Here is a 922,746-nt window from a genome sequence, read left to right on the forward strand (position 1 = left end):
AACTGCGGCTGAAAACGCTGGGTCAGTCGTAAAGACCATGCTGCTGAACCGGCGCATGGCTAAGGTTGTCGCGGATGCGGCGCACCGATTCGCGCACCACCAGCCGGCCATTCAGCAGCAGGGTGCCGGCCGGGGTGGCAGGATTGAGTCGCATCTCCTGCAGCACTTTCACGGCGGCGGCCCCCAGCTCATCACGCGGCACCTGCACTGAGGTCAGGGGAATATCGTGGATGGCGGCCAGGTTAAAGCCATCCATGCTCATGACCGAAATATCCTGCGGCACCCGCAGGCCCGCCTGCTCCAGCGCGCTGACCGCACCTGCGGCAATGTAATCACCGCTGGCCAGAATGGCGGTCGGACGCAGCACGTCCGGGCAGTGGCGCAGATATTCACCGAGCCGTTCCGCCGCTTCATTGCTGCTGAAGCTGTTCAGCGTCAGCAGATGCTGACGGCTGTCGAAGCGCAGATTCATCGCATGCCAGGCGTCACGCACGCCCTGCAGCCGCTGCTCCATGGTGTAGCGGCGCAGGCAGTGCAGCGACAGGATCTGCCGGTGCCCCTGCTCAAACAGGTAGCGGGCTGAAAACTCCCCAATCAGCTGATGATCCGGCGAAACCGAAGGCAGCCGCATACGGCGATCGCGGGCGTTAATCAGCACGCAGGGTTTGTTCATCTCCGCCGCCAACTGATGAATGTGCTCATCATCAATGCCGATCAGGATTGCCGCTTCGGTCTGCTGCATCTTGTCGATAAACAGCGCCGCGTCACTCTCCACCTCTTCCAGCGGAGAGAAGCGCAGCCGCACCTCGTGCGGCTCCACCGCCTGGCTGATCCCCTGAATCACTTTGTAGTAGAAGATGTCACTGCGCACGTCGAAGGCACGCGGCGGCGCGAAGACCATCAGATTATTCAGCAGCAGACGACCGCTGTGCAGGTTATCCAGCACACCCTGCTGCTGCGCCACGGCCAGCACCTTGTCGCGGGTGGCGGGGCGGGTATTGGCTTTGCCCGCCAGTATCCGTGACACCGTGCTGATCGAAACGCCGCTCAGCGCCGCAATTTCGCTTACTTTCAGCCTTTGTTTCATTCTGTGATCGCCTTCAAATCTGCCAGTGAAAAATTTTTCATAACCTGCTGAATCGCGTCAGATGGGCGTTTCAGTGTCATTTCCTGCCGGTAATCAGCCTGCCATGAAAAGATTTGCAAAAAAGAGGCTGTACCCACGTTTCGCACTTTTCTAAGTTCGCTAAAAGGACACGCGGTACGCCAGCAGGCGGTGTGATTTATCAATGGAAATCAGGAGTGGCACTATGAGCCTCGAATCGACAACCAAACCCGTCAGTGCTTCACGCACGGTGCGCGTGATTAAAAATTTACGCTGGTGGATGCTGGGGATGTTCCTGCTGGGTGTGACCGTTAACTACATCACCCGCAACTCGCTCGGCATTCTGGCACCGGAACTCAAAACCAGCCTCAACATGAGTACCGAACAATACTCCTGGGTGGTGGCGGCGTTCCAGCTGGCCTACACCCTGTTTCAGCCGGTCTGCGGCTGGCTGATCGATGTGATCGGCCTGAAGATGGGCTTCCTGATCTGTGCGCTGGTCTGGTCGGTCACCTGTCTGCTGCACGCGGGGGCCGGAAGCTGGCTGCATCTGGCGCTGCTGCGCTTTGTCATGGGGGCGTCTGAAGCGGCCGCCACGCCAGCCAACGCCAAAGCGATTGGTGACTGGTTCCCGAAAAAAGAGCGGCCGGTGGCAGCAGGCTGGGCGGGCGTCGGCTTCTCCATCGGGGCGATGCTGGCACCGCCCATCATCTACGTTTCCCACATCAACTTTGGCTGGCAGGGTGCCTTCCTGCTGACAGGCAGCCTGGGGCTGCTGTGGGTGCTCTTCTGGTGGTGGGGCTATCACGCTCCGCAGAGCCATCCGCGCCTTTCTGCAGAGGAGCGCGATTTTATCAATCAGGACAACGAAGCCATCGGCGAGAAGCTGCCGTTTTTCAAAGCGCTGAAAGTGATTGGTAAAGAGAAGAAGTTTTACGGTATTGCGATTCCGGCCTTTCTGGCTGAACCCGCCTGGGCGGTGCTGAGCTTCTGGGTGCCGCTCTACCTCGCCAATGAGCGCGGCATGGATCTGAAGCAGATCGTGATGTTTGCCTGGCTGCCGTTCCTCGCAGCTGACCTTGGCAGCGTCGCCAGCGGTTATCTCACCCGCATTTATGTGCGCTGGTTCGGTTTTACCCGCGTCAACTCGATTGTCGCCAGTTCGGTGACGGGCGCGCTGTTAATGGTTTCGCTGGCGCTGATGACGCTGGTGAAAGATCCCCTGCTGGCTATCGCGCTCATCTCCATCGGTGGCTTCGGGCATCAGGTCATCTCCTGCATGCTCAGTGCGCTGGTGGTAGAGCGTTTTGATCGCCGTCAGATGGCGACGGTCAACGGTATGCGCGGCTCCTGCGCCTGGATTGCCAGCTTTATCTTCTCGCTGATTATCGGCGTCACCGCCGACACCATCGGCTTTAATCCGCTGTTTGTGGCGATGGGCTTTTTTGACCTGATTGGTGCCGTTTTCCTGGTGATGCTGATCGCCGAACGACGCCAGCGCCCGGCTAACCCATAAGGATATCGTGATGAAAACCCTGAAGAACTGGACGCTGCATCAGCAGGCCGACCACTTTGTTGAACTCAAGGTCGAAGAGCGGCATCACCTGCGGCTTTACGTGCTGGAGGAGAAGCTGATACGCGTTCTGCTGAAGCGCGATGGCGAGCTGGCACTGGACCGCACCTGGAGCATTGCGCCGGTTACGGATGTGCCCTGGCAGGGACGGGACCGTGAGGCGCTGGACGGCTTTACGCTGCCGCCCTTTCAGGTTGAGCACGATGCCCAGCAGCTGCGCCTCAGCACGTCACGGCTGCGGGTTACGGTGCATCAGCCGCTCTGCCTGAGCTGGGAGCAGTTTGATGGTGAGAGCTGGCAGCCGCTGACCGCCGACCGTCACACCGGCGCCTATCTGCTCAATGCGCACGGGGATGGGGTGGAGCACTATCAGCGTCGTCAGCCCCAGGATCGGGTTTACGGTCTGGGCGAGAAGAGCGGCGACCTGAACCGCGTCAACCGTCGCTTTGAGATGCGCAACCTCGACGCGATGGGCTACAACGCTGCCAGCACCGACCCGCTCTATAAACATATTCCCTTTACCCTGACGCAACGCGATGGCGTCAGCTTCGGTTTGTTTTATGACAACCTCAGCAGCAGCTGGCTGGATCTCGGTAACGAACTGGATAACTACCATCTGCCTTACCGCCGCTACCGCGCTGAGGCGGGCGACCTTGATTACTATATGATGCTGGGCCCGACGCTGCTCGACGTCACCAAAGCCTTTGTCCGCCTGACCGGACGGACACTGTTTCAGCCGAAGTGGAGCCTGGGCTACAGCGGCTCGACCATGCACTACACCGACGCGCCGGATGCGCAGCAGCAGCTGCAATCCTTTATCCGCCTGTGTCACGAGCATGAGATCCCCTGCGACTCGTTCCAGCTCTCTTCCGGCTATACCTCGATCAATAACAAGCGCTACGTGTTCCACTGGAACTATGACAAAGTCCCGAATCCCGACGGCCTGAGCGCGGCGTTTCACGATGCCGGGATGAAGCTGGCGGCTAACATCAAGCCCTGTCTGTTGCAGGATCATCCGCGCTATCAGGAGGTGGCGGCCCGGGGGCTGTTTATTCGTGACTCTGAGCAGGATCGCCCTGAGCGTTCGGTGTTCTGGGATGATGAGGGCTCGCACCTCGATTTTACCCATCCGGAGGCGGTGCGCTGGTGGCAGGAGAACGTCACCCGGCAGCTGCTGGAAAAGGGCATCGACGCCACCTGGAACGACAACAACGAATATGAGGTGTGGGATGGCGAGGCACGCTGTCACGGCTTTGGTCAGCCGATCGCCATCAAGCATATCCGGCCGGTAATGCCGCTGCTGATGATGCGCGCCTCCATGGAAGCGCAGCAGCAGTTCGCCCCGAACAAGCGTCCCTATCTCATCTCGCGTTCCGGCTGCGCCGGGATGCAGCGTTACGTACAGACCTGGAGCGGGGATAACCGCACCAGCTGGCAAACCCTGCGCTACAACATCCGCATGGGGCTGGGCATGAGCCTGTCAGGGCTGTTTAACGTCGGACACGATGTCGGCGGATTCTCGGGCGATAAACCCGATGCCGAGCTGTTTGTGCGCTGGGTTCAGAATGGCGTGATGCATCCGCGCTTTACCATTCACTCATGGAATGACGACCACACGGTGAACGAACCCTGGATGTACCCGGAGGTGACGCCGATGATCCGCGAGGCGATCCGGCTGCGCTATCGTCTGATGCCTTATCTCTACACGCTGGCCTGGCTGGCCAGTTCAGAAGATGAGCCGATGCTGCGTCCGACCTTCCTCGACCACGAGCAGGACCCGCGAACCTATGAGGAGTGTGATGATTTTATGCTGGGTCGTGATCTGCTGGTCGCCAGCGTGGTGGAGCAGGGCGCGCGCAGCCGTCAGGTCTATCTGCCCCATCATGCCGGTGGCTGGTATGACTGGCACAGCGGCAGGGCGTTTGCGGGCGGCGAGACGATCACACTGGATGCGCCGCTCGATCGGCTGCCTTTGCTGGTGCGGGCCGGTGCGGTTATTCCGCTGGGTGAGTGTGAAAGCACGACCAATGCGCGGCGCGATACGGTGCGGCAGTGGCAAATATGGCCTGCACCTGAAGGGGTAACAACGCAGGGGCAAACCTTTGACGATGATGGTGAGAGTCACGGCTGGCAGCAGGGGAACGCCCTGTGGCTCAGCTGGACGTTGTGCAGCAGCGCCACGCGCATCGATCTGACGGTGGAAAAACGCGGTGATTATCAGCCTGCCTGGCGGGAGATCGCGCTGTTACTGCCTGCGGGTGAAGATCGCGAGCTATGGGTGAATGGCGAGAAAGCGGCGAGTTACCGGCTGCAGTAGCTGTGTTGAGGTGGCAAAGCCGAATCAATCAGGTTCCGGACAGCAACGCTTAAGTTCAGCTGGCAGGGAACAGGGTCAGAGGAGGAAAGCGTCCCGCGCCAGGGATGGCGCGGAACGAGCGTGCCAGGGATGGCGGCTTTTGCGTCTTTCCGATCTGACCCTGTTCCCTGTGAAAGCACGATCTCACAGCGACCCGGTCTTCTGACTCAGTGGTCCCGACAGAGATTACTCCGCGTGGTTCTCGGTGCTCATGCGGCCCAGATCTTTGTCGACCAGGAAGAGACCGTTGCCGCTGTTGCTGACCAGCGCCAGTTTATCCAGCACGGTTTTGAACAGCTTCTCTTCTTCGTGCTGCTCGGCAACATACCACTGCAGGAAGTTGAAGGTGGAGTAATCCTGTGAGGTCATGGCGGCATGTGCCAGCTCATTGATTTTACGGGTGATAAGCTGCTCGTGCTCCAGCGCCTGCTCCAGGATCTCATTCAATGAATTGAAGGAAACCGGCGGTGCCGCGATGGTTCCCAGTACCGGCATTGCGCCGGTGTCGCTCAGGTAATCAAACAGACGCTGCATGTGCTGCATCTCTTCACGTGAGTGCATTTTAAGGAAGGACGCGGCACCCTCAAAGCCTTTGTCACAGCACCAGGCGCTCATTTGCAGATAAAGATTGGCAGAGAAAAATTCCAGGTTCAGCTGGTCGTTTAAACGTCCAGTCATTTCAGCAGTCAGCATGGCCGAGTCCTTTTTACGAAGATGTTAATTAAACAGGCAGATGCGGCGAATTATGCATCAGATATGTTAGTAATGTGAAGTCTTTTTCGCAAAACAGGGCAATTTATCTGTTTGATTTAAATAGAATTATTCAGCAATTTGAATGCGACCAATTCTCATTTTGTATTACAGGTTATCGGCCTGAAAACAGAGGGGGCGGCACCACGCTAGTGCACCTGTACAGCATCCTGCTGGTGCAATCGCCCTGATGGCGGCATACGAGCGCGGCTACCGGATACGGCCAGCAGGCACGCATCCGCAGCGGACACAAAATAAATTTCCGTGCAGTCGCGCATATCGCGGGGATGAGAGAGCCGGAGAGGCGAAACAGGGCAGGAATAAAGGCTGACTGCGGCAGCACTGGCATAAATCCTGCTTAGAACTTAGTTCCATATATTGAAACTTGCCCCGACAGGGAACAGGGGCTGGTCTGGTGATCAGGAGAAAATCATGTCAGATGAAACCCGCGTTACACCGATGAAAATGACGGCGACCCGAGGCAGTTATGTCGCGTTAATTTTTGCCATTCTGTTTTTTTCCGGGCTCTTTTATAACGTCGACGGTCTGAAATGGCTTGGCGCGTTTGATTTCACCACGCTGGGCGGCAGTTTTGGCACCATGAAAGATCCCGCCAGTAACACCTTTCTCGGCGCAGGCGGGCTGAGTGCCAAAGCCGGCTTCCTGTTCGCCCTGTCGCTGACGCCTACCGTCATGCTGGCGCTGGGCGTGCTGGAGATCTTTACCCACTACGGCGCGATTCGGGCGGCGCACCGGCTGCTGACGCCCTTACTCAGACCTCTGATGGGGCTGCCGGGGCATTGCGGGCTGGCACTCATCACCGACCTGCAAAGCACCGACGCGGGTGCAGCGTTAACGAAAGAGATGGCCGATCAGAAGCAGATCGGTAAGAAAGAGGTGGTGGTCATGAGCGCCTGGCAATATTCCGGGGCCGGGTTAATCAATAACTACTTCGCCATCGGTTCCGCACTCTTTGCCTCAATGACGCTGCCGATCATCATTCCGCTGTTAGTCATGTTCGCGCTGAAATTTGTCGGTGCGGCCATCACGCGCGCTGTGCTAAACAGTGTTTATAAGAAGGATTTTATCGATGGAAAATAAAAGCGTTACTGCCAGCAGCAATCCGTTTGACGTATTTGTGACCGGCGCACGGAAAGGTTTTCATATCGCCATCCACAACCTGATGCCGAATGTGGTGATGGCCTATGTGCTGGCGGAGGTGCTGAATCTGCTGGGCATCATGCAGTTCCTTGGCCATGTTTTTGCGCCGGTCATGGGGCTGTTCGGCTTGCCGGGTGAAGCGATCACGGTGCTGCTGACGGCCTGGCTCTCGTCGTCGGCAGGAACCGGCGTGGCGGTCAGCCTGCTGACCAAAGGGCTGCTGACCGGGGCAGATATCACCATCCTGGCGCCGGCGATTTTTCTGATGGGATCGCAACTGCAATATATGGGACGGCTGCTGGGTGTGGCCGATGTACCCAAAAAATACTGGCCGCTGCTGATGCTGGTCAGCATCATCAACGCGCTGATCGCCATGTCTGTTATGCGTCTGTTTATTCAGGAGTAACGTTTTGACTAAGGTACTGGAGCATTATCACACGCTGCATGAAATCCCGGAGCTCGGTTTTCAGGAGTTCAAAACCTCGGCTTATATCGCTGATCAGCTGGAGAAAGCGGGCCTGAAGGTGACGCGCAACATTAACAACACCACCGGTATCGTGGCGGAGATTGACAGCGGTGTCCCGGGGCCGGTGCTGGCGCTGCGGGCGGATATGGATGCACTGGGACACGTGATCGACGGTGTCCCCTGCGCGCGGCACACCTGCGGTCACGATGGTCACTCGTCGGTGGTGCTGACGGCGGCCGCGGCGCTGCTGCAGGAGGGCACAGTGAAACGTGGCCGGCTGAAGATCCTGTTTCAGCCCGCCGAGGAGCTGGGCGCCGGTGCGCTGTCGATGATCGAGGGGGGCGCGCTGGATGATGTAGAGATGATTCTGGGCTTCCATCTGCGTCCGCTGGAGGAGTGTGTCGTGGGGCAGGCGGTGCCTGCGGTGCTTTACTCCGCCTGCAGCACGCTGGAAGCGACGATTAAAGGCCAGCCTGCCCACGCGGCGCGTCCGCATCTGGGCGTGAATGCGCTCGATGCCGCCGTTCAGGCGGTGCAGGCGGTCAACGCCCTGCATCTCTCTCCCGGCCTGACCTGGAGCGTTAAAGCGACCCGTTTCCTGTGTGATGCCGGGGTAACAAACTCGGTGCCGGATGAAGCCCGTGTGGTGTGGGATCTGCGCTCTCAGGAGAATGGACCGATGACCCAGCTGAAAGAGCAGGTCACGCGCGCCATTACCCACAGCGTGGCGGCGCTGGGGGCCAGCGCCGAGGTCCGGGTGCTGAAAGAGATGCCTGCGGCCGAGATCGATGATGAAGCCACGGCGGTGATCCGCGCCGCTATCGTTGAGGTACTGGGCGAAGCGGGTGCACTGCCGGCCCGCACGACGCCAGGCAGCGAGGACTTTTTCTACTATCCGGTGAAGCGTCCGGGGGTGAAAGCGGGGTTCTGGGGGCTGGGTACTAACCTGACGCCAGGGCTGCACCATCCCGATATGCGATTTGACCTCAGCTCGCTGGAGATCGGCGTGCAGATCTTCAAAGCCTGCGTCAGAAAGGTGCTGGGATAACGAAAACAGGGCGGGCGCGGGACAGCCCCGCCCTGAGCTACTCTTCACCGCGCTATCTCCGCTAAATCCCGCCCCTTCCCCTGTAGGCCGCGCGCGCAAAATATTGTATGCTATGCCGCCTTAAAGCTGACCAGGTAACCGGAATTCACGCCAATGTAACTTCGCGCTGACCCGCCAACGATAAAAGTTCGTTCTGGCACCGTTTACCCGCCGGTAAGGTTCTGCCGGCCACCGTGATTTATCAGCAGCGCCTGTGACCCGCGCTGCTCCATTGAGAAGAATTCATGTCTAATCCCTTTTTAGAAGAGGTGGCACGCCGCCGCACCTTCGCGATTATTTCGCATCCGGATGCCGGTAAAACCACGATTACCGAAAAAGTGCTGCTGTTCGGACAGGCTATCCAGACCGCCGGTACGGTAAAAGGCCGTGGCTCTAACCAGCACGCCAAGTCGGACTGGATGGAGATGGAGAAACAGCGTGGTATCTCCATTACCACCTCGGTGATGCAGTTCCCTTACCGTGACAGCCTGGTGAACCTGCTGGATACCCCAGGTCACGAAGATTTCTCGGAAGACACCTACCGCACCCTGACCGCCGTGGACTGCTGTCTGATGGTGATCGATGCCGCGAAAGGCGTCGAGGATCGTACCCGTAAGCTGATGGAAGTCACCCGTCTGCGCGATACGCCGATCCTGACCTTTATGAACAAACTTGACCGTGACATCCGCGATCCGATGGAGCTGCTGGATGAGGTGGAAAGCGAGCTGAAAATCGCCTGCGCACCGATCACCTGGCCGATTGGCTGCGGCAAGCTGTTCAAAGGGGTTTATCACCTCTACAAAGATGAGACCTACCTCTACCAGTCCGGTAAAGGGCACACCATTCAGGACGTGCGCATCGTGAAGGGGCTGAATAACCCGGAACTCGACAGCGCCGTCGGTGAAGATCTGGCGACGCAGCTGCGTGAAGAGCTGGAGCTGGTGCAGGGTGCCTCGCACGAGTTTGAGCAGGAAGCGTTCCTGAGCGGCGAACTCTCGCCGGTCTTCTTCGGCACCGCGCTGGGTAACTTTGGCGTGGACCATATGCTGGATGGCCTGGTCTCATGGGCGCCGCGTCCGATGCCACGTCAGACCGACACCCGCACTGTAGAAGCGCAGGAAGAGAAGTTCACCGGCTTTGTCTTTAAGATCCAGGCAAACATGGACCCGAAACACCGTGACCGCGTCGCCTTTATGCGTGTGGTTTCCGGGAAGTATGAAAAGGGGATGAAGCTGCGTCAGGTGCGCACCGGCAAAGATGTGATGATCTCCGATGCGCTGACCTTCATGGCGGGCGACCGTTCCCATGTGGAAGAAGCCTATCCTGGCGACATCATCGGCCTGCATAACCACGGCACCATTCAGATCGGCGACACCTTTACTCAGGGTGAAAATATGAAGTTCACCGGGATTCCGAACTTCGCGCCAGAACTGTTCCGCCGTATCCGCCTGCGCGATCCGCTGAAGCAGAAACAGCTGCTGAAAGGGCTGGTTCAGCTGTCGGAAGAGGGCGCCGTGCAGGTGTTCCGCCCGGTGCACAACAACGATCTGATCGTGGGTGCGGTCGGGGTGCTGCAGTTCGACGTGGTCGTCGCACGCCTGAAGAGCGAATATAACGTCGAAGCGATCTACGAAGCGATCAACGTCTCTACGGCGCGCTGGGTTGAGTGCGACGACGTGAAAAAGTTTGATGACTTCCAGCGTAAAAACGAAGTTAACCTGGCGCTCGATGGCGGCGATAATCTGACCTATATCGCGCCTACCATGGTCAACCTCAATATTACCCAGGAACGTTATCCGGACGTTCGTTTCCGCAAAACGCGCGAGCACTGATCGCGCTGTTTCCGGGCCATTCCAGCAGGGAATGGCCCTGTTTTCCCCGCTACAGACTCCTCCTAAAAACCCTGTTTTTCTGCTGTTTTAACGTGCGATCAACCAGTTAGCCAGGCAAATCACAAAATGCCGACTATGATTATTCTATCGGACGGCGAAAGAGACTTCTCTTGTCCTTACGTCCTGTAACGCAGCGGCACCTGTGCTGCTGTTTCGCCCACAGTTTTGGGTGAGTTAACTGATAGAAGGAAGATATCGATGAACAAGACTAAGATTGCTAAAACCCTGATGGCCGCCATGATTGGCTCAGCACTGATCAGCGGCAGCGCCCTGGCTGACGAATCACTTTCTCAGAAAGCGTCTCAGACTGCCGACAGCGCGGGTTCGAAAATCGATAGTTCTATGAAAAAAGTCGATGGTTATATGGATGACAGCGGCATCACCGCCAAAGCCAAAGCGGCACTGGTGGATGACGACGCCATTAAAAGCACGGATATCTCGGTAAAAACGCATCAGGGCGTCGTGACCTTAAGCGGTTTCGTCACCTCACAGGATCAGGCTGAAAAGGCTGTGGCTGTGGTGCAGAAAATCGAAGGTGTTAAATCCGTCAGCGACAAACTACACGTCAGAGACAGCAAAACCACTTCTGTGAAAGGTTATGCGGGCGATGCCGCAACGACCAGCGAAATTAAAGCTAAGCTATTAGCGGATGACATTGTTCCGTCGCGCAACGTTAAAGTTGAAACCACCGACGGCGTTGTTCAGCTTTCAGGGCACGTGGCGAGTAAGGCACAGTCAGACCGTGCTGAAAGCATCGCTAAAGCCATTGAAGGCGTGAAAAGCGTTAAGAATGACCTGACGGTTAAATCTTAATGGCTGCAGTGCGGTCTCGGTTGTGGCCGCACGAATAAAAGAGACCCATCCGGGGATGAAATAAGCAGTTCGAATTTAAATAGGGTAAGGAGAGGCTTATGTTTCGTTGGGGCATTATTTTTCTGGTGATCGCACTGATTGCTGCAGCGTTAGGTTTTGGCGGTTTAGCGGGTACAGCAGCATGGGCAGCTAAAGTTGTCTTCGTTGTTGGTATTATCCTGTTCCTCATCAGCCTGTTTACCGGCCGTAAAAAGCTTTAGCCGATGAGTCCTGCAGTGTAATGCAACGCAAAGCATAGAGCGGAGACCAGTCATCGTCAGCGACAGACGTGAAGAGAGGGACACCTTCATATCGCGACGGTGGTAAGCCTGCCTGACAGGTTTACCGGTTAAAGGAATAGAGGACTGGTTCTCCGGAATGCTGCCGCTGCAAGCGGATTGCTCCCCCAGCCTGCCCGGAGCCCTTCTGAGGTTCGTACAGTGGGTATACGCATTCCTGTCACGCTTGGTGCCATTGAACCTCTGGCACTGATCCCCTTTAAATCGCAGAAGATTGCCCTGGTGTGTGAAGGCGGCGGTCAGCGCGGTATTTTCACCGCCGGTGTCCTGGATGAATTTCAGCGCGCCCGATTTAACCCGTTTCAGCTGATGCTTGGCACCTCTGCCGGTGCACAAAATCTCTCTGCCTATGTCTGTGGTCAGCCCGGCTATGCCCGGCGCGTCATTACCCGATATACCACCAGCAAACTCTTTTTCGATCCGCTGCGCTTTGTGCGCGGGGGAAATCTGATCGATCTCGACTGGCTGATTGAGATTACCCGCAGTGAATTTCCGCTGGCGATGAGCAGTGCAGAGCAGATGTTCTCCAGCGGCCGCGAATTTTATATGTGCGCCTGCCGCAGTGACGATTACACCCCTGGCTACTTCACGCCCACTGCCGACAACTGGCTGGATCTGATCAAAGCCTCCAGCGCCATCCCCGGCTTTTACCGGCTGGGGGTCAATCTGGAGGGGATCAGCTATCTCGACGGCGGCATCAGCGATGCCATTCCGGTGCGGGAGGCGGCCCGTCGCGGGGCTGACACCATCGTGGTGATCCGCACCGTGCCGTCGCAGATGTTCTACACCCCGAAATGGTTCAGGCGGATGGAGCGCTGGCTCAGTACCGGCGCGTTGCAGCCAATGGTGAATGTGGTCAACCGGCATGAACAGAGCTATCGGGAAATTCAGCAGTTCATTGAGAATCCCCCCGATGATTTGCGTATCATCGAAATCTTTCCGCCGCATGCGCTGGCCAGCAGTGCGCTTGGCAGCCGCATCAGCTCACTGAATCAGGATTATCATCTGGGACGGCGCTGCGGCCGCTATTTCCTCGCGACGCTGGGGCAGTGGCTGAGCGATGCGGAACCGCTGACCTCGCCGCGCATCGTCACGCCCGCTGCCCCGGTGGCGAACGCGCCCGATACCCGCCAGATTATCACGCCGCCGCTGGCGGATAACGATGAGCATTACGACAAAGGATCGCTGGCATGAAGTTTATCGACACGCACTGCCACTTCGACTTTCCGCCGTTTGAGGGGGACATTTCCGCCAGCCTGGCGCGCGCCGCTGAGGCGGGCGTGGAGAAGATCATCGTTCCGGCGATTGATGCCACCCGCTTTGAGCGGGTCTCTGCGCTGGCCGCGGCGCATCCGGCCTTATATGCCGCGCTGGGGCTGCATCCGATCGTGATTGAAGCGCATCAGGCCTCCCATCTCGACCAGCTTGAAACGCTGCTGCAACAGCGACCGCGTAAGCTGGTGGCGATCGGCGAGATCGGGCTGGATCTCTATCGCGACGATCCGCAGTTTGATAAGCAGCAGCGCTTTCTTGAGGCGCAGCTTAAGCTGGCGAAAACCTATCAGTTGCCGGTGATCCTGCATTCACGGCGCACGCATGACAAACTCGCGCAGATCCTGCGTCGTCACGATCTGCCGCGCCGTGGCGTGGTGCATGGCTTTGCTGGCAGCCTGCAGCAGGCGCAGGCTTTTATCCGGCTGGGCTATGCGATTGGCGTTGGCGGCACCATTACCTATGAGCGCGCCAGCAAAACCCGTCAGACCGTGGCGCAGCTGCCACTCTCTTCGCTGCTGCTGGAAACCGATGCCCCTGATATGCCGCTGCAGGGCTTTCAGGGCCAGCCCAATCGTCCTGAACGGGCGCGTCGGGTGTGGGAGGTGCTCTGCAGCCTGCGTGACGAGTCACCTGAAGAAATTGCCGATGCCTTGTGGCACAACAGCCAGCAGCTGTTCCGGCTCGATCCCGCCTTTCCGGCGCTGCGCCCTTAAATGTGATAATAGTAACATCGCATCGCGTGACGTATAATGGCCATTAATCCGCGTTATCTGCGATTTTTGTCACAGCCTGCGTGGTAATTTTGCACCAATTTCTTATTTCTATGTGACTGCTGGCACATATCAGGCCGCTTCAGAGTGTTATTATTATAACATTCCGCCGGCGAGCCGGTGGGTTGCACCCCGATTCTTTGGAGAGCCTCATGACCGATATCAAACACCTCGCCCTGCGCGCCCTGAAACTGATGGATTTGACTACCCTGAATGAGGACGACACCGATGCAAAAGTGATCGCCCTGTGCCATCAGGCCAAATCCCCGGCAGGCAACACCGCCGCAATCTGCATCTATCCGCGTTTTATTCCGATTGCGCGTAAAACGCTGCGCGAGCAGGGCACGCCGGAGATTCGTATCGCCACGGTGACGAACTTCCCGCACGGCAATGATGACATCGACATTGCGCTGGCCGAGACCCGTGCCGCAATCGCCTACGGTGCCGATGAAGTGGATGTGGTGTTCCCCTATCGCGCGCTGATCGCCGGGAACAGTCAGGTCGGCTTCGATCTGGTCAAAGCCTGTAAAACGGCCTGTGCGGAAGCGAATGTGCTGCTGAAAGTGATCATCGAAACCGGTGAGCTGAAGCAGGAAGCGCTGATTCGTCAGGCGTCAGAAATCGCCATCGACGCCGGTGCCGACTTTATCAAAACCTCTACCGGCAAAGTGCCGGTCAACGCGACGCCCGAAGTGGCGCAGATCATGATGAATGTGATCCGGGATAAAGGCGTCAGTGAGCAGGTTGGCTTCAAACCTGCGGGCGGCGTGCGCACCGCGGAAGATGCCGCACTCTATCTGCAAATGGCGGAAGAGACGCTGGGCGCCGACTGGGCCGATGCGCGCCATTTCCGCTTTGGTGCCTCCAGCCTGCTGGCGAGCCTGCTGAATACCCTGGGTCACGACAGCGACACCAGCAAAGCTGGTTACTGATCCTTCTGGCGGTCGCGGACCGCCTTTTCCCCACCGCATCTTTTCTGAACCAGGGGGCTTTCGTGTTCCTGCCACAAGAAATTATTCGTAAAAAACGTGACGGCCATGCGCTGACTGAAGAGGAGATTCGCTTCTTCATCAACGGCGTGCGCGATAACAGCGTTTCGGAAGGCCAGATTGCTGCGCTGGCGATGACCATCTATTTTCATGATATGACCCTGCCTGAGCGGGTGGCGCTGACGATGGCGATGCGCGACTCCGGTACGGTGCTCAACTGGCAATCACTCCATCTCAACGGCCCGGTGGTGGACAAGCACTCTACCGGCGGCGTTGGCGATGTGACGTCACTGATGTTAGGACCGATGGTGGCGGCGTGCGGCGGCTATGTGCCGATGATCTCCGGGCGCGGATTGGGCCACACCGGGGGCACGCTGGATAAGCTGGAGGCGATTCCGGGCTTCGACATCTTCCCCAGCGATGACCGTTTTCGCGAGATCATTAAGCAGGTGGGTGTGGCGATTATCGGCCAGACCAGCTCGCTGGCCCCGGCGGACAAGCGTTTCTACGCCACGCGTGACATCACCGCCACCGTTGATTCCATTCCACTGATTACCGCCTCGATTCTGGCGAAGAAGCTGGCCGAGGGACTGGATGCACTGGTGATGGATGTGAAAGTCGGCTCTGGCGCGTTTATGCCAACCTATGACGCCTCTGAGCAGCTGGCGCAGTCGATCGTGGGCGTCGCCAATGGCGCAGGCTGTCAGACCACAGCCCTGCTGACCGACATGAATCAGGTGCTTGCCTCCTCCGCAGGTAATGCGCTGGAAGTGCGTGAAGCGGTGCGTTTCCTTACCGGAGAGCAGCGCAATCCGCGCCTGCTGGAGGTGACGCTGGCGCTCTGCAGTGAAATGCTGATCTCCGGTAAACTGGCTGCCAGCGACGCCGAAGCGCGTCAGAAGCTGATGGCGGTGCTGGACAACGGCAGCGCGGCCGACTGCTTCGGGCGTATGGTTGCGGCTCAGCAGGGGCCGGCCGATTTTGTCGAACGCTACGACACCTATCTGCCACAGGCGATGCTGAGCAGACCGGTATATGCCGACCAGCCAGGCATCGTCAGCCGTATGGATACCCGTGCGCTGGGGCTGGCTGTGGTCGCGCTGGGCGGCGGACGTCAGCGTGCCAGCGACAGCATTGATTACAGCGTCGGCCTGAGCGACATGATCACCCTGGGCGAACGGGCCGACGCACAGCGTCCTCTGGCGATGATTCACGCCAGCAGCGAAGAGCAGTGGCTGCAGGCCGCCGCCGCGGTGAAAGCCGCGCTGGTGCTGGGTGACAGCGCCCCGGCTGAGACGCCGGTTGTCTATCGCCGTGTGAGCGATATCCGCTAACTGGCCCGTAACCCGTGCCAGCCGCGATGCATTCAGGTATACTGATCTGATCGCTTTTTTTTGACTTGTCACGCGCCAATGCGCAGGAGACTTGCATGAAACGTGCTTTTATTATGGTTCTCGATTCCTTTGGAATTGGCTCCAGTAAAGATGCCGATAAGTTCGGTGACGCAGGTTCAGATACCCTGGGTCACATCGCTGAAGCCTGTTTTAAAGGTGAAGCAGACAAGGGACGTAAAGGCCCTCTGCATCTGCCTAATCTTACCGCGCTGGGTCTGGGTAAAGCCGCGGAGCTGTCGACCGGTCGCTTCCCGGCCGGTCTGGACCCTGAGGCGACGATCACCGGCGCCTACGCCTACGCCAGTGAGCTGTCTTCGGGCAAAGATACGCCGTCAGGCCACTGGGAAATCGCCGGTGTGCCGGTACTGTTTGACTGGGGCTACTTCAGCGACAAAGAGAACAGCTTCCCGCAGGATTTGCTGGACAAGCTGGTGGAGCGCGCTGACCTGCCGGGCTACCTCGGAAACTGCCACTCATCAGGCACCGTGATCCTCGATCAGCTGGGCGAAGAGCATATGAAAACCGGCAAGCCGATTTTCTATACCTCGGCAGACTCGGTGTTCCAGATCGCCTGTCATGAAGAGACCTTTGGCCTCGACCGCCTCTATGCGCTGTGCGAAATCGCCCGTGAAGAGCTGACGGAAGGGGGCTATAACATCGGCCGCGTGATTGCCCGTCCGTTTGTGGGTGACAAAGCGGGGCAGTTTGAGCGCACCGGTAACCGTCACGACCTGGCGGTTGAGCCACCTTCAGCCACCATGCTGAAAAAGCTGGTGGATGAGAAAGGCGGGCATGTGATTTCAGTGGGCAAAATCGCCGATATCTATGCGGAGCAGGGCATTACCAAAAAGGTCAAAGCGACTGGTCTGGATGCGCTGTTTGACGCGACGATCCAGGAGATGAAAACGGCGCCGGATCAGGCGATTGTTTTCACCAACTTCGTGGATTTTGACTCCACCTGGGGGCATCGCCGCGATGTCGCCGGTTATGCTGGCGGCCTGGAGCTGTTTGACCGTCGCCTGCCTGAGCTGATGGAACTGGTCGGCGAAGATGACATTCTTATCCTCACCGCGGACCACGGCTGTGACCCGACCTGGCAAGGCACCGAGCATACGCGTGAGCACATTCCGATTCTGATCTACGGACCGAAGGTGGAGCCAGGCTCACTGGGCTACCGCGAGACGTTCGCCGATATTGGTCAGACAATTGCACACTACTTTGGCCTGTCCGACATGGACTATGGCAAGAACATGCTGTAAATCAGCACTTTAATAAGGATTTAAACCATGGCTACTCCTCACATCAATGCTGAAATGGGCGATTTTGCCGATGTTGTTCTGATGCCCGGCGATCCGCTGCGTGCAAAGCACATCGCAGAAACCTTCCTGGAAAACCCGGTTGAAGTGAACAATGTGCGTGGCATGCTGGGCTACACCGGCACTTACAAAGGCCGCAAAGTCTCTGTCATGGGTCACGGAATGGGTATCCCTTCCTGCTCCATCTACACCAAAGAGCTGATCACTGACTTCGGCGTGAAGAAGATCATCCGTGTTGGCTCCTGTGGAGCCGTGCGTCCTGACGTCAAACTGCGTGACATCGTGATTGGTATGGGTGCCTGCACCGATTCCAAAGTGAACCGTATGCGTTTCAAAGATCACGACTTCGCGGCGATTGCTGACTTCGACATGGTGCGCAACGCGGTGGATGCGGCGAAAAACCTGGGTGTTGAAGCACGCGTCGGTAATATCTTCTCTGCCGACCTTTTCTACACCCCGGATCCGCAGATGTTCGACGTGATGGAAAAATATGGCATCCTCGGCGTTGAGATGGAAGCGGCAGGCATCTACGGTGTGGCCGCTGAGTTTGGCGCCAAAGCCCTGACCATCTGCACGGTATCAGACCACATCCGCACGCATGAGCAGACCACAGCGGCTGAACGTCAGACGACGTTCAACGACATGATTAAGATCGCACTGGAATCTGTCCTGCTGGGTGATTAATCCCTCTGGCGGGCGCTGTCGTCCGCCATCTGTTCAGATCCTCTTTACCCGGAGGATCTGCCTCACTCCCCCGCGCTCTCCCGTAACATTCACATCAAATGACACACTTTTGCCGAGGCTTGTGCATCTTCGTGCTGGCACCGCCGCGAACGCGCTTTATTATGGTGCGCAACAACAGATAATAATTAATCGCCTGATAATGCCCCCTGATGAATTTTCGTAACTTCGAAGCTGAAGAGAAGCTCTTTGCCCGCCGTGCTGCAGTTGCCTTTGCTCTGGTCTGTCTCTGTTTCACTATTCTTGGCGTGAACCTTTTCCGTCTGCAGGTGCGCGATCACGGCTATTACCAGACGCGCTCCAATCAGAACGACATCAAGATGATCCCCATCGCGCCGACGCGCGGATTGATCTATGACCGCAACGGCATTCCGCTGGTGCGTAACGTCAGCTGGTACGCCATCACGCTGACGCCGTATAAAATCAGCGACATGGAAGCGACGCTGCGCGAGCTGACGCCGCTCGTGGATCTGACGCCCGATGAGATCGACACCTTCCGCCATGCGCTGAAGCAGACCAGCCGCTACAAGCCGGTGGTGCTGAAAGAGGAGCTGACCGAAGAGGAGGTCGCCCGCTTTGCGGTGAATCAGTTTCGCTTCACCGGTGCCAGTCTTGAGACCTATCAGGATCGGGAATATCCCTACGGGGCCGATCTGGCACATGTGGTCGGTTATGTTTCGAAAATCAACGACAGCGACTACAAGCGCCTGAATGAAGAGGGGATCGCCGAAAACTATGCGGCGGACCATAACATCGGCAAGCAGGGCATTGAGGGCTATTACGAAGCGCTGCTGCACGGCAAGCCGGGCTATCAGGAAGTGGAAGTGGATAACCACGGCCGCATTGTCCGGGTGCTGAAAGAGGTGCCGCCGGTGGCAGGGAAGAACCTGACGCTGACGCTGGATCTCCATCTGCAGCAGTATGTGGAAAGCCGCCTGGCGGGGCAGCGTGCGGCGCTGCTGATTGAAGATCCGCACGACGGTTCGGTGCTGGCGATGGTCTCCAGCCCCAGCTATGACCCCAATCCGTTTGTCAAAGGCATCAGCTATCAGGCCTACAAAAAGCTGCTGCAGGATAAAAACCTGCCGCTGATTAACCGCGTCACGCAGGGACTCTATCCGCCCGCCTCGACGGTAAAACCTTACATGGCGATGTCGGCTCTGCTGACCCATGTGATTACGCCGCAGACGCAGTTCTTTGGCGCGCCGACCTGGACGCTGCCGGGCACCGACCGGCGCTATCGCGACTGGAAAAAGACGGGCCACGGTATGCTGGATGTGACCCGCGCCATTGAAGAGTCTGCCGACACCTTTTTCTATCAGGTGGCGTTTATGATGGGCATCGATCGCATTCACACCATGCTCAGCCAGTTCGGCTATGGCAAATCGACCGGTATCGATCTGAATGAGGAGTATAACGGCCTGCTGCCGAGCCGCGAGTGGAAACAGAAGGTGCATAAAAAGCCGTGGTATCAGGGCGATACGGTCTCCGTCGGCATTGGCCAGGGCTACTGGATTGCGACGCCGATTCAGATGGTGAAAGCGATGGTGGCGCTGATCAACAACGGCCGGGTGATTGCGCCGCATCTGCTGGAGAAAACCCAGCGCGGCACCCTGGTAGAGAACTACCATCCACCGCTGCGCGAAACGCAGATTGGCGATCCCCATTCTCCCTACTGGGCGCTGGTGCGCCGTGCGATGTTTGGCATGGCGAACTCACCTAACGGCACCGGCTATAAATATTTCCACACGGCGCCTTATGGCATCGCCGCGAAAAGTGGCACCTCGCAGGTTTTCAGCCTGCGCCAGAACCAGACCTATAACGCGAAGATGATCCCGGTCCGGCTGCGTGACCATATCTTCTACACCGCCTTTGCCCCCTTTAACGACCCTAAGGTCGCGGTGGCCCTGATTCTGGAGAATGGCGGCGGGGAAGGGGTGACGGCTGCGCCGGTGATGCGGGACATTCTGGACCATATCTTTATCCCGCCCGCGTCAGAGGCGACGGCGTCCGCCACCCAGACCGCGCAGACCGCGCAATAAAAGGGGGCAACAGCCCCCGCAGCCACTCAGGCCTTAAGCGTTCTGGCGACCTGGCCGATGGCACGCACCACATCGGTTGCGCCTTCGCGGATTTCGGCGATGACGCCGCCCGCTTCCTGGGCCAGCTGCACGCCCTGATCCGCGCGCTTCAGGTTCGATTCGATCCCCTTCAGCGCGCGGCTCGCCAGCACGTGGTTTTGCTGTATCCGGTTTTCGATGTCGGTAGTCGCGCGGTTGATGTTCGCCGCCAGCGTGCGCACTTCGTTTGCCACGACCGCAAAGCTGCGGCCATGGCTGCCCGCTCTTGCGGCCTCAATGGCGGCATTCAGTGCCAGCAGGTTGGTCTGATCGGCAATGCGCCGGATCCCTTCGACAATCGCGCCGATACGATCTGATGACTCGCTCAGGCCGGTAATATCGCCGGAGATGCCCTGCAGTTCCCCCGCCAGCGCATTCATGGTCTGAACGCTGCTGGCAATCACATCGGCACCCAGCCGTGTACTCTCATCCGTCTGCAGCGCGGTGTGATAAGCCTGCTGCGCCGCGTCATGCTCCTGCTGATTCTTTTCTACCTGAGCGGTGACATCTGTCGCGAATTTGACGATTTTGTAGAGCCGGCCCTGTTCGTCAAACACCGGGTTGTAGGTTGCGCGCAGCCAGATAGTCTCACCGGCTTTGTTGACGCGGGGAAACTGACCGGAGACAAATTCACCCCGGTTGAGCTGCTGCCAGAATTCGCTGTATTCCCGGCTGTCGCGCAGCGCCTGCGAGCAGAAGTGGCTGTGATGGATACCTTCGATCTCCTCGCGGCGGTAGCCCATAGTTTTCAGAAAGTTATCATTGGCTTTGAGCACCTCGCCCTTGAGGTTAAAGGCGATTACTGCCATAGAGCGCTCAATGGCGGTCGTGATGGCGCGCTGCTCCTGGGCGTCGTTGATATGGCCGGTAATGTCGGTGGCCAGCTTAACGATTTTGATCACCCGGCCATGTCGGTTCTGCACCGGGACATAGTTGGCTTCGAGCCACACAGGGCGGCTGTTTTTGGCTACGCGCAGAAACTTGTCGCTGAAGCTCTCTCCCCGGTTCAGTCGCCGCCAGAAATCCTGATAATCTTTCGACTGTAACTGCTCTGCGGTGCAGAACAGGCTGTGGTGCTGGCCTTCTATCTCTGCCAGCGTGTAGCCCATCCGCGCCAGAAACAGCGAGTTGGCGCTGAGAATGGTGCCGTCAGGCGAAAATTCGATCATGGCGATAGATCCGTTAAGCGAGCTCAGCGTGGCTGCTGAGTGTGCGCGTTTCTGCCAGCTGTGACGTGCAGCGATTCCTGATGTAATGGTGGAAAACATAGCGATCCTTATTATTAGTGTGGGATTCGCCTTATTTATCGGCATCCGCGCGGCACAATGGAGTTTTTACCGGTCCGCTGACTACAATTTATTCTGACGACAGTCACGTTTTTGGTCTCAGGAGAGCCACAGCGGGCGGGTTGATGGAAAAGCGGGCAGTCGATCTGATTTTAGCGAAAAGCGTTTGACGCTGCCGGGCCGCTTTGGTTTAATGCGCCCCGTTGCCCGAATAGCTCAGTCGGTAGAGCAGGGGATTGAAAATCCCCGTGTCCCTGGTTCGATTCCGGGTTCGGGCACCAAAATTTGAAACCCTCGCTTCGGCGGGGGTTTTTGCTTTTCAGAGCGAACCCGTTATCGAACGTTCGATACACGCGCCATATCCCACTTCATAACCCTCCACTGATTTGCCCGCGTTCGCTCACTCATCCGGTCACCCGCCAGAAAGATTTCACGGCGAAATCAATTTACCGTCTCGCCTCTGTGCTGTGTTGCCAGGCTGCCACCGCCTGATATGCTGCTCAGCCTGCAATTGGCCGCGACTAATCGTGTTTTATACGCCTCTCTTTACAGAATCACTCTGACAGGCACAATACCCCTTTCTCAATCCTGTCTTACGGTCATGTCAGAAGAAGCGCTGCGTCTGCAGATACAGAACCTGAAAAAGCATAATGCGCGGCTGAAGCGTATAGCGCATGACGCCCGGACAAAACTCAATGCGGCGCTGGATGGCACCGGGCTGTTTCTGTGGCAACTGGACATTCCCAGCGGCAAGCTGGTGATCTTCAACCGGCGCTGGGGTGCCATGCTGGGCTTCCAGCCGAAAGAGACTGACGCCACGTTTGAATCCTGGAAAGAGAGCCTGCATCCCGATGATGCCGCCGAGGTTTTACGCGCGTTTTACGACCACATTACCGGGAAAGCGCCCTACTACGAGGCCCTGCATCGCATGATCGCCAAAAATGGCAGTATCGCCTGGGTACTGGATCGTGGCCGGGTCAGCGAGTGGAATGAAGCGGGGCAGCCGGTCAAAGTAATCGGCACGCATATCGACATGACCAAAGAGAAGCAATATGAAGAGCAGCTCGCGCTGCTGGCGCTGCACGATCCCCTGACATTACTCAACAATCGTCATGCACTGCAAAGTGCCTTCTGCGAACTCAAAGCGCAGGGGCCGCTCTGTGTCGTCTTTATTGACCTGGATAACTTCAAGCACGTCAATGACACGCTGGGTCACCGCAGCGGTGACGAAGTACTCATTGAGCTGAGTCAGCGGCTGACGCAAAGCGTTCCGGAAGCGGTCATCACCGGCCGGCTCGGTGGGGATGAGTTTGTCCTGTTGCTGCCCTTTGCCATCATTCATCCGCAGGTCAGAGCGCTGGCCCATGCCTGCCTGGATGCCGTTCTGACGCCGTTTGAGATGGCAAACGGACACGCCATGATCGGGGCTTCTGTGGGCGTATCTCAGGTGCAGGCCAGCGATGATTTCGACACCGCGCTGGCGCGCGCGGATGAAGCGATGTACCGCATCAAGAAAAACGGCAAACGCGGTGTGGCTTTTGATCCTGACATTACCCGATTACTGTGACCTGATATACCCGGCTGTGCGCGCTCTCCATCAGGCGTAACGGCACACCCCACCAGATCTTCTCTTTTCACACTTCATCACACTCCTGCCTGTGTCGCAGAGCGGCAGGGTTGATGCCAGCCTCCGCAGAAAACACTTTTTAGTACTATTCCGAAAGCCTCACCTTCACTCTCCACATGCTTAAATTATACCGCTTCGCTTAGTCATTAATTTCAGGGCCGGAAATGGCCTATGATTTTAATTAAAATTCTCGTTAAACCATGATAATTGATCATTTATTGATCAAATTCACCATTTTAAACCTGATGCTCATAATGCCGTGCGCTTCGCTTAATTCTGATCCTGAAAAGACGCGGCCTGGATTTATTTCGCGCTTCGCTTAGGGAAATTGATCGTTTGTTGATCATCTTCACCACCTGATATTGAAGAAGTTATGTTGCAGCCGCTTCGCTTACGATTTTTTCAATTGGACATTTTTCGAAAAAGATCGATTAATAGGGCGCGGCGAATTTGGTTATAAAGTTTTGACACGCCGTTGCGCTTTTTTGAATAGGAAAAGGCGATAGTTGAAATGCGTTATCAATCCGGATGAGGGCAGAGCCACCAATAAACCAGAGCGATGACGGATTTTTATTTGGCTCGCTTGATCGGTCCGATTTTCTGTCTACATTTAGATTGCTGAATCGGCCTGATGAAGCATTAACTGTGCAAATTCTGATTTTTAATTCAAAGAGGAACACAGAATGACTCAATATCGTGGTGGGGCCGGAAACTTTGCGGCTGACAAAGAGCGTGCGGCTGAAGCCGGGCGCAAAGGCGGCCAGAAAAGCGGCGGGAACTTTAAGAATGACCCCGAGCGGGCTATTGAGGCAGGGCGCAAAGGAGGTAAGGTCAGTCGCCGCAGCTAAACCCTTAAGCGCTGTCATCACAGCAGGTTAACAGGTTAAGCGGGCCACAGAGATTCTCTTTAATTTTCCTTAAAGATAATTACCCCCTGAATTATGTCGCTGCTTAATGACTGGCAGCAACAGATATCCTTAATTAAACCGGATGGGTTTACCTGTCCGGTTTTTTTATTTCCGTTTCGTTAAAGCTATACGGTTTAATAAAAGTTTGTACAGATGAAGTTTTGCTTGGTGCATTTTTTATGCGCCGGATTCCGGAAATGTATACAGTGATTTATAACCTTGTACAAATTCCGATGTCGCGAGCGAAGCCGTAACGTGGAAAATGCTTTTCAGCTAACATGCTTCTGCAAAAAGGAAAATGCATTTTACATGCCACTTTTGTCTCAAATTCATACTACCGAAGCGTGCGATATTAAGAATCTCCACTAGACTTTCCATGTGTCAACGATATGACTGGCGTTGCGTTATTACCGACGCAGCTTTTTAATCAATGAGGCTATCTTATGACAGTGAAAACGTTAAACGATCTGTTCATCCATGACTTATCCGATGTATACAGCGCTGAGAAACAGATAACCCGTGCATTGCCTAAAATGGCGCGTGCTGCCAGTGACGAAACGCTTGTTGCTGCGTTTAATCAACACCTGGAAGAGACCCGGGTGCAGATTGAACGCCTCGACGAACTGGTAGAGGTAACACCTGAAGTTAAAATTAAACGTATGAAATGCCATGCGCTTGAAGGTCTGGTTGAGGAAGCGCAGGAGATCATCGACTCGGTCGAGAAGGGAGAAGTCCGCGATCAGGGGCTGATCGGGGCAGCGCAGAAAGTTGAGCACTATGAGATTGCGACTTACGGCACCCTGCATGCGCTGGCGTTAAAGCTGGGCTACACCAAAGCCGCCGAGCTGCTGGAAGCGACACTGAATGAAGAAAAACAAACGGATGAAAAGCTGACCTCGGTCGCTGAGTCGATTACCGTCTCTTAAGGAGTGACACATGACTGCAATTGAGCATTATCATGACTGGCTGCGCGATGCGCATGCCATGGAAAAACAAGCGGAAAGCATGCTGAGCAAAATGTCGGGCCGTCTTGAACATTATCCGGCGCTGGAACAGCGCCTGGCCCAGCATCTGGATGAGACAAAACATCAGCTGACATTGCTGGAACAGCTGCTCGACAGCCACGGTATCGATCATTCCGTGATGAAAGATGCGATGGGCAAAATGGCGGCCACCGGCCAGGCCGTGGGCGGCATGTTTAACTCTGATGAAGTGGTGAAAGGCGCTATCAGCGGCTATGTGTTTGAGAATGCCGAGATCGCCAGCTACACCAGCCTGATTGCGGCGGCAGAACAGGTAGGGGATACCCAGGGTGTACGGATCCTCAGCGAAATCCGTGACCAGGAAGTGGCAATGGCAGAGTGGCTGTTGCAGCATCTGCCTGAAGTGACGCAGCAGTTCCTGCAGCGGGCGTCACAGCCAGGCACGGAAGCGAAGAAATAGCGCAGAAACAGTCTGCATAAAAAAGCCGGGATGCCCCGGCTTTTTTGCGTCAATGCTGTTCTGTGTGTCAGTCTGCCATCAGATGACCATACATCGTCATCAACTTACGGGTTACCCCGTTGGTCCAGCCAAAGCCATCCTGTAGCGGATATTCACCGCCGCCACCCGGACGGGCGCGATCGCCGCTGATGTCATATTTCTCGACCAGCTTATGGTGCAGCTGATAAAAGTTATTGACCGTGTTGAGCCAGTTAACCGCCACTTCACTCGCCAGCGTCTCTTCGCCATAGTTATTCAGGCCAACCACGGCCATCCACTGCATCGGCGCCCAGCCGTTTGGACGGTCCCACTGCTCGCCGCTTTCAACCATAGAGGTCAGCAGACCGCCGTTGCTCAGCAGCAGATGGCGCAGCGAGATCGCCTGCAGATGTGCCTGATGCGGTGTAGCCAGCCCGACAAACAGCGGCACGACTGACGCTACCGTAAAGGCCCCAAAGCGCTCACGCCGCCAGTCATAGTCGCGGAAAACGCCTGCGGTGCTGTCCCACAGATAGCGGGTGATGGCGCGTTTACGCGCTTCCGCTTTTTTCTGCCACGCCAGCGCCGTCAGCTCTTCGCCTTTGGCATGCGAAAGCGTGGCGATCATCAGTTCCAGCTTGTAGAGAAACGCGTTGAGATCGATCGGGATGAACTGCGTCGTCCGGATGCTCGACAGCCGTTTCGGGTTACGCAGCCAGCGCGAGGAGTAATCCCAGCCCGATTCCGCCCCGGCGCGCAGGTCGCGATAGACCTCGCTGGCCGGACGTTTAGATTCACGCGCGGTTTCCACATCTTCGCTCCAGGATTCATCACGCGGCGTATCGCGGTCATCCCAGTAGCGGTTGAGCAGTGAGCCGTTTGGCATGCGCACCACATGACGATAGGCCTGGTTCGGCATCAGTGAACCGGCGCCGTCCATCCAGAACTGATATTCCTTCATCAGCTGTTCCTGATAGCGTTTGGCACCGCGCACGCCATCTTCTTCAAACAGCTCGACCATCAGGGCAAATACCGGCGGCTGAGAGCGGCTCAGGTAATAGGTGCGGTTGCCGTTAGGCACATGACCGTAGTTATCGATCAGCCACGCAAAGTTGTCCGCCATATGACGCAGCAGATCGTCGCGGCCCGATTCTGCCAGGCCGAGCATCGTAAAGTAGGAGTCCCAGTAGTAGGTTTCACCAAAGCGTCCGCCGGGAACCACATAGGGTTTAGGCAGTGGCAGCAGCGATGAGTGCGGCATATGCTGCTGCGGCATTTTGGTCAGAACCGGCCACAGGTCATCAATATGCTCGTTGAGCGTTTTATCCGGGTTGGAGACATAGAAGCTTTCATTTACGCCAGGCAGATAAAAGTGATCGGCGACAAAACGCGACAGGTCGAAGTCACTGCTGCGTTTCTGCCGACGATATCGCATCAGCACATCCAGCGGATCGTACTTTGGCGAACAGTCGGGGAAGGTTTTGCTGTCCTCGAAAATTCGCGACATCTGGACATGTTCAAACAGTTCCAGATAACGATCGGCAGGCGTCAGCGCATCCGGCGCCGGCAGGCCTTCGATCAGCTCCGGTTCCGGTTCAGAATCCTGCATGCGATCCAGTTTCAGTTCATGGGGATCGTATTGATACTCAACTTCCGCCCCGGCACGAACCTCTTCAAGTGCATTTTGTTGCTGGCGATAAGTATTAATAGCGGCCTCCTGAGCGGTCATGGTTGCACAAAGGACAAATTATAGACCTCTCAATCTGCGGAACAACAATGCAGATTGCCTATGAACGTAATAAAAATTGTCTATTAATTGAGGTTTTTGAATAAATTCCAGACAATTCAACCAAATATGCTGCTGTTCACAAAAAACGCATTTCAGATGAATCTCTTAGGTAACTAAAGAAAAAAATTTAAGCTGAAGAAAACAGGCGTCTGTTTACATTTTGTAAAGAAACCAGAGGCCCTGGCAGGGTGCAAAAAGTGGCATACCCAACGGAAGAAGGAGGGAAACGGGCAGGGAGCGAACCAGGCTGTCCGCTCCCTGCCATCAACATTACTGTTTCGCCAGCGTCGCGGCAATCACCGCCTGCCAGGTGGTCGTCGGGCGACCGATTAGCTGACTCAGCTGGCGGGAATCATCAAACAGGCCGCCTTTCTCTGCGCCGGCGTCGGAATCCGCCAGCATCTCCGCCAGGCCGTCTGGCAGACCGGCGTTTTTCAGCGCTGCGGCGAAGTCACTCTGTGAGAGATTGACGTAATCGACCTTCTCGCCGCTCTGGGCGGCAATCTCCGCAGCGAACTGCGCCAGGGTGTAGCTCTCATCACCGGCCAGTTCGTAAACCTTACCGGCCTGATCGTCACGGCTCATGACTTCTGCCGCCGCTTCCGCATAGTCCTGACGGGCTGCCGAGGCGATACGGCCTTCGCCTGCCGCACCGATAAAAGCGTGGTGCGCCAGTGACGGAGGAATGCTGGCTGCATAGTTCTCGCTGTACCAGCCGTTGCGCAGCAGCGCAAAGGGGATGCCAGAGGCCTGCAGCAGCGCCTCGGTCGCGCGGTGCTCAACCGCTAATCCCAGCGGTGAGCTGTCGGCATGTAACAGACTGGTGTAAGCGATAAAACCCACACCCGCCGCCTGCGCCGCCTCAATAACGGCTTTGTGCTGCGCTTCACGCTGGCCCACTTCACTGCCGGAGATCAGCAGCAGCTTATCCACGCCCGAAAACGCGGCCCTGAGGGTCTCTGGCTTACTGTAGTCAGCCTCACGGACAGTGACACCCTGCGCCGCAAGATCCGCCGCTCTGGCGGGCGAACGCACCGCAGCGATGATCTCTCCCGCCGGGACTTTTTTCAGTAAGGCATCGATCACGAACCGGCCCAGCTGGCCGGTAGCTCCTGTTACGGCAATCATGTTATCTCTCCTGTGACGGTTGGTGAAAATCAGACTACGGGATAGACTAATTTTTAGTAAGTACTTACAGAATTGTTAGTTTGAACGGAGCGAAGTAAATGTCTGAAAAACTGAGTGAAAGATTTAGCCGGGGTGAGCTGCTTAACGTTAACTGCCCGTCCCGTGACGTGCTGAAGCGCGTGACCAGCCGCTGGAGTGTGCTGATCCTGTTAGCGCTGCAGGGTCAGACGCTGCGCTTCAGCGCGCTGCGCCGGACGGTGGGGGGCGTCAGTGAGCGGATGCTGGCGCAGAACCTGCGCTATCTGGAAGAGGATGGCTTCGTGCAGCGTATCGCCTATGACGTGGTGCCGCCGCATGTGGAATATTGCCTGACTCCGCTGGGTCGCGAAGTCGGTGAGCAGGTTGTCGGGCTGGCTGACTGGCTGGAGCTGAACGTGAGCCGGATTCTGGCGCAGCGCGAAAAATCCGCCGCAGAGTAGTTCCCCTCTGTTTTCCGGTCTCCGTCTCCACGCGACGACTCACTCTTCAGGCGCTCGCGCAGTTCTCCGGCTGCATCCGCTGTGACAGATTCTCTTCGATGCCAAAACGGCAGAGCGCAACGGCGGCACAAATAACCCCAGCGGCCCGTTGCCGCTTATTAAACCGTTTTTTCTCGCGCGGGTCCGGAATAATCGTCGGCCTGCGTGTGACGTTTAATTCAGCTCTGCTTTTTGACTCATTTTATTAACATTTACAGCTGCGCTTAAATCGCTTTCCTCACGGTTTTTCTATGCGGTTTTAATGGCGGTATTAGCAGGGTTATGCGAAAAAGCAAACAAAGCGGCAGAGATAAAAGCTTGCGGTTTTAACCTGTTAAAAAACCAAGCGATTTAATTTTCCCTCTCTCATTTTTGACCTTTCCCTGAGTGGGGTTTATAACAAAATAGTGTCTGAAAACAGGCTGTTGAAGACCTTTTTCATGCAGGCCTGACTCAGGCCAGTCTCTCTTTTTGAGGGGGGTGTTACTGTAACATTAGCGACACATAAGTGCGCTTAAATTAACCTTTAAGCCTTATTTTTAAATAAGTAATTCCTGCTAAAAACAATGATCAGAATCAACAAATACTGTTATAGTTTTCATTCATCCCACTGTTTCTGTTTCCGCGTCGCAAATAGTTTTAAATTTGCGGCGGGAATTTCAATAAGCGCAGAGAAACCCGCGCATCAGGCTTAAGTTGTTAATTATAAGTAAATACATGGTGTTCTATGTGGCAAAGAGGTAAGCAATGTTCGGATTAGATGCCTTTCATCTGGCCAGGATTCAGTTCGCATTTACTGTGTCCTTCCATATTATCTTTCCCGCCATCACCATCGGTCTCGCCAGTTTCCTGGCCGTACTCGAAGGTATGTGGCTCAAAACCCGCGATCAGTCCTATCGCGATCTCTACCATTTCTGGTCCAAAATCTTTGCCGTTAACTTCGGTATGGGGGTGGTCTCAGGGCTGGTTATGGCGTATCAGTTCGGGACTAACTGGAGTGGCTTCTCGGCTTTTGCCGGGAGTATCACCGGCCCGCTGCTGACCTATGAGGTGCTGACGGCGTTCTTCCTGGAAGCGGGTTTCCTGGGCGTGATGCTGTTTGGCTGGAATCGCGTGGGGCCGGGTCTGCACTTCTTTGCCACCTGTATGGTTGCCCTCGGAACACTGATTTCAACCTTCTGGATCCTCGCCTCTAACAGCTGGATGCATACGCCACAGGGCTACATCATTCAGAATGGCATCGTGGTTCCGCAGGACTGGTTCAAAATCGTCTTTAACCCCTCTTTCCCTTACCGGCTGTTTCATATGTCGGTGGCGGCATTCCTCGCGAGCGCGTTTTTCGTGGGATCGTCGGCGGCCTGGCATCTGCTGAAGGGCAACAACAATCCGGCTATCCGCCGTATGTTCTCGATGGCGCTGTGGATGGCACTGATTGTCGCGCCCATTCAGGCGATGATCGGTGATGCGCACGGCCTGAACACGCTGGAACATCAGCCTGCCAAAATTGCAGCGATTGAAGGGCACTGGGAAAACCCGCCGGGTGAAGCCACACCGCTGATCCTGTTCGGTATTCCCGATATGGAGCAGGAGCGGACGAAGTATGCGCTGGAGGTGCCGTACCTCGGCAGTCTGATCCTGACGCACAGCCTGGACAAGCAGGTTCCGGCGCTGAAGTCGTTCCCGAAAGAGGACCGTCCCAACTCAACCGTCATTTTCTGGTCCTTCCGCGTAATGGTGGCGCTGGGCCTGCTGATGATTACGCTGGGCGTGGTCAGCCTCTGGCTGCGTTTCAAAGGACGTCTCTATGAGTCGCGTCCTTTCCTGTGGTTTGCGCTGCTGATGGGGCCATCGGGTCTGATTGCGATCCTGGCTGGCTGGTTCACCACCGAAATTGGTCGTCAGCCGTGGGTGGTTTATGGCGTGCAGCGCACCATCGATGCGGTGTCGGCGCATGGTGACATTCACATGAGCATCAGTCTGCTGGCCTTTATTCTGGTCTACAGCTCGGTGTTCGGGGTGGGCTACCACTACATGATGCGTCTGATTAAGCAGGGACCGGTTACTGGCGAAGGTCATATCACCGAAGAGGGTGGACCTGGTCAGAAGAAAACGCCGGCGCGTCCGCTTTCGGCTGCCACCTTTAAGGATGGAGACCACTAAGATGATCGATTTTTCTATTATCTGGTTTGTGATTATCGTCTTCGCAACCCTGATGTATATCGTGATGGATGGCTTTGACCTGGGTATCGGTCTGCTCTTCCCGTTCAATAAAGATGCCGGTGAGCGTGACATGATGGTGAATACCGTCGCGCCGGTCTGGGATGGTAATGAAACCTGGCTGGTGCTGGGCGGGGCAGGCCTCTACGGCGCGTTCCCGCTGGCCTACGCGGTGATTGCCGATGCGCTGACCATCCCGCTGACCGCCATGCTGATTGGTCTGATATTCCGCGGCGTCGCCTTTGAATTTCGCTTCAAGGCGGTCGAAGGTCATCGCGCCTTCTGGGACAAGTCATTTATTGCCGGTTCGATCATCGCTACCTTCAGTCAGGGTGTGGCCGTGGGCGCGTTACTGGATGGCATTCCGGTTGAGGGACGCCGTTTCGCCGGTTCCGCCATGGACTGGCTGGCACCGTTCCCGCTGTTCTGCGGCGTCGGTCTGGTGGTGGCCTACGCGCTGCTGGGCTGCACCTGGCTCATCATGAAGACCGAAAATGAGCTGCACCGCAAAATGTCCGCGCTGGCGACACCGCTGGTCATCGCCCTGTTAGTGGTTATCGGGATTGTCAGCCTGTGGACGCCGTTTGCCCATGGCGACATCGCGCATCGCTGGTTCAGTAAGCCAAACCTCTTCCTGTTCCTGCCGGTTCCGGTGCTGGTGCTGCTCTGCTCGTGGGGCATTGTGCGCGCCATCAAACGTGAAGCGCACTATTCTCCGTTCCTGCTGACGCTGGCGCTGATCTTCCTGGGCTTCTCCGGACTGGGCATCAGCATCTGGCCAAATATTATTCCACCGTCAGTGACCATCTGGGCCGCCGCGGCACCGCCACAGAGTCAGGCCTTTATGCTGGTGGGTAGCCTGCTGATCATCCCGATGATTCTGGGCTACACCTTCTGGAGCTACTACGTGTTCCGTGGAAAAATCAAAGCAGACGCAGGATATCATTGATATGAAAAGTCTCAGCAGCATGAAAAACCACAACGAAACGAAAGCTGACAATGGCGCAAAAGCACCCTGGTGGAAGCGCGTCATGTGGCTGGTGTTTATCTATGCCGCCAGCGTACTGGCGCTGGGTGTTGTTGCCTCTCTGTTCCGGATGATGATGACGGCGGCGGGGATGCGCAGCCATTAATTGTCCCGGTAACGGCGGTGGGTGCTGCTAACGCGCAGGCTCAGTGCGGCGCAGATTTTTTTAATCATCAGGAGGCTGGCGCGAGCCAGCCTTTTTTAGTTAGTAACCTAAGCAATTAATGCGAAATCGCCCTGCACGGGCGTGTTCGCCTTACCCTTTCCTTACACCGATTCGCGATTTTTGTTATTCTTTTGTAACGAAATTCTCAGTCTTAACTCGCGTCGTAAATCGCCATCATGCTCAGCCAGGCCATCAAAAAACAGCACATTCACGACTTAGTCGAATGGATAGAAGCCAATCTTACCGACGACCTCAATATCGATCAGATCACCCTGAAATCGGGCTACTCCAAATGGCACATGCAGCGCATGTTCAAGGAGATGACCGGACAGACGCTGGCTGCCTATACCCGCAAACGGCGTCTGACAATGGCCGCCATGGCACTCCGGCTGACGCGCATGACGCTCATTGATATCGCCGTTCGCTTTGGCTTTGATAACCAGCAAAACTTCACCCGCGTATTCAAAGGGCACTTCTCGCTGACGCCCGGCGCGTTTCGCCGTTTTCCTCATCTGCCGGTTAAAAACTTTCACGGCCGTATACTGGCGCGTTCGCTGGATGAGCGCGCGACGCTGGTGGAGCGCGAGGAAGAACTGCCTCTCTGCGGCGAGACGCTGGAGTGGGAGTGTCAGTTCGGTAATTACATCGCCGACCGCGAACACCGGGTAGCCGACCAGGCACGGCAGCTGGTGGCGCTGGCGGGCAGTCATGTGAAGCAGGGGTGGATAGGCTTTCAGTACGGACCTGGCCACAGCTCGGCTGACCAGCAGAATATCAGCCTGTTTCAGGCGCTGGAGCCGCAGCATGCGGCGCTACTGGGCGAGCATACCGTCAGCTGGCGCGAAGAGCGGGGCCTCTATGCGCGTATCCGCTGGAGCGGCAGGCCGGAGCAGCTGACGCGTTTTATTGAAGATATCTACTATCAGCATCTGCCCGGACTGGGCGTGTCACGCCGTCAGGGCAAAGATCTGCTGAGTCTCGATTTTACGCAATGTCAGCCCGACTGGCTGAGCGGCGTTTTTTCCATTCCGGTCACCCGGGCGTAGTCAGTGGAGCAGGGCACACTGCCAGCGGCGTGCCGGATGCATCTTTCGTGCGGTGAACCGTGATAAACCGCACGATTTTATAAAATAACTCCCCGTTCTGGCGTAAAATTCTCCTCCGAAACCCTGCTGTACCTTAATCATCGTGCATCTGTATCAGGGCTGGAATAATCATCTGCATTTCAGGCCGTTCACGGCCAGAACACAAACGAAGACACCTATGCGACGCTTAATAATCTCACTGATTCTGGCATTGCCCGTTATGGCAATGGCACAACAGGCTGAACCCTTTTCACCGCCAGCCGGACTGCATCCGCACTCTCAGAGCGCCGGTCATGAAATTGTGGGTGATGGTGAGCTGCCGGAACAGAACAGCAGTAATCACTGCTTCTCCGGATTCGGCGATACCCTGTAACTGTGAATGCGCGGCCAGCCCCGGCGGCGCAGACGTTGCCCGGCTCATCAGGAGCCGGACAGCCTGACCCCTCTCTGTTCACATCCGCTCTTCTCTGATTTGCCGCTGCCGCGTCTGACGCTTCGTTTCCGGGCCGTCTCTGCTGCGCGTCCGGCGAGGCCTGCTCTGCGGCTGACCTTTGTTCTTAACGCCTTCCCGCTCTCTGTTTAATCCAGGGCCTGCACTCATCGCGTCGGTATAAAATATATCTTAAACCGTCGGATCGCATTTTTCGTCATTGTGCTCAAGATATATCATCGCTTATCTTCTGGCTTCAGATGAGAATGATTGTTATTAACTAATCATCGCCAACCCTTTGAATAACGGGTATCTGTCCCGTTCCAGGAGAGACATTTTGCCAGCATCAACGAATCCGCGCGTGCCGCAGCGCGTCCGAAACGAACTGCGTTTCCGTCACATCCAGGTCGAAAGTAAAACTCAGATTGCCGGGCACTTCTGGCGCATCCGCTTCAGTGGCAGCGATCTGGCGGGCTTTACCTCACCTGGCTTCGATGACCATATCAAGGTTTTCTTCCCGACGGCAGAAGGGGCCGAACTGGCGCTGCCGCAGATCACCGATGGAGCGATTGTCTGGCCCGAGGGCGAGCGTCCACCGGCCCGCGACTACACGCCGCTGGAATTTGATGGCGAATCGTCACTGACGCTCGACTTCTATATTCATCAGCAGGGTGTCGCCAGTGACTGGGCAACCCAGGCGAAGCCGGGCGACCGGTTAGTGATCGGCGGGCCACGCGGTTCGCTGGTGGTGCCGACCGATTACGCCTTCCAGCTCTATGTCTGCGACGAAACCGGGCTGCCCGCCTTTTCACGTCGTCAGCGCGACGCCCGGGCGCAGGCCCTGCATCTCTACGCCTTTACCGATGAGGCAATGGGCCGTGACTACCTGCCGGACACCACCGGCGTGACGCTGAACTGGCTCGGCAGCGGTCAGATGCAGACCTCGCAGCTCAGCCAGCTGATTGCCCGGCTGGATCAGGTGACATTCCCGGCGGAGGATTACTTTATCTGGCTGACCGGTGAAGGTGAGTTTGTGAAGGCGCTCTGCGACTACTTCACGATGCAGCGCGGCATCAACAGTGACTTCGTGCGGGCGGTGGCCTACTGGCACCAGAAGTAACCGGCGCTGACAATTGAGTTTTGCCTGGCGGCAGACTACCATCAGGCTCCTTTTTTCGCAGGCCAGACTATGAAACAGCACCCCACGCCCTTTTCCGCTGACGACCCGAGTGCCCGCACAGGCGGTTGTGGCGGGCGGCGTAAACGCCGCGAAAAAATGCTGGAAGCGAGTGAGATTCGTCTGCTGATGCTGCATTTTCTGTCGCAGCATGCGGCGCACGGTTATGAGCTGATTAAGTCGGTTGAGGAGCTGTCAAAAGGGGAGTACACCCCCAGCCCGGGGATCATCTATCCCAACCTGACGCTGCTGGAGGAGATGGAGGCGATTGAGGTACTGGATGCTCAGGCCGCGCGCAAAGCGTATCGCCTGACGGCGGCCGGTAAGGCGCTGCTGGCAGATAACCGCGAAACGGTCTCCCGCCTGATCACGCGTCTCTCCACGCTGGCGATTCTGGTCAACAATCGCAGCATTCCCGCCGTCGAGCAGGCGATTTACGGACTGAAAGTCGCCCTGAACCAGCGGCTGGCGCAGGAAGATATCTCTGATGCCGCGTTGCAGACGCTGATTGCGGCCCTGCACGACGCGGCAGAGAAAATTACTCACAGCTGAGCCGGATAGCTTAGCCGATCTCCGTTTTGTTTTTATCGATGTGACCCAGCGTGCGATCCGGGAAACAGATGTCGCGCACCCGCTGTTTCAGCGTGGTCGCATCAGGAAAGCCGCCATCCCGCTTACGTTCCCACAGCAGATGCTCATCCAGCATGATCTCAAACACACCGCCGGTGCCGGGTTTCAGCGTCACCTCCGCCAGATCCTCAGCAAAGGTATGCAGAAGTTCCTGTGCCATCCACGCTGACCGCATCAGCCAGTTGCATTGCATACAGTAGTGAATAACTACCACAGGTTTTTGCGCCATAACTCTCTTCCTTACGTATTGATAAATGCCAGTGCATTCAGGTTAAAAAAGTGTGCGCTGTGGTTGTTTATGAACTCATAAAGCTATTTAAAACAGTATTTTAATTCAATTTTCTCGGGTCAGCGTCTCGCTCAATGTGCTGTTCTGCTTTTTTGCGGCTTTTATGCAGCGCCGTCTTTGGCATGTCAGCAAGCAAGTGAATACTAACAAGTAATCAAAGGATTCGCTGCTCTGTTACCTCATTTTTGGCGAGGGAGGTAACGACGCTGGCGTAGCAGGTGCTCATCCGCGCCGCTATTTATCGCGGCTCTGAGAGACATCACGACAGGAATAAACACCGATTTACGAAGGCTGGCGGACTACTCTCATCCTGTTTCGCAGCAGGACGCTTTGATCAACTGAAGGCCTGGTTTTCTGCCGGGCAATCTGACCGTTTCGCTTTAAAAACATTGCCTTGCGTCTATTTGTTCACGGATTTTGCGCTATACCTGGAGTTCCGGACTGACGATTAAGGAAACCATAATGGCAAAATCATTAGCGCAAACGGCTGAACAACTGGGCACACTTTTACTCTCTTCCGGACTGCATCTGGCGACCGCCGAATCCTGTACCGCCGGGCTCATCAGCATGACGCTGGCGGCGGTGGAAAGCAGCGGTGACTTCTACACCAGTGGATTCGTGACCTACAGCGATAACGCCAAAATCCGTCTGCTGGGCGTGCATCCCGCCACGCTGAAACAGCACACGGCGGTGAGCGAACAGACGGCGCGGGAGATGGTTCAGGGGGCCTGCGCACGCTCGGGTGAGCCGGTGGGATTGTCGATTACCGGCTATGCCGGGCCGGATGGCGGTGAAGATGGCACCCCGGCAGGCACCATCTGGTTTGGCTGGGTCCTGCCCGACGGCCGGGATGAGGCGGAGTGCCACCGGTTCAGTGGCGATCCGAAATCGGTGATGGAGCAGGGCACGCAGTTCGCGCTGGAGGGGCTTATCAGACGGTTGCAGCAAAGCACGCTCTGAAGGCGCGAAGCGCGCCTTCAGAAGCCGTCAGCGGCAGTCGACAATCAGCCGGCCCTGCACTTTTCCGTCCAGCAGATCCTGCGCGCCCTGTTTCGCCTCACTCAGCGGGATGACCCGGCTCAGCCGGCTGAGCCGTTCGCCATCCAGCAGCTCACCCAGCCGCTGCCACGCCTGCTGGCGAAGCGGTGTCGGGCAGAGCACGCTGTCCACACCGGCAAGCGTGACGCCGCGCAGAATAAAGGGGGCGACGCTGGCAGGCAGGTCGAGACCCTGCGCCATACCGCAGGCGGCTACCGCGCCGTCCCGCCGGGTGGCGGCCAGCACGTTCGCCAGGGTGTGGCTGCCCACGCTGTCTATCGCGGCAGCCCAGCGCTCTTTTGCCAGCGGCTTGCCTGGCTGCGACAGCTCATCACGATCGATGACTGAGGCCGCCCCCAGGGTGTCGATCAGGTAGGCATGGTCGCTGGCGCGTCCGCTGGAGGCGATAACCTCATATCCCAGACGCGCCAGCAGGCTGACGCTGTAGCTGCCGACGCCGCCGCTGGCACCCGTCACCAGCACCGGCCCGTGGTCAGGCGTGATGCCCTGTTTCTCCAGCGCCATCACACAGAGCATCGCGGTCAGTCCCGCGGTGCCCATTGCCATCGTCTGTAGCGGAGTGAGAGAGGCGGGAACGCGCACCAGCCAGTCGCCGCTGACGCTGGCTTTCTGTGCCAGGCCGCCCCACTGTTTTTCGCCCACCCCCCAGCCTGTCAGCAGGGCCATATCTCCCTCTTTCCAGTCGGGATGGCGGCTGGCGGTGACCCGGCCCACAAAGTCGATACCCGGCACCATCGGGAACTGGCGCACAATCGGGCCTTTGTTGCAGATAGCCAGGGCATCTTTGTAGTTCAGGGATGAGTAGCTGACGTCGAGCGTGACATCGTGGTCGGGCAGTTGCGATTCGGGGAGATCTTTGAGCAGGGCGCGGTAACCCTGCTCGTCATTTTCAATGATCAGTGCCTTGAACATGCATCCTCCAGGAGTGTGACAGTGAGGATGAGTGTACGCCCGGCAGAGGCAATGCGGTAGGGCAAGGGGCAGGCCAGGGGGCAGTGAATCCCGCTCACGCGCATCGTCAGCCGCCGATCGCACTCTGCATAAATCTGCATATATTTCATATAATTAATCGTGCTGTTAATTTTAATCTGTAAATTATCCATTAAAAACAGGGTGTTATATTTTTTGTCGCCTGCCGGATAATTGCCTGGCTCGGGTTGTCCACGTAAAAAAAAGATGACATCATGACCGCCACTTTTTGGCCCTGTTTATACATCACAGAGGACGTCGCCATGTCCGGTTCACCGCGCACCCGCCCGGATTACCGTTCGCTCTTTCCGGCGCGCACCGGTTTTTCCTCTTTCCTGAACACGCTGCGGTTCTCCATGCGGTGAGGCCAGCCTGGCAGCGGCCGGTTATCTGCTCTTCAACGGCTGCACAATGCCTTCTGACGGTTTTCACTGACATTCTTCGCCGGGGCGCTGTCCCCATGATTGTGCCACGGGCACGTCCTCCCTGCCGTTAGGGACGCTTTATGACTCCACTGAAAATTGCTGCCAGCGCCGCTGTGGCGCCCAGTCTGACTCTGAACACCGCGCGCGACGTGGTGACGCTGGATAACACCGACTTTACCGATGTCGCGGCGGTTGTCGTCTCGCTGGCGGATACCCGCAGCGGCATACTGACACTGCTGCGTCATACCGGATTCGACCTGCCGGTATTTGTCGCCAACGCCTTTGAAGAGGAGGTGATGCACCTGCCCGGCGTCAGCGGGGAGCTGAATGGCGATCCGCAGGAGTGGATTGCGCTGGAGGCGGCCGCGCAGGCCTATGAAGCGGCGCTGCTGCCGCCCTTTTTTGAGACGCTCTCCCGCTATGTTGATATGCAGAACAGTACCTTTGCCTGCCCCGGTCATCAGGGCGGCGCGTTCTTCAGGAAACATCCGGCGGGTAAACAGTTCTATGACTTCTATGGCGAAAATGTTTTCCGCTCGGATATGTGCAATGCCGACGTTAAACTGGGCGATCTGCTGATCCACGAAGGATCGGCTAAAGATGCACAAAAGTATGCGGCAAAGGTATTTAACGCCGACAAAACCTACTTTGTGCTCAACGGCACCTCAAGCGCCAATAAAGTGGTGACCAATGCGCTGCTGACCCGGGGCGATCTGGTGCTGTTTGATCGCAACAACCATAAGTCGAACCACCATGGCGCGCTGATCCAGGCGGGGGCCACGCCGGTTTATCTGGAGGCGGCACGCAATCCTTTCGGCTTTATTGGCGGCATTGATGCGCACTGCTTTGATGAGGCCTATCTGCGCGAGCAGATCGCGGCGGTTGCGCCCCAGCGCGCAGAAGAGGCGCGGCCTTTCCGTCTGGCGATCATCCAGCTGGGCACCTACGACGGCACGGTCTACAACGCGCGTCAGGTGGTGGATCGCATCGGTCATCTGTGTGATTACATCCTGTTTGATTCCGCATGGCTCGGCTATGAGCAGTTTATCCCGCTGATGGAAGGCTGCTCGCCGCTGACGTTAGAACTGAACGAGAACGATCCCGGCATTTTTGTCACGCAGTCGGTACATAAGCAGCTGGCGGGTTTTTCACAGACCTCGCAGATCCACAAAAAAGATAATCACATTCGCGGACAGCGCCGCTTCTGCCCGCACAAACGGCTGAATAACGCCTTTATGCTGCACGCCTCAACCAGTCCGTTTTATCCGCTGTTTGCCGCGCTGGATATTAACGCCCGGATGCATCAGGGCGAGGCGGGGCGTCGCCTGTGGGATGAGTGCGTCACGCTGGGGATCGATGCGCGTAAAGCGATCCTGGAGCGTTGCGAAATGATCCTGCCATTTGTGCCGGAGCGCGTGGCCGGGCAGCGCTGGCAGGATGCGCCCACGGAGACGATCGCCCGCGATCTGCGCTACTTCAGCTTCGAACCACAGGAAAAGTGGCACGGTTTTGCCGGTTATGCGCGCGATCAGTATCGGGTCGATCCCTGCAAGCTGCTGCTGACTACGCCGGGGATCGATGCCGCCAGCGGGGAGTACAGTGATTTTGGGATCCCGGCCACGATTCTGGCGAACTATCTGCGCGAAAACGGCATTGTGCCGGAGAAGTGCGACCTCAACTCGATCCTGTTCCTGCTGACGCCAGCAGAGAGCCCGGAGAAGATGGCGAATCTGGTGGCGATGCTGGCGCAGTTCGAGCAGCACGTCAGGGATGATGCGCCGCTGGCCGAAGTGCTGCCGACGATCTACCGTAAAAATGCGCAACGCTATGCCGGTTACACTCTGCGTCGCCTCTGTCAGGAGATGCACGATCTTTACGTCAGTCACAACGTGAAGGATCTGCAGCGTCTGATGTTCCGCGCCGCGGAGTTCCCGCCGGTCAGGGTGAATCCGCAGGATGCCCATCAGGCGTATATTCGCGGTGAGGTCGAGCTGGTGCCGATAGCCGAGGCCGCAGGACGGATTGCCGCCGAGGGCGCACTCCCTTATCCGCCGGGTGTGCTCTGCGTGGTGCCGGGAGAGATCTGGGGCGGCGCGGTGCAGCGCTATTTCCTGGCCCTGGAAGAGGGGCTGAACCTGCTGCCAGGCTTCTCGCCAGAGCTGCAGGGCGTTTACACCGAAGAGGATGAGCAGGGACGTAAGTATCTGGTGGCCAATATGATGGTGAGGGGGTAGTTTCGCTGCGCGAAGGGGCGATGAGATTCTTTCGCCTGCCAGGCGGTGGGCTGGCTCTGAGAAGGTTTCGCCCGCCAGGCGTGAGGGAGTTATTACCTGGCGGTGGGCTGGCTCTGAGAAGGTTTCGCCCGCCAGGCGTGAGGGAGTTTCAGCCTGCCCGTGCAGGCGGACGCGTCAAGGGGCGGACGCCCGCCCCTTAACAATCCCGGCGTCCGGCAGCCTTTGCGCCCCGCGTTGCGGGGTACCTTCGTCCCGCCCTGCGGCCGACGGACCGTCCGGACTCGCCATCCCTGGCTCGTGCCGTCCTTTCGCCGACGTCCTGTCGGCTCATCCTGGCCTCCGGTTGCTCCTCAGCGCGCCGGATGCCTCTCCCACACCCCCGCCTTTGATATCTTCTATTTTCTGATGTGAAGCATCGTCTGCTGGCCTGAAGGCTAAAGCAGTCCCCTAAACGCACCGCGATATGAGAGCCAGATAGATAGAAAAGTTAACAGCGGGGGAGGGAGGCCGTCTGAGCCGCTGAGCGGATGAGGGATTTCAGGACGAGCGACAGGGATGTCGCGAAGAGGCAGGGTCGCGCCAGGGATGGCGCGTCCTGCCGGTCCGTGAGAAATCCGGAAGAAGCGAAGGGACCGCGAAGCGGCGGTGAGGCAGGCCGGAGCCCGGGGTCAAGGGGGCGCGGCGACTGGCGCCCCCTTGTCGGTCGCCTGCAGAGGCGAAACTGAAACTGCCCAACCCGTTGGGCGAACGAAACCTTCTCATAGCCCGCTCGCGCAGCGAACACCCCCGGATCCAATCAGAACCCCCGATAACTCCGCTGTGCGGTACTCACCTTATACAGATAACGGCGCGACTCCGCCGACGGATGCTGGCTGGTCAGGATCTGATAGACCCTGTTCGGCGGCAGGTCGTTAATCATCGCGAATGCCCGATCTTTATCGCTGGAGAAGACGCGCAGAACGCTGCCTGCACCACCGTTGTAGGCGGTGATCACCGCATAGCGGCGGGACAGCGGATCCTGAATGCCGCCCAGATAGCTGCGCTGCAACAGCGACAGATAGGCGGTGCCCGCATCGATATTGTTCTCCGGGTCCAGCAGATAGCTGCGGCTTGGCTTGCCCCATTTCCCCTTCATGCGGAACACGTCAACACCGGCGGTGTGCTGCACCACCTGCATCAGGCCCAGTGCATCGGAGTGGCTCACGGCGTAGGGGTTAAAGCTCGATTCGGTCTGCATAATCGCCAGAATCAGTGACGCATCCACACCATACTGTTCGGCGGCTTTGCGCACCATCGGCAGGTATTTGTGTGCACGCTTATCCAGGTGGTTCGGCACCATCGGAATTGTAATGGTGTAAATCACATGCAGACCCGACGTGCGGCGCTGCAGTTTGTGCTGGATCAGATAGTCAGCAAAGGCTTCAGCGCGGCCCTGCCAGCGGATCGGCTGCCCGGTGTTATCCAGCACCTGACCATAGAGCAGTGGCTCTTTACTGATCACGATATCGTTGGCATCGGAGTAGAGATCGACATTCCCCGGATCGTCGCCAATCAGCAGGGTGGTCACGATCGCCTGACGCAGGCTGGCCATGGGATCGGTGCCCGAAATCGTCTCGATAGTCAGCTTACCGCTTTCAAAGTTGATGTGGCTGCGGGTGTAATAGTTGTCGCTGTATTTGACGTAATCTTTGGGTCCGGCGATCAGGACCTCATTGATACCCCAGATATTCTCAATATTGTGAGCAAACTGCCCCATCAGAATATCAAAGCCGTTAGTGTCTTTTACCCACTCTTCGTGGAACTGCTGTTTTTTCGACCCGGAACAGGAAACCAAAAGTGGTGCTATCACCAGCAGGGCGATTAATTTTTTATTCATTGGGAATGCAAGCCTGACCTGGATAACCGGCCCCAGCGATGAGGCCCGAAAATTTACGCTTCTGGCGGTGTATAGCCTTCGATGTGAACGTCTTTGCCTTCGAACAGAAAGTTGACCATCTCCTTCTCCAGGACTTTACGATCCTCAGGATTCATCATGTTGAGCTTCTTCTCGTTGATCAACATGGTCTGCTTCGCCATCCACTTCTGCCAGGCTTCTTTCGAAATCTCGTTGTAAATGCGCTTACCCAAATCGCCCGGATAGAGCTGAAAATCCTGTCCTTCCGCGTCGCGCTGTAAAAACGTACAAAAGATGGTGCGGCTCATTCTTCTTCCTCATTAATCTCACAACTGTCCAAAGCCAGTTGTCGGGGATGGCGCAGCTCGTGCAGCAGGCGCTCAACGGGTGCAGCTAATCCCACAGATGGTGGCAGCGCTAAGTTATACCAGAGACCGTCTGCTTCATCCATCGCCGCCCCGACAGAAGGCCATGCCAGCCACATTGGCACAATATCGAGATGGAAATGGCTGAAGGTGTGACGAAAGGCCGTCATCTGCTGCGGTCTGGCGTGGATGCCGCGCGCCGCCAGCCAGTCGTTCAGCGCCGCTTCGGTGGTGAATTGCGGGAAGCAGAACAGCCCTCCCCATAAACCCACGGGGGGACGCTGCTCCAGCCAGACATCATCGCCATCCTGAATCATCAGGAACCAGCCGCTGCGCTCCGGCAGCACCTGTTTAGGCTTCTTACCGGGATAGCTGGCCCAGCTGCTGCTGGCATAGGCTTCACAGCCGCTGTTCAGCGGGCAGATTTCACACTTCGGTTTCGAGCGGGTGCAGACCAGCGCGCCCAGATCCATCATCGCCTGGTTAAACTGGCTGACGCCCTCAGCGGGGGTGACCTCTTCACTGATCTGCCAGAGCCGCTTCTCGACCTCTTTTTTGCCCGGCCAGCCGCTGACGGCATAACAGCGGGCCAGCACGCGCTTGACGTTGCCATCCAGAATCGGGAAGTGCTGTCCCAGTGACAGCGACAGGATCGCCCCCGCCGTCGAGCGGCCTACGCCGGGCAGGGCAGAGACATCATCGAAATTCGCAGGGAACTCGCCCTGATGAACATCGACAATCTGTTTTGCCGCCTTGTGCAGGTTACGCGCACGGGCGTAGTAGCCGAGGCCGGTCCAGAGATGCAGAACCTCATCCAGCGGTGCCGCCGCCAGATCGCTGACCGTGGGGAAGCGCGCCATAAAGCGTTCGAAGTAGGGAATAACCGTGGCAACCTGGGTCTGCTGTAACATCACTTCAGACAGCCACACCTTGTAAGGCGTTTTCTCCAGCTGCCAGGGCAGGGTTTTGCGGCCAAAGCGCTGATACCAGTCCAGCACCTGTTGCGCGAACTGCGGCGCTTGCATCATAAGAAGGAAAATTTCCGTGTTTACTCTACACTCAGGCAGGAATTCCAGCACATGCGCACCTGGGTGTAAACCGGAAGATTGCAAAGGCTTGCTTCTGCTTATGAACTTTGCATAATGCCCGTTTCCCGGAACAGGCTAACCAGCAGGCTTTTACATGATTAATGACGTCATCACCCCAGAATTTGATGAGAACGGGCGGCCATTGCGCCGGATCCGCAGCTTTGTGCGCCGCCAGGGTCGCTTAACCAAAGGCCAGCAGCAGGCGCTGGACACCCTGTGGCCGGTCATGGGGGTGGAATATCAGCCGGAGCCGATCGATTTAGTCGCGCTGTTTGGCCGCGAGGCACCGGTGACGCTGGAGATTGGCTTTGGTATGGGCGCGTCGCTGGTCACCATGGCGCAGAACACGCCGCATCAGAACTTCCTGGGTATTGAAGTGCATGCGCCAGGCGTGGGAGCCTGTCTGGCCGCCGCGAAAGAGGCGGATGTACAGAACCTGCGGGTGATGTGTCATGACGCGGTGGAAGTGCTGGAGAAGATGATCCCGGATAACTCGCTGCGCATGGTTCAGCTCTTTTTCCCCGATCCGTGGCACAAAGCGCGTCATAACAAACGCCGTATCGTCCAGGTGCCTTTCGCCGAACTGGTAATGCGTAAACTGAAGCTGGGCGGCGTTTTCCACATGGCGACCGACTGGGAAGCCTACGCGGAGCATATGCTGGAAGTGATGAACAGCATTGATGGTTACCGCAACCAGTCAGAACAACAGAATTATGTGCCGCGTCCTGAGACGCGTCCACTGACCAAGTTTGAGCAGCGCGGGCAGCGTTTAGGCCACGGCGTATGGGATTTAATGTTTGAGAGGGTGAAATAATGGCCACACAACGCAGCCGCCGTTTACGCAAAAAACTGCACATTGATGAGTTTCAGGAACTGGGGTTCTCGGTTGCCTGGCGCTTCCCGGAAGGCACCAGCGAAAGTGAAATTGATGAGACGCTCAACCAGTTCATCAACGAAGCGATCGATCCTAACGGTCTGGCTTTTGATGGCAGCGGTTACCTGGTGTGGGAAGGTCTGGTCTGCCTGCAGAAAACCGGCAAATGCACCGAGGAGCATCGCGCTCTGGTCCGCAAATGGCTGGAAGATCACAAGCTGCAGGATGTGCAGATGACGGAACTCTTCGACGTCTGGTGGGACTAAAGGTCAGGTCGGTCAGGCTGCTGGTCTGCCATCCCGGATGGGGCAGAACGCCAGGCCGCCGGCCCGGTTTTAAGAAACACGGTGTCGGGCTGAGGCCCGATCGCTGAACGGTTCCGCACCAGATGTTAGGGAGTAGATATGATGCGTAAAGCGCTTCTTGCTGTGCTGCTGGCAGCAGCGACCCAGGCTCAGGCAGCCTATGAATGCAGCGTTAAGCCGCAGGATGATGTGGTGATTAAGCCGCAGAGCGTGCAGGTGGTCGGTGCCAACGGCAATCTTGAGATCTCGCCGCAGGGCGACGTGCAGTTCAACGGGCAGAAGGTGTCGCTGAGCACAGCGGAACGCCAGAAAGCGATCGATTACCAGAACGCGCTGCGTCGCGATCTGCCGTGGATTGACAGCGGGGCGACCTCACGTCTGGAGAAAGGACGTGCGGCACTGGATCGGGTGATCGTGGAGAAACTGGGCACCGACAGCAACGTCCGCAATCGCCTGAGCACGCTGAATGGCCAGCTGAAACAGCAGATGAACCGCATCATCGAGCACCGTGACGACGGGCTGACGTTCCACCATCAGGCGATCGATAAGGTGCGCGCGGAAGGGGAGCGGCTGGTTCAGTCGACGCTGGGCGGCGTCATGCAGGATAGCCTGAATGAGATGGGCAGTAAGCAGGGCAGTGGCGGCAGCAATCCGCTGCAGGCGATTATGGGAAATCTTGGCGGTCTGCAGCAGTCGATTCAGGCTGAGTGGAGCAAGCAGGAGCAGGATTTCCAGAACTTCGGTCACGAGGTCTGTAATCGCGTCATTTCGCTGGAAGATCAGCGTAAGCAGCTTACGGGCGCCCTGAAAAAATAGTATCACGCCTCAGCCTGCCGGGCTGAGGCGCCTTTGTTACTCTTCCGCCAGAAACAGCTCCAGCAGCGAATTCAGAAACAGTTTTCCTTTCTCTGTAATCTGCCACTGATCCGCCGTTTCCGTCACATAACCTGCGGCGATCGCGGCATCCATCTGCGGACGGATCGCCTGCTCTGACAGACCGGTGTAGCGGCTGAACTCGTCGCGCGGTGCTGCTTCCAACAGGCGAAAGCGGTTCATGAAATATTCAAACGGCTTGTCGCTGTCGGCCACCTCATACTGCTTCTCGCGGTAATTTCCCTGCATGAATCCACGCGGATGACGGGTTTTCACCGTGCGTACAATGCGCCCATCCGGTTGCGTCAGCTTGCCGTGTGCGCCACAGCCGATCCCCAGATAGTCGCCGAAACGCCAGTAGTTAAGGTTGTGCTCACAGCGATAACCCGGCTTCGCGTAGGCGGAGGTTTCATACTGCTGATAACCGGCCTCCCGCAGCAGCTGATCGCCCTGTTCGAAAATATCCCACAGCGCATCATCATCCGGCAGCACCGGCGGACGGGAACCAAACAGGGTGTTGGGTTCGATGGTCAGCTGATACCAGGAGAGGTGCGGCGGATTGAGCGCAATCGCCTGACGTAAATCGTCGAGCGCCTCTTCCAGCGACTGGTCCGGCAGGCCGTGCATCAGGTCGAGGTTGAAGCTGCGCAGTGACAGCGACTGTGCCAGCCGGGCGGCACGGGTCGCCTCGTCAGGCCCGTGAATACGGCCAAGGCGCTGCAGCTTCTGCGGACTGAAACTCTGAACCCCAATCGAAATACGGTTAATGCCGGCGCGCTGATAGGCGCTGAAGCGATCGGCTTCCACGGTGCCCGGGTTGGCCTCCATGGTCACCTCCGCATCGGGAGCCAGCGTCAGACGCGCCCGCACCCCATCCATCAGCATCTGCATCGCGCTGCTGCTCAGCAGGCTGGGTGTGCCGCCACCAATGAAGATGGTGCGCACTTCGCGGCCATGAATCAGCGGTAAATCGATCTCCAGATCGCGCAGCAGGTGCTGCACGTATTCAACGTGCGGCACCTCATCCTTCAGCGCATGGGAGTTAAAATCGCAGTAGGGACACTTCTGAACGCACCACGGAATATGGATATAGAGACTTAACGGCGGCAGATTAGGCATTACGCATCGCTTCCAGCAGCAGCGTCAATGCTTTACCCCGGTGAGAAACGGCACCTTTTTCCGCTTTGCTCAGTTCAGCGGCCGTTTTACCCAGCGCCGGAACAGAGAAAATCGGGTCATATCCAAAGCCACCGGCACCCGCAGCGGAACGGGTAATTTCCCCCTCCCAGCTGCCGTGGAACACCAGCGGCGTAGGATCGTCCGCATGACGCAGATAGACCAGCACGCAGTGAAACTGCGCCTGACGCTGGCCGTCCGGCACGTTTTCCAGCGCCTGCAGCAGCTTCTCCAGATTCTGCTGATCGCTGGCATCTTCTCCGGCGTAACGCGCCGAATAGATACCAGGCGCGCCACCCAGCGCATCCACGGCTAGGCCGGAGTCGTCGGCAATCGCCGGCAGTCCGGTGATCTGCGCCGCGTGACGCGCTTTGAGAATGGCATTCTCGATAAAGGTCAGGCCGGTCTCTTCCGCCGACTCAACCCCCAGGTCACTCTGAGCGACGATATCCAGACCAAAGGCGGAGAGCAGCTCCGCCAGTTCACGCACTTTGCCGGGATTACCGGTGGCGAGCACAACTTTTTGCATAACAGTTCCAGTTTGATTCATTTACAGCAGGTACCAGAGACCCGGGAACAGGTCCATGCCGAGAAAGTTCAGGGCATACAGCACCAGAATGACGATCATCGCGGAGAAATCGATACCGCCCATGGCAGGCAGAATACGGCGAATCGGTGCCATCATCGGTTCGGTCAGCTGCACCAGCAGGTAGTCGACCGGGCCGCGACCCTGGCTGATCCAGCTCATCAGTGAGCGAATGATGATCACCCAGAAGACCAGATAACCGGCCGATTTAATCAGCGACAGCAGGCCGACCAGCAGGTTGGTCGGATCAACCGAGAACACGCCCACCTGAATCAGCAGTAAAATCGGGTATTTCAGCGTGGTCAGGACAAAGGCCAGCAGCAGCGAGGCGGTATCAATCGGCCCCAGTGCCGGAATGATGCGGCGCAGCGGCTTAACAATCGGCTGCGTGACTTTGACGACGAACTGCGCCACGGGATTATAAAAATCGCAGCGTGACCACTGCATCCAGATGCGCAGCAGCAGCACCATGACGTAGAGATCGATCAGCGTTTTTACTAAAAACGTCAGTGTTAACATGAAGTTCCTCTGTTATTGTTGTGAGTTGTGCGCATAATCGCGTGCGCCAAAAATGGCGGTGCCGATGCGCACCATCGTACTGCCTGCGGCGATGGCCGCCTCCATGTCATCGCTCATTCCCAGCGAAAGCGTATCAATATGCGGATAGTGCTGCTGCAGCTGACGGAATGCTTCCGCCATCTGCTGACACACCGCCAGCTGCTTCGTGTAGTCACTCTCCGCCGCCGGAATCGCCATTAATCCCCGCAGTCGCAGCTGCGGCAGGGCCGCTATCGCCTCTGCCAGCCCGGAAACGGCCTCCAGCATGATGCCAGATTTACTCGTCTCGTCACTGATATTTACCTGAATTAACACATTCAGCGGTGGCAGTGAGGCGGGACGCTGATCGTTGAGCCGCTGGGCAATGCGCAGACGGTCAAGGGTGTGGCACCAGGCAAAATTTTCCGCCACCAGTCGGCTTTTATTGGACTGCAACGGACCGATGAAGTGCCACTCCAGTTCCGGATGTGCGGCCAGCGCCTGAACCTTTTCAACCCCTTCCTGCACGTAATTTTCGCCAAAGGCAATCTGACCCGCGGTAAAGGCTTCTTCGACCGCGCTCGCAGGTTTGGTTTTACTGACGGCAAGCAGGGTAATTTCTTCTGGTGCGCGGCCGCAACGCGCGGCAGCGGCCGCAATGCGCTGCCGGACTTGCTGTAGGTTGTGCTGGATTGAGGTCATAGTCAGGAGACATTATGAATCTGGATGAAATGGTGGCGCTTAGTGTAAAGCATAATGCGGCCGATCTGCACCTTTGCAGCGGACATTTGCCCTACTGGCGGCGGCAGGGGAGGCTGGAGGCGATTCCGCAGCAGAGCCCGCTCTCGGCCGCCTGGATGACGGAGTTTATGGCCCGCTGGCTCAGTGAAGCCCAGCGCCAGCAGCTGGCGCGTGACGGGCAGATCGATTTCGCCCTGAGCCTCGCCGACGGTCAGCGTCTGCGCGCCAGTCTGTTTATGCAGCGCAACGGCCTGTCGCTGGCGCTGCGCCTTATCTTTGCGGTCTGTCCCACGCTGGAGAGCCTGCAGCTTCCCGCCGTGGTGCCGACGCTGCTGGAGCAGCAGGATGGATTGATTCTGGTCACCGGGGCGACCGGAAGCGGCAAATCCACCACGCTGGCGGCGCTGGTGGATGCGCTGAATCGCCAGCAGGCGCGCCATATCATCACGCTGGAAGATCCCATTGAATTTATCCACCACAGCCAGCAGTCGCTGATACAGCAGCGTGAAATCGGCCTGCACTGCCCCTCTTTCTCACTGGGCATCAGAGCGGCGCTGCGGGAAGATCCCGACGTGATTCTGCTGGGCGAGCTGCGCGACAGCGACACCATCCGTCAGGCGCTGACGGCGGCGGAAACGGGGCATCTGGTGCTGGCAACCCTTCACACCCGCGGCGCAGCGCAGGCGGTGGACAGGCTGGTGGATGTCTTTCCGGCGGAGGAGAAAGCGCTGGTGCGAACGCAGCTGGCGGGCAGCCTGAAAGCGGTCATTGCGCAGCGGCTGGTGTCTTCCGTTGGCGGATCGCGCATCGGGCTGTTCGAGATCCTGGTTGCGACACCGGGCATCACTCATCTGATTCGTGAGGGCAAGATGCACCAGATCCCTGCTCTGTTGCAGACTGGCGCACAGGCCGGTATGCAAACCTTTGAGCAGAGCAGGCTGGCACGTGAAGCTGCCGGACTGATCGCGTCAGGTCAGTAGTGGTTCTCGAACCAGTCCTGCAAAATGATGGCGGCCGACTGTGAATCCACCGACCCTTTACTGAGCGCACGGTAACCGCCACGTTCGAAGAGACCCGCACGCGCTTCGACGGTGCTGAGGCGCTCATCCTGCAGCTCGACCCGGATGCCAAACCGACCGTGCAGGCGATTGGCAAATTTTCGTGCCCGGGCCGTTAAGGGCTGTTCAGTGCCATCCATATTGAGGGGTAAACCCACCACCACGAAATCGGGCTGCCACTCTTTCAGCAGCTTTTCAATGAGCAGCCAGTCTGGCGTACCATCCTGGGCTTTCAGCGCCGCCAGGGGACGGGCGCTGCCGGTGAGTTGCTGACCGACGGCGACACCAATGCTTTTGGTGCCGAAGTCGAAACCTAACAGTGTTTGCGTTGACATCAGGCGTGTCCGGCGTCGCTGGCCATGTTGTGAATATCGACGCCGATGCTGCGCGCCGCTTCGCGCCAGCGCTCTGCGATAGGCGTCTGGAACAGGATATTGCTGTTGGCAGGGGTCGTGAGCCAGGCATTTTCCATCAGCTCATTTTCCAGCTGATCTTTTTCCCAGGCGCAGTACCCCAGCGCCACCAGCACATTTGTGGGCTGAGAGGCGGTGCCAATCGACTCCAGCACGTCACGGGATGTGGTGATGACGGTGTTGTCGGAGACACGAATGCTGGAAGTAAAAGTCCGTTGCGCTGAGTGCAGAATAAAGCCGCGATCTTCCGCCAGCGGGCCACCGGTGAAAACCGGCTTATCCAGCCTGATGGCCGGGTCGCGATCGTCAGCAGAGATTTTCAGCTTCTTCAGAATGCCTTCAACCGTCAGGTTTTCCATGGGTTTATTGATGATCAGTCCCATTGCACCTTCTTCGTTATGTTCGCAGAGATAGACCACGGAACGCTTGAAGAAAGGGTCCTGCAATGAAGGCATGGCAATCAAAAAGTGATGTTGTAAATTCATTCTCACACGATGTACCAAAAAAATAACCGGCACGCGACGGCCGCACCGGTATTGGGTTGATCACGGAGCCTCGCCCCGGCGTCTTGCTCAGCCCAGGCGTTTCTCAATGGCATCCATCAACATGCCGGTGATGGAGATCGGGAACGCAGCCTCAATTTCACGAATGCAGGTCGGGCTGGTCACGTTAACTTCAGTCAGTTTATCACCGATGATGTCGAGACCGACAAAAATCAGTCCTTTTGCTTTCAGCGTCGGGCCAACACGGCGCGCAATTTCCCAGTCGCTTTCGCTCAGTGGACGGGCTTCACCGCGCCCACCGGCGGCGAGATTGCCGCGCGTTTCACCGCCCTGCGGGATACGCGCCAGGCAGTAAGGAACCGGCTCGCCATCCACGACCAGCACACGCTTGTCACCCTCTTTGATAGCCGGGATATAGTTCTGCGCCATGCAGAAGCGGCTTTCGTGCTCGGTCAGGGTTTCCGTGATGACGCCAAAGTTAGGATCGTCCTGCTTCACGCGGAAGATAGAGGCGCCGCCCATGCCATCCAGCGGTTTCATGATGATGTCGCCGTGCTCCTGCCAGAACGCGCGCAGCTGCTCTTTGCGGCGGGTCACCAGGGTCTCAGGCGTGAACTCCGCAAACCAGGCGGTGTAGAGCTTTTCGTTACAGTCACGCAGGCTCTGCGGTTTGTTCACGATCAGCGTTCCCAGCTCTTCTGCGCGCTCCAGAATGTAGGTCGCATAGATGAACTCGGTGTCGAAAGGGGGATCTTTACGCATCAGGATCACATTCAGGTCAGCCAGCGGGATCTCCTGCTCGCTGCCGAACTGATACCACTTATCCGCATTCTGCTCAACGCTCAGCAGGCGGGTGCGGGCAGAGGCGACGCCACCGCGCATCGAGAGATCGTGCATCTCCATGTAGTGAATTTCGTAACCACGGCGCTGTGCTTCCAGCAACATGGCGAAGCTGGAGTCTTTTTTAATATTGATGGACGAAATAGGGTCCATCACGATGCCAAGCTTAATCATTATTATCTCCTCGGTAAGGCGTTGATCGCCTCGTTCGGTTCGGTCTGCAGTGGGCCGAACAGTCAGGACACTATGCCTGCTCTCTCACCGCCGAAAGTATCGCTTAACCCAGGTCGCCAAACCTCACCTGAAGTGCCGTAATGGCGGTCAGCGCGGTGGTTTCGGTTCGCAGAACCCGTGGGCCAAGCAGGATATCCGTAAAATCGTGCTGCGCCGTCATCGCAATCTCGTCCGCTGACAGGCCGCCTTCCGGGCCAATCAGCAGCCGGATCCGCTCCACAGGCTGTGGCAGCGTGTTAATACTCTGGCTGGCACGCGGATGCAGGTTGAGCTTCAGACCGCTGTCCGCTTCCGCACACCAGGCTTCCAGCGTCATCGCTTCACGAATTTCCGGCACGCGATTGCGGCCACACTGCTCGCAGGCGGCAATCGCAATTTTCTGCCACTGCTGGATCTTCTTCGCCAGACGTTCAGCATCAAGCTTTACGCCACAGCGCTCGGAAAACAAGGGTGTAATGACGTTCACGCCCAGTTCAATTGATTTCTGGATAGTGAATTCCATTTTTTCACCGCGCGACATCACCTGACCTAAATGCAGATGCAGAGGTGACTCGCGATCGTCCGGCTGGCTCTCTGTGACCGATACTTTTACACGCTTTTTATCAACATGCGTGATCTCTGCTGCAAAAGTCAGATTAGTGCCATCAAAGAGTTCCAGACGCTGGCCTGCCGTCATCCGGAGGACCCGGCCCACATGGTTGGATGCATCTTCATCCAGAGTAATCTCACTGCCGATGTTCAGAGGCGCGGCGTGATAGATGCGAGGTATGCGCATAAGGTTCCTGAGACCGGACGCCGCGCTGCAGCGGCGTCATGGGAAAAGAGCTAGTGTAGGGCAGGGATTTTAGCGCTGGCAAGCCTGCTGCACATAAGGATTGTGATTGCCCTGCACCCTGGCAATCCGCTGGTCGCGTTCGCACTCCCACGGCGTGACAGGATAGAGCTTATCCCAGGCGGTAAACAGCTGCGTCTGCTGGCGTGAAATGCGCAGATGGTATTGGTCGCGCATATAGAAATAAGTGCGGGCAATCGCGCCCCGCGCCCGCGCAGGCGGCTCCGCCTGCTTCAGTTTAAAGTCGATCTTCATCTCACACTGACCATACTGCTTCTCGCTGCCGTTCCACTGACTGTAGGCGAAGTTGCCGCGGTCGCCATTCACTTCACCCACCGCAGGCTGCAGGTTGTGCAGATCGGTTTCGATGCGGCGATAGTCGGGGTCTTTGTTGCAGTTTTTGCGGCCACCGTCCTGCCAGCACTGGCGCTGATGTCCAAACTCCCACGCAGGCATCACATGTTCCCACTCAATGCGTGCGGCGCGATTCGCATTTTTGCGCACCTGATAGCCACAGCTGTTGAGATCGGGAATGCCCTTTTTTCCCTGCCACGTAATTTTACAGCCACAGTAAAAGGAGCCCGGTGCATCGGCATTAATCGCCGCAGCAAAGGTTTTGGCCTGCTGAAAGTTATTCTGATGATAGTTATTCAGGTTGATAGCGTCAGCGGCAGGGGCAAACAGCAACGCCACCGCCAGACTTAAAATGCGAGACATATTCCAGCTTCTGTTCAGTACAAAAAAGGGCGGCAGGTTAACAGAATGTCCAATAGGGCGGAATGGGGAATAGTCTCAGGCTGGCACAAACTCGCCCGCGGTCAGCAGGCTTCCGCAGTGCACGCAGCGATACTCACTCTCTTTGCGCACCACCCGATTGTGGCGCCGCACCGTAAGCTGGTGCTGCTGGCACTGACAGCGATAGGCAAAGGTCTTACTGCGCACGGAAGCGATCTCAAACTGATGGGTGCGCCGCGCCGGCACGCCCAGCACCTGCTCCATCATCCACTTCCACTCTTTGCCGTGCGGCGCAACGCGACCAAACTGTTTCCAGACCAGCAGATGCGCCAGCTCATGCGGCACCACTTCATCAATAAACGCCTGCTGATTTTCCAGCAGCAGTACCGGATTAATGCGGATTTCCCAGGCGGCCAGCCAGGCCGTGCCCGCCGCCGTGCCACGCTGCTGGTAGAGCAGGGCAGGTTCCGGGTAGTCCGTTTTCAGGGCCTGATTGGCACGCGCAAGCGACTGGCGCAGCGAGCGCATCACCGCCTGCTGCAGGGCAATAGGAAGACGAGGTGTTTTCATGGCGTTCAGGATAATCATCGCTGTCCGGGAACTCAACATAACCCGCGAAAATGGCAGCAGCGTGGCTGTAATCTGCCGCCCCGTTTCCGGCACGGCAGGCGGCGGCCACAGGGTGGTCAGACGAGGCGCGGCAGCGGCGGAAATTTCCGGATTCAATATGGTTATCGGCGTTTTTAGAATATCCTATTGATAAGGTTCACTGCAGCGTGAACCGATGAGATGCGACAGGCACAGTGTACGGACAACGCAATGAAAAATAATAACATCAGGAAGCAGCGCATTGTGCTGGTGACCGATTTGATGGCAGGTCGCGGCGGTATGGAGAATGTGACCGGTCAGCTGATTACCGCGCTGAATGCAGAGGCCGGAACGGAAGCGGGGCTGTTTATTATCAACAGCGGCGAAGAGAGCCACTCCCGTGCCTGGACCGCCAACGCTGTTTTAGCCGAGAGCGTCTGCACGCTGCGCAACAAAAAGATAAAAAATCTGATTCATACGCTGCGAATGGCCGCCTTTTTTCGCCGCTATCAGCCCGATCATGTCCTGACCCTGAATACGATTCCCTGCCTGATGACGCGCCGCGCCATCAGCCTCTCCGGCCGTAAAATCATGCTGTCGAGCTGGATGCATCTGCCCCCGCGTGAACGTTACCGTCCCCATTATCTGCTGCGGGCCGATCACCATTTCGCCATCAGCCAGCAGATTAAACAGCAGCTGGTGGATCTGGGTGCCCGCGATACAGACGTTGATGTGATCTATAACCCGGTAAAGCGCACTGAGGTGGTCATTGGCCGCCCGCAGGGGCTGAAGTTTCTCTATATCGGGCGCATCCACTTCCAGCGACAGAAACAGCTGAAAGATCTGTTTGATGCCCTGCAGCAGGTCAGCGTCCCCTGGACGCTGGAGATGGTGGGAGATGGCGAGGATCTGGCGCAGTGCCAGCACTACGCGGCGCAGCTTGGGATTGCGGATCGCATCACCTGGCATGGCTGGCAGGAGAACGCCTGGGAGTATGTCCTCCACCACATCAGACAGGTCAGCTGTCTGCTCATGACCTCCAACTTTGAGGGTTTCCCGCTGATCCTGCTGGAGGCGATGTCGCGCGGCGTCTACTGCGTCTCATCCGACTGCATCAGCGGTCCGGCGGAAATTATTCAGAACGGTCACAATGGTCAGCTCTACCCTGTCAATGACAGCATGGCGCTGGCCGCTATTCTCAACGCCATGAGCGGGGATTTCCGTTTCCCTGACCATCAGGTTATTAAAGCGAGCATCACCGGTTTTTATGAGGAAAATTATATGAAGCACCTGATGACCGTGCTTAATCGCCTTACTGAGGTTAAGCATGACGAATAAAACCGAACGCAATGGATTAACGTTACTGGTTAATTTCTCCGTGATTGCGCTCTGCCTGTCACTCTCACTGAATATGTTTGTTACCGGTCTGCCGCAAAAAATATTCTACTTCGTCTCCTATCTCTCCGTTGCCTCCATACTCTATGGTCTGGTGCGCAGACGGATCGACTTCAGGGGAGCGGGTTTTTATCTCGCGCTGTTCGCTGTTCTGATTATCTTTGCCCTGATCCGTCTGTTCTGGGCCCTCCACGTTAAGGGGATTGAGACAGCCCCCTCAACCGATGCGATAACCAATATCGGCAACTACCTGCTGGGCGCGAAGCGGCTGTTGCTGGGCGCGTTTATTCTCCTCAGCCTGGCTATTTATGGCGATCGGGTTTCCCTGACCACGCTGCGTATCGGGAAAGTGCTCATTCTGATCGGACTGCTGATTACGCTGGGCTTCGGTATTCATGAGCATCTCTACACCGCGAACATCCGCATCAAACTCACGACTGAAGCGGCGTCGATGTCCTCCTACATGATTCTGTTTATCTACTGCGCCTGGCTGTGGCTGAGTCGTTTTGAGACGCATCGCTACTGGAAAGTTGCCGATGTGGTGGTGCTGGCTGTCACCTTCGCGCTGCTCTACCTGTGTGCGACCCGCGTGACCCTGATTGCGCTGATCGCCACAGGCCTGCTGTTTGTGGTGCAGAGTTACCGGCTGTCGCTGCTCACTAACTGGCGCGTCGGCACGCTGGCGGTAGGCGTCGTGGCGCTGCTGATCCTGATGACCAGTAACCGCTGGGTGGAAGGGGTGCAGGATATTGAGAACTTTGGCTCCAACAGCTCGACCTCGCTGGGTGCACGCGTGGCGATCTGGAGTGGAGCGATGAACTTTATTGAGCATCACGGCGGCTTCGCGACGCCGGATGCGCGCACCACGGAGGCGCGTCAGTTCATCATCAAACACTATCCGCTCAATGTGGAAGGCTACACCAACGTCAAATACAACATGCACAACGAGTTTCTCGAAGTGACGACGTTACAGGGATGGCTGGGGACGCTGTCGCTGGCGCTGCTCTATCTGACGATGCTGGCGGGCTGGCTGAAGAAGTGTGATCTGCGCGGGGCGGCGCTGCCGATGCTGGCGCTGTTTATCACCGGGCTGACCGATTCGGTGCTGCCCTATAACCAGACTGCCACCATCTTCATCATGGCGCTGGCGCTCTGCTGCCTGCCGCGGCCTCGGCCGGACGTGCGGGTCACCCCGGTATGATAAGGGGCTGAACCAATAAAAAGGGCGGGGTTTCCTGAGAAACCCCGCCCTTTTTTTAGTGCTTAACGGTTAGTCGCGTGCACCGATGTCGCGCAGTTTTTTACCGGCCATCAGGTTACGTTCGATGTGTTCCAGCGAGACGTTTTTGGTCTCCGGAATCAGCATCAGCGTCAGCAGAATGAAGAACAGGTTAAGCAGCGCGTAGACCCAGAAGGTGTTGGCGTTGCCCAGGGTATTCAGCATCGTCAGGAAGGTCGCACCCACGATCATGTTGGCGATCCAGTTGGTGGTGGTCGAGACGGTGATACCGAAATCGCGGCCTTTCAGCGGCTGAATTTCAGAACAGAGTACCCAGATCAGCGGACCGGCTGACATCGCGAAGCCAACGATGAACATCAGCAGCATGCCTACCGCGAAGTACTGTGCGCCCGGCGTGGTAATGCCAAAGTGCAGCATCGTTCCCAGCACGCCCATACCGGCAGCCATCACCATAAAGCCCAGAATCAGGGTCGGTTTACGGCCCCAGCGATCCACCAGGCCAATGGCAATAAAGGTCGCCAGCACGTTGACCAGACCGACGATGACCGTACCCCACATCTGCTGAGTGGTGTTGGCGAAGCCGGCAATTTCAAAGATTTTAGGTGCGTAGTACATGATGACGTTCATACCGGTAAACTGCTGCATAACCTGCAACAGAATGCCGAGGTAGACGGCACGACGGAAGTGGCTGCTGCTGGTAAACAGACCCCAGCCAGACTGCTTGATCTTCAGGCTTTCACGAATCTCATCCAGCTCACGTTTTGCCTGCTCACTGGTGTCGCGCAGACGGTCCAGTACGCGTTGCGCATCGCGGAAGTTGCCACGCGCCGCCAGCCAGCGTGGGCTGTTTGGCAGGAAGAAGACACCGATCAGCAGCAGCAGGGCAGGGATCGTGATGACGCCCAGCATCCAGCGCCAGTTGCCGGTAAAGCTGAAGGCGGTATCAGACAGGTAAGCACCCAGAATCCCGATGGTGATCATCAGCTGATAGAGCGAAATCATACTGCCGCGAATTTTTTCTGGAGCGATTTCAGAAAGATAAAGCGGGGCGGTATAAGAGGCGACACCGACTGCCAGACCCAACAATACGCGGGCGCTGATCAGCATTTCCGGGTTTGGCGCCATCGCCGACCAGAGAGAACCGATAACGAACAGAATCGCACCGGCCATCAGGCTCTTTTTACGGCCCAGGCGGGAGGACATCCAGCCGCTGCCGATAGCCCCCACCGCAGCACCAAACATCATGGAACTGACGATCCACTCCTGCTGATGAGCGGTAACGTTGAAGTCCTTTGCGATAAACGGCAGGGCACCGGCAATCACGCCGATATCCAGACCGAACAGCAGACCCGCAAGGGCTGCCAGAAAGCAGACAAATAAGGTCATCGCCTTATTTGAAGTTCTGCTTTTGTGTGTATTGCCAGGCATTTTAGCCTCCAGGTTTATCCATCATTGTTTTTATCAATGTTAAAAAACCTTTTACGGGAAAAAAGTGAGTCTGATCACATCAGTGTAATCGCTTACACACGCTGAAACCCTGAAATTCAGCATATTTTACCCGTAAAGATTAATTAACCAGTGAGGTATAGCACTCATTAAGTTTCTGACAATGCTCTATTTATTGGCTATCAGACGACGCTGAAAATAACGCATTTTGAACAGAATAACCACGTGCGTTAAATCTTAAATGTCAGATAAACAAAGCATTTCAATTTGTAATCGTTAACATTTTGTTGTCAGAAAAAGCGCAATGAAGTGTAGCTGAGATTAGGAAACCTGCTGAGGGGCGGTGGGAAGGTCGGGCAGAAGCGTTTTATCCGGTCAGAATGGGGCAGGCCGGTAATGCAAAACAGATAACAATCTGCCCGTGCTGCACGAAGGCAAAGCCACTGAAAAGGCAATAAAAAACCCTGCCGGCGTGGCAGGGTTTCATGATCAGCCGGAAAACTTACAGGCCAGCCGCTTCACGCAGCAGGGCGGCTTTATCGGTTTTTTCCCATGGGAAATGTTCGCGACCAAAGTGACCGTAAGCGGCGGTCTCTTTGTAGATAGGGTGCAGCAGATCCAGCATCTGAATCAGACCATATGGACGCAGGTCGAAGAATTCACGCACCAGCAGCGTCAGCTGTTCGGTCGCAATTTTCTCGGTGCCAAAGGTTTCCACCATGATGGAAGTCGGTTCAGCAACGCCAATCGCATAAGAGACCTGAATTTCACAACGGTCAGCCAGACCGGCTGCGACGATGTTTTTCGCCACATAACGCGCTGCATAGGCCGCAGAGCGGTCAACTTTTGACGGATCTTTACCGGAAAACGCACCGCCACCGTGACGCGCCATGCCGCCGTAGGTGTCGACGATGATTTTACGACCGGTCAGACCGCAATCGCCCATCGGGCCGCCGATCACAAAGCGGCCGGTCGGGTTGATGTGATATTTGGTTGAGGCATTCAGCCACTCGGCAGGCAGAACCGGCTTGATGATCTCTTCCATCACCGCTTCCTGCAGATCTTTCTGGCTGATGGACTCCGCGTGCTGCGTTGACAGCACAACCGCATCGATGCCGACAATTTTGCCATCGTCATACTGGAAAGTGACCTGGCTCTTGGCATCCGGACGCAGCCACGGCAGGGCGCCGTTTTTACGCACTTCTGCCTGACGCTGAACCAGACGGTGTGCATAGGTCACCGGTGCAGGCATCAGAACGTCGGTTTCGTTGGTCGCATAACCGAACATCAGGCCCTGGTCGCCCGCGCCCTGTTCCAGCGGATCGGTGCGGTCAACACCCTGATTGATATCCTGAGACTGTTTGCCAATCGCGCTCAATACGGCGCAGGAGTTGGCATCAAAGCCCATATCGGAATGAACATAGCCGATTTCGCGAACGGTGTTACGGGTGATCTCTTCGATATCGACCCAGGCGCTGGTGGTGATTTCACCACCAACCAGTACCATACCGGTTTTAACGTAGGTTTCGCAGGCCACACGCGCTTTTGGATCCTGTTCCAGGATCGCATCCAGCACGGCATCGGAAATCTGGTCGGCGATTTTATCGGGATGTCCTTCTGATACGGACTCGGACGTAAAAAGGTGTTTAGCCATTCTGTTCTTTACCTTAAATATGGTTTGAATTCGACTGCATAGCGCCAGTGAGGTTATCTGACCTGACGCCCCTTCAGGCAAAGCCGCGAGCAGTGAGGTTGTGTCAGCACAGCAGGCCAACACCGCCTGGATATTAACCTGTTTAGATGGAAAACCATCTGGACGGCTATTTTAGGATAGAGGATAAACTAATTACCAGCCCTTTTTCTGTTTCGGCATTTTACCTGTCAGCTTTATCGGCATAATTTGCTGACACTCCACGGAATTACCCGATAATCTTTTTGCTTTTTAGCGCCGTAAACGGTATAAAACGCCGCTGCTTCGTTAGCCGCAGCAAGGATGACGCCACTGTGTGCGTCGCGCCCGTCAGACACCGCTCTGGCTTTCACCCTGGTTGTTCTCCATGTGCCCCTGGCATATGCGGAGGTGATACAAGTAATGAACCACGCTTTTTCTTCTCCCGGTTCTCTGCGCTCTGGCGCAACACTGGCGCGCTCCTGCCTCCCCTCTGTTTCTCTTTCCAGCCGACAATATCTGCGATGCGGTAATTTTACCGACACGAGCGCTGGCTAATCTTTACCTCTGTTCTCAGGGCTTTGTCTCCTCTCTGCGTCCCCGCAGTGGAACGAGACCGGTTATCTATGGTCAATAAAGATCGGGTAAATGTTCTCTGTTTAAACGGATCTGGCCAGGGTGTTTTACACTTAACTCATATGCGTGAAGCGCGCTGACGGCAACGTCAGGTGAACAGGACATGACGTTTAATGGGGTATCTGCGTTTCAGATTAGCGGCCATAAAGCCGGTTAACAGTTTCATCTTTCAACGGAAAATTGAGGTTCGCGATGTCTGACGACATGAAGAATATCAAAGGTTCGTCAGCTGGCGAACAGGGTGCACTCCGCTCCATGCAGGAGGTTGCAATGAACGATCAGGACGCGAGCAAAATGTTGCGGACGTACAACATCGCCTGGTGGGGCAACAACTATTACGACGTCAACGAACTGGGCCACATCAGTGTCTGCCCGGATCCGGATCGCCCGGATGTACGCGTCGATTTAGCCCGGCTGGTGAAAGAGCGCGAAGCACAGGGCCAGCGTCTGCCCGCGCTGTTCTGTTTCCCGCAGATTCTGCAACATCGTCTGCGCTCTATTAACGGCGCGTTCAAACGTGCGCGTGAATCCTACGGCTATACCGGTGACTACTTCCTGGTTTACCCGATTAAAGTCAACCAGCATAAACGCGTCATTGAATCCCTGACCCAGTGCGGTGAACCGCTGGGCCTGGAGGCTGGCTCGAAAGCGGAGCTGATGGCTGTGCTGGCACATGCGGGTCAGACCCGCACGGTGATCGTCTGTAACGGTTATAAAGACCGGGAATATATTCGTCTGGCGCTGATTGGCGAGAAGATGGGCCACAAGGTCTATCTGGTGCTGGAAAAAATGACCGAAGTGCGGCTGGTGCTGGAAGAGGCGGAGCGTCTGAACGTGGTGCCGCGTCTCGGTATCCGTGCTCGCCTGGCGTCACAGGGCTCCGGCAAGTGGCAGTCGAGCGGCGGCGAAAAGTCGAAGTTTGGCCTGTCAGCGACGCAGGTGCTGAAGCTGGTTGAGATTATGCGCGAAGCGGGCCGCATCGACAGCCTGCAGCTGCTGCATTTCCATCTCGGTTCACAGATGTCCAATATCCGCGATATCGCCACCGGTGTGCGTGAGTCGGCGCGTTTCTATGTCGAACTGGCGAAGCTGGGCGTAAACATCAAATGTTTCGACGTCGGCGGCGGTCTGGGTGTCGATTATGAAGGCACGCGCTCGCAGTCTGACTGTTCGGTCAACTATGGCCTCAATGAGTACGCTAACAACGTGATCTGGGGCATCGGGGCCGCCTGTGATGAACACGGCCTGGAGCACCCGACGGTGATCACCGAGTCCGGTCGCGCCGTGACCGCACACCATACGGTGCTGGTTTCTAACATCATCGGCGTGGAGCGCAACGAGTTCAGCGAACCTGAAACGCCGGATGCCGATGCGCCGCGCCCGATTCTCAGCATGTGGGAAACCTGGCAGGAGATGCACGAGCCGGATACCCGCCGTTCGCTGCGTGAGTGGCTGCACGACAGCCAGATGGACCTGTTCGATATCCACACCGGCTACTCCTCCGGCACTTACGATCTTAAGCAGCGTTCATGGGCTGAGCAGCTCTATCTGAGCATCTGTCACTATATTCAGCAGCATCTCGATCCGAGCAACCGTGCGCATCGTCCGATCATCGACGAACTGCAGGAGCGAATGGCGGATAAGATCTACGTTAACTTTTCGCTGTTCCAGTCGATGCCGGATGCATGGGGTATCGATCAGCTCTTCCCGGTTCTGCCGCTGGAGGGGCTGAATAAGAAGCCGGAACGCCGCGCTGTGCTGCTCGACATCACCTGTGACTCTGACGGTACCATCGATCACTATGTGGATGGTGACGGTATCGCCACCACCATGCCGATGCCGGAATATGACCTGGATAACCCGCCGATGCTGGGCTTCTTCATGGTCGGGGCCTATCAGGAAATTCTGGGCAATATGCACAACCTGTTCGGTGACACCGAGGCGGTGGATGTCTACGCGCGCGAAAATGGCGAAGTGGAAGTGCAGCTGTCGGATGAGGGTGACACGGTGGCAGACATGCTGCGCTATGTGCAGCTTGATCCTAACCAGCTGATGTCGCTGTTCCGCAATCAGGTGCAGGCGTCCGATCTCGACGAAGAGCTTCGTGCCCAGTTCCTGGAAGAGTTTGAGAGCGGCCTCTACGGATATACCTATTTAGAAGATGAGTAATCGCATCGTTCAGCCCGCAATCGTATATTGCAGTTGCCGCTGACTATGCCGATAATCTGACTCACTCAATCCCTTCCTCGTCGGGCCTAACGACGCGGAGGGGATTTTTTTTATCTCAACCTTAATGGCTTGCGGGCCTGGCCCGACTTACGCATAGAGAGAGCAATTATGTATAACACGCTTGGCAATCAGTACGACAACTCCCTGGTCTCTAACGCCTTCGGCTTCATGCGTTTTCCGCTGAACTTCCAGCCTTATGACAGCGACGCAGAGTGGGTGATTACCGGTGTACCGTTTGATGCTGCCACCTCTGGTCGTCCGGGCAGCCGCCTGGGGCCGGGCGCCATCCGCCAGATCTCCACCAACCTGGCCTGGGAAGGCTGCCGCTGGCCGTGGGATTTCGATCTGCGTCAGCGTCTGAACGTTGTCGACTGCGGCGATCTGGTTTACGCCTTCGGTGACTCACAGGATCTCTCCGATAAATTACAGGCTCACGCCGAAAAACTGCTGGCCAGTGGCAAGCGCATGATGACTTTTGGCGGCGACCACTACGTGACGCTGCCGCTGCTGCGCGCGCATGCGAAACATTTCGGCAAGATGGCGCTGGTGCACTTTGATGCCCACACCGACACCTACTCCAACGGCCCGACCTTTGACCACGGCACCATGTTCTTTACCGCGCCGAAAGAGGGGCTGATCGATCCTCAGCACTCGGTGCAGATCGGTATCCGAACTGAATTTGACCGGAGCCTGGGCTTTAACGTGCTGGATGCGGCGCAGGTCAATGACCGCAGCGTTGACGATATCCTCGCTGAAGTAAAACGCACCGTCGGCGATCTGCCGGTCTATCTCACCTTCGATATCGACTGTCTGGACCCGGCTCATGCACCTGGCACCGGCACGCCGGTCATTGGCGGCCTGACCACCGATAAAGCGACCAAACTGATCCGTGGCCTGCAGGGCATGAACATCGTGGGTATGGATCTGGTGGAAGTGGCACCGGGCTATGACCATGCGGATTTAACCGCGCTGGCTGCGGCGACGCTGGCGCTGGATATGCTGCATGTTCAGGCGGCCAACAAGGGCTGATTTGCCGCACCCCTCTGATAAGTCTGCCGGGATAATCCGGCAGGCTTTGCTGCCGTCTCCGGCCATTCCCCCTTTGCGTTTTCCCCACGAATACCCTGTCTGACCGGCTGCTGGCTTCGGCCATGCGGTTCAGGCGCAACTGCACATCAGCAACTAAACTTAGTGACATCAATTTTCGACGTGGAGGCAATCATGGGCTTTCTTGATGAACTGGCGGGCTCACTGCAGGGCAGTCAGAGTGACGGGCATCTGCCCGGCCAGCTGCAGGCGGTGTGGCACTGGGTACAGGAGCAGGGCGGCATTGAAGTGCTGCTGCAAAAATTTCAGCAGGGCGGGCTGGGTGAAGTCTTTAGCTCGTGGATTGGCACCGGCAGCAATCAGCCGGTCGCGCACAGCGATATCCACTCGGCGTTTGGTCAGGCGGAACTGCAGTCACTGGCGGATAAGCTGGGAACCGACGTTAAGGGCGCAGCAGGCACGCTGGCGGTGATTCTGCCGCAGCTGATCGACAGGATGTCACCGCAGGGGCGCATGGATGAGGCGTCACTGCATGAGAATAAACTTGATTTAGGCTCAATGGTGGATCAGATATTTAAGCGCTGAATCAGCCAGAATCGAAAGGTATCAGGCGCTTCGCCCTGAAGGATGATGCGCCTGATTGTCTTTTATTTCGCGTCGGCAGCAATGCGATCGCGGATATGCTGAGCGCGCGCTTCTGAAGCCGGATGGGAGTCAAACATTGAACTCTGACGGCCCTGTTCCAGCTTCGCCAGTTTCTCAAAGCTGGTGACCAGCCCCATCGGGTTAATGTTGCGCTTCTTCATCAGGTCATAGGAGTAGTCATCCGCCTGTGACTCCTGCGACTGGGAGAACTGCGCGTTGACCAGTTTCTCACCCAGTTCGCCCAGCTGCGACTGCGACAGCGAACCAATCACCCCGCCAACCGACGCGGCAGCCGTGCGGGCCGCAGTGGTGGCATACGCCAGCTGCATCGCTTTACGGGTGTGGCCCAGCGCAACGTGCCCCATCTCATGGCCCAGTACCCCTTCGACTTCATTGTCGGTCATCATATCCATCAGTCCGCTGTAGACACGGATACAGCCGTTTGCCATCGCCCAGGCGTTGACATCTTTCGTCTGGTAAACCTTATAGTTAGCCGGGACGCCATTGATGTTGTCACCCAGCGCGGCGGCAATCTTGTTCAGACGCTGCTGATATTGGCTGTCAGCCGGCGCGATCTGATTCTCTTTGTCCATCTGCTCACAGGACTTATCGCTCAGCTGCTTGACCTGATCGTCGCTCAGCGTGTAAGCCTGATAGGCCTGTGCGCCTGACTGCATCAGCGCGTTATTGTCCAGCCCCTGACAGCCGCTCAGCAGCGTCGCCAGTCCAAGCGCTAATACCGTTTTCTGGATTTTCATGCTCTATCCCATTCATAACAAGGTAAGAAAAACAAACACCTGAAATCGTGCCAGGTGAATAAACGTTTTGGTTATAGCCTGCCAGTCTGCACTTTGCTAGCAGAGTTGGCCGGAAAAGCCATACGAAGCGGTGACATTTAGCGTTTTACAGCATGTACTTTTGCCCCGATTTTCATGTACATTGATGGGCAACTTTTTCCTTGTTTTGCCCGGTAACTCATTAATAACAATAAGTTAAGGCGCGAAGCATTAATCCGACCTGGAGTAGAAAATGCCCTCTCGTAAAGAGCTTGCCAACGCCATTCGTGCGTTAAGTATGGATGCAGTACAGAAAGCGAAATCGGGACATCCGGGTGCCCCAATGGGTATGGCGGACATCGCTGAAGTACTCTGGCGCGGTTACCTGAACCACAACCCGACCAACCCGCAGTGGGCTGACCGCGACCGTTTCGTGCTTTCCAACGGTCACGGCTCCATGCTGATCTATAGCCTGCTGCACCTCACCGGCTACGATCTGCCGATGAGCGAACTGGAAAACTTCCGCCAGCTGCACTCAAAAACTCCAGGTCACCCGGAATATGGCTACACCGCCGGCGTTGAAACCACCACCGGTCCGCTGGGGCAGGGCATCGCTAATGCGGTCGGTTTCGCTATCGCTGAGCGCACCCTGGCCGCGCAGTTCAACCGTCCGGGTCATGACATCGTAGACCACAATACCTATGTCTTCATGGGTGATGGCTGCATGATGGAAGGCATCTCGCACGAAGTCTGCTCACTGGCGGGTACGCTGAAGCTGGGCAAACTGGTGGCCTTCTATGATGACAACGGTATCTCTATCGACGGTCACATTGATGGCTGGTTCACCGATGACACCGCTAAGCGCTTTGAAGCTTACGGCTGGCACGTTGTGCGCGGCGTTGATGGTCACGATGCGGACGCGATTGCTAAAGCGATCGACGAAGCGAAAAGCGTCAGCGACAAGCCATCACTGCTGATGTGCAAAACCGTCATCGGCTTCGGTTCGCCGAACAAAGCGGGCACCCATGATTCACACGGCGCACCGCTGGGTGATGACGAAGTGGCGCTGACCCGTAAACAGCTGGGCTGGAACCACGCACCGTTCGTTATCCCGTCAGAGATCTACGCTGAGTGGGACGCGAAAGAAGCGGGTCAGGCGAAAGAGTCCGCCTGGGATGAGAAATTCGCGGCTTACGCGCAGGCTCACCCGGAACTGGCCGCTGAGTTTAAGCGTCGCATCAGCAATGAGCTGCCTGCTAACTGGCAGGAAGAGTCTCAGAAATTTGTTGAGCAGCTGCAGGCGAACCCGGCGAAGATCGCCAGCCGTAAAGCCTCACAGAATGCGATTGAAGCCTTCGGTAAAATTCTGCCGGAATACCTGGGCGGTTCAGCTGACCTGGCGCCGAGCAACCTGACTGTCTGGTCGGGCTCTAAGCCAATCAATGAAGATGCGGCAGGTAACTACATCCATTACGGCGTGCGTGAATTCGGTATGACCGCTATTGCTAATGGCCTGGCGCTGCACGGCGGCTTCCTGCCTTACACGGCCACCTTCCTGATGTTCGTTGAGTATGCGCGTAACGCTGCGCGTATGGCGGCACTGATGAAGATCCGTCAGATCATGGTCTACACCCACGACTCCATCGGTCTGGGCGAAGATGGCCCGACGCACCAGCCGGTTGAACAGATGGCCAGCCTGCGCACCACGCCAAACATGAGCCTGTGGCGTCCGTGTGACCAGGTTGAATCTGCCGTGGCGTGGAAATACGCGATTGAACGTCAGGATGGCCCGACGGCACTGATCTTCTCCCGTCAGAACCTCGCGCAGCAAGCGCGTGACGCTGAGCAGCTGGCTAACGTGGCGCGCGGCGGCTATGTGCTGAAAGATTGCGACGGCACGCCTGAGCTGATCCTGATCGCCACCGGTTCAGAAGTTGAACTGGCTGTCGGTGCGTGGGACAAACTCACCAGCGAAGGTCGTAAGGTGCGTGTCGTCTCTATGCCTTCAACGGATGCCTTCGACAAGCAGAGCGATGCGTATCGCGAAGCCGTTCTGCCAAAAGCGGTCAGCGCACGCGTGGCTATCGAAGCGGGCATCGCAGATTACTGGTTCAAATACACCGGTCTGAATGGGGCCATCGTCGGCATGACCAGCTTCGGCGAATCAGCGCCTGCGGATCAGCTGTTTGAACTGTTTGGCTTTACCGTCGACAACGTTGTGGCGAAAGCCAAAGCGCTACTGGCGTAAAAACCGCTCAGGCGGGCCTGAATCCGCCTGGCGCTAAACGCAGAGGGACGACTTTTTCGTCCCTCTCGCTCTTTTATTCCTGCAGTAATAACCTGTTTTCGCCTCAATTTGTGACGCAGATCTAAATATAAGCAGTCAGATTGATCACAGTCATTCCCGTTATTCCTTCCTTCTATTATTGTAGCTGAACCGTTTCAGTCGCCAGGCAACTTGCCCTGGTTTCGGACAATGCCGGGTAAGAATCTCCTGTACAAAATGCAGTGAAACGCTCAGGCTAACGGCACGTTTTTTTCAGTCTGACGTGGCAGGAGAGAAATGACGGTACGGGTAGCAATAAATGGTTTTGGCCGGATTGGACGCAACGTTCTGCGCGCGTTATATGAAACGGGCCGGCGGGCGGAGATTACGGTGGTGGCGATCAACGAGCTGGCGGAAGCCACCGGGATGGCGCACCTGCTGAAATATGACACCAGCCATGGCCGTTTTGCTTTTGATGTGCGGCAGGAGCGCGATGTGATGTGGGTGGGGGGCGATACCCTGCGCATTCTGCACCGTGCAGAGATTGCCGATCTGCCGTGGCGTGAACTCGACGTTGATGTGGTACTGGACTGCACCGGCGTTTACGGTTCGCGCGCGGATGGCGAAGCGCATCTTCAGGCGGGTGCCAAAAAAGTGCTGTTCTCTCATCCCGGCGGAAACGATCTCGACGCGACCGTGGTGTATGGCGTTAATCAGCAGGATCTGAGCGCCAGCGACCGCATCGTCTCCAATGCCTCCTGTACCACAAACTGCATTATTCCGGTGATTAAACTGCTGGATGATGCGTTTGGCATCGAATCCGGCACCGTCACCACGATTCACTCGGCGATGCACGATCAGCAGGTGATCGACGCTTATCACAGCGATCTGCGCCGCACCCGAGCAGCCAGCCAGTCGATCATTCCGGTCGACACCCGGCTGGCGGCGGGCATCACCCGCATTTTTCCGAAATTCAACGATCGCTTTGAGGCGATAGCGGTTCGCGTCCCGACGATCAACGTGACGGCTATTGATCTCAGCGTTTCTGTTCGTCAGGCAGTGAAGGCGTGCGAGGTTAACACCCTGTTGCAAAGCGCGGCAGAGGGGGCATTTCGTGGTATAGTTGACTATACGGAATTACCGTTAGTCTCAGTAGATTTTAACCATGATCCGCACAGCGCCATTGTGGACGGAACGCAAACGCGGGTCAGCGGTCAACACCTTATCAAGACCCTGGTCTGGTGTGACAACGAATGGGGCTTTGCTAACCGAATGCTCGACACGACGTTAGCCATGGCCGCAAGCGGTTTCAGGTAAGACGCGGTTTGCGTCTGGCAAAACTTATGAGAATCAACGAGAGGGTTCACCATGTCTGTAATTAAGATGACCGATCTGGATCTGGCTGGCAAACGCGTGCTGATCCGTGCCGATCTCAACGTACCGGTTAAAGAAGGTAAAGTGACGTCTGATGCACGTATCCGTGCTTCTCTGCCCACCATTGAAGCGGCGTTGAAACAGGGCGCGAAAGTAATGGTTACCTCTCACCTGGGGCGTCCGACCGAAGGTGAATACAACGAAGAGTTCTCGCTGCTGCCGGTCGTGAACTACCTGAAAGAGAAGCTGAGCGGCACCAATGTGACCCTGGCAAAAGATTACCTCGACGGCGTGGAAGTGGGCGCTGGCGAACTGGTGGTGCTGGAAAACGTTCGCTTTAACAAAGGCGAAAAGAAAGACGACGAAGCGCTGTCTAAAAAATATGCCGCCCTGTGCGACGTCTTCGTGATGGACGCGTTTGGTACTGCACACCGCGCGCAGGCCTCTACTCACGGCGTCGGCAAATTTGCGCCTGTTGCCTGTGCCGGTCCGCTGCTCTCCGCTGAACTGGAAGCGCTGGGCAAGGTGATGACCAACCCTGAGCGTCCGCTGGTCGCTGTCGTGGGCGGTTCTAAAGTTTCAACCAAATTTGATGTGCTGCAGTCGCTGGTGAAAATCGCGGACACCGTGATTGTCGGCGGCGGCATCGCGAACACCTTCGTGGCTATCGACAATAAAGTCGGTAAATCCCTATATGAGCCAGACTTCGTTGAAGCCGCGAAAGGCCTGCGCGATCAGCACGGTATTCCGGTTCCGACTGACTCACGTGTCGGCACGGAATTCTCCGAAACTGCACCAGCAACCGTGAAAAAGGTTTCGGAAGTGGCGGATAACGAAGAGATTATGGACTTCGGTGACGAAACCGCACAGGCGATGGCTGCCATCCTGAAGGATGCGAAAACCATCCTGTGGAACGGCCCGGTGGGCGTATTCGAGTTCCCTAACTTCCGTAAAGGCACCGAAATCGTGGCGAACGCCATTGCGGACAGTGAGGCGTTCTCTGTGGCTGGCGGCGGCGACACCTTAGCGGCGATCGACCTGTTCGGTATCGAAGACAAAATTTCCTACATCTCTACCGGTGGCGGCGCGTTCCTTGAGTTCGTGGAAGGCAAGAAACTGCCTGCCGTCGCCATGCTGGAAGAGCGTGCGAAGCAGTAAACCTTTGGGGGTGATGCCCTGCGGCATCGCCTGAAGTCTTGCCCGTCTGGGCGTTTAAATCGACGTTCCTTAAGGGGAACAACGGTCACGAAACAGGACACAATCATGTCTAAAATTTTTGATTTCGTAAAACCCGGCGTTGTCACTGGTGATGACGTACAGAAGATCTTCAAAGTCGCGAAAGAGAACAAATTCGCACTGCCAGCCGTAAACTGCGTCGGCACCGACTCTATCAATGCCGCACTGGAAGCTGCTGCGAAAGTTAAAGCGCCAATCATCATTCAGTTCTCTAACGGTGGTGCGGCTTTCATCGCGGGTAAAGGTTTCAAGACTGATAAACCACAGGGCGCCGCTATTTTCGGTGCAATCTCGGGTGCACACCATGTTCACCTGATGGCTGAGCAGTATGGCGTGCCGGTAATTCTGCACACTGACCACTGTGCCAAGAAACTGCTGCCGTGGATCGACGGTCTGCTGGACGCGGGTGAAGAGTACTACCAGAAAAACGGTAAACCGCTGTTCTCTTCTCACATGATCGACCTGTCAGAAGAGTCTCTGGAAGAGAACATCGAAATCAGCAGCAAATACCTGGCGCGCATGGCGAAACTCGACATGACCCTGGAGATTGAACTGGGCTGCACCGGCGGTGAAGAAGATGGCGTTGATAACAGCCACATGGACGCATCTGCACTCTACACCCAGCCAGAAGATGTGAACTACGCGTACGAAAAACTGCATGCGATCAGCCCGCGCTTCACCATTGCGGCGTCATTCGGTAACGTCCACGGCGTGTACAAGCCAGGCAACGTGAAACTGACCCCGACCATTCTGCGTGATTCGCAGAAGTTTGTGTGTGAAAAACATGGCCTGCCGCACAACGCGCTGGACTTCGTTTTCCACGGCGGTTCAGGTTCTTCAGCAGCAGAGATCGAAGAGTCTATCAGCTACGGCGTGATCAAGATGAACATCGATACCGATACCCAGTGGGCAACCTGGGACGGCATTCTGCAGTACTACAAAAAGAACGAAGGCTATCTGCAGTCGCAGCTGGGTAACCCGGAAGGCGACGACAAGCCAAACAAAAAATACTATGACCCACGCGTCTGGCTGCGTTCTGCCCAGGCGTCTATGGTGGTCCGTCTGGAGCAGGCTTTCAAAGAGCTTAACGCTGTCGACGTACTGTAACACCCTGGCGGTTACCGTATAAAAAAGGCCCGAAAGGGCCTTTTTTTTGCCTTTTTTTCAGCAGATTTATGTCAAAGGTCATGCAGGTTTGGCACACCGGCATTTATTGTTTACCCTTTTGTCAGGGATTGTCAGAGCGGTTCTGACAATGTGGTCTCATTCCCTTTGGGATTTAATTACAGGATGGTTACATGCAGGATACGGGCATGATCGATGAAATCAACAACGCGGGAAACTGGATTATACGAAATCAGGAACTCCTGATTAGCTATGCGGTAAACATCGTCGCCGCGATTGCGATTATCGTGGTAGGGCTGATGATTGCGCGCATCATCGCCAATGCGGTCAATCGTCTGCTGCGCGCGCGTCACATTGATACCACGGTCGCTGACTTCCTGTCTGCGCTGGTACGCTATGGCATTATCGCGTTCACGCTTATCGCCGCACTGGGGCGTATCGGCGTCCAGACCACCTCGGTCATTGCTATTCTGGGTGCAGCCGGTCTGGCTGTGGGCCTGGCATTAAAAGATTCCCTGTCAAACCTGGCGGCGGGTGTGCTGCTGGTGATTTTCCGCCACTTCCGGGCTGGTGAGTTTGTCGATCTGGGCGGCATCATGGGGACGGTCATGAACGTACAGATCTTCTCCACGACCCTCAAATCGGCTGACGGCAAGCTGGTGGTGGTGCCTAACGGTAAAATCATCACCGGTAACATCGTTAACTTCTCGCGCGAGCCGGTACGCCGCAATGAATTTATCATTGGTGTCTCTTACGATGCGGATGTTGATCAGGTGCTGACGCTGCTGCGCGAAGTGGTGGATGCTGATAGCCGTGTTCTGCAGGAGAAAGGCGTGCAGGTGGGTCTGAATGAGCTGGCGGCCTCCTCAATGAACTTTGTGGTGCGCTGCTGGAGCAACAGCGGAGACCTGCAGGATGTTTACTGGGATCTGCTGAAGAACTTTAAGCGTGCGCTGGATGGAAAAGGGATTGGCATTCCTTATCCACAGATGGATGTGCATCTGCACCGTGTTAAAAAGCCGGAGACCGCCGCGCCAGAGACAATCGCGCCACAGGCCCAGCCGGAGTAATCGTTTTATGGGCGACCCCGGTCGCCCATTCATTTTGCTAATCGCAGATTAATTCTTTCAATTTCCGCTAATCATCGCCCCCTCTTATACTGCTTCACATCTGACGATGTGAGGACATAATTCTGTGATATCTCTCTACTTTCAGGGGTTTGCCCTGGGTGCCGCACTGATTCTGCCGCTGGGTCCGCAGAACGCCTTTGTCATGAATCAGGGGGTAAAGCGGCAGTACCACCTGATGACAGCGGCGCTCTGCTCGCTGAGCGATATTCTGCTGATTTGCGGCGGTATTTTCGGCGGAAGTGCACTCCTGAGTCACTCTCCGCTGCTGCTGGGGGCAATCACCTGGGCGGGCGTGGCATTTCTGCTCTGGTACGGCTGGGGCGCGCTGCGTCACGCCTTTCGCGGCGATGTCGATCTGGCAGAGGGGTCGGCCCGCAGGCAGAGCAGGGGACGCATCGTGGCGACGCTGCTGGCGGTGACCTGGCTCAACCCGCACGTCTATCTTGATACCTTTGTGGTGCTGGGCAGCCTTGGCGGTCAGTTGCCGACCACCGCGGCGCGTCAGTGGTTCGCGCTGGGAACCATCAGCGCCTCTGTCCTGTGGTTTTTCGGCCTGGCCGTGCTGGCCGCGTGGCTCTCACCGCGTCTGCGCACTGCGACGGCACAGCGCATCATTAACCTGCTGGTCGGCGCAGTGATGTGGTTTATTGCCCTGCAACTGGCGCGCCAGGGTATCGCCGCTTTCTGAACAGAACGCGAACAGCCTGCGGTTATTGCCGCACCGCTGGCGAACTTTTGCCATAATGACCACTCAAAGCATGGCGCATACCGATGCGCTGCTGGGCTTCGCCGGTTAGAAGCCGTCATAGTGACCTTTTCAAGGAGGACTTTCATGAAACTGAAAGCATTGGCTCTGGCCGCAATCATGAGCGCCGGAGCACTGCCTGGCGTACACGCTGATGAGTTACCAAATGGGCCGCACGTGGTGACCTCAGGCAAGGCAACAGTCGATGCCCGTCCCGATATCGCCACGCTCTCTATCGTGGTGAATGTCTCATCCAAAGATGCCGCCGATGCGAAAAAGCAGGCGGACAGCCGGGTTGCACAATATTTCGATTTTCTGCAGAAAAACGGCATTGAGAAGAAAGATATCGATGCGGCTAACCTGAGTACCCAGCCAGAGTACGATTACACCAAAGAGGGTAAATCTGTCCTGAAAGGCTATCGCGCGGTGCGTCAGGTTCAGGTCACTCTGCGTCAGCTGGACAAGCTGAACGATCTGCTGGATGGCGCACTGAAATCGGGTCTGAACGAGGTGCGCAGCGTCGAGTTAGGCGTAGCAAACCCGGAGAGCTACAAAGAGCAGGCACGTAAAGCGGCAATTAAGAATGCGACTCAGCAGGCCTCACAGCTGGCTGAAGGCTTTAACGCGAAGCTGGGCCCGATCTACAGCATCCGCTATCAGGTCGCTAACTATCAGCCGATGCCGATGAACCGCATGTATAAAGCGGCGGCAGCAGCCGATACCTCAGCTCAGGAAACCTACGATCAGCAGAGCATTAACTTTGACGATCAGGTCGATGTGGTGTTTGAACTCAAGCCCAACGCGCCATAATGCAAAACGGGGCTGATGTCCCGTTTGAAATTGTTGACAAAACCTGGCCCGGTTCGCTGTGAGACGGTGCCTGCACAGGAAACAGGGTCAGATCGGAAAGTCGCTAAGGCCAATCCCTGGCCGCTCGGCCCGCACCATCCCTGGCGCGGGACGCTTTCCTCTTCTGACCCTGCTCCCTGCGCGTTTAACTTTTCTGTTGTTGTAAGAGTCTTCTTTATCCCGATTTGTCAGCAACAAAAACGGGGCTTTCGCCCCGTTTTTGTTTTCAGGCTGCCACGTCATCCTGACGCAGCACCCGATGTCCATGCGCTATCAGCGCATCGGTGACCCGACGCATCAGACGGCTCTCCGGCGCAAAACGATGCCAGTAGAGCATCCGGCGCTGATACAGGCCAGGCGTCAAATCGATTAACTCCCCGCTTGCCAGCTCGCGCTCAATCTGCAGATGCGGAATCATACAGCAGGTCGACCCCTGTCGCGCCATCTGCACAAAGGCTTCCGATGAGTTGACGATGTGGCAGGGCACGCTCCCGGGTGAGAGGTCGAAATTCTGCTGCAGAAAGGCCTGATGCATATCATCAAGGTGGTCGAACGCGACCGCAGGCGCCTTCAGCAGGGCAGAGCGGGTCACCCCGTTGGGGAAGAAGCGATCGGCAAAGTCGCGCGACGCCACAAACAGATAGTCGAGCGCGCCGAGCTGGTCCACCAGGCAGCTGGGCAGCGGCTGCGGCTGAATACTGACCGCGCCCACCACCTCACCGCGGCGCAGACGCTCCTGGGTGCGGGTTTCATCTTCCACCTGCAGATTCAGGCGCACGGGCGAGTCGGCCAGCACATCTTTCAGGGCGGGCAGCAGCCAGGTCGCCAGACTGTCGGCGTTGACCGCCAGCGACAGCAGCAGCGGCGTGGTTCCACTGTTCTCATCACCCAGCCACTCCTCTTCCAGCAGCTCGACCTGATGCAGTAACGCCAGTAGTTTCTGGCCCTGTTCGGTCGGACGCGGCGGCACGGTGCGCACCAGCAGCGGCTGACCAAACAGGTTCTCCAGCTGCTTGATACGCTGAGACACCGCCGACTGGGTGATGCAGAGTTTCTGTGCGGCTCGCTCAAATCCGCGTTCGCGGATCACTGAATCCAGCGCCTGAAGCGTTCGATAATCCGGGCGTTTCATTATTCTTCTCTCTCCTTCAGGGTGGACGTCACTATGCCACAAAAGTGCCGCCTGTGATGGCTCACCTGTTTTTTGTGGGCTGGCTTCCAAAGCGTTAAATCCACGTCGGTCAGCCGAGCATTTTCAGCCAGCCTTGTTTTATACTACGCGCACTTCGTTGTCGCACAGGTTTTAAACATACCATGACCCAGGATGAACTGAAAAAAGCCGTTGGCTGGGCTGCACTTGAATACGTGCAGCCGGGGACGGTTGTTGGCGTAGGCACCGGATCCACCGCTGCCCACTTTATCGATGCGCTTGCCACAGTCAGGCATCAGATCGAAGGTGCCGTCTCCAGCTCGGATGCCTCGACTCTGAAACTGAAAAACCTGGGCATTCCGGTGTTTGACCTGAACGAGATCGATCTGCTGTCGGTTTACGTCGATGGTGCGGATGAGATCAACCCGCAGATGCAGATGATCAAAGGCGGTGGCGCGGCGCTGACGCGTGAAAAGATCGTGGCCGCGGTGGCGCAGACCTTTATCTGTATCGCCGACGCCTCTAAAGAGGTCGATGTGCTGGGCCGCTTCCCGCTGCCGATCGAGGTGATCCCGATGGCGCGCAGTTACGTTGCGCGTGAGCTGGTTAAAATGGGCGGCCTGCCGGAGTATCGGCAGAATGTCATCACCGATAACGGCAACATCATTCTCGACGTGCATAATCTGACTATTCTCGATCCGATTGCGCTGGAAAAGAGCATCAACGCTTTGCCTGGCGTGGTCACTGTGGGCCTGTTTGCCGCACGCGGCGCCGATATTGCGCTGATAGGCGGTCCGGATGGCGTGAAAACCATCAAAAAATGATCTGTCCGGCGTCGATACGGCGCCGCTTATTTCTGCCTGCAAATCATCTTTTCTCGCCCGGGTGAAATTTGGTGACTTATGTCACATAACCGTTATCCGCAACGGTTTCATTCTCTCTTCAACCCTGACCCCGTGATTTTGTCTGGCATTGTGGTGCTGCCAGCCGTTGCCGTGCTGGCTCCCGGGCAATCGTTTGTATTGCCCGACGCGATTTTTTTGATATTTTGACAGAAGGCTGGCTTATGGTACTCCTCATTGAATGCTGAATAGGATCGGGAAATGGCAAAGGTATCACTGGATAAAGATAAGATTAAGTTCCTGCTGGTGGAGGGTGTGCATCAGAGCGCGCTGGACAACCTGCGGGCTGCAGGCTACACCAACATCGAATTTCACAAGGGCGCGCTGGACGCTGACGCATTAAAAGCCTCCATCCGTGATGCGCACTTCATTGGTATCCGTTCCCGCTCCCAGCTCACTGAAGAGATTTTTGCGGCGGCTGAAAAGCTGGTCGCTGTCGGCTGTTTCTGTATCGGAACCAACCAGGTTGACCTGCAGGCCGCCGCCAGCCGCGGGATTCCGGTCTTCAATGCGCCATTCTCCAATACCCGCTCGGTCGCTGAACTGGTGATTGGTGAGATGCTGCTGATGCTGCGTGGTATCCCGGAAGCGAACGCCAAAGCGCACCGTGGTATCTGGAACAAGAATGCCAAAGGCTCATTCGAAGCGCGTGGGAAAAAACTCGGCATCATCGGTTACGGCCATATCGGGATGCAGCTGGGCGTGCTGGCAGAGAGCCTGGGCATGCACGTTTTCTTCTACGACATTGAAAACAAGCTGCCGCTGGGTAATGCCACTCAGGTTCGCCATCTGGCGGAACTGCTCAACATGAGCGACGTTGTGAGCCTGCACGTACCGGAAACCGTGTCGACACAGGATATGATCGGGGCGGAGCAGCTGGCGCAGATGAAGCCTGGCGCGCTGCTGATTAACGCCTCTCGCGGCACGGTTGTGGATATCCCGGCGCTGTGCGAGGCACTGGCCAGCAAGCATGTGGGAGGCGCGGCCATCGACGTCTTCCCGGTCGAGCCGGCCACCAACAGCGATCCCTTTATCTCTCCGCTGAGTGAGTTTGACAACGTGATCCTGACGCCGCACATTGGCGGTTCGACAGAAGAAGCGCAGGAGAACATCGGTATTGAAGTTGCGGGCAAGCTGGCGAAATACTCCGACAACGGCTCCACTCTGTCGGCGGTCAACTTCCCGGAAGTCTCACTGCCGATCCACGGCATCAGCGCCAGTCGTCTGCTGCACATCCACGAGAACCGTCCGGGCGTGCTGACGGCGATCAACCAGATTTTCGCCGAGCAGGGCATTAACATCGCCGCCCAGTATCTGCAGACGTCGCCATTTATGGGCTATGTGGTCATCGATATCGATGCTGAGCCGGAAGTGGCTGAGAAAGCTCTGCAGCTGATGAAGGCTATTCCGGGGACTATCCGCGCGCGTTTACTTTACTAAGCGCTACCCGCCTGGAGAGGCGCTGAGTTGCGTCTCTTCAGGTTTCATTGCGGACAGATGCGCCCGGACAGGGGATTAAGCCATCTGAAAATTCCGTAACACTACTTTCTCTACTCCCTCTACTCCCACTGCCACAGCTTTGACGGCGTCATTACGGCCGGCAAAGGCACATCCCATTCTGCCACCGGCAGGCTGTCAACCTGCTGACAATCGTGGGCCAGACCCACGGGCAAAAAGCCGTGCTGCCGCCAGTTCTGCAGCGTGCGATCGTAGAAGCCTCCGCCCATCCCCAGACGCTGACCGGCGTGATCAAACGCCACCAGCGGCACCATCATCAGATCCAGCTGATCCAGGGTGATCAACTGCCGGATATCCAGCGGCGGTTCGGGAATACGCAGCTTATTGGTCTGCAAAGGGGTGTCGGGCGAATAGCGCAGAAACAGTAAATTACCGGGAGAGAAGGGGTGCAAAACCGGCAGACAGACCGTTTTTTTCAGATGCCACAACCGGGCAATCAGCGGACGGGTGTTGAGCTCCCCATCCACCGACAGAAACAGGGCAATGTTTTGTGCGGCAGTAAGCGGGGCGTAGTTCAGGGCCAGCTCCGCAAGCTGTTCGGCCGCCTGGGCCTGCTGCTCGTCCGTCAGCGCCCGGCGCAGATGACGCACCTGCTGGCGAATTTCCTGACGCTGTGACATGGAAGGTGCAGAGATGGAAGGTTCAGACATGATTTCCCCGCCGGATAAGTCGCTGTTCAGCGACTATAACATGTCGGTCGGGGGAAAAAAGCAGGAGTGCTGAAAGGGAGATCTCCGAGATGCCGCCGTAGGCTGTAACCCTTGAACCCTTGGTTCAAGGTGAACATGCCGTCGTAACCATCAGGCTTCTCGGACGGACCGAGCATGCACACAGGTTACAGAGCGTCACATTCTGTTTTTTCGAAATATCGGCTCAGGGGACTGGCCCACTTGCAAACATCTCAGAGAAAATTTACCTCACCGTTACTGTAGCACAGCAACCATGAAGTTTTATTCGAACTTCGCATCCTGGCGGTCGGTTATGCGACCCTGCTCAACTAACGCCTGCTCAATCGTCTGCTGCAGCATACGGATACGCTGTTCCATATTAGCAGCATAATCGCGCGTTTTCACTTTCTCTTGCGCCAGTTCATGGCAGACGTTTAACGCGGCGATGAACACCAGTTGCTCTGTATTTGTGACTCTAGTGCGAACTTTTAAATCTTGCAACCGCTGATTGAGATCGTCAGCCGCACTATTGAGCGCATCTTGCTGCTCTGGCGGACAATTCACTCTTAACGAACGACCAAAAATTTGTAAATCTACCGGTTGTGCAGACATGCCACCTTCCTGACTGATTACTTCGCTCGCAACTCCCTTAGCAGTCAATGGCTTGGGAGGCGGGCAACTATATAGACCCACGAAATAAGATACAACCCCTTTTCTGGAAACCTTGAGGCAGCTAGTGGTAGCATAACACGAACTTATTCTGCCAACGACGATGAAAACTTATGTCCTTACAGAACGCAACCCCCGATTACAACGCGCTTGCGGCGGTGCTCTCACAGCAGGGTGTTGGAATGACGCCCGCAGAAATGCACGGCCTGCTGAGTGGGATCCTCTGCGGCGGTAACCAGGACACCAGCTGGAAGACGCTGGTCCACGATCTGGCTAACGAAGGCATGGCGTTTTCTCACTCTCTCGCAGTGCCACTGACAGAACTGCACGCGCACACGGCGACCACGCTGGAAGATGAAGGCTTTCTGTTTCAGCTGCTGCTGCCCGCTGATGATGACATCACCGTCTTTGACCGTGCCGATGCGCTGGCGGGCTGGGTGAACCATTTTCTGCTCGGCCTGGGCGTAACACAGCCTAAACTGGATAAGGTCACCGGGGAAACCGGCGAAGCCATTGATGACCTGCGCACCATCGCTCAGCTCGGTTATGAAGAGGATGAAGACCAGGAGGAGCTGGAGCAGTCGCTGGAAGAGGTGATTGAGTATGTGCGCGTGGCAGCCCTGCTGTGTCATGACACCTTTACCCGCCCACAGCCCACTGCGCCAGAAGTGCAAAAGCCGACGCTGCATTAAGTCAGGCGTTTCAGGTCAACGAGTTTAACCGGTCAGTTTACAGGGAGTGCAGAGATGATTTCACTGGAACGATTCCTGCAGCGCCGTCAGGCGCTGTTAGCGAAGATGGCGCCAGGCAGCGCCGCGTTAATTTTTGCTGCGCCTGAAGTGACGCGCAGTAATGACACCGAGTATCCGTTTCGTCAGAGCAGCGATTTCAGCTATTTCACCGGTTTTAACGAGCCACAGGCGCTGCTGGTCCTGATCAAAAGCGATGAGAATCACAACCACAGCGTGCTGTTTAACCGCGTGCGTGACCTCACGGCAGAGATCTGGTCTGGCCGTCGGCTGGGTCAGGAGGCGGCTCCTGCGAAACTGGGCGTGGATCGCGCCTTGCCCTGGGACGACATTGGCGAACAGCTGCACCTGCTGCTCAACGGCCTGGATGTGATCTACCACGCACAGGGTGACTACAGCCATGCCGATGCCCTGGTGTTCAGCGCTCTGGAAAAACTGCGTCGTGGGTTCCGTCAGAACCTCAGCGCGCCTGCCACCCTGACCGACTGGCGTCCCTGGGTGCATGAGATGCGCCTGTTCAAGGATGCGGATGAAATCGAGCTGATGCGCCGCGCCGGGAAGATCAGTGCCCTGGCCCATACCCGTGCCATGCTGGCCTGCCAGCCAGGTATGTTTGAGTATCAGCTGGAGGGAGAGATTCATCACGAATTTGCCCGTCATGGCGCGCGCTTCCCGGCCTACAACACCATTGTCGGTGCCGGAGAAAACGGCTGCATTCTGCACTACACCGAAAATGAAAGTGAAATGCGCGACGGCGATCTGGTGCTGATCGATGCCGGCTGCGAGTTCCACGGCTATGCCGGGGATATCACCCGTACCTTCCCGGTTAACGGCAAATTCAGCCCGGCGCAGCGCGCGATTTATGACATCGTTCTGGCTTCACTGAACCGGGCGCTGGAGATGTTCCGGCCTGGCATCAGCATTCGCGAAGTCAACGATGAAGTCGTACGCATTATGATCACCGGCCTGGTTGAGCTGGGCATTCTCGACGGTGACGTCGATACGCTGATTGCCGAAGAGGCGCATCGTCAGTTCTACATGCATGGTCTGGGCCACTGGCTGGGGCTGGATGTTCACGATGTTGGCCACTACGGCACGCCGAGCCGCGACCGGATACTGGAACCGGGCATGGTGTTAACGGTTGAACCGGGCCTCTACATCGCGCCGGATGCGGATGTTCCTGTGGCGTATCGCGGCATCGGTATCCGTATCGAAGATGACATCGTGATCACCGAAGAGGGCATTGAAAATCTCACCGACAGCGTCGTGAAAGAGGCCGATGAGATTGAGGCGCTGATGGCGGCGGCTAAACAGGCATGACGATTCTGATTGCCGGTGGCGGCATGACCGGGGCGACGCTGGCGCTGGCGATCTCCCATCTCACTAAGGGCAAACTGCCGGTGACGCTGATCGAGCGCAGCGAGCCTGCCAGCCGGGCGCACCCCGGTTTTGATGGCCGGGCGATTGCGCTCTCAGCCGGCACCTGCCAGCAGCTGGCGGCGATTAACCTCTGGCAGCGCATCGCCAGTTGTGCCACGCCGATTACTGATATCCATGTCTCCGACCGCGGCCACGCAGGCTTTGTCTCGATGGCGGCGGCTGACTATGAGATTCCGGCGCTGGGGCAGGTTGTCGAGCTGTTTGACGTCGGTCAGCGGCTGTTTGCTGAACTGAAAAAAGCGCCGGGCGTGACGTTGCGCTGTCCGGCTCGTGTGACCCAGGCAATCCGCAGTGATGAGCAGGTTGAGGTGACGCTGGACAACGGCGAGCAACTCAGCGGAAAAGTGCTGGTGGCGGCGGATGGCACACGCTCTGCACTGGCGGCATCCTGTGGCATCCAGTGGCAGACTGAGGCGTATCAGCAGCTGGCGGTTATCGCCAACGTCTCCACCGCACTGCCTCATCAGGGCCGGGCGTTTGAACGTTTCACCGAGCATGGCCCGCTGGCGCTGTTGCCGATGTCCGGGAACCGTCTGTCGCTGGTCTGGTGCCATCCGGCGTCGCAGCGCGAAAAAATAGTGCAGTGGAGTGATGCTGAATTCCTCAGCGAGTTACAGCGCGCCTTTGGCTGGCGGCTTGGGAAATTCACCCACACCGGTCAGCGCGAATGCTACCCGCTGGCGCTGCACCAGGCGGTGCAGACGGTAACGCATCGCGTGGCGGTGGTAGGCAATGCGGCACAGACGCTGCATCCGATTGCCGGGCAGGGCTTTAACCTGGGCCTGCGTGACGTGATGTCGCTGGCGGAAACGCTGGCCACTGCCCATCGGCAACAGCAGGACCCCGGCAGCTATGCGGTCCTGAATCACTATCAGCAACGCCGGCAGTCGGACCGTGCCGCCACCATTGGCATCACAGACGGGCTGGTTCGCGTCTTTGCCAATCGTTACGCCCCGCTGGTGGCAGGACGTAACCTGGGCCTGCTGGCGATGGACCATCTGCCGTGGCTACGAAATCAACTGGCTGAGCGCACGCTTGGCTGGGTTAAGCGTTAACAAAGAGGCTCAGATGCAAACTTTTGATGTGGTGATTGCCGGTGGCGGAATGGTGGGGCTTGCTGTCGCCTGCGGCTTGCAGGGCAGTGGACTGCGCATCGCCGTACTGGAAAAATCGCCGGAGCCGCTCCTGGCGCTGAGTGCGTCACCCTCCGTCCGTGTTTCGGCAATTAATGCCGCCAGTGAACGTCTGCTGCAGAAGCTGGATGTCTGGTCGACAATCCTTTCCCTGCGCGCCAGCCCCTATCACGGTATGGAAGTGTGGGAGAAGGACAGTTTTGGAGCCATCGCGTTTGATGATGAGCAGCAGGGCCTGTCGCATCTTGGCCACATTATCGAAAATCCGGTGATCCAGAGCGCGCTCTGGCAGCGCGCCAGCACCTGCAGTGACGTCACGCTGATGGCGCCTTCGCAGTTGCAGCAGGTGGCATTTGGTGACAACGAAGCCTTTATCACGCTGCAGGATGGCAGCATGCTAAGCGCGCGCTTAATGATTGCTGCTGATGGCGCAAACTCCTGGCTGCGCAACAAAGCGGATATTCCACTGACCTTCTGGGATTACGACCACCACGCGTTAGTGGCTAACGTTCGCACCGAACAACCTCACGACGCGGTGGCGCGTCAGGTGTTCCACGGCGACGGCATACTGGCGTTCCTGCCGATGCAGGACCCACACCTCAGCTCTATCGTCTGGTCGCTGTCGCCTCAGGAAGCCAGCCGCCTGGAAACCATGCCGGACGCGCTGTTCAACCAGCAGCTCTCCGTGGCGTTTGATATGCGCCTCGGCCTCTGCCAGCTGGAAAGCGAGCGCAAAACGTTTCCGCTGGTGGCGCGCTACGCCCGCAACTTCGCGGCGCACCGTCTGGCGCTGGTCGGGGATGCGGCTCACACCATCCATCCGCTGGCAGGACAGGGGGTTAACCTGGGCTTCATGGACGCCGCAGAGCTGATCGGTGAGATCCGGCGTCTCCATCAGCAGGGCAAAGATATCGGTCAGCACCTCTATCTGCGCCGCTATGAGCGCAGCCGTAAACACAGCGCCGCCATGATGCTGGCGGGCATGCAGGGCTTCCGCGAAATGTTTGCAGGCAACAACCCGGCGAAAAAACTGCTGCGTGATGTCGGTCTGAAGCTGGCGGACCGTTTACCGGGCGTCAAACCGATGATGCTGAAACAGGCGATGGGCCTGACCGATTTGCCCGCCTGGCTTCGCTGAACCTGCCCCTCTGCTAAGCCAGCTTCTGCTGGCTTTTTTATCTCTCAACCCCCCTCTGCACCACAAAAAGGCAACGCTGCACCAGCAGGGTTCCTCGTTTGATTTATTCTAATTTTGCGTGAGATTTCGCATTACTTTTTTTTATCCGGAAGCGCGCTGAAGGCGGGATCTTTTTAACAACCTGGACGCCGTGCCGCATAAATTTGCTGCGTATATTTAAATAGCCTGCATTTATTGCGCGATTAATCACAAAAATGCAGTTTATTATCCTGTCGCCTCCGATTCCTGGTTAGTCTGTGCCTCTGCTTTCGACCCCGATTTGCTTATGGTTAATCACCAGATTCGGTGGTAACGTCAGCCTCAGGAGAACGTTTGCGTCGGCACAGTATGACGGCGCGCTTTTGTACTCATTCGCTTCTGCACAGGATGGTTATGACTCAGCAAACACCTCTGTTTGAACAGCATCAGGCCTGCGGTGCCCGCATGGTGGACTTTCATGGCTGGATGATGCCTTTGCACTACGGCTCCCAGATGGATGAACATCATGTCGTGCGCAGTGACGCCGGCATGTTTGATGTCTCCCACATGACCATTGTCGATCTGACCGGTCCGCGTACCCGCGAGTTTCTGCGCTACCTGCTGGCGAACGATGTCGCAAAACTGACCCAGCCCGGCAAGGCGCTCTACACCGGGATGCTCAATGCCTCGGGTGGCGTCATTGACGATTTAATTGTTTACTTTATGAGCGAGACGTTCTTCCGGCTGGTCGTGAACTCCGCGACCCGTGAGAAAGATCTCGCCTGGATAGCGCAGCACGCGCAGCACTACGGCATTACGCTGACCGAACGCGATGATCTGGCCCTGATTGCCGTGCAGGGTCCGCAGGCACAGCAGAAAGCGCAGACGCTGTTCAGCGAAGAGCAGCGTCAGGCCGTCGCAGGCATGAAGCCCTTTTTCGGCGTACAGGCGGGCGATCTGTTTATCGCTACAACGGGTTACACCGGCGAAGCGGGATATGAGATTGCACTGCCCGCAGGCGAGGCGGCGGGGTTCTGGCAGCGTCTGCTGGCTGCAGGGGTGAAACCGGCCGGACTGGGCGCGCGCGACACCCTGCGTCTGGAAGCGGGGATGAACCTCTATGGTCAGGAGATGGATGAAGGTGTCTCACCGCTGGCCGCCAACATGGGCTGGACCGTCTGCTGGGAGCCTGCAGACCGCGATTTCATCGGCCGGGAAGCCCTGGAGCTACAGCGTGAACGCGGAACGGAAAAGCTGGTGGGACTGATCATGACGGAAAAAGGGGTGCTGCGTCACGGGCAGCCGGTGCGTTTCACGGATGAGCAGGGACAGCAGCAGGAAGGGATCATTACCAGCGGTTCTTTCTCACCGACCCTGGGTTACAGCATCGCCCTGGCGCGCGTCCCCGCTTCCGTCGGCAGCGCCGCCATCGTTGAGATCCGTAACCGCCAGATGCCGGTACAGGTCACCCGTCCCATTTTTGTCCGCGCCGGTAAGCCGGTCGCTCAGTAAATTTTATTCAGGAGAAATGGCCAATGAGCAATGTGCCGAATACGTTGAAATACCGCGACAGCCACGAATGGGTGCGCAAAGAAGAGGATGGCAGCTACACCGTGGGCATTACCGAACATGCGCAGGAGCTACTGGGCGACATGGTGTTTGTCGATCTGCCGGAAGTGGGCGCGACGTTCGCAGCCGGTGAAGAGTGTGCGGTAGCGGAATCCGTTAAAGCGGCTTCAGATATTTATGCGCCCCTCAGCGGTGAAATTGTGGCGGTCAACGACGCGCTGACCGACTCACCGGAGCAGGTTAACAGCGAGCCTTATGCCGGCGGCTGGTTATTCAAAATGAAAGCCAGCGACGCGTCCGAACTTGACTCGCTGCTGGATGCGGATGCCTATAAAGCCTCCATCGACGAGTAATCGTCAGGCGGCCTCCTGCAGAGGCCGCTGACTTCTGTTTGATCTCCGGTTCCCCAGCCCGATTCAGGATTTACTGCTAATGACTCAGACTCTCAGCCAGCTTGAACACAACGGTGCCTTTATTGAGCGCCATATCGGTCCTTCACCTGAGCAGCAGGCGCAGATGCTTGACGCGATTGGTGCCCGTTCGCTGGACGCGTTAATCGGCACCATTGTGCCTGCCGACATTCAACTGCCAGGCCCGCCTGCGGTAGGCGAAGCCGCCACTGAACAGCAGGCGCTGGCGGAACTGAAAGCCATCGCCAGCCAGAATCTGCGTTACAAATCCTGGATCGGCATGGGATACAGTGCGGTGATCACCCCGCCGGTGATCCTGCGTAACATGCTGGAGAATCCCGGCTGGTACACCGCTTACACCCCTTATCAGCCTGAGGTGTCGCAGGGCCGTCTGGAAGCACTGCTGAACTTCCAGCAGCTGACGCTGGATCTCACCGGCATGGATATCGCCTCCGCCTCACTGCTGGATGAAGCGACCGCCGCCGCCGAAGCGATGGCGATGGCAAAACGCGTCAGCAAGCTCAAAAACGCGAATAAATTTTTCATTGCCGATGATATCCATCCGCAGACGCTGGATGTGGTGCGAACCCGTGCAGAAACGTTCGGCTTTGAACTGATTATCGACCGTGCAGAGAAAGCGCCTGAGCATGACGATCTGTTTGGCGTGCTGCTGCAACAGGTGGGCACCACCGGTGAAGCGCACGACTACCGCGCTCTGATTGCCGCACTTAAAGCGCGCAAAGTGGTCGTCAGCGTGGCCGCCGACTTTATGTCGTTAGTCCTGCTGGAAGCGCCTGGTAAGCAGGGCGCGGACATCGTGTTTGGTTCGGCTCAGCGCTTCGGCGTGCCCATGGGTTACGGCGGGCCTCACGCGGCGTTCTTCGCCAGCCGTGACGAGCATAAACGCTCTATGCCGGGCCGCATCATTGGTGTCTCGCGCGATGCCGCAGGCAATACGGCGCTGCGCATGGCGATGCAGACCCGCGAGCAGCATATCCGCCGCGAAAAGGCCAACTCCAACATCTGTACTTCACAGGTGCTGCTGGCCAACATTGCCGGTCTCTATGCGGTGTTCCACGGCCCGGCCGGACTTAAACGTATCGCCTCACGCATTCACCGCTTCACCACGATTCTGGCAGCCGGCCTGCAGCAGGGCGGTCTGACGCTGCGCCATCAGCACTGGTTCGATACGCTGACGGTCGAGGTGGCGGATAAAGCCGCCGTGCTGAACCGCGCCCTGAGCTTTGGCGTTAACCTGCGCAGCGATATTCACAACGCGGTCGGCATCACGCTGGATGAAACCACCTGCCGCGAAGATATTCTGACGCTGTTCGCTATTCTGCTGGGTGACGATCAGCGTCCGGACCTGGAAAAACTCGACAGCGAAGTCGCCAGCGAAGGCCACGCTATTCCCGCCGGCCTGCTGCGCCAGAGCGACATTCTGACTCATCCGGTCTTCAACCGTCATCACAGCGAAACTGAGATGATGCGCTATATGCACAGCCTGGAGAAAAAAGATCTGGCGCTGAACCAGGCGATGATCCCGCTCGGCTCCTGCACGATGAAGCTCAATGCCGCGGCGGAGATGATCCCGATCACCTGGCCGGAGTTTGCTGAGCTGCATCCTTTCTGCCCGGCTGAACAGGCCGCTGGTTATCTGCAGATGATCAGTCAGCTTTCACAGTGGCTGGTGCAACTCACCGGCTATGATGCGCTCTGTATGCAGCCTAACTCCGGGGCGCAGGGGGAGTACGCCGGACTGCTGGCGATCCGCCGCTATCATGAAAGTCGCGGCGAGGGGGATCGCCATCTCTGCCTGATCCCCAGCTCAGCCCACGGCACTAACCCGGCCTCTGCTCAGATGGCGGGTATGGATGTGGTGGTGGTGGCCTGTGATAAACAGGGCAACATCGATCTGGGTGACCTGCGCGAAAAAGCCGCTCAGGCAGGTGATAAACTCTCCTGCATCATGGTGACTTATCCCTCTACCCATGGCGTCTATGAAGAGACCATCCGCGAAGTGTGCCAGATTGTTCATCAGTATGGCGGTCAGGTCTACCTGGATGGCGCAAACATGAATGCGCAGGTCGGCATCACCACGCCGGGATATATCGGCGCGGATGTGTCGCATCTCAATCTGCACAAAACCTTCTGCATCCCGCACGGCGGTGGCGGTCCGGGTATGGGACCGATTGGCGTCAAGGCGCATCTGGCTCCGTTTGTGCCGGGTCACAGCGTGGTGCAGATCGACGGTGTGCTGACGCAGCAGGGCGCGGTCTCCGCTGCACCGTTTGGCAGCGCCTCCATCCTGCCTATCAGCTGGATGTACATTCGTATGATGGGAGCCGAGGGGCTGAAACAGGCCAGCTCGGTCGCTATCCTCAATGCTAACTACATCGCCAGCCGCCTGCAGTCCGCCTATCCGGTGCTCTATACCGGCCGCGACGGCCGCGTGGCGCACGAATGTATTCTCGACATTCGTCCGCTGAAAGAGCAGACCGGCATCAGCGAGCTGGATATTGCCAAGCGCCTGATCGATTACGGCTTCCACGCGCCGACCATGTCCTTCCCGGTCGCGGGCACCCTGATGGTGGAGCCAACCGAGTCGGAGAGCAAAATCGAACTGGATCGCTTTATTGATGCGATGCTGGCGATCCGCATCGAGGTTGACCGGGTGGCGGCCGGTGAATGGCCGCTGGACGACAACCCGCTGGTGAATGCACCGCACACCCAGCTGGAAATTGTCGGTGAGTGGTCTCACCCTTACAGCCGTGAACTGGCGGTCTTCCCGGCGGGCAGCCACAACAAGTACTGGCCGACGGTGAAGCGTCTTGACGATGTCTTTGGCGATCGCAATCTGTTCTGCTCCTGCGTACCGATCAGCGACTATCAGTAAATCGCGGCAGCAGAATCTCATCCCCAGGGGCCGGTTTCCGGCCCTTTTTTATGGAGAAACAGTATGAAACTGGCACTGGTTACGGGAGGCAGCCGCGGCATCGGACGGGCAACGTCGCGGCTGCTGGCCGCTCGCGGTTATCGGGTCGCGGTGAACTATCGCCAGCGCGAGGCAGAAGCGCAGGAGGTGGTCAGCCAAATCCGGCAGCAGGGCGGGGAAGCCTTTGCGATTCAGGCTGATATTGCGGATGAAGAGGCGGTGAAGGCGATGTTTGCGCAGCTCGATCAGCAGGCGGAACCGCTGGCGCTGCTGGTGAACAACGCCGGTATTCTGTTTCAGCAGTGCCGCACCGAACAGCTGGATGCGGCGCGTCTGCAAAAGGTGTTTGCCACCAATGTTATCGGCACCTTTCTCTGCTGTCGGGAGGCGGTTAAGCGGATGGGTACCCATCATGGCGGCCAGGGCGGGGCGATCGTGAACGTTTCATCGGCGGCGTCCCGCACCGGTGCACCGGGCGAATATGTCGATTACGCCGCCTCAAAAGGGGCGATGGATACCCTGACCAGAGGATTGTCGCTGGAAGTGGCGCAGCAGGGCATCCGGGTAAACGGTGTCCGGCCAGGATTCATCTATACAGAGATGCATGCTGACGGCGGCGAGCCAGGCAGAGTAGACCGGCTTGCCAGTGCGATTCCGATGGGACGAGGCGGAGAAGCGGAGGAAATTGCGGAAGCGATCGTCTGGCTGGCCAGTGAAGCGGCCTCATACGTGACCGGCAGCATCATTGACGCTGCCGGTGGGCGCTGAGGCGTTTCGCCTCCGCGGCGGCGGGGCGCGTCAGAGGTTATCACCATTGCTGGCGATAACCTGCTGATACCAGCCGAAGCTCTTCTTCTTCGCACGGGAAAAGTCACCGCTGCCATCATCGTTTTTATTCACATGAATAAAGCCGTAACGCTTGTCGTACTGTCCGGTGGTGAACGAGACGCAGTCCAGGCAGCCCCACGGGGTGTAGCCCATTAACTCCACGCCATCATAGCTGACGGCTTTCTTCATCTCTTCAATGTGTGCGCGCAGATAGTCGATGCGGTAATCATCGTCAATCATCCCGTCGGCACCCGGCTTATCGATCGCGCCAAAGCCATTTTCCACAATAAACAGCGGCTTCTGATAACGTTCATAAAGGTCGTTCAGGGCATAGCGCAGGCCAACCGGGTCGATCTGCCAGCCCCAGTCGGAGGCTTTCACATGCGGGTTTTTCACTACGCCTTCAAAGCCGGTAATCGGATCGTCAACGCCGCTGGCATCGGTCTTCACGGCGTTGCTCATGTAGTAGCTGAAGCCAACGTAGTCTGCGCAGCCCTGACGCAGCGTTTCGGCATCGTCAGCGTCCATCTGAATGTCATACCCTTTGCGCGCCCACTCTTTCAGGGTATAGGCCGGATAGTATCCGCGCATCTGCACATCACTGAACACATAGCGCTGATGCATCGCTTCCTGCGCCAGGGCTACATCATCCGGATGGCAGGAGAACGGGTAGACCGGCACCATGGCGATCATGCAGCCAATCTGAAAGTCCGGATTGATGTCGTGTCCGAGTTTCACCACTTTTGCGCTGGCAACAAACTGATGGTGCATCACCTGATACATCGCCTCTTCAGGCTTCTCATGTTCAGTGAAGATCACCCCTGAGCAGCAGTATCCGAACAGCGGATAGCGCCAGTTGCGCTGGTTGTTGATCTCGTTAAAGGTCATCCAGTATTTCACTTTGTTTTTATAGCGCTTCAGCACCACTTCACTGAAGCGCACAAAGAAGTCGACCACTTTGCGGTTATGCCAGCCGCCATACTCTTTAACCAGGTGATAAGGCATTTCGAAGTGAGAGAGGGTGATGACGGGTTCAATGCCATACTTCAGCAGTTCATCAAACAGATCGTCATAAAATTGCAGGCCCGCTTCGTTGGGCTGCTGCTCATCCCCGTTCGGGAAGATGCGGGTCCAGGCGATGGAGGTGCGGAAACATCTGAAGCCCATCTCGGCAAACAGCGCGACATCCTCTTTATAGTGAGAGTAGAACTCCACGCCCTGATGGTTCGGATAGAAATGGCCGGGCTGCACGCCATCGGTGATGACCCGATCAACACCATGTGAACCGCCGGTCAGGACGTCTGCAATGCTGACTCCTTTGCCGCCCTGATCCCAGCCGCCTTCAACCTGATGCGCTGCCACCGCGCCACCCCAGAGAAAGTTTTTGGGTAACTGCAATTCTGCACTCATGTTTCACTCCGTTCCGGATAAAGAAATTGCGATGAGTGTAGCAAGGCAATAATCAAAGTCACGATATAACACCGCGCGAGAAATGGCGTTTGTTACCTGTGAAAAACAGGCTGTTTTATTTTCGCAGCTGGCGGCCGATCGCCTCAATAATATAGGTTACCGGAACCTGTGTCGTAATATCCGTGTTGTCAGCCAGACGAATAATCGGCACATGGTAGCAGAGGGTAAAATCGCCGATTTTCGCCAGCGAGCTGCTCTCCGTATTCGTTATCGCAATGATTCTGCACTTGTTCAGGCTGAACTGGCTGGCAATACGCAGGATCTCTTCGGTTTCACCGGAGACGGATAAAATAATCGCAATCGCGTTCTGATAGAGGTCGGGACTGATCGGGTAATAGGGATCATCAATTGCGTGACTGAATTTACCGAGGTTAGAGAAAAAGCGGGCACCATATTTCGCCAGGCTGCCTGATGTGCCGACGCCAATAAAAAAAACCTGCTCAGCCTGAGCAATTTTCTGTGCGGCCTGAGCGATGAGCTGTTCAAACGCCGGATTGTTAATGCTGTTAAAGAAACTCAGCATCTCGCTCACCCCGGCGGTATTCAGCTGAGGCGTATGCTGCTGTTCGGCTAAGCGCAGACGAATGCGAAATTCTGACCAGCCTTCACAGTGCATCTTACGGCAGAAGCGCAGCACGGTGGTCGTGGAGACCCCCGCCTGCTCAGCCAGTTCGCGGATGGTCATATAACTGACGCCTTCACGATGTTTAATGATGAACTGATAGACCTGCATTTCCAGATCGTTAAGACGGGCGAGATCGCGGTGCGAAAACATGGATGACTCGTTGAACGGTTGACCTGGGCTCAGTTTATCAGATTCAGCAGCCGGTTTAACGGTTACAGAATTTCATAAGATAATTTTAGCGTACAGGTGTACACTGAAATCGTTATCAACCCGGCTGGAGAATATTATCACTGCGATTACGCTGTTCAGGACACACATATGACCCCCACACTTTCTCACAAACCACGACCCGCAGCGGACGACTGGTTCGGCGAAGAAATTGCCAACAGTATCAGTCATGGTCTGGGCTGTCTGTCAGGCATCGCTGGCCTGGTGCTGATGCTTCATCAGGCCATCGAACGCCAGGCGGATACCCTGACCTTTGTCAGCTACAGCCTTTATGGCGGCAGTATGATCCTGCTGTTTCTGGCTTCGACGCTTTATCATGCCATTCCCGATGGCCCGGTCCGGCCCTGGCTGAAAACGTTTGACCACTGCGCGATCTATCTGCTGATCGCCGGAACCTACACGCCGTTTCTGCTGGTGGGACTCAGGACGCCGCTGGCGTATGGATTAATGGCGGTAATCTGGGGTCTGGCGCTGGCCGGTATTCTGTTTAAGCTTACCATTGCCCATCGCTTTAAAGTGCTGTCGCTGGTGACCTATCTCTGTATGGGGTGGCTGTCGCTGATCGTGGTTTATCAGCTGGCCATGATTATGCCGCCAGCCTGTATCTGGCTGCTGGCAGCAGGCGGGATAATCTACTCGCTGGGGGTGATTTTCTATGTGGCACGCCGCATTCCCTACAATCATGCCATCTGGCATGGATTCGTACTGGGCGGCTCACTCTGTCATTTCTGCGCCATCTACTTCTATGTACGCTGACGCTTCGCGAATGTGGCCCTGACGTGACGTCAGGGCCAGAAGGTGACTCAGCTCTCATCCAGCGAATAGGGCAGGGGCTGCACCGTCAGATGACCACCTTCATCGCCTTCAACCCGAAGCACGCTGTCCGGCTCCAGATCGTTGTTCAGCACCACCTGAATCCAGCTGGTGCCATTATCCAGCTGCACAGCCGCCAGCACGCTGCCGGTACGACGCCAGCGCTCACCCATCTGCAGCTCCAGCGGCGCGTTAGCTTCAGGCAGATGGCTTGCCTTACCCGCCAGCCAGTAAAGGGCGCGTTTGTTAGCACCGCGATATTTCGCCCGGGCCACCATCTCCTGTCCGGCATAGCACCCTTTTTTAAAGCTGATGGCATCCAGCGCCTGCAGGTTGGTGGCCTGCGGAATAAACTGCACGCTGGTGGCGGGAACGATAACCGGAATACCGGCTTCGATATCCAGCGCCAGCCACTGCTGGCTGTCGTTGAACTGTGCATCCTCGCTGAGTTTCTGCTTCAGCACGTCGGCCTGGGCCGGTGATGTCACAATCAGAAAACGTTCGGCCGGATGCGCAAACCACAGCAGGGTAGTTTCACCCTGATGCACCACTGGCTTCTCGCTGTCAGGCAACGCCTCAAACAGGTTAGCCAGGGCAGCACGCGCCTGGAAACCAGCCACACCCAGCAGAAGTGCTTCATCGTCGGGCGTCATCGTGACTTTTGAAAACACCGCATATTTCTTCAGCTCGGCCAGCTGGGTGTCGCGCAGTTCGCGCTGGATCAGGTAGGCATACCCTTCACCGCGATGAAACAGACGCAGATTGCTCCACATTTTGCCTTTGGCGTCGCAGTGCGCGGCGGGGGAGTGATGATTGGCATCCAGCGCCGCGACATCCAGCGTTAACTGACCCTGCAGGTAGGCAGTGCTGTCCGCACCGGTAATCGAAACCAGTGCCCAGCTGTCCAGTGACATCAGGGTTAACGGCAGACGGGACGACGCGGCAGGCTGGCGCGGCGGTAAAGTAAAAGTGGGCATGGAGATATCCTGTGTAAGAAGGTTCATCCGGAACAATGTCTTCAATGTTAAAAGAGCCGCCTGGCAATGCAACCTGTTTACGGAAAACGGCGCACAAAAGGCGTGATAACCCTGCAAAGAGGCCGCCTGAAATGTGGCAGGTTGCACAGCATGCGACGCAGCGCCTGCGAGCCGTAGTAAACCAGGTTACACTAAGCGCCACGTTGTGAACTGTGGAAACTGATGCATGGATATTAATGATAAATCACGTATTCAGTGGGCCTGCCGTCGCGGCATGCTGGAACTGGATGTGGCGATTATGCCGTTCTTCAAATTTGAGTATGACACGCTGAGCGACACCGATAAGCAGGTCTTTGTCGCGCTGCTGAAGAGTGACGATCCCGATCTGTTCAACTGGCTGATGAATCACGGCGAGCCAAAGGATCCTGAGCTTAAGCGGATGGTCAACCTGATCCAGCAGCGCAACCATGAGCGCGGCCCGGTGGCAATGTAAGCTGCGGCCCTCCCGGCTGGCGTGCGGGGTGCTGTGCGTCTGGCTGGTGGCTGCCGTTTCGGGCGTGCTGCTGATGGCGCTGCCCGTGGGTGGGGAGCTGCTGCGAAGCGGAATGATCCTGCTGTTACTGGCGGAGGGCGCGCGTGTCTGCCGGCGGCTGAGGCTGCGGCGCGGGACGCTGGAGCGGGAAAGTGTCCATTGCTGGATCTGGCAGGGAAAACGCTGGCGTCCCACTCAGCCACTGCGCTGGTTACCAGCGGGCGTGCTGCTGGTGGCGAAGAGCGAAGAGGGTGACAGGCTGCGCTGGTGGCTGATGCAGGACGCTATGCAGCCTGACGAATGGCGGGCGTTGCGCGCCTGCTGCTTCAGCAGGGCGCGACATTAACGGCGAAGAGGCATAAGCGCGCATGTCGACTGACCCGCGGCCGGTCAGGTTCTGCCGGGCATTCCGCGCCGTCTCCGTATGTGGCTGGCGGCCGCAACGGCTGAAGAGGGTTACAGCAGTCCGGCAGTCTCGGTTAACACCTGCTCGCACCACTGCTCAACGCGCTCATCCGTCACCTCAAACTGATTCACGTCATCCAGCGCCAGTCCGACAAACTGTGTGCCATCGGCAGTGAGCGGTCGGGGACTGGTGAACTCATAGCCCTCCAGCGGCCAGTAGCCTACGAAACGTACCCCCATCGGCTGCAGCAGATCGTGCAGCATGCCGAGCGCATCCAGAAACCATTCACCGTAGCCAATCTGATCGCCCATGCCATACAGCGCCACAATCTTATTCTGCAGATTCAGCGCGGGCAGCTGCGTCCAGATCGCCTCCCAGTCCTCCTGCAACTCACCAAAATCCCAGGTGGGGATTCCCATGATCAGCAAATCGTACTGCTCCATCAGGCGCGGGTCATCATCCTTAACGTTATGCAGCGTGACCAGCTCGTCGCCGATGAAATCGCGAATTTTCTCCGCCACGATTTCGGTGTAACAGGTACTGGAACCGTAAAACAGACCGATTTTCATGCAGATAACACTCTGTAAATACTGACTTTGGCGCAATTGTACCAGAAGCGCTGCTGAATCAGGCATAATGAGCATGATTTTACACCAGACGGCGGAGATAACGTGCAGGACAGCGAACTGACAGAACAGTTTCTTGATGCGCTCTGGATTGAGCGCAATCTGGCGCAGAACACGCTCTCCTCCTATCGCCAGGATCTCCAGACGCTGACCGGCTGGCTGGCGCATCACCAGCTGACGCTGCTCAGCGTGACGCCAGCCGATCTGCAGCAGTTTCTGGCTGAACGGCTGGAAGGAGGCTACAAGGCGACCAGCTCAGCGCGGCTGCTCAGCGCCATGCGTCGCCTGTTCCAGTATCTGTACCGTGAAAAAGTGCGCCCCGACGATCCCAGTGCGCTGCTCTCGGCACCCAAACTGCCACAGCGACTGCCGAAAGATCTCACTGAGGCGCAGGTCGAGCGGCTGTTGCAGGCACCCAATACCGATATCCCACTGGAGCTGCGCGATAAGGCGATGCTGGAGCTGCTCTATGCCACCGGCCTGCGCGTCTCCGAACTGACGGGGCTGACCCTCAGCGACATCAGCCTGCGTCAGGGCGTCGTCCGGGTAATCGGTAAAGGTGATAAAGAGCGGCTGGTGCCATTAGGTGAAGAAGCGGTTTACTGGCTGGAGCAATATATGGAACATGGTCGCCCGTGGCTGCTTAATGGTCAGACGCTGGACGTGATGTTTCCCAGTAATCGGGCGCAGCAGATGACGCGGCAGACCTTCTGGCATCGTATTAAGCATTACGCCACGCTGGCGGGCATCGACGCCGAAAAGTTATCACCCCATGTGATGCGCCATGCCTTTGCCACGCATCTGCTGAACCACGGCGCCGATTTGCGTGTCGTACAGATGTTGCTGGGGCACAGCGATCTCTCCACCACGCAAATTTATACGCATGTCGCCACCGAGCGCCTGCGTCAGTTGCATCAACAACACCATCCGCGAGCCTGAACCGCGGCCATAAGGACAACGATGAACAAGCATTTTGCCATGCTGGCCCTGTTAGCCAGCGCCTTTTCCGGTCTTGCTCAGGCCGATGACAGCGCCATTCAGCAATCCCTGAAAAAGCTCGGGCTGAATCAGACAGAGATCAGCCCGTCCCCGCTGCCAGGGTTCAAAACCGTGCTGTCAGAGAGCGGCGTGCTCTACGTGACCGACGACGGTAAACATATGATTCAGGGTCCGCTGTATGACGTCAGCGGCACTCAGCCGGTTAACGTCACCAATAAGCTGCTCGACAAAAAGGTCGAGGCGCTGGTGCCGGAGATGATCGTCTACAAAGCGCCTAAAGAGCAGCATGTCGTGACCGTCTTTACCGACATTACCTGCGGCTACTGTCACAAGCTGCACGAGCAGATGGCGGACTACAACGCACTGGGTATCACCGTGCGCTACCTGGCGTTTCCACGGGAAGGGCTGAATGGTCAGATCGCACCGGCGATGAAAGCGATCTGGTGCAGCGCCGACCGCAACAAAGCCTTTGACGAGGCAATGAAAGGCAATGCGCCGAAGATGGCTGCGCCCGACAGCTGCAAAATTGATATTGCTCAGCACTACAAGCTGGGCGTGCTGTTCGGCATTCAGGGCACCCCGGCCATGCTCACCGACAGCGGCATGATGATCCCCGGTTATCAGACGCCGCAGGAGCTGAAGCAGGTGCTGGACAATCAGAAGCGTGGTGGTTAATCGGTGGTAAAACAGGATGTGGAACTCCGTCGCCGTGAGGTGACGGTAGACGATGCGCTGCCGGCGACCCTGCCGCCGCTGCTGAAGCGACTCTATCTGCACCGCGGTGTGCGCGATGCCGCAGAGCTGGAGCGCGGTGCAAAAAATCTGCTGCCGTTTCAGTCCTTAAGCGGGATTGAGAGCGCCGTTGCGCTGCTGCATCAGGCGCTGCTGGATGGCCGTCGCATCATGGTGGTCGGCGACTTTGATGCCGATGGCGCGACCAGTACCGCGCTGACGGTGATGGCGCTGCGCAGTATGGGCGGCAGTAACGTGCAGTATCTGGTGCCGAATCGCTTTGAAGATGGGTATGGCCTCAGCCCGGAAGTGGTAGAGCAGGCGCGTGCACGGGGCGCCGCCATGATCCTGACGGTCGATAACGGCATCTCCTCCCACGCCGGGGTGGAGTACGCGCATCAGCACGGCATTCCGGTGCTGATCACCGACCATCACCTGCCGGGCGAGACCTTACCGGCCGCTGAGGCGATCGTGAATCCTAACCTGCCCGACTGCGACTTTCCTTCACGGGCGCTGGCGGGCGTTGGCGTTGCGTTCTATCTGATGCTGGCGCTGCGCGCCCATCTGCGCACCCAGGGCTGGTTCGGCGTTACCCGCGCCGAGCCAAATCTGGCCGGGATGCTGGACCTGGTGGCGCTCGGCACGGTCGCCGATGTGGTGCCGCTCGACGTTAACAACCGTATTCTGGTATGGCAGGGGCTGAGCCGTATCCGGGCCGGAAAATGCCGGCCAGGCATCCGGGCGCTGCTGGAGATTGCGAATCGCGATGCGCGTCAGCTGGCGGCCAGCGATCTCGGTTTTGCGCTGGGGCCACGGCTTAATGCCGCGGGGCGGCTCGACGACATGTCGGTGGGCGTGGCGCTGCTGATGACTGATGACCTGAGTCAGGCGCGGATGTTAGCCAGTGAGCTGGACGCACTCAACCAGACGCGAAAAGAGATCGAGCAGGGCATGCAGAGCGAGGCGCTGGCGCTGTGTCAGGCGCTGGAGCGTGAGCAGCGCGATCTGCCGCTGGGACTGGCCTTCTATCATCCCGAGTGGCATCAGGGCGTCGTGGGCATTCTGGCCTCACGACTGAAAGAGCGTTTTCATCGTCCGGTCATTGCCTTCGCGCCCGCGGGCGATGGCACGCTGAAAGGCTCGGGACGTTCGATTGCCGGCCTGCATCTGCGTGATGCGCTGGAGCGGCTGGATACCCTGAACCCCGGTCTGATGCTGAAGTTTGGTGGTCACGCGATGGCGGCAGGCTTATCGCTGGAAACGGACCGCTACGAGGAGTTCCGTCAGCGCTTTGCCGACCTGGTCGGTGAGTGGCTGGACGGCGAATCGCTGCAGGGCATCATCTGGTCTGACGGTGCGCTGCAACCGCAGGATTTTTCGCTGCAGACGGCTGAGATGCTGCGTGAGGCGGGCCCCTGGGGCCAGGCGTTCCCGGAACCGGCCTTCGACGGCCGGTTTAAGCTGCTGCAACAGCGGCTGGTGGGCGAGCGGCATCTGAAGGTGATGGTCGAACCGCTCGACGGCGGTCCGCTGATCGACGGTATCGCCTTTAATGTCGATACCACACTGTGGCCCGACAGCAGCGTGCGTCAGGTCGAACTGGCTTATAAGCTGGATATCAACGAGTATCGCGGTAACCGCTCGGTACAGCTGATCATCGACCATCTCTGGCCGCTGAACTAGGTTCTGTCAGGTTTGCGCCTCTGCGATGATGGCAGGCGCGCATGCCTGACTGCCTCCCGTCGTCTCCTCTGACGGGGCTGCAGCGCCATCAGCCGGGAAGAAAATGCGGCGCGTCACGCCGTTCCCGCATCCCCCTGTCTCAACGCTACAAACTGCCGCCAGTTTCGGGTAAACTTGTGCGTTAAATTTCCTGTCCCATCGAACATAAGAAAGACGCTAAAGCCATGTTTGAAATCAACCCGGTCAAAAACCGTATTCAGGACCTCAGTGAGCGCAGCGACGTTCTTCGGGGGTATCTTTGACTACGATGCCAAGAAAGAACGCCTCGAAGAAGTAAACGCCGAGCTGGAACAGCCCGATGTCTGGAACGAACCTGAGCGTGCTCAGGCGCTGGGCAAAGAGCGCGCCTCGCTGGAAGCGATCGTGCAGACGCTGGATCAGATGGCGCAGGGCCTGGAAGATGTGCAGGGTCTGCTGGAGCTGGCCGTCGAAGCGGAAGACGAAGAGACTTTCAACGAAGCGGTTGCCGAGCTGGACGTGCTTGAGGGCAAGCTGGGCGAACTGGAGTTCCGCCGCATGTTCTCCGGCGAGTATGACAGCGCTGACTGCTACATCGACCTGCAGGCCGGTTCCGGCGGCACCGAAGCGCAGGACTGGGCCAGCATGCTGATGCGTATGTATCTGCGTTGGGCCGAAGCAAAAGGCTTCAAAACCGAAATTATCGAAGAGTCTGAAGGTGAAGTCGCGGGCATCAAATCCGTGACCATTCGCGTGTCAGGCGACTACGCCTTTGGCTGGCTGCGCACGGAAACCGGCGTCCATCGCCTGGTGCGTAAGAGTCCGTTCGACTCCGGCGGCCGTCGTCACACCTCATTCAGCTCCGCCTTTATTTACCCGGAAGTGGATGACGATATTGATATCGACATCAACCCGGCGGATCTGCGTATTGACGTCTATCGCGCATCGGGCGCGGGCGGTCAGCACGTTAACCGGACGGAATCTGCGGTGCGTATTACCCACATTCCAACCGGAACGGTGACTCAGTGTCAGAACGACCGTTCTCAGCACAAGAACAAAGATCAGGCGATGAAGCAGATGAAGGCGAAGCTGTACGAGCTTGAGATGCAAAAGAAAAATGCTGAGAAACAGGCGCTGGAAGACAACAAGTCTGACATCGGCTGGGGAAGTCAGATCCGTTCTTACGTGCTTGATGATGCCCGCATCAAAGATCTGCGCACCGGCGTAGAGACGCGTAACACCCAGGCGGTACTGGACGGCGATCTGGATCGATTCATTGAAGCTAGTTTAAAAGCAGGGTTATAAGGAACCGACATGTCTGAACAACAACCGCAGAGCGCTGACGCCGCCGTTGAGTTAAATAACGAACTGAAAACGCGTCGCGAAAAGCTGAGCGTGCTGCGTGCAAATGGCGTGGCGTTTCCTAACGATTTCCGTCGTGACAGCCTCTCTGACCAGCTGCACGCCAGCTATGGCGAGAAGAGCAACGAAGAGCTTGAAGATCTCGGCATCGAAGTGAGTGTGGCGGGTCGTATGATGACCCGTCGCATCATGGGTAAAGCCTCTTTCGTGACCCTGCAGGATGTGGGTGGCCGCATTCAGCTGTACGTTTCGCGTGATGACCTGGCGGAAGGGATCTACAACGAGCAGTTCAAAAAGTGGGATCTCGGCGATATCCTCGGCGCGCGCGGCAAGCTGTTTAAAACCAAAACCGGCGAACTGTCGATTCACTGTTCTGAACTGCGCCTGCTGACCAAAGCCCTGCGTCCGTTACCGGACAAGTTCCACGGCCTGGCCGATCAGGAAACCCGTTACCGTCAGCGCTATCTCGACCTCATCGCCAACGATGAGTCGCGCAATACCTTCCGCATTCGTTCGCAGATCATGGCCGGCATTCGTCAGTTCATGGTGAGCCGCGACTTTATGGAAGTGGAAACGCCGATGATGCAGGTGATCCCGGGCGGCGCGTCTGCGCGTCCTTTCATCACCCATCACAATGCGCTGGATATCGATATGTATCTGCGTATTGCCCCGGAGCTTTACCTGAAGCGTCTGGTGGTGGGCGGGTTTGATCGCGTGTTCGAGATCAACCGTAACTTCCGTAACGAAGGGATTTCGCCACGTCATAACCCAGAGTTCACCATGATGGAACTCTATATGGCCTACGCGGATTACAAAGATCTGATCGAGCTGACCGAGAGCCTGTTCCGCACGCTGGCGCAGGATGTGCTGGGCAGCACGGTGGTGCCTTACGGTGAGCAGGAGTTTGATTTCGGTAAGCCGTTTGAAAAACTGACCATGCGCGAAGCGATCAAAAAGTATCGTCCGGAAACCGATCTGGCCGATCTGGAAGACTTTGATAAAGCGGTGGCGATTGCGCAATCACTGCACATCAAAGTTGAGAAGAGCTGGGGTCTGGGCCGCGTCGTAACGGAGATTTTCGAAGAGACGGCAGAGGCGAATCTGATTCAGCCAACCTTCATCACCGAATATCCGGCAGAAGTGTCGCCGCTGGCCCGTCGTAACGACGAGAACCCGGAAATCACGGATCGCTTTGAGTTCTTCATTGGTGGTCGTGAAATCGGTAACGGCTTCTCGGAGCTGAACGATGCGGAAGATCAGGCTGAGCGTTTCCTGCAGCAGGTAAATGCCAAAGATGCCGGTGACGACGAAGCGATGTTCTATGACGAAGACTACGTTACCGCACTGGAACATGGTCTGCCGCCAACCGCCGGTCTGGGTATCGGTATCGACCGTATGGTGATGCTGTTTACCAACAGCCACACCATCCGTGACGTCATTCTGTTCCCGGCACTGCGTCCAGGCAGCAAGTAAGTCTGACTGTTAACAGAAAAGGCCGGGATATCCCGGCCTTTTTTATGCTGCCAACGCCGAATCAGCATGTGTCTGACAGCAATAGATAAACTCAGCGCGCAGGGAGCAGGGTCAGAAGAGGAAAGCGTCTCGCGCCAGGGAGGGCGCGGGCCGAGCGGTCAGGGATGACGGCTTTTGCGTCTTTCCGATCTGACCCTGCTCCCTGAGCCGGCACCGTCTTATAGCGAAACGGGCCAGCTGTTGTCAGTAATTTCAGCAGATATCAGGATTTAATCGCCTGATCCAGCCAGGTCTGAAAGCGGGAATAGGGCACATAGAGCGCAACGTTCTTGTAGAGCGTCTTACCGGTGACATTGTCATCGATGTTATTGCTGTAGCCCACAATCACCCCCGCCAGCGTATCGTCAGAGGCGTTATAAACCGCACCGCCTGACATGCCTTTTACTACTCCCGCATTCGCCGCTACCACGACGCAGTCTGGTTTGTTCCAGCTGTTCGCCAGCGTGGTATTGATCAGGTTCTGCCCGCTGGAACTGACCGGCATCGCCGAAATAAAGCTGTAGCCGTAAAGGTTCACCCTGTCGCCGATATGGCTGTTGCGGAAGCTGGGAGGCAGGTTTACTTCGCTGTTTTTGTGGTAGACCACCGCCAGGTCACATTGCGGATGCCAGGCTTTGACCCGATAAAGCGAAAACTTCGCCACATGGGCGGCGGTCAGGCTGTACTCCGGCGTCAGCGGGATGGTGGTGCCGAGCGTGCCGATACCCAGTATGGTCGGAATGCCGGTCACGGTCATATCAACCCGCTTTTCAGCTTCTTTACTGTACTCATAATGACCAACCGAGCAGCCGGTCAGAGCAAAGACCATCAAGGCTATGAGTCGTTGCATTCTCTCTCCCTGCGTCAGAAGTTGATAACTACACCTGGCAATTGATTAGGGATATATCGGCAACGTTGCGGAATAATTAATGAATCACATATAAAAAAGGTAACCGGTTAACGGGAAATGGCAACCTGACGCGATGCAGACAGAGCAGCCGCTGCCCCTCAGATAGCGAGAGAGAGCATCAGGAGGCGAGGATTATTGCGGCAACGGCAATAATCCTTTGCGCTTCGCAGGCTATGTCGCTTATCCGGGCTGTGCTGTAATACCCACTGTGACGCAGATCAAATTTTAATAAGCGTCGAGGGGCTGCGTGTCCGCGCGGTTCACCTGCAAATAAGACTGGGAGAGTGTTATGCCTGTTGCATTACTGGCGCTGGCGTTGAGTGCGTTCGCCATCGGAACCACCGAATTTGTCATCATGGGATTGCTGCCTGACGTGGCGCGCGACCTTCAGGTTTCCATTCCGTCGGCGGGCTGGCTGATCAGCGGCTATGCGCTGGGCGTGGCGATCGGTGCGCCGATTATGGCGCTGCTCACCGCCAGACTGCCGCGTAAAAAAACGCTGATTCTGCTGATGGTGATCTTTATTGTCGGCAACCTGCTCTGCGCGCTTGCGTACAACTACAACCTGCTGATGCTGGCACGTATCGTCACCGCGCTCTGTCACGGGGCCTTCTTCGGTATCGGTGCGGTCGTCGCCGCCAGTCTGGTGCCAGCCGGACGTCAGGCCTCCGCTGTCGCCCTGATGTTTACCGGACTGACCCTGGCTAACGTGCTGGGCGTGCCGCTGGGCACCAGCTTCGGTCAGATGTTTGGCTGGCGGGCCACGTTCTGGGGTGTGGCGGTGATCGGTGTGCTGGCCTTTATCGCCCTGATTGTCAGCCTGCCGACAAACAAACAGGAGAAGCCGGTTCATCTGGCGAGTGAAATTGGCGCGCTGGCTAACGGAAAACTGTGGCTCTCTCTGCTGATGACGGTCTGCTTCGCGGCGGCGATGTTTGCGCTGTTCAGCTACATCGCGCCTCTGCTGTTAGAGATCACCGGGATCAGCGACCGCGGCGTCAGCTGGACGCTGTTCCTGATTGGTGCGGGCCTGACGGTGGGGAATATCCTTGGCGGCAAACTGGCCGACTGGAAAGTCTCATTCAGCCTGATCCTCAGTTTTTCGCTGATCGCCATCTTCTCTCTGCTCTTCAGCTGGACCAGCCACGCGCTGTGGCTGGCGGAGATCACCCTGTTCCTCTGGGCGATGGCCACCTTCGCCACGGTACCGGGCCTGCAGATCAACGTGGTCCGTCACGGTAAAGAGGCTCCTAATCTGGTCTCCACCCTGAACATTGCGGCCTTTAACGTGGGCAATGCGCTGGGTGCCTGGGTCGGCGGTGCGGTCATCGGTCGCGGTTATGGCCTGACGGCGGTGCCGGTCGCGGCGGCTGCGCTGGCGCTCATCGGCCTGCTGGTCTGCCTGATGACCTTCCGCAAACCAGGCCACCCGGCTGCCAGCGTCCGCGCCTAAGCCAGGCGAGCGGCGATACGTGCCGGAAAGGCGGTCACCTGCTCCTGCAGATGGCTGACAAAGGCATCGACCAGCGCTGAGGCGGGTCGGTGCCGCGGCCTGACCAGGCTGACGGTAAACGGCACTGCTACGCTGAACTTACGCATCACCAATCCGCTGTCGGCGTAATCCAGCGCCGTCAGCGGATTAACAATCGAAATGCCTGTACCCGCCCTGACCATGGCGCACACCGAGGCTGCGCTGTGCGTCTCTATCACCAGCCGCCGTTCAACCCCCTGCTCCTGAAACAGCGCATCCAGCAGCTGACGATAGCTGTCGCTGCGCGAGAGGCTGACATACCGCTCCCCAGCGAAATCATGCGGCGTCAGCACGGCACGCTGACTCAGGGGATGGTGCTGTGGCAGAACGCACACTTCATCACAGGTCAGCAGGGCGAGACGATCGGTACCGGCCGGGGCGTGCTGGGTTTCGGTTAAACCGATATCGTAGCGCTGTGCTGAGAGCCACTCCTCCAGCAGCGGCGACTCCTGCGGGATCACATTGAGGCTCACGTCGGGGTAACGTGCTAAAAAGGGCTGGCACAGTGGCGGCAGCAGCGACTGAGAAAAAACCGGCAGGCAGGCAATCGACAGCTCGCCCTGACGAAACTGGCGAAGTCCCTCTGCGGCTTCCCGGATGCGATCCAGACCGTACCAGGAGCGCTGCACCTCTTCAAACAGGCGCAATCCCTGCACCGTCGGCTGCAGCCGGCCGCGTACCCGTTCAAACAGTTGTAGTCCCAGCTGCTGCTCCAGCCGCGCCAGCTCCCGGCTCACCGTCGGCTGAGAGGTGTGCAGCAGCGTGGCGGCCTGAGTCAGATTGCCACTGGTCATCACCGCATGAAAAATTTCAATATGCCGCCAGTTGATGTTCGCCATGTCGCCATCCTATATCCATTCTGCATAGATGCTATTAAAACAGATATTTTTCGCTATGGCATGATTCTGGCTTAATGGAACTATCGCCACAGGAGAATTGTCATGCCACGTTCCTTACAGAGTACCGAAACCGCCCTCAACGCCGCTCATCTGCTGCCGCTGGCCCGCCGTTACGCCGGACCTTTCTGGGCCTATGACGCGCAGATTATTCAGGCGCGCATTGCGCAGCTGCAGGCGTTTGACGTCATACGTTTTGCGCAGAAAGCCTGCTCAAATATTCATATCCTGCGCCTGATGCGGGCGGCGGGGGTCAAAGTGGATTCGGTTTCGCTGGGTGAAATCGAACGTGCGCTGGCGGCGGGCTACCAGCCGGGTGGCGATGAGATTGTTTTTACCGCCGATCTGTTTGACCAGCCGACGCTGGAGCGGGTTGCGGCGCTGAAGGTTCCGGTGAACGCCGGTTCAATCGATATGCTGCATCAGCTTGGCGCAGTGTCACCCGGTCACGCAGTGTGGTTGCGGGTCAATCCTGGCTTTGGTCATGGTCACAGCCAGAAAACCAATACCGGCGGCGAAAACAGCAAGCACGGTATCTGGCACGGTGATTTAGCCGCGGCGCTGGCCGCCATTGAGCAGCACGGCCTGCAGCTGGTGGGCATCCATATGCATATCGGTTCGGGCGTCGATTATGCGCACCTGCAGCAGGTCTGCGATGCGATGGTCGGACTGGTTATGGCGTCCGGTCAGGATTTGACGGCAATCTCTGCGGGCGGCGGCCTCTCTATCCCTTATCGCTTTGGCGAAGAGGCGATCGACACCGATCACTATTTCGGCCTGTGGGATGCGGCCCGGCAGCGGATTGCTCAGCATCTGGGGCACGCGGTCAAGCTGGAGATTGAACCGGGCCGTTTCCTGGTGGCTGAGTCAGGTGTGCTGGTCTCTCAGGTGAGAGCGGTTAAGTCGATGGGCAGCCGTCACTTTGTGCTGGTCGATGCCGGTTTCAGTGACCTGATGCGTCCTTCCATGTATGGCAGCTATCACCACATCTCGCTGATGGCGGGTGATGATCGCGCGATTGATGATCGGCAGACGATCGACACCGTCGTCGCGGGGCCGCTGTGTGAGTCGGGCGATGTCTTTACCCAGCTGGAAGGCGGTATGGTAGAACCGCGTGCGATCCCGGCGGCCAGCGTCGGCGACTACCTCGTGTTTCACGACACGGGCGCTTATGGTGCCTCGATGTCCTCAAACTACAACAGCCGTCCGTTAATCCCGGAAGTGCTGTTTGAACAGGGCAAGCCGCGCGAAATCCGCCGTGCGCAGACCATTCAGTCGTTGCTGGCACTGGAGATTGGCGAATAAGCGATACAGTACGACCGGACGGCCTGTACGCAGGCTTACCGCGTCAGCGTTTTTCAGAGGAGAGCGGGAGATGGAGATTGTCTTGCTCAGCGACGCGCCCCACTTTGCCGATCAGATTACGGACTGGCAGTGGCGGGCATTCGGTGAGGCCAGCAGCCGGGCGTTCTTCGCCAGCGTGGTTAACAGCAGCCTGACGGGGGCAGAGTTTCCCGTCACCTTTGTGGCCGTGGAAGCGGGCAGGGCGATCGGTACAGTGGGATTCTGGCGCTGCGATCTGATCAGTCGTCAGGATCTCTTCCCCTGGCTGGCGGCGCTCTATGTGGATGAATCGGCGCGCGGCAGAGGAGTCAGCGAGGCGCTGCAGCAGCACGTTATCGGCTATGCAAAGGCGCGGGGCTTTCCACGCTTGTGGCTCTGGTCGGCGTTCAGAGGGTATTACGAACGGTTTGGCTGGCAGGCGGCGGGAGAGGCGCTGGAGTATCCCGACAAGCCTGTCTCGCTCTACTGCCGCACGCTGTGAGAGAAGCCAGCCGCCTCTGCGGCAGCTGGCAGTCGCACTCAGGGAGCCGGGTAGGTAAAACGACGGTGAATCGCCTCAATCCCTTCCAGAATCTCGGCATTCAGGGTCAGATTGAAGCTGTCGATATTTGTCTGCAGCTGCTCAAGGGTGGTGGCACCCAGCAGCGTGCTGGCGACAAACGGCTGCTGACGCACATAGGCGAGGGCCATCTGCGACGGGTCAATCTGATGCTGTCGGGCCAGCGCCACATACTCAGCAATCGCCTGCTGTGACTGCTCACCGCTGTAGCGGGTGAAGCGGCTGAACAAGGTGTTGCGTGCGCCCGCAGGCTGCGCGCCATTCAGATATTTACCGCTCAGCGTACCAAACGCCAGGCTCGAATAGGCGAGCAGTTCAACGCCCTCATGCTGGCTGATTTCGGCCAGACCCACTTCAAAACTGCGGTTCAGCAGACTGTAGGGGTTCTGAATGCTGACGATGCGCGGCAGCTCATGCTTCTCCGCCAGTTGCAGATAGCGCATCACCCCCCACGCCGTTTCGTTCGAGACCCCGATATAGCGAATCTTTCCTGCCCGCACCTGTTCGGTCAGTGCCTCCAGCGTCTCCAGCAGGGTTACCTGCGCGGTGGTTTCGCTGTACTGATAGCCGAGCTTGCCAAAAAAGTTAGTCTGGCGCTGCGGCCAGTGCAGCTGGTAGAGATCCAGATAGTCGGTGTTCAGCCGTTTCAGGCTGGCGTCGAGGGCGGCACGGATGTTTTTACGATCCAGCGCCATGTCCGGACGGATTGAGGCGTCGTTGCCACGGGAAGGGCCGGCGACTTTACTGGCCAGAATGATTTTGTCGCGGCTGCCGCGCTGTTTCAGCCAGCTGCCAATGTATTGTTCGGTCAGACCCTGGGTTTCCGGGCGCGGTGGCACCGGATACATCTCGGCAGTATCAATAAAGTTGATGCCGGAACGGATAGCCAAATCCAGTTGAGCATGCGCGTCAGCTTCGCTGTTCTGTTCGCCGAACGTCATGGTGCCCAACCCCAGCTGACTCACTTCCAGCGTGCTGTGGGGAATACGATGATAGTGCATTGCCAGCTTCCTTTTCTTTATCGGGAATAGAGCGAATGGAATGTTGTGTCCTGAGGGACTATAGCGCGAGCCATGGCGGGGAAGGAAGGGGGAAAAATCGGGGAAATCATCTGCCAGCGCAGAATGGGTGGCAGATGATTAAATCAGGCACTTAACGTTCAATGATCGTTGAAACCTCATCGCTGTTAATCTGCACTGCGTGACCTGACTGATCGGTGTATTCCACCAGGCCGGTCTCTTTATCAATGCTCGGCTTGCCTTCGGTCATAATCATGCGGCCATCTTTGGTCGCCATCACATAATCTGAACTGCATCCGCTTAATAACGCTGCGGTTATCACTACCGCTGCTAATCCTGCCAGCCCTTTCATCACGCCTTCCCCTCACAAATCGTCAAGTGCAAAAAGTGTAGTAATAAATGGTTTTGCCGGCAGGATTAATCGCAGAATTCTGAAAATATCCGGGCGAGCAGGCTCGCCCTTGACTTTATCAGGCGGGCTTTTTCTTACTGCGCATCAGGTTAAGGCACTCAACCGCCATTGAGAAGAACATGGCGAAATAGATGTAACCTTTTGGTACGTGGACCGCAAAACTCTCCAGAATCAGGGTAAAACCGACCAGAATTAGGAAAGAGAGGGCCAGCATTTTCACTGACGGATGGCGATCGACAAACTCACCGATAACCCGCGCCGCGAACATCATCAGCAGCACCGCGATCACGACTGCCGCCATCATAATGAAGAGATGATCGGAGAGGCCGATGGCGGTGATAACGGAGTCCAGGCTGAAAATAATGTCGAGCATCATGATCTGCACAATCGCGCCGAGGAAGGAGTGAACGCGGGTATTGTGTTCCCCTTCGCTGCCTTCAATCGTTTCATGGATCTCCATGCTCGATTTCCACAGCAGGAAAAGGCCACCGAACAGCAGGATCAGATCGCGCGCCGAGAAGGGGTGATCCAGCAGCGTAAACAGCGGATTAGTCAGACGGGCAACCCACGCGATTGAGGCCAGTAAGGCCAGACGCATCAGCATCGCGCCCATCAGGCCAATGCGACGGGCGCTGGCCTGCTGGTGTTTAGGCAGTTTCGCGACCACCAGTGACAGGAAAATGATGTTATCAATACCCAGCACCACCTCAAGGATGGTCAGGGTACCCAGCGCCAGCCAGGCGTTGGGATCGGAAATCCACTCAAACATACCGACATTCAATCCTAAACGAAAAGTAAACGGCGATTATACGCAATGGCTGCGCCGATCACCCACAAAATTGCGACATTTCCGCCAGGGCGGTGGAGTTCAGAGGAGAAAATGACGCGCCAGCAGGGGGCCGGTGAAACTTTTCTTCAGATAGAAACCGCGCGGCAGGGTCATGATCGGCTGGCCCTGATCGCCAATGCCCTCCGTCAGCGCTTTACTGTTGGCGGCCTTGGGTCGAATCTGCAGCCAGGCGCCATGCCGGGCGGTGATCTGCTCAACGCGACCCAGCACGATCATATCCATCAGCTCCTCCCAGTCCTGACGCAGCATCTCCTCCTCCTCTGCATCGGGGCTCCACAACAGCGGCGCGCCGACACGGCGATGCCGCAGTGGAATCTCACGCTCGCCCTCTACCGGGATCCATAACACCCGCGCCAGCTTGTGCCGCACGTGGCTGTTCGACCAGGTCACGCCGCTGTTACCGGTCAGGGGGGCGACGCAGACAAAGGTGGTTTCCAGCGGTTTGCCCTGTGCATCAATCGGAATAGTTTTCAGTTCGATACCCAGATGGGCAAAGTCCTGCTCCGCTTTGCTGCCTGCGCTGGCACCCAGATGCCACTCCAGCAGCATCCCGACCCAGCCTTTATCGCGTTTAAGATCGGCAGGCATGGGCAGCCCGGCGCGAGCGGCCAGCGTTTCCAGTGTTAATCCGGCTAACTCCTGCGCCCGGGCCAGCAGGCTGGCTTCATTTTCAGGCGGGCCTGGTGGGTGACTCATGTTGATAACTCTTGCTGGTTAAAATTTGAACAATAAAAAGAGGGTAACCTGTGCGGCTGAAATAAACCCTATCGGGCTTCGATAATAACATGATAGATCGTGCTTTTTTTAGTGGATCCGCATGATGTCACCCTCAGGCTGCCAGGGTTATCCCGGCTTACCCGCAACAATGAACAGGATCTCCAGCCCGGTTATCCACAGAAAAATGGGATAACCCCCTTCCCGATGCGGTACTGGTTCCATTTACAGCCTTGACTTTTCACGATCTGACCATAATTTCGTCGCTCTGGCCTAACCCTGAGCGATTCTCTGTGGATAAAAAGGGGTGTGGTGATATTTTAACCGATTGTCAGCGGGCGTGAATTTATCCGCCTGCCAGGAAACGCATTAACGTGGCGAACTTAAAGTTATTATTTTTTAAATCAAAGACATAAAATGCGGCCTCTTTTCAGCGGTTCAGAGTGCGCTGAAAAGGTTATTCAGTTAACTCCCGTGTTCTGCACAAAGCTATCCACAGAAAAGGTGAATAAGATCGATCATTTTTCTGATTACTGTTCATAACTTTACCATTTTCTGTGAGTTATCCCGACAGAGACGGCGCAACCCCCCATGAATCCAGTGGTTTACCGCCTGTAAGGAGTGTGAAACAATCAGCTTATTCAAATTTTGCTTTGAGGTAGTCCGGTGATCGATGATGATGGCTACCGCCCGAATGTTGGTATCGTAATCTGTAACCGGCAGGGACAAGTGTTATGGGCCAGGCGCTTTGGACAGCACTCCTGGCAATTTCCTCAGGGAGGCATCAATCCCGGTGAAACCGCAGAACAGGCGATGTATCGCGAACTGTTTGAAGAGGTCGGATTGCACCGGAAAGATGTCCGAATACTTGCCTCTACCCGTAACTGGCTGCGTTACAAGTTGCCAAAACGTTTGGTGCGTTGGGACACAAAGCCGGTATGTATCGGCCAGAAACAAAAGTGGTTTCTTCTGCAGTTAATGTGTAATGACGCGGATATCAATGTGCAGCACAGCAGCACGCCGGAGTTCGATGGCTGGCGCTGGGTCAGTTTCTGGTATCCGGTGCGTCAGGTTGTCTCCTTTAAACGCGACGTCTACCGCCGGGTGATGAAGGAATTCGCTGGCGTGGTGATGTCTATGCAGGAGAGTGCGGGGCAGCGAAACAATCCTGCCCATCGACGTAAGAGAGGATAGGCCACGCCCTTTATGCTCACTCAGTTGCGCGAAATTGTAGAAAAAGTGGCGAGTGCGCCGCGTCTCAATGAAGCACTCGACATTCTGGTCAATGAGATCTGTCTGGCGATGGAAACGGAAGTCTGTTCCGTTTACCTCGCCGACCACGATCGTCGCTGCTATTACCTGATGGCGACGCGCGGACTCAAAAAACCGCGTGGCCGCACTGTGACGCTGGCGTTTGACGAGGGGATCGTCGGTTTAGTGGGCCGTCTGGCCGAGCCGATTAACCTTGCGGACGCCCAGAGCCACCCCAGCTTCAAATATATCCCCGCAGTGAAAGAGGAGCGCTATCGCTCCTTCCTCGGCGTGCCCATTATCAGCCGCCGTCAGCTTCTTGGCGTGCTGGTGGTGCAGCAGCGCGAACACCGTCAGTTTGATGAAAGCGAAGAGTCGTTTCTGGTCACCCTGGCGACCCAGATGGCGGCGTTGCTGTCGCAGTCTCAGATGGGTCAGCTGTTTGGTCAGTTCCGGCAGACGCGGGTGCGCGCGATTGCGGCCGCGCCTGGCGTGGCGGTGGCACCAGGCTGGGTCGATGAGACGCAGCCGCTGCTCGATCAGGTTTCCGCCGCCTCCACGCTGGATGTGCAGCGTGAGCGTGAGCGACTGTCGATCGCCATGACCGAGGCCGCGAGTGAGTTTCGCCGCTTCAGTAAACGGTTCAGCGCCAGCGCACAGAAAGAGAGCGCGGCCATTTTCGACCTCTACTCCCACCTGCTGACCGATGCCCGACTAAAGAAAGATCTGTTCGATGAGATCGAACGCGGATCGGTCGCCGAGTGGGCGGTCAGACAGGTGATCGAGAAGTTTGCTAAGCAGTTCGCCAGCCTGACGGATAACTATCTGCGTGAACGCGCAGGCGATCTGCGGGTGCTGGGCCAGCGTCTGCTGTTTCACCTTGATGACTCGCTGGTCGGCACCAATGCCTGGCCGGAACGCTTCGTACTGGTGGCCGATGAGCTGACCGCAACGACCCTGGCTGAGCTGCCGCAGGAGCGGCTGGCAGGCGTGGTGGTGCGGGATGGTGCAGCCAACTCCCATGCGGCGATCCTGACCCGGGCGATGGGGATCCCGACCGTGATGGGCGCGGATATCCAGCCGCATCAGCTCAACAAACGTCTGCTGATTGTCGATGGCTATCGCGGTGAGCTGCTGATCGATCCGGAGCCGGTGCTGGTGCAGGAGTATCAGCGCCTGATCAGCGAAGAGAATGCGCTGAGCAGGATGGCGGAAGGGGTTGTCGATCAGCCGGGCGAACTGAAAAGTGGCGAGCGGGTGCAGGTGATGCTCAATGCCGGATTAAGCCCGGAGCATGAGCAGGCGCTCGGCAGCTGGGTGGATGGCATCGGGCTCTATCGCACCGAAATTCCGTTTATGCTGCAGAACGGTTTCCCGTCGGAAGAGGAGCAGGTGGCGCAGTATCAGGGCATGCTGCAGCTGTTTCACAACAAGCCGGTCACGCTGCGAACGCTGGACGTCGGGGCGGATAAGCAGCTGCCCTATATGCCGATCAGTGAAGAGAACCCCTGCCTGGGCTGGCGCGGCATCCGCCTGACGCTCGATCAGCCAGAAATTTTTCTGGTGCAGGTGCGCGCCATGCTGCGTGCCAATGCGGCATCCGGCAATCTCAGCATTCTGCTGCCGATGATCAGTCACATCGATGAGATCGACGACGCGAAACGGCTGATCGATCGCGCCGGTCGCGAAGTGGAGGAGATGCTGGGCTACCCGATCCCCGCGCCGCGCATTGGGGTGATGATCGAAGTGCCTTCCATGCTGTTTATGATTCCGCATCTGGCGTCGCGGATCGATTTTATCTCGGTCGGCACCAACGACCTGACGCAGTATCTGCTGGCGGTAGACCGCAACAATACCCGCGTCGCGAACCTGTACGACTCGCTGCATCCGGCGATGCTGCGCGCGCTGAATGCCATCGCGCAGGAAGCCCGTCTCGCGAATCTTGAACTGTGTTTGTGTGGTGAAATGGCAGGCGATCCGATGTGCGTGGCGCTGCTGGTCGGGCTGGGGTATCGCCATCTCAGCATGAACGGTAAAAACGTCCCGCGGGTGAAATATCTGCTGCGTCATCTGGATCACGAAGAAACGCAGAAGCTCAGCGAGCAGGGAATGAATGCGCATACCGCCACCGAAGTGCGCCACCTGGTATCGGCCTTTATGGAGCGGCGCGGCTTAGGTGGCCTGATTCGCGGCGGGCGCTAAGCGCCATCCTGACAGGCTGAATTTTCGTCCTGTTCCGGACGGGTGCTCACGCTCTTCACGTTCTGCCTCTGCGCGTTATTCGTGTTTACATTTGCACGACAATTCAAAAAACCGGCTGTGCTATGATGCGCAGCCTTAATTTATGTGCCTGACAACGCCCCTTTTCAGGGTAGAAAAATAGACGGTGAAAGATGAATAACGGCTATATTGCATTTCCGCAGTTCGATCCGGTGATCTTCTCGATTGGACCGGTTTCGCTTCACTGGTACGGTCTGATGTATCTGGTGGGCTTTGTTTTCGCCATGTGGCTGGCGGTACGCCGTGCTAACAAACCTGGCAGCGGCTGGAAAAAAGAGGAAGTTGAGAACCTGCTTTACGCGGGTTTCCTGGGCGTCTTCCTGGGTGGACGCATTGGATATGTGCTGTTCTACAACCTGCCGCTTTTCCTGGAAAATCCCCTCTATCTGTTCAAAGTCTGGGATGGCGGCATGTCATTCCACGGCGGCCTGATCGGGGTGATCGTGGTGATGCTGATTTTTGCCCGCCGGACTAAACGTAATTTCTTCCAGGTCTCCGACTTTATTGCACCGCTGATCCCGTTTGGTCTGGGTGCCGGGCGTCTCGGTAACTTCATCAACGGCGAACTCTGGGGTCGTGTCGATCCAAACTTCCGCTATGCGATGCTGTTCCCCGGCTCCCGCAGCGAAGATGTGGCACTGGCCGCCACCAATCCGCAATATCAGGCGCTGCTCAACACCTACGGCGTGCTGCCACGTCATGCCTCGCAGCTGTATGAGCTGGCGCTGGAAGGGGTGGTGCTGTTCATCATCCTGAACCTGTTTATCCGTAAACCCCGTCCGATGGGCAGCGTGTCTGGCCTGTTCCTGATCGGCTATGGCGCATTCCGCATTATCGTTGAGTTCTTCCGCCAGCCGGATGCTCAGCTGGGCCTGTTTGAAGGCGGTATCAGTATGGGACAGATCCTCTCTGTGCCGATGATTATTGCCGGTATAATCATGATGATCTGGGCGTATCGTCGTCGCCCGCAGCCACAATTTCGCGAGGAAAAATGAAACAGTATCTGGATTTAATGCAGCATGTGCTGAACGAAGGCACGCCAAAAGCTGACCGTACCGGCACCGGTACGCTTTCAATTTTTGGTCACCAGATGCGTTTCAATCTGCAGGATGGTTTTCCGCTGGTCACCACCAAGAAATGCCACATCCGCTCGATCATTCATGAGCTGCTGTGGTTCCTGAAAGGGGACACCAACATCGGTTATCTGAAAGATAACAAGGTCTCCATCTGGGATGAGTGGGCCGATGAGCAGGGCGATCTCGGCCCGGTGTATGGCAAACAGTGGCGCAGCTGGGGGACGGCCAGCGGTCAGGAAATTGACCAGTTAAGCCAGGTGATGGAGCAGCTGAAGCGCGATCCCGACTCCCGCCGGATCATCGTTTCAGCCTGGAACGTCGGCGAACTGAGCCAGATGGCGCTGGCACCCTGCCATGCTTTCTTCCAGTTCTATGTGGCGAACGGCAAGCTCTCCTGCCAGCTCTATCAGCGTTCGTGCGACATTTTCCTGGGCCTGCCGTTTAATATCGCCAGCTATGCGCTGCTGGTGCATATGGTGGCGCAGCAGTGCGAACTGGAGGTGGGCGACTTCGTCTGGACCGGCGGTGACACGCACCTCTACAGCAATCATCTGGAGCAGGCGCGTCTGCAGCTGACCCGTGAACCGCGCCCGCTGCCGAAGCTTGTTATCAAACGCAAACCGGCGTCACTGTTTGACTATCAGTTCGACGATTTTGAGATTGAAGGCTACGATCCGCATCCTGCGATCAAAGCCCCCGTCGCCATCTGACCCGCGATAAACATCAAGCCCTGGCGCACTCCGCCGGGGCTTTTTTTTGCCTGTTGTCCGGAACATCTGCGGCATCGCGCGCACGCTTCCTGAGATTGTCTGTCTGTCACGCCGGTTCTCTGCGACAGCCTCTCCAGCCCGTGACGCTGCGGCTTGTCTCACCCGCTCATTCCCGCCAGTCTGATGCCATGAAAAGTGCAAACGTTCGGGGTTTTACCCTGCCGGAGCTGCTGCTGGTGATGGTGATTGCCGGCATGCTGAGCCTTGCCGCACTGCATGGCTGGCAGCGCTGGCAGCAGCGGCAGCAACTGCGCGACAGCGCACAGCAACTGCAGGGCTTCCTGTTGCGGCTGCGTGCGCAGGCCAACCGGCAAAACCGTGACCTAATCCTGTGGTCGCAGCCGGGCAGCCCATGGTGTATCGGGGCAGGCCGCCTGCCTGCGGCCGGTTGTGAAGGGGGAAAACGGCTCCATTTCATCGCTCCCCATGCCGGAGTTACGCTGCATGGGCTGCGCGGTGAACCGGGCTTCTATGGTCGTCGTAATGTCGCCAGGGCGGGCAGCATTGAGCTGGGCAATGCTGCCGGGCGCATCTGGCTGATTATCTCCGCCAGAGCCCGTATTCGTCTTTGCCTGAACGATGAGGAGAACTGCCGTTGAAAGTCGCCGGATTCAGCCTGCCGGAGATGCTGGTCGCCCTGGCCATCAGCGCGGTCGTGATGCTGAGTGCCGGGCGGCTTCTGCCGCGGCTGCTGACAGAGAACGCCGGGATGCTGCAGCGGGCACAACTGCGTCAGGAGTTACAGCAGATGATGGCTACCCTGGAAAAGGCGGTGCGGCGTGCCGGTTACTGTCACGGCGAGTGCGGCAGTGGCGCACTCACTCTGCAGGAGAACTGCCTGCTGCTGCGCTGGGATGAAAACAGCAATGGAAGGTGGGAAGGGGTCGGCCATGCCGAAAGTGACTATTACGGCTATCGCCTGCGACAGCAGCAGCTGGAGATGCAGCGGGGTGTGGACCAGTGTCAGTCTGCGGGCTGGGAGCGGCTCTCCGACCCCGCGTTTATGCGCGTGGAGCAGTTCAGCGTCAGCCGGCAGGGCGGACAGATCAGGATCATGCTGCAGGGGCGGGCCGGACGCTGGCACGAAATGACAGAGCGCTGGGTAGAAGGAGAGAACCTGTGAAGCAGCGAGGCAGCAGCGCGCTGGGCATGGTTCTGATGATCATGGTGATGGGCAGCGTGGCGCTGCACGCCAGCCGCAGGCTGTCAGAGCAGGGTATGCGCGTGCTGGCGGATGAACAGCAGTTTATCCAGGATTTCTGGCGGGCGCAGTCTGCGCTGCAATGGGGCTTAACGCTGAGCTGGTCAGCGCATGCGGATTCAGGCTGTCAGCAGGAGGCGCATCAGGGCTGGATCAGCTGCCTGCAACGGAGTGAAAAAGATGAAGGTCTGCTTAAAGGGGAAGCCAGCGGCAGTGGCATGGCGGTCTGGCAGTGGGTCCGGTTACGGGACAATCAGATCCGCGCGTTGCCGCACGGCTGGATTGACTACTGCCCGCTCACACCTCCCGCCGCCTGTCTGTAAAGGCGCAGCCTTCTCCCTGCCAGAGGTGTTATTTGCTCTGTTGTTAATGGCATTAAGCAGCAGCACGCTGTTGCACTATCATCGCGCTCTGGCGCGGGGATTCAGTCAGCAGTGGGCGCAGCAGGAGGCCTGGTACGTCGCTGAACAGCGCCTGGCGGGGCATGAGGTTGCGGGCTGGCAATCCACACTGCAACAGCAGCCGGGGCCCGCGGGCTGCATACTGGAACGGGCCGACGTCACCGGTCCCTTCGGGCGTCATGCCTCCCTGAGTAGACTGCGATGTTAACGCCTGCGGGACGCCCTTTTGATGGGTTTCAACAGCGATACGCGGTAAAGTGACAGGGCCGCAATACCGCAGTCATGTTCTGAGTTACCACAGGAGTTGTCATGTTTCACGTCTATCACTCAAATCAGCTCGATGTGCTGAAGATTCTCGCGGCTGCGGTGATTAAACATGATCCTCTTGATGACCCTTTCGCGTCAGAAATGATACTGGTGCAGAGTCCGGGTATGGCGCAGTGGCTGCAGATGGAGCTGGCGCAGACCTTTGGCATTGCAGCCAACATCGAATTTCCGCTGCCCGCCAGTTTTATCTGGGAGATGTTCGTGCGCGTGCTGCCCGACATCCCGGTAGAGAGTGCCTTCAGTAAGGCCAGTATGAGCTGGAAGCTGATGCACCGGCTGCCGGTGATGCTGGAGCAGGAGGAGTTTACCTCCTTACGTCACTATCTCCATGACGACGGCGACAAGCGCAAACTGTTTCAGCTCAGCTCCCGTGTCGCGGATCTGTTTGACCAGTATCTGGTCTATCGCGCTGACTGGCTTAACAGCTGGGAGCGCGGCGAAAGTATCGACGGGCTGGGCGAAGCGCAGCGCTGGCAGGCCGCCCTGTGGCGCGATCTGGTGAGCTACACCCGCACGCTGCGACAGCCGGAATGGCACCGCGCGAATCTCTATGCGCGATTTATCCGCACGCTGGAGCAGGCGAAGAGCACGCCGGAAAACCTGCCCAGGCGGGTCTTTATCTGTGGTATCTCCGCACTGCCACCGATCTATCTGCAGGCGCTGCAGGCGCTGGGACGTCACATCGACATCCACCTGCTGTTTACCAATCCCTGCCGCGACTACTGGGGCGACATTCAGGACTATGCCTTCCTGGCGAAGCTGCAAAGCCGTCAGCGCCGCCGCCATGACGCTGAGGCGGCGCGTGGGCTGTTCCGGGACGCAGAGCAGGCGCCGCAGCTGTTTAACGAAGCCGGTGAACAGCAACTGACGAATCCGCTGCTGGCCTCCTGGGGCAAGCTGGGGCGTGACAACCTCTTTCTGCTCAGCCAGATGGATGCCAGCGACGACATCGATGCCTTTGTGGATGTAGAGCCGGACAACCTGCTGCACTGCATGCAGTACGATCTTCTCAATCTGCAGGACAGTGCCATCATCGGGCTGAACGCGGCGGAACTGGCGCACAGCGATCGCAAGCGCCTCCTCGATCCGGCGGATCGTTCGATCGTGGTGCAGGTCTGCCACAGTGCGCAGCGCGAAGTTGAGGTGCTGCAGGATCATCTGCTGGCGATGATGGAGGCTGATCCGACGCTGAAAGCACGCGACATTATTGTGATGGTGGCCGACATCGACGCTTATGCACCGTTCATTCAGGCTGTGTTCGCCAATGCGCCCGCCGATCGCTATCTGCCTTTTGCGATTTCAGACCGGCGGGCCAGTCAGGCGCATCCGGCCATCGTGGCGTTTCTGCATCTGCTGGCGCTGCCGGACAGCCGTTTTGTCTCAGAAGATGTGCTGGCGCTGCTGGATGTGCCGGCGCTGGCGTCCCACTTCGCCATCGATGAAAGCGGCCTGCGTTTGCTGCGGCGCTGGGTCAGCGAGTCAGGCGTGCGCTGGGGGCTGGATGATGCCAGCGTTGAAGCCCTCTCACTGCCGATTACCGGCCAGCACACCTGGCGCTTTGGCCTGCAGCGTATGCTGCTGGGTTATGCGATGGAGAGCCACAATGGCGACTGGGAGGGGATTCTGCCTTATGACGAGTCGAGTGGCCTCGTGGGGGAGCTGGCGGGCCATCTGGCTGAGCTGCTCGCGCGGCTGAATCACTGGCGTGAGCGGCTGGCGGAACCCCGCCCGCTGGCGGAGTGGCTGCCGATGTGCCGGGAACTGCTGAACGCCTTCTTCACGCCTGACGCGGAAACCGAGGCCGCTTTACTGCTGGTGGAAGAGCAGTGGCAGCAACTGATTCAGTACGGGATGGATGCGCGGTTTGAGGAGGCGATCCCGGTGGCGCTGCTGCGCGATGACCTGCGCAGCCGGCTCGATCAGCAGCGCATCAGCCAGCGCTTTCTGGCCGGGCAGATCAACTTTTGTACCCTGATGCCGATGCGTTCAATACCGTTCCAGCTGGTCTGTCTGCTGGGGATGAACGACGGCGTCTATCCGCGCACGCTTGCGCCGTTAGGCTTTGATCTGATGCAGCAGCAGTCCCGTAAAGGCGACCGCAGCCGCCGTGATGATGACCGTTACCTGTTTCTTGAGGCGATGCTCTCCGCTCAGCAGCAGCTCTATATCAGCTATATCGGCCGGGCGATTCAGGATAATACGGAACGCTATCCCTCGGTGCTGGTCACAGAACTGCTGGATTACATCGGACAGAGTTTTTACCTGGAGGGGGATGGTCATCTGGAGCTGGATGAGAGTGCCGGACGGGTGCGGGCGCATCTGCAGCACCTCAACAGCAGGATGCCGTTTGCCGCTGAGAATTTCCAGCCTGCCGCCAGACTGCAGAGCTTCGCCCGCGAGTGGCTGCCTGCCGCCCAGGGGGCGGGGCAGCCGCAACCCGAATTTGTCCAGCCGCTGACGGCCCCGGACATTGATGCACTCACCTTAGAGGCCTTTCTGCGCTTCTGGCGGCACCCGGTTCGCGCCTGGTTCCACCAGCGTCTCGGCGTGAGCTTCTGGCTGGAGGAGGATGAGCTGCCCGACAGCGAACCTTTTGCGCTCGACAACCTGGAGCGTTACCAGATCAATGCCCAGTTGCTGAATGCCCTGGTCGAAGGCGAGGATACCCAGCGGCTCTATGCGCACCATCGCGCCGCCGGTAATCTGCCCTACGGCGCATTTGGCGAACTCTTCTGGCAGGCGCAGCGTGATGAGATGCAGGAAGTGGCGGCGGAAGTGGTGAACCAGCGCAGCGACGGCGAGAGCTGGGAAGTGAATCTGCAACTGGAGCAGGTCAGCTTAACCGGCTGGCTGACGCAGGTGCAGAGCGACGGGCTCCTGCGCTGGCGGCCTGGCGTCCTCAACATGAACGATGGCCTGCTGCTCTGGCTGGAGCATCTGATTTACTGCGCGCTGGGCGGCACCGGCAGCAGCCGTATGTATGGCCGCCAGCAGAGCCGCTGGTGTTTTCCTGCCGTGCCGCAGTCAGAGGCGATGGCCGCCCTGAATGACTATATCGCCGGTTACCTCGACGGGTTGCGTCAGCCGCTGATGCTGCTCAGCAAAAGTGGCGGTGCGTGGCTGACCGCCAGCTACGACAAAAAGAGCCAGCAGTTACTCACGGATGAAGCCACGCAGCTGAAGGCGCGCAATCGCCTGCTGACGGCCTGGTCAGGCAGCTACCAGGTGGAGGGAGAGGGCAGCGACCCCTATCTGCAGCGGCTCTGCCGCGTGCTGGATGAGGCGCAACTGCAGCAGATCACTGAGGCGGCGCAGCGCTGGTATTTGCCGGTGCTGGCCGCACATCAGGATGATGAATAGCAGGTCAGATCGCATTTTGCAGACTGACTACACACACAGAAATTTTTGCCTGGCTTTGAGCCGCCGCGTCAGTAATTGGCGGCTTATCGGGAAACAAGAGGGGTTTACATGCGGCTACACGCACGCTGGATAGCGGCACTACTGTTGAGCCTGGTGGCTTGCACAGCCCAGGCGCAGACATCTGCAGGCTGGCAGCCACTTAACGACACCATTCGCAAAAGTGACCAGGACCCCCGAAACTATCAGGCCATCCGTCTCGATAACGGACTGACGGTATTGCTGGTGTCCGATCCGGTGGCACCGAAATCGCTGGCGGCGCTGACGCTGCCGATTGGATCGCTGGACGATCCCGATCAGCAGGCGGGACTGGCTCACTACCTCGAACATATGGTGCTGATGGGCTCAAAGCGCTACCCGCAGCCGGACAACCTGGCCGAGTTCCTGAAAAAGCACGGCGGCAGTCACAATGCCAGCACCGCCTCTTATCGCACCGCCTTTTATCTGGAAGTGGAAAATGCGGCGCTGGAACCGGCGGTCGACCGCCTGGCGGATGCCGTGGCGGCACCGCTGCTGGATCCGGTCAACGCTGACCGCGAGCGTCACGCCGTCAATGCCGAGCTGACCATGGCGCGCGCGCGTGACGGCCTGCGCATGGCTCAGGTCGGCGCTGAAACCCTGAACCCGGCACACCCGGCGTCGCGTTTTTCTGGCGGTAATTTAGAGACTCTGAAAGATAAGCCGGGCAGTAAACTGCACCAGGCGCTGCTGGACTTCTACCACTCGCATTACTCCGCCAACCTGATGAAGGCGGTCATCTACAGCAACAAACCGCTGCCGGAGATGGCGTCGATTGCGGCCAGAACCTTTGGCCGCATCAAAAATCACCATGCCAGCGTGCCGGAGATTAACGTGCCGGTGGTCACCGATGCGCAGCAGGGCATCATCATTCACTATGTGCCCGCCCAGCCGCGCAAGCAGCTCAAAATTGAATTCCGCATCGGAAACAACAGCGATCGTTTTCGCAGTAAAACGGACACGCTGATCAGCTACTTAATCAGTAATCGCAGCAAAAATACGCTGACCGACTGGCTGCAGAAGCAGGGGCTGGCGGACGGTGTCAATGCCGGCGCCGACCCGATGACCGAACGTAACAGCGGCGTATTTGCCATTACGGTCTCCCTGACGGATAAAGGCCTGGCGCAGCGTGATGAAGTGGTGGCGGCGGTATTCAGCTACATCAATCTGCTGCGTCAGCAGGGCGACGATAAGCGCTATTTCGATGAGGTCTCTCACGTACTGGCGCTCGACTTCCGCTATCCCTCCATTACCCGCGATATGGATTACATTGAGTGGCTGGCCGACACCATGCTGCGGGTGCCGGTGGAACACACGCTGGATGCGCCTTACCTGGCCGATCAGTACGATGCCGCCGCGATCGCTGCCCGCCTGCAGGAGATGACGCCGCAACGTGCGCGTATCTGGTACATCAGCCCGCAGGAGCCGCACAACAAAAAAGCCTACTTTGTGGACGCGCCTTATCAGGCAGAGAAAATCACGCCGCAGACCTTTGCTGACTGGCAGCAGCGCGCCAGTCAGATCGCGCTGGCAATGCCTGCGCTGAACCCCTATATTCCGGACGACTTCACGCTGCTGCCCGCTGACGGTAAAACCTGGCAGCATCCGGTCAGACTGGCTAATGATGACGGCATGCGCATTTACTGGATGCCCAGCCGCTATTATGCCCGCGAGCCAAAGGCGGCGATCACCCTGGCCTTACGCAACAGGCACGCTATCAGCGATGCGCGTCAGCAGGTGCTGTTCGGCCTGAATGACTACCTCTCCAGCCTGGCGCTGGACGAGCTAAATTCGCAGGCTTCGGTGGGCGGCATCAGCTTTTCAATCGGTGAAGATGAAGGTCTGGTGTTCAATGCCAGCGGCTTCACGCAGCGCCTGCCGGTGCTGCTGAAGAAACTGGTCGAAGGGTATGCCCACTTCCAGCCGACAGAGCAGCAACTGGCGCAGGCAAAATCCTGGTATCTGGAGCGGCTGGAGGCGGCGGAAAAGGGCAAGGCGTTCGAACAGGCGATTCAGCCGATGCAGATGCTCTCTCAGCTGCCTTATACCCAGCGCGAGACGCGCCGCAGACTGGTCAGCACGATCACGCTTGATGAGGTGACGGCTTACCGCGACGCGCTGTTCCGCGATGCGACGCCAGAGATGCTGGTGGTCGGCAACCTCAGTGCAGACAGCGTGACGCAGCTGGGACATGAACTGAAACAGCAGATGCAGAGTCACGCGACCCGCGACTGGCAGAGTCAGTATGTCTCGTTCGATAAACCGCTGAAGGCCAATCTGCAGCAGCCGGGCAGCAGTACCGACTCGGCGCTTGCCGCGCTCTATATTCCGCTGGGCTACAGCGAATATCAGAGCATGGCCAACAGCTCCATGCTGAGCCAGATCGTGCAGCCGTGGTTCTACAATCAGCTGCGCACAAAAGAGCAGCTCGGCTATGCGGTGTTTGCCTTCCAGATGCCGGTCGGCCGACAGTGGGGCGTTGGCTTCCTGCTGCAGAGTAACAGCCGGCAACCTGACTGGCTGCTGCAGCGTTACCAGGCGTTCTATCCCGAGGCGGAAAAACGTCTGCGCAACATGAGCCAGGCCGATTTTGCGCAGTATCAGCAGGCGATGATCAATGACCTGCAGCAGCGTCCCCAGACGCTGGATGAAGAAGCCGATCGTTACAGCCGTGACTTCGATCGTCAGAATGAGACGTTTGATACCCGGCAGAAAGTGATAGAGCAGGTGCAGCTGCTCACCCCGGCCAGCGTGGCAGACTTTTTCCGTAAAGCGGTTATCGAACATAATGGCATGGTCATGACCTCGCAGATTGCGGGCAGTAACAATGGCAAAATTGACTATGCCCGGCAGCCTGGCTGGAAAACCTGGGATGAAGTGGCGCAGTTGCAGCAGTCGCTGCCGGTAAAGAGTGAGACCCAATGACGCAGTTACCCCCCGTATCGCTGAATCCTTTAACGCTGCCGCTCAGGGGTGAGCGGCTGATTGAGGCGTCTGCGGGCACCGGAAAAACCTTTACCATTGGCCTGCTCTATCTGCGCCTGCTGCTGGGGCTGGGCGAAGAAAACGCCTACAGCCGGCCGCTCTCGGTTGAAGAGATTCTGGTGGTGACCTTTACCGAGGCCGCCACCGCCGAGCTGCGCGGCCGTATCCGCGAGAACATCCACCAGCTGCGTCTGGCCTGTATCCGCGGCAAAAGCAGCAATCCGATGCATCAGCAATTACTGGAGCAGATGCCGGATCTGAGTCAGGCCGCGGCGCAGCTACTGGCCGCCGAAAGGCAGATGGATGAAGCCGCCATCTTTACCATCCACGGCTTCTGTCAGCGGATGCTCAATCTGAATGCGTTTGAGTCGGGCATGCTGTTTGAGCAGGAGCTGATCGAAGATGAGCAGGCGCTGCTGAAGCAGTCCGCCGCCGACTTCTGGCGTCGCCAGTGCTATCCGCTGTCGCTGGATGTAGCGCGGATTATCGCCGCAGAGTGGAGCGGGCCGGACAGCCTGCTGAACACGCTGCGTCCCTGGCTCCAGGGCGAAACGCCAGGACTGAAACGACCGCCCGCGGCCGATGAGACGCTGGCCTCCCGCCATGCCCGCAATCTGGCGCGCATCAACGCCATCAAACAGCAGTGGCAGGCGCTGAGTCGCGACGTTGAAGGCATCATCAGCGCCTCAGGCGTGGATAAGCGCAGCTACAGCAGTAAACATCTGCCCAACTGGGTCGCCAGAGTCACCCAGTGGGCCAGCAGTGAGACGCTGGATTATCAGCTGCCGAAGGAGCTGGAGCGGTTTGGCCAGCAGGTGCTGGAGGAGAAAACCAAAAAGGGTGAAGCACCACGCCACGCCCTGTTTGAGGCCATCGACCAGTTTCTGGCAGAGCCGCTGTCGCTGCGGGATGTGATCATTGCTCAGGCGCTGATCGATGTGCGCGCCACGGTTCAGCGCGAGAAGCGGTTGCGGGCGCTGTTAGGTTTTGACGACCTGCTCAGTAAGCTGGATGAGGCGCTGCGACAGCCTGGCGGGGTTCTGCTCGCTGAAACCATCCGGGCGCGTTTCCCGGTCGCCCTGATTGACGAATTCCAGGATACCGACCCGCAGCAATATCGTATTTTCCGCACGCTCTATGTGAATCAGCCGGAGCAGGCGCTGTTTCTGATCGGTGACCCGAAACAGGCGATCTACGCCTTTCGCGGCGCGGATATCTTTACCTATCTGCGGGCCAGAAACGAAGTCAGTGCTCACTACACGCTGGATACGAACTGGCGCTCTTCGCCGGAAATGGTCGAAAGCGTTAACCGCCTCTTCTCGCAGCTGGAGTCACCGTTCCTGTTCTCGGCAATCCCTTTTCAGCCGGTGCAGCCTGCGGCACCCAATCAGTCACTGAAACTGATTTATGATGGGCAGCCGCAACCGGCGTTACGCTTCTGGCTGCAACCCGGTGAGGGCGTCGGCAGCAGTGATTATCAGCAGTTTATGGCGCAGCAGTGTGCCGCCGACATCAGCCGCTGGCTGGTGGCCGGACAGCAGGGGCGCGCCTTTGCAGGTAGAGGGGAGGCGCTGCAGCCGGTGCGGGCTTCCGATATCACGGTGCTGGTGCGCAGCCGCAATGAAGCCACCTTAATCCGCGATGCGCTGAATGCGCTGGCGATCCCCTCGGTCTACCTCTCCAGCCGCGACAGCGTCTATACCACGCCGGAAGCGCGTGAATTACTCTGGCTGCTGCAGGCGATTCAGGCCCCGGAGCAGGAGCGCTTACTGCGCAGCGCGCTGGCGACTTCTATCTTTGGCATTGATGCGGCGACGCTGGAAACGCTGAGCCAGAATGAACGCGACTGGGATGCGCTGGTCGAGCAGTTTGCCGTCTGGCAGCAGCTGTGGCACCAGCGCGGCGTGTTACCGATGCTGCGCGACGTGATGATCAAACGACAGCTGGCGGAGAATATGCTGGCGTCGGAGAACGGAGAGCGGCGCCTGACCGATCTGATGCATCTTGGGGAATTGCTGCAGGAAGCCTCAGTGCAGCTGGAGAGCCCGCACGCGCTGGTGCGTTTTCTGGCGCAGCAGATTGCCCGCCCGAACAGCCAGGCCGCCAGCCAGCAGCTGCGTCTGGAGAGCGACCGCCACCTGGTGCAGATCATCACCATCCACAAATCGAAAGGGCTGCAATACCCGCTGGTCTGGCTGCCGTTTGCTGCCGGATTCCGCGAAGCGGCCAGTGCGCTTTATCACGACCGCGAAAGTTTTGCGGCTCTGCTGGACGTTCAGGGCGATGCACAAAGCCTGGCGCTGGCGGAAGAGGAGCGTCTGGCAGAGGATCTGCGCCTGCTCTATGTGGCGCTGACCCGCTCGGTGTATCACTGCAGCGTCGGGATTGCGCCGCTGATCAAAGGCACGCGCAAAAAAGAGGGCGAAAGCGACCTGCACAAGAGCGCGCTCGGCTATCTGATTCAGAAAGGCGAGGCGGCCGATGCGCAGCAGCTCAGCCGTTCTCTGCAGGCGTTAACCGGGACGGGCATTGCGCTGGTCGAGGCAGATCTGCTGCCCGGCGAACGATGGCAGGATGCGCAGCCGGGCGACGACGTCCTGAGCAGCCGCGTCGTGACTCAGGCGCGAACGGATGTCTGGCGGGTCACCAGTTATTCCGGCCTGCAGCAGCACCACAGTTCGCCGCTGCTGGACGCATTGCCCAGCTTCGATATTGACGCGGCGGGCGAAGAGGAGAGCGGTGAAGAGACGGCACTGACGCCGCACCATTTTCCGCGCGGTGCGGCAGCCGGTACGTTTCTGCACGGCCTGTTTGAGTCTATCGACTTTACTGAACCGCCGGACCGCATCTGGCTGGAAGATCAGCTGCAGCACAATGGCTACCCGCTGAGCTGGTTGCCGGTGCTGGAAGCGTGGATCGCGCGGGTGTTAGAGACCCCGCTCAACGCGGAGGGGCTGACGCTGTCGGCGATCAAAAGCAGCGAACGGCTGATCGAGATGGCGTTTTATCTGCCGATCGATAATCTGCTGACGGCAGCCGGGCTGGATGCGCTGCTGCGGCGGCACGACAGCCTCTCTCAGCAGGCTGCCTCGCTGGATTTTCGTCAGGTGCGGGGCATGCTGAAGGGCTTTATCGATCTGGTCTTCCGCTGGCAGGGAAAATATTATCTGCTCGACTACAAGTCGAACTGGCTGGGGGAAAGCCACAGCGCTTACACCCAGGAGGCGATGGCGCAGGCGATGATCGGGCACCGCTACGATCTGCAGTATCAGCTCTATACGCTGGCGCTGCATCGCTATCTGACCCATCGCCTGCCGGATTACCGCTACGATCGAGATTTTGGCGGCGTCTTTTATCTGTTTTTGCGCGGGATGGATGGCAGCTCGCCCGACAACGGCATTTTTGCTACCCGCCCCTCCGCAGAGTGTGTGGAGGAGATGGATGCACTGTTTGGTAAGAACGGAGAGAGAGGATGAGTGACATGCTGAGTCTGCTGCTGCAGGCAGTCGACAAACGTCTCCTGCGTCCGCTGGATATTCAGTTTGCCCGCCTTGTGGCTGCTGAATCACAGCCTGCGCTGCTGCTCGCGGCGGCCTGCGTCAGCGCCGAGGCGGGCGAAGGGCACGTCTGTTTACCGCTGAGCAACCTCTGTGAAGCCCGGCTGTTTGCCGGCCGGCAGCCTGCACTGGCTCAGGCGATCTGGCAGGCTGCTGGTGCGCCCGATAACTGGTCAGCTCGTCTTGCTGACTGGTCGGCGGTCAGCGACGGCAGTCGGGTGACGCCCCTGGTGCTGAGCAATCAGCGTCTCTACCTGCATCGTCTGTGGCACAGCGAAGGCCGGGTCGCCGACTTTTTTGCCGCTCAGGAGATGACCTCCGCGCTGGATATGCGTGCCGCCGGTGAGGTGCTCAACAGCCTGTTTGGTGACCAGCCGGAAAACTGGCAGAAGATTGCGGCGGCGGTGGCGCTGACCCGCAAGACGGCGGTGATCTCCGGCGGCCCCGGCACCGGGAAAACCACCACCGTGGCGAAACTGCTTGCGGCGCTGATTCGTCTGCATCCCGGCGCGCTGCGGATCCAGCTGGCGGCCCCGACCGGCAAAGCTGCCGCGCGGCTGACCGAATCCCTGGGCAGGGCACTGCAGGATCTGGCCGTGAGTGACGAAGAGCGTCAGCGTTTTCCTGCTGAAGCCACGACCCTGCATCGCCTGCTGGGCGCGCAACCTGATACCCAGCGCCTGCGCTATCATGCCGGTAACCGGCTGCATCTTGATGTGCTGGTGGTGGATGAAGCCTCGATGGTCGATTTGCCGATGATGGCCAAACTGATTGCCGCGCTGCCGCCGCATGCCCGCGTGGTGTTTCTGGGCGATCGCGACCAGCTGGCCTCGGTTGAGGCGGGGGCGGTATTGGGCGACATCTGCCGCTGTACCGAAAGTGGCTACAGCCAGGCGCGGGCAGAACAGCTTGCCCAGCTGACCGGTTGCACCCTGCAGGGCAGTGACGATCTTCAGGCGCCGACGGTGCGCGACAGCATCTGCCTGCTGCAGAAAAGTTACCGTTTTGACGCCTCATCCGGCATCGGTCTGCTGGCAAAAGCCATTAATCGTGGTGACGCGGAGGAGGTCAGGGCGGTGTTTGCTGAGGCCTATGAGGATGTCAGCTATCAGCCGCTGGACAGTGCGGAAGCCTATCAGGCGATGCTGGATGAAGTCGCCGCCGGTTATCAGCCCTTCCTGCAGCTGATCAGGGAGCAGGCCTCACCCGCAGAGGTGATTGCGGCGTTTGGCCGTTATCAGCTGCTCTGTGCACTGCGAGACGGCCCCTTTGGCGTGCAGGGGCTGAATCAGCGCATCGAACAGCGGCTGATGCAGCTGCAGCGCCTCCGTCGTCCTGGCATCGGCAGCCGCTGGTATGCCGGGCGGCCGGTGATGATCACCCGTAATGACAGCGCGCTCGGCCTGTTTAACGGCGACATTGGCATAGCGCTGCGTGATGATGAGGGCAACCTCCGGGTCTTTTTCCCGCTGCCGGATGGCACGATCAAAGCGATTCAGCCGAGCCGTTTACCCTCACATGAAACCGCCTGGGTCATGACGGTGCATAAATCACAGGGGTCGGAGTTTGACCACACTGCGCTGGTCATGCCAACTCAGTCTCTGCCGGTACTGACCCGCGAACTGGTTTACACCGCCATTACGCGCGCGCGGCGTCAGCTGACCATCTACAGCGAACCGGGTGTGTTTCAGCGCGCCGTGCAGCTGCAGACGCAGCGACGCAGTGGTCTGGTCGATCGCCTGAGCGCAGCAGGATAGAAGAGAGGGGGAGAGTTCACATCCATGATCGCTCTCCCCCGGAGGGGTAAAATCAGGTGAGGTCGGCCATCAGCACTTTTGAGCGCCGCTGATAGTTGTACATCTCTTTTTTACTTTCCGGCAGTGACTCGATATCTACCGGCGTAAAGCCGCGCTCCTGGAACCAGTGGATGCTGCGGGTGGTTAACACGAACAGTTTTTCCAGCCCCATCTGGCGCGCCTGAAGCGCCACACGCTGCAACAGCATCTCACCGCGTGAAGAGCTGCGGTAGTCCGGATGCACCGCCACACAGGCCATTTCGCCAATCTTCTCATCCATAAAGGGATAGAGTGCCGCACAGGCGATGGTCAGGTTATCGCGCTGAATGATGGTGAATTTATCAATCTCCATCTCCAGCTGCTCGCGTGAGCGGCGAACCAGAATGCCCTGCTGCTCAAGCGGCCGGATCAGTTCGAGGATGCCGCCAATGTCGTTGATGTTGGCACGGCGGATCTGTTCTGCCGACTCCATCACGATCTGCGTACCGATACCGTCGCGAGAAAAGAGCTCCTGCAACAGCGCGCCATCTTCCTGATAGCTGATCAGGTGGCTGCGGCGGACTCCGCTGCGGCAGGCTTTCACCGCCCCCCTCAGGAAGCGCACCGTGCCGGAAAGATAGTCACCTTCCTTTTCAATCTCGTCGATGCGGGCCTGCGCATCGTTCGGGAAGAGTTCGGAAATGATCTCGCCGTCGCTGTTCAGCACGCCCTGCTCAGAGCAGAAGCCGATCATTTTTTCCGCTTTAAGTTTGATCGCCAGCTGGGTGGCGACCTCTTCGGAGGTCAGGTTAAAGCTCTCGCCGGTCACGGAAACTGCCACCGGGCCAAGCAGCACAATGGCGTCGTTATCCAGCTGACGATGAATCGCCGCCTCATCAATACGACGGATGCGGCCGCTGTGGCAGTAATCCACGCCATCATCCACGCCCAGCGGCTGTGAAATGATGAAGTTGCCGCTCACCACATTGATATGCGCACCCTGCAGCGGCGTGTTGTTCAGACTCATCGAGAGGCGGGCCGTAATATCTAACTGCAGCCGGCCGGCCGCCTGTTTTACCAGCTCCAGAGATTGCGCGTCGGTCACCCGGGTAAACTTATGATAAACCGGCTCCAGTTGCTGCTGCGCCAGACTGGCATCAATCTGCGGGCGGGCGCCATAGACCACCACCAGGCGGATACCCAGGCTGTGAAGCAGGCCGATATCATTGACGATGCCGGAGAAGTTCTCATGCTCAATCGCCTCGCCACCCAGCATGATGACAAAGGTTTTACCCCGGTGGGCATTGATATAGGGAACGGTATGGCGAAACCCCTGAACCAGCTCGGTACTACGTTCCTTCACGGCCAACCCTCAATGAATGTTTATTCGTATTTTTTGTATTTTTATGCTTTTGCGTGCCATTTTGCAAGCCTTAATCCTGACGAAAATTTACGTTTTTATGAGTGTCAAAGCCGCTAACAGCCTGCATTATTTAGGTTTTCCGGGGTGACATCATTCCGGGGATTAGATAAAGTTTTCGCCGCCATTTTATTAACTGGCGCTTTTTTAGACATTACTCAGCAGCTGGAGCGGCATGTCAGACGTTAATTCCCATTTTTCACGCAGACGATTTTTACAGGGGACAGGCGCCTTACTGCTGTTAAGCGTCAGCCGCACCGGGCTGGCGGCAAAAAATCACATTGTGGCCGTGCGCATCTGGCCCTCATCGACCTATTCACGGATGACGCTGGAATCCAGCGTTGAGCTGAAATATAAGCAGTTTGCGCTGAGCAATCCTGAACGCCTGGTCATAGATATTCAGGGCCTGCACCTTAATCCGGTCCTGAAAGGGGTCAATAAACTGGTGCGGGTCGATGATCCCTTTATCAAACATGCCCGGGTCGGCCAGTTCGACAGCGACACGGTTCGCGTCGTTCTCGAACTAAAGCGCAACGTTTCGCCGAAGATCTTTAATCTGGCCCCGGTCGCCGGAATCAATCACCGGCTGGTGGTGGACCTCTATCCGACCCAGAACCAGGCGGAAGACGATCCGCTGCTGGCGCTGCTGAAAGATTATAATCAGGGCGCGCTGGAGAAAGACGCCGGGGTTCAGGCCCCTCTGCCGGGCAGGGCGGGACGCGATCGACCGATTGTCATCATGATCGATCCGGGGCACGGCGGGGAAGATCCGGGCGCGCACGGCAAATATAAGACCCGTGAAAAGGATATCGTGCTGAAGATCGGACGGCGGCTTAAAGCGCTGATCGACAAAGAGTCCAACATGAAGGCGTACATGACGCGCAATGAGGATGTCTTTATTCCGCTGCGCGTCAGGGTTGCTAAAGCCCGTAAACAGCGCGCCGATCTCTTTGTTTCCATCCATGCAGATGCCTTCACCAGCCGGGCGGCACGCGGTTCGTCAGTCTTTGCCTTATCCACCAGCGGGGCAACCTCCGCCGCGGCCCGTTTTCTGGCTCAGACGCAGAATGAATCCGATCTGATTGGCGGCGTCAGCAAAAGCGGTGACCGCTATCTCGATCACACCATGTTCGACATGGTGCAGCGTCAGACGATCCATGACAGCCTGAAGTTCGGTAAAGAGGTGCTGCATCGCATGGGCCGCATCAACCATCTGCACAAGCGCACTGTCGATCAGGCGGGATTTGCCGTGCTGAAAGCCCCGGATATCCCCTCTATTCTGGTGGAAACGGCGTTTATCAGTAACGTGGAGGAGGAGCGGAAGCTACGCACCACCCGCTATCAGCATCAGGTTGCGGAGGCGATTCTGAACGGCATCAAAGCCTATGTGGAGAGCGGGGCCGCGCTAGCGCATCGCTAATTAACGTGCGGGTAGCCCCGGTTATCCGCAGACTTTTCGCCGTGGAAAGAGAGAAAACAGAAGAGAAGGGGAAGGGCAGAAACAAAAAAACACCCTTTCAGGTGTTTAAATAGTGGTTGCGGGGGCCGGATTTGAACCGACGACCTTCGGGTTATGAGCCCGACGAGCTACCAGGCTGCTCCACCCCGCGTCCGTCATGCGCTTTGCGACTTTTTATTTTCTGACATCTGTGAAACCGCTGCAAAAGTGTGGTTGCGGGGGCCGGATTTGAACCGACGACCTTCGGGTTATGAGCCCGACGAGCTACCAGGCTGCTCCACCCCGCGTCCGTCTTGCGCTTTGCGACTTTTCACATTGTCACTTCTGCCAGAGTGCTACAGAAGTATTGGTTGCGGGGGCCGGATTTGAACCGACGACCTTCGGGTTATGAGCCCGACGAGCTACCAGGCTGCTCCACCCCGCGTCCGTGGAAGCGCACTATACTCTCCGCGCTGATTGATGCAACCCCTTTTTGCAGATAAAAGCCAAATTAACAGCCAGTTGCTGAAGGATTCCCCCATCTGGCTAATTATTGAACTGTTCCGCGCGAGGTCAAAGCGGATGCATTTCATTCTGCCGGGGGCTTTGCTATCGTCGCGGGGCGAACAGTTATAAAAAGAGAAGAGAATGAAATTACATTGGGTGAAGTATGCACTCACTGGCGCGTTGATTACGCTGCTGGCGGCCTGTAGCTCTAAACCGACCGATCGCGGTCAGCAATATAAAGATGGCAAACTGGAACAGCCGCTGGCGCTGGTGAATCAGCCCAATGCCAAAGGCGCGCCGGTCAATGGCCGGGACTTTGGCGAGCAGGTTCGCCAGATCCAGTCCGCCTCGTCTGCGCTCTATGGTCGCCAGAACGGCACCTACAGCGCGATTGAGAGCTGGCTGATGGCGGGCGCCGACACCCGGCAGCTTCGTCAGTACGGGCTGAACGCCTGGCAGATGGAGGGCACGGATAACTACGGTAACGTACAGTTTACCGGTTACTATACGCCGGTGGTGCAGGCGCGCTACACCCGCCAGGGTGAATTCCAGTATCCGATTTACCGCATGCCGCCGCGCAAACGTGGTGCAAAACTCCCGAGCCGCGCCTCTATCTATAGTGGTGCACTCGATGACCGCTACATCATCGCCTACAGCAACTCGCTGATTGATAACTTCATGATGGATGTGCAGGGCAGTGGCTACGTCGACTTTGGCGATGGTCGCCCGATGAGCTTCTTTGGTTACGCCGGTAAAAATGGCTGGGGTTATCACAGCATCGGTAAGGAGCTGATCGATCGCGGTGAAGTGAAGCGCGAAGATATGTCGATGCAGGCGATTCGTCAGTGGGCGCAGGAGCACTCGCCGCAGGAAGTGCGTGCGCTGCTGGAGACAAACCCCTCTTTCGTCTTCTTTAAGGCGGAGCCTTTCACGCCGGTGCGCGGTGCCAGTGCGGTGCCGCTGGTGGCGAAAGCCTCTGTGGCTTCTGACCGCTCCATCATTCCGGCAGGCACGGTGCTGCTGGCTGAAGTGCCACAGCTGAATGAGAAGGGCAAATTCAACGGTAAGTATGAGATGCGCCTGATGGTGGCCCTCGACGTGGGCGGTGCGATTAAAGGGCAGCACTTTGATATCTATCAGGGTATCGGCCCGGACGCAGCGCATCTGGCGGGCTTCTATAATCACTACGGACGCGTCTGGGTGCTCAAAGCCGCGCCGGGGGCCGGTCAGCCGCTGTTCTCCAGCCCGCAAAACGGCAACAGTGGTTCACTGCTTCTGGGCGCTAACTGATTTCTTCTCTGCGGGCCAGCGGGCCCGCACGACGTAACAGGTTCAACTATGAAAGTGTTAAACGACGCCTGGCATCAGCGCTTTGGCGGCACGGCGCGTCTCTATGGTCAGGATGCGCTGCAACGGTTTGCTGACGCTCACTTCTGCGTGATCGGTATCGGTGGCGTCGGCTCCTGGGCCGCAGAGGCGCTGGTGCGCACCGGCATTGGCAAAATTACCCTGATTGATATGGATGATGTCTGCATCACCAATACCAACCGACAGCTTCATGCGCTGCAGGGCAACGTCGGTAAGGCGAAAACAGAGGTGATGGCTGAGCGTCTGCGCGCCATCAATCCTGACTGTGACGTGATCTGCATTGATGACTTTATTACGCCTGATAACACCGCGGAACTGATGGCAGCCGGTTTCGACTACGTGATTGACGCGATCGACAGCGTGCGGCCTAAAGCGGCGCTGATCGCCTGGTGTCGCCGCAATAAGATCCCGCTGATCACCACCGGTGGCGCAGGCGGGCAGATTGATCCTACCCAGATCCAGGTCGCCGATCTGGCGAAGACCATCCAGGATCCGCTGGCGGCAAAGCTGCGTGAGCGACTGAAAGGTCTGGGCGTGGTGAAAAACAGCAAAGGAAAACTGGGCATCGACTGCGTTTTTTCCACCGAGGCGCTGGTCTATCCGCAGGCGGATGGCAGCGTCTGTGCGTCACGCGCCACGGCAGAAGGGCCAAAGAGAATGGACTGTTCGTCTGGCTTTGGTGCGGCCACCATGGTGACCGCCAGCTTTGGCTTTGTCGCCGTTTCGCACGCGCTGAAGAAATTTCTGGCGCGCGCAGCCCGTCAGGATGCCGTCAGCGCCTGACGCGCGGCCTGCCGGACCGCGTCGGCCAGCGCCTGCAGGCCGCTGCTGCGTGAAGCACTAAGCTGAGCGCGCAGTCCCAGCGTATCAAACAGCGTCAGGGGATCGTCTGCCAGCAGCTGGTCAGGCATCCGGCCCTCAACAGCGGTCAGCAGTACCGCCAGCAGGCCACGTACGATGCGTCCTTCGCTGTCACCGTAGAAATGCAGCGCGCCATCCTCACGCAGCTGGCTGCCCAGCCAGACCCGGTTTTCACAGCCGCTCAGCTCAATGTCCGCGGTTTTCAGCGCTTCCGGCAGAGCCGGCAGCTGACGACTCAGCTGAATCAGCTGACGATAGCGATCTTCCCACTGATGAAAGTGGCTGAAACGCTCTGTCAGGCTGGCAACGGTAATCTGCTCGCCAAACGGGTGTGGCGCTAACAGCGATGAACACATAATCAAAACTCCGATAACAGCGCGACGGCGCTCTTCATGGCGCGCACCAGCGCATCAACATCCTGCAGGTTATTATAGGGGGCAAAAGAAGCCCGCAGCGTGCCGCTGACGCCCAGCGCCGCCAGTAGCGGCTGCGCACAGTGCTGACCGGCCCGCAGCGCGATACCCTGTTCGGCCAGCAGCGTCACCAGATCGCTGTGATGCTGATCGGCAAAATCAAAGGCCAGCAGGCTGGCAGTGCCACAGCGGAAGCTGCGGAAACCCGGCAGCTCCGCCAGCTGCTCCTCGGCCAGCGTTGCCAGCTGCTGGCTCCAGCGCTCCATCTGCGTCAGGTCGTACTGCGACAGCCAGCTCAGCGCGGCACTTAAGCCCACCACGCCCGCCACATTCGGTGTTCCTGCCTCGAAGCGCCAAGGCACCGGCTGCGGCGTAAAGCCCGTGAAATCGACATCGGTAATCATCTTGCCGCCGCCCTGCCAGGGTTCCATCGCCTCCAGCAGTTCAGCTTTGCCATAGAGCGCACCGATGCCCATCGGCGCGTAAATTTTATGGCCGGAAAAGGCGTAAAAGTCGATATCCAGCGCCTGCAGATCGGGCGGGCAGTGCACCACCCCCTGCGCGCCATCGACCATCACCCTGGCACCCACATCGTGCGCCAGCTGAATCGCCCGGGCGAGATCGGGACAACCGCCAGTGACGTTCGACATCTGGCCGAGCGCCAGCAGGCGGGTGCGGCGGTTCAGCAGGGCGGGCAACAGGTGGATATCGGGCAGCCGGTCCGGCCCTAAGGGCCATTTCACCACGCGCGCACCGCAGGCCTGGGCGGCCATCAGCCAGGGCACCAGGTTTGCGTGATGCTCTGCTTCGCTGACCACAATCTCGTCGCCGGGCTGTAAGCGCGGACGCAGCCAGCTGTTTGCCACCAGATTGATCGCTTCGGTGGTGCCGCGTGTCCAGACGATCTCACGATCGTCCGCGGCGTTAAGCCAGCGGGCAACCTGCGATCGCGCCTGCTCATAGCGCTGGGTCAGGGCCTGCGCGGCGGCAAACTGACTGCGGTGCACCGTGCCCGCACTCAGGCTATAAAACTGCTGCGTACTCTCAATAACAGCCTGGGGTTTCAGCGTGGTCGCTGCGCTGTCGAGATAGACACCGGCGTCGGCGAGTGCGGGAAACTGCTGGCGAAATGCGGTGGGATTAAATGCGGTCATGCCTGGCCCATAGTGTGAATAATCAGGACCACACTGAAAGCGTGGTCGGCGTCTGGCAAAGCTGGAAAAGCGCGTTATGCTGAATATTGCAAGGTTTGAACCAAACCCGCATAACGATCGGACGTTCACTGGTCGATCTCACTTATCGGCTGCCTCTGGTTAGCGTAACGCGGGTGGTTTGATGCAATCAATCTACAAGGAGATAGCAGATGAATAAACTTACCGCAGTGCTGGCCGTGTGTACTCTGGCTTTTACCCTGGCGGGCTGTTCAAGCAATTACGTGATGCATACCAATGATGGACGCACCATTGTTGCTGATGGCAAGCCTAAGGTTGATGATGATACCGGTATGATCAGCTATAAAGATGCGAATGGCAACGAGCAGCAGATTAACCGTACTGACGTCAAAGAGATGGTTGAGATGGGCCAGTAAGCAGCAAAAAAAAGCACCGCAATTTGCGGTGCTATTTAAAATCACTATGGACAGACAGGGTAAATCTACAGGAATTAAGAGTTCGATCCGCAATCGTCGGATCAAAAAATTGCAAACACAACATCACGACCACAAGCCAAAAGCTTTCAGAAAATCTGCGAACTCACTCACAAATCTAAAAACTTTTCGTTCCGGCTCAGGAAGTGCGGCAACTATAGGTATTTGCTGGTGGTTCCTCAACGGACAAATTATAATGCCTCGGATTAAAAATTCTAATACGTAAACGCTTTGTATAAGCCCGCGTATTTTTCGCCGATCCGGATACGGAAAACCATGTCGAAACGCCTTCCTCCTCTCAACGCACTGCGTGTTTTTGACGCGGCTGCGCGTCATCTCAGCTTTACCAAAGCCGCTGAAGAGCTGTTTGTCACCCAGGCAGCTGTAAGCCATCAGATAAAGTCTCTGGAAGATTTTCTCGGGTTAAAGCTGTTCAGACGGAGGAATCGTTCGTTATTACTGACGGAAGAAGGACAAAGCTACTACCTCGATATCAAAGAGATCTTCTCGGCGATAAACGAAGCGACCCGCAAGCTGCAGGCGCGCAGCGCCAAGGGGGCGCTGACCGTCAGTTTACTGCCGAGCTTTGCCATTCAGTGGCTGGTTCCCCGTCTCTCCAGCTTTAATATGGCTTATCCGGGGATCGATGTGCGCATCCAGGCCGTAGACCGCGACGAAGAGAAACTGGCCGACGATGTTGACGTGGCGATCTTTTACGGACGCGGTAACTGGCCGGGGCTGCGGGTAGAAAAACTCTATGCCGAATATCTGCTGCCGGTCTGTTCGCCGTCGCTGATGACCGGCGATAATCCGCTGAAAACGCCGATGGACCTGTCGCGCTTTACGCTGCTGCATGACGCCTCCCGCCGTGACTGGCAATCCTATATCCGGCAGCTCGGCCTGCAGCATATTAATGTGCAGCAGGGGCCGATCTTCAGCCACAGCGCCATGGTGCTGCAGGCGGCGATTCATGGTCAGGGCGTGGCGCTGGCAAATAATGTCATGGCGCAGAGCGAAATCGAAGCGGGGCGGTTAATCTGTCCGTTTAATGACGTCTTAGTCAGTAAAAATGCTTTTTATCTGGTTTGTCATGACAGTCAGGCAGAACTGGGTAAAATAGCGGCCTTCCGACAGTGGATCCTGGCAAAAGCCGCAACCGAACAAGAAAAATTCCGCTTTCGTTACCAACAATAACATCTTGATTTGTTTGCATTTCGATGCAAAAGCACCCTGAGGATCGGTTAATGTCCAGTCGTGCCATGTTTGTTTTTGCGGCTATCAGCGGTTTTCTGCTGGTGGCTTTTGGCGCATTTGGTGCCCACGTTTTACGTCAGTCGCTGGGCGCGGCTGAAATGGCCTGGATTCATACCGGGCTGGAATATCAGGCTTATCATACGCTCGCGGTGATGGGCCTGGGGGCGGCGATGTTGCGCCGTGCCAATATCTGGTTTTACTGGAGCAGTGCGCTGATGGCGCTCGGCACCGTGCTGTTCAGCGGCAGCCTCTATTGTCTGGCGCTGTCGCATCTGAAGTTTTGGGTTTTTATCACCCCCGTGGGCGGAATCTGTTTCCTCGCCGGTTGGGTATTGATGTTGATTGGCGCGCTGCGTCTTAAACGAAAGGCAGAACGCCATGAATAAAGTTTTACTCTATTGTCGTCCCGGTTTTGAAAAAGAGTGCGCGGCGGAAATCAGCGCCAAAGCGGCAGAACGTGAAGTCTACGGTTTTCCGCGGGTTAAAGAGGATGCCGGCTATGTGCTCTTTGAGTGCTATCAGTTTGAAGATGCTGAGCGTCTGGTGCGGGAACTGCCGTTTCAGGAGCTGATCTTTGCCCGGCAGATGCTGGTCGTGGGCGAACTGCTGCGTGACCTGCCGCAGGAGGATCGCATTACGCCGATTGTCGGTATGCTGACCGGCGTTGTTGAGAAGGGCGGCGAACTGCGTGTTGAAGTGCCGGACACCAACGAAGCCAAAGAGCTGACCAAATTCTGCCGTAAGTTTACCGTGCCGCTGCGCGCGGCCCTGCGTGAGAGTAAGATCCTGCTCAACTACGAAAGCCCGAAACGGCCGGTGGTGCATGTCTTCTTCATCGCGCCAGGTACCTGTTATGTCGGCTACTCCCTGCCGGAAAACAGCTCGCCGTTTTACATGGGGATTCCGCGCCTTAAGTTTCCATCGGATGCGCCAAGCCGCTCTACCCTGAAGCTGGAAGAGGCGTTTCACGTCTTTATTCCGGCCGATGAGTGGGATGAGCGCTTAGCCAGCGGCATGTACGCGGTCGATCTGGGTGCCTGTCCGGGCGGCTGGACCTATCAGCTGGTCAGACGCAGCATGATGGTTTACGCGGTCGACAACGGTCCGATGGCCCCGAGCCTGATGGAAACCGGTCAGGTGATGCACGAAAAAGCGGACGGTTTTAAGTTCCGTCCGCCACGCACCAATATCAGCTGGCTGGTGTGTGACATGGTGGAGAAACCGGTTCGCGTGGCAAATCTGATGGCCGACTGGCTGGTCAACGGCTGGTGCCGTGAAGCGATCTTCAACCTCAAGTTGCCGATGAAAAAGCGTTATGAAGAGGTAACGCAGAATCTGGCGATGCTTCAGGAAAGGCTGAATGAGAACGGCATCAACGCTCAGATCCAGGCGCGTCAGCTCTATCACGATCGCGAAGAGGTGACGGTGCATGTCCGTCGCATCTGGGCCGCCACAGGGGGGCGTCGCGACGAACGTTAATCGCCGGGCTGAGTGTTGCGGCACTCAGCCACGATAACGCAGCGTGTTCAGATTCCCTGCCAGCAGCAGATCCCGTTTCAGCGTCGCGACCTGACGGCTGATTTCCGCCATCTGCTGTCCTTCCGCGAGCTTTTCCCGCCATTTAGCCGGCACCTTATCGAGTTGCTGATAGATCCCCTCCAGCGTGTGAAACTCTGCGAGCAGCTGTTTCGCGCTTTTCGGGCCGATACCGCTGACACCCGGGATCTTACTGCTGCTGATCCCGCATAATCCCCAGAAGTCGGGCAACCGCTGCGGGGGAACGCCAAATTCGGCGTCGATAAAGGGCTGGTCGAGCCAGCGCTTCTGGAAGTAATCGCGGATGCGGATTTCCGGAGCCAGCAACTGGCAGTAGCCTTTATCCGTGGAGACAATAGTGGCCTGATGGCCAGCCTGGGCCATTTTGACCGCCAGCGTCGCCGCCAGATCATCTGCCTCATCCTCGCCCGCCATCCAGCAGCTTACCCCGGCGGCACGAAAGGCTTCCTGCAGCGCCGGCATCTGCGCCTGCAAATCCTCAGGCATCGGCGGACGCCCGCTTTTGTAATCGGCTAACAGCTGATGACGCCAGCCCTGATGACGCGCGTCGCCATCAAATACGGCCACGGCGTGCGTCGGGCGGGTGTGGCCTAAGACCTGACGCAGCGCGGCGACGCAGCCTTCGACACAGGGGGAGCCCTGAACCGCATGGAGACGGCGTATCAGGTTCAGCGCATCAACAATAACAAGATGAAGAGCCATGAGAGTCCGGGCAGCCCGATGGGCTGCCTCCTGGTTTATTTAATGATTTCGTAGCAGGGGATGTAGGCGGTGCCGGGCAGTTTCATACGCTGCTGAGCAACGAAGCCCTGCAGCAGCTCATCCATGCGGTGCATGATGTCGGCATCGCCATGCAGCCGGTAACGTCCCTTCTCACGGATTTCGCGGATCCCGATCTCTTTCACGTTACCGGCTACGATGCCTGAGAAGGCCCGGCGCAGGTCAGCAGCCAGCTTTTCAGGAGGCTGGTTGGTGTAGAGATTGAGGTTCGCCATGTTTTCATGGGTCGGCAGGAAAGGGATCTGCAGATCGGACTCGATGCGGATGGACCAGTTGAAACTGTACGCATCGCCGGTTTCGCGACGATTCTCTTTGACCTGCGGCATCGCTTTCTTCATCAGACGCGCCACTTCGGCTGCATCGTTGATGATGATCTGATAATGCTTACGCGCCTGCTCGCCCAGCGTGTTAACAATGAAATCATCCAGCACGCGGAAGTAGTCGGCACTCTCTTCCGGTCCGGTCAGGATCAGCGGCAGCACCTGGTCCTTGTTCTGCGGGTTCATCAGAATGCCCAGCAGGTAGAGCAGCTCTTCGGCGGTGCCGACCCCGCCCGGGAAAATGATAATGCCGTGGGCGATGCGCACAAAGGCTTCCAGACGTTTCTCAATGTCCGGCATGATGATCAGCTCATTGACCAGCGGGTTAGGCGGTTCAGCCGCAATAATTGAGGGTTCTGTGAGACCAATAAAGCGGCTGTCACGGTAGCGCTGCTGCGCATGGCCGACGGCGGCCCCTTTCATCGGTGCTTCCATGACGCCGGGTCCGCAGCCGGTACAGATATTCAGCTCACGCAGGCCCAGCTGTGTGCCGACATTGCGGCAATACTGATATTCAACCGCGTTAATGGAGTGACCGCCCCAGCAGACCACGGTGTTAGGGTACTCACCGATGTGCAGTGCCCGTGCATTACGCAGAATGGAGAAAACGGTGTTGGTGATCGTGGCGGAGTCATTCTCTTCACCCGCGGTTAAGCGCCCCGGCATGGCGAGCTGGCCGCTGACAAACAGGATGTCGCGCAGTACCGCAAACAGGTTCGCCTGCAGGGACCGGATGATGCGGCCATCCACAAAGGCCTCTTCCGGTGGGTTGATCAGCTCCAGTTTGACGCCACGCTCACGGCGCAGCACGTTGATGTCGAAGTTTTCAAAGCGGGAGAGCAGTTCGTGGCTGCTGTCAGTCTGGCTGCCAGAGTTAAGCACGGCCAGAGAGCAATTGCGGAACAGCTGATAGAGGTCGCTGCTGGCGGTGCGCTTGAGCATATCGACTTCCAGCTGCGAGAGCAGATCCATTGAGCCAAGGGGGCTGATATGGGTAATCAAATGAACTCCTTTACACCCGCCTGGGTGCGTGTTGGCACTGCAACGGCAGTGACGAAAATCCCTGGTCGGCAACCCGCAGATTGCCGCCATCACCAGAGTAGCCTTGTCGGCCCGCCCAGCTCAAGCGGAACTGCGCTTCCTTCATGCAGCCTGCGAGAGCTCTCGCAAACTACTGACGCACCAGACGCGAAAAACCGGGCGAGAAGGGCACATTCGTGCGCCATGGGTTGATATCCAGCCCGCCGCGCCGCGTGTAACGCGCATAGACCGTCAGCGCTTCCGGGTGGCAGAACCGCATCACATCGTTAAAGATGCGTTCGACACACTGTTCATGAAATTCGTTGTGCTGGCGGAAGGAGACCAGATAACGCAGCAGCGCTTCGCGGTGAATGCGCGGACCTTTGTAGCGGATCATCACCGAGCCCCAGTCGGGCTGATGGGTAATCAGGCAGTTTGATTTGAGCAGATGGCTGACCAGCGTCTCTTCCACGATTTCGCTGCCTGCGGCATCGGCCAGATAGTCAGCGTTGAAGCGATAATCCTCGATAGCGATATCCTGCTCATCAATGCAGCTCCCCTCAAAATGGCCGATCGGCTGTCCTTCGATTTCATTCAGACGGAACAGCGCCACCCGCACGTCACCTTCAGCACAGGCGCGGAGATCACGCTCCAGCGTCTGACGCACCTCACCCCAGTCGGCAAAGCGGGTCTGGTTGAAACTGTTGAGATAGAGCTTGAAGCTTTTCGACTCGATGAGGTTGCGGCTATGCGCATCCAGCACCACTTCGCCCACGGCAACCTGCGGCAGCCCCTTGCTGTTCAGCCAGGAGAGCTCATACAGCGTCCAGATATCGCCGCCGGTAAACGGCAGACTTTCAGGAAACAGGCCAAGAGGTTCGCGGTTCAGGCTGCGCGGCACCGCCTGCAATAAGCCATTGTCATAGCGATCGTGATAGGCTGTGGGCTTGCCCAGCGTCAGGTTGCTGAGTGCCTGATCCTGTTCGTGTGTAGTCATTGCGGTTACCACCAGAATTCATCAAAGTGGCTAAGTGTAACCCATCAGAAGTGAGAATATGAATGATGCAGCAAACTGCCGCCGCGTTGCGCGACTTTACCACCCGTTACTGCCAGCACTGGCTGGCGCAGACGGGGCATGCTCCGGCCAGCCGCGATCTCGCTGGCGTCGCGTCGCCCTGCGCGCTGGAGGAGCGCGAGGAGCAGGTCATCTGGCAGCCGCAGCCTTTTAGTCTGCCGCCGACACTGGATGGAGTAGAGCGGGCCGTGGATCTGCAGCTGCAGCCGTCAGTCACCGCCTTCTATACCACGCAGTTTGCCGGCGACATGCCGGCGCGTCATGGTGAGAATCAGCTGACGCTGTTGCAGGTGTGGAGTGAAGAGGATTTCCTGCGGCTTCAGGAGAACCTGATTGGGCATCTGGTTATGCAGCGCCGCCTCCGACAGTCACCGACGCTGTTTATCGCCACAACGGCGTCAGACGAGGAGATCGTCTCCCTCTCTAACCTGACTGGCGAGGTGATTCTGGAACAGCCTGGCCGTAAACAGCGCCAGATTATTGCAGAAAATCTTGAGATGTTTCTTAAGTCATTACAACCGGTTATCATCTGAATTGCAGTGATTTGCCGCCTCGCTTGTGAGATATCTCTTACATGTGGTGTGAGAGATCGCTATATAAAATCTGAGCCATCCGGAAGGCTGCAATGTAAAAATATTGTGAATCATCAACTTAATGGCGATTATCTGAATTTGTGCCGCACATTTTGTAAAGTTCAGCTGTAAGTCACTTGTGCGCGTAACGAGTTCTGTCAAAATATTTCCCACTGCAGGATGCTCAGGAAAAAGATATCGTCAGGATGATGATAAGCCATGAGGCAGGAACGTAACGGAGCTTACGGCACACGGAAGGTTTCAGGATGAAACAGGATCGCTCAGGATTGAGTCAGGGACACCTCCAGGATGGAGAACGGGAGCCCCTCGGACGAGGTGGCGGGCCAGGATGCTTAGGAATCATCAGGACGATGCGCGACAGGAGTTCGCACTGGACAAGTTGTCACGGAAGAGCAGGGAGCATTAACGTAGCAGGATGGCTGCAAACGAACCGGGAGCACTGTTTATACAGTGCTCCCTTTTTTTGTGCCTGTGCCAACAAGTGATATGCTTGCCGCCCATTTTTTGACGGCTAGCCGGAGGTGGCGCATGACGCCTGAACAATTGATTACGCAGCGGCTGGAGCAGCTGGAAGCGGTGATGCGTGAGTACCAGCTCTGGCAGAGCACGCCGCCTGCCGTGGAGGCACTGGAGAGTCGTGAACCCTTCTGCCTCGATACGCTTGAGCCGCTGCAATGGCTTCAGTGGGTGCTGATTCCGCGGATGCACGCCCTGATGGCGGCCGGTCATCCGCTGCCGCAAAACTTTGCCGTCGCGCCCTATTATGAGGTTGCGCTGGTGCCTGACCAGCCCGGCATTGCGCCGCTGCTGCTCACGCTGCGTCAGCTGGATGCGTTGCTCAGGGATGCGGCCCACTGATGCTGGAGATACTCTATCAGGATGCGTGGCTGGTTGCGGTCAACAAGCCCAGCGGTTGGCTGGTGCATCGCAGCTGGCTGGATCGGCATGAAACCGTGTTTGTGATGCAGACCGTGCGTGATCAGATCGGCCAGCATGTCTTTACCGCGCATCGTCTGGACAAGCCGACCTCCGGGGTGCTGCTGATGGGCCTTTCGAGTGAGGTTGGCCGCCAGCTTTCTCAGCAGTTTGAACAGCATCAGATGCAGAAAACTTATCACGCCGTGGTGCGTGGCTGGCTGGAGAGCAGCGGGACGCTGGACTATCCGCTGGTTGAAGAGCGGGACAAAATCGCGGACAAGCACGCCACTGAAGCACGCGCCGCGCAGCCCGCGGTCACCGACTATCAGTCGCTGGCCACGGTCGAGATGCCGGTCGCCATCAGCCGTTACCCCACCTCGCGCTACAGTCTGGTTGAGCTCTCACCTAAAACCGGTCGCAAACATCAGCTGCGCCGTCATATGTCCCACCTGCGTCATCCGATTATTGGCGATTCGGCGCATGGCGACCTGCGTCAGAACCGGGGCGCCGCGCAACATTTTGGCGCGGACCGGCTGATGCTGCACGCCAGCAGTCTGGCCCTGACCCACCCGGTGACCGGCGAGCCACTGGTGCTGCGCGCCGGGCTGGATAGCGTCTGGCAGAGGCTGATGACGCAGTTTGGCTGGCAGGATTGCATTCCTGAGGTGCCGCGGGTTGAGTTTGACGCCGCGCCAGGACAGGATAACGTTTCAGAATAAGGGAGAGATCAGATGGCAAAGATTGGCATTTTTGTGGGGACGGTCTATGGCAATGCGCTGCTGGTGGCGGAAGAGGCCGAGCCGGTTCTGCAGCAGCAGGGGCACAGCGTGACCCTGTTTGATGACCCGACGCTGGCGGACTGGCAGGCCTTTGCTGGTGATGTGGCGTTAATCATCACCTCAACCACCGGTCAGGGCGATTTTCCTGACACCATTTCCGGTCTGTTCCACGCGATAAAGGATCAGCTGGGGCACCAGCCCGCGCTGCGCTATGGCGTCATTGCGCTGGGCGACAGCAGTTACGACCACTTCTGTGGCGCGGGCAAAGCCTTTGATGCGCTGCTGCAGGAGCAGGGCGCACAGCGGGTCGGTGAGGTGCTGCTGGTGGATGCCACCGAAAATCCAGAACCGGAAGCGGTGACCTCGCCCTGGGTCGATGCCTGGGGTGCGCTGCTCTGATCGCCTCGCCCGGGCTCTCTCTGCCAGCTGACGGCAGGGAGACGCCGGGCACGGCTCACGTCACCGGTGCCGGATTAAAGACCGCCAGCTGATTACGGATGCCCCAGCGATCGGACCAGGTCTGCTTCCTGCCACTGGCGATATCAAGGATCAACGCAAACAGCCGCCAGCCGACCTGCTCAATACTCTCTTCTCCGGTGGCAATCGTGCCGGCATTGATATCCATCAGATCGTGCCAGCGTTCGGCCAGCGCATTACGGGTTGCCATCTTGATGACCGGAATGGCCGCCAGCCCGTACGGGGTGCCGCGACCGGTGGTGAAGACCTGCAGCGTAATGCCGGAGGCGAGCTGCTGGGTGCCGCAGACAAAATCGCTGGCGGGCGTTGCTGCATAGATCAGTCCGCGGCGGGTGGGGCGCTGACCGGGGGACAACACTTCCACAATGGCGCTGCGTCCCGATTTGGCGATGGAGCCGAGCGCTTTCTCCACCACGTTCGCCAGTCCCCCTTTTTTATTGCCCGGTGACGGATTGGCGCTGCGGTCGGTGTTGCCCTGGTTGAGGTAATTGTCATACCAGGCCATCTCTTCAAGTAAACGTCTTCCGACCTCCTCATTAATGACCCGCGGCGTCAGCAGATGAATGGCATCCCGCACCTCCGTGACCTCAGAAAACATCACGGTAGCCCCGCAGCGCACCAGCAGATCCGAGGCGAACCCCACCGCCGGATTCGCCGTCACGCCGGAAAACGCATCGCTGCCGCCGCACTGCATGCCGACAATCAGTTCCGAGGCGGGACAGGTTTCGCGCTGACGCTGATTCAGACGCTGAAGATGACGCTCTGCCACCTGCAGAATCGCCTTTACCATCGCACCAAACCCCACCAGCTTTTCATCCTGCAAACGCACGATGTCATCATCATCCAGCGAAATCGCCTGCACGTCGGGGGTGCCGGTCAGCAGACGCTCCGGCTGTAACTTTTCGCAGCCGAGGCTGATGACCATCACTTCACCGCCGAAATTCGCATTCAGCGCCAAATTGTGAATCGTGCGAATCGGCACCACCGCTGCAGGGGCGTTGATTGCCACGCCGCAGCCGTAGAGGTGATTCAGCGCGACCACGCCATCCACATTCGGATAGCGCGGCAGTAACTCCCGTTCGATGATCTGCACCACATGATCCACCACACCCGCCACACAGTGGACGCTGGTGGTGATGCCGAGCAGGTTACGGGTACCCACGCTGCCATCCGCATTGCGGTAGCCCTCAAAGGTGTAGCCCTCCAGCGGCGGCAGGTCGGGCGGGACCTGGGTGGCTAACGGCAGGCTCGCCAGCGGCGGCGCCTCCGGCAGCGCCACCAGTGACTCATCGATCCAGCTGCCGCAGGCTATATCCCGCACGGCATAACCGATCACTTCGCCATAACGCACGATCGCCCCTCCCTGGTGAATCGCCTGCAGCGCGACTTTATGCCCCTGCGGCACATGTTCCGTCAGCGTCAGGCCATCCGCAAACTGCGTGCCAGCGGGCAGACCCAGCGTGTTGACCACAATCGCCACGTTATCATGCTCATGGACTCTGATGCAGAGCGGCTGTTCATCTGTTGTGGGGTTCATCGCCTATCTCCTGTCGGGCGCACCGGCTTGTCCGGCTCGCATAATCTGATCTGTTACCTGCGGTGTATTAGCCAGCTTCAGTATAAAGAGGGGAAGCAGGCCACACATTGTGCAACTGACCACTATTACGCCGATCTGCCGCGCTGTTTTGGGTCGATTCTCCAGAAGCAAGTGAAACGCCTCACAAAGCGGAGGGGAAAGGGCGACCTGGCACCGTTTCGGCCGCGCTATTTGCCGCTTTCGTGAGCCATGCCGCAGGGTTTCGTGCATCCGCCAGACAATCACTTCATAACGGCCATTATTCCAGGGCGATACGCCAATGTGCTCGCCACAGGCTGTTTTTATACTGAGCGCCGTTAGCCAAAGTCAGGTTATCTGTCACGACGTATTAGCCCGTCCTGAACCAAAGAGATCGCCGTGTTTAACCCAACTTCTCTCTGATACCCAACGCGATGTGTATGCAGTCAGAGCGAATGTAGCTCACGCTATATTTCAGGAGTGCATCATGAATAGTTTCAGCCAGACTGCGGAAGCGGTGCAGAAGCGCACCAACGCCCGTTACTGGATTGTGGTGATGTTATTCATCGTCACCTCATTCAACTACGGCGACCGCGCCACCATTTCGATAGCCGGTTCGGCGATGTCGAAAGATATCGGCCTCGATTCGGTCGGACTGGGCTACATCTTCTCTGCTTTCTCATGGGCGTACGTGATTGGTCAGATCCCAGGCGGCTGGCTGCTCGATCGTTTTGGCTCAAAGCGCGTCTACTTCTGGAGTATTTTTACCTGGTCGCTGTTTACCCTGCTGCAGGGCTTTGTCGATATCTTCAGCGGCTTCGGCATCATCGTGTCACTCTTTCTGCTGCGCTTCCTGGTGGGGCTGGCTGAAGCCCCCTCTTTCCCTGGCAACAGCCGCATCGTGGCCGCCTGGTTTCCGGCGCAGGAGCGTGGCACCGCGGTGGCGATCTTCAATTCAGCGCAATATTTCGCCACGGTGATCTTTGCGCCCATCATGGGCTGGCTGGTGTCGGAAGTGGGCTGGGCACACGTCTTCTGGTTCATGGGCGGGCTGGGGATCATCCTGAGCTTCATCTGGCTGAAAGTGATCCACGATCCCACCGACCACCCCGGCGTAAACAAAGCCGAACTGGCCTATATGGAACAGGGCGGGGCGCTGATCAATATGGATGTCAAAAAGGAGAGCCGCAGGGTGAGCTGGAGCGAAAAGTGGTTCCAGATTAAACAGCTGCTGACCTCCCGCATGATGCTGGGCATCTACCTCGGCCAGTATTGTGTTAACGCCTTAACCTACTTTTTTATCACCTGGTTTCCGGTCTATCTGGTGCAGGCGCGCGGCATGTCGATTCTCAAAGCGGGCTTTATCGCTTCGGTGCCGGCGGTGTGTGGCTTCCTCGGCGGGGTGCTGGGTGGGGTGATCTCCGACTGGCTGATGCGCAAAACCGGCTCGCTGAATATTGCACGTAAAACGCCGATTGTGCTCGGCATGCTGCTCTCTATCTCAATGGTGATGTGTAACTACACCGAAACCGAGTGGCTGGTGGTCTTCTTCATGGCGCTGGCGTTCTTCGGTAAAGGGATCGGCGCGCTGGGATGGGCGGTGATGGCGGATACCGCCCCCAAAGAGATCAGTGGCCTGAGCGGCGGCCTGTTCAACATGTTCGGCAACTTCTCCGGCATCGTGACGCCCATCGCCATCGGCTACATCATCGCCACCAGCGGCTCCTTTGAGGGTGCGCTGATCTATGTCGGTATCCATGCCTTCGTCGCCGCCTTCAGCTTCCTGGTGATCGCCGGTGATATCAAACGTGTTGAACTGAAAACCCGGCCGGTTAAGGACGCCTCATGACGACGCAAAGTTCACCCGTGATTACGGCGATGCAGGTTATCCCGGTCGCCGGTTACGACAGTATGCTGCTCAACATTGGCGGCGCGCACAACGCCTGCTTTACCCGCAATATCGTGGTGCTCACCGACAGCGCCGGACACACCGGCGTGGGTGAAGCGCCCGGCGGCGACACCATCTATCAGACCCTGGTGGCGGCCATTCCGCAGGTCGAAGGCCAGCAGATTGCCCGCATGAATCGTCTGGTGCAGCAGGTGCACAAAGGGAATGCGTCGGCTGACTTCACCACCTTTGGCAACGGTGCCTGGACCTTTGAGCTGCGGGTCAACGCCGTGGCCGCGCTGGAAGCGGCGCTGCTCGACCTGCTGGGACAGTGTCTGGGCGTGCCGGTGGCGGAACTGCTGGGGCCGGGCAAACAGCGGGATGAAGTCACGGTGCTGGGCTATCTCTTCTATCTCGGTGACCGGCGCAAAACCGATCTGCCCTATCAGAGTGGCGAGCAGGCCAGCCACGACTGGTATCACCTGCGTCATCAGGAGGCGCTCACCAGCGAAGCGGTCGTGCGGCTGGCGGAGGCGGCGGCAGATCGCTATGGCTTTAAAGATTTCAAACTTAAAGGGGGCGTGCTGCCGGGCGAGCAGGAGATCGCCACGGCGGTGGCGCTGAAGCAGCGTTTTCCCGGCGCGCGCATCACGGTGGACCCCAACGGGGCATGGCGACTGGATGAGGCTATCACCCTCTGTAAGGGGATGCAGGATGTGCTGAGCTACGCCGAAGACCCCTGCGGGGCAGAGCAGGGCTATTCAGGACGTGAAGTGATGGCCGAGTTCCGGCGCGCGACCGGCCTGCCGGTCGCCACCAATATGATCGCCACAAACTGGCGGGAGATGAACCACGCGGTGATGGTTAACGCGGTCGACATCCCGCTGGCGGACCCCCACTTCTGGACGCTGAGCGGGGCCGTGCGGGTCGCCCAGCTGTGCGATGAGTGGGGCCTGACGTGGGGCTGCCATTCCAATAACCATTTCGATATTTCGCTGGCGATGTTTACCCATGTCGGTGCAGCCGCGCCAGGTAACCCGACCGCGATTGACACCCACTGGATCTGGCAGGAGGGCGATCAGCGCCTGACGAAAAAACCGCTGCAAATCCGCAACGGAAAGATTGCCGTGCCGGATGCGCCGGGCCTGGGGATCGAGCTCGACTGGGACCAGGTGCACAAAGCCAGTCAGCTCTATCAGTCACTGCCCGCCGGTGCACGCAACGACGCCACGGCGATGCAGTATCTGATCCCCGGCTGGACATTTGATCGCAAGCGCCCGGCATTCGGCCGCGCAACAGCATAAGGAGCAGGAGATGAGTTCAACACCCAAAGTGACCGCCATGCAGGTGATCCCGGTTGCCGGCTACGACAGTATGCTGCTGAATCTCAGCGGCGCGCACTCGCCATTCTTCACCCGCAACATTGTCATTATCAAAGATAACGCCGGACATACCGGCGTCGGTGAAATCCCCGGCGGGGAGAAAATTCGTCAGACGCTGGAAGATGCCGCCTCGCTGGTGGTCGGCAAAACGCTGGGCGAATATAAAAATACCCTCAGCCTGGTGCGCACGACCTTTGCCGATCGGGATGCGGCCGGTCGCGGCAACCAGACCTTTGATCTGCGCACCACAATCCATGTGGTCACCGGCATTGAGGCAGCACTGCTGGATCTGCTGGGTCAGCACCTGGGCGTTAACGTCGCCTCGCTGCTGGGTGACGGGCAACAGCGCGACCGCGTGGAGATGCTCGGCTACCTCTTCTATATCGGCGACCGCAGAAAAACCGCCCTGCCATATCAGAGCCAGCCGGACGATCCGTGCGACTGGTATCGCCTGCGTCATGAAGAGGCGCTGACCCCCGAGGCCGTGGTGCGCCTGGCGGAGGCCGCCTATGAAAAATATGGCTTCAACGACTTCAAACTCAAAGGCGGTGTGCTGCGCGGCGGCGAAGAGGCCGAAGCGGTGACGGCGCTGGCAAAACGCTTTCCCACGGCGCGTATTACCCTCGATCCCAATGGAGCCTGGTCGCTCAATGAGGCGATCCTGCTCGGCAAACAGCTCAAGGGCGTGCTGGCCTACGCAGAAGATCCCTGTGGCGCGGAGCAGGGCTACTCCGGGCGGGAAGTGATGGCGGAGTTCCGCCGCGCGACCGGCATGCCTACCGCCACCAATATGATCGCCACCGACTGGCGGCAGATGGGTCACACCCTGTCGCTGCAGTCGGTCGACATTCCGCTGGCCGACCCCCATTTCTGGACGATGCAGGGTTCGGTGCGGGTCGCACAGATGTGCCACGATTTCGGCCTGACCTGGGGCTCCCACTCCAATAATCACTTCGACATTTCGCTGGCGATGTTTACCCACGTTGCCGCGGCCGCGCCGGGCGCGATCACCGCCATCGATACCCACTGGATCTGGCAGGAGGGGAATCAGCGTCTCACCAGAGAGCCGTTCCTGATCAAAGGCGGCATGGTGCAGGTGCCGCAGAAGCCCGGTCTCGGTATCGAGCTGGATATGGATCAGGTGATGCAGGCCCACGCGCTCTATCAGAAGCAGGGGCTGGGCGCGCGTGACGATGCCGAAGCGATGCAGTTCCTGGTGCCAGGCTGGACTTTCGATAACAAACGTCCGTGCCTGGTTCGTTAATCTTTCTGGCTCACGCGGAGCCGTCGTCACAGGAGTTCAACCATGAGTAATGCAGCCTGGCCCAACGGATTTCGTCGTCGCCTGTTAGCGGGTGAAACCCTGATTGGCAGCTGGTGCGCGCTGGCCAGTCCGATCTCTACCGAAATCCTGGGGCTGGCCGGTTTTGACTGGCTGGTGCTGGATGGGGAGCATGCGCCCAACGATATCACCACGTTTGTGCCACAGCTGATGGCGCTGAAAGGGAGCCACAGTGCGCCGGTCGTACGGCCGCCCTGCAACGAGCCGGTGATCATCAAGCGCCTGCTGGATATCGGGTTTAACAACTTCCTCGTGCCCTTTGTTGAGACAGAAGAGGAGGCGCGGCGCGCGGTCGCTTCAACCCGCTATCCGCCCACCGGTATTCGCGGCGTGTCGGTCTCCCATCGCAGCAACATGTACGGCACCCTGCCGGATTACAACCAGAGCATCAATGACAACATCACCGTGCTGGTGCAGATCGAAACCCGGCAGGCGGTTGACCACATCGACGCCATAGCCGCAGTCGATGGCGTGGACGGCATCTTCGTCGGGCCGGGCGATCTCTCTGCGGCGCTGGGCTACCTCGGCCAGCCCGCCCACCCGGAGGTGCTGGACGTGATTAAACACATTTTTGACCGTGCCAGAGCGGCCGGGAAGCCGGCGGGCATTCTGGCCCCGGTGGAGGCGGACGCCCGTCGTTATCTGGAGTGGGGAGCCACCTTTGTGGCGGTCGGCAGCGATCTCGGGGTATTCCGCAGCGCCACCCAGGCGTTGTGCGACAAATTCAAGCGCTAAGCAGCAAGGAGACACGCAATGAAGATTGGATTTATTGGCCTGGGCATCATGGGTAAACCCATGAGCAAAAATCTGCTGAAAGCGGGCTATTCACTGGTGGTGCGCGATCACCACGCCAGCAATGAAGCTGAACTGGCTGAACTGGGCGCGACCGTGGCAACCTCGCCGAAAGAGGTGGCTGAGCAGTGCGAGGTGGTCATTACCATGGTGCCCAACTCGCCGCAGGTGAAAGCGGTCTGTCTGGGAGAGGGCGGCATTATCGAAGGCGCGAAGCCGGGCCTGGTGGTGATCGACATGAGCTCGATTGCGCCGCTGGCGAGCCGGGAAGTGCACGATGCGCTGGCAGAAAAAGGGATCAGCATGCTGGACGCCCCGGTCAGCGGCGGGGAACCGAAGGCGATTGAAGGCACGCTTTCCGTCATGGCCGGCGGAGAGAAAGCGGTGTTTGATCGCTGTTACGACATCATGAAGGCGATGGCGGGATCGGTAGTGCACACCGGTGACATCGGCGCAGGCAACGTCACCAAGCTGGCCAATCAGGTGATTGTGGCGCTGAACATCGCGGCGATGTCCGAAGCCCTGTCGCTGGCGACCAAAGCGGGGGTCAGTCCGGAGCTGGTGTTTCAGGCGATTCGTGGCGGCCTGGCGGGCAGCACGGTGCTGGAGGCGAAAGCGCCGATGGTGATGGATCGCAACTTCAGACCGGGCTTCCGCATCGACCTGCATATCAAGGATCTGGCGAACGCTCTGGATACCTCGCACACGCTGGGCGCGCATCTGCCGCTGACGGCGGCGGTGATGGAGATGATGCAGGCGCTGCGTAATGATGGCCAGGGAACGTCCGACCACAGTGCGCTGGCCTGCTATTATGAGAAGTTAGCGAAGGTTGAAATCGCCCGCTAAATCCCGGTGCCGGTCTCCGCGGAAACCGGCCGGGTTCAGCGCCGTTTCAATGACTCAACTGTGCTCGGATTGCCTATGAAAATCGTAATCGCACCGGATTCATATAAAGAGAGTTTATCCGCCCTGGAGGTGGCATCGGCGATTGAAGCGGGATTCCGTGACATCTTTCCCGATGCCCACTACGTGAAAATACCGGTCGCCGACGGCGGCGAAGGAACGGTAGAAGCGATGGTCGCGGCGACGAAAGGAAACATCGTCAGGCTGAAGGTGACCGGGCCACTGGGCACACAGGTCGAGGCTTTCTATGGCCTCTCCGGCGATGCGTCCACCGCCTATATCGAAATGGCGGCAGCCAGCGGACTGGAGCGGGTGCCCGCCGCCCAGCGCGATCCGCTGATCACCACCTCGTTCGGCACCGGCGAGCTGATCCGGCATGCGCTGGATAAAGGCGTCGGCCACATCATTATTGGCATTGGCGGTAGTGCGACCAACGATGGCGGTGCCGGGATGATGCAGGCGCTGGGCGCCCGGCTGCTGGACGATCGCGGCCAGCAGATTGGTTACGGCGGCGGGGCGCTGCCTGATCTCGCCACCATTGAGATTGACGCACTGGATGCCCGTCTTCGGCAGTGTCGCATTGAGGTGGCATGCGACGTCACCAATCCGCTGACCGGAAAGGAGGGCGCTTCGGCTGTTTTCGGTCCGCAGAAAGGGGCGACACCGGCACTGGTGCAGCAGCTCGATCAGGCGCTGACCCACTACGCCGCGATTATTCAGCGCGACCTTGATATCGACGTGCTGCATATCCCCGGCGGCGGTGCGGCGGGCGGCATGGGGGCGGCGCTGCACGCCTTTTGCCAGGCAGAACTGCGGCGCGGCATCGAAATTGTCACGGAGGCGCTGGGGCTGGCGGAGCAGGTAAAAGATGCCGACCTCGTGATTACCGGGGAAGGTCGCATCGACAGCCAGAGTATCAATGGCAAGGTGCCGGTGGGAGTCGCCAGCGTGGCAAAGCGCTTCAACAAGCCGGTGATAGGCATCGCCGGCAGCCTGACGGCGGATGTGGGGGTAGTGCATCAGCATGGCATCGATGCGGTGTTCAGCGTGCTCTACAGCATCTGTACGCTGGATGAGGCGCTCGCCACGGCCGGCAAAAATGTAACGATGACGGCGCGTAACGTCGCCGCCACGCTAAAGCTGGCCGGCTTTCACTGATCCTGCGGCCAGCCCCGGATTACCCGATGCCCAGCAGCTGCCGGGCTTCACGCGCCACGTTCTCCATCTCATCCTGCAGCTCCAGCAGTTCCGGCTCCAGGGCGGCAATATCGCTGGCCTGCAGCAGCTCTCTCTCCAGCTGGTGGCAGAGCTGCTTCATGCGCGGCACGCCGCTGTAGCTGGCACTGCCGTGCAGCTTGTGAATGATCTCCCGCAGGGCCGTGACCTCATTGGCGGCCATAAACTGCGCCATCTTCGCGTGAACTTCCGGTAAAAACTCCAGCAGCATCCGCAGCAGATCCCGTGCCAGGTCGGGTTTATTCGCCGCCTGCCGCAGTGCCAGCTGCCAGTCCAGCGTCGGCAGTATCGGCGACAGTTCCGGCACGGCGACCACCGGCGCGGGTGTATAGCGTGCCAGAAGCTGCCTCAACTTGCTCTCATCAATCGGTTTGGCAAGATAGTCATTCATGCCCGCTTTGATGAGCTGCTCGCGTTCGCCATCAATGGCGTGAGCGGTTACCGCCACGATGGGAGTCGTGGCGTGCAGCGGCAGACCACGGATGATTTCGCTGGCGCGAATACCATCAATGTCAGGCATCTGAATATCCATCAGAATCACATCCAGCGACTGCTGGCGCGCCTCGCGGATAGCGTGTTCGGCGCTGCTGCACAGCAGGATATTCTGCACCTGCTCCTCCAGCAGCGCACCGATCAGCTTGAGGTTGGCAGGGTTATCATCCACAGCCATCACCGTCAGCGGCAGGCGCGGGGAGAAGGGCAGCTCGCTGATCTGGCGGGTGTGCAGATCCAGCAGCATCGGCAGGAGTCGCGTCAGGGAGATTGGCTTCGCAATGCAGCCGTCAATGCCGCGCACCTTCAGTTCATCAGCCAGCAGCATCATCGGGCTGGGCAGGGCCATCAGCACATTATCTGCCCGATCCAGCAGCGCATTGATCCTCCCCTCGTTCAGCAGTTCGGGCTGGCTGATGCTGACCGGCATCGCCATCAGCAGCAGCGGATAGTGGGACGCCGGCAGGCCCTCCAGCGTTTCGCTGTAGTCGATCTGCAACGGCGTGGCGCTCAGCATCTCCAGCGCCGCGCGGGCGACGGTGGCATCCGCCTCGACATAGGCGATGCGGGACTGTGACAGCGCTTCCAGCACGCGCGGCATACCGGGCGCGTTGGGGTTAAGATCCAGCTGCACACGAATCACAAAAGTAGAGCCCTGATCCGGCTGGCTGCTGAAGGTGATATCCCCGCCCATCTCCCGCACCAGTTTCTGGGTGATGACCAGCCCCAGCCCGGTGCCGCCATGACGGCGCGAAATACTGGCGTCGGCCTGGCGGAACGCCTGAAACAGCTGCGTCTGCTGCTGCTCAGAGATACCGATGCCGCTATCCTCTACCTGAATCTCCAGCTCGACGCGCGTCTGGGTCATAACGCGCTGCGTGACGCGCAGGCCGATGTGGCCCTGTTCAGTAAACTTGATGGCGTTGCCAATCAGGTTGATCAGAATCTGCTGCAGGCGCAGCGCATCGCCGATGACGTTGTCCGGCACGCTGCTGTCGCACACCACCGTCAGCTCCAGCCCCTTGTCATGCGCCGACGGGGCCAGCAGCACCAGGGTCTCATCCAGGGTGGCACGCAGGGGGAAGGGGATCGCCTCCAGCATCAGCTTGCCCGCTTCCAGCTTCGAAAAATCGAGCACGTCATTAATGATGCTGAGCAGGTTGTTGGCCGAGCGCTCGATGGTCTGCATGTAGTCGCGCTGGGTCGTGCGCAGCTGAGTTTTCAGCATCTGGCGGGTAAAGCCCAGCACGCCATTAAGCGGCGTTCGCAGCTCGTGCGACATGTTTGCCAGGAACTCCGATTTGATGCGCGCCGCTTCCTGAGCGCGCTTCTTCGCCAGATCCAGTTCGACGTTCTGAATCTCCAGCTGCTCCAGCGTTTCCCGCAGATCGTACGTCGCCTGATCGATGTTGTGCTGCATCTCTTCGTGATAGGCGGTCAGCGACATCGCCATGGCATTGATGCCGTTTTTCAGCGTGCTGAGTTCGCCCAGCATGTACCCCTCAACGCGGCTGTCGAGCTGACCGCGACGGATGCGGTCAACGGTGGTCACCATGTTGCGGATCGGGCCGGTGACATCACGCATCAGACGATAGGCAAACAGCATCGCAAGGCAGAGGCAGAAGAGCAGCATCAGGGTCGCGACAAACACCTCTTTATACTGCTGCAGGCGCACCGACTGCAGATCGAGTTCAATCGCCACATAGCCCAGGGGGTTGCCCGAGGGTTTGACCTTTTCATCGGGCAATTCATCCAGATCGTAGCGCTCGGCCGTGATCGGCGTTCGCAGAATCAACAGATTACCGTGACGCTCCATGGAGACATCATCGGGCAGGGCGTGGATATCCTCCTGCTGCAGCAGGCTGAGGTTCTGCCGGTTATTGGAGGTGACGTAGAGCTGGTTATGATTATCGAACACCGAGATCGCCCGGACGATGCCGGAGTGGCGGCGGTGCAGTAAACTCACCAGCTCCCGCATCGCATCGCGATCGTCCCAGGTCATGCTGTATTCGCTGGAGATCGCCAGCGGTTCGATGATATTCGCCCCGGCATCGATTACCTGGCGCTGCAGTTCATTGTAGCGATGGACTACAAAAAATGAGCTGAGCAGCAGGCCAACCATCAGCGTGGGTGCCAGAATTAAAATCATCATTCGCGCCCGCAGGCTGTATTTGGTCATAATAGTCGCCTGGCTACTCCGGCATTAACCTCCCTGCACATCCTGTCGACAGCACCGTGCAGGTCGTTTCGATAAAGAGAACTGATAACACTATGGCGCAATTTTACGTTGCAAAACAGCGCGTGGCGACACAACAGCGGATCACCGTCACCATCGATGAGCTCGATCCGTTCGGGCAGGGCGTGGCGCGTCACAAAGGCAAAACGATTTTTGTCGCCGGTGCCTTGCCGGGTGAGCAGGCGGAGATCACGCTGACAGAGGATAAACGCCAGTTTGCCCGGGGGAAAGTGAAACGGCTGCTCAGCCGCAGTCCGGCACGTGTCGCACCGCGCTGTCCCCACTTTGATCGCTGCGGTGGCTGCCAGCAGCAGCATGCAGAGGTGGAGCTGCAGCAGCAGAGCAAAGCTCAGGCGCTGAGCCGGATGCTGAGCCAGGCCGCCGCGCAGACGATCGCGGTGGAGGAGGTGATCGCCGGTGAACCCTGGGGCTACCGGCGTCGCGCCCGTCTGGGTCTGCAGTGGCAGAATAAAGCGCAGCGGCTGCAGATGGGGTTCCGCCAGGAGGCGAGCAACGATCTGGTCGATATCCAGCACTGCCCCGTTTTAGTGCCCGAACTTGAGGCATTGCTGGTGCCGCTGCACCACTGCCTGAGTGCACTGCGCGCCGTCAGGCGTCTCGGTCATGTGGAACTGGTGCTGGCGGATAACGGCCCGCTGATGATCCTGCGCCATCTTGATGCGCTGCATCCGGACGACCGTGAAAAACTGGAACAGTTTTCGCATAAGCATCAGCTGATGCTCTTCCTGGATGCGGGTGATGAAGGGTTAACGTCGTTAACCACCCGGACACCTTTTTATCACTCTCACCAGCTTAAGCTAACCTTCAGTCCACAGGACTTTATTCAGGTTAACGATGCGGTGAATCAGCAGATGGTGGCAAAGGCGATAGCCTGGCTCGATCTGCAACCGGAAGACCGGGTTCTGGATCTCTTTTGCGGCATGGGAAACTTCACACTTCCTATAGGAATCTTCGTACAAAATGTGGTTGGTGTGGAGGGGGTTGCAGCATTAGTGCGGCAGGCAGCGTATAATGCTGATTCGAATAATCTTAAAAACGTCAGTTTTTTTCAGCATAATCTGGAAGAGACGGTGTCGCGCCAGCCGTGGGCGGCACAGGGATTTAACAAGGTATTACTCGATCCGGCACGCGCCGGGGCTGCGGGCGTAATGGCACATGTGGTTAAACTTGCGCCAGAACGCGTGGTCTATGTGTCGTGTAATCCAACAACACTCGCCCGCGACAGTCAGGTCTTGCTGTCGGCAGGCTACCAATTGGAAAGGGTCGCGATGCTGGATATGTTCCCTCATACCCGTCATCTCGAATCCATGGTGCTGTTCAGAAAAACATAAGCGATGTATGTCGTTGTGCAGGAGAGGTTATGGTTGCGGTCAGAAGTGCGCATTTAAATACTGAGGGGGAATTTGCCCTCGACCAGTGGATCGCCAGTCTCGGTATCGCCAACCCGCAATCATGTCAACGCGTTGCCGATACCTGGCGCTACTGTGAAGCGCAGACGCAGGACCATCCCGATCAGTCGCTGCTGCTGTGGCGCGGGATCGAGATGGTGGAAATCCTCTCCATGCTCAGCATGGATATCGAAAGCCTCTGTGCGGCGCTGATCTTCCCGCTGGCTAACGATGAAGTGGTGAGTGAGGAGGAGCTGGAAACCGCCGTCGGCAAAGGCATCGTCTCGCTGGTGCACGGCGTGCGCGACATGGACGCCATCCGCCAGCTTAAAGCGATTCACAACGACTCCATGGCCTCTGAACAGGTCGATAACGTCCGCCGTATGCTGCTGGCGATGGTCGAAGATTTCCGCTGCGTGGTGCTGAAGCTGGCCGAACGCATCATGAACCTGCGCGAAATGAAAGATGCGCCGGAAGATGAGCGGGTGCTGGCGGCCAAAGAGAGCACCAACATCTATGCCCCGCTGGCCAACCGTCTCGGCATCGGTCAGCTCAAATGGGAGCTGGAAGATTACTGCTTCCGCTATCTGCATCCCGACGAATACAAGCATATCGCCCGGTTACTGCATGAGCGGCGTATCGACCGCGAGCAGTATATCGACAACTTCGTCAGCAACCTGCGCAAAGAGATGGCCAAAGAGGGCGTGCGCGCCGAGGTCTACGGTCGTCCGAAACATATCTACAGCATCTGGCGTAAGATGCAGAAAAAGTCGCTGGCCTTTGATGAGCTGTTTGATGTGCGGGCGGTGCGCATCGTGGCCGATCGCCTGCAGGATTGCTACGGCGCGCTGGGCACGGTGCATACGCTCTATCGCCATCTGCCCAGCGAGTTTGATGACTACGTCGCCAACCCGAAACCCAACGGCTATCAGTCGATTCATACCGTGGTGTTAGGCCCGCAGGGCAAAACGGTGGAGATCCAGATCCGTACCCGCCAGATGCATGAAGATGCGGAGCTGGGGGTGGCGGCGCACTGGAAATACAAAGAGGGGCCAACCTCGAGCAGCGCGCGTGGCGCTGCCGGCCACGAAGAGCGCATCGCCTGGCTGCGTAAGCTGATCAGCTGGCAGGAGGAGATGGCGGACTCGGGCGAGCTACTTGAAGAGGTGCGCAGCCAGGTGTTTGATGACCGGGTCTACGTCTTTACCCCGAAAGGGGACGTGGTGGATCTGCCTGCCGGATCGACACCGCTCGACTTTGCCTACCATATTCACAGCGACATCGGTCACCGCTGCATCGGCGCAAAAATCGGCGGCCGCATTGTGCCGTTTACCTATCAGTTGCAGATGGGCGACCAGGTTGAGGTGATTACCCAGAAGCAGCCGAACCCGAGTCGCGACTGGCTCAACCCGAACCTGGGCTACATCACCACCAGCCGCGGACGCTCGAAGATCCACAACTGGTTCCGCAAGCAGGATCGCGACAAGAACATTGCCGCCGGACGGCAGATTCTGGATAACGAGCTGAACCAGTTCGATATCAGCCTGCGCGAGGCGGAAAAACTGCTGCTGCCGCGCTATAACGTGACCTCGCTTGAAGAGCTGCTGGCGGCGATTGGCGGCGGCGATATTCGTCTTAATCAGATGGTGAACTTCCTGCAGGCGAAGCTGAACAAGCCGAGCGCCGAAGAGGAAGATCGCGAGGCGCTGCGCCAGCTGACGCAGAAAGCCTACACTCCGCCAGCGCGCAAAGAGAGCGGGCGCGTGGTCGTGGAAGGGGTGGGCAATCTGATGCACCATATCGCCCGCTGCTGCCAGCCGATCCCGGGCGACGATATTGTCGGTTTCATCACCCAGGGACGCGGCATCTCTATCCACCGCGCCGACTGCGACCAGCTGGCCGAACTGATTTCCCACGCCCCGGAACGCATCGTCGATGCGGTGTGGGGCGAAAGCTACTCCAGCGGCTATTCGCTGGTGGTGCGGGTGACGGCCAACGATCGCAGCGGGCTGCTGCGCGACATCACCACCATTCTTGCCAATGAGAAAGTGAATGTGCTGGGCGTGTCGAGCCGCAGCGACACCAAAAAACAGCTCGCCACCATCGACATGGACATCGAGATCTACAACCATCAGGTACTGGGACGTGTCCTGGCGCGTCTGAACCAGGTCTCTGATATCATTGACGCCCGTCGCCTGCACTGATTGTCAGTCAGGCCCTGCGGCAACCGGCAGCGTGCGGTTGCGCGGGCGCAATCTGCACCCCGGGGCGCTGCCGGACGCGCGTTACTGCATCCGTCAGCGCCTGTCATGCGCCTCTCTGTTTCCTGTCATCTGACCATCAATCAAGGATCTACCCGAATGAACGCTATTGAGCGCCTGCTTGGCATTATGAAAACCCTGCGCGATCCCGAGCATGGCTGTCCGTGGGATCGTGAACAGACCTTTGCCACCATCGCGCCCTATACGCTGGAAGAGACCTATGAGGTGCTGGACGCCATCCAGCGCGAAGATTTCAGCGACCTGCGCGGCGAGCTGGGCGACCTGCTGTTTCAGGTGGTCTTTTATGCCCAGATGGCGAGCGAAGCGGATCGCTTCAACTTTGAGGATGTCTGCCACGCCATCAGCGACAAGCTGGAGCGCCGTCATCCGCACATCTTTGGCGAGGCCACGGCGGAAACCAGCACGGAGGTGCTGAAAAACTGGGAAGCGATTAAGAGTGCAGAACGGGCAGAGAAAGCGCAGCATTCGGCGCTGGACGATATCCCCAAAGCACTGCCTGCGCTGATGCGCGCCCATAAAATCCAGAAGCGTTGCCATAATGTCGGCTTCGACTGGACCACCCTGGGGCCGGTGGTGGCGAAAGTGCATGAAGAGATTGATGAGGTCATGCACGAGGCGCAGCAGAGCGTGGTGGACAGCGAAAAGCTGGAAGAGGAGATTGGCGATCTGCTGTTCGCCACCGTCAACCTGTCGCGCCATCTGGGCAGCAAAGCAGAAACCGCGCTGCAGAAGGCTAACGACAAGTTTGAGCGCCGCTTCCGCGCGGTGGAAGCGATCATTGCCGCGCAGGGACTGAGTATGCCGGGTGCGACGCTGGAACAGATGGAGGCCGCCTGGCAGCAGGTCAAAGCCGGGGAGAAGTGATGATTATTCCAGCGCTGTGCATAAAGTCGCCGTTTGCGCTTACACGATTCAGCGCGCCATCAACTTTGTGACGCACGTCAACATTTCTTTGGCGGCTATCCGCTATGTTAGCCGCAGCAATGCGTTGGAGGATGGCTGTGATTCATCAATTGTGGCTGATAGCGGTTTCCAGTATACTGTTTTCCCGTCCTGGTTATTCCACCGTCTTTAAACCTAAACTCTCAGGTTCAGCATGACAACGAATTATATTTTTGTGACCGGCGGGGTCGTTTCCTCTCTGGGTAAAGGCATTGCCGCAGCCTCCCTCGCAGCCATTCTCGAAGCCCGTGGTCTGAACGTGACCATCATGAAGCTGGACCCGTATATCAACGTGGATCCAGGCACCATGAGCCCGACGCAGCACGGCGAAGTTTTCGTCACTGACGACGGCGCCGAAACTGACCTGGATCTGGGTCATTACGAGCGCTTCATCCGCACCAAAATGACGCGTCGCAACAACTTCACCACGGGTCGTATCTACTCAGATGTCCTGCGCAAAGAGCGCCGGGGCGACTATCTGGGCGCAACCATTCAGGTTATCCCGCACATCACCAACGCCATCAAAGAGCGCATCATTGAAGGCGGCGAAGGTCATGATGTCGTGCTGGTCGAAATCGGCGGCACGGTAGGCGATATCGAATCGCTGCCGTTCCTGGAAGCGATTCGTCAGATGGCCGTCGATGTGGGCCGCGAGCACACCATGTACATGCACCTGACGCTGGTGCCTTATATGGCGGCGGCGGGTGAGGTGAAAACCAAACCGACTCAGCACTCTGTGAAAGAGCTGCTGTCGATCGGTATCCAGCCAGACGTGCTGATTTGCCGTTCTGACCGTGCCGTACCGGCTAACGAACGCGCCAAAATCGCCCTGTTCTGTAACGTCCCTGAAAAAGCGGTGATCTCGCTGAAGGACGTCGATTCCATCTACAAGATTCCTGGCATGCTGAAATCGCAGGGCCTGGATGACTATATCTGCAAGCGCTTCAACCTGAACGCACCGGAAGCCAACCTGGCCGAGTGGGAGCAGGTGATTTACGAAGAAGCCAATCCGGGTGGCGAAGTCACCATCGGTATGGTGGGCAAGTATGTTGAGCTGCCGGATGCTTACAAGTCCGTGATCGAAGCGCTGAAACATGGCGGCCTGAAAAATCGCGTGACCGTGAACATCAAACTGATCGATTCGCAGGATGTGGAATCACGCGGTGTCGAATTGCTGAAAGATCTGGATGCGATTCTGATTCCGGGTGGCTTCGGTTACCGTGGTGTGGAAGGCAAGCTGATGACCGCGCAGTATGCGCGTGAAAACAATGTGCCGTACCTGGGTATCTGCCTGGGCATGCAGGTCGCGCTGATGGAGTTTGCGCGCAATGTCGCCGGGATGCCGGGCGCCAACTCCACCGAATTTGTGCCAGACTGTAAATACCCGGTGGTGGCGTTAATCACCGAATGGCGTGACGAAGAGGGCAACGTCGAAGTCCGCAGCGAGCAGAGCGATCTGGGCGGCACCATGCGTCTGGGCAGCCAGCAGTGTCAGTTAACGCCGGGCAGCCAGGTTCGCCAGCTCTACGGCTCTGACACCATCGTTGAGCGCCATCGCCACCGCTATGAAGTCAACAATATGCTGTTAAAGCAGATTGAAGCAGCCGGTCTGCGCGTGGCGGGTCGCTCTGGTGATGATCAGCTGGTTGAGATCATCGAGATCCCGAACCACCCGTGGTTTGTGGCTTGCCAGTTCCACCCGGAGTTCACCTCGACCCCACGCGACGGCCATCCGTTGTTTGCCGGCTTTGTGAAAGCCGCGCATGAGCATCAGAAGCGTTTAGCGAAGTAAATTTCACAAACAGCGCGCGAACTTTTCGCGCGTTGTTTGTCTTAGGATTGACTAACTTGTACTGAGGAAAATCGTAATGTCCAAAATCGTAAAAGTCATCGGTCGCGAAATTATCGACTCACGTGGTAACCCGACTGTTGAAGCTGAAGTGCATCTGGAAGGCGGTTTCGTAGGCCTGGCCGCTGCGCCATCAGGTGCTTCTACCGGTTCACGCGAAGCGCTGGAACTGCGTGACGGTGACAAATCACGTTTCCTGGGCAAAGGCGTAACCAAAGCCGTTGCTGCAGTAAACGGTCCGATTGCTGAAGCGGTAAAAGGCAAAGACGCGAAAGATCAGGCGAACATCGACAAGATCATGATCGACCTGGACGGTACTGAGAACAAATCTAACTTCGGTGCAAACGCCATTCTGGCCGTTTCCCTGGCGGCGGCAAAAGCGGCGGCGGCGTCTAAAGGTCAGCCACTGTATGAGCACATCGCTGAACTGAACGGCACCCCGGGCAAATACTCTATGCCTCTGCCAATGATGAACATCATCAACGGTGGCGAACATGCCGACAACAACGTCGACATCCAGGAGTTCATGATTCAGCCGGTTGGCGCAGCTAACGTGAAAGAAGCCATCCGTATGGGTTCTGAAGTGTTCCACAACCTGGCAAAAGTGCTGAAAAGCAAAGGCATGAGCACCGCTGTCGGTGACGAAGGCGGCTACGCACCAAACCTGGGTTCCAACGCTGAAGCACTGGCTGTTATCGCAGAAGCGGTAAAAGCAGCAGGCTACGAGCTGGGCAAAGACATCACACTGGCGATGGACTGTGCGGCATCTGAGTTCTACAAAGATGGCAAATATGTTCTGGCCGGTGAAGGCGGTAAAGCGTTCACCTCTGAAGAGTTCACCCACTTCCTGGAAGATCTGACTAAACAGTATCCGATCGTCTCTATCGAAGATGGCCTGGACGAATCTGACTGGAACGGCTTCGCTTACCAGACCAAAGTTCTGGGCGACAAAATCCAGCTGGTGGGTGATGACCTGTTCGTAACCAACACCAAAATCCTGAAAGAAGGTATCGAAAAAGGTATCGCTAACTCCATCCTGATCAAATTCAACCAGATCGGTTCTCTGACCGAAACTCTGGCTGCGATCAAAATGGCGAAAGACGCGGGCTACACTGCGGTGATCTCTCACCGTTCAGGTGAAACCGAAGATGCGACCATCGCTGACCTGGCGGTTGGTACTGCAGCAGGCCAGATCAAAACCGGTTCAATGAGCCGCTCTGACCGTGTTGCTAAGTACAACCAGCTGATCCGTATCGAAGAAGCGCTGGGTTCTAAAGCGCCATTCAACGGTCTGAAAGAAGTTAAAGGTCAGTAATGACCCGGTGCTGATGCCACGTTGCGTGGCATCGCATAAACAGAAAGCCCCGCCCTGTGCGGGGCTTTTTGTTTATGCAGTGTACAGTCACGGATGGCAGGGCCCGATCAAGCGGCAATCCTGCCGGCCCGTGCAGTTCCCTGCGCGCGGAGAAAAGGCACAACGCGTGGTTGAGCTGCGCGACAAATCTGCCATAATCAGCGCCCCGATTTATCCAGGCGAGTAAAAAATGTTCTACCCGATTAACGAAATGTTCCAGACACTGCAGGGCGAAGGTTACTACACCGGCGTGCCTGCTCTCTTTATCCGCCTGCAGGGATGCCCGGTGGGCTGTAGCTGGTGCGATACCAAACATACCTGGGACAAACGGGCAGATCGGGAGACCTCGCTGGGCGACATTTTGATTAAAACGGTGGAGAGTGACGCCTGGGGCGATGCCGACGCGGCGACCCTGCTTCGCGCCATCGAACAGCAGGGCTGGACGGCGCGGCACGTGGTGATTACCGGCGGTGAACCGGCGATATACGATCTGCGTCCGTTAACCGCTGCGCTGGAGCAGCAGGGTTTTCAGTGCCAGATTGAGACCAGTGGCACTCACGAAATCCACTGCTCTGAACGGACCTGGGTGACGGTGTCGCCGAAGGTGAACATGCGCGGCGGCTACGACGTGCTGCCGCAGGCCCTGAGCCGGGCTGATGAAATCAAACATCCGGTGGCGCGCCAGCGTGATGTCGAGGCACTGGATGAACTACTGGCGGGCATTGAGGACAGCAAACCGCGCATCATCGCGCTTCAGCCCATCAGCCGCAAAGAGGAGGCGACCCGCCTCTGCATTGAGACCTGCATCGCCCGTAACTGGCGTCTGTCGATGCAGACTCACAAATATCTCAATATCGCCTGATTTTCATCGCGGCGGTTTCTGCGCGCGGAGGGGAGTGCAGGAAAGGGGGTGGCAGAGGCGAAAAAGGGGAGCCGCGTCGGATCGAAGGATTCGATCCGACAGGGTCAGCCGCGGTAAACGCAGCCCGCAGTGCAGGTTTCTTTGATCATGACCGCGCTTAACAGCGGCAGTTGCGGCTTCATCTGATCCCAAATCCATTTCGCCAGCACTTCGCTGGTGGGATTTTCCAGGCCGGGAATATCGTTCAGGTAGTAGTGATCCAGCCGATCGTAGACCGGCTTAAAAGCCGCTTTCAGTTCAGCAAAATCCATAACCCAGCCGGTATGCGCATCCACTTCGCCGGTAATCTCCAGACGAACCAGGAACGAATGACCGTGCAGACGGCCACATTTGTGTCCGGCCGGCACATTCGGAAGATGGTGCGCGGCCTCGAACTGGAATTCTTTAAACAGGGTGGTAGACATAGTGGTTCTCAGACATTAAAAAACCGCTGGATTCTACCTGATTACCGCTTTTTTCGCACCCGCTGCGCACGAAGCGTTCTCTTTCTTTACCCGTCTTCCTCTGACGTCCAGCTAATTAACTGATATATCGCCGCTTTGCTTACCACTTTTGCTGATTAATCCTACCTGAAAAACCATTTAGTCATTTTGGTTATTTGATATGTCGAAGGCGTATTTAATCGTTAATATACAGCCCGGTAACCTACGCACTCTTCCGCCATTTTACGGTCCGGACTTCTGATACTGGAATTTTTAACGCGATGACGACTCAGGCACCTGGTTCAATGCTTCCGCTCTCTCCGGAACAACTCGCCCGCTTACAGGCGGCGACGACAGATTATTCCCCGACTCAACTGGCGTGGCTGTCAGGCTATTTCTGGGGCAGGGTAGAACAGGCACCGGGTAGCGCCGTCGCCAGCAGCACACCGCCTGCGGCGGCCGCTGAAGCACCGGTTATCACACTGCTTTCCGCCTCACAGACCGGCAATGCCCGTCGTCTGGCCGAGCAGCTGCGTGATGACCTGCTGGCCGCCAAGCTGAATGTCAACCTGGTGAACGCCGGTGATTACAAGTTCAAACAGATTGGCCAGGAAAAGATGCTGGTCGTCGTCACCTCGACCCAGGGCGAGGGCGAACCGCCTGAAGAGGCGGTGGCGCTGCATAAGTTCCTGATGTCGAAAAAGGCACCGAAAATGGAGGGGGCCGCCTTTGCCGTGTTTGGCCTGGGCGATACCTCCTATGAATTCTTCAGTCAGGCGGGCAAAGATTTTGACAGCCGTCTGGCCGAGCTGGGCGGCGAGCGCCTGCTTGATCGCGTGGATGCGGATGTCGAGTATGCGGAGCAGGCCACGGCCTGGCGCAGTGCGCTGACAGCGATCCTCAAAGCGCGGGTGCCGACTGAATCGCCGGCGCAGGCGGCCGCGACAGTAGCAGGCAGCGTCAACGAAGTGACCACCAGCCCCTACAGCAAAGAGGCGCCGCTCAGCGCCAGCCTGGCGGTGAATCAGAAAATCACCGGACGGGATTCCGACAAAGATGTGCGCCATATCGAAATCGATCTGGGCGACTCCGGTCTGCGCTACCAGCCCGGCGATGCGCTGGGCGTCTGGTATGAAAACGACGCGGCGCTGGTCAGCGAACTGCTGGAGCTGGTCTGGCTGAAAGGCGATGAACCGGTTGAGGTTCAGGGCAGCACGCTGCCGCTGGCCGAGGCGCTGCAGAAGCATTTTGAGCTGACGGTGAACACGGCGCAGATTGTTGCGCAGTACGCTCAGCTGTCGCGTAACGCCGAACTGCTGGCACTGGTGGATGATAAAGCCAGACTGCAGCACTATGCGCAGCAGTACCCCATCGTCGACATGGTGCGCCTGGCTCCGTCTGAGCTCAGCGCAGAACAGCTGACCGGACTGCTGCGTCCGCTGACGCCGCGACTCTACTCTATCGCCTCCTCTCAGGCAGAAACCGATACCGAAGTGCATATCACCGTGGGTGCCGTTCGCTTTGATATCGAAGGTCGCCAGCGTGGCGGCGGCGCATCCACCTGGCTGGCCGATCGCATCGAAGAAGAGGGCGAGGTCCGGGTGTTCATCGAACATAACGACAACTTCCGCCTGCCGGCCGATCCGGATGCTCCGGTCATCATGATCGGGCCGGGCACCGGCATCGCTCCCTTCCGCGCCTTTATGCAGCAGCGCGATAACGACGGTGCGGGCGGCAAAAACTGGCTATTCTTTGGCAATCCCCACTTCACCGAGGATTTCCTCTATCAGGTCGAGTGGCAGAAATATGTGAAGGATGGTCTGCTGACCCATATCGACCTCGCCTGGTCACGGGATCAGGCTGAAAAGATTTACGTTCAGGATAAGATCCGCGCGAAAGGTGCCGAAGTGTGGCGCTGGATTCAGGAGGGCGCGCATCTTTATGTCTGTGGCGACGCCAATCGCATGGCAAAAGACGTCGAGCAGGCATTGCTGGATGTGGTGGTCGAACACGGCGGAATGGATCGTGAAACGGCCGACGAATTTTTAAGTGAGCTGCGCATTGAGCGCCGTTATCAGCGAGACGTTTACTAATGAGCGATAAACACCCTGGACCGCTGGTTGTAGAAGGCAAATTAACCGACGCTGAGCGTCTGAAGAAGCAGAGCAACTATCTGCGCGGCACCATTAAAGAAGATCTGGAAGAGGGTCTGACCGGTGGATTTACCGGCGACAACTTCCTGCTGATCCGTTTCCACGGCATGTACCAGCAGGACGATCGCGACATCCGTGCCGAGCGTGCTGAGCAGAAGCTGGAGCCGCGCCACGCCATGATGCTGCGCTGCCGTCTGCCGGGCGGGATCATTACGCCGACCCAGTGGCTGGCTATCGACAGATTTGCCACCGACAAAACCCTTTATGGCAGCATCCGTCTGACCAACCGTCAGACCTTCCAGTTTCACGGCATTCTGAAAAAGAACGTGAAGCCGACGCATCAGATGCTGCACGAAGTGGGGCTGGACGCGCTGGCGACCGCCAACGACGTCAACCGTAACGTGCTCTGCACCTCGAACCCGGTTGAGTCGGAGCTGCATCAGGAAGCGTATGAGTGGGCGAAGAAGCTCTCTGAGCATCTGCTGCCGCGCACCCGTGCCTATGCCGAGATCTGGTGGGATAAGGAAAAGATCGCGACCACCGATGAAGAGCCAATCCTCGGTGAAACCTATCTGCCGCGTAAGTTCAAAACGACGGTGGTGATCCCGCCGCACAACGACGTGGATCTGCACGCCAACGATCTGAACTTCGTAGCGATCGCTGAAAACGGCAAGCTGGTGGGCTTCAACCTGCTGGTGGGCGGCGGCCTGTCGATCGAGCACGGCAACAAAGCGACCTACGCACGCACCGCCAGCGAGTTTGGCTACTTCCCGGTGGATAAGATCCTCGACGTGGCTGAAGCGGTTGTCACCACCCAGCGCGACTGGGGTAACCGTACCGACCGTAAAAACGCCAAAACCAAGTACACCCTGGAGCGCGTGGGCGTCGAGACCTTTAAGGCGGAAGTGGAAAAACGGGCCGGCGTGACCTTTGAGCCGATCCGCCCGTATGAATTCACCACCCGTGGCGATCGCATTGGCTGGATTAAAGGCATCGACAATAAATGGCACCTGACGCTGTTTATCGAGAATGGTCGCCTGCTCGACTATCCGGGCCGTCCGCTGAAGAGCGGCATTGCTGAAATTGCGAAAGTCCATCAGGGCGATTTCCGCCTGACCGCCAACCAGAACCTGATTGTGGCGGGCGTGCCGGAGAGCGAGAAAGCGAAGATTGAAGCGATCGCCCGTGAACATGGTCTGATGGATCACGTCACGCCGCAGCGCGAAAACTCGATGGCCTGCGTGGCCTTCCCGACCTGTCCGCTGGCGATGGCGGAAGCAGAACGCTTCCTGCCCGCCTTCGTGACCAAAGTCGAGGGCATCATGCATGCGCACGGCGTCGGTGATGAGCACATAGTGTTACGCGTTACCGGTTGTCCGAACGGTTGTGGTCGTGCCATGCTGGCAGAGCTGGGTCTGGTGGGTAAAGCGCCAGGCCGCTATAACCTGCATCTGGGCGGAAACCGCACCGGAACGCGTATTCCCCGCATGTACCGTGAGAACATTAACGAAAGCGAAATTCTCGCCACCATTGATGAGCTGGTGGGACGCTGGGCCACCGAGCGCCAGGCCGCAGAAGGCTTTGGTGACTTCACCATCCGCGCGGGCATTGTCGCGCCGGTGCTGGACCCGGCACGCGACTTTTGGGAGGAGGCAAAATGAGTCATCCTGACCTCGCAGCACTGAATGAGATGTCCAAAGTCCAGCGCGCAATGGCGCTGGCGGCGACCAATGCGCAGCTGGAGAAGGCGTCAGCAGAAGAGCGGGTCAGCTGGGCGCTGGAGCATCTGCCGGGCGCCTATGTGCTCTCCTCCAGCTTCGGTATTCAGGCCGCGGTGTCGCTGCACCTGGTGACGCGTCAGCAGCCCGATATTCCGGTGATCCTGACCGACACCGGCTATCTCTTCCCGGAGACTTACCGTTTCATTGATGAGCTGGCAGACCAGCTCAATCTCAACCTCAAAGTGTTCCGCGCCGAAACCTCTCCGGCCTGGCAGGAAGCACGCTACGGCAAACTGTGGGAGCAGGGCGTCGAGGGGATTGAGAAATACAACGAGATCAACAAAGTCGAACCGATGAACCGCGCGCTGGAAACCCTGGGCGCGCAGACCTGGTTTGCTGGTTTGCGCCGCGATCAGTCAGGCAGCCGGGCGAATCTGCCGGTGCTGGGCGTGCAGCGCGGCGTCTTTAAAGTGCTGCCGATTATTGACTGGGATAACCGGAAGATTCATCAGTATCTGGAACAGCACAAGCTGAAATACCACCCGCTGTGGGATGAGGGCTATCTCTCGGTGGGCGATACCCACACCACCCGCAAGTGGGAACCGGGCATGGCAGAAGAAGAGACCCGCTTCTTCGGTCTCAAGCGTGAGTGCGGCCTGCACGAAGGCTGAATCCCGTGCCTCTTCTCTCCCTCTGGCTGGCGGGAGAGAAGGGCGTCACTGCCCGGTCTCACACGCCGGTTAAGCCACTGAAGGCTTCCGCTGCCCGCGTGACATTCACCTTTGTCACCTCATACTGCGCCACGGCGACAAAAGGATCTTCCGCTAAGATCGCCTCCAGCCGTTCACGCTCAATATCCCTCACCAGCAGCATGCCGCCGGTGCGCGGATCTTTCCGTCCCGCCGCAATAAAAATGTCCGCGTCAAAATAGCGATTAAGCCAGTCGATATGGCCAGCCAGCAGGGTTTCAACTTCCTCTACCGGACGAATGTAATTCAGAAAGACGACGTACATGTCAGATCCTCACACGTTGGGATTGGTCAGTTCTCTGAGCAGCGGCAGCAGCACGCTGACACTGTCATGGGTTCGCCGGGCTATCTGACCCGGCAGCCAGCGGTCAAGGTAGTTCAGATTATCCAGGTCAGTCTGATGGCGGGTGATGCCATCGGGAAAGTGGCGGCTGCGGTGACGCTGCAGCGCGCCATCTTTATTCCCCAGCGTCCAGTTACTGGCGGTCACATCCAGCAGCGGAAAGCCAGCCCTGTCAAAGGCATTCAGCCCGCTGACATCTTTGCGGGTCAGCTGATGACTGGCGGCGGGAATGCCCAGCTGGCGGGCCAGCAGCAGCGCCCGATCGCTGGTCTGCTTGCGTACCGCCCGGGGCGTATTCATGCCGCTGTTAAAATAGAGGTGATCGCCGGTGATCAGGCTGTTGAGATCGATGACCAGCAGGGTGTTCTTCTTCTCACGCGCGCTCATCCGCTCCACGTAGTCATCCATGCCGTGCAGATCGGCTTCTCCGGCGCTCAGCGCCACAAAGCGGACGCCATAGTGCAGCGGTTTCTGACTCAGCTGCTGCGCCAGTTCCAGCATCACGCCCAGCCCTGAGGCGTTATCATCCACCCCCTGCAGACGCAGGCCGCCCAGATTGCGGTGAACCTGAGCGCTGTTCAGCGGCGTCCAGGTATCCAGATGGGCCACGATCAGGATCTCCTGCGGCACGCTGCCGGCGCGTGCGGCAATGACCGAGGTGGCGGTCAGCTTGTGCCAGCGCCGCGAGCCATCCTCTTCCTGCCAGTTGTAACCGGTGTTGAACTGGCGGGTATTGGTCTGATAACCCAGCGCGGTAAATTGCTGCTGCAGATAGTCAGCCGCCATCAGCTCTGCCGGGCTGCCACTCATGCGGCCCGGGAAAAAGGTGGCGATGTGCCGGACCTGCTGCTCGGCAAACTGGCCGGGCGGCGTGGCCAGTGCCAGCGGGGAGAGGAGTGCGCCAGACAAAAGAGTGGCAACCCTCAGACGGAGGGAACAAAACATAGTGTATCCTTTTTTTTATTTGTCCGGAGCGGGCCTGTACAGGGGCCAGGGCCGCTCATGCCGGGCGTATTATACGCTTTTTGTCCCGCAATCCTGTTAGTGGAATTGGGCGCTGTCGCCTCCGGCACAGAGAGGCAGACCTTTGCGCTGGCACTTATCTGCTTTTGCAGCGCAGCAGGTGCGGAGGAATCTGTGAGCCTGTTCACGAAAAAGCCATTACATTTCATCTGTTAAGATCAAATTGTTCTGTGCTTTGCGCCACCGTTATTCCATTCGGTAACTACTCATTCCAATTCGTAATTTCATCTGGATAAACTCAGCGACGTATAGTCCCGTTAATACAAAGTTAAAACATCAGGGTTAACGTGGACTATTTGCCTCTTTTTGCCGATCTCTCTGGCCGCCCGGTTCTGGTTGTCGGCGGTGGAGATATTGCGGCGCGAAAAATTGAACTGCTGCGTCGCGCGCGCGCGCGTGTTCAGATCGCCTCTCGTGAACTCTGCCCGGAACTGCAGGAACTGCTGGATAAGCAGGAGCTGGAGTGGGTGGCGACCGAATTTGATCCGTCCCAGCTGGATGGCGTTTTCCTGGTGATTGCTGCCACCGACGATAACCATCTCAACACCCAGGTTTTTGAAGCCGCTAACGCGCGGCATAAGCTGGTTAACGTGGTCGACGACCAGCCAAAATGCACCTTCATCTTCCCGTCGATTGTTGACCGCTCACCGCTGGTAGTAGCGATCTCCTCCAGCGGCACCGCGCCGGTACTGGCACGCATGCTGCGCGAAAAAATCGAAACGCTGCTGCCCGCCAGTCTGGGTCAGATGGCGGAGGTAGCCGGACTCTGGCGCGATAAGGTCAAACAGCGCTTCAGCCGCATGTCCGATCGTCGGCGTTTCTGGGAGCGGGCCTTCGACGGTCTGTTCGCCAGTCAGATGTCCGCCGGTAACGTCGAAGAGGCGAAACGCACCCTGGATCGTGAACTGCTGGAAGAGCCAACCCGTCAGGGCGAGATCTTTCTGGTCGGTGCCGGGCCGGGCGACAGCGGCCTGCTGACGCTGCGTGGCCTGCAGGTAATGCAGTTAGCCGATGTGGTGCTCTATGACCATCTGGTCAGCGAAGAGGTGCTGGACCTGGTGCGTCGTGACGCCGACCGCATCTGCGTCGGTAAACGCGCCAGCGCGCATACGTTGCCGCAGGAAGAGATTAATCAGTTGATGGTTTCACTGGCGCTGAAAGGTAAGCGCGTTGTCCGCCTCAAGGGCGGCGATCCCTTTATCTTTGGCCGCGGCGGCGAAGAGCTGCAGGCGGCACAGCAGGCGGGCGTGCCGTTCCAGGTGGTGCCGGGCGTCACCGCGGCTGCCGGTGCGACGGCCTATGCCGGGATTCCGCTGACCCACCGCGACTATGCCCAGAGCGTGATGTTTATTACCGGTCACTGCCGTCCCGATGGGGATGATATTGACTGGCCATCGCTGGCGCGTGCGCGTCAGACGCTGGCGATCTACATGGGAACGGTTAAAGCGGCCCTGATCAGCGAGGCGCTGATTCAGCATGGTCGTGCGGCCTCCACGCCGGTGGCGGTGATCAGTCGCGGCACCCGTCAGGATCAGCAGGTGCTGACCGGCACCTTAGAACACCTTGAGGCGCTGGCCGCCTCGGCACCTACTCCGGCGCTGCTGGTGATCGGAGAGGTGGTTAATCTGCACGGGCAACTCGCCTGGTTTAAACATTCAGCACAGCAGGGGGCTCGCGAGTCCGCCGTTGTCAATCTGGCTTGAGGGAAAATCATGGACCAAAAACGACTCACTCATCTGCGTCAGCTGGAGGCGGAGAGCATCCATATCATTCGCGAAGTGGCTGCAGAGTTCAGCAACCCGGTGATGATGTACTCCATCGGCAAAGACTCTTCGGTCATGCTGCACCTGGCACGCAAAGCGTTCTATCCGGGCACGCTGCCGTTTCCGTTGCTGCATGTGGACACCGGCTGGAAATTCCGCGAGATGTATGAATTCCGTGACCGCACCGTGAAAGCGATGGGTGCCGAGCTGATCGTTCACCGCAACCCGGAAGGGGTGGCGATGGGCATTAACCCGTTTGTCCACGGCAGCGCCAAACACACCGATATCATGAAAACGGAAGGGCTGAAGCAGGCGCTGGACAAATATGGTTTTGACGCGGCCTTCGGCGGCGCACGTCGCGATGAAGAGAAGTCGCGTGCCAAAGAGCGTATCTACTCGTTCCGTGACCGCTTCCATCGCTGGGACCCGAAAAACCAGCGCCCTGAGCTGTGGCACAACTACAACGGTCAGATCAACAAGGGCGAAAGCATCCGCGTTTTCCCGCTGTCGAACTGGACCGAACTGGATATCTGGCAGTACATCTTCCTGGAAAACATCGAGATCGTGCCGCTCTATCTCGCCGCCCCGCGTCCGGTGCTGGAGCGTGACGGCATGCTGATGATGATTGATGACGATCGTATCAATCTGCAGCCGGGTGAAGAGATCACTCAACGGATGGTCCGTTTCCGTACCCTCGGCTGCTGGCCGCTGACTGGCGCAGTAGAGTCCGAAGCGCAGACGCTGCCGGAGATCATCGAAGAGATGCTGGTGTCCACCACCAGTGAGCGTCAGGGCCGCATGATCGACCGCGACCAGTCCGGTTCGATGGAACTGAAAAAACGCCAGGGTTATTTCTAAGGAGACGCCAGATGAATACCGTAATTGCACAACAGATTGCCGACCAGGGCGGCGTTGAAGCCTGGCTGACCGCTCAGCAACACAAGAGCCTGCTGCGTTTTCTGACCTGCGGCAGCGTGGACGATGGAAAAAGTACGCTGATTGGGCGTCTGCTGCACGACACCCGTCAGATCTATGAAGACCAGCTCTCTTCACTGCACAACGACAGCAAACGTCACGGCACCCAGGGCGAGAAGCTCGATCTGGCGCTGCTGGTAGACGGTCTGCAGGCGGAGCGTGAGCAGGGCATTACCATCGACGTGGCCTACCGCTACTTCTCGACCGAAAAGCGTAAATTCATTATTGCCGACACGCCGGGCCATGAGCAGTACACCCGCAACATGGCGACCGGGGCCTCCACCTGCGACCTGGCGATCCTGCTGATCGACGCGCGAAAAGGCGTGCTGGATCAGACCCGTCGTCACAGCTTTATCTCGACGCTGCTGGGCATTAAGAACCTGGTGGTGGCGATCAATAAGATGGATCTGGTGGACTACAGTCAGGATCGCTTCGAGGCGATCAAACAGGATTATCTCGATTTCGCCGCCCAGCTGCCGGACGATCTCGACATCCGCTTTGTGCCGATGTCGGCGCTGGAAGGGGACAACGTTGCGACGGCCAGCCAGACCATGCCGTGGTACACCGGCCCGACGCTACTGGACGTGCTGGAGACCGTGGAGCTGAAGCGCGTTGTCGACCATCAGCCGATGCGTTTCCCGGTGCAGTATGTGAACCGTCCTAACCTCGATTTCCGTGGCTATGCCGGTACCCTGGCGTCAGGCAGCGTACAGGTGGGGCAGCGCGTTAAAGTGCTGCCGTCTGGCGTGGAGTCGACGATTGCCCGCATTGTGACCTTTGATGGCGATCTGCAGGACGCGGGAGCAGGGGAGGCGATTACCCTGGTGCTGCAGGATGAGATTGATATCAGCCGTGGCGATCTGCTGGTGGACGCCAGCGAAACGCTGACGGCAGTGCAGTCGGCCAGCGTAGACGTGGTGTGGATGGCCGAGCAGCCGCTGCAGGCGGGTCAGAGCTACGATCTGAAAATCGCCGGTAAGAAAACCCGTGGCCGGGTCGAAAAGGTGCTGCACCAGGTCGACATCAACTCGCTGGCGACCCATCAGGTCGATGCGCTGCCGCTGAACGGAATCGGCCGCATTGAGATCGTCTTCAATGAACCGATGGTGCTCGACAGCTATCAGCAGAACCCGGTGACCGGCGGCATGATCTTTATCGATCGCCTGAGCAACGTCACGGTCGGGGCGGGCATGATCCATCAGCCCAACCAGGATGTGCCGGCCAGTACGGGTGAGTTCAGCGCCTTTGAGCTGGAACTGAATGCGCTGGTGCGCCGTCACTTCCCACACTGGAACGCGCGCGATCTGCTGGGCGGTCAATAATGGCGCAGCACGACGATAACGTGGTGTGGCATGACCATCCGGTCACCCGCGCGGCACGCGAACAGCAGCACGGCCATCAGGGCGTGGTGCTGTGGTTCACCGGGCTGTCGGGCTCGGGGAAATCCACGGTCGCCGGTGCGCTGGAGCAGGCGCTGCACCGCATCGGTGTCAGCACCTATCTGCTGGATGGGGATAATGTGCGTCACGGCCTGTGCCGTGACCTCGGTTTCAGCGATGACGACCGTAAAGAGAATATCCGTCGGGTCGGTGAAGTGGCGAAACTGATGGTGGATGCCGGATTAGTGGTGCTCACCGCCTTTATTTCACCGCATCGCGCCGAGCGGCAGATGGTGCGCGATCTGCTGGAACCGGGACAGTTTATCGAGGTGTTTGTCGATACGCCGTTAGCGGTGTGTGAGGCGCGCGATCCTAAAGGGTTATATCGCAAAGCCCGGGCCGGAGAACTGCGAAACTTCACCGGCATCGACAGCGTTTACGAAGCCCCCGATAGCCCGGAAATTCAGCTGGATGGCGAACAATTGGTTACAAAACTGGCCGCCCAATTGTTAGACCTGCTGCGTGACCGCGATATCATCAGATCCTGAAGAGACAGCGGCAAATCGTCTCTGATTTGCCGCCCTCGCACCAACAGGATGCCTATGCAGAACATAACCCCACTGCTCGCTCGTAAAGATGACACCAACCCGGATGAGCCGCGCTCACTGCTGCCGGGCTGCGTGATCGGCTTTCTCGCTTACTGGTGTGCGCTGGCGATCCCGTTCCTGCTGTTCGGCTCTAACACGCTGTTTTTCTTTCTTTATACCTGGCCATTCTTTCTGGCGCTGCTGCCGGTTGCGGTGGTCGCCGGTATTGCCCTGAATACCCTGCTCAGCGGACAGTGGCTCTGGACCGCACTCGCCACCGTGATTCTGGTGGTCTCCCTCTTCTGGTTAATGTTCTCTTTTCTCTCCGGCTGGTAAGCGCTGATGCTCCTGCGCTGATGTGCAAACGCATCGGCCGGTTACAAATCTTTTCCCCCCGGAATCGCTGCTGATTCATATTTTGTGCAGACGCGCGGCAAAGCGCGCCATTTTCTCCGCTGGTGTGGAGTCCTGTGCAAAGTTATGGGATGATTGGGCCGTTTTTAGGGGGCGGGATGGGAAAACTGACGTTACTGTTACTGGTGCTGCTCGGCTGGCTGCAATATTCATTGTGGCTGGGGAAAAATGGCATCCACGACTATACGCGCGTCAATGATGATGTCGCGGTGCAACAGGCTAACAATGCCAAACTGAAATCGCGCAACGATCAGCTGTTTGCCGAAATTGATGACCTCAATGGCGGCTCGGAAGCGATCGAGGAGCGTGCACGCAATGAGCTGGGCATGATTAAGCCCGGTGAGACCTTCTATCGTCTGGTGCCTGACCAGAACAAACGCAACGCGCAACAATCAGCGCAAAACCAACAACGATAAAACATGAATACTCTGGCCTCCCTTGCGGATGTGATTGCCGTGGTGCCCGCGGCCGGGATCGGCAGCCGCATGCAGGCAACCTGTCCTAAGCAGTATCTGACGATTGGTCAGCACACCCTTCTGGAACACAGCATTGCACGTCTGTTTTCCCATCCTGCCATTAAACAGGTTATTGTCGCCCTCAGTCCCGACGATCAGCACTTCGCCTCACTGCCGCTGGCGCGCGATCCGCGCGTGCTCAGGGTCACTGGCGGAGAGACCCGCGCCGAATCGGTGCTGGCTGGCCTGCAGGCCGCGCAGGGTTCCGCGTGGGTTCTGGTTCACGATGCTGCCCGTCCCTGTCTGCATCCCGACGACCTGCAGCAGCTGCTTAACGTGCGCGAACAGAGCCACGTCGGCGGGATTCTGGCCGCACCGGTGCGCGACACCATGAAGCGGGGCGAGCCGGGCAAAGCCGCGGTGGCCCACACGGTAGAGCGTGACGATCTCTGGCACGCCTTAACCCCCCAGTTTTTCCCGCATGCGCTGCTGACAGCCTGCCTGACGCGGGCACTGACCGAGGGCGTAACCATTACGGATGAGGCCTCGGCGCTGGAGTATTGCGGCTACCATCCGCTGCTGGTCAGCGGACGCAGTGATAACATCAAAGTCACCCGGCCAGAAGATCTGGCGCTGGCGGCTTTTTATCTGAGTCAGATTCAATTAAAGGAGAGCGCATGATGCGTATCGGTCACGGTTTTGACGTTCACGCCTTTGGCGGAGAGGGTCCGTTAGTGATTGGCGGTGTGCGGATCCCGTTTGAGCAGGGGTTTATCGCCCATTCCGATGGTGATGTGGCGCTGCATGCGCTGACGGACGCGCTGCTGGGCGCGGTCGCCATGGGCGATATTGGCAAACTGTTTCCGGACACGGATCCCGCGTTTAAAGGCGCGGACAGCCGCGGCCTGCTGCGCGAGGCCTGGCGTCGTATCGAAGCCAAAGGCTATCGCATCGGTAACGTGGATGTCACCCTGATTGCCCAGGCGCCGAAAATGCTGCCGCATGTGCCGCAGATGCGCATCAACATCGCGGAAGATCTGGGATGTCACATGGATGCGGTCAATGTCAAAGCCACCACGACCGAAAAGCTGGGCTTTACCGGGCGCGGTGAAGGGATCGCCTGCGAAGCGGTGGCCCTGCTGCTGAAAGCCGACACTCAATGACGCTTCACTATCTGCACGGCACGCCCGCTGCCACCGGCGTCATCAAAGCCAGCCCGGAAGATTTTGTGGTGGTTGAAGATCTCGGTTATGGCCCGGATGGGGAAGGTGAGCATCTGCTGGTGCGCATCCGTAAAGTGGGCGCGAATACCCGCTTCGTGGCGGAGGCGCTGGCGAAATATCTCGGTGTGCATCAGCGTGACATGAGCTATGCCGGGATGAAGGATCGCCATGCCGTGACGGAGCAGACGCTCTGTTTCCGTCTGCCGGGGAATGCGATGCCCGATCTGCGCGGTTTTGCGCTGGAGGGGGTTGAGATCCTGCAGGCGGTACGCCACAAGCGCAAGCTGCGCACCGGCGCGCTGGCCGGAAATGCGTTCCGGCTGGTCATCCGCCAGATCAGTGACCGTGAGGCGGTTGAGACGCGCCTGACGCAGATTTGTGACGCGGGTGTGCCGAACTATTTCGGTGAGCAGCGTTTCGGGCGCGGCGGCAATAACCTGGTGATCGCAGAGAAGTGGGCGCGCAACGAGATTACCCTGCGCGATCGCAACAAGCGCAGCCTGATGCTCTCTGCCGCGCGCAGTGCGCTGTTTAATCAGGTGACCAGTGCGCGTCTGGCGCAGCAGGGCGGCCTGAGTCAGGTCCTTAACGGCGATGCCCTGCAGCTGACCGGGCGAGGCAGCTGGTTTGTTGCGCAGCCGGATGAGCTGGAAGCGTGCCAGCGCCGGGTTGAACAGCATGAACTGCGCATCACCGCGCCGCTGCCGGGGCGGGGCGAGCCGGGTCCGCAGGCGGATGCGCTGGCCTTTGAAGAGCAGGTGCTGGCTGGCGAAACGCTGCTCACCGGCCTGGTTGAGCGCGAGCGGGTGGATGCCGCACGCCGTGCCATGCTGGTCGTGCCGCGCGATCTGCGCTGGAGCTGGTGGGATGAGGTGACGCTGGAGCTGACGTTCTGGCTGCCCGCAGGCAGCTTCGCCACCAGCGTCGTCAGAGAACTGCTGGTTCAGGCCGACGCGTCCGATCAGATTGATGAGTAATCTTCGCCGCAACCTGAACCGCTGTGTGGGGAATGTTGCGGCAACCCCCCTCTGCTGTGTGATTTACGCCTACCACTTCCTTGCGTGCCTCGCTAGAATGCAAAAATCGCCGCCCATTCCTCACCTGTTGCCATGCCGTTCAGACAGGTTCAGTCGCGGCGATCAGTCGAATAAAAAAAGGTCAGAACGAAATGCGGATATTGCTCAGCAACGATGACGGCATTCATGCGCCAGGTATTCAGACTCTGGCGAAAGCCCTGCGGCAGATTGCTGACGTGCAGGTGGTTGCCCCCGATCGTAACCGAAGCGGTGCGTCAAACTCGCTCACCCTGGAAACGCCCCTGCGAACGTTCACCCATGAAAACGGCGATATCGCGGTGCAGATGGGTACCCCGACCGACTGTGTCTATCTGGGGGTGAATGCCCTGATGCAGCCGCGGCCCGATATTGTGGTGTCAGGCATTAATGCCGGTCCCAACCTGGGGGATGATGTGATTTACTCCGGCACGGTCGCGGCGGCGATGGAGGGGAGGCACCTGGGCTTACCGGCGGTGGCCGTTTCGCTCAATGGTCATCAGCACTATGAGACAGCCGCGGCGGTGACCTGTGCGCTTCTCCGGGCGCTGACGCATGAGCCGCTGCGCACCGGTCGCATTCTCAATATCAACGTGCCTGATCTGCCGCTCTCCGAACTCCGGGGCATTCGCGTGACGCGCTGTGGCAGCCGCCATCCGGCCGATCAGGTGATTGCGCAGCAGGACCCGCGCGGCAATACCCTCTACTGGATTGGCCCGCCGGGTGAAAAACTGGATGCCGGGCCGGATACGGACTTCGCCGCCGTAGATCAGGGCTATGTCTCTGTCACCGCGCTGCACGTCGATTTAACGGCGCACAGTGCCCAGGAGGTGCTCAGCGACTGGCTGGCGAAAGCTGAGGTGAATCTGGCATGGTGAATCGGCGTATTGAGACGTTGCTGTCACAACTGCGTCAGCAGGGCATCCATGACGAAAACCTGCTGAAAGCCATCAGCGAGGTGCCACGCGAACGCTTTATCGATGAGGCGTTCGAGCACAAGGCCTGGGACAATGTCGCCCTGCCTATTGGCTCCGGTCAGACCATCTCACAGCCTTACATGGTGGCGCGGATGACCGCGCTGCTCGGGCTGAATCCCCATTCGCGGGTGCTGGAGATCGGCACCGGTTCGGGTTATCAGACCGCCATTCTGGCCCACCTGGTTGATCACGTCTATTCCGTGGAGCGGATTAAAGGGCTGCAGTGGCAGGCCAAGCGCCGGCTGAAACAGCTCGATCTGCACAATGTCTCCACCCGCCATGGCGACGGCTGGCAGGGCTGGCCATCCCGTGGCCCGTTCGATGCGATTATCGTCACGGCGGCCCCGCCGGAAATTCCGATTGCGCTGATAGCGCAGCTGGCAGAAGGCGGCATTATGGTGCTGCCGGTGGGGGAAGATCAGCAGGTACTGAAACGGCTGCGTCGTCAGGGAAAAGAGGTGACGGAAGAGACCATCGAGCCGGTGCGTTTTGTTCCGCTGGTGCAGGGCGACCTGGCCTGACCCTCTACGTATTTCTTCACAACTGTTTCATGGCACCACGTACCTGATGTTGTTACTATCCGGTTTACCTAACGAAAACACAGCTTTTATCGCGTCACGCAGAGCATTCTGCTGGCAGATACAGTGAAACAGATAGATCAGAGTTGCCATCACGGGGGATTAATGAGCACGGGAAGCACACTTTTTCAGTTACGCCGTCTGGCGGCGCTTTCACTGGTAGGTTTCTGGCTGGCAGGCTGCAGCTCCAGCGACAACTCGCAGGCGCCCATCAGTCGCGTGGGCGACAATGGCGGCATGAACAGCAGCCCGTCTGACACAGGCATGGTTTCGGGCGGCGTACCTGCCACACCTGCCCAGGGACAAATGTTAAGCACAAATTCAGGATCTGCTCCCCGTAGCGGTGGAATGATTAGTACCAGCGATAATGTTGAGACACAGAATGGCCGGATTGTGTACAACCGCAGTTATCAGAATATTCCAAAGGGTAGTTACTCCGGTGAAACATATACCGTTAAGCGCGGTGACACATTGTTTTACATTGCCTGGATTACCGGCAACGACTTCCGCGATTTAGCCCAGCGCAACAACGTTCCGGCGCCCTATAGCCTGAATGTGGGGCAAACGCTGCAGATTGGAAATGGGTCAGGTCAGCCGATTACGGGCGGAAATCCCATTACCGTTGCTGATGCAACGCAGGGCGGTGTCCCGGCGTCGCCACAAATTAAAGCGCCTGTTGTTGCACAGCAACCTGTTATTACGTATTCTGATGATTCGGGTAATTCGGGTGGCAGCAAATTGTTGCCTTCGAAAGGAGCAAATGTTGCAACGACAACAGCTCCAGTCGTTACCGCCCCCCCAACGGTGAGCAGTACCACCAACAGTTCAACGCCGGTCGGAAGCTGGCGCTGGCCGACCGATGGGAAGATTATCGATAACTTCTCTGCCGCCGAAGGTGGCAATAAAGGGATCGATATCGCCGGAACGCGCGGACAATCTGTCGTTTCCACCGCATCAGGACGCGTGGTTTACGCAGGTAACGCACTCCGGGGGTACGGTAATTTAATCATCATTAAACACAACGATGATTACCTGAGTGCCTACGCCCACAACGATACAATGCTGGTTCGGGAACAACAGGAAGTTAAGGCGGGGCAGAAGATCGCTACCATGGGTAGCACCGGAACCAGTTCAGTCAGATTACATTTTGAAATTCGTTACAAGGGGAAATCCGTAAACCCGTTGCGTTATTTACCGCAGCGATAATCCGGCAGAACAGACCCTTTTTATGTTCTGCCCTGGAATCACGGGTAGGAGCCGCTTATGAGCCAGAATACGCTGAAAGTAAACGAGTTACATGAGAACGCGGAATTCGATGAGAACGGAGCTGAAATTTTTGACGAGAAAGCACTCGTTGAAAACGAAGCCAGTGATAGCGACGTAGCGGAAGAAGAGTTGCTATCACAGGGTGCGACGCAGCGTGTTTTAGATGCGACGCAGCTCTATCTTGGGGAGATTGGCTATTCTCCGTTGTTAACGGCAGAGGAAGAAGTTTTCTTCGCTCGCCGTGCATTGCGGGGTGATATTCCTTCCCGTCGCCGTATGATCGAAAGTAACTTACGCCTGGTGGTGAAAATCGCCCGTCGTTACAGCAATCGTGGTTTAGCCCTGCTGGACCTGATTGAAGAAGGTAACCTCGGCCTGATTCGCGCCGTTGAGAAATTTGACCCGGAGCGCGGGTTCCGTTTCTCAACGTACGCCACCTGGTGGATTCGTCAGACCATTGAACGGGCGATCATGAATCAAACCCGTACTATCCGTCTGCCGATTCACATTGTTAAAGAACTGAATGTTTATCTGCGTACTGCGCGTGAACTGTCCCACAAGCTCGACCATGAGCCGAGTGCGGAAGAGATCGCGGAGCAGCTTGATAAACCGGTTGATGACGTAAGCCGTATGTTGCGTCTCAACGAACGCATTACCTCGGTTGACACGCCATTAGGCGGTGATTCTGAAAAAGCGCTGCTGGATATTCTGGCCGATGAGAAAGACAACGGCCCGGAAGACACCACGCAGGACGATGACATGAAACAAAGCATCGTCAAATGGCTGTTCGAACTGAACGCCAAGCAGCGCGAAGTGCTGGCACGTCGTTTCGGCCTGTTGGGCTATGAAGCGGCAACGCTTGAGGATGTCGGCCGTGAAATCGGCTTAACCCGTGAGCGTGTCCGTCAGATTCAGGTTGAAGGTTTGCGCCGTCTGCGCGAAATCCTGCAGGCGCAGGGCCTCAACATTGAAGCACTGTTTCGTGAATAATTGATCTGAGCATGAATGCGAAAAGCGGTGGTGAAAACCACCGCTTTTTTTATGCCTGCAGAAAAGGTCAGGCAGAAACGTAGCGGGCCTGTCCGCGCTTTCACGCGGCACGGCGAACCTTCAGACCAGCGACTTAAGGCGATAGATCCAGTCGAGCGCCTGACGCGGCGTCAGCGTATCCGGGTCCAGCGCCTCCAGGGCTTCTACCGCCGGTGAGGTCTCTTCAACCAGCAGCGGCAGCTGAGAACCGTCGACCGTCGATGAGGCGGAGTGACTGGAGACGGTCTCCAGCTCTTTCAGCTTGCTGCGCGCGCGCCTGATGACCTCTTTGGGCACCCCCGCCAGCGCTGCCACGGCCAGACCATAGCTCTTGCTGGCGGCCCCCTCCTGCACGCTGTGCATAAAGGCGATGGTGTCACCGTGCTCCACCGCGTCCAGGTGAACATTGACCACGCCCTCCATTTTCTCCGGCAGGGTGGTCAGCTCGAAGTAATGGGTCGCGAACAGCGTCATCGCCTTGATGCGGTTGGCCAGGTTTTCGGCACAGGCCCAGGCCAGCGATAAGCCGTCGTAGGTGGAGGTACCGCGTCCAATCTCATCCATCAGCACCAGACTGTTTTCGGTGGCGTTGTGCAGGATATTGGCGGTTTCGGTCATCTCCACCATAAAGGTCGAGCGTCCGGAAGCGAGATCGTCAGCGGCACCGACGCGGGTGAAGATGCGATCCAGCGGGCCAATCAGCGTCTCATCGGCGGGAACAAAACTGCCAATCCACGCCATCAGCGCAATCAGCGCCGCCTGACGCATGTAGGTACTTTTACCGCCCATGTTCGGACCGGTGATGATCAGCATTCTGCGCTGGGGGGCCAGGGAGAGCGGGTTCGCAATAAACGGCTCTTTCAGCACCTGTTCGACCACCGGATGGCGACCGCCGCTGATTTTGATTCCGGCTTTATCCTGCAACACCGGCCGGCAGTAGTTCAGCGTCCAGGCACGCTCGGCCAGATTGCTCAGCACATCCAGCTCTGCCAGCGCCGCGGCACTCAGCTGCAACGCTTCAAGATGCGGCAGCAGCTGATCGAACAGCGCCTCATAGAGGCTTTTTTCCAGCGACAGCGCTTTCCCCTTCGAGGTGAGCACCTTGTCTTCGTACTCCTTCAGCTCCGGGATGATGTAGCGTTCCGCATTTTTCAGGGTCTGACGACGGACATAGTGCATCGGCACCTGATGGCTCTGCGCGCGGCTTACCTGAATGAAGTAGCCGTGTACGCCGTTAAAGCCAACCTTAAGGGTATCCAGTCCCAGCTTCTCGCGTTCGCGAATCTCCAGCCTGTCGAGATAGTCCGTTGCACCATCGGCCAGCGCACGCCACTCATCCAGCTCGGCGTTGTAACCGGGAGCAATCACGCCGCCGTCGCGGATCAGCACCGGCGGGGAGTCGATGATCGCCTGTTCCAGCAGCTCACGCAGCGCGGCGAACTCGCCCATCTGGGTGCGCAGCTTCTGCAGCTGTGGCGCTTCAACATCGGCCAGCAGCTGGTTAAGCTCCGGCAGCTGCTGAAAAGCGTGCCGCATGCGGGCCAGATCGCGCGGGCGGGCGGTGCGCAGCGCCAGGCGGGCCAGGATTCGTTCCAGATCGCCGACCTGACGCAACACCGGCTGAAGCACCTCACTGAGAGGCTGCAGTTCTGCAATCGACTCCTGACGCTGGGTGATCGTGCGCACGTCGCGCAGCGGCATATGCAGCCAGCGTTTGAGCATGCGGCTTCCCATCGGGGTGACCGTTTTGTCCAGCACGGCCGCCAGGGTGTTGTCGGTGCCGCCTGCCAGGTTCTGGGTGATCTCCAGATTACGGCGGGTGGCCGCATCCATAATGATGCTGTCCTGCTGCCGCTCCATGCTCAGCGAGCGGATGTGTGGCAGGGTAGTGCGCTGGGTATCTTTGGCATACTGCAGCAGACAGCCCGCCGCACTCAGTCCGAGCTGCGCATTCTCCACGCCAAACCCGTTAAGGTCACGGGTGCCGAACTGCAGATTGAGCTGCTGCCGGGCGGTGTCGATCTCAAACTCCCACAGCGGACGGCGGCGCAGGCCACGACGCTGATCGATCAGTGACATCGCCTGGAAATCTTCAGGGTAGAGCAGCTCGGCCGGGTTGGTGCGCTGCAGCTCTGCCGCCATAGTTTCGGCATCGGCAGGTTCGCTGAGGCGAAAACGGCCCGAGCTGATATCGAGCGTGGCGTAGCCAAATCCCCGCGGACTTTGCACAATCGCTGCCAGCAGGTTGTCGTGCCGCTCCTGTAACAGCGCCTCATCGCTGATGGTTCCCGGCGTAACGATACGCACCACTTTGCGCTCAACCGGACCTTTGCTCAGCGCCGGGTCACCGATCTGCTCACAGATCGCCACGGATTCGCCCAGCTGCACCAGCTTAGCCAGATACCCCTCAACCGCATGATAGGGCACACCGGCCATCGGGATCGGTTCGCCTGCCGACGCGCCGCGTTTGGTCAGCGAAATCTCCAGCAGCTGTGAGGCACGTTTCGCGTCGTCATAAAACAGCTCGTAGAAGTCACCCATACGGTAAAACAGCAGAATGTCAGGGTGCTCTGCCTTGAGGCGCAGGTACTGCTGCATCATGGGCGTGTGAGAAGGAAAGTCCTTTTCGGTTGGCTCTTGCATAAGGTTTTAACTCATTTTTGATGCGGTAAATTTCTGGCGGTCAACGCCCATGAAACCGAAAGGGATTCCAGGCGCGCAGGATAATCAGATGATAACGAATAGGGCAGGGCATATGCCAGCCTGATGCACAGACCGTGAACCTGACCGGCCAGGAGGCATCCTGGCAAATGGCAGGGCGGCTGGCGACAGAAAAATGTCACTTTTGCACTCTCTGATGTGCTGTTGCGAGGCGGCTCGCGATTTCTGACAGGATAGCGCACCGGGGAATTGCCGATCAGGCGGCTGCGCGCGGAGCGTGCGGTTCACCGGCAGGGTCGCGCGGATTAAAGGAAATCAGTCCGCCGTGCCCGCCTGAAAAAGAGACACCGGTCAAAGAAGCGGCACGCACATCTGCACCCGGCGGACAAAAGTGGTTGAATCAACGGGTTACATTTTCAGCGCGCAAAATTTACCCGGCGCAGTCAGGTCAGCATCACGCCGTCATAGCGGCGACCGGGAGAGTTTGCCGGGATGATGACGTCGCGCTCAGGATGGAACGGAAAGTCTGAATAACGGCTTTAATGAGCTTAATTATCAGGAGGATAAATGTCACTAACCCGTCGGCATTTCTTACACTCAGGCGCGGCGCTGGCTTTCGCGGCGACGTTTCCCGTCTTTGCAAACGTGCCTTACAGTTCGGGCGAGAAAAAACCTCAGCTGATTCCGCCGCCAGGCAGCGTCGATTGCCATATGCATCTGTACGACAGCCGCTGTCCTGCCGTGCCTGGCACAAAACTGATGAATCCGGCGAACGCCTCACTGGAAGACTATCGGAAGCTTCAGCAGAGACTGGGCATCAACCGGATGGTGATTGTCACGCCCTCCCGCTATGGAACCGATAACAGCGTCCTGCTGAATGGCCTGGCGGCGAGCGGGGGAAATGCGCGCGGCGTGGTGGTGCTGGATTCGTCGGTCAGCGATGATGAACTGCAGAAGCTGCATCAGGCGGGCGTCAGGGGGATCCGGTTTAATCTGCGTTACAGCGCGGTTAACCTTAATGATATGGAGAAGTTAGCAGCACGCGTGAATCCCCTGAACTGGCATATTCAGGTGGTGACCTCTGGTAAACACTTAACCGAACTGGAAAGCCGGCTGCAAAAACTCCCGACCCCGGTGGTGATCGATCATATGGGGCACGTGCCGCAGCCGGAGGGCATTACGTCGCCGGTGTTTGCCACGCTGCAGCGGATGCTGGATGGCGGGAGAAGCTGGATAAAACTCTCCGGAATTTATATCGACTCCTTAACCGGCGCGCCGGGCTATAACGATGTGACGCCGGTGGCACAGAAACTGGTGCAGATTAACCCGGAACGGCTGCTGTGGGGCAGCGACTGGCCGCACCCGACCGAACCGGACAACCATAAGCCGGACGATGCGGTGTTACTCGATCTGATGCGGGTCTGGGCGCCGGAGAGCCGGGATCGGCAGAGAATACTGCGTGATAACCCCGTTAAGCTCTATGACTTCTGACGCACCATTTACAGGCAGCCAGGTCAGTTCAGCCCGTGTTGCAGCGCCCAGACCGCGGCTTCCAGCCGGGATTTAAGCTTCATCTTCTTCAGCAGATATTTGACGTGGACCTTAACGGTGCTTTCGCTGATGGCCAGCTTACGGGCGATCGCTTTGTTGGTCATCCCGTCGCTGATCAGCTGCAGGATTTCGCGTTCGCGTCGGGTCAGCTGCGTGATGTCACGCGGCCGGGCAGGCCGGGCGTCGCGCAGCCGGGTGACCAGCATTGGCGTTAACGCCTCGCTCAGTACGATCTGACCGGCCGCCGCCTGATGCAGGGCTTTCAGCAACGCTTCCGGCTCCATATCCTTCAGCAGATAGCCATCGGCGCCGCGCTGCAGTGCGTTGACGACATCCTCTTCCTCATCCGACACGCTGAACACCACCACCCGCCCGGAGAGGGGGGCTTCGCGCAGTCGGGTCAGGGTATCCAGCCCATTCAGTCCCGGCATATTCAGATCCAGCAGGATCAGGTCAGGATCGTGCTGCTGCGCCAGCGCCACGCCCTGCGCACCGTTTCCCGCCTCGGCAACCACCTGCAGTCTCTCATCCAGCGCGATTAGCTGCTTCAGCCCGTTGCGCAGCATGGGGTGGTCGTCGATCAATAAAAGCGTAAATGTCTCTGCCGTCACCATGACTCCTGTTCCTGTCGCCGCTGCCCGTCCGGATCGGGCGTGGGCCTATCTTACCGGTGAGGCGGGGACGCTATATACCCCCAAAGGACTACTCCTTTATTTCCATTTTCCCTCTCCCCGGCTCACCATTTTCAGTGCAGCCGATTAACCTTATGATTTGCAATGACTCTCTGCTGCCTCTCCGCTACTTATCCCGGCTGAGGCAGGATGACCACGCCCGGATAACCTGCATTGCCGTTGATTTGTATCAAGCAAGCGGGCAGGGCGGATACGCAGGATATGCCCCATTATTCTTCTGCTGATGAGAGAGTCATGACCCAATCTGCCCCTTTGCAAACCCCGACGCGCGGCGCACCGATCCAGGAGTGGCAACCGGAAAATGCGGCCTTCTGGCAGGCGCGGGGTAAACGCATCGCCAGCCGCAACCTCTGGATCTCTGTCTTCTGTCTGCTGTTGAGCTTCTGCGTCTGGATGCTGTTCAGCACCGTCGCGGTTAACCTGAATAAGGTCGGCTTCCGCTTCAGCACCGAACAGCTCTTTCTGCTGACCGCGCTGCCGTCGGTCTCCGGCGCGCTGCTGCGTGTGCCCTACTCATTTGTGATTCCCGTCTTTGGCGGACGCCGCTGGACCGCCTTCAGCACCGGCATCCTGATCGTCCCCTGCCTGTGGCTCGGTTTTGCGGTGAGGGACAGCCAGACCTCCTTCGCCACCTTTATGGCGATCGCTCTGCTGTGCGGTTTCGGGGGGGCGAACTTCGCCTCCAGCATGGGCAACATCAGCTTCTTCTTTCCCAAAGCCCGTCAGGGCGGCGCGCTGGGCATCAATGGCGGCCTGGGAAACCTCGGCGTCAGCGTCATGCAGTTTGTTGCCCCGCTGGCGATCTCCTGCGCCATTTTTGGTTTTGCCGATGGAGGGCAAGTCACCGCGAGCGGCGATAGCCTCTGGCTGGAAAATGCGGCCTGGATCTGGGTGCCGTTTCTGGCCATCGGCACGCTGGCCGCCTGGCTGGGGATGAACGATCTGGCGGCAGCGAAATCCTCGCTGCGCGAACAGTTGCCGGTGCTGAAACGTCCGCACCTCTGGATCATGGCGCTGCTCTATCTGGCGACCTTCGGCTCCTTTATCGGCTTTTCAGCCGGCTTCGCCATGCTGACAAAGACGCAGTTTCCCGGGGTGGTGATTATGCACTACGCCTTTTTTGGCCCGCTGATTGGCGCACTGGCGCGCTCAGCAGGCGGCATGATCTCGGATCGCTTCGGCGGAACCCGCGTCACCCTGATCAACTACGTGCTGATGGCGCTGTTTGCTGCGCTGCTGTTCCTCACGCTGCCGGGAGCCGGACATCAGGGATCGTTCGTCGCCTTCTTCGCCCTGTTTATGGGCCTGTTCCTCACTTCCGGCCTCGGCAGCGGTTCCACCTACCAGATGATTGCCGTGATCTTCCGCCGTCTGACGCTGGAACGCATCAAGGCCGAAGGCGGTGACGAGGCGCTGGCACAGCGGGAAGCCGCCACAGAAACCTCCGCGGCGCTTGGCTTTATCTCCGCTATCGGCGCGCTGGGCGGCTTCTTTATTCCGCAGACCTTTGGCCTCTCGCTTGCCATGACCGGCTCTCCGGCCGGGGCGATGAAAATCTTTCTGGTCTTCTACCTCTGCTGTATCGCCGTGACCTGGCGGGTCTACGGACGAAAAGCGCGCGCCGGATAACGACAACGCCGGTGTGGCGCACCGGCACTCCCTTTATTTTCTGCATCAGCACGCATGCAGAGTAAGCAATGTGACACCAGGCCTTCAGGAGCCTTCCGGATGAGCAAATTTCTCGATCGATTCCGCTATTTCAAACAGCTGGCTGAGCCCTTTTCCGGCCAGCATGGTCAGACGCTGAACAGCAACCGTGACTGGGAAGATGGCTACCGCAGTCGCTGGCAGCACGATAAAGTCGTGCGCTCCACCCACGGCGTTAACTGCACCGGCTCGTGCAGCTGGAAAATCTACGTCAAAAACGGCCTGGTTACCTGGGAGACCCAGCAGACTGACTACCCCCGCACCCGTCCCGACCTGCCGAACCATGAACCGCGCGGCTGTCCACGCGGTGCCAGCTACTCCTGGTATCTCTACAGCGCCAACCGTCTGAAATATCCGCTGATGCGTAAGACGCTGATCCAGCTCTGGCGCGAGGCGAAGGCGCAGCATAGCGATCCGGTAGAGGCCTGGGCCTCCATCATCCGCGATCCGGAAAAAGCGCGCAGCTATAAACAGGCGCGCGGACGCGGCGGGTTTGTGCGATCCAGCTGGCAGGAGGTGAATGAGCTGATTGCCGCCGCGAATATCTGCACGGCCAAAACCTACGGCCCTGATCGCGTGGTCGGCTTCTCGCCGATTCCGGCCATGTCGATGGTCTCCTATGCCGCCGGGGCGCGTTACCTGTCGTTAATTGGCGGCACCTGCCTGAGCTTCTATGACTGGTATTGTGACCTGCCACCGGCCTCACCGATGACCTGGGGCGAGCAGACAGACGTGCCGGAATCCGCCGACTGGTATAACGCTTCCTACATCATTGCCTGGGGCTCAAACGTGCCACAGACCCGCACCCCGGATGCGCACTTCTTTACCGAAGTCCGCTACAAGGGGACGAAAACCGTGGCGATCACCCCGGACTATGCCGAAGTCGCGAAGCTGTGCGACCAGTGGCTGAGTCCGAAGCAGGGCACCGACAGCGCGATGGCGCTGGCGATGGGCCACGTGATGCTGAAAGAGTTTCACCTCAACCGTGATGTCCCCTATTTCCGCGACTATGTGCGCCGCTACACCGACATGCCGATGCTGGTACTGCTGGAGCCGCGCGAAGGCGGATTTTATGCCGCGGGTCGCCAGCTGCGCGCCAGCGATCTGGTCGATGGGCTGGGTCAGAAAAACAACCCGGAATGGAAAACGGTGGCGCTGGATCAGACCACCGGCGATCTGGTGGCCCCTCAGGGCGCGATCGGCTTCCGCTGGGGTGAAAAAGGGAAATGGAATCTGGAGCAGCGCGATGGCCTGTCGCAAAAAGAGGTGGAGCTGCAGCTGAGTCTGCTCGGCAGCCACGATGAGGTGGTCGAGGTCGGTTTCCCTTACTTCGGCGGCATCACCAGCGACCATTTTAACAGCGTGGCGCTGGATGAGATCCTGCTGCATAAGCTGCCGGTCAGACGCCTGACGCTGGCAGATGGCAGCGAAGCCCGGGTCGCCAGCGTCTACGATCTGACCCTGGCGAACTACGGTCTGGATCGCGGTCTGGGTGATGCTCACTGCGCGCAAAACTATGATGAGATCAAAGCCTACAGTCCCGCCTGGGCGGAGCAGATCACCGGCGTCTCCCGGCAGAACATCATCCGCCTCGCGCGCGAGTTTGCCGGGAACGCGGAGAAAACCCACGGACGTTCAATGATCATTGTCGGTGCCGGTATGAACCACTGGTATCACATGGACATGAACTACCGGGGACTGATGAACCTGCTGATTTTCTGCGGCTGCGTCGGTCAGAGTGGCGGAGGCTGGGCGCATTACGTCGGTCAGGAGAAACTCCGTCCGCAGACCGGCTGGGCTCCGCTGGCCTTTGGCCTCGACTGGCAGCGTCCGCCACGCCAGATGAACAGCACCTCTTTCTTTTACAACCACTCCAGCCAGTGGCGCTATGAAACCCTGGCGACCGAAGAACTGCTCTCGCCGCTGGCCGATAAAAGCCGCTTCAGCGGCAGCCTGATCGACCTTAACGTCCGATCCGAACGCATGGGCTGGCTGCCTTCCGCGCCGCAGCTTAACGTCAACCCGCTGCACATCGCCGCCCGGGCCAGCGCCGCCGGGCAGTCGGTAATTGACTATACCGTGGCGAGCCTGAAGCAGGGCACCCTGCGCTTTGCCGCTGAACAGCCGGACGATCCGCAGAACTTTCCGCGAAACCTGTTTGTCTGGCGCTCTAACCTGCTTGGCTCGTCAGGGAAAGGGCATGAGTACATGCTGAAGTATCTGCTCGGCACCGAAAACGGCATTCAGGGAAAAGATTTAGGCCAGCAGGGGCGCGTGAAGCCGGAGGAAGTCGAATGGCTGGCGCAGGGCGCCGAAGGAAAACTGGATCTGGTGGTGACCCTCGATTTCCGTATGTCGAGCACCTGCCTCTACTCCGATGTGGTGCTGCCGACCGCCACCTGGTATGAAAAAGACGACATGAATACGTCGGATATGCATCCGTTTATTCATCCGCTTTCGGCGGCGGTCGACCCCGCCTGGGAGTCAAAAAGTGACTGGGAGATCTACAAAGGCATCGCCAAAGCCTTTTCCGAACTCTGCCCCGGTCATCTAGGCGTTGAAACGGATGTGGTGACGCTGCCGGTGCTGCACGACTCGCCCGCCGAACTGGCGCAGCCGTTTGAAGCCAGAGAGTGGAAAAAAGGGGAGTGCGATCTGATCCCCGGTAAAACGGCACCGCACATCATGGTGGTGGAGCGTGACTATCCGGCGACCTGGGCGCGCTTTACCACGCTGGGGCCACTGCTGGAGGCACAGGGCAACGGCGGCAAAGGGATTAGCTGGAACACCTGCAAAGAGGTCGATCTCCTGAAGCAGCTGAACTATGTCAAAGCGGATGGCCCGACTGCGGGACGGCCCAATATCGACACGGCCATTGATGCGGCCGAGGTGATTCTGGCGCTGGCGCCGGAAACCAACGGTCAGGTGGCGGTAAAAGCCTGGCAGGCGCTGGGCGCGATAACCGGTCGCGATCACACTCACCTGGCGCTGAACAAAGAAGATGAGAAGATCCGCTTCCGCGATATCCAGGCGCAGCCGCGCAAAATTATCTCCAGCCCGACCTGGTCAGGTCTGGAAGATGAGCATGTCTCCTATAACGCCTGCTACACCAACGTTCATGAACTGATCCCGTGGCGTACCCTGAGTGGCCGTCAGCAGCTCTATCAGGACCATGAATGGATGCGCGCCTTCGGCGAAAGCCTGATGGTCTACCGTCCGCCGATTGACACCCGGGCAGCGAAGCCGTTGCTCAACAGTAAACCCAACGGCAACCCGGAGAAGGCGCTGAATTTCCTGACGCCACATCAGAAGTGGGGCATTCACTCCACCTACAGCGACAACCTGCTGATGCTGACCCTGTCGCGCGGCGGCCCGATTGTCTGGATGAGTGAAGAGGATGCCCGCGAACTGGGCATTGCGGATAACGACTGGATCGAGGCGTTCAACGCCAACGGTGCCCTGACCGCCCGCGCGGTGGTGAGCCAGCGCATCCCGGCCGGTATGACCATGATGTATCACGCTCAGGAACGCATCGTGAATATCCCCGGTTCGGAGATCACCCGCCAGCGCGGCGGGATCCACAACTCTGTGACCCGGGCCTGCCCGAAACCGACCCATATGATTGGCGGCTACGCCCAGCTCTCCTGGGGCTTTAACTACTACGGCACCGTCGGGTCGAACCGCGATGAGTTCGTGGTAGTGAGAAAAATGAATAACGTTGACTGGTTAGACGGGGAAGGGCACGACGCCTGCCAGGGCGGCCAGCAGGAGGTGAAACCATGAAAATTCGCTCACAGGTCGGCATGGTGCTGAACCTCGACAAATGTATCGGCTGCCACACCTGCTCGGTGACCTGCAAAAACGTCTGGACCAGCCGCGAGGGGATGGAATACGCCTGGTTTAACAACGTCGAGAGCAAGCCCGGCGTCGGCTATCCGCACGCCTGGGAAGATCAGCAGAAGTGGAAGGGGGGCTGGATCCGGAAGATCAACGGCAGGCTGGAGCCGCGCATGGGCAGCCGTGTCGGGCTGCTGTCGAAGATCTTTGCTAATCCGGACGTGCCCGCGCTGGATGATTACTACGAGCCGTTCGATTTCGACTACCAGCATCTGCACAATGCACCCGCCGGAAAACAGCAGCCGATCGCCCGCCCGCGCTCGCTGATCACCGGTCAGCGGATGAAAAAGATCGAGAATGGCCCGAACTGGGAGGAGATCCTTGGCGGCGAGTTTGCGAAGCGCTCGCAGGATAAGAACTTCGATAACATCCAGAAGGCGATCTATGGCCAGTTTGAGCACACCTTCATGATGTACCTGCCGCGCCTCTGTGAGCACTGCCTTAATCCGGCCTGCGTGGCAACCTGTCCCAGCGGCGCCATCTACAAGCGCGGCGAAGATGGCATCGTGCTGATCGATCAGGATAAATGCCGCGGCTGGCGCATGTGCCTGACCGGCTGTCCCTACAAGAAGATCTACTTCAACTGGAAAAGCGGCAAATCTGAGAAGTGCATCTTCTGTTATCCGCGCATTGAATCGGGCCAGCCGACCGTCTGTTCGGAAACCTGTGTCGGCCGGATCCGCTATCTCGGCGTGCTGCTCTATGACGCTGACCGGATTGAACAGGCGGCGTCAGCGGAAAACGAAAAAGATCTCTACCAGCGTCAGATGGATATCTTCCTTGACCCGCACGATCCGGCAGTGATCGCCCAGGCGCTGAAAGATGGCGTGGCGCAGAGCGTGATCGACGCGGCGCAGCGTTCGCCGGTCTACAAAATGGCGATGGAGTGGAAGCTGGCGCTGCCGCTGCATCCGGAATACCGCACGCTGCCGATGGTCTGGTATGTGCCGCCACTGTCACCAATTCAGTCGGCGGTGGATGGCGGCGCACTGGCTCACACTGGCGTGCTGCCGGATGTGGAGAGCCTGCGCATCCCGGTTGAGTATCTGGCCAACCTGCTGACCGCAGGCGACACCGCGCCGGTGCTGCGGGCCCTGAAACGGATGCTGGCGATGCGCCACTACAAACGCGCTGAGAGCGTGGAGGGGCAGCGCGATAGCCGGGCGCTGGAACAGGTCGGCCTGACCGAAGCACAGGCGCAGGAGATGTACCGCTATCTGGCGATCGCCAACTACGAAGATCGTTTTGTGGTGCCTTCCAGCCATCGCGAGCTGGCGCGTGAAGCCTTCCCGGAAAGTAAAGGCTGCGGCTTTAGCTTTGGCGATGGCTGCCACGGCAGCGACAGCCGGTTCAATCTGTTTAACAGCCGTCGCATTGATGCCATCGACATCGCCAGTCAGACCCGCCGCCAGGAGGATGCCTCATGATGACGTTACGGATGCTGTCACGGCTGCTGGATTACCCGGACGAGGCGCTGTTTGCTCATCACTCTGAGCTGATCGCGGCGCTGGACGCGGCAGAGGAACTTGATCTGCCGCAGCGGGCAGGGCTGCAGCAGTTTATTCAGCAGCTCTGTGCGCGGCCACTGCTGGATGCGCAGGCGGACTACTGCGCCCTGTTTGATCGCGGCCGCGCCACTTCGCTGCTGCTGTTTGAGCATGTGCATGGCGAATCCCGCGATCGCGGTCAGGCGATGGTCGATCTGCTGGCGCACTACCGGGCCGCCGGTCTGGAGCTGGACAGTAAGGAGCTGCCCGACTTTCTGCCGCTCTATCTGGAGTATCTCGCCTGTCAAAGTGACGAGGCGGCGCGTCAGGGACTGGAGGATATCGTGCCGATTCTGGCTCTGCTGGCGGCGCGTCTGGAAGCGCGCCAGAGTCCCTATGCCGACCTTTTCACGCTGTTACTGACGCTGGCGGGCAGCGCGGCTGACCCGGCCGCCCTCCGGCCGCAGGTGGCGAAGGAAGCGCGTGACGACACCCCGGCGGCGCTGGATGCGGTCTGGGAAGAGGAGCAGATTAAATTTCTCGGCGAGCAGGGCTGTGTCTCAGCGCAGCAGGCGATGCATCAGCGTCGTTTCGCCGATGCGGTCGCGCCGCACTATCTGGATATTGCCGCGGCGACGGCACGCCCTACAGGAGAGTCAGCATGAATGTTCTGAACACTTTCTTCTTCGATATTTACCCCTATCTTGCCGGAACGGTTTTTCTGGTGGGGAGCTGGCTGCGCTATGACTACGGGCAGTACAGCTGGCGGGCGGGTTCCAGTCAGATGCTGGATAAAAAGGGGATGCAGCTCGCCTCTAACCTGTTCCACATCGGCATTATCGGCATCTTCTTCGGGCATTTCGTCGGGATGCTGACGCCGCACTGGATGTATGAGTCGTTTCTGCCGATCGACGTGAAGCAGAAGCTGGCGATGGTGGCGGGTGGCCTGTTCGGGGCGATGACGCTGGCCGGGGGAGCGCTGCTGCTGAAGCGTCGTCTGACCCATCCGCGAGTGCGGGCGACCAGCAGCGTCGGCGATATTCTGATCCTGACCCTGCTGGTGGTGCAGGCCACGCTGGGCCTGCTGACCATTCCCTTCTCTGCTCAGCATATGGATGGCAGTGAAATGATGAAGCTGGTGGGCTGGGCACAGGCGGTGGTGACTTTCCACGGCGGTGCTTCACAGCATCTGGCCGGGGTGGCAGTGATCTACCGCGTCCATATGGTGCTGGGGATGACCCTGTTCCTGCTGTTCCCCTTCTGCCGGCTGGTGCATATCTGGAGCGCACCGGTTGAGTACCTGACCCGGCGCTATCAGCTGGTCAGAAACCGTCGCTGAATGCTGAGCCGCCGCGGGGGCAGGGCAGCCCTGCGGCGGTTTTCACCGGTGTCAGCCTTGACGTTTTTTTAAGAATTTGCCCTGTATGTCGCTGCGCTGAACGTCTACTATTACCGCATCTGATTTTACCCCCTCGTTTATGGATAACCGATGCGTCTCAAGCTAGCCCTCCTTGCCCTTATTCCGCTTCTGGCCTCCTGCAGTAGCAAACCTGACGTTCCCTCCCGGCAGAAGATGCTGGCTGCGCCGCAGGGCGGTTTTTTACTGCAGCCGTCGCATAACGGATCGGGCATGTCTGGCGATTTTGCCGGCAATCCGGCCGCCGAGAAATTTATCGATAAGATGGTGAAAGAGCATGACTTTGATCGTCAGCAACTGCACGACATTATCGGTCAGGCAAAACGGCTGGATTATGTGCTGCGGCTGATGGATCGTCAGGCCCCGAGCTATACGCCTGCGCCAGGTCCTAACGGGGCCTGGATCCGCTATCGCAACAAATTCATTACGCCGGATAACGTGCAAAACGGGGTAGCGTTCTGGAACCAGTATCAGGATGCGCTGCAGCGCGCGCAGCAGGTTTACGGCGTGCCGCCGGAAATTATTGTCGGCATCATCGGCGTGGAAACCCGCTGGGGGCGCGTCATGGGGAAAACGCGCATTCTGGATGCGCTGGCGACCCTGTCGTTCAACTATCCACGCCGTGCTGAGTACTTCAGCAGCGAGCTGGAAACCTTCCTGCTGATGTCGCGTAAAGAGCAGGATGACCCGCTGGCGCTGAAAGGCTCTTTCGCCGGCGCGATGGGCTATGGTCAGTTTATGCCCTCTTCTTATCAGGAGTATGCGGTTGATTTCAACGGCGACGGTCATGCTAATCTCTGGGATCCGGTGGATGCGATCGGCAGCGTGGCGCACTACTTCCAGAAACATGGCTGGCGCAGCGGTGAAAATGTTGCCGTTCCGGCCAGCGGTCAGGCACCGATGCTGGATGATGGCTTCAAAACCCGCTACAGCGTGAGCATGCTGGCGGCCTCAGGATTATCTCCTCAGGGCTCGCTGGACGGCAACGATGAGGTGAGTCTGCTGCGGCTCGATCTCGGCACCAGTTATCAGTACTGGTATGGCTTGCCCAATTTTTATGTCATCACCCGCTATAACCACAGCACCCACTATGCGATGGCGGTGTGGCAGCTGGGTGAGGCGGTCGGCAAAGCGCGACAGGGTGGTCTGTTATAAAGGCTACCCTTGTTAACTGTAAGGTTATATGATGTCGGCCTTTTCAGGCCACACAGCCACAGTTATCTCTGGAGTCGTTATGTCTTTACCTGCCTGCCCAGCCTGTCACGCCGATTACACCTGGCAAGATGGTGACAACCTCAACTGCCCCTCCTGCGGTCATATCTGGACCGAAGGAGAGGGCGACAGCAGCAACGCACAACTGGAAGTGCGTGATGCCAACGGCAATCTGCTGGCGGATGGCGACAGCGTCACGGTGATCAAAGATCTCAAGGTGAAGGGCAGCTCCTCTTCACTGAAGATCGGCACCAAAGTAAAAAGCATTCGTCTGGTTGAAGGGGACCACAACATCGATTGCAAAATCGACGGCTTTGGCCCGATGAAATTAAAATCTGAGTTTGTGAAAAAGAACTGAGTTCAGGGGCGCAAGGACGCGCCCGCGCTCACTCTGCCTTATCCGGTTCCGCCTTCCTCTCCCCCCTTTTTCCGCCGCCGCTAACTGTACAGTCAGTAAAACGCCGTCACGGGTCGCACTTTTTTGCCTTTCATCCGTCTCAGTAAACGAAGGGCTGATTGCTGAATGAGAGGTCAGGATGAAAGAGTGGGATCCCGTGCTGTATCGTAAATTTGAAGCGGAACGCACACGTCCGGCGCATGAGCTGCTGGCGCGTATCCGTCCGGAGCAGGTTGAGCAGGTCACCGATCTGGGATGCGGGCCGGGCAACAGCACGGAGCTGCTCGCTGATGCCTGGCCGCTGGCGCAGATTACCGGACTGGACAGTTCCGCAGCGATGTTAACGCAGGCCCGTGAACGCCTGCCACACTGCCGCTTTGTGCAGGCGGACATCCGCAGCTGGCAGGCAGAGGTCCCGCAGCAGGTCATCTACGCCAACGCTTCCCTGCAGTGGCTGGATGATCACACTGCGCTGTTCCCCCATCTGGTCAGGCAGCTGGCCCCCGGTGGTGTACTGGCGGTTCAGATGCCGGATAACCTCAATGAACCCTCGCACCAGCTGATGCGTGAGGTCGCCGCATCCGCGCGCTGGCGTTCACAGATCCGCACCGCTGATCGTGTCGCGCTGCTCTCTGCCGGCGCCTATTACGATTTGCTCACCCAGGCGGACTGTGAGGTGGATATCTGGCGCACCACCTATTATCACGTCATGGCTGATGCGCAGGCGATTATCAGCTGGCTGCAGGCAACAGGCTTGCGCCCGTTCCTGGCGTCACTGGATGAGGCATCCCAGGCGGCGTTTCTCGCCGATTATCATCAGCAGCTGCTCAGTGCCTATCCGGCCCGGGCCGACGGTCAGGTGTTGCTCGCTTTCCCGCGTCTTTTTATGGTGGCGGTGAAAAAAGGGGCGTGAGCTGGAAACTCAGCCGCAAAAACAGGGCAATAGTGCAGAGAGCCCTTGAAAAAGTGCGCTTTCTGCACCACCTTCAATCCACACCCCACGGGAGAGTCGCAATGGATGATCAGCAACTGCAGGCGCTTAGCGCGCAGATAGGTGAGAAGCTGAAGCAGCGCAACGCCACCGTCACCTGTGCGGAATCCTGCACCGGCGGATGGATTGCGAAGGTCTTTACCGATATCAGTGGCAGTTCCGCCTGGTTTGAACGCGGTTTTGTGACCTACAGTAATGAGGCAAAACAGCAGCTGGTGAACGTACAGGCCGCCTCGCTGGAACAGTATGGTGCGGTCAGCGAGGCGGTGGTGCGGGAGATGGCGCAGGGTGCCCGTCAGGCCGCTCAGGCAGACTATGCCATTTCAGTCAGCGGCATCGCCGGACCGGATGGCGGCAGTGAAGAAAAACCGGTCGGCACGGTGTGGTTTGGCCTGGCCGGCCCTGAAGATAAAGTGCTGACTTTTCAGCAGCATTTCAGCGGCGATCGTGATGCCGTACGCCGCCAGTCGGTGGCATGGGCCCTGCAGACACTGTATGGCGAATTTCTGACAAATTAAACTTGATACTGTATGACTATACAGTATAATTGTCGGCAACAGAAAGAGTGCAGGCACCCTGAGTGCGTGTTTACCCGGCTTGATTAGGAGTTGAAATGGCGATTGATGAAAACAAACAGAAGGCTTTAGCTGCCGCGCTGGGCCAGATTGAGAAACAATTTGGTAAAGGCTCCATCATGCGCTTGGGTGAAGACCGCTCAATGGATGTGGAAACCATCTCTACCGGTTCGCTGTCGCTGGATATCGCGTTAGGCGCAGGCGGTCTGCCAATGGGTCGTATCGTTGAGATCTACGGACCTGAGTCTTCCGGTAAAACGACGCTGACCCTGCAGGTCATCGCCGCAGCTCAGCGTAAAGGCAAAACCTGTGCCTTTATCGATGCCGAGCATGCGCTTGACCCGGTCTATGCCAAGAAGCTGGGCGTTGATATCGACAACCTGCTCTGCTCACAGCCGGACACCGGTGAGCAGGCGCTGGAGATCTGTGATGCACTGGCCCGCTCTGGCGCGGTCGATGTCATCATCGTCGACTCCGTTGCGGCGCTGACGCCGAAAGCGGAAATCGAAGGTGAGATCGGTGACTCTCACATGGGCCTCGCGGCACGTATGATGAGCCAGGCGATGCGTAAGCTGGCCGGTAACCTGAAGCAGTCAAACACCCTGCTGATCTTCATCAACCAGATCCGTATGAAGATTGGTGTGATGTTTGGTAACCCGGAAACCACCACCGGCGGTAACGCGCTGAAGTTCTACGCCTCTGTCCGTCTTGATATCCGCCGTATCGGTGCGATTAAAGAGGGCGATAACGTAGTCGGCAGTGAGACCCGCGTTAAAGTGGTGAAAAACAAAATCGCCGCGCCGTTTAAACAGGCTGAATTCCAGATCATGTACGGTGAAGGGATCAATACCTTCGGTGAGCTGGTTGACCTGGGCGTGAAGCACAAGCTGATTGAAAAAGCGGGTGCATGGTACAGCTACAATGGCGACAAGATTGGTCAGGGTAAATCGAATGCCAGCAACTTCCTGAAAGAGAATGCGGCTGTGGCAAACGAAATCGATCTGAAGTTACGTGAGTTACTGCTCAACGGCGCGGATGAATCACTCGAAGCAGACAAATCTGCTGAGAATGAGAACGCAGCCAGCGAAGCGAACGAAGACTTCTGATGACTAAGACGGGAGAGGCGCATGCCTCTCCCGTTGTTTTTACTTCCCTCTGTACCTCTCCTGCCTTCCCTCTGTCCTGTTCTGTCGCCATAATCTTTCCCCTGTTTGTACAAGGTGCGCAGTATGACTGAATCTACTCAGCCCCAACCCCAATCCAATGTTGTCTCCTATTCCCGCCTGCTGGACCGCGCGATGCGTATTCTGGGCCAGCGCGATCACAGCCGTGCAGAGCTGGCGCGTAAGCTGCAGCAATCGGCGCAGCGTGCGGCATGGGCGCAGAAAAAAGAGCCTGAGATCATCACCGACGCGCTGCTGGAGCAGGTGCTGAACTGGTGTCAGGAGAACGGCTGGCTGAACGACGCGCGTTTCACTGAACGGTTTATTCAGAGCCGCAGCCGGAAAGGCTTTGGCTCCCAGCGTGTCCGTCTTGAACTGGCCCAGAAAGGCATTGACCGTGAAGCCATTGATATTGCGATGGAAGAAACGGAGGTGGACTGGGCTGCCTGTGCGGCGGAACTGGCCGAACGAAAATTCGGGCATCCGCTGCCTGTCGAGTGGAAAGAGAAAGCGAAAGTACTACGCTACCTGCAGTCAAAAGGGTTTATGAGCGAAGATATCCAGTCTGTTTTCAGAAATTTTGATGACTAAGGGCCGATGTAATTTTACTTCCCACTGAAGAAAATTTATCTTATTCCCACTTTTTGTTCCGCTGATCCGGCACCAGGAAAATGGGGTCGCACCGATCGGTGGGAACGTTCGTTAGCGTGATTCCAGGACATATATGAGCAAGAGCACTGCTGAGATCCGTCAGGCGTTTCTCGACTTTTTTCATAGCAAGGGACATGAGGTTGTAACCAGCAGCTCCCTCGTACCGAATAACGATCCAACGTTGTTGTTTACTAACGCCGGGATGAACCAGTTTAAAGATGTGTTCCTCGGTCAGGACAAACGTGATTACACACGGGCGACCACGTCGCAGCGCTGCGTGCGCGCGGGCGGAAAACACAACGATCTTGAAAACGTCGGCTACACCGCGCGTCACCACACCTTCTTTGAAATGCTGGGTAACTTCAGCTTTGGTGACTACTTCAAGAAAGAGGCGATTGGTTTTGCCTGGGAACTGCTGACGAGCGAACAGTGGTTCGGCCTGCCAAAAGAGCGTCTGTGGGTAACGGTTTATGAAACCGATGATGAAGCCTACGCGATCTGGGAAAAAGAGATCGGTGTGCCACGCGAGCGCATTATTCGCATCGGCGACAACAAGGGCGGCGCCTACGCGTCAGATAACTTCTGGCAGATGGGTGACACCGGTCCGTGTGGTCCGTGCAGCGAGATTTTCTACGATCATGGCGATCACATCTGGGGTGGCCCGCCAGGCAGCCCGGAAGAGGATGGTGACCGTTACATCGAGATCTGGAACATCGTCTTTATGCAGTTCAACCGCCAGGCGGATGGCACCATGCTGCCGCTGCCCAAACCTTCGGTTGATACCGGGATGGGTCTGGAGCGCATTTCTGCCGTTCTGCAACACGTCAACTCTAACTACGAAATCGACCTGTTCCAGAAACTGATTCAGGCTGTGGCGCAGGTTACCGGTGCGACTGACCTCAGCAACAAATCGCTGCGCGTGATTGCCGACCACATCCGCTCCTGCGCCTTCCTGATTGCCGATGGTGTGATCCCGTCCAATGAGAGCCGGGGCTACGTGCTGCGTCGTATCATTCGTCGTGCCGTGCGTCATGGCAACATGCTGGGTGCCAAAGAGGCCTTTTTCTATAAGCTGGTTGCGCCGCTGGTTGAGGTCATGGGTGCTGCAGGCGAAGAGTTGCAGCGCCAGCAGGCTCAGGTTGAGCAGGTGCTGAAAAGCGAAGAAGAGCAGTTTGCCCGCACGCTGGAACGCGGACTGGCGCTGCTGGACGAGGAGCTGGCAAAACTGCAGGGCGACACCCTGGATGGTGAAATCGTCTTCCGTCTCTACGACACCTTTGGTTTCCCGGCGGATTTAACCGCTGACGTCTGCCGCGAACGCAATCTGAAAATCGACGAAGCGGGCTTCGAGCAGGCGATGGAGCAGCAGCGTCAGCGTGCCCGTGAAGCGAGCGGCTTCGGCGCTGACTACAGCAACGTAATCCGCATCGATGCGGCCTCCTCCTTCAAAGGCTATGACCAGCTCGATTTAGCCGCCACCGTAAAAGCACTCTATGTTGCAGGTGAGGCGGTGGATGAAGTGTCCGCAGGTCAGGATGCCGTCGTTGTGCTGGATGAAACGCCATTCTATGGCGAATCGGGTGGTCAGGTTGGCGATACCGGTCTGCTGAAAGGGAAGAATGCTGAATTTAGCGTCCAGGATACACAAAAATATGGTCAGGCAATCGGTCATGTCGGTAAGCTGACCGCCGGGCAGTTGCGTATCGGCGACCGCCTTGAGGCGCAGGTTGATGCGGCACGTCGTGCACGCATCCGTCTTAACCACTCTGCCACGCACTTATTGCACGCCGCATTACGCCAGGTTTTAGGTGAGCACGTGGGGCAGAAAGGCTCTCTGGTTAATGATAAATATCTGCGTTTCGACTTCTCGCATTTTGAAGCGATGAAACCTCAGGAGATTCGTCAGGTCGAAGATATCGTCAATGCACAGATTCGTCGCAACCTGCCGGTGGAAACCGAGGTGATGGATCTTGATGCGGCGAAGTCTAAAGGGGCGATGGCCCTGTTCGGCGAAAAGTATGATCAGCGTGTTCGCGTGCTGACCATGGGTGACTTCTCTGTCGAACTGTGTGGGGGAACCCACGCGGCACGCACTGGCGATATCGGTCTGTTCCGCATTCAGGCTGAGTCAGGCACCGCTGCCGGCATCCGTCGTATCGAGGCGATTACCGGTGAAAGTGCGCTGGCTCAGGTCAACGCGCAGAGCAGCCAGCTGCAGGATATTGCGCAGCTGGTAAAAGCGAACAGCAGCAACCTGAACGAGAAGGTACGCGGTCTGGTTGACCACGTCCGGGCTCTGGAGAAAGAGTTGCAGCAACTGCGCGATCAGCAGGCTGCGCAGGAGAGCGCGTCACTGAGCAGCAATGCCATTGATGTCAAAGGGGCGAAGCTGCTGGTGAGCGAGCTCAGCAATGTTGACCCGAAAATGCTGCGTACCATGGTTGACGATCTCAAGAATCAGCTGGGATCGGCGATTATCGTGTTAGCGACGGTGGCGGAAGGCAAGGTATCGCTCATCGCGGGTGTGACCAAAGATCTGACCGACCGTGTTAAAGCAGGCGAGTTGATTGCCGGTCTGGCGCAGCAGGTAGGCGGGAAGGGCGGTGGTCGTCCGGATATGGCTCAGGCGGGTGGTAACGATGCTGAGGCGCTGAAAGGCGCGCTGGCAGGGGTTGAGAGCTGGGTTAGCAGCCGCCTGTAATGAAATAAAACAAAGCATGGTCAGAAGCGTCAGAACCCCGGTTCCGGCGCTTTTTAATACGATGCTAAAGCAGCAAATGACAAAGTCAGGTTGATGTAGTGTATTTCGGCTAAACTAACTATCAGCAGAATGTATTGGCGCATCGATGTGCATTGGTGTATTCCTCATAGTCAATGCGCAGCGTTAAATGATGGATAATGCCGGGAGCCTGTACAAGCCCGACTCTTTTAATCTTTCAAGGAGCAAAGAATGCTTATTCTAACTCGTCGAGTTGGTGAAACCCTCATGATCGGTGATGAGGTAACGGTAACGGTGCTGGGTGTTAAGGGTAACCAGGTTCGTATAGGGGTTAACGCGCCGAAAGAAGTGTCTGTGCATCGCGAAGAGATCTATCAACGCATCCAGGCTGAAAAAACGCAACAGACCAGCGTTTAACGGATTCAGCGTCTCGCACCTGTGCGAGGCGCTACCGCTTTCTGCAAAAAATCCCACCCTTTGTTCTCTCCCGCTGTTCTCCGTTTTGTTAACGTCCTCCTCTTTCATTGTTGATAATTCACTCTTTTTGCCGCCATTTTGTTCCAATTGTGTGTGATTTGCTCAATCAAACAAAGTTTCGGAAAAATTGTTTGACTTAAAAGTCCGGGAAAGTAATATGTGCGCCACGCAGTGCCGATGAGCAGAAACAAGTTCAGAAGCACGGTTCGAAAGAAAGCGTAAGGTGAGGTGGCCGAGAGGCTGAAGGCGCTCCCCTGCTAAGGGAGTATACGGTCAAAAGCTGTATCGAGGGTTCGAATCCCTCCCTCACCGCCATTTTCGATGCATCCATAGCTCAGCTGGATAGAGTACTCGGCTACGAACCGAGCGGTCGGAGGTTCGAATCCTCCTGGATGCACCATCGAAATAAAGCGAATTAGCAATTCCTTTCATGGTGAGTAGTCAGCACCCTGCGTTGTACAAGAATCAGATTTATGCATCCATAGCTCAGCTGGATAGAGTACTCGGCTACGAACCGAGCGGTCGGAGGTTCGAATCCTCCTGGATGCACCATTCTTTGTAACATCCTCAGGTTGGTTTCTGAACGTCCATAAAAAAACGCAACACCCCAATGCATCCATAGCTCAGCTGGATAGAGTACTCGGCTACGAACCGAGCGGTCGGAGGTTCGAATCCTCCTGGATGCACCATATTCTTCAATATGGTCAGTGCCTCAGTGTGTCATGACGTAGTTAGCGTTCAGGCCGCACTAAGGAGGATAAGGTTGCATCAGCAACGGCCCGCAGTGCGAAGCGCAAGCTGAGTAATCCTCCTGAATGCACCATTCTTTGTAACATCCTCAGGTTGGTTTCTGAACGTCCATAAAAAACGCAATACCCTCAATGCATCCATAGCTCAGCTGGATAGAGTACTCGGCTACGAACCGAGCGGTCGGAGGTTCGAATCCTCCTGGATGCACCATATTCTTCAATATGGTCAGTGCCTCAGTGTGTCATGACGTAGTTAGAGTCCAGCCCGCATTCTCGCTCTTCTCTTTTTCTCTGGCTCCATCCACGCGGCTTTTCAGCCTCATCTGCGTAACAGATTCATCATTTCATCTTAAGCAACGCCCAGCCACACCTGTCCTGCATAACCCGCTGCAGTTTGCCTCTCATGCAGGTGCGCCGCCGCCCTGGCACCAGACGATTGTTAAAAAATCGCTGTAAATTCGTACTGTTATCGCTGGTCGCGCACGATCACCTTTATCTGAAAAGAAAAATTGTTAATGCTTTCAAAGCATTTGCTGTTCATCCCCCCTGGCGACAACCTGTCCACATTAGGCTAAAGTAATGTCTCATTTGATGAATGTCCGGAGTGACAATGTACGATCACTATGACGCCCTGATTTTCGATATGGACGGCACGATCCTGGATACAGAGCCGACACATCGAAAAGCGTGGCGTCAGGTACTGGCGCACTACGGATTAACGCTGGATGAAGCACGTATTATCGACTTCAATGGCGCACCCGCCTGGCGGCTTGCGCAGTTCATCATTGACACCAATCAGTCGTCTCTCGATCCCCATCTTCTTGCCGCAGAGAAAACCGCTGCCGTGAAAGCGATGCTGCTGGACAACGTCAGGCCGCTGCCTTTACTGGAAGTGGCTAAAGCGTACCACGGGCGTCGTCCGATGGCGGTGGGCACCGGAAGCGAGCACAGCATGGCGGAGGCGTTACTGACGCAACTGGGCGTGCGTGAGCTGTTTTCGGCTGTGGTGGGTGCTGATGATGTGAAGCGACACAAACCCGAGCCAGAAACCTTTCTGCGCTGCGCAGCGCTGATGGGGGTGGCGCCTGAACGGTGTGTGGTCTTTGAGGATGCCGATTTTGGCATTCAGGCCGCGAAAGCGGCAGGGATGGATGTGGTGGATGTGCGCTTACTGTGAGTGACATCCTCACCTATGCCTCCATGTTCGGCAGCAGTTTTTTGAGTGCGACGCTTCTGCCTGGAAGTTCTGAAGCACTGCTGATAGCACTATTGATAGCAAAAAAGACATCAGTTTACGGATTGCTTTTAGCCGCATCACTGGGAAACACACTGGGCGGCTTAACGAACATTCTTATTGGTCGCCTGCTGCCGTTAAAAGGTCAGGGGCGATGGCATGACACAGCAATGACGTGGTTGCACCGGCTGGGACCTGCAGCGCTGCTCTTCAGCTGGCTACCGGTGATAGGTGACCTGCTCTGCGTTCTCGCGGGCTGGTTACGGTTCGCCTGGCTGCCAGTGATGCTGTTTCTCGCTGTCGGTAAAACACTGCGTTATATCGTTATCGCGATAGCCACATTACAGGGTATGGAATGGTGGCATTGATTCGCACAGATTCGAGGCTACGGTTAAGATTATGCTGAACAAAAATAAATTATTATCACAGCGGGGGGGGAATGTGATCCCGGACGTCTCTAAAGCGCTCTCCTGGCTGGAAGCGCATTCCAATGCTCTCAAGGGCATTGGCCGTGGCATCGAGCGTGAAACACTGCGCGTACAGGCAAATGGCGACCTGGCAAAAAGCGGACACCCGGCCTCGCTGGGGTCGGCGCTGAAGCATGACTGGATCACCACCGATTTTGCCGAAACGTTGCTGGAGTTTATTACCCCAGTGGATCACAGCATCGATCACATGCTGGCTTTCCTGCGCGATATCCATCGTCACGTTGCCCGTGAGCTGGGTGACGAGCGTATGTGGCCTTTCAGTATGCCGTGCGTGATTGACGATGCGGACAATATTGAGCTGGCACAGTATGGTCAATCCAACATTGGTCAGATGAAGACCCTCTATCGTCAGGGCCTGAAAAACCGCTACGGCGCGTTGATGCAGACCATCTCCGGCATTCACTACAACTTCTCGCTGCCGCTCTCCTTCTGGCAGGAGTGGGCGGATGTGAAAGATCTGGAGAGCGGAAAAGAGACCATCTCGGCGGGCTACCTGCGGTTGATCCGCAACTACTATCGCTTCGGCTGGGTGATCCCTTATCTGTTTGGCGCATCGCCAGCGATCAGCTCCAGCTTCCTGCAGGGCCGTGAGAGCCCGCTGCCGTTTGAAACCAACGATAAAGATACAATGTGGCTGCCTTATGCAACCTCATTACGTCTGAGCGATCTCGGCTACACCAATAAATCGCAGAGCTCGCTGGGCATTACGTTTAACTCGCTGGAAGGCTATGTCACGGCGCTGAAGAAAGCGATCAAAACGCCGTCAGAAGAGTTTGCGGGCATGGGCACGAAAGATGCTGACGGCAACTGGCTGCAGCTCAATACCAACGTGCTGCAGATTGAGAATGAACTCTATGCGCCAATCCGGCCAAAACGGGTGACCCGTTCCGGTGAAGCGCCATCTGACGCGCTGCTGCGGGGTGGCATTGAGTACATTGAAGTCCGTTCACTGGATATCAACCCCTTCTCGGCTATTGGGGTGGATGAGAACCAGGTGCGCTTCCTCGACCTGTTCCTGATCTGGTGTACGCTGGCCGATGCACCGGAGATGAGTGCAGAAGAGCTGCAGTGTACCCGTAAAAACTGGAACCGCGTGGTGCTGGAAGGCCGTAAACCGGATCAGAAAATTGCCGTAGGTTGTGGTGAAGCGGAACATTCGCTGGTTGAAGTGGGCAAAACCCTGTTTGCCGATCTGCGTCGGGTTGCTGAAGTGTTAGACAGCAACAATCAGGCGAGCACGGAATATCAGCAGGTTTGCGATCAACTGGTAGCATCGTTCGACGATCCTGAGCTAACCTACTCGGCGCGCATTCTTCAGGCCATGAAAGATAATGGTGTGACCGGAACCGGCGTAGCGCTGGCTGAACAGTATCGTCATCTGCTCTGCGAAGAGCCGCTGGAGGTGCTGACCGAAGAGGATTTCTCGCGTCAGGCGCAGGAATCTGTCGCGGCGCAGCAGCAGCTGGAAGCGAACGATAAGCTGGATTTTGAAGCGTATCTGGCGAGCCGGGAAGGGTAGAAAAGAAAAAGGCCACATCAATGTGGCCAAATTAACATCTCTGTTGTCAGGGATGATGATAACAAATGCGCGTCTTTCATATATTCAGACGTTGGGCGAACAGAAAAGTTTCATCGTTTTTAAAAAAATTCTCAGAACAGGAGGTGACGTATGCCACTACTGGATAGTTTTACCGTTGATCACACCATCATGGGCGCACCGGCGGTTCGCGTTGCGAAAACCATGAAGACTCCGCATGGCGATACGATTACCGTTTTTGACCTGCGTTTCTGCCGCCCGAACATTGATATCCTCACTGAGCGTGGCATTCATACGCTGGAGCATCTCTTTGCCGGGTTTATGCGTGATCACCTCAACGGTGACGGTGTGGAAATCGTCGATATTTCACCAATGGGCTGCCGTACCGGCTTCTACATGAGCCTGATCGGTACGCCAGATGAGCAGCGCGTGGCGAAAGCGTGGAAAGGGGCAATGGAAGACGTTCTGAAAGTGAAAGATCAGAACCAGATCCCTGAGCTGAACGAATACCAGTGTGGCAGCTACAAAATGCACTCACTGGATGAAGCGCAGCAGATTGCCCGCAACGTGCTGGCGCATGAGATCGGCGTTAACCGTAACGAAGATCTGAAACTGCCTGCTGAAAAGCTGAAAGAACTGCACATCTAGTCAGAGCTGCCCGGCTAAAAAAAACGCCGCATCGTGTCGATTGCGGCGTTTTTTTATGGTTTCAGGAACCGACCGATTTTTTCAGCGGGGTCTTCGGCGTGATGCGCACCTGCTTAATCATGTTGTCCTGCACGTCCAGGATATCGATATTGTAGTGACCGATCTGAACGCGGGTGTTGATAGCGGGGATCTCCTCCAGCGCTTCCAGCAGCATACCGTTGATGGTGCGGGCTTCCTGCTCTGGCAGATGCCAGTTAAACGCCTTGTTGATTTCACGCACGCTGGCACTGCCTTCGATCAGCACGGAACCATCATTCTGGGGCATTACCTCTTCGGCCAGCGACGGCGACATTGAGGTGGTAAAATCCCCCACGATCTCCTCCAGAATGTCTTCTATGGTCACCAGTCCTTTGATATCGCCATATTCATCCACCACCAGGCCCGTTTTCTTTTTGTTGCGCTGGAATTTTACCAGCTGGGTGTTGAGCGGTGTTCCTTCCGGGATGTAGTAAATCTCATCCGCAGCGCGCAGCAGCATCTCTTTGGTGAACTCTTTTTTCTCGGTCATCATGCGCCAGGCTTCACGCACCCGCAGCATGCCGACACAGTCATCCAGTGAGTCACGGAACAGGACAATGCGGCCATGCGGTGAGTGGCTCAGCTGGCGGACCACTGATTTCCAGTCATCGCTGATGTTGATACCGACAATCTCGTTACGCGGCACCATGATGTCATCAACGCTGACCTTCTCCAGATCGAGTACCGAAAGCAGCATATCCTGATTACGGCGCGACATCAGGCTACGTGACTCATAGACGATGGTGCGAAGCTCCTCTTTGCTCAGCGCAGAACTGATTGCGCCTTCAGCCCGGATTCCCACCATCCGCATCAGCAGACGGGTAATGGTATTCAGTAGCCAGACCAGCGGCAGCATGATGTATTGCAGCGGGACCAGCAGCAGGCTGCTGGGAAAGGCGACCCGCTCCGGATAGAGCGCGGCTACCGTTTTCGGCAGCACTTCAGCAAAGACCAGTACGACGAAGGTCAGGATACCGGTCGCGACGGCGACCCCTTCGTCACCGTGCAGGCGCATGCCGACGATGGTGGCGAGGGCGGAGGCCAGAATATTTACCAGGTTATTGCCGATTAATACCAGGCTCAGCAGCCGATCGGGACGCCGCAGTAACTTTTCCACCCGGCGCGCAGCGCGACTGCCGTTTTTAACCTGATGGCGCAGCTTATAGCGATTAAGCGTCATCATGCCGGTTTCCGACCCGGCAAACCAGGCGGAGACCAGAACCATGACGCACAGAATAATAATCAGCGTGGTGGTTGAAACATGTTCCAACGCAGAACTTCCTTTTTAATGAGAGACAGGGACAAGCAGATGCTGCAGGATGCGACTGCCGAAGTAAGCCATGGTCAACAGCACCGCACCGCTGCAGTTAAACCAGACGACGCGGCGACCACGCCAGCCTTCATGATAGTGTCCCCAGAGCAAAACGATATAAACAAACCACGCGATAATCGAAAGCACGGCTTTATCGACGTTTTCGGCGCTGAAAAGATCCTGCATGTAAAACAGACCGGTGCAGAGCACCAGCGTTAACAGAACTACCCCGACCTGCGTGATATGAAACATCTTGCGTTCGATGGTCAGCAGCGGCGGCATATCCTGCGTAAACGCCAGGCGCTTGTTTTTTAACTGGTAATCGATCCATGCCAGCTGCAGCGCATAGAGGGCAGCGATAATCAGCGTTGCATAGGCGAAGAGCGACAGGCCGATATGGATCATCATCCCTGGCGTCGTTTCTAGGTGGGTGATGAAGGCATTAGGGACAAAGGTCGCAAAGGCCAGATTGATCAGCGCGAAGCTGTAGACAATCGGCAGCAGCAACCAGCCGCGGTTGCGTGACGCCACAATGGTCATAATGGCGCAGATCAACAGGCTGACCAGTGAACCGATGTTGAGCAGGCTTAAATTCTGGCCGCTATCAACCGCAAATATGCGCTGCTGCAGGGCTACCGCGTGTGTCACCAGCGCCACACAGGCAGAGAGCATCGCCATTCGCCGCCAGCCGCCATTACGCTTCAGCAGGCTCGGAATGATCAGGGCAAGACTTAAGGAGTAGGCTAACAGCGCCACTATCGGGAAAACGAACATAGATCCTTTCAGGTTCAGTCAGATAAGGAAAAAGGCAGTATAGCGCCAGCCGCAGCAGGCTCCAAACGATCTGAGGGGCAATTGCAGAGATCGCGGCGGCTTCGTGTTATAATCCGCCGCATTCTGCCGATCAGGCGCCTCGCGATCTTTTTAAGTGAGAGACCATGTTTGATAATTTAACCGATCGTTTGTCGCAAACCCTGCGAAACATCAGCGGCCGCGGAAGGCTGACTGAAGAGAACATTAAAGAGACCCTGCGTGAAGTGCGCATGGCACTGCTTGAAGCTGACGTTGCGCTGCCGGTGGTGCGTGACTTCATTAACCGCGTGAAAGAGAGCGCGGTCGGCCATGATGTAAACAAAAGCCTGACGCCGGGTCAGGAGTTCATCAAAATCGTTCGTAACGAATTGGTTGCGGCGATGGGGGCAGAGAACAATGCTCTCGACCTGGCCGCTCAGCCGCCAGCCGTGGTGCTGATGGCGGGTCTGCAGGGTGCCGGTAAAACCACCAGCGTGGGTAAGCTGGGTAAATTCCTGCGCGAGAAGCACAAAAAGAAAGTGCTGGTTGTCTCTGCCGACGTTTATCGTCCGGCGGCAATCAAACAGCTGGAAACGCTGGCGCAGCAGGTTGGCGTGGATTTCTGCCCCTCTGACCTCAGCCAGAAGCCAGTAGAGATCGTCAACAATGCGCTGCGTGAAGCGCGCCTGAAATTCTACGATGTGCTGCTGGTGGATACCGCGGGTCGTCTGCACGTTGATGAAGCGATGATGGACGAAATCAAACAGGTTCATGCCGCGATTAATCCGGTAGAAACGCTGTTTGTGGTCGATGCCATGACCGGTCAGGATGCGGCCAACACGGCCAAAGCCTTCAACGAAGCGCTGCCGCTCACCGGCGTGATCCTGACCAAAGTTGACGGTGATGCACGTGGGGGTGCGGCGCTGTCGATTCGTCATATCACCGGCAAGCCAATTAAATTTATGGGGGTCGGCGAGAAAACCGAAGCCCTGGAACCGTTCTATCCGGACCGTATTGCATCACGCATCCTCGGCATGGGTGACGTGCTGTCACTGATCGAAGATATCGAAAGCAAGGTTGACCGCGATAAAGCAGAGAAGCTGGCGAAGAAGCTGAAAACCGGTGACGGTTTCGATCTCAACGACTTCCTTGAGCAGCTGAAGCAGATGCGTAACATGGGCGGCATGGCCAGCCTGATGGGTAAACTGCCCGGCATGGGACAGCTGCCTGACAATGTGAAGTCGCAGATGGATGACAAGGTTCTGGTGCGCATGGAAGCCATCATCAACTCGATGACACGCAAAGAGCGTGAGAAGCCAGAGATCATCAAAGGCTCGCGTAAACGCCGCATCGCCACCGGCTCCGGCATGCAGGTGCAGGACGTTAACCGCTTATTAAAGCAGTTCGACGACATGCAGCGTATGATGAAGAAGATGAAGAAGGGCGGTATGGCGAAAATGATGCGCGGCATGAAAGGTATGATGCCGCCAGGATTCCCTGGCCGCTAAGGGTTCCACAAAAAAGCCCGAAAGGACGCGGTTTAGGTTGCTTTTTGCGCCAAAATGAGTAAAATTTTCGGGCTTTTTATACAGCACCCGGACCCCGTTCCTCGATGGGGGCCGGGTGTTTTATTAACTGAAGAGGATGTTATGGTAACAATTCGTTTGGCACGTCACGGCGCTAAAAAGCGTCCGTTCTATCAGGTCGTCGTTACTGACAGCCGCAATGCACGCAACGGTCGTTTCATCGAGCGCGTTGGATTCTTCAACCCGATCGCTTCTGGTCAGGCTGAAGGTCTGCGTCTGGATATGGATCGTATCGAGCACTGGGTTGGCCAGGGCGCAACGCTTTCTGATCGCGTTAACGCGCTGGTCAAAGAAGCTAAGAAAGCAGCTTAATCTGTCACGGTGGTGAGCATGAGCAGACAAATTGCCGCACAGCCTCCTGTCAACCCGATTGTATTGGGCAAGATGGGAGCCGCCTACGGTATTCGCGGCTGGCTCAAAGTGTTTTCCTCCACTGAAGACGCTGAAAGCATCTTCAGCTACCAACCCTGGTTCATCCAGCGCGCCGGTAAATGGCAGCATGTCGAACTGGAAAGTTGGAAGCACCACAATCAGGACCTGATCATCAAAGTCAAAGGCATTGAAGATCGGGATGCGGCGGCTCAGTTAACCAATTGCGAAATTCAGGTTGACTCGACGCAGTTGCCATCGCTGGAAGAGGGTGACTACTACTGGAAAGACCTTATGGGCTGCCAGGTGGTTAACCTTGAAGGCTACGAGATGGGCAAAGTCATCGATATGATGGAAACCGGCTCGAACGACGTTCTCGTCGTTAAGGCAAACCTGAAGGATGCATTCGGTGTTCAGGAGCGGTTAATTCCGTTTCTTGATGAACAGGTTATCAGGAAAGTCGATCTCTCTACTCGCGTCATTGAGGTAGATTGGGATCCTGGTTTTTGAGCTCCGAATCGAGCGGTAACGTAACGGCGAATACAATGTGGATTGGTGTTATTAGCCTGTTTCCAGAAATGTTTCGCGCTATTACCGACTACGGGGTAACTGGCCGGGCTGTAAAAAACGGTCTGCTCAGCATTCAAAGCTGGAGTCCGCGTGACTTCACGCACGACCGGCACCGTACCGTGGATGATCGTCCTTACGGCGGCGGACCGGGAATGCTGATGATGGTACAACCCTTACGGGATGCCATCTCCGCAGCGAAAGCAGCGGCAGGTGATGGCGCCAGGGTGATATATCTTTCACCTCAGGGGCGCAAACTGGACCAACAGGGCGTTTGCGAACTGGCGGCACGAGACAAGTTAATTCTGGTCTGTGGCCGTTATGAAGGGATAGATGAGCGCGTAATTCACGCCGAAATTGATGAAGAATGGTCAATCGGTGATTACGTTCTCAGTGGCGGGGAACTGCCAGCCATGACGATGATTGACGCAGTCGCCCGGTTTATTCCCGGCGTACTCGGCAAGCAGGCGTCAGCCGATGAGGATTCGTTCTCTGACGGCTTGCTGGATTGTCCGCACTATACCCGACCTGAAGTGTTAGAGGGCGTGGAAGTCCCGGCAGTTTTACTGTCAGGTAACCATGCCGATATTCGCCGCTGGCGTCTGAAGCAGTCGCTAGGCCGTACCTGGCTAAGAAGACCTGAACTTCTGGAAAACCTGGCTCTGACTGAAGAGCAAGCAAGGTTGCTGAATGAGTTCCAGCGGGAACATCAGCAGCAACAAAACGATGATGTGGAAGAGTAATCTTCCCCGACTATCAGTTTACCCAGGATATGAGATTTAATTATGAGCAACATTATCAAGCAAATTGAACAAGAGCAGATGAAACAGGACGTACCTTCCTTCCGCCCGGGTGATTCCGTGGAAGTGAAAGTATGGGTCGTTGAAGGTTCTAAAAAACGTCTGCAGGCATTCGAGGGCGTGGTTATCGCTATTCGTAACCGCGGTCTGCACTCTGCATTCACTGTTCGCAAAATTTCTAACGGCGAAGGCGTTGAGCGTGTATTCCAGACTCACTCGCCGGTCATTGACAGCATCGCTGTTAAACGTCGTGGCGCTGTGCGTAAAGCCAAACTGTACTACCTGCGTGAGCGTACTGGTAAGTCTGCTCGTATTAAAGAGCGTCTTAACTAAGGTATCGCTAACGCGACATCTGAAAGTTAATAGCAAACAAGGGGTTGGCATCTGCCAGCCCCTTTTTTTTTGTCCTGTTGCCTGCCGTTAAGCAGTCTCTGGCCGCTGAAAATGATAAATCGCGGTATTGACCGGCCCGTCATTGAGCACGATCAGGCCGTAACGACAGCCAATAAAATCGCCGCCCGACTTCTCCGCGACGGCTCGGCTGGCGAGATTATCCTCGGCCACCAGAATCTCAATCACCCGTGTTTCAGGACGTGAAAACCCCAGCGGCAATAAAGCGGCGACGGCACGGGTCGCAATCCCCTGACGCTGAACATCACTGCGCACCCAGTAGCCAATCGCACTGGCAGCGCCGGGATGGCGGGCAAAGCGCACGCCTGCGCCTCCCAGCAGCTGATCGTGCTGATCGACAATCGCAAACTCTTCAGCTTCTTCCCGCATCCGTTGCCAGTGGGTAAAGCGGATCCAGCTCTCCGCCTCATGCGGCTGATAGTCGTGATGTGCCCAGGCCATCCAGGGGATCAGGCTGTCCAGCGAGGCGTTCACCGCAGCGGTAAACGCAGGAACATCGCTTAACAGGAAAGGTCGCAGATGCGTCGTGCGTGGTGTTGAAGGCATATCATTCCCGGATGCAAACCCTTAATCGTTTCATTTTGCCTGCGCCGGCAAGAAAAACAATAAAAGCGGGTGTAAAGATATAATTACATTTTAGTCTTGGTGCTCTATTCTGTATTATTATTTATGCATTTGATTTTATTGATTAAATTATAGGTTGCTGCGACGGTTATTGATCTGTGGTAATTAATGTGTACATACTATCTTGCACTGTGTACCGGCTGTGATACAGTGACGTCAATCCTCAGCGAGGAGTCCAGAACCGCCAATACGAGATAAAGGATCGCCATCATGCAAAAAGACGCGCTGAACAATGTGCACATCGCCGGTGAACAGGTTTTAATTACACCTGAAGAGCTGAAAGCGAAGTTTCCACTGACGCCGGAACAGCAGGAGCAGGTTGCGGCTTCACGCCAGACCATCTCTGACATCATTGCCGGGCGCGATCCGCGTCTGCTGGTGGTATGCGGACCCTGTTCAATTCACGATACCGAAGTCGCACTGGACTATGCGCGTCGTCTGCAAACCCTTTCTGAACAGCTGAGCGATCAGCTCTATATCGTTATGCGCGTCTACTTTGAAAAACCCCGTACCACCGTCGGCTGGAAAGGGCTGATCAACGATCCTTACATGGATAACTCGTTCGATATGGAAGCGGGTCTGCACATCGCTCGTAAGCTGCTGGTGGACCTGGTTGAAATGGGCCTGCCGCTGGCGACAGAAGCGCTCGATCCAAACAGCCCGCAATATCTGGGTGATCTGTTCAGCTGGTCCGCCATTGGCGCACGCACGACCGAATCCCAGACGCACCGCGAAATGGCTTCGGGTCTCTCCATGCCGGTAGGCTTTAAAAATGGCACCGATGGCAGCCTGGGCACGGCGATCAATGCGATGCGCGCCGCGGCAATGCCGCATCGCTTCGTCGGCATCAATCAGGCGGGTCAGGTCTGCCTGCTGCAGACGCAGGGCAACCCGGATGGGCATGTAATCCTGCGTGGTGGTAAAGCGCCGAACTACGGTCCTGACGATGTCGCACAGTGTGAAAAAGAGATGCAGAAGGCGGGACTGCGTCCTGCCTTAATGATAGATTGCAGCCATGGTAATTCGAACAAAGACTACAGCCGTCAGCCTGGCGTAGCGGAATCCGCTATCGCCCAGATCAAAGACGGGAACCGTTCAATCATTGGTCTGATGCTGGAAAGCCATATCAATGAGGGTAACCAGTCTTCTGAACTGCCACGCAGCGAAATGAAATATGGCGTTTCCGTCACCGATGCGTGCATCAGCTGGGACGTGACCGAAACGTTGCTGCGTGAGATGCATCAGGATCTGAAGGGAGTGCTGTCGGCGCGTCTGTCACAAGAGGTATAAGAGGAATGGTGGCTGAACTGACCGCGTTACGCGATCAAATTGATAGTGTTGATAAAGCGCTCCTTGATCTGCTGGCCAGACGTCTGGAGCTGGTCGCTGAGGTAGGGGAAGTTAAAAGCCGTTACGGCCTGCCTATCTATGTGCCTGAACGGGAAGCGTCAATGCTGGCTTCCCGTCGCAAAGAGGCTGAAGCGCTCGGTGTGCCGCCGGATCTGATTGAGGATGTGCTGCGTCGCGTGATGCGCGAATCCTATACCAGCGAGAATGATAAAGGCTTTAAAACCCTGTGCCCGGCACTGCGTCCGGTGGTGATCGTTGGCGGCAAGGGCCAGATGGGCCGACTCTTTGAAAAGATGCTCGGCCTGTCAGGCTATACGGTGAAAACGCTGGATAAAGAGGACTGGCCGCAGGCGGAGACCTTGCTCCGTGATGCCGGTATGGTCATCATCAGCGTGCCGATTCACCTGACTGAACAGGTGATTGCACAATTACCCCCTCTGCCAGACGACTGCATTCTGGTCGACCTGGCGTCGGTCAAAAATCGCCCTCTGCAGGCGATGCTGGCCGCCCATAACGGTCCGGTGCTGGGTCTTCATCCGATGTTCGGTCCGGACAGTGGCAGCCTGGCGAAACAGGTGGTGGTCTGGTGTGATGGCCGGCAGCCGGAGGCGTATCAATGGTTCCTGGAGCAGATTCAGGTCTGGGGTGCGCGCCTGCATCGCATCAGTGCGGTTGAGCACGATCAGAACATGGCGTTTATCCAGGCGCTGCGTCACTTTGCCACCTTTGCTTATGGCCTGCATTTAGCCGAAGAGAACGTCAATCTTGACCAGCTGCTGGCGCTTTCATCACCGATTTACCGGCTGGAACTGGCGATGGTCGGGCGGTTATTCGCTCAGGACCCGCAGCTTTACGCCGATATCATTATGTCTTCAGAGAGTAATCTGGCGCTGATTAAACGTTACTACCAGCGGTTTGGTGAAGCGATTGCGCTGCTGGAGCAGGGTGACAAACAGGCGTTCATCGCCAGCTTTAATCGCGTAGAGCAGTGGTTTGGCGATCATGCCCGACGCTTCCTCATTGAGAGTCGCAGCCTGCTGCGATCGGCGAACGACAGCCGCCCATAAAGAAAAAGGCATCCTTCCGGATGCCTTTTTTCTATTCGGCAGGTTCAACGGGCACGACATTCTCGCTGGGATAACAGCCCAGCACCTTCAGCGAGCGGGTCATTGTCTGTAATTCCTGCAGCGCCTGCTGCATCCGCTCTGATTGCAGATTGTCCTGCACATCAATGTAGAACATCTCTTCCCACGGATTACCGTGAATCGGGCGTGACTCCAGTTTGCTCATAATCAGGTTGTGCTGACGCAGTACCAGCAGCGCATCGACCAGCGCGCCCGCCTGCTGACCGGTTGCCATGATCAGCGTGGTTTTGGCTGGCACCTGATCTGACACATCGATCGCCTTACGCGCCAGCACGATGAAGCGGGTGTGGTTTTGCTGCTGATTGGCCAGATTCCGCTCCAGCACCTGCAACTGATAGAGTTCACCACCGGCTTCACTGCCCAGGGCCGCAACGGCAGGGGAGTTGAGCGCTGCGACCTTTTCCATTGCCGCGGCCGTACTCTCGGTATATTCGATTTTCCAGTGCGGGAAACGGTTAATAAACTGGCTGCACTGCTGGAACGGCTGAGGATGGCTGTAAACCGTCTCTATCTGCTGCAGGTCACTGCTACCCTTCACCAGGACGCAGTGGTCGATAGGCAGCGTCAGTTCACCCACAATGGAGAGGCTGGTCTGCTGCAGCAGGTCATAAACATCATTGATGGAGCCTGAACTGGTGTTCTCAATCGGCATGACGGCGTAATCGGCTGCGCCATTTTCGACCTGTTTGATGATGTCGTGAAACTTCAGGCAGCCACACTCCACCATATTATCGAAATGGCGCGATGCATAGTTGCGTGCCGCCAGATGGGAGTAAGAGCCTTTGGGTCCAAGGAAGGCGATACGCGCCGCATGGGCATGAGGGTGGTTGAGGTTCTTTTGCAGCAGCGCCTGCTGGGTCAGAACGGAATCTTCAATGACCAGCTGAAACAGACGGGTGATATAATGCGCATCCAGGTGATGGGCCTTACCCAGCACAATCAGATTTTCCAGCAGCGCGCGTTCGCGCTCGACATCCCGAATCGGGCGATGTGTAGCCAGCTTGGCCTGCGCAACTTCCACTGCCAGCAGACGACGCTCAGCCAGCAGCGTCAGAAGTTTTTTATCCACTGCGCTGATCTTATCGCGTAGCGCCAGCAATGGATTGTCGGGATTCATAGGGCTCACCTGTATGCTATCCAAAAAAAAAGCCTCCCGGTTGGGAGGCTTGGTTGTTCGTCTTCGCTTTCATTTTCTCACGACGAATGGCCTCCCGTTCAGGGGAAGGTAAAAAAGAAAGCGAAGAAAAACAGATCATGTTTCATGGAAATGTCCGCAAAAGGAGTAGGGGGAGAGTAACCGTACAGCTTAAAAGCTGTCAATAAAAAACGCGCCCGGAGGCGCGTTAAGAAAATCAGGACGCTTCGTCAGCAGGAATGATGTCTTTCACGCTGGCACTGGCGCGGCGTGCTTCAGACTTGTGCTGTACTTTGTTGAGCTGGCGCTCCAGCTTCGCAATCAGGTCGTTGATCGCGGTGTACATATCGTCATGTTTGGCACTGGCCACCAGAGTCCCGTTTGGGGTGTTAATGGTGGCATCGGCCACGAATTCTTTGGGCTCTTTCGACAGAACAATATGCGGATTAATCAGGTCGGTTTGCCATTTTTCGAGCTTGGCGAGACGGTCTTCAACATGGCTTCGGATGGCCGGGGTGATTTCCATTTGCTTACTGGTAATGTTCAGAATCATCGTTCTTACCTCTCTGTCATTTCCGTCTTGGTCTTCTCAGCATAGCGCGAAAAAGCGCTGAATGTGAGATTTCTATCACGGAAAAATGTCACTTTTTGTCAGTTTTGACAATCTGTGAGAAAGGCTCAGAAACGGGCGGAAATACCTTGAAGCGAACCGATAAACCCGGCATTCTTGATGGGTTAGCTCGCTGATTTCAGATCCAGTTATGACTGTTTTGTGAGCAAAAAAAAGCAGCCTTTCCGGCTGCTTTTTTTATGGCTGAAACGCAGCCTGCTGTCAGCTATTGTTAGCCGCGATGATTTTCGCCACTTTATCCGCTTCAGCGTTCAGCTGCAGGTTGCGGTAGGCATTCTCCATCAGCGGCAGTGCGTCGTGTGTCGCCTGCGTATCCGGATAATCGCGCATCATCCCTTCAACCCGGTTAACAACCGCGACATAAGCCTCACGCTTAGTATAGAATTGCGCCACTGAAAGCTCATATTTGGCCAGGCGATCTTTCAGGTAGACCAGACGTTTCTGCGCGTCAGCGGCATACTGACTGTTCGGGTAACTGCGCAGCAGCTGTGAGAAGTCACGGAAAGCATCACGTGCGTGCGTCGGGTCGCGGTCAGAACGATCGATACCGAAGAAGCCCTGCAGTGCTGAATCATCCAGCGCCATGTCCGTCAGACCTTTCATATAGATGACATAGTCGATGTTCGGATGGGTCGGGTTGAGGCGCATAAAGCGCGCAATGGCAGCCTGTGCCAGAGGCAGATCGGCATTTTTATAGTACGCGTAGATTAAATCCAGCTGCACCTGCTGCGAGTAAGGACCGAACGGATAACGATTATCCAGCGCTTCCAGTTGCTTAATCGCAGCTTTAAAGTTACCGTCCTGCAGCTTTTGCTGCGCTGTGGCATAGATTTCAGAAGGCGGGCTGTCCGGTACCGCGTCATTTGAGCCGGAACAACCAACAAGTGCCAGGCTCAGTGTGGCAGCAGCCACCAGATGTTTCATACGCGTCATGACGAAGTGATTATCCTCAAATGTTATGGCGGAAGCTGTCCGTATAGCTCCCGGTAATGACCAGGTACGATAGCACATTATATTAAACGGCATCGCCGTGAAAACCCAACGTTAACGAAGAAGCTGTATATGGCACAACAAGTTCAACTCACCGCAACGGTATCCGAATCACAACTCGGACAACGCTTAGATCAGACTTTGGCGGAATTGTTCCCTGATTATTCACGTTCACGCATAAAAGAGTGGATCCTCGATCGTCGCGTGACGGTAAACGGCGTCATGGTCGATACCCCAAAAGAAAAAGTGTTGGGCGGCGAGCTGGTCGCGATTAACGCTGAGATTGAGGAGGCACAGCGCTGGGAACCGCAAAATCTGCCACTCGACATCGTTTACGAAGATGAAGACATCATTGTCATCAATAAACCCCGCGATTTTGTGGTGCATCCCGGTGCCGGTAATCCGGATGGCACGGTGCTGAATGCATTGCTTCATCACTATCCTGCGATCATGGATGTGCCTCGTGCGGGCATTGTACACCGCCTGGATAAAGACACGACCGGCCTGATGGTCGTGGCGAAAACCGTACCGGCGCAGACGCATCTGGTGGAATCACTGCAGCGGCGTGAAATTACCCGCGAATATGAAGCCGTTGCGATTGGTAATATGACAGCGGGCGGCACGGTCGAAGAGCCGATCAGTCGTCACTCCACCAAACGTACGCACATGGCCGTACACCCGATGGGGAAACCGGCGGTCACGCACTACCGCATCATGGAGCATTTCCGTGCGCACACGCGTCTGCGTCTGCGTCTGGAAACCGGGCGTACTCACCAGATCCGCGTTCATATGTCGCACATCAGCCATCCGCTGGTGGGCGATCCGCTCTACGGTGGGCGCCCGCGTCCGCCAAAAGGCGCGTCAGAGGCGTTTATCGCTACGCTACGGGGCTTTGACCGTCAGGCGCTGCACGCTACGATGCTGCGTCTTTACCATCCTATCAGCGGTATTGAAATGGAGTTTCATGCGGTTATCCCGCAGGACATGGTCGATCTGATTGCGGCGTTAAAAGCAGACACCGCAGAATTTAAAGATCAGATGGACTGGTGATGGATCTGATTATTCCTCAATGGCCCGCACCGGCGCGTGTCCGGGCCTGCTCAACCCGCCGCCAGGGCGGAGTCAGTCATTCCCCGTGGGATGCGCTTAACCTGGGCGGGCACGTGGGGGATAATCCCGACGCGGTTGCGCGTAACCGTCAGTTGCTGGTTGATGAGGCGGGGTTGCCTGCGATGCCACAGTGGCTGGATCAGGTGCACGGCACCGGCGTCGTGCGTCTGGCTGAGGGCGGAGAGACGCCATTACGCGCTGACGCCTGCATTACCTCCGAGCCTGGCGTGGTCTGCGCCATTATGACGGCTGACTGTCTGCCGGTGCTGTTCTGTTCGCAGGACGGTGCTGAAGTGGCGGCCGCGCATGCCGGCTGGCGTGGCCTCTGTGCGGGCGTTCTGGAAAATACCCTGGCGCAGTTCCGATCGCCGCCCGATCAGATTCATGCCTGGCTGGGGCCGGCAATCGGCCCTGATGCGTTTGAGGTCGGTGCCGAAGTGCGCGACGCCTTTGTGGCTCAGGACCCCCACGCCGGACAGGCTTTTCATCCGTCGGGAGAGCGATTCTACGCCAATATCTGGCTGCTGGCGCGCAGGCGACTGCAGGCTGCAGGCGTCCGTTCCATCAGCGCCGACAGTCGCTGTACCTTTACACAGCGTGACGATTTCTTCTCTTTCCGCCGCGATGGGATCACCGGGCGTATGGCAACTTTGATCTGGCTGTTATAACCTTACGCGATAAGACGGTCCAGTTAGCGTATTTTTTACTCAAATCTCAGGTCATTAACCTTGAAAATTTGAGGGATGACCTCATTTAATCTCCAGTAGCATTTTGACCTGTAATGGGAGGAATTATGCGTCTGGATCGTCTTACCAACAAATTTCAGCTGGCTCTCGCCGACGCGCAGTCCCTGGCTCTGGGACACGACAACCAATTTATTGAACCTCTGCACCTGATGAGCGCATTGCTCAAACAGGAAGGCGGATCGGTTTCGCCTTTACTGACGTCGGCCGGTGTCGACGTGACACCTTTTCGCGCGCAGGTTGAGCAGGCCATTGACCGCCTGCCGCAGGTTGAAGGCAGCGAAGGGGATGTTCAACCCTCATCTGACCTCGTCCGGGTATTAAACCTGTGCGACAAACTGGCGCAGAAGCGCAACGACAACTTTATTTCATCTGAATTATTTGTTCTGGCTGCCCTGGAATCACGCGGCTCTCTGGCCGATCTGCTCAAAGCGGCAGGTGCCACTCGCGAAAAAATCACCAGTGCGATTGAACAAATGCGGGGAGGAGACAACGTGAACGATCAGGGGGCTGAAGATCAGCGCCAGGCACTGAAGAAATATACCATCGATCTGACCGAGCGCGCCGAGAAGGGCAAACTCGATCCGGTTATCGGCCGTGATGAAGAGATCCGTCGCACCATCCAGGTGTTGCAGCGCCGTACCAAAAATAACCCGGTGCTGATTGGTGAACCCGGCGTGGGTAAAACAGCGATTGTTGAAGGGCTGGCGCAGCGCATTATCAATGGCGAAGTGCCTGAAGGTCTGAAAGGCCGGCGGGTTCTGGCGCTGGATATGGGTGCGCTGGTGGCCGGTGCTAAATATCGCGGTGAATTCGAAGAGCGCCTGAAAGGGGTGCTTAGTGATCTGTCGAAGCAGGAAGGTAACGTCATTCTGTTCATCGACGAGCTGCATACGATGGTCGGTGCCGGTAAAGCTGACGGCGCGATGGATGCCGGCAATATGCTTAAACCCGCGCTGGCGCGTGGCGAGCTGCACTGTGTCGGTGCCACTACGCTGGATGAGTACCGGCAGTATATTGAAAAAGATGCTGCGCTGGAGCGCCGTTTCCAGAAAGTCTTTGTGGCGGAACCGAGTGTCGAAGATACCATCGCCATTCTGCGCGGCCTGAAAGAGCGTTATGAACTGCATCATCATGTGCAGATCACTGACCCGGCGATCGTCGCGGCTGCAACGCTTTCTCATCGTTACATTGCGGACCGGCAGCTGCCTGACAAGGCGATTGACCTGATCGACGAGGCGGCATCCAGCATTCGTATGCAGATGGACTCTAAGCCGGAGTCACTGGATCGCCTGGAGCGTCGCATCATTCAGCTGAAGCTGGAGCAGCAGGCACTGAAGAAAGAGGCTGATGATGCCAGCATCAAACGCCTTGAGATGCTGGAGAGCGAGCTGAATCAGAAAGAGCGGGAGTATGCCGAGCTTGAAGATGAGTGGAAAACCGAGAAAGCCTCATTATCTGGCACGCAGAACATCAAAGCTGAACTGGAGCAGGCGCGTCTCAATTTAGAGCAGGCCCGTCGTCAGGGCGATCTCGCTCAGATGTCAGAGCTGCAATACGGTAAAATTCCGGCCCTGGAAAAACAGTTAGCTGCAGCGACCCAGGCGGAAGGCAAAACCATGAAGTTACTGCGTAACCGGGTAACAGATGTGGAGATTGCCGATGTGCTGGCCCGCTGGACCGGTATCCCGGTAGCACGAATGATGGAAGGTGAGCGCGATAAGCTGTTGCGGATGGAGCAGGAGCTGCATGGCCGGGTTATCGGACAGGATGAAGCCGTTGAGGCGGTATCCAATGCGATTCGTCGCAGCCGTGCCGGTCTGTCGGATCCTAACCGTCCTATCGGTTCGTTCCTGTTCCTGGGGCCGACCGGTGTAGGTAAGACCGAGCTGTGTAAATCGCTGGCTAACTTCCTGTTCGACAGTGACGATGCCATGGTGCGTATCGACATGTCCGAATTTATGGAAAAACATTCGGTGTCACGGCTGGTGGGTGCCCCTCCGGGTTATGTCGGTTATGAAGAGGGCGGTTATCTGACTGAAGCGGTACGTCGTCGTCCTTACTCCGTCATCCTGCTGGATGAGGTCGAAAAGGCGCATCCTGATGTCTTTAACATTCTGCTGCAGGTGCTGGATGATGGACGCCTGACGGATGGACAGGGCAGAACGGTCGATTTCCGTAACAGCGTGGTGATCATGACCTCTAACCTTGGGTCAGATTTAATTCAGGAGCGGTTCGGTGATCTCGGCTATCCGGAAATGAAAGAGATTGTGATGGGTGTGGTTGGCCAGCACTTCCGTCCTGAATTCATCAACCGTATTGATGAGGTCGTGGTGTTCCATCCGCTGGCTGAGAAGCATATTGCCTCTATTGCTCAGATTCAGCTGCAGCGGCTGTATCACCGTCTGGAGGAGCGGGGCTATCAGTTGCATATCTCCGAGGAGGCTCTGCGGTTGCTGGCGGAGAATGGCTACGATCCGGTCTATGGTGCTCGTCCGCTGAAACGGGCGATACAGCAGCAGATCGAAAACCCGCTGGCACAGCAGATCCTTTCTGGTTCACTGGTGCCGGGCAAAACGATCCAGATGGATGTGGAAAACGATGTGATCACAGCTCATCAGTAATCCTGCGAGATAAAAACGGGCCTCTGGCCCGTTTTTTTATGCCCTGTTACCTGGCTTTTGTTTAATAAGGCAGCGAATTGAGTGCAAAGTGAACGGTCGGTAAAAAAGTTGTCATTTGCACTTGCGCTATCTGAACGGCTCCCTATAATGCGCCTCCATCGACACGGCACACCGGCAACGGGAAACGGGTTGAAGGTTCAGGAGACTGAGCTGCCGGAGAAAAACTTCTGAAAAAAGAGGTTGACTCTGAAGGAGGAAAGCGTAATATACGCCACCTCGCGACAGGACGCTAACGCACTGTTCGCACTGCTCTTTAACAATTTATCAGACAATCTGTGTGGGCACTCGCAGGATTGATATCAGCGTCTTTGGACGCACAAAAATATCAAAGCCTCACGAGTGAACACATAATGAAATTCATTATGACGTTTTACAGATGAGCACCGCTGAACTCGTTTCAGCAAATCAAACTTTAAATTGAAGAGTTTGATCATGGCTCAGATTGAACGCTGGCGGCAGGCCTAACACATGCAAGTCGGACGGTAGCACAGAGAGCTTGCTCTTGGGTGACGAGTGGCGGACGGGTGAGTAATGTCTGGGGATCTGCCCGATAGAGGGGGATAACCACTGGAAACGGTGGCTAATACCGCATAACGTCGCAAGACCAAAGAGGGGGACCTTCGGGCCTCTCACTATCGGATGAACCCAGATGGGATTAGCTAGTAGGCGGGGTAATGGCCCACCTAGGCGACGATCCCTAGCTGGTCTGAGAGGATGACCAGCCACACTGGAACTGAGACACGGTCCAGACTCCTACGGGAGGCAGCAGTGGGGAATATTGCACAATGGGCGCAAGCCTGATGCAGCCATGCCGCGTGTATGAAGAAGGCCTTCGGGTTGTAAAGTACTTTCAGCGGGGAGGAAGGCGGTGAGGTTAATAACCTCGCCGATTGACGTTACCCGCAGAAGAAGCACCGGCTAACTCCGTGCCAGCAGCCGCGGTAATACGGAGGGTGCAAGCGTTAATCGGAATTACTGGGCGTAAAGCGCACGCAGGCGGTCTGTTAAGTCAGATGTGAAATCCCCGGGCTTAACCCGGGAACTGCATTTGAAACTGGCAGGCTTGAGTCTCGTAGAGGGGGGTAGAATTCCAGGTGTAGCGGTGAAATGCGTAGAGATCTGGAGGAATACCGGTGGCGAAGGCGGCCCCCTGGACGAAGACTGACGCTCAGGTGCGAAAGCGTGGGGAGCAAACAGGATTAGATACCCTGGTAGTCCACGCCGTAAACGATGTCGACTTGGAGGTTGTTCCCTTGAGGAGTGGCTTCCGGAGCTAACGCGTTAAGTCGACCGCCTGGGGAGTACGGCCGCAAGGTTAAAACTCAAATGAATTGACGGGGGCCCGCACAAGCGGTGGAGCATGTGGTTTAATTCGATGCAACGCGAAGAACCTTACCTACTCTTGACATCCAGAGAACTTAGCAGAGATGCTTTGGTGCCTTCGGGAACTCTGAGACAGGTGCTGCATGGCTGTCGTCAGCTCGTGTTGTGAAATGTTGGGTTAAGTCCCGCAACGAGCGCAACCCTTATCCTTTGTTGCCAGCGATTCGGTCGGGAACTCAAAGGAGACTGCCGGTGATAAACCGGAGGAAGGTGGGGATGACGTCAAGTCATCATGGCCCTTACGAGTAGGGCTACACACGTGCTACAATGGCGCATACAAAGAGAAGCGACCTCGCGAGAGCAAGCGGACCTCACAAAGTGCGTCGTAGTCCGGATCGGAGTCTGCAACTCGACTCCGTGAAGTCGGAATCGCTAGTAATCGTGGATCAGAATGCCACGGTGAATACGTTCCCGGGCCTTGTACACACCGCCCGTCACACCATGGGAGTGGGTTGCAAAAGAAGTAGGTAGCTTAACCTTCGGGAGGGCGCTTACCACTTTGTGATTCATGACTGGGGTGAAGTCGTAACAAGGTAACCGTAGGGGAACCTGCGGTTGGATCACCTCCTTACCTGAAGATACCTTCCCGCGCAGTGCTCACACAGATTGTCTGATAAAAAGTAATGAGCAGGACGGCTGCGAAGTCGTGACACTATCGTGTCCCCTTCGTCTAGCGGTTAGGACTCCGCCCTTTCACGGCGGCAACAGGGGTTCGAATCCCCTAGGGGACGCCACCTGCTTGGTGACAGGTGAAAGGTGTCTCCATACAGTATCTCAAAACCGTTTCCGCTGCGCGAGCAGGGAGACGCGTCTGAGATATTTGCTCTTTAACAATCCGGAACAAGCTGAAAATTGAAACGACATGACGCGTTCATTCTCCGTAATAAGAATGAAATGGCGACATGTTCGAGTCTCTCAAATGCTTACAGTCTGCAGCGTGAAAACGCCTGTGGGTTGTGAGGTTAAGCGACTAAGCGTACACGGTGGATGCCCTGGCAGTCAGAGGCGATGAAGGACGTGCTAATCTGCGTAAAGCGACGGTAAGGTGATATGAACCGCTACAGCCGTCGATGTCCGAATGGGGAAACCCGGTGCACTCAGTGCATCATTGCAGCATGAATACATAGTGCTGCAAGGCGAACCGGGGGAACTGAAACATCTAAGTACCCCGAGGAAAAGAAATCAACCGAGATTCCCCCAGTAGCGGCGAGCGAACGGGGAGCAGCCCAGAGCCTGAATCAGCATGTGTGTTAGTGGAAGCGTCTGGAAAGTCGCAGGGTACAGGGTGATACTCCCGTACACAAAAGCACACGCGCTGTGAGCTCGATGAGTAAGGCGGGACACGTGGTATCCTGTCTGAATATGGGGGGACCATCCTCCAAGGCTAAATACTCCTGACTGACCGATAGTGAACCAGTACCGTGAGGGAAAGGCGAAAAGAACCCCGGCGAGGGGAGTGAAACAGAACCTGAAACCGTGTACGTACAAGCAGTGGGAGCACCCTTGTGGTGTGACTGCGTACCTTTGTATAATGGGTCAGCGACTTATATTCTGTAGCAAGGTTAACCGTATAGGGGAGCCGCAGGGAAACCGAGTCTTAACTGGGCGTTAAGTTGCAGGGTATAGACCCGAAACCCGGTGATCTAGCCATGGGCAGGTTGAAGGTTGGGTAACACTAACTGGAGGACCGAACCGACTAATGTTGAAAAATTAGCGGATGACCTGTGGCTGGGGGTGAAAGGCCAATCAAACCGGGAGATAGCTGGTTCTCCCCGAAAGCTATTTAGGTAGCGCCTCGTGAACTCATCTCCGGGGGTAGAGCACTGTTTCGGCTAGGGGGCCATCCCGGCTTACCAACCCGATGCAAACTGCGAATACCGGAGAATGTTATCACGGGAGACACACGGCGGGTGCTAACGTCCGTCGTGAAGAGGGAAACAACCCAGACCGCCAGCTAAGGTCCCAAAGTCATGGTTAAGTGGGAAACGATGTGGGAAGGCACAGACAGCCAGGATGTTGGCTTAGAAGCAGCCATCATTTAAAGAAAGCGTAATAGCTCACTGGTCGAGTCGGCCTGCGCGGAAGATGTAACGGGGCTAAACCATGCACCGAAGCTGCGGCAGCGACACTATGTGTTGTTGGGTAGGGGAGCGTTCTGTAAGCCGTCGAAGGTGTGCTGTGAGGCATGCTGGAGGTATCAGAAGTGCGAATGCTGACATAAGTAACGATAAAGCGGGTGAAAAGCCCGCTCGCCGGAAGACCAAGGGTTCCTGTTCAACGTTAATCGGAGCAGGGTGAGTCGACCCCTAAGGCGAGGCCGAAAGGCGTAGTCGATGGGAAACAGGTTAATATTCCTGTACTCGGTGTTACTGCGAAGGGGGGACGGAGAAGGCTATATCAGCCGGGCGACGGTTGTCCCGGTTTAAGCGTGTAGGCGGAGGGTCCAGGTAAATCCGGACTCTTTTAACGCTGAGGCGTGACGACGAGGCACTACGGTGCTGAAGTGATAAATGCCCTGCTTCCAGGAAAAGCCTCTAAGCATCAGGTAACACAGAATCGTACCCCAAACCGACACAGGTGGTCAGGTAGAGAATACCAAGGCGCTTGAGAGAACTCGGGTGAAGGAACTAGGCAAAATGGTGCCGTAACTTCGGGAGAAGGCACGCTGGCGCGTAGGTGAAGGGACTTGCTCCCGGAGCTGAAGCCAGTCGAAGATACCAGCTGGCTGCAACTGTTTATTAAAAACACAGCACTGTGCAAACACGAAAGTGGACGTATACGGTGTGACGCCTGCCCGGTGCCGGAAGGTTAATTGATGGGGTTATCCGTAAGGAGAAGCTCTTGATCGAAGCCCCGGTAAACGGCGGCCGTAACTATAACGGTCCTAAGGTAGCGAAATTCCTTGTCGGGTAAGTTCCGACCTGCACGAATGGCGTAATGATGGCCAGGCTGTCTCCACCCGAGACTCAGTGAAATTGAACTCGCTGTGAAGATGCAGTGTACCCGCGGCAAGACGGAAAGACCCCGTGAACCTTTACTACAGCTTGACACTGAACATTGAGCCTTGATGTGTAGGATAGGTGGGAGGCTTTGAAGCGCGGACGCCAGTCTGCGTGGAGCCATCCTTGAAATACCACCCTTTAATGTTTGATGTTCTAACGTGGCCCCGTGATCCGGGGTGCGGACAGTGTCTGGTGGGTAGTTTGACTGGGGCGGTCTCCTCCCAAAGAGTAACGGAGGAGCACGAAGGTCAGCTAATCACGGTCGGACATCGTGAGGTTAGTGCAATGGCATAAGCTGGCTTGACTGCGAGAGTGACGGCTCGAGCAGGTGCGAAAGCAGGTCATAGTGATCCGGTGGTTCTGAATGGAAGGGCCATCGCTCAACGGATAAAAGGTACTCCGGGGATAACAGGCTGATACCGCCCAAGAGTTCATATCGACGGCGGTGTTTGGCACCTCGATGTCGGCTCATCACATCCTGGGGCTGAAGTAGGTCCCAAGGGTACGGCTGTTCGCCGTTTAAAGTGGTACGCGAGCTGGGTTTAGAACGTCGTGAGACAGTTCGGTCCCTATCTGCCGTGGGCGCTGGAGAATTGAGGGGGGTTGCTCCTAGTACGAGAGGACCGGAGTGAACGCACCACTGGTGTTCGGGTTGTCATGCCAATGGCACTGCCCGGTAGCTAAGTGCGGAAAAGATAAGTGCTGAAAGCATCTAAGCACGAAACTTGCCCCGAGATGAGTTCTCCCTGACCCCTTGAGGGTCCTGAAGGGACGTTGAAGACGACGACGTTGATAGGCCGGGTGTGTAAGCGCAGCGATGCGTTGAGCTAACCGGTACTAATGACCCGTGAGGCTTAACCTTACAACGCCAGAGGCGTTTTTTGAGAGACACGATTTTCAGTTTGTGACGGATAAAGAATAAGCAGAAGCGAAGATTTTTTCGTTTCGTGCACCAAGATTTGCCTGGCGGCTTTAGCGCGGTGGTCCCACCTGACCCCATGCCGAACTCAGAAGTGAAACGCCGTAGCGCCGATGGTAGTGTGGGGCCTCCCCATGCGAGAGTAGGGAACTGCCAGGCATTATACAAGTGAAGAAGCCCCGCACCGACGTGCGGGGCTTTTTTACGTCTGAATTTTTCTGTTTTAAACTGAAATGCGGTACTGATCCTCTGCATTCCTTCACTTTCTGACCCACCATTTTCCCTGCCTTTATCGCCAGCAAACCGCTGATTTTTCGATAATTAGCGATGCGGCTCACAATAATAATCTCAGATTAGGCCGCCTTTACCTTCCGTGGACTTAAATGCTTTACTCATACTTTAAACGCTGTTGATCAGCAAGGAACAGAGGTAAGGCATGACACCCACAACAAATAAAATGCAGACGGATGATACAAAAAAGCGTATCTGGGCCATCGTCGGTGCGTCATCGGGTAACCTGGTAGAGTGGTTCGACTTTTATGTCTATTCATTCTTCTCACTCTATTTTGCGCACATTTTCTTCCCGCAGGGCGATACCACGACCCAGCTACTCCAGACAGCGGGCGTATTTGCGGCCGGCTTCTTAATGCGTCCGATAGGGGGCTGGCTGTTCGGCTATATCGGCGACAGACATGGCCGAAAAAATTCGATGCTGGTTTCAGTCTGCATGATGTGTTTTGGCTCACTGGTGATCGCCTGCTTACCCGGTTATGCCACCATTGGTGTGGCGGCTCCGGTCATTCTGCTGCTGGCGCGTATGTTTCAGGGCCTGTCGGTAGGGGGCGAGTATGGAACCAGCGCAACCTACATGAGCGAAGTTGCGCTGGAAGGGCGCAAAGGTTTTTACGCCTCATTCCAGTATGTCACGCTGATCGGAGGCCAGTTAGCCGCAGTGCTCACCGTCGTGGTGTTGCAGTTTCTGCTCACCGATGCAGAACTGCGGAGCTGGGGCTGGCGTATTCCGTTCTTCCTTGGTGCGCTGCTCGCCGTTGTTGCGCTCTGGCTGCGCCGATCGCTGGAAGAGACCTCAGATAAAACCAGCCGTGAACATCGCGATGCAGGAAGCGTAATCGGGTTGCTGCGCAATCATACCCGTCCCTTCCTGATGGTGCTGGGTTTCACCGCTGGCGGCTCTCTGAGTTTCTACACGTTCACGACCTATATGCAGAAGTATCTGGTTAACACCTCGGGAATGGATCCTAAGACCGCCAGCGGCCTGATGACCGGCGCACTGCTGGTCTTTATGCTGATTCAGCCCATTATTGGTGCTCTGTCAGATAAAATTGGCCGTCGTACCTCAATGATGATTTTTGGCGCGGGCGCGGCCATCTGTACCGTTCCGATCCTGACGCTGCTGCAAAATGTGCAGAGCCCCGGCGTGGCTTTCGTGTTGATCATGCTGGCGCTGCTAATCACCAGCTTCTACACCGCCATCAGCGGCATCCTTAAAGCCGAAATGTTTCCGCCTCAGGTGCGTGCACTGGGGGTAGGACTCTCCTATGCGGTCGCCAATGCGATTTTCGGTGGGTCGGCCGAGTATGTGGCCTTACTGATGAAGAAGCAGGGCATTGAGACAACCTTCTTCTGGTATGTCTCCGCAATGGGGGCGGTGGCCTTTTTGGTGTCGCTGTTACTGCATAAGCGCGGGAAGGGAATCAGGCTCTGACGCGATTACTGGCTCAGATTCCACGGGGCAATGCCGCTGGCTGTACCGGCGGCATGCCGGGCGGAATCTGAGCCATCCGATCGGCTCTCATATCCCTCTTTGCCTGCTCCGGGGCCGCAGGATTCACATAGTGCGGCCTCTGAGCGGCAACCTTTTAAAGAATACGGCTGATTAGGCGATCGATACGGATCCGGCGCAGACGGCGGATCAGTTTCCGCACCTTGGCTGGATAATCCGCAATACTTTCGAGTTCACGGAAATGGTTCACGACCGTGGTGTGCTGCCGGATTAACGTCAGCTCCTTCTCACGCTGGACTGCTAACTCCTGATGCGGATCGTGGATCAGCACCGCATTTTCCAGATCGAGTCGCCATGCGCGCGGATTGAGATTATTACCGGTGATCAGCTGCCACTCATCATCCACCCACATCCCTTTGAGGTGATAGCTGTTCTCGCCATCCTTCCACAACCGCACGACCAGCTGTTCGTTGCTGACGTAGTATTGCAGGCGGCTCAGGAAGCGACGCAGGTTAATCTCATAGAGATAAGGCAGCGCACCTATGATCTTGAAGGGCTGATCGGGGGCGATGTAGAAGTCATTGGCGGTTTTATCCCCCACAATGATCTCAACCTGCTTACCCTGACGCAGCAGATGAATGATATTGCGAACCAGCAGCGCAGGCAGGTTGAAGTAGGGGGTGCAGATAATGAGTTTCTGCTCAGCACAGGGCATCAGGTGGAAAATCGTTTTGTTCAGCAGGCTATGCTTACCCAGTCCCACCAGCGGGGTGACCGCCAGCTCTTCGTTACCCGCATTTCCGTCGAACTGATAGTTAAAGCCACGCAGATCCTGACGAAACTGACGCGTTTCATTTTTGATTTCAGGACTGGAAGGGCGTTCTGCCACGTCGAGCCGGTTGACCGCTTCTGCTGGTTTGAGATTGAGATCGATCCAGGCATACATCGTATCGGTCAGCTGAGCATTGCGGATGATCTGGTAGCGGTCATAGCGATATTTATCATGCTGATGCAGATAGACATCATTAATGCTGGCTCCGCTGTAGATCAGCGTGTCATCAATAATGAAGCCTTTCAGATGGAGCACACCCAGCGCTTCGCGGGTATTAACCGGGATGCCATACACCGGAATCGCAATGTCGGCATGGCGGGTCGCCATTTCGCAATACCAGTCAGCGTTAGTGACGCCTCGCGCGGAACCAATGCGTCCACGCTGTGCACGATGCCAGTCAACCAGAATTGAAATATCCAGTTCCGGACGCGCCTGCTTCGCACGGTAGAGCGCATCCATGATGGCGCGCCCGGCATCATCATTTTCCAGATAGAGCGCAACGATACAGATGCGGGTCTGCGCTGCGGCAATTTTTTCCAGCAGCGTCTCACGAAATTCGGCAGGCGAGTAAAGTGTCGACACATCCGCAACGGATTGTGACAGTTTCGGCAACTGTGCGAGGTGTTGTTGGTGTTTATTACGTTTGAATTTAGACAACATCACAGTGCACTTCTTCTCTGTTCATTGCATGGCCTTTTGCCATCAAATCAGGGTTATAACCATAAATAATAACATTAACTCCGTCGACCCGAACCTTTTTTACTTTTCTCTACAAGGTTAGTTGATCCCCTCCTGTAAAGGCAATTTCAGGCTGACAATACCGTCATCCAGTTGAATATCAACATGAAAGTTAAGTTTTCGTGCCAGCGTAATCATGCCGCGGTTGTGGGGCATGGTGATACCGTTTAATTGTTGCAAGCCGTGATGGCGCGTATAGCGGATCATCTTTTCCAGCAGACGGCGCCCCATACTCAGCCCTTTGAGGTCTGAACGCACCAGCACCGAGAACTCGGCGTCGATGTTATCGGCATCTGAGATAGCACGTGTGACGCCGATGATCTCAGGCTGTCCCTGATGCTGACGCACGGCCACTATCGCCATCTCACGGTCATAATCGATTTGCGTCATGTTGGCGAGGTCTTCATGGGTAAACTCATTGATTTCGCTGAAGTAGCGGTAGTAGAGATCCTCTTTCGTGACCTGGCTGATAAAGTCGCGCAGCAGGGGTTCATCTTCAGGCAGGATGGGACGGAACAGGCAGAATTGCCCATCTTTTAATTCGACCTGCTCTTCCAGATGCTGCGGATAAGGGCGGATAGCCAGCCGTGCTTCATTGTCACCGTGGAAGGGGGCCAGCGTCAGGGTGACGTCCAGCAGGGTAAAATCACTACCCGCCGCCAGCAGCGGATGGATATCGAGCCGATCGATTTCCGGGCAGTCGACCACAAGGTTTGAGACCTGCACCAGCAGCTGACTTAATCCGGCGATATCCAGCGGATTCAGGGCGCTGCGGCTGCGGATTTTTCCGCTCTTGATCGCCTGAATCACCAGATAGCGCGCCAGCGTCATGTTGAGCGGCGGCAGCGCAACGGCGGCCTGTTTGTCAGCCTGCCACTCGACGCCGCCTTCGCCCAGCATGATGATCGGGCCAAACAGTGCATCCTGTTCGACCACAACCCGCAGCTCCTGTGCGCCCGCACGGCTTGCCATGCCCTGAACCAGTAGCCCTTCAATACGCGCCTGCGGCAGCGTCTGCCTGACCCGATCGAAAATGGCTTCGGCGGCGCGCTCCACTTCACTGGCATTACGCAGGTAGAGCATCACCCCTTGCACCTCCGACTTATGCGCGATATCGGGTGAACGCAGCTTGAGCGCGACCGGATAGCCAATCTGGTCGGCAATCGTTACGGCCGACGCGCTGTCGCTGGCAATCCAGGTCGGTAGCGTGGTCAGCCCGTATGCCTGAAGAACCGGCTGCACTTCGTGCGTATCCAGCGCTGTGATCCCGCGCGCCAGGGCCTGGGAAAGTAACTGGTGAACATGCGCGCTATCCTGCGTCAGCGTCGCGGGGAGGGCAGGGGTTTCACGCAGCTGCTTCTGGTTACGCCGGTATTCAACCTGATGCATAAACGCGGTGACGGTGCCCTCTGGCGTGCGCCAGGTGGGGATTCCCGCCTGGGTAAAGGCGCGTCGTGCCGCCTGCGAAGAGAACTCTCCGCTCCAGTTAGTCAGCAGGGTTACCCGCTTACCGCGCGGGTGACGGGCAAGGGTTTCGATAAGGTGGCTGGCCGTTTCGGTAGGGGGCGCAACCGCGCTTGGCGCATGAATAATCATCAGCGCATCAAAGTCATGACTGTCGAGCAGGATCTCCACACAGGCAGCATAGCGCGCGGGAGTTGCATCATCCTTTAAGTCGAGCGGATTTCCCCGGCCCGCGCCTGCGGGCAGCAGCGCCTCCAGCTGCTGACGGGTCTGTTCGCTGAGCTGTGCTAGTTTGCCGTTGCGGGCATAGAGCTCATCCAGCGCCAGCGCAGCAGGGGCTGCACCATTACTGACGATCATCAGCCGGTCACCCCGCAGTGGCCGCATATGACTCAGCGATTCCACCGCAGAGAAGAGCTCATGGGTATCCTGCACCCGTAACAACCCGGCACGCTGAATGGCGGCATCCCAGGCCGCATCCAGGCCGCTGTGGGTGCCGAGCAGCGCCTGCGCTTCACGGCTGCGACCGCTCTTGATCACCAGAATCGGCTTGTTGCGGGAGGCACTGCGCGAGGCAGAAACGAAACGGCGTGCGTCACTGAGGTGTTCAAGGTAGAGCAGAATGGCGCTGGTTTTACCGTCGCGCGCCAGGAAGTCGAGCAGGTCGTCGACATCGGTGTCCAGGCTGTCACCCAGAGCGATAAACCAGGAGAACCCGAGGTTACGCTGCTGCGCCCAGTCGAGAATGGTATTCGAGACGGCGGCGGACTGGGAGATAAAGGCGAGTCGGCCTTTGGCTATCGGCACCGGTGAGAAGCTGGCATTTAATCCCTGCCAGGGGGCCAGCAGGCCAAGACTGTTTGGTCCCAGCAGGCGTATCTGCCACTGACTGGCGCACGCTTTAAGTTCAGCAGACTGGCTGGCGGGGGCCGAAAGGATGATGCAGGCCTTGCAGCCTTTTTCGCCGAGCTGTTGCAGCAGCGCAAGGTTGCGCTTTGAATGGGTGCAGATGACCGCCAGATCCGGCGCGAAAGGCAGGCTGTCGATGGTGGGCCAGGCCAGGACACCGCTGACCGCCTTATATTTCGGTGTCACCGGCAGCACCGGTCCGCTGAATCCGCCCGCCAGCAGGTTTCGCATCATAAAGTAGCCGGCGCGCCCCGGCGTCACCGAGGCACCAATAACCGCAATGGATTTAGGTCGTAACAGCGCTTCCAGCCCACGTTGACTCATCGCGTCCTCCAGAGTTCGGGATTTGCGTGATTGTAAACGCTTTTTGCGGGCCGTGCTTTCGGGCAGATCGCAGCCTGAGCATCCGGCCGCGCAGGCCTCAGGCAACCGGTGAGAAGCGGGGCCGGTTAATCCTGCCCGGCATGATGCGGTTTGCCTGCCAGGTAGGCGGCACGAAAGCGATCAAAATGGTGAGATAACGCGTCTGCCGCGAGCCGATCGCCCGCCTGCTCCAGCAGTGCCGCGGCGACTTCGGCGGTACAGTGCTGACCTGCGCCATGGGCTTCGCGTAGCGTGTAACGCGAAGGAGTAGTGACATTCAGCGACATGACCGGCAGGGCATCGAGCCAGGGGCTTTTGCGGAACATTTTGCGCGCTTCGGTCCAGGTGCCATCCAGCATAATAAACAGCGGCGGTTTTCCCTGCGCGGGCGGCGAGGTCAGCACCTCCCGGCCCGAATCGGCATAGCTGGCCGGAAAGACCACCAGCGGCTGGTAATCGGGGTTGCGCACAGCCGCCAGCAGCAGCGGATCGGGCTCGGTGCGTGACCAGCCGAAGGCCTGGGTGTCGGGCAGAATATCGGCAATCAGACGGCCGGTGTTGCTCGGCTTCATCGGCTCGGTATCAAACATCACCAGACAAAAGCGGCTGCGGGCGGCTTGCGGGACGATCTGGCTGCAGAGACAGCTGGCCTCGGGCAGCAGGCAGCCCTGGCAGCGAATGACCCGGTTTCCGCGCGCGAGGAAAGGACGGGTCGCGCGGGCGAGACGTTGGGTGCGCAAGCGCAAAACAGCATTATCAGACATGAGTATTCAGGGCAGGAAAAACGTCAGTGTAATCGAAGCGCAGGCGAAAAGGAAAAGGCCAGCCGGGCTGGCCTGGGAAGATTAAAGGGATTCATCCAGCCATTCGTTAAACGGCGCTTTGGGCATGGCCCCGTTCAGCATGTCGACCCGCTCGCCGTTTTTAAACAGCATGATGGTCGGGATACTGCGAATGTTGAAGCGGGCGCTCAGCGCCGGTTCCGCTTCGGTGTTCACTTTAATGAAGCGCACTTTACCGCTGCGCTCACTGGCGACATCTTTAAAGACCGGCGCAAAGTTGACGCACGGACCACACCACGGCGCCCAGAAATCAATCACGACGGGCAGGTCGTCCTGAAGATATTTGTCGAAGGTCGCGGCGGTGGCGTTGACCACTTCACCGTCGAACAGTTCGCTTCCACAGCGTCCGCATTTCGCCGCATCGGCAAGGCGCTCTTCGGGAACGCGATTAGTTGCCTGGCAGGAAGCGCATACCGTATTCATAGGAACCTCTGAAGTTGGAAAGTGTCAGTCTGGTAATTATTGTCCATTATGAAAGGGGAGCGATTTACCCTCAATCTGGATCGCTCTATAGGTTCAATAGTTGATAGCTAAGCGCCGGCACATCAGGTAATCTGCGCGCTCTCAATGCAGGAGGAAGACATGAACGACGAATTTAAAGGCAAAAGCGGTAAGGTTAAGGTGATGTACGTGCGTGGCGAGGATGAAAAGAGCACATCTAATCCTCGTACAGGCAAAGGGGGTTACGCTGCCGCCCGCCAGGATGATAATCGTCGTTCATCGGGTTCCCGCACAGAACGTAGCCAGGAAGGCGGCCGCTCTGCGGGTCGTCGCAGCGACGACAGCGGCCGCAGCGGTTCAGCGCGCCGCGACGAAGGCGGCCGGGGTGCACCACGCCGCTCGGGTGAGGGTTCAGGCCGTCGCAATGAGCGCTCCGACGATCGTAGCTACGGCAGCAGCGACTCCCCATGGCGGACTGTGTCACGCGCGCCTTCTGCCGATCGCGCCGCGACATCAGAAAGCGACAAGCCGGATCACGGCGGCATCAGCGGCAAGAGCTTCGTCGATCCGGAGCAGATTCGCCGTCAGCGTAACGAAGAGACGCGCGTCTATGGTGAGAACGCCTGTCAGGCCCTGTTCCAGAGCCGCCCGGAAGCGATTGTCCGCGCCTGGTTTGTGCAGGAAGTGACACCGCGTTTCCGCGAAACCCTGCGCTGGCTGGCGGCCAACCGCAAAGCCTATCATGTGGTTGAAGATGCAGAGATCACCAAAGCCTCCGGCACTGAGCATCATGGCGGCGTCTGCTTCCTGATCAAAAAGCGCATGGGTATGGCGGTTTCTGAGTGGCTGGGTCAGGCGAATGCCAAAGATTGTGTACTGGCACTGGAAGATGTCAGCAACCCGCATAACCTCGGCGCAATCATGCGCAGCTGCGCGCACTTTGGCGTGAAAGGTCTGCTGGTCAACGACGCCTCTCTGCTGGAGTCCGGTGCGGCGGTGCGAACCGCAGAGGGCGGAGCCGAGCATGTGCAGGCGATCAGCGGTGCCACCTTCAGTGAAGGTCTGGAAGCGTTTCGCAAAGCGGGTTACACCATCGTCACCACCTCCAGCCATCAGGGTACGCCACTGGCTCAGGCTGAGCTGCCGGAAAAAATGGTGCTGGTGTTAGGTCAGGAGCGCGAAGGTCTCTCTGACACTGCGTTTCAGCAGGGGGATATGAGCGTGTCGATTGGCGGCACCGGCAACGTCGAGAGCCTTAACGTCTCGGTTGCCACCGGCGTGCTGCTCGCCGAATGGTGGCGTCAGAACGCATAAAAAAACGGGCCGAAAGGCCCGTTTTGCTGTGTCTCATCAGTGCGCGCCACCGCCACCGCCGCCCGCGCCAAACGGCGGACGGGCAAACCAGATCAGCACCAGCAGGATCAGAAACACCCCCGCCGACGCCCAGAAAATTTCATTCGCTGAAATAATCAGTCCCTGGTTAGTGATCTGCTGCGCGATCCAGGCCGACGCCTGTTGCTGCGTCATCCCCATGCCCTCCAGCTGGCTGTACATCTGCTGCGAATTGACGTTGTACGGGGTAATCGACTCCGTCAGATAGCTGTGATGCATTGACTCGCGATTGGTCCACATGGTGGTGGTAATCGACGTACCGACTGATCCGGCAAAGGTTCGCAGGAAGTTCGACAGGCTGGAAGCGGCCGCCAGACGCTCCGGGGGGAGGCCCGACAGCGTGATGGTGGTCAGTGGCATAAAGAAGCAGGCCACGGCAAAGCCCTGAATAAACTGCGGCCAGGCGGAAGCGCCGAAGTCCATACCCGGTTCAAACGTCCAGGCGCGCCAGTAGAAGCAGACCGCATACATAATGAAACTGAAGGTGACCAGCCGTCGCATGTCGAGCTTGTGGGCGAAGCGACCGATAATCGGCGACAGGATCACGGGGATGATCCCCACCGGCGCAGAGGCCAGACCGGCCCAGGTTGCGGTATAGCCGTAGACCTCCTGCAGCAGCTGCGGCAGCAGCACAATCGAGCCAAAGTAGAGCATGTAAGCCAGACTGATCGACAGGCAGCCGATAGTGAAATTGCGCGACTTAAACAGCGACAGGTCGATGATCGGATGATCGTCCGTCAGCTCCCACACCAGCAGCACGGAGAGCGCAATCACGGCCACTACCCCCAGCACGATGATCTCCGTCGAGCTGAACCAGTCGAGCTCTTTCCCGCGATCGAGCATCACCTGCAGACAGCCGATCCCGACGACCAGCAGCACCAGACCGACCGTATCGATGGGGCGGATTTCGGTTTTGGTTTCCCGGCCTCGCAGCGTCTGCAGCGTCAGCATCACCACCACCGCACCAATCGGTACGTTGATGAAGAAGATCCAGCCCCAGTGATAGTTGTCGCTGATCCAGCCGCCCAGAATCGGGCCGCAGATCGGCGCTACGATCACCGTCATCGCCCACAGCGACAGCGCGATACTGCGTTTAGCGGGCGGATAGTTACTGAGCAACAGACTTTGCGACAGCGGGATCAGCGGACCCGCCACGATCCCCTGCAGGATACGGAAGAAGATCAGCATCTCGAGGCTCTCTGACATGCCGCACGCCCAGGAGGCGACAGCAAACAGAATGGTCGCCCAGGTAAAGAGCTTCACTTCACCGATGCGTTTGGCCAGCCAGCCGGTCAGGGGGATCGAAATCGCATTGGCTACGCCAAACGAGGTGATCACCCAGGTTCCCTGCGAGTTAGACGCGCCCAGGTTTCCGGCAATGGTGGGGATAGCCACGTTGGCGATGGTCGAGTCCAGCACCTGCATGAACGTGGCCAGCGACAGCGCCACGGTCATCAGGACCAGCGGCATCCCTTCAAGCGGTTTTTGTGCCATTACAGCCTCCGCGCCATCATCCGGCGTTGGCGCGGACGATATCGGTGATCAGTTTATTGACCGGCGCAAGGTCAATCGCCAGGGCGTTGCTGCTGTAAGCGGCCTGCTGCCGGACACTGTTCGCCAGCGTAATGCCCTCTTTGCTGGTGGTATCGATCTTCACCAGCGTTGAGAGGCCAATACGCAGCGGATGTCTGGCGATATCGTCCTGATTCAGTTCGATTCGCACCGGCAGGCGCTGAACCACCTTAATCCAGTTACCGGTGGCATTCTGGGCGGGCAGCAGCGAGAAGGCGCTGCCGGTGCCCATATCCAGACCGGCAACTTTGCCGTGATAGACCACATCATCACCATAGATATCCGCCACCACGGTAGCGGGCTGACCAATACGCACGCCAGCCAGCTGTGTCTCTTTAAAGTTGGCGTCGACCCACAGATTGGTTGCCGGGACAACGGCCAGCAGCGGGGTGCTGGTGGAGATTTGTGAACCTACCTGAACGCTGCGGCGGGAGACATAACCGTCCATCGGGCTGCGGATGTCGGTTCGCTGCAGGGCCAGCCAGGCGTCACGCAGTTCAGCGGCGCTCTGCTGCACCGCAGGCTGATTTTCCAGCGTGGTATTGAGGATCATCGCCTGATTGGCATTGTATTGCTGAACGGCGACGTCCAGCTGCGCTTTGGCGGTCGCCACGGCGTCGCGGGCGTGCTGCAGCTCTTCACGGCCAATCAGATTAGCGGCACCCAGAGGCTCCCGGCGTTTCAGGTCAGCCTGCGCCTGGGCCAGAGCGGTCTGCTGCAGGGTGATGCTGGCTTCATACTGCTTACCGTTGATCATCAGCTGATGCGTCTGACGCACGCTGGTGGCGAGGGCCGTCTGCGCTTTTTCAAACGCCTGCTCGGCATCGGTCTTATCCAGGGAAACCAGCACATCGCCTTTTTTGACGTAGTCAGTGTCTTCAAACCAGACTTTATTGACGCTGCCGGAGACCTGGGCCATCACCTGCACCTGGTTACCGGCAACGTAGGCATCATCCGTTTCCTGAAAATGGCGCAGTACCAGGAACCAGTAAACACCCCAGGCAATCCCAATTAGCACAAAGATCAGCGCCAGCACAATGAGCACACTTTTGCGCTTCTTCTTTTTGTTGCTGACTGACGGTTGCGGGCTCTGTGCTTCTGCCGTTGCACTCATGTCTTTCTCCACGTATTCCATTGAGTCGGGTAGGGGCAGGGATCCCTGTCCGCCGGCGCCCGAGTCGAAAAAGCCAGCGACTGAGCGCTGGCCAGATAAAAAAGGAACTTAAAATAACGATTCCGACAGGTGATTGTGTCGCACTTATTGCTATCAGCGGGACAGTGAGGCGATCAGCTGATCTTCATCCATTTTGTCGAGGCGATTAAGCAGCTTGCGGGTAATCCCTTCCAGCTGCGACTTCTCATCAACCGACAGAGAAGACCAGAGATATTGCAGGCTCTGATGCTGCGGGGGCAGCAGCTGACGCAGGAACTCCATGCCTTTGTCGGTCAGATGCAGGTGCAGGCAGCGGCGGTCGTGATCGCTTTCGCGACGCTCAATCCAGCCGCGTTTTTCCAGCTCATCAGCAATGCGCGTAGCATTGGTGCGTGACGAGCCGAGGGCCGAGCTGAGTTCCGAAGGCTGAATGCTGTGATTTTCCTGAGCATCCAGCGTGATCAGCGCCATAAACAGGGTTTCGTTGATCCCCTGTGCTTTCAACATCTTATTACGATTGTCCAGCAGTTTACCCTGCATATGCATACAGAGACGCGTCAGGATAATTTCCTGTAACGGAAAATCCTTATGGCGATTGGCACGGATGTTTAGCATCTGCTCAATGGGAGTAAACGAACTTTCCATTAAAAAAAACCTCACTAATTGCAACTTGTATAATAACTATGGTGACAGGCTAAGCGTAGTCACTTTTCGGCAGGTGATCGCTGACCGACGCACGCTGCACCATTAAAGGTGTTCCAGGCCATTCCCTGGCCCTGGGTCAAAAACCCGTCCGCCCGGCGGCAGCCGCAGTGCCAGAGCGTTATCAAAAAGGGGGCAAATTTAATAATATCGCGAGGAAAAATAACTGAAGTGAATAGGTTTGCTGCTAACCATAACAAACCTAACCATTTGTGACCAGATGCAATCCGCTTTCCGGACAGAGTTCAGTGAATTTTTCGGGTTCAGCATGCGATCTGCCGGCTCCCACCCGACCCGGCAGGCCGATTTCACCCTCTGAGACGTGACAGGGTGCTCCGGCGAGGCTGACAGAGAGGAAAGAGTGCTGAGCAATCGTATGAGCAGGGGCTGAACGTCGTCGTTGCTGCCCACGCAGAGGCCGGTGGCTACCGACTGCGGGAGCACTGAAACGGGCGTCAGACCCTGACGGGGCGCAGGCATAAACCGTGTCGTTCGCTAATAATCATATGAGGTTAATAATAACTCAAAAAACTATTTCACACGCATGTTTATTAGCAGGCCAGACCAGTCATAACAAGAGGTGTAAACCTCGGTAGAGGATTTACGGGTGACGTTATGCGAATAGGCTCAGGAAGCATACGCCTTTCGCAAAGACGCAAAAGATGCCATCCATGGCAGGCTCAGCGCGGGCCATCCCTGGCCCGCTATGCTTTGCTACAGGCGTATGCTCCCATCGCTTTGAGTTTTGGCGCCGTCTGAATAAAGAAACGCTTTCAGATCACGACGATCTGCCCGACTATCAGAAGTTCCAGTCCTCATCTTCCGTCTCGACCGCCTTACCCATCACATAGGATGAGCCCGAACCGGAGAAGAAGTCGTGGTTTTCATCTGCGTTGGGTGACAGCGCTGACAGAATGGCCGGATTCACCGCCGTCAGCTCCGCCGGGAACAGCGCCTCGTAGCCGAGATTCATCAGGGCCTTGTTGGCGTTGTAGTGCAGAAAGGTCTTCACCTCCTCCACCCAGCCGACATCACCATACAGCGCTTCGGTATAAGCCACTTCATTCTCATACAATGCCAGCAGCAGATCGTATGCGAACTGCTGCAGCGCTTCGCGGCGCTGATCGTCCACCGTCGCCAGCGCCTGCTGGAACTTGTAGCCAATGTAATAACCGTGCACCGCCTCATCACGAATAATCAGGCGGATCAGATCCGCGGTGTTGGTCAGCTTGCCGCGACTCGACCAGTACATCGGCAGCCAGAAGCCGGAATAGAACAAAAACGACTCCAGGAAAACGCTGGCGATTTTCTTCTTCAGCGGATCGTCGGCCTGATAGTGTTCCAGAATGATGCGCGCCTTGTTCTGCAGCGGCGCATTCTCTTCGCTCCACTGATAGGCGGCATCCACATCCTGTGTGTTACACAGGGTTGAGAAGATGGAGCTGTAGGAGCGGGCATGCACCGCCTCCATAAAGCTGATATTCGACAGCACCGCCTCTTCATGCGGGGTTATCGCATCGCCCATCAGTCCCGGCGCACCGATCACGTTCTGAATGGTATCCAGCAGCGTCAGACCGGTAAAAACCCGGATGGTCAGCTGCTGCTGCTGTTTATCCAGCGTCTGCCAGGCAGGCAGGTCGTTGGAGAGCGGCACTTTCTCCGGCAGCCAGAAGTTGCTGGTGAGGCGGTTCCAGACCTCAAGATCTTTCTCATCCTGAAGACGGTTCCAGTTAATGGCCTGAATCTGTTTTAGTTGCATAGTGTTTATCACAGGGAGCAGGAGACGCAGCCCTGAACCTCCGTGCCCTGAAGCGCCATCTGGCGCAGTCGAATGTAATAGAGCGTTTTGATGCCTTTCTTCCAGGCGTAAATCTGTGCTTTGTTGATGTCACGGGTGGTGACGTCGTCGCGGAAAAAGAGCGTCAGCGACAGCCCCTGATCAACGTGCTGAGTCGCCTCTGCATAGGTATCAATAATCGCTTCCGGCCCAATCTGATACGCATCCTGATAGAGATGCAGATTCTCATTGGTCATGAACGGCGCGGGATAGTAGACGCGTCCGGTTTTGCCCTCTTTGCGGATCTCGATCGGCGAAACAATCGGATGGATACTGGAGGTGGCGTGGTTGATGTAGGAGATCGAACCGGTCGGCGGGATCGCCTGCAGGTTCTGATTAAACAGCCCGTGCTGCATTACCGCAGCGCGCAGCGCCTGCCAGTCTGCCCGGGTCGGCAACGTCACGCCGGCGTCGGCAAACAGTTTTGCCACCCGTTCGGTGCGCGGCAGCCATTCGCGCTGCAGATATTTGTCGAAATAAACGCCGCTGGCGTACTGCGAATCAGCAAAACCGTCGAAGGTCTGCTGACGCTCCTGTGCCAGCTGATTAGAGGTGCGCAGCGCGTAATAGGTGATGCAGTAAAAGTAGAGGTTGGTGAAATCGAGCGCTTCCGGCGAACCGTAAACGATGCCTTCCCGCGCCAGATAGCCGTGCAGGTTCATCTGACCCAGGCCAATGGCGTGCGACCGCCGGTTTCCTTCGGCGACCGACGGCACCGACGCGATCTCACTCATCATCGACACCGAAGTCAGGGCGCGAACCGCCACCTCCACGGTGCGCGCCAGATCGCGGGAATCCATGGCGTGGGCAATATTGAGTGAGCCAAGATTGCAGGAGATATCTTTGCCGACCCGGCGATAGCTGAGATCGTCAAAGTACTCGCTGGCGCTGTTCACCTGCAGGATCTCTGAACAGAGGTTGCTCATATTGATGCGACCGGCAATCGGATTGCTGCGGTTCACGCTGTCCTCATACATGATGTAGGGGTAGCCTGACTCAAACTGAATCTCGGCCAGCGTCTGGAAGAAGTCACGCGGCTGAATCCAGGTTTTGCGGATGCGATCGTCGACCAGCATCTCGTCATACTTCTCGCTGATGCTGATATCGCCAAAGGCCTGGCCGTAAATGCGCTCAACATCGTAGGGCGAGAACAGCGCCATCGGCTGGTTCTCTTTCGCCAGCCGGAAGGTGACATCAGGGATCACCACGCCCAGCGACAGGGTCTTGATGCGGATCTTCTCATCGGCGTTTTCGCGCTTGGTGTCGAGAAAGCGGAAAATATCGGGATGGTGCGCGTTCAGCCATACCGCGCCCGCGCCCTGACGTGCGCCCAGCTGATTGGCGTAGGAGAAGGCATCCTCCAGCATCTTCATGACCGGGATGACGCCCGACGACTGGTTTTCGATACGCTTGATGGGCGCACCGGACTCACGCAGGTTGGAGAGTAAAAAGGCAACGCCGCCGCCGCGCTTTGAGAGCTGCAGCGCGGAGTTCACGGCACGGCCAATGGACTCCATGTTGTCTTCAATGCGCAGCAGGAAGCAGGAGACCAGCTCGCCGCGCTGCTGCTTGCCGCAGTTGAGAAAGGTGGGGGTGGCAGGCTGGAAGCGGCCGCTGAGGATCTCCTCCAGCAGCGCCCGCGCCAGGGTTTCATCGCCCTGAGCCAGCGTCAGCGCCACCATGCAGGCGCGCTGTTCAAAGGTTTCCAGATAGCGTTTGCCGTCGAAAGTCTTCAGCGTGTAGCTGGTGTAGTACTTCCAGGCACCCAGGAAGGTTTTGAACTCAAATCCCCACGTCTCCGCCACCTCATGCAGCGCAAGCAGGAAGTCGAAATCGTACTGGTTCAGCACCTCAGCTTCGTAATAGCTCTCCGCCACCAGATAGCGTAAACGCTCGGCGCGGCTGGCAAACTTCACCGTGTTCGGCTCCACATGCTGCAGATGAAACTGACGGGTCGCTTCGCGATCCTTGTCGAACTGGATGCGCCCCTCCGCGTCATAGAGGTTGAGCATGGCGTTGAGCGCGTGATAGTCGAGCGTCACGCCGTTGAGGGTGTCTGTTGTTGCCAAAATTGGGTTACTCCCGCTTTAACGTTCGCGATGTCGTCCGGGGTTCCCATCAGCTCGAAACGATAGAGCAGGGGAACCTGACATTTTTTTGCAATGATGCTGCCCGCCAGGCAGTAACCGGCGCCGAAGTTCCGGTTGCCCGCGGCGATGACGCCACGAATTTCCCGCCGGTTGGCCTCATCATTAAGAAACTGAATCACCTGACCGGGTACGGCACCGCGACTGCTGCCACCGCCATAGCTGGGCACGACCAGAATATAGGGCTGGTCGATATGCAGCGTCTGACGGGCGTCAAGCGGGATGCGCCGGGCTGGCAGGCCAAGGCGCGTCACAAACCGGTGGGTGTTTTCCGACTGGCTGGAAAAATAGACCAGCGGGAACATGCGTTTATCCCCCGACAGCGGACAGGGTGCGCAGGGAGGCGATTTTGTCCGGGCGGAAGCCGCTCCAGTGATCGTTATCCGCCATCACCACCGGCACCTGGCGATAACCCAGGGATTTCAGGTTGTCGATCGCCTCGGGCTGGCTGTCGAGATTGATGAGCTGATAGGTCAGACCCTGACGGTCCATCGCACTCTTCGTGGCATTGCACTGGACACAGTTATCTTTAGTGTAAATAATAATGCGCATGATTCGTATTTCCCTCTGTATGCGGTTCGGGTGCCCGGCAATAACGCCACCCGCCTGATTTGCGGGCTTCACTCTGGCGGACATCGGGTGTCAGACTGATGGGTTAAATACTAGATGTAGGGGTTTTGGTGGTCAAGCCCACCAGATATAGGGTTTTATGATTTGCATTTGCGCAACACGACCAAAGCCAGCAGGCGTGCGCCCTGCGACGCGGAAAAAATCTTTTGTAAATTTTACGGGCCGGATGACGGGCAAAAAAAAGCCCCGCACGCGGCAGGGCTCAGAAGATTTTTCGCGCTTAGCGGCGTGAGGCCAGCAGGACACCCACCACGATACCGAAAGCGGCACCGATACCGACACCGTGCCACGGCTTATCATGTACATAGGTATCAACCTGTGCACCGGCATCACGGGCAACCTGGGTCACACGGTTGCTGCCACCATTCAGTTTAGAACGGGTCTGCTTCAGCAGTTTTTCTGCCTGACTGCGGGCAGAGTCCACTTCGTCTTTGGCATCACTGCCGTAAGATTTCAACAGCGCTTCCAGTGAATCGGCCAGTTCGTTAACGTCCTGATTGATATCAATGTCATCGTTTTTTACAGTGCGATTAAACATTTTTTGGCTCCCTTTGATTTAAAAACGTAATACTAGTGTAGACGACCTTGAGATAAACGAGACGCGGGAGGGGGCTTTAGGGAAAATTCCGAATGCCCGCTCTGTCATGCTGATGTAAGGTTGCGAAGCTTTTGAAAGAGGAGAGGATCGAGCATGTATTTACGACCAGATGAGGTAGCGCGCGTACTGGAAAAAGCGGGTTTCGAAATGGATCAGATTACCCCACGGGCCTATGGCTATCGCCGGGGGGAGAACTATGTCTATGTGAATCGCGAAGCGCGTATGGGGCGCATGGCATTAGTGATTCATCCGACCCTGAAAGAGAAGAGCCAGCCGTTCGCTGAGCCGGCGTCTGAAATGAAAACCTGCGATCACTACACCCAATTCCCTCTCTACCTGGCGGGTGATTCACAGGAACATTACGGCATCCCGCACGGATTCAGTTCCCGCATGGCGCTGGAACGCTACATTCAGAGCGTTTTCGGCTGAGGCATCAGGCCCCGCCGCGACGGGGCACTGACGCGCATGACCCCGCTCCCTGTTCTCCTGCCGTTGCAATTCCCGGCTGTGACGCGTATAAATTTGTCCCTTATAGATGTTTAGACGTCCATACGGATAAAATTGATGAGCGAACAGCCAACTTCCCCGCAGCAACAATTTAAACGCACCATGAAAGTCCGCCATCTGGTGATGTTATCGCTGGGCGGTGTCATCGGCACCGGCCTCTTTTTCAACACCGGCTATATCATCTCCACCACCGGGGCCGCAGGCACGCTGCTCGCCTACCTGATTGGGGCGCTGGTGGTGTGGCTGGTAATGGTCTGTCTGGGTGAACTGTCGGTGGCGATGCCGGAAACGGGCGCGTTCCACGTCTATGCGGCGCGCTATCTCAGTCCGGCGACCGGCTACACCGTGGCCTGGCTCTACTGGCTGACCTGGACGGTGGCGCTGGGCTCCAGCCTGACGGCGGCGGGCTTCTGTATGCAGTACTGGTTCCCGCAGGTGCCGGTGTGGGTCTGGTGCCTGGTATTCTGCTGCGCCATCTATCTGCTGAACGTGGTTTCTGCCCGCTTCTTCGCCGAAGGGGAGTTCTGGTTCTCGCTGATCAAGGTGGTCACCATCATCGCCTTTATCCTGCTCGGCGCGGCGGCGATGTTTGGCTTTATCCCGATGAAAGATGGCACGCCTGCACCCGGTCTGAGTAACCTCACGGCGCACGGCTGGCTGCCCAACGGCGTGCTGCCTATCCTGATGACCATGGTGGCGGTGAACTTTGCCTTCTCCGGCACCGAGCTGATCGGGATTGCCGCCGGTGAAACCCAGCAGCCGCAGAAGGTGCTGCCGCTGGCGATTCGCACCACGGTGGCCCGGTTGATCCTCTTTTTTATCGGTACGGTGCTGGTGCTGGCGGCGCTGATCCCGATGGATCAGGCCGGTATTGTGAAAAGCCCGTTTGTGCTGGTGTTTGAAAAGATCGGTGTGCCCTGGGCTGCGGACATCATCAACTTTGTGATCCTGACGGCCATTCTGTCAGCGGCCAACTCCGGCCTCTATGCGTCGGGACGTATGCTCTGGTCGCTGGCTAATGAGAACACGCTGCCACGCGCCTTTGCGAAGGTGAACCGGCGCGGCGTGCCGCTGCTGGCGCTGACCGTCAGCATGATCGGCGGCCTGCTGGCGCTGATCTCCAGTGTGGTCGCGCCTGACACGGTATTTGTGGCGCTGTCGGCCATCTCCGGCTTTGCAGTGGTGGCGGTCTGGCTCAGCATCTGTGCCTCACACTTTGTGTTCCGTCGCCGTCACCTTCAGCAGGGCAAATCGCTGGCCGATCTCGCCTACCGCGCGCCGCTCTATCCGCTGACGCCTGTCCTCGGCTTTCTGCTCTGCCTGCTGGCGTGCGTCGGCCTGGCGTTTGATCCGACACAGCGCATCGCCCTGTGGTGTGGCATCCCGTTTGTACTGTTCTGCTACGCCGCGTACCATCTGACCCACAAATCATCCCCGAAGCCTGAGGAGGCCAATGATGTCGTATAACCCTGTCGCGCAGGCTTTAACAGAGTCACCGCTGCTGATTCTGGATGGCGCGCTGGCCACCGAGCTGGAAGCGCGCGGCTGTCAGCTTGCCGATGCCTTGTGGTCGGCCAAAGTGCTGATGGAGGATCCTGAGCTGATCTATCAGGTGCACTACGACTACTTTGTGGCGGGTGCCCGCTGCGCCATCACCGCCAGCTACCAGGCGACCCCGCAGGGCTTTGCCACGCGTGGCCTGAGTGAGGATGAGTCCCTGGCGCTGATCGCCCGCAGTGTTGAACTGGCACAGCGCGCCCGTCACGACTATCTGGCGGTGCGGCCCGATGCGAAAACGCTGCTGGTGGCAGGCTCGGTGGGGCCTTATGGCGCTTTCCTGGCGGACGGGTCGGAGTATCGCGGGGATTATGCGCTGCCGGAAGCGGTGATGATGGCGTTCCACCGCCCGCGCGTGCAGGCGCTGCTGGCGGCAGGAGCCGATCTGCTGGCCTGTGAAACCCTGCCTTCCTTTGCCGAGGCGCAGGCGCTGGTGAAACTGCTGGCTGAGTTCCCTGACGCCCGCGCCTGGTTCTCGTTTACGCTGCGTGACGCCGGACACATCAGCGACGGCACGCCGCTGGCAGAGGTGGTGAGCTGGCTGAATCAGCAGCCACAGGTAGTAGCGCTGGGGGTGAACTGCGTGGCGCTGGAGAGCGTAACGCCCGCCCTGCAGCAGTTGCAGACCCTGACCGACAAACCGCTGGTGGTCTATCCCAACTCCGGCGAGCAGTATGATGCCGGCAGCAAAACCTGGCATTCTGCGCCGTCGGGCTGCACCCTGCATGACAAGCTGGCCGAGTGGCAACAGGCGGGTGCCCGGCTGATTGGCGGCTGCTGCCGCACCTCACCTGGCGACATCGCGGCCATCGCCCGCACTTGTCAACCGCAATAAGCTGCCGGAATCGGGCGATGATAGCCCGATTGAGGCGGAGAGGGGAGACTACACTCTGATCACTGATCACTCTGTGGACCCCCTCTATGAAACAGCGAATTCTGGCTCTGGCCGCCGCGCTGCTGCTCAGCGGCTGCGCCACCATTGTCGGCAATGAAACCCAACTGGTGCGCATTGACTCTCTGCCGCAGGGCGCGCGTTTTACCGTGCAGGATGAGCGCGGCTATGCGGTGGCGCAGGGTTTCACGCCCCAGACCGTTGAACTGGCCAAATCGACCGGCCGCTACTTCGGCAAAAAGCACTACCTGCTGATGCTGGAAAGTCCGGGCTACGTGCCGGTCACGGTGCCTATCGAAGCACGCGCTAACCTCTGGTATCTGCTGGGCAACATTCCGCTGGGCGGTTTCCCCGGCTGGCTGCTGGTCGACCCCTTCTACGGCGGCATGTATGACCTCAAGCCGGAACATCCGCGTCCCTTTATGAACCCGGTTGGCGCGCGCGGCTGATTACTGCGCGGTCGGCTTCACCATTCCGCCTGGCGTTTTGTGGCGTTCCAGATACTGATGCTGGAAAATGCACATGCGGATGGTGTTGCGATACTCACCGTTGATAAAGAACTCATGCTTCAGCACGCCTTCGATTTCGAAGCCGAGTTTGGTGTAGATGTGAATCGCCTTTTCATTCTCCTGATCCACAATCAGGTAGAGCTTGTAGAGATTCAGCACCGAGAAGCCGTAATCCATCGCCAGTTTCGCCGCCTGTGTGGCCAGCCCTTTGCCCTGATGGGCCGGATCGATGATGATCTGAAACTCGGCGCGGCGGTGCACATGGTTAATCTCAACCAGCTCCACCAGTCCCGCTTTCTGGCCGTCATGCTCCACCACAAAGCGACGTTCGGTCTGATCGTGAATGTGCTTGTTGTAGAGATCGGACAGCTCCACAAACGCCTCATAGGGCTCCTCGAACCAGTAGCGCATCACGCTGGCGTTGTTATCCAGCTGATGGACAAAATGCAGATCTTCCCGCTCCAGCGGACGCAGTTTTACCGTCATCGTCAGACTCCTTGTTAAAAACGTCGTCGCGAGTATACCGCAACGGCCGTGCGTGAGCAGGCGGGAAGCGCGAGCCGTGATGGCCGGGGAGACGATAAGGCGGGCAGAGGCGGAGCAGGAGAGGCCGGACAGCGGAGCGGTGCCGTCCGGCCGGCGATCAGGCGGTGATCTCTTCGATAATACGACCCTGCGCCATGCGCACGGCGCGATCGCACATGTGATCGATCACATCGGGATCGTGGCTGACCAGCACCATGGTCAGGCCATCCTGCCGTTTCAGATCGTGAAGCAGGTTGAGGATCTCCGCCTGCACGGACATATCCAGCGCCGACGTCGGCTCATCCAGCAGCAGGATCTTCGGCTGCAGCAGCAGGGCGCGCACGATGGCGACGCGCTGACGCTGACCACCCGAAAGCTGATGCGGATAGCGATCGGCCAGCGCCGGGTCCAGCCCGACGTGACGGAAACCCTGATCGATACGGTCGTTGATATTATCGCGTTTCAGCAGCTTCAGCGGCTCCGCCAGCGTGCGGCGCAGACGATGCCGCGGATGCAGCGAGGCATAAGGATCCTGAAACACCATTTGCACTTCCTGTCGCAGCGCGCCGGTGAAGGCTTTGCCGGGCTGGACCTGATGACCGGCAAGCTGCATCTGACCCTGCCAGTGCGGGTTCAGCCCCGCCAGCACCCACAGCAGCGACGACTTGCCGCAGCCGGACGGGCCGACCAGGCCAAAGCACTCACCCGCTCTGACCGTGAGGTTAACCTCATGCACCACGGTGCGCAGCTCGTAGCCCTGCTTGTGGGCGACGCTTAAATTCGCAAGCTCAATCATGATTCGCCTCCAGTGCAGCGCGGTCCAGCACCGGTAACGCCTGGCCGTGGGTCGCCTTGCCCGGCCGGCAGGCCCACAGCGTGCGGGTGTAGGGGTGGGTCGCGCGGGGCAGGTCAGCGGCAGGCAGCGTATCGAGCAGCCGGCCCTTGTACATCACCATCACCCGTTCGCAGTGTTCCGACACCTGCTGCAGGTCGTGGCTGATCAGCAGCAGACCCATGTTGCGTGCCTCCACCAGACCGCGGATCAGCGCCAGCACCTGATCGCGCATCGCATGATCCAGCGCGGAGGTGGGTTCATCGGCAATCAGGAAGTCGGGATCGGTGATCAGGGCGATAGCCAGCATCACGCGCTGGCCCATGCCGCCCGAGAGCTGATGCGGGTAGTGCTGCATCAGGCGACGCGGGTCGGGCAGGCCGACCGCATCCAGCATCTCACACACCTTCTCTTTGCGCTCGGCACGGCTCAGGCGGCGATGCAGGATCAGCGGCTCCTCCACCTGCCAGCCGATGGTGCGCGTCGGGTTCAGGGCATATTTCGGGTCCTGCATCACCATCGCCACGCGGTTACCGCGCAGCTTGCTCCAGTGGCGCTCACTCAGCGTCAGCGCATTTTCGCCTGCGACCTGCAGCTGGCTGGCCTGCAGATGCAGCGCCGGAGAGAGTAAGCCCATCAGGCTGCGGGCAGTCAGGGACTTACCGGAACCGGACTCACCGACCAGCGCCACGCGTTCGCGGCCCACGGAAAAGGTGATGTTATCGACCAGCAGCGCATCATCGCTGCGAATGGTCAGCCCCTCAGCAGAGAGCAGATTATTTTGCATGACGGGTATCCAGTCGGTCGCGCAGGCCATCGCCTGTCAGGTTAAAGGCCAGGCTGGCAAACAGAATCGCCGCGCCCGGTGCGGCAGCTACCCACCACTGATCGAAGATCACTTTACTGCCTTCTGCCACCATCGACCCCCATTCTGCCGTCGGCGGCTGAACGCCCATGCCCAGGAAACCGAGTCCGGCAGCGGCCAGAATAATTCCGCCGAGGCTCAGCGCGGCGCGCACCACGGCGGTCGGCAGGCAGAGCGGCAGAATGTGACCAAACATCAGGCGAAAGCCGGTAATGCCCTGCATCCGCGCGGCGGCCAGGTAGTCGCTGCGGCGCAGCGCCAGGGTTTCCGCGCGCGCCTGGCGGGCAAACGGCGGCCAGCTGGTCAGCGCCAGCGCCAGCGCGCCGTTCATCAGGCCGGGGCCGAGAATCGCCACCAGTGCCAGCGCGATGACCAGGTTCGGCAGCGACAGGAAGATATCGGTAATGCGCATCAGCACGCGCTCCGTCCAGCCGCCCACATACCCGGCGGTGATGCCGATCAGCAGCCCGGCCGGAATGGTCAGCACCAGAATCAGCGACACCAGCAGCAGGGTAGGGCGCGCGCCATAAATCACGCGCGACAACAGATCGCGGCCAAAGCCGTCGGTGCCGAACCAGTGCTGCGCCGAAGGCGGCAGCAGGCGGCTCGACATGGTCTGCAGGTTGGGATCGAACGGCGCAATCAGCGGGGCTAACAGCGCCATCAGGATCAGGATCGCCACCAGCGTCAGCCCAACGGTTAACGAGGTAACGCGTTGACGGCGACGGCGTGGTCGCAGCGTTTCGAGTTCAGAGAGTTGTTGCGTCATCGGGTTCTCGGATCGGTTAACCAGGTTAAAACATCCGCCAGGGTGTTAATCAGAATAAAGCAGCCGCCGATTAACAGGGTTGAGCCCAGAATCGCCGGCACGTCGCCGGAGAAGAGCGCGTTGGTCATATAGCGGCCCACACCCGGCCAGGCGAAGACGGTTTCGGTCAGCACCGAGCCTTCCAGCAGCGTGGCGTAGGAGAGGGCGATAACCGTCACCAGCGTCCCCAGCACGTTGGGGAAGATGTGACGCAGCAGGATGCGCACCCGACCCGCGCCTTTGGCTCGCGCCAGCACCACATACTCTTTGCTGCTCTCTTCCAGCAGCGCGGCACGCAGCAGGCGGGTAATGCCCGCCATCGCCAGCAGGCCCAGAATCACCACCGGCAGCCAGAGGTGCGCAATCGCGTTGCGGAACATCTCCGGTTCACCCGACAGCCAGCTGTCGATCAGCACAAAGCCGGTTTTCGGCTCCAGGGTATAGACCCAGATGTCATCCAGCCGTCCCGGTCCGGCAGACCAGTGCAGCACCGCATAAAAGAGCAGCAGACCCAGCAGGCCGAGCCAGAACACCGGCACCGAGTAGCCGAGCAGGGAGATAAAGCGGGCGAGGTTGTCGATCCAGCTGCCCGGTTTCCAGGCCGCCAGCAGCGCCAGCGTAACACCGAAGATAACCGCGAAGATCATCGCACAGGTGGCCAGTTCGATGGTGGCCGGGAAGGTGGACATCAGGTCGCTGCTCACCGACTGATTCGTCAGGCGGGAGACACCGAGGTCGCCCTGCGCCAGATGTTCAATGTAGCGCCAGAACTGTGTCAGCACCGGCTGGTCAAGACCGAGATCGTGACGCACCTGCGCATAGGTCGCTTCACTGGCGTGATCGCCCGCAATCTGCTGCACCGGATCGATCGGTGAGAGATGCGACAGCATAAAGGTAAAGGCGAGCAGGCCGAGCAGCGTCACCAGCAGCGACAGCACGCTGCCGAGCAGACGCCCGCCCCGCTGCCAAAAAAGCCGGGCGAACCCGGCTGAAGGAACAGACTGAGCCATTACTTGGTGACCTGCGAGTAATACACCATGTCAGGGTTGATGCCCTGGACATAGCCTTTCAGGTTGTCGCGCAGGGCGATCAGGTTCTTCGCCTGCATCCCAATCACGTAAGGTGAGTTCTTCATCACTTCACGCTGCATCGCTTCATACAGTGCCACCCGTTTTTTCGGATCGCTTTCGGCGGTCGCCGCAATCACCTGCTTGTTCAGCTCAGGAATGTGCCAGTCTGAACGGTAAGCAATGGTTTTGCTGCCATCTTCCGGATTGTAGGCAAAGGAGGCGGCATTGGTGTTGGGATCAAAATAGTCGGAGCCCCAGGCGTTCAGCGTCGCTTCATACTTATGCGCTTTCACGTTGGTGGAGACTTCGGAGCTCAGGCCCGGCACCACTTCGACTTTCACGCCGCCTTTGGCGAAGCTGCCCTGCAGCGCCTGCGCGATATCCAGATAAGGCGGCTGGTTGCTGGTGGAGAGCTTAAAGGTCACATTGGTCAGGCCCGCTTTCTTCAGAATCGCTTTGGCTTTTTCCGGATCGTAGCTGTAAGGCGTGTCGTTGATCGCGCCCAGGAAGCCTTTGGGCAGGAAGGACTGGTGCACGTCGAACTGGCCTTTCAGCAGCTCATTGGCGATGCCTTTGTAATCCCACAGGTAGCGCGCCGCTTCCCAGAAGGCCGGGTTCTTCAGCGTGTCGTTCGCGCCGATGTTGAACTGGATATAGTAGAGCGACGCCATCGGGATCGCTTCGGTCTTCACGCCCGCTTTGCCGTTCAGCGCGGCGATCTGGTCAGCCCCCAGGTTACGGGCGATATCCGCATCACCCTGTTCCAGCAGCAGACGACGCGCGGCCGGTTCCGGCACGTTTTTGATCAGGATGTTTTTCATTTTGGGTGCGCCCGCCGGTGAGGTCGGGTTAGCACTCAGCAGCACCACCTGATGCATGACCACTTTACGGATCTGATACGGGCCGCTGCCCGCAGAGTGGGTGGCCAGCCAGGCGTTACCGAAGTCGCCATTTTTCTGGTTCGCCATCGCGGTTTTCTCATCGACGATTGAGGAGACCGGCGCGGAGAGCAGGCTCAGAACGTAGGTCGGGCTGACGTTGGCGGTCCAGCTAATCTGCACATGGTTGTCATCGACCTTTTTCAGGAAGCCATCGACGTTATCTTTGGTCCAGCCGAGCTGCGTCAGAATGAAAGAGGGGTCCAGGTTCAGTTTGACCACGCGGCCCAGCGAGAAGATCACATCTTCCGGGCGTACAGGGTTGCCGGTAGAGAACTTCGCATCTTTGCGCAGTTCAAAGGTCAGACTGCGGTTGTCGCTGCCAGGCTGCCAGGCGGTCGCCAGCGTCGGCTTCAGATCCACCGGGTTCTGCGGGTCAGACTGGACCAGGCGCTGATAGATGTTGGTGAAGGCCTGAACGCTGGTCAGTTCAAAGCCTTTTGCCGGGTCAAAGCTGTCTGCATCGTCTGTGGACTGCGCGATGACCAGCGTATCTTTGGGGGTGGCGGCCTGGGCTGTGAAGGAGGCAGCCAGCGTCAGCGCCAGCAGTGATGGAATTATAGTTTTCATGAAATTTCCTTGCCTTAGAAAGTTACGCGAGTTTACGAAAGGGCCGATGTGAAGAATAGTCGAATATGGGCTAATCATATGCCTTAAAGTTATAAGCGATGGGTTGTGGTTATAACAGCGTAACGGCGCTGTTAGCGAAGCGGCAGGCTGAGCAGAAACAGAACCTCAACGAAGCGGTTATTTCCCGCGAAACGGCTTTACCACAATCCTGCTCTTCTTATAATAGCGGCATCTCACTACTGGAGTATTCCGTTGGACAGTCACCCTGAATTAACGATTATTCTGGCAAGCTGAATTTTCTCTGCTGCTTGCCAACCGGCGAGCAGCGATCCCCCGTTTTAATTCCCGATCGCGCTCCTTAATAATTTCCCGTTGCCTGTGGGAGTGCGCGTTATGCTGCTGTTTATCTTAGCCCTTTTTCCTCCGCCTCGTCTGGCGTAGCTCAGGCTGCGCCCGACCGCTGATATCAGACCCGGATTACGCTGTGTTTAAACAGCGTCACGCTTCGCTGCGCGCGACATTGTTTTCTGCGCCGTCAGAAACGCGTGTTCATTTCTCAGGGTCGCCTCATTAAATAACCCGGCTACGCCAGGTTTTATCCATGCACGTTATTTTGCGTGCAGGACAACCATTGCTTTAAAACAGGGAGATGTCGAAATGAGCGACATGAAACTGGAACAGGCTGCCATCCTCGCCTCCGGCAACCGCAACGATAAAAAAAGTAAAAAAACATTTGCCGTGACCCGGCAGGCAGGGCAGCACGTTGAGATGACTCTGGCGAACCTGCGCACGCATCGCCAGGGGCTGACCCAGGCTGAAGCGGCGAAACGCCTGGCCACCTATGGCCGCAATGAAGTGGCCCATGAGAAAGCGCCACCGGCGCTGGTGCAGCTGCTGATGGCGTTTAACAACCCGTTTATCTATGTTCTGCTGGTCCTGGCGCTGGTCAGCCTGTTTACCGACTACATACTGCCGCTGCGCGCCGGTCAGGAGACCGATCTCTCCGGAGTGATCATCATCTGCACGATGGTGACGCTGAGTGGCCTGCTGCGTTTCTGGCAGGAGTTCCGCACCAACCGCGCGGCGCAGGCACTGCAGTCTCTGGTGCGCAGCCAGGTTACCGTGCTGCGGCGCGAGGTGGGCAGTGAAACCGCACAGCGTCAGGATGTGGATATGAGCGAACTGGTGCCGGGCGATATTATTCTGCTCAGCACCGGCGATCAGGTGCCCGCGGATGTCCGGCTGCTGAGTTCACGCAATCTGTTCATCAGCGAAGCGGTGCTGACCGGAGAGTCTCTGCCGGTGGAGAAACAGAGCCTGGATGCCGGTATCGACGCCCATGACCGAACCGATCAGGAGCTGCTGGCGTCAGCCAACATCTGCCTGATGGGCACCAGCGTGGCCAGCGGCACCGCCAGTGCCGTGGTGGTGGCGACCGGTGGCGACACCTGGTTTGGCTCACTGGCCTCCTCGCTGACCGGCAGCCGTCCGCAGACCGCTTTTGATCGCGGCGTTAACAGCGTCAGTAAATTGCTGATCCGCTTTATGCTGGTGATGGTGCCGGTGGTGCTGCTGATCAACGGCTTTACCAAAGGCGACTGGATGGATGCGACGCTGTTTGCGCTGGCGGTGGCGGTCGGGCTGACCCCGGAAATGCTGCCGATGATTGTCAGCGCCAACCTGGCAAAAGGCGCCATTGCGATGTCACGCCGCAAAGTGATCGTTAAAAAGCTTAACGCCATTCAGAACCTCGGTGCGATGGATGTGCTCTGCACCGACAAAACCGGCACGCTGACCCAGGACACCATTCTGCTGGCGCATCATCTGGATACCCGGGGCGCGGAGGATGCGGAGGTGCTGCTGCTGGCCTGGCTCAACAGCGGCAGCCAGAGTGGCGCAAAAAACCTGATGGATCGCGCCGTGCTCTGCGCCGGAGACAAGGTTATTTCACAGACCCGGCGCAGCCAGTATCAGCTGATCGATGAGGTGCCATTCGATTTTACCCGCCGTCGCGTTTCGGTGCTGGTGGAAGATCTGGCGCAGCATCGCTCACAGCTGATCTGCAAAGGGGCGGTGGAAGAGATGCTGGCGGTGAGCATCGCCGTCCGGCAGGGCGATGAAGTCGTCGCACTGGATGCGGCACAGCGCGAGGCGCTGCTGGCGCAGACCGAACGCTACCATCAGCAGGGCTATCGGGTGCTGCTGGTGGCGACCCGTGATGATGAGCTGCATGCGCCGCTCAGCGAAAGTGATGAGCGCGAACTGGTTATCCAGGGAATGCTGACCTTCCGCGATCCACCGAAAGCCAGCGCCGGCAAGGCGATTAAAGCCCTGCGCGACAGCGGCGTGGCGGTGAAAGTGCTGACCGGGGATAACCCTCTGGTGACGCAGCGGGTCTGTGCCGATGTCGGGCTGACCGATCCGGCGATGCTGACCGGCGAACAGATTGAGGCGATGGACGACACGCAGCTGGCGCAGGAGGCGGAACGCTGCACCCTGTTTGCCAAGCTGACGCCGCTGCAGAAATCACGTCTGGTGCGCCTGCTGCAGCAGAACGGCCATACCGTCGGGTTTCTGGGCGATGGCATCAACGACGCGCCTGCGCTGCGGACGGCCGACACCGGGATTTCCGTAGACAGCGCGGCGGATGTGGCGAAAGCCTCGTCAGACATCATCCTGCTGGAGAAAGATCTGCAGGTGCTGAACGAGGGGGTATTAAAGGGACGTGAGACCTTTGGCAACATCATCAAGTATCTCAACATGACCGCCAGCTCGAACTTCGGCAACGTTTTCTCGCTGCTGGTCGCCAGTGCCTTTATTCCGTTTCTGCCGATGCTGTCGATTCATCTGCTGATTCAGAATCTGATGTATGACGTCTCCCAGCTGGCGCTGCCGTGGGACAAGGTTGACCGTGAGTTCCTGAACAAGCCGCGCAAATGGGATGCCGGCAACATCAAACGCTTTATGTTGTGGATGGGGCCAACCTCGTCGATTTTTGATATCACCACCTTTGCGCTGATGTGGTTTGTCTTCAGCGCGAACCATGCGGGCGTGCAGTCACTGTTCCAGTCCGGCTGGTTTATTGAGGGACTACTGTCGCAGACGCTGGTGGTGCATATGCTGCGTACCCGGAAGATTCCGTTTATCCAGAGTCGCGCCACCTTGCCGGTGATGCTGACGACGCTGGCGATTATGGCGCTGGGCATCCTGATTCCGTTCTCACCGCTGGGCGCGATGGTCGGACTGGTGCCACTGCCCTGGCAATATTTCCCCTGGCTGGTGCTGACGCTGTTCAGCTACTGCCTGGTGGCGCAGGGCATGAAACGTCTCTACATCCGTCGTTTCGGTCAGTGGTTCTGAGGAGGGGAAGATGAAAAAAAGCAGGCTGGATCGCGTTTTTGTCAGCGTCATGATTATCGGCGTCACCCTGATTGCGCTGACGGTCCTGGTACGGTGACAAAAGGAAGAGCGTGCGGCAGCGAGGTGACTCGCTGCCGTTTTTACTGGCGGGGCACCTATTCCTGGTCGCGCTCCCGGCTGGCACGCTGACGCTCGTAATACTCATCTTCAGCGGTGATGATCTCATCCAGCAGGGAATCCATATCCACGTCACGCTCCTCTTCCACAAACTGGCCGGTGAGCGTCGTTTCCGGGGTTAACTTACCCTCTTCATAGAGCTGCCAGATCTCGCCGGCATAGCGCGTCTTTAACAGCTGCGGGGCGAACTGCCCGTAGTAGGCGGTGATGTTATTCACGTCACGCGCGAACATCGACTCCGCATGGTTGTTGGCCGCCGCATCCACCGCCTGAGGCAGGTCGATGATCACCGGTCCCTGATCATCCAGCAGGACGTTGAACTCCGACAGGTCACCATGAACGATACCGGCACAGAGCATGCGAACGATGTTGCGGATCATGGTGTTAAAATCGGTGATCGCCTCCTCTTCGGAGAGCGTTACGTCGCTGAGGCGCGGCGCGACCGAACCATTGGCGTCGGTGACCAGCTCCATCAGCAATACCCCGTCGATGCAGAGATAGGGCTGAGGCACGCGCACACCGGCGTTAGCCAGGCGAAACAGGGCGTCGACTTCGGCGGTCTGCCAGGACTCTTCCTGCTGCTTACGGCCAAACTTTGAGCCTTTCTGCATGGCGCGGGCGTTACGGCTGTTACGGGTTTTCCGGCCTTCCTGATACTGAACCGCCTGCTTAAAGCTGCGCTGGGTAGCCTCTTTATAGACTTTGGCGCACTGCACTTTGTCACCGCAAAGCACGGTGTAGACGTCTGCTTCCTTGCCGCTTTTCAGGCGCTGCAGCACATCGTCAATCAGGCCGTCATCGACCAGGGGCTGAATTCTGTTTGGGATTTTCATGCGGCTTTATACCTTATTTCACCCGCTTTTCGTATCAATTTGCGCTGATGGAAAACCTGAGCCATGCGTGAACAAAGTCTGTAATTCTACCCTGGAAAACGCTTCAGGGGGATGATCCTTGCCTGACCCGCGTTTCTGACCGGTTTTTTTCCGCAGGCCGTCAGAGGGTGGCGTGATGAAGCAGAAGGGGACACGTGCGGCCCCGTGGCGCAACAGAGAAACCTATGGAGCATGGCGTCAGATGCGCAGCGACGGGACGGGTTCAGGGAGAGAGGGGCAGCGGGCCGGTATCCTGGTGCGGCGGCGCACAGGCATCCGGCCCTGCGGCGGGGTTACTTCAGGGACTTGAGCACTTTGACCGTGCTTTCAATGTCGATCTCATCTTCGGAGAAGATCAGCGTCGAGCCCTGGAAAGTGGTGACCGCCAGCTTTTTCAGCGAGCGCATCTCACCCGGTTTCGCGTCCGATTTAGGCCGGATGTTATTCAGCAGCAGACCTACTGAGAGCACCGCGTTCTCTTTGTCGATACCGGTATCCGCTGGCACTTCTTCGCTGTAGACCAGGTAAGACTTGATCGAGGTGATTTTCAGCCGCTCGCCCGCGATGAAGATATATTTACTCTCCGGGGCCACCTTCACCGCATAGGCGGATAAGCCTTTGTTGTTGGTGGTTGGCTCAAACGTTACCGCCGCATCTTTCTTAATCAGATCAGGATTGGCGACCTTAATCACATGAAAATAGCGGTTATCGCCGTTTTCATCTTTGATAAAGCCGAATCCTTTATCTTTGAACCAGGTTGTGATTGTTCCGTTCATCGCCATTTTTCTTGCCTGCTTACTCTGCTCAGTTTTTACAGCGCGCAGTGTAAAACACAATGCCTGCGCAGACTATATCAGTCTGGACGATAATTTTCCGGCATGCCAGGGACGGCGGCGGGGTTAAAAGCGGGGCGGAAAAGGGGAAGGCGGGGATATCAGGCTGTCCGGCGCCGTGCTCGGCAGCGGAGCTATCGGGGAGGCGGACCAGACGGGCTGGCGGAAAGCGCAGGCCCGCCTGAGGGTCAATCGCCGTTACTCATTGCCCCAGCGGTTCAGGAATTCAGCGATATCATCAATACGCTGCTCGTCGATGCCCGCTTCACGCGCCATCTCCTGCTGCGACGCTTCACTGATCTCCTCGTTGTTCATTAAACGGGTGATCAGCAGCTGGAAGTAGTGCGCCAGCGGGGTGCGTTCCGCTTCGTCCACCGGCTTCGCGGACTCGGTCGCATACTCATCGGCGACATCGTAATACTTAAGAGGGATTTCGTTGGTCATAATGGGGTCCGCTGGATTAACGTCGGTTCAGAGGCTGCCAGGGGGCCTGGCGTGTGGCGCTATTATTTCGTGTCTGGACGGGGGCTGTAAAGGGGGAGAGGCGGCAGATGACACTGCCGCGTAATCGGGCTGCCTGCATCAGGCGGTGATACTCTCAATTGGCTCGACAAGACACTCCGGGTGCGCCTGCAGGCGTGCCAGCGCCTCGGCATAGGAGGGCATGGAGTCGGCCGCGCCAGCACGCTCGACACAGAGGGAGGCAAATGCCGCAGCAAAGCGCGCCGCCTGCGGCAGGTCATCGCCCGAAGCGAGCCGGGCGGCCAGCGCGCCATTGAATGCGTCTCCCGCACCGGTGGTATCGCGCGGCTGCGCCGGGAAGAGCGGAATGCGCTGTTGCTCCGCAGGCGTTGACAGCAGCGCTCCGGCGATGCCCAGCGTGATGATCACCTGACGCGCCCCTTTGCGATGCAGCACCGCGGCGGCGCGGCGGGCGCTGTCGAAATCGGTGACGGTCACGCCGCTGAGCTGGGTCGCCTCGGTGCTGTTGGGCGTCAGCAGATCGATCTTTGCCAGCAGCGCATCGCTGACTTTCTGCCAGGGGGCCGGATTGAGGATCACAAAGGTGCCGCTGGCTCGGGCGTTATCGATCATGCGCTGGATGGCGCTGAGGTTATTTTCGAGCTGCACCAGCAGGATATCTGCGGCGGCTACCGTCGGCTGACAGCGCGTCACCTCTGCGGCCGTCACGGTGGTATTGGCGCCGGGATAAACCGAAATCATATTTTCCGCATCATCGCCTGCAACATAGATCAGGGCGTTACCGGTGGGCTTCTCCTTACAGGTAAACAGCGTAATGGCGTCAAAGCCGGTTTTCTCCAGATGACGACGTGCAAAGAGGCCGAAATCGTCGTTACCCACTTTCCCGATGTAGTGCACCCGCGCACCTGCGCGCAGCGCCGCCGTGGCCTGATTTGCTCCTTTTCCGCCCGCACCCATCATGCTGTGGTGCGCCGTCAGCGACTCACCCGGTAGCGGAAAGCGACGCATCACGGCGACCACATCGAGATTAAAAGAGCCGAACACACACACTTTTCCTTTCATCCTGCGCTCCTGAACAGGCGTTCGGCGGCGAGACAGGCACCGCGACAGCCCGTGTAGTCGGTTGAGTGGCTGAAAACAATCTTCAGGTTTTCGCGTGTGACCGGTGGCCGCAGATGCTGCTGGATCTGGCTGCGCAGCAGGGCCAGCGGAAAATCAGCCATCGCCAGCACGCCGCCGCCAAGGATCAGATATTCCGGGTCGAGTATATTCATCTCGGTGGCAATCAGCTGCGCCAGACGTCGCACAAACGCCTGAAGTTCCGGTTGCTCCCCGTGGCGGGTAAACAGCGCGGCGATAGGCGTGTCGGCGGCGTTCAGAGCGGCCCAGTGACTCAGCCAGTGGCCCGAGGTCAGGGTTTCCGCACAGCCGCGATTGCCGCACGGGCAGGGGAGGTCGTTTCCGGCGACGGGCACGTGGCCCAGTTCCCCTGCACCACCATGCTCGCCGTGATAAAAGTGGCCATTCAGCCACAGGCTGTTGCCCATCCCGGTGCCGGGATAGAGGCCCACGGCGTTAGCCGGCAGCTGCTCCAGCTGCAGCAGATCCCACAGCATCAGATGGTTCACATCTTTGTCCATCGCGACCGGCACGCCGAGTTGCGCCGCCAGACGCGCCGCCACCGGCTGATGATCCAGCGCCTGAATAAAAGGCAGCGAGATCACCTGTTTCCTGTCGCGGCTGAGGATGCCGGGCAGCCCCAGCATGATGCCACTGACCGGCTGCTGCTCCAGCGTTTCATCAATGAGCTGTGCCAGGGCCTGCAGCGCATCGGGCTGCTGCGCCCAGCTGGTGGTGGGCACCTTGCGAAAGCTGCTCCAGATGCCCCCCTCTTCCATCAGCTGCAGCCGGGTACCGGTGCCGCCGATATCGATACCGAGCCAGCGTGATCTCATGCGGACACCTTCGCCAGCCCCTGGGCCTCATCAATGCTGTCGCGCATCATCTCCCACGCGGTGGCTAAATCGTCGTGGATATTGAACAGGCCGGAGGTGCCGACAATCAGCACTTCCGCGCCTGCGCCGATCAGCTGGTGATAGGTGCGGGTGTTGCAGGAGCCGTCGATCTCGATCAGATAGTGGAAGCCATGCTGCTCCTTCAGCGCTTTCAGCTCACGCACCTTTTCCACCATTTCCGGAATAAAGGGCTGTCCGGCGTAGCCGGGGTCGACCGTCATCACGGTGATCTTATCAAGCAGATGGATATAGTGCTGAAGGTATGACACCGGCGTCGCCGGATTCAGCACCACGCCCACCTTTTTGTCGAAGCTGCGGATCAGGTTAATGACGCGAAACGCATCGCGATTGATGGTCTCCGCGTGCGGACAGATATAGTCAGCGCCCGCTCTGGCGACCGCCTCGATAAAGTCGGTTGGCTCTTCCACCATCAGATGCACGTCGATCGCCACGCGGGTAAAAGGACGGATCTGCTCAATAAAGAAGGGAGAGAGCGTGATGTTCTTAACGTAGTGACCATCCATGATATCCACATGAAGAAAGTCAGCGCGCGAGTCGAGGATCTGCAGCTGGTGCTTGATCTCCATCAGGTTCATACACATCAGTGACGGGGAGATTTGAGTACGCATCATACTTCCTTCTTTTCAGTCAGAGGATTAAGCACCGCGGCCAGCCTGCTGAGCTTTACGGCACGGTGTTCGTTGAATCGGGTTTTGAATTGTTTGAAGGCGAGAACCACAATCAGCACCGCGCCCCACATGGCCAGGCTGACGTGCTGGCTGATATTCATCAGATTGAAACCGGTGGAGAGCACCTGCAGCGCAATCAGCGCCAGCACCACGCCGGTCACACGGCCGAAGCCCCCGTTGGGATCGGTGCCGCCGAGAATAATGGCCAGCACCGTCAGCAGCAGATAGGCGTCGCCGTAGCCCATACGGGCGGAGTTGAAGCGCGCCATCATGATCAGCCCCGCCAGCACGCAGAGCAGGCTGGAGATCACATAGACCAGCATCACCATGCGATGGGTGTTGATCCCGCTGAACCAGGTGGCGTTGATGTTGCTGCCGCCCATATAGATGCATTTACCGGCGCGGGTTTTACCGAGGAACAGCGCCAGCAGCGCGGCGGCGACCAGGAACACCCAGAGCGGCAGCGGCATACCCAGCAGCGTGTCAGCTCCCAGCGCCTGCACCACCGGCGGCATGCCGCTGACGGCCGCGCCGTGGGTCAGCCAGATCCCGATGCCGTTCAGCGTCATCATCGTCGCCAGCGTCACCAGAATCGGATGTGCGCCGATCCGCGTCACCATCAGCCCCGTCACTACGCCGATCGCGGCCGCGATCAGCATGGCGCCAAGGATGGCGATAAAGAGCCATAGCAGCTGCAGCGCCATTCCGGCACCGGCGGGCAGGGCGCTCATCAGCGTCCAGGCGATAAACAGCGCCGTGAGGTTGGCGGTCGCGATAATGGCGAGGTTCAGGCCGCCGCTGAGGATGGCGATAAACATCGCCAGCGTCAGTAAACCGAGTTCCGGCAGCTGAAACGCCATACTCATAAAGGTGGAGTCGGTCAGGAAGCGCCCCGGCAGCATCACCGTGAAGGTGGCCAGCGCCAGCGCAATCAGCAGCATCAGGCCGATGTTGGTCCCGTCGGGTCGCAATGCAGTCAGTGATTTCATTATCAGTGCCCTCGGTCACACAAAACTGACGTCAGTTTCTTTGCGTTTTTTGTAGTGGGTCACGGCGATCGCAATCATGATGACGCCGCCTACCACGATATTCATGAAGTAGTTCGAGACGCCGACCAGGTTGAGGCCGTTCTTGAGAATGGCGATCAGGAAGACCCCCATCAGCGTGCCGCTCACCGTCCCTTTGCCTCCCATCAGGCTGGCACCGCCCAGCACCGTGGCGGCCAGCACGTCCAGCTCGCCGCCAACCAGCGCGTTGGGCACCACCTCGCCCATGCGATAGACCTGCACCAGCCCGCCGATGGCCGCCATCGCGCCCAGCCAGCCGTAAGCGAATACGTGAATCAGGCCGACGCGGATACCGATACGGCGGGCCGACTCTGCATCGCCGCCAACGGCGTAGAGCTGGCGTCCAAGGTTGGTTTTGTTCAGCAGTAGCGCGGTGACAGCGGCGATCAGCAGCATGGTGACCAGCGGCAGCCCGACCTGGAAGCTCTCACCCTGCCAGCTGAACGGCAGCACGTTGCGCAGCGTGATCCACCACTCCGGCAGCGAGTAGAGGCTGCGGCCGCCGGTAACCCACATCAGCAACCCGAACAGCAGCGACTGCATGCTGATGGTGATGATGATGGAGACCACCCGCAGCGTGGTGATCAGCAGGGCATTGACCACCCCGAACAGCGTGCCGCACATCACCGCCAGCAGAATGCTGAGCAGCGCATTGTCGAACTGGAACTGTACAAACAGCGACGCCAGCAGGTACTGCACCACCGAGGCGACGGCCGCAAACGAGATATCGATCCCGCCGGTGACCAGCACCACAAACAGGCCCAGCGCAAAGATGCCGGTAACGGCGTAGCTCTCCGCCAGATCCAGCAGATTCTGCATGGTGAGAAACTGGTCGCTGGCGAGCGAGAAAAACAGAATGAACGCCAGCAGCACCCAGGCGAGCCAGCCCTGACTGGAGTGCGGACGGAAACGGGAAAAGTCAGGCATTGATCACCTCCGCCAGCTGCTGCTGTTCGACGCTATCGGGTTGATATTCGGCATGGATCGTGCCATCGCGGAAGTGCAGGATCCGATCGCAGTTGTACCAGACCTCCGGCACCTCATCGGAGATGAGGATGATCGACAGACCCTCTTTCGCCAGCTCATGGATCAGCTGATAGATGCTGGCCTTGGCACCCACATCGACGCCGACGGTGGGGGAGTCGAGGATCAGAATGCGCGGCTGGGTCAGCACCCATTTCGCCAGCACAATTTTCTGCTGGTTACCGCCGGAGAGGGTGGAGATAGCGAGATTCGGATCGGCGACGCGCACGCCAAGCTGCTGGATCCACTGCAGAATCAGCTTGTTTTTACGGTACTCATCGATCAGGTGAAAGCGGTTCTGCAGCTTGTCGAGGATCGGCAGCACCATGTTGTCCGCCACCGACTGCTGCTGCACCAAGCCCAGCGTCAGCCGATCCTCCGAGACGTAGCCGATGCCCGCTTTGATCGCATCTTCATGGCCGCGAAAGCGCACCGGCTTGCTGTCGAGCCAGATCTTGCCGCTGTCGGGACGGGTCATGCCGAACAGCGACAGCGCCAGCTCGGTACGGCCGGAACCGAGCAGCCCGCACAGTCCGAGCACCTCACCTTCATAGAGTTTAAAATTGACGTCGTGATACTGACCGGCGCGGGTTAACGACTCGATCTCCAGAATGGCGCGATCGCTGTTGCGCGTCGGGGCTTTCAGCTGATAGTCGAGTTTCAGGCCGGTCATCAGCTCTGTCAGATGGTGCGGCGTCATCTCCCGCGCAGGCCAGCAGCCCATTTTGCGTCCGTCGCGGATCACCGTTACGCGGTCGGAGATCTCCAGCACCTCATCCAGCCTGTGGCTGACAAACACCACGCAGATGTTCTTATCTTTCAGGTAGCGCACGGTACGCAGCAGCTGATTGACCTCAGTGCGGGTCAGCGAGGCAGTCGGCTCATCCATGATCACCAGCCGCGCATCGGCGACCAGCGCACGGCAGATCGCCACCTGCTGACGCTGCGCGATAGAGAGCGCCGCGACTTTCTCATCCAGATCGAGATCGAACTTCAGTTCGGTAATGATAGTGCGCGCGCTCTCCCGCAGACGTGCGCGGTGGTGCCAGCGCAGCAGGCCGTTGAGGTTATGCTCGAAGGCGATGTTCTCTGCCACGCTGAGGTTGGGGAACAGCGAGAGATCCTGATAAATCACCTGGATACCGAAGTCGCGCGCCTGCCGGGTAGTGAGGCGCGGCAGCGTCGGACCGTCGCCCAGCGTGATGCGGCTGCCGCTGTCCGGGGCGTGCACCCCGGAGATAACTTTGATCAGAGTGCTCTTGCCACAGCCGTTGGTACCCGCAAGGCAGTGCACTTCGCCTGCCCGCAGAGTCAGGGAGATATCGCTGAGTGCGCGGTTACCACCAAATGTTTTCGACAGATTCCCGAGCGCAATCAGTGTCTGTGGAGTGACCTCTTGCATATCAGAGCCCCATTTTTACCAGTTTTGGCAGGTTGGCTTTATCCAGACTTTCGGTGCTGTTACCCAGAATGGTGTGGGTGGCTTCATCCACTTTGACTTTGCCCAGCCCTTCAATCGTCATGCCATCGGTGATCGGCTCCTTCTTCTGCATCATGTCGGCGATGCGGACAAAGACTTCGCCCGCGGTCTCCGGATTCCAGATGAAGCCCCCTTTGATGGCGTTACGCTGCACCAGCGAGGCACCCTGGCCCGGACTGAAAGAGCCAATGACGCAGACCTGGTCGATTTTTTTACGGTTCATCACCGCACGCCCGGCGCCGATAGGCCCCTGTGAACCAAACGCCAGGATCCCTTTCAGATCGGGATATTTGGACATCAGCTCATTGGTGGTACGGATAGAGTCATCCAGCGATTCGCCGACGCCAAACTTGTCGGTGACCAGCTGCATTCTGGGATAGTGTTCTTTCTGATAAGTGAGCGCGGCGTCGGTCCACTGCTGATGCAGAGGCACCGTCAGGCTGCCGACGTACATGGCATATTTGCCTTCGTCGTGCATGCAGCTCGCCAGCGCTTTCATGTGGTTGATGCCGTGAGTGGTCGCATCGACCAGTTCGAAGTCCCAGTTGGCCCCCTGCTGGCCGGGTGACTCATGGGTAATCACTTCGATACCGGCGTCACGGGCCCGTTTCAGCACCGGCTCCAGCACTTTCGGGTCGTTGGGCACCACGCCGATGATATCGACTTTCTGCGCAATCAAATCTTCAATGGCGCGCACCTGAAGCGCCGGGTCCGCGGCGGTCGGCCCCACCATCCACGCATCGATACCGCGTTTAGCCGCTTCACTTTTAATGCCCGTCTCCATGGCATTGAACCAGGGAATACCGCCTATTTTGACCACAATACCCATACGTAATTTATCTGCGGCCTGCGCACCTGAGGCGGCAAACAGGGCAAGCAGAGAGCAGGCGATAAGATGTTTTTTCATACAGACTCCGGATTAATTTTTAATTAGCTGCATGGATTGATAACGCTGAGAACAGACGATGACGTTGACACCATTCCATGCCAGTTCCTGTTCAAGCTCTTTATCTTTTAACTGGTCGGTAATAAGAAAATCGACATCACGGTAGTGACAGATTCGGGCAAAAGAGGGGCGCAGAAATTTACTGCCATCCATTAAAAGATGTTTTCTTTCTGCGGCCAGCAGCATCTGTTGTTTCAGGTGCGCATTATTCTCATTGCCTTCGCGTAAATATCCGTCGTTGCCCAGACTGCTACAGGAAAAAAAGATTTTATTAATCTGAAATTCACGCAGTGGCTGCTCGGCCACCACGCCGTGAAAATCTTCATCGCGATCGGAATATTCCCCACCCAGGCAGATCGTGCGGATACTGCCGCGCGCCGCCAGCGTCTGCACGATACGCAGCGAATTGGTTAATACCGTTAACTCAATGTCCGGCAGCTGCCGCGCCAGATACCAGCAGGTGGTGCTGCTATCCAGCAGGATGCAGTCGCCGGGGCTGATAAAGTCGAGCGCACGCTTGGCAATGATCATTTTTTCATCGGCGTGCTCATTAATTCGCTGCCGGAAGGATAATTCGTTCTCTTTAGCGATTCTGTTATTTCCCGGCGAGCCGGTGCTTTGTTTTTTTATCAGCACAGCGCCGCCGTGGCTGCGCTGTAATAAGCCGCGCTTTTCCAGCTGACTTAAATCCCGGCGAATGGTTTCCTGTGAAACCTGACACAGCGTGACCAGTTCTGAGACAATTACCCGGCCATTAATATTAATCTCATTAATAATTCTTTGCTGTCTTTCAATCGGCAACATACTTTTCCTCCGATGGAGATAAATTACTGGAAGCGAACATGGGAAAATGTGGACTGGGCAGGAGTCCACGTGGGCAAATAGTGACGCCCTTTATTAAGTGATGAAGTCGAAATAAAACATGCAAAGCCATGCAATTAATTGCAGTTGAAAGTGATTCCTCTCACATATTTTCGCGCTGAGGGCCGGTAAAAACAAAATACCGGCTGAACAGACTATACCGCTATTACGGGGAAGGCATGACTGTTTGTGACCGTTTATGTGGGTTTGACCGTTTAAGCTTACGCTTTAACGTTTTCATGAAGGGAACAGGTCCATCTGACAGCGGGCGGAGGGTGAGAGTCGTACGGCGATTCCGGGCATGGTGAGGGATGGCGCTGCTTTTCTGGCCGGGACTTCGGGTCCCGGCTGTACACTTTATATTCTGCGTCGCCAGCGGCAGACTTACCGGCGCATAAAGCGTGCCCGCCACGGCTTGAGAACCCATAACGCCAGCCCGGCCGTGATGAAGTCGAAGGTAATCGCGCAGCCAAAGACCAGGTGCCAGTTATGGGTGTGCTGATACATCAGCGCCGCCAGCGGGCCGCCAAAGATCGAGCCTATGCCCTGAGAGATATAGAGCCAGCCATAGTTGGCTGAGGCATTTTCACTGCCGAAGGTGTCGGTGAGTGTGGAGGGAAAAAGCGAGAAGATTTCACCCCAGCCAAAGAAGACGACGCCTGAGAGCAGAACGAACAGCAACGGATCTTCACGGCACGCCAGCCACAGCGTCATCGCCACGCCCTCCAGTGCGAAGGCAATAAACATGGTGTTTTCACGCCCATAGCGGTCGGAGATAAAACCAAACAGCGGTCGCGTTAATCCGTTGGTGAAACGATCGATGGTCAGCGCCAGAGGCAGCGCGGCCATACCGAAAATGACCGCCTTGCTGATGCCAAAGTCTTCGGCAAAAATCGCCATCTGCGACGTCACCATCAGACCCGAGGTCGACATCATCGTCATCATCATAAACATCAGCCAGAACAGCGGCTGACGCAGCATTTCCCCGGATTTAAACTGGCGCTGACTCACTACGGGTGCGGATGGTGTGCTGACCGGCGTCATCATGCTGGTGCCGGGCAGCCTTAAGTTCTGACTGGCGAGAAGACCCACCGCGGCGAAGAGCAGGCCAAAAACCGTCATTGTCTGTTCAAGACCGTAGCTGTTGAGAGAGATGGAGATGGGGAAGGTGGTAAAAATTGCGCCCATGCCGTAGCCCGCCGCCACGGTTCCGGCGGCAAAACCGCGCTGCTGTGGAAACCATTTCATCACCAGCCCCACGACGCCGATATAAACAATCCCCGTGCCCAGTCCGCCGAGGCAGCCATAAACCAGATAAAGTGCGGCCAGGCTATCGACCCGGGCGGCGATGACCCAGCTGAAGCCGGCCATCACCGTACCAATCGAGATCAGCAGACGCGGGCCAAAACGCTCCACCAGCCGACCCTGAAAGGGTGAGAAAAAGGTCTGCAGAATAATCAGCACTGAGAACGTAACCTGCAGTTCCGCCAGCCCGACGCCGAGTCTGGCCATCATCGGTTTGGTCAGCAGCGTCCAGACGTACTGCGGGCTGGAAATGGCTGCCATGCAGATTAAGCCAAGCAGAAGCTGTACCCACTTGCTGTGTTTCGCTATTACCACTGGTTCGCTAATTGAGGTCATGGCTCTCTCCGGAAGTACGTTCTGTTATACAGCCAGATTCCACCCGCTCTGTATGCCACTCTTATGGCGTCGCAGATATCCGGACGGTTAACGGCTGATACCAAATCTTTAAGATCATCATCCCTGGGGAACGACGTGACTGGAGAAGTTTGCAGGAAGTGTGCCAATCCAAAAACTCTTCAAAATCAGGGGTTAAAAGGGATGGCAAAGTGATAAGTGTGATGCAGTGCAAAATATGAGTGCGCTGAGTTGGTGCGCAGGAAAGGGATAAGCGCGGGGTAGGGGAGCTGTAGATCAGGGACTGGTTACCGGCTGCCGTCAGCCCTGGCTGGCGCAGGGGTGGCGGTGATAGCAATGTATTTTCTTAATCCCACTGGACGGCTTACACCAGGAGGATCGGTAAAGGGTAATCTCAGAGAGGGAGTTGGCAGCACGTGCACAGTCCATGTCGTATTTCCAATAAAGCTAAAGCTCACAGAATTTTCATTCACATTCAAATTCGCGAAGGTGCCAGTAACATAATGACCACCGAGAGAAAGGCGTTCAATAATTCCAGATTCAATATCTATATAAAATATATTAAGGCTTTCTTCGTAAACGATATCGTCGGTGGTAAAGAGTAAAAACCGTTTATCGGACACTCTGACAGCAGCTTCGAGTTCTTTTCCGAAAACAATAATGCCCGTGTTTTTATCTTCAAGACATATTTCGCACTGGGTTTCGCTGAGCCTTTGGGCTTCCTTTACGACAGAGAGCGAAATCTTGTCAATTAGCTTCATGTTCATTTCTAAACCTTCCCATTTCTCATGTTGTCACTTTCTACCTGGAGAGAAAGCCTCCTGAGTGTTTCAGGGATGGCTGATACAGGCGTGGAAGATGGATAGGGTTACTACTCCCCCTGTGCAAATATGTCAAACTCAATCGGCTCTGTCTTTTACTATCTTACCGTTATTTTTCACGCGATATACATTATTGTTGGTTGTAAAAGAGAGTCCCATATTTCTACCGTAACGAACAGTAAGAATTTTGTCTTTTTCTATACAGTTCACTGGTGGTTTCATGTCTTCGAAACATAGCCTGTCATACTTACCTTCTTCTTTATAGCCATCGCCAAAATCCCACAAGACGACAGTAAAATAACCATCATTATCAGGCGCCGGGACGCCATGACTGTTTTTAAGCATAGGTTTGTTTTCCTGCCACCAGTCTATTCTCTCTTTATCTGTAAAAGGGAAGTTTTTTACCAGAACGTAACTGTGATTACCATTTTTATGGACAGCAACGATTTCTGCAGGACGCAGCAACAGCCAGAAAACATAGGCCAGCAGAAGGCAGGAAAGCAACGATAGTATGAAGATAGCTGGTTTGTTTTTAAATTTTACTTTCTCATTTCCCATGTTGTTACTTTCACTCCTGTAGAAAAAGCTTCATGAAAATTTTGCCAGTTTTCAGGATGGCTGATACAGGCGTGGAAGGTATTACTATCCCCACGCGCGAGAGAGAGAGTCTATTCGTCTTCAGGTTTTAATATTTTTCCATCTGGTATAAGACGATGTTCGCTATCGCTTCCTGTCAATATGGTGCCTCTGTTCTTGCTAAAACTGATTGAAAACACTCTCTCCTTATCAATACAGTTTACGGGTGGTTTCATATCATCAAAGCAAAGTCTGTCATATTTCCCTAACTCTTTATAACCATCCCCGAATAACCAAATAGTCAGGTAAAAATGACCGTTTCTATCAGGTTTTGGAATACCATATTTATCATTTAACATCTCCTTGTTTTTTAACCACCAGTTGATTTTTCCCTTATCAGTTGGCGGGAAACTATTGACCAGAACATCACTGAAACCACTACTTCTGTGATGAGCGGCTATGACATCCACGGGGCGCTGAGACAACCATAGCCAGTAGCTAAGTAGCACACAACCAGCCAGAAAAAGCAGAGCGATAATTAACTTTTCTTTTAGTCTCATTTGCGAATTCCAGTAATTTTCAGAGTTTTTTCCACATTGGTCATGAATAGTTTGAAGCTAAACTGATTGTATCGCTGTAACACGAAACAGATACAAAAGAAATGAAACTGACTGACTTTTGTATTCAGAATATCATCACTATCCAGACCGAAGTGATCCTGAACTTTGTAACGTACCACTGCCCGAAGACGATTATTATTAATATTCAGTGGTTTTATGGTGATATGCGTTGCTCAGGTATCATGAACGGTGATACCCAAGTCGTCAAAATTATCCTGGGATCTGTCGAGTTTTGGCAGTTTACCACCCGATATGGCTTCATGCAGCTTTGGCTTTTCAAAAGATGAATAGATATTATTTTGCCAGTCAATATTGTCTTCAAGCGCTTTCTGCAACAATAGACGTGTACTATTTCACAGCGAGTTATCATTGATTATATGTTCTTTTGATGCCTGGTTCAGCGACATATCGTGGAAGGGCGTACCATAGCCATTCTGCATGATCATCTTTTTGATCAGATGACTATAGGGCCCGTAAAGGGAAAATTTATGGGATAACGAGCGATCCGTCAAACAACATTGCGGCACTGCTGGCGGGTAATTTTCTCCCCGGATTCGCGCATTACAGCAAAACATGGACTGTGGACGATCCATTGATGAACGTCGGGTAAGCGTCCAGGGATTCAACTTTTTTGGCATGGCAAAACGCGCACAAGTACGCCCGGGAGTGAGTAGCGTCTATACGTGAATCTAATGTGGGGGAAAATACCTCACCGAAAGAAATTGAAGCAGCGGTAAGACGTTGCTGCTTCGGTTAGCCTCTTAGGCATTTTGCTATGCCTGCGTGACTGGCGCAAACCATATAGGGTGGATGATGTTATTGCTGTCTCCAGGAAAGAGATGCGAGTTTGTTAATATTTTCTTTTTTCAATCTCACCGTTTTCCTTTATATAATATTTACCGCTATCCAGTCGAAAATACAAACCCGTTTTTTTACTGTATACCACCATCATTAGTGAGTTTTTATCAATGCAATTTATTGGTGGCTTCATCTTTTCAAAACATAGTCGGTCGTATCCATCAGTTTCTTTATATCCATCTCCAAGATCCCAAAATATTACGGTAAAAAAACCATCTTTTGCCGGTTTGGGGGTGTTATATGTATCGTTGAGATTTTTTTTGTTTTTCAACCACCAATTGATTTTCCCTTGTTCTGTTAATGGAAAGTTTCTCACCAATACATCACTATAGTTACGTCTTTGGTGAACGGCTATGACTTCCACGGGACGTAACGAAAACCAGATAAAGTAACCCAGCAGGGCGCAGCCAGTTAGTAATGATGCACAAAGCAATTTTTTATTTTTAGATTTCACACTGGCTCCCGGAAATATCTATGAAGGCTTCAATGTTGGTAATGAACGGCTTAAAGCGAAACTGATTGTATCGTTGGAGAACAAACCAGATACGGAAGAAATGAAACTGGCTGAATTTTATTTTCAGTATGTCGTCGCTGTCGAGACCAAAATGATCCTGTACCTTGTAATGCACCACTGCCCGGTAACGATTATTATTAATCTGTAGTGACTTTATAGTTATATGCGTTGCCCAGACATCATGAACAGTGATACCCATGCCGTTATAATTATCCTGAAACCTGTTAAATTTGGGGAGTCTTCCGCTAAGTACAGCGTCCCTCAGTTTTCCTGATTCTTCTCGTGGGTAATATTTATTTTCCCAGTCGATATTTATACTTAAGGCTTCTTTCAATAATAAGTATGTACTATTTTTTGTTTTATCATTCAGAATATGCTCTTTCAAGGCCCGGTCCAGCGAGATATCACGAAAGGGCGTACCATTGCCGTTCTGCAGGTGAGTGATCATCTTTTCGATCAGGTGGCTATAGGGTCCGTATAGAGAAAATTTGCGGGATAACGAGCGGAATTCGTCAAACAGCATTGCGGCGCACTGCTGGCGGGTAATCTTTTCACCCTGGCCACGCAGATTACAGCAGAACATAGACTGCGGACGATCCATTGAGGAGCGTCGGGTAAGCGTCCAGGGATCAACCCGGTCAGAAATGTAATCCAGCCGGTACTGAGACTTTAGCTGTGCTTCGGTCAGATCGCCGCAGCGCATGTCTTTAGCGCTGTAATCGTCCATCAACTTTTGCGTTTTGAATATGGTGCAGGGAAAATGTAATGCAGCCATGATTTTACATTCCTTGTGTAATCATCCGTGGTGCTCTTGGCAGGGAATAATACGCTGTTAAAGGTCAGAGTGTAAACACCATATAGCCTCTTCCCTTCATTTTTACAGATGCACTTTTGAGAATATGAGCTGATTGATTCTGTATAACACGATAATTAGTAAAATCAGTAAATGATGAGCTTTTAATAAGATGAAGGCTGAAAATGTACGACATATGGTTAGAGATGTAATGATGGCGAAATGAGCGTCGCAGGAAGAAAACCACGTTAACTGGCCGCTGGTCTGCGCCACCTTCCACGGTATTCTGCCGGGTCAGGCTGCTTTGCACTCGTGCTTTAGCAATGCTGACAGAAAGGTAATTTACGACTGCATGACTAGACTGAATATCGCTGATGCTGAACTTGAGGGCCTCTATACCTGATATGACTTGCTCACCATTGATTAATACTCCACGATGTTAATAATGCCTTTATAATCCATATGAGGATATTCACATGAAGAAGCGATTCTCTGATGAATAAATCATTAGTTTTCTCCATGATGCAGAGGCGGGATTTCAGCTCAGGAACGCCAACTTATCAATACCAGGCCCCTTACTTTTAGCCTTGTCAAAATGATAAAGCTTTATGAGATGTTTAAAAGGTTAGGGTTTGATTCGTTCTTTTCGGTTTTCGCGGGGTAAGTTTAAGGAAAAAAAACGCAGGGCTTGTTCTGTGAGGGCTTCCCGGACGCTGGCGGATGGCTCTGTGCTGGCGGAGTCTGAATATGCTCTTCAACTATCAGATTATATTATTTATTTGTGTTTTTTTATGATTGGTATACCTGAGCGTATACCAATCTCATTTATCAACCTATCTTTCAAGATCTGTTAAGACTTAACTTGTATCGTTAGATATGCTTTAACTACTGCACTTCTAACACCTGAGTGCTTAGTGTCAAGGATTCCAGAACGAAGGAGGGCATTCATCGGCGAAAAATTCAGCCCTCATAAACACATCTTACATTAACTAATTCTATACTGAGTCATGAAATCCAAGCATGAAATATGATATATGGCTGATGGTTGATTTTTTAGTCAAACCCTTCGAGTAAGTCATTTACCCCGTTAGATGTGTCTGAAGTAATATCATGTAGAATCTTGCTAGCTGCTTGTCTTTGTATTACAGGAGTCGTCAAAGTATGCCTAAACTGAAGTATAATACCTATAATATCTGGGATGATCTCATTGTTAAAAGCAACAACCTCTCCATTTTTAGTCCTGATTATCATGTTTTCCGGCACTTTAAGTGCGTCAAAGTATAATCTATCGTAATAATCTTTTTCTCTGAAGAAATATTCCGGGTTCCTTAACCTAATTATTTCGAAAACAGTGCTCTTGAGAGAGGATGGATATGTGATGTGAGTGACGTAATCACGAAATCCTATAAAGCTGTTTTCAAAATTGCTATTAGGAGTTTTTTCATTTTCAAATATATCGAAATCTCCTAAACTTGCGTGACTATAGGGAGTTAGAAGTAGGCTTAAATCAGAGAAAAAACTAATGCTCGTCCAAATTTCTTTATCACTTTCATTAAGGGCTTCAAAAGATGATATTTTTTCTGAATGTTCGAAATATTCGTGAAGGCTTTGTTTGAGTATGGACTTTCTGAAAGAATCATAATCAATATCAGAGCAAAGTTCAATTATGTTTTTAAATTTGACTGGGCTATTGCTTTCATACATTTTCAGTAGCAATTCATCTCTCTTATCTTTAACCTCAATACAAATAAACTCAGCACAAAAATATTCCATTAGTGACTTGTGAGACCAACGATAAAGCGAACCTTCCTTAATGAATAAGGGGACTGAATATGTAAGATCACTTATAAACTTTATAGGTTTTACATTGATTCCCTTGATTTTTTCGATGATGCCAGTCAGTACACTTTCAAGCTCTCCTCTACTGAACTCTAATCTACCATTGTTTTTTAAACACCAGAAAGCTAATCTGCGCAAAATTATGCTGAAGTCAGTTATGTCTAATCCAGACTCTTTTCTTCTAACGTAACCTGTTTCTTTACTGAGATCATGAGTCTCAAAAAGCGCTTCAAAAACTTGGCTGTAAAAAAGGTCCTTGCGTCTCGGGATTACAGGTTTATATTTATATGAACAGAAAAGAAGAGAAACATATAAGGGTGTTGTTAAGAATTCAATGATGGCGCTATTATCTGCTTCCTTCATCGCTTTTATTTCGGTAATAAGTTTATTGGAAAGGACTAAGCTATTGCCAATCTTCGATGAGTTTATATCATACAGCTTTATTAGATCATATGATTGATTTAAATTTAGTGGTCGAATTTTAAATCTACTAAAAGAATGCAATTCGAGTAGAGACTGGTCTGGTCTTGAGGTTATAATTATTTTAGATTCAGACATTTCATCGCTAAAGGTTTTTATTCTTTTTATTAGATCATTCTTAATGTCGAAAGGTATTTCATCAACACCGTCAAAGAAGTAGGTGAAAGGTATTCTTTTTAATGTACTATCATCCTTGAAGCTATCTAGCCCTATAAGGTTTTTAATTTGATCTATAATTGGGCTGTTGTTAAGGGTTCTTAATTCTATATATATGGGGATTTCACCCGAGTTGTCTATGACGTCGACAACGATTTTCTTCATCAGCGTCGACTTACCCATTCCGGCATTGTCTATTATTAAAATGTTCTTAAATTGCTCTAAAAGTATATCGCCCCTACGAACTATATGATCACTTGTTTCTCTAGAGTCTAACTTTGATAGAGTTAGTGGGACATATATATCATTAACCTTTTTTAGAATGTTTGGGAAAGCCAGCGAGTTAATTAATGAGCATTGCGCTTTTGTTTTTGCTAAATAGTCAGACATCTGATTTTTTAGCTTAAAAATATTCTTTTCTTTCTTATAAAAGTCAGCGCCTCTATTAAATAGAAAAGGGAGTATTTTTTCTTCGAATAGCTTCATTGCCCAAGGTCTAGCTAAATCAACTGCATGCTCAATAGTGATCATTTATGCCGCCCGCATCATACGCATTAAAATTTGATAATAATATATCACGCTTAATCTATGGAGGAAAAGCCATCTGCTGATGGCAGCATACTGGTTAGAAATGAATAAATCATTGCAGTAGAACTCAATAACACTCCATAAAAAATTAAAAGAGTCAGCATCAGGAATGGCAAATCGTCGCGACTATCGAGGAGGGCACCAGCAGGCCACAGACACAAAAAAGCCCGCAAGGCTTTCACCGTGCGGGCTTTCAGGACTTAAACGGACGATTCTGGTATCGCCGCGAAAGAATTTTGGTGGAGCTGGCGGGAGTTGAACCCGCGTCCGAAATTACTACACCGTCGGCACTACATGCTTAGTCAGTTTTTACATTCGCCGGTCAGCTGCGAACAGACACGCCACTGACAGACTAGCCTGATTGGATTTAACGCTTCAACCCCAGGCAGGGCCTCCACGCGATCTCTTTTGGGTTTGACCTCTCTTGATCCCCGTCTTAAGAGCGGAAGCTAGGGAGAGAGGGCTCAGAGCAGGTTATTAAGCTGCTAAAGCGTAGTTTTCGTCGTTTGCGACTATTTTTTTGCGGCTTTTTACGAGGCAAACCGCCCCTCGGCATGCTCCTAAGGCTTCACAATCCCGTCGAATCCAGAATCAGCCCCAGAACTTCAAATATTAGCAATTAAACAGCATAAAATCCAGTGTTTAGCGCGCTGAATTCTTCATGATACGGGCTTTGTCTAATTTCCATTCACGGTCTTTGATGTCGTCGCGCTTGTCGTGCTCTTTCTTACCGCGTGCCACACCAATCTTCAGTTTGCACCAGGCGTTCTTCCAGTAAAGCGACAGCGCCACGAGGGTGTAACCTTCGCGGTTAACGCGCCCATAGAGGGAGTCGAGTTCGCGTTGCTTCAGCAGGAGCTTACGGTTACGGGTCGGGTCACAGACCACATGGCTGGACGCAACCGCTAAGGGTTGAAAGGTTGAACCGAACAGGAACGCTTCGCCATCGCGCAGCAGAATATAGCTGTCGCTGATGTTGGCTTTACCGGCACGAAGTGATTTAACTTCCCATCCCTGTAACGATAATCCCGCTTCATACTCCTCTTCGATGAAGTATTCGTGGCGGGCGCGTTTGTTCATGGCAACAGTGGCCGAACCGGGTTTGTGTGCTTTTTTCTTTGTCATAATGAGGCGTATTTTACATCACTTAGTCGGTTATCGCATCCCCAGTCCAGCGGGGCAGCAGGAAACGGGATATTCTAGCACACCCTTTACCAGGGACATTTTTGTTTGATCGCTGAAAATGCTATTATTCAGCGGTTTCTTGATGAACAGGAACCATTATGGCTCAGATTAGTCGTTCGGCACTGGTCCCGTTTAGTGCCGGGCAGATGTACAAACTTGTAAATGATGTGGATGCCTATCCGCAATTCCTGCCGGGTTGCACCGGAAGCCGCGTGCTGGATGCGTCAGAGAATCAGATGACGGCATCTGTGGATGTCTCGAAAGCGGGTATCAGCAAAACCTTTACCACCCGTAACACCCTTACGGATAACCAGAGCATCCATATGCAGCTGGTTGACGGCCCGTTCCGTAAGCTGACCGGCGGATGGAAGTTCGTCTCGCTGGGCGATGACGCCTGCAAAGTCGAATTAAGCCTGGAGTTTGAATTTACCAATATGCTGGTAGAGATGGCCTTTGGACGCATCTTCAAAGAGCTTGCCAACAGCATGGTCCAGGCTTTCACCCAGCGCGCCAAAGAGGTCTACAGTGCCTGACATCACCGTTGAGGTGGTCTATGCGTTGCCTGAAAAGCAGTATCAGCTCTATGTCAAAGTGGAGCAGGGCAGCACGGTAGAACAGGCCATCGTAAAATCAGGATTACTGGAGCTGCGTCGGGAAATTGACCTCGCCAGCAACAAGGTCGGCGTCTACAGTCGGCCGGTGAAGCTGGATGATGAGGTAAATGAGGGCGATCGTATCGAGGTTTATCGTCCGCTGATTGCCGATCCTAAAGAGCTTCGTCGTCAGCGTGCAGAGCGGGCTGCGGTGAGCAAAAAATAAGTTCTTTCTGGCTTTACAGATAACGGACATAAAAAAGGCGCTCGGTGCGCCTTTTTGCTGCCTGTTTTTCAGACTCTCTGGGGTGTGATTAATCGCTGTTCTGAGACAGATTCGGCTTATTGTCGATGTTGGTCAGCACACCGTTGCCATCAAAGGTCAGCGTCAGCGTCTGCTGTTTGACGCGCTCATGACCGGGTTCCTGACGGAAGATGTAATACCAGACGTTGCTGCCAAACGGGTCTTTCATCATCGGCGTGCCGAGGGTGTAAGCCACCTGCTGCTGTGTCATACCGGTATGGATCTTGGCCACATCGTTGGCAACCAGATAGTTGCCCTGGTTGATATCAGGACGGTAGACCACGCGCTCTAAAGTGGAACATCCGGCGGTCATCATCAACATTACCACTGCCGCGGCAGTCAGCGTTTTACAGCGCATCTATACATTCCTTTTCCGGGGCCAAACGCCTCAACAGGCGATTTTATTGCCATCAAAATCTGAACTCTGCCTGCGGCAGGCTTTATTACTCTGGCGACATAAGTGCCGATGATAATAAACCTTTTCGCTGTTGGAAACCTCTGCAGAGCAAGCATATGACCCCGTCAGGTTAAAAAAGTGCGCTGCTATGCGGCTAAAAGTTCTTTTGCATTCGCCAGGGTGTTGCGGGTGACCTCGCTGCCGCCCAGCAGTCGTGCCAGTTCCTGCAGGCGCGCCCGCTTGTCCAGCGGCTGCATGTGGGTTTCAGTCATTGCGCCGTCGGTCTCTTTGCTCACAAAGAAGTGCTGATGACCGCAACCGGCGACCTGCGGCAGGTGCGTGACACACATAACCTGCGTCGATTCACCCAGCTGACGCAGCAGTTTACCTACGACAGCGGCGGTCGGGCCGCTGATACCGACATCAACCTCATCGAAAATCATTGCCGGCGTTTCCATTTTCTTCGCGGTGATCACCTGAATCGCCAGCGCGATACGTGACAGCTCACCGCCTGACGCCACTTTACCCAGCGGCTGCAACGGCTGACCAGGGTTAGTGGTGACCTGGAAGTCGACGCGGCTTGCGCCATCAGCCGTCAGCTGATCCGGGTTAAAGGTCAGGGCGATTTTAAACTGGCCGTGCGGCATCGAGAGCAGATGCATACTCTGAGTAATCAGATGCTGCAGCTCATCTGCAAAGTGGCTGCGCTGCTGATGAAGCTCTTCGGCGCTCTTAAGAGCCGCCTGATAGTGTTCACCGACCAGCGATTGCAGGCTCTCCTGATCGCTTTCGTGCTGTGACAGCAGCTCCGCTTCATCCAGCAGCTGCCGATGCAGTTCAGGCAGCGCTTCTGGCGTGACGTGATGCTTACGCGCCAGGGCTATCTGGCGTGAAATCCGTTTTTCCAGTTCGTACAGGCGATTAGGGTCCAGATCGAGGCTGTCACAGTAGTGACGCAGCTCATCGCTCGCTTCGCTCAGCTGGATAGCCGCCTCTTCCAGCAGGTTATGCACGCCGTTCAGCTTCTCATCCAGCGAGGTCAGCTCAGAAATCAGCTCACGGGCGCTGTAGAGCAGGCTGTTGAGATTGGTGTCATCACTGTCGGAGAGCATCTGCAGCGCCTGCTGGCTGGTTGACAGCAACTGGCCGCTGTTCGCCAGACGCTTGTACTCTTCGTCGATCTGCTCATATTCACCCGGCTGCGGGGCAAAGTCGTTCAGCTCTTTAAGCTGATACTGCAACAGTTCACGGCGCGCTTCGCGCTCCTGCGCCTGCTGCTGATGCAGCGCCAGGGTGCGGCAGCTCTGATGCCAGGTCTGATAGCTGGCACGCATGCGCTGCAGCAGATCATCATGGCCGGCATAGGCATCCAGCAGATGTTTCTGGTGATCGGGTTTAAGCAGAAGCTGATGGGCATGCTGACCGTGGATCTGAATCAGCAGCTGACCAAGATCGCGCAGCTGAGAGAGCGGGACCGCGGTGCCGTTGATAAAGCCGCGCGAACGGCCATCGGCGCTGATCACCCGGCGCAGCAGACACTCGTTGCCATCATCCAGCTGATTATCCAGCAGCCAGCGCTGGGCTGAAGGGGAGGCCTTAAGCTGGAAGCGGGCACACAGGTCAGCCCGGCTGGCTCCCTGACGCACCATGTCGGCGTCAGCACGACCGCCAAGACATAATCCCAGCGCATCAATCGCGATGGACTTACCGGCACCGGTTTCACCCGTGATGGCTGTCATGCCGCGGTGGAAATCAATGTCGAGCTCACGAACGATAGCGAAATTACTGATGGTCAGTTGGGCCAGCATAGGTTCACCTGTACGAATAAACACATATGGTTTTTCATACAGTATAAACTGGTTTTTTATCCAGTAAAGAGGCTGCACCCCTTTTCAGAACAATTTTTTTGACCAGCCCAGTTTAGAGCTCAGCGTGTTGAAATAGCTGTAGTTTTTAGGGTGAATCAGGTTGAGGTGATGATTGCTGCGCCGGATCAGAACATCCTCGCCCTCCTGTATCGGCAGGGCAATCTGACTGTCGCAGCTGATTTCCAGGTCGCTGCGGCGGGACGAAAAGCGCAGGCGGATGGTGCTGCTGCTGTTGATGACCAGCGGCCGCGCCGAGAGCGTATGCGGGAACATCGGCACCAGCACGATCGCTTCCAGCGACGGTGTCAGAATCGGGCCCCCTGCAGAGAGCGAGTAGGCGGTCGAGCCGGTAGGGGTGGAGATAATCAGTCCGTCAGAGCGCTGCGAAAAGGCGAACACCTCATCGATGTAAACCTCAAATTCGATCATGTGCGCAACTTTACCGGGATGGAGTACCACCTCGTTGATGGCGGTGCCGATGCGCGGCGAACAGGCCGATTTGCACACCTGCGCTTCCAGCAGAAAGCGGCTCTCGACAAAATAGTTGCCCTGCAGCACCTCATCCAGCTGCTGCTGCGCATTGTCAGGGTCGAGGTCGGTAAGAAAGCCGAGGTTACCGCGGTTAATGCCAATCACCTTGATGTCGTAACGGGCCAGCACCCGTGCAGCCCCCAGCATATTGCCATCACCGCCTACCACCACCGCTAAATCGGCCTGCTGACCAATCTCCGCCAGCGTGCCGGTCTGCACATCGTGAAGCGATAGCTCCTGCGCAATCTGTTGCTCGACGATCACTTGATAACCTTTGGCTGTCAGCCAGCGCCAGAGCATCTCATGCGTGGTTAGCGCGGTGGGATGGCGTGGATGACCCACAATACCAATGCAGTTAAAGTGTTTGTTCATCTGGTCGGTGTTCCTTATAAGCCAAAACGGCAAGGCAATGTGACAGGTTCCCTTGAAACCGCTATTTCAATCCCCATAATAAGCCAACCAGCGAAATGAATGTGCAAAACGCGGAGAAATTCATGAGTAGTAAAGAACAGAACACCCCAAACGAGCAAGTCTCAGACGAAATTCAGCAGGATCAGCAGCAACCTCAGGAAGCGGAGACAGCGGCAGAGGTGGATCCGCGTGATGAGCGTATCGCTCAGCTCGAAGCTGAATTAGCGCAGTCGCAGACCGGCGTGCGTGATGCTCAGCTGCGTGCGCAGGCTGAAGTCGAAAACATTCGTCGTCGTGCGGAAATGGACGTTGAGAAGGCGCACAAATTTGCGCTGGAGAAATTTGCCAACGAACTGCTGCCGGTTATCGACAGCCTTGAGCGCGCGCTGGAAGTGGCGAACAAAGAAGATTCACAGCTGGCGCCTATGATCGAAGGGGTTGAACTGACTCTGAAAGGTCTGCTGGGTGCCGTGCGTAAATTCGGTGTTGAAGTGGTCGGCGAAACCGGCGTGCCGTTTAACCCGGAAGTGCATCAGGCGATGTCGATGATGGAGTCGGAAGAGTTCGAGCCTAACCATGTCATGCTGGTGATGCAGCGCGGTTATACGCTGAATGGTCGCCTGCTGCGTCCGGCGATGGTTGCCGTTGCCAAAGCCAAAGGCTGATTCAGCACCGGAATCCCGCTACACGGCCGCGCACTGACGCGGCCGTGTGCATTCTGGCGTCAGTCCGGTAAAACCGGCGTCCAGTCCACCGGTTTTTTTCCGGCCGCGCTGAGCAGTTCGTTGGTTTTTGAGAAATGGTGGCTGCCGAAAAAGCCGCGATGCGCAGAGAGCGGCGAAGGGTGCGGCGCCTGCAATACATGATGGCGCTGGCGATCGATGATGCTGCCTTTCTTCTGGGCATGCGATCCCCACAGCAGAAAAATGACCCCTTCACGATGCTGATTGATCGCTGCAATCACATTATCGGTAAATGTCTCCCAGCCGAATCGCGCATGGGAGTGCGCTTTGCCCGCCTCGACCGTTAAAACGGTGTTCAGCAGCATCACACCCTGTTTCGCCCAGCTCTCCAGGAAGCCGTGACTGGGTTTCTCAAAGCCCGGAATATCCTGCTGCAACTCTTTATAGATATTTTGCAGGGATGGCGGCACCTGAACGCCTGGCAGCACAGAGAAGGCCAGGCCATGTGCCTGGTGAGGGCCATGATAGGGGTCCTGGCCGAGGATGACGACATTGACGTTGCCCAGTTCCGTCAGGCGAAAGGCATTAAAGACATCTTTCTGCGGCGGATAGACGGTGACCCCCGCAGCGCGTTCATCGGCGACCAGCTTCAGCGTCTCGACAAAATAGGGTTTCTGTTTCTCTTCAGCCAGCACGTCGTGCCAGGTCAGCTTTTCAGCCATGTTTAACTCCCTTTCCGTTAGTGCCGTAAGCTTAGCCGTTCCTGCCGCCCAGCTGAAGGTAAAATAAATTTGAAAAATACAAATAAAGTTAAGTGGTAATGCATTTTCAGATCAACGGGTTAGCCTGAATGGCCACAGAGCGCCGGGTGAAGATTGATGCAGGTCAAGGCTGGTCGAAAGGATGGGTGGTATACCGGAGCCTTAAATTTGATTTATTCACCTATTATTCGGGAGATGCAAAGATGATCACAGGAATCCAGATCACTCAATCCAACCATGCCAACCTGCTGAACTCCTTCTGGCTGCTGGACGAAGAGAAAGCCCAGGCGCGTTGCCTGTGTGCCGCCGGGGGTTATGAAGAAGACCAGGTTGTGGCTATCAGCGAGCTGGGCGAATTTGCTTATCGTGAAGTTCCGGTAGAAATCAAACCGCAGGTGCGTGTTGAAGGCGGTCAGCATCTGAACGTCAACGTGCTGCGTCGTGAAACGCTGGAAGATGCGGTGAAGCACCCGGAAAACTACCCGCAGCTGACCATCCGCGTGTCGGGCTATGCCGTGCGCTTCAACTCACTCACACCTGAACAGCAGCGTGACGTGATTGCCCGTACTTTTACCGAAAGTCTTTAAGTGGCCTGAGTGATCGGACGCTGAAAATAAACGCAAAGCGCATACAGCATATTTTATCATCCTTATCAGCAAGATAGAGAGTCATGTACAGCGAGCCGGTCAGTGAGTATCGCCAGCAATGCGATCAGGCAGGTAAAATGGTGTGAAAAGGCTGTTAACAGCTGTCAGCTAAAAAAAATCGCCTCATCAGAGGCGATTTTTTTGTTTAAGCGCTGTTTTATTCCGCATTCTCGTTAGCGGCCGCGCTGCCGCTTGCCTTACGGCGTTTGCCGATATTTTTGGCGTCACGATGACGTTTTTTTACGCGGGGTTTTTCAGTTTCGCTCGCTTTCTTCTCTGCGCGCTTAGCCAGCACCTTTTTCGACGGTTTGCCGGTGGTTTTCGCACTTGGAGCGCGGGTCACCGGACGCAGCTCGTCAATGACGCGCGCTTTAATCGGCTCATTAACGTAGCGGGTGATTTTACCCAGCAGGACGTAATCGTGCGCTTCCACCAGCGAGATGGCGATGCCTTTACGACCGGCGCGACCGGTACGGCCAATACGGTGCAGATAGGTATCGGCGGTGCGCGTCATGTCATAGTTGAAGACGTGGCTGACATCTTCAACGTCGATGCCGCGCGCCGCAACGTCGGTGGCAACCAGCACGTTCACCCGTCCTTCACTCAGACGTTTAATTGCTTCGTTACGCTTCGCCTGCACCATTTCGCCTTCCAGATAGCTGGTGCGGATCCCCGCTTCGTGCAGCCAGCTCACCAGCTCATGCAGACGCTCACGCTTGCGCACGAACACGATGCTGCGTGTCACTTCCGGCTGCTTCAGCAGATGGATCAGTAGTTTGGTTTTGTGCTCAAGATCGTCAGCGCGGTAGTACCACTGCTGGATCTTTTTGCGCTCGCGACGGCTCGGATCCGCTTCCAGCTCAACCGGATCGTTCAGCAGACGTTCGGCGAAATCGCGGATATTGTCGCCTTCCAGCGTGGCGGAGAAGAGCAGGGTCTGTTTGCGCCAGCGCGTTTCAGCCGCGATGGTTTCGATATCCTGGGCGAAGCCCATATCCAGCATACGGTCCGCTTCATCCAGCACCAGCGTTTCCACAGCGCGGCAGTCGAAGTTCTCTTCTTTAATATACTGCAGCAGGCGGCCGGTGGTCGCGACCACGATATCCTGGTTTTCGCTGAACACTTCGGCGTGGTTCATGTAGGCCACGCCGCCCGTGATGGTAGCGATATCCAGATGGGTATGTTTCGCCAGTTCACGCGCATGTTCGGCGACCTGCATCGCCAGTTCGCGGGTCGGGGTCACAATCAGGATGCGTGGCGGGCCAGATTTCTTGCGCGGAAAATCAAGCAGGTGCTGCAGCGCCGGTAACAGATAGGCGGCGGTTTTCCCGGTCCCGGTAGGTGCCGAACCCAGAACGTCGCGGCCCTCCAGCGCGGGCGGAATTGCAGCAGCCTGAATCACTGTTGGACGCGTGAAGCCTTTTTCCTGCAACGCTTGTAGCAGGCTTTCGTCGAGTTCGAGTTCGGAAAATGTGGTTACTGTCATGGTCTACCTCAGTTTGGGGCGCTGATTATAGACAGATCAGACTGAATCTTCATCTGTTAATCCGTTTCCGCTGCGCCTGGGGGTGTCTGCCGCGTGAATTCCCTCTGTTGCCACGTTACACTCATGCGCTGCCGGACGGCAGGAAAAAACGATGGTAGTGAAGAATGATGCAGGATAAGCCGCGTGAACGGCCACAGTTAAACAAGAACGGTTTTACCTTTAAACAATTTTTTGTCGCGCACGATCGCTGTGCGATGAAAGTAGGAACCGATGCCATTCTGCTCGGGGCCTGGGCACCGGTGGCCGGGGTCAGGCGCATTCTGGATATCGGCAGTGGCAGCGGGCTGATTGCCCTGATGCTGGCGCAGCGTACACCGTCGCAGGTGCTGGTCGATGCGGTTGAATTAGAGCCAGAGGCCGCGCAGCAGGCGCAGGAGAATGTGCAGCAGTCGCCGTGGCCTGAACGAATCCGGGTGCATCAGCACGACATCGCCCGCTGGGCAGAGGAGTCCACCGCGCGTTACTCCCTCATCGTCAGCAATCCCCCTTACTTTGCGCCTGGCGTGGCCTGTTCTACGCCAGCGCGGGACAGCGCCCGCGCCACAGCCTCGCTCGACCATCAGACGTTACTGCGCAGCGCGGCGTTACTGATTGAGGAGGAGGGGATGTTCTGCGTGGTGCTGCCTGCCGCCATCGGCCAGGATTTTATCGCGCTGGCAGAGGCGGATGGCTGGCATCTGCGTTCGCGCCTTGATGTGGCGGAGTATGCCCATCGTCCGCCGCACCGGGTTGTGCTGGGCTTCTCGCCGCAGCCTGGCGAAACCCTGCTGGAGCGGCTCGCTATCCGCGCAGCAGACACCCACTATTCGGATGAGTGGTGCAGCCTGACGCGGGCGTTCTATCTCTTTATGTAGCCGGGCGGCGTCAGAATTGTCGGTCGCGCCTCAGGCAGCAGGTTCGGGTAGTCGCGAATGTAGTGCAGGCCGCGACTCTCTTTTCGCTCCAGCGCACAGCGCACCATCAGATCCGCCACCTGAACCAGATTCCGCAGCTCCAGGAGATGATTGGAGAGGCGGAAGTGACGGTAATACTCATCGATCTCCTGCTGAAGCAGGGTGATGCGGCGCAAAGCCCGCTCCAGTCGCCGCGTCGTACGCACAATGCCGACATAATCCCACATGAAGAGCCGCAGCTCATGCCAGTTGTGCTGGATGACGACGCGCTCATCGGCATCATCGACCTGGCTCTCATCCCAGGCGGGCAGGGTGGTCACAGCCTCTATGCCAGGCAGGCTCTGAATCAGCGCTTCGGCGGCTGACCAGCCATAGACCAGGCACTCCAGCAGCGAGTTGGAGGCCATGCGGTTCGCACCATGCAGGCCGGTGTAGCTCACCTCTCCGATGGCATACAGGCCGCTGACGTCACTCTGCCCATGCTGATCCACCATCACGCCGCCACAGGTATAGTGGGCAGCAGGCACGATCGGGATCGGTTCCCGGGTCAGGTCGAAGCCAAAGGTCAGCAGCTTTTCATAAATCATCGGGAAGTGGGCGCGCACAAACTCTTCCGGCTGGTGGCTGATATCCAGATACATGCAGTCCACGCCCAGCCGCTTCATCTCATGATCGATGGCGCGTGCGACGATATCGCGCGGAGCCAGCTCGGCGCGCTCATCAAAATCGGGCATGAAACGGCTGCCATCGGGACGCACCAGCCAGGCGCCTTCTCCGCGCAGGGCTTCAGTCAGCAGGAAGTTCTGCGCCTGGGGATGAAACAGGCAGGTAGGATGAAACTGATTAAATTCGAGGTTGGCGACCCGGCAGCCCGCACGCCAGGCCATCGCGATCCCGTCACCGGAGGCGACGTCAGGATTCGTGGTGTACTGATACACTTTGGCGGCGCCGCCGGTCGCCAGCACCACCGCCCGCGCCTGACAGGTTTCCACCTGCTCGCGGTTACGGTTCCAGATCCAGGCACCCACCACCCGGCGCGGGCCAGGCAGGCCGATTTTATCGGAAAGAATCAGATCGACCGCGTTGGTGCGTTCCAGAATGCGGATATTGGGGTGGCTGAGCGCCTGGCTTACCAGCGTGGTTTCAACCGCATGACCGGTGGCATCGGCACTGTGCAGAATACGGCGATGGCTGTGTCCGCCTTCGCGCGTCAGGTGATAGCGCATCTCGCCTGAGGCCTGCGGATCGAGATCAAAGGCAACGCCGTTGTCGATCAGCCACTGCACGCAGTGCCGCGCATTGCTGGCGATAAACGAGACCGCCTCCCGGTCGCACAGCCCTGCGCCGGCAATCAGCGTATCTTCTATATGCGCTTCAATACTGTCGGTCTCATCGAACACCGCCGCAATGCCGCCCTGAGCATAAAGCGTAGAGCCTTCATTGACCTGCGCTTTGCTGAGCACCGTGACCTGATACTGTTTCGCCAGGCGAAGCGCTAAAGAGAGGCCCGCCGCACCGCTGCCCACAATCAATACATCACACTGATAATCCGGATTCGCATTTGTCATGGTGTTTAATTTACTAAACAAAGATTGCCCTGAGCATAAGCCCTGAGCCGGTCGCTGTGAAGTATTTTAAACAAAAGTTCGCAGATTCACGGTGTGAATTCAGAAAAATCACCGATAATCATTAAGTTATAAACAGTACAATTTGAGCTCTGTTTTCTATACCAAACTTATTATCGGCGGAGGATTTAATGATGAAAAAGCTGTTGTCATAGGTTACTCTGCCTGCGATTTGCGCTCCTTACACTGAACGAAAACGAACAACCTGTGTAATCAATTCCGGAGCGGCAAATATCAGGTCGGGAAGTGAACTTCGCACCACATCACAACTCTAAGCGCATGCTTGCTCAGAACCAATGAGATGTGCTGGCAGTTACTTTATGCGTAAGAAAAGTTTGGGGAGACATTACCTCGGATGAGCGAGCAGTTAACGGATCAGGTTCTTGTCGAGCGGGTTCAGAAGGGAGATCAAAAAGCTTTCAACTTACTGGTGATTCGTTACCAGCACAAAGTGGCGAGCCTGGTTTCACGCTATGTACCTTCAGGCGATGTGCCTGATGTCGTACAGGAATCATTTATCAAAGCGTATCGCGCACTGGATTCATTCCGTGGCGATAGCGCCTTTTATACCTGGCTGTACCGCATTGCGGTCAATACAGCGAAAAATTACCTGGTTGCTCAGGGGCGTCGTCCGCCATCCAGCGATGTGGATGCGATTGACGCAGAAAATTTCGAAAGTGCGGGCGCATTAAAAGAAATTTCGAACCCTGAGAACTTAATGTTGTCTGACGAATTGAAACAAATTGTCTTTCGTACCATCGAGGCGCTACCCGAGGACTTGCGTATGGCAATCACCCTCAGGGAACTGGACGGCCTGAGCTATGAAGAGATCGCCGTCATTATGGATTGCCCGGTAGGCACTGTTCGATCACGTATCTTTCGTGCGCGAGAGGCTATTGATAACAAAGTTCAACCGCTTATCCAACGTCAGTGATAACGGCTACTGGAAGGGTACATAGGCATGCAGAAAGAAAAACTTTCCGCTTTAATGGATGGTGAGACCTTAGATAACGAGCTGTTTTCCGCCTTATCGAAGGACGCAGAACTGCAGAAAAGCTGGGCAAGCTATCACCTCATCCGCGATACCATGCGCGGTGACGTGAGTGAGCACCTGCATTTCGATATCTCTGCGCGCGTCGCTGCTGCTATCGAAAAAGAACCGCTGCGTTCTGTCACAACGCTGATTCCTGAAGCTCAGCCAGAACCTTCCCGCTGGGAAAAAATGCCGTTCTGGAAAAAAGCGCGTCCGTGGGCAGCTCAGCTGACGCAGGTGGGTGTGGCAGCCTGTGTGTCACTGGCCGTCATCGTGGGTGTTCAGCACTACAATCAGCCTGAGGGCAGCGCGACTCAGACCTCTGACTCGCCGGTGTTCAATACGCTGCCGATGATGGGTAAAGCGTCGCCGGTCAGCCTGGGCGTGCCGTCTGATGCGTTTGACACCAACAGTTCTAATCAGCAGGTTCAGGATCAACGTCGTCGCGTCAATGCGATGCTGCAGGATTATGAACTGCAGCGTCGTCTGCACGCTGATCAGCTGCAATTCGAAACCGATGCCCCTAAACAGGCACAGGTGGATGTTCCCGGAAACCAATCTTTAGGACAGCAGCAGCAGTAATGAAGCCGCATTGGTATGCTGTTAGCCTGCTGGCAGGCAGCCTGTTGTGGTCATCTGTCTCCCCGGCGCAAACTTCGGCGTCCGGGGCGCTATTGCAGCAGATGGAACAGGCAAGCCAGAACCTCAACTACGAATTCGCCTATATCAACGTCTCCCGCATCGGCATCGAATCGCTGCGCTATCGTCATGCTGTGATTGATAACCGGATATTCGCTCAGCTGCTGCAGATGGACGGGCCGCGTCGGGAAGTGATCCAGCGCGGCAACGATATCAGTTACTTCGAACCTGGCCTCGATCCCTTTTCGCTTCCCGGCAATCACATCATTGACGCACTGCCGTCTGTGATTTTTGCTGACTTCAGCAAGCTGGCCAGCGCCTACGATTTTATTACCGTGGGACGCTCGCGCATTGCCGATCAGATGTGTGATGTACTGCGTATCGTTTCACGGGATGGGACCCGCTACAGCTATGTGGTCTGGCTGGATGTCGACACCAAACTGCCGCTGCGCATTGACCTGCTTGACCGTGATGGTGAAACGCTGGAGCAGTTCCGCGTGATCAGTTTTGCGGTGGATGAGGGGGTGCGTAACCTGATGCAGGGGCTGGAGAAAGCCAATCTGCCGCCGTCGCTGTCGGTGCCGAAAGGGGATGCGGTCACGCTCACCTGGCAGCCAGGCTGGATCCCTGCCGGGATGTCACTGGTGTCGCAGAATCGCCGTTCGCTGCCGGCGCTGAACAAAAATATGGAATCGAAGCTCTACAGCGACGGCCTGTTCAGTTTTGCGATCAACGTGACGCCGGCGGATAAAACCAGCCTTACCCAGACATTGCGCACTGGGCGTCGTACGGTTCAGACTGTTGTGCGCAATAATTACGAGATTGCGGTGATTGGCGAGATACCGCCTTCAACCGCTAAACGTATTGCGGACAGCATCGACCTGGGATCACAGAAATGATGAGAGAATGGGCCACCGTGGTGGCATGGCAGGATGGCATCGCCACGCTGCACACTGAAGCAAAAACCTCCTGCAACAGCTGCCAGGCGCGCAAAGGCTGTGGCAGTCATATGCTGAATAAACTCGGCCCGAAAAATGCTCACGTGATGCAGATCGCCAGCAGCGAGCCACTGCAGCCGGGGCAGCGGATCGAACTGGGCATCAGAGAGAGCAGCCTGCTCGGTTCGGCGCTGCTGGTCTACATGACGCCGCTGCTGGGCCTCTTTCTGGTGTCGGGTCTGTTTCAGTCGCTGTTCAGCAGCGATCTGGCGGCGGCCTGCGGTGCGCTGCTGGGCGGCGTTGGCGGCTTTATTATCGCCAAAGGCGTTTCACTGAAATTTGGCGATCGCGAAGCCTTTCAGCCGGTGATCCTCAACATCGCTTTACCTCCCGATGCGCTGCGTGTCGAAAGCGAAGCGTAATGCACGTCCAGGCCGCGCACTCCGCGGCCTTTGTCCGTTCTGCCCTGCGCAGATATCTGTTTCGCTTCCACCTCGTTCCATTCTTTTATGCGCGGCGTTAACAGTGTAATATGCGTCGTCATTAATGAGGCTGACAGGATTGTGGGTAAAGAGCGATCTTCCTGAATGTGTCTGTGCTCAGGTTTTCAACTGAATTTTAAGCGAAGATATCCCTATAAATGAAGCACATAAGAAATTTCTCCATCATCGCTCATATCGACCATGGTAAATCCACGCTCTCTGACCGCCTTATTCAGATCTGCGGTGGCCTCACAGACCGCGAAATGGCTGCGCAGGTTCTTGACTCTATGGATCTGGAGCGTGAGCGTGGCATCACCATCAAAGCACAGAGCGTCACACTCGACTACCATGCGAAAGACGGCGAAACTTACCAGCTCAATTTCATCGATACCCCGGGCCACGTAGACTTCTCCTATGAAGTGTCCCGCTCACTGGCTGCCTGTGAAGGGGCACTGCTGGTGGTGGATGCCGGTCAGGGTGTTGAAGCGCAGACACTGGCGAACTGCTACACCGCGATTGAGATGGATCTGGAAGTAGTGCCGGTTCTGAACAAAATCGACCTGCCGGCTGCCGACCCTGAGCGCGCGGCGCAGGAGATTGAAGATATCGTCGGCATTGATGCCGCCGATGCGGTGCGCTGTTCTGCCAAAACCGGCGTTGGCGTGCCTGACGTGCTGGAACGTTTAGTGCGCGATATTCCGCCGCCGGAAGGCGATCCGGAAGCGCCACTGCAGGCACTGATTATTGACTCCTGGTTTGATAACTACCTGGGCGTGGTCTCACTGGTGCGTGTGAAAAACGGCACCATGCGCAAAGGCGACAAGATTAAAGTCCTGAGCACCGGCCAGACCTACAATGCGGATCGTCTGGGCATCTTTACCCCGAAACAGGTCGACCGTACCGAACTGAACTGCGGTGAAGTGGGCTGGCTGGTCTGCGCCATCAAAGATATCCTCGGCGCGCCGGTGGGCGATACCCTGACCACCGCCCGCAACCCGGCTGACAAAGCGCTGCCTGGCTTCAAAAAAGTGAAGCCGCAGGTTTACGCCGGTCTGTTCCCGATCAGCTCCGATGACTATGAAGCCTTCCGTGACGCGCTCGGCAAGCTCAGCCTGAACGACGCCTCGCTGTTCTATGAGCCAGAAAGCTCAACGGCGCTGGGCTTTGGTTTCCGCTGTGGCTTCCTGGGTCTGCTGCACATGGAGATCATTCAGGAGCGTCTGGAGCGTGAATACGATCTCGACCTGATCACCACCGCGCCGACGGTTGTGTATGAAGTCGTGACCACAAGCGGTGATACGGTCTATGTCGACAGCCCCTCTAAGCTGCCGCCACTGAACAACATTGAAGAGCTGCGTGAACCGATTGCGGAATGTCACATGCTGCTGCCGCAGGAGTATCTGGGCAACGTCATTACGCTCTGTATTGAGAAGCGTGGCGTGCAGACCAACATGGTTTACCACGGCAACCAGGTCGCGCTGACCTACGAAATTCCGATGGCAGAAGTGGTGCTCGACTTCTTCGACCGTCTGAAGTCGACCTCACGCGGTTATGCCTCGCTGGATTACAACTTCAAGCGTTTCCAGGCCTCTGACATGGTGCGCGTTGACGTTCTGATCAACTCAGAGCGCGTGGATGCGCTGGCGCTGATCACGCACCGCGACAACGCCCCTTATCGCGGCCGTGAACTGGTTGAGAAGATGAAAGATCTCATCCCGCGTCAGCAGTTTGATATTGCTATTCAGGCCGCCATTGGTAACCACATCATCGCACGTTCAACGGTTAAACAGCTGCGTAAAAACGTGCTCGCCAAATGTTATGGCGGTGACGTCAGCCGTAAGAAGAAACTGTTGCAGAAGCAGAAAGATGGTAAGAAGCGAATGAAGCAGGTTGGCAACGTTGAGCTGCCACAGGAAGCGTTCCTCGCCATTCTGCATGTCGGTAAGGACAGCAAATAAGGATTTCCAATGGCTAATATGTTCGCCCTGGTTCTGGCGATAGCGACGCTGATTACTGGCATCGTCTGGGTAATTGATCGTTTCAAATGGGCGCCGGAGCGCCGTGCAAAGCAGGCCGCGGCGCAGGCGCAGACCGGCAATGCACTCGACAGCAAAACGCTGGCGAAGGTCTCTTCACAGCCTGGCTGGGTGGAGACCACCGCCTCTGTTTTCCCGGTGCTGGCCGTGGTGTTCATCGTGCGTTCGTTTATCTACGAACCGTTCCAGATCCCGTCTGGCTCGATGATGCCAACCCTGCTGATCGGTGACTTTATCCTGGTGGAGAAGTTTGCCTACGGGATTAAAGACCCGATCACCCAGACCACGCTGATCCCAACCGGTCAGCCGAAGCGCGGCGATATCGCGGTCTTTAAATACCCGAAAGATCCGAGCCTGGACTACATTAAGCGCGTGATTGGCCTGCCGGGCGATAAAGTCATCTATGATCCTTACAGTAAGACGCTGACGGTGAAACCGGCCTGCGATGAGGGCAAAGCCTGTGACTCTGCGCTGCCGGTGACCTACACCAGCGTTGAGCCAAGCAAGTTTATCCAGACCTTCAGCGGCTTTGATGGCAACGAAACCGGTAACGGTTTTTATCAGGTGCCGCAGGGCGATACCCTGCGCGGCGGACTGCGCCTGGGCACCCGTAAAGAGACCATCGGAAGCGTAACGCATGACATTCTGCTGGTAAACGAAGCGCAGAGTCAGGCAGGCATGTATTATCAGCAGCCGGGCCAGCCGCAGGCGACCTGGGTGGTGCCGAAAGGGCAATACTTCATGATGGGCGACAACCGTGATAACAGCGCCGACAGCCGCTACTGGGGCTTTGTCCCGGAGCGTAACCTGGTCGGTAAAGCGGTCGCTATCTGGATGAGCTTTGAGAAACAGGAAGGCCAGTGGCCAACCGGCGTACGATTCAGTCGTATCGGCGGTATTCACTGATAAAATTGTCTGATTAACAGGCAAAACGGGTGGCCTCCTTTGGGAGGCCACTGCACACCAAACGGAACGTGCTGGAAAGCCAGCCCCGTTTGGTATGCAGAGTCACAGACGCAACAAAGAACTGGAATCGCATGAACCCCATCCTGATTAATAAGCTTCAGCGCAAACTGGGCTACACTTTTACTCATTCGGAACTGTTACAGCAGGCCCTGACACACCGCAGCGCCAGCAGTAAGCACAACGAACGCCTGGAATTTCTTGGCGATTCTATTCTTAGCTATGTGATTGCGAATGCCCTTTATCATCGCTTCCCGCGGGTTGATGAAGGTGACATGAGCCGCATGCGCGCCACGCTGGTGCGCGGCAATACGCTGGCTGAAATGGCGCGCGAATTTGACCTCGGTGAATGCCTGCGCTTAGGGCCGGGCGAGCTGAAAAGCGGCGGCTTCCGCCGCGAATCGATTCTGGCCGATACGGTCGAAGCGCTGATTGGCGGCATCTTCCTCGACAGCAGTATCGAACGGGTAGAGCAGCTGATCCTCGACTGGTACCGGACACGCCTTGATGAGATCAGTCCGGGCGATAAACAGAAAGATCCCAAAACCCGCCTGCAGGAGTATCTGCAGGGACGACACCTGCCGCTGCCCAGCTATCTGGTGGTGCAGGTGCGTGGCGAAGCCCACGACCAGGAATTCACCATTCACTGTCAGGTGAGTGGCATGGCCGAGCCGGTTGTCGGCGTCGGCTCCAGCCGTCGTAAAGCTGAGCAGGCTGCCGCTGAGCAGGCGCTGATCAAGCTGGGCCTCGAATAGCACTCCGGCATACCGGCGTCTGCGGACGCCGGATGCGCTAAGACACATTGCACTCTTTCGGCGCCACAACAGGCGCTGAATAACTCAGGATTCGAATGAGCGAAAACGTTACCTATTGCGGCTTTGTCGCGATTGTTGGCCGACCTAACGTCGGTAAATCCACCTTACTGAACCAGCTGCTGGGGCAGAAGGTGTCGATCACCTCGCGTAAGCCGCAAACCACGCGCCACCGCATCATGGGCATTCACACCGAGGGCGAATATCAGGCGATCTACGTCGATACCCCAGGTCTGCACATGGAAGAGAAGCGCGCGATTAACCGCCTGATGAACCGCGCCGCCAGCAGCTCTATTGGCGACGTGGAGCTGGTGATCTTCGTGGTGGAAGGCACCCGCTGGACGCCTGACGATGAGATGGTGTTAGGCAAGCTGCGTGACGGCAAAGTGCCGGTCGTCCTGGCGATCAACAAGGTTGACAATATCCAGGACAAGAGCGTGCTGCTGCCGCATCTGCAGTTCCTGAGCCAGCAGATGAACTTCCTCGACATCGTGCCAATCTCTGCCGAAAGCGGCAAAAACGTCGATACCATTGCGGCGATCACCCGCAAGCATCTGCCGCAGGCCGATCACCACTTCCCGGAAGATTACATCACTGACCGCTCACAGCGCTTTATGGCATCTGAAATCATCCGTGAAAAACTGATGCGCTTCCTGGGCGCTGAACTGCCTTATTCCGTCACGGTGGAGATTGAACGCTTCGTGAGCAACGAGCGGGGCGGTTACGACATTAACGGTCTGATTCTGGTCGAGCGCGAAGGGCAGAAGAAGATGGTGATTGGCAACAAAGGGGCCAAAATCAAAACCATCGGCACCGAAGCGCGCAGGGACATGGAAGAGATGTTCGAAGCGAAAGTGCATCTCGAACTGTGGGTGAAAGTGAAATCCGGCTGGGCAGATGACGAACGTGCTCTGCGCAGCCTGGGTTATACAGACGATCTCTGATCTGATGGAAGGCTGGCAACGCGCTTTTGTGCTGCATAGTCGCCCCTTCAGCGAAACCAGCCTGCTGCTCGACCTGTTCAGTGAAAATGAAGGGCGGGTGCGGGTTCTGGCCAAGGGCGCACGTTCCCGGCGCTCACAGCTGAAGGGCGCGTTACAGCCTTTTACCCCCCTGCTGGTTCGCTGGAGCGGGCGGGGTGAAGTCAAAACCCTGCGCAACGCCGAAGCGGTGTCGCTGGCACTGCCGCTCAGCGGCATCACCCTCTACTGCGGTCTCTATGTGAATGAGCTGGTCTCTCGCGTGCTGCAGCAGGAATCGCCTTTCCAGGAACTCTTCTTCGACTACCTTCACTGTCTGCAGGCGCTAGCCTCAACGCACGGCCAGCCCGAACCGGCCCTGCGCCGTTTTGAGCTGGCGCTGCTCGGTCACCTGGGCTATGGCGTCGATTTCCTGCATTGCGCGGGCAGCGGCGAGCCGATCACGGATAACATGACCTACAGCTACCGCGAAGAGCGCGGCTTTATCGCCAGCCTGGTGCTCAATCAGCGCAGCTTTACCGGCCGCGAACTGCGTGCCCTCTATGAACGCGACTTTCCCGATGCGGAGAGCCTGCGCGCCGCGAAGCGTTTTACCCGCATCGCCCTGAAGCCCTATCTGGGCGGCAAGCCGCTGAAGAGTCAGGAGCTGTTTCGCCAGTTTATCCCGAAGAAGAAGCCCGAACAGACAGATGAATAGCGCTGGTCGTACCGCCTGCTGACATGGGCGCGGTACACTCAACACCCCGATGGAAAAGAAGTGAGGATAGTCATGGCTGAGTTGCTGTTAGGCGTCAATATCGATCACATTGCCACGGTGCGAAACGCCCGTGGGACAAATTATCCCGATCCGGTGCAGGCGGCGTTTATTGCTGAGCAGGCGGGCGCAGATGGCATCACGGTGCATCTGCGGGAAGATCGCCGCCACATCACTGACCGCGACGTGCGTATTCTGCGCGACACCATCCAGACCCGTATGAATCTGGAGATGGCGGTGACCGATGAGATGATCGGTATCGCCTGCGATATTCAGCCCCATTTCTGCTGCCTGGTGCCGGAAAAGCGTCAGGAGGTCACCACTGAAGGCGGCCTGGATGTGGCAGGGCAGCAGGAGAAGATCACTGCAGCGGTGCGACTGCTGAGTGATGCGGGCATTCTGGTGTCGCTGTTTATTGATGCCGACCACCGTCAGATCGAAGCCGCCGTTGCCAGCGGTGCGCCCTATATCGAAATTCACACCGGTGCCTACGCCGAAGCACCGGAAGGGCTGGCGCGCGAGGCGGAACTGGCCCGCATCCGCCACGCCGCGACCTTTGCCGCCAGCCTGGGGCTGAAGGTGAATGCCGGTCACGGCCTGACCTACCACAACGTCCTGCCCATTGCGGCACTGCCGGAGATGCATGAGCTGAATATCGGCCATGCCATTATCGGTCGTGCGGTGATGAGTGGCCTGCCGGAAGCGGTCAGAGAGATGAAGCAGCTGCTGCGTGAAGCCCGTCGCTGATGGCTATTCTGGGACTGGGCACGGACATCGTTGAGATTGAACGCATTGCCGGGGTGATTGAGCGCTCCGGCGATCGTCTGGCGCGTCGGGTGCTGAGCGAAGCCGAATGGCAGCAGTATCAGGCCCATCAGCAGCCGGTGCGTTTTCTCGCCAAGCGATTTGCGGTGAAAGAGGCGGCGGCCAAGGCCTTTGGTACCGGCATTCGCGGTGGCCTGGCGTTTAATCAGTTTGAAGTTTACAACGATGCGCTGGGAAAACCGGGATTACGCTTCTTCCAGCACGCGGCGGAAGTGGCACAGCAGCTGGGCGTCAGCCGGGTACACGTGACGCTGGCAGATGAACGGCACTACGCCTGCGCCACGGTGATTATCGAAAACTAGCCGTGCAGCAGCACAAACTTTTCCCACAGCGCATCGCGTGATTCGGTGTGCTGTGGGTTAACGATGATGGTGTTATCGATAGGGCAGACCTGCTGACAGGTTGGCGCCTCATAATGGCCGACACATTCGGTGCAGCGGCTGACATCTATCTCATAGATCGCCTCGCCCAGTGAGATCGCCTGATTCGGGCACTCCGGTTCGCACATATCGCAGTTAATGCATCTGGACGTAATCAATAACGCCATGTTTCCCACCTGATAACAACAGAAAAAGCGCGGGTATTATACGCGCTCCCGCTGATCAGACCAGCTTTTTCACCAGCGCCTCGCTGTGGCGAATGTGGCTGGAGGCGCGCTCCGGATCGTTTTGCACCAGCGCCATAAACAGCAGATCGGTCAGGGCCAGCTGAGCCGTCGTCGAGGAGATCGCCGCGCTGCGGGTACTCTGCTCTTCCGCCACCGTATAGAGGCAGTAACTGGCGCTCTGCTGCAGCGTATTCGGGGTAAAGCCGGTAAAGGCGACCACATCCGCACCCACCTCAGCGGCCTCCTGCGCGGCCAGATTGATCTCGCGCCGTTCACCGGTATAGGAGATGGCGAGCAGCACATCGCCCGGCCCCATCGCCTGGACGCTGGCCAGCAGGGCGTGCATATCCTGCTCCGCCACGGCATTGATCCCGATCTTCATCAGCTTCCAGGAGAAGTCTTTTGCCACCAGACCTGACGCCCCAATCCCCACCAGCAGAATACGCCGGGCATTCTTCAGCAGCTGCAGCACATCGTTGAGCTTCTCTTCGCTGTTGATATCCAGCGTAGCGCGGATCGCCGACAGCTTTTCGGTCAGCAGTTTTTCACCCACCATTTTGAGCGGGTCGTCGCTGAGAATATGGTTATGCACCGTGATGGCATCCTTGTCCGCCAGCGACTCACTCAGCGCCAGCTTCAGCGCCGGAAATCCTTTGTATCCCAGCTTCTGCGCAAACTTCACCACGCTCGACTGGCTGACGCCGGACTCCTCTGCCAGCTTCTGCGAGCTGAGATGACGTGCCCTGTCAGGTTGCGACAGTAAAAAATCGGCCAGCCGGCGCTCGTTCAGTGCCAGACGTGGATAAAGCTGGCGAATGCGCAGCAGTGAACTCATGCCCAATCCTCATCATTCAGGGGATAATCGGAGAAGAATAAACTATTCATCAGGCATTGTAGTCATCGGAATTAAAAATGACACTCATCGCCGTTACGCCTGATGATGGCTACACTACTCTTTATTATTCCGGAACCAGACCCGAAGGAGAGTTGTTTGACCAGGGGAACACAACGTCGCATCGTATTTTTCGACCTGGATGGCACTTTGCACCAGCAGGACATGTTCGGCACCTTTATGCGCTATCTGCTGCGCCGGCGACCGCTTAATCTGGTGCTGGTGGTGCCCCTCCTGCCGGTGGTGGGGATCGGCCTGCTGTTTAAAGGCCGGGCGGCCCGCTGGCCCATGAGCCTGCTGCTCTGGTCGATTACCTTTGGCCGTTCAGAGCAGACATTGCTGCGTCTTGAGGCGGAGTTTGCCCGGTGGTTTCGCCAGCGGGTTACCGCCTTTCCGGTGGTGCAGCAGCGCCTGACCGACTACCTCGGCAGTGATGACGCCGATGTCTGGCTGATCACCGGATCGCCTCAGTCGCTGGTGGAGCAGGTCTACTATGACTCCGCCTTTCTGCCGCGCGTGAAGCTGATTGCCAGTCAGATGCGGCGCGGATGGGGGGGACGGGTGCTGGCCATGCGCTGCCTCGGCCATGAAAAAGTCGCCCAGCTCGAAGAGAAAATCGGCACGCCGTTACAGCTCTACAGCGGCTACAGCGACAGCAAACAGGATAACCCGCTGCTGTTTTTCTGCCAGCATCGCTGGCGCGTGACACCGGCAGGTGAGCTGCAACAGCTGGAATAAGTTTTGGCACCCGTTATAATGCGCCGCTTTTCTGTCGCCCGGAGTGGTCTGCATGAAACAACAAGATGAATACTGGATGCGCCATGCGCTCAGCCTGGCACGCCGGGCCTGGGAGCAGGGCGAAGTGCCGGTGGGGGCGGTGCTGGTGCAGAATGACCGGGTGATCGGCGAAGGCTGGAACCGGCCCATCGGCCAGCACGATCCCACCGCTCATGCGGAGATCATGGCTCTGCGTCAGGGCGGCAAGGTGCTGGAAAATTACCGTCTGCTGGAAACCACCCTCTATGTGACGCTGGAACCCTGCGTCATGTGCGCCGGGGCGATGGTGCACAGCCGGATCACCCGTCTGGTCTATGGCGCGCACGATCTGAAAAGCGGGGCGGCGGGTTCGCTGCTGGATGTGCTGGGGCACCCCGGCATGAACCATCAGGTTGAGTTAGCGAGCGGCGTGCTGGCGGAGGAGTGTGCTGCGATGCTGAGCGACTTCTTTCGTATGCGTCGCGAAGAGAAAAAAGCGTTGCGTCAGGCGCAACGCCAGAGTTAGTTCATGGCGATCTTCGGCTCCACCGCCGGATAGCCTTTGGCCAGTTCGGCCTCGGCTGCTGCCTCCGCCGCCTGGCGTGCCAGGCGCTTCTCCTGCTCCTGCAGATAGCCCACCAGACTGATCTGATACTTGCGGATGTTCTCCACATAGTTATAGGCCTCATGCCCGCGCGCATAGCCGTAAGTCGTCTGGGTGTAGTAGCGTTTCTGGCTCAGCATCGGTAACCTCAGCTTCACATCCGCCCAGCTGTCCGGATTGCCACCCTGGCGGGCCGTGAGTTTCCGCACATCCAGCATATGAGCGTAGCCCATGTTGTAGGCGGCCAGCGCAAACCAGATGCGCTCATCTTCCGGGATGGTCTGTGGCACTTTCGACATCATATCCTGCAGATACTGACTGCCACCGCGAATGCTCTGTTCAGGGTCGGTGCGGTCGCCCACATCCAGGCTCTCTGCGGTATTGCGCGTCAGCATCATCATGCCGCGCACGCCGGTAGGGGAGGTGGCCTGAGGATTCCAGTGTGACTCCTGATAGGAGATCGCCGCCAGCAGCCGCCAGTCAATGCTGGTGGCGTACTTCTCAAACAGCGGCTTAATGTCGGGCAGCGTGTTGTCGATCGCGCGCAGGAAGGTGCGGGTATCGACATAATCGAAGGTGCCGACGTGGCCGAGATACTTCTCCTCCAGTCGCGCCATCGCGCCTTCTTCACCCATGCCATTAAAGAAGTCGAGCATCGCGGCATTTAGGCTGTCATCGTCGCTGTGCCGCACATACCAGGTGACCGGCTCCTCATCAGTCACGTCGAACGCCACCGCCAGCTGCGGGTAGATACGCTGCAGCAGGGCGATGGTGACGGAGTCACCAATGGTGTAGTCGAGCTTGCCGTCTGCCACCGCTTCCAGCAGGGCTTTCGGGCTCTGGTCGGTGGAGATGGCCCAGTCCAGATCGGGGAACTGATTGGAACGGGCACTCTTCAGCGTGGAGAGGTAAGCCGATCCGGACGCGACCGTTAACCGCCCCTTTAAGTCACCGAGGTTTTTGGGGCGAGGCTTATCCACGCGGTAGACCAGCTGCTGCGATACGTTGTAGTAACCCGGCCCGGTCTGATAACGGGTCAGGCGTTCGCTGTTGTAATTCAGGCCAGCGGCCAGCAAATCGGCTTTGCCATCATCCAGGTCATCAAACAGATCGCTCAGGTTAGGGCGCACCGTGACCTTGAGCTTTACGCCCAGATAATCAGCAAAACGTTTTGCCAGCTCATAATCCATACCGGCCGGAGATTGATTGACGGTGTAGTAAGTCAGGGGGGAATTGATGGTGCTGACGCGCAGCACTCCCCGTGATTTAATCTGTGAAATCGCATCCTGCCCACCCCCATACCAGGGAATGGATGGCCACAGCGCTAACGCTAACAGCACGGCAACCAGACCGATAAACAGATAATTAAATTTTAGGCGTTTCAAATAGTTATCTCTCGCTGGCTCTAAGGCCTCTGTCTTTTAAAGGCAGTATTTGTCTTCTTTGAACTCCCAGAGCGAGGGGCATTTTGCGCAACAAAATGACGCTGAGCAACTTTTATAGCAGCTTTTGCGCAAATTTCAGGCAAATCCGTGTCGCCAAAAATTGTGCGCAAACGGTTTCGTCGCGAAGGCGCTTTCTCTATAATACGCCCCGTTTTCCCTAGTTGCGCCCAATCAAGCGTCGCCCGGCGCCCTGACGAGAGACTTATGTAATGGAAATTCTGCGTGGTTCGCCCGCCCTGTCGGCATTTCGTGTAAACAAACTGCTGACCCGCTTTCAGGACGCTCATCTGCCGGTGAGTGATATTTACGCCGAGTACATCCATTTTGCTGATGTCAGCACGCCGTTAAGCGCAGACGAACAGAGCCGTCTGCAGCGCCTGCTGAAATATGGTCCCTCTCTTGCTGAACATGCCCCGCAGGGCCGTCTGCTGCTGGTGACCCCGCGTCCCGGTACGATTTCGCCCTGGTCATCCAAAGCCACCGACATCGCCCACAACTGCGGCCTGCCGCAGGTTCGCCGCCTCGAACGCGGCCTGGCCTTTTATGTGCAGGCCCCGCAGCTGACCGAAACGCAGTGGCAGGCGCTGAGCACACTGCTGCATGACCGGATGATGGAAACGGTCTTCAGCGATCTGGCGCAGGCTGAGCAATTATTCGCGCACCATACGCCGCAGCCGGTGAAGAGTGTCGATCTGCTGGGTGAGGGCCGTCAGGCGCTGGTTCAGGCGAACACCACGCTGGGTCTGGCGCTGGCGGATGATGAAATCGACTACCTGGTGACGGCCTTTACCGCGCTGGGGCGCAACCCCAACGATATCGAACTCTATATGTTTGCTCAGGCGAACTCTGAGCACTGCCGTCACAAGATCTTCAACGCCGACTGGATTATCGACGGCGAAAAACAGCCAAAGTCGCTGTTTAAGATGATCAAAAACACGATGGAGCAGACGCCGGACTACGTGCTCTCCGCGTATAAAGATAACGCCGCCGTGATGGAAGGTTCCGAAGTGGGCCGCTTCTTCGCTGACGCCGGAGAGAGCGAATATCGCTGGCATCAGGAAGCGGCGCACATCCTGATGAAGGTGGAAACACATAACCACCCGACGGCCATCTCACCGTGGCCAGGCGCAGCGACCGGTTCCGGTGGCGAAATCCGTGATGAAGGCGCAACCGGACGCGGCTCCAAGCCGAAGGCGGGCCTGGTCGGCTTCTCCGTTTCTAACCTGCGCATCCCGGGCTTTGAGCAGCCGTGGGAAGAGGACTTCGGTAAACCGGCTCGCATCGTCAGCGCGCTGGAGATCATGACCGACGGCCCTCTGGGCGGGGCGGCCTTTAACAACGAATTTGGTCGTCCGGCTCTGAATGGCTACTTCCGTACCTACGAAGAGCAGGTCACCAGCCACAACGGCACCGAACTGCGCGGCTATCACAAGCCGATTATGCTGGCAGGCGGCATCGGTAATATCCGTGCTGACCATGTGCAGAAAGGCGAAATCAGCGTCGGTGCCAAACTGGTGGTGCTGGGCGGTCCGGCCATGAACATCGGTCTGGGCGGCGGTGCCGCGTCATCAATGGCCTCGGGCCAGTCTGATGCTGACCTCGACTTCGCCTCCGTTCAGCGCGATAACCCGGAGATGGAGCGCCGCTGCCAGGAAGTGATCGACCGCTGCTGGCAGCTGGGCGATGAGAACCCGATTCTGTTTATCCACGACGTGGGCGCGGGTGGCCTCTCCAATGCGATGCCAGAGCTGGTCAGCGACGGCGGCCGCGGCGGCCGCTTTAATCTGCGTGACATCCTGAGCGATGAGCCGGGCATGAGCCCGCTGGAAGTGTGGTGCAACGAATCACAGGAACGTTATGTGATGGCCGTGGCTCCGGATCAGCTGGCGCAGTTTGAAGCGATCTGCCAGCGTGAACGCGCTCCATTCGCGGTGATTGGTGAAGCGACCGAAGAGCAGCACCTGAGCCTGGAAGATTCGCATTTCAATAATAAGCCGATCGACATGCCGCTTGACGTTCTGCTCGGTAAAACGCCGAAGATGACGCGGGATGTGGTAACGCAGCAGGCGCAGGGCAACGCGCTGCAGCGTGACGGCATTACCCTGGTTGATGCGGTCAATCGTGTCCTGCATCTGCCAGCCGTGGCGGAAAAAACCTTCCTGATCACCATCGGTGACCGCAGCGTGACCGGCATGGTGGCGCGCGATCAAATGGTCGGACCGTGGCAGATCCCGGTCGCCAACTGTGCCGTGACCACCGCCAGCCTCGACAGCTATCACGGTGAAGCCTTTGCCCTCGGCGAACGTTCGCCGGTTGCACTGCTCGACTTCGCCGCCTCGGGCCGCCTGGCCGTGGGTGAAGCGCTGACCAACCTGGCGGCAACCCAGATTGGCTCGCTTAAGCGCGTGAAGCTTTCGGCAAACTGGATGTCTGCAGCCGGTCATCCGGGTGAAGATGCCGGTTTATATGCGGCAGTGAAAGCGGTCGGCGAAGAGCTCTGTCCGGCGCTGGGGATCACTATCCCGGTCGGTAAAGATTCGATGTCGATGAAAACCCGCTGGCAGGAAGGCACCGAACAGCGTGAGATGACCTCTCCGCTGTCGCTGGTGATTACCGCGTTTGCCCGGGTCGAAGATGTGCGCCGCACCGTTACGCCGCAGTTGCAGGCCGACCGGGATAACCTGCTGCTGCTGATCGATCTTGGCAATGGGGCAAACACCCTCGGCGCAACCGCGCTGTCTCAGGTCTATCGTCAGCTTGGCGACAAGCCTGCGGACGTGCGCGATGCCACACAGCTGGCGGGCTTCTTTAACGCCATTCAGGCGCTGGTGGCTGAGCAGAAACTGCTGGCCTACCACGACCGCTCAGACGGGGGCCTGCTGGTGACCCTGGCCGAGATGGCTTTTGCCGGTCACTGCGGCATCGACGTTGACATCGCTGCGCTGGGTAACGATGCGCTGGCCGCGCTGTTTACTGAAGAGCTGGGCGCCGTGATCCAGATTAACGCCGCCGATCGTGCTGCGGTGGAGCAGATCCTTGCCGATCACGGCCTTGCCGCCTCAACGCATCTGCTGGGCAGCGCGCAACCGGGCGATCGCTTCGTGATCCGTGCCGGCGAGAGCGCCGTCTACAGCGAAAGCCGGACCACGCTGCGCACCTGGTGGGCAGAGACCACCTGGCAGATGCAGCGCCTGCGTGACAACCCGGCGTGCGCCGATCAGGAGCATGAGGCGAAGAAAAACGACAGCGACCCAGGCCTGAACGTCAATCTGACCTTCGATCCGCAGGAAGATGTGGCGGCACCGATGATCGCCACGGGTGCGCGTCCACGGGTCGCCGTGCTGCGTGAGCAGGGGGTCAACTCCCATGTTGAAATGGCTGCGGCTTTCGACCGGGCCGGATTCACCGCCATTGATGTGCACATGAGCGACCTGCTGGCCGGTCGTCGCGGTCTGGAAGAGTTCCAGGCGCTGGTTGCCTGTGGTGGCTTCTCCTACGGTGACGTGCTGGGCGCTGGCGAGGGCTGGGCAAAATCGATTCTGTTCAACCCGCGCGTGCGTGATGAGTTCGAAACCTTCTTCCACCGTCCGCAGACCCTGGCGCTGGGCGTCTGTAACGGATGCCAGATGATGTCGAATCTGCGTGAGCTGATCCCGGGCAGTGATCTCTGGCCGCGCTTTGTGCGTAACCAGTCTGAGCGCTTCGAAGCCCGCTTCAGCCTGGTCGAAGTGGCCGCCAGTCCGTCACTGCTGCTGGACGGCATGGCTGGCTCGCACATGCCTATCGCGGTTTCCCACGGTGAAGGCTTCGTTGAGGTGCGTGATGCGGCGCATCTGGCCGCGCTGGAATCGAAAGGTCTGGTGGCGCTGCGCTTCGTGGATAACTTCGGCAAGGTGACCGAAACCTATCCGGCTAACCCGAACGGCTCGCCAAACGGTATCACGGCCGTGACGAACGAAAGTGGTCGCGTCACCATCATGATGCCGCATCCGGAGCGCGTATTCCGTACCGTCAGCAACTCCTGGCATCCGGCAGAGTGGGGCGAAGACAGCCCGTGGATGCGTATTTTCCGCAACGCGCGCAGACAGCTGGGTTAATCTTATCCGCTGCAATAAAGAGGAGGCCTCCGGGCCTCCTCTTTTTTTGCCCTCTGTTGGCAAAAGGCGACAGAGCGGTAAGGACAATGTCGCTTTCTGGCGACATCTATCCTGCTGATTTTATTGGGTTGCTGAACAGATGTGATTTTGTGTCGCTTTCGGACGACACTCCGCCCCTGTCATCATCAGACTTTTCGCACGGGGAGGCGGGCTAAGGCAGGCAATATGCTGAAAAATATAATCATTTATTTTCTGGCACGGAACTTGCTATAATCCTGCAGCTGCTCATTCACCTGTTTATGATTGCCCCGCCTGGCGGAAAAGAGCTCATAAAGCCCGAATGACGCACCAAACGGAGCCTGCCGTCCAACTGACCGATAATCGCTTGCGTTATCAAACACCGGACGTAACGTTGAGTAAGGCTCCACCCATTCTTACACGAGGCATTGCGCGTCGTGTCCACGGCAGGCCACTGAGCCTGCCGTTTTCTTTTCTTCCCCTTTCTTCCGTCAGCAGAGTCCGCTAGCATCCTGTCAGCACTCTTTTAAGGAAGCGGCCGCGTGAAAAAATGGCGTTTATTTCCCCGTTCTCTGCGTCAGCTGGTGCTGATGGCTTTCGTGCTGGTGTTGCTGCCTTTACTGGTGCTGGCCTGGCAGGCGTGGGAAAGTCTCTCTGCGCTAAGCGAGCAGGCCGCTGACACCAACCGTAATACGTTTACCGATGTTCGCCGCAGTGAGGCGATGGCGCGCACGGCGGTGGAGCTGGAGCGAAGTTATCGTCAGTATTGCGTGCTGGACGATGCCTCACTGGCCCGCCTCTATCAGACCCAGCACACCCGCTACAGTCAGATGTTGAGTTCGCACAGCGCCAGCCTGCCGGAACTGCCCGTCTTTCAGACGCTGCAGGCCACCCTGCCGCTGCTGACGCCACTGAAATGTGACAACGGCAATCCGGTGCCGGTTGCCGCGGAGGCGCTGGATCGCTTTTCTGCCACTAACGCGCAGATGGTGCAGGACACGCGTGAAGTGGTGTTTGCGCGCGGCTTACAGCTGCAGCGCGAAATTGCCGATCGCGGCCAGTTTTTCGGCTGGCAGGCGCTGATTCTGTTTATCATCAGCCTCGCGCTGATGACGCTGTTCACCGGCATGATTATCGGGCCGGTCAAGCGTATCGAGCGGATGATCAACCGGCTGGGGGAAGGGCGGGAGCTGGGGAACAGCGTGAAGTTTCGTGGCCCGCGCGAGCTGCGGTCGCTGGGACAGCGCATCGTCTGGCTGAGCGAACGGCTGGCCTGGCTGGAAACGCAGCGCCATGAATTTCTGCGCCATATCTCTCATGAACTGAAAACGCCGCTGGCCAGCCTGCGCGAAGGCACGGAACTGCTGGCGGATGAGGTGGCTGGCTCGCTGAATGCCGATCAGAAAGAGGTGGTCGCTATCCTCGACGGCAGCAGTCGCCACCTGCAGCGCCTGATTGAACAGCTGCTTGATTACAACCGCAAACTGGCCGATGGCCCGATTCGGCTGGAGCCGGTCAGCGTAGTGGATGCGGTCGGGTCGGTGGTGAACGCGCATGCACTCTCGGCCCATGCCAGAATGATGCAGACGGTGGTCGACCTTAAAGTCAGCCACTGTCTTGCTGAACCCACGCTTCTGGTGCGGGTCATCGATAACCTCTACTCGAACGCCGTGAACTACGGCAGCGAATCCGGTACCATCTGGCTGCGCAGTCAGCAGCAGGGGGATCGGATCTGGATTGATGTCGCCAACAGCGGCACGCCGATCCCGCCGGAAGAGCAGGTCATGATTTTTGAGCCGTTCTATCAGGGCAGCCAGCAGCGTAAAGGGCCGGTCAAGGGCAGCGGGCTGGGTCTGAGCATTGCCAAAGATTGCCTGCGCCGGATGCAGGGCGACCTGACGCTGGTTGCCTGCGAACAGGCGGATGTCTGTTTTCGAATTGAACTGAACACCACAGCCGGGAACGTCTGACTGATGAAATATTTACCCGCTTTGCTGCTGAGCACGCTGGCGACGCTGCTGCTCAGCGGATGCACCACCGCACCGGCCACCTCCTCTCTGCCGTCTGGTCATCAGGTGGCGGAGCCGGAGGTGACGGTCGCTGACTACCTGGCGACCCGCTGTAACGATCTGTGGCCGATAGAGAAGAGCGCGGCGCTGAGCAATCCCCTCTACTGGATGCGGGCGATTGACTGCGCGGAACGCCTCTCTCCCGCCGAAGCGAGAGCCGAAGCCCACCGCTGGCCGGCAGAGAGCTGGTCGCGCGCGTTCAAGCAGGGCGTGCTGATGGCCAATGGCAACGTGACCCCGGTTGAACGCCGTGACTATGTGGCAACCCTGGATCGCTACAACAGTGATTTTCCGCCGTCCGTGCGCCCGCTGATTCAGCTGTGGCGCAGTAACCAGACCGCGCAGCTTGACCTGAGCGAAGCGCGCACCCGCTATGCGCATCTGCAACAGAGCAGCGACCTTCAGCAGGAGATGCTCCGCCAGCAGATGGTTAAACAGCAGCAGCAGCTCAGCGATACCCAGCATAAGCTGGAGCGGCTGACGGACATTGAGCGTCAGCTCTCCTCGCGCAAAGCCCCGGATGTCTCTGAAAATGGCCACGGCACCGCGCTGCCGCAGGATGAGGAGCAATAATGGTCAGACAAGCGGCAAAACTGCTGCTGGTGGATGACGATCCCAGCCTGCTGAAGCTGCTGGGCATGCGTCTGAGCAGCGAAGGCTATCAGGTCACCACCGCAGCCAGTGGACCAGAGGCGCTGCGCCTGCTGCAGAAAGAGAAGATTGAGCTGGTGATCAGCGATCTGCGCATGGATGAGATGGATGGCCTGGCGCTGTTTGGCGAGATTCAGAAACGCCATACCGGTCTGCCGGTGATTATCCTGACCGCACATGGATCGATCCCGGATGCGGTTTCTGCTACGCAGCAGGGGGTGTTCAGCTTCCTGACCAAACCGGTCGATCGCGATGCGCTCTATAAAGCGATTGATGAGGCGCTGGCCCAGCAGGCGCCGGTCAGTGATGACCGCTGGCGGGAGGCGATCGTGACCCGCAGCCCGCTGATGTTAAGGCTGCTGGAGCAGGCCCATATGGTGGCGCAGTCGGACGTCAGCGTGCTGATCAACGGACAGAGCGGCACCGGTAAAGAGATGCTGGCGCAGGCGATCCACGCCGCCAGCCCGCGCAACGGCAAGCCGTTTGTCGCCATTAACTGCGGCGCGCTGCCGGAGCAGCTGCTGGAGTCGGAGCTGTTCGGTCACGCCAAAGGTGCCTTTACCGGCGCGGTCAGCGCCCGCGAAGGGCTGTTCAAAACCGCGGGCGGCGGCACGCTTTTCCTGGATGAGATTGGAGACATGCCGCAACCCTTGCAGGTCAAGCTGCTGCGGGTGTTGCAGGAGCGCAAGGTCAGGCCGCTGGGCAGCGATCACGACAGCGAGATCGACGTGCGCATTATCTCCGCCACCCACCGCGATCTGCCGAAGGCGATGGAGAAAAAGGAGTTTCGTGAGGATCTCTTCTATCGTCTCAATGTGGTGAACCTGAAAATTCCGGCGCTGCATGAGCGCACCGAAGATATTCCGCTGCTGGCTAATCATCTGCTGCGTCAGGCTGCGGAACGCCATAAACCGCAGGTGCGCAGTTTTTCAGTCGATGCGATGAAGCGTCTGATGGCCGCCAGCTGGCCTGGCAACGTGCGTCAGCTGGTTAACGTGATTGAGCAGTGCGTGGCGCTGAGCTCATCGCCGGTCATCAGCGATGCGCTGGTGGAGCAGGCGTTAAGCGGTGAAAACAGTGCGCTGCCCACCTTTGCCGAGGCGCGTAATCAGTTTGAGCTGAACTATCTGCGTAAGCTGCTGCAGATGACGAAGGGCAACGTGACCAACGCCGCGCGACTGGCTGGACGCAACCGCACGGAGTTCTATAAGCTGCTTTCCCGTCATGAGCTGGATGCCAGTGATTTCAAAGAGTAGGGCAGGCTGAGACGGGCGAGCGGCAGGTTGCCTGCTGAGGCCCGGATCGTGGCCGGGCACGCTCCCGGCGCTGACAGCGCTTGCGGCAACCTGAAGAATCCCGGATATTAGCGCCCGACAGCGCCAGCAACATTTATACTTGATAAACCCTCTGACCATGGAGGGAGTGAAAAAGGGTCTGACATGAAAAAGATTGATGCGATTATCAAACCATTCAAGCTCGATGATGTTCGTGAAGCCTTAGCGGAAGTGGGCATCACCGGGATGACCGTGAGTGAGGTTAAAGGCTTTGGTCGCCAGAAAGGGCACACCGAGCTGTATCGCGGCGCAGAGTATATGGTCGACTTTTTGCCGAAAGTGAAGATCGAGATGGTGGTGGGCGACGATATCGTTGATACCTGCGTCGAGACCATTATGCGCACGGCGCAGACCGGCAAAATCGGTGACGGTAAAATCTTTGTCTTTGACGTTGCGCGCGTGGTGCGAATCCGTACCGGCGAAGAGGATGAAGAGGCAATCTGATGTCCTCCTGCGCCTTGCGTCTATCCGCTGCTGCCAGCATTACCCTGCATCGTTCAACAGATTAAGCCCGCGCTGCGGGCTTTTTCACGCTCATTACATGCCTTTATGCGGGCCAAACATTTCGTAATGAATGCGTGTGTCTGCCACGCCGGCATCCCGCAGCTGCGCCACCACGTGCTCCATAAAAGCCAGCTGACCGCAGAGATAGAAGTGGGTAGCGGGTGAGGCCAGCCGTGCAGAGAGGGCGGTGAGATCCATCACGCCCTGAGCATCATAGTGCCTGGCATCCTCAGCTGCGGGCTCACGATACCAGACCCGGTGGGTGAAATCGGCCAGCTGTGCGCCTGTCGCGGCCACTTCATTGCGGAACGCATGCTGTCTGCCGTTCTCTGCCGCGTGCAGCCAGCTGACCGGCGCGCGATGATGACCGGCGGCCAGCGCATGCAGCATCGCCAGCATCGGCGTCTGACCCACGCCCGCGGAGATCAGCGCCACCGGCGTAGCAGGGGTGACTTCAAGGAAGAAATCCCCGTGCGGCGCAGTCAGCTGCAGCACATCACCTTCGCAGGCATGGTGATGCAGCCAGCCGGAGACGCTGCCCGCGGCTTCACGTTTCACCGCGATACGGTAATCTCTGCCGTTGCTGAGGTGAGTAAGCGAATACTGACGGATCTGACGATGGTCGAAAGAGGCGGGCTGCAGATGAACGGTCAGATACTGACCCGGTTTAAAGGCCGCTACCGGCCCCCCGCCAACCGGCGTCAGGGTAAAGCTTTTGATCACCTCACTCTGCTGTTCAATCACGCTGATGCGAAACGCACGGGTGCCGCGCCAGCCACCGCGCTGGTTCTCTGTCGCCTGATAAATCTCCTCCTCACGCTGGATGAACAGATCCGCCAGCACGCCATAGGCTCGTCCCCACGCGGCCAGCGCCTCTTCACCCGGATTCAGCAGCTCGCGCAGCGTTGCCAGCAGATTCTCCCCGACGATAGCGTACTGCGCAGGCTGAATATTCAGGCTGGTATGCTTCTGCGCAATCTTCTCTACGGCGGGCAGCAGTACGGCCAGATTCTCCAGATTCGCGCCATAGGCGCAGAGGGCGTTAAACAGGGCTTCGCGCTGAGCACCGTTGCGCTGATTGTTCATGTTGAAAACGTTTTTCAGCTCCGGGTGGCGGGTCAGCATGCGTTCGTAAAAGTGCGCGGTCAGCTTCGGACCGCAGGCGGCGACGGCAGGGAGGGTCGATTTAACAGCGGCGATTGTCTGTGCATCAAGCATATCAGTGACCTCATTTTAAAGATGCATTTTAAATGCATCTTAATACCGTCTCGCTTCTGCTGTAAACCCGCCGGTCAGTTTTCACCGGCTGCCGGTGGCAACTTTTCCGTGCATCCGGAAAAAAGCGCCTGTTATCAGACGCGGATTCGGCGGGCCGGAGAGGGGAGAAAAGGTGTAAAAAAGCAGTGCCACCCGCCAGCCAATCGTTTGCGTAAAAAGAGGCGGTTCACCCTACCTTCACCTGTTAAAACGGTTTACACTGTTGGCCTTCGCTCCCAGAGGGGGCAAATACCGTCAGAAAGTTAGCTGAGTCAGGAGATCCGGATGTTAAAGCGTGATATGAACATTGCCGATTATGATGCCGAGTTGTGGCAGGCGATGGAGCAGGAGAAAGTGCGTCAGGAAGAGCACATTGAACTGATTGCTTCTGAAAACTACACCAGCCCGCGTGTTATGCAGGCGCAGGGTTCTCAGCTCACCAACAAATACGCTGAAGGCTATCCGGGTAAACGCTACTACGGCGGTTGTGAATACGTTGATATCGTTGAGCAGCTGGCGATCGATCGCGCAAAAGCGCTGTTTGGTGCCGACTACGCTAACGTGCAGCCTCACTCCGGTTCACAGGCAAACTTCGCCGTCTACACCGCGCTGCTGCAGCCGGGCGACACCATCCTTGGGATGAACCTGGCGCACGGTGGACACCTGACTCACGGCTCACCGGTTAACCTCTCCGGCAAACTCTATAACGTGGTTGCTTACGGTATCGATGAAACCGGTAAAATCGACTATGACGAGCTGGCTGAACTGGCGCAGACCCACAAGCCAAAAATGATCGTGGGTGGCTTCTCTGCCTACTCCGGCGTCTGCGACTGGGCAAAAATGCGTGAAATCGCCGACAGCGTTGGTGCCTGGCTGTTCGTCGACATGGCGCACGTTGCCGGTCTGGTCGCGGCTGAGGTCTATCCGAGCCCGGTTCCGCATGCGCACATCGTCACCTCCACCACCCACAAAACCCTGGCGGGTCCGCGTGGCGGCATCATTCTGGCGAAGAACGGCGACGAAGATTTCTACAAAAAGCTGAACTCTGCGGTCTTCCCGGGCGGTCAGGGTGGTCCTCTGATGCACGTTATCGCCGGTAAAGCGGTAGCCTTCAAAGAGGCGATGGAGCCGGAGTTCAAAACCTACCAGCAGCAGGTGGCAAAAAACGCCAAAGCGATGGTAGAGGTGCTGATTGAGCGCGGTTACGACATCGTCTCTGGCGGAACCCATAACCATCTGTTCCTGATCGATCTGGTGAGCAAAAACATGACCGGTAAAGAAGCGGATGCCGCACTGGGCCGTGCCAACATCACCGTCAACAAAAACAGCGTGCCAAACGATCCGAAGAGCCCGTTTGTCACCTCGGGTATCCGTATCGGTACCCCGGCCGTCACGCGTCGTGGCTTTAAAGAAGCAGACGTGCGTGAACTGGCTGGCTGGATCGCGGACGTGCTGGACAACGTCAATGACGAAGCGACCATTGAGCGCACTAAGCAGAAAGTGCTGGAAATCTGCGGTCGTCTGCCGGTCTACGCTTAATCGCTAACCTGTTGTAAGACACCACAAAAAGGATGGCATCTGCCATCCTTTTTTATTGCCTGTCCGGTGGCGCTCTGCCAGAGTAGCGCCCACCTGTGCTGCAAGGCAGCAAACCTGCTGGAGGGAATATGGCAATCGGCTCCGCCAGATGGCTCGGACTGGGCTACTTCACTTACTTCTTCTGTTACGGCATCTACCTGCCATTCTGGGGCGTGTGGCTGAAAGGCACCGGCCTGGATGCAGAAAAAATCGGCCTGCTGCTGGGCTGTGGCATGGTGGCGCGCTTTGTCGGCAGCCTGCTTATCGCGTCTCAGGTCAGAAATCCTGCCCGGCTGATTACGGCGCTGCGGCTGCTGGCCCTGATGACCTGCCTGTTCATCATCGGATTCTGGGTGGGTGAGCAGTGGATGTGGCTGATGGCGGTGATGATTGGCTTCAACCTCTTTTTCTCCCCGCTGGTGCCGCTCAGCGATGCGCTGGCCGCCACCTGGACACGGCAGATTGGTCTGGCTTATGGACCGGTGCGACTGTGGGGATCGCTGGCCTTTGTGCTCAGCTCGGCGTTAACCGGTGTGCTGGTCAGCGCCTGGACCTCCCAGGCGATTCTGCTGCTGCTGTCGCTGGGCGCGGTCAGTATGCTGGCCGGTATGATGCTGACCCCCGTCACGCAGCCACAGGGCGATGAGCGTCAGGGTGCCGCAGGTGGGGGCTGGCAGGCGTGGCGGGCGCTGCTGCGTGAGAATGCCGTCTGGCGGTTCATGCTCTGCGTGACGCTGCTGCAGGGGGCGCACGCCGCCTATTACGGTTTCAGTGCTATCTGGTGGCAGGAGAGCGGCTACTCCGCCTCGACGGTGGGCTATCTCTGGTCGCTGGGCGTGGTGGCGGAAGTCGTGGTCTTTGCCCTGAGCAACCGCCTGTTCCGTCGCTGGAGCGCCCGGGATCTGCTGCTGCTTTCAGGCATCTGCGCGCTAATCCGCTGGAGCCTGATGGGAGCCACTACCGCACTGCCGCTGCTGATAGTGGCGCAGATCCTCCACTGTGGCAGCTTCACCGTCTGTCATCTGGCGGCGATGCGCTTTATTGCGGCGCGGCAGGGAGCCGAAGTGATCCGCCTGCAGTCGCTCTACTCCGCCCTGGCAATGGGCGGCGGGATTGCGGTAATGACCATGATCTGTGGCGTGCTATTTACCCATCTGCAGGGCCACCTTTTCTGGGTCATGGCGCTGGTGGCGCTGCCCGCCCTGTTCCTTCGTCCCGGCTACGACTCCAGTAAATAACGAATACGCTGCTGATGGTGTAACGTCAGCGGCAGTTCAGCGTGCACCAGCGGCGGCGAGAAGAGAGGCAGCGAAGTAGGGTAGGGCGAGATGATGATATCGACATCTCGCGGTGCACCCTCCTGCTGAAACTGTCTGATATCCTGATAGGTAATGTTGATCGGCAGCAGCGTGATCTCGCGGATCTGCTGCTCCACATCCTGCTCCAGCTGCGTATCATCGCCCGTCAGAATCAGCACCTGCTTCTCCTGCAACGCACTCTCCTGCATCAGCCAGGCACCGAAGATAATGGTCATTAAACTCACCTCTTCCGGCGTAAAAGCGACGCTGTAGTGCTGTTCAAAAGGCTGTAATGCCTGCTGGGTGGTGCGCAGCAGACGGGGATAGAGGCGGCTGACATCCAGCGCGACGCTGTTGTCGATACCGATATGGAAGTGGGTGCGCTCCAGCGCCTGGGCCAGATGCGGGTAGAGCTGGTTCAGCAACCCGTCGCGGTCAGCAAAGGTAACACCGGCGCACTGTTCGAAATCATTGATCAACTGCTGCGTCGCCGTCATTAACTGCTGCTCGGCAGGATGATGAATGGCATGGGTCAGCGGCGTATGGATCTGGCTGAAGAGCAGCGTCCAGAAATCCGCTTCGCTGATCGGCGGGGCCAGGTGGCAGCGTTTGCGCCAGTGGTGGATCACATCCTCGGCGGCCTGTCGCTCTGCCTTATGCAGCAGCCAGTGACGCTGCGCTTCACTGAACAGCACCGGCTGGCGCTCGCATAAGCCATATTTCATAAAAATCTGCAGAAAAAGGCGATCGCGCTCGCTGAAATCCCGCTTCAGGCGCAGGCCGCAGTGCTGGATCAGTGCCTGCAGATTGGTCTCATCCCACAGCGCTTTCTCAATCTTCATCACCTTCAGGCGCTGGCGCAGCGGGGCGGCAAAATGCGCGCAGACAAACTCCTGCGACAGACGCAGACTGCGCCGCAGGTTGTGCAGCAGACAGAGTCGCCGATTCAGCTCTGTGCCATGAAGACGAAAACTGCCGTCCACCATCTGGTGCAATTCCAGCTGGTGATATCGCTGTATCTCATGACCGACATCCGCGATATCCTGTCGGGCAACGGCAGGATCGACGCCATTAAGCTGGCAGACTTTCTCAAGTGTGAGCGCGGATGATGGCAGAAACAGCAGCAATAAAAGGTGGCACTGACGCTGTGAACGGGTGAAGAGTGGTGCCAAAGGGGTAGCAGAACTCATCAATCAGATTTCCAGCAGGCTATTTTGAGCTAAGAATAGTCAACCGCGTCAGCGCCTGTGCGCTTTGCGCGGTTTATTTGCCGGAGGTTTAAGGCGGGTCACAAAATTTTGTTACTTATAGATTCTTTTCATCGGGAACGTTACTTTATAACATTATGAAACGCGCACTTTTAACCTTACTGATGGCACTAAGTCCGGCTGTCGTGGCTCACCCTCACAGTTTCATCGACATGAAAACCGCGCTGGTGGCACAGGGTGACACCTTTACCGGTTTAAAGATGACCTGGACCATGGATGAAATCACCTCCGCCGATCTGCTTTATGATGCAGGCGACGCCAGGCCGGGCAGCGTGGTGTGGAAAAAGCTGGCGGCGGGCGTGATGGCGAACGTTCTTGGCCAGCACTACTTTTCTGAAGTCTGGCATAACAAACAGCGGGTAAAGTTTTTGAATCTGCCAACGGAATATAATCTGTCACGCAATGGCCACAAGGCGGTGCTCGAATTTATTCTGCCGCTGGCGGAGCCGCCGACGCTGACCGGACAGCACTTTGAGATCCTGACCTTCGATCCCACCTACTTCGTCGATATGTTCTATGACAATCCCGGTGCCTTAACGCTGCCGCCTGCACTGCAGGGGCGCTGCCGCTTTACCCTGACAACACCGAAACCCAATGATTCGCTGAAGCAGTATGCGCTGTCGCTGGATAAAGCCGATGCCCCCGCAGAGGAGATGGATCTGGGCCGCCAGTTTGCTCAGACGGTGGGGCTGACATGTCAGTAATGTCCACACCGGGGCGGGGATCGCGGCTCTGGCCACTCTGGCTGATGGCGGCGCTGCTGCTGAGCGGCGGACTGCTGGTCTGGATCTACTGGTCACAGATTCTGCTGCAGAGCGTCTTGTGGCAGAAAGATCTGCACCGGCAGATGACGCAACTGTTGCAGCAGGTGGCTGAGCAACCCCATCAGGCGGGTCTGTCGCTGGTGATTTTCAGCCTGCTGTATGGCGTGCTGCATGCGCTGGGGCCGGGCCACGGAAAAGTGGTGATCGCCACCTTTCTGGCGACCCATCCTGCCAGAGTGAAAACCAGTATCAGGCTGACGCTGCTCGCCTCACTGTTGCAGGGCTCGGTAGCTATCGGGCTGGTGACGGTGATGCTGGTCATACTGCAAACCTCGTCGCGGCAGCTGCACCTCAGCAGTTTCTGGCTGGAGAAGGGCAGCTATCTGCTGGTGATCGGTCTGGGTGTGCTGATGGGCTATCGGGCGCTGCGTGCCCTGTGGCGGGCTTTGCGTCCTCGGCCTGCGCCACTGTTTCGCGCCTTCCAGCCCCATCATCAGCATGATGCGCAGTGTGGATGCGGACATGCGCACCTGCCGACACCGCAGCAGATGCAGGGAAGTGTCAGCCTGAAAACTCAGCTGCTGGTCGTGGTGTCGATGGGATTACGCCCCTGTTCCGGCGCGATCATGATGCTGCTGTTTGCCAAAGTGATCGGCGTTTATGGCTGGGGCGTGCTCTCGGCTGCGGTGATGGCGCTCGGCACGGCCCTCACCATTTCGGCCATAGGCGTGCTGGTTCAGCAGGCGCGCTCGGTGGCGCAACGGCTGGCGCAGCCCCGCGAAACGGCGGGCAGGGCGCGGCTGCTTATCCCGCTGCTGACCCTGACCGGCAGTCTGATTTTAATCGTCGCGGGTCTCGCCCTGTGGCAATCAGCCCAGCTGACGCTGGGCGGTGGTATCCGGCCTTTCTGAATTAAAAACGCAGCGGGAATAAAATAGCCGCTGCGTTCTTCTCTTCGCTAATCCGCTTTAAATTCACATCTTTATTATTTTCTCACGCCGCTTTAGTGGAGAAGTGACTATTTCCTGTCTACGCTGTTAATACCAAATCGGCACGTCGCCGTCGGGATGATAAAAGATCAAAGCAGCTTTCTTTTTTGCGAGGAGTATATTTCATGGCTGATACCCGTATTAATAATGGTTATACCGAAACGCTGGCGACCGGGCCCGCAGGATTACCGTTAAAGCGTATTTCCTGGAGCGCCGTATTTGCCGGTGTTATCTGCGCGCTTATCGTTCACATCATTCTGACGCTGCTGGGAACGGCGATCGGTGCTACCACCATTGATCCGATGAAAGAACAGAATCCTCTGGATGGCCTTGGTACGGGCGCACTGGTCTGGACGGCGATTGAGATGCTGGTTGCCATTGCGGCGGGTAGCTATGTGGCAGGACGTCTGGCGCAGCGCGAAGGCGCCATGCACGGCTTACTGATGTTTGGCCTTAGCACGATTTTCACTATTTACCTGGCGGTTACGCTGGCTTCCAGTGTATTAGGCGGCGCGATGAATATTGTAGGCTCCGGCTTCCAGGCGCTGGGTAACGGTATTTCCGCAGCGGCACCTTCGGTAACGCAAATGGCAAAAGAGAAGCTGCAGGAAAATAATATTAATCTGGATAACCTGCAGAGCGAACTGGAAACCACGCTGCGTCAGACCGGTAAGCCGGAATTACAGCCAGAGAATTTAAAACAGGATGCGAATAACGAAGCGCAGAATGCAGAGAATCAGGCGAACAATACCGCAAACCATCCGCAGACGGCCGATACCGATCTGGCTAACTGGTTAAAAGGTGTGATGGATCGTCATTCCGATACGCTGCAGGCCGCTGACCGTGATGCGCTGAAAAATATTATCAAGGCGCGCACCGGTAAAAGCGATGAGGAAGTGGATCAGATCGTAGCCAAAACCGAGCAGAGCTATCAGCAGGCCGTTCAGAAGTATCAGGAACTGAAACAGCAGGCTGAGCAGAAAGCGCGTGAAGCCGGCGAAAAAGCGGCCGCCGCCACTGCAAAAGCGAGCTGGTATGCCCTGATTCTGCTGATCATCGAAGCCGTGCTGGCGGGTGTGATGGGTATGGTGGGTCGTCGCACTCAGCCTCGTCAGGTGCTGGCGCACGAACGTCGCTAATCCCCTGTAACAGGCAATAAAAAAGGCGGCTGAGAAGCCGCCTTTTTTCTGTCTGAGACTTAGCGCTTTAACGCTTCGCTCAGCTCATCACGCATGGAGGAGAGCATCGCTTTCACTACACGCGGGTTACCGGCAACGATATTACCGGAGTGCATATAGCCATGGTTACCGGTGAAGTCAGTTACCAGACCGCCCGCTTCACGAACCAGCAGTTCACCCGCCGCAAAGTCCCACGGCTTCAGGCCGATTTCAAAGTAACCGTCCACGCGACCGGCGGCCACGTAGGCCAGATCCAGCGCAGCTGAACCAGTGCGGCGGAAATCGGCGCACTGCGTAAAGAGTTTGGTCAGGATGTTCATGTAAGCCGGTGCATGCTGCTTCATCTTGAACGGGAAGCCGGTTGCCAGCACGGTGCCATCCAGATCGCGGGCAATGCTGCCGCGCAGACGATAGCCGTTCAGCTGGGCGCCCTGACCGCGTGAAGAGGTGAAGAGCTCATTGCGCATCGGATCGTAAACGACCGCGACTTCAGTGCGGCCTTTAATGCGCACAGCGATAGAGACAGCGAAATGGGGCAGACGTTTGATGAAGTTTGAGGTGCCATCCAGCGGATCGATAACCCATTGAACGTCCTGATCTTCGCCCGCCAGCTCACCGCTTTCTTCGGTGATGATGGTGTGTTTCGGGTAAGATTTACGAATGATTTCGATAATCAGGCGTTCTGCTTCACGGTCAACATTGGTTACGAAGTCGTTGCTGCCTTTCTGGCTGGCTTCGACGGCGTCCGGGGTTTCATAATATTTGGCAATTAAATTTCCGGCCTTGCGCGCTGCGCGCACGGCAATGTTGAGCATTGGATGCATCGGTATCTCTCGCTGGATGTTAAAGAACGGGGAAAACGGCGCGGAGTATAGCAGTGTGTTCGGTAAATGTCCTGCTTTATGTTAGGATTCTCCCCACTGATTTTACTGACCCGTTTCTGAGTATCCCTAATCATGCTGCAAAATATTCGTATCGTTCTGGTTGAGACCTCTCACACCGGTAACATGGGCTCCGTTGCGCGCGCCATGAAAACCATGGGCTTAACCAACCTCTATCTGGTGAATCCGCTGGTCAAGCCCGACTCACAGGCCATCTCACTCGCGGCGGGTGCCAGCGACGTTATCGGCGACGCGAAAATCGTCGACTCGCTGGATGAGGCGATCGCCGGCTGCAGCCTGGTCGTGGGCACCAGCGCCCGTTCCCGCTCACTGCCATGGCCGATGCTGGATGCGCGTGAGTGCGGCGTGAAAAGTGTGGAAGAGGGCCAGCAGGCACCGGTCGCGCTGGTCTTTGGGCGTGAGCGCGTCGGCCTGACCAACGAAGAGTTGCAGAAGTGTCACTATCACGTCGCGATTCAGGCGAATCCGGAGTACAGCTCACTGAATCTGGCGATGGCGGTGCAGATTATCGCCTATGAAGTGCGGATGGCATGGTTACAGTCGCAGGAGCAGGCCAGCCCGCCACCGAAGTATGAAGAATCGCCTTATCCGCTGGTCGACGACCTGGAGCGCTTCTATCAGCATATGGAACAGATGATGCTGAACAGCGGCTTTATCCGTGAAGCCAACCCTGGTCAGGTGATGAGCAAACTGCGCCGTCTTTATACCCGCGCGCGTCCGGAACGCGATGAACTCAACATTCTGCGCGGCATGCTTTCCTCCTTTGAAAAGCCAAAAAGCGATAAAAAATAAGCGGTTAATAGTTGACTGAATTACCAGGTTAAATAGTTGAGTGTTTTACCAGGTTAAATAGTTGACCAATTTACTCGGGAATGTCAGACTTCAGAGCATCTGTTGCTAATCCTCCGATAACCGGACGCTATTGAGGTCGTATGCTATGAGACTGACATCCAAAGGACGTTATGCCGTTACCGCAATGCTGGACGTGGCCCTTCACTCCCATGAAGGCCCGGTCCCGCTGGCTGATATTTCAGAGCGTCAGGGCATTTCGCTCTCCTATCTGGAGCAGTTATTCTCGCGGCTGCGCAAAAACGATCTGGTCTCCAGCGTCCGGGGACCGGGCGGCGGTTATCTGCTGGGCAAAGCGTCCAATACCATCTCTGTCGGTGAAGTGATCACCGCCGTGGATGAGTCTGTAGATGCGACGAAGTGCCAGGGGAAAGAGGGCTGCCAGGGCGGCGAACGTTGCCTGACCCACGTACTGTGGCGCGACCTGAGCGTGCGCATCAGTGACTTCCTGAATAACATCACGCTGGCTGAGCTGGTGAACAATCAGGAGATCCTGGATGTCGCCGACCGGCAGAATGCGATTGATAATCGCCGCTTCCAGAGCCCGCGTACTCAGGAAATCAACATCAATCAGCGCGCCTCGTAATCCCCCCTGTTCCGGCCCTTACTGCTAACGCGGTCAGGGCCGAATCTGCTATAAAGACGTATGATTTTTTATACGGAGCTGTAGCGCAATGAAATTACCGATTTACCTGGATTACGCCGCCACCACGCCGGCCGATCCGCGTGTGGCCAGCAAAATGATGCAGTTTCTGACGCTGGATGGCACGTTCGGTAACCCGGCCTCGCGATCGCACCGTTTTGGCTGGCAGTCTGAAGAAGCGGTCGATGTTGCGCGTAATCAGATCGCCGAACTGGTCAATGCCGATCCGCGTGAAATCGTCTTTACCTCAGGCGCCACCGAATCTGACAACCTCGCAATCAAAGGTGCGGCCCACGCCCATCAGGCGCGCGGCAAACATATCATCACCAGTAGGACCGAACACAAAGCGGTACTCGACAGCTGTCAGCAGCTGGAGCGTGAAGGCTTTGAGGTTACCTGGCTTACGCCTGGCACTGACGGCATTATCTCCCCTGACCAGCTGCGGGCGGCGCTGCGCGACGACACCATTCTGGTCACCCTGATGCACGTCAATAATGAAACCGGCGTGGTTCAGGATATCGCCGCCTTTGGTGAACTCTGCCGCGAACGTGAGATTCTGTTTCATGTGGATGCGACCCAGAGCGTCGGCAAGCTGCCTGTCGATCTCGGCGTGCTGCCGGTGGATCTGATGTCCTTTTCTGCTCACAAACTCTATGGCCCGAAAGGCATCGGCGCGCTCTATGTGCGGCGGAAACCGCGCGTGCAGATCGCCGCCCAGATCCACGGTGGCGGGCACGAGCGCGGTATGCGATCCGGCACCCTGCCGGTTCATCAGATTGTCGGGATGGGGGAAGCCTTTCGCATCGCAGCTGAAGAGCGCGAAACCGAGATGGCGCGTCTGCAGGCGCTGCGTGAGCGTCTGTGGCAGGGCATCAGCGCACTGCCGGGCGTGACCCTTAACGGCCATCCTCAGCAGAGCGCGCCGAATATTCTCAACGTCAGTTTCGCTGACGTTGAGGGTGAATCATTGATCATGGCGCTGAAAGATCTGGCGCTCTCTTCCGGCTCGGCCTGTACCTCCGCCAGCCTGGAGCCTTCCTATGTTCTGCGGGCGCTGGGGCTGAGTGAAGAGCTGGCGCACAGTTCGCTGCGCTTTTCGCTGGGACGCTTCACCACCGAGGAAGAGATCGACTATGCCATCGCGCTGGTGCAGAAATCCGTGACGCGTCTGCGGGCATTAATGAAATCCTGACACCCGGTCAGAATCCGGAAACGGCACCTGTCATTGCACTTCGCTGGCATCACCCGACGGAATCTGTTATCAGGTCTGTCTGCGGATTGCATTTAACATCTTATTAAAGCCGTTATAACAATCAGGCTGGATGAAACAGATAACGATTATGGAGCTTTTCGATGACCACACAACCGATGAACATCACGCTTAGCAGCCAGCCCGCCGATGCGCGCTGGGGCGAAAAAGCGATTCTCAGCAGCAACGACAGCGGCATGATGCTGCATCTGACCGGCGCGGATGCGCTGAATACCATTCAGCGTGCGGCGCACAAAATCGACAGCCAGGGGATCCGCCACGTGGCGCTCACCGGCGAAGGCTGGCACCTTGAGCAGTGCTGGGCATTCTGGCAGGGCTTCCGTGGCCCGAAAGGGCAGCGTCAGGTGGAGTGGCCGGCGCTGGGTGAACATGAGCAGGCGGAGTTTGACCGTCGTCTGAAAGCGATCGACTGGGTCCGCAACGTCATCAACCTGCCTGCAGAAGATCTGGGGCCGGAACAGCTGGCACACATGGCGATCGATCTGATCAGTGAAGTGGGCGGCAGCGCCGTCAGCTATCGCATCACCAAAGGTGACGATCTGCGCGAGCAGGGCTACATGGGCCTGCACACCGTAGGACGCGGCTCGAATCGCCCGCCGGTTTTCCTGGCGCTGGATTACAACCCGACCGGTGATGAGAGTGCGCCGGTCTACGCCTGTCTGATCGGTAAAGGCATCACCTTTGATACCGGCGGCTACAGCCTGAAGCAGAGCAGCTTCATGGATTCGATGAAGTCAGATATGGGCGGAGCGGCGACCGTCACCGGCGCGCTGGCGCTGGCGATTTCCCGTGGCCTCAACAAGCGAGTCAAACTCTACCTCTGCTGTGCCGACAACATGGTCAGCAGCAACGCCTTTAAACTGGGCGATATCATTCGCTATCGCAACGGTAAATCGGTGGAAGTGATGAACACCGATGCGGAAGGACGTCTGGTTCTGGCCGACGGCCTGATCGATGCCAGCGAACAGAATCCGACGCTGCTGATCGACGCTGCCACCCTGACCGGCGCAGCCAAAACGGCGCTGGGTAACGATTACCATGCGCTGTTTACCTTTGACGACGTGATGGCGCAGTCGCTGATGGGCAGCGCGGTGAGCGAGAATGAACCTTTCTGGCGTCTGCCGCTGGCAGAATTCCATCGCAGTCACCTGCCGTCTAACTTCGCTGACCTTAACAACATCGCCAGTCCTTCCCATGCGGCGGGGGCCAGCAGTGCGGCAGCGTTCCTGTCCCACTTCGTCAGCCACTATCAGCAGGGCTGGCTGCACATCGACTGCTCTGCGACCTATCGCAAAGGCGCGGTCGATCAGTGGGCCGCAGGCGCAACCGGCCTGGGCGTGCGCACTATCGCCAACCTGTTACTGAAATAAGCTGACCCCAGCGGTGGCCGATGCCACCGCGATGCAGAGAGCAACTATGAACCGTCTTGAAGAGGTGCTGAAGCTGGCCGCAACTGAGCCAGCCCATCGGCCCGAATTTTTTCAACTGCTGCTGGAGTCCGATGTCTGGATACCGGGTGAAAGCACCCAGCCACAGCTCGATGCCAGTACGCCGGTTGATCTGCAGCACTGGGAAAAAGAGGATGGCAGCAGCATCATTCCTTTTTTCACGTCAGAACAGGCGATGAGCGAAGCCGTCACGGGTGAACAGGCCTGGCTGCGTCTGCCGGTGCGGACGCTGTTTGAGATTACGCGCGGCGAAACGCTGTTTCTCAATCCAAAGCTCCCTTCCGGCAAAGAGTTTACCCCGGCAGAGATTACGCATCTGCTGGCGGAGCAGGGCAGTGCGCTGAGTCAGCAGACCGTGCTGGAAGGCGGGCACGCCCTGCTGCTCTCTGAGGTGGCCGAGCCGCCTGCGCAGATGATCGACTCGCTGACGCAGCTGTTCAGCAAGCACAAAGAGGTGCGGCGCGCCTTTGTTGCCAGCATTCGTGAGCAGGCCGACGAAGCGCCTAATCTGCTGATTGGTATCGAAGCGGACAGCAACATTGAGGCGATTATTCAGGCGGCGGGCAGCGTGGCAACGGATACGCTGCCGGACGATGCGCCGATTGATATCTGCGAAGTTACCCTGCAGGACCGCGGTATCAGCCACTTCTTTACCGCACACATCACGCCCTTTTATGAACGTCGCTGGGGCAGTTTCCTGCGTGACTTCAAGGGCAGCGAGCGGATTATCTGACGCAGTTAAAAACAGGCGGCTCATGGGCCGCCTGTTTTTTATTTTGCAATCGGTAAGTCGTCGCGACTGCCCCATTCACCCCAGGAGCCGTCATACAGCGTGACATCCCGCGCCCCCAGCGCCGTCAGCGCCAGAATCACCACCACCGCCGTGACGCCAGAGCCGCAGCTGGCCACTACCGGTTTGCTGATATCGACACCGGCGTCAGCAAACAGCTGGCGCAGCGCCGCCTCCGGCTTCAGTTCTCCCTGCTCTACCAGACTGTTCCACGGCACGTTCAGACTGTTGGGAATATGCCCGCGATGTAATCCGGGACGCGGCTCGTCCACTTCCGCGTTGAAGCGATTGGCCGCACGTGCATCCACGATCTGTGCGCCGCCTTCATGGCTGATCAGCAGCACATCCGTCAGACGTTTCACCCGGCTTTCATCCGCCTGAGCCTCAAACTCGCCTTCCGGCAGGCTGACCTCGCCGGTTTCCAGCGCAAAGCCCGCTGCTTTCCAGCCCTGCAGTCCGCCCGCCAGGATCGACACCTGCGCGACACCAAAGGTCTTCAGCATCCACCAGGCGCGTGGCGCGGAGAAGAGATTGCCTTCGTCATAGACCACCAGGTGTTTATCGCTGCTGACGCCCAGCTCGCGCATCGCCACGGCAAAGCGTTCGGCGCGCGGCAGCATATGGGGATAGGGGCTGGTGTGGTCGGACAGCGCTTCGATATCGAAGTAAGGGGCGTCGGGTAAGTGTCCCGCCAGATATTCAGCCTGAATATCACGCACGGCCTCCATGCCGGGTGGCAACATGCGCGCATCCAGTACCTGAAGCCGCTCATCGTCATAGTGCTCTTGTAACCAGTCGGCGGACACAAACAGTGGCGTCGTCATAACAACCTCATCTCTGCAATCTGTGATAGCAGTGTCGGGGAATGTGGAGACCATCTCAAGCGATGCGTTAATAAAATGGGGCAGGGGAGGAGAAAAAGCCTGGCGTGCTGCTCAGGAATCGTCCGTCAGGGCCGCAGCACCGGCGCTTTTTCAGGCAAAATCATAACGAAGACGCCTCTGCGTCGACTCAGATCAAGAATTTTCAACAAATTAGGGATCTCTGATAGGCAATGCCGCACTCAGCCCCTATAATCGGCGCCGTTTATTGGCCGGGGGCTGCGCCGCCGGTTTCTTCAGGACGTCAAGACAGAGGTCATCATGGCAATCGAACGTACTTTTTCTATCATCAAGCCAAACGCCGTCGCTAAAAATGTGATTGGTGCTATCTACAACCGTTTTGAAAGCGCTGGCTTCAAAATCGTTGGTGCAAAAATGCTGCAGCTGAGCAAAGAGCAGGCTGAAGGTTTTTACGCTGAGCACCAGGGCAAGCCATTCTTTGATGGTCTGGTTGAATTCATGACCTCTGGCCCGGTTGTCGTTTCTGTACTGGAAGGTGAAAATGCCGTTCAGCGTCACCGTGACCTGATGGGTGCGACTAACCCGGCAAACGCACTGGCTGGCACCCTGCGTGCTGACTACGCAGACAGCTTCACCGAAAACGCCACGCACGGTTCAGATTCTGCTGAATCCGCTGCCCGCGAAATCGCCTATTTCTTCGGCGAAAACGAAATCTGCCCACGTACCCGTTAATCGCCTGGCGATAAACAGCAGGTCGGCTTTACAAAAATCTGCCTGAGGGAGCCACTCCCGCCTGTTATCAGGCCGCAGATGTTGTACAATATTGCGCCTTCATTGACTTCGCTTAATGAAGGCGCAATTTTTTTCACCTATCCCTGAACAGCGCCATAACGTGTAACAACGAGGCCAGAGAATATTATGTCCGAACAGATTGTGACGTCCGCGTCCGCATCCCCCATTGTCGTTTCCCCTAAAAGCCAGAAAATCAACCTGCTGGATCTCAACCGTCAGCAGATGCGCGAGTTTTTCCAGTCGCTGGGCGAAAAGCCGTTCCGTGCCGATCAGGTCATGAAGTGGATTTACCACTACTGCTGCGACGATTTCGAGCAGATGACCGACATCAACAAAAAGCTGCGTAACCGGCTGATGGAGCTGACGGAGATCCGCGCACCGGAAGTGGCTGAAGAGATGCGCTCCACTGACGGCACCATTAAATGGGCCATCCGCGTGGGCGATCAGCTGGTGGAAACGGTCTATATCCCGGAAGGCGACCGCGCCACGCTGTGTGTTTCTTCGCAGGTGGGGTGTGCGCTGGAGTGTAAATTCTGTTCGACCGCACAGCAGGGCTTTAACCGTAACCTGCGGGTGTCAGAAATTATTGGTCAGGTGTGGCGTGCGGCGAAAATCGTCGGCGCAGCAAAAATCACCGGCCAGCGTCCTATCACCAACGTGGTGATGATGGGCATGGGTGAGCCGCTGCTCAACCTCAATAATGTGGTTCCGGCAATGGAGATCATGCTGGATGACTTCGGCTTCGGTCTCTCCAAGCGTCGTGTGACCCTCTCTACTTCAGGTGTGGTGCCTGCACTGGACAAACTGGGCGATATGATTGATGTGGCGCTGGCCATTTCACTGCACGCGCCTAACGACAAGCTGCGTGATGATATTGTTCCGATCAACAAAAAGTACAATATCGAAACCTTCCTGGCAGCGGTGAAACGCTACATTGGCAAATCTAACGCCAACCAGGGACGCGTGACCATTGAGTACGTCCTGCTGGATCATGTCAATGACAGCACCGACGATGCGCATGAGCTTGCCGCATTACTGAAAGAAACACCGTGTAAAATCAACCTGATTCCGTGGAACCCCTTCCCGGGTGCACCTTATGGCCGCAGCTCAAACAGCCGCATTGACCGCTTCTCCAAGGTGCTGATGGACTACGGTTTTACCACCATTGTGCGTAAAACCCGTGGCGACGATATTGATGCCGCCTGTGGTCAGTTAGCGGGTGAGGTGATCGACCGCACCAAGCGTACGCTGCGTAAAAAAATGGCGGGTGAAGCCATCTCTGTGAAGGCGCTCTAGAAGCGTGACAGAGAACGTTTCCTGACGTGAAGACGCGTGGCAGGCTGCAGCCTGTCAATGTCAGGCAGAGGGAAACGATCGTGCGTAACGGATTACCCGCCAGTGTACTGGCGCTGTTTGTTGTAAGCGGGTGTGTCAGCCAGCCGCACTCATCCGGTGCTGAAGAGGTGCGTCTGCAGTTAGGGATGCACTATCTGGCGGCGGGTGATTATGCCGCCGCTGAGCGAAACTTTCTGCGCGCGCAGGCCGCCGCGCCAGAAGATTACCGGGTCTCGCTTGCGCTGGCACGACTGGCGCAACAGCAGGGCAATCAGACAGCAGCCCAGGCAGGGTTTATACTGGCACAGCAGCAGGCCCCGGATAATGGTTTTGTTGCTAACAATTACGGTGCGTTTCTCTGCGCTTTAGGGCAGTATGACGAAGCGCATCAACAGTTTAGTCGGGCAGAAACCGCTCTGTCGTCTGATGCACGCAACGACGCGCTTGAACTGGCAGGTTTTTGTTACCTGCAGGCGGGGGATGTTGTTGCCGCCCGCAGGACGCTCCGCCGGGCCATTGAAGCCGACAGGCGAAAAGCTGATTCGCTGCTGGCGGAGGCTGAAAAGCAGATGGCTGATAACCATCTGGCGAGGGTGCAGATTTTGCTCGACGTTTACCAGCTACAGTTGCCCGAAACGGCACGCAGTCTGGCGTTACACTTACGTTTCGCCGCGCTACAGGGAAATGCCGCAGACGTTTCACGTTATGGCGACCAGTTAGCGCGACGTTTTCCGCAATCGATACAGTACCAGCGTTATTTAGCTAATGAATACTGAAGCCACTCAAGAAAACTCTGCATTACATTCAACAGGTGATCGCCTGCGTCTGGCCCGTGAGCAGATGGGGCTGTCACAGCAGAACGTCGCTGAACGTCTGTGTCTGAAACTCTCTACCGTGCGTGACATCGAAGAGGACAAATCGCCTGCCGATTTAGCCTCGACGTTCCTGCGCGGTTACATCCGCTCTTATGCGCGTCTGGTGCACATTCCTGAAGAGGAACTGCTACCGATGATGGCGAAACAGACGCCGGTCCGGGCGGCAAAAATCGAGCCGATGCAAAGTTTCTCCCTGGGCAAGCGCCGCAAGAAACGCGACGGCTGGTTAATGATTTTTACCTGGCTGGTGGTGTTCGTGGTGATTGGCCTGACCGGCGCCTGGTGGTGGCAGAATCACAAAGCGTCGCAGGACGATCTGGTGCCGATGACCGACCAGAACGGCAGCAGCGGCGATAGCGGCCAGTCGATTCCGCTGGGTGAGACCAGCGGTGACAGCGCGGCGCCAGCCGCGCCTGACGAAAGTAATACGGCCGCCAGCGACAACAGCGCGACCAGCACGCCAGCCACCTCTGCGCCGGCTGCCAGCACGACCACTACCCCAGCCACAACGCAGACCGACAGCAGCAATGCTGTCGTGTCACCGAGCCAGGCGCCACAGGACACCACATCGGCAGCACCGGCCACGACTAACCCTGCCACCAGCACGACGCCACAGATGCCGGTCGGCGCTGCCGCAGTCAGTGAACCGGCGGCCGACCCGAATGCGGTGGTCATGAACTTCACCGCCGACTGCTGGCTGGAAGTGAGCGATGCCACCGGCAAAAAACTGTTCAGCGGCATTCAGCGTAGTGGTGGTAAACTGAGCCTCGCGGGCACACCTCCGTATCGTCTGAAAATTGGCGCGCCGTCCGCGGTTCAGGTGCAATATCAGAATCAGCCCGTTGATTTAAGTCGTTTTATCCGTAATAACCAGGTTGCTCGCCTGACGTTGGGTGCGCAATAACAGCGTATCGCGTACCGGGCAATTGTGGAGAAGAAATATGCATAACGAAGCACCCATTATCCGTCGTAAATCCAGACGCATTTACGTCGGCAAGGTGCCGGTCGGTGACGGCGCACCTATTGCCGTCCAGTCGATGACCAACACCCGCACCACTGACGTGGAAGCGACGGTAAATCAGATCAAAGCCCTTGAGCGCGTCGGTGTCGACATCGTTCGTGTCTCGGTGCCGACCATGGATGCCGCAGAAGCGTTCAGGCTGATCAAACAGCAGGTGAACGTGCCGCTGGTTGCAGACATCCATTTTGACTACCGCATCGCCCTGAAAGTCGCCGAATATGGCGTTGACTGCCTGCGCATCAATCCTGGTAATATCGGGAATAATGAGCGTATTCGTATGGTGGTTGACTGCGCGCGCGACAACAATATTCCGATCCGGATTGGCGTTAACGCCGGTTCGCTGGAAAAAGATCTGCAGGAAAAGTATGGCGAGCCGACGCCGCAGGCGTTGCTGGAATCAGCCATGCGTCACGTCGATCACCTCGACCGTCTCAACTTCGACCAGTTTAAAGTCAGTGTAAAAGCCTCTGACGTCTTCCTGGCGGTGGAATCTTATCGCCTGCTGGCAAAACAGATCGATCAGCCTCTGCATCTCGGGATCACCGAAGCGGGCGGGGCGCGCGCTGGCGCAGTCAAATCGGCGATTGGGCTGGGTCTGCTGCTGTCAGAAGGGATCGGCGACACGCTGCGTATCTCGCTGGCGGCCGATCCGGTTGAAGAGGTCAAAGTCGGCTTCGATATTCTGAAATCACTGCGCATCCGTTCGCGTGGGATTAACTTCATCGCCTGCCCGACCTGTTCACGTCAGGAGTTTGACGTGATCGGCACCGTCAACGCGCTGGAGCAGCGTCTGGAAGATCTCATCACGCCGATGGATGTCTCCATTATCGGCTGTGTGGTCAACGGACCGGGCGAAGCGACGCTCTCGACCCTGGGCGTAACCGGTGGCAGCAAGAAGAGTGGTTTCTACGAGGATGGCGTGCGTCAGCGCGATCGTCTCGATAACCATGACATGATCGATCAGCTGGAAGCGCGCATTCGTGCCAAAGCGTCGATGCTGGATGCCAGCCGCCGTATTGACGTGCAGCAGCTGGAAAAATAATGGCGTGCGCAGCCTGCGTGCGTGACTTTTTTGACTGAACCTGTGCGGTTTCATCCTCATAAGGTATGATGCCGGACAGGTTTTTTTGCATTAAGAGATTTTAACGTGGCGAAGAATATTCAGGCGATTCGCGGGATGAACGACTACCTGCCTGCGGATACCGCTCTCTGGCAACGGATTGAAGGCGTACTCAAGCAGACGCTGGCGAGCTACGGCTACAGCGAAATTCGCTTGCCGCTGGTGGAGCAGACCCCACTGTTTAAACGCGCCATCGGTGAAGTCACCGATGTGGTTGAAAAAGAGATGTACACCTTTGAAGACCGCAATGGCGAAAGCCTGACGCTGCGTCCGGAAGGAACCGCAGGCTGTGTGCGAGCCGGTATCGAGCACGGTTTACTCTACAATCAGGAGCAGCGCCTGTGGTACATGGGGCCGATGTTCCGCTATGAGCGTCCGCAGAAGGGCCGTTATCGCCAGTTCTACCAGATCGGCGTCGAAGTGTTTGGTCTGCAGGGGCCGGACATCGATGCGGAGCTGATTATGCTCAACGCCCGCTGGTGGAAAGCGTTAGGCATTGCCGACCACGTTCGCCTGGAACTCAACTCCATCGGCTCACTGGAAGCGCGTGCGCACTACCGCGACGCACTGGTCGCCTTCCTCGAACAGCACAAAGAGGTGCTGGATGAGGATTGCAAACGCCGCATGTACAGCAACCCGATGCGCGTTCTCGACAGTAAAAATCCCGATATTCAGCACCTGCTGAATGATGCGCCGCAGCTCGGCGACTATCTTGATGACGAATCACGCGACCATTTCAGCGGCCTGTGTGCCCTGCTGGATGACGCGGGCATCCGCTACACCGTCAATCAGCGTCTGGTGCGCGGCCTGGATTACTACAATCGCACCGTGATTGAGTGGGTCACCGACAGCCTGGGTTCACAGGGTACCGTGTGCGGCGGCGGTCGCTATGACGGTCTGGTAGAGCAGCTTGGTGGACGTGCCACCCCTGCGGTGGGCTTCGCGATGGGCATGGAGCGTCTGGTGCTGCTGGTTCAGGCGGTCAATCCGGAATTTGAACCGACGAGCAATGTGGATGTCTATGTTATCGCTTCCGGTCAGGGCGTGCAGTCCGCTGCGATGCAGCTGGCTGAGAAATTGCGCGATGAAGCGCCAGAGCTGAGGCTGATGACTAACTTTGGCGGCGGCAACTTCAGGAAGCAGTTTGCCCGCGCTGACAAGTGGGGCGCTCGCGTCGCGCTGGTGCTGGGCGAGGATGAAGTCAAAGCCGGTCAGGTCGTGGTGAAAGATCTGCGCCGTGGCGAGCAGCAAACGCTGGATCAGGCAGAGGCTGCTGCTGTATTGCGCACGCTGTTACAGGCGTAACACAGCACCAACCATAGAAAGGAGAAGGATTGCGTGGAAGTGTATAGCAATGAGAACGAGCAGACCGAAGCGCTGCGCAACTTTTTTACCAGCAATGGTAAGGCGTTAGCCATTGGCGTAGTCATCGGCATTGCTGCGCTGGGTGGCTGGCGTTACTGGAGCAGTCATCAGGACGATACTGCGAAAACGGTATCGGCCCAATATCAGCAGCTGACCACCGCCATGCAGGCGGGCAAACCTGAGACGCTGGAAGCGGTCAACCGGTTTGCCAGCGAAAACAGCAACACTTATGGTGCGCTGGCGGCGATGGATCTGGCGAAGCAGTATGTGGATGCCGGTCAGCTTGATAAAGCCGCAGCACTGCTACAAAACGGACTGAAAGATACCAAAGATGCCAATCTGCAGGCGGTCATTAACCTGCGTCTGGCTCGCATTCAACTGCAACAGAATCAAGCGGATGCGGCGCTTAAAACCCTTGACGGTGTGAAGGGTGATGGCTGGACAGCCATTGTGGCCGATATTCGCGGCGAAGCGCTGCTGGCCAAAGGCGACAAGCAGGGCGCGCGCGATGCCTGGAGTAAAGGGGTGGAATCTGACGCCTCTCCGGCATTGAAGCAAATGATGCAGATGAAGATGAATAACTTAAGCTAAGCCAGTCAAGAGAGAGCGCATGGAATTACGTAAATACCTGCTGCCGGGACTGATTTCAGTCACTTTGCTCAGCGGTTGTTCGCTGTTTAGCGGCGAAGAAGATGTAGTGAAAATGGCCCCGCTGCCGAAGGTGGAAAATCAGTTTACGCCAGAGAAAGTGTGGAGCACCTCAGTCGGCGATGGCGTGGGTGATTTCTACTCTAATCTGCATCCTGCCTGGCAGGACAGTACGGTCTTCGCAGCCGACCGCTTTGGTATCGTGAAAGCGCTGGATGCCGCAGACGGTAAAGAAAAATGGAAAGTCGATCTCTCTGAGAAAACCGGCTTCTTCTCGAAAAATCGCTCAGCCCTGTTGTCGGGCGGCCTGACGGCGGATGGCGATCGGATCTATGTCGGCAGCGAGCGCGGTCAGGTTTATGCCCTGAACAGCAGCGATGGCAGCCTGGCCTGGCAGACGAAAGTCGCCGGTGAAGCGCTGTCACGTCCGGTGGTCAGCGATGGCCTGGTGCTGATCCATACCAGCAACGGCATGTTGCAGGGTCTGGATCAGAGCAGCGGGGCAGTGAAGTGGAGCGTTAACCTGGATATGCCTGCGCTATCACTGCGCGGTGAATCGGCTCCGGCTGTTGCGTTTGGCGGGGCCATTGTCGGTGGTGACAACGGCCGCGTCAGTGCCGTTGTGCTGAACCAGGGACAACTGATCTGGCAGCAGCGTATTTCTCAGGTCAGCGGCGCAACCGAAATCGATCGTCTGAACGATGTCGATACGACCCCGGTTATCGTCAACGGCGTGGTTTACGCGCTGGCGTACAACGGTGACCTGACGGCGCTGGATCTGCGTTCCGGCCAGATTCTGTGGAAACGCGAAATCGGCGGTGTGAAAGATCTGATTGTTGATGCCGGCCGCATCTATCTGGTCGATCAGGATGACCGTGTGATTGCCCTGAACGCGGATGGTGGCGTCGCTATCTGGCGTCAGAGCGATCTGCTGCATCGCAACCTGACTTCACCGGTGCTCTACAACGGCTATCTGGTGGTCGGCGACAGCGAAGGGTATATGCACTGGCTGAACACCACCGACGGTCGTTTTGTCGCGCAGCAGAAGCTGGACAGTTCCGGTTTCCAGACCGAGCCTGTGGTCGCCAGCGACAAGCTGCTGATCCAGTCGAAAGATGGTGAGGTTTATGCGATTACCCGTTAACGGGTAAACGTCCGGCAGGTGAAATCCTCCGTTCCGACGGCTCCTGATTTAATCAGGGGCCGTTTCGTTTTTAGTCAGGCATGGTATTCTTTGCGCCTTAAGCCTGAACTTAACGGCCAGAGCCGTTATAATCACGCCATTCGGGCGATTCATTTTTTATTGAGGCATTTTGTTATGGTACCTGTGGTCGCGCTGGTTGGGCGTCCCAATGTGGGAAAATCTACGCTATTTAACCGCTTAACCCGCACTCGTGATGCGCTGGTAGCGGATTTTCCCGGACTGACTCGCGATCGCAAATATGGTCGCGCCGAAGTGGAAGGGCGCGAATTTATTGTTATTGATACCGGTGGTATCGACGGCACCGAAGAGGGTGTTGAAACGCGGATGGCCGAGCAGTCACTGCTGGCGATTGAAGAAGCGGATGTCGTACTATTTATGGTCGACGCACGTGCGGGCATGATGGCCGCCGATCAGCAAATCGCTAAACACCTGCGTTCCCGCCAGAAAGCCACTTTCCTGGTGGCGAACAAAACTGACGGGCTCGATCCGGATCAGGCGGTTATCGACTTCTATTCACTCGGCCTGGGCGAGATCCACGCCATTGCGGCGTCGCACGGTCGTGGTGTCACCAGCCTGATTGAAACGGCGCTGCTGCCGTGGATGGAGACGGTTGAGCCGGTCGAACTGACCGAAGAAGAAGAGAACCAGGCTTACTGGGCGGCGCTGGACGCCGAGGAGATCGCTGAGCAGGAAGCCGCCGAGGAAGAAGAAAACTTCGACCCGACAGGTTTACCTATCAAGCTGGCCATCGTGGGGCGTCCTAACGTAGGTAAGTCAACGCTTACTAACCGTATCCTCGGTGAAGACCGCGTAGTGGTCTACGATATGCCCGGCACCACTCGCGACAGTATCTATATTCCGATGGAGCGTGACGGACGTGATTACGTACTGATCGACACCGCCGGGGTGCGTAAGCGCGCCAAGATTTCTGACACCGTAGAGAAATTCTCGGTGATCAAGACGCTGCAGGCGATTGAAGATGCCAATGTGGTGATGCTGGTCATCGACGCCCACGCCGGTATCTCGGATCAGGATCTCTCCCTGCTGGGCTTTATTCTCAACAGTGGCCGCTCGCTGGTAATCGTGGTTAACAAATGGGATGGCCTGTCGCAGGAAGTGCGTGACGAAGTGAAAGAGACGCTGGACTTCCGTCTGGGCTTTATCGATTTCGCCCGCATCCACTTTATCTCTGCGCTGCACGGCAGCGGCGTGGGTAACCTGTTTGAATCGATCACTGAAGCCTATGACTGTTCGACCCGGCGCGTAAACACCTCGCTGCTGACGCGCATCATGAACATGGCGGCAGACGATCACCAGCCACCTCTGGTGCGCGGCCGTCGCGTTAAGCTTAAGTATGCCCATGCCGGTGGTTACAACCCGCCCATCGTGGTTATCCACGGGAATCAGGTGAAAGATCTGCCAGATTCTTACAAGCGCTACCTGATGAACTATTTCCGCAAATCCCTGAATGTGATGGGAACGCCAATCCGTATTCAGTTCAAAGAGGGTGAGAACCCTTATGAAGGCAAGCGTAACCTGCTGACGCCGACGCAGCAGCGTAAACGTAAGCGTCTGATGGCGCATATGAAAAAGAATAAGCGTTAACGAGAAGAGGGCCATGAGGCCCTCTTTTTTTTTGTGCTGAACACGCCACTCAGGAGGAGAAAGGTGACTATTCACTGCGAAAAATGTCAGCAGCCACTGCGGCTCAGCGACGGCGAATTTATCTGTGACCGCTGCAGTGCGCACTATCCGGCGCAGCCCGTCTGTCCGGAGTGTTACCAGCCACTGACGGTACTGAAAGCCTGCGGTGCGGTCGACTATTTTTGTCAACATGGCCACGGATTGATCTCGCGCAGGCGGGTGCAGTTTCAGCCGTCCACACCGTAAGATTTGGCTATGATTAAACGCACCGGCGAACCCGACCCGCCCGCCGTTTTGTAGCAAAAATGCTATTACGTCGTAACAAATGAGTTGTATATGTTCACTCGGTTATGTACCAGGTGGTACAATCCTGCCGCGTCGTGGGAGGGGCCAGCCACATCTGTAGGCTTCCGGCCCTCAGATTCTTACGGACGCGGGTCTGTTTATAATTGATTTGAAACAGAACGGGGCTCTGCGCAGAACGTTTAAGGCGCGGAGTCCGGACGGCACCTGTCCGGACGTTCTGTTTATTCAGGAGAGATAGTTTATGGCTGAAACATCCTCCCGCTCCGCCAGGGGGTTGGGAATCGCATCCGTGCTGCTCGGACTGGTGCTGCTTGCAACCGGTCTGTTCTTTGCAATCGGTGGCGGCAAACTGGTTGCGCTTGGCGGCAGCTGGTACTTTTTGATTGCGGGGATCGTCATCGTACTTTCCGCAATTCAGTTCTTCCGCCGCAAATCGTCGGCAGCGGTTCTTTTCCTGCTGGTCTTTATCGGCACGCTGATCTGGTCGCTGTTTGATGCCGGCCTGGATTTCTGGCCGCTGGTCTCACGCCTGATGGTGCCAGCCGGACTGACACTGCTGGCCTTCCTGATCTGGCCTTCACTGCGTAAGCATGAAGGTAAGCCCTCACTGGCAAAACCTTCCTATATCTTCTCCGCACTGCTGGCCGCAGGCATGGTGGTCACGCTGGTGCAGATGTTCCAGCCGCATCCTACCGTGGCCGGTAATGGTGAAGAGCTGCCGCTGATCCCGGTCGATAAAACCAAACAGCAGAAAGACTGGGATAACTACGGCAATACGCCGCAGGGCAGCCGCTTTGTGGCGCTGGACCAGATTACCCGCGACAACGTGAAGGATCTGAAAGTTGCCTGGACCTTCCGCACCGGTGACACCCCGGTCAGCCCGACCGGTAACGGCGCAGAAGATCAGCAGACGCCGTTGCAGATTGGCAACACGATTTATCTCTGCACCCCACACAATAATGTGATTGCGGTGGAAGCGAACAGCGGTAAGCAGATCTGGAAACGCGAAATCAATGCGCAGGCTGAAGTCTGGCCGCGCTGCCGTGGTCTGGCTTACTTTGACGCGACGAAACCGCTGCAACAGCCGGACAAGCCGGGGTCAGTTCCGGTAACGGCCGTTACCCTGCCTGCCGGTGACACCTGTCAGCGTCGTATTCTGATGAACACCATCGACGCGCGTCTGATTGCCATCAACGCCGACAACGGTGAGTTCTGTGAAGACTTTGGCGATCACGGCATTGTCGATCTGAAAGCCGGCATCGGTAAGGCGCCAGACCCGCAGTATCAGCTGACCTCAGCCCCTACGCTGGCAGGCACCACTGTCGTGGTTGGCGGACGCGTGGCGGATAACGTACAGACCGATATGCCGGGCGGCGTGCTGCGTGGATTCGACGTTATCACCGGCAAGATGCGCTGGGCGTTTGACCCGGGCAACGTTGACCCGAATGCGATCCTGATGCCGGGCAAGGAGTACACCCGCAGTACGCCGAACTCCTGGGCACCGATGTCATACGATCCGACCATGAACACCGTGTTCATTCCGATGGGCAGCTCCTCTGTTGACCTCTGGGGCGCGAACCGTACCCCACTGGATCACAAATATGGCGCATCCGTGCTGGCGCTGGATGCCACCACCGGTAAAGAGAAGTGGGTCTATCAGACCGTGCACAACGATCTGTGGGACTTTGACCTGCCGATGCAGCCAAGCCTGATCGACTTCCCGCAGAAAGATGGCAGCACCACGCCAGCGGTGGTGATCGGCGGTAAAACCGGCATGATCTTTGTGCTCGACCGGATGACCGGTAAGCCTTTGACCAAAGTCGAAGAGCTGCCGATGCCGCAGGGCCATATCCCGAACGAGCAGTACACCAAAACCCAGCCACACTCGACCGGCATGCCGCAGATTGGCAACCAGACGCTGAAAGAGTCTGACATGTGGGGAGCGACGCCGTTTGATCAGCTGGCCTGCCGTGTTGCTTTTAAATCGATGCGTTATAACGGCCTGTTCACCGTGCCGGACACCGACAAGTCGCTGAGCTTCCCGGGCTCGCTGGGTGGAATGAACTGGGGCAGCATGTCGACTGACCCTAACAACCATCTGCTGTTCGTTAACGATATGCGTCTCGGCCTGTGGGTGCAGATGATCCCGGCTGACACCAACAGCATTTCACGTGGCAGCAATGGTGGCGAAGCGATCAACACCGGTATGGGTGCGGTACCGCTGAAAGGCACGCCGTACGCCGTAAACAAAAACCGCTTTATGTCTCCGCTGGGCATCCCTTGTCAGAAGCCGCCATTTGGTACGCTGTCGGCGATCGACATGAAAACCCAGAAAATCGTCTGGCAGGTACCGGTTGGTACCGTGCAGGACACCGGACCGTTTGGTATCAAAATGGGCGTGAAAATGCCGATTGGTATGCCGACGCTGGGCGGAACGCTGGCAACGCAGGGTGGCCTGGTCTTCATCGCCGGTACCCAGGATTACTATCTGCGCGCCTTTGATTCTTCAACCGGTAAAGAGGTGTGGAAAGCGCGCCTGCCGGTCGGCAGTCAGGGTGGCCCGATGAGCTACGTCTCACCGAAAGATGGTAAGCAGTACATCCTCATCTCGGCAGGTGGTGCACGTCAGTCACCGGACCGCGGTGATTACGTGATTGCTTACGCGCTGCCAGACAGCAAGTAATATCGCAAAAGGAAAAGGGCCGACATTGTCGGCCCTTTTTTTGCTTATTTGCCGTCGCGCCACAGCGCCTGCAATTCGGGAGGGGCGACCTGTTCCGGGATCAGCAGCACAATGGTGCCGACCTCACGGCGGGTCGCATACTGGATCTGGATGCGAAAATAGCGCTGATCGCCACTGCCCACCTGCGCGGCTTTCTCCTCGGGTTCGCCCAGCGGCATCGCCTGTTCCAGCGCATGGCAGACGCGCTGTTTTTCAGGCGGTGGCAGATCGCCCAGCATAAAGCGACGCTCGGCGCGCAGCCCCGGAATAAAGGCCATGCCGCCTTCACGCGCGACGATGACAGTGGCGTCATCGGTGAGTTCGGGCAGTTCACTCATAGCACGCCAACCTCCTTCCACGCCTGTTCAATGGCACGGCCGACCGACGAATTAAAGCGCTTTTCACCGTGCTGAACGGTGAAGCGGGCAAAGGTCTTAAAGTCCGCATCCTGAGGCAGCTCGTCGTCACACAGGGTGTCATACCAGGCGTAGCCTGCCTGCTCCCAGGCAAAGCCGCCCAGCGCGGTGGCCGCCAGATAAAATGCCCGGTTAGGAATACCGGAGTTGATGTGAACTCCGCCATTATCTTCACGGGTTTTCACATAGTCATCCATGTGCGCCGGTTGCGGATCTTTACCCAGCATCGGGTCATCGTAGGCGGTGCCGGGTTCAGACATTGAACGTAACCCGCGCCCATTGATGCCGCTTGCCAGCAGACCTTCACCGATAATCCAGTCCGCCTCTTCGGCGCGCTGTTTCTTGCTGTACTGTTTGACCAGGGAGCCGAAAACGTCAGACAGGGACTCATTCAGTGCGCCCGCCTGCTCAAAGTAGATCAATCCGGCTTCATTTTCCGTGACACCATGCGCGAGTTCATGCGCCACCACATCAATCGCAATGGTAAAGCGATTAAAAATTTCGCCGTCACCGTCACCAAATACCATCTGCTGACCGTTCCAGAAGGCGTTCTGATATTTTTCCCCGTAATGGACGGTACCAAGCAGCTTCAGTCCCTGATTATCCAGCGAGTTACGCTGATAAGCCTGCCAGAAAAAGTCATAGGTCACGCCGAGGTAGTCCCAGGCTTCTTCAGCCGCCACATCATCGCTGGCGGGCTGGCCCTCCTGTCGAATCAGCTTACCGGGCAGGGTTTCTCTGCCCTGGGCATCATAAATTTCCCGGTCCACATGGCCGCCCGCAGCCGTTTTAGCCACGGCGGGCTTTTGCCAGTGTTCTGCCATCAGGTGCTGAACGTGGGTCAGGGTGCGACGCGCCTGCGCCTGCTGGTGACCGGAACCGTGAGCAATGATCTTACGAAGGATATAGGGAGGAATAACGCAGTAAGCCATCTGAAACTCCTTGGCAGCTGAGAAAGAGGTACCGGAGAGTATAGACCCGTCAGGCAGACAACTTTGACAGGCCATCTGAAACTCCCTGGCAGCAGAGATGTACCGGAGAGTACAGACCCGTCAGGCAGACCACGCTGACAGGCCATCTGAAACGCTCTGGCAGCAGAGATGTACCAGAAGTATAGACCGGTCACGGCGAATGCACGCGGTAAATGAGACCAGCCATAACTGGAAAGGAAGGGTGATGAGGGCGGAACGGGTCAGGAGGCGGTTTTGCGGCGACGCTTTTTCTCAGGCAGTAACTGTGTGACCTGGCTTTCGACCCAGCCATCATCCAGACGGGTGCGCAGCAGGTCGCCGCTCTGCAGCTGCGCCGTTTTTTTCACCACCTGTCCGGTGGTGTCGGTCGTGACGCTGAATCCGCGTGCCAGCGTGGCCAGGGGACTGACGCCCTCCAGCTGCGCTACCAGCTGACCAAACTGCTGTTTTCCGCTGCTCAGCTGAGTGGTCATACTCTGCTGCAGGCGGTAGTGCCAGCTTTGCAGCTGCTTCTGCGCTTCGAACAGGCGCTGCTGCGGCTGTTGGGCACTGAGCCGGTGCTGCAGGCGATCCTGCTGACGGGTAGCGTGACGCAGGCGGGTTTCCATCGCATCACCCAGACGCTGCTGCAGGCGAAAGAGGGCAGTCTGCTGGCGGGCCAGACGCAGCTGCGGATGCTGCTGCTGCAGGCGATGCTCCAGGCGGCTGTAAAGCCGCTGCTGGCGCGCCAGATAGTAATCCATCGCCATCTCCAGCCGCTGCTGCTGCGACTGCAGTTGACGCAGCAATTCAAGCTGATTGCGGCTGACAATTTCTGCTGCGGCCGACGGTGTGGGCGCGCGTAAATCTGCGACGAAGTCGGCAATGGTGACGTCGGTTTCGTGTCCGACTGCGCTGACGATGGGAATGCGGCTGGCAAAAATCGCGCGCGCTACCCGTTCGTCGTTAAAGCTCCACAAATCTTCCAGCGAACCGCCGCCGCGCCCGACAATTAACACGTCGCATTCATTGCGCAGGTTAGCGACTTCAATCGCCCGGACGATAGCCGCAGGCGCATCGACACCCTGCACGACAGTAGGATAGATGACCACAGGCAGGGAGGGATCGCGGCGATGCAGCACGCGTAACACATCGTGCAGGGCGGCGCCGGTCGCCGAGGTGATCACCCCGACCTGACGCGCCGGTTCCGGCAGCGGCTGCTTATACTGCGGGTCGAACAATCCTTCGGTCGACAGCTTTGCCTTCAGCAGTTCAAACTGCTGCTGCAACAGCCCTTCGCCCGCCGGATGCATACTTTCGGCAATCAGCTGATAGTCGCCGCGTGGCTCGTAGAGGGTGATGCTGGCGCGTACCAGCACCTGCTGGCCGTGCTGCGGACGAAAAGTGACGCGACGATTGCTGTTGCGGAACATGGCGCAGCGAACCTGAGCACCATCATCTTTCAGCGTGAAGTACCAGTGACCGGAAGCCGGCTGAGTAAAATTGGAGATCTCGGCGCTGATCCAGACCAGGCCCATCTCTTTCTCCAGCAGCTGACGCACTGTCGTATTGAGACGGCTGACGGTAAAAATATTGGCGTTGGATGGCAGCGACATGTGACGAAGATCAAATTCCAAATCAGCAGGTTAATTCACCGATACTACAGGGCTGTCAGTGCGGATCAAGAGTTTTTCGTAAATAATAGTGGAGGCAATCGATTACGGCCTGTATAATGCCGCGGCAATATTTTATCTAATCTCAATCACCCGAGGTGGAGTATTGCCATGTTAAGAATCGCTAAAGAAGCACTCACTTTTGACGACGTTCTGCTCGTTCCTGCTCACTCCACCGTCCTGCCTAATACGGCCGATCTCAGCACACAGCTGACCAAAAACATCCGTTTAAACATTCCTATGCTTTCCGCTGCCATGGACACCGTGACCGAAGCGGGTCTGGCAATTGCGCTGGCACAGGAAGGCGGCCTTGGCTTCATCCATAAAAATATGTCGATTGAACGCCAGGCGGACGAAGTGCGCAAGGTGAAGAAACATGAGAGCGGCGTCGTGACTGAACCGCAGACCGTACTGCCGACCACCCCACTGGCTGACGTCAAAGCGCTGACCGAGCGCAACGGCTTTGCAGGCTATCCGGTGGTTAACCGCGACAATGAACTGGTCGGTATCATCACCGGTCGTGACGTGCGCTTTGTGACCGATCTCTCTCAGCCTGTTTCTGCGGTTATGACCCCGAAAGATCGTCTGGTGACGGTGAAAGAGGGTGAAGCGCGTGATGTCGTGCTGCACAAAATGCATGAAAAACGTGTAGAGAAAGCGCTGGTCGTGGATGACAGCTTCCATCTGCTGGGCATGATCACCGTTAAAGACTTCCAGAAAGCCGAACGTAAGCCTAACGCCTGTAAAGATGCGCAGGGCCGTCTGCGTGTGGGTGCCGCTGTCGGTGCCGGTGCAGGCAATGAAGAGCGCATCGATGCGCTGGTTGCTGCGGGCGTTGACGTGCTGCTGATTGACTCTTCTCACGGTCACTCTGAAGGCGTGCTCTCCCGTATCCGTGAAACCCGTGCTAAATATCCGGACCTCGAAATTGTCGGCGGTAACGTTGCTACCGGTGCCGGCGCACTGGCACTGGTTGAGGCCGGCGTCAGCGCGGTCAAAGTCGGTATCGGCCCTGGCTCTATCTGTACTACCCGTATCGTCACCGGTGTCGGTGTTCCGCAGATCACCGCCGTCTCTGACGCCGTGACTGCACTGGAAGGCACCGGTATTCCGGTCATCGCCGATGGCGGTATCCGCTTCTCCGGTGATATCGCAAAAGCGATCGCGGCGGGAGCCTCCTGTGTCATGGTGGGTTCAATGCTGGCGGGCACCGAAGAGTCTCCGGGCGAGATCGAGCTCTACCAGGGTCGTGCATTCAAATCCTACCGCGGCATGGGTTCACTGGGCGCGATGTCCAAAGGCTCTTCAGACCGTTACTTCCAGACTGATAACGCCGCAGACAAACTGGTGCCGGAAGGCATCGAAGGCCGCGTGGCTTATAAAGGCCGTCTGAAAGAGATCGTCCATCAGCAGATGGGTGGACTGCGTTCATGCATGGGCCTGACCGGTTGCCCGACCATTGATGACCTGCGCACCAAAGCGGAGTTTGTCCGCATCAGCGGCGCTGGCATTAATGAGAGTCACGTACATGATGTGACCATCACCAAAGAGTCACCGAACTACCGTATGGGCTCGTAATTCCGATTTCCCGCCCGGCTTAAGCCGGGCGCTTTTATTTATTAAGTCACCGTTCTGGAACCCCCTCAATGACGACGGAAAATATCCATAAGCATCGCATTCTGATTCTCGATTTCGGCTCGCAATATACTCAGCTGGTGGCACGCCGCGTGCGCGAGCTTGGCGTTTACTGTGAACTCTGGGCATGGGATGTGAGCGAAGAGCAGATTCGCCAGTTCAACCCAAGCGGCATCATCCTTTCCGGTGGCCCGGAGAGCACCACCGAACTGAACAGCCCGCGTGCGCCGGAATATGTCTTTAATGCTGGCGTGCCGGTCCTCGGCGTCTGCTACGGTATGCAGACCATGGCGATGCAGCTGGGCGGCGCCGTTGCCGGTTCAAACGAACGTGAGTTCGGTTATGCGCAGGTTGAAGTGACCACGCCAAGCGCTCTGGTTCGCGATATCGAAGATGCGATCAGCGCGGCCGGTAAACCGCTGCTGGATGTCTGGATGAGCCACGGCGATAAAGTCACCGCTATCCCGGCTGACTTCGTAACCGTTGCCAGCACCGAAACCTGTCCGTTTGCCATCATGGCGAACGAAGAGAAGCGTTTCTACGGCGTGCAGTTCCACCCGGAAGTGACCCATACCCGTCAGGGCCTGCGGATGCTTGAGCGCTTCATCATCGACATTTGTGAATGTGAAGCCCTATGGACGCCAGCTAAAATCATCGAAGATGCGGTAGAACGTCTGCGTGAGCAGGTAGGAAATGACAAAGTTATCCTCGGTCTGTCTGGCGGTGTGGATTCATCGGTAACGGCGATGCTGCTGCACCGTGCCATTGGCGACCGTCTGACCTGCGTGTTTGTGGATAACGGTCTGCTGCGCCTGAACGAAGCGCAGCAGGTGATGGATATGTTTGGCGATCACTTTGGTCTCAACATCGTCCATGTCCCGGCTGAGCAGCGTTTCCTGGACGCACTGGCGGGTATTGATGAACCTGAAGCCAAGCGTAAAACCATTGGTCGCGTCTTTGTGGAAGTGTTTGACGAAGAAGCGCTGAAGCTGGAAGACGTTAAGTGGCTGGCGCAGGGCACCATCTATCCGGACGTGATTGAATCGGCGGCGTCAGCCACCGGTAAAGCGCACGTCATCAAGTCGCACCACAACGTTGGCGGCCTGCCGAAAGAGATGAAGATGGGCCTGGTTGAGCCGCTGAAAGAGCTGTTCAAAGACGAAGTGCGTAAGATTGGTCTGGAGCTGGGCCTGCCGTACGACATGCTGTTCCGCCATCCGTTCCCGGGCCCGGGTCTGGGCGTGCGCGTGCTGGGCGAAGTGAAGAAAGAGTATTGCGATCTGCTGCGTCGTGCCGATGCTATCTTCATCGAAGAGCTGCACAAAGCGGATCTCTACAACAAAGTCAGCCAGGCGTTCACCGTCTTCCTGCCGGTTCGCTCGGTCGGTGTGATGGGCGATGGCCGTAAATATGACTGGGTGGTTTCACTGCGCGCGGTGGAAACCATCGACTTTATGACCGCTCACTGGGCGCATCTGCCGTATGATTTCCTGGGCCGCGTCTCTAACCGTATCATCAATGAAATCAACGGGATTTCCCGCGTGGTGTATGACATCAGCGGTAAGCCACCGGCGACAATTGAGTGGGAGTGATCGGCCTGTAGCCGGTTTACCCTGACGATGTTCAAGCCCGCTTCTCAGCGGGCTTTTTTCTGCCCTGGCTGGCTGCCGAACCGCCGTTTTAACCTTTCAGCACATCCGCACCCGACCCTGGCGATTTTCTGTTCACTTTGCCGCAAATTGCGCTATTCTGCTGGTCAGCAAAAGTACGTCGGGTTTCCTGTCTGACACCCGCTTTTGACTCGCCGCTTTTACCGATTATCCATATCTCAAAGCCGCCGCTTACGGAAACCGCCCGCACCGCAGGCGTTTCCTGATTCTGACGCCACCAGGAATGTTGTCATGCTCTCACTCAAAGTGTTCAGCCTGTTTTTTGTTGTCGTATTGCTCCTCTCTCTGGGAGCCAGTATCGCCCAGGCAACCCGTCACAGCGAAACCGCAGAGCGGGGCGGCTGGTGGTCGGCGCGACGCGATTCAGCCGGTATTGCGCCCGACCCGCGCGCTTTCGCTAATCTGGCTATCGTGCAGGTCTATGCCGCGGCCACCTATGGCTGGAAAGGGCGGGTCGCGGTGCATCCCTGGATCATCTTCAAACGTGCCGGTGAAACGCACTACAATCGCTATGAAGTAATCAGCTGGGGCAGTGGCGATAAAGTGCGTCACAATACCAATCTTCCCGATGGCTACTGGTATGGTGCAAAACCGCGGCTGCTGGTGAACCATCGCGGACCCGAGGCAGAAGCGATGATCCCGCAGATTGAAGCGGCTATTCAATCCTATCCCTGGCCGACGACCTATCACGCGTGGCCGGGGCCCAACAGCAATACTTTCCTGGCGCACATTGGTCGCGAAGTCCCGGCCTTAAAACTCGATTTACCTGCGAATGCCCTGGGCAAAGATTACCGGCCACTGTGGCGTCCGGTCGGGCTGCCGCCATCCGGGCGAGGGCTGCAGGTATCGGTCCTGGGTGTGGCGGGCGTCACGCTGGGAGCGGAAGAGGGGTTCGAAGTGAATCTGCTGGGTCTGAACATGGGCCTCGACTTTACCCCGTTCCGCCTGCGGTTGCCGTTTATTGGCGGGCTGGGTAACGACAATCTGCAGCAGGATAAGCCCTGATCGTCTGGCCCCGCTAACGGGGCCGGTTTGTTTCAGCACACGCCAAAATCGCCCTCTTCGTGATAGAGGTTGACGCTCTCTGCCTTCACTTCAATCTCTTTTTTGGTCGCATCATCCACCCGTGCGCAATACAGGGTGTCACCTTCAACGCGCAATACCTGCATTTTAGGGCCACCGGTTTTCGACTGAACAAAATCCTCTGCTTTAAACATAGTTTCTCCGTCGTGAGTCGTGATTGCTGCCAGCATCGCACTGGCATTTTTTTGCGTAACGTTTTCCAGTTTAGATCCTGACCGTTTTACTGTGTGAAAAAGTCTGCGCATGCTCAGCCTTACAACAATATTTTTTCTGATTGTCAGATGACAACTTATTAATCCGGCGGGAGGATAGGGAGGACGTGCGTAAGGAGAGGCATATGGAATATTGTTTTACATTACGGTTCAGCCTGCCGGAAGGGCATGCGCCGGCAGATGAGATGATGGAAGTGCTGGCCGCAGCCGGCTGTGACGATGCGCTGATCGGTCTGGGGATGCCGGGGCGAATCGCACTGGAGTTTACCCGGGAGTCAGGCTCCGCGACGGAGGCACTGGCAGAGGCAGAAGCGGCGGTCCTGCGCGCGATACCGGGTGCTACGCTGGTGGAAGCGGCGCCTGACTTTGTGGGACTGACTGATGTAGCCGAGCTGATCGGCATGTCGCGGCAGAACATGCGCAAGCTGATGCTCAGCCACCGCCCGCCATTTCCGCTGCCGGTGCATGACGGTAAAACCGCCATCTGGCACCTGGCAGATGTACTGGAGTGGCTGAACCAGCGCGGTAACTATGCGCTGCCGGTAGCGACCCGGGAACTGGCGCAGGTGACGCGCCAGCGTAATCTCAGCGGGTCACTGCAACGCTACGGTCTGCACGCCTGAGGGTCAGTGCGAGGTCAGAAACAGCGTCGCCAGTCCCAGGAAGATAAAGAAGCCGCCGGTGTCGGTGATGGCGGTAATCAGAACGCTGGAGCCGACGGCCGGATCGCGCTTCAGTCTGGTCATCACCAGTGGCACCAGCACGCCCATCAGCGCCGCCAGCAGCAGATTAAGCGCCATGGCCAGCATCATGACGCCGCCCAGCGCCATATTGTCATACATCAGCCAGGTGATGCCGCCCATGATGCCGCCCCAGAAGAGGCCGTTGATCAGTGCCACGCCCAGTTCACGGACGATCAGAAACGAGAAGTTACCCGGCTCTACCTGATGCAGCGCCAGCGCGCGCACAATCATGGTGATCGTCTGGTTACCGGTGTTGCCCCCGATCCCGGCCACAATCGGCATCAGTGTCGCGAGGGCGACGATTTGCGAAATGGTCCCTTCAAACAGCCCGATAACGCGTGAGGCAACAAAGGCGGTGCAGAGGTTGATCGCCAGCCAGGCCCAGCGTTTACGGACTGACTTATGCACCGGGGCAAAGACATCCTCTTCCTGACTGATACCGCCCATCTTACGGATATTGCTTTCGTTTTCGGCGTTGACCAGGTCGATGATATCTTCAATGCTTACACGGCCAATCAGTTTGCCTTTTGCATCGGTAACGGCGGCAGAGATGAGGTTATAACGCTCAAAGGCGCTGGCGGCGTCTTCTGCCTTGTCATTAAGCTGGAAGGTGGTGGGGCGTGCGTTCATCACTTCACTCACCAGCGTTTTGGGCTTATTCAGCAGGATATCGGTCAGCAGCAGTTCACCCAGCAGCTGATTATCTTTATTCGTGATGAAGAGCTTATCGGTGCCGCCCGGCATACTTTTGCGCTTGCGCAGGAAACGCTGCACCGTCGCCAGCGTGACATCTTCACGCACCGTCAGGATGTTGAAATCCATCACCCTGGCGACGCGGTCGCGGTCAAACTGCACCATGCTGAGCATCCGGGCGCGCAGGCCAGGTTCCACGGTGGCCAGCAGGCGTCCGGTCAGGTCACGCGGCAGATAGCGCGCCAGCCAGACCTGATCGTCGATATCCAGCGGCTGGATGGCGCGCAGGATATCACGGTCGCTCATCTCCTCCGTGAGGCTGGCCCAGACCGTTTCTGACGCTTCAACCAGCACGTGACCGCGCCGCTCGTTTGGCACCAGCCGCCACAGCGCCTGGCGCTCCTCTTCCGGCAGGGCTTCGAGAATATCGGCAAGGTCAGCGGCATGCAGCTGAAGAATATCCTGTTCCAGCGCTTCACGCTGGGCCGCATTTTCACGTTGCTGTTCAGGCGGGCGATCGCCGGATTTCTCCAGCAGGGCATCAACCAGATCGTGTTCATTGAGCAGCAGCGTCAGAATGCGATGACGGGTTTCACTTAAACGTTGAGAGTGAGAGGCAGACACATTGGATCCCTTTAGTCTGAAAGCACCAGCACGAAGTGTAGCGTTTCGCCTGAAAAAGGGATGCAAAAAAGCGTCCGATCGGTCGGATAACGTTTTAAATTCAGTTCAGAAGGGGACTATGCGTTAGCGGGTATCGCCTGATGTCACTGTAACCGGTCCAGGCGTCGCTTTCTGTTGCTGATGATGTTCGAAGGCAGCAGGCAGGATGAAAATCAGGCGACTAAAGAGAATGATAAAACTGATCAGCAACACGATGCGGGTCATGGTGCCGGTTTTCTGACGTCTTCGGGGAGAAATAGCGCTGTTCACGCGGGGTGGTTCCTGTAGTGACCCTCATCGGGGCGATTGCAATATTTAGTCACAGTCGCCCGATGAAATCAATCGCTGTTGAAAAAAACAGCAGATAATGATCAGTAACTCGCTTTCTGCGCCAGCAGCGTGGCAAAGCGGCAGGTGATGCGCTGGCCGTTTTCATCTTTACGGTGCAGCTGGCCGGGATGCTCGTTGTACTTCACGATGTGCCAGTTGCGGTAGTAGTGACTGAGTTCCCCCGATTTAAACGCAAAAGAGAAATCAGCCGGGCAGGGCATATCGTCCGTGTTCATCGCCGCGACAATCAGGTTAAAGCCATATTTCACCGTGCAGGCCTGCATGTCCGCAATCAGCTGTGGAATGGTCTGCGGCTGCAGAAACATCATCACCACGGTCGACAGCACAAAGTCATAGCCGCCATTAAAGCGCGTCGTGTTCAGGTCATGCTGCGCGGTGTGGATACCGCTGAGGTTTTCCTGCGTCACAATCTCCTGCAGGCGCGCCAGACTTTGTGGATTGTGATCCCACGCCGTCACGTCAAATCCCTGCTGATTCAGAAACAGCGTGTTACGGCCCACGCCACAGCCAAGATCCAGCGCCTTGCCGACGGTGAGCTGGGGCAGAGCCGCAACCACTTCAGAGTGAGGCGGAGTCAGGCCATAGGTTTCGGCGAAGTAGTTTGCGCCTGAAAGCAGTGTGGTTGGTTGTGTCATAGTCATCAGTTCAGTTAAAAGGGCGCCAGGCGCCCGTAAGGTCAGGCTTCTTCTTTAAGGATCAGTTTCCATCCCGTCACGTCATTCCAGTAAACCTGCTCACGTTCGAGATCGAGCTGAACCAGGTTGTTCTGACTGAAATAGCCTGCCGGGAAGGTCAGCGTCCAGTGGCCGTCATCACACTTCAGGCTTAACGCATCCGGGCGCGTCGTGGCCTGGCGCTGATTATTGAGCAGCGTACCCAGGCGCAGCAGGAAAATCAGCGGAATAAACTGCTTTTTCTTGAACAGCGTGACGCGCGGCAACTCATCGAGTTTAATCGCTTTGCGATGGAATCTGACCAGCGCAGCCAGCAGCATCTGCTGATCCTGATTGAAACCGGGCAGGTTGGTGTTTTGCAGGATGTAGGCGGAATGGCGCTGCAGCGCGCTATGGTTAATGGTCAGGCCGACTTCATGCAGCATGGCCGCCCACTTCAGCAGCGCAGCCAGTTGCGGATTGGCCAGCTTTGGATTCTGCTCGCTCCACTGCACATAAAGCTGCTCGGTGGTGTCAAGCACGCGTCGCGCCTGATCGCTGTCGATGGCGTAGTGATTCGCCAGACTCTGTGCGGTCCGGCTGCGAATATCCTGATGGCGGAAGCGGCCTTCCATCTCATAGAGTACGCCTTCACGCAGCGCACCGTCAGAGAGGCGCAGCTCGCGGATCGCCAGCGCATCAAATACGCCACAGAGAATCGCCAGTCCCGGCACGAAGACGTTTTTGCGCTCTTCAGAGAGGCCCGGCAGGCTCAGTGCCGCAAAGGATTTATGCTTCATCACCTCGTCATAGAGCTTGTCGAGACGCTCAGGGGTGATCAGCTTCTCTTTCTCATCCATCGCCTGCAGCACTTCACAGGCGGCTTTAATAGTTCCGGACGCCCCCAGCGCATATTTCCAGCCATGCAGACGATACTGCCACGCCAGCGTTTCCAGCTTCTGCGCGGCCGCTAAACGGGCACGACGGAAGTTTTCACGGCTGATTTCCCCCTTAGGGAAATAGAGCTGGGCGAAACTGACGCAGCCCATGCGGCGGCTTTCAACCAGCTGCGGTTCAAAATCCTCGCCAATCACCAGCTCGGTTGAGCCGCCGCCGATGTCGATCACCAGCTTGCGGCCTTTTTCCGGCTGCGTATGCTCCACGCCCATAAAGATCAGACGCGCTTCTTCATGACCTGAAATCACCTCGATCGGGTAGGGGATCACCTCAGCCGCCCGCTGCAGGAAGGTTTCGGCGTTTACCGCCTCACGCAGCGTATGGGTGCCGACAATGGTCACGTTGCTCGGGCTGAACCCCTGCAGGCGCTCGGCGAACAGCGCCAGACAGGCTAAGCCGCGCTCCATCGCCTCTTCGCTGAGTTTGTGCTGAGCATCCAGCCCGTCAGCCAGATGGACGCGCTGCTTCAGGCGACCCAGCACCTGCATCGCACCGTCGACGACCCGCGCAATCACCATATGGAAACTGTTCGAGCCCAGGTCAATCGCCGCAAACTCCTGGGGTTTAGGCGTACTTTTATGAGAAATTGGCATAGGATTTAGTCAGGTTGTTCCAGTTTCTTGATGTAATCATAGATGGCCAGCTGCGAGCGCACTTTACGGCGATTGCCTCGCTGGACGTAATGGTTACTCAGCTCTTTGTCGACGATGCGGGCTTTCACCGTATCACTCAACTGAATGGCAATAATGTCGAGTATGCGCTGCCGGATGCGCGGATCGAGAATCGCCACCGCCACCTCAATACGGTAATCAATATTACGCGTCATCCAGTCAGCGGAGGAGAGGAACACCTTCTTATCGCCGCCATTCTCAAAAATATAGACGCGATCGTGTTCCAGATAGCGGTCAACAATACTGATGACGCGAATGTTCTCGCTGATCCCCGGCAGATCCGGGATCAGTGAGCACATGCCACGCACCAGCAGATTGACTTTTACCCCTACGCTGGAGGCTGTATAAAGCCGATCAACCAGCCCTTTGTCCACCAGATTGTTTATTTTCAGAGTAATGCCGGAGGGCTTCTGCTGCTGGGCATTGGCGATTTCGGTGTCGATCAGTTCATACAGCATCCGGCGTGAGTTCTGCGGAGACACCATCAGGTGATCAAACGTCACGGGCCGGTAGGGGTTCTCAATAAAGTTGAACACCCGACGCACTTCGTTGGTGATACGCGCATCGGCGGTCAGCAGGGAGTAGTCCGTGTAGAGCCGGGCGGTCTTCTCGTTAAAGTTGCCGGTGCCGATGTGGGCATAGCGCACAATCTCTTCCCCTTCACGGCGTGAAATCAGGAACAGCTTGGCGTGGATTTTCAGGCCAGGGGCGGAGAAAATCACATGCACACCGGCTTCGGTCAGGCGTTTAGCCCAGTAGATGTTGGCTTCTTCATCGAAGCGCGCCTGCAGCTCAACCACCACCGTGACCTTCTTACCGTTATACGCGGCGTGGATCATCGCATCCATGATGCGCGAGTGTTTGGCGACGCGGTAAATATTGATTTTGATCGCCAGCACGCTCGGGTCAAACGACGCCTGACGCAGCAGCTCCAGCACATGCTCAAAGGTGTGATAAGGATAATAGAGCAGCACGTCGCGGTCGCGGATCGCATCAAAGCCGTTGCGGTAGCCGTCGAAGCCGATGTGGCGGATCTGCGGCAGCGGACGATTTATCAGGTTGTTTTTGCCGACGTTCGGGAAGCCGATGAAATCTTTAAAGTTGTGATAGCGACCGCCGGGCAGAATCGAATCGAAGTTAGAGATAGAGAGCTTGTGGCACAGCAGTTCAACCATCGCCTCCGGCATATCACGCTGATAGACGAAACGCACCGGCTCTGCCGTCAGTCGCTGCTTCAGGCTGGAGGACATCAGCTCCAGCAGGCTCGACTCCATCTCCGTCACCAGATCGTACTCGGCGTCACGCGTCATTTTCATGGAATAGGCGTTGAGCGCGTCGTAGTCGTAAAAGCCTTTGAAAATATCATCCAGGCAGTAACGTAAAATGTTGTCGAGCAGGATCATCGGCTTACGGCGACGTGGTGGCTCCGCCGGAAGATTGATAAAGCGCGGCACCTTGTCGGACGGGATCTCCAGCAGCGCATAGCGGATGTCGTCACCCCGGATAATCTCGACCGCCAGGTAGGTGTAGTCATCTTTAAGAAATTCGGTCAGGTCGGTTTCATGGGTGATCAGAATCGGCGAGATGTGCTGACGCAGCTCATGCTTAAAGTAGTGACGCAGCCACGCCTGCTGATTGGGCGACAGCTGACGTTCGTTGATCAGGAAGATCTGGTTGCGCGCCATCTCCAGCAGCAGTTCGTTATAGAGGGCATCGAACTCCTGATCGGACTTCATCACCCGCTGCTGAATTTTTTTAAACAGATGACGTGGCGTACTGGCGGAACCCTGCTCTTCACCAATCAGAATACGGCGTTTCAGGTCGGCAAAACGCACTTTATAGAATTCATCGAGGTTGTTGGAGTAGATACCCAGAAAGCGCATCCGCTCAATCAGTGGATTGCTTTTATCTGCCGCTTCCTGCAAAACCCGTTCATTAAAGGATAACCAGCTCAATTCTTTTTCAATATAAAGCTTTACCTGACCCATTCTCACTCCATTTAGCGGTTGCAGGACTGAAGATCCAGTGTCCCTGAACATTATGGCGAGAGTATGGCAGCGTTGTCCAACGCCAGGAGTTGTCTTATCAACCCGCTACGGGCAACATAGCGGCTTATTTCAGCCTGCTGCCGGAACCGCATGAGCGTAAACCACATTCCTGTCCAATTCAGCGATCGTAAGCGTCGTGCCATTGACCGCCTGACGCGGCGGCTGGTTACCTGCTGCGGCGTGGCGATCCTGCTGCTGATGCTGCTGCTGTTCTGCTGGCTGATTGGAGTGGTACTGCCGCTGTTTACGGCGCCGGGTCTGCAAATCGCCTCCAGCCAGCAACTCTGGGATCGTGCGCCTGCATTAGCGATGGGCAATCAGGGCAAGGTCGGCTGGCGTATCAGCGATCGCGGCGCGGCGCGCTTTATTCCGCTGGATGGGCAGCCCGCAGAACCGGCACTGGCGCTGACGCCACCACCGGGTGCGATTGAGCAGAGTGCCGACGGGCAGACGCTGCTGCTCAATATTGAGGGAGCGCTGACGCTGCTGCAGCCCACAGCCGACCAGCAGTGGCGCTTTCCGCTGGGCGACAAACCCTTTCATCTACCCGCTGGCGCGGTGACGAAGATGGCGCTGGCAACCCGCCATGCCGATCAATGGCGTATCGCGGCGCTCACCCAGGCCGGACTTCAGGTGCTGACGATCGGCACCGATCGTCAGGCTGCTATTCTCTCGCTGCCTCAGCATCAGCTTGATCTGCTGGCGCTTTCACCGACAGGCGATCTGCTCTACACCACGGAAGGCAATCTGCTGCGCGTCTGGCAGCTGGGTGATGCACAGGCGTCATTACGCGAAACGCACACCCTGCCGCAGCCGCCGCAAAGCCTGCACCTGCTGGTGGGCGGTGCAAGCCTGCTGATTCAGGATCGCAGCGGCGTGACACAGTGGTTTGCTGTGGCCGGCGAGCAGGGGCCGCGCCTCCAGCGCATAAAGACCTTCGCGCAGAGCGACGGTGAGACGCTTCTGGTGACGGAGCCGCACCGTCGTGTGTTCGCCACACTCAGCAGGCAGGGGCTGCTGCGGCTGTTCGCCAGCAAGCAGAGCGGCCCGATACTGGAGCGTCAGCTGGCGCCCGGCATCGTACAGGCGCAGTTTTCACCCCGCGGCGACAGCCTGCTGATTGAGCGGCCCGGACACTGGCAGATGCTGCGGCTCGATAACCCGTGGCCCGACGTCACGTGGCGTAATTTCTGGCAGAAAATCTGGTATGAGAACTATCCCGCGCCGGACTGGGTCTGGCAGTCGACCGCCGCGGGCGACGGCTATCAGGCAAAGTTCAGTCTGGTGCCGATGGTGACGGGCACGCTGAAAGCGGCCGGGTTAGCGCTGCTGTTTGCCACGCCGCTGGCGCTGGCCGCCGCCATGTACACCGCGTGGTTTATGGCCCCCGGCCTGCGACGCTGGGTGAAACCGGCGATTGAGATGATGGGGGCGCTGCCGAGTGTGGTGGTCGGGCTGATTGCCGGACTCTGGCTGGCACCGCACATCGGGCAGGCCCTGCTGGGGGTGCTGCTGCTGCCGCTCACCCTGGCGGGCGCGCTGCTGCTGTGCGGGGTATTCAGCGCCCGCTTACCGCCGCGCTGGCGTCAACCCGGTCGCGAAGTGCTGATTCTGCTGCCGCTGCTGCTGTCAGTGACGCTGCTGACGCTGTGGCTGCCCGCTCGATTTATGCCGGATGCCGGCGACTGGCTGCCGCATTATGAACAGCGAAATCTGCTGGTGGCCGCGCTGGCGATGGGCTTTGCGCTGGTGCCGCTGATCTTTACCCTCTCGGAAGATGCGCTCTTCAGCGTCCCCGCGGCGCTGGGACAGGGCTCGCTGGCGCTGGGCGCGACGCCGTGGCAGACGCTGACCCGCGTGGTGCTGCCCGGTGCCTCTGCCGGTATTTTTGCCGCGCTAATGGTCGGTCTGGGGCGCGCCGTGGGAGAAACCATGATTCTGCTGATGGCGACCGGTAACACGCCGCAAAGTGAAGGGGGCCTGTTCAGCGGCCTGCGCGCGCTGTCCGCCAATATCGCTATCGAGATGCCGGAAGCGGCGGCGGGCAGTGCCCACTACCGGGTGCTGTTTCTCAGCGCTCTGCTGCTGCTGCTGTTTACGCTGGTTATCAACACCATTGCAGAGCTGATCCGTCAGCGGCTGCGTCAGCGATACAGTCAGCAGGAGGAGCAGGCATGAAGGTGATGCGCCAGAACGATCGCTGGCGGTGGTTAACCGCCGGCGCGGTAGCCGTCTGCCTGCTCGCCTTTACGCTGCTGATTGGTTTGCTGGCCTGGCAGGGGGTGCGTGCCTTCTGGCCGCAGCGCGTTGACCTTTACAGCTTCAGCCAGCTGGACGGCGGCGAGACGCGCCTGCTGGGTGAAACGTTGGAGCATCAGCGGCACTTTCCCGCCCCGGCCGATGAGCAGGGCAACCAGGGGGAGAAGGTTCATCGCTATCTGATTAAGACCGGTAACCGGGAGTGGGATGCGCCCGATTTCCGCGTGGTTTACAGCCGTCAGGCGGCGCAGGTCACTCAGCCCGCCGATGTCATGGTGCTGCAGCGGCGCGGCCACGGTCAGGCCTATGGCTGGTTTGTCGGGCTGCGTGAAGACAATGAAGAGTTAACCGCCAGAGACCCGGATGCGCTGCTGCATCAACGGCTCGCGCAGGTGCAGACCCTGGTGCGCCAGGCCAGCCAGATCCGTCGGGTCGATATGGCGCGTCTCAACAGCCAGCGGGAGCAGTTAGACGAGCAGGCGGAGGCACGACGGGCCGCCGGACGCTTTGATCTGCAGACCGAGTCGGAATTTCAGGCCAATCAGGCCGCCCTGCAGCGCCGTTTCAATCAGCTGAGTGAGACGCTGGCCTCTCTGCAGCAGCAAAGTCAGCGCGATCTGCTGATCCTGCGGGATGTACACGGCACCGAACATGCGATTCCGCTGACCGACATTGTGGACAGCTGGAAGCCCAATGCGATGACGGCAGGCGGCAAAATGCTGCATTTCCTGCATCAGCTGTGGCGCTTCGTCAGCGACTCCCCTGCGGAGGGCGAGAGTGAATCGGGCGCGTTTCCGGCCATTTTCGGCACCGTGCTGATGGTGCTGCTGATGTCGGTGGTGGTGATGCCGCTGGGCGTGATCGCGGCAATCTGGCTGCATGAATATGCCGGACGTCATGCGCTGACCCGGCTGGTGCGGATCGCGGTGGTCAATCTGGCGGGCGTCCCCTCGATTGTCTATGGCGTCTTTGGCCTGGGCTTTTTCGTCTGGCTGGTGGGCGGCACGATCGACCAGCTCTTCTTCGCCAGCGCGCTGCCCAATCCGACGTTTGGCACGCCAGGGCTGCTGTGGGCCTCACTGACGCTGGCGTTACTGACGCTGCCGGTGGTCATTGTCGCGACCGAAGAGGGGCTGTCCCGTATTCCCAACAGTCTGCGACAGGGGTCGCTGGCGCTGGGCGCAACGCAGGCGGAAACCCTGTGGAATGTGGTGCTGCCTATGGCAGTACCCGCGATGCTGACCGGTCTGATCCTGGCGGTGGCGCGGGCGGCCGGGGAAACCGCACCGCTGATGCTGGTGGGGGTAGTAAAAATGGTGCCGGAGCTGCCGGTAGACGCGGTGTTTCCTTATCTGCATCTGGATCGCAAGTTTATGCATCTGGGCTTCCAGATTTACGATCTGGCGTTTCAGAGCCCGAATATTGAAGCTGACCGGCCGCTGGTGTTTGCCACCGCGCTGCTGCTGGTGCTGATTATTCTGTCGCTTAATCTGCTGGCGATGGCCCTGCGTCACCGTCTGCGTGAACGCTATCGCCTTATGACTCAATAACAGGCTATGACTATGACGTCCGACACGGATATGGCGCTTACCGTTAACCATCTGTCGCTGTGGTATGGCGAGCGCCAGGCGCTGCAGGATATTTCGCTGCAGGTGCCGAAAAACAGGATCACCGCGCTGATTGGTCCTTCAGGCTGTGGTAAATCGACGCTGCTGCGCTGCTTTAACCGCATGAATGATGTGATCGATCACTGCCGGGTTGAGGGAGAGGTGCTACTGGGCTCGCTGCCGATACTGCGACCGGAGCAGGATCTCTCCGCGCTGCGGCGTCGGATCGGGATGGTGTTTCAGCGGCCGAATCCGTTTCCCAAGTCGATCTATGAGAATGTCGTTTACGGGCTGCGCCTGCAGGGGGTACGCGACCGGCGGGTGCTGAACGAAGCCTGTGAGCGTGCGCTGCGTGCGGCGGCGCTCTGGGGTGAGGTGAAAGACCAGCTGTCTCAGAATGCGCTGACGCTCTCGACCGGACAGCAGCAGCGGCTGGTGATTGCCCGCGCTATTGCGATTGAACCGGAGGTTCTGCTGCTGGATGAGCCGACTTCTGCGCTGGACCCCATTTCGACGCTGGTGATTGAAGAGCTGATGACCACGCTGAAGCAGCATTTTACGCTGGTGCTGGTGACGCACAACATGCAGCAGGCCTCTCGCGTGTCAGATTACACCGCGTTTATGCATCAGGGCGTGCTGGTGGAGTTTGATGAGACCGACCGTATCTTCACCGCGCCGAAACAGCGCCGGACCGAAGATTATATTACGGGGCGTTACGGCTGAGTCCGCAACGGGAAAGGGGCGCTCTGTCACCGGCTCAGGGGGCCTGTGTCCTGCGTAAAGACGCAAAAGACGCCCTCCATGGCGGGCTCAGCGCGGGCCCTCCATGGCCCGCTATGCTTTACTCCGGACACAGGCCCCCATCGCTTCAGGTTTAACAGCTGTCTGTGTGACTTCCCGTCTATCAGTCGTTAGCATAGCCCTGCGGCGGCAGCGGTTCGCCATCCAGCCAGGCCTTACCGTCACGCATCGCCAGCCGTCCCTCAACAAACCAGTCGATGACCAGCGGATAGATGGCGTGCTCCTGATGCTGCACCCGCTCCGTGATCTCCGCCTCCGTGTCGTCGGCAAAAATCGGCACTTTTGCCTGCAGGATCACCGGCCCGCCATCCAGCTCGTCAGTGACAAAATGCACTGACGTGCCATGCTCGCTGTCACCGTTCTCCAGCGCCTGACGGTGCGTATGCAGGCCCGGATATTTCGGCAGCAGGGAAGGGTGAATATTCAGCAGGCGATCGTGAAAATGGGCCACGAATGCGCTGCTGAGAATACGCATATACCCCGCCAGGACGACAAGGTCGGGCGAGTACGCTTCAATCTCAGCGATCAGCTGGCGATCAAAGGCGTCCCGGTCGGTGAAATCGCTGGCGGCCAGCGCGTGAGCCGGGATGCCCGCCTCACGCGCCCGCGTTAAGCCAAAGGCAGCGGCGCGGTTGCTGAACACGGCAGCCACGCTGCCGTGAATGCGCCCGCTGGCGCAGGCGTCAAGGATGGACTGAAGATTGCTTCCGTTGCCGGAGATCAGTACAACCAGCTTTTTCATCCGTTGATGACCACACGCTCTTCCGCCTCTGACGCTTTGATCACGCCGAGCTTCCAGGCTTTCTCTCCGGCCGCTTCCATCAGCGCAATCGCTTTATACGCGTCGGCCGGGCTCAGGGCGATGACCATCCCGACGCCGCAGTTAAAGGTACGGTACATCTCGAAACGGCTGACGTTACCGGCCTGCTGCAGCCAGCTGAAGACGGCCGGCCACTGCCAGCTCTTCTCATCAATCACCGCCTGGGTGTTGTCGGGCAGCACGCGAGGAATATTTTCCCAGAAGCCGCCGCCGGTCAGGTGTGCGATAGCATGCACATCGACCTGTTCAATCAGGCTCAGGATATTTTTCACGTAGATGCGGGTCGGTTCCAGCAGATGATCAGCCAGCGGTTTGCCTTCCAGCTGTTCGGTCAGCGGATCGGTGTTGCTGACTTCCAGAATCTTGCGCACCAGCGAATAGCCGTTGGAGTGCGGGCCACTGGAGCCGAGGGCGATCAGCACGTCGCCATCCTGCACCTTGCTGCCATCAATGATTTCTGATTTTTCCACCACGCCCACGCAGAAACCGGCCACGTCGTAATCTTCGCCGTGATACATGCCTGGCATCTCGGCCGTTTCACCGCCGACCAGCGCACACCCTGACTGCAGACACCCTTCGGCGATGCCGGTGATCACCGCAGAGGCAGTGTCCACGTCCAGTTTGCCGGTCGCGTAGTAATCCAGGAAGAAGAGCGGCTCAGCACCCTGCACCACCAGGTCGTTAACGCACATCGCCACCAGGTCAACACCAATGGCGTCGTGACGTTTGAGATCCATCGCCAGACGCAGCTTGGTACCAACGCCATCGGTGCCGGAGACCAGCACGGGTTCACGGTATTTCTGCGGCAGCGCGCAAAGCGCACCAAAACCGCCCAGTCCACCCATCACTTCCGGGCGACGCGTCTTTTTCACTACGCCTTTAATACGGTCAACCAGGGCATTACCAGCATCAATATCAACACCGGCGTCTTTGTAACTGAGAGAGGTTTTGTCGGTCACTGCGAGGTCCCCACGCGAGTTGCGGTTGGTGGTTAAAATAAAGCGCGGCAATTCTAACAGTGCAGGCAAACGTTTGCGAGTCCGGGATTGCGCATCGGACAATTTTCATTAATCCTTGTTTTATCCCGGCCAGACTCGCGGCTTTGCGCAAGGACAGGTGGCGCAGAGCGGAAAAGGCGGTATAATCCCGCGATTTTTTTTAGCTCAACTCATTCCGGGAGAACACCAATGAAGATCGTGGAAGTCAGACACCCGCTGGTCAAACATAAACTGGGCCTGATGCGTGAGCATGATATCAGTACAAAGCGCTTTCGTGAGCTGGCGTCTGAAGTGGGCAGCCTGCTGACCTACGAAGCGACCGCCGATCTGGAAACGGAACGCGTCACCATTGAGGGCTGGAACGGCCCGGTTGAAATCGATCAGATCAAAGGCAAAAAGATCACGGTGGTGCCGATTCTGCGTGCCGGTCTTGGCATGATGGAAGGGGTTCTGGAGCACGTTCCCAGCGCCCGTATCAGCGTGGTTGGGGTTTACCGTGATGAAGAGACGCTGGAGCCGGTTCCCTATTTCCAGAAGCTGGTTTCTAACATCGAAGAGCGCCTGGCGCTGGTGGTAGACCCGATGCTGGCGACCGGGGGCTCAATGATCGCTACCATCGACCTGCTGAAAAAAGCGGGCTGCACCAGCATTAAAGTGCTGGTACTGGTTGCCGCCCCGGAAGGGATCGCTGCACTGGAGAAGGCACACCCTGACGTTGAGCTCTACACGGCGTCTGTGGATCAGGGACTGAATGAGAAGGGTTACATCATTCCCGGACTCGGCGATGCCGGGGACAAGATTTTCGGAACCAAATAAATCGCATAGCCGACCAGAGAGTCGGCTTTTTTTTGCAAAAAAAAGCTCTCCGACCGGGGCGGATTTGCCGCAGGGCTGACCCGCGTGCCTGAGGCTGTGCCTGAAGCGCGCACCCGTGGGGAAAATAACATAAGGGGATAAATGATGACTCGTCGCGCCATTGGCGTCACTGAACGACCGCCGTTACTGCAAACCATTCCACTCAGCCTGCAACACCTGTTCGCCATGTTTGGTGCCACGGTACTGGTGCCGATTCTGTTTCACATCAACCCGGCGACGGTTCTGCTGTTTAACGGCGTCGGCACGCTGATCTACCTCTTTATCTGTAAGGGCAAAATCCCCGCCTATCTCGGTTCCAGTTTCGCCTTTATCTCGCCGGTACTGCTGTTGCTGCCGCTGGGCTATGAGGTGGCGCTGGGAGGATTTATCCTCTGCGGGGTGCTCTTTTGCCTCGTGGCGCTGATTGTTAAACGCGCGGGAACCGGCTGGCTGGACGTGATGTTTCCGCCAGCGGCGATGGGTGCGATTGTCGCCGTAATCGGTCTGGAGCTGGCGGGCGTAGCGGCCAATATGGCGGGCCTGCTGCCGGCAGAAGGCAGCGCACCCGACAGTAAAACGGTGCTGATTTCGCTGGTGACCCTGGCCGTCACGGTATTTGGTTCGGTGCTGTTCCGCGGCTTCCTGGCGATCATCCCTATCCTGGTCGGCGTGGTGGCGGGTTATCTGCTCTCCGCGTTTATGGGCATTGTGGACTGGCGCGGCGTGGTCAGTGCCCCCTGGTTTGCCCTGCCGACTTTCTACACGCCGCGCTTTGAGTGGGTGGCGATGCTGACGATTCTCCCCGCCGCGCTGGTGGTGATTGCCGAACATATCGGGCATCTGGTGGTCACGGCTAACATCGTGAAGAAAGATCTCATCCGCGACCCCGGCCTGCATCGCTCAATGTTCGCCAACGGCTTATCGACGGTGATCTCCGGCTTCTTTGGCTCCACCCCGAACACTACCTATGGCGAAAACATCGGCGTCATGGCGATTACCCGTGTCTACAGTACCTGGGTAATTGGCGGTGCGGCGATTCTGGCGATCCTGCTCTCCTGCGTCGGCAAACTGGCGGCGGTGATCCAGGCGATCCCGGTGCCGGTTATGGGCGGCGTGTCGCTGCTGCTGTATGGCGTGATCGGCGCATCGGGTATCCGCGTTCTGATCGAATCGAAAGTCGATTACAACAAAGCGCAAAACCTGATCCTGACCTCGGTGATCCTGATCATTGGCGTCAGCGGCGCGAAGGTGCACATCGGCGCGGCAGAGCTGAAGGGCATGGCGTTAGCGACGATCGTGGGCGTCGGACTCTCATTGATCTTCCGGGTGATCTCGCTGCTGCGTCCGGAAGAAGTGGTGCTGGACGCCGAAGAATCCCGCGAGCCCTGATCGCATCGTGACGGACAGGATCGGGGCAGGGACGCCCCATTCATCTCTTTCTGAAAACTGTGGTAGACTTCCCCCGATTTTTTGCTTGTTCTCTTGCTGAGGTGCTTCTGAACACGCCGGCACAATTGTCATTGCCACTCTATTTACCTGACGATGAAACCTTCGCCAGCTTCTGGCCGGGGGAGAACCCGTCGCTGATTGCCGCGCTGAAAGGCGCTCTCAGCCAACAACATGGCAGCTATCTCTACTTCTGGTCACGCGAAGGCGGCGGGCGGAGTCATCTGCTGCACGCCGCGTGCGCCGAAATGTCCGCTCGCAGTGAAGCGGTGGGGTATGTGCCGCTGGACAAACGCACCTGGTTTGTACCGGAAGTGCTGGAGGGGATGGAGCAGCTGTCACTGGTCTGCATCGATAATATTGAGTGCATTGCCGGCGAGCCGGAGTGGGAGATGGCGATCTTCGATCTCTATAACCGCATTCTGGAAACCGGCAACACGCGGCTGTTCATCACCGGCGATCGTCCACCGCGCCAGCTGAATCTGCAGCTGCCGGATCTCGCCTCGCGCCTGGACTGGGGGCAAATCTATCGCCTGCAGCCGCTCTCCGATGAAGATAAACTGCAGGCGCTGCAACTGCGCGCCGGCTTACGCGGCTTTGAGCTGCCGGAGGATGTGGGACGTTTCCTGCTGAAGCGACTGGATCGTGAAATGCGCACCCTGTTTGAGACGCTGGATCGGCTGGATCGTGCCTCGATCAGCGCCCAGCGCAAACTTACCATTCCCTTTGTTAAAGAGACGCTCGGCCTTTAAAGAATGTCGAGCACCGCTTCGGGCGGACGTCCGATTCGCGCCCGATCGCCCTTGATCACAATCGGCCTTTCAAGCAGTTGCGGATGGGCGGCGAGCGCGTCCAGCAGCGCACTTTCCTCTTTATCACTCAACGCCAGTTCGCTGTAGAGCGCTTCTTTCGTCCGCATCAGCTGGCGTGCGCTCTGCATCCCCAGCTTCTGCAGCAGACTCTGCAGCGTCTCGCGGTCAGGCGGCGTCTGCAGATAGAGCACCACTTCCGGTACAAGGCCGCGGGCGTTCAGCAGGGCCAGAGTTTCGCGGCTCTTGCTGCAGCGCGGGTTGTGGTAAATCGTCACCATGTCAGGCTCTCCTTTTCCGGCTGTTATGCTCAGCCTTTCTGATATTGTTTGAAACGCTGCTGCAACTGACGCAGCTGATCGATACGGGCATCGTAGCGCGCCTGTTTCAGACTGCCGAGCGGCACCTGGGCGCTGGCGCTGCTCAGTGCGCTAATCGCCTGATCGAGCTGACCATTCAGTGCCAGACTCTCGGCCCGCGCCGAGAGCTCCTCATCATTCAGCCCCTGCTGAGCAGAAGCCTGCGCCAGTAAATCCCAGCCGTTGGGGTCATCCTTGTTTGCCCAGGTGTAGCGATTCAGAATGCGGCTGGCGCTGGCATACTGTTTCGCTTCTACATAGGCATTCGCCAGGTTGAGCTGCACCACCGGGCTGTTTTTCGCCCCGGTAGCCGCGGTGAGCAGGGCAATCGCCTGCTGCGGCTGGTTCAGACCGATATCGATATCGGACATGATGTCGAGGAACCAGACATTACCGGGCTGCTTCGCCAGCAGCGGGGTCATAATCCGCTTCGCGTCGGCAAAACTCTTCGCCTGCAAAAACTGTATCGCTTTGCCATATTGTGAGGCCTGCTGCTCACGCGAATTGCCGCTGGCATACTGGCTCAGCAGTTCGTCAGTGAGCTGATTGCGCCCGGTGGAGTACATGCCCAGCGCCCGGACCTTCGCCAGATAAAAATCCTCCGTCGACTGCACGACCACTGGCCGCATCTGGTTGGCGCGGTTTCGGGCATCCGCCAGACGGCTGTCGGGCAGGGGGTGCGTCAGCAGAATTTCCGGTGGCTTTGACGAGAAGCGGCTCTGATCGGCCAGCTTCTGCAAAAAGTTCGGCATCGCCTGCGGATCGAATCCGGCGCGCTGCAGCACCTGAATCCCGATGCGATCTGCCTCCTGCTCATTGCCCTGGGTAAAGCTGATGATCCCCTGCTGGGTGCCCGCCAGCGTACCGGTCAGTGCGGCCATGCCCGCCTGCGGACTCGCCATCGCCAGCAGAATAGAGCCCAGCGCACCGACCCAGGTCAACGGCGCATTGCGCTTCTGATCTTCCATCGCGCGCGCCAGATGGCGCTGGGTAACGTGAGAAATCTCATGCGCCATTACCGACGCCAGCTGGCTTTCATTCTCGGTAAAGCGGAACAGCGCGGAGTGCAGCACCACATTGCCGCCAAAAAAGGCAAAGGCGTTCAGCTCATCGTTCTGTATCAAAAAGAAGTGGAACGGCGTTTTCACCGAGTCAGCGTGCGCAACCAGGCGCTGGCCGAGCTGATTGATGTACTGATTAAGAAGCGGATCGTTGATCAGCGGTGCGCTGGCGCGAAGCTGGCGGACATAGAAGTCGCCCATCTGCAGCTCCTGATTAATCGACAGCGTCGAACCGGCCGTGGTGCCAATATCGGGAAGAGAATCACTGACATCAGCGTAAGCCGGTGACAGCGTGGACAGAATGAGCGTCGGCAGAAGCGCGGCGATCAGCGTTTTTTTTAACCGGTTCAACATGCCTTAATCCTGTAGAGAGGCTCTGAAAAGAGACAGGTGCGCAGCGGGTAGGTTCCCTTTTCCGCAGATAACGACGGTTTGCGCCTATCTTAACCAGTGCCCGAAAAGAAAGAAATGCTGTTTTCGGGACCAGCCGGCGGCGCGGTTTGTGCAAGATCAGCGAATATAACGAAAAAATTTGAACATTCCTGAAACCTAAACCGCAGTTAAACGGATAAGCCGGGGCAGGGGATTGCCCGCGCCGCCGCGCAATTATACAACGGCTTATTTACCCTGCTGATTGAGTCCGGCATGAATAAAGCAGAATCTTCTGTCGGTCTTCTGACGTTAATCCGCATTACTTTTTAAAGTTATGTAAATTCACTCAAAAAAACTGAATATGGCATGATTTTTTCCAGGCCAAATCTGAAAAAAACAGCGAAACGCATGGGTTTAATCCTTTTTTTACATTGATAAATTCAATCGTTATTCCGGCCATATCTGTTTTTTTCTATTTAACGCTGGCTGTTATTTTTTAAATCTTTCCCCTGTCGCCATAAATAAGGCGGCCCTTATCGCGGGCCAGTAATAAGAAGACGGTTTTTGGTCGCTAATGAAATTTTTCGATTAATTCAGGCGGTGAATCATTTCTGCTGTCATCAGCAGCGTGCCTGCCCGCCTTTCCTTCAGGAGAGAATCACGTCCGCGCTGTGATATAGATAGCCGACCTGATTCAGTCCTGAATCGGCCAGAGATTATTTGCCGGAGAGAAGTGTTATGCGTTCAGCTATTTCGTACGCGTTAATCGCCATTATCGGTGGCGTAGTGGGTGCGGCTGTTACACAGAGTGGCACTATTTATGACAAAGTCACACGCCATTTTGCCTCAGAGCCTCAGGAACCTGCCGGATTCTGGAGTACACCGGCGATTGAAGGCTACGGGAAAATTCATTATGAGCCTGATGCCGCTTTTAAACCGGTGCCGGGTCTGAGCAATAAAATCGTTTTCCAGATCACCCGCAGCGATGGCGCGATGACCGCACCCAATCTGGGACTGGAGCGCGTCGCGCGGGTAGTGAATCTTTATATCGCCTCTGGCGTTTCGGCCGATCAGCTGAAGTTTGTGGTTTCGGTTACCGGTGACGCGACCCCCGCCATGCTGGATAACGCCCATTTCAAACAGTTTTATGGCATCGACAATCCCAACCTGAAGCTGATTAACGAGCTGAATCAGGCGGGCGTCAAAGTCTCCGTGTGCGATCAGTCGGTGGCCTTCCACCACTATCCTAACAACTGGATTGATAAATCCGTTGTGCATGCGCTTTCCAGTCCAACCACGGTCTCAACGCTGCAAAACCAGGGGTATGCGTGGCTGGCAATGTAATTAACGTTTTATTTAATCGGGAGAATATCTGATGCGTCCAGCAGCTTTAGTGGTGGTGGCAGCCGTCGCGGGATTTATTGGCGGCAATGTTTTACAGCTGCCCGCTTTATTTGGTAAGGCCAGCGATAAACTGGCGGAGAATAAAACCGAGCCTGCCGACTTCTGGAGTACACCGGCAATTGAGGGGTATGGCAAAATACATTATGTCGATACGCCAGCCTTTAAACCCGGCACAACGACAGGCCTGAGTAATAAAATCGTCTTTCAGATCAACCGCAGTGAAGGGGATATTCGTAAGCCGAATCTCGGTCTGGAGCGCGTCGCGCGTGTAACCAACCTCTATTATGCGGCGGGTGTTCCGCTCGACCAGCTGAAATTTGTGGTATCCATTAATGGCGATGCGGTTTCATCTGCCCTGAATAATGCGCAGTTCAGCAAAGCCTACGGTGTCGATAACCCGAACCTGAAATTAATCAGCGAACTGAAAAAAGCGGGTGTGCAGGTCACTATCTGTGACCAGTCAGTGGCGTTTCATCAGCTGGAGCGTGACTGGATCGACCCGATGGTCACCCACACGATCTCCAGCGGCACAACAGTTGCCACCCTGGAAAACAGCGGTTACGCCTTCCTGATGCTCTGATCCTCCTGACAGCGGCGTTATTGCCGCTGTCATCTGCTGTGCTTTGCTTTTCCTGTAAGGCGGACCGGCCTTACTCCTTTCTTCTCACCGGATGCGACCTGTCGCTTCAGGCTGGCCTTAATTGCCGCGCCTCCCACGGTAAAACGTCATGTTTACCGGGATTCGGGACCCCTATCTATCGTGCTTTTTCTCTGTCAGCAGAGAAGCCCTCATCATTAAATCAGTGCCAGGATAATTTGTATTTAGTCGGCTGAAATTTGTCTTAATGCTGCTCAAAAAGGCCAGCAGGGTGTAGACTTAAGCCCGGATTATCAGCTGGCTTTCATTAAAAAAATAATCAGGCATTCATGACATGACTTCCTTCTTCGGGGCGGCAACGCCATGCTAAAGCTGTTTCGGCCTAAAGCCGATTTGCGCAATCTGATCGCCCTGCTGGTCATTGTCAGTATTGTCATTACGCTCGCCAACACACTTTACGCCACCTGGCGGGTGCAGCGTCAGGTGCTGATCGATTCCACGCTTGAAGCTAACCGCGCCTATGCCGCCAAGCTCGCCTCTACCAGTGAAATCTTCTTCCAGCTGGCGCAGTCACAGCTGCACTTCAGCGCCAATCAGCTCAGCCGTGACTTCAATAATGATGCGTTGCTGAGCAGTGAGGTCAACCGCCTGCGTGAGCAGACTACCAGTTTTAACTCGGTGGTGGTGGTGGACGGGCAGGGCGTGGTCAAAGCGATCTCGCCTGAGTCCCTGACCCTGAAAGGCATGCATCTCACCAGTGACGCCTCGCGCGAAGCGCTGACGCTGCGGCAGCCGGCAATCAGCAAACCGACGCTGTCACCGGCCAACAATCTGCTGGTGTTTGTCTCGTGGCCGATCTGGAGCGAACAGGGCGACTATCTGGGCTACGTCGGCGGCACCATCTATCTGAAAAAGAAAAGTATTCTGAATGCGCTGCTGGGTGAACAGTTCTATCGTGATGGCACCACGGTCTATGTGCTCGACAGTAATAATGAGGTGCTGTATCACCAGAATCGTCAGCTGGTGGGCAAAACCCTGCCTGCCATCGTCAGTCCCAACGGTGAGGAGACCAACGGCTCGCTGATGATGACCGGTGCGGGAGAATCCACGCAGCTGGCAGGCTATGCCGTCGTTCCGACCACCGGCTGGACGGTGGTGGCCCTGAAGCCCATCAATGCCACGCTCGACCCGCTTTCCGGGCTGTTAATGAAAGTGCTGAAAAACTCGGTGCCGTTTGCGCTGCTGACCCTGCTGGTGGCTGTGGTGCTGGCGCGACTGATCGCCCGCCCGCTGTTTCAGCTGGCGCGCAAAGCCAGCCGGATGGATGCGCAGGGCGTCTCTAAGGAGATTGGCGGTATCAGCGCCTGGTATTTTGAGGCCGCACAGGTGAAGCGCGCGCTGCTCACCGGTATCGGCCTGGTGCAGGATAAAATCGGCCGTCTCAGCTCAGAAGCGCAGACCGATCCGCTCACCCAGCTGCTGAATCGCCGCGGGCTGAACGCGGTCCTGGAGTATTACCGCACGCTGCGCCAGCCTTTCGCGGTGCTGGCGCTGGATATCGACCATTTCAAAAACGTTAACGACAGCTGGGGCCATGACGTCGGTGATCGGGTGATTCAGCAGGTGGCCAGCACGCTGCGTGCCAGCGCCCGTCATTCGGATGTGGTGTGCCGCAACGGCGGAGAGGAGTTTCTGATGCTGCTGCCAGGAACGTCGCTGGATGAAGCGCAGGTCATCGCAGAGCGGGTGCGGCAGGGCATTGCAGAAGCCTGGCTCAGGGATGTGGGGCGGATTACCCTCTCTATCGGCGTCGCGGCCTGGAAAGGAACGCAGGATGCCGGGCTGGAAGTGAGCCTGAAACAGGCGGATGCCGCGCTTTATGAAGCAAAGAATGCCGGGCGCAACTGCGTTATCGTCGTCCGATCTTAACGGTTCGGGAAGCGGGGAGGGCGGGAAAAGAGAATGAAGAAGGGCGCGGCACCCAGGCTACCGCGCCCTTAAGATCAGGCGGACTTAACGTAATCCAGCACCATGTCGTGGTGATTCGAGGTCTTGAAGTTATCAAACACTTTCTCAACCTTGCCCTCTGCATCTACCAGGAAGCTGATGCGATGAATGCCGTCATAGGTTTTACCCATAAACGTTTTTTCACCCCAGACGCCAAACGCCTGGCAGACTTCATGGTTTTCATCTGAGAGCAGGGTAAAGTTCAGCAGCTCTTTTTCCGCAAAACGTGACAGTTTTTCCGGTTTGTCGGTGCTGATACCCAGCACTTCCACACCCGCTTTTTTCAACTCATCCATGTTGTCACGCAGACCGCACGCCTGCACGGTGCAGCCTGGCGTCATCGCTTTCGGGTAGAAGTAGACCAGAACGCGCTGTCCCTGGAAGTCGGTCAGATTCACTTGTTCGCCGTCCTGATCGGGCAGGCTAAATGCGGGTGCGGTGTCACCGGCTTTCAGTGGATTCATCACATCTCTCCATTTTTTTATTCAGGCTGTGGGTAATACACCATCCAGCGAAAAACAACCAGAGGGAACGTTACCATCAGGGGGTATTTCACCACATAGCCGGTCACGTTTCAGTGGCAGTAATGTGGAGAAATAACTCCGGTTTATTTTCAAAGCTTAGCGCACCGCGCTGACAGATTCGCTGCTGTCGGCGTCTGACACACTGTAGAGGCGCAGCGTGCCCTGGGCATTCAGCTCCTGACACAGCGCATTGAACGCCTGCTCAAAGGTGGTGCCGCTGGTGCGTGTCGGACTGTGTGCCGTCATCTGAATATAGAGTGTCGGCGGCAAACTCTGTTGCGCGGGGGTGATGCGCGACACCAGTTCGGCCACGTTCATCTGATGCTTATCAATGAGATCGGTAAAGCGCTCGATGATGTGCGGTGAATCGGCGACCTCAACCTGGATAAAGGCGGTATCCGGCATCGGCGGGCGTAACCGCGCGTTGGTACGCTTCATGACGATCAGCAGCTCCAGCTCTGCCCCTTTCAGCGGCAGCGTCGATTCAATCAGCGTGATCGCATTCCAGCTGCCGGACAGCAGCATGATAAACGTGAACTCATCCCCGAGCATGGCAAGACGGCTGTCTTCAATATTGCAACCACAGCTGCTGACGTGTCGGGTAATGGTGTTGACGATACCCGGGCGGTCAACACCGAGGGCGGTGATCACCAGATGATGGGGCTGAGATTGCGACAAAATGGCTTTTCCTCTGCTTTCGCTAATAACCATAAGGTAAACATAAAAAAAACTGCTGACAAGCGCGGGAATGGCGTGGCTTGCTTGCTTTTCCCTAAGCGTAAAACGTACCATGAAGCACTTGTTTGTCGAGGGGATCGCCAATGTTTACGGGAAGTATTGTTGCACTCGTTACGCCAATGGATGACAGCGGTAATGTCTGCCGGTCGAGTCTGAAAAAACTGATTGATTATCACGTCGCCAGCGGCACCGCGGCGATCGTTTCCGTCGGCACCACAGGCGAGTCTGCCACCCTGAGTCATGAAGAGCATGGCGATGTGGTGATGCTGACCCTGGAACTGGCCGATGGCCGTATTCCGGTGATTGCCGGAACCGGGGCTAATGCCACCGCTGAAGGCATCTCCCTGACGAAGCGTTTTGAACATTCCGGCGTGGTGGGTTGCCTGACCGTCACCCCTTACTATAACCGCCCGACGCAGGAAGGGCTGTTCCAGCACTTTAAAGCGATTGCTGACAGCACCAGCCTGCCACAGATGCTCTATAACGTTCCCTCACGTACCGGTTGTGACATGCTGCCGGAAACCGTTGCCCGCCTGGCCGAAATCAAAAATATTATCGGAATCAAAGAGGCAACCGGGAACTTATCGCGGGTTAGTCAGATCCAAGAGCTGGTTAATGAAGATTTCATTCTGGTGAGTGGCGATGACGCGACGGCACTGGACTTTATGCAACTGGGCGGCAAAGGCGTCATCTCGGTGACCGCGAACGTGGCTGCGCGCGAAATGGCGGAAGTCTGCCAGCTCGCACAGCAGGGCAATTTCGTCGAGGCACGCCGCCTGAATCAGCGTCTGATGCACCTGCACCAGACGCTTTTCTGTGAACCCAATCCTATCCCGGTGAAATGGGCAGCGAAGCAGCTGGGATTAATCGCTAACGACACGCTGCGTCTGCCAATGACGCCACTGACAGCAGCCAGCCAGCCGAAAGTGGAACAGGCGCTGGTGAAAGCGGGTTTGCGATAATTTAGGGAGTTTGAATGAATTACTCAGTAAAGCGGTCAACAATTGCCACAGTGGTGGGGCTTTCTACCCTGATGCTGTTGTCGGCCTGTTCAACCGATCAGCGTTATAAGCGCCAGGTCAGCGGCGATGAATCCTATCTTCAGGCCAGTGAACTGCATGAGCTGAAAGCGCCTGCCGGGATGATCCTGCCGGTGCAGCGTGGCGACTATGATGTGCCCCGCACCGCCAGTCAGGGCCCTACCGGCAAGCAGCTGGACATCCGTCCGCCAGCACAGCCGCTGGCACTGATGAACGGCACCCGCGCGCAGTTCAGTAATAACACCGGCGCGCTGATCATTGATAACAGCCGTGGCTCGGTCTGGTCGCAGGTCGTCAATGTGGTGCAGTCCTACAAATTCCCGATCGCCTCCCGCAATGATGCCGGTCAGCAGCTGACGACCGACTGGGTTCAGTGGAACCGTGCGGATGAAGATCAGCAGTACCGCGGTCGCTACCAGATCAGCGTACAGTCGCAGAGCTATCAGCAGCTGCTGACCGTGCGTCTGCTGGAGCTGCAGCAGGATGGGAAAACCATCACTTCACCTGCCCAGATTCAGCGTTACACCGCGCAGATGCTGAATGACATCAGCACCGGCATGGACAAGATCGATACCGCCAGTGAAAACGCGGCATCCGGCCGGGTGAACGGCGCGATCGATGTGCAGAGCGGTGCCGATGATACCGGTCTGCCTATGCTGATCCTGCGAACGCCTTACAACGTGGCCTGGCAGCGTCTGCCAGACGCAATGAAACGCGTTGGCATGGAGGTGACTGACACCACCCGCTCAACCGGCAGCATGAAGGTGACCTACAAGTCACTGAGCAGCAGCGACTGGGATTCCTTGGGCGCGAAAGATCCGGAATTGCCGAACGGCGATTACAAAGTGCAGGTCGGCGATCTCGACAACCGCACCAGTCTGCAATTCATCGACCCGAAAGGGCATGTGCTGACCCAGTCGCAGAACGATGCGCTGGTGGCCGTGTTCCAGGCGGCGCTGAACAAATAAAGTTGCCTCAGGCCGGAGATTCTCCGGCCTTTTTATTTTGTTTTTGGCATAATAGCGCGCGGCGAAGTAAACGATTGCGTCAAGGCAATCGCCGCAGCGGCGCTGGCCGCTGAACACCCGTTATTTCAAGTCTGGAGTGAACAAGATGCAAAAGCGAGCTGAGTTGTATCGCGGTAAAGCGAAAACCGTATACAGCACCGATAACCCGGATCTGCTGATACTCGAATTCCGCAACGATACGTCAGCAGGTGATGGCGCCCGAATCGAGCAGTTTGATCGTAAGGGAATGGTTAACAATAAGTTTAACCACTTCATCATGACCAAATTGCAGGAAGCGGGTATCCCGACCCAGATGGAAGCGCTGCTGTCCGATAACGAGGCGCTGGTCAAGAAGCTGGAGATGGTACCGGTAGAGTGTGTGGTGCGTAACCGCGCCGCAGGATCGCTGGTAAAACGTCTGGGCGTGGAAGAGGGCATGGTGCTTAATCCGCCGCTGTTTGATCTTTTCCTGAAAGATGATGCAAAGCATGACCCGATGGTCAACGAATCCTACTGCGAAACCTTTGGCTGGGTCAGTAAACAGAACCTGGCGCGGATGCAGGAGCTGACCTTTAAAGCTAATGAGGTGCTGAGCAAGCTGTTCGACGAGGCGGGTCTGATTCTGGTCGACTTCAAACTGGAGTTTGGTCTGTTCAACGGTGAAGTGACGCTGGGTGATGAGTTTTCCCCGGACGGTGCGCGCCTGTGGGACAAAGAGACGCTGGATAAAATGGACAAAGACCGTTTCCGCCAGAGCCTGGGGGGTGTAGTGGAAGCCTATGAGGCGGTGGCACAGCGACTGGGCGTTAAACTCGACTGAGTCTGACGACCGTGCAGAACATAAAAAGGAGAGCCCCGGCTCTCCTTTTTTCATTTTGGCGTAAAGCTGGTGATTGCTTCGTCGCACAACTAAAATCATGCCATCTGAAGATTATCAAAGGGAGTAGAGCATGCGCTGGCAAGGGCGTCGCGAGAGCGACAATGTAGAGGACCGTCGCGATCAGTCATCCGGTTTTGGCGGCGGCGGACGCCAGATTCGTCTGCCACGTGGCAAAGGTGGCATCGTGCTGCTGATTGTGGTGGCGGTAGCAGGCTATTACGGTTACGACCTCACCGGACTGCTGACCGGCGGCGACGTGGCACCGACCAGCCAGCAGCAGCGCAGCGTCAGCGCCAATGATGATGAGGCGGCGAAATTCACGAAGGTGATTCTGGCTACCACCGAGGATACCTGGGGCAAACTGTTCCAGCAGATGAACAAGCAGTATGTGGCCCCGAAGCTGGTGATGTATCGCGGCGCAACCCGGACCGGCTGTGGCACCGGCCAGTCAGTGATGGGACCGTTTTACTGTCCTGCTGACCAGACCGTCTACATTGACCTCTCCTTCTACGACGAGATGAAGACGAAACTGGGCGCGGGCGGAGACTTTGCTCAGGGGTATGTGGTCGCTCATGAAGTGGGTCACCACGTGCAGAAGCTGCTGGGCATTGAGCCAAAAGTGCGTGAAATGCAGCAGGGCGCCAGCCAGACACAGGTCAATCAGCTCTCCGTCAAAATGGAACTGCAGGCGGACTGTTTTGCCGGTGTCTGGGGACACTACATGCAGAAGGAAAACATCCTGGAAGCGGGCGATCTACAGGAGGCGCTGAATGCTGCCGAGGCGATTGGTGATGATCGCCTGCAGCAGAAAGGTCAAGGGCGCGTGGTGCCGGACAGCTTTACCCACGGTACCTCTGAGCAGCGCTACACCTGGTTCAAGCGCGGATTTGATGGTGGCGATCCGGGACAGTGCAACACCTTCGCCAGCAACTGATGTCTCTGCCACAGCAGACGCAGCTAATGCAGCAGGCCGGTGTCCGTCGTCTGGCGGTGATCAGCGGCGACCTGGCCTGGTGTGTGATGCGGGCCGCAGAGTGGCGTGAAATGCTCCCGGGCGACTGGCTCCAGGTGGGCCCTGAACCGCTGTTTACAGGTCCCTCTGACGCTCCCGAACCGCATAAACCGCCGGGAGCGCTGCGAACGCTGCTTGGCCGTGAGTTTCATCACGCCATTTTTGACGCCCGACAGGGCTTTCATGCCGAGGCTTTCGCTGCGCTGGCGGGGACGCTCAGCGCCGGTAGCTGGCTGTTACTGCTGGTGCCGCCCTGGGGGCAGTGGTCGCAGCAGCCTGACGCCGATAGCCTGCGCTGGGCAGATGTTGCGGAACCGATCGCGACGCCCGGTTTTGTTCGCCATCTGCAACAGCTGATCATCGGCGATAAGCAGGTGCTGCTGGCGCGTCAGCATCAGCCTGACCGTTTTCCGCCCCCACCGGACTGGCCGCTCTGGTACTGTCAGGCGCCACAACAGCAGCAGGCGATACTCGATCAACTGGCGACGATGCCTTCCGGCGTCGCGGTCCTGACGGCCGCCCGCGGACGGGGCAAATCGGCGCTGGCGGGCATGCTGGCCCGGCAGAACGGGCAGTGTCTGGTGACCGCCCCGGCCAGAGCCTCCACGGAAGTGCTGGCGGCCTTTGCTGCTGAGGCTTTCCATTTTATGGCCCCGGATGCTCTGCTGGCGTCTGATCCCCTACCAGCGGCGTCGTGGCTGATCGTGGATGAAGCGGCGGCCATCCCGGCTCCGCTGCTGCAGGCGCTGGTCAGCCGCTATCCCCGCGTCCTGCTGACTACCACCGTGCAGGGCTACGAGGGGAGCGGGCGCGGGTTTATCCTTAAATTCTGTGCCGGGCTGCCGCAGGCACGCTACTTCACGCTGGATGAGCCGCTGCGCTGGTCGCGTCACGATCCGCTGGAGCAGTGGCTGAATGCGGCGCTGCTGTTTGAGGATGCTGCTGCCATCACGCCTTCTTCTGCCGTGACGCCACACCCGGTCCCGCGTCACGATTTCCCTATGCTGGAGGCCGCCTATCGTCTGCTGACCAGCGCGCATTACCGCACCTCGCCGCTCGATCTGCGCCGCCTGCTGGATGCTCCGGGTATGCAGCTGTGGCGGGCAGGGGAGCCGCCGGGTCTGCAGGGGGCGCTCTGGCTGGTGGAGGAGGGCGGGCTGGAGCCCGCCCTGGCGCAGGCGGTCTGGGCAGGTACCCGGCGACCGCGCGGCAATCTGGTGGCGCAGTCACTGGCCGCACACGCGGGTCTGGCTGAGGCGGCGACCCTGCGCTCGCTGCGCATCAGCCGGATTGCCGTGGCGGCGGAGAGCCGCCGTCGGGGAATGGGGCAGCAGCTCGTGGCCGCCGCCGCCCGCGCCGCCGCCGATCGCGACTACCTCTCGGTCAGCTTCGGCTACACTGAATCTCTCTGGTCATTCTGGCGCGCCTGTGGTTTTACGCTGGTACGGATTGGCAGTCAGCGTGAGGCCAGCAGCGGCTGTTATGCGGCGATGGCCATCCTGCCCTGTTCTCCAGCCGGCGAGGCATTGCAGCGTCGCGCGGCAGACCAGCTGGCGCGTGACTGGCCGCTGTTGCGCCAGCACATCGCGCTGGATCTGCAGTTTGAGGCGAGGTGTGATGATGGATGGCGTGTGCAGGACATCCCGCTGGCCGCGGGTTTTGCCTGGGCGCAGCGCCCACTGGAAGCGAGCCTGCCGGTGTTGCAGCGTCTGGTGGCGGCCAGTGCGGCCCCAGACTCACTGCTGGCTGCAGCGGTAAGCACACCGGATGCGTTAAGCGGGCTGGCACACCAGGCGGGCATAAGCGGACGCAAGGCGCTGATTTCGGTACTGCGTCAGCAGGCGGCAGCCGCCCTGGAAAGTCTGGGCATTCGGCAGGATGCGCTGCACCCGTCGTTGAAATAATTCGACCAGCGGGTTCAAATAATCCTCATATCATTCTTTGCCAGCTGGCGTAGAGTGAATAACGGAGGTCACTATGACACTGAAATATGTAATCGTTCAACAGCCTGCCACCACGGCTCAGCTGTTTCTGCTCTACCATGGCGTAGGCGATAACCCGGATTCTATGGGTGAGATTGGCAGCTGGTTTGCCCGGACATTTCCTGAGGCGCTGGTGGTTTCTGTTGGCTCGCCGGCTGCGGGCCGTCAGTGGTTCAGCGAGGCTGAACTGCACGATATGACGCTACAGCAGCGGGTTAACGCGGCGATGCCACAGTTTGTGGAATCTGTGCGTCACTGGCAGAAAAAAAGCGGTGTGCGCCCGGAAGCAACGGCGTTAATCGGTTTTTCCCAAGGCGGCAGTATGGTGCTGGAAGGGGTGAAAGCCCATTCCGATCTGGCCGGCCGCGCGGTGGTGTTCAACGGCCGGTTTATTACCCTGCCAGAGAAAGCCAGCACCCGTACCACGGTTCACCTGATCCACGGTGATTATGATGAGCAGATTCCGGTGTTTCATGCGCAGCAGGCGGAGCAGCGACTCACCGCCAGCGGGGGCGACGTCACGCTCGATATCGTCGACGATCTGGCGCACGCTATTGATGACCGCAGCATGACGCTGGCGCTGAATCATCTGCGCTACACGGTGCCAAAACGCTACTTCGATGAAGCGTTAAGCGGGGCAAAGCCCGGTGACGATGATGTCATTGCGATGATGTAAAAATGCCCCTGCAGAGCAGGGGCATTTTCGTTACTTCTTCTTCGGCCAGTCGTCTTCGTCATCCCACTTATCGTTAAAGTCACGGTGGGGCGGCAGGTCAGGTTTGTTATCCATGAATTTTTTATGGTCGATCCGTTTCAGATCTTTATAGACATTCATCAGCACGCCAACCATCAGCAGGATCACCAGGATCCACCAGTAATCTTTGATAAATTCCATTTGCTGCTCCTTAACATCGCCATCAGGCGATCAGTTGTTCCATGATGCGTTGGTACATCCGGCTTAGCATCTGCAGGTCGGAAGCTTTCACACACTCATTGATTTTATGAATGGTGGCATTCACCGGCCCCAGTTCCACCACCTGCGCTCCCATCCGGGCGATAAACCGGCCATCGGAGGTGCCGCCCGTCGTCAGCAGCTGCGGCTTAATTTCATTATAGTGCGCTACCGCTTTCACGACGGCATCAACCAGCTTTCCGCGTGAGGTCAGGAAGGGCTGACCTGAAAGTTTCCACTCAATGGTGTAACGCAGCTGGTGACGATCCAGCAGTTCTGCGACCCGCTGGCGGATCATCTCATCGGTGAGTTCGGTGCTGAAGCGGAAGTTGAACTGCACAAACAGCTCGCCGGGGATCACATTGTTGCTGCCGGTGCCCGCCTGGACGTTGGCAATCTGCATACTGGTGGCCGGGAAGAACTCATTACCCTGATCCCACTCCGTCGCCACCAGCTCATTCAGGGCAGGCATCGCGCGGTGAACCGGGTTGTCAGCCAGATGCGGATAGGCAACGTGACCCTGCACGCCATGTACCATCAGGTTGGCGGTGATCGAGCCGCGTCGGCCATTTTTTACCACGTCACCCACCACTTCGGTGCTGGAAGGCTCACCGACCAGGCAGTAGTCGAGGCGTTCCCGGCGCGCCATCAGCCGTTCCACCACTTTCACCGTGCCGTTGGCACCGCTGGCCTCTTCGTCAGAGGTGATCAGAAAGGCGAGTCGCCCTCTGTGATGGGGACGGGCTGCCACAAAACGCTCGGCCGCGACGACCATGGCCGCCAGCGATCCTTTCATGTCGGCCGCACCGCGACCAAACAGCATGCCGTCGCGGATGGTGGGTTCAAACGGCGGGTTAATCCAGCGGCTGGCATCGCCCGGCGGTACCACATCGGTGTGACCGGCAAACGCCAGCGTTTCCCCTTCGCCACGGGTGGCCCAGAAGTTCAGGGTATCGTCGATGTTCATCGTCTCAATCTGAAAGCCAATGGCTTCAAGACGGGCGATCAGCAAAGCCTGACATCCGGCATCATCGGGGCTGAGAGAGGGACAACGAATAAGCTGCTGCGTCAGCTCAATGACCGGGCAAAACATATTATGGCTTCTCCTGAATAGCATTCTGATAGGTGGCTTCGCTGAAACCGGCGAGCAGGCTGCCATCCGGGGCGCGCAACAGCGGACGCTTAATCATGGCGGGATGCGCCAGCATCAGCGCTTTGGCGCTGCGGGCATCGGTCACCGCGTCGCGGTCAGCCTCGGGCAGTTTACGCCAGGTAGTGCCGCGGGTATTGAGCAGGGCTTCGTAGCCCAGCGCATCGATAAATTCCTGCAGCAGTGCATCGCTCAGGCCATCGGCCCGGTAATCGTGAAAGTGATAATCAACGCCTGCATCTGTTAAAAAGCGCCGGGCTTTTTTTATGGTGTCGCAATTTTTTATCCCGAACATCACCCACTGCGTGCACATCGCCTGATCCTTATTGTTATGAAGCGCGTTAAGCTGAAAAAGCAGCCAAAGCGCGAGTTTAGCATAGTGTGATCCGTTGCGGCATCTGCCCTGACGGCTGATCGTGCGTAAAGCGAGTCTCAGGCAGAGGATCATTTCCCCCCGGGTAAACGCTATCAATTCAGCGGGCAATCATTACCCTGCTCATCATTTCGCGATTAAGAATTTCGCCATGTTGAAAAAATCGTCTACCGCTGGGTTAATCGCGAAATATTTCCTGCGTAGTTAGGAGGTTGCTGAAATGTGCGTCAGCTTACAAAATCCGCAATATTCATGTTTTCATCGCTGCTGCCGATAGTGATAACAGGTGTAAACGTATTCACCTGGCGAAAAAAAACGCGTAATATTGCCAGCACAATAAGAGAGGGCATTATGATTGACACTGAAATGGGAACCTGGAAAGAATTCATCGAAGCGATGTTACGCAACAAGTAACACGTGGAGATTAAAGCAGGACATTCCCGCTTGCTGACATTCTTACCACACACAGAAATAAGGCGGCCGCTGATCTCAGGGGGCCGCTTTTTATTGGCTCCGCATTCAGTCATGCGGCTTCTCTTTCAGCGGGAAGCGACGGCGTACCAGCACAAAGAACAGCGGCACGAAATAGATCGCCAGCAGCGTCGCGGAGATCATGCCGCCCATCACGCCGGTTCCCACGGCATGCTGGCTGCCGGAGCCTGCTCCGCTGCTGATCGCCATAGGCAGCACGCCAAAGATAAAGGCCAGTGACGTCATGATGATGGGCCGCAGGCGCTGACGCGACGCCTCGAGCGTAGACTCCACCAGCTCACGCCCTTTACTGTTCATCTCACTGGCAAACTCGACAATCAGGATGGCGTTTTTCGCCGACAGGCCGATCACTGTCAGCAGGCCCACCTGAAAATAGACATCATTTTCCAGCCCGCGCAGCCAGGTGGCAATCAGCGCCCCGACGACGCCGAGCGGCACCACCAGCATCACCGAGAAAGGAATCGACCAGCTCTCATAGAGCGCGGCCAGGCAGAGAAAGACCACCAGCAGCGAAATGGCATAGAGCGCCGGGGCCTGTGAGCCGGAGAGGCGCTCCTGATAAGAGGCGCCACTCCACTGGAAGCCGACACCCAGCGGCAGGGCGTTAACCAGCTTCTCCATCTCATCCATGGCAGCGCCGCTGCTCACGCCACTGGCGGCTTCGCCCACGATCTCCAGCGATGAGTAGCCGTTATAACGCTCAAGGCGTGGCGAACCGGTCTCCCAGCGGCTGGTGGCAAAGGCGGAGAAGGGCACCATTTTGCCGCTGCTGTTGCGGACATACCATTTGTCAATGTCGTCCGGCAGCATGCGGAACGGAGCGGCGGCCTGCACATAGACCTTTTTCACCCGGCCGCGATCCAGAAAATCGTTGACATAGCTGGAGCCCCACGCGGTGGTCAGGGTGTCGTTGATGGTATCCAGTGACACGCCCAGCGCCTGCGCTTTGCGCGCATCCACATCGATCTGCAACTGCGGGCTGTCATCCAGGCCATTGTGCCGCACCCGCGACAGCGCCTTATCGTTGCCCGCCATCTCCAGCAGCCTGTCGCGCATCGCCATCAGCTGGGTATGACCGATGCCACCGTGATCCTGCAGCTGCAGGTCAAAGCCGGAACTGCTGCCCATACCGGTAATCGCGGGGGGACTGCTGGCTATCACCCGGCCCTCTTTGATCTGCTGAAAAGCTTTGGTCGCGCGCTCGATAATCGCAAAGGAGGTGCGATCGTCACCGGGCCGCTCCTCCCAGTTTTTCAGTCGCACAAACAGACGCGCGACGTTCTGTCCGTTGCCGCCCGGGCCTGCGCCAATGGTGGAGAAGACCGACAGTACGTTCGCTTTCTCCTGAGTCAGATAGTAGTGCTCCACCCTGGCGACCACGCGAGCGGTCTGCTCCAGCGTCGAGCCCGCCGGCAGCTGCACCTGCGTCAGGAATACACCGCGATCTTCCAGCGGCAGAAACGAGGTGGGCAGGCGCAGAAACAGAAAGGCCATCAGGCCGATAAGGCCGAGATAGAGCAGCAGCCAGCGACCGCCGCGGCGCAGAATCGCCGCGACCCCGCGCTCATAGCGGTCAGCATTGCGGTTGAAGTGACGATTGAACCAGCCAAAAAAGCCGCGCGCCGCATGCTGTTCGCCCTGTGCCACCGGCCTGAGCAGCGTGGCGCAGAGTGCCGGCGTCAGGATCATCGCCACCAGCACCGACAGCACCATCGCCGACACGATGGTGATGGAGAACTGACGGTAAATCGCGCCGACGGTTCCGCCAAAAAATGCCATCGGCACAAACACGGCTGACAGCACCAGCGCGATACCGACCAGCGCGCCCTGAATCTGGCCCATCGATTTCCGGGTGGCGGCCCGCGGCGAGAGTCCCTCTTCGCGCATGATACGTTCCACGTTTTCCACCACCACGATGGCATCATCCACCAGTAACCCGATCGCCAGCACCATGGCAAACATGGTCAGGGTGTTGATGCTGAATCCGCAGGCGTAGAGCACGCTGAAGGTGCCAAACAGCACCACCGGCACCGCAATAGTCGGAATGAGGGTGGCGCGAAAATTCTGCATGAACAGGTACATCACGCCAAACACCAGCACGATCGCCTCCAGCAGCGTCTTCACCACATCGGTAATTGACGCTTTGACGAACGGCGAGGTTTCATAGGCCACTTTTGCTTCCAGCCCGTGCGGGAAGTAGTGCGACAGCTCCTCAATGCGCGCCCGCACCAGCTTATCGGTGTTCATCTCGTTGGCGCCGGAGGCGAGCTTTACCCCCAGCCCCGAGGCGGGCTGACCATTGTAGCGGCTCAGATAATCATATTTCTCCGCCCCCAGCGCCACGCTGGCGACATCGCCCAGCGTCACCACGGAACCGTCAGGATTGTTCTTCAGGGTGATAGCCCGGAACTGCTCCGGGGTCTGCAGCATCGACTGCGCATTGACCGTAGCGTTCAGCGCCTGCTTCTCCACCGAGGGCAGGCCTCCGACCTGACCCACAGCAACCTGTGTGTTCTGCGACTGAATAGCGCTGACCACATCCCCGGTGGTCAGGGCATAGGCGATCAGCTTGTTGGGATCGAGCCAGATGCGCATGGCATATTGCGAGCCGTAGGCGTCCACCTGGCCGACGCCATCAATGCGGCTCAGGGGGTCCTGAATGTTGCTGGCGACATAGTCTGCAATATCCTGCTTATCCATGCTGCCGTCGGTGGAGACGAAAGCCACCATCAGAATGTTACTGTCACCGGTTTTGTTCACCGTGACGCCCTGTGACTGCACCGCCTGTGGCAATTTGCGCAGCGCAGACTGCAACTGGTTCTGCACCTGCTGACGCGCTTCATCAGGATCGGTTCCGGCGGTAAAGGTGAGGGTGATTTGCGCCTGGCCGGTGTTGCTGCTGTTGGAGGACATGTACATCAGGTTATCGATGCCGGTCATGTTCTGCTCGATCACCTGGGTGACCGTATTTTCCAGCGTCTGGGCCGATGCGCCCGGATAGTTAGCGGTAATGCGGACATTGGGCGGGGCCAGGTCGGGGTACTGCTCAATGGGCAGTGACCTGATCGACAGCGTGCCGCACAGGCACAGCAGAATCGCCAGCACCCAGGCAAAGATGGGGCGGTCGATAAAGAAATTCGACATTAAACCGACACTCCTCACGACAGTTAAAATCGACCAGGCCTGCCCGCTACGGGCGCACTGACAGACAAATCGGATGTGCTTTGCCACGATTCGCCGCCGCCATTCACTCTACGTGCGGCAGCGGGGGAAATCGTGGAGAAATTGAGGAGAAAGTGTAAATTCGTTGGCTATTTGCGGCTTTCCAGCCACATCACCGTGGCGGCGACGCGCGAACGCACATCCAGCTTGCGCAGCAGATTGCGGATATGCACTTTTACCGTCTCTTCCGAGATGTGCAGAATAGCGGCAATCTCCTTATTCGACAGGCCGCGCGCAACCTCCTGCAGCACATCCCGCTCGCGATCGGTGAGCTGACGCAGCGGATCGGCGCTGTGCTGACGATTGGTCAGATAGCTGGCGACGCCTTCGCTGAAAACCTTTTCGCCACGCGATGCCTGCAGAATATGCGCCAGCAGGATCTCCGGTTCGCTGTCCTTGAGCAGATAGCCATCGGCACCGGCATCCACCATCGCAAAAATGTCACTGCGGGCATCAGAAACGGTCAGCACCAGAATGCGGGCGCTGATCCCTTCATGGCGCAGCGCCTTCAGCGTGTCCAGCCCGGACATGCCTTTCATATTCAGGTCGAGCAGAATGATGTCGGGCTCCTGACGGCGCGCCTCGGCCAGCGCCTCTGTGCCGTTATTCGCTTCGGCGACCACCGTCAGTTGCGGCTCCAGCGCCAGCAGCTGACGAATACCGCGACGCATCAGCGGGTGGTCATCCACAATCATCAGGGTTAATGCGGGTTGTTGCATAGTCTCTCCGTTTATCGGTTCAGTGAAACCGACAGTCTGTTCTGGCGAGTAAACCAGGCGGCGGCCCGTTACTCCAGCGGACGGGCAGGCTGCGGCGGAAAGCGCAGTTCGACCCGGGTGCCCCGCGGTTGCGCGTGGATGGTCAGGTTGCCGCCCAGGCGCTGAGCGCGTTCCGCCATAATGGTCAGGCCATAGTGGCCGGGGGGTTCGTCGGTGCTGTTCATGCCCACACCGTCGTCCGTAATCGTTAGTAAGTGCTCACCTTTTTCACTGTGCTGATACTCCACCCGGATGACCTCTGCGCTGGCGTGACGTATCGCGTTCAGCAGCGCCTCTCGGGCGATCTGCAATACATGCACCTGCTGCTGCGCTTCCAGACTCAGCAGCCCGGTCTGATAGTGAAACTGTATCTCTGCGCCACTCTTCTCCTGCAGCGAGGCGATCATCGCCTGCATCGCCGCGACCAGATCTGCCTGCTCAATGGTCAGGCGGAAGGTGGTCAGCAGTTCACGCAGCTGCCGGTAGGCATCAGCCAGCGCCCGATCGAAGTCGGCAATGATAGTGTGCGCTGCGCTATCCTCTTTATCGACGGTGCGGCGCAGCAGGGTCAGCTGAATGCGTAAAAAGGAGAGCGATTGCGCCAGCGAATCATGCAGTTCACGGGCGATGGTGGTGCGCTCTTCGATCAGCAGCATCTGCTGATACTGCTGCTGCGCCTGCCAGATCCAGATAGCGCGTCCGAGCATCGCCGCGAGGCTGCGCATCAGCTCATCCGGGGGAGAGGCACTGGCTGTCTGCCAGCGCAGCTCGCCCATTGGCTGGTCGGCCTGCCGGACCGGCAGCCGCTGCCACTGACCCCCGGCCTCTTCATCACCGGCGCAGAACTGAAACTGATCGCTGTCGAGCCGGATAGCCGTCAGTTTTTCACGCGTCAGCACGCGGCTTAAGACGGCTTCAAATAGGGCCGGATGCAGCGGGCTGGCCGTCAGCATCTGTGAGCTGTCATAGAGCAGAGACAGGGTGCGGTTCGCCTGGGTTAAATCTTCGGTCTTTTCACGCACCGTACTTTCCAGCAGCTTATAGTGCGAGTGCAGGCGTGCCGCCATGCCGCTAAAGGCGTGTGACAGTACCCGCAGCTCATTCTGCTGTTCGACCTGCAGCGGCGGAAAAGCAAAATTGCCGCTCTCAACGTAGCGACTGGCGGTGACCAGCGCATTGAGGGGCCGTACCACCTGCAGACGGGTAAAGCGAATCGTCATCAGCGCCAGTGCCACAATCGCAATCACCCCGACCAGGCTGCTGCCCGCCACCAGATGCATTTTCAGTTCGGTGTAACGCTGTAAGCCCAGCACAAAGCGGTCGATCTCGGCGACGTAAACCGGGATCTGATGCTGCCAGGTGACGGTATCGCCCTGCAGCAGCTGCTGTTGCAGGTCGGGCCAGGCGGCGCGCAGACGTTGATAGCGAGTACTGACTTCACGCGGAACCCAGGGGCGATCCAGCTTCTGCAATACCGGAGAGTCCAGCGTCTGCTGATAGAGCGCCAGATGCTGCGGCAGATTCTGCGGCTGACGGCTGGCATCCCAGGCCATGCGGTAACTCTGCATACGCAGTGAACCGGCCAGATTGATCGCCTCTGCGTCGCGCTGACTGCTGAGCAGCGTGACCAGGGCCAGACCTGTTGTGAGCAGCGACAGCAGGACAATTGCACTGAGCGCCTGCGCGATGCTTTGAGTTACGGAACGTTTAACAATCACATGAATGGCCCTGTGGTGAGTGCGGGATTATAAAAGAGCAATCCCCTGACGCAAATGATCCTGCTGCGGTTTATCGCACCCGTCGTGTCGGACCGAACAAAAAATGACCGCAACTGACAGTTCCCAGGATCGACGACGGTTCTGTGGTCAAAAAACAAACAGCTTTACACCGCCCCGATGTTGCTTTTCATTGCAGCGCTAATAATTCTTCCAGTCACTGACTTACCCCCGATTACAGATTAAGGAGCATCCCATGAAAAAACTGAATGCTGTTCTGGCGGGCGCCTTACTGACTACCGCCTCATTTGCCACTTTCGCTGCTGCACCGGTCGATCAGGCCCAGGCGCAGAACCTCCAGAGCATCGGCAGCGTCTCGGTCTCCGGCGTGCGAGGCTCGCTGGATGATGCCAGCCGCCATCTGTCGCAAAAAGCGGAAGAGATGGGTGCCAGCCACTACCGTGTTATCGGCGTCGATAACCCAGGCGACTCCAGCCTGTGGAGCGGCACCGCAGAGATTTATCGCTAGCTATACCCTCCTGTTTCCATCCCTGTAGCTCTTACCGGCCTGAAAATGGCCGGTTTTTTTATTTTTGTGCATCATGACGGATTCTTACAAATCAGCCTGTGCATCCGCCCGGTATATTTTGCTTCGTTCCTGCATAACGGGTAGGATTCATCGCCGTAAATTCCCGCCTTGCCTGGCACTCACTCACAGGCAAGCGCACAGAGGAAAATACCCCATAACTCAGGGCATGACACCTGCATGGGGGAAGCGACGACTGATGGTCAGGACAAACAGGAAAGCTATGAAATCTAAAAAGAAAACCCCAGGCGAGTTGCGCGCTGCGAAACGACGCTGGCTCAATTCTCATGACGCGGGCTACCAGAAGGCTATGGGTAACCGGCACGTACAGATGATCGCAATCGGTGGTGCCATCGGCACCGGTTTGTTCCTGGGCGCAGGTGGCCGTTTGCAGGCTGCGGGCCCCGCCTTAGCCATCATCTATCTGGTGTGTGGCATTTTCTCCTTCTTTATTCTGCGTGCGCTGGGTGAGCTGGTGTTACACCGTCCCAGCAGCGGCAGCTTTGTCTCTTATGCCCGTGAGTTCCTCGGCGAGAAAGCCTCCTACGTGGCGGGCTGGATGTATTTCGTCAACTGGGCCATGACCGGTATCGTGGATATCACCGCCGTCGCGCTCTACATGCACTACTGGGGCGCGTTTGGTGATGTGCCGCAGTGGGTCTTCGCCCTGGGTGCGCTGGCGATTGTTGGTACCATGAACATGATCGGCGTGAAGTGGTTTGCCGAAATGGAGTTCTGGTTCGCGCTGGTGAAAGTGCTGGCCATCGTGGTCTTCCTCGTGGTGGGCGTGGTGTTCCTTGGCACCGGCAAACCGCTGGATGGCAACAGCACCGGCTTCCATCTGATTACCGACAACGGCGGCATCTTCCCGCACGGCTTACTGCCTGCGCTGGTGCTGATTCAGGGGGTAGTGTTCGCCTTTGCCTCGATCGAACTCGTCGGAACAGCGGCGGGCGAATGTAAAGATCCGCAGACCATGCTGCCGAAAGCTATTAACAGCGTGATCTGGCGTATCGGTCTGTTCTACGTCGGTTCGGTGGTCCTGCTGGTGCTGCTGCTGCCGTGGAACGCCTATCAGGCCGGTCAGAGTCCGTTCGTGACCTTCTTCTCAAAGCTGGGCGTACCTTACATCGGCAGCATCATGAACATCGTGGTGCTGAGCGCGGCGCTCTCCAGCCTGAACTCCGGCCTCTATTCGACCGGACGTATTCTGCGTTCCATGTCGATGGGCGGTTCTGCACCGAAGTTCATGTCTAAGATGAACGGTCAGCAGGTGCCTTATGCCGGGATTCTGGTCACCATCGGCGTTTATGTCATTGGCGTAGTGCTTAACTACTACGTGCCGTCGCAGGTGTTTGAGATCGTCCTGAACGTCGCCTCACTGGGTATTATCTCCTCCTGGGCCTTTATCGTGGTCTGCCAGCTGCGTCTGCGTAAGGCGATCAAAGAGGGCAAGGCGGATGATGTGAGCTTCAAGCTGCCGGGCGCGCCGTTTACGTCCTGGCTGACCCTGCTGTTCCTGTTCAGCGTGCTGGTGCTGATGGCGTTCGACTACCCGAACGGCACCTATACCATCGCCTCTATTCCGCTGATTGCCGTGGTGCTGGTGCTGGGATGGTTTGGCGTGCGTAAGCGCGTTAACGCTATCGCCGAAACCGAGCATGATCATCATGAAGAGGAGGCAAAGCCGACCCAGCTGGCGGATGAATCCTCCCGCTGATCGCCATTGCCGTCATCAGGCCAGCCTCCGGGCTGGCTTTTTTTTGGGCGCAAACCGGCGCCGCGAATTAGGATAGTTTTCCCGCCTCCTTGCCCCTATGATGAAAGGCTCCCTTTATGCGGTAGCGGAGTCTGCATGTCGTTTAAGATCAACATCATCAAAGATAAACTCCTGTCTGAAAACTGGTTTGTGCTGCGTAACTACACCTATGAGATAACCGACCGTCAGGGTGAGGTGATCCGCCACAAGCGTGAAGTCTATGACCGCGGCAACGGGGCGACCATCCTGCTCTATAACCGTGAAAAAAACAGTGTGGTGCTGACGCGCCAGTTCCGCATCGCCACCTACGTCAACGGTAACGACAGCGGCATGCTGATCGAAGCCTGCGCGGGTTTGCTGGATGATGACACGCCGGAAGATTGCATCCGCAAAGAGGCCATCGAAGAGACCGGCTACGCCGTGGGTGAGGTGGAAAAACTCTATAGCTGCTACATGTCACCGGGCGGCGTGACCGAGCTGATCCACTTTTTCGCGGCGGAATATCACGACGCGCTGCGTGACAATGCGGGCGGGGGCGTTGATGATGAGTCGATTGATGTACTGGAGCTGCGCTTCCCGGATGCGCTGGCGATGGTCGCCGATGGCCGCATTCGCGACGGTAAAACCATTATGCTGTTGCAGCATGCCCGCATCGCAGGCTGGCTGACGCCATAATCGTGCCCTGAACGGCCCGCCACGCGACAGCCCGGGCTGCAATGCGGACACTGTCTCCAGGTTATGCACGCTTTTTAAGCAGTTAACTGCGCTTTTTGCACGGGTTCACAGAATGCGAACCCTGTCTGGCCCATTGATGCGCTATCCTCTCCACTCTGGGTTTTTGGGGATCGATTTTCTTAATGTCGTACTGGATGAAATCGCTGTGGCTGTCGACGTCTCTGTGGGTGACCTGTGTTCAGGCGGAACCGTTGCAAAAGTCATTCAACGACTGGCAAATCACCTGCAACAACGAAGCCTTCTGCGTGGCCCGCAATATCCCCGGCGATAAAGGGCTGGTGATGACGATTTCGCGCCATGCGGGCGTTAACGATCGCCCCTTACTCCGCATCGACTACGGCAGTGCCTATACCGGCGCGCTGCCTGGCGGCCCGCTGCAGGATAATCTGCTGCTCGACCAGCGGCGTCTTAAACCGGACCTCAAACACTGGACGGCAGAACCGCACCATCTCGCCACCAGCAATGCTATCGCCATTGATGAATTTCTTGATCTGGTGATGGAAGCCAAAACCCTGCAACTCACCTACGATGCCAGTGCCGCGATCTCCCTGCGCGGTATGAAAGCTGCACTGCTGCTGATGGATGACAGGCAGGGGCGGGTGAACAGCATGAGCGCGTGGATTAAACGTGGCGACCGCGCCAGCTGGGAGGTTCCGCCGCCGCCAGCATTGCCACAGCTGCCTCCCGCCGTGAGGCCGCCTGCGCCCCTGACGCGCGAAGAGACCAGCGGATTAATCGATTACGGCACCTGGCGCATCAATACCGACTCCTGCTCACTCGACCCGCTGCGGCGTGAGGTCAGCGTTGCGCCTCTCACCGATCAGCATGCGCTGTTGCTGGTCAGTTGTGAAATGGGGGCATACAACGTCATCGATCTGGCGTTTGAAGTGACGCGCAGCACGCCCTACGTGGCACGGGGCATCACGCTGACGCTGCCCTTTACTCCGCCGAGAGCGAGTGACCGCCAGCTTGAGCTGATTAACGCTGAGTATGATGCGGCCAGCGGCCAGCTTTATACGTTTGGCAAGGGGCGGGGGCTCGGTGACTGCGGCAGTGCCACACGCTGGCAGTTTGATGGCACCCGCTTTGTGCTGGCGGAATATGCGGAGGAGTCGACCTGCGATGCCTGGCATAGCAGTGATGACTGGCCAACCCTGTGGGTCAGCCAGTCAGACGGTGGCGTCCAGCAGCGTTAGCGGATGACCTGCACCATCATCGGAGAGCCGGTCTGGTTGCCGACCAGCTCAGCCAGCATGTTGTTTACGCCGTCGCTCATTGGCGTAAAGCGGGTCAGCGGCGAGCGCGTCACCACGACAAACACGCCCACGTTATGCTGCGGCACCATCGCCATATAGGTAATGAAACCCCCGCCACCGCCGGTTTTCTGAATAATCCCGGGACGACCATTCTTTGGTCCCATGTAGACCCAGCCCATCCCCAGCGCATCCGCTTTCCCTGGCACATCCATGCCTTCCACGCGGGTCAGCTGATCGCGGCGATAGATCAGCGTTTGCAGCCGATCGATCTGCGGGGTGCGATGGTTAACCGACGAGTTAAGGAACTGCTGCATCCAGCGGCCCATATCATCCGGCGTGGAGTAAACGCCGCCGCTGCCAATCGCCGCCAGGGTGTTGTTGCAGGGGCTGGCCCCTTTCTCAGCCACCATCAGGCGACCACACTGCTCAGGCGAAGGCGTAAAGGTGGTGTCTTTCATACCCAGCGGACGGGTGATCAACTGCTGAAACAGGGCCGGGTAGGGCGTGCCCGCCGCGCGCGACAGCGCATCGCCCAGCAGATCGTAACCCAGGTTGGAGTAGGCGGCACTGCTGCCCGGTGCGGCTTTGAGGTTCGCCCGTGACAGCCACGTCCAGCGTTCACTGCGCGTCGGCCAGACAAACACCGGCCGCTGCGCCTTGCCGCCAGGCTGTTCACGCGGCAGTCCGCTGGTATGGGTGGAGAGGTTGATCAGACGAATGGGCTGTCCGTTATAAGCAGGCACGCGGGTGCCCGGCGGCGCATATTTACTCAGCGGATCGTCGAGGCGAATCTGTCCGCGCTCCGCCAGCTTGACCATCACTTCACTGGTCATCAGCTTACTCAGCGAAGCGATACGAATCAGCGAATCTTTTTGCGGGCGCACATTGTTGCCTGGCCGGGTTTCACCAAAGCTGGCGAAGACCCGCTGATTGCCATCAATCGCGACCAGTGCCATACCGGTTGCACCGCTGCCATAAAAGATATGCTCCGCATAGCGGTCAACAATCTGAGAGGCGAGCAGCGGATCGGGCGCGACCTGCGCCATGCTTTTTAATGGAAGCAGTGAAACCATCAGGGCCAGAAAATAGGGTGTGCGCATGTTCAACGGAAATGGCTTCGCTATAGAGATCGGAGGAGATCTGCCTTCACGCATCGGACAGACGCGGGCAGCACATCGCGTTATTCCGGCAGAAGAGCAGCAGGAACAGGCGGGCAGCCAGGGCGCAGGCAGCATTAACTATGACGGCTCTATAGTAATCAGTTTGTGCGGGGCGTGAAGAGGGGAGACGAGATTTTTTTCTGTTTCGGGCTATGTGATGAAATGGCCCTTCCCGGTGTGCCGGGAAGGGCAAAAGCATTACACCGGCTTGAGTAATGCTTCAGCGTGACTGACGATATTCTCCACCGTGAAGCCAAACTCCGGGAACAGCTTGCCGGCTGGCGCTGATTCACCAAAGGTGGTCATACCGACAATCGCGCCTTCCAGACCCACATACTTGAACCAGTAGTCGGCGATTCCGGCTTCCACCGCCACGCGCGCCTTCACGCCGACAGGCAGAACGGATTCGCGGTAGGCAGCATCCTGCGCATCAAACAGGTCGGTTGAAGGCAGTGAAACCACCCGCACCTTGTGACCGCCTGAAGTGAGCTTATCGGCTGCACCCAGGGTGATCTCAATTTCTGAACCGGTGGCAATCAGGATCACTTCGGGGGTGCCGTCGCAATCTTTCAGCACATAGCCGCCGCGTTTGATGTTCTCGATCTGCTCCGGGGTACGTTCCGGCTGCAGCAGATTCTGACGGGAGAGGATCAGCGCAGTCGGGCCATGATGGCGTTCGATAGCCGCTTTCCACGCCACAGCCGTTTCCACCTGATCGCACGGACGCCATACGCTCATGTTGGGCGTCAGACGCAGGCTGGCGATCTGCTCAACGGGCTGGTGGGTCGGGCCATCTTCGCCCAGACCGATGGAGTCATGGGTGTAGACCAGAATCTGTCGCGCCTTCATCAGCGCCGCCATGCGTGCTGCGTTACGCGCATATTCGACAAACATCAGGAAGGTGGCCGTGTAGGGGACGAAACCGCCATGGTGTGCGATACCGTTACCAATCGCCGTCATCCCGAACTCACGCACACCGTAGTGAATGTAGTTGCCGGCCGGATCTTCTTTGATCGACTTGGAGCCAGACCAGATCGTCAGGTTACTGGGCGCCAGGTCTGCAGAACCGCCGAGGAACTCCGGCAGTAATTTGCCGTAGGCTTCCAGCGAGTTTTGTGAGGCTTTACGGCTGGCAATTTTCTGCGGGTTAGCCTGCAGCTCCTGAATGAAACGGGTGGCTTCGCTTTCCCACGTTGACGGCATCTCGCCATTCATACGGCGTTCGTACTCTTTCGCCAGCTCAGGATGTGCCTCTTTATAGGCCGCAAATTTTGCATCCCAGGCTTTTTCCCGTTCCGCACCGGCGGCTTTGGCATCCCACTGCTGATAGATTTCAGCCGGGATCTCAAACGCCGGATAGTTCCAGCCGAGTTGCTTGCGGGTCAGGGCGACTTCTTCCTCACCCAGCGCTGCGCCGTGCGACTCCTCTTTACCGGCTTTGTTCGGGGAACCGAAACCGATTATGGTGCGGCAGATAATCAGCGAAGGCTTATCGGTAACGCTCTGCGCCTCTTTGATCGCCTCGCGAATGGCGTCCGCGTCATGGCCGTCGATGTCGCCGATGACGTGCCAGTTGTAAGACTCGAAGCGCTTATGGGTGTCGTCGGTAAACCAGCCTTCGGTTTCACCATCGATCGAGATACCGTTATGGTCATAGAAGCCGATCAGTTTGCCGAGACCCAGGGTGCCCGCCAGGGAGCAGACTTCGTGCGAAATCCCTTCCATCAGACAGCCATCGCCCATAAAGACATAGGTATGGTGGTCGACAATCTCATGATCCGGACGGTTAAACTGCGCGGCCAGCGTGCGCTCTGCAATCGCCAGACCAACGGCGTTCGCCAGACCCTGACCCAGCGGGCCGGTCGTCGTTTCCACGCCTGGCGTGTAGCCGATTTCCGGGTGGCCCGGCGTTTTGGAGTGCAGCTGACGGAAGTTTTTCAGCTCTTCAATCGGCAGGGCGTAGCCACTCAGGTGCAGCAGGCTGTAGAGCAGCATTGAGCCGTGGCCGTTGGAGAGGATAAAGCGGTCGCGATCAAGCCAGGCGGGATTGGTCGGATTGTGCTGAAGGAAGTCGCGCCACAACACTTCGGCGATATCGGCCATTCCCATTGGCGCACCGGGGTGGCCGGAATTTGCCTTCTGAACCGCATCCATGCTCAGTGCACGAATCGCGTTTGCCAACTCTCTGCGTGAGGACATAAAGTTCTCCCTTGTTATGCATCAGGGCGGGAAAGTCCCGCCCGACTAAAATGAGGACTACAGACGTGCGGCCAGTACATCTTCCAGCTTCTGCTGGTCAACAGCGAACTGGCGGATACCATCAGACAGTTTCTCAACCGCCATCGGATCCTGATTATGCTCCCAGCGGAACTCCGCCTCAGAGAGCGGTGATGGCTGATGGAAGCCTTCGGTAGACGGCTCCAGCTTGCGCTCCAGCGGCGCGTCGCTGTTCTGCAGCTCTTCCAGCAGGTTAGGGGAGAGCGTCAGGCGATCGCAGCCCGCCAGCGCCACAATCTGCTCCACTTTACGGAAGCTGGCACCCATAATGATGGTGCTGTAGCGGTGCTTTTTGTAGTAGTCGTAGATGCGACGCACGGATTTCACGCCCGGATCTTCATCTGCCACGTAGGGTTCCATCGGCTTGCGTGAGTTATACCAGTCGTAGATGCGACCCACGAACGGCGAGATCAGGAACACGCCCGCTTCCGCGCAGGCACGCGCCTGCGCGAAGGAGAAGAGCAGAGTCAGGTTGCAGTGGATACCATTCTTCTCCAGCTCTTCCGCAGCGCGGATACCTTCCCAGGTTGAAGCCAGCTTGATCAGTACGCGCGAGCGGTCGATACCCTGCTCTTCGTACATCCGAATCAGTTTTTCTGCTTTGGTCACACACATGCCACGATCGAAGGAGAGGCGCGCATCCACTTCGGTCGAAACACGGCCCGGTATGCTTTTAAGGATTTCCATACCGAGATTGATTGCCACTTTGTCGCTGGCGTTGATGATCTGAGTCTCTTTGCTGCCGCCCTGTTTTTTAGCGTACTCGATCGCGTCATCCATCAGGTGCTTGTACCCTTCGAGACCGGATGCTTTCAGAATGAGTGAAGGGTTGGTGGTGGCGTCTTCCGGGTGGTAATGACGAATCGATTCGATATCGCCACTGTCCGCCACCACGGTGGTGAACTGTTTTAGGGCTTCTAGCTGGTTCATCTCTAAACTCCTTGAAAAGAAAAATGAAAGCGAACAGGGATCACCTCAGGCCTCGCAGCCGGTCTGTGGCATGTGCTGCTAGCGGGAACGCGAACCCATAACATTGCAACAGACACTTTCTGATGAAAATGCGGTTTCTCTGATTGTTGCGCTGCGAGGCGGTGCGAAGGAGCCTTCATGCGGTGTAACCCGAGGGGTGCGCCATATTCCATCCTTAAGCATAGCAGTCGGGGAAAATGACGCAGGCAACACTGTAGCAATCCGTGCCCTCTCCGCATCAAAGCGGCGTGACGACACTCACTCTCGTCATACGCCGGGAGCAGAAAACGGTGCGGTGAATCGGCAAGTAAAAACGCGGGGACGGGAAAAGCGCTGCCACAGTGAAACGTGGCGGGGCAGGCTGAATGCTAAACAGGAGGGATGTCTGAGCCTCCCAGGGAGAGGCGTTTTAAAACAGGCCGCGATGAGAGTACAGGCGGCCCGAATCACGCGCTGCGCTATTGCCGCTCAAAAAATTGCGCCAGCGTTATTTTGGGGTGCGGGTAGTAAAATTTATTATGCGCCAGCGGGATATACATCCCTTCGGGTTCACCCGGCATAAAATAGTTGCCCTGCCAGCGGTTCGGTTCACAAACCGGCCCGTCGTTATAGACGGTACCCAGCGGCGCATAAGTGACATCCCGACCGAAAATAGAATAGACGGCGGCATCGACAAAATTGAAAGATTCAGGAACGCCACGCAGATGGGTATCCTGAATCAGTAAGCTGTGCAGTTTATCTTTGATATAAAAGAGGCTGCCGAGGTCACGGATCACCTGTTCGAAATCGTGCGCGCCATCATGATGAATGATGACGTTTCCGCCTTCTTCTTTCATCAGCACATCCCTGACATACTCCGGAAGGGTGCCATGGTACATCCTGACCCGGCTTTCGACGGTTTCCGGATAGGCTCTTCTTGCGCGCTCTCTGGCGAACTGTAAATGGTCCGGACTGATGTCGATCAAATCGAGTTCAATACCCAGATAGTGTGCACAGCCAGCCAGAACAGAGGTGCTGCCTCCCATAAAGACGCCCACTTCAACGATTCTGCTGACTTCACCCAGTGCCGACTTAATGGTATTAAAAATATCAAAGTAATATTTCCCGGAGCATTGATCTTCGTAGTGTCCTTCAGTCGCCGCTCTCTTTGCGATGATGTCGTCGAAGATAATATTTCTGCCCAGCCAGGGAGAAAGGTCGGGTTTGAAACCACTGTATATTTCGATGTTAAGCCGTTCCGCTATCTCCGCAAAACTCAGTGTTTCAAGGTTTTTATCGGGGTCTGTGAATGAAGCCATCATTGGTGTCCTTATCCTGAATATGGCCTAGTGTATCAATGAAATTCAGGGCACTAATGAATGAGAAACAAACGGAACTGAACCCTTTTTATCGGTTATCAGGTCGGGTGGGAGCGGCAGGAAGATGAACGGTTTCAGGCGGTTGAGACAGCGTAATGAACCGCAACGCAGGCAGAGAGCCACGTTGCGGTCCGGGGGATTATGACGGCAGATTGAGCCAGTTCTTCACCGGCAGGAAGTCGCGATAGAGGGCCGCTTCAGGCGAGTCTGGTTCAGGCTGATAATCATATTCCCAGCGCACCAGCGGCGGCATCGACATCAGGATCGATTCCGTGCGGCCGCCGGTCTGCAGGCCAAACAGGGTGCCACGGTCCCACACCAGATTGAACTCCACATAACGCCCGCGGCGGTAGAGCTGGAACTGGCGCTCGCGATCGCCCCACGGATGATCTTTGCGGCGTGCCACAATCGGCCGGTAGGCATCAATAAAGCCGCATCCCACCGCCTGCATAAAGCTGAAGCTCTGCTCAAAATCGGGCGTGTTGAGATCGTCAAAAAACAGGCCGCCAATGCCGCGCTGCTCATCGCGGTGTTTCAGATAGAAATAGTCGTCGCACCACTTTTTATATCGCGGATAAACGTCGTCGCCAAAAGGCTGACAGAGGTCGGCGGCAGTCTGATGCCAGTGCAGTGCATCTTCTTCGAAGCCGTAGAACGGCGTGAGATCAAACCCGCCGCCAAACCACCACACCGGATCGGCACCGGGTTTCTCCGCGATAAAAAAGCGCACGTTGGCGTGGCTGGTGGGCACATAGGGATTGTTCGGGTGGATGACCAGCGACACGCCCATCGCTTCAAAGCTGCGGCCCGCCAGTTCCGGACGGTGCGCCGTAGCCGAAGCCGGCATCTTATCGCCATGCACGTGCGAAAAGTTTACGCCCGCCTGTTCAAACACCGCACCGTTTCGCAGTACGCGGCTCTGACCGCCGCCGCCGCCCGGACGCTGCCAGCTATCTTCTGCGAACGCTGCGCCGCCATCTTCAGCCGCCAGCTGGTTACAAATCTCATCCTGCAGAGCGAGCAGGAATGCTTTTACGCGGGAAATATCAGCCATCTTTTCGCTTATCGTCGGTTTTAATTTAGGGCGATTATACGCAAAATCGGGCTGCTTGCATGAGTGCGGCTATCCAGGCAGGCATACAATGGGAAATTTTCATGTCTGAAGAACCCTGCAGAATTTTATAAAAATGGGTGAAGCGCTGTGCAAAAATCCATCGGCCGCGGAGGAGTTTATTAATGCTATCGAAAACTATCAGGCTGATCCGTAAGCTGATAGCCGAGGTGTCAGGCGGACTTGTGCTTATGGCGATAGTGATTGGCATATTTCTGACCGCAACGCTGAATGAAGGGGCGATGCGTATTGTCGGGCCGCTGCTGGTGCTTGTTGCTGGTCTGGTGATTTATGGGCTGACTTATCTTATCGCGGATAAGTCTGACCGCCGATAACCCTCTGCCACGATTAACTTCCGGCAGAGAGGCAGACAGAAGGCCGTCAATACGGCCTTACTTAAAACATAATTCAGGATGGTCTCCGCCGCTCGCTTCGCCTGAACGTTACGTCGGATGGAGCATTTCTCAGGTTCACATGCGTTTATTCAAGCTTCTGCACTGAGTCATTGTTACTTTCCGCATCAGGCATTACGGCGATCAAACTCATCAAAGTAGTTGACGATGCCGCTGGCAATGGCGGCGGCAATTTTCTGACGAAACGCCGTGGTGCCGAGCAACTGCTCTTCGTGCGGATTGGTAATAAAGGAGGTTTCAACCAGCACCGAAGGGATGGAGGGCGACTTCAGGACCGCGAAAGCCGCCTGTTCCGTGTGCTGGCTATGCAGATGATGAACCGGGCGAATCTGATCCAGCACATGTTTGCCCAGCGTCAGGCTGTTTTTGATGGTGTCAGTCTGAACCAGATCGAACAGGATCTGCTGCAGATAGTGATCCTGCTGCTGCGCCTTCACGCCGCCCAGTTTGTCCGCATCGTTCTCACGCTGAGAGAGATAACGCGCCATTGAACTACTGGCACCGCGATTGGAGAGCGCAAATACCGAGGCGCCGCTGGCATCGGGGCTGGTAAAGCCGTCGGCATGGATCGACATGAACAGATGCGCGCCATGCTGATGAGCAATCTCCACCCGCTGGTAGAGCGGAATAAAATGGTCGCTGTCGCGGGTCAGACGCACTTCGATGCGCGGATGGCTCTGCAGCTGCCGTTTCACGTTACCGGCAATCTCCAGCACGATGTGCTTCTCTTCTGAACCCTCCTCGCCGACCGCGCCGGAGTCGATGCCCCCGTGGCCGGGATCAATCATCACAATGCGCTTTCCGTTACTGGCTGGCGGAGCAGGGCGTGCATGGCGGCCTGTTCCTGTAAGCGCTGAAGGCTCTCTGGCCTGAACCGCGCGCGGCGATAAAACGGCCAGAGCCAGACCGGAAAGGAGTAACTGACGGCGATGAATCAAACGTTTAAGCAGGTGCATGTGCGGGTCCGGTAACAGAAATCCTGCCGGTGTTATAGCCTAAGGCTCTGTTGTCTGCGATCACATAACCATTTCAGGGCATTACTTTGTATTGCAGGCCGCGAACAGAAAATTTGCGCTTTTTTATTTGCCGCCGTTCAGCTGAGGGTTGCGTGCGGCAGAGAATGCGTGATAATCAGCAAATTGTGCTTAATTGCAGGTGAAGAAGATGGAAATCCGCGCCTTCCGCCAGGAAGATTTTGAAGAAGTGATCACCTTATGGGAACGTTGCGATTTGTTACGGCCATGGAACGATCCGGAGCTGGATATCGAACGCAAAATGCATCACGACCCCGATCTCTTTCTGGTTGCTGAAGTCGGCGGCGTGGTCGTCGGCACCCTGATGGGAGGCTACGATGGTCATCGCGGTGCGGCCTATTATCTGGCGGTGCATCCTGACTATCAGGGACGCGGTTTTGCGAATGCGCTGATGAATCGTCTGGAGAAGAAGCTCATCGCTCGCGGCTGTCCGAAGCTGCATCTGATGATCCGCGAAGAGAACGATCAGGTGGTGGCCTTTTACGAGAAGCTCGATTATGAGCCGGTCGATGTGCTGCTGTTTGGCAAACGTCTGATCGAAGATCGTGAATACTAAGCCGTCCCCTGACTATCAGCCGGACCACTATGACGCCAGAGGGCAGCTGCGGCTGCCGTTTCTTTTTTGGCTGATCCTGTTACTGCAGGCGCGCACCTGGCTACTGCTGGTGATGGCCGGGGCGTCACGGCAGCAGGGTAACGATCTGCTGGCGCTCTTCTATCCGGATCGCCAGGCGTTCTGGATCGGTCTTGCCCTGGGATTACCGGCGCTGGCAGGTCTGCTGCTGACCGGTTACCGGCTGCGGCTGCCGCGACTCTGGCAGCACTGGCGCAGCGTGCTGTCGCTGTCGTTTTTAGTGAATCTTATCTGGCAGGGGCTGCAGTTTGTGCAGGGTGATCTGCTCAGTTCGCCACTGCCCCTGTTGCTGACGCTGTTTGACCTGCTGGCTCTCATCTGGCTGCAGACTGACCGTCGCTGCCGCGACTGCTTTCTGCCTGAACATCATCTTAAATAAACTTTTTGGCGCTTTGCGACTCCAATCAGTTCCGCCTTCCGGCATCGTATTTACAGGAGTTCTCATGAAAGCTGTTCGTTCCACGCTACTGATCGCCGCCGTTGCACTGAGCGGCTGTGCCAGTTCGGGTTCCGGCACTGACAGCAGCCAGCAGGCCAGCTGGTGGAATCCGCTGACGTATCACTGGTCCTCGGCGCTGCCGTGGAACTGGTTCGGTTCATCGCTCACCGCGACGGAGCAGGGCGTAGGCGGACTGACCGCCTCGACGGCCATGAAAGAGGAGGCGATTAAAGCCGGCCTGAACGGGGATTACACCCTGCGTCAGGGCATGCGTGGCGAAAACGGTCAGGTGGTTGCGTTCTGGCAGGCGCTGGATGACGACAAGGTGAAGCTGGTGATTTACGGGCAGTCGCAGGTTGAACGCATTGAGGTGATGGACAGCCAGATTGCCAGCAGCGACGGCAGTAAAGTAGGCGATGCTTTCAGCAATAAGTTCACCAAAGCCTTCAGCAACTGCACCCTGGCCAGCGGAACGGATGCGCGAGACGTAGCATGCCGGGCCCCCGGCAGTCAGCATCTCACCTATCTCTACCATGGCGACTGGCATGGACCGGAAGGGCTGATGCCTTCCGATGACACGCTGAAAACCTGGAAACTCAGCAAAATCGTCTGGCAGCGTTAACACTGCCTGCTAAACGCCATGCGCTGACGCGCCTGGTTACCCCCGCAGGCTGGTGCTCAGCGGGGGTTATCCTCTCTGCGGCTTTTGCTGATTTCTGCATAAACTCTGCCGCTGTCTTATGCTTTTTTCGACTTTGAAATCATCAAACGATATATAAAACCGTTACTGGTTTTCCCTGAGTTATAAATAAACTGATGTTTCAGCGGGTGAGATCCGCATCAAATTTTTTCAGGGTGCCAAATGACATTACAAGCGATGAAAAAAGTCGTGAGCGGTATCGCGTTGTCGCTGAGCCTTGCTGGCGCAGCCAATGCCACTGAACTTCTTAACAGCTCTTACGATGTGTCCCGGGAGCTGTTTGTTGCCCTGAATGCCCCTTTTGTTAAACAGTGGGATGCCAGCCATCCTGCCGACCCGCTGACCATCAAAATGTCCCATGCCGGTTCATCTAAACAGGCGCTGGCTATCCTGCAGGGACTGCGCGCCGATGTTGTCACTTACAACCAGGTGACAGATGTGCAGGTCCTGCATGATAAAGGCAACCTGATTGCCGCAGACTGGAAAAGCCGTCTGCCGAATAACAGTTCACCGTTCTATTCCACCATGGCGTTTCTGGTGCGCAAAGGAAACCCAAAGCAGATTCATGACTGGTCAGATTTGACCCGTAACGATGTGAAGCTGATTTTCCCTAACCCGAAAACGTCCGGCAATGGTCGCTATACCTATCTGGCCGCCTGGGGGGCTGCTGATAAAGCGGACGGTAACGATCAGGCTAAAACCCGTGCCTTTATGACGCAGTTTCTGAAAAACGTTGAAGTTTTCGATACCGGGGGCCGTGGTGCGACCACGACCTTCGCTGAGCGCGGTCTGGGCGACGTACTGATTAGCTTTGAGTCGGAAGTAAACAATATCCGCAACCAGTACGGCAAAGATGAGTATGAGGTGATCGTGCCGAAAACCAACATTCTGGCGGAGTTCCCGGTGGCGTGGGTAGATAAAAACGTTGCCGGTAACCACACCGCGGATGCGGCCAGCGCCTATCTCCACTACCTCTACACACCGGAAGCGCAGACGATTATTACGCACTACTACTATCGCGTGAACAATCCGCAGCTGATGGCAGAGCAGAAAGATCGCTTCCCGCAGACCAGCCTGTTCCGGGTTGAAGAGGCCTTTGGCGGCTGGGACAACGTGATGAAAACGCATTTCGCCAGCGGCGGTGAGCTGGATAAATTGTTAGCGGCGGGGCGTGGATAATGTTTGCAGCAAGTGATAAACGCGTGTTGCCCGGCTTTGGACTGAGCCTGGGCACCAGCCTGCTTTTTACCTGTCTGATTCTGCTGCTGCCCATCAGCGCCGTGATCATGCAGCTGTCACAGATGACCCTTCAGCAGTACTGGGATGTGGTGACCAACCCGCAGCTGGTTGCGGCCTACAAGGTTACGCTGCTCTCCGCCGGTGTCGCCTCGCTGTTTAATGCGGTGTTCGGCATGCTGATGGCGTGGATCCTGACCCGCTACCGCTTCCCTGGCCGCACGCTGCTGGATGGCCTGATGGATCTGCCGTTTGCACTGCCGACCGCCGTCGCGGGCCTGACACTGGCCGGACTCTTTTCGGTCAACGGCTGGTATGGACAGTGGTTTGCTCATTTCGATATCAAAATCTCCTACACCTGGATCGGCATCGCCATCGCCATGGCCTTCACCAGCATCCCGTTTGTGGTGCGCACGGTACAGCCGGTGCTGGAGGAGTTAGGCCCGGAGTATGAAGAAGCCGCTGAAACGCTGGGTGCCACACCGTGGCAGAGCTTCCGTCGGGTTGTGTTACCGGAAGTCGCCCCGGCGCTGCTGGCGGGCACGGCGCTCTCCTTTACCCGCAGCCTGGGTGAGTTTGGTGCGGTGATCTTTATTGCCGGTAACATCGCCTGGAAAACGGAAGTGACCTCGCTGATGATTTTTGTCCGGTTGCAGGAGTTTGACTATCCGGCCGCCAGCGCCATCGCCTCGGTGATCCTGGCCGCCTCGCTTATCCTGTTATTTGCGATTAACACCTTACAGAGCCGCTTTGGCCGTCGACTGGGAGGTCACTAATGGCTGAGGTCTCACAACTGAATCATGCGGATCGTCAGCCGGTGAACTGGGGCAAATGGCTGCTGATTGGTATCGGCGCGCTGCTCTCGATTCTGCTGCTGCTGGTGCCGATGGTCTCCATCTTCTGGGAGGCGCTGAATCAGGGGCTGCTGGTCTCCCTGAGCAACCTGGCTGACCCCGATATGCTGCACGCCATCTGGCTGACGGTGATGGTGGCGCTGATCACCGTTCCGGTTAACCTGGTGTTCGGCACGCTGCTCGCCTGGCTGGTGACCCGCTTTACCTTTCCGGGGCGTCAGCTGCTGCTGACCCTGTTTGATATTCCGTTTGCCGTGTCGCCGGTGGTGGCCGGTCTGATGTATCTGCTGTTCTGGGGCGTCAACGGTCCGGCGGGCGGCTGGCTGGATGCGCATAACATCCAGGTTATGTTCGCCTGGCCGGGCATGGTGCTGGCGACCGTGTTTGTGACCTGTCCGTTTGTGGTGCGCGAACTGGTGCCGGTGATGCTGAGCCAGGGCAGTCACGAAGATGAAGCGGCGGTGCTGCTGGGCGCTTCAGGCTGGCAGATGTTCCGTCGTGTGACATTGCCGAACATTCGCTGGGCGCTGCTGTATGGCATCGTGCTGACCAACGCCCGTGCGATTGGTGAATTTGGTGCGGTCTCGGTGGTATCGGGATCGATTCGCGGTGAGACCTATACGCTGCCGCTTCAGGTTGAATTATTGCATCAGGATTACAATACGGTCGGCGCCTTCACCGCTGCCGCGCTGCTGACCCTGATGGCCATTGTAACGTTGTTTCTGAAAAGTATTGTGCAGTGGCGTCTGGAGCAACAGCACAAGCACCTGCAACAGGAGGGAAATCATGAGCATTGAGATTAACAAGATCAACAAATCCTTTGGTCGCACCTCGGTGCTGAACGATATCTCTCTGGATATTGCCTCGGGTGAAATGGTGGCGCTGCTTGGCCCATCCGGCTCCGGTAAAACCACGCTGCTGCGCATTATTGCCGGGCTGGAGCATCAGAACAGCGGCCAGATCCGTTTTCATGGCAACGATGTGAGCCGTCTGCATGCGCGCGATCGTCAGGTTGGATTTGTTTTTCAGCACTATGCGCTGTTCCGCCATATGACGGTGTTCGACAACATCGCCTTTGGCCTGACGGTACTGCCGCGTCGGGAACGTCCTTCTGCGGCCGAGATCAAACAGCGTGTTACCCGTCTGCTGGAGATGGTGCAGCTGGCCCATCTGGCGAACCGCTTCCCGGCTCAGCTGTCGGGCGGGCAGAAACAGCGTGTGGCGCTGGCGCGTGCGTTAGCGGTAGAACCGCAAATCCTGCTGCTGGATGAACCTTTTGGCGCGCTCGATGCGCAGGTGCGTAAAGAGCTGCGTCGCTGGCTGCGTCAGCTGCATGAAGAGCTGAAATTTACCAGCGTGTTTGTGACCCACGACCAGGAAGAGGCGATGGAAGTGGCAGACCGCGTGGTGGTGATGAGCCAGGGTAATATCGAGCAGGTCGGCACGCCAGATGACGTGTGGCGCGATCCGGCAACCCGCTTTGTGCTGGAGTTCCTGGGTGAAGTGAATCGCTTTGATGGTGAGATCCACGGGTCGCAGTTCCATGTCGGCGCGCATCACTGGCCGCTGGGGTATACCTCGGCACATCAGGGCCCGGTTGAGCTGTTCCTGCGTCCGTGGGAAATCGATGTGTCCCGCCACAGCAGCCTGGAAACCCCGCTGCCGGTGCAGGTGCTGGAAGTGAGTCCGCGTGGACACTTCTGGCAGCTGGTGGTGCAGCCCGCTGGCTGGCAGAGCGAGCCGTTTTCGCTGGTATTTGAAGGTGAACAGACCGCCCCGATTCGTGGCGAACGCCTGTTTGTTGGCCTGCAGCAGGCGCGTCTCTATAAGGGGGATACCCCGCTGCGCGCTGTTGCCTTTGCCCAGAGCGCCTGATATTTTCTGATCAACACCGGGCGGGAGTGTGACTCCCGCCTTTTTTTTGCCTTCTGTTTGCATTAAGCCAGGAACCTTACCGTGACGACTCTCGAAAATACCATCGGCAATACCCCGCTGGTCAGGTTACAGCGCCTGACGCCCGCTAACGGCAGTGAGGTCTGGCTTAAGCTGGAAGGCAACAATCCGGCGGGTTCGGTCAAGGATCGTGCGGCCTGGTCGATGATCAATCAGGCGGAGCTGCGCGGAGATATCACGCCCGGCGATCAGCTGATCGAAGCCACCAGTGGCAACACCGGCATTGCGCTGGCGATGATCGCCGCGATGAAAGGCTATCGTATGCGCCTGCTGATGCCGGACAACATGAGTCAGGAGCGGCAGGATGCGATGCGTGCCTATGGCGCAGAGCTGATACTGGTGCCGCGCGAGCAGGGAATGGAAGGGGCGCGCGATCTGGCGCAGGCGATGGCGGCACGCGGCGAGGGCCGGGTGCTGGATCAGTTCAACAATCCCGATAACCCGCTGGGCCACTATCAGACCACCGGCCCGGAGCTGTGGCAGCAGTCGAATCAGCGTATGACCCATTTTGTCTCCAGTATGGGCACCACCGGCACGATCACCGGCGTGGGACGCTACCTGAAAGAGCACAACACCGGCGTGCAGGTCATTGGCTTACAGCCCAGCGAGGGCAGCAGCATTCCGGGCATCCGTCGCTGGCCACTGGCCTATCTGCCGGGGATCTACCGTCCCAATCTGGTGGATGACGTCATCGATATGACGCAGAAGGAAGCGGAGGAGACCATGCGGGCACTGGCACGCCGTGAGGGCATCTTCTGTGGCGTCAGTTCAGGCGGCGCGGTGGCGGGTGCACTGCGCATCGCCGAGGCAAATCCGGGAAGCGTGGTGGTGGCGATCGCCTGCGATCGCGGCGATCGTTATCTCTCGACCGGTCTCTATCACGCGTAACCGCTGTGGATGCGAAACCTGGCCTGTGAAGCGTCTGCTGCCCACAGGCCTTTTTTTTGCCCGGTTTACTGTGCCAGCGAGTGTGAATCTGTAAGGATCACGTAAATCAGGCTGCGCCGATCGGCCGCACAGGTGAAAATAGCGCCCGTTCTCCGGAGAAATGACCATGAAAATTCTGCTTGTTGATGATGATGTAGAGCTCGGCACGATGTTAAGCCAGTACCTGATTGCGGAAGGCTTCGATGCTCAGCTGGTGCTGACCGGCAGCGCCGGGATTCAGGGCGCGCTCTCCGGCCAGTTCACCGCGATGATCCTGGACATCATGCTGCCCGACATGAGTGGCATTGACGTTCTGCGCCAGGTGCGTCAGAACAGCCGCATACCAGTGATTATGCTGACCGCCAAAGGCGATAACATTGACCGCGTAATCGGTCTGGAGATGGGGGCCGATGACTATATGCCCAAGCCCTGCTATCCGCGCGAGCTGGTGGCGCGTCTGCGGGCGGTGCTGCGGCGTTTCGAAGAGCAGGCCCCGCAGCCGGATAGCCAGGAGCCGCTGCGCTGGGGGGTGCTGACCCTCAATCCCGCCACCCGTATCAGTGAATGGCAGGAGAAAGCCTTCGATCTCACCGCCTCGGAATTTAATCTGCTGGAACTGCTGATGCGCGCCCCGGACAGGGTGGTCTCAAAAGATGAGCTGTCGGAGAAGGGACTTGGTCGCCCGCGCGAGGCGTATGATCGCAGCGTCGATGTGCATATCAGCAACATCCGTCAGAAGCTCAGTGCCTTAACCGCTGACAGCATCACGATCGAAACCGTTCGCAGTATCGGTTATCGCATTCGATGAGGCACTACCGTGGACGCCTGTTCTGGAAGATCTTTATCGGCTTCTGGATCGTCTTTGTCATCATCAGTCAGCTTATCTGGCTCGGCTTTTCGCTCTCCGGTAGACGACACGAGCCGCCTGAACTGGTGGCGGTCCGCCGCGTGGCCGATCTGCAACTCACCTCGGCGGCGACGGTGCTGGCGCAGAACGGGCCTGAGGCGCTGAACGCGATGCTGTCGGGCTGGGACAAACGTGACCGGCAGTTTTTCCACATCCTGCCACAGGCGCAACCGTCGCCCGCACAGGCTAACCCGGATGGGGAGGCGCATCGGCCCGCCGAAAGTGAACGCTGGGTGCGCGGCGCCGATGGAAAAGGGTATCAGCTGCGCTATGACATCGATGGCATGCGAAAAGAGAGCATGATGAACAGCATGCCGCGCAAATTCCTCAATATCCCTGAACCGATGTTTGTCTTCGCCGGTTCGGTGGGATTGCTCTTCAGCCTGCTGCTTGCCTGGAATCTGACGCGACCCATGCGTCAGCTGCGCGAAGGGTTCTCCCGGGTCGCAGAGGGCGATTTAAGCGTACGGCTTTTTCCGGTGATGCGTAAACGGCATGATGAGATTTCTGATGTCGCCCGGGCCTTCGATACCATGGCTGAGCGGCTGGAGACCCTGGTCCGTGCGCGCGAAGAGCTGCTGCACGATATCTCACACGAGCTGCGTTCACCGCTGGCGCGCCTGCAGCTGGCGACCGGGCTGGCCCGACAGACGCCTGAAAATGTGCACAGTTCGCTCGATCGTATCGACGAAGAGGCGCGCCGGCTGGATAAGATGATCGGTGAACTGCTGACGCTGTCGCGGGCTGAGCATGAAAGTATTCCGGATGAGCAGTACTTTGACCTCACCGGCCTGCTGGAGGCGGTGATCACCGATGTCCGCTATGAAGCGCAGCTCCCCGGCGTGCAGGTGGCGTTTCAGGTGGACGATCGGGCCGACTACACCGTGCGTGGCAATGCCGAACTGATACGGCGCGCCACCGAGAATGTGTTACGCAACGCGCTGCGCTTTTCCCTGCCAGGCCAGCGGATCGAGGTTGAACTGCGCACCGCGCAGCAGTGGCTGGAAATTCAGGTGCGCGATCAGGGGCCGGGTGTCGATGAAGAGAAACTCTCCAGCATCTTTGACCCGTTTGTGCGGGTCAACTCACCGCTGATGGGAAAGGGCTATGGCCTTGGGCTGGCGATCGTCCGCAAAGTGGTGCTGGCGCATCAGGGTGAAGTCGAGGCACGGAACCGGCCGGAAGGAGGGCTGGAACTGACGCTGCGACTGCCGCACTGGCCATCCTGAAAAGCGCGGAGAGCAGAAACGAAAACGGCACCCGAAGGTGCCGTCAGAGCAGGAACAAAGCCTTATTTTCTGATGCGAATCACCGGCGTTTCGCCGACGGTGACCTGGCCAGAGAGCTTAATCAGTTCCTTGATTTCATCCATGTTGGAGATAACAACCGGAGTCAGGGTTGATTTTGCTTTCTCTTCCAGCAATGGCAGATCGAACTCGATAACGACGTCGCCTTTTTTGACCTTCTGGCCTTCTTCAGCGATGCGTTTGAAACCTTCACCTTTCAGTTCAACCGTATCGATACCGAAATGCACGAACAGCTCGATGCCGTTGTCCGATTCGATTGAAAAAGCATGGTTGGTTTCAAAAATCTTACCGATAGTGCCATCCACCGGCGCAACCATTTTGTTGCCAGTCGGTTTGATCGCGATACCGTCGCCCACGATTTTTTCTGCAAACACCACATCTGGTACGTCTTCAATATTCACAATTTCGCCTGACAGAGGCGCTACGATATCGATTGTCCCAGCGCTATCCGTTTTTTCGCCAAAAAGTTTAGAAAACAAACCCATGATCTTCTCCTAAGCAGTAATTTGGGGCCAGCATCATGCAGATTAGCAGAGCGTTTTTTCTTTAATGAACTTGTTCACCAGGTTCATTAAATCTTCCGCTGTCGGTTGAGCCAGTGCCTGCTCTGCCAATGCCTTCGCATCTTCAAAATTAGTATTACGAATGATTTTCTTGATGCCAGGGATAGAAATGGCACTCATGCTGAACTCGTCCAGCCCCATTCCCAGTAACAGTAGTGTAGCACGTTCATCACCTGCCAGCTCACCACACATGCCGGTCCATTTACCTTCAGCGTGAGATGCATCAATGACTTGCTTAATTAAGTTAAGCACAGACGGCGTCATTGGATTGTACAGGTGCGAAATCAAATCGTTACCACGATCGACCGCCAGAGTATACTGCGTCAGGTCGTTTGTCCCAATACTGAAGAAGTCGACTTCTTTCGCCAGATGACGTGCAATCACCGCTGACGCCGGGGTTTCCACCATAATACCGACTTCGATGGACTCGTCGAACGCTTTGCCTTCTTCACGCAGCTGCGCTTTCAGCAGTTCCAGTTCCGCTTTCAGCGAACGCACTTCTTCAACGGAAATGATCATCGGGAACATAATGCGCAGTTTGCCGAAGGAGGAGGCGCGCAGGATAGCACGCAGCTGCGCATGCAGAATCTCTTTGCGGTCCATGGCGATACGGATAGCGCGCCAGCCGAGGAAAGGGTTTTCCTCTTTCGGCAGGTTCATGTAAGGCAGATCTTTGTCACCGCCGATATCCATGGTACGGACGATAACGGCCTGTGAACCCATGGCTTCAGCGACGGCTTTATACGCCTGGAACTGCTCTTCTTCGGTCGGCAGCGCATCGCGGTCCATGAACAGGAATTCGGTGCGGTAAAGACCCACGCCTTCTGCGCCGTTGCGCTCTGCGCCGGCGACGTCGCGCACGGTGCCGATGTTGGCGCAGACTTCAACCTGATGACCATCCAGCGTGACCGCAGGCAGGTCTTTCAGCTTGGCTAATTCGTGTTTTTCCGACAGATACTGGTTCTGTACGGCTTTCAGCTCTTCCTGAACGGCGTCAGAAGGATTGACGTGAATCGCGTTGTTCACACCATCCAGAATCAGGAAGTCGCCGTTTTTAACCGTGACGGTGACATTGCCGGTGCCGACAATGGCTGGGATCTCCAGCGAGCGCGCCATGATTGAGGTATGTGAGGTACGGCCACCCAGATCGGTAATAAAGCCCAGCACCTTTTTCAGGTTCAGCTGTGCGGTTTCTGACGGCGTTAAATCTTTGGCTACCAGAATGGATTCATCCGGAATGGCGCTCAGGTCAACGATATGCAGACCGAGGATGTTTTGCAGCAGACGCTTACCGATGTCGCGCACGTCAGCCGCACGCTCTTTCAGATACTCATCATCTAACTCTTCCAGCGCTTTCGCCTGACCATCGATAACCGAGTCGACAGCAGCATCGGCAGAGGCGTGATCTTTTTTGATCAGGTCGATGATTTCCTGCTCCAGCTCTTCATCTTCCAGCAACATAATGTGGCCTTCGAAGATCGCAGCTTTCTCTTCACCGAGGGTTTCACCCGCTTTGACGCGAATCGCTTCCAGTTGCTGTGCCGCTTTACCGCGACCATCGAGGAAGCGCTGAACTTCCTGCTCAACCTGGTCATCAGAAATTTTTTTACGGTTGATGACGATCTCGTCTTCTTTCAGCAGCAGTGCTTTGCCGAAAGCGATACCTGGTGATGCTAAAATGCCTGAAATCATAACGCTACCTTTTAATCACGATGGCTGATGGGACTCTTTGCGGTGCCATTGTCGCGGGACACGTACTCTACGAAAGCAATAACGCGGACAGATTGTCCGCGATCAAGATGTTTGCACTCAATGGCGCAGAGGAGTCGATTGGCTGGAGAGCTGAGCGGAGATTACTCCAGTTCAGCCATCAGTTTGACCAGATGCTCAACTGCTTTCTGTTCGTCTTCGCCTTCTGCTGACAGGGTCACAACGGTTCCCTGCGTTAAACCCAGTGTCTGCAGCTTGAACAGGCTCTTGGCGCTGGCAGATTTACCGTTAGAGGTCACAGTGATTTCTGACTGGAAAGCTTTGGCTTCTTTAACGAATTGCGCTGCTGGGCGAGTATGCAGACCGTTTGGTGCAGTAATGGTAACTTCTTGCTGGAACATTCTATTTCCCCAACGTTATCAGAATGAGTGTTATGGATCTAAAGTCTAGCCTGGAGCCTTCACTTTAGCCTGTGTCGGTGCGCGGGTATAGCTTCATGCTGACCCAGGACGCGCATGCGTCAAATCGACATTCCGTTGCGTCGTAAAACCGATTCTACACGTCACCGGTTAATTATGCCGTGATTCGCCGTTTCACTGAATCCGTAAATCGATTCAGCTTGATCCACTTCAAACGCGGATTAATTTCAGGCATCGAAATAATTGGCAGTCTAAATACCAGAGCGGCGTCACTGAAATCAATCTGCCGGGTGGTGAAAGTGAGATCTGCGCCACAAAAAAGCACCCGGGCGGGTGCTTTTTGCGGCATTTTCAGACTTTCTGCCCCGACTACTGCAGCTCTTTTTCTGTAAAGAGATCGGCGAACAAAGCGGTACTCAGATAGCGTTCACCTGAGGAGGGGAGAATCACCACGATATTCTTGTTGGCGAAGGTTTCCTCTTCCTGCAACTTCAGTGCGGCGGCGACCGCAGCACCGGAGGAGATACCTGCCAGAATGCCTTCCTGCTCCATCAGCAGACGCGCAGTGCTGATCGCTTCCTCATTCGTGATAGCCACAACCCGATCAACCAGATTCAGCTCTAGGTTGCCCGGAATAAAGCCTGCGCCGATCCCCTGAATTTTGTGAGGGCCAGGCTTGATCTCCGCTCCTGCCAGGGCCTGAGCAATGACCGGCGAATCGGTTGGTTCCACCGCGACGGTGATCAGATCTTTTTTGCCTTTGGTGTTCTTGATGTAGCGGCTCACGCCGGTCAGCGTACCGCCGGTGCCGACACCAGCAATAAAGACATCCACTTCGCCGTCGGTATCTTCCCAGATTTCCGGGCCGGTGGTCTTTTCATGGATCTCCGGGTTAGCCGGGTTGCTGAACTGCTGCAGCAGGACATATTTATCCGGGTCGCTTGCAACAATCTCTTCAGCTTTGCCGATAGCCCCTTTCATGCCTTTGGCACCTTCAGTCAGAACCAGATTCGCGCCCAGCGCTTTCAGCAGTTTACGACGCTCAACGGACATCGTCTCAGGCATGGTCAGGGTCAGTTTATAACCGCGCGCGGCGGCCACATAGGCGAGGGCAATCCCGGTATTGCCGCTGGTCGGTTCAACCAGTTCAATACCCGGTTTCAGAATACCGCGTTTCTCTGCGTCCCAAATCATATTGGCACCGATACGGCATTTTACGCTGAAGCTCGGGTTACGGGATTCAACTTTCGCAAGGATGCGGCCGTTACCGATGCGGTTCAGTCGAACCAATGGCGTATGACCAATTGTCAAAGAGTTGTCTTCGTAGATCTTACTCATAGCCTGTCCTTAACTGTATGAATTATTGGGAACCCTATGAGCATACCTGTTCTGCCTGGGGGCGGAAGGAAAGAAATCGCATATCTATATGTCACCCGGCAATAAGCCTTGTTAAAAAGAGCATAAGGCGCGCTGATATATTCAGCGCACTTCCTGCCGCGCCAGTTGCTGCCGGTAGCGATCGACCCACATCGCTGTGGCCCCGCAGACGGCCACTGGCATGATGACCAGGTTCAGCACCGGGATCATGGTAAACAGACTGGTAAGCGCACCAAACTGCATATTGGCGGTTTTATGCCGACGCAGGGCGTTACGCATCTGCTGAAAAGGCACTTTGTGATTATCGAAGGGGTAGTCGCAATACTGGATCGCGAGCATCCAGGCGCTGAACAGGAACCACAGTACGGGCGCGACCGTCTGGCCGAAACCCGGGATAAAGTAGAGCAGCAGCAGTCCCACCGCACGTGGCAGGTAGTAGCCCAGCTTTTGCAGCTCGCGCTTCATGATGCGCGGCACATCTTTGATCAGACCCGCCCAGCCGCTGTCAGGCAGCGGTTTACCGGTCAGGCGTCCCTCAAGCTGCTCGGCCAGCAGGCCGCAAAACGGTGCGGCGATAAGGTTAGCGAGGGTGGAAAAGAAGTAGCTGAAGACCAGCACAATCGCAATCACCGACAGTGGCCATAACAGATAGCTGAGCCACTGCAGCCAGTCCGGAATCGTGGCCATCAGCCGCGGGATCCAGTCACCCAGACGATAGAAAAGCCAGATGAATGCGCCACCCAGCATCAGAATGTTGATCAGCAGCGGCATGACCACAAAGCGACGAATGCCAGGCAGACGCATCAGTTTCCAGCCCTGGCTGAAGTAGTGTATGCCGTTAAAATCTGAGACGGACTTCTCAAGGGCCATATAGGCAATTCTCCTGAAGGTATTAGGGCGGGCCCACTATAACCTGGCTTTTTCCCCAGGCCAGGTGCCGTTTGGGTAAAAAAACAGCGAAAAAGCGTGGGTTGCCTATCTTATTTGTTAGAAAATAGTGCACAGACTTGCACTTGTGTAGCAGGGCAAATACAGTTAGAGGATAAAGTTTGCCGCGGTGGCAAGGTATTGGAACAACAGAGAATACAATGATGCAGGATTTGCGTCTGATATTAATCGTTGTTGGCGCGATCGCCATAATAGCGCTCCTTCTTCACGGACTGTGGACCAGCCGTAAAGAGCGTTCGTCAGTGTTCCGCGATCGCCCGCACAAACGTCTGAAACAACGTGATGAACATGATGAACCGGACCTGATCGACGACGAAGATGATGGCGTCGGCGAGGTTCGTGTTCGCGCTGAGCGCAGCAACCATCAGGAACCGCGTTTCGATGATATTCGCGAATCCCAGCCGGTTGCGCCGCGTAAGCCCGCGCCTGCTGAGCCTGTTCGTCAGCCTGCGCCACGACCTGCTCCGCAAGCCGAACCGGAAAGCGATCCGCTTTTCAGCCCCGCACCGCAGCCTGCTCCTCAGCCGCGTCCGGAACCGGCTCGTCAGCAGCAACAGCCTGCGCCTGCTTTTGTCGCACCGCCTGTGCAGGCCGATCCGCTGCTGGATCTGGACCCGCTGGAATCGGTGCAGCCCGCACCGCAGTACCAGGCTGAACCCGAGCCGCAGCCTGAAATCACTCAGGCGCCGGAACCGACTCCCGTTCCGCCGTCTGCACCTGCCGCACCGGCAGAGAAGCCGAAAGAAGCCGTGCTGGTTCTGCACGTTGCCGCACACTCGGGTGGCGAACTCAATGGTGAGGCTCTCCTTCAGGGGATTCTTCAGGCGGGCTTCCAGTTTGGTGAGATGAACATCTTCCATCGCCATCTCAGTCCGGCAGGCAGTGGTCCGGTCCTGTTCAGTCTGGCCAATATGGTCAAGCCTGGCTCGTTTAACCCTGACCTGATGACAGATTTCAGCACGCCGGGTATCTCTATCTTTATGATGGTGCCTTCCTATGGCGATGCGAATCAGAACTTCAAGCTGATGCTGCAGTCGGCACAGCGCATCGCTGATGATGTTGGCGGCGTAGTGCTGGATGATGAACGTCGCATGATGACGCCGCAGAAGCTGGAAACTTACAAGGCGCGTATTCGCGATGTGGTCGGTGTCTGACCACGGCGCAAACCGCTATCTGAACTGTTAAAACAAACCCCCGCATGTCGGGGGTTTTTTATCTGATGGGGCTTTATGAAATCCGTCCAGGATCACATCACCGAACTGCGCACTACGTTGCGTCATCACGAATACCTCTATCACGTCATGGATGCACCGGAAGTGCCGGATGCCGAATATGATCGCCTGATGCGTGAACTGCGCCAGCTGGAAGCGGATCATCCCGATCTCATTACGCCGGACTCACCAACCCAGCGCGTCGGCGCTGCGCCGCTGACGGTGTTTGAACAGGTTCGCCATGAAGTCCCGATGCTGTCGCTGGATAACGCCTTCGATGAAGCGACCTTTATGGCCTTCAACAAGCGGGTGCGCGATCGGCTGAAAAGCAGTGAAGAGATTACCTACTGCTGTGAACTTAAACTCGATGGCTTAGCGGTCAGCCTGATGTATGAAAACGGGCTACTGGTTCAGGCCGCCACGCGGGGAGATGGCACCACCGGCGAGAATATTACCGCCAACGTGCGCACCATTCGCGCTATTCCGCTGCGTCTTAAAGGTGACAACATCCCGGCGCGGCTGGAAGTGCGTGGCGAAGTCTTTATGACGCAGCGCGGCTTCGAAAAGCTGAATGAGGAAGCGCGCCGCACGGACGGCAAAGTCTTTGCTAACCCGCGCAACGCAGCGGCAGGTTCGCTGCGTCAGCTTGATCCGCGCATCACCGCAAAACGTCCGCTGACCTTCTTCTGCTACGGTTTCGGCCTGCTGGAAGGCGGCGAGATGCCGCACAGTCACATGGCACGCCTGCAGCAGTTCAAAGCCTGGGGGCTGCCGGTCAGCGACCGCATTAAGCTGGTGCATAATGCGGAAGAGGCACTGGCTTTTTATCACGACGTTGAGCAACAGCGCCCCAGTCTCGGATTTGATATCGATGGCGTGGTCATCAAAGTCGATTCACAGGCGCAGCAGGAACAGCTGGGCTTTGTGGCGCGTGCGCCGCGCTGGGCGATAGCCTTTAAATTCCCGGCGCAGGAGCAGCTGACCTGGGTGCGGGATGTCGAGTTTCAGGTTGGCCGGACCGGGGCTATCACTCCTGTCGCCCGCCTGGAGCCGGTGCAGGTAGCGGGTGTGATTGTCAGCAACGCCACGCTGCACAACGCCGATGAAATCGCGCGGCTGGGACTGCGCATCGGGGACCGGGTCGTGATTCGCCGTGCAGGCGATGTGATCCCGCAGGTCGTGAATGTGGTCACCGCTGAACGTCCTGAAGAGACGCGTGAAGTGGTGTTTCCTGCTCACTGCCCGGTCTGTGGTTCTGAGGTGGAACGGGTCGAAGGTGAATCGGTCACGCGCTGCACCGGCGGTCTGATTTGCGGCGCGCAGCGAAAAGAGGCGCTGAAGCATTTTGTCTCGCGCCGGGCGCTCGATGTCGACGGCATGGGCGATAAGATTATCGACCAGCTGGTGGAGAAAGAGTATGTCTCGACCCCCGCCGATCTCTTCCGTCTCACGGCGGGTAAGCTGACCGGGCTGGATCGCATGGGGCCAAAATCGGCGCAGAACGTGGTGGATGCGCTGGAAAAAGCGAAGTCGACGACGCTGGCGCGTTTCCTCTATGCGCTGGGGATCCGTGAAGTGGGCGAAGCCACCGCCGCCAATCTGGCAAACCACTTTGGTGAGCTGCAGAAGGTGATGGATGCCGATCTGGAGGCACTGATTGCCGTGCCGGATGTGGGTAAGGTCGTCGCCGCGCACGTTCGCAACTTTATGGAAGAGGAGAGCAACCGCGAGGTCATCCGCCAGCTGACGGACGATATTGGTGTTCACTGGCCAGCTGTTGTGGTGGTGAAAGCCGAAGAGATTGACAGTCCGTTTGCCGGGAAAACCGTGGTGCTGACCGGTTCGCTGTCGCAGATGAACCGCGACGATGCCAAAGCGCAGCTGATCGCGCTGGGAGCTAAAGTCAGCGGCAGCGTGTCGAAGAAAACGGATCTGCTGATTGCCGGTGAAGCGGCGGGTTCCAAGCTGGCTAAAGCGCAGGAGCTGGGCATCGAGGTGATCGATGAAGCTGAAATGATCCGTCTGCTGGGTGCCTGAGATGGATAAGCATCAGCTGGTGGCGATAGCGAACACGGCGATGCCGTTTGGGAAATATAAAGGGCGGATGCTGATCGATCTGCCTGAACCCTACCTGCTGTGGTTTGCCCGCAGTGGCGACTTCCCCTCCGGCCTGCTGGGTGACCTGATGCAGCTCACGCTGACGATAAAAATCGAAGGTCTGGAGGGGCTGGTGAAGCCGCTTCAGACCCGGAAATAACGTGGCCCGCACAGGCGGGCCATGCAGACTATTTCTGCGACTCCATCACGGAGGTTTTCACCTCTGAAGCCTGCTTTTTCTCACCGCTCTTCTTGTAGCGTCCGGCGATGAACGAACAGACCATCAGCTGAACCTGATGGAAGATCATCAGAGGCAGCACGATAATCCCCACGGTACTGGCCGGGAACAGAATATTTGCCATGGGTACTCCATTCGCCAGACTCTTCTTCGATCCACAAAACAGCACCACAATCTCATCGGCGCGTTTGAAGCGGAACAGGCGCGAAGCCAGCAGGTTGATAATCAGCACGGTGGCCAGCAGCAGAATGGAGCCCGCCACAATCCAGAGCAGGGTAATCACGCCCACGCGATGCCAGATGCCGTTCACTACCGCCTCACTGAAGGCACTGTAGACTACCAGCAGAATCGAGGTCTGGTCAGTTTTGCCAATCAGGCTGCGGTGCTTTTCAACCCAGCCGCCGATCCAGCGGCGTGAAAGATGGCCCAGTATGAACGGCACCATCAGTTGCAGCATAATCTTACCGATCTGCTCCAGACCGTCAGTCGGCGCGCTGCTGTGGATATCCATCACCACATTCACCAGCAACGGGGAGATGAAGACCCCCAGCAGGCTGGATGCCGAGGCGCTGCACACGGCGGCGGCGACGTTACCGCCGGCCATCGAGGTAAATGCGATGGCGGACTGCACGGTGGCAGGCAGGATACAGAGATAGATAAAGCCGGTATAAATTTCCGGACCGACATCAACCGGATGCCACCAGACCAGCAGCATGCCCAGCGCCGGAAAGAGCACAAAGGTGCTGAACATGATCCAGAGATGCAGCTGCCAGTGGCTGCTTCCCGCAATGATCTTCTCCCGCGACAGCTTGGCACCGTGCATAAAGAACAGCAGTGCGATAGCCGCGGTGGCGAGGTAGCTGAAGATATCGACGTAGATCCCTCTGGCAGGCAGGAAGGTGGCCAGCAGTACGGTGATGATGAGCTTAACCATCATCGGATCAAGTTTTAAAAATCCCATTGTTAAAATCCGGTAAATTTTTCAATAGGCCGATTGTGCGGGAATCATTTTTAGAAATAAAATTGATTTATTGCATTAATCTATGAGCGTAATCGATGAATTACACCCTGCGTCAATTGCGGACTTTCATTGCGGTGGCACATTACGGTGGTTTCAGCCAGGCGGGGCAGGCGATAGGCCTGAGCCAGTCGGCGGTGAGTCACAGCATCAAAGAGCTGGAGGCGGAAACCGGCGTGCGGCTGCTGGATCGCACCACGCGCGAGGTGATGCTGACCGAGGCAGGAAAACAGCTGGCATCCCGCATGGAACGTCTGCTGGAGGAGATTAATACCACGCTACTGGATATCCGCAGTTTTGGCGAACAGCGCAGCGGCACCGTGCGGGTGGCGGCCAGCCAGACGATTTCCGCGCATCTGATGCCTCAGTGTCTGGCGGCCAGCCAGCAGCACTTCCCCGACATTAAAGTGATACTGCACGACCGTGCACAGCAGTGGGTGCTGCAAAGTGTGCGAAACGCCGAAGTCGATTTTGGCATCGTAATCGGGCCGCTGCGCGACAGCGATTTTGACACGATTGCCATTCTGGATGAGCCTTTCTTACTGTTGTGCCGGGATGATGATCCGCTGGCGCGGGTGGACAGGGCGGAATGGTCGATGCTGGATGGGCGCACGCTGGTGTTGCAGGATTATGCATCCGGCAGCCGGGTACTGATTGATGCAGCCATGCAGCAGCAGAATATTCAGGCAGAGGTGGTGCAGGAGATTGGTCATCCTGCCACGCTGTTTCCGATGGTGCAGGTAGGGATTGGTATCAGTATTCTGCCCGCACTGGCATTACCTCTGCCGGCGGATCGCGCGCTCACCGTGCGGCGGCTTTATCCCGAGATCAATCGAAGTCTGACCCTCATTAAACGCAAAAACCGCTCGCTGACGCCCGCCGCCGAAGCCATCTGGCAGGAGGTGCGCCAGCAGGCGGCGCTGCTGGCGCAACAGCGGGCCATTACGCCCGCGTTTTAGATATAGACATCGACATTATTTTTGTCAGTCGGGCGGTTAATCCCGTTCGCCTTGCTTTCACTGACCGGGTTAACACTGTCGCTTTTCTGCTGCGCCTTTTCGGCCTGCTCAGCCTGCTTCTTTTGCAGCTGAGCAATCTGCGCTTCCAGCATGGTGATCTGCGACTGGTACATCTGCGCTATTTTAGATTTCTGGTCTTCGTCAAGATCGTGGTTGTCGGCCAGCTCTTTGACTTTTTTCATCACGCTCTGAATCTGTTTATTCAGTGCGGCGATCTGCGAGGCGATACTGCCGCCGCCGCTGTCACCGCCACCTGACATAACTTTTAAAACTCCGGCTATCGAGGACATCATTTTCTCCCTGTAGTTCGTCTATAAGGTTATCGGCGCAGGCAGGAATAACTGAAGTGTCAAAAAGAGCAGGGGAGTAAAAAAGCAGATTCTTCTTCTGAAAGCCCCTTTCTGAGGGGAGTCGTCATTCAGGCTGAGCCTGGCGCAGTAAAATAAACGTGGCACTCAGGCAGCCAGAATAAGTGAAGGGGGGCAGAAACGAAAAAAGCGCCTGAAAGGCGCTTTTCTCTGAATTGGTGGGTCGTGCAGGATTCGAACCTGCGACCAATTGATTAAAAGTCAACTGCTCTACCAACTGAGCTAACGACCCGAAGTGGTGGGTGATGACGGGTTCGAACCGCCGACCCCCTCCTTGTAAGGGAGATGCTCTACCAACTGAGCTAATCACCCACTTCGTACTTCAGTAGTGCTAACAGGCAAGATATGGTGGGTGATGACGGGTTCGAACCGCCGACCCCCTCCTTGTAAGGGAGATGCTCTACCAACTGAGCTAATCACCCATATCTTCATACCTGTTCACTGCGGGCACCCTGTTAAGAGTGGTGGGTGATGACGGGTTCGAACCGCCGACCCCCTCCTTGTAAGGGAGATGCTCTACCAACTGAGCTAATCACCCCCGCTGTGTGGAGTCGCATTATAGGGATAGTTGATTTTGAGTCAACGCTTTTTAAAACATAAATGTTCGTTCGGTTTATTTTTAAACATCCTGTCGCGCTTTTAGCCAATATGCTGGTTTTACTGGCAGAAAAGCGCCTTTTCACGGCCGGCAACCGGCCGGCATCCATTGAGGATTCATGGGCAGATGCTAGAATGTGCCCACTGTTTTTCGCGTCTAACCTGTTTTTTGTCATCCAGACAACGAACCCGCGCATCTAAGGCAATACTCAATGAAAATCAAAACACGCTTCGCGCCCAGCCCGACCGGCTACTTACATGTCGGTGGCGCTCGTACCGCACTTTACTCCTGGCTTTTTGCCCGTCACAACCAGGGCGAGTTTGTGCTGCGCATCGAAGACACCGATCTGGAGCGCTCCACGCCGGAAGCCATTGAAGCCATCATGGATGGGATGAACTGGCTGAGCCTCGACTGGAATGAAGGCCCTTACTACCAGACTAAACGTTTTGATCGCTACAACGCGGTCATTGATGAAATGCTGGAAGCGGGCACCGCCTATAAATGCTACTGCTCTAAAGAGCGTCTGGAAGCGCTGCGTGAAGCGCAGATGGCCAATAATGAAAAGCCGCGTTATGACGGCCGCTGCCGTGACAGCCATGAACATCATGCCGATGATGAGCCCTGCGTCGTGCGCTTCCGCAATCCGCAGGAAGGCTCGGTCATCTTTGACGACCAGATCCGTGGCCCGATTGAGTTCAGCAACCAGGAGCTGGATGACCTGATCATCCGTCGTACCGACGGTTCGCCAACCTACAACTTCTGCGTCGTCGTAGATGACTGGGATATGGGTATCACCCACGTTATTCGCGGTGAAGACCACATCAACAACACGCCACGCCAGATCAATATCCTTAAAGCGATTGGTGCACAGGTTCCGGTCTATGCGCACGTTTCGATGATCCTGGGCGATGACGGTAAAAAACTCTCTAAACGTCACGGTGCGGTAGGGGTTATGCAGTATCGTGATGATGGCTACCTGCCGGAAGCGCTGCTGAACTACCTGGTGCGTCTTGGCTGGTCACACGGCGATCAGGAAATTTTCAGCGTAGCTGAAATGACCGAGCTGTTTACCCTGGATGCGGTCAGCAAGTCTGCCAGTGCGTTCAACACTGAGAAACTGCAGTGGCTGAACCATCACTACATTAACGCGCTGCCGCCTGAATATGTGGCGACCCATCTGCAGTGGCATATTGAACAGCAGAACATTGATACCCGCACCGGCCCGGAACTGGCGAAGCTGGTGGGTCTGCTGGGCGAACGCTGCAAAACGCTGAAAGAGATGGCGGAATCGTGCCGCTACTTCTATGAAGACTTTGCCGAATTTGATGCGGATGCCGCGAAGAAACATCTTCGTCCGGTGGCGCGTCAGCCGCTGGAAGTGGTGCGCGATAAGCTGGCCGCAATCGCTGAGTGGAACGCTGAAAACGTGCATCAGGCTATTCAGAGTACGGCAGATGAGCTGGAAGTCGGGATGGGCAAAGTCGGCATGCCGCTGCGTGTTGCGGTGACCGGTGCTGGTCAGTCTCCGGGTCTGGATGTCACCGTGGAGGCGATTGGCCGCAGCCGCAGCGTGGCGCGCATTGAGCAGGCTCTGGCCTTTATCAGTGAGCGGGAAGCGCAGGCTTAATTCACACAGCCGGAAGCTTCACGCTTCCGGTTTCTTTACTCCTGGCTGATGCCCAGTCGCTGCAGCACGCCTTTTATCCCTTCACGTAAGATTAACGCAGTGAACTGATCCTGCTCTTCCTGACTCATTTGCTGGACGGAACTTATTAATAACGCAGGTAACGAATTGGCTGCGGCACCGTAGGTTGCCACCGGTTCGTGGAGATTGCGGGTAGACTGAATAAAACTTTTCACACGCTCATCAATATGGATGAGACGCGCTTTGCCGCCTTGCACACCGGGCTTCGGTGTCGTCGTCCAGTTCTCACGCTTAATCCATTTATTCACCGTTTGCCGACTGTAACCCGTTTCTGCAGCCAGCTCTTCGGGAGTAAGCCATTCCTTTTTCACGATGCTATCCCTGTTAAATACATTAGCGGTACATATTACAGCAAAACCTAACGCGTGAAAGTAACTGAAGCAGAAATTGCCTTTTGTCGCTCGACAAAAGGCAAAAGAGGATTATTGCGGGTTGCTGGCAGGTTCAGCGGCAGGACGGAAGGCAAGGAAGTAGGCCAGGCCGACGAAGACGGCGCCCCCAACGGCATTACCTGCGAAGACGGCAACGAAGTTGGGGAAGTATTCCGCCCAGCTCAGCTGACCTGCAAAAATGGCGGCCGGAATAATGAACATGTTCGCGACGACGTGCTGGAAGCCGATGGCCACAAACGCCATGATCGGGAACCACATGCCAAAGATTTTGCCCACCACATCTTTACTGGCAAACGCCAGCCAGACCGCCAGGCAGACCAGCCAGTTGCAGCCGATGCCGGAAATAAAAGCGTGCAGGAAATCGGCGTGAACTTTTGCCGAGGCGATGGCTACGGTCTTCTTCAGATAATCGCCTTCGGTCATGCCCAGGATGTGGCCAAAGAACCAGGCGACAGCCACGCTGCCGAGGAAGTTAGCCAGGGTTACCCAGAACCAGTTGCGCGCCACGCTCATAAAGCTGATGCGACGGGCGAACCAGGCGACAGGCAGGGTCATCATATTACCGGTCAGCAGCTCACCACCGGCCAGTACCGTCAGAATCAACCCGACCGGGAAAACGGCTGCGCCGAGCAGGCCGCCAAAGGAGCCCCAGTCTGCAGGCAGGGAGTTAATGACATGAAGATCCAGCAGGAAGCCGGTCGCGATAAACGCGCCCGCCAAAAAGCCGAGAATCAGAAGGATGCTGACAGGCACACGGCTTTTAGCCACGCCTGCCTGGATCGCCAGTTGTGCGATTTCTTTAGGTGTATGCAGCGACATAGTATCTCAGTAGTTTTTTTATGAATAATGGGACGATAAACGCCTGGTGGACGCGCGGCGCGCGGGAGAGGGTCCCGGCATCCGCTAAATTAGCGGGCTAAGTTTTGCATGCGTAAAAGATGAAGACAAGAAAATTCCTATAACATATTTAACCATGAATTAACCTGACCTCAGGGTAAATAACAGCCGTTGTCCCCGTATGAGGTCAGCATCACGGTTTTCCGCTGCGCCATGCTGCTGAAACTTCGCAGGTTGCCGCCTTTTTCAGCGATCAAACCGAGAATGTGATTTTGCCGTTGACACCCCGGGGACGGTTTCATATTATGCCGTCCGTCGCTTAACACGACAGTTTTTCGGTTCGGGGCTATAGCTCAGCTGGGAGAGCGCCTGCATGGCATGCAGGAGGTCAGCGGTTCGATCCCGCTTAGCTCCACCAAACTTCTTCCCAAAAGTTTGGTACTGAAAAATGATTCCAGATGTGGGGGTATAGCTCAGCTGGGAGAGCGCTTGCATGGCATGCAAGAGGTCAGCGGTTCGATCCCGCTTATCTCCACCATTTTCTGACACATCGCTGTCAACATCCTTTCTGTAGTACGCATTCTTCGCCTTTTCTGCGAGTCTCACTTTCTGTTGCTGTTTCTCCCGCTTTGCCCTCGTTAACGCTTTTCGCCATCAGGGTTGTTCTGCGCCATGCTGCTGTCCCGGACATGCTGCGCGGCCTCTGCACGGCTGTTAAACGAAGAGAACAGGCCTGAGCAGGCGGGCGGAAGGGGAGCGAAGGGGATAAGTTAAAGCGATGCAGGGAAGAGAAGGGCAAGGCAGAAGAGAAGGGCGAGACCGGCTCGCCCTCTGAAACTTAAAACGCCAGCACCAGCCCGGCGATAGCGGCGGAGAGCACGCTGACCAGCGTAGAGCCGTACAGCAGCTTCAGGCCAAAGCGGGAGACCACGTTGCCCTGTTCTTCGTTCAGACCTTTAATCGCACCGGCCACGATGCCGATGGATGAGAAGTTAGCAAACGACACCAGGAACACCGACAGGATACCTTCTGAGTTTGGCGACAGCTGACCCGCAATTTTCTGCAGATCCATCATGGCAACAAACTCATTGGAGACCAGCTTGGTCGCCATGATACTGCCAACCTGCAACGCTTCACCGGACGGCACGCCCATCATCCACGCAAACGGATAGAAGACAAAGCCAAGCACGCCCTGGAAGGTGACGCCGAAGATGAGGTCAAACAGCGCATTCAGGCCTGAAATCAGCGCGATAAAACCAATCAGCATGGCCGCAACGATAATCGCGACGCGGAACCCCGCCAGAATATATTCACCCAGCATCTCAAAGAAGCTCTGACCCTTGTGCAGATCCTGCAACTGGAGGTCTTCTTCGTTCTCAACGCGATAAGGGTTAATCAGCGACAGCACAATGAAGGTGCTGAACATGTTGAGCACCAGCGCCGCGACCACATACTTTGGCTGCAGCATGGTCATGTAGGCACCGACGATAGACATCGAGACGGTCGACATCGCGGTTGCTGCCATGGTGTACATGCGGCGGTTAGACATTTTGCCGAGGATATCTTTATAGGCAATGAAGTTTTCTGACTGTCCCAGAATCAGAGAACTCACGGCGTTGAAAGATTCCAGTTTTCCCATGCCGTTCACTTTCGACAGCACGGTGCCGATACCGCGAATCACCCACGGCAGGATACGGAAATGCTGCAGAATGCCGATCAGCGCAGAGATAAAGACGATAGGGCAGAGGACGTTCAGGAAGAAGAAGGCCAGACCTTTGTCGTTCATGTTGCCAAAGACAAAGTTGGTTCCCTGGGCAGCATACTTCAGCAGATGGTCAAAGAAGCCTGCGAAACCTTTAACGAAGCCCAGTCCCGCTTCTGAGTTCAGGAAGAACCAGGCGAGGACTATTTCAATCACAAGTAGCTGTATGATGTAGCGGATGCGAATGCTTTTACGATCGTGACTGACCAGCAGGGAGAGTATCCCGACCACCACCAGTGCTAAAATAAACTGCAAAATATGGGACATAGTTGCTCCAAATTTGAGGAGGATTGTATTTTGCTGCGTATTCTATGTAACGCGTTACTTAAAAACGAGATCTGAACCACAATATAAGTATTCGCTATCGCTATATTTTCCAGAAAAGTTTCCGTGATCACGTCCTGTTTACAAATCATTTACCTCTTATAACCACATAATTATTGTCTATATTTTACACAGAGCGTAAAGTGACATGCTTGCTCACATTTTTAGCAGTCACTTCCTTTGCTGTAATGTATAGCAATGGCTATACTTTATAGCAGTATCTATTACACCGATAACAATAAACGAATTTCACTTGCTCATGCCAACCCCTAAGCTGCCGGGGCAGGCACATGTTCAGACAGGGTACCGGATATGTTTGAAAGTCGTACCGCCGAGCGCGCCGCTCGCGGAGTCAGAAAAGTCAAACTCGCACTGCTGGGGCCCGCCTTTATCGCCGCTATCGGCTATATCGATCCGGGCAACTTTGCGACCAATATTCAGGCGGGCGCCGCTTACGGCTATAAGCTGCTGTGGGTCGTGGTGTGGGCAAACGTCATGGCCATGCTGATCCAGCTGATGTCCGCCAAGCTGGGTATCGCCACGGGTAAAAACCTCGCTGAACATATCCGCGATCGTTTTCCCCGGCCCGCCGTCTGGTTCTACTGGGTGCAGGCAGAAATTATTGCGATGGCGACCGACCTGGCGGAGTTTATCGGGGCCGCGCTGGGGTTCAAACTGCTGCTCGGTATCTCGCTGATGCAGGGCGCAGTGCTGACCGGTGTCGCCACATTCCTGATCCTGATGCTGCAGAGCCGGGGGCAAAAGCCGCTGGAGCTGGTGATCGGAGGACTGCTGCTGTTTGTGGCGGCGGCCTATATCGTCGAACTCTTCTTCTCTCAGCCTGACGTCAAAGAGCTGGTGACCGGGATGGCACTGCCCGCGCTGCCGACATCCGATGCCGTCTTCCTGGCGGCCGGTGTGCTGGGCGCCACCATCATGCCGCACGTCATCTATCTGCACTCTGCCCTGACGCAGGGTAAAAGTGAGGAAAGTAAAAGTCAGCGTTACTCCTCGACCAAGCTGGACGTGGCCATTGCGATGACGATTGCCGGATTCGTCAATCTGGCGATGATGGCGACTGCGGCAGCCGCCTTTCACTTCAGCGGTCACAGTAAAATTGCGGAACTCGATCAGGCCTACCTGACGCTGCAACCGCTGCTGGGTCAGGCAGCGGCGACGGTCTTCGGTCTGAGTCTGGTCGCCGCGGGATTATCCTCGACCGTGGTGGGCACCCTGGCGGGACAGGTGGTGATGCAGGGCTTTATCCGCTTCCATATTCCGCTCTGGTTACGCCGCACCATCACCATGCTGCCCTCGTTTATTGTCATCGCGGCAGGCTGGGACCCAACCCGGGTTCTGGTGATGAGTCAGGTGCTGCTGAGTTTCGGAATTGCACTGGCGCTGATCCCGCTGCTGGCTTTTACCGGCAATCGCGAGCTGATGGGGGAGGATATGGTTAACTCCCGCCTGATGCAGAACACCGGCCGCCTGATTGTGCTGCTGGTGATTACGCTGAACCTCTATTTGCTGGTGGGAGAGGCGCTGGGGCTGTAACGCGCCTGACTGACAAAAAACGCCCGGTTATGCCGGGCGTTTTGTTTAGTGACGATCGTGGCCGTGCGGGCCCGGTCCGTGAGGCCCGAACCCATGCGGCCCCGGACCACGACGGTCATGATGATCCCAGTCACGATCGCGGCGATGCTGATGTTCCCAGCGACGCTCACGGTCGCGCTCATGCCAGCGACGTTCACGCTCCCACTGCTGATGACGCCGCCACTCTTCGTGGCGCCACCAGCGGCGTTCATTATAAGAATAACGATCGTTCCACCAGCGCGGTTCACGCCAGCGACCGCCATCCCAGTAGTAGCCACGGCGATCGCGGTCACCCAGGTTCAGGGTTACGCCGGGGGACAGTGTAATAGAGGCTCCAGAGGCCTGGGCGGTCTGGTGTGCCAGTGGCGACAACAGGGCCAGCAGGGCAGCAAATATCAGGGCTCTTTTCATTTTTTTCTCCTCATCAACAGTCTGATGCTGTTGCGGCGCAGTCTGTGCCTGCGGATTGCTGTTGTTACCGTATCATTGTGTCGGAAGATTGTGAGGAAATTGGGGAGAGAAAGGGGATTGAGACAATTCTGGCCCTGAAACTGCCCGGTGAGCACCGGGCAGGGCAGGGATCACATCAGGGCCGCGTCAATGGCTGCCAGCTCGTCGTCGCTGAATTCACGGCGGGCCAGCATCGCCACGGCATCATCAATCTGCGCCGTTTTACTGGCACCAATCAGTACCGAGGTGACGCGCTCATCGCGCAGCACCCACGCCAGCGCCATCTGCGCCAGCTTCTGCCCGCGCTGCTGCGCCAGGGTATTCAGTCTGCGCACCCGCGCCATTTTCTCCTCCGTCAGCTGGTTCTCATCCAGGAAGCGGCTGCCGCTGGCCACACGCGAATCGGCCGGGATGCCCTGCAGATAGCGATCGGTGAGGACGCCACCCGCCAGCGGGGAAAAGGCGATACAGCCGACGCCCGCCTCGCCGAGCGTCTGAATGAGTCCCTGCTCCGGTGTGCGTTCAAACATCGAATAGCGCGGCTGGTGGATCAGACAGGGCGTGCCGAGATCGCGCAGGATCGCTATCGCGTCAGCCGCGAGCCCGGCCGGATAGTTCGAGAGGGCGGCGTAGAGCGCTTTGCCCTGACGCACCACATGATCCAGCGCGCGCATCGTCTCCTCCAGCGGGGTGTCCGGATCGGGGCGGTGATGATAGAAAATATCCACATACTCCAGCCCCATACGTTTCAGGCTCTGGTCCAGACTGGCGACCAGATACTTACGCGATCCCCAGTCGCCATAAGGCCCCTGCCACATGGTGTAACCCGCTTTAGTGGAGATAATCAGCTCATCGCGATGCGCCCGAAAATCTTCCCGCAGAAGCCGGCCGAAGTTTTCCTCTGCCGAGCCGGGCGGCGGACCATAGTTATTCGCTAAGTCGAAGTGCGTAATGCCACGGTCAAAGGCATGGCGCAGCAGTTCACGGCTGTTATCGACGCGGGTGCTGTCACCAAAGTTATGCCACAGCCCCAGCGAAATGGCGGGCAGCTTAATGCCGCTGCGGCCGCTGCGCCGGTATTCCATCTGCTGATAACGGTCGGGATGGGGGAAAGAGGACATTCAGCGCTCCTGAGTAAAAACGGGAAGATGTGCCAAAAGTCTATCAGTGTATACGGTTACACTTGGTCGCAATGCGCACCAGTTCGCAATTTTACAGAATATTCCGCCAGCGTAACGCCCGCTTTCCGCACATTGCGGCGGCTGAAAGCTACCCCTTTTCTCGCTAATTTCAACGGCTGTCAGATACTTAAGCCGACTCTTCCCTGAAAGGAATGCGCGATGTCTACATTTACCGTTGGCGATTACCTGCTAAGCCGTCTGCAGGAGATTGGTATAGAGCATCTGTTTGGTGTGCCGGGCGACTATAACCTCCAGTTTCTTGATCGGGTCATTGCCCATCCCACCCTCAGCTGGGTGGGGTGCGCCAATGAACTTAACGCAGCCTATGCGGCGGATGGTTATGCGCGCTGCAACGGCGCAGGGGCACTACTGACCACCTTTGGTGTCGGCGAGCTGAGCGCAATCAACGGCGTCGCAGGCAGCTATGCTGAATATCTGCCGGTCATTCACATCGTGGGTGCGCCTGCGACAGGCGCACAGTCGCAGGGTGACTGCGTTCACCATTCGCTGGGCGATGGCGATTTTCAGCATTTTATTCGTATGGCCGGGGAGGTCAGCGCCGCAACCGCCCGGCTTACCGCGGACAACGCCACGGCTGAGATTGACCGGGTGATAACCCATGCGCTGCAGGCTCGTCGTCCGGGTTATCTTTCGCTGGCGGTTGACGTCGCGGCGACGGAAGTCCCGCCACCCGCCCGGCCGCTGATTATCCGGCAAACCTCTTCGCCCGACGTCCGCCGTGCTTTCCGCGCTGCGGCGGAGCGGATGCTGGCTTCGGCGCAGCGCGTGTCACTGCTGGCGGATTTCCTTGCGCTGCGCTGGCAGCAGCAGGCGGCACTGGCCGCGCTGCGTGAACAGCGTGCGATACCCTGCGCCACGCTGCTGATGGGTAAAGGCGTACTGGATGAACAGCAGCCGGGTTACGTCGGCACCTATGCCGGTGAGGCGAGCGCCGGACAGGTGCGTGAACAGATTGAGCAGGTGGACGTGGCGATCTGCGTCGGCGTCCGTTTTACCGATACGATCACCGCGGGCTTCACGCAGCAGTTCGCCCCGGAGAAATGTATTGACCTGCAGCCGCACAGCGCCCGCGCAGGCTCGGAACAGTTTGCGCCGCTGTCGATGGCCGATGCGTTAAGCGAGCTCCAGTCGCTGTTCGCGCAATATGGGCAGCAGTGGCAGAGTGGTGACACGCCCACCGTCGCGCAGCCCGAAGCGCCAGCGGCGATCATCAGTCAGCAGGCGTTCTGGCAGGCCATGCAGTCATTCCTGCAACCCGGCGACCTGATTCTGGCCGAACAGGGTACGGCAGCCTTTGGTGCAGCAGCCCTGCGACTGCCTTCACAGGCACAGCTGGTGGTGCAGCCATTGTGGGGCTCGATCGGCTATACTCTCCCGGCAGCCTTTGGCGCGCAGACGGCCGCGCCGGATCGCCGGGTTATCCTGATCATCGGTGACGGCTCGGCGCAGCTGACCATTCAGGAACTGGGCTCAATGCTGCGTGACCGGCAGTCGCTGATTATCTTTCTGCTGAATAATGAAGGTTATACCGTCGAAAGAGCGATTCACGGTGCAACTCAACGTTATAATGATATTGCACAGTGGAACTGGACCGCCTTACCGCACGCTTTCAGCCTGCAGGGCCAGGCGCAGAGCTGGCGCATCAGTGAAACGGTGCAGTTAAACGAGGTGATGGCGCGGCTCTCACGGCCTCAATGGCTGTCGCTGGTTGAGGTGGTGATGCCGAAAGACGATCTGCCGCCGCTGTTACGAAAAGTCACGGCCTGCCTGAATCAACGCAACGGCGGCTAAGATTCAGATAGTTGCCGCTGTGCAGGGTTGACTATCGCGGTTAGGCTGTAGCACACCTGAGTAAGACGCTCACCAATCGCACCGGTGAGCGTTGTTGTTTTATGGGCAGAATTTTATAGTGTCCTCCAACTCTTAAGACCCCAAGCGGAGCAACAGAAGAATGACAACCTATGCCTTGGTCGGCGATGTCGGCGGGACTAACGCGCGCCTCGCCCTGTGTGAGGTGGAAAGCGGCAGCATCTCCCAGGCCAAAACATTCTCAACATCAGACTACGACAGCCTCGAAGCTGTCATCCGCCACTATCTTGATGAACAACAGCAGGATGTTAAAGATGGCTGTATTGCCATTGCCTGCCCGATTACCGATGACTGGGTTGAAATGACCAACCATGACTGGGCGTTTTCGACGCGCAAGCTCAAAGAGAACATCGGTTTTGAACACCTGGAAATCATTAACGACTTCACGGCCGTCTCAATGGCGATCCCGATGCTGACCGCTGACAATGTGATTCAGTTCGGCGGAACTGAACCGGTAAAAGATAAACCTATCGCGATTTATGGTGCCGGAACCGGATTAGGCGTCAGCCATCTGGTGCATGTGGACAAGCGCTGGGTAAGCCTGCCGGGCGAGGGCGGCCATGTCGATCTGGCGGCCAACAGCGAAGAAGAAGATCAGATTCTGGAAGTGCTGCGCGAAGAGCTTGGCCATGTTTCCGCCGAGCGCGTGCTGTCGGGTGCCGGTCTGGTTAACCTCTATCGCGCGATTGTTAAAGTGGACAAGCGCGTGCCGGAGAACCTGAAGCCGAAAGATGTCAGCCAGCGTGCGCTGGATGACAGCTGCACCGACTGCCGTCGTGCGCTGTCGATGTTCTGCGTCATCATGGGCCGTTTTGGCGGCAATCTGGCGCTGAATCTCGGCACCTTCGGGGGCGTCTACATCGCAGGGGGCATCGTGCCTCGCTTCCTGGAGTTCTTTAAGGCGTCCGGGTTCCGCGCTGCCTTCGAAGACAAAGGGCGTTTCCGCGACTATGTGGCCAGCATTCCGGTCTATATGATTACGCACGATCAGCCTGGCCTGCTGGGCGCGGGCGCGCATCTGCGTCAGACCCTGGGTCGCGAAATCTGATCCGGCTTCCGCTCGTGCACGGCATCTGACTGTGCGCGAGCGGGTTCCCGGCTTGATCAGGGCGGCCCGGGCACGCCTTATCCGCTTTACGACTCCCTTCCCGGACACGCTTTTCCCCGGCGTCAGAGCCGCATTAACTGTCGAAACAGCTTGACCTTGCTGCGACTGACCGGCACCTGAAATTCCAGATCGCGCAGTTTCAGCAGATAGGTATTGTTAAACCAGGGTTCGATTTCGCGAATTTTGTTCAGGCTGACGCAGTAAGAGCGATGGCAGCGGAAAAACTGCTGCTCCGGCAGGCGGGAACAGAACTCGGTAATGTTCATCGACATCACATAGGATTCACGCCGGGTGTAGACGAACGTCAGCTTCTCATGTGCCTCAACGTAGTAAATATCATTCACGTCCGTGACGATGATGCGCTCATCTTTGACCAGATTGACCGTCTGCGGGGCGGGTGTGGCACTGAGGTGGCTGACCGCCTGCTGCGCCTGTGCCGTGGCTTCAAGCTTGTTCAGCATGGTGACAATCCGTGATTCCTGATAGGGCTTGAGAATGTAGTCAAACGCCTCCAGCTCAAACGCCTCCACCGCATGCTCTTTCCAGGCGGTAATGAAGACAATCAGCGGCTTGTGGGCAAACTGATGGATGTTCTGCGCCAGCAGCATGCCATCCAGTGAAGGAATGTTGATGTCGAGAAAGATCACATCCACCCGATGCTGTTGCAGATACTTCAGCACGTCGAGGCCATCATCAAAGCAGGCTTCAATTTCGATTTTGCTGTGATGCTGGATCATCCAGCTCAGCTCCTGCTGCGCCAGGAATTCATCTTCCACAATAATGGCTTTCATAACAGATTCTCCGCCAGCCGCTGGCCGTTTTTACTGAGCGTAAAAGAGATTTCCGTGCCCGGCTCATGTCGCACAATGCACAATCCCTGACCCGACAGCAGTTTCACCCGGTGATGCACGTTGAGCAGGCCGATTTTATTGCCGGGCATGTCGTTGCGCGCCACCCGGGCCATCACCTCCTGGCTGATCCCCTTGCCGGTATCCCGCACTGAAATCCGCACCTGGTCGCCCTGATCCCGCACGCTCAGCGTCACCACGCCTTTGCCTTTACAGGGCTGGATACCGTGCACAATGGCATTCTCCACCAGCGGCTGAATCAGCAGGCTGGGCAGCAGAAAGTGCAGATCTTCATCGACGTCATAAATCATCGTCAGCTTGTCGCCAAACCGCGCCTGCTCTATGGCGATGTAATCTTTGACCTGCCACAGCTCTTTGCGGATGTCGATCAGCTCATCGTCGTTCAGCTCCAGGTTGTAGCGCAGATAGCGCGACAGGTTAATCACCAGCTGGCGGGCGGTATCGGGATTGAGCCGGATGGAGGAGGAGATCGCGTTCAGGGCATTAAACAGAAAATGGGGATTTATTTTGCTTTGCAGCGCTCGCAGTTCCGCTTTATTGGCCATTTCGCGCAGCTGCTCGGCGCGCGACACCTCCAGCTGCGTAGAGATAATCTGTGACAGACCGATCGCCATCTCTTTCAGCGAGCCGGTAATACGATGCGCACGACGGTAGTAAATTTTCAGCGTACCGGTGACCTTGCCCTTTTCCCACAGCGGAATCACAATCATGGAGTGAATGTCTTTGGTGCGATGGGCTTCATCATTGTTTTTGATGATAATTTTACCGCTGGCGATCGACTGCGCGGTGGTAGGACTGATACCGTCATCCCCGTGCTGATAGTTATGTTCGCCATAGCCAACATAGGCCAGAATCTGCTTTTTATCGGTCATCGCCACCGCATCGGCTTTGATTTCCCGCCGGATAATGTCACAGATGTTGCGCAGTGAGTCGCTGTTAACCTGACGAAACAGCGGCAGCGTTTTATTGGCGATCTCCAGCGCCAGCTTGGCCTGACGCGCGGCAATCGCCTCTTTTTCCCCTTCAACGCTCTGCACCAGCAACACAATCAGGCCGATGCTGGAGGCGCCGAGGATCATCGGCAGGGCGATTTCGGACACTATCGCCAGGCCGAGCGATGTGGGGCGCGCCCACAAGACAATCAGCACCATCGTCAGGGCTTCACACAGCATCCCGCCGACGATACCGGCACGCCAGCGATGCTCTTTCAGGACCCGCCGGTTAATGCCCCCCGCCACAACACCGGCAATGATGCTGGTAATCAGACAGGGAACGGAAGTCACGCCGTGGATATCGATCAGAAAGCGGTGCAGGCCGGCGATGATGCCGGTGGCGATACCGACCCAGGGACCAAACAGGATGCCGCCCGCCATCACGGCGATCACCCGCACGTTCAGCAGCGACCCATCCACATTGACCCCCGACCAGGTGCTGAACAGGGCAAACAGGGAGAAGATCGCGGTGACCGCTATCTTCTCTGCGCGGGTATGTTCATCTTTCTGCAGCAGCTGACGAAACGGACGGGTGCGCGTCAGGAAAAACAGGCAGATCAGCATCAGGGCGGCGCGGTCAAAAACGGCCAGCAACATCGTGAAGTGGGAGGGCACAGGCGGCTCGTCGGCAAGGGAAAGTGACCCTATGATAAAAAATGTGATCGCGAACCGCCAGCCTCCTGGTGAATCGTGCCGGGCATTCCTGCTGCAGGTCAATTTTTAAGGGAATGCAGCTAAAAGAGGAAAGCCTGAGCGCAATAAAGGGGAACAGATTTCCCGCCGGTTAACGCTGGTCGCTGGAAGGCCGTTTTGCTATGTTGCGCGCTAACGCGTGCCAGCGATCGCCGGTAAACCGCATCACCCGGGAGCAGCAGATGCAACTTGTCACCACCCGTTTAACCCTCACCCGACTACAGCCAGAAGACTGGCAACTGTTTCGCGCCGTCCATGAAGATCGCGACACCATGGCCTGGGTGAGTGAAATCCCTGATGAGGCGGATATCCGCCAGCGTTTCACGTCGCGTCTGGCCCCCTGGCAGCCCGGGAGCTTTCATATGCTCTGTCTGGTTGCGCGGCGGCGGGATAACGGGGAGCCGATTGGCCTGTTTGGCTGCAGCCCGGAGTGGGAGCCGCATCGGCAGGCAGAAGTGGGCTACATGCTGCTGCATCGCTACTGCGGTCAGGGATATGGCAGCGAGGCGCTGGCGGCCCTGTGCCAGTTTTTACTGGAGGCTGATTTCCATAAACTTAAGGCGCTGGTGGTGGAAGGTAACTGGGCCTCGCGCCGTATTCTGGAGAAGAACGGTTTTCAGCTGGAGGGGACGCTGCGGGATAATTATCTGCTGAACGGCTGTTGGGTGAACGACTGGCTGCTGGGACGACTGAATCCGCAGCAATAAAAATATTTTCTGCCATGCTCGACAAAATGATCCTCACCACGTTATGTTCATAACGGGTCACTGCAGTGACCCGCGTCGCTCGGACGGTCCGGGCGCTTACGTAATCCAGAGGACACTATGGCTGATAACAGCACACCCCGTCGTTTCTCGCGTATTGAACGTTTACCCCCTTACGTTTTTAATATCACCGCTGAACTGAAGATGGCTGCGCGCCGGCGCGGCGAAGATATCATCGACTTTTCAATGGGCAATCCCGATGGTCCGACCCCACCGCATATCGTCGAAAAGCTCTGCCAGGTGGCACAGCGTGATGACACCCACGGTTACTCGACTTCCCGCGGCATTCCGCGTCTGCGCCGGGCCATTTCCCGCTGGTACGCCGATCGCTATCAGGTCGAAATCGATCCGGAATCGGAGGCGATTGTCACTATCGGCTCTAAAGAGGGGCTGGCGCATCTGATGCTGGCAACGCTGGACCACGGCGACACCGTGCTGGTGCCGAACCCCAGCTATCCGATTCATATCTACGGCGCGGTGATTGCGGGTGCGCAGGTGCGGTCAGTGCCGCTGGTGGCGGGCGTTGACTTCTTCAACGAGCTGGAACGCGCCATCCGCGAGAGTTATCCCAAGCCAAAAATGATGATCCTCGGCTTCCCGTCCAACCCCACCGCCCAGTGTGTGGAACTCGACTTTTTCGAACGGGTCATTGCGCTGGCGAAACAGTACAACGTGCTGGTGATCCACGATCTGGCCTACGCCGACATCGTCTACGACGGCTGGAAAGCGCCGTCAATCATGCAGGTGCCGGGGGCGCGTGATGTCGCCGTGGAATTCTTTACCCTGTCGAAAAGCTACAACATGGCGGGCTGGCGCATTGGTTTCATGGTGGGCAACAAAGAGCTGGTTGCCGCACTGGCGCGTATCAAAAGCTACCACGACTACGGCACGTTCACACCGCTCCAGGTGGCGGCGATTGCTGCGCTCGAGGGCGATCAGCAGTGCGTGCGCGACATCGCCGAGCAGTACAAACGCCGTCGCGATGTGCTGGTGAAAGGTCTGCATGAAGCGGGCTGGATGGTGGAGAATCCGAAAGCGTCCATGTACGTCTGGGCAAAAATTCCGGACCACTATGCGCATCTGGGATCGCTGGAATTTGCCAAACATCTGCTGCAGGAGGCAAAAGTCTGTGTCTCGCCCGGTATCGGATTTGGCGACTACGGTGATACGCACGTGCGTTTTGCGCTGATTGAAAACAGCGATCGCATACGTCAGGCGGTGCGGGGGATAAAAGCGATGTTTCGTGCCGACGGCGTGTTGCCGGGCAGCATGAAACTGCAGGAAGAAGAACGCTGACAGCCAGCAAGGGCGACGTTAACGTCGCCCTCTGGCGGCACTGTCACGCCGTTACTTCAGCAGCAGAACGAAGGTTCCGAACCAAAGTAATGCGAAAAAAGAAATTCCCATCAAGGCATATTTCACAAAGCAACTCCTCTGAGCGGTTACGATGATGGCGATCCCAAACCAGTGCAACGCGAACAGATGTGGAAAAGAGAGCGCCATAAGCGGCAGGGTCTTCTCTTGTCCGGGTCGATCTGAATAACTCAGAACAGGATCGAGCGCTAATTTACGCGTAATCCCGCCCAAATGAAATAGGTCCGTTCTGAGATATTGCTCACAATATTACGGTACGTCGATGTCCGGGATCGCAGACATGCCGACACGCAACTGGGCCAGATTGGGTTGGTCACTATCCAGCACAATTTTGACCGGCAAACGCTGAACCACTTTAGTGTAGTTGCCGGTAGCGTTATCGGGAGAGATAGCGGAAAAAGTTGCGCCGGTTGCCGGTGCAATGCTGTCCACGTGGCCGGTGAACGTCCTGCCAGGCAGGGCATCTACCCGGATCTGCACCCGCTGACCGGGACGCACATCGCTGAGCTGCGTCTCAAGATAGTTCGCGGTCACGTAGGTTTGCTGCAGCGGGACCACCGCCAGCAGACGTGTTCCGGCGGAGACATAGGCGCCTGTCCGCACCGCACGCTGACCGACCATGCCGTCCACCGGGGCGACAATACGCGTGTAGGAGAGATTCAGCCGGGCCTGATCGACGCTGGCCTTCGCGGCAGCCACATCCGCTTCCGCCGACCGCACCGCTGCCTGGAGTACCCCCACCTGTTTAACGGCTGACGCCAGCGCGGCCTGACTCTGGTGAACCGCCGCCAGGGCTGAGCGCTGAGTTGAGCTCGCTTTTTGCTGATCGTCGGCTGCAACGGTGCCGCTCTTATAGAGGCGGTTGTAGCGTTCCGCGCTCTGACCGGCATACTGTGCTGACGCCTGACTGGCCGCTACGCTGGCTTTTTGCTGATCGATCACGGACTGCTGCTGTTCAAGCTGCGCCTGACTGCTGAGCAGCTTCGCCTGGCTCACCTGCAGGTCAGCGGTGGCGCTCTCCAGCGCCACGCGATAGTCACGATCGTCCAGCGTGGCCAGCAGCTGGCCTGCTTTAACCTGCTGATTATCCTGAACCTGCACGCTGCTGATATAGCCCGGGACTTTCGGTGCCACCAGCGTGTAATCGGCATTGATGTAAGCATCGTTGGTGCGGTGATCGTTGCCGTTCATCAGTGACCAGACGACAAAGGCCATGACCAGCAAAATCACCAGCAGCAGAGTCAGCAGCAGGGTTCTTTTCATTTCAAAAGCACGCATATTCAGTTATTCCGGGAAGGGGGTTGAATCAGAGTCTGCGGCGGCCAGACCCGTTTTGGCAGGATGGCGGTCAGCACCAGCAGGCAGGCGGCAAAGCCTGTCAGCATCAGCCAGCTGTCGCTCAGGCCCAGCACCGTTGCCTGATGCCGCACCAGGGTGGCGAATCCACTCAGATTCGCGCTGGTACTGATGCTGCCGTCAGGCAACAGCGGCAGGCTGCTGCTGGCCTGAGCGGCGGTCGGTGCGGTCATCAGCCAGCTGCGGCTGGCCGCCTGGTCGATCAGCACGCTGGAGTGAAACTGCTCGCGGTGAGTCAGGAATACTTCAACCAGTGTGGAGGCTGCGATGCTGGAAAAGCCGCGCACCGTATTAAACATCGCCGAGGCAAAGGGGCCTTCGGGTGGCGCCACGACGCTGGTGGCGCTCATCAGAATCGGCAGAATGATCATGGGTTGTCCGAACGCCTGCAGGATCTGCAGCAGCCAGAAATTCTGTCGCGCCCAGTCGCTGGTGATCTGTGTGCCCAGCAGACAGGCAACCACCAGCAGGCCGACGCCCGCCGTCAGCATCCAGCGGCAGTCGACCCGGCGAATATTCAGCAGGGCGGCAATCAGCGGCGCGATCAGCAGCTGCGGCAGGCCGACCGTCAGCGCCAGCGGGGCAAACTCCAGGGTGCGAAATCCGCTGACCTGAGCAAAATAGGCGGAAGGCAGGGCAGAACCTGACAGTCCCAGGATCAGCACGCAGGCCAGGCCCAGCAAGCCATGCGCCAGATTGGGCCGCCGGAGCATCTGCAGCTTAAACAGCGGCAGCGGGTGAAACCACTCGTTAATCAGAAAGACCAGCAGCAGCGGCAGAGCCGTCAGCAGCATCCCGGTAATCAGCGGCGAATTGAGCCAGTCGAGTCGCTCCCCCTGGGTCAGCACCAGCACCAGCAGCGCCACCCCACTGCAGCCGGTCACCATGCCGAACAGATCGATCTGCTGAAAGCGTTCGGGACGCAGCGGGTCCTGCGGGATCCCGCGGCTGATCAGCAGCATGGCAATCAGCATGCCGGGCACCACCTGCCAGAAGACCATCATCCAGCTGACGTGATCGGTCCACAACGCGGCGAGCGAGGCCGCCATGTTGGGACCGAACGTCGCGGTCAGGGCATAACCTGCCAGGCCAAAGAGTTTAAACGGGGGCGGCAGAAAGCGCAGGGCAACCGTCATCAGCATCGGCGGTAATGCGCCGCCAAAAAGTCCCTGCAGAACGCGCAGGCTGATAAACAGCGTAGGGTCAGGCACCAGCGGCAGCAGAATACCGGTCAGCATAAATCCCGCTGACACGCCGAGCGTGAAGCGTCGCAGCGACAGCGTGACGGCAAACCAGGGCGCAATCATCATGGCAGCGACTTCGGCCGCCTGATAACCGGAAATAATCCAGCTACCCTGATCGACACTGATACCGATTGCGGCACGAATATCGGCCAGCGCAATATCACTGACGCGATCGTTCAGTCCGGAGGTCAGGGCGGCGATCAGGACACCGACTAAACCCAGCGCCAGACGCAGCGTAAAGGGGTGGGGGGCCGGCACAGCGGCGGACCTGGCGTTCATAGCAGGCGATCTCGTTATTATGATGCAGTGTATTGCGATGTGATACAGCCGGTAATATTACATCCCGGTATGCTGTATTGCAATGTGGTACAGGCTGTAAAAAGTGCGGCAATCGGGTTACAGTAAGGCAGCTCAAACAGGACGACGCTATGGCACATCACCCCTCCAGCCGCGAGGATGAAAAAACGGGCGGTATACAGGTCATCGCCCGTGCGGCAAAAATTCTTAATGCGCTGGGCCAGCAGCCGGGCGGCATGAGCCTCGGCGAGATCGCGCAGGCGGTCGAACTGCCGCGTTCAACGGTGCAGCGCATTGTCGCCGCGCTCGACAGCGCAGAGCTGGTGCGCAGCAGCGGGGCGGGCGGACTGCGGCTGGGGCCGGCACTGCTGAAACTCATCTCCAGCGTCCATACCGATGTCGTAGACCTGGTCAGCCCGCTGCTGGAAAAACTCTCCTCCGATACCAACGAAACCGTCTCACTGGCACGCGCCAGCGGCAGCCAGCTGGCGATTGTTCATCACGTGGTGGCATCGCGTGAGCTTCGTGTCGTTCCGCATATGGGACTTAATCTGCCGCTTTACAGCACATCCGGGGGGCGGGCACTGCTGGCGCTCGAGTGTGACAAAGATGTGCGAACCATTGTCGGCGATGACTGGCAGGAGTTAACGGATATGACCGTGAAAACCCTGCCGCAGTTGCTGCAGCTGCTCGGGGAGGTTCGCGAAACCGGCATTGCCGTGGATCGGGGCGAAACGCTGGAAGGGGTCTCTACCATGGCGTTTGCGCTGGATACGCTGTTTGGTCGTTTTTCTGTCTCTTTGCTGGTGCCCTCTGCACGTTTTCTGCGACACGAAGCCCGCTTTCGTGACGAGATGCTGAAGTGTAAAGAGGCACTGGTACGTGAAATCGGCAAAGTTGCCGCGATAGAAGGATAAGCATCTGATGAAAACCCTGCTGATGGCCATTGATCACTCTCCGGTAGCGGAGAAAGTGGTCGCCTTAACCATTGAAGAAGCGCTGGCACATCGTGCGGAAGTGGTGGTGCTGTGCTGTATAGATCCTGCCTACTCCGCCTGCAATCAGCCGATGGAAATCGACGCGGGTGAAGATCCGGCCGATTTTGTGGCCGCGCAGGATGAGCAGAACACTGCGGAGCTGGTGGTGCGCCATGCGCTGGCACCGCTGCTGCGCGCCGGCATTACGGCCCGAGGCATGATTCTGGCCGGTGACGCGGCAGAGTCTATCGTTGCCCAGTCGCAGCAGCTCAAGGCCAGCATGATCATTATGGGGCGTCGCCATCTCTCCTCTTTTAACCGGTTATTGAAAGGCTCCGTCAGCGCGTCGGTCATTGAACGTGCGCACTGTCCGGTGCTGATCGATGTGCGTAAGGATTAATCCCGCCGCATGAATGGGCTGCTTTTTATTACGCTGGCGGCGTTTGCGCTGCTGGCGCTGATCATTATTGTTCTGATCAAAACGACCCGGCTGCGTTTGTGGCAGGGGCTGGTTCTCTTTCTGCTGCCGCTGATACTGGCGAATCTGGTCTGGTTCAGCTGGGTCGTCCCGCATCGGTTGCAGGCCAGCCAGCATGAGCAGGCGGTGAAGCAGCTGGCAACAATGCCGGGCTACCGGGTGCTGCAGACGCAGGAACCGGCGCTGTGGCTGCTGCTGACCCAGGAGCTGACCCGCCGCATCCGGGCCGGAGAACCGGCTGAGCAGGCGACGGGCGAACTGCGCGGCTGGCTGATCGAGGTGATTAATCAGCGGCTGATGCGCGGAACGGATCAGGCGGTTGTTAACTATATCCGCGTTTCAGTCGAAGAGATGAAGGCGCTTAACAGACTCGATCCGGGCCTCTGCTTCCGTTATCTCTATCCGCAGGTGAGCGGAGGCATCAATTTGCTGACCACGCTGCCACCTTCCCTGAACCGCAAGGAGGCGGATGCGATGGAACAGCTGCTGCTGAACAGTCCTCCGCCCGATCAGCCACTGGATAAGCCGCTGGCACAGGCGGATCTGCAGAACATCGTCGGTCGCCTCTATCAGCAGTGGGGCGAAAAGCTGCAGCAGCTGAATATGCCTGCCGACACGGCGGTAGACCGTTCCTCGCTGTGTGCCATGTCTATCGATCTCTACAGTGCCATTCTGGCATTACCTGACAAGCGCGCCGCTAATCTGTTACGTAGAATGATTGCCCTGACCGGTCAGTAACGGATGGCCGGAAGCGGGCAAAAAAAGCCCGCTAAGCGCGGGCAGGGAAGAAAGGAACAGATTCTTATTTTTGGCATTTCCTGGTGTGGTGCAGTCTTTCGTTGGGTCTGACTGCATCCTGTCATGTCTGGTACGATAGCGATAGCCGTTTAATCGTATCGCATTAATTGTCAAAATCTTCTAAGGTTTCGATTTTTCGCGCATTAATCCTATGGATGCGTGACAGGCCGCGTCATACACTGCGCGGCAAAGTGAGGACAACGAAATGAAAAAATTAATTACCGGCGCACTGGCGCTTATTCTGCTGAGTGGATGTACCTCCAGCAAACCCGGGGCATTTGAACGTGTTGACGAAGATCCCAGCTCAAATACCGTTCAGTATCGGTTTGACCCGCTGAAGGTCAATCGTGATGCGATGGATATTGACCTGGCGAATTACTGCAGCAACAAAGGATTTGATAAAGTGGAGGCGCTGCCGGCACAGGAAAGTCATATTCCGGGGCTGAAGAAAGCGTGGTTCCAGTGTAATTACGCCATAAAAAGCTAAATAAAAAAGGGCGGGATAATTATCCCGCCCTGACGATTTTATATTTTTATTTTATGCTGTGTGACATCTTTGCCCGTTAATGGCGATGGTGACCGCCATGATACCCTCCGTGATGACCTCCGTAATAGCCTCCGTGATACCCGCCACCTCCATGGTGCCAGCCGTTGTCGTGCCTCGGGCTGATGATACAACCGCTTAATAAGGTCATCAGCGTTACCACCGAAGCGACTTTAATTAATCTCTTCATCGGAAGCGTCTCCTCTTTTCCAATGACTATGACATTACGACGGAAAAGTGGAGTGAGAATGCAGGCTTTGTAGAGTTATTTAAACAGATATGACGGAATATTTCAGCGCGGTCTTTTCTGCGGCGGCTGAAAATAAAGAAATCAGAATGGGCTGAATAATAAACACTATCAGAGAGAATCTTCTTAAAATCAAGCGAAAATAATTCTCATATGACCGTTTTTATCACTACATTATTAGCAGGTCAGTTTAACGGGAGAAAAACATGGCACATGAAGTAAGACATATTCTGGCATTACAGGCTGAGCTGGGCGAATGTCCGCTCTGGTCAGTGGAAGAACAGGTGTTGTGGAGTGTCGATATTCTGGCACCGGCGATTCACCGTTTCGACCCGGCCAGCGGTGAACTGCAGACTTTTCCGCAGGCGGAAGAGGTAGGCTGCATTGGTCTGCGCGAGCAGGGTGGACTGATCGCCGCCTTGCGTAACGGTGTCTGGCTGCTGGACGCACAGGGCCGGCCTGAGAAAAAGATTGCCGAAAATCCGGGTGACGCGCCGTTAAGCCGGTTCAATGATGGACGCGTCGATCCCTGGGGCAATTTCTGGTGTGGCAGCCTGTGGGAGCCGCAGGATAAAAATGGCGGCCTGCTTTGCCGCGTCACGCCCGACCTGACGCTGGAGGTGAAAGCGCGCGACATCAAAATCTCTAACGGGCTGGCTTTCTCCCCCGATCGGCGCTGGATGTATCACAGTGACACGCCGAACGAGACCCTCTATCGCTATCCTTTAGATGAGCAGGGGGAACCGGGCGAGCGTACGGTATTCCGGCGCTTCGATGCGAAAGGGGGACTACCGGATGGTGCTGCGGTGGATAGCGAAGGATTTTACTGGTCAGCCCAGTTCGATGGCGGACGTGTGGTGCGTATCGACCCGCAGAGCAGTGAAATCGTCGATGAGATCCTGCTGCCGGTGAAGTGGCCAACCATGGTGGCCTTTGGCGGCGCCGACCTTAAAACGCTGTTTATCACCAGCTCACGGGAAGATCGAACGGAGGAGGAGCTGGCGCGCTATCCCCTGTCGGGCGATCTCTTTGCTGTGGACGTGGCCGTGGCGGGTGTGGCAGAGCCGCGTTTCCGCGGCTGAGGATGATTGGGCCGTGGCAACACGGCCCGACAGGATCAGTGGCGCTGCAATACCGGTGCTGGCGCAACCGTACGCTGTGGCAGACGGATAGTGAGTGACAGGAACAGGGAGATGACCAGCAGCGTCATAATCAGGCTGAATGTCACCGTGAAACCGCCAAACAGTGAGGCAACCAGTGAGCCCAGTACGCTGCCGATGCCAAAGCCGAGATAGAGCAGGCCATAGTTTTTGGTCAGGTTATTAAGGCCGAAGAAGTCACTGACCAGCGAAGGAAATACCGTGATGGTTCCGCCAAAGCTGAAGGCCACACAGGCGAGTGACAGGAAGAAAGTGCTCTCATTCATCCGGGTGAAAAGCAGCACGCTCATCCCGATCAGCGACACGATCTGCGCCAGCGAAATCACCCGGATGCGCATCATCCGGTCGGACAGCACGCCCAGCACCAGACGACCGCTCAGGTTAGCGATGGCGATCACGGTGACGGCACTGGCGGCAGTCTGGGTGGTCAGATGCACCAGGCCTTCACCGATGTCTTTAGCCACCCCGATAACATAGAGACCACTCATGCAGGCGGTCAGGAACATCAGCGCCAGCATCCAGTACTGCGGCATACGCACCGATTGTGCCAGCGTATAATCACGCGCCTGTTGCTGACCTCGCTGGCTGCTGCTGTTTTCCTGCAGAGGCGCATCGCGCATCAGCAAAGCCCCCAGGATAATCATCGACATGGCCAGCACGCCCCAGATCATAAAGGTCTGCTCCAGACCTACCGAAGCCAGCAGAGCGCCGCAGATGAACTTGAATCCCAGACTGCCCAGGCCATATGCGCCAATGGCACAGGCAGAGATCATCCCTTTGCGCTCCGGGAACCACTTCACGCAGTTTGACAGGGTCATCAGGTAACCGGCCCCATCGGCCAGACCCACCAGCAACCCGGCGCTGAAATAGAGCATCATCAGGTTATCAGCCTGCGCGGTCAGCCAGAAGCCGACCGCCATTAGCACACCGGCTCCGATTGTGACGCGGCGCACGCCAAAACGTTCCTGTAATTTACCGGCCAGTGACGAGGCAATTGCCAGCCCCAGACTCAGCAGGCCAAACGAAAAAGCCACCTGACTGATCGGTGCATTCAGCTTGTGGGAGAGCTGGCCGTTGAAAAGACTCCATGTGTAGACTGACCCCAGCGCGAACTGAGTGATTACGGTGCCGAACAATGTAAGCCAGCGGGAACGCTGGTATGAAGCCTGCTGTGTCTGGTTCATCATTTATCTCTCCCGTCCGGGAATCTGGAAACTGCGGTCAGAATAAAGCAGTAACGCGCGCGCAGGCGTAGCAAACGCATGAACGGAACGGATCAGGGAATGAAATGCCATCCAGCGGGTATGAATGGCATTGTGCACTCTCTGTGAGGTCGCGCTGAAGGTAACCAAAGCGGCAACCTGATGAGTAAGCGTAATGAGCGGTAAGATAATGTTTCACACTGCTGTTTCTGTAAGCAGGTTTCCGGATCTTTTGCCAGGATAGGGGTTCACTCAACAGGAGGAAATATGAAAGACCGGACATATGAATCCACTACCAGTGAAGATGAAGTCTGCTGCATCATCGGTCAGGCCGTGGTTGAACTCAGTACAGAACAGCAGCCTGTGACGAAATCGACGCTGGCACTCAAGCTGCTGTCGATGGCTGACCGTGACGGTGACGATGAGCGTGTTCTGCTCTACTGGATTGCGCGCAAAGCGATCAATCAGCCGCAGCAACTCCTCCCGCAGTCGTGGGCATAAAAGCCAGCCCATGCGGACGCTACGCCCGCATCTCTGTCAGACGGTCGCCCGGCTTACGCTGAGCGGCCAGCGGGCAAACATCACGATATTGCCCAGCAAAATCATGACAAGGCCAGGGATGGCACTGGCGTGCCACTCATATCCCTCATAGCGGGTTGACAGTGCCAGCGCGACCAGCGGAAACAGCACCGTCGTATAGGCCGCCCGGCTGGCACCGATGCGACCCACCAGCGTAAAGTAGGCACCAAACCCCATCACCGATCCCACAATCGCCAGATAGCTTACCGCGCCTGTCCACTGCGCGTTCCACGTCGGCTGCAGTGAAACCCCCTGAAGCAGTGAAACCAGCGCCATCATTAACGCGCCGTACAACATGCCATAGCTGTTGGTGGTCAGCACGTCACGATGCAGACGCTGATGCCGCTGACTGATCATATTGCCGAATGAGAATCCCAGCGTGCCCAGCGCACTTAATCCAATGCCCCATAGCAGGCCCGCAGAGGTCTCTGTGTTGCGCAGATCGTGCCAGAACAGCGCCACAATGCCTGCCATCCCCAGTATCATGGCTGGAAGCAGTCGCGCGGAAGGGCGCTGACGGAAAAATATCCAGCTGTTAATGGCGTTATAGATCACCGCCATGGAGAAGATGACCGACTCCAGACCACTGCTGATATATCCCGAAGCGTAATAGAAACAGACAAAATTGAAGCCAAACACACAGCAGCCCTGCAGCAGACAGAAGAGATGATCGCGCAGGGTCAGCTTATCCAGCCGCTTCATCAGCTTAAGCAGAAGCAGCATCACCACCGAGGCCAGTAAAAAACGCCAGAAAACCGCGACGGTCACCGCGCTGGCGCCCGCAGACTGTTGCGCATAAATCGCAATCCAGGTTGTGCCCCAGATCACCACCACAGAAAGATATAAAAACAGGTTCATGGCCTGAATCTCCACGTTAAAACACGGAGTCTGCACCGGTACGGCAACCAGGTCTTACAGCGGATTGCGCGGAGTTTGCAAAATCTTGCGCATTTTTCTGTGTCGTCCCGATGTGACCTGTTTTCTGTCCCGCGTTGTCCGTAAACTGGCACTCTGTTCAACCTGAAACGCGACCCCGATGCCTGTTTATCAGACTTTTGAAATGCTGCAGCGCCAGAAAGCACAACTGCGTGATCAGGTGCAGCTTCACAGCGGCATTCAGCTGGCCGCCTGGTTTAACAGTGGCGATCGTGTCACCAACTTCAGCGATCACCACACGCTGAGCCTCTATGTCGCGGGGGGATATGACACCTGGCACAAAACTGCGCATGGCTGGCGCAACGGTGGGGCACCGGATCGCTTCTGTCTGATGCCTGCCGGCACCGAGTCGACCTGGGACCTGCGGGCCGATCTCGCCTTTGTCCATCTCTACTGCAGTGAGACGCAGCTGCGACAACTGGCTGAGCGGGTATGGGATCGCAGCCCGGCACAGTTAACCCTGCATGAGAAAATCTTTTCTGCTGACGACCGTATCACGCAGCTTTACCGACACTTTCTGCTGAGCTGCGACTGGCAGCAGCCTGCCAGTCAGGTGATGCTGAGCAGCGCCTCCACCTTACTGCTGACCCACCTGTTGCAGCGCTACAGCGACGTGCAGTGGCAGCTGCCTCAGGTGCGGGGCGGCCTGGCACCGGCGGTGTTACGGCGGGTGCTGGACTTTATTGAAACCCATCTCGACCAGCCTTTAACCCTGGCGGTGCTGGCACAGGAAGCGGCGCTCAGCGAGTTTCACTTTGCCCGCATGTTCCGGCACACCACCGGCGCAGCGCCACACCAGTTTGTGATGCAGCGTCGGATGGCACGCGCACACGCTTTGCTGGCACGTCCCGATCTGACACTGACTGAAATTGCCTTTCAGTGTGGTTTTCACTCTTCCGCGCATTTCAGCCATCGGTTCCGCCAGGTTTATGGCATGACGCCCTCCGCCTGCCGTCGGGCGCAGAGCTGAAGGCGGTTTTAAAAACGTTTTAAATGATCTCCGGCCACATATTAAAGAGTGCGTGAATCGGTATCTTCTGGTGGCGAAAACCACCGCGCTGGCTGGGTGTGAGGGAGGGTTTAAATCTATTCTCACCAGCGGTTCCTGCAATTATTGCATTAAATCAGGCACGCTTTGTCTTAATAAAAATTCGATGTCATTCTGGACATCTTTCTTAGGAATATTCCACAGTTTCTCCTGTCAGCCCGCGTTATAAAGTCCGACGTTTCTTTCCGCTTTTATATCTTCTGTTCCAGAATGCTCCTTCAGTCAGTCAATGACTCTTTTTGGTGTAGCTGTATTGATGCAAATCAATGCCATAACCATTTACGAGCAATTTTTCGTTCGTTTTCACTGCAGCGACATAAATGTTTATTTAATTGCTCACTTCTGGCTCAAATCGCTGGTATGGCGACAATCACCGCTATTAAAATTCAGCAGAAAATTCTTAATATGTTTGGTAAATAGCGTAATGATCTTAAGATTTGATCTTATATCGATCATTATTCTATTATCGTGCGTCTATAGCTTTAGTCTGAAAAATCCATGTAGCGATAATCTGAGGGATGATGAGATGTCGGATAGTTTCCAGAGTGAAGTGCCGAAGGCACGTATTAATTTGAAACTCGATTTGCATACGGGGGGCGCAAGCAAGAAAACGGAACTCCCCCTTAAATTACTGGTGGCGGGTGACTTCAGTCATGGTCAGGAATCTGCACCCCTGTCTGAGCGTAAGAAAGTTAATCTCAACAAAAATAACTTTGACGCAGTGCTTTCCGAATATTCCCCAAACGTCAATCTGACCGTTAAAAACACACTTGCCGGTGATGGCAGTGAGGAAAATATCACGCTGACATTCCAGAGCATGAAGGATTTCACCCCGGAACAGGTTTCACGGCAAATACCCCAGCTGAAAGCCATGCTTTCCATGCGCAATTTACTTCGCGATTTAAAAGCCAACCTGCTGGACAACCAGGCATTCCGAAAAGAGCTGGAAAAGATTCTGCTCGATCCGGCATTGAGCGCAGAACTCAGAGCCGAACTCTCCGCCCTGGCCCCGAAACAGCCATAACGATCACGATGCTTTAACGGATTAATAAGGAAGATGCTGATGTCTGTAAAAAATGAGAATGCCGCGGGTGGCGAGAGTGTCGTGCTGGAACGTCCTGCTGCCGGTGGGGTATATGCCTCCCTGTTTGAAAAAATCAACCTGAACCCGGTGTCTGAATTGAGTGCGCTGGACATCTGGCAGGACGCGCAGGCGATGTCAGATGCGACCGCGGATGAGCGTCTGACTGCCGGGATGCAGGTGTTTCTGGAATGCCTGACAAAGTCGGGCTCAAAAGTCGAAAAGCTCGACAAAAACCTGATTGACCACCATATCGCGGAACTGGACTATCAGATCAGCCGCCAGCTTGATGCCGTGATGCATAGCGAAGAATTCCAGGCAGTGGAAAGCCTGTGGCGCGGCGTGAAATCCCTGGTTGATAAAACCGATTTCCGTCAGAACGTGAAGGTTGAACTGCTGGATATGTCAAAAGAAGAGCTGCGTCAGGACTTCGAAGACAGCCCGGAAATCATCCAGAGCGGATTGTATAAGCAAACCTATATTGAAGAGTATGATACACCGGGTGGCGAACCGATTGCCGCGCTGATTTCCGCTTACGAGTTTGATGCGTCTGCGCAGGATGTCGCGCTGCTGCGCAACATCTCCAAAGTCTCTGCCGCAGCACATATGCCGTTTATCGGCTCGGCTGGCCCGAAATTCTTCCTGAAAGATTCGATGGAAGAAGTGGCTGCTATCAAGGATATCGGTAACTACTTTGATCGCGCGGAGTACATCAAGTGGAAATCCTTTCGCGAGACGGATGACTCCCGCTACATCGGTCTGGTCATGCCGCGTGTGCTGGGCCGTCTGCCCTATGGCCCGGACACCGTGCCTGTTCGCAGCTTCAATTATGTTGAGGAAGTGAAAGGCCCGGATCACGACAAATATCTCTGGACCAACGCCTCTTTTGCTTTTGCCGCAAACATGGTGCGCAGTTTTATCAATAACGGCTGGTGTGTACAGATTCGGGGCCCGCAGGCCGGTGGTGCGGTTCAGGATCTGCCTATTCATCTGTATGACCTTGGCACCGGCAATCAGGTGAAAATTCCGTCCGAGGTCATGATCCCGGAAACCCGCGAATTTGAATTTGCCAACCTGGGTTTCATTCCGCTGTCATATTACAAAAACCGCGACTATGCGTGCTTTTTCTCGGCGAACTCCACTCAAAAACCTGCACTCTATGATACCGCGGATGCGACGGCCAACAGCCGTATCAATGCCCGTCTGCCCTACATCTTCCTGCTTTCGCGTATTGCCCACTATCTGAAGCTGATTCAGCGTGAAAACATCGGTACCACCAAAGACCGTCGTCTGCTGGAGCTGGAGCTGAATACCTGGGTGCGCAGTCTGGTCACGGAAATGACCGACCCGGGCGACGAGCTGCAGGCCTCTCACCCGCTGCGGGACGCCAGAGTGGTGGTGGAAGACATTGAGGATAACCCCGGCTTCTTCCGCGTGAAGCTCTATGCCGTGCCGCACTTCCAGGTGGAAGGGATGGACGTCAACCTCTCACTGGTTTCTCAGATGCCTAAGGCCAAATCGTAAGCTAAGGCAGGAAGCCAATGAAAACGGAACAGCCGTTATGGGGCCGGGGGCAGATGATCTCACCCCAGCACTTCCAGCAGCAGGCCGCGTATGCGGCCTGGTCAGCGGAATGCATCGCCCGACTGGGGCTCTCCCATCCCTGGGGGGTGATTGAGGCAACTTTTGAACCTGACGCATTAAAACTGGGCCGCCTGCAGGCCAGTCATCTGCACCTCCGCTTTCCCGACGGCACGCTTGTCGACACGGATAGGGGGGATGACCTGCCACCGGTGCTGGCGCTTGAAGGGGAATCCCGGGATGTCGGGGTGGTTCTGGCGCTTCCGCTGATGCGGGCAAACGGGGGCAACTGTCTTAAGCCTGATGAGGTAGCCGATCGCCCGGTTCGTTATCGTCAGTGCTGGCGGGATGTTCGCAACCTCTTTGGGGAAGATACCCGTCAGATTGCGGTGATGCAGCCCGCGCTGACGCTGCGTTTTGCTCATCAGAACAACAGTGATTACCTGACCTGCCTGGTCGCCCGCCTGCAGCAGGATTCGCAGGGCCGCTGGACACGCGATGATGCATGGCTGCCCCCGTTGCTCGCTCTGCAGGGCAGCCGCTGGCTGGTGAATCAGCTGGAGCAGTTGATGACACAGCTCCGCGCTCGTCTGAGTCGCCTGATGGCGATGCGCCGGGAAAGTAACGAGCGTATGGCGGATTTTGCCGTAGCCGACGTGTCACTCTTCTGGCTGCTCAATGCCCTGAACAGCGCCGAGCCGGTATTGGGTCAGTTTCAGCGCCACCCGCAAAGCCCGCCGGAGCGTCTGTACCCGGAACTGGCGCGGCTGGCGGGCAGCCTGCTGACCTTCTCGCTGGAGCATCAGGTGAGCGCGATTCCGATCTGGCAGCATGAGCAACTGAATCACGTATTCCCGCCGCTATTTGATTTGCTGAGTGATCTGCTGGAAGCCAGCCTGCCGTCACGGGTGGTGGCAATTGAGCTTGAACAGGATCCCCGGCTTCACGTCTGGCAGGCTCGTCTGCATGACCCACGTCTGCGTGAAGGGGCGGATTACTACCTCTCCGTGCGTTCACCGATACCGGTGGCACAACTGCAGGAGCAGTTCCCGCGCCAGTGTAAGGTCGGCACGCCTGATCACGTCAGAAGTATCGTCAATTCTTCGCGGGTAGGTATTCCTCTGACGCCATTGCGTCATGTGCCGGCCGCCATTCCGCTGCGCCTGGAAAACCAGTATTTCAGCCTTGATGTTTCTCATCCTCTGGCCACTGAAATGCTTCAGAGCGGTACCTGTATGTTTTACGTGCCGGGCATGCTCGGCGAGCCTGAACTTGAACTCTTTGCGGTACTGAGAACATGAGTAAGCCTGAACGCGGTGTTTCCACATCTATCGATATTGATGCTCTGCTGCAGAATACCTGGCTACAGGTGATTAGCCTGCGTTACGGCCCGATATTTCAGGAGGGAGAAGGGCGCATGTTATGGGAGCGTTGCATTGCTGATGTCGAACGGGTCCAGCGCGAACTTAAAGCGAGCGACCTTGATGAAGCCAGCTGTCAGCATATTCTCACGGCACAGTGTGCGCTGCTTGATGAGGCGGTCAAAGGTCGCGGTGTGGAGGATGATGCCTGTGTGCAGTGGTATGGCATTCCCCTGCAGGGGTACTTCCTTGGCACCATGGACGCGGGTGACACGTTGTGCGATCGGATGCGCGCAGTGCTGCGTGACCCATCGCCCGATCGGGCCGTCCTGACCTGCTTCCAGCGGGTCATGATGCTGGGATTCCTGGGCAGCTTTCGTGCTCTGAACGATCCGGAGCGTCAGAAACTTGTCAGCGCACTGAGTGAACAGGTCTCACCGTTCAGCTATCCCAATACGCTTCCGGTTCTGGCAGAAAGTGGTGCCGGACGGGGGATGGGGCGCTGGCTGGACTCATGGCCCGTGCGTATCGGCCTGAGCGTCGTGGTGGTGGCCGCACTCTGGTGGGGGCTGGATCACTGGCTGGATCAGATGCTGCAGAGCCTGTTACCGGGAGCCGTGAAATGAGTCAAGCACAACAGCGCGCGCTTGTACTGTGGGCCGCCCTGCTGAGTGCCGTGGTCTGCCTGAATTTCCTGCCGGTATCCCGACTGGTTTCTGTGCTCCTTCTGCTTATCGTTCTGGGGGGTACCCTGGCGTTCCGGACGATCGCCAGTCGTCGTGCGGAGCATGACGTTACCCTGCGTCTGGATGACCTCCCGGAAGCTTCCTGGCGTCAGCCTGTGGTGCTGTTCTGTGGCGATCTGCCGCTGACATCCCGACAGCCGTCACCGGTGTTCACTGGCACGCAGGGATGCTGGATCCGTGTGACGGATCATCAGGATCTGGTTCAGGTCGCTCAACAGGTTCTGTCGCTGCGGCCTGACTGGGGTCGCCAGCTATCGGTGATGGTCAGCGTCTGTCCGCAGAAACACGCCGACAGCGAAGCGCTGACCCGTCGTCTGCTGGCCCTGCGCTGGCAAATCAGCCAGTTGCGTAAAAAAACGGGTCATTGTGTGCCACTGGTTCTGAAGGGGCAGATTGGCAGCGCGATGACGGATGATCTGCTCTGGCAGGCGGCTATTCCGGGTGAAGGCGTGAGGGTCTGGCGGGCGTCTTCAGCGCCGGGTTCAATCGCTGAATGGATCACCACCGGTGGGTCGCCAGCGATGCAGCAGCAGGTGCTGATAAACAGCCTGATGGCGTGGTTTCAGCAGCATGTCACTGCGCGCTTCATGGATGAAAATCCCGATGTTCCGGTCATCGCACCTGTTGCGGTGTTGTGGGGAATGGGACCGATCCTTGCCGGCAGTCTGGCCACATCTGCCTGGACTGCATGGCTAGCCCGTCACACTGCGATCCAGCAGGTTGCGGGCTGGCAGCCGGTGGGAACGGACAGCACGGTGGTTTCCCCCTTCCCGGATTTTATTCTGCCGCTGCTCCCTGAAGGACGCGGCCTGACGCCACGTGGGCGAGCCTGGCGTTATGCGCTCGGGATTTTCACGCTGGCTGCCATTGCTGCCCTGCTCAGCAGTAGCTGGAACAATCGCCAGCTGCTGCGGCGTGTGAGCTTCGATATTGCCCGCTATGACCGTATCCCGATGCAGGATTTCGGCCCCAAAGCCGATGCCGTGGCTGTCCTGCGTAACAATGCGGCAGAACTGGATGACCAGGCGCGCAATGGTGTACCGGCTCGGATGAGCCTGGGTCTCTATCAGGGAGAGCGTTTGCGAATGCCGGTGCTGGAGGCGATCCGTTCGTATGTGCCGCCACCGCCGCCGCCTGAACCGCAGCCGGAACCTGAGCCGGTACCCAAAATTATCCGTCTCGACAGCATGTCGCTGTTTGATTCCGGCAAATCTGCGCTGAAAGCGGGCTCCACCAGAATGCTGGTGAACTCACTGGTCGGCATCAAAGCGAAGCCGGGCTGGCTGATTGTCGTGTCCGGCCATACAGACAACACCGGTAACCCAAAACTGAATCAGACGCTGTCACTCGAGCGTGCCGCAGCGGTACGCGACTGGATGCGTGACACCGGTGACGTACCGGAAAGCTGTTTTGCGGTGCAGGGCTATGGCGCAAGCCGTCCGATCGCAACCAATGACACCCCGGAGGGGCGTGCGCTCAACCGCCGTGTCGAAATCAGTCTGGTACCGCAGGCCAGTGCCTGTCAGATACCGGGCCACACCCAGGCGTCATCGCAGGATGATGACGCATCACTACACAATGGAGAGTAATTTCATGGCAATTCCTGTTTATCTCTGGCTGAAAGACGACGGCGGCGCGGACATCAAAGGGTCCGTGGACGTTCAGGATCGAGACGGCAGCATCGAAGTGGTGGCACAGCAGCATAACCTCTACATCCCGACCGACAACAACACCGGCAAGCTGACCGGCACCCGTATTCATACCCCGTTCCTGTTTACCAAGGAGATCGACTCCTCCAGCCCCTACCTGTACAAGGCAGTGACCACCGGGCAGACCCTCAAGTCTGCTGAATTCAAATGGTACAGGATCAACGACGCGGGCCAGGAAGTGGAGTACTTCAACACCAGACTGGAAAACGTGAAGGTGGTGAAAGTGAACCCGGTGATGCACGACATCAAAAATCCGGCTTTCGAGAAGCATAATCATCTTGAGCAGATTGAACTGCGCTACGAAAAAATCACCTGGACCTACAAAGACGGCAACATCATTCATTCCGACTCCTGGAACGAACGCGCCACCGCATAAGTCACGAGCGGGCAGAGCTTCTCTGTCCGCTCTTTTTGCTGAGCGTCTGCCTGTGCGGGCGCTCAGCAAAAACATCACATCCCGGAAACAGACCTTATGGGCCTCGGTAACGGCCAGGGGCGGTAGCGTGCCTGAACGGTCCTCAACAGTGAGCAAGCAAATATGGAAAACCCGGCAATCCTTCTTCGACGTCTCAACCCTTACTGCGCCCGTGCGATGGAAGGGGCAGCTTCCCTGTGTCAGATTCGCGCCCATGCTGAAATCCTGCCGGAGCACTGGCTGCTGAAACTGCTGGAGCAGGGTGAAGGCGATCTCACCGTGCTGGCCCGCCGCTATGAGTGGGATATGGACGCCATCTGGCAGGATTTGCTTGCCTGGCTGGATAAGCAGCCGCGTTCAGTACGCCAGCGTCCTCAACTGTCTGACGCCATTCAGACATTGCTGCAGCAAGCCTGGCTGATTGCTTCTCTGAACGGTGAGGAACAAATCCGCAGCGTCCATCTGCTGATGGCGCTGGCAGATAAACAGAAACTGGTGCGCTGTGACGGGCTGTGGCCACTCCTGACGCTGGGCCAGAGTCAGCTGGAACGTCTGCGTCCGCTGCTCGATGCACAGTCGGACGAACGCCCGGAACTGCAGCAGGAAGCGGAACTTGCGCAGAGCCACAGCGGCGGGATGGAATTTGTCGGCCGTCCGGTGGGTGCCGAGCTGAAAGAAGGCGAGCTGAGCCCGGCGCTGCAGAACGCGCTGGATAAATTTACGCTCGACGTCACCGCCAAAGCGAAAGAGGGCAAAATCGACCCGGTGTTTGGCCGTGATACGGAAATCCGCCAGATGGTGGACATTCTCTCGCGCCGTCGCAAGAACAACCCGATTCTGGTGGGCGAACCGGGTGTGGGGAAAACCGCGCTGGTGGAAGGCCTGGCGCTGCGTATAGCCGAAGGCAACGTGCCGGAATCTCTCAGGCCGGTTGTTCTGCGCACCCTGGATTTGGGGCTGCTGCAGGCGGGCGCGGGCGTAAAAGGCGAGTTCGAACAGCGCCTGAAAAACGTCATCGACGCGGTGCAGCAGTCTCCGCTACCGATTCTGCTGTTTATTGATGAAGCCCACACCATTATCGGTGCGGGCAATCAGGCGGGTGGCGCGGATGCCGCCAACCTGCTGAAACCGGCGCTGGCGCGCGGCGAACTGCGCACTATCGCCGCGACCACGTGGAGCGAGTACAAACAATATTTCGAACGCGATGCCGCGCTGGAGCGTCGCTTTCAGATGGTGAAGGTCGACGAGCCGGACGATGAGACCGCCTGCCTGATGCTGCGCGGTCTCAAATCCCGCTATGCCGAGCACCATAACGTGCATATCACCGATGATGCGGTGCGCGCTGCGGTCACGCTCTCCCGCCGTTATCTGACCGGTCGCCAGCTGCCGGACAAAGCGGTCGATTTGCTCGACACCGCCGCCGCCCGCGTGCGCATGAGCCTTGATACCGTTCCGGAGCAGCTGACCCGCATTCGCGCGCAGATAACCTCGCTTGAAATGGAGAAGCAGGCACTGCTGGAAGATATTGCTTTTGGCAGTCAGAGCCACAGCGAGCGTCTGACGCTTATCGGGCAGGAAGAAGTACAACTGATCCTCAAACTTGATGAGCTGGAAACCCGGCACGGTCAGGAGCTGAAAGTCGCAGAGCAGTTGCTGCAAAGCCGCCAGGACCTCTCCCGTCAGGGCGAAACTCAAGCGCTGCAACAGCAACTGAACGGAATGCAGCACAGCAATCCACTGCTCTCGATCGATGTGGACGTGCGCACCGTTGCCACCGTCATTGCCGACTGGACCGGCGTGCCGCTCTCTTCGCTGATGAAAGACGAACAGACCGAACTCCTGAGCCTGGAGAAGGAAATCGGCAAACGCGTGGTTGGCCAGGATGTGGCGCTGACTGCCATCGCCCGGCGTCTGCGAGCGGCGAAAACCGGCCTTACGTCCGGGGACGGTCCGCAGGGCGTATTTCTGCTGGTTGGCCCGAGTGGCGTCGGTAAGACTGAAACCGCGCTGGCGCTGGCGGATGTGCTGTTCGGCGGCGAGAAGTCACTCATCACCATTAACCTGTCCGAGTACCAGGAGCCGCACACGGTGTCGCAGCTGAAAGGCTCACCGCCGGGCTACGTCGGCTACGGCCAGGGTGGCATCCTCACCGAAGCGGTACGCAAGCGTCCCTACAGCGTGGTGCTGCTCGACGAAGTGGAAAAGGCACACCGCGACGTCATGAATCTGTTCTATCAGGTCTTCGACCGCGGCTTTATGCGCGACGGTGAAGGCCGCGAAATCGACTTCCGTAATACCGTTGTCCTGATGACCTCAAACCTCGGCAGCGACCTTTTGATGCAGCTGCTGGATGAGCAGCCGGAGGCCACCGAAAGCGACCTGCACGAACTGCTGCGCCCGATCCTGCGCGATCACTTCCAGCCGGCGCTGCTTGCCCGCTTCCAGACCGTGATCTATCGACCGCTGGCTGAAGCGGCCATGCGTATCATCGTGGAGATGAAGCTCGACCAAGTCAGCAAGCGTCTGAGCCGCCACTACGGCCTGACCACCCATATTGATGTGAGCCTGTACGACGCACTCACCGCCGCCTGCCTGCTGCCGGATACCGGCGCACGCAACGTCGACAGCCTGCTTAATCAGCAGATTCTGCCGGTGCTGAGCCAGCAACTGCTGACCCACATGGCCGCGAAGCAGAAACCACACACTCTGAAGCTTGGCTGGAGCGACGAAGAAGGTATCTCGCTGGACTTTAACCGGACTGAGGGAGAGAACGTATGAGCAGTCATCCCCCGATCAGATTCAGCCACAACCACCACCTGCTGGCGGTCAAAGGCTGTACGGCGGAACCTGACGTGCTGGCCTTTGAGGGCGATGAGGCCTTAAGTAAACCGTTCAGCTACCGCATTGAATTCACAAGCTCTGACCATGCCATCAGCAAAGAGATGATGCTGATGAAAACCGGCTCGCTGACGCTGCAGGCCCCGGTGGACCAGGGTTACGGCATTAAAGTGCAGCAGGCCGTGCGCACCCTTCAGGGGGTAGTGACCGGCTTTGAACGCCTCAGCACATCAAAAGATGAAACCCATTATGCCCTGACGCTCCGGCCACGCCTGGCGCTGCTTGACCGTTCGCACCAGAACGCCATCTACCAGGACATGTCGGTCCCGCAGATTGTGGAAAAAATCCTGCGCGAGCGTCACAACATGCGCGGCCAGGATTTTCTGTTCTCGCTGTCAAAAGAGTACCCGCGCCGTGAGCAGGTGATGCAGTACGGTGAGGATGACCTGCACTTTATCACCCGCCTGCTGGGTGAGGTGGGCATCTGGTTTCGCTTCACCACTGACACGCGTCTGAACATCGACGTGGTGGAGTTTTACGACAGCCAGCAGGGGTATGAGAAAGGCCTGACCCTGCCGTCAGTCCCGCCGTCGGGCCAGCACTCAAAGGGCGTGGACTCGGTCTGGGGCATGGCGTGCCACCACAACGTGGTGCAGAAGCAGGTCAGCACCCGTGACTACAACTACCGTCAGGCCACGGAAGACATGAACAGCCAGGTGGACGCGACTCAGGGCGACAGCACCACCTGTGGCGATGCCTACCACTGGGGGGACAACTACCTTACCCGGGGTGATGCATACGACCGCAATCCGGCCCCGGAGTCCGGGGCGTTTTATGCCCGCATTCGTCATGAGCGCTACCTGAATGGCCAGACGCGGACGCAGGGCATCACCAGCTGTCCGACGCTCTTTCCGGGCCAGGTGCTGAAAGTCACCGGCGGGTACGAAGTGGCAGAGGTGTTCAGCGCGGGTGTGGTCATCACGGCGATGCGTACGCATGCCTGTCGTGATAAGGACTTTGCCGTTGATTTTGACGGCATTCCTGATAACACCGATTTTGGTTTCCGCCCTGAGCCTGGCTCACGTCCGGTGATGGCCGGGACGCTGCCGGCCCGCGTCACCAGTACCACTGAAAATGACACCTACGGCCACATCGACAAAGACGGTCGTTACCGCGTCAATATGCTGTTTGACCGTGACAGCTGGGAGACCGGATTTGAGAGCCTTTGGGTGCGCCAGTCCCGCCCGTACGCAGGGGATACGTACGGCCTTCACCTGCCGCTGCTGGCAGGAACCGAAGTGGCGATTGGCTTTGAGGACGGTAACCCGGACCGGCCGTACATTGCCGGCGTGCTGCACGACTCGGCGCACGGCGACCACGTCACCATCCGCAACTACAGACGTAACGTCCTGCGGACGCCTGCGAACAATAAAATCCGCCTCGATGACGAGCGCGGAAAAGAGCATATCAAGGTGTCGACGGAGTATGGCGGCAAGAGTCAGCTGAATCTCGGGCACCTGGTCGACAGTGAGAAACAGCAGCGCGGCGAGGGGTTTGAGCTCAGGACGGACAGCTGGGGGGCGATACGGGCGCAGAAGGGGATTTTTATCTCGGCGGACGGGCAGGCGAAGGCGCAGGGCGACGTTCTGGCGATGGAGCAAGCGATCAGCCTGTTAAACGGTGCGGTAAATCAGGTTGCAGAATGGGGAGGGCTTGCAAGAACCCACCAAAACTGTGCACCGGATACACAACCTCTTCAGGCGCTTGTTTCAGGAGCCTGTGAACTTAAAGAACCGACTTTGTTGATGTCTGCGCCGAAAGGGATTGCTGCCGTCACGCCGGAAGCGGCAGTGCTGCACACTGGCAAGGGCCTGTATCTGCAAAGCCTGGGGGAGGTTGATCTTAGCGCGGCGCAGCGTTACTCCGTCAATGCCAGCCAGGCTATCTCTATTCTGGCTCATCAGGAAGGTATGCGTCTGGTCTCTGCCAAAGGCCCGCTGGCGGTGGAATCCCATGCGGATACGCTGTCGCTCACATCGATGAAGGATGTCACGGTGCAGTCCACCCAGGGGCACCTGCAACTGACGGCAAAGAATGGGATCACGCTTGCCTGCGGGGGCGCTTACATCAAGCTCACGCCACAGGGCGAAATCAGCGTGCATGGTCCAGGCCTGTTAAGCCTCAAAGGGCAACATAAATTACAGGGCCCGGCGAGTGAAGATTATCCGCTGCCAGAATTGCCTTCGTCCGTGTGCAAAGAGTGTCTGAAAAAGGCGCAGCGGCTGGCTCAGGGCTTTGTGCCAAGGGAGGCATAAGTGAATACGACCCCTGTTACCGACTGGGTGAATCTGCTTCAGCAAACCTGCGCTGATATAAAAATGACCCACCTTGATTTTATTCTCGACCAGTGCGGTATTGATTTTTCCATTATCCCTGTACTACGGGATTTTTCACCGCCTCTGGTATGGCAGTCTCTCTACCAGGGCTTGCCGGAAGATGCCCTGACTGAAGAGTCGCCGCTGTTGATCAGGATCTCTTTAAACGATCCTCATCAGAAGCAGTGGTTCAATGAGCTGGCTCTGAAAGTACAAAAGACGGCCCCGCTGATGGTGCTCTGTTCTCCCTGGCCTTTCACTGCTCTGGCTGAATGGTTAACTGCCTGCACCGATGCGACACATGAGGGACGTGCAGGGCTGTTCAGATACTTTGATGCCCGTATTTTCCCTTATCTGTTCTCTCATATTCTGGAACCTGATCAGCAGGCTCAGTTGCAGCGCCCGGCGTTGTTCTGGAGTTGGCTGGATCTTGACGAAAAGCCGGGATTGCTGATGGGGCAGGGAGCACAGCCCGCCATCAACGAGAAGTGCCAGAACATCGCTTTGAGCGATAGCCAGTTTGAAGCTCTGATGTGCATCTGCGATGCCAGGCTGATGCTTCGCTATCGTGACGTTCCCGATACGGGATTTGCTTCGCAGGTTGAACGGTTTACGGCCTGTTTCATCGGCATGCTTTCAGCCACCGCCAAAGGGATGATACTGGATAAAGAGCGCGAGGATTGGGTGATTAAGAACCTGATCGTACGGTCCTCAGCAGAAGTCTGAAAGTGGGTTCATGAGGCAGTTCGCCTTCCGGAGAGGCTGCCATACAAGGAATGTAAAATGAAAATAAGACATTACCTCGTGGTACCGGGTGCCCTGCTGCTGGCGGGCTGCAGCCAGCCGGCGGCGAATGCGGAAACCCGGAGTGGCGGTGGTGGAACCATTGTTGCCATCAACCACACCAGATGGGCGATCAACCATTTCAGTGTCGACGGTCAGTCGGGAATAGACATCATCGGGCCGTATCAGGGCGGCGGGGGCGGCTGCTGCTATGGTGTGCCGGCGAAGTGGCGGCCGGGTATGACAGTGAGGGTGAACTGGGAAACTGGCGAAGCATCAACAAAAGGGTTTCCAGGATTCGCTGATTCAAAAAAATACAGAGAATGGCGAGATAAAATTAAGGCCCAGAATAAGCAGCACAGCGCAGTAGTACCGGTTCCGGACTATACGGAACAGGAAACCTGCGGGATCACGTTACATTTTCTGCCCTGTGATGAGGTGAAAGTGACGACCAGCTGTGCCAACTATGGTCACCCGGAACACCCGATCAAAGAGCCCCTTAAGATGCCGGAGCCCAAAGTATGTCCGAAATAATCACCAGCCTGACCTTTATTCCCCTTCAGTAATGCTCAGCCATGTCATCCCTGAAAGTCATGGCAAAGCAGGGCGCAGTACCATGTTAATTCATCTAAGGAATGCAAAATGAAAATACGATTTTACCTCGTGATACCGGGTGCCCTGCTGCTGGCGGGCTGCAGTCAGCCTGTGGCGAAGGCTGAAATCCGGAGTGGCGGTGGTGGAACCATCGTTGCCATCAACCACACCAGATGGGCAATCAACCATTTCAGCGTCGACGGTCAGTCGGGGATAGACATCATTGGGCCGTATCAGGGCGGCGGGGGCGGCTGCTGCTATGGTGTGCCGGCGAAGTGGCGGCCGGGAATGAAGGTGAAAGTCGACTGGGAAAGTGGCGAAGCGTCCACAGATGATTTCCCTGGGTACCAGGATAGGGCTAAGTATCTGGCCTGGGAAAAGAAAATTGACGAAAGTAATCGAAATCATAGCAAAATTGTGCCAGTTCCGGACTATACGGGACAGGAAACCTGCGGGATCACGGTGCACTTTATGCCCTGCGATGAGGTGAAAGTGACAACCAGCTGCGTGAGCCCCGGCCGGCCGGGCTACCCAATCAACGAGCCGCTGCAGATGCCGGAGCCAAAAGTCTGTCCGCAATAATCACCAGCCTGACCTTTTTTCTACTTCATAAATGCTCAGCCATGTCATCCCTGAAAGTCATGGCAAAGCAGGGCGCAGTAACGCGTTAATTCATCAAAGGAATACAAAATGAAAATACGACTTTACCTCGTGGTACCGGGTGCCCTGCTGCTGGCGGGCTGCAGCCAGCCGGTGGCGAAGGCTGAAGTCCGGAGTGGCGGTGGTGGAACCATTGTTGCCATCAATCACACCAGATGGGCAATCAACCATTTCAGCGTCGACGGTCAGTCGGGTATAGATGCTATTGGTCCGTACCAGGGCGGCGGGGGCGGCTGCTGCTATGGCGTGCCGGCGAAGTGGCGGCCGGGTATGACGGTGAGGGTCGACTGGGAAAGTGGCGAAGCATCAACAAAAGGGTTTCCAGGGTTTGCAGATACGGAAAAGTATCTGGCCTGGGAAAAAAAAATGAGTGCTAATAATCGGCAGCATAGCAAGGTTGTCCCTGTACCGGACTATACGGGGCAAAAAACCTGCGGGATCACGGTGCACTTTATGCCCTGTGATGAGGTGAAAGTGACCACCAGCTGTGTGAGCCCCGGCCGGCCGGGCTACCCAATCAACGAGCCGCTTAAGATGCCGGAGCCAAAAGTCTGTCCGCAATAATCACCAGCCTGACCTTTATTCCCCTTCAGTAATGCTCAGCCATGCCATTCCGAAAAGTCATGGCTGAGCAGGACGCATGTCATCTGTTTCTTCATCAAAGGAATGCAAATGAAAATACGACATTACCTCGTGGTATCGGGTGCCCTGCTGCTGGCGGGCTGCAGTCAGCCGGCGGCGAATGCTGAAACCCGGAGTGGCGGTGGTGGAACCATCGAGGCCATCAACCACACCAGATGGGCAATCAACCATTTCAGCGTCGACGGTCAGTCGGGAATAGACATCATCGGGCCGTATCAGGGCGGCGGGGGCGGCTGCTGTTATGGCGTGCCGGCAAAGTGGCGGCCGGGTATGACAGTCAAAATAGACTGGGAAACGGGAGTGGGTGATATGGATGGGTTTCCAGGGTTTGACAGATGGGATGAGTATCTGGCCTGGGAAAAAAAAATGAAGGCCCAGAATAAGCAGCACAGCGCGGTGGTACCGCTTCCGGACTATACGGGACAGGAAATCTGCGGGATCACGGTGCATTTTCTGCCCTGTGATGCGGTGAAAGTGACGACCAGCTGTGCCAACTATGGTCACCCGGAACACCCGATCAAAGAGCCCCTTAAGATGCCGGAGCCAAAAGTCTGTCCGCAATAATCACCAGCCTGACCTTTATTCCCCTTCAGTAATGCTCAGCCATGCCATTCCGAAAAGTCATGGCTGAGCAGGACGCATGTCATCTGTTTCTTCATCAAAGGAATGCAAATGAAAATACGACTTTACCTTGTGGTACCGGGTGCCCTGCTGCTGGCGGGCTGCAGCCAGCCGGCGGCGAATGCTGAAACCCGGAGTGGCGGTGGTGGAACCATTGTTGCCATCAATCATACCAGATGGGCAATCAACCATTTCAGTGTCGACGGTCAGTCGGGAATAGACATCATCGGGCCGTATCAGGGCGGCGGGGGCGGCTGCTGCTATGGCGTGCCGGCGAAGTGGCGGCCGGGAATGACGGTCAAAATCGACTGGGAAACTGGAGTGGGCGATATGGACGGATTTCCGGGGTTTGCAAATAGGGAAAAATACAATGCGTGGCGAAACAAAATGAAGGTCCAGAATAAGCAGCACAGCGCGGTGGTACCGCTTCCGGACTATACGGGACAGGAAACCTGCGGGATAACGTTACATTTTCTGCCCTGTGATGAGGTGAAAGTGACGACCAGCTGTGCCAACTATGGTCACCCGGAACACCCGATCAAAGAGCCCCTTAAGATGCCGGAGCCAAAAGTCTGTCCGCAATAATCACCAGCCTGACCTTTATCTCCCTTCAGTAATGCTCAGCCATGTCATCCCTGAAAGTCATGGCAAAGCAGGGCGCAGTAACGTGTTAATTCATCTAAGGAATGCAAAATGAAAATACGACTTTACCTCGTGGTTCTGGGTGCCCTGCTGCTGGCGGGCTGCAGCCAGCCGGCGGCGAAGGCTGAAGTCCGGAGTGGCGGTGGTGGAACCATTGTTGCCATCAATCACACCAGATGGGCAATCAACCATTTCAGCGTCGACGGTCAGTCGGGTATAGATGCTATTGGTCCGTACCAGGGCGGCGGGGGCGGCTGCTGCTATGGCGTGCCGGCGAAGTGGCGGCCGGGTATGACGGTGAAAGTCGACTGGGAAACGGGGGTGGGTGGCTCAAAGGGGTTTCCGGGCTTTGCTGACTGGGAAAAATATAAGGCCTGGGAAAAAAAAATGAAGGCCCAGAATAAGCAGCACAGCGCGGTAGTACCGGTTCCGGACTATACGGGGCAAAAAACCTGCGGGATCACGGTGCACTTTATGCCCTGTGATGAGGTGAAAGTGACGACCAGCTGCGTGAGCCCCGGCCGGCCGGGATACCCAATCAACGAACCGCTGCAGATGCCGGAGCCAAAAGTCTGTCCGCAATAATCACCAGCCTGACCTTTATTCCCCTTCAGTAATGCTCAGCCATGCCATTCCGAAAAGTCATGGCTGAGCAGGACGCATGTCATCTGTTTCTTCATCAAAGGAATGCAAAATGAAAATACGACATTACCTCGTGGTATCGGGTGCCCTGCTGCTGGCGGGCTGCAGTCAGCCGGCGGCGAATGCTGAAACCCGGAGTGGCGGTGGTGGAACCATTGTTGCCATCAATCATATCAGATGGGCAATCAACCATTTCAGTGTCGACGGTCAGTCGGGAATAGACATCATCGGGCCGTATCAGGGCGGCGGGGGCGGCTGCTGTTATGGCGTGCCGGCAAAGTGGCGGCCGGGTATGACAGTCAAAATAGACTGGGAAACGGGAGTGGGTGATATGGATGGGTTTCCAGGGTTTGACAGATGGGATGAGTATCTGGCCTGGGAAAAAAAAATGAAGGCTCAGAATAAGCAGCACAGCGCGGTGGTGCCGGTGCCGGACTATACGGGGCAAAAGACCTGCGGGATCACGGTGCACTTTATGCCCTGTGATGAGGTGAAAGTGACCACCAGCTGTGTGAGCCCCGGCCGGCCGGGCTACCCAATCAACGAACCGCTGCAGATGCCGGAGCCGAAAGTATGTCCGAAATAATCACCGATCTGGCGTGGTTCCCACCGGCGTTTCCGGCACAGGGGCGTTTACCCGCTCAGGCTGCGCTGGTTGGCACAAACTGCGCGCAGCAGGATAACCACGAGCTGGCTTACCGGCAGGAGCTGTGCCTGGCCGCCGGGCGGCGCGTGGAGCCCCCCTGCTGCAAGACCCTGCATATCAGCCTGTTTTTTGACGGCACCGGTAATAACCTTAATCACGACTTATATATTGCTGACCCGAAGCACCCCACCAATATTGCCCGTCTGTTTCGCGCCACCATCGGGCAGGGGACTGCCGGGGGAGTAGAAAAAGGGGAGGAGCTGCTGGATGCTGATGGCAGCGGCGATGACAAATACTACAAATATTATATTCCCGGCGTCGGGACACCTTTTCCCGAGGTGAACGATCTGGATTTCAGCATGATGGGGCTGGCGGCAGCGACCCACGGTGAGGACAGAATCAACTGGGGCCTGCTGCGGATTATCGATGCGCTGAAACGGACGACAACCAGGAAGAGTCTGTCGAACAGGGCGAGCTGGAAGGCGGTGAATAAAATGGCGACCTCTGTGGCGTCCTTTGGACTGACCGGCAGCGCTAACCGCTATGAGACCTTCCAGAGCCTGCTGAAAGATATGTCATCAGAACTGCAAAAGGCCCTGGTACCGGCCGAACCCGGTAAGCCGAAGCTGCTGGGCATCAAACTGTACGTCTACGGCTTCTCGCGCGGGGCAGCAGCAGCGCGGACCTTTGTCAACTGGCTCAGTGAGCTGCTGCCTAAGCCTGAAAAGGGGAAGGATAAGCCCGAGCAGTGCCTGGCGGTAGGGGGGCTGAAAATTCCGCTCAGCGTGGAGTTTCTTGGCCTGCTGGATACGGTGGCCTCGGTGGGCGTGGCACATATCGCCCCGGTCGCGGAAGGGCATATGGGCTGGGCGGACGAGACCCAGGAGCTTCCGGCAGAGAAGGTCTACGGGGGCTTGATTAAAAACTGCGTCCACCTGGTCTCTTCCCACGAGCAGCGGCTGTGCTTCCCGCTGGATTCGATCCGCCGCCCGGATGGTCATTATCCGGCGAACAGCCTGGAGGTGGTTTATCCGGGAATGCACTCGGATTTAGGGGGTGGCTATCCACCGGGGGACCAGGGAAAGGCTAATGCAGGCAACGACGGTTATTTGTTGTCACAAATAGCGCTGCATGAAATGTATGCCTCTGCCTTCGGAGCTGGTGCCCCTTTAAAAGTACCAAAAGGAGCATTGCCCTCTGATTTAGCAGAGGATCTTTGGAGAACAATGTCCTTTGAGCTGGGGACAGAATTCGCGACTGCACCTGAATTAATCAACCGTTTCAACGCCTGGCGCGAGCTAACCCTAGGCCTGAGTTCGCCCGCGGCCCCGATTCCTCCTGAACAGGCCGCAAAATACGATCCGCCGCGCGCGCCGGTCAGCCTGGAGAAAGCGCTTGAAGATCAGATGGGCTGGATCACCGCGTGGCGTATCAACCGCTATGCCGGGGGAGCCTACAAGACCCAGCGCTTCTATATTGATTCGGCGGCGAACGGACTGGATAAAGACAGCGATCCGCTGGTCAGAAAACAGTCTGAGGCGGAGAGAGATGACTTACAGAAGGAGATTGAGAAAGAGCGCAAGAAAAAAATAGCCGGACATAAACCTGAAGAGGGTTTCCTGATGCTCCCGCCGGGGCTGAAAGATTTCGACGCCGCGCTGGGACAAACCCAGCTGCGCCAGGCCGCCGGGGAGTTCAGAGAGGATTACCACGGTCTTTCCCGTTCCTGTACCGGCAACTGGATGTTTACCGCCGTTGATTCAGTGAGTAACGCCATCTTCCTGCTGAATAACGACAATGAGTATGGCGAATGGCTCCGCATGAAAACCGCCGGGGACGATCGTGTAAAAGTGCTTTTCCCGGCGAGCGGCGAAGCGGGTAACGCCACTGAACCTGGCGGGCTGGTGCGGGCGCTGTTTGACGATCAGGTCCATGATTCCCGCGCATGGTTTATGCACAACGCCTTAGGCTCCCGCGAACCCTGGGGCAGCTATTTCCTCTACCGGATGATCTACTTCGGCAGCCGCTGCAGTAAGCCGATGACGCCGCTGATGATTGCCGGGGCGGTGGTGGGGGTGGCGACCCTTGCCGCAGGCGCGGCCGTTATCATCAGACAGAAAAGCGCGAAGGGCAAACTCACGGGACTTGCCGGTACCGTGGGGGCCGTTTACCTCGAAACACAGGCCATCGATCTGCTTTCCGGCAAACCGCTGCCGATGCTGCCTGATGCCGCACAGCTGCAGGCACCAACGATGGAGCCAGGCACGGTGGTTGCACAGCAGACTCAGGTCGTCAGCGAGCAGCGGCTGGCGCTGGCAAAATCGATGATTGAGTCCGGCTGGGCGGAAAATCTTAAGGCGACCGTAACGGCCTGATTCAGGGAGGAACAAAGGATGAAAGCAGTGATACGCGAGGGCGATACCCTGCGGGAGTACGGCGGGAAAGTGCTGGGCGGGCATTATCTTTGCTTCGGGAAAGGGATGGCCTGTAAAGGCGATGCGGTGAAGTGCAATAAACATGGCATGACGGTCATCAGCGAAGGCAGTTCGTTATCGGAAGCAGACGGACAGCCGGTGGCGCTGCACGGTCACCGTTGTGCCTGCGGCTGCACGCTAGTGAGCTCCTTTCCCGATTGCGGCATTGAACTGTGAGGCCGTTACCGGAGTATCCGCCCTACCGGGGCGCGCGCCCTCCTGATGGCAAGCGATGGCTGTCCGCGGGCGCGCTGATGGTGTTGCTGTTCGGAGGGGGCGGCGCGCTGCTTCATTCTGCCGGGAGCGGTGCAGGGCTGGTTATAAAAGGAATGGCTGGTGCGGTGGTTCTGATGGGCGTGCTCTGGTTAATACGCCAGCTGTATTACCGGACTTCGGTTCATAACGCCCGGTATTATGAACAACTGATTGAGCAGCAGCGACAGGCCTGGTGGGAGCAGCATCAATACCGTTTTGCGCTCAGTGAAATGGTGCTGCTGGGCCCGGCCGGAACCGATATGCAACACTGGCTGAGGCTGCTAAAGCGGGAGCATCGTGTTCCTGAGATCAAAAATGAGTCGAGCGGGAAAGCGCTGCGTATTGGTCGAACGCTGGTTGATACGGTGGCTGAACGTGAGGCTTTGCTGGCAAAACTGCTGGTGTTGCAATGGCAGACGCAAAGCGCAGATTCCTCCCTCCCACGCTTATGGCGCTGCTACTGGCAGGGTTCTCTGGATGCCTGGCGTGCTTTCTGTACTCAAATGCAGGTTTCATTTCCGGACGTGGCGCTTCCTGACAAACCGGAGACATGGCAAGGCGAGGAGACGCTGTCTGAACTTGCCGCAACGGCTCAAACGCTCCCTGAATCAGAGGCTATTCTGGTCGCCGGGTGCCATTCGATAGCTTCTTCGTTTAATTCTGCACAGCCTGCCGGTGAGTCCGCTGCACTGTGTCTGGTCGCGCAGAAAGGGCTGGTCAGCGTTACCCGGGGGGAGGTTTACGATATCGCTGGAAAAGAGGTTTTAACCGCAATCTGCGAGCGCGCGGAGCAGCAAAGCGACCTCAAAAAACCGCCTGACGTCTGCATGCTGTTCTCACAGCCGACGCTGCCCACCCTGGCGCAAAGCGGCTGGAATGTGACCCATCACGTTCAGGACCTCAACTGGGGGAACCCCGGTGATATGGAAATGCTTGTCGTGCTGATTCTGGCGGCCCTTTACGCAAAAAATTATCAAGAACCCTGCGGCTGGATAGCCAAAGACCCTCTACATACTCTCGCTCTTGGAATTATTAAACCTTATGGTGAAGGAAAATAAACCCGCTGAATTTTCGGTGCTTGCCACGGCGGTGTTGTTTGTTGCTACTGTCACGCTGCTTGTACTGGCAGGTGGATTGTTGTGGTGGTATTGGGGGGAAGATCTCTCCACGGAATGGGACGTGATACGTCGAATTATGACGGCCTGTTTTGTTGTCTGGGGAGTGTCGCTCTGCGTACTGGTGCTGGGGTTTATCGCTTTTCATTTAATGATTCGGGATAAAGTGATGGGAGAGTCTTCTTCCAGACCGGTCAAAAAGAAAAGAACGCCCCTGCTGCCGCTCAAGGCAGACATCGGTAGCCATCTCCGCCGCCGCTATAGCTTCTTCTGGCGAAGTAAAGTTCGTCTGCTATTAGTCACAGGCGATGAAAACGCCATCGCACAGCTCGTGCCCAACCTGCAAACCCGTCAGTGGCTGGAAGGTAACCGCACGGTCTTGATTTACGGCGGCAGCCTGACCGCTGAACCCGACGAAAAAAAATACACCGCCCTGCGCAAGCTGCGACGTGGTCGTCCTGTGGACGGCATCGTACGCGTAAATGGCGAAGGACAGAATATTACGCCGCAGATGAGCGAAAGTGATCTACGCGGACTGGAAAAAATCAGCGAACTGTTGCGTTATTCTGCCCCGGTTTATTTATGGCAGTTGTGCGACAGCACCTGGTCGCAGGCAAAACGTAATGAACAGACGGTTGGGGCTACTTTCCCGCTGCGTGCCCAGCCTGACGACATTACCCGCCAGCTTGAACGGATGCTGCCAACACTGCGAAACCAGGGAATGAGTCAGGTCGCTGAGAACAACAGCCACGACTTTCTGCTGCGACTGGGCCAGCACCTCAAAAACGGCGGTATCGCCCGCTGGGCTCAGCAGCTGGTGCCATGGCTGGCAGCCTCCCAGCAGCGCATTCCGCTGCGTGGCCTGATGTTCAGCCTGCCGGAGTATAAGCCTGCTGAAACGTTTGAGGGTGAAGCTGTTGCATCTGCCGACCCTGATAAATATGTTCCCGAATCACAACGCCACGCTCTGAGCCTGCCAGCAACCTGGCAGGGCATCGTGGATGACTGCGTCCGTGTTCGTGGCCGCCGTGTCGGTATGGCATGGGAACAGACGCTTGCCTGGACGCTGATGGCCCTTATCGGTATCTGGGGCGCGGGAACGCTGCTGTCTTTCGCGGTCAACCGTCAGCAGATCGTTTCTGTTGCCGGGCAGGCGCATGCCCTGGCAGAACATCCCTCTGTTTCGGATGACCAGCTCACGGCGCTGCATACGCTGCGTAATGACGCCGGCCGCCTGAAGCACCGTATTGAAGACGGCGCACCCTGGTATCAGCGCTTTGGTCTGGACCATAACCCGCAGCTGCTTGACGCGATGCTGCCCTGGTACGGCGTGGCAAACAACCGCCTGATACGCGACCCGGCAAATCAGGCGCTGATGCAGAAACTCAGTGCGCTGGTGAATTCAGCTCCCAACAGTGACCAGCGCGCTGCGCTTGCTAAACCGGGTTATGACCAGCTTAAAGCCTGGCTGATGATGGCTCGTCCGGATAAAGCCGATGGTGCCTTTTATGCGCAGGCTATGAAAACCGTGCAGCCGGCGCGGATAGGTATTTCAGCCGGCCTGTGGCAGAGCCTGTCGCCGGATTTGTGGGCGTTCTATATGTCCGAACTGCCAGAGCAGCCACAGTGGAAAATCACGCCGGATGCGCAGCTGGTTAGCCAGAGCCGCCAGGTCCTGTTGCAGCAGATTGGACGGCGTAATGCTGAAAGCACGCTGTACCAGAACATGCTCAAATCCGTGCGGCGTAACTTCGCCGATCTCTCTCTGGAGGACATGACCGGCGGTACCGATGCCCGTCGTCTGTTCACGACTGAAGATGTGGTGCCGGGCATGTTCACGCGCCAGGCCTGGGAGGGGGGCATTCAGCCCGCTATCGAAAAAGCGGCAAATTCCCGCCGGGATGAAATCGACTGGGTGCTGAGCGATTCCCATAAAGCAGTCTCAGCCGATCTGTCGCCGGAAGCCCTGAAAGCCCGTCTGACGCAAAGGTACTTCACTGACTTTGCTGGTCGCTGGCTGAGTTTTCTTAACAGTCTGCACTGGAACCCGGCAGACAATATCGCCGACGTCACCGACCAGCTGACGCTGATGAGTGATGTCCGTCAGTCGCCACTGATTGCCCTGATGAATACGCTCGCCTGGCAGGGACAGACCGGTCAGCAACGCGAAGGTCTGTCGGACTCGATCATCCAGTCGGCTAAAGAGCTGGTGGGCGGCAAAGATAAACCGGCGATTGACCAGTCGGCGGCAGGCCCGCAGGGTCCGCTGGATGAAACCTTTGGCCCGCTGCTTCAGCTGCTGGGTAAAAACAAAAGCAGCAACGTCATGTCCGCTGACAATTCGCTGAGCCTGCAGACCTGGCTGACCCGTATCACACGTGTGCGTCTGCGTCTGCAACAGGTGGCCAGCGCCTCTGATCCGCTGGAGATGATGCAGACCCTGGCGCAGACGGTATTTCAGGGTAAAAGCGTGGATCTTACAGATACCCAACAGTATGGCAGCCTGATTTCTGCCAGCCTGGGTGAAGAGTGGAGTGGGTTTGGCAACACGATGTTTGTGCAGCCGCTGACCCAGGCCTGGGAGACCGTGCTTCAGCCCTCCGCAGCCAGCCTGAACGATAAGTGGAGTCGTTCCGTTGTCGCAAACTGGCGCACCGCCTTTGACGGGCGCTTTCCGTTTACTGCCAGTAAAAGTGATGCCTCCCTGCCGATGCTGGCTGAATTCGTGCGTAAGGATAGCGGACGTATTGAGCGCTTCCTGGCGACGGAGCTCAGCGGTGTGCTGCACAAAGAGGGCAGCCAGTGGGTGCCGGATAAGATTAACAGCCAGGGGCTGAGCTTTAACCCGGCCTTCCTGCGTGCGGTTAACCAGCTGAGCCAGCTGTCGGACATTCTGTTTACCGATGGCAGCCAGGGCATCAGCTTTGAGCTGCAGGCGCGACCTGTACCTCAGGTGGTGGAGACGCAGTTGACCATTGATGGGCAAAAGCTGCATTACTTCAACCAGATGGCCGACTGGCAGAGTTTCCGCTGGCCGGGAGAGACTTACAGGCCGGGGACGATGCTGACCTGGACCACCGTCAACGCCGGAGCGCGCCTGTTCGGGGATTACAGCGGGACCTGGGGCTTTATTCGCTGGCTGGAGCAGGGCAAACGCCAGCAGCTTGACCGCAGCCAGTGGATGATGAGCTTCACCGCCCCGGACAGTCGCACTTTGCAGTGGGTGCTGCGCTCACAACTCGGCAAAGGTCCGCTGGCACTGCTGGACCTTCGCGGTTTCACGCTGCCCGATCAGATATTCAGTGTCGACAGTGCGGCCACCGCGCAGGCGCTGATGGCCAGTACCGGAAACAGTGACAGTGATGGAGTCGAATAATGAGTACACTGCAGAATCTGGTTGCCGCCTGTCAGGCAGACGAAACTCAGCTGCGACAACAGGCGCAGACGCGCATGGAAAACTGGCAGGGCTGGCTTACGCCAATAAGTGGCAGCAGTCTGACCGGTGAAGACCCGGGATATGATGATGATTTTCAGCGTATCCGCGAAGAGGTCAATAAGCTCACCGGGATCGATACCGGGCTGATATGCACGCTTGCCGAGAAGTTACTGATCGCCGGGGCGAAAGATATTCGGGTGGCGACGTATTACTGCTGGGCGCGCCTGCACCAGGATGGCGAGGCTGGCTTTGCCGAAGGGCTTGAACTGCTGGCGGGATTACTGCAGCGCTTCGGCATGCAGCTTCACCCGCAGCGGGATCGCAGCCGCAGGGCCGCGCTCGAATGGCTCGGCGGTACCCGTGTTCTGGACAGTCTGTCATTGTATCCGGAGGTTGTCCGCGAGGATGCACAGCGTACTGCCGGGGCGCTGTTGCTCATTACGGACAGCCTGGAGAGAGAGCCGGAGGCGTCACGGCCGGCGCTGAATGCTCTGTACAGCGCGCTGGAATCCCGCCTGATGAAGGCCGGGGGTGTGGATGCCGTGGTACCTCAGAATGTCAGTAACAAGAGTCAGTCACAGACCTTACACGCGACAGAGCCTGACGCGCCGATACTGAGCCGCATTACCTCTGGTCAGGATTTACTGGCTCAGGCTCGCATCCTGACAGGGTATCTGCGTGAACAGCCCGGTGGCTGGCTTGCGGCGCATCGGCTGATGAAGAGTCTGCGTCATGACACGCTGAACATTATTCCGGCCCCGGATGCTGAGGGGAAAACGCGCATCGAACCGCCAAGGGCTGACCAGCGAGCCATGCTCAAACGGCTATATCTCCAGCAGAGCTGGCTGGAGATTCTGGAACAGGCGGACAATACCTTCTCGCGCGGTGCCAACCACCTCTGGCTGGATTTACAGTGGTATATCCACCAGGCCCTGATGAAATCAGGGCAGGATGTACTGGCCGAGATCATCACCGCAGACCTGAAAGGGTTGCTGCGCCGCCTTACCGGGCTTGAAACCCTGGCCTTTAATGACGGAACGCCGTTTGCTGATGAAGTGACGCTGAACTGGATAAACCAGAGCGTGCTGGACGATATGTCCGGCTGGCGGAATGAGCCGGTCAGCGCCGGTGAGACAGATAACGATATTCTGTCTCTTGAGCCGGAAGCGCTGGATAAAGCGGATAGTGACGGTCTGGATGCCACACTTCACTGGCTGCAGACCCGCCCGGGCACTGACACCACAAAAGACAAATGGTTGCTGCGTCTGTTGATGGCCCGCGTAGCAGAGCAGAAGGGCAAAAATGAACTGGCCCTGCATCTGCTGGGTGAGCTCGATAGTGCCGCAGAGTCCATTACTCTCACGCAGTGGACGCCGGCACTGCTGTTTGAAGTGAAATCACGCCGCCTCAGACTTCTGCGCATGAAAGCCACACGCAGTGAAACCGATAAATCACGGTTACAGCCAGAGATGGACCAGCTTCTTGCAGGGCTGATTGCGCTCGATCCAGCCAGCAGTGCAGTGCTTTGCGGGTAAAAATCCCTCGCATACCTTTAATTCACACTTATTCAGGTTTTTATGGATGATTTAACCCTGCGTTATTATGACGCTGAAATGCGCTACCTGCTGGAAGCCGGTGAAGAGTTTGCCCGTGCGCATCCCGAGCAGGCAGCAATGCTCAATCTCGACAAGGCAGCTGCACGTGATCCGTTTGTGGAGCGCCTGTTCGAAGGCTTTGCTTTCCTGATGGGCCGCCTGCGGGAGAAGCTCGATGACGATCTGCCTGAACTGACCGAAGGCCTGGTCAGCCTGCTTTGGCCGCATTACCTGCGCACCATTCCGTCGATGTCGGTGGTGGAATTCACCCCTGACTGGCGCGAAATGAAAGAACCGATGCGAATCGTCAAAGGCTTTGAGGTGAACTCAAGGCCGATCGGTGAGAAGGGCACGCGTTGCCGCTATACCACCACCAAAGCGATTACCCTTCGGCCACTGTCGCTTGAGCACGCCCGCCTGTCGACTGACTCTGACGGACGTTCGGTTATCAGCCTGCGCTTTAACTGCAGCCACCTTGCCGACTGGCGTCGTGTCGATCTCACTCAAATCCCGTTCTATTTTAATGCCGACGCGCCGCTGGCCTGCGCCATGCATGAAGCTTTTACTATGAACATGGCGCATCTGTGGTTGCGCATGCCAGGCGATGTGGACAGAAAACCGCTGGACGGCTATTTCGCTGCACTGGGCTTTGGCGATGATGACGACCTGTGGCCGAAGGGGAGCAGCAGTTTCAGCGGCTATCAGCTGCTGCTGGAGTATTTCACCTTCCGCGAGAAGTTCATGTTTGCGGGCCTGCGTGGGCTGGAAACTGTCGTCTTTCCGGCTGAGCTCCCCTGGTTTGAAATCGACGTGGTGCTGGCGGAGCGCTGGGAGCATGACTTCAGCTTTACCGAAAAGCATCTGCGCCTGAACTGTGTGCCGGTGATCAACCTGTTTCCGCTGGAATCTGACCCACTGACGGTCAACTCCCTGCAGACCGAATATATGCTGCGCCCGATGCGCGTTCAGGATGGCCATACCGAGATATACGCGGTGGATTCTGTGGTGTCATCAAGCCAGCATACCTACGTGCCGTTCTCAAGCTTCCGTCATAAAGGCGGCATGATGCGTCATGAGGCGCCGGAATATTATTACCACACCCGCGTGCGACGTGGCCCGTCCGGGCTGCATAACACCTGGCTTGTCCTCGGTGGCGAAGCCTTTGATAACCATACCGTTCCGGAGAATGAAAGCCTGTCTCTGACGCTGACCGGTACCAACGGCCAGTTACCACGCCGCGCGCTACAAAGCACCGTCCTGGATACGGTGATGAAAACCACCTCAGCCAGTATTGCCGTCCGCAACCTGTGTGCACCGACATTACCCTGTTACCCACCGGATCAGGATCGCTTCCACTGGCGCGTGCTTAGCCACCTTGGCAGCGGCTTCCTGTCGATGATGGATAATGCCGACGTGCTGCGCGGCACCCTGGCGCTGTATGAGTGGACGGACAGTGAGATGAACCGCCGTCGTCTGGAGGCGATTATCGACGTGAAGCATAGCGAAACGGAGCGCTTCGAACAGGGCTACCTGGTGCGCGGCGTGCAGATTGACGTGACGCTCGACAGCCACGGCTTTGCCGGGCGCGGTGACATCTGCCTGTTTGGTGAGATGCTGAGTCGCTTCTTCGCGCTGTATACCGATATCTATCTGTTCAACCGCCTGATTATCATCCTGCAACCGACCGGAGAGCGTCTGAAATGGGAAGAGAAGCACAACCGCCGTATTCCCGGCTGACCCCACGACTGGAGGCTGACCTTAACCGGATAAACTTTTACCGTTTCTGCCAGCTACTGGAGAAGCAGAATCCGGGCAGGCCGCTGATAGGCTCAACCAGCCATCCTTCTGACGATCCGGTGCGTTTTGCGCCGCATCCCGGAATGGGCTTTCCGGCTGGCGAACTCAAAGCCGTCGGGTATGACGAAGAGAATGGCAGCAAACCACCGCTCATTCGCACCACGTTTATGGGCATGTATGGCGTGGATTCGCCGCTGCCGACCGCCTATCTTGATGACATCGCCCAGTGCCGGGAAGGGCATGAGGCGCTGCAGGGCTTTCTGGATATCTTCAGCCACCGCATCCTGACGCAATTTTATCGCATCTGGCGTAAGTACTCGTATCCGGCCACCTTTGAGCCAGGCGGTACTGATGCGATTTCACAGTCGCTGCTTGGCCTGGTGGGGCTGGGTATTCCCGGGACGGCAAAGCATATTGCCACGCCGGTGTCGCGCTTTCTGGCGCTGCTTGGTGTACTTCGCCAGCCGGGAAAAACGCAGGAGGGATTACAGGCGCTGGTGACGCTGCTTGCCCCGGATACCACCGTCAGGGTCAGCCCATATTGCCTGCGTCCGGTGGAAATCAGTCAGCCATTAGGTTTTTACGGAGACGACGATTTTCTGCTGGATGGCAACACGCCGCTGGGTGACGAGGCGATGGATGCCAGCAGCCAGCTGCTGATTGCCCTGTCCACCGAAAACGAACAGGAGTCGCAGGGCTGGAAACCGGACGGGCTGCTGTATCAGGACTTTCTGGTGATGCTGCGTGTCTACCTTGGCTGGCGTTTTAAGGCAAAAATCACCCTGACCACCCGAACCCGACTGCTGGCCGCGCCGCCGCTCGGCGAAGGGCCTTTCTGGCTGGGGATGAATGGCGTGCTGGGCGCGGAAGACGAAGCCCTCCCGGACGATATCCCGCAGACTTTTACGACAGAACTGGGCTATTACACCGGCATGAAGCCCGCCACACCACAACAAGGAAACCGACGTGTTACGTACAAGTTTAACTAAGACCGCGCGCTGGCTGTTACCCCTGCTGACATTCAGTCTGGCGGGCTGCGGGGTGACGCAGGGTATTAGCGATGGCACCAAATCAGCATTTAACGCGGTGTTCTACAAAAAGATTAAGGTGCTGCACCTGGATTTCACTGCCCGTGAGGCACTTAACACCGACTCCAGCGAGAGTAATTCGCTGTCTGAGCCGGTGATTATTCGTGTCTGGCAGCTGAGAGATCGCAAAACTTTCGACAAAACGGTCTACCAGCAGTTGCTGAAAGAGGGGGAAACCATTCTGAAAGCTGACCTGCTGGCGAGCCGTGATGTGGTTTTGAAGCCGGGCGGTGATGCGGACCTGAATATGCCGATGGAGGCCGATGCACAGTTTGTCGCGGTGGCTGGGCTCTTCCGCCACCCGGACAGGGTTAACAACAACTGGAAGCTGGTGATTGAGCGCGAAGATCTTGACCCGGATAAGCCGCGCATTCTTGAAGCCGGTAACAACCATCTGACGCTGAAACCGCTCAGGGATGACTGATGCCACAGGGAAACAATACGCCTTCACTGTATGAAATGCTGACGGGCAACTTCACCGGCGGCCTCGATCTCCATCAGGTCAGCGAGGAGAACCAGCTGATTCTGTCCGTACTGGACAATATGCAGCGTATCCTCAACTGCCGTGCCGGTACGCTGGCGCATCTGCCCGACTACGGCCTGCCGGATATGACCCGAATCCTGCAGGGCATGCCAGGTACTGCTCATGAACTGATGGGCACGCTTTCGACGCTGCTGCTCAGATATGAGCCCCGCCTGAAAAAGATAGACGTTGTTCTGCTTGAGCAGCACGTGCCCGGCGAACTGCGCTATGCCATTGATGCAGAGCTGAAAGGCGTCGGACTTGTCCGCTACGGCACTGAGTTTATGCCCGAGGGGCGGGTGCTGTTGAGGCACCTGAAGCAACAGCACTATCTCGACACCACAACCCGGATCTGAGGCCAGAAAGCACCATGTCTCTAAAAACACAGTTCCTCAAAAAACTGCAGGACAGGCAACGTGACCCGGTCTCATTTACCTGTAAAACGCAGGCTGATATAGCGGCATTCCGCCTGCGAATGACACAGCTTCAGGAGCAGATGGATATATGGCTGACAGATACCGGCCTGCATGTTGAAACGCAGTCCGTGTCCGTCACGGACCTGCTGGTCGACAGCGGAGCGTTTGAGATTGCCAGCATCGCCCTCCATATCGACAACCGGTCTGTAAACTTTGTGCCGGTATTCCTGTACGGTCAGGGCGTAACAGGATGCGTGGAGGTGACCTTCCGGGATGGCGTGCAGGTGACGCCATTGGGACGACTATTCATGCGGTCAGTTTCGGTGAACGACTGGACCTTTGCTCCGTCTGGTGATCTCTCCCGTTCCGGGCAGGGGTTTAACGAGAGCACATTTTTTAGCCTGATTATTGCGCTCCTGCAGTAGCGTCTGAGGCTGTAAAAGAGTGCGTGATTTTTAAACCTGTTAATTGCCTGAAATCCTCCCTGCCATTTAAACGAACATCTTTCATCCCTTCAGATCTACCCAATGGACAACTGGTCATGAATGACACTTCCCCGCGAAAAATCAAAACCGGCGGTGACCCGCGCACGCTGCCGGATTACAGCGCCCTGCGCGATGAACTCGGTAAGCTGACACATCCGGCGCGCCCGGATGTGAACTGGCAGTATGTTGAAAAGCTCTGCCTTTCACTGTTTGAGCAGAACGGCGTGGAATTGCAAACGGCAGCCTGGTATACGCTGGCGCGTGCGCAACTGGCTGGCTTATTCGGGCTCAATGAAGGGCTGACGATAATCGAGGCCCTGGTCAGACATCAGTGGGGGGCGCTGTGGCCTCAGCCAGTCCATGCCCGTATGGAAATCCTCAGCAGTCTGAGTCACCGTTTGCAGCAACGAATGCGCTCGCTCCCGTTAAATTACAGCGACCTCAGCCAGCTCTATCGGGCGGAGCAACTGCTTACCGGACTGGGAGAGGTACTGCAGCGTCTGGAGCTTAAGCATCTGAGCCAGCTCGATACGTTGCGTACTCAGATTCACATGAGTGCTGTCCGGCTGGAAAATAGTGATGGCACGGCCTGCACTGCGCCGGACACTCAGCCAGATACCGTATTGCCTGCCACCGTGATGAAGGAGGCGACAGCCGCCTCAAAGGAGCCTGCCGGTTGCCGGTCTGATGATGCTCAGGGCAGGGCAGTGAAGTGGATATATGTCGCGCAATCGGAACCGCAGCCGAACGTGGACGTGCTGGCCGCTGCGCCCGTCCCGGTTAACAGATGGACATTCTTTGCTGCCGGGATGTGCGCCATGCTGATGATATGCATGGTGGCAGGGTGGGCATGGCATTCTCTGAACCGGTCCGAACCCCTGAAGGTCCGGTTTGCCGCATCGCTGGCACCGCTACCTTCACCGCTTGCGCCGGAAGATCTGGATCGGTTACGTCGGCAACCGCCGCTACCCCAGTCTCTCATTACACAAACGGAGCAGCAGATTGCCCGACTGGACAGATTGCCTCCTGACTGGAGTATCGCCTACAGCCGGACACTCACAGAGCAGGCTCAGGCGCTGTGGCCGGAGCAGGGCAATTCCCTGGCAGATCAGTGGCAGCAAAACCTTAATGCGGCCGTGTTGTCGTCAGAGCAGCGCAATGGCTGGGATCAGGGAATGACAACGCTAAAAAATCTGAGCAACAGGCTGAACGGGCTGGATCAGCAGAAAGGCAAATACATCACGGTGAGTGAGCTGAAATCCATTGTTTTTAATGCGATGCACTCATTTCACAAATCGATACCCGCTGAAGAACAACTGCGCGTACTGTCTCAACAACCGGCTGGTGCGCCTTTGCCTGCCGCAGCCCGCGCACAGCTGGAGATGCATCTGAAACAGTTAACAGCCAGCTATGCTGAAATAAAACAGAATGCCGCAGAGTAGTCGCAGACGCGAAAGTGCGGTGTGATTAAGTCCGCTATAAGCATGGCGACCGCGATGCAGTCAGCGCGGATGAATGTTCTGCAGACTTTGCTCAATGCCTGCCCGAAAGACATTCCGGAAATCGTATTACCGGGTCAGACTCGTTGCGTGACGAAACGTCATGGACAGCACTCTGATCAGGTTAACCAGTGAGGATTTATCGCGCCGGTAAAAAGCAGGTGTTGTAATGCGGGCAGGTGTAAAAGGGAGGGCAGATATTGTCCCCTGCAGGAATCGAACCTGCAACTAGCCCTTAGGAGGGGCTCGTTATATCCATTTAACTAAGGGGACAGCGGCACGCAGTATAGCGAAACAGGCGATGAGATTCATCAGGTCGCCGCGCGTTTGCTCATTACGTCAGCAATGTCGCTGTTCAGCCTCTCTTTTGAGACCACTTTTTTCATGCAGGGGCCAGATAACACGTGCAGCGCAAATCCTTCTGCGCTGCACTTTTTTACCTGACGACAGTTATTCAGCACCTTCCTCTTTTTCTCCCCGCTCTTCACGCTCACGACGCTTCTCCTGCCTGCGCTTTTCCGCCTTCGCTTTGGCGACCGCCGCTTCACTCATGTCATTACGGATCTGTGCGTGACTGATCAGCGCAAAAATCAGGGTGCCGCCGGTGATGTTGCCGAGCAGAGTAGGCAGGGCAAACGGCCAGAGGAACTCATGCCAGCTGATGCTGCCATTGAAGACCAGATAGAGCACCTCCACCGATCCCACCACGATATGCGCCAGATCGCCCAGCGCAACCAGCCAGGTCATCATGACAATGACCACCAGTTTGGCCCCGCCCGCAGAGGGGAACATCCAGACCATGGTGGCGATAATCCAGCCGGAAATGACGGCGTTGGCAAACATTGAGCCGGGCGAGTTCTCCATCACTTTCATGCTGATGTCGGTAAAGGCCTGGCGGGTCGCCTCGTCAAAAATGGGCATCTCGTTGAAGGCCAGCGCACCCAGTGCCGTACCGATCAGGTTACCCAGCAGGACAATACCCCATAACCGTAACAGCAGACCGCCATTACCCCAGGTCGGTTTGTGCATGACCGGCAGCACTGCCGTGACGGTGTTTTCGGTAAATAACTGCTGGCGCGCCATAATGACGATGACAAAGCCAAAGGTGTAGCCGAGATTTTCCAGCAGAAATGCACCCGGCACGCCATCAAGGTGGACCTTGAATATCCCCTTCGCCATCAGTGAGGCACTCATGGAGAGGCCTGCGGCAATGGCTGACCAGAGCAGGGCCATCCCGTCACGCTCCAGCTCTTTCTCCCCATCCTGACGGATCTCTTCATGGATCGCTGCGGCGCGGGAGGGTAATGCCTCCTCATCGACTTCGATGTCAGTGCCCTTGTCCTTCTCTTCGCTATCGACGTCGTTAGGACCCTGTTCATTACCTGATGAAGGCTTCATATTTTCTCCTGGTGATAGTGCTGTGGCGTAATAAGCGTAGCTGTTTTTTATTTGCCAATTATGTAACGAGCGATGCGAATAAGCGTAACAAGCTTTTTCATACCTGCATTTTTATTCAGACTCAGCGCCAGACCGCACGAATAAACCCCTGACAGCGCGCCTGAGCAGCGGCTCAGACTTCGGCCCTTAGCAACATTGTGGTAATATCCCGGCCACTTTTAGCTGGTGCGATTCCCCCCTCGATGTTGGAAATCATTACGCTCACTTGTGCATACGATGAACGCGCGCTGTTTCAGCAGCTCTCATTTCGCGTCTCTGCCGGTGACATTGTGCAGATTGAAGGCCCCAACGGTGCCGGTAAAACCTCGCTACTGCGACTGCTGGCAGGGCTGAGCCGTCCTGAGCAGGGTGAGATACGCTGGCAGCAGCAGCCGATCCTGCGGCAGCGCGACGCCTGGCATCAGGCAATGCTTTATCTGGGCCATCATCCCGGCGTCAAAGGCGTCCTCACGCCGCTGGAAAATCTGCGGTTCTACCATCCTGACAGCAGTGACGCGCAGATCTTTGCTGCGCTTGACAGTGTCGACCTCACGGGTGACGAAGAGGTGCCGGTAAGCCGGTTGTCGGCGGGTCAGCAGCGTCGCGTCGCGCTGGCGCGCCTCTGGCTCAGCCAGGCCCGCGTCTGGATCCTGGATGAGCCGCTGACCGCCATCGACAAAGCGGGGGTTGAAAAATTAATGGCCAGATTTGCCGCCCATGCCGATAACGGGGGCGCCGTGATCCTGACAACCCACCAGGATCTACCCGCTACGGCCGCGCGGGTGCGTAAAATTCGCCTCGGCGATGCGGAGGCAAGCTGATGCTGTTTCGCCTGATTCAGCGTGAATTGCGTATCGCCTTTCGCGGCGGTGCTGATGTGGTCAATCCGCTGTGGTTTTTCCTGATTGTGATTACCCTGTTTCCGCTGGGCATCGGACCTGATCCGCAGCAGCTGGCGCGCATTGCGCCGGGTGTCGCCTGGGTGGCCGCGCTGCTGGCGTCACTGCTGGCGCTGGAGCGCCTGTTTCGCGACGATTTCAGCGACGGTTCGCTGGAGCAGCTTCTGCTGTTGCCTTCGCCGCTGCCGGTGACGGTCATCGGCAAAGTCGTGGCGCACTGGCTGATCACCGGTCTGCCGCTGATTATCCTGTCGCCGCTGGCGGCGCTGCTGCTGTCGCTGGATTTCAATAGCTGGCGGGCGATGGCCCTGACGCTGCTGCTCGGCACGCCCACCCTGAGTTTTCTCGGTGCCATCGGCGTCGGGCTGACGGTGGGATTACGCCGGGGTGGGGTATTGCTCAGCCTGCTGGTGTTGCCGCTGGCGATTCCGGTGTTGATCTTTGCCAGTGCCGCGATGGAAGCCGCCAGTCAGGGCCTGCCGATGGGTGGCTATCTGGCGATTCTTGGCGCGATGCTGGCAGGCAGCGCCACGCTCTCGCCGTTTGCCACGGCGGCGGCGTTACGGATTACGTTGCAGTAACCGCGCATAAAAAGACGCGGCCTTTTTTATCGTTAATGTGAGCATTTGATATGTGGAAAGCGTTACATCAGCTGGCCCGGCCCGAACGGCTCTATCAGCTTTCGGGGCGCCTGGTGCCCTGGTTTGCGATAGCCGGCGTGGCGACATTACTGCTGGGCTGGATCTGGGGATTTGGATTTGCTCCCGCTGACTATCAGCAGGGCGACAGTTTTCGCATCATGTATATCCATGTGCCCGCTGCCATGTGGTCGATGGGCATCTATGCCGCCATGGCCGTCGCGGCGTTTACCGGTCTGGTGTGGCAGATGAAAATGGCCGATCTGGTTTCCGCCGCCATGGCACCCGTAGGCGCGGTCTTTACCTTTATTGCGCTGGTCACCGGTTCCGCGTGGGGCAAACCGATGTGGGGAACCTGGTGGATCTGGGATGCACGCCTCACCTCGGAGCTGGTGTTACTTTTCCTCTATATGGGCGTGATTGCACTCTGGCACGCGTTCGATGACCGCCGCACCGCAGGCCGGGCCGCCGGCGTCCTGATTCTGGTCGGCGTGGTCAACCTGCCCATCATCCACTTCTCGGTGCAGTGGTGGAATACCCTGCATCAGGGCTCGTCCGGCATCCTTCAGCAGGCGATTGCGCCGGTGATGCGAACGCCGCTGCGCTGGGCCATCCTCGGTTATCTGCTGCTGTTTATCACGCTGACGCTGATGCGGCTGCGCAACCTGATTCTGTTAACGGAACGCCATCGCCCCTGGGCTCTTGACGTCGCAAAACGGGGAGAGCAGAAATGACGCCGGCCTTTTCCTCCTGGCACGCCTTTTTTGCCATGGGCGGCTACGCCTTTTACGTCTGGCTGGCGGTGGCCTGCACGCTGCTTCCGCTGGCGGGACTGACGCTGCATACCCTGTTACTGCGCCGCCGCCTGCTGGCGGAGATCCGCCAGCGTGATGCGCGTGAACGTCGCATCCAGGCAGCTAAATCCAGAAAAGCCGCGGCTGAAGCGGCAGGAGAGAGTGTGTGAATAGCCGTCGACGCAATCGCCTCTGTGCGGCCGTTGCGATTCTGCTTGGCCTGGGCCTGGCCACCGCGCTGGTGATGTATGCGCTGCGCTCAAACATCGATCTGTTTTATACCCCGGGTGAAATCCTCTATGGCAAAGGCGAGGCGCATGAGAAGCCGGAGGCGGGCCAGCGGCTGCGCGTCGGTGGCATGGTGATGCCCGGCAGCGTGCATCGGGACCCGAACAGCCTGGCGGTAACGTTCAAACTTTATGATGCGCGCGGCGTCGTCAGCGTCAGTTTTGAAGGCATCCTGCCGGATCTGTTCCGAGAAGGGCAGGGCGTTGTGGCGCAGGGCGTGCTGGCGGACGGTAACCAGATCGTTGCCAGAGAAGTGCTGGCCAAACACGATGAGAAATATACGCCGCCGGAGATAGAAGACGCGATGAAGAGCAATCACAACGGCCCGCAGTCACAGTATCAGGCGGGAAATAAATCATCATGATGCCGGAAACCGGGACTTTTCTGCTTTGTCTGGCGCTGGGGCTGGCGCTGCTGCTCAGCAGCTATCCGCTCTGGGGCGCAATTCGTCAGGATGCGCGGCTGATGGCGATGGCGCGCCCGCTGGCCTGTGGGCTGTTTGTCTGCATCGCTGCAGCCTTTATGCTGCTGGTCTGGGCTTTTATCTGCAACGATTTTACCGTGGCCTATGTTGTCACCAACTCCAACAGCCTGCTGCCGGTCTACTACCGCATTGCCGCCACCTGGGGCGCGCATGAGGGATCGCTGCTGCTGTGGGTGTTGCTGCTCAGCACCTGGACCTTGGCCGTGGCGATCTTCAGTCGCGGTATGCCACAGGACGCGCTGGCGCGCGTACTGGCGGTCATGGGGATGATCAATCTTGGCTTCCTGCTGTTTATCCTGCTGACGTCGAATCCGTTTGCCCGCACGCTGCCCGACTTCCCTGTAGACGGGCACGACCTGAACCCGATGCTGCAGGATATCGGCCTGATCTTCCATCCGCCGCTGCTCTACATGGGTTATGTCGGATTCTCGGTGGCCTTTGCGTTTGCCATCGCTTCGCTGATGGCCGGACGGCTCGATACCGCGTGGGCGCGCTGGTCGCGTCCCTGGACCACCGCGGCCTGGGTCTTCCTGACTATCGGCATTGTGCTGGGCTCGGCCTGGGCCTATTACGAACTGGGCTGGGGCGGCTGGTGGTTCTGGGATCCGGTAGAGAACGCCTCGTTCATGCCGTGGCTGGCGGGCACGGCGCTGATCCACTCGCTGGCTGTCACCGAAAAGCGTGGCACCTTTAAGGCCTGGACCGTGCTGCTGGCGATCACCGCCTTTTCGCTCAGCCTGCTCGGCACGTTCCTGGTGCGCTCCGGCGTGCTGGTGTCGGTCCACTCGTTCGCTTCCGATCCGGCGCGCGGCATGTTTATCCTCGCGTTTCTGGTGATTGTCATCGGCAGTTCGCTGCTGCTCTATGCGATCAAAGGGGGGCAGGTGCGGAGCCGGGTACAGAACGAAACCTGGTCACGGGAATCCTTTCTGCTGGGCAACAATGTGCTGCTGATTGCGGCCATGCTGGTGGTACTGCTCGGCACGCTGTTGCCGCTGGTGCACAAGCAGCTGGGACTGGGCAGCATTTCGGTGGGTGAGCCGTTCTTCAATACGATGTTCAGCTGGCTGATGGCACCGTTTGCGCTGCTGATGGGGATCGGGCCGCTGGTACGCTGGCGGCGCGATGAACCGCAGAAACTGGCCAAACGGCTGGCGCTGGCGCTGCTCGTTACCCTGGCCTGTTCGATGATGATTCCCTGGTGGCTGCAGGATCGCATTGCGGCGATGACCGTGGTGGGCTTACTGATGTCCCTCTGGATCATTGTGCTGACGCTGCTGGAACTGCACGAACGCGCCACGCATCGCCATCCGTTTCTGACCGGGCTGCGTCACCTCTCCCGCAGCCACTGGGGCATGGTGCTGGGCCACCTTGGCGTCGGGGTCACGGTGATCGGTATCGCCTTCAGCACGCAGTACAGCGTGGAGCGCGACGTGCGGATGCGGGCGGGGGATAGCGTGGACATCCATCACTATCACTTTGTCTTCCGCGGCGTGCAGAACCTGCAGGGGCCTAACTACAGCGGCGGCATAGGGATTATCGATGTCACGCGCAACGGAAAACCGGAAGCGACGCTGCAGGCGGAAAAGCGCTTCTATACCGCGGCCCGAACCATGATGACCGAAGCGGCGATTGATGGGGGTTTCAGCCGCGATCTCTATGCAGCGCTGGGCGAGGAGCTGGAGGATGGCGGCTGGGCGGTGCGTATCTACTACAAACCCTTTGTCCGCTGGATCTGGGCTGGCGGCGTACTGATGGCGCTGGGGGGCCTGTTCTGCCTGTGGGATCCCCGCTATCGCTCGCGCAAAAAAGCCGCACGTGAGGAGCGCGCATGAACAAGAAAATCCTGTTTATCCCGCTGGTGCTGTTTCTGCTGCTGGCAGCGGCGCTGCTGTGGCAGCTGACCCGCAATGCGGATGGCGACGATCCGACCCGTCTTGAATCGGCGCTGATCGGTAAACCGGTGCCGCTGTTCCGGCTGGAAGCGCTCGACCAGCCCGGCAAAACCTACGACCAGCGCGTGCTGACCGATGGCAGGCCGATACTGCTGAACGTCTGGGCAACCTGGTGTCCGACCTGCCGCGCCGAACATCACTATCTGAATACGCTGGCGGAGCAGGGCGTTCGGGTGGTCGGCCTGAACTATAAAGACGATCGCCATAAGGCGGTTAACTGGCTGAACACGCTGGGTAACCCCTACGCCCTGAGTCTTTACGATGGCAGCGGCATGCTGGGACTCGACCTCGGCGTTTATGGCGCACCGGAAACCTTTCTGATCGACGGTAAAGGGATTATCCGCTATCGCCACGCCGGCGATCTCAACGCGCGCGTCTGGGAGCAGGAAGTGAAACCGTTGTGGATGAAATACAGTGCGGAGGCGGGATCATGAGATCGCTGTTACTGATCTGTGGCCTGCTGTTCAGCATCAATCTGTGGGCGACCATCGACACACTGCAATTTGACTCTCCGGCTCAGGAGGCGCAATACCGTGACCTCACCGCATCACTGCGCTGTCCGAAATGTCAGAACAACAGCATCGCCGACTCGAATGCCATGATTGCCGCCGACATGCGGCTGAAAGTTTATGAGCTGATGAAGCAGGGGCAGAGCCGCCAGCAGATCATTGATTACATGGTGGCGCGCTACGGCAACTTCGTCTCTTATTCGCCACCACTGACCCCGTCAACGCTGATCCTGTGGGCTGGCCCGGCGCTGTTTGTGCTGCTGGGTGGCGCGGTGATTATTCTGCGCAGCCGTCGGCGTCACACCCACAGTGCGCTGGATGACGCTGAGCAACAGCGTCTCGATGCCTTACTGAAGTCAGACAGGAAGCCGTCATGAGTGCATTCTGGATTACCCTTTTTCTGTTACTGCTGGCGGCCTGCACGCTGTTCCTGGCCGCGGGCTGGCGGCAGCGTCAGGCCAGCCCGGGCGACCGCGATCGCCTTAATCAGCGCTTTTACCATCAGCGGATCGATGAGCTGGCGCAGGATGAAGAGCAGGGCGTTGTTGCTGAGCGCTCAGTAATGGAGCGCGAGTTACAGCAGACGCTGCTGGCCGATATTCCGCCGGCGCAGAGCCTCCCTTCCCACAGCAGCAGCCGCTGGATTTTGCTGCCGGGCCTGCTCGTGCTGATTGGGGTGTCGCTGGGAACCTATCTGAAAACCGGCGGCCTGACACAGTACACCGGCTGGATGCAGGTGCAGCAGGCGTACCCTGCGCTGCGTGCGCGGCTGATGGACCCCGGCGCCAGACCGCTCAGCATGGAGGAGCTGGCACGTTTAGAGCTCGGATTACGTACCGCCCTGCAAACGGAACCGGATAATCTGGCCGACTGGACCATGCTGGGGCGGCTTGGCATGGTGCTGAATCAGGCTGATATCGCCAGTCAGGCGTTTGAGCATGCGTTACAGCTCTCACCCAACGATATGACGCTGAAGCAGGATTATGCAGAGGTGCTGACGCGCTCTCCCGATCCGCAGGATAACCGTCAGGCGTCACTGCTGCTGCGCGCCCTGCTGAAAGCGGAGCCGCAAAACCCGCGTACGCTTGGTCTGCTGGCATTTAACGCCTACGGCCAGCAGCAGTACGATCAGGCGATTGAGGCCTGGCAGGCCCTGCTGAACGTGCTGCCTGCCGGTGACACACGACGCGCGATGATCGCCCGCAGCATTGAGCAGGCGAGAAGTGATGCCGGAGAGCAGAGCCGTCAGCTGGCGCTGACCGTGCGGCTGACCCCGCAGGCAGAAAAAATGTTACCGCAGGACGGAGTGTTGTATATTTCGGTTTCTGACGGGACGTCACCGGTGCCGGTGGCGGTGAAGCGCATGCCGCTGAGCCACTTCCCGCTGTCGCTGACGCTGGATGACAGCAATGCCATGATGCCGGATCGCCTGCTGTCGGCGCAGCATCAGGTCGCGGTTCGGGTGCGTATCTCCCGCGACGGCAGCGCCACCCCGCAGCCGGGTGACTGGCTGGGTGAGAGCGCCGTGACGCCCTGGGATGGTCATCAGCCGATCGCGGTAGAGATTAATCAGCAGCTTCCCTGAACGTCATCAACGATCCTGTTCAGGTCGCTGCGTGCCATTGCCTGCTGCCTCTGGCATAAAGTCAGCTATGCTCATCGGGTAAGCCGATTCGACGCCGGGCTGTGCCTGAACGATGGGTAGCCCTTTTTCATCCGCACAGGGAGATTGGAATGAATTATCGCCTGACCAGCCTGGCTGTGGCCAGCGTCCTTCTGGTAGGTTGTGCCAGTTCAAAGCCGGCAAATAGCGATCCTGCGCAGCGCAGCGATCCGTTCGAAGGCTTTAACCGCACGATGTTTAACTTTAACTACAATGTGCTAGATCCCTACGTGCTGCGTCCGGTCGCTGTCGCCTGGCGCGACTACGTGCCGGTGCCTGCACGAACCGGCCTGAGCAATTTCCTCGGCAACCTGGAAGAGCCCGCCAGCATGGTTAACGCCATTCTGGTCGGTGACGGACGCGATGCGGGTATCCACTTCACCCGTTTCTTCCTGAACAGTGTGCTGGGTCTGGGTGGTTTCATTGACGTCGCCGGTAAAGCCAATCCGGAACTGGCGCGTGAACAGCCGCACCGTTTCGGCACCACGCTGGGCCACTATGGTGTCGGCTATGGTCCTTACGTTGAGCTGCCGGCTTACGGCAGCTTCACTATACGGCAGGATGGTGGTGACTACGTTGATACCCTCTATCCGATCCTCGGCTGGCTGACCTGGCCGATGTCGATTGGTAAGTGGACGCTGGAGGGGATTGAGACCCGCGCGCAACTGCTGGATTCCGATGCGATCCTGAAGCAGCAGAGCGATCCGTACGCCTTTATCCGTAATGCCTACTTCCAGCGTCACGACTTCCTGGCGCGTGGCGGCAAACTCAAGCCGGAAGAGAATCCAAACGCCGCTGCGATTCAGGATGACCTGAAGGATATCGACGCGCAGTAAACGCAGGACGCAGGCTCCCTGAGCCAGCATGCGATTCAGGGCGACAAAAAAGGGCGACTCAGTTGAGTCGCCCTTTTTAATTGTGCTATCCGGTCAGAACTTGTAGTTAAAGTTCGCGCCGTAAAGCCAGGCCTTGCCTTCTGAGTTAAAGGTATAAGGACCTTCTTTCACCGTCACTTTCTGTCCGTGCATATAGGAGATACCCAGATCGACCGAGGCGTTATCGTTGAAGGCGTACGACGTACCCGCACTCAGCCATAAACGATCCTGATCCGGGATGGAGATAGAGCGTTTATCGGCTGGGACCGGGCTGTCATCAAACGCGATACCGGTGCGGAACGTCCAGTTGCTGTCGTAGAAATAGGTGGTGCCCAGCGCGATACGGTAGGCATCGTGGAAGCTTTCATCTTTATAGAACAGCGTCTGGCCCTGAGAACCGGTGGCTTTCAGCTCCTGGAACTGACTCCAGCTGGTGTACGCCATGCTGTAGTGAACCGCCCACTGCGGAGCCACTTTATGCCAGCCCGACACTTCCCACATCTCCGGCAGATTCAGGGTTAACGCGCCCGGAACGGTCGTGCCGTTGGTACCAAAAGGCACGCCTGACACTTCCGGGTTGTTGACCGCATTCAGACGGGAGGGCAGATTACTTTTGTAATCGCCATCAAAGTCGATCTTCACCTCTGAACGATAGCTGAAGCCGAAGCGGTTATTTTCATCCACTTCATACAGGATACCGGCATTCCAGCCGTAGCCCCACTCGTCGCCTTTAAGATGGGCAACCTGCGTATCAGCCGGCACGCCCAGTCTCGCGCCTGATTCACCGGCATAGCGTTCAATTTTCGCTTTGGCATAAACCGCATCAAAACCGACGCCCACGCTGAAGTGCTCATTGAACCGGTAAGCGGTGCTGAGGTTTAAGTTGCCGGTCATCAGGTCCGTTTTACCGCCGTAGCCGCCAGCGGTGTAACCATTATTAAACTCTGTTGCTAAGCCATAGTTAGAGGTTGCCGATGCGCCAATCCACCACTGATCGTTGATGGGCTGAACGTAATGAATATTAGGTATCCACTGGTTCGGGGCGATGTTGCTGGCATCCAGGCTGCGACCCGTCGGACTACGGCCCGTGATATCCACATCCGGGTCAATATAAACCGCCCCGATGGAAAACTCCGGGCGATCCATTAACGCCATCGTTGCCGGGTTACGGCTGGCGGATGCCGCCGTATCGCCCATTGCCCCTTCGCCTGAGTAGGCGCGACCTAAACCAATCGTAGAGAACTCATTTAACTGAAACCCAGCTGCGTAAACGTGTGAAGAGACAAGCGCCACTGCAGCCGCCACGGCTGACTTTGCGAACAGGTTCTTATGGTTCATGACCACAACCTCATGTGAATTATTATTTAACGCTATAACGTCGCGTAACAAAGGACGGCGGATTGTAGGGACTGACGGTAAACGCACATATCAGACCAGTGCGGAGAGTATAGGTCCGACCTGTGTGCAAGTTGCAATATTGTTTTTAAAATATTTCAGAGTTGATCGCTTAAAATTCGATCTGCATAACAAAAAGCACCCTGATGAAGACAGCATACCGATTCCAGTTTGTTCTGGATCAATTTTTATTGTGATATTCGTCACTTAGCCACAGTCGCGTGGCGCATCTTATCGCAAGCGGGTAAAATTCCGGCCATAAAATCGCTTAACTCACCCGAAGCCGGGGCAGGAGATAAAGATGACTGATGCCATTAAAAAATGCAGTGCGACCGAAACCGCTGCCTGCTGCTGCGTTGATGTCGGCACCGTAATGGATAATACCGACTGCACCGCCAGCTGGTCAGAGTGGTTCCCGCAGCGACAGGATGCGGAAGCCAAAGCCGCCCGGCTGACTGAGCGTGCCCGTCAGGTGGAATCGGAACCCTGTGTGATTGACGTCCGGTTCAGCGATGTCGATCAGGGCGTGCAGCTGGATATCGATTTCACCTTCAGCTGCCAGGCTGAAACCCTGATTTTCCAGCTCGGCCTGCGATAACGCCTTTTACGCCGCCTCAGCGCGGCGTTTTTCAATTTCGTGTTTCCCTTCGCACTTTTTCCTTTCTGCTATTGGCGGCTCACCCGCTTGTGGTTAACACTGATCAGGTCAGACCTCTTCAGGCAATGATGCCACAGTCCCGGCTACAGGTGAGAACAATGAGCAAAGCGCAGCCGCTGCTGACGCGTGATGGCGAACGCATCGCAATTACCCACGGGTTACGAACCCCTTTCTTACGCCAGGCGACCGGCTTTCATGGCATTCCCGCCATCGAGCTGGGACGGATGGTGGTCAGCGAATTAATGGTGCGCAGTGAGTTACCGGCAGACGTGATTGAGCTGCTGGTATTTGGTCAGGTGGTACAGATGCCGGAAGCGCCAAACATTGCGCGTGAAATTGTCTTAAGCAGCGGGCTGAATGTGAATACCGACGCCTACAGCGTCAGCCGTGCCTGCGCCACCAGTTTTCAGGCGGTGGCGAATGTGGCAGAGAGCCTGATGGCGGGTACGGTTTCTGCCGCTATTGCCGGCGGGGCAGACTCCTCGTCAGTGTTGCCGATTGGGGTCACTAAAACGCTGGCCCGCGCGCTGGTGGATCTCAACAAGGCCCGCAGCCTGGGGCAGAAACTGCATATCCTTAAACGGCTGCGTCCGCGCGACCTGCTGCCGGTGCCGCCTGCGGTGGCGGAGTACTCGACCGGCCTGCGGATGGGGGACACGGCCGAGCAGATGGCGAAAAGCTACGGTATCGCCCGTGAGGCTCAGGATGCGCTGGCGCTCCGCTCCCATCAGCATGCCGCCAGAGCCTGGCAATCCGGGGTACTGAATCAGGAAGTCATGGCAGCCTTTGTACCGCCGTGGAAAACCGCAATCGATCAGGACAATAACGTGCGGATGAACGCTAAAGCAGAGGATTACGCCCGACTGCGTCCCGCCTTTGACCGCCAGCACGGCAGCGTTACCGCCGCCAACAGCACGCCGCTGACGGATGGCGCGGCAGCCCTCATTCTGATGCGGGAAGGGCGCGCCAGGGAACTGGGCGTCACGCCGCTGGGCTACCTGCGCAGCTACGCGTTTACCGCCATTGATGTCCAGCAGGACATGCTGCTGGGGCCAGCCTATGCTTCGCCGCTGGCGCTGGATCGTGCCGGGGTAAGCCTGGCCGATCTGACGCTGATAGATATGCATGAGGCGTTCGCGGCCCAGACGCTGAGCAATCTGCAGCTGTTTCGTGACGAGCGTTTCGCCCGTGAGGTGCTGAACCGGCCGCATGCGCTGGGCGAGGTCAACGAAGAGCGTTTTAACGTGCTGGGCGGTTCCATCGCCTATGGCCATCCTTTTGCCGCCACGGGCGCGCGTATGATTACCCAGACGCTTAATGAACTGCGCCGCCGTGGTGGCGGGCTGGGACTGGTCACCGCCTGCGCGGCGGGTGGTCTGGGTGCGGCAATGGTTCTGGAGGCCGAATAATGGAGCAGAATGCCTTTCAGCTGACGATGCGACAGGATCACGTCGGCATTATCACGATTGATGTCCCTGGCGAGAAGATGAACACCCTGAAAGCGGAATTTGCTGGCCAGATTGCCGCCATCATTGCGGAAGCGCGACGCGATCCGCAGCTGGCGGGACTGGTCCTGATCTCCGGCAAAACGGACAATTTTATCGCGGGCGCGGACATCAGCATGATTGACCGCTGCCAGAGTGCGCAGGAAGCTGAAGCGCTGGCGAAGCAGGGCCAGGAAGTGATGGCGATGATCGACGCGTTGCCTTTTCCGGTGGTGGCGGCCATTCACGGGGCCTGCCTGGGCGGTGGACTGGAACTGGCGCTGGCCTGTGATGCGCGCATCTGCTCGCTGGATGATAAAACCCGCCTCGGCTTGCCGGAGATACAGCTCGGCCTGCTGCCTGGCTCTGGCGGGACGCAGCGGCTGCCGCGTTTAATCGGCGTTCAGCAGGCGCTGCCGCTGATGCTGACCGGCAAAAGTCTGCGCGCGAAGCAGGCGCGAAAGCTCGGTGTCGTCGATGATGCGGTTCCCCGCCCGATCCTGCTGGAGACCGCAATTGCGCGGGTGAAAAAGGGCAAAGTCAGCGGACGCGTCCTGCCGCTGCGCGATCGGCTGCTGCATGGTCCGGTCGCCCGCCAGGCGCTGTTTGCGCTGGCGAAACGCCAGACCGCGGCGAAAACGCAGGATAACTATCCGGCCGCCAGACGGCTGATTGAGGTGGTGCGCATCGGGCTGGAGCAGGGCAGCCGCGCCGGCCATGATGCGGAGGCGCGCGCCTTTGGCGAACTGGCGATGACGCCGGAGTCCGTTGCGCTGCGCGGACTCTTCTTTGCCACCACGGCGATGAAAAAGGAGCGGGGCGGTGAAGCTGAACCCGCGACCGTGAAGCGTGTTGCGGTGCTGGGCGGCGGGCTGATGGGCGGCGGCATTGCCAGCGTCACCGCGATCAACGCCGGGTTGCCGGTGCGCATCAAAGATATCAGCCTGGAAGGCGTCAGCCATGCACTGAAAACCAGCTGGGATCTGCTCAGCAAAAAGGTCCGTCGTCGTCAGCTGACCCCGGCAGCGCGCCAGCAGCAGATGGCGCACATCACAGGTGGCATCGATTATCAGGGATTCTCGCAGCGCGACGTGGTGATCGAAGCGGTGTTCGAAGATCTTGCCCTGAAGCAGCAGATGGTGCACGACGTCGAGGCACACTGTCAGCCGCATACCCTGTTTGCTTCCAACACCTCATCACTGCCGATTGCGGATATCGCCGCCGGGGCGCAGCGTCCTGAGAATGTCATCGGGCTGCACTATTTCAGTCCGGTGGAAAAAATGCCGCTGGTGGAGGTGATCCCGCATCTGAATACTTCGGCCACGACGCTGGTTACGGTTGTGGCACTGGCGCGCAGTCAGGGCAAGACGCCGATCGTCGTTGCAGACAAGCCGGGTTTCTATGTCAACCGCATCCTGACCCCCTATATAAATGAAGCGATGCGCTGTCTGCTGGAGGAGGAGCCGATTGAGCACATCGACCGGGCGCTGGTGAAGTTTGGTTTTCCGGTTGGTCCGCTTCAGCTGCTCGATGAGGTGGGCATTGATGTCGGCAGTAAAATCAGCCCCATCCTGCATCAGGCCTATGGTGAACGCTTTGCCGCACCCGCCGCGTTTGATGCGGTGATCAGGGATGGCCGTAAGGGCCGTAAAAATGGCCAGGGTTTCTATCGTTATGACCTGCCGCGCTGGCAGCGTAAAAAACCGGACGCCTCGCTTTACAGCCTGCTGAAGGTCACGCCGCAGGCCAGGCAGAGTGGGGCACAGATTGCAGAACGCTGTGTGATGATGATGCTGAATGAAGCCGCCCGTTGTCTCGATGAGCAGGTGATTCGCAGCGCCCGGGACGGCGATGTGGGGGCGGTGTTTGGCATCGGCTTTCCGCCTTTCCTGGGCGGGCCGTTCCACTACATGGATAAACTGGGTGCGGCGGAAATGGTCAGCCGGCTGAACCGTCTCGCGCAGCAGCACGGTGAGCGATTTGCCCCCTGTGAGGCGCTGATTCAGGCGGCTGCGGAACAGACGAAATTTTACATTTCTCTGTGAAATGGAATAACGGCTCCGATTCAGCGGGTTAGAAAAGCGCCGCCCGCGTGTGCGGCGCAGCATGAATCTGAGAAGTGCTTATTTAATAAACAACCGGTTGACTATACTGAAGCCATTAGGGTAAAACACAGCGTTCATTCGCAGAGTGAAGAGTCTGACGCGTCGCGTCGGGCGATATCGACAAACAACAGCGGTGCTTTATGCAAGTTTTTATCATGCGTCACGGCGATGCGGCTCTGGAAGCAGCAAGTGATTCAGTCAGGCCTTTAACCTTATGTGGCTGTGATGAATCGCGTCAGATGGCCCACTGGCTTAACAGCCAGACGCCGGACATCGAGCGTGTCCTGGTCAGTCCCTATCTACGCGCGCAGCAGACGCTCGCTACCGTGCGTGAAGCCTATCCCCTGCCGGAAGGCCAGGACGTGTTACCGGAGTTAACGCCGGGTGGCGATCCGGGCCTGGTCGGCTGCTATCTGCAGGCGCTGGCAAACGAAGGGGTGAAATCGGCGCTGGTCATCTCCCATCTGCCCCTGGTGGGCTATCTGGTTTCCGAACTCTGCCCGCAGGAAACCCCACCGATGTTTGCCACTTCCGCCATTGCCTGCGTCGAGTTCGATCCGGCAGAGAGTGCCGGTAAACTGCTGTGGCAGGTCAGTCCGAAGAAGCTGGCGAAAGCCATCTGACGACGAGGGGCCGATGACACCGGCCCTGTCAGGGCAACTCAGGCGGTTGCCACTCCTCAATCTCAATCAGCACCAGCAGCGCAGCATCACCGCCGAACATTTTCGGCGCCTGATGAAACGCCATGACCCACGGATGCTGGGCCAGCCACAGCGGCGTCTGCTGCTTCAGAATATGTTTTCCATGTCCGGTCATGACGCTGGCGCAGAACAGATGTTCACGGCGGCAGGCGGCGATCAGTGCGCCCAGCTCCTGCTTGGCCTGCATCTGCGTTAAGCCGTGCAGGTCGAGAAAAATCTCCGGGGTATAGTCACCCCGGCGCAGTTTTTTCAGCTCAAAATGGCTGACATCGGCGCGCACGTAACGGGTAGCCCCTTCGGTCGAGAGCAGGGGCTGAAACTCATCCGAAAAGTAATGGCTGTTGTCCGCCTGCTCGGAAAGCAGACGTTTTACCGGAATCTCGCGGGTTTTTACCGGCGCTTTATGGACATAAGTGTCCTGTTTTAACTGACGTGTCCCCGTCATTAACTGGCGAAACAGCGCCTCATCATCCGGGCTTAGCGGTGTTTTTTTACTCATGGCAGGTCAGTCTTATCAGAAAAGGCTGTCACACAGCAGAGCCGATACCTTACCGTTAAGTGTCATTAATTGTCAGCTTTTTCACCTCGCTGCGCTGAATTCTCCCCGGCTTCATGGCACACTATCGGCCGATTTAGCAAAAGGCCTGCGGAGGGCTACGTGGACAAAATTTTCGTCGATGAGGCAGTGAACGAACTGCACACCATTCAGGACATGCTGCGCTGGGCGGTAAGCCGCTTTTCCGCTGCCGGAATCTGGTACGGACATGGCACAGACAATCCCTGGGACGAAGCCGTTCAACTGGTCCTGCCGTCTCTCTGGCTGCCGCTGGATATTCCGGAAGATATGCGCAACGCGCGTCTGACCGCCAGCGAGCGTCTTCTGATTGTCGAGCGCGTCATTCGTCGCGTTAACGAGCGTATTCCGGTCGCCTACCTGACCAACAAAGCCTGGTTCTGCGGTCACGAATTCTTTGTTGATGAGCGCGTGCTGGTGCCGCGTTCACCGATTGGCGAACTGATCGAGAACCGCTTTGCCGGTCTCATCAGCACGCCACCCGCGCATATTCTGGATATGTGCACCGGCAGCGGCTGCATCGCGATTGCCTGCGCTTACGCCTTCCCGGAAGCGGAGGTCGACGCCGTCGATATCTCGACCGGTGCGCTGGCGGTGGCCGAGCAGAATATTGAAGAACATGGCCTGATCAATCAGGTCACGCCGATTCGTGCCGACCTGTTCCGCGAACTGCCGCCGCTGAAATATGACCTGATCGTCACTAACCCGCCTTATGTGGATGCGGAAGATATGAACGATCTGCCCAATGAGTATCGCCACGAACCGGAGCTGGGTCTGGCGGCGGGCAGCGATGGCCTGAAGCTGGTTCGCCGCATTCTGGCCTGCGCGCCTGACTATCTCAGCGAGCAGGGCGTTCTGGTCTGCGAAGTCGGTAACAGCATGGTGCATATGATCGAGCAGTATCCCGATGTGCCCTTTACCTGGCTGGAATTTGACAACGGCGGTGACGGTGTCTTTACGCTGACGCGCCAGCAGATCGTCGACGCACAACACCATTTCTCCTTTTACAAAGACTAAAAGTGGGGCGAAGCCTCGCCCGCCGAACCCTGACAAGGAAACAGCATGGCCGGAAACAGCATCGGACAATTTTTTCGAGTAACTACCTTTGGCGAGTCCCACGGTCTTGCGCTGGGCTGCATCGTTGATGGGGTGCCACCGGGCATCCCCCTGACCGAAGCGGATATCCAGCATGACCTCGACCGTCGTCGTCCTGGCACCTCGCGCTATACCACGCAGCGTCGCGAGCCGGATCAGGTGAAAATTTTGTCCGGTGTGTTTGAGGGTGTGACCACCGGCACCTCTATTGGCCTGCTGATTGAGAACACCGATCAGCGGTCGCAGGATTATGGCGCGATCAAAGATCTCTTCCGTCCCGGCCATGCCGATTACACCTACGAGCAGAAGTATGGTCAGCGCGACTACCGTGGCGGTGGCCGCTCTTCGGCGCGAGAAACCGCGATGCGCGTGGCCGCCGGTGCGATAGCGAAGAAGTATCTGCAGATGAAACATGGTGTGGTGGTGCGCGGCTATCTGGCGCAGATCGGGGATATCGCCTGTGAGCTGAAAGACTGGAGCATCGTGGAAGAGAATCCCTTCTTCTGCCCGGATGCGGAGAAGCTGGAGGCGCTGGATGAACTGATGCGCGGCCTGAAAAAAGAGGGCGACTCCATCGGGGCTAAAGTCACGGTCATGGCTGACAACGTGCCGCCTGGCCTGGGCGAGCCGGTCTTTGACCGTCTGGATGCCGACCTGGCGCACGCGCTGATGAGCATCAACGCGGTAAAAGGGGTGGAGATCGGTGACGGCTTCGCGGTGGTCAGCCAGCGCGGCAGCCAGCATCGGGATGAAATCCGTCACGATGGTTTCCAGAGTAACCACGCCGGCGGCATTCTGGGCGGCATCAGCAGCGGCCAGACCATCAGCGCCAACCTCGCAATGAAACCGACCTCCAGCATCACCGTGCCGGGTAAAACCATTACCCGCGACGGCGAAGAGGTGGAGATGATCACCAAAGGCCGCCACGATCCCTGCGTCGGGATCCGCGCCGTGCCGATCGCCGAGGCGATGATGGCGATCGTCCTGATGGATCATCTGCTGCGCCAGCGGGCGCAGAACGGTGACGTTAACAGCACCGTGCCGCGCTGGTGATGGCATGAAGGCACTTCTGCTTACTCTGAGCGCGCTGTTGTTCAGCGCCTCCAGCCTGGCGGCGACGCCGTGGCAGCGTATTCAGCAGCCGATCAGCGGCACACCGCAGTCCATCGGCGGCTTTGCGAATGGCTGTATTATTGGCGCCCGGGCACTGCCGCTCAATTCACCCGACTATCAGGTGATGCGTCAGGACCAGCGTCGTTATTTCGGTCATCCCGATCTGATTGCGTTTATTCAGCGGCTGACGACCCGCGTGCACAACCTGCAGCTGGGTAATGTACTGATTGGGGATATGGGCATGGCGGCTGGCGGACGTTTCAGCAGCGGTCACGCCAGCCATCAGACCGGCCTGGATGTCGATATCTGGCTGCAACTGCCGAAAACCCGCTGGACCGCGCAGCAGCTGCTGAAGCCGCAGCCGCTGGATCTGGTCGGGCCGGGCGATAAAAACGTGATTGCGCGCCACTGGCAGCCGGAAATCGACAGCCTGATTAAACTGGCGGCGAAAGATGATGATGTCACGCGCATCTTCGTTAACCCGGCGATTAAAAAGCAGCTTTGTGCGGATGCCGGTGCCGATCGTGACTGGCTACGCAAAGTGCGCCCCTGGTTCGCGCATCGGGCGCATATGCATGTGCGGCTGCGCTGCCCGACCGGCAGTATCGGTTGTGAAGATCAGCCGCCACCGCCTCCGGGCGATGGCTGTGGCGCAGAGCTGCAGAGCTGGTTCCTGCCGAAGCAGCCCGGATCGGGCGCGCCGGTGAAACGTGAACCGCCGCCGTTACCGCCTGCCTGTCAGGCTCTGCTGGATAAACATCTACTGTAAGGGATTCCATGGAGTGGTTCGTGGTCAGTCCGCTGCTGGTCGGGCTGCTGTTTCTGATTGCCATGCTCGCCGGTTTTATCGACTCGATTGCGGGTGGCGGGGGGTTACTGACGGTGCCGTCGCTGCTGGCGGCGGGTCTCTCACCGGCTCAGGCGCTGGCGACCAATAAACTGCAATCGGTCGGCGGGTCGTTCTCCGCCAGCCTCTACTTTGTGCGACGCGGCGCAGTTAATCTGAGTGAGCAGTGGCTGAATATCGCCATGACGCTGCTGGGGTCCGTGCTGGGCGCGGTGCTGATTCAGCGCCTGCAGGCGGACTTTCTGCGTCAGATGCTGCCGCTGTTTTTGATCGCGATTGGCTTGTGGTTTCTGCTGATGCCGCGTCTCGGTGAAGAAGACCGGGCGCGTCGCCTGCACGGCCTCGCCTATGCGCTGGTCGGGGGCGGTGCCGTGGGCTTCTATGACGGATTTTTCGGGCCGGGCGCGGGCTCTTTCTATGCGCTGGCCTTCGTCACGCTCTGCGGTTACAACCTGGCGAAGGCGACAGCCCATGCCAAAGTTCTCAACTTCACCTCTAACGTGGGCAGTCTGCTGTTCTTTATGTTCGGCGGCAAAGTGGTGTGGGGAACCGGCCTGATTATGATGCTCGGCGCGTTCTGCGGCGCGCGTCTGGGCGCCCGGCTGGTGCTGAGCCGCGGGCAGAAACTGATCCGCCCGATGGTGGTGATTGTCTCTGCCGTAATGAGCATAAAACTCCTGTGGGACAGCCATGGCAGCGCCGTGATGGCGTGGCTCTCCACACTGCAATCGTAACTTTTTACGTGATAACGTCATGAACCCGACCCATCATTATGAACAGCTGATTACGCTGTTCGATCGCTGCTTCAGCGATGAATTTCAGACACGCCTGATTAAAGGCGACGATGAACCGATCTATCTTCCTGCTGATGCAGAGTCGCCGTGGAACCGGGTGGTTTTTGCCCACGGCTTTTACGCCAGCGCCCTGCATGAGATCTCTCACTGGTGCATCGCCGGAGAGGCACGCCGTAAACTGGTCGATTTTGGCTACTGGTACTGCCCGGATGGCCGCGATGCGCTGACCCAGAGCCAGTTTGAAGCCGTTGAAGTGAAGCCACAGGCGCTGGAGTGGATGTTTTGTATGGCGGCGGGCTTTCCCTTCAACGTCAGTTGTGACAATCTCGACGGAGATTGTGAGCCGGATCGCATTGCGTTTCAGCGTAAGGTACATGCTCAGGTCATGAGCTATCTGACGTCGGGTATTCCCGCGCGTCCCGCGCGTTTTATTACCGCCCTGGCGGAATTTTATGGCAGGCCTTCATTAACAGCGGCGCAGTTTCCCTGGCCGGACGATCTGTGATGCAGGATGACATTATCAAAAGAGGAATTGAGATGATCGCAGAATTTGAAGCGCGTATCCTGGCCCTGATTGACGACATGGTCGAGCATGCCAGTGACGATGAACTGTTCGCCAGCGGTTATCTGCGCGGGCATCTGACCCTGGCGGTCGCTGAAGTGGAGCAGCTGGATGAGCATACGCCAGAAGCGCTGCAGGTTCAGGTGACCCGCAGCCTGCAGAACGCCATTGCCGCAGGCGAACTCTCGCCGCGCGACCAGGCGCTGGTGGTCGGCATGTGGGACAACCTGTTTGTTCAGGCGCGCCAGCTCTCCGCATGATGTGACAGGGCGGTAAGCGCCGCCCTGCAGACCCGCTTTACACCGCTTTTCCCTTCAGCAGTTTCCTGACCCAGTAGCGATTCGGATTGAGTGCCGCCAGCGTGGTCGCATCCAGCGGCTGTGGCTCACCCGCCAGCTGGGCGGCCAGCACCTCGGCTGCCAGCGGTGCGCTGCACAAGCCGCGCGAACCCAGCGCACCAAACAGATAAAGTCCCGGCAGATCGGGCGCGTCAGCAATCTGACTGCCTGCCGCAAGCCGGGCCGGTAAATCGGCATACTGTGCCAGCGTCGCGGCATAATCGGGCACGCCGCCCACCATCGGCAGGTGATCGCGCGTGGCGCAGCGCACGCCCATTCTGGCTTCTCCCTCACTGACATCCACCGTTTCCGCCCAGCGGCTGCCAGGCAGACAGTGCAGCAGGCGAAGGCGATTCTCCTGCTGATCCGCCTCGCGATAATGCGTTGCGGTTTCACCACGATGGTAGCTGGCACCAATACAGTGGGTACCAAACTGGGTGCTGACCGGCGTCAGATAGCCGTCGTAACAGAGCACGGTCTGCAGCGCGCTGAGGGCAGGCGTGGCGGGAACATGGCTCACCTGACCCGCTACCGGGTAGGCTGGCAGCGGGGCGCTTTGCGCAAAGTCGGCGATCGCGTGACCGTTTGCCAGGACCACCGCGGAATGGTGAACCGCCGGGCGGTCGCTGAAGGTCAGCGTCCAGCCATCCTCCTTTTGAGAAAGCCCGCTTACCCGGTGCAGCCAGTGAATGCGTAAGCCCTGTGTTTCGCCATGGGCGAGCAGCGCGGTGGTCAGCTCAGCCGGTGAGAGCCAGCCGCCCTCCGGATAGAAAATGCCGCCGCAGCCCAGCGCTACCTTCGCCCGGTTTTCCGCCTCTGCGACATCGACGCCGCAGGCGAGGGTTTCAGGCAGATCCATCGCCAGCATCTGTTCGATCTTTTTGCGGCTCTTTTCATCCCAGCCCAGTTGCAGCACGCCACTCCACTCATGCTCAAAGGTGGCCCCGCTCTGGTCGTAGAGTCGCCGGGCAAAGCTGAATGCCGCCGGGAAGAAGGTGGCGAGGGCCGGGTCGTGCTGATTGAGCAGCGGATAGAGTGCGCCCTGCCGGTTACCGGAGGCACCCAGCGCGGGCGCCTCATCGGCGCAGTAGAGCGTCACCCGCCAGCCTCGGCGCAGCAGCGCCAGCGCCAGGGTCGCGCTGGCCACGCCGCCGCCAATCAGGGCAACTTCCTGCTGCGCCGCCGGACAGCGATGATACCAGGGCTGCGTGCCGGGGAGCAGAGGCGCATCCTGCAGGCTGCCGCACAGCATTTCGCGCTTCGGGCCAAATCCTTTGCGGCGGGTGACGTCAAATCCCGCCTCCTGCAGACCGCGCCGCACAAACCCTGCAGCAGTAAAAGTCGCGAAAGTCCCCTGTGGACGCGCCAGCTTCGCCATCATGTTGAACAGCGCGGGCGTCCACATATCGGGATTCTTTGCGGGCGCGAAGCCATCGAGGAACCAGGCATCGACCTGACGATGCAGGCTCTCATCCACCTTTTCCATCAGCAGGTTGATATCACCCAGCCACAGATCCAGCGTGATGCGCCCGCCGTCAAACAGCAGTCGCTGGCAGCCGGGCAGGGCAGCGGGCCACTGGGCCTGCAGCGCTTCTGCCCAGAGGGCAAGTTCGGGCCAGTGCTGATGCGCCGCGATCAGATCCGCGCGGGTTAACGGAAATTTCTCAAAGCTAATGAAATGCAGACGTTTTACTGTCGCACCAGGCTGTTCACGCTGAAAGGCGTCAAAGGCCTGCCACAGAGTAAGAAAATTCAGGCCGGTACCAAACCCGCTTTCCGCCACGATCAGGAGATCGCGCGGATGCGCCGCAAAACGCTGCGGGAAACCGTTGCCGCCAAGGAACACATAGCGTGTCTCTTCCAGACCGTTGTCGTTAGAGAAATAGACGTCGCCAAACGCTCGGGAAACAGGTGTACCCTGTTCATTCCAGTTTAGCTGCGCATGTTTAACCGGGGTTAATTTCACGGGAAAGGCTCGTTTTTCAGGCAGTGGCGCGATTTTAACGACCCAGGTCACATGACGCAAATTTACAAAAGGAAATAGCTGATCGGACTTGTTCGGCGTACAAGTGTACGCTAGAGTGCATGCCAATTACGAAGAAGTGGATGAGGAAGATTGAATGAAACGTGCTGTGATTACTGGCTTAGGGATCGTTTCCAGTATTGGTAATAACCAGCAGGAAGTGCTGTCATCTCTGCGTGAAGGACGCTCTGGCATCACCTTTTCTGAAGAGATGAAAGATTCCGGCATGCGTAGTCACGTCTGGGGTAACGTCAAATTAGATACCACCGGCCTCATCGATCGCAAAGTTGTGCGCTTTATGAGTGATGCGTCCATCTATGCTTATCTCTCCATGGAAGAAGCGATTAAAGATTCCGGCCTGACTGATGAAATGTATCAGAGCAACCCGCGTGTAGGTCTGATTGCAGGTTCAGGCGGTGGTTCCCCGCGCTTCCAGGTTTTTGGTGCTGATGCAATGCGCAGCCCACGCGGCCTGAAAGCGGTTGGCCCTTACGTGGTCACCAAGGCGATGGCTTCTGGCGTCTCTGCCTGTCTCGCCACGCCATTCAAAATTCATGGCGTAAACTACTCGATCAGTTCCGCCTGTGCCACCTCTGCGCACTGTATCGGTAACGCCGTTGAGCAGATTCAGCTGGGCAAACAGGATATCGTTTTTGCCGGCGGCGGCGAAGAGCTCTGCTGGGAAATGGCCTGTGAGTTCGACGCCATGGGCGCGCTCTCTACCCGTTACAACGACACACCAGAAAAAGCGTCACGCACCTATGACAACGAGCGCGACGGTTTTGTTATCGCCGGTGGCGGTGGCATGGTGGTGGTTGAAGAGCTGGAGCATGCGCTGGCTCGCGGTGCACACATCTATGCCGAAATCGTCGGCTATGGTGCGACCTCTGACGGTGCAGACATGGTTGCGCCTTCAGGTGAAGGTGCGGTGCGCTGCATGAAGATGGCAATGAACGGCGTCGACACGCCAATCGACTATCTGAACAGCCACGGTACCTCTACGCCAGTGGGCGACGTGAAAGAGCTGGGTGCGATTCGTGAAGTGTTTGGCGAGAAAACCCCTTACATTTCAGCAACCAAAGCAATGACCGGTCACTCACTGGGTGCGGCTGGCGTGCAGGAAGCGATTTACTCGCTGCTGATGCTGGAGCATGGCTTTATCGCGCCAAGCATCAACATCAACTCACTGGATGCAGCTGCCACCGGCATGAACATCGTGACTGAGCCGATGGAAAAAGAGCTGACGACCGTGATGTCCAATAGCTTTGGTTTCGGTGGCACCAACGCCACGCTGACCATGCGTAAATATCAGGCGTAATCTTTTACGTCAGCACGCTGAAGGGCCGGCTTTGCCGGCCCTTTTGTTTTCTGGCTTGCTGTAAACCAAAGCCGGCCAGATTTATCCCTCCCGCTGCAGCAGCCTCAGCAGTTTATCGCACCCTGCCACAATCTCATCAGGCGTCAGCGCGGCGAAGCCGAGTATCCAGCCCTGCTGAGACGCGGAGCCGGCATAGAGCGGGCTGAGACGAGGCAACAGCAACCCCTGTTGTGCCGCGAGCGCGGTTAAGCGCGCTTCATCCTGTTCCACTGTCACCGTCAGCTGGAGTCCGCCGCCACTGGCGATGGGCGTGATCCACGGTGAGAGTCGCTGCGCAATCTGCTCCAGCAACCGATCGCGACGGCTGTGATAGAGCTGACGCATCAGCCGCAGATGAGTGGCAAAATGTCCCTGCTGCAGAAAGGCCGCGGTAATCGCCTGGGGCAGCAGGGCGCTGTGTCCATCCAGCACGCTGCGAGCCTGGCCCAGAGGGGCAATCAGCGCGGGAGGCACCACCATCCACGCCAGACGCAGTGAAGGGAACAGCGATTTCGAAAAGGTGCCGAGCGTAATGACCCGCTGATGACGGTCCAGTCCCTGCAGCGCAGGAATCGGGCGCTCGTCATAATGAAACTCGCTGTCGTAGTCATCTTCAATCAGCCAGCTTTGGTTGCGCTGCGCCCAGGCGAGCCAGGCGAGACGGCGGGGCAGGCTCAGCGTTACCCCGGTCGGATAGTGGTGTGAAGGGGTCAGATACATCAGCTTTGCACTGCCGTGACCCGGCACTGCGCCTTCGGCATCGACGGTTATCCCGTGCACCTTTGCGCCTGCGGCGAGCAGCGCGTTTCGTGCGCCGGGATAGCCTGGCTCCTCTATCCACACATCATCTCCGGGATCGACGAACATCATCGCCAGTAACTGTAGCGCCTGTTGCGAACTGGTCAGGATAATCACCTGCTCCGGCTGGCACTGCATACCCCGCGAGAGCGCCAGATAATCAGCAATCGCACTGCGCAGCGGCAGGTAGCCGCAGGGATCGCCATATCCCATGGCGGCGCTGCCCAGCGAACGCTGCACGCTGCTGCTCAGGCGTCGCCAGCTGTCATGGGGAAAAGCGCGTAACTCCGGGGAACCGGCGGCAAAGGCGTGAGGAAACGGGGGATCCTGACAGCCTCCGGTTGCCAGCACCTGCTGACCCCGCGCTGAGAAACGGGCGGGCTGAACGCGTGCCGCTGAAGCGGTGCCTGCGGGAATCGTGATGGCCACAAACGTTCCGCGACCGATCTCGCGTCGCAGATAGCCTTCGCTCTCAAGCTGACCATAGGCGGCCTCCACCGTGACGCGTGAAATCCGGAGATCCTGCGCCAGCTGGCGACTGGAGGGCAGCTGCTGACCGGCGTGCAGATGATGCCGGTTAATGGCCAGCCGCAGGGTGGTGCAGAGGCGCTCACGCACGCCGCCGCTGGCCTGATGCTGGAAAAGCTGCAACAGTGGAGAACTCATATGGGTCTTATTCCTGGCGCAAAATGGGTATCAGCAGGCAGTCCACTCTGCCGTAAACTGCACGCTCACTTCAACAGGAGAATCGCGATGTCATCTGTATTACATTTTCCCGCCGCCACGCCGCAGCAAAGCCTCGACTATCTGCAGGCAAAACTCGCTTATTATACAGACGCCTGGGATCTGGCGGAGGATCTGGCCCGGAATCTGCCTGGCATTCAGGTGATCGATGCGCGCGCACCAGCGGCTTATCGCGCCGGCCATATCAGCGGCGCGATTAATTTTCCCCACCGTGAGATCAATGCTTCCAGCTGCGAGCCGCTCGACCGCGACCGCGTTTATGTCACCTATTGCGACGGCATCGGCTGTAACGGCTCGACGAAAGCGGCTCTGAAGCTGGCGGAACTGGGATTTCAGGTGAAGGAGCTGACTGGCGGGCTGGATTTCTGGAAACGGGAAGGTCATCCGCTGACCTGGGGGGCGGCACCGGGCGAATGGCCCGTTACCGCACCCGATGCATCCTGTGGCTGCTGACCTAGAGCACCAGCCAGAGCAGAAGGGTGATCACCACCAGCGCAACAAACAGACCCAGCAGGGGACGCTGCGCCAGGGGCTGCAGCGGTGACGGCAGCGAGGCGACAAAGGGCGACCAGATTGGCTGCGGTTTGATCTCACTGGCGGCCAGCGGCTGTTCGTGAACTTTCTCGGCACGATCGGCGCGACGGCTGAACAGGAAGTTCAGCAGATCCTGCGTCTGCGTCACGGTTAGCACCGTCTGCGGTGTGGCCTGAAAACGCTGCTGGCTGTACTCCTCCAGGCTATGCCGCTCGTGCTGATCCAGCGGCTGTTTCAGCGAGGCTTCCAGCAGCTGTAAGGTCGGTGCGCTGTGCTGACTCAGCGTCTGACGTACCTGCAGATACTGGGTGAGCAGCGGGAAATGGCGCGAGGGGATGGGATCGCCGCTGGTCAGTCCGACCAGTTTCAGCGCCGCCGTCCAGAGTTTGCCAGTCGGTTCTCCGGTGGCGGCGGCCAGTCGGACCACCTGCTGATTGAGCGTCTGATGCTCCGCCGGGAGCAGGGTCCGATCGCTGACGCGGCTCTGCTGCGGCTGCGGGATCGCCATCTGCCCGTTCTGCAGCATCGTCAGAACCTGACGCAGCTGGTCCTGGCTCAGCGAGCTCAGAACGGTCTGACCAAACTGCTGGCGGATAAAGTCACTCACCGCCTGACGGTTATTGCCCTTCGGCAGCAGTTCTGTGAGCTGAGTCATCAACTGACGCGTGGCATGGCCATTCTGCGCCTGAGTCAGACGACCATTGAGATACTGCTCCGCAGCCGGAAAGTGACGCGACTGCAGCTCCGCCTCACTCTTCACGCCCACCTCATGCCGGACGCCCGCCCAGAGTTCAGGTGCCTTCAGATTGCTGAGCGATAAGATACGCACGATCAGGCGTTCTAATGTCGTGCGCTGAGCCGGGGAGAGGGGCTGTTCACCCGCCACAGAACCGTGACGTGTTACGCCGGTTTGCGGATTAAGAGATGAATGATCGCCGACCGGCACACCGGGGCCGCTGAGAGGTTGCATGGCGGATTCCTTGGGAAAACAGAACAGCGTCGGGTGCGCCGGAAAAAGAATAGGCCATGATAGCAAAAGCCCCCGCGAAATCCCACGGGGGACGCACAGTTCAGCGTGAGATTTACTCTTCAGCCAGTCTGAGGCGATAGCGACGCCAGCGTTTCCAGATCGGTGGCAGAACCAGCACCGAAATCGCCAGCACCAGCAGCACTTTGCAGATAGGACTTTCCCACAGAATAACCAGGTTACCGTTACTGATTGAGAGGGCACGACGCAGGTTCTGCTCCAGCATCTCACCCAGCACAAAGCCCAGAATCAGCGGCGACATCGGAAAGTCCATCTTGCGCAGAATATAACCAAAGATTCCCAGGCCGACCATCAGGAGCAAATCGAAAGTGGTGCTGTGCACGGCATAGACGCCCACCGCGGAGATGGCGGCAATTGCCGGCACCAGGAACCAGAGCGGAATGCTCAGCATCCGGGCGAAAACATTGATCATCGGAATGTTCATCACCAGCAGCATAACGTTGCCAATCAGCAGTGCCGCGATCAGACCCCAGACGATATCTGGCTGCTCAACAAACATCGCCGGACCTGGCGTGATGTTATAGAGCGTTAAAGCGCCGACCATCACCGCTGTGGTGCCGGAGCCGGGGATACCCAGCGTCAGCATCGGGATAAAGGAACCACAGGCTGAGGCATTATTTGCCGCTTCCGGTGCGGCCACACCGCGAATATCCCCTTTCCCGAACTGTTCACTGCCGCTGATTTTTTTCTCCGTCATGTAGGCGATAGCGCTGGCAATGGTCGCTCCGGCGCCAGGCAGAACGCCGACAAAGAACCCCAGAAAAGAGGAGCGTAGCGTCGCGCCTGTGGCCATCGCCGCCTCCTTCATGTTGAACATCATGCGGCCGCTTGCCCGCACCGCTTTCTGGCCGCTACTGGTCGACTCGAGCATCAGCAAAATTTCACTGACCGAGAACAGACCAATGACAACGACCACAAACTGAATGCCGTCAGAGAGATGAACGCTGTCAAACGTGAAGCGATAGACGCCGGTATTGGCATCCACCCCGACCGTGGCCATGCCCAGGCCAATGAGCGCCGAAAGAAAAGATTTCAGCGGATTGTGGCTCATCATGCTGCCCAGGCAGGCGATGGCAAACACCATCAGGGCAAAGTACTCTGCCGGTCCAAACGCCAGTGACCAGCTGGCCAGCAGCGGGGCGAAGAGAATAATGCCGACGATAGCAATCGTGGAGCCAACAAACGAGCTGACCGCCGAAATGGAGAGCGCGACGCCCGCTTTGCCCTGCTGCGCCATCGGATACCCATCCAGCGCGGTCATGATTGCGCCGGCATCGCCCGGGACGTTGAGCAGAATGGAGGAGATGCGCCCGCCATACTCACAGCCGATATAAACCGTGGCCAGCAGAATCAGCGCCGACTCGGCCGGCAGGTGCAGCGCAAAAGCCAGCGGCATCAGAATGGCTACGCCATTGATTGGCCCCAGGCCAGGCAGCAGGCCAACAATGGTGCCGATAAAGCAGCCGATCAGGGCGATCAGCAGATTCTCTGGCGTCATGGCGACGGCAAAGCCCTGCATTAAAAAGGACCAGGTATCCATGATGCTCTCCTTAACTCAGCCAGCTGCCGACCGGAAGGGTGACTTCCAGCAGACGGTCAAAGGCGTAAAACAGCGAGGTGCCCATCACCAGCCCGGCCAGCGCGGCGGCCCACCAGCGCGCCCCAAACAGCAGGCCGATGCCAAAGGTCAGCAGCGTCGTACAGATGGCAAAGCCCAGCGTCTCAAACAGCCAGCCATAGAGCATCATCATCAGCGCCAGCGCTACCAGTCGTTTCAGCGTGCCAGCTGCGGGCCACTGAATGGTGTCCGGTTTCCGAAAGAGCATCAGCAGGGCGCAGATGGCCATCAGGCCAAGGATCCCCATCGGGAAAGGACGTGGCCCCACGGGTTCGTAGCTGTATTCACTCTGAATCTGCCAGGCCATCACCATGCCGCCAAGGCAGAGGGCCAGCCACAGGCTGGCAAAAATGCGATCGCTCATCATCTGCTCCCGTTATTTGGCCAGACCAAAGGATTTGGCCTGCTCACGGTAATCCGCCACCTGCTTCTTCACGTAGCTGTCGAGTGCCTGGCCTGTCAGGTTAAATTCGAACAGTCCGCGCAGATCACGCTGCTTTTTGAACTCCGGCGTCTCAGCCATTTTTTTAAAGGCCTGTTCCCACCACTGATAATCCGCATCACTGACTTTTGGACCGAGGTAATAGCCACGAATAATCGGCCAGACGATATTGAAACCCTGCTCTTTTGCCGTGGGTACCCCGGCCAGCTGACCCGGCAGACGCTGATCGGACATCACGGCCAGCACCCGCATTTTGCCGCCCTGCAGATGCGGCACCATCTCACTCATATCACCTGAGACCACCTGAATATGGTTTCCGAGCAGGGCGGTTACCGGCTCACCGCCGCCTTCAAAGGCGACATAACGCATTTTGCGTGGGTCGATTCCCGCTTCGCGCGCCAGCAACGCCGTTTTCATCCAGTCCTGACTGCCTATTGATGCACCGGCACCGACCACCACTTTGGTCGGATCGGCTTTCATCGCCGTCATCAGCTCACCTAACGTTTTCCACGGTGCATCCTCACGAACGGCCACCATGCCGTAATCGGTTCCCACCGCCGCCAGCCACTTAACGTCGTCCACGGTATAACGACCAAACTTACCCTGTGAAAGGTTCAGCAGTGAGCCGCCAGAGAAGGCGACAACGGTGCCCGCTTCAGCCGGCCGCTGGGCAATAATCGCGTTGTAGGCCACCGCGCCGACACCGCCGGGCATGTAGGTGACGCGCATCGGCGTCTTAATTTGTCCGGTTTCCTGAAGAGAGACCTGCAATAGCTTGCAGGTGAGATCGAACCCGCCACCCGGTTTAGCTGGCGCGATACATTCGGTGCGACCGGGCTCCCCGGCGGCAACGATGGGTGTTGCCATCAGCGACAGCAGGGTAGTGGCAAGGGCGGTATGGATGATTTTTTTCATCTTATGCTCCATTCATTCTTCCAGAGTGTGATTGCCGCTGAAACATCAGCGTTATCGAATTGTTAAAACAGTTACCTTTCATTTACCTTTCAGTGCGCGGATTTAATAGCAGGATGTGATATGCGTCTCTTACTTGTTGAAGATACGGAAGACCTGGCACGCTGGCTGGAAAAAGCCCTCACCCAAAAAGGGTTCGCCGTCGATCGGGTCGCGGATGGAATGGCGGCCGACCATGCTTTGCAATGTGAAGCCTATGCACTGGTCGTGCTCGATATTTCACTGCCACGCATGGATGGACTGGAGGTACTGGCACGGTTGCGGCGACGCGGACAAAGTGTGCCGGTATTGCTACTGACTGCACGCAGTGCGCTGGACGATCGTGTTCGGGGTCTGAACCTGGGGGCAGATGACTACCTGACGAAACCCTTTGAAATGGATGAACTCGAAGCGCGGTTACGGGCGCTGCTGCGACGCAGTCAGAGTCAGACATCACAAAACCAGTCACTGGGTCAGCTGGTGCTGGATGGCGAAGGCTATTTTCTGCTGGCAGACAGACCCCTGGCGCTGACGCCGCGGGAAGCAAGCATCCTGACGACACTCATGCAGCGGCAGGGCAGGCCGGTTTCGCGTCAGTCACTGTACGAGCAGACCTTTACCCTGTCAGATGAAGCCAGCCCGGAGAGTATCGAGCTCTATGTACATCGGGTGCGTAAAAAGCTGGCAGGCAGCAACGTGGCGATCGTGACCCTGCGCGGGCTGGGTTACAGCCTGGAAACGCTCTCATGCGGCTGATTCATTCGTTGCGGGGTGAGCTGCTGGCATGGTTTGGCCTGCCACTTTTACTGCTCTGGGCGCTCTCAGTCTATACCCACTATCAGAGCGGGCTGGCGGCCGCTAATCAGGCTTATGACCGCTCGCTGCTGGCGTCAGCGCGAACGGTGGCAGAGCGGCTGGTGGTGCGGGAACAGCATCTGGAGGTTGATGTGCCGTGGGTTGTGCTCGACAGCTTCGAACGCAACATGAACGATCAGCTCTTTTATCAGGTGATTTCACCGCAGGGAAAAACGTTATCGGGCTATAACGATCTGCCGCTCATACCCATTACCAGCAAAATGTCGAACGCTTATCCCGCACTGGTGCATTTTTATGATGGACGCTATCACCAGCATCGGATTCGCGTTGCGGCATTATGGCAGCCAGTGAGCGAAGCGGGAGTGGATGGCATGGCGCTGGTGCTGGTGGCGGAAACCATCAACTCACGTCAGGAGTTTGCCCGCCAGTTAATGCAAACTGCGCTGATCAGCCAGAGCGGACTGGTTCTGATGACACTGCTGCTGGCCAGCCTGATGCTGCGTCGGGTTTTGCGCCCGCTACGGCGGCTGTCGCGCATCGTGTTGCAGCGCGACGGTGGCGAATTAACGCCTCTTCCCTCCTTGCCGTGGTCAGAACTGCAACCGCTTATCATCGCCTTTAACCGCTATCTTGCCCGACTGCGGGGACTGCTGGCGCGCCAGGATCGTTTCAGTGCTGACGCGGCACATCAGCTGCGCACACCGCTGACCATCCTCAAAACGCAGGTCAGCGTCGCGCTCAGCAGTGAGCGTCCTGAAGCCTGGCAGGAGAGTCTGCTCGGGATGCGTCATACACTGGATGAGACCATTATTCTGACCGATCGGCTGTTACAGTTAGCCCGTATCAAAGCACGTCATGGCGAGGATAAACCGATGGCGCGGGTTGATTTAGCGGCTATCGTGCGCGATGCCTGTTTCAGCCGCTATATGGCGGCTCGTACCCGGCAGATCGATCTGGGCTTCGAAGGGGAAGAGAGCTGTCTGGTCAGGGGCGATGGCGTGCTGATTGGCGAACTGTGCGCCAACCTGCTGGACAATGCGATTAAATATACCCCTTGTCGCGGCATTGTCACCGCGCGGGTGATTGTGGGGGGCCTTGAAATTGAGGACAGCGGGCCGGGCATTGAGGGTGCAGAGCAGCTGAAGGCGTTACAGCCTTTTCAGCGGCTGGACAATGTCGGTATCCAGCCGGGAGCCGGTATCGGTCTCGCACTGGTGCAGGATATCTGTGCCTGGCATGGGGCAACCATGCACCTGGATCGCAGTCCGCTCCTGGGCGGGCTGCGGGTGACCATATTATTTAAAACTCACGCAGGTTAGCCGATTTGTACCGGGTTAAGGGCGTGCGCAGTCGCTGCGTTAGGATCACCCCGCCCAGCGTCAGCCCCCCGCCGATCCAGTGATAGCTGTGCAGCTGCTCATGAAGAAACAGCACGGCGATAAGCGCTGTAAACAGCGGCGTCAGATTCATAAAGATGCTGGTGGTGCTCGCGCCGAGGCGCTGTACCCCGTGGATCCACAAAAATGGCGCGATAAGGGAGGCGAACAGGCCAGCAAACATCACCAGCGGCAGGTTATGCCGGTCAAGCGAGACATCAGGTGCCAGCAGAAAGCCGGGCAGCAACATCAGGACACCAGCCAGAATCTGCACATAGAGGCTGTGCCAGATGGGCAGCGGCAGCGCCCAGCGCTTAGTCAGCACGCCGTAAAGGGCATAGGCGGTGGAAGCCGCCAGCATCATCAGCTCCCCTTTACCCAGTCCGTGATGCAGCAGCTGCATCACGTTGCCCTCACTGACCAGCCACACCAGACCGCCAAAGGAGAGGATGCTGCCGAACAGGATGCCGGATGTCGGCGCAATACGCAGGATCACCACGCTCAGCAGGACGGTAAGCAGCGGGATCAGCGCGCCGATGATCCCCATAAAGAGAGCGCTGACACTGTGCGCCGCGAAATAGGCGAGGCTCTGGTAGAGCACCATGCCAAGCAGACCGAGTATCGCCAGCCGCCAGAGATGGGGCTTAATCGCCTGACGGGCGCGCCACACACCGGGCAGCACAAACGGCGTCAGCACCAGCAGCGCCAGCAGCCAGCGATAAAATGAGATGGCTGCCGGATCGATCGCGCTGGCCGACAGTTTGCTGACGATCGCGTTGATCGACCAGATCATCACCGCACCGAGCGGATAGAGAAAAAACATACGCACTCTCCTGAATCATAATGCGACGCAGTGTACGCTTGTCCGGTTTTATCTAGATAGTTAATATCGGACAAAAATTTTAACAGAGCGGACAGAATGACTCTGAAAGTGACCTACCAGCCGCCCGCCGACGTCTCGCAGTTGCGCTACTTTATGCGCTATGAACAGGCCAATGCCCGCACGGAATATCTGCCGCATGCCCATGCCTGGGGCCAGCTGATTCTGGTAAAGAGTTATGTGCTGGAGATGCAGGTAGAGGGTGAACGCCTGCTGACCCCGGCTGACATGCCGGTCTGGATCCCGCCGGGACAGCAGCACAGCAGTTATAACCATCGTCAGGCGCAGTTCCGCACCTTTAATCTGGCGGCCCCGCTTTGCGCTGGTCTGCCGCAGCAGGCCTGCCTGATGCGAATCGACGCCATTGCACACGCCATTCTGGATACCTTTGCCGATCAACAGCTTGAACAGCCAGAAACCGAAGCGCAGTGGCGGCTGTGTGAGGTGCTGCGCGATCGCCTGCTGCTGGCGGAGGTGCAGGAGAGTTATCTGCCCACCTCTCAGGATAAATTTCTTGCACCGGTGCTCCATGCCCTTGAAGCCTGCCCGGGGGATAACACTACCCTGGCAGGCTGGGCGGCGCGGGTCTTTACCACCGAACGGACGCTGGCGCGGCGCTGCCAGCAGCAGCTTCACATGACGTTTGGCGAATGGCGGCAGCGGCTGCGCTTTCTGCGCGCCATCGTGCTGCTGGAGCAGGGCGAAAGCGTGCAGAGTATCGCCCATGAGCTGGGATACAGTTCCGCCTCGGCGCTGATTGTGATGTTTCAGCAGCAGGCGGGCACCACGCCGGAGCGCTACCGCGCCCGGTTAGGCTAACGCGGTGCTTTGTGCCAGAATAATTGCCTCTCATGCAACAGACAGGAAAGCCGTGGTGAAAATTCTGGTCGATGAAAATATGCCTTATGCCCGTGAGTTGTTCAGCCGGACCGGCGACGTGGTCGCGGTGCCGGGACGTCCGCTGCCGGTGGATGAACTGGCCGATGCCAGCGGGCTGATGGTGCGCTCAGTGACGCAGGTGAATGAGGCGCTGCTGGCGGGCAAGCCGGTGAAATTTGTCGGCACCGCCACGGCGGGCACCGATCATATCGACGAGGCCTGGCTGCAGCAGGCCGGCATTGCGTTCTCTGCGGCGCCCGGCTGCAACGCCATTGCGGTAGTGGAGTACGTTTTCTCCGCGCTGCTGCTGCTGGCGGAACGTGATGGTTTCCAGCTGCGCGATCGCACGGTCGGCATCGTGGGTGTCGGCAACGTCGGTGGACGGCTGCAGAAGCGCCTGGAAGCCTGGGGCATCAAAACCCTGCTGTGCGATCCGCCGCGTGCCGATCGCGGTGACGAAGGGGATTTCCTGTCGCTGGAGGCGGTGACCGCGCAGGCCGATATCCTGACTTTCCACACGCCGCTGTTCAAAGAGGGGCCTTATAAGAGCTGGCACCTGGCCGATGCCGCGCTGCTGATGGCGCTGAAGCCCAACACCATTCTGATTAACGCCTGTCGCGGCCCGGTGGTCGACAACGTCGCGCTGCTGGAGGTGCTGAAAATGCGGCACGACCTTAGCGTGGTGCTGGATGTCTGGGAGCCGGAGCCGGACCTCTCTCTGGCGCTGCTGGACAGGGTCGACATCGCCACGCCACACATTGCAGGCTACACGCTGGAAGGCAAGGCTCGCGGCACGACCCAGGTGTTCGAAGCCTGGTGTGACTTTATCGGTCAGCCGCAGCAGGTGCCGCTCAGCACCCTGCTGCCGGAGCCGGAATTCAGTGAAATCACCCTGAATGGTCCGCTGGATCAGCCAACGCTGAAACGCCTGGCGCATCTGGTGTATGATGTGCGCCGCGATGATGCCCCCCTGCGAAAAGTGGCGGCGCAGCCCGGCGAATTTGATCGCCTGCGTAAGCAATATCTGGAGCGCCGTGAGTGGTCATCGCTGCGGGTGAAGTGTAATGACGCCACCGCGGCTGAGATGCTGAATCAGCTGGGCTTTAACGCAATCCACTCTCCGGCGTAACCGGCGCGCGATGCCGCAGTGAACGCAGGCGGCGCTGCCGCGTGCCGGGTTAAGGAGGGGGATAAATCTGAATCCCTGGGCGGTGAATATCACCGCCTTCTGTTTTTATGTCATTGTCTGGAGTAAACCAACATGTCTGACGGCTGGAATATTGCGCTACTGGGCGCGACAGGCGCAGTAGGGAACGCTGTACTGGAACTGCTGGCGGAACGCCAGTTCCCGGTTGGTGAATTGTATCTGCTGGCCAGCGAAAATAGCGCGGGCGAAAACAAACGTTTCGAGGGCCGCACGTTGCGGGTCGAAAATGCAGAGACGTTCGACTGGTCGCAGGCGCAGCTGGCCTTTTTCGTCGCGGGCCGTGACGCCTCAGCCCGTTTTGCGGAGGAAGCGGCCAACGCCGGGTGTCTGGTCATCGACAGCAGCGAGCTGTTTGCGCTGGAGCCGGATGTGCCGCTGGTGGTACCGGATGTGAACCCGCACGTGCTGGCGGATTACCGTAATCGCAATATCATCAGCGTGGCGGATAATCTGGTCAGCCAGCTGCTGACCGCGATTAAACCGCTGCTCGATGCGGCCGGACTGAGCCGCCTGCAGGTGACCAATCTGATCTCGGTCTCCAGCTACGGCAAAGTAGCGGTCGATGCGCTGGCCGGTGAAAGTGCCCGCCTGCTGAATGGCATCCCGGCCGACGATCACCATTTTGGTCGTCAGCTGGCGTTTAACCTGATGCCGCAACAGGCGGATGCGGAAGGCAGCGTTGAGAGTGAGCGCCGGGTGGTTGAGCAGGTGCGTAAAGTGCTGCAGGACGAAGGCCTGCCGATTGCGGTCAGCAGCGTTCAGACGCCGGTCTTCTACGGAAATGCGCAGATCGTGCACATTGAAAACCTGCGTCCGCTCTCGGCTGAGGAAGCGCGTGCCGAACTGGCGCTGGCGTCTGACATTCGTCTCAGTGAAGAAGATGAGGTGCCGACGCCGGTTACGGATGCATCAGGCAACGGCGAGCTCAGCATCGGCGCTGTGCGCAACGACTACGGCATCCCGGAGCTGCTGCAGTTCTGGTCCGTGGCGGATAACATCCGTTTCGGCGGCGCGCTGATGGCGGTGAAAACCGCAGAGAAACTGGTTCAGGAGTACCTGTAACCATGTCCGAAGGTCAGACGCAAAAACTGGCGCTCGGCATTGAGTATGACGGCAGCCGTTACTACGGCTGGCAGCGCCAGAATGAAGTCCGCAGCGTGCAGGAGAAGGTTGAGCGTGCGCTGTCGAAAGTCGCCGATCATCCGGTCAGCATCTTTTGTGCCGGCCGGACAGATGCCGGCGTGCACGGCACCGGGCAGGTGGTCCATTTCGACACCACGGCGCAGCGGCCTGACGGCGCCTGGACGCTGGGCGTCAACGCCAATCTGCCGCCGGACATAGCCGTTCGCTGGGTGAAAGCGGTGCCGGAAGATTTCCATGCCCGCTTCAGCGCCACCGCCCGCCGCTATCGCTACCTGATCTACAATCAGCGTCTGCGTCCGGCGGTGCTGGCGCAGGGCGTGACGCACTTTTACCATCCTCTGGATGCGGAAAAGATGCAGCGCGCCGGGCAATGCCTGCTGGGCGAGAATGATTTCACCTCATTCCGCGCGGTGCAATGCCAGTCGCGTACGCCGTGGCGCAACGTGATTCACCTCAACGTGACGCGTCAGGGCCCTTACGTGATTGTGGATATCAAAGCCAACGCCTTTGTGCATCACATGGTGCGCAATATCGTGGGCAGCCTGATGGAGATAGGCTGCGGCAACAAGCCGGAGTCATGGATGGCAACGCTGCTGGCGGCGAAAGATCGGACGTTAGCGGCCGCTACAGCCCGGGCAGAAGGGTTGTATCTGGTGGCGGTGGATTATCCATCCCACTTTGCGTTACCACAGCCGCCGATGGGACCCCTGTTCCTCGCGGATTAATTCATTTTCAGGACATTAAAGGGCACGCTATGGAGTTCCTCCATTTTCTGGTTGATTTTGTTCTGCACATTGATGTGCACCTTGCCGAGCTGGTTGCTCAGTACGGCGTCTGGATTTACGCGATTTTGTTCCTGATTTTGTTCTGCGAAACCGGACTGGTGGTGACGCCCTTCCTGCCGGGCGACTCCCTGCTGTTTGTCGCAGGCGCGCTGGCAGCCCTGCCGGGGAACGATCTGAATGTGCATCTGATGGTGGCGCTGTTAGTGACCGCCGCGATTCTGGGCGATGCGGTGAACTACACCATTGGCCGGCTGTTTGGCGAACGGTTGTTCAGTAACCCGGACTCGAAGATTTTCCGCCGCAGCTATCTGGATAAAACCCATGCGTTTTATGCCCGTCACGGCGGAAAAACCATCATCCTGGCGCGCTTTGTGCCAATCGTCCGCACGTTTGCGCCGTTTGTCGCCGGTATGGGCCATATGTCCTATCGCCACTTCGCGCTGTTCAACGTCACCGGTGCGCTGTTATGGGTCCTGCTCTTCTCCTATGCGGGCTACCTGTTTGGCGATCTGCCGGTGGTGCAGGAAAACCTGAAGCTGTTGATTGTGGGCATTATCCTGGTCTCCGTCCTGCCGGGCGTCATCGAAGTCTGGCGTCATCGCCGTCAGGCTAAACAGCAGAAGCTGCCCTGAGACTTTGCTCAGGGGTAAGACCAGATTTTTATCCACAGTCTGAACAGGTTGTGGTTTAATGAGCGACATTTACCGTCTGCTGAAGCGGTTTTCAGCAGTATCAAGACGACTGGACCAGGTCAGTTTTAAACAGAAAGGTCATCAATGAGCTGGATTGAACGAATTCTTAATAAAAGCACCACGACGCCTGCGCGCAAAGCCAGTATCCCGGAAGGGGTCTGGACCAAGTGTGACAGCTGTGGCCAGGTTCTCTACCGCGCCGAGCTGGAGCGTAATCTCGAGGTCTGCCCGAAGTGTGACCATCACATGCGTATGCACGCCCGTGAGCGTCTCGGTAGTTTCCTCGACCAGGGCACCCTGGTTGAGCTTGGCAGTGAACTCGAGCCGAAAGATCTGCTCAAGTTCCGCGACTCCAAGAAGTATAAAGATCGTCTGGTCGCCGCCCAGAAAGACACCGGCGAAAAAGATGCATTGATTGTGATGAAAGGTCAGCTGCACGGCATGCCGGTTGTTACGGCCGCCTTTGAATTTGCCTTTATGGGCGGTTCAATGGGCTCTGTGGTCGGCGCGCGTTTTGTCCGTGCGGTTGAGCAGGCGTTAGAAGATAACTGTCCGCTGATCTGCTTCTCCGCCAGTGGCGGCGCGCGTATGCAGGAAGCGCTGATGTCGCTGATGCAGATGGCGAAGACCAGTGCGGCGCTGGCGAAAATGCAGGAGCGCGGTCTGCCTTACATTTCCGTGCTGACTGACCCGACCATGGGCGGTGTTTCCGCCAGTTTTGCCATGCTGGGTGACCTCAACGTGGCGGAACCGAAAGCGCTGATCGGCTTTGCCGGCCCACGCGTTATCGAACAGACCGTGCGTGAAAAACTGCCGCCAGGCTTCCAGCGCAGTGAGTTTCTGATTGAAAAGGGCGCGATCGACATGATCATCCGCCGTCCGGAAATGCGCTACAAACTGGCAAGCCTGCTGGCAAAAATGATGAACCTGCCGGCACCGCTGCATGACGGTGAACAGTCCGCCCCTGCGCCGACTGAATCGGAAAGCAACGAGGCCTGACAGGAGATAGAGAGGCGCGTCCACCGCGCCTCTTACCAATGCACCGTATACCGCAGCAGCAGTCTGCCGGGTATCAATAAGCAAAACGGGACATATGGACAATCTTCACCTTCCTCAAGCCACGTCGCCTTTGGCCACGTGGCTTTATTATCTTGAGCACCTGCATACCCAGGCGATCGAACTGGGTCTGGATCGCATTCGCCAGGTGGCACAACGTCTCGACCTGCTGAAACCCGCCCCCTTTGTTTTTACCGTCGCCGGTACCAACGGCAAAGGCACCACCTGCCGCACGCTGGAAACCCTGCTGATGGCCGCAGGCTATCGGGTTGGCGTCTACAGCTCACCCCATCTGGTGCGCTACACCGAGCGCGTCCGGGTTCAGGGAGAGGAGCTGAGCGAAGCGCAGCACTGCGCCAGCTTTGCGGAGATTGAAGCGGGACGGGCAGACATTTCACTGACCTATTTTGAATTTGGCACGCTCTCCGCGCTCAATCTGTTTCGCCAGGCGAAGCTGGATGTGGTGATCCTCGAGGTGGGCCTCGGCGGACGACTGGATGCCACCAATATCGTTGATGCTGATGTCGCCGTCGTCACCAGCATTGCTCTGGATCATACCGACTGGCTTGGCCCGGATCGCGAAAGCATCGGCCGGGAAAAAGCGGGTGTGTTCCGGGCAGGCAAACCGGCGGTGGTCGGTGAGCCGGAAATGCCGCAGAGTATCGCCATGGTGGCGCAGGAAAAGGGCGCTAAGCTGATGCAGCGCGACCGTGAATGGTCCTTTCATGCGCAGGCGGAAAGCTGGTCGCTGCGGGATGCGGCCGGTGAACTGAACGATTTGCCCCTGCCGCAGGTGCCGATGCCCAACGCGGCGACGGCACTGGTGGCCCTGCGCATGTCCGGGCTGGCGGTCAGCGAGGCGCAGATTCGCGCCAGCCTGCCGCTGGCGATGCTGCCAGGACGTTTTCAGACCATCAGTGAATCCCCCCGTGTGATTCTGGACGTGGCGCACAACCCGCATGCGGCGGGCTATCTGGCTTCTCGACTGGCCGCCCTGCCGGCACGCGGCAAAGTGCACGCGGTTGTGGGTATGCTGCATGATAAAGATATCGCCGGAACGCTGGCGGCGCTGGCTCCGGTGGTGGATGCCTGGTACTGCGCGCCACTTGATGGCCCGCGCGGTGCCACGGCGGAGCAGCTGCTGAGCAGCCTGCCGCAGGGCGAGGCGTTCAGCTCGGTTGAACTCGCCTGGCAGCAGGCGCGTCAGCAGGCCGCGCCGCAGGACGTTGTGCTGGTTTGTGGGTCATTCCACACCGTGGCGCAGGTCATGGAATCGATTGAAACGGAGAAAGGACGTGGCAAGTAAGTTTCAGAACCGTTTAGTCGGCACGATTATTCTGGTCGCCGTTGGCGTGATTGTCCTGCCAGGGCTGCTGGATGGTCAGAAAAAGCATTATAAAGAGGAGTTCGCCGCGATTCCGCTGGTGCCAAAACCGGACGACCAGCAGGACAGCGAAATGGTGCCGCCGGTCACGCAGTCGCTGCCGTCGCAGCCGCCGGAAGGGGCGGGCAATGCGGTGAGCAGCAGTAACGGCAGCGGTAAAACCAACGTGACGGCGGAACAGGGCCGCACCCAGCCGGAAGAGGAGAGCGATCCGGCTGTGGTCTCGCCGCCGCCGGTTCATCAGTCTGCGCCTGCGCAGACGGTCACGAAGCCGAAGGTCACCGAGCAGCAGAAAGCCAGAGTAACCGAGCAGCCTAAGCCGAAGCCCGTGGAACAGCCGAAGCCGAAAGTGGCAGAGCAGCCGAAGCCGAAGCCGGCTGAACAGCCTAAAGCGGTTGAGCAGCCGAAGGAAGAGACAGCGCCGAAAGCGGCAGAGACTACCGCGCCGGCAGGACAGGCGTATGTGGTGCAGCTTGGGGCGCTGAAAAATGCCAGCAAAGTGAACGAGATCGTGGCACAGCTTCGGCTCTCGGGCTATCGCGCCTTTACCGTGCCGTCAACGCCGGTGCAGGGGCAGATTACCCGTATTTATGTCGGGCCGGACGCCTCTAAAGCCAAAATGCAGAGCGCAGTGGGCGAGCTGAAAAACATCTCCGGACTGGGCGGTGTGGTGAAACCCTACAGTGCCCGTTAATCAGACGATTGGCGCTGCCGATAGCAGTAACAGGCAGCGTCTTTTACCGGCTGACGCGTTCATTTATAGCGCAGCGTGACGGAAAAAGTGACGATTTTCAACGGCATGAACGACTGAGAATCACCCGGGCGATAGCGAATTTTTTTATCGCCTTTTTTATGGATGCAGAAAAGGAAAACCGCTACGCAAACGTTTTCTTTTTCTGTTAGAATGCGCCCCGAACTGGATGCAGGGGTGCAATTGCACTGGCGCTGGAAGAGTTCATGATCTGGATTGATTACGTCATTATTGCGGTAGTTGGTTTTTCGGCTCTGGTCAGCCTGATTCGTGGGTTTGTCCGGGAAGCCTTATCTCTTGTTACCTGGGGATGCGCGTTTTTTGTCGCCAGTCATTACTACGCCTACCTTGCAGTCTGGTTTACAGGTTTTGACGACGAACTGGTTCGTAACGGTATCGCCATCGGTGTGCTGTTTGTGGCAACCCTGATAGTCGGGGCCATAGTGAACTACGTTATCGGCACGCTGGTGGAAAAAACCGGCCTGTCGGGAACCGACCGGGTGTTGGGAGTCTGTTTCGGGGCGTTGCGTGGTGTGCTGATTGTGGCCGCTTTGCTGTTCTTCCTTGATACATTCACTGGCTTTTCCAAAAGTCCGGACTGGCAACAGTCTCAACTCATTCCCGAGTTCAGTTATATCATCAGGTGGTTTTTTGATTACCTGAAAAGCACGTCGAGTTTTTTACCCCGGTGATGTGACCGGGAGTGCGGCTTAATGAGGAAATGACAACATGTGCGGTATTGTCGGTATCACCGGTTTCATGCCGGTCAACCAGTCGATCTATGACGCGTTAACGGTGCTCCAGCACCGCGGGCAGGATGCCGCAGGCATTTGTACTATCGATGCGCTGAAATGTTTTCGCCTGCGAAAGGCAAACGGCCTGGTCAGCGACGTTTTCGAAGCACGTCACATGCAGCGTCTGCAGGGCAACATGGGCATTGGTCACGCGCGTTATCCTACGGCGGGAAGCTCCAGTGCCTCTGAAGCGCAGCCTTTCTACGTCAACTCGCCCTATGGCATCACTCTGGCGCACAACGGTAATCTGACTAACGCCCATGAACTGCGTAAGCACCTGTTCGAAAAGGGTCGCCGTCACGTTAACACCACGTCAGATTCTGAAATCCTGCTGAACATCTTTGCGCAGGAACTGGATCGCTTCCAGAACGATCCGCTGGAAGCTGACAACATTTTTTCTGCGGTTGCAGCCCTGCATCAGCAGGTGCGCGGCGCTTACGCCGTCGTGGCGATGATTATCGGACACGGCATGGTCGCCTTCCGCGATCCTAACGGCATTCGTCCGCTGGTCCTCGGCAAGCGCGTCATCGCTGACGGCCGTACCGAATATATGGTTGCCTCAGAGAGCGTGGCGCTTGATACGCTGGGCTTTGAGTTCATCCGTGACGTGGCGCCGGGTGAAGCGGTTTATGTTACTGAAGAGGGCCAGCTGTCGACCCGTCAGTGTGCTGAAAACCCGAAAAGCAATCCGTGCCTGTTCGAGTATGTCTATTTTGCACGTCCCGACTCGTTCCTCGACAAGATTTCGGTCTACAGCGCCCGTGTCCGTATGGGCACCAAGCTGGGCGAAAAAATTGCCCGCGAGTGGGAAGATCTCGATATCGACGTGGTGATTCCAATCCCGGAAACCTCAACCGATATCGCGCTGGAGATTGCGCGTATTCTCGATAAACCCTATCGCCAGGGCTTCGTGAAGAACCGCTACGTCGGCCGCACCTTTATCATGCCGGGCCAGCAGTTACGTCGCAGCGCAGTGCGTCGTAAGCTCAACGCGAACCGCGCGGAATTCCGTGATAAAAACGTGCTGCTGGTGGATGACTCCATCGTGCGTGGCACCACTTCCGAGCAGATCATTGAGATGGCGCGTGAAGCGGGCGCAAAACGGGTTTACCTGGCGTCAGCGGCCCCGGAAATACGCTTCCCGAACGTCTACGGCATCGATATGCCGAGCGCCACGGAGTTGATTGCCCATGGCCGCGAAGTGGAAGAGATCCGCCAGCTTATCAAAGCGGATGCGCTGATTTTCCAGGATCTCAACGATCTGATCGAAGCGGTGCGTGAAGAGAATCCGGATATTACCCAGTTTGAATGTTCGGTTTTCAACGGCGTCTACGTGACCAAAGATGTCGATCAGCAGTATCTGGAGTATCTTGAGTCGCTGCGTAATGATGACGCGAAAGCGCTTCAGCGCCAGAACGAAGTCGAGAACCTCGAGCTGCACAACGAAGGCTGATATCCCCTGAAGGCGGACAGCACAGAACAGGGCGGGAGCAATCCCGCCCTGTTTGTTTTCAGAAATCGTCCGGCCGCGTTATGATGGTGCATTAGCGGAGACAAGGTTGGACTATGAAACGACTCATCATTGGCATCTCTGGCGCAAGCGGGGTGATCTACGGCGTGCGCATGCTGCAGGTGTTGCAGCAGGTGGAAGAGGTGGAAACGCATCTGGTCATGAGTCAGGCGGCGCGACAGACGCTGGGACTGGAGAGCGACTACTCGGTTCGCGACGTACAGGCGCTGGCCGATGTGGTGCACGACGTGCGCGATATTGCCGCGAATATCTCCTCCGGGTCGTTTAAAACGCTGGGCATGGCGATCTTACCCTGCTCGATGAAAACCCTGTCGGGCATCGTTCACAGCTACAGTGACTCCCTGCTGACCCGTGCAGCGGACGTGGTGTTAAAAGAGCAGCGTAAACTGGTGTTGTGCGTGCGCGAGACCCCGCTGCATGTCGGTCATCTGCGCATGATGACCACGGCGGCCGAACTGGGGGCTATCATCATGCCGCCCGTCCCGGCGTTCTATCACCGTCCTGATACCATCGGGCAGATCATCGACCAGACCGTTAATCGCGTTATCGATCAGTTTGATATCGACCTGCCGGAAGATCTGTTTATGCGCTGGCAGGGTGCATAAAGTTCCGCGGGCGCACTTAATTAGTGCATAAGCGCGCCCCGGATCACTCTTCGTGCATCTGACGCACCAAAAGTTAACATCATCGCTTTTTCTCTTTTACTTCACTGCTATATTCCCCCCTATAAACAGGCGGTTTTCACCGCACTGGCGTCACGCTAACTGCGTGGATAACTTGCAGATCTGGCATGAAACATGCAGATTAATTAGCGCATTCACATCACGAACCACATAACAAAAAGCACTTCACTTGAGGGTAATCTATGAAAAAGCGTGTTCTGGCTCTTTCCCTGATGCTGGGCTTATCCAGTGCTGCCAGCGTCTTTGCAGCGGTTCCGGGGTCGATCCGCATCGGTACAGATCCAACTTACCCACCGTTTGAGTCAAAAAACGCGCAAGGCAAGTTAGTGGGCTTCGATATCGACCTCGCTAACGAAATCTGCAAACGTATCCATACCCAATGTACCTATGTCGAAAGTGATTTCGATGCGCTGATCCCTTCACTGAAAGCGAAGAAAATTGATGCCATCATCTCCTCACTCTCCATCACAGCAAAACGTCAGGAAGAGATCGCCTTCTCAGAAAAACTCTACGCCGCCAACGCACGTTTAGTGGCACCGAAGGGATCAAAAATCGAGCCGACGATTGAATCGCTGAAAGGCAAAAACATCGGTCTGCTGCAGGGCACCACACAGGAAACCTATGCCAATGAGAACTGGCGGCCAAAAGGGGTGACGATTACGCCTTATGCGAACCAGGATCTGGTCTATCAGGATCTGAATGCGGGCCGTATTGATGCCGCTTTCCAGGATGAAGTCCAGGCCAGCGAAGGCTTCCTGAAGCAGCCGGTGGGCAAGAACTACGCGTTTGCCGGTCCGGCGGTAAAAGATGACAAGATCTTTGGTGTCGGAACAGGCATGGGGCTGCGTAAAGATGACAGCGAGCTGAAGGCCGCTATCGACAAAGCCTTTACTGATATGCGTAAAGATGGCACCTACGACAAGATTGCGAAGAAATACTTCGATTTCAATGTGTACGGCGACTAACCATCCTGTCGCTTTATCCTCTGGTTGCTGAAGCCCGCCGGAACGGACGGCTTAACGCCGCTGTGCCCCGGGGTGCGGATGGCAGAGACGCCAGAGTGATAAAGCTAAACTGCCCGTCGATGTCTGGCGGGCAGCGTTTTGTTTTCACCCCACGACAGGACCCTTTCGATGCTGTATGGCTATTCTGATGTAATTCTCAGGGGCACACTGGTGACGCTGGAACTGGCGCTCACTTCCGTCGTGCTGGCAGTGCTGCTGGGGCTGATTGGCGCAGGCGCGAAACTGTCGCGCAGCCGGCCTCTGGCGATGATTTTTGAAGGCTACACCACGCTGATCCGTGGCGTGCCCGACCTCGTATTAATGCTGCTGATCTTCTACGGGCTGCAGATTGTCCTCAACCAGATCACCGATGCGCTGGGCATGGCGCAGTTTGATATCGACCCGATGGTCGCCGGTATCATCACGCTCGGCTTTATCTATGGTGCCTACTTTACTGAAACGTTTCGGGGTGCCTTTATGGCGGTGCCGAAAGGGCAGATTGAAGCGGCCACCGCGTTTGGTTTTACCGGCGCGCAGGTGTTTCGCCGCATTCTGTTCCCGGCCATGATGCGCTATGCGCTGCCCGGCATCGGTAACAACTGGCAGGTGATCCTGAAAGCCACCGCGCTGGTCTCGCTGCTCGGACTGGAAGATGTCGTGAAGGCGACGCAGCTGGCCGGAAAAAGCACCTGGCAGCCGTTCTATTTCGCCATCGTGGCGGGCGTGATTTATCTGCTGTTCACCACGCTGTCGAATGGCGTGCTGTGGTGGCTGAACCGGCGCTATACGGTAGGCGTGAAGAGGGCGACTTATGATTGATATTATTCAGGAATACTGGAAATCGCTGCTCTGGACAGACGGTTATCGCTTTACCGGCGTGGCGATCACGCTCTGGCTACTGATCCTCTCGGTCGCCATTGGCGGATGCCTGGCAATTCTGCTGGCGATTGCGCGGGTTTCCCCTAATCGCTTTATCAGTTTTCCGGTCTGGCTCTTTACCTACGTCTTCCGTGGCACGCCGCTCTATGTGCAGCTGCTGGTGTTTTATTCCGGGATGTACACGCTGGAGATTGTGAAAGGCACGGAGTTGCTGAATGCCTTTTTCCGCAGTGGCCTGAACTGTACGTTACTCGCCTTTACGCTTAACACCTGCGCCTACACCACGGAGATCTTTGCCGGGGCCATTCGTTCGGTGCCGCACGGGGAGATTGAGGCGGCGCGGGCATATGGCTTCTCGACCTTTAAACTCTATCGCTGCATCATTCTGCCGTCGGCGCTGCGTACGGCGCTGCCAGCCTACAGCAACGAAGTGATTCTGATGCTGCACTCCACGGCGCTGGCCTTCACCGCGACGGTGCCGGATCTGCTGAAAATCGCGCGGGATATTAACTCCGCGACCTATCAGCCGTTCACCGCCTTCGGCCTGGCGGCGGTGTTATACCTGATTATCTCTTACGTGTTGATCAGCCTGTTCCGCCTGGCGGAACGCCGCTGGCTGGCTCACGTGAAACCCTCTTCATCGCATTGAGTAGAACTATGGCTGACAATAAATTAAGCGTCACCGAATTGCATAAACGTTACGGTGAACATGAAGTGCTGAAAGGGGTCTCGTTAACTGCTAAAGCGGGCGATGTGATCAGTATCATAGGATCGTCCGGTTCAGGGAAAAGTACCTTTTTACGCTGCATCAACTTTCTCGAAAAACCGAGTGAAGGCAGCATCGTCGTCAACAACCAGCAGATCAACTTAGTCCGTGACAAAGATGGTCAGCTGAAAGTGGCTGATAAAGAGCAGCTGCGCGCATTGCGCACCAGCCTGACCATGGTGTTCCAGCACTTCAATCTCTGGAGCCACATGACGGTGCTGGAAAACGTGATGGAAGCGCCGATTCAGGTGCTGGGACTGAGCAAGGCGGAAGCGCGTGAACGGGCAATCCGCTATCTCGATAAAGTGGGCATTGACGCACGGGCACAGGCGAAGTATCCGGTTCATCTCTCGGGTGGCCAGCAGCAGCGTGTCTCGATTGCGCGTGCGCTGGCCATGGAGCCGGAAGTGTTACTGTTTGATGAGCCGACCTCAGCGCTCGATCCGGAGCTGGTAGGCGAAGTGCTGCGCATCATGCAGAAGCTGGCTGAGGAGGGAAAAACCATGGTCGTCGTTACCCATGAGATGGAGTTCGCCCGCCACGTTTCCAGCCACGTCATATTCCTGCATCAGGGCAAAATCGAAGAGCAGGGAGCGCCTGCGGAGCTGTTCGGTAACCCGAAAAGCCCGCGACTGCAGCAGTTCCTCAAGGGATCGCTGAAGTAACGAATAGCGGGGCGGACAGGTGCGGGAAGCAGGGCATCGGCGTGCCCTGCGCCTGCCTGCCCGCTGCGTCACGTCTGCAGTAACTTCAGCGCCGTGTCCTCATCGGTCACCAGACCCGATACCCAGCCGCCCTGTAAGGCGGCCCGGATCGCCGGATACTTGCGTTCGCTACCGGCAAAGCCAATGATTTTGCGCTGTGTCTGGCTTTCCAGATGCACGCTGGTCAGGAGTTCATCCGTTTCCCCCCACACGCGTTCACCCTCCTGATTGAAAAAGTGGCCGAGCATCTCGCCTGCGACGCCACGCGCATTCAGTGCCTCAACCTGCGCATCGGTAATAAATCCCTCGGCGTTCAGCGGACAGCCTGGCATCACTTCGCCAATTCCGACAAAGGCTACGTCTGCCCGTAAGGCGCGTTCGGTGACGCGCTGATACACCTTATGCTGCACCCACATCGCTTTATCTTCAGGCGTGTCGGCGTAGAGGGGGGCCGGAATGAAGAAATACTTACCCTGCATCTTTTCGGCCATCTTCAGCGGGACATCATAGCGTGTCCCGGAATCATCCCGCGCGATGGCGCCAATCATCGAAACGCAATGATGCTGCGGGCGATCCACCCAGGGCAACGCGTCGATGATCGAGCGTAAGGTTTTACCGGAACCAATGCCAAAGACCTGTGGCGCTTCCTCACTGATGAACTGTGCCATTACCGCCGCCCCTTCGACGGCCAGCATTTGCTGAATGGCCTCCTCGTTCAGACTGGCCGAGGGCACGACGCGACAGAGTTCCAGACCAAACTTCTCCTGGACCTCACGCGCCAGCTGCAGACAGTGCGTGACGGGATGATCGATTTTTACGTTCACCATGCCCATTTCACGAGCACTGGATACCAGACGCTGCGCCACCTGGCGCGACAATCCCAGTGCCTGCGCAATCTCCTGCTGTGTCACGCCCGCAACGTAATACATCCATGCGGCACGCGCGGCCAGCTCCTGCTTTTTCTCTTCTCTGCTCATCACGCTGTTCCGTCGAATTCAGAGAGACATCTTAACGCGAGCCGGGCAAAAAGCGCTAACCGGGCAAAAGCCCAATAAAAGAGCAAAAGTATTATTTGTGACAGAGCTCGCAGAAGGATCCGCGTAATGAACACTATGCTAACGGCTATCGGGCAAATGCCCCTAACCGTGGCAAATGTTTAATCGAGGCGATTATGACCAATCAATCCGTGTGGATGCATATCGGCGCAGGATCTTTTCATCGGGCACATCAGGCGTGGTATCTGCATCAGCTGCGTAAGCAGGGCGACGAAAGCTGGGGCATCGCGCTGGGCAATATCCGCCAGGACGCCGCGCCGCTGCTTGATCAGCTCGCGCGGCAGCAGAGCGAATATGTGCTGGAAACCGTGACGCCCGAAGGTGAGCGCGACTATGAGACCATCACGTCGCTGCGCAAAATTTTGCCTTGGGATAGCGACATCAGCGCGCTGATTGAGCAGGGCGCGCGTGCGGAAACGCGTGTGATTAGCTTCACCGTGACCGAAGCAGGCTACTACCTGACGCCCGCGTTTACGCTGGATCTCAGTCAGGCGGACGTGAAGGCCGATCTGGGTGGCGATATTCGCACCCTCTATGGCGCACTCAGCCGCATTCTGACACAGCGGGTTGCCCGGGGCGGGGCACCGGTCACGCTGCTGAACTGCGACAATCTGCGCCACAATGGCGAGCGTTTTCGTGACGCCTTCCTGGCGTTTCTGACGGCCAAAGGCGATACCGCGCTGGCCGACTGGGTTCGTACACAGACCCGCTCACCGAATACCATGGTCGATCGCATCACCCCGCGACCCACCTCGCAGGTGGCCGAACGCGTGCAGGCAGCGACCGGCAGGGAGGAGGGTGCCGCAGTGATGGCCGAATCTTTTATTCAGTGGGTCATTGAGGATGATTTTATTGCCGGACGCCCGGCACTCGAAAAGGTGGGCGTTGAGCTGGTGGAATCGGTGCTGCCGTGGGAAGAGGCGAAAATTCGCATCCTTAATGCGACCCATGCCGCGATTGCCTGGGCGGGCACGTTGATTGGGCTGAACTATATCGATGAGAGCACCCGTCATCCGGCCATCTATCAACTGGCGCACGACTACGTGACCCAGGATGTCATTCCCTCACTTTCACCCAGCCCGCTCGATCTGGCGGATTATCGCGATGTGGTGCTGGCCCGCTTCAGTAATCCCTATATTCAGGACACCAATCAGCGCGTCGGTGCCGATGGCTTGTCCAAAATTCCCGGCATGGTGACGCCAACCCTGCAGGCGTGTTACCAGCGCGGCGTGCAGCCGACCGCAACGGCGGTGATCCCGGCACTCTTCTTCCTGTTTATGCAGCGCTGGGCCAGTGACGACTTACCCTATCCCTATCAGGATGGTGCGCTTCAGGCCGAGACGCTGCGTAAACAGTTCGCCAGCGCCGATCCGCTCCGTGCGTTCCTGAGCGATCGCGCGCTGTTTGCGGAACTGGCGTCCGACAGGGCGTTTCATGAGCTGGTGACGCGCCAGGTGGCGAATCTGCAGCAGTGGCTGAAGCAGCCTGAACTGGCGGCGGTGTAATCATGTATCTCGGTATTGATATCGGTACCTCAGAGCTTAAAGCGCTGATCGTGAACACGCAGGGTGAGATTGTGGCGTCTCAGCACGCCACGCTCAGCGTGCAGCGTCCGCATGCTCACTGGGCAGAACAGGAGCCTGAACGCTGGTGGCAAGCCTGCTGTGAGGTTCTGGCGGGATTGCGTCATCACTCTCCTCAGGCATGGGCTGAGATTCGCGCGATAGGATTGTCCGGTCAGATGCACGGGGCCGTGCTGCTGGATGCCGGAGGCAGGGTGCTGCGTCCATGTATCCTGTGGAACGACACGCGCAGCGCACCACAGTGTGAAAGGCTGGCGAAGCAGCATCCCCGGATGATAGCGATCAGCGGCAATATGATTATGCCTGGCTTCACTGCACCAAAGCTCTGCTGGGTTGCGGAACATGAGCCAGAGATCTTCAGCCGTATCGATAAGGTGTTGCTGCCGAAAGATTACCTGCGCTGGCGTCTGACCGGACGCTTTGTCACTGAGCCTTCGGATGCTGCCGGAACGCTGTGGCTCGACGTCTCCCGGCGTGACTGGTCGGACGAACTGCTGGCCATCACCGGACTGACGCGTGCCGCCATGCCTGAACTGGTGGAAGGCAGTGCAGTAAGTGGACATCTGCAGCCGACACTGGCGAGCGAGTGGGGCTTATCCACCTCAGTCACGATTGCAGGCGGCGGCGGGGACAATGCCGCGTCGGCCGTCGGGGTCGGCGCGGTGAACGCCGGGGATGCTTTTATCTCACTGGGGACGTCCGGGGTGATTTTTGTCGTCAATGACCGCTTGCAGGCGAATCCGCAATCCGGGGTGCACGCCTTTTGCCATGCGCTGCCGGGCCGCTGGCATCAGATGAGTGTGATGCTCAGCGCCGCCAGTTGTCTGCGCTGGCTGTGCAATCTGCTGTCAGTGAGTGAAAGCCAGCTGATGGAGGAGATGGCTCAGCTCAGTGATGAACAGCTGCGCAGCGCCCCGATTTTTCTGCCCTATCTCTCCGGGGAGCGTACCCCTCACAACGATCCTGACGCCTCCGGTTCTTTCTTCAATCTGCGCCATGAAACGCCGCGCGCCCTGCTGGGATATGCGGTGATTGAAGGCGTGGCATTCGGACTGGCTGATGGGGCAGAGGCGCTCGGCGAGGCCCGGCACCCCATTCAGCAATACAGCCTCACCGGTGGAGGCGCGCGCAGCACGCTGTGGGCGCAATTGATTGCCGATGTGCTGCAACTGCCGGTTGTTACCCACCCGGCCAGCGCCTCTGGCGCGCTGGGGGCGGCACGTCTGGCGTGGCTGGCTGATGGCGGTGCTGAGCATGAGGTGTGTCTGAAGCCGCCAGTCCAGGCGCGCTATCAACCGGACGACGCTCGCGGAGCCGTGCTGCAACAGCGGCTGCGTCTGTTCCGGGAACTCTACATCCAGCAGCAACAGGTGCGTAACCTGCTGCCTGCATAAAGACTAACCAAACAGAAGGTGATTGTGATGCAATCGAACGAATACTGGTTTGGCTTACCGAAAAAGATGTTCTGGGGCTTTCTCGCTATCGCCATCTTTATGGCGGGTGATGGCTTTGAAATGGCGTTTCTGTCACGCCATATCACCGACATGGGCTTTTCGCCCGCGCAGTCTGCCGTCGTGTTCACCTTCTATGGTCTGGCAGCCGCGCTGGCAGCCTGGGCTTCGGGCGTGGTCGCCGAGCTGATCACGCCGCAGCGCGCGATGATGATTGGCTTTGTGCTGTGGATCGTCATGCATGCCCTGTTTATGTCACTTGGGCTTGGGCTGCGTAATTATCCCCTTATGGTGCTGTTTTACGGCATTCGCGGGCTGGCTTATCCGCTGTTTATCTACTCTTTCATGATGATGCTGGTGCAGGTCTTACCGCGCGAGAAACTGGCGGCGGCGACCGGCTGGTTCTGGGCGATGTATTCAATCGGCATTGGCGTGGTGGGCAGCTATCTGCCCAGTCTGACCATTCCGATGCTGGGGGAGACCGGAACGCTGTGGCTGGCCATCATCTGGGTAGCCTGTGGCGGGATTCTTGCCTGGTTCAGCCTGCGCAACGTGCCGGTAGATCGTTCCCGCGTGAATCTGCCGATGCGTGACAAGATGACAGAGATGTCGCGTGCCGTGACCATCCTGTTCACCAATCAGCATGTCTTTTATGCCTGCCTGATTCGCATCATCAACACGTTGTCGCTGTTTGGTTTCGCCATTATCATGCCTCTTCTGTTTGTCGATCGTCTCGGCTTTACCATCTCTGAATGGCTGCAGATCTGGGCGGTGTTCTTCTTTGTTACCATCTTTACGAATATCTTCTGGGGCCTCACCGGTGAGAAGCTGGGCTGGATCCGTCAGGTACGCTGGTTTGGTTGCCTGGGAATGGCTATCTCCAGCCTGACCTTCTATTACCTGCCGCTGTATGCGGGGCATAATTTCTGGGTGGCATTAATTCCTGCGGTCATGCTGGGGATCTTTGTCGCCGCGTTTGTGCCGATGACCGCCGTCTTTCCGACGCTGGAGCCGCATCACAAAGGGGCAGCGGTCTCGATTTACAATCTCTCCGCGGGACTCAGTAACTTTGTTGCACCGGCTATCGCCTCTGTCATGCTGCCATTCTTCGACATCGTCGGAGTGGTATGGGCCTACACCGCGCTGTATGTGTTCGCTGGCGTGCTGACCTTTATTATCCGCGTGCCACAACCGGGGCACACGCGGGAAGAGAAGGCGATGCAGTCGCGGGTCGCCGGACAGCGAAGCTGATTACCCCTGCGGCGGCCCTGGGCCGCTGCAGGGTTATCCTGCGACATCCTGCAAGGCTTCCTGCAAATCGTACCAGCGGAAGCCGAATCCAGAGGCTTCCAGCCGCTTCGGCAGCACATGCTGACCGCCCAGCACCAGCACCGACGACTCCCCCATCATCAGCTTAATGGCGCTGGCGGGCGTGCGCATAAAGGCCGGACGATGCATCACCCGCCCCAGCGTGGCGGCAAACTGCTCATTGCGCACCGCGTAAGGAGCCACCATGTTGAACGGGCCGTGCAGATCCTCATGATCCAGCAGCCAGAGAATTGCGTTGACCATGTCATCGATATGGATCCACGGCATATACTGCTTGCCACTGCCGATCGGCCCGCCCGCGCCAAACTTAAACGGCAGTTTCATTTTACTGAGTGCGCCGCCTTCACGAGCCAGCACCACGCCGGTGCGTATCAGGCAGACGCGGGTACGTTCACTCGCGGCGCTGAGTGCCAGCTGCTCCCAGCGGGCGCAGAGCTGATGGGTAAACTCATCATGGCCCTCATCCTCTTCAGTCAGCACCAGATCGCCGGTATTGCCATAGAAGCCGGTTGCCGAACCGGAAATCAGGACGGCGGGTGGCGTTGCGCTGGCATTAATCAGTGAGGCAATCTGCTCGGTGATCTGCCAGCGGCTTTCGCAGAGCTGCTGTTTATGGGGCTCTGTCCAGCGTTTATCGGCAATGGGTTCGCCCGCCAGGTTAATCACGGCATCAATGTTATTGAGGTTTGTCTGCTGCGCCAGACCTGACCAGAGCGCCACGCTCTCGCCCAGTTTTTCGCGTGCGCTGACGATATCCCGCGTCACGACACTGATCTGATGCCCAAGCTGTTGCAGCCGTGGAATCAGATGACGCCCAATCAGTCCCGTGCCACCGGTAATAAGAATGTGCATGTTGCGGCTCCCTTTGTGTTTTTGTTATCTGCTCCTTTCAGCATAGAAGAGCGGAGCCACTCTGAAGTGCGTCGCGTCGCGCTTTGTTATTCCGGCGTGAGAGGTCGGAGCAGCTCAGCGTTGCCTTCCCAAAAAAAAGTCGGTAAACATGATGCAACCCTGACAGCCAATCGAGGTAACCGATGAATTATCCGCCCATTGTCCTGTGGTCAGATTCATCATTTTTCAGTCCTTATGCCATGTCTGCCTATGTTGCTCTTACCGAAAAAGGGGTGCCTTTTCAGCTGAAACGCGTCGATTTATCGCAGAATCAGCAATATGCGGAGGCCTATCGGGCGCTGTCACTGACCTGCCGTGTGCCAACGCTGCAGATTGACAGCTTTCTGCTGAGCGAGTCTTCTGCCATCAGCGAATATCTGGAAGAGCGTTTTCCGGCGCCTGAATTTGAGCGGCTCTATCCCCATGACCGCGAGAAGCGTGCCCGCGCCAGAGAGCTTCAGGCCTGGCTGCGCAGTGACTTTATGTGGATCCGTCAGGAGCGCCCGACGGAAGTGCTGTTTGCCGGTGAACGTTTTGCGCCACTGACGGCGTCAGCGCAGCAGGCGGTCACTAAACTGATTGCAGCCGTTGAGCGTCTGCTGCCGGAAGGGCAGCAGAACCTGTTTGGCGAATGGTCCATCGCGGATACCGATCTGGCGGTGATGCTCAACCGGCTGGTATTGCATGGCGATCCCTTACCGACACGTTTGCAGCACTATGCTGAATTTCAATGGCAGCGAGCCTCAGTCCAGCTGTGGTTAGCAGAAAGTGGTAAAAATCGATAACTGTCAGGGCTTGCTCAGGCTGACGGAAGTGATTACCTTACGCCACATTAAAATAACAAGTGGCAAACTGCGTGCATCTGGGCACGCTAAACAGGAAAGGGTTACGGATGGTGGATCAAACTGCGGGTGACGGCATCGAGTGGGTCGATATTGTAAGCGAAGAGAATGAAGTCGTTGCTCAGGCGACACGTGCGCAGATGCGCGCTCAGTGCCTGCGTCACCGCGCCACTTATATCGTGGTTCATGACGGTATGGGCAAGATTCTGGTTCAGCGTCGCACGGAAACAAAAGATTTCATGCCGGGCAAACTCGACGCAACGGCGGGTGGCGTGGTGCAGAGCGGTGAGGATATGCTGGAGTCTGCGCGTCGCGAAGCTGAAGAGGAACTGGGCATTGCCGCCGTGCCTTTTGCTGAGCATGGCAAATTCTACTTTGAAGATCAGCACTGCCGCGTCTGGGGTGGCCTGTTCAGTTGCGTGTCCCACGGGCCTTTCGCGATGCAGGAGTCCGAAGTCGATGAGATTTTCTGGATGACGCCCGACGAGATCACCGCCCGCTGCGATGAGTTTACTGACGATTCGCTGAAAGCGCTGTCGCTGTGGATGAGTCGTAACGGCGATAGCCGCGACTGAGACGCTTCCGGCGCCTTGCCTCAACGGGCAGCGCCGAATCGCACATTTGCGGACTAAAAAAAAGGCATGCCCCGGGGCATGCCTTTTCTGTTCTCACCTGGCGCTTAGCCTTCAGCCTGCTGGGACTGAATGGCGGTCAGTGCGATGGTGTAGACGATGTCGTCGACCAGCGCGCCGCGCGACAGGTCATTGACCGGCTTACGCATCCCCTGCAGCATTGGCCCGATCGAGATCAGATCGGCGGAACGCTGAACCGCTTTGTAGGTGGTGTTACCGGTGTTGAGATCAGGGAAGATAAACACGGTGGCGCGACCCGCAACCTGTGAGTTGGGCGCTTTTGATTTTGCCACGTCTTCCATGATGGCGGCGTCATACTGCAGCGGACCATCGATCACCAGGTCGGGACGTTTTTCCTGCGCAATCCGTGTGGCTTCACGCACTTTTTCCACGTCGCTACCCGCACCGGAGGTGCCGGTGGAGTAGGAGATCATCGCCACACGCGGGTCGATACCAAAGGCTTTGGCAGAATCGGCGGACTGAATCGCGATTTCGGCCAGCTGCTCAGCGGTAGGATCCGGGTTAATCGCGCAGTCACCGTAAACCAGCACCTGCTCAGGCAGCAGCATAAAGAACACCGATGAAACCAGTGAGCTGTTCGGCGCGGTTTTGATCAGCTGCAGTGGCGGACGAATGGTGTTGGCGGTGGTATGAACCGCACCGGATACCAGACCATCCACTTCACCGCTCTCCAGCATCATGGTGCCCAGCACCACGTTATCTTCCAGCTGCTCCTGCGCGACAACTTCGGTCATACCTTTATTCTTGCGCAGCTCAACCAGGCGCGGCACATAATTTTCACGAACCTGTTCCGGGTCAACGATCTCAACCCCTTTGCCCAGCTCAACCCCCTGAGCCGCCGCAACACGCTGGATCTCATCCGGGTTGCCTAACAGCACGCAGGTGGCGATACCGCGTTCAGCACAGATAGCGGCCGCTTTAACGGTGCGCGGCTCATCGCCCTCTGGCAGAACGACGCGTTTGCCCGCTTTACGCGCCAGCTCGGTCAGCTGATAGCGGAAGGCCGGTGGCGACAGGCGACGGCTGCGTTCTGACGTGGCGGTCAGCGACTCAATCCAGTCAGCGTTGATGTAGCTGGCAACATACTCCTGCACTTTCTCAATGCGCTGGGTGTCGTCAGCCGGGACTTCAAGGTTGAAGCTCTGCAGGCTCAGGGAGGTCTGCCAGGTGTTGGTTTTCACCATAAATACCGGCAGGCCGGTCTGGAAGGCGCGGTCGCAAAGACGGGCGATGCGATCGTCAATCTCGTAGTTTCCGGTCAGCAGGATAGCGCCGATTTCGATGCCGTTCATGGCGGCCAGGCAGGCGGCGACCAGCACATCCGGGCGGTCTGCGGAGGTGACCAGCAGAGAGCCAGGACGGAAATGTTCCAGCATGTGCGGGATACTGCGGGCGCAGAAGGTTACCGATTTCACCCGGCGGGTCTGAATCTCACCTTCGTTGATGATGCGCGCACCCAGGTGGCGGCACATGTCGATCGCGCGGGTCGCAATCAGATCAAAGCTCCACGGCACGCAGCCCAGAACCGGCAGCGGGCTGTCTGAGAAGAGCTGCTTAGGATCGATATTGGCGATGCTGGCTTTCGACGAATCATCGAAGATCTCTGACAGGTCAGGGCGGGTACGTCCCTGATCGTCAACCGGCGCGTTCAGTTTATTGATGATCACGCCCGTGATGTTTTTATTCTTCTGACCGCCGAAGCTGCTCTGTGTCAGCTCAATGCGCTCTTTCAGCTGGGCCGGTGAGTCATTACCCAGCGCCATCACAAAGACGATCTCGGCATTCAGCGTTTTGGCAATTTCATAGTTCAGTGCGTTGGCGAACTGATGCTTACGGGTCGGCACCAGACCTTCAACCAGCACCACTTCCGCATCCTGCGTGTTGGCGTGATAGCGGGAAATGATCTCCTCCATCAGCACATCCTGCTGGTTCGATCCCAGCAGTGATTCCACACGTGACATCTGCAGCGGTTCGGCCGCAGGAATCGAGGAGTTCTTGCGAATGATGGTGGTGGTTTGATCCGGGGTATCGCCACCGGCACGCGGTTGCGCAATCGGCTTAAAGACGCTGAGGCGGACGCCTTTGCGCTCCATGGCGCGGATAACGCCGAGGCTGACGCTGGTCAGGCCGACGCTGGTGCCGGTCGGAATGAGCATAATTGTACGTGACACGTTTGAACCTCTCAGTAATGGCAGGGTGTCAAAAACAACTCCGTCAGCCTGAGCTGACGGAGAGAAGGGGTTATGCAGTCAGACGCGCGGCGTCCTGGGCGATGACCAGCTCTTCGTTGGTCGGAATCACCAGGGCCGGACGGGTGCCTTCTTTATTGATGTAGCCAGATTTACCGAAGCGCGCTGCAAGGTTGCGATCATGATCAACCTCAAAGCCCAGCAGCGCCAGTTTTTTCAGTGAAAGTTCACGCACCATCGCCGCGTTCTCACCGATGCCGCCAGTAAAGACCACGGCATCAAGACGACCGTCCATCAGCGCCGTGTAGCTGCCGATATATTTCGCCAGGCGGTGGCAGAACACATCCATCGCACGTTTCGCATCTTCTTTCGTCGCGTAGTTATCTTCCACGTAGCGGCAGTCGCTGGTGACTTCGGTCAGACCTAACAGGCCAGACTCTTTGGTCAGCAGTTTATTGATGGCGTCAACGCTCATGCCCAGGGTGTCGTGCAGGAAGAAAACAATCGCCGGGTCGATGTCGCCACTGCGGGTGCCCATCACCAGCCCTTCCAGTGGCGTCAGCCCCATGGAGGTATCGACGCACTCGCCATTACGGATGGCAGAGACAGAACCGCCGTTACCAAGATGGCAGGTGATGATGTTCAGTGATTCAAGCGGTTTATTGAGCATTCTGGCCGCTTCGTGTGTCACATAGAAGTGGCTGGTGCCATGCGCGCCGTAGCGACGCACGCCGTGCTCTTTATACAATTTGTAGGGCAGGGCGTAGAGGTAAGACTCTTCCGGCATTGTCTGATGGAAAGCGGTGTCGAATACGGCGACATTCTTATCTGACAGGTGCGGGAAGTTCTTCATCGCTTCATCAATCCCGATCAGATGAGCCGGGTTATGCAGCGGGGCAAAGGAGGAGGCGTCTTTGATGCCCTGAATCACTTCTTCAGAGATGATAACGGACTGAGTCAGCTTTTCGCCGCCATGAACAATACGATGACCGATTGCAGCAATTTGTGCCGAAAGCTCTGGTTTTTGTGCCAGAATGGATTTAACGATGAAGTTCAGCGCTTCGCTATGCGCTGCACCGGCACCGAGAGGCGCTTCCTGTTTTTCGCCGTCCAGTTTCCATTTAATGCGTGCTTCTGGAAGGTGGAAACATTCTGCCAGGCCCGACAGGAACTCTTCGCCGCTGGCAGGGTTGAGGATGGCAAACTTAAGGGAAGAGCTGCCACAGTTCAGAACCAGAACTAACTTACTCGACATGGAAGTACCTATTTTTTGAGAGTGGCTAAATAAAACGCAATCAGACTAACAGCGTAGCCCATGAAAGCTGGTAGATTAATGACAAACATCATGCGGTAGACAGAAATCTGCATTTCCGCAAAAAATTTCGGTAATCTTACGCAAAAATTTGAAGATCGCCTTGTCGAAACATGGCTCAAGCCTCTTCCCAACGGCATCCCGCGCCCGGAAAGGTGTTGAAACGGCGTCAGAATAGCTGGAGTCATCTTTAAAGACAAAAAAAATTGAAGGATGTCACGTAAAGTTGTGTGGTTATAACTTTTTTTTAATGCTTGCAGGATTAGTTGAGGTGAGCCATGGCGAATGAATCTGGCAGTACCAATTGGTTTCAGATGTTTCAGCGCGGTCAGCACTACATGAAGACCTGGCCTGCTGATAAGCGCCTGGCCCCCGTGTTTCCGGAAAACCGTGTTTCATCCGTGACGCGCTTTGCCATTCGCTTTATGCCTCCCCTGGCGATTTTTACCCTGACCTGGCAGATCGCGATGGGTGGCCAGCTTGGCCCGGCCGTGGCGACGGCGCTGTTTGCCTGCAGCCTGCCGATGCAGGGGTTATGGTGGCTCGGTAAGCGTTCTGTTACGCCGCTGCCGCCGACGCTGCTGAGCTGGTTTCATGAAGTTCGCGCCCGACTGGAAGAGGCGGGGCAGGCTATCGCGCCGGTAGAAGGCAAACCGACCTATCAGGCGCTGGCCGACCTGCTGAAACGCGCGTTTAAACAGCTTGACCGCACGTTCCTCGACGATCTCTGATCCTCTTCAGGCGGGCGGTAATTTAATTACCGCTAACCCGCAACCAAATCAAAGAAAGGCGATACGGCGATTTCCGTATCGCTAACGCTATGTAATCATTTCCTCCTTGTCGATTAACTGAGCGGTCGCCGACCGGGAGCGAATGATGGAAATGACCCATGCACAGCGTTTAATTCTTACCAACCAGTACAAAATCATGGCGATGCTGGAGCCGGAAAATGCTGAACGTTTTCGCCGTTACCAGACCATCGTTGAGCGCGGTTATGCACTGCAGATGCGGGAGCTGGATAAAGAGTTCGGCGAACTCAGCGAAGCAACCTGCCGGACGGTGATCGACATTATGGAAATGCATCACGCGCTGCACGTCTCCTGGTCAAACCTGAAAGAGAAAAATCAGACGGATGAGCGCCGTCTCGCTTTTCTCGGTTTTGATGCCGCGACAGAAGCCCGCCTGCTGGGATATGTGCGCTTCATGGTCAACACGGAAGGGCGCTACACCCACTTCGATTCCGGCACCCATGGCTTTAACGCGCAGACCCCGATGTGGGAAAAGTATCAACGCATGCTGGCTTTATGGCAGACTTGTCCGCGCCAGTACCATTTGAGTGCCAACGAGATTGCACAGGTTATTAATGCATGATGAGGAGAAGCGCGTGACCTACAGAGGTTTTCTTTTTGATTTGGACGGCACGCTGGTCGATTCGCTGCCCGCCGTAGAACGCGCCTGGAGCCAGTGGGGTGCGCGTCATGGTATTGCTGCCGATAAGATCCTCGATTTCATTCATGGCAAACAGGCCATTACTTCTCTGCGTCATTTTATGGCAGGCCAGCCGGAAGAGGCGATTCAGGCGGAGTTTGTGGCGCTGGAGCAGGCGGAAGCGGCGGACACCGATGGCGTGCAGGCGCTGCCGGGTGCCAGAGCGCTGCTGGAAAGGCTGAACGCGCTGCAGATCCCCTGGGCCATTGTCACCTCCGGTTCGGTGCCGGTTGCGCATGCCCGACATAAAGCCGCAGGCTTGCCGAAACCTGCGGTGTTTATTACTGCGGAGCAGGTGGCAAAAGGTAAACCGGAACCCGATCCCTATCTGCTCGGGGCGGAGAAACTGGGCTTAGACGCCGCAGCCTGTGTGGTGGCAGAGGATGCCCCCGCCGGCATCGTATCCGGACTGAACGCAGGCTGCGCGGTGATCGCCATCAATGCTCCGGCGGACACCCCCCGGCTGGATGAGGTGGCGCTTCGCCTCAGCTCACTGGCATCACTGGTCGTGACCCGTGAATCTGACGGCAGTTTTACCTTCAGCCAGCAGGCGTAAGGAAGGGGCCGGCGGTCACGCCGCCGGGCTCAGAGTGGCGTATCCTGCGAGATTTCATCCAGCGACAGGCTGAAGCTCGGAATAAAGACCTCAACGAAATAATCCATCTCAGGCGAACGCCGTTGCGTCAGCGTTGTCTCCAGTCGCGCTTTCGCCAGTAAAAACTCATTGTTCCCGGCAGAGAGTTCCTCAAGACACTTAACATAAGCGCAGAGCGCATCGGCCTGCTTGACGACGGCCTGCTCCTCTTCACTGTGCAGGTGCTCATCGATTAACGGGCGATAGATCGCCTGAAACTCTTCCGGCAACATCTCAATCAGCTTCTGCTGCGCAATTTTCTCAATTTTTTTATATTCGTGCGCGATCTGCGCGTTGTAATACTTGACCGGTGTGGGCAGGTCGCCGGTCAGCACTTCGCTGGCATCATGATAGAGCGCCAGCATGGCGATGCGATCGGCATTCAGCGATCCGCCGAACTTAAGGTTTTTGATCACGGCCAGGGCGTGCGCCACCATGGCAACCTGCAGGCTGTGTTCAGACACGTTTTCGGTGCGCACGTTGCGCATCAGCGGCCAGCGGTTGATCAGCTTGAGACGGGAGAGATGGGCGAAGAAGTGACTTTGAGTCATGCGCGTTCCTGTTAGCCGGCAGGGGAGAGACAGGCTCTCCCCAAATAGCTTCAGTATACGCGGGCGGGATTACTGACGATAGCCTTGCAGGAAACGGCCAAATTTATTGATGGCCATTTCCAGATCGTCCACGCGCGGCAGCGTGACGATGCGCAGGTGGTCGGGCGAGGGCCAGTTAAATGCGCTGCCCTGAACCAGCAGGACTTTCTCCTGCAGCAGGAAATCCAGCACCATCTTCTGATCGTCGAAGATGTTGAATTTTTTAGCATCGATTTTCGGAAACATATAGAGCGCGCCCTGTGGCTTCACACAGCTGACGCCCGGAATATCGTTAATCAGTTCCCAAGCGCGCTGACGCTGCTCGTAGAGACGTCCGCCAGGCATGATAAATTCGCTGATGCTCTGGTAACCGCCCAGTGCCGTCTGAATCGCATGCTGGGCCGGCACGTTAGCACAGAGACGCATAGACGCGAGCATCTCAAGCCCTTCGATGTAGCCTTTAGCATGTTTCTTCGGCCCGTTCAGCACCATCCAGCCCTGACGGAAACCGGCTACGCGATAGGTTTTGGAGAGGCCGTTAAAGGTCACGGTCAGCAGATCCGGTGCCAGCGCGGCGATGCTGTGATGCTGTGCCTCATCATAGAGGATCTTGTCGTAGATCTCGTCGGCAAAAATGATCAGGTTATGCTGACGGGCAATCTCAACCACTTCCAGCAGCAGCTCTTTGCTGTAGACCGCGCCGGTCGGGTTATTCGGGTTGATAATGACGATGCCGCGGGTGCGGGGCGTAATCTTGCTGCGGATGTCATCCAGGTCGGGGAACCAGCCTGCGGACTCATCACAAAGATAGTGCACCGCTTTCCCGCTGGAGAGGGAGACGGCCGCCGTCCATAACGGATAGTCGGGAGCCGGAACCAGCATTTCGTCACCGCTGTTCAGTAACGCCTGCATCGCCTGCACGATCAGTTCTGACACACCGTTACCAATGTAGATATCTTCTACCGTGACGTCGCGCATGTCGCGCGCCTGGTAGTGCTGCATGATCGCTTTACGGGCAGAGTAGAGGCCCTTAGAGTCGCAATAGCCCTGGGCGCTGGGAAGATTACGAATCACATCGACCAGAATCTCGTCCGGCGCTTCAAAGCCGAAAGGCGCCGGGTTGCCGATGTTTAGCTTAAGAACTTTGTTACCTTCTTCTTCGAGGCGTTTTGCCTCTTTCAGTACCGGACCACGGATGTCGTAACAGACATTGTCGAGTTTACCGGATTTATCAATTTGAAAAGTCATTGTTACCGCCTTAATGGGCAGAATCCTTTTGGCTGCCACAGAAATCAAACCAGCACAATGTACTCTCCTCAGGATAACAAAAGAAGGGTGCCGTCCGGTTTTGGCGGGTTCAACACCTTTTTGCCCGGCGCATAGCGTAAAAATTATTTACCACGGCTTTAGCTGGTCAATAAAACCATAAATAAGGGTAAGGTCAGGTTTTTAATCTGATGAATGGCGTGGCAGGGGCGGGGCTGCGGTGCGTGTTTTCTCAAAGCGGACCGTAAATAATCTGAAGCGGTCATTTTTCCGCCGCGGAAATATACCCCAGGAGAAATAGTTAAAGGATATTTTATGAATGCTCATTTTGTGGACGATTTTGCGGCCTCGTTAATACTTACGCCTTAACGCTGCTTAAGAGTATCCGGTTTAAGGTGTTGTGATCGCCGGAAAAGGTCCAAAAGCAGAGGGTAAAAGAGGCATCAGATTGAACTATTGTGGGCAGCAGTTAACAGTTTCTCACTAAATTTCAGAGCGATGAAGGCTTAAAAAGTGATCAATAATGTGGCATAAGGGTCTGGAAATGCCTTTGCCGCAAAATTTACAGCGCTTTTCACAAAATCATTTCCATTTTGAAGTCAAAAATGATTAAGTATAATTTATTATTTAATGCACTTTACCGCTTTGTCCCGCCAGCCCGTAAAGTGTGAATTTCGTCCTGTCCGGTTCTTTTCGGCAGGATCACGATTATGACGCAGCTTCCTGCATTCGCGCCCCCCGCGCTTTCGGTTCAGACGTGGTCTTTTTCACGACAGCGTATGACCCATCAGGTGAGTGAGCCGTGCGGAATCCGCACAAGAGATTTTTTGTGCCAGTCTTCACACAGGACTGTCATTAAGCACCATTACTGCTTATCACTTTGATAAGCTTGTAATAACACCAGGGTAGTAGTTCGTAAAATCTTATAAGTGAAGAAAAAAACATGACTAATGCAAATCGTCCGATACTGAATCTCGACCTCGATCTGCTGAGAACTTTCGTTGCCGTTGCGGATTTGAATACCTTTGCAGCCGCCGCTGCAGCGGTCTGCAGAACCCAGTCAGCAGTCAGTCAGCAGATGCAACGTCTGGAACAATTGGTAGGTAAAGAGCTGTTTGCCAGACATGGACGTAACAAACTGTTAACAGAGCATGGAATTCAGCTTCTGGGCTATGCCAGAAAAATTCTGCGTTTTAATGACGAAGCCTGCACCTCACTGATGTACAGCAACATTCAGGGCGTACTGACTATCGGTGCCTCTGATGACACCTCAGACACGATCCTGCCATTCCTGCTGAACCGTGTGACCTCGGTGTATCCGAAGCTGGCTATCGATGTGCGGGTTAAACGTAATCCTTTCATGATGGAAATGCTCAACCAGGGTGAAGTGGACCTGGTTGTGACGACCTCCAGCCCGGGTAATTTCACCTATCAGGTGCTGCGTACATCACCGACTTTATGGTACTGCGCTGCGGATTATATCTTCCAGCGTGGTGAAGCCATTCCACTGGTTCTGCTGGATGAGCCAAGTCCTTATCGTGATATGGCCATCGACCATCTTAACGAAGCCGGTATTCCGTGGCGGATCTCCTACGTCGCTTCAACCCTGGCTGCCGTACGCGCCGCGGTAAAAGCGGGTCTGGGTGTGACAGCCCGTCCGGTTGAGATGATGAGTCCGGAACTGCGTGTGATGGGTGCGGCGGAAGGGCTGCCGGTGCTGCCGGATACGCAATACCTGCTGTGCCGCAATCCGGATAGCGATAATGAACTGGCACTAGCGATCTTCAATGCCATGCAGTCCACCAACGATCCTTACAATCTGAGCAATAATCCCGACGGTGCATTGTTGCTGGATGACGAAGAGTAGTTTCGCTTACGTATTGCACTCCATGCCAGCGTGACTGTCTTAATAAACGCTTATAAATCGCCTCTCGCTTTCCGAACCGGACGAGAGGCTTTTTTTTGTCTGATGCACCTCAGACGCCCCTCCGCACACGTCCTGTCCCGCTGATTCACGTCCTTTTCGGTCTCACACCGCTCTCTACTGAAACCTGCCAGTCATAAACCCGCTATTTTGTTCCATGATGTCTCATATGAGGTGGATAAAATTGCGGCAAAAAGGGCAAAACTGTGTTCCTGATCAAGAAAATACCCCTGGTAAGGGGAAGGAAAACAGCGTGAGACCTGTCAAAATATGATTGTTAAATGCACGATCCATGCGTGTGAATACCCGCTACACTAAAATTAACCCTACAGACTGAAGCGATTTAGCTGGAAAGCGGGGCATCATTTGTTAATAATATGATGCAGGTGTGAAATAATGTTTGGATACTTTTGTCAAAGTTGACAAAAGGTTATAGAAAGGAGTAAAAAACCCCATAAAATTGCTGCTTATTGACAAATGACAGCGACGTTTAAAAGGTTTTTACCCTTCCCTTGAATCGATGTGGTCAGTTTGCTGCGGGAAACGCGTGCAGGATGCCAGCGCCACTTTTGATGAGTAAGCAATGAGTATGTCAACTACCACCGAAATCATCGCTCAGCACTGGGCGTTTATCGTATTTATCGTTATTGCCTTTGGCCTGTGTGCTTTCATGCTGACCGGAGGATGGCTGCTCGGCGGCAAAGCACGTGCCCGCTACAAAGACACGCCATTCGAATCGGGCATCGAATCCGTTGGTGATACCCATATCCGCCTCTCGGCGAAATTTTATCTGGTTGCGATGTTTTTCGTCATTTTCGACGTCGAAGCCCTCTTTTTATACGCATGGGCGACCTCAATCCGTGAAAGCGGATGGATCGGCTTTGCGGAAGCCGCAATTTTCATTTTGGTGCTCCTGGCGGGGCTGGTCTATCTGGTGCGCATCGGCGCGCTGGACTGGGCGCCTGCCCGCCGTCGCGTAGTGGTGAAAACCACTACGGTCAGCCACACCAAACCTCACAAGCAGTAAAAGAGAGGCAATAAGATGGACTATACGCTCACCCGCATAGACCCGAACGGTGGTGAGAACGACCGTTATCCTCTGCAAAAGCAGGAAATCGTCAGCGATCCGCTGGAGCAGCACGTTCATCGCAGCGTCTATATGGGCAAACTCGAAAATGCCCTGCATGACATGGTGAACTGGGGACGTAAAAATTCCCTCTGGCCCTACAACTTTGGTCTCTCCTGCTGTTATGTAGAGATGACAACGTCGTTCACGGCCGTGCACGATGTGGCCCGTTTCGGCGCGGAGGTTATGCGTGCCTCGCCACGTCAGGCTGACTTCATGGTCATTGCCGGTACCCCCTTCACCAAAATGGCCCCGGTCATTCAGCGTTTGTACGATCAGATGCTGGAGCCAAAATGGGTCATTTCCATGGGTGCCTGCGCCAACTCAGGCGGCATGTATGACATCTATTCTGTTGTGCAGGGCGTGGATAAATTCCTGCCGGTTGATGTGTACATTCCTGGCTGCCCGCCTCGTCCTGAAGCCTATATGCAGGCACTGCTTCTGCTGCAGGAGTCGATCGGTAAAGAGCGCCGTCCTCTCTCATGGGTTGTCGGCGATCAGGGCGTTTATCGCGCCAACATGCAATCCGAGCGGGAAAGAAAGCGCGGCGAGCGCATCGCCGTCACTAACCTGCGCAGCCCGGACGAAGTCTAAAACCGTACGGATGGAAAATCGCGCCTGCAGCAGAACATCACAATTTAATGCATGGCCCCATCCTGACGCCTTCATTTGAGTGCCTGAGATCAGGCCGGAATGGTGAGTAACGTATGACAGATTTGACCACGCAAGATCTCGCTCAGCCGCTATGGCAAACCCGTGATCACCTGGACGATCCGGTGATCGGCGAGTTGCGTAACCGTTTTGGGCCGGACGCCTTCACTGTTCAGCCTACCCGTACCGGTATCCCGGTTGTCTGGGTAAAGCGTGAACAGATACTGGAAATTACCGAGTTCCTGCGTAAATTGCCGAAGCCTTACGTCATGCTGTATGACCTGCATGGTGTGGATGAGCGTTTACGTACCCACCGTGCAGGCCTGCCTGCTGCGGATTTCTCCGTTTTCTACCACCTGCTGTCGATTGAACGCAATCGTGACATCATGCTCAAGGTGGCCTTATCTGAAAACGATATGCATCTGCCGACGCTTACCCGGCTTTTCCCGAATGCCAACTGGTATGAGCGTGAAACCTGGGAGATGTTTGGCGTCACCTTTGATGGGCACCCGCATCTGACGCGCATCATGATGCCCCCCACGTGGGAAGGCCATCCGCTGCGCAAAGATTATCCGGCGCGCGCCACGGAGTTCGATCCTTTCACGCTGACGAAGCAGAAAGAAGATTTAGAGATGGAGGCGCTGACCTTTAAGCCTGAAGACTGGGGCATGAAGCGCAGCACAACCAACGAAGATTTTATGTTCCTCAACCTTGGGCCTAACCACCCGTCAGCGCACGGTGCGTTCCGCATCATCCTGCAGCTGGATGGCGAGGAGATTGTCGACTGCGTACCGGACATCGGCTATCACCATCGTGGTGCCGAAAAGATGGGCGAGCGTCAGTCCTGGCACAGCTACATTCCCTACACTGACCGTATCGAATACCTGGGCGGCTGCGTCAATGAAATGCCATATGTGCTGGCCGTTGAGAAACTGGCCGGGATCGTGGTGCCCGATCGCGTAAACGTGATCCGCGTGATGCTCTCTGAGCTGTTCCGCATCAACAGTCATCTTCTCTATATCTCGACCTTTATTCAGGACGTCGGTGCAATGACACCGGTGTTCTTCGCCTTTACCGATCGCCAGAAAATTTATGACGTGGTTGAAGCCATTACCGGCTTCCGTATGCACCCGGCCTGGTTCCGCATCGGCGGGGTGGCCCACGATCTGCCGCGCGGCTGGGAACGTCTGCTGCGTGACTTCCTGGACTGGATGCCGAAGCGCCTGAAGGAGTATGACAAAGCCGCACTGCGCAACAGCGTGCTGGTTGGCCGTTCCAAAGGCGTGGCCGCTTATAACATGGAAGAGGCGCTGGCGTGGGGCACCACCGGTGCCGGTCTGCGTGCCACCGGTCTCGACTTTGATGTACGCAAATGGCGTCCTTACTCTGGCTACGAAAACTTCGATTTTGAGATCCCGGTCGGCTCCGGCGTCAGCGATGCTTACAGCCGTGTCCAGCTGAAGATGGAAGAGATGTGGCAGTCGCTGCGCATCCTTGAGCAGTGCCTCAACAACATGCCAGAGGGACCGTTCAAAGCGGATCACCCGCTGACCACGCCGCCACCGAAAGAGCGCACGCTGCAGCACATCGAAACGCTGATCACACACTTCCTGCAGGTGTCGTGGGGGCCGGTGATGCCAGCCAATGAATCTTTCCAGATGATTGAAGCGACGAAAGGGATCAACAGCTACTACCTGACCAGCGACGGCAGCACCATGAGCTACCGCACCCGTGTGCGTACGCCGAGCTTCCCGCATCTGCAGCAGATTCCTTCGGTAATCCGTGGCAGCCTGGTATCCGACCTGATCGTTTACCTGGGCAGTATCGATTTTGTTATGTCAGACGTGGACCGCTAATTATGCACGATCAACACATTGCCATTAAAACGATCGACCCTGATGAGGTCTTCGTGCTGAGCGCGGAAGAGCATCACGCCATTGAGCACGAAAAACACCACTATGAAGATGCGCGTGCAGCCTCCATTGAAGCGCTGAAGATCGTGCAGAAACAGCGTGGCTGGGTACCGGATGGTGCCATCAACGCAATTGCCGACGTCCTCGGGATTCCGGCGAGTGATGTTGAGGGGGTGGCGACATTCTACAGCCAGATCTTCCGTCAGCCGGTGGGTCGTCATGTGATCCGTTACTGCGACAGCGTGGTCTGTCACATCACCGGCTATCAGGGCATCCAGGCCGCACTGGAGCAGCAGCTGAATATCAAACCGGGTCAGACCACGGCTGATGGCCGCTTTACGCTACTGCCGACCTGCTGCCTGGGGAACTGCGATAAAGGGCCGACCATGATGGTGGACGAAGATACCCATGTTCATCTGACGCCGGAAGGCATTCCCTCTTTGCTGGAGCAGTATCAATGACAATCAAACAGATCATTCGTACTGCTGAAACTCACCCGCTGACCTGGCGGATGCGCGACGACAGGCAGCCGGTCTGGCTGGACGAATACCGCAGTAAAAACGGCTATGCCGGTGCGGAAAAAGCGCTGAAAACCATGTCGCAGGATGAGATCGTCGCGGCAGTCAAAGATTCCGGCCTGAAAGGGCGCGGCGGTGCAGGCTTCTCGACCGGGCTGAAGTGGAGCCTGATGCCGAAAGATGAGTCGATGAACATCCGTTACCTGCTGTGTAACGCCGATGAGATGGAGCCGGGCACCTATAAAGACCGCCTGCTGATGGAGCAGATGCCGCACCAGCTGGTCGAGGGGATGCTGATCAGCGCCTTCGCTCTCAAGGCTTACCGTGGCTATATCTTCCTGCGTGGTGAATATATTGAAGCAGCGGTGCATCTGCGCCGCGCGATTGCCGAAGCGACCGAAGCGGGCTTTCTCGGCAAAAATATTCTTGGCACCGGCTTCGACTTTGAGCTGATCGTCCACACCGGCGCAGGACGTTATATCTGCGGCGAAGAGACGGCGCTGATTAACTCCCTGGAAGGCCGCCGTGCTAACCCGCGTTCCAAACCGCCATTCCCGGCGAGTGCCGGTGCGTGGGGCAAGCCGACCTGCGTGAACAACGTGGAAACCCTCTCTAACGTCCCGGCGATCCTGGCCAACGGCGTGGAGTGGTACAAGAGCATCTCAAAGAGTGAAGATGCCGGTACCAAAATGATGGGCTTCTCCGGGCGGGTTAAAAATCCTGGCGTCTGGGAACTGCCATTTGGCATTACCGCGCGTGAAATCCTTGAAGATTACGCGGGCGGCATGCGCGACGGACTGAAGTTCAAAGCCTGGCAGCCCGGTGGCGCAGGCACCGACTTCCTGACAGACCAGCATCTGGATCTGCCGATGGAATTTGCCAGCATCGGTAAAGCAGGCAGCCGACTGGGCACCGCCCTGGCGATGGCCGTCGACCATGAAATCAATATGGTCTCGCTGGTTCGCAACCTGGAAGAGTTCTTTGCCCGTGAGTCGTGCGGCTGGTGTACGCCGTGCCGTGACGGTCTGCCGTGGAGCGTAAAAATTCTGCGCGCGCTGGAGCAGAAGCAGGGGCAGCCAGGGGATATCGAAACCCTGCTGCAACTCTGCCGTCAGCTCGGTCCGGGTAAAACCTTCTGTGCGCATGCCCCGGGTGCGGTCGAGCCGCTGCAGAGTGCGATTAAATATTTCCGTGAAGAGTTTGAAGCCGGCATGGCGCCGCAGGTCTTTGGCAATACCCGCTCCATTGGCGGGATCCAGCCAAACCTGCTGAAAGCGCGCTGGTAATTCGCCGCCGCACACGGAACAGGCCTGGTGCCGCCGCCCCGACAATGTCGTGCGTCGGGGCAAGAATATGATTAACGCTCGTCTCTGACGAGCCTTACGGAAGCATGTCACTATGGCTACAATTCATGTAGACGGTAAAGAGTATGATGTGAACGGAGCGGACAACCTGCTACAGGCGTGTCTCTCTCTGGGCCTTGATATTCCTTACTTTTGCTGGCATCCGGCGCTGGGAAGCGTCGGGGCCTGCCGCCAGTGTGCGGTAAAGCAATTCCAGAATGCCGAAGATACCCGCGGTCGTCTCGTCATGTCCTGCATGACGCCGGCCTCTGACGGCACATTTATCTCCATCGACGATGGCGAAGCGAAAGAGTTCCGCGAAAGCGTGGTGGAGTGGCTGATGACCAACCACCCACACGACTGTCCGGTGTGTGAAGAGGGCGGTAACTGTCACCTGCAGGATATGACAGTGATGACCGGCCACAGCTTCCGCCGCTATCGCTTCACCAAGCGCACCCACCGTAATCAGGATCTCGGCCCCTTCATCTCCCACGAGATGAACCGCTGTATCGCCTGCTATCGCTGCGTGCGTTACTACAAAGATTATGCCGATGGCAAAGATCTGGGCGTCTACGGCGCACATGACAACGTCTACTTCGGTCGCCCGGAAGATGGCACGCTGGAAAGCGAATTCTCCGGTAACCTGGTCGAAATCTGCCCGACCGGCGTGTTCACCGACAAAACACACTCCGAACGCTATAACCGTAAATGGGATATGCAGTTCGCGCCGAGCATCTGCCAGCAGTGCAGCGTGGGCTGTAACACCAGCCCGGGTGAACGTTATGGTGAGTTGCGCCGTATCGAAAACCGTTACAACGGCACCGTTAACCACTACTTCCTCTGTGACCGTGGCCGCTTTGGCTATGGCTATGTGAACCGTAAAGATCGTCCGCGTCAGCCGATGCTGCTGCGTGGCAACGACTGGGTGACGCTGAACGCCGAGCAGGCGGTTAACGCCGGGGCTGATTTGCTGCGCCAGGCGAAGAAAGTGATCGGTATCGGCTCACCACGCGCCAGCGTTGAAAGTAACTTTGCCCTGCGTGAACTGGTCGGGGCGGAGAACTTCTCAACCGGTATACCGGCAGCTGAGCAGGCCCGGCTTGAACTGATGCTGAAAGTGCTGCGTGAGGGGGGGATTTACACCCCTTCGCTGCGTGAGATTGAAAGCTACGATGCGGTGCTGGTGCTGGGTGAAGATCTGACCCAGGTCGGCGCACGTGTGGCGCTCTCCGTCCGTCAGGCGGTGAAAGGCAAAGCGCGTGATATGGCCGCGGCACAGAAGGTGGCAGACTGGCAGATCGCCGCGATCCTGAACATCGGTCAGCATGCGAAACATCCGCTGTTTGTCACCCACGTTGATGAAACCCGTCTGGATGATATCGCCGCATGGAGCTATCGTGCGCCGGTTGACGATCAGGCGCGTCTCGGTTTCGCCATCGCCAGTGCGCTGGATGAATCTGCGCCTGCGGTGACCGATTTCGACAGCGCACTCAGCGCCAGAATGGATGTAGTGGTTCAGGCACTGGCGGGCGCGAAAAAGCCATTAATCATCTCCGGTACCCATTCCGGCAGCAGCGCCATGATTGAAGCCGCCGCAAACGTCGCCAAAGCCCTTAAGGCCCGTGGCGCCGATGTCGGCATTACCTTGCTTGCCGGCCACGCTAACAGTGTCGGACTTGGCCTGATCGGCGGCAATCCACTGGAGCACGCGCTGGAGCAGCTGTCAGGCGGTGAAGCCGACGCGCTGGTGGTGCTGGAAAACGATCTTTATCGCCATGCGCCCAAAGCGCTGGTGGATGCGGCGCTGGCTCAGACCACGAACGTGATCGTGGTGGATCATCAGCGCACCGCGACCGTGGAGAAGGCGGGTCTGGTCTTATCGACCGCGAGCTTCGCCGAAAGCGATGGCACCTCTGTTAACCATGAAGGCCGCGCGCAGCGTTTCTTCCAGGTTTACGATCCCGCTTATTACGACAACAGCGTCGTGATGCTGGAGAGCTGGCGCTGGCTGCACTCGCTGCACAGCACCCTGGAAAGCCGTCACGTGGACTGGACTCAGCTCGATCACGTTATCGATGCCGTGGTTACCCGTCTGCCGCAGCTGGCCAGCATCAAAGAGGCGGCGCCTGACGCCAGCTTCCGTATCCGGGGCCAGAAACTGTCACGTTCGCCGATCCGTGCGAGTGGTCGTACCGCCGCGCGCGCCAACATCAGCGTCCACGAACCGCGTCAGCCGCAGGATCAGGACACGATGTTTGCCTTCTCGATGGAAGGGAACAACCAGCCGTCGGCCCCACGTTCTCAGATCCCGTTTGCCTGGGCACCGGGCTGGAACTCCCCTCAGGCGTGGAACAAATTCCAGGCCGAAGTGGGCGGCAAACTCCGTCATGGCGATCCGGGCGTGCGCCTGTTTGAAGCCAGCGCCGGTCAGTTACCCTGGTTTACCCGTGTCCCTCAGGCCTTTGTCAGTGAAGGGCAGTGGCGTGTGGCGCCGTGCTACCAGCTGTTTGGTAGTGAGGAGATGTCGCAGCGTTCCCCGGTTTTCCAGCAGCGTATGGCGCAGCCTGCTCTGGTGATCAACCCGGACGATGCGGCGAAGCTGGGCGTCAACGATGGCGCAGCCGTCGAGTTCAGCTGTGCCGGTGAGACCGTGCGTCTGCCGGTGCGTTTCTCGGCGTCACTGCAGGCGGGACAGATTGGTCTGCCGCTGGGCATGCCAGGCGTTCCGCCGTTCCTGGCGAACGATAAAATCGACACTCTGCAGGAGGCGGCGCAATGAGCTGGTTAACACCGGACGTTATCGACATTCTGCTGGCCATCGTTAAAGCCATCGTCATTCTGCTGGTGGTCGTGGCCTGCGGCGCGTTCATGAGCTTCGCCGAGCGTCGTCTGCTCGGCCTGTTCCAGAACCGTTACGGACCGAACCGCGTAGGCTGGGGCGGGTCACTGCAGCTGGTGGCGGACATGATCAAAATGTTCTTTAAAGAGGACTGGGTCCCGCCGTTTACCGACCGCTTTATCTTTACTCTGGCACCGGTTATCGCCTTTGTTTCGCTGCTGCTGGCCTTTGCTATCGTGCCGGTTTCACCGACCTGGATGGTGACCGACCTGAACATCGGTCTGCTCTTCTTCCTGATGATGGCAGGTCTGGCGGTCTATGCGGTGCTGTTTGCCGGCTGGTCGAGTAACAACAAATACTCCTTGCTGGGTGCGATGCGCGCCTCGGCGCAGACCCTGAGCTATGAAGTGTTTCTGGGGCTGTCGCTGATGGGCGTAGTGGCGCAGGCGGGCTCGTTCAATATGAACGACATCGTTAACAGCCAGACGCATCTCTGGAACATCATCCCGCAGTTCTTCGGTTTTGTGACCTTCTGTATTGCAGGTGTTGCGGTGTGTCACCGTCATCCCTTTGACCAGCCAGAAGCGGAACAGGAACTGGCTGACGGTTATCACATCGAATACGCCGGGATGAAGTTCGGCCTGTTCTTCGTCGGCGAATATGTGGCGATTACCACGGTCTCCGCCCTGATCGTTACGCTGTTCTTTGGTGGCTGGCATGGACCCTTCCTGCCGCCGTTCATCTGGTTCGCCCTGAAAACGGCGTTCTTTATGATGATGTTCATCCTGATCCGCGCCGCGCTTCCGCGTCCACGCTACGACCAGGTGCTGTCATTCGGCTGGAAAGTGTGTCTGCCGTTGACGCTGCTGAACCTGCTGGCGACTGCCGCAGTGATTCTCTACACAGCGTCGTAAGGGGTTAACAAATGACTTTGAAAGATATTGTCGTCGGTTTTGGCACGACAGTTCGCAGTATCTGGCTGATAGGGCTGCACGCCTTTGCCAAACGTGAAACGCAGATGTACCCGGAAGAGCCGGTTTATCTGCCACCTCGCTATCGCGGCCGTATCGTGTTAACGCGCGATCCGGATGGGGCAGAGCGTTGCGTGGCCTGTAACCTGTGTGCGGTTGCCTGTCCGGTGGGCTGTATTTCGCTGCAGAAAGCGGAAACCAAAGATGGCCGCTGGTATCCGGAGTTCTTCCGCATCAACTTCTCACGCTGCATCTTCTGCGGCATGTGTGAAGAAGCCTGTCCGACCACCGCGATTCAGCTGACGCCCGATTTTGAACTGGGCGAGTTTAAGCGTCAGGATCTGGTGTATGAGAAGGACGATCTGCTGATTTCGGGACCGGGTAAATATCCGGAGTACAACTTCTACCGCATGGCAGGTATGGCGATTGACGGTAAAGATAAAGGCGAAGCGGAAAACGAAGCGAAGCCAATCGACGTCAAAGGCTTATTACCTTAAGGAGCAAGGCATGGAATTTGCGTTTTATCTTTGCGGACTGGTGGCGGTGCTGACGACGTTGCGCGTCATTACCCACACCAATCCGGTACATGCGTTGCTGTACCTGATCGTTTCGCTGTTATCGATCGCTGGCGTCTTCTTCTCAATGGGAGCCTATTTTGCGGGTGCGCTGGAGATCATCGTCTATGCCGGCGCGATCATGGTGCTGTTCGTCTTCGTCGTGATGATGCTGAACCTGGGCAAACAGACGCAGAAACAGGAGCGCGAGTGGCTCAGCCCCTCACTCTGGATCGGTCCGGGCCTGGTGTCATTGCTGCTGCTGGTGGTGATGGTCTACGCCATCCTGACCGCCAATGACCAGGGTATTGACGGCACGATCATCGACGCTAAAGCGGTCGGTATCAGCCTGTTTGGTCCGTACGTCCTCGCGGTAGAGCTGGCGTCGATGCTGCTGCTGGCCGGTCTGGTCGTGGCCTTCCATATCGGTCGTGAAGAGCGCCAGGGTGAAGTCCTGAGCAACCGTCCTGCTGACGCCGCACAGGCGAAAAAGGAGAGCGCATGATCCCGTTACAACATGGATTGATTCTGGCTGCCGTGCTGTTTGTCCTTGGACTCACGTCGCTGGTTATCCGCCGCAATCTGCTGTTTATGCTGATCGGCCTGGAAATCATGATCAACGCCGCCGCGTTAGCCCTGGTGGTTGCCGGGAGCTATTGGGGTCAGGCCGACGGACAGGTGATGTATATCCTGGCCATCAGCCTGGCAGCAGCGGAAGCCAGTATTGGTCTGGCGCTGCTGCTTCAGCTCTATCGTCGTCGTCAGACGCTGAACATTGATACTGTGAGCGAGATGCGCGGATGAATCTTCTCTATTTAACTGTCTTGTTTCCGCTAATCGGCTTTCTGCTGTTAGCGTTTTCCCGCGGTCGCTGGTCAGAGAACCTGTCGGCCACGATTGGTATGGGATCGGTAGGCCTGGCGGCCCTGACCACAGCGATGATCGGTTTCGACTTCTTCGCCAACGGTCAGCAGGCTTACACCCAGTCGCTCTGGACCTGGATGCATGTCGGCAACTTCGACATGAAGGTGAACCTGGCGCTGGATGGCCTGTCGCTGACGATGCTGTCTGTGGTAACCGGTGTGGGTTTCTTCATTCACATGTTCGCCTCCTGGTACATGCGGGGTGAAGAGGGCTACTCCCGCTTCTTCGCCTACACCAACCTGTTTATCGCCAGCATGGTAGTTCTGGTGCTGGCCGATAACCTGATGCTGATGTATCTGGGCTGGGAAGGGGTAGGGCTCTGCTCCTATCTGCTGATCGGTTTCTACTACAGCAATCCGGAAAATGGCAAAGCGGCGATGAAAGCGTTCATCATCACCCGCGTGGGCGACGTCTTCCTGGCATTCGGTCTGTTCATCCTCTACAACGAGCTGGGCACGCTGAACTTCCGTGAGATGATGGCGCTGGCACCGGCGCACTTTGCCGCAGACAACCACATGCTGCAGTGGGCAACGCTGATGCTGCTGGGTGGCGCAGTCGGTAAATCGGCTCAGCTGCCGTTGCAGACCTGGCTGGCAGACGCCATGGCCGGTCCGACACCGGTTTCAGCACTGATCCACGCCGCGACCATGGTCACCGCGGGCGTCTACCTGATTGCCCGTAGCCACGGTCTGTTCCTGCTGACGCCGGAAGTGCTGCATCTGGTGGGCATTGTCGGAGCGATTACCCTGGTGCTGGCGGGCTTTGCTGCGCTGGTACAGACCGATATCAAACGCGTGCTCGCTTACTCCACCATGAGCCAGATTGGCTACATGTTCCTGGCACTCGGTGTTCAGGCGTGGGATGCGGCGATTTTCCATCTGATGACGCACGCCTTCTTTAAAGCGTTACTGTTCCTCTCTTCTGGTTCGGTCATTCTGGCCTGCCATCATGAGCAGAACATCTTCAAAATGGGCGGCCTGCGTAAAAGTATTCCGCTGGTCTACACCTGCTTCCTGGTGGGTGGCGCGGCCCTGGCAGCCCTGCCGCTGGTCACCGCGGGCTTCTACAGTAAAGATGAGATCCTGTTTGGCGCACTGGCTAACGGTCACATCAATCTGATGGTGGCCGGACTGGTCGGGGCATTCCTGACCTCAATCTATACCTTCCGCATGATCTTTATCGTGTTCCACGGCGAAGAGAAAATTCATGCGCATGCCGGTAAGGGGATTACCCATCATCTGCCGCTGATTGTGCTGCTGCTGCTCTCCACCTTTATTGGTGCGCTGATCACGCCACCGCTGGCGGGTGTCCTGCCAGCCAGTGAGTTCGGCGAAGCGGGCAAAGTGGGACTGGAAATCACCTCAGGCGTTGTCGCGATTGTCGGCATTCTGATCGCTGCCGCGCTGTGGCTGGGCAAACGTGAACTGGTTACCCGGATTGCAAACAGTGCACCTGGCCGTTTCTTCGGCACCTGGTGGTTTGCCGCCTGGGGCTTCGACTGGCTCTACGATAAAGTGTTCGTCAAACCTTACCTGGGTATTGCGTGGCTGCTGAAGCGCGACCCACTGAATGGCCTGATGAACCTGCCTGCACTGCTGTCACGTATTGCCAACAAAGGCCTGGTCGTCAGTGAGAATGGCTACCTGCGCTGGTACGTTGCGTCAATGAGCGTGGGTGCCGTGCTGGTGCTGGCTCTGCTGCTGGTGATGTAAAGATTGATGAGCGGGGCAGGTTAGTTAATCTGCCCATTGAGAATGTCAAAAATTGTCCTGAGCAAGGGTGTTATCGTCGCAGCCAGTTTGGTTTCCGCCAGCGCGCAGCAACCGCAGCATACTGAAGTATGTGAGGATTGCGAGCACTGCCGGGAAGCAAACTGGCCAGTAAGATAGCCCGAACTAAGACAAAGAAAAGGGAAGTGTGCCGTGTTATTACCTTGGCTAATTATCATACCCTTCGTCGGCGGTCTGATCTGCTGGCTGACCGAGCGCCTCGGCGCGAAGGTGCCACGCTGGATCGCGCTGATCACCATGGGGCTGACGTTGGCGCTTTCACTGCAACTCTGGTTGCAGGGAGGCTATTCACTGACGCAGGCAGCGGGCATTCCGCAGTGGCAGTCAAGTTTCTCCGTTCCGTGGATCCCACGCTTCGGCATCAGCTTCCATTTAGCTATCGACGGTCTGTCGCTGCTGATGGTGGTGCTGACCGGTCTGCTCGGTCTGATGGCGGTGCTCTGTTCCTGGAATGAGATTGAAAAGTATCAGGGCTTCTTCCACCTCAACCTGATGTGGATCCTGGGCGGCGTCATCGGTGTGTTCCTCTCCATCGATATGTTCCTGTTCTTCTTCTTCTGGGAAATGATGCTGGTGCCGATGTACTTCCTCATCGCGCTCTGGGGTCATAAAGCCTCCGACGGCAAAACCCGTATTACCGCTGCAACCAAGTTCTTCATCTACACCCAGGCGTCAGGTCTGGTTATGCTGATTGCGATTCTGGGACTGGTGTTTGTCCACTTCAACGCAACCGGCGTCTGGACGTTCAACTATGAGCAGCTGCTGCAGACGCCGATGACACATGGTGTTGAATATCTGCTGATGCTGGGCTTCTTTATCGCTTTCGCGGTGAAAATGCCGGTGGTGCCGCTGCACGGCTGGCTGCCGGACGCACACAGTCAGGCGCCGACGGCGGGTTCTGTTGACCTGGCGGGCATCCTGCTGAAAACCGCAGCGTATGGCTTACTGCGTTTCAGCCTGCCGCTGTTCCCGAACGCCTCGGCGGAGTTTGCGCCTGTTGCCATGTGGCTGGGCATTATCGGGATCTTCTACGGTGCCTGGATGGCGTTTTCGCAGACCGATATCAAGCGTCTGATTGCCTACACCTCGATTTCACACATGGGCTTTGTGCTGATTGCTATCTACACCGGCAGCCAGCTGGCGCTGCAGGGTGCGGTGATCCAGATGATTGCGCACGGGCTCTCGGCTGCCGCGCTCTTCATCCTGTGTGGTCAGCTGTATGAGCGTCTGCATACCCGTGATATGCGTCAGATGGGTGGACTCTGGTCACGCATCAAATGGATTCCGGGCCTGTCGCTATTCTTTGCTGTCGCCAACCTGGGGATGCCGGGTACCGGTAACTTCGTCGGCGAATTCATGATCCTGACGGGCAGTTTCCAGGTGGTGCCGACGATTATCATCATCTCCACCTTTGGTCTGGTGTTCGCCTCCGTTTACTCGCTGGTCATGATGCAGCGCGCCTACTACGGCGAAGCGAAATCAAAAGATCCGCTGCCAGGCATGTCACCGCGTGAGTTCATGACCATCGGGGTTCTGGTGGTCCTGCTGGTGCTGCTGGGCGTCTATCCACAGCCGATTCTGGATACTTCGCACGCTGCCATGAGCAATATTCAGCAGTGGTTTACCGCTTCAATTTCAACTACAAGGCCGTAATTCGCCATGACAATAACTCCTCACCAATTGATTGCGTTGCTGCCGCTGTTAATCGTCGGATTGACGGTGGTGGTTGTGATGCTGTCCATTGCCTGGCGACGCAACCACTTCGTTAACGCCACGCTAACGGTCGTTGGCCTGAACCTGGCGCTGCTGTCGCTCTATTTTGTCGGTCAGGTCGGCGCAATGGATGTCACGCCGCTGCTGCGTGTCGATGGCTATTCGATGTTTTACACCGCGCTGGTGATGCTGGCGAGCCTGGCGACCTGCACCTTTGCCTATCCGTGGCTGGCCGGTTTCCCGGACAACAAAGATGAGTTCTACCTGCTGGTGCTGATTGCGGCCCTGGGTGGCATCGTGCTGGCCAGTGCCAACCATCTGGCGGCGCTGTTCATCGGGATTGAGCTGCTGTCGCTGCCGCTGTTTGGTCTGATTGGCTATGCGTTCCGCCAGAAACGTTCGCTGGAAGCGGCGCTGAAATATACCATTCTTTCCGCGGCGGCCTCCTCGTTCCTGCTGTTTGGTATCGCGCTGATCTACGCCGACTCCGGTAACCTGAGCTTCGTTGCGCTGGGTCAGAGTCTAACCGACAGTATGATTCAGGAGCCCCTGCTGCTGGTTGGGCTGGGCATGATGATCATCGGTCTGGGCTTCAAACTTTCGCTGGTTCCGTTCCACCTCTGGACGCCTGATGTCTATCAGGGTGCGCCCGCGCCGGTGTCGACCTTCCTGGCGACCGCCAGCAAGATCGCCATCTTCGGTGTCATCATGCGTCTCTTCATGTATGCGCCGGTGACCGACAGCGAGGCCGTTCGCACGGTACTGGGCCTGATCGCCTTCGTATCGATCCTGTTCGGTAACCTGATGGCGATTTCGCAGAGCAACATCAAGCGTCTGCTGGGTTACTCTTCCATCGCCCACCTGGGTTATCTGCTGGTGGCGCTGATTGCGGTGAAAGATCATGAGCTGTCGATGGAAACGTCCGGGGTTTATCTGGCCGGCTACCTGTTCAGCAGCCTGGGCGCGTTTGGTGTGGTCAGTCTGATGTCCAGCCCGTATCGTGGCCCGGATGCGGACTCGCTCTACTCCTACCGTGGCCTGTTCTGGCATCGTCCGATTCTCTCTGCGGTGATGACGGTGATGATGCTGTCGCTGGCGGGTATCCCGATGACGCTGGGCTTTATCGGTAAATTCTACGTCATCGCTTCCGGCGTCAGTGCCCACCTGTGGTGGCTGACCGGTGCCGTGGTGGCGGGCAGTGCGATTGGCCTTTACTACTATCTGCGCGTCACGGTCAGTCTTTACCTCAGCCCGCCAGAGCTGCACACCCGCGATACGCCAGCAAACTGGGCGTTTACCGCCGGTGGTGTGGTCGTGCTGATCTCCGCCATTCTGGTGCTGCTGTTAGGGGTCTACCCGCAGCCCCTGATCAGACTGGTGATGATGGCTCAGCCGCTGATGTAAGCGGAATGACGCTCTGATGAATCAGGCCTCCGGGCCTGATTTTTTTTGTCTGCCATTGACCTGTCATCTGTAAACCGCGACGTTATGACCTCGTCGCTATAACCCATCCGGCCTTCTCAGGAGAAATCATGGATATTTGCTGGCTCGATAAACACCATCGTGAACTCACGCCCGCCGAACTCTATGCGCTGCTGGCGCTGCGCAGTCAGGTCTTTGTGGTGGAGCAGCAGTGCGCCTATCTGGATGTGGATGGCAGAGATTTACAGGCAGAAAACCGCCATCTGCTGGGGATGGCCGGTGACCAGCTGGTGGCCTATGCGCGCCTGCTGTCTCCGGAAGAGGCCTCTGGCCCGGTAAAAATCGGCAGGGTGATCGTGTCCGATCGGGTGCGCGGTGCGCAGCTGGGACGTCGTCTGATGGAGCAGGCGGTCAGCCGTTGTCAGCAGCACTGGCCGGGCCGCGACCTGTTTCTCTCTGCGCAGGCGCATCTGGAGAACTTCTACGGGCAGCATGGTTTTGTGGCGACAGGGGAGGTCTATCTGGAAGATGGGATCCCCCACGTCGATATGCTGAAGGTCGCGCCATAAAAAAGGCGAGGCCGGAGCCTCGCCTGTTTACATCAGCCGACCGTCATCTGGCGGTCATCGACATATTTCCGCTGATCCGGCGCAGGTGGGAAGTATTGATAGAGCCAGGTTTCGCTCAGCGTCTCCTCTTTGGTGCGCAGGAAGAGGCGCATCTCGACCGGCGCGGTCGAGTCGCTGTTCGGATACCAGTCAAACAGAATGCGATAACCCTTCAGCGGATCGACATACAGAATTTCGACCTGTTTCACGCTACCGGACGACACGGTAATGACCGGCTCGATGCCTTTCGGCGCGGCAGCCTGCAAATCACCCCCGATGAAATCAATGGCGAAGCGGCGGCACCAGGTTTCCGGGAAGTGTTCGCCAGGCGCCCAGCCTTCCGGGAAACCGCCGATACCGGTGCGGGTGGCGTCAACGCGCGCCAGACCGCTGCGCACCGGCGGCAGACCACTCCAGTAGAGCTTGTAGGAGAAGTTCAGCTCGCTGCCCGCTTTGACCGGTTCTGCGGGTTGCCAGAAGCAGACCACGTTATCCAGCGTTTCGCCGGTCGTCGGGATCTCCATCAGGTTAATCGCACCTTTGCCCCATTTGCCGACCGGCTCCACCCACAGGCTCGGACGCTTGTCATACCAGCCAATCACATCCTGATAATCTTTAAAGTCGTGATTAAGCTGGAGCAGGCCAAAGCCACGCGGATTCTCATCTTCATAGGCGTTGAACTGCAGTCGCTGCGGATTGTTCAGCGGACGGGCAATCCATTCCCCTTTACCGGTCCACATCGCCAGGCGATCGGAGTCATGGATTTGCGGATGGTAGGTGTTGCACATGCGGCGTTCATTCGTGCCGCAGCTGAACATGCTGGTCATGGGCGAGATGCCAATCTGGCGGATCTCTTTGCGGGCAAACAGGTGGTTTTCCACCTCCATCACCACGCGTTTCTCTTCGCAATGGATGATGAACTTGTAGGCACCGGTGACGCTCGCGCCATCCAGCAGGGCATAGCAGGTAAAGGTGGTATCTTCCGCCTTTGGCGTTTCAAACCAGAAGGCCGTGAAATCGGGGAACTCTTCCTGACCGTTGCTGAAGGTGTTGATCGCCACGCCGCGTGCCGAGAGGCCGTACTGGTAAGTATCGTCAACCGCACGGAAGTAGCTTGCGCCGAGGAAGGAGACGATATCCCGGCGAGCCAGTTCCGGTTTCTTAAAGGCGCGGAAACCGGCGAAGCCCAGGTCGGTTTTACCCTCCAGCTGCTTTGTATCGACCTTCGCATCGTTATAGTTAAACAGTTCAGGACGGAAGTGGATTTCGCGCGCCTCGCGGCTGGCACTGTCAACCGAGAACATGCGGATGCGGCGCTTGAAGCCCATGCCGACGTGGAAGAACTGCACGTCCAGCTGACGGTCGGGCAGGTTGTTCCAGAGCGAGTGATTCGCGTCATACTGAATTTCGTTGTACGCCTGCGGCGTCAGCGTTGCCAGTGTCTCCGGCAGTGCGCCTGGCGCGCCGCCCCAGGGTTGCTTCGCCAGCGCGGCCGCTTTTTTCTTCAATACGTCGAAACCGAAGCGTACTGCGGTTCCGTCAGCAATGCCATCTTCTGCCCAGGCGGATTGCGCAAACAGCGTTGACAGGCCGGTCATGCCGCTGACGGCGGAGAAGGCCATTGACGCTTTCATAAACATTCTTCGATTCATGCCAGAGATCATTCCTTAGCTGTTCGAGGGTGTCGTGACTGTCGTGCAAAATGCACTTTCATGGCCCGATAATCACAGGCAACAGAGGGGTACGACAGCAGGGTAACTGGAAAATTCAGTTCCGTTAAAATTTATCAGATTAATCAAAGAAGCGAAGCGAAATTGCGTCTCTGCCGCTGCGTCTTACGCATCTTTGCACAGGGAAGGGCGCGCTGCCTGACGCTGCCCCGGTTAACAAATGAAAAATCAGGTGATTCCTGGCGCAGGAAATCGGCAGAGCGTCAGATTGTGGCTATAGTTAATGAACTGCTTTGCAATTCACACGGAGGAAACGATGGTAAACCAGACAAATCAATTCGAAACGGGCCTCGATGACGATATTGCGTTACTGACGGAAACGCTGGAAGAAGTACTGAAGGCATCCGGTGATCCGGCTGACCAGAAGTACATCGAGCTTAAAAGCAAAGCCGAACAGGCGCTGCACGATGTGAAATCACGTGTCAGCCAGGCGTCCGATAGCTACTACTATCGTGCAAAACAGGCCGCTTACCGTGCCGACGATTACGTGCACGAAAAACCCTGGCAGGGTGTTGGCATCGGCGCTACCGCCGGTCTGATCCTGGGGCTGCTGCTGGCGCGTCGATAATCGCGACGCCCTGACAGTCATTAAACGGCGGGTCTCACCCGCCGTTTTTGTTTTTCCTGTACGCACGGCCCGCCTCCGCAAATCCTCGTTTTTCTCTTTCCGGCCTGAAGCGCCCTGTGCTCTCGAGGGGAATGCGCATTGTGTTTCTCTGATGGAGTTCCTAAAGTAAAGCAAACGTTAAAAAGGAGAATGCGACGTGATCAGAGTAGAGATGCTGTCAACCGGGGATGAGGTGCTGCATGGCCAAATCGTCGATACCAACGCGGCCTGGCTGGCGGATGTGCTATTTCAGCACGGCCTGCCGATGACCAGCCGCACCACGGTCGGGGATTCTCTCGATTCGCTGATCGCGACGCTGCAGGCGCGCAGTCACGAGGCGGATGTGCTGATCGTGAATGGCGGGCTGGGGCCGACCAGTGACGATCTCAGTGCGCTGGCGGCGGCTCAGGCCTGTGGCGTGGAACTGGAGATGCAGCAGGGGTGGCTGGAGCAGATGGAAGCCTGGTTTGCCAGCCGGGGACGGGTGATGGCGGCGAGTAATCGCAAGCAGGCCGAGATCCCGGCCAATGCAGAACTGATTGATAATCCGGTCGGCACCGCCTGTGGCTTTGCCCTGCAGCTCAATCGCTGCTGGATGTTTTTCACGCCCGGCGTTCCCTCTGAGTTTAAAGTCATGGTGGAGCAGCAGATCATTCCGCGCCTGAAGGCGAAGTTTACGCCGCCCGAGCCGCCGGTCTGTCTGCGACTGACGACCTTTGGTCGCGGCGAAAGCGATATCGCCGCTGAGCTGGAGTCGCTGCCGCTGCCCGAGGGTGTGGTGATGGGTTATCGCTCCTCCATGCCGATTATCGAGATCAAACTCACCGGCCCGGCAAGTCAGCGTGTGGCGATGGAGCAGGCGTGGCAGCAGGTTCGGCTGCTGCTGGCGGAATGCACCATTTTTGAAGGCACCGAAGGGTTACCAGCCCTGCTGGCCCGTGAACTGACGCAGCGCGGTTCAGCGCTGGCGATCAGTGAGCAGTACACCGCCGGACTGCTCTACTGGCAACTGGCTGCTGCCAGTGTGCCGTTGCGCGGTGCAGACATTCTGCCTTCCCGTCCTGAGACGCTTGAGCAGCAGGTTGCCCGCACCGGTCAGCTCGCCGCGCAGCAGCAGGCGGCGCTGGCGCTCTCTGTCGGCAGTCTGGATCAGGAAGAGATAGCGATTGCCCTGTATACTCCGGAAGGCAGTGTCGGACAGCGGGTGAAATTCAGCACCGGTCGTCATAACCTGGAGACGCGGCAGAAGGTAGTGGCAATGATGGCGATGAACATGCTGCGCCGCTGGTTGCACGGCAGCGAAGTCAGCACCGGTCACGGCTGGATTGATGTGGTTGAAACTATCAGACAGTGAGAACAGGGAAAATAAAACGGGCGCCTGAGGCGCCCGTCTGGATCAGACTACGGATTCAACCCATACAGGGTTAGTCTGACAGCAATAAATAGGCTTAAAGCGCAGGGAACACGGGCAGAGGAGGAAAGCGTCCCGCGCCATGGACGGCGCGGGCCGAGCTGTCAGGGATGACGCTTTTTGCGTCTTTCCGATCTGACCGTGTTCCCTGAGCTGACGCGATCTCAAAGCAAATCAAGTCAGACTTTTTTCGTCTCAGTTACAACTCAAGCTCAATCTCGCCTTTGGCTTTGCAGCAGCAGGGCAGGATCTCATCCTGCTGCACAAAGGCCAGCGGCTTCTGCGGGTAGTGCACTTCACCCTTCAGCAGCCGCATCCGGCAGGAGCCGCAGTAACCTTCGCGGCACTGGAACTCCACGCAGAGATTGTTGGCTTCCAGCAGCGTCAGCAGATTCGTGTGCTCGTCCGTGCATTCCAGCCGGGTGCCGGAGCTGCGCAGAATAACAACGTCGCGGCTCATGATTACAGCTGGAAGTCGTCGAAGTCGTTAGCGCCCACTTCAGAGTCAATCTGACCCACCAGATAGGAGCTCACTTCCACTTCCTGCGGCGCAACCTGAACGTTGTCAGACACCAGCCAGGAGTTGATCCACGGAATCGGGTTTGACCGCGTCTGGAACGGCAAATCAAGGCCCACCGCCTGCATACGGATATTGGTGATGTACTCAATGTACTGGCAGAGAATATCTTTATTCAGGCCGATCATTGAGCCGCCGCTGAACAGATAGTCTGCCCACTCTTTCTCCTGCTCGGCGGCCTTCTTAAACAGCTCGAAGCACTCATCACGGCACTCTGCCGCAATCTCTTTCATCTCCGGATCGTCTTCACCGCTGCGCAGCAGGTTCAGCATATGCTGGGTGCCGGTCAGGTGCAGCGCTTCATCGCGGGCGATCAGCTTGATGATTTTGGCGTTGCCTTCCATCAGCTCACGCTCTGCGAAGGCGAATGAACAGGCGAAGCTGACATAGAAGCGGATGGCTTCCAGCGCATTGACGCTCATCAGGCAGATATAAAGCTGCTTCTTCAGGGCGCGCAGGCTGACGACAACCGTTTTGCCGTTGACCTGATGCGTGCCTTCGCCCAGCTGATGCCAGTAGTTGGTCATCTCAATCAGATCGTCGTAATAGCGTGAGATATCCTGAGCGCGCGCCAGAATCTGCTCGTTGGTGACGATATCATCAAACACCAGCGCCGGATCGTTCACGATATTACGGATAATGTGGGTGTAAGAACGGGAGTGAATCGTCTCGGAGAAGGCCCAGGTTTCGATCCAGGTTTCCAGCTCAGGGATCGAGATCAGTGGCAGCAGCGCGACGTTCGGGCTGCGGCCCTGGATCGAATCCAGCAGCGTCTGATACTTCAGGTTGCTGATAAAGATATGCTTTTCATGTTCCGGCAGCGCCTGATAGTCGATACGGTCGCGGGACACGTCGACCTCTTCGGGACGCCAGAAGAAAGAGAGCTGCTTTTCGATCAGCTTTTCAAAGATGTCATATTTCTGCTGGTCGAAGCGCGCCACGTTGACCGACTGACCGAAAAACATCGGCTCTTTCAGCTGATCATTTTTGTTCTGTGAGAAGGTGGAGTAAGCCATAAAAGTTGTCCAAAAAAAGAGGAAGCGAAGTGGCCTCGTGAAATGAATGAGGCGGGAGAATCTCCCGCCTGGCCATTAGATTTTACAGGCGCCGCTCTCGCAGCCATCATCCTGGATAGAAGGTGCCAGGTCATCCTGAGCATCTTCCGCACCGTCACGGGTGTTCTGATAGTAGAGCGTTTTCACGCCGAACTTGTACGCCGTCAGCAGATCTTTCAGCAGTTGCTTCATCGGCACTTTACCGTTGGCAAAGCGGGATGGATCGTAGTTGGTGTTAGACGAAATCGCCTGGTCGATGAATTTCTGCATCAGACCCACCAGCTGCAGATAGCCATCGTTGTTCGGCATTTCCCACAGCAGCTCATACTGATCTTTCAGACGCTCATACTCCGGCACCACCTGACGCAGGATGCCATCTTTCGAGGCTTTAATGCTGATGTGACCGCGTGGCGGCTCAATGCCGTTGGTGGCATTGGAGATCTGTGACGATGTCTCAGACGGCATCAGCGCTGACAGCGTCGAGTTGCGCAGGCCGTGAGTTTTGATCTCTTCACGCAGGCTTTCCCAGTCGAGATGCAGCGGTTCGTTGCTGATCGCGTCCAGATCTTTCTTGTAGGTGTCGATAGGCAGGATGCCCTGCGCATAGGTGGTTTCGTTGAACCACGGGCAGGCACCTTGCTCTTTCGCCAGCGCGTTTGAGGCTTTCAGCAGGTAATACTGAATGGCTTCAAAGGTCTTGTGCGTCAGGCCATTGGCGCTGCCGTCGGAGTAGCGCACACCGTGCTTCGCCAGGTAGTAAGCGTAGTTGATCACGCCGATACCCAGGGTACGACGACCCATCGCGCCACGCTTCGCTGCCGGGATGGGGTAATCCTGATAGTCGAGCAGGGCGTCAAGCGCACGCACCGCCAGGGTCGCGAGCTCTTCCAGATCGTCGAGGCTGTCAATGGCACCCAGGTTGAACGCAGAGAGCGTACACAGGGCGATTTCACCGTTCTCGTCGTTCACATCTTCCAGCGGCTTAGTCGGCAGCGCGATCTCCAGGCAGAGGTTAGACTGGCGAACCGGCGCGATGCTGGCATCAAACGGGCTGTGGGTGTTGCAGTGGTCAACGTTCTGAATGTAGATACGGCCGGTTGAGGCGCGTTCCTGCATCATCAGAGAGAAGAGATCGACCGCTTTGACACGCTGTTTGCGGATGCTCTGATCCTGCTCATATTTGGTGTAAAGGCGCTCAAACTCATCCTGATCGGCGAAGAAGGCGTCATACAGACCCGGGACATCAGACGGGCTGAACAGGGTAATCTCTTCCCCTTTCAGCAGGCGCTGGTACATCAGTTTGTTGAGCTGCACGCCATAGTCCATGTGGCGCACGCGGTTGCCTTCAACACCACGGTTGTTTTTCAGCACCAGCAGACTTTCGATTTCCAGATGCCACATCGGGTAGAACAGCGTGGCGGCACCGCCGCGAACGCCGCCCTGAGAACAGGACTTCACCGCAGTCTGGAAATGTTTGTAGAACGGGATACAGCCGGTGTGGAACGCTTCACCGCCGCGGATCGGGCTGCCCAGCGCACGGATGCGACCGGCGTTGATGCCGATACCGGCACGCTGAGAGACATATTTCACGATCGCGCTGGAGGTGGCGTTGATTGAGTCCAGGCTGTCGCCGCACTCGATCAGGACACAGGAGCTGAACTGACGCGTCGGGGTACGCACGCCCGACATGATAGGTGTCGGCAGGGAGATCTTAAAGGTCGAAACCGCATCATAGAAACGTCTGATGTAATCCATGCGGGTGTCGCGCGGATAGCCAGAGAAGAGGCAGGCGGCGACCAGGATGTAGAGGAACTGCGCGCTCTCGTAGATTTCACCGGAGACGCGGTTCTGCACCAGATATTTGCCTTCCAGCTGCTTCACGGCAGCATAGGAGAAGTTCATGTCGCGCCAGTGGTCGAGGAACTCGTCCATCTGTGCAAACTCTTCCGGGCTGTAATCTTCCAGCAGGTGGCGGTCATATTTGCCGAGGTCCACCATTTTGACGACCTGGTCATAGAGCTTTGGTGGCTCAAACTGACCATACGCCTTTTTGCGCAGGTGGAAGATTGCCAGGCGGGCAGCCAGGTACTGATAGTCAGGGGCATCGCGAGAGATGAGGTCTGCTGCGGCCTTGATGATGGTCTCATGAATGTCAGAGGTCCTGATGCCATCATAGAACTGAATATGGGAACGCAGCTCCACCTGTGACACTGAGACGTTGTTCAGCCCTTCAGCTGCCCAGTCCAGCACACGGTGAATTTTGTCGAGATCAATGCGCTCCTGGCGGCCATCGCGTTTAGTAACGAGCAGACTCTGGTTCATGTCGCGTTTTTACCTTTGCGTGAGTATCCAAAAATTAAAAGAAATCCCGGTTTATACACAGCATATTCATTGTGAATAATATGTGGATAAACACAACATCTAGGGGGTGATGGGAAAACCTGCAACTACATGGAGGCATATTTTAGTATTTTGCGGCGGGTTAACAAGAGCAAAAAATGATGACGGGAGGGGTTGTAATTCTGGCGAAAATTTTTAGCCCACGCCTTATAAGGCCTGACACCCTGTCAACCCGATCACACTTTTTTTTGTTAATTTGATCGGACGCGTATTTCTTATTCAATCCTCAGATGTGCGCAGAAAAAGGGATGAAAATTGCGCAAAAGCCGCTAGCGCTCTGCGGCTCTGGCAGAAAAGGCGGGCGGACAGGTGAAATCTGTCAGGGCCAGCCTGAGCTAGGTGACTGGCAGATATGAGAATGGTGTGGCGGTCTGAGCGGCTGCGCGGGGAGAAGGCCCGCCGGAGAAAGAGGCGGGCCAGAGACTTAGCGGGCGCGGTGGGTGTGCACCATATAATTGACGTCGGTGCCGGGTGCCAGTTTGAAGCGGTTGGTCACCGGGTTGTAGTGCAGGCCAATGATGTGACGTTCACGCAGGGTGGTCTCATCGACCCAGCCGAGCAGCTCAGAGGGACGGATAAACTTTTTCACGTCATGGGTGCCGCGTGGCACCATGCGCAGCACATATTCTGCGCCGAACACCGCCAGCAGCCAGGCTTTGGGATTGCGATTCAGCGTGGAGAAGAAGACCTCGCCGCCCGGCTTAACCAGCTGCGCACAGGCGTGCACCACCGAGCGCGGGTCCGGAACGTGCTCCAGCATCTCCATGCAGGTCACCACATCATATTTTCCAGCATTCTCTTCCGCATGCGCTTCTACGGTCTGCTGCACGTAGTCCAGCGTGACGCCGCTCTCAAGGGCATGCAGACGTGCGACCGCCAGAGGTTCCGCTCCCATGTCCAGTCCGGTCACTACCGCACCTTCGCGCGCCATGCTCTCGGCTAAAATGCCGCCGCCGCAGCCGACGTCTAGCACGGTTTTACCAAACAAACCGTTGCTGTGCTCCGCGATATAGCCCAGGCGAAGCGGGTTAATGCGGTGCAACGGTTTAAATTCACCCTCCAGATCCCACCAGCGCGAGGCAACGGCCTCAAACTTGGCAATTTCCTGTGCATCGACGTTCTGCTGATGATTCTGCGGTTGTGCATTCATTGAATCGTAACTCCTGACAAAATGTCCCCACAGTATAAACGCTTAACCGCCGATGGCACACCTTTCAGGCACAAGGAAAAGCGGGTGAAATCGGTGGTTAACGTTCACCAGAGCATTGCAGTGTGATATACTTTCGCACCTTTAAAATCCGGGATTAAGTAGAGGGATAGCGGCTCCATGAGCGACCTTGCGAGAGAAATTACACCGGTCAATATCGAAGAAGAATTAAAGACTTCTTACCTCGATTACGCCATGTCGGTCATCGTTGGCCGAGCTTTACCCGATGTGCGTGACGGCCTGAAGCCGGTGCATCGTCGCGTACTCTTTGCGATGAGCGAACTGGGTAACGACTGGAACAAACCCTATAAAAAATCTGCCCGCGTCGTCGGTGACGTTATCGGTAAATATCACCCGCATGGTGATTCCGCCGTTTACGACACCATTGTACGTATGGCCCAGCCTTTCTCCCTGCGTTACATGCTGGTGGACGGACAAGGCAACTTCGGTTCCATCGATGGCGACTCCGCCGCGGCGATGCGTTATACCGAAGTCCGCATGTCAAAAATCGCCCACGATCTGTTAGCTGACCTGGAAAAAGAGACCGTCGATTTTGTGCCGAACTATGACGGCACAGAGCAGATCCCTGAAGTTCTGCCGACCAAAATCCCTAACCTGCTGGTTAACGGTTCCTCCGGTATCGCCGTGGGGATGGCAACCAATATTCCGCCGCATAACCTGCGCGAAGTGATTAACGGCTGCCTGGCCTATATTGAAGATGAGAACATCAGCATTGAAGGGCTGATGGAGCACATTCCGGGACCTGACTTCCCGACCGCCGCCATCATCAACGGCCGCCGTGGCATTGAAGAAGCGTACCGCACCGGACGCGGTAAGATTTATATTCGTGCGCGTGGCGAAGTGGAAGCGGATGCCAAAACGGGCCGCGAGACCATCGTCATTCACGAGCTGCCTTATCAGGTCAACAAAGCCCGCCTGATCGAGAAGATTGCAGAGCTGGTGAAAGAGAAGCGTGTCGAAGGCATCAGCGCGCTGCGCGATGAGTCTGACAAAGACGGCATGCGCATCGTGATCGAGATTAAGCGTGATGCGGTCGGCGAAGTGGTGCTGAATAATCTCTATTCACTGACTCAGTTGCAGACTTCGTTTGGTATCAACATGGTTGCCCTGCATCAGGGTCAGCCGAAGATTATGGCGCTGAAGGAGATTCTGGAAGCCTTTGTTCGCCATCGTCGTGAAGTGGTGACGCGCCGTACCATTTTTGAACTGCGTAAAGCCCGTGACCGTGCGCATATCCTTGAAGGTCTGGCGATTGCGCTGGCGAATATCGATCCGATCATCGAGCTGATCCGCCGTGCGCCAACGCCGGCAGAAGCAAAAGCGGGTCTGATTTCGCAGGCGTGGGATCTCGGTAACGTGTCAGCGATGCTGGAGCGTGCCGGTGATGACGCCGCCCGTCCGGAGTGGCTGGAGCCGCAGTTTGGCATCCGCGACGGTCAGTACTACCTGACCGAGCAGCAGGCTCAGGCGATTCTGGATCTGCGTCTGCAGAAACTGACCGGCCTTGAGCACGAGAAGCTGCTGGATGAGTATAAAGCGCTGCTGGATCAGATCGCCGGGTTGCTGCTGATTCTGTCGAGCGCTGAGCGTCTGATGGAAGTGATCCGCGAAGAGCTGGAGCTGATGCGCGATCAGTTTGGTGACGATCGTCGCACCGAGATTACCGCGAACAGCGCGGACATCAACATCGAAGACCTGATCAATCAGGAAGACGTGGTGGTGACGTTGTCGCATCAGGGCTATGTGAAGTATCAGCCGCTGAGTGACTACGAAGCGCAGCGTCGTGGTGGTAAAGGCAAGTCAGCGGCACGCATCAAGGAAGAGGACTTCATTGATCGTCTGCTGGTTGCCAATACCCACGATACGATTCTCTGCTTCTCCAGCCGTGGCCGTCTCTACTGGATGAAGGTTTATCAGCTGCCGGAAGCGAGCCGTGGTGCGCGTGGACGTCCAATCGTCAACCTGCTGCCGCTGGAAGCGAACGAGCGTATTACGGCGATTCTGCCGGTTCGCGAGTATACCGAAGGCTTCAATATCTTTATGGCGACCGCGCTGGGCACCGTGAAGAAGACCGCGCTGAAAGAGTTCAGCCGTCCGCGCAGCGCCGGCATTATTGCCGTGAATCTGCGTGACGACGATGAGCTGATCGGTGTGGCGCTGACCAACGGTAATGACGAAGCGATGCTGTTCTCCGCCGCCGGTAAAGTGGTGCGCTTCGCCGAGAGCGCTGTGCGTGCCATGGGCCGAACCGCGTCAGGTGTTCGCGGTATCAAGCTGGCCGAAGGCGATCGCGTAGTTTCTCTGATTGTGCCGCGTGAGGAGGGTGCGATTCTTACCGTGACGCAGAATGGTTACGGCAAGCGTACCGCCAACAGCGAATACCCGACCAAGTCGCGTGCGACGCAGGGTGTGATTTCAATCAAGGTGACCGATCGTAACGGTCCGGTGATTGGCGCTGTTCAGGTGGTGGATAGCGATCAGATTATGATGATCACCGATGCCGGTACGCTGGTGCGTACCCGCGTTTCAGAAGTCAGCGTCGTGGGTCGTAATACCCAGGGTGTGATTCTGATCCGCACCGCAGAGGATGAGAACGTGGTCGGATTGCAGCGTGTCGCCGAGCCGGTTGAAGAGGAAGAGCTGGATTCAATCGACGGCAGCGTGGCGGAAGGCGAGGATGATATCGCGCCTGAAGCGGATTCTGACGATGAAGAGATTGCACCGGAAGCGGAAGATGAAGACGACGCGGCTGAAGACGACGAGTAAATTGTCTGGCATAAGCTGAGGTTCGTTGCAGAAACGGCAGGTCAGGGGAAACCCGGCCTGCCGTTTTTTTGTATGGGGCGTTCGGTCGCAGGTGGGTGTGGCGGTGAGGCCGCTGCGATCGAAAGGCCCGCCATGCCCGATCGCAAAGGATTCCTGCATCCCTGCGGATCGGCCACGCCATCCCTGGCGTGGACGCTTTGCTCTTCGGGCATGGCAAGCCTTTCTCGCCGGATAGGGTGTCGCTTCAGGCGGGTGAGTGCGCGGGCGGGAGGATGCGGATTCTTGTGGGTGTGGCGGAGAGGCCGCTGCGATCGAAAGGCTTTTCTCGGCGGGGTGTGGTGTCGCTTCAGGCCGTTGCAATCGAAAGGCCCGCCACGCCCGACCGCAAAGGATTCCCGCATCCCTGCGGATCGGCCACGCCATCCCTGGCGTGGACGCTTTGCTCTTCGGGCATGGCAGGCCTTTCTCGCCGGGATAAGGTGTCGCTTCAGGCGGGTGAGTGCGCGGGCGGGAGGATGCGGATTCTTGTGGATGTGGCGGTGAGGCCGCTGCGATCGAAAGGTCTTTCTCGCCGGGATAGGGTGTTGCTTCAGCTTTTTCTCGCCGGGATGTGGTGTCGCTTCAGCTCTTTCTGGCTGGAAAACGGTTTCGCTTCAGGCGGGGGATGGGGGACGTCAGGCGTGACGGCAAAAGCTGTCCGAAAAGCGTCCCAAACTGCCTGCCGGGCCTTCCGCTGGCTGGCTTTTTTCGCCCGATGAAGCTAGTGTATGGGCAATAAAAATTGATGATGCGACTAACCTTGCCAACTGCGAGTTCCCTTTGAAATATCCTGTCTCTTTCCGCACTACGCTTCGCATCTCGCGCTATCTTTTCCGCGCGCTGGCGCTGCTAATCTGGACGCTGGGCGCTGTTCTTACCGCGTTTTACATCATCAGCGTGCTGCACAATAAAGAGACGCAGGTTCGTCAGGAGTTTGCCAGCAATTACGGCACGATACAGTGGTATGTGCGGCACTCCGCCGACATGATGCGGGAGCTGAAATATATTACGGAGAACCGGCTGACGAATGCCAGCAACGGCATGGATGCGCTGACCGGCATGATCCCGGGTAAAACGACCCAGCCGCAGTTTACGCCGCTATTTTCAGATGGCGACTGCACCGCCATGAGCAACACCTGGCGCAACTCGCTCGACTCCCTCAGTTATTACATCAACTACTGGAAAAGCAACTTCGCCTCCTCGTATGAGCTGAACCGGGTGTTCTTTATCGGAGGGGAAAGCCAGTGTCTGGCTGACTTTACGATTGGCAGCAGCACCGCCGATCGGGAGCGCAGCCTGAAATCGCTGCGTGAGAATGTGCTGCGCTACCGTAACAGCAACGAAGAAGAGCGCCGCAACCCGATGTACTGGATCAACAGCAGTGCTCAGCCGGGTGTCGGCACCTTCTATATGGTGGTGCCGGTCTACGTGGCCAACAAGTTGCAGGCGCTGCTGGGCGTCGAACAGAATATCCGCCTGGATGAGTTTATCCAGCCGGGCAGTCTGCCGATCATCGCCTCGATTACCGACGAAAATTATCGTCCACTGCTCAATTCGCGCCGGGGCGGGCTGGGCTTCTCGCTCGACAGTCTGCCCGATGACAAAACCTGGTTCGGTTATCTGAATGGTTACCGTCAGCTGGTGCTGAAAAAGCCGCTGCCGCCTTCCGATCTCAACGTGGTGTGGTCGATACCCACCGACGTGATGATGGATCAGCTGAAGCTGATGATCATCAATGCGCTGCTGCTCAATGTGTTCAGCGCCATCATTCTGTTTACGCTCGCCTGGCTGTTTGAGCGCCGGATGTTCCTGCCCGCCGAGGAGAATGCGCACCGGCTGGAGGAGCATGAGCAGTTCAACCGTAAGATTGTGGCCTCGGCGCCGGTGGGGATCTGTATTTTACGCACCAGCGACGGCACCAATATTCTGAGTAACGAGCTGGCGCACAATTACCTGACCCTGCTGACCCAGGAAGATCGCCTGCGGCTGAATGAGATTATCGGCGGCCAGCAGGTTAACTTTGTCGATGTGCTCACCGGCAGCAACACCAACCTGCAAATCAGCTTTGTCCATTCGCGCTATCGCAATGAGAACGTGGCGATTTGTGTACTGGTGGATGTGTCGGCCCGTGTCCGTATGGAGCAGTCGCTGCAGGAGATGGCCCATGCGGCAGAGCAGGCGAGCCAGTCGAAGTCGATGTTCCTTGCCACCGTCAGCCATGAGCTGCGCACGCCGCTCTATGGGATTATCGGTAACCTTGATCTGCTGCAGACCCGGCAACTGCCCAGCGGGATCGACTCGCTGGTGACGGCGATGAACAACTCCTCCAGCCTGCTGCTGAAAATCATCAGCGATATCCTCGACTTCTCTAAAATCGAGTCAGAGCAGCTGAAGATCGAGCCGCGTCCGTTTGCACCGCGTGAAATCGTGACCCACATCGTCGGCAACTATCTGTCGCTGGTGGTGAAGAAGCGGCTGACGCTCTACTGCTTTATCGAACATGACGTTCCGCAGGTGCTGGATGGCGATCCGCTGCGTCTGCAACAGGTGATCTCCAACCTGCTGAACAACGCCATTAAGTTCACCCACACCGGCTGTATTATCCTGCACGCCTACGTCTCGCAGGGCTATCTGGCTTTCCGGGTGCGCGATACCGGGGTCGGGATTCCGGCGAAAGAGCTGCCGCGCCTGTTTGATCCCTTTTTCCAGGTCGGGAATGGCGTGCAGCGTAATTTCCAGGGCACCGGGCTGGGACTGGCGATCTGTGAAAAGCTGATCAATATGATGGACGGCGACATTGAGGTCGACTCAGAGCCGGGCATGGGCAGTCAGTTCATTGTACGTATTCCCGTCTACAAAGGGCAGAAGCCGTCGCTGATGCTGCTGGAGGATTTGCAGGAGAAGAAAATCTGGCTGGCGATGCGCAATGATTATCTGGCGGCGTTTATCACGCGTCAGATGCAGCAGCAGGGGATTCAGGTTGCGGATTATAACGGCAGACCGGGCCCCGACGATGTGGTGATGACCGATTATGAGCTGGAGATCGATCTACCGCTGCGGGCGCTGGTCACATTTGATGGATCGCATGTGGATATGCCGCGTGAACGTCAGCCTGGACGCTGGGTTCACTCGACCGCCACACTGCATGAAGTACCGGCGCTGCTGGCGCGTATCTATCGCATCTCGCTCGGCCACGACGCGGCAGATGCGCTGCTGCTGGCTGGCCCGGTGGAAGAGAAGATTCACAACGATGACATCATGGTTCTGATCGTCGATGACCATCCGATTAACCGCATGCTGCTTTCAGAACAGCTCGGCACGCTGGGGTATCAGGTGAAAACCGCCCAGGATGGCGTTGATGCGCTTAACGTGCTGAGCCGCAATGAGATCGACATCGTACTGACCGACGTGAACATGCCGAACATGGATGGATATCGCCTGACGCAGCGGTTGCGTCAGCTGGGGCATCTCTTCCCGGTCATTGGCGTCACGGCAAATGCGCTGGCCGAAGAGAAGCAGCGTTGTATGGACGCGGGCATGGATAACTGCCTGTCGAAACCGGTGACGTTAGATGTGCTGAAAAGCACGCTGGCAATCTATGCTGAGCGGGTGCGTAAAACGCGCATGAAGTAGGGCAGAGGGGAGGCGGTGCAGGCTGCACCGCCTCAGCGATCGATTAGTCTCTTTCGACCTGCGTCTGGCTGACAGAGGAGAGGTAGTTCAGCAGGGCGATATCGTTATCCACGCCCAGTTTCATCATCGCTGATTTCTTCTGGCTGCTGATGGTTTTGATACTGCGGTTCAGTTTCTTGGCAATTTCTGTCACCAGGAAACCTTCGGCGAACAGACGCAGCACTTCGCTCTCTTTCGGTGACAGGCGCTTGTCGCCGTAACCGCCCGCGCTGATTTTCTCCAGCAGTTTTGCCACGCTTTCCGGCGTATATTTCTTGCCTTTCTGCAGGGCTGCCAGCGCTTTCGGCAGGTCGGTTGGCGCGCCCTGTTTCAGCACGATGCCTTCGATGTCGAGATCAAGCACAGAGCTCAGGATCGCCGGGTTATTGTTCATCGTCAGAACAATAATGGAGAGATCCGGATAGTGGCGTTTGATGTATTTAATCAGCGTGATGCCGTCGCCATACTTCTCACCAGGCATTGAGAGGTCGGTGATCAGGACGTTAGCATCCAGCTTGGACAGATTGTTGATCAGTGCTGTTGAGTCTTCGAACTCACCTACAACGTTGACCCATTCAATTTGTTCCAGAGACTTTCGGATACCGAAAAGGACAATTGGATGGTCATCGGCAATAATTACATTTAAGTTATTCATCTTATTGGTTACCTTGCTGCAGCAGTTGATTGACGTAAGCGTCAATATCACTGGTGGTATTTGTAATGTTTGAATCGTCACACGCTTTAATGTGGTGTTCTAACTCTTCACAAAGCTGTTTGCCGGGAGACAGGTTGAGCATGGCAAACACGCCCTTCAGGCGATGCGCTGTCTGAGCAAGCGAGTCGTAGTCCTTTTCTGCTGACTCAGTATACAGTCTCTTCACATCAACCGGTACTGTCTCGGTAAACAGCTGGAAATAGCCGCCGCTCATCAGTGGCGTGGCTGTGTCGTCTTCCCTGTCATTATCCATCACATCATGCGACAGTTGCTTCTCAATCAGGGCCAGCAATGCATCCAGCAGCGCATTACTGAGATTGAAATTGACCCGATACTGCTGGTCGTTCAGTGCATGGTGACCGAGCTCATCTTCCGCCAGCAGCAGTGCCCAGCCGCTCAGCTTCGACGGATCGTCGGTTACCAGCACGTCGTGATCCTGTCCGGAAATACGCTCGTCCGGGGTGAGACAGCGCGCTCCCCAGTTTTCCAGATGGCGGCAGACGATTTTATGGACGTCCTCCACGGTGATCTCCACCAGGGCGGTGACCCCATCCAGAATTTTTTCCTCTTCTTCTTCCTGCTTCTGCTCCAGTGCCATCGGCAGCTGCATATTATAGCGGGTGCCGATATCCGCTTTCGCGACGATATCCAGACTGCCCCCCATCTGCTTGCAGAGCTGTTTACAGAGGAAGAAGGCCATGCCTGACGCCTGACCGTATCGATCCTGGCTGGTGTCGCCCAGGAACGGGAAATCGACATTCGCCAGCTCATCCACGGTCAGGCCCGCGCCGGTATCAACCAGTTCGATGATGAGTCTATCGGCCTGTTTATTCGCAACCTTAACTTCCAGGGTAATTTTTCCCCAGCGGGTGGTGGTCAGCGCATAGTGCATCAGGGTGGTCAGCACCTTACGCAGGGCGCGACGGTCGCCAAAGCGCATCTCATCATTGGCCAGATGGTTATTCACCACCAGTGACAACCCTTTGCGACGCATCAGCGGCAGGCTTTCCAGTGCGATCTCATCCAGCAGTTCCTGCAGGTTGAAGATGGTGGCATCCGGTGACCAGTCGTGCGCCTCCAGCCGGTTCAGCAGCACAATATCATCCACCAGCCGCGCCAGCCCCTGGCTCTCATCAAGCAGGTCGAGCACGGATTCATCGGCATCCCGCTGGCTGAGCTGCACCAGCTGCGCCACGATCTTCTCCAGCGGCTGATTCAGCGCATGACCGAGATTGTGCAGCAGCTGCTGCCGCATCTGATGGTTGCGATCCAGCACCTGCTGCGCTTTCTGCAGCTTCTTGTTCACCAGTAGTTCGCGATCCTGGTCACGCATCATAAACAGCTGGGTATGGGGTGAGAGCACGCTGCGGGCGTGGCGGATCTCATACACTTCGTTATTGATGGTAGCCTGCAGAACGCCCTGATGCTGGTCGGACATATTAATAATCTTCTGCAGATTGAGGTGCGGCAGAAGATGCTCTGCAATTTTGTTGCTCAGCAGGGTGCGGTTGCTGGCAAAGTCATAGACCAGCAGGCCCACCGGCAGGCTACCCACAATCTCTTCATTCAGTACCCGAAGCGAGTCGAGTTCGGCGCTCTGGTTCTCACTGGGGCGCAGGGACTGCTGACGCAGCAGCATCACACCGGCCAGCGACAGCAGGAACAGCAGCAGGTTGATCAGCAGCGGCCAGAGCAGGTTGTGCAGCGTGTCGACGATCAGGCGGGTAATCGGCACCTGATAGACCAGCTGGAGTGGGGTGCTGGGCAGCGTGGCGGCAATCTCGACGTTCGGGTTAACCAGCGAGATGTGCGTATTTTCCACCTCCTGCTGTTCACTGCTGGCAGAGGGCAGTGAGCTGTCCTGACGCAGCTGGAAATTCTCCAGCGGCATATTCTGCGGCACCAGATCGTTCACCGGCAGATCAAAGGCGACCACGGTGGCCAGGTGGCCAGGCTGATTAAAGGTGGTGCGCAGCGTGAAGTAGTGATCGTTCTGGAAGGCAAGGTGACGCAGGGGCGAGAAGCTCTCACGCTCGTCCAGCGCGTTCGCCTGCTGCAGCATTTCACCGCGACGGCTGTCCACCATTGAACTGATGGCGCTCTCTTTGTAGCGCGTCGCCATATCCTTCAGCGGCAGCGTGGAGATCATGATCAGGCTATTGTCCTGACCATTTAAAAAGTACATCGACCAGGTCGGGTTTTCCGCGCCCCAGAGCGTATCCAGATAGTTGGACATCCGCATGGTCATATCCAGCGTACTGCTGTCATGCGATCCGAAGATCAGTGCTTCGGTCTTGCGCCGGGTTTTTTCCAGATAGTAGACGTCAGGACGCAGGCGCGTCTCCTGCAGGCTGCTGCCCGGAGACGTTCCTGCCGCACTGGTGGAGAGGTTTTCATAGATCTGCCAGGTGGCAAAGCGATAGGCGTCGATACGCTTCTGAACGTCGCGGGCCAGATCGTCCATGGCATAGCGTTTTCCGGTGAGCCAGGCATTCACGGAGTTCTGCACCATAAAGCCCAGCGCCAGCAGCAGCACCAGATTGAAAACCACAAAAAAGCGGGTGACATTGCCGGATGTCAGTGGAAACTTATACAACATAGCGTGTCAGGTACCTGAATTATCGCGCAACTCTTCGCGCACTGGCGGCTACCACTAACAGCAGCAGGGCGATCACTAAAAACGCGCCGCTGAGGCTGATCCATTGCGAAATGAATCCGATTAAAGCCGGACCTGAGAGAATACCCGCATATCCCAGCGTTGTCATGGCAGAAATCGCCAGGTTCGCGGGCATATCCTGTTGATTCCCGGCAGCATTGAACAACATCGGCACCGTATTGGATAAACCAAAGCCGACCAGCAGGAAAGCCAGCAGGGCGATCTCCGGCCACGGCAGCCACACCGCCAGCGTCATGCCCGCTGCGGCGGTCAGCGCCCCGGTTATCATGACCGGATAGCGGCCAAAGCGCTGGATGATTTTATCGCCGCTGAACCGCCCCAGCGTCATTGCCACGGAGAAGGTGGCATAGCCGAGGCCGGCATAGGCCGTTGACATCGCCGGGTTCTGCAGCAGCAGCAGCGCGCCCCAGTCGAGCACCGCGCCCTCTGCCAGAAAGAGAATAAAGCAGAGCAGGCCGAGAAACGCCACCCAGCCACGGGGGATCACCAGCCAGGGCTGGTCGGGCTGATGGAGACGCTCATTCATTAATACCGGGATGCGCCATAACAACAGCAGCAGCATCACGGCCATTACCACCAGCGTAGCGGCCAGCGGAGAGAACGACTGGCTCAGCAGCAGGCTGACCGTCCCCGCACCCAGAATGCCGCCAAGGCTGAAGAAGCCATGAAAGCCGGACATCATCGGCTTACCCGCCGCCTGTTCAACCTGAACCGCCTGATAATTCATGGCGACATCCAGCATGCCCAGCCCGGCACCAAACAGCATCAGCGCGGCCGCCATCAGCAGATGCGAGTCCGCCGTGGCCAGCAGCGGCATCATGAGCAGCACTAACAGAGTGGAGAAACACATCACCCGACGGCAGCCAAACCGCGCAACCAGCGTGCCGGTGACCGGCATCGCCGCCAGTGAACCGATGCCGAGACAGAGCAGCAACGCACCCAGTGAGGCGCCGCTCAGCTGCAAACGATCACGGGCAAACGGCACCAGCGGTGCCCAGGCTGACATGCCTAACCCGTTGATCAGAAAGATGGTGCGGGTGCCCCAGTTCAGGCGGCTCTGCTGTTGATGTTGTTGTGCAGCGTCCAGTGCGGTCATAGGTCAGATTCATCAGTGATAAAGCGGAAAAGTGTAGCACCGGCCGGCAATCTGTGGCCGTCGCGCCTCTTATCAGCAGGGGTGCAGCACCCTCATCAATATGACAAAACCGGGAGTTTACCGATTTTTAATGCGCTGCGGATTTTTTCCAGAACTTTCCTGGCAGGGCGGGACGCCGCGCAGGTCGACTTAACTCAAATTTCAGTGCCGTTTTCAACGGGTTGTCTGCTTAAACGAAGCTGTCGGCTCGGTGGGAAATGCTGGCTGAATCGCATAACTAAAAAAATCTTTTCAGTGCCCTGAAGTTCTCAGAGTGGCGATATTTTAGCCGTTTTATGACGTTTATGGAAACATCCCGCCACAAATTGACATGAAAAATCAAGGGTAAAGCGTTTTTTCGTGAACGTTTTATAGCAAGACTGACTTATGTAATAAAGATTAAATCATAATTAAATCTGTACATTGGTGTTGATTTTCAGCACGTTTAGGATAAAAGTTATTTTGTCAGAACCGCTACGTTTCGCGTCCGTCTGTACAACTTGATCTAACAATAAAAGCGTTTTTTTTTCTGCCCGGACCAGGGTATCCGGCGCCGCTTGGCTTTGCCCTTACTACATACACCAGGTTAACGCGCTCGCTGTTTTTCAGTGGGTGAAACTAAGTGTGAATACCGCAAACGTAAAATAAATTTATGTTTATGGATTCAGTATATTAGCTAATCTGGTGGAGTAGAGGTTACAAATGGCAGAACTCACGCAAGGCCGTGTAGACATCATCTCGCGCGAAAACGGCACGCTCATCTCGCAGGCCACTCCCGGTTCATCACAATCCATTAACCTCACCGAGCCCAGCGTCGTGCGCATCAATGGCACCCGCGAACTGGTCACGCAGTATGAGCGCCAGGGAAATGACCTGGTCCTGCACATGCGTGACGGCAGCACCGTCCGCTATCAGAAATTTTTTGTTGATGATGCCGAGGGTAATCACAGTGAGCTGGTGTTCGATGATGGGGTCAATCCACCGGAACATGCCCTGTTCCCGCAGACCGCAGAAGGCACTGAACTGGCCTCCGGTTCCGTCACACCAACCTACGAATCACTGGAGAGCGTCGAGCCGCTGCTGCTGGCCGATAACACCAACGCCTCGATGGGTGTGATCACCGCAGGCGGTCTCGGCGTACTTGGCTTAGCCGGGCTGGCCGTGGGTCTGGGGGGTGGAGGCGGAGGCGGTGGCGGCGGAAATGACGGCGGCAGCGATCCCGGTACGAATCCCGGCACGGATCCTGGTACCGACCCCGGCACTGACCCCGGCACGCCGGGCAGCCCCGCCATCACGCTCAACACCTTTGCCGGCGATAATGTGCTGGATAATGCCGAAAAAACCACCGATCAGTTGCTGAGCGGTTCCACCAGCAATGTCGAGGCGGGACAGGTTGTCACGGTGACCCTGGGCGGCCAGACCTACAACACGACGGTGGGCGCTGACGGCAGCTGGAGCGTGACCGTGCCTGCTGCCGCGCTGGCGGCCCTGGCCGCCGGCTCTGCCACGATCGCAGTCAGCGTGACAAACGCAGCAGGCACCGCCGCCAGCGGGTCGCTGCCCATTACCGTGGCTGCTGCCGATCCGGGCACCCCTGCGACGCCCGCCATCAGCCTGAATCCTTTCGCCGGCGATAACGTGCTGGATAACACGGAAAAAACCACCCCGCAGACCTTATCCGGCAGCACCAGCAATGTCGAAGCCGGACAGATTGTTACCGTCACGCTCGGCGGTCAGACCTACAGCGGCACCGTTGCCGGTGATGGCAGCTGGAGCGTGACCGTGCCTGCTGATGCGCTCGCAGCGCTGGCATCAGGCACCACCACGGTGACGGCCACGGTCGCGAATCAGGCCGGTGCCTCCGCCAGCGGCAGCCTGAGCGTCAGTGTTGCAGCCCCTCTGACCCAGCCGGGGACGCCGGTCATTACCATCGATCAGTTTGCCGGCGATGACATTCTCAGTAATCCGGAGAAAAACAGCGCCCAGACGCTGAGCGGCTCCACCAGCAATGTGGAAGCGGGACAGGTTGTCACGCTGACGCTGGGTGACCAGACCTACAGCGCTGTGGTCGATGCCCAGGGCAACTGGAGCATTGCGCTGCCGCCTGCCGCGCTGAATGCCCTGGCCGCCGGAACGGTCACGATCTCCGCGGTGGTCACCACCCAGGCGGGCATTGAGGCCAGTGAAAACCGCGCGATCAGCGTCGATACGCCCGCCGTGCCGGGCGCGCCCGCCCTCACGCTGGATGATTTTACCGGCGACAATCAGCTGACTAACGCAGAAAAAACCAGCGATCAGACCGTGACCGGCAGCACCAGCAATGTTGAAGCCGGACAGATTGTTACCGTCACGCTGGGCGGTCAGACCTACAGCGGCAGCGTGGATGCGCAGGGCAACTGGAGTGTCACGCTGCCCCAGGCGGCCCTGAGCGCCCTGGCGGCCGGTGAAACCACGCTGACGGTGTCATTCAGCGATGCAGCCGGTAACACCGTGACCAGCAGTCTGCCGATTACGGTAGAGGCCCCGGTGACACAGCCGGGCGACGTTACTCTGACCATCGATCAGTTCGCCGGGGATGACATCCTGAGCAACGACGAAAAAGGCACGGCGCAGACTCTCTCAGGCAGCACCACCAATGTCGAAGCGGGTCAGACGGTAACCGTTACCCTGGGGGGACAGACTTACCTTGGCACCGTGGATGGCAGCGGAAACTGGAGTGTGATTATCCCGGCCGCCGCCCTGAGCAGCCTGTCTGCGGGCAGCAATGCCATCAGCGTTACGGTCAGCAACCTCGCGGGGGCAACCGGCAGTGAAACCCGCGATATTGCGGTGGAAGCGCCTGCTACAGAACCTGGCGTGCCGGGGCTGATCCTGAATGATTTTGCCGGCGATAACCTGCTGAGCAACGACGAGAAGACGGTCGACCAGGCGGTCAGTGGCACCACCACCAATATCGAAGCCGGGCAGGTGGTCACGGTCACACTGGGCGGCCAGACCTACAGCACCACCGTGCAGGCGGATGGCAGCTGGAGCGTCACGGTGCCCGCCACGGCGCTCTCCGCGCTGGCAGCGGGCACGACCACGCTGACGGTTGCCGTCAGCAATGCGGCGGGCGACAGCGTGACCGCAACCCAGCCGATCACGGTAGACGCCCCGGCGACGCAGCCGGGGGCCGCCACGCTGACCCTCGACGCCTTTGCCGGGGATGACATCCTCAGCAACAGCGAAAAAGCCAGCGACCAGCTGCTGACCGGTACCACCACCAATATCGCAGAGGGCCAGCAGGTTACCGTCACCCTGAACGGGGAAACCTTTACCGCCACGGTCGGCGCGGATGGCAGCTGGAGCCTCACGGTGCCGGCCAGTTCTCTGGCAGCGCTGGCGGCGGGCAGCGCTACCCTGAGCGCCACGGTAACGGATCAGGCGGGGAACCCGGTCAGCGAAACGCGTGACTTCCTGGTGGAGTCCGCGGGCACCGCACCAGGCAACCCGACGCTGACCCTGAATGCCTTTGCTGAAGACAACGTGTTAAGCAATGAGGAGAAGCTGGAGGCGCAGGCCATCTCCGGCAGCACCACCAACGTCGAGGCGGGCCAGATTGTGACGGTCACGCTGGGTGGACAGAGTTACAGCGGAACGGTCAGCGCTGACGGCAGCTGGAATATTGCGATTCCGGCCGATGCGCTGGGCGCCCTGGCAGCAGGCCCGGCCTCACTGGTGGTGACGGTCAGCAATGCGGCCGGTACCTCTGTCAGCGACACGCTGGGTATCGTCGTTGAAGCCCCGGTGACGGAACCGGGCCAGCCGGTCATCACCCTCAATCAGTTCGCCGGTGATGATGTGCTGAGCAACGACGAGAAAGCCAGCGACCAGCTGCTGAGCGGCAGCACCAGCAATGTCGAGGCGGGCCAGGTGGTGACGGTGACGCTGGGCGACCAGAGTTACAGCGCCACCGTCGGGGCCGATGGCAGCTGGAGCCTGACCATCCCCTCCAGCGCCCTGGCCGCCCTGGCGGCGGGCAACGCGACCTTCAGCGCCAGCGTAACCACCCAGGCGGGTGTGGTCGCCAGTGAAGATCGGGTCATTGTGGTCGAAGCCTCACCGGAGCCGGGCGCACCAACGCTGACGATCGCTGTTTTTGCCGGCGACGACCTGCTCGACAACAGCGAAAAAGCGCTGGACCAGACGCTGTCAGGCAGCACCAGCAACGTAGAGGCGGGCCAGACGGTCACCCTCACGCTGAACGGGCAGACCTACAGCACCACCGTTCAGGCGGATGGCAGCTGGAGTCTGCCGATCCCGTCCGCTGCGCTGAGCGCACTGGCGGCGGGCACCACCACCCTGGTTGCCAGCGTGACCACGGCGGCGGGCGTTTCAGCCAGCGACAGCCGGGATATCAACGTCGCGCCTGCCGCAGGCGAACCGGGCGTGCTCACCATCGCTGAACCACTCAGTCTCGACGGTTTCCTTAACCAGCAGGAGGCCGTCAGCGATCTGATCATCAGCGGCTCGGCACTGGGCGTTAACCCCGGCCAGACGGTGCTGGTAGCCTTCAACGACAACACCTACAGCGCGGTGGTAAACAGCAACGGCTTCTGGAGCGTCACCGTTCCGGCCAGCGACCTCACCGGCATCACCGACGGGACAAAACTGATCTCCGCGACGGCCACCGATGCCAGCGGAGCGCTGCTGACCGACGCCGCACAGCTCAATGTGGTGGTGAACACGCTGCCGCAAATCACCCTGGATGAGAGTGCGATCAGCGATGGCATTCTGAATCAGGCGGAAGCGGGCAGCGACCTGACGATCGGCGGAAACACCGGTAAAGCCGTACCGGGCCAGCAGGTCACCCTGGAACTCAACGGGAAAACCTACAGCACCACGGTGAATGAGGACGGCAGCTGGAGCCTGACGCTGCCCGCCGCCGATCTCGCCTTACTGCCGCAGGGCGCTAACACGCTGACACTGACCGCGATCGATGAGGCGGGTAACCGTGTTGACCAGACGCTGGACTTCAGCGTCGATACCCTGCCACCGAATCTGATTGTGGCGGCGGTGGCAGGCGGAGATGGCATTCTTAACGGCGCTGAAGTGGCGGCGGGCGTGCCGGTCAGCGGTTCAGGTGCCGCGCCGGGCGACGTCGTCTCGGTCACGCTGAATAACCTGATCTACAGCGCCACGGCAGATGCACAGGGCAACTGGACGGTGGATCTGCCCGCGGAGGATCTGCAGGCGCTGGCTGAGGGCAGCAGTTATACGCTGGTGGTCACCCTGACGGATGCCAGCGGCAATACGGTCAGCCAGTCGCAGACGCTGGCCGTCAGCACCCTGTCGCCGGATGTCTCAGTTAACGCGCCGGGCGGTGACGGTGTGCTGACCAGTAATGAACTGACCCAGCCGCTGCTAATCAGCGGAACCGGCACCCCAGGCGATCGGATTACGGTTGAGTTAAACGACAAAACCTACAGCGCGCTGGTTGACGACAATGGCAACTGGAGTGCGCAGGTGCCGGTGGCCGATCTGGGCACGCTGACCAGTCAGACCTATCCGGTGACGGTCACCGTGACCGATCCGGCGGGCAACAGCAGCGTAGAGAACACGTCACTGCGGGTTGCCAGCGCAGTGCCTGCGCTGACGCTGGATGCGATCAGCGACGATGGCGTCATCAACGTCATCGATGCACAGCAGCCGCTGATCGTCAGCGGAAGCGGCGACGCGGGCGATACGATCAGCGTGACGCTGAATAACCAGACCTACACCGCCGTTGTGGCGGAGGGGGGCCGCTGGAGTGTCACCATTCCGGCATCCGACCTGGCCGCTGTTCCTGACGGAGCACAGCCGCTGGCAGTGGTGGCGACGGATGGTGACGGGAATACCACGCTGATCAACAGCGCTCCGATCTTTGCGACTACGCCGCCGCAGTTGACCGTCTCCACACCGGGCAGTGATGGTTACATTAATATTGCGGAACATAGCCAGGATCTGACGATTGACGGGCGCGGAGGCGTGCAGGGCGACACGGTTTCGGTGAGTTTCAATGGCGAAACCTACACTGCCACCGTGGATACCAGCGGCGCGTGGCAGGTTACGGTGCCTGCGGCGGTCGTCAGCCAGCTGGGCGATGCCCGCTATCCTGTGGATGTAGTGCTCAGCGACGCGTATGGCAACAGCAGCAGCGTCGCCTCCAGCGTGACGGTACTGGCGGCCGCATCGCCGGTCCTGACCCTGGATCCTGTGACCGGCGACAACCAGATCGACAGCGCGGAACAGCGTGTTGATACACTCATTACCGGCAGTGTGACCGGCGTACCGGCAGGCCAGCCGGTTGTGGTAACCATCAATAACCAGTCTTATGATGGCGTGGTGCAGGCAAACGGAAGCTGGAGCGTGACGCTGCCTGCCGGATCGCTGGGAGGCGCGGGCGACAAGCCCTTTACCGTGGCGATCACCGATGTGGCTGGCAACCCGGCGCAGCCCGCGCAGGGGCTGATCACCGTGGTCACCAGCGACACGCCGCTGCTGTCGATTGCGCCGATAAGTGAAGATAACGCGCTGAATGCGCTGGAAGCGCAGAGCGATCTGATCCTCAGCGGCAGTTCCGCCAGCCTGCCTGAAGGCAGCCCGGTCAGCGTGACGCTGGTGCCGGGCGGGACCGTTTACAGCACCACCATCGATCCGGACGGTAACTGGACGGTTACCGTGCCCGCCGCCGATCTGGCGAACCTGTCGCAGGGTGACACCACGGTGACCGTTACTTCCGGCGACGTGCAGAGCAGCCAGACGCTGCTGGTGGCAACCACACCGCTGGCAGCCCCGCAGATTGATACCCCCTTCACTGACGGCATCCTCAGCAATAACGAGGCCACCGCGCCGCAGACCCTGACCGGTTCCGTCACGGAAGGCCAGGCCGTCAGCGTCACTCTGGGCGGCGTCAGCTATCCGGCAACGGTCGCGGCGGATAACACCTGGAGCGTCACGCTGCCGCCGGAAGCGCTGCAGGCCCTTGCTCAGGGCAGCAACCCGATTACCGTAACGGTGAGCGATAGCGCGGGTAACAGCACCAGTATCAGTGAACCGCTGACGGTGGATACCGGCACACCGGCGCTGACCGTGAACCCGATTGCCACCGATGGCGTCATTAACGCGGCGGAAGCCGCCGCCGACCTGATCGTCAGCGGTACCGCTGCGCCGGGCAGCAGCGTCAGCCTTCTGCTGGGCGGCGAAACCTATAACGCCGTCGTGGCCGCCGATGGCAGCTGGAGTGCAACGCTGCCCTCCGACGATCTGAGTCAGCTGGCCGATGGCCGTTACGATCTCAGCGTCACCGTAACCACCGTGGGCGGCAACGTCGCCACCACGCCGGTGCCGGTTACCGTCGACACCAGCGTGCCGGACTTCAGCATCAATCCGCCAGCGGGCGATGGTGTGCTGAACCTTGCTGAACAGGCGGCCGGGTTCAGTTTCAGTGGTGCAGGCAGTGAGGGCGACCAGGTCAGCCTGACCCTGAATGGCGTGACCTACACCGGCACCGTCGGCGCAGACGGTCTCTGGACTCTGGCCGTGCCGCCTGCGGCACTGGCCGGTCTGGCCAGCGGCAGCAGCTATCCGGTTGTGGTGACGGTGACCGATGCAGCCGGTAACAGCAGCAGCCAGAACAGTTCGCTGACCGTCGACACGACGCCGCCTCCGCTGGTGGTTGCGCCGATCAGTGAGGATAACGCGCTGAGCGTCGGCGAACTGGCAGAGCCGCTGGTGGTCAGCGGCAGCGGACAGAACGGCGACCTCGTGACGGTTCAGCTTAATGGTCAGACTTACAGCACCACCGTCGGGGTGAACGGTCAGTGGACGCTGGAGATCGCGTCTGGCGATCTGGCGGCGCTGCCGTCCGGCCCGAATCCCGTCACGGTGACCGAAACGGACGCCAGCGGAAATCAGAGCAGCCAGGTGGTGGATCTCAATGTAGCCACCTCGCCAGCGGTGCAGCCGCAACTGAGCGTCGACAGCAGCACCTTTGCCGGTGACGGTATCGTCACCGCCGCGGAGCAGTTACAGCCGATTACCCTGCGCGGCAGCAGCCTCAACGTCGAGCCGGGTCAGCAGGTCACGGTTTCACTGAACGGCACCGATTACAGCGGGGTGGTTGAGGCGAGTGGCAACTGGAGCATCATTCTGCCAGCGGGCGCGCTGGCGGATCTGGGCGAGGGTAGTCAGACGCTGATTGTCAGCGTGAACAATGCCGTCGGTAACAGCGCCAGCGCGCCGCTTAACTTCAGTGTGGACAACACACTGCCCGCGATTGCGCTGGCACCCGTCAGCGACGATAACTATCTGAATGCAGGCGAGCTGAACGGCCCCGTCGTCGTCAGCGGCAGCAGCAGCGGTTTGCCTGCGAGAAGCCTGGTCACCGTTGACGCCAACGGGACGCCGTTCACCACCACGCTTAACGCCGATGGCAGCTGGAGCCTGACATTACCGGCAGGCACCTTCAGCGGCGTGGCGGATGGGCCGCAGACCCTGACCGCCACCGTCAGCGATGCAAACGGCCAGCCGCTGGCGACCACTGACACCACCCTGACGGTCGTGGCCAGCGCGCTGCCGGTCGCGACGCCGGGTGTGGCCTTTGATGATGGCATTGTGAATAGCGGCGAAGCCGCAACCGGGGGGGCCGTCACCGGTAACACCGGCGTAACGGGTGACGGTCAGACGGTCACCATTACCCTGGATGGCGTCAGCTACAGCGGCACGGTCGATGCTGCGGGCAACTGGCAGGTCACGGTTCCGGCTGGCGCACTCGCTGCGCTGCCGCAGGGCGACACGGCATACAACGTGGTGGTCAGTGATGTGGCGGGCAACAGCAGCCAGGCGACAGGCACGCTGCGGGTCGATACGCTGCCGCCGGTGCTGACCGTTGTCACGCCGTCCGACGGCATCATCAACGCCGCTGAAAGTCAGCAGCCGCTGACGCTTAACGGCAGCAGCGAAGCCAATGCACTGATTGTGGCCAGCTTCAACGGCACCAGCCTGAGCACCACCGCTGACGCCAGCGGCAACTGGTCGCTGACGCTGCCCGCCACCGTCTACAGCGGGCTGGTTAACGGCAGCTATCCACTGACGGTTACCGCCAGCGATGCGGCCGGCAACGCCACCACCACCAGCCGCGATCTGGCGCTGAAAGTGGAGGCGGGCACGCTGCCGACGCTGACCCTGGATGCCTTTGCCGGCAACAATGTGGTCGATGGCGCGGAACGCCTCACCGACCAGCGGCTGAGCGGCACGACAACCAATGTTGAGGCGGGCCAGCTGGTGACCGTCACGCTTGACGGAACGGTCTACAGCGCCGCCGTACAGGCCAGCGGGGCCTGGAGTCTGATTGTGCCAGCCGGCGCGCTGGCTGCGCTTGCCGATGGCAGCGCCACATTTACCGTGGCGGTCAGCGACGTGGCGGGTAACACCACCACCAGCAACCTCGCTTTTGACGTCAACAGCAACGCGTCTGGTCTGGCGCTGGATGCCATCAGCGAAGATAACTACCTCAATGCGCAGGAGCTGAGTCAGCCGCTGATTGTCACCGGCACCGCGGTAAACGTGCCGGCGGGCAGTACCGTCACGCTGCTGTTCAACGACACCGCTTACACCGCCCTGGTTTCGGCCAGCGGGCGCTGGAGCGTTATCGTTCCGGCGGAGGCACTGACGGCGCTCGCCGATGGACCTTACACGCTGACGGTTACCGCGACCGACAGCGGCGGAGCAACCCTCAGCAGCGAAGCCACGCTCAGCGTGCTGGCGACCGGCCTGCCGGAACCGCTCATCGTCTCGGCGTTTGGTGATGGTGCGCTTAACAGCAGCGACGTTACCGCGGCACAGAGCCTGAGCGGCACCACCGGCGTAACGGGCGACGGACAGAGCGTCAGCGTGCTGCTGAATGGCGTGACCTACACCGGCACCGTCGACGGCAATGGCAACTGGCTGGTGACCGTTCCCGCGACGGCGCTGGCTGATCTGCCGGAAGAGACCCTCAGCTACACCGTCACGGTGCAGGATGCCGCCGGTAACACAGGCAGCACCCAGGGCAGCGTCACGGTGGATCTGACGCCACCGACGCTGACGCTGGCGGCCGTCGCGGATGATGACATCGTGAATATCGCAGAGAGCACCGGACCGATTGTGCTCAGTGGGACGACCAGTGCCGAAGCCGGACAGACGGTCTCCATCACCCTCAACAACCAGCTCTATACCACCACCGTGACTCAGGATGGCGACTGGAGCCTGACGCTGCCAGCCGGTGCGCTGGCGGGTATCCCGGCCGGGGCCTATACCCTGACGGTAACGGTCAGTGATGCGGCGGGTAATCCGGTGACGGAAACCCGTGACATTACGCTGGCGACCGGCGCGCTGTCGGTGACGATTGATACCCCGTTCGGCAACGGTTATCTGAACCAGAGTGAGACCGGCGTCAGTCAGACCCTGAGTGGCAGCACCGGCGTCACCGGTGAGGGGCAGACGGTCACCGTCTCCCTGGGTGGCGAAGACTACAACGCCACGGTGGATGCACAGGGCAACTGGACGCTGACCCTGACGCCGGAGGCGGTGCAGACGCTGGATGAAGGGGTGAATACCCTGGTGGTGAATGCCAGCGATGGGGCCGGAAACAGCGGTTCGCTGACCAGTGCGGTCACGGTGGATCGGACGCCGCCTGCGCTGAGCCTGGACCCGATCAGTGATGATAATATTGTTAATTCTCTGGAAGTGCTGGAAGCCGTCACCATCAGCGGCAGCGCGTCAGCGGAGGATGCCGGACAGACGGTCACCGTCACTTTCCAGAACAGTAATTACACCACTCTGGTGCTCTCTGATGGCAGCTGGCAGGTGACGCTGCCGGCCAGTGTGATGCAGGGGCTGACCGATGGCGGCTACCCGGTCAGCGTGACGCTGACGGACGCGGCGGGCAACAGCAGCAGCGCGACCACCACCCTGACGCGTGATGCAGACAGTGCCGGCCTGCCGACCCTGACGATCGGGCCGATCAGCGCCGACAATTTCCTGAATCAGGCTGAGTCGCTGCAGGATCTGAGCATCAGCGGCAGCAGCACCAATCTGGCCGAGGGCCAGCTGGTCACGGTGACGCTGAACAACGTTCAGTACAGCGGCACGGTGACCCAGGATGGCAGCTGGACGGTGACCGTGCCGGCCGCCGATCTGGGCGCGCTGCCGGATGGCGACCAGCTGCTGGTGGTGGTCTCTGCGGATGCCGCCGGCAACCCGGCCAGCAGCAGCGCCTCACTGGTGGTGCTGGCCAGCGCCCAGGCGCAGCCGACGCTGACTCTGGACGTGGTGGCAGGGGATGATGTGATCAATGCCAGCGAGGCCGCCGCGGATGTGGTGGTCAGCGGTAGCAGCACCCAGCTGGCCGCGGGCACCCCGGTGACCGTGTCGTTTAACGGCACGGACTATGAGACGACGCTGGACGCTGACGGCAACTGGACGGTGATTCTTCCCTCCACCGCCTTTGCCGGCGTGACGGCGGGCAGCACGGAGACCCTTACCGTGACCGCCAGCGACATTGCCGGGAATCCGGCCACCGCCAGCCAGACGGTGACGTTCAGCACCACACCGCCAGCACTGACGGCGATCACCGTCAGTACGGGTGACACCCTGAACTTTGCAGAGTCGCTGGAGGATATCAGCGTCAGCGGTTCCACCACGGGGGCCCTGCCGGTGACGGTGACGCTGAATAATGTCAGCTACAGCACCACGGCCGATGCCGACGGTAACTGGTCCGTCACCATCCCGTCAGCCGATCTGCAGCAGCTTGCAGATGGTGCTAACGCGATCGCGGTTTCCGTCACCGACGCGGCGGGCAATACCACCACGGATACCACCACCTCGCTGGACGTGGCGTTTAATACGCTGCCTGCGCTGACGCTGGATACACCGTTTGGCGATGCGCTGGTCAGTGCTGCGGACGCTGCGGGCGCGCTCACGCTGAGCGGCGACAGCACCAATCTGCCGGAGGGCAGCCTGATCAGCATCACCATTGGCGGGCTGGACTTCAGCACCACGACCAATGCCAGCGGCAACTGGACGCTGAATCTGGCCGCGGGCGCGCTGTCAGGGCTGGACGATGGCGTGACCGACGTGGTGGTGACTGCCACCGATGCAGCAGGCAATCCGGCCCAGGTGACCGCCGGGGTTGAGATCCTGCAGGCTGCGCCGGATAACGCCACCTTTGACAGCACGTTGTTCGGCGACAACATCATTAACATCAGTGAAGCGGGTGTCGTTCAGCTTGTCACCGGGACGTCTGACCCTCTCCCGGGCCAGACCCTGAGCGTGACGGTGGGCGATCAGAACATCCCGCTTTCCGTGACGGTGGATGCCAGTGGCAACTGGACAGCCAGCCTGACGCCAGAGGTGATCGCCAGCCTGGGTGCGGGTGAACAGACGCTGACCCTCACCACCACCGATCGGGCAGGCAATACCAGCGTCACGACCCAGACATTTGTCTCGGCGATTACGCCGATTGCGGCGCCCACGCTGGACACGCCCTTTACCGATGGAAGGCTCAATGCGGATGAGGCGGCCGCAGGGGGTTCACTGAGCGGCGCGGTCAGTATTGATAACGCGGCGTCGGTGACGGTAAATGTGAATGGCTCCGTCTACGCCGCCCAGCTCAGCGAGGATGGGACGCGCTGGTCGCTGGCGCTGTCACCGGCGCTGTTGCAGTCTCTGCCGGATGGCAGCTGGCCGGTGACGGTGACCGTCACCGATGAGGTCGGCAACATTGCCAGCACCAGCGGCAGCCTGCTGGTCGTCGTTAACGCGCTGCCGGACGTCACGCTGAACCTGCCGTTCGGGGATGGTGCGCTGAATGCTGAAGAAGCGCTCAGTGAACAGACGCTCAGTGGCACCACCGGCATTACCGGTGCCGGGCAGACGGTCTCGGTACTGATTTCAGGCTTTAACGGCGATGCGCCGCTGACGGCCACGGTGCAGGACGATGGCAGCTGGTCTCTGGCGCTGTCGCCTGCGCAGTTAAGCACCTTCACCAGCGGGGCGCACACCATCACCGTGACCGCCACCGATGTCGCCGGTAACAGCGACACGACGGCGCTGAGTGTGGTAACGGAAGTGGCGGTGCCGGTGCCGACCTTCAGCCCGGATGCCTTTGGCGGCGACGGCCTGCTTAACATCAGTGAAGCGGCGGCTGGCGTGACCCTGACCGGCACCACCGGCAGCGTCGGGGCAAACCAGGCGGCCAGCATTACCGTTGATTTCAATGGCAGCCGTTATTCGGGTGTCGTTGACAGTAACGGGAACTGGCGCGTCACGATCCCTGCTAACGCGCTGAGTGCCCTGGATGATGGCGCGCAGACGCTGACGGTGAACGTGGTGGATGCGGCGGGCAACAGCGCCTCGGCGCAGCTGCCGTTCACCGCCGATCTCAGCGCACCTCAGCCTGTGCTCAATCCGGACTACTTCGGGGGCTATGTTAATGCGGCTGATGTGGCAGGCGGCATTACCCTGGGCGGCACCACGGGTGTCAATGAGACGGTGCAGCTCACGCTGGCAGGCACAGTCTATACCGCGACTGCGGATGAGAACGGCAACTGGTCGGTGCCGCTGACGACGGCGCAGCTTTCCGCGCTGGCAGATGGCACCTATCCGGTTCTCATCACGGCCACGGACGCGGCGGGTAACAGCACGACGCTTAACAGCGCCTTTGTGCTGGACAAAACCCCACCCGTGCTCACTGCCTCGCAGTTCACCGGCGACAACGTGCTGAACTACGCGGAGAGCATTCAGCCGCAGACGCTCACTGGCACCGCAACGGGAGCAGGGACGGGCGCAGTGGTCACCGTCTCGCTGAATGATACCCCGCTTGGCACGGCGATAGTGGCGGCCAACGGCAACTGGAGTCTGACGCTGACGCCAGAGCAGATGGCCACCTTCGGGCCTTCCACCACGCTGGCCTTGTCGGTGACCGATCTGGCAGGCAACATCGCCACCGGCTCCGTTCCGCTGACGGTCGATCTGACCCCACCGCCAGGCCCGCGGGTGACGCTGGGCACCGTGTCGGGCGATAACATCATCAGCACCCAGGATGTCGCGGGGGGCGTGGTGGTGAGTGGCACCTCGGCCAATCTCGGCACCGGGGGCACGGTGACGGTGGTGATCAATGGCACGAGTTACCCCACCACGCTGGATGCGTCAGGCAACTGGTCAACGGCGACCCTGCCGGTCAGCGCGTTTGGCGAAACAGATGGCAGCGCGACCGTCACGGTAAATGCGACGAACGGCACGGATACCGTCAGCGTCAGCAATAACATCGTGATTGACCTGACGCCACCGACGCTGAACCTGGATACCTTTGCAGGCGATAATCAGGTCAACGGCAGTGAAAGTGCCACCAGTCAGACCATCAGCGGCAGCGCCGATGTCAGCGAAGCCGGCCGCACCGTGCTGGTGACCTTTAACAACAAAACCTACAACGCGGTGGTGCAGGGGGATGGCAGCTGGTCGGCCACGGTGCCCGCCAGCGATATGCAGGCGCTCACCAGTGGCAGTTCGCTGGAGATTACCGCGCAGCTGGCGGATGTGGCGGGCAACGTGACCACGGCGACACAGACGGTCACGGTGGATACCGGGGCGCCCGTGTTGCAGGTGGATGCCCTGGCGGGCGATAACGTCCTCAATGCCACGGACCTGGTGACCACGCAGGTGCTCACCGGCAGTGCGCAGGGCGCAGAAGGCCAGACCATCGGCCTCTACCTGGGCGATGCCGCGCCGATTGCCACCGCCATTGTCGGAGCTGACGGCCGCTGGAGTATCGATCTGACGCCGGAGGTGTTGACGAACCTCACTGAGGGCGCGCTGGTCTTTGGCGTGCGGGTCAGTGACACCGCCGGGAACCAGACGGATGCCACGCTGACGGTCAACAAAGTGGTCAACAGTGCGCTGACGCTGGTCGTCGATTCGGTCTTCGGCGACGGCACACTCAGCGCGCTGGATACCACCGTGGCGCAGACCATCTCCGGGGTGGCGACCTCGGCGGGCGTCGGTGCGACGGTCTCCGTGGTGCTGGGCGGTACGACACTCTCGGCCGCCGTGGGGCAGGATGGTAAATGGGCTATCGTGGTGCCGCCGTCGGTGCTGGGTCTGTTAAGCGATGGTCAGCTGGCCGTTGACGTCACGCTGACGGATGCGGCAGGCAACACCCGTACCGTGGGTGAAACCGTCACCGCGATTGTTGATGCGGTGCCGGTCGTCGGCGCGCTCACCGGACTGTTTGGCGGCGATAACCTGCTGAACATCGCGGAAGCCGCTGCCGGACAGGTGGTGGGTGGCGTCATCGACAATGCGGCGGTGGGTTCACAGGTCACCGTGACCCTGGGCAGCAGAAGTTACAGCACTACCGTGCAGGCGGGCGGTGCCTGGAGCGTTAACCTGCCGGCCAGCGATCTCACCTCGCTGCTGGATGGCAACCTGACGCTGGGCGTCAGCGTCCGGGATGTGGCGGGTAACGTCGCCTCCAGCAGTGCCACGGTCGGCATCTTCACCCAGACGCCATCCATCTCGCTGACTTCGCTGTTCGGGGATGGGGTGCTTAATCTGGCGGATATCGCGACCGGGCAGGTGATCAGCGGGGTGGTTAATAACGTCGCCCAGGGCAGTGTCGTCACACTCTCGGTGGGGAACAGCCAGCTGACGGCTACCGTCGGCGCGGGCGGGGCCTTCAGCGCCACGGTCACACCGGATATCCTGGGCACCCTGGCGCAGGGGAACCTGACGGTAGGGGCATCGGTGACCGATGCGGCGGGTAACACCGCCAGCACCAGCGCCGGCATCCGCGTCGACACGCTGCTGCCGACCATCACCGTCAATCCGCTGTTTGGTGACGGTCTGCTGAACGTGGCGGATGCGCTGGTCACCCAGGTGATCGGCGGCGTGGTGGGCGGCGCGGAAGCGGGCTCGCGCGTGGTGGTCTCCGTAGGCGCCCAGCAGTTTGTGACGGCGACCGATGCGAACGGTAATTTTAACGTCTCGCTGACGCCGACGCTGCTGCAGGGCATTGCGGACGGCAATCTCACGGTGGGCGTGAGCGTCACCGACAGCGCCGGTAACACCAGCAGCGCCACGGCGGGGGCACTGGTCGGCATTCACAACGTGCCGAAAGTGACGCTCAATCCGCTGTTTGGTGACGGGGTGCTCAACCTGGCCGAGTCGCTGGTCACGCAGACCATCAGCGGCACCGTCTCCGGCGTGGCCGCGGGCAGCAGCGTCAGGCTGGCGATTGGTAACACCACCGCGACCGCGCTGGTCAATGCCGACGGCACCTTCTCAACCACTGTCTCACCGGCCGTGCTCTCGACGCTGCTGAACGGTAACTTCACCGTCAGCGCCTCGGTCACCGATCCGGTCGGCAACGTCAGCAGCACCAGTGCAGGCGTTTCGCTGGGACTGGTTCAGCCGACCCTCTCGGTTAACACGGTATTCGGCGATGGCGTGCTGAGCGCGGCCGATCTGGCCTCAAACCAGACGCTGAGCGGCAGTTCCAGCCTCTCTGCGGGGTCAACCGTCAGCGCCACGCTGAATGGCATTACCTACACCACCAAGGTGGCCAGCGGCGGTAACTGGAGCATCAGCGTGCCGAAAGCGGATCTGGCTGCGCTGACGGACGGCAGCAAAACCGTGACGGTGACCGGCACAGATGCCTACGGCAACGTGGCGAATGCCAGCGGCTCGCTGAACGTCATCAGCCAGTCGACGCCGGTGGTGGCGATTACCTCGCTGTTTGGCGACGGCGCGCTCAGCGCGGCGGATGTGAAAACGGCACAGACCATCAGCGGCACTGCGAGTAACGCCGAGGGATCGGTGGTGCGGGTCACGCTGGGCGGTCAGACCTACAGCACCACGGTGAGCAGCAACGGTAACTGGAGCCTGTCAATTCCGGCGGCCAGCCTCGCCGCCATCGCGGATGGTCTGCAGACCGTAACGGCCAGCGTCACCAACGGCGCGGGCAGCAGCGGCACCATCTCCGCGTCGCTGGGTGTCGTCAGCCACACCACGCCAACGGTCAGCGTAAGCAGCTTCTTTGGCGGCGATGGCTACCTCAATATCGCGGAAGCCAGTGCGGCGGAAACCATCAGAGGCACCAGCACCAACGCGGCGGGCGGCACGGTGACGGTAAACGTGGCGGGTAACATTCTCACGACCACCATTGGTGCCAATGGCGCATGGAGCGTCAGCGTGCCGTCAGCGACGCTGAAAAGCATCCCTGATGGCAGCCGTCCTCTGACGGTGACGGTGACGGATATTGGCGGTAACACCGCCACCAGCACCAGCAGCTTCACCGCGCTGTCGCACAATCAGCCGGTCGTGGGGGTCGATCCGGTGCTCAGCCTCGTCGGTTCGCTGCTCACCGGTCTGGTGGTGCAGGGCGGATCGCTCAATGCGGCGCAGGGATCAAGAGTCAGCGTGACGCTGCTGCTCGCCAACGGCAGCAACGGCCCAACGCTGAATACCACCACCGACGCGCTGGGGCGTTATGCCGTCAACTTCTCACCGTCACTGCTGTCGGTGGGTGGCCTGCTGCTGTCGCTCAACACGCTGGCAAAAGTGTCGATCACCGACGTGGCGGGTAACAGCTATACCACCACCAACACCCTGCTGCTGGGTTCGGTCCTGCCGGTCACCCTGGCCGCTACCGAGTCCGTAGCCCTGTTCTCGGTGGTGGATGACAGCGCCACGGTGGCCAGCACGGAAACGCAGCACAATAGCAGCACCAGCAGCGATGACGGCAGTGCCCATGTGGCTGTGGCCTCTACGCTGGTGACCGACGCGGATGTTGCAGCGCCGGTCAGCAGCAGCCAGAGCGCCGTGGTCAGTGACACCGCGGTGGCTGCAGCCCCGGCCGAAGAGGCGGGTTACACCATTGGCGGGGTAGTCATTACGCTGGCGGATGGCAGCACGGCGCAGGGGGCCTCGGTTACCGGCAGCAGCGGCGCGGATACCGTGACGGTCAGTGACCTCAGCTTTACCCATATTGATGGCGGCGCAGGCACCGATACCCTGGTGCTGAATGGTGAGAACCTCACTCTGGATCTCACCGCGCTGGGCCTGAAAGTCGAACACATTGAAGTGCTCGATTTGGGTAAAACCGGCACCAACTCGGTGAAACTCGATCTCAATGAGGCACTCAATCTGACGGATAAACAGAGTGACGATTTGCTGATCAAAGGCGCGGACGGCAGTCAGGTGACTCTGGCTAACAGCAATGGCGGTATCTGGGAAGTGACCGGCGAACGGACGGTAGATGGCAGAGTCTTTGAGATCTACCACAACTCGGCGCTGACCAGTGATAACACCCTGGGGGATGTGCTGGTACAGCAGAACCTGCAGGTCCATGTGATGTAGCCACGACGTTGTCTGTCATGCGGTTATGAGGCGCGGGTGCGAAAGCACCCGCTTTTTTTGCGTCAGCCCCGTGATAATTTCACTTTCCAGATTTTCGCCACTATTCATTAGCGGAATGAAAGCTTAGGGTAGGCGCAGCAAACGGCGACACGCCGTCAATCACGCTTCTGATCTTATTTGACGCGTTATTCGCGTCCTGTTCATCACGCCCTGTTACCTGCGGGTAACCGGTTCAGACCAGCGGAAACGGGCAGCTTCGGCTGACTCACTACCACGTTGTCAGAGTCAGCTATCGGGTTATCCGACGGTTTTGCTCTGCGTTTCTGATCTGTTATGAACTGAGGTGACCGATGTCAACACGCGATACGTTTCGTACCACCCGGCTCGACGCCATTTTCCAGGCGGCAGTCAGCGACTTTGCCGTCGCCGACAGCGCCGTGCCCGCTGTGCCGCCCGTGGCGACGCCGCGCCTGAACCTGCCCATAAACCCGCTGCCCGCTGAAACCTCCCATACCCTGGCGACCGCCGACAGCGCCCGCACCGTCAGTGCGGCTGAGAGTGCGTCACCCGCAGCCCTGCGGCCCTACGAACCTGTCGCTGCCGATGGCGTGATCGCTGGCTGGGAAGCGCAAAAGCGGGTGCATCTGCGCGGCCGGGCTGAAGGCGAAGCGGGTTCGACCGTTACACTCACCTTCAACGACCAGAGCTGGTACAGCACCGTCAACAAGTGGGGCTACTGGAACGCCTCCATGCCGGCGGAGGCGCTGAAAGGGGTGCCGGATGGCAATCACACGCTGACGCTGACCCTGACCAATAAAGCAGGCCACAGCACCACGACTGAGGTGGGGTTTGGTCTCTATGCTGACCGCACCCTCAGTCCGACCCTGACCATCGACACGGTCAGCGGTGACAATGCGGTGAATATCGCTGAAAGCATCTACGGCGTTGAGATCAGCGGCAGCGCAACCCACCTGCCGGTGGGGTCCGTGCTCAAATTAACCCTGGGCACGCAAACGACCACCGCCACCATGGGAAGGGATGGCAGGTGGTCTGGCACCTTTTCTGAAAGCGATATGCAGGCGCTGCAGGATGGCGTCTACAGCCTGAAAGTGACCGCGACCGATCCCAACGGGAAAACCGCAACCGACTATCACGATCTGACGCTGATCACGCACCTGAGCAGCCTGCCACTCATTACGTTCGACAACGTGACGCCGGATGATGTGATCAATCTGGCGGAAACCCAGCAGGACCTGCTGCTCAGCGGCACCCTCTCGACGGTTATGCCGGGTCATCGGCTGGTGATCACCGGTGCGAATCAGAAAGATTACGCTGCCACACTGGACGAAAGCGGGCACTGGCAGGTGGTGATTCCGGCAGCAGAGGTGAACGCTTTCATCAACGTGGGTGAGATCCGCGCCTGGTCGATCGACGGGGCCAGCAACTACACCGACGTCACGCATGTGCTGAATATCCACACCGGTTTTATTCCGGTTTACACCGAGATGAATATCGGCGGTGACATGACGCTTAACTATCAGGAGGCGCAGCACGATCTGAGCTTCTACGTTGAGGGATGCAACACCGTTGAGATCAACCGCATAACTTACCAGCCCGATAGCGGGGGAATGGTGACGCTGACTTCCGCCGAGCTGATGGCGCTGGCGGATGGCCCGGTTGCCGCCACGTTTCATCGCTGGGATCAGTATGGCAACAGCGACAGCCAGACCCAGGATGCGCTCTTTACCGTCGCTGTGCATCAGCGGCCGACGCTGACGCTGGAGACCGCCTTTGGCGATAACGTCATTGATGCCGCCGATGTGAACAGCTGGCATCTGATTCAGGGCAGTTCCAGCCATCTGCAGCCGGGCAGCCTGGTGCAGCTGACGCTCGGTGACCAGCACTACAGCGCCAGTGTGAAGGCCGATGGCGGCTGGGCGCTGACCATTCTGGCCGGACAGCTGGCTCCGCTGGAGGAGGGTGACTACACGATGACGGTCAGCGGCCAGGACAGCGCCGGGAATCTGGCCACGGCCAGTCAGAGCGTGCGGGTGGCCTCCCATATGGAAAGCGCCGGCACATTGCCTGCGCAGACGGTGGATCGGCTGCTCGACAGTTTCAGCGTGACGGCGGAGCACGCGCCGGAGGTGCAGGCGTCCTCTGCGTCCGAAGGGGTGATCGTCTCTGGCATGCCCTACACCCTGGCCGATCACCTGTTACAGCATCCGGCAGCGCATCCCCTGGCCTGATGCGGAAACATTAAAAAAGGCAGGGCCTTCCGGACAGGTCTGTTCAGTCTGTCTGGAGTGGCTCAGGCTGTTAAGATGGCGTTTTTTTATGCAATCGGCAGAAAGATGAAAGATTTCATCAGTTTTTAACAGGACTCGGTGCAGAATATGATCTAATAATGTTAAGGGTTATTCAGGCTCCGGCTTGTAAAACATAAATAAAATAACGCAATAAAACCTTTAAGGGCACCGTAACGCCTTTTCTGCCTGCTTTGTTCACCAGGAAAAAAACCATGATCATAAGAACGCCTGTTGGTATGGATAATGAACAAAGCACGATTAACTTTTCTGATATGCGCCCTGAGTGGCGTGGCACTCCCGGCGGCCTGGGCCGCACCGTTACCGAAGGCGGAGTTTAACTGGCGCGCCGCGCCCAGCGAAGAGCAGATTGCCAGCTTAACGCTGCGCGACGCTATCCTCCGGGCCTTCGCCCGTAATCCAAAAATCTCGGAAGCCGCGGCACAAATCCATGTCGGTGAGGGCGATCTCGACGCCGCCCGCAGTGCCTGGTATCCGCAAATCTCACTGCAGGGCGCGGCGGGGCGTTCGCATCAGACCGACTCCGCAGGCAGCCTGAACAATAATGGCTCCGGCGGCATCACGCTCAGTCAGCTGCTCTACGACTTTGGTCGCACCGGCAGTGCCATCGACGAGCAGCATGCCCTGTCGGATGCCTATCGTTACGGCCTGTTCGACGCAATGACCACCGTGGCGGAAGATACGCTGCAGGCCTACCTCGAAGTCAAACGCTATCAGGCGCTGGCTGAAACGGCGCACACCAATATCGCCTCACTGCAGCGGGTGCGGGATATTGCCGGACTGCGCGCCGACGCCGGACTCAACTCCCGATCCGATGTGCTGCAGGCGGAAACCCGCATCGCCGCCATGCAGGCCACGCTGGAGCAGTATCGCGCCCAGCTGCGTTCTGCCACGGCCCAGCTGACCGTGCTGACCGGCGTGGTGCCCGCCACGCTGCCGGAACTGCCGCAGGCGCTGCTGAAACAGCAGATTACCCTCGACAAAATCGCCTATGAAAGCAGCGCTGCGGTTCGCAGCGCCCAGTCTAAGCAGGAAGCGGCCCGCGAACGGGTGCGTCAGGCGCAGTCGGGTCACTGGCCGACGATCAAAGTGCAGGCGGGCCGGACCCGTTATGAAAACGATCGCCAGTCCTACTGGGATGACGAAGTGCAGCTTCAGGTGGAAGCTCCCCTTTACCAGGGGGGCATGGTGAATGCGAAAACGGCCTCAGCCGAGGGCGATCGTGAGGCGGCGCAGGCGGCCGTGCAGCAGGCCAAACTCGCCATCAATCAGAACGCCTCAACGGCCTATGCGGATATGATCGGCGCGCAGCAGCGGCAGGCTGCCGGAGAAGTACAGCTGGCCAGTGCCGATCATACCCGCGCCGTCTACGCCGACGAATATCGCCTCAGCAAGCGCAGCCTGAACGATCTCCTGAGTGTGGAGCAGGATGTGTTCCAGGCCGACAGTTCGCGGATCACCGCGCTTTATGATGGCTGGGATGCCACCGTTCGCTACGCCGCCGCAGTCGACAATCTGCTGGATATCATGGGTATCGATCGCCAGCAGAGCAGCGGCGATCTTCTTCCTTCGCTGCAATAGCGATAAGGCAATAATAATGAGTACAGCCACCCTGAACACTGAAAACTGGATTGCCGCCATGCTGCGCGTGGCCGCGCGATTCGGTAAACCGGCCGATGGCAAAACCCTGCGCCAGCAGATGCGCTGGTTTGAACATCTGCCGGTGTCACAACAGCTGGAGCGCCTCTCCGGTCTGCTGGGACTGCATCTGACAATGGTGCCCCAGAATAAACTGCGCTGGCGTCAGGAGATCACCCCTGTGGTGCTGGTGCTGGAAAATGCCAGCGTGGCGGTGCTGGAGAGCATCGATAAAGAGGGCAGCGCGCGCTACTGGCTGAGTGAAGGCGGCGACGTGGTGCGGGAAAGCCCGTTATCTGAACTGCTGGCGCGTGCCCAGGGGGATGTGGGGGTCACGGGCGTCGCGGCGCGGGGCCGGGATGCGCGCATTGATGAGTTTATCCAGCCCTATGAGCCGCACTGGTTCTGGAAAAATTTTCGTGGCATGGGACGCCGCATCACGGAGATCTCGCTGGCCTCGGTGGTCAGCAATGTTCTGGCGCTGGCCGGCATCCTCTTTTCGATGCAGGTCTACGATCGGGTGATCCCGGCGCAGTCGCAGTCGACGCTCTGGGTGCTGTTTGTCGGCGTGCTGATTGCGGCGGCTATCGAGTATCTGATCCGGCTGATGCGCACCCAGGTGTCGGACCTGATGGGCAAACGGATCGACCTGAAAGTCTCCGCCATGCTGTTTGCCCGGGCGATGAGCATCCGCAACGAGGCGCGGCCAAAATCGACGGGTTCCTTTATCTCGCAGCTGCGTGAGATTGACCAGGTGCGCGAGCTGCTGACCTCCACCACCGTGGGGGCGGCTGCCGATCTCCCCTTTGTTATTCTCTTCCTGTTTATCATGTCGTTTGTCGGCGGCTGGCTGGTTCTGATTCCGCTGGCGGCCATTCCGCTGATCGTGATCCCCGGTCTGCTGGTGCAGATCCCGATGGCGCGGCTGGCGAAAGAGGGGCTGCGTGAGGGGGCGCTGCGCAATGCGGTGCTGGTGGAGACCATCGAAGGCATTGAGGATATCAAGGCTCTGCAGGCCGAGCCCTATTTTCAGCGCCAGTGGGAACAGACGCATGAAGTCAGCGCTTCAATCAGCAATCAGCAGCGCCTCTGGGGTGCGCGTCTGACCGGCTGGGCGGCGACCGTGCAGCAGCTCACCTACGCGGGCATGCTGGTCTTTGGCGTCTACCTGGTGCTCGATTCGCAAATCACCACCGGGACCCTGGTCGCCTGTAGTCTGCTCTCCTCACGGACCATCGCCCCGCTGATGCAGCTGACGATGGTCTTCTCACGCTGGCAGCACGCCAAAATGGCGATGAAAGGGCTGGATGAGCTGCTGAAGAAGCCGCTGGATCAACCGGAAGCCAGCACGCTGGCGCACTGTCCGACGCTGACCGGCCATTACGATCTGCGCAACGTGCACTACAGCTATGACGAAGAGAATGAAAAAACGGTGCTCAGCGTGCAGCAGCTGCAGATCAAGCCGGGCGAGAAGGTGGCGATCCTCGGCAAGGTGGGGGCCGGAAAGTCGACGCTGCTGAAGATCCTGGCGGGTCAGGCACTGGCGACCCAGGGCAAGGTGATTGTGGATGGCGTCGACATCGAACGCATCGATCCCGTCGATCTGCGCCGTCAGCTCGGCTGGCTGTCACACGACTCCCGCCTCTTCTTTGGCACGCTGCGGCAGAACCTGATGCTGGGCAATCCCCACGCCAGTGAGCAGGAGATGCTGCAGGCGCTGCGCATCAGCGGCGCGCTGTCGCTGGTGCAGCAGGATGCCGCCAGCCTGGATCGCATTATCAATGAGGGGGGACGCGGACTGTCGGGCGGACAGAGACAGATGGTGATGCTGAGTCGGATGATCCTGCGTCAGCCGCAGGTGGTGTTGCTGGATGAGCCCACCGCGGCGATGGATGAACAGCTGGAGGAGCAGGTGATCCGGCAGCTGCAGGGCTGGATCAGCGGGCGAACGCTGGTGCTGGTGACTCACCGTCCGGCGCTGCTGAAAATGGTCGATCGTATTGTCGTTATGGATAACGGCCGGATTGTGGCCGATGGCCCGCGCGACGATATTCTGCGCCGCGCGACGCCGCCGTCGCCCGGTAAAGGAGGTGCCGCATGAGTCTGGTGATTGTTGATAAAGATCTTGCCCGCCATGAGCGCCGCACATCGGCGATTATCTGGCTCTGCACCGCCGCGCTGGCCCTTTTTCTCATCTGGGCGCACTTCGCCATTCTGGATGAGGTCACGGTCGGCACCGGCAAAGTCACCCCCTCCAGCCGCGCACAGGTGATCGACAGTCTGGACGGGGGCATCGTCAAGCAGCTTAACGTTCATGAGGGTGACATCGTTGAGAAAGGGCAGGTGCTGGCAACGCTCGATCCTACGCGCTTTCAGTCGAACTTCGGCGAGGCGCAGGCGAAGGTGCGCACGCTGCGCGCCTCTGCCGAGCGGCTGGAGGCGGAGCTCTCCGGCACGCCGCTGACCTTCAGCGCAGAGACCCTTAAAGAGCCGCAGCTGGTGACGCGGGAACGTCAGCTCTATGAGTCGCGACGTCGCAACCTCACCGAAACGATTAGCAATCTGCAGCAGTCGCTGCGGCTGGTGCAGGATGAGCTGCGGCTGACGGAGCCGCTGGTTGCCAAAGGCGCGGCCGGGCAGGTGGAGGTGATTCGTCTGCGCCGTCAGGTCAGCGATCTGCGCGGCAAAATCGATGAGGCGCGCAATGACTATCTGGTTCGTGCGCACGAAGAGCAGGTGAAAAACAATGCGGAACTGGATGCGCAACTGCAGGTGGCCGCCGGCAAAGAGGATCAGCTGACCCGCGCTACGCTCTACTCGCCGGTGCGCGGCATCGTCAAAGATATTCAGGTTACGACGGTGGGGGGCGTACTGGAGCCGGGTGGCAAACTGATGGAGATCGTTCCGCTGGAGGATCAGCTGCTGATTGAAACGCGCATCAACCCGCGCGATATCGCCTGGATCCGGCCTGGCCTGGCAGCCATCGTCAAGGTGACGGCCTACGACTCCTCTATCTATGGCGACCTGCCGGGTGAAGTCGAGACGGTCTCACCGGACACCCTGCAGGATGAGGTAAAACGCGATCAATATTACTACCGGGTCTACGTGCGCACCCGGAAAGCGGAGCTGACCAACCGGGCCGGGCGAAAATTCCCGATTGTGCCCGGTATGGTGGCCAACGTGGAGATCAAAACCGGTCAGAAATCGGTGATGGATTATCTGATTAAGCCGCTGAATAAAGTCAAAGAATCGCTGCGGGAGCGCTGAGACTTTTCTGAAGCCACTCTAACCGCCTGCTTAATTACGGTGATAAATTAACATGGCGGTTATTTCAGCATTCAGGCGGGAAAAGGGGGCGAAATTTACCACTCTGTGCGGTAACCGCCGGATGTTAATTTAACCCACTTAAGAAAGTTTACGCAGATATAGCGAAACGGTAAATCGCAGGCAAAAAAAAGCCGGACAAACTGTCCGGCGGGAAATAATAAGTTGTACATCTCATTCGGGGAGAATGAAGGTAATAATGGAATAAATGATGATAGCGGGAACTATTCTATTCTCAGATGCGTCATAAGTTTTATCATTCAGTGCTTCGGAATGATCTGAAATAACTCATTGATAACCAAAGAATCTGAATGGGTTTAGCGATTCGTGCGGCAATTTTTATCGATCTGTGCTGGTTATTAGTTCCCCGAAATTTACATTATGAAATAACTGTTTCGACTTGTGTAACACTTTTGGAAATTTAGTAGCATTTTCCAGGTGGATTATTACCTGTTATAAAAGAACAATGGCCTGACGGCTGAATTTTAAACATTCAGTTAGCAGTGGCAAATTATAAAGGCACATAACAGAGGGTAATAAAATGAAACGTCGCGTTCTCTCCCTGGTGATCCCTGCATTGCTGGCAGCAGCAGGATCAGCAAACGCAGCTGAAATTTATAACAAAGACGGCAACAAACTGGATCTGTTCGGTAAGGTTGACGGTCTGCACTACTTCTCTGACAACGACGGCTCTGACGGTGACCAGTCATACGTTCGTTTTGGCTTCAAAGGTGAAACGGAGATCAGCAACGAGCTGACCGGTTATGGTCAGTGGGAATATCAGGCTGCGCTGAACAACTCCGAGGCTGAAGGCACCGCCGACAGCTATACCCGCGTGGGCTTTGCCGGACTGAAGTTTGGTGATGCCGGTTCATTCGACTACGGCCGTAACTACGGTGTCGCCTACGATATCGGCGCATGGACCGACGTGCTGCCAGAGTTCGGCGGGGATACCTATGGCGCTGATAACTTCATGTTCCAGCGCGGCAATGGCATGGCGACCTACCGTAACAATAACTTCTTTGGTCTGGTGGATGGCTGGAACTTTGCGGTTCAGTATCAGGGCAAAAATGATAACAACACCGAGTCGGCTGGTGGCCGCGACGTGCTGGGTGAGAATGGTGACGGCTGGGGTCTGAGCACCACCTATGATCTGGGCTCAGGTTTCGGTATCGGTGCAGCCGCATTCCAGTCCGATCGCACGAACCGCCAGAATGGCGGATCAGAGGGTATCCTGGGACGGGGTGATAAGGCGGAAGTTTACACCGGTGGTCTGAAATATGATGCCAACAACGTCTACCTGGCGGCCATGTACTCACGCTCTTACAACGCCACCCGCTTCGGCGACAGCAGTGACAGCTCTTCAGCCTACGGTTATGCCGATAAAGCGGACAACTGGGAACTGGTTGCCCAGTATCAGTTCGACTTTGGCCTGCGTCCTTCTCTGGCCTACGTGACCTCACGCGGCACCGACGTGCAGAACTGGGGCAAACAGAACCTGAAAAAATATGTTGATGTCGGTGCGACCTACTACTTCAACAAAAACATGTCCACCTATGTTGATTACCAGATCAATTTGCTGGACGACAACGACTTCACCGACGCAGCCGGTATCAATACCGACGACGTGGTGGCACTGGGTCTGGTTTACCAGTTCTGAGTCAACAGGGAGCGCAGTTACCGCTGCGCTCCTGCGTGACCCTGCGGGCTGACCGCGTCAGCCTTGCGCCATTTTGCCGGTTCCGCCACCGTGGTTTCTGGCGATACCACGCTGCCAAATCGCGCACCTTTAAAGGCCACACCCGCCAGGGTGAAAGCTGAAAAGCTCAGCCAGTGCTGCCAGGCTGCCTGCCATCCGGAATTTTTCATTCTGCACCTCTCATCAGAGATAAACACTGTTTCAACAGTGCAGAATTCATGCCAGCTTAACCGCTCTCACAGCCACAGACTTTACGCCTGCTTTGATACACTTGCTGCGCCCGACGGGAGCAGGTTGCCCCACGCCGGTGCAGTGCAGCCTGTTAATGGCGCGGCCGGGAAGGGAGCATGTGGCGATGACGACGCTGATGCAGAACTTTATAGGTGCTGAAAACAAACAGCCCCAGGGCAATGGCGAGAATCAGATAGATCATCTGCTGCTCCTTTATTAAATGAATGTCGATCGCCTGATTAAAGGCGGGCAGAGGGTAGATGACGGGTCAAGTTTGAGGGGCTTAACAGAGAGATTCAACTCTCTTTAAGCGTCTTTACCCGAAGTTTATGCTTTGTAGCAGGTCGGAATAAAGTGTTACAAGTGAGGAAGGATGCGTTATCAGACTAATCTGCTACTTACAGCAGTGCTGGCACTGTCATTAGTGGCCTGTGATAAACCTGCGGCTGAACCGGCGCTGGTGCTGGAAGGGAAAACAATGGGAACCGTCTGGCGGGTGAGCCTGGCGGGTGTCGATCAGGCGCGCAAGGCGGAACTGCAGCAGCGTATTCAGCAGCGGCTGGATGCTGACGATGCGGAACTCTCGACGTGGAAGCCGGACTCCGCGCTGTCACGCTTTAACCAAAGCCGCGATCTCACACCGCAGCCGGTGAGTGAAAACATGGCAGACATTGTCACCACCGCACTGCGGATTGGCCGTAAAACCGGTGGCGCGATGGATATCACCGTCGGCCCGCTGGTCAATCTGTGGGGCTTCGGCCCGACGAAACAGCCCGTCCACACCCCCGATGCTGCACAGATCGCGGCCGCCCGTGCGGAGACCGGTCTGCAGCATCTGCGGGTGGTGCAGGGCGCCGGGGGGCAGTGGCTGCAGAAAGATCTGCCGGGGCTCTATGTTGACCTCTCAACCGTCGGCGAGGGCTTTGCGACCGATCATCTGGCGCGACTGATGGAGCAGCTCGGCATCAACAACTATCTGGTGTCGGTGGGCGGCGCGGTGCTGAGCCGCGGGCTGAATGCGCAGCAGCAGCCCTGGCGGGTGGCGATCCAGAAACCTACTGACCGCGAGAATGCCGTTCAGGCGCGCGTGGATCTGCAGGGCCACGGCATCAGCACCTCCGGCAGCTATCGCAACTATTATGAACTGGACGGCAAACGGATTTCTCATGTCATCGATCCCGTTACCGGACGGCCTATTGAGCATAAGCTGGTTTCCGCCACGGTGATTGCCACCACGGCGCTGGAAGCGGATGGCTGGGATACGGGCCTGATGGTACTCGGCACGGAGAAAGCCAAAGCGCTGGCACTCGAACAGCATCTGGCGGTCTATCTGATCAGCAAACAGGGCGATAAATTTGTCAGCTGGATGTCGCCGCAGTTTGCTGCTTTCCTGATCCCCGCTGAAACGACCGGAGAACCCTGATGTTAGATCTCTTTAGTGAAGAGCAACCCTGGCAGGAGCCGCTGGCAGAAGGCGCCGTGATCCTGCGCCGCCGCGCACGTGAGGATGCAGAAACGCTGTATCAGCAGGTGATGGCGATTGCAGAACAGAATCCGTTTGCCCATCGCATTACGCCCGGCGGGCACCGCATGTCGGTCGCGATGACCAACTGCGGCGACTTTGGCTGGTCGGTGGATTCGCGCGGCTATCAGTATGAGCAGCAGGACAATCTTAATGGCCGCCGCTGGCCCCCGATGCCGCCCCTGTTTCGCACCCTGGCGCAACAGGCCGCCCTTGAAGCGGGCTTTCCCGGCTTCAATCCGGATGCCTGTTTACTTAATCGCTATGAACCGGGCGCAAAGCTGACGCTGCATCAGGACAAAGATGAAAAAGATATGCGCCAGCCCATTGTCTCCGTGTCGCTGGGGCTACCGGCCGTGTTTCAGTTTGGCGGCTTTGAGCGGGGCGACGCTACTCAGCGGGTGCTGCTGGAACATGGCGACATTGTGGTGTGGGGCGGGCCGTCACGCCTGCGTTATCACGGTATCCTGCCGCTCAAGCCCGGCGTGCATCCGCTGGTGGGCGCCTGGCGTTATAACCTCACGTTCCGCCGCGCCTTCTGAGCCCTGAGGCGTGGGACGGCCTGGTGAGAATAACTATTGCTATCATTCCGCATCCCATTACACTGCAGGCTGTTTTTTGACTGCTGGATTGCCTGCATGACGTTGCTACACGTTGTTTTTCGCCAGTTCCGCTGGCCTTTCATTGGGGTGATTGCCCTGACGCTGTTAAGCGCAGTGCTGGGTATCGGGATGATCGCCTTCATCAACCGCGAAATGATTGTCGCCATTAACACCTCTTTTGCGGTACTGCCGCAGTTCCTGTTGCAGCTGGTGGTGCTGATGGCGGTCACGCTCGCCTCGCAGCTGGCGCTGACGACGCTCGGCCATCAGTTTGTCTGGCGGCTGCGCGGTGAATTTATCAAACGTATTCTCGACACCCGGGTCGAGCGCATTGAGCAACTCGGCAGTGCCCAGCTGCTGGCGGGGCTGACCAGCGATGTGCGCGCCATTACGCTGGCCTTTGTGCGGCTGCCGGAGCTGTTTCAGGGCGTCATCATTACCCTCGGTTCGGCGATCTATCTCGCCTGGCTCTCGCCGGAGATGTTACTGGTGACCAGTCTCTGGATGGCGGTCACGCTGGTGGGTGGCTGGCTGCTGGTCTCGCGGGTCTATCAGCATATGGCGAAGCTGCGGGACATCGAAGATAGCCTCTATCGCGATTACCAGACGGTGATAGAGGGGCGTAAAGAGCTGCAGCTTAACCGGTCACGCGCTCAGCAGGTCTACGACACGGTTTATCAGGAAGATGCCCGCGCCTGGCGTCATCATATTGTGCGGGCCGACACCTATCATCTCAGTGCGGTTAACTGGTCGAACATCATGACCTTAGGCGCTATCGGCATCGTCTTTTTTATGGCCAACAGCCTGGGCTGGGCTGACACGGCCGTCGCCGCGACTTTTTCCCTGACGCTGCTGTTTCTGCGCACGCCGCTGCTCTCGGCGGTCGGCGCGCTGCCTACGCTGCTCAGCGCGCAGGTGGCGTTCCGTAAGCTTAACGCCTTCGATCTCGCTCCTTATCAGGCCGGCTTCCACGCGCCAGCCGCCACCGCGGCGTGGCAGACGCTGGAGTTACGTGATGTCTCCTTCCACTACGGCGACAACGGCTTTAAGGTCGGGCCGATCAACCTGACGCTGCGCCGGGGAGAGCTGGTCTTTCTGATTGGCGGTAACGGCAGCGGGAAATCGACGCTGGCGATGCTGCTGACCGGGCTTTATCAGCCGCAGTCCGGCACGCTGCTGCTGGATGGCCAGCCGATCACGGCAGATGAACTCGATCGCTGGCGCAGTCAGTTCTCGGCGGTCTTTACCGATCTGCACCTGTTTGATCGGCTTATCGGGCGGGAGGGGGTTCCGGCTAATCCGGCGCTGGTTCAGCAGTGGCTGGAGAGGCTGAAGATGCAGGATAAGCTGAAACTTGCCGGTAATAAGGTGCTGAACCTCCGGCTGTCCAAAGGACAGAGCAAGCGCCTGGCACTGCTGCTGGCGGTGGCAGAAGAGCGGGATGTGCTGCTGCTGGATGAGTGGGCGGCCGATCAGGACCCCCATTTCCGTCGCATCTTCTATCGTGAGCTGCTGCCGTGGCTGCAGGAGGCGGGCAAAACGGTATTTGCCATCAGCCATGACGATCACTATTTCATTCACGCTGACCGGCTGCTGGAGATGCGCGAAGGGCAGTTAACCGAGCTGACCGGTAATGAGCGCGACCTCGCCACGCTCGACTCGGTAAAACGCACCGACACCGGCCTTTAGCGACAGATGGCAAAACTTAGCAAAAAAGCGTATTGGCAGGCCGCGCCTGAAAGCGGTTACTGTAGCGGACAGCAGAAACAGCGGTTTCTGCGATCCTGAAACTTCTTCTTTCGTCTGTGTTTACCCCCGGCTAAGCTGCGTTGTTTAGCCGGTTTTTTAAACCGGATGCACCACCTGCGTTATCACCAGATTCTCCCGCCACAAAAATGTCGCCTGTAATAATGTGCCCGCCGGAAATCGCTCACTGAAGTGCTGAGTCAGCCGCAGCGTGGCGCGCTGTCGGGCACAATCCACCGACACCAGCGCCGCCTGAAGAAAGTCCATCGGCTGATGCAGTTGAGGCCAGAGTGCCTTGTAAACACTCTCTTTCAGGGAGAACAGCAGGGTCGCGGCGGCACTGAAGCTGACCGGCAGCGACCGCAGCAGTTGCTGCTCCTGCGCATTCATCAGCAGCCCGGCCATGTCGTTTGCCGTTGTCTCCGGCATGATCTGTTCAACATCGACCCCGACAGTGCAGGACTGACGCGTTGCCGCGACGACCACAACGCCCGCACTGTGTGACAGCGACGCCTGAATACCCGCTGGCCAGCAGGGAGAGCGATCGGGGGCATTGTTCAGGATAAAGTCAGGGATGCCCAGCTCTGCCATGACCGACCTCACCAGCATCCGGCTGGCCAGATATTCGGCACGACGTTTGCGGACAGCCTGTTGCAGGCGGGCAGGCAGCGTGATGCCCCAGGCAGCAGCCAGTGCCTCATCGTAAGCGTGCAGATTAAAGTGACTCACCGCCAGCAGCGGATCGCTGTGGCTCAGATGCGAGGAGAGAATAAAGCCGCCTGCAACAGGCGGCAGCGGCAGGTCGGGATAGCGCATGCGGAACCATGATGGATGCCAAAACGGCATTAAATCAGGTGCATGCAAACAGGGCAAGCAGCCTGCCGGGATCAGTCGTTGGGCGGGATGGCAAAACTCTTCAGAGAAACAACAAAATGGTGATGACCTTTGCTGATACGCGCGCCGCGGTCGCACCAGTGGCTTGCCAGGCGAAAGAAATCGTCGCTGCCGATGTCATACGCCAGTTCCACTTTGCTGATGCCTGAGTGCAATAACGTTTCTGCATCTTTCAGGCTCTTTGCTTTAATCGCCATACACATTATCCGTCAGTTTCAGGGGAATTCAGGGTAAGGCGTTTCTGTGACATTTTTGTTTCAGTTTGATGAAAAAGCGTAGCGAGAGGTAATTTCTGTGAGGCGGATCCATCTCTGCTGCAAGCCATAACTGGCTGATTGCAGAGATAATATTAACGGCTGACAGGATTAATCTGAATATACGAACAGGAACTACGCTGTCAGAGAAAGGCCGCGTCACGCGCGGCCCTGGTGGGTTACTTCTGGTCTGGCGGGGAAGGTTGCTTATCGCCTGACTCAGGTGCTTCTGTTGGATCGTCTTTTTCAATAAAGGTCATAAACTCTCCTCTTGTTACCCACAGGCTGTTAAGTATAGATCGGATTGGCGGGGACGCGAGGAAAGGGGGATTTGACAGCAGAAACGAAAAAAGCAGCCGATGAGGCTGCTTTTAGAGTAATTTGGTCGGCACGAGAGGATTTGAACCTCCGACCCCGGACACCCCATGACCTGTTAAGGCATGGAATAGTTAGCATACTCAATAAGATAGGTCATGATGCACATAGGAAATATTGCACATGGCTACAGTAAGACAGCTTCCTTCTGGTAAGTGGAATGCACAGGTGAGGATTAAGGGCTATCCCACTAAGACTGCTACACGTTCCACCAGAGAGGAAGTAGAGCAATGGGCTATTGAACAAGAGCGGGACATTAAGAAAGAGGCCAACACTATTGAATCTCTCAAGGCCATCTACCTTGAAGAAGTGATGACCAGAAATGGGAAGCAAAGGGGAGGCTATGAATCTGCTAAGTTCAAGTTGAACACTGTAGGGAAGATCCTTAATGGTAAGACGCTGGAATCCCTCACCAGTGAGGATGCTGTAGCTTACAGACAGGCACGCATTAAAGAAGTGAGTGGTTCAACTGTACGCTTGGAAATGCAACTCCTTTCCCGATTCCTCAGATGGGCTAACACTGAGAAGGGCGTAGCTTGTAGCGATGTAGTGAAGCCTGTAAAGCTCCCTAATGCTGGTAAGCCTAGAAGCAAGATAGTAGAAGAGAATGAATACAGGATGATTCTGGAGCGTGCCAGTGAGAAGGCTAAAGCTATCATCATGCTTGCATGGGAGACAGCTATGCGAAGGAATGAGCTATTAGCTATCACCCCTTCAATGGTGGATTTTAAGAAGCGTGTTATCCATCTGTCAGATGAACAGACTAAGAATGGAGAAGGGCGTGATGTTCCTCTCTCTTCTAACGCTGTAACGCTCTTAAAGGAATTATGTGAGGGGAGGGAGGTTAATAGCAGGCTGTTTACGCTCACTCCCTATGCTGTTACACAGGCCTTCAGAAGAGCTGCAAGGCTCAGCTATGTGCATGGTGTATGCTTTCATTCACTGAGGCATACAGCTATCACCAGATACGCTGAGAAGGGGCTGAATACAATACAGCTTCAATGTATCTCCGGGCATAAGAGCATTAGCATGTTAGCCAGATACAGCCACATTAAGGCAAGCAGTGTGGCTGATTTGATGGGATAAATTTGATGAATTGTTATTGCTAGATTAATATGGTGCGTTATCTAAGTACAGGGGACGCGCCATGTTAACTCCTATTCAAGAGTCAGTTTTTGTGTTGTCAGCTTTAAAGAATACTTTTGAACCTGCTCTTAAAACCTTTAAGAGATATATTAATGATGATGATGTTAAGTTTTTACTTCAAAATAAGATGCTTATTGACTTATATTCTTTTCAGGAAGAGTGGGCAAGGCTAAACGCTTTATGTGCTACTAATCCAGAAGTAGTGTTAACTCGAAAGATCTGTGAGCCAGCTCTGTCAAGGCTTCATAAGTGGGGTGGGATAAGGGATTTTCGCAATAAAGTACTTGCTCACGGTTACAGAGAAGAGTTGAAGGTTAATGGTGGCGGTAAAGTTAACTCTCCTGCTGACTTAAAAAAGTGGTATTTTGACGCGGATGTGCCAAACTCATATGCAGAAGTACTCTTGCTGGCAGAGATGGCTTACTTCTGTATGGCGATATTTATTATAAGACATGGGGATAGCACTAAGGATATAGATTTTAATTATAAGGAAGAAACAGCCCCAAAAGGAATTCAAACCGCTCAAGAGTTTGATGCTGAAATGTCAGGATTTATGCGCCACATATCCACCCTGGATAATTCAATTGCTAGTTCATGGCAGGGGTATACAACATTAACCGAGATAGTAAGTAAAAAATGAAATGGATGAATATCTTCGTTATGATTTTTTATTGACAACCTTATCTCTATAAAGGAATACCGTCGTCAGATGGTTAAGTAGTTAGCCTGACGGAAACGCAAAGGGTGAGTATGTGACCCAGGCAGTTAGATGATTAGTAAGGCTTGAGAGATGCTAGGATTTCTCATGCTTTACTCAATACATGGCTGTTATGTCATTGAAAGCACGCCCCTGTAGGGATTGCGCAGCCTCCAAAAAGCCGGGGTGTGCCAGCGTCCCCGCTGTAAGTACAGGGCTAACTAGTTAACGTAGCCAGGCGGTGTATCTGGAGCACAATTTGCGGGATAACCTCCCCGTGTGGTTTACGAGACAAACTTAAAATACGTGAAGGTGGAGCAAGATTCCTAGCGTCTCCCTCTCATATCGTAGCGTATTTTAAATTACTTAATAGGAGCCACCCTAAGCGTGCTTATTAAGCCCCTGTGTATTTCCCTGCCTTTTACCTTATCTCTTCTCCTGATGCGTTTAAGGCCGTTCTGTGGGTATATATCTCTCTCCTTAGGGTGTAAGCAGAAATGCTATCATGAATAGTTAGCCTTCCTTTAACGCACCTTTACAGGTGCAGGCTCTTTTATAAATTCCCTCTAAATTTCTTTCATTGTAAATCATAGTGTTAGCGTTATGGGTGAAGAAATTTTGTTACTTTTTCCCAGTTTCCCGATAATACTAATTATGAAGGCATTATTTTTATGGTGTCTGTATGAAGAAAATCCGTTACTTTTTCTGAAAAAAGGACACAATATAAGGTATAAGTAGTTAATTATATAATTATTGATTACTTTCTATTATCTATTATCTATTATCTATTAACCCTAATCACAGATAGAAAGAGAGCAACGCACTCAGGCCGTGCAGGCCAAAGGCACGCAGGAAGCTATCTCAGCCCCCCGGCTTCGCTATGCTCCTGACAAAGCCCTGTCTGTTCTGAACGAAGTGAAGCTAGCCCATTGCTAGCTGAATGAGTTCCCAGCGTAACGCCGTAGGCATTCTGTTGACCTTCCCCACATGGGCAGGCTCCGCAGGAAATGCCCATGACATGCATCAGATTATAGATAGATAAGAGAGTTATAGAATCTCTTAATAACTACCTCGCTATTAGCTTTTAATAACTACCGCCGAAATAAACCACCCTTTCAAGGATAACAATAATAATGAAAATTGAATGGATTAAAGTAGATGGCATGATGTTCGCCATTGATAAAGCTACAGGTGAAATCCTGAATGAATCACTGAACACTCTCCCTGCTGACTATGACGTCAGCAAGGCTGTGATAGATGTTCTGGAAGATATGTTTGGAGACTCTGTAATAACTACCTCGCTATTAGATAAACCCAAGACAGGGCCTAAGCCTAAGCAGGTTTCTAATCCTTACGCCTCTTTCTTCTCTAACGTTCAATACAGAGAAGACACGGGAAGTAGCAACATGATTGATGTGCTGGATGATTTGGTTTATTCAGCAAGCACTGCCAGCACAGGTAATACCCGTATTCCTATTAAACAGCTTGTGCATGTAATGCGTTCTGAAGAGCTTTCAACGAAAGGGGTGCAGGAAACTCTTGGTAAGCGGCGCATCATCAAAGGGGAGAAAGCACCTGGTAAACGCTATTGTCAGCAAATTCTTGAAGCTGCTGACCACCTGATTAAACGCATTGATATGCATCAGGAGCGTGGCACGCTTAACCTGAATGATTCCTCAGCCTTTCAGTTTAACGCTGACAGCGTAGCGTATGAACGATCTCAGGGAGCCATCAATGCGCTGCTTTGCCCTGTTGAATTTACCGAAGGTGATAAGCGAACAATCAGGGCTTTAGCAAGGGCTGGAAACATACAGGCTATCAATGACTATCTACAGCGTGTAACTGAACAGTCAGGGCGTATGATGCAACGCATCTTAGGCAAACCGCTGAGTGAAGATTCTAAAGAGGCTTATGACCAATTAGACGCTGAGTTTCCTTATGAGCCTTATGAAACTGATAGTAAGTATGTGATGCGTAAAAAGGTATTGCCTGTAACCGCTGTTGTTAATCCTGAGAAGAGTAACTCTCAGAAATGGATTTATGAAATAAAGAGATATGTGGAATAGAGAAATCCCGCTATGGATGGCACTTCTGCTAACGTCATTCTTAATTAAATTAATCATTCTAATAGGCCATCTCATTCTGTATGGCCATCCCTAATTATAACAATTAAAGGTCTACACATGTACGAAGATATCCGTAAGAGCAAGACAGCAATCTTTGATGAGAAAGTGAAGCCAGTATTTGAAGAGTTAGTACAATACGGCTATGGCTACACAGCATTAGCTAATGCGTTAAATACTCGTGGCGTGTTAAGCCGCTGGGGCACTCACTGGACTGTTGATTCTGTTAAGAAGACGCTGAAGCGTTTAGAAATGAAAACTCTCTAATACAGACTGACAATTATAATAAGAAGAGGCAATACACATGGCCCGATATTCTAAAGCAGCCCGTGATGCGTTTAACGCTGAACGTGCAAGACATGCAGCCTATTGGACTGAGCATGTAGAAGATTCTTTCCGTAACGCTTTTAGCTGGACTGAGCATATTAAGAATAATAAATACCGTCGCTCTCCTTCTCCAGCCAACATCACTAATTAAGGAAATACTATGACCAGCTTATTTGATAACACTCTATCATTGTTTGATACCCCTCAGACCTCTCAAGACGCTTCAGGAGCAGATGTAGAAACATTCATGCAGCAATTGATGGCTGAATCTGGATGCTCAGCAGAAGAGGCAGGAGCGGCTTATTTACGACAGGTAGCTAAGCAGAAGGAGCAGGAAACAGCTCTCCCTGAAGGCTCCTATTTCTCAATGAACACCGCTCAACGGGCAGAGTATATGAAGCGCCTCCGTGCTAACGCTGTAGCTAACACCTACATCCCTCCTCAACTGAAAGAGCTTGAGCAGAGCGACGTTAATGTGGCTAATGCTCAGGCCCAGTTCATGCAGAACATGCGCTCTAAAGCTACAAACACCAATCAGGCTGCTATCGATTTCTTCCGCAATTATGGCAAGAAGTAATAAGTATTCACTGAGATAGGAGGTGAAAGGGGATGAACAAATACTTTGATATGGGAAGCAGACAACAAGCAGCTAACATGCGTAATCGCTCCCATGCTAAAGCACGTCTAGAGGAATGCTATTCGGAAGAGGAGCAGGGGGACTGTAAAGGATTTAACGCCCATAACGGCGCTATGACATTCGCATACAAAGGGCTTGTTATAGATAAGCGTAACTCTGTCTATCGGGTGCGGGATGTAAAGCTGGAAGGATTCCCTGTTCATCTTGTGTCAGGAGTGTTCAATGATGCTCGCTATCTGCGTAACACTATTGATGTGGGGCTGGCCGAATCCTCTCCAGAGAAGCTGGAACGCCTCAGACAACGCAACAGGAATGTAAAATGCGGAGGGTGTAACACCCCTTTCCTGTTTCGTAGAGACACTCTCATTCCTCATCTTGAGGGATACATTGTATCTTGCCCGTTTTGTTATCACGAAGAGTGGGAAGACCGCTTAGAGTGGGCTACAGACGAGAATTTTTATTAGATAATTAGAAGTGGCAATAATCCTCCTACGCACTCCCTCCCCACTATCCTCATGTAGCCCCGATACTTCCATGCTTCCCCCTCCTAAACGGGCAGTGATGCCTTACCTATTGGATGCCCCCTTGCCGGGGCTTCTGCTTTCCCGTCTGTATACCCCTATATTCACCCCCTGAAACATCACAATTTTTGTGGGAAATTTACGAGGTGCAGTTCGTATAGTAGCAACCCCCGGTAGCCCCCCTTTACCCCTCCTGTAGCTTCCTTTTCCAGAAAACCAGCCAGCTTCCTATCTCTCCCTCTCACACAACATTCCATCCCCTCTGATTCCCTGATATGTGTCTTAGATAGACAGGGGTAGGGACATAACAATCAATCATTTATCCCTATGCGTTCACAATGCGTCATGTGTATTGCGTCATAGCGTGCATGAAATGCGTCAAAGATAAAGGCACGTAGCGCAGCCTGGGAGCAGCGTAGCGAAAGCAACGTCAGTTGCTGGAGCGTAGGAATAGAGCACAGCGATATTCCGTACTGTCATGGGAAGGAAAAGGGAAGTGTGTACACAAAGGGGGATTGCACATGTGCAGAAAAGACCATAAAGTAAAAGGGCTAACCTTTCGATTAACCCTTTGACCTATTAGAGTAATTTGGTCGGCACGAGAGGATTTGAACCTCCGACCCCGGACACCCCATGACCGTGCGCTACCAGGCTGCGCTACGTGCCGAACACTGGAGGATTAGTCTACTGGTTATCGGCATGAATGCAAGACACCAGCTGACTATTTGCCTGATAATTAATCAGTTAGCGATAAATCGCTTCTCCTCAGTTAATACCTGCAACAGCAACGTCAGTTCCGGCTTGTGATCTTTCAGCGCATTGCCCGCGGCATCATAAGCGCGATAGCTGCCGTTGTTGTTGAGCACCAGCGTCACCTGCGGCGTGGTGATCACCAGCTTGTTCTCTTCGCTGCTGGCCACCCAGTCATGGCGACGACGTGCAGCAAACAGATCTTCACCCTGCGAATAGTTCACCGGATTGGTTCGCACATGCAGCAGGCGCTGCATCAGCGTCGTCATCACATCCTGATGATCGGAGAGACGATCAACGGTCTGCGCGGGCGTATCAGGCCAGTGAATCACTAATGGCACCTGCAATGTCTGGCGATTGCCTGCGCTGTCAGGGTTACCCTCCAGCGCCAGACCGCGCTGCGCGGTGATCACCACCACTGTGTTCTTCAGCAAATCACGCGCCTGCAGGCTGCTCAGAACGGCATGAATCTGCTGATCGACGGCGGGTGCCTGACGCAGATAACTGCGCTGACGGGCTTTGGCACTGTCGCCGGTGACGTCAGGGCCGTTCAGCGCGATCCAGGAGAACCAGGGGGCCTGGGAACCTGTCTGCTTCTCCAGCCAGTTCTGCCATTGCGCGACGGTGCTGGCGTTCGGCTGGCTGGTCATCGCCGGCAGTGAATAGTCGGTCAGCAGCGCCTGTCGGTAGAGTGGCGGATTAAAGCCCTCAGAGGAGAACAGGCCAAACTGATAACCCTGCGTGCTCAGCGCGCCCAGCAGGGCAGACGGCGTCCGGGATGCCAGAATGCCGTTCATGTAGCTGGAGGAGATGCCGTAGAAGAGGCCAAACAACCCTTTCTCCGGGGTATCTCCGGCGCTGTAGTGCTGCGTGAAACGCACGTTTTCGCTGGCAAACTGATTGAGTTGCGGCAGCGCACTGGCCATCGTGGCGTTATTCAGGCCATCCACGGTCAGCACCAGCAGGTTATTGCGTGTACCGCCATCGCGGAAGGTAATGTCGCTCAGCGGATATTCCACCGCCAGCGCTTCCGGGTCGCCCTGCTGAACCAGGCGACGCTGATATTCCTGCGCATCCAGCAGACCGTGACGCTCCAGGAAACGGCGGGCGGTCATCGGATAGGAGAGCGGCAGGTTAGCGCGCTGCATGGTTATCGGACGATAGAAGTTGGCATCAGCCCAGATATACATCAGGTGGCTGGCAAAGAAGGCGCTGATAAACAGGGCCGCGAGCGGCTTACCAAATGAACGGCGATTCAGGCTGCGCAGTTTCTGCCAGCTCCAGGTCGCAAACAGCATCTCGACCAGGAAAATCAGCGGCACGCTGATAAACATCAGCTGCCAGTCGCGCGCCATCTCGCTCTGATCGGGGTTAATCACCAGCTCCCACACCACCGGGTTCAGGTGAAGGTGGAAGCGGCTGAACACCGCGCTGTCGACCATGACCAGCGTCAGACCCGCGGTGGCGACCACTGCGGACACTACCCGCATCAGCCGTTGCGACATCACCACAAACGTCAGCGGGAAGATGATCAGCAGATAGGCGGCAAAAACGATAAAACTGAAGTGGCCTACCCAGCTGGTATAGGCGTAGATACGCCCCGCCAGTGAAGAAGGCCAGTCGGCGACCAACAGGTAGCGACTGCCTAAAATCAGCGCGAATAAGATATTAAACAGAGCAAACCAGTGCCCCCAGCTAATCATCTGGGAGACTTTTTCGCGGTAGCGCTGCCGGTTGGTTACCATATTATGAAATCAAATCAGCCAATTAGTGAGCGTTGTCGTCACGCACTGACGCCTGCAGGGCATCGGCGAAAGATCGGGCCAGAGAGCGACGCTGCGCCGGGGCAACATCGCTGTTAATCAGGTTGGTCACCATATTGCCCAGGACCATCAGGGAGAGGTCTGTGGGGGCCTTATCCTTCTGCAGGATTTGGGCCATTTCCGCGAGGAGTTGTTCCACGCGTTCGTCGCTGTAACGGGATGATTGTGGCATAAGGTCGTCTGAGCTCATTTCAAAAGGCGATATAGTACCGGAACAGCGTACTTTTTTCCGCAATTTTATCGAAAGTACCGCGTCCGCTTTACGTATGGAGTTGAAAGCCGATGCCGGCGGTGTTTGAATACGCGCCTGAGCTAAAAGGAGAGTCTACCATGAGTCTGGATATCGACCAGATTGCCCTGCATCAGTTGATCAAACGCGATGAAAACCAGCTTGAGCTGGCGCTGCGCGATTCGCTGCTGCCTGCCACCAACACGGTTAACGCGATGGTGGAGGAGTTACACCGGGTTTACAGCGCAAAAAGCAAAGCCTACGGCCTGTTTAATGCAGAGAGTGAACTGGCAGAAGCGCTGCGTAATTGTCGTAAGGGCAACGATGATTTTCTCGCCTTTAGCCGTGCCGCCACCGGCCGTCTGCGTGACGAACTGGCGAAATATCCGTTCGCCGAAAGCGGCGTGGTGCTGTTTATTCACTACCGCTATCTGGCCGTAGACTATCTGCTGATCGCCGTGCTGAACAGCCAGTCCAGCATGCGCGTCAACGAGCAGATGGATATCAGCAGCACCCACTATCTCGACATCAACCATGCGGATATCGTCGCGCGCATCGATTTAACCGAATGGGAAACCAACCCGGAATCGACCCGCTATCTGACCTTCCTGCGCGGCCGCGTCGGACGCAAAGTGGCTGACTTCTTCATGGACTTCCTCGGTGCTGAAGTGGGATTAGACACCAAGGCGCAGAACCGGGGACTGTTGCAGGCGGTGGATGACTACTGCAACGAATCCGGGCTGGATAAGCAGGAGCGGCAGAATTATCGCCAGCAGGTCTACAGCTACTGCAACGAGCAGCTGCAGGCGGGCGAAGAGATTGCGCTGGAAGATCTGTCAGGCGAACTGCCACCGGTGGGTGAAAAAACCTTTCAGGCCTTTACCCAGGAGCAGGGCTACGAACTTGAGGAGAGCTTCCCGGCGGATCGCAGCACGCTGCGCCAGCTGACGAAGTTTGCCGGCAGCGGCGGGGGACTGACCCTGAACTTCGACGCCATGTTACTGGGCGAGCGTATTTTCTGGGACCCGGCAACGGACACCCTGACAATCAAAGGCACGCCACCCAATCTGCGTGACCAGCTACAGCGCCGCACCAGCAGCAAATAAAAAAGCCGGGCTCAGCCCGGCTTTTTTGACGCTGCGCGGCAATAACCTTTGGCAGCGACAGACAAAATAAAAGGGCCGGTTTCGCAACCGGCCCTTCTACGTTCAACAAGGCTCGCGATTACGCGCGAACGAAGTCGATGTGAAACAGTTTTGGCTTGAACGGGTGACGCTGAACAGCCTGAACTTTCACTTTGGTTTCTTTACCGTCAACAACCAGGGTCAGCACTTCTTCGTAGAAACCTGGTTTTGCCTGCAGGTTCATTACGGAGTCGTGATCCAGATCGATGGCAACAGCCGCTTCAGAACCACCGTAGATGATGGCCGGGAAACGGTTTGCTGTACGCAGGCGGCGGCTCGCACCCTTACCCTGCTCTTTACGTTCTACTGCATTGATAGTGAACATTAATACGTCTCTTTATTTAATTCCTGCTACAGGCGACCCAGTAACAGGCAGGTTATTCAATTCCGCTGATGCACATGCAAAAGCGGGCGGCAGTATAGCGGTTATCCCTGCCAGGAGCAAACGATATAGCCGCCTGCCAGCGGTGCATTCGCGTCAGCGCAGCTCATTCGCGCGGCGGTAGCGGCCCTGATAATCAAACATCTTTTCACGGATCTGCCAGAACTGGCCTTTGGCCCTGGCCACCACAAAATCGGGATGGCGCAACAGCGGCTGCAGCGCCAGCACGTCGGCGGCGGTCTGCCAGCCAAGCGGTACACCGGGTGCGCGCTGATGCGGACGCATAAAGAGTTGCTCAAACGCTTTCCGCTGCGCGGGCGTCTGCAGCCGGAAACGCTCGCTGACGCTGGTGCCATCCTCGTCATGGTAGGTCGCTTTGAGCCACTCACCTTTGGCATCCGATCCCTGTTCCAGCGTCATGCCGCCACAGCGCAGCACCAGTGCATCCTTGAGTTTCAGTGCCGCTTTGAGCATATCGTCGGGATCGACCAGCACTTTATCGCACTGGTGACAGCGCCGGGCGGCGATATCATTTTCCGCGCCGCAGTCGGGACAGCTCTTAAAGCGGAAGCGATAGTCGCACTGTTCGCGTTCTCCCTCATCATCTTCCAGCACCCCCTGGCAGCGCCGGCCAAAATGTTCGATGACCATGCCATCTTCGGTCGCCTTGCCCCAGAAGGTGTTAGCAAAGCCGCAGGCGGGGCAGAAAACCTGCACCGGCTGATTGTCGCTGGCCCCTTTCGGCGCGCCGACTTCCGGCGTAAAGAGGTCGTGGGGATTACCGGCATAATCGAGGATCAGGCAGTCGCGCTTACCGGGCGAGAGCCGCAGGCCGCGGCCGACGATTTGCTGATAGAGGCTGACCGACTCGGTCGGGCGCAGTATCGCAATCAGGTCTACGTGCGGCGCATCAAAGCCGGTAGTCAGTACCGCTACGTTCACCAGGAATTTCAGCTGCTGCGCTTTAAACGCCAGGATCAGGGCATCACGCTCGCGGGCGGGCGTTTCGGCGGAGACCAGCGCGCTGTTTTCGGGCAGCAGCTGCAGGATTTCACGCGCATGATCCACGGTGGAAGCGAAAATCATCACCCCCAGCCGATCCTCAGCGAACTCCACAATCTGACGGATGATATGGGGCGTCACGCGCTGCTGCTGTTTCAGTTCGCGATTCAGATCGGCTTCGCTGAACAGGCCGTTCGACTGCGCCGTCAGGCGGCTGAAGTCATACTGTACCACCGGCATATCCAGCCGCTCCGGCGGCACCAGGAACTGATGCTTGATCATGTAACGCAGCGGCAGTTCATAGATGCAGTCGCGGAACAGTGATTTCTCGTCGCCCCGCACCATGCCGTGATAATGAAACTGATAGATCCAGCCTTTGCCCAGCCGGAACGGCGTGGCGGTCAGGCCGAGTAAACGGAGCTGAGGATTGTGCTGGCGCAGATGACTGAAGATCTGCTGATACTGGCTCTCTTTGTCATCGCCGATGCGATGGCACTCGTCGACAATCACCAGTGAAAAGGCGCTGTCGAACTGTTCGAGGTTACGCGCGATGGACTGCACGCTGCCAAATACCACTTTGCGCTGACTCTCTTTGCGCTGCAGTCCGGCGGCAAAGATGTCCGCCTCCAGCCCGTACGCTTCATATTTGCTGTGGTTCTGTGCCACCAGCTCTTTGACGTGCGCCAGCACCAGCACCCGGCCACGTGCCAGCCGTGCCAGCTCGGCGATCACCAGGCTCTTCCCGGCACCGGTGGGCAGTACGATCACGGCAGGTTCCTGATGACGACGGAAATGCGCAACGGTGGCATTAACCGCATCCTGCTGATAGGGGCGTAAGGTAAAAGACATGGCGCTCACTTTTGCAAAACTGGCGGCAATTATGCCATGAAAGTCCGGTAAACGCGCTGTCAGGCGGACGCAGATCACGTTATACTTCCCGCACATTTTCAACGGTTAACTAGGCCGTTTCAGATTCCCTCCGCAGTAACAGGCAAAACGAATTCATGCGACTCGACAAATTCATCTCTCAGCAACTGGAAATCAGCCGCGCCATCGCTCATCGCGAAATCCGCGGCCAGCGTGTCACCGTGAACGGGGAGATCGTGCGCGATACCGCGTTCAAACTGCTGCCCGACCACGAAGTCGCCTATGACGGCAACGTGCTGCAGATGCTCACCGGTCCACGCTACTTTATGCTGAACAAACCACAGGGTTACGTCTGCTCAACCGACGATCCCGATCATCCCACCATCCTCTATTTCCTCGAAGAGCCGATGTCTTTCAAACTGCACGCAGCAGGGCGTCTCGATATTGACACGACCGGACTGGTGCTGATGACGGATGATGGTCAGTGGTCACACCGGATTACCTCGCCGCGTCATCACTGCGAGAAAACCTATCGCGTCACACTGGAATCGCCGGTCAGTGACGATACGGCCGCGCAGTTTACGGCGGGCGTACAGCTGCACAATGAGAAGAGCCTGACCAAACCGGCACAGCTGGAGGTGATCACGTCGACCGAAGTGCTGCTGACCCTGAGCGAAGGGCGTTATCACCAGGTGAAACGGATGTTTGCGGCGGTGGGCAATCGGGTGGTTGAGCTGCATCGTGAGCGCATTGGCGACATCGTGCTGGACGCCGATCTGGAACCGGGCGAATACCGGCCGCTGACGGAAGAAGAGATCGCCAGTATTGGTCTGCCAAAAGAGTTACAGGCTAAATAAGCGGCCGGGCTGCCAGCAGCCCGTGCCAGTCCCACAGGGCAGGAGAAGGTGTGCGTAAGGAAAAGAATTCGCCAACAGGTCTGGTCGTCATCCTCGGTCTGTTAGCCATGCTGATGCCATTGTCGATCGACATGTATCTGCCTGCCATGCCGCAGATTGCGCGTGAGTTTGGCGTGTCGGCGGGTAGCGTGCAGATGTCGCTGAATCTCTACATTCTGGGGTTCGCGATCGGGCAGCTCATCTATGGGCCGCTGGCGGACAGCTACGGCCGCAAGCCGGTGATTGCGCTTGGCACGCTGATCTTTGCCTGCGCCGCCGCTGCCTGTGCGTTGTCACAAAGTATTGATCAGCTGATTACCATGCGCTTTCTGCATGGGCTGTCGGCTGCGGCCGCCAGCGTGGTGATCAACGCCCTGATGCGCGACAGTTACTCGAAAGAGGACTTTTCGCGCATGATGTCCTTCGTGATGCTGATCACCACCATTGCGCCGCTGCTGGCGCCGATTATCGGCGGCTGGCTGCTGGTGCTCTGGAGCTGGCACGCCATCTTCTGGGCGCTGTCGGGCGCGGCATTAGTCACCACACTGCTGGTGACCACGCAGATCCGCGAAACCCTGAAGCCGGAGCAGCGCCAGCGGTTCCATCTGCGCACCACGCTGGGTAATTTCGTCACGCTGTTTCGTCACAAACGGGCCTTCAGTTATATGCTGGCGAGCGGCTTTTCCTTTGCCGGACTCTTCACCTTTCTTAACGCCGGTCCCTTTGTTTATATCGAACTGAATCACGTTTCGCCGCAAAACTTCGGCTACTACTTTGGCCTTAACGTGGTGTTTCTCTTCGTGCTGACCCTGATTAACAGCAGGGCTGTGCGTCGCTTTGGCCCGGTCGCGATGTTCCGGCTGGGGTTGCTGATCCAGTTCTCTATGGGGATCTGGCTGCTGCTGGTCAGCGCCTTTGACCTGGGCTTTTTGCCGCTGGTGCTGGGTGTCGCACTGTTTATCGGCTGTGTATCGATCGTCTCATCCAATGCGATGGCGGTGATCCTGGATGTGTTCCCGCATATGGCGGGCACGGCCTCCTCTCTGGCGGGCACCCTGCGTTTTGGCGTCGGGGCTTTTGTTGGGGCGCTACTGTCGCTGATGAGTTTCAACAGCGCCTGGCCGATGGTGGGCACCATCGCGCTGTGCGCGACGATTTCCCTGCTGCTCTTTTTCTACGCGTCACGTCCCCATCCTGCGTCCCGCTAGCCGGGCGCAGGAGTTTTTCCCCGTTACCGCTGGCTCTGTTAGCCGCCTTTCTGGTTATGTTTCTTTATTGTGAAAATCTTTAGCTAAAAAAGTAATCATATTGCGTCTAAAATGATTGTTAACGGCGTGTGAACGCGGTACATATAGCCAGAAGTGCGATGCGAGTCGCAAAAAATGCGCGCGGGCAGACGATTAACACTCGTCCGGACTCAGCGGTTGTCGGTCAGCTTTCAGCGTCGGTTGCTGTGTGTTGCGACATAAACTCATTCGGGGAGAGTAAACGATGCTGCAACTTTCAATTGTGCATCGCCTGCCGCAGCGTTTCCGCTGGGCCAGCGATCGCCACAGTGCTATTGAGCCTGATGAAGCCCTGGATGACCAGGAGTTCGTGGCGCTGCGTCTGATCAGCCACGATGGCATTCCGGCGTGGGAAATCCTGCAGCAGTTAAAAGAGGTGCTGGCAGAGATTCAGGTCGACTGTAAAGTGGCCGAATGTGAAGGGCAGCCCTGCCTGTTCATACAGCGCCGTGACGAGAGTGCCACTAACTGCTGCCTGAAAAATCAGGGCGTAGCGATTGCCGAAACCTTTAACGCAGGCTGAGCCGGGACGACTGCAGCAGCTCGCGGGTGTAGTCGTTCTCAGGTGAAGCAAACAACTTTTCACACTCTCCCTGTTCTGCCACTTCTCCCTGACGCAGCACGATAAGCTGGTGACACAGGGATCGAACCACATCGAGATCGTGACTGATAAACAGATAGCTGAGCTGGCGCTGCTGCTGCAGACGACGTAGCAGCGTCAGGATCTGTTTCTGCACCGTGCGGTCCAGCGAGGAGGTCGGTTCGTCCAGCACCAGCAGCTCCGGTCCCAGAATCAGCGCCCGCGCGATGGCGATACGCTGTCGCTGCCCCCCCGAAAATTCGGCCGGATAGCGGTGACGGCTTTCCGGGTCGAGTCCCACTTCTTCCATCACCGCGATGACGCGCTGCTCCTGTTCTGCCCGGCCGATAGCGGGCAGATGTACCGCCATGCCTTCGGCAATAATCTGCTGCACCGTCATCCGCGGATTCAGGGAGGAGTTGGGGTCCTGAAACACCACCTGAATGCGCTGGCGCAGCGGCAGCAGTTGCCGGCGCGTCAGCTGATGCAGCGGCTGACCATCAAACCAGACTTGCCCGCGCGAGCGAATCAGCCGCAGCAGCGCCAGCCCGGTGGTGCTTTTGCCCGAACCGGACTCGCCAACCAGGCCCAGGCTTTCGCCGCGCCGCAGGGTAAAACTCAGCCCGGCGAGTATGAGCTTTTCGGCCGCCTGCCGCCGGAACAGTCCGCGCCGTAGCGGAAAACTGACCTGAAGCTGTTCGACCCGAAGTATCACCGGGGCGTCCGCAGGCAGCGGCAGCGCGGTTCCTTCCGGTTCGGCGGCCAGTAACTGCTGGCTGTAGGGATGCTGCGGCTGGTCCAGCAGAACCTGACCGCGGTTCTGTTCCACGATGCGACCCTGACGCATCACGCTGACGCTATCCGCCAGCTGGCGCACAATATTCAGGTTATGGGTGATAAACAGCATGCCCATGTTCATCTCCCGCTGCAGTTCGCGGAGCAGCTTCAGGATCTGCGCCTGCACCGTCACATCCAGCGCGGTGGTCGGCTCATCGGCGATCAGCAGCTGGGGTTCGGTCAGCAGGGCCATGGCGATCATCACGCGCTGGCGTTCGCCGCCGGAGAGCTGGTGCGGGAAATCGTTGAGCCGGGCGGCAGGCTGCCGGATGCCGACCCGATCGAGCACGCTGAGTATCTCTCCGCGGGCCGCCGGACGACGCAGTCCGCGATGCAGCGAGAGCACTTCATACAGCTGCTTCTCCACGGTGTGCAGCGGGTTGAGCGACACCATCGGCTCCTGAAAAATCATCGCCATCTGGTTGCCGCGAAAGGCACGCAGCCGCGCCTCCGGGGCGCGCAGCAGATCTTCACCCTGAAACAGGATCTCGCCCCGGGGATAAACCACCGACGCCTCATGCAGCAGTCGCATCACCGACAGCGCCGTTACGCTCTTGCCGGAGCCTGACTCGCCCACCAGCGCCAGGGTTTCGCCTGCATTGATGCGCAGGGAGAGATCCTCCACCACCGGGCGAAGCGCATCGCCCTGACGAAAGGCAATCGAAAGATCATTGATGGCCAGTAAGGGTGTCGTCATTCAGGCTCCTTTGCCCGGATCGAAGGCATCGCGCACCGCTTCGCCAATAAAAATCAGCAGCGAAAGCAGGATCGCGAGCGTGAAAAAGCCTGCCAGGCCTAACCATGGCGCCTGCAGGTTGTTTTTGCCCTGCAGCAGCAGCTCCCCCAGCGAGGGCGAGCCCAGCGGCAGACCAAAGCCGAGAAAGTCGAGTGAGGTGAGCGTGGTGATCGACCCACACAAAATAAACGGCAGAAAGGTCAGGGTCGCCACCATGGCGTTAGGCAGCATATGGCGCAGCATAATCCGGCCGTCGCTGACGCCAAGGGCCTGCGCCGCGCGAATGTAATCGAAGTTACGGGTGCGCAGAAACTCGGCCCGCACCACGCTGACCAGACTCATCCAGCCGAAGGCGACGGTGACCAGCAGCAGCCACCAGAAGCCGGGCTGGATCACGCTGGAGAGTAAAATCAGCAGAAACAGCGCGGGCATGCCGGACCAGACTTCAACCAGCCGCTGCCCGATCAGATCGATTCTGCCGCCGAAATAGCCCTGCACCGCGCCGACCAAAATGCCAATTACGCTGGAGAAGAGCGTCAGCAGCAGACCGAATAGCAGCGAGATGCGCGTGCCATAAAGCAGCCGCGCCAGCACGTCGCCCCCGTTGGCGTCGGTGCCAAGCCAGTTCTGCGCCGACGGCGGAGAGGGGAAGGGCACCTGGGTCGCAAAATTGAGGGTGCTGTCGCTGAAGCGAATCGGCGCCCACAGGGCCCAGCCCTGCCGGGCAATGCGCTGCTGCAGCCACGGGTCCTGATAATCGGCGGCGGTCGGCAGCACGCCGCCATAGTCCGTTTCGCTGTAGTCAAACAGCAGTGGCAGCATCCAGCGCTGCTGATAATGCACCAGCAGCGGCTTTTCGTTGGCAATCAGTTCGGCACCCAGCGACAGCAGAAAAAGGACCAGAAAGATCCACAGCGACCAGTAGCCGCGCCGGTTATGGCGAAAGCGCTGCCAGCGCTGCTGAGTGAGGGGAGAAAGCGGCATCAATGGCTCCTGAAATCGATGCGCGGATCGACCAGCGTATAGGTCAGATCGCTGAGAATGTTCATCAGTAACCCGATCAGGGTAAAAATATAGAGCGTGCCAAACATGACCGGATAGTCGCGTTGCAGGGTGGCGTCATAGCCGAGCAGCCCCAGGCCATTCAGGGAGAACATTACCTCGATCAGCACGGAACTGGTAAAGAACATGCTGATAAAGGTGGCAGGAAAGCTGGCGATGACCAGCAGCATCGCGTTGCGAAACACATGATGATAGAGAATACGCCGCTCCGGCACCCCTTTGGCGCGCGCGGTCACCACATAGAGTTTGCGGATCTCATCCAGAAACGCGTTTTTCGTCAGCATCGTCAGCGTGGCGAAGCCGCCGATCACCGTCGCCAGCACCGGCAGTGCGATGTGCCAGAAGTAATCCAGCACCTGACCATACCAGGGCAGCGTGTCGTGCTGCGCAGAGGTGAGCCCGCGCAGCGGAAACCAGTCCAGATAGCTGCCCCCGGCAAACAGCACGATCAGCATGATACCGAACAGGAAAGCCGGAACGGAGTAGCCCACAATAATCAGGGCGCTGCTCCAGATATCAAACGCAGAGCCGTTGCGCACCGCCTTGCGGATACCCAGCGGGATCGAGACCAGATAGATAATCAGGGTGCTCCATAACCCCAGACTGATGGAAACCGGCAGGCTCTCTTTGATCAGCCCCACCACTGAGGCGCTGCGAAACAGGCTGTCGCCAAAATCGAAGCGCAGATAGTTCCACAGCATCTCGCCGTAGCGCTGCCACAGGGGTTTATCGAATCCATAGCGCTGTTTGATCTCTGCAATTACCTCCGGGTCCAGCCCGCGTGCGCCCCGGTACTGATTGTCGGCGGGATTGAGATGACTGCGCGTGGCATGTGAACCGGCGCTGTCGGCGCCGCTGCCGGGCAGGCCGGTTGTCTGACCAAACTCAATATTAGCCAGCGCCTGATCGACCGGTCCGCCGGGGGCGATTTGCACGATAAAGAAGTTCAGCGTGATGATCGCCCACAGCGTCGGAACGATCAGCAGGACTCTGCGCAGAAAGTAAGCGGCCAACGGTGTCTCCTTAGCGTTTACTGGCCGGCAGGCGTCCGGCTTTGTGTGCGTCGTACCACCAGCTATCCAGACCGGTACTGTAGGCAGGCTTGCGGGCGGGATGGGAAAACTTATCCCAGTAAGCCAGCCGCTGCTCTGCGTTGTACCACATCGGGATCATATACGCATTCCACAGCAGTACCCGATCCAGTGACTGCGCCAGCGGCCGCAGCGCAGCGGGATCGCCCTGGTGCGCCACGATCTGCTGCACGAAGTGGTCAACGACAGGATCTTTCACCCGCGCGGTATTCCAGGAGGAGCTGATGTAGTCCGACTGCCACAGGATCTGCAGGCTGGAGGTGGGGATCGGCATCGCCTGATAGAGGGTAGCGATCATGTCATAGTCGCCTTCACGCCAGCGCCGCAGATATTGCGAGCTGTCGACCTGCCGCAGGTTCAGGGTGATGCCGAGCCGCGAGAGCGCGTGCTGGAACGGCAGTGCCCACTCAGTGCTGGTGCCGCCGCGCAGCAGCAGCTCAACGGTGAACGGCTGACCGGTTTTGTCATTGACCAGACGCTGATCCTTAATCTGCCAGCCCGCCTCTTTCAGCAGCGCGTATGCTTTTAACAGGCTGGCGCGGTCGTAGCCACTGCCATCGCTCGCCGGAGGCTGGTAGGGCTGAGTGAACAGTCCGGCGGGCAACTGCGCGCGCCACGGTGCCAGCAGGGCCCGCTGTTCCGCATCCGGCGCACCCTGAGCAGCATACTCTGTGTTCTGGAAGTAGCTGCTGGCGCGCTGCCAGGCACCGTAATAGAGCGCCTTATTCATCCAGTTAAAATCGAACATCAGTGAAAAAGCCTGGCGCACGCGACGGTCATGGAACAGCGGTTTCTCATTGTTAAACGCCAGCCAGCGGGTATCAGTAGCGGCCTCGTTGGGCGTGGTCTGCTTCACTATATCGCCCTGGTCGAAGGCGCGGCCGCGATACTGGGTGGCCCATTTCTTCGCTGAGACCTCCTCACGCCAGTCGTAAGCCCCCGCTTTAAAGGCTTCGAACGCCACGTTGTCATCCAGATAGTAGTCGTAGCGCATCCGATCAAAATTGAAGCGCCCGCGATTCACTGGCAGATCGGCGGCCCAGTAATCTTTGACCCGGCTGAACTCAATAAACTGACCCAGCTTCCAGCGGCTGATGCGATAGGGCCCGCTGGAGAGCGGCGGGGCGCTCAGCGGCTCATTAAACTGCTTATCTTTCCAGAATGACGCCGGGATGACCGGCAGCGTCAGCAAGCCCATCAGCAGATCTCTGTCCGGTTTAGTGGCGTCGATGCGCACCGTAAGATCGTTCAGCGCGGTCACCGTCACGCCGCGATAGGCCACACGGAACTGAGGCACGCCTTCGGTCATAAACTTCTGAAAGCTGAAAGCCACATCGCGGGCCGTAATCGGTGAGCCATCGTGAAAGCGGGCGCGGGGATTCAGGCGAATCTCAGTCCACGAAAAATCGCTGGCGTAGCGCGCCGACAGGGCGATCAGCGGGTAGTAACTACCCGGCTCGTCGTCTGAACTGGTGTAGAGCCCATCATAAAGCGCACCGGTATTGATACCCGGATTGCCGCGCGAGGCGTAGCGGTTGAAGTTGTCGTAGGTGCCAATGACCGCCAGGGTGATGCTGCCGCCTTTGGGCGCATCGGGATCGGCATACTCATAGTGGCTGAAGCCGGGCGGATATTTCGCTTCCCCGGCCTGAGTAAAAGCGTAACTTTGCAGAACGGAGGCGGCCAGCAGCGGGGCGCTGAGTAGGGCACCTGTCAGCAGAAGTCCAGCGCGAAGCAGCATAGCGAATGCCCTCTCCAGTAAGTGTTCGGCTCCGCCCGGGCCAGACCGGTCAGGCGCGATGACGCTGAAAATAGTCTATCAGCGTTTCCGGCCGCAGCGGGCGACTAAAGATATAACCCTGCAGGTGAGTCACGCCGCGATTGATCAGCCACGCCGCCTGTTCGCCCGTTTCCACGCCCTCGGCCACGCTTTTCAGGTTCAGCTTTTTTGCAAGCTGCAGCACGGTATCCAGCACCGGCGAGGTCAGCGTCTCGGTGCCGATACTCTGCACAAAGCCGCGATCGATTTTCAGGTAATCAAAGGCGTAGCGCTCCAGATAGATCAGTGCGCTGTGTCCGGTGCCAAAGTCATCAATGGCGATGCGAATCTGCTGCTGATGCAGCCAGTCAAACAGCTCGCCGACATTTTCGTCGCGCACCATGACGCGTTCGGTAATCTCGAACACATAATTAAAGTGGCCGGCCGGCATGCTCTCAAGCCAGTTCAGGACATCCTGACGGAAGCTGCGGTCGGCCAGGTGCAGGGGCGAAATGTTGAGGCTGAGGCTGGCATAACGGGGAACGGTGTGACAGAGCAGGTGCGCATCGCGGGAAACCAGCTGAAACAGATGGCGGGTCAGTGGAACAATCAGGTTTTGCGACTCGGCATACTGAATAAAGACATCGGGCGGGATCGGACCTTCCGTCGGGTGCGTCCAGCGCAGCAGTGCCTCCATGCCATAAGGCTGACTATCGTGAGAGGTAACCAGCGGCTGATACTCCACGTGAAACTCGCCGCGCTTCATGCCCCGAATCAGCTCTCTGCCCGGACGCTGATAGTGGGCGAGCAGCAGCCAGCAGCCACCGGCAACCAGCAGTGACAGCAGCAGACCACTCAGCACAATGTTCTGATAATCGCTGAAGGCGAGAGTGGAACCGTAGAGAACAAACTGCAGCGGATAGCCTTCCAGCGACCGCTGAACCAGCGGTGTCGGCAGGTTCTCATTCTCCGTTACGCCATGCTGCCAGCTGGTCAGGGCACTGTGCTGTGCCACCAGCGCCATACCGGTAATCTCCGGATGCCAGGAGGCCATCAGCTGATAGGGGGCCAGGCTGATGTTGAGTGTCGCGAAAACGCCGGTCTGCAGATTGCCGGGATTCTTCACCCACAGTGCCAGGGCCGGTTTATCCGGCTGCAACGGCGTGCCCGGCATCAGCTGCAGATCGGTATCGCGCGAGATATCACTCTGGGGCGAAATCACATTGATCGGCAGACTGAAACTGCCGGTGGCTGAGGAGCAAAAGGCATTGCCATTATTCACCAGCAGGATGGCACGAAGATTCCCGGCAAAGGCGGCGCGTGAGGTCAGTTCACGATTGATGGTGTGGCAGGCATTATGGGTAAACGGGAGCAGGGGACTGAGGGTGCTGTTATACAGGCTGGCGAGCGTTTGCTGTAGTGCCGACCGGCTGTGCTCCAGCAGGCGCTGATGTTGCCGCTCGCGCTTATGCCAGGTGTGATGAATCGCCAGCAGCGTGAACAGGAGAAAGAATAGGCCGCCGACCATCGCGCTACGCCATGCGATTCGGTGAGGATAGGTGGCATGGCGCTGTAGCGCCCCCGACAGTGGCATGAGGAGCTTCCCCTGATCAAATTATTATTATGTTAATGCACACGACTGCTTCGGTTTAAGCGACCGAGAATATAACGAGAATGCCGGAGATGTCTCGTTATTAATCTGAAATACAATGCTTTTATCTGCTATGGCGAAGGCGGATAAAATAAAAGACGAAAAAAAACGCTGCGTAAGCAGCGTTTCATGTTCTCTGGCTGAGAGAAAATCGAATCTGAGGATCAGGACGGGTTACGACTCAGTACCCGGCGCCCTTCACGGTAACGCTTTTTCCAGTAGTCATCATTCAGACTGGAGATCATGACGCCACTGCTGGTTGAGGCATGAACGAAGTTATCGTTGCCCAGATAGATCCCGACATGACGACCGGTTGAACCTGCGCGGAACATCACCAGATCGCCCGGACGCAGTTTACTGCGGGTAATCTCTCTGCCGGTGTCCTGCTGCTCAGAGGTGGAGCGGGGTAATTCCAAGCCAAACTGATCGCGGAAGGTACGTTGTACAAAGGCGGAACAGTCGATTCCGCGTTTGGTATCGCCACCGAGACGATAGCGCACACCTTTCCAGACGGCGTATTGTTCCATGATGCGCGACTTAACGTCGACATTACGCACCATTTCTTCAAACTCATCCTGAGACGCCTGAAGTAAAAAACCATTCTGGTTGTTAACTTCATGATTCTCGTTATTCGCGTTCTGACTGCTATGGGTACTGCTACAAGCTGAGAGGAGGGTTGCCAGCGCCAGTGCGGGCACAATCCGCAAAATATATCTCAGTATTGGTTGAGACTTGACCATTATTCGGGTTTTCCTTCGATGTCCTTACGACAGAATTGTCGCCAGCCAGATAACAAAACAGGGAGATTAATAAGCGAGACAGACTAAGACAAATCCTTAATGACTAAAATGTGTTAATGGACACATTTTTTCACGGTAAAAATCCGAATTTTCTGCCGCTAATGCCTCACAGGGACTGAGGTTAACTGATTACACACGCCGTGGCGAGTGCTTTTAATCAATTTTATATAGGTTTTTTTGATGTGAAATCAAACCGTAACACGCTGACTAATTTAGCAACAATTATGGGGAAGTGATGGCGATAACAAGCGGTAAAAGGGGCGCCAATTCGGCGCATAGAAACGGATTCTGGAATTTTCTTTATTGACAGCGGCGGGTGACGACTATTTAACCACCTGGCGGGGTCATAACCTTTTCCTCTCGCTATTTTAATTAGCAGACTAATAATGATGAGCTGTTTTTTATTAGCGCGGGCAGTTAACATCCTGTCAAATAAACCGACCGCGCTTAACATTTACATCACGGGCTTATATTTTCCCGGTAATTTGCGATAAAACCAGTTAACCAGCGCGTCACTGGCAGGGGTTAAAAGCCACCAGCTCAGACCCACCAGAACCACGGACAGCGATCCCACGGCAATATCGGTAAACCAGTGCGCCCCGGCCATGACGCGCGGCAGAGAAAATAGCACCACAATTGCCAGCGCGATTAAAAAACGGCTCAAACCAAAATAACGCCAGATAAAGCAGGCGAAAATAATCAGCATCATGCCGTGGTCGCCAGGGAAGCTGTCTTTCGACGCATCTTTAGCGGGAATGCCGGTCAGCTCACTGACGCGATGCACGTTTTCGAAGAAGAGGGTCGGACTGGAGTGTTTCACCGGCAGCAGATGCCCCAGCTGATTCAGCACCACGGCAGTCAGCAGCATGGTGATACCGATAGCCAGCATCCGGCGGCGTGCCTGAGGCGCTTCATGTCGCCAGATCGACAGATACAGCAGGCCCATCGCCAGCAGTGACACCACATCAAAGCCACGGAAGTTGGTGATGGCGACGATCAGCGCAAACAGCGGATGGGTCACCATCTGATTATTGAAGCCATAAAAAATGGATTTATCGATGCCGAACCAGAAGCCATGCTGAGGCGGCAGATACCACGAAAGAAAGAGCACGACGCCCAGGGCATTCAGCAGCAGGATAGTAATAAGACGAATTGCGCGCATAAGTAAGCTCAATTAAAAAAATAACCGCCGACAATACCTCTGTTAGCGTAAACGGCACTTCAACAACGCCGATTGTAGCCGATTCCAGTCAGCCTGCTCAGAATGAATAATCTCGATGCGGCTGTCGGATGGCGTGGCGGCGAGTGTCTCACTCTGCAACTCTTTTGCATGACAGTTAATACGCATTGTGCCTTCGCGGATGCGCATCACGCCTTTGATCCGATCCACCGGCGCCTGCCGGACCCACTCCAGCAGCGCAGCGGCGTCAAACAACGTGTCACCATCAAACAGCCAGCCGCAGGCGCTATAGCCCTGTCCGTGGTTCAGCGCCCGCCGCCAGCGCGCCCCTCCTTCCAGCTGTAAGGCGGCCAGACCGCTCGCCGGTTTCGTCGTGTGAGAGTGATGATGGTGTGGCAGGGGAAGGTCACGTGGCTGGCGCGGCGTATCAAGCAGGCCGGAGGGAATCCGGCCAAACTCGGTCGCTATCACCGGACGTGGCGGCTGCATCTGCTGCTGCCAGTCAGTCAGACGCTGACGATCTTCGTCCTCCCAGCAGTCGCGCTTATTGGCAATAATGATGTCGGCGGCGGCCAGCTGGTCGCGGAAGTTCTCATCGGCGACCACGCGCGGGTCGGCAAGCTGGCGCGCATCGAGTAGCGTCAGGGTGGCATTGAGTTGCAGCCACGACTGATAGACCGGCGCGCTGAGCATCTCCAGCACCTGGCGCGGATGCCCCAGGCCGGTCGGCTCTATCAGCAACCGGTCAGGCCTGTTCTTGAGCAGCATATTCAGCCCGACCTGCATGGGCAGGCCATTGACGCAGCAGAGACAGCCGCCAGGGATCTCTTTCAGCGTCGCGCCGCGATCCGCCAGCAGCGCGCCATCAATGCCGATTTCGCCAAATTCATTGACCAGCACGGCCCACTGTTCGCCTGCGGGCCTGGCGGCCAGCAGATGGCAGAGCAGGGTGGTTTTTCCGCTGCCTAAAAAACCGGTGATGAGATTAACGCGCGTCATGGGAAAAGCTCCTGCCGGGATAGCGTGATAATGTAATACTATAACATTATCACGATCGGTTTCCCGCCCTCGCTTACTCGGCGCGCCCCATATAGCGACGTTCGGCAATATGGATGCGGATGCGGTCACCGTTGCTCAGGTATTCCGGCACCTGAATCGAGAGGCCGGTGCTCATTCCGGCGGGTTTGGTGCGGGCGCTGGCTGAAGCACCTTTGATGCCCGGCGAGGTTTCAACGATCTCCATATCGACCGTCTGGGGCAGTTCCAGTGCCAGCACCTGGCCTTCCATCGTCAGCACATGGATACCCGGAATGCCTCCTTCCGGAATAAACAGCAGCTCTTCTTCGATCTGATCGCGTTTGAAGGTGTAGGGGGTGTAGTCTTCGTCATCCATAAAGATATATTCGTCACCATCTATATAAGAGAAGGTCACGCTGCGACGGCTGAGAGAAATCGCATCAATAATCTCGTCGCCCTTAAAGCGCTCTTCAACTTTTAAACCGGTGCGGACATCGGTAAAGCGCATTTTATAGAGGGTGGCGGCACCACGTGCGCTGGGGCTCTGGACATCAATGTCCTTAACCAGCAGCAGTTTACCGTTGTGCGTGACGGCCATCCCTTTTTTGATTTCGTTGGCTTTTGGCATTGCTGTTCTCGCTATCTTGAGAGTGAAGTGCGCGCAACGTTACTCGCGCCGGTGAAAACTGGCAATATCGCGGGTGCGAAATTTTGCGTCAGGCCGCCGCATTCATGGTAATTGTCGCGCCGGACTGCTATTGTCGCCGCGACTTTCTTTGCCGGAGCTCAGCATGCAATGCCGTAGCCAGTGCGGTGCCTGTTGCACGGCACCCTCTATCTCATCCCCCATCCCCGGTATGCCCGACGGCAAGCCCGCCAATACCCCCTGCATTCAGCTTGATGCGCTGCTGCGCTGCAAACTCTTTGGTTCGCCCCTGCGTCCCGCCGTCTGTTCCGGGCTGCAGCCGCAAGCGAGCATGTGCGGCGACTCGCGCGAGCAGGCGATGACCTGGTTGCTGCAGCTGGAAGCGGATACGGCCCCCTGAGGCGCTGACGCAGCTGACGTTTTTCTGACGGCGTCGTTGCCTTACAGCAACAGCTTCAGCCGGATCGACCTTTCTGCCTCATAACCGTCATGAAATGTGCGTAACATCAAAAATCTGCTACGCCGTTTGCGCATTTTCTTGCCTGCAGAATCGCGCTGTACCACAATCCCTGAAACGTTTCAGCGGTGGTCCGGCAACCTGTCCCTGACAGTGCGACGCAAAAATCTCCCCACCGGCTGAAACGATTCAATCTCAGCAAGCGAGGAGAATTATGTTCCAGCTCGAATTGCAGGCTATCCATACCGGAGCCAGCGCCCAGAATAAAGAAGAGGCCATTCGTCAGGTCGCTGCCGCGTTAACCGCGGCGGGCAATGTGACTGAAGGGTATGTCAACGGCATGCTGGCGCGCGAACAGCAAACCTCCACCTTTCTCGGTAACGGCATCGCTATCCCTCATGGCACCACAGACACCCGCGATCTGGTGCTGAAAACCGGCGTTCAGGTGTTTCAGTTCCCGCAGGGCATTGCCTGGGGTGACGATCAGACCGCCTATGTCGCCATCGGCATTGCCGCGAAGTCTGATGAGCATCTGGCGCTGCTGCGTCAGCTGACCCACGTACTGAGCGATGACTCCGTTGCCGAACAGCTGAAAACCGCCTCTGCTGAAGATCTTCGTGCGTTGCTGATGGGCGAGAAACAAGCCGCCGAATTCAGCTTCGACACCGCATTAATTACCCTTGACGTCGCGGCCAGCGACCTGATCACCCTACAGGCGATGAACGCCGGTCGTCTGCAATCCGCTGGCGTTGTGGATGCCAGCTATGTGGCGGATGTGGTTTCAGCCTCCCCGCTGAATCTGGGGCAGGGCATCTGGCTCAGCGACAGCAGCCTGGGCAACCTGCGCAGTGGCGTGGCGATCAGCCGTGCTGCGCATCCCTTCGACCATCAGGGCGAATCGGCTGCGATGCTGATCAGCGTGTCGGCAACCGATGAACGTCCGCTGGAGGTGCTGGGTTACCTGAGCGCCTTACTGCAACAGGGGAAAGCCGATCGTCTACTGAAAGCGGATGCCGCAGGCGTTTATGCGCTGCTGACCAGCGAAGTCGATGAGCAGGCTGACGTCCTGACCGCTGAATTCACTATCCGCAACGAACATGGCCTGCATGCCCGTCCGGGCACGGCGCTGGTCAGCGTTATCAAGCAGTTCAACAGCGAGATCACCGTGACCAACCTCGACGGCAGCGGTAAACCTGCCAATGGTCGCAGCCTGATGAAAGTGGTGGCGCTGGGCGTGAAGAAAGGGCATCGCCTGCGCTTTACCGCCAGCGGCGACGATGCACAGCAGGCGCTGAACGCCATTGAAGAGGCGATCAGCAGTGGTCTGGGCGAGGGGGCAGCATGAGCAGACGTGTCGCCACCATTACGCTGAATCCGGCGTATGACCTGGTGGGCTATACCCCTGAAATTGAACGCGGCGAAGTCAATCTGGTGAAAACCACCGGACTGCATGCGGCGGGCAAGGGCATTAACGTCGCCAAAGTCCTGAAAGATCTGGGCATTGACGTGACCGTCGGCGGCTTCCTGGGCAAAGAGAATCAGGATGGCTTCCAGCAGCTGTTCAGCGAGCTGGGTATTGCTAACCGTTTTCAGGTGGTGCCAGGCCGCACCCGCATCAACGTAAAACTCACCGAACAGACCGGCGATGTGACCGATCTGAATTTCTCAGGTTTTCAGGTGACGGGTCAGGACTGGGATCGCTTCACCACCGACTCCCTGACCTGGCTGGGCCAGTTCGATATGGTCTGCGTCAGCGGCAGCCTGCCGGAAGGAGTCGATCACGACGCCTTTACCCGCTGGATGACCGAACTGCGCACCCACTGCCCGTGCATCATCTTTGACAGCAGCCGTGAGGCGCTGGTGGCAGGACTGAAAGCCGCCCCGTGGCTGGTGAAGCCTAACCGCCGTGAGCTGGAAATCTGGGCCGGTCGCAAACTGCCGACGCTGCAGGATGTGATTGGTGCCGCGCACGAACTGCGCGAGCAGGGCATCGCCCATGTGGTGATTTCACTGGGCGCAGAAGGGGCGCTGTGGGTCAACGCCTCCGGCGAATGGATTGCCAAACCCCCGGTCTGCGATGTGGTCAGCACCGTGGGTGCCGGCGACTCAATGGTGGGCGGCCTGATTTATGGTCTGCTGATGCGCGAGTCCAGCGAGCATACGCTGCGTCTTGCCACTGCCGTGGCGGCGATGGCCGTCAGCCAGAGTAATGTTGGTGTATCCGATCGAACTCAGTTGGCCGCCATGATGGCGCGTGTCGACTTACAACCCGTTAACTGACAGCAGGAGAGCGATAATGAAAACGCTGCTGATAAAAGACCCTACACTGGGACTGGCTTCCGCTTACATGGCGCAACAGCGCCTGGCTGCTGCGGCAGCTGCTGCGGGCCTGACCCTGACTGAAAACCCTGCCGATGCTGAACTGGTGATTGTGCTGGGTAAAAACGTGCCGGACGACGCGGCGCTGAACGGCAAAGCGCTCTGGCAGGGCGATGTCCAGCTGGCCGTCCGTGAGCCGGAAACCTTCCTGAACCGCGCGAAAGCAGAAGCCAAGACCTGGCAGTCGCAGGCTGCGGTGGCGACACCGGCGGGCGCATCTGCTGCGGCTCCGGCTCAGGCTGGCGCGCAGAAACGTGTGGTTGCCGTTACCGCCTGTCCGACCGGCGTGGCGCACACCTTTATGGCGGCTGAGGCGATTCAGGCCGAAGCAACCCGTCGCGGCTGGTGGGTGAAAGTTGAAACCCGCGGTTCAGTCGGGGCCGGTAACGCCATTACCCCGGAAGAAGTGGCGGCAGCCGACCTGGTGATCGTGGCCGCCGATATCGAAGTCGACCTGGCGAAATTTGCCGGTAAGCCGATGTACCGCACCTCAACCGGACTGGCGCTGAAGAAAACCGCCCAGGAACTGGATAAAGCGGTAGCCGAAGCGAAGCCTTATAAAGCGGCTGCCAGCGGACAGAGCAACGCCAGCGCAGAAGAGGAGAAAAAGCAGGGTGGCGCAGGGGCGTATCGTCATCTGCTGACCGGTGTCTCCTATATGCTGCCGATGGTGGTCGCAGGCGGTCTGAGCATCGCACTCTCATTTGCCTTTGGTATCACCGCATTTAAAGAGCCGGGCACGCTGGCGGCTGCCCTGATGCAAATCGGTGGTGGCAGCGCCTTTGCCCTCATGGTGCCGGTACTGGCGGGCTTTATCGCCTTCTCCATCGCTGACCGTCCGGGTCTGACCCCGGGTCTGATTGGCGGGATGATCGCCACCAGCATCAACGCCGGCTTCTTAGGCGGTATTATCGCGGGCTTCATTGCCGGTTATGCGGCGAAGCTGATCAGCGGCAAAGTTAAACTGCCGCAGAGTATGGAAGCGCTGAAACCGATACTGATTATTCCGCTGTTTGCCAGTCTGATTACCGGCCTGCTGATGATCTACGTGGTAGGCAAACCAGTTGCGGGCATCATGAACGGTCTGACCCACTGGCTGGCGAACATGGGCACCGCGAACGCGGTTCTGCTGGGCGCGATTCTGGGCGGCATGATGTGTACTGACATGGGTGGTCCGGTGAACAAGGTGGCTTACGCGTTTGGCGTTGGTTTACTGAGCTCGCAGACGTATGCCCCGATGGCCGCCATCATGGCTGCCGGCATGGTGCCACCGCTGGCGATGGGTGTGGCTACGCTGGTTGCGCGTCGTAAGTTCAACAAAGGTCAGCAGGAAGGGGGCAAAGCGGCGCTGGTTCTGGGTCTCTGCTTTATCTCTGAAGGTGCGATTCCGTTCGCGGCCCGCGACCCGATGCGTGTTCTGCCTTGCTGCATCGTGGGTGGCGCGGTGACCGGTGCCATCTCCATGGCGATTGGCGCGAAACTGATGGCGCCGCACGGTGGACTGTTCGTTCTGCTGATCCCTGGCGCGATTACCCCGGTACTCGGTTATCTGATGGCGATCGTCATCGGCACCGCGATTGCGGGTCTGAGCTACGCGGTACTGAAACGTCCGGAAGAGCAGCTGGCGAAAGCCTGATACGCGGAAGTGAAATAAACAGGGAGCCAGATGGCTCCCTGTTTGCTTTGATAAGGTACCTGCTTCCCTCGCTTTAATGTCATCACCGTCTGGAAAGCCTTCAGGCTCCTTTTTCTATGCCTGCTGTTCGGCTTTCAGCCACGCAATCTCATCTTTCCAGATATCGGGATTGATGGTTTCCAGAATCAGCGGGATGCCATCGAAGCGGGGATCTTTCATCAGCCAGCTGAACACCGTCCTGCCGATATTTCCTTCTCCCAGACTGTGATGGCGGTCAACGCGGCTGTCGAAGGCGCTCTTGGCGTCGTTCAGGTGCATGCCACGCAGATACTGAAAACCGACGATGCGCTCAAAGCTGGCAAAGGTCGCTTCGCAGTCTGCCTCGGTACGCAGATCATACCCGCCGGCAAACGCATGGCAGGTATCAATGCAGACCCCGACACGCGATTTGTCTTCGACATGCTCAATAATGGTGGCGAGATGCTCGAAGCGGAAGCCCAGATTACTGCCCTGACCGGCCGTATTTTCGATGACGGCGGTAACGTTCTGCGTCTGGTCGAGCGCGACATTGATCGACTCGGCGATGCGCTTCAGGCAGCTCTCCTCATCGATCTGATGCAGATGGCTGCCGGGGTGGAAGTTCAGCAGCGTCAGCCCCAGCTGGTCAGCACGCCGCAGTTCATCAATGAAGGCCGCGCGGGACTTCTCCAGCGCCTCCTCAACCGGATGGCCCAGGTTAATCAGAAAACTGTCGTGCGGCAGGATCTGCTGTGATGTGAAGTGATAAGTCTCGCAGGCGGCGCGAAAAGCATCAATGACCTCAGTGGTCAGCGGGGCGGCCTTCCACTGACGCTGATTTTTAGTAAAGAGGGCGAAGGCGGTGGCTTCTAATTCATGGGCGCGGATCACGGCCTGATCCACCCCCCCTGCCGCACTGACGTGTGCGCCAATATATTTCATGCCTTTCTCCTGGGGCTATGCACGGATGAAACGGCATGATACCCGATGCGGTTAGCCCATGAAATGTTGCACCAGCAGATTGATCGTGCCACCGCCTGCGATTAACCAGCCAAAGACCAGCGCACCCAGCAGCAGGGGTTTAACGCCCGCTTCACGCAGTGCGCTGAAACGGGTGGTTAAGCCCAGCGCGGCCATCGCCATCGCCAGCAGCAGGCCAGCCAGCTGATTCAGTGAGGCCACCAGCGCAGCAGGCAGCAGCTGCAGCGAGTTAAACAGCGCGACCGCAATAAACAGTAAGGCAAACCAGGGAAAGGTTACCGGCTGACGGGCGCGGCCCTGACGCCTGCCGCGCAGCATCGTCCCCAGGCAGAGCAGGAACGGGGCCAGCATCATCACCCGCAGCATCTTGGCAATAACCGCGCTGTTTTCGGCTTCCGGGCTGATACTGTGTCCGGCTGCTACCACCTGCGCCACTTCATGAATCGTGGAGCCGGTGAAAACGCCAAACTGTGCAGCACTCAGAGCCGGAAACAGATGATGCGCCAGCGGCCAGAGCAGGGGATAGATGAAGATCGCCAGCGTGCCGAACAGCACCACGGTCGCGATGGCCACCGCGACTTTCGACGGCGCGGCTTTGACCACCGGCTCGGTCGCCAGAACCGCTGCCGCACCGCAGATACTGCTGCCTGCGCCAATCAGCCAGACGGTTTCGCGATCCAGCTTCAGTAACCGGATACCCAGCAGACAGGTGATAAAGAAGGTGCTGCTCAGGGTCAGCGCATCGATCAGGATGCCGCTGACGCCGACATCGGCAATCTGCTGTAAAGTAATACGAAAGCCAAACAGGATAATCCCGAGCCGCAGCAGCTTCTGCTTCGCCAGTGCGACGCCGCTGTCGCAGTGTGATGAGAGAGGGGAACAGACGCTATTCCCGACCACGATGCCCAGCATGATCGCCAGCGTCAGTGAACCCAGTCCCAGCCCCGCGATCAACGGCTGTTGCCCCAGCCAGCTCGCCGCAGCGGCGAGCGCGGCGGTCAGCAGCAGACCGGGAAACAGGCGCACAACGGGAGAGTGCGTTTTAACGATGCTCAGTTCGGCCATAAGGGTCACTCCTCTTCAGTGAGTGTCGATCATGGCGCGCACTGGCTTAAAAGTGAAATTGATAATATATTTATAATCAACCGGAATAAACGATAAGGCCGACATTATGAGCGTTTTGCGTCTGCGCCGCTGGGCAACGCTGATCAAGAGGGATGTGCTGGTACTCTGGTTCGCCTTTCGCGATCCGCGCACGCCCTGGTGGAACAAGCTGGGCATGCTGGGCCTGGTCGCCTATGGCGTCAGCCCGATCGATTTCATCCCGGATGTGATCCCGTTTGTGGGACTGCTGGATGACGCGGTCATTATCCCGACCGGTGTTATGCTGCTGCTGCGCCTGCTGCCGCGTGAGGTACGCATCAGCAGCAGCGAAAGGGCCGCATCCCGGCGTTCCCGCGGCAAAAAAATCGCAGGCTGGCTGGTGGTGGTGGGGCTGATCTGGCTGGCGCTGATCATCTATCTCGTCAGACATTAACAGACTTAAGGATCGACGATGCACATTACGCTGCGGCAAATCGAAGTCTTTACCGAAGTGCTCAAGAGTGGCTCGACGACCCAGGCGTCGCAGCTGCTGGCGCTGTCGCAGTCGGCGGTCAGCGCGGCGCTGGCCGATCTGGAGAGTCAGCTTGGGGTTCAGCTCTTTGATCGGGTCGGTAAACGACTGGTGCTGAACGAACATGGCCGCCTGCTTTATCCCCGCGCCGTGGGTCTGCTGGAGCAGGCGGGGGAGATTGAGCAGCTGTTCAAAGAGGACAACGGGGCCATCCGCATCTTCGCCAGCAGCACCATCGGTAACTATCTGCTGCCGGGCATGATGGCGGCCTGGCGACGCGATTTTCCCGGCCTGCCGCTGGAGCTGAGCGTGGGCAACAGTCAGGATGCGATTCAGGCGGTCTCCGACTTCCGCGTCGATGTCGGCCTGATTGAGGGGCCGTGCCATATGACCGAACTGGTCAGTGAACCCTGGCTGGAGGATGAGCTGGTGGTGTTTGCCGCGCCGGATGCGCCTGTTCTGCAGCAGCCGGTCACCCTGAAAACGCTGGCTGACGCCCCCTGGATCCTGCGCGAACGCGGCTCCGGCACCCGTGAAATCGTCGATTATCTGCTGCTGTCTCATCTGCCGAGCTTTCAGCTGGGGATGGAGCTCGGCAACTCTGAAGCGATTAAACATGCGGTGCGCCACGGCATGGGGATCAGCTGCCTGTCGCGCCGGGTGATCGCCGATCTGCTGGAGGCGGGAACGTTGATCGAACTGACGATTCCGCTGCCGCGCCTGACCCGGACGCTGTATCGCATCCATCACCGGCAGAAGCATATTTCCAAAGCGCTGACGCGCTTTTTATCCTACTGCCGTGAGTGACCGCTAATAATTCGGGCGCGATCATGAACTTAACTAATAACAGCGTGGCTCCGCTATACAGAGGCGAGCTGGCTGCTACAATCTCGCCTCATTTTTACCCTTCGTAGCGTTTACACATGCATAATGACTCAAATACAACACAACAACCTGCGTTACAGCGTGCACTAAAAGCACGTCATCTCACCATGATCGCCATCGGCGGCTCCATCGGAACCGGCCTGTTTGTCGCATCGGGTGCCACTATTGCTCAGGCCGGACCCGGCGGAGCACTTCTCTCCTATATGCTCATCGGTCTGATGGTCTATTTCCTGATGACCAGCCTGGGTGAACTGGCGGCCTTTATGCCCGTGTCCGGGTCGTTTGCCACCTACGGCGCAAAATATGTCGAAGAGGGCTTTGGTTTCGCACTCGGCTGGAACTACTGGTACAACTGGGCGGTGACCATCGCGGTTGATCTGGTGGCGTCACAGCTGGTGATGAATTACTGGTTCCCCGACACGCCAGGCTGGATCTGGAGCGCGCTGTTCCTGGGCCTGATGTTCCTGCTCAACTACATCTCCGTCAAAGGCTTTGGTGAAGCGGAATACTGGTTCTCGCTGATCAAAGTGGCCACCGTGGTGATTTTTATCGTGGTTGGCGTGCTGATGATCACCGGCATTATGCGCGGTGCAGAACACGCGGGCTGGCATAACTGGCAGGTGGGCGAAGCGCCGTTTGCAGGCGGTTTTGCGGCGATGATCGGCGTGGCGATGATTGTGGGATTCTCCTTCCAGGGCACCGAGCTGATCGGTATCGCGGCGGGCGAATCTGAAGATCCGGCAAAAAATATTCCGCGTGCGGTGCGGCAGATCTTCTGGCGTATCCTGCTGTTTTACGTCTTCGCGATTCTGATTATCAGCCTGATCCTGCCGTACACCGATCCCAAGCTGCTGCACAATGACATCAACGATATCAGCGTCAGCCCGTTCACCCTGGTGTTCCAGAATGCCGGTCTGCTGTCAGCGGCGGCGGTGATGAATGCGGTGATCCTGACGGCCGTGCTGTCAGCGGGTAACTCCGGCATGTACGCCTCAACCCGTATGCTTTACAACCTGGCCTGTGAAGGCAAAGCGCCACGAATTTTCGCCAGACTCTCTAAAGGTGGCGTACCGCGTAATGCACTCTGGGCAACGACGGTGGTGGCGGGACTCTGCTTCCTGACCTCGAAATTTGGCAATCAGGAGGTTTACCTCTGGCTGCTGAACACCTCAGGCATGACCGGTTTTATCGCCTGGCTCGGTATCGCGATCAGTCACTACCGCTTCCGTCGCGGCTATGTCGCTCAGGGACGTGACCTGAACGCGCTGCCTTACCGCTCCGGCTTTTTCCCGCTGGGTCCGATTTTCGCCTTTGTGCTCTGCCTGATCATCACGCTGGGTCAGAACTATCAGGCGTTTCTCAACGACACCATCGACTGGTACAGCGTAGCGGCCACCTACATCGGCCTTCCGCTGTTCCTGATCATCTGGTTCGGCTACAAGCTGACGCGCGGCAGCCGTTTCGTGAAGTACAGCGAGATGGAGTTCCCGGTTCATAAAGATTAGTTCTGTGCGCTGACTCCTGCGCACGGTGCCTGCCGCAGTTCTGGCAGGCCGCAGGAATCGTGAAGCGATGGGAGCCTGTGCCTGTAGCAAAGCATAGCGGGCCAGGGATGGTCCGCGCTGAGCCCGCCAGGGATGGCGGGTTTTGCGTCTTTGCGAAAGGCACAGGCTCCCTGAGCCATTCTCCCGCCTGCAACACCGTTTTTTATCCTTTTTTCACGTCTCGCTTATCTTCACGAATTGATAATTATTATCACCTGCACTATTGTGGCTGCGTTTTCTGACAGGATAGCCACACAGGGTTAAAACATGACTACCGAAACTTCGCTGCTGGCGGGAGAAGAGACGCGTCAGCACAGCATGCATAGCTACCACCGGGTGCTGCGTCGCCGCGTCATCTGGATCGGCGTGCTGCTGCTGGCCATTATTGCCTCGCTGGTCCTCGACTTCACGCTGGGTCCGGCCGGACTCTCGCTGGAGACGCTGTGGAATACGCTGCTCAGTCCCGACAGCGTCGACGCCGGAACCCGCGTCATCGTCTGGGACATCCGTCTGCCCTATGCCCTGATGGCGATTGTGGTAGGCCTGTCGCTCGGCCTCGCGGGCGCAGAAATGCAGACCATTCTGAATAACCCGCTGGCCAGCCCCTTTACTCTCGGTGTCTCCTCGGCGGCGGCATTTGGTGCCGCGCTGGCCATCATCCTCGGCATCGGCATCCCCGGCATTCCTGACCAGTGGTTGATCTCCGCCAACGCCTTCGTCTTTGCGCTGTTTGCCGCCCTGATGCTGGACGGCATCACCCGCTGGACCCAGGTCTCCTCGGCGGGCGTGGTGCTCTTCGGCATTGCACTGGTCTTTACCTTCAACGCGCTGGTCTCCATGATGCAGTTCATCGCCAGCGAAGATACCCTGCAGGGGCTGGTTTTCTGGACCATGGGCAGCCTGGCGCGCGCCTCCTGGGAGAAGCTGGGCGTCCTGACCGTGGCGCTGGCGATCCTGGTGCCGTTCTCCATGATGAGCAGCTGGAAGCTGACGGCGCTGCGGCTGGGTGAGGATCGGGCGGTCAGCTTTGGCATTGACGTGCGTCGTCTGCGTCTGGCGACGCTGCTGCGCATCAGTATTCTCTCGGCGCTGGCCGTGGCCTTTGTCGGCCCGATTGGCTTTATCGGCCTGGTCGCTCCCCATATTGCCCGCATGATGTTTGGTGAAGATCACCGCTTCTATCTGCCAGCCAGCGCGCTGGTCGGAGCCCTGGTGCTGTCGCTGGCCTCGGTCGCGTCGAAAAACCTGCTTCCGGGCGTGATCATCCCGGTCGGCATCGTCACCTCACTGATTGGCGTGCCGTTCTTCCTGAGTATTATTCTGCGTCACCGGGGGACAGTGTGATGGAACAGGGTCTGACGTTACGCGGCTTCAGTGCCGGTTACCCAAAACATAAGGTGATTGAGAATCTCAACGTGGCGCCGCTGCCGCGTGGGGAGATCACCGTGCTGCTGGGGCCCAACGGCTGCGGCAAATCGACACTGCTGCGGGCCCTGGCCGGACTGAACAAAGGGCAGGGCGAAATGTGGCTCAACGGCGAGGATCTTATGACTCAGCCGTTTGCCCGCCGGGCGAAGAACGTGGTCTATCTGCCGCAGTCCCTGCCTGCAGGCGTGCATCTGCATGTGCTGGAGTCGATCATTGTGGCACAGCGTGCCTCCGGCGGCCTGCACAGCGCCAGTAGCGAAGCCGAAATCATGCACCTGCTGGAGCAGCTGGGTATTGCCCATCTGGCGATGCGCTATCTCGACCAGCTCTCCGGCGGACAGAAGCAGTTAGTCGGGCTGGCACAGTCGCTGATCCGTCGCCCTGAGCTGCTGCTGCTGGATGAACCGCTGAGCGCGCTGGATCTCAACTACCAGTTTCATGTGATGGATCTGGTGCGGCGCGAAACCGCCCTGCGCAACATCGTCACGGTGGTGGTGGTGCATGATATCAATATTGCGCTGCGTCATGCGCAGCATGCGCTGATGCTGAAACAGGGGGCACTGGTGGCGCAGGGGCAGCCGGATAAGGTGATTACGCCCGCGACCCTGGCGAAAGTCTATGGCGTCGATGGACGAATCGAGCACTGCTCGCGCGGCATTCCGCAGGTGATGATTGATGGCCTGACCGGTCCGGCGCTGGTCTGACACAACGGCGGGCCGTCACCGGCCCGGCATCGTGCAAAAAAGTTAAGGGCCGCAGTTGCGGCCCTGATTTTTTACGCCAGAAGATGCTGCGCGTGGAAGCGCAGATGATCTTCCACAAAACTGGCGATAAAGAAGTAGCTATGGTCATAGCCCGGCTGAATGCGCAGCGTCAGCGGGAATCCCACCTCACTGGCCACGCTTTCCAGCCGCTCCGGTTGCAGCTGGTCGGCCAGGAACTGATCGCTGTCGCCCTGGTCGATCAGGATCGGCAGACGATGCGCCACCTCCGCCATCAGCTGACAGCTGTCATATTCCCGCCAGGCCGCCGGGTCATCGCCCAGATAGGCCTGAAACGCTTTCTGACCCCACGGCACCTGCATCGGGTTTACAATCGGTGCGAAAGCCGACGCCGAAGCAAAGCGGTTGCCCAGACGCAGCGCCAGCATGAGCGCGCCGTGTCCGCCCATAGAGTGACCCATGATCGACTGACGGTCGCTGACCTTAAAGTTATCCGCAATCACCGCAGGTAACTCGCTGCTCAGGTAGTCGAACATGCGGAAATGCGCGGCCCAGGGCTGCTGGGTGGCATTGAGATAAAATCCCGCTCCCTGACCCAGATCGTAGCCCTCATCGTTGGCCACCTGATCGCCGCGCGGGCTGGTGTCCGGCATAATCAGCACCAGACCCAGCTCCGCCGCCACCCGCTGCGCGCCCGCTTTGGTCGTGAAGTTCTCGTCGTTGCAGGTCAGCCCGGCCAGAAACCAGACCACCGGTGGCGGCGCATCGCCCTGCGGTTCAGGCAGATAGATGCTGAAGGTCATCGGGCAGTTCAGCACGGCCGACGCATGACGCCAGCGCTGCTGCCAGCCGCCAAAAATACGGTGTTCTTCCAGTAGCTCCAGAGTGGATGCCATAACGCCTCCTGATTACCTGTTGAAATGCACAACCGAGCGGATCGATTTTCCTTCGTGCATTAAATCAAAGGCGTCGTTGATCTCTTCCAGCGGCATGGTGTGGGTGATGAAGTCGTTCAGGGCAAATTTACCGTCGAGGTAATCCTGCACGATACCCGGCAGCTGTGAGCGGCCTTTCACGCCACCGAAGGCGGAGCCACGCCAGACGCGCCCGGTCACCAGCTGGAACGGACGGGTAGAGATCTCTTCACCGGCACCGGCCACACCGATAATCACAGACTCGCCCCAGCCTTTGTGGCAGCACTCCAGCGCGGAACGCATGACGTTGACGTTGCCGATACATTCAAAGGAGAAATCCACGCCGCCATCGGTCAGCTCAACAATCACCTCCTGAATCGGCTTATCGTAATCTTTCGGGTTGATTAGGTCAGTGGCACCCAGCTTGCGCGCCAGGTCGAATTTGCTGGTATTGATGTCGATGGCGATGATGCGGCCGGCTTTCGCCATTTTGGCACCGATAACGGCCGACAGGCCAATGCCGCCGAGGCCGAAAATCGCCACGGTGTCGCCTTCTTTCACTTTGGCGGTGTTCATGACCGCGCCCATGCCGGTGGTGACGCCACAACCCAGCAGGCACACTTCTTCCAGCGGCGCTTCTTTACTGATTTTAGCCAGTGAGATCTCCGGAACGACGGTGTACTCCGAGAAGGTCGAGGTGCCCATATAGTGGAAAATCGGTTTGCCATCTTTAAAGAAGCGGGTGGTGCCATCCGGCATCAAACCTTTGCCCTGGGTCGCACGGATCGCCTGACAGAGGTTGGTTTTACCCGACAGACAGTACTTACACTTGCCGCACTCCGGAGTGTAAAGCGGGATGACATGGTCACCCACTTCCACGCTGGTCACGCCTTCACCTACGGCTTCCACGATGCCGCCGCCTTCATGGCCCAGGATCGCCGGGAAGACGCCTTCCGGATCGGTGCCGGAGAGGGTGTAGGCGTCGGTATGGCAGACGCCGGTCGCGACGATACGCACCAGGACTTCGCCTTTCTGCGGTGGCATCAAATCCACTTCTTCAATTTTCAGCGGTTCGCCAGCAGCCCAGGCAACGGCGGCACGGGTTTTGATCATTTTCATGCAATCCCTCTTCCAGTCAGATTGTGACGCACGGTGGCGCCAGGTGGTCGTGATTAATCAGAGCCAGGCTCTTAAACATAGCGCGGAACGCTTATTCCGCCGCCTGTAAGGGGTAGATCAGCTCATCATTGAGCGGCCGATCGTCAAATTTTTCGATAATCAGGTACTTCAGCGCCTCCACGTTGGGAGTAAAGGCGTCCCGTCGCCACATCAGCCAGGTGGCCGTATTGCGATAAGCAGGGGGGAGGGTGTGCGCCTGCACCCGTGAACGGTCCGGCATCTGTTTCAGCACCGAGGCCGGGATCATGGCGACGCCCGCACCGCCCGCCACGCAGGCCAGCATGGCGTGATAGGACTGAATCTCCATCACATTGTCCGGCGCGGTCTGACTGTCGCGATACCAGCTCTCCAGCTTAACGCGGTAGGAGCAGCTGTTGCGGAAAGCAAACAGGGTATCGTCCTGCACGTCGCGGGCGGTGGTGATAGGGGCATGATCCAGCCCGGTAATCAGCACCATCTCCTCACGAAACGCGATGCAGCCGTTCAGGTCATCATGCGCCACCGGGCCATCCACCAGCGCAGCCGCCAGGGTGCCTTCACGCACCCGATCGATGATTTCGCCCGAGGTGCCGGTAATCAGCGAGAGGGCAACACCGGGAAAGCGCTGGTGATAGGCAGCCAGTAAACCGGGCAGGCGGGTGGCGGCGGTGCTCTCCATCGAGCCGAGCGCAAAGTTACCCGCCGGTTCACCGGTGCGGGTCATGCTCATCGCTTCTTCACTCAGGGCCAGAATGCGCTGCGCATAATTGAGGAAGTTATGGCCCATCGGTGACAGGCGAATGCGCTGCTTCTCACGAATAAAGAGGTCCACACCCAATTCTTCTTCCAGCTGACGCAGCCGCGTGGTGAGATTAGAGGGGACGCGGTGCAGCTGTTCGGCGGCGCGTGCCAGGGAACCCGTTTCGGCGACGGAACAGAACATACGTAGTTGTACTAAATCCATATCTTCTCTTCCTGTAAACAAGTTGGTCATGATTATTCACTTTTCGTGAGTGTAAACATCCTGCAAGCTGTTAGCAAGTCAGAAAAGATCCCAGCCCGAAACCACAGGAGTTCAGCCATGGCGTTACGCGTCGCGCTCAGCGCGTTCTTAACTTTGTTTGTCGCGATGGGTATTGGCCGGTTTGCCTTTACGCCGCAGGTGCCACTGATGATTCAGGCGCACCAGCTGACCCTCACCAGCGCCAGCCTGGTGGCCGCACTCAACTATCTTGGCTATCTCTGTGGCTCGTTCGATGCCATGCGGGCGCACAAGCGGGTGGAGCTGCGCCTGACGGCGGGCATATGGGGCGCGGTGATCCTGACGCTGCTCTCGGCCTGGGCCAGCGGGCCGTGGCTGCACGGGGCCATTCGTTTCCTGATCGGCTGGGCCAGTGGCTGGGCGATGGTGCTGGTGGCCGCCTGGAGCAATGAACAGCTGCATCGCCATGGCCGGGCGGGGCTGTCGGCGGCCGTGTTTGCCGGGCCAGGCTGCGGCATCTTTGTCAGCGGCCTGCTGGGGGTGGCGCTGCACACGCTGCAGGTCTCTGCGGGGCTGGCCTGGGCCGCCTATGGCGCACTGGCGCTGCTGCTGGTGGCGCTGATTGCCCGTAATCTGCCCCGGCGTGGCGAGCTGCATCGCCCCGATCAGGCCCCGGAGCCGCTGGTGCTGGACCGCAACCTTAAACGGCTGGTGCTGAGCTACAGTCTGGCGGGCTTTGGCTACATCCTGCCTGCGACCTTCCTGTCGCAGATGGCTGCCGTGCGTTTTCCGGATGGCGCATTCGCCCAGTTTGTCTGGCCGATTTTTGGTGGCGCAGCGATGGTGGGGATCCTGCTGGGCATCCTCACGCGCCACCTGGGGCGCAGCCACGTCCGTCTGGCGCTGGTGCTCTGGGCGCAGGCGCTGGGGGTCTTTGCGGCGGCGCTGCTGCCGGGCTTCAGCGGCCTGCTGGTGGGCGCATTGCTGGTCGGCGGCGGCTTCCTCAGCGTGGTGCAGCTGTCGCTGCTCTGCGCGCGTGAGCTGGCCCCCAGTCATCTGCGCTATATGGCTGGCCTGCTGACCACCGGCTATGCCGTGGGACAACTGGTGGGCCCGCTGCTCTCGTTTCTCTCCACCGCCTTTTTACACCGGCTGGAACCCGCCCTGTGGGTGGCCGGCGCGAGCCTTATCTGGGCGGGCCTGCTGGTCTGGCGGCGGAGCCGATAAACGCTTTCTTCACCAATCTGATTGATTGCTGGATTCCCCGCAAAGAAAGTTTCACAATACGCGCCTGATTACAGGGCCCGCCGCAACAGCCGACGGGCGCAACACCCAGCCGGAGAAGAGTACGATGAGCACCCTAAGTCAGGAAGCTGCCCTGGTTCATGAAGCGCTGCTGGCGCGTGGCCTGGAAACGCCATTACGCGCACCGACACGCGACATTGATGACAACACGCGCAAGAGCCTGATTGCCGGGCACATGACCGAAATCATGCAGCTGCTGAATCTGGATCTTGAAGATGACAGCCTGATGGAAACCCCGCATCGCATCGCGAAGATGTATGTGGATGAGGTCTTTTCCGGTCTCGATTACGCCAACTTCCCGAAAATCACCGTCATTGAAAACAAGATGAAGGTGGATGAGATGGTGACCGTGCGTGACATCACCCTGACCAGCACGTGTGAACACCACTTTGTGATTATCGATGGTAAAGCGACCGTCGCCTATATTCCCAAAGATAAGGTGATTGGCCTGTCGAAAATCAACCGTATCGTGCAGTTTTTTGCACAGCGCCCGCAGGTGCAGGAGCGTCTGACACAGCAGGTACTGGTTGCCCTGCAGACCCTGCTCGGCACCAACAACGTGGCCGTTTCGATTGATGCGGTGCATTACTGCGTGAAAGCGCGCGGCGTGAAGGATGCCACCAGCGCGACTACCACCACCTCACTGGGCGGCCTGTTCAAGTCCAGTCAGAATACCCGCCAGGAATTTTTGCGCGCGGTACGTCATAGTTGAGTTAACGGCGGGCGCATAATGCTGCCCGCCTCAATGGGGCAGGGTGCCGCATGCAACGCTATCACGCGCTGGATTTTATTCGAGGCTGTGCCATTCTCGGCATTCTGCTGCTCAATATCGTCGGCTTTGGTCTGCCCTCTGCGGCCTACCTGAATCCGGCCTGGCAGGGGAGTGTCACCCTCGCTGACGCCTGGACCTGGGCCCTCTCCGATACCTTTGCCCAGCTCAAATTCCTTACGCTGTTTGCGCTGCTGTTTGGTGCCGGTCTGCAGATTCAACTGCCGCGCGGCAGTCGCTGGCTGACTGCCCGGCTGTCACTGCTGGTGCTGATCGGTTTTCTGCACGGGGTGTTTCTCTGGGAGGGAGACATCCTGCTCGATTACGGCATCATCGGGCTGGTGGTGTGGCGGGTCGTGCGCGATGTTCCTTCCACCCGCAGCCTGATGAATACCGGTATTCTGCTTTACCTGGTGGGTTGCGGTGTGCTGCTGGTATTCGGTTCGATCTCCGATCCTGAGCCGACCCGCTCCTGGCTGCCCGGCGCGGCCGATCTGCAATATGAGCGCTACTGGAAACTGGCCGGCGGCTGGGAAGCGATTCAGAACCGGCTTGATCACCTCTCATCGGGGCTGATGGCGCTGGCGGCGCAGTATGGCTGGCAGCTGGCAGGCCTGATGATGATCGGTGGCGCGCTGCTGCGCTGTGGCTGGCTGACGGGCCAGTTTCCCCTGCGGCACTACCGTCAGGCCGCCGTCGTGCTGCTGACGGCAGGATTCTCGATAGCGGTGGCCGGTGTCGCTGCGCAGTGGCTGTTACACTGGGAGTTCCGCTGGAGCGGCTTTTATCTGCAGACCCCGCGCGACCTTGCCAGCCCGCTGATCAGCCTGGGCTATGCGGCGCTCTGTCTGGCCTGGTGGCCGCAGATTTCACGCTGGCGGTTCAGTTATGCCATTCAGTGTGTCGGGCGCATGGCGCTGACCAACTACCTGATGCAGTCGCTGATCTGTACCACGCTGTTCTACCGCTTTGGCTTCTATATGCACTTTACCCGGCTGGAGCTGGTGCTGATGGTGCCTGCGGTCTGGCTTATCAATATCCTCTTTTCACTCATCTGGTTACATTTCTTCGCACAGGGCCCGCTGGAGTGGCTGTGGCGGCGGCTTACCCAGCTCTCAGCCGGAAAACCACGCCTGTCCGACCACGCCAGATAATGACCGCCATCACAAAGGTTACAGAATTGTATGTAACCGCTTTCATTGATGTGACGCAATTCACGCTGCACATCGCCCGCCCCTGACAAAATAGCGCCGGTGTTCAACCCGGCGTGATGCCCTCTTTTTCCTTTCTGGAACTGCTGCATGATAACAATTCGTGATGTTGCCCGTCAGGCTGGCGTCTCAGTGGCGACCGTATCGCGCGTCCTCAATCAGAGCAGCGCCGTCACCTCTGATACCCGCGACGCTGTGTTACAGGCGGTTGAGGCGCTGGGGTATCGTCCTAACGCCAACGCGCAGGCACTGGCGACTCAGGTCAGCGACACCATCGGGGTGGTGGTGATGGATGTTTCCGATCCCTTTTTTGGCGCACTAGTTAAAGCGGTGGATACCGTGGCGCAGCGCGTCTATAAGCATGTCCTCATCAGCAACTCCTGGCATCAGGAAGAGAAAGAGCGTCATGCCATTGAAGTGCTGATCCGCCAGCGTTGCAGCGCCCTGGTGGTGCACGCGAAAACGCTTTCAGACGCGGAGCTGGCAGACTTTATGCAGCATGTGCCGGGCATGGTTGTCATCAATCGCGTCATACCGGGATTTGAGCAGCGCAGCGTCAGTCTGGATAACGTCGCCGGTGCGCTGATGGCCTCCCGGACCCTGATACAACAGGGGCATAGCCGCATCGGCTATCTCTGTTCCAGTCATCCTATCGAAGATGTCGCCCAGCGTCGCGAAGGGTGGATGCAGGCGATGGCAGAGCAGGGCATCCGGCCGCATGAGAGCTGGATTGCCAGCGCAGAGCCTGACATGCAGGGCGGCGAAGCGGCGATGGTGGAGCTGCTGGGGCGCAATCTCAATCTCAGCGCGGTGTTTGCTTACAACGACGGCATGGCAGCGGGCGCGCTCACGGCGCTGAAAGACAACGGCATTCAGGTGCCACAGCATTTTTCTGTCATTGGCTTTGATGACATCCCCATCTCGCGTTACACCGACCCCCAGCTTACTACTGTGCGTTATCCTATTGTTTCTATGGCAAAAATTGCGACAGAGCTGGCGCTGCAGGGGGCGGCAGGCCTGCTGGATGACACCGCCACGCACATCTTTATGCCGACGCTGGTGCGGCGTCATTCAGTCGCGCAGCGGCAAAATGTGGAGTCCGTCACTAATTCAGGCGATTCAGCCATGTAACCGCTTTCAATCTGTGATTACATTCACAGTTAATTAACATTGCTCTCACTATGATGGCAGCGTCTTACCGGACTGAAACATTATGTAACGCCAGTGTAACGGCATCAGTTGTGGTCTCAGTAGCCGGTTAACGGGTTCATCCCCTCTTCACGGACGTGTTCAGGCACAGGGAAGTCAGGTTTTAGACGGCGTCAGCGGTAAGCGGCAAATTGCGCAGACTGCCCCGCCGATCTGTTTTACCGATTGCTTTCGCGCCACGTTGCGCGGCAGCGCTAAAAAGACCCTGCATAATAAAACCGGAGATACCATGAATAAGAAGGTTTTCACGCTTACCGCACTGGTTGCCAGCATGATGTTTGGTGCAACCGCTCACGCAGCTGACACCCGTATCGGCGTGACCATTTACAAATATGATGACAACTTCATGTCAATGGTGCGCAAAGACATTGAGAAAGAAGCGAAAACCCTTGGCGGCATTCAGCTGCTGATGAATGACTCGCAGAACGACCAGTCCAAACAGAATGACCAGGTTGACGTACTGATGGCAAAAGGCGTGAAAGCGCTGGCCATTAACCTGGTTGACCCGGCTGCTGCGGCCGTGGTGGTCGACAAAGCGCGCGCGAATGACGTGCCGGTGGTCTTCTTCAACAAAGAGCCTAACGCGAAAGTGCTGGCCGGTTATGACAAAGCCTACTATGTCGGGACCGACTCTAAAGAGTCCGGCATCATTCAGGGTCAGCTGATTGAGAAACACTGGAAAGCGACCCCGGCCTGGGATCTGAACAAAGATGGCACCATCCAGTTTGTGCTGCTGAAAGGTGAGCCAGGCCATCCTGATGCGGAAGCCCGTACCAAATATGTGATCGATACGCTGAACAAAGATGGTCTGAAAACCCAGCAGTTAGCGATGGATACGGCGATGTGGGATACCGCACAGGCTAAAGATAAGATGGATGCGTGGCTGTCAGGCCCGAACGCGAAGAAAATCGAAGTCGTGATTGCCAACAACGATGCGATGGCGATGGGTGCCGTTGAAGCGCTGAAAGCGCACAACATGACCTCTATCCCGGTCTTCGGCGTCGATGCCCTGCCGGAAGCGATGGCGTTGGTGAAATCGGGTGCGCTGGCCGGTACCGTGCTGAACGATGCGGAAAACCAGGCGAAAGCCACGCTGGATATCGCCAACAACCTGGCTAACGGCAAAGCCGCGACCGAAGGTACGAACTTCAAGATGGTGGATAAGATCGTCCGCGTACCTTACGTTCCGGTTGATAAAGAGAATCTGGCTCAGTTCCAGAAATAAGTTCGATTCCGGGCGCGACCCCTGTCGCGCCTTTTTTATGTCACCACCGTTTTTTAGCCAGGTAAAATATGGCCAGTGATAATACGACCGCGCAGCGAGAATATCTGCTGGAGATGAAGGATGTCTCAAAATCATTTCCCGGCGTTAAAGCGTTAGATAATGTGAATTTAAAAGTGCGGCCTCACTCTGTTCATGCGTTAATGGGCGAGAACGGTGCCGGTAAATCCACGTTATTAAAATGCCTGTTTGGTATTTATAAAAAAGATTCCGGCAGTATCCTGTTTCAGGGTAAAGAGATCGACTATAAAAGCTCCAAAGAGGCGCTGGAAAATGGCGTGTCGATGGTGCATCAGGAATTAAACCTGGTCCTGCAGCGCACCGTGATGGACAACATGTGGCTGGGGCGTTATCCGCGCAAAGGCTTCTTTGTCGATCAGGATAAGATGTATCAGGATACCAAAGCCATTTTTGACGAGCTGGATATCGATATCGATCCGCGCGACAAAGTGGCGAATTTGTCTGTGTCGCAGATGCAGATGATTGAAATTGCCAAAGCGTTCTCTTATGACGCAAAAATTGTGATTATGGATGAGCCGACCTCCTCGTTAACGGAGAAAGAGGTTAATCACCTGTTCACGATTATTCGCAAGCTGAAAGATCGTGGCTGCGGCATCGTCTATATCTCACATAAAATGGAAGAGATTTTCCAGCTGTGTGATGAGATTACCATTCTGCGTGACGGACAGTGGATTGCGACTCAGCCGCTGGAAGGGCTGGATATGGATAAGATCATCGCGATGATGGTCGGCCGTTCACTGAACCAGCGTTTTCCTGACCGTACCAACGTGCCGGGGGAAACCATTCTTGAGGTGCGGAATCTGACCTCTCTGCGTCAGCCTTCGATTCGTGACATCTCATTTGATTTGCGTAAAGGGGAGATCCTCGGCATTGCCGGGCTGGTGGGCGCCAAACGTACCGATATCGTCGAAACGCTGTTTGGCATTCGCGAAAAATCGGGCGGCACCATCAAACTGCATGGTAAACCGATTAATAACCACAGTGCGAATGAAGCGATTAATCACGGGTTCGCACTGGTGACTGAAGAGCGTCGCTCAACCGGTATTTATGCTTATCTGGATATCGGATTTAACTCCCTTATCTCGAATATTAAAAAATATAAAAGCAGTATGGGGCTGCTGGATAATAAACGCATGAAAAGTGACACCCAGTGGGTGATCGATTCCATGCGCGTAAAAACGCCGGGCCACCATACGCAGATTGGTTCGCTTTCGGGCGGTAATCAGCAAAAGGTGATTATTGGCCGCTGGTTATTGACCCAGCCTGAAATCCTGATGCTTGATGAACCAACACGCGGTATTGATGTTGGTGCAAAATTCGAAATTTACCAGCTGATTGCTGAGCTGGCGAAAAGAGAGAAGGGCATCATTATTATCTCATCCGAAATGCCGGAGCTGTTAGGCATTACCGATCGTATTCTGGTAATGAGTAATGGTCTGGTAGCAGGCATAGTTGATACCAAAACGACCACGCAGAACGAAATATTGCGTTTAGCGTCATTACACCTTTAATGAAGCAAGGGCTGTTAACATGAAAGCGACTACAAAAAAGAATGCGCTAACCTGGTTAAAAGAGGGCGGCATTTATGTCGTGCTGCTGGTATTGCTGGCTATTATTATTTTCCAGGACCCGACATTTTTAAGTTTAATGAACCTGAGTAATATCCTGACCCAGTCTTCAGTGCGCATTATTATTGCACTGGGCGTGGCGGGCCTGATTGTGACCCAGGGGACTGACCTGTCAGCCGGACGTCAGGTTGGGCTGGCGGCGGTTGTGGCAGCGACGCTGCTGCAGTCGATGGACAACGCGAACAAAGTGTTCCCGACGCTGGATACGGTGCCAATTCCGCTGGTTATCCTGACCGTGTGTGTGATCGGGGGAGTGATTGGTCTGGTGAACGGTGTGATCATTGCCTATCTGAAGGTGACGCCTTTTATCACCACGCTGGGCACCATGATTATCGTTTACGGTATTAACTCACTCTATTACGACTATGTGGGTGCGTCACCAATTGCCGGTTTTGATGCAGGCTTCTCGAAATTCGCTCAGGGCTTTTTGCGGTTTGGTGATTTTAAACTGTCGTTCATCACGTTCTACGCGGTGATTGCGATTGTGTTCGTCTGGGTGCTGTGGAACAAAACCCGTTTCGGCAAAAACATTTTCGCTATCGGGGGTAACCCGGAAGCGGCGAAAGTGTCAGGCGTGAACGTGCCGCTGAACCTGATCCTGATTTATGCGCTGTCTGGTGTGTTCTACGCCTTTGGCGGGATGCTGGAAGCGGGTCGTATCGGTTCGGCGACTAACAACCTCGGCTTTATGTATGAGCTGGATGCGATTGCAGCCTGTGTGGTCGGCGGCGTCTCGTTCGCCGGGGGTGTGGGTAGCGTGGCGGGTGTGGTAACCGGTGTGTTGATCTTCACCGTTATCAACTACGGTCTGACCTATATCGGCGTTAACCCTTACTGGCAGTACATTATTAAAGGCGGCATCATCATCTTCGCCGTGGCGCTGGATTCACTGAAGTATTCGCGTAAGAAGTAACGTTCTCTGGTGCGGAAAAAGCGACCTTCGGGTCGCTTTTTTTATGAGGATGGCGCTGGGCGGTTGATGTGAGACGGAGTATGCGAAGGGAACAGGGTCAGATCGGAAAGGCGCAAAAGCTGTTGTCCGTGACACGCTCGGCCTGCTTAAAGGCTGAGGTTATTGCTTTGAGACGGAGCCTGCGCAGGAAACAGGGTCAGATCGGAAAGCCGCAAAGGCCGTCATCCATGACACGCTCGGCCTGCTTAAAGGCTGAGGTCATTGCTTTGAGACGGAGCCTGCGCAGGAAACAGGGTCAGATCGGAAAGACGCAAAAGCCGTCATCCATGACACGCTCGGCCCGCGCCGTCCATGGCGCGGGACGCTTTCCTCTTCTGACCCTGTTCCCTGCGCGTTGAGCTTAGTGGTTGCTGTCAGAATTCACTGAGCCTTTAACATGAATGCCAGACTGCAACACGGTGCTGGCAACTGAGCTATTTCCGTAACTTCTGTTCCAGCTCCAGCAGCTGTTCCGGCGTCACAGCAGGATAACTCTGCGCATCATCCGGAACGGTTCGCACGGCGGGAATGGGCACCAGCGGGCCAAGGAAACGGGGTTCTCGCTTGAGCAGGAAGAGGTCTGCCAGCGCACCCAGCCGGGCCCCCACTTCACGGAAGCGCACGCTAAGCATGTTCTTCGGCGAGGGCACGGCATAACACTGCGCCTGAATGCCCAGCTGCAGGGCGATGAAGAGCGCGCGCTCACAATGAAAACGCTGCGTGATAATAATGAAGTCGTTGGTATCAAAGACCTTACGGGTGCGTACGATCGAATCCAGCGTGCGGAATCCGGCGTAGTCGAGCACGATATCGGCCGGATCGACGCCCGCTTTGATTAAATCACGGCGCATTGTCATCGGCTCGTTATAACTCTGCAGCGCATTATCCCCGCTCAGCAGCAGATAATTGACTTTACCGCTGTTGTAGGCGTTCAGCGCACCCTGCATCCGATAGAGGTAATACTGATTGATCACGCCGGTGCGGTAATATTTTGCCGTTCCCAGTACCACGCCTACCTGACGATGCGGCAGAGAAGAGACATTTTCGTAGATGAAAGGCGCCGTTTTCCAGCTGATCCAGCGATCGAGGCCGAGCGCAGTTGCCACCATCACTAAGATGATGAAAAGCAGACCAATGAAAACGCGTTTCAGCATGCGCCTGGAGACTCGGTGTCAGAATGTTGAGATGGCACAAGGCTACTTGAGGCGTCGCAGCGAAGCAAGTTACTGCCGGCTGGCTGTGTGCTTTTTGAACACTGCCGGACCCTATCAGGTCCGGCAGGCTGAAGATTAAATCGAGGTACGGCGATAGTGACGGTACTGCGGCAGCCAGAAGTTGTTGGCAATAGCCTGTGACAACACATCTTCTGAGGTCACCACGGCAACGCCCGCCAGCTGAGCGGCTTTGCCCACTTCCATCGCAATAATCTTCGACACGCCCTGAATATCTTTGATCTCGGGCAGTACCGGGCCTTCGCCTTCGTTGACCAGCGGAGAGCAGTCAGCCAGTGCGCGGCTGGCGGTCATCAGCATGCTGTCGGTGACGCGGCTGGCGCCTGAGGCAATCACACCCAGACCAATTCCCGGGAAGATGTAGGAGTTGTTGCACTGCGCGATCGGGTAGGTTTTACCGTTCCAGCTTACTGGGGAGAACGGGCTGCCGGTGGCGACCAGTGCTGCACCGTCAGTCCAGGCGATGATATCGGCTGGCGTCGCTTCCACGCGTGATGTCGGGTTCGACAGTGGCATCACGATAGGGCGCTTACAGTGCTTGTGCATCTCACGGATGATCTCTTCGGTGAACAGACCCGGCTGACCGGAAACACCAATCAGGATATCGGGCTGGGCATTGCGCACTACGTCCAGCAGCGAGATTGAGTCGCTGGCGACATCCCAGTTCTGCAGGTTTTCGCTCTTCTGCACCAGCTTGCTCTGGAAATCGAGCAGGTTAGGCAGTTTGTCAGTGAGCAGACCAAAACGATCCACCATCATCACCCGGCTACGGGCTTCGTCGTCGCTCAGACCTTCAGATTTCATCTGCGCAATGATCTGTTCAGCGATACCACAACCCGCGGAACCGGCTCCCAGGAAGACCACTTTCTGCTCGCACAGACGGCTGCCGGCTGCGCGGCTGGCGGCGATCAGCGTGCCGACGGTGACGGCAGCTGTGCCCTGAATATCATCGTTAAAGCAGCAGACCTCTTCGCGATAGCGGTTCAGCAGCGGCATCGCGTTCTTCTGGGCGAAATCTTCGAACTGCAACAGTACTTTCGGCCAGCGGCGCTTAACGGCCTGAATGAACTCATTGACGAAGGCGTCATACTCTTCGCCGGTGATACGGGGATGACGCCAGCCCATATAGAGCGGGTCGTTCAGCAGCTGCTGGTTATTGGTGCCGACATCCAGCACGACTGGGAGGGTGTAAGCCGGGCTGATGCCGCCGCAGGCGGTATAGAGTGAAAGCTTACCAATCGGAATCCCCATTCCACCGATGCCCTGGTCGCCCAGACCCAGGATACGCTCGCCATCGGTCACCACAATCACCTTCACATTCTGTTTGGTGGCGTTCTGCAGCATATCTTCGATGCGATCGCGGTTCGGGTAGGAGATGAAAACGCCACGTGCACGACGGTAGATTTCAGAGAAGTGTTCGCAGGCTGCGCCGACGGTCGGGGTGTAGATGATGGGCATCATCTCTTCGAGATGGTTATCCAGCAGGCGGTAGAACAGCGTTTCGTTCGTGTCCTGGATGTTTCGCAGGTAGACGTGCTTATCGTTATTGTTTTTGAAGTCCTGGAACTGACGCCAGGCGCGCTTTGCCTGCTCTTCAATCGACTCCACCGCTTCAGGCAGCAGACCATTGAGGTTAAATTCGTTACGTTCTTCGATGGTAAAGGCGCTGCCTTTGTTCAGCAGGGGAAATTCAAGCAAAATCGGGCCAGCATATGGGATATAAAGCGGGCGTTTACTTTCGTAGTCGAGTTCCATGCGGTGATGCTCCGGTTGCAGTGTTGTCTGGCGTCACGCCGGAAAGGTAGCGCCAGTTTACTTACCCGTTATAGCTCAGACTGCAGGCCTGTAGCGGCAGGGTCACCGCTGCGGGAAATTCACGACCGTGCTGCCATCCTGCAACCTGAATTATTCAGAGTAATTTGTCATGACGTGAATTCTGGCGCCAGATCCTATGAAATTTCCCGCAGAAGTACAGCGTTTGTTCATAAAAGCTCACAAAACTGTGGCCTTTCTGACAGCCGGTTATGCTTTGTTCAGCGTCACATGCAGCAGCTCACTGCAGCCAAATGTCTGCAGCGTGGCTTGCGTGGCGGCAAACTGGCTCAGCGTGGCATTTTCTGCTTCCGCTAATACCGCTCTTTTTATCTGACGGACATCGCCGCCCTGCATGTTCAGCCGCACCAGCGCCGCCTGAAGGGGCGGGAAGCTGGGATTAAACGCGGCGTTTTCCGCATAGCGGCCGGTGACAATTGAACCGCTCACGGTCAGCAGCGCAACCCCGGCGTGCGACTGGCTGTAGGGGGCGTGACTGGCATTGGCGGCGGCAACGGCAGCCTGCACCAGTTCGTCACCCGCAGCGACGTAGCCGTGGTCAACGCGGTCCATCAGGAAAGTGCTGATGTCGAGGTCGCGCGGGCCAAACGCATCCGGCAGATAGTCAGCCAGTGTACTTACCGCGCGCTGCGGCAGGCTGATACGAATAGCGGTGCCGCTGTTCAGCTCGTTCATAAACTGGCGGCAGTGACCGCACGGCGTATAGTTGACGGTGATGCTCTCCAGCTGCGGCTCGCCACACAGCCAGGCGTGGGTAATCGCGCTCTGCTCGGCGTGAACCGTCTGCTGCAGAGGGGCGCCGACAAACTCCATGTTGGCCCCGAAGTACCAGGCACCGCTGACGCCACGGGCAATCGCGCCGACGTTGAAGTGGGAGACGGTGGCGACAGCGCAGGCCGCTGCCAGGGGCAGCAGCGCCAGCGCCAGCGTATCGGCGTCCATCTGCGTCTGTTGCTGCAGTGCAGCGACCTGGCTGGCGCTCAGTCGCGCCTCAAAGTCAGGATCGTCCAGCAGGGGAGCCAGCGCCGTTTGCAGCGTTGATGGCAATGCCTCAAAAGCGGAGAGGAAACGGGATTGCATGAGAGCCTCATTAAATTCAGCAGGGCGACGTGCCGGTCACCGGTTTATATGTGATCCAGGTCGCTCTGACAATGTAACCTGTGTTGCATGTTTCAACTTTGCGAGATCTCTCGCAAAGTTTTAGCCAAACCAGTGCAGCAGCAACGGAAAAACAAAGGGGGCCAGCAGTGAGGTGATGATGCCGCAGATCACCAGGGCCAGCGAGCTGAAGGCACCCTCCTGAAAATCGAGTTCGGCTGCACGCGCCGTGCCGAGTGCATGTGACGCATTGCCAATCGCCAGACCGCGTGCGGCTTTAGACTTCACACCGAGCAGGTTCAGCACCATATGACCGAAGACCGCACCCAGCACCCCGGCGATCAGCACACAGATGGCGCTGATGGCCGGAATACCGTGCAATGAACCGGAGACGGCCATGGCAATCGGTGTGGTCACCGATTTCGGCACGATAGTGGCCGCAATTTCGGGCGTCGCTCCCAGCCAGAGCGCAATGGCCGTGCCCGAGGTCATGGCGGTCAGACTGCCGATAAAGCAGACGCCGATAATGGATTTCCAGCGGGCGCGGATCTGATGGATCTGTTCATAGAGCGGCAGTGCCAGGGCCACCACCGCCGGTTGCAGCAGCTGATTGAGAATCTGGCTGCCGGCGAAATAGCGCGAGTAGGGCAGCTGCAACAGCAGCAGTATCGGAATAATTATCGCCATCGCGACCAGCAGCGGATTGAGCAGCGGGAGCTTCAGCCGTATTGCCAGTTTGCGCGCCAGGAAAAAGGCCGCCAGCGTCAGCGGCAGTGACCACCAGATTTCACTCATCGCCCGACTCCCCGGCCGGCTTCCGGCTGTGCAGCTTGTGGGCGCTCACGCCGACAATCGAGAGCACCAGCAGGGTGCTGACGACACAGGAGATCACGATAGGGCCAAACTGCGCGGTCAGGACATCGGTGTAGTTCATCACCCCGACGCTGATCGGCACAAACAGCAGGGCCATATAGCGAATCAGCAGATGACAGCCCGGTTTCACCCAGGTTACCGGCAGGATTTGCGACGCGAGCAGGGCAAACAGAATTAACATGCCGATAATGCTGCCGGGCAGGGTAATGGGCAGCAGCGAGGCGATGCCGATTCCGGCATACAGGCAGAGATAGATGATGATAAAGGCGCGCAGATAGCGCCCGCAGACAGACAGCACGGTGAGCATGGCAGGCTCCTGTTTTTACTGAGCTTCATCATACGCATTAACCGCTTAGCGTGCTAGCGATCACATTTATGCGCCGGAAAGCGGCAGGAGAGGAGGCCGCGTTCACCTGTGCAGGAAGAGAGCGTGCGTGGCGGATATAAAAAAACCCTTCGCACCTGCAGAGGCGCAAAGGGTTTCAGTCCGGAACGGATTCCGTCAGCCGAGGGTTACTTAACCGGCATACCCGGTACCGCACCGCTATCCACGGAGAGCACGAAGAGATCTTTGCCGCCCGGTCCTGCTGACAGCACCATGCCTTCAGAGATGCCGAAGCGCATCTTACGTGGTGCGAGGTTGGCGACGATGATGGTCATTTTACCGACCAGCACTGACGGATCTGGATAAGCGGCGCGGATGCCGGAGAAGATCTGACGCTTTTCCCCGCCCAGGTCAAGTTGCAGACGCAGCAGCTTGTCTGAGCCCTCAACCAGTTCCGCCTGCTCAATCAGCGCCACGCGCATATCCACTTTGGCAAAATCGTCGATGGTGATGGGCTCACCGACAGGTGACTCTGCCAGCGGGCCGCTTGCGGCCGGTGCGGCTGCGGCAGCAGCATCCTCTTTTGAGGCCGCAATCAGTCCCTCAACCTTCGCCATTTCAATGCGGCTGTAGAGCGCTTTAAACGGCGCGACCTGGTGATCCAGCAGCGGCTGGGCGATAGCATCCCAGCTCAGCTCGCACTTCAGGAAATCTTCGGCGCGTGCGCTCAGGGAAGGCAGCACCGGCTTCAGCCAGGTCATCAGGATGCGGAACAGGTTGATACCCATTGAGCAGATAGCCTGCAGGTCGGCATCGCGGCCCTCCTGCTTCGCCACTACCCACGGTGCCTGCTCATCGACATAGCGGTTAGCCAGGTCGGCCAGCGCCATGATCTCACGAATCGCACGGCTGAACTCACGGCTGGCCCAGGCTTCACCAATCTTTTCTGAGGCATCCACGAAGGTCTGATAAAGGGCCGGATCGGCCAGCTCAGCCGCCAGTTTGCCGTCAAAGCGTTTGGTGATAAAGCCCGCGTTACGTGACGCCAGGTTAACCACTTTGTTGACGATGTCGGCGTTCACGCGCTGAACAAAATCTTCCATGTTCAGGTCGATATCGTCGATGCGTGAAGAGAGTTTCGCCGCATAGTAATAGCGCAGGCTGTCGGCATCCAGATGCTGCAGCCAGGTGCTGGCCTTAATAAAGGTGCCACGCGACTTCGACATTTTTGCACCGTTGACAGTGACATAGCCGTGCACAAACAGGTTGTTTGGCTTGCGGAAGTTGCTGCCTTCCAGCATCGCGGGCCAGAACAGGCTGTGGAAATAGACGATATCTTTACCGATGAAGTGGTACAGCTCGGTGGTGGAGTCTTTACGCCAGAACTCGTCGAAGTCGATGTCGCCGCGCTTGTCGCACAGGTTTTTGAACGAGCCCATATAGCCGATAGGCGCATCCAGCCAGACGTAGAAATATTTGCCCGGCGCACCCGGAATTTCAAAACCGAAGTAAGGCGCGTCGCGGGAGATATCCCACTGCTGCAGGCCCGACTCAAACCACTCCTGCATTTTGTTTGCAACCTGATCCTGCAGTGCGCCAGAACGGGTCCAGGCACGCAGCATCTCGCTGAAGGAGGGCAGATCAAAGAAGAAGTGTTCGGAATCACGCAGCACCGGCGTCGCACCGGACACCACGGATTTCGGATCGATCAGCTCTGTCGGGCTGTAGGTCGCGCTGCAGACTTCGCAGTTGTCGCCATACTGGTCAGGTGACTTACATTTCGGGCAGGTGCCTTTCACAAAGCGATCCGGCAGGAACATCCCTTTTTCCGGGTCATACAGCTGCGAAATCGTGCGGTTCTTGATGAAACCGTTCTCTTTCAGGCGACCGTAGATCAGCCCGGCCAGCTCACGGTTTTCGTCGCCATGCGTTGAGTGATAGTTGTCATAGCTGATATTGAAACCGGCAAAGTCCGTTTCATGCTCCTGTTTCATTTCTGCAATCATCTGCTCCGGTGCAATCCCCAGTTGCTGCGCTTTCAGCATGATAGGGGTGCCGTGCGCATCGTCGGCGCAGATGAAGTAAACCTGATTGCCACGCATTCGCTGATAACGCACCCAAATGTCTGCCTGGATATGCTCGAGCATGTGGCCGAGATGGATTGATCCGTTCGCGTAGGGCAGGGCGCACGTTACCAGAATTTTTTTAGCGACTTGAGTCATAGTTTGCGTAGCTTTCTGTTGATTGAAAAAACGGGCTTAGATGGTAACTGAAGGCTTCTCCTGCGTAAACACAAGGGATTCATCCCGCCAGTCGCCGCGAATCCATGTGCTTCTGATATCATTGAGGTTACCTCGCTGAAAACAGCGTAAGCAGAGCAGAAATAAGGAGTGAGGGATGACAGCACAATCCCGGGAACCGCATACGCCAGAAGGGCTGCGCGCCATCGTGGCTGGCGTACTGAAACGCTTTGAGCATCCGACCCTGCACCAGAACCTGACCGCGCTGAAGGCGCTGCATCATGTGGCGCAGCTTGACGGTACGCTGCACATTGAAGTGATGATGCCTTTTGCCTGGGCCAGCGGGTTCGACGCCCTGAAAGAGCAGGTCAGCGCCGAACTGCTGCGCCAGACCGGCGCGCGTGCGATCGACTGGCGGCTCAGTCATGATATTGCCACCCTGAAGCGGGTGAAAAATCAGCCGGGCGTAAACGGCGTGAAAAATATCATCGCGGTCAGCTCCGGCAAAGGGGGCGTCGGCAAATCGAGCACTGCCGTGAATATGGCGCTGGCGCTGGCCGCCGAAGGCGCGCGCGTCGGGATCCTCGACGCCGACATCTATGGCCCGTCAGTGCCGAACATGCTCGGCACGCAGGACCAGCGGCCGACTTCGCCGGATGGCACCCATATGGCCCCGATTATGGCGCACGGGCTGGCAACGAACTCAATTGGTTATCTGGTCACCGATGATAACGCGATGGTGTGGCGCGGCCCGATGGCCAGTAAAGCGCTGATGCAGCTGCTGAACGAGACGCTGTGGCCGGAACTGGATTATCTGGTGCTGGATATGCCTCCGGGTACCGGCGACATTCAGCTCACGCTGGCGCAGAACGTGCCGGTCACCGGCGCGCTGGTGGTCACCACGCCGCAGGATATTGCCCTGATTGATGCCCGCAAAGGGCTGGTGATGTTTGAGAAGGTCAATGTTCCGGTGCTGGGCGTGGTGGAAAATATGAGCCTGCATATCTGCAGTCAGTGCGGCTTCCATGAGCCGATTTTCGGCACCGGCGGAGCGCAGAAACTGGTTGAGGATTACCAGACGCAGCTGCTGGCCCAGCTGCCGCTGCACATCGACCTGCGCGAAGATCTCGATGAAGGCGAACCGACGGTGATCCGCCGTCCAGACAGCGATTTTACGGCGCTCTATCGCCAGCTGGCCGGACGCGTCGCCGCCCAGCTTTACTGGCAGGGTGAGGTGATCCCTGGCGAGATCGCCTTCCGCGCACTCTAAGCCCGACCCGACCCGCTGGCATAGGCCGACGCCAGCGGGTAGTGCATCAGCACGTAGCCGCCATGCTCCCCTTCACCTTCCGAAATCATCTTCCAGCCATGTTTCAGGTAAAACGCCTGGGCTGCTTTGTTCATCTGCAGACACTTCAGCGCCCCGGTTGAGGTGAAGCGCGCCTGGACGTTCTCCAGCAGGGCACTGCCCACGCCGCGCCCCTGCCAGTCGGGATCGACATAGAGACTGTGCAGAAAATTGTCGTTCTCCAGCAGTCCGGCAAATCCGACGCGCTGCCCCTCAGCCTCGGCGACCAGCACCGTCTCCCCTAGGATCACCCCATCAAAATCTTCCAGCTGCCACTCGCTGCCATCCAGCCAGCGCCAGTTATGCCGACGCGCCGCCAGAAACAGCGTGCGCAGGAAAGGACGATCGGCTTCAGTAAACGGACGTATCTCCACAGCTCTGCTCCCTTTTTATCCGGTCTTACAAAACTAGCAGCGATTCGGGAAGAGAGGGGGAAAGACAAAGCGGGTTTAATGTCATGAAAATCGCTGTACACTGCCCGGCGGGCCAGAGAGCATCAGGCTCTCAGCGTTTGATAGCTTTCGTTAATCAGATTGATAACGTCTGCATATTAGATGTTGGCCCGAAAATTATGTAACCTGCATCACATATTTTAACGGAGGCCACAGATGTCTATTATCAATACCAAAATCAAGCCGTTCAAAAACGCAGCATTCAAAAACGGCGAATTCATCGACGTAACCGAGAAAGACGTTGAAGGTAAATGGAGTGTGTTCTTCTTCTATCCTGCTGACTTCACCTTCGTCTGCCCGACCGAGCTGGGTGACGTGGCTGATCACTACGAAGAGTTCCAGAAACTGGGCGTAGATATCTACTCTGTTTCTACCGACACCCACTTTACCCACAAAGCCTGGCACGGTTCTTCTGACACCATCGCGAAGATCCAGTATGCGATGATCGGCGACCCGACTGGCGCGCTGACCCGCAACTTCGAAATCATGCGTGAAGCAGAAGGTCTGGCTGACCGTGGTACTTTCATCGTTGACCCGGAAGGTATTATCCAGGCTATCGAAATCACCGCTGAAGGCATTGGCCGTGACGCCTCTGACCTGCTGCGCAAAGTGAAAGCGGCTCAGTACGTTGCTTCTCACCCAGGTGAAGTCTGCCCGGCGAAATGGAAAGAAGGTGATGCAACGCTGGCTCCATCTCTGGACCTGGTTGGCAAAATCTAATCCCGCTTCGGCCTTTCGACCATTCTCCAATCGGGTGCCACGGCACCCGATTTTTTGACCAGGATATCACTATGCTCGACACAAATTTGAAAACGCAGCTCAAGGCTTACCTTGAGAAATTAACCAAACCTGTTGAGTTGATCGCCACCCTGGATGAGGGGGCAAAATCAACCGAGATCCGTGAACTGTTGGTTGATATCGCCGGTTTGTCTGACAAAGTCAGCTTCCGCGAAGAGAACGATCGTCAGGTGCGTAAGCCCTCGTTTCTGATCACTAACCCAGGTTCGAACAGCGGCCCGCGTTTTGCCGGTTCACCTCTGGGTCACGAATTTACCTCACTGGTGCTGGCACTGTTACAGACCGGTGGGCATCCGTCTAAAGAAGCACAGAGCCTGCTGGATCAGGTTGCTGAGCTGGACAGCGATCTCCATTTCGAGACCTACTATTCACTCTCCTGCCACAACTGTCCTGATGTGGTGCAGGCGCTGAACCTGATGGCGGTGATTAACCCGCGCATCAGCCACACCGCAATCGACGGTGGCCTGTTCCAGAATGAGATTCAGGAACGCAACGTGATGGGCGTGCCAGCGGTTTACCTTAACGGTAAAGAGTTTGGTCAGGGTCGCATGAGCCTGGCGGAAATCGTCAGCAAAGTGGATACCAACGCGGACAAACGCGCAGCGGAAGAGCTGAACAAGCGTGACGCGTATGAAGTTCTGATTATCGGCAGCGGCCCGGCGGGCGCAGCAGCCGCCATCTACTCCGCGCGTAAAGGTATCCGTACCGGCCTGATGGGCGAGCGTTTCGGCGGGCAGGTGCTGGATACGGTCGATATCGAAAACTATATCTCTGTCCCTAAAACCGAAGGTGCAAAACTGGCAGGTTCACTGCGTGCACACGTTGATGATTACAATGTGGATGTCATCGACAGCCAGAGCGCCATTAAACTGATCCCGGCGGCGAAAGAGGGCGGACTGCACGCCATCGAAACCGCCTCCGGTGCCGTACTGAAATCACGCAGCATCATCCTGGCGACCGGCGCACGCTGGCGTAACATGGGCGTGCCGGGTGAAGAAGAGTATCGCACCAAAGGTGTTACCTACTGCCCGCACTGTGATGGCCCGCTGTTTAAAGGCAAGCGCACCGCGGTCATCGGCGGCGGTAACTCTGGCGTGGAAGCGGCAATTGATCTGGCCGGTATCGTGGAACACGTGACCCTGCTGGAGTTTGCTGGTGAGATGCGTGCTGACCGCGTGCTGCAGGATAAACTGCGCAGCCTGAAGAACGTTGATGTGATCCTGAACGCGCAGACCACGGAAGTGAAAGGCGACGGCAGCAAAGTGACCGGTCTGCACTACATTGACCGTACGACGCAGACCACCCATGAGCTGCCGCTCTCCGGTATCTTTGTCCAGATCGGTCTGTTGCCGAACACCCCATGGCTGGAAGGCGCGGTTGAGCGCAACAAAATGGGCGAAATCATCATCGATGCGAAATGCGAAACCAGCCTGAAAGGCGTCTTCGCAGCAGGCGACTGCACCACCGTGCCGTACAAGCAGATCATCATTGCCAGCGGCGAAGGTGCGAAAGCGTCACTGAGTGCCTTTGACTATCTGATCCGTACCAAAACGGCTGAGTAAGTTTCATCAGCCAGGCAATAAGCCCTTCAGCCCCTGTGCTGAGGGGCTTTTTTTATGCGCCTGTTAATAGCCCGCCAGCGTCATCAGCATCATCCATACCGGCGTCGTCACGGCCGCAAACACCGTAGAGAAAAGCATACTGGCCGCCGCCGGGCCGGTAATGACATTGAATTTCTGCGACATCAGATAGACGTTAACCCCGACCGCCATCGACCCCAGCAGCACCACCACTTTACTCTCCAGCGGAGGCAAACCGGTCAGCCACGCGATAGCCCATACCGTCATCGGTTGCAGAACCAGCTTCAGCAGGCAGATCGTATAACTCTCTTTTAAACCCTCCCGCACCCGATAATGTGCCAGGCTCATGCCCAGCGTGACCAGCGACAGGGGGGCCGCCAGCGAGGCCAGCATCCGCAGCGGTTCAGCGGCGATCTGCGGCAAGGGGTGCTGCAGAAAGCTCCAGGCCGTGCCGCTGAGAATGCCGACGATCAGCGGATTCTTCAGCACGCCGATCAGGGTGCGCCAGAGACCTGTCAGGGAAAAGCTGCCCTGTTTTGCCCACTCGACCGAAACGGTCAGCAGGGTCCAGAGAATCAGGCTGTTAAACACCAGCACCAGCGCCACCGGTGGCAGCGCTTCTGGCCCGAGCAGGACGGTAGCCACCGGGATCCCCAGCATCACGTTGTTGGAGAAGATCCCCCCCAGCGCAAAGACCGAGGCGGCCACGCCGTCAAGCTGAAACAGCCGTGTCGCCAGCAGGCGTCCCACGATAAACACCAGCAGGCAACTGCCAAAAAAGGCCAGCAGCAGGCGCGCATCCACCGGCGGGCTTTGCGAGAAGGTACTCATCACCCGAAACAGCATGCAGGGCAGCGCAACGTTAAACACAAAGCGGTTCATGCCTTCGCTGATGCTGGCAGGCCATTTCCCGAAGCGTGTCAGCCCATATCCGAGCAGGATCAGGATAAACAGCGGGGCTGACAGGTAAATCTGATGGCTCAGGCTTTCAAACAGCAGTGGCATAAGAGGCGTCTGGGTAAACCATGGATAGTTACCAGACTAACAAATCGCTAACTAACTGTTAACTCATCCCTGCTTTGGAACAGGCCGTCGGGCGGGCTGTCAGCCTAACCAGCGACGCGCCTGCTGGTCACTGATGTCCCGGTAATAAACACGATGGATAGTTTCGCCGCAGCCCGCACAACGGGCCGAGATATAGGTGGAAAGGTAATGTCGGCCATTAGGGGCGATGGCGCCCTGGCGTTCGATTTGAACATCCTGCCATCGATGGCGGTGAGGAATAAGCGCTGACAATCGCATCATACATCCTGAGTAGTATGAAGTTCCGCTTCAGGAGTCGATAACTCCATGAAATAAGGTGTTTTTTTACAACGGTGTTTCGCGCAGGTTAATTATTATGAAATGGTCAGAGTCTGAGCGATGGCCAGTACCCATCAGGCCTGACAGCAGGAGTACCTCTTAAGAGGTATCCCTGAGGCCCGCAGCATTAAGCCTTTTTTTGCACTATGGAACGTTGATCGGGATCATGCGTAAGGTTCCGTTCCGGTCATTTCGCTGGCGGCTGTTGCTTGCTTTCAGAGAACGGCTTGCCTATGCTGCAAACCGTAATTCGACTCGGGGTGCCCTTCTTTGTGAAGGCTGAGAAATACCCGTATTACCTGATCTGGATAATGCCAGCGTAGGGAAGTCTGATGCCTGACCGCATTCGCCTTCTTGTCCGCCGGTTGGGAGCTACGATGATACAGCCATCTCAACACCTTTCTGCCGCGCAGTTCGCGCCCCTTCTGCACACCTTTCGCCGTCAGTCACCGCTGGTGCACTGCATGACGAATGACGTGGTGCAGAACTTTACCGCCAACGTCCTGCTGGCACTCAATGCGTCACCCGCGATGGTGATCGATGCTGACGAAGCGGCACAGTTCAGCGGCTTTGCGGATGCCCTGCTGATTAACGTCGGGACGCTGACGCCCGAGCGTCAGCGGGCGATGCAGGCAGCGGTTAGCGCGGCGCGGGAGGCGGGCACGCCCTGGACGCTCGATCCGGTCGCTGTCGGTGCCCTGACGCTGCGCAGCGACTTCTGCCAGCAATTATTAAGTCAGCAACCGGCGGTGATACGCGGCAATGCGTCAGAGATTCTGGCGCTGGCGCAGCAGGCCAGTGGCGGACGCGGCGTGGATACGCTGCACCCGGCAGATGCGGCGCTCGACGCGGCGCGGCAGCTGGCGAAAGAGTGGAACACGCGGGTCATCGTCACCGGTGAAGTGGACTACGCAACTGATGGTCAGCGCACTTTTGCCATTCGTGGCGGCTCTCCCATGCTGACGCGGGTTGTGGGAACCGGCTGTGCGCTTTCGGCGGTCGTGGCCGGGTTCAGCGCACTGCCCGGCGATGGCCTGCTGAATATTGCCGCGGCCTGTCAGGTGATGGCGACTGCCGGTGAAAAGGCTGCGGGGCAGGCGACTGGGCCGGGCAGCTTTGCCACGGCGTTTCTGGATGCACTCTGGACCCTGGAGGGCAATCATGAAACGCATTAATGCCCTGACCATTGCCGGCACCGATCCCAGCGGTGGCGCAGGGATCCAGGCCGATCTGAAAACGTTCTCGGCGCTGGGCGCTTATGGCACCAGCGTCATCACCGCGCTGGTGGCACAAAATACGCAGGGCGTGCAGGCTGTTTATCGCATCGAACCGGACTTTGTCGCCGCCCAGCTCGATTCTGTGCTGAATGACGTGCGTATCGACAGCGCGAAAATCGGCATGCTGTCAGAAACGGCTATCGTGGAGCAGGTGGCGGCGCGGCTGAAGCAGGCGGCGATCCCTTTTGTGGTGCTGGATACCGTGATGGTGGCGAAAAGTGGTGATGCGCTGCTCTCACCGGACGCCGTCGCCAGCGTTCGTGAGCGGTTGCTGCCGCAGGTTTCGCTGATCACTCCGAACCTGCCAGAGGCGGCGGCCCTGCTGGGTTGCGCCATTGCCACCGATGAGACGGAGATGCGCGAACAGGGGCGGGCGTTGCTGGCGCTGGGCTGTCAGGCCGTGCTGATGAAAGGAGGGCATCTTACGGCAGCGGAGAGTCCCGACTGGCTGATTACACCATCGGCAGAGCAGCGGTTCAGTACAACGCGCGTGAAGACCCGTCATACGCATGGCACCGGCTGCACGCTGTCGGCGGCACTGGCCGCATTGCGTCCGCGTCATGACGGATGGGAGACGACGATTGAGGAAGCGAAAAACTGGCTGCAGCAGGCGCTGATGCAGGCGGATTCGCTGGAGGTCGGGAAGGGCATCGGGCCGGTTCACCATTTTCATCAATGGTGGTAAGAGAGACTGCCCGTCTCGCCCGGATAATCAGGCGAGGCGGGAACCCTCGGGAGGGATTCAGGGGGCTTCAAACCAGGCGCTGTTGCGCTCAGCAATCGGGGTGATGGAGAAGATCATCTCCTGCAGGTGATGACGCATGGCCGCTTCGGCGGCATCGGCATCATGCTGTTTCAGGGCGGCATAAATCTCTTCATGCTGCTCAATGACCTTTTCCGGCGGTGAGACTTCACTCAGCGTCAGGAAGCGCACCCGATCCATCGTCGCTTTGATATTCTCGACCGTTTCCCAGGCCAGCTTGCAGTCAATGCTTTCCGCGATCAGACGATGAAACTCATCGTCAAGCGTGAGGAACGCCTGGCTGTCATGCCGCTCCGCCGCCATCCGCTGCAGTTGCAGATTGTGCTCCAGCGTCATCAGCGCCGAATCACCAATTTCCAGCGCGGCACGACGAACCACCGACACTTCCACCGCCTCACGGATAAAGCGGCCATCCGCGACCCGCTTAGCGGAGATTTTACGCACGAACGTGCCGCGCTGCGGCAATACCTGTACCAGTCCGGCTTCCGCCAGCTTGATAAACGCTTCGCGCACCGGCTGACGTGAAACGCTGAAGCGTGCGGAGACCTCTTTCTCAGAGAGCAGCGAACCTGGCTGAATCGCGCAGGTGACAATATCTTTGCGCAGATAACGGTAAATCTGCTGATTGACCGGTTCGCTGGTGGTAATGGTATAGGCGCTCGACATGCAGCAATATCCCTATTACGGCTGGCAGACGCCAGCGCGTTGGCAAAGTGTCAGTCTAATCAGCACGCTGCGTCTGCGCCAGCGCTTTATTGTCCCGCCTTCAGCCGCGATTCAGGCACTGATGCACAGTGGCACGCGCGCCCTCGGTGGTCAGTTGCTGATACCAGGCCGTCAGTCGGGCGACCACGTCGTCGTTCTGCAGCAAATCATCGCCAAACACTTCGCGGAGGGCGAGCAGCGCCCGCACGCGCGCTTCACCCTCTTCGCTGGCGGCAACGCACTCCGCCAGTTTTTTCTGCATCGGATCACGGATCTCAATCGGCTGGCCCTGTTCATCAACGCCGCCCACATAGCGCATCCAGCCCGCGACGCCAAGCAGCAGCAGGTCGCAGCGGCTGCCACGCTGCAGGTGCCAGCGCAGACTGTCGAGCAGGCGCTGCGGCAGTTTTTGTGTACCGTCGGTGGCGATCTGCCCTGTGCGATGTTTAATCGCACGGTTTTCATAGCGGGCGATCAGCGAATCGGCATAGGCATTGAGATCCACGCCCTGGGTGCGCAGCGTCGGGGCCTGTTCATCAATCATCAGTGAACGGGCGGCGGCGCGGAAATGGGGATCGGCCACACAGTCGCTGATGTACTCATACCCCGCCAGAAAGCCGAGGTAGGCCAGGAAAGAGTGACTGCCATTCAGCATGCGCAGTTTCATCTCTTCATAGGGCAGTACATCACTGACCAGTTCCGCACCCGCTTTCTCCCACGCCGGGCGACCATTAACGAAGTTATCTTCTATCACCCACTGAAAGAAGGGTTCTGCTTCAATCGCGACCGGATCTTCACATCCCAGACGCTTGTGCAGCGCGGCCAGTGCGGTGTCGGTCATGGCCGGAACGATGCGGTCCACCATGGTGGAGGGGAAGGTGATGTGCTGCTGAATGTACTCTGCCAGCGCAGGATCCTGACGCTCCGCCAGCTGGGTCACTACATTGCGGGTCACATGCCCATTTTCCGGCATGTTGTCACAGGACATCACGGTGAAGGGCGGTAATCCCAGCTCGCGGCGACGGCGGATCGCCGCCAGAATGACACCGGGCACCGTGCGGGGGGCTTGCGGATTCTGCAGGTCATGGACGATATCAGGATGATTGCTGTTTAAATTGCCGCTGGCGGGCAGATGGCAGTAACCCTTTTCGGTCACGGTCATGGAGACGATGGCGATATCCGGCTGGCTCATGGCGTTGATCACAGCTTCAATACCGTCTTTGTCGCCCTTCAGGGCGCTGGTGATGACGCCGATCACCCGGGTCTGCTGAGAACCATCCGCCAGCTCAGTGAGGGTGTAGAGCAGGTCCTGCTGGCGCAGCGCCGTAATCAGTCCGGTGCTGTTCATGAGATTGACCTCACAGTAGCCCCAGTCGCTGCCCTGTTCTTCGGCCAGCCTGTCGCTGCACATCGCCTGATGTGCGCGGTGAAAGGCACCAAAACCGATGTGTACCATGCGGGTCTTCAGTTTGCTGCGGTCGTAGGAGGGGCGTTTAACCTCAGCAGGCAGGCGATCAATCTGTAACATAATCCGTCCTTTTGAAAAGCGGGGCGCTCAGCGCCCCAGTCAGCGTTCTGTTAGCGGAACAACACTCAGACCGAAACCGGTTTGTCCTGGGTTTTCGGACTGCGAATCACAAACAAGACCAGGAAGGCGCCCAGCGCGGCGACACAACCGGCCAGCACGAAGGCGCTGTCGAATTTGCCGGTGTGCTGAACAATAAAGCCGGTGACAATCGGCCCGATGATGCCGGAGAGGCTGCCTGTCAGATGGATGAAGCCGCTGATGCTGCCGATGCGACTCTTATGTACCACATCCTGAATGATGGCCCAGTAGATCGCGCCGGTGATGTAGAGAAAGAAAATCGATACCGACATCATAATCACGGCAGGCACGACCTCTTTTATCGTACCCGCCAGCGCCACGCAAATTGCCGCGGCCAGCAGTGAGACCACCAGCACAATTTTGCGTGACAACAACAGCTTGCCGGTGATGTTAAAGATTTTATCGGGGATCCAGCCGCCCAGTGCCAGGCCGACGAAACCGACGATCCACGGGATCATGGTGGTGATACTCATCGATTTAATATCCAGGCCGTGTGCCTGCACCAGATAGGCCGGGAACCAGCTCAGGAAGAAGAACAGGATGTAGTTGTAGCAGAAGAAGGCAAATGCCGTGACCAGGATAATCGGCTGGCGCAGGTAGTAACCAAACGGATGGGCCGTTTCTGACAGGTCAACCTCATCGTTCGGGCTGGTCGCCTTGAGGCGTTCGATCAGCAGCCGCTCTTCTTCAGTGACGCGTTTGCTCTTCGCCGGATTGTCCGCCGCGAAGAAGAGCCAGAATGTCATCCAGACCAGCCCGATGCAGCAGACAATCACAAACGCCGGACGCCAGCCGTAAGCCAGGGCCAGATAGCCAATAATCGGACCGGCGACGGCACCGCCCAGCGGCGACCCGGCACTCAGTAAGCCCATGGCCGTTGCGGCCTGTTTTTTCGGGAACCAGCCGTTAATCGCTTTGTTAGCCGAGGAGCAGATGGGGCCTTCTGCCATGCCGAACAGCACGCGCAGGATCAGCAGCGACCAGAAGCCGGTGGCGAGCGCGGTCATACCGCAGAAGATGGACCACGCGGCCACCGCTACGGCCAGCACGATCTTAGGGCCAAAGCGGTCGGTGGCGAGGCCGCCGACAAAGTTGAACAGGGCATAGCCAAAGAAAAAGCTGCCGAAAATCATGCCGAACTGCTCTGCATTGATCGCCAGATCTTTTTCAACCAGCGGAACCGTCAGGGAGAGCGCGACACGATCGAGGTAATTGATCATGTAAACCAGAAACAGCAGTAAAACGAGGGTCCAGCGCAGATTCTTGAACATAAAAACTCCGTGATCTGTTTTCTCTTTTTAAGTGTGCCAGCGCGAACGCTGGCTCAGGACACCTGGTGTTCAGCAACGCATTACCCCATCTGCAGGATCACTTTGCAGCAGGTGCGCGGATCTTTTTCGAACAGGGTCATCGCGCGCTCAATCTCCTGCAGGGGGAAAGTGTGTGTGACCAGTTTTTCTGGCTGGATTAACCCTTTTTCTATCCAGTCGATCACCTGCGGAAAGCGGTTGCTGTTCAGACGTGAGGTAAACAGCGACAGCTCTTTACTGGTCAGGCTCTGCTGGGTCAGGCTGCAGGGTTCACCGGAGAAGCCGAGCAGGCCGATACGCGCCGCCGGTGAGGCGAGGGCGACGGCTTCCGCCAGAATGGCGGGATGGCAGGCCGCATCAATAATCAGCGTGGGCTGCACGCCCTCCAGCTGCGCTGCCAGCGGGATCGCGCTGTTGTCGAACAGCTGGTCGGCACCACTCTGTTCAGCCAGCGCCAGACGTTCCGGCAGCCGATCCACCACCATCACCTTTTTCACCTTATAGACGCCTTTCAGCACCTGAATCGCGGTCAGTCCCATCGGGCCAGCACCATAAATCAGTGCCACGTCGTCCGGCTGCGGCCTGAGAAAGGCCGTGATATTGGCCGCGATGGTAAACGGCTCGACCAGACTGGCGAGCTGGTCGGGAATGGTGTCCGGCAGGCGCCAGGCATTGTTTGCCGGTGTCAGCGCATACTCACTGAAACCGCCGTCACGATGCACGCCCGTCACCTGCAGCGTGGTGCAGACGTTGGGGCGGCCCACCGAGCAGGGATAGCAGCTGCCGCAGCTCACCACCGGATCGACGGCAACGCGTTCACCCAGTCGGCCAGTATCAACACCGTCACCGACCGCATCGATCACGCCGAAAAATTCATGACCAATCACCCGTGGATATTTCGCAAAGGGATTATGGCCGTGCCAGATATGCACATCTGAGCCGCAGATGCTGGCATAGGCCACCTTCACCCGGACTTCCCCTGGCGCAGGCTGCGGCAGGGGACGTTCAGCGACGACCAGCCTGCCCGGCTCTTCAATTACAACGCTTTTCATAACGGTCTCCTTACCAGTTCCAGAGGGTGCCATCTTCAAGACGGGCGACCGGCAGATAGGCGGGTTCATAGGGATATTTCGCCGCCAGTTTTTCGTTGAAGTCGATGCCGAGGCCCGGCTTGTCGCCAGGATGCATATAGCCCTGGTCAAAAGTCCAGCTGGCGTCAAACAGCTCCATCATCTGCTCAGAGAAGCCCATATACTCCTGCACGCCGAAATTGGGCACCCAGAGGTCGAAGTGCAGCGCCGCGGCCATGCAGATTGGGGAGAGGTCAGAGGGGCCGTGTGAGCCGGTGCGCACCTGATAGAGCGACGCAAAATCAGCGATGCGTCGCATGCCGGTAATGCCGCCCGCGTGGGTAATGGTCGTGCGGATATAGTCGATCAGCTGCTCTTCAATCAGCTGCTTACAATCCCAGATGCTGTTGAACACTTCGCCCACCGCAATCGGTGTGACGGTGTGCTGGCGAATCAGGCGGAAGCATTCCTGATTCTCAGCCGGCGTCGGATCCTCCATCCAGAACAGACGATAATCTTCCACGCTTTTGCCAAAGCGCGCCGCTTCAATCGGCGTCAGACGATGATGCATGTCATGCAGCAGATGCTCATCGAAACCGAACTTATCGCGGATCGCGGCGAACAGTTTCGGGGTGAAATCGAGGTATTTTTCCGTTGACCAGAGCTGCTCTTCCGGCCAGTTGCCTTTGGTCGCCGGTTCATAGGCCAGTCCTTTCCCTTTCGCCATGCCGTAGGTGGTCTTCATGCCCGGAACGCCGCACTGGGCGCGAATCGCCTTAAAGCCCAGCTCTTTGTGCTTCGCGTAGTCATCCATCACTTCATCAATGGAGTGACCGGTGGTGTGGCAATAGACCATCACGCCCGTGCGGGAGGCGCCGCCCAGCAGCTGATAAACCGGCATGTTGGCCGCTTTGCCTTTGATATCCCACAGCGCCATATCGACCGCCGAGATCGCAGACATGGTGACCGGGCCACGACGCCAGTAGGCCCCTTTGTAGAAGTATTGCCAGATGTCTTCGATCTGATGCGCATCGCGGCCGATCAGCTGCGGGCAGACGTGATCTTTCAGGTAGGAGGCGACCGGCAGTTCCCGGCCATTGAGGGTTGCATCACCAATGCCGGTCAGACCCTGATCGGTGGTGATTTTGACGGTGACAAAGTTTCTGCCTGCGCAGGTTACAAATACTTCTGCCTTTACAATCTTCATCCTGTTTGCCTTGAGTCAGCCTTCGATGATGAAAACGTACGCGCATTAATACTACCATACAAGTTAAAAGGACAGAGTTGTGAAGCCAGTCACATGCTGTTTTTATCGCCAGAAAAAGCGTGAGAAAACAGGGGTGTATGTTAATAAAGGTAACATCAGGAGGGGAGGGAGAAACAAAAAGGGGGCGCTGCCCCCTCAGCATCAGGAGAGTAAGGCACACTGCGGAGGCAGACGGCAGCTCAGCGCGCCTGCCATTACCTCAATCACAAATTCGCGTCCGGAGAGCGGTTCACCATCCAGGTTAAAGGTCATCTCATGAGGCGATCGTATCGTCAGTGATTCCAGCTGCGTGGTGACGATGCCGGGATTGTCATCATCGCCGGTCAGGGAATGGAACAGGGTCGGCAGCAGCTCCTGCGCGGTGACGATGCTGACATCAAGCCGCCCGTCGTCAATCAGGGCAGAGGGACACAGTCGCTGTCCGCCGCCTGCCTGACGCCCGTTTCCGATGCCGATCACCAGCGCATCACCCTGCCAGGCAAAATCGGGACCGCTGATCTCACAGGTGTCGGGTTTCAGCGTGTCCATGCGCATCAGGCCGTGAATAAAGTAGGAGACACCCCCCAGCGCCGATTTCAGCTTTTCCGGGGTTTCTGTGGTGATCCGGGTGCCGAAGCCGCCAGTCGCCATATTAATGAAGTAGTGACTCTGGTTGACCCGGGCCAGATCGATGGCACTCGCTTTGCCCTGAATCGCCAGCCGCAGTGCCGGCTCCATCTCTTCCGGGATGCCGACGCTGGTGGCAAAGTCGTTGGCGGTGCCCAGCGGCAGAATGCCCAGCACCGGGCGATGTTCCGCTTCCGAAGCCGCCAGCGCCGTCGCAACTTCGTTGATGGTGCCATCGCCGCCACCGGCAACGACGGTAGCAGCCCGCAGCGTAATCGCCTCTTTGACATAGCGATCGCCGTCGCCTTTCTCAAAGGTGACGCGCACCGCAATCTCAAAGCCTTCTTCCCGCAGGGTCGTGATAGCATCGCGCAGATCGTCATTACCGGCGCCTTTCCCATTCAGGATGAGCAGCGTAAGCGGTTTATTGTCCATTGTGCGTTCCTTGATGATCTACAGAGTAGGAGGGGGAAGGTATAACACAGCTTCCAGCACCAGATTATTGGCGAAAGCATGAAAAAAGAAAACCCGCACGGGGGAGCCGGGCGGGTAAATGAGGTGGTTCCTGGTAAATCTGCCGTTTGTTGTTACTCGTTAGCAGCAGGCGGGACTATAAAGCAGCCCGGCGCAGGGGTCTGTGATCCTGTTCTGATTTCATCAATTTGTTTCCGTTGGTAAACGATTATGAGGGGCCCGGGTATCTTCGCCGTGATCGAAGTTACGCAGCAGCAGCGCAAAGTGCAGATCCACCGCCTCAGGCACCCGCAGCCAGACGCGATGACCGTCGCCCGGTGCCACGCCGGTCGGTTCGCCACGGCTGTCCTGCAGCGCATCAAGCTGGCACTGCAGGTTGCCGTCGGGCGTCATGATCTCCACGCTGTCGTGCAGCATGAACTTATTTTTTACCGCCACTTCGGCCCATTCGCCCCGGCGTTCGCCGGTAAACTCGCCCACAAACTGCTGACGATCGGAGACGGAAAAGCCCTGCTCATAGTTCTGGTAGCTGTCGTGAGTGTGACGACGCAGAAAGCCTTCGGTATAGCCACGATGTGCCAGACCCTCCAGGGTGAGCAGCAGTGACGCATCAAAGGGTTTTCCCGCGGCGGCATCGTCAATCGCGCGGCGATACACCTGGGCGGTGCGCGCGCAGTAGTAGTAGGACTTGGTGCGCCCCTCAATCTTCAGCGAATGGACGCCCATCTCGCTGAGCCGCTCCACATGTGCCACCGCACGCAGATCCCGCGAGTTCATGATATAGGTGCCGTGCTCATCTTCGAACGCGCTCATCACTTCGCCAGGTTTCATCTTCTCTTCCAGCAGGAACACCTTGTCGGTCGGCTGACCGATGCCCAGCGCTGGCGTCACCTCCTGCACCGTCACCGGCTGGTGGATGCCGACAATGTTGCCCACCTCATCCTGCTGGCCTTCCGCCACTTTGTATTCCCAGCGGCAGGCGTTGGTGCAGGTGCCCTGGTTCGGATCGCGTTTGTTCATATAGCCGGAGAGCAGGCAGCGACCGGAATAGGCCATACAGAGCGCACCATGAACAAAGACTTCCAGCTCTATCTCCGGCACCTGCTGACGGATTTCGGCGATCTCCTCCAGCGACAGCTCGCGCGACAGAATTACCCGGCTCAGCCCCATCTGCTGCCAGAACTTCACCGTGGCCCAGTTGACCGCATTGGCCTGCACTGAGAGGTGGATCGGCATCGCCGGGAAGGCCTCACGCACCAGCATAATCAGACCCGGATCGGACATAATCAGCGCATCAGGCTGCATCGCCACCACCGGCGTTAAGTCACGAATAAAGGTTTTCAGCTTGGCGTTGTGCGGCGCGATGTTGACCACTACATAGAATTTTTTGCCCAGCGCGTGCGCTTCGTTGATGCCCAGCGCGAGATTTTCGTGGGTAAATTCATTATTACGCACCCGCAGGCTGTAGCGCGGCTGGCCGGCATAGACGGCATCGGCACCATAGGCGAAGGCGTAACGCATGTTTTTCAGCGTCCCGGCGGGGGAGAGCAGTTCAGGTTTCATGGGATTCTCACTGATGTCAGGTCAGTATGCCGCCAGAGGCGGCAGCGGCAGGGCCGTGAAGCCCTGCAAAAGGTGCGGAATTGTAGGCAGTGAGAAAAGGGAAGTAAATTGATCGGGATCAAACTAGATCAAATGACAGGCATCCGCTTCCCAGCGATAGCCCATGCCGTAGACGGCACGGATAAAGGGTTGCTCGCTGTCGAGATTCTCCAGCTTGCGCCGCAGATTCTTGATATGGCTGTCGATGGTGCGATCGGTTACCACGCGGTAATCATCATAGAGATGGTTGAGCAGTTGCTCGCGCGAAAAGACCTTGCCCGGTTCCAGCGACAGGGTTTTCAGCAGACGAAACTCGGCCGGGGTTAAATCGAGCGGCTTATCACGCCAGCTGGCCGAGAAGCGGCTCTCATCGACTCTGAGCAGCGAACTGCTCTGCGGCTCTTCCGCCGAACGTTTTACCCGGCGCAGAATGGTCTTAACCCGCGCGACAACTTCCCGCGGGCTGAAGGGTTTGCAGATGTAGTCATCGGCACCCAGCTCCAGCCCCAGCAGCCGATCGATCTCCTCGGTGCGGGCGGTGACCATAATAATCGGCAGTTCCGAATGCCGGCGGATTTCCCGGCACAGCGTTAAACCGTCGGTGCCCGGCAGCATCAGGTCCAGCAGCATCAGGTCGGGTGGGGTCTGGCGTACATAATCCAGCACGCCGTTGCCGTCGGCGATGTGATGGGTGCGGTAATTGGAGGCGTGCAGATAGTCGATCATCAGCTGCGCCAGTTTGGGCTCATCTTCGACCACCAGAATCAGCGGGTCGTGGTTTTCCAGGCTCATAAGCGTCTACGCAAGGGGAACATAGCGCAAGTGTAGCGCGATTTTCAGTCCACCTAAATCAGAGTGCGACGCAGAGATATCACCGCCGTGCGCGTCTGCAATGTTCTTACAGATGGCGAGGCCGAGTCCCGATCCGCCGCTGGCCCGATTACGGGAGCCTTCGGTGCGGAAGAAGCGTTCAAAAATCTGCGCCTGATGTTCCCGATCCACGCCCGGCGCGCTGTCATCAAACTCTACCCGCCAGTGCGGAGCCTGATACTTCAGCGTCACCTCAACCCGGCCACCACTGTCGGTGTAGCGCAGGCTGTTCTCCAGCAGGTTAGTGAAGAGCTGCATCAGGCGATCGGGATCGCCGAAGAAGGGAGCATCATCGGGCAGGTTCAGCTTTAACGTCAGGCCATGTGCGCGGTAGCGTTCGGCAAAGCTGCCCGCCGTGACTTCCAGCAGCTGCACCAGGTCGGTCGCCTGTTTGCGGTAGGCCAGGGCACCCTCATCCGACAGCGACAGCTGATGCAGGTCATCCACCAGCTTGGTCAGCACCACCACTTCACTCTGCAGCGAAGCGATCGCTTCCGGCGTCAGTTTGCGCACGCCATCCTGCATCGCTTCCAGTTCACCGCGCAGAATAGCCAGCGGCGTGCGTAACTCATGGGAGATATCCGCCATAAAGGCGCGGCGCATGCTTTCGTTTTTCTCCAGCGAGCTGGCAAGAAGGTTAAAGTCACCGGCCAGCTGGCCCAGTTCGTCCCGGCTGCTGACTTCGACGCGGGTGGCAAAGTTGCCCGCAGCCAGATGATGGGTGCCGTCGACCAGCCGTTTGACCGGGGCCAGCAGCCCGCGCGCCATCAGCCAGGTGGCCAGCGCCGCCAGCAGCGTCGAGAGGCCAACGATAATCCAGCTGGTGCGGCGCTGCTGCTGATCGAAGTTAATGTCGGTGCTGCGCGTCAGCCGCTCCGGCGGGGAGCCGATAACCCAGCCGACCACCTTACCGTTGCTGGTGGTGATGTTGCGTCGCGTGCCCTCGGGCGGCACCGGCGTGGGCGGCCCGACCAGCACCCTGTACTGCTGGTCGAGGATCCAGAACTGGGTGCGCCAGCCATGCGGCGGCAGCTGACTGTTGCCCGGATTCTGCTCCAGCGAACGCAGCATGGTGAACACCAGGCGGTCGTTGTGGCGCAGGAAATCCCAGTTGCCGTGCTGCTCATACTGATCGGCCAGCGCATCGCCGAGCAGGCTCAGGCGCTGCTGATTGCCGCGCTTGATATAGTCGACAAAGCCATGCTCAAAGCTGAGGCGGACTCCCCAGTGCATGGTAATCAGTACCAGCATGCAGGTGGCGAAAATCGCCATAAACAGTTTGGCCCCGATACCCAGGCGCAGGTTAACTCTCATTGTTTTCTCCGGCGTCGCAAATCGACGTTGCTACTCACCTGCGGCGGAACGCGCCAGAAGATCAGCGCGGGCAGGATAATAATCAGTGACATGCACAGGTAGGTGTAAATAAACATCTGATGTTCTGCTGCGCTGTTGGCTGCGCCCTCCTGAGCAAAGGCGCCCAGCAGCAGCCCGGCGACGGTGACGCCAATACTCATCGACAGCTGCATAATCATCGACAGCAGGCTGTTTCCGCTCGACGCCAGCGTGTCCGGTAGTTCTTTCAGCGTCAGCGTGTTCATCGAGGAGAAGCGAATGGCATTGACCATGCCCTGAAGAAACAGCACCAGCGGCAGCAGCCAGACCCAGCCCAGGATCGCCACCAGCGGAAACAGCAGCACCACCAGCGCCAGCGCCACGGTCGACATCACCAGCACGTTGCGGTAGCCATAGCGATTAACGATGCGCACCACAATACGCTTCATCCCCATGTTGCCCAGCACCATCGGGATCATCATCAGACCGGCGTGGAACGGGCTGTAGCCCATGCCGAGCTGCAGGAAGATGGGCGTCATAAAGGGCAGCATGCCGCTGCCGATACGGCCGGTAAAACTGCCCAGCAGGCCGATAGCGTAGAGGCGGTTATCAAACAGCTTCAGGCTGAACAGCGCGTTATCATTGCCGCGCGCGTGCATCAGGTAGAACAGCAGCGAGAACAGGCCCGCGAGGATCATCGCACCCAGCAGCAGGGCGGAGCCGCCGCTGCTGCGCTGACCGTCCAGCGCCAGCGTCAGGGTCGCCATACCGGCGGCCAGCAGAAAAAAACCGGCAAAATCGAAGCGGCGGGTCTGCATGCTGTAGTTGGGCATCAGCATCAGGGTGGCAATCGCGCCGGCGATGCCGACCGGGATATTAATCAGGAAGATCCAGTGCCAGCTGGCGTATTCGACCAGCACCCCGCCCAGCGCCGGGCCCAGCAGCGGGCCAATCTGGCCGGGCAGGGTGACAAAGGTCATGGCGGACATATACTGCTCACGTGGAACGATTTTCATCACCGTCAGTCGCCCCACCGGCACCATCATGGCACCACCAATCCCCTGAACCACCCGCGCCAGCACCAGCTGATCCAGCGTGCCGGAGAGGGCACACAGCAGCGATCCCAGACTGAACAGCAGGATCGCGCTGAAGAAGATGTTGCGCACGCCAAAGCGATCCGCCAGCCAGCCGCTGACCGGCAGCATCACCGCCACGGTGAGGACGTAATAGACGATCACCGCATGCATGTGCAGCGGGCTGACGCCCAGATCGTGCGCCATCGCCGGAATAGCCGTATTCACGATGGTGGTGTCCAGCGTCTGCATAAAAAAGCCGATGGCGACAATCCACAACTGCCAGCGGACGTTAGTGCTTTGCGTACTCATCCCTTCCCCCGATTCAGCCGATCTGCCCGGTGGCCTGCTGCAGCCTCAGGCGTTACGTCTGCGGTGCGGCTGACCGCGACCGCTTTCTGCGCCGCAGCTTATCCATCATCAGGTAGATCACCGGCGTGGTGTAGAGCGTCAGTAACTGACTCATCACCAGACCCCCTGCAATGGTAATCCCCAGCGGCTGACGCAGTTCCGCCCCGTCGCCACTGGATAACACCAGCGGCAGCGCGCCAAACAGCGCCGCCAGTGTGGTCATCATGATCGGCCGGAAGCGCAGCAGACACGCCTGGAAAATGGCATCCCGTGCGCTGAGCTGGCCGTTGCGCTCAGCTTCCAGCGCAAAATCGACCATCATGATGGCGTTCTTTTTCACGATACCGATCAGCAGCAGGATACCAATCAGGGCAATCAGGCTGAAGGGGGTATCAAACAGTTCCAGCGCCAGCAGCGCGCCCACGCCCGCCGAAGGCAGTGTGGAAAGGATCGTCAGCGGATGCACATAGCTCTCATAGAGGATCCCCAGCACGATATAGACCGCGGCAATCGCCGCCAGCATCAGCCACAGCTGGCTGCTTTGCGACTGCTGAAACACCTGCGCCGTGCCGGCAAAGCTGCCGCGTACGCTGGAAGGCACGCCCAGCGCGGTCATGGTGCGCTCAATCGCGTCAGAGGCCTGTGACAGCGAAACCCCTTCCGGCAGATTGAACGAGATGGTCGAGGCAGCCGACAGCCCTTCATGGTTCACCGACAGTGGGGCATTGGCGGGCTGCCAGTGGGCGAACCACGACAGCGGAATCGCTTTGCCTTCGCTGTTTATCACAAACATCTGTGACAGGGCACTGATATCCTGGGTATAGCGCGGATCCACCTCCATCACCACTTTGTACTGGTTAAGCGGCTGGTAGATGGTGGAGATCTGCCGCTGACCAAAGGCGTTATTTAACAGCGCATTGGCTCCGGAGACATCGATGCCCAGACGGGCCATGCTTTCTCGATCGTAGGTCAGCGCCATCTCGCTGCCTTTATCCTGCTGATCGGAGTTCACATCCGCCAGCTGCGGCAGGGCAGAGAACGCCTGACGGATTTTCGGCTCCCAGGTGCGCAGCGCATTGAGATCGTCCGACAGCAGCGAATACTGGTATCCGGCGTTCGACTCCCGGCCGCCGACGCGCAGATCCTGCACCGCATTCAGATAGAGGCTGGCACCCGGCTCTTTCGCCAGCTTGTCGCGCAGCCGGGCGATAACCGCCTGCGCGTTCTCTTTCCGCTCAGAGAGCGGTTTCAGGGAGATAAACATGGAGCCGCTGTTGGTGCGCATGCCACCGGTAAAGCCCACCACGCTGTCTACCGCCGGGTCGGCTCCGACGATCTCCATGAAATCCTGCAGCTTACTGCGCATCGCCTGAAACGAGATGCTCTGGTCCGCGGAGATAAACCCGGCGAGTCGCCCGGTATCCTGTTCCGGCATAAAGGTTTTCGGGATAGAGACAAACAGCCAGCCGGTCAGGGCAATCGTGGCGAAAAAGAGCAGCAGCACCCAGCGCGCATGATTCAGCACCACGCTTAACGATCGGCCATAGCCCTGCTGAATCGCCATCAGCAGCCGACCTGCACCGCGCCGGCGCGGCTGGCTGCGTGGCGCGTGAGGCTTCAGCAGATACGCGCACATCATCGGCGTCAGGGTGATCGAAATAACCAGCGAGATGGCGATCGCCACCGACAGGGTAATGGCAAATTCCGAGAAGAAACGGCCAATCAGCCCGCCGATCATCAGCAGCGGCAGGAAAACCGCAATCAGCGACAGGCTCATCGACAGCACGGTAAAGCCCACTTCGCGCACGCCCTTCAGCGCGGCGGCCAGCGGTTTCATACCCGCTTCCACATGGCGGGCGATGTTCTCCAGCACCACGATCGCATCGTCCACCACAAAGCCGGTGGCAATGGTCAGCGCCATCAGCGACAGGTTGTTGAGGCTGAAGCCGCACAGGTACATGGCCGCGAAGGTGCCAATCAGCGAGACCGGCACGGCGATGGCGGGGATCAGCGTGGCGCGCCCGGAGCGCAGGAACACGAACACCACCAGAATCACCAGCCCGACGGCGATTAACAGCGACTGCTCCACTTCATGCAGCGAGGCGCGGATGGTAGGGGAGCGATCCTGGGCAATCTGCAGGTCGATGGCGGCCGGGATCACCTCATGCAGCAGCGGCATCTCGGCACGGATGCGGTCAACCGTCTCAATGACATTCGCGTCAGGGGTTTTGCGGATCAGCAGCAGCACGGCCGGTTTACCGCGTGACATCCCGGCGTTGCGTACGTCCTGAACCGAATCTTCCACGGTCGCCACATCAGACAGCTTCACCGCCGCGCCGTTTTTATAATGCACGATCAGCGGCTGATACTCGCGGGCGGTCTGCAGCGCGTCATTGGTGCGCAACTGCCAGCGCTGCTGTGAATCATCCACTGCGCCCTGCGGGCGGCGCTGGTTGGCGTCGGAAATGGCGGTGCGCACCGCATCCAGCGAGACACCCTGATTAAACAGCGCCTGCGGATTGAGCGCCACGCGCACGGCGGGCAGCGAACTGCCCCCCACGGTAACGTCGCCGACCCCCTGAATCTGCGACAGCTTCTGCGCCAGCTGCGTCGAGGCATAATCGTAGAGCTGGCCCGGATTGTAGGTATCCGAGGTCAGCGTCATGATCATAATCGGCGCATCAGAGGGGTTCACTTTGCGGTAAGTCGGACGTGAGGGCATGCCGGTCGGCAGCAGGCTTTGCGCCGCGTTGAGCGCAGCCTGCACGTCGCGCGCGGCACCGTTGATGTCGCGATCGAAATCGAACACCAGAATGATGCGGGTACTGCCCAGCGAGCTCATCGAGGTCATTTCACTGACGCCCGCGATACGTCCCAGCGACCGCTCCAGCGGCGTGGCGACCGACGACGCCATGATCTCGGGTGAGGCCCCCGGCAGCGAGCCGGAGATGACGATCACCGGAAAATCGACCTGCGGCAGCGGGGCAACCGGCAGCAGCCGGAACCCCAGAATTCCGGCCAGCGCGATGGCCAGCGTCAGCAGGGTGGTGGCGACGGGCCGGTGAATAAACAGGGCAAAGAACTTCACTCTGCGGCCTCCGTGCGGCCGAAGCGGCGGCGGGTGGCGTGCGCCAGGCGATCAAACAGCAGGTAGATCACCGGCGTGGTGAACAGCGTCAGCACCTGACTCAGAATCAGGCCGCCGACCATCGCAATCCCCAGCGGATGACGCAGTTCCGCGCCGACGCCGGTGCTGAGCATCAGCGGCAGTGCACCCAGCAGGGCCGCCAGCGTGGTCATCAGAATCGGACGGAAGCGCAGCAGTGAGGCCTGATAGATGGCGTCATAGGGTTTCATTCCCTGTTCACGTTCGGCCGCCAGCGCAAAGTCGATCATCATGATGGCATTCTTTTTCACAATACCGATCAGCAGGATGATGCCGATGATCGCCACAATATCCAGCTCGTTACCGCTGAGCATCAGTGCCAGCAGCGCGCCGACACCGGCCGTGGGCAAGGTGGAGAGGATGGTGATGGGGTGGATGAAGCTCTCATAGAGCACACCCAGCACGATATACATCGCGACAATCGCCGCCACAATCAGCCAGACGGTGCTGCTCAGCGCCGCTTCGAACGCCAGGGTGCTGCCCTGGAACTGGGTCATCATCTCCGCCGGCATTCCCAGCTCTGCTTCAGCCTGCGACACCGCTTTCACCGCATCTTCCAGCGAGTAGCCGTCAGCGACATTAAAAGAGAAGGTCGCCGAAGGAAACTGGTCGAGATGGCTGATGCTGAGGGGCGCATGGCGCTGTTCGATGCGGGCAATGGCGCTCAGCGGCACGCTGCCGCCGTCGGTGCTGTTCAGGCGAATCGCGTCCAGGCTCTGCAGACCCGGCGTGGCGTGATTGTCCTGCTCCAGCACCACGCGATACTGATTGGCCTGGGTGTAGATGGTAGAGATCAGCCGCTGGCCGAAGGCGTTATAGAGCGCATTATCGACATCCGCCATGCTGATGCCGAGGCGGCTGGCGCTGTCGCGATCGACATTGACGTAGGCTTCCAGCCCCTGATCCTGCCAGTCGCTGCTGACATCGCGCAGCTGCGGCAGGGTTCTGAGACGGTTCAGCAGGGCGGGCACCCAGGTGCTGAGCGACGACAGGGAACCCGACTGCAGCGTGAACTGATAGGGGGTGCGGCTCGCCTGCGTATCGATAGTGAGATCCTGCACCGCCTGCAGCCACAGCTGGACGCCCGGCAGCTGACTGACCTGCTGTTGCAGGCGCTGCTCGATTTCAGGAATACGGTCATCGCGCTCATCCAGCGGTTTCAGGTTGATCTGCAGCCGCGCGCTGTTCAGCGAGGCGTTGGTGCCATCCACGCCGACAAAGGAGGTCAGGCTCTGCACCGCCGGATCTTTCATGATGACCGAGGCGACGTCGCGGGTGCGCTGCGCCATGCTGGCGTAGGAAACGGACTGGGGAGCCTGCAGCGTGCCCTGAATAATGCTGTTGTCCTGCTGCGGGAAGAAGCCTTTGGGGATGATCATCCAGAGCACCAGTGTCAGAACCAGCGTGCCCAGCGCCACCGACAGCGTCAGCCAGGGGTGATTCAGCACCCGGCTCAGGCCGCGACCGTAAACGGCCACGATGCGGTCAAACATCGCTTCACTGGCCCGGGAGAAACGGTTCTGTTTACGCAGCGACTCTGCGCTCAGCATTCTGGCGCACATCATCGGCGTCAGCGTCAGCGAGACCACGGCAGAAATCAGAATCGCCACCGCCAGCGTCACGGCAAATTCGCGGAACAGGCGGCCAATCACATCCCCCATAAACAGCAGCGGGATAAGTACCGCAATCAGCGAGAAGGTGAGGGAGATGATGGTGAAGCCGATCTCGCCAGCCCCTTTCAGCGCAGCGGTGAGCGGCTTTTCTCCTTTCTCGATATAGCGTGAGATGTTCTCAATCACCACGATGGCATCGTCGACCACAAAGCCGGTGGCGATGGTCAGCGCCATCAGCGTGAGGTTGTTGATCGAAAAACCGAGGAAATACATCGCGGCAAAGGTGCCGATCAGCGACAGCGGCACGGCGACTGCCGGGATCAGGGTGGCCGGCACATTGCGCAGAAAGAGGTAGATAATCATCACCACCAGCGCCATCGCCAGCATCAGCTCATGCTGTGTGTCACTGACCGACGCGCGGATATTGGTGGTGCGGTCGGTGAGCAGTTTCACCTCCACCGATTTTGGCAGCGTCGCCGTCAGCGCTGGCAGCATGGCGCGAATGCTGTCGGCGGTGGCGATGATATTGGCTCCGGGCTGACGCTGAACGTTGAGCACAATCGCCGCATCGCGGTTGGCCCACGCACCCAGCCAGCTGTTTTCCGCGCCCTGTTCGATGGTCGCCACGTCGCCAAGCCGCACCGGTGCGCCATTTTTATAGCTGATAATCAGCTGGCGGTAATCCTCAGCAGATTTCATCTGGTCATTGGCTGACAGGGTGACTGAGCGGGTCGGGCCATCCAGGCTCCCTTTGGCGGAGTTGACGTTGGCATTGCTGATTGCGGTGCGCACGCTTTCGCTGGTCAGACCCAGCGCCGCCAGCGCCTGGGCATTCATTTTTACCCGCACGGCCGGACGCTGACCGCCCGACAGGGTGACGAGGCCGACGCCGCTGACCTGAGAAATCTTCTGCGCCACCCGCGTTTCCACCATGTCCTGAACCTGCGTCAGCGGCATGCTGCTGGTGGTGACCGCCAGCGTCATAATCGGCGGATCGGCCGGGTTCACTTTGCTGTAGACCGGTGGATTAGGCAGATCGTTGGGCAGCAGGTTGGTGGCGGAGTTAATGGCGGCCTGCACCTCCTGCTCCGCCACATCCAGCGGCAGCGACAGCTGGAACTGCAGGGTCACAACCGAGGCGCCCCCCGCGCTTTGTGATGCCATCTGTTTCAGGCCGGACATCTGGCCAAACTGGCGCTCCAGCGGGGCGGTAATGGAAGAGGTGACCACATCCGGGCTGGCGCCCGGATAGAGCGTGACCACCTGGATGGTCGGATAGTCCACTTCAGGCAGGGCCGACACCGGCAGGAAGCGATAACCCAGCACCCCGGCCAGTAAAATCGCAATCATCAACAGCGTGGTGGCAACCGGACGCAGAATAAACTGCCGTGACGGCCCGCCACTGTGATTGGGAGGCATGACCTGCATTACTCACGCTCTCCTTTTGACGGCAGGGTGGCCCGGCTGCTGCCCGGTGCACTGCTCTGGGCGGTCACGACCTCGACTTTCGCACCTTCAGTCAGGCGATCCAGACCGTCGGTGACGACACGCTCACCCGCTTCCAGACCGGCGCTGACCACCACCTTCTGGCTGTCCTGCAGCCCGGCCATCACGCTTTTCTTACTGACCTTGTTGTCGCTGTTGACCACCCAGACAAAGTGGCCCTCGTTGCCCATCTGCAGCGCGGCAGGCGGGATTACAATCGCATCCTGCAGGGTGTTGACCTTGAGGCGCACATTGACGAACTGGTTGGGGAAGAGCGTGTCATCCTGATTGTCAAAACGCGCTTTGATTTTGATGGTGCCGGTGGTGACATCAATCTGGTTGTCCAGGCTCAGCAGCTTACCGCTGGCAATCAGATTCTGGTTACTGCGATCCCAGGCTTCCACCAGCAGTGGCTCACCGCTTTTCTGCGCTTTCAGAATCGGCGTGATGCTGTTTTCTGCCAGGGTAAAGACCACATCGATCGGCTGCGTCTGGGTGATGATCACAATGCCGTTGGTGTCGCCGCTGGTCACGTAGTTGCCGACATCCACCTGTTTCAGACCCACCCGGCCGGCAATGGGTGCGGTGATCCGACTGTAGGTGAGGTTAAGCTGCGCACTGGCGACACTGCCCTCATCGGCTTTCAGCGTGCCGAGCGTTTCGCTGACCAGTGAGCGCTGGGTATCCAGATCCTGTTGCGACACCAGCGATGTTTTCGCCAGCTTTTCATAGCGTGCCAGGTCCCGGCGGGCGTTAGCCAGCGTCGCCTGATCTTTCGCCAGTTGGCCCTGTGCCTGGGTGAGGGCTACCTGATAAGGCCGCGGATCGACTTCCGCCAGCAACTTGCCCGCTTTGACCTGCTGACCTTCGGTAAAATGAATCGCCAGCAGATCGCCATTCACCCGGCTGCGCACCGTGGCGGTATTGGCGGCGGTGACGGTGCCGAGACCGCTCAGATATTGCGGCACGCTCTGGCGCGTCGCTGTAGCGGCCTGAACCGGTGCCAGCGAACGGCGTGCGCCGTCATCGCCACCCTTACCGCGTGGGGCTGGCGAGCCACTCTGGCTGCTCTGCGGCTCAGCGGGGCGCTGCCAGACGTAATAGCCGCCAGCGGCCACGGCGATCAGGGCCAGCACGATCAGGGTTTTTTTCATTACAGGATGTCGGGTGCTCATGATTGTTGATGCTCTCCAGCAGTGACGTAGTCCCAGGCGCAGGCATCAAAGGGGGAGCCTGCAAACGACAGAGTGTAGTCGCCTCTGACAGGCAGAAATTGAAGGAATTAAGGATATCTGTCAGGACGGCGTAATTATGCCTGTTCTTTCATTAATCGCAGCACAATCGTCATTAAGCCATGAAAATCCCTTTGCTATGCTGAAATAAAGACCCTTTATCAGGCAAATAAGGAGCAGAGGATGAGTCAGAATCAAACCCGGCAGTTAGGTGACAGTGGTATCGCGGTGCCGTTACTGACGTTTGGCGGCAATGTATTTGGCTGGACGGTAGATCAGCCGACCTCCTTTTCGCTGCTGGATGCGCTGGTGGAGAAAGGACTCTGGTTTATCGACACCGCCGACGTCTATTCCCGCTGGGCACCGGGCAACAAAGGGGGAGAATCGGAAACCATTATTGGTGAGTGGCTGAAAAAAAGCGGTAAACGTGACCAGATCGTACTGGCGACTAAGGTCGGCATGGAGCTGTCACCCGAGAAAACCGGGCTGAAGCCGCAATATATTCGCCAGGCGGTCGAAGATTCACTGCGCCGGTTACAGACTGACTATATCGATCTCTATCAGGCGCATCGCGACGACCAGGATACGCCGCTGGCCGACACCCTGAGTGCCTTCGACAGCCTGATCCGTGAAGGGAAAGTGCGCGCCATCGGAGCCTCTAACTACAGTGCGGCGCGGCTTGAGGAGGCATTGCAGGTGAGTGAGAGCCAGGGGCTGGCGCGCTATGAGACCTTACAACCTGAATATAACCTCTACGACCGTCAGCCCTATGAATCGGAGCTTGAGCCGGTGGTCATGGCACAGGGTCTGGGCGTCATCAACTACTACTCGCTGGCGAGCGGTTTTCTCAGTGGCAAATACCGTGATGCGGCTGATGCCGGAAAAAGCGCACGGGGGCAGGGCGTGGTAGAGAAATACCTCAATCCGCGCGGATTGCGGATTCTCGACGCGCTGGATGCTATCAGCGAGGCGCATCAGGTGACGCCGACGCAGGTCGCACTCGCCTGGCAGATTGCCCGTCCCGGGATTACCGCGCCGATCGTCAGCGCCACCTCGCTTCAGCAGATCGACGACCTGGTGGGGGCGACACAGCTGACCCTGACCCCAGAGCAGATTGCACAGCTGGACGAGGCCAGCCGCTGATTCAGGGGGCGCTAGCGCCCCTTTATCGATTACGCCTGTCAAAAAATGCGCATTCTGCCCGCAGAATAACCATTCAGCGATCCCGATCACAAATGCGTTAATAAACTGATGTTTCAGGAAATTATGCGCACGTATTTACAAAAACTGAAGCTTATCCAGCACTATCCTCTGCGCGTCACTTCCTGTCACTCACATAAGAAAACGCACCATGAAAAACAGACAAGCAGAGCACGCTTTTCCGCTGCGCCGTGTGGCAACCGGCACCCTGATCCTGGCTATTCTCTCCGCGCCCGCTATGGCGGCTGACGCTCTGAGCCCGGATTCCGAATGGATGTTTGGTGACTGGGACGGTTACCGAACGCAGCTGCAGGATGAAGGGATTAAGTTTGACGTTAACTACACCATGGAAAGTGCCGCCAATCTGGGTGGCGGCGCAGATACCAACACCACCATGCGCTACAGCGATCAGTGGACGTTTGGCACCAACTTCGATCTGGAAAAACTGCTGAACTGGCAGGATGCAGAGTTTCAGATGACCGTCACTAACCGCGACGGACAGAATCTCTCTGAGCAGGTGGCGGATAAACGCACCGGTATGCTCTCATCGGTTCAGGAGGTGTACGGTCGCGGTCAGACCTGGCGGCTGACGCAGTTCTGGTTGCGCAAAGGGCTGTTCAACGATGTGGTTGATCTGAAAGCCGGGCGGGTCACCGTGGGCGAGGACTTCGATAACTTCGACGGCAACCTGTTCCAGAACCTGGCGCTGGGCAGCGGCCAGGCGGGTAACTGGCGCGGCGATCGCTGGTTCAACTGGCCGGTCTCGCAGTGGGGCGGTCGGGTAAAAATCAATATGACGCCTGAGCTGTTCTTCCAGGTGGGTTTCTACAACCAGAACCGCGCCAACTACGATCGCGGCGATGGCTTCCGGCTGGATACCAGCAACTCTGAAGGCAATCTGGTGCCGGTCGAACTGGGCTGGAAACCGACGTTCGGGCCGGAGAAATTACCGGGTAACTACCGCATCGGCTACTACTACTCGTCAGTGGATGGCGATGTTTATGGCAGCTGGCGCAACGGCGGCTATCAGGATCAGGCTCACGCCTATGGCGGCTATCTGCTGTTACAACAGCAGCTGACCGCGCAGGATGGCGATGTGAATCGTGGTCTGGGCGTGCGGGTACAGGCTGTGATGAACGATCACAAGACCTCGAAAACCGACAACTACCAGTCTGTCGCCTTGACCTGGACCGGTCCGTTTGATGCCCGTCCGCAGGATGAGATTGGCGTAGGCGCATCACGCATTCATGTGAACAGCGACTATACCCGCTCCCTGCGTCAGCAGAATCAGGCTAATGGTGAGAGCCGCTTTGACAGCCCGACCTATCTGCCGATTCAGGAAGGGTCAGAGTACAACTATGAGGTTTACTACAACGCCAAAGTGACGAACTGGATGTCACTGCGACCTAACCTGCAGTATGTAGTAGCACCGGGTGCGGTGAGTGAAGTCAAAGATGCCTTTATCGGCGGTATCAGCGCCAATATTGCCTTCTGATCCACTGCTCAGGCCTTATCCGGAAGAGCGATTTGGACGGGGATAGCGATCTGAGGCGGTGAGCACAGGCTATACGCAAAATCGCTATAGCGGACAGATTTATGGCGGGCCATTCCCGGCCCGCCATACTTTGCTACAGATGTCTGTTTTTATCTTCTGACGTTTTACTCATTATGTCCGCGTCGATAGAGTTCAACACTCACCATATTTAACTCAGCCAGACTGTAAAATGAAACAACGTCCTGATTTTGTGAGGACCGCCAGCATTCAGCTTTGGTCTGGCACTGCTTTTGTTTTTCATATCCTCTGGAGAACAGATAGTCACGGATTCTGCTGGTATCGGTTGTACCCTTAAACTGAAGACCATAAACAAAAGCCTGTGGACCACTGATATTGCTGTAGCTGAATTCGTAATTGTCAGAAAGGCGAGGCATCTCTTTCAGTAAATCGGGCGTGTAATAGTTGTACTGGCGCTTATCCTGCTGGGAATAATGAGCGCTACTGGCAAAAGCCATCCTTACATAGGGCCATCCCATCGCCACCACAACCATCCCCATGACAATGACGCTCATCAGAACGGCGCTGCCTCTTCTCATAATCCCATCCTGCTTTTAACTGAGCCTAAAATCATGAATGTTTTACCGTGCCGGGGCAAAATGACGTTTCCAGACAAAAAATCGTGATAGGGAATCACCGTGCGCATGAAGGCGGGAAGCACTCCGCTCCGGGGAGATGAATGAGGGAATTTTTCCGGGTCAGGGAACAGTAAAGGCCTGAAAGTCTCGTTTTTCCAGCGACCGATGTTACCGTAGTAATCCCAGCGTTTCAGCGCTTCATTTTTACTCACCGGACGTAGCATTTCAAAGGGGTTTTGGATCGACACGACACGATAAAAACCCAGCAGGTCTGAGACCAGGTCTTCGCCACTAAAACCGCTGTCAGAGCCAAGGTGATAGGGAAACGCGCTCTGAAAATCCTCGAATTTTCGAGCTATGCTCATCATCATCGCCAGCGCGATACTTTTTTGCTCCCAGCCAGGCCGGCCATGTCGGATCTGCCAGGTGGTCATCTTTCCTGATCGAAACTGGCCCCGGATTCCGCTCATGCCCTGCGAATATCTGACCTCATAATAGTGCTTTCCTGAGGACTCACCCAGCGTGATTAACCTCAACAGCTCCCGAATATCTGTACCCTGCGCGTGGCCTAGATCGACCCAGCCCAGCACTTCGGTATAAACCAGCCCCCTGTTTGCATAAGGTGCCTGAGCGCCTTCAATAATGTCTGACCGATTACTCATCCTGAGTCTCTCCATACGTTATCTATTTATGGCGGTCTGATGTTCTCTGACACGGGATCGCCGGACCACTGTGAAGGAGAGGGAGCGTTCGCTGTGAACACACAGCTCCAGCAATAGTGGCTTAACAGGTAAAACGAAGCGACCTTACAGATAAACGCTTCCTGTGACAGGTTAAACGACGTTGCTATAGCGTGTCCGTGTGGCAGATCGCTGAAAACAGAAATGAGGGTTCCTGCCGTAAGAGAGCGTCCGGTTCAGGCTTTTCCCTGAACGGCGCGGGTAGAGCAATGGATATGTTTTAATGAGCCAGTGAGGGCAGCGTTACCCGCAAAAAAAACGGCACTCACGGGTGCCGTTTTTTCATTGCAGAGTAAAGAAGAGCACTATTACCGGAACAACACCTCTGCCCAGCGTGCCAGACCGGCCGTGACCGAGGCGAAATCATCGCCACCGGCAATCGGCGTGTCGGGCAGCGTCTGCTGCAGCGCCGCGCGCAGCAGAGGCGAACGCGCACTGCCGCCGGTCAGGTAAATGACATCAGGCTTAATCTGGCTGGTGGCTAAGGCGAGCTGCACCTGCTCCAGAATTTTCTCCAGCGGCTGACTGATCGCCTCCTGCAGCTGACCCACGCTCACGTCTGTCTGCAGCGCGGCGGCCACGAAGTCGAGTGAGGCGGTATGCACCGGGGCGTCTGACAGCGCAATCTTGCTCTCTTCCGCCGCGCGCACTAAACGGTAACTCAGCTTCTGCTGCCACACTTTCAGCAGACGCGCCACGATGTCACCCTGTTCTGCGTCACGCACTAAATCCCGCAGCCATTTCCCACAGGCGGCGCTGTAAAAGTCGCTCTGCGCCGGCACATCATTGATGGCAATCGCGTTCCACCACGGCAGTGCGGGCAGGGCGGTGCCCTTCTGAGTGTTGCCGCCCAGACCCAGCAGCGGCATCAGCGTCTTAAAGGCCAGCATGATATCGAGATCGTTACCGCCGACGCGACAGCCACTGTGGCCCAGCAGGCTTTCACGACGGTCGGCTCTGTTGCGCCATTGCGGGCCCATCAGCAACATCGAGCAGTCGGTGGTGCCGCCGCCGATATCCACCACCAGCACCCGCGTCTCCTGCTGCAGGGTCGCTTCGAAATCGAGTCCGGCGGCGACGGGTTCAAACTGAAACTCAACGTCACGGAATCCGGCGCGGTGGGCGGCACGCAGCAGGATACCCTCTGCCTGCTGGTTCGACTCATCGCTGCCCAGCCCCTGGAAGTTGACAGGGCGACCGATCACCGCCTGATCGAGGGTCTGCCCGAGCTGGCTTTCACCCTGCTGGCGGATGTGCAGCATCATGGCGCAGACCAGATCTTCAAACAGGGCGATCTGCTGTGGCTTCAGGCCACTGGCACCCAGAAAGGATTTGGGGGATTTAACGAACCAGACATCTTCGGGATCGACCATGTAGTGCTGCAGGGCGGTCAGACCAAATTGCACGCTGCCGGGCTGAACCTCAATATCCTCTTCGCGGTTGTAACGCAGCGCGCGCTGCAGCAGCGCGGTGGTTTCACTGTCAGGGGTTGCCACCTGATGATGGCGATAGAGCCATTCGCTGACCGACTCGCGGGTCGGTGCACAGATCATTGACGGCAGCAGACGCTGACCATTTTCCAGCGTTAACAGACGCGGCGAGCCATTTTCGCTCACTGCAATAGAGCAGTTAGCCGTGCCGTAATCGAATCCTATGAACATTTTCGCCCCCATGCCGGAAAAAAGGGGGCGACTTTAGCGCAGCTTCAGCAGGGTGGCAAGCGGCCAGCGCGGGAATCAGCGGATAGCAAAGAGGCGATCTTCCGCCAGGGAACGGAGCGGCTGACGCTCGGTTACCGCGCTGCCCCAGACGCCATCGACGTCAAGATCAGCCAGCGTGCTAAGCACCGCCGGAACGGAAACCGGACCCGCCAGCACCGAAATATGGCGCTGCGTTGCCTGGCCCTGAATGATGGTCAGCAGCATCTCATCCATCAGGCTGGTGTGGGCGTTAGCGACCAATTCCGGTGCCAGCACCAGGTAATCGACCACTTCGTCACTCAGCAGATTAAAGGCGTCCAGATTGCGGCCAAAATGGTGTAGCGCGATGCGACAGCCACACTCACGCAGCTGCAGCAGCGCGGTATAGAACCGATCGCTTTTACTCAGTACGCTGGCGGCCGGAAAAGCAAAACCACAGCGGCTGCTGGCGAGACCTGCGGCGACAAAGCGCTGACAGAGTTGCTGCACAAAAGCGGCGTCACCGAGCAGCTCTTCACTCAGCGGCAGGATGACCGGGATCCCTTTTTTATTCAGCGTCCCGACGTCCTGGCGGAAAAAGGCCTCGATGATATTGCTATCGAGCCGGCGACGCAGCGTTTCATCCGGCAGGTTATGACGCAGCAGGGTTTCATCCACCAGTATCCCCTCCGCAGTCAATAGCTGGACCTCCAGCAGCCAGATAAAGGCTGACTGAGGCGTTTTGGGTGGGGCGACAGCCCAGGCGGGCAGCTCAATTTGCAGCGCATCAATCATCGCAGCATCTACTCCCTGAGGGTTGCCCGGCAGCGGCAGGCGGTGCTGTTCAAAGACGACCAGCCGTCCGCGCCCGCTGCGTTTGGCGTTGTAGCAGGCGATGTCTGCCTGCGACAGCACATCACCGCTGACGCAGTTGTCGGCGGAAATCTGTGTGACGCCCGCGCTCGCCCCCACCTGATAGCGGCGTTCCTGCCACTGGAAACGATAGTCGTTTACGGCGGCCACAATCCGCTGCACCACGTCACGCGCCTGGTCGACCTGACAGTCGGCCATCAGCAGGGCAAACTCATCGCCGCCCAGTCGGGCCAGGAAATCACTGCTGCGCAGATGGTGCTGCATCAGCTCTGAAAGTTCCCGCAGTAACGCATCGCCCGCAGCATGGCCGGCGCTGTCATTGACCGCTTTAAACTTATCCAGGTCGATGAACACCAGCACGTGCTGATGATGATGTTCAGCCGCGTCAAACAGCAGTCGCTTAAGCTGCAGCTCAAAACTGGCCCGGTTAGGCAGACGTGTCAGGGTGTCATGCAGCGCGCTGTAGCTCAGGCGCTTCATCAGTTTTCGCGACTCGCTCACATCCTGAATAACCATCACCGCGCCCTGTTCAAGACCCGCCTCGGAGCGCAGTGGCGTAATGCTGTAGTGAATATCGATATGGCCGCCATCCGGGGTGTGCAGCACCAGATCTTCATCCAGGTCGGGGGTGATTTTTTCCGGCGGTAACTGGCACAGTAGCAGATTCTCCACCTCAGGGCCGGTCTGTCCCTGGGTGATGTGCAGCAGCTCGCTCAGCGGCTTGCCGGCGGCCTGCTCCTGAGACCAGCCGCTCATCTTCTCTGCCACCGGATTCATAAAGGCTACGCGCATCGCTTCATCGGTACTGATCACCGCCTCGCCGATCGAGTCCAGGGTGATCGCCATGCGCTCTTTCTCCTGAAACAGCGCTTCATTAAGATCGCGTAGCGGCGTAATGTCCTGACAGATGCCGAGCATACGCTCGATACGGCCCTCTTTACTCAGCTGCCGGTTCGCCTGCGTGCGGATCCAGCGCTGACCCTGCGCGTCCACGATGCGGTACTCCATATGGAATGCACTGCGCAGCTCTATCGCCTGCTGCACCGTCAATGCGGCATATTCGCGGTCGGCGGTATGCAGCAGATGGAGCCAGAGGTCATAGCTGGGCGACTCATGCGGAGCCAGACCAAACAGGGCGTACATGCGCTTGTCCCACAGCATCTCGCCGGTCAGCAGGTTCCACTCCCAGACGCCGATGCCGCCCGCCTCATTCGCCAGCGTGATGCGCTCCATCAGCCGTCGGTTTACCTGCTCGCTCTTTTTCAGCTCGGAGATGTCGATGATCTGCGCAATAAAATAGAGCGGTGCCGTGTCGCCGTCACGCACCAGCGACACTGTCAGCCGCGCCCAGACGATCTCGCCATCCTTGCGGAAATAGCGTTTTTCAAAGGTGTAGGTATCAATCTCACCTTCCAGCAGCTGATTTACCTGCTGCAGGTCAAGGGCCAGATCGTCGGGATGGGTAATCTGCTGGAACGTCAGCCGCTTCAGCTCCTCCGCCGGGTAGCCCAGGATCTGGCAAAGCGAACGGTTCACCTGCAGCCAGTTACCCTGCGGCGCGACCAGCGCCATACCGATCGCGGAGTACTCCATCGCATGACGGAAACGGGTTTCACTGTCGGTGATATGCAGCTTTTCGCGCCGGAACGCATCCATCACCAGCGACATAATATGGCTGGGGATCAGGACCAGCAGGAAGGGTAACCAGCTGGAGACCGGGCCCAGCGCGGTGTTGTTATTCACCACGCTGACCAGGTTACAGGCCAGCAATAATGCGATAAAGCTGGCATTGAGGAAGAACAGCACAAACGCCTGCAGCTTAGGCAGGCGAACGGCGCACCAGAAGAGGATCACCACGATAAAGGTAAAGGGCCACGGCATAAAACGCAGTGCCAGGTAGCTGGCGCCTAAAGTGATAAGCAGCGTCAGCACGCACTCCGCCGGACGCAGATCGCTGAAGTGCGCGCGACGCAGCGGCCACGGCATCAGCAGTAACATCGGGCCTAACACCAGCATGCCGATGATTTCAGAGATCACCCAGGTATAGAAGAAGGGAAACGACGCGTGCCCGCTGACCCTGAGCATCCACAGCGCCAGCAGCCCGCCGAGTAGCGGGGTCACAATGCCCACCGACAGCACCAGCCGTGCCCAGTCGTGCAGCGAATTCAGCGGCGCGCGCCGATCGAGCAGGGCGCGCAGCAGCATCCCGCCCACGCCCGCCTGCACCAGGTTGAGCAGGGCGAATTTAATGTTAGAGAGGGCAGGGCCGATGACGATGGCATTAGCGGCTGCGGTGCCAAGCACGCAGGCCGTCAGCAGCAGCGGCAGCTGACGTAACGGGCAGCGAAACACCACAATGGTCATGAAGGTGGTCGGGAACCAGAGCGGTGAAATTTTCACGCTCACCACGATCAGTTCAAGACAGAACAGCGTCAGGACAAATACCGCACAGCCCAGGAGCAGGGCCGAGAGCCAGCGGCCAGGTGTGCTATTTTGCGGGGCAAAGATCTCAATCGTCATGCAGACTTCCGGCAGGGTGCAGGGCTCCGCAATGGCGAATCAGGCACCGGTCATTCTCTGACTGCATGCTAGCACATTCGGCAAAGAAAAAAGGGAGGAAATCGAGTTTGCCCGCTATTCAGCGAATTGACGGGCGGGGAAATGTCGATGGGCAGCCTGTTGATTACTGGCGAAAAAGATCGGCCCGGGTATAGGGTTTTTCCAGACCCGCCAGGCTGGCGGAGAAGCGCTCCAGAAACTGCTGGGTAGTGGCAACGCGACCGTGACTCATCAGGACAAACGGCACGAGCAGCGCGGCCCCGATTTGCGGCCAGCTGAAGCCCTTTAGCGCGGTGCGGCGCTGGGAGATCAGAAACGCGGTGCTCAGCGTGAAGCCCAGCAGCAGACCGGTCGCCACCTCACTTTTCGAGTGTGCGTGGATAACGAGACGGGAGAAACCGACCATCAGCGGGATCAGATAGCCAACGCCAATCGCCGCCACGCGCAGCAGCGCAGGCCAGCGCCCGGAGATTAGCCACAGCATCACTGGCCACAGGGTGGCAGACATGGCGCTGTGACCGCTGAAGCCGGTAAAGTTGAAGCGGGCGCTGCCGATGCCAAAGCCCAGAAACAGAATTTTAGAAAGGCTGACGGTCAGACCGGCCAGGCCAAATGCCACAATCCAGTAAAACACCGTAAGACGGTTATCACTCTTCCACGGCAGAATCAGCGCAATAATCACCGCTGTCGGAATCAACAGCATGCTGTCGCCAAAATAGGTCAAAGTCTTCCAGTGCATACAACTCCTGATGCATCATTCGGTCGTCACGTTCGCGACACAGGTTATCTGAACGGCCCGCTGCGCAGGCCATTTTTTTCTGAGTAGGGGGTGACACTAGTTTATCGGTGAAATGAGTGGCGTCCAAAGGAGAAAGTCTGAAAAGTCGCAGACGCCATTTCTCTGGCATCAAAAGGCCGAAATCCCTATACTTAGCGCGAACACACCCTCTCCATTTCGGCCCGTCAGCTGCCCGCGTAATGTGTGACCAGTGGCAGGCTCCAGTTATCAGGTCTTAAAAAAGTATGACTGACAAGTCCCATCAGTGCGTGATTGTAGGCATTGCCGGCGCTTCCGCATCCGGTAAAAGTTTAATTGCCAGCACGCTCTATCGTGAAATCCGTGATCAGGTTGGTGGCGAGCATATCGGGGTTATCCCGGAAGATGCGTATTACAAAGATCAAAGTCACCTCACCATGGAAGAGAGGGTTAAAACCAATTATGACCATCCGAGCGCGATGGATCATGATTTACTGCTGCAGCATCTGCAGGCCGTCAAAGCCGGGCAGGATATTGAGCTGCCGGTGTATAGCTATGTCGAGCACACCCGCACCCAGGAAACGCAGATCCTCAAGGCGAAGAAGGTGATTATCCTTGAGGGGATCCTGCTGCTGACCGACGCGCGCCTGCGCCAGGAGCTCAACTTCTCCATCTTCGTGGACACGCCGCTCGACATCTGTCTGATGCGCCGTATGAAGCGTGACGTCAATGAGCGTGGCCGCTCCATGGATTCGGTGATGAGCCAGTATCAGAAGACCGTGCGTCCGATGTTCCTGCAGTTTATCGAACCGTCTAAGCAGTACGCGGATATCATCGTGCCGCGCGGCGGCAAGAACCGTATCGCCATCGATATCCTCAAGGCGAAAATCAACCAGTTTTTTGAATAGTTCACGTCCCTGAGGACGTGAGGCAGACCGGCGGCAGGCACGCCTGCCGGTTTGCTACACTCATGTCATGGAGTTACCGCAATGAGATTATGCGATCGCGATATCGAAGCCTGGCTGGATAGTGGCAAGCTGGCGATTGAGCCGCGTCCGCCGGTCGAGCGCATCAACGGCGCCACGGTCGATGTGCGCCTGGGCAATCAGTTCCGTACCTTCAGCGGTCATACCGCAGCCTTTATCGATCTGAGCGGCCCGAAACAGGAAGTGAGCGCGGCACTGGATCGCGTGATGAGCGATGAGATCGTGCTGGCAGATGGCGAAGCCTTTTTCCTGCATCCGGGTGAGCTGGCCCTCGCAGTAACGCTGGAGTCGGTGACGCTGCCGGACGATCTGGTGGGCTGGCTGGATGGTCGCTCTTCGCTGGCCCGGCTCGGACTGATGGTGCATGTCACGGCGCACCGCATCGATCCCGGCTGGCAGGGCCGGATCGTGCTGGAGTTCTACAATTCCGGTAAACTGCCGCTGGCGCTGCGTCCCGGTATGCTTATCGGCGCGCTGAGTTTCGAGCCGCTTTCTGGCCCGGCTGCGCGCCCTTATAACCGTCGTGAAGATGCCAAATATCGGGGTCAGCAGGGCGCTGACGCCAGTCGTATCGACAAAGACTGATCTGAGGATTTGATGAAAAGAGTGATAACCACGCTGGCCATCCTGTTAGTGGTGGTCGTAACGGGAATGAGCGCGCTGGTGCTGCTGGTCAATCCCAACGACTTTCGTGCCTATATGGTGCAGCAGGTCGAACAACGCAGTGGTTATCAGCTTCAGGTCAGCAGCGATCTGCGCTGGCACGTCTGGCCGCAGCTGAGCATTCTCTCCGGCCGGATGAGTCTGACCGCGCCCGGTGCCAGCCAGCCGCTGGTCTCGGCCGACAATATGCGGCTGGATGTGGATCTCTGGCCGCTGTTATCCCATCAGCTGAGCGTCAGCCAGGTGATGCTGAAAAATGCGGTGGTGCGCGTCACGCCAGACAGCGCTGCCCGGCTGAGCAAAAATGCCCCCCAGGGACCCCGTGATGCCGATCCGGTTGCCCCCTCCGGCGGCTGGTCGTTTGACATAGCGAAACTGCGGGTGGCAGACAGCCTGCTGATCTGGCAGCAGCCAGGCGGCGACGAATACAATTTCCGCGATCTCAACATGAACATGGAGCAGGACGCGAACAAGCAGGCGACGCTGGCGCTGAGCACCACGCTGATGCGCAACCAGCGCAACGCCACCGTCACCCTCAAAGGTCAGCTGGATGCCGCCCAGTATCCTCATCGTCTCACCGGCCAGCTCCAGCAGTTTGATTACACCCTTTCCGGTGCCGATATCCCGCCTCAGGGCATTAAAGGTTCGCTGACCCTGCAGGGTGAATGGAATGGCGACCGCCAGCAGTTTGCCTTCAGCAACCTGCAACTCACGGCCAATGACACCACGCTGACCGGTCAGGGTGAGGGTCATATTGCGCCGCCGCAGCGGCTGGCGCTGGATCTGAAAGCGACCACGCTGAACCTCGATAATCTGCTGAACGGTGCCCCCGTTGCCGAGACGCCCGGCGTGCAGCGCGCGACCGTCGCACGGTCGCCGGTGATTGCTGCGCCGCGTGAAACCCGCAATGCCGATTCCCCGCTGAACGAGATGGATCTGGCCCTGAAATTACAGGCGGACAGTGCGGTCTGGCGTGGACTGTCGCTCACCGGCCTCACCGTCGATGCCAGCAACCAGCAGGGGCTGATGACCCTGAACACCCTGCGCGGCAAACTGGGCAATGGCAGTTTCTCGATCCCCGGCAGCATTGATATCCGTCAGCCGGAGACGCAGGTGGCCCTGAAGCCACAGCTCCGGCTGATTGCCATTCAGCCGCTGCTGAAGGCATTTGCGCTGCCGGAGAGTCTGCAGGGTAATCTGAGTCTTGATGGCGAACTGGCCGGCGACACGCTGAATGTCGAGGCGGCCAAACGTCGCTGGCAGGGCAGGGCGACGATCAGCGCCAGTAACCTGAAGCTGGCTCAGATTAACCTTCAGCAGATGGTGCAGCGCGCCGTGGCGCGGGTGAGCGACAAAGTCAGCAATACAGAGAAGGCCGATGAAGGCATTGAGTCGATCAGTGCGCAGGTCGCCCTGAATAAAGGTGTGCTCAGCTTCAGCGATATCGAAGGCAATGGTCAGGATCTCGGCTTACAGGGCGCGGGCAGGGTGGATCTGGCGCAGCGTCAGCTGGACGTCACGCTGGGGCTGAAAATCAGCGGCTGGCAGGGCGACGACGCGCTGGTGAAGACGCTCTCTGCTCAGCCGATTCCGCTGCGTATGTATGGCGACTGGGACAGTCTGCAATATTCACTGCCGGTGGATGCCGTGCTGCGTGACCGGTTGCAGAGTGAAGCGAAATCCCGGCTCAATCAGTGGATCGATCGTCAGAAAGATGACGAGAACAAACAGAACCTGAAGAAAATCCTGCGCCCGTAACGGGCGCAGGATCTTACACCTCCTCAACAACAGGGGGCTGGAAGAGGATCTCCACCTTCTGAACCCGGTGGTTTTCAACCTGCAGGGTTTTCAGCTGATAGTCGCCCAGCTGCAGCGCATCGCCGGCCTGCGGGATGTGTTGCAGCTTATCCATCAGTAATCCTGCCAGCGTATGATAGTCGCGCTGTTCATCCAGCGGCAGCTTCACATAGAGCGCCAGATCTTCCAGTGGCATGTGGCCGTTAGCCACCCAGTGGCCTTCAGCCAGAATCTGAATATCGTAACGGGCGTCGATTTCACCGGCTTCGTTCGGCAGATTGCCGGCGATGGTTTCCATCACATCACTCAGGGTGACAACGCCCTCCACCGAACCAAACTCATCCACCACAAAGGCGAAGTGCGTGTGCGCCTGGCGAAACTGCTCCAGCGCCTGCAGCAGCGTCAGGCGTTCAGGAAACACCAGCGGCTGGCGGATCAGGGCGCGCAGGTCGAGCGACACGTTGTGCAGTGACTGATGCAGCAGATCGATGACGTGAACCACACCCAGCGGTTCGCTGGAGTGGTCGGTAATCAGGATTCGCGTGTGCTGATTGCGGTCGAGGCGTGACATGATCTCTGCCGGATCGTCACTGAGATCGATATGTTCGACGTCATGGCGCGAGGTCATGATGCTGTTGACGTGGCGCTGACCCAGACCCAGCACCCGGGCAATCATCACCCGCTCCTGCCGGTTAAACAGCATGCTGTCATCGCTGTCTGCAATCAGTGACGAGGTCTTTGCGTCCAGCTCCGCCGGTTCCGCCGCGCCACGCAGCAGTCGCAGCACCGCCTCCGCCGTTCGCTGACGCAGCGGGCGGCCCGCCGAGAGGACCCGCCTGCGGTTGAAGTGAGCCAGCTGGTTCAGCGCCTCAATAATTACCGAGAAGCCAATGGCGGCGTAGAGATACCCTTTCGGGATCACAAAGCCAAAGCCCTCTGCCACCAGACTGAAGCCAATCATCAGTAAAAAGCTTAAGCAGAGGATGACAATCGTCGGATGGCTGTTCACAAAGCGGGTTAAGGGCTTACTGGCCAGCAGCATCAGCAGAATGGCAATCGTAACCGCAATCATCATAACCGGCAGGTCGTTGACCATCCCGACGGCCGTAATCACGGCATCCAGTGAAAAGATGGCGTCCAGCACCACAATCTGCGCCACCACCGGCCAGAATTTAGCGCCGCCTTTTTGTTGACCGCTCTCTTCATCATGGCCTTCCAGCCGCGCATTCAACTCTGTTGTGGCCTTAAATAGCAGGAAAATCCCGCCTGACAGCAGCAGCAAATCGCGCGCACTGAAGGGATGGCCCGCCAGCGTAACCCAGGGTTCCTTCAGCGTAACCAGCCAGGAGAGCGAAGCCAGCAGCAGCAACCGGCACAGCAGCGCCAGCAGCAGCCCGATCACGCGTGCCCGGTCACGAAGGGGCCCGGGAAGCTTTTCAACCAGAATGGCGATGAAGATCAGATTGTCGATACCTAAAACCAGTTCCAGAACGATTAGCGTTACTAATCCTGCCCAGAGCGAGGGATCCGCCATTACGTCCAGCATCTCGTGTTCACCTGAATATTTTAAATTGCGTTTTCTCTGATGATAGTGGAGTGCGAAGCCCGGTACAAATGGCAGGGCAGGGGCGTTACAGCCGGATAGCCCGGATTTATCGTGCAAAAGATGAGCACAACGATGTGACGGTTTGATTAACTCTGCAGGGGGGAGGGGAGATAATTCTTACTCATTCTGCACCGTGAAAACGATATTCACCTGCGGGGCTTATGCGATTTATCGCAGCGGGAGTATGGCATTAATCCGAATTATTACGAAAGGATTGCACTGCCTGTCTGGCTTCAATACTAATCGCTGGTAGTCTTTTTCCTAAAATAGTCCAGGGATAGCGGGACCTGCTTGTAAACAAGCCAGTAATAACTAGTATAGCAACAAGTTAGCAAACTCTTCCCCAGAGTCGTAATTTGCGTAGCAATTCGACATTAATCGCAATGTCCGGATTGCGTAATTTGAGCGCGAACGTCTGTATGATGCGTTCCGGTAACGCTGACGCATTATGGGGAGCAATATGAATGATGACAGCGATATTGGCAGCGACAGCCAAGGGCGGTAGCGTGCCTGAATCGTGTTTTTCGTTGATAAAATGAGCAGCGCTGGCGGTGATTAAAGTCAGAGTAATCTGTTGGTATTCATCACAATATTATTGGATTTATGGTTAAGATCATGGGCGTAAACGCCGCAGGAGCTCCCCTTAGAAACGGCTCAGTCTGAAGAGGCTTCATCGTTCAGCGATTAAACAGGCGATAGCCGTTGCGGGTTAAAGGAAATAAAATAAAGAGTTAAATATGCGCGATACACAATTTACGTTTAAAAGTCTTATTACCAAATTAACGCTGGCCTGTTCAGATTTAATTTGTTTCAACGCAGCTTTATTTATAGCGATGATGCTAATTAATGTTCAGTCAGATTCGCCGCTGGCAGATATTTCTGAAAAAGAAATGAATCTACAAATTGCCACGCACATTTGTCTGTCAATTATTTGCATCGGCTGGTTCTGGGTAAGACTTCGTCACTACACTTACCGCAAACCTTTCTGGTTCGAATTAAAAGAAGTTTTTCGTACCATTCTTATATTTTCTGTTATTGACCTGTCGATTACCGCGCTGTCGCAGTGGCAGATGTCGCGTTTCGTCTGGCTGCTGACCTGGGTACTGGCGCTGATTTTCATTCCAACCTGTCGCGCCCTGGCAAAACGTCTGCTTAATAAAAATGGCTTGTGGAAAAAACAGACCATTATTATTGGCAGCAGCAAAAATGCCCACGAAGCCTGGCAGGCGCTGCAAAGCGAAGAGGTGATGGGCTTTGACGTGGTGGCCTTCTATGACGTTGATGGAACCTGCCCGCAGGAGATCATGAACGGCGTGCCGGTGCTGCGTGACGAGCAGGAACTCTGGCATCTGGCCAGCAGTGAAACCCAGTTCATCGTGGCGGTGGAGTTTGAGCAGAGTCAGTACCGCGATATGTGGCTGAAGTCGCTGGCGATGCACAACTGCCGTTCCGTCTCCGTTATCCCGACCCTGCGCGGTGTGCCGCTCTACGGGACCGACATGGCCTACATCTTCAGCCATGAAGTGATGATTCTGCGTGTTCAGAACAACCTGGCGAAACGCACGTCGCGCTTCCTGAAGCGGACATTCGATATTGTCGGTGCGCTGTCGATTATTCTGATGCTGATGCCTGCGCTGCTGGTGCTCGGCTTCCTGGTTGGCCGTGATGGTGGACCGCCGATTTATGGTCACGAACGTGTAGGAATGAATGGCCGTAAATTTAAATGCCTGAAGTTCCGCTCGATGGTGATTAATTCCAAAGAAGTGCTGGAAGAGGTCCTTCGTACTGACCCGATTGCACGTGCGGAATGGGATAAAGATTTCAAACTTAAAAATGATCCACGTATTACTAAAGTGGGCCACTTCATTCGTAAAACCAGTCTGGATGAGTTACCTCAGCTCTGGAATGTGGTGCGCGGTGATATGAGCCTGGTCGGTCCTCGTCCGGTCATTGAAGATGAACTCTGCCGTTATGCTGGTGATGTTGATTATTACCTGATGGCTAAGCCAGGCATGACGGGATTGTGGCAGGTCAGCGGTCGTAATGATGTTGACTATGAAACCCGCGTCTATTTCGACTCGTGGTACGTAAAAAACTGGTCACTGTGGAATGACATCGCCATTCTGTTCAAAACAGTGGGTGTCGTCCTGAAACGTGACGGTGCGTATTAAGTGTGAGTCGAAAGGAGTGCGTTAACGCGCACTCAGAGGTGTTGTGCCGTTGTCAGGCGTGTCGTTGTTGGCGCCATCGTCAGGGATATCGTCGTGCATTATTAGTCTACTATGATGCACGGCACGCAGATTCGCCCTGACAGATGGCGACAACGTATAACAAGTGGAGCAAGGATAATGAACGACAGGTTCAGAGCTTAAGTCAGGCAGGATTTACTTTTTTTGTTGGACGCTTACACAGCGGCGGTTTCGCCTCTATCAATAAATAACTGATAGCGAAGATCTAAATGATTACAATCAAAATGAAATTGATACCCTTGCTGGTATCCGCCACATTCCTCAGCGGGTGTACGATCGAACCAGGTCAGCGCCTTTCTACGTCGGGAAAAGATGTCATTGAGCAGCAGGATAGCAACTTTGACATCGACAAATACGTCAACGTCTTTCCGTTAACCCCTTCACTGGTTGAGAAGATGCGTCCTAAGCCACTGGTGGCCCAGGCGAACCCGACTCTCCAGAACGAAATTCAGAACTACGAATACCGTATCGGTGTGGGCGATGTCCTGACCATCACGGTCTGGGATCACCCGGAGCTGACCACCCCAGCCGGTCAGTATCGTAGCGCCAGCGACACCGGCAACTGGGTACACTCAGACGGCACCATCTTCTATCCTTACATCGGTCGTGTGCGTGTCGCGGGCCGTACCGTCGGCGACGTTCGTAACGAAGTCGCCCGTCGCCTGGCACAGTACATCGAAAGTCCTCAGGTTGATGTCAGCATCGCCTCGTTCAAATCACAGAAAGCCTACGTGACCGGCTCTGTCACCACCTCAGGCCAGCAGCCGATTACCAACGTGCCGCTGACGATTCTGGATGCGATTAACGCCGCGGGCGGCCTGGCTGCCGATGCAGACTGGCGTAACGTCGTGCTGACGCACAACGGTCGTGAGCAGCGTGTCTCTCTGCAGGCGCTGATGCAGAATGGCGACCTGAGCCAGAACCATCTCCTCTATCCGGGCGATATCCTCTACGTTCCGCGTAATGACGATCTGAAAATCTTCGTCATGGGCGAAGTGAAGCAGCAGGCGACCCTGAAAATGGACCGCAGCGGCATGACGCTGGCGGAAGCGCTGGGTAATGCGGCCGGGATGGATCAGACCACCTCTGACGCCACCGGTGTCTTCGTTATCCGTCCACTGCACGGTACCGATCGCAGCAAGATTGCCAACATCTATCAGTTGAACACCAAAGATGCGGCATCCATGGTGATGGGCACCGATTTCCAGCTTCAGCCTTACGACATCGTTTATGTCACCTCTACACCGCTGACGCGCTGGAACCGTGTGATCTCGCAATTACTGCCAACCATTGCGGGTATCAACGATGTGAGCGAGAGCGCGCTGCGTATCCGCAACTGGTCGAACTAAGGTCTGACCATGATTACGTCCGTGTTAGTCGTTTGCGTCGGCAATATCTGCCGCTCTCCCACCGGAGAGCGCCTGTTTAAACGCGCGCTGCCCGATTTGGATGTTCGTTCTGCTGGCCTGGGGGCGCTGGTAGGCCACCCGGCCGACCAGACAGCCTCTGACGTCGCCGCTGCGCAGGGTCTGTCGCTGGACGGTCACCAGGCGCAGCAGCTGACGGCCGAGATGTGCCGTCAGGCCGATCTGATTCTGGTGATGGAAAAGCGACAGATTGAACAGGTGAATCGCATCGACCCCGCTGCGCGTGGCAAAACCATGCTGCTTGGGCACTGGCTCAATCAGAAAGAAATTGCGGATCCGTATCGAAAAAGCCGTGAGGCCTTTGAAGAGATTTACGGGTTACTGGAAAACGCTACCCAGAAGTGGGTCAACGTATTAAGCCGATAGTTGGGATTATCCATGAATATAAAAAATAAGGTCAGAACCGCGCCGGGAGAGGAGTCGAATGGATGGGATCTGGCGCATCTTGTGGGACAGCTAATTGATCATCGCTGGATCATTGTTGCCGTTACCGCTTTTTTCATGCTGGCGGGAACACTCTACACACTGTTTGCGACACCGATTTACAGCGCAGATGCGCTGGTTCAGGTTGAGCAGAAGAACGCCAGCACCGTTCTGAACGAAATTGACAGCATTCTGCCACCGACCCCGGCGTCTGATACGGAAATCGAGATCCTCGAATCCCGTATGGTCATCGGCAAAACGGTTGACGATCTGGGTCTGGATACCGTGGTTGAGCAGAACTACTTCCCGGTTATCGGTAAGGGTCTGTCGCGCCTGATGGGGAATAAACCTGCCAGCATCGCGATTTCCCGCCTGGAAATCCCACGCACCATCGACAAGCGTAACGTGGAACTGGAAGTGACCGGCCCGCAGAGCTACACCGTTTCTAAAGATGGTGATGAGCTGTTCAAAGGTAAAGTCGGTCAGCTGGAGTCGCACGGCGACGTCACCATGCTGGTCAGCGAGATCCACGCTGACGAAGGCACCAGCTTCACCGTCACCAAGCTGAACGACCTGCAGGCGATCCGTTCTGTTCTCTCCAACCTGACCGTAGCTGACAAAGGTAAAGATACCGGCGTGCTGGGTCTGGAGTACCTGGGTGAAGATCCGGAGCAGATCAGCAAAGTCCTGAATCAGATCGTGAACAACTATCTGCTGCAGAACGTTGAGCGCAAGTCTGAGCAGGCCGAGAAAAGTCTGGAGTTCCTGCGCACTCAGCTGCCTGCCGTTCGCAGCAAGCTGGATGATGCGGAAAACAAACTGAACGCCTTCCGTCGTCAGAACGAATCGGTTGACCTGTCACTGGAAGCGAAATCTGCCCTGGACTCTTCTGTCAGCGTGCAGAGCCAGCTGAACGAACTGACCTTCCGTGAAGCGGAAGTCTCTCAGCTGTTCACCAAAGATCACCCGACCTACCGTGCGCTGCTGGAAAAACGTAAAACGCTGGAGAATGAGCAGGCTCAGCTGAACAAGAAAATCTCTGGCATGCCTCAGACTCAGCAGGAAATCCTGCGTCTGACCCGTGACGTTCAGTCTGGTCAGGAGATCTACATGCAGCTGCTGAACCGTCAGCAGGAGCTGGGCATCAGTAAAGCGAGCACCGTGGGTGATGTCCGCATCATCGACAGCGCGCAGACAGCAAACGCGCCGGTTGCACCGAAGAAGATGCTGATCATCGCCGCAAGCCTGATTCTGGGTCTGTTCGTGTCGGTCGGTCTGGTTCTGCTGAAAGCGCTGCTGCATCACGGCATCGAGAACCCGGATCAGCTGGAAGAGCTGGGCATGAATGTCTATGCCAGCGTGCCTCTGTCAGACTGGCAGCGTAAGAAGGATACCGAAGCCCTGGCGCGTCGCGGCAGCAAGGTGAAAACCGATCCGCACGAAACGCTGCTGGCGCTGGGTAACCCGACTGACCTCTCTATCGAAGCGATTCGTAGTCTGCGTACCAGCCTGCACTTCGCCATGATGGAAGCGAAAAACAACATCCTGATGATCACCGGTGCCAGCCCGGGTATTGGTAAAACCTTTATCTGTGCCAACCTGGCGACCCTGGTCGCGAAAGCGGGCCAGCGTGTGCTGTTCATCGATGGCGACATGCGTCGTGGCTACACCCACGAGCTGCTGGGCGCGGATAACAAATCAGGCCTGTCCAACGTCCTGTCCGGTAAAACCGAGTTCAGCCCGGCGCTGATTCAGCAGGGGGTATACGGTTTCGACTTCCTGCCTCGTGGTCAGGTGCCACCGAACCCGTCTGAGCTGCTGATGCATCGTCGCATGGGTGAGCTGCTGGACTGGGCGAGCAAGAACTACGACCTGGTATTAATCGATACGCCACCTATCCTGGCCGTTACCGATGCGTCAATTATCGGTAAGCTGGCAGGCACCTCGCTGATGGTGGCGCGTTTCGAAGCCAACACCACGAAAGAAGTGGACGTCAGCTTCAAACGCTTTGCCCAGAACGGTATTGAGATTAAAGGTGTGATCCTCAACGCCGTGGTGCGTAAAGCGGCCAACGCGTATGGCTATGGTTACGACTACTACGCCTACGACTACGGCAAGACCAACAAAAGCTGATCATTGAGTAAGCAACAGGGGGCGGTCTGACCGCCCCTTTTTATCGTCCCTTTGAATGACGACACGCATCAATTGACACAGGTTATTCTGTCCGGACCCGGAAAAGCGATAAAACGATAAATCGCATGGCGAGCGTCACTCAACAGACTTCATCTCCAGCAGGGCATCGCCCGCACGTCATTTGTGATCGTGCTCTCTGGCTCGCGGAAAAGCCGGCCGGGAAGGCGAAGCAGGATGATTGCTGGCATGAGAACTTGTGGAATTAAGGAATCACACCATGGCTCCCTATTGGTATGTATCAGGCTTTTTACTGCTGCTTGCGCTGTTTGAAATCGCGCTAAAAAAAGACGAACGCACAAATCATATTCTGACCTGGCTGCTCTGTGTGGCCGCCATACTGTTGATTGTTTTCGGGGGGATTCGCGGTCTCGGCACCGGCATGGATGATTTCCAGTACCGGAGTTTCTTTGAAGACTTTGTCAGACGTATCGAGATTAACGGCTTCTTTAAAACCGTCGCATTTTTCCGTTATGAACCGCTGATTTTTGCGATCGCCTGGCTGACCAGCCTGTTTTCGCACAACGCCAGCATCTTTCTGTTTGTCTTCTGCGCCATTGCCGTTTTCATTAACACTTACTTTTTCCGGAAGATGTCACCCTATCCGGTGCTGGCGCTGATGCTCTATTCGGCGCACATCTTTATCAACAAAGACATCAACCAGATTCGCTTTGGCCTGAGCTCGGCGCTGTTCCTTGGCGTCCTGTGGTCGATCTATCTCAAGCGCTACTGGTGGGCGTTTGCCTTTTTCGTGCTGTCGTTCACCAGTCACAACACCGGGATCATGGTCGTGACGCTGGTGCCGTTCCTGTTTATTCGTGACTGGCGCTGGTGGCCGGTGATCATCATCGTGGCCAGCCTGCCGCTCTCCGTCGTGGGCGGTTCCAGCTTTATTGCCCTGATTGCCGGACATCTGGGATCGCTGGGTGAGAGGGCGTCGGGCTATAACAATGACCCCTCTTATGCGATGGGTGGCAGTATCCTGGCGGTGTCGAACCTGAAAAACATTATGCTGGTGTTTGTGTTTTTCTATTTCATGCTGACCGATGAACTGAAGCGCGAAAATTACGCCCAGTATCGTCTTAACTATCTGCTGATTTTAAGTTTTGCCATCGGCGGCGCGATCAGGATCTTCCTGTACAACTTCCCATCCGGTTCGCGTCTGTCTAACTATCTGCAGCAGGTTGAACCGATCATCCTGACCTCGCTGATTTATCAGGCCAGACGGTCATGGAAACCCGCGCTGTTTGGCATGCTGGTGTTCTTCCTGCTCTATTACCTCTACTACAACACCATTTCAACCAAGCAGGCGGTGACCGGCTATGAAGTGGCGCGGGAGTTTTGGTTGATTCACTGATTACCGGGCGGCTGGACTCTCCAGAGAGGCGGCCGCCTGTCAGATCCCCGGTTTTTCTTCGACGGTTGTCGACTGAACTGTTTATTTTTGAATTATTTTGATGAGGTGCTGGCCATGAAGGACATTCGTTTCTCTATCGTAATTCCGGCTTATAACGCGTCAGAATCGATTGTCACGACGCTGGATTGCGTTAAAGCTCAAACGTATCGCAATTTTGAGGTCATCATCGTTGATGATAAGTCGGCGGATGCCGCCGCGCTGGCGGACGTTGTTCGCAGCGAACGCTATCAGGAGCTGGATATCAATCTGGTGCTCTCTGAGGTGAAACTTAACGGCGCCGGTGCGCGCAACAAAGGCATTGAGCTGGCCACAGGCGACTATGTCAGCTTCCTGGACGCCGATGATGAGTGGGCCGCTGACAAACTGCAGCAGGTGAGCGAGAAAATCGCGCAGCTGGAGGGGCAGGGCAGACAGAAATTTGTCATCTTCAGTCAGGTCAATATCTATCAGGATGGATCGTTCCTGAAAGTAATGCCGATGCAGCCACCAGGCAAAAACGAAACCGTCGCCGAGTATCTGTTCGGCTGCTACGGCTTTATCCAGACCAGCACCATCGTGCTGAAGCGGGAAGACGCGGCAAAAATTCAGTTCGATACCCGCTATATCCGCCATCAGGATTATGATTTCTGTATTCGTGCCGACCGCATGGGCTATGACTTCGTGATGATTGCCGCGCCGCTGGCGAACTATCATCTGGTCACCAAATTTGGATCGAAGCACAAAGGCGAATCGGTGAAATATTCGATGTTCTGGCTTGATACCATGAAGCCGCATCTGACCCCGCGTGATATCCACACCTACAAAGCCTTTAAGCTGCCGCTGCGCTACAAGATGGATGGCAAGTCGCTGATGGCGAGCCTGAGCTTTGCCCGCTACTTCTTCCTCACCAACAAAGATAACCGTGCCTATTTCATGAACCGGGTCAAAGACAAGGTCAGAGCACGTTTCGGTGGTGAGAAAGCGATCTCCTGACGCGCGGCGCGTCCCGCTCTGCTCCTGATATCAGGAGCCACTCTCTTTTCATTTAATTCAGGGTTGAAGATGAAGACTTCTGTTGGAACCGTTGGCATTGTGATGCCTATGTATAATGCCCGTCAGACGGTATTACGCGCCGTGCAATCGGTGATCAACCAGCACTATACCGACTGGCACCTCTATCTGGTCAACGATAAATCCACTGACGACTCGCTGGCGTTTGTGCGCGAGCACTGCCAGGACCCGCGCATCACCATTCTGGACAACGCGGTCAACATGGGCGCAGCAGAGACCCGCAACGTCGGGCTGCGTGCGGCCACGGAAGAGATCATCGCCTTCCTCGACAGTGATGATGAATGGCATGCGGATAAGCTGACTCAGCAGGTGGCCGCCATTGAGGCCGGTGATGATTTTGTCATTACCGAGTATCACTACAAAACCCGCAAGGCTGAGCACGACATCACCTACGGCAAACCTTATCTGCAGCAGGAAAATTTCGTGAAAAAGCAGTATCGCGTCTGCTTCTCTTCCGTCTGCTTCCGCCGCCCGCCTCAGGGACTCTTCTTCCAGCGCAAAGGGCACGAAGATTTCCTGTTTCTCTATGAGTTGTTCACCCGCTACAAGCAGGCACGCGTAATTCAGACGATTCTGGTCAACTATTACGAGTTAGGGGATTCCCTTTCACGTAACAAGAATAAAGCGGCCCAGTGGCACCTCGAATTATTAAGAATTATCTATAAAAACAATCCTTTAAAAATCTATTACTATTACGCCTGGTATATGGTGAATGGTGTGCTGTTTACCCTTAAGCATCGTTAAGCCCGTCGGCAGGATTGTCTTTAAAATTTGAGGTGGATAGCGTTTCATGAAAAAAATTGTCCTGGTGATCAAAGATGCTTACTCCTATGCGGGCACCGAGAACATCTGTAACTTTATGTCAGAATGTCTTGGCGAAACGCATGACGTCACCATCTACTCGCTGGAAGGCAGCGGAAAAACCTTCTACCCGTTTGAGCATGTCAAAGAGATTGTCAGCTTTGAAGGGCAGAGCAACCCCATCAAAAGCGCGGTTGCCCGAATCCATGAAGAGGGTTTCGATACCGTCTTCCTGATCAGCATGGGCCGCCTGAGCGTGATGTTCGCCTTCTGGAATCTGCTGCTGATGAAGAAGAAGCGTGGCAAAGCCTACGCCTGCGAACACATCGCCATTAACTCCTTCAGCAAACCGATTAAGTTCCTCAAGTTCCTGCTGCTGCGCTACTACGACCGCGTGATTGTTCTGACCGACAAAGATCATCAGGTGTTCAGCCGCTGGCGCATTCCCAGCATGCAAATCCCCAATCCGGTGGTTTACAAAGGCTATCAGCGCCAGACCCGCTCCCGTCAGGCGCTGGCCGTCGGACGTCTGGATAACCAGAAGGGGTTTGACCTGATGCTGGATATCTGGCGCGACTTTGCCAGAAAACACCCGGACTGGACGCTGGTGATTGCCGGTGATGGTGAACTGCGTCAGCAGCTACACGATCAGGCGGCAGTGCTGGGGATCACGGACAGCGTGAAGTTTGTCGGCAAGGTCAGCAACATCAATGACTACTATCGCGACAGCGACATGGCGCTGATGACTTCCCGCTATGAAGGATTACCGCTGGTGCTGCTGGAAGCGAAATCCTGGTCACTGCCGGTCGTCGCCTACGACTGCCCGACCGGGCCTCAGGAGATCATCAACCACGGCGAAGATGGTTTCCTGGTGCCCATGAATGACAAAGCCACGTTTCTGGCGCGAATGGAGCAGCTGGCGACAGATGATGCGCTGCTCTATGCCATGAGCGAAAAAACGAAACAGACCGCGCTGAAATTCGACGGTAATCAGATCAAAAAAAGCTGGCTGTCATTGGTTTAACCGGAGCTGGAAACGCTCACTTGCGACGTGCCTCAGGGACACCGCCATGGCCAATGGCCTTATTGACTACGGGAATTGATGCATGAAAAGAAGAGAAGTGTTACAGACCGCCGCCTCCGCTCTGGTGGGGGCTCTCTCCGTGAGCACCTTTTCCAGCTACGCTGCTAAAAGTAACGGCATTGCCCTGAAACCGGTTGATGCCACCGCCGTGCCGAAAGGAGACGTGCCGATCCTGACGCCGGAAAATGTCTACGCGATGCCACCGCAGTTCTGGCAGAGCTTTGAGGGTAAGCTCTGGATTGGTAAAGCCGGCGTGGATGCCAGCAAGCCTGGCAACCAGATTCCGGTCTTCCTGCGTGACGCCAGCGGTAAGGTCTCCGAGATTGCTCAGCCTATCGCGCTGAACAAGGGCAACTTTGCGCAGTTTATTCAGGATAATGCTGCGCTGATTGCCGATCCTTCGCATTCGATGACGGTAGAAGATAATAACGGGCAGACCCTGTTTAACATCGCGGATGTCAGTCGCCCGGGCGCCGCTGATTTCAGTCAGCGCCTGTCACAGCCAGCGGGTTATCAGCTGATTGGCGAGATCCCGTCCGTGGCGGAGTTACGCAAGACCCGTCCGCTGTTTGAAGGGGCCAAGATTAAACTCAAAAGCTGGCACGAGGGACGGGAAGTGGGCGGCGGCGAGTTCGTCGGCAGCTTCCAGCCCGCGCAGAATGATGGCGGCGTCAACTTTGCCGGTGACGGCTTTCACTGGCGTCGTGTGGTAGACGATTTCAACCGCCTGACGCTGTTTGATTTCGGTGCCATCGCCGATGGGAAAACCGATACGGCACCCGCCATTATGGCGATGTTCCAGTGGTCGCAGCAGGCGAACCAGCAGATCTGCGTTCAGTTCCCGGCCGGGACCTTTATGGTCTCCGCCTGCAACCTGGGCGACAAGTATCTCAACTTCTTCCGCATGTCCGGTGCGATGGTCAACTTTGGTTACTTCCCGGCGACCACCCTCGTTTCCGATGGTAAGTCAGAGTTCGTCTTCCAGATGAATGCCCGCCGGGTTGAGCTTTCCAACCTGATCTTCAACGGCAACAGCGATAAGAGTCCGAACCAGCAGGGCTTTTTCCATAACATCTGCCCGGGCGGACAATATTTCCGGGGTGCCTGCCTGCGCTTTAACGCCGTCGGCGGTACCGCGATCAGCCTGCAGGATACCCTCGATTGTAAAATCGACCAGTGGTATGCCTCCCGCTGCAGCGGCGACGTCATCAAATCGGGCTGGTCAGGACAAAAGCAGGGCAAATGGGACCACAGCACCGCTATCGAGCTGTCGAACTTCAACGCGCAGTACTGCCGTGGGGGCAAAGTCCTCAACCTGCCGCGCTGCGGTCAGTCGATTATCCACAACGGCTGGATTGAGCACTGTGACAACCCGGGCGATCTCTCCAACGGTCAGTGGATCGTTGATGCGCTGAGCCTGGAGGATTGTAAGAACCCGCTGATCGCCCATAACACGCGTCTGAATATGCGCCAGACCAGCCTGCAGTCGGGCAGCTGGATCGATAACTCGATGCAGGGCGATCGTCTGCTCAGCATCTGGGAGATGGGGTCGACCCGCGTTGAATCTTACGGCGTCGCGCTGGATGGCAGCCTGAAGTACAACTACATCACCTCGCGCTGGCGTCTGGAGAACAATACCAACCAGGAGACCTGGTTTGATCTCGGCAGCCTCTACTCACCCACGGTGGGCGACTCCTGGGAGATCGAAATCTTTGGTCAGGCGCAGTTCAGCAACGGCAGCGGCGACAAGCCCCTGATGAACCTGATCAGCGACAAAACCACCGGTGGCCGGGCCGTGATCCACGTGCAGCGCAAGAAAGATCTCTCTGAAGCGAGCTGGTCAGCCGAAGGCAGCAGCCCGGTCCTCGATGTGCGCTATGTCGCTGAACATGACACCGACGTTCGCCTCTTCGTCAAACTAGCGGGCTGGACGCCGTCGGCCGCGGTGCTGGTGAAAACCACCGGCAAGGATCGCTTTGTTACCGGTCGCTGTGCGCGCGTTAACGCGCGGATGGAGCCAGGCAATCCGCCGGCGGGTGATAAGACCAAACGCGCGCCGCAGCGCTTCAGTCTGCACAACGGTAAAGCGGGTGTCGGGGCCAACGAGCAGGGCGATCTGCTGATGGCGTCGCGTCCGCTCTCTGCCGACCAGGTCGATACCAGCAAGCCGGAAGGCTTTGTTTCCGTGGTCATCAACGGGAAACAGGTTGCCCTGCCTTACTTTGCCATTAAGTCATAACCCTTGCATGACGGCCGCCACAACGGAGGCGGCCGGTTTTAACAGGAGCGGTACCTTTGGGTGCGTTATCCCGTAAGCATTATTTTGAACAGAGCTCATTTTGCCCATGACGGATCCGGGCGGCTTACAGAATTAAAAAAATTTATTCGGAGTTGTTATGAAAATTTTATTGGTGGGTAACCATACGTGTGGGAATCGTGGGGATGGCGCGATTCTTCGTGGACTGATTGATTCAATGAAGTCTGCACGCAGTGATTTAGACATTGATGTGATTAGCCGTTATCCAACCAGCTCCGGTTATCTGCTCCAGCAGGATATTCAGCAGGATGCGCTGTTTCTGCATAACAGCAAGTCAGGCAAAGGTCTGGTCGGTTCGTTTAAGCGTAAAGTCGCGAACCGTCTGATGCCCGACATCATGATGGCGCACCTGGGCAAGGGCGGCGTCTTTAAGTCGTTTGCCGTGCCACCGCACCTCAAAGCCTTTACCGAAAGCCTGGCGAAATATGACGCCATTATTCAGGTTGGCGGGTCATTCTTCGTCGATCTCTATGGCGTCACCCAGTTTGACCACGCGCTTTGTGCGCTGATGGCGAAAAAGCCTATTTACCTGATTGGTCACTCGGTGGGTCCGTTCCAGAACCCGCGCGTCAATGCGCTGGCGAACTTTGTTTTTGATCGCGTTAACAGCCTGGTTCTGCGTGAGTCGGTCAGCCTCGATCTGATGAAACGTGATGGCGTGACCAGCTCGAAAGTCGCAGCCGGCGTCGACACCGCTTTCCTGGTGCGCGCGCGTGAAGTGGAAAATCCGAGCCATAACCTGCTTCACTGGCAGGGGATTATCAGCAGCCGTAAAACCATCGCCATCACCGTGCGCGAACTGGCGCCGTTTGATAAACGTCTGGGCGTCACACAGAAAGAGTATGAAGCAGCCTTTGGTCGGGTGATCAATGCGATGATCGCAGAAGGTTACCAGGTCGTGGCGTTCTCCACCTGTACCGGCATCGACAGCTATGCCAAAGATGACCGCATGGTGGCACTGACCCTGCGCGATCACGTGGAGCAGCCTGAGCATTACCATGTCATCATGGATGAGTTTAATGACCTGGAGCTGGGCATCCTGCTGAGCCACTGCCATCTGACCATCGGTACCCGCCTGCACTCGGCGATTATCTCCATGAACTTTGGCACCCCGGCCGTGGCGATCAACTATGAGCACAAATCGATGGGTGTGATGAACCAGCTGGGTCTGCCGCAGATGGCAACCGATGTGAAAAGCCTGATGGATGGCTCGCTGATCGACAAGGTGAAGAGTGTGCTTGCCGACTACGACAACATTAAGCTGAAGGTCAATACGGCCGTTGCGAATGAAAGGGAAATTGGCAACCGGATCACTGAAGAGATTCTCAAAGTATTAGGGTAATGTGATGAAACTGACTTTTTTCACCATGCGTTTCCCGGTTGCCTCTGAGACATTCGTTCTGAATCAGGTAACCCATTTTATTGATGCCGGTTACGAGGTGGAGATTATTTCAGTCTTTCCCGGCGATTTAGTGAACCGGCACGCCGCGTTTGATGAATATGGTCTGGCGGCGAAGACGCATTATCTGCTGCCGGAAGAGAAGATCTCAATTGTCGATAAGCTCAACCAGCGCATCAGGCTGGTGCTGCCGAACGTGACCAAACCGTCGCTGCTGCGTTCGCTGAACATGCGTCGTTATGGCGCGCAGTCCAGCAAGCTGCTGCTGCCGTCGATCGTGGCCAATGCGAAGCAGACGTTCACCGCGGATGTTTTCCTGGTGCATTTCGGCTATGCCGGTGCGCTGGCGAACAAGCTGCGTGAGCTGGGCGTACTGAAGGGCAAGCAGGCGACCGTGTTCCACGGTGCCGATATTTCCCGTCGTCACATTCTGGAAGAGCACAAGCTCGACTACGTCAACCTGTTCCGTCAGAGCGAACTGATGCTGCCAATCAGCCACCTGTGGGAAAACAAGTTGATTGAGATGGGCTGCCCGCCGGAAAAAATTCATGTGACACGCATGGGGATTGAGCCAGAGAAGTTTAACTTCCAGCCGCGTCAGGCATTTCACAAGCCGCTGCGTATCGTCTCGGTGGCGCGTCTGACCGAGAAGAAAGGACTGGATGTGGCGGTGAAAGCCAGCGCCATCCTGAAGCAGCGGGGCGGTCAGTTCCAGTACACCATCATCGGCAATGGCGATCAGGATGAGATGATGCGTGATTTCATCGCCCGCGAGGGAATGGAAGATTGCGTCAGTATGCCGGGCTTCAAACCGCAGGAGGAGATTCGTCGTGCGCTGAGCGAAGCGGACATCTTCCTGCTGCCCTCCAAAACTGCCGCCGATGGCGACATGGAAGGGATTCCGGTTGCGCTGATGGAGGCGATGGCGGTCGGCCTGCCGGTGGTCTCTACCTTCCACAGCGGTATTCCCGAACTGATTGAGAACAATGTCTCCGGCTGGCTGGTGGAAGAGGACGATCCCGAGGCGCTGGCAGAGACGCTGCTTAAGCTCTCTGAGGGCGAAGTGGATGTGGCCCCGGTGGTCGCTGCTGCGCGGCATAAAGTTGAGACGGAGTTCAATCAGCATATCGCCTATGGCGAACTGGCACAGATTCTGGAGCGACTGGTGTGAGTGGATTTAAGTCACAGGCGATTTGGCTGTTTGGCAGCACCTGCTTTTCTGCGGTGCTGCAGGTTGCACAGCTGAGCTTTCTCGCCCGCAAACTGGAAACCCACGAGCTGGGACTGCTGGCCATCATCAACGCCATTCTGGCGGTGGCGGGTGTCCTGCAGGATATGGGGATGAGCAGTTATCTGGTGCATCGCCAGAACATCACCCGCCGTGAGCAGAGCACCATCTACTGGGTTAACGTATCACTCAGTCTCTGCACCGGCCTGATCATGCTGCTGATCGCTTTCCCGGTGGCCTGGTTCTATCACCTGCCGGAGCTGACGGGGCTGATCATGCTGACCAGTCTCAACTTCCTCGTGCTGGGACATCTGTCGCAGTATCAGGCGCACTACATCAAGACCAAGCGGATGGTGTCGCTGGCGAAGATTGAGATGGGCACCAAGCTGTTTGCCTTCCTCTGTGTGGTGGCAATGCTGGAGTTCACTTCACTGACCGTAGCGGCAGCGATTCTCGGCCTGTTCATCAATGCCTTTACCCGTATCCTCTGCATGATTGCACTGGGTGAGAAGTCATGGCGCCCGACCTGGGAGTTCGACAAAGCGACCTTCTTCGGGGCGATTCGCTACGGCAGCTACCAGCTTGGCTCCCAGACCATTAACCAGTTGCGCACCCAGGCGGATGCGCTGGTGGTCGGTAAGGTGATGGGCGCTGAGATGCTGGGTGTCTACTCGCTGGCAAAAGAGCTGGTGCTGCAACCGCTGAAGCTGGTGACGCCGGTCATCAACCGTCTGGCGCTGCCGCGCTTTGCTGAGAAACAGCACGATGCCGAGCAGCTGAAAAAGCTGTTCCTCAAGGGCACGCTGGGGATCATGCTGTTCAGCAGTGCCATGTATCTGGTCATTGGCATCTTCTCGCCGGTGATCGTCCGTATACTTTATGGCGCATCTCACGAGCAGGTTTATCATCTGATCCCGCTGATGCTGCTGTTCGGTATGCTGCGGCCGATGGGGGGACTGACCGGTGCCATTTCGCAGGCTAACGGACGCACCAACGTCGAGTTCTACTGGAACATCGTGGCGAGTATCGTGGTGCTGGGCGTGCTGGCGACCACCTTTATCTGGCCTAATGTGCTCTATGTGGCGCTGACACTCTCCATCTCGCAGATCCTGATCTCGGCGCTGGCCCACCCGTTCTTTATCAAACCGGTGATTGGCATTCGCTTTATGCCCTATGCCCGCCAGTGGGTGGCGGTGTCGGTGGTCTTTGTCGGCCTGATGGTGCTGGTGAACCACTTCAATCTGTTCATCATGCCGGAGTGGTTTGAAGGCTGGCTGTAATCATCACACAGCGATATCAACGGGTGACCTAAGGGTCGCCCGTTTTCATTTATGGCTGGTCTCAGCCATGCAACGAACAGTGCTGCAGATCACAGTAGCAATCTGCGATTACTGATTGTCTTTACTCAGTTTATGGTATCGCGTGCAATGGGCAAAATGCCGAATTTCTAAGTTATGACAGAGAGTTACTGTCCGCTTTTCAGATAAAGATTATACTTGCTCTTCCGGCCGATCCTGCATAATCGACCCACATCTTCATTTTATTAAACGGAATAAATATGACCAAGCTTAAAGCAGTAATCCCGGTTGCGGGCCTCGGTATGCATATGCTCCCTGCGACTAAAGCCATTCCGAAAGAGATGCTGCCTGTCGTCGACAAACCGATGATCCAGTACATCGTTGACGAATGTGTTGCCGCAGGTATTAAAGAGATCGTGCTGGTCACGCATGCATCGAAAAATGCGGTCGAGAACCACTTCGATACCACTTATGAACTGGAAGCGCTGCTGGAAGCGCGTGTGAAGCGTCAGCTGTTGAGCGAAGTGCAGTCTATCTGTCCGCCAGGCGTAACTATCATGAACGTGCGTCAGGCACAGCCGCTGGGTCTGGGCCACTCGATTCTCTGCGCCCGTCCGATGATCGGTGATAATCCGTTTGTCGTGGTGCTGCCGGATGTGCTGCTGGATGATTCCACTGCTGACCACCTGCGTTATAATCTCGCGGCGATGGTTGCCCGTTTTGAAGAGACCGGCCACAGTCAGGTTCTGGCACAGCATATGCCTGCCTCCGACCTCTCTGAGTACTCTGTGATCACCACCGAAGAGCCGATCAACAACCCAGGTGATATCAGCCGTATCACCAACTTTGTTGAGAAGCCAGAGCATCCGGCTGAGCTGAACTCTGACCTGGCTGCGGTAGGACGCTATGTGCTTTCTGCTGACATCTGGGCTGAACTGGAGCGCACTGAACCTGGCGCCTGGGGCCGTATCCAGCTGACCGATGCGATCGCCAGCCTGAGCAAAAACAAACCTGTTGATGTTTCACTGCTGACCGGTCACAGCTTTGACTGCGGTCGCAAACTGGGTTACATGCAGGCGTTCGTCTCTTACGGACTGCGTAACAACGCCCAGGGCCGCGATTTCCGCGAAGCGATTCAGAACATCCTGGCAAAACAACAGTAATTATTTTGCCGCGCACTGCGCGGCAGCTTACAAGGAGTGCACATGGCTATTTTGGTAACGGGCGGGGCAGGCTATATCGGTTCCCATACCGTACTGGCGCTGCTGCAGCGCGGTGATGATGTAGTGGTGCTGGATAACCTCTGCAATGCCTCACGCGAAGCGATCAACCGCGTTGAAAAGCTGGCGGGGAAGAAAGCGACCTTCGTCGAAGGCGACATCCGTGACCGCGCCTGCCTGCGCGACCTGTTTGCCTCAAACAGCATTTCCGCCGTCATCCACTTCGCCGCGCTGAAAGCGGTCGGAGAGTCGACGCGTATGCCTCTGGAGTACTACGAGAACAACGTCGCGGGTACGGTAGTGCTGCTGGAAGAGATGCGCAATGCGGGCGTCTGGAACTTCATCTTCAGTTCGTCTGCCACCGTTTATGGCGCGGATGCACCGGTTCCCTATGTGGAAACAACCCCGATTGGCGGCACTACCAGTCCTTACGGCACTTCTAAGCTGATGATCGAATTCGTCATGCGCGACTTTGCTAAGGCAGAGCCGAAGTTTAAGGCGATTGCGCTGCGCTACTTCAACCCGGTTGGCGCGCATGAGTCAGGCGAAATCGGCGAAGACCCGACCGGCATCCCGAATAACCTGCTGCCTTACATCGCACAGGTCGCGATTGGTCGTCTGGAGAAGCTGGGTGTGTTTGGCGGAGACTACGATACGCCAGACGGCACCTGCCTGCGTGACTACATCCATGTGGTCGACCTGGCTGAAGGACACCTGAAGGCGCTGGACCATCTGAGCAAAGTTGAGGGCTACACCGCCTTTAACCTCGGCGGCGGCAAAGGCTTCTCGGTGCTGGAGATGATCAAGGCGTTTGAGCAGGCCTCCGGCAAAGCGATTCCGTTTGAGATTAAACCGCGTCGTGACGGCGACCTGCCTGCCTTCTGGGCAGATGCGTCCCTGGCGAACCGTGAGCTCGACTGGCGCGTAACACGCGGCATCGATGAAATGATGCGCGATACGTGGAACTGGCAGAGTAAGAACCCGGATGGGTTCCGGTAGTTGAAAAAAAGTACTTCAAAAAGCCTGTCTAGTGACAGGCTTTTTGCGTTTCTGAAACATCTTAACCTAATAATTTATCGCTTTAACCTGTTTATAGTCGATGTTAGGATTTAGAAAAAAAGCAATGTTATTATAGATATCCATTAAATGGGTTATAAACGGAGTTTTTGACTAAAATTTAAACACTTGTTTAAAGTGAGCGATTTGGTAGCTAGAGCCAAGGGCGGTAGCGTGGTCCAAAGCATTGATGAACTGAGGCTTTAATGAGAATAATGTATTTTGTAAACACGGCTTGGTATTTTGAGCTTCACTGGCTGGACCGTGTGAGCAAACTTTTAAATGATGGCTACGAAGTTCATCTGATAACCTGTTTTAGTGATAAAAATGTTAAGAAAAGGCTAGAGTCATTAGGTATTATTTGCTGGCATATAAATATAGATAGATTTTCAATAAATATATTATCTAACATAAAAGTTCTTGCTTCGTTTTATAGTCTGTTTAGCAAAATCAACCCAGATATTATTCACACTATTACAATTAAGCCCAACATTATTGGTGGGTTAGTTGCAAGATTTAGATCCACCGCTCAAATAATAAGTATTGTTGGTTTGGGTAGGGTTTTCCAAAAGGATAACTTACTTAAAAACATAGCAACATGGCTCTATAAAATAGTTATCTACAAAAATAAAAATGTACAGCTAATATTTGAGCATGAGTCGGATAAGCATGTTCTGGAGAATATGGTTCATGTTAACCAGTATAATCTGAACGTCATTGATGGTGCTGGAATTGACATAGTCAAGTTCTCATATACTCCAGAGAAGCAATGTAGCAATATCAAAGTACTTTTTGCCAGTAGATTACTTAAAGCCAAGGGCCTGGAAATACTGATAGAAAGCATAAGAACGTTAAGAAAAGAAGATGTAGATATTACTCTATATGTTGCGGGGATTGTTGATGAAAAGGATCCCGATAGAATCCCGTTAGAAAGAATAGAAGAATGGCAAAACGAAGGTCTTCTTGAATGGTTAGGAATGAGAAGTGATGTTGAAGTTCTTCTGAAAGATTGCAATATTATGGTTTTGCCTACTAAATATGCAGAGGGTATACCCAGGATTATATTAGAAGCATGTTCAGTTGGCAGGGCTTGCATCGTTGGGAATATGCCTGGATGCAGAACTATAATTGATAATGGTGTAAATGGTATTATCCTTCAGGAACATTCTGTTGATGAATTAAGTACAAGCCTAAAATTATTATGCGAAAACTCTGAATTAAGAAGCGCTTTTGGAGTTCTTTCTTCGGAAATAATAAAAAAACGGTTTTCAAAGGACATTATCGTCAAAAAAACGATTGAAGTTTACAAAAAATGTAATATGCAATGATCTTAACGATTAACAGGAACGAAAATGTTATCTGCTATTAAAAATATGCTTAAAAGCTTTCAACATAACAGAGGGCTCATATGGCAAATGTCTAAAAGAGAAGTGATGGGTAGGTACAAGGGATCATTTTTTGGGCTTGCCTGGTCACTCTTTAATCCTTTAATGATGCTCATTGTATATACTTTTGTTTTTTCAGTGGTGTTTAAGACGAGATGGGGGAGCGATCCTAATGCTGGAAAAACTGATTTTGCAATCGTTCTATTCATAGGACTAATAATTTTTAATCTGTTTTCAGAATGTATCGGAAGGGCTCCTGGGTTAATAACTTCAAACGTAAACTATGTCAAAAAAGTCGTTTTCCCACTTGAGATCTTAATATTCATAAATTTTTTTGCTGCTATGTTTCATGCTTTAATAAGCTTTTTTGTGCTTCTGTTAGCAATAATAGTATTTAAGCAGCATGTACATCTAACGATACTTCTTTTGCCTATAATTGTTTTACCGTTAATGTTAGCTATTTTGGGCTTAAGCTGGATTTTGTCAGCTTTGGGTGTTTTTGTAAGAGATATTGCTCAGACTATCGGCATTATTATAAGTGTCCTTATGTTTATGTCACCCGTGTTTTATCCTATTTCAGCACTGCCACAAGCATTCCAAAAAATAATAATGCTAAACCCACTGGCATTTATGATTGAGGAAGCACGCAAAGTTGTTTTCTGGGGTGTTGCCCCTAATTGGTGGATGTTAATGATTAATTTAATCATTGGTGGAATCATTTGTGTTGTGGGATACACGTTTTTTCAAAAAGTAAGAAAAGGGTTTGCTGATGTCCTCTAACGAAAATGCTATTGTTGTCGATAATGTCAGTAAATGTTATCAAATTTACGATAATCCAAGGGATCGTCTTAAGCAGTTTGTTTTCCCGAAAGTTGATAGCCTTATAGGGCGAGAAAGTAAACGTTTTTATAATGAATTCTGGGCTCTTAAAGATATTAATTTTGAGATTAAGAAGGGAGAGTCAGCCGGAATAATCGGTCGCAATGGTTCAGGTAAAAGCACTTTATTACAAATTATAACTGGCACCTTAACGCCTACCTCAGGAAGTATTTCAACACAAGGGCGAATTGCTGCCCTACTAGAATTAGGATCTGGTTTTAATCCTGAGTTTACTGGCAGAGAAAATATTTATCTTAATGGTGCGGTTCTTGGACTTTCAAAAACCGATATTGATAATAAGTTTGATGCCATAGCTGGTTTTGCTGATATCGGTTCGCACCTGGAACAACCCGTAAAAACCTATTCAAGCGGGATGATGGTAAGGCTGGCATTTGCAGTGCAGGTACAATTAGAACCTGACATTCTTATTGTGGATGAGGCTTTAGCAGTCGGTGATGCTCTATTCCAAAAACGTTGTTTCCGGCAAATTGAAAAACTAACCAGTAACGGAGTAACCTTACTTTTTGTTTCTCATGATCAGGAGTCCGTTAGAACTTTAACAAACAAGTCTGTTTTGCTAGATCGCGGCAAGCAATTAATGACAGGTTTGTCATCAGAAGTCCTGCTGGAATATAGAAGGTTGCTTCATGATGAAGAAAATAAGTTTTATTCAAATCTTGCGAGTGACATTTCTGAAAGAGCGAAATCAGAAGAAGCGCCTAAAATTGTAAATGAAAATGGGATTCAGGAAGAATCGGTTGTTTTGAGTGAGAGTGATAAAAAATCAGAAACGCTCCGTTCAGATAAATTATCTTTTGGTGAGGGCGAAGCTACCATTGATGGTGTCGAGCTATTTAATTCCAATAAAGAATTAAGTAATGTATTTAATCCTGGTGAAAAAATAACTATAAGGGTGCATTTTTCTGTACACCAGCCAACCGATAAGTTAAATGTGGGTGTACGCATCAGAAATAAAGAAGGCGTGAAAATTTATTCTTGGGGAACTTTAAATCAGGATATGCATAAAATAAGCTCTGGTGTTAAAGAAGGACTGTTCTGGAATAAAAAATTTATAAAAGGTGATAAAGGCTTTGTAGATCTTGAATTTGACTGCACCTTAGGTAGTAATTTATATGAAATACAGGCATCTGTATCATATGAAGAAACTCCTGACTATTTTTCACAACGCATACTGCACTGGCGTGATGATGCTGCGTTTTTTCACGTTCATGTGCTAAGAGATATTTACTTTTTTGGCGGTCTTACTGATCTAAAGATGATTGCGAAGTGGTGATGAAATGTTAAGCGCTGAATTCATTGATAAAGTTTATGGTGTTGGTAGCTATATATTAATTAATTGCAAAAGTGAATTCACGAATTATTTTTTATCTATGAGTTATCGTGTCGCACATATTGAATCGCTAACCAGCGCTCCAGTTTTGTTAGATGATTTTTATGACTATATGATAATACACTGTGACGATGCTATAGATGAGACCATAATCAGTGAGGATATTCTTAAGCTAATAATTAAGCAAAAAAATTTAAAAAATTTGTTAATTATAAGCGAATGCAGGCAAGATGAGACGCACGAAATTGAAAGGCTTTGTAATCTTCTAAATATTTCCGGTTTTGGCTATGACCAAATTTTGTCTGCTCACTTAAATGAAAAAATAGATGAGTTCAGATATTTTCCTTTAGTTAAAGTAGATAAACACTCAGACATTGCCGGTTTGATCTCTATCGAAAAAGGATTAGAAGAGCTAACAAAATATGTCAGACCAAACGAAAATGTTTGTATTATTCACGAGGAAAGTAGATTTCTGGCAGACTTAATAAGCCGATTTTCTTCAGTTAAAGGAGTCAAGGCATTCAAGGATTGTCAATCCTTTTTCAAGAGTACTAAAATACTTGATGAAATTTATAATAGAGACGGTCAAAAAAAGAAATTTTACTATGATTGTATTCTATTACTTGATCAAAAAAATAAAATATATAGTCTCGACTCATTAAAGATTTTCGCTGAGAACTTAAGTCCAGGTGGCAGAATAATCTTTAAAGCCGATAGTTTTGATGGTTTCAAAGAAGATGATTTTTTTGAAATTGAAGTTGTATATTCTCGTGAGGCTGTAAATACAAATAATTGTGGCTGTGAAATAATTACATCAGGCCTTGATGGGTACTATGTTGTTATGAAAAGCCCTCTGATCGATTATGAACGATTTAAATATATCGAGAAATCATATAGTTATAGTTATCCGCCTAAACACTTACTTATGTTTGAAAGGGATTATATTAACCCGTGGCTTGTTAAGGCTATGGTTGAGTTTCCTACCAGAAATAGAAACAAATTAGCATTAAAAAGGTATGCTAACAGAATCGTAAAGTTGTTTGATAATAAAAGTCCAGATTACGCAGCAGCAGCTGCTATCATTGGTTACCAGGCAATGACTGAGAAATCCGATGAGTCTTTTGCTTTGGAAAATATTAATGCATTTATCAGAGCTGTAAATATTATAAAAAAGAAGTCTGCACATCAGGTAAGATGGCTTATCTCTCTTTCCGTATTAGCAGCGGAGTTATTAAAACTCCAAAATAAAACCAGTGAAGCGTTAGGATTTTATCAGCAGGCATTGTGTTATGACTTTCATAATTTCAGCCCAACTATAGGCACTAAGTTGCTTCAGGCATATTATAATGTCGCGTTAATTTTGTATACTTCAGGGGATGCCAGCGCTAGTTTTAGATATTTATCAGAAGCGCTCGAGAAAGGAATTGAAATACTTAATGTTTCTTACAAAGAGTTATTAGGTAATAAAGAAAAACCTCTTGTTTTTACCTTGTTTATCTATCATGACATTCTGGATTGGATAATAAAAATTGCAAATCTAAAAAACCACTTAGGGAAAAATGATCATCTTATTCCAATGCTGAATAGTCAAACCTGGTCTGCTTTACTTAAGGATCGTATGGATGCCATTCAGAATATGAGTGCTATGATTAGTGAAAGGGATGAGGCGATAAATGCGCAGGGGAAAATGTTAGAGGAACGAATGGATGCTCTAAATGAACTGGAACTAATAATTTCTTCTCAAAAAGAGATAATTGACGAAAGATGGAATGCGATGCAGGAAATGGAACAGATGATTATTGAGAGAGACAATACAATTTCCGAGCTGAAAAAAATGATTTAATCATGTAAGAACAGTAACAATTACTTATCAAAATCTATCTATTTATTAGGTCATATATTTATTATGTCTACCATCTCATGGTTTATCCCAAGCTTAATAAAAGGTTCAGGCGGACACCGCACTATTCTTCAGCATGCAGCTTATCTTGAAAGTAAAGGGCATAAGTGCATCATATATCTCGAAGATGAACATGGTATAGGCAACGCAGCTGAAAAAATATCATCTCTCTTTAATATGCATTTCACGCATGTTTTTTATGGCTGGAAAAATGCTACTTTTTCGGATGTGGCTATTGCTACTGTCTGGTATTCGTCTGCTTTTGTCGCGTCACTACCTTTTGAGTGTAAAAAGGTTTATTTAGTTCAGGACTATGAAGCATGGTTCAATCCTATGGGCGATGCTTATTTAATGGCAGAAAATTCATACCAATATGGACTTACACCCATCACTATCGGCCGTTGGTTGAGGCATACATTAAAAGAAAAGTTCAATGTAGATAGCTATCATTTCGAATTCGGTGCTAATTTAAATATATACAAAAAAAATAGTTCATCACAAAAAGAAAAAGCTATTTGTTTTATTTATCAACCTGATAAGCCTCGACGCTGTTCCAGAATTGGGTTAGAAGCACTTGGTATTGTTAAGCATAGAATTCCAGATGTAAAAATTTACCTCTATGGTTCTGATGCGAAAGATAATGTGTGGTTTGAGCATGAAAATGTAGGATTAATTGGCCTGGATGAGTGCAACGATTTATATAACAGATGTACAGTAGGTTTATGCCTGAGTTCTTCTAATCCTTCACGTATTCCATTTGAGATGATGGCATCCGGCTTGCCAGTCGTTGAAATGTGGCGTGATAATAATTTATATGACTTGCCTGATTCTTCAGTATTACTTGCTAAACAAACACCTGAAAGTTTAGCTGCAGCATTAATCCTATTATTAGAAGATCCTGCTCGCTGCAAAATCATGTCTGAATCCGGTATCGAATTTATGAGCTCACGAAATCTTTCTGTTGAAACAGAGCAATTCAGTAGTGCGCTTGAAAATATTTTATCTGGAGGAAGTTTAAATTCAGATCATATTGAAAAAATGTATAAAGGTGATTTAGTGGAAGCTGCGATAACGCGTCAGGCTACACTAGCTGCATTACATATTGTAAAACCCTCAAAGCTTAAAAAATTAGCCATGTTGCTTCCAGTCGGTGTGCAAGCTCATCTTAGAAAAATCTATCGGATTATTAAAAGGTAAACCAGATAATGAAATTAAAATTAAAAACTGTTGACGTCTGGGATACTCTTTTAAGAAGAAAGTGTCACCCTGATTTAATAAAACTTGCAACGGCAAAATATTTTTATTATAAACACATCACTTTACATGGTGTTTCAGATATCAATGAGCTTTTTAGAAAAAGAATAGAGATTGAAAGGGAAATAGGTCAATCAAATAGTGCGGTTGGTTTTGATGATGAATACTTGTTTGAAGATGTGATTTTTAGTTGGTGTAAGTATTTCTTATCCGATTTAACTGATGTTGAGTTAAAGCAATATAGTGATGAAATTTGCAAATATGAATTTGATTTGGAGATGTCTTTAACGACTCCAGATGAAAATATTGTGTCGCTTTTGAATGAGCATCCATCGGATCGCACTATTTTCCTTTCGGACTTTTACATGTCTAAAGAGAGATTACAGCAATTAATATTTAAAAATAATCTCGCTATGCATGTTTCTGACGGAATTTCATCAGCGGATATCAAGCTTAATAAAAGGTCGGGTAGATTATTCGACTACGTAAAAAAAGAGTTTGAGCTCAGTTCTGGTGAGTGGCTTCATATCGGCGACAACGAATGGTCTGATGTAACCCAGCCCGAGAAAAGGGGCATTAAGTGCCTTCATTACTTACCTGAAGTTGCACATAAAACAAGAATTGAACATGAAAGCGGTTTTCATGATAGAAACAAAATTTATGAAAGGCTCCTTCAATCAATTAAAAATTCAGCCCCAAATAGTGAAATCAATAACCCTGTTTATAATTTTGGCATCAAGGTGTCACCTTTTATCCTGGGTTATGTCTTCTTTATTCTGGAGAAAGCCTTAGAGACCAGTTGTAAAAAAATTTACTTCTTTACTCGAGAAGGTGAATTTTTTATTCAGGCTTTTCATTTGGTAATGTCAAAGTTGAAAATAGACTATCCTGATGTTTATTTTCCTGAATATGATATTTTGGAAGTAAGTCGATTGGCTACTTTCTCAGCATCGATTTCAGAAGTTACAACTAATGAAATGATGAGGATATGGAACCTTTATTCCTCGCAATCTATGACGGCTTTCTTCAAAACCTTAAATATAGAAGATGCTGGCTTAAAGGAATTATTAATTAAATATGATATTCAAGCGGACGAGGTTGTTCGTTATCCATGGCAGGATGTAAGAGTACAGTCTCTGTTTGAGGATGAGAATTTTAAGAGCATTATTTTATGCCACAGAAATCTTAAAAGAAAACTTTTATTATCCTATCTGCATAACAAAGGTCTTGACAATAATATCGAGAATGTGTGTGTTGTTGATGTCGGCTGGAGAGGTACTATACAGGATAATATTGCTCTTTGCCTGCCAAATGTTAGTTTTCATGGTGTTTATTTAGGGCTGGCTAAGTTTTTAAATTCTCAGCCTTCAAACTCTATAAAATATGCGTATGGTCCTGATCTGAACAATTCTGCAGAGTTGCCTCATTATCTTGATTCTGTAGCCCCTATCGAAATGATAACCAATTCACCATCCGGAAGTGTTATTGGCTACATTGATTCCGAGAATGTAGTGCAAGCAATAAGGAAAATAGATGAAGGTGAAAATAAAGCCTGGGAATTGTTCACTAAAGAATTTCAGAAGGGGATTTTGTTTTCTATCGATAAGTGGAAGGATGATCCTTCTTTCCATTTATTGACAAGTAATGAATTGCGCCCAATTGCCCTGAAAATCTGGGGGGATTTAATAACTGGGGGTAACGAATCTTTAAATGATGCTTTCACTCAACTAAATCATAATGAAACTTTTGGATTAGGGGGGTATGTTGCAAAAAATAAAACCCCAACGCTTACGGATATCTTAAATTCTATTTTTGACAGAGATAAGAGGCGTGAGCTTATTGATTTCATCGTTGCTAATCAGTGGAGCGATGGAGTCAGGAGGAAAAAGGATGTTTCTCTGATTAATCGCCAGGTTCTCGCAATTCTAATAGATTTGGCTGTGCTATATAAGAGAAAAGTCAAGCGACGCTAGTATTTATGTGTACCTGGTAATTTGTGCTTATTTGTGCAGTGTTCGTTGAGTTTTATTACACGAGATGTTAGAAAGATATTAGTGATTTCATTAGACAGGAGTAAGTAATGTCCAAGCAACAGATCGGCGTTGTAGGTATGGCAGTGATGGGCCGCAACCTGGCTCTTAACATTGAGAGCCGCGGTTACACTGTTTCAATCTTCAACCGTTCACGCGAAAAGACTGATGAAGTCATCGCTGAGAACCCGGGCAAGAAACTTGCTCCTTTTTACACCGTTGAAGAGTTTGTCGAATCGCTGGAAAAACCTCGTCGTATCCTGCTGATGGTTCAGGCGGGTGAAGCGACCGATAAGACTATCGCCTCTTTGACTCCACACCTGGATAAAGGCGACATTCTGATTGATGGTGGTAACACCTTCTACAAAGATACTATCCGTCGTAACAAAGAGCTGTCTGACCAAGGCTTCAACTTCATCGGTACCGGTGTTTCCGGCGGGGAAGAGGGCGCACTGAAAGGCCCATCTATAATGCCTGGTGGCCAGAAAGAAGCGTATGAGCTGGTTGCGCCAATCCTGGATAAGATTGCAGCACGCGCTGAAGATGGCGAAGCCTGTGTGGCTTACATCGGTCCTAATGGCGCGGGTCACTATGTGAAGATGGTTCACAACGGTATCGAATATGGCGACATGCAGCTGATTGCTGAAGCTTACGCACTGCTGAAAGGTGCGCTGGGTCTTAGCAATGAAGAGCTGGCTGAAACCTTCACCGACTGGAACAACGGCGAGCTGAGCAGCTACCTGATCGACATCACCAAAGATATCTTCACCAAGAAAGATGAAGACGGTAAATACCTGGTTGATGTGATTCTGGATGAAGCCGCGAACAAAGGCACCGGTAAGTGGACCAGCCAGAGCTCGCTGGATCTCGGCGAACCTCTGTCCCTGATCACCGAATCTGTCTTCGCGCGTTATCTTTCTTCGCTGAAAACCCAGCGTGTCGCGGCGTCTAAAGTCCTGAGCGGTCCACAGGCGCAGGCCTTCACCGGCGACAAAGCTGAGTTTATCGAGAAAGTTCGTCGTGCTCTCTACCTGGGTAAAATCGTCTCTTATGCGCAAGGCTTCTCACAGCTGCGTGCGGCATCAGAAGAGAACAACTGGGATCTGCACTATGGAGAAATCGCGAAGATTTTCCGTGCTGGCTGCATCATCCGTGCCCAGTTCCTGCAGAAGATCACTGATGCTTATGAAGCAGACGCGGGTATTGCTAACCTGCTGCTGGCGCCTTACTTCAAAGATATCGCGGATCAGTATCAGCAGGCGCTGCGTGATGTCGTTTCTTACGCCATCCAGAATGGTATCCCGACGCCGACCTTCTCGGCAGCGATTGCTTACTACGATAGCTATCGTTCAGAAGTCCTGCCTGCTAACCTGATTCAGGCGCAGCGTGACTACTTCGGTGCCCATACTTACAAGCGCATTGATAAAGACGGTGTGTTCCATACTGAGTGGTTAGATTAGTAAATTTAAGCTATTAAGATCAAAGCCCACTGTACCGCAGTGGGTTTTTTTTTAGCAATTACTTTACTTAATCTTAAGTATAAATTAATATTTTGATAACACGGTGCTTTTATATGAAAAAATGAAAAACTCTAACCACAGAATTGAAGCTTTAGACGGACTAAGATTTATCGCTTTCCTTATGGTAATGTTTTACCATTACTTATTCATTGCTCCGTTACAAAAGTTCATACCGATAGATTATACGGTGGAAGCTTTTTCTTTTGGAGAGTATGGCGTAGACCTTTTCTTTCTTATTAGCGGCTTTGTAATAACTCTATCTTCAGAAAACAGAAGCGTCAAACAGTTCCTAATCGCCAGATTCAATAGGATTGTACCACTTTTTATTATTTGCGCTGTTATAATATTTTTGTTTAGCATAAGCTTGCCCATGATTAATATTAAGGAAAGGGCAGTTTCATTATTGTATAGCCTATCTTTTTTTCCAGGGTTATTCGGAAAGGAATATTTTAGTGCAGTTTACTGGACAATAACAATCGAAGTGACATTTTATTTGCTCGTTGCACTTTTAATGACTTTGAATATATGGAATAAAAACAGAATTCTTATTTGTTTTGTTTGGATCTTCATTTCTTACGCAAACGAATTTTTCTTTGAAAACCATCTTCTTTCCAGTTTATTGATAACCCAGTATGCTGGGCATTTTATAATTGGTATAGTGCTATTTGAAATCAGGTCTTCTTTGATTAGACCTGTACACTTACTGACTATTTTATTAGCAAGCGTACTGGTTTATAATAACATGGTCAGGCATCAACTTTGGATTGATGGTTTTAACGTGCATTTTGATCATGCTTCGTTACTATTAACCTGCTTTTTTTTAATTGCTCTTGTATGGATAAGTTCGAATATTTCTACATTGGGTAATTATTATCCAGCAGTCAGAGTCTTGGGTGCAATGACATATCCTCTGTACTTAATTCATGCAGACTTGGGTTTCTGGTCTCATGCAATCTTTGAACGTAAGTGGTGGTGGAAATATGCTTTTCTCAAACACCATGTTGGTTATTATTCTATGATATTTATTGCTATTTTTTTGGTTTTTACTATTTCGTTCTTTTTGGTTAAGTTTGTAGAGCCACAAATCCAAAAAAAGTTAAAAAAAATATGGGCTTTTAAAAAATCATAATAGTATTACCTCTGAATTTTAAGTTATATTTTGAATAGGATGTAAAGCACGATCTATATATTGTGCTTTTACTCTTTTGGTTTATCGTCATTAACCGGGTTTTTATTTTCTGCTTTTTGTTGGTATTAAAAAATCCGTGAGTGTTTTGTTTTCTTACGTATAGCCTAAATCATACAATGCTTTTTATTAAACAGTGATAAGCTTGCAAGATTTGCAATCGTCAGATATGCCATTTTTCTTTAATTCGAATTGTCACTCAATTAGTAAGCATGAAAGGTTTTGAATAAATAATATTCTGAGAATTGAAGCTTTTATTTACTTTAGCTCAGGTGAAAATAAGCATACAATCAAACAATGAGCCAAAAGTTTGATTGATATGCTTATACCAAATTCTGTATTTTTATTTTATCCCACCAGCAAATCCCCGCTGCGAATCTCTTTCTCTCCCGCCAGCCTCACCACCAGCATACCTGCCGTGGCAAACCTCACCCAGTGCCGTGCATACAGAATACCGCCATGCTCCGCCACCAGCGGGGTGATGTGGTCCGTCAGTGGATCGACAATCTCAGCCACCACTTCTCCCGGACGAATCTCTGCGCCCAGCGGTTTACGATGCAGAATCAATCCTGACACCGGCGAGTGAATATATTCACAGCCAGCCAGAGGTGTCGGCGGGTTTTTCAGGGCTGGGGAGGAGGCCGCGGAACCCTCACTATGGCGTTCTTTGATCACGCCTGCTTCTCCCGGCGCTTCAGCCGCATCGGGTACGGTTAAACCGATGGGGCCGTCATTGATGGCCACCACATCATCTCCGCCTGCGCTCGCCGGGACCAGCTCATCACCGCCAATAACGGGTGCGGCCACTTCCACCGAAATCGAAGGTTCGCTGTAGCCGATATAGCCCCCCTCCTGCAACGCTGAAATAATGGCATCCGCATCCTTTTCCGCCTGCTCAGGCGAGACATCACGAACGCCTCTCAACTCCAGCGTCACCGGCAGCAGCCCGCGTGGCATCGGATACGCTTTGCCAAACCGCTCCGCCAGCGTCAGCCAGGGTTCGCAGCAGGCTTCATCAAAGGGTTCGCCGCCGGAGATTTGCGCCAGCAACTGCACTTCACTGCCCAGCCAGCGTGCCAGCGGCTCAATATCCGGCCACGCATGCGGGGTGGTGTAGAGATGCGGTACGGCTTCCCAGTCGCAGTGCAGGTCAATCATCAGATCGGCCTGGCTGGCCATTCGCATCAGCGTGTAGCGCTGTGCATCGAGTTCGGTCTTAGGGACGGTATCGCGGTAGTGGCGATCGATCGCCTCGCGGATCAGGCTTCTGTTCTGCGATTCACTCTGGGTCAGGCTCTCAGCCAGCCCGGCCGCCAGGGTGGTGCCCAGTGAGGGGAAACGGCGATTAAAATCCTGACCGGAGAGGGTATGAAAACGTCCGAGGTGAGTACCGTGCCAGTGCTGGCCCAGTGCCAGAGGATTGGCAACCGGCACCAGCGTAAAGGCGGCTTTGAGTTGCCCGGCGGATTCCAGCGCCTGCAGCCGCTGCTTCAGGAACCACGCCACCGCCATCCCCGGCAGTTCATCGCCGTGTAATGCCGCCTGGATATAGACCTGACGCTCATGCTCCTGAGCAAAGTGAAAGCTGATGATTTCACGCTGGGTGCCTAAAGAGGCGCTTAACAGTGGATGATGTTGTTGATGCATACCGTGTTAATGTCCTTTAATCGGCAAAGGACGACAGCGCGCCGTCCCGAAAAGGTTAGAGTATAGTGCCGGATCGCGGTGAGGACGAAAATGGGGCCCGCGACACTACTGCTGAATAGAGATATCCGTGGCGAAGTAGCGCTTCTGAATCTCATCAAAGGTGCCGTTCTTTTTGATGTCGGCAAAGGCGTTATCCAGCGCGGTTTTCAGCTCAGTATCACCTTTGCGCAGGCCAATCGCCGTGCCGGGGCCGATGATCGGATCCTGAATAATCGGACCGGCCAGCTCAAACTCTTTGCCCTGTGGCTGTTTGAGGAATCCGATAGCGGCCTGTGCCGCATCGGTAAAGACCGCGTCCAGCCGGCCTGAAACCAGATCGCTTTCTACCTGTGCCTGATCGCCATAAGGGACGACGGTCACACCATGAGGCTGCCATTTCGCCAGGGCATAGCGCTCCTGAACCGTTCCCTGTTGCACGCCGACCGTTTTCCCTTTCAGCGATTCAACGGTGGGCAGTATGCCTGCGCCTTTACGGGCAATCAGTTGCGTATGGGTGTCGTAGAGCGGGACGGTGAAGTCAATCTGCTTCAGGCGCTCTTCCGTGATGCCCATGTCTGACAGGATGGCATCAAACTTACGTGCTTTCAGCGCGGGGATCATGCCGTCAAACTGGCTTTCGACCCAGACGCATTTCGCCTGCATCTGTTTGCAGAGTGCGTTGCCCAGATCAATGTCAAAGCCGACCAGCTTGCCCTGGGGCGTTTTCGATTCAAATGGCGGATAGGTCGGGTCGACCGCGAAACGCACCTGTTCAATTTTTGCCTGCGCGCCAAATGCACAGCCTGCCAGAAGGGTGAGAGCCAGCGTCTGACGCAGGCGTTGCGTGAAAATGTTCATGATTTTGCTCTTATTCTGTCGTGATGAGTGATTATGCAGAGTATCGCCGGGCTGCCGGGATGGCAATTATTGCGTTATCTCTATCACGTCAGCCTTGCACAGCGCCCGGTAGTCTTCGGTGTTCAGGATCACTGAGCGCTCCAGCAGACCGGCGTTAAATGCGATCTCCGGATAACGTTCAAACAGCGCGGGGTCCACAATCAGTCGGAGGTCGGGATGAAAGCTGAACGGCGGTATCGCCCCGAATACGCAGCCGGTCAGTTGGTCGGTTTCTGCCGGACTGGCCAGTGACGCGCGTCGTCCGCCCACCGCGTCGGCAACCTTATTCAGATCGGCCTGCCGATCGGCGGGTAACACGGCCAGCACATGCTGTTTAACGCCGTTGCCTTTGACATGACAGACCAGCGCTTTCGCGCCCTGACCGATTTCGGTGCCGCGTATTGCCGCGACGGCTTCACATTTACCGGTCGCCTCATGCTCCATCAGGCGATAGCGCGCCTGATGCTGGTCGAGAAGGGCGATTAACTTTTCATGGGTGGTCATGGTCTTCTCCCGGGTAGATGGGCGGTGTTCACGAAGGGGGAGCGGTGCAGGATGTGAGAAGAATCCTGCTCAGAATCCGCATAAAAACGGTATTCTGAGCAGTATGTTGCACATTTACTGATGGCGGTCGCGCAGGTTATTGATCACCGTGCTGAAGTCGAGATCCTGATCCTGCAACAGCACCATCAGATGATAGACCAGGTCTGAGGCTTCATTGGTGAGCTCATGCCGGTCGTTGACGGTTGCCGCCAGCGCGGTTTCCACCCCTTCTTCACCCACTTTCTGCGCGATACGCTTGGTGCCGCTGGCGTAGAGGCGGGCGGTGTAAGAGCTCTCCGGATCGGCTGTTTTGCGCGAAGCGAGCAGCTGCTCCAGCTGGTAAAGGAAGGTCCACTCCGGTGCCGCGGGGGAGAAGCAGCTGCTGGTGCCCAGATGGCAGGTCGGGCCAATCGGATTGGCCAGGATCAGCAGCGTGTCGTTGTCGCAGTCTGGCGTAATGCTGACCACCTGCAGAAAGTTGCCGGAGGTTTCACCTTTGGTCCACAAACGGTTTTTGGTACGGGAGAAAAAGGTGACGTTGCCTTCAGCCAGCGTTTTTTCCAGTGCCGCCGGATTCATGTAGCCATGCATCAGGACTTCGCCTGAGACATTGTGCTGCACGATGACCGGCATCATGCCTTCTGTTTTGTCCCAGTCGAGCTGAGCCTGTTGTTGTTCGGTTAGCACGCGCGAATCTCCACTCCGTTGTCGATCAGGAAGCTCTTCAGCTCACCGATATTAATAATCTGCTTATGGAATACCGAGGCGGCCAGCGCCCCATCAACATTGGCTTCGGTAAAGGCTTCCAGGAAGTGCTGCATCGTACCTGCGCCGCCAGAGGCGATCAGCGGCACCTTGCAGACATCCCGCATTTTCTTCAGCTGCACCAGGTCATAGCCATTACGCACGCCATCCTGATTCATCATGTTCAGCACGATTTCACCCGCGCCCAGCTTCTGCACTTCCTGCACCCACTCCAGCGTTTCCCACTGGGTCAGGCGGGTGCGCGCTTCGTCACCGGTGTACTGATTAACCTGATATTTGCCGCTGCTCTCATCGAACCAGGTGTCGATCCCGACCACAATACACTGCACGCCGAAACGATCCGCGAGGCGGGTGATCAGCGTCGGGTCAGCCAGCGCCGGTGAGTTGATCGAAATCTTATCCGCACCAAATTCCAGGATACGCGCCGCGTCTTCGGGGGTTTTGATACCGCCCGCCACGCAGAACGGAATATCGATCACTTCCGCTACCCGCGACACCCAGCTCTTGTCTACGACCCGGCCATCGGAGGAGGCGGTGATGTCGTAGAACACCAGTTCGTCGGCCCCTTCGGCGGCGTAGCGCTGGGCCAGCGGCACGATGTCACCGATGATCTCGTGATTACGAAACTGTACGCCTTTGACCACCTGGCCGTCACGCACATCAAGGCAGGGAATTATCCGTTTTGCCAGCATGAGATCGCCTCCGAAACAGTGAATTTATCTTCCAGCAGCGCACGACCGACAATGACGCCCTGAACACCGCTGCCGCGCAGGGCGGCGATATCATTAAGTTCGCCAATGCCGCCAGAGGACTGGAAGGCGATGGACGGGAAGCGTGCGGTCACTTCCTGATAGAGGGCGACGTTGGAGCCACTGAGGGTGCCGTCACGGGAGATATCCGTGCAGAGCACGTGCTTCAGTCCCACCTGCTGGAAATCGGTAATCACCTCTTCCAGCGTCACGCCTGCCGCTTCCTGCCAGCCGCTGATGGCCACTTCTTTACGGTTACTGGCGTCGATACGCACATCCAGCGCCAGCACGATCGCCTCAGCGCCAAACTCGGCAAACCACCGTTTGACCTCTTCCGGCTGTTTAATGGCGGTGGAACCCACCACCACACGACTGGCACCGGCTTCCAGCAGGGCGTGCACATCGTCACGGCTGCGGATGCCTCCACCGACCTGCACCGTCACATCCACCCCTTCCAGCAGGGTTTTCAGCAGGGAGATCTGACGCTTCGCCGGATCTTTCGCGCCGGTCAAATCCACCAGATGCAGAACGGTTGCGCCCTGACGAACGTAATCCTGCAGACGCGGCAGCGGGTCACTGCCGTAATCGCGCTGCTGCCCATAATCGCCCTGATGCAGACGAACGACTTTACCGTCGATTAAATCTAACGCGGGGATAATCATTACATCTCCAGGAAATTTTTCAGCAACTGTGCGCCCGCTTTGCCCGAACGCTCCGGGTGGAACTGGACGCCGAAGAAGTTATCCTTCTGCACCGCTGCGGTGAAGGCTTCGCCGTAGTGACACTGTGCGATGGTGCTGGCGTTGACCGGCATGGCGTAGCTGTGAACAAAGTAGAAATAGCTGCCATCGTCGATGCCGCGGAACAGGTGATTGCCCGCCTGCGCGGTAATCTGGTTCCAGCCCATGTGCGGCAGCGGCAGACCCTGCGTGTCCATCAACGAAACCGGTTCATCAATAATGCCCAGCGTCGGCACACCGCCGTTTTCATCGCTGCCGCGTCCCAGCAACTGCATCCCCAGACAGATCCCCAGCACCGGCTGGGTACAGGCTTTCACCAGATCGATCAGGTCACGCTCTTCCAGCTGCGTCATCGCCGCCTTCGCGGTGCCAACGCCCGGCAGAAACAGTTTGTCAGCGCGCAGGACCACATCAGGATCGCGGCTGACTTCCGGGCGGTAGCCCAGACGTTCAATCGCCCATTTCACTGATGAGAGGTTGGCGCAGCCGGTATCCATGATCACCACGTTCATCACAGCACTCCTTTCGAGCTCGGCAGGGTATTACCCTCTACGCGAATCGCCTGGCGCAGCGTACGACCAAAGGCTTTGAACAGGCTCTCGACACGGTGATGGTCGTTCTTGCCTTTGGTTTTGAGATGCAGGGTGCTCATCATGGCGTAAGAGAGCGAGCTGAAGAAGTGCTCGACCATCTCGGTGCTGAGGTCACCCACACGCTGGTAGTTGAACTCGGCTTTGAACTCGATGTGCGGACGGCCGGAGATATCGAGCGCACAGCGCGCCAGGCATTCGTCCATCGGCAGCACGAAGCCAAAACGGCCAATACCGCGTTTGTCGCCCAGTGCTTTCAGCAGCGCTTCCCCCAGGGCCAGACCGGTATCTTCCACCGTGTGATGATCGTCAATATAGAGATCGCCTTTCACTTCAATGTGCATGCGGAAACCGCCGTGCACCGCAATCTGATCCAGCATGTGGTCGAAGAAGCCCACGCCGGTATTGATCTTACTGCCGCCTTCGCGGTCCAGCCACAGTTCAACCCGAACCTGCGTCTCTTTGGTGTTGCGCTGCACCAGCGCATGACGATCGCGCTGGGTCAGGCGTTGCTGGATGGTCTGCCAGCTCTGGCCATCTGCGCCGTAGCGGATAGCCTGAATGCCCATGTTCTCCGCCAGCTGAACGTCGGTCAGGCGATCGCCGATGACGTAGCTGTTGGCGGTATCGAGCGCGCCTTCCGCCAGCCAGGCTTCCACCATTCTGGTTTTCGGCTTGCGGCAGTCGCAGTGGTCGTCTGGCATATGCGGGCAAATCAGCACATCATCAAACGCGATACCCTGTGAGGTCAGCACCTGCATCATCAGATTGTGCGGGCCATCGAAGTCCGCCTGTGGGAAACTGGCGGTGCCCAGACCATCCTGATTGGTGATCATCACCAGCCGATAACCGGCGGCCTGCAGCGCCAGCAGCGCCGGGATAACGTCTGGCTCAAACGCCAGCTTATCCAGTCGGTCAACCTGATAATCCTCAGGCGGCTCAGAGATGAGGGTGCCATCGCGGTCAATAAAAAGGGTCTTCTGGCTCATGCTTGCTCCACAGAAAAGGCTTGCAGCGCGGCGATCACTCGTTCGCACTCTTCACGCGTGCCGATGGAGATGCGCAGGCATCCCGACAGGCCTGGGTTTTTGTTTTGATCACGCAGGATAATGCCCTGATCCCATAAGGTTTTAAAGACTTTAGGCGAATCGGTAAAGCGCGCCAGCACATAGTTGGTTTCACTGGGGAAAACCTGCTCCACGCAGCTGAGCTGAGCCAGTGCATCCAGCAGCCAGCCGCGACTGGCATTCAGCTGCGCCACATGCTCACGCATCAGGGCGATACCCTGCTCGCTGAGTGCCTGACCCGCAACGTCGGCCACGGGCGTCGCCAGCGGGTAGGGGGCAATGACCTTCATCAGCAGGTCGATCACCGGCTTATTCGCCAGCGCAAAACCACAACGCAGGCCTGCCAGCGCAAAGGCTTTCGAGAGCGTACGCAGGATCACCAGATGCGGATAATCCTTAAGCCATCCGGTCAGGGTCGCCTGCGGGCAGAACTCAATATAGGCCTCATCGGCCACGACCAGCGCTTTTCCGGCGGTCATCGCCAGCAGCTGACGGATATCCTCCTGATTGATCAGGTTACCGGTCGGGTTGTTGGGGCTGCAGAGATAAACGACTTTAACGCCTTCCAGCTGCTCTGCAATCGCGGGCAGGTTCAGCTGCCAGCCGTCCAGCGCGGGAGCGGTGCGGTATTCGATGCCGATGGTTTCGGCGCTGACGCTGTACATGCCATAGGTCGGTGGACAGAACAGAATCGCATCCTGACCCGGCTCACAGAAGGCGCGCATGATCAGTTCAATGGCTTCATCCGCGCCGCGGCTCACCAGCACCTGCTCGGGGGTTAAGCCTGCGTAGGCGGCGTAGCGCTCAATCACGATTTTCGGCTGACACTCGGGATAGCGGTTCAGCGTCTGCTGCGACAGCTCAAACGGCACCGGCAGCGGAAACTCGTTGGCGTTAAGCCAGACATCGCCGTTACCACCCAGACGACGCGCCGACATATAGGGGGTCAGCGCGCGCACATTGGCGCGCGCCAGCTGCTCAATATCCTTACTCATGCTTGCTCCTTCAGTGCGGCAACGCGCAGGGTGACGGCATTCCTGTGGGCATCCAACTGCTCAGCGGCGGCCAGGGTTTCAATCGTCGCGGCCAGGTTCAGGAAACCCTGCGGCGTCAGCTCCTGCACCGTCATGCGTCTCTGAAAATCGGCCAGTCCCAGGCTGGAACAGGTCGCGGTGTAACCGTAAGTTGGCAGGACGTGGTTAGTGCCTGACGCGTAATCCCCCGCCGACTCCGGTGACCAGTCGCCCAGGAAGACGGAACCGGCGCTGGTGATGGTGTCCACCAGATCGCGCGGCTGACGGGTCTGCAGAATCAGGTGCTCCGGGCCGTAGAGGTTAGAAATCGCCACGCACTCTTCAAGGTCCCGCGCCACGATCAGGCGACTGCTCTCCAGCGCCTGACGGGCGGTGGCCGCACGCGGAAGCTGTGCCAGCTGCTGTTCAACCGCGTCCGCAACTGCCTCAGCCAGCTTCAGGGAAGGCGTCAGCAGAATCACCTGTGAATCAGGGCCGTGTTCCGCCTGTGAAAGCAGATCAGAGGCGACAAACGCGGGCGTCGCCCCCTCATCGGCGATCACCAGCACTTCTGAGGGGCCTGCCGGCATATCGATTGCCGCGCCATCCAGGCGCTGACTCACCTGACGTTTTGCCTCGGTGACCCACGCGTTGCCCGGACCAAAAATTTTGTCCACGCGCGGCACCGTTTCCGTGCCGAAAGCCATGGCGGCGATAGCCTGCGCGCCGCCCACCTGAAAGACCTCTTCAACACCACACAGCTGCGCGGCATAAAGGATCTCATCGGCAATCGGCGGAGGTGAACAGAGCACCACGCGCCCGCATCCGGCGATGCGTGCCGGGGTTGCCAGCATCAGCACGGTTGAGAAGAGCGGGGCGGAACCGCCGGGGATATAGAGCCCGACCGATTTCACCGGACGGGTAATCTGCTGGCAGCGCACGCCGGGCTGTGTTTCCACATCCACGGGCGGCAGGATCTGGGCATTGTGGAAGGTTTCAATATTCTTCACCGCCACAGCCATCGCCTGCTTCAGCGCGTCACTCAGACGGGCGCTGGCTTCTGCGATTTGCTGCGGGGTCACGCGCAGCTGGTCAACCTGCGCCTTGTCGAACCGGGCGCTGAACTGGCGCAGCGCCTCATCACCACCGGACTTTACCTGCTCCAGGACGTCGCGCACCGTCTGTGTGACGTTGTCAGAGGCGGCAATCGCAGGACGTAACAGCAGCGCCTGCTGCTGTTCCGGGGTGCACTGCTGCCATTCAATCGGGGTAGAAAAGGCCATGGCTTACTCCATCATCTTCTCAATTGGCAGCACCAGAATCGAACTGGCACCCAGTGACTTCAGTTTTTCCATCGTTTCCCAGAACAGGGTTTCGCTGCTGACCATGTGCATCGCCACGCGGCTGACATCACCCGCCAGCGGCAGCACAGTCGGGCGCTCTGCGCCAGGCAGCAGGCTGATCACCTCTTCCAGGCGTTCACTCGGCGCGTGCAGCATGATGTACTTCGATTCGCGCGCTTTGATCACGCCCTGAATACGGGTCATCATCTTGTCAATCAGCTCCTGCTTGGCGGCAGGCATCTCGCCGTCGCGCTGAATCAGGACGGCTTTTGAACGATAGATCACTTCCACTTCACGCAGGCCATTGGCCTCCAGCGTGGCCCCGGTGGAGACCAGGTCGCAGATGGCGTCAGCCAGACCGGCGCGGGTCGCAACTTCAACGGAACCGTTCAGCATACAGGTTTTGAAGCTGACGCCTTTTTTGTCGAGGTACTGCTTTAACAGGTGCGGATAGGAGGTGGCGATACGGGCGTTGTCGAGGCACTGCGGGCCGGTGTACTCGTCATCGGTTCCCATCGCCAGCGACAGGCGGCAGCCGCCGAAGTCGAGGCGGCGCAGGGTGAAATAACGCGGGTCTTCACCCTGCGCCCGGCGTGAGAGTAACTCCTCTTCCAGCACGTTCTCACCGATGATGCCTAAATCGACCACACCATCCATGACCAGGCCAGGAATATCGTCATCGCGCACGCGCAGGATGTCGATGGGCATGTTCTCCGCAAACGCAATCAGGCGCTGTTGCTGAAGGTTGATTTTAACGCCGCAGCGCGCCAGCAGTTCGCGTGAATCATCACTTAAACGGCCAGATTTCTGCATAGCTATGCGTAAACGGGTGTTATCTAACATGGTTCCTGTCCTCTTAATCCTGTCCTGAATGTGTGGTTACGTCAGCCCATAAAAAAACCCCCGGAAGACGATCTTCCGGGGGTTCTCTTGCGTTCGCACCACTGGAAGATCTTGAAAGTCTTCCAGCACCAATCGCCTGAAAGACTAGTCAGGATGATGGTGGTGGTGATGGTTAAACTGAACGCGTGTCATAATAATCTCGTCGATGAATGAGTATTCATTTGTGGGGTTTAACCTAGCGAAGATGCGTGCCGTTGGCAACACTTTTTTATAGACCCGGTTCGGAAAGCACTGAAACAGGTTGTCCCGGTTTGCAATCCGGGGGCAAACTACGGTGAAGTCAGGGTGGATGTTTTACGTCAGGAGTCAATATGAAGAAGGTCGCGATTGTGGGACTGGGCTGGTTGGGCATGCCGCTGGCCACGGCGTTAACGGCGCGGGGCTGGCAGGTGACAGGCAGTAAAACTACGCCGGACGGTGTTGAGGCGGCCCGCCGCTGCGGCATTGAGGCCTTTCAGCTGGAGCTGACGCCTGAACTGGTGTGTGATGCCGCCGATATCGAACCGCTGTTCAATGTTGATGCGCTGATCGTGACGCTGCCCGCCAGCCGCACCGCAGAAGGGGGCGAGGCCTATCTGCAGGCGGTGCAGAATGTGGTCGACACCGCGCTGGTTTACAGGGTGCCACGCATTATCTTTACCAGCTCCACCTCTGTGTATGGCAGCAGCTCCGGGCCTAAGCGGGAAAACAGCCCGCTGACCGCCGAAACTGTCGCCGGAAAGACGCTGGTGAAACTGGAAAACTGGCTGCACGATCTGCCTGGCACCAGCGTCGATGTTGTGCGTCTGGCGGGGCTGGTCGGGCCCAAACGCCATCCGGGACGCTTCCTGGCGGGGAAACAGGATGTGGCAAATGGTTCGCAGGGCGTCAATCTGGTGCACCTCGATGATGTGGTTGAGGCGATTACGCTGCTGCTGCAGTCGCCGAAAGGAGGCCGGACCTATAACCTCTGTGCGCCTAAGCACCCCTCACGCGACACCTTTTACCCGGCGGTGACGCGCCAGCTTGGGCTGCAGCCGCCTCAGTTCGCGCCAGAGGCAGTGAAAGAGAGCGGTAAGCTGATTGACGGGTCGCGTATCTGCAGCGAGCTGGGGTTTGAATATCGCTATGACGATCCGGTGAAGATGCCGCTGGAGTAAGGCGCTGAACACCGTTTTGCGGGAGCCGGCTGCTCCCGCTGCATCTTCTCCTGTTTTGACTGTGTGTTAGTTACAACATACTGTTGGCGGGATTCTGGGGGTAAACCGTGCCCGTCTGAAATCCGGTAGTTCAGTCGGGCAGGCAGCAGTGACCGTCACTTACCTCATACCCCCAGCCGATCCCGCAGCGCATACCACACCGCGCCCATCGCTGTCAGTGGCACCTTAAAGCTTCTGCCGCCGGGGAAGGGCAGATGGGGCAGACGGGCAAAGGCGTCAAAACGCTCAGCATCGCCGCGTAAAACTTCACTGATCAGCTTGCCGGACAGATGGGTACAGGTCACGCCATGACCGCTGTCACCCTGCATGAAATAGACATTGTTCTCCAGCCGGCCAAACTGCGGCATGCGCGAGAGCGTCAGCAGGAAATTGCCGCTCCAGCTAAAGTCCAGCCTGACGTTCTGCAACTGAGGGAAGGTGCGGCGCAGTTTGGGACGGATCAACGCTTCAATGTCTGCCGGTTCCCGTGCCCCATAGACCACGCCGCCGCCATAGAGCAGCCGGTTATCCGCGGTCAGACGAAAATAATCCAGCAGGTAGTTACAATCTTCCACGCAGTAGTTGTTAGGCAGCAGCGACAAGGCCTGATCGGGTGAAAGCGGCTCGGTAACCACAATCTGTGAACCACACGGCATGCTTTTCCTGCTCAGTCGCGGCTCAAGCTGCGGCGAGAGATAGGCGTTACCGGCGAAGATGACAAAGGTGGCGCTGACCTCACCCTGGGCGGTTTTTACCCGATTCGGTGAGCCATAAATCACCTTCAGGGCCGCAGACTGTTCGTAGATACGTCCGCCATGTCGCCGTATCGCTTCCGCTTCGCCCAGCGCCAGATTCAGGGGGTGCAGATGGCCGCCGCGCCGGTCCAGCAGCCCGCCGACATAACGTTCGGTCGCCACTTCACGGCGGATCCCCCGTTCATCAAGCAGCTCCAGATCGTGATTGCCATACTGCTGCCACAGGGTTTTCTGTTTCTGCAGATGTGCCATCTGGCGTGTATTCAGGGCGGCAAAGATGCCGCCAGGCCGGTAATCGCAGTCAATCGCGTAACGATCAATGCGATCGCGGATGATCGCTGCGCCTTCAAACATCATGCTGCCCAGCATGCGGGCGCTCTCTTTGCCGTAGCGCTGCTCAATTACATCCACGTCGCGGCTGTAGGAGTTGACCACCTGGCCGCCGTTACGTCCGCTGGCACCAAAGCCGATGCGCGCGGCTTCCAGCACGACCACGTCATAGCCAACTTCGGTCAGATGCAGCGCCGCAGAGAGGCCGGTAAAGCCGCCGCCAATAATGCAGACGTCACACTGGATGCTCTCCTGCAACGTCGGCCAGGGATCATGGGCATTGGCGGTTGCCGCGTAATAACTCTCCACATAATTCATAACAACCTCCTGAATGCGCCTAAAAGTTAGCGGGCGTGTGGGCACTGACGATGCGACAGGGGATATCGGCACTGTTGGTGAAGCTGTGCGGTAAGCCGGTATCAATCACATAACTCTCTCCGGCAGAGAGATGAAAGCGCTGCCCGTTGATCATCAGGATAATTTCCCCCTCCAGCAGCGTACCGGTCTCTTCACCAGGATGACGCAGCTTCTCACCGGTACTGGCACCGGGCTGGTAAGTTTCCAGCAGCATCCCCAGCGAACGCTGGGCTTTACCGTTATCGATCAGTTTCAGCGAGACCCCCTGACTGCCAATCTCCAGCAGTTCGCCGGGCCGGACAATAATTTTCGGCTCTGCATCCGGCCTGGGATCGGAGAAGAACTCCGACAGGGAGAGGCCATAGACCTTCAGCAGTTTCTGCAGGGTGCTGACCGCCGGGCTGACCTTATCCTGTTCGATGGTGCTGATTGCGCTGTGGGTCAATCCGGCCAGCTCAGCCACGCGGCGCTGCGACAGCCCCAGCGTCTGCCGGATCTCCGCCAGCCGCCGTCCCGGTGCCAGCGTGGCATCACTCATCGTCTTTTCCCCTGTGATAACGAATGGCAGCCTGTATAAATCCGCTGAACAGCGCCTGCGATCCCGGCGTCGTTTCCGGCTGCCACTCAGGATGCCACTGCACCGCCAAGGCGAAAGGGTGATGACGCAGGCTCACGGCTTCGACCAGACCATCGGCTGCGCGTGCTTCAATGCGCAGCTGCGGTCCCGGCTCGCGGATGCCCTGATGATGCAGAGAATTGACCTTCAGGGAGCTGTCGGCAAACAGCGTCGCCAGCACGCCGTCCGGTTCGACAGTCACCTGATGCACGGGCGCATACTGCTCAGCCAGGGGGCGCGTCTCATCTTCATGATGACGCTGAACGTCAGGCCGGGCGCTGAGATCCCGCCACAGGCTGCCGCCATTCGCCACCACCAGCTCCTGCAGTCCCCGGCAGATGCCAAACATCGGCATTTTGTGGCTGGTGGCCCAGGTGATCAGCTGAAAGGCGAGGCGGTCACGACCCGGATCGGCGTGCGGCTCCTCACCGGCCTCGCCATAGTGCCAGGGTTCGATATTGCTGGGACTGCCGGTCAGCAGCAGACCATCCAGCACAGCCATAGCGTTTTCTAATAGATGAGGGGCGTTAATCAGACTGTGGGGCAGGGCGAGCGGTACGCCTCCTGCCTGAACGAGTGCATCGCAATATTTGTTATGCACCGTCTGAGTCGGATGACCGCCGGTATCCTTCTGGCACATCACTACGCCAATCAACGGCTTGTCAAAAATAATGCCCATCTCACGTCCTCGCTTCGCTGTTCGAAATATCTACCGAAAGGGCACGTCTGGCGGTTAAGTGTTCAATATTTTTTCAATCTAGCAATCTGCTGTTTGTTCTTCAAACAGATTTGTTACATTTGCACACTTTTTATGTTGGCGCTATGTTAGTGGTGTGGCCGTTATTTTGAGCATTACGCAAACCTTATAGGGGCGGGTGAGATCATGACTAACCTGGTAGAAGTGGAAGACTTCACGCTTCACAGTGAAGAGAAACGAACCAGCGCGTTCCAGCTTGAGGTGAAAACCTGGCTGGAGCGCCATCCTGAAACGCAGTATGTCGACATCCTGTTAAATGATTTAAATGGTGTGTTTCGCGGCAAGCGCATTCCGGTCTCCGCGCTGCCCAAGCTGGAAAAAGGGTGTTATTTCCCCGCCTCGGTATTCGCCATGGATATCCTCGGCAATACGGTGGAAGAAGCGGGACTTGGCCAGTCACTGGGCGAACCCGACAATCTCTGCCTGCCGGTCAGCGGCACCTTAGTTCCCTCCGCCTCCGATCCTCAACACATTGCGCAGCTGCTGTTAACTATGTGCAACCAAGATGGCACTCCCTTTGACGTTGAACCCCGAAATGTCCTCAACCGGCTGTGGCAACAGCTGCGAAACCGAGGCCTTTTTCCGGTGGTAGCGGTAGAGCTGGAGTTCTATCTGGTTGACAAAAAGCGCGATGCTGAAGGGTTTATCCAGCCGCCCTGTGCGCCGGGCAGTGATGAACGCAACATGCAGAGCCAGGTTTATTCGGTCGATAATCTCGACCACTTTGCGGATGTGCTGCGTGATATTGACGATCTGGCGCGTCAGCAGGGGATACCGGCCGATGGCGCACTGGCGGAAGCCTCGCCCGGACAGTTTGAAATCAACCTGCATCATACCCGCGACGTGCTGCGCGCCTGCGACCATGCGGTGCAGCTTAAGCGGCTGATCCGGCAGGTGGCGGAGAACCACGGTATGACCGCCACCTTTATGGCTAAGCCCTATGAAGAGTATGCGGGCAGCGGGATGCATGTGCACATCAGCATGCTGGATGCCGCCGATCATAACGCCTTCGCCTGTGACGACGGCAGTGATTCGCCGCTGATGAAGCGGGCGCTGGCTGGCATGATCGACCTGATGCCGGCGTCGATGGCACTGCTGGCGCCCAACGTGAATGCCTATCGCCGCTTTGTGCCGGATGCGTATGTGCCGTTACAGGCCTCATGGGGCCATAACAATCGCACCGTCGCGCTGCGTGTGCCGTGCGGAGATATTGACAACCATCGCATTGAGTATCGGGTGGCGGGGGCGGATGCCAACCCCTATCTGGTGGTTTCTGCTATTCTTGCCGGTATGCTGCACGGACTGGATACGCAACTGCCGCTGCCGCAGCCGGTGACCGGCAACGGGCATCATGCGGAAGGCCTGGCCCTGCCGATCCGGCAGAGCGATGCCCTGTATGAATTTGACAGCAGCTATCCGCTGCAGAAGTTACTCGGCGAACGCTTTGCCAGCGTCTGGCACAGCTGCAAACACCATGAGCTGATGCAGTTTGAACGGCTGATCACCGCCACGGAAATTGACTGGATGCTGAAAAATGCCTGACCGGGGCGTTAATCGCTAATCTGAATTGCTTTTTTTGCTTATGATGCCCCGACGGCTTGAATTTCTGCCCGTGGTTGGGCAGAATACGCGGCCTGCAAAATCAGACGATAACCGACGCTTTAAGCGCCGGTTATTTTTTTGCATTCAGTTTTAACAGAGCATTTTTGCTGACTTAACCGAGGCCGGGCACGCACCCGGATAGATAAACACTGAAAACACGCACACGCGTGAGATTGAGGATTACAAAGATGGGGATGTTTACCACACTGCCAGTCAATGCTGGCACGCGTTTTCGTGATGATTACGGCGCCGCGTTAACCGCTAACCCTACTCCCTGTCGCTTAATGCGCAGTTGCCCTGTGACCCAGCCCAGCCAGGTTGTCGCACATGGGGGACTGAAGCATGTCGCTTAATACCTCCGCCGCACCGCAGCGTGCGCAACTCAAAAAAACGCTAACGTTACTTCCGGTCGTCATGATGGGCTTAGCCTACATGCAGCCTATGACCCTGTTCGATACATTTGGTATTGTTTCTGGTCTGACCGATGGTCACGTTGCCACTGCTTATGCTTTCGCGCTGATTGCGATTCTGTTCACTGCCGTGAGCTACGGTAAGCTGGTACGCCGCTTCCCCTCTGCGGGCTCCGCTTATACCTACGCTCAGAAGGCAATCAGTCCGCACGTCGGTTTTATGGTTGGCTGGTCATCTCTGCTGGACTACCTGTTCATGCCGATGATCAACATCCTGCTGGCAAAAAATTACTTTGAGTCGCTGGTGCCCGGCATCCCGTCGTGGATTTTTGTGGTACTGCTGGTCGGTTTCATGACGCTCTCTAACCTGAAGGGCATCAAAACTGTCGCCAACTTCAACAGCGTCATTGTGGTGCTGCAGGTTGTTGTTATGCTCGGTATCACCGGTATGGTGATCTACGGTGTGGCAAGCGGCGTGGGTTCGGGCACTCTGGTGAGCAGCAGACCGTTCTGGTCTGAGAATGCGCACGTGGTGCCGATGATTACCGGTGCGACGATCCTCTGCTTCTCGTTCCTCGGCTTTGACGGCATCAGTTCGCTGTCGGAAGAGACCAAAGATGCAGAACGCACCATCCCGCGCGCGATTTTCCTGACGGCGCTGATCGGTGGTGTGATCTTTATCGCGGCATCCTATTTCCTGCAGCTCTACTTCCCGGACATCAGCCGTTTCCAGGACCCGGACTCGTCACAGCCTGAAATCATGCTGTTCGTCGCCGGTAAAGCGCTGCAGGTCGGCATCCTGATCTTCTCGGTGGTCACGGTGCTGGCATCCGGTATGGCGGCGCATGCGGGCGTTTCGCGCCTGATGTATGTCATGGGTCGTGATGGCGTGTTCCCGGAGCGTTTCTTCGGTTACATCCATCCAAAATGGCGTACCCCGTCGCTCAACGTGCTGCTGGTGGGCGCGATTGCGCTGATGGCGATTAACTTCGACCTGGTCACGGCGACGGCGCTGATCAACTTCGGTGCGCTGGTGGCGTTTACCTTTGTGAACCTGTCGGTGATCGCGCAGTTCTGGATCCGTGAGAAGCGTAACCGCACGCTGAAAGATCACGTTCAGTATCTGCTGCTGCCGCTGCTCGGTGCGCTGACGGTCGGTGCGCTGTGGGTGAACCTGGAAGAGAGTTCTATGGTGCTGGGCCTGATCTGGGCCGCCATCGGGATTATCTACCTGGCCTTCGTGACCCGCAGCTTCCGTAATCCGGTGCCGCAGTTCAGCGAAGAGATTTAATCGCGACGACGTTGCCGCCTTTCCGGCTCTTCCGGGAAGGCGGCAATAACCTAACCTGCCAGTACCAGCTCCCAGCTCCCCGCCTTTAACTGTTCCAGCGCCGCTTCACTCAACTTTTTGTCGGTAATGATCTGATCAAACCTCTCCAGCGGCAACGCCAGAAACGTTGCTATCCGGCTGTACTTCGAACTGTCACTGAGCAGCACGCGCTTACTGCTCACCTCGCTGACCGCCTGCTTCACGGTGACCTTATCTTCATCGGGCGTAAACAGGCCTCGCGGCCCCCAGCAGGAGGCAGAGATAAACGCGATATCAATCGCCAGATGACGCAGGCTTCTTGCTGCCGATTCGCCGACGCAGGAGCGGTTTTCCCGGCAGACCGTTCCGCCGGTGTGAATCACTCTGCACTGACTGCCCTCCATCAACAGATTCGCGACCATGAAATCGTTGGTCACCACCAGTAAATCATCACGATCCACTACCTCTCTCGCCAGGGCCAGCATGGTGGTGCCGGCATCCAGATAGATGCAGCTATTGCGGGGAATGTGCCGGGCGGCGGTGCGGCCAATCGCATATTTCTCATCGTTAAAGAGGGTACTTTTGGTGAGATGTGAAGGCTCAGCCGCCAGCCGATCGGCAGTGCGTACGCCGCCGGAGACTGACAGCACCGCACCCTGTTCCTCCAGTTTCTGCACATCACGACGTATCGTCATGTGTGAGACTCCCAGCCGCTCCGTCAGCTCGGCGATGCTCACCACACCACGATCGGCCACCAAGGCAAGGATCTGTTGATGACGTTCAACCGGAATCATACCTGCTCCTGCTATTTACCATTTTTTCACATTGTAGTGTATTTCATGGTTTATCAGAACAGATAATCACAGGGTCAGGGCTGAGAGTATGTTCAGATTCCCAGACATAAAAGGGAAGCTCGACCGTGTTAAAAATTGTTCTCTGACGAAGCTGTGATGTTTTTTGTGAGACGTGACACATTTTCAGCCGCCGGATGCTGGCACGATTAACAGTAACAAACAAATAATCACTTAATTTAACAGGGGGCGTAACGTGCCAGCGAAGAACATCTGTGTTATCGGGTTAGGATCCATGGGCATGGGGGCTGCACAATCCTGCCTGCGCGCCGGTCTCAACACCTGGGGCGTCGATTTAAATCCGGCCGCACTTGAGACGTTGCGACGGGCAGGTGCGCGCGATGCGCAGCCCTCGGCATCTGCCTTTGCTGACCAGCTCGATGCTGTTTTGCTGCTGGTGGTCAATGCACAGCAGGTGAACGCGGTTCTGTTTGGTGAAAATGGCCTGGCGGCAAAGCTGCGTCCGGGGACCGTGGTGATGGTCTCATCCACGCTGTCAGCCAGCGACGCGCAGCAGATTGAGCAGCAGCTGGCGCAGCATCAGCTGCTGATGCTCGATGCACCGGTCTCCGGCGGGGCTGCCAAAGCGGCCAGCGGTGAGATGACGGTCATGGCGTCCGGCAGTGAGGCGGCGTTTAGCCAGCTGCAACCGGTACTGGATGCGGTCGCGGCCAAAGTCTATCGCGTGGGCAGTGAGATCGGGGCGGGCTCCACCGTCAAAATTATCCATCAGCTGCTGGCGGGCGTTCACATCGCGGTGGGGGCAGAAGCGATGGCGCTGGCGGCACGAGCCGGTATTCCGCTGGAAACGATGTATGAAGTGGTCACCAACGCTGCGGGTAATTCATGGATGTTCGAGAACCGTATGAAGCATGTGGTAGACGGTGACTACAGCCCGAAATCGGCTGTCGATATCTTTGTGAAAGATCTTAACCTGGTGGCCGACACCGCCAAAGCACTGCATTTTCCGCTGCCGCTGGCCTCCACCGCGCTTACTATGTTCACCGAAGCCAGCAACGCCGGTTATGGTCGTGAGGATGACAGCGCCGTGATCAAGATCTTCAGCGGCATAACGCTGCCGCAGGCGAAGGAGGAGGGATGATGCGTCTTGGTGTAATCGCAGATGATTTTACCGGTGCCACCGACATCGCCAGCTTTCTGGTGCAGAACGGGCTGAGCACCATTCAGTTCAACGGCATTCCCGGCGGTGAAATCGCCACCGATGCCCAGGCGATGGTGATCAGCCTGAAGAGTCGCTCCTGTCCGGCAGAGCAGGCGGTTGCTCAGTCGCTGGCTGCGCTGGCGTGGTTGCAGCAGCAGGGCTGCCAGCGCTTCTATTTTAAATATTGCTCCACCTTCGACAGCACCGCCCAGGGCAATATTGGTCCGGTGACCGATGCCCTGATGAAGGCGCTGGGTGAGACGCAGACCGTTATCTGTCCGGCTCTGCCGGTCAATGGCCGCACGGTCTATCAGGGCCATCTGTTTGTTGGTGACCAGCTGCTGTCGGAGTCGGGGATGCGCCATCATCCGGTTACGCCCATGCGCGAGAGCAACCTGCTGCGTCTGATGGCATCACAGGCGACGGGCAAAGCCGGACTGATCGCGGCGGCACAGGTCGACCAGGGCGCCGACTCCGTCCGGCAGGCGATGCATCAGCTGGCAGAGCAGGGCGTCAGCTACGTGGTGATCGACACGCTGCATCACCAGCATCTGCTGACTCTGGGCGCGGCCCTCAGCGATCTGCGGCTGGTGACCGGCGGTTCCGGGCTGGCTATCGGTCTGGCGCGGCAGTGGGCGAGAGCCGGGGCGGATGCTCAGGCAGAGCAGGCAGGGCGTCCGCAGGGTGGGCGCGCCGTGGTGTTGTCCGGCTCCTGTTCGCAGATGACCTGCCGGCAGGTCAGCCTCTATCGCCAGCAGGCACCGGCCTGCGAAGTGCAGGTCGAACCCTGCATGCAGAATTCAGATGACTATGCCCGCCAGCTCTGTGACTGGACGGAAGCCAATAGCCAGCACTCTCTGGCTCCGCTGCTTTATGCCACCACCGACGCACAGCAGCTGCAGGCGATCCAGCAGCGCTATGGTGCGCAGCGCAGCAGTGAGGCCGTTGAGCAGCTGTTTGCCGCCGTGACGCGGGAGCTGAAACGGCGCGGCTGGCAGCGCTTTATTGTGGCCGGGGGAGAAACCTCCGGTGTGGTGGCGCAGACGCTGGGCGTGACCGCCTTTCACATCGGCCCGACAATTTCGCCGGGCGTACCCTGGGTGCGTGATATCCACCAGCCGCTCTCTCTGGCACTGAAGTCGGGGAATTTTGGCGACGAAGACTTTTTCCGCCGCGCGCAAACGGAGTTTACCTATGACTGAATCTTTCTCTTTAACTGAGCAGCAGGCGCGTGATGAGATGGTGCGGCTGGGGGCCTCATTTTTTCAGCGCGGCTATGCCACCGGTTCGGCGGGCAACCTCTCCCTGCTGCTTGAAGACGGTAATCTGCTGGCGACGCCGACCGGCTCCTGCCTCGGCGAGTTACAGGCTGATCGGCTGGCAAAAGTGACGCCGGAGGGAGAGTGGCTCTCTGGCGACAAACCCTCCAAAGAGATCGCTTTCCACCGCGCGCTCTACCTGAATAATCCCGACTGCCGGGCGGTGGTGCATCTGCACAGCCACTACCTGACGGCGCTCTCCTGTCTGCAGGGGCTGGACACGGACAACTGTATCCGGCCGTTCACCCCCTATGTGGTGATGCGTGTCGGGGATGTGCCCGTCGTGCCCTACTATAAGCCCGGCGATGGGCGACTGGCGGAGGATCTGGCGCGGCTGGCCCCCCGCTATCGCGCCTTTTTGCTGGCGAATCATGGCCCGGTGGTGGTGGGAAAATCACTGCAGGAAGCCGCCGATAACACGGAAGAACTGGAAGAGACGGCCCGGTTAATCTTTACGCTGGGCGACCGGCCCATTCGTTATCTCAATGCTGCCGAAGTGGCGGAATTAAGGAGCCGATAATGCCAAAGTTTGCTGCTAACCTGACCACCCTGTTTACGGAACTGCCGTTCGCGGAGCGCTTCGCGGCGGCGGCTGATGCGGGCTTCCGCGCCGTAGAGTTTATGTTTCCCTATGACTATCCCGCCAGCCAGATCAAAACGTGGCTGGATGAGCATCAGCTACAGCTCGTGCTCTTTAATACCGCCCCCGGCAACGTCGCGGCGGGTGAGTGGGGCGTTACCGCTATTCCTGGCCGGGAAGCGGATGCCAGAGCAGACATCGATCGCGCCCTGAGCTATGCGCTGGCGCTGAACTGCCCGCAGGTGCATGTCATGGCGGCCACCGTGCCGCCGGGTGCTGACCGTCAGCACTATGCCGACACCTTCATTCACAACATGCGTTATGCCGCGGAGCGCTTCGCGCCCCACGGCATCAACCTGCTGATTGAAGCCCTGAATCCGACCACCAAACCGGGGTATCTCTACGCCAGCCAGTATCAGACGCTGGAGATGGCAGAACAGATCGATCGCCCTAACGTCTTTACTCAGCTCGACCTTTTCCACGCACAACGTGTGGATGGCAATCTCACGCATCTGATTCGTCACTATGCCGGGCGCTATGCCCACGTGCAGATCGCCTCAGCACCGGACCGTCATGAGCCGGATGAGGGTGAAATCCATTATCCGTACCTCTTCTCGCTGCTGGATGAAGTCGGCTATAGCGGCTGGGTGGGCTGCGAGTATATCCCGCGCGGTCGCACTACCGAGGGGCTGGGCTGGTTTGCGCCCTGGAAGATAAAAGCCTGATTTAACGCGCTGTAAAAAACCGGTGTTCCGGCACCGGCAGGGAGCGGCTTGCCCTTTTTCCGGCCCTGCACCTGCTCTCCCTGTACCCCGATAACCTAAAAAATATAAACATTTCTGAGGCTTACTATGTCCACCGCACTGCTGTTAGCCATAGCGACCGCCAGCATTGTGATCCTGCTGCTGCTGGTGATCAAAGCTAAAGTCCATCCGTTTGTCGCCCTGTTAATTGTCAGCCTGCTGGTGGCGATCGCCACGGGCATCCCGGCCGAAAAAATCATGGAGACGATTGTTACCGGTATGGGCGGGCTGCTCGGTCACATCACCATTATTATCGTTCTCGGTGCCATGCTCGGCGCGATCATAGAAGCCTCGGGGGGCGCCGAGTCGCTGGCGCAGCGTTTCAGTAAGACGCTGGGGTTAAAACGGACCGTGGCGGCCCTGACCATGGCGGCTTTTATCCTCGGAATCCCGGTCTTTTTTGAAGTAGGCTTCATCATTGTTATCCCGCTGATCTATGGATTTACCAAAGTGGCGCGGGTCTCACCCCTGAAGTTTGGCCTGCCGATGGCGGGCGTGATGCTGACGGTGCACGTGGCGCTGCCGACCCATCCCGGTGCCGCCGCCGCCGCGGGGATCCTGCACACCGACATGGGCTGGCTGATGATGCTGGGTATCGCCATTTCGATTCCGGTCGGGATCATCGGCTACTACGTGGCGAAGGTGATGAACCGTCGCCACTATCATCTGTCAGTGGACGTGCTCGAACAGCTGCAGATGGCAAAACCCGAGGGACAGGAAAAGAAGAATGAGCCCGCACCGCCTGGCGCGCTGACCATCAGCGGGCTGATTGTGGTGCCGATTGTCCTGATTGTGCTGGGCACGCTGTCCCACACCCTGATGGATGAGGGCAATCTGCTGCGGAGCGTGATGACCGTAATCGGTACCCCACCCATTGCTCTGCTGATTGCCCTGGGGCTGGCGGCCTGGCTGCTGGGGGTACGACGTGGCTGGAGCAAAGATAAGCTGGAAGACCTGACCGGCCGGGCGATCCCCACGTCTGCCAGTGTGATACTGGTGGCGGGTGCCGGTGGCGCTTTCGGCAAAGTGCTGGTGGAGTCGGGCGTCGGCAAAGCGCTGGCGGTCACGCTTGAAACGCTGCATCTGCCGCTGGTGCCTGCTGCGTTCATCCTGTCGCTGGCGCTGCGTGCGTCACAGGGCTCCGCCACGGTGGCGATCCTGACGACCAGCGGATTGCTGACGCAGGCGGTGACCGGCGTATCGGACATGCAACGGGTACTGGTGACGCTGGCGGCCTGCTTTGGCGGGCTGGGACTGTCACATGTCAATGACGCAGGTTTCTGGGTGGTGACGCGCTATCTCGGGCTGTCAGTGGCTGACGGTCTGCGCACCTGGACGGTACTGACCACCTTAATGGGGCTGAGCGGTTTTGCCCTGACCTGGCTGGCATGGACACTGCTGTAATCCACGACACAGCCCGGTGCCGGACCCGGCTGAGGATGCCGGGCGGCATTCAGGATTCAGGAGACCAGATCCTGCGCGTAGAGATAGAGCGCTTTCAGCTGTCCGAGTTTTTCCGCATCGGCTTCATGCAGACTGGCGAGCGACTCCAGCTCCTGCATAAACGCCTGCACCCGATCGCTGTTAAGCACTTCACGCCGATGCTGCAGCCAGCGCTGCTGCTCGGCATCATCCAGCGTGCCGGGGAAGTTACGCGCCCGGTAGCGGAACAGCAGTTTCGCCACCCGCGCACTCTCAAAGGTCAGGTCCAGCGCAGGCAGATTCGCCGGGGCGGTCTGGCGGATGATGTTCATCCCCGCGCGATCCGCATCACTGAAGAAGCCATCATAGAGTTGCGTGTCTACGTCGTCTGATGGCGTAAACGGCTCTGCTTCGGCAAACAGCGTCACCAGTTTCTCCCGCACGTCGGGCTGCTGGCGCAGCAGGGCCAGATTCGCCAGACAGTGCTGACGATCGATGCCCAGCCGGGCAGCATCTTCCGGGCGCAGCGTGCTGGCCGGGGCCAGAACCGGACACTTATTGATATGCACCAGCTTAACCGGCACGGCCGGCAGATCGCCGAGATCGTTTTTCGGCGTATAGAGACGCTCACGCAGTGCAGCGGCATCCAGTTCCAGCAGCGGTGACATATCACCCGCCAGATCCACCACGATCAGCGCATTCCGGTTATCGGGATGCCAGGCCAGCGGCACAATCCAGCTGGTATTCCCGCGCGCGGCACCGAACATACCTGAGACATGCACCAGCGGCTTCATCTGCGGGATGTCGATCAGCGTCATCAGCTTGTTCTTGTTACGATGGGTGAACAAAAATTCAAACAGCTTTGGCTGTTTCTCTTTCACCAGCTTCGCCATCGCCAGCGTGGCGTACACATCGGACATCGCATCATGCGCATTTTCATGCGCTACGCCGTTGGCTTTGGTCAGATGCTCCAGCCGGAAGCTGGGAAAGCCTTCCTCATTCTCCGGCCAGTTGATCCCATCCGGCCGTAGCGCATAGCAGGCACGCATCACGTCGAGCAGGTCCCAGCGGGAATTGCCATTCTGCCAGCTCCAGCCATAGGGATCGTAGAAGTTGCGATAGAAGATATTGCGTGTGACTTCATCGTCGAAGCGCACGTTGTTGTAGCCCACCACACAGGTTTGTTCCGTGGTAAACAGGGAATGGATACGTTCAGCAAACTCCGCTTCATTCACGCCGCGCGTCATCGCCACCTGAGGCGTGATACCGGTAATCATCACCGCTTCGGGCTGCGGCAGATAGTCATCAGGCAGACGGCAGTAGAAGACTTCGGGTTCACCCACCGGATTAAAGTCACTGTCAGTGCGCAGCCCGGCAAACTGAGCAGGCCGGTCGCGCGACGGGCTGGTGCCGAAGGTCTCGTAATCGTGAAAGAGGAAGGTAGGTTGTCCGGGGTCGTTTTTCAATGTGCGTTACCGTTCGTCATTTTTCATTAACTTGCTGAGTTAAAACAATTTTCATCATTTCATTGCCTGGGTTTGTTCACATTTGCCTTTCGTTACTTTTCGCTGTTATACCGGCAACATCGTGTTCCGGATGCGTACCAGAAGCACATTTTGCTGTGTACCAGAAATTATTAAGGCGCTGAGTGACCCTTAATTACGCTCCCTACATGGTAAACCATAATCCGGCCCGGCTGAAATTTCAGATGCTGATGGGCCGGGGACACATATCGCCAAACAGGGGGATACTGATTCAGTATACCTACAAATTGAACGGTAAAAGCCCAGCGGCTAAGTTCAGTTGATATCCTGCACTTACTCTTCAGTATGCCTGCAATCGGATTAGAGCACTTGTAATACTGCGTGTATTTTGGTCGCAGATGCAGGGAGGCTGGTAGTGAAAAGGAGGATGGCGCGGTAATCGGTGATAGTTGGATGTGCGGTAGCGTGGTTAATAATACCCGTACTCATAAACCCTTTCCGATGCTATTGGCTTTACTTTTTATCTGCCAACATCAACCCGGCTTTCACCGGGTTTTTTATTAATTACGCCGTATGTCTTTCATTCCATGCATCTGCATATTGAATATTACCATCTACGATCTTCCACGTTATTTTTTCATACTGAATGCTCACGCTTTCAGTATGATTCATCTTGTTATTACCTTCAAGTTTAACATTAGGGACGCTACAATTAACGCCAGTGATTCTAACGTTTTCCATCAAGACGCTGTAATAACAAACTTCCTGGCCAGCATCGTTAATATTATAAAATTTTATCTCAGCACTTTTAAGTGTCTGGCCTGTGGCCGCAGCTTTATAGAGATAGGGCGTAGAGCTATCAACCTCTTTTTCTATCATCATGGGTGAATGCTGCCGCGTACCCGTTATTTTACCGTTTGCGCTGTCTACAGGCAGATTTATACCGTGGCTGAGCCCGATAATTTCGATACTACCATTACGATCTTGCACGTCAACGGAACCTTTAATATCTGCGCCGCCGTCGTCCTTAAGCCACATATAGGGAGGAATTGGCATTCTAAGTGCTCCTTAATCTTCTGATTAACGTCATTGTTACGATATAAAAAAGAGTGCTGATAGTCAGCATTATAAATAAGTCTATATATGAATAGGCATCATATATAGAGTCAGCATTTTCATTATCGTTGATAATTAATGCTAATTTCCTGGCCATTTCATAGTCAATGTAACATTCTGGCGAAGGCAAACCATGGCCAGTGCAATAAAACAGCACTACAAAATAAGCTAATCTGACAAAACTACGGGCAAGTTTTTTTATAGCCACCGGCCACCACCTCCACCCAGCCGCGTGCCATAAGTGACCGTTTACAGGGAACAGAAATAAGAGAAGTATTCATCAGAGCATTTCTGATCATTGCAAAATCTGAATTGTGTGCAATGGTAATGCAGCCCTTAGACACGGTTCCTCGATGGAGCCGGAAATTTCCCCGCTCAACCCCCTCTATCCATGTATAATCATCTATCCCCCAGTCATCGCGCCAGAGAGCAAACCAATCAGTTCTGCCGAACTCTCGACGACCCACCAGCTTATTCAGTCCATCATGGATTTTTGCTTTTTTTTGAGAGAACCAGTTACCTTCTCTGCGATCAACAATCCAGTATTTACCGGGAGGCGTGGGGCCAATGTCTGGAATAGCTGCGCAATTCGCATTGTTTCGATAGACGCTCAGCCCGGAGTGCGCCATAAAAACCCCAACGCCGTACAGATTAAATGGCGCGTAATCAGCGCCATTGAGAATCATTTTTCCATGTAGTGCCATGCTCAATCCCTTAGCAAAAAGTGAGAGTTAATTACTCACCGGATAAATTTCTGGGTGCCACCTGCTATAGCAAAGTAATTAACCTTAATAAAAATAAGGTCTTCAGGTTATATTGTAAACAGAAAAGTGATCTGATACGGGCTGTCAATACCTTTAAAATAACTGCACTTATGTTCTGCGCAATTAGGGGGGATAAGAGGTAAGCATAAGATTTGAAGTGAGACACTTCCGTATTTCTGTCCGCTCTCTGCGCCTCTGCACGCAGCAGGGTTAGTGAAGATGGTTGTCTGTTACACGCCTTGATGATTCAGCGTGACCGAACCACTTTAGCGGTTGCGGGCCTGTCTCTATGGTAAACCCTATTGTCACGCGTCAGAAGTTAAGGGCTGTCCCGAATAACGCAGAGGCACGCCGGTTCATACTTTTTTTCAATTTATTCAAACCTTCACAACGCTTTTGCCGTAAAACGTGCGGCTGTTTCCGTTTCGTTTTAGAAATTTTCTCTCCCGTGTAATTAAGGATGAAGTGTTGAAAAGGCGTCTGCTGTTCACCGTTACCGCTACTGTTTTTTGGGCCTCGCTGGCACAGGCCGATGCGATCCCGTTTCCTGTGACGCCGCCGGCAATTGATGCCGCTTCCTGGGTGCTGATGGATGCCATGACCGGGCAGGTTCTGACTGCCGGTAATCCCGATGAGCGCCGCAATCCCGCCAGCCTGACCAAACTGATGACCGGCTATGTGGTCGACCGCGCCATTGACCAGAAGAAAATCAGCCGTGACGACATGGTTACGGTGGGAAAAGATGCGTGGGCGGCCGGAAATCCGGTGTTCAAAGGCTCCTCGCTGATGTTCCTGAAGCCTGGCGATAAGCTGAGCGTCCGCGATTTAAGCCGCGGAGTCATCATTGATTCCGGGAATGACGCCTGCGTGGCCCTGGCCGACTATGTCGCAGGCAGCGAAGCAAATTTCGTCGGCATGATGAACCACTACGTTGAGAAACTCGGCCTGCAGAATACCCATTTTGAAACGGTTCACGGTCTGGATGCGCCGGGTCAGTACTCCAGCGCACTGGATATGGCGAAACTCTCCCGCGCGATTATTGACGGTGAGCCTGACTTCTACGCGATGTACAGTGAGAAGACCCTGACCTGGAATGGCATCACCCAGAACAACCGTAATGGTCTGCTGTGGGACAATAACCTGCATGTCGACGGGCTGAAAACCGGCCACACCGAAACGGCCGGGTTTAACATCATCGCCTCCAACGTGGTGGGTAAGCATCGCCTGATTGCTGTCGTGATGGGCGGGAAAAGCGCGAAAGGGCGTGAAGAGCAGGCGCGTAAACTGCTGGTCTGGGGCCAGAACACCTTCGATACCGTTCAGCTGTTCCACGCCGGTAAGAAGATTGGCAGCGAAAACGTCTGGTACGGCAATCCGCATCAGGTCGAGGTCGGCACTGCAGAGGATATCTATCTGTCGCTGCCGCGCAGTGAAGTGCAGAACGTGAAAGCGAAATATGTTATCGACCGCAAAGATCTGGAGGCGCCGCTGAAAGCCAATGAGGTGATCGGTGAAATTCAGGTGATGGATAAAGATCAGGAGATCGCCCACTATCCGCTGGTGGCGCTGAGTGCGGTTGAACCCGCCGGTGTCATTACCCGCCTGACCGACTATCTCAAACAGAAGTTCTGATCGGTCAATGGGCCACCACTGAAACGGGCAGCCTCTGAGCTGCCCGTTTTTACAGGGATGTCAGCTTCCCGTCTGATCCGGCGCCGGTTAAGGTTAACGAGCCGTAATAAATTGTTTTTAATTTACGGGCGGCAATGTGAGCCGGATGTTGATATTTGTAAGATAACGTCAAAATGGTCTGGAAATAGCGGGCGCAGGCTAAGCCTGAACCCCGTTCGGGGTTAAGATAGCGACAACATAATCCCGCAACCGGAAAGTCACTTTGCGTTCTGATAAACCCATCTCAAAACTGGAATTCTGGTTTTACCGTCACTATCGCGCCGTTCATGGCGTGCGCATTGCCATCGCCTTTTTGCTCTGCTTTATCTTTGTCCGGGCCACTCATATCCCTGAAGGCACCTGGCCCCTGATCACGCTGGTGGTGGTGATGGGGCCCATCTCTACGTGGGGAAACGTCTTCCCACGCGCCCTGCAGCGCATCAGCGGCACCGTAGCCGGCTCGATTTCCGGTCTGATTGCGCTAAAGCTGGAGCTGATCTCCATGCCGATGATGCTGGCCTGGTGCGGCATGATCATGTTCATCAGTGGCTTCCTGACGCTGGGCAAGCACCCCTATATGGCGTTGCTGATTGGGATTACGCTCAGCGTCGTCGTCGGGGCACCGACCGGTGACTTCACGATGGCGCTGTGGCGCGGCGGGGATGTGATTCTGGGGTCGCTGATGGCGCTGCTGTTCACCGCTATCTGGGCGCAGCGCGCCTATACCCACTGGCGCATCCAGCTCTCTGACACGCTGGCGGAGATGGCAAAAATTTACCACGCCGGTTTCTCACCCAATCTGGTCGAAAAGCCGCGCCTTAACAAGCCGCTGGGCAAATTGCTGAGCAGCGTCATCAAAATGCGGTCGCTGCTGGAGCCGTCCAGCAAAGAGACGCGCATCCCGAAGTCGGTGCTTGAAGCCATTCAGACCATTAACCGTAATATGGTTTACACCATTGAGATGCAGATTAATGCCTGGTGGGCGTCGCGAGAAAGCCACCTGATTATGCTCAACGCACCCGCCTTACGCCGCACCCAGCAGATGACCGAGAACACCCTGCGGGCGCTGTCCGTCATGGCAATCGAGGGGGAAACGGAAGAGGTGGTCGCCAACAGTCATGAACTCACCGAAATCAGTGATGAACTGCGGCGTCTGATTGCGGAGGCGGGCAGCGACGCGCTGGAGGAGACGCCGATCTACGGCTACGTCTGGCTGACGCTGGAACTGGCGAAACAGCTGGAGCGGATGACCGATCTGATGCGGATGGCGCTGCGCAAATAATCACCTCAGACAATGACTTAATGTGAAACAGGGTTTCTTTGCGCTAAGATAAGAGCCAGTCTGAATTTAGCTGTGAAAATTGCTTACCTGGCGGGCTAGCCGCTAAGCTGATCGTTTTGACTCTCTCCCTGCGTCAGCAGGCTTAAAGAAAGGTGCCATCATGGAAAATGCCAAGCAGTCATTTCAGGACGTACTGGAGTTCGTGCGTATGTTCCGCCGCAAAAACAAACTGCAGCGTGAAATTGTCGACAACGAGAAGAAAATTCGTGACAACCAGAAGCGCGTTCTGCTGCTCGACAACCTGAGCGAATACATCAAGCCGGGCATGAGCGTTGAGGCTATTCAGGAGATCATTGCCAGCATGCGCGTGGATTATGAAGATCGCGTGGATGAGTACATCATCAAAAACGCCGACCTCTCAAAAGAGCGTCGCGAGCTGTCGAAAAAGATCAAAGCCATGGGCGTGGGTGAACATCCGAAAGCCTGATAGCCGATAACGGAGCGCAGCGGCTCCGGTTACTGAAGATGACCCGCATCCACCCCGGTGGCGCGGGTTTTTTTATGGCGGCTGGCAGAGCTGGTGCTACTGGCCCGCCAGCCGACGGGCGATCGCCTGGAGCTGTTGGGACAGCGCAGCTAAATCGAGCGGGTTATCGGCTGGCGGGGCGGTGGTTTCCCGGATAACCAGCGTGGTTTCCAGCGCAGCGTCAGAAACCTCTTCGCCGCGCAGACGGGCCAGCATCCGCTCAACGCTCTGCGCGCCCAGATAATGCAAATCCTGGCGCACCGTAGTCAGCGGCGGCTGATACCAGGCACTTTCCGCGGTGTCATCATAACCAATCACCGAGATCTCGCCCGGAATCGCCACGCCATACTGATGCAACGCCCGCATGGCACCCAGCGCCATCTGATCGTTCGCCACCAGCAGTGCCTGGGGCAGGGCGTCCGGCAGCTGCGACATCAGCGCCTGATAGCCCGACTGCGCGCTCCAGTCGCCGCGCAGAGAGCAGTGCGGGGTGAGCTGATGGTCTGCCAGCGCCTGAAGCCAGGCCGCTTCACGCTGACGCGCCGAGACCGACCGCTGCGGCCCGTTGAGCAGGCCAATCCGGCGATGACCCAGCGCCACCAGATGTTCAACCGCGGCACGCGCGCCGGAGGCGTTCGGATACTGACACTGCGCCACCGCGGCACGCGGTTCGACATCCAGAAACAGCACCGGCTTACTGCCACACAACAGCTGAATCTGCTGCGCCTCATCCGCCGCCAGTGGCAGGTTGATCAGCAGTCCGTCGACCCGCTGCGCCAGCAGTTCATTCACGGTAGCGGCCGCATCATGACCGCTCTCCATCGCAATCACCAGATGATACCCCGCGGCGGCGGCCCGTTGCTGGATCGCCGAGGCGATCTGAGCCGGTGCCATCAGCGCCAGGTCGCTGGTAGCCAGACCCAGCGTGCGCGTCGCCTTGCCTGCCAGCTGCTGTGCCACGCGATTAGGCACATAATTGAGCTGCTGCATCGCCGCCTCAACCCTTTCCCGCGTGCGGGCTGACACCTGTTCAGAACGGTTTAAAACACGTGAAACGGTTTGGTATGAGACGCCGGCCAGTTGCGCGACATCATCAAGGGTCACGGAGCGGGAAGTCATTGCACTCTCCAAAAGATGAAGCGCCGAGTGTAACAAAATTTCCTGCCACACTGCTGCTGCTCATTACACATTCACTCTTTTGCCAGCCGGGACCCATGCGGCCCCGGTCAGAACGGATTATCGCTATCCGGCTTAGCGCTGCTGCAGATAGACCTGCAGATTCACATCGACCGCGTTAAGCAGCGGAGTCATCAGACCTTTTCGTTTTGCCCGTAGCAGCAGGTCACCGATCACCTGATCGGCTTCGATATCAAATCCCTGAGTCAGGTCACGATACATCGAGGAGGTCATCGGGGTCTCCGGGTTATTCAGCAGTTCAAAAATGCGGGCGGTGACGGCCGGACGCGGCTGATACCCTTCGGCGGAAATCACCGCCAGAATCTCGCTGAAGATCCCCTGCAGCAGCGCTTCGCCCCCGCGGGTGGTCAGTATCTGCTGCGTATCGCCACGCGCCAGGCAGCAGACCGCCCCGAGCGTACTCAGCAGCAGCCACTTCTCCCACAGCTCATCCATAATGTTATCGCTGAAGCGGTTATCGACCTGACTGGTGCGCAGGGCGGCGTCAACCCGCTGCAGGCGCGCATCGTTATTGCCATCCAGCGCACCGTAGTAAAGCTGATGCAGCGGTGTCATCTGGATCACTTCACCGCTCTCACCCAGCGTGGCGTTGATTTTGCACAGGCCGCCTATCACCTTATTGTCACCGAAACGCTGCTGCAGTGTCGCGATGTGTCGCATCCCGTTGAGAATCGGCATGATCAGCGTGTCAGGGCCGACCGCAGGCGCGATATCCTTCATGAGCTGTTCAAGCGCAAAACTCTTTACGGTAATTATGATCAGGTCATAGTGGCCGCTCAGCGAGCCGGCCTGAATCAGCTGCGGCTCCAGCTTTTCCGTTCCCTGCGGCGTCTTTAACACCAGTCCATTCATCTGCAGCTGCTGAAAACGGCGTTCGCGCACCAGAAACGTGACGTCCTGACCCGCCTGAGCCAGTCGGGCACCAAAATATCCGCCGGTCGCGCCGGCTCCTGCCATCAGAATGCGCATCTGCATCTCCCGTTGCTGAAAACCTCTACCTTAAAGCGGTGTGAGCGGGCTTACCAGTGCTGACGTCAGCAGAAAAGGATCGATGCGGGTCGTCACCGACGGGCAGAGCAGGGCTTCCGCTGACGGAGCGGCGGGCCGGAAGGGCGTAACACGTTAAAGCCGGGGGAGGCCCTGCGCAGCCGCGTCGTGCTCCCAGTCCAGCACAATCTGATAATCGTCCCGCTCTGCAGGGCTGAATCCGCCGATCAGATTGTCGTCGCAGACGTCACGCCAGGCCGTCTCCTGCACCAGCTGGTACAGCGCCAGCCGGAGATGTGCCAGCCGGATGGAGGAGGTTGACGCTGCCGTGATCAGCGGCAGTCCGGGTGCCAGGGGTGTTTCACCGATAATATGCAGGCCCTCCAGTGCTTCCGGTTCATAACGCGCCAGCAGCGCCCAGCTGACGCAGTCGATCGCAGCAATATCGGCCTGGCCTTGCTGCAACGCAGCCAGCGACCGGCGATGCCCGCCGCTCAGGATGAGCTGAGAAAAGGTGACGCCCTGACGCGCCGCGACAAACCGCAGTGCGTTATAGCCGGAGTGAGAGTCCAGGCTGTTCGCCACCGCCCGCCGGCCAGTGAAATCGGCCAGCGTCGCCTGGTTATCCCGCGCCACCAGCCAGCTGCGATAGTCGCGACCGCTGCAGCCGGGCGCCCGATAGTGAAAGGTGCCGACAGGCTGGACCGCGGTAAGCCGGGTGACCAGTGGATAGCCACAGGTCTGACTCAGCAGCACATGCGCATCCTGCCAGTGTGCCTGCAGGTCGTCAGGCCAGACCGGCTGCGCTTCTATGCCACGCCGCGCCAGCAGCGTCTTAATGGCCTGCATCAGCGCCCGGGTGGCGGGCGGGTGAATCGCATACATGGGCAGCGCGAGCCGGTTAGTCATCAGGTTTCTCCCGGTCAGGATAGGGTAGTCCCCCCGCGCGAAGATCGGGCTGCATCAGGGGATAAATAAGCAAAGCAGATAATCAGCCTGGCTATGTCGAAATTCCTGAATATAGCGCTGAAAGATATTGACTATCAGTTGTGGCGCGGAGGGCGTAACCTTTGCCTATCAGAAATTGCCTTACATCCACGGGCGTTTATCCCGTCAGGAGAATAACAGATGAAAAATATCGGCTTCTTATCTTTTGGTCACTGGACCCCCTCTTCACAGTCTGCCACCCGCACGGCGCAGGATGTGTTACTGCAGTCGATCGACTTAGCGGTTGCCGCGGAAGAGCTGGGTGCCGATGGCGCTTACTTCCGTGTCCACCACTTTGCCCGTCAGCTCAGCTCACCGTTTCCGCTGCTGGCGGCGGTCGCGGCACGCACCAGCCGGATTGAGATCGGCACTGGCGTAATCGACATGCGTTACGAAAACCCGCTCTATATGGTGGAAGATGCCAGTGCAGCCGATCTGATCTCCAACGGTCGTCTGCAGCTCGGTCTGAGCCGCGGCTCACCGGAGCAGGTCATTGATGGCTGGCGCTACTTTGGTTTTGAACCTAAACCAGGGGAAAGCGATGCCGATATGGGCCGTCGTCACACCGAGGAGTTTCTGGAGGTGCTGCGCGGGGAAGGCTTTGCTAAGCCGAACCCTCAGCCGATGTTCCCGAACCCGCCAGGTCTGCTGCGCCCGGAGCCGCTGTCTGAAGGGTTGCGCGACCGTATCTGGTGGGGCTCCGGCTCCAACGCAACGGCGGAGTGGGCGGCGAAAATGGGTATGAACCTGCAGAGTTCGACGCTGAAAGATGATGAAACGGGCGAGCCGTTCCACATTCAGCAGGCGAAGCAGATCCGCGCCTACCGTGAAGCCTGGAAAGCGGCGGGGCATCAGCATACCCCTCGTGTCTCTGTCAGCCGCAGCATCTTTGCGCTGGTCAACGACATGGACCGCGCTTACTTTGGCCGCAGTGGCAACGACCGTGACTCTGTCGGTTTTCTCGATGAGAAAACCCGCGCCATCTTTGGCCGCAGCTATGCCGCTGAGCCAGAGGTATTGATTAAGCAACTGGCGCAGGATGAGGCGATTGCTGAAGCCGATACGCTGCTGCTTACCGTGCCAAATCAGCTGGGTGTGGCTTATAACGCCCATGTGATTGAAGCGATTCTGAAGTACGTAGCCCCGGAGCTGGGCTGGCGTTAATGACCGGCAGCGCTCTCCTGCGGAGGGCGCTGCGGTTTTATTCCTGATCCGATCCCCTCGTCAGCCCCACCTCTTTTCTCTTCCGCTCTGCCTGTTCTTTTTTCTCTGTATTCGCGACGCCTTTTCCAGGCTGTTCTGGCAACAGATCACGCACGCTTTATGCACCGGATTGCGTTACCGATCAGCAACTCTTTCATCAGCCGGTTGTTAAACGCGGTTTGTCAGAATAGTCTGATGAAGAACGGTGTCGTTTCGCTGAAGGTGACGCGGATAACAGCCGTTTGCCATCGTTGGGAGCTGTTAAACAAGGACTTATTCAAAGGGATAAGCTATCAATCATATAGGATAAGACAGGTGTGCCTGCCTGAAAATCCTCTATAGAGTAGCGATGAAAATACAAAAAGAGGTGTGACCATGAGCAATTCCATTGATGAAGATGCAAAAGATGCAAAGCCAATCGTCGAAGCCGACCGTGAAGCTGATCGCGAAGCACCAGCGGGCAAATGCCCCTTTCATGCAGGGAAGTCAGCGCAGCCAAATCAGGCGCCGGGCGGCGGAACAACGAACCGTGACTGGTGGCCTAATCAGCTGCGCGTTGACCTGCTGAATCAGCACTCATCCCGTTCAAACCCCCTTGATGAATCCTTCGATTACCGCAAAGAATTTGCAAAATTAGACTACTCAGCGCTGAAAGCGGACATCAAAGGGTTGCTCACGGAGTCACAGGCCTGGTGGCCCGCTGACTGGGGCAGCTATATCGGTCTCTTTATTCGTATGGCCTGGCACAGCGCCGGAACCTATCGCTCCGTGGACGGACGTGGTGGTTCAGGTCGTGGTCAGCAACGTTTCGCTCCGTTAAACTCCTGGCCGGACAACGTCAGCCTGGATAAAGCCCGTCGCCTGCTGTGGCCGGTAAAACAGAAGTATGGTCAGAAGATCTCCTGGGCCGACCTCTACATCCTGGCGGGTAACGTCGCGCTGGAAAATTCCGGCTTCCGCACCTTTGGCTTTGGTGCCGGACGTGAAGATGTCTGGGAACCGGATATGGATGTGAACTGGGGCGAAGAAGCGACCTGGCTGGAACACCGTCATCCGGAATCGCTGGCGCAGTCACCGCTTGGCGCGACCGAGATGGGTCTGATCTACGTGAACCCGGAAGGCCCGGAACACAGTGGCGATCCCGCCTCTGCCGCCCCGGCCATTCGTGCCACCTTTGGCAACATGGGCATGAACGACGAAGAGATCGTGGCACTGATTGCGGGTGGCCATACGCTGGGTAAAACCCACGGTGCCGCTCCGGCCAGCCATGTCGGTGTCGATCCGGAAACCGCTCCGATTGAAGCGCAGGGTCTGGGCTGGGTTAACAGCCACGGCAGCGGCGTAGGTGCCGATGCGATTACCTCTGGCCTGGAAGTGATCTGGTCGCAGACGCCTACCCAGTGGAGTAACTATTTCTTCGAGAACCTGTTCAAATATGAGTGGGTGCAGACGCGCAGCCCGGCAGGCGCTATCCAGTTTGAAGCGGTCAATGCGCCGGACATTATCCCGGACGCCTTTGACACGGCGAAAAAACACAAGCCGACCATGCTGGTGACTGACCTGACGCTGCGTTTTGATCCGGAATTTGAAAAAATTTCGCGTCGCTTCCTCAACGACCCGCAGGCGTTCAACGAAGCGTTTGCCCGTGCATGGTTTAAGCTGACGCACCGTGATATGGGGCCGAAAGCGCGCTACATCGGACCTGAAGTACCACAGGAAGATCTGATCTGGCAGGATCCGCTGCCTGCACCGGTTTATCATCCGACCGTCGCGGATATTGCGCAGCTGAAAGAGAAGATTGCCGCATCCGGTCTCAGCGTCAGCGAGCTGGTTTCCGTTGCCTGGGCCTCGGCGTCAACCTTCCGCGGTGGCGACAAACGGGGTGGTGCCAACGGTGCCCGACTGGCACTGCTGCCGCAGCGCGAGTGGGACGTTAACGCCGTTGCGGCGCGCGTGCTGCCGACGCTGGAAGCGGTTCAGCGTGAAGTGAACAAGGCTTCGCTGGCGGATGTGATTGTGCTGGCCGGTGTTGTCGGGGTTGAGCAGGCGGCGAAAGCGGCAGGCGTGACCGTTGATGTGCCCTTTACGCCAGGACGTGTCGATGCGCGTCAGGATCAGACCGACATTGAGTCGTTCAACCTGCTTAAACCGCGTGCCGATGGTTTCCGTAACTACGGCACCGGCTTCGGCAAAACCACCACCGAAAACCTGCTGATCGACAAGGCGCAGCAGCTGACCCTGACCGTGCCGGAGTTAACGGTATTGGTGGGCGGGATGCGTGCTCTGGGCGCTAATTTCGATGGCAGCCAGCACGGCATCTTCACGGACAAGGTGGGTTCGCTGAACACGGACTTCTTTGTCAATCTGCTGGATATGCGCACCGAGTGGAAGGCTGCCGATGCGAGCAACGAGTCCTTTATCGGACGCGATCGCGTCAGCGGTGAAACCCGCTACACCGCGACCCGCGCCGATCTGGTGTTCGGCTCCAACGCGGTGTTACGCGCCTCGGCGGAAGTTTACGCCAGCAGCGACGCCCGTGAAAAATTCGTCAAAGACTTTGTGGCCGCCTGGACCAAAGTGATGAATCTGGATCGCTTTGAACTCTGATTGCTGTAAAAGCTGAAACGTAATTGCACCCCAAAGGTCGGAGACCCGACTGAGTAGGGTGCAGTTTTTTTTGCCGCGCTTCTTCTGATTACGGCTCCTGTTATCTCTGTATGGAATCCTCGCCGCAAAATTTTTATCGGATTTGGCGTAATCCTTTGCCTCCCTCGACACATTTTTTACTCTCATCCTGACGAAGACAGGCAATCCCCGCGCAGGTCCGCTTCAGGAGAATAGCACAATGGAACTGATTAATAATTGCTCACCATTGCCCGCCGGTGTTATATTAAAATATAACATCAGGAGGAGATTTATGTTTATCACGCGTCTTAAAAAGGTAGGCGGATCGGTCATGCTGGCGGTTCCTCCCGCCGTTCTGAAAACGCTGTCGTTGTCGGCAAACAGTGAAGTCGGAATGACCATCGATAATGGTTATCTGATCGTCAAACCCCGGACCCGACCGCGCTATTCACTTGAGGAACTGCTTGCGCAATGCGATCCACATGCGGAAATCAGTAAAGAAGATCGCGACTGGATTGATGCACCTGCAGCAGGTAAGGAGAACCTGTAAATGGAGAGAGGAGAAATCTGGCTGGTGACCCTCGATCCTACAGCAGGTCATGAACAAAGCGGGAGGCGTCCGGTACTTATCGTTTCTCCGGCTTCCTTTAACGCATTTACCCGATTACCGATTGTGGTGCCGGTGACCCGCGGCGGGAATTTTGCCCGTGCAGCAGGCTTTGCTGTTTCACTGGATGGAGCAGGGTGCAGAACAAAGGGTGTCGTTCGCTGCGATCAGCCGAGAACGCTCGATATGGAAGCCCGCGAAGGCAGGCGGCTTGAGAGACTTCCTGACGCTATCGTGAACGAAGTGCTGGCACGGCTGGAAGCCATTCTGAACTGAACCGCCGATATGACTGAAAGCAAATAAAAAACCCGCTCAGGTTTCCCTGAGCGGGTTTCTCGAATCTGGCTCCTCTGACTGGACTCGAACCAGTGACATACGGATTAACAGTCCGCCGTTCTACCGACTGAACTACAGAGGAATCGTTTGAACGGGGCGCATAGTAACGGCCCCGCTGAGCCATGTCAAAGCTCTTTTTCATAAATCTGCGCGACTGCTGAAATAGTCGCCACTGCGGCGTTTAATACACCAGAAGAAGTCCGTCAGACGCTGAACGGGGTGTCACAGCCCGTGCGGCAGACTGAGGTGTTTATGAGGTGTTTTACCGTTCCGCCTCCCTTGCCAGGCGGCACGAGGCGTGGTTTGCCCGGATAGTTTTTTACTGCCGTCACAAAGTTTTCATTACGCCTTTGTCAGCAGATAAAACGAAACGTAGATTTCATTTCAACCCTGAAATGAATATCCGGAGCTGAAATGAAACAAGTCCGAATCGGCATGATCGGCAGTGGTTATATCGGCCGCTGCCATGCGATTGCTTATGCTCAGGCCCCGACCGTGTTTGCGCTGAAAGGTGAGATCGTGCGGGAGATGCTGGCCGAGGTAAATCCAGAGCTGGCGGCCCGTCAGGCAGCCACCTTTGGCTTTGCGCGTTCCACGGGAGACTGGCGCGAGCTGGTCAGCGATCCCGCCATTGATGTGGTGGATATCTGCGCGCCCAATTTTCTGCACAAAGAGATGGCGCTGGCGGCGATACGCCACGGCAAGCATGTCTACTCAGAAAAACCGCTGTCCTTAAGCGTGGCGGATGCGCAGGAGATGGTAAGCGCTGCGCAGGCGGCAGGGGTGAAAACGCTGGTCGGCTTTAACTACATGAAGAACCCGACCAGCCAGCTGGCGAAAGAGATCATTGCCCGCGGAGAAATTGGCGAGGTGGTCCATTTTTACGGCACGCATAACGAGGATTATCTTGCCAGACCGGAGACACCGCTCGACTGGCACTGTCAGAAAGCGCTGGCAGGGCTGGGTGCGCTGGGCGATCTGGCGGCGCATATCGTCAACATGGCGCACTATCTGGTCGGTGATATTGCGGAAGTCAGCGGTGACATGATGACGGTCATCACCGCACGACCCGACCCGAAAGCGCCCGGACGTCAGTTACCGGTGGAAAACGAAGATCAGGCCAGTGCGCTGCTGCGCTTCTGCAATGGCGCGCACGGCGTCATTGAAACCTCGCGTATCGCCTGCGGCGCGAAAATGGGCCTGACCTATGTCGTGACCGGAACCAAAGGCACGCTGCGTTACACCCAGGAGCGCATGGCTGAACTTGAGCTTTATCTGCATGACGAGCCCGCCGGGCGACAGGGATTTAAAACGATTCTGACGGGACCCGCCCATCCTGACTATGCGAACTTCTGTGTTTCAGCCGGACATGGCATCGGCTTTAACGACCAGAAAACGGTAGAGGTCCGCGATCTGATTAACGGTATCGCGGCGGACGACCGCATGTGGCCCGATTTTGCCGAGGGGTTGCAGGTGCAGAAGGTGCTGGAAGCGATAGCGCACTCTGCTGAGCAGCGGCGCTGGGTGGAAGTGTAACGGCAGATCAGGAAGGGTGTCAGATAAGAAGGGGGCAGGGCGGGAAGAGAGCTTCCCGCCCTTTAAAATCAGATCAGGCCGCTTTTCTCCCACCACAGCTTATCCAGCGCATAGAAGCGATCGCGCTGGCTCTCAGGCTGGTTAAGATCGCGCTTCCACGGCTTGGCCAGTATGTAATGCAGGTTTTTCACCTCATCGTCCTGCCAGAGCCCGCGGTGCTGGAAGGGCAGCGTTTTCAGCGCATTGTAGATATAAGAGAGCGGCTTCCAGCGGTCGGCAAAGATTTCATTCAACAGATCCTGCTCCGAGAAAGGGTAGGCGCTCAGGTCATCAATGGCGGCAATACGTTTTTCCATCGCCTCAAACACCGCATTATCGGGCTTCAGCACCAGAAAACCGCCGTTAAGGTAGAGATCCACACTCTGTGGTGCTGTCTCACCGCGGGCCTGCCAGGTGTAGTGGCACTGCTCCGGCTGCCATTCCGGCGGATAGGAGGCGATCTGGTTGGGATTGCAGCGGCAGGCGTGGCAGGCCGCCAGCAGATTATCACCCAGATCCAGGGTAAACAGCTCATCCATGTTCTGCAGCACGAGCATGTCCGCATCCAGAAAAACGACGCGCTCATAGTCCGTCAGTTGCCAGGTGCGCAGCTTGGTCCAGACCTCGCCGAACTGCGCCGAGGCGTAGTGCTGATCCAGATCTTCACGCGGATAGAGTGGCTCAACCGGCTCAATCACGCAGCCTGCATCCTGCAGACGCTGACAGTCCGCCTCAGAAATGGCGGGAGTCGTCATCACCACCAGTGGCCACTGGCTGTGGCTCTGTTGCAGCGAACGGTGCAGCGCTTGTACGCCCACCAGATAATCGGGTTGTGTTAACAGCGTTACCCAGGCAAACATGGCTTTCCTCAGTCAAAAAGTGGCGTGATGTAGTCGTTACCCAGTCGTCCCTGTGGATCGAGCTGGCTGCGCAGGGCGCGGAAGGCGTCCCATTGCGGATAGATCTCACGCCAGTTGTAGCGTTCTTCATCGTAATATTTGCCCCAGTGCGGGCGTCCTCCCTCTTCGGCCAGCAGTTTCTCCACTTCCGTCAGGAAGTGCAGTCCCTCCTGCGACAGCGAACCATCGTCGGCGTAATAGACGACAAAGCCGAAAAAGCAGGTGGGCTGATCGGCGGCCGGGCTGAGCCAGGCCGAGGAGGCGCCGGTGCAGCGCAGGATAATCGGGTAGTGCATATGCGGCCGGTTCTCTGCGTACCACTGCTTTATCCGGCGGATAATGGCTGGCGTTTTTGCCAGCGGGACGCCGATCTCCACGTTGATCTGGGGTACTGCGATGCCCCGGCAGAAGAGCTGATAAATGTCACCGGTAACATCCGTGAAGTCGCGAAAACGGGTCACGGTGCGAAACTGCTTGCCGCCTTTACCCTGAATCTGGGTATCGCGGTGCATGTGCGCCAGGGTCTGATCGATCGTCTCGTTCAGACTGTCATCCGCTTCGCCCTCATGCTCGACCACTTTGCGCCCCTGCTGCTCATAGCGCTGGCGCTCCTCCTCACTGGCTTCATGGGCGTTCCAGACATGCATCAGATTGTCGTCAACGAACCACCAGGCTTTGCTGAGAGGGTAGTCATTGTTCCAGCGCAGCAGATCCTCTTCCAGCGTATCGGCAGAGACCGCGTTCTTATGGCAGGTGAAGATGCGGTATGGCCCGGTACGCAGCGTCACGGCGGTGACAATACCCAGGGCCCCCAGAGAGACCTGAGCTGCCGGGAAATCCGCGTCGCCCCGGACAAACTCGCGCACGCTGCCGTCGGCCAGCACCATGCGGATGGCCAGTGCTTCATCGGCAATCGAACTCTGCTGCAATCCCTGGCCGTGCGTGCCGGTGGCCATCGCCCCTGCCAGGGTCTGAATGGCAATCACCCCTGGCGACGACGCCAGCATGCGGTTCATGCGGGTCAGGGTGCGATAAACCTGTTCCAGCGGGGTGGCACCCCCGAAGGTCACGCTATCCTCATCGCTGGCGAGCTGACCGCTGAGCGCGCTGAGGTCGAGCAGTAAATCATCTTCACTGACGTGCAGCATCCGTCCGGGGGAGAGCTTGCTGCCGATGACCCGAATCTGGCCGCGTGACTCCCGGATAAGCGTCTGTAATTCCGCTTCGCTGGCAGGGCGCTGAACCTGATGACGGCTGCCGATTTTAGCGTTCTGCGCCCAGTTCCAGAGCGCATCATCATCGGGTTCAACATGAGTCTGGCGAAGCGGATAGAGGCGTGCGTCTCTGCTCACAACAGCGTTCCTTTTATGGCAATTTAATGACGAATGTTTACTAAGCGTAGACCATGAGTAAGCGGAGCCAGAGCGGTGAGCAATTATTTGCGGATATAGCGCAGTGTGGCGGTGACAGCGAGCTGACGATTGCGCCGGATACTCTCTTCTTCGCTGTTATCCGGACTGAAGAGGGCATTGAAGGTGTAGCGGTTTGAGACGTGATGAACACAGATACTGCTGATCAGACGATGAACGTCGATGGTCTGCACATCGGCGATAAACACGCCCTCCTGCTGACCGCGGGCCAGGATGTCATCCAGCAGATCCAGCGCGCTGCGGTTAAGCGCTTTAATCTGCGGTGACTGCGTGATGTAGCGACCGCGCAGCAGGTTCTCACTGCAGACCAGCCGCATAAAGTCGGGATGGGCAACGTGGTAATCGAAGCTCGCTTCCACCAGGCGGGTCATGGCCAGCTCCGGCGTCAGTGCGGCCAGGTTCAGGTCGGTTTCATGCGCGCGTATCTGCTGATAGACCTGCTCCAGCACTTCGATGTAGAGCTGCTCCTTGCTGCCGAAGTGATAGACCACCATACGTTTGGTGGTCTGAGCGTGTTCGGCGATTTGCTCCAGTCTGGCACCCTGCATACCAAACTCTGCGAAGGTTTTCAGTGCGCCTGCGATGATGCGTTTTTTCAGCCCTTCCGGGTCATTTTTGCGTTTAGTAATTTCGGACATGGTGCTCAATAAGGTGATTCTGACCGGGGAATGGTAGCACAGTGTTGAGGCGTAGCCCGCAATCGCGGCGTCAGCCTGGCACAGCCCGAAAGATTACAGGTATAATCCCGGACAATATTTAACAGATTCAGAGACGACAATGACAAAACTCACCTTACAAGAGCAGATGCTGAAAGCAGGCCTGGTATCCAGCAAAAAAATGGATAAGGTTCAGCGCACAGCGAAGAAATCCCGGGTTCAGGCGCGTGAAGCCAGAGCGGCGGTCGAAGACAACAAAAAAGCGCAGCTTGAGCGCGATAAGCAACTTAACGAGCAGCAGAAACTGGCCGTCCTGTCTAAAGAGTACAAAGCACAGGTCAAACAGCTGATCGAAATGAACAAAATCGAGGTGGCAAAAGGCGACATCAGCTTTAACTTTACCGACAACAACCTGATTAAAAAAATCGTGGTGGATAAGCTGACGCAGACCCAGCTGATTAACGGCCGTCTCGCGATTGCCCGCCTGACTGCTGACAAAAATGGTGAGAGCCAGTACGCCATCATCCCGGCCAGCGTGGCGGATAAAATTGCCCAGCGTGATGCCAGTGCTATCGTCCTGAACAGCGCACTGAGCGAAGACGTGCAGGACGAAGATGATCCCTATGCCGATTTCAAAGTGCCGGACGACTTAATGTGGTAACCGCGGACTGAGGCAGTCAGAAGGGGCTGGCGGCTGAGAAGTGTAGAGGCTCACCGCTGACCGGATGTGTAAACGCTAATCCACTGGCGTGCAGCATCAGCCTCTCCGCCTGCTCAGCGCCCGGCAGCACCTGCCCGCCATAGAGATCACAGCCCAGAATCGGGTGCCCCAGCTGCTGACAGTGAATGCGCAGCTGATGGGTACGCCCCGTTTCCGGCGTCAGCTCAACCCGTGTAGCCGCCACCTCCATTCCTTCTCGTCCCTGCCAGTGGCCGCGCGCGATAACCCGGAAGCGCGATCGCGCAGGCTTGCCCTTAAGCGGGCAGATTGTCATGCGGGGAAACTGCGCCGGATCTTTCGCGATGGCGGCATCAATCACACCTTCATCCTCAGCCAGATGGCCGCACAGCAGCGCCTGATACGTTTTGCTCACGCTGCGCTGGCTGAACTGCTGACTGAGCGCCGCGTTGATCGCTTTATTCAGCGCGACGACCATCAGTCCCGAAGTGCCAAAATCGAGCCGGTGCACCAGCGTACAGCCCGGAAACAGTCTGACCAGCCGGTGATGCACTGAATCGAGGTTTTGCGGATTCTTACCGGAAAGGCTGAGCAGCCCGCTGGGTTTATTCACCACCAGCAGATGATCATCCTGAAACAGAAAGGTGATCTCGTCATGGCAGGGCGGAGCAATAAACGTATCGATAATGGCAGACATAGTGAAACCGGACGATGAAGGGCAGAGGATCATAACCGATTGCGTGTTGAGTGACGACTCCCGGCCTGTCAGGTCAGAGACAAACTGAAGGGATGCCAAAAAAACATTTAGTATTTTGTTCAGCAACTTGCGCGATTTTTAGTGATAAATTCGGGCAGTTCTCCCTTTTACGACTACAGTCTCTGGTGAGGTTGTTTTCAATTCGTACCAATGGAGGATTTTCTGTGTTAATTCAAAACGACGAGAAAGGCCACGTAATTATTGGCGAAGCGGCACTGAGCCTTGCCCTGGGTGAGAAAGAAATCAGTATCGCATCACTCTTTACTCAACTGGGATACATGGCGAAATCCGAGAGCAACCCCGACCGGCTGACGCAAATCTCCGAGGCCAGAAGCTGGCTGAGCAGTTTTACGTCTCCGGCGATTGCCCAGCAACAGGTGCCGTATCTGCAGACACTTACAGGCCTGAACGACGAACTGAACTAGCTGTAACTGAACTGACACCAGTGGACGTAGTCCGGCTCCGGCCGGAAAACGACGAAGCGAATAACCTCACAGGTTGCGCGAAAGCGTATACCGGCCGGAGAAACTGTCATGGACGACACTACTCTCGCCAGACCCTTTTGATCTCCCCTCAGCCTGAACGATCATCGCGCAGCCAGCCCTGTTGATCAGGACTGGCCAGACGATACCCTGTTAAAAACTTTCCCAGCTGCTCTCTGCAGAAGCCTTAAGCGGCACGGCCGGAACAAGGCGAGGCGCTGAAGCTGGCGCGGGGCGGCTGACGGCGTGCTGAGCACCAGAGAGGCGGAAGACCGCCACCGTTTTTTCCAGCTCCTCTGCCTGTGCTTCCAGTGAACTCGCTGCGGCCGAGGACTCCTCAACCAGTGCGGCGTTCTGCTGGGTCGTCGTGTCCATCTCTGCCATCGCCACGGCGATCTGGGAGATCCCCCGGTTCTGCTCGTCCGAGGCCGCAGCGATTTCGCCCATGATATCTTTCACCTGACTGACGGAGCGGACGATATCATCCATGGTGGACCCCGCGCGTTCGACAAATCCGGACCCTTCACTGACCCGGTCCAGTGACTCACGGATCAGCGTCTCAATCTCTTTGGCCGCCAGCGCGCTGCGCTGTGCCAGATTCCTCACTTCACCCGCGACCACCGCAAACCCGCGTCCCTGTTCACCGGCACGTGCGGCTTCGACCGCAGCGTTGAGCGCCAGGATATTGGTCTGGAAGGAGATGCTGTTGATGACGTGAATGATTTCACCAATTTTGCCCGAACTCTGGCTGATGTTGTTCATTGTCACCGTCACATCACGGATGATCTCGCCACCGCGACCGGCATTCACTGACGCCTCTGTCGCCAGCTGACTCGCATGATGCGCATTTTCCGCATTCTGTTTAACTGTCGACGACAGCTCTTCCATACTGGCTGCGGTCTGGACCACGGCCGCAGACTGCTGTTCTGTACGGGAGGATAGATCGGTATTGCCTGCTGCGATTTCCGCTGAGGCACGTGCCACGCTGCTGACGCCGTCACGCACGTTGGTGATGATGTTCTGCAGGCTGCTGTTCATGGCATCGACCGCCAGCATCAGCTGACCGAATTCATCGCCACGTGTTGTGGTCAGCGAGGTGGTTAAATCTCCCCCGGCAATACGCTGCGCGGCGCTCAGCGTCTCTTTCAGAGGCTGGGTAATGCTGCGGGTGATCCGCCAGGCGATCAGCAGACTCAGTACCACACAAATCAGTGCGGCAAAGGCAATGCGCCACTCTGCCTGTTTAATAAATTCCGCAGAGAGCTGTGACTGGAAAGCGAATGTATCGGAAACCGCCGCATTAAGACGCTCAGCGCTGGTGGTCAGACCCGCCGACTCACTTTTCTCTTTCTCTGCAGCATCGACATAGCGCATTAACGCCTCGCGCTGCTGCGCAAGGGTGCTGAGAACCGTGCGGGACACCTCGTTAATTGCAGGCTGTGCAAAGCTGTCCAGCTGCTCACTCAGCGTGGTGATCGCCGTGAACTCCTCAACAACCGACGCTCTGCTGGCCTCAGACGGTTTTTCCAGGAACGCCTGTTCAATGTTTGCGGCATCAAACAGCGCGGCGGCCAGACGCATGACCGGTAATCCGGCATCAGGGGTCAGTGCCAGATCCAGCGACTCCGACTGATGCGCAAGGGCAATCAGGGCGTCCGGTTTAATGGCATCAAAGGCGTGGGATGTGGTCTGTGCGGCGGTGACAAATTTCTGTCGCTGCTTCTGATAATCGTTAAGCAACTGCCCCATCAGCGCGACTTTCTGCTGACCGAGTTCGTCCCACTGAAAGCCACTGAGGCGTTGATACAGCGTATCCAACTCCTTCAGCGCCTGTACGTTACGGGCGGCAAATTCAGGATCTTTAGTGTACTGGTAGAGCGTGCGGTTAAGGCGCGCATTACTTAAGGTGTTTACCATCTGAACGGTGATGGTGCGTCGTGCCGAGTTATCTTTGATACGACTGAAGCAATCGAAAGCGAGCCAGGTAATAGCCAGAGAGGCGGCGATGACGATGATAAAACCGGCACCCAGTTTTTTCCCAATTTTAATACCGGAGATGTGTTGAGCAAGGCCCATAAGTTTCACCTTTAATGAGGTTTCTGAAGCGGGAGAGAGGCGATTAAATAATCTCTGTCATCTTCTTCTTATCGTCAGGGTGGGGTGAAGCTTTAACATTATTTATGATTCTATATATAGCTAACTAATCGAACAGATATGATTATTTCAATAACTATATGAGGCCTAACTTTCAGTGAGTAATCCGCTATAAATGGCTGTTTTTACTGTGCCGGAGGCGATTATGATAATAATTATTGATCTTAATCAAATTTATAAACTTATCTGGCCAGATTAACGAACGCCAATGTTGACCTGAAAACAGACAGCAAACAGTTGTTCAGGTTAATGATGTTGAAATGCTGAAATGTCTATAAAAATAATATATTTAGCGTATTGGTGCTGAAAGTGATTTTATGTGCCTGCGGTCCCGGCTGTCTCTGATGATAAAGACGAAGAAGAAAGAGTTGCTTGTTAAATCAGACAGCATTCTTACACTCGCCATAACGTTGTACAGGCTTAATCATAATGTTATCGGATGATAAGTGACGTTACATGTAAAAGTGCTATGTAATAAATGTTATCCATTCTGGACAGGATCTTATAGAGTACAAGCTGAATTCTGACGAGGAGCAAGGCCATGCCTGATTACTGTATCTACACCCTGGGGAAAAAGAGCGTGGCTCTGAGAAAATCAGAGGTAAAACGAGCCTGTGATCTTTTAGCTCAGGGTTATTGCAAAGAGTTTGAGGAAGTACATGCAGCCAGTGAAAGCCAGGCCACTGAACGCTTTGCTATTATCAGAAAGAATAACAACATTGATCGACATAACTTTCTGGCAGGTGCTGGTGCGATGCCGCTTATTGGTATCTTAACAGCAGTCGTAACCTTTATTTTCTGGCGTAATAAATAGCCCACTCTCGATAGTCATGCGAGTTGATTCAGTTACCTGCAACCTGATTTAACCGCGAGCCGCTTTTAAATACTTCAGCCGGATAGCATTCCAAAAGGACTTAGATGAAAAAGATTATTCTGATATTGCTTTCTGCCGCTATTGTGAGCTGTACGCCTCTTAAACCACATGAGTGTGATAAAAGCAGGGCTCTTGACTCCTGCCGTTATAATCGTTCAGGTAAGGTAGGAGACAATGACATTTATGGTAAGCAGGCATCTGGCATCAAAAAAGCACTGGATGCCGCGTTATCACAACCGCACGCATGGAATGGAAAACGCTGTAATGCTCATCTTGATTTCAGGAAAGATGGCACCCTGGAGCATTTTATCATCAAGGGGGGGGACAAGGCGTACTGTAATGCGCTTAAAGAGGCGGCTAAAAACGCCAGATTTCCAGAGTTTACTGACCAGCATGTTTTTGATGTGATGGGATCGGCGCGCTGGAATATGGAAGGTCAACCCTAGTCCGAAGCATCTGTAAGCCTGAAGAGTTGGTTATCGCATTGCGGGCTTCTGCCCGCTGAGTAAAGTCCGTGCGGATTTTTCTTTTCTGTAAATGGTCATGAACGCGAAAGATGATTTTTCATTGTGAAGCATCCATTTTTAGCAATGACAGGCATAGCGGATTGACACAATACAGATATATTAAAGCAGGGTTTAAACCTTTAATTTATTACAGTATTAATAAATTCGATAGCGGCATCGAAATTATTCGCTAGAGAGTAGGGTCGAATCATTATATTAATGGTGGTGCCAGAGGGTTGAATATTAAAGCTAAGAGTCTTTTATTTCAGACTGTCTCAGGAGAGGATTAAGCGTGAAAAGAAATATTTAGTAGCGAAGGATTGAACGTTTACATCGAGTCAGGTCGTCGGTTGATGGGCCCTGTCTGGGCAAGCCGGCGTAATAAATAAAGAACAGGGATAAGGCATAGCCAATGTTTATTCGGCCACTCAAATTAACCCAGCACGTCGATGTGCAGGGGCCAGCCAATGCGACAACGCTGGTACTTCTTCACTCACTGGGTACAGATTTGCATCTCTGGGATTTGCAAATGCCACGTCTGAGCGAACATTATCGCGTTGTCCGTCTTGATATCCGGGGCCATGGATTGAGCGCCGTCGATTCTGCGGAATTTTCAATGTCAGATTTAGCAGATGATGTCATAGCCGTTCTGGATCACCTTCAGATTGACAGGTTCTATGTTGCCGGAGTGTCAATTGGTGGAACGATTGCACAGTGGATTGGTTTCAGGATACCCGAACGCGTTCTGGGAATGATTATTGTGGATACGGCTCTGGTAAACGCTGCACCGCCAGCACTCTGGAGAGCTCGTGCTGAAGATGTTTTTCAGCACGGTATTGAACATCTCGAAATGGGAATCTTAAGCAAATGGGTGACACCTGAGTTTATTGATTCTCCCTATGCGGATGGTATGAAACAAATGCTGCGTCGGACGTCAGTCGAAGCATTCGCAGGTTGTTCATATGCAATTGCCAATACTGATTTAACCAATATGAGCATTCCCGGAGTGAGGGCTGTTGTAATAAGGGGAAGCGAGGATCAGTTGACGCCTCCGGACTTTGCACAACGTCTAGCTAAAAAGCGAAATGCACAGTTGCATACCATACCCGGTGCAGCCCATCTGCCTAATTTTGAAAAGCCTGACGCGCTAACCAGTGAGATTATTTCATTCATAGAGGCCAACAAATGACTCTGAATTATCCAGCCTGATCCGGTTGTGAAAAGATTCATCTGCACTGTATTGAAAAATGCCACCGGCATAGCAGGCGATAAAAAGTCTTAATCAGAAATGGAAAAAATGAATAGACGAACGTTTATTAGCGGCGGATTGGGCCTGTGTGCAGGCTCGTTTTTACTCCCCGGTATGCTGGGAGGAGTAATGAATCAGAGCGATGTTCTGAAAATGGAACTTCAAAGCGGAACAGTGACCATTCAACTGTTTTCCGATTTAGCACCTCGGCATGTTGAACGCATTAAGGCACTGGTACAGGCGGGTTTTTACGAAGGTATGCCTTTTGCGCGTGTCATGAAGGATTTTATGGTACAGACGGGTGACCCGGTAAAAGTTTCCCGAGCCGGCCACTGGCGCTTGCCTGTACTGGATGCAGAATTCAGCAGTCTGCCGTTTGAACGGGGTACGGTTGGGATGGCGCGTTCAAAGCATCCCAATAGTGCCACCCACCAGTTTTTCATCACGACTTCAAGAGCGAAATATTTAGATCAGAAATATACAGTTTTTGGGAAAGTCGCAGATGGCATGCAGTTCGTAGAGCAACTTCATTATGGTGAGCACGAAACGGGGGCGGTAGCTAATCCAGAGAAAATAAAGCGCTTAATATTAGCGTAAGCCAGTGCAGTTTAAAGCCATCTTAAACACGGACTAATCATACGGAGAAACGATACAGGATGCCCAGCATTACTCTTTATGCGTCTGAAAACCATCGCTTTGAGGCAGAATCCTTTGCCACATTCTCAACCGCTTTAGCTGGTCTTGCCCGAGAGATACTTAAAGCGAAAGAGAACAATATTCATATCAGCTATGTCACCGCGGAAATAGGTTTTGGCACGCCAATCTATTTTGAAGCAAGGTTAAGACAGGAGATCTTCAGAACTACATCCCTGATGGAAGAATTTACACATCAGGTTGATTTGTTAATTAAGGAAAGGACAGGCGTTTCGGCGAGGATTCGCTGTTTTTCTTTTGACGCAAGTAATATTTATGGAAAAAACTAAGGAGCATTTTATGAATGACATTTTTCCTGCAAAAGAGTTGGGTAACATCCAGGTGATAGCCCTCAGCGATGGATACCTTGAAGTCGGCTTTAACATGCTATCGAATGTTGATGACAAAGAGTGTGAAAGAATTCAACGCGACGCAAAAATTAATGAACTGAATGCTGTTCATATTAATGCTTTTTTAGTGCGCTGTGATGGTAAGAATATCCTTATCGATAGCGGTGCAGGTGGAGTAAAGGGCTGGGGCGGCAGGCTGGTTGCGAATCTTAGCCGGCTTGATATCCAGCCAGCAGACATTGATGCGGTTCTTCTTACTCACGCTCATCCTGATCATATTGGCGGATTGTTAAACTCTGAAGGCGAGGCTGTCTTTGAAAATGCTGAGTTGATTTTAAGCAGTGACGAATTTAATTATCTTGAAAGCGATGAAAATTTTGCATCAGTCAGTGACCGTATAAAAGGTAATTTTCTTCTGGCCCGAAGTATATTTAAAAAGTATCAGAAAAAACTTCGTCTGATCGATAAGGGCGAGGCGTTTCCTGGTATTTTTGCAATACCGCTGAAGGGGCATACGCCTGGTCATACAGGCTATCGGATAGAAGGAGAAAGAGAGAGTTTGATGATCTGGGGAGACATTGTTCATTTTCCCTATATTCAACTCGCCAGGCCGGAGGTGGCGATAGCCTTTGATTACGATCCTCATATGGCTGCTGAAACACGATCCCGAATACTGAGTGCAGTGAGTTCTGATAAGATTCTTATCGGCGGCATGCATTTTGGCGAACAGGGTTTTGGTTATATCGAGAAGCATGGGGCGGGATATCGAATTGTAATTAACGAATAGTCCTAATCTGATTTTTGTGCTGAATGGTTATTTCCTGAACGGCAATGCACTGATAAATAACTGCTATCCTGTCAGTTTTTATGTGTTGCCGTCATTAATTTACTTAATAACATCGTTATCAGGCGACAGAACAGAGTTTCCGGTAGCTGATAGTGATCTGGGGTGACTATGAATCCTGAAGAAAATAAAGAAATAAATATCGGCGTTATTAATTTTGATCCGTTTAAATCAAAGGAAGATGTATCATCTACGATTGAAAAATCACTTTTCAGAGCTAAGCTTCCTTCGCTTACCGGAAGCCGATTCTGGGCGGCATTACTGGTTTTTATATTTCACTCATCCTTACCCAGCGATCTTGCGCCATTTTCAGATCCATCTATTCAGCATTTATTCACTGTCATTGTAGGAAAAGCCGGATGGCTTGGCGTTTCATATTTCTTTATTCTGAGCGGATTTATTATGGTCTGGTCTGCGAAAAATAATGATACCGCAGGGGATTTTTATCTGCGTCGATTTGCCAAAATCTATCCCACACATTTCCTTACCTGGTTTGTTGCAATGATGATCGGTGCGGTAAGCGTCTATCAATATAAACTATGGTTTTCAAATCTATTTTTATTAAACACATGGGTTGATGATGTTCACTATTTCTTCGTCGGTAATCGTCCAAGCTGGTCGTTGTGCATTGAAGCGATGTTTTATCTTTCGTTTCCCTTCCTTTACAAAGTAATGAAGAAGATACCTGAAAAATATGACATCCATGGTTTAATCATCGTTACGCTGGCTTCCTTACTGGTTCAGACCAGTATTTATTTTTGGGTTGAACCAAACCACTTAATGGGTGCTTTTCCTATTTCACAACGCCATTTCTGGGTTTCCTACATTTTTCCGCCATCACGTATATTTGAGTTTCTTGCGGGTATGTTTGCAGCCCGGTTGCTGATTAACGGACAAGCATGGGTACTCACTAAAACAGTGTCAATGGCTTTGCTTTTGCTTACCTACATCGTTTCTATGTATCTGCCATATCAGTTCAGTATGAGCGTGGTTTTCATTATCCCTGTTTGTTTACTGATCACGTCGATGGCGGGTGATGATTTAAGGAACCGTAATACAGTGTTAAACACAAAAACGTCCGTATGGTTAGGTGAGATATCATATTCGTTCTATATGGTTCATTTTCTTGTGCTTTTCTATTTTTTAAACCTGACGGCCGGCAGAAAGTTTGACCTGCTACAGGGAATGGCACTTATCGCTGTGGCGTTGGTGCTCTCAGTCTCCCTGGCTTCCTTTATATACAAGTACGTTGAAGTGCCGATGATGAAGCTGATACTGGCAAAGTGCAGAACGAAGCGGTTAGTTATTCAGCCTGAATCCGTATGAGGTATCAGAAGCCCGTCAGTCTGTTACCATGCAGTGAAGTAACGGGGTGAGAAATGAGAGGAGGGCAAACGTCAGACGCATGCCCTCCTGCTCTATTCAGGATTTTCAGCGAAACAGGGATTACAGAAAATCTGATAAAAATTCAGTAGCCGATAGTGTTTAGCCGGGGATCCTGAAAAACGGACCCGATTATCCCTCTGAATTTAGCGCCATCCATTTGCATAGATTCTGTACGATAAACCAGCTCTATTTTGAAGTCATTGAACTGACCATTGAGTTGATGAATTTTTATTTTATTTTGTACTTCGCTACTGATCGAACAACGTAATACAAGCGATACACCTTTACCCGCGGCGATGCTGGAAAACAAAACGGGGTAGGATCCGCATTCAACAACACGTTTAGGTGTAATGTGCCCTTCTTTAAACAGGAAGTTATAGTTCCGCGTTGTGGTTGCACATTTTTTACTGCTCAGTAAAAAAACCTCTCCATCCAGAACCGAAAGATCGTTAACATCCGGATAGCTCTTCTCAGTAATAATGACAAGCTCACTCGAAAGCAGCGTAGAGCAGGTATGTTGAGTATTTGAAAATCCCGCGCCTACGATGACGGCGTCGAACTCATTATGGTCGAAAGCATTGAGCAGACTTATCGTATTTCCGATCGAGATATCGATATTCCATCCGAGGTCATGGCCCAGGTCAATTAATGAACTTACAATATAGGGCGGCAGGCACTCTATTATACCAATTCTTATATTTAGCTGACTGTTTTTCGAACAGGTGATGTTGTTTTTACAATCGTCTGCCAGGTTCAGTATTTTAAGCGCATAGTCATAAAGTATCTGGCCCTGAGGTGTCAGAGAGCAGCCGTCGGCTTTTCGATCCAGTAAGGTCACATCCAGATTATCTTCCAGGCTCCTGATTCGGTGGGAAATACTTGACTGCACTCGATTAAGGCGCTCAGCTGCCTGGGTTATGTTCCCTGTCTCCACGACTGTCACGAATGCAAGAAGTTCACTTATCTTCATTTCAAACCTCATGCTCAAAAATGGTCTATCCTTACAGCAATTATTTATATTATTTATTGATAAATTTGTCACCAGGTTTACGGCTACCCCCTGGAGAGAGGAATAAATAAGGGAGTTGCATTTCTAGAGCAGAACATTGTGGTTTTGCTTTTAATAGAGACTAATCCTGGATAGAAAGATTTTACGACAGATTCTGCTTTTTTTTATCGCTATTTCCCCAGCCTGCCTGTTTTCCCTCTATCGCTGTGAATGATTTCAGTGGCATCAATATTTTCGATGAGCACCTCGGTTTTATTCACTGGTTTTTCCTGGCTATGACAATTACGATTTTAATAAGTCGCAGGGACTATCTCTTTATAAATCAATGAATTGTCAATTTTTGTAAATCAAGGTCCGGCGTGACCGGACTGTGCTTGATGAATTCTAGAAAATTCTTATTCATATATGGGGTGAGGTATGGGGTGTGCAGAGTTCGATGAGCTATTAGTACAACTGGTTGATTATGCTTATGAGCAGACAACGTTTGATGATGAGGCTTTACGTCTGGCGCGTTATTGCCTGTTAGATTCGATAGGCTGTGCGATTGCCGCCTCTTCAGATTCTGACTGTATGAGGTTGATGCGCGGTGCTCAGTTTAGCAGGCATTCTGAGGGTGTACCTGTAGCCGGTACGGCTTTGAGACTCGGGCCAGTAGAAGCCGCTTTTCATCTCGGTTCGATGATCCGCTGGCTGGAGTTCAATGATACCTGGCTTGCTCAGGAGTGGGGTCATCCATCCGATAATCTGGGGGCAATTCTGGCCTCTGCCGCCTGGTGCAGCCTGTCTGAAAATCATCCTGCCGTTAATATGACAGATGTTCTGCATACGATGATTCGTACCTACGAAATTCATGGCGTGCTATGTCTGTCTAATTGCTTTAATGCGCTTGGTATTGATCATGTTGTGCTGGTTAAAGTGGCATCTTCTATCGCCTCAGCTCAGATCATGGGTTTGTCAAAAGCCCAGGCGCTGAGTGCGCTCTCAAACGCAGTCATTGATGGCCATTCGCTAAGAACTTATAGACATGCACCTAATGCAGGCACGCGTAAGTCCTGGGCTGCGGGTGACGCAACGGCGCGCGGATTACAACTAGCCTTATTTGCAGAAACCGGAGAAATGGGTTATCCCACAGCGCTGACCGCCAGCCGCTGGGGATTCAACGAGGCTGTTTTGCGAGGTAGTCCGCTTAATCTGTCACGCAATTTATCAGATTTTGTCATCAAAAATATCCTTTTCAAAGTTCCTAACCCTGCTGAATACCATGCTCAGACGGCCGTGGAAGCCGCTATAAATCTGCGTGCACGCATTCTTGCGGAAGGTTTCTCTCCTGAGCATATCGAGTCTGTGCGCGTAGAAACTACGCGTCCTGCCATTCAGATTATTGACAAATCAGGTCCGATGAAGAACTCAGCTGATCGTGATCACTGCCTGCAGTATATGGTTGCGGTGGGACTGAAAACCGGAAACCTGACCATTAATGATTTTCACGAGCCGGTCGCTTCTGATCCGCATCTGGAGACATTGCGGTTAAAAATCACCTGCACCGAGCGCCCTTCGTTTACCGAGAGCTATTACGATCCAGAAAAACGTGCCATTCCCAATGCGCTCTTCCTGAAATGCTATGGCAGGGAGGAGGAGTTCACAGAAACGATCGAGTATCCGCTCGGGCATGTTCGTCGTCGTGAGGAGTGCTTCGATGCATTATTGACGAAATTCCACCTCAATCTTTCAAACAGCCCTTTACATGACCATTCCGTCTTCTTGTCTGAGACTCTGATTTCAGAATCGAAGCTGGATGCCATGCCTGTTCTCGACTTTCTGAAGATGTTTGCCTGGGACTAAGTCTTCTCTGAAAGCATTTGAATTAAACCTCAATCACGGAGTGGTGAAATGAAAAAAGCAATACTGGTGGGCTGTGGTGCAGAAATCGGCGCGAATCTGCTGATTCAGAACGACCCTGATAAGGATGGATTTGCCATTCAAACGGTCGTGACGAATCCCCCTGCGCTGGATAAGCACTATCCTGAACTGCGTCCCATTGATGGCATAGTGGCCCGTCTGGCAATGGCACATCCAGGCATACAATCACATATTACCGTCATCAATGATGAAACATTGCGCATCCATGAACGTGAGGTGCACTTCTTCTTCGGTGATCTTGCTAAAACACTTCCCCCACCATCAGGCCGCTTCGATATTGGCTTTATCGCAACGAACAAGCTGGATATGGACAGGAACAGCCCTGTTGCCCGCAATATGCAGGAACTTGCGGATGTGGTTCTGGGTGTAGCAGAGTCTAATGATCTGCCGAGTATTTACGGCTGTCTGGAAGACCTCACCCGTGATGATATAGGTACGCTGAATCGTCAGGTGGTCGATTCGGGTATGTATTGTCTGGGTTCCTGTCAAACCAATGGGATGCATGCTTCTCTGCGTGTGCTCGTGGATGCGCTCAGATCCATTCAATGTAATGCATCCCATATTGTGTCGGTGGAAACAGACATCGTACATCCCGATACGCCCAACGGTGTACTGGGTACCCGATCTTTCGAGGGACGCATGCAGGATGCGCGGGACAATCTTCGCCCGAGTTTTTCGCAGATTGCGATGAGTCAGGATAAGGTACTGCCCTGGGCGCCACTGGTGAATACCGTTTCATTACGTGCACCTGTACATGCGCCTGGCTATCAGATTAACCGTTTCATCGTGAAGGACGGGGGAAAATTAACTCACAGCCTCATTGAGGAAGCCGTTGAGAGAGTGAAAAACGCACACCCTCATATTGTGAAAGCCTCGCGAACGCCTCTGGGTAGCCGTGCATATGCTTACGAGCGTCGCTGTTCAACCATTCTCACCGATCACAACCACCTGCTGACTCTCCGGCCTGCCTATCTGGCCAGCCAGAATCTGAGTGAAATTATTATCCAGTCGTTTGTAAACAACACAGTCGGTTATAGCGCTGTGGTCTGTGCCGTAGCGGGTCGTATCGCGTCAGGCCAGTCTGTTGCAACTTTTCAGGAGATTAAAAAATGACGAGTTCGCATACCGTAGATTTTTTGAGTTCGGGTTTTGTTGTGAAAACAGCGATGTCCGAAAGGTTCAATGGCAAGCTGAGAGCTGAAGTCGAGCAGATTCGCGCATTACATGACATCTATCCGGAACTGATGGTGCCTGTCTTACACGATGGACAGGCTGCGGGGCGGCAATTCTATATTCTGGAAAAGATGGCGCACCAGCCATTGTCCCGAATCGTATTTGATGAACAGCGCTCGCTGGCTGGACGCAGAATGATTATAAGAAACACCCTTGAAAGTATCCAGAAAGCTATCAGCCTCGAATCAGAAACATCATCGATAATGACCAACGATATGCCGGCAAGGTTAAGGGATGAGTGGGAGGGTACGCGCTTTGCGCATGATCTGTTTGACAAACCCGTTCTTCTGAATGGGGCCCGGTTTACCACTACTGCCAGAGAAGTCTATGAAAAGGCATTAAAAATGGCCACAACTGAAGAGTTCCGGTCGGCTGAAAAAGCACATTTCAACTTTCATTTCGGTAATGTGCTCTACAACGAAGAGCTTGCTCAGACGCGTTTTATCGATCCTGACTTTTCAGTCCGGGGTCTGGATCCGCTTTTTGGCTTTTCCCGGTTTGCCTTTTCGTTCTGGCATGAGCTGGCGGCAGAAATAAAAGATGCGGTTAAAGTGGTACCTATGACCGATGCACTGATGTTTGTACTGGCGAAGCCCGATTACGGAAATATTCTCAGTGAAATTCCTGAGTTAGGCGGTATAGCGGGTCTGTTACCACTCATGGGCGAAGGCCTGCGGAATAGGTTCTATGTGCTTACTACCTACTGTTTCCTGAGAAGCATACGAATCAACGGCAGTAAACAGTCCTGGAAATCGCCTCGCTCTCCGGTCGTTGCCACTCCTGAAGAGGTTCTGATGCTCGGTCTGCTGACCTATCTCGAAGGAACCGCCGCTGAAACGGCAAGTCTTTGCGCGTAACACCCATTCACTTAAGGATATCCGGGATATGTCGTTGGTAAGCAGTAGTACATTAGAACAAGGTTTTGAAGCGCCCAGGCGTTATCTGGCTGCCGCGGCCATTTTGATAGGCGTGGTCATGGCAGCGCTGGATGGTTCCATTGTCAACATTTCCTTGCCCTCTATTGCTGAGGCTCTGCACGTAGATTCAGCCTCGGTCATCTGGGTTACCAACGGTTATCAGGTCGCTAGCGCGGCGACGATGCTGATTTGCGCATCGCTGGGATCAAGGTTAGGAGAGCGGCGCTTTTATACAGCGGGTATGGTGTTATTTACGCTGGCATCGCTGGGGTGCAGTCTCTCTTCAACCTTCGGTATGCTGGTTGCTATGCGGGTCCTGCAGGGAGTGAGTTATGCCGTGATGATCAGTGTGGGATTAGGGCTTTACCGCGTGATTTTTCCCCCTAATGCGTTAGGCACAATTCTGGGACTGAATGCGCTGGCCTTCGCGGTGGGGACGGCCATCGGTCCTGCGTTGGGTGGTTTGATTATCTCCTGGCTCGATTGGCCCTGGTTATTTTATATCAATATTCCACTGGGCGTGCTTGCCACCGTGTTCGCGCTGATTTCACTTGGCATTGATGATAAACGGGAAAAAGGCTTTGACTGGGGAGGGGCTTTAACCTCTGCTGCGGCTTTGGGACTGATGGTTGTCGCTGTCGATCAAATCGGGCGCTGGGAGAGTCACATCCTGATTCTATGCGGCATGACGTCAGGAATATTGATGGCAATTTTCATTATTGCTCAGATGCGATCTAAGCACCCATTACTGCCTCTGGATATATTTCATTCACGGCGGTATTCCTTCGCTGTTATTTCCTCCTTTTCAATGTTTGTCGCTCAGGGGATGGCCATGGTGGGTTTACCTTTTGTCCTGCAGCACACCTATCACTACTCTGTACTGAAATCAGCATTCATCTTTACACCCTGGCCTATTGCTGTGGCTATTTGCGCGCCTGTTGCTGGCAGGCTATCGAATCATCTGAATCCCACTCAGATTTCAACGGTTGGGGTAGTGATTTTTAGCCTGGGTTTAGGATCACTTGCACTGTTACCTGAGGCAGCCACGACCGCTGATTTCATCTGGCGGGTAGCTGTTTGCGGCATAGGTTATGGACTTTTTCTTCCGCCGAACAACAAAGAAATGTTTTCGAACGTTGCCAAAAACCGGACTGTCACGGCGTCAGGTCTCTTATCAACGGCAAGAACGGCAGGCCAATCTATCGGCGCAGCACTGGTTGCGATGGTAATAGCCTTATTGAACGGCTTAATGGAAGGCGCAGACGCGCAGTTCGCCGTTTATCTCTTTGGCCTGGCCTGTCTGATCGCTGCGCTATCATCGATCTCAAGCATGCTGCGTCTGCATCAATAAACCTCTGAACCCAATAAGCGCCCCTGAAACTGTGAGCAGGAAAGACGAAAAGCCGAAACCAGGGAAGTTATAGCGGGTTCGGGTGACAATTTTCAAAAGCGAAAAAGCAAAAAGCCCGCTCAGGTTTCCCTGAGCGGGCTTTTCTAATTCTGGCTCCTCTGACTGGACTCGAACCAGTGACATACGGATTAACAGTCCGCCGTTCTACCGACTGAACTACAGAGGAATCGCTTGAACGGGGCGAATATTAGCGGCGCCGATCCCGCTTGTCAAAGCCCTGTTTAACGAAATGCGTTCGGATGCTCGTAAAAGCAGCGGATTGGTGAATTTTTCCCGAATCTGCTGGCTTTTCAAACTGCCAACAGGATCTCACTTTGCGGGCATTTCTCTGCAGATGTTAGAGGCATGTCAAAGTTTTGTTCTTTGCCGATGTCAAAACAGCCGTTTCAGTGCTTTTATGATAAAAATTTCAAAAAGAGATTTTATGGAATAAATAAACTGCTTAGCGTTACGGTCGCCACTTTTCCCGGAAACTGAAACGGCAGGTCGGAAGTAACTGTTTGCAGATCAAGTGATTGTGAAAAGGAGTGGTCGATCACAAAAATAGCCAGAAGCCGAAGTCTAACCTCAAAATTCCCGAAACAGACGCCAGACAGGCTGGGTGAATGTAAAAGATATTTTTCATTCGCGGTCACAGCCGCTGAGCAAGTTAACAAATAAGAAGGGTCCCTATGAACATCAAAAAAACGATTGTCGCCTCACTGTTAGCCTGCATGTTACCTGCCGCGGTTATGGCAAAAGATATTTCGGTCGGCGTCTCAATGGCGCTGTTTGATGACAACTTCCTCACCATTCTGCGCACGGCCATGCAGAAAGAGATGCAGAAAGATGGCGTTAAAGGGCAGGTTGAGGATGCAAAAGGCGACGTTTCACAGCAGCTGCAGCAGGTGCAGAACTTTATCGGTCAGGGTGTCGATGCCCTGATCGTCAACCCGGTCGACACCAATGCGGTAAAACCGATTATGGATCAGGCGTCAAAAGCGGGCATCCCGCTGATCTTTGTTAACCGCCGTCCAGGAGCTGAACTCACCGGCAAAATGGCCTATGTGGGGTCCGATTCAGAACTGGCCGGGCGGTTACAGATGGAAGCGCTGGCTAAAGCAATGAACGGTAAAGGCAACGTCGCCATTCTGATGGGTGACCTGGCGAATGAATCGACCCGCGACCGTACCAAAGGTGTGGAAGAGGTGGCCGCTAAATATCCTGGCATCAAAATTGTTCAGAAGCAGACCGCCAAATTTACCCGTAACGACGCGGTGGATGTGGTCAGTAACTGGATGACGGCCGGTGATGAAATCAATGCTATCGCGTCGAACAACGATGAAATGGCAATCGGTGCGCTGCAGGCACTGGGTAAAAACCCGAACAAAATCCTGATTGCTGGCGTCGATGGTACACCGGATGCACTGCAGATGCTGAAGCAGGGCAAGATGGTCGCCACCGTCTTCCAGGATGCGAAGGGGCAGGGCGAAGGCTCGGTGCAGACGGCGATCAAACTGGTGAAAGGCGAACAGGTCCAGAAAATTATCAACATCCCTTACCAGCTGATTACCAAAGAGAACATGGAGCAGTTTACCCAGCGTAACCTGAAATAATCGTTCCCGACTCAGCCTGACGGAGGTGATGTATGAACGCGTTTGCGCTTGAAGCCGAAGGCATCAGCAAGTTCTTCCCCGGCGTGAAAGCCCTCGACAACGTCTCGTTGCGGGTGCGTCCGGGAACGGTACATGCCTTGATGGGCGAAAATGGCGCGGGCAAATCCACTTTAATGAAGTGCCTTATCGGGATCTATCGTCCCGATAAGGGCACCATCAAAATTAAAGGGGAGCCGGTGCAGTTTCACGACACCATGGACGCGTTGCGTTCCGGCATTTCGATGATTCACCAGGAGCTTAACCTGGTGCCCTACATGACCGTCGCTGAGAATATCTGGCTGGGCCGCGAGCCGATGAAATTTGGTTTTGTCGATCACGCCCGGCTCAATCAGGTGACACAGGAGCTGCTCAACCGCCTGAATATCCGCCTGAAAGCCGATCGGATGGTGGGTGAACTGAGCATCGCCTCACAGCAGATGGTCGAGATTGCCAGAGCGGTCTCCTGGGACTCGGACGTCGTCATTATGGACGAGCCCACCTCCGCGCTTACGGAAACCGAAGTGGCGCATCTCTTCACCATCATTCGCGACCTGCGCGAGCAGGGCAAAGCGATCATCTACATCAGTCACAAGATGGATGAAATCTTCACCATCACCGATGAGGTCAGCATTTTCCGCGATGGCAGCTGGATCGCCAGCGACCAGACGGAGAAGTACACCCGCCAGTCGCTGATCACCCAGATGGTCGGGCGTGAACTGACCCAGCTGTTTCCGAAATTTAACAGCGCCATTGGCGAAGAGGTGCTGACGGTGCGTAACCTCACCTGCAAAGATCGTTTCACCGATGTCAGCTTCAGCGTGCGGCGCGGGGAGATCCTCGGTGTCGCCGGGCTGGTGGGCGCCGGTCGCAGCGAGGTGATGGAGAGTCTGTTTGGCATGGAGAGCTTCGACAGCGGGGAGATCTTAATTGATGGCGTACCGGTGACGATCGACTCGCCGTCCACCGCGATCGAAAAGGGCATGGCGTTCCTGACCGAAGACCGTAAGAAATCCGGACTCTTTCTGGTGCTTTCGGTGATGGAGAACATGAGCATCGTCAATATGCCGGAGTACAGCGGTAAAAGCGGCTTTGTCAGCCATGTGAAGATGGCGCAGGACTGCATGGACCAAATCCGCCGTCTCAATATCAAAACCCCGACCATGGATCAGATCATCAATAACCTCAGCGGCGGGAATCAGCAGAAAGTCCTGATTGCCCGCTGGCTGCTGGCTCAGCCGAAGATTCTGATTCTGGACGAACCGACCCGTGGCATTGACGTCGGCGCAAAAGCGGAGATTTACCGCTTAATCAGTGAACTCGCCAACCGTGGCGTGGCGATCATCATGGTCTCCTCTGAACTGCCGGAAATCCTTGGCATGAGCGACCGGGTGATGGTCATGCACGGCGGGCGTATAACCGGCATCCTCGATAAAGAAGAAGCCGATCAGGAAACCATTCTGTCGTTGGCATCCGAATGAGGCGCGAAACCACTATGAGCAATATGAAAGTTACTGCCACCCCGGCAGCCCCGCAGCAACCCTCTTTTTTTGCCAGTCTGCGTCATAAGCTGCCGAAAGATACCGGCATTTTTGTGGTGATGGTGGGGATTGCACTGATTTTTGAAATGTTCGGCTGGTATGTGCGTGACCAGTCTTTCCTGCTCAACACCAATCGCCTGATCCTGATTGTGCTGCAGGTGGCGATTATCGGGATTATCGCCGTCGGCGTGACCCAGGTCATCATTACGACCGGTATCGATCTCTCCTCCGGTTCCGTGATCGCCCTGGCGGCGGTGGTGGCTGCAAGTCTGGCGCAGACCTCCGACAGTCTCTCACCGATGTTTCCGTCACTGGTCAATATGCCCGCGGTCATCCCGGTTGCTGCCGGTATCGGGGTCGGGCTGCTGGCAGGGCTGGTCAACGGGGTGCTGATTACCCGCACCGGTATTCCGCCCTTTATCGCCACGCTGGGTATGATGGTGTCGGCTCGCGGCCTGGCGCAGTACTACACTCAGGGCAATCCGATCAGCTTCCTCTCTGACGGCTTTACCGCCATAGGCCAGGGCGCCATGCCGGTCGTGATTTTCCTGGCGGTCGCGCTGCTGTTCCATATCGCCCTGAAACATACCCGCTACGGCAAATATGTGTATGCCATCGGCGGCAACATGACCTCGGCGAAAGTCTCCGGGATCAACGTTAATAAATATCTGATCATTGTCTACACCATTGCGGGGGCCCTGTCGGGTCTGGCTGGTGTGGTTCTGGCGGCGCGCGTCAGCAGCGGTCAGTCAAGCATGGGCATGTCCTACGAGCTGGATGCCATTGCCGCAGCCGTTATCGGTGGCAGCAGTCTGATGGGCGGCGTCGGGCGTATCACAGGTACATTGATTGGTGCGGTGATCCTCGGCCTGATTAAAAGCGGATTCACCTTCGTAGGTGTCGATGCCTACATTCAGGACATTATTAAAGGGATCATTATCGTGGCCGCCGTCTCTATCGATATGCATCGCAACCGCAAAAAACGCTGACCGGCAACCGTTGCCCTCTTTAGCGACAGGGAGAGGGCAGCGCCTGCTGTTTATCCATCACGGCGCTTCATGATAAGAAATCCCGCTGATAGCGGTTACATCGTTTTCAGGCCGGTTAAGCCGCGAGGCAGGCCAGACAGGCATTCAGCCGATGTCATGCTCTTTCACTGCACTAAAACTGTACAACCCGTCATCACTTTTCTGCACACCCGCCTCGCAGCAAATGCACTGTCACAGTGCGTCCGGGCGGTCTGGCTTCCCGGCTCAGCCATTCCCGATCCTTATTAACCCCTAAGAGGTAATCAGAAACGCTTATTTTCCGGGCCGTTAGGAAAAATCCCGAGCCTGGTCAGGGAGCGAGATTTAAACCTGGCCTGCATCTTGCAAAATCCCTCTCATCAGGCGAAGGACGCAGATCCTATTCGCTATTCAGGGCTAGTGACGGAGGCAAGATGAATTTAAGACGACTGAAATACTTTGTGAAAATCGTCGATATCGGCAGTCTGACGCAGGCAGCGGAAGTGCTGCATATCGCCCAGCCTGCACTCAGTCAGCAGGTCGCCACGCTGGAGAATGAACTGGATCAGCAGTTACTGATCCGCACCAAGCGGGGCGTCACGCCGACAGAGGCCGGTAAGATTCTCTACGGTCATGCGCGCACCATTCTGCGCCAGTGTGAGCAGGCCCAGACGGCGGTCATCAATGCCGGTCAGATCCTCAGTGGTCAGGTTTCAATTGGTCTGGCACCAGGCACAGCAGCCTCTTCGCTGACGATGCCGCTGCTGCAGACCGTTCGCGATCAGTTTCCTGAAGTCCTGGTCTACCTGCACGAAAACAGCGGTAGCGTACTGAATGAGAAAGTGATGTCCGGTCAGCTGGATATGGCGGTGCTCTACGACCGCGCGCCCACAGCCGGGATCAACAGCATGCCGCTGATGAAAGAGGATCTCTATCTGGTGGGCGCCACCGACTGCCCGGGTGCCAGTGTCGATCTGGCGGATGTGGCCCAGATGAGCCTGTTCCTGCCGCGCGACTACAGTGCGGTGCGTAAGCGGGTTGATGAGGCGTTTTCCCTGCGTCGCCTGAGCGCCCGCATTATCGGTGAGATTGAATCGATTTCTACCCTGACCGCCGCCATTTCCAGCGGCATGGGCGTAACTGTATTACCGGAATCCGCCGCCCGTTCGCTGGTGGGGTCGACGGATGCCTGGATGGCGCGCATCAACAGTCCCTCACTCAGTCTGCCGCTGTCGCTGAACATCTCCGCGCGGTTGCCGCTGTCACCTTCCGCACAGGCAGTGAAAAATATCCTGCTGTCGCTGCTGAACACGCCGCTGAACGAGGAGCGGGAGCTGATGTTAGTGAGTTAATGGTGGGGGGATTTTGCCTGCCAGGCGGTGGGTTGACTCTGAGAAAGTTTCGCCCGCCAGGCGTGAGGGAGTTTCAGGTTGCCCGTGCAGGCGGACGCGTCAAGGGGCGGACGCCCGCCCCTTAACAATCCCGGCGTCCGGCAGCCTCCGCGCCCCGCGTTGCGGGGTGCCTTCGTCACGCCCTGCGGCCGACGGACCGTCCGGACTCGCCATCCCTGGCTCGTGCCGTCCTTTCGCCGACGTCCTGTCGGCTCATCCTGGCCTCCGGTTGCTCCTCAGCGCGTCGGATGCCTCTCCCACACTCCCGCCTTTGAAATCTTATGTTTTCCGGGATGCAGAGCTATCTGCTGGCCTGAAAGCGAAAAACGCCTACGCAATTCTCACCGCAATAAGAGAGCCACATAAAAAAAGAAGAGATAACAGCGGGGAGGGAGGCCGTCTGAGCCGCTGAGCGGATGAGGGATTTCAGGACGAGCGACAGGGATGTCGCGAAGAGGCGGGTTCGCGCCAGGGATGGCGCGTCCTGCCGGTCCGTGAGAAATCCGGAAGAAGCGAAGGGACCGCGAAGCGGCGGTGAGGCAGGCCGGAGCCCGGGGTCAAGGGGGCGCGGCGACTGGCGCCCCCTTGTCGGTCGCCTGCAGAGGCGAAACTGAAACTGCCCGGTTTACCCGGCGAACGAAACCCTCTCATAGCCCGTTTGCTGCAAGCTCTCCCAGCGCCCCCACCACGCAGCGAACCCCCTTAAAGCCCGGCCTGCCAGGCCAATCTTCTCAGCCCGTTCACGCAACGAACAACCCCACCCCTTTATTCCCTAAATTCATAAAGCCAAATTTTTTAGTATTTCCCGTTATCAATAATAGTTCTTACCATCACAGAATCAGATTATGTAAAGGGAGGTAAATACCGTGAATTTCCAGCAGCTTAAAATTATACGCGAGGCGGCCCGCTGTGAATTTAATTTAACGGAAGTCGCTAACACGCTCTTTACCTCCCAGTCGGGTGTGAGTCGTCATATCCGGGATCTGGAAGATGAACTTGGCGTGGAGATCTTTATCCGCCGCGGTAAACGTCTGCTGGGGATGACCGAGCCGGGTAAAGCGCTGCTGACCATTGCCGAACGCATCCTGGATGAGGCGGGCAAAGTCCGCCGCCTGGCCGATGTGTTTACCAATGAAACCAGCGGTATCCTCACGATCGCCACCACTCATACTCAGGCGCGCTACAGCCTGCCGAAGATCATCAAAGCGTTTCGCCAGCTCTATCCGAATGTCCGGCTGGAACTCAATCAGGGCTCCCCGCAGGAGATTGTATCGATGCTGCTGGCGGGGGAGGCGGATGTCGGCATCGCCAGTGAGATGCTTGTCAACAACAGCAGCCTGGCGGCCTTTCCCTGGTTCAGCTGGCACCACGCCTTACTGGTGCCGAAAGGGCATGAGCTGGTACAGAACCAGCCCGTTTCGCTGAGCACCCTCAGCCGCCATCCCCTTATTACCTACCGGCAGGGCATTACCGGCCGTTCCCGGGTGGATCGCGCCTTCCAGAGCGCCGGTCTGAAACCGGACATCGTACTCAGCGCTCAGGACTCCGACGTGGTGAAAACCTACGTTAAGCTCGGATTAGGCGTCGGGATTCTGGCCGACCAGGCGTGTGAAACCGAAGAGAGTGAAGAGCTGGTGCGCATTGATGCCACCCATCTGTTCGATGCCAGTACCGTGTGGCTAGGCCTGAAGCGCGGTCAGCTGCAACGCAACTATGTCTGGCAGTTTCTGGAACTCTGCAACGCCAACCTGTCACTGGAGGAGATCAAGCGTCAGGCGCTCTCGTACAGCAGCGACGACGAGCCGGTTATCGACTTCCAGATTTAATCACTCCGCGCATCCGGCCGGATGCGCCGGGTTTCCCCCACGGCATAAAATTTCGAAAGCCTGCTTAAAACCTCTTCGCCAGCCTCTCTCTTACCCTGAAACAACATCCTGCGCTGACCGGGCGCGATAAAGTGGAAGCAGCTCACTAAAGGGGGATGTTATGTCGCAACTTCAACTCAACGACAGCGATCTGCTGCGCCAGCAGGCGCTGTTTGCCGGATGCTGGCAGGATGCGCAGCAGGGGGCCACGCTGCCGGTTACCAATCCCGCTACGGGTGAAACGCTGGCGATAATCCCGGCGCTGGGATACGCCGAAACGGAGCAGGCCATTGCTTATGCGGAAACGGTACGCATCAGCTGGGGCAGGACACCCAATGCCAGCCGTGCCGCGCTGCTGGAGAAGTGGCATCAGCTGATTATTGAGAATGCCGATGACCTGGCAATCATCATGACAGCCGAACAGGGTAAACCGCTGGCAGAAGCAAGAGGTGAAGTGCTGTACGGGGCCAGCTTTGTGAAATGGTTCGCCGAAGAGGCGCGCCGCATTTATGGCGATACCATTCCCGCGCCCAGCGAGGACCGCCGCATTCTGGTGCTGAAACAGCCGGTCGGCGTGGCCGCCGCGATTACACCGTGGAATTTCCCGATTGCGATGATCACCCGCAAGGTAGCGCCTGCGCTGGCGGCTGGCTGTCCGATCATCGTCAAACCTTCAGAACTGACGCCGCTCTCCGCGCTGGCGCTGGCCGTGCTGGCAGAGCGCGCCGGTTTTCCATCCGGGGTTTTGCAGGTAGTAACCGGCCTGCCCACGGAGATTGGCGCGGCCCTGACCGGGAGCCGCACGGTGCGCAAAATCTCCTTTACCGGCTCTACCCGGATCGGGCAGTTACTGATGCAGCAGAGCGCCGACAGCATCAAACGCCTGAGTCTGGAGCTGGGCGGAAACGCACCGCTGATTGTCTTTGAGGATGCCGATATTGAGGTTGCGGTGGCCGGGGTCATGCTCAGCAAATTTCGCAACGCCGGACAGACCTGCGTCTGCGCCAACCGCATTCTGGTGCAGCGCAGCATCTATGCGCGCTTTACCGCACGACTACTGGAGGCGGTCGCCACGCTGAAAGTCGGCGATGGTTTTGCGCCTGACAGCACCATCGGCCCGCTGATCAATGAGCGCGCGGTGGAAAAAGTGAATGGTCATATTGATGATGCGCTGAGCCAGGGCGCAACCCTGCTGACCGGCGGCATCAGCCAGGGCAACGGTACCTTTGTACAGCCTACGGTTCTGGGGGAGGTGACCGCCTCGATGCGCATCGCACATGAGGAGACCTTTGGCCCGGTCGCGCCACTGTTTATTTTTGACAGTGAAGAGGAGGCGATCGCCATGGCGAATAACACGCCCTATGGTCTGGGTGCCTACTTCTTTACCGAGAACATCCGGCGGGCGTGGCGGGTCGCGGAAGCGCTGGAGTTCGGGATGGTCGGCTTCAATACCGGTGCGATCTCCCTGGAAGTGGCCCCCTTTGGCGGGGTGAAACTCTCCGGCATTGGCCGGGAAGGATCACGTTACGGCATTGACGAATATCTGGAACAAAAAACGTTTCATATCGGCAGTCTGTGAATAAAGAGTAATTAAACGCCAGCCGGGTCATCCGGCTGGCGTTTTTTTTGGCGGCGATTCCGGATAATTTTTTTCGGCGTCAACGTATCGGGTTTAAAACATAAGAAATGATCCGGGATGTGAAGCGCGTCAGTAAACCGGCGGCGCAGGCTTCAGTTAATCACCCGCCTTGCCCGGAATATCCGCTTTGGTGCAATTTCCGTGCAGGCTGCACCAGCAGAGCGCAGGATTTTTGTGAAGTAAATCATCTGTTTAATTGTTCGGCAATTCCGCAAAAAATCATCCGGCAATACGGCAGAAAATTTTTTTGCGCTGTTTTAAACGCATTTTTATTTTTTGCCCGGCTGGCATACTTTCTGCATTAGCTTATTACCCGCGCAGAAATCGGCGGCTGAAAAAACTAATTAACCAGCAACTGATGGGTGTAACAAATAAGGAATTATTCCATGTTAAGTTTCGACCCTGAAAACGTTTCTCTTCCGGCTGGCCATTATATTGGCGGCCAGCACGTGCAAGGCCAGGGCGCCCTGTCTGAGGTTAAACGCCCCTCAGACGGCCGGGTCTATGCGCAGCTACGGGACGCCACGCCAGAAGATGTCGATCACGCCGTGACCGTGGCGCATCAGGCGCTGAAAACCAGCGGCTGGTCAGGCTGCGCGCCACGGGAACGTGGCCGGGTTCTGCGCCGCTGGGCAGATCTGATTGAGCAGGATCCCCTGCTGGCCCAGCTGGAAGCGCTGGGGTCGACCCGACCCATCAGCGACGTGGTGCAGCACGAAATCCCTTTCACGGCCGAAGCGATTCGCTTCTATGCCGAATGCGCCGACAAATACAGCGGCGATCTCTTTCCCACCCGCGACAGCAGCCTCGGCATGCTGATCGCTGAACCCTATGGCGTGATTGGCGCGATTACCCCGTGGAATTTCCCGTTGTCGATGGCGTCGTGGAAATGCGGTCCGGCGCTGGCGGCGGGCAATGCGGTGGTGCTCAAGCCGTCTGAACTGACGCCGTTCTCCACCGTGCGCATGGCCGAACTGGCGATTCAGGCGGGCTTACCGGCCGGGGTGCTGAACATCGTGCAGGGCAGTGGGGCGGTCACCGGCAGTGCGCTGGTGAAACACCCGCTGGTGCGCAAAGTCTCGTTTACCGGCTCGACGCAGACCGGTGCCCGCATCATGAGCGACGCGGCACAGTTCGGCATGAAACCGGTCACGCTGGAGCTGGGAGGCAAAAGTCCGCAACTGGTCTTTGATGATGCAGGCGACATTGAGGTGCTGGCCCAGCGCATTCTGCGCGGCTTCACCGCTAACGGCGGTCAGGCCTGTGTGGCAGGCACCCGCCTGATTGTGCAGCGCAACATCGCCGAACCGCTGGTTGAGCGGCTGGCGCAGCTCTGCCGGGAAGTGAAACCGGGCGTCACCTGGCAGGAGAGCAGCCGCTACGCACCGCTGATTGATGCGCGCCAGGGCAACAAAGTCAGCTCGGTCATTGAGGCGGCGAAAGCGCAGGGCGCCGAGGTGATTGTCGGCGGCGCGCGTTTTGCCGACACCGACGAGGGCTGGTTCTGGCAGCCTACGCTGCTCAGCCACGTCACCCAGGATAACCCGGCGGTACAGCAGGAGATCTTTGGCCCGGTGCTGACGGTGCAGACCTTTGATGATGAAGAGCAGGGACTGGCGATGGCGGCACATGCGATCTACGGCCTCTGTGCCGGGGTGCACACGCTGAGCCTGCCGCGTGCGCTGCGCGCCATGCGCGCCATTGACGCCGGCACCGTCTGGATCAACCGCTATGGCCGCTCCGGCGACTTCATCATCCCCACCGGCGGCTTTCTCGGCTCCGGCATTGGCAAAGATTTAGGGCGTCAGGCGTTTCAGGCCTGCCAGCGCCAGAAGAGCGTTCTTATCGATTTCTAAGCACAACTGACGACTATGAGGGTGTGACATGGCTCTGTTTAAACCGAAATTTATCACGTTCGACTGTTACGGCACGCTGATTCGCTTCGATATGGCCGGCGCCGCGCAGCGCTGTTTCAGCGACCGCGTCGACCCGGCCGACATGGACGCCTTTACCCGGGATTTTTCAGCCTACCGGCTGGATGAAGTGCTGGGCGCATGGAAACCCTACTACGACGTGGTCAGCAATGCGATTCAGCGCACCTGTAAAAAATGGGGTGTTCGCTGGGAGAAAGCCGACAGCGACTTTATCTACACCGACTGCGCGAGCTGGGGCCCGCATCCCGACGTGCCGGCCGGTCTGGCGAAAGTCGCCGAAGCGTTTCCGCTGGTGCTGCTCACCAACTCAATGAAAGATCTGATCCCGCATCATATTCCGCGTCTGGGCGCGCCCATTCACATGACCATTACGGCGGAAGAGGCGGGTGCCTACAAACCGCAGATGAAGGGCTTCGAGTACATGCTGGATAAGCTCGGCTGCGGCCCGGAGGAGATCCTGCACGTCTCCTCCAGTTTCCGCTATGACCTGATGACCGCACACGATCTCGGCATCAAAAACAAAGTCTGGGTCAATCGCGGCCATGAGCCGGCAAATCCCTACTACGGGTACACCGAAATCAACGACATCGGCGGCCTGCCTGGCGTCGTCGGACTCTGAGGAACCCCCATGAAACTGGAATCGTTCTGGCAGGCCACGGCTCCCGCCTTTACCGGTGCCGCCCGCGAACCGCTGCCGGCCCATGCTGACGTGGTGGTGATCGGCGGCGGCTTCACCGGCGTCTCGGCGGCGCTCAGTCTGGCGCGCAGCGGGATCAGCGTTGTGCTGCTGGAGAGTGGCGAGGTCATGAGCCAGGCGTCGGCGCGCAATGGTGGCCACTGCAACACCGGTGTGGCGCAGAACTTCGCCGCGCTGGTGGCCAGTCAGGGCCTGGAGCAGGCCAGCCGCTTCTACCGGGCGTTTGACGATGCCGTGAGCTATGTGCGGCAGCTGATCCAGGACGAAGCGATCGACTGCGACTTCCGGCTGTGCGGCAAGCTCAAGCTCGCCAGCAAAGCGTCACATATGGCCGGGTTGCGGGAGGCTTATGAACTGATGCGCCGCACCGTTGACCCGGAGATCGCCCTGCTCGACAAAACGGCGGTGCGTGACGAGATCGCCAGCGATGACTTTCACGGTGGCCTGCTGCAGCAGCGTGGCGGTCAGATGCACATGGGCAAGTTTGGAGTCGGTCTGGCCGAAGCGGCCGCCCGTAGCGGCGCAAAAATTTTCCCCCATCACGCCGTGACGAAATTAGAGCGGCTGAAGGGATATCAGCACCGGGTCCACACCGCGCAGGGCTCGCTGCTGGCGGATAAGGTGCTGATGGCGACCGGCTGCTCCAACGTCGGTCCCTTTCCCTGGTTTCAGCGCCGCATCGTGCCGGTCGGCAGCTTTATTGTGGTGACGGAAGCGCTGGACCCGGCGCTGCTGCAACAGGTGCTGCCGCAGGACCGCACCTACGTCACCTCCCTGAACATCGGCAACTACTTCCGCACCACCGCCGATCGCCGGCTGGTGTTTGGCGGGCGCGCCCGGTTTGCGGTCAGCAATCCCACCTCGGACTCCCGCAGTGGCGAGATCCTGCGCCGGGCGATGACGCAGATGCTGCCCCAGCTCGGCCAGGCGCAGGTGGACTACTGCTGGGGCGGCATGGTCGATATGACGGCCGACCGTCTGCCTCACGCCGGTGAACAGGATGGCGTTTTCTACTCGCTGGGCTACAGCGGTCACGGCACCCAGATGTCGGTCTGGATGGGGCGGGTCATGGCCGACCTGCTGGCTGAAAAAGCGACGAACAATCCCTGGCAGCGTGAGACATGGCCCGCGCTGCCCGGTTATCACGGTAAGCCATGGTTTTTACCGCTCGCAGGACTCTATTACAAAGCAAAGGATCGCCTTTCATAACCCCCGTCGGAGGCTGGCTGCCAGGTTGCCAGCACCGTCAGAAAATGATCCCCGGTTCGCCTGACTATTGAGGGTACAGAGATGAGTAAATTTGATAATAACGACGCTGATGCGGTAAATCCGGCACTGACGCGCATGATCACTGAAGGCACACTGTCACGCCGCAGCCTGATGAAAATCCTCTCCGCGGGTGCGGTGATGAGCAGCGGCCTGATCGGTTTTTCCGGGGCAGCACAGGCGGATGATAAGCCCGTGAAGGGCGGTAAACTGCGCGCGGCGATGTCGAATGCGTCGGCCACCGACACACTCGACCCGGCCAAAAGTAACAACAGCGCCGACTATACCCGCCAGTTTATGTTTTACAGCGGCCTGACCGAGCTGGATAAAAATCTGATGGTGCAACCGGCCCTGGCGGAATCGGTGGAGTCGGGCGATGGCGTCACCTGGCATATTAAGCTGCGCAAGGGCGTGACCTTCCATGACGGCAAACCGCTGACCGCCAAAGATGTCATCTACTCACTCAGCCGCCACAAAGATCCGGCTATCGCCTCCATCGCTTTCAAGCTGGCCGACCAGTTCAAAACCTTCACCGCGGTCAATGACAATGAGGTGCTGCTGGAGCTGAACAGCGCCAACTTCGATGTCCCTTACATGCTGGCCACGCCGCCGTTTTTAATCGTGCAGGATGGCACCAAAGATTTCAGCAAAGGGATCGGCACCGGGCCGTTCATCTGCAAAGCCTTTATGCCCGGCGTGCGCGCCATCGGCATGAAAAATCCCAACTATTACAAGCCGGGCCTGCCGCACCTGGATGAGGTGGAGCTGATAGGCGTCACCGACGGTGCCGCGCGCGTCAATGCGCTGATGTCGGGCGATCTGCAGATCGTCGCGGCCATGACCGCCGCCGACTGCAAGCGCATCAAAGCCAGCAGCGACTTCGGCGTGCTGGAGAGTAAATCGGGGATGTACACCAACCTGATTATTCGCACCGACGTGAAGCCGGGAAGCAACGAAGATTTTGTGCTGGCGATGAAATATCTGCAGCCGCGCGAAATGCTGGTGAAAACGGTCCTGCAGGGCTACGGCGACGTCAGTAATGACACCCCGGTGCCACCGTGGCATCCGCTCTACAACGCCGATCTGAAACCGCGCCCGCTGGATGTGGAAAAGGCGAAATTCCACATCAAAAAAGCCGGGATGGCCGGGTCAACGGTGGAGATCGTAACCACGCCCAACATTGAAGGGGCAACCGAAGGCGGTCAGATGATCCAGCAGATTGCGCGCGGGGCCGGGCTCAACATCAAAGTGCGACGTGTGCCGTATGACGGCTACTGGTCGTCGCACTGGACTAAAGATCCCGTGGGATATGGCTCGATAAACCCGCGTCCGACGCTCGACATGCTCTTCTCACAGTTTTATCTCTCTACCGCGCCGAGCAACGAGTCGGGCTGGAAGAATCCGCAGTTTGACCAGCTGGTCGTGGCGGCACGGGGGGAACGCGATCAGGCGAAGCGCAAGCAGATGTATGGCGACATGCAGACGCTGATCTACGACCACTGCGGCACCCTCATCCCGACCTTTATCAGCTCCACCGATGGCTACAGCAAAAAGGTCAAAGGGGTGGAAGCCTGGCCGTCGGGCATGATGATGGGGTATCGCTTCCATGAGTTTGCCTGGCTGACCGCCTGATCCGGAACCTGAGTAAGGAGAACGCCGATGAACCGATATATGCTGTTCCTGATTGCCCGGCGAACCGGTGCCGGCATCCTGACGTTGCTTATCGTCTCGGCGGTGGTGTTTTTCATCACCAGCCTGCTGCCGGGTGACGCGGCGCAGATGATCCTCGGGCAGAACGCCACGCCGGAGACGGTGGCGGCGTTACGGCAGCAGCTGGGGCTGGACCAGCCTTTGCTGATGCGTTACGTCCACTGGCTGACAGGCATGCTGCAGGGCGATTTCGGCACCTCGTTTGCCAGCCATCTGCCGGTCGCACAGCTGGTGGCCCAGCGCATTCCGGCGACGTTTGAACTGGCGGGTATTACCACGCTGATCTGCGTGCCGCTGGCGCTGCTCATCGGCATCATCGCGGCGATGAATCGCGGGTCACGGCTCGATCGGGCGCTGGTTATCGGCACTATGGCGACGGTCGCCGTCCCGGAGTTTCTGGTGGCGACGGTCGCGGTGCTGATTTTTGCCGTCAGGCTGCACTGGGTGTCGGCGATGTCGTTCGGCAGCCCGGACAGCGACCTGCTGAGTTACCTCAAAGCCTATGCGCTGCCGGTGCTGACGCTCTGCTGTGTGCTGGTGGCGCAGATGGCCCGGATGACGCGGGCGGCGATCATCAATCAGCTCGACAGCCCCTATCTGGAGATGGCGCGGCTGAAAGGGGTGTCACCGCTCAGAGCCGTGCTGCGTCACGCCCTGCCTAACGCGGTTGGCCCGATTGCCAACGCGATTTCACTCAGCCTCTCCTATCTGTTTGGCGGGGTGATCATCATCGAAACCATCTTCAGCTATCCCGGCCTGGCCAGTCAGCTGGTGGATGCCGTCAGCAACCGCGATCTGCCGGTGGTGCAGCTCTGCGTCATGCTGTTCGCCGCCTGCTATCTGGTGCTGCTGCTGCTGGCCGACATCCTGACTATCGCCTTTAACCCGAAATGGAGAAGCGCATGAATACTTTTCTGCTGCCCTGGCGTTTCTTACAGTCACTCTCCTGGTCTGGCCGGATGGGACTGCTGATCTCCCTGTTCTGGCTGCTGATGGCGCTGTTCGGCACCGCGCTGGCCCCGCACAGCATCGACGATATCGGCGGCGGGCCGCTGATGGGCGGGCTGACGGCGGACAACCTGCTGGGCACCGACTATCTTGGCCGCGACATGCTGAGCCGCATTCTCTATGGCGCGAAGTTCTCAATCGGCCTGGCGCTGAGCGCGGCGTTGCTGGCCAGCCTGGTCGGCACGCTGCTGGCGCTGCTGGCGGCGGTCACGGGACGCTGGCTGGAGGAGTTACTGGGCCGTATCAACGATGCGCTGCTGGTGCTGCCGGGAAAAGTGCTGTCGCTGATGATCGTCGCCGTCTTTGGCTCGTCGCTGCCGATGCTGATCCTGACGGCGGTCTTTACCTACTGGCCGGGCGCATTCCGTATCGCCTTTGCCATGGCCAGTTCGCTGCGCAGCATGGACTACGTCCGCGCCTCACGGCTGCGGGGCGAAAGCCGCTGGCATATCGCCATTCACGACATATTGCCTAACATGGTGCACCCGATGCTGACCGACTTTGGCCTGCGCTTTGTTTACATCGTGCTGCTGCTCAGTGGCCTGAGCTTTCTCGGCCTGGGCGTGCAGCCACCCTATGCCGACTGGGGCACGCTGGTGCGTGAAAACATGCAGGGGCTGTTTGACGGCTCACCGGCGGTGCTGATGCCCGCGCTGGCCATTGCCAGCCTGACCATTGGCGCCAACCTGTTTATCGACAGCCTGCAGGCGATGCGTCCGCTGACGCTGGCGAAGGAGGGAGCATGAACGTGACACCCCATACGGCCATGCCGGTGATTTCGGTCGATAAACTGCGCGTCACCGCGCAGACCGATCGCGGCGAAGAGATCGACCTGGTTTCCGACATTCACTTTACCGTGCAGAAGGGCGAGGTGCTGGCACTGATTGGCGAGTCCGGCTCGGGTAAAACCACCATCGCGATGGCCCTGATGGGCTACGCCCGCAGCGGCTGCCGGATTGCCGGGGGCAATATTCACGTCGCCGGCACCGACGTCAGCAGCCTGACGCCAGGCCAGCTGCGCGCCTTTCGCGGTAATAAAGTGGCTTATATCGCTCAGAGCGCCGCCGCGTCGTTTAATCCGGGCATGAAAATCCTCGATCAGGTGATTGAGCCGGTAGTCATTCACGGCACCCTGACCCGCAAAGCGGCGCGGGAAAAAGCGATTGGCCTGTTCCGTGAGCTGGCACTGCCTAATCCGGAGAACATCGGTGACCGCTATCCGCATCAGGTGTCAGGCGGTCAGCTGCAGCGTCTGATGACGGCGATGGCGCTGATTGGCGACCCGGACGTGGTGATTCTGGATGAACCCACCACCGCACTGGATGTGACTACCCAGGTCGAGGTGCTGAAAGCCTTTCGCCGGGTAGTGGTGCAGCGCGGCGTCACCGCCATTTACGTCAGTCACGATCTGGCCGTCGTGGCGCAGATGGCCGATCGGATTCTGGTGCTGCTGCGCGGCAAAATGGCGGAATATGGCACGACCGCACATCTGATTGGCGCGCCACAGGCGGAGTACACCCGCCTGCTGATGGATGCGGCGCGCCAGAAAGAGCGGCCCAGCAGCTGGTGTCCGGCGGCGGCCGATATTCAGCCGCTGCTGGAAGTGCGCGATCTCTGCGCCGGTTATGGCCCGCGCGACAGGGAGGGCCACCCGAAGGTGCGCATCCTGGAAGACGTCAACCTCAGGCTATGGAAAGGGCAGGCGATTGGCATTATCGGGGAGTCCGGCTCGGGCAAAACCACGCTGGCGCACGCCATCGCCGGGCTCAACGCCCCGAGTCACGGTCACATCCTGTTTAACGGTCACTATATCGCGGGCGATATGCAGAAACGCCCTGACAACGAGCTGCGACGCATTCAGTATGTGTTCCAGATGGCGGATACCGCCCTGAATCCGGCTCACAGCGTTGAGCGCATTCTGTCGCGTCCGCTGACGCTGTTTCATGGTCTGAGCGGTGCGGCCCGTCAGCAGCGGCTCAATCAGCTGCTGGATCTGGTGCAGCTGCCGCGCAGCGTGCTGGGACGGCGTCCCTGGGCGCTGTCGGGCGGCCAGAAGCAGCGCGTTAATCTGGCGCGCGCGCTGGCGGCTGAGCCCGATCTGATTCTGTGTGATGAGGTCACCTCGGCGCTGGATACCGTGGTGGCGGCCGCCGTACTCGACCTCATCAGTGAACTGCGCCGGGAGCTGGGCCTCTCCGTAATCTTCATCAGCCACGACATGCATGCGGTGCGCGCCGTGTGCGACGAGATTGTGGTGATGAAAAGCGGGCGCATCGTGACCCAGCTGGCCCGCAGCGACTACGACAAGCCTACCAGCGAGCTCTACTTTGAGCGGCTGAAACGCGCTGTACCAGAGCTGCGTCAGGGCTGGCTGGATGAGCATGAAGAGATTTTAAAAGCAGAGTAGGTGGCCGCTGGCGTCATGGCGTGCTCCTTTTCATTTACAACAGAGGTCGTTTTGTTATGCCTGCACCGATTCGTTATGTACAGGACAGTACGGACTTTCCCGACGCCGCCGATGTGGTGGTGATTGGCGCCGGTATTGCCGGGGCCGCCGCCACCTGGGAACTGGCGAAGCAGGGCGTTAAGGTTGTGCTGATCGAAAAGGGCCTGGTGGGGGCCGAGCAGTCGAGCCGCAACTGGGGCTGGTGTCGTCAGCAGAACCGCGATGAGCGGGAGCTGCCGCTGATCATCTATGCCCTGCAACGCTGGGGGGAGCTGAACGCGGAAACCGGCGAAGAGCTGGGATTCCGTCGCAGCGGGCTGGTTTACGCCACGCGGGAAGAGTCAGACATCGCCGCCTGGGATGCGTGGATCCAGATGGCTAAGGGGTATGGCGTCAACAGCTCGATTCTTACCGCTGAGCAGGCAAAAGCGATGACGCCCGGCAGTACCACCGCCTGGCGGGGCGGCCTCTCTGCGCCAACGGACGGCCATGCGGAACCCCGCCTGGCGGCGCCGGGCCTGGTGGCGGGCGCGATGAAAAAAGGTGCGCTGCTGTTTCAGCAGTGTGCGGTGCGCGGGCTGGATATCGCCGCGGGTCAGGTCAGCGGCGTCTGGACCGAACGCGGGCTGATCAAAACCAGCCGGGTGATCTGTGCCGCCGGGGCCTGGACATCCATGTTCTGCCGTCGTCACGGCATCGATCTGCCGCTGGGCAATGTCATCGGCACGGCTTTCCGCACGCAGCCGATAGAGCAGGCGATTGCGATGCCGCTCTATACGCCGGGCTTCGCCTGCCGCCCGCAGATGGACGGCAGCTATACCGTCTCGGTATCGGGGCGCGGACGGCTGGAGCCGGGTGCGCAGGGGCTGCGTTATGCGCGCCAGTTCTATCCGACATTTAAAAGCCGCCGCAAGAATCTCACCCTCAACCTTGGCCTGTCGCCCTTTTTCAACGGCCCCGAAGCGATGGGGCGCTGGGCCTTTGATCGCCCGTCGCCGTTTGAGCGGGTGCGCATTCTCGATCCGGCGGCAGACAGCCGAATCGTGGAAGAGGGGCTGGCCGCGATGCGCCGCGAATATCCGGCGCTGGCGAATCTCAGGCTGGCCCAGGCGTGGGGCGGCATGATCGACAGCACGCCGGACGCCATTCCGGTGATCTCCACCGTGGCGAAACTGCCGGGGCTGGTGCTCTCGGCGGGCTACAGCGCGCACGGTTTTGGCATCGGGCCGGGTGCCGGACGCCTGGCGGCCGATCTGGTAACCGGGGCCACCCCGATTGTCGACCCTGCCCCTTATCGCTACAGCCGTCTGGTTGACGGCAGCGGATTAGACACCCCAGGCATGATGTAAGGAGAACGCAATGAGCCTGACACTACGCGCAATGACGCCAGATGATATTGAACAGTGCTACCGCATGACGCAGGCACTGAAGTGGCCCCACCGACGCGAAGACTGGCAGCTGGCGCTGCAGCTGGGCGAAGGCACGGTGATTGAAGAGCAGGGCAGAGTGATTGGCAGCGCCGTGCTCTGGCGCTGGGGCGAACACGCTGCCACGCTGGGACTGGTGATTGTGGATAATCAGCAGCAGGGGCGGGGCCTCGGCAAACAGCTGATGCTGGCGCAGCTGGAAAAAGTCCCCGGCGGCAACGTGCGGCTGCACGCCACCGAAATGGGCAAAGGGCTGTATGAAAAGCTCGGCTTTGTCAGCTGCGGTGAGATCCGCCAGCACCAGACCCGTGCACTGGCGTCACTGCCCGACGTGGTGATCCCGGCCGGGCTGCATCTGCGACCGGCGACCCCGGCGGATCACGCCGCACTGGTGAAGCTGGATCAGCAGGCGCACGGCATGCATCGTCCGGCGCTGTTCGACCATCTGCTGCGCGACTGTGAGACCCTGCTGTTACAGGACGATCAGCAGCAGATTCAGGGGTTCGCCAGCCTGCGCCGCTTTGGGCACGGCTGGGCGATTGGGCCGGTGATCGCCGCGGAGTTGCCGGTGGCACAGGCGCTGGTGGCAACCCTGATGCAGCCACTGCAGGGCCAGTTTCTGCGCATTGATACCGACGCCAGCCTGCCGCTGGCCAGCTGGCTCAACACCCTCGGGCTGGATCAGGTGGATGCGCCGACCACGATGGTCCGGGGCACCCCCTGGACGCCACAGGGGATGCAGGCCTTTGGCTTAATGACCCAGGCGATGGCCTGATGCATATCGTCTATAAATCGGAACCGGAACGGGGACGGATCTGGCAGCGCTGGCTGGCGGAGCATGCCCCCGACATTCAGCTGCATATCTGGCCGGAGACCGGCGATCCGGCAGAGGTTGAGGCGCTGGTGGCCTGGCAGCCCCCCGCCGATATTCCGGCGCTGTTTCCCCGGCTGAAACTGCTGTTTTCTGTCGGCGCCGGCGCCGATCAGTTTGACTTCAGCGCGCTGCCGCCCGATCTGCCGGTCATACGAATGATTGAGCCAGGTCTGACGCAGGGCATGGTGGAATATGTCACCTTCGCGGTGCTCGGGCTGCATCGTGACATGCCACGCTATCTTCATCAGCAACGCCAGCAGCAGTGGCAGCCGCATCAGGTGAAGCCTGCGGCTCAGCGGCGGGTGGGCGTGATGGGGCTGGGCGAACTCGGTCAGGCTGCGCTGCAGCAGCTGGTCGCACTGGGTTTTGACTGCGCTGGCTGGAGCCGCACGCCGCGCCACGTGCCCGGCGTGCGCTGCTGGCACGGTGCCGGAGATCTGGCGGACTTTCTGGCGCACAGCGAGATTCTGGTCTGTCTGCTGCCGCTGACTGACACCACCCAGGGTCTGCTTAATCACACCCTGTTTACGCAGATGCCGCAGGGTGCGGCACTGGTGCAGGCCGGGCGCGGTCAGCAGCTTAATCATGACGCTTTGCTGCAGGCGCTGGCGAGCGGCCAGCTCCGCGCCGCCGTGATTGATGTCACCGACCCGGAGCCGTTACCGCCGGGCCACCCCTTCTGGCACCATCCCGCCGTGTGGCTGACGCCGCACATTGCCAGCCAGACACAGAATGAGAGCGCCATTGCGGCGCTGCTGGAGAACCTGCGCCGTTATCAGCATGGTGAGCCGCTGCACGGTGTGGTCGACCGCTCACGAGGATATTGAGATGGAACATTTAGTGGCACTGCGCCGCGAACTGCATGCGCACCCGGAACTCGGTTTTCAGGAACACCGCACCAGCGACAGGGTGGCGAACTTTCTGCAACAGCTGGGAATTGAGGTGCATCGTGGTATCGGTCAGACCGGCGTGGTCGGCATCCTGAAAAAGGGTAACAGCGAGCGGATGATTGGCCTGCGCGCCGATATGGATGCCCTGCCGATGCAGGATCAGAGCGGCACCGCCTGGCAGAGCAGCGTGACACAGGTCAGTCACGCCTGCGGCCACGACGGTCACACCGTGATGCTGCTGGGTGCGGCAGAAAAACTGGCGCGCGACGTCAGTTTTGACGGCACCGTCTGCTTCATTTTCCAGCCCGCCGAAGAGGGGCTGGCGGGCGCGAAGGCGATGATCGACGACGGGCTGTTCAGCCGCTTTCCCTGTGAGGCGGTCTACGCCATTCACAACTGGCCGGAACTGCCGCTGGGTCAGGTGCAGACCCGGCCCGGCCCGATCATGGCGGCGGCAGACCGCTTCGATATCCGGGTGCTTGGCGGGGGAGGCCATGCCGCTCAGCCCCACCTGACCCGCGATACCCTGCTGGCGACCAGCGAGCTGGTGGTTCAGCTGAATACCCTGGTCTCACGCGCGCTCGACCCCTGTGAAACGGCGCTGCTCACTGTGACCCGGATGGAGGGTGGCTTTTCCCACAACATGATCCCGGCGGAGGCGAACATTACCGGTACGGTGCGCACCTTCAGCCCGACGGCACAGGCGACGATTGAAGCGCGGCTGCGTCAGATGGCGGAACATGTCACCGCCGCGCACGGCCTGCATGCTGAGGTGCGCTATCTGCGCTACTACCCGGCAACCCTGAACAGCCCGGATGAGGCGCAGTTCTGCCTGCAGGCGCTGAAACAGGCGGGCATCGCCGCTGAGACCGCGCCGCAGCCCGCGCTCACCTCAGAAGATTTCGCCTTTATGCTGCAGGCGCGGCCCGGTGCCTATCTCTGGCTGGGGTCTGCGCCCTGCAGGCCGTTACATCACGCCGCCTACGACTTTAACGATGCGCTGATCCCGCATGGCGTTAACGTGTTTGTCACCCTGATTCGTCAGGCGCTGGCAGAGAAATTTCCCTGCTGAAAGCAGCGGGATTTTGACAGGAAATGCCGCTGCCTGCGGAATTACGGCAGCGTCGGAAACCAACAGGTTGCGATACTTGAGCCAACCGAACGTTACGTGGATGAGGGTTTAAAATGCAGAATGTCATGGCAGAGCAGCAAGCATACTCCGATAACAACCTGTTACTGGATGCACGTGAGCAGAACGTGCCGCGTGGCGTCGTCACCGCGCATCCGCTGGTGATCGAGCGCGCCAGAGGCAGTGAAGTATGGGACGTGGAGGGCAATCGCTATCTCGACTTTGTCGGCGGCATCGGCGTGCTCAATGTCGGTCACAACCACCCGGCGGTGGTCAACGCCGTGACCCGCCAGCTCGGTCTGGTCTCGCACGCCTGTTTTCAGGTGGTGGCTTATCCGGGCTATATCGCGTTAGCGGAGCGGCTGAACCGGCTGGTAGGCGGAGACGAAGCCTACAAGAGCGTCTTTTTCACCAGCGGCGCCGAAGCGGTAGAAAACGCGGTGAAGATTGCCCGCGCCCACACGCAGCGCCCCGGCATCATCGCCTTTGACGGTGCATTTCATGGCCGCACGCTGCTGGGTGTCACCCTGACCGGCATGTCCGCCCCTTATAAACAGAACTTTGGTCCGTTCCCTGGCGAGATTTACCGGCTGCCTTTCCCCAATCCGCTGCATGGCATTACGGAGGCGGATTGCCTCAAGGCGCTGGAGCAGCTGTTCGCAGTGCAGATCCTGCCTGAGCGGGTGGCAGCGATCATTATCGAGCCGGTGCAGGGCGACGGGGGCTTCTTGCCTGCAGGCCCGGCCTTTATGCAGGCGCTGCGCCGCATTACCAGCCAGCACGGCATTCTGCTGATTTGTGATGAAGTGCAGTCCGGCTTCGGGCGAACCGGCACCATGTTCGCGTTCCAGCAGCTGGGCATTAAACCGGATTTGATCACGCTGGCGAAAAGCCTGGGCGGCGGCCTGCCGATTTCCGGTGTGGTGGGACGGGCGGAGATCATGGACGCGCCAGCGCCGGGCGGACTGGGCGGCACCTACGGCGGCAATGCACTGGGGTGTGCGGCGGCGCTGGCGGTGCTGGATCTGTTTGAGCAGGAGAACCTGCTACAGCGTTCCTGCCAGCTCGGTGAACAGCTCAATGCCCGGCTGCGGCAGCTGGCGGATAAATATGCCTGCATCGGTGATGTGCGCGGCGTGGGCTTTATGCAGGCGGTGGAAATCCTCGATTTCGAAACCGGTCGCCCGGATGCGGCCCTGACGCAGAAGATCCTCGACAGCGCCTGTCAGGAAGGACTGCTGCTGATCAAGTGTGGTCTGCACCGTAATACGATCCGTTTTCTGGCCCCGCTGGTGACGACCGACTCCCAGCTGGAAGAGGCGCTGCATATCTTCGATATTGCGCTGGCGCGTGCCACAGGCCGTCTGGGTTAAACTGCGATTCCTCATTGATTTTATTGAAGTAATTTAAAAACCTCCTGCTGGTATAACCACTGCGAAGCGCTGGCGCATTTACCGTAAAGCGTGATATATCTTCCGGAGGTTCTGAACATTTGCTTAAGCGCCTGGCCCGTCAGGCCAGGTTATTGCCAGCCTGCAATACTGACGCCTGATGGGCCAGGCTCTGACAATGAGGGGTGCTATGAACGGCTTAATGAAACTCGACCGCATCGACATCAACATTCTGGTGCAACTCCAGAAAGATGGCCGTATCAGCAACGTTAACCTCGCCGACGCAGTAGGCCTTTCCCCCAGCCCCTGTCTGCAACGGGTCAAACGTCTGGAACAGGCTGGTTTTATTACCGGTTATGAAGCCCACATCAATCTCACCCGCATTACCGATTCTGTGACGGTCTTTACCGAAGTCACGCTGTCGGGCCATCGTCGCGAAGATTTTATGAAGTTTGAAACGGCGATGCGCAGTGTCGATGAGCTGATGGAGTGCCATCTGATCACCGGCGGCTACGACTATCTGCTGCGCTTTATTACCCGCAGCATTGAACATTACCAGGAAGTGATTGAGAAGATGCTGGATGCGCAGATCGGCATCGACAAATATTTCAGTTATATCGTGATCAAATCGCCCATCATGAAAAGCAGCGTGCCGTTGCGTTCACTTATCGACAAGCAGAATTCTGTCGAACTCGGGGCGTAGTGACCAGAGCCGGGGGCCGATCCTCTGCGCTTTTTACGGCAGAGGGTCACTATCTCCATTCACCGCACCCGGCGCAGACCGCGCTCCGGGAGATGTGCAGACCTGCACGCTTTACCCTGATTTTTCCCTTACCCGCCCGTTCACTCTGCATCATGCATCGGCCTGACTCCCCTCAGCATAAAATTTCTTCCCGGCGCAAAATTCAGTCGCTGCATCCGGTTTCAGGGCGCGCTTCAGCCTCACCCGATCAGCGAACCCCCTTAGACTGTTTTTAACCGTTATCAGGAGTTGTTATGAGCTCATTACTGATTGCTGACCAGCAGTGGCAGCGCGATGCGTTCACCGTCTCCACCGACCGTCAGCGGCTCGACCTGGCGTGGATACACCACCAGCTGGCGGAGAAGTCCTACTGGGCACAGGGCCAGCCGCGCGAGAAAACCCTGCGGGCGATCGCCGGTTCGCTGCCGTTTGGCCTCTATCACCAGCAGGCGCAGATTGGCTTCGCCCGTCTTATCACCGATTACACCCGCTTTGGCTGGCTGTGCGACGTCATCATTGACGAAAACTGGCGTGGACACGGACTGGGCAGCTGGCTGGCGACCTGCGTCCGTGATCATCCGGAGCTGCAAACGGTGCATCGCTGGATGCTGTCGACCCAGGATGCGCATCAGGTCTACCAGCGTCTCGGCTGGCGTGTGGTGCAACACCCCGGGACGCTGATGGAATTTCCCCCTCCCTGACTCAGGAGTTAACCCGAGATGCGATACCGCGTTGGCGTGGATATTGGCGGATCCTTTACCGATTTTGCCGTGCTCGATCAGCAAACGAACCAGATTCATACCCTGAAAGTCCTGTCGCGCCCGGATCAGCCCGGCAGTGAAATCACCACCGGGCTGGCGCAGTTTCAGCAGCGTCAGGGGATCGACCCCGCGGAGATTGGCTACTTTACCCACGGCACCACGGTCGGCATCAACGCGGTGATCCAGCGGCGTGGCGTGCGGCTGGCGCTGTTCGCCACCGAGGGCTTCTGCGATGTGCTGGAGCTGGCCCGGCTGAAAATTCCCCATATCCATGACCTCTTTTCGCGGCGTCCTGCACCGCTGATCTCGCGCGACCGGGTTTTTGCCATCCGTGAACGCATGGACGCGCAGGGCAGGGTACTCCAGCCGGTGGACCGCCAGAGCGTACTCGACGCTATCGCGCACGCGCGCGCTGCGGGCTGCCAGGGCATCGTGGTCTCCCTGCTCCACAGCTATCGCAACCGGCACAATGAAGCGGCCGTGAAAGCGATTATCAATGCGGAGGCACCCGAGCTGCTGACCTCCTGTTCTGCCGACATCTGGCCCATTATCCGCGAATATGAACGCACCATTACCGCGACCATCAACGCCTACGTGCAGCCGATGGTGATCCACTACCTTGAATCCTTTGAGCAGGCGCTACAGCGGCTCGGCGTGCAGCCGCCGCCGCGCATCACCAAATCGAACGGTGGCGTCATGGGCGTCGACCAGGCGAAACGTGAATGTGTGCAGATGGTTCTCTCCGGCACCGCATCCGGGGTCATCGGGGCCAGCTATCTCGCCAGCGCCTGTGGGTTCGGCAAAATTCTCAGCCTCGATATCGGCGGCACCAGTGCTGACGTGGCGGTGATCATCGACGGCAACGTGGCGCAGGGCAACGGTGAAATCATCGGGGACTTCCCGATTTACATTCCCTCCGTTGCCGTTACCTCGGTAGGCCAGGGCGGCGGCTCGCTGGCGTGGATTGACGGGCAGGGCGTGCTGCAGATGGGCCCGGACAGTGCCGGCTCGCTGCCTGGCCCGGTCTGCTTCGGGCGCGGCGGCACGCAGCCGACCGCCACCGACGCCTTTGCCGCCTGCGGCATGATGGGGCACGGCGCGCTGGGCTACAACGCTGTCGCCGTCGATGTCGCGGCCGCCTGTGCCGCCTGGCAGCCGCTGGCCGATGCCCTCGGTCTGACGGTTCAGGAGACCGCGCAAAACGCCATTGAGCTGGCCATCTCCGGTATGTACAGCGACACCAGCGGCCTGCTGTCACGGTTCGGCCTCGATCCGCGGGAATTCTGGTTCCTCGCCTTTGGCGGTGCCGGGCCGATGATGGGCTGTTTCCTGGCCCGTGAACTCAACCTGAAAGGGGTGATTGTGCCACCGACGCCCGGGGTGCTGTCGGCGCTGGGCGGGCTGGTGGCTGACATCCGTAATGACTTTATCCGCACCCTCTACAGCGATCTGACTCCCGCCCTGGCCGACACCCTGGCCACGGAAGCGCAGGCATTGCAGCAGCGCGCCTGCGACTGGCTGGCTGAGGAGCACGGCAGCGCGATGCCTTACAGCCTGCAGTTCAGCGCCGATATGCGCTATCAGGGACAGTCGTTTGAGATCGACGTGGCGCTGGAGCCAGGCTGGCTGACGCAGGCCGATTTTACGGCGCTGCATGACGCTTTCGATCGCCAGCATCAGCAGTTGTTTGGTCACTGTGATCCGCAGGCCCCGGTGCAGCTGATTAACCTGCGGCTGGTGATCACCTCACCGACGCCGAAACCGGTTATTGCCCCGCTGGCCCCGGCGACGGAACCGGTGCCGGTGCTGAAGCAGACGGAAGCGTGGATTGACGGGGCCTGGCATCAGGTTGATCTGGTGCTGCGATCCGGGCTGCGCGCCGGCCATCAGCTCAGCGGCCCGGCCATCATTGCTCAGGATGACTGCACCACCTGTGTGCCGCCCGGCATGGGCGTCACGGTCGACACTTTTGGCAACCTGCTGATTACGGCGAACGAGGCATAACATGGCGATTGACGGACGTAACTTACAGATCCTGGCGAACTACTGCGCTGCCGCCGCCGATGCGATGGCCTTTACGCTGATGCGCACTGCGCACTCCACCTTCGTTAAGGAGACGGAAGATTTCTCCTGCCAGATCGTCAGCCGCAGCGGGCTGGCGTTTGCCTCACCCCGCAGTTTTGGTGCGCCCTGGTACAGCGGCATCGACTATGCGCCGGTGCTGGCGCTGATAGAGGAGTACGCCGAGGGGGACATCTGCATTACCAACGACGCCTACGCCGGAAACGTCGCGACCCACTCCCCCGACATCCACATCTGGAAACCGGTGTTCCACCAGGGCGAGATTGTCTGTTTCGTGGTGGGACATATTCACAACACCGATGTCGGCGGGGCCGTGCCCGCCTCGCTGTCGCGTTCGCTGACCGACATTGTGCAGGAGGGGATTCGCATCCCGCCGCTGAAGATCATGCGACAGGGTCAGCTCAACGAAGAGGTCGCCAGCATCATGCGGCTCAACGTGCGGGTGCCGGACCAGAACTGGGGTGACTTCAAGGCGCAGCTGGCCTCGGTCAACGTGGGCGAGCGGAAAATTCACGACATTATTGCCCGCTTTGGCATCGACGATTTCCTGCAGGGCATTGAAGGCATTCTGGATTACGCCGAGGCGCAGGCGCGCACCATCATCGCGACCATTCCCGACGGTGAATACTTTTATGCCGACTACGCCGATGAGGATGGCGAGGGTGGCTATCCCTGCCGCATCGCCGTCACGCTGCGGGTGCAGGGCGATCGGCTGGAGCTGGATTACACCGGCAGCGACCCGCAGCTGGCCTCGTCGCTGAACATGCCCACGGGCGGACGGGAGCGACATCCGCTGGCGCTGGTTGGCGTCACCTATGTGCTCTCCACGCTGGATCGCTCCCTGTTGCTTAACGCGGGCACGCTGCGGCCTACGCGCGCCATTCTGCCGCCGGGCACGGTCATGAACTGCGAGGCGCCCGCTGCGGTAGGCATGCGCTCGCTGACCTGTGCGCTGTCGCAGATTGCCACCGTCGGCGTCTTCTCACTGGCGATGCCCGAACGTCTGCCCGCCAACTCGCCCGGCGGCAACTCGATCATGAATATCCGCACCCAGACGCACAACCGCAGCGTGGTGGCTTCGCTGGGCCCGGTGGGCGGCGGTGCAGGCGGCACCCCGCGTCACGATGGCCCTGACGGCTCCGGCGGTCTTTCCGCCTTCCTGAAAAACACCCCGATTGAGATTAACGAGGCGGAAGTCCCCATCCGTTTTCACCGCTACGGCCTGGCGCAGGACAGCGCCGGGGCGGGTCTCTATCGCGGCGGCCTGGCGACAGAGATGGCGTTCGAGATCTTCTCGCCCAACACCACGATTACCGCGCGCAACCGCAACCGCTCGGTCTTCGCCTCGGCGGGCGTGGTGGGCGGACAGAGCGGGGCGCTCTCCCACTTCCAGACCCGGCGCAACGGCGAGGTCATCCGGCACGGCAACACCGATGTGATCCACTGCCAGCCGGGGGACGTGGTCGAAGTCCGCGGGCCGGGTGCCGGGGGCTACGGGCTGCCGTCACAGCGCGATGCGGAGGCGGTCCTGCAGGATGTGCGCTGCGGTTACCTCAGCCTCGACGCCGCCAGGGCGCAGTATGGCGTGGTGGTGGTGAATAACCGCGTGGATCGGGTCGCGACTGAGCAACTGCGTGCTGCCATGCCGCAACGGGTCACGCACCATTTTGAGCATGGCGAGGCGCGTCAGCGCTTTGAAAAACGCTGGACACCGCAGCGCTATCAGTCACTGACCACCTTTCTTGCCGCCGCGCCGGTCAGCTGGCGTCACTTCCTGAAAACCCAGGTTTTTCGGGCGGTCGCAGAGGCAGGCGAAACGGCGGACATGGCACAGATATTCAGTGATTTGCGTCAGCGCTACCCGGCTATGGCGAACAATTAACGGCGATGGCGCATCGTCGACTACGCTTTAAGTCTGCATGGACTACAAGGGGAACCGCGACGATGAGCATGAAAACCAGTGATTTTTTTGTCCAGCGCCTGAAAGAGTGGGGTGTGAGCCGCATTTACGGCTATCCGGGGGACGGGATTAATGGCGTGCTGGGGGCCATTCAGCGCGCGAACGCCAAAGGGGACGGCATCGAATTTATTCAGGTGCGGCACGAAGAGATGGCCGCTTTTATGGCGGCCGGTCACGCGAAGTTCACCGGTGAGCTGGGCGTCTGCCTCTCAACCGGCGGGCCGGGTGCGACCCATCTGCTGACCGGGCTCTATGACGCAAAAATGGATCATGCGCCGGTTCTGGCGATTGCCGGACAGGCGGAAGCGACCGCGCGCGGGGCCAGTTATCAGCAGGAGATGAACCTGGACCGCATCTTCTCGGATGTGGCGAACTTCGTTCAGGAAGCCGCCACCCCGGCGCAGGTGCGTCACCTGCTTGATCGTGGCGTGCGGATTGCCAAAGCGCAGAATGGCGTGGCGGTGGTGATCCTGCCGAAAGATATTCAGGATGAAGCCTGGCAGCCGCCGCAGCATCTGCACGGCTTCACCCACTCCGGCAGTGGCTATCAGCGGCCGAAAGTGATCCCCTATGAGGAGGATCTGCAACGCGCCGCTGAGGTGCTCAACGCCGGTAAAAAAGTGGCGATTCTGATCGGGGCAGGCGCACGCAATGCCGCTGTCGAGGTGGTGCAGGTCGCCAATGTGCTGGGGGCCGGTGTGGCAAAAGCGCTGCTGGGCAAAGATGTGCTGCCGGACGATGCGCCCTTTGTGACCGGCTCGATTGGCCTGCTCGGCACCAAACCCTCATCCGATTTAATGCAGAACTGCGACACCCTGCTGATGATCGGCAGCGGCTTCCCCTGGACCGAATTTCTGCCGGAGGAGGGCAAGGCGCGAGCGGTGCAGATCGATATCGATCCCGCCATGCTCGGCCTGCGCTACCCCAGCGAAGTGAATCTGCACGGCGATGCGGCAGAAACCCTGCGCGCGCTGTTGCCGCTGCTGGAGCACAAAGAGGATCGCAGCTGGCAGGAAGGGATTGCGGTTCAGGTGCGTGACTGGTGGACGCTGATGGAGGAGCGCGCGATGGCACCGGCGAACCCGGTCAATCCGCAGCGGGTGGTGTGGGAGATGTCCCCGCAGCTGCCGGACAACGCCATTGTTACCTCTGACTCCGGTTCCTGTGCCAACTGGTTTGCCCGCGACTATCGCGTCAAACAGGGGCAGCGGGCCTCGCTCTCCGGCGGGCTGGCCTGCATGGGCGCAGCGGTGCCTTACGCCATTGCAGCGAAATTTGCGCACCCGGATAAACCGGTAGTGGCGCTGGTGGGTGACGGCGCCATGCAGATGAACAACATGGCTGAACTGATCACCATCCAGAAATACTGGCAACAGTGGGCCGATCCGCGCCTGATCGTCTGCGTGTTTAACAACGAAGATCTCAATCAGGTGACCTGGGAGCAGCGCGTGATGGAGGGCAACCCCCGCTTTGACGCCTCGCAGCAGGTGCCGGACGTGAAGTACGCGGAATTTGCCCGCTCGCTGGGCATGGTCGGGATTTTTGTGGATAACCCTGACGACCTCGTGGGGGCCTGGCAGCAGGCGCTCAGCGCCGATCGCCCGGTGCTGCTGGAGGTGAAAACCGATCCGGAAGTGGCGCCGCTACCGCCGCATATCACCTTTAAACAGGCAAAAGCCTTTATGGCCTCCATGGCGAAGGGCGATCGCGGCGCAGCGCAGATCATCAGCGACACCGCCAGCCAGCTGTTCCATAAAAGCACGAAGGGCTAAGCCAGGCGATGGCGCCTCGCTAGCCTTATCTGTCTCTCCCCGGATACGTTCGTATCCGGGTCTTATCGCTTCATCAAACGCAACAGGAGTCCTAGTATGGCGGCTCAATCAGGCCCAGTCTGGTTTATATCGGGATGCTCGACCGGTTTTGGTCGGGAACTGGCGCAGCAGACTATCGCGCGGGGTTTTAACGTGGTGGTGACGGCCCGGAACCTGTCGGCCGTGGCCGATCTGGTGGAAGGTCATGATAATGCGCTGGCGGTCGCGCTGGATGTCACGCAGCAGGCGAGTATCGATCAGGCGGTGCAGGCGGCCATCGGTGCGTTCGGAACGATTGACGTGCTGGTGAACAACGCCGGTTACGGCTATCAGAGTTCGATTGAAGAGGGGGTGGAGAGCGAAATCCGCGCCCAGTTTGACGCTAACGTCTTCGGTCTGTTTGCCCTGACGCGCGCCGTGCTGCCCGCGATGCGCCAGGCGCGCAGGGGTCACGTTATCAACATTACCTCGGTGGCCGGATTGATCGGCTTTGCCAGCTCAGGCTATTACGCCGCCAGCAAACATGCGGTGGAGGGCTGGTCCGATGCGCTGGCCCAGGAGGCCGGGCCGCTGGGCATTCATGTCACCTGCGTCGAGCCAGGCCCGTTCCGCACCGACTGGGCCGGACGCTCGCTGCATCAGACGCCAAGCACGCTGCCGGACTATGCAGAGACCGCCGCCGCGCGAATGAAAGCCACCGCCGACTACAGCGGCACGCAGAAGGGCGATCCGGCGCGCGCCGCCGCAGCGATGATCGCAATTACTGAACATGATCATCCGCCCCGGCATCTGGTGATGGGAGCCTGGGGCCATGACGCCGTGACCAGCAAACTCAAAGAGCGGCTGGCGGAAATTGAGGCGTGGAAACAGACATCGGTGGAGACCGATTTTCCGGAATCGCAGTGAGTTGCAGGTGGCATGAAGCCGCCGCGGTTAAACCAGAAGCGATTTAAAAACAGGAAAGGCCCGTATATGGGCCTTTAAGCGCTAATCGGGGATGTTAGCTTCCTGCCTTTCGCGCGCGTTCAGTTCTTTTAGCTTACGGCGCAACAGGGCAGATGAGGAACGTTTTCTCGCCTGAGCTAACTGGGCCTTAATGGCGGGTAGATCGGGCCTGTCCAGCCATTCAGCAATCAAAAGTGCCCTTAACTCCCTGTTCTCGGCATCAGCCGCATCTGTGATGCCATTGTGTTTATCGTAAAACGACATAGCAAGCTCTCCCTGTAGTCACTGTTTTATAAACCTGAAAATAGTCCGGGATTAAAGGTTGCGGCGCTTTCTTCGGCAACCCGGTCCGGCGATTGTAGCGCAGTTCATTTTTTAACCCAAGCAAAGCGTCGTAGATCTCCTCAAGGGGTGTCGGACGATTGCGGTCAACGATCTCTCCTGATGCAGCCTGGAAAACAAAACCGCCCACAAAAAAGCTTTCATGGTGTGCCATTAATGCCAGGAATACGCGTTTGATAACGACAGCACTGCCTAATTCTGAAAAGCTGATATGGCGGAAATCACCCAGGCATTCCATACCATCAAAGACGTCAAAACAAACTTCAGCCAGTCCGTTAACCGGAAAGGAGATCCCTGGTGGCATCCGGTATCCAATGCGGGTAAAGGTCGGTTCATCCATCAACTTACCCACGATGACGGTGTAATTATTATTGCCAACAACAAACGCATAACTGTGATGAATACGCCGATCATAAATGAATCTTTTTCGCCTGATTTCGTAGTTTTCGAGATAAATATCTTCTTCAATGCGCACTTCTCATCCCTGTCGTAACTTATAAATCCCTGAAACCCGATTTTCAGTTCCTGCGCAGCACCGTCAAACATCCATGGTAAAAATAAGGTTATTCATTCCAGCATTTCAGCCGCCGTTGCGGATTAACAACACCGTTTTGTAAGCCAGCCCGCAAAACCATTCACCTGTCACGCCCCCTTATCGCGCAGCCCTGCGCCATCATCGTGCTGAAAAAATAAACAGGCGCGCCCGTCCGCCACCATAAGAATTCGATCTTGTATCCCAGGCCGTATTCCATCTGGCATCCCTGCTTCAGAGCGCCCGGCCTGGTGTCAGCTGGCACGGTTCATGCACTACCTGACGGGTACAATTCTGGCGAGGTAATCCATGTTTGACTCCTTATTAGACGAAGATGCCACCACGATGGCCGCACTTATCCGCAGCGGGGAGGTGTCAGCCTGCGAGCTGACCGGGGCCGCACTGGAGCGACTGGCGGAACGGGAACCGGCAATACAGGCCTTTTGTACCCCCACGCCCGATCTGGCGATGGCGCAGGCCAGGGCGCTGGATGCCCGCCGCGCTCGCGGAGAGACGCTGGGCGCGCTGGCGGGGGTACCGCTGGCGGTGAAGGATTTGATCTGCACGGCCAGTGTCAGAACCACCTCTGGTTCGGCGGCTTACCGGGATTTCGTGCCGGAAGAGGATGACATCACGGTGGAACGCCTGCTGGCCGCCGATGCCATTCTGCTGGGTAAAACCACCGCACCGGAGTTTGGCTACAGCGCGGTCGGGCACAATCCGCTGTTTCCGTCGCCGCGTAATCCCTGGGATCCTGAGATGACGCCCGGCGGCTCCAGTGCCGGCTCCGGTGCGGCCGTTGCGGCACGGCTCTGTCCGATTGCGCTGGGCAGTGATGGGGGCGGATCGGTTCGCATTCCGGCGGCGCACTGCGGCATCTTTGGTTTCAAGGCGTCGATGGGACGGGTGCCGCTCTGGCCCGGCTGCCGCGATGAACGCTATCCCGGCGTGTCGAGCTGGGAGTCGCTGGAGCACATCGGCCCGATGACGCGCAGCGTGCGCGATGCCGCCCTGATGATGTCACTGATGGCGGGCCCGGATATGCGGGATCGTCACTCCATTCCCTGCAGCGACGTTGACTGGCTGGGCGCGCTCCGGCTGCCAGCCAGCAAACTGCGCATCGCATTCAGCGCAGACCTGGGTTATGTCGCGGTGGATCCGGAAGTGCGGGCGGTGGTCAGTGCGGCCGTGCAGCGCTTTGCCGCTGAAACCGGCGCGGAACTGGAGCTGGCCGATCCGGGCTTCAGCGATCCGGCCGCCGCTTTCGGTGCACTGGTGGCGATGGAGAGCGATCTTACCGGCATGCGTCAGATGATGGCGGAGCAGGGCAGCGCCATGTCACCCCATCTGATCGCCATGCTGCAGCGTGAGTGGCGGGCGGAAAACTTCACTGATGCTATCGCGGTGCGCAAAGCGGTCAGCAACAGCCTGTGGCGCTTTATGCAGCGTTACGACCTGCTGATCACTCCGACGCTGGCAGTGCCGCCGTTTCCGCTGGGAAGCCAGGGGCCGGAAATCATTGCGGGGCGCATGGTCCGCAGCGATCACTGGCTCTCATTCTGCTACCCGTTCAACTTCACCGGTCAGCCCGCGGCATCGGTGCCCGCTGGTTTTACCGCCCGCGGCCTGCCCGTGGGGCTCCAGATTGTCGGACGGCATCTTGATGATGCCTTAGTGCTGGCTGCCAGTGCCGCTTTCGAGCGCATTCAGCCGTGGAATCACCTTCAACCGGGAATCACACAATGAAAACATCGTCTTCACCTGCGCTGGAGCAGGAGTTTGAACACCAGCCGGTGCCAGTGTCGCATCGTCACTCCACCCGCTCGGTCTCGGCAGTCTGGTTCGGTTTTCCGATGATCCTCACCAATGCGTTATTTGGCGGCATCATCACCTGGCATCTGGGCTTCTGGCCTGCACTGATCGCCATTCTGCTGGGGAATCTGGTGCTGTTTGCCTATGTTGGCGCGCTGAGCTGGTTCGCCGGCAACAGCGGCATGAATTTCGCCCTGCAGGCCCGGCGCACCTTTGGCAGCAAAGGCTATATCCTGGTCTCCGGTTTTCTCTCGACGGTGGTGATCGGCTGGTATGCCTTTCAGACCGGCCTCACCGGCACGGTAATTAATCAGACCTTTGGCTGGAACGCGCTAGGGGTGACGGCCTTTGCCATGCTGCTCTACACCGGCATCACCTTTCTGGGCGTGCGGGCGCTGTCGGTGCTGGGGATGATCGCCGCGCCGCTGTTTGTGGTGCTCGGCATCGTGGCGCTGTGGCTGATAGGGCGGGATCATGATTTCGCCGTCGTCACGCAGTGGCAGGGCAGCGCCAGCGCGGCGGGCGCCATGAGTATGGGCACCGCGGTCACGATGGTGGTCGCCGGTTTCGCCGACTCCGGCACCATGACGGCGGATTTTACCCGCTGGTCAAAGAATGGCCGCTCGGCGGTGATCGCGGCTTTTTCCGCTTTCCCGGTTGCCAACGTGATCTCCTACCTCTTCGGCGTGGTAATTGTGGCGGTGGGCGCGGCGGTTGACCCGCTGACCAACGGCGGAAACTTCCTGCCGATGCTGATGGGCCACAGCGCATTTCTCTCGGTGGTCGCCTGTCTGTTTGTCTTTATTAACCTCGGATCGGTCTGCACACACTGTCTTTACAACGGCGCGGTGGGATTCAGTCATCTCTTCAGCAGCAAAATGCGGCTCTGGACGCTGATTCTGGGGGGCATCGGCGGCGTGCTGGCACTGGCGGGGGTCTGGTCCTACTTCCTGGAGTGGCTCAGCCTGCTGGGCATCGTGGTGCCGCCGTTTGGCGCAGTGATGATCGTGGATTTGATTTTTATGGCGCGCATCAGCGAACAGCGTCCGGCAGAGCGTTTCCGCGGTACCGCGTTCGCCGCCTGGGCGATTGGCAGCCTCTGTGCGGTCATCGCTCATGTGGCCTTTCCGCAGTTCGGTGAAGCCGTCATCGGCCTGGTCACGGCCGCCCTCAGTTACAGCCTGATTAGCAAACTGCGCATGCCGCGCCCGGAAATGGAGAACAGTCATGCCCGACTACAGCGTTAATTCCACCCCCTACGCCTGGCCGTTCGATGGCCATTTTACCCCGGCTGACACTGCCCTGATCGTCATTGATATGCAGACCGACTTCTGCGGCGTGGGTGGCTATGTCGATAGCATGGGCTATGACGTCAGCCTGACCCGTGCGCCCATCGCCCCGCTGCAGCAGGTGCTGGCCGCGATGCGTGCGCGGCAGTTTCCGGTTATTCATACCCGCGAAGGGCACCGGCCCGATCTCAGTGACCTGCCAGCCAATAAGCGCTGGCGGTCGCGGCGGATGAATGCCGGGATTGGCGATGTGGGGCCGTGTGGCCGCATTCTGGTGCGGGGTGAACCGGGCTGGGAGATTATCCCGGAGCTGGCGCCGCTGCCGGATGAAGTGGTGGTGGACAAGCCGGGCAAAGGCTCGTTTTACGCCACCGATCTGGAGCTGATTCTGCGCAGTCGCGGCATCCGCAATCTGATCCTGACCGGCATCACGACGGATGTCTGCGTTCACACCACGCTGCGCGAAGCCAACGATCGCGGCTTTGAGTGTCTGGTGCTCTCCGACTGCTGCGCGGCAACCGAACGGCGTCACCACGAGGCGGCGCTGAGCATGATCCATATGCAGGGCGGCATTTTCGGCGCGGTCGCCTCGTCTGCGGCGCTGCTGGACAGCCTGGGCGCTTAGCGATCTGACTCTGATACGGATAGCCCGGGCGCACCGATGCGTTCAGGCTATCCTTCCGGCCGTTACGCCTGCGGCGTCGTCTCTGGCGCGGCGGAGGTCATCAGCGCCGCAAGCTGATCGGCGGGCACCGCCTGACTGAAGAGATAGCCCTGCAACTGATTACAGCCTGCATCCGCCAGCGCCGACATCTGTCCCGGCGTCTCGACACCTTCCGCCGTCACCATCAGGCCCATGGCATGCCCCAGTTTCACCACCGACTCCACAATCGCCACGGAATTTTCTGCCACGCCCAGCGACTGGGTGAAAGAGCGATCGATTTTGATTTTATCTACCGGGAAGGTACTCAGATAGTTAAGGCTGGAGTAGCCGGTGCCGAAATCATCCAGCGCAATGCGGAAACCCGCTTCACGCAGCGCCACGATAATCGCGCGCGCCTCCCGTTCATCCTCAATCAGCACGCCTTCAGTGATCTCCAGCTCCAGGCGCCTCGGGTCGCCGCCGTGCTGGCTGACAATCGCCATGATCCGCTCGACAAAGCCCGCCGATCGGAACTGCACGGGCGAGACGTTGACTGCCACCAGCAGCGTCGGGAAACGCTGCTGCGTGGCACAGGCTTCAGCGAGCACCCACTCACCCAATGGCATAATCAGGCCGGTCTCTTCGGCAATCGCAATAAACTCACCGGGTGCGATCAGGCCGCGTGTCGGGTGGTGCCAGCGCAGCAGTGCCTCAATTCCGACCATCTGCTGACCGCCGATGTCCATCAGCGGCTGATACCACACCTCCAGCCCCTGACGGCTCTGCAGCGCCGAGCGCAGATCCGCCGCAATCGCCTGGCGGGTGCGCACTGACTCATCCATCGCCCGTTCAAACTGCCGATATTTGCCACGCCCGCCGCTTTTGGCTTCATACAGCGCGATATCCGCTTTGCGCATCAGCTCCAGCCGATCGATACCGTCTCTGGGCGCGAGGGAGAGCCCGATACTGGCACCGCTCCATACTTCGCTGCCAAACAGCGTCACTGGCAGGGCCAGCTCGTCGACGATGCGCTGGGCCAGACTCTGCGCCTGGCCCAGGTTTTCGACATCCGGCATCACCACAATAAATTCATCGCCCCCGATGCGTCCCACGGTGTCGCTGGCGCGCACGATCCGGCTCAGGCGCTGCGCCACGGCGATGATCAGCTCATCGCCGGCGTGATGACCATAGGTATCGTTGATGGTTTTGAAGCGGTCGAGGTCGATCAGCAGCAGGGCCACCCGCTGATCGTGGCGCGTCGCCAGCGCCAGTGCCTGCGTCATGCGCTCTTCAACCAGCGCGCGATTGGGCAGACCGGTCAGCACATCATGAAACGCCAGATGCTGCGCCTGCGCCTCTGAGGCGCCGAGCCGCAGCATCGACTGCGACAGGCTGACCAGCGAATGCCAGAGCCGCCACACCATATAGAGACACAGCAGGGAGATCGCCAGCACCGCCAGCCCGGTTGAGGGGCCAATGGTCCGCAGCATCTGCGCACCGGGACGGGAGGGGATCCACTCCAGATACCCCACCGGATCGCCCGCCTGCGCCACCAGCAGATAGCGCGCTGCGCTGCCTGGCTGCGCCGTGCCGTCCGTGAAGTGCAGATCCTGAAGCTGATTGCGTTCCGCCAGGCTCGCCAGATAGCCATCATCCAGAAATTTCAGGCTCACCAGCCGGAAACGGGGCAGGGTGCGGCTCTCCTGCTGAATATTGCCGACGGCCAGGGCGGCGGCACGGTTCGTGACCCGTGCATAGTCGGCCCTGTCCGGGCGCGCCGGATCGGTGACCAGCGTACTCTGCAACACCTCACCCGCCAGCGGATCGCTATCCGGCGCAGCGACCGGCTGGCCCTCGCGCCAGACTCTGACGATCTGGTTCTGCTGATCCAGCACCATAATCAGCTGATGTCCGAACATTTCGTAAAGCCATTCACCGATGTTCTCATCCAGCCAGCGGTCGCTGTTGCTCGCGGAGAGGTGCTGCTCAAGCGGCGCCCAGCGCGACAGGCTGTGCAGCTGGCGCAGATGTTCATTCAGGCTCTGCGAAAACGAGGCTTCAATCATCCGCTGCTGTTGCTGCCGGGCTTCGGCGTTAGTGAGCGAGGTGCCGATAAACAGCGCCGTGCCGGCACCCGCAAAGGTGAGCAGCAGGATGGCGACCAGCGGTACCAGCACTTCACGCAGAAAACTGCGGCGGAAATCAGCAGAAAGTTTAATGCTATTAATCATATTGTTGTTTTTCTCAGCGACGGCGGGGCACAGTTTAAAATTAGCAGACAAGACTCTGTCGTCTACATTCAGCGGGGGTTATAGTGAGTCCGGCAGCAATTTTTGTTGTCTCAGGGGAATGAAAAGGGTCAGAAAAGCGAAACGGTTATATCAGGCGGGTTAATGATATCGGCCAGGGCTGCAGGTGACTTCTGTCACTGTCCGTCCTGGCTGAAAGGCAAAAGAGGCGCATCAGGGGGGCGGGCTGCCGAGGCTTTTCCTGTCAACTTTGCAGGTATGGTTCATACTTGAACCCATTGATTGTATGACAGACGGATGACCGTGAAGACAACGGTTATTGCATGTGTCACTTATCTGACAACCCGGTGTTGTCAGCTTACTAAAAGGGAAAATAATGCCATTGTTATTCGGTGAGTTATCTGGTTTCCCGTCGTGGGTACCTGTTGTATTACTCGTCTCGCTTTCATTTGTACTGGGTTTCCTGGGCCGTCTTATCCTGCTCGCGTTTATCCGCTACTGGCAGAGTCGCGACCGGAAGCTGTTCAAATCGCTGGAGAAGCACCTCAGTGGGTCGATGTTCTTTTTCATCCCGTTATTAATGATCAATGTGGGTCTTAATTACATTAATTTCCATCCTGACTCGCTGGATTTAATTACCAATATCATCAATGTCTTTATTATTATGTCGTTTTGCTCAGTATTAATACGACTGACCAATGTGGCGCAGGATATGCTTTATATCCGCTACGACATCAATATCTCAAATAATCTGCGCGCGCGTAAAATCCGCACACAGATTATCTACGTCAAAAAAGTGGTTATTGTCATTCTGGTGTTATTCTGCCTGTCGCTGATTCTGCTGAGTTTCCCGAGCGTGCGTAAATTTGGCACTACCATCCTGGCAGGGGCCGGTGTGGCGGGGATCATCATAGGTTTTGCGCTACAGAAGTCGCTGGTCAATCTGTTCGCCGGTATTCAGATCGCCTTTACCCAGCCGATTAAAATTGATGATGCGGTGGTGGTAGAGAAAGAGTGGGGCTGGATTGAGGAGATTAACCTGACCTATGTGGTCGTGCGGATCTGGGATCTGCGCCGCCTGGTGCTGCCGATCACCTACTTTACCGAGAACCCGTTCCAGAACTGGACGCGCAACAACGCTCAGATCCTCGGTTCGGTCTTTCTCTATGTGGACTACTCAATGCCGCTTGAGCCTCTGCGGACGCACTTTGAAAAGGTGCTGAGCGAAACCCGACTCTGGGATGGGGAAACTCAGGTGCTTCAGGTGACCGATACCACCGAGAAAACCATGACCATCAGGATGCTGATGACCGCGCAGAACTCGCCAATCGCCTTTGATTTACGCTGCTACGTGCGGGAAAAGATGATCGAGTTTATTCAGCAGAACTACCCGGAAAGCCTGCCGCAGGTAAGGGCATCGCTGACGGATAGCGGGCGTGAGAAGGGAGAGAGAGGAGTGGCTGAGCAGGTTTCAGGCATGGCGGACTGAGTGTTTTGAGCGCTCCAAGGTGATCGTCACCCCTGAATGACACAAAGGAGCCGTAACAGGCTCATTTGTGCCTTCTGGGTGCTTCGGGTGCCGATACCTGAGTGGCGGTGCAGAAAATTCACATCAGGCGGATGCACATCCCGTGGATAGCGGACGTTCGTAAGGGTGTTACAGAGCGTAGCCACAGAACAGGTGCTGTTAGCAGGGTAGTGTCTGCTATGAGCGAGTAAGGGAAACATTAATGAATATGGACAGGCCAGAATACTCTGGAATATTGGCATTCAGTTCAGCCTCGCCCAGGAATCGCTTTATCCAGACCCGCGCTACGCCACATCTGGAGTAAACGATGCCGGGAGTAGGGATAAGTTTCAGGCACAAACTGTAGTAATGTTAATCGCGTTACGTCGAAATGGCGGAAGGCATTACGTTTTTCACACCATGCTACAAGCAATATATCCTCTGTGAAGTAACCTAAGGCGAAAGGCCATATCGTTCTTTCACTCACATTACCCAGCCTGTCTGTATAGCCAGTCCGGATTTTCTGTTTACTCCTGATGGCGCTTCGAAGAGAGTTCAGACTCTCAAAATTGTGGTGGGCAACCAGAGTTTTTCCAACTAATTGTGTCGATTCATCAAACAGAGTCTTTAACTTTGCGGGCAGACCTTGCCGGATCTTACCCGTAACTTCAGAAGCTGCTTTTGATATACCTGCGTCACCATATGCTGATACCCAACGCAATCCGAGCGCTAGTGCATCGAGCTGCTCAGAGGTAAACATCACAGGCGGCAAGTGATGGCTTCGTGAGAGGATAAATCCCATCCCGGCTTCTCCCTGAATGTCAGCCCCCTGTGCACGTAGCGCGCAAATATCACGGTAAAGTGTGCGAAGGCTGACGGAAAGCTCTTGAGCAAGCCAGTTTCCGCTTACCGGATATCGATGTTCATATAAAATCTGTAGAAGATTGAGTAGGCGCTCTGCGCGCTTTGGTCCTGATGCTGACATGTTCTGTCAATGCTCCCTGCGATAGTGAAGTCTCATTATTTTTGACGAGTGAGACTCATGATACCTAACCTGATCATTCTTTATGTTGATAACCCAGTCACTAGCAGCGGATTTTACCAAAGGCTATTTAATAAAGAACCAGACGTAATGTTTCCAACCTGGGCGGCATTTTCCTTCAAGAACGGCCTGAACCTGGGACTATGGTCAACAACGGCGAGTGACTTTGTATCCGGCGGTGAAGGTAACCGAACTGAGCTGAGTTTTATGGTTAAAGACATTGAGGAGGTTGATGCGCTATATCAGCAGTGGTTAAACAGCGGTGTGCCGATAGAACAGGAACCCATGCAAGCTGTTTTTGGCAAGACATTCGTTGCGTTAGATCCTGACGGGCACCGTATCCGGGTGTGTATACCGGATTAGTTAACTGCCCATGTCTGGCACTTAAAAGTCCGCTTCTGGGCAGAAGCGGACGTTGTGCAAGTCAATGTCCGCTATGAGCGAAAAGCGGACATCATTCGGTTGATTTCAACTAATTTCCTGAAACCTGCTAATAATCAGTAATGAATCAGCCCGCCATCTACAGCATACTGGCTGCCAGTAACGTAGGATGCGTCATCGGATAGCAGGAAAAGCGCAACTGCAGCGGCCTCTTCTGCTGTTCCTGCGCGGCCCAAAGGAACCTGGCTTAACACAAACTCTTCGAACTGCTGACGCGACGTCTCTGGCATAAAATGCCTGAAGTTGGTTTCAATCGGACCCGGCACCAACGTGTTGGCGCGAATACCGCGTTCAGCCAGCGCAGATGCCCAACTTTTGACCATAGCAATAACGGCACCTTTCGTCGCTGCATACAGGCTAGTCATCGCCGCACCTTCATATGCCGATGAGGATGACGTTACCAGAACGGATGCGCCGCAATTAAGCGATTTGGAGAGCGCGGCCAGCTGTAGCATCGGACCGCGCACATTAGCATTCATCATTTGATTGAAAGAGTCTGCAGTGACAGATTCCGGAGAGCTCACCTCTGCAAAGCCAGCATTAAGCCATAATCCATCAAGTGAACCCCAGCCTCTGATAGCTCCCGCCAGTCCGTTTATGTCAGCTTCGCTTGCAGCATCACTTTTCAGAATAAGCGATGTCGCAGGAAGTAAGCCGCGTGCACGTTCAAGCCTTTCTTCATTAAGCCCTGTAATGGCTACGTGGCCACCTTCAGCAACAATACGCTGAGCGCCTGCCAGCCCGATGCCACTGGTGCCGCCTGTAATTAAAACCCGTTTATCCTGAAATCTGCTCACACAAATCCTTTATTTAGCTATGAAACCAGCATTTACATTACGTAAAAAGAACATAAATCGTCATCTGTTTCATTACGAAACAATATTCGCCGTTGGATTGCTGCCTGAACGTCCTCTTTGAGCGAGAAGCGGAATTTATACCATTACTCGTTGAGCTGTTTGCCTGGATACATGTATGCTTTCTGTCCACTCTAAATTTTAAGGGGTACATATGCTATCTACGTCGGCAACACCACAATTATCATATGTTGCAGAAGGAAAAGGCCCTTTAGTCATAATGCTTCACGGTCTTTTGATGGACGGAAAGTCGTGGCGGAAGAATGGATTTATATCCTTATTTAGTCCATTTTTTCACGTTGTTTGCCCGGACCTTTTAGGCCACGGTGAAAGCGAAAAGCAGCCAGTACCAGAATTATACACACAACAAGGCCAGGCGTTATCCATCATCAAAGTTATGGATGAGTTGGGTTATGATAAAGCGCATGTGATAGGTTATTCCTCTGGCGCATGGGCTGCATTAGGACTACTTAACCACCATCCGAAACGGCTTCATTCTGTCGTATTAGGTGGATGGGATTTAAAAAATGGCCTTCCGGAGACGCCTGAAGGAAAACTTAGTTTTGATATGTTTATGTCTTATGCAACAAGCACAGCCCCAGAGCTTACCTCCGGGCTTTCACTGATCGATCAAGAAAGTATCAGATGCTTTTTCAATGAGTTAAGAAAGTACTCGGAAAAAAAGGAAGCTTTATTTCCTTACAAAACACCAATTCTACTTTGGGCTGGTGCCAGTGACCCTTATCACTCAGCTATGGCTGAGATAGCGCAACAATATGGCTTATCTATGATCCTTGGAAAGGGGGATCATTTGAGTGAATTTAATAACCCGGGCAAAGCATCAATAAAGAAAATTTTTAAATTTATTGAAACGCAAAAGGGTTCAATGCCATCAGTGACTTGTTCATAAAAATATAAATTGTGGTAGCTGGAGTGATGTCCCTTCCGTCACAATGCCGAAATTCAACTAGTCAGAATTATCGTCTCCAAGGAGGTGCACACAAATGCCAGGCAATGCACAAACACCTCCTCTAAGCCGCTAAAGCGGTACAGAGGGACAGATTACGTGGTAAGTAATGCCAATGCCGAATTGTGCTATGTGCCCTGCGAAACCGATGACAGCTGTATAAATCCTGCCAGTATTGACCCTCTTTCCGGAAGCCCAAACTCTCCTTCAGCAATAAATGAGCTGATATAATATCGCTTACAGTTATATTGGCATTTAATGAGAGATTAATGACGCACATGGCAAAATTCGCAAAATAAAGGGCGGGATGTATTTTGTGCTCCACTGTCGCATTTATGGCTTCCCGCTTTGGCATGCTGCTGTACGCACTGACGTCGCGGCTTGTCGATCATGCTTATCAGATTCAGTGGCTGCCAGACTGCCATTTGTGAAGCGGATACTAACATGACACAAATGAGCCGTAACAGGCTCATTTTTGCTTCTGGTTGCTTCGGGTGCCGATACCTGAGTGGCGGTGCAGAAAATTCACACCAGGCGGATGCACATCCCGTGGATACCGGACGTTTGTAAGGGTGTTACAAAGCGTAGCCACAGACCAGGTGCTGTAGGCAGGGTTGTGTCTGCTATGAGCGAGAAGCAGATTCTGGCAGTGTTTCCTACGCCTTTCGAACGAAGTCATATACATTTTGTTAATTTGCCAGAAACTACCCACAGTAAACACCTGCTTACAGATAGATATTTAAATACACACTTTTGTTACATTTCAAAGCGTTTTTCTTATTAAGAGGCTGGGTTACTGTAAAAAAACAAATCTTCAAAATATTATGCTGCCTTCACGGCAAATACCCTTGCATTTATTTTTAATAAGAATGCAACAAATTTAATTTAAAGATAACAATAAAGTAATTTGGTTGTTTTATCAGCATTTTCTCAAATTAATAGTGCATTCATCTCATCAGAAAAAGCTAATGTTACCGGTAACTATGCCGATAGAAATTTTATCTTTTAGAGGGAGATTAAAATGTCGGTCATCAGAAAATTTAAACTTTCAAGAGTACTGCTCACCAGTGGCATATTCATCATCGTTATTCAGCTTTGTGTAGGATTAGTATTTCTCAACTATTTAAAGTCTGACAGAGATAATTTCAGAAACGCTGACATTGTGAGTAAAAAAGTACGGCTTTTGAGCGACATCTGGACGCAGTTAAACGAGGTGAGAGCAGACACTAACCGGATTGCTCTGTGGTTGATCAAAGATGGTCCGGGCAGTGAAAAAGTAAATTATTTTATTGCCCATGGAGAAAAGATCCTTAGTCAGTCAAGAAAAGATTTTTCCAGCTATCAGCAACTGGCTGATATCAGGGGAGTGCCAGAAGATATACAAAAATCTCTCCAGAAAAGCTTTCAGGCATATTCAGCCATTTTGCAGCAGTCGTTAAATAATGGCTATAAGAAGGATGCAAACCTTATGTTCTCGATTAATGCCGGCCCCTACAAGGATAAAATGCAAAGCGATTATGATGCATGGCGAAGCAGGGTGGCAGATATCAGCGTCCATATTTCCGAAAAAAGCAGCGAGACTTACTCTAAGGTGACTGTGTTTTTCTATGGAATGATAATTTTCAATCTCATATTTATGTTCGGACTTATCAGGGTGTTTAAAAACGTGCTTATCCAACCCCTGTCACAGGTTTATGCGCAACTGGAACGTATTCAGTCAGGCGACCTTACCAGTGAGGTTAAAACAGAATTCCCTCGCAAAACTGAAATAGGGGGATTATTCTTTAAACTCAGTGAGATGCAGTCAGGCCTTATCAGGGTAATTTCCGAGATAAAAGAGGGGTCACTGAATATTGTCAAGGGTATCAGTGAGGTGAGTTCCGGCAACAATGAACTTTCAGCCCGCACGGAACAGCAGGCAGCGTCTATTGTTCAGACAGCGTCCAGTATGGAGGAAATGACTGTGGCGGTTAAAAATAACGCGCAAAACTCTGCTGATGTCTCTGAACTGATTAACGACACCAGAACAAAGTCTGAAAAGGGTAAATCCGTAGTCCTGTCACTGTCAGACAGGTTGAAAACCATGCAGGAAAAATCGTCAAAAATTAACGATATTACCGGCATTATTGAAAGCATCGCTTTTCAGACCAATATCCTGGCACTGAATGCTGCCGTTGAGGCAGCCAGGGCGGGCGAGCACGGAAAAGGATTCGCTGTCGTAGCCGGAGAAGTCAGGAATCTTGCGCAAAAAAGCTCATCGTCAGCGAAGGAAATCAGCGATCTTATTAGCGATTCAGTGACGGAAATTGAAGAAGGTGCAAAGCTGTCTGATGTCGCACAGGATTCAATTTCAGGTGTTTATGATGCGATACTGGAGATACATGATGTAATGCACAACATCAGAACCGCTACGGATGAGCAAAGCAAGGGGCTTGAGCAAATTAATATTGCTATTTCTGAACTTGACACTGTTACCCAAAAAAACTCTGCACTGGCTGAAGAGACCTCATCAGCGGTAATGCTTGTTGAGAGTGAAACCGTGAATCTGAATCGTGTAGTTGATTCATTTAAAACCGGCTAATTCGATATGTCGTTTAACGAATAAATCAGATGGCGGGATATTCAAATGCTGAAAACAAGTTTTGAATATCCTTCCTTTACGTCAATAGTGATATTTACATTAAGACTTCTCAGCGCCTGTTTGCTGCCTGACGGCCGTTTCCGGCACCTTTCCCTGTCCGTATCCTGAAAAGACGTCCCTGATCATCCCGGCATGTTTGCATTACTACGCGGTAAGATCTGTTCTACGCGGATTAGCAAATGCACTGTTGGAAACATCCGCTTCTGTCTTGGACAGACCGTTGCGCCGCAACGGCCGCTATGAGCTTTTTGTGGTCATCACGGTCGTCTTTTTACAGCTTTTACAGGCGTTACAACTTCAGTAAGGTCTTCGTCAGACCTGCCGGCTTTAAAGATTGCAACGGCCTGACGCAGAAGGACAGCTTGCTCCTCAAGGGAAGGCGCCGCGCTGGCCGAATGTTCAGCCAGCGGACTGATGGAATTTGAGGCTTCGGACAAAGCCCATTTCCGTATTCCGGTCTCGGATACTCAGGCGTACAGGCAGTTTGGAAACGCCATGGTGGTTCCGGTTTTTGCTGCTGTGGAGCAGCTACTTTTGCCGCTCATCGAACAACATCTTAGCCAAAAAACTTAGCGCCACAGGGCCATAATTTTTTTTAAGACCGCGCATTATGCTGTTTTGCGCTGAATCGCGTCCGCTGTCACCAAATTGTCATGCCCACTCCCAATACTCTTTTTTATTTTTTGGGGTCGTTAGATGTCACTCCTTTCTGTAATCTCGTTACCGCTACGTTTACGCACGCGTCTTACCTGGCGTATGCCGCTTTGGCTCACCAGCCTTCGCAGCCAGTTTTTGCTGTTTATCGTGCTGTTTTGTTTACTGCAGTTCGCGGGCGTACTGCTGCTCAGTAATCACGTTAATCAGACGCAAATTTCACTTGAGCAAGGCAATCAACTGCGGGAAAGGTTGGCCCTGCTGGATAAAGCACGTATCGAGTTGCTCACCGCCAGTGATAACAGCCACCGCGCCGGTATCTATTTAATGCAGGATCAGCAAAGCGGCTCGGTCGATAGCTGGAAAAGTCTGGCGACCGCCTCCAGGGATTCGTTAACAAAAGCCCAGTCGCTGTTCACTGCCTACCATGCTAAAGCGGACAGCCCCCTGGCTCAGGACTTCGCGATGTTAGCGGAAGGTTTGCAAGAGCAGTTGAAAGGGTTAGCGGCCAATGACATTAATGCCTTTTTTATTGTGCCGATGCAGGCATTCCAGCAGCAGTTTAACGATGCCTGGTTCAGCGAGCTTGAACAGGCCAACCATCAGTTGAGCAGCGTGAATCAACTTACCCTCAGTACACTGAAGCAGAGCCGCAATATGTCGCTGATCGTCAGTGCCATTTTGATGGCGCTACTGGTGCTGGCCTCCAGCCTGCTGATGCGCGGCGTGCTATTGCCGCTTCGACGAGCCAACCGACAGCTTGAACAGATTGCAACAGGCGACCTGGTACCGAACCATGAGACGCCGGGTCGCCAGTGTTTAGAGACGCGCCAGCTGTTTCAGTCGATCGAATCGATGCGCTTCGGTCTGCAGCAGATTGTCAGTGACATTAATAATGTTGCGGTCAGCGTGGCGGCCGGTGCAGAAGATATGCAGCAGCATAACGAACAGTTCATGCAGCAACATCAGGCGCAGAATGCCAGCTTCCACTATCTGTCACAGCGTTTATACCGCGTGTCTGAAGAAGTCGAAATTGGTGCACAGCTCTCGCAGCAGGCCACACAGGAGGCGCAGTCAGCTGATGCTCTGATGCGCAATTGCGTCACGGAAGTCGACAATATGGAACTTAAAATGCAACAGATCGTTGCTGCCTCGGGCGATATCGCCGGGATTGTCGCCATGCTGGATAGTCTGTCAATGCAAACCCGATTACTGTCGTTAAATGCCGCCATTGAATCCGCTCACGCCGGAACGTACGGCCGCAGTTTCTCCGTTGTCGCCAAAGAGATGGGACTGCTGTCGCAAAAGAGTGGTGAATCAACACGTCAGATTGATGGTTTAATTCAGCACACTCAACAGCATGTGAATGATGGTTTTGACAAAGTTAAGGCGCTGGAAGTGCTGTTCACGCAAATCAGCGGCGCGGTTTCGGGGGTAGTAACACAGTTGGATGAGTTACAGCAAAATAGCATCGCGCAAAGTCATCGCGTCAGTAAAATTGCGCAAGAAGTGGTGGAGATGAGCAACCAGCTGCAGCAAAACGAAGCACTCAACGCCCATCAGGTCAATTCTGCTACGCAATTGCGTGAACTCTCTGGTCGCCTCGCGCAGCGGGCACAGCAATTCCGCGTCGATGCAGCTTAAGTGCAGAGATAAAAAGCCCGAGAATGACGTAATACTTGTCAGTTAAGATCTTAATGGGGGCCGCAACAGATAACGTTGCATTGTATCACTGCAGACCGGGTTCCAGCATTTACTCAGGGCAGTCGCATCACGCCTGAACAGTCAAAATGCTTTCGCTTCCACAGGCTATTTATCAGTAAGCGTCGCATATTGACCGTGTTGACACTCGTATGGAGGTGTTGACTACAAGTATATCTGATCATTAAAGTTGGCTGACCTCGTATTGTTTGGTGCATACTCACAACATAAATCTTAGGCTTTAGCTTAAACATTTCTAATAACGGTAATATTCATAAAAAAATGGAGGTGTTCATGGGCTGGGAACTTCATATCGTAAGAACAGAAAATTGGTTTGATAGTGCAAATGATCCAATTAAGAGTGAAGAATGGCTTCAACTTGTTGATAGTGATGAAGAATTATTAATAGATAAAAAGAATGGTGATTTCTTTGCTACATGGAATGTCCATCAGCCACATGATGAACCCTGGCTTGAATGGTGTGACGGACGGATTTACACTAAGCAGCCCTGTGAGGCCCTGTATTGTAAAATGTTGCAGATAGCGAGCAAGCTCGATGCTTTCGTTGTCGATGATGACGATCGCAAATATTTATTACCGAGTGATTTGAGAAATCCATCCTGGGCTAATTTATCGGCTGACACTGTAAAGAAGAGCTCTTTATGGCGTAAGTTAATTTCAAAGTTATTTCCATAATTAAAGCTTAGCGGCATTAATAAATGCGTAAAGGTTCGATTACTTACTCAGTTTTTCTATTAATATTTTATGCTGTTTGTAGATATACAAGTTGTATCTTTCAATTGACCTGCGAATCATAATTAGCATATCTCAATGTCCGCTTTTGGCACAAAGAAGACAGTGGATGCTTATGATATTGGCTAGCGATAGCTCTGATGAAAAACATGCAATACTGAATATGTAAAGGAAAGCGGTATGAAATTAGCTGTGATATCAGATATTCATGGAAATTTCCCTGCGCTGAATGCTGTGCTGGCGGACATTCAATTTCATGGGGTTGATCAGATTGTGAACCTGGGCGATATCGTTTCGGGAGGACTATTTCCTGCCGAAACAGCTGACAGATTGATGCCTTTAAGCTTTCCTACGATAAGAGGCAATCACGAGCGACAACTTCTCGAAACGGATTTTACAGGTATGAGTTTATCCGACAAACATGCGTTCAGAAGTCTTCGGGCTGAGCATTGGGAATGGCTCAAAAGCTTGCCAGCGCAGTTAACTTTGAATGAAGACATACTGATGGTGCATGGGGTTCCAGGAGATGACCGCATTTATCTTTTGGAAGAGGTCACTGCTTCAGGGGTGAAGCCCTCATCTGAGGCGCGCGTTTTAGCCCTTATTTCGGGTAGAAACGAATCGCTGATCCTTTGTGGCCATACGCATATCCCCCGGGAGCTTCGGCTGTCAGACAGCCGGCTTATTGTCAATCCAGGAAGCGTAGGATTACAAGCGTATGATGATGACACTCCCTATGTGCACGTAATGGAGAGCGGTTCTCCCCATGCCCGCTATGCAATTGTGGAAAAACAGAATGGATTATGGAAAGCAGATTTCAAAGCTATTGAGTATGATTGGGAGTCAACTGCTTTGGTTGCGTTAAGCAATGATCGTCCCGATTGTTTGAATGCGCTTAGAACAGGACGAATGTAAACTTTGTATTGCTCTATTCCCCGTTATTAGATCAGCTATTTTGAATTTTCCAGCGTCCGCTTCTGTCACAAAACAGTCCGACGGGATACTAGGGTCCGCTATAAGCGGGAAACTAGGGTCGCTGCTGCGTGAGCTGGCACAGAGCTTTTGTGCTGCGGCGAGCGAGAAGCACAGTCCGCATTCAAAAATATTTCTAATGTTTTCGTTTTCGCTGTCGATAACCTGATGGCTGGCTGAGTGATGATTTCACTCAGCACTTATTTGTACATTTCAAACGATAAGGATATTTATGAACAAGCTTTGTGTTGCGGCGCTGTTGGCTCTGAGTTTAACCGGCTGTGCGCAGCAGACTTTCGTAATGAAACAGAATCAGGTTGGCGCGGCGACGAAAACCACCAGCCAGCCGTTCTTTGTTTCAGGTATCGGTCAGCGTAAGAGCATTGATGCGGCGCAGGTCTGCGGCGGCCAGGAAAAAGTCAGTCGGGTTGAAGTGCAGCAGACGTTTGTTAATGGCTTACTGAGCGTGGTGACGTTTGGTATCTACACGCCACGTGAAGCGCGCGTTTATTGCGCCATCTGATCATGCCTGAGGCCGGTTCGCCGGCCTCATTCTGCGCCTTTCATTAAATGATCGCTGATAGCTGTCGCCATGTTCGCCCCATCAGACAGCCTCTGTCCCGGTAATGACACGCACGCACAAAGAGGTTAATTCACCGGGTCAGGTGGGTTGTTGCCGATCTGCGCATGGTGCGCAAGTTCATACTCTATGAACGCCTCAATCATGCTCCTGTACACCTTCGCAATAATGACCTCAGCAAGCCCTTTCTCCGCTGCGAGTCGGCAGACTTTATCAATGACCTGCTGCACCCGGTCTGGCGCGCGCACTGCGGCGTGATCGGCTTTGAACGTTGCCGCAGCTTTCACACATTCAGCACGCTGAGCAATCATGCTCACCAGATGAACATCGATCCGATCAATCTCTTTTCTGACCTCTTCAAGTGTGGCGAACATCATTTCTGCACCTTTGAACTAGTACGATAGTTCGCAAAGATGCAGCAGGTGTCGGCTGAAAACCAGCGGCAACGGGAAAAGGTAAGCCCGTCAGGCTTACCCCTCATTACCCGGCTCAGACCACGTTACTGCGTCAGCGAGAAGCCCGCGTCAAAATGGTTTGCCTTGTTATTGAACTGCTCGATCCGGGTTGCCAGCTGTGAAATATGGTCATAGCTGATGCGTTTGAAAAAATCATTATCACCGCTGTTGTGCACCAGCTGCGTGAAGGCGGATAACCAGCCGGCGCTGCTCGCTGTGGTGTCAGTGATGCTGAGCATGGCATCCCGTTCTTTCTGCGTCGCATGCTCACCGTGACTGATGCTATCCAGCTGTTGCTCAAACTGCGTGACGCCTGCCGTGTCGCCGTACTGGCGGGCGATATCCAGTGAGCGCTGGGTCAGATCCTGCAGGACAGCATCCTGCGCAGAGGCCTTATCTGACACAAACTTTTCCACTTCACGGTAACTCTCAGCCTGCTGATCCGCAGGAACAAATCGCTCAACCAGTTTATTTAACATGCCCTGGGTGACGGCCAGATCCATTGAAAGCGTTGTGGAGTTACCGGAGCCGGTATAGGAGTGCAGGGCATCGGAAATCAGTCCGGACATATCGGTTTCAGAAAGAGAGGAGTGGGACTGTAAAGCGGAAAACCAGGTATCGATATCGTTGGTAATGCCGTTCGTCGTGCTGCTGTTTTTTTCAATAGTGCTGTTGCGTATCTGAATCACTTCTCTCAGGTTTTTATCTATTGCCTCCTTGCTGAGCTGTGTGGTCGAAGAAGGGGCATCTGCAATCAGCCTGTTTACCGTCTCCCGGGCAAGCGGAATAGTTTTGGGCATACTCTCCTGCTTGCTGAAAACGTCACTCTCTTTAAACCCGTTATCGATTGAGCTAATCATTACTCTCTCCATGTTGTGTGAAAGAAGCCTGATAATAATATCGGGTGTTCATAAGAAAACTTGACGCTTAACGGACAGAAGAGGGAAGCAGATTTCATCTGTTCAGTCAGTGATTATCTGAGATCAACGGATAATCAGAAGGTTAACGCGTTTAAGTGGCGATGCGCGGTTCAGGGACATTCGCCGAGATGATCCAGGCACCATTCCCACACCGCCTGCGCAGCCCTGCCAGGCAGATCCGTACGTTTGCGCACCAGATAATAGTCACCTGCGCTATCGCCCGCGTCAGCCACCACGACCAGCCGACCCGCTTTGATATCGGCCTGCACAAAAGCCCGGCTCGTCAGCGCCACGCCCTGGCCGGCCATCGCGGCATCCAGTGCAAGGGTGGTCTGGTTAAAGCGGGCGCCGGGCAGCTTTCCCTCCTGCTGCAGGAAACGTGGCCAGCCGTCATGCGCGTCATGCAATAGCGGAAGCGACGCGATCTGACGGGCGGTCAGCGGCAGGCTGAGCCCCTCCAGCAGACGTGGGCTGGCAACGGCGATCAGATGCTGACGAAACAGCAGCGCGCTCTCCAGAGTCGCGGGCAGGGCGGTTCGTGACAGCCGCACCGCGATATCCACCTGGTCACGGGAAAAATCGGACAGGGCCTCGGTGGCGACGGTGCGCAACTCAATGTCAGGAAGATCTGCCTGAAGCTGGCCCAGCCGGGGGATCAGCAGTCTGGCGGCGACGGTCGGCGTCACGCTGATCGTCACCACATCCGGGCGCGCCAGCAATCGGTCCGTTGATTCGACCAGCATATCAAACGCGCGCGTCACGTCAGCAAGCCAGGCTGCCCCCTGCGGCGTCAGCGAAAGCCCGCGCGCAAGCCGGTTGAACAGGCGGATGCCCAGATGATCTTCCAGTGCGCGAATCTGCTGCGCAACCGCCCCCTGCGTGACGCCCAGCTCCGCCGCCGCCGCACGGAAACTCAGCTTCCGGCCAGCGGCTTCAAACGCCCGCAGGGCATTCAGTGAGGGCAGACCGCGACGTGAGAGTGGCATAGTTATCCTGTAGTTTTTCTACATGCTCAGAGGTTTATTTATCGCGCGATAATACACCGCTTTCCTGCGAAGATGCGTTTTTCACAGCAAAAGGAGCAAAAGATGACCGCAGAAAAAGTCGCCATCATTACGGCTGGCGGATCGGGCATGGGCGCAGCCGCCGCGCGCAGGCTGGCGGATGAGGGATACCGCGTCGCAATCTTATCCTCTTCCGGTAAGGGCGAGGCGCTGGCGCGGCAGCTGGGGGGGATCGGTGTGACGGGTTCCAATCAGTCACAGGCGGATGTGCAGCAGCTGGTAGACCAGGTCATGCAGCGGTGGGGACGGATTGACGGCCTGGTCAACTCGGCGGGTCATGGCCCGCGAGCCGACATTCCCGACCTCACGGATGACGCGTGGCAGACAGGCTTGGAGGTCTATTTCCTCAGCGCCGTGCGCATGGCGCGTCTGGTGGCGCCAATCATGGCAGCCCAGGGCGGCGGGGCCATCGTCAATATCTCTTCGGCGTGGACCTTTGAGCCGACAGAGATGTTCCCGACCTCCGCCGTGTTTCGCGCCGGTCTCGCCAGCTTCACCAGACTCTTTGCCGACCGCTATGCCGCAGACAACGTCCGGATGAACAACGTGCTGCCCGGCTGGATTGATTCGCTGCCCGCCACCGACGAACGCCGCCAGAGCGTGCCGATGAAACGCTACGGCAAGGCTGAAGAGGTGGCCGCCACGATCGCCTTTCTGCTGTCCGAAGGTGCCGCCTACATCACCGGCCAGAATATCCGGATTGATGGGGGACTGACCCGCAGCGTCTGACACGCCACTCCCACGTTCACCGCACCTTCACCCCGCCGTCACGCTGCTGTCATCTGAAGCCGTCAAGGTAACGCCATCCCGCAGTGATTTTTCACTGCGTTCCCACTCCGTAACCCGTGAGGATTTCATCGTGATGGAGTTATCCAGACATCCGACCACTGTCTACCAGGCGGTTGCCGCGCAGCTGGAGCAGGCGCTGAAAGAGCGTTACCGCTGCGGCGACTATCTGCCTTCCGAACAACAGCTGGCCGACCACTACGAAGTGAATCGCCACACGCTGCGCCGGGCCGTCGATGAGCTGGTGCAGAAAGGGCTGCTGCAACGCCGTCACGGCGTGGGCATTCTGGTGCTGATGCGCCCGTATGACTATCCGCTGCATGCCCAGGCGCGCTTCAGTCAGAACCTGCTGGAGCAGGGGAGTCACCCGACCAGCGAGCGGCTGCTGGCGGTGCTGCGTCCGGCCAGCAGTGACGTGGCCAGTGCGCTGGGCGTGAAAGAGGGCGACAACGTCATTCATCTGCGCACCCTGCGCCGCGCCAACGGCGTGCCGCTCTGCCTGATTAACCACTTCCTCGCCGACCTCAGCTGGTGGCCGCAGCTTCAGCGCTTTAACAGCGGCTCGCTGCACGACTTTCTGGTGGAGCACACCGGCAAACAGCTGGTGCGCACCCAGACCCGCATCAGCACCCGCCGGGCGCAGGCGAAGGAGTGCCGTCAGCTGGATATCGCACTCCATGCGCCGCTGCTCTGTGTGCGGACCCTGAACAAAACCGCAGATGGTGCGCTGGCAGAATACTCCGTCAGCCTGACCCGCGGTGACATGATCGAACTGACTCTGGAGCACTGATGGAACAGCAAACGGATCGCCAGCGCTGGCTGTCGGTGCTGGCACACAGCAACGCCGCGCGGCTTGAAGCGCACTGGCAGGCGCTGAATCTTCACCCCGAGTTTACCCTGATCCGCCCGGCTGAAATCGGCATGACGCGGCTGCAGGCGCGAATGGGGGCCACCGGGAAACGCTTTGTGATGGGTGATGCCACGGTGACCCGCGCCGTGGTGCAGCTGAGCGACGGCACCCTGGGATACAGCTACCTGTTAGGACGCGACAAAGCGCACGCCGAGCGCTGCGCCCTGCTGGATGCACTGTTGCAGCAGCCGGAAACCCGGCCGCTGCTGGAAGAGAAGATTATTACCCCGCTGGCGGCGTGGCGTGAAGAGCAGCGACAGCTGCGCGCGCGCGAAATCGCCAGCAGCAAAGTGGATTTCTTTACGCTGGTTCGCGGAGATAACTGATGACTTTACTGGCAAGTTTTAACCACCCTGTTGCGGACGCGCAGCGCGCCTTTCGCCGCATCCTGAAGGCGATGAGTGAACCGGGCGTGATGGTCTCGCTGCCGCTGCAGCAGGGCTGGGGTGCGCTCTCGCCGGCGGCCACGGCGCTGCTGCTGACGCTGGTCGATCAGGAGAGTCCGGTCTGGCTGGATGCGAAAATCGACAACGAACAGCTGCGCAACAATCTGCGCTTCCATACCGGCGCGCCGATCACCACCCGGCAGGATGCGCCTTTTGCCCTGAGCCATGCGGCGGCGCAGCCCGACCCGACGGCGTTTGCGGCGGGGGATAACCTGTCACCGGAAAAAAGCACCACGCTGATTATCGAAGTGCCCTCGCTGAATGGCGGTCTGACGCTGCGACTCTCCGGCCCCGGCCTGCGCGAAACCCGCGCCATTGCGCCGCAGCTGCCGGAGAGCGTGCTGGACTATCTGCGCACCCGGCCGCATCCGTTTCCGCAGGGGGTGGATCTCATCTTCACCTGCGGCGAAGCGATCATGGCCGTGCCGCGTACCACCGTTGTGGAGGTGTGCTGATGTATGTCGCGGTAAAAGGGGGCGAAAAAGCGATTACGCATGCCCACCAGCTGCAGGCCGATCTGCGCCGTGGCGATCGGGCCGTGGCTGAACTCGGCTGCGATCAGGTGGCGCAGCAGCTGGGTCTGGCGGTGGATCGGGTGATGACCGAAGGGGGGATTTACGATCCGGAACTGGCGGCGCTGGCGATTAAGCAGGCCAGCGGCGATCTGGTCGAGGCAATTTTTCTGCTGCGCGCCTATCGCACCACGCTGCCACGGCTGGCGGAGAGTCGCCCGCTGGCGACCGGGACGATGCGTATCGAACGCCGCATTTCGGCGGTCTATAAAGATCTGCCGGGCGGCCAGGTGCTCGGCCCTACCTGTGACTACAGCCACCGTCTGCTCGACTTCACGCTGCTGGCCAATGGCGAAACGCCTGCCGCGCCGCGGGATGATCGGCCGGTCGCGGAATGCTGCCCGCACATGTTCAGCATGATGAGCCGCGAAGGGCTGGCGGCCGCGGAGGAGGATGACGGCAGTGAGCCGACCGATATCACCCGCGAACCGATGGCGTTTCCCGCCTCGCGCGCGGCACGGCTGCAACAGCTGGTGCGCGGCGACGAAGGCTTTCTGCTGGCGCTTGGCTACTCGACGCAGCGGGGCTATGGGCGCACCCACCCGTTTGCCGGGGAGATCCGCACCGGCTATGTCAGCGTCAGCATCTGTCCTGAAGAGCTGGGCTTTGAACTGGAGATTGGGGAAGTGCTGCTGACCGAGTGTGAAATGGTCAACGGCGTGGCCCACCGCGAAGATGCCGCCCCGCACTTTACCCGGGGTTACGGGCTGGTGTTTGGCCGGGCGGAACGCAAGGCGATGGCGATGGCGCTGGTGGACCGGGCGCTGCAAAGCCGCGAACAGCAGGAGCGTATCACCAGCCCGGCGCAGGATGAGGAGTTTGTGCTGTCGCACGCCGACAACGTGGAAGCCGCAGGCTTCGTCTCCCATCTCAAGCTGCCGCACTACGTCGATTTTCAGGCGGAGCTGGCGCTGCTCAAACAGCTGCAGGATGACTATCAGGAGCGCAACCATGGCTGAACTGACGGGTTACAACAACGGTTATCTCGATGAGCAGACAAAACGCACTATTCGTCGCGCCATCCTGAAAGCGGTGGCGATCCCTGGCTATCAGGTGCCGTTTGCCGGGCGCGAGATGCCGATGCCTTACGGCTGGGGCACCGGCGGCATCCAGATCACCGCCAGTGTGATTGGCGATCAGGATGTGCTTAAGGTGATCGACCAGGGGGCTGATGACACCACCAATGCGGTGTCGATCCGCCACTTCTTTCAGCGGGTCAGCGGTGCGGCCACCACCGAACGCACCAGCGATGCCACGCTGATCCAGACGCGTCACCGCATCCCGGAAACGCCTCTGGAGGAGGATCAGATCCTGATTTTCCAGGTGCCGATCCCGGAGCCGCTGCGTTTTATCGAACCGCGCGAAACCGAAACCCGCCTCCTGCATGCGCTGAAGGAGTACGGCATCATGCAGGTGAAACTCTATGAAGATATCGCCCGCTATGGCCATATCGCCACGACTTATGCTTACCCGGTCAGGGTCAACGGCCGCTACGTGATGGACCCGTCACCCATCCCCAAATTCGACAACCCGAAAATGGACATGATGCCCGCGCTGCAGCTGTTTGGCGCCGGGCGTGAAAAGCGCATCTACGCGCTGCCGCCTTACACCCGCGTCGAGAGCCTCGATTTCGACGATCACCCGTTTACCGTGCAGCAGTGGGATGAACCCTGCGCGCTGTGCGGCTCGCGCCACAGCTATCTCGATGAGGTGGTGATGGACGATCAGGGCACGCGGATGTTTGTCTGCTCCGACACCGACTTTTGCCACCAGCAGCAGGAACAGCAACATGCACAGTGAACAGCCGCTGCTTGCGGTCAGCCAGCTCACCCATCTTTATGCGCCGGGCAAAGGGTTTGAGCAGGTCAGCTTTGATCTCTATCCCGGCGAGGTGCTGGGCATCGTCGGCGAGTCCGGCTCCGGTAAAACCACGCTCCTGCACAGCCTCTCGGCACGCCTCGCACCGCAGCAGGGCACGCTTCTCTATCAGGGGCGCAACCTCTGGCAGATGAGTGAAAGCGAGCGCCGTCACCTGCTGCGCACCGAGTGGGGCGTGGTGCATCAGCATCCGATGGACGGCCTGCGTCCGCAGGTCAGCGCGGGCGGCAACATCGGCGAACGGCTGATGGCGACCGGCGCGCGGCACTATGGCGACATCCGCGCAACGGCGAGCCGCTGGCTGCAGGCGGTGGAGATTGACCCCGGCCGCATCGACGATCTGCCCACCACCTTTTCCGGCGGCATGCAGCAGCGTCTGCAGATCGCCCGCAACCTGGTGACGCAGCCACAGCTGCTGTTTATGGATGAGCCGACCGGCGGGCTGGATGTCTCGGTGCAGGCACGCCTGCTGGATCTGCTGCGCACCCTGGTGCGGGAGCTGAACCTGGCGGTGGTGATCGTCACCCACGATCTCGGTGTGGCGCGCCTGCTGGCACATCGTCTGCTGGTGATGAAACAGGGGCGGGTGGTGGAGAGCGGTCTGACCGACCGGGTGCTTGACGATCCTCATCATCCTTACACACAACTGCTGGTCTCTTCGGTGCTCAATTAAATGACGACTATCAATCCGCGTCTGCAGGTCGGAAACCTGTGTAAAACCTTTGTGCTGCACAACCAGAACGGCGCGGCGCTGCCGGTGCTGCACAACGCCAGTCTGACGGTGGGCGAGGGCGAATGCGTGGTGCTGCACGGTCACTCGGGCAGCGGCAAATCGACTCTGCTGCGCACGCTCTACGGTAACTATCAGCCCGACAGCGGCTATATCCGGGTCGCGCACCAGGGGGAATGGGTCGATATGGCGCAGGCCCCGGCGCGGCAGATTATCGCGCTGCGCCGCGACACGCTGGGCTGGGTGAGTCAGTTTCTGCGGGTTATCCCGCGCGTGCCGACGCTGGAGATTGTGATGCAGCCACTGCTGGAGCGCGGCGTCGACCGCCGGTTCTGCGAAGCGCGCGCCGCCGACCTGCTGAGCCGGCTCAACGTGCCGCAGCGCCTCTGGTCGCTGGCACCGTCCACCTTCTCCGGCGGAGAGCAGCAGCGGGTGAACATTGCGCGCGGTTTTATCGCTGACTATCCGGTGCTGCTGCTGGATGAACCCACCGCCTCCCTCGACAGCGTCAACAGCGCGGCGGTGGTGAGTCTGATTGAAGAGGCGCGCGCCCGGGGTGCCGCCATCGTTGGCATTTTTCACGATCGGGCGGTGCGCGAGCAGGTGGCCGATCGGCTGCATCTGATGCACCCCATTGAGACAGGAGCGCAGGCATGATCATCAACAATGTCAGACTGGTGCTGGAAAATGAGGTCATCAGCGGGTCGCTGGAGTTCCGCGATGAGCGTATCAGCAGCTTCAGCGAAACCCGCAGCCAGCAGCCGGGCGCGCTGGACGGCGAGGGGGCCTGGCTGCTGCCGGGGCTGGTGGAGCTGCACACCGACAACCTCGACAAGTTTTTCACCCCGCGACCCAAAGTGGACTGGCCTGCGCATTCGGCGATGAGCAGCCACGATGCGCTGATGGTCTCCAGCGGCATTACCACCGTGCTGGACGCCATTGGCGTCGGCGATGTGCGCGACGGCGGTCACCGGCTGGAGAATCTCAGCAGGATGATCGACGCCATCCGCGACAGCAACCGCAAAGGGCTGAACCGCGCCGAGCATCTGCTGCATCTGCGCTGTGAACTGCCGCACCCGACCACCGCGCCGCTGTTTGAGGCGCTGATGGGCACGCCGGAACTGGCGCTGGTCTCGCTGATGGATCATTCGCCAGGGCAGCGGCAGTATGCGTCGCTGACAAAATATCGCGAATATTACCAGGGCAAATACCAGCTGAATGACGCGGAGATGGATCAGTTTGAGCATGAGCAGCTCACGCTGGCGGCGGCCTGGTCGCAGCCCAATCGTCAGGCGATCGCCGGACTCTGCCGCGAACATGGCATCGCCATTGCCAGCCACGATGATGCCACCGCCGCGCATGTGGAGGAGTCCCACGCGGCGGGCAGCCGCATCGCCGAATTTCCCACCACCCTGGAGGCGGCGCGCGCCTCGCGCTATCGCAACATGCAGGTGCTGATGGGGGCGCCCAACATCGTGCGCGGCGGCTCGCACTCCGGCAACGTCGCCGCCTGGGAGCTGGCGTCTCACGGCCTGCTGAACATTCTCTCCTCCGATTACTACCCGGCCAGCCTGCTGGATGCGGCGTTCCGGCTGGCTGAGGATGAGCGCAACACGCTCGGCACGGCGCAGGCGATTGCGCTGGTCACCTGCAATCCGGCCCGCGCGTTAGGGCTTGAGGATCGCGGGGTGATCGCGGAAGGGTGTCGCGCCGATCTGGTGCTGGCGCACACCGCACATGGCTACCCGCATGTGCGCCACGTCTGGAGCAAAGGCCGGCAGGTCTACTGATGGCGCGGCTGATCTGGCTCACCGGTCCCTCCGGCTCAGGCAAGGATAGCCTGCTGGATGCGCTGCGGGCGGCACCGCCGCCGCGCCTGCTGATCGCCCATCGCTATATTACCCGCGCAGCGGATGCGGGCGGTGAAAACCACGTGGCGCTGACCGAGGCGGAGTTCGCCCGCCGCGCGGCGCTGGGGCTGTTCGCAGTGAGCTGGCAGGCGCACGGTTTCAGCTATGGCATTGGCTGTGAGACAGAGCAGTGGCTGCTGCGCGGACAGAACGTGGTGGTCAACGGCTCGCGGCTGCATCTGGCGCAGGCGCAGGCCCGCTTCGGTCCGCAGCTGCTGCCGGTCTGCCTGCAGGTCACGCCAGCGGTGCTGGCGGCGCGCCTGCGCCTGCGCGGACGGGAAGATGAGGCGGCAATCGCCCGGCGACTGGCGCGTGCCGCCCAGCCGCAGCCCGATGGCTGCCTGATCCTTAACAACGATGGCGCGCTGGCAGAGACCGTCCGGCAGCTGCGTCAGATAGTGGAGGCGGCGCAATGAAACTCACTTTTCTCGGCACCGGTGGGGTGACTGCCGCGCCGCTGCCGGGCTGCGACTGCCGTGCCTGCCAGCGGGCGCAGCGCCATAGCGATTACGCCCGTGCGCCCTGCAGTGCGCTGATTGAGACCGGGCGCGAGCGCATCCTGCTGGATGCCGGCCTGCCACTGCTGGCGTCGCGCTTTCCGCCCGGATCGCTGACGCGTATTCTGCTCACCCACTACCACATGGACCATGTGCAGGGACTGTTTGCGCTGCGCTGGGGGCGGGGAGCACCGATTCCGGTCTGGGGGCCGCCCGACCCGCGCGGCTGTGATGATCTCTATAAACACCCCGGCCTGCTCGACTTTCGCCCCGCCTTAACCCCGTTTGTGGCACACGCCTTTGGCGAGTTACAGGTGACGCCGCTGCCGCTTCAGCACTCGAAGCTGACGCACGGCTATCTGTTCGACTGGCACGGTCACCGGCTCGCCTGGCTGTGTGACACCTGCGGGCTGCCCCCCGACACCGCCGACTTTCTGCGCGGTCAGCCGCTGGATCAGCTGGTGATCGACTGCAACGACCCGCCGTCTGCCAGGCCGCGCAACCACAACGATGTCACTCAGGCCCTGGCCATTGTGGCGCTGCTGCGGCCGCGCCAGAGCTGGCTGACTCATCTCAGTCATGAGATGGACAACTGGCTGGCGGAAAATTCGCTGCCGGAGGGGGTGCAGGCTGCGCGTGACGGCCAGACGCTGCTGTGTGGCGCGCCCTGGCCTGTCACAGTTTGATCATCTGACTGTCATCCCGCTTTCATCGTGCCACGCCTTAATAACCGGCAGAACGCAATCAGAGATGACGGAGAACAGCATGGCACAGGCACTTCTGAAAACGGTGGTCGACCACGATCGGCCCCCGGTCAGTTTCAGCGGACAAAAAGTGTTGTCGGTGCAGGGATTGAGCAAAACCTACGGTGATACGCCGGTGCTGGATCGGGTCAGTTTCGATCTCCATGCCGGTGAGCTGGTGGCGGTGATCGGCCGCTCCGGCGCCGGGAAATCGACGCTGCTGCATATGCTTAACGGCACCATCAGCGCGACGGCCGGGGCGATTATCAGCCTGCATAAAGGGGAAGCCGAGCGTAACGTGGTCACCCTTAACAGCCGCCAGATGCGGGAATGGCGCAGCCAGTGCGGCATGATCTTTCAGGATTTCTGCCTGGTGCCGCGCCTCGACGTGCTGACCAATGTGCTGCTGGGCCGCCTGAGCCAGACCAGCACGCTGAAATCCTTTTTTAAAATTTTCTCCGACCACGACCGGGCGCACGCTATCGAACTGCTGCAGTGGATGAACATGCTGCCGCAGGCGCTGCAGCGGGCAGAGAATCTCTCCGGCGGACAGATGCAGCGGGTGGCGATCTGCCGGGCGCTGATGCAGAACCCCAGAATCCTGCTGGCCGATGAGCCGGTGGCGTCACTCGATCCGAAAAACACGACGCGCATCATGGATGTGCTGCGTCAGGTCAGCGAGCAGGGCATCAGCGTGATGGTCAACCTGCACTCCATTGAGCTGGTGAAACGCTACTGCACCCGGGTGATTGGCATCCAGCGCGGCGTGGTGCTGTTTGACGGCCATCCTTCCCGACTGACTGACAGCCTGCTGCAACAGCTGTACGGCGATGAACTTAACCAGATCCATTAACCTCCACAGCAAGAGAACAACTCCGAATGAAACTGACTTCTTTAGCACTACTGATCGGCGTTATGGCGTCGGGTGTCAGCGCAGCGGATGCGCCAAAACAGCTGAATCTGGGGATTCTGGGCGGTCAGAACGCCACCCAGCAGATTGGTGATAATCAGTGCGTGAAGACCTTCTTTGATAAAGAGCTGGGTGTGGATACTCAGATGCGCAACGCCTCTGACTATTCGGGCGTGATTCAGGGACTGCTGGGCGGCAAAATCGATATGGTGCTGAGCATGTCACCCGCCTCTTTCGCTTCGGTCTACCTGCAGGACCCGAAAGCGGTGGAGGTGGTCGGCATCGTGGTGGATGACAAAGACAACTCCCGCGGCTACCACTCAGTGGTGATCGTCAAAGCGGACAGCCCCTACAAAAAGCTGGAAGACCTGAAGGGGAAATCGTTCGGCATGGCCGATCCGGACTCGACCTCCGGCTTCCTGATGCCGAATCAGGCGTTCAAGAAGATGTTCGGCGGCTCGGTGGATGACAAATATAACAACACCTTCTCCAGCGTCACCTTCTCCGGCGGCCATGAGCAGGACATTCTGGGCGTGCTGAACAACCAGTTTGACGGCGCGGTCACCTGGACCTCGCTGGTGGGCGACTATAACAGCGGCTACACCTCGGGCGCGTTTGGCCGCCTGATCCGCATGGATCACCCCGACCTGATGAAGCAGATCCGTATCATCTGGCAGTCGCCGCTGATCCCCAACGGTCCGGTACTGGTCAGCAACAAACTGCCTGCCGACTTTAAAGCGAAAGTGGTGGCGGCGATTAAAAAGCTGGATAAAGACGATCACGACTGCTTCGTGAAAGCGGTGGGCGGTAAGCAGCATATCGGCCCGGCCACCGTTGCCGACTATCAGAGCATTATTGATATGAAGCGCGACCTGATGAAAGGCAGCCGCGGCTGACGAACCTTCCTGACTTCCCCGCCTCGCGGGGAGAGCGGGACGCGGCCAGCGTCCCGCTGCTTTCACGCCGGAGATCCCCCTTGACCGACTTCGAACACTATTACCAGCGCATCCGCCGTCAGCAAAAACGTGACACGCTTATCTGGTCACTGCTGCTGGTCACGCTCTATCTGGCGGCGGGCAGGGTGGCAGAATTTAATCTGCTCACCGTCTGGCAGTCGCTGCCGCACTTCTTTGACTACCTGCATGAGATCCTGCCGGTGCTGCATCTGCCGCTGCTGTTTGCCGACGGCAAAACAGAAGGCTCGCTGGCCTACTGGGGCTACCGTCTGCCGATCCAGCTGCCGCTGATCTGGGAAACCCTGCAGCTGGCACTGGCGGCGACGCTGCTGGCAGTGGGGCTGGCGGCGGTGCTCGCCTTTTTCGCCGCCGACAATACGCAGACGCCGGTCAGCGTGCGGATGGCGATTCGCGCCTTTGTCGCCTTTCTGCGCACCATGCCGGAACTGGCGTGGGCGGTGATGTTTGTCATGGCGTTTGGTATCGGGGCGATACCCGGCTTCCTGGCGCTGGCGCTGCACACGGTGGGCAGCCTGACCAAGCTCTTTTATGAGGCGATTGAGTCCGCGTCGGATAAGCCGGTGCGCGGCCTGGCCGCCTGCGGAGCCAGTAAACTGCAGCGGATGCGCTTTGCCTTCTGGCCGCAGGTGAAACCCGCCTTTCTCTCCTACAGCTTTATGCGGCTGGAGATTAACTTCCGATCCTCCACCATCCTCGGGCTGGTGGGGGCGGGCGGCATCGGCCAGGAGCTGATGACCAACATCAAACTCGACCGCTACGACCAGGTCAGCATCACCCTGCTGCTGATTCTGATTGTTGTGTCGCTGCTGGATACGCTGTCCGGTCAGCTGCGTCGTCGTGTCACAGGAGAGCGCGCATGATCCGTTCCGTTCCCGCTATCGCGCAGCTGAAGCAGCAGCATCGCGAGCTGTTTGCCGCGCAGCCGCGCTATCTGCGTCGTCTGGCACTGATGACGCTGGCACTCCTGCTCTACTACCTCTATTTCTTTTCGGTGTTCGGGCTGGAGGGATCGCGCCTGCTGGCGGGCTGCCAGCAGCTGGGGCGCTACTTTCTGCGGATGTTTGTCTGGCATGACTTTATGAACTGGCCCTTCAGCTACTATCTGTCGCAGGTCGGGATCACCCTGGGGATCGTGTTTGCCGGTACGCTGACCGCCTCGCTGATTGCGCTGCCGCTGTCGTTCCTGGCGGCGCGCAACGTGATGCACGATCGCGCCGCGAAGCCGCTGGCGTTTCTGATGCGGCGACTGTTCGACCTGCTGCGCGGCATCGACATGGCGATCTGGGGGCTGATTTTCGTTCGTGCGGTGGGCATGGGGCCGCTGGCCGGGGTGCTGGCGATTATCCTGCAGGATGTCGGCCTGCTCGGCAAACTCTACGCCGAAGGGCATGAGGCGGTCGAACGTTCACCGGGCCGCGGGCTGGGGGCGGTGGGCGCTAACAGCCTGCAGAAACACCGTTTCGGCATTTTCACCCAGTCCTTTCCGCAGTTTCTGGCGCTGAGCCTCTATCAGATCGAGTCCAACACCCGCTCTGCGGCGGTGCTCGGCTTTGTCGGCGCGGGCGGGGTAGGCCTGGTCTACGCCGAGAATATGCGGCTCTGGAACTGGGATGTGGTGATGTTCCTGACGCTGATACTGGTCGGGGTGGTGATGATCATGGATATGATCTCCAGCCGCCTGCGCAAACGCTATATCACCGGGAAGCCGGTGCCGCTGTGGCAGCCTGCTGCGCGCGATTAAGCCGTTCGCTGCGCTGCCAGGCGCGCTGTAACGCCTGCACCAGCTGCGCCTGCTGCCAGGGCTTGCCCAGCCGCTCACACAGCGGCAGCGTGACCGGCTGGTGGCGCAGATCCTGACCGCTGATTAACAGCGTGGCGAGATGCGGCCAGTTCTGCTGTGCCTGACGCACCACCTCCGCGCCGTTGATCTCGCCGGGCAGCATCAGGTCGCTGATCAGCAGGTCGATATCGGGTGTCTGGCGCAGCAGCGCCAGCGCCGCTTCGCCGTCGCCACACTCCAGCGTCAGATAGCCCAGCTGGTGCAGATGTTCGCACAGGGTCTGCCGCACCGCCGGTTCATCATCCAGCACCAGCACCAGCCGGTTGCTGGCCACCGCTGGCAGCGCTGGCGGGGGAGGCGGCGCGACCGCTGCGGCGACCGCCTCCTGCGCGCGCGGCAGCAGAAGGCGCACCGTGGTGCCCTGGCCCGGCGCGGTTTCCAGCTCGATCTGACCGCCCGACTGCCGCACAAAACCGTAGACCATTGACAGGCCCAGCCCGCTGCCGCTGCCGGTGGCTTTGGTGGTAAAAAAGGGCTCGAAAACCTGTTCACGCACCTCCGCCGACATGCCGCAGCCCGTGTCAGTCACCTCAATTGTGACCCGGTCACGTTTTTCACTCCCCTCGATCCGCCGCTGATTCCAGATGCGCAGCCGGATTTCGCCGCTTTGCTGCTGCATCGCATCGCGGGCGTTGACCACCAGGTTCATCAGCGCATTCTCCAACTGACCGGCATCGATCCACGCGGGCCAGCCGGGACGCTGCGCATCGATAATCAGCTGCTGTCCGGGCAGCAGCGAGTGCTGTAATAATCCCTGCAGGTTGTCCACCAGCGTGACCACCGACACCGCGCGCGGAAACAGCGCCTGCTTACGTGAAAAGGCCAGCAGCCGCTGGGTCAGCTGGGCGGCGCGGTCGGCAGCCTGGCGCGCCCGCTCAATCCGGCTGGCGAGCGGGCCGGGCATCAGCTGCCCTTCGGTCAGCGCCAGGCTGCCGATAATTACCGCCAGCAGATTATTGAAGTCGTGCGCCAGGCCGCCGGTCAGCTGGCCCACCGCCTTCATCTTCTGGCTGTGCTGCAGGGCCTCTTCCAGCGTTTTGCGCGAGGTGCGATCAAGAACGGTGTTCACCATGCCGCGCCGGGGGATCGGGCTGAAGCGCAGCTCCAGCGTCCGGCCATCGGCCAGCCGGATCTCCTGCGGTTCGCCGGGATCGTGCAGATCCCCCGCCAGCGGAGCCAGCAGCTGCTGATAGTGGACGCCGCGATGGAGCTCCCGCGGCGCGATGCCGAGCAGTTCGGCATACTGCGCGTTCCACACCACCAGCTGACCCTGATGGTCAAACAGGGCAAAGCCGTCGCGCATCGCCAGAAAGGTGGACTCCAGCTGGCTGCTCTTCTCTTTCAGCAGACGTGAAGTGTGCGCCAGCGAGGCGGTATTGCGGGCAAAGACGTTGAAGGCCCGCGCCAGTTCGCCCAGTTCGTCGCGGCGCTGCAACCCCGGCACGCCGACGTTCTGCTCACCCTGCGCCAGCCGCGTCATGGCGGCGGCAATCGCCGTCAGGCTCGACCCCAAATTGCGGTAGATGTAGATCCCGGCATAGCCGGTGATCGCCAGCGCCAGCAGCACGAAAAGGGCGATAAAGCCGATGATGGAGTCCAGCTCGCGGTGGGTCGCCAGGGTTCGCGCTTCGCTCTGCAACGCCACCTGCTGTACCGAGGCACTGATATCCTCATTCAGCATCGCCACCAGCGCCTTAATCCGGTAGGTGGCGTAGGCGATCGCCAGATCGCTCTGTTCCAGCGCCTCCGCCAGAGGCAGCAGGCGCTGCTGGGTCGCCAGCAGTCGCGCAATGTTCTCGCCGGTGACGCCCGTCAGCGGCACGCTGCGCCACTGCGTCATCACCTGCTGCAGTTGCTCAATCACCGCAATCGGTGAGGGCGTACGGATGGCGATGCTGAGCAGCCGCTCAGTCTGCTCGCGCAGTGCGTTATCCGGCGCGCGCTGCGATTCCCGCTGCAGCCGCTGGCTGATGTGGCCGAGCAGAATCTGCGACTGCCACAGGTCACTCAGCATGTTATTGCGCTGCAGGTGGCGCTGATGGCCGGTGAGCAGCAGGCGGTTAATCGTCTGCTCCAGCTCCAGGCTGCGGGCGCGGATACGGGCGATGCGCTCCGGCTGACGCGCGGCCAGCGGGGCGCTGGCGAGCAGGCTCAGCGACTGCTGCAGCGCCTGCTGATTCTGCTGAAGCCGCTGTGATTCGCTCTGATACTCCAGCGCGCCCACTACCTGCGACAGCCGCACGGCTGCCGTCGCCACATTGGCGGTATCACGCGCCAGCGCCAGACTGCCGTTCATGTCCGCCAGCGTCTGCGCCTGTGCCTGCTCCTGAATCGTACCGGCATGGCGAAAACCGACGACCGCCACCACGCTGACCATCAGCGTGACGGCGACCACCAGCAGATTGAACATCAGCAGGCGGCCCCGCGCGCCAGCCTGCCACGGATAGGTGCGCTGCATCCCACCCCCTCTTTATCACGGCAACGATGGGCCGAGTATAGGAGCGGGCAGCCGGGTGAATATGACAAATATGAATGGCCGCTGACATTTTCCGTTTATCTGGCGTTGCTTAACTGACGGCTATCCACAGTCCGCAGGAGCGAGGCGATGACAGCCACACCGATACTGGAAATGCGCGGCATTACCCGGCGCTTCGGCAACTTTTACGCCCTGAAGGGGGTGGATCTCACGGTCTGGCCTGGTGAGGTCCATGCGCTGATGGGGGAGAACGGCGCGGGCAAAAGTACCCTGATGAAGATTCTGGCCGGGGCCTACAGCGCCAGCGGCGGAGAGATTCTGATCGAAGGCGAACCGCGGGCGCTGAAAGGGCCAAAAGCGGCGCTGGCCGCCGGGATCACCCTGATTTACCAGGAGATTAACCTGGCCCCCAACCTGACGGTGGCGGAAAACATTTTTCTCGGCAGCGAAATCGCCCCCGGCGGGCTGGTGAAGCGGCGGCAGATGGCGGAGGAGGCGCAGCGGGTGATTGACCGGCTCGGCGCGCAGTTCAGCGCCTGGGATGTGGTCAGCCGCCTCAGCATTGCCGAGCAGCAGCAGGTGGAGATCGCCCGGGCGCTGCAGCGTAACAGCCGGATTCTGGTGATGGATGAGCCGACCGCCGCGCTCTCAAACCGTGAAACCGAACAGCTCTTCGCGCTGATCAAACGACTGCGCAGCGAGGGAATGGCGATTATCTACATCAGCCACCGCATGGCGGAGGTGTATGAGCTGTCGGATCGCGTCAGCGTGCTGCGCGACGGCGAGTATGTCGGCAGCCTGACGCGCGATCAACTCAACGCCAGTGAACTGGTGCGGATGATGGTCGGACGGCCGCTCAGCGATCTCTTTAATAAAGACCGGTCGATTCCGCTGGGTGATATCCGGCTGGCGGTGAATCACCTGACCGACGGCGGCAAAGTGCACCCCAGCAGCCTGGCGGTGCGCGCCGGTGAGATCGTGGCGCTGGCGGGGCTGGTCGGTGCAGGCCGCAGCGAGCTGGCGCAGCTGATCTTCGGCGTTCACAAGCCGAAGGAGGGCGAGATCTGGATCGATGGCGAGAAGGTCACCATCCTCTCACCGCGCGATGCGATTGCGCGCGGCATCGGCTTCCTCACCGAGAACCGCAAAGAGCAGGGGCTGTTTCTGGAGATGGCGGCGCAGGAGAACATCGTGATGGCGACGCTGGAGCGGGATGCCAGTTACGGCATGCTTAACCGCCGCAAAGGGCAGACCATCGCCAGCGAGGCGATCGCCTCCCTGAATATCCGCGTGCCGCATGCGCAGGTCCGGGCCGGCGGCCTCTCCGGGGGGAATCAGCAGAAGCTGCTGATCTCACGCTGGGTGGCGATTGGCCCGCGCATCCTGATCCTGGATGAACCGACGCGCGGCGTCGACGTCGGGGCCAAAAGCGAGATCTACCGCATGATGCAGGAGATGGCGCGGCAGGGCGTGGCGATTCTGATGATCTCCAGCGAACTGCCGGAAGTGGTCGGGATGAGCGACCGCGTTTACGTGATGCATGAAGGCACCATCGTCGGTGAGCTGGAGGGCAGCCACATCAGTCAGGAAAATATTATGACGCTGGCAACCGGTGCGCACAGCGCAGCAGCAGGCGGAATCTGAGGAGATCACCATGACACAACTGGCCCGCACCCCCGCGCCCACGCTGAAACGCGCCCTGATGGGCGATCTGCTGCAGACGGTAGGGATCCTGCCGATTCTGATCCTCATCGTGGCGGTTTTTGGCTTCGTTACCCCCAACTTCTTTACCGAAGCGAACCTGCTGAACATTACCCGTCAGGCGTCGATCAATATCGTGCTGGCGGCGGGGATGACCTTTGTCATTCTCACCGGCGGCATCGACCTGTCGGTGGGGTCGATGCTCGGCACCACGGCGGTGGTGGCGCTGGTGGCCTCGCTCGACCCGATGCTCGCTTCCATGACCATTTCGATGGCGCTGGGCGCGGGTCTGGTGATGGGGCTGTTCAACGGCGTGCTGGTCGCCTGGGCTGGACTGCCGCCCTTTATCGTCACCCTCGGCACCTATACCGCCCTGCGTGGTGCGGCCTACCTGCTGGCGGATGGCACCACGGTCATCAACTCCGACATCAATTTTGAGTGGATTGGCAACGGCTACCTCGGCCCGGTGCCGTGGCTGATTGTGATTGCCTTCGCGGTGATCGCCCTCTGCTGGTTTATCCTGCGGCGCACCACGCTGGGCGTCCATATCTATGCGGTCGGCGGTAACATTCAGGCGGCACGACTCACCGGCATCAAGGTGGGCGGGGTACTGCTGTTTGTCTACGGCATGAGCGGCCTGCTCTCGGGGCTGGGCGGTCTGATGAGCGCCTCCCGTCTTTACAGCGCCAACGGCAACCTCGGCGTCGGCTATGAGCTGGATGCGATTGCCGCGGTGATCCTGGGCGGCACCAGCTTCGTCGGGGGCATCGGCACCATCACCGGCACCCTGATTGGCGCGCTGATTATCGCCACGCTCAATAACGGTATGACGCTGATGGGCGTCTCCTACTTCTGGCAGCTGGTGATCAAGGGCGCGGTGATCATCATCGCCGTCCTGATCGACAAATACCGTACCCGTCATCATGTGAGTTAAGGCTGAAAGGCGGAGGCGCGATGTCGCCGCCGCCTCTGTAAAAACGCCATTAAGCGGTTGGCACTCTGATAACAGCAGGAGAAGGTCTATGCGTTTTAATCCGATTGTAACCGGGCTGCTGGCGGCAACGCTGTTCAGCGCCGGGCTGGCTCAGGCAAAAGAACTCAAATCCATCGGCGTCACGGTCGGCGATCTGGCTAACCCCTTCTTCGTGCAGATCACTAAAGGGGCGGAGATGAAGGCGCGTGAGCTGGCGGGGGACAAGGTCAACGTGACGCTGGTCTCCAGCGGCTACGATCTCGGCCAGCAGGTGGGGCAGATCGATAACTTTATTGCGGCAAAAGTGGACATGATTATCCTGAATGCCGCCGACTCGAAAGGCATTGCCCCGGCGGTGAAACGGGCGCGTGATGCCGGTATCGTGGTGGTGGCGGTCGACGTGGCGGCCGATGGGGCGAATGCGACCATTACCTCCGATAACACCCAGGCGGGCGCGATGGCCTGCAAATATATCTCTGACCGCCTGAAAGCGAAAGGCAACGTGGTGATCATCAACGGCCCGCCGGTGTCTGCGGTGCAGAACCGTGTTGAAGGCTGCATGAACGAACTGAAAACCCATCCCGACATCAAGCTGCTCTCTTACAACCAGAACGCCAAAGGCAGTCGAGAAGGGGGACTGGAGGTGATGACCGGTCTGCTCTCCGCTAACCCCAAAATCGATGCGGTGTTTGCCATTAACGATCCCACCGCCATCGGCGCGGATTTAGCCGCGAAACAGGCGCAGCGCAGCGAGTTCTTTATCGTCGGCGTCGATGGATCGCCGGATGGTGAAGAGGCGCTGAAGCGCAAAAATTCCCTGTTTGTCGCGACCCCGGCGCAGGACCCGCAGGTGATGGCGGCGAAGGCGGTGGAGATTGGCTACGACATTCTGCAGGGCAAACCGGCACCCGAAAAGCCGGTGCTGATCCCGGTGAAGCTGATCGATCGTGACAACATCGGCAGCTATCAGGGCTGGACGGTGAAATAAGGCGCAGGGCGGCACCCTCCGGGTGCCGCTTCAGACTGAATCTGCCAGCAACGCATGACTTTATTGCGCAGGGAACACGGGCAGAGGAGGAAAGCGTCCCGCGCCAGGGACGGCGCGGGCCGAGTGGCCAGGGATGATTTAAACGACTTTCTGATCTGACCGTGTTTCCTGCGCAGGCTCTGTCCAGCAGCTAACGGGGCAGACTTTGTCAGCACCCTCAGGAGGCCACCATGCAACGTTCAGAGGTCAATCACTACCTGCAGCAGACGCGCGAATTTTTCCGCCAGCAGGATGTGCATCTGCCGCCGTGGGCCGATTTCGGATTACGTCAGTGGCGGGCGCAGTCACCTGACGCGATGGCGGAGATCCTGGCACTGCGGCTGGGCTGGGATCTCACCAGTTTTGGCGCGGATGACTTTCAGCAGACCGGGCTGACGCTGTTTACGCTGCGCAACGGTTCGCCCGGCGGACAGCCGTGGCACAAACCCTATGCGGAGAAGATCCTGCACGTGCGCGACGGGCAGCTGACGCCGATGCACTATCATCCACGCAAGATGGAAGACATCATCAATCGCGGCGGCGGGAATCTGATTGTCGAACTGCATAACCGCGACGGCGCGGCACTGGCTGACTCGCCGGTCACGGTGTCGCTGGATGGTCTGCGCCAGACCTACGCTGCGGGTTCGCAGCTGCGGCTTTCGCCGGGTGAAAGCGTGACGCTCGAGGCGGGCCTCTGGCACAGCTTCTGGGGCGAACCGGGTTTTGGCGACGTGCTGGTAGGCGAGGTGTCGATGCCCAATGATGACGAAAACGACAACGTGTTCCTGACGCCACTCGCCCGCTTCAATCCGCTTGAGGAGGATGAAGCGCCGCACTGGCTGCTCTGTAATGACTACGCCCGCGGCTTTACCTGACCCTTCCGGACGCTGATCATCGCTGCGCGTGATCGCCGGGAGCGGGCTGCCTCATCGTTCTTATGCTGCGCGCGGGCGGTTCACCAGACCGCCGTGCGTACTCGCGGGTAAACTGCGTCAGACTTTCATCGCCCATATCCGCCGCCACGGCGGCGACATTGCCGGGACGTTGCGCGATTCAGGCGATCTGGCTGGTGCGCGGGGCGGTTTCAGGTTTCATTACGTCAGCCGAAAAGACATAGCCCAGCCCGCGAATGGTGCGGATCAGATCGGGCTGATGCGGGTTGATTTCGATTTTGCGGCGCAGGCGCATGATCAGCACGTCGATGGTGCGGTCAAACACATCCAGACTTTCGCTGTGGGTCAGCTCCAGCAGCTGATCGCGGGTCAGCACCTTGCGGGCGTGACGCACCAGCGCCCGCAGCAGGCTGAACTCGCCCTGGGTCAGCGGCACCAGCTCGCGCTGCGGATTGAACAGCTGGCAGCGACTGTCGTCCAGCTGCCAGCCGCCGAATCGCCAGCCCGCCGGTTCCGCTTCGCTCTGGACAGGGCGTCCGCCGCGCCGCAGGGCCGCCCGGGTGCGCGCCACTACCACGCGCGGATTAAAAGGTTTGGCAATATAATCATCGGCACCCATCTCCAGGCCGACCACCATCTCCGCTTCGGAACCCATACCGGTCAGCATGATCACCAGCACCTCGGGGCGCTGACGCTGCAACTGCTGCAGCACCAGCAGTCCGTTGGTGTCAGGCAGCATCATATCCAGCATCACCAGCGTGATCTCCGGGTGCGTGCTGAGCATCAGCAGCGCCTCTTTTCCCTGATGACAGCAGTAGACCTTTAACTGATGTTCACCTAACGCATCCTGCAGGACGTCGCAGACAGCAGGATCATCATCCACCACCAAAATCGCTGGCTTCATGGCGCGGCCTCAATGTTACGAAAGAGTTAATTCAGGAGTCTACACAGGCCAGAAAAGTGCGCTGAGGCAGCGTGCTGAAACGTGACACGCCTCGCCCGCCATTATGCGGAAGCGTGCGCTGGCGCAGAGTTTTGCGGGGGTGACACAGAGAGGCAGGAAAACGATTGCGCATCCTCGGTGCATTGCACCATAATCGCGCCTCGTTTTGGTTCGGAATTCTCTGAGGCGCATCCGGCTCTGCCAGGTAATCGATTGCGTCGGCAAGTGGCATGGCAATTGCTTTGGGCAGTGGGTCAGTCAGGGATTTCAGACGATTCCGGCAGGTCAGTATGTAGCGGCCGGTATCCGCGTCCCGAAAACAGAATAATCAGCATGCAACCCCCTTTGGCAAGCGAGACCCACACCGGTGCGGTCTCCTGTATCGAGAGATGATGATGTTAGAAAAACTATTCAAACTCAAAGCGCATAACACGACGGTTCGTACCGAGATTATCGCCGGGATCACCACCTTCCTGGCGATGGCCTATATTCTGTTTGTTAACCCGAGCATTCTGGGCGCGACCGGCATGGATAAGGGCGCCGTATTTGTCGCGACCTGTCTGGCGGCGGCGATTGGCTGTGCGCTGATGGGGCTGATCGCTAACTACCCGATTGCACTGGCACCGGGCATGGGGCTGAACGCCTTCTTCACCTACACCGTCGTACTGCACATGGGCTACACCTGGCAGATTGCGCTGGGTGCGGTGTTTCTCTCGGCAGTGATTTTCTTTGCGATGTCGCTGTTTAAAATCCGTGAGTGGATTATTGCCAGTATTCCGCTGCCGCTGCGCGCGGGGATTGGTGCCGGTATTGGCCTGTTTCTGGCGATCATTGCGCTGGAAGGCGCAGGCATTGTGGTCGATAACCCGGCGACGCTGGTGGGCATTGGCGATCTGACAAAACCGGGTCCGCTGCTGGCGATGCTTGGCTTTGTGATGATTGTGGTGCTGGAAGCGCGTCGCGTAACCGGTGCCGTGCTGATCGGTATTCTGCTGGTAACCTTTATCTCTATGGGCATCGGCCTGTCGCCGTTTGCCGGGGTCTTCTCTGCACCACCATCGATTGCACCGACCTTTATGCAGCTGGATATTGCTGGCGCGTTTAACGTCGGCCTGGTCAGTGTGATTTTTGCCTTCCTGTTTGTGGATGTGTTTGATAACACCGGCACCCTGCTGGGCGTCACCAAACGCGCCGGTCTGGCGGATGAGCAGGGTAACGTGCCGAAGATGGGCCGTGCGCTGATTGCTGACAGTGCGGCTGCGCTGTTTGGTTCACTGCTGGGCACCTCAACCACCACCAGCTATGTGGAGTCGGCGGCGGGCGTGAGTGCGGGTGGCCGCACCGGCCTGACGGCGATCGTGGTCGCCGTGCTGTTCCTGCTGGCGCTCTTCTTCTCACCGCTGGCCTCCAGCGTGCCGGTCTATGCCACCGCGCCCGCGCTGCTGTTTGTGGCCGTGCTGATGACATCCAGTCTGGCGGATATTGACTGGAAAGATATCACGACTGCTGCCCCGGTGACGGTTACCGCGCTGACCATGCCACTGACCTATTCCATCGCCAACGGTATCGCCTTTGGATTTATCACCTGGACGCTGGTGAAGCTGCTGAGCGGTCGCGCCAGAGAGGTCAATGCCGCGCTGATTATCCTGTCGATTCTGTTTGTGATTAAGCTGGGCTGGCTGAGCGCCTGATGGTGGGTTGGCGGCCGGGGAGGTTTCACCTGGCGGTTGGGAGTTATCACCTGGCAGTGGGGGGCTCTGAGAGGATTTCGCCTGTCGGGGGGAGGGAGTTATTACCTGGCGGTGGGCTGGCTCTGAGAGGGTTTCGCCTGCCAGGCTGTGGGAGTTATTACCTGGCGGCGGGGTGGCTCTGAGAGGGTTTCGCCCGCCAGGCGTGTGGGAGTTTCAGTTCGCCCGTGCAGGCGGACGCGTCAAGGGGCGGACGCCCGCCCCTTAACAATCCCGGCGTCCGGCAGCCTATGCGCCCCGCGCTGCGGGGTACCTTCGTCACGCCCTGCGGCCGACGGACCGTCCGGACTCGCCATCCCTGGCTCGTGCCGTCCTCTCGCCGACGTCCTGTCGGCTCATCCTGGCCTCCGGTTGCTCCTCAGCGCGCCGGATGCCTCTCCCACACCCCCGCCTTAGATATCTTCGTTTCTCCTGAATGGATCGTTGTCTGCTGGCCTGAAGGCTAAGGCAGTCTCATTAACTCACCGCGATAAGAGAGCCAGATAAACAGAAAAGTTAACAGCGGGGAGGGAGGCCGTCTGAACCGCTGAGCGGATGAGGGATTTCAGGACGAGCGACAGGGATGTCGCGAAGAGGCAGGTTCGCGCCAGGGATGGCGCGTCCTGCCGGTCCGTGAGAAATCCGGAAGAAGCGAAGGGACCGCGAAGCGGCGGTGAGGCAGGCCGGAGCCCGGGGTCAAGGGGGCGCTGCGACTGGCGCCCCCTTGTCGGTCGCCTGCAGAGGCGAAGCTGGAACTGCCGGATTCACCCGGCGAACGAAACCTGCTCAGACTCAGCCCGCGCAGCGAACCCTATCAGCCCAGGCGACCAGCCGAACGAAATCTTCTCAGACTCCGCTCGCGCAGCAACCGCCCTCAAGCCCCGTTCGCGCAGCGAACACCCCTCGGCAGCAACTCTTACCGGAAAGGCGGCTCATTAAACGTCCGCAGCTTCCGCGAATGCAGCTTGTCACCCTCGGCGCGCAGCAGTTCTACCGCGTGGATACCAATCTGCAGATGCTCCGAAATCGCGCCTTCATAGAAGCGGTTGGCCTGACCCGGCAGCTTGATTTCACCGTGCAGCGGCTTATCGGAGACGCACAGCAGCGTGCCGTAAGGCACCCGGAACCGGTATCCCTGTGCGGCAATGGTGGCGCTCTCCATATCGACCGCCACCGCGCGGCTCAGGTTAAAACGCAGCGCCGACGCAGAGTAGCGCAGCTCCCAGTTGCGGTCATCCGTGGTCACCACGGTGCCGGTACGCAGCCGCTGTTTGACCTCTTCTCCCGGCATGTTGCTCACCGCTTTGGTGGCGTCATACAGTGCACGCTGCACCTCGGCGATGCTCGGCACCGGGATGTCAGGCGGCAGTACGCTGTCGAGCACGTGGTCGTCGCGCAGATAGGCGTGTGCCAGCACATAGTCACCAATCCGCTGACTTTCGCGCAGACCGCCGCAGTGACCAATCATCAGCCAGGCATGCGGGCGCATGACCGCCAGATGATCGCAGATGGTCTTGGCATTCGACGGGCCAACGCCGATGTTAATCAGCGTAATGCCGCGACGGTTGGGTGAGGTGAGATGCCAGGCGGGCATCTGGTGCTTCTTCCACGCCAGATCGGAGAGCATCGCCTCGCTGTCGGCCGTGTCGGCCGTCAGCACCACGTCCCCGGCGCAGGCCAGGCTGTCGTACGGTGTCTCCGGGTCGCGCACCTGCTCGATCGCCCAGCGGACAAACTCATCAACATAACGGGTGTAGTTGGTGAACAGCACAAACGGCTGGAAATGTTCCACGCTGGTGCCGGTGTAGTGACGCAGACGGGCCAGCGAGAAATCGGTGCGCAGCGCGTCGAAGTGGGAGAGCGGAAACTGAGCGTCCGCGTGGAACAGCCCGTCGGTGGTCTCATCCCCAATCTGCGACAGCTCGGTGGTCGGGAAGTGGCGTGCGATACCGGCGCTCATGGTGCGGTCCAGTGAGAGATCGGAGCCGTCAATCACGTAGGGATAGGGGATCTCCTGGCGGGAAGGCACCACGTCAATTTCCAGCTCGTACTCCTTCTCCAGCATCGCCAGCTGTTCCGCAATGTAGTGGCGCAGCAACGCCGGGCGGGTAATGGTGGTGCTGTAACTGCCGGTATGCGTAAAGCGTCCCCAGGCACGCGTGCGATTCTGCTGCGGGCCGTCACCGCGCCAGGTGATGCGCAGCTCCGGGTAAACAAACAGTCCCTGCTCCCGGGCGTCGGCATCGGGCAGCGTGCCGTTTTCGGTAAAGGTTTTAATCGCCGCACGCAGTGCATCGACCGCGCCACTGTAAAGGCGTTCAAGTTCATCCAGCGCCTGCTGGCTGGTCAGGTTTTTCCGTAATGTCGGCATGGTTTCTCCTTCCATTTTTTTCCGCAGTTTGCCCCAAGCTTAGCGGGTTTGTTGCAGAGATTGGTGAAGAATGTGTGATCGCCTTTTTTTTGCACGAACCCGGCGGATAATCTGAACAGCGTGGCCGGATGCGCCCGTCAGCGGCGCTGAAAGCCCATAAGAAAATCTTCACGATCCAGGCCGGGGTATTGTTTACACTGCCCGCATTATGAGGGCGAAAAGAGGGCAGGATGGGTACCCGCTGGCGCGCGCTGTGCGTTCGTAACGTCGGGGAAATAAACAGGATTGCTACAGCGGGCAGGGCGACGGGGCAGAAAATGCCGTGACAGCCCGAAAAAGTTTGTAACGATGATTAATTTGTCCCGGAAAGACTTTGCATATTTCTCTGCCCACTATCATCATTAGAACTCCTGTCCAGTCTCTTCTGATTTGGTAATCCTTTGCAAAATCCCGGCGTAGCAGTGATGCAGGCGATCAGGCGCACGGCGTGGTACCCGAAACGTCGCGCTTATCGCACGCTCTACTGGCGTGAAATATCGCCATTAGCAGTGCCTATCTTTTTCGAGAACGCCTGTGTGCTGTTGATGGGCGTACTGAGCACCTTCCTGGTCAGCTGGCTGGGCAAAGAGGCGATGGCGGGCGTGGGCCTCGCCGACAGCTTCAACATGGTGATCATCTCGTTCTTTGCCGCCATCGATCTCGGCACCACGGTGGTGGTGGCGTTCAGCCTGGCTAAACGCAACGGCAAGCGCGCCCGCGCCGCCACGCGTCAGTCGCTGGCCATGATGACGATACTCGCCTTCGTGCTGGTGATCGCCATCGAGTTCTGGGGGCATCTGATTATTGATGCGATTGCGGGATCGGCCGAACCCAAAGTCAAAGCGCTGGCGCTGAGCTACCTCCAGACCTCCGCCTGGAGCTATCCGGCTGCCGCCATCACCCTGATTGGCAGCGGGGCGCTGCGCGGCGCAGGCAACACCAAAATCCCGATGCTGATTAACGGCGGCATGAATATCCTTAACATCATCATCAGTAGCGTGCTGATCTACGGCTGCTTCTCCTGGGACGGTTTAGGGTTTATCGGTGCCGGGCTGGGGCTGACCATTACCCGTTATATCGGGGCAATCGCCGTGATTTACGTGCTGATGATCGGCTTTAACGCCTCCCTGAAAATCACCCTGTCGAGCTATTTCCGGCGCTGGAACAGCAGCATCCTGATGGAAGTTTTAGGTATCGGCGTGCCTGCCAGCATCGAGTCGGTGTTGTTCAACGGCGGTAAACTGCTGACCCAGGTCTTTGTCGCCGGGATGGGCACCAGCGAGATTGCCGGTAACTTTATTGCCTTCTCGGTGGCGTCGCTGATCAACCTGCCGGGCAATGCGCTGGGGTCCGCATCGACCATTATTACCGGCACCCGGCTGGGTAAAAATCAGGTGTTTCAGGCGGAGCGCCAGGTGCGGCATGTTTTCTGGCTGGCGACGATCTGTCTGAGCGCGATAGCGCTGATGACGGTGCCGCTGGCCGGATTGCTGGCGCGCTTTTACACCAGCGATCCGGAGGTGATAAACGTGACGAAACACCTGCTCTGGCTCAATGCCCTGTTCATGCCGCTCTGGGCCGCCTCCTGGGTGTTGCCCGCCGGACTCAAGGGCGCACGCGATGCGCGTTACACCATGTACGTGTCGATGTTCAGTATGTGGGGCGCGCGCGTGGTCGCGGGCTATCTGCTCGGCATTGAACTGGGCATGGGCGTCACCGGCGTCTGGCTGGGGATGTTCCTTGACTGGACGGTGCGCGGCGTCTTCTTCTGGTGGCGACTCAACAGCGGCAAGTGGCTCGATCGCTATCGTCAGATGCTCGCCAGAATCGGTTAGCGGCCTGCTCACGCCTTCTCCGCTGCGGGGAGGCGTGGCGCTTCCGATGTAAAACACCCCAGCCGTCACATCTCCAGACTTTTACGCTACCGTTCAGGCAGTTGCACAATGCGCGACGCGCCCGGCCTGGCTATCGTCATTCGGATGCCCGGACCCGATAATCAGAAAGGTGATTCTATGAACCGTTTTAAAACGGCGCTGGCGCTTCTGCCGCTCCTCTGTAGCCCGTCAGTATGGGCAACGACCTTTGTTTATGTTTCGAATGCGGAGTCGGGCACCGTCTCCCGCTATACGCTTAATGAGGCCACTGGCAGCCTGCACTGGCGCGGCGAGACCCCCGCCGGGGGAAAGATTATGCCGCTGGCGGCCAGCCCGGATGGCCAGCACCTCTATGGCGCACTGCGCAGCCCACCTTACGCCATCGTCAGCTGGCGCGTGACCCGTCCGCATGGCGATCTGCAGAGAATGGCGGTGACACCGGTCGCGGCCAGTTTTCCGTGGATCACCACCGACAGGCGCGGTCACTTTCTGCTGGCGGCCTCCTATGACAGCGATATCGTCACCAGCAACCGGATCGATAACCAGGGCAGAGTGACGGAGCAGGTCACGGGCGAGGTGAAGACCGGGCCGCACGCCCATTCCGTGATCACCGACGTCAGCAATCACGCCCTGTACGTCGGCAACCTGGGCACCGATCGGGTGCTGCAGTATGCCTTCAGTGACGATGGCGTCATCACCCCGCTGGGTAAAGGGTTCGTTCAGGGCGAGAAAAACAGCGGGGCGCGGCATTCGGTGATCTCACCGGATAATCGCTTTGTCTATAACCTCGCGGAGATGAGCGGCACCATCACCCAGTTCCGGCGGGGGGCGGATGGCTCTCTGACGGCGTTGAAACGCTGGCCGAATGCGGTGGCGAAGCGCTATAACCTGCAGCACGGCGAGCAGCGCCCGGCGGGCTACAGCGATCCCACGCCACGTATCTGGGCGGCAGACATTCACATCACGCCGGACGGGCACTTTATCTATGTGACCGAGCGGACATCCAGCACCGTCAGCGGCTACCGGGTCGATAAAGCGTCTGGTGAGTTAACGCTGATCGGCAGCTGGCCGGTGGAAAAACAGCCGCGCAGTATCGCGATTGCTGCACAGGGAAAATGGCTGATCGTCAGCGGAGAGAAAAGCGCAGTGATAAGCAGCTACGCCATCGACCCCGCCAGCGGCGAGCTGAAACGGGTGTCAGAAGCTCCCGCCGGTAAAGGGGCTAACTGGGTTACGCTCATCGCGCAGTAAAGGGGCGGTGTCCGGTTAGTGGCTGGCCGGGCAGGGCGCGTTATGCCAGTTCCGGCATAAGCAGTGCAGAAATTTTTGGTTCAGATCCGGCGGATAAGCGGGTTTACTCAGGGCATCAACTGATGCGGAGAGTCTGAGATGAAACAGAAACTAAAAGCCTGGTTTGAACAGCTGCTGAGCGGCCCTGCAGCGGAAGACGCCGGGCGCGATATTAACGTCGAACTGCTGCTGCCGCTGAGCCAGCTCTATGGGCTGGAATATTACCCGGCGGTGCATCGCTACCATGAAAAATAGCGGTTGTTCTCTTCCCGGTTAAAGGCCCGCTTACTGAGCGGGCCTTTTTGCGTTCTATAAGCGGCAATGACTTCCGCCCCTATCCCTGAGCGAAACAACATTTAATCCCTCCTTAACCCTCAGCGCTGTTACATAAATCAGGCATCCTGTGTCGATATTGATTCACATCCGCATCTGATTACATTCATATCGTTAACACTCGCAAAAACACGCTTTGTAAACAATGTCTCAGGCGCATTGAAAATTTGGCTTAACGAATGTTTTTACACTGCCAGTTTTACTTTTGCCATCAAGAGGTTTTTATTTTAAGTCAATAAGGAACTTCTGATTATTAAGGTGTTAATCTGCACGCCTGTCCTTACACAAAACTTACAATTAGCGTTGTTAAACCTTCGATGAAAATGCCGCAGACAGGGATGTGGCTGGCTTTCGGAGCCAGTGTATTTATGAGCAACGTCATGGCGGCGCCGGTCACGCCCGGCGACCTTGATGTTATTCAGAATCAGCAGCAGCAGCGTCTGCAACAGGATCAGCAGCAGCGCGATGCGTTAACGCAGTCACATCAGGTGACACTGCCTCAAAGTAAGCCCGCGCAGGTCGATGGTCCCTGCTTTGATATTCGCCAGATTATCCTGCAACAGGCCACCTTAATCACGCCAGCGCAGCAGGCGAAACTGGTCGCGCCTTATATCAATCAGTGTCTGACGCTGGAACGCATTAACCAGCTGGTACGCGCAATATCGGACTGGTATGTCCAGCGGGGTTATATCACCAGCCGTGCTTTTCTGACGGAACAGAACCTCTCCCGCGGAGTGTTAACGATTACGGTGCTGGAAGGCAGGCTGGAAGAAATTCGTTTGCAGGGTGCCCCTTCACACCAGCTGAAAATGGCCTTTCCGGGCCTGGCCGGTCGCATTTTAAATTTGCGTGATATTGAACAGGGCATGGAGCAAATCAACCGCCTCCGCACAGAGCCGGTGCAGATTGAGATCATCCCATCGACTAAGCCCGGCTACTCCATCGTTAATCTGACCAGTAAACCTGAATTTCCGCTGACGCTGGGAGTGAATATGGATAACAGCGGGCAGAGAAGCACGGGTGTCGGCCAGCTTTCCGCCTCGCTGGTGGGGAACGATCTTCTGGGGTTAGCCGACCGCTGGTTTGTGAGCGGCGGTCGCAGCAGTGCGTTCAGCGACTGGCGTGACGCGCAGAATTTTCAGGCGGGTGTCAGCGTGCCTTATGGCTACGGGCTGCTGGATTACAGCTATAGCTGGAGCAACTACCACAGCCGCTTCAACGCGAACAGCTTCGACTGGTACAGCAACGGCGATAACATCTCAAACCGTCTCAGCGGTTCATGGGTCCTGTTCCGCAATGGACAGATCAAAACCGGTGTTCAGGTCGGACTCAGCCACTATGTCAGCCATAACTGGCTGAATCAGACACTGCTTCAGAGCAGCAGCCGCAAAATCACCAGTCTGCAACTCGGCGTGAATCATACGCAAAAAGTGGCAGGCGGCGTGGCAACCTTTAATCCGATGCTGAGCCGCGGGATGCCGTGGTTCGATGCCGAAAGCGACAGCGGTAAACGCGACGATCTCCCCAAAGCGCAATTCCGCAAGTGGAGTGTCAGCAGCAGCTATCAGCGACCATTGACGCAGAAAATGTGGTGGCTCAGCAGCCTGTACGCTCAGTGGTCGCCCGATCGCCTCTACGGTAGCGAACGCCTGACGATAGGCGGTGAAAGCTCAGTTCGCGGCTACAAAGAGCAATACCTCTCCGGCGATGTCGGCGGTTACCTGCGCAACGAACTCAACTACACGCTGTTTACGCTGCCAGTGATTGGCGAAGTCAGCTCCACGCTGGCCCTGGATGGCGGATGGCTGCAGAGCGACAGACAGGATCGCTATGCCGCCGGCACGTTGTGGGGCAGTTCGCTGGGACTGGGTACCCGCAACGCCCATGTCTCCACGCAGCTGTCGCTGAGCATTCCCGTCAGCTATCCCGACTACCTGGCGCCCGATCGCCTCAGCGTTTACGCACGTATTGGACTCGTTTTCTAAAAAAAGGCCCTGATTATGGATGATCAATTACCGATTTCACTGCCGCGTCGTCTGCTGAGCTATCTCATCTGCTCGCTGATTGCATTTCAGCCTCTGCTGCCCGCTTTTTCAGCCGTGATTACGCCTGCAACGCCGGGAACGCAGGTGGATGCCGCCGGAAATGGCGTGCCGGTCATTAACATCGCGACCCCTAATGCGTCGGGCCTGTCCCACAACCAGTACCAGAATTACAACGTCGGCCAGGAAGGGCTGATCCTGAATAACGCCACCGGCCGGCTGACGCAGACGCAGCTGGGTGGACTCATCCAGAACAACCCGAATCTGAAAGCGGGGCAGGAAGCCCGGGCAATCATCAACGAGGTAGTCGGAGCTAACCGCTCGCAGCTTCAGGGCTACACCGAAGTGGCGGGAAAAGCAGCCAATGTGATGGTCGCCAACCCCTACGGCATCACCTGTAACGGCTGCGGCTTTATCAATACGCCAGATGTGACACTCACCACCGGTAAACCGCAGCTTGATGCGCAGGGGAATCTGCGGTCGCTGGAAGTGACGAAAGGCGCCATCACCGTTGAGGGTAAAGGGCTGGATGGCAGCCAGGCCGACGCTGTCTCGATCATCGCGCGCGCAACAGAAATTAACGCGGATATTCATGCCAGAGATCTCAATGTCACGCTGGGCGCAAACCGGGTCGGTGCTGATGGCAGCGTGACACCTGTCGCGGGCGAAGGGGCTGCGCCGTCAGTCGCCGTGGATACCGGTGCGCTGGGCGGGATGTATGCAAACCGCATTCATCTGGTCTCCAGCGAAAACGGGGTCGGTGTTAATCTCGGCAACCTGAACGCCCGTCAGGGCGATATGGTGCTGGATGCGCAGGGGCGGCTGAGCGTCAATAACAGCCTGACCAGCGGTAACCTGACGGCCAGAGGCAGCAGCATTGCGCTGCAGGGTGAGCATAAAGCGGGTGGCAACGTCGCACTGACTGCACAGCAGGAGATTGCCTTAACAGGCGCAAAACTCGGCAGCGACGCGTCGCTCGACCTTAACAGTCAGGGTCAGATAACGCTTAAAGGCAGCAGCCTGACCACAGGCCAGAACGCCCGTCTCAGCAGTGGCGCTCTGAGCATCGATAAAAACAGCAGCGGCAATGCGTCTGACCGGATGCAGCTTTCCGCCTCCTCTCTGCTACAGAATGAGGGGCAGCTGACCGCAACTAAGCAACTGGATATCCAGGCCGCACAGGTGGTTAACCGTGGCAGCCTGACCAGCCACGGCGAGGCGAAGCTCCGCAGCAACAGCCTGCAGCAGCAGGGCATGCTGCTCTCTGAGGGCACCAATACAGTCGTTGCCGGCAACCTGAGTAATAGCGGGGAGATCAGCGGCAGCAGTCTGAACGTTCAGGGCGATACCATTGATAACAGCGGCAGGCTGTTAAGCGCCAGTGATGCACTAATCACAGCGAACACTCTTCAGCAGCGCGGCACTCTTTCAGCCAGCAGAAAAAATCAGCTTAACGTGACCGGTGCGCTGAACAACAGCGGGGAGATCAGCGGCGGTAGCCTGAACGTTCAGGGCGACACGATTGATAACAGCGGCAGGCTGTTAAGCGCCGGTGACGCGCTGATCACAGCCAGTCACGTCAGGCAGCGCGGCATCCTGTCCGCCACTAACCGTAACCAGCTGAATGTTGCCTCAGAACTGAACAACAGTGGCGAACTGAGTGGCAGCAGTCTGGCGATTCACAGCGGTTCGCTGCTCAACAGCGGCAGCCTGCTGGGCAGTCAGGAGGCGGATATCACGTCCGGTAGCCTGCAGCAGGATGGAACGCTCTCCTCTCAGGGAAGGGTGCAGCTGAACGTGGCCGATCGGCTAAGTAACAGCGGGGAGCTGAGCGCGGGCCGTCTTGATATCAACAGCGGTGCGCTGACGAACAAAGGAAAAGTCATCAGTAGCGGTGACACCACGCTGACGGCGAAACGTCTGGATCAGGACGGTGCACTCTCTGTACAGGGTAACGCAACGCTTAACCTCGCCGACGCGCTCAGTAACAGTGGCAACATCGTCAGTCAGCGGTTGCAGATTGACACTACGGCCCTGAAAAACAGCGGCGAAATGGTCAGCAACGGCGATGCCGTGGTTAACGCCGATACGCTGCAGCAGAATGGCTCCATCACAGCCCGCGGTGACGCGCAGATGACCGCCCGTGGCTGGCTGGAAAATCAGGGAGCCATCAGCAGTCAGAACGCCCTTATTCTGAACAGCGCAGAGCTGCGTAATAGCGGGTCATTAACCGCGCCTGAACTGACGCTGAACGCCGCGCAAATCAGCAACGGCGGCCTGCTGCAGGGCAACAGATTACTCTCCATCAGGGCCACACAGCTGGATAATCTTGCTGCGGGCACAATCAGCTCCGACAACGATTTTACGCTTGGCATGCCACAACTCAGTAACAGCGGACTGATCACCAGCGGCAAAACGTTGCTGCTGAGTGGTGACCAGCTGAACAACAGCGGCGAGATTAACGCCGCCAGCCTGAGCAGCACATTCAGACGCGTAAGTAATCAGCCGAGCGGAAAATTGCTGGCGGACGACCAGATCCGCCTGCAGGGTGATGCGCTGAACAATCAGGGGACAGTCGCTGCCGGCGCAGTGAACAGTGACGTCAGCATGCTGGAAAACAGCGGCACGCTGCAGGGTAACAGGACTCTCTCGCTACAGGGCAGCGGGTTAACCAACAGCGGCACGCTACTCAGCGCAGGGCAGCTGAGCGTGAAACAGCAGACCCTGGACAACAGCGGACTGCTGCAGGGCAAACAGCTTACCGTTCAGACCAGCCGCTGGCAGAACAGCGGCAATGCGCTGAGCGAGACCGATGCCGATCTGCAAAGCAGTACGCTGGAAAATAGCGGAAAAATTCTGGGGCAGCAGGGCATCGGGCTGAAGGCTGACCACACTGACAACAGCGGCTGGCTGATGGCCCAGGTAGTGACGCTGCGCGGTGACATGATTAACAGCGGTCTGCTGCAGGGTAATCGTCAGCTTTCACTGGAAGGCAGCCAGCTGGACAATCAGCAGGGGGGTCAGCTGCTCACGGATGGCACGCTCACCGGAGACGTGGCGACGCTGAATAACCACGGCGCCATGCAGGCCGATGAGATGGTACTCAACGCCGATAGGGTGCAGAACGGCGGCAATGTCCGCGCCGGCAAAGCGTTAACCGCCATGGTCAATGGTGCGCTGACTAACAGCGGCAGTCTGCTCAGCCAGCAGCAGATGAATCTGCAGGGCACAGCCATTGATAACACGGGAACGCTGGCGGCGAATAACCTCAGCCTGCATTCACCCACCCTTAGCAACGCCGGGCTGCTGCAGGGCAACAGCAGCTTAACGCTCGATCATCAGCAACTCCATAACCTCCATGACGGCCAGTTGATCGCCGGGGGACCGCTGACCCTGACGCTCGATCAACTGGATAATGAGGGCCTGCTGCAGGTCAGCGGGGCGCTGGCAATCAACAGCAACCGTCTCAGCAACAGCGGACGCCTGTTAAGCGATAACCTCGGTCTTCAGATTAACGATTCGCTGAGTAACAGCAGCACAGGAGAGATCGTCAGCGCCAGCCAGGCCGATCTGCATGCACAGACGCTCAGCAACAGCGGGCAGATTGCGGCGAAGCAGCTCAGCGCCAGCGGCAACACGCTGGAAAATAGCGGGCTACTGCAGGGCGAGACGCTGCTGGATCTACGGTTCGCCCAGCTCCACAACGGCAACGGTGGTCAACTGCTGAGCGGCGATCGGCTGGTTATCCAGGGTGGCAGCGCAGTCAATGATGGCAGCTGGCAGGGTCAGCAACTCGATTTCACACTGGACTCGCTCAGCAATCACGGCAGCATCACTGGCATCCGTGCTTTGCAGGGGCATGTCGCCAGCGATCTGATGAACAGCGGCACGCTGGTCAGTCAGGGTGATAGCGAACTCAACGCCAGCACGCTGCGCAACAGCGGCAAAATCATGGCGAACCGGCTGGTGTTACAGGCTACCCGCCTGAACAATGACGGTCTGCTGCAGGGCAGCACGGCACTGACTGCACAGGCTGATAACCTCACACAATCGGCCGGTGGCAAAACGCTGAGCGGTGGAGCGCTGACGCTGAACGCGGGCCAGCTCACCACTCAGGGTGTGCTGCAGGGTGAGCAGACAACGGTAAACGCGGACAACTGGCTGCATCAGGGATCGCTGCTGGGCAGCAAGGATCTTATCGTCAGCATCAGCAACGAACTGCAGAACGTCGGCGCTTTACTGAGCCAGGGCAGGGCGCAGATCGCGGCCAACACGCTGAACAACAGCGGTTCACTGCTCGGTGAAGGGGCGATGACCCTGAATGGTGCCGTCCTGAATAACCGCGGTTCGGTACAGGGTAAAACCCTGACCATTACGCCCGCGAGCGTCATTAATCAGGGCAGCCTGATCGGCCTGCAGGCATTAACCTTTGCAGCGATGCCGCAGGTCAGCGGGCGGATGCTGCTCAGAGCACTGGCCGCGCCAGCACGCCAGTTAATGAATAACCAGGGGGGATCGCTGCTGACGCAGGGCACGCTGAACATCAACGGCGGAGACGTGGTGAATAACGGCAGCTGGCAGGGACAGCAGATCCTGCTGAATGCCCGGCAGCTGACCAATAATGGCGCGATCCAGAGTGCGGATGCGCTGCAGCTGATTCTGTCCGATCGCCTTGATGCGGGCGCAGGCAGTAAGATTTCGGCGAATGGCTCGGCGGCGCTGCAGGCTCTGACGCTGGCCAATCAGGGCGAATGGATCGCCCGTAACCTGACGCTGCGGGGCGACACGTTAAACAATAACGGTGCCGTAACCGGTGTCGAGGCGCTGACGGTGGGCCTGAACGGCGCACTGACCCAGCAGCAGGATAAAACGCTGCTCAGCGCAGGCAGGTTAACGCTTCAGTCATCCTCGCTCAATAATGCCGGGCGCGTGCAGGGCGGCGACCTGCAGATCACTTCAGGCGCAGTTGATAACAACGGGCGCTTACAGGGTGACAGCAATCTGCTGATTAATGCCGGCGGACGCATTACCAATGGCGGCAGCGGCTCCCTGATCACGCAAAATACCCTGACGCTGACCGGGCCGGAACTCTTCAACTCTGGCCTGATTCAGGGCAACGGCAACGGTGTGGCGACCCTAACCGGTTTAACGCAAAACGATGGCCGGTGGCTTTCGGGTGGTGCGCAGACGCTGAATATGCCGCAGCTGAATAACAACGGCTGGTTACAGGCGTCGCAGCTGATTCTCAATGCGACCAATGCCAGCAATAACGGCACGCTGCTGGCCGACGGCCAGGGCACACTGACCGGTAATGGCTTCAGCAATCAGGGCACAGCCCAGGGCGGCAATCTTGAGGTCAATTATCAGCAGGTCAACAACAGCGGAACGCTGCTGGGTAACAACCGGCTGAGCGTGATGGCTGCTCAGGTGGGCCAGCCGGGCAGCGGTCGCCTGTTCAGCGGTGGCGATCTGCTGGTTCACAGCAACGGCTTTGATCAGCGCGGTCAGGTGGTGGCGCTGGGTAACGCCACGCTGGACATCGCCAATGGCTTTACCGGTCGCGATGTGCTGGCGGCAGGCGGGCGACTCACCGTCAGCAGTAACGGCGCGATAGATAACCAGGGCACGATGCAGGGCGGGGCGCTGACGCTGAGTGCAGGCGGCGATCTCACCAATAATGGTCAGCTCACTACCGGTTCCGGTGACAGTGCGTTAAGCGGCAATCGCATCGCCATGAACGGAAATGGCACGCTGCAGGGCGGCGGTAACATCAACCTGGCCAGCCGCAGCGATATCACGCTGGACGGGTTCACCGGGACTGCTGGCAATCTAATGCTCAGCGCACCAGGCAGTATCGTTAACACCGCGCTGCTCTATGCGGGCGGTAACCTTTCTCTGTTTGCCAACAGCATTCGTAACCAGCGTGCCGATATGCTGGCAGGCGGCAGTATGTGGCTTCAGGGTGACGCGGCGGGGAATGCCAACGGCGAAGTAATTAATACCTCCGGCACCATCGAAACGCAGCACGGCGATATCACGATTAATACGGGACATCTGCTGAACCAGTGGGAATCAATTACCGCAGGTGAAACTACTACCGAAAATGTCACCAATAGCTATGGCTCAGTTGCGCCGGGTACGGTTGAACTTCCTCTGACCCTGTTTGAACGAGGCGAACTGAAATACTACTTTACTGAACACCCACTTTCACCCGCGCCACCCTTTATTGCCTGGATCTGGGATATTAAACCTATCCCGGCCAGTCTGGATAAGAACAAAGAAATACTCGTCGCCAGAACGACGTCAAGCACGCGTGTAACGGGGCAGGCAGGAAGAATAGCCGCCGGAAGAGATCTGACAGGGCGGGCCAGTACGCTGGACAATCTGGGCAGCTATATCCTTGCCGGACAAAATTTATCACTGAGCGGTGACAGGTTAAATAACCAGTCTTATTTATCAGGTACGCAGGCGGTGTGGCGTATTTTCAAGCCATCGCCCAGCTATAGTAATTACGACTCGGTCAAAAACAGTAACAGCACGTTGCTGACCGATAATATCGATGATTTAAAACCCAACGGCGCAGGTAAATATATATATAAGGGGCAGGCGGCAGAGTTAGAAGACAGAGTAACCTATGTCGCCACCGAGACTTATCGCACCGAGCAGGCCGCAACAATTCGTGGCGTTGTTCAGGCCAACGGCAACCTTAACCTTCAGTTCAATAACATTATTAATAATAGCGAGTCTCAGGACGTTCGCGGGTCCATCTCGCCAACGTTATCGCGTCCCGGACTCAATACGCTTGTACAACAATCCATAAGCGGCGCGCAAAGCCCTCTTGCCGCTGTTATCGTCACTTCGGTTAGCGTAGGGGGCCCCGACTGGCGAGACCAGGTCGCCAGTGCTTTACAGCAGATTAACGGCGCGACCGGCCTGGATGCCGCAAATTTGTCGCAGACGGGCCTGAGCAATTATTCTGCCGACCCACTTCACCCTGCTGAAATCAGGGAAAGAGAAGCTCTGGGTAAGACGCCCTTCGATCTTTTACGACAACAAGCAGGAAAGCCATCACTGACCCAGGTTGATATCAGTGCCTATCCCTTGCCCCAGGGAAGCGACGGCTATTTTATTGTCTCAAAGGACATAAAAAGCCCTTATCTGATTGTTGTTAACCCAAAGTTAAACGAGTTAGGTAAACCCGACAAAACTGTATTTAACGAGCTTAACCAGCTATTAGGGAAGCAAGCTTCACAAGCGCCGATAGAAACGTCAGCGGTCTGGACAGATCAAAACACGTTCCTGGGATCATCATATTTACTGAACAGGCTTAATCTCAAACCGGAATATGACTATCGTCTGCTGGGTGATGCCGCATTTGATACGCGCTATGTCAGTAATAGCGTACTTAGCCAGACTGGAAATCGCTATATCAACAATCTTGGCTCCGATCTTGAGCAGATGCGCTATCTGATGGATAACGCTGCAGTCGCGCAGCAATCTCTGGGATTAAAAAGTGGCGTAACGCTGTCTGCAGGGCAGATAGCCTCATTGGATCACAGTATTCTCTGGTGGGAAGCGGCGACGATCAATGGTGAAACTGTGCTGGTGCCGAAGCTTTACCTGGTTGCGAATGATACCACCATCAATAATGGCAGTGTGATCGCCGGTAAAACCGTCACCGTTGATGCAGGTCAGGTAAGTAATAGCGCCAGTACTCTGCTGGCAAAAAATGCCATGACGCTTAATAGTCAGAATGGCGTTGATAATCTTAACCACGCCCTCATCAAGGCCGGTGATGATCTAAAAATCAGCGCCCTCAATAATATTAATAATATTGGCTCAGCAATAAGTGGTAAGCGGGTTGAGCTCGAAAGTATCAGCGGCAACATCGATAATATTACGCAGCTCACGCAAAATGATAACAGCTCAACGTTGAGCCGTTCCCTATTCGATGAACAAGGCGAAAAGGCGACCATCAATTCGATCGATAACCTGATCCTCAACGCCGGTAAAAATATTGTGAATCGTGGTGCATCACTTCAATCCGGAGGCGATGCATTGATTAATGCGGCTGGCGATGTGTCGATTGGAGCTAACGTTATTAATACTACTTTTGATAATGGGTGGCTTAGTTACATCAGCAGAACCTCCGTCGCTTCGAGAGTTGAATCAGCTGGCGCAATGAATATTAAGGCGGGTAATGATTTGACCATCACCGCCAGCGCCCTGAATGCAGGAGGCGATGCCGCACTCAATGCCGGTAACGATCTTAATCTCAACAGCGCGACCAGCAGCCAGAATGAGGTGAAGGGCAAACGTGAAACCCATTCAACCGGTCTGGATCGCACGACGCTGACCAGTGGCGGTGATTTAGCACTCCAGGCCGGACGCGATCTCAATAGCCAGGCAGCAGGCATTGCTGCAGACAAAGACGTCACCATACAGGCGGGACGTGACGTCAATCTGCTGGCGGCGGAAACCAGTTCTGGCAATAGCTATAAAGCCGGTAAGAAGGTTGAGATTAATGAGTCGGTACGCCAGCAGGGCACGGAAATTGCGAGTGGCGGGAGTACGGCGGTTAAAGCGGGCCGTGACGTGGTCGCTGAAGCCGCGAGAGTCGATGCCCGCGACGATCTTGCCGTCCAGGCAGGGCGGGATGTGACGATTAGCACGGCAACCGAAAGCGATTATCACTACGACGAAGAGACAAAAGTTAAGAAAAAGCTTTTCTCTAAAAAGACCACGCACACGGTTCATGAGAACTCTTCGACGACTGAACAATCTTCGGCGTTGAGTGGCAACAATATCGCGATTGTCGCTGGACGCGATGTGGCCGTAACCGGTTCCAGCGTGGTTGGCGATAACAGCGTTGCGTTGAAGGCAGGGCGTGATCTTGCGGTTACAGCGGCAACTGAAGAGCAGCATAGCTATAGCCTGAAAGAAACCAAAAAGAGCGGCATGATGAGCGGCGGCAGTATTGGTGTGACGTTCGGCAGTGCTTCCACTCGTCAGCAACTTAATCGCGACGGTACCACACAAAGTCAGAGTGCCAGTGCTGTAGGCAGCACTGGCGGCAGTGTCACCCTGATTGCCGGTAACAATGCACACATCGCTGGTTCTGATGTTATCGCTAAAAAAGATATCAGCGTGGTCGGTGGCTCTGTGAATATTGATCCTGGCAACGATCTTGTCAGTCGTCGTCAGGTGTATGAACAGAAGAAAAGTGGCTTAACACTGCAGCTGACCAGCCCGATCACCGATGCCTTATTAAGCCTTGGAGAACAGGCAAAATCGGCCAGTGAGGCGGGCGACGATCGCCTTAAAGCCCTGGGCGCGGTAAAAGCTCTGGAAAGTGGCTGGGCGATGTCTGGCGGAAAAGCCATGCAGTCTGGTCAGGCTCTGGCAAACGGTAATATGAGCGAAGCAGGGATTAAAATTGAGCTCAGTGTCGGCGCGAGTAAGAGTAAATCCTCATCGGAATATAACGCCAATGCCGTTAAAGGGAGCTCACTCAATGGCGGCGGCAACATTGCCGTGGTGGCGACCGGTGCCAACGGCAGCAGCGGTGATATTACGCTCTCTGGCAGCGGCATTACCGGCAAAAATGTCACGCTTGCTGCGGCGCACGATCTCAACCTCACTGCGGCAACCAATAACACAGAACAGAAGAGCAGCAATAAAGCTTCTGGCTGGAGTGGCGGTATCCATATCGCGATAGGTCAAGAGACAGGCATCGGTGTGCAGGCCAGCGGCTTTATGGCCAGCGGCAAGGAGAACGGCAAAACCACCGATTACGTCAACAGCCGTGTGAACGCCAGCAATGACCTCACCCTGAGCAGCGGCAACGATACCGTGTTGTCTGGCGCGCAGGCGCTGGGTAACCGAATTATTGCTGATGTTGGTCATGATCTGACGATGACCAGCCTGCAGGATACCGATGATTATCAAAGCAAACAGCAGAGCGCCAGCGGTGGCTTCAGCTTTACGTTCGGCAGCATGACCGGCTCGGCTGGCCTGAGTCTGAGCCAGAGTAAAGTGAACAGTGAGTACGCGAGCGTGGGCGATCAGAGCGGCCTGTTTGCCGGTAACGGGGGGTATGACGTTTATGTGGGTAACCACACTCAACTTAATGGCGCGGTGATCGCCTCTACCGCGCAATCCGCGAACAATGCACTCTCTACCGGCACGCTGGGCTGGTCAGACATCGACAACCACGCATCTTATAAAGCCAGCAGTTCATCAATCAGTATGGGTGGCGGTAATGAAAATCATCAAATGTCAGGCGGTGCGATCCCGACCTCTGCCAATAGCCATGCCAGTGCGTCCGGTACCACCCGTTCAGCCGTAGCGGATGGCACCATCACGGTGCGTAACAGTCAGGAGCAGACGCAGAGTGTCGCAGACCTGAGCAGAGATACAGATAACGCCAACGGCCATATCGACAAGATATTTGACAAGGATAAGGTGGCCCGCAAACTGGAGTTCGCACAGGGAATTCAGGAACTGGGTCAGCGTGTTGCAAGCGATGTCAGCAGCGACAAGATGCAGGCAGCTAAGGACGAGGCCAAAGAAAGGCTGCTGAAAGCAAATCCGCAAAATGCCAGTTTATCTCAGGCTGCGTTAAACGATCTGATTGTTCAGGATGCGGGCTACAAGGCTGTTGCAGAGACGTGGGGCATTGGTGGCAGCTATTCCATGGCGGCGGCAGCGGTGACAGGCGTGCTGGGCGGGCTGGGCGCAGGCAATCTGGGATCAGCCGCAGCAGGTGGAATGGCGCCTTATATCGCCAATAAAATCAAGCACGCTACCAGCACATTTGTTAACGGACAGGAACAGACTAACGTTCTGGCTAACACTATGGCGCATGCGGTAGCGGGCGCTGTACTTGCGCAGCTGGCGGGCAACAATGCATCTGCGGGAGCAGCTGGTGCGGCAGGTGGCGAGCTTATGGCCCGCGCTATCCTCCGCACGATGTATCCTGGCAAGCAGGCCAGCGACCTGACGCAGGATGAGAAGCAGGTTGTCAGCGCGCTCAGTCAGCTGGCAGCACAACTGTCGGCAGGAGTGGCATCCGGTTCTATAGAGGGCGGGATTCAGGGGGCGGTTGCTGGAAAGAATGCGGTTGAGAATAATGCGCTGAGTGATATTGCGCAGGCACAAGCTGAAGGAAAAACGCTGGAGCAGAAGGCCGGTGAGTACGTTGAGGCCGAGAACGAACGTTATAAGAAGGCAAACTGCAGCGGCATGAGCGCCGAAGCCTGCTCGGTGCAGATGTATACGGAACGGCGTGAAGCGCTGAAAGGAACTGCTTCGCTGGGCGTTGATTTTGTACCTGTTGTGGGTGATATTAAAAGCTTTGCGGAAGCGCAGTCGGCACTGGATTATTTGGCGGCTGCGATAGGTATTATCCCCGGCGCAGGTGATGCGGCTGGTAAAGTGATTAAGGCTGCGGAAGCGGCGCTGAAAAAAGGGAATGTTGCTGAAGCGTCGAAGCTGATTAATAAAGCCAGTGATGAGATTCAGGCAGTTAAACCATTAGATGTTGGATCATATAAAGAGCTAAAAGATCGTTCAGTAGTTGGCGATGGATTAGAGCATGATCATATCCCATCATTTGCTGCAATTAAAAAATCCAAAGAGATGGAGCTTGGTCGTCCGCTTACTGAGGCAGAAACGAAAAATCTTTATCAAAATGCTACAGCAGTTGAAGTACCTAAAGATGTTCATCAGGCTGGCCCTACCTATGGTGGAAAAAATAATGCCACTCAAGTTAAAAATGATGCAATGGATCTATGTGGGGCAGAATGCCGTGATACTGATGCATTGAGAAAAAATATGCTGGATAGAGGCTATGATTCTGAGCTGGTCGATGATGCAATAAGAAAAATCAAAGAAAGAAACAAAAAAATAGGGGTAACTAAGTAATGACTGAATGGATTAAATTTATTGATGCTCTTGGTAAGGGTGAAAAATCAAGGGCGTTCTTAGAGCTGAATGCTTCTATTGGCGAGGCTCCTATTTTATCTGAAGATCCTATTGGGTATAATGATCCTGTCGGATATACAAAATACTTTAAGTATACACTTTCGGGAATTGAGATTGGATTTAGAAAAAGCTTGGTAAGTCATGTTCATTTTTATTTTTACAATCACGAAGGTTATGAAATTTTCAAAGGAGAACTGCTTTCAGGTATAGGTTTAGGATGGGATGAAAAGTCTGTAAAAAAAGTTTTGGGTGTTCCTTCCTGTGAAGGTGGTGGGAAAATGGATATGCTTTTGGGTTATATCAATCGCTGGGTAAAATACGAAAAAGAAAGTTATGCGTTACATCTACAATTTGATCAAAATCATCTCTTATGCAGAGCTAGTCTGATGATTAATTGACGAATAGGGATGCCGGCCTGAATGCTAGGATTTTATCTGACGGTTCAGCCAGTTAACCTTCGCAGGGATTGTATTGCGAAACATCTCAATCCGACAGAATGGCAAAACATGGCGAACATTTTGGGAGATGTTCCAGAGCCTTACATTATTCATGATAGGCGTTATGACGTTAGTGCTTTAATAATATAATGAATTGTAGCGCCTTTTCTTTTGCCAGCAACAGTAACCACGGGCAGTGTCATCGGTGCAGGTGCTATCGGCGGTGCGGCTAATGTGTTTAATCAGTTAAACAGTGGGGAATCGTTCAGTGCAACTGATGCACTTATCGCCACAGGTATCAGCGGATTAACTCAAGGTAAAGGGTTCTGGTTTACGGAAGTAGCGAGTATTACAGGAGCGTATGTGGGAGCTGGCTTGCAGGGAAAAGATGCCGCAGCGCCGATGATTGGAGCAGGTTTAGGAACCCTTGGTGGTGCAACTATAGGTAAGGGTGTAGATAAACTGCAAACCATAATTCCTCAATTTACTCTACCTAAAATAACAGGAGCAGTAGCTGAGTCTGCTGGTTCTGAATATCTTGGAAGTTCCGCACAGAACCTGGCTGAAAAAGTTCAGCAGAAATTGGAGAAAAAGAGTGATACAAAATAAGAAAATTAAACTCTTATTATTATTGATTTCTTCATGGACAGTGGGCCTTTTCATTATTCTTGTAGGTGGTCGAATACTTATATCTCTAGCATCCTATTTTTTATTAGGTGATTTTGATTTTTATCGAAATGATTTGATTAGAGGAGCTGAAATATCAATCGGATGTGGGGTTATTATTGGCATAGGGCAATGTCTCATGTCGAAAGAGAAACCGTTCTCGCCTTCAAATCCTAAGTGATATGCGCGAATCCCGGCCTTATTGCCGGGTTTTTACTTTGTGGACGAGTAGGTTATCCTTCATTCGTCAGCCGGATGATCAACTGTCCCGGCCCGGTGATCGCTTCGATCTTCTGCCCGGTCGTAAAGCCCAGCGCTTCCAGTGAGCGACCTTAAATGTTCAGTTGTGGCCTCGGGTTCGTCTGGCCTTTATTAGCCCGGCATCCTGCTGCGTAATCATGCGACCGTGATCTGCTGGCGGCGGTTTTGGGCATGCATATCTCTGATTATGATGCGTGTCAGCCTTAATTATTTCCTAAACTAAATATTATTATGTGCCTGACCAAAAGGTAGGAAAAAGCAGTATCATTCAGGTGGGTAGTAAAATAATTTATAGATTTCGTCTGACAGAGAGTGAAGGATAAGATAATAATTCTTTGCATTTGTTATAAAAATAAATGAATCCCTTTCATCAACCTTTAGCAGGGTTTTCAGTAATTGTCTTAATTCATCCTGACTTATTTAAAAAGATAAAAGCCTCATACTTTCGCAACAGGCTTTTATCTTCCTTTTACCTCATCCTCAGTGCATCAACTGGCTAATCACACCGGTCACGTCGAATTTTTTATTAACGACACCTTCCGCTGAAGCCTTGTCCACCAGCTGTGGCAGATATTTGACCAGCAGATTCAGTGCATCATCGGTGTTGATACCCAGGCGTGAAGCGAGCTGTTCAATCGCTTCTGAGTGAATCATCTTCTGCACCATGTCACGGCTCAGGGCAACATTCTCCTCATCGCCGAGCCAGGAGTTCACTACCTCACTGTACTCACCACTCTGAAGATGGTTCACAATCGCGTGTAAACCGCCTTGCTGCTCAACCCACTCCAGCACACCTTTCACTTCCTGACTGGTCTGATTATTCAGGCCGCACATGGCCAGCACCTGGTCCAGTAAAACCATTCCGTTAATCCCCGATTTAAAATATATCAAGACTGCCTGCAGGCTCTGATTTTATGAATGATGAACAACACGATCACTGATCCCGCTGTCGCAATAGCAATGCTGTATATATTGAAACCGCTGACCTTGCCAAAGCCCAGAAAGGTGCTGACTAACCCGCCAGTCAACGCACCCACAATACCGAGTATCATGGTCATGAAAATACCCATATGTTCCTTACCCGGCATAATACATCTGGCGATGATGCCGGCCAGCAACCCAAATACTACCCATGACAATAGACCCATTTCCTGCATCCTTTATTTTTTATTAATCCTATCAGCGTTTAACTGTGGTTTAATTCGTCAATTAAGAGCGGGTGTATCGTACGCCGCCTGCCTTTTATCTGGCAATGATATTTTCTTAATTAAATTAAACGTACCGGAAACAACGGGAGAAGAATTATGAGCATTCTGGATAGTATTAAAAATATAGGTGAGGAGTTGTTAAATACCGATAATAAGAATGTTGAAAATAAGCCTGATATCACCGCAGCAGGCAAGCGAACCTACACGGTAAAATCCGGTGACACGCTCAGCGCCATTGCAAAAGCATTCTACAGCGATGCCTCTCATTGTATGAAAATCTTCGAGGCCAACAAAAATATTCTCAGCAATCCGGATAACATCGTGCCAGGTCAGGTGTTGATTATTCCGGAATAATCAGCAGCCAGCAGTTCACAGAGCGTGGCCTGCTGGTATTTATTTGCCGCTTACAGTGACACAGGATTTCTGACAGGGCAGAGAGCATTTACGGTGTTCTGGTTTAGTCAGCGTTGCGAGAGAACAGGGCTGTTGAGGTGAACAAAAAATGGGGTATCTGAAAAGCAAAAAAGCAGCTATCCGGAGATAGCTGCTTTTTCTAATCTGGCTCCTCTGACTGGACTCGAACCAGTGACATACGGATTAACAGTCCGCCGTTCTACCGACTGAACTACAGAGGAATCGTTGGAACGAGGCGAATATTAACGGGGTCGCCCCGAGGTGTCAACAGCAAAAAATACATTATCATTCAACTGGCTAGGATTAACACAAAGCGATCGCGATTTAAGCAATTTGTACGCTGTCAGTGGCGATTCGGCTCAGGGGATCCTGCTGATAGAACTGACGCAGATGCTGATACATGGCCGGAAAGCGCTCAGCCAGCAGAACCGGGGCGGTAAAAAAGTATTCGGAGAGTACGGCGAAGCACTCAGCCGGGTCGCTGGCGGCGTAGGGATCGATAGTCGCCGCCTGTTCTCCGACCAGCTCGACTTCACTCTCTATCTCCGCCATCGCAGCATGTAAATCCTTTTCCCATTGCGCCACGTCGCGCAGCGGGATCACCGGCACACCGCTGGTGTAGCCACTGCCGCGCGCATCAAGTTTGTGGGCGACTTCGTGGATCACCAGATTGAAGCCAGAGAGATCGAAAGAGTCCTGAATATCGAGCCAGTTAAGCACCACCGGCCCCTGCGTCCAGCTCTGACCGGCGTGAACGGCAGGCGCACTGTGAACCAGCCCATCCTCATCCTGCCACTGATCGTCCACCTTAAACGGCTCTGGATAGATCAGCACATCATGAAAACCGTCCAGCCACTCCAGACCCAGTTTCAGCACCGGCAGAGAGAAGAGCAGGGCGATGCGCACGCTGCGCAGTTCATCCAGCGCTGTTCCTTCCAGCGGCACCAGCTTCTTCTGTTGCAGGAAGCGTTGCGCCAGCGCTGTAAGCGCCTGCTGTTCGTCTTCACTGAGCAGGCTGAAGATAGGCTGGGCCAGCCCCTGCTGCCAGGGCAGCGCAGCCAGAAGGGTGTCGTTTTGCGTTTTCCAGGGCCATTTAAACATCGCAACTCCTGCACAGAACCGGACTCTTTCGCTATCCTGACGCGCCAGATATAAAAATGCCAGCATCGAATGCTGGCACCTTTGATCCGGCTGCAGGCCTGAGGGCTGTCTATTCAACCCGTTAGCGCGGCCGTTGTCTGTGATACAGCCCGCAAAGCGCAGGGCTGAAGGGCTAGTTGCGACCCACCCGCTGAAACTCAATCACCCAGACCCAGGGATTCACTTCCCAGCTGGTCGCGCCATACTGTTTTTGCCAGGCTTTGCGATAGGCCTCTTTCGGCGACTCTGAGTTCACGTTCATGGTGAAGAAGTTATTGAGGAAGTGCGAATCGGTCTGTACGCCCTCCGCCATAATGTCATCTTCGCTGATATCCTGAATCTTCTCAGCGCGAACGCCGGTGATCTCCAGATTGATGCGGCTGGCCCAGCGCGGCATGTGGATGGCGGTCTGCCAGCCAAACTCTTCCGCTTCCGGGGTGCTCATCGCGTGCTGGCCCAGCTCATTGCTGTCGGCGCGGTACTGACAATATTCCGGCAGGCGGAACGGAGTCGGGTCACGCTCATATTCGGCCAGATCGTTCTCCGGCACCATCGGACCGCGCCAGGTTTCACGTACCCACAGCAGATCACCCGGTTTACCATAAGGGCAGTGATAGCTGATGTCGCTCATCGACATCAGTTTATAGCCGTGCAGATGATTCGCACTGACATCAAAAGCGTGTACGCCTTCATGATGATCCTGACCCGGACCAAAAGCCTGAGTTTTCATAATGCGCCGGGTTTGCGTTTGCTGGCCAACCAACAGGGCACGGACACGCTGTTCGGAAAAAAGAATCGGCCGTTCTTTCATGGAATACCTCTTGTTATTAGTAAAACCCGGTTACTGCTGTATACGTCCATTTGCTTCACATCTCATAACTATCATAAAAGCTTTAAATCATTTTGCTTAATAATTTGTCGCCTGACAGTCACTTTAAAATTGTCACAGAGGTAGTCAGTATTCCGCAAAATGCAAAAAGTGCACCAGAGCTTATCATGCAACCTTCGCCAGACGACGAATAGCCGGGATACAGTACGTTATAACGGTAAAAATGGGAACCTTTTCAGATTTTTTCCCCTGTCAGCGGCCACACTTTTACAAATAATGACGTGACAAAAGCCTCTTCCGCACCCTCTGGCAAGGCTATCCTGTTCAGATTAAACATTACCCCCGTTAAACTAATCTTCTTAGCCACAATTTATTAAGGAAAGGCTGAAAACCGATGAAATTGCGGTTATTGTCTGACAGAGATGCTATACAGATGATCCAGATCTCATTTTTCTGCCGGAAATTGCTGGCAGCCCCGCTCTTATCAACCGCTCTGTAAAAAAAATGTCATTAGCCAGTCGCTATGATGGCCTGACGTTCGCGCACCGATCACGACAGATAATCTGCTGTCGATCACCACAGGGAGATAGACTATGTCACTTACACTCTGGCAATCCCGTTATGAAAGCTGGTTTCAGGCGAACTGGATCCATGACGACGGCGCGCACGATATCGCCCATCTGCGCCGTGTCTGGATGAGCGCACAGCGTATCCTGAACGGTACTCCCGCTGATCCGCTGGTGGTGCTCACCGCCTGCTATTTTCACGACGTGGTCAATCTGCCGAAGAATCATCCGGAACGTCATCTGGCCTCCACCTATGCCGCCACGGAAACCCAGCGCATTCTGCAGCAGGATTTCCTCGATTTTCCGGCTGAAAAGATAGAGGCGGTGATGCACGCTGTGAAAACCCACAGTTTCAGCGCCGGTATCCCGCCTCAGACGCTGGAAGCGAAAATCGTTCAGGATGCTGACCGGCTGGAATCGCTGGGCGCCATCGGGCTGGCTCGGGTTTTCTATACCGCCGGGGCCCTGAACCGTCCGCTGTTCGACAGTCAGGACCCGCTGGCAAAAGATCGCGAACTGAATGATGCGCTGTGGACGCTGGATCATTTCCAGAAAAAACTGCTGCGCCTGCCGGAAACGATGCACACGGAAGTGGGGCGGATGCTGGCTGAACATAACGCAGATTTCCTGGTGCGCTACATGGCGAAACTCTATGCAGAGCTTCAGGGTAATCTGGTGGGAATGGACGAGGCCGTACTGCGGGATTTCACGCCGCTGCGCAGTGAATATTAAATTTTTATGACAGTATGTTAATCGAAACGGTCATCCGGTAGCGTGTCAGCAATAACAAAAAAGGAGCTGCCTGATGACCGAAACTGTTAATTTAACGATTAAAATTGATCCTGAATTAAAAGAAACGATTAAACAGCTGGCGCTGGAAAACCAGATTTCCATGAGTCAGGAGATTGTGCAGCGGTTGCAGGCCAGTCTGGAAACGCATCCGCATCCGGCGATTGATAATCAGGACACTACCGAAGCGGCGGCGGAAGCCTCAGCCGCTTCTGATGCACAGGCCGATGGATTAAGTGCCAGCGAACTGAAACAGATACGGTTGCTGCTGAAAAAGCAGAGCAAGAAGAAGAAATAAACATGAAACCCGTCGCCAGACGGGTTTTTTTTGCATCAGGCTGGACTGTTTTGTGGTGAGACTGTGCCTGCGAAGAGAACAGGGTCAGATCGGAAAGACGCAAAAACCGTCATCCCTGACACGCTCGGCCCGCGCCATCCCTGGCGCGGGACGCTTTCCTCTTCTGATCCTGTTCCCTGCGCGTTGAGCTTATTCGTTGCTGTTGAACTCGCTTTGTCTGGGCCTGCATCATTAGGTGGGTTTTTCTTTTCAGGAATCAGGATTTCAGCTGACGGATATGGGGCAGCAGCAGCTGCGCCACCGCGGCGAACACCGGGACCACCACCGAGTTACCAAACTGCTTGTAAGCCTGCGTGTCTGAGACCGGGATGCGGAACGGGTCGTGGCCCGGTACATCAAAGCCCATCAGCCGCGCACATTCGCGTGGTGACAAACGGCGCGGTCTGCGCGCCATGTTTGCGGCATCGTGAAACTCCGCTTCCCCCAGTGCGCTGTCCCAGCCGCGGTCAATCAGGATCTCCGAGCCATCTTTATAGTAGCGCGCCGACAGGGTGCGCACGCAGCAGTGCGGATTACGCGGATCGTTGAGGCCAAAACCGAAGCCATTGCCTTTCGCCTTATGCTTTTTCGCATACTGATAGAGATAGCGCCAGAGCACCGGCGAGAGGATATATTTGTCATCCGGGTCGCTCTCCAGCAGGCTCTGCAGCGGAGGGACCTGAGCCGGGAAGAAGCGGCGGATATCGCGCAGCGTGAAATCCTGTTTTTTCAGGTCACGGCGGATCCCGACCAGCACAATCCTTTCGCGATGCTGCGGCAGGAAATGACGCGCATCGATCACTTTGGCATCCGGGCTGGTGTCACCGGCATCCGCGACGTCATAGCCCAGTTCATCCAGCGTCTCCATGATAATGGCGAAGGTGCGGCCCTTATCGTGGCTCTTGAGATTCTTCACATTCTCCAGCACGAAAAAGGGCGGTTTCTTCGCGGCGAGGATGCGCGCCACGTCGAAAAACAGCGTCCCCTGCACCTGGCATTCAAACCCGTGTGCGCGGCCCAGCGCATTCTTTTTGCTGACACCCGCCAGTGAGAAGGGCTGGCAGGGAAAGCCCGCCAGCAGCACCTGATGATCGGGGATGGCAGCATCGATAGCGCGATAGATCGCCTCATCGTCGCTCAGGCCCGCTGGCTGCGTGACCTCACGGATATCGGTATTGAAGTGATGCTCCAGCGGATCGCTGTAGTGGTTAGCTTTATAAGTGCGAACCGCCTCTTTGTTCCATTCACTGGTGAAGACACACTTGCCGCCTATCGCCTCAAATCCTTTGCGAATGCCGCCAATCCCGGCAAAGAGATCGATAAAGCGAAATTCAGGATTATCATAATGGGCGGGCCGGGCCGGCAGCAGGTCCTGCAGCAGAAGCTGTTCGGCTTCACTAAGCGGCGGCACGGCGGGTTTGCCCTGGCGGATCCGGTTCAGGAGCGCAGGGCTCCAGCGGGAGAAACCCGCCTGCTGCAGGCGGGCCGTAAGATCACGAACCGAATAGATTGCCAGGACCTGCTGTAAGCGATCGGACGCTTCAGGAAGTGAATGTGCAGCAGAAAGTGGTTCAGCGAGGGCGGCGGGATGCATGCGTTTTTCCTTAACAGTGAGGCGCCTATGCTATCACTCCTGAGGCAGTGAGGAAATTGCCCCGATGTGCCCTGAGCCGGCGCGCCGGAATCGTCTGTTTTTGCGGCGCACGTTGTGAAGGTTCGGTTGCCAGCTTTCGCTTTTCGTGGCGCAGGCTAAAGTTGAATAACCAGCAAAAAAGGAGAGGCTATGGCTGATGTTCACTCCAGCGAAACACGCAGCAAAAATATGCGTGCCATTCGCGCTCAGGATACGGCCATTGAGCAACGTATTGCGCTGTTGCTGAAAGACCGGGGATTCAGCTTTCGCGTGCAGGATAAAAATCTGCCGGGACGGCCCGATTTTGTTCTCAACGACCAGCAGGCGATTATTTTTGTTCATGGCTGCTTCTGGCATCGCCATCACTGCTACCTGTTTAAACTGCCGGCCACCCGCACAGAGTTCTGGACGGGCAAGATTAACAGCAATGTTGAACGTGACCGGCGCTATGTGCAGCAGCTGCAGGCGAGTGGCTGGAAAGTGTTAATCATCTGGGAGTGCGCGCTGCGCGGCAAACTGCGGCTGGCGGATCAGGATCTGCTGGAGCGGCTGGAGGAGTGGCTGCTGGTCATGCCGGAGAGTGCCGAAATCGACCATCAGGGCATTCATCATTACAACGCTGATTGCTAATCAGAGTCATAATTGATTAGATCGACCTTTTCTCCGTGGCCAGGAAGGAGCCTGAGATGAGCAGCATAAAACTGACGGTAAAACGCCTTTACCAGCTTCGCGACGAGCGGATGGTGAATACCCGCGCCACTGCGCGGGTCTACAGCGGCGACAGGCTGATTGCCACGGAGGAGATCACCGGCATGACCGAAAGCCCGGTCAGCAAATACCTGTATGCTGAAGGAACAGCAGGCGAGACGATTCGGGTGGAGTGGGAATGTGAGGGCATCGCCGACATGACCGTAACGGAAATTGAGCGCTGCCCATGTTGTCAACATAACGAACCAGACTAAGGATACAATTTTGGCGGGAACCAGTTTACTGACTTTACTTGATGATATTGCAACACTTCTGGACGATATTTCCGTCATGGGGAAAGTGGCGGCGAAAAAAACGGCCGGCGTGCTGGGCGACGATCTGTCACTGAATGCCCAGCAGGTCACCGGCGTGAAAGCCAACCGGGAGCTGCCGGTGGTGTGGGGCGTGGCGAAAGGATCGTTTCTGAACAAACTGATTCTGGTGCCGCTGGCGCTGGTTATCTCTGCGTTTGCGCCCTGGCTGATTACGCCGCTGCTGATGCTGGGCGGGGCCTATCTCTGCTATGAAGGGGTCGAGAAGGTGATGCACAGCCTGCAGCATGACAAGCAGAGCAAATCGCCGGAGGCGCGCCAGCAGCGACTTGATTCACTGGCGAAGCAGAATGCAGCAGAGTTTGAGAAAAAGAAAATCAAAGGCGCAGTGCGCACCGATTTTATTCTGTCGGCCGAAATCGTTGCCATTACCTTAGGCATCGTTTCCGAATCACCGCTGCTCAATCAGGTGATTATCCTGGCAGGCATCGCCATTCTGGTGACCATTGGCGTCTACGGCATCGTGGCGGCCATTGTAAAAATTGATGATCTGGGCTTCTGGCTGCGGGAGAAATCGTCGCGCGTTGCGCAGGGCATCGGCAGCGTGCTGCTAGCGGCGGCGCCCTGGCTGATGAAGATCCTTTCGGTCGTGGGCACCATCGCCATGTTCCTGGTGGGCGGCGGCATTGTGGTGCATGGCATTACGCCGCTGCATCACCTGATTGAAGAGGTCAGCGCTGGCTTCAGCGGCTGGATTGCGACGCTGCTCAGCAATGGCGCGAACCTGGTGCTCGGTTTTATCATTGGGTCGATCGTGCTGTTAGTGGTCAACCTTATTGCCAGAGTGCGTGGAAAATCGGTATAAAGCGCACTGCGATTTACGGTCAGGAGAATGACGATGAACGACGATATGTTTGAATTTGATATTGACGCACAGCTTGAGCAGGCGGAAGCGAAAGCAGAGAAAAAAGCCAGCGAAGTGCCGGACGATCTCGGTGATGAAGCCGATTGCGAAGGCTGTAAAATCTGACGTCAGCGTCGGTTTCTCATCAAAGCGGATAATATTTTTTATCCGCTTTTTTTATTTTCAATATATCCATCTGCTTAATTCCGAATTTGCCCTTTTTATGCGTGCCTTAACAGGCAGGAACCGCATTCGCCTGCTATAAAGAAAATAATCACTCAGGTTAATAAAAAGGAGCGCAGCATGGTTTTCGCAATCAGTGAAGAGGTTCAGCACAAGGAAGAAGGGCACACCATGGTGGTGACCGGCTACGCCAGTGGCATGGTCGAGTGTCGCTGGTATGACGGCTATGCGGTGCGCCGTGAAGCCTTTCGCAGTGATGAACTCTGCGCGCTGAAGCCTGAGCAGCGACTGGCGAGCTGAATCGCAGGCGGGCAGCGCGCCGCGAAGAACGGGCCTGTCAGGCTGCGGCGCTTTATCCCTGAAAGGCCTGCCAGTTCGCAGGCCTGTTCTTCTATCCTGAAGCTTTACTGAGGCTCTGCGCCTCCTCCTTGTGAACGCGGACACACTCCCTGTGCCGCTCCTGCTCAGACGTTACCGTCGTTATCCTCCTCTACCGCCTGATAGATACGCTGCAGCACGTCAGGAAACGCTGACTGGACGCGGCTCCAGCTCGGAATAAAGGGCTTGTCGTTGGGACGTTCGATAAACGCCTGACCCGCCTCCAGAATCGACTGGGTGAACATCTCGACCGCCGCCTCTTCCACATGCTGATCGAACTTCAGGCCATTCATGACCGCTTCGTGGTTGTAAGTCTCCATCATATCCAGCGCATTACGGTAGTAGGTCGCTTTCAGCACCCGGAATGAGTCGCTGGTGAGCGGAACGCCCATGGTGGCCAGCTTACGCAGCAGTGACTGAACAATGTCGCTGCTCATTCGCTTCAGGCCGCCTGTGCCATCATCCTCGGCCAGCGGCTGATGTTTATGGTCATAGTTATCGGCGATCTCGACCTGACACGACTGGCGGGTGGTGTAGTTGCGGTAAATCTCCGACAGCACGCCGATCTCAAGTCCCCAGTCGCCAGGAATTTTAATGCCGTTGAGGACATGGGTGCGCATGGCAAACTCGCCGGAGAGCGGATAGCGAAAGCTCGACAGGTAATCGAGATATTCTGAATGGCCATAGACTTTCTGCAGCGAGCGCAGCAGCGGCCCGACCAGCAGTCGGCCCACGCGGCCATTCAGCTTGCCGTCGGCCACGCGCGCATAGAAGCCCTTACAGAACTCATACTGAAACGCCGGGTTCGCCAGCGGATAGAGCAGACGTGCCAGCATGCCGCGCTCATAGGTGACGATATCGCAGTCATGCAGGGCCACACAGCTGGTGCGGTCGGAGGCCAGCGTGTAGCCGGTACAGAACCAGACGTTGCGCCCCTTACCCGGATTGGTGGGGGAGAGCCCCTCTTTATCCAGCTCCGCATCGATCGCCTTCAGGCGCGGGCCATCGTTCCACAGGATGCGGTGGCGCTGCGGCAGCCGGGAGAAAAAGTCGCGGGCAAACAGGAACTGGTCGCGGTCGGCCCGATCCAGCCCGATCACAATTTCATCCAGGTAGGGCACTTTTGCCAGCTCATCGACGATATTGGTCAGCGCCGGACCTTCAAGTTCGGAAAACAGCGACGGCAGGATCAGCCCCATTTTGCGTTTGCGGGCAAAGCGAACCATCTCTTTTTCCAGCGACTCCACGCTGCGGTGGGTGAGGTTATGGAAGTTGGTGATTACGCCATTCTGATAAAAGTCACTCATCGCTTCATCCTTTTCATGCCCATGGGCAGCTCATTGAGGTTGAGTCAAAAAATAGTCGAGCCCTTCACGCCAGCCTTCAGGGCCGTGGTGAGCGGTGTGATAAACCTGCTGCTGATCGGTGCGGCTGAGGGTCACCGGCGTTTTACTGTAGCCTTTGATGACGACCGCATAATCCACCGCATCCAGCATCGGGGCGTCGTTTGGCCCATCCCCCAGCCCGATAGTGACGCGTGGCTCGCCGGGAGAGTGTGCCAGCAGCCAGCGCAGGGCTTCGCCTTTGCCACTGCCTGCCGGCATCACATGCCAGAAACGGCCGCCCTGAGTTAGCGCCAGCCCTTCTGCATGCAGTGCCTCATGAAACCGGTCAAAGGCCTCATCGCTGTCGCGCCAGACCACTACTTCTGACGCATCCCGCTGACGGGAGAGGGCCGCATCCGCTTCACTCAGACCGGTCATGGCGGCCACCTCCGGATCGGAGAAGTCGTGAAACCCGGTGAAGCGGAAGTGGCTTTTCAGTCCAGCCAGACGCTCACAGAGCGCCTCATAGCTGAGGGCGCTATCAGGCAGACGAATCCGTTGCTGATCCAGGGTCTGCACCACGGCTCCGTTTTCCGCAATAAAGGGGGAACCGGCGATGCCGAGCTTTTTCTGCAGCGGGACAATTTCAGCTGCGGTCTTGCTGGAGCAGATGACCAGCGGCACCGCATGCTCCCGGAGTGTGGTCAGCCATTCCGTGGCCGCATCCCAGCGATAGCTGTGATGGTCGAGCAGTGAACCATCCAAATCGGTAATTACCATTAAGGGGTGCTGAAGATCGGGCATGAACAGGCTCCTTTCATCACGTTCGCCGCTAAAGCAGCGATTTTTCAATATTATAGTTGAATATGGCGCACACTTTTTTTCCTGCCACACCGGCCAGAAATCCAGGATTATTCTTAAAACAGGCCCGCAGGAAAGTGGGGGATGCAGGAATTGTGCAGGGCTAAGTGACTGTGCAGCGCGGTGTTTTTAACCTGTATCGCGTCAGCGTGAGTGGGGCGGTTGCAGAAACGTGCATATCTGATACTTGTTCAGTCCGGGTAATCAGGTATTCTGCAACGGTGTTAAGAATTCCCTGGTGTAACGAATTGAATTTTTACCCGGCTTCCATGCCGGGTATTTTTTTGAAATCGATTTCAGCGGTTAGCTTCACAGGCGCGACAGTCACTGATGTCGATCTCAAATGCCTCCCCCAGTTCGGCGCCGGAACGAAAAACCTGACCATCAATCTCGCGCCGTGGCGACGGTCCCGCTTCCATAGCGTCCCGTATCTCACCCGACGTTCTGGCCTGAATTGCCGCCAGTAATCCTTCCATATCCACTCTGAGTTCGGCTGGCTGCGCCGCGCTGTCGTGCTTTTCCTCTGTCATTTTCAGACTCCTGAGAGCAAACAGAACTGTAAGTATAGAAGGCGGCAGAGAAAGGCGAGGAAGGGTTAATCGCAGATCAAAAAAAGCCCGCAGAGTGCGGGCAAAATCCTTGTTATTGCAGGAATGCTGCGCTGCCGGGGGGGCGATGCAGCCAGGAGAGTGTAACGGTCAGGCGCGTAAGAAATCCTGCCGTGCACTGTTAAAGAATCGAAAAAGGGCATCCTTACTCAGATTTACCTGACTTTTCCTGTTAACAGAGCAGATTCAGCTATAGTTGAGAATAAAGCTGAATTTTTTCAATACCTAAAGGAATGGTTATGGACCTCTTAAGAATTATTATTGCTATCCTGCTGCCCCCACTGGGCGTGTTCATGCAGGTCGGGTTTGGCGGCGCGTTCTGGCTGAATATCCTGCTGACCCTCTGTGGTTACATCCCCGGCATTATCCATGCCGTATGGGTCATTGCCCGCCGCTAACGCGCTGCATCCCTCATGTTCTTCGGTTAGACTGTACGCAGTAAATCATCAGGAGAACCGACATGAAGGTAAATGACCGCGTCAGCGTCAGAACGGATGGCGGCCCGCGTCGCGTGGGCACCATTCTGGCGATGGAGCCGTTCAATGAGGGCACGATGTTTCTGGTTGCGCTCGAAGATTATCCACTGGGTATCTGGTTTTTTAATGAGACGCATCAGCCGGATGGGATCTTCGTTGAGCCTTACCACGACGCCTGAGCCTGACGCGCATAAAAAAAGCCGCCTTTCCGTTCCCGGAGGCGGCTTTTTGCATAGAAGGGCCCTGAGCGCTGTCGCCCGCGACCCCGCTTAATGACTCAGAAAGTTTCCCAGTTTTCGTTGCTGCCAGCCAGCGCCTGGCGGGGCGCGACGGCTACCGTTTTGATCGGTGCAGCCGGACGGGAAGCCATCGCGGTCGCCGCCGGTGAAGCCTGCAGGCGGAAGGCGGCGACGGCCTGGGTCAGTTTACCCGCCTGATCCTCCAGTGACGCGGCGGCGGCTGTCGCTTCTTCCACCAGTGAGGCGTTCTGCTGAGTCACGTTATCCATCTCGGTCACCGCCTGGCTGACCTGCTGAATCCCGCGGCTCTGCTCGTCGGAGGCGGCCGCAATCTCTGACATGATATCGGTCACCCGACGCACCGCCTCGACAATCTCACCCATCGTATTCCCGGCTGCGCCCACCTGCTGTGAACCGTCGTTAATCAGTGCGACTGACTCGGCAATCAGGGACTCAATCTCTTTTGCCGCCTGCGCACTGCGCTGGGCCAGATTCCTCACTTCGCTGGCGACCACCGCAAAGCCGCGTCCCTGTTCACCGGCACGCGCCGCCTCGACGGCCGCGTTCAGCGCCAGGATGTTAGTCTGAAACGCAATGCTGTTAATGACGTTAGTGATCTCCGCAATCTTCTTCGAGCTGCCGGAAATATTGGTCATGGTTTTCACCACACCGCTGACCAGCTCGCCACCGCTGCGGGCCTTGCCGGAGGCATCGGCAGCCAGCTGACTGGCGTGATGCGCGTTCTCCGCATTCTGCTTCACGGTGGCGGTAAGTTCTTCCATGCTGGCCGCGGTCTGTTCCAGCGCGGCAGCCTGCTGCTCGGTGCGGGAAGAGAGGTCGGTGTTACCGGCGGAGATTTCGCTGGACCCCTGATAAATGGCGACAGCGCCTTCTCGCACCGTTCCGACCGTGGTGACCAGTGCCTGCTGCATCAGTTGCAGGTTATGGATCAGCGTACCGATTTCACTGCGCCCACAGGGCAGGGGAGCGGAGGTCAGATCGCCCTGCGCGATGCGTTCGATGCGTTCCACTGACTGCCGTAAAGGATTAATCACAATCCGCCGCAGGAAGACAAAGGTCAGCAGAACCAGTACCAGTGCGGCCACAAACGCAACCCCCATTGCAATAAAACCGATGCGTGACTGCGTATCGGCTTCAGCGGTAATGGCATTCGCCCGGTCGGTCCGGATTTTAATCGCCTTCAGCAGCACCTGATTATATTCATCATCCAGCTTGCGGGTGACATCCGTCTCCTGAGCAATGATCCCCTCAAAGCTGCCCTGCTTACCGGCATTGATCATCGGCAGCAGGCCTTTAGTAATGTAGTTATTGAAGCGTGCCTGCAGCGTGGCATCGAGTTCGGTATCAGAGGGCGACTTCACCTTACGCGCTTCATAGACCGCAAAGCCCTCTTTGGCCTGCTGGATACGTTTTTCGGCTGCCGCGACGTTCGCGCGAAACTCATCCATTTCGCCAATGCGGGCAGCCGCACCGGCCTGAATAATCGTCAGACGTGCCGTACGCAGATGGTTTGAACTGTTGGCGAGCCCCATACGAACCTGAATTTCGTCGGTGGCATCATCGAGGGAGTGATTGCTTAAGGTAAGAAAGTAACTGGCGACGCCAATACAGAGTGCAAACAGCAGCAGAATGCCGCCGAAGATGAGGCTAAACAGCGGCACCAGGCGGAGATTCTGCCAGATGCCCGCGCTTTTTTGTCCATCATTATCTAATGCAGTGTTCATATCCTTGCTCTCTCAGGGCTGTTGTTATAAGGCTTAGCATCGGCAAAGGAGAGTAAAGGCTTAGCGGTAAGAGTGAGACGTGGCTCCCAATTCTGAGCAAAAAAAAACCGGCCCATCGGAGCCGGTTTTTCTGGTTTAACGATCAGCGGATATTAACGTAAATACCCGAGGTCACATTATCGGTTAAACGCACCACATGATAAATCACCTGTTTATTATGGGTTTTGATTTTGCGTTTAATATTACCTTTGTGTGACGATACCGTTTTGGCCTTAATTTGCATTTTATCTGAAATCTGAATGGTGTCATGACCTGACATCCACATTTTCAGCATGTTTGACTCGGTCTGGCTCAGCGTCAGCGGGTGAACATCCATGCCCGAAGAGATGCGCGCAGACTGGTTGAGTTTCTTCTGCAAATAGGTGCTGAGTAAGGAATCCAGGGTCGACGTTTTCATCGATTTTGATGTAATAATCAGGTTCTTACGAACGTAGAGATATTCCTCAAAATGGATATTGCTAATCGCCATAAAGATAAAGAAGAGTGTATCGGGATGCTGCGTAATAATGCTGCGGATACGCTCACTGGAATCGGATTCATGAATGAAACAATCTTCATTAATAAATACGACACCAGGATTTAATTGCTCACATTTCTGCTGTAGTTGCTCAATGTCGGAGACGGAAGAGATATTTTTCTTCTTAACTCCTTTCAAAGACATGTAGTCTGTTAATCCCAGGCGTGTGTAGTTGCAGGAATCCATAATAATAGTTGGCATAATAGCGACCCTCACCAATTTGTTATCCGTTTAAATCAACGATGAATACGCGTTGCGATACGAGAGAGATTTCTTAGGTACTTTTTTATTCTGCTCGTGCAGTGTGGTAACAGGCAATCGCCCGTAAAAGTCTTCATCCCTGACCCGTTCTGCAAAAAATTTGTGCTGCCCTGACGTCACACATTCTCCGACTGTGGCGGGGAGTGCCAGTGAAATGCCGGAGGTTAAGTATTACTCAATTTTTGGGAGCCTTGTCACTATCCCTGAAAACCCGGAGTTTTCTGATAGGACAATTCTCAAAAACATTTGTTTTACGAAAGTGTGATGTCTCAGCGTGCGTTGACAATGCCGGAAAAAACATTTTTTAACAAGAAAAATTCGTTAAAGTTTTTTTCTTCGTAATTTCAATGGCTTGACCGATTTGCCTGCACATTCACAGTCTGAGAGCTTCTGTGAACCACCCAACTAAAATACGCGAAGCCCGGTTTAATAAGAATTATTTTCAGACTCTCAGCACATTTATCAGAATATCCTTAGTTGCATTCTGGAAAACATGGTTCGGAAAATGCACGGATGGTTTTGCAATACTTAAGTGTGGTGATGGAAAGATAGTTAGAAAGTTAATGTTCAGGTTCGGGATAGTTCTGTCAGGAACAGGGCGAGTAAATCAAATACTTCACCGAACAAATGCTCACAGAACGGGGCGAGAAGGGGCATCAGCAGGCTGATGGTTAAAATTCCGACTGATAAGGTAATCGGGAAGCCGATTGCGAAGATCGATAACTGTGGTGAAACGCGGTTTAACAAACCCAGTACCAGATTTAGCATGAGTAACAAAACGATTAAGGGCAGCGCTAACATCATGCCATTAAGGAAAATTAATCCGCCCGATTTCACCAGCGCCATAAAAGCATTGGCATTCAGCGGGTGACCGCCAATCGGCAGGGTATGAAAACTGTCCGCCAGTAACGACATCAGCCACAGGTGTCCGTTAAAGGTCAGGAACAGTAACATCGCCAGCATGTCGAGAAAGCGGGCCAGCACCGGCATGTTCAGACGGCTGCCGGGGTCGAAAAAGGTGGCGAACGACAGACCCATCTGCAGGCCAATCACTTCCCCGGCGCAGCGCACGGCAGCGAAGGCAAACTGCATGGTGAAGCCCAGTGCGATGCCAATCAGCATCTGCTGGATCAGCAGCCAGAATCCGGCAGGCGAAAAGAGCGTGACATTAACAGCAGGCAGCAGCGGCATCAGCAGCCAGGTGATCATCACCGCCAGCCCGATTTTGACACGCTTACTGACGGAACGTTCACTGAGGATCGGTGCGGTGGCAAACAACGCCATGATACGCACCAGTGGCCAGAAGAACTGGCTGACCCACTGAACCAGCTGGCTGCTGTCGAGAGTAATCATCAGCCGATGATGTAAGGCAGGTTAGTAAAGACGGTGCGGATATAGTCCAGCAGCAGATTCAGCATCCACGGGCCGGCAATAATCCCGGTGGTCGCCACCGCCAGGATCTTAGGAATAAAGGATAAGGTCTGTTCGTTGACCTGGGTTGCCGCCTGGATCAAGCTGATCAGCAGGCCGCTGACCAGCGCAGCCAGCAGCAGCGGGGCGGCCAGCATCAGGGCGACGCGCATCGCTTCCTGTCCCATTACCATTACTGATTCGGGTGTCATGTGTTGCTCCGGGAAGAAAAGGGGATCAGGAGTAGAAGCTTTGCGCCAGTGAACCGACCAGCAGCTGCCAGCCATCGACCAGAACAAACAGCATTAGTTTAAACGGCAGTGAGATGGTCGCGGGCGGCACCATCATCATCCCCAGCGCCATCAGCACGCTGGCGACGACCAGATCAATGATCAGAAACGGGATAAAGACGGTAAAGCCAATCTGGAACGCGGTCTTCAGCTCGCTGGTCACGTAAGCGGGCAGCAGAATGCGCATCGGCACGGCTTCCGGACCGGCAATCGGTGCCACGTTTGCCAGCCGGGCAAACAGGGCTAAGTCCGCTTCTCGCGTCTGGCGCAGCATAAAATCACGCAGCGGCTGGGCGCCTTTCTCAATCGCCACATCCATGCTGATCTTGTCCTGACTGAAGGGCAGATAGGCATCCTGATAAATCCGGTCAAAGGTCGGCGCCATGATAAAGAAGGTCAGGAACAGCGACAGGCCAAGCAGCACCTGATTCGGCGGGGCCGAGGGCGTGCCCAGCGCGTTACGCAGCAGACCAAACACAATGATGATACGGGTGAAGCTGGTCATCATCAGCAGCACCGCCGGAATAAAGGTCAGCGCCGTGATAAAGACCAGCGTCTGCACCGGCAGCGACCAGCTCTGACCGCCATTAGGCAGCGAATGACTCACCAGGCCCGGCAGCTGGGCATGGGCAACCGGTGCCAGTAACAGGAGTGGCAGTAAAGGAAGCAGTCGACGCATCATGGGTTTTTTCCGGGACGTTTAACCAGGTTCTGTAACAGCTGACGAAAATCCTGTGGTGCACTGTTGACCGGCGTCACTGACGCCGGTTCACCCGGCGGCAGGGTGTGCAGGTGAGTAATCTGCTGTGCGGTAATGCCCAGCACCAGACGGGCATCGGCGGTATCCACAATCACCACCCGCTCACGCTGGCCCACGGAGACGCTGGCTGTGAGCTTAAGCTCCTGGCTGCTGACCTTTTTCGGCGCGAAGCCGACACGGCGTGCCAGCCAGGCGCAGGCCAGAATCAGTAAAATAATTAACGCTAATACGCTGCTGACCTGAGCCAGCATCGAGCCGGTGGAGATCGCCTGGGCCTGAGGTGCAGCCGGTTGCAGCGTTTGATTCTGGCTGGTCATATTCAGCGACTCAGACGACGCATACGTTCAGACGGGGTGATGATATCCGTGATGCGAACGCCATATTTGTCGTTCACGACCACGACTTCACCCTGAGCGATCAGGTAGCCATTAATCAGGATATCAAGCGGTTCACCCGCCAGGCCATCCAGTGACACCACGGAACCCTGCGTCAGACGCAGCAGCTCTTTGATGGTCATCTTGGTGCGGCCCAGTTCCACGGTGAGTTTCACCGGGATATCCATAATCAGATCGATGTCCTGCAGTGAGCCTGCCACATTCGGGCTGTCGAATGACTTAAAGACGTCATCGGTTTGCGGCGCGCTGCTGCTGCCGACCTGCTCATTCATCGCTTCAGCCCACAGATCGTCCGCAGAGATATCGTCAGACGGTTTATTACTGTCAGTCATGGGGCTGTTCCTCGTTCAGCGAATTCAAAATCGGGTTAATCAGGTGTTCGACACGGAGCGCATACTGGCCGTTCATCGTGCCATATTGGCTGGTTAAGACCGGGACGCTATCGACATGGGCGATAATGCGTTCCGGCTTCTCAATCGGCAGCACATCGCCGGGTTTCAGCTGCAGGATCCGTGACAGACGCAGCGAGGTTTCGGCAAAGTGAGCGATCAGTTCCAGCTCAGAGTGCTGCACCTGTTTGACCAGGTTGTCACGCCAGTGGTTATCTTCCTGGCGGGAGTTTTCGAGCGGTGGGTTCACCAGCAGCTCGCGCAGCGGTTCAATCATTGAAAACGGGATGCAGATATTAAACTCACCCACCAGGTTACCAATCTCCACCTGGAACGGCGTGTTAACCACGATATCGTTCGGTGAGGTGGTAATGTTGGTGAACTTTACCTGCATCTCTGAACGTACATATTCGACGTCCAGGGGATAAATCGCCTTCCAGGCGTCGCTGTAACCATCCAGCGCCAGCTTCAGCATGCGGCGAATCACCCGCTGCTCGGTATGGGTGAACTCACGGCCCTCGACCTTAGTCGGGAACCGTCCGTCGCCACCAAACAGGTTATCAACGGCGATAAAGACCAGGCTGGGTGAGAACACCACCAGCGCGGTGCCGCGCAGCGGTTTCAGGTGGATCAGGTTCAGGTTGGTTGGCACCGGCAGATTGCGGGCAAACTCATGATACGGCTGAATCTTGATCGCCCCGACGCTGACATCCGGGCTACGGCGCAGCAGGTTAAACAGCGCCATACGGAAACTACGGGCAAAACGCTCGTTAATGATCTCCAGCGCCTGTAAACGCTCGCGCACTACGCGGCGCTGGGTGTTCGGGTCGTAAGGACGAATATCGCCTTCCGGCCCGCTTTGTTTCTTTTCTTCTTCCGCGCTGCCACTGTCGCCGTTTAAAAGGGCGTCAATTTCAGCCTGGGAGAGAATGCTATCGCCCATTGATTCACCTCAAAATGAAGGCGGTAAACAGCACGTCGTTTACAGCCTGCGGAGGTTGACCTTTCACCAGCGGAGGTGTCAGCGCCTGTTTGATTTGTTCAACAAGCGCCTGTTTTCCCTGCTCTGTCGCCAAGGCCGAAGCACTCTGACGCGAGAGCAGCAGCAGCAGACGGCTGCGCACCTCAGGCAGATAGTCATTCATCCGACGACGGGTATCCTCATCGGCCAGACGCAGGGTAAAGCCTACGTACAGCACGCGGTCAGGATCGTTGTCGGGATTGACCAGGTTAACCGTAAATGTATCAAGTGCAAAAAAGACCGGAGCGGGAGGCGGTTCAACTTTCGCCACCTCAGGCTTATCGCCCTCGTGTTTGTTCATCATTCGCCAGACTGCATAGCCTGCCACGCTGCAAGCGGCCAGCGTCACAATGAGCAACACCGGTATTAAGAGTTTACGTTTGCGGCCTTTAGCTTTCGCGTTATCAGACATGGTTGCAGTTACTTCCTGTGAATTATGGGCAAGCCTCTCGGCTCACGGGACAGATTATCCCGCGTCTTAAGTCAAACCAATGGGCAGAATAGACGCGGGTTTTACGCTTACCTTCAGCGTTTATCGCTGTCAGGCAAAAGTGTCGACGGCGCTGTTACCGCTGACGCGAGCCTGAAGGGCGGCGGGGACGGCAATCGGCGTAATGTCGGTGTCACTGTCCTGGGGGAGGGAGAAGCGGCCATGCTGTCCGTCGCGGCGCGCCTCCTGTTGATTCTGGAAGCTCTGGCTCTGCGCGGAACTGTCACTGCTCACCTGACTCTCGCCCAGGTTGATACCGCTCTCTGCCAGCGCGCTGCGCAGCTGCGGTATCGCGGCTTCCAGCGCCGATCTGACGTGGCTGTGGCTGGAAACCAGACTAATTTGTGCCTGGTCGTTATCCAGTTTCAGGCTGATCTGGATAGCGCCGAGGTCTTCCGGATGTAAACGCAACTCCGCGTTCTGCTGGCCGTTGCGACTGAACATCACAATCTGCTGACTCAGCGCCTGCTGCCACTCGTCGCTGCCCAGCTGCGCATTCAGCATCGGCGTTGAGGGGGTGCTGCTGGTCGCTGACGCGGTCACCGGCGCGGGCAGAGTGCTGGCGCTCGTAATCGGGCCGCTGATGTTCAGACCACTGTCGCTGGCGCTGCTGTGCGCCGGGGCCTGATCATCCTGCTTCATCATCGCACTCAGTGCCTGCTGGAAATGGCTGTCTGAGGCCAGGTTCAGGCTGCTGTTGCTGCTCTGCGCGGTGCTGCTGCTCTGGCTCGCCGCGTTGCTCGCTGCAGGCGCGTTCAGCGCCGCACCTTTTATCTCGTGCTTCTCATCTTTAGCCGGTGCAGTGCTCTGCGATGAGCTGCTCTCCGGTGTCGTGTTCAGCATCTGTGTCAGCGCGGTCAGCGCTTTACGGCCGCCATCGCTCTGGCTAATCATCTCACCCGATTCACTGCTGATCGGCGGTGGCGCGCTGGCTGTCGCCGTGGCCGCACCCGGCAACATGGCGAACAGCGCCTGCACATTCTGCAGCTCGCTGGCGCTTAAGGATGCCGCGTCCAGGCTCTCTTTATCATCGGCTGATTTTGACCCAGCTTTAATATTTTCCGGTTTCAGCAGGGCGGTCAGAGCAGCAGGATTATCCCGTGTTGCCAGCAGCGCACTGAGCGGGGAAGCCGGTCGACGCTCATCGGCCATTTCTGCTTTGGCGTCAGCGGATTGCGCCGCTTTTCCCTGCTGTTTTGCCAGGCCAAGCAGCTGGTTTCCCAGCGCGGTCAGAAAGTCCTGTGGCAGGGTATCTGATCCTGCCGCAGCGTCGGTTGCGACTGATGGTTCTGCGTCGGTTTTAGCCGTCGCTTTCATGGCAATGTTTGGCAGCGTAATCATTCGCCTCTCCTCAATGCGGCCCGTTGGGCAAATTCGTCCATCCGTTTCTGGTCGAGACGGTTTTCCTGTCGTAATGCATTTTCCGCTGCCCGCGTGATCAGGGTCTGATAGGCGTTCAGCCGCTGCTGTTTGTCACGCCAGTTGATCAGCGCCTGCTCCAGGCGCTGATTCCAGTTATTAAGCTGATTACGGTGCTGCTCAATCGCTTTTTCCAGCGTCTGAATAAACTGGTGATAGTTAGTCCAGCGAGTGCTGGCAATGCCGCTCGACATGTCATCATTAAGTTTGTTGCGATATTCATCCTGATAGTCGAGCAGCATCGTCAGCTGCTCGTTGGCGGCATGCTGGCCGCGGCGCATATCGCCCAGATAGATGGCGGCCCGTTCGAGATCCTGCTCCGCTAAGTCGCGCAGCGTATCGATAGCATTTGCCGTTTTCATAGCCATTACCTCGCGTTAATCAGGTTGAGGCGCCAAACAGCGCATGGAGATGCAGGCTGGCGTCGTCATAATCGCTGCGCTCAAAGATGCCCTGTTGCAGGAAAGCTTCCATCTGCGGATAGAGCCGGATGGCTTTATCCAGCATCGGGTCGCTGCCGGCGGCATAGGCGCCCACGCTGACCAGATCGCGGTTACGCTGGAAGCTGGAGAGCAACTGCTTGAACTGGCGCACCTGGGCATAGTGGTTCTCATCGATCAGCGAGGTCATCGCACGACTGATCGACGCTTCAATATCAATGGCCGGATAGTGACCCGCTTCACCGAGCCGGCGCGACAGCACGATATGGCCGTCGAGAATCGCACGCGCGGAGTCGGCAATCGGGTCCTGCTGATCGTCACCTTCGGTCAGAACGGTATAGAACGCGGTGATGGAACCGCCGCCGTCGATACCGTTACCGGCACGCTCAACCAGCGCAGGCAGTTTGGCGAACACGGAAGGCGGATAGCCTTTGGTTGCCGGGGGTTCGCCGATCGCCAGGGCAATT

The 922,746-nt window shown here is 56.9% G+C and carries 795 protein-coding genes, 21 tRNA genes, 3 rRNA genes, 2 other RNA genes, 4 pseudogenes, 1 riboswitch and 2 other annotated features (2 of these 828 running past the window's edge); of the genes and pseudogenes, 524 read left to right on the forward strand and 301 right to left on the reverse strand.

The features are described 5' to 3' along the window. Positions 1 to 32, forward strand: partial view of a bifunctional diguanylate cyclase/phosphodiesterase gene (locus OJ965_RS05820; protein ID WP_265138241.1) — the final stretch only. It extends 2,824 nt beyond the left edge of the window; only the last 32 of its 2,856 coding nucleotides appear in the window; the start codon falls outside the window, past its left edge; its stop codon occupies positions 30 to 32. Here the strand turns inward: OJ965_RS05820 and OJ965_RS05825 are convergent. Further along, positions 23 to 1,087 carry a LacI family DNA-binding transcriptional regulator gene (locus tag OJ965_RS05825; protein ID WP_265138243.1) on the reverse strand — a complete coding sequence of 355 codons (1,065 nt, stop codon included), beginning with the start codon at positions 1,085 to 1,087 and terminating at the stop codon, positions 23 to 25. The two genes, OJ965_RS05820 and OJ965_RS05825, sit on opposite strands and share 10 nt — an antisense overlap. Before the next feature lie 223 nt (positions 1,088 to 1,310). On the opposite strand from OJ965_RS05825, the gene OJ965_RS05830 reads away from it, so the two are divergent. Both OJ965_RS05830 and OJ965_RS05835 read left to right on the forward strand, forming a co-directional pair. Further along, the gene (locus OJ965_RS05830; protein WP_009087221.1) at positions 1,311 to 2,621 is read left to right on the forward strand and encodes an MFS transporter; all 1,311 of its coding nucleotides are present in this window, start codon (positions 1,311 to 1,313) and stop codon (positions 2,619 to 2,621) included. A 10-nt stretch (positions 2,622 to 2,631) separates the two neighbouring features. Further along, complete coding sequence (locus OJ965_RS05835) at positions 2,632 to 4,995, forward strand: glycoside hydrolase family 31 protein (RefSeq protein ID WP_265138246.1); 2,364 nt, start codon at positions 2,632 to 2,634, stop codon at positions 4,993 to 4,995. 225 nt (positions 4,996 to 5,220) lie between these two features. Here OJ965_RS05835 and ftnA read toward each other — a convergent pair whose 3' ends face one another. Beyond that, positions 5,221 to 5,727, reverse strand: a complete 507-nt coding sequence (gene ftnA, locus OJ965_RS05840; RefSeq protein WP_009087216.1) for a non-heme ferritin — start codon at positions 5,725 to 5,727, stop codon at positions 5,221 to 5,223. 489 nt (positions 5,728 to 6,216) lie between these two features. On the opposite strand from ftnA, the gene OJ965_RS05845 reads away from it, so the two are divergent. The 13 genes from OJ965_RS05845 (at position 6,217) to mrdA (ending at position 20,068) form a co-directional block, all read left to right on the forward strand. Then, complete coding sequence (locus OJ965_RS05845) at positions 6,217 to 6,885, forward strand: nucleoside recognition domain-containing protein (protein ID WP_009087213.1); 669 nt, start codon at positions 6,217 to 6,219, stop codon at positions 6,883 to 6,885. Next, positions 6,875 to 7,351 carry a YjiG family protein gene (locus tag OJ965_RS05850; RefSeq protein ID WP_009087211.1) on the forward strand — a complete coding sequence of 159 codons (477 nt, stop codon included), beginning with the start codon at positions 6,875 to 6,877 and terminating at the stop codon, positions 7,349 to 7,351. Before OJ965_RS05845 ends, OJ965_RS05850 begins: the two co-directional genes overlap by 11 nt. Before the next feature lie 4 nt (positions 7,352 to 7,355). Beyond that, positions 7,356 to 8,459, forward strand: a complete 1,104-nt coding sequence (locus tag OJ965_RS05855) for a M20 peptidase aminoacylase family protein (protein ID WP_009087209.1) — start codon at positions 7,356 to 7,358, stop codon at positions 8,457 to 8,459. 284 nt (positions 8,460 to 8,743) lie between these two features. Further along, on the forward strand, positions 8,744 to 10,330 hold the full coding sequence (gene prfC / locus OJ965_RS05860) for a peptide chain release factor 3 (protein WP_009087207.1): 1,587 nt from the start codon (positions 8,744 to 8,746) through the stop codon (positions 10,328 to 10,330). Between the two features lie 258 nt (positions 10,331 to 10,588). Then, positions 10,589 to 11,203 (forward strand): molecular chaperone OsmY, encoded by a 615-nt coding sequence (osmY, locus tag OJ965_RS05865; RefSeq protein WP_046102542.1) that lies wholly within the window; start codon positions 10,589 to 10,591, stop codon positions 11,201 to 11,203. A 98-nt stretch (positions 11,204 to 11,301) separates the two neighbouring features. Beyond that, positions 11,302 to 11,463: a DUF1328 domain-containing protein gene (locus OJ965_RS05870; RefSeq protein WP_003848537.1), complete on the forward strand. Its 162-nt coding sequence runs from the start codon at positions 11,302 to 11,304 to the stop codon at positions 11,461 to 11,463. A gap of 219 nt (positions 11,464 to 11,682) precedes the next feature. Continuing rightward, positions 11,683 to 12,735, forward strand: a complete 1,053-nt coding sequence (locus tag OJ965_RS05875) for a patatin-like phospholipase family protein (RefSeq protein ID WP_046102541.1) — start codon at positions 11,683 to 11,685, stop codon at positions 12,733 to 12,735. Continuing rightward, positions 12,732 to 13,529, forward strand: a complete 798-nt coding sequence (locus tag OJ965_RS05880; RefSeq protein WP_265138268.1) for a TatD family hydrolase — start codon at positions 12,732 to 12,734, stop codon at positions 13,527 to 13,529. Before OJ965_RS05875 ends, OJ965_RS05880 begins: the two co-directional genes overlap by 4 nt. A gap of 209 nt (positions 13,530 to 13,738) precedes the next feature. Then, the gene (deoC, locus tag OJ965_RS05885; RefSeq protein WP_140924952.1) at positions 13,739 to 14,518 is read left to right on the forward strand and encodes a deoxyribose-phosphate aldolase; all 780 of its coding nucleotides are present in this window, start codon (positions 13,739 to 13,741) and stop codon (positions 14,516 to 14,518) included. 62 nt (positions 14,519 to 14,580) lie between these two features. Then, positions 14,581 to 15,909, forward strand: a complete 1,329-nt coding sequence (gene deoA / locus OJ965_RS05890) for a thymidine phosphorylase (protein WP_265138271.1) — start codon at positions 14,581 to 14,583, stop codon at positions 15,907 to 15,909. 95 nt (positions 15,910 to 16,004) lie between these two features. Then, positions 16,005 to 17,228, forward strand: a complete 1,224-nt coding sequence (gene deoB, locus OJ965_RS05895; RefSeq protein WP_009087193.1) for a phosphopentomutase — start codon at positions 16,005 to 16,007, stop codon at positions 17,226 to 17,228. A gap of 27 nt (positions 17,229 to 17,255) precedes the next feature. After that, positions 17,256 to 17,969 carry a purine-nucleoside phosphorylase gene (gene deoD, locus OJ965_RS05900; protein WP_009087192.1) on the forward strand — a complete coding sequence of 238 codons (714 nt, stop codon included), beginning with the start codon at positions 17,256 to 17,258 and terminating at the stop codon, positions 17,967 to 17,969. A gap of 209 nt (positions 17,970 to 18,178) precedes the next feature. Further along, positions 18,179 to 20,068 carry a penicillin-binding protein 2 gene (gene mrdA / locus OJ965_RS05905; RefSeq protein WP_140924957.1) on the forward strand — a complete coding sequence of 630 codons (1,890 nt, stop codon included), beginning with the start codon at positions 18,179 to 18,181 and terminating at the stop codon, positions 20,066 to 20,068. A gap of 26 nt (positions 20,069 to 20,094) precedes the next feature. Here the strand turns inward: mrdA and OJ965_RS05910 are convergent, their stop codons facing one another. Next, positions 20,095 to 21,414 (reverse strand): methyl-accepting chemotaxis protein, encoded by a 1,320-nt coding sequence (locus OJ965_RS05910; protein WP_154929143.1) that lies wholly within the window; start codon positions 21,412 to 21,414, stop codon positions 20,095 to 20,097. A gap of 223 nt (positions 21,415 to 21,637) precedes the next feature. Between OJ965_RS05910 and OJ965_RS05915 the strand changes: the two genes are divergently transcribed. From OJ965_RS05915 to OJ965_RS05935, 5 genes are all read left to right on the forward strand, one after another. Beyond that, a tRNA-Phe gene (locus tag OJ965_RS05915) sits at positions 21,638 to 21,713 on the forward strand. Positions 21,714 to 22,033: 320 nt separating this feature from the next. Beyond that, a complete protein-coding gene (locus OJ965_RS05920; RefSeq protein WP_265138277.1) occupies positions 22,034 to 22,999 on the forward strand; it encodes a sensor domain-containing diguanylate cyclase in 966 nt (321 codons plus the stop codon). Positions 23,000 to 23,742: 743 nt separating this feature from the next. Then, positions 23,743 to 23,907 carry a con-10 family general stress protein gene (locus OJ965_RS05925; RefSeq protein ID WP_004571242.1) on the forward strand — a complete coding sequence of 55 codons (165 nt, stop codon included), beginning with the start codon at positions 23,743 to 23,745 and terminating at the stop codon, positions 23,905 to 23,907. Between the two features lie 503 nt (positions 23,908 to 24,410). Beyond that, positions 24,411 to 24,893 carry a YciE/YciF ferroxidase family protein gene (locus tag OJ965_RS05930; RefSeq protein ID WP_009087186.1) on the forward strand — a complete coding sequence of 161 codons (483 nt, stop codon included), beginning with the start codon at positions 24,411 to 24,413 and terminating at the stop codon, positions 24,891 to 24,893. Between the two features lie 10 nt (positions 24,894 to 24,903). After that, the gene (locus OJ965_RS05935; RefSeq protein WP_009087185.1) at positions 24,904 to 25,410 is read left to right on the forward strand and encodes a ferritin-like domain-containing protein; all 507 of its coding nucleotides are present in this window, start codon (positions 24,904 to 24,906) and stop codon (positions 25,408 to 25,410) included. A gap of 67 nt (positions 25,411 to 25,477) precedes the next feature. Here the strand turns inward: OJ965_RS05935 and treF are convergent, their stop codons facing one another. Together treF and OJ965_RS05945 are read right to left on the reverse strand one after the other, a co-directional pair. After that, complete coding sequence (gene treF / locus OJ965_RS05940) at positions 25,478 to 27,157, reverse strand: alpha,alpha-trehalase TreF (RefSeq protein WP_009087184.1); 1,680 nt, start codon at positions 27,155 to 27,157, stop codon at positions 25,478 to 25,480. 330 nt (positions 27,158 to 27,487) lie between these two features. After that, positions 27,488 to 28,345 (reverse strand): SDR family oxidoreductase, encoded by an 858-nt coding sequence (locus OJ965_RS05945; RefSeq protein WP_265138282.1) that lies wholly within the window; start codon positions 28,343 to 28,345, stop codon positions 27,488 to 27,490. 98 nt (positions 28,346 to 28,443) lie between these two features. On the opposite strand from OJ965_RS05945, the gene OJ965_RS05950 reads away from it, so the two are divergent. From OJ965_RS05950 to OJ965_RS05985, 8 genes are all read left to right on the forward strand, one after another. Continuing rightward, complete coding sequence (locus OJ965_RS05950) at positions 28,444 to 28,824, forward strand: winged helix-turn-helix transcriptional regulator (protein WP_009087181.1); 381 nt, start codon at positions 28,444 to 28,446, stop codon at positions 28,822 to 28,824. A gap of 786 nt (positions 28,825 to 29,610) precedes the next feature. Continuing rightward, positions 29,611 to 31,023, forward strand: a complete 1,413-nt coding sequence (locus OJ965_RS05955; protein WP_009087179.1) for a cytochrome ubiquinol oxidase subunit I — start codon at positions 29,611 to 29,613, stop codon at positions 31,021 to 31,023. A 1-nt stretch (position 31,024) separates the two neighbouring features. Then, positions 31,025 to 32,029, forward strand: a complete 1,005-nt coding sequence (gene cydB, locus OJ965_RS05960) for a cytochrome d ubiquinol oxidase subunit II (protein WP_046102528.1) — start codon at positions 31,025 to 31,027, stop codon at positions 32,027 to 32,029. 19 nt (positions 32,030 to 32,048) lie between these two features. Continuing rightward, positions 32,049 to 32,213, forward strand: coding sequence for a DUF2474 domain-containing protein (locus OJ965_RS05965; protein ID WP_369974600.1), 165 nt, complete (start codon positions 32,049 to 32,051; stop codon positions 32,211 to 32,213). Positions 32,214 to 32,449: 236 nt separating this feature from the next. Continuing rightward, on the forward strand, positions 32,450 to 33,319 hold the full coding sequence (locus OJ965_RS05970) for a helix-turn-helix domain-containing protein (protein ID WP_046102526.1): 870 nt from the start codon (positions 32,450 to 32,452) through the stop codon (positions 33,317 to 33,319). Positions 33,320 to 33,536: 217 nt separating this feature from the next. Next, a complete protein-coding gene (locus OJ965_RS05975) occupies positions 33,537 to 33,731 on the forward strand; it encodes a hypothetical protein (RefSeq protein WP_033736052.1) in 195 nt (64 codons plus the stop codon). A gap of 394 nt (positions 33,732 to 34,125) precedes the next feature. Next, positions 34,126 to 34,908 carry a siderophore-interacting protein gene (locus OJ965_RS05980; protein WP_265138286.1) on the forward strand — a complete coding sequence of 261 codons (783 nt, stop codon included), beginning with the start codon at positions 34,126 to 34,128 and terminating at the stop codon, positions 34,906 to 34,908. A gap of 69 nt (positions 34,909 to 34,977) precedes the next feature. Further along, positions 34,978 to 35,517: a PadR family transcriptional regulator gene (locus OJ965_RS05985; RefSeq protein ID WP_140029519.1), complete on the forward strand. Its 540-nt coding sequence runs from the start codon at positions 34,978 to 34,980 to the stop codon at positions 35,515 to 35,517. A gap of 10 nt (positions 35,518 to 35,527) precedes the next feature. Here the strand turns inward: OJ965_RS05985 and OJ965_RS05990 are convergent, their stop codons facing one another. After that, positions 35,528 to 35,824 carry an Rdx family protein gene (locus tag OJ965_RS05990; protein WP_009087166.1) on the reverse strand — a complete coding sequence of 99 codons (297 nt, stop codon included), beginning with the start codon at positions 35,822 to 35,824 and terminating at the stop codon, positions 35,528 to 35,530. 522 nt (positions 35,825 to 36,346) lie between these two features. Here OJ965_RS05990 and OJ965_RS05995 point away from each other — a divergent pair. Next, positions 36,347 to 36,844 (forward strand): CinA family protein, encoded by a 498-nt coding sequence (locus OJ965_RS05995; protein ID WP_140029518.1) that lies wholly within the window; start codon positions 36,347 to 36,349, stop codon positions 36,842 to 36,844. A 27-nt stretch (positions 36,845 to 36,871) separates the two neighbouring features. Here OJ965_RS05995 and acuI read toward each other — a convergent pair whose 3' ends face one another. After that, positions 36,872 to 37,855, reverse strand: coding sequence for an acrylyl-CoA reductase (NADPH) (gene acuI, locus OJ965_RS06000; RefSeq protein ID WP_154929140.1), 984 nt, complete (start codon positions 37,853 to 37,855; stop codon positions 36,872 to 36,874). 562 nt (positions 37,856 to 38,417) lie between these two features. Between acuI and OJ965_RS06005 the strand changes: the two genes are divergently transcribed. After that, positions 38,418 to 40,571 (forward strand): ornithine decarboxylase, encoded by a 2,154-nt coding sequence (locus tag OJ965_RS06005; RefSeq protein ID WP_046102516.1) that lies wholly within the window; start codon positions 38,418 to 38,420, stop codon positions 40,569 to 40,571. A 796-nt stretch (positions 40,572 to 41,367) separates the two neighbouring features. Here the strand turns inward: OJ965_RS06005 and mltC are convergent. From mltC to mutY, 3 genes are read right to left on the reverse strand one after another with little or no spacing between them, the layout of a single operon-like run. Then, positions 41,368 to 42,447 carry a membrane-bound lytic murein transglycosylase MltC gene (mltC, locus tag OJ965_RS06010; protein ID WP_009087159.1) on the reverse strand — a complete coding sequence of 360 codons (1,080 nt, stop codon included), beginning with the start codon at positions 42,445 to 42,447 and terminating at the stop codon, positions 41,368 to 41,370. A gap of 53 nt (positions 42,448 to 42,500) precedes the next feature. Further along, complete coding sequence (locus OJ965_RS06015; RefSeq protein WP_009087157.1) at positions 42,501 to 42,773, reverse strand: oxidative damage protection protein; 273 nt, start codon at positions 42,771 to 42,773, stop codon at positions 42,501 to 42,503. Then, positions 42,770 to 43,858, reverse strand: coding sequence for an A/G-specific adenine glycosylase (gene mutY, locus OJ965_RS06020; protein WP_265138292.1), 1,089 nt, complete (start codon positions 43,856 to 43,858; stop codon positions 42,770 to 42,772). The genes OJ965_RS06015 and mutY overlap by 4 nt, the downstream gene beginning before the upstream one ends. Positions 43,859 to 44,012: 154 nt before the next feature. Here mutY and trmB point away from each other — a divergent pair, with 154 nt between their 5' ends. The 3 genes from trmB (at position 44,013) to OJ965_RS06035 (ending at position 45,913) form a co-directional block, all read left to right on the forward strand. Further along, positions 44,013 to 44,732, forward strand: coding sequence for a tRNA (guanosine(46)-N7)-methyltransferase TrmB (trmB, locus tag OJ965_RS06025; protein ID WP_046102515.1), 720 nt, complete (start codon positions 44,013 to 44,015; stop codon positions 44,730 to 44,732). Further along, entirely contained in the window at positions 44,732 to 45,058 is a 327-nt protein-coding gene (locus OJ965_RS06030) for a YggL family protein (protein ID WP_009087152.1), read from the forward strand. The genes trmB and OJ965_RS06030 overlap by 1 nt, the downstream gene beginning before the upstream one ends. Positions 45,059 to 45,196: 138 nt before the next feature. Continuing rightward, the gene (locus OJ965_RS06035; protein WP_009087151.1) at positions 45,197 to 45,913 is read left to right on the forward strand and encodes a YggN family protein; all 717 of its coding nucleotides are present in this window, start codon (positions 45,197 to 45,199) and stop codon (positions 45,911 to 45,913) included. A 36-nt stretch (positions 45,914 to 45,949) separates the two neighbouring features. On the opposite strand, the gene hemW is transcribed toward OJ965_RS06035, so the two are convergent. From hemW to OJ965_RS06055, 4 genes are read right to left on the reverse strand one after another with little or no spacing between them, the layout of a single operon-like run. Continuing rightward, positions 45,950 to 47,089, reverse strand: coding sequence for a radical SAM family heme chaperone HemW (gene hemW, locus OJ965_RS06040; RefSeq protein WP_140029515.1), 1,140 nt, complete (start codon positions 47,087 to 47,089; stop codon positions 45,950 to 45,952). After that, positions 47,082 to 47,675: an XTP/dITP diphosphatase gene (locus OJ965_RS06045; protein ID WP_009087148.1), complete on the reverse strand. Its 594-nt coding sequence runs from the start codon at positions 47,673 to 47,675 to the stop codon at positions 47,082 to 47,084. The genes hemW and OJ965_RS06045 overlap by 8 nt, the downstream gene beginning before the upstream one ends. 21 nt (positions 47,676 to 47,696) lie before the next feature. Further along, on the reverse strand, positions 47,697 to 48,251 hold the full coding sequence (locus tag OJ965_RS06050) for a YggT family protein (protein ID WP_009087146.1): 555 nt from the start codon (positions 48,249 to 48,251) through the stop codon (positions 47,697 to 47,699). 12 nt (positions 48,252 to 48,263) lie between these two features. Next, positions 48,264 to 48,971 carry a YggS family pyridoxal phosphate-dependent enzyme gene (locus tag OJ965_RS06055; protein ID WP_009087144.1) on the reverse strand — a complete coding sequence of 236 codons (708 nt, stop codon included), beginning with the start codon at positions 48,969 to 48,971 and terminating at the stop codon, positions 48,264 to 48,266. 14 nt (positions 48,972 to 48,985) lie between these two features. Between OJ965_RS06055 and OJ965_RS06060 the strand changes: the two genes are divergently transcribed. Beyond that, on the forward strand, positions 48,986 to 49,990 hold the full coding sequence (locus tag OJ965_RS06060; RefSeq protein WP_265138298.1) for a type IV pilus twitching motility protein PilT: 1,005 nt from the start codon (positions 48,986 to 48,988) through the stop codon (positions 49,988 to 49,990). Here the strand turns inward: OJ965_RS06060 and ruvX are convergent. The 6 genes from ruvX to OJ965_RS06090 all read right to left on the reverse strand — a co-directional run bounded on the left by ruvX (position 49,984) and on the right by OJ965_RS06090 (position 54,195). Next, on the reverse strand, positions 49,984 to 50,403 hold the full coding sequence (gene ruvX / locus OJ965_RS06065; RefSeq protein WP_009087141.1) for a Holliday junction resolvase RuvX: 420 nt from the start codon (positions 50,401 to 50,403) through the stop codon (positions 49,984 to 49,986). The genes OJ965_RS06060 and ruvX overlap by 7 nt on opposite strands. After that, positions 50,403 to 50,966: a YqgE/AlgH family protein gene (locus OJ965_RS06070; RefSeq protein ID WP_009087140.1), complete on the reverse strand. Its 564-nt coding sequence runs from the start codon at positions 50,964 to 50,966 to the stop codon at positions 50,403 to 50,405. The genes ruvX and OJ965_RS06070 overlap by 1 nt, the downstream gene beginning before the upstream one ends. 87 nt (positions 50,967 to 51,053) lie before the next feature. Further along, a complete protein-coding gene (gshB, locus tag OJ965_RS06075) occupies positions 51,054 to 51,998 on the reverse strand; it encodes a glutathione synthase (protein WP_009087139.1) in 945 nt (314 codons plus the stop codon). Between the two features lie 103 nt (positions 51,999 to 52,101). Beyond that, a complete protein-coding gene (gene rsmE / locus OJ965_RS06080) occupies positions 52,102 to 52,833 on the reverse strand; it encodes a 16S rRNA (uracil(1498)-N(3))-methyltransferase (RefSeq protein ID WP_265138302.1) in 732 nt (243 codons plus the stop codon). A 69-nt stretch (positions 52,834 to 52,902) separates the two neighbouring features. Then, a complete protein-coding gene (gene endA / locus OJ965_RS06085; protein WP_009087136.1) occupies positions 52,903 to 53,607 on the reverse strand; it encodes a deoxyribonuclease I in 705 nt (234 codons plus the stop codon). A gap of 75 nt (positions 53,608 to 53,682) precedes the next feature. Beyond that, complete coding sequence (locus OJ965_RS06090) at positions 53,683 to 54,195, reverse strand: SprT family zinc-dependent metalloprotease (protein WP_009087135.1); 513 nt, start codon at positions 54,193 to 54,195, stop codon at positions 53,683 to 53,685. Between the two features lie 249 nt (positions 54,196 to 54,444). On the opposite strand from OJ965_RS06090, the gene OJ965_RS06095 reads away from it, so the two are divergent. Then, positions 54,445 to 55,551 carry a glycosyltransferase gene (locus OJ965_RS06095; protein ID WP_009087134.1) on the forward strand — a complete coding sequence of 369 codons (1,107 nt, stop codon included), beginning with the start codon at positions 54,445 to 54,447 and terminating at the stop codon, positions 55,549 to 55,551. Further along, positions 55,541 to 56,809, forward strand: a complete 1,269-nt coding sequence (locus OJ965_RS06100; protein ID WP_265138307.1) for an O-antigen ligase family protein — start codon at positions 55,541 to 55,543, stop codon at positions 56,807 to 56,809. The genes OJ965_RS06095 and OJ965_RS06100 overlap by 11 nt, the downstream gene beginning before the upstream one ends. Before the next feature lie 69 nt (positions 56,810 to 56,878). Here OJ965_RS06100 and OJ965_RS06105 read toward each other — a convergent pair whose 3' ends face one another. Both OJ965_RS06105 and metK read right to left on the reverse strand, forming a co-directional pair. Then, on the reverse strand, positions 56,879 to 58,276 hold the full coding sequence (locus tag OJ965_RS06105) for a sugar porter family MFS transporter (protein WP_265138309.1): 1,398 nt from the start codon (positions 58,274 to 58,276) through the stop codon (positions 56,879 to 56,881). Between the two features lie 520 nt (positions 58,277 to 58,796). Next, complete coding sequence (gene metK, locus OJ965_RS06110; protein ID WP_009087131.1) at positions 58,797 to 59,948, reverse strand: methionine adenosyltransferase; 1,152 nt, start codon at positions 59,946 to 59,948, stop codon at positions 58,797 to 58,799. Positions 59,949 to 60,791: 843 nt separating this feature from the next. On the opposite strand from metK, the gene speA reads away from it, so the two are divergent. The 3 genes from speA (at position 60,792) to OJ965_RS06125 (ending at position 64,460) form a co-directional block, all read left to right on the forward strand. Continuing rightward, positions 60,792 to 62,768 (forward strand): biosynthetic arginine decarboxylase, encoded by a 1,977-nt coding sequence (gene speA / locus OJ965_RS06115; RefSeq protein WP_009087130.1) that lies wholly within the window; start codon positions 60,792 to 60,794, stop codon positions 62,766 to 62,768. A 168-nt stretch (positions 62,769 to 62,936) separates the two neighbouring features. Continuing rightward, the gene (gene speB / locus OJ965_RS06120; protein WP_009087129.1) at positions 62,937 to 63,857 is read left to right on the forward strand and encodes an agmatinase; all 921 of its coding nucleotides are present in this window, start codon (positions 62,937 to 62,939) and stop codon (positions 63,855 to 63,857) included. 192 nt (positions 63,858 to 64,049) lie between these two features. Continuing rightward, complete coding sequence (locus tag OJ965_RS06125; RefSeq protein ID WP_009087128.1) at positions 64,050 to 64,460, forward strand: YidB family protein; 411 nt, start codon at positions 64,050 to 64,052, stop codon at positions 64,458 to 64,460. A 62-nt stretch (positions 64,461 to 64,522) separates the two neighbouring features. On the opposite strand, the gene loiP is transcribed toward OJ965_RS06125, so the two are convergent. Next, entirely contained in the window at positions 64,523 to 65,278 is a 756-nt protein-coding gene (loiP, locus tag OJ965_RS06130) for a metalloprotease LoiP (protein WP_058958125.1), read from the reverse strand. Between the two features lie 271 nt (positions 65,279 to 65,549). On the opposite strand from loiP, the gene tkt (OJ965_RS06135) reads away from it, so the two are divergent. The 7 genes from tkt (OJ965_RS06135) to OJ965_RS06165 all read left to right on the forward strand — a co-directional run bounded on the left by tkt (OJ965_RS06135) (position 65,550) and on the right by OJ965_RS06165 (position 73,982). After that, on the forward strand, positions 65,550 to 67,544 hold the full coding sequence (tkt, locus tag OJ965_RS06135) for a transketolase (protein WP_009087124.1): 1,995 nt from the start codon (positions 65,550 to 65,552) through the stop codon (positions 67,542 to 67,544). A gap of 315 nt (positions 67,545 to 67,859) precedes the next feature. After that, complete coding sequence (gene epd, locus OJ965_RS06140) at positions 67,860 to 68,879, forward strand: erythrose-4-phosphate dehydrogenase (RefSeq protein ID WP_009087123.1); 1,020 nt, start codon at positions 67,860 to 67,862, stop codon at positions 68,877 to 68,879. A gap of 51 nt (positions 68,880 to 68,930) precedes the next feature. After that, complete coding sequence (pgk, locus tag OJ965_RS06145) at positions 68,931 to 70,094, forward strand: phosphoglycerate kinase (RefSeq protein ID WP_009087121.1); 1,164 nt, start codon at positions 68,931 to 68,933, stop codon at positions 70,092 to 70,094. A 105-nt stretch (positions 70,095 to 70,199) separates the two neighbouring features. Next, positions 70,200 to 71,279 carry a class II fructose-bisphosphate aldolase gene (gene fbaA, locus OJ965_RS06150; RefSeq protein WP_009087119.1) on the forward strand — a complete coding sequence of 360 codons (1,080 nt, stop codon included), beginning with the start codon at positions 70,200 to 70,202 and terminating at the stop codon, positions 71,277 to 71,279. 191 nt (positions 71,280 to 71,470) lie between these two features. After that, positions 71,471 to 72,367: a small-conductance mechanosensitive channel MscS gene (gene mscS / locus OJ965_RS06155; RefSeq protein WP_009087117.1), complete on the forward strand. Its 897-nt coding sequence runs from the start codon at positions 71,471 to 71,473 to the stop codon at positions 72,365 to 72,367. 124 nt (positions 72,368 to 72,491) lie between these two features. Next, a complete protein-coding gene (argO, locus tag OJ965_RS06160; RefSeq protein ID WP_265138318.1) occupies positions 72,492 to 73,115 on the forward strand; it encodes an arginine exporter ArgO in 624 nt (207 codons plus the stop codon). Between the two features lie 144 nt (positions 73,116 to 73,259). Further along, positions 73,260 to 73,982 carry an oxidative stress defense protein gene (locus OJ965_RS06165; RefSeq protein ID WP_009087113.1) on the forward strand — a complete coding sequence of 241 codons (723 nt, stop codon included), beginning with the start codon at positions 73,260 to 73,262 and terminating at the stop codon, positions 73,980 to 73,982. 265 nt (positions 73,983 to 74,247) lie between these two features. On the opposite strand, the gene OJ965_RS06170 is transcribed toward OJ965_RS06165, so the two are convergent. After that, positions 74,248 to 75,153 (reverse strand): LysR family transcriptional regulator ArgP, encoded by a 906-nt coding sequence (locus OJ965_RS06170; protein WP_009087111.1) that lies wholly within the window; start codon positions 75,151 to 75,153, stop codon positions 74,248 to 74,250. Positions 75,154 to 75,335: 182 nt separating this feature from the next. On the opposite strand from OJ965_RS06170, the gene rpiA reads away from it, so the two are divergent. Further along, positions 75,336 to 75,995: a ribose-5-phosphate isomerase RpiA gene (gene rpiA / locus OJ965_RS06175; RefSeq protein ID WP_009087109.1), complete on the forward strand. Its 660-nt coding sequence runs from the start codon at positions 75,336 to 75,338 to the stop codon at positions 75,993 to 75,995. Between the two features lie 279 nt (positions 75,996 to 76,274). After that, positions 76,275 to 77,513 carry a phosphoglycerate dehydrogenase gene (gene serA / locus OJ965_RS06180; protein WP_009087106.1) on the forward strand — a complete coding sequence of 413 codons (1,239 nt, stop codon included), beginning with the start codon at positions 76,275 to 76,277 and terminating at the stop codon, positions 77,511 to 77,513. Positions 77,514 to 77,632: 119 nt separating this feature from the next. On the opposite strand, the gene OJ965_RS06185 is transcribed toward serA, so the two are convergent. From OJ965_RS06185 to zapA, 3 genes are all read right to left on the reverse strand, one after another. Beyond that, positions 77,633 to 78,241: a 5-formyltetrahydrofolate cyclo-ligase gene (locus OJ965_RS06185; RefSeq protein WP_140029507.1), complete on the reverse strand. Its 609-nt coding sequence runs from the start codon at positions 78,239 to 78,241 to the stop codon at positions 77,633 to 77,635. Between the two features lie 77 nt (positions 78,242 to 78,318). Beyond that, positions 78,319 to 78,502, reverse strand: a non-coding RNA gene (gene ssrS / locus OJ965_RS06190) — 6S RNA. Between the two features lie 39 nt (positions 78,503 to 78,541). Further along, positions 78,542 to 78,871, reverse strand: coding sequence for a cell division protein ZapA (zapA, locus tag OJ965_RS06195; protein WP_009087102.1), 330 nt, complete (start codon positions 78,869 to 78,871; stop codon positions 78,542 to 78,544). Positions 78,872 to 79,041: 170 nt separating this feature from the next. Between zapA and OJ965_RS06200 the strand changes: the two genes are divergently transcribed. From OJ965_RS06200 to OJ965_RS06235, 8 genes are all read left to right on the forward strand, one after another. Beyond that, positions 79,042 to 79,620: a YecA/YgfB family protein gene (locus OJ965_RS06200; protein WP_009087101.1), complete on the forward strand. Its 579-nt coding sequence runs from the start codon at positions 79,042 to 79,044 to the stop codon at positions 79,618 to 79,620. 54 nt (positions 79,621 to 79,674) lie between these two features. Next, positions 79,675 to 80,997 (forward strand): Xaa-Pro aminopeptidase, encoded by a 1,323-nt coding sequence (gene pepP, locus OJ965_RS06205; protein WP_084690459.1) that lies wholly within the window; start codon positions 79,675 to 79,677, stop codon positions 80,995 to 80,997. Then, positions 80,994 to 82,172, forward strand: coding sequence for a 2-octaprenyl-6-methoxyphenyl hydroxylase (gene ubiH / locus OJ965_RS06210; protein ID WP_265138327.1), 1,179 nt, complete (start codon positions 80,994 to 80,996; stop codon positions 82,170 to 82,172). Before pepP ends, ubiH begins: the two co-directional genes overlap by 4 nt. Positions 82,173 to 82,185: 13 nt before the next feature. After that, positions 82,186 to 83,388, forward strand: a complete 1,203-nt coding sequence (gene ubiI, locus OJ965_RS06215; protein ID WP_154929382.1) for an FAD-dependent 2-octaprenylphenol hydroxylase — start codon at positions 82,186 to 82,188, stop codon at positions 83,386 to 83,388. Positions 83,389 to 83,820: 432 nt separating this feature from the next. After that, entirely contained in the window at positions 83,821 to 84,918 is a 1,098-nt protein-coding gene (gcvT, locus tag OJ965_RS06220; protein WP_046102499.1) for a glycine cleavage system aminomethyltransferase GcvT, read from the forward strand. Positions 84,919 to 84,941: 23 nt separating this feature from the next. After that, positions 84,942 to 85,328: a glycine cleavage system protein GcvH gene (gene gcvH, locus OJ965_RS06225; protein ID WP_009087090.1), complete on the forward strand. Its 387-nt coding sequence runs from the start codon at positions 84,942 to 84,944 to the stop codon at positions 85,326 to 85,328. A 79-nt stretch (positions 85,329 to 85,407) separates the two neighbouring features. Continuing rightward, the gene (gene gcvP / locus OJ965_RS06230) at positions 85,408 to 88,281 is read left to right on the forward strand and encodes an aminomethyl-transferring glycine dehydrogenase (protein WP_265138328.1); all 2,874 of its coding nucleotides are present in this window, start codon (positions 85,408 to 85,410) and stop codon (positions 88,279 to 88,281) included. 63 nt (positions 88,282 to 88,344) lie between these two features. Then, a complete protein-coding gene (locus OJ965_RS06235; protein WP_058958030.1) occupies positions 88,345 to 89,088 on the forward strand; it encodes an SDR family oxidoreductase in 744 nt (247 codons plus the stop codon). 30 nt (positions 89,089 to 89,118) lie between these two features. Here the strand turns inward: OJ965_RS06235 and OJ965_RS06240 are convergent, their stop codons facing one another. Together OJ965_RS06240 and OJ965_RS06245 are read right to left on the reverse strand one after the other, a co-directional pair. After that, positions 89,119 to 90,558, reverse strand: a complete 1,440-nt coding sequence (locus OJ965_RS06240) for a 6-phospho-beta-glucosidase (protein WP_265138329.1) — start codon at positions 90,556 to 90,558, stop codon at positions 89,119 to 89,121. 115 nt (positions 90,559 to 90,673) lie between these two features. Next, a complete protein-coding gene (locus tag OJ965_RS06245; protein ID WP_009087083.1) occupies positions 90,674 to 91,393 on the reverse strand; it encodes a MurR/RpiR family transcriptional regulator in 720 nt (239 codons plus the stop codon). 168 nt (positions 91,394 to 91,561) lie between these two features. Here OJ965_RS06245 and trhA point away from each other — a divergent pair, with 168 nt between their 5' ends. Beyond that, a complete protein-coding gene (gene trhA / locus OJ965_RS06250) occupies positions 91,562 to 92,227 on the forward strand; it encodes a PAQR family membrane homeostasis protein TrhA (RefSeq protein ID WP_140029505.1) in 666 nt (221 codons plus the stop codon). A gap of 47 nt (positions 92,228 to 92,274) precedes the next feature. On the opposite strand, the gene ygfZ is transcribed toward trhA, so the two are convergent. Beyond that, entirely contained in the window at positions 92,275 to 93,261 is a 987-nt protein-coding gene (ygfZ, locus tag OJ965_RS06255) for a tRNA-modifying protein YgfZ (RefSeq protein ID WP_265138330.1), read from the reverse strand. 226 nt (positions 93,262 to 93,487) lie between these two features. Between ygfZ and sdhE the strand changes: the two genes are divergently transcribed. Together sdhE and OJ965_RS06265 are read left to right on the forward strand one after the other, a co-directional pair. After that, entirely contained in the window at positions 93,488 to 93,754 is a 267-nt protein-coding gene (gene sdhE, locus OJ965_RS06260) for an FAD assembly factor SdhE (protein ID WP_009087078.1), read from the forward strand. Next, positions 93,729 to 94,139 carry a protein YgfX gene (locus OJ965_RS06265; protein WP_265138332.1) on the forward strand — a complete coding sequence of 137 codons (411 nt, stop codon included), beginning with the start codon at positions 93,729 to 93,731 and terminating at the stop codon, positions 94,137 to 94,139. The genes sdhE and OJ965_RS06265 overlap by 26 nt, the downstream gene beginning before the upstream one ends. A 110-nt stretch (positions 94,140 to 94,249) precedes the next feature. Here OJ965_RS06265 and fldB read toward each other — a convergent pair whose 3' ends face one another. Further along, complete coding sequence (gene fldB, locus OJ965_RS06270) at positions 94,250 to 94,768, reverse strand: flavodoxin FldB (protein WP_046102492.1); 519 nt, start codon at positions 94,766 to 94,768, stop codon at positions 94,250 to 94,252. A 102-nt stretch (positions 94,769 to 94,870) separates the two neighbouring features. On the opposite strand from fldB, the gene xerD reads away from it, so the two are divergent. The 5 genes from xerD (at position 94,871) to lysS (ending at position 101,092) form a co-directional block, all read left to right on the forward strand. Next, a complete protein-coding gene (gene xerD, locus OJ965_RS06275) occupies positions 94,871 to 95,764 on the forward strand; it encodes a site-specific tyrosine recombinase XerD (protein WP_009087070.1) in 894 nt (297 codons plus the stop codon). A gap of 21 nt (positions 95,765 to 95,785) precedes the next feature. Continuing rightward, positions 95,786 to 96,499 carry a bifunctional protein-disulfide isomerase/oxidoreductase DsbC gene (gene dsbC, locus OJ965_RS06280; RefSeq protein WP_009087068.1) on the forward strand — a complete coding sequence of 238 codons (714 nt, stop codon included), beginning with the start codon at positions 95,786 to 95,788 and terminating at the stop codon, positions 96,497 to 96,499. Between the two features lie 3 nt (positions 96,500 to 96,502). Next, positions 96,503 to 98,239, forward strand: coding sequence for a single-stranded-DNA-specific exonuclease RecJ (gene recJ / locus OJ965_RS06285; RefSeq protein WP_046102491.1), 1,737 nt, complete (start codon positions 96,503 to 96,505; stop codon positions 98,237 to 98,239). A 224-nt stretch (positions 98,240 to 98,463) separates the two neighbouring features. Continuing rightward, a protein-coding gene (gene prfB, locus OJ965_RS06290; protein ID WP_111208374.1) for a peptide chain release factor 2 occupies positions 98,464 to 99,562 on the forward strand; the annotation gives its coding sequence in 2 pieces (ribosomal slippage) (positions 98,464 to 98,538 and positions 98,540 to 99,562; 1,098 coding nt in all). A 9-nt stretch (positions 99,563 to 99,571) separates the two neighbouring features. Then, positions 99,572 to 101,092 carry a lysine--tRNA ligase gene (gene lysS / locus OJ965_RS06295; RefSeq protein WP_009087062.1) on the forward strand — a complete coding sequence of 507 codons (1,521 nt, stop codon included), beginning with the start codon at positions 99,572 to 99,574 and terminating at the stop codon, positions 101,090 to 101,092. Between the two features lie 262 nt (positions 101,093 to 101,354). Here lysS and OJ965_RS06300 read toward each other — a convergent pair whose 3' ends face one another. After that, positions 101,355 to 101,981, reverse strand: coding sequence for a serine protease (locus tag OJ965_RS06300; protein WP_111208375.1), 627 nt, complete (start codon positions 101,979 to 101,981; stop codon positions 101,355 to 101,357). A gap of 349 nt (positions 101,982 to 102,330) precedes the next feature. Here OJ965_RS06300 and OJ965_RS06305 point away from each other — a divergent pair, with 349 nt between their 5' ends. Further along, the gene (locus tag OJ965_RS06305) at positions 102,331 to 103,494 is read left to right on the forward strand and encodes an MFS transporter (RefSeq protein WP_265138339.1); all 1,164 of its coding nucleotides are present in this window, start codon (positions 102,331 to 102,333) and stop codon (positions 103,492 to 103,494) included. On the opposite strand, the gene OJ965_RS06310 is transcribed toward OJ965_RS06305, so the two are convergent. Continuing rightward, the gene (locus OJ965_RS06310; RefSeq protein WP_009087056.1) at positions 103,491 to 104,411 is read right to left on the reverse strand and encodes a LysR family transcriptional regulator; all 921 of its coding nucleotides are present in this window, start codon (positions 104,409 to 104,411) and stop codon (positions 103,491 to 103,493) included. The genes OJ965_RS06305 and OJ965_RS06310 overlap by 4 nt on opposite strands. Positions 104,412 to 104,513: 102 nt before the next feature. On the opposite strand from OJ965_RS06310, the gene lysA reads away from it, so the two are divergent. Together lysA and OJ965_RS06320 are read left to right on the forward strand one after the other, a co-directional pair. After that, on the forward strand, positions 104,514 to 105,773 hold the full coding sequence (gene lysA / locus OJ965_RS06315) for a diaminopimelate decarboxylase (protein WP_265138342.1): 1,260 nt from the start codon (positions 104,514 to 104,516) through the stop codon (positions 105,771 to 105,773). 70 nt (positions 105,774 to 105,843) lie between these two features. Beyond that, positions 105,844 to 106,293 (forward strand): GNAT family N-acetyltransferase, encoded by a 450-nt coding sequence (locus OJ965_RS06320; RefSeq protein ID WP_111208378.1) that lies wholly within the window; start codon positions 105,844 to 105,846, stop codon positions 106,291 to 106,293. A 38-nt stretch (positions 106,294 to 106,331) separates the two neighbouring features. On the opposite strand, the gene OJ965_RS06325 is transcribed toward OJ965_RS06320, so the two are convergent. The 4 genes from OJ965_RS06325 to mutH all read right to left on the reverse strand — a co-directional run bounded on the left by OJ965_RS06325 (position 106,332) and on the right by mutH (position 109,348). Then, entirely contained in the window at positions 106,332 to 107,372 is a 1,041-nt protein-coding gene (locus OJ965_RS06325; RefSeq protein ID WP_009087049.1) for an NADP(H)-dependent aldo-keto reductase, read from the reverse strand. 151 nt (positions 107,373 to 107,523) lie between these two features. Further along, positions 107,524 to 107,742: a YgdI/YgdR family lipoprotein gene (locus OJ965_RS06330; protein WP_009087047.1), complete on the reverse strand. Its 219-nt coding sequence runs from the start codon at positions 107,740 to 107,742 to the stop codon at positions 107,524 to 107,526. Positions 107,743 to 107,860: 118 nt separating this feature from the next. Next, a complete protein-coding gene (locus OJ965_RS06335) occupies positions 107,861 to 108,571 on the reverse strand; it encodes a TerC family protein (RefSeq protein ID WP_009087045.1) in 711 nt (236 codons plus the stop codon). A 99-nt stretch (positions 108,572 to 108,670) separates the two neighbouring features. Next, entirely contained in the window at positions 108,671 to 109,348 is a 678-nt protein-coding gene (gene mutH, locus OJ965_RS06340) for a DNA mismatch repair endonuclease MutH (protein WP_058958022.1), read from the reverse strand. A gap of 684 nt (positions 109,349 to 110,032) precedes the next feature. On the opposite strand from mutH, the gene rppH reads away from it, so the two are divergent. The 12 genes from rppH (at position 110,033) to recD (ending at position 128,406) form a co-directional block, all read left to right on the forward strand. Beyond that, a complete protein-coding gene (rppH, locus tag OJ965_RS06345; RefSeq protein ID WP_009087042.1) occupies positions 110,033 to 110,560 on the forward strand; it encodes an RNA pyrophosphohydrolase in 528 nt (175 codons plus the stop codon). Between the two features lie 12 nt (positions 110,561 to 110,572). Further along, the gene (ptsP, locus tag OJ965_RS06350; protein ID WP_111208380.1) at positions 110,573 to 112,819 is read left to right on the forward strand and encodes a phosphoenolpyruvate--protein phosphotransferase; all 2,247 of its coding nucleotides are present in this window, start codon (positions 110,573 to 110,575) and stop codon (positions 112,817 to 112,819) included. A gap of 191 nt (positions 112,820 to 113,010) precedes the next feature. Next, entirely contained in the window at positions 113,011 to 113,892 is an 882-nt protein-coding gene (gene lgt / locus OJ965_RS06355; RefSeq protein ID WP_009087037.1) for a prolipoprotein diacylglyceryl transferase, read from the forward strand. Further along, positions 113,889 to 114,683 carry a thymidylate synthase gene (thyA, locus tag OJ965_RS06360; protein ID WP_265138363.1) on the forward strand — a complete coding sequence of 265 codons (795 nt, stop codon included), beginning with the start codon at positions 113,889 to 113,891 and terminating at the stop codon, positions 114,681 to 114,683. Before lgt ends, thyA begins: the two co-directional genes overlap by 4 nt. A gap of 188 nt (positions 114,684 to 114,871) precedes the next feature. Then, the gene (locus tag OJ965_RS06365) at positions 114,872 to 115,342 is read left to right on the forward strand and encodes a prepilin-type N-terminal cleavage/methylation domain-containing protein (protein WP_167429175.1); all 471 of its coding nucleotides are present in this window, start codon (positions 114,872 to 114,874) and stop codon (positions 115,340 to 115,342) included. Beyond that, positions 115,339 to 115,866, forward strand: coding sequence for a prepilin peptidase-dependent protein (locus OJ965_RS06370; protein WP_265138366.1), 528 nt, complete (start codon positions 115,339 to 115,341; stop codon positions 115,864 to 115,866). Before OJ965_RS06365 ends, OJ965_RS06370 begins: the two co-directional genes overlap by 4 nt. After that, entirely contained in the window at positions 115,863 to 116,267 is a 405-nt protein-coding gene (locus OJ965_RS06375) for a DUF2509 family protein (RefSeq protein WP_009087030.1), read from the forward strand. Before OJ965_RS06370 ends, OJ965_RS06375 begins: the two co-directional genes overlap by 4 nt. A 46-nt stretch (positions 116,268 to 116,313) precedes the next feature. After that, entirely contained in the window at positions 116,314 to 116,553 is a 240-nt protein-coding gene (locus OJ965_RS06380; protein ID WP_265139257.1) for a prepilin-type N-terminal cleavage/methylation domain-containing protein, read from the forward strand. A gap of 101 nt (positions 116,554 to 116,654) precedes the next feature. Next, positions 116,655 to 120,032: an exodeoxyribonuclease V subunit gamma gene (gene recC / locus OJ965_RS06385; RefSeq protein ID WP_140925011.1), complete on the forward strand. Its 3,378-nt coding sequence runs from the start codon at positions 116,655 to 116,657 to the stop codon at positions 120,030 to 120,032. 108 nt (positions 120,033 to 120,140) lie between these two features. Next, a complete protein-coding gene (ptrA, locus tag OJ965_RS06390; protein WP_265138369.1) occupies positions 120,141 to 123,032 on the forward strand; it encodes a pitrilysin in 2,892 nt (963 codons plus the stop codon). Next, positions 123,029 to 126,568 (forward strand): exodeoxyribonuclease V subunit beta, encoded by a 3,540-nt coding sequence (recB, locus tag OJ965_RS06395; RefSeq protein ID WP_265138371.1) that lies wholly within the window; start codon positions 123,029 to 123,031, stop codon positions 126,566 to 126,568. The genes ptrA and recB overlap by 4 nt, the downstream gene beginning before the upstream one ends. Continuing rightward, on the forward strand, positions 126,565 to 128,406 hold the full coding sequence (gene recD, locus OJ965_RS06400; RefSeq protein WP_167432426.1) for an exodeoxyribonuclease V subunit alpha: 1,842 nt from the start codon (positions 126,565 to 126,567) through the stop codon (positions 128,404 to 128,406). The genes recB and recD overlap by 4 nt, the downstream gene beginning before the upstream one ends. A gap of 52 nt (positions 128,407 to 128,458) precedes the next feature. Here the strand turns inward: recD and argA are convergent, their stop codons facing one another. Further along, a complete protein-coding gene (argA, locus tag OJ965_RS06405) occupies positions 128,459 to 129,787 on the reverse strand; it encodes an amino-acid N-acetyltransferase (protein ID WP_009087010.1) in 1,329 nt (442 codons plus the stop codon). 232 nt (positions 129,788 to 130,019) lie between these two features. Between argA and amiC the strand changes: the two genes are divergently transcribed. Continuing rightward, positions 130,020 to 131,264 (forward strand): N-acetylmuramoyl-L-alanine amidase AmiC, encoded by a 1,245-nt coding sequence (gene amiC, locus OJ965_RS06410; RefSeq protein WP_046102475.1) that lies wholly within the window; start codon positions 130,020 to 130,022, stop codon positions 131,262 to 131,264. A gap of 113 nt (positions 131,265 to 131,377) precedes the next feature. On the opposite strand, the gene OJ965_RS06415 is transcribed toward amiC, so the two are convergent. The 3 genes from OJ965_RS06415 to OJ965_RS06425 form a co-directional block, all read right to left on the reverse strand. Further along, positions 131,378 to 131,454, reverse strand: a tRNA-Met gene (locus OJ965_RS06415). 59 nt (positions 131,455 to 131,513) lie between these two features. After that, positions 131,514 to 131,590: transfer RNA gene (locus tag OJ965_RS06420), tRNA-Met, on the reverse strand. Between the two features lie 60 nt (positions 131,591 to 131,650). Next, positions 131,651 to 131,727 (reverse strand) — tRNA-Met (locus tag OJ965_RS06425). 203 nt (positions 131,728 to 131,930) lie between these two features. Between OJ965_RS06425 and mltA the strand changes: the two genes are divergently transcribed. Next, positions 131,931 to 133,079: a murein transglycosylase A gene (gene mltA, locus OJ965_RS06430; protein ID WP_009087006.1), complete on the forward strand. Its 1,149-nt coding sequence runs from the start codon at positions 131,931 to 131,933 to the stop codon at positions 133,077 to 133,079. Between the two features lie 48 nt (positions 133,080 to 133,127). After that, positions 133,128 to 133,940: a tRNA cyclic N6-threonylcarbamoyladenosine(37) synthase TcdA gene (gene tcdA / locus OJ965_RS06435; RefSeq protein ID WP_046102474.1), complete on the forward strand. Its 813-nt coding sequence runs from the start codon at positions 133,128 to 133,130 to the stop codon at positions 133,938 to 133,940. On the opposite strand, the gene csdE is transcribed toward tcdA, so the two are convergent. Then, a complete protein-coding gene (gene csdE, locus OJ965_RS06440; protein ID WP_046102473.1) occupies positions 133,919 to 134,374 on the reverse strand; it encodes a cysteine desulfurase sulfur acceptor subunit CsdE in 456 nt (151 codons plus the stop codon). The genes tcdA and csdE overlap by 22 nt on opposite strands. Before the next feature lie 2 nt (positions 134,375 to 134,376). Next, a complete protein-coding gene (csdA, locus tag OJ965_RS06445) occupies positions 134,377 to 135,585 on the reverse strand; it encodes a cysteine desulfurase CsdA (protein ID WP_265138380.1) in 1,209 nt (402 codons plus the stop codon). A 209-nt stretch (positions 135,586 to 135,794) separates the two neighbouring features. Here csdA and OJ965_RS06450 point away from each other — a divergent pair, with 209 nt between their 5' ends. From OJ965_RS06450 to rlmM, 4 genes are all read left to right on the forward strand, one after another. Then, entirely contained in the window at positions 135,795 to 136,019 is a 225-nt protein-coding gene (locus tag OJ965_RS06450; RefSeq protein WP_009087002.1) for a YgdI/YgdR family lipoprotein, read from the forward strand. 333 nt (positions 136,020 to 136,352) lie between these two features. Further along, positions 136,353 to 137,270 carry a transcriptional regulator GcvA gene (locus OJ965_RS06455; RefSeq protein WP_046102471.1) on the forward strand — a complete coding sequence of 306 codons (918 nt, stop codon included), beginning with the start codon at positions 136,353 to 136,355 and terminating at the stop codon, positions 137,268 to 137,270. 50 nt (positions 137,271 to 137,320) lie between these two features. Beyond that, the gene (locus OJ965_RS06460; protein WP_009087000.1) at positions 137,321 to 137,716 is read left to right on the forward strand and encodes a DUF423 domain-containing protein; all 396 of its coding nucleotides are present in this window, start codon (positions 137,321 to 137,323) and stop codon (positions 137,714 to 137,716) included. Next, positions 137,709 to 138,809, forward strand: coding sequence for a 23S rRNA (cytidine(2498)-2'-O)-methyltransferase RlmM (rlmM, locus tag OJ965_RS06465; RefSeq protein WP_009086999.1), 1,101 nt, complete (start codon positions 137,709 to 137,711; stop codon positions 138,807 to 138,809). Before OJ965_RS06460 ends, rlmM begins: the two co-directional genes overlap by 8 nt. 24 nt (positions 138,810 to 138,833) lie before the next feature. On the opposite strand, the gene xni is transcribed toward rlmM, so the two are convergent. From xni to queF, 3 genes are all read right to left on the reverse strand, one after another. Next, a complete protein-coding gene (gene xni / locus OJ965_RS06470) occupies positions 138,834 to 139,589 on the reverse strand; it encodes a flap endonuclease Xni (RefSeq protein ID WP_265138383.1) in 756 nt (251 codons plus the stop codon). Positions 139,590 to 139,624: 35 nt separating this feature from the next. Continuing rightward, positions 139,625 to 140,989: a nucleotide 5'-monophosphate nucleosidase PpnN gene (ppnN, locus tag OJ965_RS06475; protein ID WP_265138385.1), complete on the reverse strand. Its 1,365-nt coding sequence runs from the start codon at positions 140,987 to 140,989 to the stop codon at positions 139,625 to 139,627. A gap of 169 nt (positions 140,990 to 141,158) precedes the next feature. Further along, positions 141,159 to 142,004, reverse strand: coding sequence for an NADPH-dependent 7-cyano-7-deazaguanine reductase QueF (queF, locus tag OJ965_RS06480; RefSeq protein ID WP_154929330.1), 846 nt, complete (start codon positions 142,002 to 142,004; stop codon positions 141,159 to 141,161). A gap of 62 nt (positions 142,005 to 142,066) precedes the next feature. Here queF and syd point away from each other — a divergent pair, with 62 nt between their 5' ends. From syd to OJ965_RS06500, 4 genes are all read left to right on the forward strand, one after another. Further along, positions 142,067 to 142,615 carry a SecY-interacting protein gene (gene syd / locus OJ965_RS06485; RefSeq protein ID WP_265138386.1) on the forward strand — a complete coding sequence of 183 codons (549 nt, stop codon included), beginning with the start codon at positions 142,067 to 142,069 and terminating at the stop codon, positions 142,613 to 142,615. 588 nt (positions 142,616 to 143,203) lie between these two features. Then, a complete protein-coding gene (locus tag OJ965_RS06490) occupies positions 143,204 to 143,533 on the forward strand; it encodes a YqcC family protein (protein ID WP_046102467.1) in 330 nt (109 codons plus the stop codon). Further along, the gene (truC, locus tag OJ965_RS06495) at positions 143,533 to 144,312 is read left to right on the forward strand and encodes a tRNA pseudouridine(65) synthase TruC (RefSeq protein ID WP_009086991.1); all 780 of its coding nucleotides are present in this window, start codon (positions 143,533 to 143,535) and stop codon (positions 144,310 to 144,312) included. The genes OJ965_RS06490 and truC overlap by 1 nt, the downstream gene beginning before the upstream one ends. 12 nt (positions 144,313 to 144,324) lie before the next feature. Then, entirely contained in the window at positions 144,325 to 144,771 is a 447-nt protein-coding gene (locus OJ965_RS06500) for a flavodoxin (RefSeq protein WP_058958275.1), read from the forward strand. A 55-nt stretch (positions 144,772 to 144,826) separates the two neighbouring features. Here OJ965_RS06500 and garD read toward each other — a convergent pair whose 3' ends face one another. Continuing rightward, positions 144,827 to 146,386: a galactarate dehydratase gene (garD, locus tag OJ965_RS06505; RefSeq protein ID WP_265138388.1), complete on the reverse strand. Its 1,560-nt coding sequence runs from the start codon at positions 146,384 to 146,386 to the stop codon at positions 144,827 to 144,829. A gap of 505 nt (positions 146,387 to 146,891) precedes the next feature. Between garD and OJ965_RS06510 the strand changes: the two genes are divergently transcribed. From OJ965_RS06510 to OJ965_RS06535, 6 genes are all read left to right on the forward strand, one after another. Further along, positions 146,892 to 148,253, forward strand: a complete 1,362-nt coding sequence (locus tag OJ965_RS06510; RefSeq protein WP_009086984.1) for an MFS transporter — start codon at positions 146,892 to 146,894, stop codon at positions 148,251 to 148,253. Then, positions 148,250 to 149,596: a glucarate dehydratase family protein gene (locus OJ965_RS06515; RefSeq protein WP_265138392.1), complete on the forward strand. Its 1,347-nt coding sequence runs from the start codon at positions 148,250 to 148,252 to the stop codon at positions 149,594 to 149,596. Before OJ965_RS06510 ends, OJ965_RS06515 begins: the two co-directional genes overlap by 4 nt. Before the next feature lie 10 nt (positions 149,597 to 149,606). After that, the gene (gudD, locus tag OJ965_RS06520) at positions 149,607 to 150,938 is read left to right on the forward strand and encodes a glucarate dehydratase (RefSeq protein WP_009086980.1); all 1,332 of its coding nucleotides are present in this window, start codon (positions 149,607 to 149,609) and stop codon (positions 150,936 to 150,938) included. A gap of 42 nt (positions 150,939 to 150,980) precedes the next feature. Further along, positions 150,981 to 151,751 carry a 2-dehydro-3-deoxyglucarate aldolase gene (gene garL, locus OJ965_RS06525; protein ID WP_265138394.1) on the forward strand — a complete coding sequence of 257 codons (771 nt, stop codon included), beginning with the start codon at positions 150,981 to 150,983 and terminating at the stop codon, positions 151,749 to 151,751. Positions 151,752 to 151,769: 18 nt separating this feature from the next. After that, positions 151,770 to 152,654: a 2-hydroxy-3-oxopropionate reductase gene (gene garR, locus OJ965_RS06530; RefSeq protein WP_140029479.1), complete on the forward strand. Its 885-nt coding sequence runs from the start codon at positions 151,770 to 151,772 to the stop codon at positions 152,652 to 152,654. A gap of 75 nt (positions 152,655 to 152,729) precedes the next feature. Next, entirely contained in the window at positions 152,730 to 153,869 is a 1,140-nt protein-coding gene (locus tag OJ965_RS06535) for a glycerate kinase (RefSeq protein ID WP_009086974.1), read from the forward strand. Positions 153,870 to 153,888: 19 nt separating this feature from the next. On the opposite strand, the gene barA is transcribed toward OJ965_RS06535, so the two are convergent. Next, on the reverse strand, positions 153,889 to 156,618 hold the full coding sequence (gene barA, locus OJ965_RS06540; RefSeq protein WP_265138398.1) for a two-component sensor histidine kinase BarA: 2,730 nt from the start codon (positions 156,616 to 156,618) through the stop codon (positions 153,889 to 153,891). 92 nt (positions 156,619 to 156,710) lie between these two features. Between barA and rlmD the strand changes: the two genes are divergently transcribed. The 6 genes from rlmD to queE all read left to right on the forward strand — a co-directional run bounded on the left by rlmD (position 156,711) and on the right by queE (position 165,373). Next, the gene (gene rlmD, locus OJ965_RS06545) at positions 156,711 to 158,027 is read left to right on the forward strand and encodes a 23S rRNA (uracil(1939)-C(5))-methyltransferase RlmD (protein WP_265138399.1); all 1,317 of its coding nucleotides are present in this window, start codon (positions 156,711 to 156,713) and stop codon (positions 158,025 to 158,027) included. A gap of 29 nt (positions 158,028 to 158,056) precedes the next feature. Further along, the gene (gene relA / locus OJ965_RS06550; RefSeq protein ID WP_009086968.1) at positions 158,057 to 160,288 is read left to right on the forward strand and encodes a GTP diphosphokinase; all 2,232 of its coding nucleotides are present in this window, start codon (positions 158,057 to 158,059) and stop codon (positions 160,286 to 160,288) included. A gap of 156 nt (positions 160,289 to 160,444) precedes the next feature. Continuing rightward, positions 160,445 to 161,230, forward strand: coding sequence for a nucleoside triphosphate pyrophosphohydrolase (mazG, locus tag OJ965_RS06555; RefSeq protein ID WP_009086966.1), 786 nt, complete (start codon positions 160,445 to 160,447; stop codon positions 161,228 to 161,230). 232 nt (positions 161,231 to 161,462) lie between these two features. Continuing rightward, positions 161,463 to 163,100 (forward strand): glutamine hydrolyzing CTP synthase, encoded by a 1,638-nt coding sequence (gene pyrG / locus OJ965_RS06560; RefSeq protein WP_009086964.1) that lies wholly within the window; start codon positions 161,463 to 161,465, stop codon positions 163,098 to 163,100. A 76-nt stretch (positions 163,101 to 163,176) separates the two neighbouring features. Continuing rightward, positions 163,177 to 164,472, forward strand: a complete 1,296-nt coding sequence (gene eno, locus OJ965_RS06565) for a phosphopyruvate hydratase (RefSeq protein ID WP_009086962.1) — start codon at positions 163,177 to 163,179, stop codon at positions 164,470 to 164,472. A gap of 229 nt (positions 164,473 to 164,701) precedes the next feature. Beyond that, positions 164,702 to 165,373 carry a 7-carboxy-7-deazaguanine synthase QueE gene (queE, locus tag OJ965_RS06570; RefSeq protein ID WP_150030186.1) on the forward strand — a complete coding sequence of 224 codons (672 nt, stop codon included), beginning with the start codon at positions 164,702 to 164,704 and terminating at the stop codon, positions 165,371 to 165,373. 104 nt (positions 165,374 to 165,477) lie between these two features. On the opposite strand, the gene queD is transcribed toward queE, so the two are convergent. Further along, a complete protein-coding gene (queD, locus tag OJ965_RS06575) occupies positions 165,478 to 165,837 on the reverse strand; it encodes a 6-carboxytetrahydropterin synthase QueD (RefSeq protein ID WP_009086958.1) in 360 nt (119 codons plus the stop codon). Positions 165,838 to 166,136: 299 nt separating this feature from the next. On the opposite strand from queD, the gene cysJ reads away from it, so the two are divergent. The 3 genes from cysJ to OJ965_RS06590 are packed head-to-tail and all read left to right on the forward strand — an operon-like array spanning position 166,137 to position 170,400. Beyond that, positions 166,137 to 167,948, forward strand: a complete 1,812-nt coding sequence (cysJ, locus tag OJ965_RS06580) for an NADPH-dependent assimilatory sulfite reductase flavoprotein subunit (protein WP_009086955.1) — start codon at positions 166,137 to 166,139, stop codon at positions 167,946 to 167,948. Next, a complete protein-coding gene (cysI, locus tag OJ965_RS06585) occupies positions 167,948 to 169,669 on the forward strand; it encodes an assimilatory sulfite reductase (NADPH) hemoprotein subunit (protein ID WP_009086953.1) in 1,722 nt (573 codons plus the stop codon). Before cysJ ends, cysI begins: the two co-directional genes overlap by 1 nt. Further along, on the forward strand, positions 169,666 to 170,400 hold the full coding sequence (locus OJ965_RS06590; protein WP_009086951.1) for a phosphoadenylyl-sulfate reductase: 735 nt from the start codon (positions 169,666 to 169,668) through the stop codon (positions 170,398 to 170,400). The genes cysI and OJ965_RS06590 overlap by 4 nt, the downstream gene beginning before the upstream one ends. A 58-nt stretch (positions 170,401 to 170,458) precedes the next feature. Here OJ965_RS06590 and OJ965_RS06595 read toward each other — a convergent pair whose 3' ends face one another. After that, entirely contained in the window at positions 170,459 to 170,743 is a 285-nt protein-coding gene (locus OJ965_RS06595) for a YciI family protein (protein WP_009086949.1), read from the reverse strand. Positions 170,744 to 170,752: 9 nt separating this feature from the next. Next, entirely contained in the window at positions 170,753 to 171,766 is a 1,014-nt protein-coding gene (locus OJ965_RS06600) for an aminopeptidase (RefSeq protein WP_265138406.1), read from the reverse strand. A gap of 365 nt (positions 171,767 to 172,131) precedes the next feature. On the opposite strand from OJ965_RS06600, the gene cysG reads away from it, so the two are divergent. From cysG to rpoS, 13 genes are all read left to right on the forward strand, one after another. Continuing rightward, complete coding sequence (cysG, locus tag OJ965_RS06605; RefSeq protein ID WP_265138408.1) at positions 172,132 to 173,547, forward strand: siroheme synthase CysG; 1,416 nt, start codon at positions 172,132 to 172,134, stop codon at positions 173,545 to 173,547. A 9-nt stretch (positions 173,548 to 173,556) separates the two neighbouring features. Then, entirely contained in the window at positions 173,557 to 174,465 is a 909-nt protein-coding gene (gene cysD, locus OJ965_RS06610; protein ID WP_009086943.1) for a sulfate adenylyltransferase subunit CysD, read from the forward strand. Positions 174,466 to 174,476: 11 nt separating this feature from the next. Continuing rightward, entirely contained in the window at positions 174,477 to 175,904 is a 1,428-nt protein-coding gene (gene cysN / locus OJ965_RS06615) for a sulfate adenylyltransferase subunit CysN (RefSeq protein ID WP_140925053.1), read from the forward strand. After that, complete coding sequence (gene cysC / locus OJ965_RS06620; protein WP_265138414.1) at positions 175,904 to 176,509, forward strand: adenylyl-sulfate kinase; 606 nt, start codon at positions 175,904 to 175,906, stop codon at positions 176,507 to 176,509. Before cysN ends, cysC begins: the two co-directional genes overlap by 1 nt. 54 nt (positions 176,510 to 176,563) lie before the next feature. Further along, positions 176,564 to 176,884, forward strand: coding sequence for a DUF3561 family protein (locus OJ965_RS06625; protein ID WP_265138416.1), 321 nt, complete (start codon positions 176,564 to 176,566; stop codon positions 176,882 to 176,884). A gap of 176 nt (positions 176,885 to 177,060) precedes the next feature. After that, positions 177,061 to 177,378 carry a cell division protein FtsB gene (gene ftsB / locus OJ965_RS06630; protein WP_009086936.1) on the forward strand — a complete coding sequence of 106 codons (318 nt, stop codon included), beginning with the start codon at positions 177,061 to 177,063 and terminating at the stop codon, positions 177,376 to 177,378. A 3-nt stretch (positions 177,379 to 177,381) separates the two neighbouring features. Then, positions 177,382 to 178,098, forward strand: coding sequence for a 2-C-methyl-D-erythritol 4-phosphate cytidylyltransferase (ispD, locus tag OJ965_RS06635; RefSeq protein WP_265138418.1), 717 nt, complete (start codon positions 177,382 to 177,384; stop codon positions 178,096 to 178,098). After that, positions 178,098 to 178,580, forward strand: coding sequence for a 2-C-methyl-D-erythritol 2,4-cyclodiphosphate synthase (gene ispF, locus OJ965_RS06640; protein ID WP_009086933.1), 483 nt, complete (start codon positions 178,098 to 178,100; stop codon positions 178,578 to 178,580). The genes ispD and ispF overlap by 1 nt, the downstream gene beginning before the upstream one ends. After that, positions 178,577 to 179,617 (forward strand): tRNA pseudouridine(13) synthase TruD, encoded by a 1,041-nt coding sequence (gene truD / locus OJ965_RS06645; protein WP_265138421.1) that lies wholly within the window; start codon positions 178,577 to 178,579, stop codon positions 179,615 to 179,617. The genes ispF and truD overlap by 4 nt, the downstream gene beginning before the upstream one ends. Before the next feature lie 191 nt (positions 179,618 to 179,808). After that, the gene (gene surE / locus OJ965_RS06650) at positions 179,809 to 180,570 is read left to right on the forward strand and encodes a 5'/3'-nucleotidase SurE (protein WP_046102451.1); all 762 of its coding nucleotides are present in this window, start codon (positions 179,809 to 179,811) and stop codon (positions 180,568 to 180,570) included. Continuing rightward, complete coding sequence (locus OJ965_RS06655) at positions 180,564 to 181,190, forward strand: protein-L-isoaspartate(D-aspartate) O-methyltransferase (RefSeq protein WP_009086927.1); 627 nt, start codon at positions 180,564 to 180,566, stop codon at positions 181,188 to 181,190. The genes surE and OJ965_RS06655 overlap by 7 nt, the downstream gene beginning before the upstream one ends. A gap of 162 nt (positions 181,191 to 181,352) precedes the next feature. Further along, positions 181,353 to 182,453, forward strand: a complete 1,101-nt coding sequence (nlpD, locus tag OJ965_RS06660) for a murein hydrolase activator NlpD (protein WP_009086925.1) — start codon at positions 181,353 to 181,355, stop codon at positions 182,451 to 182,453. A 57-nt stretch (positions 182,454 to 182,510) separates the two neighbouring features. Beyond that, a complete protein-coding gene (gene rpoS / locus OJ965_RS06665; protein ID WP_009086923.1) occupies positions 182,511 to 183,503 on the forward strand; it encodes an RNA polymerase sigma factor RpoS in 993 nt (330 codons plus the stop codon). 120 nt (positions 183,504 to 183,623) lie between these two features. Here the strand turns inward: rpoS and mutS are convergent, their stop codons facing one another. After that, the gene (mutS, locus tag OJ965_RS06670; protein WP_009086921.1) at positions 183,624 to 186,185 is read right to left on the reverse strand and encodes a DNA mismatch repair protein MutS; all 2,562 of its coding nucleotides are present in this window, start codon (positions 186,183 to 186,185) and stop codon (positions 183,624 to 183,626) included. Positions 186,186 to 186,770: 585 nt separating this feature from the next. Here mutS and OJ965_RS06675 point away from each other — a divergent pair. Then, a complete protein-coding gene (locus tag OJ965_RS06675; RefSeq protein WP_265138431.1) occupies positions 186,771 to 187,694 on the forward strand; it encodes an amidohydrolase family protein in 924 nt (307 codons plus the stop codon). A 23-nt stretch (positions 187,695 to 187,717) separates the two neighbouring features. Here OJ965_RS06675 and narL read toward each other — a convergent pair whose 3' ends face one another. Further along, positions 187,718 to 188,368 (reverse strand): two-component system response regulator NarL, encoded by a 651-nt coding sequence (gene narL, locus OJ965_RS06680; protein ID WP_265138433.1) that lies wholly within the window; start codon positions 188,366 to 188,368, stop codon positions 187,718 to 187,720. A 312-nt stretch (positions 188,369 to 188,680) separates the two neighbouring features. Here narL and OJ965_RS06685 point away from each other — a divergent pair, with 312 nt between their 5' ends. The 22 genes from OJ965_RS06685 to luxS all read left to right on the forward strand — a co-directional run bounded on the left by OJ965_RS06685 (position 188,681) and on the right by luxS (position 209,795). Continuing rightward, positions 188,681 to 190,075 (forward strand): NarK family nitrate/nitrite MFS transporter, encoded by a 1,395-nt coding sequence (locus OJ965_RS06685; protein WP_140925067.1) that lies wholly within the window; start codon positions 188,681 to 188,683, stop codon positions 190,073 to 190,075. Positions 190,076 to 190,174: 99 nt separating this feature from the next. After that, positions 190,175 to 193,936: a nitrate reductase subunit alpha gene (locus OJ965_RS06690; protein WP_265138436.1), complete on the forward strand. Its 3,762-nt coding sequence runs from the start codon at positions 190,175 to 190,177 to the stop codon at positions 193,934 to 193,936. Next, positions 193,933 to 195,477 (forward strand): nitrate reductase subunit beta, encoded by a 1,545-nt coding sequence (narH, locus tag OJ965_RS06695; protein WP_265138437.1) that lies wholly within the window; start codon positions 193,933 to 193,935, stop codon positions 195,475 to 195,477. Before OJ965_RS06690 ends, narH begins: the two co-directional genes overlap by 4 nt. After that, positions 195,474 to 196,202 (forward strand): nitrate reductase molybdenum cofactor assembly chaperone, encoded by a 729-nt coding sequence (narJ, locus tag OJ965_RS06700; protein WP_265138438.1) that lies wholly within the window; start codon positions 195,474 to 195,476, stop codon positions 196,200 to 196,202. Before narH ends, narJ begins: the two co-directional genes overlap by 4 nt. Continuing rightward, positions 196,199 to 196,876, forward strand: coding sequence for a respiratory nitrate reductase subunit gamma (narI, locus tag OJ965_RS06705; protein WP_265138440.1), 678 nt, complete (start codon positions 196,199 to 196,201; stop codon positions 196,874 to 196,876). The genes narJ and narI overlap by 4 nt, the downstream gene beginning before the upstream one ends. A gap of 150 nt (positions 196,877 to 197,026) precedes the next feature. After that, entirely contained in the window at positions 197,027 to 198,109 is a 1,083-nt protein-coding gene (gene mltB / locus OJ965_RS06710) for a lytic murein transglycosylase B (RefSeq protein ID WP_033736026.1), read from the forward strand. A 79-nt stretch (positions 198,110 to 198,188) separates the two neighbouring features. Then, positions 198,189 to 198,524 carry a zinc ribbon domain-containing protein YjdM gene (locus OJ965_RS06715; protein WP_058958497.1) on the forward strand — a complete coding sequence of 112 codons (336 nt, stop codon included), beginning with the start codon at positions 198,189 to 198,191 and terminating at the stop codon, positions 198,522 to 198,524. Positions 198,525 to 198,702: 178 nt separating this feature from the next. After that, positions 198,703 to 199,476: a trans-aconitate 2-methyltransferase gene (gene tam, locus OJ965_RS06720; RefSeq protein ID WP_265138441.1), complete on the forward strand. Its 774-nt coding sequence runs from the start codon at positions 198,703 to 198,705 to the stop codon at positions 199,474 to 199,476. Positions 199,477 to 199,577: 101 nt separating this feature from the next. Continuing rightward, a complete protein-coding gene (pncC, locus tag OJ965_RS06725; protein ID WP_046102442.1) occupies positions 199,578 to 200,072 on the forward strand; it encodes a nicotinamide-nucleotide amidase in 495 nt (164 codons plus the stop codon). A gap of 95 nt (positions 200,073 to 200,167) precedes the next feature. After that, positions 200,168 to 201,235 carry a recombinase RecA gene (gene recA, locus OJ965_RS06730; protein ID WP_009086899.1) on the forward strand — a complete coding sequence of 356 codons (1,068 nt, stop codon included), beginning with the start codon at positions 200,168 to 200,170 and terminating at the stop codon, positions 201,233 to 201,235. A gap of 123 nt (positions 201,236 to 201,358) precedes the next feature. Then, positions 201,359 to 201,883 (forward strand): regulatory protein RecX, encoded by a 525-nt coding sequence (locus OJ965_RS06735; protein WP_009086897.1) that lies wholly within the window; start codon positions 201,359 to 201,361, stop codon positions 201,881 to 201,883. 133 nt (positions 201,884 to 202,016) lie between these two features. After that, positions 202,017 to 204,644, forward strand: coding sequence for an alanine--tRNA ligase (alaS, locus tag OJ965_RS06740; protein WP_046102441.1), 2,628 nt, complete (start codon positions 202,017 to 202,019; stop codon positions 204,642 to 204,644). 249 nt (positions 204,645 to 204,893) lie between these two features. Next, positions 204,894 to 205,079, forward strand: coding sequence for a carbon storage regulator CsrA (gene csrA, locus OJ965_RS06745; protein WP_008927091.1), 186 nt, complete (start codon positions 204,894 to 204,896; stop codon positions 205,077 to 205,079). Between the two features lie 282 nt (positions 205,080 to 205,361). Next, a tRNA-Ser gene (locus tag OJ965_RS06750) sits at positions 205,362 to 205,454 on the forward strand. A gap of 8 nt (positions 205,455 to 205,462) precedes the next feature. Beyond that, positions 205,463 to 205,539 (forward strand) — tRNA-Arg (locus OJ965_RS06755). A gap of 75 nt (positions 205,540 to 205,614) precedes the next feature. Further along, a tRNA-Arg gene (locus OJ965_RS06760) sits at positions 205,615 to 205,691 on the forward strand. Between the two features lie 60 nt (positions 205,692 to 205,751). Beyond that, positions 205,752 to 205,828: transfer RNA gene (locus OJ965_RS06765), tRNA-Arg, on the forward strand. 194 nt (positions 205,829 to 206,022) lie between these two features. Beyond that, positions 206,023 to 206,099 (forward strand) — tRNA-Arg (locus OJ965_RS06770). A gap of 399 nt (positions 206,100 to 206,498) precedes the next feature. Further along, the gene (gene yqaB, locus OJ965_RS06775; protein WP_046102440.1) at positions 206,499 to 207,065 is read left to right on the forward strand and encodes a fructose-1-phosphate/6-phosphogluconate phosphatase; all 567 of its coding nucleotides are present in this window, start codon (positions 206,499 to 206,501) and stop codon (positions 207,063 to 207,065) included. Continuing rightward, positions 207,062 to 207,490, forward strand: coding sequence for a YqaA family protein (locus OJ965_RS06780; RefSeq protein ID WP_046102439.1), 429 nt, complete (start codon positions 207,062 to 207,064; stop codon positions 207,488 to 207,490). Before yqaB ends, OJ965_RS06780 begins: the two co-directional genes overlap by 4 nt. A 31-nt stretch (positions 207,491 to 207,521) precedes the next feature. After that, positions 207,522 to 209,129 (forward strand): glutamate--cysteine ligase, encoded by a 1,608-nt coding sequence (gshA, locus tag OJ965_RS06785; protein WP_265138458.1) that lies wholly within the window; start codon positions 207,522 to 207,524, stop codon positions 209,127 to 209,129. 150 nt (positions 209,130 to 209,279) lie between these two features. Beyond that, positions 209,280 to 209,795, forward strand: coding sequence for an S-ribosylhomocysteine lyase (luxS, locus tag OJ965_RS06790; RefSeq protein ID WP_265138460.1), 516 nt, complete (start codon positions 209,280 to 209,282; stop codon positions 209,793 to 209,795). A 61-nt stretch (positions 209,796 to 209,856) separates the two neighbouring features. Here the strand turns inward: luxS and OJ965_RS06795 are convergent, their stop codons facing one another. Next, positions 209,857 to 211,143, reverse strand: coding sequence for an HlyC/CorC family transporter (locus OJ965_RS06795; protein ID WP_033736021.1), 1,287 nt, complete (start codon positions 211,141 to 211,143; stop codon positions 209,857 to 209,859). Positions 211,144 to 211,158: 15 nt separating this feature from the next. After that, positions 211,159 to 211,959 carry a cytochrome C assembly family protein gene (locus OJ965_RS06800; RefSeq protein WP_009086884.1) on the reverse strand — a complete coding sequence of 267 codons (801 nt, stop codon included), beginning with the start codon at positions 211,957 to 211,959 and terminating at the stop codon, positions 211,159 to 211,161. A 164-nt stretch (positions 211,960 to 212,123) separates the two neighbouring features. Here OJ965_RS06800 and ffh point away from each other — a divergent pair, with 164 nt between their 5' ends. From ffh to rplS, 5 genes are all read left to right on the forward strand, one after another. After that, positions 212,124 to 213,485 carry a signal recognition particle protein gene (gene ffh / locus OJ965_RS06805; RefSeq protein WP_009086882.1) on the forward strand — a complete coding sequence of 454 codons (1,362 nt, stop codon included), beginning with the start codon at positions 212,124 to 212,126 and terminating at the stop codon, positions 213,483 to 213,485. 141 nt (positions 213,486 to 213,626) lie between these two features. Continuing rightward, positions 213,627 to 213,875 (forward strand): 30S ribosomal protein S16, encoded by a 249-nt coding sequence (gene rpsP / locus OJ965_RS06810; protein WP_009086880.1) that lies wholly within the window; start codon positions 213,627 to 213,629, stop codon positions 213,873 to 213,875. A gap of 18 nt (positions 213,876 to 213,893) precedes the next feature. After that, on the forward strand, positions 213,894 to 214,442 hold the full coding sequence (rimM, locus tag OJ965_RS06815) for a ribosome maturation factor RimM (RefSeq protein ID WP_009086878.1): 549 nt from the start codon (positions 213,894 to 213,896) through the stop codon (positions 214,440 to 214,442). 35 nt (positions 214,443 to 214,477) lie between these two features. Then, positions 214,478 to 215,242, forward strand: coding sequence for a tRNA (guanosine(37)-N1)-methyltransferase TrmD (trmD, locus tag OJ965_RS06820; protein ID WP_009086876.1), 765 nt, complete (start codon positions 214,478 to 214,480; stop codon positions 215,240 to 215,242). A gap of 42 nt (positions 215,243 to 215,284) precedes the next feature. Beyond that, positions 215,285 to 215,632, forward strand: coding sequence for a 50S ribosomal protein L19 (gene rplS, locus OJ965_RS06825; RefSeq protein ID WP_003849035.1), 348 nt, complete (start codon positions 215,285 to 215,287; stop codon positions 215,630 to 215,632). Positions 215,633 to 215,719: 87 nt separating this feature from the next. Here rplS and OJ965_RS06830 read toward each other — a convergent pair whose 3' ends face one another. Then, positions 215,720 to 216,256 carry a GNAT family N-acetyltransferase gene (locus OJ965_RS06830; protein WP_265138468.1) on the reverse strand — a complete coding sequence of 179 codons (537 nt, stop codon included), beginning with the start codon at positions 216,254 to 216,256 and terminating at the stop codon, positions 215,720 to 215,722. Between the two features lie 288 nt (positions 216,257 to 216,544). Between OJ965_RS06830 and OJ965_RS06835 the strand changes: the two genes are divergently transcribed. Beyond that, positions 216,545 to 217,624: a 3-deoxy-7-phosphoheptulonate synthase gene (locus OJ965_RS06835; protein WP_265138469.1), complete on the forward strand. Its 1,080-nt coding sequence runs from the start codon at positions 216,545 to 216,547 to the stop codon at positions 217,622 to 217,624. A 5-nt stretch (positions 217,625 to 217,629) separates the two neighbouring features. Further along, complete coding sequence (gene tyrA / locus OJ965_RS06840; RefSeq protein WP_009086795.1) at positions 217,630 to 218,751, forward strand: bifunctional chorismate mutase/prephenate dehydrogenase; 1,122 nt, start codon at positions 217,630 to 217,632, stop codon at positions 218,749 to 218,751. A 31-nt stretch (positions 218,752 to 218,782) separates the two neighbouring features. On the opposite strand, the gene pheA is transcribed toward tyrA, so the two are convergent. The 4 genes from pheA to bamD all read right to left on the reverse strand — a co-directional run bounded on the left by pheA (position 218,783) and on the right by bamD (position 221,528). After that, positions 218,783 to 219,946 (reverse strand): bifunctional chorismate mutase/prephenate dehydratase, encoded by a 1,164-nt coding sequence (gene pheA / locus OJ965_RS06845; RefSeq protein ID WP_265138471.1) that lies wholly within the window; start codon positions 219,944 to 219,946, stop codon positions 218,783 to 218,785. 22 nt (positions 219,947 to 219,968) lie between these two features. Then, positions 219,969 to 220,093 (reverse strand) — a sequence feature (Phe leader region). Further along, positions 220,045 to 220,092, reverse strand: a complete 48-nt coding sequence (gene pheL / locus OJ965_RS06850; protein ID WP_193387678.1) for a pheA operon leader peptide PheL — start codon at positions 220,090 to 220,092, stop codon at positions 220,045 to 220,047. It overlaps the preceding feature by 48 nt. A gap of 88 nt (positions 220,094 to 220,181) precedes the next feature. Then, positions 220,182 to 220,517, reverse strand: coding sequence for a ribosome-associated translation inhibitor RaiA (gene raiA / locus OJ965_RS06855; protein WP_009086789.1), 336 nt, complete (start codon positions 220,515 to 220,517; stop codon positions 220,182 to 220,184). A 279-nt stretch (positions 220,518 to 220,796) separates the two neighbouring features. Next, positions 220,797 to 221,528, reverse strand: coding sequence for an outer membrane protein assembly factor BamD (gene bamD, locus OJ965_RS06860; RefSeq protein ID WP_009086788.1), 732 nt, complete (start codon positions 221,526 to 221,528; stop codon positions 220,797 to 220,799). Between the two features lie 129 nt (positions 221,529 to 221,657). Here bamD and rluD point away from each other — a divergent pair, with 129 nt between their 5' ends. The 8 genes from rluD to OJ965_RS06900 all read left to right on the forward strand — a co-directional run bounded on the left by rluD (position 221,658) and on the right by OJ965_RS06900 (position 233,152). Beyond that, positions 221,658 to 222,635 carry a 23S rRNA pseudouridine(1911/1915/1917) synthase RluD gene (gene rluD, locus OJ965_RS06865; RefSeq protein ID WP_265138474.1) on the forward strand — a complete coding sequence of 326 codons (978 nt, stop codon included), beginning with the start codon at positions 221,658 to 221,660 and terminating at the stop codon, positions 222,633 to 222,635. After that, positions 222,635 to 223,363, forward strand: a complete 729-nt coding sequence (gene yfiH / locus OJ965_RS06870; protein WP_265138475.1) for a purine nucleoside phosphorylase YfiH — start codon at positions 222,635 to 222,637, stop codon at positions 223,361 to 223,363. The genes rluD and yfiH overlap by 1 nt, the downstream gene beginning before the upstream one ends. 125 nt (positions 223,364 to 223,488) lie before the next feature. Further along, positions 223,489 to 226,062: an ATP-dependent chaperone ClpB gene (gene clpB / locus OJ965_RS06875; RefSeq protein ID WP_046102433.1), complete on the forward strand. Its 2,574-nt coding sequence runs from the start codon at positions 223,489 to 223,491 to the stop codon at positions 226,060 to 226,062. Positions 226,063 to 226,536: 474 nt separating this feature from the next. Further along, positions 226,537 to 228,076: ribosomal RNA gene (locus OJ965_RS06880) — 16S ribosomal RNA — on the forward strand. Positions 228,077 to 228,164: 88 nt separating this feature from the next. Beyond that, a tRNA-Glu gene (locus OJ965_RS06885) sits at positions 228,165 to 228,239 on the forward strand. 226 nt (positions 228,240 to 228,465) lie between these two features. Further along, positions 228,466 to 231,369 (forward strand): 23S ribosomal RNA (locus OJ965_RS06890). A 100-nt stretch (positions 231,370 to 231,469) separates the two neighbouring features. After that, positions 231,470 to 231,585: ribosomal RNA gene (gene rrf / locus OJ965_RS06895) — 5S ribosomal RNA — on the forward strand. The 16S, 23S and 5S rRNA genes sit together here with 1 tRNA gene alongside, the layout of an rRNA operon. Positions 231,586 to 231,862: 277 nt before the next feature. Next, positions 231,863 to 233,152 carry an MFS family transporter gene (locus OJ965_RS06900; RefSeq protein WP_265138477.1) on the forward strand — a complete coding sequence of 430 codons (1,290 nt, stop codon included), beginning with the start codon at positions 231,863 to 231,865 and terminating at the stop codon, positions 233,150 to 233,152. A gap of 154 nt (positions 233,153 to 233,306) precedes the next feature. On the opposite strand, the gene pssA is transcribed toward OJ965_RS06900, so the two are convergent. From pssA to trxC, 4 genes are all read right to left on the reverse strand, one after another. After that, complete coding sequence (pssA, locus tag OJ965_RS06905) at positions 233,307 to 234,662, reverse strand: CDP-diacylglycerol--serine O-phosphatidyltransferase (protein WP_265139258.1); 1,356 nt, start codon at positions 234,660 to 234,662, stop codon at positions 233,307 to 233,309. A gap of 117 nt (positions 234,663 to 234,779) precedes the next feature. Continuing rightward, positions 234,780 to 237,437, reverse strand: coding sequence for a bifunctional acetate--CoA ligase family protein/GNAT family N-acetyltransferase (locus tag OJ965_RS06915; RefSeq protein ID WP_265138478.1), 2,658 nt, complete (start codon positions 237,435 to 237,437; stop codon positions 234,780 to 234,782). A 125-nt stretch (positions 237,438 to 237,562) separates the two neighbouring features. After that, on the reverse strand, positions 237,563 to 238,240 hold the full coding sequence (locus OJ965_RS06920; RefSeq protein WP_009088539.1) for a tRNA-uridine aminocarboxypropyltransferase: 678 nt from the start codon (positions 238,238 to 238,240) through the stop codon (positions 237,563 to 237,565). 81 nt (positions 238,241 to 238,321) lie between these two features. Then, positions 238,322 to 238,741, reverse strand: a complete 420-nt coding sequence (gene trxC / locus OJ965_RS06925; protein WP_009088541.1) for a thioredoxin TrxC — start codon at positions 238,739 to 238,741, stop codon at positions 238,322 to 238,324. A 159-nt stretch (positions 238,742 to 238,900) separates the two neighbouring features. Between trxC and OJ965_RS06930 the strand changes: the two genes are divergently transcribed. Further along, the gene (locus OJ965_RS06930; protein WP_265138483.1) at positions 238,901 to 240,073 is read left to right on the forward strand and encodes a tRNA/rRNA methyltransferase; all 1,173 of its coding nucleotides are present in this window, start codon (positions 238,901 to 238,903) and stop codon (positions 240,071 to 240,073) included. A gap of 36 nt (positions 240,074 to 240,109) precedes the next feature. On the opposite strand, the gene emrB is transcribed toward OJ965_RS06930, so the two are convergent. The 8 genes from emrB to OJ965_RS06970 all read right to left on the reverse strand — a co-directional run bounded on the left by emrB (position 240,110) and on the right by OJ965_RS06970 (position 248,730). Then, on the reverse strand, positions 240,110 to 241,645 hold the full coding sequence (gene emrB, locus OJ965_RS06935) for a multidrug efflux MFS transporter permease subunit EmrB (RefSeq protein WP_046102406.1): 1,536 nt from the start codon (positions 241,643 to 241,645) through the stop codon (positions 240,110 to 240,112). A gap of 16 nt (positions 241,646 to 241,661) precedes the next feature. Next, the gene (gene emrA / locus OJ965_RS06940) at positions 241,662 to 242,837 is read right to left on the reverse strand and encodes a multidrug efflux MFS transporter periplasmic adaptor subunit EmrA (protein ID WP_009088548.1); all 1,176 of its coding nucleotides are present in this window, start codon (positions 242,835 to 242,837) and stop codon (positions 241,662 to 241,664) included. A gap of 153 nt (positions 242,838 to 242,990) precedes the next feature. Continuing rightward, positions 242,991 to 243,521 carry a transcriptional repressor MprA gene (mprA, locus tag OJ965_RS06945; RefSeq protein ID WP_003850381.1) on the reverse strand — a complete coding sequence of 177 codons (531 nt, stop codon included), beginning with the start codon at positions 243,519 to 243,521 and terminating at the stop codon, positions 242,991 to 242,993. Between the two features lie 856 nt (positions 243,522 to 244,377). After that, a complete protein-coding gene (gene nrdF / locus OJ965_RS06950) occupies positions 244,378 to 245,337 on the reverse strand; it encodes a class 1b ribonucleoside-diphosphate reductase subunit beta (RefSeq protein WP_009088550.1) in 960 nt (319 codons plus the stop codon). 8 nt (positions 245,338 to 245,345) lie between these two features. Next, positions 245,346 to 247,484, reverse strand: a complete 2,139-nt coding sequence (gene nrdE / locus OJ965_RS06955) for a class 1b ribonucleoside-diphosphate reductase subunit alpha (RefSeq protein WP_265138494.1) — start codon at positions 247,482 to 247,484, stop codon at positions 245,346 to 245,348. Further along, positions 247,454 to 247,867, reverse strand: coding sequence for a class Ib ribonucleoside-diphosphate reductase assembly flavoprotein NrdI (nrdI, locus tag OJ965_RS06960; RefSeq protein WP_009088554.1), 414 nt, complete (start codon positions 247,865 to 247,867; stop codon positions 247,454 to 247,456). The genes nrdE and nrdI overlap by 31 nt, the downstream gene beginning before the upstream one ends. A 4-nt stretch (positions 247,868 to 247,871) precedes the next feature. Then, positions 247,872 to 248,114, reverse strand: coding sequence for a glutaredoxin-like protein NrdH (gene nrdH, locus OJ965_RS06965; RefSeq protein WP_009088556.1), 243 nt, complete (start codon positions 248,112 to 248,114; stop codon positions 247,872 to 247,874). 298 nt (positions 248,115 to 248,412) lie between these two features. Continuing rightward, a complete protein-coding gene (locus OJ965_RS06970) occupies positions 248,413 to 248,730 on the reverse strand; it encodes a DUF883 family protein (RefSeq protein ID WP_009088558.1) in 318 nt (105 codons plus the stop codon). Between the two features lie 153 nt (positions 248,731 to 248,883). On the opposite strand from OJ965_RS06970, the gene OJ965_RS06975 reads away from it, so the two are divergent. The 4 genes from OJ965_RS06975 to OJ965_RS06990 all read left to right on the forward strand — a co-directional run bounded on the left by OJ965_RS06975 (position 248,884) and on the right by OJ965_RS06990 (position 252,195). Continuing rightward, the gene (locus tag OJ965_RS06975; protein WP_009088560.1) at positions 248,884 to 249,219 is read left to right on the forward strand and encodes a DUF2002 family protein; all 336 of its coding nucleotides are present in this window, start codon (positions 248,884 to 248,886) and stop codon (positions 249,217 to 249,219) included. A gap of 135 nt (positions 249,220 to 249,354) precedes the next feature. After that, on the forward strand, positions 249,355 to 250,764 hold the full coding sequence (gene mmuP / locus OJ965_RS06980) for an S-methylmethionine permease (protein WP_009088562.1): 1,410 nt from the start codon (positions 249,355 to 249,357) through the stop codon (positions 250,762 to 250,764). Next, a complete protein-coding gene (mmuM, locus tag OJ965_RS06985; RefSeq protein WP_265139260.1) occupies positions 250,754 to 251,689 on the forward strand; it encodes a homocysteine S-methyltransferase in 936 nt (311 codons plus the stop codon). The genes mmuP and mmuM overlap by 11 nt, the downstream gene beginning before the upstream one ends. Positions 251,690 to 251,775: 86 nt before the next feature. After that, the gene (locus OJ965_RS06990) at positions 251,776 to 252,195 is read left to right on the forward strand and encodes a hypothetical protein (RefSeq protein WP_009088566.1); all 420 of its coding nucleotides are present in this window, start codon (positions 251,776 to 251,778) and stop codon (positions 252,193 to 252,195) included. Here OJ965_RS06990 and speG read toward each other — a convergent pair whose 3' ends face one another. The 6 genes from speG to OJ965_RS07020 all read right to left on the reverse strand — a co-directional run bounded on the left by speG (position 252,196) and on the right by OJ965_RS07020 (position 257,863). After that, positions 252,196 to 252,741: a spermidine N1-acetyltransferase gene (speG, locus tag OJ965_RS06995; protein ID WP_009088567.1), complete on the reverse strand. Its 546-nt coding sequence runs from the start codon at positions 252,739 to 252,741 to the stop codon at positions 252,196 to 252,198. It lies immediately after the preceding gene. A gap of 157 nt (positions 252,742 to 252,898) precedes the next feature. Continuing rightward, positions 252,899 to 253,576 carry an ABC transporter ATP-binding protein gene (locus OJ965_RS07000; protein ID WP_265138498.1) on the reverse strand — a complete coding sequence of 226 codons (678 nt, stop codon included), beginning with the start codon at positions 253,574 to 253,576 and terminating at the stop codon, positions 252,899 to 252,901. After that, the gene (locus OJ965_RS07005) at positions 253,569 to 254,399 is read right to left on the reverse strand and encodes an ABC transporter ATP-binding protein (protein ID WP_265138499.1); all 831 of its coding nucleotides are present in this window, start codon (positions 254,397 to 254,399) and stop codon (positions 253,569 to 253,571) included. Before OJ965_RS07005 ends, OJ965_RS07000 begins: the two co-directional genes overlap by 8 nt. Then, positions 254,389 to 255,246, reverse strand: coding sequence for an ABC transporter permease (locus OJ965_RS07010; protein WP_009088573.1), 858 nt, complete (start codon positions 255,244 to 255,246; stop codon positions 254,389 to 254,391). The genes OJ965_RS07005 and OJ965_RS07010 overlap by 11 nt, the downstream gene beginning before the upstream one ends. Beyond that, on the reverse strand, positions 255,243 to 256,295 hold the full coding sequence (locus OJ965_RS07015) for an ABC transporter permease (protein WP_046102403.1): 1,053 nt from the start codon (positions 256,293 to 256,295) through the stop codon (positions 255,243 to 255,245). The genes OJ965_RS07010 and OJ965_RS07015 overlap by 4 nt, the downstream gene beginning before the upstream one ends. Further along, the gene (locus OJ965_RS07020) at positions 256,295 to 257,863 is read right to left on the reverse strand and encodes an ABC transporter substrate-binding protein (protein ID WP_058957963.1); all 1,569 of its coding nucleotides are present in this window, start codon (positions 257,861 to 257,863) and stop codon (positions 256,295 to 256,297) included. Before OJ965_RS07020 ends, OJ965_RS07015 begins: the two co-directional genes overlap by 1 nt. 657 nt (positions 257,864 to 258,520) lie before the next feature. On the opposite strand from OJ965_RS07020, the gene mgtA reads away from it, so the two are divergent. Continuing rightward, positions 258,521 to 261,223, forward strand: a complete 2,703-nt coding sequence (gene mgtA / locus OJ965_RS07025; protein ID WP_265138501.1) for a magnesium-translocating P-type ATPase — start codon at positions 258,521 to 258,523, stop codon at positions 261,221 to 261,223. A gap of 10 nt (positions 261,224 to 261,233) precedes the next feature. After that, positions 261,234 to 261,320, forward strand: a complete 87-nt coding sequence (gene mgtU / locus OJ965_RS21330) for a magnesium transporter protection protein MgtU (protein ID WP_350769224.1) — start codon at positions 261,234 to 261,236, stop codon at positions 261,318 to 261,320. Between the two features lie 58 nt (positions 261,321 to 261,378). On the opposite strand, the gene OJ965_RS07030 is transcribed toward mgtU, so the two are convergent. From OJ965_RS07030 to smpB, 21 genes and pseudogenes are all read right to left on the reverse strand, one after another. After that, positions 261,379 to 262,233 carry a PA4780 family RIO1-like protein kinase gene (locus OJ965_RS07030; RefSeq protein WP_009088581.1) on the reverse strand — a complete coding sequence of 285 codons (855 nt, stop codon included), beginning with the start codon at positions 262,231 to 262,233 and terminating at the stop codon, positions 261,379 to 261,381. 332 nt (positions 262,234 to 262,565) lie between these two features. Then, complete coding sequence (locus OJ965_RS07035; protein ID WP_009088583.1) at positions 262,566 to 263,054, reverse strand: cold-shock protein; 489 nt, start codon at positions 263,052 to 263,054, stop codon at positions 262,566 to 262,568. Positions 263,055 to 263,303: 249 nt separating this feature from the next. Then, complete coding sequence (locus OJ965_RS07040) at positions 263,304 to 263,549, reverse strand: YmjA family protein (protein ID WP_009088586.1); 246 nt, start codon at positions 263,547 to 263,549, stop codon at positions 263,304 to 263,306. Positions 263,550 to 263,687: 138 nt separating this feature from the next. Further along, entirely contained in the window at positions 263,688 to 264,650 is a 963-nt protein-coding gene (locus OJ965_RS07045) for a ribokinase (protein ID WP_009088588.1), read from the reverse strand. Further along, on the reverse strand, positions 264,647 to 265,543 hold the full coding sequence (gene alsK, locus OJ965_RS07050) for an allose kinase (RefSeq protein ID WP_265138504.1): 897 nt from the start codon (positions 265,541 to 265,543) through the stop codon (positions 264,647 to 264,649). The genes OJ965_RS07045 and alsK overlap by 4 nt, the downstream gene beginning before the upstream one ends. Continuing rightward, positions 265,540 to 266,232 carry a D-allulose 6-phosphate 3-epimerase gene (alsE, locus tag OJ965_RS07055; RefSeq protein ID WP_009088593.1) on the reverse strand — a complete coding sequence of 231 codons (693 nt, stop codon included), beginning with the start codon at positions 266,230 to 266,232 and terminating at the stop codon, positions 265,540 to 265,542. Before alsE ends, alsK begins: the two co-directional genes overlap by 4 nt. Then, positions 266,232 to 267,281 (reverse strand): ABC transporter permease, encoded by a 1,050-nt coding sequence (locus OJ965_RS07060; protein WP_046102429.1) that lies wholly within the window; start codon positions 267,279 to 267,281, stop codon positions 266,232 to 266,234. Before OJ965_RS07060 ends, alsE begins: the two co-directional genes overlap by 1 nt. 15 nt (positions 267,282 to 267,296) lie before the next feature. Next, entirely contained in the window at positions 267,297 to 268,286 is a 990-nt protein-coding gene (locus OJ965_RS07065) for an ABC transporter permease (protein ID WP_046102397.1), read from the reverse strand. Further along, complete coding sequence (locus OJ965_RS07070; protein ID WP_058957968.1) at positions 268,279 to 269,784, reverse strand: sugar ABC transporter ATP-binding protein; 1,506 nt, start codon at positions 269,782 to 269,784, stop codon at positions 268,279 to 268,281. Before OJ965_RS07070 ends, OJ965_RS07065 begins: the two co-directional genes overlap by 8 nt. 1 nt (position 269,785) lies before the next feature. Beyond that, on the reverse strand, positions 269,786 to 270,769 hold the full coding sequence (locus OJ965_RS07075; protein WP_265138507.1) for a substrate-binding domain-containing protein: 984 nt from the start codon (positions 270,767 to 270,769) through the stop codon (positions 269,786 to 269,788). A 12-nt stretch (positions 270,770 to 270,781) separates the two neighbouring features. Then, positions 270,782 to 271,612 carry a DeoR/GlpR family DNA-binding transcription regulator gene (locus OJ965_RS07080; RefSeq protein ID WP_140923252.1) on the reverse strand — a complete coding sequence of 277 codons (831 nt, stop codon included), beginning with the start codon at positions 271,610 to 271,612 and terminating at the stop codon, positions 270,782 to 270,784. 441 nt (positions 271,613 to 272,053) lie between these two features. Continuing rightward, a complete protein-coding gene (gene oxlT, locus OJ965_RS07085) occupies positions 272,054 to 273,310 on the reverse strand; it encodes an oxalate/formate MFS antiporter (RefSeq protein WP_265138508.1) in 1,257 nt (418 codons plus the stop codon). A 305-nt stretch (positions 273,311 to 273,615) separates the two neighbouring features. After that, on the reverse strand, positions 273,616 to 274,095 hold the full coding sequence (locus OJ965_RS07090; protein WP_265138509.1) for a hypothetical protein: 480 nt from the start codon (positions 274,093 to 274,095) through the stop codon (positions 273,616 to 273,618). A gap of 132 nt (positions 274,096 to 274,227) precedes the next feature. After that, a complete protein-coding gene (locus tag OJ965_RS07095) occupies positions 274,228 to 274,707 on the reverse strand; it encodes a DUF943 family protein (RefSeq protein ID WP_265138510.1) in 480 nt (159 codons plus the stop codon). 110 nt (positions 274,708 to 274,817) lie between these two features. Then, positions 274,818 to 275,285, reverse strand: coding sequence for a DUF943 family protein (locus OJ965_RS07100; RefSeq protein WP_265138511.1), 468 nt, complete (start codon positions 275,283 to 275,285; stop codon positions 274,818 to 274,820). Next, positions 275,282 to 275,983, reverse strand: a pseudogene (locus OJ965_RS07105) (YPO3983 family protein). Before OJ965_RS07105 ends, OJ965_RS07100 begins: the two are co-directional and overlap by 4 nt. 212 nt (positions 275,984 to 276,195) lie before the next feature. Next, positions 276,196 to 276,657 (reverse strand): DUF943 family protein, encoded by a 462-nt coding sequence (locus OJ965_RS07110; RefSeq protein ID WP_265138512.1) that lies wholly within the window; start codon positions 276,655 to 276,657, stop codon positions 276,196 to 276,198. Next, complete coding sequence (locus OJ965_RS07115; RefSeq protein ID WP_046102390.1) at positions 276,647 to 277,492, reverse strand: YPO3983 family protein; 846 nt, start codon at positions 277,490 to 277,492, stop codon at positions 276,647 to 276,649. The genes OJ965_RS07110 and OJ965_RS07115 overlap by 11 nt, the downstream gene beginning before the upstream one ends. A gap of 1,071 nt (positions 277,493 to 278,563) precedes the next feature. After that, complete coding sequence (locus OJ965_RS07120) at positions 278,564 to 280,516, reverse strand: NACHT domain-containing protein (protein ID WP_046102389.1); 1,953 nt, start codon at positions 280,514 to 280,516, stop codon at positions 278,564 to 278,566. Between the two features lie 294 nt (positions 280,517 to 280,810). Next, positions 280,811 to 281,172, reverse strand: a transfer-messenger RNA (tmRNA) gene (gene ssrA, locus OJ965_RS07125). A 43-nt stretch (positions 281,173 to 281,215) separates the two neighbouring features. Beyond that, the gene (gene smpB, locus OJ965_RS07130) at positions 281,216 to 281,698 is read right to left on the reverse strand and encodes an SsrA-binding protein SmpB (RefSeq protein WP_009088626.1); all 483 of its coding nucleotides are present in this window, start codon (positions 281,696 to 281,698) and stop codon (positions 281,216 to 281,218) included. 158 nt (positions 281,699 to 281,856) lie between these two features. Here smpB and OJ965_RS07135 point away from each other — a divergent pair, with 158 nt between their 5' ends. Then, positions 281,857 to 282,291 (forward strand): type II toxin-antitoxin system RatA family toxin, encoded by a 435-nt coding sequence (locus tag OJ965_RS07135; protein WP_009088627.1) that lies wholly within the window; start codon positions 281,857 to 281,859, stop codon positions 282,289 to 282,291. Continuing rightward, positions 282,284 to 282,577 carry an RnfH family protein gene (locus OJ965_RS07140; RefSeq protein WP_009088628.1) on the forward strand — a complete coding sequence of 98 codons (294 nt, stop codon included), beginning with the start codon at positions 282,284 to 282,286 and terminating at the stop codon, positions 282,575 to 282,577. Before OJ965_RS07135 ends, OJ965_RS07140 begins: the two co-directional genes overlap by 8 nt. An 88-nt stretch (positions 282,578 to 282,665) precedes the next feature. Here OJ965_RS07140 and bamE read toward each other — a convergent pair whose 3' ends face one another. The 3 genes from bamE to nadK form a co-directional block, all read right to left on the reverse strand. After that, positions 282,666 to 283,013, reverse strand: coding sequence for an outer membrane protein assembly factor BamE (gene bamE, locus OJ965_RS07145; protein WP_009088629.1), 348 nt, complete (start codon positions 283,011 to 283,013; stop codon positions 282,666 to 282,668). A gap of 185 nt (positions 283,014 to 283,198) precedes the next feature. After that, on the reverse strand, positions 283,199 to 284,860 hold the full coding sequence (recN, locus tag OJ965_RS07150) for a DNA repair protein RecN (RefSeq protein ID WP_154927483.1): 1,662 nt from the start codon (positions 284,858 to 284,860) through the stop codon (positions 283,199 to 283,201). Between the two features lie 84 nt (positions 284,861 to 284,944). Continuing rightward, a complete protein-coding gene (gene nadK / locus OJ965_RS07155; protein ID WP_009088631.1) occupies positions 284,945 to 285,823 on the reverse strand; it encodes an NAD(+) kinase in 879 nt (292 codons plus the stop codon). A gap of 122 nt (positions 285,824 to 285,945) precedes the next feature. On the opposite strand from nadK, the gene grpE reads away from it, so the two are divergent. Continuing rightward, the gene (gene grpE / locus OJ965_RS07160) at positions 285,946 to 286,527 is read left to right on the forward strand and encodes a nucleotide exchange factor GrpE (RefSeq protein ID WP_009088632.1); all 582 of its coding nucleotides are present in this window, start codon (positions 285,946 to 285,948) and stop codon (positions 286,525 to 286,527) included. Positions 286,528 to 286,586: 59 nt separating this feature from the next. Here the strand turns inward: grpE and ung are convergent, their stop codons facing one another. Further along, positions 286,587 to 287,267: a uracil-DNA glycosylase gene (ung, locus tag OJ965_RS07165; protein ID WP_265138517.1), complete on the reverse strand. Its 681-nt coding sequence runs from the start codon at positions 287,265 to 287,267 to the stop codon at positions 286,587 to 286,589. 242 nt (positions 287,268 to 287,509) lie between these two features. On the opposite strand from ung, the gene grcA reads away from it, so the two are divergent. Continuing rightward, complete coding sequence (grcA, locus tag OJ965_RS07170; RefSeq protein WP_009088643.1) at positions 287,510 to 287,893, forward strand: autonomous glycyl radical cofactor GrcA; 384 nt, start codon at positions 287,510 to 287,512, stop codon at positions 287,891 to 287,893. 217 nt (positions 287,894 to 288,110) lie between these two features. On the opposite strand, the gene srmB is transcribed toward grcA, so the two are convergent. Then, positions 288,111 to 289,439, reverse strand: a complete 1,329-nt coding sequence (gene srmB / locus OJ965_RS07175; RefSeq protein WP_150028959.1) for an ATP-dependent RNA helicase SrmB — start codon at positions 289,437 to 289,439, stop codon at positions 288,111 to 288,113. Between the two features lie 164 nt (positions 289,440 to 289,603). On the opposite strand from srmB, the gene trmN reads away from it, so the two are divergent. Beyond that, on the forward strand, positions 289,604 to 290,353 hold the full coding sequence (trmN, locus tag OJ965_RS07180; protein WP_154927485.1) for a tRNA(1)(Val) (adenine(37)-N(6))-methyltransferase TrmN: 750 nt from the start codon (positions 289,604 to 289,606) through the stop codon (positions 290,351 to 290,353). Here the strand turns inward: trmN and nadB are convergent. After that, positions 290,338 to 291,960, reverse strand: a complete 1,623-nt coding sequence (nadB, locus tag OJ965_RS07185) for an L-aspartate oxidase (protein ID WP_154927486.1) — start codon at positions 291,958 to 291,960, stop codon at positions 290,338 to 290,340. The two genes, trmN and nadB, sit on opposite strands and share 16 nt — an antisense overlap. Positions 291,961 to 292,372: 412 nt before the next feature. Here nadB and rpoE point away from each other — a divergent pair, with 412 nt between their 5' ends. The 11 genes from rpoE (at position 292,373) to acpS (ending at position 301,781) form a co-directional block, all read left to right on the forward strand. Continuing rightward, entirely contained in the window at positions 292,373 to 292,951 is a 579-nt protein-coding gene (gene rpoE / locus OJ965_RS07190) for an RNA polymerase sigma factor RpoE (protein WP_009088652.1), read from the forward strand. 27 nt (positions 292,952 to 292,978) lie between these two features. Further along, on the forward strand, positions 292,979 to 293,632 hold the full coding sequence (rseA, locus tag OJ965_RS07195; RefSeq protein ID WP_009088654.1) for an anti-sigma-E factor RseA: 654 nt from the start codon (positions 292,979 to 292,981) through the stop codon (positions 293,630 to 293,632). Continuing rightward, a complete protein-coding gene (gene rseB, locus OJ965_RS07200) occupies positions 293,632 to 294,588 on the forward strand; it encodes a sigma-E factor regulatory protein RseB (protein ID WP_009088656.1) in 957 nt (318 codons plus the stop codon). The genes rseA and rseB overlap by 1 nt, the downstream gene beginning before the upstream one ends. Next, positions 294,585 to 295,049 carry a SoxR-reducing system protein RseC gene (gene rseC / locus OJ965_RS07205; RefSeq protein WP_111208329.1) on the forward strand — a complete coding sequence of 155 codons (465 nt, stop codon included), beginning with the start codon at positions 294,585 to 294,587 and terminating at the stop codon, positions 295,047 to 295,049. Before rseB ends, rseC begins: the two co-directional genes overlap by 4 nt. 218 nt (positions 295,050 to 295,267) lie before the next feature. Continuing rightward, positions 295,268 to 297,067, forward strand: a complete 1,800-nt coding sequence (gene lepA, locus OJ965_RS07210) for a translation elongation factor 4 (protein WP_111208328.1) — start codon at positions 295,268 to 295,270, stop codon at positions 297,065 to 297,067. A 9-nt stretch (positions 297,068 to 297,076) separates the two neighbouring features. After that, entirely contained in the window at positions 297,077 to 298,051 is a 975-nt protein-coding gene (gene lepB / locus OJ965_RS07215; protein WP_009088659.1) for a signal peptidase I, read from the forward strand. Positions 298,052 to 298,182: 131 nt separating this feature from the next. After that, positions 298,183 to 298,863, forward strand: coding sequence for a ribonuclease III (gene rnc, locus OJ965_RS07220; protein ID WP_009088661.1), 681 nt, complete (start codon positions 298,183 to 298,185; stop codon positions 298,861 to 298,863). Between the two features lie 95 nt (positions 298,864 to 298,958). After that, a complete protein-coding gene (gene era / locus OJ965_RS07225) occupies positions 298,959 to 299,864 on the forward strand; it encodes a GTPase Era (protein WP_009088664.1) in 906 nt (301 codons plus the stop codon). Positions 299,865 to 299,868: 4 nt separating this feature from the next. After that, the gene (gene recO / locus OJ965_RS07230; RefSeq protein ID WP_111208354.1) at positions 299,869 to 300,597 is read left to right on the forward strand and encodes a DNA repair protein RecO; all 729 of its coding nucleotides are present in this window, start codon (positions 299,869 to 299,871) and stop codon (positions 300,595 to 300,597) included. A gap of 72 nt (positions 300,598 to 300,669) precedes the next feature. Further along, entirely contained in the window at positions 300,670 to 301,401 is a 732-nt protein-coding gene (gene pdxJ / locus OJ965_RS07235) for a pyridoxine 5'-phosphate synthase (RefSeq protein ID WP_009088667.1), read from the forward strand. After that, complete coding sequence (gene acpS / locus OJ965_RS07240; RefSeq protein WP_009088670.1) at positions 301,401 to 301,781, forward strand: holo-ACP synthase; 381 nt, start codon at positions 301,401 to 301,403, stop codon at positions 301,779 to 301,781. The genes pdxJ and acpS overlap by 1 nt, the downstream gene beginning before the upstream one ends. Here acpS and OJ965_RS07245 read toward each other — a convergent pair. Together OJ965_RS07245 and OJ965_RS07250 are read right to left on the reverse strand one after the other, a co-directional pair. Then, positions 301,778 to 302,026, reverse strand: coding sequence for a YfhL family 4Fe-4S dicluster ferredoxin (locus tag OJ965_RS07245; RefSeq protein ID WP_009088672.1), 249 nt, complete (start codon positions 302,024 to 302,026; stop codon positions 301,778 to 301,780). The genes acpS and OJ965_RS07245 overlap by 4 nt on opposite strands. Positions 302,027 to 302,081: 55 nt before the next feature. Next, positions 302,082 to 302,921, reverse strand: coding sequence for a MurR/RpiR family transcriptional regulator (locus tag OJ965_RS07250; RefSeq protein ID WP_009088675.1), 840 nt, complete (start codon positions 302,919 to 302,921; stop codon positions 302,082 to 302,084). Between the two features lie 156 nt (positions 302,922 to 303,077). Between OJ965_RS07250 and yfhb the strand changes: the two genes are divergently transcribed. Further along, on the forward strand, positions 303,078 to 303,716 hold the full coding sequence (gene yfhb, locus OJ965_RS07255) for a phosphatidylglycerophosphatase C (protein ID WP_058958395.1): 639 nt from the start codon (positions 303,078 to 303,080) through the stop codon (positions 303,714 to 303,716). A 52-nt stretch (positions 303,717 to 303,768) separates the two neighbouring features. Continuing rightward, on the forward strand, positions 303,769 to 304,260 hold the full coding sequence (gene tadA / locus OJ965_RS07260; RefSeq protein ID WP_009088680.1) for a tRNA adenosine(34) deaminase TadA: 492 nt from the start codon (positions 303,769 to 303,771) through the stop codon (positions 304,258 to 304,260). Here the strand turns inward: tadA and mltF are convergent. Continuing rightward, complete coding sequence (gene mltF / locus OJ965_RS07265; protein WP_046102379.1) at positions 304,257 to 305,723, reverse strand: membrane-bound lytic murein transglycosylase MltF; 1,467 nt, start codon at positions 305,721 to 305,723, stop codon at positions 304,257 to 304,259. The two genes, tadA and mltF, sit on opposite strands and share 4 nt — an antisense overlap. Before the next feature lie 269 nt (positions 305,724 to 305,992). Here mltF and purL point away from each other — a divergent pair, with 269 nt between their 5' ends. The 5 genes from purL (at position 305,993) to glnB (ending at position 314,396) form a co-directional block, all read left to right on the forward strand. Beyond that, positions 305,993 to 309,880, forward strand: a complete 3,888-nt coding sequence (purL, locus tag OJ965_RS07270) for a phosphoribosylformylglycinamidine synthase (RefSeq protein ID WP_265138532.1) — start codon at positions 305,993 to 305,995, stop codon at positions 309,878 to 309,880. Positions 309,881 to 310,440: 560 nt separating this feature from the next. After that, the gene (locus OJ965_RS07275; RefSeq protein WP_154927488.1) at positions 310,441 to 311,868 is read left to right on the forward strand and encodes a sensor histidine kinase; all 1,428 of its coding nucleotides are present in this window, start codon (positions 310,441 to 310,443) and stop codon (positions 311,866 to 311,868) included. A gap of 3 nt (positions 311,869 to 311,871) precedes the next feature. After that, on the forward strand, positions 311,872 to 312,540 hold the full coding sequence (gene qseG / locus OJ965_RS07280) for a two-component system QseEF-associated lipoprotein QseG (protein ID WP_154927489.1): 669 nt from the start codon (positions 311,872 to 311,874) through the stop codon (positions 312,538 to 312,540). Beyond that, complete coding sequence (gene glrR, locus OJ965_RS07285) at positions 312,540 to 313,874, forward strand: two-component system response regulator GlrR (protein ID WP_009088690.1); 1,335 nt, start codon at positions 312,540 to 312,542, stop codon at positions 313,872 to 313,874. Before qseG ends, glrR begins: the two co-directional genes overlap by 1 nt. A 183-nt stretch (positions 313,875 to 314,057) precedes the next feature. After that, positions 314,058 to 314,396 carry a nitrogen regulatory protein P-II gene (gene glnB / locus OJ965_RS07290; protein WP_003848647.1) on the forward strand — a complete coding sequence of 113 codons (339 nt, stop codon included), beginning with the start codon at positions 314,058 to 314,060 and terminating at the stop codon, positions 314,394 to 314,396. Positions 314,397 to 314,489: 93 nt separating this feature from the next. Here glnB and hmpA read toward each other — a convergent pair whose 3' ends face one another. After that, positions 314,490 to 315,674 (reverse strand): NO-inducible flavohemoprotein, encoded by a 1,185-nt coding sequence (hmpA, locus tag OJ965_RS07295; RefSeq protein WP_265138579.1) that lies wholly within the window; start codon positions 315,672 to 315,674, stop codon positions 314,490 to 314,492. A gap of 324 nt (positions 315,675 to 315,998) precedes the next feature. Here hmpA and glyA point away from each other — a divergent pair, with 324 nt between their 5' ends. Together glyA and OJ965_RS07305 are read left to right on the forward strand one after the other, a co-directional pair. Beyond that, entirely contained in the window at positions 315,999 to 317,252 is a 1,254-nt protein-coding gene (gene glyA / locus OJ965_RS07300; RefSeq protein ID WP_009088694.1) for a serine hydroxymethyltransferase, read from the forward strand. A 128-nt stretch (positions 317,253 to 317,380) separates the two neighbouring features. Next, positions 317,381 to 318,529, forward strand: coding sequence for a 3-phenylpropionate MFS transporter (locus OJ965_RS07305; RefSeq protein WP_058957396.1), 1,149 nt, complete (start codon positions 317,381 to 317,383; stop codon positions 318,527 to 318,529). Here OJ965_RS07305 and csiE read toward each other — a convergent pair. Further along, positions 318,511 to 319,779: a stationary phase inducible protein CsiE gene (gene csiE, locus OJ965_RS07310; protein WP_009088698.1), complete on the reverse strand. Its 1,269-nt coding sequence runs from the start codon at positions 319,777 to 319,779 to the stop codon at positions 318,511 to 318,513. The genes OJ965_RS07305 and csiE overlap by 19 nt on opposite strands. 155 nt (positions 319,780 to 319,934) lie before the next feature. Between csiE and OJ965_RS07315 the strand changes: the two genes are divergently transcribed. The 3 genes from OJ965_RS07315 to OJ965_RS07325 all read left to right on the forward strand — a co-directional run bounded on the left by OJ965_RS07315 (position 319,935) and on the right by OJ965_RS07325 (position 322,749). After that, positions 319,935 to 320,561, forward strand: coding sequence for a DUF1007 family protein (locus OJ965_RS07315; protein ID WP_009088701.1), 627 nt, complete (start codon positions 319,935 to 319,937; stop codon positions 320,559 to 320,561). Then, positions 320,552 to 321,532, forward strand: a complete 981-nt coding sequence (locus tag OJ965_RS07320) for a nickel/cobalt transporter (RefSeq protein ID WP_154927492.1) — start codon at positions 320,552 to 320,554, stop codon at positions 321,530 to 321,532. Before OJ965_RS07315 ends, OJ965_RS07320 begins: the two co-directional genes overlap by 10 nt. 203 nt (positions 321,533 to 321,735) lie before the next feature. Next, positions 321,736 to 322,749, forward strand: a complete 1,014-nt coding sequence (locus OJ965_RS07325) for a TIGR04086 family membrane protein (RefSeq protein WP_046102373.1) — start codon at positions 321,736 to 321,738, stop codon at positions 322,747 to 322,749. Positions 322,750 to 322,808: 59 nt separating this feature from the next. On the opposite strand, the gene suhB is transcribed toward OJ965_RS07325, so the two are convergent. Further along, positions 322,809 to 323,612: an inositol-1-monophosphatase gene (gene suhB, locus OJ965_RS07330; protein ID WP_009088706.1), complete on the reverse strand. Its 804-nt coding sequence runs from the start codon at positions 323,610 to 323,612 to the stop codon at positions 322,809 to 322,811. A gap of 132 nt (positions 323,613 to 323,744) precedes the next feature. Here suhB and trmJ point away from each other — a divergent pair, with 132 nt between their 5' ends. The 5 genes from trmJ to sseB all read left to right on the forward strand — a co-directional run bounded on the left by trmJ (position 323,745) and on the right by sseB (position 328,633). Continuing rightward, positions 323,745 to 324,482 (forward strand): tRNA (cytosine(32)/uridine(32)-2'-O)-methyltransferase TrmJ, encoded by a 738-nt coding sequence (gene trmJ, locus OJ965_RS07335; RefSeq protein WP_046102371.1) that lies wholly within the window; start codon positions 323,745 to 323,747, stop codon positions 324,480 to 324,482. A gap of 145 nt (positions 324,483 to 324,627) precedes the next feature. Then, a complete protein-coding gene (gene iscR, locus OJ965_RS07340) occupies positions 324,628 to 325,125 on the forward strand; it encodes a Fe-S cluster assembly transcriptional regulator IscR (protein ID WP_009088710.1) in 498 nt (165 codons plus the stop codon). An 88-nt stretch (positions 325,126 to 325,213) separates the two neighbouring features. Then, on the forward strand, positions 325,214 to 326,374 hold the full coding sequence (locus OJ965_RS07345; RefSeq protein WP_265138589.1) for an IscS subfamily cysteine desulfurase: 1,161 nt from the start codon (positions 325,214 to 325,216) through the stop codon (positions 326,372 to 326,374). A gap of 161 nt (positions 326,375 to 326,535) precedes the next feature. Beyond that, entirely contained in the window at positions 326,536 to 327,822 is a 1,287-nt protein-coding gene (gene pepB, locus OJ965_RS07350; protein ID WP_265138591.1) for an aminopeptidase PepB, read from the forward strand. A 46-nt stretch (positions 327,823 to 327,868) separates the two neighbouring features. Then, positions 327,869 to 328,633, forward strand: coding sequence for an enhanced serine sensitivity protein SseB (gene sseB / locus OJ965_RS07355; RefSeq protein WP_167429244.1), 765 nt, complete (start codon positions 327,869 to 327,871; stop codon positions 328,631 to 328,633). A 38-nt stretch (positions 328,634 to 328,671) separates the two neighbouring features. On the opposite strand, the gene sseA is transcribed toward sseB, so the two are convergent. Next, positions 328,672 to 329,514, reverse strand: a complete 843-nt coding sequence (gene sseA, locus OJ965_RS07360; RefSeq protein WP_009088719.1) for a 3-mercaptopyruvate sulfurtransferase — start codon at positions 329,512 to 329,514, stop codon at positions 328,672 to 328,674. A 318-nt stretch (positions 329,515 to 329,832) separates the two neighbouring features. Between sseA and ndk the strand changes: the two genes are divergently transcribed. From ndk to OJ965_RS07415, 11 genes are all read left to right on the forward strand, one after another. Continuing rightward, a complete protein-coding gene (gene ndk / locus OJ965_RS07365) occupies positions 329,833 to 330,264 on the forward strand; it encodes a nucleoside-diphosphate kinase (protein ID WP_003848684.1) in 432 nt (143 codons plus the stop codon). A 186-nt stretch (positions 330,265 to 330,450) separates the two neighbouring features. Further along, on the forward strand, positions 330,451 to 331,620 hold the full coding sequence (gene rlmN, locus OJ965_RS07370; protein ID WP_009088720.1) for a dual-specificity RNA methyltransferase RlmN: 1,170 nt from the start codon (positions 330,451 to 330,453) through the stop codon (positions 331,618 to 331,620). A gap of 80 nt (positions 331,621 to 331,700) precedes the next feature. After that, positions 331,701 to 332,435: a type IV pilus biogenesis/stability protein PilW gene (gene pilW, locus OJ965_RS07375; protein ID WP_167429241.1), complete on the forward strand. Its 735-nt coding sequence runs from the start codon at positions 331,701 to 331,703 to the stop codon at positions 332,433 to 332,435. After that, positions 332,425 to 333,438, forward strand: a complete 1,014-nt coding sequence (gene rodZ / locus OJ965_RS07380) for a cytoskeleton protein RodZ (RefSeq protein ID WP_009088726.1) — start codon at positions 332,425 to 332,427, stop codon at positions 333,436 to 333,438. Before pilW ends, rodZ begins: the two co-directional genes overlap by 11 nt. 37 nt (positions 333,439 to 333,475) lie before the next feature. Next, on the forward strand, positions 333,476 to 334,597 hold the full coding sequence (ispG, locus tag OJ965_RS07385) for a flavodoxin-dependent (E)-4-hydroxy-3-methylbut-2-enyl-diphosphate synthase (RefSeq protein ID WP_009088728.1): 1,122 nt from the start codon (positions 333,476 to 333,478) through the stop codon (positions 334,595 to 334,597). 105 nt (positions 334,598 to 334,702) lie between these two features. Next, the gene (gene hisS / locus OJ965_RS07390; protein WP_265138611.1) at positions 334,703 to 335,980 is read left to right on the forward strand and encodes a histidine--tRNA ligase; all 1,278 of its coding nucleotides are present in this window, start codon (positions 334,703 to 334,705) and stop codon (positions 335,978 to 335,980) included. 33 nt (positions 335,981 to 336,013) lie between these two features. Further along, positions 336,014 to 336,631, forward strand: a complete 618-nt coding sequence (locus OJ965_RS07395; protein WP_009088731.1) for a YfgM family protein — start codon at positions 336,014 to 336,016, stop codon at positions 336,629 to 336,631. Positions 336,632 to 336,650: 19 nt separating this feature from the next. Beyond that, positions 336,651 to 337,832 (forward strand): outer membrane protein assembly factor BamB, encoded by a 1,182-nt coding sequence (gene bamB, locus OJ965_RS07400; RefSeq protein WP_265138614.1) that lies wholly within the window; start codon positions 336,651 to 336,653, stop codon positions 337,830 to 337,832. Between the two features lie 174 nt (positions 337,833 to 338,006). Next, positions 338,007 to 339,497, forward strand: a complete 1,491-nt coding sequence (gene der, locus OJ965_RS07405; protein WP_009088735.1) for a ribosome biogenesis GTPase Der — start codon at positions 338,007 to 338,009, stop codon at positions 339,495 to 339,497. A 63-nt stretch (positions 339,498 to 339,560) separates the two neighbouring features. Next, on the forward strand, positions 339,561 to 339,782 hold the full coding sequence (locus tag OJ965_RS07410) for a zinc ribbon domain-containing protein (RefSeq protein ID WP_265138617.1): 222 nt from the start codon (positions 339,561 to 339,563) through the stop codon (positions 339,780 to 339,782). A gap of 301 nt (positions 339,783 to 340,083) precedes the next feature. Beyond that, positions 340,084 to 342,525, forward strand: coding sequence for a glucose/quinate/shikimate family membrane-bound PQQ-dependent dehydrogenase (locus OJ965_RS07415; RefSeq protein ID WP_265138618.1), 2,442 nt, complete (start codon positions 340,084 to 340,086; stop codon positions 342,523 to 342,525). 44 nt (positions 342,526 to 342,569) lie between these two features. Here OJ965_RS07415 and OJ965_RS07420 read toward each other — a convergent pair whose 3' ends face one another. The 3 genes from OJ965_RS07420 to xseA form a co-directional block, all read right to left on the reverse strand. Continuing rightward, on the reverse strand, positions 342,570 to 342,902 hold the full coding sequence (locus OJ965_RS07420; protein WP_009088741.1) for a protealysin inhibitor emfourin: 333 nt from the start codon (positions 342,900 to 342,902) through the stop codon (positions 342,570 to 342,572). After that, positions 342,899 to 343,912, reverse strand: coding sequence for a M4 family metallopeptidase (locus OJ965_RS07425; RefSeq protein ID WP_009088742.1), 1,014 nt, complete (start codon positions 343,910 to 343,912; stop codon positions 342,899 to 342,901). The genes OJ965_RS07420 and OJ965_RS07425 overlap by 4 nt, the downstream gene beginning before the upstream one ends. A 260-nt stretch (positions 343,913 to 344,172) precedes the next feature. Next, positions 344,173 to 345,546 carry an exodeoxyribonuclease VII large subunit gene (gene xseA, locus OJ965_RS07430; protein ID WP_265139261.1) on the reverse strand — a complete coding sequence of 458 codons (1,374 nt, stop codon included), beginning with the start codon at positions 345,544 to 345,546 and terminating at the stop codon, positions 344,173 to 344,175. A gap of 168 nt (positions 345,547 to 345,714) precedes the next feature. Here xseA and guaB point away from each other — a divergent pair, with 168 nt between their 5' ends. The 3 genes from guaB (at position 345,715) to OJ965_RS07445 (ending at position 349,913) form a co-directional block, all read left to right on the forward strand. Continuing rightward, the gene (gene guaB / locus OJ965_RS07435; RefSeq protein WP_009088747.1) at positions 345,715 to 347,181 is read left to right on the forward strand and encodes an IMP dehydrogenase; all 1,467 of its coding nucleotides are present in this window, start codon (positions 345,715 to 345,717) and stop codon (positions 347,179 to 347,181) included. Positions 347,182 to 347,249: 68 nt separating this feature from the next. After that, the gene (gene guaA / locus OJ965_RS07440; RefSeq protein ID WP_009088749.1) at positions 347,250 to 348,830 is read left to right on the forward strand and encodes a glutamine-hydrolyzing GMP synthase; all 1,581 of its coding nucleotides are present in this window, start codon (positions 347,250 to 347,252) and stop codon (positions 348,828 to 348,830) included. Positions 348,831 to 349,139: 309 nt separating this feature from the next. Continuing rightward, entirely contained in the window at positions 349,140 to 349,913 is a 774-nt protein-coding gene (locus tag OJ965_RS07445; RefSeq protein ID WP_265138624.1) for a DUF3750 domain-containing protein, read from the forward strand. Between the two features lie 32 nt (positions 349,914 to 349,945). On the opposite strand, the gene OJ965_RS07450 is transcribed toward OJ965_RS07445, so the two are convergent. Next, positions 349,946 to 350,125 (reverse strand): hypothetical protein, encoded by a 180-nt coding sequence (locus OJ965_RS07450; protein ID WP_009088756.1) that lies wholly within the window; start codon positions 350,123 to 350,125, stop codon positions 349,946 to 349,948. A 203-nt stretch (positions 350,126 to 350,328) separates the two neighbouring features. On the opposite strand from OJ965_RS07450, the gene OJ965_RS07455 reads away from it, so the two are divergent. Beyond that, a complete protein-coding gene (locus OJ965_RS07455) occupies positions 350,329 to 350,826 on the forward strand; it encodes a helix-turn-helix transcriptional regulator (RefSeq protein ID WP_046102364.1) in 498 nt (165 codons plus the stop codon). Between the two features lie 3 nt (positions 350,827 to 350,829). On the opposite strand, the gene mgtE is transcribed toward OJ965_RS07455, so the two are convergent. The 5 genes from mgtE to ppk1 form a co-directional block, all read right to left on the reverse strand. Continuing rightward, positions 350,830 to 352,263, reverse strand: a complete 1,434-nt coding sequence (gene mgtE, locus OJ965_RS07460; RefSeq protein WP_265138627.1) for a magnesium transporter — start codon at positions 352,261 to 352,263, stop codon at positions 350,830 to 350,832. A 123-nt stretch (positions 352,264 to 352,386) separates the two neighbouring features. Further along, positions 352,387 to 352,572, reverse strand: a complete 186-nt coding sequence (locus tag OJ965_RS07465; protein WP_033736145.1) for a YfgG family protein — start codon at positions 352,570 to 352,572, stop codon at positions 352,387 to 352,389. Positions 352,573 to 352,673: 101 nt separating this feature from the next. After that, the gene (gene tehB / locus OJ965_RS07470) at positions 352,674 to 353,288 is read right to left on the reverse strand and encodes a tellurite resistance methyltransferase TehB (protein ID WP_009088764.1); all 615 of its coding nucleotides are present in this window, start codon (positions 353,286 to 353,288) and stop codon (positions 352,674 to 352,676) included. Between the two features lie 41 nt (positions 353,289 to 353,329). Beyond that, positions 353,330 to 354,856: an exopolyphosphatase gene (ppx, locus tag OJ965_RS07475; protein WP_009088767.1), complete on the reverse strand. Its 1,527-nt coding sequence runs from the start codon at positions 354,854 to 354,856 to the stop codon at positions 353,330 to 353,332. A gap of 5 nt (positions 354,857 to 354,861) precedes the next feature. Then, a complete protein-coding gene (ppk1, locus tag OJ965_RS07480) occupies positions 354,862 to 356,922 on the reverse strand; it encodes a polyphosphate kinase 1 (protein ID WP_046102362.1) in 2,061 nt (686 codons plus the stop codon). 150 nt (positions 356,923 to 357,072) lie between these two features. Between ppk1 and OJ965_RS07485 the strand changes: the two genes are divergently transcribed. The 3 genes from OJ965_RS07485 to pstB are packed head-to-tail and all read left to right on the forward strand — an operon-like array spanning position 357,073 to position 361,571. Then, on the forward strand, positions 357,073 to 359,160 hold the full coding sequence (locus OJ965_RS07485; protein ID WP_265138633.1) for an ABC transporter permease subunit: 2,088 nt from the start codon (positions 357,073 to 357,075) through the stop codon (positions 359,158 to 359,160). Then, entirely contained in the window at positions 359,157 to 360,791 is a 1,635-nt protein-coding gene (pstA, locus tag OJ965_RS07490; protein ID WP_265138635.1) for a phosphate ABC transporter permease PstA, read from the forward strand. The genes OJ965_RS07485 and pstA overlap by 4 nt, the downstream gene beginning before the upstream one ends. A 12-nt stretch (positions 360,792 to 360,803) precedes the next feature. Next, positions 360,804 to 361,571, forward strand: coding sequence for a phosphate ABC transporter ATP-binding protein PstB (gene pstB, locus OJ965_RS07495; RefSeq protein WP_419721786.1), 768 nt, complete (start codon positions 360,804 to 360,806; stop codon positions 361,569 to 361,571). 181 nt (positions 361,572 to 361,752) lie between these two features. Here pstB and purN read toward each other — a convergent pair whose 3' ends face one another. Together purN and purM are read right to left on the reverse strand one after the other, a co-directional pair. Beyond that, entirely contained in the window at positions 361,753 to 362,391 is a 639-nt protein-coding gene (gene purN, locus OJ965_RS07500; RefSeq protein ID WP_058957413.1) for a phosphoribosylglycinamide formyltransferase, read from the reverse strand. Then, positions 362,388 to 363,428, reverse strand: a complete 1,041-nt coding sequence (purM, locus tag OJ965_RS07505; RefSeq protein WP_265138639.1) for a phosphoribosylformylglycinamidine cyclo-ligase — start codon at positions 363,426 to 363,428, stop codon at positions 362,388 to 362,390. Before purM ends, purN begins: the two co-directional genes overlap by 4 nt. Positions 363,429 to 363,656: 228 nt before the next feature. Here purM and upp point away from each other — a divergent pair, with 228 nt between their 5' ends. The 3 genes from upp to hda all read left to right on the forward strand — a co-directional run bounded on the left by upp (position 363,657) and on the right by hda (position 366,520). Then, entirely contained in the window at positions 363,657 to 364,283 is a 627-nt protein-coding gene (gene upp / locus OJ965_RS07510; protein WP_009088774.1) for a uracil phosphoribosyltransferase, read from the forward strand. A 144-nt stretch (positions 364,284 to 364,427) separates the two neighbouring features. Further along, entirely contained in the window at positions 364,428 to 365,711 is a 1,284-nt protein-coding gene (gene uraA / locus OJ965_RS07515) for a uracil permease (RefSeq protein WP_046102358.1), read from the forward strand. A 107-nt stretch (positions 365,712 to 365,818) separates the two neighbouring features. Continuing rightward, positions 365,819 to 366,520 carry a DnaA inactivator Hda gene (gene hda / locus OJ965_RS07520; RefSeq protein ID WP_219854829.1) on the forward strand — a complete coding sequence of 234 codons (702 nt, stop codon included), beginning with the start codon at positions 365,819 to 365,821 and terminating at the stop codon, positions 366,518 to 366,520. On the opposite strand, the gene arsC is transcribed toward hda, so the two are convergent. Further along, positions 366,517 to 366,858: an arsenate reductase (glutaredoxin) gene (gene arsC, locus OJ965_RS07525; RefSeq protein ID WP_140923068.1), complete on the reverse strand. Its 342-nt coding sequence runs from the start codon at positions 366,856 to 366,858 to the stop codon at positions 366,517 to 366,519. The two genes, hda and arsC, sit on opposite strands and share 4 nt — an antisense overlap. A 29-nt stretch (positions 366,859 to 366,887) precedes the next feature. Continuing rightward, positions 366,888 to 368,351: a beta-barrel assembly-enhancing protease gene (gene bepA / locus OJ965_RS07530; protein ID WP_154927549.1), complete on the reverse strand. Its 1,464-nt coding sequence runs from the start codon at positions 368,349 to 368,351 to the stop codon at positions 366,888 to 366,890. Between the two features lie 756 nt (positions 368,352 to 369,107). Between bepA and OJ965_RS07535 the strand changes: the two genes are divergently transcribed. The 3 genes from OJ965_RS07535 (at position 369,108) to OJ965_RS07545 (ending at position 372,300) form a co-directional block, all read left to right on the forward strand. Next, complete coding sequence (locus OJ965_RS07535) at positions 369,108 to 369,713, forward strand: DsrE family protein (RefSeq protein WP_154927550.1); 606 nt, start codon at positions 369,108 to 369,110, stop codon at positions 369,711 to 369,713. 31 nt (positions 369,714 to 369,744) lie between these two features. Beyond that, positions 369,745 to 370,353, forward strand: a complete 609-nt coding sequence (locus tag OJ965_RS07540; RefSeq protein ID WP_009088786.1) for a DsrE family protein — start codon at positions 369,745 to 369,747, stop codon at positions 370,351 to 370,353. 381 nt (positions 370,354 to 370,734) lie between these two features. Beyond that, complete coding sequence (locus OJ965_RS07545) at positions 370,735 to 372,300, forward strand: sensor domain-containing diguanylate cyclase (protein WP_009088788.1); 1,566 nt, start codon at positions 370,735 to 370,737, stop codon at positions 372,298 to 372,300. Positions 372,301 to 372,374: 74 nt separating this feature from the next. Here OJ965_RS07545 and bcp read toward each other — a convergent pair whose 3' ends face one another. Together bcp and OJ965_RS07555 are read right to left on the reverse strand one after the other, a co-directional pair. Next, positions 372,375 to 372,842, reverse strand: a complete 468-nt coding sequence (bcp, locus tag OJ965_RS07550; protein WP_009088790.1) for a thioredoxin-dependent thiol peroxidase — start codon at positions 372,840 to 372,842, stop codon at positions 372,375 to 372,377. A gap of 156 nt (positions 372,843 to 372,998) precedes the next feature. Further along, complete coding sequence (locus tag OJ965_RS07555; protein ID WP_009088792.1) at positions 372,999 to 373,580, reverse strand: glycine cleavage system transcriptional repressor; 582 nt, start codon at positions 373,578 to 373,580, stop codon at positions 372,999 to 373,001. Between the two features lie 143 nt (positions 373,581 to 373,723). Here OJ965_RS07555 and dapA point away from each other — a divergent pair, with 143 nt between their 5' ends. The 6 genes from dapA to ypfH all read left to right on the forward strand — a co-directional run bounded on the left by dapA (position 373,724) and on the right by ypfH (position 380,237). After that, a complete protein-coding gene (gene dapA, locus OJ965_RS07560) occupies positions 373,724 to 374,602 on the forward strand; it encodes a 4-hydroxy-tetrahydrodipicolinate synthase (RefSeq protein ID WP_009088794.1) in 879 nt (292 codons plus the stop codon). A gap of 14 nt (positions 374,603 to 374,616) precedes the next feature. Then, positions 374,617 to 375,648: an outer membrane protein assembly factor BamC gene (gene bamC, locus OJ965_RS07565; RefSeq protein WP_150028937.1), complete on the forward strand. Its 1,032-nt coding sequence runs from the start codon at positions 374,617 to 374,619 to the stop codon at positions 375,646 to 375,648. 145 nt (positions 375,649 to 375,793) lie between these two features. After that, positions 375,794 to 376,507, forward strand: a complete 714-nt coding sequence (purC, locus tag OJ965_RS07570) for a phosphoribosylaminoimidazolesuccinocarboxamide synthase (RefSeq protein ID WP_009088797.1) — start codon at positions 375,794 to 375,796, stop codon at positions 376,505 to 376,507. 130 nt (positions 376,508 to 376,637) lie between these two features. After that, complete coding sequence (ypfJ, locus tag OJ965_RS07575) at positions 376,638 to 377,501, forward strand: KPN_02809 family neutral zinc metallopeptidase (RefSeq protein WP_009088799.1); 864 nt, start codon at positions 376,638 to 376,640, stop codon at positions 377,499 to 377,501. Continuing rightward, positions 377,501 to 379,483, forward strand: a complete 1,983-nt coding sequence (locus OJ965_RS07580) for a tRNA(Met) cytidine acetyltransferase TmcA (protein WP_265139262.1) — start codon at positions 377,501 to 377,503, stop codon at positions 379,481 to 379,483. Before ypfJ ends, OJ965_RS07580 begins: the two co-directional genes overlap by 1 nt. A gap of 73 nt (positions 379,484 to 379,556) precedes the next feature. Then, entirely contained in the window at positions 379,557 to 380,237 is a 681-nt protein-coding gene (ypfH, locus tag OJ965_RS07585; RefSeq protein ID WP_009088803.1) for an esterase, read from the forward strand. A 30-nt stretch (positions 380,238 to 380,267) separates the two neighbouring features. Here ypfH and OJ965_RS07590 read toward each other — a convergent pair whose 3' ends face one another. The 6 genes from OJ965_RS07590 to narQ all read right to left on the reverse strand — a co-directional run bounded on the left by OJ965_RS07590 (position 380,268) and on the right by narQ (position 388,226). Continuing rightward, positions 380,268 to 380,456 carry a YpfN family protein gene (locus OJ965_RS07590; RefSeq protein WP_009088805.1) on the reverse strand — a complete coding sequence of 63 codons (189 nt, stop codon included), beginning with the start codon at positions 380,454 to 380,456 and terminating at the stop codon, positions 380,268 to 380,270. A gap of 22 nt (positions 380,457 to 380,478) precedes the next feature. After that, positions 380,479 to 381,606 (reverse strand): succinyl-diaminopimelate desuccinylase, encoded by a 1,128-nt coding sequence (gene dapE, locus OJ965_RS07595; RefSeq protein WP_265138655.1) that lies wholly within the window; start codon positions 381,604 to 381,606, stop codon positions 380,479 to 380,481. 1 nt (position 381,607) lies between these two features. Continuing rightward, positions 381,608 to 381,976 carry an ArsC family reductase gene (locus tag OJ965_RS07600; protein ID WP_009088808.1) on the reverse strand — a complete coding sequence of 123 codons (369 nt, stop codon included), beginning with the start codon at positions 381,974 to 381,976 and terminating at the stop codon, positions 381,608 to 381,610. A 579-nt stretch (positions 381,977 to 382,555) separates the two neighbouring features. Then, entirely contained in the window at positions 382,556 to 385,672 is a 3,117-nt protein-coding gene (gene acrD / locus OJ965_RS07605) for a multidrug efflux RND transporter permease AcrD (protein WP_265138657.1), read from the reverse strand. A 167-nt stretch (positions 385,673 to 385,839) separates the two neighbouring features. After that, a complete protein-coding gene (locus OJ965_RS07610; RefSeq protein ID WP_058957420.1) occupies positions 385,840 to 386,469 on the reverse strand; it encodes a response regulator in 630 nt (209 codons plus the stop codon). 68 nt (positions 386,470 to 386,537) lie between these two features. Beyond that, on the reverse strand, positions 386,538 to 388,226 hold the full coding sequence (narQ, locus tag OJ965_RS07615; RefSeq protein WP_265138659.1) for a nitrate/nitrite two-component system sensor histidine kinase NarQ: 1,689 nt from the start codon (positions 388,224 to 388,226) through the stop codon (positions 386,538 to 386,540). A 253-nt stretch (positions 388,227 to 388,479) separates the two neighbouring features. On the opposite strand from narQ, the gene OJ965_RS07620 reads away from it, so the two are divergent. The 4 genes from OJ965_RS07620 (at position 388,480) to OJ965_RS07635 (ending at position 392,499) form a co-directional block, all read left to right on the forward strand. Beyond that, positions 388,480 to 388,752, forward strand: a complete 273-nt coding sequence (locus OJ965_RS07620) for a YdgH/BhsA/McbA-like domain containing protein (RefSeq protein ID WP_009088813.1) — start codon at positions 388,480 to 388,482, stop codon at positions 388,750 to 388,752. Between the two features lie 280 nt (positions 388,753 to 389,032). Beyond that, positions 389,033 to 390,529 (forward strand): L-asparagine permease, encoded by a 1,497-nt coding sequence (gene ansP, locus OJ965_RS07625; protein ID WP_009088814.1) that lies wholly within the window; start codon positions 389,033 to 389,035, stop codon positions 390,527 to 390,529. Between the two features lie 135 nt (positions 390,530 to 390,664). Next, the gene (gene nudK / locus OJ965_RS07630; protein ID WP_046102349.1) at positions 390,665 to 391,243 is read left to right on the forward strand and encodes a GDP-mannose pyrophosphatase NudK; all 579 of its coding nucleotides are present in this window, start codon (positions 390,665 to 390,667) and stop codon (positions 391,241 to 391,243) included. A 182-nt stretch (positions 391,244 to 391,425) separates the two neighbouring features. Beyond that, positions 391,426 to 392,499 (forward strand): DUF1176 domain-containing protein, encoded by a 1,074-nt coding sequence (locus OJ965_RS07635; protein ID WP_046102348.1) that lies wholly within the window; start codon positions 391,426 to 391,428, stop codon positions 392,497 to 392,499. Here the strand turns inward: OJ965_RS07635 and ampH are convergent. Next, entirely contained in the window at positions 392,496 to 393,659 is a 1,164-nt protein-coding gene (ampH, locus tag OJ965_RS07640) for a D-alanyl-D-alanine-carboxypeptidase/endopeptidase AmpH (RefSeq protein ID WP_265138662.1), read from the reverse strand. The two genes, OJ965_RS07635 and ampH, sit on opposite strands and share 4 nt — an antisense overlap. Between ampH and OJ965_RS07645 the strand changes: the two genes are divergently transcribed. Continuing rightward, positions 393,658 to 393,837: a hypothetical protein gene (locus OJ965_RS07645; protein ID WP_033736151.1), complete on the forward strand. Its 180-nt coding sequence runs from the start codon at positions 393,658 to 393,660 to the stop codon at positions 393,835 to 393,837. The genes ampH and OJ965_RS07645 overlap by 2 nt on opposite strands. An 80-nt stretch (positions 393,838 to 393,917) precedes the next feature. On the opposite strand, the gene tkt (OJ965_RS07650) is transcribed toward OJ965_RS07645, so the two are convergent. The 4 genes from tkt (OJ965_RS07650) to hemF all read right to left on the reverse strand — a co-directional run bounded on the left by tkt (OJ965_RS07650) (position 393,918) and on the right by hemF (position 399,377). Then, the gene (tkt, locus tag OJ965_RS07650; RefSeq protein WP_265138664.1) at positions 393,918 to 395,918 is read right to left on the reverse strand and encodes a transketolase; all 2,001 of its coding nucleotides are present in this window, start codon (positions 395,916 to 395,918) and stop codon (positions 393,918 to 393,920) included. 57 nt (positions 395,919 to 395,975) lie between these two features. Further along, entirely contained in the window at positions 395,976 to 396,926 is a 951-nt protein-coding gene (gene tal, locus OJ965_RS07655) for a transaldolase (RefSeq protein ID WP_009088826.1), read from the reverse strand. A 497-nt stretch (positions 396,927 to 397,423) separates the two neighbouring features. Further along, a complete protein-coding gene (locus tag OJ965_RS07660) occupies positions 397,424 to 398,266 on the reverse strand; it encodes a class I SAM-dependent methyltransferase (protein WP_265138666.1) in 843 nt (280 codons plus the stop codon). Positions 398,267 to 398,462: 196 nt separating this feature from the next. Next, on the reverse strand, positions 398,463 to 399,377 hold the full coding sequence (hemF, locus tag OJ965_RS07665) for an oxygen-dependent coproporphyrinogen oxidase (protein ID WP_265138668.1): 915 nt from the start codon (positions 399,375 to 399,377) through the stop codon (positions 398,463 to 398,465). A 182-nt stretch (positions 399,378 to 399,559) separates the two neighbouring features. Here hemF and OJ965_RS07670 point away from each other — a divergent pair, with 182 nt between their 5' ends. Continuing rightward, positions 399,560 to 399,769 carry a hypothetical protein gene (locus OJ965_RS07670; protein ID WP_033736154.1) on the forward strand — a complete coding sequence of 70 codons (210 nt, stop codon included), beginning with the start codon at positions 399,560 to 399,562 and terminating at the stop codon, positions 399,767 to 399,769. Between the two features lie 185 nt (positions 399,770 to 399,954). Here OJ965_RS07670 and amiA read toward each other — a convergent pair whose 3' ends face one another. Continuing rightward, the gene (amiA, locus tag OJ965_RS07675; RefSeq protein WP_009088831.1) at positions 399,955 to 400,803 is read right to left on the reverse strand and encodes an N-acetylmuramoyl-L-alanine amidase AmiA; all 849 of its coding nucleotides are present in this window, start codon (positions 400,801 to 400,803) and stop codon (positions 399,955 to 399,957) included. Between the two features lie 208 nt (positions 400,804 to 401,011). On the opposite strand from amiA, the gene OJ965_RS07680 reads away from it, so the two are divergent. The 10 genes from OJ965_RS07680 to OJ965_RS07725 all read left to right on the forward strand — a co-directional run bounded on the left by OJ965_RS07680 (position 401,012) and on the right by OJ965_RS07725 (position 409,760). Next, positions 401,012 to 401,437 (forward strand): GNAT family acetyltransferase, encoded by a 426-nt coding sequence (locus OJ965_RS07680; protein WP_140029692.1) that lies wholly within the window; start codon positions 401,012 to 401,014, stop codon positions 401,435 to 401,437. Beyond that, positions 401,427 to 401,894 (forward strand): DUF2919 domain-containing protein, encoded by a 468-nt coding sequence (locus OJ965_RS07685; protein WP_009088833.1) that lies wholly within the window; start codon positions 401,427 to 401,429, stop codon positions 401,892 to 401,894. Before OJ965_RS07680 ends, OJ965_RS07685 begins: the two co-directional genes overlap by 11 nt. A gap of 64 nt (positions 401,895 to 401,958) precedes the next feature. Further along, on the forward strand, positions 401,959 to 402,576 hold the full coding sequence (locus tag OJ965_RS07690) for an RpoE-regulated lipoprotein (RefSeq protein WP_009088834.1): 618 nt from the start codon (positions 401,959 to 401,961) through the stop codon (positions 402,574 to 402,576). 240 nt (positions 402,577 to 402,816) lie between these two features. Further along, the gene (locus tag OJ965_RS07695; RefSeq protein WP_111207810.1) at positions 402,817 to 403,833 is read left to right on the forward strand and encodes a sulfate ABC transporter substrate-binding protein; all 1,017 of its coding nucleotides are present in this window, start codon (positions 402,817 to 402,819) and stop codon (positions 403,831 to 403,833) included. Further along, on the forward strand, positions 403,833 to 404,666 hold the full coding sequence (cysT, locus tag OJ965_RS07700; protein ID WP_265138674.1) for a sulfate/thiosulfate ABC transporter permease CysT: 834 nt from the start codon (positions 403,833 to 403,835) through the stop codon (positions 404,664 to 404,666). Before OJ965_RS07695 ends, cysT begins: the two co-directional genes overlap by 1 nt. Then, positions 404,666 to 405,541, forward strand: coding sequence for a sulfate/thiosulfate ABC transporter permease CysW (gene cysW, locus OJ965_RS07705; protein ID WP_046102340.1), 876 nt, complete (start codon positions 404,666 to 404,668; stop codon positions 405,539 to 405,541). The genes cysT and cysW overlap by 1 nt, the downstream gene beginning before the upstream one ends. Next, positions 405,531 to 406,619 carry a sulfate/thiosulfate ABC transporter ATP-binding protein CysA gene (cysA, locus tag OJ965_RS07710; RefSeq protein ID WP_140029689.1) on the forward strand — a complete coding sequence of 363 codons (1,089 nt, stop codon included), beginning with the start codon at positions 405,531 to 405,533 and terminating at the stop codon, positions 406,617 to 406,619. The genes cysW and cysA overlap by 11 nt, the downstream gene beginning before the upstream one ends. 81 nt (positions 406,620 to 406,700) lie before the next feature. Continuing rightward, entirely contained in the window at positions 406,701 to 407,585 is an 885-nt protein-coding gene (gene cysM, locus OJ965_RS07715) for a cysteine synthase CysM (protein ID WP_009088839.1), read from the forward strand. Positions 407,586 to 407,751: 166 nt separating this feature from the next. Next, positions 407,752 to 408,432 carry a response regulator transcription factor gene (locus OJ965_RS07720; protein WP_265138678.1) on the forward strand — a complete coding sequence of 227 codons (681 nt, stop codon included), beginning with the start codon at positions 407,752 to 407,754 and terminating at the stop codon, positions 408,430 to 408,432. Then, on the forward strand, positions 408,429 to 409,760 hold the full coding sequence (locus tag OJ965_RS07725) for a HAMP domain-containing sensor histidine kinase (protein ID WP_265138679.1): 1,332 nt from the start codon (positions 408,429 to 408,431) through the stop codon (positions 409,758 to 409,760). The genes OJ965_RS07720 and OJ965_RS07725 overlap by 4 nt, the downstream gene beginning before the upstream one ends. Before the next feature lie 62 nt (positions 409,761 to 409,822). Here OJ965_RS07725 and crr read toward each other — a convergent pair whose 3' ends face one another. The 6 genes from crr to cysZ form a co-directional block, all read right to left on the reverse strand. Continuing rightward, positions 409,823 to 410,323, reverse strand: a complete 501-nt coding sequence (crr, locus tag OJ965_RS07730; RefSeq protein ID WP_009088842.1) for a PTS glucose transporter subunit IIA — start codon at positions 410,321 to 410,323, stop codon at positions 409,823 to 409,825. Between the two features lie 42 nt (positions 410,324 to 410,365). Further along, on the reverse strand, positions 410,366 to 412,093 hold the full coding sequence (gene ptsI / locus OJ965_RS07735; protein ID WP_009088845.1) for a phosphoenolpyruvate-protein phosphotransferase PtsI: 1,728 nt from the start codon (positions 412,091 to 412,093) through the stop codon (positions 410,366 to 410,368). A gap of 161 nt (positions 412,094 to 412,254) precedes the next feature. Continuing rightward, entirely contained in the window at positions 412,255 to 412,512 is a 258-nt protein-coding gene (ptsH, locus tag OJ965_RS07740) for a phosphocarrier protein Hpr (RefSeq protein ID WP_003848868.1), read from the reverse strand. Positions 412,513 to 412,684: 172 nt separating this feature from the next. Continuing rightward, positions 412,685 to 412,879, reverse strand: coding sequence for a hypothetical protein (locus tag OJ965_RS07745; protein ID WP_111207812.1), 195 nt, complete (start codon positions 412,877 to 412,879; stop codon positions 412,685 to 412,687). A 20-nt stretch (positions 412,880 to 412,899) separates the two neighbouring features. After that, positions 412,900 to 413,868 carry a cysteine synthase A gene (gene cysK / locus OJ965_RS07750; protein WP_009088849.1) on the reverse strand — a complete coding sequence of 323 codons (969 nt, stop codon included), beginning with the start codon at positions 413,866 to 413,868 and terminating at the stop codon, positions 412,900 to 412,902. 141 nt (positions 413,869 to 414,009) lie between these two features. After that, on the reverse strand, positions 414,010 to 414,777 hold the full coding sequence (gene cysZ / locus OJ965_RS07755; protein WP_150028921.1) for a sulfate transporter CysZ: 768 nt from the start codon (positions 414,775 to 414,777) through the stop codon (positions 414,010 to 414,012). 218 nt (positions 414,778 to 414,995) lie between these two features. Between cysZ and zipA the strand changes: the two genes are divergently transcribed. The 3 genes from zipA (at position 414,996) to OJ965_RS07770 (ending at position 418,323) form a co-directional block, all read left to right on the forward strand. Next, positions 414,996 to 416,009, forward strand: a complete 1,014-nt coding sequence (gene zipA / locus OJ965_RS07760) for a cell division protein ZipA (protein WP_033736157.1) — start codon at positions 414,996 to 414,998, stop codon at positions 416,007 to 416,009. A gap of 75 nt (positions 416,010 to 416,084) precedes the next feature. Further along, entirely contained in the window at positions 416,085 to 418,103 is a 2,019-nt protein-coding gene (gene ligA / locus OJ965_RS07765; RefSeq protein ID WP_009088853.1) for an NAD-dependent DNA ligase LigA, read from the forward strand. Between the two features lies 1 nt (position 418,104). Continuing rightward, positions 418,105 to 418,323: a DUF3820 family protein gene (locus tag OJ965_RS07770; RefSeq protein WP_265138695.1), complete on the forward strand. Its 219-nt coding sequence runs from the start codon at positions 418,105 to 418,107 to the stop codon at positions 418,321 to 418,323. A gap of 28 nt (positions 418,324 to 418,351) precedes the next feature. Here the strand turns inward: OJ965_RS07770 and OJ965_RS07775 are convergent, their stop codons facing one another. Next, positions 418,352 to 419,362 (reverse strand): bile acid:sodium symporter family protein, encoded by a 1,011-nt coding sequence (locus OJ965_RS07775; protein WP_009088858.1) that lies wholly within the window; start codon positions 419,360 to 419,362, stop codon positions 418,352 to 418,354. 95 nt (positions 419,363 to 419,457) lie between these two features. Here OJ965_RS07775 and OJ965_RS07780 point away from each other — a divergent pair, with 95 nt between their 5' ends. Beyond that, the gene (locus OJ965_RS07780; protein WP_058957427.1) at positions 419,458 to 420,378 is read left to right on the forward strand and encodes a LysR family transcriptional regulator; all 921 of its coding nucleotides are present in this window, start codon (positions 419,458 to 419,460) and stop codon (positions 420,376 to 420,378) included. On the opposite strand, the gene OJ965_RS07785 is transcribed toward OJ965_RS07780, so the two are convergent. The 5 genes from OJ965_RS07785 to OJ965_RS07805 all read right to left on the reverse strand — a co-directional run bounded on the left by OJ965_RS07785 (position 420,375) and on the right by OJ965_RS07805 (position 421,344). Further along, complete coding sequence (locus OJ965_RS07785; RefSeq protein WP_033736159.1) at positions 420,375 to 420,728, reverse strand: FlxA-like family protein; 354 nt, start codon at positions 420,726 to 420,728, stop codon at positions 420,375 to 420,377. The genes OJ965_RS07780 and OJ965_RS07785 overlap by 4 nt on opposite strands. 234 nt (positions 420,729 to 420,962) lie before the next feature. Next, a tRNA-Lys gene (locus tag OJ965_RS07790) sits at positions 420,963 to 421,038 on the reverse strand. A gap of 4 nt (positions 421,039 to 421,042) precedes the next feature. Beyond that, positions 421,043 to 421,118 (reverse strand) — tRNA-Val (locus OJ965_RS07795). Between the two features lie 34 nt (positions 421,119 to 421,152). After that, positions 421,153 to 421,228, reverse strand: a tRNA-Val gene (locus tag OJ965_RS07800). 40 nt (positions 421,229 to 421,268) lie between these two features. Continuing rightward, a tRNA-Val gene (locus OJ965_RS07805) sits at positions 421,269 to 421,344 on the reverse strand. Positions 421,345 to 421,615: 271 nt separating this feature from the next. Here OJ965_RS07805 and gltX point away from each other — a divergent pair. Further along, positions 421,616 to 423,031 (forward strand): glutamate--tRNA ligase, encoded by a 1,416-nt coding sequence (gene gltX / locus OJ965_RS07810; RefSeq protein ID WP_058958166.1) that lies wholly within the window; start codon positions 421,616 to 421,618, stop codon positions 423,029 to 423,031. A gap of 35 nt (positions 423,032 to 423,066) precedes the next feature. Here gltX and OJ965_RS07815 read toward each other — a convergent pair whose 3' ends face one another. Beyond that, entirely contained in the window at positions 423,067 to 423,420 is a 354-nt protein-coding gene (locus OJ965_RS07815) for a YfeC-like transcriptional regulator (protein WP_009088863.1), read from the reverse strand. 111 nt (positions 423,421 to 423,531) lie between these two features. Beyond that, a complete protein-coding gene (locus tag OJ965_RS07820) occupies positions 423,532 to 424,320 on the reverse strand; it encodes a formate/nitrite transporter family protein (protein WP_009088865.1) in 789 nt (262 codons plus the stop codon). Between the two features lie 360 nt (positions 424,321 to 424,680). On the opposite strand from OJ965_RS07820, the gene OJ965_RS07825 reads away from it, so the two are divergent. Both OJ965_RS07825 and OJ965_RS07830 read left to right on the forward strand, forming a co-directional pair. Further along, positions 424,681 to 424,756, forward strand: a tRNA-Ala gene (locus tag OJ965_RS07825). A 44-nt stretch (positions 424,757 to 424,800) separates the two neighbouring features. Next, positions 424,801 to 424,876, forward strand: a tRNA-Ala gene (locus OJ965_RS07830). A gap of 300 nt (positions 424,877 to 425,176) precedes the next feature. Here the strand turns inward: OJ965_RS07830 and OJ965_RS07835 are convergent. After that, complete coding sequence (locus OJ965_RS07835; RefSeq protein WP_009088868.1) at positions 425,177 to 426,367, reverse strand: NupC/NupG family nucleoside CNT transporter; 1,191 nt, start codon at positions 426,365 to 426,367, stop codon at positions 425,177 to 425,179. A gap of 369 nt (positions 426,368 to 426,736) precedes the next feature. On the opposite strand from OJ965_RS07835, the gene OJ965_RS07840 reads away from it, so the two are divergent. After that, positions 426,737 to 427,978 (forward strand): Nramp family divalent metal transporter, encoded by a 1,242-nt coding sequence (locus OJ965_RS07840; protein ID WP_265138698.1) that lies wholly within the window; start codon positions 426,737 to 426,739, stop codon positions 427,976 to 427,978. A 45-nt stretch (positions 427,979 to 428,023) separates the two neighbouring features. Here OJ965_RS07840 and OJ965_RS07845 read toward each other — a convergent pair whose 3' ends face one another. Together OJ965_RS07845 and mgrA are read right to left on the reverse strand one after the other, a co-directional pair. Beyond that, positions 428,024 to 428,428: a DUF2502 domain-containing protein gene (locus OJ965_RS07845; RefSeq protein ID WP_265138699.1), complete on the reverse strand. Its 405-nt coding sequence runs from the start codon at positions 428,426 to 428,428 to the stop codon at positions 428,024 to 428,026. A gap of 170 nt (positions 428,429 to 428,598) precedes the next feature. Further along, positions 428,599 to 429,588 carry an L-glyceraldehyde 3-phosphate reductase gene (gene mgrA / locus OJ965_RS07850; RefSeq protein WP_150028918.1) on the reverse strand — a complete coding sequence of 330 codons (990 nt, stop codon included), beginning with the start codon at positions 429,586 to 429,588 and terminating at the stop codon, positions 428,599 to 428,601. Between the two features lie 219 nt (positions 429,589 to 429,807). On the opposite strand from mgrA, the gene ipdC reads away from it, so the two are divergent. Together ipdC and glk are read left to right on the forward strand one after the other, a co-directional pair. Beyond that, positions 429,808 to 431,460 (forward strand): indolepyruvate decarboxylase, encoded by a 1,653-nt coding sequence (gene ipdC / locus OJ965_RS07855; RefSeq protein WP_265138700.1) that lies wholly within the window; start codon positions 429,808 to 429,810, stop codon positions 431,458 to 431,460. A 160-nt stretch (positions 431,461 to 431,620) separates the two neighbouring features. Then, positions 431,621 to 432,586 carry a glucokinase gene (gene glk, locus OJ965_RS07860; protein ID WP_009088878.1) on the forward strand — a complete coding sequence of 322 codons (966 nt, stop codon included), beginning with the start codon at positions 431,621 to 431,623 and terminating at the stop codon, positions 432,584 to 432,586. 122 nt (positions 432,587 to 432,708) lie between these two features. Here the strand turns inward: glk and OJ965_RS07865 are convergent, their stop codons facing one another. After that, on the reverse strand, positions 432,709 to 433,437 hold the full coding sequence (locus OJ965_RS07865; protein ID WP_009088880.1) for a LytR/AlgR family response regulator transcription factor: 729 nt from the start codon (positions 433,435 to 433,437) through the stop codon (positions 432,709 to 432,711). Further along, complete coding sequence (locus OJ965_RS07870; RefSeq protein WP_111208565.1) at positions 433,434 to 435,104, reverse strand: sensor histidine kinase; 1,671 nt, start codon at positions 435,102 to 435,104, stop codon at positions 433,434 to 433,436. The genes OJ965_RS07865 and OJ965_RS07870 overlap by 4 nt, the downstream gene beginning before the upstream one ends. A gap of 278 nt (positions 435,105 to 435,382) precedes the next feature. Here OJ965_RS07870 and OJ965_RS07875 point away from each other — a divergent pair, with 278 nt between their 5' ends. Together OJ965_RS07875 and alaC are read left to right on the forward strand one after the other, a co-directional pair. Continuing rightward, positions 435,383 to 435,907, forward strand: coding sequence for a GNAT family N-acetyltransferase (locus OJ965_RS07875; RefSeq protein WP_111208575.1), 525 nt, complete (start codon positions 435,383 to 435,385; stop codon positions 435,905 to 435,907). A 117-nt stretch (positions 435,908 to 436,024) separates the two neighbouring features. After that, the gene (gene alaC / locus OJ965_RS07880; RefSeq protein WP_009088884.1) at positions 436,025 to 437,260 is read left to right on the forward strand and encodes an alanine transaminase; all 1,236 of its coding nucleotides are present in this window, start codon (positions 436,025 to 436,027) and stop codon (positions 437,258 to 437,260) included. Between the two features lie 51 nt (positions 437,261 to 437,311). On the opposite strand, the gene ypdK is transcribed toward alaC, so the two are convergent. From ypdK to OJ965_RS07895, 3 genes are all read right to left on the reverse strand, one after another. Further along, the gene (gene ypdK / locus OJ965_RS07885; RefSeq protein WP_099257831.1) at positions 437,312 to 437,386 is read right to left on the reverse strand and encodes a membrane protein YpdK; all 75 of its coding nucleotides are present in this window, start codon (positions 437,384 to 437,386) and stop codon (positions 437,312 to 437,314) included. A 201-nt stretch (positions 437,387 to 437,587) separates the two neighbouring features. Then, the gene (locus OJ965_RS07890) at positions 437,588 to 438,616 is read right to left on the reverse strand and encodes an HlyD family secretion protein (protein WP_167429635.1); all 1,029 of its coding nucleotides are present in this window, start codon (positions 438,614 to 438,616) and stop codon (positions 437,588 to 437,590) included. 2 nt (positions 438,617 to 438,618) lie between these two features. Further along, on the reverse strand, positions 438,619 to 440,217 hold the full coding sequence (locus OJ965_RS07895) for an MFS transporter (protein WP_140922707.1): 1,599 nt from the start codon (positions 440,215 to 440,217) through the stop codon (positions 438,619 to 438,621). A gap of 149 nt (positions 440,218 to 440,366) precedes the next feature. Here OJ965_RS07895 and OJ965_RS07900 point away from each other — a divergent pair, with 149 nt between their 5' ends. The 5 genes from OJ965_RS07900 (at position 440,367) to OJ965_RS07920 (ending at position 444,361) form a co-directional block, all read left to right on the forward strand. Further along, positions 440,367 to 441,152 (forward strand): IclR family transcriptional regulator, encoded by a 786-nt coding sequence (locus OJ965_RS07900; RefSeq protein WP_009088889.1) that lies wholly within the window; start codon positions 440,367 to 440,369, stop codon positions 441,150 to 441,152. Between the two features lie 7 nt (positions 441,153 to 441,159). Beyond that, positions 441,160 to 441,612: a universal stress protein gene (locus OJ965_RS07905; RefSeq protein WP_009088890.1), complete on the forward strand. Its 453-nt coding sequence runs from the start codon at positions 441,160 to 441,162 to the stop codon at positions 441,610 to 441,612. Positions 441,613 to 441,621: 9 nt separating this feature from the next. Beyond that, positions 441,622 to 442,428 (forward strand): hypothetical protein, encoded by an 807-nt coding sequence (locus OJ965_RS07910; protein WP_265138705.1) that lies wholly within the window; start codon positions 441,622 to 441,624, stop codon positions 442,426 to 442,428. Positions 442,429 to 442,693: 265 nt separating this feature from the next. Further along, positions 442,694 to 442,975, forward strand: a complete 282-nt coding sequence (locus tag OJ965_RS07915) for a putative periplasmic lipoprotein (RefSeq protein ID WP_009088892.1) — start codon at positions 442,694 to 442,696, stop codon at positions 442,973 to 442,975. A gap of 510 nt (positions 442,976 to 443,485) precedes the next feature. Next, a complete protein-coding gene (locus OJ965_RS07920; protein ID WP_009088893.1) occupies positions 443,486 to 444,361 on the forward strand; it encodes an SMP-30/gluconolactonase/LRE family protein in 876 nt (291 codons plus the stop codon). Between the two features lie 35 nt (positions 444,362 to 444,396). Here the strand turns inward: OJ965_RS07920 and OJ965_RS07925 are convergent, their stop codons facing one another. After that, positions 444,397 to 445,623, reverse strand: coding sequence for an L-lactate MFS transporter (locus OJ965_RS07925; RefSeq protein WP_033736497.1), 1,227 nt, complete (start codon positions 445,621 to 445,623; stop codon positions 444,397 to 444,399). A 285-nt stretch (positions 445,624 to 445,908) separates the two neighbouring features. On the opposite strand from OJ965_RS07925, the gene OJ965_RS07930 reads away from it, so the two are divergent. Next, positions 445,909 to 446,142, forward strand: a complete 234-nt coding sequence (locus tag OJ965_RS07930) for a hypothetical protein (protein ID WP_009088895.1) — start codon at positions 445,909 to 445,911, stop codon at positions 446,140 to 446,142. 36 nt (positions 446,143 to 446,178) lie between these two features. Here OJ965_RS07930 and OJ965_RS07935 read toward each other — a convergent pair whose 3' ends face one another. Continuing rightward, entirely contained in the window at positions 446,179 to 447,078 is a 900-nt protein-coding gene (locus OJ965_RS07935; RefSeq protein ID WP_265138706.1) for a DMT family transporter, read from the reverse strand. Positions 447,079 to 447,256: 178 nt separating this feature from the next. Between OJ965_RS07935 and OJ965_RS07940 the strand changes: the two genes are divergently transcribed. The 28 genes from OJ965_RS07940 to OJ965_RS08075 all read left to right on the forward strand — a co-directional run bounded on the left by OJ965_RS07940 (position 447,257) and on the right by OJ965_RS08075 (position 480,166). Next, complete coding sequence (locus tag OJ965_RS07940; RefSeq protein WP_265138707.1) at positions 447,257 to 448,126, forward strand: helix-turn-helix domain-containing protein; 870 nt, start codon at positions 447,257 to 447,259, stop codon at positions 448,124 to 448,126. A gap of 604 nt (positions 448,127 to 448,730) precedes the next feature. Further along, positions 448,731 to 449,228, forward strand: coding sequence for a type VI secretion system contractile sheath small subunit (gene tssB, locus OJ965_RS07945; RefSeq protein ID WP_140029675.1), 498 nt, complete (start codon positions 448,731 to 448,733; stop codon positions 449,226 to 449,228). 33 nt (positions 449,229 to 449,261) lie between these two features. Next, positions 449,262 to 450,809 (forward strand): type VI secretion system contractile sheath large subunit, encoded by a 1,548-nt coding sequence (gene tssC / locus OJ965_RS07950; protein ID WP_046102318.1) that lies wholly within the window; start codon positions 449,262 to 449,264, stop codon positions 450,807 to 450,809. A gap of 17 nt (positions 450,810 to 450,826) precedes the next feature. Next, complete coding sequence (gene tssK, locus OJ965_RS07955; RefSeq protein WP_265138708.1) at positions 450,827 to 452,167, forward strand: type VI secretion system baseplate subunit TssK; 1,341 nt, start codon at positions 450,827 to 450,829, stop codon at positions 452,165 to 452,167. Next, on the forward strand, positions 452,164 to 452,853 hold the full coding sequence (gene tssL / locus OJ965_RS07960) for a type VI secretion system protein TssL, short form (RefSeq protein ID WP_265138709.1): 690 nt from the start codon (positions 452,164 to 452,166) through the stop codon (positions 452,851 to 452,853). Before tssK ends, tssL begins: the two co-directional genes overlap by 4 nt. Continuing rightward, positions 452,850 to 454,562 (forward strand): OmpA family protein, encoded by a 1,713-nt coding sequence (locus tag OJ965_RS07965; protein ID WP_265138710.1) that lies wholly within the window; start codon positions 452,850 to 452,852, stop codon positions 454,560 to 454,562. The genes tssL and OJ965_RS07965 overlap by 4 nt, the downstream gene beginning before the upstream one ends. 4 nt (positions 454,563 to 454,566) lie before the next feature. Next, positions 454,567 to 455,058 (forward strand): type VI secretion system effector Hcp, encoded by a 492-nt coding sequence (gene hcp, locus OJ965_RS07970; RefSeq protein WP_046102419.1) that lies wholly within the window; start codon positions 454,567 to 454,569, stop codon positions 455,056 to 455,058. A 162-nt stretch (positions 455,059 to 455,220) separates the two neighbouring features. Further along, positions 455,221 to 457,875, forward strand: a complete 2,655-nt coding sequence (tssH, locus tag OJ965_RS07975) for a type VI secretion system ATPase TssH (RefSeq protein WP_265138711.1) — start codon at positions 455,221 to 455,223, stop codon at positions 457,873 to 457,875. After that, positions 457,872 to 460,250, forward strand: coding sequence for a type VI secretion system Vgr family protein (locus tag OJ965_RS07980; protein WP_265138713.1), 2,379 nt, complete (start codon positions 457,872 to 457,874; stop codon positions 460,248 to 460,250). The genes tssH and OJ965_RS07980 overlap by 4 nt, the downstream gene beginning before the upstream one ends. Continuing rightward, entirely contained in the window at positions 460,251 to 461,036 is a 786-nt protein-coding gene (locus OJ965_RS07985) for a toxin Tle1 chaperone Tla1 (protein ID WP_265138715.1), read from the forward strand. A gap of 57 nt (positions 461,037 to 461,093) precedes the next feature. After that, entirely contained in the window at positions 461,094 to 461,627 is a 534-nt protein-coding gene (locus OJ965_RS07990) for a Tli1a family immunity protein (protein WP_265138717.1), read from the forward strand. A 108-nt stretch (positions 461,628 to 461,735) separates the two neighbouring features. Continuing rightward, positions 461,736 to 462,269, forward strand: a complete 534-nt coding sequence (locus OJ965_RS07995) for a Tli1a family immunity protein (protein ID WP_265138719.1) — start codon at positions 461,736 to 461,738, stop codon at positions 462,267 to 462,269. A 108-nt stretch (positions 462,270 to 462,377) separates the two neighbouring features. After that, positions 462,378 to 462,911, forward strand: a complete 534-nt coding sequence (locus tag OJ965_RS08000; RefSeq protein WP_265138720.1) for a Tli1a family immunity protein — start codon at positions 462,378 to 462,380, stop codon at positions 462,909 to 462,911. Positions 462,912 to 463,019: 108 nt separating this feature from the next. Then, positions 463,020 to 463,553 (forward strand): Tli1a family immunity protein, encoded by a 534-nt coding sequence (locus tag OJ965_RS08005; RefSeq protein ID WP_265138722.1) that lies wholly within the window; start codon positions 463,020 to 463,022, stop codon positions 463,551 to 463,553. A gap of 108 nt (positions 463,554 to 463,661) precedes the next feature. After that, entirely contained in the window at positions 463,662 to 464,195 is a 534-nt protein-coding gene (locus OJ965_RS08010; RefSeq protein WP_265138723.1) for a Tli1a family immunity protein, read from the forward strand. Positions 464,196 to 464,303: 108 nt separating this feature from the next. Next, positions 464,304 to 464,837, forward strand: coding sequence for a Tli1a family immunity protein (locus OJ965_RS08015; RefSeq protein ID WP_265138725.1), 534 nt, complete (start codon positions 464,304 to 464,306; stop codon positions 464,835 to 464,837). Between the two features lie 109 nt (positions 464,838 to 464,946). Next, the gene (locus OJ965_RS08020; protein ID WP_265138726.1) at positions 464,947 to 465,480 is read left to right on the forward strand and encodes a Tli1a family immunity protein; all 534 of its coding nucleotides are present in this window, start codon (positions 464,947 to 464,949) and stop codon (positions 465,478 to 465,480) included. After that, entirely contained in the window at positions 465,468 to 467,915 is a 2,448-nt protein-coding gene (locus tag OJ965_RS08025) for a T6SS phospholipase effector Tle1-like catalytic domain-containing protein (protein WP_265138727.1), read from the forward strand. Before OJ965_RS08020 ends, OJ965_RS08025 begins: the two co-directional genes overlap by 13 nt. A gap of 18 nt (positions 467,916 to 467,933) precedes the next feature. Next, positions 467,934 to 468,191 (forward strand): PAAR domain-containing protein, encoded by a 258-nt coding sequence (locus OJ965_RS08030; RefSeq protein WP_154927569.1) that lies wholly within the window; start codon positions 467,934 to 467,936, stop codon positions 468,189 to 468,191. 77 nt (positions 468,192 to 468,268) lie between these two features. Continuing rightward, positions 468,269 to 469,327, forward strand: coding sequence for a hypothetical protein (locus OJ965_RS08035; RefSeq protein ID WP_154927570.1), 1,059 nt, complete (start codon positions 468,269 to 468,271; stop codon positions 469,325 to 469,327). After that, the gene (locus tag OJ965_RS08040; RefSeq protein WP_265138729.1) at positions 469,311 to 472,760 is read left to right on the forward strand and encodes an ImcF-related family protein; all 3,450 of its coding nucleotides are present in this window, start codon (positions 469,311 to 469,313) and stop codon (positions 472,758 to 472,760) included. Before OJ965_RS08035 ends, OJ965_RS08040 begins: the two co-directional genes overlap by 17 nt. Next, positions 472,760 to 474,355, forward strand: coding sequence for a type VI secretion system protein TssA (gene tssA / locus OJ965_RS08045; protein WP_265138730.1), 1,596 nt, complete (start codon positions 472,760 to 472,762; stop codon positions 474,353 to 474,355). The genes OJ965_RS08040 and tssA overlap by 1 nt, the downstream gene beginning before the upstream one ends. 42 nt (positions 474,356 to 474,397) lie before the next feature. Beyond that, positions 474,398 to 476,152 carry a type VI secretion system baseplate subunit TssF gene (tssF, locus tag OJ965_RS08050; protein ID WP_265138732.1) on the forward strand — a complete coding sequence of 585 codons (1,755 nt, stop codon included), beginning with the start codon at positions 474,398 to 474,400 and terminating at the stop codon, positions 476,150 to 476,152. Then, positions 476,116 to 477,201, forward strand: a complete 1,086-nt coding sequence (gene tssG, locus OJ965_RS08055; RefSeq protein ID WP_265138734.1) for a type VI secretion system baseplate subunit TssG — start codon at positions 476,116 to 476,118, stop codon at positions 477,199 to 477,201. Before tssF ends, tssG begins: the two co-directional genes overlap by 37 nt. Further along, positions 477,179 to 477,724, forward strand: a complete 546-nt coding sequence (gene tssJ, locus OJ965_RS08060) for a type VI secretion system lipoprotein TssJ (protein ID WP_058956744.1) — start codon at positions 477,179 to 477,181, stop codon at positions 477,722 to 477,724. The genes tssG and tssJ overlap by 23 nt, the downstream gene beginning before the upstream one ends. Further along, positions 477,724 to 478,179 carry a type VI secretion system baseplate subunit TssE gene (gene tssE / locus OJ965_RS08065; RefSeq protein ID WP_046102306.1) on the forward strand — a complete coding sequence of 152 codons (456 nt, stop codon included), beginning with the start codon at positions 477,724 to 477,726 and terminating at the stop codon, positions 478,177 to 478,179. Before tssJ ends, tssE begins: the two co-directional genes overlap by 1 nt. Positions 478,180 to 478,193: 14 nt before the next feature. Next, the gene (locus OJ965_RS08070; protein WP_265138736.1) at positions 478,194 to 478,664 is read left to right on the forward strand and encodes a hypothetical protein; all 471 of its coding nucleotides are present in this window, start codon (positions 478,194 to 478,196) and stop codon (positions 478,662 to 478,664) included. Positions 478,665 to 478,780: 116 nt separating this feature from the next. Then, positions 478,781 to 480,166, forward strand: coding sequence for a VasL domain-containing protein (locus tag OJ965_RS08075; RefSeq protein WP_265138738.1), 1,386 nt, complete (start codon positions 478,781 to 478,783; stop codon positions 480,164 to 480,166). 258 nt (positions 480,167 to 480,424) lie between these two features. Here OJ965_RS08075 and OJ965_RS08080 read toward each other — a convergent pair. Both OJ965_RS08080 and OJ965_RS08085 read right to left on the reverse strand, forming a co-directional pair. Next, positions 480,425 to 480,496: transfer RNA gene (locus OJ965_RS08080), tRNA-Arg, on the reverse strand. Positions 480,497 to 480,673: 177 nt separating this feature from the next. Further along, positions 480,674 to 481,621 (reverse strand): formate/nitrite transporter family protein, encoded by a 948-nt coding sequence (locus tag OJ965_RS08085; protein WP_009088915.1) that lies wholly within the window; start codon positions 481,619 to 481,621, stop codon positions 480,674 to 480,676. A gap of 242 nt (positions 481,622 to 481,863) precedes the next feature. On the opposite strand from OJ965_RS08085, the gene ccmA reads away from it, so the two are divergent. From ccmA to mlaA, 10 genes are all read left to right on the forward strand, one after another. Then, positions 481,864 to 482,481 carry a cytochrome c biogenesis heme-transporting ATPase CcmA gene (ccmA, locus tag OJ965_RS08090; RefSeq protein ID WP_265138740.1) on the forward strand — a complete coding sequence of 206 codons (618 nt, stop codon included), beginning with the start codon at positions 481,864 to 481,866 and terminating at the stop codon, positions 482,479 to 482,481. Next, the gene (ccmB, locus tag OJ965_RS08095; RefSeq protein ID WP_265138741.1) at positions 482,481 to 483,140 is read left to right on the forward strand and encodes a heme exporter protein CcmB; all 660 of its coding nucleotides are present in this window, start codon (positions 482,481 to 482,483) and stop codon (positions 483,138 to 483,140) included. The genes ccmA and ccmB overlap by 1 nt, the downstream gene beginning before the upstream one ends. A 50-nt stretch (positions 483,141 to 483,190) precedes the next feature. Further along, positions 483,191 to 483,931, forward strand: a complete 741-nt coding sequence (locus tag OJ965_RS08100; RefSeq protein WP_058956857.1) for a heme ABC transporter permease — start codon at positions 483,191 to 483,193, stop codon at positions 483,929 to 483,931. Further along, complete coding sequence (gene ccmD / locus OJ965_RS08105; protein ID WP_265138742.1) at positions 483,928 to 484,161, forward strand: heme exporter protein CcmD; 234 nt, start codon at positions 483,928 to 483,930, stop codon at positions 484,159 to 484,161. The genes OJ965_RS08100 and ccmD overlap by 4 nt, the downstream gene beginning before the upstream one ends. Next, positions 484,158 to 484,643 carry a cytochrome c maturation protein CcmE gene (ccmE, locus tag OJ965_RS08110; RefSeq protein ID WP_009088922.1) on the forward strand — a complete coding sequence of 162 codons (486 nt, stop codon included), beginning with the start codon at positions 484,158 to 484,160 and terminating at the stop codon, positions 484,641 to 484,643. The genes ccmD and ccmE overlap by 4 nt, the downstream gene beginning before the upstream one ends. Further along, positions 484,640 to 486,598, forward strand: coding sequence for a heme lyase CcmF/NrfE family subunit (locus OJ965_RS08115; protein ID WP_265138744.1), 1,959 nt, complete (start codon positions 484,640 to 484,642; stop codon positions 486,596 to 486,598). The genes ccmE and OJ965_RS08115 overlap by 4 nt, the downstream gene beginning before the upstream one ends. Next, on the forward strand, positions 486,595 to 487,152 hold the full coding sequence (locus OJ965_RS08120) for a DsbE family thiol:disulfide interchange protein (RefSeq protein WP_265138745.1): 558 nt from the start codon (positions 486,595 to 486,597) through the stop codon (positions 487,150 to 487,152). Before OJ965_RS08115 ends, OJ965_RS08120 begins: the two co-directional genes overlap by 4 nt. Beyond that, positions 487,149 to 487,604, forward strand: a complete 456-nt coding sequence (locus OJ965_RS08125; RefSeq protein WP_181405338.1) for a cytochrome c-type biogenesis protein — start codon at positions 487,149 to 487,151, stop codon at positions 487,602 to 487,604. Before OJ965_RS08120 ends, OJ965_RS08125 begins: the two co-directional genes overlap by 4 nt. Further along, entirely contained in the window at positions 487,601 to 488,812 is a 1,212-nt protein-coding gene (ccmI, locus tag OJ965_RS08130) for a c-type cytochrome biogenesis protein CcmI (protein WP_265138749.1), read from the forward strand. The genes OJ965_RS08125 and ccmI overlap by 4 nt, the downstream gene beginning before the upstream one ends. Before the next feature lie 149 nt (positions 488,813 to 488,961). Then, positions 488,962 to 489,726, forward strand: coding sequence for a phospholipid-binding lipoprotein MlaA (gene mlaA, locus OJ965_RS08135; RefSeq protein ID WP_140923029.1), 765 nt, complete (start codon positions 488,962 to 488,964; stop codon positions 489,724 to 489,726). 93 nt (positions 489,727 to 489,819) lie between these two features. On the opposite strand, the gene fadL is transcribed toward mlaA, so the two are convergent. After that, positions 489,820 to 491,103 (reverse strand): long-chain fatty acid transporter FadL, encoded by a 1,284-nt coding sequence (gene fadL / locus OJ965_RS08140; protein ID WP_009088934.1) that lies wholly within the window; start codon positions 491,101 to 491,103, stop codon positions 489,820 to 489,822. A 358-nt stretch (positions 491,104 to 491,461) separates the two neighbouring features. Between fadL and OJ965_RS08145 the strand changes: the two genes are divergently transcribed. The 4 genes from OJ965_RS08145 (at position 491,462) to sixA (ending at position 496,030) form a co-directional block, all read left to right on the forward strand. Then, positions 491,462 to 491,758, forward strand: a complete 297-nt coding sequence (locus tag OJ965_RS08145; RefSeq protein WP_009088938.1) for a YfcZ/YiiS family protein — start codon at positions 491,462 to 491,464, stop codon at positions 491,756 to 491,758. A gap of 158 nt (positions 491,759 to 491,916) precedes the next feature. Beyond that, a complete protein-coding gene (fadI, locus tag OJ965_RS08150; RefSeq protein WP_154927575.1) occupies positions 491,917 to 493,227 on the forward strand; it encodes an acetyl-CoA C-acyltransferase FadI in 1,311 nt (436 codons plus the stop codon). Next, a complete protein-coding gene (fadJ, locus tag OJ965_RS08155; protein WP_265138754.1) occupies positions 493,227 to 495,347 on the forward strand; it encodes a fatty acid oxidation complex subunit alpha FadJ in 2,121 nt (706 codons plus the stop codon). The genes fadI and fadJ overlap by 1 nt, the downstream gene beginning before the upstream one ends. Before the next feature lie 200 nt (positions 495,348 to 495,547). Further along, entirely contained in the window at positions 495,548 to 496,030 is a 483-nt protein-coding gene (gene sixA, locus OJ965_RS08160) for a phosphohistidine phosphatase SixA (RefSeq protein WP_009088942.1), read from the forward strand. Positions 496,031 to 496,058: 28 nt separating this feature from the next. Here sixA and smrB read toward each other — a convergent pair whose 3' ends face one another. After that, positions 496,059 to 496,607 (reverse strand): endonuclease SmrB, encoded by a 549-nt coding sequence (smrB, locus tag OJ965_RS08165; protein ID WP_009088943.1) that lies wholly within the window; start codon positions 496,605 to 496,607, stop codon positions 496,059 to 496,061. 159 nt (positions 496,608 to 496,766) lie between these two features. On the opposite strand from smrB, the gene prmB reads away from it, so the two are divergent. From prmB to OJ965_RS08195, 6 genes are read left to right on the forward strand one after another with little or no spacing between them, the layout of a single operon-like run. Then, positions 496,767 to 497,699, forward strand: coding sequence for a 50S ribosomal protein L3 N(5)-glutamine methyltransferase (gene prmB / locus OJ965_RS08170; protein WP_265138757.1), 933 nt, complete (start codon positions 496,767 to 496,769; stop codon positions 497,697 to 497,699). A gap of 45 nt (positions 497,700 to 497,744) precedes the next feature. Further along, on the forward strand, positions 497,745 to 498,830 hold the full coding sequence (gene aroC / locus OJ965_RS08175) for a chorismate synthase (RefSeq protein WP_009088945.1): 1,086 nt from the start codon (positions 497,745 to 497,747) through the stop codon (positions 498,828 to 498,830). A gap of 4 nt (positions 498,831 to 498,834) precedes the next feature. Beyond that, on the forward strand, positions 498,835 to 499,659 hold the full coding sequence (mepA, locus tag OJ965_RS08180; protein WP_058956866.1) for a penicillin-insensitive murein endopeptidase: 825 nt from the start codon (positions 498,835 to 498,837) through the stop codon (positions 499,657 to 499,659). Between the two features lie 8 nt (positions 499,660 to 499,667). Further along, a complete protein-coding gene (locus OJ965_RS08185) occupies positions 499,668 to 500,471 on the forward strand; it encodes a sulfite exporter TauE/SafE family protein (protein ID WP_009088951.1) in 804 nt (267 codons plus the stop codon). 19 nt (positions 500,472 to 500,490) lie between these two features. After that, complete coding sequence (locus OJ965_RS08190) at positions 500,491 to 501,036, forward strand: elongation factor P hydroxylase (protein WP_154927577.1); 546 nt, start codon at positions 500,491 to 500,493, stop codon at positions 501,034 to 501,036. A 32-nt stretch (positions 501,037 to 501,068) separates the two neighbouring features. Further along, positions 501,069 to 501,353 carry a YfcL family protein gene (locus OJ965_RS08195; RefSeq protein WP_009088954.1) on the forward strand — a complete coding sequence of 95 codons (285 nt, stop codon included), beginning with the start codon at positions 501,069 to 501,071 and terminating at the stop codon, positions 501,351 to 501,353. Positions 501,354 to 501,390: 37 nt separating this feature from the next. On the opposite strand, the gene mnmC is transcribed toward OJ965_RS08195, so the two are convergent. Then, on the reverse strand, positions 501,391 to 503,397 hold the full coding sequence (gene mnmC / locus OJ965_RS08200; protein ID WP_265138763.1) for a bifunctional tRNA (5-methylaminomethyl-2-thiouridine)(34)-methyltransferase MnmC2/FAD-dependent 5-carboxymethylaminomethyl-2-thiouridine(34) oxidoreductase MnmC1: 2,007 nt from the start codon (positions 503,395 to 503,397) through the stop codon (positions 501,391 to 501,393). 154 nt (positions 503,398 to 503,551) lie between these two features. Here mnmC and fabB point away from each other — a divergent pair, with 154 nt between their 5' ends. Next, a complete protein-coding gene (fabB, locus tag OJ965_RS08205; protein WP_009088958.1) occupies positions 503,552 to 504,772 on the forward strand; it encodes a beta-ketoacyl-ACP synthase I in 1,221 nt (406 codons plus the stop codon). A gap of 81 nt (positions 504,773 to 504,853) precedes the next feature. Here the strand turns inward: fabB and pdxR are convergent, their stop codons facing one another. Continuing rightward, a complete protein-coding gene (pdxR, locus tag OJ965_RS08210; RefSeq protein ID WP_167431385.1) occupies positions 504,854 to 506,275 on the reverse strand; it encodes a MocR-like pyridoxine biosynthesis transcription factor PdxR in 1,422 nt (473 codons plus the stop codon). An 87-nt stretch (positions 506,276 to 506,362) separates the two neighbouring features. Here pdxR and OJ965_RS08215 point away from each other — a divergent pair, with 87 nt between their 5' ends. Then, a complete protein-coding gene (locus tag OJ965_RS08215; protein ID WP_009088961.1) occupies positions 506,363 to 506,806 on the forward strand; it encodes a rhodanese-like domain-containing protein in 444 nt (147 codons plus the stop codon). A gap of 1 nt (position 506,807) precedes the next feature. Here OJ965_RS08215 and flk read toward each other — a convergent pair whose 3' ends face one another. The 4 genes from flk to OJ965_RS08235 all read right to left on the reverse strand — a co-directional run bounded on the left by flk (position 506,808) and on the right by OJ965_RS08235 (position 510,910). Further along, complete coding sequence (gene flk / locus OJ965_RS08220) at positions 506,808 to 507,857, reverse strand: flagella biosynthesis regulator Flk (protein ID WP_265138766.1); 1,050 nt, start codon at positions 507,855 to 507,857, stop codon at positions 506,808 to 506,810. A gap of 112 nt (positions 507,858 to 507,969) precedes the next feature. Then, complete coding sequence (locus tag OJ965_RS08225; RefSeq protein ID WP_009088963.1) at positions 507,970 to 509,475, reverse strand: tripartite tricarboxylate transporter permease; 1,506 nt, start codon at positions 509,473 to 509,475, stop codon at positions 507,970 to 507,972. Between the two features lie 10 nt (positions 509,476 to 509,485). Beyond that, positions 509,486 to 509,917, reverse strand: coding sequence for a tripartite tricarboxylate transporter TctB family protein (locus OJ965_RS08230; RefSeq protein WP_046102288.1), 432 nt, complete (start codon positions 509,915 to 509,917; stop codon positions 509,486 to 509,488). Between the two features lie 12 nt (positions 509,918 to 509,929). Beyond that, positions 509,930 to 510,910, reverse strand: a complete 981-nt coding sequence (locus tag OJ965_RS08235; RefSeq protein WP_046102413.1) for a Bug family tripartite tricarboxylate transporter substrate binding protein — start codon at positions 510,908 to 510,910, stop codon at positions 509,930 to 509,932. A gap of 120 nt (positions 510,911 to 511,030) precedes the next feature. On the opposite strand from OJ965_RS08235, the gene tctD reads away from it, so the two are divergent. Both tctD and OJ965_RS08245 read left to right on the forward strand, forming a co-directional pair. Further along, a complete protein-coding gene (tctD, locus tag OJ965_RS08240; protein WP_046102287.1) occupies positions 511,031 to 511,702 on the forward strand; it encodes a transcriptional regulator TctD in 672 nt (223 codons plus the stop codon). Continuing rightward, positions 511,693 to 513,081, forward strand: coding sequence for a sensor histidine kinase (locus OJ965_RS08245; protein WP_265138769.1), 1,389 nt, complete (start codon positions 511,693 to 511,695; stop codon positions 513,079 to 513,081). Before tctD ends, OJ965_RS08245 begins: the two co-directional genes overlap by 10 nt. Here OJ965_RS08245 and OJ965_RS08250 read toward each other — a convergent pair. Continuing rightward, positions 513,062 to 513,961, reverse strand: coding sequence for a DMT family transporter (locus OJ965_RS08250; protein WP_046102285.1), 900 nt, complete (start codon positions 513,959 to 513,961; stop codon positions 513,062 to 513,064). The two genes, OJ965_RS08245 and OJ965_RS08250, sit on opposite strands and share 20 nt — an antisense overlap. A 96-nt stretch (positions 513,962 to 514,057) precedes the next feature. Between OJ965_RS08250 and OJ965_RS08255 the strand changes: the two genes are divergently transcribed. The 15 genes from OJ965_RS08255 (at position 514,058) to hisP (ending at position 528,237) form a co-directional block, all read left to right on the forward strand. After that, positions 514,058 to 514,837: an AraC family transcriptional regulator gene (locus tag OJ965_RS08255; RefSeq protein ID WP_046102284.1), complete on the forward strand. Its 780-nt coding sequence runs from the start codon at positions 514,058 to 514,060 to the stop codon at positions 514,835 to 514,837. A 55-nt stretch (positions 514,838 to 514,892) separates the two neighbouring features. Beyond that, positions 514,893 to 516,026, forward strand: a complete 1,134-nt coding sequence (gene pdxB, locus OJ965_RS08260; protein WP_009088970.1) for a 4-phosphoerythronate dehydrogenase PdxB — start codon at positions 514,893 to 514,895, stop codon at positions 516,024 to 516,026. Positions 516,027 to 516,158: 132 nt separating this feature from the next. Next, on the forward strand, positions 516,159 to 517,166 hold the full coding sequence (locus OJ965_RS08265; protein ID WP_046102283.1) for an aspartate-semialdehyde dehydrogenase: 1,008 nt from the start codon (positions 516,159 to 516,161) through the stop codon (positions 517,164 to 517,166). A 2-nt stretch (positions 517,167 to 517,168) separates the two neighbouring features. Further along, positions 517,169 to 517,972: a tRNA pseudouridine(38-40) synthase TruA gene (truA, locus tag OJ965_RS08270; RefSeq protein ID WP_046102282.1), complete on the forward strand. Its 804-nt coding sequence runs from the start codon at positions 517,169 to 517,171 to the stop codon at positions 517,970 to 517,972. Between the two features lie 29 nt (positions 517,973 to 518,001). Then, positions 518,002 to 518,664, forward strand: coding sequence for a DedA family protein (locus tag OJ965_RS08275; RefSeq protein WP_265138773.1), 663 nt, complete (start codon positions 518,002 to 518,004; stop codon positions 518,662 to 518,664). 144 nt (positions 518,665 to 518,808) lie between these two features. Continuing rightward, a complete protein-coding gene (gene accD, locus OJ965_RS08280) occupies positions 518,809 to 519,723 on the forward strand; it encodes an acetyl-CoA carboxylase, carboxyltransferase subunit beta (RefSeq protein WP_009088976.1) in 915 nt (304 codons plus the stop codon). Between the two features lie 94 nt (positions 519,724 to 519,817). Then, entirely contained in the window at positions 519,818 to 521,086 is a 1,269-nt protein-coding gene (folC, locus tag OJ965_RS08285; protein ID WP_265138775.1) for a bifunctional tetrahydrofolate synthase/dihydrofolate synthase, read from the forward strand. Beyond that, on the forward strand, positions 521,076 to 521,858 hold the full coding sequence (gene dedD, locus OJ965_RS08290; RefSeq protein ID WP_140029083.1) for a cell division protein DedD: 783 nt from the start codon (positions 521,076 to 521,078) through the stop codon (positions 521,856 to 521,858). The genes folC and dedD overlap by 11 nt, the downstream gene beginning before the upstream one ends. A 263-nt stretch (positions 521,859 to 522,121) precedes the next feature. Continuing rightward, the gene (gene cvpA, locus OJ965_RS08295; RefSeq protein ID WP_009088980.1) at positions 522,122 to 522,607 is read left to right on the forward strand and encodes a colicin V production protein; all 486 of its coding nucleotides are present in this window, start codon (positions 522,122 to 522,124) and stop codon (positions 522,605 to 522,607) included. 37 nt (positions 522,608 to 522,644) lie between these two features. Then, positions 522,645 to 524,162 (forward strand): amidophosphoribosyltransferase, encoded by a 1,518-nt coding sequence (purF, locus tag OJ965_RS08300; protein WP_009088981.1) that lies wholly within the window; start codon positions 522,645 to 522,647, stop codon positions 524,160 to 524,162. A gap of 113 nt (positions 524,163 to 524,275) precedes the next feature. Next, positions 524,276 to 524,845 (forward strand): UbiX family flavin prenyltransferase, encoded by a 570-nt coding sequence (locus OJ965_RS08305; protein ID WP_009088982.1) that lies wholly within the window; start codon positions 524,276 to 524,278, stop codon positions 524,843 to 524,845. A 260-nt stretch (positions 524,846 to 525,105) separates the two neighbouring features. Then, positions 525,106 to 525,888 (forward strand): lysine/arginine/ornithine ABC transporter substrate-binding protein ArgT, encoded by a 783-nt coding sequence (gene argT / locus OJ965_RS08310; RefSeq protein WP_009088983.1) that lies wholly within the window; start codon positions 525,106 to 525,108, stop codon positions 525,886 to 525,888. A gap of 168 nt (positions 525,889 to 526,056) precedes the next feature. Then, positions 526,057 to 526,746 carry a histidine ABC transporter permease HisQ gene (locus tag OJ965_RS08315; RefSeq protein WP_009088984.1) on the forward strand — a complete coding sequence of 230 codons (690 nt, stop codon included), beginning with the start codon at positions 526,057 to 526,059 and terminating at the stop codon, positions 526,744 to 526,746. Next, a complete protein-coding gene (locus OJ965_RS08320; protein WP_009088985.1) occupies positions 526,739 to 527,455 on the forward strand; it encodes an ABC transporter permease in 717 nt (238 codons plus the stop codon). Before OJ965_RS08315 ends, OJ965_RS08320 begins: the two co-directional genes overlap by 8 nt. Before the next feature lie 8 nt (positions 527,456 to 527,463). Continuing rightward, on the forward strand, positions 527,464 to 528,237 hold the full coding sequence (hisP, locus tag OJ965_RS08325; RefSeq protein ID WP_009088986.1) for a histidine ABC transporter ATP-binding protein HisP: 774 nt from the start codon (positions 527,464 to 527,466) through the stop codon (positions 528,235 to 528,237). A gap of 68 nt (positions 528,238 to 528,305) precedes the next feature. On the opposite strand, the gene OJ965_RS08330 is transcribed toward hisP, so the two are convergent. Next, positions 528,306 to 529,253, reverse strand: coding sequence for a sugar-binding transcriptional regulator (locus OJ965_RS08330; RefSeq protein ID WP_265138779.1), 948 nt, complete (start codon positions 529,251 to 529,253; stop codon positions 528,306 to 528,308). A gap of 194 nt (positions 529,254 to 529,447) precedes the next feature. Here OJ965_RS08330 and dalD point away from each other — a divergent pair, with 194 nt between their 5' ends. From dalD to OJ965_RS08345, 3 genes are read left to right on the forward strand one after another with little or no spacing between them, the layout of a single operon-like run. Further along, a complete protein-coding gene (dalD, locus tag OJ965_RS08335) occupies positions 529,448 to 530,836 on the forward strand; it encodes a D-arabinitol 4-dehydrogenase (RefSeq protein WP_265138780.1) in 1,389 nt (462 codons plus the stop codon). A gap of 2 nt (positions 530,837 to 530,838) precedes the next feature. Then, positions 530,839 to 532,308 carry a xylulokinase gene (gene xylB / locus OJ965_RS08340; protein ID WP_265138782.1) on the forward strand — a complete coding sequence of 490 codons (1,470 nt, stop codon included), beginning with the start codon at positions 530,839 to 530,841 and terminating at the stop codon, positions 532,306 to 532,308. Between the two features lie 27 nt (positions 532,309 to 532,335). Beyond that, positions 532,336 to 533,616 carry an MFS transporter gene (locus OJ965_RS08345; protein WP_009088990.1) on the forward strand — a complete coding sequence of 427 codons (1,281 nt, stop codon included), beginning with the start codon at positions 532,336 to 532,338 and terminating at the stop codon, positions 533,614 to 533,616. Between the two features lie 33 nt (positions 533,617 to 533,649). Here OJ965_RS08345 and OJ965_RS08350 read toward each other — a convergent pair whose 3' ends face one another. After that, entirely contained in the window at positions 533,650 to 534,546 is an 897-nt protein-coding gene (locus OJ965_RS08350; protein WP_140029078.1) for a TIGR01777 family oxidoreductase, read from the reverse strand. A 182-nt stretch (positions 534,547 to 534,728) separates the two neighbouring features. Here OJ965_RS08350 and yfcF point away from each other — a divergent pair, with 182 nt between their 5' ends. Then, complete coding sequence (yfcF, locus tag OJ965_RS08355; protein ID WP_009088994.1) at positions 534,729 to 535,370, forward strand: glutathione transferase; 642 nt, start codon at positions 534,729 to 534,731, stop codon at positions 535,368 to 535,370. 107 nt (positions 535,371 to 535,477) lie between these two features. Further along, positions 535,478 to 536,002 (forward strand): NUDIX hydrolase YfcD, encoded by a 525-nt coding sequence (gene yfcD, locus OJ965_RS08360; RefSeq protein WP_009088996.1) that lies wholly within the window; start codon positions 535,478 to 535,480, stop codon positions 536,000 to 536,002. A 104-nt stretch (positions 536,003 to 536,106) separates the two neighbouring features. Here the strand turns inward: yfcD and pta are convergent, their stop codons facing one another. Together pta and ackA are read right to left on the reverse strand one after the other, a co-directional pair. Next, the gene (gene pta, locus OJ965_RS08365) at positions 536,107 to 538,251 is read right to left on the reverse strand and encodes a phosphate acetyltransferase (RefSeq protein WP_009088998.1); all 2,145 of its coding nucleotides are present in this window, start codon (positions 538,249 to 538,251) and stop codon (positions 536,107 to 536,109) included. A 70-nt stretch (positions 538,252 to 538,321) separates the two neighbouring features. Continuing rightward, on the reverse strand, positions 538,322 to 539,524 hold the full coding sequence (ackA, locus tag OJ965_RS08370; protein ID WP_058956882.1) for an acetate kinase: 1,203 nt from the start codon (positions 539,522 to 539,524) through the stop codon (positions 538,322 to 538,324). Positions 539,525 to 539,859: 335 nt separating this feature from the next. Here ackA and yfbV point away from each other — a divergent pair, with 335 nt between their 5' ends. The 3 genes from yfbV to OJ965_RS08385 all read left to right on the forward strand — a co-directional run bounded on the left by yfbV (position 539,860) and on the right by OJ965_RS08385 (position 541,625). Then, entirely contained in the window at positions 539,860 to 540,312 is a 453-nt protein-coding gene (yfbV, locus tag OJ965_RS08375; protein WP_009089002.1) for a terminus macrodomain insulation protein YfbV, read from the forward strand. A gap of 145 nt (positions 540,313 to 540,457) precedes the next feature. Continuing rightward, positions 540,458 to 540,952 carry a YfbU family protein gene (locus OJ965_RS08380; protein ID WP_058956883.1) on the forward strand — a complete coding sequence of 165 codons (495 nt, stop codon included), beginning with the start codon at positions 540,458 to 540,460 and terminating at the stop codon, positions 540,950 to 540,952. A 13-nt stretch (positions 540,953 to 540,965) separates the two neighbouring features. Next, positions 540,966 to 541,625, forward strand: a complete 660-nt coding sequence (locus OJ965_RS08385; protein ID WP_265138787.1) for a sugar phosphatase — start codon at positions 540,966 to 540,968, stop codon at positions 541,623 to 541,625. A gap of 29 nt (positions 541,626 to 541,654) precedes the next feature. Here OJ965_RS08385 and yfbR read toward each other — a convergent pair whose 3' ends face one another. Next, complete coding sequence (yfbR, locus tag OJ965_RS08390) at positions 541,655 to 542,254, reverse strand: 5'-deoxynucleotidase (RefSeq protein ID WP_265138788.1); 600 nt, start codon at positions 542,252 to 542,254, stop codon at positions 541,655 to 541,657. 69 nt (positions 542,255 to 542,323) lie between these two features. Beyond that, a complete protein-coding gene (locus tag OJ965_RS08395; RefSeq protein WP_009089010.1) occupies positions 542,324 to 543,541 on the reverse strand; it encodes a pyridoxal phosphate-dependent aminotransferase in 1,218 nt (405 codons plus the stop codon). A gap of 961 nt (positions 543,542 to 544,502) precedes the next feature. Between OJ965_RS08395 and lrhA the strand changes: the two genes are divergently transcribed. From lrhA to OJ965_RS08470, 15 genes are all read left to right on the forward strand, one after another. Beyond that, a complete protein-coding gene (gene lrhA, locus OJ965_RS08400) occupies positions 544,503 to 545,426 on the forward strand; it encodes a transcriptional regulator LrhA (protein WP_003854247.1) in 924 nt (307 codons plus the stop codon). A gap of 640 nt (positions 545,427 to 546,066) precedes the next feature. Continuing rightward, positions 546,067 to 546,510 (forward strand): NADH-quinone oxidoreductase subunit A, encoded by a 444-nt coding sequence (locus tag OJ965_RS08405; protein ID WP_071987796.1) that lies wholly within the window; start codon positions 546,067 to 546,069, stop codon positions 546,508 to 546,510. 15 nt (positions 546,511 to 546,525) lie between these two features. Next, positions 546,526 to 547,203 carry a NuoB/complex I 20 kDa subunit family protein gene (locus OJ965_RS08410; protein WP_009089012.1) on the forward strand — a complete coding sequence of 226 codons (678 nt, stop codon included), beginning with the start codon at positions 546,526 to 546,528 and terminating at the stop codon, positions 547,201 to 547,203. Positions 547,204 to 547,316: 113 nt separating this feature from the next. Beyond that, on the forward strand, positions 547,317 to 549,116 hold the full coding sequence (gene nuoC / locus OJ965_RS08415; RefSeq protein ID WP_009089013.1) for an NADH-quinone oxidoreductase subunit C/D: 1,800 nt from the start codon (positions 547,317 to 547,319) through the stop codon (positions 549,114 to 549,116). 2 nt (positions 549,117 to 549,118) lie between these two features. After that, positions 549,119 to 549,634, forward strand: a complete 516-nt coding sequence (gene nuoE / locus OJ965_RS08420; protein ID WP_009089015.1) for an NADH-quinone oxidoreductase subunit NuoE — start codon at positions 549,119 to 549,121, stop codon at positions 549,632 to 549,634. 2 nt (positions 549,635 to 549,636) lie between these two features. Then, positions 549,637 to 550,977 (forward strand): NADH-quinone oxidoreductase subunit NuoF, encoded by a 1,341-nt coding sequence (nuoF, locus tag OJ965_RS08425; protein ID WP_186806369.1) that lies wholly within the window; start codon positions 549,637 to 549,639, stop codon positions 550,975 to 550,977. A gap of 112 nt (positions 550,978 to 551,089) precedes the next feature. Next, positions 551,090 to 553,813, forward strand: coding sequence for an NADH-quinone oxidoreductase subunit NuoG (gene nuoG / locus OJ965_RS08430; RefSeq protein ID WP_265138789.1), 2,724 nt, complete (start codon positions 551,090 to 551,092; stop codon positions 553,811 to 553,813). Continuing rightward, positions 553,810 to 554,787 carry an NADH-quinone oxidoreductase subunit NuoH gene (nuoH, locus tag OJ965_RS08435; protein WP_009089020.1) on the forward strand — a complete coding sequence of 326 codons (978 nt, stop codon included), beginning with the start codon at positions 553,810 to 553,812 and terminating at the stop codon, positions 554,785 to 554,787. Before nuoG ends, nuoH begins: the two co-directional genes overlap by 4 nt. A gap of 11 nt (positions 554,788 to 554,798) precedes the next feature. Continuing rightward, complete coding sequence (gene nuoI / locus OJ965_RS08440; RefSeq protein WP_009089021.1) at positions 554,799 to 555,341, forward strand: NADH-quinone oxidoreductase subunit NuoI; 543 nt, start codon at positions 554,799 to 554,801, stop codon at positions 555,339 to 555,341. A 10-nt stretch (positions 555,342 to 555,351) separates the two neighbouring features. Further along, the gene (gene nuoJ / locus OJ965_RS08445; protein ID WP_009089036.1) at positions 555,352 to 555,903 is read left to right on the forward strand and encodes an NADH-quinone oxidoreductase subunit J; all 552 of its coding nucleotides are present in this window, start codon (positions 555,352 to 555,354) and stop codon (positions 555,901 to 555,903) included. After that, positions 555,900 to 556,202 carry an NADH-quinone oxidoreductase subunit NuoK gene (nuoK, locus tag OJ965_RS08450; RefSeq protein WP_003854236.1) on the forward strand — a complete coding sequence of 101 codons (303 nt, stop codon included), beginning with the start codon at positions 555,900 to 555,902 and terminating at the stop codon, positions 556,200 to 556,202. The genes nuoJ and nuoK overlap by 4 nt, the downstream gene beginning before the upstream one ends. Then, entirely contained in the window at positions 556,199 to 558,034 is a 1,836-nt protein-coding gene (nuoL, locus tag OJ965_RS08455; RefSeq protein ID WP_009089038.1) for an NADH-quinone oxidoreductase subunit L, read from the forward strand. Before nuoK ends, nuoL begins: the two co-directional genes overlap by 4 nt. Before the next feature lie 210 nt (positions 558,035 to 558,244). Continuing rightward, positions 558,245 to 559,765, forward strand: a complete 1,521-nt coding sequence (nuoM, locus tag OJ965_RS08460) for an NADH-quinone oxidoreductase subunit M (protein WP_009089040.1) — start codon at positions 558,245 to 558,247, stop codon at positions 559,763 to 559,765. Between the two features lie 6 nt (positions 559,766 to 559,771). Beyond that, positions 559,772 to 561,229, forward strand: a complete 1,458-nt coding sequence (gene nuoN, locus OJ965_RS08465; protein ID WP_046102270.1) for an NADH-quinone oxidoreductase subunit NuoN — start codon at positions 559,772 to 559,774, stop codon at positions 561,227 to 561,229. A gap of 128 nt (positions 561,230 to 561,357) precedes the next feature. Continuing rightward, on the forward strand, positions 561,358 to 561,816 hold the full coding sequence (locus OJ965_RS08470; protein WP_058957787.1) for a GNAT family N-acetyltransferase: 459 nt from the start codon (positions 561,358 to 561,360) through the stop codon (positions 561,814 to 561,816). Between the two features lie 32 nt (positions 561,817 to 561,848). Here the strand turns inward: OJ965_RS08470 and OJ965_RS08475 are convergent, their stop codons facing one another. Next, positions 561,849 to 563,507, reverse strand: a complete 1,659-nt coding sequence (locus OJ965_RS08475) for a glucan biosynthesis protein D (protein ID WP_265138800.1) — start codon at positions 563,505 to 563,507, stop codon at positions 561,849 to 561,851. A 334-nt stretch (positions 563,508 to 563,841) separates the two neighbouring features. Between OJ965_RS08475 and elaB the strand changes: the two genes are divergently transcribed. Continuing rightward, positions 563,842 to 564,153 (forward strand): stress response protein ElaB, encoded by a 312-nt coding sequence (gene elaB / locus OJ965_RS08480; RefSeq protein ID WP_009089050.1) that lies wholly within the window; start codon positions 563,842 to 563,844, stop codon positions 564,151 to 564,153. A gap of 196 nt (positions 564,154 to 564,349) precedes the next feature. Further along, on the forward strand, positions 564,350 to 565,546 hold the full coding sequence (locus OJ965_RS08485; protein ID WP_150028886.1) for a nicotinamide mononucleotide deamidase-related protein YfaY: 1,197 nt from the start codon (positions 564,350 to 564,352) through the stop codon (positions 565,544 to 565,546). Positions 565,547 to 565,802: 256 nt separating this feature from the next. On the opposite strand, the gene yfaE is transcribed toward OJ965_RS08485, so the two are convergent. The 4 genes from yfaE to ubiG form a co-directional block, all read right to left on the reverse strand. Continuing rightward, entirely contained in the window at positions 565,803 to 566,063 is a 261-nt protein-coding gene (gene yfaE, locus OJ965_RS08490; RefSeq protein WP_009089055.1) for a class I ribonucleotide reductase maintenance protein YfaE, read from the reverse strand. A gap of 2 nt (positions 566,064 to 566,065) precedes the next feature. Continuing rightward, entirely contained in the window at positions 566,066 to 567,196 is a 1,131-nt protein-coding gene (gene nrdB, locus OJ965_RS08495; RefSeq protein WP_009089058.1) for a class Ia ribonucleoside-diphosphate reductase subunit beta, read from the reverse strand. Positions 567,197 to 567,271: 75 nt separating this feature from the next. Then, positions 567,272 to 569,557 carry a class 1a ribonucleoside-diphosphate reductase subunit alpha gene (nrdA, locus tag OJ965_RS08500; protein ID WP_009089060.1) on the reverse strand — a complete coding sequence of 762 codons (2,286 nt, stop codon included), beginning with the start codon at positions 569,555 to 569,557 and terminating at the stop codon, positions 567,272 to 567,274. A gap of 502 nt (positions 569,558 to 570,059) precedes the next feature. Then, positions 570,060 to 570,785 (reverse strand): bifunctional 2-polyprenyl-6-hydroxyphenol methylase/3-demethylubiquinol 3-O-methyltransferase UbiG, encoded by a 726-nt coding sequence (gene ubiG / locus OJ965_RS08505; RefSeq protein ID WP_009089062.1) that lies wholly within the window; start codon positions 570,783 to 570,785, stop codon positions 570,060 to 570,062. 177 nt (positions 570,786 to 570,962) lie between these two features. Here ubiG and gyrA point away from each other — a divergent pair, with 177 nt between their 5' ends. Together gyrA and rcsC are read left to right on the forward strand one after the other, a co-directional pair. Then, positions 570,963 to 573,629 (forward strand): DNA topoisomerase (ATP-hydrolyzing) subunit A, encoded by a 2,667-nt coding sequence (gyrA, locus tag OJ965_RS08510; RefSeq protein WP_111207499.1) that lies wholly within the window; start codon positions 570,963 to 570,965, stop codon positions 573,627 to 573,629. An 819-nt stretch (positions 573,630 to 574,448) separates the two neighbouring features. Continuing rightward, a complete protein-coding gene (gene rcsC, locus OJ965_RS08515) occupies positions 574,449 to 577,301 on the forward strand; it encodes a two-component system sensor histidine kinase RcsC (RefSeq protein WP_058957783.1) in 2,853 nt (950 codons plus the stop codon). 43 nt (positions 577,302 to 577,344) lie between these two features. On the opposite strand, the gene rcsB is transcribed toward rcsC, so the two are convergent. Genes rcsB through OJ965_RS08530 form a run of 3 tightly spaced genes read right to left on the reverse strand, consistent with a single transcriptional unit; the run spans position 577,345 to position 581,828 of the window. Beyond that, the gene (gene rcsB, locus OJ965_RS08520) at positions 577,345 to 577,995 is read right to left on the reverse strand and encodes a response regulator transcription factor RcsB (RefSeq protein ID WP_009089068.1); all 651 of its coding nucleotides are present in this window, start codon (positions 577,993 to 577,995) and stop codon (positions 577,345 to 577,347) included. 1 nt (position 577,996) lies between these two features. Next, entirely contained in the window at positions 577,997 to 580,654 is a 2,658-nt protein-coding gene (gene rcsD / locus OJ965_RS08525; RefSeq protein WP_265138804.1) for a phosphotransferase RcsD, read from the reverse strand. Positions 580,655 to 580,673: 19 nt separating this feature from the next. Further along, positions 580,674 to 581,828 (reverse strand): MFS transporter, encoded by a 1,155-nt coding sequence (locus OJ965_RS08530; RefSeq protein WP_150028884.1) that lies wholly within the window; start codon positions 581,826 to 581,828, stop codon positions 580,674 to 580,676. Between the two features lie 741 nt (positions 581,829 to 582,569). Here OJ965_RS08530 and OJ965_RS08535 point away from each other — a divergent pair. The 6 genes from OJ965_RS08535 to ompC all read left to right on the forward strand — a co-directional run bounded on the left by OJ965_RS08535 (position 582,570) and on the right by ompC (position 609,230). After that, complete coding sequence (locus tag OJ965_RS08535; RefSeq protein WP_265138805.1) at positions 582,570 to 600,281, forward strand: Ig-like domain-containing protein; 17,712 nt, start codon at positions 582,570 to 582,572, stop codon at positions 600,279 to 600,281. Positions 600,282 to 600,631: 350 nt separating this feature from the next. Then, positions 600,632 to 602,530: an Ig-like domain-containing protein gene (locus tag OJ965_RS08540; protein ID WP_265138806.1), complete on the forward strand. Its 1,899-nt coding sequence runs from the start codon at positions 600,632 to 600,634 to the stop codon at positions 602,528 to 602,530. A gap of 303 nt (positions 602,531 to 602,833) precedes the next feature. Then, positions 602,834 to 604,189, forward strand: a complete 1,356-nt coding sequence (locus OJ965_RS08545; protein WP_009089078.1) for a TolC family outer membrane protein — start codon at positions 602,834 to 602,836, stop codon at positions 604,187 to 604,189. A 16-nt stretch (positions 604,190 to 604,205) separates the two neighbouring features. Continuing rightward, positions 604,206 to 606,347: a type I secretion system permease/ATPase gene (locus tag OJ965_RS08550; RefSeq protein ID WP_058957777.1), complete on the forward strand. Its 2,142-nt coding sequence runs from the start codon at positions 604,206 to 604,208 to the stop codon at positions 606,345 to 606,347. After that, entirely contained in the window at positions 606,344 to 607,513 is a 1,170-nt protein-coding gene (locus OJ965_RS08555; RefSeq protein WP_046102252.1) for a beta-barrel domain-containing protein, read from the forward strand. The genes OJ965_RS08550 and OJ965_RS08555 overlap by 4 nt, the downstream gene beginning before the upstream one ends. A 598-nt stretch (positions 607,514 to 608,111) precedes the next feature. After that, entirely contained in the window at positions 608,112 to 609,230 is a 1,119-nt protein-coding gene (gene ompC / locus OJ965_RS08560; RefSeq protein WP_009089083.1) for a porin OmpC, read from the forward strand. 17 nt (positions 609,231 to 609,247) lie between these two features. Here the strand turns inward: ompC and OJ965_RS08565 are convergent, their stop codons facing one another. Together OJ965_RS08565 and OJ965_RS08570 are read right to left on the reverse strand one after the other, a co-directional pair. Then, a complete protein-coding gene (locus OJ965_RS08565; protein WP_265138807.1) occupies positions 609,248 to 609,439 on the reverse strand; it encodes a hypothetical protein in 192 nt (63 codons plus the stop codon). Between the two features lie 152 nt (positions 609,440 to 609,591). Further along, positions 609,592 to 609,702 (reverse strand): hypothetical protein, encoded by a 111-nt coding sequence (locus OJ965_RS08570; RefSeq protein WP_009089087.1) that lies wholly within the window; start codon positions 609,700 to 609,702, stop codon positions 609,592 to 609,594. A 171-nt stretch (positions 609,703 to 609,873) separates the two neighbouring features. On the opposite strand from OJ965_RS08570, the gene apbE reads away from it, so the two are divergent. The 3 genes from apbE (at position 609,874) to OJ965_RS08585 (ending at position 613,313) form a co-directional block, all read left to right on the forward strand. After that, positions 609,874 to 610,923, forward strand: coding sequence for an FAD:protein FMN transferase ApbE (apbE, locus tag OJ965_RS08575; RefSeq protein WP_009089088.1), 1,050 nt, complete (start codon positions 609,874 to 609,876; stop codon positions 610,921 to 610,923). Next, positions 610,923 to 611,564: a DNA oxidative demethylase AlkB gene (alkB, locus tag OJ965_RS08580; RefSeq protein WP_009089090.1), complete on the forward strand. Its 642-nt coding sequence runs from the start codon at positions 610,923 to 610,925 to the stop codon at positions 611,562 to 611,564. The genes apbE and alkB overlap by 1 nt, the downstream gene beginning before the upstream one ends. A 96-nt stretch (positions 611,565 to 611,660) precedes the next feature. Beyond that, complete coding sequence (locus OJ965_RS08585; protein WP_167428765.1) at positions 611,661 to 613,313, forward strand: multidrug ABC transporter permease/ATP-binding protein; 1,653 nt, start codon at positions 611,661 to 611,663, stop codon at positions 613,311 to 613,313. A 156-nt stretch (positions 613,314 to 613,469) separates the two neighbouring features. On the opposite strand, the gene OJ965_RS08590 is transcribed toward OJ965_RS08585, so the two are convergent. Beyond that, a complete protein-coding gene (locus OJ965_RS08590; protein ID WP_265138812.1) occupies positions 613,470 to 614,186 on the reverse strand; it encodes a 4'-phosphopantetheinyl transferase family protein in 717 nt (238 codons plus the stop codon). Positions 614,187 to 614,257: 71 nt separating this feature from the next. Continuing rightward, entirely contained in the window at positions 614,258 to 614,461 is a 204-nt protein-coding gene (locus tag OJ965_RS08595) for a hypothetical protein (RefSeq protein ID WP_009089095.1), read from the reverse strand. Positions 614,462 to 615,016: 555 nt separating this feature from the next. Between OJ965_RS08595 and OJ965_RS08605 the strand changes: the two genes are divergently transcribed. From OJ965_RS08605 to OJ965_RS08630, 6 genes are all read left to right on the forward strand, one after another. Beyond that, the gene (locus OJ965_RS08605) at positions 615,017 to 615,979 is read left to right on the forward strand and encodes a tyrosine-type recombinase/integrase (RefSeq protein WP_265138816.1); all 963 of its coding nucleotides are present in this window, start codon (positions 615,017 to 615,019) and stop codon (positions 615,977 to 615,979) included. A 61-nt stretch (positions 615,980 to 616,040) separates the two neighbouring features. Beyond that, positions 616,041 to 616,679, forward strand: coding sequence for a hypothetical protein (locus OJ965_RS08610; RefSeq protein ID WP_265138818.1), 639 nt, complete (start codon positions 616,041 to 616,043; stop codon positions 616,677 to 616,679). A gap of 1,190 nt (positions 616,680 to 617,869) precedes the next feature. Beyond that, on the forward strand, positions 617,870 to 618,802 hold the full coding sequence (locus tag OJ965_RS08615) for a hypothetical protein (RefSeq protein ID WP_265138820.1): 933 nt from the start codon (positions 617,870 to 617,872) through the stop codon (positions 618,800 to 618,802). 117 nt (positions 618,803 to 618,919) lie between these two features. After that, entirely contained in the window at positions 618,920 to 619,126 is a 207-nt protein-coding gene (locus OJ965_RS08620) for a recombinase family protein (RefSeq protein ID WP_265138822.1), read from the forward strand. A gap of 220 nt (positions 619,127 to 619,346) precedes the next feature. Continuing rightward, the gene (locus OJ965_RS08625; protein ID WP_265138824.1) at positions 619,347 to 619,763 is read left to right on the forward strand and encodes a hypothetical protein; all 417 of its coding nucleotides are present in this window, start codon (positions 619,347 to 619,349) and stop codon (positions 619,761 to 619,763) included. A 32-nt stretch (positions 619,764 to 619,795) separates the two neighbouring features. Continuing rightward, positions 619,796 to 620,287 (forward strand): hypothetical protein, encoded by a 492-nt coding sequence (locus OJ965_RS08630; RefSeq protein WP_265138826.1) that lies wholly within the window; start codon positions 619,796 to 619,798, stop codon positions 620,285 to 620,287. A gap of 647 nt (positions 620,288 to 620,934) precedes the next feature. Here the strand turns inward: OJ965_RS08630 and OJ965_RS08635 are convergent. From OJ965_RS08635 to OJ965_RS08645, 3 genes are all read right to left on the reverse strand, one after another. Then, positions 620,935 to 621,011: transfer RNA gene (locus OJ965_RS08635), tRNA-Pro, on the reverse strand. Positions 621,012 to 621,084: 73 nt separating this feature from the next. Further along, positions 621,085 to 622,839: an LPS biosynthesis-modulating metalloenzyme YejM gene (yejM, locus tag OJ965_RS08640; protein ID WP_058956728.1), complete on the reverse strand. Its 1,755-nt coding sequence runs from the start codon at positions 622,837 to 622,839 to the stop codon at positions 621,085 to 621,087. Between the two features lie 22 nt (positions 622,840 to 622,861). Next, positions 622,862 to 623,089 carry a YejL family protein gene (locus tag OJ965_RS08645; protein ID WP_009089108.1) on the reverse strand — a complete coding sequence of 76 codons (228 nt, stop codon included), beginning with the start codon at positions 623,087 to 623,089 and terminating at the stop codon, positions 622,862 to 622,864. Positions 623,090 to 623,247: 158 nt separating this feature from the next. Here OJ965_RS08645 and yejK point away from each other — a divergent pair, with 158 nt between their 5' ends. Then, positions 623,248 to 624,252, forward strand: a complete 1,005-nt coding sequence (gene yejK, locus OJ965_RS08650) for a nucleoid-associated protein YejK (protein WP_009089109.1) — start codon at positions 623,248 to 623,250, stop codon at positions 624,250 to 624,252. A gap of 118 nt (positions 624,253 to 624,370) precedes the next feature. On the opposite strand, the gene rplY is transcribed toward yejK, so the two are convergent. Both rplY and radD read right to left on the reverse strand, forming a co-directional pair. After that, a complete protein-coding gene (rplY, locus tag OJ965_RS08655) occupies positions 624,371 to 624,655 on the reverse strand; it encodes a 50S ribosomal protein L25 (RefSeq protein WP_009089112.1) in 285 nt (94 codons plus the stop codon). Between the two features lie 153 nt (positions 624,656 to 624,808). Then, the gene (gene radD / locus OJ965_RS08660; protein WP_009089113.1) at positions 624,809 to 626,563 is read right to left on the reverse strand and encodes a DNA repair helicase RadD; all 1,755 of its coding nucleotides are present in this window, start codon (positions 626,561 to 626,563) and stop codon (positions 624,809 to 624,811) included. A gap of 155 nt (positions 626,564 to 626,718) precedes the next feature. On the opposite strand from radD, the gene rsuA reads away from it, so the two are divergent. From rsuA to OJ965_RS08675, 3 genes are all read left to right on the forward strand, one after another. Beyond that, a complete protein-coding gene (rsuA, locus tag OJ965_RS08665; protein ID WP_265138831.1) occupies positions 626,719 to 627,438 on the forward strand; it encodes a 16S rRNA pseudouridine(516) synthase RsuA in 720 nt (239 codons plus the stop codon). 50 nt (positions 627,439 to 627,488) lie between these two features. Next, complete coding sequence (locus OJ965_RS08670) at positions 627,489 to 628,685, forward strand: Bcr/CflA family multidrug efflux MFS transporter (RefSeq protein WP_265138833.1); 1,197 nt, start codon at positions 627,489 to 627,491, stop codon at positions 628,683 to 628,685. Positions 628,686 to 628,968: 283 nt separating this feature from the next. Continuing rightward, a complete protein-coding gene (locus OJ965_RS08675) occupies positions 628,969 to 629,286 on the forward strand; it encodes a YejG family protein (protein WP_009089120.1) in 318 nt (105 codons plus the stop codon). On the opposite strand, the gene yejF is transcribed toward OJ965_RS08675, so the two are convergent. The 9 genes from yejF to yeiP form a co-directional block, all read right to left on the reverse strand. Then, positions 629,273 to 630,877, reverse strand: coding sequence for a microcin C ABC transporter ATP-binding protein YejF (gene yejF, locus OJ965_RS08680; protein WP_265138835.1), 1,605 nt, complete (start codon positions 630,875 to 630,877; stop codon positions 629,273 to 629,275). The two genes, OJ965_RS08675 and yejF, sit on opposite strands and share 14 nt — an antisense overlap. Further along, a complete protein-coding gene (locus tag OJ965_RS08685) occupies positions 630,878 to 631,900 on the reverse strand; it encodes an ABC transporter permease (RefSeq protein WP_265138837.1) in 1,023 nt (340 codons plus the stop codon). It lies immediately after the preceding gene. Further along, positions 631,900 to 632,991, reverse strand: a complete 1,092-nt coding sequence (locus tag OJ965_RS08690) for a microcin C ABC transporter permease YejB (RefSeq protein ID WP_009089127.1) — start codon at positions 632,989 to 632,991, stop codon at positions 631,900 to 631,902. The genes OJ965_RS08685 and OJ965_RS08690 overlap by 1 nt, the downstream gene beginning before the upstream one ends. A gap of 10 nt (positions 632,992 to 633,001) precedes the next feature. Beyond that, positions 633,002 to 634,810: an extracellular solute-binding protein gene (locus OJ965_RS08695; RefSeq protein ID WP_058956721.1), complete on the reverse strand. Its 1,809-nt coding sequence runs from the start codon at positions 634,808 to 634,810 to the stop codon at positions 633,002 to 633,004. A 49-nt stretch (positions 634,811 to 634,859) separates the two neighbouring features. Continuing rightward, positions 634,860 to 636,422: a cyclic di-GMP phosphodiesterase gene (locus OJ965_RS08700; RefSeq protein ID WP_265138840.1), complete on the reverse strand. Its 1,563-nt coding sequence runs from the start codon at positions 636,420 to 636,422 to the stop codon at positions 634,860 to 634,862. 221 nt (positions 636,423 to 636,643) lie between these two features. After that, positions 636,644 to 637,219, reverse strand: a complete 576-nt coding sequence (gene mepS / locus OJ965_RS08705) for a bifunctional murein DD-endopeptidase/murein LD-carboxypeptidase (protein ID WP_046102239.1) — start codon at positions 637,217 to 637,219, stop codon at positions 636,644 to 636,646. A 514-nt stretch (positions 637,220 to 637,733) separates the two neighbouring features. Continuing rightward, a complete protein-coding gene (locus OJ965_RS08710) occupies positions 637,734 to 638,441 on the reverse strand; it encodes a phosphatase PAP2 family protein (protein WP_265138843.1) in 708 nt (235 codons plus the stop codon). 42 nt (positions 638,442 to 638,483) lie between these two features. Beyond that, positions 638,484 to 639,458: a CobW family GTP-binding protein gene (locus OJ965_RS08715; protein ID WP_265138845.1), complete on the reverse strand. Its 975-nt coding sequence runs from the start codon at positions 639,456 to 639,458 to the stop codon at positions 638,484 to 638,486. A 73-nt stretch (positions 639,459 to 639,531) separates the two neighbouring features. Continuing rightward, positions 639,532 to 640,104: an elongation factor P-like protein YeiP gene (gene yeiP / locus OJ965_RS08720; protein WP_009089138.1), complete on the reverse strand. Its 573-nt coding sequence runs from the start codon at positions 640,102 to 640,104 to the stop codon at positions 639,532 to 639,534. A 163-nt stretch (positions 640,105 to 640,267) separates the two neighbouring features. Between yeiP and OJ965_RS08725 the strand changes: the two genes are divergently transcribed. The 4 genes from OJ965_RS08725 to fruA all read left to right on the forward strand — a co-directional run bounded on the left by OJ965_RS08725 (position 640,268) and on the right by fruA (position 644,594). Beyond that, positions 640,268 to 640,522 carry a YkgJ family cysteine cluster protein gene (locus tag OJ965_RS08725; RefSeq protein ID WP_009089140.1) on the forward strand — a complete coding sequence of 85 codons (255 nt, stop codon included), beginning with the start codon at positions 640,268 to 640,270 and terminating at the stop codon, positions 640,520 to 640,522. A gap of 271 nt (positions 640,523 to 640,793) precedes the next feature. After that, positions 640,794 to 641,924 carry a fused PTS fructose transporter subunit IIA/HPr protein gene (gene fruB / locus OJ965_RS08730; RefSeq protein WP_009089143.1) on the forward strand — a complete coding sequence of 377 codons (1,131 nt, stop codon included), beginning with the start codon at positions 640,794 to 640,796 and terminating at the stop codon, positions 641,922 to 641,924. Next, positions 641,921 to 642,859: a 1-phosphofructokinase gene (gene fruK / locus OJ965_RS08735; protein WP_009089145.1), complete on the forward strand. Its 939-nt coding sequence runs from the start codon at positions 641,921 to 641,923 to the stop codon at positions 642,857 to 642,859. Before fruB ends, fruK begins: the two co-directional genes overlap by 4 nt. Before the next feature lie 16 nt (positions 642,860 to 642,875). Continuing rightward, complete coding sequence (fruA, locus tag OJ965_RS08740) at positions 642,876 to 644,594, forward strand: PTS fructose transporter subunit IIBC (protein ID WP_058956716.1); 1,719 nt, start codon at positions 642,876 to 642,878, stop codon at positions 644,592 to 644,594. Between the two features lie 114 nt (positions 644,595 to 644,708). Here fruA and nfo read toward each other — a convergent pair whose 3' ends face one another. Next, the gene (gene nfo / locus OJ965_RS08745; RefSeq protein ID WP_058956715.1) at positions 644,709 to 645,554 is read right to left on the reverse strand and encodes a deoxyribonuclease IV; all 846 of its coding nucleotides are present in this window, start codon (positions 645,552 to 645,554) and stop codon (positions 644,709 to 644,711) included. Between the two features lie 51 nt (positions 645,555 to 645,605). Then, positions 645,606 to 646,658 carry a YeiH family putative sulfate export transporter gene (locus OJ965_RS08750; RefSeq protein ID WP_265138848.1) on the reverse strand — a complete coding sequence of 351 codons (1,053 nt, stop codon included), beginning with the start codon at positions 646,656 to 646,658 and terminating at the stop codon, positions 645,606 to 645,608. 106 nt (positions 646,659 to 646,764) lie between these two features. On the opposite strand from OJ965_RS08750, the gene OJ965_RS08755 reads away from it, so the two are divergent. The 5 genes from OJ965_RS08755 (at position 646,765) to OJ965_RS08775 (ending at position 651,769) form a co-directional block, all read left to right on the forward strand. Next, positions 646,765 to 647,130, forward strand: a complete 366-nt coding sequence (locus tag OJ965_RS08755) for a YkvA family protein (protein WP_046102233.1) — start codon at positions 646,765 to 646,767, stop codon at positions 647,128 to 647,130. 18 nt (positions 647,131 to 647,148) lie between these two features. Next, positions 647,149 to 648,015 carry a DNA-binding transcriptional regulator YeiE gene (gene yieE / locus OJ965_RS08760; RefSeq protein ID WP_111208541.1) on the forward strand — a complete coding sequence of 289 codons (867 nt, stop codon included), beginning with the start codon at positions 647,149 to 647,151 and terminating at the stop codon, positions 648,013 to 648,015. 116 nt (positions 648,016 to 648,131) lie between these two features. After that, positions 648,132 to 649,598 carry an amino acid permease gene (locus tag OJ965_RS08765; protein WP_265138851.1) on the forward strand — a complete coding sequence of 489 codons (1,467 nt, stop codon included), beginning with the start codon at positions 648,132 to 648,134 and terminating at the stop codon, positions 649,596 to 649,598. A 306-nt stretch (positions 649,599 to 649,904) separates the two neighbouring features. Beyond that, on the forward strand, positions 649,905 to 650,981 hold the full coding sequence (locus OJ965_RS08770) for a FecCD family ABC transporter permease (RefSeq protein ID WP_265138853.1): 1,077 nt from the start codon (positions 649,905 to 649,907) through the stop codon (positions 650,979 to 650,981). Further along, the gene (locus tag OJ965_RS08775; RefSeq protein ID WP_046102230.1) at positions 650,981 to 651,769 is read left to right on the forward strand and encodes an ABC transporter ATP-binding protein; all 789 of its coding nucleotides are present in this window, start codon (positions 650,981 to 650,983) and stop codon (positions 651,767 to 651,769) included. Before OJ965_RS08770 ends, OJ965_RS08775 begins: the two co-directional genes overlap by 1 nt. Before the next feature lie 71 nt (positions 651,770 to 651,840). On the opposite strand, the gene fghA is transcribed toward OJ965_RS08775, so the two are convergent. From fghA to ptrR, 3 genes are all read right to left on the reverse strand, one after another. Next, complete coding sequence (gene fghA, locus OJ965_RS08780) at positions 651,841 to 652,683, reverse strand: S-formylglutathione hydrolase (RefSeq protein ID WP_265138855.1); 843 nt, start codon at positions 652,681 to 652,683, stop codon at positions 651,841 to 651,843. Positions 652,684 to 652,695: 12 nt separating this feature from the next. Continuing rightward, positions 652,696 to 653,820 (reverse strand): S-(hydroxymethyl)glutathione dehydrogenase/class III alcohol dehydrogenase, encoded by a 1,125-nt coding sequence (locus tag OJ965_RS08785; RefSeq protein WP_009089162.1) that lies wholly within the window; start codon positions 653,818 to 653,820, stop codon positions 652,696 to 652,698. Between the two features lie 91 nt (positions 653,821 to 653,911). Beyond that, entirely contained in the window at positions 653,912 to 654,823 is a 912-nt protein-coding gene (ptrR, locus tag OJ965_RS08790) for a putrescine utilization regulator PtrR (protein WP_046102228.1), read from the reverse strand. A 117-nt stretch (positions 654,824 to 654,940) separates the two neighbouring features. On the opposite strand from ptrR, the gene OJ965_RS08795 reads away from it, so the two are divergent. The 7 genes from OJ965_RS08795 to mglC all read left to right on the forward strand — a co-directional run bounded on the left by OJ965_RS08795 (position 654,941) and on the right by mglC (position 663,179). Then, on the forward strand, positions 654,941 to 656,068 hold the full coding sequence (locus tag OJ965_RS08795) for an MFS transporter (protein ID WP_265138859.1): 1,128 nt from the start codon (positions 654,941 to 654,943) through the stop codon (positions 656,066 to 656,068). Positions 656,069 to 656,192: 124 nt separating this feature from the next. Next, positions 656,193 to 656,858, forward strand: coding sequence for a GTP cyclohydrolase I FolE (gene folE, locus OJ965_RS08800; RefSeq protein WP_009089168.1), 666 nt, complete (start codon positions 656,193 to 656,195; stop codon positions 656,856 to 656,858). 50 nt (positions 656,859 to 656,908) lie between these two features. Beyond that, a complete protein-coding gene (gene yeiB / locus OJ965_RS08805; protein WP_265138861.1) occupies positions 656,909 to 658,069 on the forward strand; it encodes a DUF418 domain-containing protein YeiB in 1,161 nt (386 codons plus the stop codon). Positions 658,070 to 658,216: 147 nt separating this feature from the next. After that, positions 658,217 to 659,257, forward strand: coding sequence for an HTH-type transcriptional regulator GalS (gene galS / locus OJ965_RS08810; RefSeq protein WP_265138863.1), 1,041 nt, complete (start codon positions 658,217 to 658,219; stop codon positions 659,255 to 659,257). Positions 659,258 to 659,564: 307 nt separating this feature from the next. Then, on the forward strand, positions 659,565 to 660,560 hold the full coding sequence (gene mglB, locus OJ965_RS08815; protein ID WP_009089175.1) for a galactose/glucose ABC transporter substrate-binding protein MglB: 996 nt from the start codon (positions 659,565 to 659,567) through the stop codon (positions 660,558 to 660,560). 68 nt (positions 660,561 to 660,628) lie between these two features. Continuing rightward, entirely contained in the window at positions 660,629 to 662,149 is a 1,521-nt protein-coding gene (gene mglA / locus OJ965_RS08820; protein WP_046102225.1) for a galactose/methyl galactoside ABC transporter ATP-binding protein MglA, read from the forward strand. 19 nt (positions 662,150 to 662,168) lie between these two features. Next, positions 662,169 to 663,179 (forward strand): galactose/methyl galactoside ABC transporter permease MglC, encoded by a 1,011-nt coding sequence (gene mglC / locus OJ965_RS08825; RefSeq protein WP_009089178.1) that lies wholly within the window; start codon positions 662,169 to 662,171, stop codon positions 663,177 to 663,179. A gap of 473 nt (positions 663,180 to 663,652) precedes the next feature. On the opposite strand, the gene sanA is transcribed toward mglC, so the two are convergent. The 6 genes from sanA to metG all read right to left on the reverse strand — a co-directional run bounded on the left by sanA (position 663,653) and on the right by metG (position 670,801). Then, positions 663,653 to 664,372, reverse strand: coding sequence for an outer membrane permeability protein SanA (gene sanA / locus OJ965_RS08830; protein WP_009089181.1), 720 nt, complete (start codon positions 664,370 to 664,372; stop codon positions 663,653 to 663,655). A gap of 135 nt (positions 664,373 to 664,507) precedes the next feature. Continuing rightward, positions 664,508 to 666,205: an NAD-dependent malic enzyme gene (locus OJ965_RS08835; RefSeq protein WP_265138868.1), complete on the reverse strand. Its 1,698-nt coding sequence runs from the start codon at positions 666,203 to 666,205 to the stop codon at positions 664,508 to 664,510. 267 nt (positions 666,206 to 666,472) lie between these two features. Further along, positions 666,473 to 667,363 (reverse strand): cytidine deaminase, encoded by an 891-nt coding sequence (gene cdd / locus OJ965_RS08840; protein WP_009089184.1) that lies wholly within the window; start codon positions 667,361 to 667,363, stop codon positions 666,473 to 666,475. 120 nt (positions 667,364 to 667,483) lie between these two features. Then, complete coding sequence (locus OJ965_RS08845; protein WP_009089186.1) at positions 667,484 to 668,176, reverse strand: CidB/LrgB family autolysis modulator; 693 nt, start codon at positions 668,174 to 668,176, stop codon at positions 667,484 to 667,486. Continuing rightward, the gene (locus OJ965_RS08850; RefSeq protein WP_058956706.1) at positions 668,169 to 668,561 is read right to left on the reverse strand and encodes a CidA/LrgA family protein; all 393 of its coding nucleotides are present in this window, start codon (positions 668,559 to 668,561) and stop codon (positions 668,169 to 668,171) included. The genes OJ965_RS08845 and OJ965_RS08850 overlap by 8 nt, the downstream gene beginning before the upstream one ends. Before the next feature lie 206 nt (positions 668,562 to 668,767). Further along, complete coding sequence (metG, locus tag OJ965_RS08855) at positions 668,768 to 670,801, reverse strand: methionine--tRNA ligase (RefSeq protein WP_046102221.1); 2,034 nt, start codon at positions 670,799 to 670,801, stop codon at positions 668,768 to 668,770. 175 nt (positions 670,802 to 670,976) lie between these two features. Between metG and apbC the strand changes: the two genes are divergently transcribed. Further along, positions 670,977 to 672,089 carry an iron-sulfur cluster carrier protein ApbC gene (apbC, locus tag OJ965_RS08860; RefSeq protein ID WP_058956704.1) on the forward strand — a complete coding sequence of 371 codons (1,113 nt, stop codon included), beginning with the start codon at positions 670,977 to 670,979 and terminating at the stop codon, positions 672,087 to 672,089. Here the strand turns inward: apbC and OJ965_RS08865 are convergent. Next, positions 672,086 to 672,541 carry a GNAT family N-acetyltransferase gene (locus tag OJ965_RS08865; protein WP_058956703.1) on the reverse strand — a complete coding sequence of 152 codons (456 nt, stop codon included), beginning with the start codon at positions 672,539 to 672,541 and terminating at the stop codon, positions 672,086 to 672,088. The two genes, apbC and OJ965_RS08865, sit on opposite strands and share 4 nt — an antisense overlap. 234 nt (positions 672,542 to 672,775) lie before the next feature. On the opposite strand from OJ965_RS08865, the gene ahpC reads away from it, so the two are divergent. Continuing rightward, complete coding sequence (gene ahpC / locus OJ965_RS08870) at positions 672,776 to 673,339, forward strand: alkyl hydroperoxide reductase subunit C (protein WP_010617942.1); 564 nt, start codon at positions 672,776 to 672,778, stop codon at positions 673,337 to 673,339. A gap of 71 nt (positions 673,340 to 673,410) precedes the next feature. Continuing rightward, the gene (gene ahpF, locus OJ965_RS08875) at positions 673,411 to 674,979 is read left to right on the forward strand and encodes an alkyl hydroperoxide reductase subunit F (RefSeq protein WP_009089198.1); all 1,569 of its coding nucleotides are present in this window, start codon (positions 673,411 to 673,413) and stop codon (positions 674,977 to 674,979) included. Between the two features lie 63 nt (positions 674,980 to 675,042). Here ahpF and OJ965_RS08880 read toward each other — a convergent pair whose 3' ends face one another. Further along, a complete protein-coding gene (locus OJ965_RS08880; RefSeq protein ID WP_009089200.1) occupies positions 675,043 to 676,002 on the reverse strand; it encodes an AEC family transporter in 960 nt (319 codons plus the stop codon). 99 nt (positions 676,003 to 676,101) lie between these two features. After that, positions 676,102 to 676,299 carry a hypothetical protein gene (locus OJ965_RS08885; RefSeq protein WP_072052741.1) on the reverse strand — a complete coding sequence of 66 codons (198 nt, stop codon included), beginning with the start codon at positions 676,297 to 676,299 and terminating at the stop codon, positions 676,102 to 676,104. A 306-nt stretch (positions 676,300 to 676,605) separates the two neighbouring features. Continuing rightward, positions 676,606 to 676,702, forward strand: a riboswitch (TPP riboswitch). 34 nt (positions 676,703 to 676,736) lie between these two features. Between OJ965_RS08885 and thiM the strand changes: the two genes are divergently transcribed. Both thiM and thiD read left to right on the forward strand, forming a co-directional pair. Further along, entirely contained in the window at positions 676,737 to 677,534 is a 798-nt protein-coding gene (gene thiM, locus OJ965_RS08890) for a hydroxyethylthiazole kinase (RefSeq protein WP_154927627.1), read from the forward strand. Continuing rightward, positions 677,521 to 678,321: a bifunctional hydroxymethylpyrimidine kinase/phosphomethylpyrimidine kinase gene (thiD, locus tag OJ965_RS08895; RefSeq protein WP_009089204.1), complete on the forward strand. Its 801-nt coding sequence runs from the start codon at positions 677,521 to 677,523 to the stop codon at positions 678,319 to 678,321. Before thiM ends, thiD begins: the two co-directional genes overlap by 14 nt. Positions 678,322 to 678,378: 57 nt before the next feature. Here the strand turns inward: thiD and OJ965_RS08900 are convergent, their stop codons facing one another. The 13 genes and pseudogenes from OJ965_RS08900 to OJ965_RS08960 all read right to left on the reverse strand — a co-directional run bounded on the left by OJ965_RS08900 (position 678,379) and on the right by OJ965_RS08960 (position 698,104). Then, on the reverse strand, positions 678,379 to 679,065 hold the full coding sequence (locus OJ965_RS08900; RefSeq protein WP_046102212.1) for a GntR family transcriptional regulator: 687 nt from the start codon (positions 679,063 to 679,065) through the stop codon (positions 678,379 to 678,381). 100 nt (positions 679,066 to 679,165) lie between these two features. After that, positions 679,166 to 680,632: a mannitol dehydrogenase family protein gene (locus tag OJ965_RS08905; RefSeq protein ID WP_265138890.1), complete on the reverse strand. Its 1,467-nt coding sequence runs from the start codon at positions 680,630 to 680,632 to the stop codon at positions 679,166 to 679,168. Between the two features lie 65 nt (positions 680,633 to 680,697). Then, positions 680,698 to 681,981 carry an MFS transporter gene (locus OJ965_RS08910; RefSeq protein WP_265138891.1) on the reverse strand — a complete coding sequence of 428 codons (1,284 nt, stop codon included), beginning with the start codon at positions 681,979 to 681,981 and terminating at the stop codon, positions 680,698 to 680,700. A gap of 80 nt (positions 681,982 to 682,061) precedes the next feature. Continuing rightward, entirely contained in the window at positions 682,062 to 683,072 is a 1,011-nt protein-coding gene (locus OJ965_RS08915) for a Zn-dependent oxidoreductase (protein ID WP_046102209.1), read from the reverse strand. A 10-nt stretch (positions 683,073 to 683,082) separates the two neighbouring features. Beyond that, positions 683,083 to 684,297, reverse strand: a complete 1,215-nt coding sequence (gene manD, locus OJ965_RS08920; RefSeq protein ID WP_009089214.1) for a D-mannonate dehydratase ManD — start codon at positions 684,295 to 684,297, stop codon at positions 683,083 to 683,085. Between the two features lie 201 nt (positions 684,298 to 684,498). Continuing rightward, positions 684,499 to 685,398, reverse strand: a complete 900-nt coding sequence (gene yegS, locus OJ965_RS08925) for a lipid kinase YegS (RefSeq protein ID WP_046102207.1) — start codon at positions 685,396 to 685,398, stop codon at positions 684,499 to 684,501. Positions 685,399 to 685,620: 222 nt separating this feature from the next. Beyond that, on the reverse strand, positions 685,621 to 687,000 hold the full coding sequence (gene trhP, locus OJ965_RS08930; protein ID WP_154927631.1) for a prephenate-dependent tRNA uridine(34) hydroxylase TrhP: 1,380 nt from the start codon (positions 686,998 to 687,000) through the stop codon (positions 685,621 to 685,623). A gap of 123 nt (positions 687,001 to 687,123) precedes the next feature. Continuing rightward, on the reverse strand, positions 687,124 to 687,831 hold the full coding sequence (gene baeR, locus OJ965_RS08935) for an envelope stress response regulator BaeR (RefSeq protein WP_009089220.1): 708 nt from the start codon (positions 687,829 to 687,831) through the stop codon (positions 687,124 to 687,126). 6 nt (positions 687,832 to 687,837) lie between these two features. Beyond that, positions 687,838 to 689,223 (reverse strand): envelope stress sensor histidine kinase BaeS, encoded by a 1,386-nt coding sequence (baeS, locus tag OJ965_RS08940; RefSeq protein WP_058956693.1) that lies wholly within the window; start codon positions 689,221 to 689,223, stop codon positions 687,838 to 687,840. Further along, positions 689,220 to 690,638 (reverse strand): annotated as a pseudogene (gene mdtD / locus OJ965_RS08945) (multidrug transporter subunit MdtD); the annotation flags it as partial. The gene baeS and the pseudogene mdtD, both read right to left, overlap by 4 nt. 40 nt (positions 690,639 to 690,678) lie before the next feature. Continuing rightward, complete coding sequence (gene mdtC, locus OJ965_RS08950; protein ID WP_058956691.1) at positions 690,679 to 693,753, reverse strand: multidrug efflux RND transporter permease subunit MdtC; 3,075 nt, start codon at positions 693,751 to 693,753, stop codon at positions 690,679 to 690,681. After that, complete coding sequence (locus OJ965_RS08955) at positions 693,750 to 696,872, reverse strand: MdtB/MuxB family multidrug efflux RND transporter permease subunit (protein WP_154927632.1); 3,123 nt, start codon at positions 696,870 to 696,872, stop codon at positions 693,750 to 693,752. The genes mdtC and OJ965_RS08955 overlap by 4 nt, the downstream gene beginning before the upstream one ends. Then, a complete protein-coding gene (locus OJ965_RS08960) occupies positions 696,872 to 698,104 on the reverse strand; it encodes an MdtA/MuxA family multidrug efflux RND transporter periplasmic adaptor subunit (protein ID WP_154927633.1) in 1,233 nt (410 codons plus the stop codon). The genes OJ965_RS08955 and OJ965_RS08960 overlap by 1 nt, the downstream gene beginning before the upstream one ends. 240 nt (positions 698,105 to 698,344) lie before the next feature. Here OJ965_RS08960 and OJ965_RS08965 point away from each other — a divergent pair, with 240 nt between their 5' ends. After that, on the forward strand, positions 698,345 to 699,304 hold the full coding sequence (locus OJ965_RS08965; RefSeq protein ID WP_009089229.1) for an aldo/keto reductase: 960 nt from the start codon (positions 698,345 to 698,347) through the stop codon (positions 699,302 to 699,304). A 208-nt stretch (positions 699,305 to 699,512) separates the two neighbouring features. Further along, the gene (locus OJ965_RS08970; RefSeq protein WP_167428794.1) at positions 699,513 to 700,856 is read left to right on the forward strand and encodes a carbohydrate porin; all 1,344 of its coding nucleotides are present in this window, start codon (positions 699,513 to 699,515) and stop codon (positions 700,854 to 700,856) included. A gap of 164 nt (positions 700,857 to 701,020) precedes the next feature. Here OJ965_RS08970 and OJ965_RS08975 read toward each other — a convergent pair whose 3' ends face one another. From OJ965_RS08975 to OJ965_RS08995, 5 genes are all read right to left on the reverse strand, one after another. Beyond that, positions 701,021 to 701,452, reverse strand: a complete 432-nt coding sequence (locus OJ965_RS08975) for a hypothetical protein (RefSeq protein WP_046102199.1) — start codon at positions 701,450 to 701,452, stop codon at positions 701,021 to 701,023. Further along, positions 701,449 to 702,153, reverse strand: coding sequence for a hypothetical protein (locus OJ965_RS08980; RefSeq protein WP_046102198.1), 705 nt, complete (start codon positions 702,151 to 702,153; stop codon positions 701,449 to 701,451). The genes OJ965_RS08975 and OJ965_RS08980 overlap by 4 nt, the downstream gene beginning before the upstream one ends. A 386-nt stretch (positions 702,154 to 702,539) precedes the next feature. Continuing rightward, on the reverse strand, positions 702,540 to 703,892 hold the full coding sequence (gene yegD / locus OJ965_RS08985) for a molecular chaperone (RefSeq protein ID WP_111208251.1): 1,353 nt from the start codon (positions 703,890 to 703,892) through the stop codon (positions 702,540 to 702,542). A gap of 75 nt (positions 703,893 to 703,967) precedes the next feature. Next, positions 703,968 to 707,303, reverse strand: a complete 3,336-nt coding sequence (locus tag OJ965_RS08990) for a diguanylate cyclase (RefSeq protein ID WP_265138894.1) — start codon at positions 707,301 to 707,303, stop codon at positions 703,968 to 703,970. Between the two features lie 163 nt (positions 707,304 to 707,466). After that, positions 707,467 to 708,081: a phosphatase PAP2 family protein gene (locus OJ965_RS08995; protein WP_009089238.1), complete on the reverse strand. Its 615-nt coding sequence runs from the start codon at positions 708,079 to 708,081 to the stop codon at positions 707,467 to 707,469. A 284-nt stretch (positions 708,082 to 708,365) separates the two neighbouring features. Between OJ965_RS08995 and udk the strand changes: the two genes are divergently transcribed. The 3 genes from udk (at position 708,366) to asmA (ending at position 711,506) form a co-directional block, all read left to right on the forward strand. Next, the gene (gene udk / locus OJ965_RS09000) at positions 708,366 to 709,007 is read left to right on the forward strand and encodes a uridine kinase (protein ID WP_009089240.1); all 642 of its coding nucleotides are present in this window, start codon (positions 708,366 to 708,368) and stop codon (positions 709,005 to 709,007) included. An 81-nt stretch (positions 709,008 to 709,088) separates the two neighbouring features. Further along, positions 709,089 to 709,670 (forward strand): dCTP deaminase, encoded by a 582-nt coding sequence (gene dcd, locus OJ965_RS09005; protein ID WP_009089244.1) that lies wholly within the window; start codon positions 709,089 to 709,091, stop codon positions 709,668 to 709,670. A 12-nt stretch (positions 709,671 to 709,682) separates the two neighbouring features. Then, a complete protein-coding gene (gene asmA / locus OJ965_RS09010) occupies positions 709,683 to 711,506 on the forward strand; it encodes an outer membrane assembly protein AsmA (RefSeq protein WP_265138897.1) in 1,824 nt (607 codons plus the stop codon). Between the two features lie 13 nt (positions 711,507 to 711,519). Here asmA and OJ965_RS09015 read toward each other — a convergent pair whose 3' ends face one another. Continuing rightward, positions 711,520 to 713,091, reverse strand: a complete 1,572-nt coding sequence (locus tag OJ965_RS09015; protein ID WP_265138899.1) for a TerC family protein — start codon at positions 713,089 to 713,091, stop codon at positions 711,520 to 711,522. A gap of 797 nt (positions 713,092 to 713,888) precedes the next feature. On the opposite strand from OJ965_RS09015, the gene wbaP reads away from it, so the two are divergent. The 22 genes from wbaP (at position 713,889) to OJ965_RS09125 (ending at position 743,758) form a co-directional block, all read left to right on the forward strand. Then, positions 713,889 to 715,322, forward strand: a complete 1,434-nt coding sequence (gene wbaP, locus OJ965_RS09020) for an undecaprenyl-phosphate galactose phosphotransferase WbaP (protein ID WP_009089249.1) — start codon at positions 713,889 to 713,891, stop codon at positions 715,320 to 715,322. A 287-nt stretch (positions 715,323 to 715,609) separates the two neighbouring features. Beyond that, a complete protein-coding gene (locus OJ965_RS09025; protein ID WP_009089251.1) occupies positions 715,610 to 716,749 on the forward strand; it encodes a polysaccharide export protein in 1,140 nt (379 codons plus the stop codon). A gap of 9 nt (positions 716,750 to 716,758) precedes the next feature. After that, positions 716,759 to 717,193: an arsenate reductase/protein-tyrosine-phosphatase family protein gene (locus OJ965_RS09030; protein ID WP_009089253.1), complete on the forward strand. Its 435-nt coding sequence runs from the start codon at positions 716,759 to 716,761 to the stop codon at positions 717,191 to 717,193. A gap of 12 nt (positions 717,194 to 717,205) precedes the next feature. Further along, on the forward strand, positions 717,206 to 719,383 hold the full coding sequence (gene wzc, locus OJ965_RS09035) for a tyrosine-protein kinase Wzc (RefSeq protein ID WP_009089255.1): 2,178 nt from the start codon (positions 717,206 to 717,208) through the stop codon (positions 719,381 to 719,383). Positions 719,384 to 719,660: 277 nt separating this feature from the next. Beyond that, entirely contained in the window at positions 719,661 to 720,797 is a 1,137-nt protein-coding gene (locus tag OJ965_RS09040) for an EpsG family protein (protein WP_009089257.1), read from the forward strand. Between the two features lie 114 nt (positions 720,798 to 720,911). Beyond that, on the forward strand, positions 720,912 to 721,829 hold the full coding sequence (locus tag OJ965_RS09045) for a glycosyltransferase family 2 protein (protein WP_009089259.1): 918 nt from the start codon (positions 720,912 to 720,914) through the stop codon (positions 721,827 to 721,829). Between the two features lie 69 nt (positions 721,830 to 721,898). Beyond that, positions 721,899 to 722,651, forward strand: a complete 753-nt coding sequence (locus OJ965_RS09050) for a glycosyltransferase family 2 protein (RefSeq protein ID WP_046102193.1) — start codon at positions 721,899 to 721,901, stop codon at positions 722,649 to 722,651. Between the two features lie 46 nt (positions 722,652 to 722,697). Continuing rightward, the gene (locus OJ965_RS09055; RefSeq protein WP_009089262.1) at positions 722,698 to 723,732 is read left to right on the forward strand and encodes a glycosyltransferase; all 1,035 of its coding nucleotides are present in this window, start codon (positions 722,698 to 722,700) and stop codon (positions 723,730 to 723,732) included. Positions 723,733 to 723,814: 82 nt separating this feature from the next. Then, positions 723,815 to 726,031: a phage tailspike protein gene (locus OJ965_RS09060; RefSeq protein ID WP_009089264.1), complete on the forward strand. Its 2,217-nt coding sequence runs from the start codon at positions 723,815 to 723,817 to the stop codon at positions 726,029 to 726,031. Between the two features lie 157 nt (positions 726,032 to 726,188). Then, positions 726,189 to 727,451, forward strand: a complete 1,263-nt coding sequence (gene wcaK, locus OJ965_RS09065) for a colanic acid biosynthesis pyruvyl transferase WcaK (RefSeq protein WP_033736181.1) — start codon at positions 726,189 to 726,191, stop codon at positions 727,449 to 727,451. A gap of 4 nt (positions 727,452 to 727,455) precedes the next feature. Further along, positions 727,456 to 728,679, forward strand: a complete 1,224-nt coding sequence (locus OJ965_RS09070; protein WP_009089267.1) for a glycosyltransferase — start codon at positions 727,456 to 727,458, stop codon at positions 728,677 to 728,679. Continuing rightward, positions 728,676 to 730,016 (forward strand): lipopolysaccharide biosynthesis protein, encoded by a 1,341-nt coding sequence (locus tag OJ965_RS09075; RefSeq protein WP_009089269.1) that lies wholly within the window; start codon positions 728,676 to 728,678, stop codon positions 730,014 to 730,016. Before OJ965_RS09070 ends, OJ965_RS09075 begins: the two co-directional genes overlap by 4 nt. A 278-nt stretch (positions 730,017 to 730,294) precedes the next feature. Next, positions 730,295 to 731,197 (forward strand): UTP--glucose-1-phosphate uridylyltransferase GalF, encoded by a 903-nt coding sequence (gene galF, locus OJ965_RS09080; protein ID WP_009089271.1) that lies wholly within the window; start codon positions 730,295 to 730,297, stop codon positions 731,195 to 731,197. 42 nt (positions 731,198 to 731,239) lie between these two features. Further along, positions 731,240 to 732,253, forward strand: a complete 1,014-nt coding sequence (gene galE, locus OJ965_RS09085; RefSeq protein WP_009089272.1) for a UDP-glucose 4-epimerase GalE — start codon at positions 731,240 to 731,242, stop codon at positions 732,251 to 732,253. Positions 732,254 to 732,525: 272 nt separating this feature from the next. Next, positions 732,526 to 733,638, forward strand: coding sequence for a glycosyltransferase family 4 protein (locus OJ965_RS09090; RefSeq protein ID WP_265138909.1), 1,113 nt, complete (start codon positions 732,526 to 732,528; stop codon positions 733,636 to 733,638). 24 nt (positions 733,639 to 733,662) lie between these two features. Beyond that, positions 733,663 to 734,475, forward strand: coding sequence for an ABC transporter permease (locus OJ965_RS09095; protein ID WP_154927640.1), 813 nt, complete (start codon positions 733,663 to 733,665; stop codon positions 734,473 to 734,475). Further along, positions 734,465 to 735,868 (forward strand): ABC transporter ATP-binding protein, encoded by a 1,404-nt coding sequence (locus OJ965_RS09100; protein WP_265138911.1) that lies wholly within the window; start codon positions 734,465 to 734,467, stop codon positions 735,866 to 735,868. The genes OJ965_RS09095 and OJ965_RS09100 overlap by 11 nt, the downstream gene beginning before the upstream one ends. A gap of 4 nt (positions 735,869 to 735,872) precedes the next feature. Continuing rightward, a complete protein-coding gene (locus OJ965_RS09105; RefSeq protein WP_265138913.1) occupies positions 735,873 to 737,768 on the forward strand; it encodes a hypothetical protein in 1,896 nt (631 codons plus the stop codon). Positions 737,769 to 737,831: 63 nt separating this feature from the next. Next, entirely contained in the window at positions 737,832 to 739,022 is a 1,191-nt protein-coding gene (locus tag OJ965_RS09110; protein WP_265138915.1) for a rhamnosyltransferase WsaF family glycosyltransferase, read from the forward strand. Between the two features lie 8 nt (positions 739,023 to 739,030). Continuing rightward, positions 739,031 to 741,052: a hypothetical protein gene (locus OJ965_RS09115; RefSeq protein WP_265138917.1), complete on the forward strand. Its 2,022-nt coding sequence runs from the start codon at positions 739,031 to 739,033 to the stop codon at positions 741,050 to 741,052. 107 nt (positions 741,053 to 741,159) lie between these two features. Continuing rightward, on the forward strand, positions 741,160 to 742,569 hold the full coding sequence (gndA, locus tag OJ965_RS09120; protein ID WP_009089298.1) for an NADP-dependent phosphogluconate dehydrogenase: 1,410 nt from the start codon (positions 741,160 to 741,162) through the stop codon (positions 742,567 to 742,569). A 121-nt stretch (positions 742,570 to 742,690) separates the two neighbouring features. After that, entirely contained in the window at positions 742,691 to 743,758 is a 1,068-nt protein-coding gene (locus OJ965_RS09125; protein WP_154927645.1) for an acyltransferase family protein, read from the forward strand. Positions 743,759 to 744,163: 405 nt separating this feature from the next. Here the strand turns inward: OJ965_RS09125 and OJ965_RS09130 are convergent, their stop codons facing one another. From OJ965_RS09130 to hisL, 12 genes are all read right to left on the reverse strand, one after another. Next, positions 744,164 to 745,462 (reverse strand): succinylglutamate desuccinylase/aspartoacylase family protein, encoded by a 1,299-nt coding sequence (locus OJ965_RS09130; protein ID WP_265138920.1) that lies wholly within the window; start codon positions 745,460 to 745,462, stop codon positions 744,164 to 744,166. 105 nt (positions 745,463 to 745,567) lie between these two features. Then, positions 745,568 to 746,359 (reverse strand): ABC transporter substrate-binding protein, encoded by a 792-nt coding sequence (locus OJ965_RS09135; RefSeq protein ID WP_154927647.1) that lies wholly within the window; start codon positions 746,357 to 746,359, stop codon positions 745,568 to 745,570. A 66-nt stretch (positions 746,360 to 746,425) separates the two neighbouring features. Continuing rightward, positions 746,426 to 746,902, reverse strand: a complete 477-nt coding sequence (locus OJ965_RS09140) for a YbaK/prolyl-tRNA synthetase associated domain-containing protein (protein ID WP_058956675.1) — start codon at positions 746,900 to 746,902, stop codon at positions 746,426 to 746,428. A 114-nt stretch (positions 746,903 to 747,016) separates the two neighbouring features. After that, on the reverse strand, positions 747,017 to 747,628 hold the full coding sequence (gene hisIE, locus OJ965_RS09145) for a bifunctional phosphoribosyl-AMP cyclohydrolase/phosphoribosyl-ATP diphosphatase HisIE (RefSeq protein ID WP_009089305.1): 612 nt from the start codon (positions 747,626 to 747,628) through the stop codon (positions 747,017 to 747,019). Continuing rightward, positions 747,622 to 748,398 carry an imidazole glycerol phosphate synthase subunit HisF gene (hisF, locus tag OJ965_RS09150; RefSeq protein WP_265138923.1) on the reverse strand — a complete coding sequence of 259 codons (777 nt, stop codon included), beginning with the start codon at positions 748,396 to 748,398 and terminating at the stop codon, positions 747,622 to 747,624. The genes hisIE and hisF overlap by 7 nt, the downstream gene beginning before the upstream one ends. Further along, positions 748,380 to 749,117 carry a 1-(5-phosphoribosyl)-5-[(5-phosphoribosylamino)methylideneamino]imidazole-4-carboxamide isomerase gene (hisA, locus tag OJ965_RS09155; RefSeq protein WP_265138925.1) on the reverse strand — a complete coding sequence of 246 codons (738 nt, stop codon included), beginning with the start codon at positions 749,115 to 749,117 and terminating at the stop codon, positions 748,380 to 748,382. Before hisA ends, hisF begins: the two co-directional genes overlap by 19 nt. Beyond that, positions 749,117 to 749,707: an imidazole glycerol phosphate synthase subunit HisH gene (gene hisH, locus OJ965_RS09160; RefSeq protein ID WP_111208232.1), complete on the reverse strand. Its 591-nt coding sequence runs from the start codon at positions 749,705 to 749,707 to the stop codon at positions 749,117 to 749,119. Before hisH ends, hisA begins: the two co-directional genes overlap by 1 nt. Then, complete coding sequence (gene hisB, locus OJ965_RS09165) at positions 749,707 to 750,774, reverse strand: bifunctional histidinol-phosphatase/imidazoleglycerol-phosphate dehydratase HisB (protein WP_009089312.1); 1,068 nt, start codon at positions 750,772 to 750,774, stop codon at positions 749,707 to 749,709. Before hisB ends, hisH begins: the two co-directional genes overlap by 1 nt. Then, positions 750,771 to 751,847, reverse strand: coding sequence for a histidinol-phosphate transaminase (gene hisC / locus OJ965_RS09170; protein ID WP_265138927.1), 1,077 nt, complete (start codon positions 751,845 to 751,847; stop codon positions 750,771 to 750,773). Before hisC ends, hisB begins: the two co-directional genes overlap by 4 nt. Next, positions 751,844 to 753,148, reverse strand: a complete 1,305-nt coding sequence (gene hisD, locus OJ965_RS09175; protein ID WP_265138929.1) for a histidinol dehydrogenase — start codon at positions 753,146 to 753,148, stop codon at positions 751,844 to 751,846. Before hisD ends, hisC begins: the two co-directional genes overlap by 4 nt. A 3-nt stretch (positions 753,149 to 753,151) precedes the next feature. Then, positions 753,152 to 754,051, reverse strand: coding sequence for an ATP phosphoribosyltransferase (gene hisG / locus OJ965_RS09180; RefSeq protein ID WP_009089318.1), 900 nt, complete (start codon positions 754,049 to 754,051; stop codon positions 753,152 to 753,154). Between the two features lie 48 nt (positions 754,052 to 754,099). Next, positions 754,100 to 754,220 (reverse strand) — a sequence feature (His leader region). Continuing rightward, complete coding sequence (gene hisL / locus OJ965_RS09185; protein WP_100396937.1) at positions 754,196 to 754,243, reverse strand: his operon leader peptide; 48 nt, start codon at positions 754,241 to 754,243, stop codon at positions 754,196 to 754,198. Its footprint overlaps the feature before it by 25 nt. A 179-nt stretch (positions 754,244 to 754,422) precedes the next feature. Here hisL and OJ965_RS09190 point away from each other — a divergent pair, with 179 nt between their 5' ends. Continuing rightward, complete coding sequence (locus tag OJ965_RS09190) at positions 754,423 to 755,250, forward strand: NAD-dependent epimerase/dehydratase family protein (protein WP_009089320.1); 828 nt, start codon at positions 754,423 to 754,425, stop codon at positions 755,248 to 755,250. A 164-nt stretch (positions 755,251 to 755,414) separates the two neighbouring features. Here the strand turns inward: OJ965_RS09190 and OJ965_RS09195 are convergent, their stop codons facing one another. From OJ965_RS09195 to puuD, 3 genes are read right to left on the reverse strand one after another with little or no spacing between them, the layout of a single operon-like run. Continuing rightward, the gene (locus tag OJ965_RS09195) at positions 755,415 to 756,692 is read right to left on the reverse strand and encodes an NAD(P)/FAD-dependent oxidoreductase (RefSeq protein WP_265138930.1); all 1,278 of its coding nucleotides are present in this window, start codon (positions 756,690 to 756,692) and stop codon (positions 755,415 to 755,417) included. A 19-nt stretch (positions 756,693 to 756,711) separates the two neighbouring features. Continuing rightward, positions 756,712 to 757,269 (reverse strand): HTH-type transcriptional regulator PuuR, encoded by a 558-nt coding sequence (gene puuR, locus OJ965_RS09200; protein ID WP_009089325.1) that lies wholly within the window; start codon positions 757,267 to 757,269, stop codon positions 756,712 to 756,714. Further along, positions 757,262 to 758,026, reverse strand: a complete 765-nt coding sequence (gene puuD / locus OJ965_RS09205; protein WP_154927654.1) for a gamma-glutamyl-gamma-aminobutyrate hydrolase — start codon at positions 758,024 to 758,026, stop codon at positions 757,262 to 757,264. Before puuD ends, puuR begins: the two co-directional genes overlap by 8 nt. Before the next feature lie 204 nt (positions 758,027 to 758,230). On the opposite strand from puuD, the gene OJ965_RS09210 reads away from it, so the two are divergent. Both OJ965_RS09210 and OJ965_RS09215 read left to right on the forward strand, forming a co-directional pair. Beyond that, the gene (locus OJ965_RS09210; protein ID WP_009089328.1) at positions 758,231 to 759,646 is read left to right on the forward strand and encodes a glutamine synthetase family protein; all 1,416 of its coding nucleotides are present in this window, start codon (positions 758,231 to 758,233) and stop codon (positions 759,644 to 759,646) included. A 402-nt stretch (positions 759,647 to 760,048) separates the two neighbouring features. Then, on the forward strand, positions 760,049 to 761,407 hold the full coding sequence (locus OJ965_RS09215; protein WP_009089331.1) for an APC family permease: 1,359 nt from the start codon (positions 760,049 to 760,051) through the stop codon (positions 761,405 to 761,407). A gap of 50 nt (positions 761,408 to 761,457) precedes the next feature. On the opposite strand, the gene ygbI is transcribed toward OJ965_RS09215, so the two are convergent. Then, entirely contained in the window at positions 761,458 to 762,219 is a 762-nt protein-coding gene (gene ygbI, locus OJ965_RS09220; protein WP_009089333.1) for a DNA-binding transcriptional repressor YgbI, read from the reverse strand. A gap of 253 nt (positions 762,220 to 762,472) precedes the next feature. Between ygbI and ltnD the strand changes: the two genes are divergently transcribed. The 5 genes from ltnD to OJ965_RS09245 all read left to right on the forward strand — a co-directional run bounded on the left by ltnD (position 762,473) and on the right by OJ965_RS09245 (position 767,544). Then, positions 762,473 to 763,378, forward strand: a complete 906-nt coding sequence (gene ltnD, locus OJ965_RS09225) for an L-threonate dehydrogenase (RefSeq protein WP_033736190.1) — start codon at positions 762,473 to 762,475, stop codon at positions 763,376 to 763,378. Next, positions 763,378 to 764,640 carry a 3-oxo-tetronate kinase gene (otnK, locus tag OJ965_RS09230; RefSeq protein ID WP_058956732.1) on the forward strand — a complete coding sequence of 421 codons (1,263 nt, stop codon included), beginning with the start codon at positions 763,378 to 763,380 and terminating at the stop codon, positions 764,638 to 764,640. Before ltnD ends, otnK begins: the two co-directional genes overlap by 1 nt. Next, entirely contained in the window at positions 764,633 to 765,277 is a 645-nt protein-coding gene (otnC, locus tag OJ965_RS09235) for a 3-oxo-tetronate 4-phosphate decarboxylase (protein WP_009089340.1), read from the forward strand. Before otnK ends, otnC begins: the two co-directional genes overlap by 8 nt. Beyond that, entirely contained in the window at positions 765,277 to 766,062 is a 786-nt protein-coding gene (locus OJ965_RS09240) for an HPr family phosphocarrier protein (RefSeq protein WP_265138934.1), read from the forward strand. The genes otnC and OJ965_RS09240 overlap by 1 nt, the downstream gene beginning before the upstream one ends. A gap of 126 nt (positions 766,063 to 766,188) precedes the next feature. Further along, a complete protein-coding gene (locus OJ965_RS09245) occupies positions 766,189 to 767,544 on the forward strand; it encodes a GntP family transporter (protein WP_111208601.1) in 1,356 nt (451 codons plus the stop codon). Positions 767,545 to 767,600: 56 nt separating this feature from the next. Here the strand turns inward: OJ965_RS09245 and sbcB are convergent, their stop codons facing one another. The 3 genes from sbcB to OJ965_RS09260 form a co-directional block, all read right to left on the reverse strand. Further along, a complete protein-coding gene (sbcB, locus tag OJ965_RS09250) occupies positions 767,601 to 769,028 on the reverse strand; it encodes an exodeoxyribonuclease I (RefSeq protein ID WP_265138937.1) in 1,428 nt (475 codons plus the stop codon). 582 nt (positions 769,029 to 769,610) lie between these two features. Next, on the reverse strand, positions 769,611 to 770,102 hold the full coding sequence (locus OJ965_RS09255) for an Hcp family type VI secretion system effector (RefSeq protein WP_154927657.1): 492 nt from the start codon (positions 770,100 to 770,102) through the stop codon (positions 769,611 to 769,613). Between the two features lie 242 nt (positions 770,103 to 770,344). Next, entirely contained in the window at positions 770,345 to 770,866 is a 522-nt protein-coding gene (locus tag OJ965_RS09260; RefSeq protein ID WP_265138939.1) for a DUF2778 domain-containing protein, read from the reverse strand. Positions 770,867 to 771,394: 528 nt separating this feature from the next. Between OJ965_RS09260 and dacD the strand changes: the two genes are divergently transcribed. The 3 genes from dacD (at position 771,395) to tmaR (ending at position 774,366) form a co-directional block, all read left to right on the forward strand. Further along, positions 771,395 to 772,558, forward strand: a complete 1,164-nt coding sequence (dacD, locus tag OJ965_RS09265) for a serine-type D-Ala-D-Ala carboxypeptidase DacD (protein ID WP_009089351.1) — start codon at positions 771,395 to 771,397, stop codon at positions 772,556 to 772,558. Positions 772,559 to 772,820: 262 nt separating this feature from the next. Next, positions 772,821 to 773,879 (forward strand): FUSC family protein, encoded by a 1,059-nt coding sequence (locus OJ965_RS09270; RefSeq protein ID WP_058956660.1) that lies wholly within the window; start codon positions 772,821 to 772,823, stop codon positions 773,877 to 773,879. A 160-nt stretch (positions 773,880 to 774,039) separates the two neighbouring features. Then, positions 774,040 to 774,366, forward strand: a complete 327-nt coding sequence (gene tmaR, locus OJ965_RS09275; protein ID WP_004571340.1) for a PTS system regulator TmaR — start codon at positions 774,040 to 774,042, stop codon at positions 774,364 to 774,366. Positions 774,367 to 774,462: 96 nt separating this feature from the next. Here the strand turns inward: tmaR and OJ965_RS09280 are convergent, their stop codons facing one another. The 3 genes from OJ965_RS09280 to OJ965_RS09290 form a co-directional block, all read right to left on the reverse strand. After that, positions 774,463 to 775,524: a LacI family DNA-binding transcriptional regulator gene (locus OJ965_RS09280; protein WP_265138954.1), complete on the reverse strand. Its 1,062-nt coding sequence runs from the start codon at positions 775,522 to 775,524 to the stop codon at positions 774,463 to 774,465. A 132-nt stretch (positions 775,525 to 775,656) separates the two neighbouring features. After that, positions 775,657 to 776,571, reverse strand: a complete 915-nt coding sequence (locus OJ965_RS09285) for a ketopantoate reductase family protein (protein WP_265138956.1) — start codon at positions 776,569 to 776,571, stop codon at positions 775,657 to 775,659. Positions 776,572 to 776,724: 153 nt separating this feature from the next. Continuing rightward, on the reverse strand, positions 776,725 to 777,498 hold the full coding sequence (locus OJ965_RS09290; protein WP_154927662.1) for a phosphate/phosphite/phosphonate ABC transporter substrate-binding protein: 774 nt from the start codon (positions 777,496 to 777,498) through the stop codon (positions 776,725 to 776,727). A gap of 219 nt (positions 777,499 to 777,717) precedes the next feature. Between OJ965_RS09290 and OJ965_RS09295 the strand changes: the two genes are divergently transcribed. From OJ965_RS09295 to OJ965_RS09310, 4 genes are all read left to right on the forward strand, one after another. After that, entirely contained in the window at positions 777,718 to 778,740 is a 1,023-nt protein-coding gene (locus tag OJ965_RS09295; RefSeq protein ID WP_046102167.1) for an LLM class flavin-dependent oxidoreductase, read from the forward strand. 414 nt (positions 778,741 to 779,154) lie between these two features. Further along, positions 779,155 to 781,386 carry a catalase/peroxidase HPI gene (katG, locus tag OJ965_RS09300; RefSeq protein WP_009089362.1) on the forward strand — a complete coding sequence of 744 codons (2,232 nt, stop codon included), beginning with the start codon at positions 779,155 to 779,157 and terminating at the stop codon, positions 781,384 to 781,386. Between the two features lie 310 nt (positions 781,387 to 781,696). After that, on the forward strand, positions 781,697 to 781,954 hold the full coding sequence (locus OJ965_RS09305) for an AbrB/MazE/SpoVT family DNA-binding domain-containing protein (protein ID WP_046102165.1): 258 nt from the start codon (positions 781,697 to 781,699) through the stop codon (positions 781,952 to 781,954). Continuing rightward, positions 781,955 to 782,287, forward strand: coding sequence for a type II toxin-antitoxin system PemK/MazF family toxin (locus OJ965_RS09310; RefSeq protein ID WP_265138960.1), 333 nt, complete (start codon positions 781,955 to 781,957; stop codon positions 782,285 to 782,287). A 66-nt stretch (positions 782,288 to 782,353) separates the two neighbouring features. Here OJ965_RS09310 and OJ965_RS09315 read toward each other — a convergent pair. Then, positions 782,354 to 782,429 (reverse strand) — tRNA-Asn (locus tag OJ965_RS09315). 332 nt (positions 782,430 to 782,761) lie between these two features. Here OJ965_RS09315 and OJ965_RS09320 point away from each other — a divergent pair. Then, entirely contained in the window at positions 782,762 to 783,883 is a 1,122-nt protein-coding gene (locus OJ965_RS09320; RefSeq protein WP_140028954.1) for a Gfo/Idh/MocA family protein, read from the forward strand. A 68-nt stretch (positions 783,884 to 783,951) separates the two neighbouring features. On the opposite strand, the gene OJ965_RS09325 is transcribed toward OJ965_RS09320, so the two are convergent. The 3 genes from OJ965_RS09325 to OJ965_RS09335 form a co-directional block, all read right to left on the reverse strand. Further along, complete coding sequence (locus OJ965_RS09325; protein WP_265138961.1) at positions 783,952 to 784,782, reverse strand: glycosyltransferase family 8 protein; 831 nt, start codon at positions 784,780 to 784,782, stop codon at positions 783,952 to 783,954. 8 nt (positions 784,783 to 784,790) lie between these two features. Next, entirely contained in the window at positions 784,791 to 786,173 is a 1,383-nt protein-coding gene (locus OJ965_RS09330) for a D-arabinono-1,4-lactone oxidase (protein WP_140925557.1), read from the reverse strand. A gap of 83 nt (positions 786,174 to 786,256) precedes the next feature. Continuing rightward, positions 786,257 to 786,889, reverse strand: a complete 633-nt coding sequence (locus OJ965_RS09335; protein WP_046102260.1) for a TetR/AcrR family transcriptional regulator — start codon at positions 786,887 to 786,889, stop codon at positions 786,257 to 786,259. Positions 786,890 to 787,028: 139 nt separating this feature from the next. Here OJ965_RS09335 and OJ965_RS09340 point away from each other — a divergent pair, with 139 nt between their 5' ends. Beyond that, positions 787,029 to 787,568 (forward strand): DUF2058 domain-containing protein, encoded by a 540-nt coding sequence (locus OJ965_RS09340; RefSeq protein WP_046102161.1) that lies wholly within the window; start codon positions 787,029 to 787,031, stop codon positions 787,566 to 787,568. 16 nt (positions 787,569 to 787,584) lie between these two features. On the opposite strand, the gene OJ965_RS09345 is transcribed toward OJ965_RS09340, so the two are convergent. After that, complete coding sequence (locus OJ965_RS09345; protein WP_265138963.1) at positions 787,585 to 788,283, reverse strand: RluA family pseudouridine synthase; 699 nt, start codon at positions 788,281 to 788,283, stop codon at positions 787,585 to 787,587. 224 nt (positions 788,284 to 788,507) lie between these two features. Here OJ965_RS09345 and OJ965_RS09350 point away from each other — a divergent pair, with 224 nt between their 5' ends. Next, on the forward strand, positions 788,508 to 788,768 hold the full coding sequence (locus tag OJ965_RS09350) for a hypothetical protein (RefSeq protein ID WP_009089378.1): 261 nt from the start codon (positions 788,508 to 788,510) through the stop codon (positions 788,766 to 788,768). A 210-nt stretch (positions 788,769 to 788,978) separates the two neighbouring features. Here the strand turns inward: OJ965_RS09350 and OJ965_RS09355 are convergent, their stop codons facing one another. Then, positions 788,979 to 790,901, reverse strand: coding sequence for a methyl-accepting chemotaxis protein (locus OJ965_RS09355; protein ID WP_009089379.1), 1,923 nt, complete (start codon positions 790,899 to 790,901; stop codon positions 788,979 to 788,981). Positions 790,902 to 791,520: 619 nt separating this feature from the next. Here OJ965_RS09355 and OJ965_RS09360 point away from each other — a divergent pair. The 7 genes from OJ965_RS09360 (at position 791,521) to OJ965_RS09390 (ending at position 796,821) form a co-directional block, all read left to right on the forward strand. Continuing rightward, positions 791,521 to 791,793 (forward strand): hypothetical protein, encoded by a 273-nt coding sequence (locus OJ965_RS09360; protein ID WP_265138965.1) that lies wholly within the window; start codon positions 791,521 to 791,523, stop codon positions 791,791 to 791,793. Positions 791,794 to 791,897: 104 nt separating this feature from the next. After that, positions 791,898 to 792,299 carry a cell envelope integrity TolA C-terminal domain-containing protein gene (locus OJ965_RS09365; protein WP_154927668.1) on the forward strand — a complete coding sequence of 134 codons (402 nt, stop codon included), beginning with the start codon at positions 791,898 to 791,900 and terminating at the stop codon, positions 792,297 to 792,299. Between the two features lie 472 nt (positions 792,300 to 792,771). Continuing rightward, on the forward strand, positions 792,772 to 793,548 hold the full coding sequence (locus tag OJ965_RS09370) for an alpha/beta fold hydrolase (RefSeq protein ID WP_154927669.1): 777 nt from the start codon (positions 792,772 to 792,774) through the stop codon (positions 793,546 to 793,548). A gap of 99 nt (positions 793,549 to 793,647) precedes the next feature. Beyond that, positions 793,648 to 794,205: a peptidylprolyl isomerase gene (locus OJ965_RS09375; RefSeq protein ID WP_265138967.1), complete on the forward strand. Its 558-nt coding sequence runs from the start codon at positions 793,648 to 793,650 to the stop codon at positions 794,203 to 794,205. Between the two features lie 59 nt (positions 794,206 to 794,264). Beyond that, on the forward strand, positions 794,265 to 794,591 hold the full coding sequence (locus OJ965_RS09380; protein WP_154927671.1) for a hypothetical protein: 327 nt from the start codon (positions 794,265 to 794,267) through the stop codon (positions 794,589 to 794,591). 10 nt (positions 794,592 to 794,601) lie between these two features. After that, complete coding sequence (locus OJ965_RS09385) at positions 794,602 to 795,438, forward strand: MBL fold metallo-hydrolase (RefSeq protein ID WP_111208618.1); 837 nt, start codon at positions 794,602 to 794,604, stop codon at positions 795,436 to 795,438. Positions 795,439 to 795,606: 168 nt separating this feature from the next. Continuing rightward, positions 795,607 to 796,821, forward strand: coding sequence for an acyltransferase family protein (locus tag OJ965_RS09390; RefSeq protein WP_265138968.1), 1,215 nt, complete (start codon positions 795,607 to 795,609; stop codon positions 796,819 to 796,821). A gap of 142 nt (positions 796,822 to 796,963) precedes the next feature. On the opposite strand, the gene OJ965_RS09395 is transcribed toward OJ965_RS09390, so the two are convergent. Then, a complete protein-coding gene (locus OJ965_RS09395) occupies positions 796,964 to 797,851 on the reverse strand; it encodes a LysR family transcriptional regulator (RefSeq protein WP_154927674.1) in 888 nt (295 codons plus the stop codon). A gap of 456 nt (positions 797,852 to 798,307) precedes the next feature. Between OJ965_RS09395 and OJ965_RS09400 the strand changes: the two genes are divergently transcribed. The 4 genes from OJ965_RS09400 to OJ965_RS09415 are packed head-to-tail and all read left to right on the forward strand — an operon-like array spanning position 798,308 to position 803,311. Further along, a complete protein-coding gene (locus OJ965_RS09400) occupies positions 798,308 to 799,732 on the forward strand; it encodes a bifunctional 2-methylcitrate dehydratase/aconitate hydratase (RefSeq protein ID WP_154927675.1) in 1,425 nt (474 codons plus the stop codon). Between the two features lie 48 nt (positions 799,733 to 799,780). Then, positions 799,781 to 800,923, forward strand: a complete 1,143-nt coding sequence (locus tag OJ965_RS09405) for a hypothetical protein (RefSeq protein WP_154927676.1) — start codon at positions 799,781 to 799,783, stop codon at positions 800,921 to 800,923. After that, a complete protein-coding gene (locus OJ965_RS09410; RefSeq protein ID WP_154927677.1) occupies positions 800,920 to 801,900 on the forward strand; it encodes an aminoglycoside phosphotransferase family protein in 981 nt (326 codons plus the stop codon). The genes OJ965_RS09405 and OJ965_RS09410 overlap by 4 nt, the downstream gene beginning before the upstream one ends. Before the next feature lie 28 nt (positions 801,901 to 801,928). Next, positions 801,929 to 803,311: a DHA2 family efflux MFS transporter permease subunit gene (locus OJ965_RS09415; RefSeq protein WP_111209109.1), complete on the forward strand. Its 1,383-nt coding sequence runs from the start codon at positions 801,929 to 801,931 to the stop codon at positions 803,309 to 803,311. 150 nt (positions 803,312 to 803,461) lie between these two features. Here the strand turns inward: OJ965_RS09415 and OJ965_RS09420 are convergent. Continuing rightward, positions 803,462 to 803,537 (reverse strand) — tRNA-Asn (locus OJ965_RS09420). 505 nt (positions 803,538 to 804,042) lie between these two features. Here OJ965_RS09420 and OJ965_RS09425 point away from each other — a divergent pair. The 24 genes from OJ965_RS09425 (at position 804,043) to OJ965_RS09540 (ending at position 835,479) form a co-directional block, all read left to right on the forward strand. Next, on the forward strand, positions 804,043 to 804,966 hold the full coding sequence (locus tag OJ965_RS09425) for a sugar ABC transporter substrate-binding protein (RefSeq protein WP_009089392.1): 924 nt from the start codon (positions 804,043 to 804,045) through the stop codon (positions 804,964 to 804,966). Positions 804,967 to 804,998: 32 nt separating this feature from the next. Continuing rightward, positions 804,999 to 806,483: a sugar ABC transporter ATP-binding protein gene (locus OJ965_RS09430; RefSeq protein ID WP_046102148.1), complete on the forward strand. Its 1,485-nt coding sequence runs from the start codon at positions 804,999 to 805,001 to the stop codon at positions 806,481 to 806,483. A gap of 23 nt (positions 806,484 to 806,506) precedes the next feature. Continuing rightward, positions 806,507 to 807,532, forward strand: a complete 1,026-nt coding sequence (locus tag OJ965_RS09435; RefSeq protein WP_181161923.1) for an ABC transporter permease — start codon at positions 806,507 to 806,509, stop codon at positions 807,530 to 807,532. 452 nt (positions 807,533 to 807,984) lie between these two features. Continuing rightward, positions 807,985 to 808,902 (forward strand): nitrogen assimilation transcriptional regulator NAC, encoded by a 918-nt coding sequence (gene nac, locus OJ965_RS09440; RefSeq protein WP_009089395.1) that lies wholly within the window; start codon positions 807,985 to 807,987, stop codon positions 808,900 to 808,902. Between the two features lie 905 nt (positions 808,903 to 809,807). Next, positions 809,808 to 810,767 carry an HTH-type transcriptional regulator Cbl gene (gene cbl / locus OJ965_RS09445; RefSeq protein WP_009089396.1) on the forward strand — a complete coding sequence of 320 codons (960 nt, stop codon included), beginning with the start codon at positions 809,808 to 809,810 and terminating at the stop codon, positions 810,765 to 810,767. Between the two features lie 160 nt (positions 810,768 to 810,927). Then, positions 810,928 to 812,385: an NAD-dependent succinate-semialdehyde dehydrogenase gene (locus OJ965_RS09450; protein ID WP_265138975.1), complete on the forward strand. Its 1,458-nt coding sequence runs from the start codon at positions 810,928 to 810,930 to the stop codon at positions 812,383 to 812,385. Between the two features lie 446 nt (positions 812,386 to 812,831). Continuing rightward, the gene (locus OJ965_RS09455) at positions 812,832 to 814,301 is read left to right on the forward strand and encodes an aldehyde dehydrogenase family protein (protein ID WP_265138977.1); all 1,470 of its coding nucleotides are present in this window, start codon (positions 812,832 to 812,834) and stop codon (positions 814,299 to 814,301) included. A 28-nt stretch (positions 814,302 to 814,329) separates the two neighbouring features. Beyond that, entirely contained in the window at positions 814,330 to 814,998 is a 669-nt protein-coding gene (locus OJ965_RS09460) for a haloacid dehalogenase type II (protein ID WP_046102145.1), read from the forward strand. 9 nt (positions 814,999 to 815,007) lie between these two features. Continuing rightward, positions 815,008 to 816,285 carry an NAD(P)/FAD-dependent oxidoreductase gene (locus OJ965_RS09465; RefSeq protein WP_265138982.1) on the forward strand — a complete coding sequence of 426 codons (1,278 nt, stop codon included), beginning with the start codon at positions 815,008 to 815,010 and terminating at the stop codon, positions 816,283 to 816,285. A gap of 81 nt (positions 816,286 to 816,366) precedes the next feature. Beyond that, positions 816,367 to 817,974, forward strand: a complete 1,608-nt coding sequence (locus OJ965_RS09470; protein ID WP_265138983.1) for an ABC transporter substrate-binding protein — start codon at positions 816,367 to 816,369, stop codon at positions 817,972 to 817,974. 27 nt (positions 817,975 to 818,001) lie between these two features. Further along, positions 818,002 to 818,958, forward strand: a complete 957-nt coding sequence (locus tag OJ965_RS09475; protein WP_046102143.1) for an ABC transporter permease — start codon at positions 818,002 to 818,004, stop codon at positions 818,956 to 818,958. Then, positions 818,955 to 819,806, forward strand: coding sequence for an ABC transporter permease (locus OJ965_RS09480; RefSeq protein WP_265138985.1), 852 nt, complete (start codon positions 818,955 to 818,957; stop codon positions 819,804 to 819,806). Before OJ965_RS09475 ends, OJ965_RS09480 begins: the two co-directional genes overlap by 4 nt. Beyond that, on the forward strand, positions 819,803 to 821,467 hold the full coding sequence (locus OJ965_RS09485; protein ID WP_140028939.1) for an ABC transporter ATP-binding protein: 1,665 nt from the start codon (positions 819,803 to 819,805) through the stop codon (positions 821,465 to 821,467). The genes OJ965_RS09480 and OJ965_RS09485 overlap by 4 nt, the downstream gene beginning before the upstream one ends. A 56-nt stretch (positions 821,468 to 821,523) precedes the next feature. Beyond that, positions 821,524 to 822,855 (forward strand): NAD(P)/FAD-dependent oxidoreductase, encoded by a 1,332-nt coding sequence (locus OJ965_RS09490; protein ID WP_265138987.1) that lies wholly within the window; start codon positions 821,524 to 821,526, stop codon positions 822,853 to 822,855. A gap of 10 nt (positions 822,856 to 822,865) precedes the next feature. Continuing rightward, positions 822,866 to 823,708 (forward strand): GNAT family N-acetyltransferase, encoded by an 843-nt coding sequence (locus OJ965_RS09495; RefSeq protein ID WP_265138989.1) that lies wholly within the window; start codon positions 822,866 to 822,868, stop codon positions 823,706 to 823,708. Then, a complete protein-coding gene (locus OJ965_RS09500) occupies positions 823,708 to 824,634 on the forward strand; it encodes a 2-hydroxyacid dehydrogenase (RefSeq protein ID WP_265138991.1) in 927 nt (308 codons plus the stop codon). Before OJ965_RS09495 ends, OJ965_RS09500 begins: the two co-directional genes overlap by 1 nt. A 1-nt stretch (position 824,635) precedes the next feature. After that, positions 824,636 to 825,769: a M20 aminoacylase family protein gene (locus OJ965_RS09505; RefSeq protein WP_009089419.1), complete on the forward strand. Its 1,134-nt coding sequence runs from the start codon at positions 824,636 to 824,638 to the stop codon at positions 825,767 to 825,769. Between the two features lie 113 nt (positions 825,770 to 825,882). Beyond that, entirely contained in the window at positions 825,883 to 827,199 is a 1,317-nt protein-coding gene (gene gabT / locus OJ965_RS09510; RefSeq protein ID WP_009089421.1) for a 4-aminobutyrate--2-oxoglutarate transaminase, read from the forward strand. 208 nt (positions 827,200 to 827,407) lie between these two features. After that, positions 827,408 to 827,920, forward strand: coding sequence for an Lrp/AsnC family transcriptional regulator (locus OJ965_RS09515; protein WP_009089422.1), 513 nt, complete (start codon positions 827,408 to 827,410; stop codon positions 827,918 to 827,920). A gap of 293 nt (positions 827,921 to 828,213) precedes the next feature. Beyond that, positions 828,214 to 828,660, forward strand: coding sequence for a GNAT family N-acetyltransferase (locus OJ965_RS09520; protein ID WP_009089424.1), 447 nt, complete (start codon positions 828,214 to 828,216; stop codon positions 828,658 to 828,660). Between the two features lie 18 nt (positions 828,661 to 828,678). Then, entirely contained in the window at positions 828,679 to 830,724 is a 2,046-nt protein-coding gene (locus tag OJ965_RS09525; RefSeq protein ID WP_265138994.1) for a hydantoinase/oxoprolinase family protein, read from the forward strand. A gap of 1 nt (position 830,725) precedes the next feature. Continuing rightward, complete coding sequence (locus tag OJ965_RS09530) at positions 830,726 to 832,684, forward strand: hydantoinase B/oxoprolinase family protein (protein ID WP_265138996.1); 1,959 nt, start codon at positions 830,726 to 830,728, stop codon at positions 832,682 to 832,684. A gap of 62 nt (positions 832,685 to 832,746) precedes the next feature. After that, a complete protein-coding gene (locus OJ965_RS09535) occupies positions 832,747 to 834,534 on the forward strand; it encodes a thiamine pyrophosphate-requiring protein (RefSeq protein ID WP_009089428.1) in 1,788 nt (595 codons plus the stop codon). Between the two features lie 96 nt (positions 834,535 to 834,630). Beyond that, positions 834,631 to 835,479, forward strand: a complete 849-nt coding sequence (locus tag OJ965_RS09540) for an oxidoreductase (protein WP_009089430.1) — start codon at positions 834,631 to 834,633, stop codon at positions 835,477 to 835,479. Positions 835,480 to 835,560: 81 nt separating this feature from the next. Here OJ965_RS09540 and OJ965_RS09545 read toward each other — a convergent pair whose 3' ends face one another. Further along, entirely contained in the window at positions 835,561 to 835,782 is a 222-nt protein-coding gene (locus tag OJ965_RS09545; RefSeq protein WP_009089432.1) for a hypothetical protein, read from the reverse strand. Continuing rightward, positions 835,766 to 836,335 (reverse strand): hypothetical protein, encoded by a 570-nt coding sequence (locus tag OJ965_RS09550; RefSeq protein ID WP_265138998.1) that lies wholly within the window; start codon positions 836,333 to 836,335, stop codon positions 835,766 to 835,768. The genes OJ965_RS09545 and OJ965_RS09550 overlap by 17 nt, the downstream gene beginning before the upstream one ends. Positions 836,336 to 836,701: 366 nt before the next feature. On the opposite strand from OJ965_RS09550, the gene OJ965_RS09555 reads away from it, so the two are divergent. The 3 genes from OJ965_RS09555 to biuH are packed head-to-tail and all read left to right on the forward strand — an operon-like array spanning position 836,702 to position 840,118. Then, positions 836,702 to 838,138, forward strand: a complete 1,437-nt coding sequence (locus tag OJ965_RS09555) for an amidase (RefSeq protein WP_265139000.1) — start codon at positions 836,702 to 836,704, stop codon at positions 838,136 to 838,138. Beyond that, positions 838,135 to 839,451 (forward strand): purine-cytosine permease family protein, encoded by a 1,317-nt coding sequence (locus OJ965_RS09560; protein WP_265139002.1) that lies wholly within the window; start codon positions 838,135 to 838,137, stop codon positions 839,449 to 839,451. The genes OJ965_RS09555 and OJ965_RS09560 overlap by 4 nt, the downstream gene beginning before the upstream one ends. Continuing rightward, a complete protein-coding gene (gene biuH, locus OJ965_RS09565; RefSeq protein ID WP_009089440.1) occupies positions 839,432 to 840,118 on the forward strand; it encodes a biuret amidohydrolase in 687 nt (228 codons plus the stop codon). Before OJ965_RS09560 ends, biuH begins: the two co-directional genes overlap by 20 nt. Positions 840,119 to 840,180: 62 nt before the next feature. Here biuH and OJ965_RS09570 read toward each other — a convergent pair whose 3' ends face one another. After that, positions 840,181 to 842,367, reverse strand: coding sequence for a putative bifunctional diguanylate cyclase/phosphodiesterase (locus tag OJ965_RS09570; RefSeq protein ID WP_265139005.1), 2,187 nt, complete (start codon positions 842,365 to 842,367; stop codon positions 840,181 to 840,183). 394 nt (positions 842,368 to 842,761) lie between these two features. On the opposite strand from OJ965_RS09570, the gene OJ965_RS09575 reads away from it, so the two are divergent. Further along, complete coding sequence (locus tag OJ965_RS09575) at positions 842,762 to 843,874, forward strand: mechanosensitive ion channel family protein (RefSeq protein ID WP_058957638.1); 1,113 nt, start codon at positions 842,762 to 842,764, stop codon at positions 843,872 to 843,874. A gap of 286 nt (positions 843,875 to 844,160) precedes the next feature. Here the strand turns inward: OJ965_RS09575 and OJ965_RS09580 are convergent, their stop codons facing one another. Next, positions 844,161 to 844,877: a helix-turn-helix transcriptional regulator gene (locus tag OJ965_RS09580; RefSeq protein ID WP_265139008.1), complete on the reverse strand. Its 717-nt coding sequence runs from the start codon at positions 844,875 to 844,877 to the stop codon at positions 844,161 to 844,163. 57 nt (positions 844,878 to 844,934) lie between these two features. Between OJ965_RS09580 and OJ965_RS09585 the strand changes: the two genes are divergently transcribed. Continuing rightward, on the forward strand, positions 844,935 to 845,297 hold the full coding sequence (locus tag OJ965_RS09585) for a VOC family protein (protein WP_140925535.1): 363 nt from the start codon (positions 844,935 to 844,937) through the stop codon (positions 845,295 to 845,297). A 134-nt stretch (positions 845,298 to 845,431) separates the two neighbouring features. Here OJ965_RS09585 and OJ965_RS09590 read toward each other — a convergent pair whose 3' ends face one another. Then, positions 845,432 to 846,172 (reverse strand): SDR family oxidoreductase, encoded by a 741-nt coding sequence (locus tag OJ965_RS09590; RefSeq protein ID WP_265139011.1) that lies wholly within the window; start codon positions 846,170 to 846,172, stop codon positions 845,432 to 845,434. 211 nt (positions 846,173 to 846,383) lie between these two features. Between OJ965_RS09590 and OJ965_RS09595 the strand changes: the two genes are divergently transcribed. The 7 genes and pseudogenes from OJ965_RS09595 (at position 846,384) to OJ965_RS09625 (ending at position 854,440) form a co-directional block, all read left to right on the forward strand. Next, entirely contained in the window at positions 846,384 to 847,139 is a 756-nt protein-coding gene (locus OJ965_RS09595; RefSeq protein WP_265139013.1) for an alpha/beta fold hydrolase, read from the forward strand. A gap of 1,078 nt (positions 847,140 to 848,217) precedes the next feature. After that, positions 848,218 to 849,777 carry a methyl-accepting chemotaxis protein gene (locus tag OJ965_RS09600; RefSeq protein ID WP_265139015.1) on the forward strand — a complete coding sequence of 520 codons (1,560 nt, stop codon included), beginning with the start codon at positions 848,218 to 848,220 and terminating at the stop codon, positions 849,775 to 849,777. 453 nt (positions 849,778 to 850,230) lie between these two features. Then, a pseudogene (locus OJ965_RS09605) lies at positions 850,231 to 850,410 on the forward strand (DNA (cytosine-5-)-methyltransferase); the annotation flags it as partial. A 123-nt stretch (positions 850,411 to 850,533) separates the two neighbouring features. Continuing rightward, on the forward strand, positions 850,534 to 852,135 hold the full coding sequence (locus tag OJ965_RS09610) for a methyl-accepting chemotaxis protein (protein ID WP_265139017.1): 1,602 nt from the start codon (positions 850,534 to 850,536) through the stop codon (positions 852,133 to 852,135). Between the two features lie 351 nt (positions 852,136 to 852,486). Then, positions 852,487 to 852,888, forward strand: coding sequence for a hypothetical protein (locus tag OJ965_RS09615; RefSeq protein WP_265139019.1), 402 nt, complete (start codon positions 852,487 to 852,489; stop codon positions 852,886 to 852,888). Positions 852,889 to 853,125: 237 nt separating this feature from the next. Beyond that, entirely contained in the window at positions 853,126 to 853,860 is a 735-nt protein-coding gene (locus OJ965_RS09620) for a metallophosphoesterase family protein (RefSeq protein ID WP_265139021.1), read from the forward strand. Between the two features lie 289 nt (positions 853,861 to 854,149). Then, positions 854,150 to 854,440: a Bor family protein gene (locus OJ965_RS09625; protein WP_009089453.1), complete on the forward strand. Its 291-nt coding sequence runs from the start codon at positions 854,150 to 854,152 to the stop codon at positions 854,438 to 854,440. A 125-nt stretch (positions 854,441 to 854,565) separates the two neighbouring features. Here OJ965_RS09625 and OJ965_RS09630 read toward each other — a convergent pair whose 3' ends face one another. The 3 genes from OJ965_RS09630 to OJ965_RS09640 form a co-directional block, all read right to left on the reverse strand. Beyond that, positions 854,566 to 854,874, reverse strand: a complete 309-nt coding sequence (locus OJ965_RS09630; RefSeq protein WP_265139025.1) for a chorismate mutase — start codon at positions 854,872 to 854,874, stop codon at positions 854,566 to 854,568. Between the two features lie 122 nt (positions 854,875 to 854,996). Next, positions 854,997 to 855,812 (reverse strand): hypothetical protein, encoded by an 816-nt coding sequence (locus OJ965_RS09635; protein WP_265139026.1) that lies wholly within the window; start codon positions 855,810 to 855,812, stop codon positions 854,997 to 854,999. A gap of 170 nt (positions 855,813 to 855,982) precedes the next feature. Beyond that, positions 855,983 to 856,858, reverse strand: coding sequence for a LysR substrate-binding domain-containing protein (locus tag OJ965_RS09640; RefSeq protein WP_265139028.1), 876 nt, complete (start codon positions 856,856 to 856,858; stop codon positions 855,983 to 855,985). A gap of 102 nt (positions 856,859 to 856,960) precedes the next feature. On the opposite strand from OJ965_RS09640, the gene OJ965_RS09645 reads away from it, so the two are divergent. From OJ965_RS09645 to phnE (OJ965_RS09715), 15 genes are all read left to right on the forward strand, one after another. Beyond that, a complete protein-coding gene (locus tag OJ965_RS09645; RefSeq protein WP_265139030.1) occupies positions 856,961 to 857,665 on the forward strand; it encodes an SDR family oxidoreductase in 705 nt (234 codons plus the stop codon). 133 nt (positions 857,666 to 857,798) lie between these two features. After that, on the forward strand, positions 857,799 to 858,512 hold the full coding sequence (gene phnF, locus OJ965_RS09650; RefSeq protein ID WP_009089462.1) for a phosphonate metabolism transcriptional regulator PhnF: 714 nt from the start codon (positions 857,799 to 857,801) through the stop codon (positions 858,510 to 858,512). After that, positions 858,512 to 858,958 carry a phosphonate C-P lyase system protein PhnG gene (phnG, locus tag OJ965_RS09655; RefSeq protein WP_111208189.1) on the forward strand — a complete coding sequence of 149 codons (447 nt, stop codon included), beginning with the start codon at positions 858,512 to 858,514 and terminating at the stop codon, positions 858,956 to 858,958. The genes phnF and phnG overlap by 1 nt, the downstream gene beginning before the upstream one ends. Beyond that, positions 858,958 to 859,533 (forward strand): phosphonate C-P lyase system protein PhnH, encoded by a 576-nt coding sequence (gene phnH / locus OJ965_RS09660; protein ID WP_009089466.1) that lies wholly within the window; start codon positions 858,958 to 858,960, stop codon positions 859,531 to 859,533. Before phnG ends, phnH begins: the two co-directional genes overlap by 1 nt. Further along, positions 859,533 to 860,609 carry a carbon-phosphorus lyase complex subunit gene (locus OJ965_RS09665; protein ID WP_265139032.1) on the forward strand — a complete coding sequence of 359 codons (1,077 nt, stop codon included), beginning with the start codon at positions 859,533 to 859,535 and terminating at the stop codon, positions 860,607 to 860,609. Before phnH ends, OJ965_RS09665 begins: the two co-directional genes overlap by 1 nt. Beyond that, entirely contained in the window at positions 860,602 to 861,450 is an 849-nt protein-coding gene (locus OJ965_RS09670; RefSeq protein ID WP_058957652.1) for an alpha-D-ribose 1-methylphosphonate 5-phosphate C-P-lyase PhnJ, read from the forward strand. Before OJ965_RS09665 ends, OJ965_RS09670 begins: the two co-directional genes overlap by 8 nt. Then, a complete protein-coding gene (gene phnK, locus OJ965_RS09675) occupies positions 861,440 to 862,201 on the forward strand; it encodes a phosphonate C-P lyase system protein PhnK (RefSeq protein WP_058957653.1) in 762 nt (253 codons plus the stop codon). Before OJ965_RS09670 ends, phnK begins: the two co-directional genes overlap by 11 nt. Continuing rightward, positions 862,202 to 862,915: a phosphonate C-P lyase system protein PhnL gene (gene phnL / locus OJ965_RS09680; protein ID WP_111208191.1), complete on the forward strand. Its 714-nt coding sequence runs from the start codon at positions 862,202 to 862,204 to the stop codon at positions 862,913 to 862,915. It abuts the gene before it with no gap. Beyond that, positions 862,912 to 864,048 (forward strand): alpha-D-ribose 1-methylphosphonate 5-triphosphate diphosphatase, encoded by a 1,137-nt coding sequence (phnM, locus tag OJ965_RS09685; RefSeq protein ID WP_009089476.1) that lies wholly within the window; start codon positions 862,912 to 862,914, stop codon positions 864,046 to 864,048. The genes phnL and phnM overlap by 4 nt, the downstream gene beginning before the upstream one ends. Then, positions 864,048 to 864,584, forward strand: coding sequence for a ribose 1,5-bisphosphokinase (phnN, locus tag OJ965_RS09690; RefSeq protein ID WP_111208193.1), 537 nt, complete (start codon positions 864,048 to 864,050; stop codon positions 864,582 to 864,584). Before phnM ends, phnN begins: the two co-directional genes overlap by 1 nt. Further along, positions 864,581 to 865,351, forward strand: coding sequence for a phosphonate metabolism protein PhnP (phnP, locus tag OJ965_RS09695; RefSeq protein ID WP_265139036.1), 771 nt, complete (start codon positions 864,581 to 864,583; stop codon positions 865,349 to 865,351). Before phnN ends, phnP begins: the two co-directional genes overlap by 4 nt. A gap of 79 nt (positions 865,352 to 865,430) precedes the next feature. Then, entirely contained in the window at positions 865,431 to 866,261 is an 831-nt protein-coding gene (phnC, locus tag OJ965_RS09700) for a phosphonate ABC transporter ATP-binding protein (protein ID WP_009089482.1), read from the forward strand. A gap of 26 nt (positions 866,262 to 866,287) precedes the next feature. Then, complete coding sequence (gene phnD / locus OJ965_RS09705; protein WP_009089484.1) at positions 866,288 to 867,214, forward strand: phosphonate ABC transporter substrate-binding protein; 927 nt, start codon at positions 866,288 to 866,290, stop codon at positions 867,212 to 867,214. Between the two features lie 80 nt (positions 867,215 to 867,294). Beyond that, positions 867,295 to 868,155, forward strand: a complete 861-nt coding sequence (gene phnE / locus OJ965_RS09710; RefSeq protein WP_046102120.1) for a phosphonate ABC transporter, permease protein PhnE — start codon at positions 867,295 to 867,297, stop codon at positions 868,153 to 868,155. Continuing rightward, complete coding sequence (gene phnE / locus OJ965_RS09715; RefSeq protein WP_265139040.1) at positions 868,152 to 869,036, forward strand: phosphonate ABC transporter, permease protein PhnE; 885 nt, start codon at positions 868,152 to 868,154, stop codon at positions 869,034 to 869,036. The genes phnE (OJ965_RS09710) and phnE (OJ965_RS09715) overlap by 4 nt, the downstream gene beginning before the upstream one ends. On the opposite strand, the gene OJ965_RS09720 is transcribed toward phnE (OJ965_RS09715), so the two are convergent. Beyond that, positions 868,990 to 871,593 (reverse strand): ATP-binding protein, encoded by a 2,604-nt coding sequence (locus OJ965_RS09720; protein ID WP_265139042.1) that lies wholly within the window; start codon positions 871,591 to 871,593, stop codon positions 868,990 to 868,992. The genes phnE (OJ965_RS09715) and OJ965_RS09720 overlap by 47 nt on opposite strands. Before the next feature lie 147 nt (positions 871,594 to 871,740). Here OJ965_RS09720 and OJ965_RS09725 point away from each other — a divergent pair, with 147 nt between their 5' ends. The 4 genes from OJ965_RS09725 to OJ965_RS09740 all read left to right on the forward strand — a co-directional run bounded on the left by OJ965_RS09725 (position 871,741) and on the right by OJ965_RS09740 (position 876,187). Further along, on the forward strand, positions 871,741 to 873,255 hold the full coding sequence (locus OJ965_RS09725; protein ID WP_009089491.1) for a sugar ABC transporter ATP-binding protein: 1,515 nt from the start codon (positions 871,741 to 871,743) through the stop codon (positions 873,253 to 873,255). A 10-nt stretch (positions 873,256 to 873,265) separates the two neighbouring features. Then, positions 873,266 to 874,246: an ABC transporter permease subunit gene (locus OJ965_RS09730; protein ID WP_265139044.1), complete on the forward strand. Its 981-nt coding sequence runs from the start codon at positions 873,266 to 873,268 to the stop codon at positions 874,244 to 874,246. A gap of 88 nt (positions 874,247 to 874,334) precedes the next feature. Further along, on the forward strand, positions 874,335 to 875,273 hold the full coding sequence (locus OJ965_RS09735; protein WP_046102116.1) for an ABC transporter substrate-binding protein: 939 nt from the start codon (positions 874,335 to 874,337) through the stop codon (positions 875,271 to 875,273). A gap of 230 nt (positions 875,274 to 875,503) precedes the next feature. Beyond that, positions 875,504 to 876,187 (forward strand): D-lyxose/D-mannose isomerase, encoded by a 684-nt coding sequence (locus OJ965_RS09740; RefSeq protein ID WP_265139047.1) that lies wholly within the window; start codon positions 875,504 to 875,506, stop codon positions 876,185 to 876,187. Positions 876,188 to 876,365: 178 nt separating this feature from the next. On the opposite strand, the gene OJ965_RS09745 is transcribed toward OJ965_RS09740, so the two are convergent. Then, positions 876,366 to 877,109: a response regulator gene (locus OJ965_RS09745; RefSeq protein WP_265139049.1), complete on the reverse strand. Its 744-nt coding sequence runs from the start codon at positions 877,107 to 877,109 to the stop codon at positions 876,366 to 876,368. 431 nt (positions 877,110 to 877,540) lie between these two features. Here OJ965_RS09745 and OJ965_RS09750 point away from each other — a divergent pair, with 431 nt between their 5' ends. Beyond that, a complete protein-coding gene (locus tag OJ965_RS09750) occupies positions 877,541 to 878,839 on the forward strand; it encodes an NCS2 family permease (RefSeq protein ID WP_265139263.1) in 1,299 nt (432 codons plus the stop codon). 952 nt (positions 878,840 to 879,791) lie between these two features. Here OJ965_RS09750 and OJ965_RS09755 read toward each other — a convergent pair. Beyond that, a complete protein-coding gene (locus OJ965_RS09755; protein ID WP_046102104.1) occupies positions 879,792 to 881,246 on the reverse strand; it encodes an AMP nucleosidase in 1,455 nt (484 codons plus the stop codon). Between the two features lie 464 nt (positions 881,247 to 881,710). On the opposite strand from OJ965_RS09755, the gene OJ965_RS09760 reads away from it, so the two are divergent. The 7 genes from OJ965_RS09760 (at position 881,711) to OJ965_RS09790 (ending at position 899,855) form a co-directional block, all read left to right on the forward strand. Further along, positions 881,711 to 883,120, forward strand: a complete 1,410-nt coding sequence (locus OJ965_RS09760; protein ID WP_140028916.1) for an EmmdR/YeeO family multidrug/toxin efflux MATE transporter — start codon at positions 881,711 to 881,713, stop codon at positions 883,118 to 883,120. Between the two features lie 177 nt (positions 883,121 to 883,297). Next, entirely contained in the window at positions 883,298 to 884,410 is a 1,113-nt protein-coding gene (locus OJ965_RS09765; protein ID WP_265139052.1) for a lactonase family protein, read from the forward strand. 138 nt (positions 884,411 to 884,548) lie between these two features. Continuing rightward, positions 884,549 to 884,704: a hypothetical protein gene (locus OJ965_RS09770; protein ID WP_265139054.1), complete on the forward strand. Its 156-nt coding sequence runs from the start codon at positions 884,549 to 884,551 to the stop codon at positions 884,702 to 884,704. A gap of 395 nt (positions 884,705 to 885,099) precedes the next feature. Then, positions 885,100 to 886,767 (forward strand): ShlB/FhaC/HecB family hemolysin secretion/activation protein, encoded by a 1,668-nt coding sequence (locus tag OJ965_RS09775; protein WP_265139056.1) that lies wholly within the window; start codon positions 885,100 to 885,102, stop codon positions 886,765 to 886,767. A 15-nt stretch (positions 886,768 to 886,782) separates the two neighbouring features. After that, positions 886,783 to 898,749, forward strand: a complete 11,967-nt coding sequence (locus OJ965_RS09780; RefSeq protein WP_265139058.1) for a hemagglutinin repeat-containing protein — start codon at positions 886,783 to 886,785, stop codon at positions 898,747 to 898,749. Then, the gene (locus OJ965_RS09785) at positions 898,749 to 899,207 is read left to right on the forward strand and encodes a hypothetical protein (RefSeq protein WP_265139299.1); all 459 of its coding nucleotides are present in this window, start codon (positions 898,749 to 898,751) and stop codon (positions 899,205 to 899,207) included. The genes OJ965_RS09780 and OJ965_RS09785 overlap by 1 nt, the downstream gene beginning before the upstream one ends. A 273-nt stretch (positions 899,208 to 899,480) precedes the next feature. Next, positions 899,481 to 899,855 carry a hypothetical protein gene (locus OJ965_RS09790; RefSeq protein WP_265139059.1) on the forward strand — a complete coding sequence of 125 codons (375 nt, stop codon included), beginning with the start codon at positions 899,481 to 899,483 and terminating at the stop codon, positions 899,853 to 899,855. Positions 899,856 to 900,653: 798 nt separating this feature from the next. On the opposite strand, the gene OJ965_RS09800 is transcribed toward OJ965_RS09790, so the two are convergent. Continuing rightward, positions 900,654 to 901,034, reverse strand: coding sequence for a YidB family protein (locus OJ965_RS09800; RefSeq protein WP_265139060.1), 381 nt, complete (start codon positions 901,032 to 901,034; stop codon positions 900,654 to 900,656). A gap of 26 nt (positions 901,035 to 901,060) precedes the next feature. Beyond that, positions 901,061 to 901,321, reverse strand: a complete 261-nt coding sequence (locus OJ965_RS09805) for a GlsB/YeaQ/YmgE family stress response membrane protein (RefSeq protein ID WP_150029815.1) — start codon at positions 901,319 to 901,321, stop codon at positions 901,061 to 901,063. Positions 901,322 to 901,561: 240 nt separating this feature from the next. Between OJ965_RS09805 and OJ965_RS09810 the strand changes: the two are divergent. Next, positions 901,562 to 901,735: pseudogene (locus OJ965_RS09810) on the forward strand (LysM peptidoglycan-binding domain-containing protein); the annotation flags it as partial. Between the two features lie 205 nt (positions 901,736 to 901,940). Here OJ965_RS09810 and OJ965_RS09815 read toward each other — a convergent pair. The 3 genes from OJ965_RS09815 to OJ965_RS09825 form a co-directional block, all read right to left on the reverse strand. Continuing rightward, positions 901,941 to 902,016, reverse strand: a tRNA-Asn gene (locus OJ965_RS09815). A 103-nt stretch (positions 902,017 to 902,119) separates the two neighbouring features. Beyond that, a complete protein-coding gene (gene mtfA, locus OJ965_RS09820) occupies positions 902,120 to 902,896 on the reverse strand; it encodes a DgsA anti-repressor MtfA (protein WP_009089517.1) in 777 nt (258 codons plus the stop codon). A gap of 172 nt (positions 902,897 to 903,068) precedes the next feature. After that, a complete protein-coding gene (locus OJ965_RS09825) occupies positions 903,069 to 903,746 on the reverse strand; it encodes an ASCH domain-containing protein (RefSeq protein WP_009089519.1) in 678 nt (225 codons plus the stop codon). Positions 903,747 to 904,357: 611 nt separating this feature from the next. Between OJ965_RS09825 and OJ965_RS09830 the strand changes: the two genes are divergently transcribed. Both OJ965_RS09830 and OJ965_RS09835 read left to right on the forward strand, forming a co-directional pair. Next, positions 904,358 to 905,062: a phosphohydrolase gene (locus OJ965_RS09830; RefSeq protein WP_154927723.1), complete on the forward strand. Its 705-nt coding sequence runs from the start codon at positions 904,358 to 904,360 to the stop codon at positions 905,060 to 905,062. Between the two features lie 73 nt (positions 905,063 to 905,135). Then, entirely contained in the window at positions 905,136 to 905,417 is a 282-nt protein-coding gene (locus tag OJ965_RS09835) for an Arc family DNA-binding protein (protein WP_009089522.1), read from the forward strand. Positions 905,418 to 905,673: 256 nt separating this feature from the next. Here OJ965_RS09835 and dcm read toward each other — a convergent pair whose 3' ends face one another. Continuing rightward, positions 905,674 to 907,050: a DNA (cytosine-5-)-methyltransferase gene (gene dcm / locus OJ965_RS09840; protein ID WP_265139066.1), complete on the reverse strand. Its 1,377-nt coding sequence runs from the start codon at positions 907,048 to 907,050 to the stop codon at positions 905,674 to 905,676. A gap of 189 nt (positions 907,051 to 907,239) precedes the next feature. Between dcm and OJ965_RS09845 the strand changes: the two genes are divergently transcribed. The 5 genes from OJ965_RS09845 to OJ965_RS09865 all read left to right on the forward strand — a co-directional run bounded on the left by OJ965_RS09845 (position 907,240) and on the right by OJ965_RS09865 (position 909,495). Beyond that, the gene (locus tag OJ965_RS09845; protein WP_009089525.1) at positions 907,240 to 907,719 is read left to right on the forward strand and encodes a very short patch repair endonuclease; all 480 of its coding nucleotides are present in this window, start codon (positions 907,240 to 907,242) and stop codon (positions 907,717 to 907,719) included. Positions 907,720 to 907,775: 56 nt separating this feature from the next. Continuing rightward, entirely contained in the window at positions 907,776 to 908,051 is a 276-nt protein-coding gene (locus OJ965_RS09850; RefSeq protein ID WP_265139069.1) for a hypothetical protein, read from the forward strand. A gap of 10 nt (positions 908,052 to 908,061) precedes the next feature. After that, the gene (locus tag OJ965_RS09855; protein ID WP_009089528.1) at positions 908,062 to 908,973 is read left to right on the forward strand and encodes a DUF808 domain-containing protein; all 912 of its coding nucleotides are present in this window, start codon (positions 908,062 to 908,064) and stop codon (positions 908,971 to 908,973) included. Positions 908,974 to 909,006: 33 nt separating this feature from the next. After that, the gene (locus OJ965_RS09860) at positions 909,007 to 909,138 is read left to right on the forward strand and encodes a hypothetical protein (RefSeq protein ID WP_003854444.1); all 132 of its coding nucleotides are present in this window, start codon (positions 909,007 to 909,009) and stop codon (positions 909,136 to 909,138) included. Positions 909,139 to 909,315: 177 nt separating this feature from the next. After that, the gene (locus OJ965_RS09865; protein WP_265139074.1) at positions 909,316 to 909,495 is read left to right on the forward strand and encodes a YodC family protein; all 180 of its coding nucleotides are present in this window, start codon (positions 909,316 to 909,318) and stop codon (positions 909,493 to 909,495) included. 164 nt (positions 909,496 to 909,659) lie between these two features. Here OJ965_RS09865 and OJ965_RS09870 read toward each other — a convergent pair whose 3' ends face one another. The 3 genes from OJ965_RS09870 to OJ965_RS09880 form a co-directional block, all read right to left on the reverse strand. Next, the gene (locus tag OJ965_RS09870; RefSeq protein WP_009089531.1) at positions 909,660 to 910,880 is read right to left on the reverse strand and encodes a glycosyltransferase family protein; all 1,221 of its coding nucleotides are present in this window, start codon (positions 910,878 to 910,880) and stop codon (positions 909,660 to 909,662) included. A gap of 30 nt (positions 910,881 to 910,910) precedes the next feature. After that, entirely contained in the window at positions 910,911 to 911,702 is a 792-nt protein-coding gene (locus tag OJ965_RS09875) for a mannosyl-3-phosphoglycerate phosphatase-related protein (RefSeq protein ID WP_140028909.1), read from the reverse strand. 353 nt (positions 911,703 to 912,055) lie between these two features. Next, the gene (locus OJ965_RS09880) at positions 912,056 to 912,289 is read right to left on the reverse strand and encodes a DUF2525 domain-containing protein (RefSeq protein ID WP_009089534.1); all 234 of its coding nucleotides are present in this window, start codon (positions 912,287 to 912,289) and stop codon (positions 912,056 to 912,058) included. 317 nt (positions 912,290 to 912,606) lie between these two features. Here OJ965_RS09880 and OJ965_RS09885 point away from each other — a divergent pair, with 317 nt between their 5' ends. Together OJ965_RS09885 and dsrB are read left to right on the forward strand one after the other, a co-directional pair. Then, a complete protein-coding gene (locus OJ965_RS09885) occupies positions 912,607 to 912,765 on the forward strand; it encodes a YqaE/Pmp3 family membrane protein (protein ID WP_009089537.1) in 159 nt (52 codons plus the stop codon). Between the two features lie 62 nt (positions 912,766 to 912,827). Then, complete coding sequence (gene dsrB / locus OJ965_RS09890) at positions 912,828 to 913,022, forward strand: protein DsrB (protein ID WP_009089538.1); 195 nt, start codon at positions 912,828 to 912,830, stop codon at positions 913,020 to 913,022. Between the two features lie 98 nt (positions 913,023 to 913,120). Here dsrB and OJ965_RS09895 read toward each other — a convergent pair whose 3' ends face one another. The 12 genes from OJ965_RS09895 to fliI all read right to left on the reverse strand — a co-directional run. Beyond that, positions 913,121 to 914,827 (reverse strand): methyl-accepting chemotaxis protein, encoded by a 1,707-nt coding sequence (locus OJ965_RS09895; RefSeq protein WP_265139079.1) that lies wholly within the window; start codon positions 914,825 to 914,827, stop codon positions 913,121 to 913,123. A gap of 142 nt (positions 914,828 to 914,969) precedes the next feature. Next, entirely contained in the window at positions 914,970 to 915,605 is a 636-nt protein-coding gene (rcsA, locus tag OJ965_RS09900) for a transcriptional regulator RcsA (RefSeq protein ID WP_009089542.1), read from the reverse strand. 627 nt (positions 915,606 to 916,232) lie between these two features. After that, positions 916,233 to 917,018 carry a flagellar biosynthetic protein FliR gene (fliR, locus tag OJ965_RS09905; RefSeq protein WP_009089544.1) on the reverse strand — a complete coding sequence of 262 codons (786 nt, stop codon included), beginning with the start codon at positions 917,016 to 917,018 and terminating at the stop codon, positions 916,233 to 916,235. Then, a complete protein-coding gene (fliQ, locus tag OJ965_RS09910; RefSeq protein ID WP_003854466.1) occupies positions 917,018 to 917,287 on the reverse strand; it encodes a flagellar biosynthesis protein FliQ in 270 nt (89 codons plus the stop codon). The genes fliR and fliQ overlap by 1 nt, the downstream gene beginning before the upstream one ends. Positions 917,288 to 917,312: 25 nt before the next feature. After that, on the reverse strand, positions 917,313 to 918,044 hold the full coding sequence (fliP, locus tag OJ965_RS09915; RefSeq protein ID WP_009089546.1) for a flagellar type III secretion system pore protein FliP: 732 nt from the start codon (positions 918,042 to 918,044) through the stop codon (positions 917,313 to 917,315). Continuing rightward, positions 918,044 to 918,442, reverse strand: coding sequence for a flagellar biosynthetic protein FliO (gene fliO, locus OJ965_RS09920; protein WP_046102081.1), 399 nt, complete (start codon positions 918,440 to 918,442; stop codon positions 918,044 to 918,046). The genes fliP and fliO overlap by 1 nt, the downstream gene beginning before the upstream one ends. A 2-nt stretch (positions 918,443 to 918,444) precedes the next feature. Continuing rightward, positions 918,445 to 918,852 (reverse strand): flagellar motor switch protein FliN, encoded by a 408-nt coding sequence (fliN, locus tag OJ965_RS09925; RefSeq protein WP_058957683.1) that lies wholly within the window; start codon positions 918,850 to 918,852, stop codon positions 918,445 to 918,447. Then, on the reverse strand, positions 918,845 to 919,852 hold the full coding sequence (fliM, locus tag OJ965_RS09930; RefSeq protein ID WP_009089551.1) for a flagellar motor switch protein FliM: 1,008 nt from the start codon (positions 919,850 to 919,852) through the stop codon (positions 918,845 to 918,847). Before fliM ends, fliN begins: the two co-directional genes overlap by 8 nt. 4 nt (positions 919,853 to 919,856) lie before the next feature. Next, positions 919,857 to 920,342, reverse strand: a complete 486-nt coding sequence (gene fliL, locus OJ965_RS09935; protein WP_009089553.1) for a flagellar basal body-associated protein FliL — start codon at positions 920,340 to 920,342, stop codon at positions 919,857 to 919,859. A gap of 129 nt (positions 920,343 to 920,471) precedes the next feature. Then, a complete protein-coding gene (locus OJ965_RS09940; protein WP_154927728.1) occupies positions 920,472 to 921,761 on the reverse strand; it encodes a flagellar hook-length control protein FliK in 1,290 nt (429 codons plus the stop codon). Continuing rightward, the gene (gene fliJ / locus OJ965_RS09945; RefSeq protein WP_009089556.1) at positions 921,758 to 922,201 is read right to left on the reverse strand and encodes a flagellar export protein FliJ; all 444 of its coding nucleotides are present in this window, start codon (positions 922,199 to 922,201) and stop codon (positions 921,758 to 921,760) included. The genes OJ965_RS09940 and fliJ overlap by 4 nt, the downstream gene beginning before the upstream one ends. Before the next feature lie 19 nt (positions 922,202 to 922,220). Next, positions 922,221 to 922,746, reverse strand: partial view of a flagellar protein export ATPase FliI gene (gene fliI / locus OJ965_RS09950; protein WP_009089558.1) — the end only. The gene runs 845 nt beyond the window's last position; 526 of the gene's 1,371 nt are visible here — the last part of the coding sequence; its start codon lies off the right edge, out of view; its stop codon occupies positions 922,221 to 922,223.

The organism is Pantoea anthophila, assembly GCF_026104315.1.
In the GTDB taxonomy this organism is placed as follows: Bacteria; Pseudomonadota; Gammaproteobacteria; order Enterobacterales; family Enterobacteriaceae; genus Pantoea; species Pantoea anthophila.

Coding starts and splice junctions, on each gene's coding strand:
- OJ965_RS05825 (WP_265138243.1), bottom strand. CDS start 1,087: ATGAAACAAAGGCTGAAAGTAAGCGAAATTGCGGCGCTGAGCGGCGTT.
- OJ965_RS05830 (WP_009087221.1), top strand. CDS start 1,311: ATGAGCCTCGAATCGACAACCAAACCCGTCAGTGCTTCACGCACGGTG.
- OJ965_RS05835 (WP_265138246.1), top strand. CDS start 2,632: ATGAAAACCCTGAAGAACTGGACGCTGCATCAGCAGGCCGACCACTTT.
- ftnA (WP_009087216.1), bottom strand. CDS start 5,727: ATGCTGACTGCTGAAATGACTGGACGTTTAAACGACCAGCTGAACCTG.
- OJ965_RS05845 (WP_009087213.1), top strand. CDS start 6,217: ATGTCAGATGAAACCCGCGTTACACCGATGAAAATGACGGCGACCCGA.
- OJ965_RS05850 (WP_009087211.1), top strand. CDS start 6,875: ATGGAAAATAAAAGCGTTACTGCCAGCAGCAATCCGTTTGACGTATTT.
- prfC (WP_009087207.1), top strand. CDS start 8,744: ATGTCTAATCCCTTTTTAGAAGAGGTGGCACGCCGCCGCACCTTCGCG.
- osmY (WP_046102542.1), top strand. CDS start 10,589: ATGAACAAGACTAAGATTGCTAAAACCCTGATGGCCGCCATGATTGGC.
- OJ965_RS05870 (WP_003848537.1), top strand. CDS start 11,302: ATGTTTCGTTGGGGCATTATTTTTCTGGTGATCGCACTGATTGCTGCA.
- OJ965_RS05880 (WP_265138268.1), top strand. CDS start 12,732: ATGAAGTTTATCGACACGCACTGCCACTTCGACTTTCCGCCGTTTGAG.
- deoC (WP_140924952.1), top strand. CDS start 13,739: ATGACCGATATCAAACACCTCGCCCTGCGCGCCCTGAAACTGATGGAT.
- deoB (WP_009087193.1), top strand. CDS start 16,005: ATGAAACGTGCTTTTATTATGGTTCTCGATTCCTTTGGAATTGGCTCC.
- deoD (WP_009087192.1), top strand. CDS start 17,256: ATGGCTACTCCTCACATCAATGCTGAAATGGGCGATTTTGCCGATGTT.
- mrdA (WP_140924957.1), top strand. CDS start 18,179: ATGAATTTTCGTAACTTCGAAGCTGAAGAGAAGCTCTTTGCCCGCCGT.
- OJ965_RS05910 (WP_154929143.1), bottom strand. CDS start 21,414: ATGTTTTCCACCATTACATCAGGAATCGCTGCACGTCACAGCTGGCAG.
- OJ965_RS05920 (WP_265138277.1), top strand. CDS start 22,034: ATGTCAGAAGAAGCGCTGCGTCTGCAGATACAGAACCTGAAAAAGCAT.
- OJ965_RS05925 (WP_004571242.1), top strand. CDS start 23,743: ATGACTCAATATCGTGGTGGGGCCGGAAACTTTGCGGCTGACAAAGAG.
- OJ965_RS05930 (WP_009087186.1), top strand. CDS start 24,411: ATGACAGTGAAAACGTTAAACGATCTGTTCATCCATGACTTATCCGAT.
- OJ965_RS05935 (WP_009087185.1), top strand. CDS start 24,904: ATGACTGCAATTGAGCATTATCATGACTGGCTGCGCGATGCGCATGCC.
- treF (WP_009087184.1), bottom strand. CDS start 27,157: ATGACCGCTCAGGAGGCCGCTATTAATACTTATCGCCAGCAACAAAAT.
- OJ965_RS05945 (WP_265138282.1), bottom strand. CDS start 28,345: ATGATTGCCGTAACAGGAGCTACCGGCCAGCTGGGCCGGTTCGTGATC.
- OJ965_RS05950 (WP_009087181.1), top strand. CDS start 28,444: ATGTCTGAAAAACTGAGTGAAAGATTTAGCCGGGGTGAGCTGCTTAAC.
- OJ965_RS05955 (WP_009087179.1), top strand. CDS start 29,611: ATGTTCGGATTAGATGCCTTTCATCTGGCCAGGATTCAGTTCGCATTT.
- cydB (WP_046102528.1), top strand. CDS start 31,025: ATGATCGATTTTTCTATTATCTGGTTTGTGATTATCGTCTTCGCAACC.
- OJ965_RS05965 (WP_369974600.1), top strand. CDS start 32,049: ATGAAAAACCACAACGAAACGAAAGCTGACAATGGCGCAAAAGCACCC.
- OJ965_RS05970 (WP_046102526.1), top strand. CDS start 32,450: ATGCTCAGCCAGGCCATCAAAAAACAGCACATTCACGACTTAGTCGAA.
- OJ965_RS05975 (WP_033736052.1), top strand. CDS start 33,537: ATGCGACGCTTAATAATCTCACTGATTCTGGCATTGCCCGTTATGGCA.
- OJ965_RS05985 (WP_140029519.1), top strand. CDS start 34,978: ATGAAACAGCACCCCACGCCCTTTTCCGCTGACGACCCGAGTGCCCGC.
- OJ965_RS05990 (WP_009087166.1), bottom strand. CDS start 35,824: ATGGCGCAAAAACCTGTGGTAGTTATTCACTACTGTATGCAATGCAAC.
- OJ965_RS05995 (WP_140029518.1), top strand. CDS start 36,347: ATGGCAAAATCATTAGCGCAAACGGCTGAACAACTGGGCACACTTTTA.
- acuI (WP_154929140.1), bottom strand. CDS start 37,855: ATGTTCAAGGCACTGATCATTGAAAATGACGAGCAGGGTTACCGCGCC.
- OJ965_RS06005 (WP_046102516.1), top strand. CDS start 38,418: ATGACTCCACTGAAAATTGCTGCCAGCGCCGCTGTGGCGCCCAGTCTG.
- mltC (WP_009087159.1), bottom strand. CDS start 42,447: ATGAATAAAAAATTAATCGCCCTGCTGGTGATAGCACCACTTTTGGTT.
- OJ965_RS06015 (WP_009087157.1), bottom strand. CDS start 42,773: ATGAGCCGCACCATCTTTTGTACGTTTTTACAGCGCGACGCGGAAGGA.
- mutY (WP_265138292.1), bottom strand. CDS start 43,858: ATGATGCAAGCGCCGCAGTTCGCGCAACAGGTGCTGGACTGGTATCAG.
- trmB (WP_046102515.1), top strand. CDS start 44,013: ATGATTAATGACGTCATCACCCCAGAATTTGATGAGAACGGGCGGCCA.
- OJ965_RS06030 (WP_009087152.1), top strand. CDS start 44,732: ATGGCCACACAACGCAGCCGCCGTTTACGCAAAAAACTGCACATTGAT.
- OJ965_RS06035 (WP_009087151.1), top strand. CDS start 45,197: ATGATGCGTAAAGCGCTTCTTGCTGTGCTGCTGGCAGCAGCGACCCAG.
- hemW (WP_140029515.1), bottom strand. CDS start 47,089: ATGCCTAATCTGCCGCCGTTAAGTCTCTATATCCATATTCCGTGGTGC.
- OJ965_RS06045 (WP_009087148.1), bottom strand. CDS start 47,675: ATGCAAAAAGTTGTGCTCGCCACCGGTAATCCCGGCAAAGTGCGTGAA.
- OJ965_RS06050 (WP_009087146.1), bottom strand. CDS start 48,251: ATGTTAACACTGACGTTTTTAGTAAAAACGCTGATCGATCTCTACGTC.
- OJ965_RS06055 (WP_009087144.1), bottom strand. CDS start 48,971: ATGACCTCAATCCAGCACAACCTACAGCAAGTCCGGCAGCGCATTGCG.
- OJ965_RS06060 (WP_265138298.1), top strand. CDS start 48,986: ATGAATCTGGATGAAATGGTGGCGCTTAGTGTAAAGCATAATGCGGCC.
- ruvX (WP_009087141.1), bottom strand. CDS start 50,403: ATGTCAACGCAAACACTGTTAGGTTTCGACTTCGGCACCAAAAGCATT.
- OJ965_RS06070 (WP_009087140.1), bottom strand. CDS start 50,966: ATGAATTTACAACATCACTTTTTGATTGCCATGCCTTCATTGCAGGAC.
- gshB (WP_009087139.1), bottom strand. CDS start 51,998: ATGATTAAGCTTGGCATCGTGATGGACCCTATTTCGTCCATCAATATT.
- rsmE (WP_265138302.1), bottom strand. CDS start 52,833: ATGCGCATACCTCGCATCTATCACGCCGCGCCTCTGAACATCGGCAGT.
- endA (WP_009087136.1), bottom strand. CDS start 53,607: ATGTCTCGCATTTTAAGTCTGGCGGTGGCGTTGCTGTTTGCCCCTGCC.
- OJ965_RS06090 (WP_009087135.1), bottom strand. CDS start 54,195: ATGAAAACACCTCGTCTTCCTATTGCCCTGCAGCAGGCGGTGATGCGC.
- OJ965_RS06095 (WP_009087134.1), top strand. CDS start 54,445: ATGAAAAATAATAACATCAGGAAGCAGCGCATTGTGCTGGTGACCGAT.
- OJ965_RS06100 (WP_265138307.1), top strand. CDS start 55,541: ATGACGAATAAAACCGAACGCAATGGATTAACGTTACTGGTTAATTTC.
- OJ965_RS06105 (WP_265138309.1), bottom strand. CDS start 58,276: ATGCCTGGCAATACACACAAAAGCAGAACTTCAAATAAGGCGATGACC.
- metK (WP_009087131.1), bottom strand. CDS start 59,948: ATGGCTAAACACCTTTTTACGTCCGAGTCCGTATCAGAAGGACATCCC.
- speA (WP_009087130.1), top strand. CDS start 60,792: ATGTCTGACGACATGAAGAATATCAAAGGTTCGTCAGCTGGCGAACAG.
- speB (WP_009087129.1), top strand. CDS start 62,937: ATGTATAACACGCTTGGCAATCAGTACGACAACTCCCTGGTCTCTAAC.
- OJ965_RS06125 (WP_009087128.1), top strand. CDS start 64,050: ATGGGCTTTCTTGATGAACTGGCGGGCTCACTGCAGGGCAGTCAGAGT.
- loiP (WP_058958125.1), bottom strand. CDS start 65,278: ATGAAAATCCAGAAAACGGTATTAGCGCTTGGACTGGCGACGCTGCTG.
- tkt (WP_009087124.1), top strand. CDS start 65,550: ATGCCCTCTCGTAAAGAGCTTGCCAACGCCATTCGTGCGTTAAGTATG.
- epd (WP_009087123.1), top strand. CDS start 67,860: ATGACGGTACGGGTAGCAATAAATGGTTTTGGCCGGATTGGACGCAAC.
- pgk (WP_009087121.1), top strand. CDS start 68,931: ATGTCTGTAATTAAGATGACCGATCTGGATCTGGCTGGCAAACGCGTG.
- fbaA (WP_009087119.1), top strand. CDS start 70,200: ATGTCTAAAATTTTTGATTTCGTAAAACCCGGCGTTGTCACTGGTGAT.
- mscS (WP_009087117.1), top strand. CDS start 71,471: ATGCAGGATACGGGCATGATCGATGAAATCAACAACGCGGGAAACTGG.
- OJ965_RS06165 (WP_009087113.1), top strand. CDS start 73,260: ATGAAACTGAAAGCATTGGCTCTGGCCGCAATCATGAGCGCCGGAGCA.
- OJ965_RS06170 (WP_009087111.1), bottom strand. CDS start 75,153: ATGAAACGCCCGGATTATCGAACGCTTCAGGCGCTGGATTCAGTGATC.
- rpiA (WP_009087109.1), top strand. CDS start 75,336: ATGACCCAGGATGAACTGAAAAAAGCCGTTGGCTGGGCTGCACTTGAA.
- serA (WP_009087106.1), top strand. CDS start 76,275: ATGGCAAAGGTATCACTGGATAAAGATAAGATTAAGTTCCTGCTGGTG.
- OJ965_RS06185 (WP_140029507.1), bottom strand. CDS start 78,241: ATGTCTGAACCTTCCATCTCTGCACCTTCCATGTCACAGCGTCAGGAA.
- zapA (WP_009087102.1), bottom strand. CDS start 78,871: ATGTCTGCACAACCGGTAGATTTACAAATTTTTGGTCGTTCGTTAAGA.
- OJ965_RS06200 (WP_009087101.1), top strand. CDS start 79,042: ATGTCCTTACAGAACGCAACCCCCGATTACAACGCGCTTGCGGCGGTG.
- pepP (WP_084690459.1), top strand. CDS start 79,675: ATGATTTCACTGGAACGATTCCTGCAGCGCCGTCAGGCGCTGTTAGCG.
- ubiH (WP_265138327.1), top strand. CDS start 80,994: ATGACGATTCTGATTGCCGGTGGCGGCATGACCGGGGCGACGCTGGCG.
- ubiI (WP_154929382.1), top strand. CDS start 82,186: ATGCAAACTTTTGATGTGGTGATTGCCGGTGGCGGAATGGTGGGGCTT.
- gcvT (WP_046102499.1), top strand. CDS start 83,821: ATGACTCAGCAAACACCTCTGTTTGAACAGCATCAGGCCTGCGGTGCC.
- gcvH (WP_009087090.1), top strand. CDS start 84,942: ATGAGCAATGTGCCGAATACGTTGAAATACCGCGACAGCCACGAATGG.
- gcvP (WP_265138328.1), top strand. CDS start 85,408: ATGACTCAGACTCTCAGCCAGCTTGAACACAACGGTGCCTTTATTGAG.
- OJ965_RS06235 (WP_058958030.1), top strand. CDS start 88,345: ATGAAACTGGCACTGGTTACGGGAGGCAGCCGCGGCATCGGACGGGCA.
- OJ965_RS06240 (WP_265138329.1), bottom strand. CDS start 90,558: ATGAGTGCAGAATTGCAGTTACCCAAAAACTTTCTCTGGGGTGGCGCG.
- OJ965_RS06245 (WP_009087083.1), bottom strand. CDS start 91,393: ATGTTTTCGCACCGCGATCTCGCCCGTCTTAACGATCTGGAAATGCAG.
- trhA (WP_140029505.1), top strand. CDS start 91,562: ATGACCCCCACACTTTCTCACAAACCACGACCCGCAGCGGACGACTGG.
- ygfZ (WP_265138330.1), bottom strand. CDS start 93,261: ATGCCCACTTTTACTTTACCGCCGCGCCAGCCTGCCGCGTCGTCCCGT.
- sdhE (WP_009087078.1), top strand. CDS start 93,488: ATGGATATTAATGATAAATCACGTATTCAGTGGGCCTGCCGTCGCGGC.
- OJ965_RS06265 (WP_265138332.1), top strand. CDS start 93,729: ATGAGCGCGGCCCGGTGGCAATGTAAGCTGCGGCCCTCCCGGCTGGCG.
- fldB (WP_046102492.1), bottom strand. CDS start 94,768: ATGAAAATCGGTCTGTTTTACGGTTCCAGTACCTGTTACACCGAAATC.
- dsbC (WP_009087068.1), top strand. CDS start 95,786: ATGAACAAGCATTTTGCCATGCTGGCCCTGTTAGCCAGCGCCTTTTCC.
- lysS (WP_009087062.1), top strand. CDS start 99,572: ATGTCTGAACAACAACCGCAGAGCGCTGACGCCGCCGTTGAGTTAAAT.
- OJ965_RS06300 (WP_111208375.1), bottom strand. CDS start 101,981: ATGCAACGACTCATAGCCTTGATGGTCTTTGCTCTGACCGGCTGCTCG.
- OJ965_RS06305 (WP_265138339.1), top strand. CDS start 102,331: ATGCCTGTTGCATTACTGGCGCTGGCGTTGAGTGCGTTCGCCATCGGA.
- OJ965_RS06310 (WP_009087056.1), bottom strand. CDS start 104,411: ATGGCGAACATCAACTGGCGGCATATTGAAATTTTTCATGCGGTGATG.
- lysA (WP_265138342.1), top strand. CDS start 104,514: ATGCCACGTTCCTTACAGAGTACCGAAACCGCCCTCAACGCCGCTCAT.
- OJ965_RS06320 (WP_111208378.1), top strand. CDS start 105,844: ATGGAGATTGTCTTGCTCAGCGACGCGCCCCACTTTGCCGATCAGATT.
- OJ965_RS06325 (WP_009087049.1), bottom strand. CDS start 107,372: ATGCACTATCATCGTATTCCCCACAGCACGCTGGAAGTGAGTCAGCTG.
- OJ965_RS06330 (WP_009087047.1), bottom strand. CDS start 107,742: ATGAAAGGGCTGGCAGGATTAGCAGCGGTAGTGATAACCGCAGCGTTA.
- OJ965_RS06335 (WP_009087045.1), bottom strand. CDS start 108,571: ATGTTTGAGTGGATTTCCGATCCCAACGCCTGGCTGGCGCTGGGTACC.
- mutH (WP_058958022.1), bottom strand. CDS start 109,348: ATGAGTCACCCACCAGGCCCGCCTGAAAATGAAGCCAGCCTGCTGGCC.
- ptsP (WP_111208380.1), top strand. CDS start 110,573: ATGCTCACTCAGTTGCGCGAAATTGTAGAAAAAGTGGCGAGTGCGCCG.
- lgt (WP_009087037.1), top strand. CDS start 113,011: ATGAATAACGGCTATATTGCATTTCCGCAGTTCGATCCGGTGATCTTC.
- thyA (WP_265138363.1), top strand. CDS start 113,889: ATGAAACAGTATCTGGATTTAATGCAGCATGTGCTGAACGAAGGCACG.
- OJ965_RS06365 (WP_167429175.1), top strand. CDS start 114,872: ATGAAAAGTGCAAACGTTCGGGGTTTTACCCTGCCGGAGCTGCTGCTG.
- OJ965_RS06380 (WP_265139257.1), top strand. CDS start 116,314: ATGGCATTAAGCAGCAGCACGCTGTTGCACTATCATCGCGCTCTGGCG.
- recC (WP_140925011.1), top strand. CDS start 116,655: ATGTTTCACGTCTATCACTCAAATCAGCTCGATGTGCTGAAGATTCTC.
- ptrA (WP_265138369.1), top strand. CDS start 120,141: ATGCGGCTACACGCACGCTGGATAGCGGCACTACTGTTGAGCCTGGTG.
- recB (WP_265138371.1), top strand. CDS start 123,029: ATGACGCAGTTACCCCCCGTATCGCTGAATCCTTTAACGCTGCCGCTC.
- recD (WP_167432426.1), top strand. CDS start 126,565: ATGAGTGACATGCTGAGTCTGCTGCTGCAGGCAGTCGACAAACGTCTC.
- amiC (WP_046102475.1), top strand. CDS start 130,020: ATGTCAGACGTTAATTCCCATTTTTCACGCAGACGATTTTTACAGGGG.
- mltA (WP_009087006.1), top strand. CDS start 131,931: ATGAAATTACATTGGGTGAAGTATGCACTCACTGGCGCGTTGATTACG.
- tcdA (WP_046102474.1), top strand. CDS start 133,128: ATGAAAGTGTTAAACGACGCCTGGCATCAGCGCTTTGGCGGCACGGCG.
- csdE (WP_046102473.1), bottom strand. CDS start 134,374: ATGTGTTCATCGCTGTTAGCGCCACACCCGTTTGGCGAGCAGATTACC.
- csdA (WP_265138380.1), bottom strand. CDS start 135,585: ATGACCGCATTTAATCCCACCGCATTTCGCCAGCAGTTTCCCGCACTC.
- OJ965_RS06450 (WP_009087002.1), top strand. CDS start 135,795: ATGAATAAACTTACCGCAGTGCTGGCCGTGTGTACTCTGGCTTTTACC.
- OJ965_RS06455 (WP_046102471.1), top strand. CDS start 136,353: ATGTCGAAACGCCTTCCTCCTCTCAACGCACTGCGTGTTTTTGACGCG.
- OJ965_RS06460 (WP_009087000.1), top strand. CDS start 137,321: ATGTCCAGTCGTGCCATGTTTGTTTTTGCGGCTATCAGCGGTTTTCTG.
- rlmM (WP_009086999.1), top strand. CDS start 137,709: ATGAATAAAGTTTTACTCTATTGTCGTCCCGGTTTTGAAAAAGAGTGC.
- xni (WP_265138383.1), bottom strand. CDS start 139,589: ATGGCTCTTCATCTTGTTATTGTTGATGCGCTGAACCTGATACGCCGT.
- queF (WP_154929330.1), bottom strand. CDS start 142,004: ATGACTACACACGAACAGGATCAGGCACTCAGCAACCTGACGCTGGGC.
- syd (WP_265138386.1), top strand. CDS start 142,067: ATGATGCAGCAAACTGCCGCCGCGTTGCGCGACTTTACCACCCGTTAC.
- OJ965_RS06490 (WP_046102467.1), top strand. CDS start 143,204: ATGACGCCTGAACAATTGATTACGCAGCGGCTGGAGCAGCTGGAAGCG.
- truC (WP_009086991.1), top strand. CDS start 143,533: ATGCTGGAGATACTCTATCAGGATGCGTGGCTGGTTGCGGTCAACAAG.
- OJ965_RS06500 (WP_058958275.1), top strand. CDS start 144,325: ATGGCAAAGATTGGCATTTTTGTGGGGACGGTCTATGGCAATGCGCTG.
- garD (WP_265138388.1), bottom strand. CDS start 146,386: ATGAACCCCACAACAGATGAACAGCCGCTCTGCATCAGAGTCCATGAG.
- OJ965_RS06510 (WP_009086984.1), top strand. CDS start 146,892: ATGAATAGTTTCAGCCAGACTGCGGAAGCGGTGCAGAAGCGCACCAAC.
- OJ965_RS06515 (WP_265138392.1), top strand. CDS start 148,250: ATGACGACGCAAAGTTCACCCGTGATTACGGCGATGCAGGTTATCCCG.
- gudD (WP_009086980.1), top strand. CDS start 149,607: ATGAGTTCAACACCCAAAGTGACCGCCATGCAGGTGATCCCGGTTGCC.
- garL (WP_265138394.1), top strand. CDS start 150,981: ATGAGTAATGCAGCCTGGCCCAACGGATTTCGTCGTCGCCTGTTAGCG.
- garR (WP_140029479.1), top strand. CDS start 151,770: ATGAAGATTGGATTTATTGGCCTGGGCATCATGGGTAAACCCATGAGC.
- OJ965_RS06535 (WP_009086974.1), top strand. CDS start 152,730: ATGAAAATCGTAATCGCACCGGATTCATATAAAGAGAGTTTATCCGCC.
- barA (WP_265138398.1), bottom strand. CDS start 156,618: ATGACCAAATACAGCCTGCGGGCGCGAATGATGATTTTAATTCTGGCA.
- rlmD (WP_265138399.1), top strand. CDS start 156,711: ATGGCGCAATTTTACGTTGCAAAACAGCGCGTGGCGACACAACAGCGG.
- relA (WP_009086968.1), top strand. CDS start 158,057: ATGGTTGCGGTCAGAAGTGCGCATTTAAATACTGAGGGGGAATTTGCC.
- mazG (WP_009086966.1), top strand. CDS start 160,445: ATGAACGCTATTGAGCGCCTGCTTGGCATTATGAAAACCCTGCGCGAT.
- pyrG (WP_009086964.1), top strand. CDS start 161,463: ATGACAACGAATTATATTTTTGTGACCGGCGGGGTCGTTTCCTCTCTG.
- eno (WP_009086962.1), top strand. CDS start 163,177: ATGTCCAAAATCGTAAAAGTCATCGGTCGCGAAATTATCGACTCACGT.
- queE (WP_150030186.1), top strand. CDS start 164,702: ATGTTCTACCCGATTAACGAAATGTTCCAGACACTGCAGGGCGAAGGT.
- queD (WP_009086958.1), bottom strand. CDS start 165,837: ATGTCTACCACCCTGTTTAAAGAATTCCAGTTCGAGGCCGCGCACCAT.
- cysJ (WP_009086955.1), top strand. CDS start 166,137: ATGACGACTCAGGCACCTGGTTCAATGCTTCCGCTCTCTCCGGAACAA.
- cysI (WP_009086953.1), top strand. CDS start 167,948: ATGAGCGATAAACACCCTGGACCGCTGGTTGTAGAAGGCAAATTAACC.
- OJ965_RS06590 (WP_009086951.1), top strand. CDS start 169,666: ATGAGTCATCCTGACCTCGCAGCACTGAATGAGATGTCCAAAGTCCAG.
- OJ965_RS06595 (WP_009086949.1), bottom strand. CDS start 170,743: ATGTACGTCGTCTTTCTGAATTACATTCGTCCGGTAGAGGAAGTTGAA.
- OJ965_RS06600 (WP_265138406.1), bottom strand. CDS start 171,766: ATGTTTTGTTCCCTCCGTCTGAGGGTTGCCACTCTTTTGTCTGGCGCA.
- cysD (WP_009086943.1), top strand. CDS start 173,557: ATGGACCAAAAACGACTCACTCATCTGCGTCAGCTGGAGGCGGAGAGC.
- cysN (WP_140925053.1), top strand. CDS start 174,477: ATGAATACCGTAATTGCACAACAGATTGCCGACCAGGGCGGCGTTGAA.
- cysC (WP_265138414.1), top strand. CDS start 175,904: ATGGCGCAGCACGACGATAACGTGGTGTGGCATGACCATCCGGTCACC.
- OJ965_RS06625 (WP_265138416.1), top strand. CDS start 176,564: ATGCAGAACATAACCCCACTGCTCGCTCGTAAAGATGACACCAACCCG.
- ftsB (WP_009086936.1), top strand. CDS start 177,061: ATGGGAAAACTGACGTTACTGTTACTGGTGCTGCTCGGCTGGCTGCAA.
- ispD (WP_265138418.1), top strand. CDS start 177,382: ATGAATACTCTGGCCTCCCTTGCGGATGTGATTGCCGTGGTGCCCGCG.
- ispF (WP_009086933.1), top strand. CDS start 178,098: ATGCGTATCGGTCACGGTTTTGACGTTCACGCCTTTGGCGGAGAGGGT.
- truD (WP_265138421.1), top strand. CDS start 178,577: ATGACGCTTCACTATCTGCACGGCACGCCCGCTGCCACCGGCGTCATC.
- surE (WP_046102451.1), top strand. CDS start 179,809: ATGCGGATATTGCTCAGCAACGATGACGGCATTCATGCGCCAGGTATT.
- OJ965_RS06655 (WP_009086927.1), top strand. CDS start 180,564: ATGGTGAATCGGCGTATTGAGACGTTGCTGTCACAACTGCGTCAGCAG.
- nlpD (WP_009086925.1), top strand. CDS start 181,353: ATGAGCACGGGAAGCACACTTTTTCAGTTACGCCGTCTGGCGGCGCTT.
- rpoS (WP_009086923.1), top strand. CDS start 182,511: ATGAGCCAGAATACGCTGAAAGTAAACGAGTTACATGAGAACGCGGAA.
- mutS (WP_009086921.1), bottom strand. CDS start 186,185: ATGCAAGAGCCAACCGAAAAGGACTTTCCTTCTCACACGCCCATGATG.
- OJ965_RS06675 (WP_265138431.1), top strand. CDS start 186,771: ATGTCACTAACCCGTCGGCATTTCTTACACTCAGGCGCGGCGCTGGCT.
- narL (WP_265138433.1), bottom strand. CDS start 188,368: ATGGTGACGGCAGAGACATTTACGCTTTTATTGATCGACGACCACCCC.
- OJ965_RS06685 (WP_140925067.1), top strand. CDS start 188,681: ATGACCCAATCTGCCCCTTTGCAAACCCCGACGCGCGGCGCACCGATC.
- OJ965_RS06690 (WP_265138436.1), top strand. CDS start 190,175: ATGAGCAAATTTCTCGATCGATTCCGCTATTTCAAACAGCTGGCTGAG.
- narH (WP_265138437.1), top strand. CDS start 193,933: ATGAAAATTCGCTCACAGGTCGGCATGGTGCTGAACCTCGACAAATGT.
- narJ (WP_265138438.1), top strand. CDS start 195,474: ATGATGACGTTACGGATGCTGTCACGGCTGCTGGATTACCCGGACGAG.
- narI (WP_265138440.1), top strand. CDS start 196,199: ATGAATGTTCTGAACACTTTCTTCTTCGATATTTACCCCTATCTTGCC.
- mltB (WP_033736026.1), top strand. CDS start 197,027: ATGCGTCTCAAGCTAGCCCTCCTTGCCCTTATTCCGCTTCTGGCCTCC.
- OJ965_RS06715 (WP_058958497.1), top strand. CDS start 198,189: ATGTCTTTACCTGCCTGCCCAGCCTGTCACGCCGATTACACCTGGCAA.
- tam (WP_265138441.1), top strand. CDS start 198,703: ATGAAAGAGTGGGATCCCGTGCTGTATCGTAAATTTGAAGCGGAACGC.
- pncC (WP_046102442.1), top strand. CDS start 199,578: ATGGATGATCAGCAACTGCAGGCGCTTAGCGCGCAGATAGGTGAGAAG.
- recA (WP_009086899.1), top strand. CDS start 200,168: ATGGCGATTGATGAAAACAAACAGAAGGCTTTAGCTGCCGCGCTGGGC.
- OJ965_RS06735 (WP_009086897.1), top strand. CDS start 201,359: ATGACTGAATCTACTCAGCCCCAACCCCAATCCAATGTTGTCTCCTAT.
- alaS (WP_046102441.1), top strand. CDS start 202,017: ATGAGCAAGAGCACTGCTGAGATCCGTCAGGCGTTTCTCGACTTTTTT.
- csrA (WP_008927091.1), top strand. CDS start 204,894: ATGCTTATTCTAACTCGTCGAGTTGGTGAAACCCTCATGATCGGTGAT.
- yqaB (WP_046102440.1), top strand. CDS start 206,499: ATGTACGATCACTATGACGCCCTGATTTTCGATATGGACGGCACGATC.
- gshA (WP_265138458.1), top strand. CDS start 207,522: ATGCTGAACAAAAATAAATTATTATCACAGCGGGGGGGGAATGTGATC.
- luxS (WP_265138460.1), top strand. CDS start 209,280: ATGCCACTACTGGATAGTTTTACCGTTGATCACACCATCATGGGCGCA.
- OJ965_RS06800 (WP_009086884.1), bottom strand. CDS start 211,959: ATGTTCGTTTTCCCGATAGTGGCGCTGTTAGCCTACTCCTTAAGTCTT.
- ffh (WP_009086882.1), top strand. CDS start 212,124: ATGTTTGATAATTTAACCGATCGTTTGTCGCAAACCCTGCGAAACATC.
- rpsP (WP_009086880.1), top strand. CDS start 213,627: ATGGTAACAATTCGTTTGGCACGTCACGGCGCTAAAAAGCGTCCGTTC.
- rimM (WP_009086878.1), top strand. CDS start 213,894: ATGAGCAGACAAATTGCCGCACAGCCTCCTGTCAACCCGATTGTATTG.
- trmD (WP_009086876.1), top strand. CDS start 214,478: ATGTGGATTGGTGTTATTAGCCTGTTTCCAGAAATGTTTCGCGCTATT.
- rplS (WP_003849035.1), top strand. CDS start 215,285: ATGAGCAACATTATCAAGCAAATTGAACAAGAGCAGATGAAACAGGAC.
- OJ965_RS06830 (WP_265138468.1), bottom strand. CDS start 216,256: ATGCCTTCAACACCACGCACGACGCATCTGCGACCTTTCCTGTTAAGC.
- OJ965_RS06835 (WP_265138469.1), top strand. CDS start 216,545: ATGCAAAAAGACGCGCTGAACAATGTGCACATCGCCGGTGAACAGGTT.
- tyrA (WP_009086795.1), top strand. CDS start 217,630: ATGGTGGCTGAACTGACCGCGTTACGCGATCAAATTGATAGTGTTGAT.
- pheA (WP_265138471.1), bottom strand. CDS start 219,946: ATGAATCCCGACAATCCATTGCTGGCGCTACGCGATAAGATCAGCGCA.
- raiA (WP_009086789.1), bottom strand. CDS start 220,517: ATGATTCTGAACATTACCAGTAAGCAAATGGAAATCACCCCGGCCATC.
- bamD (WP_009086788.1), bottom strand. CDS start 221,528: ATGACGCGTATGAAACATCTGGTGGCTGCTGCCACACTGAGCCTGGCA.
- rluD (WP_265138474.1), top strand. CDS start 221,658: ATGGCACAACAAGTTCAACTCACCGCAACGGTATCCGAATCACAACTC.
- yfiH (WP_265138475.1), top strand. CDS start 222,635: ATGGATCTGATTATTCCTCAATGGCCCGCACCGGCGCGTGTCCGGGCC.
- clpB (WP_046102433.1), top strand. CDS start 223,489: ATGCGTCTGGATCGTCTTACCAACAAATTTCAGCTGGCTCTCGCCGAC.
- OJ965_RS06900 (WP_265138477.1), top strand. CDS start 231,863: ATGACACCCACAACAAATAAAATGCAGACGGATGATACAAAAAAGCGT.
- pssA (WP_265139258.1), bottom strand. CDS start 234,662: ATGTTGTCTAAATTCAAACGTAATAAACACCAACAACACCTCGCACAG.
- OJ965_RS06915 (WP_265138478.1), bottom strand. CDS start 237,437: ATGAGTCAACGTGGGCTGGAAGCGCTGTTACGACCTAAATCCATTGCG.
- OJ965_RS06920 (WP_009088539.1), bottom strand. CDS start 238,240: ATGTCTGATAATGCTGTTTTGCGCTTGCGCACCCAACGTCTCGCCCGC.
- trxC (WP_009088541.1), bottom strand. CDS start 238,741: ATGAATACGGTATGCGCTTCCTGCCAGGCAACTAATCGCGTTCCCGAA.
- OJ965_RS06930 (WP_265138483.1), top strand. CDS start 238,901: ATGAACGACGAATTTAAAGGCAAAAGCGGTAAGGTTAAGGTGATGTAC.
- emrB (WP_046102406.1), bottom strand. CDS start 241,645: ATGGCACAAAAACCGCTTGAAGGGATGCCGCTGGTCCTGATGACCGTG.
- emrA (WP_009088548.1), bottom strand. CDS start 242,837: ATGAGTGCAACGGCAGAAGCACAGAGCCCGCAACCGTCAGTCAGCAAC.
- mprA (WP_003850381.1), bottom strand. CDS start 243,521: ATGGAAAGTTCGTTTACTCCCATTGAGCAGATGCTAAACATCCGTGCC.
- nrdF (WP_009088550.1), bottom strand. CDS start 245,337: ATGCAACTAAAACAGATTCAGGCCATTAACTGGAACCGTCTTCAGGAT.
- nrdI (WP_009088554.1), bottom strand. CDS start 247,867: ATGTTCCCGCTGGTCTATTTTTCCAGCCAGTCGGAAAACACCCACCGG.
- nrdH (WP_009088556.1), bottom strand. CDS start 248,114: ATGCGCATTATTATTTACACTAAAGATAACTGTGTCCAGTGCAATGCC.
- OJ965_RS06970 (WP_009088558.1), bottom strand. CDS start 248,730: ATGTTTAATCGCACTGTAAAAAACGATGACATTGATATCAATCAGGAC.
- OJ965_RS06975 (WP_009088560.1), top strand. CDS start 248,884: ATGTATTTACGACCAGATGAGGTAGCGCGCGTACTGGAAAAAGCGGGT.
- mmuP (WP_009088562.1), top strand. CDS start 249,355: ATGAGCGAACAGCCAACTTCCCCGCAGCAACAATTTAAACGCACCATG.
- mmuM (WP_265139260.1), top strand. CDS start 250,754: ATGTCGTATAACCCTGTCGCGCAGGCTTTAACAGAGTCACCGCTGCTG.
- OJ965_RS06990 (WP_009088566.1), top strand. CDS start 251,776: ATGAAACAGCGAATTCTGGCTCTGGCCGCCGCGCTGCTGCTCAGCGGC.
- speG (WP_009088567.1), bottom strand. CDS start 252,741: ATGACGGTAAAACTGCGTCCGCTGGAGCGGGAAGATCTGCATTTTGTC.
- OJ965_RS07000 (WP_265138498.1), bottom strand. CDS start 253,576: ATGATTGAGCTTGCGAATTTAAGCGTCGCCCACAAGCAGGGCTACGAG.
- OJ965_RS07005 (WP_265138499.1), bottom strand. CDS start 254,399: ATGCAAAATAATCTGCTCTCTGCTGAGGGGCTGACCATTCGCAGCGAT.
- OJ965_RS07010 (WP_009088573.1), bottom strand. CDS start 255,246: ATGACGCAACAACTCTCTGAACTCGAAACGCTGCGACCACGCCGTCGC.
- OJ965_RS07015 (WP_046102403.1), bottom strand. CDS start 256,295: ATGGCTCAGTCTGTTCCTTCAGCCGGGTTCGCCCGGCTTTTTTGGCAG.
- OJ965_RS07020 (WP_058957963.1), bottom strand. CDS start 257,863: ATGAAAACTATAATTCCATCACTGCTGGCGCTGACGCTGGCTGCCTCC.
- mgtA (WP_265138501.1), top strand. CDS start 258,521: ATGAGCGACATGAAACTGGAACAGGCTGCCATCCTCGCCTCCGGCAAC.
- mgtU (WP_350769224.1), top strand. CDS start 261,234: ATGAAAAAAAGCAGGCTGGATCGCGTTTTTGTCAGCGTCATGATTATC.
- OJ965_RS07030 (WP_009088581.1), bottom strand. CDS start 262,233: ATGAAAATCCCAAACAGAATTCAGCCCCTGGTCGATGACGGCCTGATT.
- OJ965_RS07035 (WP_009088583.1), bottom strand. CDS start 263,054: ATGGCGATGAACGGAACAATCACAACCTGGTTCAAAGATAAAGGATTC.
- OJ965_RS07040 (WP_009088586.1), bottom strand. CDS start 263,549: ATGACCAACGAAATCCCTCTTAAGTATTACGATGTCGCCGATGAGTAT.
- OJ965_RS07045 (WP_009088588.1), bottom strand. CDS start 264,650: ATGAAAGGAAAAGTGTGTGTGTTCGGCTCTTTTAATCTCGATGTGGTC.
- alsK (WP_265138504.1), bottom strand. CDS start 265,543: ATGAGATCACGCTGGCTCGGTATCGATATCGGCGGCACCGGTACCCGG.
- alsE (WP_009088593.1), bottom strand. CDS start 266,232: ATGCGTACTCAAATCTCCCCGTCACTGATGTGTATGAACCTGATGGAG.
- OJ965_RS07060 (WP_046102429.1), bottom strand. CDS start 267,281: ATGAAATCACTGACTGCATTGCGACCCGACGGGACCAACATCGGCCTG.
- OJ965_RS07065 (WP_046102397.1), bottom strand. CDS start 268,286: ATGCCTGACTTTTCCCGTTTCCGTCCGCACTCCAGTCAGGGCTGGCTC.
- OJ965_RS07070 (WP_058957968.1), bottom strand. CDS start 269,784: ATGCAAGAGGTCACTCCACAGACACTGATTGCGCTCGGGAATCTGTCG.
- OJ965_RS07075 (WP_265138507.1), bottom strand. CDS start 270,769: ATGAAAAAACATCTTATCGCCTGCTCTCTGCTTGCCCTGTTTGCCGCC.
- OJ965_RS07080 (WP_140923252.1), bottom strand. CDS start 271,612: ATGTTGCCGATTGAAAGACAGCAAAGAATTATTAATGAGATTAATATT.
- oxlT (WP_265138508.1), bottom strand. CDS start 273,310: ATGACCTCAATTAGCGAACCAGTGGTAATAGCGAAACACAGCAAGTGG.
- OJ965_RS07090 (WP_265138509.1), bottom strand. CDS start 274,095: ATGAACATGAAGCTAATTGACAAGATTTCGCTCTCTGTCGTAAAGGAA.
- OJ965_RS07095 (WP_265138510.1), bottom strand. CDS start 274,707: ATGGGAAATGAGAAAGTAAAATTTAAAAACAAACCAGCTATCTTCATA.
- OJ965_RS07100 (WP_265138511.1), bottom strand. CDS start 275,285: ATGAGACTAAAAGAAAAGTTAATTATCGCTCTGCTTTTTCTGGCTGGT.
- OJ965_RS07115 (WP_046102390.1), bottom strand. CDS start 277,492: ATGGCTGCATTACATTTTCCCTGCACCATATTCAAAACGCAAAAGTTG.
- OJ965_RS07120 (WP_046102389.1), bottom strand. CDS start 280,516: ATGATCACTATTGAGCATGCAGTTGATTTAGCTAGACCTTGGGCAATG.
- smpB (WP_009088626.1), bottom strand. CDS start 281,698: ATGACAAAGAAAAAAGCACACAAACCCGGTTCGGCCACTGTTGCCATG.
- OJ965_RS07135 (WP_009088627.1), top strand. CDS start 281,857: ATGGCTCAGATTAGTCGTTCGGCACTGGTCCCGTTTAGTGCCGGGCAG.
- bamE (WP_009088629.1), bottom strand. CDS start 283,013: ATGCGCTGTAAAACGCTGACTGCCGCGGCAGTGGTAATGTTGATGATG.
- recN (WP_154927483.1), bottom strand. CDS start 284,860: ATGCTGGCCCAACTGACCATCAGTAATTTCGCTATCGTTCGTGAGCTC.
- nadK (WP_009088631.1), bottom strand. CDS start 285,823: ATGAACAAACACTTTAACTGCATTGGTATTGTGGGTCATCCACGCCAT.
- grpE (WP_009088632.1), top strand. CDS start 285,946: ATGAGTAGTAAAGAACAGAACACCCCAAACGAGCAAGTCTCAGACGAA.
- ung (WP_265138517.1), bottom strand. CDS start 287,267: ATGGCTGAAAAGCTGACCTGGCACGACGTGCTGGCTGAAGAGAAACAG.
- grcA (WP_009088643.1), top strand. CDS start 287,510: ATGATCACAGGAATCCAGATCACTCAATCCAACCATGCCAACCTGCTG.
- srmB (WP_150028959.1), bottom strand. CDS start 289,439: ATGACAGTAACCACATTTTCCGAACTCGAACTCGACGAAAGCCTGCTA.
- trmN (WP_154927485.1), top strand. CDS start 289,604: ATGATGCAGGATAAGCCGCGTGAACGGCCACAGTTAAACAAGAACGGT.
- nadB (WP_154927486.1), bottom strand. CDS start 291,960: ATGACAAATGCGAATCCGGATTATCAGTGTGATGTATTGATTGTGGGC.
- rpoE (WP_009088652.1), top strand. CDS start 292,373: ATGAGCGAGCAGTTAACGGATCAGGTTCTTGTCGAGCGGGTTCAGAAG.
- rseA (WP_009088654.1), top strand. CDS start 292,979: ATGCAGAAAGAAAAACTTTCCGCTTTAATGGATGGTGAGACCTTAGAT.
- rseB (WP_009088656.1), top strand. CDS start 293,632: ATGAAGCCGCATTGGTATGCTGTTAGCCTGCTGGCAGGCAGCCTGTTG.
- rseC (WP_111208329.1), top strand. CDS start 294,585: ATGATGAGAGAATGGGCCACCGTGGTGGCATGGCAGGATGGCATCGCC.
- lepA (WP_111208328.1), top strand. CDS start 295,268: ATGAAGCACATAAGAAATTTCTCCATCATCGCTCATATCGACCATGGT.
- lepB (WP_009088659.1), top strand. CDS start 297,077: ATGGCTAATATGTTCGCCCTGGTTCTGGCGATAGCGACGCTGATTACT.
- rnc (WP_009088661.1), top strand. CDS start 298,183: ATGAACCCCATCCTGATTAATAAGCTTCAGCGCAAACTGGGCTACACT.
- era (WP_009088664.1), top strand. CDS start 298,959: ATGAGCGAAAACGTTACCTATTGCGGCTTTGTCGCGATTGTTGGCCGA.
- recO (WP_111208354.1), top strand. CDS start 299,869: ATGGAAGGCTGGCAACGCGCTTTTGTGCTGCATAGTCGCCCCTTCAGC.
- pdxJ (WP_009088667.1), top strand. CDS start 300,670: ATGGCTGAGTTGCTGTTAGGCGTCAATATCGATCACATTGCCACGGTG.
- acpS (WP_009088670.1), top strand. CDS start 301,401: ATGGCTATTCTGGGACTGGGCACGGACATCGTTGAGATTGAACGCATT.
- OJ965_RS07245 (WP_009088672.1), bottom strand. CDS start 302,026: ATGGCGTTATTGATTACGTCCAGATGCATTAACTGCGATATGTGCGAA.
- OJ965_RS07250 (WP_009088675.1), bottom strand. CDS start 302,921: ATGAGTTCACTGCTGCGCATTCGCCAGCTTTATCCACGTCTGGCACTG.
- tadA (WP_009088680.1), top strand. CDS start 303,769: ATGAAACAACAAGATGAATACTGGATGCGCCATGCGCTCAGCCTGGCA.
- purL (WP_265138532.1), top strand. CDS start 305,993: ATGGAAATTCTGCGTGGTTCGCCCGCCCTGTCGGCATTTCGTGTAAAC.
- qseG (WP_154927489.1), top strand. CDS start 311,872: ATGAAATATTTACCCGCTTTGCTGCTGAGCACGCTGGCGACGCTGCTG.
- glrR (WP_009088690.1), top strand. CDS start 312,540: ATGGTCAGACAAGCGGCAAAACTGCTGCTGGTGGATGACGATCCCAGC.
- glnB (WP_003848647.1), top strand. CDS start 314,058: ATGAAAAAGATTGATGCGATTATCAAACCATTCAAGCTCGATGATGTT.
- hmpA (WP_265138579.1), bottom strand. CDS start 315,674: ATGCTTGATGCACAGACAATCGCCGCTGTTAAATCGACCCTCCCTGCC.
- glyA (WP_009088694.1), top strand. CDS start 315,999: ATGTTAAAGCGTGATATGAACATTGCCGATTATGATGCCGAGTTGTGG.
- OJ965_RS07305 (WP_058957396.1), top strand. CDS start 317,381: ATGGCAATCGGCTCCGCCAGATGGCTCGGACTGGGCTACTTCACTTAC.
- csiE (WP_009088698.1), bottom strand. CDS start 319,779: ATGAGTTCTGCTACCCCTTTGGCACCACTCTTCACCCGTTCACAGCGT.
- OJ965_RS07315 (WP_009088701.1), top strand. CDS start 319,935: ATGAAACGCGCACTTTTAACCTTACTGATGGCACTAAGTCCGGCTGTC.
- OJ965_RS07320 (WP_154927492.1), top strand. CDS start 320,552: ATGTCAGTAATGTCCACACCGGGGCGGGGATCGCGGCTCTGGCCACTC.
- OJ965_RS07325 (WP_046102373.1), top strand. CDS start 321,736: ATGGCTGATACCCGTATTAATAATGGTTATACCGAAACGCTGGCGACC.
- suhB (WP_009088706.1), bottom strand. CDS start 323,612: ATGCATCCAATGCTCAACATTGCCGTGCGCGCAGCGCGCAAGGCCGGA.
- trmJ (WP_046102371.1), top strand. CDS start 323,745: ATGCTGCAAAATATTCGTATCGTTCTGGTTGAGACCTCTCACACCGGT.
- iscR (WP_009088710.1), top strand. CDS start 324,628: ATGAGACTGACATCCAAAGGACGTTATGCCGTTACCGCAATGCTGGAC.
- OJ965_RS07345 (WP_265138589.1), top strand. CDS start 325,214: ATGAAATTACCGATTTACCTGGATTACGCCGCCACCACGCCGGCCGAT.
- pepB (WP_265138591.1), top strand. CDS start 326,536: ATGACCACACAACCGATGAACATCACGCTTAGCAGCCAGCCCGCCGAT.
- sseB (WP_167429244.1), top strand. CDS start 327,869: ATGAACCGTCTTGAAGAGGTGCTGAAGCTGGCCGCAACTGAGCCAGCC.
- sseA (WP_009088719.1), bottom strand. CDS start 329,514: ATGACGACGCCACTGTTTGTGTCCGCCGACTGGTTACAAGAGCACTAT.
- ndk (WP_003848684.1), top strand. CDS start 329,833: ATGGCAATCGAACGTACTTTTTCTATCATCAAGCCAAACGCCGTCGCT.
- rlmN (WP_009088720.1), top strand. CDS start 330,451: ATGTCCGAACAGATTGTGACGTCCGCGTCCGCATCCCCCATTGTCGTT.
- rodZ (WP_009088726.1), top strand. CDS start 332,425: ATGAATACTGAAGCCACTCAAGAAAACTCTGCATTACATTCAACAGGT.
- ispG (WP_009088728.1), top strand. CDS start 333,476: ATGCATAACGAAGCACCCATTATCCGTCGTAAATCCAGACGCATTTAC.
- bamB (WP_265138614.1), top strand. CDS start 336,651: ATGGAATTACGTAAATACCTGCTGCCGGGACTGATTTCAGTCACTTTG.
- der (WP_009088735.1), top strand. CDS start 338,007: ATGGTACCTGTGGTCGCGCTGGTTGGGCGTCCCAATGTGGGAAAATCT.
- OJ965_RS07415 (WP_265138618.1), top strand. CDS start 340,084: ATGGCTGAAACATCCTCCCGCTCCGCCAGGGGGTTGGGAATCGCATCC.
- OJ965_RS07420 (WP_009088741.1), bottom strand. CDS start 342,902: ATGAGTGAACTGCCCGAACTCACCGATGACGCCACTGTCATCGTCGCG.
- OJ965_RS07425 (WP_009088742.1), bottom strand. CDS start 343,912: ATGGCTTACTGCGTTATTCCTCCCTATATCCTTCGTAAGATCATTGCT.
- xseA (WP_265139261.1), bottom strand. CDS start 345,546: ATGTCGCTGCCATCCAACGCCAATATTTTTACCGTCAGCCGTCTCAAT.
- guaB (WP_009088747.1), top strand. CDS start 345,715: ATGTTAAGAATCGCTAAAGAAGCACTCACTTTTGACGACGTTCTGCTC.
- guaA (WP_009088749.1), top strand. CDS start 347,250: ATGACGACGGAAAATATCCATAAGCATCGCATTCTGATTCTCGATTTC.
- OJ965_RS07445 (WP_265138624.1), top strand. CDS start 349,140: ATGCTCTCACTCAAAGTGTTCAGCCTGTTTTTTGTTGTCGTATTGCTC.
- OJ965_RS07450 (WP_009088756.1), bottom strand. CDS start 350,125: ATGTTTAAAGCAGAGGATTTTGTTCAGTCGAAAACCGGTGGCCCTAAA.
- OJ965_RS07455 (WP_046102364.1), top strand. CDS start 350,329: ATGGAATATTGTTTTACATTACGGTTCAGCCTGCCGGAAGGGCATGCG.
- tehB (WP_009088764.1), bottom strand. CDS start 353,288: ATGACACAACCAACCACACTGCTTTCAGGCGCAAACTACTTCGCCGAA.
- ppx (WP_009088767.1), bottom strand. CDS start 354,856: ATGCCAATTTCTCATAAAAGTACGCCTAAACCCCAGGAGTTTGCGGCG.
- ppk1 (WP_046102362.1), bottom strand. CDS start 356,922: ATGGGTCAGGTAAAGCTTTATATTGAAAAAGAATTGAGCTGGTTATCC.
- OJ965_RS07485 (WP_265138633.1), top strand. CDS start 357,073: ATGAGCGTAAACCACATTCCTGTCCAATTCAGCGATCGTAAGCGTCGT.
- pstA (WP_265138635.1), top strand. CDS start 359,157: ATGAAGGTGATGCGCCAGAACGATCGCTGGCGGTGGTTAACCGCCGGC.
- pstB (WP_419721786.1), top strand. CDS start 360,804: ATGACGTCCGACACGGATATGGCGCTTACCGTTAACCATCTGTCGCTG.
- purN (WP_058957413.1), bottom strand. CDS start 362,391: ATGAAAAAGCTGGTTGTACTGATCTCCGGCAACGGAAGCAATCTTCAG.
- upp (WP_009088774.1), top strand. CDS start 363,657: ATGAAGATCGTGGAAGTCAGACACCCGCTGGTCAAACATAAACTGGGC.
- uraA (WP_046102358.1), top strand. CDS start 364,428: ATGACTCGTCGCGCCATTGGCGTCACTGAACGACCGCCGTTACTGCAA.
- arsC (WP_140923068.1), bottom strand. CDS start 366,858: ATGGTGACGATTTACCACAACCCGCGCTGCAGCAAGAGCCGCGAAACT.
- bepA (WP_154927549.1), bottom strand. CDS start 368,351: ATGTTGAACCGGTTAAAAAAAACGCTGATCGCCGCGCTTCTGCCGACG.
- OJ965_RS07535 (WP_154927550.1), top strand. CDS start 369,108: ATGCGTTCAGCTATTTCGTACGCGTTAATCGCCATTATCGGTGGCGTA.
- OJ965_RS07540 (WP_009088786.1), top strand. CDS start 369,745: ATGCGTCCAGCAGCTTTAGTGGTGGTGGCAGCCGTCGCGGGATTTATT.
- OJ965_RS07545 (WP_009088788.1), top strand. CDS start 370,735: ATGCTAAAGCTGTTTCGGCCTAAAGCCGATTTGCGCAATCTGATCGCC.
- bcp (WP_009088790.1), bottom strand. CDS start 372,842: ATGAATCCACTGAAAGCCGGTGACACCGCACCCGCATTTAGCCTGCCC.
- dapA (WP_009088794.1), top strand. CDS start 373,724: ATGTTTACGGGAAGTATTGTTGCACTCGTTACGCCAATGGATGACAGC.
- bamC (WP_150028937.1), top strand. CDS start 374,617: ATGAATTACTCAGTAAAGCGGTCAACAATTGCCACAGTGGTGGGGCTT.
- purC (WP_009088797.1), top strand. CDS start 375,794: ATGCAAAAGCGAGCTGAGTTGTATCGCGGTAAAGCGAAAACCGTATAC.
- ypfJ (WP_009088799.1), top strand. CDS start 376,638: ATGCGCTGGCAAGGGCGTCGCGAGAGCGACAATGTAGAGGACCGTCGC.
- OJ965_RS07580 (WP_265139262.1), top strand. CDS start 377,501: ATGTCTCTGCCACAGCAGACGCAGCTAATGCAGCAGGCCGGTGTCCGT.
- ypfH (WP_009088803.1), top strand. CDS start 379,557: ATGACACTGAAATATGTAATCGTTCAACAGCCTGCCACCACGGCTCAG.
- OJ965_RS07590 (WP_009088805.1), bottom strand. CDS start 380,456: ATGGAATTTATCAAAGATTACTGGTGGATCCTGGTGATCCTGCTGATG.
- dapE (WP_265138655.1), bottom strand. CDS start 381,606: ATGTTTTGCCCGGTCATTGAGCTGACGCAGCAGCTTATTCGTTGTCCC.
- OJ965_RS07600 (WP_009088808.1), bottom strand. CDS start 381,976: ATGTGCACGCAGTGGGTGATGTTCGGGATAAAAAATTGCGACACCATA.
- acrD (WP_265138657.1), bottom strand. CDS start 385,672: ATGTCGAATTTCTTTATCGACCGCCCCATCTTTGCCTGGGTGCTGGCG.
- OJ965_RS07610 (WP_058957420.1), bottom strand. CDS start 386,469: ATGCAACAACCCGCATTAACCCTGATGATTGTGGATGACCACCCGCTG.
- OJ965_RS07620 (WP_009088813.1), top strand. CDS start 388,480: ATGAAAAAACTGAATGCTGTTCTGGCGGGCGCCTTACTGACTACCGCC.
- ansP (WP_009088814.1), top strand. CDS start 389,033: ATGAAATCTAAAAAGAAAACCCCAGGCGAGTTGCGCGCTGCGAAACGA.
- nudK (WP_046102349.1), top strand. CDS start 390,665: ATGTCGTTTAAGATCAACATCATCAAAGATAAACTCCTGTCTGAAAAC.
- OJ965_RS07635 (WP_046102348.1), top strand. CDS start 391,426: ATGTCGTACTGGATGAAATCGCTGTGGCTGTCGACGTCTCTGTGGGTG.
- OJ965_RS07645 (WP_033736151.1), top strand. CDS start 393,658: ATGTTCAACGGAAATGGCTTCGCTATAGAGATCGGAGGAGATCTGCCT.
- ampH (WP_265138662.1), bottom strand. CDS start 393,659: ATGCGCACACCCTATTTTCTGGCCCTGATGGTTTCACTGCTTCCATTA.
- tkt (WP_265138664.1), bottom strand. CDS start 395,918: ATGTCCTCACGCAGAGAGTTGGCAAACGCGATTCGTGCACTGAGCATG.
- tal (WP_009088826.1), bottom strand. CDS start 396,926: ATGAACCAGCTAGAAGCCCTAAAACAGTTCACCACCGTGGTGGCGGAC.
- OJ965_RS07660 (WP_265138666.1), bottom strand. CDS start 398,266: ATGATGGCTTCATTCACAGACCCCGATAAAAACCTTGAAACACTGAGT.
- hemF (WP_265138668.1), bottom strand. CDS start 399,377: ATGGCTGATATTTCCCGCGTAAAAGCATTCCTGCTCGCTCTGCAGGAT.
- OJ965_RS07670 (WP_033736154.1), top strand. CDS start 399,560: ATGCTATCGAAAACTATCAGGCTGATCCGTAAGCTGATAGCCGAGGTG.
- amiA (WP_009088831.1), bottom strand. CDS start 400,803: ATGCACCTGCTTAAACGTTTGATTCATCGCCGTCAGTTACTCCTTTCC.
- OJ965_RS07680 (WP_140029692.1), top strand. CDS start 401,012: ATGGAAATCCGCGCCTTCCGCCAGGAAGATTTTGAAGAAGTGATCACC.
- OJ965_RS07690 (WP_009088834.1), top strand. CDS start 401,959: ATGAAAGCTGTTCGTTCCACGCTACTGATCGCCGCCGTTGCACTGAGC.
- OJ965_RS07695 (WP_111207810.1), top strand. CDS start 402,817: ATGACATTACAAGCGATGAAAAAAGTCGTGAGCGGTATCGCGTTGTCG.
- cysT (WP_265138674.1), top strand. CDS start 403,833: ATGTTTGCAGCAAGTGATAAACGCGTGTTGCCCGGCTTTGGACTGAGC.
- cysW (WP_046102340.1), top strand. CDS start 404,666: ATGGCTGAGGTCTCACAACTGAATCATGCGGATCGTCAGCCGGTGAAC.
- cysA (WP_140029689.1), top strand. CDS start 405,531: ATGAGCATTGAGATTAACAAGATCAACAAATCCTTTGGTCGCACCTCG.
- OJ965_RS07720 (WP_265138678.1), top strand. CDS start 407,752: ATGAAAATTCTGCTTGTTGATGATGATGTAGAGCTCGGCACGATGTTA.
- OJ965_RS07725 (WP_265138679.1), top strand. CDS start 408,429: ATGAGGCACTACCGTGGACGCCTGTTCTGGAAGATCTTTATCGGCTTC.
- crr (WP_009088842.1), bottom strand. CDS start 410,323: ATGGGTTTGTTTTCTAAACTTTTTGGCGAAAAAACGGATAGCGCTGGG.
- ptsI (WP_009088845.1), bottom strand. CDS start 412,093: ATGATTTCAGGCATTTTAGCATCACCAGGTATCGCTTTCGGCAAAGCA.
- ptsH (WP_003848868.1), bottom strand. CDS start 412,512: ATGTTCCAGCAAGAAGTTACCATTACTGCACCAAACGGTCTGCATACT.
- OJ965_RS07745 (WP_111207812.1), bottom strand. CDS start 412,879: ATGCCGCAAAAAGCACCCGCCCGGGTGCTTTTTTGTGGCGCAGATCTC.
- cysK (WP_009088849.1), bottom strand. CDS start 413,868: ATGAGTAAGATCTACGAAGACAACTCTTTGACAATTGGTCATACGCCA.
- cysZ (WP_150028921.1), bottom strand. CDS start 414,777: ATGGCCCTTGAGAAGTCCGTCTCAGATTTTAACGGCATACACTACTTC.
- zipA (WP_033736157.1), top strand. CDS start 414,996: ATGATGCAGGATTTGCGTCTGATATTAATCGTTGTTGGCGCGATCGCC.
- ligA (WP_009088853.1), top strand. CDS start 416,085: ATGAAATCCGTCCAGGATCACATCACCGAACTGCGCACTACGTTGCGT.
- OJ965_RS07770 (WP_265138695.1), top strand. CDS start 418,105: ATGGATAAGCATCAGCTGGTGGCGATAGCGAACACGGCGATGCCGTTT.
- OJ965_RS07775 (WP_009088858.1), bottom strand. CDS start 419,362: ATGGGATTTTTAAAACTTGATCCGATGATGGTTAAGCTCATCATCACC.
- OJ965_RS07780 (WP_058957427.1), top strand. CDS start 419,458: ATGAATTACACCCTGCGTCAATTGCGGACTTTCATTGCGGTGGCACAT.
- OJ965_RS07785 (WP_033736159.1), bottom strand. CDS start 420,728: ATGTCCTCGATAGCCGGAGTTTTAAAAGTTATGTCAGGTGGCGGTGAC.
- gltX (WP_058958166.1), top strand. CDS start 421,616: ATGAAAATCAAAACACGCTTCGCGCCCAGCCCGACCGGCTACTTACAT.
- OJ965_RS07820 (WP_009088865.1), bottom strand. CDS start 424,320: ATGTCGCTGCATACACCTAAAGAAATCGCACAACTGGCGATCCAGGCA.
- OJ965_RS07835 (WP_009088868.1), bottom strand. CDS start 426,367: ATGTCCCATATTTTGCAGTTTATTTTAGCACTGGTGGTGGTCGGGATA.
- OJ965_RS07840 (WP_265138698.1), top strand. CDS start 426,737: ATGTTTGAAAGTCGTACCGCCGAGCGCGCCGCTCGCGGAGTCAGAAAA.
- OJ965_RS07845 (WP_265138699.1), bottom strand. CDS start 428,428: ATGAAAAGAGCCCTGATATTTGCTGCCCTGCTGGCCCTGTTGTCGCCA.
- mgrA (WP_150028918.1), bottom strand. CDS start 429,588: ATGTCCTCTTTCCCCCATCCCGACCGTTATCAGCAGATGGAATACCGG.
- ipdC (WP_265138700.1), top strand. CDS start 429,808: ATGTCTACATTTACCGTTGGCGATTACCTGCTAAGCCGTCTGCAGGAG.
- glk (WP_009088878.1), top strand. CDS start 431,621: ATGACAACCTATGCCTTGGTCGGCGATGTCGGCGGGACTAACGCGCGC.
- OJ965_RS07865 (WP_009088880.1), bottom strand. CDS start 433,437: ATGAAAGCCATTATTGTGGAAGATGAATTCCTGGCGCAGCAGGAGCTG.
- OJ965_RS07870 (WP_111208565.1), bottom strand. CDS start 435,104: ATGTTGCTGGCCGTTTTTGACCGCGCCGCCCTGATGCTGATCTGCCTG.
- OJ965_RS07875 (WP_111208575.1), top strand. CDS start 435,383: ATGCAACTTGTCACCACCCGTTTAACCCTCACCCGACTACAGCCAGAA.
- alaC (WP_009088884.1), top strand. CDS start 436,025: ATGGCTGATAACAGCACACCCCGTCGTTTCTCGCGTATTGAACGTTTA.
- OJ965_RS07890 (WP_167429635.1), bottom strand. CDS start 438,616: ATGCGTGCTTTTGAAATGAAAAGAACCCTGCTGCTGACTCTGCTGCTG.
- OJ965_RS07895 (WP_140922707.1), bottom strand. CDS start 440,217: ATGAACGCCAGGTCCGCCGCTGTGCCGGCCCCCCACCCCTTTACGCTG.
- OJ965_RS07900 (WP_009088889.1), top strand. CDS start 440,367: ATGGCACATCACCCCTCCAGCCGCGAGGATGAAAAAACGGGCGGTATA.
- OJ965_RS07905 (WP_009088890.1), top strand. CDS start 441,160: ATGAAAACCCTGCTGATGGCCATTGATCACTCTCCGGTAGCGGAGAAA.
- OJ965_RS07910 (WP_265138705.1), top strand. CDS start 441,622: ATGAATGGGCTGCTTTTTATTACGCTGGCGGCGTTTGCGCTGCTGGCG.
- OJ965_RS07915 (WP_009088892.1), top strand. CDS start 442,694: ATGAAAAAATTAATTACCGGCGCACTGGCGCTTATTCTGCTGAGTGGA.
- OJ965_RS07920 (WP_009088893.1), top strand. CDS start 443,486: ATGGCACATGAAGTAAGACATATTCTGGCATTACAGGCTGAGCTGGGC.
- OJ965_RS07925 (WP_033736497.1), bottom strand. CDS start 445,623: ATGAACCAGACACAGCAGGCTTCATACCAGCGTTCCCGCTGGCTTACA.
- OJ965_RS07930 (WP_009088895.1), top strand. CDS start 445,909: ATGAAAGACCGGACATATGAATCCACTACCAGTGAAGATGAAGTCTGC.
- OJ965_RS07935 (WP_265138706.1), bottom strand. CDS start 447,078: ATGAACCTGTTTTTATATCTTTCTGTGGTGGTGATCTGGGGCACAACC.
- OJ965_RS07940 (WP_265138707.1), top strand. CDS start 447,257: ATGCCTGTTTATCAGACTTTTGAAATGCTGCAGCGCCAGAAAGCACAA.
- tssB (WP_140029675.1), top strand. CDS start 448,731: ATGTCGGATAGTTTCCAGAGTGAAGTGCCGAAGGCACGTATTAATTTG.
- tssC (WP_046102318.1), top strand. CDS start 449,262: ATGCTGATGTCTGTAAAAAATGAGAATGCCGCGGGTGGCGAGAGTGTC.
- tssK (WP_265138708.1), top strand. CDS start 450,827: ATGAAAACGGAACAGCCGTTATGGGGCCGGGGGCAGATGATCTCACCC.
- tssL (WP_265138709.1), top strand. CDS start 452,164: ATGAGTAAGCCTGAACGCGGTGTTTCCACATCTATCGATATTGATGCT.
- OJ965_RS07965 (WP_265138710.1), top strand. CDS start 452,850: ATGAGTCAAGCACAACAGCGCGCGCTTGTACTGTGGGCCGCCCTGCTG.
- hcp (WP_046102419.1), top strand. CDS start 454,567: ATGGCAATTCCTGTTTATCTCTGGCTGAAAGACGACGGCGGCGCGGAC.
- tssH (WP_265138711.1), top strand. CDS start 455,221: ATGGAAAACCCGGCAATCCTTCTTCGACGTCTCAACCCTTACTGCGCC.
- OJ965_RS07980 (WP_265138713.1), top strand. CDS start 457,872: ATGAGCAGTCATCCCCCGATCAGATTCAGCCACAACCACCACCTGCTG.
- OJ965_RS07990 (WP_265138717.1), top strand. CDS start 461,094: ATGAAAATAAGACATTACCTCGTGGTACCGGGTGCCCTGCTGCTGGCG.
- OJ965_RS07995 (WP_265138719.1), top strand. CDS start 461,736: ATGAAAATACGATTTTACCTCGTGATACCGGGTGCCCTGCTGCTGGCG.
- OJ965_RS08000 (WP_265138720.1), top strand. CDS start 462,378: ATGAAAATACGACTTTACCTCGTGGTACCGGGTGCCCTGCTGCTGGCG.
- OJ965_RS08005 (WP_265138722.1), top strand. CDS start 463,020: ATGAAAATACGACATTACCTCGTGGTATCGGGTGCCCTGCTGCTGGCG.
- OJ965_RS08010 (WP_265138723.1), top strand. CDS start 463,662: ATGAAAATACGACTTTACCTTGTGGTACCGGGTGCCCTGCTGCTGGCG.
- OJ965_RS08015 (WP_265138725.1), top strand. CDS start 464,304: ATGAAAATACGACTTTACCTCGTGGTTCTGGGTGCCCTGCTGCTGGCG.
- OJ965_RS08020 (WP_265138726.1), top strand. CDS start 464,947: ATGAAAATACGACATTACCTCGTGGTATCGGGTGCCCTGCTGCTGGCG.
- OJ965_RS08025 (WP_265138727.1), top strand. CDS start 465,468: ATGTCCGAAATAATCACCGATCTGGCGTGGTTCCCACCGGCGTTTCCG.
- OJ965_RS08030 (WP_154927569.1), top strand. CDS start 467,934: ATGAAAGCAGTGATACGCGAGGGCGATACCCTGCGGGAGTACGGCGGG.
- OJ965_RS08035 (WP_154927570.1), top strand. CDS start 468,269: ATGGTGTTGCTGTTCGGAGGGGGCGGCGCGCTGCTTCATTCTGCCGGG.
- OJ965_RS08040 (WP_265138729.1), top strand. CDS start 469,311: ATGGTGAAGGAAAATAAACCCGCTGAATTTTCGGTGCTTGCCACGGCG.
- tssA (WP_265138730.1), top strand. CDS start 472,760: ATGAGTACACTGCAGAATCTGGTTGCCGCCTGTCAGGCAGACGAAACT.
- tssF (WP_265138732.1), top strand. CDS start 474,398: ATGGATGATTTAACCCTGCGTTATTATGACGCTGAAATGCGCTACCTG.
- tssG (WP_265138734.1), top strand. CDS start 476,116: ATGGGAAGAGAAGCACAACCGCCGTATTCCCGGCTGACCCCACGACTG.
- tssE (WP_046102306.1), top strand. CDS start 477,724: ATGCCACAGGGAAACAATACGCCTTCACTGTATGAAATGCTGACGGGC.
- OJ965_RS08070 (WP_265138736.1), top strand. CDS start 478,194: ATGTCTCTAAAAACACAGTTCCTCAAAAAACTGCAGGACAGGCAACGT.
- OJ965_RS08075 (WP_265138738.1), top strand. CDS start 478,781: ATGAATGACACTTCCCCGCGAAAAATCAAAACCGGCGGTGACCCGCGC.
- OJ965_RS08085 (WP_009088915.1), bottom strand. CDS start 481,621: ATGAAGCCTTCATCAGGTAATGAACAGGGTCCTAACGACGTCGATAGC.
- ccmA (WP_265138740.1), top strand. CDS start 481,864: ATGTTGGAAATCATTACGCTCACTTGTGCATACGATGAACGCGCGCTG.
- ccmB (WP_265138741.1), top strand. CDS start 482,481: ATGCTGTTTCGCCTGATTCAGCGTGAATTGCGTATCGCCTTTCGCGGC.
- OJ965_RS08100 (WP_058956857.1), top strand. CDS start 483,191: ATGTGGAAAGCGTTACATCAGCTGGCCCGGCCCGAACGGCTCTATCAG.
- ccmD (WP_265138742.1), top strand. CDS start 483,928: ATGACGCCGGCCTTTTCCTCCTGGCACGCCTTTTTTGCCATGGGCGGC.
- OJ965_RS08115 (WP_265138744.1), top strand. CDS start 484,640: ATGATGCCGGAAACCGGGACTTTTCTGCTTTGTCTGGCGCTGGGGCTG.
- OJ965_RS08120 (WP_265138745.1), top strand. CDS start 486,595: ATGAACAAGAAAATCCTGTTTATCCCGCTGGTGCTGTTTCTGCTGCTG.
- OJ965_RS08125 (WP_181405338.1), top strand. CDS start 487,149: ATGAGATCGCTGTTACTGATCTGTGGCCTGCTGTTCAGCATCAATCTG.
- ccmI (WP_265138749.1), top strand. CDS start 487,601: ATGAGTGCATTCTGGATTACCCTTTTTCTGTTACTGCTGGCGGCCTGC.
- mlaA (WP_140923029.1), top strand. CDS start 488,962: ATGAATTATCGCCTGACCAGCCTGGCTGTGGCCAGCGTCCTTCTGGTA.
- fadL (WP_009088934.1), bottom strand. CDS start 491,103: ATGAACCATAAGAACCTGTTCGCAAAGTCAGCCGTGGCGGCTGCAGTG.
- OJ965_RS08145 (WP_009088938.1), top strand. CDS start 491,462: ATGACTGATGCCATTAAAAAATGCAGTGCGACCGAAACCGCTGCCTGC.
- fadI (WP_154927575.1), top strand. CDS start 491,917: ATGAGCAAAGCGCAGCCGCTGCTGACGCGTGATGGCGAACGCATCGCA.
- fadJ (WP_265138754.1), top strand. CDS start 493,227: ATGGAGCAGAATGCCTTTCAGCTGACGATGCGACAGGATCACGTCGGC.
- sixA (WP_009088942.1), top strand. CDS start 495,548: ATGCAAGTTTTTATCATGCGTCACGGCGATGCGGCTCTGGAAGCAGCA.
- smrB (WP_009088943.1), bottom strand. CDS start 496,607: ATGAGTAAAAAAACACCGCTAAGCCCGGATGATGAGGCGCTGTTTCGC.
- aroC (WP_009088945.1), top strand. CDS start 497,745: ATGGCCGGAAACAGCATCGGACAATTTTTTCGAGTAACTACCTTTGGC.
- mepA (WP_058956866.1), top strand. CDS start 498,835: ATGAAGGCACTTCTGCTTACTCTGAGCGCGCTGTTGTTCAGCGCCTCC.
- OJ965_RS08185 (WP_009088951.1), top strand. CDS start 499,668: ATGGAGTGGTTCGTGGTCAGTCCGCTGCTGGTCGGGCTGCTGTTTCTG.
- OJ965_RS08190 (WP_154927577.1), top strand. CDS start 500,491: ATGAACCCGACCCATCATTATGAACAGCTGATTACGCTGTTCGATCGC.
- OJ965_RS08195 (WP_009088954.1), top strand. CDS start 501,069: ATGATCGCAGAATTTGAAGCGCGTATCCTGGCCCTGATTGACGACATG.
- fabB (WP_009088958.1), top strand. CDS start 503,552: ATGAAACGTGCTGTGATTACTGGCTTAGGGATCGTTTCCAGTATTGGT.
- pdxR (WP_167431385.1), bottom strand. CDS start 506,275: ATGAGTTCTCCACTGTTGCAGCTTTTCCAGCATCAGGCCAGCGGCGGC.
- OJ965_RS08215 (WP_009088961.1), top strand. CDS start 506,363: ATGTCATCTGTATTACATTTTCCCGCCGCCACGCCGCAGCAAAGCCTC.
- flk (WP_265138766.1), bottom strand. CDS start 507,857: ATGCAACCTCTCAGCGGCCCCGGTGTGCCGGTCGGCGATCATTCATCT.
- OJ965_RS08225 (WP_009088963.1), bottom strand. CDS start 509,475: ATGGATACCTGGTCCTTTTTAATGCAGGGCTTTGCCGTCGCCATGACG.
- OJ965_RS08230 (WP_046102288.1), bottom strand. CDS start 509,917: ATGAGCGATCGCATTTTTGCCAGCCTGTGGCTGGCCCTCTGCCTTGGC.
- OJ965_RS08235 (WP_046102413.1), bottom strand. CDS start 510,910: ATGAAAAAAATCATCCATACCGCCCTTGCCACTACCCTGCTGTCGCTG.
- tctD (WP_046102287.1), top strand. CDS start 511,031: ATGCGTCTCTTACTTGTTGAAGATACGGAAGACCTGGCACGCTGGCTG.
- OJ965_RS08245 (WP_265138769.1), top strand. CDS start 511,693: ATGCGGCTGATTCATTCGTTGCGGGGTGAGCTGCTGGCATGGTTTGGC.
- OJ965_RS08250 (WP_046102285.1), bottom strand. CDS start 513,961: ATGTTTTTTCTCTATCCGCTCGGTGCGGTGATGATCTGGTCGATCAAC.
- OJ965_RS08255 (WP_046102284.1), top strand. CDS start 514,058: ATGACTCTGAAAGTGACCTACCAGCCGCCCGCCGACGTCTCGCAGTTG.
- OJ965_RS08265 (WP_046102283.1), top strand. CDS start 516,159: ATGTCTGACGGCTGGAATATTGCGCTACTGGGCGCGACAGGCGCAGTA.
- truA (WP_046102282.1), top strand. CDS start 517,169: ATGTCCGAAGGTCAGACGCAAAAACTGGCGCTCGGCATTGAGTATGAC.
- OJ965_RS08275 (WP_265138773.1), top strand. CDS start 518,002: ATGGAGTTCCTCCATTTTCTGGTTGATTTTGTTCTGCACATTGATGTG.
- accD (WP_009088976.1), top strand. CDS start 518,809: ATGAGCTGGATTGAACGAATTCTTAATAAAAGCACCACGACGCCTGCG.
- folC (WP_265138775.1), top strand. CDS start 519,818: ATGGACAATCTTCACCTTCCTCAAGCCACGTCGCCTTTGGCCACGTGG.
- cvpA (WP_009088980.1), top strand. CDS start 522,122: ATGATCTGGATTGATTACGTCATTATTGCGGTAGTTGGTTTTTCGGCT.
- purF (WP_009088981.1), top strand. CDS start 522,645: ATGTGCGGTATTGTCGGTATCACCGGTTTCATGCCGGTCAACCAGTCG.
- OJ965_RS08305 (WP_009088982.1), top strand. CDS start 524,276: ATGAAACGACTCATCATTGGCATCTCTGGCGCAAGCGGGGTGATCTAC.
- argT (WP_009088983.1), top strand. CDS start 525,106: ATGAAAAAGCGTGTTCTGGCTCTTTCCCTGATGCTGGGCTTATCCAGT.
- OJ965_RS08315 (WP_009088984.1), top strand. CDS start 526,057: ATGCTGTATGGCTATTCTGATGTAATTCTCAGGGGCACACTGGTGACG.
- OJ965_RS08320 (WP_009088985.1), top strand. CDS start 526,739: ATGATTGATATTATTCAGGAATACTGGAAATCGCTGCTCTGGACAGAC.
- hisP (WP_009088986.1), top strand. CDS start 527,464: ATGGCTGACAATAAATTAAGCGTCACCGAATTGCATAAACGTTACGGT.
- OJ965_RS08330 (WP_265138779.1), bottom strand. CDS start 529,253: ATGAGCAGAGAAGAGAAAAAGCAGGAGCTGGCCGCGCGTGCCGCATGG.
- dalD (WP_265138780.1), top strand. CDS start 529,448: ATGACCAATCAATCCGTGTGGATGCATATCGGCGCAGGATCTTTTCAT.
- xylB (WP_265138782.1), top strand. CDS start 530,839: ATGTATCTCGGTATTGATATCGGTACCTCAGAGCTTAAAGCGCTGATC.
- OJ965_RS08345 (WP_009088990.1), top strand. CDS start 532,336: ATGCAATCGAACGAATACTGGTTTGGCTTACCGAAAAAGATGTTCTGG.
- OJ965_RS08350 (WP_140029078.1), bottom strand. CDS start 534,546: ATGCACATTCTTATTACCGGTGGCACGGGACTGATTGGGCGTCATCTG.
- yfcF (WP_009088994.1), top strand. CDS start 534,729: ATGAATTATCCGCCCATTGTCCTGTGGTCAGATTCATCATTTTTCAGT.
- yfcD (WP_009088996.1), top strand. CDS start 535,478: ATGGTGGATCAAACTGCGGGTGACGGCATCGAGTGGGTCGATATTGTA.
- ackA (WP_058956882.1), bottom strand. CDS start 539,524: ATGTCGAGTAAGTTAGTTCTGGTTCTGAACTGTGGCAGCTCTTCCCTT.
- yfbV (WP_009089002.1), top strand. CDS start 539,860: ATGGCGAATGAATCTGGCAGTACCAATTGGTTTCAGATGTTTCAGCGC.
- OJ965_RS08380 (WP_058956883.1), top strand. CDS start 540,458: ATGGAAATGACCCATGCACAGCGTTTAATTCTTACCAACCAGTACAAA.
- yfbR (WP_265138788.1), bottom strand. CDS start 542,254: ATGACTCAAAGTCACTTCTTCGCCCATCTCTCCCGTCTCAAGCTGATC.
- OJ965_RS08395 (WP_009089010.1), bottom strand. CDS start 543,541: ATGACTTTTCAAATTGATAAATCCGGTAAACTCGACAATGTCTGTTAC.
- lrhA (WP_003854247.1), top strand. CDS start 544,503: ATGACTAATGCAAATCGTCCGATACTGAATCTCGACCTCGATCTGCTG.
- OJ965_RS08405 (WP_071987796.1), top strand. CDS start 546,067: ATGAGTATGTCAACTACCACCGAAATCATCGCTCAGCACTGGGCGTTT.
- OJ965_RS08410 (WP_009089012.1), top strand. CDS start 546,526: ATGGACTATACGCTCACCCGCATAGACCCGAACGGTGGTGAGAACGAC.
- nuoC (WP_009089013.1), top strand. CDS start 547,317: ATGACAGATTTGACCACGCAAGATCTCGCTCAGCCGCTATGGCAAACC.
- nuoE (WP_009089015.1), top strand. CDS start 549,119: ATGCACGATCAACACATTGCCATTAAAACGATCGACCCTGATGAGGTC.
- nuoG (WP_265138789.1), top strand. CDS start 551,090: ATGGCTACAATTCATGTAGACGGTAAAGAGTATGATGTGAACGGAGCG.
- nuoH (WP_009089020.1), top strand. CDS start 553,810: ATGAGCTGGTTAACACCGGACGTTATCGACATTCTGCTGGCCATCGTT.
- nuoI (WP_009089021.1), top strand. CDS start 554,799: ATGACTTTGAAAGATATTGTCGTCGGTTTTGGCACGACAGTTCGCAGT.
- nuoJ (WP_009089036.1), top strand. CDS start 555,352: ATGGAATTTGCGTTTTATCTTTGCGGACTGGTGGCGGTGCTGACGACG.
- nuoK (WP_003854236.1), top strand. CDS start 555,900: ATGATCCCGTTACAACATGGATTGATTCTGGCTGCCGTGCTGTTTGTC.
- nuoL (WP_009089038.1), top strand. CDS start 556,199: ATGAATCTTCTCTATTTAACTGTCTTGTTTCCGCTAATCGGCTTTCTG.
- nuoN (WP_046102270.1), top strand. CDS start 559,772: ATGACAATAACTCCTCACCAATTGATTGCGTTGCTGCCGCTGTTAATC.
- OJ965_RS08470 (WP_058957787.1), top strand. CDS start 561,358: ATGGATATTTGCTGGCTCGATAAACACCATCGTGAACTCACGCCCGCC.
- OJ965_RS08475 (WP_265138800.1), bottom strand. CDS start 563,507: ATGAATCGAAGAATGTTTATGAAAGCGTCAATGGCCTTCTCCGCCGTC.
- elaB (WP_009089050.1), top strand. CDS start 563,842: ATGGTAAACCAGACAAATCAATTCGAAACGGGCCTCGATGACGATATT.
- yfaE (WP_009089055.1), bottom strand. CDS start 566,063: ATGAGCCGCGACGTTGTTATTCTGCGCAGCTCCGGCACCCGGCTGGAA.
- nrdB (WP_009089058.1), bottom strand. CDS start 567,196: ATGGCTTACTCCACCTTCTCACAGAACAAAAATGATCAGCTGAAAGAG.
- nrdA (WP_009089060.1), bottom strand. CDS start 569,557: ATGAACCAGAGTCTGCTCGTTACTAAACGCGATGGCCGCCAGGAGCGC.
- ubiG (WP_009089062.1), bottom strand. CDS start 570,785: ATGAATGCACAACCGCAGAATCATCAGCAGAACGTCGATGCACAGGAA.
- gyrA (WP_111207499.1), top strand. CDS start 570,963: ATGAGCGACCTTGCGAGAGAAATTACACCGGTCAATATCGAAGAAGAA.
- rcsB (WP_009089068.1), bottom strand. CDS start 577,995: ATGAATAACTTAAATGTAATTATTGCCGATGACCATCCAATTGTCCTT.
- rcsD (WP_265138804.1), bottom strand. CDS start 580,654: ATGTTGTATAAGTTTCCACTGACATCCGGCAATGTCACCCGCTTTTTT.
- OJ965_RS08530 (WP_150028884.1), bottom strand. CDS start 581,828: ATGACCGCACTGGACGCTGCACAACAACATCAACAGCAGAGCCGCCTG.
- OJ965_RS08535 (WP_265138805.1), top strand. CDS start 582,570: ATGGCAGAACTCACGCAAGGCCGTGTAGACATCATCTCGCGCGAAAAC.
- OJ965_RS08540 (WP_265138806.1), top strand. CDS start 600,632: ATGTCAACACGCGATACGTTTCGTACCACCCGGCTCGACGCCATTTTC.
- OJ965_RS08545 (WP_009089078.1), top strand. CDS start 602,834: ATGAACAAAGCACGATTAACTTTTCTGATATGCGCCCTGAGTGGCGTG.
- OJ965_RS08550 (WP_058957777.1), top strand. CDS start 604,206: ATGAGTACAGCCACCCTGAACACTGAAAACTGGATTGCCGCCATGCTG.
- OJ965_RS08555 (WP_046102252.1), top strand. CDS start 606,344: ATGAGTCTGGTGATTGTTGATAAAGATCTTGCCCGCCATGAGCGCCGC.
- ompC (WP_009089083.1), top strand. CDS start 608,112: ATGAAACGTCGCGTTCTCTCCCTGGTGATCCCTGCATTGCTGGCAGCA.
- OJ965_RS08565 (WP_265138807.1), bottom strand. CDS start 609,439: ATGAAAAATTCCGGATGGCAGGCAGCCTGGCAGCACTGGCTGAGCTTT.
- OJ965_RS08570 (WP_009089087.1), bottom strand. CDS start 609,702: ATGATCTATCTGATTCTCGCCATTGCCCTGGGGCTGTTTGTTTTCAGC.
- apbE (WP_009089088.1), top strand. CDS start 609,874: ATGCGTTATCAGACTAATCTGCTACTTACAGCAGTGCTGGCACTGTCA.
- alkB (WP_009089090.1), top strand. CDS start 610,923: ATGTTAGATCTCTTTAGTGAAGAGCAACCCTGGCAGGAGCCGCTGGCA.
- OJ965_RS08585 (WP_167428765.1), top strand. CDS start 611,661: ATGACGTTGCTACACGTTGTTTTTCGCCAGTTCCGCTGGCCTTTCATT.
- OJ965_RS08590 (WP_265138812.1), bottom strand. CDS start 614,186: ATGCGCTATCCCGACCTGCCGCTGCCGCCTGTTGCAGGCGGCTTTATT.
- OJ965_RS08595 (WP_009089095.1), bottom strand. CDS start 614,461: ATGGCGATTAAAGCAAAGAGCCTGAAAGATGCAGAAACGTTATTGCAC.
- OJ965_RS08605 (WP_265138816.1), top strand. CDS start 615,017: ATGGCTACAGTAAGACAGCTTCCTTCTGGTAAGTGGAATGCACAGGTG.
- OJ965_RS08610 (WP_265138818.1), top strand. CDS start 616,041: ATGTTAACTCCTATTCAAGAGTCAGTTTTTGTGTTGTCAGCTTTAAAG.
- OJ965_RS08615 (WP_265138820.1), top strand. CDS start 617,870: ATGAAAATTGAATGGATTAAAGTAGATGGCATGATGTTCGCCATTGAT.
- OJ965_RS08620 (WP_265138822.1), top strand. CDS start 618,920: ATGTACGAAGATATCCGTAAGAGCAAGACAGCAATCTTTGATGAGAAA.
- OJ965_RS08625 (WP_265138824.1), top strand. CDS start 619,347: ATGACCAGCTTATTTGATAACACTCTATCATTGTTTGATACCCCTCAG.
- OJ965_RS08630 (WP_265138826.1), top strand. CDS start 619,796: ATGAACAAATACTTTGATATGGGAAGCAGACAACAAGCAGCTAACATG.
- yejM (WP_058956728.1), bottom strand. CDS start 622,839: ATGGTAACCAACCGGCAGCGCTACCGCGAAAAAGTCTCCCAGATGATT.
- OJ965_RS08645 (WP_009089108.1), bottom strand. CDS start 623,089: ATGCCACAATCATCCCGTTACAGCGACGAACGCGTGGAACAACTCCTC.
- yejK (WP_009089109.1), top strand. CDS start 623,248: ATGAGTCTGGATATCGACCAGATTGCCCTGCATCAGTTGATCAAACGC.
- rplY (WP_009089112.1), bottom strand. CDS start 624,655: ATGTTCACTATCAATGCAGTAGAACGTAAAGAGCAGGGTAAGGGTGCG.
- radD (WP_009089113.1), bottom strand. CDS start 626,563: ATGTCTTTTACCTTACGCCCCTATCAGCAGGATGCGGTTAATGCCACC.
- rsuA (WP_265138831.1), top strand. CDS start 626,719: ATGCGACTCGACAAATTCATCTCTCAGCAACTGGAAATCAGCCGCGCC.
- OJ965_RS08675 (WP_009089120.1), top strand. CDS start 628,969: ATGCTGCAACTTTCAATTGTGCATCGCCTGCCGCAGCGTTTCCGCTGG.
- yejF (WP_265138835.1), bottom strand. CDS start 630,877: ATGACGACACCCTTACTGGCCATCAATGATCTTTCGATTGCCTTTCGT.
- OJ965_RS08685 (WP_265138837.1), bottom strand. CDS start 631,900: ATGCCGCTTTCTCCCCTCACTCAGCAGCGCTGGCAGCGCTTTCGCCAT.
- OJ965_RS08695 (WP_058956721.1), bottom strand. CDS start 634,810: ATGCTGCTTCGCGCTGGACTTCTGCTGACAGGTGCCCTACTCAGCGCC.
- OJ965_RS08700 (WP_265138840.1), bottom strand. CDS start 636,422: ATGCCACTGTCGGGGGCGCTACAGCGCCATGCCACCTATCCTCACCGA.
- mepS (WP_046102239.1), bottom strand. CDS start 637,219: ATGGTCAAGTCTCAACCAATACTGAGATATATTTTGCGGATTGTGCCC.
- OJ965_RS08710 (WP_265138843.1), bottom strand. CDS start 638,441: ATGCGCGCAATTCGTCTTATTACTATCCTGCTGCTGAATGCCCTGGGC.
- OJ965_RS08715 (WP_265138845.1), bottom strand. CDS start 639,458: ATGACGCGCGTTAATCTCATCACCGGTTTTTTAGGCAGCGGAAAAACC.
- yeiP (WP_009089138.1), bottom strand. CDS start 640,104: ATGCCAAAAGCCAACGAAATCAAAAAAGGGATGGCCGTCACGCACAAC.
- OJ965_RS08725 (WP_009089140.1), top strand. CDS start 640,268: ATGCAATGCCGTAGCCAGTGCGGTGCCTGTTGCACGGCACCCTCTATC.
- fruB (WP_009089143.1), top strand. CDS start 640,794: ATGTTCCAGCTCGAATTGCAGGCTATCCATACCGGAGCCAGCGCCCAG.
- fruK (WP_009089145.1), top strand. CDS start 641,921: ATGAGCAGACGTGTCGCCACCATTACGCTGAATCCGGCGTATGACCTG.
- fruA (WP_058956716.1), top strand. CDS start 642,876: ATGAAAACGCTGCTGATAAAAGACCCTACACTGGGACTGGCTTCCGCT.
- nfo (WP_058956715.1), bottom strand. CDS start 645,554: ATGAAATATATTGGCGCACACGTCAGTGCGGCAGGGGGGGTGGATCAG.
- OJ965_RS08750 (WP_265138848.1), bottom strand. CDS start 646,658: ATGGCCGAACTGAGCATCGTTAAAACGCACTCTCCCGTTGTGCGCCTG.
- OJ965_RS08755 (WP_046102233.1), top strand. CDS start 646,765: ATGAGCGTTTTGCGTCTGCGCCGCTGGGCAACGCTGATCAAGAGGGAT.
- yieE (WP_111208541.1), top strand. CDS start 647,149: ATGCACATTACGCTGCGGCAAATCGAAGTCTTTACCGAAGTGCTCAAG.
- OJ965_RS08765 (WP_265138851.1), top strand. CDS start 648,132: ATGCATAATGACTCAAATACAACACAACAACCTGCGTTACAGCGTGCA.
- OJ965_RS08770 (WP_265138853.1), top strand. CDS start 649,905: ATGACTACCGAAACTTCGCTGCTGGCGGGAGAAGAGACGCGTCAGCAC.
- OJ965_RS08775 (WP_046102230.1), top strand. CDS start 650,981: ATGGAACAGGGTCTGACGTTACGCGGCTTCAGTGCCGGTTACCCAAAA.
- fghA (WP_265138855.1), bottom strand. CDS start 652,683: ATGGCATCCACTCTGGAGCTACTGGAAGAACACCGTATTTTTGGCGGC.
- OJ965_RS08785 (WP_009089162.1), bottom strand. CDS start 653,820: ATGAAAATGATCAAAACCCGTGCCGCCGTTGCCTGGGCTGCTGGCGAA.
- ptrR (WP_046102228.1), bottom strand. CDS start 654,823: ATGGATTTAGTACAACTACGTATGTTCTGTTCCGTCGCCGAAACGGGT.
- OJ965_RS08795 (WP_265138859.1), top strand. CDS start 654,941: ATGGCGTTACGCGTCGCGCTCAGCGCGTTCTTAACTTTGTTTGTCGCG.
- folE (WP_009089168.1), top strand. CDS start 656,193: ATGAGCACCCTAAGTCAGGAAGCTGCCCTGGTTCATGAAGCGCTGCTG.
- yeiB (WP_265138861.1), top strand. CDS start 656,909: ATGCAACGCTATCACGCGCTGGATTTTATTCGAGGCTGTGCCATTCTC.
- galS (WP_265138863.1), top strand. CDS start 658,217: ATGATAACAATTCGTGATGTTGCCCGTCAGGCTGGCGTCTCAGTGGCG.
- mglB (WP_009089175.1), top strand. CDS start 659,565: ATGAATAAGAAGGTTTTCACGCTTACCGCACTGGTTGCCAGCATGATG.
- mglA (WP_046102225.1), top strand. CDS start 660,629: ATGGCCAGTGATAATACGACCGCGCAGCGAGAATATCTGCTGGAGATG.
- mglC (WP_009089178.1), top strand. CDS start 662,169: ATGAAAGCGACTACAAAAAAGAATGCGCTAACCTGGTTAAAAGAGGGC.
- sanA (WP_009089181.1), bottom strand. CDS start 664,372: ATGCTGAAACGCGTTTTCATTGGTCTGCTTTTCATCATCTTAGTGATG.
- OJ965_RS08835 (WP_265138868.1), bottom strand. CDS start 666,205: ATGGAACTCGACTACGAAAGTAAACGCCCGCTTTATATCCCATATGCT.
- cdd (WP_009089184.1), bottom strand. CDS start 667,363: ATGCAATCCCGTTTCCTCTCCGCTTTTGAGGCATTGCCATCAACGCTG.
- OJ965_RS08845 (WP_009089186.1), bottom strand. CDS start 668,176: ATGAGTGAAATCTGGTGGTCACTGCCGCTGACGCTGGCGGCCTTTTTC.
- OJ965_RS08850 (WP_058956706.1), bottom strand. CDS start 668,561: ATGCTCACCGTGCTGTCTGTCTGCGGGCGCTATCTGCGCGCCTTTATC.
- metG (WP_046102221.1), bottom strand. CDS start 670,801: ATGACTCAAGTCGCTAAAAAAATTCTGGTAACGTGCGCCCTGCCCTAC.
- apbC (WP_058956704.1), top strand. CDS start 670,977: ATGACAGCACAATCCCGGGAACCGCATACGCCAGAAGGGCTGCGCGCC.
- ahpC (WP_010617942.1), top strand. CDS start 672,776: ATGTCTATTATCAATACCAAAATCAAGCCGTTCAAAAACGCAGCATTC.
- ahpF (WP_009089198.1), top strand. CDS start 673,411: ATGCTCGACACAAATTTGAAAACGCAGCTCAAGGCTTACCTTGAGAAA.
- OJ965_RS08880 (WP_009089200.1), bottom strand. CDS start 676,002: ATGCCACTGCTGTTTGAAAGCCTGAGCCATCAGATTTACCTGTCAGCC.
- OJ965_RS08885 (WP_072052741.1), bottom strand. CDS start 676,299: ATGCGATTGTCAGCGCTTATTCCTCACCGCCATCGATGGCAGGATGTT.
- thiM (WP_154927627.1), top strand. CDS start 676,737: ATGATACAGCCATCTCAACACCTTTCTGCCGCGCAGTTCGCGCCCCTT.
- thiD (WP_009089204.1), top strand. CDS start 677,521: ATGAAACGCATTAATGCCCTGACCATTGCCGGCACCGATCCCAGCGGT.
- OJ965_RS08900 (WP_046102212.1), bottom strand. CDS start 679,065: ATGTCGAGCGCCTATACCATTACCACCAGCGAACCGGTCAATCAGCAG.
- OJ965_RS08905 (WP_265138890.1), bottom strand. CDS start 680,632: ATGTTACAGATTGATCGCCTGCCTGCTGAGGTTAAACGCCCCTCCTAC.
- OJ965_RS08910 (WP_265138891.1), bottom strand. CDS start 681,981: ATGTTCAAGAATCTGCGCTGGACCCTCGTTTTACTGCTGTTTCTGGTT.
- OJ965_RS08915 (WP_046102209.1), bottom strand. CDS start 683,072: ATGAAAAGCGTTGTAATTGAAGAGCCGGGCAGGCTGGTCGTCGCTGAA.
- manD (WP_009089214.1), bottom strand. CDS start 684,297: ATGAAGATTGTAAAGGCAGAAGTATTTGTAACCTGCGCAGGCAGAAAC.
- yegS (WP_046102207.1), bottom strand. CDS start 685,398: ATGGACAATAAACCGCTTACGCTGCTCATCCTGAATGGGAAAGGCGCC.
- trhP (WP_154927631.1), bottom strand. CDS start 687,000: ATGAAACCTGAACTGCTCTCCCCCGCCGGGACGCTGAAAAACATGCGT.
- baeR (WP_009089220.1), bottom strand. CDS start 687,831: ATGAGCCTGGAAAACCACGACCCGCTGATTCTGGTGGTCGAAGATGAG.
- baeS (WP_058956693.1), bottom strand. CDS start 689,223: ATGAGAGTTAACCTGCGCCTGGGTATCGGGGCCAAACTGTTTATGGCG.
- OJ965_RS08955 (WP_154927632.1), bottom strand. CDS start 696,872: ATGCAGGTCATGCCTCCCAATCACAGTGGCGGGCCGTCACGGCAGTTT.
- OJ965_RS08960 (WP_154927633.1), bottom strand. CDS start 698,104: ATGAGCACCCGACATCCTGTAATGAAAAAAACCCTGATCGTGCTGGCC.
- OJ965_RS08965 (WP_009089229.1), top strand. CDS start 698,345: ATGAGTCAGAATCAAACCCGGCAGTTAGGTGACAGTGGTATCGCGGTG.
- OJ965_RS08970 (WP_167428794.1), top strand. CDS start 699,513: ATGAAAAACAGACAAGCAGAGCACGCTTTTCCGCTGCGCCGTGTGGCA.
- OJ965_RS08975 (WP_046102199.1), bottom strand. CDS start 701,452: ATGAGAAGAGGCAGCGCCGTTCTGATGAGCGTCATTGTCATGGGGATG.
- OJ965_RS08980 (WP_046102198.1), bottom strand. CDS start 702,153: ATGAGTAATCGGTCAGACATTATTGAAGGCGCTCAGGCACCTTATGCA.
- yegD (WP_111208251.1), bottom strand. CDS start 703,892: ATGTTCATAGGATTCGATTACGGCACGGCTAACTGCTCTATTGCAGTG.
- OJ965_RS08990 (WP_265138894.1), bottom strand. CDS start 707,303: ATGACGATTGAGATCTTTGCCCCGCAAAATAGCACACCTGGCCGCTGG.
- OJ965_RS08995 (WP_009089238.1), bottom strand. CDS start 708,081: ATGCACTGGAAGACTTTGACCTATTTTGGCGACAGCATGCTGTTGATT.
- udk (WP_009089240.1), top strand. CDS start 708,366: ATGACTGACAAGTCCCATCAGTGCGTGATTGTAGGCATTGCCGGCGCT.
- dcd (WP_009089244.1), top strand. CDS start 709,089: ATGAGATTATGCGATCGCGATATCGAAGCCTGGCTGGATAGTGGCAAG.
- asmA (WP_265138897.1), top strand. CDS start 709,683: ATGAAAAGAGTGATAACCACGCTGGCCATCCTGTTAGTGGTGGTCGTA.
- OJ965_RS09015 (WP_265138899.1), bottom strand. CDS start 713,091: ATGCTGGACGTAATGGCGGATCCCTCGCTCTGGGCAGGATTAGTAACG.
- wbaP (WP_009089249.1), top strand. CDS start 713,889: ATGCGCGATACACAATTTACGTTTAAAAGTCTTATTACCAAATTAACG.
- OJ965_RS09025 (WP_009089251.1), top strand. CDS start 715,610: ATGATTACAATCAAAATGAAATTGATACCCTTGCTGGTATCCGCCACA.
- OJ965_RS09030 (WP_009089253.1), top strand. CDS start 716,759: ATGATTACGTCCGTGTTAGTCGTTTGCGTCGGCAATATCTGCCGCTCT.
- wzc (WP_009089255.1), top strand. CDS start 717,206: ATGAATATAAAAAATAAGGTCAGAACCGCGCCGGGAGAGGAGTCGAAT.
- OJ965_RS09040 (WP_009089257.1), top strand. CDS start 719,661: ATGGCTCCCTATTGGTATGTATCAGGCTTTTTACTGCTGCTTGCGCTG.
- OJ965_RS09045 (WP_009089259.1), top strand. CDS start 720,912: ATGAAGGACATTCGTTTCTCTATCGTAATTCCGGCTTATAACGCGTCA.
- OJ965_RS09050 (WP_046102193.1), top strand. CDS start 721,899: ATGAAGACTTCTGTTGGAACCGTTGGCATTGTGATGCCTATGTATAAT.
- OJ965_RS09055 (WP_009089262.1), top strand. CDS start 722,698: ATGAAAAAAATTGTCCTGGTGATCAAAGATGCTTACTCCTATGCGGGC.
- OJ965_RS09060 (WP_009089264.1), top strand. CDS start 723,815: ATGAAAAGAAGAGAAGTGTTACAGACCGCCGCCTCCGCTCTGGTGGGG.
- wcaK (WP_033736181.1), top strand. CDS start 726,189: ATGAAAATTTTATTGGTGGGTAACCATACGTGTGGGAATCGTGGGGAT.
- OJ965_RS09070 (WP_009089267.1), top strand. CDS start 727,456: ATGAAACTGACTTTTTTCACCATGCGTTTCCCGGTTGCCTCTGAGACA.
- galF (WP_009089271.1), top strand. CDS start 730,295: ATGACCAAGCTTAAAGCAGTAATCCCGGTTGCGGGCCTCGGTATGCAT.
- galE (WP_009089272.1), top strand. CDS start 731,240: ATGGCTATTTTGGTAACGGGCGGGGCAGGCTATATCGGTTCCCATACC.
- OJ965_RS09090 (WP_265138909.1), top strand. CDS start 732,526: ATGTATTTTGTAAACACGGCTTGGTATTTTGAGCTTCACTGGCTGGAC.
- OJ965_RS09095 (WP_154927640.1), top strand. CDS start 733,663: ATGTTATCTGCTATTAAAAATATGCTTAAAAGCTTTCAACATAACAGA.
- OJ965_RS09100 (WP_265138911.1), top strand. CDS start 734,465: ATGTCCTCTAACGAAAATGCTATTGTTGTCGATAATGTCAGTAAATGT.
- OJ965_RS09105 (WP_265138913.1), top strand. CDS start 735,873: ATGTTAAGCGCTGAATTCATTGATAAAGTTTATGGTGTTGGTAGCTAT.
- OJ965_RS09110 (WP_265138915.1), top strand. CDS start 737,832: ATGTCTACCATCTCATGGTTTATCCCAAGCTTAATAAAAGGTTCAGGC.
- OJ965_RS09115 (WP_265138917.1), top strand. CDS start 739,031: ATGAAATTAAAATTAAAAACTGTTGACGTCTGGGATACTCTTTTAAGA.
- gndA (WP_009089298.1), top strand. CDS start 741,160: ATGTCCAAGCAACAGATCGGCGTTGTAGGTATGGCAGTGATGGGCCGC.
- OJ965_RS09125 (WP_154927645.1), top strand. CDS start 742,691: ATGAAAAACTCTAACCACAGAATTGAAGCTTTAGACGGACTAAGATTT.
- OJ965_RS09130 (WP_265138920.1), bottom strand. CDS start 745,462: ATGCATCAACAACATCATCCACTGTTAAGCGCCTCTTTAGGCACCCAG.
- OJ965_RS09135 (WP_154927647.1), bottom strand. CDS start 746,359: ATGAACATTTTCACGCAACGCCTGCGTCAGACGCTGGCTCTCACCCTT.
- OJ965_RS09140 (WP_058956675.1), bottom strand. CDS start 746,902: ATGACCACCCATGAAAAGTTAATCGCCCTTCTCGACCAGCATCAGGCG.
- hisF (WP_265138923.1), bottom strand. CDS start 748,398: ATGCTGGCAAAACGGATAATTCCCTGCCTTGATGTGCGTGACGGCCAG.
- hisA (WP_265138925.1), bottom strand. CDS start 749,117: ATGATTATCCCCGCGTTAGATTTAATCGACGGTAAAGTCGTTCGTCTG.
- hisH (WP_111208232.1), bottom strand. CDS start 749,707: ATGAACGTGGTGATCATGGATACCGGCTGCGCCAACCTCTCATCAGTG.
- hisB (WP_009089312.1), bottom strand. CDS start 750,774: ATGAGCCAGAAGACCCTTTTTATTGACCGCGATGGCACCCTCATCTCT.
- hisC (WP_265138927.1), bottom strand. CDS start 751,847: ATGAGTAAGGATATTGAGCAGCTGGCGCGCGCCAATGTGCGCGCGCTG.
- hisD (WP_265138929.1), bottom strand. CDS start 753,148: ATGGCCTTTTCTACCCCGATTGAATGGCAGCAGTGCACCCCGGAACAG.
- hisG (WP_009089318.1), bottom strand. CDS start 754,051: ATGTTAGATAACACCCGTTTACGCATAGCTATGCAGAAATCTGGCCGT.
- OJ965_RS09190 (WP_009089320.1), top strand. CDS start 754,423: ATGAAGAAGGTCGCGATTGTGGGACTGGGCTGGTTGGGCATGCCGCTG.
- OJ965_RS09195 (WP_265138930.1), bottom strand. CDS start 756,692: ATGAATTATGTGGAGAGTTATTACGCGGCAACCGCCAATGCCCATGAT.
- puuR (WP_009089325.1), bottom strand. CDS start 757,269: ATGAGTGATGCCACGCTGGCACCGGGACGGCGGCTGGCGGAGATCCGG.
- puuD (WP_154927654.1), bottom strand. CDS start 758,026: ATGGGCATTATTTTTGACAAGCCGTTGATTGGCGTAGTGATGTGCCAG.
- OJ965_RS09210 (WP_009089328.1), top strand. CDS start 758,231: ATGACTAACCTGGTAGAAGTGGAAGACTTCACGCTTCACAGTGAAGAG.
- OJ965_RS09215 (WP_009089331.1), top strand. CDS start 760,049: ATGTCGCTTAATACCTCCGCCGCACCGCAGCGTGCGCAACTCAAAAAA.
- ygbI (WP_009089333.1), bottom strand. CDS start 762,219: ATGATTCCGGTTGAACGTCATCAACAGATCCTTGCCTTGGTGGCCGAT.
- otnK (WP_058956732.1), top strand. CDS start 763,378: ATGCGTCTTGGTGTAATCGCAGATGATTTTACCGGTGCCACCGACATC.
- otnC (WP_009089340.1), top strand. CDS start 764,633: ATGACTGAATCTTTCTCTTTAACTGAGCAGCAGGCGCGTGATGAGATG.
- OJ965_RS09240 (WP_265138934.1), top strand. CDS start 765,277: ATGCCAAAGTTTGCTGCTAACCTGACCACCCTGTTTACGGAACTGCCG.
- OJ965_RS09245 (WP_111208601.1), top strand. CDS start 766,189: ATGTCCACCGCACTGCTGTTAGCCATAGCGACCGCCAGCATTGTGATC.
- OJ965_RS09255 (WP_154927657.1), bottom strand. CDS start 770,102: ATGCCAATTCCTCCCTATATGTGGCTTAAGGACGACGGCGGCGCAGAT.
- OJ965_RS09260 (WP_265138939.1), bottom strand. CDS start 770,866: ATGGCACTACATGGAAAAATGATTCTCAATGGCGCTGATTACGCGCCA.
- tmaR (WP_004571340.1), top strand. CDS start 774,040: ATGGAAAATGCCAAGCAGTCATTTCAGGACGTACTGGAGTTCGTGCGT.
- OJ965_RS09280 (WP_265138954.1), bottom strand. CDS start 775,524: ATGACTTCCCGCTCCGTGACCCTTGATGATGTCGCGCAACTGGCCGGC.
- OJ965_RS09285 (WP_265138956.1), bottom strand. CDS start 776,571: ATGCGCATTCTGATGGCAGGAGCCGGCGCGACCGGCGGATATTTTGGT.
- OJ965_RS09290 (WP_154927662.1), bottom strand. CDS start 777,498: ATGACTAACCGGCTCGCGCTGCCCATGTATGCGATTCACCCGCCCGCC.
- OJ965_RS09295 (WP_046102167.1), top strand. CDS start 777,718: ATGAAAAATATCGGCTTCTTATCTTTTGGTCACTGGACCCCCTCTTCA.
- katG (WP_009089362.1), top strand. CDS start 779,155: ATGAGCAATTCCATTGATGAAGATGCAAAAGATGCAAAGCCAATCGTC.
- OJ965_RS09305 (WP_046102165.1), top strand. CDS start 781,697: ATGTTTATCACGCGTCTTAAAAAGGTAGGCGGATCGGTCATGCTGGCG.
- OJ965_RS09310 (WP_265138960.1), top strand. CDS start 781,955: ATGGAGAGAGGAGAAATCTGGCTGGTGACCCTCGATCCTACAGCAGGT.
- OJ965_RS09320 (WP_140028954.1), top strand. CDS start 782,762: ATGAAACAAGTCCGAATCGGCATGATCGGCAGTGGTTATATCGGCCGC.
- OJ965_RS09325 (WP_265138961.1), bottom strand. CDS start 784,782: ATGTTTGCCTGGGTAACGCTGTTAACACAACCCGATTATCTGGTGGGC.
- OJ965_RS09335 (WP_046102260.1), bottom strand. CDS start 786,889: ATGTCCGAAATTACTAAACGCAAAAATGACCCGGAAGGGCTGAAAAAA.
- OJ965_RS09340 (WP_046102161.1), top strand. CDS start 787,029: ATGACAAAACTCACCTTACAAGAGCAGATGCTGAAAGCAGGCCTGGTA.
- OJ965_RS09345 (WP_265138963.1), bottom strand. CDS start 788,283: ATGTCTGCCATTATCGATACGTTTATTGCTCCGCCCTGCCATGACGAG.
- OJ965_RS09355 (WP_009089379.1), bottom strand. CDS start 790,901: ATGGGCCTTGCTCAACACATCTCCGGTATTAAAATTGGGAAAAAACTG.
- OJ965_RS09360 (WP_265138965.1), top strand. CDS start 791,521: ATGCCTGATTACTGTATCTACACCCTGGGGAAAAAGAGCGTGGCTCTG.
- OJ965_RS09365 (WP_154927668.1), top strand. CDS start 791,898: ATGAAAAAGATTATTCTGATATTGCTTTCTGCCGCTATTGTGAGCTGT.
- OJ965_RS09370 (WP_154927669.1), top strand. CDS start 792,772: ATGTTTATTCGGCCACTCAAATTAACCCAGCACGTCGATGTGCAGGGG.
- OJ965_RS09375 (WP_265138967.1), top strand. CDS start 793,648: ATGGAAAAAATGAATAGACGAACGTTTATTAGCGGCGGATTGGGCCTG.
- OJ965_RS09380 (WP_154927671.1), top strand. CDS start 794,265: ATGCCCAGCATTACTCTTTATGCGTCTGAAAACCATCGCTTTGAGGCA.
- OJ965_RS09385 (WP_111208618.1), top strand. CDS start 794,602: ATGAATGACATTTTTCCTGCAAAAGAGTTGGGTAACATCCAGGTGATA.
- OJ965_RS09390 (WP_265138968.1), top strand. CDS start 795,607: ATGAATCCTGAAGAAAATAAAGAAATAAATATCGGCGTTATTAATTTT.
- OJ965_RS09395 (WP_154927674.1), bottom strand. CDS start 797,851: ATGAAGATAAGTGAACTTCTTGCATTCGTGACAGTCGTGGAGACAGGG.
- OJ965_RS09400 (WP_154927675.1), top strand. CDS start 798,308: ATGGGGTGTGCAGAGTTCGATGAGCTATTAGTACAACTGGTTGATTAT.
- OJ965_RS09405 (WP_154927676.1), top strand. CDS start 799,781: ATGAAAAAAGCAATACTGGTGGGCTGTGGTGCAGAAATCGGCGCGAAT.
- OJ965_RS09410 (WP_154927677.1), top strand. CDS start 800,920: ATGACGAGTTCGCATACCGTAGATTTTTTGAGTTCGGGTTTTGTTGTG.
- OJ965_RS09415 (WP_111209109.1), top strand. CDS start 801,929: ATGTCGTTGGTAAGCAGTAGTACATTAGAACAAGGTTTTGAAGCGCCC.
- OJ965_RS09425 (WP_009089392.1), top strand. CDS start 804,043: ATGAACATCAAAAAAACGATTGTCGCCTCACTGTTAGCCTGCATGTTA.
- OJ965_RS09430 (WP_046102148.1), top strand. CDS start 804,999: ATGAACGCGTTTGCGCTTGAAGCCGAAGGCATCAGCAAGTTCTTCCCC.
- OJ965_RS09435 (WP_181161923.1), top strand. CDS start 806,507: ATGAAAGTTACTGCCACCCCGGCAGCCCCGCAGCAACCCTCTTTTTTT.
- nac (WP_009089395.1), top strand. CDS start 807,985: ATGAATTTAAGACGACTGAAATACTTTGTGAAAATCGTCGATATCGGC.
- OJ965_RS09450 (WP_265138975.1), top strand. CDS start 810,928: ATGTCGCAACTTCAACTCAACGACAGCGATCTGCTGCGCCAGCAGGCG.
- OJ965_RS09455 (WP_265138977.1), top strand. CDS start 812,832: ATGTTAAGTTTCGACCCTGAAAACGTTTCTCTTCCGGCTGGCCATTAT.
- OJ965_RS09460 (WP_046102145.1), top strand. CDS start 814,330: ATGGCTCTGTTTAAACCGAAATTTATCACGTTCGACTGTTACGGCACG.
- OJ965_RS09465 (WP_265138982.1), top strand. CDS start 815,008: ATGAAACTGGAATCGTTCTGGCAGGCCACGGCTCCCGCCTTTACCGGT.
- OJ965_RS09470 (WP_265138983.1), top strand. CDS start 816,367: ATGAGTAAATTTGATAATAACGACGCTGATGCGGTAAATCCGGCACTG.
- OJ965_RS09475 (WP_046102143.1), top strand. CDS start 818,002: ATGAACCGATATATGCTGTTCCTGATTGCCCGGCGAACCGGTGCCGGC.
- OJ965_RS09480 (WP_265138985.1), top strand. CDS start 818,955: ATGAATACTTTTCTGCTGCCCTGGCGTTTCTTACAGTCACTCTCCTGG.
- OJ965_RS09485 (WP_140028939.1), top strand. CDS start 819,803: ATGAACGTGACACCCCATACGGCCATGCCGGTGATTTCGGTCGATAAA.
- OJ965_RS09490 (WP_265138987.1), top strand. CDS start 821,524: ATGCCTGCACCGATTCGTTATGTACAGGACAGTACGGACTTTCCCGAC.
- OJ965_RS09495 (WP_265138989.1), top strand. CDS start 822,866: ATGAGCCTGACACTACGCGCAATGACGCCAGATGATATTGAACAGTGC.
- OJ965_RS09500 (WP_265138991.1), top strand. CDS start 823,708: ATGCATATCGTCTATAAATCGGAACCGGAACGGGGACGGATCTGGCAG.
- OJ965_RS09505 (WP_009089419.1), top strand. CDS start 824,636: ATGGAACATTTAGTGGCACTGCGCCGCGAACTGCATGCGCACCCGGAA.
- gabT (WP_009089421.1), top strand. CDS start 825,883: ATGCAGAATGTCATGGCAGAGCAGCAAGCATACTCCGATAACAACCTG.
- OJ965_RS09515 (WP_009089422.1), top strand. CDS start 827,408: ATGAACGGCTTAATGAAACTCGACCGCATCGACATCAACATTCTGGTG.
- OJ965_RS09520 (WP_009089424.1), top strand. CDS start 828,214: ATGAGCTCATTACTGATTGCTGACCAGCAGTGGCAGCGCGATGCGTTC.
- OJ965_RS09525 (WP_265138994.1), top strand. CDS start 828,679: ATGCGATACCGCGTTGGCGTGGATATTGGCGGATCCTTTACCGATTTT.
- OJ965_RS09530 (WP_265138996.1), top strand. CDS start 830,726: ATGGCGATTGACGGACGTAACTTACAGATCCTGGCGAACTACTGCGCT.
- OJ965_RS09535 (WP_009089428.1), top strand. CDS start 832,747: ATGAGCATGAAAACCAGTGATTTTTTTGTCCAGCGCCTGAAAGAGTGG.
- OJ965_RS09540 (WP_009089430.1), top strand. CDS start 834,631: ATGGCGGCTCAATCAGGCCCAGTCTGGTTTATATCGGGATGCTCGACC.
- OJ965_RS09545 (WP_009089432.1), bottom strand. CDS start 835,782: ATGTCGTTTTACGATAAACACAATGGCATCACAGATGCGGCTGATGCC.
- OJ965_RS09555 (WP_265139000.1), top strand. CDS start 836,702: ATGTTTGACTCCTTATTAGACGAAGATGCCACCACGATGGCCGCACTT.
- OJ965_RS09560 (WP_265139002.1), top strand. CDS start 838,135: ATGAAAACATCGTCTTCACCTGCGCTGGAGCAGGAGTTTGAACACCAG.
- biuH (WP_009089440.1), top strand. CDS start 839,432: ATGCCCGACTACAGCGTTAATTCCACCCCCTACGCCTGGCCGTTCGAT.
- OJ965_RS09570 (WP_265139005.1), bottom strand. CDS start 842,367: ATGATTAATAGCATTAAACTTTCTGCTGATTTCCGCCGCAGTTTTCTG.
- OJ965_RS09575 (WP_058957638.1), top strand. CDS start 842,762: ATGCCATTGTTATTCGGTGAGTTATCTGGTTTCCCGTCGTGGGTACCT.
- OJ965_RS09580 (WP_265139008.1), bottom strand. CDS start 844,877: ATGTCAGCATCAGGACCAAAGCGCGCAGAGCGCCTACTCAATCTTCTA.
- OJ965_RS09585 (WP_140925535.1), top strand. CDS start 844,935: ATGATACCTAACCTGATCATTCTTTATGTTGATAACCCAGTCACTAGC.
- OJ965_RS09595 (WP_265139013.1), top strand. CDS start 846,384: ATGCTATCTACGTCGGCAACACCACAATTATCATATGTTGCAGAAGGA.
- OJ965_RS09600 (WP_265139015.1), top strand. CDS start 848,218: ATGTCGGTCATCAGAAAATTTAAACTTTCAAGAGTACTGCTCACCAGT.
- OJ965_RS09610 (WP_265139017.1), top strand. CDS start 850,534: ATGTCACTCCTTTCTGTAATCTCGTTACCGCTACGTTTACGCACGCGT.
- OJ965_RS09615 (WP_265139019.1), top strand. CDS start 852,487: ATGGGCTGGGAACTTCATATCGTAAGAACAGAAAATTGGTTTGATAGT.
- OJ965_RS09620 (WP_265139021.1), top strand. CDS start 853,126: ATGAAATTAGCTGTGATATCAGATATTCATGGAAATTTCCCTGCGCTG.
- OJ965_RS09625 (WP_009089453.1), top strand. CDS start 854,150: ATGAACAAGCTTTGTGTTGCGGCGCTGTTGGCTCTGAGTTTAACCGGC.
- OJ965_RS09630 (WP_265139025.1), bottom strand. CDS start 854,874: ATGATGTTCGCCACACTTGAAGAGGTCAGAAAAGAGATTGATCGGATC.
- OJ965_RS09635 (WP_265139026.1), bottom strand. CDS start 855,812: ATGATTAGCTCAATCGATAACGGGTTTAAAGAGAGTGACGTTTTCAGC.
- OJ965_RS09640 (WP_265139028.1), bottom strand. CDS start 856,858: ATGCCACTCTCACGTCGCGGTCTGCCCTCACTGAATGCCCTGCGGGCG.
- OJ965_RS09645 (WP_265139030.1), top strand. CDS start 856,961: ATGACCGCAGAAAAAGTCGCCATCATTACGGCTGGCGGATCGGGCATG.
- phnF (WP_009089462.1), top strand. CDS start 857,799: ATGGAGTTATCCAGACATCCGACCACTGTCTACCAGGCGGTTGCCGCG.
- phnG (WP_111208189.1), top strand. CDS start 858,512: ATGGAACAGCAAACGGATCGCCAGCGCTGGCTGTCGGTGCTGGCACAC.
- phnH (WP_009089466.1), top strand. CDS start 858,958: ATGACTTTACTGGCAAGTTTTAACCACCCTGTTGCGGACGCGCAGCGC.
- OJ965_RS09665 (WP_265139032.1), top strand. CDS start 859,533: ATGTATGTCGCGGTAAAAGGGGGCGAAAAAGCGATTACGCATGCCCAC.
- OJ965_RS09670 (WP_058957652.1), top strand. CDS start 860,602: ATGGCTGAACTGACGGGTTACAACAACGGTTATCTCGATGAGCAGACA.
- phnK (WP_058957653.1), top strand. CDS start 861,440: ATGCACAGTGAACAGCCGCTGCTTGCGGTCAGCCAGCTCACCCATCTT.
- phnL (WP_111208191.1), top strand. CDS start 862,202: ATGACGACTATCAATCCGCGTCTGCAGGTCGGAAACCTGTGTAAAACC.
- phnM (WP_009089476.1), top strand. CDS start 862,912: ATGATCATCAACAATGTCAGACTGGTGCTGGAAAATGAGGTCATCAGC.
- phnN (WP_111208193.1), top strand. CDS start 864,048: ATGGCGCGGCTGATCTGGCTCACCGGTCCCTCCGGCTCAGGCAAGGAT.
- phnP (WP_265139036.1), top strand. CDS start 864,581: ATGAAACTCACTTTTCTCGGCACCGGTGGGGTGACTGCCGCGCCGCTG.
- phnC (WP_009089482.1), top strand. CDS start 865,431: ATGGCACAGGCACTTCTGAAAACGGTGGTCGACCACGATCGGCCCCCG.
- phnD (WP_009089484.1), top strand. CDS start 866,288: ATGAAACTGACTTCTTTAGCACTACTGATCGGCGTTATGGCGTCGGGT.
- phnE (WP_265139040.1), top strand. CDS start 868,152: ATGATCCGTTCCGTTCCCGCTATCGCGCAGCTGAAGCAGCAGCATCGC.
- OJ965_RS09720 (WP_265139042.1), bottom strand. CDS start 871,593: ATGCAGCGCACCTATCCGTGGCAGGCTGGCGCGCGGGGCCGCCTGCTG.
- OJ965_RS09725 (WP_009089491.1), top strand. CDS start 871,741: ATGACAGCCACACCGATACTGGAAATGCGCGGCATTACCCGGCGCTTC.
- OJ965_RS09730 (WP_265139044.1), top strand. CDS start 873,266: ATGACACAACTGGCCCGCACCCCCGCGCCCACGCTGAAACGCGCCCTG.
- OJ965_RS09735 (WP_046102116.1), top strand. CDS start 874,335: ATGCGTTTTAATCCGATTGTAACCGGGCTGCTGGCGGCAACGCTGTTC.
- OJ965_RS09740 (WP_265139047.1), top strand. CDS start 875,504: ATGCAACGTTCAGAGGTCAATCACTACCTGCAGCAGACGCGCGAATTT.
- OJ965_RS09745 (WP_265139049.1), bottom strand. CDS start 877,109: ATGAAGCCAGCGATTTTGGTGGTGGATGATGATCCTGCTGTCTGCGAC.
- OJ965_RS09750 (WP_265139263.1), top strand. CDS start 877,541: ATGATGTTAGAAAAACTATTCAAACTCAAAGCGCATAACACGACGGTT.
- OJ965_RS09755 (WP_046102104.1), bottom strand. CDS start 881,246: ATGCCGACATTACGGAAAAACCTGACCAGCCAGCAGGCGCTGGATGAA.
- OJ965_RS09760 (WP_140028916.1), top strand. CDS start 881,711: ATGCAGGCGATCAGGCGCACGGCGTGGTACCCGAAACGTCGCGCTTAT.
- OJ965_RS09765 (WP_265139052.1), top strand. CDS start 883,298: ATGAACCGTTTTAAAACGGCGCTGGCGCTTCTGCCGCTCCTCTGTAGC.
- OJ965_RS09770 (WP_265139054.1), top strand. CDS start 884,549: ATGAAACAGAAACTAAAAGCCTGGTTTGAACAGCTGCTGAGCGGCCCT.
- OJ965_RS09775 (WP_265139056.1), top strand. CDS start 885,100: ATGAAAATGCCGCAGACAGGGATGTGGCTGGCTTTCGGAGCCAGTGTA.
- OJ965_RS09780 (WP_265139058.1), top strand. CDS start 886,783: ATGGATGATCAATTACCGATTTCACTGCCGCGTCGTCTGCTGAGCTAT.
- OJ965_RS09785 (WP_265139299.1), top strand. CDS start 898,749: ATGACTGAATGGATTAAATTTATTGATGCTCTTGGTAAGGGTGAAAAA.
- OJ965_RS09800 (WP_265139060.1), bottom strand. CDS start 901,034: ATGGTTTTACTGGACCAGGTGCTGGCCATGTGCGGCCTGAATAATCAG.
- OJ965_RS09805 (WP_150029815.1), bottom strand. CDS start 901,321: ATGGGTCTATTGTCATGGGTAGTATTTGGGTTGCTGGCCGGCATCATC.
- mtfA (WP_009089517.1), bottom strand. CDS start 902,896: ATGTTTAAATGGCCCTGGAAAACGCAAAACGACACCCTTCTGGCTGCG.
- OJ965_RS09825 (WP_009089519.1), bottom strand. CDS start 903,746: ATGAAAGAACGGCCGATTCTTTTTTCCGAACAGCGTGTCCGTGCCCTG.
- OJ965_RS09830 (WP_154927723.1), top strand. CDS start 904,358: ATGTCACTTACACTCTGGCAATCCCGTTATGAAAGCTGGTTTCAGGCG.
- OJ965_RS09835 (WP_009089522.1), top strand. CDS start 905,136: ATGACCGAAACTGTTAATTTAACGATTAAAATTGATCCTGAATTAAAA.
- dcm (WP_265139066.1), bottom strand. CDS start 907,050: ATGCATCCCGCCGCCCTCGCTGAACCACTTTCTGCTGCACATTCACTT.
- OJ965_RS09845 (WP_009089525.1), top strand. CDS start 907,240: ATGGCTGATGTTCACTCCAGCGAAACACGCAGCAAAAATATGCGTGCC.
- OJ965_RS09850 (WP_265139069.1), top strand. CDS start 907,776: ATGAGCAGCATAAAACTGACGGTAAAACGCCTTTACCAGCTTCGCGAC.
- OJ965_RS09860 (WP_003854444.1), top strand. CDS start 909,007: ATGAACGACGATATGTTTGAATTTGATATTGACGCACAGCTTGAGCAG.
- OJ965_RS09865 (WP_265139074.1), top strand. CDS start 909,316: ATGGTTTTCGCAATCAGTGAAGAGGTTCAGCACAAGGAAGAAGGGCAC.
- OJ965_RS09870 (WP_009089531.1), bottom strand. CDS start 910,880: ATGAGTGACTTTTATCAGAATGGCGTAATCACCAACTTCCATAACCTC.
- OJ965_RS09875 (WP_140028909.1), bottom strand. CDS start 911,702: ATGCCCGATCTTCAGCACCCCTTAATGGTAATTACCGATTTGGATGGT.
- OJ965_RS09880 (WP_009089534.1), bottom strand. CDS start 912,289: ATGACAGAGGAAAAGCACGACAGCGCGGCGCAGCCAGCCGAACTCAGA.
- OJ965_RS09885 (WP_009089537.1), top strand. CDS start 912,607: ATGGACCTCTTAAGAATTATTATTGCTATCCTGCTGCCCCCACTGGGC.
- dsrB (WP_009089538.1), top strand. CDS start 912,828: ATGAAGGTAAATGACCGCGTCAGCGTCAGAACGGATGGCGGCCCGCGT.
- OJ965_RS09895 (WP_265139079.1), bottom strand. CDS start 914,827: ATGAACACTGCATTAGATAATGATGGACAAAAAAGCGCGGGCATCTGG.
- rcsA (WP_009089542.1), bottom strand. CDS start 915,605: ATGCCAACTATTATTATGGATTCCTGCAACTACACACGCCTGGGATTA.
- fliR (WP_009089544.1), bottom strand. CDS start 917,018: ATGATTACTCTCGACAGCAGCCAGCTGGTTCAGTGGGTCAGCCAGTTC.
- fliQ (WP_003854466.1), bottom strand. CDS start 917,287: ATGACACCCGAATCAGTAATGGTAATGGGACAGGAAGCGATGCGCGTC.
- fliP (WP_009089546.1), bottom strand. CDS start 918,044: ATGCGTCGACTGCTTCCTTTACTGCCACTCCTGTTACTGGCACCGGTT.
- fliO (WP_046102081.1), bottom strand. CDS start 918,442: ATGACCAGCCAGAATCAAACGCTGCAACCGGCTGCACCTCAGGCCCAG.
- fliN (WP_058957683.1), bottom strand. CDS start 918,852: ATGACTGACAGTAATAAACCGTCTGACGATATCTCTGCGGACGATCTG.
- fliM (WP_009089551.1), bottom strand. CDS start 919,852: ATGGGCGATAGCATTCTCTCCCAGGCTGAAATTGACGCCCTTTTAAAC.
- fliL (WP_009089553.1), bottom strand. CDS start 920,342: ATGTCTGATAACGCGAAAGCTAAAGGCCGCAAACGTAAACTCTTAATA.
- OJ965_RS09940 (WP_154927728.1), bottom strand. CDS start 921,761: ATGATTACGCTGCCAAACATTGCCATGAAAGCGACGGCTAAAACCGAC.
- fliJ (WP_009089556.1), bottom strand. CDS start 922,201: ATGAAAACGGCAAATGCTATCGATACGCTGCGCGACTTAGCGGAGCAG.